The sequence below is a fragment of the Puniceibacterium sp. IMCC21224 genome (assembly GCF_001038505.1).
In the GTDB taxonomy this organism is placed as follows: Bacteria; Pseudomonadota; Alphaproteobacteria; order Rhodobacterales; family Rhodobacteraceae; genus Puniceibacterium.
Window position 1 is genome coordinate 2,299,803 of sequence record NZ_LDPY01000001.1, and the last position, 922,746, is coordinate 3,222,548.

Annotated in this window: 835 protein-coding genes, 11 tRNA genes, 1 other RNA gene, 25 pseudogenes and 1 riboswitch (2 of these 873 running past the window's edge); of the genes and pseudogenes, 343 read left to right on the plus strand and 529 right to left on the minus strand. The window is 60.2% G+C overall.

The features are described 5' to 3' along the window. From IMCC21224_RS10610 to IMCC21224_RS10620, 3 genes are all read left to right on the plus strand, one after another. Positions 1–541, plus strand: the 3' portion of a protein-coding gene (locus IMCC21224_RS10610; RefSeq protein ID WP_047995329.1) for a zinc transporter ZntB. The gene continues 407 nt to the left of window position 1, outside the view; 541 of the gene's 948 nt are visible here — the last part of the coding sequence; the start codon falls outside the window, past its left edge; it ends in the stop codon at positions 539–541. Between the two features lie 84 nt (positions 542–625). Next, positions 626–1,495 (plus strand): tellurite resistance TerB family protein, encoded by an 870-nt coding sequence (locus IMCC21224_RS10615; protein ID WP_047995330.1) that lies wholly within the window; start codon positions 626–628, stop codon positions 1,493–1,495. Positions 1,496–1,560: 65 nt separating this feature from the next. Beyond that, entirely contained in the window at positions 1,561–2,454 is an 894-nt protein-coding gene (locus tag IMCC21224_RS10620) for a DMT family transporter (protein ID WP_047995331.1), read from the plus strand. 8 nt (positions 2,455–2,462) lie between these two features. Here the strand turns inward: IMCC21224_RS10620 and IMCC21224_RS10625 are convergent, their stop codons facing one another. Next, complete coding sequence (locus IMCC21224_RS10625) at positions 2,463–3,737, minus strand: DEAD/DEAH box helicase (protein WP_047995332.1); 1,275 nt, start codon at positions 3,735–3,737, stop codon at positions 2,463–2,465. Between the two features lie 337 nt (positions 3,738–4,074). On the opposite strand from IMCC21224_RS10625, the gene IMCC21224_RS10630 reads away from it, so the two are divergent. The 3 genes from IMCC21224_RS10630 to IMCC21224_RS10640 all read left to right on the plus strand — a co-directional run bounded on the left by IMCC21224_RS10630 (position 4,075) and on the right by IMCC21224_RS10640 (position 6,445). After that, on the plus strand, positions 4,075–4,488 hold the full coding sequence (locus IMCC21224_RS10630; RefSeq protein ID WP_047995333.1) for a Fur family transcriptional regulator: 414 nt from the start codon (positions 4,075–4,077) through the stop codon (positions 4,486–4,488). 115 nt (positions 4,489–4,603) lie between these two features. Then, positions 4,604–5,878: a phosphopyruvate hydratase gene (eno, locus tag IMCC21224_RS10635; protein WP_047995334.1), complete on the plus strand. Its 1,275-nt coding sequence runs from the start codon at positions 4,604–4,606 to the stop codon at positions 5,876–5,878. Positions 5,879–5,923: 45 nt separating this feature from the next. Next, positions 5,924–6,445: a GNAT family N-acetyltransferase gene (locus IMCC21224_RS10640; protein ID WP_053078950.1), complete on the plus strand. Its 522-nt coding sequence runs from the start codon at positions 5,924–5,926 to the stop codon at positions 6,443–6,445. Positions 6,446–6,460: 15 nt separating this feature from the next. Here IMCC21224_RS10640 and ccmE read toward each other — a convergent pair whose 3' ends face one another. From ccmE to IMCC21224_RS10665, 5 genes are all read right to left on the minus strand, one after another. Next, complete coding sequence (gene ccmE, locus IMCC21224_RS10645) at positions 6,461–6,922, minus strand: cytochrome c maturation protein CcmE (protein WP_047995335.1); 462 nt, start codon at positions 6,920–6,922, stop codon at positions 6,461–6,463. 34 nt (positions 6,923–6,956) lie between these two features. Continuing rightward, the gene (argC, locus tag IMCC21224_RS10650) at positions 6,957–7,985 is read right to left on the minus strand and encodes an N-acetyl-gamma-glutamyl-phosphate reductase (protein ID WP_047995336.1); all 1,029 of its coding nucleotides are present in this window, start codon (positions 7,983–7,985) and stop codon (positions 6,957–6,959) included. 81 nt (positions 7,986–8,066) lie between these two features. Further along, positions 8,067–8,879, minus strand: coding sequence for a glutamate racemase (gene murI / locus IMCC21224_RS10655; RefSeq protein WP_047995337.1), 813 nt, complete (start codon positions 8,877–8,879; stop codon positions 8,067–8,069). Positions 8,880–8,907: 28 nt separating this feature from the next. Beyond that, a complete protein-coding gene (locus IMCC21224_RS10660; protein WP_047995338.1) occupies positions 8,908–9,792 on the minus strand; it encodes a lysophospholipid acyltransferase family protein in 885 nt (294 codons plus the stop codon). A 91-nt stretch (positions 9,793–9,883) separates the two neighbouring features. Continuing rightward, complete coding sequence (locus IMCC21224_RS10665; protein ID WP_047995339.1) at positions 9,884–13,306, minus strand: indolepyruvate ferredoxin oxidoreductase family protein; 3,423 nt, start codon at positions 13,304–13,306, stop codon at positions 9,884–9,886. 166 nt (positions 13,307–13,472) lie between these two features. Here IMCC21224_RS10665 and IMCC21224_RS10670 point away from each other — a divergent pair, with 166 nt between their 5' ends. Then, the gene (locus IMCC21224_RS10670; protein WP_047995340.1) at positions 13,473–14,378 is read left to right on the plus strand and encodes a LysR family transcriptional regulator; all 906 of its coding nucleotides are present in this window, start codon (positions 13,473–13,475) and stop codon (positions 14,376–14,378) included. Positions 14,379–14,636: 258 nt separating this feature from the next. On the opposite strand, the gene IMCC21224_RS10675 is transcribed toward IMCC21224_RS10670, so the two are convergent. Continuing rightward, positions 14,637–15,791 (minus strand): MFS transporter, encoded by a 1,155-nt coding sequence (locus IMCC21224_RS10675; protein WP_047997034.1) that lies wholly within the window; start codon positions 15,789–15,791, stop codon positions 14,637–14,639. Here IMCC21224_RS10675 and IMCC21224_RS27775 point away from each other — a divergent pair. Then, the gene (locus IMCC21224_RS27775) at positions 15,790–15,945 is read left to right on the plus strand and encodes a hypothetical protein (RefSeq protein ID WP_156178233.1); all 156 of its coding nucleotides are present in this window, start codon (positions 15,790–15,792) and stop codon (positions 15,943–15,945) included. The genes IMCC21224_RS10675 and IMCC21224_RS27775 overlap by 2 nt on opposite strands. Positions 15,946–16,205: 260 nt before the next feature. After that, entirely contained in the window at positions 16,206–18,365 is a 2,160-nt protein-coding gene (purL, locus tag IMCC21224_RS10680; RefSeq protein ID WP_047995341.1) for a phosphoribosylformylglycinamidine synthase subunit PurL, read from the plus strand. Between the two features lie 53 nt (positions 18,366–18,418). On the opposite strand, the gene IMCC21224_RS10685 is transcribed toward purL, so the two are convergent. Then, positions 18,419–19,678 carry a VWA domain-containing protein gene (locus tag IMCC21224_RS10685; protein WP_047995342.1) on the minus strand — a complete coding sequence of 420 codons (1,260 nt, stop codon included), beginning with the start codon at positions 19,676–19,678 and terminating at the stop codon, positions 18,419–18,421. Positions 19,679–19,803: 125 nt separating this feature from the next. Here IMCC21224_RS10685 and IMCC21224_RS10690 point away from each other — a divergent pair, with 125 nt between their 5' ends. Both IMCC21224_RS10690 and IMCC21224_RS10695 read left to right on the plus strand, forming a co-directional pair. Continuing rightward, positions 19,804–20,559, plus strand: coding sequence for a hypothetical protein (locus IMCC21224_RS10690; RefSeq protein ID WP_047995343.1), 756 nt, complete (start codon positions 19,804–19,806; stop codon positions 20,557–20,559). Further along, on the plus strand, positions 20,504–21,385 hold the full coding sequence (locus IMCC21224_RS10695; RefSeq protein ID WP_047995344.1) for a hypothetical protein: 882 nt from the start codon (positions 20,504–20,506) through the stop codon (positions 21,383–21,385). The genes IMCC21224_RS10690 and IMCC21224_RS10695 overlap by 56 nt, the downstream gene beginning before the upstream one ends. A gap of 10 nt (positions 21,386–21,395) precedes the next feature. Here the strand turns inward: IMCC21224_RS10695 and IMCC21224_RS10700 are convergent, their stop codons facing one another. Then, on the minus strand, positions 21,396–22,307 hold the full coding sequence (locus tag IMCC21224_RS10700; RefSeq protein WP_047995345.1) for a MoxR family ATPase: 912 nt from the start codon (positions 22,305–22,307) through the stop codon (positions 21,396–21,398). A gap of 227 nt (positions 22,308–22,534) precedes the next feature. Between IMCC21224_RS10700 and IMCC21224_RS10705 the strand changes: the two genes are divergently transcribed. From IMCC21224_RS10705 to IMCC21224_RS10730, 6 genes are all read left to right on the plus strand, one after another. Further along, positions 22,535–23,566, plus strand: coding sequence for a glycosyltransferase family 2 protein (locus tag IMCC21224_RS10705; protein WP_047995346.1), 1,032 nt, complete (start codon positions 22,535–22,537; stop codon positions 23,564–23,566). Beyond that, on the plus strand, positions 23,563–24,210 hold the full coding sequence (locus IMCC21224_RS10710; RefSeq protein WP_047995347.1) for a hypothetical protein: 648 nt from the start codon (positions 23,563–23,565) through the stop codon (positions 24,208–24,210). The genes IMCC21224_RS10705 and IMCC21224_RS10710 overlap by 4 nt, the downstream gene beginning before the upstream one ends. After that, entirely contained in the window at positions 24,210–26,546 is a 2,337-nt protein-coding gene (locus IMCC21224_RS10715; protein ID WP_047995348.1) for a glycosyltransferase family 2 protein, read from the plus strand. Before IMCC21224_RS10710 ends, IMCC21224_RS10715 begins: the two co-directional genes overlap by 1 nt. Before the next feature lie 2 nt (positions 26,547–26,548). Further along, positions 26,549–27,268: an FkbM family methyltransferase gene (locus tag IMCC21224_RS10720; RefSeq protein WP_047995349.1), complete on the plus strand. Its 720-nt coding sequence runs from the start codon at positions 26,549–26,551 to the stop codon at positions 27,266–27,268. Positions 27,269–27,272: 4 nt separating this feature from the next. Continuing rightward, complete coding sequence (locus IMCC21224_RS10725; RefSeq protein WP_053079070.1) at positions 27,273–28,322, plus strand: glycosyltransferase family 2 protein; 1,050 nt, start codon at positions 27,273–27,275, stop codon at positions 28,320–28,322. 149 nt (positions 28,323–28,471) lie between these two features. Beyond that, entirely contained in the window at positions 28,472–29,413 is a 942-nt protein-coding gene (locus IMCC21224_RS10730) for a hypothetical protein (RefSeq protein ID WP_047995351.1), read from the plus strand. Between the two features lie 13 nt (positions 29,414–29,426). Here IMCC21224_RS10730 and IMCC21224_RS10735 read toward each other — a convergent pair whose 3' ends face one another. Beyond that, entirely contained in the window at positions 29,427–29,705 is a 279-nt protein-coding gene (locus tag IMCC21224_RS10735; protein ID WP_197089197.1) for a hypothetical protein, read from the minus strand. A 263-nt stretch (positions 29,706–29,968) separates the two neighbouring features. Here IMCC21224_RS10735 and pyrC point away from each other — a divergent pair, with 263 nt between their 5' ends. The 3 genes from pyrC (at position 29,969) to IMCC21224_RS10750 (ending at position 33,485) form a co-directional block, all read left to right on the plus strand. Continuing rightward, on the plus strand, positions 29,969–31,006 hold the full coding sequence (pyrC, locus tag IMCC21224_RS10740; protein ID WP_047995353.1) for a dihydroorotase: 1,038 nt from the start codon (positions 29,969–29,971) through the stop codon (positions 31,004–31,006). Between the two features lie 43 nt (positions 31,007–31,049). Next, positions 31,050–31,727, plus strand: a complete 678-nt coding sequence (locus IMCC21224_RS10745) for an orotate phosphoribosyltransferase (protein WP_047995354.1) — start codon at positions 31,050–31,052, stop codon at positions 31,725–31,727. 249 nt (positions 31,728–31,976) lie between these two features. Then, positions 31,977–33,485, plus strand: a complete 1,509-nt coding sequence (locus tag IMCC21224_RS10750; RefSeq protein WP_047995355.1) for a replicative DNA helicase — start codon at positions 31,977–31,979, stop codon at positions 33,483–33,485. A gap of 38 nt (positions 33,486–33,523) precedes the next feature. Here the strand turns inward: IMCC21224_RS10750 and cobC are convergent, their stop codons facing one another. The 3 genes from cobC to cobT (IMCC21224_RS10765) are packed head-to-tail and all read right to left on the minus strand — an operon-like array spanning position 33,524 to position 35,816. Then, a complete protein-coding gene (cobC, locus tag IMCC21224_RS10755; RefSeq protein ID WP_053078951.1) occupies positions 33,524–34,030 on the minus strand; it encodes an alpha-ribazole phosphatase family protein in 507 nt (168 codons plus the stop codon). Further along, positions 34,021–34,803, minus strand: coding sequence for an adenosylcobinamide-GDP ribazoletransferase (cobS, locus tag IMCC21224_RS10760; RefSeq protein WP_047995356.1), 783 nt, complete (start codon positions 34,801–34,803; stop codon positions 34,021–34,023). Before cobS (IMCC21224_RS10760) ends, cobC begins: the two co-directional genes overlap by 10 nt. After that, positions 34,800–35,816, minus strand: coding sequence for a nicotinate-nucleotide--dimethylbenzimidazole phosphoribosyltransferase (cobT, locus tag IMCC21224_RS10765; protein ID WP_047995357.1), 1,017 nt, complete (start codon positions 35,814–35,816; stop codon positions 34,800–34,802). The genes cobS (IMCC21224_RS10760) and cobT (IMCC21224_RS10765) overlap by 4 nt, the downstream gene beginning before the upstream one ends. Positions 35,817–35,927: 111 nt before the next feature. Between cobT (IMCC21224_RS10765) and alr the strand changes: the two genes are divergently transcribed. The 12 genes from alr (at position 35,928) to IMCC21224_RS10825 (ending at position 45,974) form a co-directional block, all read left to right on the plus strand. Further along, positions 35,928–36,965, plus strand: a complete 1,038-nt coding sequence (gene alr / locus IMCC21224_RS10770) for an alanine racemase (RefSeq protein ID WP_047995358.1) — start codon at positions 35,928–35,930, stop codon at positions 36,963–36,965. Next, positions 36,962–37,744 (plus strand): ABC transporter permease, encoded by a 783-nt coding sequence (locus tag IMCC21224_RS10775; protein ID WP_047995359.1) that lies wholly within the window; start codon positions 36,962–36,964, stop codon positions 37,742–37,744. The genes alr and IMCC21224_RS10775 overlap by 4 nt, the downstream gene beginning before the upstream one ends. After that, on the plus strand, positions 37,741–38,487 hold the full coding sequence (locus tag IMCC21224_RS10780; RefSeq protein WP_047995360.1) for an ABC transporter ATP-binding protein: 747 nt from the start codon (positions 37,741–37,743) through the stop codon (positions 38,485–38,487). The genes IMCC21224_RS10775 and IMCC21224_RS10780 overlap by 4 nt, the downstream gene beginning before the upstream one ends. Continuing rightward, positions 38,484–38,873, plus strand: coding sequence for a hypothetical protein (locus tag IMCC21224_RS10785; protein WP_047995361.1), 390 nt, complete (start codon positions 38,484–38,486; stop codon positions 38,871–38,873). Before IMCC21224_RS10780 ends, IMCC21224_RS10785 begins: the two co-directional genes overlap by 4 nt. A gap of 94 nt (positions 38,874–38,967) precedes the next feature. After that, a complete protein-coding gene (locus tag IMCC21224_RS10790; protein WP_047995362.1) occupies positions 38,968–39,438 on the plus strand; it encodes a paraquat-inducible protein A in 471 nt (156 codons plus the stop codon). Positions 39,439–39,553: 115 nt separating this feature from the next. Continuing rightward, positions 39,554–40,396 carry a hypothetical protein gene (locus tag IMCC21224_RS10795; protein WP_047995363.1) on the plus strand — a complete coding sequence of 281 codons (843 nt, stop codon included), beginning with the start codon at positions 39,554–39,556 and terminating at the stop codon, positions 40,394–40,396. Between the two features lie 67 nt (positions 40,397–40,463). Then, a complete protein-coding gene (radA, locus tag IMCC21224_RS10800; RefSeq protein ID WP_047995364.1) occupies positions 40,464–41,831 on the plus strand; it encodes a DNA repair protein RadA in 1,368 nt (455 codons plus the stop codon). 32 nt (positions 41,832–41,863) lie between these two features. After that, positions 41,864–42,436: a CvpA family protein gene (locus tag IMCC21224_RS10805; RefSeq protein WP_047995365.1), complete on the plus strand. Its 573-nt coding sequence runs from the start codon at positions 41,864–41,866 to the stop codon at positions 42,434–42,436. A 270-nt stretch (positions 42,437–42,706) separates the two neighbouring features. Then, on the plus strand, positions 42,707–44,164 hold the full coding sequence (purF, locus tag IMCC21224_RS10810; RefSeq protein ID WP_047995366.1) for an amidophosphoribosyltransferase: 1,458 nt from the start codon (positions 42,707–42,709) through the stop codon (positions 44,162–44,164). Between the two features lie 147 nt (positions 44,165–44,311). Further along, on the plus strand, positions 44,312–44,863 hold the full coding sequence (locus tag IMCC21224_RS26505; RefSeq protein ID WP_053078952.1) for a DUF2199 domain-containing protein: 552 nt from the start codon (positions 44,312–44,314) through the stop codon (positions 44,861–44,863). Positions 44,864–44,915: 52 nt separating this feature from the next. Next, on the plus strand, positions 44,916–45,266 hold the full coding sequence (locus IMCC21224_RS10820) for a pilus assembly protein PilP (protein WP_082135315.1): 351 nt from the start codon (positions 44,916–44,918) through the stop codon (positions 45,264–45,266). Positions 45,267–45,326: 60 nt separating this feature from the next. Then, positions 45,327–45,974 (plus strand): SDR family oxidoreductase, encoded by a 648-nt coding sequence (locus IMCC21224_RS10825; RefSeq protein ID WP_047995368.1) that lies wholly within the window; start codon positions 45,327–45,329, stop codon positions 45,972–45,974. Positions 45,975–46,018: 44 nt separating this feature from the next. On the opposite strand, the gene IMCC21224_RS10830 is transcribed toward IMCC21224_RS10825, so the two are convergent. The 7 genes from IMCC21224_RS10830 to IMCC21224_RS10860 form a co-directional block, all read right to left on the minus strand. Then, complete coding sequence (locus IMCC21224_RS10830) at positions 46,019–46,330, minus strand: cupin domain-containing protein (RefSeq protein WP_047997037.1); 312 nt, start codon at positions 46,328–46,330, stop codon at positions 46,019–46,021. Positions 46,331–46,359: 29 nt separating this feature from the next. Continuing rightward, on the minus strand, positions 46,360–47,103 hold the full coding sequence (locus IMCC21224_RS10835) for an SDR family NAD(P)-dependent oxidoreductase (protein ID WP_047995369.1): 744 nt from the start codon (positions 47,101–47,103) through the stop codon (positions 46,360–46,362). Positions 47,104–47,157: 54 nt separating this feature from the next. Then, a complete protein-coding gene (locus IMCC21224_RS10840) occupies positions 47,158–49,476 on the minus strand; it encodes a DUF4962 domain-containing protein (protein ID WP_231582060.1) in 2,319 nt (772 codons plus the stop codon). Positions 49,477–49,568: 92 nt separating this feature from the next. After that, a complete protein-coding gene (locus IMCC21224_RS10845; protein ID WP_231582061.1) occupies positions 49,569–51,116 on the minus strand; it encodes an extracellular solute-binding protein in 1,548 nt (515 codons plus the stop codon). A gap of 26 nt (positions 51,117–51,142) precedes the next feature. Further along, a complete protein-coding gene (locus IMCC21224_RS10850; protein WP_047995371.1) occupies positions 51,143–52,024 on the minus strand; it encodes a carbohydrate ABC transporter permease in 882 nt (293 codons plus the stop codon). A gap of 14 nt (positions 52,025–52,038) precedes the next feature. Then, positions 52,039–53,034, minus strand: a complete 996-nt coding sequence (locus tag IMCC21224_RS10855; RefSeq protein WP_082135179.1) for a sugar ABC transporter permease — start codon at positions 53,032–53,034, stop codon at positions 52,039–52,041. After that, positions 53,031–54,134 carry an ABC transporter ATP-binding protein gene (locus IMCC21224_RS10860; protein ID WP_047995372.1) on the minus strand — a complete coding sequence of 368 codons (1,104 nt, stop codon included), beginning with the start codon at positions 54,132–54,134 and terminating at the stop codon, positions 53,031–53,033. The genes IMCC21224_RS10855 and IMCC21224_RS10860 overlap by 4 nt, the downstream gene beginning before the upstream one ends. 184 nt (positions 54,135–54,318) lie before the next feature. On the opposite strand from IMCC21224_RS10860, the gene IMCC21224_RS10865 reads away from it, so the two are divergent. From IMCC21224_RS10865 to IMCC21224_RS10875, 3 genes are all read left to right on the plus strand, one after another. Next, positions 54,319–55,569, plus strand: coding sequence for an enolase C-terminal domain-like protein (locus IMCC21224_RS10865; protein ID WP_047995373.1), 1,251 nt, complete (start codon positions 54,319–54,321; stop codon positions 55,567–55,569). Between the two features lie 124 nt (positions 55,570–55,693). Beyond that, positions 55,694–56,377 carry a GntR family transcriptional regulator gene (locus tag IMCC21224_RS10870; RefSeq protein WP_047995374.1) on the plus strand — a complete coding sequence of 228 codons (684 nt, stop codon included), beginning with the start codon at positions 55,694–55,696 and terminating at the stop codon, positions 56,375–56,377. A gap of 201 nt (positions 56,378–56,578) precedes the next feature. Beyond that, positions 56,579–57,940, plus strand: coding sequence for an MATE family efflux transporter (locus IMCC21224_RS10875; RefSeq protein ID WP_047995375.1), 1,362 nt, complete (start codon positions 56,579–56,581; stop codon positions 57,938–57,940). Between the two features lie 202 nt (positions 57,941–58,142). On the opposite strand, the gene rpsI is transcribed toward IMCC21224_RS10875, so the two are convergent. The 3 genes from rpsI to IMCC21224_RS10890 all read right to left on the minus strand — a co-directional run bounded on the left by rpsI (position 58,143) and on the right by IMCC21224_RS10890 (position 60,792). Beyond that, on the minus strand, positions 58,143–58,628 hold the full coding sequence (gene rpsI / locus IMCC21224_RS10880; protein ID WP_047995376.1) for a 30S ribosomal protein S9: 486 nt from the start codon (positions 58,626–58,628) through the stop codon (positions 58,143–58,145). Next, on the minus strand, positions 58,628–59,092 hold the full coding sequence (gene rplM, locus IMCC21224_RS10885) for a 50S ribosomal protein L13 (protein WP_047995377.1): 465 nt from the start codon (positions 59,090–59,092) through the stop codon (positions 58,628–58,630). The genes rpsI and rplM overlap by 1 nt, the downstream gene beginning before the upstream one ends. 287 nt (positions 59,093–59,379) lie before the next feature. Further along, on the minus strand, positions 59,380–60,792 hold the full coding sequence (locus IMCC21224_RS10890; protein ID WP_047995378.1) for a PLP-dependent aminotransferase family protein: 1,413 nt from the start codon (positions 60,790–60,792) through the stop codon (positions 59,380–59,382). A 96-nt stretch (positions 60,793–60,888) separates the two neighbouring features. Between IMCC21224_RS10890 and IMCC21224_RS10895 the strand changes: the two genes are divergently transcribed. Continuing rightward, entirely contained in the window at positions 60,889–61,116 is a 228-nt protein-coding gene (locus IMCC21224_RS10895) for a DUF1127 domain-containing protein (RefSeq protein ID WP_047995379.1), read from the plus strand. A 72-nt stretch (positions 61,117–61,188) separates the two neighbouring features. On the opposite strand, the gene IMCC21224_RS10900 is transcribed toward IMCC21224_RS10895, so the two are convergent. Then, entirely contained in the window at positions 61,189–61,614 is a 426-nt protein-coding gene (locus IMCC21224_RS10900; protein ID WP_047995380.1) for a PaaI family thioesterase, read from the minus strand. A 56-nt stretch (positions 61,615–61,670) separates the two neighbouring features. On the opposite strand from IMCC21224_RS10900, the gene IMCC21224_RS10905 reads away from it, so the two are divergent. The 3 genes from IMCC21224_RS10905 to gluQRS all read left to right on the plus strand — a co-directional run bounded on the left by IMCC21224_RS10905 (position 61,671) and on the right by gluQRS (position 64,794). Further along, positions 61,671–62,459: an enoyl-CoA hydratase gene (locus tag IMCC21224_RS10905; protein ID WP_047995381.1), complete on the plus strand. Its 789-nt coding sequence runs from the start codon at positions 61,671–61,673 to the stop codon at positions 62,457–62,459. Positions 62,460–62,522: 63 nt separating this feature from the next. Further along, a complete protein-coding gene (trmFO, locus tag IMCC21224_RS10910; protein WP_047997040.1) occupies positions 62,523–63,899 on the plus strand; it encodes a methylenetetrahydrofolate--tRNA-(uracil(54)-C(5))-methyltransferase (FADH(2)-oxidizing) TrmFO in 1,377 nt (458 codons plus the stop codon). A 25-nt stretch (positions 63,900–63,924) separates the two neighbouring features. Beyond that, on the plus strand, positions 63,925–64,794 hold the full coding sequence (gene gluQRS / locus IMCC21224_RS10915; RefSeq protein ID WP_047995382.1) for a tRNA glutamyl-Q(34) synthetase GluQRS: 870 nt from the start codon (positions 63,925–63,927) through the stop codon (positions 64,792–64,794). Here the strand turns inward: gluQRS and hisI are convergent. After that, positions 64,791–65,153: a phosphoribosyl-AMP cyclohydrolase gene (hisI, locus tag IMCC21224_RS10920; RefSeq protein ID WP_047995383.1), complete on the minus strand. Its 363-nt coding sequence runs from the start codon at positions 65,151–65,153 to the stop codon at positions 64,791–64,793. The two genes, gluQRS and hisI, sit on opposite strands and share 4 nt — an antisense overlap. 67 nt (positions 65,154–65,220) lie before the next feature. Here hisI and IMCC21224_RS10925 point away from each other — a divergent pair, with 67 nt between their 5' ends. Then, on the plus strand, positions 65,221–65,673 hold the full coding sequence (locus IMCC21224_RS10925) for an iron-sulfur cluster assembly scaffold protein (RefSeq protein ID WP_047995384.1): 453 nt from the start codon (positions 65,221–65,223) through the stop codon (positions 65,671–65,673). A 460-nt stretch (positions 65,674–66,133) separates the two neighbouring features. Here IMCC21224_RS10925 and IMCC21224_RS28840 read toward each other — a convergent pair whose 3' ends face one another. The 5 genes from IMCC21224_RS28840 to IMCC21224_RS10945 all read right to left on the minus strand — a co-directional run bounded on the left by IMCC21224_RS28840 (position 66,134) and on the right by IMCC21224_RS10945 (position 71,792). Further along, on the minus strand, positions 66,134–66,256 hold the full coding sequence (locus tag IMCC21224_RS28840; RefSeq protein WP_255347991.1) for a hypothetical protein: 123 nt from the start codon (positions 66,254–66,256) through the stop codon (positions 66,134–66,136). A gap of 120 nt (positions 66,257–66,376) precedes the next feature. Beyond that, entirely contained in the window at positions 66,377–68,467 is a 2,091-nt protein-coding gene (gene recG, locus IMCC21224_RS10930) for an ATP-dependent DNA helicase RecG (RefSeq protein WP_047995385.1), read from the minus strand. Continuing rightward, entirely contained in the window at positions 68,464–70,581 is a 2,118-nt protein-coding gene (gene ligA / locus IMCC21224_RS10935) for an NAD-dependent DNA ligase LigA (protein ID WP_047995386.1), read from the minus strand. The genes recG and ligA overlap by 4 nt, the downstream gene beginning before the upstream one ends. 120 nt (positions 70,582–70,701) lie before the next feature. Further along, positions 70,702–71,418, minus strand: a complete 717-nt coding sequence (gene ctrA / locus IMCC21224_RS10940) for a response regulator transcription factor CtrA (protein WP_047995387.1) — start codon at positions 71,416–71,418, stop codon at positions 70,702–70,704. 95 nt (positions 71,419–71,513) lie between these two features. Continuing rightward, a complete protein-coding gene (locus IMCC21224_RS10945) occupies positions 71,514–71,792 on the minus strand; it encodes a DUF1153 domain-containing protein (protein ID WP_047995388.1) in 279 nt (92 codons plus the stop codon). 119 nt (positions 71,793–71,911) lie between these two features. On the opposite strand from IMCC21224_RS10945, the gene mnmA reads away from it, so the two are divergent. Then, positions 71,912–73,054, plus strand: a complete 1,143-nt coding sequence (gene mnmA / locus IMCC21224_RS10950; RefSeq protein WP_047995389.1) for a tRNA 2-thiouridine(34) synthase MnmA — start codon at positions 71,912–71,914, stop codon at positions 73,052–73,054. A gap of 410 nt (positions 73,055–73,464) precedes the next feature. Here the strand turns inward: mnmA and IMCC21224_RS10955 are convergent, their stop codons facing one another. Then, the gene (locus IMCC21224_RS10955) at positions 73,465–74,223 is read right to left on the minus strand and encodes a GNAT family N-acetyltransferase (RefSeq protein ID WP_047995390.1); all 759 of its coding nucleotides are present in this window, start codon (positions 74,221–74,223) and stop codon (positions 73,465–73,467) included. A gap of 51 nt (positions 74,224–74,274) precedes the next feature. Then, entirely contained in the window at positions 74,275–74,730 is a 456-nt protein-coding gene (locus IMCC21224_RS10960) for an outer membrane protein assembly factor BamE (protein ID WP_047995391.1), read from the minus strand. An 86-nt stretch (positions 74,731–74,816) separates the two neighbouring features. Between IMCC21224_RS10960 and IMCC21224_RS10965 the strand changes: the two genes are divergently transcribed. The 8 genes from IMCC21224_RS10965 to IMCC21224_RS11000 all read left to right on the plus strand — a co-directional run bounded on the left by IMCC21224_RS10965 (position 74,817) and on the right by IMCC21224_RS11000 (position 80,807). Continuing rightward, the gene (locus tag IMCC21224_RS10965; protein ID WP_047995392.1) at positions 74,817–75,386 is read left to right on the plus strand and encodes a DUF177 domain-containing protein; all 570 of its coding nucleotides are present in this window, start codon (positions 74,817–74,819) and stop codon (positions 75,384–75,386) included. 176 nt (positions 75,387–75,562) lie between these two features. After that, entirely contained in the window at positions 75,563–75,769 is a 207-nt protein-coding gene (gene rpmF / locus IMCC21224_RS10970) for a 50S ribosomal protein L32 (protein WP_047995393.1), read from the plus strand. Positions 75,770–75,790: 21 nt separating this feature from the next. After that, the gene (plsX, locus tag IMCC21224_RS10975) at positions 75,791–76,897 is read left to right on the plus strand and encodes a phosphate acyltransferase PlsX (protein WP_047995394.1); all 1,107 of its coding nucleotides are present in this window, start codon (positions 75,791–75,793) and stop codon (positions 76,895–76,897) included. Further along, positions 76,894–77,865 (plus strand): beta-ketoacyl-ACP synthase III, encoded by a 972-nt coding sequence (locus IMCC21224_RS10980; RefSeq protein WP_047995395.1) that lies wholly within the window; start codon positions 76,894–76,896, stop codon positions 77,863–77,865. Before plsX ends, IMCC21224_RS10980 begins: the two co-directional genes overlap by 4 nt. A 96-nt stretch (positions 77,866–77,961) precedes the next feature. Next, a complete protein-coding gene (gene ihfA / locus IMCC21224_RS10985; RefSeq protein WP_047997041.1) occupies positions 77,962–78,264 on the plus strand; it encodes an integration host factor subunit alpha in 303 nt (100 codons plus the stop codon). Between the two features lie 10 nt (positions 78,265–78,274). Beyond that, positions 78,275–79,444, plus strand: a complete 1,170-nt coding sequence (locus tag IMCC21224_RS28500) for a MerR family transcriptional regulator (RefSeq protein ID WP_082135180.1) — start codon at positions 78,275–78,277, stop codon at positions 79,442–79,444. Positions 79,445–79,518: 74 nt separating this feature from the next. Then, positions 79,519–79,595, plus strand: a tRNA-Pro gene (locus IMCC21224_RS10995). 126 nt (positions 79,596–79,721) lie between these two features. Beyond that, positions 79,722–80,807, plus strand: coding sequence for a 2'-deoxycytidine 5'-triphosphate deaminase (locus IMCC21224_RS11000; RefSeq protein WP_047995396.1), 1,086 nt, complete (start codon positions 79,722–79,724; stop codon positions 80,805–80,807). 46 nt (positions 80,808–80,853) lie between these two features. Here IMCC21224_RS11000 and scpB read toward each other — a convergent pair whose 3' ends face one another. From scpB to IMCC21224_RS11035, 7 genes and pseudogenes are all read right to left on the minus strand, one after another. After that, complete coding sequence (scpB, locus tag IMCC21224_RS11005) at positions 80,854–81,519, minus strand: SMC-Scp complex subunit ScpB (RefSeq protein ID WP_047997043.1); 666 nt, start codon at positions 81,517–81,519, stop codon at positions 80,854–80,856. Positions 81,520–81,582: 63 nt separating this feature from the next. After that, positions 81,583–82,380 carry a ScpA family protein gene (locus IMCC21224_RS11010; protein WP_047995397.1) on the minus strand — a complete coding sequence of 266 codons (798 nt, stop codon included), beginning with the start codon at positions 82,378–82,380 and terminating at the stop codon, positions 81,583–81,585. Then, positions 82,373–83,380 carry a glycoside hydrolase family 3 N-terminal domain-containing protein gene (locus IMCC21224_RS11015; protein WP_047995398.1) on the minus strand — a complete coding sequence of 336 codons (1,008 nt, stop codon included), beginning with the start codon at positions 83,378–83,380 and terminating at the stop codon, positions 82,373–82,375. Before IMCC21224_RS11015 ends, IMCC21224_RS11010 begins: the two co-directional genes overlap by 8 nt. Beyond that, positions 83,377–84,432, minus strand: a complete 1,056-nt coding sequence (locus IMCC21224_RS11020; protein WP_047995399.1) for an SPOR domain-containing protein — start codon at positions 84,430–84,432, stop codon at positions 83,377–83,379. The genes IMCC21224_RS11015 and IMCC21224_RS11020 overlap by 4 nt, the downstream gene beginning before the upstream one ends. 77 nt (positions 84,433–84,509) lie before the next feature. Further along, on the minus strand, positions 84,510–86,255 hold the full coding sequence (gene argS / locus IMCC21224_RS11025) for an arginine--tRNA ligase (RefSeq protein ID WP_047995400.1): 1,746 nt from the start codon (positions 86,253–86,255) through the stop codon (positions 84,510–84,512). 123 nt (positions 86,256–86,378) lie between these two features. Next, a pseudogene (locus IMCC21224_RS11030) lies at positions 86,379–88,195 on the minus strand (cation:proton antiporter). A gap of 152 nt (positions 88,196–88,347) precedes the next feature. Continuing rightward, positions 88,348–89,532, minus strand: coding sequence for a deoxyguanosinetriphosphate triphosphohydrolase (locus IMCC21224_RS11035; protein ID WP_047995401.1), 1,185 nt, complete (start codon positions 89,530–89,532; stop codon positions 88,348–88,350). A gap of 76 nt (positions 89,533–89,608) precedes the next feature. On the opposite strand from IMCC21224_RS11035, the gene IMCC21224_RS11040 reads away from it, so the two are divergent. Continuing rightward, the gene (locus IMCC21224_RS11040; RefSeq protein ID WP_047995402.1) at positions 89,609–89,932 is read left to right on the plus strand and encodes an iron-sulfur cluster assembly accessory protein; all 324 of its coding nucleotides are present in this window, start codon (positions 89,609–89,611) and stop codon (positions 89,930–89,932) included. A 165-nt stretch (positions 89,933–90,097) separates the two neighbouring features. Here the strand turns inward: IMCC21224_RS11040 and IMCC21224_RS11045 are convergent, their stop codons facing one another. The 3 genes from IMCC21224_RS11045 to IMCC21224_RS11055 all read right to left on the minus strand — a co-directional run bounded on the left by IMCC21224_RS11045 (position 90,098) and on the right by IMCC21224_RS11055 (position 92,659). Then, positions 90,098–91,015, minus strand: a complete 918-nt coding sequence (locus IMCC21224_RS11045) for a DMT family transporter (protein ID WP_082135181.1) — start codon at positions 91,013–91,015, stop codon at positions 90,098–90,100. Next, complete coding sequence (locus IMCC21224_RS11050; protein WP_047995404.1) at positions 91,012–92,118, minus strand: hypothetical protein; 1,107 nt, start codon at positions 92,116–92,118, stop codon at positions 91,012–91,014. The genes IMCC21224_RS11045 and IMCC21224_RS11050 overlap by 4 nt, the downstream gene beginning before the upstream one ends. 61 nt (positions 92,119–92,179) lie before the next feature. Continuing rightward, on the minus strand, positions 92,180–92,659 hold the full coding sequence (locus IMCC21224_RS11055; RefSeq protein WP_053078953.1) for a DUF6749 family protein: 480 nt from the start codon (positions 92,657–92,659) through the stop codon (positions 92,180–92,182). A gap of 427 nt (positions 92,660–93,086) precedes the next feature. Between IMCC21224_RS11055 and xth the strand changes: the two genes are divergently transcribed. The 3 genes from xth (at position 93,087) to grxD (ending at position 94,751) form a co-directional block, all read left to right on the plus strand. After that, positions 93,087–93,869, plus strand: a complete 783-nt coding sequence (gene xth, locus IMCC21224_RS11060) for an exodeoxyribonuclease III (protein WP_047995406.1) — start codon at positions 93,087–93,089, stop codon at positions 93,867–93,869. Positions 93,870–94,045: 176 nt separating this feature from the next. Next, positions 94,046–94,288: a BolA/IbaG family iron-sulfur metabolism protein gene (locus IMCC21224_RS11065; protein WP_047995407.1), complete on the plus strand. Its 243-nt coding sequence runs from the start codon at positions 94,046–94,048 to the stop codon at positions 94,286–94,288. Between the two features lie 100 nt (positions 94,289–94,388). Further along, complete coding sequence (gene grxD, locus IMCC21224_RS11070) at positions 94,389–94,751, plus strand: Grx4 family monothiol glutaredoxin (RefSeq protein WP_047995408.1); 363 nt, start codon at positions 94,389–94,391, stop codon at positions 94,749–94,751. Positions 94,752–94,875: 124 nt separating this feature from the next. Here the strand turns inward: grxD and IMCC21224_RS11075 are convergent, their stop codons facing one another. Together IMCC21224_RS11075 and IMCC21224_RS11080 are read right to left on the minus strand one after the other, a co-directional pair. Continuing rightward, positions 94,876–95,271, minus strand: a complete 396-nt coding sequence (locus IMCC21224_RS11075; protein ID WP_047995409.1) for a cell division protein ZapA — start codon at positions 95,269–95,271, stop codon at positions 94,876–94,878. After that, positions 95,271–95,801, minus strand: coding sequence for a hypothetical protein (locus IMCC21224_RS11080; RefSeq protein WP_047995410.1), 531 nt, complete (start codon positions 95,799–95,801; stop codon positions 95,271–95,273). The genes IMCC21224_RS11075 and IMCC21224_RS11080 overlap by 1 nt, the downstream gene beginning before the upstream one ends. A gap of 204 nt (positions 95,802–96,005) precedes the next feature. Between IMCC21224_RS11080 and tkt the strand changes: the two genes are divergently transcribed. Further along, positions 96,006–98,051: a transketolase gene (gene tkt / locus IMCC21224_RS11085; protein WP_047995411.1), complete on the plus strand. Its 2,046-nt coding sequence runs from the start codon at positions 96,006–96,008 to the stop codon at positions 98,049–98,051. Positions 98,052–98,250: 199 nt separating this feature from the next. Next, on the plus strand, positions 98,251–99,366 hold the full coding sequence (locus tag IMCC21224_RS11090) for a serine hydrolase (protein WP_053078954.1): 1,116 nt from the start codon (positions 98,251–98,253) through the stop codon (positions 99,364–99,366). Here the strand turns inward: IMCC21224_RS11090 and IMCC21224_RS11095 are convergent. Continuing rightward, positions 99,360–100,343, minus strand: coding sequence for a DUF808 domain-containing protein (locus tag IMCC21224_RS11095; RefSeq protein WP_047995412.1), 984 nt, complete (start codon positions 100,341–100,343; stop codon positions 99,360–99,362). The genes IMCC21224_RS11090 and IMCC21224_RS11095 overlap by 7 nt on opposite strands. A gap of 47 nt (positions 100,344–100,390) precedes the next feature. Beyond that, complete coding sequence (locus tag IMCC21224_RS11100; RefSeq protein ID WP_047995413.1) at positions 100,391–100,789, minus strand: DoxX family protein; 399 nt, start codon at positions 100,787–100,789, stop codon at positions 100,391–100,393. A 131-nt stretch (positions 100,790–100,920) separates the two neighbouring features. Here IMCC21224_RS11100 and IMCC21224_RS11105 point away from each other — a divergent pair, with 131 nt between their 5' ends. Further along, positions 100,921–101,130: a hypothetical protein gene (locus tag IMCC21224_RS11105; protein WP_082135182.1), complete on the plus strand. Its 210-nt coding sequence runs from the start codon at positions 100,921–100,923 to the stop codon at positions 101,128–101,130. Between the two features lie 92 nt (positions 101,131–101,222). Beyond that, complete coding sequence (gene gap, locus IMCC21224_RS11110) at positions 101,223–102,224, plus strand: type I glyceraldehyde-3-phosphate dehydrogenase (RefSeq protein ID WP_047995414.1); 1,002 nt, start codon at positions 101,223–101,225, stop codon at positions 102,222–102,224. A gap of 79 nt (positions 102,225–102,303) precedes the next feature. On the opposite strand, the gene IMCC21224_RS11115 is transcribed toward gap, so the two are convergent. Continuing rightward, positions 102,304–102,576: a hypothetical protein gene (locus tag IMCC21224_RS11115; protein ID WP_047995415.1), complete on the minus strand. Its 273-nt coding sequence runs from the start codon at positions 102,574–102,576 to the stop codon at positions 102,304–102,306. 178 nt (positions 102,577–102,754) lie between these two features. On the opposite strand from IMCC21224_RS11115, the gene IMCC21224_RS27785 reads away from it, so the two are divergent. Both IMCC21224_RS27785 and IMCC21224_RS28200 read left to right on the plus strand, forming a co-directional pair. Continuing rightward, the gene (locus tag IMCC21224_RS27785) at positions 102,755–102,913 is read left to right on the plus strand and encodes a hypothetical protein (protein ID WP_156178239.1); all 159 of its coding nucleotides are present in this window, start codon (positions 102,755–102,757) and stop codon (positions 102,911–102,913) included. 45 nt (positions 102,914–102,958) lie between these two features. Continuing rightward, positions 102,959–103,117, plus strand: a complete 159-nt coding sequence (locus tag IMCC21224_RS28200; RefSeq protein WP_197089198.1) for a hypothetical protein — start codon at positions 102,959–102,961, stop codon at positions 103,115–103,117. 9 nt (positions 103,118–103,126) lie between these two features. On the opposite strand, the gene coaD is transcribed toward IMCC21224_RS28200, so the two are convergent. The 3 genes from coaD to IMCC21224_RS11130 form a co-directional block, all read right to left on the minus strand. Further along, positions 103,127–103,618 (minus strand): pantetheine-phosphate adenylyltransferase, encoded by a 492-nt coding sequence (gene coaD / locus IMCC21224_RS11120; protein ID WP_047995416.1) that lies wholly within the window; start codon positions 103,616–103,618, stop codon positions 103,127–103,129. An 82-nt stretch (positions 103,619–103,700) separates the two neighbouring features. Next, a complete protein-coding gene (locus tag IMCC21224_RS11125) occupies positions 103,701–104,135 on the minus strand; it encodes a CBS domain-containing protein (protein ID WP_047995417.1) in 435 nt (144 codons plus the stop codon). Positions 104,136–104,197: 62 nt separating this feature from the next. Then, positions 104,198–105,094, minus strand: a complete 897-nt coding sequence (locus tag IMCC21224_RS11130) for a LysR family transcriptional regulator (RefSeq protein WP_047995418.1) — start codon at positions 105,092–105,094, stop codon at positions 104,198–104,200. 100 nt (positions 105,095–105,194) lie between these two features. Here IMCC21224_RS11130 and IMCC21224_RS11135 point away from each other — a divergent pair, with 100 nt between their 5' ends. Further along, positions 105,195–106,694: a CoA-acylating methylmalonate-semialdehyde dehydrogenase gene (locus IMCC21224_RS11135; RefSeq protein ID WP_047995419.1), complete on the plus strand. Its 1,500-nt coding sequence runs from the start codon at positions 105,195–105,197 to the stop codon at positions 106,692–106,694. Between the two features lie 105 nt (positions 106,695–106,799). Next, entirely contained in the window at positions 106,800–107,927 is a 1,128-nt protein-coding gene (locus tag IMCC21224_RS11140) for a carboxylate-amine ligase (RefSeq protein WP_047995420.1), read from the plus strand. Positions 107,928–107,933: 6 nt separating this feature from the next. On the opposite strand, the gene IMCC21224_RS11145 is transcribed toward IMCC21224_RS11140, so the two are convergent. Beyond that, positions 107,934–108,209, minus strand: a complete 276-nt coding sequence (locus IMCC21224_RS11145; protein WP_047995421.1) for a hypothetical protein — start codon at positions 108,207–108,209, stop codon at positions 107,934–107,936. A 175-nt stretch (positions 108,210–108,384) separates the two neighbouring features. On the opposite strand from IMCC21224_RS11145, the gene IMCC21224_RS11150 reads away from it, so the two are divergent. Both IMCC21224_RS11150 and mmsB read left to right on the plus strand, forming a co-directional pair. Beyond that, positions 108,385–109,524: an acyl-CoA dehydrogenase family protein gene (locus tag IMCC21224_RS11150; RefSeq protein WP_047997046.1), complete on the plus strand. Its 1,140-nt coding sequence runs from the start codon at positions 108,385–108,387 to the stop codon at positions 109,522–109,524. Continuing rightward, the gene (gene mmsB, locus IMCC21224_RS27070) at positions 109,521–111,443 is read left to right on the plus strand and encodes a 3-hydroxyisobutyrate dehydrogenase (protein WP_231582062.1); all 1,923 of its coding nucleotides are present in this window, start codon (positions 109,521–109,523) and stop codon (positions 111,441–111,443) included. The genes IMCC21224_RS11150 and mmsB overlap by 4 nt, the downstream gene beginning before the upstream one ends. A gap of 123 nt (positions 111,444–111,566) precedes the next feature. Here mmsB and uvrA read toward each other — a convergent pair whose 3' ends face one another. From uvrA to IMCC21224_RS11190, 6 genes are all read right to left on the minus strand, one after another. Next, on the minus strand, positions 111,567–114,437 hold the full coding sequence (gene uvrA, locus IMCC21224_RS11165; RefSeq protein ID WP_047995422.1) for an excinuclease ABC subunit UvrA: 2,871 nt from the start codon (positions 114,435–114,437) through the stop codon (positions 111,567–111,569). A gap of 186 nt (positions 114,438–114,623) precedes the next feature. Next, entirely contained in the window at positions 114,624–115,718 is a 1,095-nt protein-coding gene (locus IMCC21224_RS11170) for an ABC transporter ATP-binding protein (protein ID WP_047995423.1), read from the minus strand. Positions 115,719–115,730: 12 nt separating this feature from the next. Then, positions 115,731–117,398 carry an alpha-amylase family glycosyl hydrolase gene (locus IMCC21224_RS11175; protein ID WP_047995424.1) on the minus strand — a complete coding sequence of 556 codons (1,668 nt, stop codon included), beginning with the start codon at positions 117,396–117,398 and terminating at the stop codon, positions 115,731–115,733. Positions 117,399–117,414: 16 nt separating this feature from the next. Next, positions 117,415–118,665 (minus strand): carbohydrate ABC transporter permease, encoded by a 1,251-nt coding sequence (locus tag IMCC21224_RS11180; RefSeq protein WP_047995425.1) that lies wholly within the window; start codon positions 118,663–118,665, stop codon positions 117,415–117,417. A 10-nt stretch (positions 118,666–118,675) separates the two neighbouring features. Next, on the minus strand, positions 118,676–119,653 hold the full coding sequence (locus tag IMCC21224_RS11185; protein ID WP_047995426.1) for a carbohydrate ABC transporter permease: 978 nt from the start codon (positions 119,651–119,653) through the stop codon (positions 118,676–118,678). 147 nt (positions 119,654–119,800) lie between these two features. Next, complete coding sequence (locus tag IMCC21224_RS11190) at positions 119,801–121,156, minus strand: ABC transporter substrate-binding protein (protein WP_047995427.1); 1,356 nt, start codon at positions 121,154–121,156, stop codon at positions 119,801–119,803. A 250-nt stretch (positions 121,157–121,406) separates the two neighbouring features. Here IMCC21224_RS11190 and IMCC21224_RS11195 point away from each other — a divergent pair, with 250 nt between their 5' ends. The 11 genes from IMCC21224_RS11195 (at position 121,407) to gghA (ending at position 140,326) form a co-directional block, all read left to right on the plus strand. Continuing rightward, positions 121,407–122,441: a LacI family DNA-binding transcriptional regulator gene (locus tag IMCC21224_RS11195; RefSeq protein ID WP_047995428.1), complete on the plus strand. Its 1,035-nt coding sequence runs from the start codon at positions 121,407–121,409 to the stop codon at positions 122,439–122,441. A 9-nt stretch (positions 122,442–122,450) separates the two neighbouring features. Then, positions 122,451–123,773 carry a GH1 family beta-glucosidase gene (locus IMCC21224_RS11200; RefSeq protein WP_047995429.1) on the plus strand — a complete coding sequence of 441 codons (1,323 nt, stop codon included), beginning with the start codon at positions 122,451–122,453 and terminating at the stop codon, positions 123,771–123,773. A 3-nt stretch (positions 123,774–123,776) separates the two neighbouring features. Continuing rightward, the gene (locus IMCC21224_RS11205; protein ID WP_047995430.1) at positions 123,777–124,754 is read left to right on the plus strand and encodes a glucokinase; all 978 of its coding nucleotides are present in this window, start codon (positions 123,777–123,779) and stop codon (positions 124,752–124,754) included. A gap of 155 nt (positions 124,755–124,909) precedes the next feature. Further along, positions 124,910–127,306, plus strand: coding sequence for a glycogen/starch/alpha-glucan phosphorylase (locus IMCC21224_RS11210; RefSeq protein WP_047997049.1), 2,397 nt, complete (start codon positions 124,910–124,912; stop codon positions 127,304–127,306). 50 nt (positions 127,307–127,356) lie between these two features. Then, entirely contained in the window at positions 127,357–129,543 is a 2,187-nt protein-coding gene (glgB, locus tag IMCC21224_RS11215) for a 1,4-alpha-glucan branching protein GlgB (RefSeq protein ID WP_047995431.1), read from the plus strand. Positions 129,544–129,632: 89 nt separating this feature from the next. Beyond that, positions 129,633–130,898 (plus strand): glucose-1-phosphate adenylyltransferase, encoded by a 1,266-nt coding sequence (gene glgC / locus IMCC21224_RS11220; RefSeq protein ID WP_082135183.1) that lies wholly within the window; start codon positions 129,633–129,635, stop codon positions 130,896–130,898. Then, the gene (glgA, locus tag IMCC21224_RS11225; RefSeq protein ID WP_047995433.1) at positions 130,895–132,310 is read left to right on the plus strand and encodes a glycogen synthase GlgA; all 1,416 of its coding nucleotides are present in this window, start codon (positions 130,895–130,897) and stop codon (positions 132,308–132,310) included. The genes glgC and glgA overlap by 4 nt, the downstream gene beginning before the upstream one ends. Next, entirely contained in the window at positions 132,307–134,403 is a 2,097-nt protein-coding gene (glgX, locus tag IMCC21224_RS11230; protein ID WP_047995434.1) for a glycogen debranching protein GlgX, read from the plus strand. The genes glgA and glgX overlap by 4 nt, the downstream gene beginning before the upstream one ends. Continuing rightward, the gene (malQ, locus tag IMCC21224_RS11235; RefSeq protein WP_047995435.1) at positions 134,396–136,294 is read left to right on the plus strand and encodes a 4-alpha-glucanotransferase; all 1,899 of its coding nucleotides are present in this window, start codon (positions 134,396–134,398) and stop codon (positions 136,292–136,294) included. Before glgX ends, malQ begins: the two co-directional genes overlap by 8 nt. Positions 136,295–136,306: 12 nt before the next feature. Next, positions 136,307–137,938: an alpha-D-glucose phosphate-specific phosphoglucomutase gene (locus tag IMCC21224_RS11240; protein WP_047995436.1), complete on the plus strand. Its 1,632-nt coding sequence runs from the start codon at positions 136,307–136,309 to the stop codon at positions 137,936–137,938. 21 nt (positions 137,939–137,959) lie between these two features. Next, on the plus strand, positions 137,960–140,326 hold the full coding sequence (gene gghA / locus IMCC21224_RS11245; RefSeq protein ID WP_047995437.1) for a glucosylglycerol hydrolase: 2,367 nt from the start codon (positions 137,960–137,962) through the stop codon (positions 140,324–140,326). A gap of 47 nt (positions 140,327–140,373) precedes the next feature. On the opposite strand, the gene IMCC21224_RS11250 is transcribed toward gghA, so the two are convergent. The 9 genes and pseudogenes from IMCC21224_RS11250 to IMCC21224_RS28935 all read right to left on the minus strand — a co-directional run. After that, complete coding sequence (locus IMCC21224_RS11250; RefSeq protein ID WP_047995438.1) at positions 140,374–141,222, minus strand: SMP-30/gluconolactonase/LRE family protein; 849 nt, start codon at positions 141,220–141,222, stop codon at positions 140,374–140,376. After that, on the minus strand, positions 141,223–141,843 hold the full coding sequence (locus IMCC21224_RS11255) for a 2-dehydro-3-deoxy-6-phosphogalactonate aldolase (protein WP_047995439.1): 621 nt from the start codon (positions 141,841–141,843) through the stop codon (positions 141,223–141,225). It lies immediately after the preceding gene. After that, positions 141,840–142,748: a 2-dehydro-3-deoxygalactonokinase gene (locus IMCC21224_RS11260; RefSeq protein ID WP_047995440.1), complete on the minus strand. Its 909-nt coding sequence runs from the start codon at positions 142,746–142,748 to the stop codon at positions 141,840–141,842. Before IMCC21224_RS11260 ends, IMCC21224_RS11255 begins: the two co-directional genes overlap by 4 nt. A gap of 18 nt (positions 142,749–142,766) precedes the next feature. Then, positions 142,767–143,534, minus strand: a complete 768-nt coding sequence (locus IMCC21224_RS11265; RefSeq protein ID WP_047995441.1) for an SDR family NAD(P)-dependent oxidoreductase — start codon at positions 143,532–143,534, stop codon at positions 142,767–142,769. Positions 143,535–143,691: 157 nt separating this feature from the next. Further along, positions 143,692–144,573: a transglutaminase family protein gene (locus IMCC21224_RS11270; RefSeq protein ID WP_047995442.1), complete on the minus strand. Its 882-nt coding sequence runs from the start codon at positions 144,571–144,573 to the stop codon at positions 143,692–143,694. Between the two features lie 6 nt (positions 144,574–144,579). Further along, positions 144,580–146,979, minus strand: a complete 2,400-nt coding sequence (locus IMCC21224_RS11275) for a circularly permuted type 2 ATP-grasp protein (RefSeq protein ID WP_047995443.1) — start codon at positions 146,977–146,979, stop codon at positions 144,580–144,582. 3 nt (positions 146,980–146,982) lie between these two features. Next, a complete protein-coding gene (locus IMCC21224_RS11280) occupies positions 146,983–149,898 on the minus strand; it encodes a DUF2126 domain-containing protein (protein ID WP_369796042.1) in 2,916 nt (971 codons plus the stop codon). Further along, positions 149,898–150,005: an EspF repeat-containing protein gene (locus IMCC21224_RS28930; RefSeq protein WP_369796043.1), complete on the minus strand. Its 108-nt coding sequence runs from the start codon at positions 150,003–150,005 to the stop codon at positions 149,898–149,900. Before IMCC21224_RS28930 ends, IMCC21224_RS11280 begins: the two co-directional genes overlap by 1 nt. A 142-nt stretch (positions 150,006–150,147) precedes the next feature. Continuing rightward, positions 150,148–150,336 (minus strand): annotated as a pseudogene (locus IMCC21224_RS28935) (transglutaminase N-terminal domain-containing protein); the annotation flags it as partial. A gap of 309 nt (positions 150,337–150,645) precedes the next feature. Between IMCC21224_RS28935 and IMCC21224_RS11285 the strand changes: the two are divergent. Together IMCC21224_RS11285 and dut are read left to right on the plus strand one after the other, a co-directional pair. Further along, complete coding sequence (locus tag IMCC21224_RS11285) at positions 150,646–151,779, plus strand: Do family serine endopeptidase (protein ID WP_047995445.1); 1,134 nt, start codon at positions 150,646–150,648, stop codon at positions 151,777–151,779. Between the two features lie 451 nt (positions 151,780–152,230). Then, on the plus strand, positions 152,231–152,686 hold the full coding sequence (gene dut / locus IMCC21224_RS11290; protein WP_047995446.1) for a dUTP diphosphatase: 456 nt from the start codon (positions 152,231–152,233) through the stop codon (positions 152,684–152,686). A gap of 298 nt (positions 152,687–152,984) precedes the next feature. Here dut and IMCC21224_RS11295 read toward each other — a convergent pair whose 3' ends face one another. From IMCC21224_RS11295 to purC, 5 genes are all read right to left on the minus strand, one after another. After that, the gene (locus tag IMCC21224_RS11295; protein ID WP_047995447.1) at positions 152,985–154,319 is read right to left on the minus strand and encodes a sigma-54 dependent transcriptional regulator; all 1,335 of its coding nucleotides are present in this window, start codon (positions 154,317–154,319) and stop codon (positions 152,985–152,987) included. Positions 154,320–154,322: 3 nt separating this feature from the next. Then, positions 154,323–156,089, minus strand: a complete 1,767-nt coding sequence (locus tag IMCC21224_RS11300; RefSeq protein ID WP_047995448.1) for an ATP-binding protein — start codon at positions 156,087–156,089, stop codon at positions 154,323–154,325. Positions 156,090–156,125: 36 nt separating this feature from the next. Continuing rightward, a complete protein-coding gene (gene purQ, locus IMCC21224_RS11305) occupies positions 156,126–156,794 on the minus strand; it encodes a phosphoribosylformylglycinamidine synthase subunit PurQ (protein ID WP_047995449.1) in 669 nt (222 codons plus the stop codon). A 40-nt stretch (positions 156,795–156,834) separates the two neighbouring features. Beyond that, positions 156,835–157,065 carry a phosphoribosylformylglycinamidine synthase subunit PurS gene (purS, locus tag IMCC21224_RS11310; RefSeq protein WP_047995450.1) on the minus strand — a complete coding sequence of 77 codons (231 nt, stop codon included), beginning with the start codon at positions 157,063–157,065 and terminating at the stop codon, positions 156,835–156,837. A 93-nt stretch (positions 157,066–157,158) separates the two neighbouring features. Then, positions 157,159–157,920: a phosphoribosylaminoimidazolesuccinocarboxamide synthase gene (gene purC / locus IMCC21224_RS11315; protein ID WP_047995451.1), complete on the minus strand. Its 762-nt coding sequence runs from the start codon at positions 157,918–157,920 to the stop codon at positions 157,159–157,161. Between the two features lie 270 nt (positions 157,921–158,190). Here purC and IMCC21224_RS11320 point away from each other — a divergent pair, with 270 nt between their 5' ends. Both IMCC21224_RS11320 and bmt read left to right on the plus strand, forming a co-directional pair. Next, complete coding sequence (locus tag IMCC21224_RS11320; RefSeq protein ID WP_047995452.1) at positions 158,191–158,505, plus strand: DUF1476 domain-containing protein; 315 nt, start codon at positions 158,191–158,193, stop codon at positions 158,503–158,505. A 185-nt stretch (positions 158,506–158,690) separates the two neighbouring features. After that, positions 158,691–159,704: a betaine--homocysteine S-methyltransferase gene (gene bmt, locus IMCC21224_RS11325; RefSeq protein WP_047995453.1), complete on the plus strand. Its 1,014-nt coding sequence runs from the start codon at positions 158,691–158,693 to the stop codon at positions 159,702–159,704. A gap of 85 nt (positions 159,705–159,789) precedes the next feature. On the opposite strand, the gene IMCC21224_RS11330 is transcribed toward bmt, so the two are convergent. Further along, entirely contained in the window at positions 159,790–162,336 is a 2,547-nt protein-coding gene (locus IMCC21224_RS11330; protein ID WP_047995454.1) for a calcium-binding protein, read from the minus strand. A gap of 552 nt (positions 162,337–162,888) precedes the next feature. On the opposite strand from IMCC21224_RS11330, the gene IMCC21224_RS11335 reads away from it, so the two are divergent. Beyond that, positions 162,889–163,656: a 3-hydroxyacyl-CoA dehydrogenase gene (locus IMCC21224_RS11335; RefSeq protein ID WP_047995455.1), complete on the plus strand. Its 768-nt coding sequence runs from the start codon at positions 162,889–162,891 to the stop codon at positions 163,654–163,656. A gap of 68 nt (positions 163,657–163,724) precedes the next feature. On the opposite strand, the gene IMCC21224_RS11340 is transcribed toward IMCC21224_RS11335, so the two are convergent. After that, positions 163,725–164,948 (minus strand): acyl-CoA dehydrogenase, encoded by a 1,224-nt coding sequence (locus IMCC21224_RS11340; protein ID WP_047995456.1) that lies wholly within the window; start codon positions 164,946–164,948, stop codon positions 163,725–163,727. 95 nt (positions 164,949–165,043) lie between these two features. On the opposite strand from IMCC21224_RS11340, the gene IMCC21224_RS11345 reads away from it, so the two are divergent. Beyond that, on the plus strand, positions 165,044–165,946 hold the full coding sequence (locus IMCC21224_RS11345) for a LysR family transcriptional regulator (RefSeq protein ID WP_047995457.1): 903 nt from the start codon (positions 165,044–165,046) through the stop codon (positions 165,944–165,946). A gap of 18 nt (positions 165,947–165,964) precedes the next feature. On the opposite strand, the gene phoB is transcribed toward IMCC21224_RS11345, so the two are convergent. The 9 genes from phoB to IMCC21224_RS11395 all read right to left on the minus strand — a co-directional run bounded on the left by phoB (position 165,965) and on the right by IMCC21224_RS11395 (position 173,384). Then, positions 165,965–166,654, minus strand: coding sequence for a phosphate regulon transcriptional regulator PhoB (phoB, locus tag IMCC21224_RS11350; RefSeq protein ID WP_047995458.1), 690 nt, complete (start codon positions 166,652–166,654; stop codon positions 165,965–165,967). Between the two features lie 4 nt (positions 166,655–166,658). Then, entirely contained in the window at positions 166,659–167,405 is a 747-nt protein-coding gene (gene phoU, locus IMCC21224_RS11355) for a phosphate signaling complex protein PhoU (RefSeq protein WP_197089199.1), read from the minus strand. A 4-nt stretch (positions 167,406–167,409) separates the two neighbouring features. Next, entirely contained in the window at positions 167,410–168,207 is a 798-nt protein-coding gene (pstB, locus tag IMCC21224_RS11360; protein WP_047995459.1) for a phosphate ABC transporter ATP-binding protein PstB, read from the minus strand. 364 nt (positions 168,208–168,571) lie between these two features. Continuing rightward, positions 168,572–168,826 (minus strand): helix-turn-helix domain-containing protein, encoded by a 255-nt coding sequence (locus tag IMCC21224_RS11370; protein WP_053078955.1) that lies wholly within the window; start codon positions 168,824–168,826, stop codon positions 168,572–168,574. Between the two features lie 133 nt (positions 168,827–168,959). Next, on the minus strand, positions 168,960–169,991 hold the full coding sequence (locus IMCC21224_RS11375) for an ATP-binding protein (RefSeq protein ID WP_047995461.1): 1,032 nt from the start codon (positions 169,989–169,991) through the stop codon (positions 168,960–168,962). Further along, a complete protein-coding gene (locus IMCC21224_RS11380) occupies positions 169,988–171,166 on the minus strand; it encodes a PLP-dependent aspartate aminotransferase family protein (protein WP_156178356.1) in 1,179 nt (392 codons plus the stop codon). The genes IMCC21224_RS11375 and IMCC21224_RS11380 overlap by 4 nt, the downstream gene beginning before the upstream one ends. Positions 171,167–171,328: 162 nt before the next feature. Continuing rightward, on the minus strand, positions 171,329–171,850 hold the full coding sequence (locus IMCC21224_RS11385; protein WP_047995462.1) for a gamma carbonic anhydrase family protein: 522 nt from the start codon (positions 171,848–171,850) through the stop codon (positions 171,329–171,331). After that, complete coding sequence (gene gmk, locus IMCC21224_RS11390) at positions 171,837–172,490, minus strand: guanylate kinase (RefSeq protein ID WP_047995463.1); 654 nt, start codon at positions 172,488–172,490, stop codon at positions 171,837–171,839. Before gmk ends, IMCC21224_RS11385 begins: the two co-directional genes overlap by 14 nt. 3 nt (positions 172,491–172,493) lie before the next feature. Beyond that, complete coding sequence (locus IMCC21224_RS11395) at positions 172,494–173,384, minus strand: YicC/YloC family endoribonuclease (protein ID WP_231582064.1); 891 nt, start codon at positions 173,382–173,384, stop codon at positions 172,494–172,496. Between the two features lie 202 nt (positions 173,385–173,586). On the opposite strand from IMCC21224_RS11395, the gene IMCC21224_RS11400 reads away from it, so the two are divergent. Beyond that, on the plus strand, positions 173,587–174,303 hold the full coding sequence (locus tag IMCC21224_RS11400) for a PAS domain-containing protein (RefSeq protein ID WP_231582065.1): 717 nt from the start codon (positions 173,587–173,589) through the stop codon (positions 174,301–174,303). Between the two features lie 65 nt (positions 174,304–174,368). Here IMCC21224_RS11400 and IMCC21224_RS11405 read toward each other — a convergent pair whose 3' ends face one another. Continuing rightward, positions 174,369–175,277, minus strand: coding sequence for a UTP--glucose-1-phosphate uridylyltransferase (locus tag IMCC21224_RS11405; RefSeq protein WP_047995464.1), 909 nt, complete (start codon positions 175,275–175,277; stop codon positions 174,369–174,371). 481 nt (positions 175,278–175,758) lie between these two features. On the opposite strand from IMCC21224_RS11405, the gene IMCC21224_RS11410 reads away from it, so the two are divergent. Genes IMCC21224_RS11410 through ggpS form a run of 3 tightly spaced genes read left to right on the plus strand, consistent with a single transcriptional unit; the run spans position 175,759 to position 179,188 of the window. After that, positions 175,759–176,904, plus strand: a complete 1,146-nt coding sequence (locus IMCC21224_RS11410) for an NAD(P)H-dependent glycerol-3-phosphate dehydrogenase (protein WP_082135184.1) — start codon at positions 175,759–175,761, stop codon at positions 176,902–176,904. Next, a complete protein-coding gene (locus IMCC21224_RS11415) occupies positions 176,905–177,684 on the plus strand; it encodes an HAD-IIB family hydrolase (RefSeq protein ID WP_047995465.1) in 780 nt (259 codons plus the stop codon). A gap of 1 nt (position 177,685) precedes the next feature. Beyond that, positions 177,686–179,188, plus strand: coding sequence for a glucosylglycerol-phosphate synthase (gene ggpS / locus IMCC21224_RS11420; protein ID WP_047995466.1), 1,503 nt, complete (start codon positions 177,686–177,688; stop codon positions 179,186–179,188). Between the two features lie 18 nt (positions 179,189–179,206). On the opposite strand, the gene IMCC21224_RS11425 is transcribed toward ggpS, so the two are convergent. Beyond that, a complete protein-coding gene (locus IMCC21224_RS11425) occupies positions 179,207–180,574 on the minus strand; it encodes a class II 3-deoxy-7-phosphoheptulonate synthase (protein WP_047995467.1) in 1,368 nt (455 codons plus the stop codon). Positions 180,575–180,747: 173 nt separating this feature from the next. Here IMCC21224_RS11425 and IMCC21224_RS11430 point away from each other — a divergent pair, with 173 nt between their 5' ends. From IMCC21224_RS11430 to IMCC21224_RS11455, 6 genes are all read left to right on the plus strand, one after another. Next, positions 180,748–181,749 carry a GlxA family transcriptional regulator gene (locus tag IMCC21224_RS11430; protein WP_047995468.1) on the plus strand — a complete coding sequence of 334 codons (1,002 nt, stop codon included), beginning with the start codon at positions 180,748–180,750 and terminating at the stop codon, positions 181,747–181,749. 114 nt (positions 181,750–181,863) lie between these two features. Further along, positions 181,864–183,060 carry an ABC transporter substrate-binding protein gene (locus IMCC21224_RS11435; protein ID WP_047995469.1) on the plus strand — a complete coding sequence of 399 codons (1,197 nt, stop codon included), beginning with the start codon at positions 181,864–181,866 and terminating at the stop codon, positions 183,058–183,060. 72 nt (positions 183,061–183,132) lie between these two features. Further along, the gene (locus IMCC21224_RS11440) at positions 183,133–183,912 is read left to right on the plus strand and encodes an ABC transporter ATP-binding protein (protein ID WP_047995470.1); all 780 of its coding nucleotides are present in this window, start codon (positions 183,133–183,135) and stop codon (positions 183,910–183,912) included. Between the two features lie 72 nt (positions 183,913–183,984). Continuing rightward, positions 183,985–184,698, plus strand: a complete 714-nt coding sequence (locus IMCC21224_RS11445) for an ABC transporter ATP-binding protein (RefSeq protein ID WP_047997056.1) — start codon at positions 183,985–183,987, stop codon at positions 184,696–184,698. Between the two features lie 151 nt (positions 184,699–184,849). Then, positions 184,850–185,860 carry a branched-chain amino acid ABC transporter permease gene (locus IMCC21224_RS11450; protein WP_047997057.1) on the plus strand — a complete coding sequence of 337 codons (1,011 nt, stop codon included), beginning with the start codon at positions 184,850–184,852 and terminating at the stop codon, positions 185,858–185,860. Beyond that, positions 185,857–187,158: a branched-chain amino acid ABC transporter permease gene (locus IMCC21224_RS11455; RefSeq protein WP_047995471.1), complete on the plus strand. Its 1,302-nt coding sequence runs from the start codon at positions 185,857–185,859 to the stop codon at positions 187,156–187,158. The genes IMCC21224_RS11450 and IMCC21224_RS11455 overlap by 4 nt, the downstream gene beginning before the upstream one ends. A 41-nt stretch (positions 187,159–187,199) precedes the next feature. On the opposite strand, the gene map is transcribed toward IMCC21224_RS11455, so the two are convergent. After that, a complete protein-coding gene (map, locus tag IMCC21224_RS11460; RefSeq protein WP_047995472.1) occupies positions 187,200–187,949 on the minus strand; it encodes a type I methionyl aminopeptidase in 750 nt (249 codons plus the stop codon). Between the two features lie 165 nt (positions 187,950–188,114). Here map and IMCC21224_RS11465 point away from each other — a divergent pair, with 165 nt between their 5' ends. From IMCC21224_RS11465 to IMCC21224_RS11475, 3 genes are all read left to right on the plus strand, one after another. Beyond that, entirely contained in the window at positions 188,115–188,819 is a 705-nt protein-coding gene (locus IMCC21224_RS11465) for a response regulator transcription factor (protein WP_047995473.1), read from the plus strand. 75 nt (positions 188,820–188,894) lie between these two features. After that, positions 188,895–190,040, plus strand: a complete 1,146-nt coding sequence (locus tag IMCC21224_RS11470) for an FIST N-terminal domain-containing protein (RefSeq protein ID WP_047995474.1) — start codon at positions 188,895–188,897, stop codon at positions 190,038–190,040. A gap of 9 nt (positions 190,041–190,049) precedes the next feature. Next, the gene (locus tag IMCC21224_RS11475; protein ID WP_047995475.1) at positions 190,050–192,254 is read left to right on the plus strand and encodes a PAS-domain containing protein; all 2,205 of its coding nucleotides are present in this window, start codon (positions 190,050–190,052) and stop codon (positions 192,252–192,254) included. Positions 192,255–192,337: 83 nt separating this feature from the next. Here the strand turns inward: IMCC21224_RS11475 and IMCC21224_RS26515 are convergent, their stop codons facing one another. The 5 genes from IMCC21224_RS26515 to IMCC21224_RS11500 all read right to left on the minus strand — a co-directional run bounded on the left by IMCC21224_RS26515 (position 192,338) and on the right by IMCC21224_RS11500 (position 197,201). After that, positions 192,338–192,622, minus strand: a complete 285-nt coding sequence (locus tag IMCC21224_RS26515; RefSeq protein WP_053078956.1) for a hypothetical protein — start codon at positions 192,620–192,622, stop codon at positions 192,338–192,340. A gap of 330 nt (positions 192,623–192,952) precedes the next feature. After that, entirely contained in the window at positions 192,953–194,161 is a 1,209-nt protein-coding gene (locus IMCC21224_RS11485; RefSeq protein WP_047995476.1) for a beta-ketoacyl synthase, read from the minus strand. Continuing rightward, positions 194,158–194,418 carry an acyl carrier protein gene (locus IMCC21224_RS11490; RefSeq protein ID WP_047995477.1) on the minus strand — a complete coding sequence of 87 codons (261 nt, stop codon included), beginning with the start codon at positions 194,416–194,418 and terminating at the stop codon, positions 194,158–194,160. The genes IMCC21224_RS11485 and IMCC21224_RS11490 overlap by 4 nt, the downstream gene beginning before the upstream one ends. A 41-nt stretch (positions 194,419–194,459) precedes the next feature. Then, positions 194,460–195,551 carry a UDP-3-O-(3-hydroxymyristoyl)glucosamine N-acyltransferase gene (lpxD, locus tag IMCC21224_RS11495; protein ID WP_047995478.1) on the minus strand — a complete coding sequence of 364 codons (1,092 nt, stop codon included), beginning with the start codon at positions 195,549–195,551 and terminating at the stop codon, positions 194,460–194,462. Positions 195,552–195,587: 36 nt separating this feature from the next. After that, positions 195,588–197,201 carry a murein L,D-transpeptidase gene (locus IMCC21224_RS11500; protein ID WP_082135320.1) on the minus strand — a complete coding sequence of 538 codons (1,614 nt, stop codon included), beginning with the start codon at positions 197,199–197,201 and terminating at the stop codon, positions 195,588–195,590. Positions 197,202–197,519: 318 nt separating this feature from the next. Between IMCC21224_RS11500 and IMCC21224_RS11505 the strand changes: the two genes are divergently transcribed. Continuing rightward, complete coding sequence (locus IMCC21224_RS11505) at positions 197,520–198,089, plus strand: DUF882 domain-containing protein (protein ID WP_047995479.1); 570 nt, start codon at positions 197,520–197,522, stop codon at positions 198,087–198,089. 156 nt (positions 198,090–198,245) lie between these two features. Here the strand turns inward: IMCC21224_RS11505 and IMCC21224_RS11510 are convergent. The 6 genes from IMCC21224_RS11510 to IMCC21224_RS11535 all read right to left on the minus strand — a co-directional run bounded on the left by IMCC21224_RS11510 (position 198,246) and on the right by IMCC21224_RS11535 (position 204,908). Beyond that, a tRNA-Asp gene (locus IMCC21224_RS11510) sits at positions 198,246–198,322 on the minus strand. Positions 198,323–198,353: 31 nt separating this feature from the next. Then, positions 198,354–198,430 (minus strand) — tRNA-Asp (locus IMCC21224_RS11515). Between the two features lie 110 nt (positions 198,431–198,540). Then, positions 198,541–199,479, minus strand: coding sequence for a pirin family protein (locus tag IMCC21224_RS11520; RefSeq protein ID WP_047995480.1), 939 nt, complete (start codon positions 199,477–199,479; stop codon positions 198,541–198,543). A 266-nt stretch (positions 199,480–199,745) separates the two neighbouring features. Beyond that, a complete protein-coding gene (locus IMCC21224_RS11525; protein WP_047995481.1) occupies positions 199,746–201,566 on the minus strand; it encodes an ABC-F family ATP-binding cassette domain-containing protein in 1,821 nt (606 codons plus the stop codon). 292 nt (positions 201,567–201,858) lie between these two features. Beyond that, positions 201,859–202,131: a hypothetical protein gene (locus tag IMCC21224_RS11530; protein ID WP_047995482.1), complete on the minus strand. Its 273-nt coding sequence runs from the start codon at positions 202,129–202,131 to the stop codon at positions 201,859–201,861. Then, the gene (locus IMCC21224_RS11535) at positions 202,128–204,908 is read right to left on the minus strand and encodes a [glutamate--ammonia-ligase] adenylyltransferase (RefSeq protein ID WP_047995483.1); all 2,781 of its coding nucleotides are present in this window, start codon (positions 204,906–204,908) and stop codon (positions 202,128–202,130) included. Before IMCC21224_RS11535 ends, IMCC21224_RS11530 begins: the two co-directional genes overlap by 4 nt. A 173-nt stretch (positions 204,909–205,081) precedes the next feature. Here IMCC21224_RS11535 and IMCC21224_RS11540 point away from each other — a divergent pair, with 173 nt between their 5' ends. From IMCC21224_RS11540 to IMCC21224_RS11565, 6 genes are all read left to right on the plus strand, one after another. Beyond that, positions 205,082–205,570 (plus strand): YbaK/EbsC family protein, encoded by a 489-nt coding sequence (locus tag IMCC21224_RS11540; protein WP_047995484.1) that lies wholly within the window; start codon positions 205,082–205,084, stop codon positions 205,568–205,570. A gap of 131 nt (positions 205,571–205,701) precedes the next feature. Beyond that, a complete protein-coding gene (locus IMCC21224_RS11545) occupies positions 205,702–206,145 on the plus strand; it encodes a DUF2852 domain-containing protein (RefSeq protein ID WP_047995485.1) in 444 nt (147 codons plus the stop codon). A 105-nt stretch (positions 206,146–206,250) separates the two neighbouring features. Further along, positions 206,251–206,694: an RDD family protein gene (locus IMCC21224_RS11550; RefSeq protein ID WP_231582066.1), complete on the plus strand. Its 444-nt coding sequence runs from the start codon at positions 206,251–206,253 to the stop codon at positions 206,692–206,694. A gap of 211 nt (positions 206,695–206,905) precedes the next feature. Further along, the gene (locus tag IMCC21224_RS11555; RefSeq protein ID WP_047995486.1) at positions 206,906–207,718 is read left to right on the plus strand and encodes an arginyltransferase; all 813 of its coding nucleotides are present in this window, start codon (positions 206,906–206,908) and stop codon (positions 207,716–207,718) included. After that, entirely contained in the window at positions 207,715–208,104 is a 390-nt protein-coding gene (locus IMCC21224_RS11560) for a VOC family protein (RefSeq protein WP_047995487.1), read from the plus strand. Before IMCC21224_RS11555 ends, IMCC21224_RS11560 begins: the two co-directional genes overlap by 4 nt. Before the next feature lie 108 nt (positions 208,105–208,212). After that, positions 208,213–208,593, plus strand: a complete 381-nt coding sequence (locus tag IMCC21224_RS11565) for a cupin domain-containing protein (RefSeq protein ID WP_053078957.1) — start codon at positions 208,213–208,215, stop codon at positions 208,591–208,593. Between the two features lie 344 nt (positions 208,594–208,937). Here IMCC21224_RS11565 and IMCC21224_RS11570 read toward each other — a convergent pair whose 3' ends face one another. The 3 genes from IMCC21224_RS11570 to IMCC21224_RS11580 form a co-directional block, all read right to left on the minus strand. Then, a complete protein-coding gene (locus IMCC21224_RS11570) occupies positions 208,938–211,295 on the minus strand; it encodes a TRAP transporter large permease subunit (RefSeq protein WP_047995488.1) in 2,358 nt (785 codons plus the stop codon). Positions 211,296–211,312: 17 nt separating this feature from the next. Beyond that, positions 211,313–212,167 (minus strand): TRAP transporter small permease subunit, encoded by an 855-nt coding sequence (locus tag IMCC21224_RS11575; protein ID WP_369796044.1) that lies wholly within the window; start codon positions 212,165–212,167, stop codon positions 211,313–211,315. Positions 212,168–212,351: 184 nt separating this feature from the next. Then, entirely contained in the window at positions 212,352–213,440 is a 1,089-nt protein-coding gene (locus tag IMCC21224_RS11580; protein WP_047995490.1) for a TRAP transporter substrate-binding protein, read from the minus strand. Between the two features lie 228 nt (positions 213,441–213,668). Between IMCC21224_RS11580 and IMCC21224_RS11585 the strand changes: the two genes are divergently transcribed. The 4 genes from IMCC21224_RS11585 (at position 213,669) to ilvN (ending at position 218,580) form a co-directional block, all read left to right on the plus strand. Further along, positions 213,669–215,153, plus strand: a complete 1,485-nt coding sequence (locus IMCC21224_RS11585) for a cache domain-containing protein (RefSeq protein WP_047997062.1) — start codon at positions 213,669–213,671, stop codon at positions 215,151–215,153. After that, positions 215,150–215,803: a response regulator transcription factor gene (locus IMCC21224_RS11590; RefSeq protein ID WP_047995491.1), complete on the plus strand. Its 654-nt coding sequence runs from the start codon at positions 215,150–215,152 to the stop codon at positions 215,801–215,803. Before IMCC21224_RS11585 ends, IMCC21224_RS11590 begins: the two co-directional genes overlap by 4 nt. Before the next feature lie 379 nt (positions 215,804–216,182). Continuing rightward, positions 216,183–217,937, plus strand: a complete 1,755-nt coding sequence (locus IMCC21224_RS11595) for an acetolactate synthase 3 large subunit (protein WP_047995492.1) — start codon at positions 216,183–216,185, stop codon at positions 217,935–217,937. 82 nt (positions 217,938–218,019) lie between these two features. Beyond that, on the plus strand, positions 218,020–218,580 hold the full coding sequence (gene ilvN, locus IMCC21224_RS11600; protein WP_047995493.1) for an acetolactate synthase small subunit: 561 nt from the start codon (positions 218,020–218,022) through the stop codon (positions 218,578–218,580). Positions 218,581–218,728: 148 nt separating this feature from the next. Here the strand turns inward: ilvN and IMCC21224_RS11605 are convergent, their stop codons facing one another. Further along, a complete protein-coding gene (locus IMCC21224_RS11605; protein WP_156178241.1) occupies positions 218,729–219,127 on the minus strand; it encodes a hypothetical protein in 399 nt (132 codons plus the stop codon). A gap of 287 nt (positions 219,128–219,414) precedes the next feature. Between IMCC21224_RS11605 and IMCC21224_RS28940 the strand changes: the two are divergent. Then, positions 219,415–219,522: pseudogene (locus IMCC21224_RS28940) on the plus strand (XRE family transcriptional regulator); the annotation flags it as partial. On the opposite strand, the gene IMCC21224_RS28945 reads toward IMCC21224_RS28940, so the two are convergent. Then, positions 219,517–219,759 carry a hypothetical protein gene (locus tag IMCC21224_RS28945; RefSeq protein WP_369796052.1) on the minus strand — a complete coding sequence of 81 codons (243 nt, stop codon included), beginning with the start codon at positions 219,757–219,759 and terminating at the stop codon, positions 219,517–219,519. The pseudogene IMCC21224_RS28940 and the gene IMCC21224_RS28945 overlap by 6 nt on opposite strands. 12 nt (positions 219,760–219,771) lie before the next feature. Between IMCC21224_RS28945 and IMCC21224_RS28950 the strand changes: the two genes are divergently transcribed. Further along, positions 219,772–220,176, plus strand: a complete 405-nt coding sequence (locus IMCC21224_RS28950; protein ID WP_369796053.1) for a hypothetical protein — start codon at positions 219,772–219,774, stop codon at positions 220,174–220,176. A gap of 76 nt (positions 220,177–220,252) precedes the next feature. Here IMCC21224_RS28950 and prfB read toward each other — a convergent pair whose 3' ends face one another. The 3 genes from prfB to IMCC21224_RS11625 all read right to left on the minus strand — a co-directional run bounded on the left by prfB (position 220,253) and on the right by IMCC21224_RS11625 (position 225,354). Further along, on the minus strand, positions 220,253–221,380 hold the full coding sequence (gene prfB, locus IMCC21224_RS11615) for a peptide chain release factor 2 (protein ID WP_047995495.1): 1,128 nt from the start codon (positions 221,378–221,380) through the stop codon (positions 220,253–220,255). Positions 221,381–221,466: 86 nt separating this feature from the next. Further along, positions 221,467–224,019, minus strand: a complete 2,553-nt coding sequence (locus IMCC21224_RS11620) for a penicillin-binding protein 1A (RefSeq protein WP_047995496.1) — start codon at positions 224,017–224,019, stop codon at positions 221,467–221,469. A 111-nt stretch (positions 224,020–224,130) separates the two neighbouring features. Then, positions 224,131–225,354: an N-acetylmuramoyl-L-alanine amidase gene (locus tag IMCC21224_RS11625; protein WP_053078959.1), complete on the minus strand. Its 1,224-nt coding sequence runs from the start codon at positions 225,352–225,354 to the stop codon at positions 224,131–224,133. Between the two features lie 238 nt (positions 225,355–225,592). On the opposite strand from IMCC21224_RS11625, the gene IMCC21224_RS26520 reads away from it, so the two are divergent. From IMCC21224_RS26520 to IMCC21224_RS11645, 4 genes are all read left to right on the plus strand, one after another. Further along, positions 225,593–226,849 carry a calcium-binding protein gene (locus IMCC21224_RS26520; RefSeq protein ID WP_053078960.1) on the plus strand — a complete coding sequence of 419 codons (1,257 nt, stop codon included), beginning with the start codon at positions 225,593–225,595 and terminating at the stop codon, positions 226,847–226,849. 51 nt (positions 226,850–226,900) lie between these two features. After that, complete coding sequence (locus tag IMCC21224_RS11635; RefSeq protein ID WP_047995497.1) at positions 226,901–227,110, plus strand: hypothetical protein; 210 nt, start codon at positions 226,901–226,903, stop codon at positions 227,108–227,110. Between the two features lie 64 nt (positions 227,111–227,174). Further along, positions 227,175–228,536: a calcium-binding protein gene (locus tag IMCC21224_RS28890; protein ID WP_082135186.1), complete on the plus strand. Its 1,362-nt coding sequence runs from the start codon at positions 227,175–227,177 to the stop codon at positions 228,534–228,536. A gap of 168 nt (positions 228,537–228,704) precedes the next feature. Continuing rightward, positions 228,705–229,940, plus strand: a complete 1,236-nt coding sequence (locus tag IMCC21224_RS11645) for a calcium-binding protein (RefSeq protein ID WP_053078961.1) — start codon at positions 228,705–228,707, stop codon at positions 229,938–229,940. A gap of 50 nt (positions 229,941–229,990) precedes the next feature. On the opposite strand, the gene IMCC21224_RS11650 is transcribed toward IMCC21224_RS11645, so the two are convergent. After that, a complete protein-coding gene (locus IMCC21224_RS11650; protein ID WP_047995498.1) occupies positions 229,991–231,136 on the minus strand; it encodes a pyridoxal phosphate-dependent aminotransferase in 1,146 nt (381 codons plus the stop codon). A 61-nt stretch (positions 231,137–231,197) separates the two neighbouring features. On the opposite strand from IMCC21224_RS11650, the gene IMCC21224_RS11655 reads away from it, so the two are divergent. Continuing rightward, positions 231,198–232,529: a M48 family metalloprotease gene (locus IMCC21224_RS11655; protein WP_053078962.1), complete on the plus strand. Its 1,332-nt coding sequence runs from the start codon at positions 231,198–231,200 to the stop codon at positions 232,527–232,529. Positions 232,530–232,559: 30 nt separating this feature from the next. After that, the gene (locus IMCC21224_RS11660) at positions 232,560–233,312 is read left to right on the plus strand and encodes a DsbA family protein (RefSeq protein ID WP_047995499.1); all 753 of its coding nucleotides are present in this window, start codon (positions 232,560–232,562) and stop codon (positions 233,310–233,312) included. Between the two features lie 42 nt (positions 233,313–233,354). Here the strand turns inward: IMCC21224_RS11660 and ispG are convergent, their stop codons facing one another. The 4 genes from ispG to IMCC21224_RS11680 form a co-directional block, all read right to left on the minus strand. Beyond that, positions 233,355–234,485 (minus strand): flavodoxin-dependent (E)-4-hydroxy-3-methylbut-2-enyl-diphosphate synthase, encoded by a 1,131-nt coding sequence (gene ispG, locus IMCC21224_RS11665; RefSeq protein WP_047995500.1) that lies wholly within the window; start codon positions 234,483–234,485, stop codon positions 233,355–233,357. A gap of 129 nt (positions 234,486–234,614) precedes the next feature. Then, complete coding sequence (locus IMCC21224_RS11670) at positions 234,615–235,871, minus strand: helix-turn-helix domain-containing protein (RefSeq protein ID WP_047995501.1); 1,257 nt, start codon at positions 235,869–235,871, stop codon at positions 234,615–234,617. A 126-nt stretch (positions 235,872–235,997) separates the two neighbouring features. After that, positions 235,998–237,221 (minus strand): 5-aminolevulinate synthase, encoded by a 1,224-nt coding sequence (hemA, locus tag IMCC21224_RS11675; RefSeq protein WP_047995502.1) that lies wholly within the window; start codon positions 237,219–237,221, stop codon positions 235,998–236,000. A 189-nt stretch (positions 237,222–237,410) separates the two neighbouring features. Beyond that, on the minus strand, positions 237,411–237,959 hold the full coding sequence (locus IMCC21224_RS11680) for a peroxiredoxin-like family protein (RefSeq protein WP_053078963.1): 549 nt from the start codon (positions 237,957–237,959) through the stop codon (positions 237,411–237,413). A gap of 144 nt (positions 237,960–238,103) precedes the next feature. Between IMCC21224_RS11680 and IMCC21224_RS11685 the strand changes: the two genes are divergently transcribed. Together IMCC21224_RS11685 and IMCC21224_RS11690 are read left to right on the plus strand one after the other, a co-directional pair. Then, complete coding sequence (locus tag IMCC21224_RS11685) at positions 238,104–239,486, plus strand: M20/M25/M40 family metallo-hydrolase (RefSeq protein ID WP_047995503.1); 1,383 nt, start codon at positions 238,104–238,106, stop codon at positions 239,484–239,486. Positions 239,487–239,791: 305 nt separating this feature from the next. Beyond that, positions 239,792–240,328, plus strand: a complete 537-nt coding sequence (locus IMCC21224_RS11690) for a hypothetical protein (protein WP_047995504.1) — start codon at positions 239,792–239,794, stop codon at positions 240,326–240,328. 26 nt (positions 240,329–240,354) lie between these two features. Here the strand turns inward: IMCC21224_RS11690 and IMCC21224_RS11695 are convergent, their stop codons facing one another. After that, positions 240,355–241,227: a glycosyltransferase family 2 protein gene (locus IMCC21224_RS11695; protein WP_047995505.1), complete on the minus strand. Its 873-nt coding sequence runs from the start codon at positions 241,225–241,227 to the stop codon at positions 240,355–240,357. A 119-nt stretch (positions 241,228–241,346) separates the two neighbouring features. Here IMCC21224_RS11695 and IMCC21224_RS11700 point away from each other — a divergent pair, with 119 nt between their 5' ends. After that, positions 241,347–242,093: a hypothetical protein gene (locus IMCC21224_RS11700; RefSeq protein ID WP_047995506.1), complete on the plus strand. Its 747-nt coding sequence runs from the start codon at positions 241,347–241,349 to the stop codon at positions 242,091–242,093. Here IMCC21224_RS11700 and ccoS read toward each other — a convergent pair. From ccoS to IMCC21224_RS11770, 15 genes are all read right to left on the minus strand, one after another. Beyond that, the gene (gene ccoS, locus IMCC21224_RS27080) at positions 242,087–242,254 is read right to left on the minus strand and encodes a cbb3-type cytochrome oxidase assembly protein CcoS (protein ID WP_082135187.1); all 168 of its coding nucleotides are present in this window, start codon (positions 242,252–242,254) and stop codon (positions 242,087–242,089) included. The two genes, IMCC21224_RS11700 and ccoS, sit on opposite strands and share 7 nt — an antisense overlap. Next, complete coding sequence (locus tag IMCC21224_RS11705; RefSeq protein ID WP_047995507.1) at positions 242,251–244,434, minus strand: heavy metal translocating P-type ATPase; 2,184 nt, start codon at positions 244,432–244,434, stop codon at positions 242,251–242,253. Before IMCC21224_RS11705 ends, ccoS begins: the two co-directional genes overlap by 4 nt. After that, a complete protein-coding gene (locus IMCC21224_RS11710) occupies positions 244,431–244,898 on the minus strand; it encodes a FixH family protein (protein WP_047995508.1) in 468 nt (155 codons plus the stop codon). Before IMCC21224_RS11710 ends, IMCC21224_RS11705 begins: the two co-directional genes overlap by 4 nt. Continuing rightward, entirely contained in the window at positions 244,895–246,337 is a 1,443-nt protein-coding gene (ccoG, locus tag IMCC21224_RS11715; protein ID WP_047995509.1) for a cytochrome c oxidase accessory protein CcoG, read from the minus strand. The genes IMCC21224_RS11710 and ccoG overlap by 4 nt, the downstream gene beginning before the upstream one ends. Before the next feature lie 167 nt (positions 246,338–246,504). After that, complete coding sequence (ccoP, locus tag IMCC21224_RS11720; protein ID WP_047995510.1) at positions 246,505–247,413, minus strand: cytochrome-c oxidase, cbb3-type subunit III; 909 nt, start codon at positions 247,411–247,413, stop codon at positions 246,505–246,507. Then, positions 247,410–247,652, minus strand: a complete 243-nt coding sequence (locus tag IMCC21224_RS11725) for a CcoQ/FixQ family Cbb3-type cytochrome c oxidase assembly chaperone (protein ID WP_047995511.1) — start codon at positions 247,650–247,652, stop codon at positions 247,410–247,412. The genes ccoP and IMCC21224_RS11725 overlap by 4 nt, the downstream gene beginning before the upstream one ends. A 13-nt stretch (positions 247,653–247,665) precedes the next feature. Beyond that, positions 247,666–248,493 carry a cytochrome-c oxidase, cbb3-type subunit II gene (ccoO, locus tag IMCC21224_RS11730; protein ID WP_082135189.1) on the minus strand — a complete coding sequence of 276 codons (828 nt, stop codon included), beginning with the start codon at positions 248,491–248,493 and terminating at the stop codon, positions 247,666–247,668. A 12-nt stretch (positions 248,494–248,505) separates the two neighbouring features. Next, entirely contained in the window at positions 248,506–250,107 is a 1,602-nt protein-coding gene (gene ccoN / locus IMCC21224_RS11735) for a cytochrome-c oxidase, cbb3-type subunit I (protein WP_047995512.1), read from the minus strand. 516 nt (positions 250,108–250,623) lie between these two features. After that, a complete protein-coding gene (locus tag IMCC21224_RS11740) occupies positions 250,624–251,343 on the minus strand; it encodes an alanyl-tRNA editing protein (RefSeq protein ID WP_047995513.1) in 720 nt (239 codons plus the stop codon). After that, positions 251,340–253,841 (minus strand): DUF3772 domain-containing protein, encoded by a 2,502-nt coding sequence (locus tag IMCC21224_RS11745; RefSeq protein WP_082135190.1) that lies wholly within the window; start codon positions 253,839–253,841, stop codon positions 251,340–251,342. Before IMCC21224_RS11745 ends, IMCC21224_RS11740 begins: the two co-directional genes overlap by 4 nt. Beyond that, positions 253,838–254,872 carry a cysteine synthase A gene (locus IMCC21224_RS11750; RefSeq protein ID WP_047995514.1) on the minus strand — a complete coding sequence of 345 codons (1,035 nt, stop codon included), beginning with the start codon at positions 254,870–254,872 and terminating at the stop codon, positions 253,838–253,840. The genes IMCC21224_RS11745 and IMCC21224_RS11750 overlap by 4 nt, the downstream gene beginning before the upstream one ends. A gap of 61 nt (positions 254,873–254,933) precedes the next feature. Next, on the minus strand, positions 254,934–256,061 hold the full coding sequence (locus tag IMCC21224_RS11755) for a gamma-glutamylcyclotransferase (protein ID WP_047995515.1): 1,128 nt from the start codon (positions 256,059–256,061) through the stop codon (positions 254,934–254,936). Between the two features lie 6 nt (positions 256,062–256,067). Then, positions 256,068–256,508 carry a TrgA family protein gene (locus tag IMCC21224_RS11760; RefSeq protein WP_047995516.1) on the minus strand — a complete coding sequence of 147 codons (441 nt, stop codon included), beginning with the start codon at positions 256,506–256,508 and terminating at the stop codon, positions 256,068–256,070. Between the two features lie 235 nt (positions 256,509–256,743). Then, complete coding sequence (locus tag IMCC21224_RS11765; protein ID WP_047995517.1) at positions 256,744–258,165, minus strand: deoxyribodipyrimidine photo-lyase; 1,422 nt, start codon at positions 258,163–258,165, stop codon at positions 256,744–256,746. Between the two features lie 123 nt (positions 258,166–258,288). Then, positions 258,289–259,488 carry an aminotransferase class V-fold PLP-dependent enzyme gene (locus IMCC21224_RS11770; protein WP_047995518.1) on the minus strand — a complete coding sequence of 400 codons (1,200 nt, stop codon included), beginning with the start codon at positions 259,486–259,488 and terminating at the stop codon, positions 258,289–258,291. 348 nt (positions 259,489–259,836) lie between these two features. Between IMCC21224_RS11770 and IMCC21224_RS11775 the strand changes: the two genes are divergently transcribed. Next, positions 259,837–261,477, plus strand: a complete 1,641-nt coding sequence (locus IMCC21224_RS11775) for a BCCT family transporter (RefSeq protein WP_047995519.1) — start codon at positions 259,837–259,839, stop codon at positions 261,475–261,477. Between the two features lie 157 nt (positions 261,478–261,634). On the opposite strand, the gene acuI is transcribed toward IMCC21224_RS11775, so the two are convergent. From acuI to IMCC21224_RS11795, 4 genes are all read right to left on the minus strand, one after another. Further along, positions 261,635–262,627, minus strand: coding sequence for an acryloyl-CoA reductase (gene acuI, locus IMCC21224_RS11780; RefSeq protein ID WP_047995520.1), 993 nt, complete (start codon positions 262,625–262,627; stop codon positions 261,635–261,637). Between the two features lie 163 nt (positions 262,628–262,790). Continuing rightward, positions 262,791–263,318, minus strand: a complete 528-nt coding sequence (locus IMCC21224_RS11785; RefSeq protein ID WP_369796022.1) for a DinB family protein — start codon at positions 263,316–263,318, stop codon at positions 262,791–262,793. After that, positions 263,315–264,019 carry a DUF1326 domain-containing protein gene (locus tag IMCC21224_RS11790; RefSeq protein WP_047995521.1) on the minus strand — a complete coding sequence of 235 codons (705 nt, stop codon included), beginning with the start codon at positions 264,017–264,019 and terminating at the stop codon, positions 263,315–263,317. The genes IMCC21224_RS11785 and IMCC21224_RS11790 overlap by 4 nt, the downstream gene beginning before the upstream one ends. 26 nt (positions 264,020–264,045) lie before the next feature. Beyond that, positions 264,046–264,822, minus strand: coding sequence for a DUF2182 domain-containing protein (locus tag IMCC21224_RS11795; RefSeq protein ID WP_047995522.1), 777 nt, complete (start codon positions 264,820–264,822; stop codon positions 264,046–264,048). A 113-nt stretch (positions 264,823–264,935) separates the two neighbouring features. On the opposite strand from IMCC21224_RS11795, the gene IMCC21224_RS11800 reads away from it, so the two are divergent. The 7 genes from IMCC21224_RS11800 (at position 264,936) to IMCC21224_RS11830 (ending at position 269,829) form a co-directional block, all read left to right on the plus strand. Next, the gene (locus tag IMCC21224_RS11800) at positions 264,936–265,703 is read left to right on the plus strand and encodes a FadR/GntR family transcriptional regulator (protein ID WP_047995523.1); all 768 of its coding nucleotides are present in this window, start codon (positions 264,936–264,938) and stop codon (positions 265,701–265,703) included. 350 nt (positions 265,704–266,053) lie between these two features. After that, positions 266,054–266,539, plus strand: a complete 486-nt coding sequence (locus tag IMCC21224_RS11805) for an SspB family protein (protein ID WP_047997073.1) — start codon at positions 266,054–266,056, stop codon at positions 266,537–266,539. 108 nt (positions 266,540–266,647) lie between these two features. Further along, positions 266,648–267,214: a class I SAM-dependent methyltransferase gene (locus IMCC21224_RS11810; protein ID WP_047995524.1), complete on the plus strand. Its 567-nt coding sequence runs from the start codon at positions 266,648–266,650 to the stop codon at positions 267,212–267,214. Between the two features lie 79 nt (positions 267,215–267,293). Continuing rightward, entirely contained in the window at positions 267,294–268,688 is a 1,395-nt protein-coding gene (gene fumC, locus IMCC21224_RS11815) for a class II fumarate hydratase (RefSeq protein WP_047995525.1), read from the plus strand. Continuing rightward, complete coding sequence (locus IMCC21224_RS11820; RefSeq protein ID WP_047995526.1) at positions 268,685–268,870, plus strand: DUF4169 family protein; 186 nt, start codon at positions 268,685–268,687, stop codon at positions 268,868–268,870. Before fumC ends, IMCC21224_RS11820 begins: the two co-directional genes overlap by 4 nt. After that, positions 268,867–269,085 (plus strand): ribbon-helix-helix domain-containing protein, encoded by a 219-nt coding sequence (locus IMCC21224_RS11825; protein ID WP_047995527.1) that lies wholly within the window; start codon positions 268,867–268,869, stop codon positions 269,083–269,085. Before IMCC21224_RS11820 ends, IMCC21224_RS11825 begins: the two co-directional genes overlap by 4 nt. 93 nt (positions 269,086–269,178) lie before the next feature. Beyond that, a complete protein-coding gene (locus IMCC21224_RS11830) occupies positions 269,179–269,829 on the plus strand; it encodes a DUF1194 domain-containing protein (RefSeq protein ID WP_047995528.1) in 651 nt (216 codons plus the stop codon). Positions 269,830–270,169: 340 nt separating this feature from the next. On the opposite strand, the gene IMCC21224_RS11835 is transcribed toward IMCC21224_RS11830, so the two are convergent. The 4 genes from IMCC21224_RS11835 to IMCC21224_RS11850 form a co-directional block, all read right to left on the minus strand. Next, entirely contained in the window at positions 270,170–270,673 is a 504-nt protein-coding gene (locus IMCC21224_RS11835) for a polymer-forming cytoskeletal protein (RefSeq protein WP_047995529.1), read from the minus strand. Then, on the minus strand, positions 270,663–271,982 hold the full coding sequence (locus tag IMCC21224_RS11840) for a M23 family metallopeptidase (RefSeq protein WP_047995530.1): 1,320 nt from the start codon (positions 271,980–271,982) through the stop codon (positions 270,663–270,665). Before IMCC21224_RS11840 ends, IMCC21224_RS11835 begins: the two co-directional genes overlap by 11 nt. A 488-nt stretch (positions 271,983–272,470) precedes the next feature. After that, positions 272,471–273,091, minus strand: coding sequence for a ferric reductase-like transmembrane domain-containing protein (locus tag IMCC21224_RS11845; protein WP_047995531.1), 621 nt, complete (start codon positions 273,089–273,091; stop codon positions 272,471–272,473). Positions 273,092–273,095: 4 nt separating this feature from the next. Beyond that, the gene (locus IMCC21224_RS11850) at positions 273,096–273,584 is read right to left on the minus strand and encodes a twin-arginine translocation pathway signal (RefSeq protein WP_047995532.1); all 489 of its coding nucleotides are present in this window, start codon (positions 273,582–273,584) and stop codon (positions 273,096–273,098) included. 408 nt (positions 273,585–273,992) lie between these two features. On the opposite strand from IMCC21224_RS11850, the gene IMCC21224_RS11855 reads away from it, so the two are divergent. After that, positions 273,993–275,144, plus strand: a complete 1,152-nt coding sequence (locus tag IMCC21224_RS11855; protein WP_047995533.1) for an amidohydrolase — start codon at positions 273,993–273,995, stop codon at positions 275,142–275,144. Positions 275,145–275,686: 542 nt separating this feature from the next. Here the strand turns inward: IMCC21224_RS11855 and IMCC21224_RS11860 are convergent. From IMCC21224_RS11860 to IMCC21224_RS11895, 8 genes are all read right to left on the minus strand, one after another. Next, positions 275,687–276,412 carry a copper-binding protein gene (locus IMCC21224_RS11860; protein ID WP_047995534.1) on the minus strand — a complete coding sequence of 242 codons (726 nt, stop codon included), beginning with the start codon at positions 276,410–276,412 and terminating at the stop codon, positions 275,687–275,689. A 45-nt stretch (positions 276,413–276,457) separates the two neighbouring features. Next, entirely contained in the window at positions 276,458–277,816 is a 1,359-nt protein-coding gene (locus tag IMCC21224_RS11865; protein ID WP_156178243.1) for a multicopper oxidase family protein, read from the minus strand. Between the two features lie 12 nt (positions 277,817–277,828). Continuing rightward, the gene (locus IMCC21224_RS11870; RefSeq protein WP_047995535.1) at positions 277,829–279,292 is read right to left on the minus strand and encodes a TolC family protein; all 1,464 of its coding nucleotides are present in this window, start codon (positions 279,290–279,292) and stop codon (positions 277,829–277,831) included. A 295-nt stretch (positions 279,293–279,587) separates the two neighbouring features. Then, complete coding sequence (locus IMCC21224_RS27790; protein ID WP_156178245.1) at positions 279,588–279,992, minus strand: hypothetical protein; 405 nt, start codon at positions 279,990–279,992, stop codon at positions 279,588–279,590. Between the two features lie 446 nt (positions 279,993–280,438). After that, positions 280,439–282,472 carry a TniQ family protein gene (locus IMCC21224_RS11880; protein WP_082135192.1) on the minus strand — a complete coding sequence of 678 codons (2,034 nt, stop codon included), beginning with the start codon at positions 282,470–282,472 and terminating at the stop codon, positions 280,439–280,441. Further along, on the minus strand, positions 282,469–283,584 hold the full coding sequence (locus IMCC21224_RS11885; protein WP_231582067.1) for an ATP-binding protein: 1,116 nt from the start codon (positions 283,582–283,584) through the stop codon (positions 282,469–282,471). Before IMCC21224_RS11885 ends, IMCC21224_RS11880 begins: the two co-directional genes overlap by 4 nt. A gap of 5 nt (positions 283,585–283,589) precedes the next feature. Beyond that, positions 283,590–285,932 carry a hypothetical protein gene (locus tag IMCC21224_RS11890; protein ID WP_047995539.1) on the minus strand — a complete coding sequence of 781 codons (2,343 nt, stop codon included), beginning with the start codon at positions 285,930–285,932 and terminating at the stop codon, positions 283,590–283,592. Then, positions 285,925–286,611, minus strand: coding sequence for a hypothetical protein (locus IMCC21224_RS11895; protein ID WP_047995540.1), 687 nt, complete (start codon positions 286,609–286,611; stop codon positions 285,925–285,927). Before IMCC21224_RS11895 ends, IMCC21224_RS11890 begins: the two co-directional genes overlap by 8 nt. Before the next feature lie 1,182 nt (positions 286,612–287,793). Between IMCC21224_RS11895 and IMCC21224_RS11900 the strand changes: the two genes are divergently transcribed. From IMCC21224_RS11900 to IMCC21224_RS11940, 9 genes are all read left to right on the plus strand, one after another. Further along, entirely contained in the window at positions 287,794–288,552 is a 759-nt protein-coding gene (locus IMCC21224_RS11900) for a hypothetical protein (protein WP_082135193.1), read from the plus strand. A 106-nt stretch (positions 288,553–288,658) separates the two neighbouring features. Next, entirely contained in the window at positions 288,659–288,937 is a 279-nt protein-coding gene (locus IMCC21224_RS11905; RefSeq protein WP_047995542.1) for a hypothetical protein, read from the plus strand. Between the two features lie 184 nt (positions 288,938–289,121). Continuing rightward, on the plus strand, positions 289,122–290,660 hold the full coding sequence (locus IMCC21224_RS11910; protein WP_047995543.1) for a class I SAM-dependent DNA methyltransferase: 1,539 nt from the start codon (positions 289,122–289,124) through the stop codon (positions 290,658–290,660). Then, positions 290,657–291,748: a restriction endonuclease subunit S gene (locus IMCC21224_RS11915; protein ID WP_053078964.1), complete on the plus strand. Its 1,092-nt coding sequence runs from the start codon at positions 290,657–290,659 to the stop codon at positions 291,746–291,748. The genes IMCC21224_RS11910 and IMCC21224_RS11915 overlap by 4 nt, the downstream gene beginning before the upstream one ends. A gap of 1 nt (position 291,749) precedes the next feature. Further along, positions 291,750–292,256, plus strand: coding sequence for a hypothetical protein (locus IMCC21224_RS11920; RefSeq protein WP_047995544.1), 507 nt, complete (start codon positions 291,750–291,752; stop codon positions 292,254–292,256). A 337-nt stretch (positions 292,257–292,593) separates the two neighbouring features. Next, positions 292,594–293,895, plus strand: a complete 1,302-nt coding sequence (locus IMCC21224_RS11925) for a hypothetical protein (protein ID WP_047995545.1) — start codon at positions 292,594–292,596, stop codon at positions 293,893–293,895. Then, a complete protein-coding gene (locus IMCC21224_RS11930; protein WP_047995546.1) occupies positions 293,892–297,287 on the plus strand; it encodes a DEAD/DEAH box helicase family protein in 3,396 nt (1,131 codons plus the stop codon). The genes IMCC21224_RS11925 and IMCC21224_RS11930 overlap by 4 nt, the downstream gene beginning before the upstream one ends. Before the next feature lie 234 nt (positions 297,288–297,521). Continuing rightward, the gene (locus IMCC21224_RS11935) at positions 297,522–298,394 is read left to right on the plus strand and encodes a hypothetical protein (RefSeq protein ID WP_047997076.1); all 873 of its coding nucleotides are present in this window, start codon (positions 297,522–297,524) and stop codon (positions 298,392–298,394) included. Position 298,395: 1 nt separating this feature from the next. Next, complete coding sequence (locus tag IMCC21224_RS11940; RefSeq protein ID WP_047997077.1) at positions 298,396–301,686, plus strand: DEAD/DEAH box helicase; 3,291 nt, start codon at positions 298,396–298,398, stop codon at positions 301,684–301,686. A 99-nt stretch (positions 301,687–301,785) separates the two neighbouring features. On the opposite strand, the gene IMCC21224_RS11945 is transcribed toward IMCC21224_RS11940, so the two are convergent. The 6 genes from IMCC21224_RS11945 to IMCC21224_RS11970 form a co-directional block, all read right to left on the minus strand. Further along, the gene (locus IMCC21224_RS11945; RefSeq protein ID WP_047995547.1) at positions 301,786–302,370 is read right to left on the minus strand and encodes an HNH endonuclease; all 585 of its coding nucleotides are present in this window, start codon (positions 302,368–302,370) and stop codon (positions 301,786–301,788) included. A 193-nt stretch (positions 302,371–302,563) separates the two neighbouring features. Continuing rightward, positions 302,564–303,685: a radical SAM protein gene (locus IMCC21224_RS11950; protein ID WP_047995548.1), complete on the minus strand. Its 1,122-nt coding sequence runs from the start codon at positions 303,683–303,685 to the stop codon at positions 302,564–302,566. 78 nt (positions 303,686–303,763) lie between these two features. Next, entirely contained in the window at positions 303,764–304,192 is a 429-nt protein-coding gene (locus IMCC21224_RS11955) for a hypothetical protein (RefSeq protein ID WP_047995549.1), read from the minus strand. A 312-nt stretch (positions 304,193–304,504) separates the two neighbouring features. Continuing rightward, the gene (locus tag IMCC21224_RS11960; RefSeq protein WP_047995550.1) at positions 304,505–305,170 is read right to left on the minus strand and encodes an alpha/beta hydrolase; all 666 of its coding nucleotides are present in this window, start codon (positions 305,168–305,170) and stop codon (positions 304,505–304,507) included. Further along, positions 305,167–305,832 carry a DNA-3-methyladenine glycosylase gene (locus tag IMCC21224_RS11965; RefSeq protein ID WP_231582068.1) on the minus strand — a complete coding sequence of 222 codons (666 nt, stop codon included), beginning with the start codon at positions 305,830–305,832 and terminating at the stop codon, positions 305,167–305,169. Before IMCC21224_RS11965 ends, IMCC21224_RS11960 begins: the two co-directional genes overlap by 4 nt. After that, positions 305,814–306,629, minus strand: a complete 816-nt coding sequence (locus IMCC21224_RS11970; RefSeq protein ID WP_082135194.1) for a precorrin-6A/cobalt-precorrin-6A reductase — start codon at positions 306,627–306,629, stop codon at positions 305,814–305,816. Before IMCC21224_RS11970 ends, IMCC21224_RS11965 begins: the two co-directional genes overlap by 19 nt. Before the next feature lie 112 nt (positions 306,630–306,741). Between IMCC21224_RS11970 and IMCC21224_RS11975 the strand changes: the two genes are divergently transcribed. After that, positions 306,742–307,953: an MFS transporter gene (locus IMCC21224_RS11975; protein WP_047995551.1), complete on the plus strand. Its 1,212-nt coding sequence runs from the start codon at positions 306,742–306,744 to the stop codon at positions 307,951–307,953. 61 nt (positions 307,954–308,014) lie between these two features. Here the strand turns inward: IMCC21224_RS11975 and IMCC21224_RS11980 are convergent, their stop codons facing one another. The 4 genes from IMCC21224_RS11980 to IMCC21224_RS11995 all read right to left on the minus strand — a co-directional run bounded on the left by IMCC21224_RS11980 (position 308,015) and on the right by IMCC21224_RS11995 (position 312,766). Then, entirely contained in the window at positions 308,015–308,782 is a 768-nt protein-coding gene (locus IMCC21224_RS11980; protein ID WP_047995552.1) for a squalene/phytoene synthase family protein, read from the minus strand. Between the two features lie 176 nt (positions 308,783–308,958). Further along, a complete protein-coding gene (gene cimA, locus IMCC21224_RS11985; RefSeq protein WP_047995553.1) occupies positions 308,959–310,575 on the minus strand; it encodes a citramalate synthase in 1,617 nt (538 codons plus the stop codon). 133 nt (positions 310,576–310,708) lie between these two features. Beyond that, positions 310,709–312,070 (minus strand): cysteine--tRNA ligase, encoded by a 1,362-nt coding sequence (gene cysS / locus IMCC21224_RS11990; protein WP_047995554.1) that lies wholly within the window; start codon positions 312,068–312,070, stop codon positions 310,709–310,711. 315 nt (positions 312,071–312,385) lie between these two features. Next, entirely contained in the window at positions 312,386–312,766 is a 381-nt protein-coding gene (locus tag IMCC21224_RS11995) for a VOC family protein (protein ID WP_047995555.1), read from the minus strand. A gap of 121 nt (positions 312,767–312,887) precedes the next feature. Here IMCC21224_RS11995 and IMCC21224_RS12000 point away from each other — a divergent pair, with 121 nt between their 5' ends. The 3 genes from IMCC21224_RS12000 to IMCC21224_RS12010 all read left to right on the plus strand — a co-directional run bounded on the left by IMCC21224_RS12000 (position 312,888) and on the right by IMCC21224_RS12010 (position 315,083). Beyond that, positions 312,888–313,229: an MmcQ/YjbR family DNA-binding protein gene (locus IMCC21224_RS12000; RefSeq protein ID WP_047997080.1), complete on the plus strand. Its 342-nt coding sequence runs from the start codon at positions 312,888–312,890 to the stop codon at positions 313,227–313,229. 156 nt (positions 313,230–313,385) lie between these two features. Next, a complete protein-coding gene (locus IMCC21224_RS12005) occupies positions 313,386–314,567 on the plus strand; it encodes a pyridoxal phosphate-dependent aminotransferase (protein WP_047995556.1) in 1,182 nt (393 codons plus the stop codon). A gap of 147 nt (positions 314,568–314,714) precedes the next feature. Continuing rightward, positions 314,715–315,083: a TfoX/Sxy family protein gene (locus IMCC21224_RS12010; protein WP_047995557.1), complete on the plus strand. Its 369-nt coding sequence runs from the start codon at positions 314,715–314,717 to the stop codon at positions 315,081–315,083. Positions 315,084–315,117: 34 nt separating this feature from the next. Here the strand turns inward: IMCC21224_RS12010 and ndk are convergent, their stop codons facing one another. Further along, positions 315,118–315,540: a nucleoside-diphosphate kinase gene (gene ndk, locus IMCC21224_RS12015; RefSeq protein WP_047995558.1), complete on the minus strand. Its 423-nt coding sequence runs from the start codon at positions 315,538–315,540 to the stop codon at positions 315,118–315,120. Between the two features lie 268 nt (positions 315,541–315,808). Here ndk and IMCC21224_RS12020 point away from each other — a divergent pair, with 268 nt between their 5' ends. From IMCC21224_RS12020 to IMCC21224_RS12030, 3 genes are all read left to right on the plus strand, one after another. Continuing rightward, positions 315,809–317,662, plus strand: coding sequence for an ABC-F family ATP-binding cassette domain-containing protein (locus tag IMCC21224_RS12020; RefSeq protein WP_047995559.1), 1,854 nt, complete (start codon positions 315,809–315,811; stop codon positions 317,660–317,662). A gap of 99 nt (positions 317,663–317,761) precedes the next feature. Beyond that, a complete protein-coding gene (locus tag IMCC21224_RS12025) occupies positions 317,762–318,382 on the plus strand; it encodes a MarC family protein (protein WP_047995560.1) in 621 nt (206 codons plus the stop codon). Positions 318,383–318,458: 76 nt separating this feature from the next. Then, on the plus strand, positions 318,459–319,040 hold the full coding sequence (locus tag IMCC21224_RS12030; RefSeq protein ID WP_047995561.1) for a TIGR02281 family clan AA aspartic protease: 582 nt from the start codon (positions 318,459–318,461) through the stop codon (positions 319,038–319,040). 101 nt (positions 319,041–319,141) lie between these two features. Here IMCC21224_RS12030 and IMCC21224_RS12035 read toward each other — a convergent pair whose 3' ends face one another. Beyond that, complete coding sequence (locus IMCC21224_RS12035; protein WP_047995562.1) at positions 319,142–319,597, minus strand: DNA polymerase III subunit chi; 456 nt, start codon at positions 319,595–319,597, stop codon at positions 319,142–319,144. Between the two features lie 5 nt (positions 319,598–319,602). Beyond that, a complete protein-coding gene (locus IMCC21224_RS12040; RefSeq protein ID WP_047995563.1) occupies positions 319,603–321,072 on the minus strand; it encodes a leucyl aminopeptidase in 1,470 nt (489 codons plus the stop codon). Positions 321,073–321,221: 149 nt separating this feature from the next. On the opposite strand from IMCC21224_RS12040, the gene lptF reads away from it, so the two are divergent. The 9 genes from lptF (at position 321,222) to IMCC21224_RS12085 (ending at position 332,069) form a co-directional block, all read left to right on the plus strand. Beyond that, positions 321,222–322,334 carry an LPS export ABC transporter permease LptF gene (lptF, locus tag IMCC21224_RS12045; RefSeq protein WP_047997081.1) on the plus strand — a complete coding sequence of 371 codons (1,113 nt, stop codon included), beginning with the start codon at positions 321,222–321,224 and terminating at the stop codon, positions 322,332–322,334. Then, complete coding sequence (lptG, locus tag IMCC21224_RS12050) at positions 322,331–323,425, plus strand: LPS export ABC transporter permease LptG (protein ID WP_047995564.1); 1,095 nt, start codon at positions 322,331–322,333, stop codon at positions 323,423–323,425. Before lptF ends, lptG begins: the two co-directional genes overlap by 4 nt. After that, on the plus strand, positions 323,425–325,578 hold the full coding sequence (locus IMCC21224_RS12055) for an LPS-assembly protein LptD (RefSeq protein ID WP_047995565.1): 2,154 nt from the start codon (positions 323,425–323,427) through the stop codon (positions 325,576–325,578). Before lptG ends, IMCC21224_RS12055 begins: the two co-directional genes overlap by 1 nt. Beyond that, positions 325,563–326,816 (plus strand): peptidylprolyl isomerase, encoded by a 1,254-nt coding sequence (locus IMCC21224_RS12060; RefSeq protein WP_231582070.1) that lies wholly within the window; start codon positions 325,563–325,565, stop codon positions 326,814–326,816. The genes IMCC21224_RS12055 and IMCC21224_RS12060 overlap by 16 nt, the downstream gene beginning before the upstream one ends. Then, a complete protein-coding gene (gene pdxA / locus IMCC21224_RS12065) occupies positions 326,813–327,799 on the plus strand; it encodes a 4-hydroxythreonine-4-phosphate dehydrogenase PdxA (protein WP_047995566.1) in 987 nt (328 codons plus the stop codon). The genes IMCC21224_RS12060 and pdxA overlap by 4 nt, the downstream gene beginning before the upstream one ends. Before the next feature lie 441 nt (positions 327,800–328,240). Beyond that, complete coding sequence (locus IMCC21224_RS12070) at positions 328,241–328,579, plus strand: P-II family nitrogen regulator (RefSeq protein WP_047995567.1); 339 nt, start codon at positions 328,241–328,243, stop codon at positions 328,577–328,579. Between the two features lie 50 nt (positions 328,580–328,629). Then, on the plus strand, positions 328,630–330,036 hold the full coding sequence (gene glnA, locus IMCC21224_RS12075; RefSeq protein WP_047995568.1) for a type I glutamate--ammonia ligase: 1,407 nt from the start codon (positions 328,630–328,632) through the stop codon (positions 330,034–330,036). Between the two features lie 185 nt (positions 330,037–330,221). After that, the gene (locus IMCC21224_RS12080; protein WP_047995569.1) at positions 330,222–331,016 is read left to right on the plus strand and encodes a lytic transglycosylase domain-containing protein; all 795 of its coding nucleotides are present in this window, start codon (positions 330,222–330,224) and stop codon (positions 331,014–331,016) included. Positions 331,017–331,115: 99 nt separating this feature from the next. After that, a complete protein-coding gene (locus IMCC21224_RS12085) occupies positions 331,116–332,069 on the plus strand; it encodes a hypothetical protein (protein ID WP_047995570.1) in 954 nt (317 codons plus the stop codon). Positions 332,070–332,174: 105 nt separating this feature from the next. Here the strand turns inward: IMCC21224_RS12085 and IMCC21224_RS12090 are convergent, their stop codons facing one another. Then, positions 332,175–333,401, minus strand: a complete 1,227-nt coding sequence (locus IMCC21224_RS12090) for a sigma-54 dependent transcriptional regulator (protein WP_047995571.1) — start codon at positions 333,399–333,401, stop codon at positions 332,175–332,177. Continuing rightward, entirely contained in the window at positions 333,398–335,161 is a 1,764-nt protein-coding gene (locus IMCC21224_RS12095) for an ATP-binding protein (protein WP_369796023.1), read from the minus strand. Before IMCC21224_RS12095 ends, IMCC21224_RS12090 begins: the two co-directional genes overlap by 4 nt. 93 nt (positions 335,162–335,254) lie before the next feature. Here IMCC21224_RS12095 and IMCC21224_RS12100 point away from each other — a divergent pair, with 93 nt between their 5' ends. After that, the gene (locus IMCC21224_RS12100) at positions 335,255–336,442 is read left to right on the plus strand and encodes a cytochrome P450 (protein ID WP_047995572.1); all 1,188 of its coding nucleotides are present in this window, start codon (positions 335,255–335,257) and stop codon (positions 336,440–336,442) included. An 84-nt stretch (positions 336,443–336,526) separates the two neighbouring features. Here the strand turns inward: IMCC21224_RS12100 and arsJ are convergent, their stop codons facing one another. From arsJ to IMCC21224_RS28210, 8 genes are all read right to left on the minus strand, one after another. Next, complete coding sequence (arsJ, locus tag IMCC21224_RS12105) at positions 336,527–337,807, minus strand: organoarsenical effux MFS transporter ArsJ (RefSeq protein WP_047995573.1); 1,281 nt, start codon at positions 337,805–337,807, stop codon at positions 336,527–336,529. Then, positions 337,804–338,802: an ArsJ-associated glyceraldehyde-3-phosphate dehydrogenase gene (locus IMCC21224_RS12110; RefSeq protein WP_047995574.1), complete on the minus strand. Its 999-nt coding sequence runs from the start codon at positions 338,800–338,802 to the stop codon at positions 337,804–337,806. The genes arsJ and IMCC21224_RS12110 overlap by 4 nt, the downstream gene beginning before the upstream one ends. Beyond that, on the minus strand, positions 338,799–339,629 hold the full coding sequence (locus tag IMCC21224_RS12115) for a helix-turn-helix domain-containing protein (RefSeq protein WP_047995575.1): 831 nt from the start codon (positions 339,627–339,629) through the stop codon (positions 338,799–338,801). Before IMCC21224_RS12115 ends, IMCC21224_RS12110 begins: the two co-directional genes overlap by 4 nt. 104 nt (positions 339,630–339,733) lie before the next feature. Beyond that, entirely contained in the window at positions 339,734–341,428 is a 1,695-nt protein-coding gene (gene ade, locus IMCC21224_RS12120; protein ID WP_047995576.1) for an adenine deaminase, read from the minus strand. 182 nt (positions 341,429–341,610) lie between these two features. Next, a complete protein-coding gene (locus tag IMCC21224_RS28205) occupies positions 341,611–341,766 on the minus strand; it encodes a hypothetical protein (RefSeq protein WP_197089201.1) in 156 nt (51 codons plus the stop codon). A gap of 119 nt (positions 341,767–341,885) precedes the next feature. Further along, positions 341,886–343,613, minus strand: a complete 1,728-nt coding sequence (locus IMCC21224_RS12125) for a sensor histidine kinase (protein WP_047995577.1) — start codon at positions 343,611–343,613, stop codon at positions 341,886–341,888. Positions 343,614–343,617: 4 nt separating this feature from the next. Continuing rightward, positions 343,618–344,175, minus strand: a complete 558-nt coding sequence (locus IMCC21224_RS12130; protein WP_047995578.1) for an RNA polymerase sigma factor — start codon at positions 344,173–344,175, stop codon at positions 343,618–343,620. After that, entirely contained in the window at positions 344,172–344,336 is a 165-nt protein-coding gene (locus IMCC21224_RS28210) for a NepR family anti-sigma factor (RefSeq protein WP_047995579.1), read from the minus strand. Before IMCC21224_RS28210 ends, IMCC21224_RS12130 begins: the two co-directional genes overlap by 4 nt. Before the next feature lie 111 nt (positions 344,337–344,447). Here IMCC21224_RS28210 and IMCC21224_RS12140 point away from each other — a divergent pair, with 111 nt between their 5' ends. Continuing rightward, positions 344,448–345,248 (plus strand): response regulator, encoded by an 801-nt coding sequence (locus IMCC21224_RS12140; RefSeq protein ID WP_047995580.1) that lies wholly within the window; start codon positions 344,448–344,450, stop codon positions 345,246–345,248. A gap of 168 nt (positions 345,249–345,416) precedes the next feature. On the opposite strand, the gene IMCC21224_RS27090 is transcribed toward IMCC21224_RS12140, so the two are convergent. The 15 genes from IMCC21224_RS27090 to IMCC21224_RS12210 form a co-directional block, all read right to left on the minus strand. Beyond that, positions 345,417–345,581 (minus strand): DUF1328 domain-containing protein, encoded by a 165-nt coding sequence (locus IMCC21224_RS27090; RefSeq protein ID WP_047995581.1) that lies wholly within the window; start codon positions 345,579–345,581, stop codon positions 345,417–345,419. 44 nt (positions 345,582–345,625) lie between these two features. Then, a complete protein-coding gene (locus tag IMCC21224_RS12150) occupies positions 345,626–345,817 on the minus strand; it encodes a PLD nuclease N-terminal domain-containing protein (RefSeq protein ID WP_047995582.1) in 192 nt (63 codons plus the stop codon). Positions 345,818–346,079: 262 nt separating this feature from the next. After that, a tRNA-Arg gene (locus IMCC21224_RS12155) sits at positions 346,080–346,156 on the minus strand. A 217-nt stretch (positions 346,157–346,373) separates the two neighbouring features. Then, positions 346,374–347,594, minus strand: a complete 1,221-nt coding sequence (locus IMCC21224_RS12160) for a cysteine desulfurase (RefSeq protein ID WP_047995583.1) — start codon at positions 347,592–347,594, stop codon at positions 346,374–346,376. Between the two features lies 1 nt (position 347,595). Next, the gene (locus IMCC21224_RS12165; RefSeq protein ID WP_047995584.1) at positions 347,596–348,177 is read right to left on the minus strand and encodes a YIP1 family protein; all 582 of its coding nucleotides are present in this window, start codon (positions 348,175–348,177) and stop codon (positions 347,596–347,598) included. Then, on the minus strand, positions 348,174–348,656 hold the full coding sequence (locus IMCC21224_RS12170; RefSeq protein WP_047995585.1) for a YIP1 family protein: 483 nt from the start codon (positions 348,654–348,656) through the stop codon (positions 348,174–348,176). The genes IMCC21224_RS12165 and IMCC21224_RS12170 overlap by 4 nt, the downstream gene beginning before the upstream one ends. Positions 348,657–348,661: 5 nt before the next feature. Next, complete coding sequence (locus IMCC21224_RS12175) at positions 348,662–349,942, minus strand: SufD family Fe-S cluster assembly protein (protein ID WP_047997084.1); 1,281 nt, start codon at positions 349,940–349,942, stop codon at positions 348,662–348,664. Then, positions 349,942–350,697, minus strand: coding sequence for a Fe-S cluster assembly ATPase SufC (gene sufC / locus IMCC21224_RS12180; RefSeq protein ID WP_047995586.1), 756 nt, complete (start codon positions 350,695–350,697; stop codon positions 349,942–349,944). The genes IMCC21224_RS12175 and sufC overlap by 1 nt, the downstream gene beginning before the upstream one ends. A gap of 36 nt (positions 350,698–350,733) precedes the next feature. After that, positions 350,734–351,336 carry a hypothetical protein gene (locus IMCC21224_RS12185; RefSeq protein WP_047995587.1) on the minus strand — a complete coding sequence of 201 codons (603 nt, stop codon included), beginning with the start codon at positions 351,334–351,336 and terminating at the stop codon, positions 350,734–350,736. Then, complete coding sequence (locus IMCC21224_RS12190; protein ID WP_047995588.1) at positions 351,333–351,650, minus strand: heavy metal-binding domain-containing protein; 318 nt, start codon at positions 351,648–351,650, stop codon at positions 351,333–351,335. Before IMCC21224_RS12190 ends, IMCC21224_RS12185 begins: the two co-directional genes overlap by 4 nt. Positions 351,651–351,701: 51 nt before the next feature. Next, positions 351,702–351,878 (minus strand): hypothetical protein, encoded by a 177-nt coding sequence (locus IMCC21224_RS27795; RefSeq protein ID WP_156178247.1) that lies wholly within the window; start codon positions 351,876–351,878, stop codon positions 351,702–351,704. Between the two features lie 3 nt (positions 351,879–351,881). Continuing rightward, entirely contained in the window at positions 351,882–352,079 is a 198-nt protein-coding gene (locus IMCC21224_RS12195; protein ID WP_047995589.1) for a hypothetical protein, read from the minus strand. Positions 352,080–352,107: 28 nt separating this feature from the next. Continuing rightward, positions 352,108–353,649 (minus strand): Fe-S cluster assembly protein SufB, encoded by a 1,542-nt coding sequence (gene sufB / locus IMCC21224_RS12200; protein WP_047995590.1) that lies wholly within the window; start codon positions 353,647–353,649, stop codon positions 352,108–352,110. 99 nt (positions 353,650–353,748) lie between these two features. Then, positions 353,749–354,792: a cysteine desulfurase family protein gene (locus IMCC21224_RS12205; RefSeq protein ID WP_047995591.1), complete on the minus strand. Its 1,044-nt coding sequence runs from the start codon at positions 354,790–354,792 to the stop codon at positions 353,749–353,751. A 57-nt stretch (positions 354,793–354,849) separates the two neighbouring features. Beyond that, positions 354,850–355,311, minus strand: a complete 462-nt coding sequence (locus IMCC21224_RS12210) for an Rrf2 family transcriptional regulator (protein ID WP_047995592.1) — start codon at positions 355,309–355,311, stop codon at positions 354,850–354,852. A 202-nt stretch (positions 355,312–355,513) separates the two neighbouring features. Between IMCC21224_RS12210 and IMCC21224_RS12215 the strand changes: the two genes are divergently transcribed. Genes IMCC21224_RS12215 through IMCC21224_RS12225 form a run of 3 tightly spaced genes read left to right on the plus strand, consistent with a single transcriptional unit; the run spans position 355,514 to position 357,042 of the window. Continuing rightward, on the plus strand, positions 355,514–356,167 hold the full coding sequence (locus IMCC21224_RS12215; RefSeq protein WP_047995593.1) for an alpha/beta hydrolase: 654 nt from the start codon (positions 355,514–355,516) through the stop codon (positions 356,165–356,167). Between the two features lie 51 nt (positions 356,168–356,218). Continuing rightward, positions 356,219–356,452 carry a hypothetical protein gene (locus IMCC21224_RS12220; RefSeq protein WP_047995594.1) on the plus strand — a complete coding sequence of 78 codons (234 nt, stop codon included), beginning with the start codon at positions 356,219–356,221 and terminating at the stop codon, positions 356,450–356,452. Then, a complete protein-coding gene (locus tag IMCC21224_RS12225) occupies positions 356,449–357,042 on the plus strand; it encodes an HD family hydrolase (RefSeq protein ID WP_047995595.1) in 594 nt (197 codons plus the stop codon). The genes IMCC21224_RS12220 and IMCC21224_RS12225 overlap by 4 nt, the downstream gene beginning before the upstream one ends. A 36-nt stretch (positions 357,043–357,078) precedes the next feature. On the opposite strand, the gene lpdA is transcribed toward IMCC21224_RS12225, so the two are convergent. The 3 genes from lpdA to IMCC21224_RS12240 all read right to left on the minus strand — a co-directional run bounded on the left by lpdA (position 357,079) and on the right by IMCC21224_RS12240 (position 360,564). Continuing rightward, positions 357,079–358,473 (minus strand): dihydrolipoyl dehydrogenase, encoded by a 1,395-nt coding sequence (gene lpdA, locus IMCC21224_RS12230; protein WP_047995596.1) that lies wholly within the window; start codon positions 358,471–358,473, stop codon positions 357,079–357,081. A 59-nt stretch (positions 358,474–358,532) separates the two neighbouring features. Continuing rightward, entirely contained in the window at positions 358,533–359,114 is a 582-nt protein-coding gene (locus IMCC21224_RS12235; protein ID WP_047995597.1) for a DUF924 family protein, read from the minus strand. 157 nt (positions 359,115–359,271) lie between these two features. Beyond that, complete coding sequence (locus tag IMCC21224_RS12240) at positions 359,272–360,564, minus strand: MFS transporter (protein ID WP_047995598.1); 1,293 nt, start codon at positions 360,562–360,564, stop codon at positions 359,272–359,274. Positions 360,565–361,215: 651 nt separating this feature from the next. Between IMCC21224_RS12240 and IMCC21224_RS12245 the strand changes: the two genes are divergently transcribed. Both IMCC21224_RS12245 and IMCC21224_RS12250 read left to right on the plus strand, forming a co-directional pair. Further along, positions 361,216–361,626: a TadE/TadG family type IV pilus assembly protein gene (locus IMCC21224_RS12245; RefSeq protein ID WP_082135197.1), complete on the plus strand. Its 411-nt coding sequence runs from the start codon at positions 361,216–361,218 to the stop codon at positions 361,624–361,626. Further along, positions 361,626–362,939: a hypothetical protein gene (locus tag IMCC21224_RS12250; protein ID WP_047995600.1), complete on the plus strand. Its 1,314-nt coding sequence runs from the start codon at positions 361,626–361,628 to the stop codon at positions 362,937–362,939. Before IMCC21224_RS12245 ends, IMCC21224_RS12250 begins: the two co-directional genes overlap by 1 nt. 36 nt (positions 362,940–362,975) lie before the next feature. On the opposite strand, the gene queA is transcribed toward IMCC21224_RS12250, so the two are convergent. Further along, positions 362,976–364,028 carry a tRNA preQ1(34) S-adenosylmethionine ribosyltransferase-isomerase QueA gene (queA, locus tag IMCC21224_RS12255; RefSeq protein ID WP_047995601.1) on the minus strand — a complete coding sequence of 351 codons (1,053 nt, stop codon included), beginning with the start codon at positions 364,026–364,028 and terminating at the stop codon, positions 362,976–362,978. An 18-nt stretch (positions 364,029–364,046) separates the two neighbouring features. Then, complete coding sequence (locus tag IMCC21224_RS12260; protein WP_053078965.1) at positions 364,047–367,358, minus strand: AsmA-like C-terminal region-containing protein; 3,312 nt, start codon at positions 367,356–367,358, stop codon at positions 364,047–364,049. A gap of 88 nt (positions 367,359–367,446) precedes the next feature. On the opposite strand from IMCC21224_RS12260, the gene IMCC21224_RS12265 reads away from it, so the two are divergent. Then, complete coding sequence (locus tag IMCC21224_RS12265) at positions 367,447–367,908, plus strand: peroxiredoxin (protein WP_047995602.1); 462 nt, start codon at positions 367,447–367,449, stop codon at positions 367,906–367,908. Between the two features lie 257 nt (positions 367,909–368,165). Here the strand turns inward: IMCC21224_RS12265 and IMCC21224_RS12270 are convergent, their stop codons facing one another. From IMCC21224_RS12270 to IMCC21224_RS12285, 4 genes are all read right to left on the minus strand, one after another. Continuing rightward, a complete protein-coding gene (locus IMCC21224_RS12270; protein WP_047997086.1) occupies positions 368,166–369,677 on the minus strand; it encodes a tripartite tricarboxylate transporter permease in 1,512 nt (503 codons plus the stop codon). Next, positions 369,677–370,126 (minus strand): tripartite tricarboxylate transporter TctB family protein, encoded by a 450-nt coding sequence (locus tag IMCC21224_RS12275; protein WP_047995603.1) that lies wholly within the window; start codon positions 370,124–370,126, stop codon positions 369,677–369,679. Before IMCC21224_RS12275 ends, IMCC21224_RS12270 begins: the two co-directional genes overlap by 1 nt. A 55-nt stretch (positions 370,127–370,181) precedes the next feature. Then, positions 370,182–370,502, minus strand: coding sequence for a hypothetical protein (locus IMCC21224_RS12280; RefSeq protein WP_053078966.1), 321 nt, complete (start codon positions 370,500–370,502; stop codon positions 370,182–370,184). Positions 370,503–370,597: 95 nt separating this feature from the next. Continuing rightward, positions 370,598–371,599, minus strand: a complete 1,002-nt coding sequence (locus tag IMCC21224_RS12285; protein WP_047995604.1) for a hydroxyacid dehydrogenase — start codon at positions 371,597–371,599, stop codon at positions 370,598–370,600. Between the two features lie 156 nt (positions 371,600–371,755). On the opposite strand from IMCC21224_RS12285, the gene IMCC21224_RS12290 reads away from it, so the two are divergent. Further along, positions 371,756–372,502 carry an IclR family transcriptional regulator gene (locus tag IMCC21224_RS12290; RefSeq protein ID WP_047995605.1) on the plus strand — a complete coding sequence of 249 codons (747 nt, stop codon included), beginning with the start codon at positions 371,756–371,758 and terminating at the stop codon, positions 372,500–372,502. A gap of 193 nt (positions 372,503–372,695) precedes the next feature. After that, positions 372,696–374,051 carry an MFS transporter gene (locus tag IMCC21224_RS12295; protein ID WP_047997088.1) on the plus strand — a complete coding sequence of 452 codons (1,356 nt, stop codon included), beginning with the start codon at positions 372,696–372,698 and terminating at the stop codon, positions 374,049–374,051. A 143-nt stretch (positions 374,052–374,194) separates the two neighbouring features. Here IMCC21224_RS12295 and IMCC21224_RS12300 read toward each other — a convergent pair whose 3' ends face one another. The 4 genes from IMCC21224_RS12300 to IMCC21224_RS12315 form a co-directional block, all read right to left on the minus strand. After that, positions 374,195–374,983, minus strand: coding sequence for a xanthine dehydrogenase family protein subunit M (locus tag IMCC21224_RS12300; RefSeq protein ID WP_047995606.1), 789 nt, complete (start codon positions 374,981–374,983; stop codon positions 374,195–374,197). 94 nt (positions 374,984–375,077) lie between these two features. After that, a complete protein-coding gene (locus IMCC21224_RS12305) occupies positions 375,078–377,441 on the minus strand; it encodes a xanthine dehydrogenase family protein molybdopterin-binding subunit (RefSeq protein ID WP_047995607.1) in 2,364 nt (787 codons plus the stop codon). An 88-nt stretch (positions 377,442–377,529) separates the two neighbouring features. Beyond that, on the minus strand, positions 377,530–378,015 hold the full coding sequence (locus tag IMCC21224_RS12310) for a (2Fe-2S)-binding protein (RefSeq protein WP_047995608.1): 486 nt from the start codon (positions 378,013–378,015) through the stop codon (positions 377,530–377,532). 65 nt (positions 378,016–378,080) lie between these two features. Continuing rightward, entirely contained in the window at positions 378,081–378,599 is a 519-nt protein-coding gene (locus IMCC21224_RS12315; RefSeq protein WP_047995609.1) for a CoxG family protein, read from the minus strand. Between the two features lie 297 nt (positions 378,600–378,896). Between IMCC21224_RS12315 and IMCC21224_RS12320 the strand changes: the two genes are divergently transcribed. Both IMCC21224_RS12320 and IMCC21224_RS12325 read left to right on the plus strand, forming a co-directional pair. Beyond that, positions 378,897–379,631 (plus strand): ABC transporter ATP-binding protein, encoded by a 735-nt coding sequence (locus IMCC21224_RS12320; protein WP_047995610.1) that lies wholly within the window; start codon positions 378,897–378,899, stop codon positions 379,629–379,631. After that, entirely contained in the window at positions 379,628–380,419 is a 792-nt protein-coding gene (locus IMCC21224_RS12325; RefSeq protein WP_047995611.1) for an ABC transporter permease, read from the plus strand. Before IMCC21224_RS12320 ends, IMCC21224_RS12325 begins: the two co-directional genes overlap by 4 nt. Before the next feature lie 11 nt (positions 380,420–380,430). Here IMCC21224_RS12325 and IMCC21224_RS12330 read toward each other — a convergent pair whose 3' ends face one another. Then, positions 380,431–381,996 carry a helicase HerA-like domain-containing protein gene (locus tag IMCC21224_RS12330; RefSeq protein ID WP_047995612.1) on the minus strand — a complete coding sequence of 522 codons (1,566 nt, stop codon included), beginning with the start codon at positions 381,994–381,996 and terminating at the stop codon, positions 380,431–380,433. A gap of 725 nt (positions 381,997–382,721) precedes the next feature. Here IMCC21224_RS12330 and IMCC21224_RS12335 point away from each other — a divergent pair. Continuing rightward, a complete protein-coding gene (locus tag IMCC21224_RS12335) occupies positions 382,722–383,375 on the plus strand; it encodes an invasion associated locus B family protein (RefSeq protein WP_047995613.1) in 654 nt (217 codons plus the stop codon). Between the two features lie 47 nt (positions 383,376–383,422). Here the strand turns inward: IMCC21224_RS12335 and IMCC21224_RS12340 are convergent, their stop codons facing one another. From IMCC21224_RS12340 to lipA, 13 genes are all read right to left on the minus strand, one after another. Further along, positions 383,423–384,619 (minus strand): lipid-A-disaccharide synthase, encoded by a 1,197-nt coding sequence (locus IMCC21224_RS12340; RefSeq protein ID WP_047997089.1) that lies wholly within the window; start codon positions 384,617–384,619, stop codon positions 383,423–383,425. After that, positions 384,619–385,413: an LpxI family protein gene (locus IMCC21224_RS12345; RefSeq protein ID WP_047997090.1), complete on the minus strand. Its 795-nt coding sequence runs from the start codon at positions 385,411–385,413 to the stop codon at positions 384,619–384,621. The genes IMCC21224_RS12340 and IMCC21224_RS12345 overlap by 1 nt, the downstream gene beginning before the upstream one ends. 4 nt (positions 385,414–385,417) lie before the next feature. Continuing rightward, entirely contained in the window at positions 385,418–386,203 is a 786-nt protein-coding gene (lpxA, locus tag IMCC21224_RS12350) for an acyl-ACP--UDP-N-acetylglucosamine O-acyltransferase (protein WP_047995614.1), read from the minus strand. Continuing rightward, positions 386,200–386,661 (minus strand): 3-hydroxyacyl-ACP dehydratase FabZ, encoded by a 462-nt coding sequence (gene fabZ, locus IMCC21224_RS12355; RefSeq protein ID WP_047995615.1) that lies wholly within the window; start codon positions 386,659–386,661, stop codon positions 386,200–386,202. The genes lpxA and fabZ overlap by 4 nt, the downstream gene beginning before the upstream one ends. A 61-nt stretch (positions 386,662–386,722) precedes the next feature. Then, positions 386,723–387,286 (minus strand): OmpH family outer membrane protein, encoded by a 564-nt coding sequence (locus IMCC21224_RS12360; RefSeq protein ID WP_231582072.1) that lies wholly within the window; start codon positions 387,284–387,286, stop codon positions 386,723–386,725. A gap of 56 nt (positions 387,287–387,342) precedes the next feature. Next, entirely contained in the window at positions 387,343–389,685 is a 2,343-nt protein-coding gene (bamA, locus tag IMCC21224_RS12365; protein ID WP_047997091.1) for an outer membrane protein assembly factor BamA, read from the minus strand. A 125-nt stretch (positions 389,686–389,810) separates the two neighbouring features. Further along, on the minus strand, positions 389,811–389,936 hold the full coding sequence (locus IMCC21224_RS28845; RefSeq protein ID WP_255347992.1) for a hypothetical protein: 126 nt from the start codon (positions 389,934–389,936) through the stop codon (positions 389,811–389,813). A gap of 156 nt (positions 389,937–390,092) precedes the next feature. Next, positions 390,093–391,436: an RIP metalloprotease RseP gene (gene rseP / locus IMCC21224_RS12370; RefSeq protein WP_047995617.1), complete on the minus strand. Its 1,344-nt coding sequence runs from the start codon at positions 391,434–391,436 to the stop codon at positions 390,093–390,095. Positions 391,437–391,447: 11 nt separating this feature from the next. Continuing rightward, complete coding sequence (gene dxr / locus IMCC21224_RS12375) at positions 391,448–392,614, minus strand: 1-deoxy-D-xylulose-5-phosphate reductoisomerase (RefSeq protein WP_047995618.1); 1,167 nt, start codon at positions 392,612–392,614, stop codon at positions 391,448–391,450. After that, complete coding sequence (locus IMCC21224_RS12380) at positions 392,611–393,402, minus strand: phosphatidate cytidylyltransferase (RefSeq protein ID WP_047995619.1); 792 nt, start codon at positions 393,400–393,402, stop codon at positions 392,611–392,613. The genes dxr and IMCC21224_RS12380 overlap by 4 nt, the downstream gene beginning before the upstream one ends. A 12-nt stretch (positions 393,403–393,414) precedes the next feature. Then, the gene (locus IMCC21224_RS12385; protein ID WP_047995620.1) at positions 393,415–394,140 is read right to left on the minus strand and encodes an isoprenyl transferase; all 726 of its coding nucleotides are present in this window, start codon (positions 394,138–394,140) and stop codon (positions 393,415–393,417) included. A gap of 31 nt (positions 394,141–394,171) precedes the next feature. Continuing rightward, positions 394,172–394,735: a ribosome recycling factor gene (gene frr / locus IMCC21224_RS12390; protein WP_047995621.1), complete on the minus strand. Its 564-nt coding sequence runs from the start codon at positions 394,733–394,735 to the stop codon at positions 394,172–394,174. Between the two features lie 297 nt (positions 394,736–395,032). After that, positions 395,033–395,986, minus strand: a complete 954-nt coding sequence (lipA, locus tag IMCC21224_RS12395) for a lipoyl synthase (protein ID WP_047997092.1) — start codon at positions 395,984–395,986, stop codon at positions 395,033–395,035. Positions 395,987–396,304: 318 nt separating this feature from the next. On the opposite strand from lipA, the gene IMCC21224_RS12400 reads away from it, so the two are divergent. The 4 genes from IMCC21224_RS12400 to IMCC21224_RS12415 all read left to right on the plus strand — a co-directional run bounded on the left by IMCC21224_RS12400 (position 396,305) and on the right by IMCC21224_RS12415 (position 401,964). Continuing rightward, on the plus strand, positions 396,305–397,399 hold the full coding sequence (locus IMCC21224_RS12400) for an AI-2E family transporter (RefSeq protein WP_047995622.1): 1,095 nt from the start codon (positions 396,305–396,307) through the stop codon (positions 397,397–397,399). Positions 397,400–397,402: 3 nt separating this feature from the next. Beyond that, a complete protein-coding gene (locus IMCC21224_RS12405; protein ID WP_047995623.1) occupies positions 397,403–398,098 on the plus strand; it encodes a DnaA ATPase domain-containing protein in 696 nt (231 codons plus the stop codon). Between the two features lie 39 nt (positions 398,099–398,137). Beyond that, positions 398,138–400,318, plus strand: coding sequence for an RNA degradosome polyphosphate kinase (locus tag IMCC21224_RS12410; protein ID WP_047995624.1), 2,181 nt, complete (start codon positions 398,138–398,140; stop codon positions 400,316–400,318). Between the two features lie 101 nt (positions 400,319–400,419). Then, entirely contained in the window at positions 400,420–401,964 is a 1,545-nt protein-coding gene (locus IMCC21224_RS12415; protein ID WP_047995625.1) for a Ppx/GppA family phosphatase, read from the plus strand. A gap of 15 nt (positions 401,965–401,979) precedes the next feature. Here IMCC21224_RS12415 and IMCC21224_RS12420 read toward each other — a convergent pair whose 3' ends face one another. Genes IMCC21224_RS12420 through IMCC21224_RS12440 form a run of 5 tightly spaced genes read right to left on the minus strand, consistent with a single transcriptional unit; the run spans position 401,980 to position 405,226 of the window. Then, a complete protein-coding gene (locus IMCC21224_RS12420) occupies positions 401,980–402,357 on the minus strand; it encodes a hypothetical protein (protein WP_047995626.1) in 378 nt (125 codons plus the stop codon). 38 nt (positions 402,358–402,395) lie between these two features. After that, entirely contained in the window at positions 402,396–403,409 is a 1,014-nt protein-coding gene (locus IMCC21224_RS12425; protein WP_047995627.1) for an endonuclease/exonuclease/phosphatase family protein, read from the minus strand. Then, positions 403,409–404,092, minus strand: a complete 684-nt coding sequence (locus IMCC21224_RS12430; protein WP_047995628.1) for a molecular chaperone DjiA — start codon at positions 404,090–404,092, stop codon at positions 403,409–403,411. The genes IMCC21224_RS12425 and IMCC21224_RS12430 overlap by 1 nt, the downstream gene beginning before the upstream one ends. A gap of 43 nt (positions 404,093–404,135) precedes the next feature. Then, positions 404,136–404,612 (minus strand): GNAT family N-acetyltransferase, encoded by a 477-nt coding sequence (locus tag IMCC21224_RS12435; protein ID WP_047997093.1) that lies wholly within the window; start codon positions 404,610–404,612, stop codon positions 404,136–404,138. Continuing rightward, positions 404,612–405,226 carry a VOC family protein gene (locus IMCC21224_RS12440; protein ID WP_047995629.1) on the minus strand — a complete coding sequence of 205 codons (615 nt, stop codon included), beginning with the start codon at positions 405,224–405,226 and terminating at the stop codon, positions 404,612–404,614. Before IMCC21224_RS12440 ends, IMCC21224_RS12435 begins: the two co-directional genes overlap by 1 nt. A gap of 795 nt (positions 405,227–406,021) precedes the next feature. Between IMCC21224_RS12440 and IMCC21224_RS12445 the strand changes: the two genes are divergently transcribed. From IMCC21224_RS12445 to IMCC21224_RS12455, 3 genes are all read left to right on the plus strand, one after another. Continuing rightward, positions 406,022–406,627, plus strand: coding sequence for a phage tail protein (locus IMCC21224_RS12445; protein WP_197089202.1), 606 nt, complete (start codon positions 406,022–406,024; stop codon positions 406,625–406,627). Between the two features lie 84 nt (positions 406,628–406,711). Beyond that, positions 406,712–407,338, plus strand: coding sequence for a phage tail protein (locus IMCC21224_RS12450; RefSeq protein WP_231582073.1), 627 nt, complete (start codon positions 406,712–406,714; stop codon positions 407,336–407,338). A gap of 90 nt (positions 407,339–407,428) precedes the next feature. Further along, positions 407,429–408,046, plus strand: coding sequence for a phage tail protein (locus tag IMCC21224_RS12455; RefSeq protein WP_082135200.1), 618 nt, complete (start codon positions 407,429–407,431; stop codon positions 408,044–408,046). Between the two features lie 65 nt (positions 408,047–408,111). Here the strand turns inward: IMCC21224_RS12455 and scpA are convergent, their stop codons facing one another. Further along, on the minus strand, positions 408,112–410,244 hold the full coding sequence (scpA, locus tag IMCC21224_RS12460) for a methylmalonyl-CoA mutase (RefSeq protein WP_047995632.1): 2,133 nt from the start codon (positions 410,242–410,244) through the stop codon (positions 408,112–408,114). Between the two features lie 210 nt (positions 410,245–410,454). Between scpA and IMCC21224_RS12465 the strand changes: the two genes are divergently transcribed. Beyond that, on the plus strand, positions 410,455–410,922 hold the full coding sequence (locus tag IMCC21224_RS12465; protein ID WP_047997095.1) for a DUF4174 domain-containing protein: 468 nt from the start codon (positions 410,455–410,457) through the stop codon (positions 410,920–410,922). Positions 410,923–411,028: 106 nt separating this feature from the next. On the opposite strand, the gene IMCC21224_RS12470 is transcribed toward IMCC21224_RS12465, so the two are convergent. From IMCC21224_RS12470 to IMCC21224_RS12500, 8 genes are all read right to left on the minus strand, one after another. After that, positions 411,029–411,808 (minus strand): hypothetical protein, encoded by a 780-nt coding sequence (locus IMCC21224_RS12470; RefSeq protein WP_047995633.1) that lies wholly within the window; start codon positions 411,806–411,808, stop codon positions 411,029–411,031. Positions 411,809–411,815: 7 nt separating this feature from the next. Next, positions 411,816–413,816, minus strand: a complete 2,001-nt coding sequence (locus tag IMCC21224_RS12475) for an acetyl/propionyl/methylcrotonyl-CoA carboxylase subunit alpha (protein ID WP_047995634.1) — start codon at positions 413,814–413,816, stop codon at positions 411,816–411,818. A gap of 145 nt (positions 413,817–413,961) precedes the next feature. After that, positions 413,962–414,168, minus strand: coding sequence for a hypothetical protein (locus IMCC21224_RS12480; RefSeq protein WP_047995635.1), 207 nt, complete (start codon positions 414,166–414,168; stop codon positions 413,962–413,964). A 382-nt stretch (positions 414,169–414,550) separates the two neighbouring features. Continuing rightward, the gene (locus tag IMCC21224_RS12485; RefSeq protein WP_047995636.1) at positions 414,551–414,910 is read right to left on the minus strand and encodes a hypothetical protein; all 360 of its coding nucleotides are present in this window, start codon (positions 414,908–414,910) and stop codon (positions 414,551–414,553) included. A gap of 78 nt (positions 414,911–414,988) precedes the next feature. Next, entirely contained in the window at positions 414,989–415,132 is a 144-nt protein-coding gene (locus IMCC21224_RS28215; protein WP_197089203.1) for a hypothetical protein, read from the minus strand. Between the two features lie 214 nt (positions 415,133–415,346). Then, positions 415,347–415,847, minus strand: coding sequence for a DUF6497 family protein (locus tag IMCC21224_RS12490; RefSeq protein ID WP_047997096.1), 501 nt, complete (start codon positions 415,845–415,847; stop codon positions 415,347–415,349). Further along, positions 415,847–416,266 (minus strand): hypothetical protein, encoded by a 420-nt coding sequence (locus IMCC21224_RS12495; RefSeq protein WP_369796024.1) that lies wholly within the window; start codon positions 416,264–416,266, stop codon positions 415,847–415,849. Before IMCC21224_RS12495 ends, IMCC21224_RS12490 begins: the two co-directional genes overlap by 1 nt. Before the next feature lie 71 nt (positions 416,267–416,337). After that, the gene (locus IMCC21224_RS12500; protein ID WP_047995637.1) at positions 416,338–417,870 is read right to left on the minus strand and encodes an acyl-CoA carboxylase subunit beta; all 1,533 of its coding nucleotides are present in this window, start codon (positions 417,868–417,870) and stop codon (positions 416,338–416,340) included. Positions 417,871–418,048: 178 nt separating this feature from the next. Between IMCC21224_RS12500 and IMCC21224_RS12505 the strand changes: the two genes are divergently transcribed. Both IMCC21224_RS12505 and IMCC21224_RS12510 read left to right on the plus strand, forming a co-directional pair. Continuing rightward, entirely contained in the window at positions 418,049–419,275 is a 1,227-nt protein-coding gene (locus tag IMCC21224_RS12505; RefSeq protein WP_047995638.1) for a multidrug effflux MFS transporter, read from the plus strand. A gap of 16 nt (positions 419,276–419,291) precedes the next feature. Further along, positions 419,292–420,686: a short-chain fatty acyl-CoA regulator family protein gene (locus tag IMCC21224_RS12510; RefSeq protein WP_047997098.1), complete on the plus strand. Its 1,395-nt coding sequence runs from the start codon at positions 419,292–419,294 to the stop codon at positions 420,684–420,686. Positions 420,687–420,772: 86 nt separating this feature from the next. Here the strand turns inward: IMCC21224_RS12510 and IMCC21224_RS12515 are convergent, their stop codons facing one another. The 26 genes from IMCC21224_RS12515 to IMCC21224_RS12640 form a co-directional block, all read right to left on the minus strand. Continuing rightward, on the minus strand, positions 420,773–421,480 hold the full coding sequence (locus IMCC21224_RS12515) for an N-acetylmuramoyl-L-alanine amidase (protein WP_082135201.1): 708 nt from the start codon (positions 421,478–421,480) through the stop codon (positions 420,773–420,775). Continuing rightward, the gene (locus IMCC21224_RS12520; protein ID WP_047995639.1) at positions 421,441–422,121 is read right to left on the minus strand and encodes a hypothetical protein; all 681 of its coding nucleotides are present in this window, start codon (positions 422,119–422,121) and stop codon (positions 421,441–421,443) included. Before IMCC21224_RS12520 ends, IMCC21224_RS12515 begins: the two co-directional genes overlap by 40 nt. A 32-nt stretch (positions 422,122–422,153) precedes the next feature. Further along, the gene (gene gatA, locus IMCC21224_RS12525; protein WP_047997100.1) at positions 422,154–423,641 is read right to left on the minus strand and encodes an Asp-tRNA(Asn)/Glu-tRNA(Gln) amidotransferase subunit GatA; all 1,488 of its coding nucleotides are present in this window, start codon (positions 423,639–423,641) and stop codon (positions 422,154–422,156) included. Continuing rightward, a complete protein-coding gene (gene gatC, locus IMCC21224_RS12530; RefSeq protein WP_047995640.1) occupies positions 423,641–423,928 on the minus strand; it encodes an Asp-tRNA(Asn)/Glu-tRNA(Gln) amidotransferase subunit GatC in 288 nt (95 codons plus the stop codon). The genes gatA and gatC overlap by 1 nt, the downstream gene beginning before the upstream one ends. 414 nt (positions 423,929–424,342) lie before the next feature. Next, the gene (gene cysE, locus IMCC21224_RS12535) at positions 424,343–425,149 is read right to left on the minus strand and encodes a serine O-acetyltransferase (RefSeq protein ID WP_047995641.1); all 807 of its coding nucleotides are present in this window, start codon (positions 425,147–425,149) and stop codon (positions 424,343–424,345) included. Positions 425,150–425,283: 134 nt separating this feature from the next. After that, complete coding sequence (locus IMCC21224_RS12540; RefSeq protein ID WP_047995642.1) at positions 425,284–425,592, minus strand: hypothetical protein; 309 nt, start codon at positions 425,590–425,592, stop codon at positions 425,284–425,286. Beyond that, positions 425,589–429,494 carry a glycoside hydrolase TIM-barrel-like domain-containing protein gene (locus IMCC21224_RS12545; RefSeq protein WP_047995643.1) on the minus strand — a complete coding sequence of 1,302 codons (3,906 nt, stop codon included), beginning with the start codon at positions 429,492–429,494 and terminating at the stop codon, positions 425,589–425,591. The genes IMCC21224_RS12540 and IMCC21224_RS12545 overlap by 4 nt, the downstream gene beginning before the upstream one ends. Before the next feature lie 11 nt (positions 429,495–429,505). Continuing rightward, on the minus strand, positions 429,506–429,937 hold the full coding sequence (locus IMCC21224_RS12550; RefSeq protein ID WP_047995644.1) for a peptidase: 432 nt from the start codon (positions 429,935–429,937) through the stop codon (positions 429,506–429,508). Next, positions 429,934–430,824, minus strand: coding sequence for a DUF2163 domain-containing protein (locus tag IMCC21224_RS12555; RefSeq protein WP_047995645.1), 891 nt, complete (start codon positions 430,822–430,824; stop codon positions 429,934–429,936). The genes IMCC21224_RS12550 and IMCC21224_RS12555 overlap by 4 nt, the downstream gene beginning before the upstream one ends. Next, positions 430,824–431,456: a DUF2460 domain-containing protein gene (locus IMCC21224_RS12560; protein WP_047995646.1), complete on the minus strand. Its 633-nt coding sequence runs from the start codon at positions 431,454–431,456 to the stop codon at positions 430,824–430,826. The genes IMCC21224_RS12555 and IMCC21224_RS12560 overlap by 1 nt, the downstream gene beginning before the upstream one ends. 12 nt (positions 431,457–431,468) lie before the next feature. Further along, complete coding sequence (locus tag IMCC21224_RS12565; protein WP_047995647.1) at positions 431,469–432,122, minus strand: phage tail tape measure protein; 654 nt, start codon at positions 432,120–432,122, stop codon at positions 431,469–431,471. Beyond that, on the minus strand, positions 432,109–432,315 hold the full coding sequence (locus IMCC21224_RS12570; protein WP_255347993.1) for a rcc01693 family protein: 207 nt from the start codon (positions 432,313–432,315) through the stop codon (positions 432,109–432,111). The genes IMCC21224_RS12565 and IMCC21224_RS12570 overlap by 14 nt, the downstream gene beginning before the upstream one ends. Continuing rightward, positions 432,312–432,635, minus strand: a complete 324-nt coding sequence (locus tag IMCC21224_RS12575; protein ID WP_047995648.1) for a gene transfer agent family protein — start codon at positions 432,633–432,635, stop codon at positions 432,312–432,314. The genes IMCC21224_RS12570 and IMCC21224_RS12575 overlap by 4 nt, the downstream gene beginning before the upstream one ends. A gap of 3 nt (positions 432,636–432,638) precedes the next feature. After that, positions 432,639–433,061 carry a phage major tail protein, TP901-1 family gene (locus tag IMCC21224_RS12580; RefSeq protein WP_047995649.1) on the minus strand — a complete coding sequence of 141 codons (423 nt, stop codon included), beginning with the start codon at positions 433,059–433,061 and terminating at the stop codon, positions 432,639–432,641. 23 nt (positions 433,062–433,084) lie between these two features. Beyond that, positions 433,085–433,492 (minus strand): DUF3168 domain-containing protein, encoded by a 408-nt coding sequence (locus tag IMCC21224_RS12585; RefSeq protein WP_047995650.1) that lies wholly within the window; start codon positions 433,490–433,492, stop codon positions 433,085–433,087. Continuing rightward, on the minus strand, positions 433,489–433,827 hold the full coding sequence (locus tag IMCC21224_RS12590; RefSeq protein ID WP_047995651.1) for a head-tail adaptor protein: 339 nt from the start codon (positions 433,825–433,827) through the stop codon (positions 433,489–433,491). The genes IMCC21224_RS12585 and IMCC21224_RS12590 overlap by 4 nt, the downstream gene beginning before the upstream one ends. Continuing rightward, positions 433,824–434,462 (minus strand): gene transfer agent protein, encoded by a 639-nt coding sequence (locus IMCC21224_RS12595; protein ID WP_047995652.1) that lies wholly within the window; start codon positions 434,460–434,462, stop codon positions 433,824–433,826. Before IMCC21224_RS12595 ends, IMCC21224_RS12590 begins: the two co-directional genes overlap by 4 nt. Before the next feature lie 165 nt (positions 434,463–434,627). Beyond that, the gene (locus IMCC21224_RS12600; protein WP_047995653.1) at positions 434,628–435,809 is read right to left on the minus strand and encodes a phage major capsid protein; all 1,182 of its coding nucleotides are present in this window, start codon (positions 435,807–435,809) and stop codon (positions 434,628–434,630) included. 34 nt (positions 435,810–435,843) lie between these two features. Continuing rightward, positions 435,844–436,386, minus strand: coding sequence for an HK97 family phage prohead protease (locus IMCC21224_RS12605; protein WP_047995654.1), 543 nt, complete (start codon positions 436,384–436,386; stop codon positions 435,844–435,846). 49 nt (positions 436,387–436,435) lie between these two features. Beyond that, the gene (locus IMCC21224_RS12610) at positions 436,436–436,663 is read right to left on the minus strand and encodes a hypothetical protein (protein WP_047995655.1); all 228 of its coding nucleotides are present in this window, start codon (positions 436,661–436,663) and stop codon (positions 436,436–436,438) included. Continuing rightward, a complete protein-coding gene (locus tag IMCC21224_RS12615; RefSeq protein ID WP_047995656.1) occupies positions 436,656–437,843 on the minus strand; it encodes a phage portal protein in 1,188 nt (395 codons plus the stop codon). The genes IMCC21224_RS12610 and IMCC21224_RS12615 overlap by 8 nt, the downstream gene beginning before the upstream one ends. 197 nt (positions 437,844–438,040) lie before the next feature. Further along, positions 438,041–439,411 carry a DNA-packaging protein gene (locus IMCC21224_RS12620; RefSeq protein WP_082135202.1) on the minus strand — a complete coding sequence of 457 codons (1,371 nt, stop codon included), beginning with the start codon at positions 439,409–439,411 and terminating at the stop codon, positions 438,041–438,043. Next, positions 439,305–439,661, minus strand: a complete 357-nt coding sequence (locus IMCC21224_RS28220) for a hypothetical protein (protein WP_047995658.1) — start codon at positions 439,659–439,661, stop codon at positions 439,305–439,307. Before IMCC21224_RS28220 ends, IMCC21224_RS12620 begins: the two co-directional genes overlap by 107 nt. A 310-nt stretch (positions 439,662–439,971) precedes the next feature. After that, positions 439,972–441,126, minus strand: a complete 1,155-nt coding sequence (gene mltG, locus IMCC21224_RS12630) for an endolytic transglycosylase MltG (protein ID WP_047995659.1) — start codon at positions 441,124–441,126, stop codon at positions 439,972–439,974. Beyond that, entirely contained in the window at positions 441,127–442,386 is a 1,260-nt protein-coding gene (gene fabF / locus IMCC21224_RS12635; protein ID WP_047995660.1) for a beta-ketoacyl-ACP synthase II, read from the minus strand. Between the two features lie 123 nt (positions 442,387–442,509). Continuing rightward, positions 442,510–443,310: a hypothetical protein gene (locus IMCC21224_RS12640; protein WP_047995661.1), complete on the minus strand. Its 801-nt coding sequence runs from the start codon at positions 443,308–443,310 to the stop codon at positions 442,510–442,512. 199 nt (positions 443,311–443,509) lie between these two features. On the opposite strand from IMCC21224_RS12640, the gene IMCC21224_RS12645 reads away from it, so the two are divergent. Further along, entirely contained in the window at positions 443,510–443,791 is a 282-nt protein-coding gene (locus IMCC21224_RS12645; RefSeq protein ID WP_047995662.1) for a DUF2934 domain-containing protein, read from the plus strand. 3 nt (positions 443,792–443,794) lie between these two features. Here IMCC21224_RS12645 and IMCC21224_RS12650 read toward each other — a convergent pair whose 3' ends face one another. From IMCC21224_RS12650 to IMCC21224_RS12675, 5 genes are all read right to left on the minus strand, one after another. After that, entirely contained in the window at positions 443,795–444,958 is a 1,164-nt protein-coding gene (locus IMCC21224_RS12650) for a M20 aminoacylase family protein (protein WP_047995663.1), read from the minus strand. A gap of 147 nt (positions 444,959–445,105) precedes the next feature. Further along, complete coding sequence (locus IMCC21224_RS12655) at positions 445,106–446,452, minus strand: FAD-binding oxidoreductase (RefSeq protein WP_047995664.1); 1,347 nt, start codon at positions 446,450–446,452, stop codon at positions 445,106–445,108. Continuing rightward, positions 446,449–447,612 carry an acetylornithine deacetylase gene (argE, locus tag IMCC21224_RS12660; RefSeq protein WP_047995665.1) on the minus strand — a complete coding sequence of 388 codons (1,164 nt, stop codon included), beginning with the start codon at positions 447,610–447,612 and terminating at the stop codon, positions 446,449–446,451. The genes IMCC21224_RS12655 and argE overlap by 4 nt, the downstream gene beginning before the upstream one ends. A gap of 255 nt (positions 447,613–447,867) precedes the next feature. After that, the gene (gene rpoH / locus IMCC21224_RS12670) at positions 447,868–448,764 is read right to left on the minus strand and encodes an RNA polymerase sigma factor RpoH (RefSeq protein ID WP_047995667.1); all 897 of its coding nucleotides are present in this window, start codon (positions 448,762–448,764) and stop codon (positions 447,868–447,870) included. Positions 448,765–448,949: 185 nt separating this feature from the next. After that, complete coding sequence (locus tag IMCC21224_RS12675) at positions 448,950–449,975, minus strand: RluA family pseudouridine synthase (RefSeq protein WP_047995668.1); 1,026 nt, start codon at positions 449,973–449,975, stop codon at positions 448,950–448,952. Here IMCC21224_RS12675 and IMCC21224_RS12680 point away from each other — a divergent pair. Beyond that, positions 449,974–450,273 (plus strand): DUF6476 family protein, encoded by a 300-nt coding sequence (locus tag IMCC21224_RS12680; protein WP_047995669.1) that lies wholly within the window; start codon positions 449,974–449,976, stop codon positions 450,271–450,273. The genes IMCC21224_RS12675 and IMCC21224_RS12680 overlap by 2 nt on opposite strands. Positions 450,274–450,352: 79 nt before the next feature. On the opposite strand, the gene IMCC21224_RS12685 is transcribed toward IMCC21224_RS12680, so the two are convergent. Together IMCC21224_RS12685 and IMCC21224_RS12690 are read right to left on the minus strand one after the other, a co-directional pair. Continuing rightward, a tRNA-His gene (locus tag IMCC21224_RS12685) sits at positions 450,353–450,429 on the minus strand. Positions 450,430–450,484: 55 nt separating this feature from the next. Next, positions 450,485–450,964: a GNAT family N-acetyltransferase gene (locus tag IMCC21224_RS12690; protein ID WP_047995670.1), complete on the minus strand. Its 480-nt coding sequence runs from the start codon at positions 450,962–450,964 to the stop codon at positions 450,485–450,487. 124 nt (positions 450,965–451,088) lie between these two features. On the opposite strand from IMCC21224_RS12690, the gene IMCC21224_RS12695 reads away from it, so the two are divergent. The 3 genes and pseudogenes from IMCC21224_RS12695 to IMCC21224_RS27800 all read left to right on the plus strand — a co-directional run. After that, the gene (locus IMCC21224_RS12695) at positions 451,089–451,283 is read left to right on the plus strand and encodes a DUF6324 family protein (protein WP_047995671.1); all 195 of its coding nucleotides are present in this window, start codon (positions 451,089–451,091) and stop codon (positions 451,281–451,283) included. 388 nt (positions 451,284–451,671) lie between these two features. After that, positions 451,672–452,069, plus strand: a pseudogene (locus tag IMCC21224_RS12700) (IS5 family transposase); the annotation flags it as partial. Further along, positions 452,070–452,210: pseudogene (locus IMCC21224_RS27800) on the plus strand (IS3 family transposase); the annotation flags it as partial. Positions 452,211–452,380: 170 nt separating this feature from the next. Here IMCC21224_RS27800 and IMCC21224_RS27805 read toward each other — a convergent pair. After that, positions 452,381–452,590: a hypothetical protein gene (locus IMCC21224_RS27805; protein WP_156178251.1), complete on the minus strand. Its 210-nt coding sequence runs from the start codon at positions 452,588–452,590 to the stop codon at positions 452,381–452,383. Positions 452,591–452,749: 159 nt separating this feature from the next. Here IMCC21224_RS27805 and IMCC21224_RS27810 point away from each other — a divergent pair. Next, a pseudogene (locus IMCC21224_RS27810) lies at positions 452,750–453,026 on the plus strand (transposase); the annotation flags it as partial. Positions 453,027–453,193: 167 nt separating this feature from the next. Here the strand turns inward: IMCC21224_RS27810 and IMCC21224_RS12705 are convergent. From IMCC21224_RS12705 to IMCC21224_RS12725, 6 genes and pseudogenes are all read right to left on the minus strand, one after another. Beyond that, positions 453,194–453,856 carry a VPLPA-CTERM sorting domain-containing protein gene (locus IMCC21224_RS12705; protein WP_047995673.1) on the minus strand — a complete coding sequence of 221 codons (663 nt, stop codon included), beginning with the start codon at positions 453,854–453,856 and terminating at the stop codon, positions 453,194–453,196. A gap of 100 nt (positions 453,857–453,956) precedes the next feature. Then, positions 453,957–454,793 (minus strand): annotated as a pseudogene (locus IMCC21224_RS27100) (IS5 family transposase). A gap of 70 nt (positions 454,794–454,863) precedes the next feature. Next, positions 454,864–455,205 (minus strand): hypothetical protein, encoded by a 342-nt coding sequence (locus IMCC21224_RS12715; RefSeq protein WP_156178253.1) that lies wholly within the window; start codon positions 455,203–455,205, stop codon positions 454,864–454,866. Between the two features lie 3 nt (positions 455,206–455,208). Further along, the gene (locus tag IMCC21224_RS12720; RefSeq protein WP_231582074.1) at positions 455,209–456,051 is read right to left on the minus strand and encodes a site-specific integrase; all 843 of its coding nucleotides are present in this window, start codon (positions 456,049–456,051) and stop codon (positions 455,209–455,211) included. Then, positions 456,009–456,395 carry an Arm DNA-binding domain-containing protein gene (locus IMCC21224_RS28515; protein WP_231582075.1) on the minus strand — a complete coding sequence of 129 codons (387 nt, stop codon included), beginning with the start codon at positions 456,393–456,395 and terminating at the stop codon, positions 456,009–456,011. Before IMCC21224_RS28515 ends, IMCC21224_RS12720 begins: the two co-directional genes overlap by 43 nt. A 150-nt stretch (positions 456,396–456,545) precedes the next feature. After that, a tRNA-Ser gene (locus tag IMCC21224_RS12725) sits at positions 456,546–456,635 on the minus strand. Positions 456,636–457,034: 399 nt separating this feature from the next. Here IMCC21224_RS12725 and IMCC21224_RS12730 point away from each other — a divergent pair. The 8 genes from IMCC21224_RS12730 (at position 457,035) to IMCC21224_RS12765 (ending at position 464,587) form a co-directional block, all read left to right on the plus strand. Continuing rightward, positions 457,035–457,991, plus strand: coding sequence for an SPOR domain-containing protein (locus tag IMCC21224_RS12730; RefSeq protein WP_047997102.1), 957 nt, complete (start codon positions 457,035–457,037; stop codon positions 457,989–457,991). 147 nt (positions 457,992–458,138) lie between these two features. Continuing rightward, complete coding sequence (locus IMCC21224_RS12735) at positions 458,139–459,308, plus strand: D-alanyl-D-alanine carboxypeptidase family protein (RefSeq protein ID WP_047995675.1); 1,170 nt, start codon at positions 458,139–458,141, stop codon at positions 459,306–459,308. Next, positions 459,305–459,958, plus strand: coding sequence for a dTMP kinase (gene tmk, locus IMCC21224_RS12740; protein ID WP_047995676.1), 654 nt, complete (start codon positions 459,305–459,307; stop codon positions 459,956–459,958). Before IMCC21224_RS12735 ends, tmk begins: the two co-directional genes overlap by 4 nt. Next, positions 459,955–461,091, plus strand: a complete 1,137-nt coding sequence (locus IMCC21224_RS12745) for a DNA polymerase III subunit delta' (protein WP_047995677.1) — start codon at positions 459,955–459,957, stop codon at positions 461,089–461,091. Before tmk ends, IMCC21224_RS12745 begins: the two co-directional genes overlap by 4 nt. A gap of 136 nt (positions 461,092–461,227) precedes the next feature. Continuing rightward, positions 461,228–462,031, plus strand: coding sequence for a TatD family hydrolase (locus IMCC21224_RS12750; protein WP_047995678.1), 804 nt, complete (start codon positions 461,228–461,230; stop codon positions 462,029–462,031). After that, positions 462,028–462,843, plus strand: a complete 816-nt coding sequence (locus tag IMCC21224_RS12755; RefSeq protein ID WP_047995679.1) for an MBL fold metallo-hydrolase — start codon at positions 462,028–462,030, stop codon at positions 462,841–462,843. The genes IMCC21224_RS12750 and IMCC21224_RS12755 overlap by 4 nt, the downstream gene beginning before the upstream one ends. 85 nt (positions 462,844–462,928) lie before the next feature. Further along, on the plus strand, positions 462,929–463,864 hold the full coding sequence (locus tag IMCC21224_RS12760) for an AEC family transporter (RefSeq protein ID WP_047995680.1): 936 nt from the start codon (positions 462,929–462,931) through the stop codon (positions 463,862–463,864). A gap of 99 nt (positions 463,865–463,963) precedes the next feature. Next, positions 463,964–464,587, plus strand: coding sequence for a TetR/AcrR family transcriptional regulator (locus tag IMCC21224_RS12765; protein ID WP_047995681.1), 624 nt, complete (start codon positions 463,964–463,966; stop codon positions 464,585–464,587). A 45-nt stretch (positions 464,588–464,632) separates the two neighbouring features. Here the strand turns inward: IMCC21224_RS12765 and IMCC21224_RS12770 are convergent, their stop codons facing one another. Then, positions 464,633–465,325, minus strand: coding sequence for a GntR family transcriptional regulator (locus IMCC21224_RS12770; RefSeq protein WP_047995682.1), 693 nt, complete (start codon positions 465,323–465,325; stop codon positions 464,633–464,635). A 434-nt stretch (positions 465,326–465,759) separates the two neighbouring features. Next, on the minus strand, positions 465,760–466,233 hold the full coding sequence (locus IMCC21224_RS12775) for a hypothetical protein (RefSeq protein ID WP_197089204.1): 474 nt from the start codon (positions 466,231–466,233) through the stop codon (positions 465,760–465,762). A 127-nt stretch (positions 466,234–466,360) separates the two neighbouring features. On the opposite strand from IMCC21224_RS12775, the gene IMCC21224_RS12780 reads away from it, so the two are divergent. Next, the gene (locus IMCC21224_RS12780) at positions 466,361–467,365 is read left to right on the plus strand and encodes a hypothetical protein (RefSeq protein WP_047995683.1); all 1,005 of its coding nucleotides are present in this window, start codon (positions 466,361–466,363) and stop codon (positions 467,363–467,365) included. A gap of 95 nt (positions 467,366–467,460) precedes the next feature. After that, positions 467,461–468,753, plus strand: a complete 1,293-nt coding sequence (locus IMCC21224_RS12785; RefSeq protein ID WP_047995684.1) for an O-acetylhomoserine aminocarboxypropyltransferase/cysteine synthase family protein — start codon at positions 467,461–467,463, stop codon at positions 468,751–468,753. Between the two features lie 144 nt (positions 468,754–468,897). On the opposite strand, the gene IMCC21224_RS12790 is transcribed toward IMCC21224_RS12785, so the two are convergent. Beyond that, positions 468,898–469,593: an SIMPL domain-containing protein gene (locus IMCC21224_RS12790; protein ID WP_047995685.1), complete on the minus strand. Its 696-nt coding sequence runs from the start codon at positions 469,591–469,593 to the stop codon at positions 468,898–468,900. A 144-nt stretch (positions 469,594–469,737) separates the two neighbouring features. Between IMCC21224_RS12790 and IMCC21224_RS26525 the strand changes: the two genes are divergently transcribed. Together IMCC21224_RS26525 and IMCC21224_RS12800 are read left to right on the plus strand one after the other, a co-directional pair. Beyond that, complete coding sequence (locus IMCC21224_RS26525; protein WP_156178255.1) at positions 469,738–472,623, plus strand: hypothetical protein; 2,886 nt, start codon at positions 469,738–469,740, stop codon at positions 472,621–472,623. 249 nt (positions 472,624–472,872) lie between these two features. Further along, positions 472,873–474,747: a monovalent cation:proton antiporter-2 (CPA2) family protein gene (locus IMCC21224_RS12800; RefSeq protein WP_047995686.1), complete on the plus strand. Its 1,875-nt coding sequence runs from the start codon at positions 472,873–472,875 to the stop codon at positions 474,745–474,747. Between the two features lie 95 nt (positions 474,748–474,842). Here the strand turns inward: IMCC21224_RS12800 and IMCC21224_RS12805 are convergent, their stop codons facing one another. After that, positions 474,843–475,352 carry a CarD family transcriptional regulator gene (locus IMCC21224_RS12805; RefSeq protein ID WP_047995687.1) on the minus strand — a complete coding sequence of 170 codons (510 nt, stop codon included), beginning with the start codon at positions 475,350–475,352 and terminating at the stop codon, positions 474,843–474,845. Positions 475,353–475,636: 284 nt separating this feature from the next. Then, the gene (gene fdxA / locus IMCC21224_RS12810) at positions 475,637–475,975 is read right to left on the minus strand and encodes a ferredoxin FdxA (protein ID WP_047995688.1); all 339 of its coding nucleotides are present in this window, start codon (positions 475,973–475,975) and stop codon (positions 475,637–475,639) included. Between the two features lie 835 nt (positions 475,976–476,810). On the opposite strand from fdxA, the gene IMCC21224_RS12820 reads away from it, so the two are divergent. Further along, a complete protein-coding gene (locus tag IMCC21224_RS12820; RefSeq protein ID WP_047995690.1) occupies positions 476,811–478,064 on the plus strand; it encodes a glycerate kinase in 1,254 nt (417 codons plus the stop codon). Here the strand turns inward: IMCC21224_RS12820 and IMCC21224_RS12825 are convergent. The 8 genes from IMCC21224_RS12825 to IMCC21224_RS12860 all read right to left on the minus strand — a co-directional run bounded on the left by IMCC21224_RS12825 (position 478,040) and on the right by IMCC21224_RS12860 (position 485,681). Next, complete coding sequence (locus IMCC21224_RS12825) at positions 478,040–478,828, minus strand: LamB/YcsF family protein (protein WP_047995691.1); 789 nt, start codon at positions 478,826–478,828, stop codon at positions 478,040–478,042. The genes IMCC21224_RS12820 and IMCC21224_RS12825 overlap by 25 nt on opposite strands. 16 nt (positions 478,829–478,844) lie before the next feature. Further along, a complete protein-coding gene (locus tag IMCC21224_RS12830) occupies positions 478,845–479,855 on the minus strand; it encodes a biotin-dependent carboxyltransferase family protein (protein WP_047995692.1) in 1,011 nt (336 codons plus the stop codon). Beyond that, positions 479,852–480,601, minus strand: coding sequence for an allophanate hydrolase subunit 1 (locus IMCC21224_RS12835; RefSeq protein ID WP_047995693.1), 750 nt, complete (start codon positions 480,599–480,601; stop codon positions 479,852–479,854). Before IMCC21224_RS12835 ends, IMCC21224_RS12830 begins: the two co-directional genes overlap by 4 nt. Next, on the minus strand, positions 480,582–481,511 hold the full coding sequence (locus IMCC21224_RS12840) for a hypothetical protein (RefSeq protein WP_047995694.1): 930 nt from the start codon (positions 481,509–481,511) through the stop codon (positions 480,582–480,584). Before IMCC21224_RS12840 ends, IMCC21224_RS12835 begins: the two co-directional genes overlap by 20 nt. 3 nt (positions 481,512–481,514) lie before the next feature. Next, positions 481,515–482,822, minus strand: coding sequence for a TRAP transporter large permease (locus IMCC21224_RS12845; protein ID WP_047995695.1), 1,308 nt, complete (start codon positions 482,820–482,822; stop codon positions 481,515–481,517). 1 nt (position 482,823) lies between these two features. After that, positions 482,824–483,357, minus strand: coding sequence for a TRAP transporter small permease (locus IMCC21224_RS12850; protein ID WP_047997105.1), 534 nt, complete (start codon positions 483,355–483,357; stop codon positions 482,824–482,826). A 62-nt stretch (positions 483,358–483,419) separates the two neighbouring features. After that, positions 483,420–484,394, minus strand: a complete 975-nt coding sequence (locus IMCC21224_RS12855) for a TRAP transporter substrate-binding protein (RefSeq protein WP_231582076.1) — start codon at positions 484,392–484,394, stop codon at positions 483,420–483,422. 30 nt (positions 484,395–484,424) lie between these two features. Next, the gene (locus tag IMCC21224_RS12860; protein WP_231582077.1) at positions 484,425–485,681 is read right to left on the minus strand and encodes an FAD-binding oxidoreductase; all 1,257 of its coding nucleotides are present in this window, start codon (positions 485,679–485,681) and stop codon (positions 484,425–484,427) included. A 108-nt stretch (positions 485,682–485,789) separates the two neighbouring features. Between IMCC21224_RS12860 and IMCC21224_RS12865 the strand changes: the two genes are divergently transcribed. Further along, the gene (locus tag IMCC21224_RS12865) at positions 485,790–486,305 is read left to right on the plus strand and encodes a winged helix DNA-binding protein (RefSeq protein ID WP_047997107.1); all 516 of its coding nucleotides are present in this window, start codon (positions 485,790–485,792) and stop codon (positions 486,303–486,305) included. 10 nt (positions 486,306–486,315) lie between these two features. Here the strand turns inward: IMCC21224_RS12865 and IMCC21224_RS12870 are convergent, their stop codons facing one another. The 15 genes from IMCC21224_RS12870 to IMCC21224_RS12940 form a co-directional block, all read right to left on the minus strand. Next, complete coding sequence (locus IMCC21224_RS12870; RefSeq protein WP_047995697.1) at positions 486,316–486,507, minus strand: DNA gyrase inhibitor YacG; 192 nt, start codon at positions 486,505–486,507, stop codon at positions 486,316–486,318. Next, positions 486,504–487,520, minus strand: a complete 1,017-nt coding sequence (locus IMCC21224_RS12875) for a ribonuclease E/G (RefSeq protein WP_047995698.1) — start codon at positions 487,518–487,520, stop codon at positions 486,504–486,506. The genes IMCC21224_RS12870 and IMCC21224_RS12875 overlap by 4 nt, the downstream gene beginning before the upstream one ends. Then, positions 487,517–488,095 carry a nucleoside triphosphate pyrophosphatase gene (locus IMCC21224_RS12880; protein ID WP_047995699.1) on the minus strand — a complete coding sequence of 193 codons (579 nt, stop codon included), beginning with the start codon at positions 488,093–488,095 and terminating at the stop codon, positions 487,517–487,519. The genes IMCC21224_RS12875 and IMCC21224_RS12880 overlap by 4 nt, the downstream gene beginning before the upstream one ends. A gap of 63 nt (positions 488,096–488,158) precedes the next feature. After that, positions 488,159–488,377 (minus strand): translation initiation factor IF-1, encoded by a 219-nt coding sequence (infA, locus tag IMCC21224_RS12885; RefSeq protein WP_005978431.1) that lies wholly within the window; start codon positions 488,375–488,377, stop codon positions 488,159–488,161. 84 nt (positions 488,378–488,461) lie between these two features. Further along, positions 488,462–489,346 carry a carbon-nitrogen hydrolase family protein gene (locus IMCC21224_RS12890; RefSeq protein ID WP_047995700.1) on the minus strand — a complete coding sequence of 295 codons (885 nt, stop codon included), beginning with the start codon at positions 489,344–489,346 and terminating at the stop codon, positions 488,462–488,464. A 35-nt stretch (positions 489,347–489,381) separates the two neighbouring features. Further along, complete coding sequence (locus IMCC21224_RS12895; protein WP_047995701.1) at positions 489,382–489,969, minus strand: GNAT family N-acetyltransferase; 588 nt, start codon at positions 489,967–489,969, stop codon at positions 489,382–489,384. Further along, a complete protein-coding gene (locus IMCC21224_RS12900) occupies positions 489,969–490,364 on the minus strand; it encodes a ketosteroid isomerase-related protein (protein ID WP_047995702.1) in 396 nt (131 codons plus the stop codon). Before IMCC21224_RS12900 ends, IMCC21224_RS12895 begins: the two co-directional genes overlap by 1 nt. A gap of 4 nt (positions 490,365–490,368) precedes the next feature. Beyond that, on the minus strand, positions 490,369–490,752 hold the full coding sequence (locus tag IMCC21224_RS12905) for a low molecular weight phosphatase family protein (protein ID WP_047997108.1): 384 nt from the start codon (positions 490,750–490,752) through the stop codon (positions 490,369–490,371). 66 nt (positions 490,753–490,818) lie between these two features. Then, a complete protein-coding gene (locus IMCC21224_RS12910) occupies positions 490,819–491,298 on the minus strand; it encodes a UPF0262 family protein (protein ID WP_047995703.1) in 480 nt (159 codons plus the stop codon). A gap of 130 nt (positions 491,299–491,428) precedes the next feature. Next, a complete protein-coding gene (gene hisD, locus IMCC21224_RS12915) occupies positions 491,429–492,730 on the minus strand; it encodes a histidinol dehydrogenase (RefSeq protein ID WP_047995704.1) in 1,302 nt (433 codons plus the stop codon). 77 nt (positions 492,731–492,807) lie between these two features. Then, entirely contained in the window at positions 492,808–496,020 is a 3,213-nt protein-coding gene (locus IMCC21224_RS12920) for a reductive dehalogenase domain-containing protein (protein ID WP_047995705.1), read from the minus strand. Between the two features lie 155 nt (positions 496,021–496,175). After that, complete coding sequence (locus IMCC21224_RS12925) at positions 496,176–499,313, minus strand: efflux RND transporter permease subunit (protein ID WP_047995706.1); 3,138 nt, start codon at positions 499,311–499,313, stop codon at positions 496,176–496,178. 21 nt (positions 499,314–499,334) lie between these two features. Beyond that, positions 499,335–500,510 carry an efflux RND transporter periplasmic adaptor subunit gene (locus IMCC21224_RS12930; protein ID WP_047995707.1) on the minus strand — a complete coding sequence of 392 codons (1,176 nt, stop codon included), beginning with the start codon at positions 500,508–500,510 and terminating at the stop codon, positions 499,335–499,337. An 85-nt stretch (positions 500,511–500,595) separates the two neighbouring features. Then, positions 500,596–501,849 carry a multidrug effflux MFS transporter gene (locus IMCC21224_RS12935; RefSeq protein ID WP_082135205.1) on the minus strand — a complete coding sequence of 418 codons (1,254 nt, stop codon included), beginning with the start codon at positions 501,847–501,849 and terminating at the stop codon, positions 500,596–500,598. Beyond that, complete coding sequence (locus tag IMCC21224_RS12940; protein WP_047995708.1) at positions 501,846–502,334, minus strand: MarR family winged helix-turn-helix transcriptional regulator; 489 nt, start codon at positions 502,332–502,334, stop codon at positions 501,846–501,848. The genes IMCC21224_RS12935 and IMCC21224_RS12940 overlap by 4 nt, the downstream gene beginning before the upstream one ends. A gap of 304 nt (positions 502,335–502,638) precedes the next feature. On the opposite strand from IMCC21224_RS12940, the gene IMCC21224_RS12945 reads away from it, so the two are divergent. The 5 genes and pseudogenes from IMCC21224_RS12945 (at position 502,639) to IMCC21224_RS12960 (ending at position 504,926) form a co-directional block, all read left to right on the plus strand. After that, positions 502,639–502,715, plus strand: a tRNA-Ile gene (locus tag IMCC21224_RS12945). Positions 502,716–503,253: 538 nt separating this feature from the next. After that, positions 503,254–503,433 (plus strand): annotated as a pseudogene (locus IMCC21224_RS27815) (IS481 family transposase); the annotation flags it as partial. Between the two features lie 207 nt (positions 503,434–503,640). Beyond that, positions 503,641–503,772 (plus strand): annotated as a pseudogene (gene glnQ / locus IMCC21224_RS28525) (glutamine ABC transporter ATP-binding protein GlnQ); the annotation flags it as partial. Between the two features lie 30 nt (positions 503,773–503,802). Then, a pseudogene (locus IMCC21224_RS28530) lies at positions 503,803–504,152 on the plus strand (ABC transporter permease subunit); the annotation flags it as partial. Between the two features lie 198 nt (positions 504,153–504,350). Further along, positions 504,351–504,926, plus strand: a complete 576-nt coding sequence (locus tag IMCC21224_RS12960; protein ID WP_047995709.1) for a carboxymuconolactone decarboxylase family protein — start codon at positions 504,351–504,353, stop codon at positions 504,924–504,926. Here the strand turns inward: IMCC21224_RS12960 and IMCC21224_RS12965 are convergent. Then, positions 504,914–505,930 carry a succinylglutamate desuccinylase/aspartoacylase family protein gene (locus tag IMCC21224_RS12965; protein WP_053078973.1) on the minus strand — a complete coding sequence of 339 codons (1,017 nt, stop codon included), beginning with the start codon at positions 505,928–505,930 and terminating at the stop codon, positions 504,914–504,916. The two genes, IMCC21224_RS12960 and IMCC21224_RS12965, sit on opposite strands and share 13 nt — an antisense overlap. A gap of 382 nt (positions 505,931–506,312) precedes the next feature. Here IMCC21224_RS12965 and IMCC21224_RS12970 point away from each other — a divergent pair, with 382 nt between their 5' ends. From IMCC21224_RS12970 to IMCC21224_RS12985, 4 genes are all read left to right on the plus strand, one after another. Then, positions 506,313–507,059 carry an amino acid ABC transporter ATP-binding protein gene (locus tag IMCC21224_RS12970; RefSeq protein WP_047995710.1) on the plus strand — a complete coding sequence of 249 codons (747 nt, stop codon included), beginning with the start codon at positions 506,313–506,315 and terminating at the stop codon, positions 507,057–507,059. Between the two features lie 81 nt (positions 507,060–507,140). Then, positions 507,141–507,905, plus strand: coding sequence for an amino acid ABC transporter permease (locus tag IMCC21224_RS12975; protein ID WP_231582078.1), 765 nt, complete (start codon positions 507,141–507,143; stop codon positions 507,903–507,905). Positions 507,906–507,979: 74 nt separating this feature from the next. After that, positions 507,980–508,795, plus strand: a complete 816-nt coding sequence (locus IMCC21224_RS12980) for a transporter substrate-binding domain-containing protein (RefSeq protein WP_047995711.1) — start codon at positions 507,980–507,982, stop codon at positions 508,793–508,795. A gap of 57 nt (positions 508,796–508,852) precedes the next feature. Beyond that, positions 508,853–509,722: an amino acid ABC transporter permease gene (locus IMCC21224_RS12985; RefSeq protein ID WP_047995712.1), complete on the plus strand. Its 870-nt coding sequence runs from the start codon at positions 508,853–508,855 to the stop codon at positions 509,720–509,722. Between the two features lie 433 nt (positions 509,723–510,155). Here IMCC21224_RS12985 and IMCC21224_RS12990 read toward each other — a convergent pair whose 3' ends face one another. Further along, positions 510,156–513,128, minus strand: a complete 2,973-nt coding sequence (locus IMCC21224_RS12990; protein ID WP_047995713.1) for a helicase-related protein — start codon at positions 513,126–513,128, stop codon at positions 510,156–510,158. A gap of 31 nt (positions 513,129–513,159) precedes the next feature. Then, a complete protein-coding gene (locus tag IMCC21224_RS12995; RefSeq protein ID WP_231582079.1) occupies positions 513,160–513,714 on the minus strand; it encodes a tetratricopeptide repeat protein in 555 nt (184 codons plus the stop codon). An 87-nt stretch (positions 513,715–513,801) separates the two neighbouring features. Between IMCC21224_RS12995 and IMCC21224_RS13000 the strand changes: the two genes are divergently transcribed. The 3 genes from IMCC21224_RS13000 (at position 513,802) to IMCC21224_RS13010 (ending at position 517,026) form a co-directional block, all read left to right on the plus strand. Then, complete coding sequence (locus tag IMCC21224_RS13000; protein WP_047995714.1) at positions 513,802–514,089, plus strand: SCP2 sterol-binding domain-containing protein; 288 nt, start codon at positions 513,802–513,804, stop codon at positions 514,087–514,089. Next, positions 514,089–515,066, plus strand: coding sequence for an alpha/beta fold hydrolase (locus tag IMCC21224_RS13005; protein WP_047995715.1), 978 nt, complete (start codon positions 514,089–514,091; stop codon positions 515,064–515,066). Before IMCC21224_RS13000 ends, IMCC21224_RS13005 begins: the two co-directional genes overlap by 1 nt. A gap of 136 nt (positions 515,067–515,202) precedes the next feature. Beyond that, entirely contained in the window at positions 515,203–517,026 is a 1,824-nt protein-coding gene (locus tag IMCC21224_RS13010; RefSeq protein WP_047995716.1) for a M3 family oligoendopeptidase, read from the plus strand. A 212-nt stretch (positions 517,027–517,238) separates the two neighbouring features. Here the strand turns inward: IMCC21224_RS13010 and IMCC21224_RS13015 are convergent, their stop codons facing one another. The 10 genes from IMCC21224_RS13015 to IMCC21224_RS13060 all read right to left on the minus strand — a co-directional run bounded on the left by IMCC21224_RS13015 (position 517,239) and on the right by IMCC21224_RS13060 (position 526,657). Further along, entirely contained in the window at positions 517,239–517,508 is a 270-nt protein-coding gene (locus tag IMCC21224_RS13015; protein ID WP_047995717.1) for a DksA/TraR family C4-type zinc finger protein, read from the minus strand. Positions 517,509–517,599: 91 nt separating this feature from the next. Further along, entirely contained in the window at positions 517,600–518,229 is a 630-nt protein-coding gene (locus IMCC21224_RS13020; protein ID WP_231582080.1) for a thermonuclease family protein, read from the minus strand. A gap of 96 nt (positions 518,230–518,325) precedes the next feature. Then, the gene (gene betA / locus IMCC21224_RS13025; protein WP_047995719.1) at positions 518,326–519,966 is read right to left on the minus strand and encodes a choline dehydrogenase; all 1,641 of its coding nucleotides are present in this window, start codon (positions 519,964–519,966) and stop codon (positions 518,326–518,328) included. 151 nt (positions 519,967–520,117) lie between these two features. Continuing rightward, positions 520,118–521,575, minus strand: coding sequence for a betaine-aldehyde dehydrogenase (gene betB, locus IMCC21224_RS13030; protein ID WP_047995720.1), 1,458 nt, complete (start codon positions 521,573–521,575; stop codon positions 520,118–520,120). Between the two features lie 76 nt (positions 521,576–521,651). Beyond that, positions 521,652–523,157 (minus strand): choline-sulfatase, encoded by a 1,506-nt coding sequence (betC, locus tag IMCC21224_RS13035; RefSeq protein WP_047995721.1) that lies wholly within the window; start codon positions 523,155–523,157, stop codon positions 521,652–521,654. Continuing rightward, positions 523,154–523,729, minus strand: a complete 576-nt coding sequence (gene betI, locus IMCC21224_RS13040) for a transcriptional regulator BetI (RefSeq protein WP_047995722.1) — start codon at positions 523,727–523,729, stop codon at positions 523,154–523,156. Before betI ends, betC begins: the two co-directional genes overlap by 4 nt. Positions 523,730–523,947: 218 nt before the next feature. Continuing rightward, the gene (locus IMCC21224_RS13045) at positions 523,948–524,145 is read right to left on the minus strand and encodes a hypothetical protein (RefSeq protein WP_047995723.1); all 198 of its coding nucleotides are present in this window, start codon (positions 524,143–524,145) and stop codon (positions 523,948–523,950) included. A gap of 128 nt (positions 524,146–524,273) precedes the next feature. Then, positions 524,274–525,176, minus strand: a complete 903-nt coding sequence (locus IMCC21224_RS13050; protein WP_047995724.1) for a DMT family transporter — start codon at positions 525,174–525,176, stop codon at positions 524,274–524,276. A gap of 39 nt (positions 525,177–525,215) precedes the next feature. Next, positions 525,216–525,809 carry a LysE/ArgO family amino acid transporter gene (locus IMCC21224_RS13055; protein WP_047995725.1) on the minus strand — a complete coding sequence of 198 codons (594 nt, stop codon included), beginning with the start codon at positions 525,807–525,809 and terminating at the stop codon, positions 525,216–525,218. Positions 525,810–525,916: 107 nt separating this feature from the next. Then, positions 525,917–526,657 (minus strand): YebC/PmpR family DNA-binding transcriptional regulator, encoded by a 741-nt coding sequence (locus IMCC21224_RS13060; RefSeq protein ID WP_047995726.1) that lies wholly within the window; start codon positions 526,655–526,657, stop codon positions 525,917–525,919. A 118-nt stretch (positions 526,658–526,775) separates the two neighbouring features. Here IMCC21224_RS13060 and IMCC21224_RS13065 point away from each other — a divergent pair, with 118 nt between their 5' ends. Further along, a complete protein-coding gene (locus IMCC21224_RS13065) occupies positions 526,776–527,510 on the plus strand; it encodes a glutamine amidotransferase (RefSeq protein WP_047995727.1) in 735 nt (244 codons plus the stop codon). On the opposite strand, the gene IMCC21224_RS13070 is transcribed toward IMCC21224_RS13065, so the two are convergent. Genes IMCC21224_RS13070 through mgtE form a run of 5 tightly spaced genes read right to left on the minus strand, consistent with a single transcriptional unit; the run spans position 527,501 to position 533,066 of the window. Further along, positions 527,501–529,285, minus strand: coding sequence for an SLC13 family permease (locus IMCC21224_RS13070; RefSeq protein ID WP_047995728.1), 1,785 nt, complete (start codon positions 529,283–529,285; stop codon positions 527,501–527,503). The two genes, IMCC21224_RS13065 and IMCC21224_RS13070, sit on opposite strands and share 10 nt — an antisense overlap. A gap of 20 nt (positions 529,286–529,305) precedes the next feature. Continuing rightward, on the minus strand, positions 529,306–530,247 hold the full coding sequence (locus tag IMCC21224_RS13075; RefSeq protein WP_047995729.1) for a DMT family transporter: 942 nt from the start codon (positions 530,245–530,247) through the stop codon (positions 529,306–529,308). Further along, entirely contained in the window at positions 530,244–531,056 is an 813-nt protein-coding gene (locus tag IMCC21224_RS13080; protein ID WP_047995730.1) for a TIGR00282 family metallophosphoesterase, read from the minus strand. The genes IMCC21224_RS13075 and IMCC21224_RS13080 overlap by 4 nt, the downstream gene beginning before the upstream one ends. Before the next feature lie 49 nt (positions 531,057–531,105). Then, on the minus strand, positions 531,106–531,669 hold the full coding sequence (locus tag IMCC21224_RS13085) for a 5-formyltetrahydrofolate cyclo-ligase (protein WP_082135326.1): 564 nt from the start codon (positions 531,667–531,669) through the stop codon (positions 531,106–531,108). 2 nt (positions 531,670–531,671) lie between these two features. Continuing rightward, positions 531,672–533,066 carry a magnesium transporter gene (gene mgtE, locus IMCC21224_RS13090; RefSeq protein ID WP_047995732.1) on the minus strand — a complete coding sequence of 465 codons (1,395 nt, stop codon included), beginning with the start codon at positions 533,064–533,066 and terminating at the stop codon, positions 531,672–531,674. Positions 533,067–533,202: 136 nt separating this feature from the next. Between mgtE and guaD the strand changes: the two genes are divergently transcribed. Next, on the plus strand, positions 533,203–534,489 hold the full coding sequence (guaD, locus tag IMCC21224_RS13095; RefSeq protein ID WP_047995733.1) for a guanine deaminase: 1,287 nt from the start codon (positions 533,203–533,205) through the stop codon (positions 534,487–534,489). 436 nt (positions 534,490–534,925) lie between these two features. Here guaD and IMCC21224_RS27820 read toward each other — a convergent pair whose 3' ends face one another. The 6 genes from IMCC21224_RS27820 to IMCC21224_RS13120 all read right to left on the minus strand — a co-directional run bounded on the left by IMCC21224_RS27820 (position 534,926) and on the right by IMCC21224_RS13120 (position 546,226). After that, positions 534,926–535,111 (minus strand): hypothetical protein, encoded by a 186-nt coding sequence (locus tag IMCC21224_RS27820; RefSeq protein WP_156178259.1) that lies wholly within the window; start codon positions 535,109–535,111, stop codon positions 534,926–534,928. Positions 535,112–535,260: 149 nt separating this feature from the next. After that, positions 535,261–535,974, minus strand: coding sequence for a hypothetical protein (locus IMCC21224_RS13100; RefSeq protein WP_047995734.1), 714 nt, complete (start codon positions 535,972–535,974; stop codon positions 535,261–535,263). A gap of 195 nt (positions 535,975–536,169) precedes the next feature. Beyond that, positions 536,170–541,905, minus strand: coding sequence for a DUF11 domain-containing protein (locus tag IMCC21224_RS13105; protein WP_156178261.1), 5,736 nt, complete (start codon positions 541,903–541,905; stop codon positions 536,170–536,172). Positions 541,906–541,995: 90 nt separating this feature from the next. Next, on the minus strand, positions 541,996–544,632 hold the full coding sequence (locus IMCC21224_RS13110) for an NEW3 domain-containing protein (protein WP_047995736.1): 2,637 nt from the start codon (positions 544,630–544,632) through the stop codon (positions 541,996–541,998). A 55-nt stretch (positions 544,633–544,687) separates the two neighbouring features. Continuing rightward, positions 544,688–545,164: a hypothetical protein gene (locus IMCC21224_RS13115; protein WP_231582081.1), complete on the minus strand. Its 477-nt coding sequence runs from the start codon at positions 545,162–545,164 to the stop codon at positions 544,688–544,690. A gap of 441 nt (positions 545,165–545,605) precedes the next feature. Continuing rightward, entirely contained in the window at positions 545,606–546,226 is a 621-nt protein-coding gene (locus tag IMCC21224_RS13120) for a response regulator transcription factor (RefSeq protein ID WP_047995738.1), read from the minus strand. A 190-nt stretch (positions 546,227–546,416) separates the two neighbouring features. Between IMCC21224_RS13120 and IMCC21224_RS13125 the strand changes: the two genes are divergently transcribed. Together IMCC21224_RS13125 and IMCC21224_RS13130 are read left to right on the plus strand one after the other, a co-directional pair. Beyond that, a complete protein-coding gene (locus tag IMCC21224_RS13125; RefSeq protein WP_047995739.1) occupies positions 546,417–546,890 on the plus strand; it encodes a molybdopterin-dependent oxidoreductase in 474 nt (157 codons plus the stop codon). A 21-nt stretch (positions 546,891–546,911) separates the two neighbouring features. Further along, positions 546,912–549,491 carry an ATP-binding protein gene (locus IMCC21224_RS13130; RefSeq protein ID WP_053078975.1) on the plus strand — a complete coding sequence of 860 codons (2,580 nt, stop codon included), beginning with the start codon at positions 546,912–546,914 and terminating at the stop codon, positions 549,489–549,491. A gap of 574 nt (positions 549,492–550,065) precedes the next feature. Here the strand turns inward: IMCC21224_RS13130 and IMCC21224_RS27115 are convergent. The 5 genes and pseudogenes from IMCC21224_RS27115 to IMCC21224_RS13160 form a co-directional block, all read right to left on the minus strand. Then, positions 550,066–550,287 (minus strand): annotated as a pseudogene (locus IMCC21224_RS27115) (transposase); the annotation flags it as partial. 78 nt (positions 550,288–550,365) lie between these two features. Further along, a pseudogene (locus IMCC21224_RS13140) lies at positions 550,366–550,872 on the minus strand (transposase); the annotation flags it as partial. 151 nt (positions 550,873–551,023) lie between these two features. Continuing rightward, a protein-coding gene (locus IMCC21224_RS13145) for an IS3 family transposase (RefSeq protein WP_156178119.1) occupies positions 551,024–552,162 on the minus strand; the annotation gives its coding sequence in 2 pieces (ribosomal slippage) (positions 551,024–551,922 and positions 551,922–552,162; 1,140 coding nt in all). Between the two features lie 139 nt (positions 552,163–552,301). Beyond that, a complete protein-coding gene (locus IMCC21224_RS13155; RefSeq protein WP_047995741.1) occupies positions 552,302–554,323 on the minus strand; it encodes a site-specific integrase in 2,022 nt (673 codons plus the stop codon). Between the two features lie 185 nt (positions 554,324–554,508). Then, positions 554,509–554,583, minus strand: a tRNA-Asn gene (locus tag IMCC21224_RS13160). Positions 554,584–554,798: 215 nt separating this feature from the next. Between IMCC21224_RS13160 and IMCC21224_RS27825 the strand changes: the two are divergent. Further along, a pseudogene (locus IMCC21224_RS27825) lies at positions 554,799–554,960 on the plus strand (IS256 family transposase); the annotation flags it as partial. Positions 554,961–555,087: 127 nt separating this feature from the next. On the opposite strand, the gene IMCC21224_RS13170 reads toward IMCC21224_RS27825, so the two are convergent. From IMCC21224_RS13170 to IMCC21224_RS13205, 6 genes and pseudogenes are all read right to left on the minus strand, one after another. Beyond that, positions 555,088–556,439, minus strand: a protein-coding gene (locus IMCC21224_RS13170; protein ID WP_156178093.1) for an IS3 family transposase whose coding sequence is annotated in 2 segments (ribosomal slippage) — positions 555,088–556,103 and positions 556,103–556,439 — 1,353 coding nt in all. Because the reading frame shifts where the segments join, the coding sequence is not laid out codon by codon here. 419 nt (positions 556,440–556,858) lie between these two features. Then, positions 556,859–557,802, minus strand: a pseudogene (locus IMCC21224_RS27120) (transposase). A gap of 253 nt (positions 557,803–558,055) precedes the next feature. Further along, the gene (locus IMCC21224_RS13190; RefSeq protein WP_231582082.1) at positions 558,056–563,959 is read right to left on the minus strand and encodes a GEVED domain-containing protein; all 5,904 of its coding nucleotides are present in this window, start codon (positions 563,957–563,959) and stop codon (positions 558,056–558,058) included. Positions 563,960–564,245: 286 nt separating this feature from the next. Then, positions 564,246–565,577, minus strand: coding sequence for an 8-oxoguanine deaminase (locus IMCC21224_RS13195; RefSeq protein WP_047995743.1), 1,332 nt, complete (start codon positions 565,575–565,577; stop codon positions 564,246–564,248). A 138-nt stretch (positions 565,578–565,715) separates the two neighbouring features. Beyond that, positions 565,716–566,516, minus strand: a complete 801-nt coding sequence (gene hisN / locus IMCC21224_RS13200; RefSeq protein WP_047995744.1) for a histidinol-phosphatase — start codon at positions 566,514–566,516, stop codon at positions 565,716–565,718. 110 nt (positions 566,517–566,626) lie between these two features. Next, positions 566,627–567,001, minus strand: coding sequence for a helix-turn-helix domain-containing protein (locus IMCC21224_RS13205; protein WP_047995745.1), 375 nt, complete (start codon positions 566,999–567,001; stop codon positions 566,627–566,629). Positions 567,002–567,309: 308 nt separating this feature from the next. Between IMCC21224_RS13205 and IMCC21224_RS13210 the strand changes: the two genes are divergently transcribed. Further along, positions 567,310–568,272 carry an NADPH:quinone oxidoreductase family protein gene (locus IMCC21224_RS13210; RefSeq protein WP_047995746.1) on the plus strand — a complete coding sequence of 321 codons (963 nt, stop codon included), beginning with the start codon at positions 567,310–567,312 and terminating at the stop codon, positions 568,270–568,272. Between the two features lie 59 nt (positions 568,273–568,331). On the opposite strand, the gene IMCC21224_RS13215 is transcribed toward IMCC21224_RS13210, so the two are convergent. After that, entirely contained in the window at positions 568,332–569,180 is an 849-nt protein-coding gene (locus tag IMCC21224_RS13215; protein ID WP_047995747.1) for a LysR family transcriptional regulator, read from the minus strand. 124 nt (positions 569,181–569,304) lie between these two features. Here IMCC21224_RS13215 and IMCC21224_RS13220 point away from each other — a divergent pair, with 124 nt between their 5' ends. After that, positions 569,305–569,517, plus strand: a complete 213-nt coding sequence (locus IMCC21224_RS13220) for a DUF1127 domain-containing protein (RefSeq protein ID WP_047995748.1) — start codon at positions 569,305–569,307, stop codon at positions 569,515–569,517. A 114-nt stretch (positions 569,518–569,631) separates the two neighbouring features. After that, positions 569,632–570,405: a Bax inhibitor-1/YccA family protein gene (locus IMCC21224_RS13225; protein ID WP_047997117.1), complete on the plus strand. Its 774-nt coding sequence runs from the start codon at positions 569,632–569,634 to the stop codon at positions 570,403–570,405. Positions 570,406–570,726: 321 nt separating this feature from the next. Here the strand turns inward: IMCC21224_RS13225 and rpmG are convergent, their stop codons facing one another. From rpmG to IMCC21224_RS13240, 3 genes are all read right to left on the minus strand, one after another. Further along, positions 570,727–570,894 carry a 50S ribosomal protein L33 gene (gene rpmG, locus IMCC21224_RS13230; RefSeq protein WP_047995749.1) on the minus strand — a complete coding sequence of 56 codons (168 nt, stop codon included), beginning with the start codon at positions 570,892–570,894 and terminating at the stop codon, positions 570,727–570,729. A 100-nt stretch (positions 570,895–570,994) separates the two neighbouring features. Continuing rightward, positions 570,995–571,443: RNase P RNA component class A (gene rnpB, locus IMCC21224_RS26680), an RNA gene on the minus strand. Positions 571,444–571,505: 62 nt separating this feature from the next. Next, the gene (locus tag IMCC21224_RS13240) at positions 571,506–573,326 is read right to left on the minus strand and encodes an ABC transporter ATP-binding protein (RefSeq protein WP_047995751.1); all 1,821 of its coding nucleotides are present in this window, start codon (positions 573,324–573,326) and stop codon (positions 571,506–571,508) included. A gap of 250 nt (positions 573,327–573,576) precedes the next feature. On the opposite strand from IMCC21224_RS13240, the gene IMCC21224_RS13245 reads away from it, so the two are divergent. From IMCC21224_RS13245 to IMCC21224_RS13260, 4 genes are all read left to right on the plus strand, one after another. Further along, a complete protein-coding gene (locus tag IMCC21224_RS13245; RefSeq protein ID WP_047997118.1) occupies positions 573,577–575,280 on the plus strand; it encodes a peptide ABC transporter substrate-binding protein in 1,704 nt (567 codons plus the stop codon). A gap of 198 nt (positions 575,281–575,478) precedes the next feature. Then, positions 575,479–576,486, plus strand: a complete 1,008-nt coding sequence (locus tag IMCC21224_RS13250) for an ABC transporter permease (RefSeq protein ID WP_047995752.1) — start codon at positions 575,479–575,481, stop codon at positions 576,484–576,486. Further along, positions 576,479–577,444 (plus strand): ABC transporter permease, encoded by a 966-nt coding sequence (locus tag IMCC21224_RS13255; RefSeq protein WP_047995753.1) that lies wholly within the window; start codon positions 576,479–576,481, stop codon positions 577,442–577,444. The genes IMCC21224_RS13250 and IMCC21224_RS13255 overlap by 8 nt, the downstream gene beginning before the upstream one ends. Positions 577,445–577,660: 216 nt before the next feature. Further along, positions 577,661–578,743, plus strand: coding sequence for a YeeE/YedE family protein (locus tag IMCC21224_RS13260; RefSeq protein ID WP_047995754.1), 1,083 nt, complete (start codon positions 577,661–577,663; stop codon positions 578,741–578,743). Here IMCC21224_RS13260 and IMCC21224_RS13265 read toward each other — a convergent pair. From IMCC21224_RS13265 to IMCC21224_RS13280, 4 genes are all read right to left on the minus strand, one after another. Next, complete coding sequence (locus IMCC21224_RS13265; protein ID WP_047995755.1) at positions 578,676–579,959, minus strand: DUF3422 family protein; 1,284 nt, start codon at positions 579,957–579,959, stop codon at positions 578,676–578,678. The two genes, IMCC21224_RS13260 and IMCC21224_RS13265, sit on opposite strands and share 68 nt — an antisense overlap. Before the next feature lie 116 nt (positions 579,960–580,075). Beyond that, entirely contained in the window at positions 580,076–580,447 is a 372-nt protein-coding gene (locus tag IMCC21224_RS13270) for a VOC family protein (RefSeq protein WP_047997119.1), read from the minus strand. Positions 580,448–580,589: 142 nt separating this feature from the next. Then, a complete protein-coding gene (locus IMCC21224_RS13275) occupies positions 580,590–582,023 on the minus strand; it encodes an NAD(P)(+) transhydrogenase (Re/Si-specific) subunit beta (RefSeq protein ID WP_047995756.1) in 1,434 nt (477 codons plus the stop codon). Positions 582,024–582,038: 15 nt separating this feature from the next. After that, positions 582,039–583,613: a Re/Si-specific NAD(P)(+) transhydrogenase subunit alpha gene (locus IMCC21224_RS13280; RefSeq protein WP_047995757.1), complete on the minus strand. Its 1,575-nt coding sequence runs from the start codon at positions 583,611–583,613 to the stop codon at positions 582,039–582,041. Positions 583,614–583,942: 329 nt separating this feature from the next. Here IMCC21224_RS13280 and IMCC21224_RS13285 point away from each other — a divergent pair, with 329 nt between their 5' ends. Both IMCC21224_RS13285 and kynU read left to right on the plus strand, forming a co-directional pair. After that, positions 583,943–584,701 (plus strand): SDR family NAD(P)-dependent oxidoreductase, encoded by a 759-nt coding sequence (locus tag IMCC21224_RS13285; protein WP_047995758.1) that lies wholly within the window; start codon positions 583,943–583,945, stop codon positions 584,699–584,701. Beyond that, positions 584,698–585,891: a kynureninase gene (gene kynU, locus IMCC21224_RS13290; protein WP_047995759.1), complete on the plus strand. Its 1,194-nt coding sequence runs from the start codon at positions 584,698–584,700 to the stop codon at positions 585,889–585,891. The genes IMCC21224_RS13285 and kynU overlap by 4 nt, the downstream gene beginning before the upstream one ends. 21 nt (positions 585,892–585,912) lie before the next feature. Here kynU and IMCC21224_RS13295 read toward each other — a convergent pair whose 3' ends face one another. The 3 genes from IMCC21224_RS13295 to IMCC21224_RS13305 form a co-directional block, all read right to left on the minus strand. Then, on the minus strand, positions 585,913–586,689 hold the full coding sequence (locus IMCC21224_RS13295) for a gamma-glutamyl-gamma-aminobutyrate hydrolase family protein (RefSeq protein WP_047995760.1): 777 nt from the start codon (positions 586,687–586,689) through the stop codon (positions 585,913–585,915). Between the two features lie 65 nt (positions 586,690–586,754). Then, entirely contained in the window at positions 586,755–587,183 is a 429-nt protein-coding gene (locus IMCC21224_RS13300; protein ID WP_047995761.1) for a heme-binding protein, read from the minus strand. A gap of 138 nt (positions 587,184–587,321) precedes the next feature. After that, entirely contained in the window at positions 587,322–589,463 is a 2,142-nt protein-coding gene (locus IMCC21224_RS13305) for a malate synthase G (RefSeq protein ID WP_047995762.1), read from the minus strand. Between the two features lie 442 nt (positions 589,464–589,905). On the opposite strand from IMCC21224_RS13305, the gene pepN reads away from it, so the two are divergent. The 4 genes from pepN to IMCC21224_RS13330 all read left to right on the plus strand — a co-directional run bounded on the left by pepN (position 589,906) and on the right by IMCC21224_RS13330 (position 594,757). Further along, a complete protein-coding gene (pepN, locus tag IMCC21224_RS13315; protein ID WP_047995764.1) occupies positions 589,906–592,467 on the plus strand; it encodes an aminopeptidase N in 2,562 nt (853 codons plus the stop codon). Next, entirely contained in the window at positions 592,464–593,204 is a 741-nt protein-coding gene (locus IMCC21224_RS13320; protein ID WP_047995765.1) for an SDR family oxidoreductase, read from the plus strand. The genes pepN and IMCC21224_RS13320 overlap by 4 nt, the downstream gene beginning before the upstream one ends. Then, positions 593,201–593,620, plus strand: a complete 420-nt coding sequence (locus tag IMCC21224_RS13325; protein ID WP_047995766.1) for a hypothetical protein — start codon at positions 593,201–593,203, stop codon at positions 593,618–593,620. Before IMCC21224_RS13320 ends, IMCC21224_RS13325 begins: the two co-directional genes overlap by 4 nt. A gap of 273 nt (positions 593,621–593,893) precedes the next feature. Beyond that, positions 593,894–594,757, plus strand: coding sequence for a lysophospholipid acyltransferase family protein (locus IMCC21224_RS13330; protein WP_082135209.1), 864 nt, complete (start codon positions 593,894–593,896; stop codon positions 594,755–594,757). Positions 594,758–594,790: 33 nt separating this feature from the next. Here the strand turns inward: IMCC21224_RS13330 and IMCC21224_RS13335 are convergent, their stop codons facing one another. Beyond that, the gene (locus tag IMCC21224_RS13335; RefSeq protein WP_231582083.1) at positions 594,791–595,477 is read right to left on the minus strand and encodes a transglycosylase SLT domain-containing protein; all 687 of its coding nucleotides are present in this window, start codon (positions 595,475–595,477) and stop codon (positions 594,791–594,793) included. 511 nt (positions 595,478–595,988) lie between these two features. Between IMCC21224_RS13335 and IMCC21224_RS13340 the strand changes: the two genes are divergently transcribed. The 3 genes from IMCC21224_RS13340 to IMCC21224_RS27830 all read left to right on the plus strand — a co-directional run bounded on the left by IMCC21224_RS13340 (position 595,989) and on the right by IMCC21224_RS27830 (position 599,520). Further along, positions 595,989–597,131, plus strand: coding sequence for a hypothetical protein (locus IMCC21224_RS13340; RefSeq protein ID WP_053078978.1), 1,143 nt, complete (start codon positions 595,989–595,991; stop codon positions 597,129–597,131). Between the two features lie 99 nt (positions 597,132–597,230). Then, positions 597,231–598,745 carry an Asp-tRNA(Asn)/Glu-tRNA(Gln) amidotransferase subunit GatB gene (gatB, locus tag IMCC21224_RS13345; protein ID WP_047995768.1) on the plus strand — a complete coding sequence of 505 codons (1,515 nt, stop codon included), beginning with the start codon at positions 597,231–597,233 and terminating at the stop codon, positions 598,743–598,745. 196 nt (positions 598,746–598,941) lie between these two features. After that, complete coding sequence (locus tag IMCC21224_RS27830) at positions 598,942–599,520, plus strand: DUF4177 domain-containing protein (RefSeq protein WP_047995769.1); 579 nt, start codon at positions 598,942–598,944, stop codon at positions 599,518–599,520. 36 nt (positions 599,521–599,556) lie between these two features. Here IMCC21224_RS27830 and IMCC21224_RS13355 read toward each other — a convergent pair whose 3' ends face one another. Continuing rightward, a complete protein-coding gene (locus tag IMCC21224_RS13355; RefSeq protein ID WP_047995770.1) occupies positions 599,557–599,814 on the minus strand; it encodes a BolA family transcriptional regulator in 258 nt (85 codons plus the stop codon). Positions 599,815–599,889: 75 nt separating this feature from the next. Here IMCC21224_RS13355 and IMCC21224_RS13360 point away from each other — a divergent pair, with 75 nt between their 5' ends. After that, complete coding sequence (locus tag IMCC21224_RS13360) at positions 599,890–600,513, plus strand: DnaJ domain-containing protein (protein ID WP_047995771.1); 624 nt, start codon at positions 599,890–599,892, stop codon at positions 600,511–600,513. Between the two features lie 362 nt (positions 600,514–600,875). Here IMCC21224_RS13360 and msrB read toward each other — a convergent pair whose 3' ends face one another. From msrB to IMCC21224_RS13380, 4 genes are all read right to left on the minus strand, one after another. After that, entirely contained in the window at positions 600,876–601,340 is a 465-nt protein-coding gene (gene msrB / locus IMCC21224_RS13365; protein WP_047995772.1) for a peptide-methionine (R)-S-oxide reductase MsrB, read from the minus strand. A 90-nt stretch (positions 601,341–601,430) separates the two neighbouring features. Next, the gene (locus tag IMCC21224_RS13370; RefSeq protein ID WP_082135210.1) at positions 601,431–601,997 is read right to left on the minus strand and encodes a fasciclin domain-containing protein; all 567 of its coding nucleotides are present in this window, start codon (positions 601,995–601,997) and stop codon (positions 601,431–601,433) included. A gap of 185 nt (positions 601,998–602,182) precedes the next feature. Then, positions 602,183–602,890 (minus strand): anti-sigma factor domain-containing protein, encoded by a 708-nt coding sequence (locus tag IMCC21224_RS13375; protein WP_047995773.1) that lies wholly within the window; start codon positions 602,888–602,890, stop codon positions 602,183–602,185. Further along, positions 602,887–603,441 (minus strand): sigma-70 family RNA polymerase sigma factor, encoded by a 555-nt coding sequence (locus IMCC21224_RS13380; RefSeq protein ID WP_047995774.1) that lies wholly within the window; start codon positions 603,439–603,441, stop codon positions 602,887–602,889. Before IMCC21224_RS13380 ends, IMCC21224_RS13375 begins: the two co-directional genes overlap by 4 nt. Positions 603,442–603,577: 136 nt before the next feature. On the opposite strand from IMCC21224_RS13380, the gene cobS (IMCC21224_RS13385) reads away from it, so the two are divergent. The 3 genes from cobS (IMCC21224_RS13385) (at position 603,578) to IMCC21224_RS27835 (ending at position 605,433) form a co-directional block, all read left to right on the plus strand. Continuing rightward, positions 603,578–604,564, plus strand: coding sequence for a cobaltochelatase subunit CobS (gene cobS, locus IMCC21224_RS13385; protein WP_047995775.1), 987 nt, complete (start codon positions 603,578–603,580; stop codon positions 604,562–604,564). Beyond that, positions 604,561–604,902 carry a hypothetical protein gene (locus tag IMCC21224_RS13390; protein WP_047995776.1) on the plus strand — a complete coding sequence of 114 codons (342 nt, stop codon included), beginning with the start codon at positions 604,561–604,563 and terminating at the stop codon, positions 604,900–604,902. Before cobS (IMCC21224_RS13385) ends, IMCC21224_RS13390 begins: the two co-directional genes overlap by 4 nt. Positions 604,903–605,088: 186 nt before the next feature. Further along, complete coding sequence (locus tag IMCC21224_RS27835; protein WP_047995777.1) at positions 605,089–605,433, plus strand: hypothetical protein; 345 nt, start codon at positions 605,089–605,091, stop codon at positions 605,431–605,433. Here IMCC21224_RS27835 and IMCC21224_RS13400 read toward each other — a convergent pair. After that, positions 605,425–606,246: an alpha/beta fold hydrolase gene (locus tag IMCC21224_RS13400; protein ID WP_047995778.1), complete on the minus strand. Its 822-nt coding sequence runs from the start codon at positions 606,244–606,246 to the stop codon at positions 605,425–605,427. The two genes, IMCC21224_RS27835 and IMCC21224_RS13400, sit on opposite strands and share 9 nt — an antisense overlap. A 159-nt stretch (positions 606,247–606,405) precedes the next feature. Between IMCC21224_RS13400 and cobT (IMCC21224_RS13405) the strand changes: the two are divergent. The 3 genes and pseudogenes from cobT (IMCC21224_RS13405) (at position 606,406) to IMCC21224_RS13415 (ending at position 610,641) form a co-directional block, all read left to right on the plus strand. Then, a pseudogene (gene cobT / locus IMCC21224_RS13405) lies at positions 606,406–608,282 on the plus strand (cobaltochelatase subunit CobT). Between the two features lie 118 nt (positions 608,283–608,400). After that, a complete protein-coding gene (locus IMCC21224_RS13410; RefSeq protein ID WP_231582084.1) occupies positions 608,401–610,212 on the plus strand; it encodes an aminopeptidase P family protein in 1,812 nt (603 codons plus the stop codon). A gap of 87 nt (positions 610,213–610,299) precedes the next feature. After that, positions 610,300–610,641: a DUF427 domain-containing protein gene (locus tag IMCC21224_RS13415; RefSeq protein WP_047995779.1), complete on the plus strand. Its 342-nt coding sequence runs from the start codon at positions 610,300–610,302 to the stop codon at positions 610,639–610,641. A 101-nt stretch (positions 610,642–610,742) separates the two neighbouring features. Here IMCC21224_RS13415 and IMCC21224_RS13420 read toward each other — a convergent pair whose 3' ends face one another. Next, positions 610,743–612,431: a chloride channel protein gene (locus tag IMCC21224_RS13420; protein WP_047995780.1), complete on the minus strand. Its 1,689-nt coding sequence runs from the start codon at positions 612,429–612,431 to the stop codon at positions 610,743–610,745. Positions 612,432–612,507: 76 nt separating this feature from the next. On the opposite strand from IMCC21224_RS13420, the gene IMCC21224_RS13425 reads away from it, so the two are divergent. Beyond that, a complete protein-coding gene (locus IMCC21224_RS13425; protein ID WP_047995781.1) occupies positions 612,508–613,881 on the plus strand; it encodes an FAD-binding oxidoreductase in 1,374 nt (457 codons plus the stop codon). Between the two features lie 50 nt (positions 613,882–613,931). Here the strand turns inward: IMCC21224_RS13425 and recN are convergent, their stop codons facing one another. The 13 genes from recN to ftsW all read right to left on the minus strand — a co-directional run bounded on the left by recN (position 613,932) and on the right by ftsW (position 628,457). Next, positions 613,932–615,596, minus strand: coding sequence for a DNA repair protein RecN (gene recN / locus IMCC21224_RS13430; protein ID WP_047995782.1), 1,665 nt, complete (start codon positions 615,594–615,596; stop codon positions 613,932–613,934). A 42-nt stretch (positions 615,597–615,638) separates the two neighbouring features. Continuing rightward, positions 615,639–616,493, minus strand: a complete 855-nt coding sequence (locus IMCC21224_RS13435) for an outer membrane protein assembly factor BamD (RefSeq protein ID WP_047995783.1) — start codon at positions 616,491–616,493, stop codon at positions 615,639–615,641. A gap of 155 nt (positions 616,494–616,648) precedes the next feature. Continuing rightward, on the minus strand, positions 616,649–617,587 hold the full coding sequence (gene lpxC, locus IMCC21224_RS13440; RefSeq protein ID WP_047995784.1) for a UDP-3-O-acyl-N-acetylglucosamine deacetylase: 939 nt from the start codon (positions 617,585–617,587) through the stop codon (positions 616,649–616,651). A 403-nt stretch (positions 617,588–617,990) separates the two neighbouring features. Then, positions 617,991–619,640, minus strand: coding sequence for a cell division protein FtsZ (gene ftsZ, locus IMCC21224_RS13445; protein ID WP_047995785.1), 1,650 nt, complete (start codon positions 619,638–619,640; stop codon positions 617,991–617,993). Positions 619,641–619,813: 173 nt separating this feature from the next. Beyond that, positions 619,814–621,148: a cell division protein FtsA gene (ftsA, locus tag IMCC21224_RS13450; protein ID WP_047995786.1), complete on the minus strand. Its 1,335-nt coding sequence runs from the start codon at positions 621,146–621,148 to the stop codon at positions 619,814–619,816. 3 nt (positions 621,149–621,151) lie between these two features. Further along, positions 621,152–622,009, minus strand: a complete 858-nt coding sequence (locus IMCC21224_RS13455) for a cell division protein FtsQ/DivIB (RefSeq protein WP_047995787.1) — start codon at positions 622,007–622,009, stop codon at positions 621,152–621,154. Beyond that, the gene (locus IMCC21224_RS13460; protein WP_047995788.1) at positions 622,006–622,920 is read right to left on the minus strand and encodes a D-alanine--D-alanine ligase; all 915 of its coding nucleotides are present in this window, start codon (positions 622,918–622,920) and stop codon (positions 622,006–622,008) included. Before IMCC21224_RS13460 ends, IMCC21224_RS13455 begins: the two co-directional genes overlap by 4 nt. A gap of 82 nt (positions 622,921–623,002) precedes the next feature. Next, entirely contained in the window at positions 623,003–623,962 is a 960-nt protein-coding gene (gene murB / locus IMCC21224_RS13465) for a UDP-N-acetylmuramate dehydrogenase (RefSeq protein ID WP_047997124.1), read from the minus strand. A gap of 119 nt (positions 623,963–624,081) precedes the next feature. Then, entirely contained in the window at positions 624,082–624,342 is a 261-nt protein-coding gene (locus IMCC21224_RS13470) for a DUF2484 family protein (RefSeq protein WP_047995789.1), read from the minus strand. Further along, positions 624,339–624,593: a DUF2484 family protein gene (locus IMCC21224_RS13475; RefSeq protein WP_047995790.1), complete on the minus strand. Its 255-nt coding sequence runs from the start codon at positions 624,591–624,593 to the stop codon at positions 624,339–624,341. The genes IMCC21224_RS13470 and IMCC21224_RS13475 overlap by 4 nt, the downstream gene beginning before the upstream one ends. 67 nt (positions 624,594–624,660) lie before the next feature. Beyond that, positions 624,661–626,058, minus strand: coding sequence for a UDP-N-acetylmuramate--L-alanine ligase (gene murC, locus IMCC21224_RS13480; protein WP_156178359.1), 1,398 nt, complete (start codon positions 626,056–626,058; stop codon positions 624,661–624,663). A 26-nt stretch (positions 626,059–626,084) separates the two neighbouring features. After that, complete coding sequence (locus IMCC21224_RS13485; RefSeq protein ID WP_047995791.1) at positions 626,085–627,200, minus strand: UDP-N-acetylglucosamine--N-acetylmuramyl-(pentapeptide) pyrophosphoryl-undecaprenol N-acetylglucosamine transferase; 1,116 nt, start codon at positions 627,198–627,200, stop codon at positions 626,085–626,087. A 90-nt stretch (positions 627,201–627,290) separates the two neighbouring features. After that, positions 627,291–628,457 (minus strand): putative lipid II flippase FtsW, encoded by a 1,167-nt coding sequence (gene ftsW / locus IMCC21224_RS13490; RefSeq protein WP_047995792.1) that lies wholly within the window; start codon positions 628,455–628,457, stop codon positions 627,291–627,293. A gap of 181 nt (positions 628,458–628,638) precedes the next feature. Between ftsW and IMCC21224_RS13495 the strand changes: the two genes are divergently transcribed. Beyond that, positions 628,639–629,823 carry an NAD(P)/FAD-dependent oxidoreductase gene (locus IMCC21224_RS13495; RefSeq protein WP_047995793.1) on the plus strand — a complete coding sequence of 395 codons (1,185 nt, stop codon included), beginning with the start codon at positions 628,639–628,641 and terminating at the stop codon, positions 629,821–629,823. 46 nt (positions 629,824–629,869) lie between these two features. Further along, a complete protein-coding gene (locus tag IMCC21224_RS13500) occupies positions 629,870–630,727 on the plus strand; it encodes a hypothetical protein (RefSeq protein ID WP_197089205.1) in 858 nt (285 codons plus the stop codon). Here IMCC21224_RS13500 and murD read toward each other — a convergent pair. The 7 genes from murD to IMCC21224_RS13535 form a co-directional block, all read right to left on the minus strand. Further along, a complete protein-coding gene (gene murD / locus IMCC21224_RS13505) occupies positions 630,713–632,122 on the minus strand; it encodes a UDP-N-acetylmuramoyl-L-alanine--D-glutamate ligase (protein ID WP_047995794.1) in 1,410 nt (469 codons plus the stop codon). The two genes, IMCC21224_RS13500 and murD, sit on opposite strands and share 15 nt — an antisense overlap. A gap of 110 nt (positions 632,123–632,232) precedes the next feature. Continuing rightward, complete coding sequence (locus IMCC21224_RS13510; RefSeq protein WP_047995795.1) at positions 632,233–632,943, minus strand: alpha/beta fold hydrolase; 711 nt, start codon at positions 632,941–632,943, stop codon at positions 632,233–632,235. Positions 632,944–633,334: 391 nt separating this feature from the next. After that, positions 633,335–634,300 carry an ester cyclase gene (locus IMCC21224_RS13515; RefSeq protein ID WP_047997127.1) on the minus strand — a complete coding sequence of 322 codons (966 nt, stop codon included), beginning with the start codon at positions 634,298–634,300 and terminating at the stop codon, positions 633,335–633,337. Positions 634,301–634,549: 249 nt separating this feature from the next. Then, entirely contained in the window at positions 634,550–635,158 is a 609-nt protein-coding gene (locus tag IMCC21224_RS13520) for a hypothetical protein (protein WP_047995796.1), read from the minus strand. Positions 635,159–635,201: 43 nt separating this feature from the next. Next, positions 635,202–635,636, minus strand: coding sequence for a VOC family protein (locus IMCC21224_RS13525; protein ID WP_047995797.1), 435 nt, complete (start codon positions 635,634–635,636; stop codon positions 635,202–635,204). A gap of 80 nt (positions 635,637–635,716) precedes the next feature. Then, positions 635,717–636,460: an alpha/beta fold hydrolase gene (locus IMCC21224_RS13530; protein ID WP_047995798.1), complete on the minus strand. Its 744-nt coding sequence runs from the start codon at positions 636,458–636,460 to the stop codon at positions 635,717–635,719. Positions 636,461–636,567: 107 nt separating this feature from the next. Next, the gene (locus IMCC21224_RS13535) at positions 636,568–637,815 is read right to left on the minus strand and encodes an MFS transporter (RefSeq protein ID WP_047995799.1); all 1,248 of its coding nucleotides are present in this window, start codon (positions 637,813–637,815) and stop codon (positions 636,568–636,570) included. Between the two features lie 145 nt (positions 637,816–637,960). Between IMCC21224_RS13535 and thrS the strand changes: the two genes are divergently transcribed. The 5 genes from thrS (at position 637,961) to IMCC21224_RS13560 (ending at position 642,972) form a co-directional block, all read left to right on the plus strand. Then, entirely contained in the window at positions 637,961–639,913 is a 1,953-nt protein-coding gene (gene thrS / locus IMCC21224_RS13540; RefSeq protein ID WP_047995800.1) for a threonine--tRNA ligase, read from the plus strand. A 456-nt stretch (positions 639,914–640,369) separates the two neighbouring features. Further along, positions 640,370–640,675 (plus strand): DUF2282 domain-containing protein, encoded by a 306-nt coding sequence (locus IMCC21224_RS13545; RefSeq protein ID WP_047995801.1) that lies wholly within the window; start codon positions 640,370–640,372, stop codon positions 640,673–640,675. Positions 640,676–640,779: 104 nt separating this feature from the next. Further along, positions 640,780–641,658, plus strand: coding sequence for a DUF692 family multinuclear iron-containing protein (locus IMCC21224_RS13550; RefSeq protein ID WP_047995802.1), 879 nt, complete (start codon positions 640,780–640,782; stop codon positions 641,656–641,658). After that, entirely contained in the window at positions 641,655–642,398 is a 744-nt protein-coding gene (locus IMCC21224_RS13555; RefSeq protein ID WP_047995803.1) for a DNA-binding domain-containing protein, read from the plus strand. The genes IMCC21224_RS13550 and IMCC21224_RS13555 overlap by 4 nt, the downstream gene beginning before the upstream one ends. Positions 642,399–642,402: 4 nt before the next feature. Beyond that, positions 642,403–642,972 (plus strand): DoxX family protein, encoded by a 570-nt coding sequence (locus IMCC21224_RS13560; protein ID WP_047995804.1) that lies wholly within the window; start codon positions 642,403–642,405, stop codon positions 642,970–642,972. Between the two features lie 15 nt (positions 642,973–642,987). Here IMCC21224_RS13560 and IMCC21224_RS13565 read toward each other — a convergent pair whose 3' ends face one another. Together IMCC21224_RS13565 and IMCC21224_RS13570 are read right to left on the minus strand one after the other, a co-directional pair. Beyond that, positions 642,988–643,356 (minus strand): hypothetical protein, encoded by a 369-nt coding sequence (locus IMCC21224_RS13565; RefSeq protein ID WP_047995805.1) that lies wholly within the window; start codon positions 643,354–643,356, stop codon positions 642,988–642,990. Position 643,357: 1 nt separating this feature from the next. After that, positions 643,358–643,678: an ArsC/Spx/MgsR family protein gene (locus IMCC21224_RS13570; protein ID WP_047995806.1), complete on the minus strand. Its 321-nt coding sequence runs from the start codon at positions 643,676–643,678 to the stop codon at positions 643,358–643,360. A gap of 221 nt (positions 643,679–643,899) precedes the next feature. On the opposite strand from IMCC21224_RS13570, the gene IMCC21224_RS13575 reads away from it, so the two are divergent. Beyond that, on the plus strand, positions 643,900–644,106 hold the full coding sequence (locus IMCC21224_RS13575; RefSeq protein ID WP_047995807.1) for a cold-shock protein: 207 nt from the start codon (positions 643,900–643,902) through the stop codon (positions 644,104–644,106). A 58-nt stretch (positions 644,107–644,164) separates the two neighbouring features. Here IMCC21224_RS13575 and IMCC21224_RS13580 read toward each other — a convergent pair whose 3' ends face one another. Then, positions 644,165–645,070, minus strand: a complete 906-nt coding sequence (locus tag IMCC21224_RS13580; RefSeq protein ID WP_047995808.1) for a LysR family transcriptional regulator — start codon at positions 645,068–645,070, stop codon at positions 644,165–644,167. A gap of 98 nt (positions 645,071–645,168) precedes the next feature. Between IMCC21224_RS13580 and metF the strand changes: the two genes are divergently transcribed. From metF to IMCC21224_RS13595, 3 genes are all read left to right on the plus strand, one after another. Then, a complete protein-coding gene (gene metF / locus IMCC21224_RS13585) occupies positions 645,169–646,035 on the plus strand; it encodes a methylenetetrahydrofolate reductase [NAD(P)H] (RefSeq protein ID WP_047995809.1) in 867 nt (288 codons plus the stop codon). Positions 646,036–646,195: 160 nt separating this feature from the next. Next, positions 646,196–647,176, plus strand: coding sequence for a type I glyceraldehyde-3-phosphate dehydrogenase (locus IMCC21224_RS13590; RefSeq protein ID WP_053079073.1), 981 nt, complete (start codon positions 646,196–646,198; stop codon positions 647,174–647,176). A 106-nt stretch (positions 647,177–647,282) separates the two neighbouring features. Next, positions 647,283–648,470 (plus strand): glycoside hydrolase, encoded by a 1,188-nt coding sequence (locus IMCC21224_RS13595; RefSeq protein ID WP_082135213.1) that lies wholly within the window; start codon positions 647,283–647,285, stop codon positions 648,468–648,470. Here IMCC21224_RS13595 and IMCC21224_RS13600 read toward each other — a convergent pair. The 11 genes from IMCC21224_RS13600 to IMCC21224_RS13650 form a co-directional block, all read right to left on the minus strand. After that, positions 648,467–648,874, minus strand: coding sequence for a RidA family protein (locus IMCC21224_RS13600; RefSeq protein WP_047995811.1), 408 nt, complete (start codon positions 648,872–648,874; stop codon positions 648,467–648,469). The genes IMCC21224_RS13595 and IMCC21224_RS13600 overlap by 4 nt on opposite strands. Next, positions 648,871–649,278: a thioesterase family protein gene (locus tag IMCC21224_RS13605; RefSeq protein ID WP_197089206.1), complete on the minus strand. Its 408-nt coding sequence runs from the start codon at positions 649,276–649,278 to the stop codon at positions 648,871–648,873. Before IMCC21224_RS13605 ends, IMCC21224_RS13600 begins: the two co-directional genes overlap by 4 nt. A gap of 6 nt (positions 649,279–649,284) precedes the next feature. Then, entirely contained in the window at positions 649,285–650,772 is a 1,488-nt protein-coding gene (locus IMCC21224_RS13610) for an NAD(P)/FAD-dependent oxidoreductase (RefSeq protein WP_047995812.1), read from the minus strand. An 11-nt stretch (positions 650,773–650,783) separates the two neighbouring features. Beyond that, positions 650,784–651,230: a cupin domain-containing protein gene (locus tag IMCC21224_RS13615; protein WP_047995813.1), complete on the minus strand. Its 447-nt coding sequence runs from the start codon at positions 651,228–651,230 to the stop codon at positions 650,784–650,786. 2 nt (positions 651,231–651,232) lie between these two features. Next, positions 651,233–652,891, minus strand: coding sequence for an AMP-binding protein (locus IMCC21224_RS13620; protein ID WP_047995814.1), 1,659 nt, complete (start codon positions 652,889–652,891; stop codon positions 651,233–651,235). A gap of 125 nt (positions 652,892–653,016) precedes the next feature. Further along, positions 653,017–653,844: a tryptophan 2,3-dioxygenase gene (locus tag IMCC21224_RS13625; RefSeq protein WP_047995815.1), complete on the minus strand. Its 828-nt coding sequence runs from the start codon at positions 653,842–653,844 to the stop codon at positions 653,017–653,019. Next, positions 653,841–655,001: an acyl-CoA dehydrogenase family protein gene (locus IMCC21224_RS13630; protein WP_047995816.1), complete on the minus strand. Its 1,161-nt coding sequence runs from the start codon at positions 654,999–655,001 to the stop codon at positions 653,841–653,843. The genes IMCC21224_RS13625 and IMCC21224_RS13630 overlap by 4 nt, the downstream gene beginning before the upstream one ends. A 55-nt stretch (positions 655,002–655,056) precedes the next feature. Continuing rightward, on the minus strand, positions 655,057–655,857 hold the full coding sequence (locus tag IMCC21224_RS13635; RefSeq protein WP_047995817.1) for an enoyl-CoA hydratase family protein: 801 nt from the start codon (positions 655,855–655,857) through the stop codon (positions 655,057–655,059). Then, on the minus strand, positions 655,854–656,324 hold the full coding sequence (locus tag IMCC21224_RS13640; RefSeq protein ID WP_047995818.1) for a MarR family winged helix-turn-helix transcriptional regulator: 471 nt from the start codon (positions 656,322–656,324) through the stop codon (positions 655,854–655,856). Before IMCC21224_RS13640 ends, IMCC21224_RS13635 begins: the two co-directional genes overlap by 4 nt. After that, positions 656,321–657,064, minus strand: coding sequence for an SDR family NAD(P)-dependent oxidoreductase (locus IMCC21224_RS13645; RefSeq protein ID WP_047995819.1), 744 nt, complete (start codon positions 657,062–657,064; stop codon positions 656,321–656,323). Before IMCC21224_RS13645 ends, IMCC21224_RS13640 begins: the two co-directional genes overlap by 4 nt. After that, entirely contained in the window at positions 657,061–659,349 is a 2,289-nt protein-coding gene (locus IMCC21224_RS13650; protein ID WP_047995820.1) for a bifunctional salicylyl-CoA 5-hydroxylase/oxidoreductase, read from the minus strand. The genes IMCC21224_RS13645 and IMCC21224_RS13650 overlap by 4 nt, the downstream gene beginning before the upstream one ends. 268 nt (positions 659,350–659,617) lie before the next feature. On the opposite strand from IMCC21224_RS13650, the gene IMCC21224_RS13655 reads away from it, so the two are divergent. The 8 genes from IMCC21224_RS13655 (at position 659,618) to IMCC21224_RS13690 (ending at position 666,931) form a co-directional block, all read left to right on the plus strand. Next, positions 659,618–660,448 carry an alpha/beta hydrolase gene (locus IMCC21224_RS13655; RefSeq protein WP_047995821.1) on the plus strand — a complete coding sequence of 277 codons (831 nt, stop codon included), beginning with the start codon at positions 659,618–659,620 and terminating at the stop codon, positions 660,446–660,448. Between the two features lie 195 nt (positions 660,449–660,643). Next, positions 660,644–661,828, plus strand: coding sequence for an ABC transporter substrate-binding protein (locus tag IMCC21224_RS13660; RefSeq protein WP_047995822.1), 1,185 nt, complete (start codon positions 660,644–660,646; stop codon positions 661,826–661,828). Positions 661,829–661,870: 42 nt separating this feature from the next. Further along, positions 661,871–662,791: a branched-chain amino acid ABC transporter permease gene (locus tag IMCC21224_RS13665; protein WP_047995823.1), complete on the plus strand. Its 921-nt coding sequence runs from the start codon at positions 661,871–661,873 to the stop codon at positions 662,789–662,791. Next, positions 662,788–663,759, plus strand: coding sequence for a branched-chain amino acid ABC transporter permease (locus IMCC21224_RS13670; protein ID WP_047995824.1), 972 nt, complete (start codon positions 662,788–662,790; stop codon positions 663,757–663,759). Before IMCC21224_RS13665 ends, IMCC21224_RS13670 begins: the two co-directional genes overlap by 4 nt. After that, complete coding sequence (locus IMCC21224_RS13675) at positions 663,756–664,505, plus strand: ABC transporter ATP-binding protein (protein ID WP_047995825.1); 750 nt, start codon at positions 663,756–663,758, stop codon at positions 664,503–664,505. The genes IMCC21224_RS13670 and IMCC21224_RS13675 overlap by 4 nt, the downstream gene beginning before the upstream one ends. Beyond that, on the plus strand, positions 664,505–665,191 hold the full coding sequence (locus tag IMCC21224_RS13680) for an ABC transporter ATP-binding protein (protein WP_047995826.1): 687 nt from the start codon (positions 664,505–664,507) through the stop codon (positions 665,189–665,191). Before IMCC21224_RS13675 ends, IMCC21224_RS13680 begins: the two co-directional genes overlap by 1 nt. Before the next feature lie 36 nt (positions 665,192–665,227). After that, a complete protein-coding gene (locus IMCC21224_RS13685) occupies positions 665,228–665,677 on the plus strand; it encodes a cupin domain-containing protein (RefSeq protein ID WP_197089249.1) in 450 nt (149 codons plus the stop codon). 3 nt (positions 665,678–665,680) lie between these two features. Next, positions 665,681–666,931, plus strand: a complete 1,251-nt coding sequence (locus IMCC21224_RS13690; protein ID WP_047995828.1) for a flavin-dependent oxidoreductase — start codon at positions 665,681–665,683, stop codon at positions 666,929–666,931. Positions 666,932–667,102: 171 nt separating this feature from the next. Here the strand turns inward: IMCC21224_RS13690 and rpmB are convergent, their stop codons facing one another. The 3 genes from rpmB to meaB form a co-directional block, all read right to left on the minus strand. Next, positions 667,103–667,393 (minus strand): 50S ribosomal protein L28, encoded by a 291-nt coding sequence (rpmB, locus tag IMCC21224_RS13695; protein ID WP_047995829.1) that lies wholly within the window; start codon positions 667,391–667,393, stop codon positions 667,103–667,105. A gap of 103 nt (positions 667,394–667,496) precedes the next feature. After that, positions 667,497–668,342 (minus strand): hypothetical protein, encoded by an 846-nt coding sequence (locus tag IMCC21224_RS13700; protein WP_047995830.1) that lies wholly within the window; start codon positions 668,340–668,342, stop codon positions 667,497–667,499. After that, a complete protein-coding gene (gene meaB / locus IMCC21224_RS13705) occupies positions 668,342–669,340 on the minus strand; it encodes a methylmalonyl Co-A mutase-associated GTPase MeaB (protein ID WP_047995831.1) in 999 nt (332 codons plus the stop codon). Before meaB ends, IMCC21224_RS13700 begins: the two co-directional genes overlap by 1 nt. 184 nt (positions 669,341–669,524) lie before the next feature. On the opposite strand from meaB, the gene hrpB reads away from it, so the two are divergent. Further along, positions 669,525–671,978, plus strand: a complete 2,454-nt coding sequence (hrpB, locus tag IMCC21224_RS13710) for an ATP-dependent helicase HrpB (protein ID WP_047995832.1) — start codon at positions 669,525–669,527, stop codon at positions 671,976–671,978. Between the two features lie 78 nt (positions 671,979–672,056). On the opposite strand, the gene argF is transcribed toward hrpB, so the two are convergent. Together argF and IMCC21224_RS13720 are read right to left on the minus strand one after the other, a co-directional pair. Then, complete coding sequence (argF, locus tag IMCC21224_RS13715; protein WP_047995833.1) at positions 672,057–672,983, minus strand: ornithine carbamoyltransferase; 927 nt, start codon at positions 672,981–672,983, stop codon at positions 672,057–672,059. A gap of 95 nt (positions 672,984–673,078) precedes the next feature. Next, complete coding sequence (locus IMCC21224_RS13720) at positions 673,079–674,254, minus strand: aspartate aminotransferase family protein (RefSeq protein WP_047995834.1); 1,176 nt, start codon at positions 674,252–674,254, stop codon at positions 673,079–673,081. 336 nt (positions 674,255–674,590) lie between these two features. Here IMCC21224_RS13720 and IMCC21224_RS13725 point away from each other — a divergent pair, with 336 nt between their 5' ends. Next, positions 674,591–675,571 (plus strand): membrane dipeptidase, encoded by a 981-nt coding sequence (locus tag IMCC21224_RS13725; protein WP_047995835.1) that lies wholly within the window; start codon positions 674,591–674,593, stop codon positions 675,569–675,571. A 149-nt stretch (positions 675,572–675,720) separates the two neighbouring features. Here the strand turns inward: IMCC21224_RS13725 and IMCC21224_RS26555 are convergent, their stop codons facing one another. Further along, positions 675,721–677,346: a LysM peptidoglycan-binding domain-containing protein gene (locus tag IMCC21224_RS26555; protein ID WP_053078979.1), complete on the minus strand. Its 1,626-nt coding sequence runs from the start codon at positions 677,344–677,346 to the stop codon at positions 675,721–675,723. Positions 677,347–677,466: 120 nt separating this feature from the next. Between IMCC21224_RS26555 and IMCC21224_RS13735 the strand changes: the two genes are divergently transcribed. Beyond that, positions 677,467–678,015 carry a TIGR00730 family Rossman fold protein gene (locus IMCC21224_RS13735; RefSeq protein ID WP_082135214.1) on the plus strand — a complete coding sequence of 183 codons (549 nt, stop codon included), beginning with the start codon at positions 677,467–677,469 and terminating at the stop codon, positions 678,013–678,015. Here IMCC21224_RS13735 and rarD read toward each other — a convergent pair. From rarD to IMCC21224_RS13760, 5 genes are all read right to left on the minus strand, one after another. After that, a complete protein-coding gene (gene rarD / locus IMCC21224_RS13740; RefSeq protein WP_047995837.1) occupies positions 677,925–678,878 on the minus strand; it encodes an EamA family transporter RarD in 954 nt (317 codons plus the stop codon). The two genes, IMCC21224_RS13735 and rarD, sit on opposite strands and share 91 nt — an antisense overlap. A 94-nt stretch (positions 678,879–678,972) precedes the next feature. Continuing rightward, positions 678,973–679,428 carry an ester cyclase gene (locus IMCC21224_RS13745; RefSeq protein WP_197089207.1) on the minus strand — a complete coding sequence of 152 codons (456 nt, stop codon included), beginning with the start codon at positions 679,426–679,428 and terminating at the stop codon, positions 678,973–678,975. A gap of 184 nt (positions 679,429–679,612) precedes the next feature. Further along, a complete protein-coding gene (locus IMCC21224_RS13750) occupies positions 679,613–680,221 on the minus strand; it encodes a superoxide dismutase (RefSeq protein ID WP_047995839.1) in 609 nt (202 codons plus the stop codon). A 104-nt stretch (positions 680,222–680,325) separates the two neighbouring features. Then, positions 680,326–680,736 (minus strand): hypothetical protein, encoded by a 411-nt coding sequence (locus tag IMCC21224_RS13755; RefSeq protein ID WP_047995840.1) that lies wholly within the window; start codon positions 680,734–680,736, stop codon positions 680,326–680,328. Between the two features lie 301 nt (positions 680,737–681,037). Further along, the gene (locus tag IMCC21224_RS13760) at positions 681,038–681,292 is read right to left on the minus strand and encodes a hypothetical protein (protein ID WP_047995841.1); all 255 of its coding nucleotides are present in this window, start codon (positions 681,290–681,292) and stop codon (positions 681,038–681,040) included. A 245-nt stretch (positions 681,293–681,537) separates the two neighbouring features. Here IMCC21224_RS13760 and ccmI point away from each other — a divergent pair, with 245 nt between their 5' ends. The 3 genes from ccmI to IMCC21224_RS13775 all read left to right on the plus strand — a co-directional run bounded on the left by ccmI (position 681,538) and on the right by IMCC21224_RS13775 (position 683,637). Continuing rightward, positions 681,538–682,773 (plus strand): c-type cytochrome biogenesis protein CcmI, encoded by a 1,236-nt coding sequence (ccmI, locus tag IMCC21224_RS13765; RefSeq protein WP_197089208.1) that lies wholly within the window; start codon positions 681,538–681,540, stop codon positions 682,771–682,773. Between the two features lie 111 nt (positions 682,774–682,884). Next, on the plus strand, positions 682,885–683,364 hold the full coding sequence (ruvX, locus tag IMCC21224_RS13770; RefSeq protein WP_047995842.1) for a Holliday junction resolvase RuvX: 480 nt from the start codon (positions 682,885–682,887) through the stop codon (positions 683,362–683,364). 36 nt (positions 683,365–683,400) lie between these two features. Then, positions 683,401–683,637: a DUF1289 domain-containing protein gene (locus IMCC21224_RS13775; protein ID WP_047995843.1), complete on the plus strand. Its 237-nt coding sequence runs from the start codon at positions 683,401–683,403 to the stop codon at positions 683,635–683,637. Positions 683,638–683,709: 72 nt separating this feature from the next. On the opposite strand, the gene IMCC21224_RS13780 is transcribed toward IMCC21224_RS13775, so the two are convergent. Then, positions 683,710–684,534 carry a sulfite exporter TauE/SafE family protein gene (locus IMCC21224_RS13780; RefSeq protein WP_047995844.1) on the minus strand — a complete coding sequence of 275 codons (825 nt, stop codon included), beginning with the start codon at positions 684,532–684,534 and terminating at the stop codon, positions 683,710–683,712. 162 nt (positions 684,535–684,696) lie between these two features. Then, a pseudogene (dusA, locus tag IMCC21224_RS13785) lies at positions 684,697–685,652 on the minus strand (tRNA dihydrouridine(20/20a) synthase DusA). A gap of 120 nt (positions 685,653–685,772) precedes the next feature. On the opposite strand from dusA, the gene IMCC21224_RS13790 reads away from it, so the two are divergent. Then, the gene (locus IMCC21224_RS13790; protein ID WP_197089209.1) at positions 685,773–686,381 is read left to right on the plus strand and encodes a hypothetical protein; all 609 of its coding nucleotides are present in this window, start codon (positions 685,773–685,775) and stop codon (positions 686,379–686,381) included. On the opposite strand, the gene IMCC21224_RS27130 is transcribed toward IMCC21224_RS13790, so the two are convergent. The 3 genes and pseudogenes from IMCC21224_RS27130 to IMCC21224_RS13815 all read right to left on the minus strand — a co-directional run bounded on the left by IMCC21224_RS27130 (position 686,331) and on the right by IMCC21224_RS13815 (position 688,784). Beyond that, positions 686,331–687,460 (minus strand): IS3 family transposase gene (locus IMCC21224_RS27130; RefSeq protein ID WP_156178107.1). Its coding sequence is split into 2 segments (ribosomal slippage): positions 686,331–687,220 and positions 687,220–687,460, totalling 1,131 coding nucleotides; the frame shifts between segments, so codons are not numbered across the junction. The genes IMCC21224_RS13790 and IMCC21224_RS27130 overlap by 51 nt on opposite strands. Positions 687,461–688,064: 604 nt before the next feature. Continuing rightward, positions 688,065–688,358, minus strand: a pseudogene (locus IMCC21224_RS13810) (transposase); the annotation flags it as partial. A gap of 186 nt (positions 688,359–688,544) precedes the next feature. Beyond that, entirely contained in the window at positions 688,545–688,784 is a 240-nt protein-coding gene (locus IMCC21224_RS13815) for an Lrp/AsnC family transcriptional regulator (RefSeq protein WP_047995846.1), read from the minus strand. A 148-nt stretch (positions 688,785–688,932) separates the two neighbouring features. On the opposite strand from IMCC21224_RS13815, the gene hisB reads away from it, so the two are divergent. After that, positions 688,933–689,520 carry an imidazoleglycerol-phosphate dehydratase HisB gene (gene hisB, locus IMCC21224_RS13820; RefSeq protein ID WP_047995847.1) on the plus strand — a complete coding sequence of 196 codons (588 nt, stop codon included), beginning with the start codon at positions 688,933–688,935 and terminating at the stop codon, positions 689,518–689,520. 34 nt (positions 689,521–689,554) lie between these two features. Next, positions 689,555–690,193, plus strand: a complete 639-nt coding sequence (hisH, locus tag IMCC21224_RS13825) for an imidazole glycerol phosphate synthase subunit HisH (RefSeq protein WP_047995848.1) — start codon at positions 689,555–689,557, stop codon at positions 690,191–690,193. 86 nt (positions 690,194–690,279) lie between these two features. On the opposite strand, the gene IMCC21224_RS13830 is transcribed toward hisH, so the two are convergent. Then, complete coding sequence (locus IMCC21224_RS13830) at positions 690,280–690,666, minus strand: DUF2147 domain-containing protein (RefSeq protein ID WP_047995849.1); 387 nt, start codon at positions 690,664–690,666, stop codon at positions 690,280–690,282. Between the two features lie 132 nt (positions 690,667–690,798). On the opposite strand from IMCC21224_RS13830, the gene hisA reads away from it, so the two are divergent. After that, on the plus strand, positions 690,799–691,518 hold the full coding sequence (hisA, locus tag IMCC21224_RS13835) for a 1-(5-phosphoribosyl)-5-[(5-phosphoribosylamino)methylideneamino]imidazole-4-carboxamide isomerase (protein WP_047995850.1): 720 nt from the start codon (positions 690,799–690,801) through the stop codon (positions 691,516–691,518). A gap of 4 nt (positions 691,519–691,522) precedes the next feature. On the opposite strand, the gene IMCC21224_RS27840 is transcribed toward hisA, so the two are convergent. Beyond that, the gene (locus IMCC21224_RS27840) at positions 691,523–691,681 is read right to left on the minus strand and encodes a hypothetical protein (RefSeq protein ID WP_156178267.1); all 159 of its coding nucleotides are present in this window, start codon (positions 691,679–691,681) and stop codon (positions 691,523–691,525) included. A 103-nt stretch (positions 691,682–691,784) separates the two neighbouring features. On the opposite strand from IMCC21224_RS27840, the gene hisF reads away from it, so the two are divergent. Then, a complete protein-coding gene (hisF, locus tag IMCC21224_RS13840) occupies positions 691,785–692,546 on the plus strand; it encodes an imidazole glycerol phosphate synthase subunit HisF (RefSeq protein ID WP_047995851.1) in 762 nt (253 codons plus the stop codon). Beyond that, the gene (locus IMCC21224_RS13845) at positions 692,543–692,857 is read left to right on the plus strand and encodes a phosphoribosyl-ATP diphosphatase (protein WP_047995852.1); all 315 of its coding nucleotides are present in this window, start codon (positions 692,543–692,545) and stop codon (positions 692,855–692,857) included. The genes hisF and IMCC21224_RS13845 overlap by 4 nt, the downstream gene beginning before the upstream one ends. Positions 692,858–692,908: 51 nt before the next feature. On the opposite strand, the gene IMCC21224_RS13850 is transcribed toward IMCC21224_RS13845, so the two are convergent. The 6 genes from IMCC21224_RS13850 to ftsY all read right to left on the minus strand — a co-directional run bounded on the left by IMCC21224_RS13850 (position 692,909) and on the right by ftsY (position 699,946). Further along, on the minus strand, positions 692,909–693,376 hold the full coding sequence (locus tag IMCC21224_RS13850) for a CoA-binding protein (protein ID WP_047995853.1): 468 nt from the start codon (positions 693,374–693,376) through the stop codon (positions 692,909–692,911). Positions 693,377–693,590: 214 nt separating this feature from the next. Then, complete coding sequence (locus tag IMCC21224_RS13855) at positions 693,591–694,643, minus strand: DUF2235 domain-containing protein (RefSeq protein ID WP_047995854.1); 1,053 nt, start codon at positions 694,641–694,643, stop codon at positions 693,591–693,593. Further along, a complete protein-coding gene (locus IMCC21224_RS13860) occupies positions 694,621–696,918 on the minus strand; it encodes a xanthine dehydrogenase family protein molybdopterin-binding subunit (protein WP_047995855.1) in 2,298 nt (765 codons plus the stop codon). The genes IMCC21224_RS13855 and IMCC21224_RS13860 overlap by 23 nt, the downstream gene beginning before the upstream one ends. Positions 696,919–697,105: 187 nt before the next feature. After that, positions 697,106–697,711 carry an inner membrane-spanning protein YciB gene (locus IMCC21224_RS13865; protein WP_047995856.1) on the minus strand — a complete coding sequence of 202 codons (606 nt, stop codon included), beginning with the start codon at positions 697,709–697,711 and terminating at the stop codon, positions 697,106–697,108. A 44-nt stretch (positions 697,712–697,755) separates the two neighbouring features. After that, positions 697,756–698,658 (minus strand): DMT family transporter, encoded by a 903-nt coding sequence (locus IMCC21224_RS13870; RefSeq protein WP_047995857.1) that lies wholly within the window; start codon positions 698,656–698,658, stop codon positions 697,756–697,758. Between the two features lie 52 nt (positions 698,659–698,710). Then, complete coding sequence (ftsY, locus tag IMCC21224_RS13875; protein WP_047995858.1) at positions 698,711–699,946, minus strand: signal recognition particle-docking protein FtsY; 1,236 nt, start codon at positions 699,944–699,946, stop codon at positions 698,711–698,713. Positions 699,947–700,056: 110 nt separating this feature from the next. On the opposite strand from ftsY, the gene IMCC21224_RS13880 reads away from it, so the two are divergent. Next, positions 700,057–700,929, plus strand: coding sequence for a lytic transglycosylase domain-containing protein (locus IMCC21224_RS13880; RefSeq protein WP_082135328.1), 873 nt, complete (start codon positions 700,057–700,059; stop codon positions 700,927–700,929). 21 nt (positions 700,930–700,950) lie between these two features. Here IMCC21224_RS13880 and IMCC21224_RS13885 read toward each other — a convergent pair whose 3' ends face one another. Continuing rightward, entirely contained in the window at positions 700,951–702,636 is a 1,686-nt protein-coding gene (locus tag IMCC21224_RS13885) for an NAD(P)H-dependent oxidoreductase subunit E (RefSeq protein WP_047995860.1), read from the minus strand. 187 nt (positions 702,637–702,823) lie between these two features. Between IMCC21224_RS13885 and IMCC21224_RS13890 the strand changes: the two genes are divergently transcribed. Beyond that, positions 702,824–703,879 (plus strand): alkane 1-monooxygenase, encoded by a 1,056-nt coding sequence (locus IMCC21224_RS13890; RefSeq protein WP_156178269.1) that lies wholly within the window; start codon positions 702,824–702,826, stop codon positions 703,877–703,879. A gap of 46 nt (positions 703,880–703,925) precedes the next feature. Next, complete coding sequence (locus IMCC21224_RS13895) at positions 703,926–704,324, plus strand: hypothetical protein (RefSeq protein WP_047995861.1); 399 nt, start codon at positions 703,926–703,928, stop codon at positions 704,322–704,324. 218 nt (positions 704,325–704,542) lie between these two features. Here IMCC21224_RS13895 and xseA read toward each other — a convergent pair whose 3' ends face one another. After that, positions 704,543–706,093, minus strand: coding sequence for an exodeoxyribonuclease VII large subunit (gene xseA, locus IMCC21224_RS13900; protein ID WP_047995862.1), 1,551 nt, complete (start codon positions 706,091–706,093; stop codon positions 704,543–704,545). Positions 706,094–706,206: 113 nt separating this feature from the next. Between xseA and purD the strand changes: the two genes are divergently transcribed. Beyond that, positions 706,207–707,469, plus strand: coding sequence for a phosphoribosylamine--glycine ligase (gene purD, locus IMCC21224_RS13905; protein ID WP_047995863.1), 1,263 nt, complete (start codon positions 706,207–706,209; stop codon positions 707,467–707,469). 52 nt (positions 707,470–707,521) lie between these two features. Here the strand turns inward: purD and IMCC21224_RS13910 are convergent, their stop codons facing one another. After that, positions 707,522–708,274 (minus strand): VCBS repeat-containing protein, encoded by a 753-nt coding sequence (locus tag IMCC21224_RS13910; RefSeq protein ID WP_231582085.1) that lies wholly within the window; start codon positions 708,272–708,274, stop codon positions 707,522–707,524. Next, positions 708,274–708,597: a 2Fe-2S iron-sulfur cluster-binding protein gene (locus tag IMCC21224_RS13915; RefSeq protein ID WP_047995864.1), complete on the minus strand. Its 324-nt coding sequence runs from the start codon at positions 708,595–708,597 to the stop codon at positions 708,274–708,276. The genes IMCC21224_RS13910 and IMCC21224_RS13915 overlap by 1 nt, the downstream gene beginning before the upstream one ends. A gap of 284 nt (positions 708,598–708,881) precedes the next feature. Between IMCC21224_RS13915 and IMCC21224_RS13920 the strand changes: the two genes are divergently transcribed. Continuing rightward, positions 708,882–709,460: a peptidoglycan-binding domain-containing protein gene (locus tag IMCC21224_RS13920; RefSeq protein WP_231582086.1), complete on the plus strand. Its 579-nt coding sequence runs from the start codon at positions 708,882–708,884 to the stop codon at positions 709,458–709,460. Positions 709,461–709,576: 116 nt separating this feature from the next. Here the strand turns inward: IMCC21224_RS13920 and IMCC21224_RS13925 are convergent, their stop codons facing one another. From IMCC21224_RS13925 to IMCC21224_RS13945, 5 genes are all read right to left on the minus strand, one after another. Beyond that, positions 709,577–711,046, minus strand: coding sequence for a DegQ family serine endoprotease (locus tag IMCC21224_RS13925; RefSeq protein WP_047995866.1), 1,470 nt, complete (start codon positions 711,044–711,046; stop codon positions 709,577–709,579). Between the two features lie 248 nt (positions 711,047–711,294). Further along, positions 711,295–711,489, minus strand: a complete 195-nt coding sequence (locus IMCC21224_RS13930; protein WP_047995867.1) for a DUF2065 domain-containing protein — start codon at positions 711,487–711,489, stop codon at positions 711,295–711,297. Further along, a complete protein-coding gene (gene hflC, locus IMCC21224_RS13935) occupies positions 711,486–712,385 on the minus strand; it encodes a protease modulator HflC (RefSeq protein WP_047995868.1) in 900 nt (299 codons plus the stop codon). The genes IMCC21224_RS13930 and hflC overlap by 4 nt, the downstream gene beginning before the upstream one ends. 3 nt (positions 712,386–712,388) lie before the next feature. Then, positions 712,389–713,552: an FtsH protease activity modulator HflK gene (gene hflK / locus IMCC21224_RS13940; RefSeq protein WP_047995869.1), complete on the minus strand. Its 1,164-nt coding sequence runs from the start codon at positions 713,550–713,552 to the stop codon at positions 712,389–712,391. A gap of 56 nt (positions 713,553–713,608) precedes the next feature. Next, complete coding sequence (locus tag IMCC21224_RS13945; protein WP_047997135.1) at positions 713,609–715,063, minus strand: FAD-dependent oxidoreductase; 1,455 nt, start codon at positions 715,061–715,063, stop codon at positions 713,609–713,611. Between the two features lie 539 nt (positions 715,064–715,602). Here IMCC21224_RS13945 and IMCC21224_RS13950 point away from each other — a divergent pair. Both IMCC21224_RS13950 and IMCC21224_RS13955 read left to right on the plus strand, forming a co-directional pair. Next, the gene (locus tag IMCC21224_RS13950) at positions 715,603–716,592 is read left to right on the plus strand and encodes a L,D-transpeptidase family protein (RefSeq protein WP_082135330.1); all 990 of its coding nucleotides are present in this window, start codon (positions 715,603–715,605) and stop codon (positions 716,590–716,592) included. A gap of 333 nt (positions 716,593–716,925) precedes the next feature. Continuing rightward, positions 716,926–723,408: an Ig-like domain-containing protein gene (locus IMCC21224_RS13955; RefSeq protein ID WP_047995870.1), complete on the plus strand. Its 6,483-nt coding sequence runs from the start codon at positions 716,926–716,928 to the stop codon at positions 723,406–723,408. A gap of 46 nt (positions 723,409–723,454) precedes the next feature. Here IMCC21224_RS13955 and ychF read toward each other — a convergent pair whose 3' ends face one another. From ychF to IMCC21224_RS13975, 4 genes are all read right to left on the minus strand, one after another. Further along, positions 723,455–724,552: a redox-regulated ATPase YchF gene (ychF, locus tag IMCC21224_RS13960; protein WP_047995871.1), complete on the minus strand. Its 1,098-nt coding sequence runs from the start codon at positions 724,550–724,552 to the stop codon at positions 723,455–723,457. A 255-nt stretch (positions 724,553–724,807) separates the two neighbouring features. Further along, positions 724,808–726,157 carry an MATE family efflux transporter gene (locus IMCC21224_RS13965; protein WP_082135217.1) on the minus strand — a complete coding sequence of 450 codons (1,350 nt, stop codon included), beginning with the start codon at positions 726,155–726,157 and terminating at the stop codon, positions 724,808–724,810. 155 nt (positions 726,158–726,312) lie between these two features. Further along, positions 726,313–727,233 carry a nickel/cobalt transporter gene (locus tag IMCC21224_RS13970; protein WP_047995873.1) on the minus strand — a complete coding sequence of 307 codons (921 nt, stop codon included), beginning with the start codon at positions 727,231–727,233 and terminating at the stop codon, positions 726,313–726,315. After that, positions 727,215–727,841, minus strand: a complete 627-nt coding sequence (locus tag IMCC21224_RS13975; protein ID WP_047997137.1) for a DUF1007 family protein — start codon at positions 727,839–727,841, stop codon at positions 727,215–727,217. The genes IMCC21224_RS13970 and IMCC21224_RS13975 overlap by 19 nt, the downstream gene beginning before the upstream one ends. A gap of 447 nt (positions 727,842–728,288) precedes the next feature. Here IMCC21224_RS13975 and trpA point away from each other — a divergent pair, with 447 nt between their 5' ends. Both trpA and IMCC21224_RS27845 read left to right on the plus strand, forming a co-directional pair. After that, on the plus strand, positions 728,289–729,080 hold the full coding sequence (trpA, locus tag IMCC21224_RS13980) for a tryptophan synthase subunit alpha (RefSeq protein ID WP_047995874.1): 792 nt from the start codon (positions 728,289–728,291) through the stop codon (positions 729,078–729,080). 702 nt (positions 729,081–729,782) lie between these two features. Further along, positions 729,783–729,911, plus strand: a pseudogene (locus IMCC21224_RS27845) (transposase); the annotation flags it as partial. Between the two features lie 25 nt (positions 729,912–729,936). On the opposite strand, the gene purU reads toward IMCC21224_RS27845, so the two are convergent. After that, entirely contained in the window at positions 729,937–730,821 is an 885-nt protein-coding gene (gene purU / locus IMCC21224_RS13985) for a formyltetrahydrofolate deformylase (RefSeq protein WP_047995875.1), read from the minus strand. 179 nt (positions 730,822–731,000) lie between these two features. Next, positions 731,001–733,451 carry an FAD-dependent oxidoreductase gene (locus IMCC21224_RS13990; RefSeq protein ID WP_047995876.1) on the minus strand — a complete coding sequence of 817 codons (2,451 nt, stop codon included), beginning with the start codon at positions 733,449–733,451 and terminating at the stop codon, positions 731,001–731,003. A gap of 285 nt (positions 733,452–733,736) precedes the next feature. On the opposite strand from IMCC21224_RS13990, the gene IMCC21224_RS13995 reads away from it, so the two are divergent. Together IMCC21224_RS13995 and IMCC21224_RS14000 are read left to right on the plus strand one after the other, a co-directional pair. Further along, the gene (locus tag IMCC21224_RS13995; protein WP_047995877.1) at positions 733,737–734,291 is read left to right on the plus strand and encodes a helix-turn-helix domain-containing protein; all 555 of its coding nucleotides are present in this window, start codon (positions 733,737–733,739) and stop codon (positions 734,289–734,291) included. A 131-nt stretch (positions 734,292–734,422) separates the two neighbouring features. Continuing rightward, positions 734,423–735,712, plus strand: coding sequence for a sorbosone dehydrogenase family protein (locus IMCC21224_RS14000; protein WP_047997138.1), 1,290 nt, complete (start codon positions 734,423–734,425; stop codon positions 735,710–735,712). Positions 735,713–735,718: 6 nt separating this feature from the next. Here IMCC21224_RS14000 and IMCC21224_RS14005 read toward each other — a convergent pair whose 3' ends face one another. The 6 genes from IMCC21224_RS14005 to IMCC21224_RS14030 form a co-directional block, all read right to left on the minus strand. Further along, positions 735,719–735,919: a DUF2783 domain-containing protein gene (locus tag IMCC21224_RS14005; RefSeq protein ID WP_047995878.1), complete on the minus strand. Its 201-nt coding sequence runs from the start codon at positions 735,917–735,919 to the stop codon at positions 735,719–735,721. Further along, on the minus strand, positions 735,919–737,529 hold the full coding sequence (locus IMCC21224_RS14010) for an FAD-dependent monooxygenase (protein ID WP_047995879.1): 1,611 nt from the start codon (positions 737,527–737,529) through the stop codon (positions 735,919–735,921). The genes IMCC21224_RS14005 and IMCC21224_RS14010 overlap by 1 nt, the downstream gene beginning before the upstream one ends. 29 nt (positions 737,530–737,558) lie before the next feature. Next, positions 737,559–738,506 carry an MBL fold metallo-hydrolase gene (locus tag IMCC21224_RS14015; protein ID WP_047995880.1) on the minus strand — a complete coding sequence of 316 codons (948 nt, stop codon included), beginning with the start codon at positions 738,504–738,506 and terminating at the stop codon, positions 737,559–737,561. Beyond that, positions 738,503–739,498, minus strand: a complete 996-nt coding sequence (locus tag IMCC21224_RS14020; RefSeq protein ID WP_047995881.1) for a fumarylacetoacetate hydrolase family protein — start codon at positions 739,496–739,498, stop codon at positions 738,503–738,505. The genes IMCC21224_RS14015 and IMCC21224_RS14020 overlap by 4 nt, the downstream gene beginning before the upstream one ends. After that, positions 739,495–740,856: a homogentisate 1,2-dioxygenase gene (hmgA, locus tag IMCC21224_RS14025; protein WP_082135218.1), complete on the minus strand. Its 1,362-nt coding sequence runs from the start codon at positions 740,854–740,856 to the stop codon at positions 739,495–739,497. The genes IMCC21224_RS14020 and hmgA overlap by 4 nt, the downstream gene beginning before the upstream one ends. Positions 740,857–740,969: 113 nt before the next feature. Beyond that, complete coding sequence (locus tag IMCC21224_RS14030; protein WP_047995882.1) at positions 740,970–741,779, minus strand: hydroxypyruvate isomerase family protein; 810 nt, start codon at positions 741,777–741,779, stop codon at positions 740,970–740,972. Positions 741,780–742,075: 296 nt separating this feature from the next. Between IMCC21224_RS14030 and IMCC21224_RS14035 the strand changes: the two genes are divergently transcribed. The 16 genes from IMCC21224_RS14035 (at position 742,076) to IMCC21224_RS14105 (ending at position 763,244) form a co-directional block, all read left to right on the plus strand. After that, positions 742,076–742,660: an ANTAR domain-containing response regulator gene (locus IMCC21224_RS14035; protein ID WP_047995883.1), complete on the plus strand. Its 585-nt coding sequence runs from the start codon at positions 742,076–742,078 to the stop codon at positions 742,658–742,660. Further along, the gene (locus IMCC21224_RS14040; protein WP_047995884.1) at positions 742,657–743,832 is read left to right on the plus strand and encodes a CmpA/NrtA family ABC transporter substrate-binding protein; all 1,176 of its coding nucleotides are present in this window, start codon (positions 742,657–742,659) and stop codon (positions 743,830–743,832) included. Before IMCC21224_RS14035 ends, IMCC21224_RS14040 begins: the two co-directional genes overlap by 4 nt. 252 nt (positions 743,833–744,084) lie before the next feature. Beyond that, on the plus strand, positions 744,085–745,452 hold the full coding sequence (locus IMCC21224_RS14045; RefSeq protein ID WP_047995885.1) for a CmpA/NrtA family ABC transporter substrate-binding protein: 1,368 nt from the start codon (positions 744,085–744,087) through the stop codon (positions 745,450–745,452). A gap of 112 nt (positions 745,453–745,564) precedes the next feature. Beyond that, a complete protein-coding gene (locus IMCC21224_RS14050) occupies positions 745,565–746,638 on the plus strand; it encodes an ABC transporter permease (protein ID WP_047995886.1) in 1,074 nt (357 codons plus the stop codon). 5 nt (positions 746,639–746,643) lie between these two features. Continuing rightward, a complete protein-coding gene (locus IMCC21224_RS14055) occupies positions 746,644–748,350 on the plus strand; it encodes an ABC transporter ATP-binding protein (protein WP_047995887.1) in 1,707 nt (568 codons plus the stop codon). Continuing rightward, positions 748,350–749,279, plus strand: coding sequence for a GAF domain-containing protein (locus IMCC21224_RS14060; protein WP_047995888.1), 930 nt, complete (start codon positions 748,350–748,352; stop codon positions 749,277–749,279). Before IMCC21224_RS14055 ends, IMCC21224_RS14060 begins: the two co-directional genes overlap by 1 nt. Before the next feature lie 13 nt (positions 749,280–749,292). Then, the gene (gene nirB, locus IMCC21224_RS14065) at positions 749,293–751,734 is read left to right on the plus strand and encodes a nitrite reductase large subunit NirB (protein ID WP_047995889.1); all 2,442 of its coding nucleotides are present in this window, start codon (positions 749,293–749,295) and stop codon (positions 751,732–751,734) included. Beyond that, positions 751,731–752,066 carry a nitrite reductase small subunit NirD gene (gene nirD, locus IMCC21224_RS14070; RefSeq protein WP_047995890.1) on the plus strand — a complete coding sequence of 112 codons (336 nt, stop codon included), beginning with the start codon at positions 751,731–751,733 and terminating at the stop codon, positions 752,064–752,066. Before nirB ends, nirD begins: the two co-directional genes overlap by 4 nt. Beyond that, positions 752,063–754,690: a nitrate reductase gene (locus IMCC21224_RS14075; RefSeq protein WP_047995891.1), complete on the plus strand. Its 2,628-nt coding sequence runs from the start codon at positions 752,063–752,065 to the stop codon at positions 754,688–754,690. Before nirD ends, IMCC21224_RS14075 begins: the two co-directional genes overlap by 4 nt. Beyond that, on the plus strand, positions 754,687–755,667 hold the full coding sequence (locus IMCC21224_RS14080; protein ID WP_047995892.1) for a glycosyl transferase family protein: 981 nt from the start codon (positions 754,687–754,689) through the stop codon (positions 755,665–755,667). The genes IMCC21224_RS14075 and IMCC21224_RS14080 overlap by 4 nt, the downstream gene beginning before the upstream one ends. 25 nt (positions 755,668–755,692) lie before the next feature. After that, a complete protein-coding gene (gene cysG / locus IMCC21224_RS14085) occupies positions 755,693–757,099 on the plus strand; it encodes a siroheme synthase CysG (RefSeq protein ID WP_047995893.1) in 1,407 nt (468 codons plus the stop codon). A gap of 210 nt (positions 757,100–757,309) precedes the next feature. Next, positions 757,310–757,418, plus strand: a riboswitch (guanidine-I (ykkC/yxkD leader). Between the two features lie 300 nt (positions 757,419–757,718). Next, positions 757,719–758,141, plus strand: a complete 423-nt coding sequence (locus IMCC21224_RS28540; RefSeq protein WP_053078981.1) for an arginase family protein — start codon at positions 757,719–757,721, stop codon at positions 758,139–758,141. After that, positions 758,141–758,305, plus strand: coding sequence for a hypothetical protein (locus IMCC21224_RS28545; RefSeq protein WP_231582087.1), 165 nt, complete (start codon positions 758,141–758,143; stop codon positions 758,303–758,305). The genes IMCC21224_RS28540 and IMCC21224_RS28545 overlap by 1 nt, the downstream gene beginning before the upstream one ends. An 83-nt stretch (positions 758,306–758,388) precedes the next feature. Next, on the plus strand, positions 758,389–758,736 hold the full coding sequence (locus IMCC21224_RS14095) for a hypothetical protein (protein ID WP_231582088.1): 348 nt from the start codon (positions 758,389–758,391) through the stop codon (positions 758,734–758,736). 235 nt (positions 758,737–758,971) lie between these two features. Continuing rightward, positions 758,972–760,135, plus strand: coding sequence for an efflux RND transporter periplasmic adaptor subunit (locus tag IMCC21224_RS14100; protein ID WP_231582089.1), 1,164 nt, complete (start codon positions 758,972–758,974; stop codon positions 760,133–760,135). Between the two features lie 10 nt (positions 760,136–760,145). Next, complete coding sequence (locus tag IMCC21224_RS14105; RefSeq protein WP_047995896.1) at positions 760,146–763,244, plus strand: efflux RND transporter permease subunit; 3,099 nt, start codon at positions 760,146–760,148, stop codon at positions 763,242–763,244. A 268-nt stretch (positions 763,245–763,512) separates the two neighbouring features. On the opposite strand, the gene IMCC21224_RS14110 is transcribed toward IMCC21224_RS14105, so the two are convergent. Beyond that, entirely contained in the window at positions 763,513–764,697 is a 1,185-nt protein-coding gene (locus IMCC21224_RS14110; RefSeq protein WP_156178271.1) for a cytochrome P450, read from the minus strand. 190 nt (positions 764,698–764,887) lie between these two features. Here IMCC21224_RS14110 and IMCC21224_RS14115 point away from each other — a divergent pair, with 190 nt between their 5' ends. Both IMCC21224_RS14115 and IMCC21224_RS14120 read left to right on the plus strand, forming a co-directional pair. Then, a complete protein-coding gene (locus IMCC21224_RS14115; protein ID WP_047995898.1) occupies positions 764,888–765,643 on the plus strand; it encodes a GntR family transcriptional regulator in 756 nt (251 codons plus the stop codon). Positions 765,644–766,107: 464 nt separating this feature from the next. Then, a complete protein-coding gene (locus IMCC21224_RS14120; protein WP_369796025.1) occupies positions 766,108–766,875 on the plus strand; it encodes a sugar transferase in 768 nt (255 codons plus the stop codon). Positions 766,876–767,062: 187 nt separating this feature from the next. Here IMCC21224_RS14120 and IMCC21224_RS14125 read toward each other — a convergent pair whose 3' ends face one another. After that, on the minus strand, positions 767,063–767,302 hold the full coding sequence (locus tag IMCC21224_RS14125) for a hypothetical protein (protein ID WP_047995899.1): 240 nt from the start codon (positions 767,300–767,302) through the stop codon (positions 767,063–767,065). A gap of 185 nt (positions 767,303–767,487) precedes the next feature. Beyond that, positions 767,488–768,249 carry a metallophosphoesterase gene (locus IMCC21224_RS14130; protein WP_047995900.1) on the minus strand — a complete coding sequence of 254 codons (762 nt, stop codon included), beginning with the start codon at positions 768,247–768,249 and terminating at the stop codon, positions 767,488–767,490. A 150-nt stretch (positions 768,250–768,399) separates the two neighbouring features. Here IMCC21224_RS14130 and IMCC21224_RS14135 point away from each other — a divergent pair, with 150 nt between their 5' ends. From IMCC21224_RS14135 to IMCC21224_RS14150, 4 genes are all read left to right on the plus strand, one after another. After that, positions 768,400–770,556, plus strand: a complete 2,157-nt coding sequence (locus IMCC21224_RS14135; protein WP_053078983.1) for a YjbH domain-containing protein — start codon at positions 768,400–768,402, stop codon at positions 770,554–770,556. Then, positions 770,553–771,209 (plus strand): YjbF family lipoprotein, encoded by a 657-nt coding sequence (locus IMCC21224_RS14140; RefSeq protein ID WP_047995901.1) that lies wholly within the window; start codon positions 770,553–770,555, stop codon positions 771,207–771,209. Before IMCC21224_RS14135 ends, IMCC21224_RS14140 begins: the two co-directional genes overlap by 4 nt. A 127-nt stretch (positions 771,210–771,336) precedes the next feature. Continuing rightward, on the plus strand, positions 771,337–771,594 hold the full coding sequence (locus tag IMCC21224_RS14145) for a hypothetical protein (protein WP_047995902.1): 258 nt from the start codon (positions 771,337–771,339) through the stop codon (positions 771,592–771,594). A gap of 335 nt (positions 771,595–771,929) precedes the next feature. Then, on the plus strand, positions 771,930–773,291 hold the full coding sequence (locus tag IMCC21224_RS14150; RefSeq protein WP_082135220.1) for a polysaccharide biosynthesis/export family protein: 1,362 nt from the start codon (positions 771,930–771,932) through the stop codon (positions 773,289–773,291). 53 nt (positions 773,292–773,344) lie between these two features. Here the strand turns inward: IMCC21224_RS14150 and IMCC21224_RS14155 are convergent, their stop codons facing one another. Next, positions 773,345–773,593 carry an accessory factor UbiK family protein gene (locus IMCC21224_RS14155; protein WP_047995903.1) on the minus strand — a complete coding sequence of 83 codons (249 nt, stop codon included), beginning with the start codon at positions 773,591–773,593 and terminating at the stop codon, positions 773,345–773,347. Between the two features lie 95 nt (positions 773,594–773,688). Here IMCC21224_RS14155 and lgt point away from each other — a divergent pair, with 95 nt between their 5' ends. The 5 genes and pseudogenes from lgt to IMCC21224_RS14175 all read left to right on the plus strand — a co-directional run bounded on the left by lgt (position 773,689) and on the right by IMCC21224_RS14175 (position 777,767). Continuing rightward, positions 773,689–774,582: a prolipoprotein diacylglyceryl transferase gene (gene lgt / locus IMCC21224_RS14160; protein ID WP_047995904.1), complete on the plus strand. Its 894-nt coding sequence runs from the start codon at positions 773,689–773,691 to the stop codon at positions 774,580–774,582. Between the two features lie 164 nt (positions 774,583–774,746). Beyond that, positions 774,747–775,355, plus strand: a pseudogene (locus IMCC21224_RS28955) (SAM-dependent methyltransferase); the annotation flags it as partial. Between the two features lie 283 nt (positions 775,356–775,638). Continuing rightward, positions 775,639–776,397, plus strand: coding sequence for a peptidoglycan editing factor PgeF (gene pgeF, locus IMCC21224_RS14170; RefSeq protein ID WP_047995905.1), 759 nt, complete (start codon positions 775,639–775,641; stop codon positions 776,395–776,397). A 170-nt stretch (positions 776,398–776,567) separates the two neighbouring features. Beyond that, positions 776,568–776,699 carry a hypothetical protein gene (locus IMCC21224_RS28850; RefSeq protein WP_255347994.1) on the plus strand — a complete coding sequence of 44 codons (132 nt, stop codon included), beginning with the start codon at positions 776,568–776,570 and terminating at the stop codon, positions 776,697–776,699. A gap of 276 nt (positions 776,700–776,975) precedes the next feature. Beyond that, the gene (locus tag IMCC21224_RS14175) at positions 776,976–777,767 is read left to right on the plus strand and encodes a Hint domain-containing protein (protein ID WP_231582090.1); all 792 of its coding nucleotides are present in this window, start codon (positions 776,976–776,978) and stop codon (positions 777,765–777,767) included. Between the two features lie 34 nt (positions 777,768–777,801). On the opposite strand, the gene IMCC21224_RS14180 is transcribed toward IMCC21224_RS14175, so the two are convergent. Beyond that, entirely contained in the window at positions 777,802–778,302 is a 501-nt protein-coding gene (locus IMCC21224_RS14180) for an Lrp/AsnC family transcriptional regulator (RefSeq protein WP_047995907.1), read from the minus strand. Positions 778,303–778,520: 218 nt separating this feature from the next. On the opposite strand from IMCC21224_RS14180, the gene trxB reads away from it, so the two are divergent. Then, entirely contained in the window at positions 778,521–779,525 is a 1,005-nt protein-coding gene (gene trxB, locus IMCC21224_RS14185; protein WP_047995908.1) for a thioredoxin-disulfide reductase, read from the plus strand. Positions 779,526–779,746: 221 nt separating this feature from the next. After that, positions 779,747–781,462, plus strand: coding sequence for a bifunctional sulfate adenylyltransferase/adenylylsulfate kinase (locus IMCC21224_RS14190; RefSeq protein ID WP_047995909.1), 1,716 nt, complete (start codon positions 779,747–779,749; stop codon positions 781,460–781,462). A 150-nt stretch (positions 781,463–781,612) separates the two neighbouring features. Here the strand turns inward: IMCC21224_RS14190 and IMCC21224_RS14195 are convergent, their stop codons facing one another. Then, complete coding sequence (locus IMCC21224_RS14195; protein ID WP_047995910.1) at positions 781,613–781,840, minus strand: DUF1150 family protein; 228 nt, start codon at positions 781,838–781,840, stop codon at positions 781,613–781,615. 4 nt (positions 781,841–781,844) lie between these two features. Further along, positions 781,845–782,258: an Hsp20 family protein gene (locus IMCC21224_RS14200; RefSeq protein ID WP_047995911.1), complete on the minus strand. Its 414-nt coding sequence runs from the start codon at positions 782,256–782,258 to the stop codon at positions 781,845–781,847. Between the two features lie 165 nt (positions 782,259–782,423). Between IMCC21224_RS14200 and IMCC21224_RS14205 the strand changes: the two genes are divergently transcribed. The 4 genes from IMCC21224_RS14205 to IMCC21224_RS28960 all read left to right on the plus strand — a co-directional run bounded on the left by IMCC21224_RS14205 (position 782,424) and on the right by IMCC21224_RS28960 (position 784,767). Further along, the gene (locus IMCC21224_RS14205; protein WP_047995912.1) at positions 782,424–782,648 is read left to right on the plus strand and encodes a YdcH family protein; all 225 of its coding nucleotides are present in this window, start codon (positions 782,424–782,426) and stop codon (positions 782,646–782,648) included. A 181-nt stretch (positions 782,649–782,829) separates the two neighbouring features. After that, positions 782,830–783,324 carry a 5-(carboxyamino)imidazole ribonucleotide mutase gene (gene purE, locus IMCC21224_RS14210; RefSeq protein WP_047995913.1) on the plus strand — a complete coding sequence of 165 codons (495 nt, stop codon included), beginning with the start codon at positions 782,830–782,832 and terminating at the stop codon, positions 783,322–783,324. Between the two features lie 74 nt (positions 783,325–783,398). After that, positions 783,399–784,469, plus strand: a complete 1,071-nt coding sequence (locus IMCC21224_RS14215) for a 5-(carboxyamino)imidazole ribonucleotide synthase (protein WP_047995914.1) — start codon at positions 783,399–783,401, stop codon at positions 784,467–784,469. A 178-nt stretch (positions 784,470–784,647) separates the two neighbouring features. Then, positions 784,648–784,767 carry a transposase gene (locus tag IMCC21224_RS28960; RefSeq protein ID WP_369796026.1) on the plus strand — a complete coding sequence of 40 codons (120 nt, stop codon included), beginning with the start codon at positions 784,648–784,650 and terminating at the stop codon, positions 784,765–784,767. 169 nt (positions 784,768–784,936) lie between these two features. Here IMCC21224_RS28960 and IMCC21224_RS28965 read toward each other — a convergent pair. After that, positions 784,937–785,044 (minus strand): annotated as a pseudogene (locus tag IMCC21224_RS28965) (DDE-type integrase/transposase/recombinase); the annotation flags it as partial. Between the two features lie 698 nt (positions 785,045–785,742). On the opposite strand from IMCC21224_RS28965, the gene IMCC21224_RS14220 reads away from it, so the two are divergent. Beyond that, positions 785,743–785,818, plus strand: a tRNA-Val gene (locus IMCC21224_RS14220). Between the two features lie 82 nt (positions 785,819–785,900). Here the strand turns inward: IMCC21224_RS14220 and IMCC21224_RS14225 are convergent. After that, positions 785,901–787,003 (minus strand): IS3 family transposase gene (locus IMCC21224_RS14225; protein WP_156178069.1). Its coding sequence is split into 2 segments (ribosomal slippage): positions 785,901–786,742 and positions 786,742–787,003, totalling 1,104 coding nucleotides; the frame shifts between segments, so codons are not numbered across the junction. Between the two features lie 367 nt (positions 787,004–787,370). Here IMCC21224_RS14225 and IMCC21224_RS14235 point away from each other — a divergent pair. Further along, positions 787,371–788,060 (plus strand): M48 family metallopeptidase, encoded by a 690-nt coding sequence (locus IMCC21224_RS14235; protein ID WP_047995915.1) that lies wholly within the window; start codon positions 787,371–787,373, stop codon positions 788,058–788,060. Between the two features lie 3 nt (positions 788,061–788,063). Here IMCC21224_RS14235 and IMCC21224_RS14240 read toward each other — a convergent pair whose 3' ends face one another. Beyond that, positions 788,064–789,212 (minus strand): hypothetical protein, encoded by a 1,149-nt coding sequence (locus tag IMCC21224_RS14240; protein WP_047995916.1) that lies wholly within the window; start codon positions 789,210–789,212, stop codon positions 788,064–788,066. A gap of 3 nt (positions 789,213–789,215) precedes the next feature. After that, positions 789,216–789,995, minus strand: a complete 780-nt coding sequence (locus IMCC21224_RS14245) for an SDR family oxidoreductase (RefSeq protein ID WP_047995917.1) — start codon at positions 789,993–789,995, stop codon at positions 789,216–789,218. Between the two features lie 178 nt (positions 789,996–790,173). Between IMCC21224_RS14245 and IMCC21224_RS14250 the strand changes: the two genes are divergently transcribed. The 4 genes from IMCC21224_RS14250 to IMCC21224_RS14270 all read left to right on the plus strand — a co-directional run bounded on the left by IMCC21224_RS14250 (position 790,174) and on the right by IMCC21224_RS14270 (position 795,483). Further along, a complete protein-coding gene (locus tag IMCC21224_RS14250; RefSeq protein ID WP_047997144.1) occupies positions 790,174–791,187 on the plus strand; it encodes a Hint domain-containing protein in 1,014 nt (337 codons plus the stop codon). Positions 791,188–791,296: 109 nt separating this feature from the next. Further along, complete coding sequence (locus IMCC21224_RS14255; protein ID WP_047995918.1) at positions 791,297–792,904, plus strand: peptide chain release factor 3; 1,608 nt, start codon at positions 791,297–791,299, stop codon at positions 792,902–792,904. Positions 792,905–793,651: 747 nt separating this feature from the next. Beyond that, positions 793,652–794,764 (plus strand): S-(hydroxymethyl)glutathione dehydrogenase/class III alcohol dehydrogenase, encoded by a 1,113-nt coding sequence (locus IMCC21224_RS14265; protein ID WP_047995920.1) that lies wholly within the window; start codon positions 793,652–793,654, stop codon positions 794,762–794,764. 644 nt (positions 794,765–795,408) lie between these two features. Beyond that, positions 795,409–795,483: transfer RNA gene (locus IMCC21224_RS14270), tRNA-Phe, on the plus strand. Positions 795,484–795,757: 274 nt separating this feature from the next. On the opposite strand, the gene IMCC21224_RS14275 is transcribed toward IMCC21224_RS14270, so the two are convergent. From IMCC21224_RS14275 to IMCC21224_RS27860, 4 genes are all read right to left on the minus strand, one after another. Further along, a protein-coding gene (locus IMCC21224_RS14275) for an IS3 family transposase (RefSeq protein ID WP_156178101.1) occupies positions 795,758–796,845 on the minus strand; the annotation gives its coding sequence in 2 pieces (ribosomal slippage) (positions 795,758–796,584 and positions 796,584–796,845; 1,089 coding nt in all). Positions 796,846–796,910: 65 nt separating this feature from the next. Then, entirely contained in the window at positions 796,911–797,828 is a 918-nt protein-coding gene (locus tag IMCC21224_RS14285; RefSeq protein ID WP_047997145.1) for a tyrosine-type recombinase/integrase, read from the minus strand. Then, positions 797,828–798,064, minus strand: a complete 237-nt coding sequence (locus IMCC21224_RS14290) for a hypothetical protein (RefSeq protein ID WP_081893890.1) — start codon at positions 798,062–798,064, stop codon at positions 797,828–797,830. Before IMCC21224_RS14290 ends, IMCC21224_RS14285 begins: the two co-directional genes overlap by 1 nt. A 15-nt stretch (positions 798,065–798,079) precedes the next feature. Continuing rightward, entirely contained in the window at positions 798,080–798,286 is a 207-nt protein-coding gene (locus IMCC21224_RS27860; protein ID WP_156178277.1) for a hypothetical protein, read from the minus strand. Between the two features lie 141 nt (positions 798,287–798,427). Between IMCC21224_RS27860 and IMCC21224_RS14295 the strand changes: the two genes are divergently transcribed. Genes IMCC21224_RS14295 through IMCC21224_RS27145 form a run of 3 tightly spaced genes read left to right on the plus strand, consistent with a single transcriptional unit; the run spans position 798,428 to position 800,554 of the window. Further along, entirely contained in the window at positions 798,428–798,850 is a 423-nt protein-coding gene (locus tag IMCC21224_RS14295) for a helix-turn-helix domain-containing protein (protein WP_047995921.1), read from the plus strand. Between the two features lie 5 nt (positions 798,851–798,855). Next, positions 798,856–799,227, plus strand: coding sequence for a hypothetical protein (locus tag IMCC21224_RS28550; RefSeq protein ID WP_156178279.1), 372 nt, complete (start codon positions 798,856–798,858; stop codon positions 799,225–799,227). Positions 799,228–799,234: 7 nt separating this feature from the next. Beyond that, complete coding sequence (locus tag IMCC21224_RS27145; RefSeq protein ID WP_082135221.1) at positions 799,235–800,554, plus strand: DNA cytosine methyltransferase; 1,320 nt, start codon at positions 799,235–799,237, stop codon at positions 800,552–800,554. An 800-nt stretch (positions 800,555–801,354) separates the two neighbouring features. On the opposite strand, the gene IMCC21224_RS14305 is transcribed toward IMCC21224_RS27145, so the two are convergent. The 5 genes from IMCC21224_RS14305 to IMCC21224_RS14325 all read right to left on the minus strand — a co-directional run bounded on the left by IMCC21224_RS14305 (position 801,355) and on the right by IMCC21224_RS14325 (position 808,260). Continuing rightward, positions 801,355–803,706: an ATP-binding protein gene (locus IMCC21224_RS14305; RefSeq protein WP_047997147.1), complete on the minus strand. Its 2,352-nt coding sequence runs from the start codon at positions 803,704–803,706 to the stop codon at positions 801,355–801,357. 93 nt (positions 803,707–803,799) lie between these two features. After that, positions 803,800–805,323, minus strand: coding sequence for a relaxase/mobilization nuclease domain-containing protein (locus IMCC21224_RS14310; protein WP_047995922.1), 1,524 nt, complete (start codon positions 805,321–805,323; stop codon positions 803,800–803,802). Beyond that, the gene (gene mobC, locus IMCC21224_RS14315) at positions 805,317–805,745 is read right to left on the minus strand and encodes a plasmid mobilization relaxosome protein MobC (RefSeq protein ID WP_231582091.1); all 429 of its coding nucleotides are present in this window, start codon (positions 805,743–805,745) and stop codon (positions 805,317–805,319) included. Before mobC ends, IMCC21224_RS14310 begins: the two co-directional genes overlap by 7 nt. 41 nt (positions 805,746–805,786) lie before the next feature. Beyond that, positions 805,787–806,572: a hypothetical protein gene (locus tag IMCC21224_RS14320; protein ID WP_231582092.1), complete on the minus strand. Its 786-nt coding sequence runs from the start codon at positions 806,570–806,572 to the stop codon at positions 805,787–805,789. Positions 806,573–806,908: 336 nt separating this feature from the next. Then, positions 806,909–808,260, minus strand: a protein-coding gene (locus tag IMCC21224_RS14325; protein ID WP_156178093.1) for an IS3 family transposase whose coding sequence is annotated in 2 segments (ribosomal slippage) — positions 806,909–807,924 and positions 807,924–808,260 — 1,353 coding nt in all. Because the reading frame shifts where the segments join, the coding sequence is not laid out codon by codon here. Between the two features lie 82 nt (positions 808,261–808,342). On the opposite strand from IMCC21224_RS14325, the pseudogene IMCC21224_RS14335 reads away from it, so the two are divergent. The 4 genes and pseudogenes from IMCC21224_RS14335 to IMCC21224_RS14355 all read left to right on the plus strand — a co-directional run. Further along, positions 808,343–808,645 (plus strand): annotated as a pseudogene (locus IMCC21224_RS14335) (DDE-type integrase/transposase/recombinase); the annotation flags it as partial. 64 nt (positions 808,646–808,709) lie between these two features. Continuing rightward, positions 808,710–809,784 (plus strand): annotated as a pseudogene (locus IMCC21224_RS14345) (IS3 family transposase). A 33-nt stretch (positions 809,785–809,817) separates the two neighbouring features. Next, positions 809,818–810,084, plus strand: a pseudogene (locus IMCC21224_RS27155) (hypothetical protein); the annotation flags it as partial. A gap of 13 nt (positions 810,085–810,097) precedes the next feature. Next, the gene (locus IMCC21224_RS14355) at positions 810,098–810,415 is read left to right on the plus strand and encodes a hypothetical protein (RefSeq protein ID WP_047995926.1); all 318 of its coding nucleotides are present in this window, start codon (positions 810,098–810,100) and stop codon (positions 810,413–810,415) included. Positions 810,416–810,539: 124 nt separating this feature from the next. Here IMCC21224_RS14355 and IMCC21224_RS28225 read toward each other — a convergent pair whose 3' ends face one another. The 13 genes and pseudogenes from IMCC21224_RS28225 to IMCC21224_RS14430 form a co-directional block, all read right to left on the minus strand. After that, on the minus strand, positions 810,540–810,692 hold the full coding sequence (locus IMCC21224_RS28225) for a hypothetical protein (protein ID WP_197089210.1): 153 nt from the start codon (positions 810,690–810,692) through the stop codon (positions 810,540–810,542). Continuing rightward, positions 810,655–811,434, minus strand: coding sequence for a DUF1828 domain-containing protein (locus IMCC21224_RS27160; protein WP_082135224.1), 780 nt, complete (start codon positions 811,432–811,434; stop codon positions 810,655–810,657). Before IMCC21224_RS27160 ends, IMCC21224_RS28225 begins: the two co-directional genes overlap by 38 nt. A gap of 478 nt (positions 811,435–811,912) precedes the next feature. Next, positions 811,913–812,872, minus strand: coding sequence for an IS1595 family transposase (locus tag IMCC21224_RS14370; RefSeq protein WP_047995929.1), 960 nt, complete (start codon positions 812,870–812,872; stop codon positions 811,913–811,915). 159 nt (positions 812,873–813,031) lie between these two features. Continuing rightward, positions 813,032–813,394 (minus strand): annotated as a pseudogene (locus IMCC21224_RS14375) (IS110 family transposase); the annotation flags it as partial. A 287-nt stretch (positions 813,395–813,681) separates the two neighbouring features. Next, complete coding sequence (locus IMCC21224_RS14380; protein ID WP_053078985.1) at positions 813,682–814,518, minus strand: calcium-binding protein; 837 nt, start codon at positions 814,516–814,518, stop codon at positions 813,682–813,684. Positions 814,519–814,543: 25 nt separating this feature from the next. Next, complete coding sequence (locus IMCC21224_RS27875) at positions 814,544–817,207, minus strand: calcium-binding protein (RefSeq protein WP_047995930.1); 2,664 nt, start codon at positions 817,205–817,207, stop codon at positions 814,544–814,546. A 131-nt stretch (positions 817,208–817,338) separates the two neighbouring features. Continuing rightward, positions 817,339–818,279: pseudogene (locus IMCC21224_RS27190) on the minus strand (IS481 family transposase). Positions 818,280–818,483: 204 nt separating this feature from the next. Beyond that, a protein-coding gene (locus IMCC21224_RS14400) for an IS3 family transposase (RefSeq protein ID WP_156178119.1) occupies positions 818,484–819,622 on the minus strand; the annotation gives its coding sequence in 2 pieces (ribosomal slippage) (positions 818,484–819,382 and positions 819,382–819,622; 1,140 coding nt in all). Positions 819,623–819,666: 44 nt separating this feature from the next. Next, entirely contained in the window at positions 819,667–819,960 is a 294-nt protein-coding gene (locus IMCC21224_RS14410) for a copper resistance protein CopC (RefSeq protein WP_047995931.1), read from the minus strand. Further along, the gene (locus IMCC21224_RS14415; protein WP_047995932.1) at positions 819,957–820,421 is read right to left on the minus strand and encodes a cytochrome c; all 465 of its coding nucleotides are present in this window, start codon (positions 820,419–820,421) and stop codon (positions 819,957–819,959) included. The genes IMCC21224_RS14410 and IMCC21224_RS14415 overlap by 4 nt, the downstream gene beginning before the upstream one ends. Continuing rightward, entirely contained in the window at positions 820,418–820,912 is a 495-nt protein-coding gene (locus IMCC21224_RS14420) for a DUF411 domain-containing protein (protein ID WP_047995933.1), read from the minus strand. Before IMCC21224_RS14420 ends, IMCC21224_RS14415 begins: the two co-directional genes overlap by 4 nt. A gap of 92 nt (positions 820,913–821,004) precedes the next feature. After that, entirely contained in the window at positions 821,005–821,286 is a 282-nt protein-coding gene (locus IMCC21224_RS14425) for a hypothetical protein (protein WP_047995934.1), read from the minus strand. Between the two features lie 99 nt (positions 821,287–821,385). Further along, entirely contained in the window at positions 821,386–821,973 is a 588-nt protein-coding gene (locus tag IMCC21224_RS14430) for a hypothetical protein (protein ID WP_053078986.1), read from the minus strand. Here IMCC21224_RS14430 and IMCC21224_RS14435 point away from each other — a divergent pair. After that, a complete protein-coding gene (locus IMCC21224_RS14435; protein WP_197089211.1) occupies positions 821,957–822,565 on the plus strand; it encodes a Crp/Fnr family transcriptional regulator in 609 nt (202 codons plus the stop codon). The two genes, IMCC21224_RS14430 and IMCC21224_RS14435, sit on opposite strands and share 17 nt — an antisense overlap. Before the next feature lie 44 nt (positions 822,566–822,609). Then, positions 822,610–823,712 (plus strand): IS3 family transposase gene (locus IMCC21224_RS14445; protein ID WP_156178069.1). Its coding sequence is split into 2 segments (ribosomal slippage): positions 822,610–822,871 and positions 822,871–823,712, totalling 1,104 coding nucleotides; the frame shifts between segments, so codons are not numbered across the junction. Here IMCC21224_RS14445 and IMCC21224_RS14450 read toward each other — a convergent pair. The 10 genes from IMCC21224_RS14450 to IMCC21224_RS14495 all read right to left on the minus strand — a co-directional run bounded on the left by IMCC21224_RS14450 (position 823,683) and on the right by IMCC21224_RS14495 (position 832,722). After that, positions 823,683–824,186, minus strand: a complete 504-nt coding sequence (locus IMCC21224_RS14450) for a hypothetical protein (RefSeq protein ID WP_047995936.1) — start codon at positions 824,184–824,186, stop codon at positions 823,683–823,685. The genes IMCC21224_RS14445 and IMCC21224_RS14450 overlap by 30 nt on opposite strands. 16 nt (positions 824,187–824,202) lie before the next feature. Then, a complete protein-coding gene (locus IMCC21224_RS14455; RefSeq protein ID WP_047995937.1) occupies positions 824,203–824,850 on the minus strand; it encodes a hypothetical protein in 648 nt (215 codons plus the stop codon). Positions 824,851–825,040: 190 nt separating this feature from the next. Then, a tRNA-Gln gene (locus tag IMCC21224_RS14460) sits at positions 825,041–825,115 on the minus strand. Positions 825,116–825,177: 62 nt separating this feature from the next. Further along, positions 825,178–826,431, minus strand: a complete 1,254-nt coding sequence (locus tag IMCC21224_RS14465) for a mechanosensitive ion channel family protein (protein WP_231582093.1) — start codon at positions 826,429–826,431, stop codon at positions 825,178–825,180. 146 nt (positions 826,432–826,577) lie between these two features. Then, entirely contained in the window at positions 826,578–827,582 is a 1,005-nt protein-coding gene (locus IMCC21224_RS14470; RefSeq protein WP_369796027.1) for a diguanylate cyclase domain-containing protein, read from the minus strand. Continuing rightward, positions 827,579–828,187, minus strand: coding sequence for a heme NO-binding domain-containing protein (locus IMCC21224_RS14475; RefSeq protein ID WP_047995940.1), 609 nt, complete (start codon positions 828,185–828,187; stop codon positions 827,579–827,581). Before IMCC21224_RS14475 ends, IMCC21224_RS14470 begins: the two co-directional genes overlap by 4 nt. Before the next feature lie 67 nt (positions 828,188–828,254). After that, positions 828,255–829,970 carry a DUF4153 domain-containing protein gene (locus IMCC21224_RS14480; protein ID WP_082135231.1) on the minus strand — a complete coding sequence of 572 codons (1,716 nt, stop codon included), beginning with the start codon at positions 829,968–829,970 and terminating at the stop codon, positions 828,255–828,257. Between the two features lie 86 nt (positions 829,971–830,056). After that, the gene (locus IMCC21224_RS14485) at positions 830,057–831,616 is read right to left on the minus strand and encodes a trimethylamine methyltransferase family protein (protein ID WP_047997153.1); all 1,560 of its coding nucleotides are present in this window, start codon (positions 831,614–831,616) and stop codon (positions 830,057–830,059) included. A gap of 108 nt (positions 831,617–831,724) precedes the next feature. Next, positions 831,725–832,441 (minus strand): HAD family hydrolase, encoded by a 717-nt coding sequence (locus IMCC21224_RS14490; RefSeq protein ID WP_047995941.1) that lies wholly within the window; start codon positions 832,439–832,441, stop codon positions 831,725–831,727. Beyond that, entirely contained in the window at positions 832,438–832,722 is a 285-nt protein-coding gene (locus IMCC21224_RS14495; protein WP_047995942.1) for a DUF3572 domain-containing protein, read from the minus strand. Before IMCC21224_RS14495 ends, IMCC21224_RS14490 begins: the two co-directional genes overlap by 4 nt. Before the next feature lie 113 nt (positions 832,723–832,835). On the opposite strand from IMCC21224_RS14495, the gene IMCC21224_RS14500 reads away from it, so the two are divergent. After that, positions 832,836–834,218: a diguanylate cyclase domain-containing protein gene (locus IMCC21224_RS14500; protein ID WP_047995943.1), complete on the plus strand. Its 1,383-nt coding sequence runs from the start codon at positions 832,836–832,838 to the stop codon at positions 834,216–834,218. Between the two features lie 245 nt (positions 834,219–834,463). On the opposite strand, the gene IMCC21224_RS14505 is transcribed toward IMCC21224_RS14500, so the two are convergent. The 4 genes from IMCC21224_RS14505 to IMCC21224_RS14520 all read right to left on the minus strand — a co-directional run bounded on the left by IMCC21224_RS14505 (position 834,464) and on the right by IMCC21224_RS14520 (position 836,479). Further along, positions 834,464–834,955, minus strand: coding sequence for a periplasmic heavy metal sensor (locus IMCC21224_RS14505; RefSeq protein WP_047995944.1), 492 nt, complete (start codon positions 834,953–834,955; stop codon positions 834,464–834,466). Between the two features lie 3 nt (positions 834,956–834,958). Beyond that, positions 834,959–835,300 carry a hypothetical protein gene (locus IMCC21224_RS14510; RefSeq protein ID WP_047995945.1) on the minus strand — a complete coding sequence of 114 codons (342 nt, stop codon included), beginning with the start codon at positions 835,298–835,300 and terminating at the stop codon, positions 834,959–834,961. After that, positions 835,290–835,871 (minus strand): RNA polymerase sigma factor, encoded by a 582-nt coding sequence (locus IMCC21224_RS14515; protein WP_047995946.1) that lies wholly within the window; start codon positions 835,869–835,871, stop codon positions 835,290–835,292. Before IMCC21224_RS14515 ends, IMCC21224_RS14510 begins: the two co-directional genes overlap by 11 nt. An 80-nt stretch (positions 835,872–835,951) precedes the next feature. Continuing rightward, entirely contained in the window at positions 835,952–836,479 is a 528-nt protein-coding gene (locus tag IMCC21224_RS14520; protein WP_047995947.1) for an EF-hand domain-containing protein, read from the minus strand. A gap of 225 nt (positions 836,480–836,704) precedes the next feature. Here IMCC21224_RS14520 and IMCC21224_RS14525 point away from each other — a divergent pair, with 225 nt between their 5' ends. Further along, on the plus strand, positions 836,705–837,094 hold the full coding sequence (locus IMCC21224_RS14525) for a DUF983 domain-containing protein (protein ID WP_047995948.1): 390 nt from the start codon (positions 836,705–836,707) through the stop codon (positions 837,092–837,094). Positions 837,095–837,121: 27 nt separating this feature from the next. Beyond that, positions 837,122–837,826, plus strand: a complete 705-nt coding sequence (locus IMCC21224_RS14530) for an NUDIX hydrolase (protein ID WP_047995949.1) — start codon at positions 837,122–837,124, stop codon at positions 837,824–837,826. Positions 837,827–837,846: 20 nt separating this feature from the next. Here IMCC21224_RS14530 and IMCC21224_RS14535 read toward each other — a convergent pair whose 3' ends face one another. Next, on the minus strand, positions 837,847–838,746 hold the full coding sequence (locus tag IMCC21224_RS14535; protein WP_047995950.1) for a DMT family transporter: 900 nt from the start codon (positions 838,744–838,746) through the stop codon (positions 837,847–837,849). Between the two features lie 21 nt (positions 838,747–838,767). Then, positions 838,768–839,691 carry a fatty acid desaturase gene (locus IMCC21224_RS14540; protein ID WP_047995951.1) on the minus strand — a complete coding sequence of 308 codons (924 nt, stop codon included), beginning with the start codon at positions 839,689–839,691 and terminating at the stop codon, positions 838,768–838,770. Positions 839,692–839,798: 107 nt separating this feature from the next. On the opposite strand from IMCC21224_RS14540, the gene IMCC21224_RS14545 reads away from it, so the two are divergent. After that, the gene (locus IMCC21224_RS14545) at positions 839,799–840,659 is read left to right on the plus strand and encodes a helix-turn-helix domain-containing protein (protein WP_047995952.1); all 861 of its coding nucleotides are present in this window, start codon (positions 839,799–839,801) and stop codon (positions 840,657–840,659) included. Between the two features lie 26 nt (positions 840,660–840,685). Here IMCC21224_RS14545 and IMCC21224_RS14550 read toward each other — a convergent pair whose 3' ends face one another. From IMCC21224_RS14550 to modA, 4 genes are read right to left on the minus strand one after another with little or no spacing between them, the layout of a single operon-like run. Further along, entirely contained in the window at positions 840,686–841,729 is a 1,044-nt protein-coding gene (locus tag IMCC21224_RS14550) for an aldo/keto reductase (protein WP_047995953.1), read from the minus strand. Positions 841,730–841,772: 43 nt separating this feature from the next. Beyond that, complete coding sequence (gene modC / locus IMCC21224_RS14555) at positions 841,773–842,867, minus strand: molybdenum ABC transporter ATP-binding protein (protein ID WP_047995954.1); 1,095 nt, start codon at positions 842,865–842,867, stop codon at positions 841,773–841,775. Next, positions 842,864–843,559 carry a molybdate ABC transporter permease subunit gene (modB, locus tag IMCC21224_RS14560; RefSeq protein WP_047995955.1) on the minus strand — a complete coding sequence of 232 codons (696 nt, stop codon included), beginning with the start codon at positions 843,557–843,559 and terminating at the stop codon, positions 842,864–842,866. Before modB ends, modC begins: the two co-directional genes overlap by 4 nt. 15 nt (positions 843,560–843,574) lie before the next feature. Next, positions 843,575–844,339, minus strand: coding sequence for a molybdate ABC transporter substrate-binding protein (gene modA, locus IMCC21224_RS14565; RefSeq protein ID WP_047995956.1), 765 nt, complete (start codon positions 844,337–844,339; stop codon positions 843,575–843,577). A gap of 257 nt (positions 844,340–844,596) precedes the next feature. On the opposite strand from modA, the gene IMCC21224_RS14570 reads away from it, so the two are divergent. The 3 genes from IMCC21224_RS14570 to IMCC21224_RS14580 all read left to right on the plus strand — a co-directional run bounded on the left by IMCC21224_RS14570 (position 844,597) and on the right by IMCC21224_RS14580 (position 849,042). Further along, entirely contained in the window at positions 844,597–846,396 is a 1,800-nt protein-coding gene (locus IMCC21224_RS14570) for an ABC transporter transmembrane domain-containing protein (protein ID WP_047995957.1), read from the plus strand. A gap of 70 nt (positions 846,397–846,466) precedes the next feature. Then, positions 846,467–846,895: a peptidoglycan-binding protein LysM gene (gene lysM / locus IMCC21224_RS14575; protein WP_047995958.1), complete on the plus strand. Its 429-nt coding sequence runs from the start codon at positions 846,467–846,469 to the stop codon at positions 846,893–846,895. A 266-nt stretch (positions 846,896–847,161) separates the two neighbouring features. Further along, positions 847,162–849,042, plus strand: coding sequence for an acyl-CoA synthetase (locus IMCC21224_RS14580; protein WP_047995959.1), 1,881 nt, complete (start codon positions 847,162–847,164; stop codon positions 849,040–849,042). Between the two features lie 49 nt (positions 849,043–849,091). Here IMCC21224_RS14580 and IMCC21224_RS14585 read toward each other — a convergent pair whose 3' ends face one another. The 8 genes from IMCC21224_RS14585 to IMCC21224_RS14620 form a co-directional block, all read right to left on the minus strand. Then, a complete protein-coding gene (locus tag IMCC21224_RS14585; protein ID WP_047995960.1) occupies positions 849,092–850,324 on the minus strand; it encodes a mandelate racemase/muconate lactonizing enzyme family protein in 1,233 nt (410 codons plus the stop codon). Between the two features lie 89 nt (positions 850,325–850,413). Continuing rightward, on the minus strand, positions 850,414–851,493 hold the full coding sequence (locus tag IMCC21224_RS14590) for a zinc-binding dehydrogenase (protein ID WP_047995961.1): 1,080 nt from the start codon (positions 851,491–851,493) through the stop codon (positions 850,414–850,416). A gap of 118 nt (positions 851,494–851,611) precedes the next feature. Continuing rightward, positions 851,612–852,937, minus strand: coding sequence for a lyase family protein (locus tag IMCC21224_RS14595; protein WP_047995962.1), 1,326 nt, complete (start codon positions 852,935–852,937; stop codon positions 851,612–851,614). A 91-nt stretch (positions 852,938–853,028) separates the two neighbouring features. Further along, a complete protein-coding gene (locus IMCC21224_RS14600; protein ID WP_369796028.1) occupies positions 853,029–853,772 on the minus strand; it encodes an alpha/beta fold hydrolase in 744 nt (247 codons plus the stop codon). A gap of 6 nt (positions 853,773–853,778) precedes the next feature. Then, positions 853,779–854,570, minus strand: coding sequence for a 3-oxoadipate enol-lactonase (pcaD, locus tag IMCC21224_RS14605; protein ID WP_047995963.1), 792 nt, complete (start codon positions 854,568–854,570; stop codon positions 853,779–853,781). A gap of 186 nt (positions 854,571–854,756) precedes the next feature. Beyond that, positions 854,757–855,731, minus strand: a complete 975-nt coding sequence (locus IMCC21224_RS14610; RefSeq protein ID WP_047995964.1) for a threonine/serine dehydratase — start codon at positions 855,729–855,731, stop codon at positions 854,757–854,759. A 48-nt stretch (positions 855,732–855,779) separates the two neighbouring features. Next, positions 855,780–856,601: an alpha/beta fold hydrolase gene (locus IMCC21224_RS14615; protein ID WP_047995965.1), complete on the minus strand. Its 822-nt coding sequence runs from the start codon at positions 856,599–856,601 to the stop codon at positions 855,780–855,782. Beyond that, positions 856,601–857,284 carry a haloacid dehalogenase type II gene (locus tag IMCC21224_RS14620; RefSeq protein ID WP_047995966.1) on the minus strand — a complete coding sequence of 228 codons (684 nt, stop codon included), beginning with the start codon at positions 857,282–857,284 and terminating at the stop codon, positions 856,601–856,603. Before IMCC21224_RS14620 ends, IMCC21224_RS14615 begins: the two co-directional genes overlap by 1 nt. Positions 857,285–857,503: 219 nt before the next feature. On the opposite strand from IMCC21224_RS14620, the gene IMCC21224_RS14630 reads away from it, so the two are divergent. Continuing rightward, a complete protein-coding gene (locus IMCC21224_RS14630) occupies positions 857,504–857,932 on the plus strand; it encodes a peptidylprolyl isomerase (RefSeq protein WP_047995968.1) in 429 nt (142 codons plus the stop codon). Positions 857,933–858,410: 478 nt separating this feature from the next. Here the strand turns inward: IMCC21224_RS14630 and IMCC21224_RS14635 are convergent, their stop codons facing one another. The 14 genes from IMCC21224_RS14635 to ruvC all read right to left on the minus strand — a co-directional run bounded on the left by IMCC21224_RS14635 (position 858,411) and on the right by ruvC (position 871,568). Then, positions 858,411–859,187 (minus strand): methyltransferase domain-containing protein, encoded by a 777-nt coding sequence (locus IMCC21224_RS14635; RefSeq protein ID WP_082135232.1) that lies wholly within the window; start codon positions 859,185–859,187, stop codon positions 858,411–858,413. Continuing rightward, positions 859,184–861,100, minus strand: a complete 1,917-nt coding sequence (gene ftsH / locus IMCC21224_RS14640) for an ATP-dependent zinc metalloprotease FtsH (RefSeq protein WP_047995969.1) — start codon at positions 861,098–861,100, stop codon at positions 859,184–859,186. Before ftsH ends, IMCC21224_RS14635 begins: the two co-directional genes overlap by 4 nt. Positions 861,101–861,178: 78 nt before the next feature. After that, the gene (gene tilS / locus IMCC21224_RS14645; protein ID WP_369796029.1) at positions 861,179–862,567 is read right to left on the minus strand and encodes a tRNA lysidine(34) synthetase TilS; all 1,389 of its coding nucleotides are present in this window, start codon (positions 862,565–862,567) and stop codon (positions 861,179–861,181) included. Then, positions 862,564–863,385, minus strand: coding sequence for a tetratricopeptide repeat protein (locus IMCC21224_RS14650; RefSeq protein ID WP_047995971.1), 822 nt, complete (start codon positions 863,383–863,385; stop codon positions 862,564–862,566). Before IMCC21224_RS14650 ends, tilS begins: the two co-directional genes overlap by 4 nt. A gap of 26 nt (positions 863,386–863,411) precedes the next feature. After that, positions 863,412–863,942, minus strand: a complete 531-nt coding sequence (gene pal / locus IMCC21224_RS14655) for a peptidoglycan-associated lipoprotein Pal (RefSeq protein WP_047995972.1) — start codon at positions 863,940–863,942, stop codon at positions 863,412–863,414. Positions 863,943–864,107: 165 nt separating this feature from the next. After that, positions 864,108–865,445, minus strand: coding sequence for a Tol-Pal system beta propeller repeat protein TolB (tolB, locus tag IMCC21224_RS14660; protein WP_047995973.1), 1,338 nt, complete (start codon positions 865,443–865,445; stop codon positions 864,108–864,110). A gap of 160 nt (positions 865,446–865,605) precedes the next feature. After that, complete coding sequence (locus IMCC21224_RS14665) at positions 865,606–866,802, minus strand: hypothetical protein (RefSeq protein WP_047995974.1); 1,197 nt, start codon at positions 866,800–866,802, stop codon at positions 865,606–865,608. A gap of 12 nt (positions 866,803–866,814) precedes the next feature. After that, positions 866,815–867,291 (minus strand): protein TolR, encoded by a 477-nt coding sequence (gene tolR, locus IMCC21224_RS14670; protein ID WP_047995975.1) that lies wholly within the window; start codon positions 867,289–867,291, stop codon positions 866,815–866,817. A 3-nt stretch (positions 867,292–867,294) separates the two neighbouring features. Beyond that, positions 867,295–867,990 carry a protein TolQ gene (tolQ, locus tag IMCC21224_RS14675; RefSeq protein WP_047995976.1) on the minus strand — a complete coding sequence of 232 codons (696 nt, stop codon included), beginning with the start codon at positions 867,988–867,990 and terminating at the stop codon, positions 867,295–867,297. Positions 867,991–868,139: 149 nt separating this feature from the next. After that, the gene (gene ybgC, locus IMCC21224_RS14680) at positions 868,140–868,526 is read right to left on the minus strand and encodes a tol-pal system-associated acyl-CoA thioesterase (RefSeq protein WP_047995977.1); all 387 of its coding nucleotides are present in this window, start codon (positions 868,524–868,526) and stop codon (positions 868,140–868,142) included. Positions 868,527–868,606: 80 nt separating this feature from the next. Then, positions 868,607–869,245, minus strand: coding sequence for a hypothetical protein (locus IMCC21224_RS14685; protein WP_231582094.1), 639 nt, complete (start codon positions 869,243–869,245; stop codon positions 868,607–868,609). An 86-nt stretch (positions 869,246–869,331) separates the two neighbouring features. Beyond that, entirely contained in the window at positions 869,332–870,357 is a 1,026-nt protein-coding gene (gene ruvB / locus IMCC21224_RS14690) for a Holliday junction branch migration DNA helicase RuvB (protein WP_047997157.1), read from the minus strand. A gap of 54 nt (positions 870,358–870,411) precedes the next feature. Then, positions 870,412–871,080: a Holliday junction branch migration protein RuvA gene (gene ruvA / locus IMCC21224_RS14695; RefSeq protein WP_047995978.1), complete on the minus strand. Its 669-nt coding sequence runs from the start codon at positions 871,078–871,080 to the stop codon at positions 870,412–870,414. Further along, on the minus strand, positions 871,077–871,568 hold the full coding sequence (gene ruvC / locus IMCC21224_RS14700) for a crossover junction endodeoxyribonuclease RuvC (RefSeq protein WP_047995979.1): 492 nt from the start codon (positions 871,566–871,568) through the stop codon (positions 871,077–871,079). Before ruvC ends, ruvA begins: the two co-directional genes overlap by 4 nt. Before the next feature lie 313 nt (positions 871,569–871,881). Between ruvC and IMCC21224_RS14705 the strand changes: the two genes are divergently transcribed. Further along, positions 871,882–872,088, plus strand: a complete 207-nt coding sequence (locus IMCC21224_RS14705) for a DUF1127 domain-containing protein (protein WP_047995980.1) — start codon at positions 871,882–871,884, stop codon at positions 872,086–872,088. Positions 872,089–872,260: 172 nt separating this feature from the next. On the opposite strand, the gene IMCC21224_RS14710 is transcribed toward IMCC21224_RS14705, so the two are convergent. The 5 genes from IMCC21224_RS14710 to IMCC21224_RS14730 form a co-directional block, all read right to left on the minus strand. Further along, positions 872,261–872,605, minus strand: a complete 345-nt coding sequence (locus IMCC21224_RS14710; RefSeq protein WP_047995981.1) for a hypothetical protein — start codon at positions 872,603–872,605, stop codon at positions 872,261–872,263. A gap of 112 nt (positions 872,606–872,717) precedes the next feature. Further along, a complete protein-coding gene (locus IMCC21224_RS14715) occupies positions 872,718–873,587 on the minus strand; it encodes a 50S ribosomal protein L11 methyltransferase (protein WP_047995982.1) in 870 nt (289 codons plus the stop codon). Positions 873,588–873,601: 14 nt separating this feature from the next. Next, entirely contained in the window at positions 873,602–874,834 is a 1,233-nt protein-coding gene (locus IMCC21224_RS14720) for an MFS transporter (RefSeq protein ID WP_047995983.1), read from the minus strand. 173 nt (positions 874,835–875,007) lie between these two features. Then, a complete protein-coding gene (locus IMCC21224_RS14725; RefSeq protein WP_047995984.1) occupies positions 875,008–875,769 on the minus strand; it encodes an ABC transporter permease in 762 nt (253 codons plus the stop codon). Further along, the gene (locus tag IMCC21224_RS14730; RefSeq protein ID WP_047995985.1) at positions 875,766–876,701 is read right to left on the minus strand and encodes an ABC transporter ATP-binding protein; all 936 of its coding nucleotides are present in this window, start codon (positions 876,699–876,701) and stop codon (positions 875,766–875,768) included. Before IMCC21224_RS14730 ends, IMCC21224_RS14725 begins: the two co-directional genes overlap by 4 nt. 210 nt (positions 876,702–876,911) lie before the next feature. Here IMCC21224_RS14730 and IMCC21224_RS14735 point away from each other — a divergent pair, with 210 nt between their 5' ends. Further along, positions 876,912–877,607 (plus strand): SDR family NAD(P)-dependent oxidoreductase, encoded by a 696-nt coding sequence (locus tag IMCC21224_RS14735; RefSeq protein WP_047995986.1) that lies wholly within the window; start codon positions 876,912–876,914, stop codon positions 877,605–877,607. A 33-nt stretch (positions 877,608–877,640) separates the two neighbouring features. Here the strand turns inward: IMCC21224_RS14735 and hemE are convergent, their stop codons facing one another. Then, positions 877,641–878,669, minus strand: coding sequence for a uroporphyrinogen decarboxylase (gene hemE, locus IMCC21224_RS14740; protein ID WP_047995987.1), 1,029 nt, complete (start codon positions 878,667–878,669; stop codon positions 877,641–877,643). A gap of 102 nt (positions 878,670–878,771) precedes the next feature. Here hemE and hemC point away from each other — a divergent pair, with 102 nt between their 5' ends. Then, positions 878,772–879,734 carry a hydroxymethylbilane synthase gene (hemC, locus tag IMCC21224_RS14745; RefSeq protein WP_047995988.1) on the plus strand — a complete coding sequence of 321 codons (963 nt, stop codon included), beginning with the start codon at positions 878,772–878,774 and terminating at the stop codon, positions 879,732–879,734. A gap of 197 nt (positions 879,735–879,931) precedes the next feature. On the opposite strand, the gene IMCC21224_RS14750 is transcribed toward hemC, so the two are convergent. The 5 genes from IMCC21224_RS14750 to nudC form a co-directional block, all read right to left on the minus strand. Continuing rightward, positions 879,932–881,341 carry an FAD-binding oxidoreductase gene (locus tag IMCC21224_RS14750; RefSeq protein WP_047995989.1) on the minus strand — a complete coding sequence of 470 codons (1,410 nt, stop codon included), beginning with the start codon at positions 881,339–881,341 and terminating at the stop codon, positions 879,932–879,934. Beyond that, positions 881,338–882,159, minus strand: a complete 822-nt coding sequence (locus IMCC21224_RS14755) for a DUF4198 domain-containing protein (protein ID WP_047997158.1) — start codon at positions 882,157–882,159, stop codon at positions 881,338–881,340. Before IMCC21224_RS14755 ends, IMCC21224_RS14750 begins: the two co-directional genes overlap by 4 nt. A gap of 5 nt (positions 882,160–882,164) precedes the next feature. Beyond that, positions 882,165–883,010: a fumarylacetoacetate hydrolase family protein gene (locus IMCC21224_RS14760; protein ID WP_047995990.1), complete on the minus strand. Its 846-nt coding sequence runs from the start codon at positions 883,008–883,010 to the stop codon at positions 882,165–882,167. Positions 883,011–883,090: 80 nt separating this feature from the next. Further along, a complete protein-coding gene (locus IMCC21224_RS14765; protein WP_047995991.1) occupies positions 883,091–883,564 on the minus strand; it encodes an SRPBCC family protein in 474 nt (157 codons plus the stop codon). A gap of 51 nt (positions 883,565–883,615) precedes the next feature. Beyond that, a complete protein-coding gene (gene nudC / locus IMCC21224_RS14770; protein WP_047995992.1) occupies positions 883,616–884,581 on the minus strand; it encodes an NAD(+) diphosphatase in 966 nt (321 codons plus the stop codon). Positions 884,582–884,813: 232 nt separating this feature from the next. On the opposite strand from nudC, the gene IMCC21224_RS14775 reads away from it, so the two are divergent. After that, positions 884,814–886,793 (plus strand): bifunctional 2',3'-cyclic-nucleotide 2'-phosphodiesterase/3'-nucleotidase, encoded by a 1,980-nt coding sequence (locus IMCC21224_RS14775; protein WP_047995993.1) that lies wholly within the window; start codon positions 884,814–884,816, stop codon positions 886,791–886,793. A gap of 698 nt (positions 886,794–887,491) precedes the next feature. Here the strand turns inward: IMCC21224_RS14775 and IMCC21224_RS14785 are convergent. The 8 genes from IMCC21224_RS14785 to rpsL all read right to left on the minus strand — a co-directional run bounded on the left by IMCC21224_RS14785 (position 887,492) and on the right by rpsL (position 893,934). Beyond that, positions 887,492–887,788, minus strand: a complete 297-nt coding sequence (locus tag IMCC21224_RS14785; protein WP_047995995.1) for a 50S ribosomal protein L23 — start codon at positions 887,786–887,788, stop codon at positions 887,492–887,494. Next, positions 887,785–888,402: a 50S ribosomal protein L4 gene (rplD, locus tag IMCC21224_RS14790; RefSeq protein WP_047995996.1), complete on the minus strand. Its 618-nt coding sequence runs from the start codon at positions 888,400–888,402 to the stop codon at positions 887,785–887,787. The genes IMCC21224_RS14785 and rplD overlap by 4 nt, the downstream gene beginning before the upstream one ends. After that, complete coding sequence (gene rplC, locus IMCC21224_RS14795) at positions 888,399–889,247, minus strand: 50S ribosomal protein L3 (RefSeq protein ID WP_047995997.1); 849 nt, start codon at positions 889,245–889,247, stop codon at positions 888,399–888,401. The genes rplD and rplC overlap by 4 nt, the downstream gene beginning before the upstream one ends. Before the next feature lie 15 nt (positions 889,248–889,262). Continuing rightward, the gene (gene rpsJ, locus IMCC21224_RS14800; protein ID WP_047995998.1) at positions 889,263–889,571 is read right to left on the minus strand and encodes a 30S ribosomal protein S10; all 309 of its coding nucleotides are present in this window, start codon (positions 889,569–889,571) and stop codon (positions 889,263–889,265) included. A 111-nt stretch (positions 889,572–889,682) separates the two neighbouring features. After that, positions 889,683–890,858 carry an elongation factor Tu gene (gene tuf, locus IMCC21224_RS14805; protein WP_047994337.1) on the minus strand — a complete coding sequence of 392 codons (1,176 nt, stop codon included), beginning with the start codon at positions 890,856–890,858 and terminating at the stop codon, positions 889,683–889,685. Between the two features lie 81 nt (positions 890,859–890,939). Further along, positions 890,940–893,063: an elongation factor G gene (fusA, locus tag IMCC21224_RS14810; protein WP_047995999.1), complete on the minus strand. Its 2,124-nt coding sequence runs from the start codon at positions 893,061–893,063 to the stop codon at positions 890,940–890,942. A gap of 16 nt (positions 893,064–893,079) precedes the next feature. Beyond that, the gene (gene rpsG, locus IMCC21224_RS14815) at positions 893,080–893,550 is read right to left on the minus strand and encodes a 30S ribosomal protein S7 (protein ID WP_047996000.1); all 471 of its coding nucleotides are present in this window, start codon (positions 893,548–893,550) and stop codon (positions 893,080–893,082) included. 12 nt (positions 893,551–893,562) lie between these two features. Further along, positions 893,563–893,934, minus strand: a complete 372-nt coding sequence (rpsL, locus tag IMCC21224_RS14820) for a 30S ribosomal protein S12 (RefSeq protein WP_008883423.1) — start codon at positions 893,932–893,934, stop codon at positions 893,563–893,565. Positions 893,935–894,350: 416 nt separating this feature from the next. On the opposite strand from rpsL, the gene IMCC21224_RS14825 reads away from it, so the two are divergent. Further along, positions 894,351–895,154: a putative rhamnosyl transferase gene (locus IMCC21224_RS14825; protein ID WP_047996001.1), complete on the plus strand. Its 804-nt coding sequence runs from the start codon at positions 894,351–894,353 to the stop codon at positions 895,152–895,154. Here IMCC21224_RS14825 and IMCC21224_RS14830 read toward each other — a convergent pair. From IMCC21224_RS14830 to secE, 9 genes are all read right to left on the minus strand, one after another. After that, entirely contained in the window at positions 895,130–896,038 is a 909-nt protein-coding gene (locus tag IMCC21224_RS14830; protein WP_047997159.1) for a DMT family transporter, read from the minus strand. The genes IMCC21224_RS14825 and IMCC21224_RS14830 overlap by 25 nt on opposite strands. Positions 896,039–896,219: 181 nt before the next feature. After that, positions 896,220–900,473 (minus strand): DNA-directed RNA polymerase subunit beta', encoded by a 4,254-nt coding sequence (rpoC, locus tag IMCC21224_RS14835; protein WP_047996002.1) that lies wholly within the window; start codon positions 900,471–900,473, stop codon positions 896,220–896,222. Between the two features lie 99 nt (positions 900,474–900,572). Continuing rightward, positions 900,573–904,712, minus strand: coding sequence for a DNA-directed RNA polymerase subunit beta (rpoB, locus tag IMCC21224_RS14840; RefSeq protein ID WP_047996003.1), 4,140 nt, complete (start codon positions 904,710–904,712; stop codon positions 900,573–900,575). Between the two features lie 259 nt (positions 904,713–904,971). Further along, complete coding sequence (gene rplL / locus IMCC21224_RS14845) at positions 904,972–905,349, minus strand: 50S ribosomal protein L7/L12 (RefSeq protein ID WP_047996004.1); 378 nt, start codon at positions 905,347–905,349, stop codon at positions 904,972–904,974. 71 nt (positions 905,350–905,420) lie between these two features. Then, positions 905,421–905,936 carry a 50S ribosomal protein L10 gene (gene rplJ, locus IMCC21224_RS14850; RefSeq protein WP_047996005.1) on the minus strand — a complete coding sequence of 172 codons (516 nt, stop codon included), beginning with the start codon at positions 905,934–905,936 and terminating at the stop codon, positions 905,421–905,423. A 257-nt stretch (positions 905,937–906,193) separates the two neighbouring features. Beyond that, positions 906,194–906,892 carry a 50S ribosomal protein L1 gene (gene rplA, locus IMCC21224_RS14855; protein WP_047996006.1) on the minus strand — a complete coding sequence of 233 codons (699 nt, stop codon included), beginning with the start codon at positions 906,890–906,892 and terminating at the stop codon, positions 906,194–906,196. A 1-nt stretch (position 906,893) separates the two neighbouring features. After that, positions 906,894–907,343 (minus strand): 50S ribosomal protein L11, encoded by a 450-nt coding sequence (gene rplK / locus IMCC21224_RS14860; RefSeq protein WP_047996007.1) that lies wholly within the window; start codon positions 907,341–907,343, stop codon positions 906,894–906,896. Between the two features lie 126 nt (positions 907,344–907,469). Further along, positions 907,470–908,006, minus strand: coding sequence for a transcription termination/antitermination protein NusG (nusG, locus tag IMCC21224_RS14865; protein WP_047996008.1), 537 nt, complete (start codon positions 908,004–908,006; stop codon positions 907,470–907,472). 201 nt (positions 908,007–908,207) lie between these two features. After that, entirely contained in the window at positions 908,208–908,405 is a 198-nt protein-coding gene (gene secE / locus IMCC21224_RS14870) for a preprotein translocase subunit SecE (protein ID WP_047996009.1), read from the minus strand. Between the two features lie 301 nt (positions 908,406–908,706). On the opposite strand from secE, the gene IMCC21224_RS26565 reads away from it, so the two are divergent. The 3 genes from IMCC21224_RS26565 to choV all read left to right on the plus strand — a co-directional run bounded on the left by IMCC21224_RS26565 (position 908,707) and on the right by choV (position 911,377). Further along, positions 908,707–909,303, plus strand: coding sequence for a hypothetical protein (locus IMCC21224_RS26565; protein WP_053078989.1), 597 nt, complete (start codon positions 908,707–908,709; stop codon positions 909,301–909,303). Between the two features lie 230 nt (positions 909,304–909,533). Continuing rightward, complete coding sequence (gene choW, locus IMCC21224_RS14880) at positions 909,534–910,367, plus strand: choline ABC transporter permease subunit (RefSeq protein ID WP_047996010.1); 834 nt, start codon at positions 909,534–909,536, stop codon at positions 910,365–910,367. Next, positions 910,364–911,377, plus strand: a complete 1,014-nt coding sequence (gene choV / locus IMCC21224_RS14885; protein WP_047996011.1) for a choline ABC transporter ATP-binding protein — start codon at positions 910,364–910,366, stop codon at positions 911,375–911,377. Before choW ends, choV begins: the two co-directional genes overlap by 4 nt. Before the next feature lie 64 nt (positions 911,378–911,441). Here choV and yghU read toward each other — a convergent pair whose 3' ends face one another. Further along, positions 911,442–912,305: a glutathione-dependent disulfide-bond oxidoreductase gene (yghU, locus tag IMCC21224_RS14890; protein ID WP_047996012.1), complete on the minus strand. Its 864-nt coding sequence runs from the start codon at positions 912,303–912,305 to the stop codon at positions 911,442–911,444. Positions 912,306–912,470: 165 nt separating this feature from the next. After that, positions 912,471–912,902: a DUF1489 family protein gene (locus tag IMCC21224_RS14895; protein ID WP_047997161.1), complete on the minus strand. Its 432-nt coding sequence runs from the start codon at positions 912,900–912,902 to the stop codon at positions 912,471–912,473. Positions 912,903–913,027: 125 nt separating this feature from the next. Here IMCC21224_RS14895 and IMCC21224_RS14900 point away from each other — a divergent pair, with 125 nt between their 5' ends. Beyond that, entirely contained in the window at positions 913,028–915,520 is a 2,493-nt protein-coding gene (locus tag IMCC21224_RS14900; RefSeq protein ID WP_047996013.1) for an adenosylcobalamin-dependent ribonucleoside-diphosphate reductase, read from the plus strand. Between the two features lie 551 nt (positions 915,521–916,071). Here IMCC21224_RS14900 and IMCC21224_RS14905 read toward each other — a convergent pair. Together IMCC21224_RS14905 and IMCC21224_RS14910 are read right to left on the minus strand one after the other, a co-directional pair. Beyond that, positions 916,072–917,901, minus strand: a complete 1,830-nt coding sequence (locus tag IMCC21224_RS14905; protein ID WP_047996014.1) for a TniQ family protein — start codon at positions 917,899–917,901, stop codon at positions 916,072–916,074. Between the two features lie 411 nt (positions 917,902–918,312). Beyond that, entirely contained in the window at positions 918,313–918,858 is a 546-nt protein-coding gene (locus IMCC21224_RS14910) for a YaeQ family protein (RefSeq protein WP_047997162.1), read from the minus strand. Between the two features lie 423 nt (positions 918,859–919,281). On the opposite strand from IMCC21224_RS14910, the gene IMCC21224_RS14915 reads away from it, so the two are divergent. The 3 genes from IMCC21224_RS14915 to IMCC21224_RS14930 all read left to right on the plus strand — a co-directional run bounded on the left by IMCC21224_RS14915 (position 919,282) and on the right by IMCC21224_RS14930 (position 922,495). Further along, entirely contained in the window at positions 919,282–919,863 is a 582-nt protein-coding gene (locus IMCC21224_RS14915; protein WP_047996015.1) for a rhomboid family intramembrane serine protease, read from the plus strand. 155 nt (positions 919,864–920,018) lie between these two features. Continuing rightward, positions 920,019–921,035: a hypothetical protein gene (locus IMCC21224_RS14920; protein WP_047996016.1), complete on the plus strand. Its 1,017-nt coding sequence runs from the start codon at positions 920,019–920,021 to the stop codon at positions 921,033–921,035. Positions 921,036–921,143: 108 nt separating this feature from the next. Then, positions 921,144–922,495, plus strand: a protein-coding gene (locus IMCC21224_RS14930; RefSeq protein WP_156178281.1) for an IS3 family transposase whose coding sequence is annotated in 2 segments (ribosomal slippage) — positions 921,144–921,480 and positions 921,480–922,495 — 1,353 coding nt in all. Because the reading frame shifts where the segments join, the coding sequence is not laid out codon by codon here. 4 nt (positions 922,496–922,499) lie between these two features. Here IMCC21224_RS14930 and IMCC21224_RS14935 read toward each other — a convergent pair. Then, positions 922,500–922,746 carry the 3' portion of a heme-binding protein gene (locus IMCC21224_RS14935; protein WP_156178283.1) on the minus strand. 149 nt of this gene lie beyond the right edge of the window, so 247 of the gene's 396 nt are visible here — the last part of the coding sequence; its start codon lies off the right edge, out of view — the gene reads right to left on this strand; it ends in the stop codon at positions 922,500–922,502.

Here is a 922,746-nt window from a genome sequence, read left to right on the forward strand (position 1 = left end):
ACTCTGCGAAGCCCTCACCGACCGGATCGAAGAGAATGGCGTCGCGCTCGAAGATCAGCTCGACCTGCTCGAAGATCAACTGTTTGTCGCATATGATCACGCCGGTGCGGCAGAGATGCCCGACCTTAGGCGAAGCACAATCCGGCTGGGCCGCTTTCTGGCGCCGCAGTCACAGGCGCTACATGCGCTCCTTGATCCGCGCCTGCCGGTGATCGACACCGAGACACGCGAAAGCCTGGGGGAAAGTGCCAACCGCGCGCAGCGGGCACTGGAGGAGCTGAACGCCGTGCGCGACCGACTCGAGGCGCTGTCAGATCACCTCGAGGCCAGGCAGAACGCCCGGCTGGCCCGCAATTCTTATGCCCTTTCGGTGGTGGCGGCGATCTTTTTGCCCATGGGATTTGTCACCGGCCTGTTCGGCGTGAACGTCGCGGGTATGCCGGGCACGTCAACGCCGGTGGCCTTTGGGATCCTGACGCTGGCCACGCTGGGCATGGGTGGGCTGGTCTGGCTGATCCTGCGCCTGCTAAAGATCTTTTGAACCGGCACAAATTTCCTGCCAATTGCCGCAAAATCGTGCAAGTCTGACACTGAACGGAATTCGGACGGATCAAGGAGCTGTCACATGGGTCTCATGGGAACACTGGCCAAAGTCGCCATCGGCTATGCTGCGGCGCGTGGTGTCGACAAACTTGCCGGGGGTCAGGGGCTGGGCGGGCTGCTGGGTGGCGGCGCGCAGATCAAGGGCAAAAACCCGCTGAGCAGCACGCAGGCGCAAATTGGCCAATCCATGTCTGGCCAGATGCCGACCGGCAGCAATCCAATGCAGGCGATGATGGACAAGATGAAGGAGAGCGGGCTTGATCTGTCCACACTGACCGGCGGTGCGGGTGGCGCTGCAGGCAACCCGATGGCCGCAATCATGGACAAGATGAAGGAAAGCGGCCTCGACCTGTCGGCCCTGATGGGCGGCGGCACACCAGCGCCGGGTGAAAAGGGTCCGCTGTTGTCGTCGGTGCCATCGGGCGGCTCTGGGTTGGCTGGAATGCTGGCCGCGGCGGGCGGCATGGCTGCGATGCAGGGCAAAGGGCTGGGTGGTCTGATGGATCAGTTCGGCACCGCGGACACCTCGCAAGAGGCCGACAAATCCGCCGCCCTGATGCTGCGGGCAATGATCCAGTCGGCCAAGGCCGACGGCGGCATCGACAAGGACGAAAAGGCCAAAATCCTTGAAACCGTCGGCGACGATGCCACACCCGACGATATCGCCTTTGTCAAAGCACAACTCGCCGCGCCGATCGACGTCAAAGGGTTGGCCAAGGACACCCCCGAGGCGCAAAAGGTGCAGGTTTATTCCGCCTCACTGATGACGATCCGCGTCGATACGCAGGCCGAAGCTGAATATCTTGACGCGCTGGCCACGGCGATGGGGCTGGACGAGACTGCGGTGAACATGTTGCATATGCAGATGGGTTTGCAGCCACTCTATAACTAGGCCCAGCCTATCTCTGACACTGCGGGTCCCGTCACTCCCGGGCCCTAAACTGGCGTTTCCGTTACATGACACGAAACTCAAATCTTGGCCTTGCTCTGGCCACGTTCGGCGCGCTTGTGCTGGGCCCCGATGCGTTGTTGCTGCGACTGTCCGACATGCAGGGCATGCAGATGCTGGGTTGGCGTGGGCTGTGCATGGGCGGCCTGTTTCTGATGATCTGGCTGGCGACGTCGCGCAATCATCGCGCGGATCTGGCGGTGTTGGGGTCTGGCGTCGGCATGATTGTTGTAATCAGCCAAAGTCTGAATGCCATGCTGTTTCCGAACGCGATCGCGCTGGCTCCGGTATCGGTCGTGCTGCTGGCCATCGCCACAGTGCCGGTCTGGTCGGCGCTATTGGCGCGTCTGATATATGGCGAATCGACATCCCGCGCCACCTGGATCACCATCCTGCTGGTTCTGAGCGGCATCGCCATCGCGGTCAGCGGTAAGGGGGATCTGGGTCTGAATCCGCATGCCGCGCTTGGGGCGCTGCTGGGGTTGGGGGTGGCGGCGGCGCTCGCAACCACCTTTGTGACCCTGCGCCACGCCGCCGACGTGCCGATTCTGCTGACCGTCGGGCTGGGTGCGCTGATCGCTGGCATCGTCGGGACAACCGTGACCGGGCCTGCGCAGATGACGACGGGAACGCTGTGGCCAATTTTGCTGGCCAGCATCGTCATCCTGCCGCTGTCATTCTTTGCCCTGTCGCTGGCTGCGCGCCATACGGCTGCGGCCAATGTCAGCCTGCTAATGCTGTTGGAAACCGTACTTGGCCCCGTCTGGGTCTGGTACGGCACATCCGAGGCCCCGACCCCGCGGATGCTATGGGGCGGACTGATCGTTCTGGTGAGCCTTGCGCTCTACCTGAATGGCCTCAGGCGCGCCGCTGTTCTGCGGCGCGCCCAAAGTATCGTATAACCTCAGGCTTAGGCAGCGCGCGCGCTGCTCGATCCACCGCGCGCGGGACGACGACGGCGGTTGCCGTTGCCGGGCTTGGCGCCACCGGGCTTGCCACCGTTGCCGCCACCGCGACGCTGGTTTCCGCCGCCACTGCGGTCTGGCGTGTCCAGACCGGCCCAGGCCGTGCCCGACGCTACGGGAATGCTCATCTTGAGCACCTTCTGAATCGCCTTCAGTTCGCCAATCTCGTCCGGGGCGCAGAATGCAATTGCAGCGCCCTCGCGGCCCGCGCGGGCGGTCCTGCCAATGCGATGCACATAATTTTCCGGCACGTTCGGCAGATCAAAGTTATAGACGTGACGCACCGCCGGAATATCCAGACCGCGCGCGGCCACATCGGTGGCCACCAGCACCCGCACTTGCCCCTCGCGGAATGCCTTGAGCGCACGGTCGCGCTGGCCCTGGCTCTTGTTGCCATGGATGGATGCCGCCGCGAAACCGGCCTTTTCAAGCGATTTCATCAGCTTCTCTGCGCCGTGTTTGGTGCGGCCAAAGACCAGCGCCAGCTCGTCGCGATGCGCGTCCAGCAATTCAATCAACAGTTTGGACTTTTCCGCCTTGGCGATAAAATGCACCGACTGCTCGATCTTGTCCGCGGCCTTGCCCGGAGGGCTGACTTGCACCTTTTCAGGGTCGTTCAGGTATTCGCGCGACAGCTCTTCCATCAGTTTGGGCATGGTGGCTGAGAACAGCATAGTCTGACGTTTGGCCGGCAAATGCCGCGAAATTTGGCGCAGCGCATGGATGAACCCCATGTCGAGCATCTGATCCGCCTCGTCCAGCACCAGAAAGCTGCATTCATCCAGTCGCACGGCGCGACGGTCGATCAGGTCAATCAGACGGCCGGGCGTGGCGACCAACAGGTCGATGCCCTTTTCCAAACGCTTGGACTGGGCGTTAATCGACTGGCCGCCGACGACAACGGTGGTCTTCAGCGGGCTGCCCAAGGTCAGCGCCTTCAGTGTCTCGGCGATCTGGGTGGCCAGTTCGCGGGTCGGTGCAAGTACCAGACCGCGCACCGATTTCGGCGCCGGACGGCCCAGCCCAGAGATCTGCGCCACCAGAGGCAGGCCAAAGGCCGCCGTCTTGCCGGTGCCGGTCTGTGCCAGGCCCATCACGTCACGACCTGCCAACGCGAACGGAATCGCGCCAACCTGAATCGGAGTCGGTTCGGTCAGGCCCATTTCGGTCAAACGCGTCACAAGCGACTTCGGCAGGCCCATGGTTGTAAAATTAGTCAAAAGAGTTCCTTTCGGGCTGCCGGATGACAGCCGCACGATGGACCGCCCTTGCGATCCGTCAGGTGGAGAGGCACAGAACCGGTATCGGGCCGATTGCCCATATACCGTTGCACCCCATGCCCCACGCGTGATTTTGGAAGCAAACGCGGTCTCCGTGACCCACGGTGCATGCTGCACCGGTCAATCTGCTCACGCGGCAGAAGAGATCCGTTGAAGGCCACATGACCCGTGCCCGACCATAAGTCAAGCCAAGAGACAGTGACTCTGACGCATTTGTGGTGTTGGCCTCACCCCTCAGGAGTCGCTAAACCAGTAAAACGACGCGCGCGAGGATTCCATGACCGACACCATCACCAGCCGTTGCGAAGCCAATGGCCTGCGCATGACCGAACAGCGCAGAACCATTGCGCAGGTTCTGGAAGAGGCAACCGATCATCCGGATGTCGAGGAACTTTATGCCCGCGCTTCGGCACGTGATGACCGGATCTCGATTGCCACGGTTTACCGCACGGTCAAGCTGTTTGAAGAGGCCGGGATCCTTGAACGGGTTGAATTCGGTGACGGGCGCGCGCGTTACGAGGATGCAGAACGCGAACACCATGACCACCTGATCGACATGCATTCGGGCAAGGTGATCGAATTCGTCGACCCCGAGATCGAGGCGCTTCAGGAACGGATAGCGCGCAAGCTCGGCTATACCCTCAAGGGGCACCGGATGGAACTGTATGGTGTTCCTCTCAAGAAACCCTGAATCGCCACGAAATGAAGGCGCGCACGCGCCCTGTTAGCGCTAACCGTCCAGTTTACTTTCCGTTGCGGCCTGCTATACGAAATCTAACGCTCAGACATCCAAAAGGGACGATCCCATGAGTACTATCATCGACATCCACGCCCGCGAAATCCTTGACAGCCGGGGCAACCCCACAGTCGAAGTTGACGTGACACTCGAAGACGGAACCATGGGCCGGGCGGCTGTGCCGTCGGGTGCGTCAACCGGCGCCTACGAGGCGAACGAACGCCGCGACGGCGACAAATCGCGCTATATGGGCAAAGGCGTGCTCGAGGCTGTCGCCGCCGTGAATGGCGAGATCGCCGAGGAACTTCTGGGCATGGATGCCACCGAACAGGTCGCCATTGACTTGTCGATGATCGAACTTGACGGCACCGACACCAAATCCCGCCTTGGTGCCAATGCTATCCTGGGCGTCTCGCTTGCTGCGGCAAAGGCCGCCGCCGAATTTAACGGGCTGCCGCTATTTCGCTATGTTGGCGGCACGTCGGCGCGCATGCTTCCGGTGCCGATGATGAACATCATCAACGGCGGCGAACATGCTGACAACCCGATCGATATTCAGGAATTCATGATCATGCCTGTGGCCGCCGCGAACATTCGCGAAGCGGTGCGCATGGGCTCTGAGGTGTTCCACACGCTGAAAAAGGAACTGTCCGCCGCTGGTCTGTCCACAGGTATCGGCGACGAAGGTGGCTTTGCCCCGAACCTTAGCTCTACCCGTGATGCGCTCGATTTCATTTTGAAATCCATCGAAAAGGCGGGCTACAAGCCGGGTGAGGAAATTTACCTCGCGCTGGATTGCGCCGCGACCGAATATTACAAGGGCGGCAAGTACGAGATGAAGGGCGAAGGCAAATCGCTGACGTCCGACGAAAACGTGGCATACCTCGCACAGCTCTGCGCCGACTACCCGATCATCTCGATCGAGGATGGCATGTCCGAGGATGACTGGGATGGCTGGAAGGCACTGACCGACGCACTGGGTGACAAGATCCAGCTGGTGGGTGACGATCTGTTCGTGACTAATCCGGCCCGTCTGGCGATGGGAATCGAGAAGGGCTGTGCCAACTCCATGCTGGTCAAGGTCAACCAGATTGGCACCCTGACCGAGACGCTAAAGGCGGTAGACATGGCCCATCGCGCCCGCATGACCAACGTGATGTCGCACCGTTCCGGTGAAACCGAAGATGCCACCATCGCCGACCTCGCCGTGGCCACCAACTGCGGCCAGATCAAAACCGGTTCTCTGGCCCGCTCTGACCGGCTGGCCAAATATAATCAGCTGATCCGAATCGAAGAGATGCTGGGAGAAACGGCTGAATTTGCTGGAAAATCCATTCTCAAGTAAAGTGAGTGCGCGCGGGCAGTCGTTCGCGCGCCTAACCTGCCCACGATGACAAATCCCTTAATCCACGCGGCGCAAAGCGACACCGAACTGGCCGCCGTACGTGAGCTGTGCTGGCGATACCGTGCGCATCTGCTTACCCATGACGGTGCGATGCGCGTGCTGACGGACACGTTTTATCCGGAACACGACTATGCGTCCCTGCTGACCCGGATCGACGAGGAACATGCGCCACCTGACGGGGCGCTATTGCTCGCCAGCTCTGGAACCCAATTTTTGGGCTGTGGGATGTACCGCCGGTTTGATGCCACGAGTTGCGAGATCAAGCGCGTCTATGTCGATGATGCGGCGCGGGGAATGGGGTTGGGACGTGCGCTGATGCAGGCACTTTTGGATCAGGCGCGGGTCGCGGGCTATACGACTGCGCGGCTCGATACGATGAAGTCACTTTTGGGGGCACGGGCGCTTTATAATACCCTCGGGTTTCGCGAAACCGGACCGTACTATGATGTCCCAGATGTCGCGCGCGGCCATCTCTGTTATTTTGAGTATGATCTGACCCTCGACTGAGCGGGTCAAAAGGGCTCAGCTGCCCGGCTTTGGCGCAGGTTCCTGATATATGCCCTGCTCTTTGAGGGCGTCTATCACCTCTTTCGGCATATATGTCTCATCGTGTTTGGCAAGGATTTCAGTGGCTTCAAAGGTTCCGTTCACGTATCGACCTGTGCCAACCATCCCCTGTTTCTCATCAAAAAGATCAGGCAGCACACCCGAATAGACCACAGGCACCGAAGCACCGCCGTCCGTCACAATGAACCGGATCTCGGCCCCCTGACCGCGCAGGAGCGACCCTTCTTCAACCAGCCCTCCAATGCGAAACACCTCGGATGGGCTCGGCGGCGTTTCCATCACCTGGCTGGGCGAGCGGAAAAAATTGATGCCGTCGCGCATTGCATAGCCGATCAGCCCGGTTGAGATCACCAAAGCAACCGCCGCCAGCGCAAAAACCTGAATGCGTCGCTGTTTTTTGAGTGATTTCAATGCCATACCCTGACCTCCTCAGCCTTTTTTGAACCGCACATCAGGGAAAACAAGGAACCAGCATCAAGCCCGCGGTCTCATCTTCACCCAGCATCAGATTGGCGTTTTGCAACGCCTGCCCCGAACTGCCTTTGGTCAAATTGTCCAGCGCGCCCACCACGATGGCACGGCCATTGATCCGGTCACCAGTCACACCGATGTGACAGAAGTTCGAGCCGCGCACGTGATGCGTAGACGGTGTTTCACCAAACGGCAGAACGAAAATGAACGGCTCTTCCTCATACGCATTTTGCAACGTTTTATAAACAGCTTGCGGGTCACCTTTGACGTATGTGGTGGCCAGAATACCGCGATTTGCAGGCATCAGATGCGGGGTAAACTGAACCTGAACCTCCTGCCCCGCAATGGCAGAAAATTCCTGATCAAATTCACCCTGATGCCGGTGGGTGCCGCCGACGGCATAGGCATTGTACCCCTCGGACAGTTCCGCATGCAGAAGATTTTCCTTAAGGCTCCGCCCAGCCCCCGAAACCGCACATTTCATGTCGAGGATAATATCCGTAAGGTCGATCACAGCCTCCGCGATCAGCGGCCGCAGGATGAATTGCCCGATTGCCGCGTTGCAGCCTGTCCCGGCAACCAGACGCGCGCTGGCGATCTCATTTCGGTAGAACTCGGTCAGCCCGTAAACCGCCTCTGATTGCATCTCGATCGCGGCATGATCGTTGCCATACCATTTCTTGTATTCTGCCGGATTGCGCAGCCGAAAATCCGCGGACAAATCAACGATTTTTAACGATTTTGGCAGTTTGCTGATCACCTCTTGGCTGGTCTTGTGCGGCAGCGCGCAGAAACACAGATCCACGGTATCAAAATCAATCTGTTCCCACGTTACCAGATCCGGCAGCGTCAGATGGCGCAGATGCGGAAACACCTGGGCCATGCTCTGGCCCGCCTTGGAATTCGCCGCCAGCGCCACAATCTCCATGCTGGGATGGGTGGCAATCAGGCGGATAAGTTCGGCGCCAGTATAGCCGCTCGCTCCGATGATGGCGATCTTGTGGGTCATGTCATGCTCCGAATGCGCGGGCCATGCCGCGCTGTCCTGTAGTTCTATCCGAGGGGGCCAACCGAGGCCAGCCCACGACGATCACGCTTTCTCAAACACAATCCGTCGTCGCAGGAACTGTGTGGCGCGATCTGAAACACGGCGCGGATCTCCCGTGGTCAGGAACTTTGACTCGTCCCCCCGACCCAGCATTCCGGGATGACGTATCAGATAGTCGGCCAGCGACTCGGCCACAAGATTGGCCTGAGAATAGACGCTGACATTTGCCCCCAACGCGTCCTGAAACGCCTCCTGCATCAGCGGATAGTGTGTGCAGCCCAGGATCGCGGCCTGCGGTTCCGGCATCTTGCGTTTCAACGCGTCCACGTGCGACCGTACCAGCGCTTCGGCAAGGATCAGGTCGCCATCCTCAATAGCATCGACAACACCACCGCAGGCCTGCGCCTCGACATCGACACCAATCGCGCGAAACGCCAGTTCACGCTGGAACGCGCGGCTGCGCACTGTAGCGGGTGTCGCAAACAGCGCCACATGTTTGACCGCCACTTCGCGCGGTGGGGAATTGTCGCCCCATTGCCGCTCTGTCATCGCTTCGATCAGAGGGACAAAGACGCCCAGAACACGTTTTTCCGGCGGCAGCCAGCTTTCTTGCATGCGCCGAAGCGCCGCAGCGGACGCCGTGTTGCAGGCCAATATGACCAGATCGCAGCCCGCCGCCCACAGGCGTTCAACGGCGGCGCAGGTCAGTTGATAGACGTCATCGGCATCACGTACGCCATAAGGCGCATTGGCGCTGTCGCCCAGGTAGACAAACGGCACCTCGGGCAATTTTTTCACCACGGCGTCCAGAACCGTCAGCCCACCCAGCCCAGAATCAAACACCCCAACCGCCATTGAAACACTATCCTTTATGCGCAGGCGCTTACGCCTTGACCTTGTGCTTTTCCTCGAACTCAAAGCCGTAGTCACACGACACGAGCGGGTTTGGAGACAGGTCATACGTCGCTTTGCGCAGGAAATCCATCATCGCGCGCGAGTCTTTGGTATGGGGTTGCAGCACCTCGGGGGGAATTGGCTGGCCGATGACGACCTGAACCGGCGTATCCACCCGTTTGTGGAATTCCTTGATCAGCAGCCCCATACGCAGCGTCGTGTGCAGATGGCTCGCTACTTGGAACAGGCGGCTTGTGTGACCATCAAAATAGATCGGCACTACGGTTGCACCGCTTTTGGCCACCATTCGGGCGGTAAAGCTGCGCCAGCCCGGATCCATCGGCCGGGAAAAGGGTTTCGCTGCGGTGGACACCGTGCCGCCTGGAAAGACACCGATCGCGCCACCATCCCCCAGATAACGCAGCGCCTCTTTGCGCGTCTCAACATTCAACGCGACCGCTTCTTTGGTTTCGTCGAACGAAATTGGCAGGATCACGCGTTCAAGATCCTGGGCCTTGCGAAACACCCGGTGGGCCAGAATGCGAAAATCTCCGCGCGCCACCGACAGAATGTGGCCCAGCATCAACCCATCCAGGATGCCATATGGATGGTTCGCAATGACAATTAGCGGCCCGGTCTTGGGGATGTTGTCGATCGCGCCACCAATCACATCGAGGCCCAGACCGTAGCGCTCGACGATGACCTGCCAGAAGTCCCGGCCTTTGGCGACTTCGGCCTCGTACCCTTTGGCGCGTTTGATCAGGCTGATCCGCCCAGTGGCGTTTTCCATCAGGCGGATCATCGCCCGTCCCGATCGGGTACTGGCAGAGTAGGAATACGAAATGTCGCGGGCGATGTGATGCGTTACGGGCATCTGGCAGATTCTCCGAAGGTGCGGCCCGTCAAATGGGTTTTTTCTGTTGTGACCAGTAAGTGTAACATCTGCGTAAATGTTGTATGACTGATCACTCCGCAGCGTGGCGCACCGGCGCGCCGCCCGCGCGAATGGTCGCCAGCAACTCTTCCCGGCGCTTTGCCGCCTTTATCTCTGCCGCCTCTTTTACCGGCCCAAAACCTTTGATCTGCATCGGTAATTCAGCCAGTGCGACGACAGCGTCCATCGTTTCGGGCCGGACATCCGCCAGAATTTTGGCCATATCCGCCTCGTATTGGCTGATCAGATCGCGTTCCATCCTGCGCTCTTTCGTGCGGCCAAAGGGATCGAATGGCGTGCCGCGCAGCTTGCGCAGTTTTGCCAGAACAGCGAACCCGCGCAGCATTCCCGGCCCGAACTGGCGTTTGATCGGTCGACCGTCGGCACCGGTCTTGCTCAGGATCGGCGGCGCGAGGTGGAAGGACAAGCGAAAATCGCCATCAAACTGTTCAGCGGCCTTGGCGCGGCTGTGCAACAGCAGCCGGGCCACCTCGTATTCATCCTTGTAACTCAGCAGCTTGTGATATCCCTTTGCGACCGCTTCCCGCAGCCTGGGGTTTTCGATACCGTCAACCAGCTTGCGATAGCGCCGCGCGAGCGCCTTGCCCTGATACGCGATCAGATGATCGGATCGAAAGGCGATACGTTCCTCTAGGGTTTGCGGCAAAATCAGTACTTTGGGGGGCAATATTGCATTTACATCATCCGTATGCGTCACCGCCCAGCGACCGATTTCGAACGCCCGCAGGTTCCGGTCAACGGCGGCACCATTCAGCCGAATTGCTGCCTCGATCGCGGATTTTCTCAGCGGCACAAGGCCCCGTTGCCAGGCGGCACCAAGGATCATCATGTTGGAGAATATCGAATCCCCCAGCGTGACGCGCGCCAGTTCAGAAGCATCAAACAGCACAATCCGATCTTGAAGCCGGGCCTCAAGAGCAAGCTGTAACCGGTCCGTTGGCAATGAGAATTCAGTATTTCTGGTAAAGTCACCTGTGATAATCTCGTGACTGTTCACCACTCCGCCAGTACGACCGCTGCGCATCAGGCCCAGTGTCTTGGCTCCGGCTGACACCACCAGATCGCCACCGATCAGTGCATCACATTCACCAGTTGCGACCCGTATCGCACTGATATCCTCGGGAGTTTCCGCAAGACGGCAATGGATATGCACCGCGCCTCCCTTTTGAGCGAGCCCCGCCATCTCCATCATCCCGGCGCCTTTGCCGTCGATCTGTGCGGCCTGAGCCAGCACCGCGCCAATGGTCACCACGCCTGTACCGCCAACGCCCGTCACAATCACGTTCCAGGTGCCATCGATCACCGGCAGAACCGGATCAGGCAAGTCAGGCAAGGTCAGGTCGGTGGTTTGATCCTTGCGGATCGTCGCCCCTTCCAAGGTGATAAACGACGGGCAAAACCCCTTGAGACAGGAAAAATCCTTGTTGCACGACGACTGGTCGATGGCGCGCTTGCGACCCAGTTCGGTCTCGACCGGGACAATGGACACGCAGTTGGACTGGACGCCGCAGTCGCCGCAGCCTTCACAGACATCTGTGTTGATAAACACGCGCTTGTCGATATCGGGAAAGCTGCCCCGCTTGCGACGGCGACGTTTTTCGGCGGCGCAGGTCTGGACATAGACGATGGCGGATACGCCGGGATGATTGGCGTAGGTTTTCTGGATTGTCTCCAGCTCGCCCCGCTCGGCCTTGTCTATGTCGGCGGGGTAAGCCGCCAGATCGACATCCTCTTTCTCGTCATAGACCAGCGCGACGTTTTCAACGCCCATCGCCTTGAGTTCACGCACGATGCGAGGCGCAGTCAGACCACCATCGTTCTTTTGCCCGCCGGTCATGGCGACGGCGTCATTGTACAGGATCTTGTAGGTGATGGTTGTCCCTGCCAGCAGCGCCGCGCGGATCGCCTGCACACCGGAATGGTTGTAGGTGCCGTCGCCCAAATTCTGGAACACATGACCAGTTTTTGAAAATGGTGCCTCACCGATCCAGTTCGCACCCTCGCCCCCCATATGGGTAAAGCCGGTGGTCGAGCGGTCCATCCACTGCACCATGTAATGACAGCCAATTCCGGCATAGGCGCGCGACCCTTCTGGCACCTTGGTCGAGGAATTGTGTGGGCAGCCCGAGCAGAAATACGGCAAGCGGGCGGCGATTTCTTCGGCATTGTCGGCGCGCCGCGCCTCGTCCAGTCGCAGCAGGCCTGCGCGGATGCCATCGGTGCCACGGCCCTCGTCCACCAGAATTCCGCCCAGCTTTTCGGCAATCAGAAAGGGATCGAGCGCGCCGCGTGTCGGGAACAGTTCCGGGCCGTGCATCGACCCTGCGCCACCACCCTTGTGCCAACCCCAGACGCGGCGACCCTGACGGTCGTTAAAAATCGCCTCTTTGATCTGGATTTCGATCAGCTTGCGCTTTTCTTCGACCACCACGATCAAATCCACCCCGTCAGCCCAATCATGAAACCCCTGCATATCCAGCGGAAAGGTCTGGCCGATCTTGTAGGTGGTCAGCCCCAGCCGCTCGGCCTCGTTCGCGTCGATGTTCAGCAGCGACAGCGCGTGCACCAGATCGAGCCAGTTCTTGCCCGCCGCGACAAAGCCAATCTTGGCGCCGGGTTTGCCCCAGATCCGCTTGTCCATACCATTGGCACGGGAAAACGCCTCGGCGGCGAAGCGTTTGTAGTCGATCATCCGCGCCTCTTGCGCGTGGGGCGTGTCGATCAGCCGGATGTTCAACCCGCCCTCGGGCATGTCAAACGGCGGTATGACCAGCGGCATCCGATCCGGACGGCCATCGACCACGGCTGTTGCCTCGACTGTGTCCTTCATCGTCTTGAGCCCGACCCAGAGGCCCGAAAACCGAGACAGGGCAAAGCCGTAGATGCCGTAGTCGAGGATTTCCTGCACACCTGCGGGGGATACAACCGGCATATAGGCATCGACCATCGCCCATTCTGACTGGTGCAGCACGGTTGACGATTCGCCGGTGTGGTCGTCACCCATGGCCATGATCACGCCGCCATTGGTCGAAGACCCTGCCATATTGGCATGCCGCATCACATCGCCGGACCGATCCACGCCCGGCCCCTTGCCATACCAAAGGCCAAAGACCCCGTCATACTTGCCCTCGCCGCGCAATTCGGCCTGTTGCGCGCCCCATAGCGCGGTCGCGGCCAGATCCTCGTTCAGGCCTTCCTTGAACAGGACATCCGACGCGATCAGTTCCTTGGCCGCGCGGTTCATCTGCATGTCGACCGCGCCCAGCGGCGAACCGCGATATCCGGTCACATATCCTGCGGTATTCAATCCTGCGTTGCGATCACGCGCCTTTTGCATCAGCATCAGGCGGACAAGCGCCTGTGTGCCGTTCAAAAGAACCTGTGGCTTGCTCAGGTCAAAGCGGTCATTCAAGGTGATCTGGTGAGTGCTCATCGTTCGCCTCCCGTCGCGCAATGATCGTCCAATCCAACTCTATAATAGGTCACAAACGCTGACCTGAGAAGAAAAAACGTATATTCACCGAACCTTTCGCATGGTTATGCCTAAAACAATTCATTGTTTCGTGTAGAGACGACGTAGCAGTCGGAAAGTTGAGATTATGGATTGGGATAAGCTTAGAATATTTCACGCGGTGGCGGACGCCGGTAGCCTGACTCATGCGGGTGATACCCTGCATCTGTCGCAGTCTGCGGTGTCGCGGCAGATACGCGCGCTCGAAGAATCGCTGAACACCACGCTGTTCCACCGCCACGCGCGGGGGTTGATTCTGACCGAACAGGGCGAGTTGCTGTTTGATGCCACAGTGTCGATGGTCAAACGCATCGACGCCGCCACCGCGCGCATCCGCGACAGCGAGGAAGAGGTGTTTGGTGAATTGCGGGTGACCACGACCACCGGCTTTGGCTCGCTCTGGCTGGCGCCGCGTCTGCCCAAGCTGTATGAAAAATATCCCGATCTCAAGATCGACCTGATGCTGGAAGAGCGCGTTCTTGACCTGCCGATGCGCGAAGCGGATGTCGCCATCCGAATGAAAGAACCCAGCCAGGCGGATCTGATCCGCAAGCGTCTGATGAACATCCGGATGAGGCTCTATGCGTCGCCGGATTATCTGGAGCAGCATGGCGTGCCCCAGTCGATCGAGGAAATGGCGAACTACCGTCTGATCTGCCAGAATACGCGGTCAGCCCAGGTTGGCGCCGGTCTGAACATGGTGCAGAATTTGCTGACCTATGACATCCAGTCAATGCTCACGGTTAACAATTACTTTGGCGTGTTGCAGGCGGTCCTGGCCGGGCTCGGTATTGGCGTGTTGCCCGATTACATCATCGAGGATTTTCCGTCCGTCGTACGTGTCCTGCCCGACTATGAATCCGGCGAAGTCCCAGTGTTTCTGGCCTACCCCGAAGAATTGCGCCAATCCAAGCGGATAGCGGCGTTTCGCGACTTTGTGCAGGAAGAAATCTTTGCCCACCGTCAACAGCGCAAGGCGATGGGAGATGCCTAAGACTGTGGTATGCACCACACGCATGGCGGAAATGCTGCACCTGCGGCGTAATAACCGTTGATCGTTTTCAGACTGGCTATTAAATGGGCTTATGAAGGTTGATGCGCTGAACGGTGCATCATCTTCATACCTCCCTGTTGGACTTCGGCCGAGCTTTATGCTCGGCCTTTTTTTCGCCTTTGCGGTTGGGAAAAACCATCTTATCCAGACGTGTTTGCCGAAATTTGGGCCGCATATCGCCAGACCCGTAATGCCGGATCAACCGCGCTTCATCGCGCCTGCGAACAAAATGATCAGCAGCGCCAACAGAGCCAGCAGCAGAAACGCCACCGGCAGTGATGTAAGTCCGGCCAGGAACCCGATGACCGGCGGCCCCAGCAACATGCCGCCATAGCCCAAGGTCGCGACGCTGGCGATGGCCTGACCTCCACCGATGCCCTTTTCTGCAGCAGCACGTGAAAAGGCCAGCGGCATGATCACCGCATATCCCACGCCCATCATGCCAAAGCCCAGTAGCACCAGCCACACACCGAACGCCTGGCCCGGTGCCAGTACCGGACCGGACACAGCGACCAAAACCCCAAGCAACGCCGCCACGCCGGACAGACGTGCCGCGCGGACCGGGCCAAAACGCTGCACGATCCAGCCGCCGGACAGTCGCGTCACGACCATCGCAATTGAAAACACCGCATATCCCAGCGCCGCCTGCGCCCGCACGGCACCGGCTGCAGTTTCCAGATAAACTGCGCTCCAATCCGCCATCGCGCCTTCGCCCAGCGATGCGGCAGCCGCCACCAATCCGACTGCGACCAGCGGGCCGGTCGGCAGGGCAAAGATGCGCGCTGATGGCTTTGATTTTTCCGACTCCCATTGCTTGGCGGTCATCCACAGCGCCACAAGCACCAAAACCACAGCCATACACGCAAAATGTGGCAAGACACCGATCCCCAACCGGATCGCGACATACCCCGACGCGGCGCCGATTCCGGCGCCCAGACTGAACATGGCGTGGAACCACGACATGACAGGACGTGCCAGGTGACGCTCGACCTCGGTAGCCCAGGCGTTCATCGACACATCCATTGACCCATGCGCCGCGCCGAACAGAAAAAGGCACAGCATCAAAACCGGCAACGTCGGCGCCAGCGCCACCTCGGCCAGCGACAGGCCATAAAGAATCGCAATGACCCGCGTCAGGTCCGCAGCGCCAACCCGGTCAGTCAGCCTGCCCGAAAGTGGAAATGACAGGATCGCCCCAGCCGCGAGACATAACAACAACACGCCAAGCAGGTCAGGCGACAGTTCGAACCGATCAACAAACGCCGGAATACGCGAGGCCCAGATTCCAAAAAGCGCGCCGTTCAACATGAACATCGCGGCGACAGCGCGGCGTGGAGTGCGTAATTCAAACATGAGCGACACCAAACCCGGCAGCAGCATAACGCGCGGCATCATCCATACCAGCGGTCAGAAAAAGGACGCTCAGTCTAACCCTCTTCAGCGCATGCGGCATCCGAAATCGGGCAAAAATGCTAATGAGAATAAGTTCCAACAGCCGTTTTCCTGACTTCTCTGCAAATTACTGCATAATCTTGCGTTACGTTACGTACAAGTGGGGAATCTATGCACTCATGTGACCTACTGCATCGCAGCCTCGCCATAATCGGTCGACATCAACAGCCGCCGTCGGCGGGAACTTTGTAGGCGTGTCCGTGGGAAACGGGGGTGTTTCGCCAACGCCTGCGGGCTTTGATCCGGCTGGCCCCTTTCCCCCGCGCGCCGCCTGGCTTATAGCGCGATCAACATGTGCAGGGGAGTATTCAGACTATGCAAGAACCGGCCATCACCACGGACCTGATCGCAGCCCACGGCATCAAGCCCGATGAATACGACCGCATCCTGCAAATCCTTGATCGCGAACCCAGCTATACCGAGCTTGGGATCTTTTCGGCCATGTGGAATGAACACTGCTCTTACAAGTCGTCCAAGAAGTGGTTGCGCACCCTGCCGACCACCGGCCCGCAGGTGATCTGCGGCCCCGGTGAAAATGCGGGCGTTGTCGATATCGGGGACGGTCAGGCCGTGGTCTTCAAGATGGAAAGCCACAACCACCCCTCATATATCGAACCGTATCAGGGCGCGGCGACCGGTGTTGGTGGCATCCTGCGTGATGTGTTCACCATGGGCGCGCGGCCCATCGCGGCGATGAACGCGCTCAGCTTTGGTGAGCCGACGCATCACAAAACCAAACGCCTTGTCCATGGCGTGGTCGAAGGTGTCGGCGGCTACGGCAACGCCTTTGGCGTCCCGACCGTTGGCGGCGAAGTCCGGTTTCACAGCGCCTATAACGGCAACTGCCTGGTCAACGCCTTTGCCGCCGGCCTCGCCGACGCGGACAAGATCTTTTATTCTGCGGCGTCTGGTGTGGGGCGTCCGGTTGTCTACCTTGGTGCCAAGACGGGGCGCGACGGGGTTGGCGGCGCGACCATGGCCAGTGCCGAGTTCGACGAAACCATCGAGGAAAAGCGCCCCACGGTTCAGGTTGGCGACCCTTTCACCGAAAAGCGTCTGATGGAGGCGTGTCTTGAGCTGATGCAGACCGGGGCCGTGATCTCGATTCAGGATATGGGTGCGGCCGGTCTGACCTGTTCGGCAGTCGAAATGGGTGACAAGGGCGAATTGGGCGTGCGGCTGGACCTGGAAAAGGTGCCGTGCCGCGAACCCGGCATGACTGCCTACGAAATGATGCTGTCAGAGTCGCAAGAACGGATGCTGATGGTGCTGGACCCCGCACGCGAGGATGTCGCCCGTGCAGTTTTCGAAAAATGGGACCTCGACTTTGCTATCGTTGGTGAGACAATCTCTGAGGATCGTTTCCTCATCGTTCACAATGGTGAGGTCAAGGCAGACATGCCGCTGCGCGCCTTGTCGGGCAATTCGCCGGAATACGACCGGCCATGGGAAGAAACGCCACAGGCCGAACCGCTGGCGGATGTCCCCGGTATCGACCCGATCGACGGGCTCAAGGCGCTGCTCACCAGCCCGAATTACTGCGCCCGCCAGTGGGTTTACGAACAATATGACAGTCAGGTCATGGCTGACACCATGCGCATCCCCGGCTTTGGCGCCGGTGTGATCCGCGTACATGGCACCGACAAAAAGCTGGCCTTTACTTCGGACGTGACACCGCGCTACGTGCGCGCCAATCCGGTTGAGGGCGGCAAACAGGCGGTGGCCGAGGCGTTCCGCAATCTGTGTGCCGTTGGCGCACGGCCGCTGGCAACGACCGACAACATGAACTTTGGCAACCCCGAAAAGCCGCGGATCATGGGGCAGTTCGTCGGCGCGATTCAGGGGATCGGCCAGGCCTGCATCGCACTGGATATGCCAATCGTCTCTGGCAACGTGTCGCTATACAATGAAACCGACGGTCAGGGCATCCTGCCGACCCCAACCATCGGCGCGGTGGGCCTTATTGGTGCGGGCGAAGAACCGATCCTGGGCTATGCCCGCGACGGCCATGTCGCCCTGTTGATCGGCCACACCGCCGGGCATCTGGGGCAGTCCGCCCTGCTGGCCGAGGTGTTCAACCGCGAAGATGGCGATGCCCCCGCCGTGGATCTGGCGGCTGAGCGGCGCAACGGTGATTTCATTCGGGCCGAGCGTGCGTTGATCGGCTGTTGCACCGACCTGTCGGACGGTGGTCTGGCGCTTGCCGCGTTCGAGATGGCCGAGGCGTCAGGCGTTGGCGTGCAAATCGACACAGACGACACTGCCGCGCTGTTTGGTGAGGATCAGGCCCGGTATCTGGTGGCCTGCGATTTCGACGCCGCAGAGGCGCTGATGGCGGCGGCGGGTCAGGCCGATGTGCCCGTGATCAGCGTCGGACGCTTTGGCGGCGACAGCGTACAGTTCGGCAAGACCTCGGCACCGCTCGCGGAACTGGCACAAATATACCGCGAGACATTTGGCGCGACCTTCGGCTGAACCTGAAATCTACGCCCTCTTTCAGTCATGGGAGAGGGTCACAGCCTGCCGTCTCAGTCGTCCAGCATCCGCATCAGCCGCATCTTTTCCCCCACATCGTCGGGCCGCGATATTGCGGTGGCCAGATCCTGTAGCGACTGGATCGAATGCCCGGCGCGGAAACTGTGAACATGCGGCAGCATCGCCCGGATCCCGGCAGCCTTGGGCGCAAACCCGTCCCAGCGCAGCAGCGGATTGAGCCAGATCAGCCGACGCGACGACAGATGCAGCCGCTCCATCTCACGCGCCAGCCCCCCGGCCGGATCGCGGTCCAGGCCGTCGGTGATCAACAATACCACCGCACCCTGCCCCATCACCCGCCGTGACCAGTCCCGGTTGAACGCATGCAGCGACGCACCAATCCGGGTTCCCCCCTCCCAATCCTGCGCTTCTGCCCCGGCGGCCTTGAGCGCGGTATCGACATCCCGCGTCGCCAGATGGCGGGTGATGTTGGTCAGCCGTGTGCCAAAGGTGAAGGCGTGGACTTTGGCCCAGCCCGCGCCCTTTTCATTCGCCACGGCATGCAGGAAATGCAGCACCATACGGCTGTATTGCGACATCGACCCCGAAATATCGCACAAAACCACAAGGTTGGGCCAACGCGGTCGCGGCGTGGTATGAGCAAAGCTGCGAAGCTCGCCTCCGTGCCGCATCGCTGCGCGGATCGTGCGCCGCCAGTCCGTGTGCCGTCCATTCACTGCGGCCATCCCCCGGCGCGACGGGATCGGTTTGACCGGCAGGCTGAGCCGCGCCAGCATGCGCTTGGCCTCGGCAACCTCGGCGGTCGACATCTGCTCGAAATCGAGGCTGCGCAGCTTTTCCTCGGCGGACATCGTCATCGAGGCATCGACCTCGATCTTTGTCTCATCCTTACCGCTTTCTGGCGGTTCGGGGATATCTGGCGCCTGCCCGTCCAGCAGCGCCTCGGCGGCACGCTTCTCGGCTGCCTGCGCCAGCTTTTCCTCTTGAACGCCCCGGATGGCGGGCAACATCATCGACATCATATGCTCAAGATAGCGTGGATCGCGCCAATAGAGCCGAAAGATCTGGTTATAGACCGTACGATGTTCTGGCCGGTTCACGAAACAGGCATGCAACGTCCAGTAAAAATCAACCTTGTCCGAAAAGCCCGCCGCCTCAACGGCGCGCACGGCGTCAATGACCCGACCGGGCCCCACCGGAAGACCGGCCCGACGCAAAGCGCGTGCAAAATGGGTGATATTGTCTGCCAGTCGCGGCGTTTCGGGGATGTCCAATGGCGCGTATTCGGGCAATTTATGCGGTCCTCCCGTCTCGCTAAGAGAGCGATGCTTATTTCAGCTCACCTTAAAAGGGAGCCTGTGTTACAGTATATGGACTATATTTTGATTCGAATTTCATTGCCATTGGACCCTTGGCCATGTTTCCAGTTCAATTTGCCTCTGCCATTATTGCGATATTTACTGCAATTGTCGGATATTACGTGACAACGGTGGTCGAAGAGATCCGCTCTGGCACTGCGATCATCTATGACGCGCGACGGGTGAACGACACAGTGAACGGGTCGACAGAAGTGGTCGCCGTTCTTGACGTCAAAAACGTCTCGCGCTCTGCAACGGTCAAAAACCTCTACATTGGCATCAAATGCCTTGAAAATAAGCCGGCCTGCTTTCAGGGCGCTGGACCAGCGGCGATTAAACAAGAGGTACTCTTTGCGCCCATTGCTGGCAAAGTGACCTACAAAATGGTCACGCCAGTTGTCGCCGAAATAAGGGTGTCGCTGGTTCCCGGAGCAAAGGTATCGATGCGATATTTTGCTAACCCGAACAATACATCGGACATGATATTTATATATTATCCTGATAGTGTCGCTGGCGATGTTTCGCAATCCGAGCCAACGCTCGTCCAGGCAATCAAGACTGCGCTGAATCCGCCCGCCAGTCCCTCCAGAACACCGGTTTTTCTTGAACAAGGCGGCATTACCGCCCTGCTGGTTGAATATTACTTTGTCGTCATGGCCTGGGCGATGTCCGCAGCAATACTGTTGTTGGGTGCAACCACTGTGTTCTGGGCGATCCATTCTCTTGGCGCTGGCCGAAAAAAACCAACGGAGACTGAAGATGTTCAAAAAATTTCTGTCGATCTTGTTCTTCGGACTTCCGATCCCAGCCTCTAGCGAGGTCGTGCAGGTTTGGGTCATGGTCGACTATCTGTCCGCCCCCTTCCCGATCGACAGCAGGATCGAGGTCTTCAAGAATGGGCAACTGATGGGAAACGTCAAAGGCCAGCAGACCGGCATGTTTAGGTACACCTTTGACCTCGACACCTGTGAAGGTGACATTCGGTTCCGCGTTATCTCGGACAGCCCTGCGTTCAAGATCGACCCGGAATATTATGACTGTAAGTCGCCGGATGTTATGGTCATGGCCGAGATAAGCACCATCTACGCGTCTGTTGAAGTCGACGCCCAACCCCAGACTTCGGGCATTTACACACAGTGGATAAATACAGCGCTGACAACAGACCAGGCGGTCCTTGCTGCCATGGGCGCCCAAGCGAACGGCAATCAGATCGCGATATTTCAGGCACTTTCAACCGGCGACATGGGTGAAGTCGCGTTTTATGCCAATGAAAACGCAGCCCTTGCACGAAAGGCCGCCCAGACATCGGCTGCGCTTGGATATGCCACACTCAGCTACGATTCGGGCTATCGCGCCATGGGACTCGATCCTGAATCGGCAGTGCCGCTGGTGATGCTGGATGCCTCGCAGAACAACATCCCGGTACTGACCGATGCGGGTGGCGCGATCCTGCAAAAATTCAACCAGACCGCGGTCACGACATCATCGGTGCAATGGACCGGCGCGACGACGCGGGCGCTGCGTTTCATCCCCGCCGATCCGCAACAGACCGGGCTGCTACAAATCGATTCCGCCGAACAAGCCGCCAGACTTGTTTTTGACCCCAGCGGTCGGGCCTTGCTGCCCGCACCGGACAGCTGACGCACTGGCGTTACCCCGACGTGACCAAATTTGTTTTGGCCTCGTCCAGCAGACGCTTAGCCTCTGAGCCTTGGATTTTCTGAATGTCGTCCTGATATTTCAGGATTGCGCCCAGGGTGTCGCTGATCACCTCGGGCGAGAGGTTGATCACATCCAGCGCAAGCAGGCATTTGGCCCAGTCAATCGTTTCCGCGACGCCGGGCTTCTTGAACAGATCCTCGGTGCGCAGGCGTTGGACAAAGGCTACGATCTCTCGGCTCAGATTTTCGGCGGCTTCAGGGGCGCGGCTGTGCAAAATCTCGATCTCGCGATCAAAGGTCGGATAGTCGACCCAGTGATACAGGCAGCGGCGTTTCAGCGCATCATGCACCTCGCGCGTGCGGTTCGAGGTCAGGATCACGATCGGCGGCTCTGGCGCTTTGATGGTGCCAAGTTCGGGGATCGTGACCTGGAAATCCGACAGCGCCTCCAGCAGGAACGCTTCGAATGGTTCATCGGTGCGGTCAAGTTCGTCAATCAACAGTACCGGCGCACCGCCGGGTTGCGGGCGCATCGCCTGAAGCAACGGACGCTCCACCAGAAACTCGTCCGAGAACAGTTCGGTCTTCAGGCTTTGACGATCCGCACCACCCGACGCCTCTGCCGTTCGGATGGCAATCATCTGGGCGGGAAAGTTCCACTCATACACAGCCGACGCCGCATCCAGTCCTTCGTAACATTGCAGCCGGATCAGACGTCGATCCAGCGTAGCCGCCAGCGCCTTGGCGATCTCGGTCTTGCCGACACCCGCCTCACCCTCAAGAAACAAGGGCCGACCCAGCTTGAGCGACAGAAACACCACGGTGGCCAGGGGCCGTGCGCAGATATAGCCGGACTGCGCCAGCAGGCTTTGAACCGCGTCGATGTCGGGGGGGATGGTCATGGTCTCTCCTTGCTGAGCCCTGTCTTGCTGCACTTCGCATGCGATAGGGTCAATAGGTCAAAAGTCGCATGGCCCCGGTGTAAAAGCCGCGAAAAAGCCCCGAAAGATTGACGCAACGGCGCCAAAATGCCATCATTTCATCTGGAAAATCATGCTACGCGGGACCAACCCCGAGCAAGAGGCAACACCGCAGTGAACACGACCCTGGATTCGGCGCGGACCTGATTATGCGCATTACCGCTGTCACCTGCGTCAAAAACGAAGGCCCGTTCCTGCTGGAATGGATCGCCTACAACCGGCTGATTGGGGTTAGTGATTTCCTGTTCTATTCCAACGATTGCACCGACGGCACCGACCGGCTGCTCGACCGGCTGGCGGCCTGTGGTCTGGTGCACCATTTGCCCAACCCCGCCAAGGGGCGCAACTACCAGATGGAGGCGCTGCAACACGCCGCCAGACAGAACATTGTGCGTGATGCTGATTGGGTCTGGGTCGCGGATGTCGATGAATTCCTGAATATCCACACGGGCAACAACAGCATTCCCGCACTGATCAACGCCTGTGGCGATCCGCAGGCGATCAGCGTCACGTTCCAGTTCTTTGCCAATGGCGGCGTCACCACGTTCAAAGACCGGCCAGTGATTTCCCAATTCACTCACAGCCACAACCCAGATTTGTGGTGCGCGGACTTCGCGATAGAGGTCAAGACACTGGTTCGCACAGATTTTCCGCTACAGTATTTTGGCGCGCATCGCCCGTTCTTTCGCAATGATCTGCCAGAGCAGCAGCAACCGGTCTGGACCGACGGGTCGGGACGTGCGGTGCCCGCAAAATTTCGCGTTGCCGCCAACCCGCGCAGGCTCCGCAAATTCCCGGCAGCCGGGGCGCGTGAACATGCGACGCTGAATCATTATGCGCTGCGTTCCCTCGACAGTTATCTGGTCAAGAATGACCGCGGGGATGTGAACCGCGCGGGCCGTGCCTTTGACGACACGTATTGGCGCGAACGCAATGATCCGGCGTGGAAAGATCTGTCAATCCGCCGCTACCTGCCATCGCTTGAGGCCGCGATAGCGGACCTGAAATCCGATCCAGAACTTGCAGCATTGCATCAGAATTGCGTGCAGTTGCATCGCAACAGGTGCAGCGAACTCAGGGCACTGCCCGCCTATGCGGCGATGTACGCGCAACTGCATGATGCCCCGGCCTCTCCTCCCGGCGAGGTCGATTTGATGCAGGATTTGGGGCTGATGCCATGACCTGCCGCGTCATCAACCTTGGCCTGCCGAAATCCGGCACCACGACGCTGGCACGTGCGTTGGAACAGGCCGGTCTGCGCGTGGCCGATCACAAGATCCGCCGGGGCCGCAATCCTGACCTTGCGATTGCCGGATCTTACGTCGCGCGGCAGCTTTATGACGGATATTTTCGCTCGGGCGATCCGCTCGAACGACTGGGCGGGTTTGATGCGCTGACCGAAGTGTCGGTACTGACGCGGGATCTGTGCCTGTGGCCGCAATGTGATTTCGGGCTGATCACGGCGCTACGTGAGCGCCACCCGGATCTGCGGTTTGTGGCATCGTGGCGCGCGCCACGGTCGCTGTCCGGCAGTATGTTGCGCTGGTCCAATCTGGGCACCGATCGTTTGCCCCAGGGTCAGGTGCCTGGCCTGCCGCGCGGCTTTGGCGAAACCACGCTAGAGCGGGTGCAGTGGATCGAAGCGCATTACGCCTTTTTACGAATGATGTTCAGGGATGACCCCCGGTTTCTGGAATATGATGTTGCAGATCCCGAGGCACCGGAAAAGATCGGTGCGCATCTGGGCCTGACGCTGCCGTGGTGGGGTAAGGCGAATGAAAACACCGGCATGCCAGCGACACTGATCAGGCGCGGTTTGGCCTGATGCGAATCTGCGTTCACATCGGTCCCGACGCGGCGACTACGGACCGGCTTCAGCGGGTGCTGGACGGCGCGCGGGCGCAAATGCTGGCGCAGGGGGTGCTTTATGCCCGCTCGCCCGGTGCGCGCAATCACACCCGGATCTTTATGGCGGTCAACATGCCAGCCGAGGTCGACAGCCTGCGACACATACGCGGGTTCGCGACACCTGAAAAACAACAACAGCTGCACGACGCCGTGGCGCGCGAACTGACGGCTGAAGTAAGGAAGACCCGGCCAAAGACCCTGATCCTGTCGGCGCATCAGTTCGGGACGTCACTGCCGTCGCGCCCTGCGATCAAACGTCTGCGCGATCTGCTGCGCCCTCTGTCGGATGATATCCGCATCGTGGCGCATATGGACGAACCGGCGCGGCTTGTGGTTCGGCGCTACGCCGCGCAAGTGTTTGAGGGGCGGAGTCGCGGGCTGGATCTTGAGCTGGGGATGACGAATGTTGGCAATTGGTGGGATGCGGCCTTGGCCACCTGTCCTGCACCCGATCCGCGCCGCGGACAATTTCCCGATGTGCAGGGCGCCAGTCACTGGCTCGACCTGCCGCGACTGGTGGCGGAATGGGATGCCGTTTTCGGCATAGGTGCAACGCATCTGCGCAGTCGCCCGTTCGGGCTGTACTCCGCCGACATCGGCTCTGAGGTTCGCGACGCTTTTGATCTGGGCTTCGCTCCCATCGCCGAACAGGTCCGCGCGCCGATCCGGCCATCAGCCGCGTGGCTCGCGCGCGCACGCCAGTTCAACGAAGCGGTACAACGGTTTTTGACCGCCCGGCCTGATTTCAATATCCCGCGCCCGCTCTGGCGCACGTTTCTGACTGACATGAAGGTAACGGGCACACCAATCGATCCCGGCCATCTTGCGCTGATATCACAGCGGTTTGCGCGTGATATCACGCAGCTTGCCACGCAGCATCCGGGGTTGGATGTTGGTCGGATGACCGCAAGACCTGGCCTGTGCGACTGGACCGAAGCTGACCCGAAGTTTGGCTTTCGCGCCACGCAATACCTGCTGGCCTTTCAACCGAGAATCCGCGCGGCGAAGCCCAAGAGACCAGATCAGGCAAAAACGCCGCAAATGCCATCAGCTCCAAAGGCCACCTGCCCGCCCCCCAACACACAAGATCGCCTGCCACCACTGGCCCGCCAGAATCTGCTAAAATTGCAGGGATCTACCCTCGCACCGCACAACCGGCTTGGTCAGGTCAATGAGGCGACGCTGGGTCAGCCCTATGTTATACGCGCGCGTCAAATCCCGCCCCCCGGCAGCACCGGCACCGTCATCGTCGCCTGCATGAAGAACGAAGCGCCCTATATCCTGGAATGGATCGCATACCACCGTGCCATCGGCGTCGACACCTTTCTGATCTACACCAACGATTGTGATGACGGCACCGCCGAAATCCTTGGGCGTCTGCAACAGCTTGGGCTGGTCGAGCATCGCAACAACGACACCTGGCGCGGCAAGTCGCCACAACAATACGCGCTGAACCACGCCCGCGACGAACCAGTGATCCGCAACGCGGATTGGATCATCCATATCGACGTGGACGAATTTATCAACGTGCGCTGCGGCAATGGAACGCTTGACGATTTTCGCGCGCGGGTGCCGGATGCCACCAACGTGGCCATGACCTGGCGGCTGTTTGGCCATAACGGCGTGCTGCGACTGGCGGACGATCTGGTGATCGACCAGTTCGATGGCTGCGCCCCGACATATTGCCCGAAGCCGCACACGGTCTGGGGATTCAAGACCATGTTCCGCAACATCGGTGCCTATACAAAAATGAGCTGCCACCGCCCCAACAAGCTGAACCCCGAGTTCACTGGCCAGGTGAAATGGGTCAACGGGTCGGGTACGGACATGACCTCAGAAGCGCAGAATCGGGGCTGGCGCAATTCGCGAAAAAGCATCGGCTATGATCTGCTGCAACTCAACCACTATGCTCTGCGCTCGGCCGAGGCCTATCTGATCAAACGCCAGCGCGGCCGCGCCCTGCATGTAGACCGCACCATCGGGCTAAACTACTGGATCCGCATGGACTGGTCGACCAACCACGATGTCACGATCAAACGCAATATTCCACGTCTGCGCACCGGCCTGAGCGACCTTTTGGCCGACGACACGCTGCACGGGTTGCATCGACGCGGGTGCGACTGGCACCATGCCAAAGCGCACGAGCTGCATGCCATGCCGGAATTTGAGGATCTGTACCAACAGGCCTTGGCCCTGCGTCTGAGCGAAACCGAGCGGGTCGCCTACGCCCTTGCCCTTGATACACAGAGTTGACGATGGACAAGCCAGCCTCTTCAGCCGCCGATCAGCCCCGTCAGCGCGATCCATATCTGCGATCGCGTGGCATGAAAATTCCCAAACACCCGCAAATCACCACAGGCCGCGTGCGCGGCGCACTCAAAGCTGACACATACGAGCGCAAGGAATGTGAGGCCGCGCTGCGTGTGGTGCGCGAGGGGGATGTTGTCCTCGAACTTGGGGGCGGCATCGGCTATATGTCCACCCTTATCGCCACGCATCGCAAAGTCCGCGCGATCCACAGTTACGAGGCCAATCCAGCGCTGATCCCCTATATCCATTCGGTTCATGCGGCGAACAACGTGACCAATGTGACGGTTCACAATGCTTTGTTGTCGGATGGCGCTGGCGATCCGGTGCCGTTTTATGTGCGCGCCAACTTCCTTGCCTCCTCGATCGACCGCGACGCTGACCCGGACAGCGTTGTGCGCACCGAGATGATCGAACGCCACGACATCAACGCGGTCCTGCAAGAGGTGAAGCCGACGATTCTGGTCTGCGATATCGAAGGTGCCGAAGCACATCTGCTGCCTGGCGCCGATTTCTCGGGTCTGCGCGCCGCGATCATCGAATTGCATCCGCAGTGGATCGGACAAAGTGGCGTGCAGGCGGTGTTCGACACCATGCACCGCGCCGGACTCAGCTACTTTCCCAAGGCGTCCCATGCCAAGGTCGTGACCTTTCGGAATGGCTGGTAATATATTGAATATCCTCGCTGTTCTCTGTGTGCGCAACGAAGGGGCCTTTATCCTGGACTGGTTGGCGCACCATCTGGCCGTCGGCGTCAGCCATGTGCTGGCCTTTTCCAATGATTGCGACGACGGTACGGATATGATGCTCGACAGGTTGGCGATGATGGGCCATGTAACCCACCTGCGCAACGATGGCCCGTATGATCGCGGCGGGATTCAGTTCACCGCGCTGAAACGTGCTGACCGTAGCGATCCGGTGGCCAAGGCCGACTGGCTGCTGCCAATGGATATCGACGAATTTGTGAATGTCCATGTGGGTGATCACACGATCCCGGCGCTACTGCGCGCCCTGCCCGACGCCACGGCAATCCCTCTTACCTGGCGTAATTTTGGCAATGCGGGCGTGGTGCGCTACACGGATGTCCCGGTACCGCAGCAGTTCACCCGCGCCGCGCCGGTGGTGATGCACTGGCCCTGGCGGTCGGCAATGTTCAAAACACTGTTTGCCAATGACGGCACCTATCGCAATCTGGGTGTTCACCGCCCGCGCAACCCGGTTGGCGGCCGGATTAAGCAGGCGCGCTGGTTCGACGGTGAGGGGCGTGAACTGCCGCCCGAATTTCACACATCACGGATCTTTTCGCCCTTTGGTCGTTCAAACTATGCGCTGGCGCAGATGAACCATTATCCGTTGAGCGCGATGGAGAGTTACCTGCTCAAGGCCGCGCGGGGCCGCGCGGTGCATTCGGGCCAGATGTTGGGGCTGGACTATTGGGTTGAGCGAAATTTCAACACCGACGAAGACCGCTCAATCCTGGCGCTTGGACCCGCAACCACAGCGATCCGCGCGCAGTTTGCTGCTGATCCCGTATTGGCAGGTCTGCATATCGACGCGGTCACCTGGCGCCACGCCCGTCTTGAGGCGCTGATGCAAGAAGAGCCGTACCGTGCCCTCATGGGGCGACTTCTGATGGCGCCGCCCTCGGTGCCGCTGACGCCGGACATGGCTGCAATTCTGATCCGCCATGGCCTGCGTGCGCAGGTCGGCAAACCGTGTTAATTTCATTCAATTGGCGCAATTCCGCCCCAAATAATTGTCACCTTCAATGCAACAATATCCCGGAAATCCGGGTATCATCTAAAACCCGGACGACGGACCATACCAGGAATGACCCGCCCCCCCGGTGTCAGAGTTGAGGACGCCCCAAGATGGACGACGACGAAACCGACCTTTCCTCGCTTGACCTGCGCGGGCTCTCTGGGGCTGAGTGGCTGGCCGCGCTGGCCAAACTGGGCGAACAACGCGGTTTTTTCGAACCACTCGGCAATGCTCACAGCGCATTGTTTGTCGAGGACGGTGACACGTTGCTTGTCAGCTTTGAGACATTGCCCGGCATTCGCGCATTGTCGGACGACGGCGCGCCGCTCGGGCTGGAATTTGTGCGCGAACTAGGCTGGTCACACCTTGCGCTGATCGCATCGGGGGACACCTGGTTTCGAAGCCGGCAGGTTTATGCCTTCTTTGACCAGATCAACGACGACGGTTTTTTCGACGAATTTTCAAAGGTGATATTTTACGGGGCAGGCCCCTGTGGCTATGCGGCTGTGGCTTACTCGGTGTCCGCACCTGGGGCGATCGTTTTGGCGCTGCAGCCGCAGGCGACACTGAACCCGCGCGTGGCAGACTGGGACCCGCGTTTTGCCGCGCAGCGGCGGATGAACTTTACCCATCGCTATGGCTATGCTCCGGAAATGATGGATGCCGCGCAGGCCGGCTATGTCCTGTTTGATCCGCGCGAACGGCTGGATGCGATGCATGCCGCGCTGTTTGCGGGTCGCAATGTGACGCATTTCCGCCTGCCCTTCATGGGCAGCGCGCTGCAAACTGACCTGATCGAACTGGATCTGTTGTTTCCTCTGATCCGCGCCGCGGCCGATGACACGCTGAACACGGCCAGCTTTGCCGAATTGCTGCGGGTTCGACGTGACCATGTCCCCTATCTGCGCAGACTGCTGGCCCAGTTGGAAACCAACGGGCGGACCCGTTTGGCCGAGATGCTGTGCACCAATGTGGTGTCGCGCCTGCCTGCCCCGCGCTTTCATCGCAAGCTTGAGGCGTTGCGCGCTGCACAGATCGCCAAAAGCGGCTGACACCCACGCGACCTTATCGCCTGCGCGCGGCGATCACATCGCGGATCTGCCGGTGAAAATACCCGACAAGCCCGGACACAAGCAGCAACACCGTTGAGCCGCGCGTGTCCAAAATCAAAAGAAGCGCTGATGCAGCGCACATCATCAGCGCAAAGCTGACCACTCTGAGTCCCGGAGCGTCCGGCAATTGCGACGCCTCCAGATGCCGCGCAAGGAATTCAGCCACTTTGGGATGCGCCGTTTGCACCGCAGCGCCACACAAAGCCCCGACAATCACCGTGATCAACATCATACGCCTCTTGTTCTGTTTCTGTCCGCCGACGACGCACCTGCTGCGGTCACAACTGTTCCTTTGATTCATACGGCGATTCAGCTCGTTCCCAAACCGTCTTTTGCCGTCTCAAGCAGGGTGCCATGGCGCATCTGTCCATGATGCCAATTCTTGCGGCAGTTCCTATGTGCCGGTGCCGAGAACGCCTGCGGCGTTGCATGAGTGGAAAATTGGCGCGCAAAGTCTCTGGCGCGGGCCGCTGCACCCGTGCTAACGCAGGCGCCATGACACACAGCCTTACCCTCCGCCGTCCCGACGACTGGCACCTGCATCTGCGCGATGGCGCCATGCTGCGCGCCATGCTGCCGGAAACCACGCGCCATTTTTCCCGTGCCATCATCATGCCGAATCTCGTGCCGCCAGTGGTCACCGCAGCGCAGGCCGTCGCCTATCGCGACCGCATCCTGACTGCCCTGCCAGAGGGGGCAACGTTCGAGCCGCTGATGACGCTGTACCTGACCGAAGAAACCGATGCCAACGACCTGGCCGCCGCCCATGCCAGCGGTCTGATAAAGGCTGTCAAGCTGTACCCGGCAGGGGCGACAACCAACTCGGCCTCGGGTGTCAAGGATTTCGACAAGGTCCGCCCGGTGTTCGAGCGCATGGCCGAGATCGGCTGCCCGCTGTGTGTACATGGCGAAGTGACCGATGCGAATGTGGACATCTTTGACCGCGAGGCCGTGTTTATCGACCGTGTTCTGGATCCGGTGCGCCGAGCGACACCGGGCCTGCGGGTGGTGATGGAGCATATCACAACAGCGCAGGGCGTCGACTATGCCCGCGCTGGCGGCCCCGATCTGGCGGCGACGATCACCACGCATCACCTTGTGATCAATCGAAATCATATCCTCGTTGGTGGCATCAAACCGCATTATTATTGCCTGCCCGTCGCCAAGCGCGAAGAGCATCGTCTTGCCCTGCGTGCCGCAGCCACATCCGGCCATCGCGCGTTCTTTCTGGGCACCGACTCGGCGCCGCATGTTGATGCAGCCAAGGAACAGGCCTGCGGCTGCGCCGGGTGTTTCACCGCCACCAACACGATGTCCGTTCTGGCCGAGGTGTTCGAACAAGACGGCGCGCTGGACCAGCTCGAGGCGTTTGCCTCGCTCAACGGTCCCGCCTTTTACCGGCTGCCCGCCAACGATGCGACGATGACCCTGACCAGGGGCGCGCCCGTGGACTATCCGGCGTATATCGCGACATCCGATGGCCCGGTGACAGTCTTTGACCCCGGGTATCCGCTGCACTGGCAGGTCGACTAGCCCGCCACACCCTGCTGCCACCAACCCTGCCCGGAGATTGCCAATGATCCCCTCGTCCTACCCACCCGCCGCCGAGATGGCACGCCTTACCGCCCGCATGTTGCTTGAGATTGAGGCCGTGCATTTCAACGCGACCGATCACTACATCTTTGCCAGCGGTCTGGCGTCGCCGGTCTATATCGACTGTCGCAAGCTGATATCGTTTCCGCGAATCCGCGCGACTCTGATGGATTTTCTGACCGTCACTGTAATGCGGGATGCGGGATTCGAAGCGTTTGACAACATTGCCGGCGGCGAAACAGCCGGCATCCCCTTTGCCGCACTGGTGGCCGAGCGCATGGCCCTGCCGATGACCTATGTGCGCAAGAAACCCAAGGGTTACGGCCGCAACGCCCGGATCGAGGGTGCCATGAGCGAAGGCGAACGTGTGCTGCTGGTCGAGGACCTGACCACCGACGGCGGATCCAAGCTGTCGTTTGTTGACGCCATTCGCGAAACCGGCGCGAGTTGCACGCACACTGCGGTGATTTTTTACTACGGTATCTTCCCCGAGACGATCCAGACGCTAGGCGATCACGGCATCCAGCTGCACCACCTCTGCACATGGTGGGATGTGTTGGCCGAAGCCAAGGCGCAGGGCACATTCGACGCCCACACCTTGCAAGAAGTTGAAGCATTTCTGACCGATCCGCATAAGTGGCGAGAAGTTAACAAGAAATAAATTTCCCGCCCAGGTTCTGGGGACAACTGCACTGCGAATCGCCGTATGTCGGCGCATTTAGTGGACAGAACGCCCCACCCTACCATATGATGATACCAAAATTCGACATCCTGCGATCCACACGGTTCTCCCTGCCTTTGTCCACAGACTTGTTGGACTAGGGTCGGCGCCGGGTTTTCGCTATGACGACCGGACCCGCAAGACCGGATCAACCGGCGGGCGGCAGCAGCAGCAGACGAGGGACAGGCCATGAACGAAATCACCACCTTCAACCCCACCGGTCACGCCGCCACGGCCGGGGTCGATGCCCCCGAAACAATGCCGCATTCGATCGAGGCCGAACAGCAGTTGCTGGGCGCGATCCTGACCAACAACGACATCTACGACCGCGTTGCCGCCATTATCGGGGCGCAGCATTTCTTTGATCCGGTCCATGCCCGCATCTACGATATCGCCGCCGCACGCATCGCCAAGAACAACCTTGCCTCGCCGGTAACGCTCAAGGCGTTCATGGCCGAGGATGAGGGACTGATCGAACTGGGCGGCGCGGCCTATCTGGCGCGACTGGCCGGGTCGGCGGTCAGCTCGTTTGCCGTGCGCGACTACGCTCAGATGATCTATGATCTGGCAATCCGCCGCGATCTGATCGGTCTGGGGCGGGACATCAGCGCCAAGGCGTCCAAGGTTGATGTCGCGTCCGAGCCGCGTGAACAGATCGTCGAGGCCGAGCAGGCGCTGTATAAGCTGGCCGAGCAGGGTCAGACCGATTCCGGGTTCCAGAGTTTTCTGCGCGCCGTCACCGATGCGGTGAACATGGCCAACGCCGCGTATCAGCGCGACGGCGGATTGGCCGGCATTTCGACCGGCCTGATCGATATGGACAAGAAACTGGGCGGACTGCACAAATCCGACCTTCTTATCCTGGCCGGACGTCCGTCGATGGGCAAAACCTCGCTTGCCACCAACATCGCGTTCAACATCGCCAAGGCCTATAAACGCGGTCAGCGCCACGATGGTACCGAAGGCGCGATTGAGGGCGGCGTCGTCGGTTTCTATTCGCTGGAAATGAGCGCGGAACAACTGGCCGCGCGAATCCTATCCGAGGCTGCCGAGGTCCCGTCTGAACAGATCCGCCGCGGTGACATGACCGAGGTCGAGTTCCGCCGCTTTGTCGATGCCGCCAAATCTCTGGAAGCCTGCCCGCTTTATATCGACGACACACCCGCCCTGCCAATCAGCCAGCTTGCGGCGCGGGCGCGGCGGTTGAAACGGACGCATGGGCTTGATGTGCTGATGGTCGACTACCTTCAACTGGTGCGCGGTACCGGACGGTCCGAAAACCGGGTGAACGAAATCTCCGAGATCACCATGGGCCTCAAGGCGATCGCCAAAGAACTGGATATTCCCGTGGTCGCCCTGTCGCAGCTATCGCGTCAGGTTGAGTCGCGTGAAGACAAGCGCCCGCAATTGTCGGATCTGCGTGAATCCGGTTCAATCGAACAGGACGCCGATGTGGTTATGTTCGTGTTCCGCGAGGAATATTACAAGGAACGCGAAAAGCCCGGCGATCATGATCTGGACAAGATGGCCGCCTGGCAGGAAGAGATGGAACGCCTGCATGGCCGTGCCGAAGTCGTCATCGGCAAGCAGCGTCACGGCCCCATCGGCACGGTCGAACTCAGCTTTGAGGGTCGCTTTACCCGCTTTGGTAACCTGGTAAAGCCCTGGCAGCAGGACAACGGCGACACGAGTTTTTAAGCGACCGCACACGCGCAATGTGTGGCCAGGAGCGTGCTTTAGTCCAGCCGCAGCGCAACGCCATAGCCGGTCCGGTGCTGCCACGCATCTGGTCGGCCGTGGTGGGCAAGTGCTGCCTTGATAACACCGGCATGTGTCACGATCAGTGCATCCTGTGGCACCTTGGACAGCGCTGACGTGACCCGACGTTCCAGATGCCGCACGGTTTCGCCGCCATGTCCGTCGTAGTCATAAAAATCTGCGGCCCAGGCATCCAGTTCAGTGCGTGGAATATGGTCCCAAGGCACGGTTTCCCAGCGGCCGAAATTCATCTCGATCCAGTCGTCGTCAACGATCAATGGCACCGACCAATGCGCGGCAATCAGTTCAGCCAACAATCGACAGCGTTGCAAAGGCGAGGTAATCACCACCTCTGACGGCGCAAGCCGATCAAGAATGGCAGCACATTCGCTTTCGAACGTATCCGTCAGCACCAGATCGCTGCGGCCATAGCACAGCCCCTCAGCCCCTGCTGGTCGAGTGTGCCGCAGCAAGGTCAGAGCCACAGCGCCGCCGCAAGGTAGATTCCCAGTTCGCCCAATTGCTGCGTTCCGCCGAGGCAATCGCCGGTATACCCGCCCAGCTTGCGCACAAATATCCAACGAAACGCCTGCGCCAACAGCACACAAAGCACCGCCGCCAACAGCGCCAGCCCCGGACCCGCCACCATAACAAGCCCCAACAACACCATCAAAGCCGTAGCCAGCGCCACCCGGTAGCCGTCCGGTGTCACCGTGGGCGCCACAAACTTGGCCCCCCGGTCGCGGGCATACGGCGTGGTCGCGATGACATGCACTGCCGCCATCCGCCCCAGGGCATGCCCCGCCACCAACACCCAACCCGCCGTTGCCCCCTCAAGAGAGGCCAGCAGCGCCACTTTGAGTGCCAGCGTCACCCCAAGCGTCACCGCGCCATAAGTCCCGATCCGGCTGTCACGCATGATTTCAAGCGACCGCTCGCGCGTCAGCCCGCCGCCCAGCCCGTCGGCGGCGTCTGCCAGGCCGTCCTCGTGAAAGGCGCCGGTCAGCAACAAAGTCGTCGCGACGGACAGCAGCACCGCCGCCGCAGGTGACAGCGCTAGTGACGCCCCCCACAGTACCAGCCCACCGATGCCGCCAACCAGCACCCCGACCAGCGGATAATACTTGGTCGCGCGGATCAGCAGATCGTCCGAGAACGGCACATCGCGCGGCACCGGAATCCGGGTCAGAAATTGTACCGCCAGCAGCCACAGCCCCCATTCAACGGCAAGCCGCGCCTGGAAATCGCTGCGGGTCATGCCGGCCCCGAAACACCAGCCTGCTCAAAGCTGGCCATATCATTCAACATCATCACCGCGGCGCGCAGCAATGGCCAGGCCAATGCCGCCCCGGTCCCCTCACCCAATCGCATATCGAGCGCCAAAAGCGGCTCTGCTTCAAGCGACCGCAACAAAAGCGCATGCCCCGGCTCGGCTGACCGATGGGCAAAGACCATAGCGGCCCGCGCCGACGGCTCCAACCGGGATGCGACCAAGGCAGCGGCGCTGGCAATATAGCCGTCGACCAGCACCATACGTCCCGCCGCCGCCGCCCCCAGCATTGCCCCTGCCATCATCGCGATCTCGAACCCGCCGTATTCCGCCAGCGCGGTATCCGCCTCTAGCCGCGCCGCCGTGCGTTGTGCGGCATGGCCCAGAACCGTGCGTTTTTGATCCAGCCCGGCATCGGCCAACCCGGTGCCGCGCCCGACCAATCGGTCCAGTGCAATCCCGGTCAGCTTGTGGACCAGCAGCGCCGCAGACGAGGTGTTGCCAATCCCCATCTCGCCAAAGGCCATCGCCTCGTACCGTCCGTCAGCCCCCAGCCCACGACCGATGGCCAGGGCCTGATCGCGCTGAGGCCGTGTCATCGCCGGACCCTCGGCAAAATTTGCGGTGCCCTCAGCCACCGCATGGTCCTGCACTTGGGGCATACCGAACGGCCCCCCCAGAACCCCGGCATTCACCACCCGCAGGTCGATGCCACCGGCGCGGGCAAAGACATTCGCCGCCGCACCGCCCCCGGCAAAGTTCAGCACCATTTGCCGCGTCACCTCGGGTGGATAGGCCGACACGCCCGCCGCCGCGATTCCGTGGTCGGCGGCAAAAAGCGTCAGCGCGCAGCGCTCCATCACCGGATCGAGCCGCCTCTGCAGTCGCGCCACTTGCGCCGCCAGCACCTCGATCCGGCCAAGTGCGCCCCGAGGTTTGGTTTTTGTGTCAATCTTATGCGCAAGCGCGGGCTCAAAGGCGGTCATGGTATCCTGTGTCATGCAGATGATCTAACGCCGCCCGCGGCGCCGCTCAAGCGCAATGCCCCGCCGGGGTACGCACTGCTCGCGTTTTTGTCTTGACCCTGCGCGCCGTCATGCCAAACAACCGCCATGGCACAATCTGTTCTGACTATCGACCTCGACGCGCTGCGCAGCAACTGGCGCAGTCTGGCCCAACGCTCCGGCGCTGAGACCGGCGCCGTGGTGAAATCCGATGCCTATGGGCTGGGGGCATCCCGCGTCGCCCACGCCCTGGCAGCAGAAGGTGTTCGCCGGTTTTTTGTCGCCCTCACCGAAGAGGGTGCCGCCCTGCGCAAGATCGTGGGACCGGGGCCGGAAATCTTTGTTCTGTCGGGGCATATGATCGGTGACACCGATTTGATCCGGGGGGCCGATCTGACCCCGACGATCAATTCGATCGACCAAATGCTGCGACATGTCGAGGGCTTGCCCGGCCATGCCTTTGGCCTGCAATTGGACACAGGGATGAATCGTCTGGGCATGGAACCCGCCGAATGGTCCGCCCTGCGCGACATCGCTGTGGCACAGCGCCCCACCCTGGTAATGAGCCATCTGGCCTGCGCCGACGAGCCGGGCCACGAGATGAATGCCTATCAGCTCGAAGTGTTCCGGGTGATGACCGAAGGCATTGACGCGCCGCTGTCGCTGGCGGCCACGGGGGGCATTCTGCTGGGGTCAGACTATCATTTCGACGTGACCCGGCCCGGCATCGGGCTGTATGGCGGGCTTCCATTTGTCGATGCCCTGCCGGTCGTCACGCTGGAGATCCCCGTAATTCAGACCCGTGACGTTGAACCCGGCGAATCTGTCGGCTACGGCAATACCTGGTTTGCCGAAATGCCTACCCGCGTCGCCACCATCGCAGCGGGCTATGCCGATGGCATTCTTCGCGCGATGGGTCCTGCTGCACATGTTTACGCCGATGGCAATCGGTGCAAGGTTCTGGGCCGGATCTCAATGGATCTGATCGCGGTTGATGTGACCGATCTGGACGCAGACCCCCAAAGCGTTGAACTGCTCGGTCGTCATCAGTTGGTGGACACCTTGGCCGATGCCGCAGGCACCATCGGCTATGAAATCCTGACATCGCTCGGCGCGCGGTACCAACGGCGCTATATCGGGTCATGATTCTAACCGCGCCCCTTGCGGCGCTGGGGCGTGGTGTTCTGGGTGCATTGGCCGCTTTGGGGCGGTTCACCCTGTTTCTGCTGGCCACGCTGCGCCACATCGTGACCCCGCCATTTTACGGGCGCGAATTTGCCCATGCATTGCTGCATGTCGGCTGGCTGTCGCTGCCGGTTGTCGGCTTGACCGCGCTGTTTACCGGCGGGGCGCTGGCGTTGCAGATCTACGCAGGCGGCGCGCGTTTCAACGCCGAGGCCGTGGTCCCACAGATCGTCGCCATCGGCATGGTCCGCGAATTGGGCCCCGTCCTTGTAGGGCTGATGATTGCGGCGCGCGTCACGTCATCCATCGCAGCTGAGATTGCCACCATGAAAGTAACCGAGCAGATCGACGCGCTGGTTACGCTGTCGACCAACCCGATGAAATATCTGACCGCGCCACGTGTGCTGGCTGGCGTGCTTGTGGTGCCGTTTTTGGTGGCTGTGGGCGACACAATCGGCATTTTCGGCGGCTACGTCGTTGCCACAGGAACCCTTGGGTTCAACGCTGCCGGCTATCTGAAGAACACTGCCAACTTTCTTGAAATGCTTGATATTATTTCCTCGCTGACCAAGGGCGCCGCGTTCGGTTTCATCGCCACGCTGATGGGCTGCTATTTCGGCATGGGATCGGGGCGCGGTGCGCAGGGCGTCGGCCGCGCCACCAAAGGGTCGGTCGAGGCGGCAGCGGTGCTGATCCTTGCGGCGAACTTTGTCCTGACGGGGGTATTCTTTTCGCTATGATTCTTCTGTCGGGCGTTCATAAATCTTTTGAAACCAACGCGGTATTGCGCGGAGTTGATCTTGATATCCCCAGCGGCACGTCAATGGTGGTGATTGGCGGATCAGGTACCGGCAAGTCCGTTCTGATCAAATGCATCCTCGGATTGGTTCGGCATGACGCCGGAATCATCGCGGTAGATGGTCAGGACGTTCGTCACGGAGCACGCGACGATTTTCTCGCGCGGTTTGGCATGCTGTTTCAGGGCGCTGCGCTGTTTGACTCGCTGCCGGTCTGGCAGAACGTCGCCTTTCGCCTGCTGCGCGGGCGTCTGAAACGCCCCGCGAATGAAGCGCGAGAAATTGCCATCGAAAAGCTGCGCCGCGTCGGGCTAAGCCCGGATGTTGCAGACCGCCTGCCTGCGGAACTGTCTGGCGGCATGCAAAAGCGCGTGGGGCTGGCCCGCGCCATTGCCGCAGAACCCGAGATCATCTTTTTCGACGAACCGACAACCGGGCTCGATCCGATTATGGCCGGGGTGATCAACGATCTCATCCGCGAGATCGTGGTCGAAATGGGTGTGACAGCGATGACCATCACCCACGATATGACCTCGGTCCGGGCGATCGCCGACACCGTGGCCATGCTGCACGACGGAATTATCCAGTGGACCGGCCCCGTGACGGCGATGGACACCTCGGATGATCCGCATCTGGATCAGTTCATCCACGGCCGCGCCACCGGCCCGATCAAGGCGCTGAGATGACCAATTTCTTTGAGCCGAACTATACTGTGCTCACGTTTCTTGTGGTAAAGAAATTTGTGTATCTTGAGTTGCTTGTGCTGATTTGCATGGTGCGTGGCTACGCCGCAACCGGCCTGTCGCGTGCGATCGCGCTGCTTGTCGGACTGGCCGCTGCGGGGTTTGTGCTGATCACCTTTGCCCCGGCGCTGACCCTGTCGGCTGAGGCTTGGTACCCGCCGCTGGCCCGTGTTCTGGCACATGGTCAGGGCATGACGGTTCTGCTCAGCCTGTCTGCCGCCTTTGGCCTGACCGGTTGGCTTGCGGGATGGCGGCTCTGGCTGCTGGATTGGATTCACGCGGCGATGCTGATAGGGTTGTTGGGCCTTTGGGCTGCCACGCTTTTCTAGGCGCTGCGGCTTGTGACAACCGCGAGAGCACCTATTTCCAGCCTCAGGGTCCAGAGTCACGCGCCGCCACGGATCAATCAGAAACGAGGATCCCATGCGCTGGCTGAACCTGTCCCTGCTGATCCTCTATCCAATTGCCTGGGGGGCGCCGCTGATGCGCGCGGGCCTGTTGCCGCTGTTTGGTCTGTCCGAGATTTCAGTATATTCCGGGCTTCAGGCGCTCTGGGCCAAAGACATCGCGCTGGCGCTGGTGGTCACGGTCTTTGCGCTGTTTGCGCCGTATCTCAAAACCATCGGCCTGGCGCTGGTGCAATTTGGCATGCTGGCGCCACGCGCCCTGCCCGCGCTGACGATTCTGGGCAAGCTGGCGATGGCGGATGTATTCATGATCGCCGTCTACATCACGCTGGCCAAGGGAATCGGCGTCGGCCGGATCGAGACCGCCTGGGGACTCTATCTTTTCACTGGTTGCATCGTCGCATCGTTGCTGATCAGCCTCGCCACGCGGGCAAAACCAAAAATTGTCGCGCCTGAGGAAACAAAGAGTAACGTAAGACAAAATTAGTCACACCTGCCGTCAGACAAGAAAAAACCGTGATTTTTCAGTAGGTGATTCGCCGAACATCGGCGTAAACTCGCTCAGTTAAGTTCGGTTAATTTGTGTACTGGGGGAGTGATAGATGTTTCAGACAGCGCGGTCTGCCTTTGTGGTGATCCAGTTTCTGATGCAGCGCCTCGCGGTGCTCACGCTGGTCGTCGCCGCACTCGGAATTCTGGGCTACAGCATCGCCTGTGCGCTGGGTTTTGCGCCGTGGCTCAGCATGTCGCTGCAATTTGAAAGTTACATTTTGCCAAATGCCGGTGTCGCTGTGCAGGTGGGATTATGTGCGCTGGCGCTGGGATTGTGCTTTTTCCTGCCCAGCAACGCGCGGATCATGGCATTGGAAAACTCGCATCGTCAGTTTCAAATCGGCATGAAGGATGTGGCGCGAGCCTACGCCGTGGCGCATCATGCCGACCGCGAAGGGATTTTTACCCTGTCGTCGGAATTCGATTCGATCCGCGAACGCATCGCTTTTCTGCGTGATCACCCCGATCTATCCGAGCTGGAGCCTTCGGTTCTGGAAGTTGCGTCACAGATGAGCCATCTGAGCCGCGAACTGGCGCAGGTCTATTCTGACCGCAACCTGGCTCGTGCGCGGGATTTCCTGATCCAGCGCCAACAGGAGATCGAGGATTTCAACAAGCGCCTGACCCATGCCAAGGCGGTCGCAACCGAAATGCGGCAATGGCTGACGCGGGTCGAAATGGACGAAGCCATCGCCGAAAGCCAGTTGGCGCGGTTGTGTGATGAATTGACCGATATCCTGCCGGAACTGGCCGACGTAGCTGACGTGGCCGAAGCCCCTGCATCGGTGACATTTTCGAGACCAGTCGTCGTGGAATCCTCTGAGGATGAAGATAACTTGAATCAGGATGACAGCCGTATCGTCGCCCTGCTGGCCCGGCGCGCCGCCGAATAGCCCTTCTGCCGACTTCGACCCCAGCGCGCCCCTTGCGGGACACGACGGGTTGCGCCACAAGCGGCCCATGGCCAAAGCTTCTGCCTCATTTGTCTGCGCCACCTGCGGCAACGCCACAACCAAATGGTCGGGGCGCTGTGAGGCCTGCGGCGCGTGGAACACTATCAGCGAAGAGGCGCCGCTATCAGTCGGCCCGGCGAAAAAGACCCTTGGCGGGATGCGCGGGCGCCCTGTGCCACTGACCGCCCTGTCGAGTACAGAGGCCGCGCCACCTCGCACCGCAAGCGGTCTGTCAGAACTCGACCGCGTGCTGGGTGGCGGGCTTGTGCCATCCTCGGCGATCCTGGTGGGCGGTGATCCGGGGATTGGCAAATCGACATTGCTGCTTCAGGCGGCGGCAAGTTTTGCCAATGCGGGCCTGGGCGTGATCTATGCCAGCGGCGAAGAGGCCAGCGCGCAGGTGCGGATGCGGGCGCAGCGCCTTGGGCTGGCGGATGCGCCGGTGCGGTTGGCTGCAGAAACCAACCTGCGCAATATTCTGACAACTCTTGAACAAGAACGCCCGCAACTGGCGATCATCGATTCGATCCAGACCATGTGGGCCGACAATGTCGACAGCGCACCCGGCTCAGTCTCTCAGGTCCGGGCGGCGGCACATGAGCTGACGACCTTTGCCAAGCGCAGCAACATGTCCGTGATCCTGGTTGGACACGTCACCAAGGACGGCCAGATCGCTGGCCCCCGCGTGATCGAACACATGGTCGACACCGTGCTGTATTTTGAGGGCGAGCGCGGCCACCAGTTCCGCATCCTGCGCGCGGTCAAAAACCGCTTTGGTCCGGCGGATGAGATCGGCGTGTTTGAGATGACCGGCACCGGCCTTGCCGAAGTCACCAACCCGTCGGCGTTGTTTCTGTCCGAGCGTGGCAAACCCAGCCCCGGATCGGTGGTCTTTGCCGGGATTGAGGGCACGCGCCCCGTGCTGTGCGAACTGCAGGCACTGGTCGCGCCGTCCCCTCATTCGCAGCCGCGCCGCGCGGTTGTGGGCTGGGATGGAAGCAGATTGGCCATGATTCTTGCCGTGCTTGAGGCCCGCTGCGGTATCCCGTTTGCCGGGCTTGATGTTTATCTAAACGTGGCCGGCGGTATGAAAATCTCGGAACCGGCGGCGGATCTGGCTGTGGCGGCGGCGCTACTTTCAGCGCGCGAAGATGTGTCACTCCCCCCCGAGACTGTGGTTTTTGGCGAAATAAGCCTATCAGGGGCGTTAAGACCGGTCAGTCAGACCGAAAACAGGTTGAAAGAAGCGCAGAAACTTGGTTTCACCAGCGCCATCGCCCCTGCGGGTGGCAAGGCCGGAAATGCGAGCGGACTGACCCTCACCCAAATGGGGGATCTGACCGCGTTTGTGGGTGATGTGTTTGGCGCTGGTTGAGCGCCCGGAACAAAGACAGAGGCAAGGACCGGATGGAAGGTTTTACCGTAGTGGATGGCGTGGTTGCCGTTGTGATCGTGCTTTCGGCGCTTCTGGCCTATTCTCGGGGTCTGGTGCGCGAGGCAATGGCGATTGCCGGTTGGATTGCCGCTGGTTTTCTGGCGTTCCTATTTGCGCCGCAAGTGCAGCCCCTGGTCAAGGAAATACCGGTGATCGGCAGCTTTCTGTCGGATTCCTGCGAACTTAGTATCATCGCTGCCTTTTCAGCCGTGTTTACCGTCGCATTGGTGGTGGCATCCCTGTTCACGCCGTTGTTTTCGTCGCTGGTCCAGCGCACGGCGCTCGGCGGGCTTGATCAGGCGTTGGGGTTTCTGTTCGGGGTCGCGCGCGGGGTGTTGTTGGTGGCCGTGGCGTTCTTTGTCTATGACACCGTGATCACGTCGCAAGACGTCGCGATGATCGACGACAGCCGCTCGGCTGCAGTGTTCAGCCGCTTTACCGGCAAAATCGAAGAACAGAACCCCGAACAGGCGTTGGGCTGGATCACCACGCAATACGAACAACTCGTCGGCGTTTGCGAGGCCCCCGGCCCCAGCGACGCCTGACCGGCGCACGGTTTGCTAAAAAACATCGCGGATCGGGCGAAATTGCACACGCCCCTCCGCCAAACCGGCTGTTCCGGCAAACCGCTTTGTATTCTTGAATAATCCGACAGCCTCCGAGGCGGCGAAGCGACCTCACCTTTGTCACACCTCAGGTAAATGTTGCGCTGCAGCACTTGTAGTGTGATCGTTCCGTGACACTTGTTGTCAGAGCCGTTAAGAGATGGCCAACCCCCAGAGCAACGGATTCGGAGTTACCCCTTGGATCTCGAGATGCCCCCGGCCCACCCCTTCGATGATGACAAACTTCATGAAGAATGTGGTATTTTCGGTGTTGTCGGCGTCACTGACGCGGCAAACTTTGTCGCCCTTGGCCTGCACGCCCTGCAACATCGCGGACAAGAGGCTGGCGGAATCGTCAGCCACGATAGCGAACATGGCTTCAATTCGGCGCGCCGCTTTGGCTATGTGCGGGACAACTTTACCTCACAATCGCTGATGCAGACCCTGCCGGGGCCAATTGCCATCGGCCATGTGCGCTATTCCACTGCCGGGTCCAAGGGTCCGACCCAGATCCGCGACGTTCAGCCGTTCTTTGGTGAATTTTCCATGGGTGGCGCTGCGATAGCTCACAACGGCAACATCACCAATGCCGATGCCCTGCGCCGCGAGTTGATTGATCGCGGATCAATCTTTCAGTCGTCATCTGACAGTGAATGTATCATTCACCTGATGGCCCGTTCACTACAACGCAACATCCCCGAACGGATGGAAGATGCGCTGCGCCGTGTCGAAGGAGCGTTTTCGGTTGTCGCCATGACCCGCTCCAAGCTGATCGGCGTGCGCGATCCGCTGGGCGTACGCCCGCTGGTGCTGGGCAAGGTTGCCGATGGCTGGGTACTAAGTTCCGAGACTTGCGCGCTCGACATCATCGGCGCGGAATATGTCCGCGAGATCGAGCCGGGCGAGATGGTGGTGATCACCGCCGAACATGGCGTTGAATCGCTGCGCCCATTCCGACCGCAAAAGTCGCGGTTCTGTATCTTTGAGCATGTCTATTTCTCGCGCCCCGATTCGATCATCGGCAACCGCTCGGTCTATGAGACCCGCCGTCAGATCGGCGTGGAACTGGCCCGCGAAGCGCCCGTGGATGCAGATATGGTCTGCCCGGTGCCCGACAGCGGCACTCCTGCGGCGATCGGTTTTGCCCATGAATCCGGCATTCCCTACGGAATGGGGATCGTGCGGAATCAGTACATGGGCCGCACGTTCATTGAGCCGACCGAACAGATCCGCAACATGGGTGTGCGACTGAAGCTCAACGTCAATCGCGCCCTGATCAAGGGCAAACGGGTGATCTTGGTCGACGATTCGGTCGTCCGTGGCACCACGTCGCGCAAGATCAAAGAGATGATCCTTGATGCCGGTGCCGCCGAGGTTCATTTTCGTATCGCCTCTCCGCCCACCGCATGGCCATGTTTCTACGGCGTCGATACGCCCCAGCGTGAAAAACTGCTGGCCGCGACCATGTCCGAGGACGAGATGCGAGATCACCTTAAGGTCGACAGCCTGCGGTTCATATCCCTTAACGGACTGTACCGTGCGGTCGGTGAGGCCGAGGGCCGCAACCCTAAGCAGCCGCAATATTGTGACGCTTGTTTCTCTGGCGAATACCCGGTCGAGCCAGCGGATATGATCCAAAAGGGTTTCAAGCTGAAAGCGGCCGAGTAAGCCGCGTTGATGATGAAAATCCGGGCAAATACCCGGGCAAGCTGGCGCGGGCGCAGGCTGATCCGGGGTTTCGGACATCGTGGGCATCGCGGCGCTTGCAACTGACCCGCAAAAACGGCTTCGCTTTTCCGAAGCACAGAGAGATCCATGACCCTGCTCGACCTTGATGCCCGCTGGCGCCGTTTCAACGATCCTGACTATGCCTGCCCCTGCTGCGGGCGCAGCTTTGGCGGTGTATTTGACATTGGCTTCGAAGAGCCGGATGTCTGGCCACACGGCCCGCGCGACGGCGACGTGCGACAGCAGGGGCAGGATAAACTTTCCTCTGAATTATGCCGGTTCGACGATCAGCGGTTTCTGCGCTGCGTTGTGGCCCTGCCGCTGCGGGGTACTGAAAACACGTTCTTTTTCGGCCCCTGGGCCGAGATCGCGCCGCATGATTTTTACGCCTATCTCGACGGTGTGACCGAGGATGGTGATGATATTACCAGCCTGCCTGCGACGTTGGGCAACCTGCTGCCTGGGTATGAACCCGCCCTTGCGGGTGCACTACTGCCAGGATCCGGCCTGGAGCGGCCGCGCTTTGTCGCCGCGTCCGGCCCACTGGCCGAGGCACAGCGCGACGGCATTTCGTTTGACGATCTGCTCGATATCTACGCCGCCTGCGGGCAGGACATTCGGCCGCACCTGAAGGGGTGATACCAGCCGTTCGGCCAACGCCCGCTGCACCGCAAGCAAGGTTTTGCTGTTGATGCCCCTTGCCGCCTTGGCCGTCTTTCGTTTTGCTGCGGCGCGGCATAGATGCGCAACTCCACGCACGAATCGAGAGGCATCTACCATGTCGCAGTCCGAAACCGCCGCCACGCCGACAAATGTCGCGCAATCCGCCACCACACATGCAGAGATCAATCTGCGCAAGATCACCCTGCTGGGAACATTTGGCAGCCAAACCGCGCCCGAAGCATTGCTGCGCCTACCGGACGGCGAAATCACAAAGGTTACGCCCGGGGACAGATTGGGCCGCAACACGGTGATAGCGATAGACAGTGACCGCGTGGCGCTTCAGCGCGGCAACACAGCACACTGGCTCACCATTCCCTGACGCTGCCTCGGTGGTCAACACGCGGTTGACATCGGCGCATGCAGCGGCCAATCAGCGCGTATGACAATGCCCATCGCCCTTATCACTGGTGCTTCGCGCGGACTTGGCTTTGCCTTGGCCGAGGCGCTGTCGGACAGCCATCATATCGTCGCCGTCGCCCGCACCGTTGGCGGGCTCGAGGATCTGGACGACCGGATACAGGTGCGCGGCGGTCAGGCCACTCTGGCCCCGATGGACATCACCAAAGCTGACGCGATGGCACAACTCTGCCGATCCATCTATGACCGTTGGGGAGGAATCGCGCTCTGGGTTCATACGGCAATACATGCGGCGCCTCTGACGCCGGCCAACCATCTGGACGCGCGCGACTGGGACAAGTCGGTGAATATCAACCTGACCGTGCTTAGCCACCTGATACCCTACATCGCGCCGCTGCTGGGCCAGGACGGTCAGGCGGTGTTCTTTGACGATCCGCATGGCGGTGAAAAGTTTTTTGGCCATTACGGTACCACCAAATCGGCGCAAATCACGCTCGTACGCAGTTGGCAGGCCGAGACGGTCAACATTGGTCCGCGTGTCCAAATTCTGTCGCCCAAACCGATGTCCACCGCCACCCGCGCCCGGTTTTATCCGGGCGAGGATCGCAGTGTTCTGGCCCATCCCCGCGACGAAGCCGCGCGGCTTCTGGCCGATGTGATCAGTGCCTGAAGCCAGCACACAGTGCTACGCGCGCAAACTGACAGGTTGAACTTTTACAGAAAATCATCGCGGCGGGGTGTGAAGCAATCCACCAGTTTACCCGGCTCGATGCAGACGCATCCATGGGTGACACCGGATGGCACGACAAAGCTGTCGCCCGGCCCGACCTCGAATGATGCGTCGCCAACGGAAAAGCGGTAGCGCCCGCTGGCGACATAGGTGGATTGTACATGCGGGTGATCATGCAGAGCCCCGACCGCCTTTGCCTTGTTGAAACAAAATACCACCATCATCAAGTCGGGATGATCGGCGATCACCTGCCGGGTCACGTGTTCCGCGGTGGCAACAACTGGAAAGTCGGTCATGGTTTCGGGCTCCTGCATGTGCTGTCCGTTTAACTGAACAACATTCCGCCGTTGATGTCGACGTTTGCACCGGTGACGAACGCGCTGTCGTCACAGGCCAGAAACAGCACCAGATTGGCAACGTCTACCGGCACACCCTGACGTTTCACCGGGGCAGCTGCTTCGACCGATTTACGTACCTCGGGCTTGGTGTGGATGTTGTGGAAATCGGTGTCGATCATGCCGGGGCACAGCGCGTTCACCCGCACGTTCGGGCCCAGTTCCTTGGCCAGCCCGCGTGTCATGGTCATAACTGCCCCTTTCGAGGTGGCGTAGGCGACCGATCCAGGTCCGCCACCGTCGCGACCAGCCTGGCTCGCCAGATTGATGATTGCGCCGGATTTCAGATATGGCAGGCAGCCTTTGACCATAAGAAAGGTACTGGTCAGGTTGAGGTCCATGACCGCGTTCCAATGATCGAGCGACATCTCGGCGATTGTCTTGCGCGCGATCAGACCACCGGCGTTGTTGACCAGAACGTCAATGCCACCGAATTCGCTGACCGTCTGGGCAATCAGATCTCCGACACCGGCCTGGGTGTTCAGATCGCCCTGAAGCGCAAAGGCATTGCCGCCAGCGGCCTTGATCTCAGCCACGGCGCTGTCTGCACCGGCACTGCTCGAAAAATAGTTGATGGCGACATTGGCCCCCTCCTCGGCGAGCCGAATGGCACATGCCCGTCCGATATCGCGCCCACCGCCGGTGATGATAGCTGTCTTGCCTGCGAGTTTCATATGTAGTCCTTCCTGTGATGTCATTGGCCGGTTGTATTTGTTTGGCCTGGAGTTTTACCGAGTCGGCGTGGTGCCGACATCGAATGTCTTGGGGACGACAACCTTGAATGTCCGATCCTCGGAATCGGTGCAGTAGAGGTCGCAGTCGTAGCCCTGATCGTCGAGAAAGCTGAAGATCCGGCGCGGTGCCGCCAGCGGATACGGCACAAACAGCGTGGCGATACGGTGGCGGGTTGCCTTGGGAAAGCGGGCTTGCAGGCAAGTGCTGACTGGCAGTCCTTCGATTTCGGATGGGTCGACATCCGCAAATCCGGTCTCTTGCGTTAGGTGCGGCACGCCCGCTTCGGACCAGAGGAACTGACCATAAAATCCGGCCCGTTCGCCAGTATAGCGAAAGGTGGTATCGCCCAGTGTCATGGGGGCATTTGCGTGCAGTCGCCAGTCAACCGACACTGCCTGATCTGCGTCGATGCTGTCCACAATCACGAAATAGGTGTTGTGAACAAAGTAGACGTCGCGCAGGACTGACGTCACTTCGGGTGACATCGTGCGATAGGCTGCGGTTGCATCGCCCTGCATATAGATGTGATCGCCACGATCTTCGGCTGTGGTGATCAGGCCGGTGGCTTGCATCGCCTGGGATTTATCCTTGCCTGCATACTGACCCTTGCCGTTGATCAGCACCGCATTCTTGGACACTGTCTGTCGGCGCCACTTCTGGTGCATGGTGCTGTTGAAGGCAACGTAATGGCCGGACTGAATCGCCAGATCTTCGCCAAAACCCGCGAGGCAAAAGGCGTTCTGATCGCCGTGGCTGTGGCTGATCGACCCGAAGGGCGACGATTTCATCACAAACTGGATATGGTTCTCGGGATCCTGCATCCGATGCTGAATCGCAACCCAGCCGATCCCCTTGAACCAACGGAACTGATCGTCATCGGCGGGCGGCACGGCCTCGATAATCGGGAAATCGGTGCGGTAGGCCAATTCGTCGAAATTAAAGTCCCACCAACCCCAGTTATAGAACATCTTCTCGGTGCCGGGATTGGTGCGCTTGATCTCGTCGTAATACCATTGATAGGCACCGTTGCCGGTGACCCCGGCGTATTGGCGCAAGTTGTAGCCGATCTTGACCGCAGGCAGGTCGCCCATGGTGCTGTCATCGCCAAAGGTGGCGCGCCGGGTGTCCGGTGCCTTGGTATAGAGCGGAAAGTCACCCGTCTTTTGAAAGAACGGACGCTGGTACAGGTCAATGCCAGTATAGCTTTTGAGCAGGTTCGCGGCGTCGATCAGATAGGCCATGCCGGTCATCCAGTAATGCGGCCCCTCGGCCCAGCCACCGTTTTTGTCGCCCCATGGCGAATAGACGGTGAACAGGAATTCGACCGAATAATTCAGCCAGCCCTCGGCCTCGGGGGTATCGTCCAGCAGGGCGATTGAGGCCGGGATCAGGACCGCCGACACCGCGCGGACGGCGTGACTGTCGAACGGGAACAGGTGGATGTTGGCGTGTTTGATGATGTGATCGGCGGTTTCCTTGGTGCGCGCCAACAATGAGGCGCGCACCAGATCACGTTCCTCGTCGCTTAGCTGATTGTGCAGCCAGTCATAGCCCCAGGCCAGCGCGACGTTGACGCGAAACCCCCATTCGTCGGTGTAGGCACGCGACGTGGTCCCGGACGGGTTCCAGGCGGCAGCGGCAAGCAACCAATCCTTGGCGCGGGCCAGCATTGCGGCGTCCTGTGTCACCTGTCCACCGATCGCCAGATGGCGGATTGCATAGATCAGCTCTTGGCAGTCGATATAGGTCTGGCGCCAGATCTTGGCGATGCGTTTGTGATCCGGATAGCCTACAGGTTCGGGCATGACATCGCGATCCATCCACGGCAGGACGGACTGTTCAAAGAACGTCGACCAGGTGCAGTGTTCGGCATCCTTGATGATGTCTTTGCGAAACTCATTCAGCCGCTCTGGGGTCAGCCAAAGGCGCGGATGGCTACGCGTTGCGTTGGAAAATCGGGTCTTGCGGTCCGCCAGCGGTGTTTCGGGCAATCCGCCGGCCAGGGTAAATGTGCGGTCGCTGCTCCACTGGGTGGTGGGCAACCCGGTTTTTGGATCACAGACAGCGTAGGACCAAGTGTAGCTACCTGCAGGCAGCACAACATTCGGCGTGAAAAAGTTCAACGCGATGTTGCTAAAGACATGGGTCGCCTTGGATGGATATCCCGGATCGGTCGACACCCGCAGCACATAGCGCGCTTCGTCCTCGATCACCGGTAGCCAGCTAAAACGGGGCGGGTTTTCGAACACGGCAGCACCTTGGGACGGACCATATTGGATCGTCAAACGACCGGTTTTGGGTTCATCAAGCATGAGAAGGGTCTGGCTGGGCATTTCAGCGCTTTCTGGTCGTACGGGAAAGGAAGGGTGCGGCCCGGACTGGCCACACCCGAAGAGTGCAAAGCTCAGCCGTACTGACGCTTGTAAGCCGAGTTCATGACCTCGATGACCTTGTCATAGCCCATCTTGTTGAGGGTCGCGGCGTAGGCCTGCCAGTCCGCCTCGATGTCACCGGATCCAAGAATCCAGGCCTGCTGACGTTCAAGCATATAGGTGCGCAACGACGGCCAGTATTTGTCAAAAACCGCCTGTTCGTCCTGATTGAGCGAGACCCCCAGGAACTGATCGATCAGCAGATCATTGGCGTCATACAGCTCGATGCCCTCACGCGCGGCGGGCGACGTCCACTGCCATTCATACCGGTAATCCTGGAAGAAACCGCGCTGGATCTGCGCGCCCACCAGATACATTTGGCTGTTCACCGGCGAGTCGCTGTTCAGCACTTCGGGTTTGTAGATCGGCTCACCGTCGACCATGTCCCAGGTTTCGCCTTCGACACCAAAGTTCGCCAGATTGCGGCCCTCTTCGGTGAACCAGAAATCAAAGTACTTAATGGTCTCAACCACGTGATCGTTGGCGTAGCTGATCGCCCAGCCATCAGGTTTGGTTGGGATGCGGCGATGCTCTTCCATCCGCACACCGGCCGCCGATGCAGGCGGCAGGAAGGGGATAAAGTTAAAGCCTTCGACCTTGTCCTTCAGTGCATCGTTGTAGCCCGATGTAGAGGCAAACCAGTCATGCGTCATACCGCCGAGGTTTTCCGACAAAAGGTAATCGCGCGACGATGACCCGCGGGTAAAGATTTCCGGGTCGATCAACCCCTCTTCGTACCACTGGGCGACGTTCGACAGTGCGGTGCGATAGGCGTCCTGAGCGTAGGGGTGCACCACCTCGCCGTCGTCATTCACATAGAAATCATGGTAGGTGTCAGACCCCGAAGACCGCGCATCCCACAGCGTCAACAGGCGGTTCACCTCTTCCCACTGTCGTGCGAAATAGGGGATTTCGTCCTTGCGACCGTTGCCGTTCGGGTCGTCGTTGCGAAATGCGGTCAGGACCGTGTGCAGCTCGTCTACGTTTTGCGGCTGCTCGAGTCCCAGCGCGTCAAGCCAGTCCTGCCGGATGTACCACGCCCGGCCGAATTTTCCGTCGGGCAGATAGGGGATGTAGTAATAATTGCCGTCATAAGAGGAAATCGCCTCTTTCAGACCGGGATGCGAGTCCCAGAAGGCCGTGATATTCGGCGCATGCTCTTCGATCAGATCGTTGAGCGGGATAAAGGCACCCTCGGGGCCATATTGATTGACCGGCTGCTGGATCAGGTGACCGCCAACGATGTCGGGCATGTTGCCCTGGGCGATCAGAAGGTTCATCGCCTCAATGCTGTCTGTCGAGTTGCGCCCCGCCGTCGCGTCCTTGAGACAGACGTTGGACAGCGCACACGCAGCCTTTTCGACGGCGTAATCTTCATCATACCCTTGGGCGCGCGGCCAGTGCATGTGGATGCTGAGTTCCAGCGGCTTGTCGACGACTTGCAGATGGCTGTCAGCGAACGCCGGAGTGGTCAGGGCCGTGCTGGCCAGGATGGCCGAAGCCAGAGACAGTTTACGCATGGTGTCCTCCCTTATGCGGTTGTTGGTCATTCTTTCACCCCTCCAAGCATGATGCCTTTGTTGAAGTACTTCTGAAGGAACGGGTAGATCAGCAGGATCGGGATGATCGAGCAGATGATAATCGCGGCGCTGACCGTCTCGAACGAATAGGCGGCGTTCAGCAGGGTCGCGGCGAATTCTTCGTCGTCCGAAAGTTCGACGATCACGTGACGCAGATAGACCTGAAGCGGGATCTTCTCTTCGTCCTGCAACAGAACCATCGCCCAGAAGAACCCGTTCCAGCGCGACACGATGCAGAACAGCGCGACCGTGGCGATGGCCGGTTTACTAAGCGGCATGAACACCTTCCAGAGCACCTGGAATTCGTTGGCACCGTCCATACGTGCCGCCTCTTCGAACGATTGCGGGATGGCTTCAAAGAAGTTGCGCAGCAGGATGATGTTAAAGCCGTTGACCGCAAACCCAATGATGATGCCAAAGTAACTGTCAAGCAGACCCAGATCCCGCATGTTCAGGAAGAATGGGATCAGGCCCGCGTTGAACCACATGGTAAACGCCACCATCAGGTTCCAGAACCGACGCCCATAAAGCTGCGTGCGCGACAGGGCGTAGGCACCGGGGATAATAAACAAAAGGCTCATCAGCGTGCCGCCGATGGTGTAGATGAAGGTGTTCTTGTACGAGGTCCAGAACATCGGCTCGGACAGAACCTGTTTGTAGGCTTCGAGGGTGAAACCCACCGGCGTCAGGATCACGTTTCCGGCCCGGGCCTCGAACCCCGTGCTCATTGACAGGGACGCGATGTAAATGAACGGATACAGCGCCGAGAGCGTGAAAATGGCGATCAGGACCATGTTGAGGATGACGAACGCTTTGTCACCGCGCGAATAGAGGTTCATGTTCAGCATGCGACGTCTCCCCCTTACCAGAGTGATGTGCGCGAATAGCGCTTGGAGATGGTGTTCGCGCTCATCACCAGAACAAAGGCAACGATAGCGTTGAACAGCCCGGCAGCGGCGGCGAGGTCGTATTGCCCACCCTGCAGGCCCTGACGGTAGATGAAGGTGTTCACCACATCCGCGGTTTCGTAAGTCGCGGGCTGGTAGAGCAGGATGATCATCTCGAACGACACTTCGAGCATGTTGCCGATACGGATGATCAGCATGATGATGATCGTCGGCATGATCGACGGCACGGTGATCTTCCACACCATCTGCCAGCGCGATGCCCCATCCACCACGGCGCTTTCATACAGCGTGGGCGAAATCCCGGCGATCGCAGCCAGATAGACGATGGATTGAAAACCAGCCTCTTGCCAGATCGTGGTGCCGACAAAGATCGGCCTGAACCATTCCGGTTTGGTGAGAAAGTAGACCGAGTCCATTCCGAACCAGCCCAGTATGGTATTGACGATGCCCGCCGAGGGCGAAAATGCCGTAATCACGATCCCGGCAATTATCACCGACGAAATAAAGTGCGGCAGATAAACGATTGTCTGCGCAGTCTTTTTGAACTTCTGGTTCAGGACTTCGTTGAACATCAGCGCCAGCAGGATCGGCATCGGAAAGCCAAAGATCAGACTCAGGCCGCTGATATAGACCGTGTTGCGCAGCGCCCGGATAAACTGGTCGTTGTTGAACAGGGTGTGAAAGTGTTCGAACCCGATCCATGGGCTGCCAGCGACGCCGCGAAAGATGCTGTAATCCTTAAAGGCGATTTGCAGGCCGTACATTGGCTTGTACAGAAACACGAGCAGCCAGATGATTGTCGGCAACAGCATCACATAAAGCTGCCATTCCTTGCGGAAATGCTCGCCTATCCGCTCGATATTGCTGGCTTTGCGGGTGCGCAATGCCTCTTTGGCCTCAATCACCAGCTCTTCGGTCGATCCGCCGACCTTGCTACCGGGGGCCTTCATGCGACACGCGTCTGGCCAGAAAGCGCCATACCTGTTTGTGCATCAAATACCTTGATCAGATCCTGCCGGACGGTAAATCCGTTGACGGCGTTCAGTTTGGCCATGTTTCCTAGGGTTTCGGTGCGGATCACAAACGGATCACCGCCAAGCGACATATGCAGCAACGCTTCGGAGCCAAGGGTTTCCACCAGTTCGAGTTCGCATGACACGCTGCCCGCCTCCGGTTCGGTCACCACATCCACGTATTCCGGGCGAATGCCGACGATCACTTCGCGGCCGACCGCATTCTGCAGCCCCGGCAAGGGGGGCAGTGCTATTTGTTGTCCGGCAAAGACCGCGACGGGCGACGTGTCTCCATCAGCAATCACAGCCTTGACCTGGTTCATCGGCGGGGCCCCAAGGAACCCCGCGACAAAGGCATTCGCCGGGTTCAGGAACAGCTCCATCGGAGAGCCGATCTGTTCGATCTGGCCGGCATTCATCACGACGATGCGGTCGGCCAGGGTCATCGCCTCGACCTGATCATGGGTGACGTAGATGCTGGTGACGCCAAGACGGTTGTGCAGACGTTTGATTTCGGCACGCATCTGCGTGCGCAGCTTGGCATCAAGGTTCGAGAGCGGTTCGTCGAACAGGAACACCTTGGGGCGGCGCACGATGGCGCGGCCCATGGCGACGCGCTGGCGCTGCCCGCCCGACAGATCAGCGGGGCGGCGCTCCAGATAGTCGTTGAGGCCAAGAATTCCGCTGACTTCCTTGACCGCCGCCGCGATCTCTTCCTTGCCCTCTTTGCGGATGCGCAGACCAAAGGCCATGTTTTCAGCGACGTTGAGATGCGGGTAAAGCGCGTAGTTCTGAAACACCATCGCCACGTCGCGGTCCTTGGGGGCAACGCGGTTCATCACCCGACCGTCGATGGTCAGTTCCCCGTCCGAGATTTCCTCAAGACCGGCGATCATGCGCAGTGTTGTGGACTTTCCGCAGCCGGATGGACCGACCAGAACCACAAATTCCTTTTCTTGCACCACCAGATCGACCCCGTGGACGACCTGTACCGCACCATATGCTTTCACGATGCTATCGAGTTGGACCCCAGACATGACCTCTCCTCCGCCATCCACAGAATTTTGCCGAAATGTGATTCGATTATTCCGGCTGGCCCTATCTACCATACTAGTACAATTATCACCATACTAGTATTTGATCCAGTATGGTGATACAAAAGTCAGGACGGTCGGAAAACCGAGTCGACCGCACCGAAAAACACAAGCAGGAATGTGTCCCATGCGAGTAAAAGAAGTGATTGTGACCCCAATCGCGATTCCGGATGTGCCGCTGGCCAATACCAAGGGCGTTCATCAGTCGGTCTTTCTGCGGGCCATCATCCAGGTAAAGACGGACACTGGCCTTGTTGGTCTGGGGGAAACCTATGGCGCCCGGCGCACTCTGGACGGATTGCAGGCGGTCGCCCCGATGCTTGAGGGACTCGACCCCTACAACCTGCACGATCTGCGCCGCCGCGCCGAAGCCGCCCTGCCCGACAGCGGCGGTGTCAACGCGCCAACAGCGTTGGCCGATCACAAGGTGATTGATGTCGTCTATAGCGCCTTTGAAATCGCCTGCCTTGATCTGCGTGGCAAAGACGTCGGTCGACCGCTGTTCGATCTGTTGGGCGGCGCTGTGCGCAAGACAATCCCGTTCGGCGGCTACCTGTTCTACAAATTCGCCAAGCAGGACCTGACATTCGGTCCTGACATCATGGGCGAAGTCATGACACCGGACACACTGGTGGCACAGGCCAAAGAGTTTTCGGACAAATACGGTTTCAAGTCGTGGAAGCTAAAGGGCGGCGTGCTGGAACCCGATCTCGAAATCGAGACGATGCTCAAGCTGCGCGAGACATTTCCACATCACCCGCTTCGGATCGACCCGATGGGGGCATGGACCGTGCCAACAGCGGTCGAGGTGGTGCGCAAACTGGATGGTGTGCTGGAATATCTCGAAGACCCCTGCCGCGGCATGGACGCGATGGCCGAACTTTCGGCGCTGATCGACATGCCGCTTGCCACTAACCTTGTCGTGGTTGAATTCGAGCAGATTTTCGAAGCTGTTCGGAAAGATGCCGTGCAGATTGTGCTGTCAGATCACCATTACTGGCGGGGGGCGACAGGGGCGGTTCATCTGGGCGAAATGTGCCGGGCGGCCAATCTGGGTGTATCGATGCATTCCAATTCACATCTCGGCATCTCGCTGGCGGCCATGTGCCATGTCGCGGCGGCCACCCCAAATCTGACCTATGATTGCGATACGCATTACCCCTGGTCGACAAAAGAGATTGTCAAAGGCGGTCGCCCGACGTTCAGGGACGGCACATTGCAGGTGCCCGATGGTCCCGGTCTGGGTGTGGAACTGGACCACGATACAGTCGCAGAGCTACACGATCTCTACAATCGGGCCATGGTACAGGATCGTGATGACACCAATGAAATGCGCAAATATGTTCCGGATTTTGTGCGAAAGGTGCCGCGATGGTAAGCTGTGTTCACTTGCATTCTGGTACCGTACACTCGATGGCAATGCCTGAGGGCAGAAAAACGGTTTGCTTGTCCAGAATAAAATGCAGGCTTGGCAAGCTGGCCGCAACTTGGGGAATGAACAGATGGCATTAGTGCGACAGGCCGGAGCGCGTGAGACAAGCGTCGATCTTGTCTTTAATCATCTTTCCGAACAAATCGCATCGTTGCGTCTGCTGCCCGGTGACAAGATTTCCGAGGCAGAGATCGCGGCAGAATTTGGCGTCTCTCGCCAACCCGTCCGGGATGCGTTCAATCGGCTGGTCAGCCTGGATTTGCTGGTGTCCCGACCGCAGCGCGCAACCGAAGTTAAGCGCATTTCGCTGCGAGAGATCGCCAAGTCACGGTTTGTTCGTGCCGCCGTCGAAGCCCGGGTTCTGGGTCAGGCAGCAATGGAATGCGATGCAAAGGACGTGGCTATCCTGAATGCCAGCCTCGAACGGCAGCGCAAAACCGTGCAGGACAATGACTTTGCCGCCTTCGGTGTGCTGGACTACCAGTTCCACGAGGCGCTGTGCGGTATTGCCAAAGCGGACTTTGCGTTTGAGATCATATCGGCCGAAAAAGCCAAGGTTGACCGTCTTTGTATGCTGGGGCTCGCCAAAGGGGATCGGATGCCGGTATTGCTGAGCGATCATGAAGCCATCGCAGCAGCGGTCGAAAGAGGTGATGCCGACGCAGCTGTCGAGGCCGGGATGCTGCATCTGTCGCGGCTGGATGGCACTATTGAAACCGTTTCCAAGATCAATGCCCGGTATTTCGATCCGTAAACCGTGCCGCTCCTGCCGTCATCGCCGCGGCCCTAAATCAGACATCTGACGCTTGTGACTTATGCCACAGGCGATGGCCGCGACCACCTTGGGATTCGCGCCCCTGTTGTCATGCAATCCTTGCCACTGCGATCACGCAGACCAGCGCCGGGCCTCTGACAGTCGAATATCCGTTTCAATCCTCAAACCAAGACAGATCCTATGCTTCAGAACACGGCTACACCTGTCGCCACCCCGTCGACCAATGCCATTTTTCAACTGGCGTGGCCCCTGACGCTCAAGACGATCATGCTGCATGGGATTATCGTCATTGATGCCTATCTCGTTGCCGGTCTTGGCGAAGAGGCGCTGGCCGCGATGGGTCTGGCCGGTTCGATCGGTGGCCTGTTACTGGGTATTCTGGTTGCCTTTTCGACGGCGACCCAGATCCGCGTCGCCCAGGCCTTTGGCTCGGGCCAGCCCGCCGCGTTAAAATCTGGTGCCTACTGTGGCTTGGTTATCAATCTTGGCGTCAGTTTGCTCGGGATGCTGGCGGTCGCACTGGCGGGGGGGACAATCATCGATCGATTTGCACATACACCCGAGATCGCGCACCAGGCCCAACTTTACCTAAATGTGTTCATGATTGTGATCCTAGGCGAAGCGGTCGGTCAGGCCCTGTCGAGCCACTTTAACGGTTGCGGTGAAACCAAAACCTCGTTTTACAGCTATGTCATCGCGTTACCGGTCAACGTCGGGCTCAGCATTGCTCTCATCCACGGCATGTTCGGGTTTCCAGAACTCGGTCTTGTGGGGGCCGCAGTCGGAAGCGCGGTGGCATCGCTGGTGAGGACCGTCTATCTGGCTGAGCGGTTTTTCCGGTCGACCCAGGGGTTCCCGGATGCACCTGGATGGCTGTACGCGACGTTTCGTCATACGCTGATCAGACACCTGATCTTTGCCCTGCCTATCGCCGCAACTTTTATCAGTGCAACTCTCGCCAATACCGTAGCCATGCTGATCTATGCCAAACTTAGCGTGAATCAGTTTGCCGCGCTGACGCTGATTATGCCTTGGGTCATGGTCGCGGGCACGCTGGGGATCACCTGGGCGCAGGCGACAGGAATCCTCGTTGCGCAATTGTTGGGCCGGAACCCGACCAGTGGCGCGCTCGATGAATTTCTGATGCGCGCTTGGCGGGGTGCGTTTGTCGCCGCCGCGCTGGTGTCGGCAACCTACCTGGTCGTCGGCCTGTCCTCGGGTCTGATCTACAGCGAACTGCAATCTGAAACCCGCGCCGCCCTGCTTAGCTTTGTGCCGATTCTGCTGGTGCTACCGTTTCCCAAAGGGTCCAACGCAATTTGCGGAAACACCCTGCGGGCGGGCGGAGAGACCGTTTATGTGATGAATATTTTTGTCGGCTCGCAATGGTTTGTCCGCATCCCACTGACCGCGATCATGGTGCTGTACCTTGATCTTTCAGTCGCATGGGTGTTTTCACTCTTGCTGGTTGAGGAGCTGGTCAAGTTTCCGCCGTTCCATTTGCGCCTGTTCAAAGGCGAGTGGAAACACGGACTGTCGTGACATCACTCAGGCCAGTACGGGGCCAGTACGGGCGTCACAAACCTGATCGCGCCGCAAAACACACCGCGATAGGCAAAAAATATGGCCGCGATGGTCCCACGCGGCCATATCATCATTTATTCTGCATGCAGAACCCTGTCCACGGGATTGATCCACCGACCAACACCAACGAACAGAGCAGTCCGCGCGACCAGAACTCCAATCAACGCTTGGAGAACTGGAAGCTCTTGCGGGCCTTTGCCCGGCCAAACTTTTTCCGTTCAACAACACGGCTGTCACGGGTCAGGAAGCCTGCCGCTTTCAGCGATGCGCGCAGGCTGGGATCGTACAGCTGCAGTGCCTTCGAGATACCGTGCTTGACCGCGCCGGCCTGACCCGACAGACCGCCGCCCTTGACGGTGGCCATCACGTCGAACTGATCTTCGGTGCCGGACACCGAAAATGCCTGACGCAGGATCATCTGCAACACGGGACGCGCGAAATAATCGTTCAGCGGCTTGCCGTTGACGATAACCTTGCCGGAACCCGGCTTGATCCAGACGCGGGCAACCGCATCCTTACGCTTGCCTGTCGCATAGGCACGGCCCAGAGCATCGCGAACCGGCTCACGCGGCGCTTCGATCTCGACAACAGTCTCGACAACGGCAGCGTTGCCCAGCTCTTCGAGGGAATTGATTTGCTCAGCCATTATAGTGCCACCCGCGTATTCTTGGGATTCATCGCTTTAACGTCCAGCACTTCGGGGCTCTGCGCCTCGTGCGGATGCTCACCGCCTGCATAGACGCGCAGGTTGGTCATCACGGAGCGGCTCAGACGGTTGCCCGGCAGCATACGCTTGATTGCCTGCACGACAACACGCTCAGGATGTGCGCCGTCAAGGATCTGCTGCTTTGTGCGGCTCTTGATCCCGCCGGGATGGCCGGTGTGCCAGTAGAAGTTTTCCTGACGCTTGTTGCCGGTCATCTGCACTTTTTCAGCATTGATGATGATAACATTGTCGCCCATGTCCATGTGCGGCGTAAAGGACGGCTTGTGCTTGCCACGCAGGCGCATCGCCACGATCGAGGCAAGACGGCCCAGAACAACGCCCTCAGCGTCGATCAGGATCCATTTCTTCTCGATATCTGCAGGTGTTGCAGAAAAGGTTTTCATATGAGGTTTCCTCAGGGTTGCTGTTCAGACGGGCTCGCGCCCTCCCGAAAATCCGATTGCCGGGTTATACGCGGCCAAAATCCTGCGTCAAGCGCCGGAAACTTAAATTAATCAAGCAAAATCAGATTGTTGCAAATACGGTATTAATATACCCCAAAATTTCCGGCTCTACGAACACCGATAGCACGCAAAACCACCACCCAAAGCCCTGGGGCTCGCCTCTCAACCCCGCACCAGAAACCTGTGCGTGCAGAATGCACGCGCCGCCGGATCAAAGTCGGTCAGCTTCATACGGAAATCCGTTCCGGCGGATTGTCCAGCAAACCACGCAACCGCTCCAGCGCCGCCAGGAAACTCTCCAGCGTCACCTGCGCGTTCACTGCGATCCGCACCGCATGGGGGGCAAATCCGTCGCGCAAAACAAACTCGTCAGATGAGCGAATCTGAACCCCCTGCGCCTCGGCCGCCTGGCAAAATGATCCCGCCCGCCACCCAGTCGGCAACCGCAGCCAGAGAAACGGCATGTCCGGCCGCCAGACAAGGTCATAGGCCCCAAGTACATTGACCGCCGTCTGAATGTACCGCTCCAGCTCATCACGCACCCGCGTCATCACCTCTTGTATACTCTCATGCCCCAACAGACCCTCGGTCAGATCCGCAAGCGGCTTGGCCAGACCAAAGAACCCATGCTCGGCAACACGTCGCAGATCAGCCCTGCGCCCTTGAGGCGCAACAGCAAACCCGATCCGCAGCGCCGGGGTGATGGTCTTGGAAATTGACGAAACGTACCAACTTTGCTCGGGCAGCAGCGCCCTGTAGCTCAGCTCGTGGGACCGTCCGACCCGATAACAATCATCCTCAAGGATCTGCAACCCAGTGCGCTGCGCCACCTCGGCAATCTCTTGTCGCCGGTGTAGCGGTGTAAACAGACCGGTCGGATTGTGCATCTCGGGTGAGGTGCAAAGGATCTGAGCGTCGTGCTGACGTACCAAAGATTCAAGCGCCTCAGGCACAATGCCAAACTCGTCCATCGGCACCGATACCACCTCGGCGCGCAGCAGTTCCGCCGCGCGGCGGAAACCGACATATGTCAGCTCTTCCAGCAACACCACCGGACGCGGACCGCGCAAAACCGCCTGCATCACCAGTGAAATGCCGTTCTGACCGCCATGACTCAGCACCATATCTTCGGGGTCGAGTGGCCCAAGCGGCGTACCCTCAAGCCATCGAACCACTGCCTGACGCGCAGGCAGGAACCCGGCGCGCGATGGATAGTTCAGCAGATCAGCGGCAGGCCGCTCGGACAGGCACGTCAACGCCTCTCGGATCATCTGCACCTGCCCCATATCGGGCAATTTCGGTGAAAACAGCGACACCTGGTCGGTCACTTCGGGAACAGAGCATTGCTGCCAGCGGATCTGGCGGGGCGGTTCTAGCGGTTCTATCCGCGCCGCAGGATCCGCCACAAAGGTGCCGCGCCCGACCTCGGCATTCAAAGCACCTTCTTCGGTCAGGATAGTGTAGGCCCGCGCCACGGTGCCCGGCGTGATACCCAGCGTCCACGCCAACTCCCGCACGGGCGGCACCTTGTCGCCCGGTGCCATCTCCTCCGCAGCGATCGCCCCCCGGATCGCCCCCGCCACGGCACGGTATTTAGGGCCCTCCCCTTCATCACCGAACCGCTGCAAAATTGTATCCATTACAATCTTTCCCTCGACGCGCCATATCTGACATTGTATCAATATATCGTAGCAATATCGCTACATTGTGTCAATACAATTTTCAGGAGATCCTCGATGACACAGACAGCCCACGCCGCGCATATCGACTTTCTTGGCAGCCAGACCCGTCTCGCTCCGGTGCCCGCCTTCGCGCTTTATCTGGCTGTCGTGGTCACGAAATGGTCAATGCTGCGCCGCAGTCGCCGCGCGCTGAGCCATCTTGAGCAGCACCTGCTGGATGACATCGGATTGAATCGGCAGGCCGCGCAAGACGAGGCCCGCCGTATGTTCTGGATCGGCTGATCCCTGGCCTTTCCAGACCTCTTCCCTGGGCGCAGGTCTACCTGCGCCCTTTTTTAAATCCTGGCCTTCAGGCTAAGGCCGCTGGGGCGGTAGCGAATACGTAAGCGACGCCCTTGCAACCGGGGCCTCGATTCCCTCGGAAAAGATCAGCACGTCACAAACCGACAACGCCCGACCCAGTTTGAGCACGCGTGTATGCGCCAAAAGATCGCGCCCTGACTCAGGCTTGCGCATGAAATCAATCGAACAATTGGTGGTCACGGCCAGCGCCTGTTTGCCGATACGGGCCATCGTGGCGACATAGGCCGACACATCCGCCAGGCCGAACATGGACGGCCCCGACACCGTTCCGCCCGGACGCAGGTGTTCGTCACGCACGAACATCCGCATCACCAGACGATCTTCGTCCAACACGTCAATCCCAAACATGCCCGTTACCTGTGGAAACACTTCATCCAGAAACGCCCCCATCTCTTCGGCATTCACTACCAAGCTCATACTTTCCTCCCCGCTCATCCACCGCTAAGCTGACGCCGCAGATCACGGAGGACAAGATGCCATATCTCGAACGCCATGACAGCGGGCCGATTGCACATCTGACCTTGTCGTCGCCAGAGCGCCTGAATGCGCTGTCAGAAGGGATGCTCAACGCGCTTCAGACCCAGATCGACGCGCTGCGGAATGACAAAAGCATACGCTCCGTAATTTTGTCCGGCGCGGGCAAGGCATTTTGCGCCGGCCATGATTTGCGAGAGATGTCCGACGGACGTCAGTCGCCAGACGGCGGCGCGGCGTATTTCAAGGATCTGTTCGCCCGTTGCACACGCGTCATGATGGGCCTGCAATCCCTGCCCCAGCCGGTCATCGCCCAGGTTCACGGCATCGCAACTGCAGCGGGCTGTCAGCTGGTTGCCACATGCGATTTGGCAGTCGCGGCTGAAGGCACCCGTTTTGGCGTCAACGGGGTAAACATCGGTTTGTTCTGCTCGACTCCGATGGTTGCGCTCAGCCGGAACATACCGCGCAAGCAGGTGTTCGAGATGCTGACCACAGGCAGTTTTATCGATGCTGAGCGCGCGCAATCCATTGGACTGGTGAACTGCGTCGTGCCCGAGGCTGACCTGCCCACCGCCACAATCGAACTGGCCACAACCATCGCATCCAAGCTGGGCTCAGCCGTGACAGTCGGCAAACGCGCGTTTTACGAACAGCTCCAGATGCCGCTGGGCCAAGCTTATGCCTTCACCGGCGACGTGATGGTGCAGAACATGCTAAACCGCGATACAGAGGAAGGGATCGCCGCCTTTCTTGAAAAACGCGATCCCGAATGGTCTCAGCCCTGATCGTCAGAATACCCACGCGTCAGACCCCGTGACAAGCGTGTGGAAAAGCCCTAAATGCTGCGCATGACACAGACACTTCACATCGTCGGCGGCGGCATGGCCGGTTCCGAGGCCGCTTGGCAGGCCGCAAATCTGGGTATTCCCGTGGTTATTCACGAGATGAGGCCAAAGGTGCAAACCTTTGCGCATAAAACGGAAAACCTAGGCGAGATGGTTTGTTCCAACTCATTCCGTTCAGATGATTCCGAACAGAACGCTGTGGGCCTGTTGCATTGGGAAATGCGCGAGGCCGACGGCCTGATCATCACCACAGCACACAAGCACCGCCTGCCCGCGGGCGGCGCATTGGCCGTCGACCGTGATCCATTCGCCCAAAGCGTCACTGATGCGCTAAAGTCGCACCCTAACATACAGATTTCATACGAAGAAATATCTTCTCTTCCCGAAGATGGCCAATGGATCATTGCCACCGGTCCACTGACCTCTTCTGCCTTGGGTGCGGCGCTACAAGCTGAAACCGGGGCCGAGGCGCTGGCGTTTTTTGATGCCATCGCCCCGATCCTGCATGCCGACAGCATCGACATGTCCAAGGCATGGATGCAGTCGCGCTATGACAAGGGCGAGACCGAGGCAGAGCAAAAAGCCTATCTGAATTGTCCAATGGACAAAGTCACTTACGAGGCGTTCATCGACGCCCTTCTGGCGGCAGAGAAGGCTGAATTTCATGAGGGTGAAACCGCAGGCTATTTCGATGGCTGCCTACCGATTGAGGTCATGGCCGAACGCGGCCGCGAAACCTTGCGGTTTGGTCCGATGAAGCCGGTTGGCCTGACCAATCCGCATCAGCCCGAGGTCAAGGCATATGCGGTGGTTCAGCTGCGCCGGGACAATGCGCTGGGGACGCTCTTTAATATCGTCGGATTCCAGACAAAAATGAAATACGGCGCGCAGACCGACGTACTGCGGATGATTCCAGGACTTGAGAATGCCCGCTTTGCCCGCCTTGGTGGAATTCATCGCAACACTTTCCTCAACTCACCGACCTTGCTTGATGCGCAGATGCGGCTGAAAACACGCCCGAATATACGTTTCGCCGGACAGATCACCGGCGTTGAAGGATACGTTGAATCCGCCGCGATGGGGCTTTTGGCCGGGCGGCTCGCCGCTGCTGAAATTCTGGGACGTACGATCCCGCAACTTCCGCAGGACAGCGCCCATGGTGCGCTGGTGCACCACATCACAGGCGGGGCCGAGGCCAAGACATTTCAACCGATGAACGTAAACTTTGGCCTGTTCCGCCCACTAGAGGGCGTCAAGGGAGGGCGCCGGGGTCGCAAGGATCGCTACAAGGGGTATACAGACCGGGCCAAGGCTGCATGGAGCGACTGGCTGGGCGCGCAGCGGCTGGACGTCGCGTCGACCGAGTGCGAGGATGACTGAAGGCCGACAGATACCGCATTGAAATATGGTGACATTTACCACTAGATTCGCACCGTCTCCAACCGGCCCGCTGCATCTGGGTCACGCGTATTCGGCGTTGCTGGCGCACGACATGTCTCGTGCTGCCGGGGGCCAGTTCCTATTGCGGATCGAGGATATTGATCAGACCCGCTGCAAGCCAGAATGGGAGCAGAAAATCATTGACGATCTGAGCTGGCTTGGCGTTCGGTGGGACGCGCCGCCTCTGCGGCAATTCGATAGACTGACAGCGTATCAGGCGGCTCTGGATCAACTCTGGTCGCGTGGCCTGCTCTATCCCTGCGCCTGCACTCGCCGCGACATCACTGCCGCAGCAAGCGCGCCGCAAGAGGGCGCAGAACCGCTGATCGGCCCAGACGGGCTGGTCTATCCCGGCACCTGCCGCCCCGAGAACGGGCCGATCCAAGGACCGCGCCCTGACAATATCGCGCTGCGCCTGAATATGGCGCGGGCTATGGAAGCAATACCAGAGATCACTTTCGTTGAAACCGGCCAATGCACCATGGGGCATTCCGACAAGATCACTGTCGCGGCGCAAGAGATGATCCAGACTGTCGGGGATGTCGTTTTGTCGCGGCGCGACTTTCCCGGGTCGTACCATCTTTCTGTGGTACTGGATGACGCCGCGCAAGGTGTCACCGAGGTGATCCGGGGCAAGGACCTATTTGAGGCGACGAAGATTCATATTTTATTGCAGATACTTATGCGAATTCCTTCACCTGTATACCATCACCACCGCCTAATCCGTGACAGCAATGGCAAAAGGCTGGCCAAACGCGATGATGCCCGTGCAATCGCCACCTTTCGTGCTGAGGGCAAGGGCCCCGACGACATTCGCGCTATGGTCGGTCTCTAACCGATCATAGGTGTCATCAGTTCAACTTCTTCACCGTCCCGCACGGACGTATAGAAACAACTGCGCCGGTTAGTGTGGCAGGCCGGGCCGGTCTGCTTGACTTGCACCAGTAGACAATCGCGATCACAGTCCAAGCGCAGGTCCAAAAGTGCCTGCACATGGCCCGAACTTTCACCCTTGACCCAAAACGCTTGCCGCGACCGCGACCAGTAGGTCACCCGCCCTGTGTCAAGCGTGCGTGCGACCGATTCAGCGTTCATCCAAGCCATCATCAGCACCTCGCCAGTCTGGGCATCTTGGGCGATTGCAGGGATCAGCCCGCGTTCATCATAGACCAAAGTCGCAACATCAAAGCCCATTGGCAAAAACCCTTTTGCAATCCGCAATTGATGCCTATTTAGGGAACACGTCGCTAAAGGAAAAGCCATGTCCGGCAACAATGACCTGATCAAGCTCTACTCGACCCGCATCCTCGCGCTTGCGGCGGATATCCCGAACACCACCCGGTTGGACGCACCGGATGCGAGTATCAAGAAACGCTCACCACTCTGCGGCTCGACCGTGACTGTGGATCTGGCTATGCAGGACGGTCGCGTTGCGGCGTTCGGACAAGAGGTCAAAGCCTGCGCGCTGGGTCAGGCGGCGGCATCGGTGGTTGGTTCGGTAATCGTAGGGTGTACGCCCGAGCAGATCACGCAAGCCCGCGACGCGCTACAGGCGATGCTGAAATCCGACGGCCCCACCCCGGTTGCACCCTTTGACGGACTTGAGGTGTTGCGCCCCGCAGCAGCCTACAAGAACCGCCATGCGTCGATCATGCTGGCATTGGACGCCGCAGCCGAAGCTGCGGAAAAGGCACAATCGGCTGATTGTGCATAGTTTTGGATAGGTTCTGATATTGCGGGCGGGCGCTGAATAGATACGGCGTGGCCCGAAGATTCGGGATACCTGACGTTAAAAAAACCTCGATTAGTGTGGAAATGATGCCTCGTCCGACCGGCTCTGCCGCGTCCTCGGTCAGCGGTCCTTTCAAATAGACTGCGTTAGACAGTGTCGGCTCCAGTTAATGGCGTCGAATGACTGTGCCATCCCAGCCAGAACTATGGCCACCCGACAGTGAGGATGCTGGTGTTTGATCTACCAGATCTTGCAAAAAACCGCCGCGCTTCCATCAGGAAGGCGGCGGCAAGTAGCGTTGCTTGTGGGGACTCCGGGTCACTCTGAATTCGGGGGAAGACACCCCGGAACGAGACGGAACAGGCAGTTTCAGTCGCAGCGCATCAAATTGGGACAGGATGCACGAGCTCCCGGCGCAAGCACGCAGGCAGAAAACAGAAAATTACGCAAAAGCAGGCAGATGCAGCGCAAATAAGAGCAGAGCAACTAGCGATACCGCCCCGATTGCGTCCGCAAACAACGTTTTTTCCGAGCGGTGAATGGCATTACGGATCTGGCTCAGCATGGCGGTCACTCCGGTTCTGGTTAAATGTGTTGCCACTTTGTTCCCATATTGCCAGCCACCTGTAAAGAACTTTTTAAGAACATTTGAGAACAAATCGGAACGAAACGGTATCAGAGATGGCTAACCCACTGAAATCAGGCGAATTGCCTCGTCCTGCCGCATCAACCAAAGAAGAACACGTGCCGCCTGCCCCCGCAGTCCGGTCAGATCAGGATCGTCCGCCAGCAACCGCCGTGCATCGCTCTGCGCGACAGCCATCAATCCGGCCTGATGTTCCATGTCCGCGATGCGAAACTGTGGTAGCCCCGATTGTGCCGTCCCAATTAAATCGCCAGCGCCCCGCATTTCAAGATCGACCTCGGAGATGCGAAAGCCATCTTCGGTTTCGCGCAGCGTTGTCAGGCGTTTAAGTCCGGCCTCTCCCAACGGTGGCTGATACAGCATCAGGCAAGTGGATGCCGCCTCGCCACGACCGACGCGCCCGCGCAGCTGATGCAACTGTGCTAAGCCAAAACTTTCGGCCTGTTCAATCACCATAATCGTCGCGTTCGGCACATTGACGCCCACCTCGATCACCGTTGTGGCGACCAGCACCGCCGTATCGCCAGACACAAACCGCGCCATGGCGGCATCCTTTTCAGCGGCGGGCAACTGGCCATGCACCAATCCAACCGCCCCGTCCCCGAGCAAGGCACGCAGATGTTTAAACCTCTGTTCTGCCGCGGTCAGCCCCGACACTTCGCTTTCCTCGACCAGCGGGCAGACCCAATACGCCTGTTGCCCGTTGCCGATGGCGCGGCGAAGATGGGCCACCACCTCCTCCATCCGTTCGACTGACACCAAGGCAGTCTGGATCGGTTTGCGACCGGGCGGCTTTTCGTCAAGGATCGAAACGTCCATATCGCCGTATTGCGTCAACGCCAGCGAACGTGGAATCGGCGTCGCTGTCATCACCAAAACATCCGCGCCCTCGCCCTTGCGGCCCAGTTCCAGCCGCTGGCGCACGCCGAACCGGTGTTGTTCGTCCACCACTGCCAGCCGTAGATTGCAAAACGCCACGTCTTTTTGGAACACAGCATGAGTGCCGACGAGGATATGAATATCGCCCCGCCCAAGCGCCGCGAGCTTTTCTTCGCGCTCGCGTCCCTTGTCACGGCCAGTCAATAGTTCCAGTATCACCCCGGCTGATTCTGCCAGGGGTTGCAGCCCTTCCAGATGCTGCCGCGCGAGGATTTCAGTCGGGGCCATCATCACGCCCTGCCCGCCTGCCTCGACTGCGACCAGAAGCGCTATAAAGGCGACAAGCGTCTTGCCCGATCCAACGTCACCTTGCAAAAGCCGGTTCATACGCTCTGGCGCGGCCATGTCTGCTGCGATCTCGTCGATTGCGCGCTTCTGCGCACCGGTGGGCCGGTAGGGCAAGGATTTCAGGACCTTAGATCGCTTCTGCCCATCGCCGACAGACGTCATTCCCCGGCCTTTGCGACGCCGCGCCCGCGCCAGTGCAAGCGTCAGCTGATGCGCCATGAATTCGTCATAGGCGAGCCTCATACGCGCAGGGGCCGTCGCGGACAAATCAGCCGCAGCACCGGGCGCATGAACCGTTTCCAGCGCCGCATGCCAGTCTGGCCAATCCTCACGCGCCTTTTGCGCCGGATCGATCCATTCAGCCAGAACCGGCACACGGGTCAGCGCATCCGCCACCATTCGCGCCATCGCCCGCTGCGACAAACCCGCCGTCAATGGATAGACCGGTTCGAACGCGGGCAAGGTCGCAGCCTCGTCCGGACGAACAACATGATCGGGGTGCACCATCTGCGCCATACCATCAAAGACCTCAACCCGGCCCGAAACGATGCGGCGCTGATCTGTCGGCAGAAGTTTGCTCAGAAAGTCGCCCCGCGCATGGAAATGGACAATCTGGAACGTGGTTTCAGAGTCGGTGACAGTGATTCGATAAGCGCCGCCCCGACTGCGTGGGGCATGATGCTCGCCAATCGTAACTTCGACCGTCAACACCCCCGGCAGGTCCGCGCCCCGGATCGTCTGGCGCAACGCCCGGTCAATGCCGGAATGGGGCAAAGTAAAGAGCAAGTCGCGCGGCGCCACAATGTTCAATTGCGCTAACAGCTGTGCCGTTTTCGGTCCCACGCCGTCCAGCGCCGTGATCGCACCAAACAGTGGAAACAGGATTTCCGGACGGCCGGTCATCCCTGCCCGATCAGCGTCAGCCAACTGTCTTCATCAAGGATCTCGATCCCCAGTTCACGAGCCTTTTTCTCTTTGGAGCCCGCGCCCGGCCCCGCCACCAGAATATCCGTCCGAGCCGAGACCGAGCCTGCGACTTTCGCCCCCAGGGTTTCGGCGCGCGCCTTGGCCTCGGCGCGTGTCATGCGTTCGAGTGTACCGGTGAACACCACCGTTTTACCCGCAACCGGGCTGCCGTCGGTGTTGCGTTGCTCAGCCGCCTGAATGTTCAAATGCGCAACCAGCCGCTCGATCGAGGCACGCTCAGCCTCTTGTCGAAAGCTCGCCACGAGTGATTGCGCCATGACGTTCCCCACGCCGTCGATCGCCAGCAGGTCGTCCCAAGCCGCCCCCTCCTGACTGGCGGCATCACGCATCGCAGCTTCGAAAGTGTCCCATGTACCGTAATGCCGGGCCAAAAGATTCGATCCCGCCTCGCCCACGTGGCGCAAACCGAGGGCGAAGATCACCCGACCCAGCGAGATTTTCCGCTTTTCGTCAATCGCGGCAAAAAGATTCGCGGCAGATTTGTCACCCCAACCCTCGCGGTTCTTCAACTGCTGCAGGCCCGAGCCATATTTCTTTTTAAGGTCAAAGATATCCGCGGGTTCTTTAATCCAACCGTCGCGATAGAATTGTTCGATCTGCTTGGCGCCCAGCCCTTCGATGTCAAAGGCATTGCGCGCGACAAAATGCTTTAACTTTTCGACCGCTTGCGCCGGGCAAATCAGCCCGCCGGAACAGCGCCGCACTGCGTCACCTTCCTCGCGCACCGCGTCGGATTGGCATTCCGGGCAGGTCGTCGGAAACTCAAAAGACTTGGCGCTATCGGGTCGCCGGGACAGGTCCAGATCAGCTATCTTGGGAATCACATCGCCGGCACGGTAAACCTGCACCCAGTCGCCGATGCGGATGTCCTTGCCATCGCGAATCTGCGCACCAAACGAATCCCGACCGGCGATATAGTCTTCGTTGTGCAGCGTCGCGTTGCTGACCACTACGCCGCCCACCGTCACAGGGCTCAGGCGCGCGACCGGGCTGAGCGCGCCAGTACGCCCCACCTTGATGTCGATCGCCTCGAGCCTTGTCCACGCCAGCTCGGCCGGAAACTTGTGCGCAATCGCCCAACGTGGGGTGGTTGAACGAAATCCAAGCCGCTCCTGCAACGCCAGATCGTTGACCTTGTAGACCACACCATCAATGTCATAGCCGAGCGTCGCGCGCTGACCTTCAATCGCGCTGTAGTGCGCCAGCATTTCGTCAGGTCCATCACACACGCGGGTGAGCGGATTGACACAGAATCCCAGCTCCGCCAACCGGGCAATCGCGCTCATCTGGGTATAGGCCAATGGTTCAGATAGCGTACCCCACGCATATGCAAAGAACCGCAACGGCCGATTCTGTGTGATCCGGGCATCCAGTTGTCTCAAGCTGCCCGCTGCCGCGTTGCGGGGGTTCGCAAAGGTCTTGCCGCCGCGTTCAGTTTGGCGGGCGTTGAGCGACGCAAAATCCGCATGGCTCATATAGACCTCACCCCGCACTTCCAGCACCTCGGGCGCATCTGTCAGATCCGCCGGAATATCGTCTATGGTCAACGCATTTGCGGTCACGTTCTCGCCCACGGTGCCATCGCCACGGGTCGCCGCCTGCACCAGCCGTCCTGATTCATACCGCAGACTCAGCGACAGTCCGTCAATCTTGGGTTCAGCCGTATAGTGTAATGCCCCCTCTTCCGAGAGCCCGAGGTATCGGCGAATCCTCGTATCGAACTCAATGACTTCGCCGCGGTCAAAGGCATTGCCCAGAGACATCATACGCGTGGTGTGCGTGACCTTTCCAAAGCCTTCGGACGGAGCTGCCCCAATCCGGTCCGAAGGGCTATCGCTACGCTTAAGTTCGGGGAACTGGGCTTCGATCTCGGCGTTGCGCCGCTTCAGCGCATCGTAGTCCGCATCCGACAGGACCGGTCTATCATCGGCGTGATAGTCGGAATTTGCCCGGTTCAGGCGAAAGGCCAGATCCGCGAGTTCTTCCCTCGCCTGCGTCTCGGTCAACGCCTCAACTGCCCTTTTCTCCACCGTGCTGACCCTTCGACAACAATATTCATGGGTCAACTGATATGCGCGGGAAGAAGGCGGGTCCAGCCTGCAACCTTAGCAACGCCAGAATTGATTGTCTCAGGCCTGTCAGGTCAATTATCAAGCACCAATGGCGAGTGGCGGAACCAGATCTTTGTTGGGTTCCGGATCCCGCAGGACATAGCCACGCCCCCAGACCGTCTCGATATAGCTGTCTTCGCAAGTGGCTTCGCTCAGCTTCTTGCGCAACTTGCAGATGAAAACGTCGATAATCTTAAGCTCTGGTTCATCCATACCGCCATACAGGTGATTCAGGAACATTTCCTTGGTCAGGGTGGTCCCCTTGCGTAGGCTCAGCAGCTCGAGCATCTGATATTCCTTGCCGGTCAGATGCACCGATTTGCCGCCAACATCCACAGTCTTTGCGTCCAAATTGACAGCGATCTTGCCAGTTTTGATAACCGACTGCGAATGGCCTTTTGACCGGCGGATGATTGCATGAATCCGCGCGATCAGTTCATCCCTGTGAAAGGGTTTGGTCAGATAGTCATCCGCACCGAATCCGAACCCTTTGATTTTGCTCTCGGTATCATCCGCCCCTGACAGAATCAGGATCGGCGTCTCGATTCGGGCAAGCCGCAACTGCCGCAATACTTCGTGCCCATTCATGTCCGGCAAATTGAGATCAAGAAGAATCAAATCGTAGTCATAAAGCTTGGCCAGATCGATCCCTTCTTCCCCAAGATCAGTCGCATACACGTTCAGGTTTGCATGGGTCAGCATCAACTCGATACTTTTCGACGTAGTCGGATCGTCTTCAACAAGTAAAACACGCATAGGCTGTCTCCATATCTCACCACGAGTACGATGAGGAAACTGAACAAAATAAGTTAACTACTCATTACCATACGCATGGAGAAATGAATTGCAACTTACGGTTGTCTATATTTCTGGATTGCTGTGGTTTTAAGTGCCTCTTCCCCATGCGACGCGACTGCGCGGATCCATTCATTTAATTCCTCCTCCGTCAGCCGATAGCGTTCTTCGGCTTGTTCACGGGTCAAAAGCCCGTAAAGAACCCCTTTGACGACCGATGCCTTGCGCGACGCAACCCAGCGTTTTGTGTCCTCGGAGGGTAGGTCCGCCCGCGTCATGATCCTCCCGTCCGGAAGCGTCACGGCGCGCGGTCCATCTATTTTCTTCAGATACATTTCGGTCCCTCGTTCGTCTGTGAACCCATTTGGCGGGAACGCACTTAACGACGTGTGAAACGGCCCCTTGAGAATACTTCGGATTTTCCTATATTCCCTTCGATTATCAGGAGAGACCGATGCCCCTAGACGCGCACAAGCTCAATTCGCTTGGCCTGCCCAAACCGCCGTCGCAGACCCGTGTGGTCGTCGCGATGTCCGGCGGCGTGGACAGTTCCGTTGTGGCGGCCATGCTGGCCGAAGAGGGATACGATGTCATCGGCGTGACGTTGCAGTTGTACGATCACGGCGCAGCGCTGGCCAAAAAAGGCGCCTGTTGCGCCGGGCTAGATATTCACGACGCGCGCCGCGTCGCCGAGACAATGGGATTTCCGCACTACGTGCTTGATTACGAAAACGTTTTTCGAGACGCGGTGATTGATGAATTCGCCGACAGCTACCTTGGGGGCGCCACGCCCGTGCCCTGCATCCGCTGCAATGAAAGGGTCAAGTTCAAGGACTTGCTGGAAACCGCACGCGATCTCGAGGCGGACTGTATGGCGACCGGCCACTACATCCAGCGCAAGATGGGCGCCCACGGGGCTGAGTTGCACAGCGCGGCTGATGCCGCCCGTGACCAAAGCTACTTCTTGTTCTCGACAACTGCCGAACAGCTTGACTACCTGCGATTTCCGTTGGGTCACCTGCCATCCAAAGCCGAAACTCGTGCGCTTGCGGCGAAATACGGTCTGAGCGTCGCCGACAAACCCGACAGTCAGGACATCTGCTTTGTCCCTGACGGCAACTACGCCGCTGTGATCGAAAAGCTGCGGCCAGGCTCTGCCGAGCCGGGCGAAATTGTCGATGTGGCGGGCAACGTGCTCGGTACTCACAACGGCGTGTTGCGCTATACAGTGGGCCAGCGCCGGGGGCTGGGCATCGGCGGGCTGGTGGATCCGCTTTATGTGGTGCGGCTTGATGTGGATAAAAAACAGGTCATCGTTGGACCAAAGGACATGCTGTCGACCAGAACGGTGCCGGTGCGCGAGATTAACTGGCTCGGAGACGAGCCACTGGACAGCCGGTCGGAATGGATGGTGTCGGTCAAGGTCCGCTCGACCCGGCCCCCGCGCGAAGCAATCCTGCGGCCCCTGTCGGCAACCACGGCCGAAGTCGAATTGCTGACGCCCGAAGACGGCGTGTCACCCGGTCAGGCCTGCGTGTTCTATCAGACCGAAGGCAGCCGGATTTTGGGCGGCGGCTGGATCTGGCGCGGAATCTGATTGGCGGACCGACGTAGTTCGGTCTGCACACACCTTCTCCGAAGAGGCTAGAAACCTGAGGGCTGGCTTTGCTGCCTAACGACGCCGCCGAATACAGTCACGAGCAGGCAGTGCAACGCCCTGAGAAGGACGAGGATTCTGCAGGTGTTATCGTCGCCACCGTCAGCCTGGCCAAGACGGCGTTAATAGCCGCTTCGGCGGGCAATGCTCCAGGTGTCTGTCGTTCCAGATCCGGGGCGCAATTTCCGCGTTGCAGGTGAGGATTAACCAGCACCAAGATCCGCGCTGCGTCGAGAAGGCTCGCGGAACTAGTGTTTGGCTCGGGTGTGTCAGAATGCTGATGTTATGTCTCTCGGCTCGACGAATGGCTGATATCCCGCCTGTCATGTGCGCCGTTACAACAACGACGGCTACCCGGCCACAGCGCGCAAAAGCCGCTTGCGGGCTGCGGGAATCGCTGCAATCTCGACCCCAGTAAAGACATGTAGCGTGTTCATCGACCGGTCTACCACGGCGTGATCGCTTACCCAGCCTCCCATCATCAGATAGGTCCGCAGCAGCGGTGGCATTCGCGACATCGCCTTGCGCACGTCGGGTTTGCGTCGCAACCGCGCAGCAAACCGGAACACATCCGGCGCCTTGACCCGGGGCAGCCAGCGTTTCGGCGCAAGATGCCGCGCCTTGAGCATGGCAAAGGCATCAAGATATTCTGCCGCCTCGGTCCCGGCAAAAGACGCGCAGCCAAACAGAAGCTCGACCCCGGTGGCATCGACATAGGCCGTCATCGCCCCCCACGCGACGCGCAGAACATCGGGATCCCGCACATCGGGATGGACGCAGAACCGCCCCAGCTCGACCATCGGGCCGACATAGATTTCGAGGGCAGACAGTTCGTAATATTGCGCCGCATAGCTGCGTCCGATCTCGGACCCGTCGGCCAGCGGCAAAAATCGAAAGCAGCAAACCAGTCGGCCACTGGTACGCTCTTCGATCAGAACATGCAGGCAGGCGTCGTCGAAGCTGTCGCAATCAAGCCCGGGCTGGCCATGAAACGCCAGATGGCGCAGCGCCTGCGCCGCCTCGACGTCGTTGGGCGTCGCAGCCAGTCGCGCCAAATAGCGCCCTCGTCTGAGATCAGTCAGTACCACGTCCGCCACCCTTGCCTGCATCCGCTGCTGTGCTGATGTCAGGCTAGCGCAACAGAGCTGTGACAGCCAAGATCAGTTCAGCAGATCCGCCGCGGAAATCCGACCGATGTTGCCAAAGAGCTTGCGGATAAAGCTGATGTCGCCAGTGTCGGTCCGCGTGATCCGCCGGGTCAGCGGTACGACAGCACCGTCCTGAAGCCCGTAACGTTCGATATTGGTTACCACACCCGCCGTATCGAACGAGATCGCCAACACTTCGCGGCTGATCACCTCTGGACGGCGATAGGCAAAATGGCGCACGTCGCTCTGGATGTAATAGAACCCGCTGTCATTGAGGACACCGGATGTGGTGGGCACGCCCACCAGATCCTCGACGGAGGCCCGGGTATCCACGCCCACGACAATCTGCTGCAGGTCTTCTTCGTTCGGCGTATAGCCATGACTGCGGATCTGTTCTGTACACGCCGCGAGCGTGCCAAGGACAACCGCGAAAACCGCGATCCTCAGCGTCTTTGCAATGCCGGTCATGCCGCCCCTCTTGCCATGGTCGTGTCTGCCTTCTATCCCGCTTACATAAGGAATGCCCAGCGTTCAAGTAAAGGAGATCGTGTTCCATGGCCAACACCGCCCCCAATAGCCCCAATGCCGCCGGGGTGTTCCGCGTGGCCGACCTGGCGACACGGCACCCAACCCGGTTTGATTTGCAACCCGACGCCGACACACGTGCGGCACTGGCCGGTCATCTGGATTTGCTCGGTCTGCGCAAACTGCGCTTTACCGGTGAGATCATACCGCTGGGCAAGCGCGGCTGGCGCCTGACGGCGATGCTGGGCGCGACGGTGGTACAGCCCTGTGTCGTTACGCTCAGACCTGTGACAACCCGAATCGACGATGCTGTTACCCGCCACTATGTCCCAGCAGCCGATCTGGAACCACAGGAACCGGGGACCGAGGTCGAGATGCCCGAAGACGACACCACTGAAGCCCTGGCCGAGACGATTTCGGCCCACGACGCGATGGCCGAGGCCCTGGCCCTGGCACTGCCGCTTTACCCGCGTGCAACAGATGCGGAACTGGGCGAAGCGGTCTATGCCGAGGATGGCACAGTGCCGCTACGCGACGGCGATCTCAAACCTTTTGCCGGGCTGGCAAGCCTGCGCGACAAGCTGGACGGGACAGAGTGAGCCAAGAACTCGGGTTTAGGGCAACTATTCGCTTGCGTCCTGAAATTTTCTCCCTATTTTCCGGCCTTCACAAGGATTCCGGGTTGTGTCTCAGACGGTCTTGCGACTATGAGGCCCAACACTCCCGACAACCGGGCATGCCTCATGCCCTCTCAATTATAGATCGAGGTTGAGACATGGCCGTCCAACAGAACAAAGTATCCAAATCGCGCCGCAACAATCGTCGCGCACATGACGCACTCGTTGCGGGCAACCCCAACGAATGCGACAACTGCGGCGAACTCAAGCGTCCGCATCACGTCTGCCCGTCCTGCGGTCACTACGCGACCCGCGAAGTCATCGCAGCGGTTGACGAGATCGACCTCGACGAAGACGCAGCATAAACGACAGGCTCTGGCCCCCGTATGACCTCTCTGCAGGATCAAACCAAGGTGGGCCAGCGGCCGGTGGTGCTGTCCATCGACGCGATGGGTGGAGATCGGGGTCCGGGGGCTGTTGTCGCCGGCATCGCCTTGTCCGCCAAGGTAAATCCTGACATCCGGTTTATCCTTCACGGTCCTGCCGAGGAATTGCGGCGGTTGGTGTCAAAGCAGCGCGCGCTTGAGGGATGTTGCGAGATTCGCGACGCCACTGGCGTTGTGAGTATGGATGACAAACCCAGCCACGTAATGCGCAACGGCAAGGACACCTCGATGTGGTCCACGCTTGAGGCGGTCCGCAATGGCGAAGCGACCGTGGCGGTCAGCTGCGGCAACACCGGCGCGCTAATGGCATTGTCGATGGTCCGTCTGCGCAAGCTGCCGGGTGTCAATCGTCCGGCCATTGCCGTGCTCTGGCCGTCGCGCACCCCGCAAGGGTTCAACGTGATGCTGGACGTGGGCGCCGACATTCGCGCCGATGCGCGTGATCTCATGCAATATGCGTTGATGGGCGCGTCTTATGCCCGCAACGGTCTGGATGTTGCTCGTCCGCGTGTTGGCTTACTCAACGTCGGCACCGAAGAACACAAGGGGCGCGCCGAACTCAAGGAAGCGCATGACCTGATCAGCGCCCAGGCGCAGGCGGCAAGCTATGATTTTGTCGGCTTTGTCGAAGGCGGCGATATCCCCGGAAAACGCGCTGATGTCATCGTCACCGATGGCTTTACCGGCAATGTCGCGCTCAAGACCGGCGAGGGCACGGCGAGCCTGATCGGCGACCTGCTGCGTCAGGCCTTTGCCTATTCGCCGCTGTCGCGCCTTGCCTCATTGCTGGCTCTGACGTCTCTGAAGCGACTGCAAAAACGGATTGACCCGCGTCGGGTCAATGGCGGCGTATTTCTGGGGCTGAACGGCACAGTTGTAAAATCGCACGGCTCGGCAGATTCGACCGGCGTATCGGCAGCTGTCAAACTGGCGTTTCAGTTGGCTCAGAGCGGCTTTGGCGACAAGATCGCCGCCCGTGTCGCATCTGCCGCGGCGCTTGAAAACGACGCAACCCTCTTAGGACCGAAGGACGGAACACATTCATGACGCGACGCGCCGTAGTAGCCGGGGTCGGTCATTACCTGCCCGAACGTATTGTACCGAATAGCGAATTCGAAGCGACGCTGGACACGTCCGATCAATGGATTCGCTCGCGTTCGGGGATCGAGCGACGCCATATTGCCGCTGAGGGGCAAACCACATCCGATATGGCCACCCGCGCTGCACGCAACGCGCTGGCCGATGCCGGGCTTGAGCCTGACGATCTGGATGCCATAATACTGGCCACCTCAACTGCCGATCTGACCTTTCCCTCGGCCGCAACCATGGTGCAGGCTGAACTGGGCATGACACGCGGCTTTGCCTTTGACGTTCAGGCCGTCTGCGCTGGGTTCATCTATGCCCTCTCGACCGCCAACGCGATGATTTTGGCCGGACAGGCCAATCGCGTCATGATCATCGGCGCCGAGACCTTTAGCCGGATCATGGACTGGACCGACCGCAGCACTTGCGTGTTGTTCGGCGACGGCGCCGGCGCGCTGATCCTTGAGGCGGCGAAAGGCAAAGGCACCAACACCGATCGCGGTGTTCTGTCAACCGACCTGCACTCTGACGGGCGTCACAAGGACATCCTGTATGTCGATGGCGGTGTCTCGACCCAAACAACCGGCCATCTGCGGATGGAAGGCAAAGAGGTCTTTCGCCACGCTGTGGAAAAGCTGGCCGAAACTGCAACCACCGCCCTCGAAAAGATCGGAATGACCGGCCAGGACGTCGACTGGGTTGTACCACATCAGGCCAACATCCGCATCATCACCGGCACCGCCAAAAAGCTCGGCCTGCCGATGGACAAGGTGGTGGTGACGGTGCAGGATCACGGCAACACCTCGGCCGCGTCGATTCCTCTGGCGCTGTCTGTCGGCAAGGAACGCGGCCAGATCAAACGCGGTGATCTGCTTGTGACCGAGGCGATTGGTGGCGGTCTGGCGTGGGGCGCGGTCGTTCTGCGCTGGTAATGGCCTCTTTTTGCGCGAAATTGCGCGTTGCAAGCCATTGATATTGACTCGGAAAATCGCCTGCGCCTATGCTGCCGAAAAGCAGGAGGGATGGCGATGGGTGAAAAGACCCTGACGCGAATGGATTTAAGCGAAGCGGTGTTCCGAGAGGTGGGCCTGTCGCGCAACGAAAGCGCAGAACTTGTCGAGACCGTGCTTAGCCACATGTCCGACGCCTTGGTCGAAGGTGAACAGGTCAAGATTTCGTCGTTTGGCACGTTCTCGGTGCGGGAAAAGGCGGCCCGCGTGGGGCGCAATCCCAAGACCGGAGAAGAGGTGCCGATCCAGCCGCGCCGCGTTCTGACCTTTCGACCGTCGCACCTGATGAAAGATCGTGTTGCCGTCGGTAACAAACGCTGAGGCCTGTCACATGAGCAAATCGCCGGATGCCTTCCGCACCATCAGTGAGGTGGCGGAGTGGCTGGATACGCCTGCTCATGTTCTGCGATTCTGGGAGAGTAAGTTCACCCAGGTCAAACCGGTGAAACGCGCAGGCGGCCGCCGTTACTACCGTCCCGCGGACATGGATTTACTTAGCGGTATCAAACGCTTGCTGCACGATGATGGGATGACTATCAAAGGCGTGCAAAAGATCTTGCGTGAACAGGGTGTGCGATACGTCGCAACCCTGGCCGAGTATCCCGACGGAGAAGACGCGCCGGATCATATCGAAGAGGCCCCGTTTGCCGAGATGGCGGAACCCGCCGATGTGGTCGTGCCGTTCAACATGCATCAGACCGAATCGGGTCCGATACCCGCCGCCCCGCCAGTGTCACAGCCCGAACTGCCCCCCCTGACATCGGACCCCATGGCCGACACCCCGGAGACTGAGCCCGAGCGTCTGCCTGCCGAACCGACATTGTGGGAAAATATGCCGCCACAAGACGCCCCCCCAGATGAAGAGACCGAAACCGCAGACCCACTGACACCGGATGAAATGGAAGAATCAGACGATATGTCCGAAATGGCGCCACCCTCGCCTTCGGGTCCGAATGTGGCGACTCCTGCAGCCGAGGAACTGACCGAACCAGAGCCGCCAGAAACTGAGTTGTCCCAGACTGAAACCTTGGAGAATGAAGCGGAAGATGCACCAATAGAAGCCGCCGAGCTGCCGCATTCGGCAGAGCCTGAGCGAGAGTCCGCAGTCGCGCCCGATGACGCACCAGACGCCCTCGAGCCAGAGGCGTCTGCGGACAGCGACACCATAGACGCCACCGCAGCGGACCTTCCCCTGCCCGCGTTCCTGCAAAATCCGCTTGGCTCTCCACCCAAAGAATCGATCACCGCGCCGTCAGAACCCGAACAAGTGCCCGAGGTGGCTGAGCATGTGCCCGAGGTGGTCGAACATGTGGACGAATCTGCTCTGCAAAAGCCGCTGCCCGATATGCCCGACCTGGACGCGATTGAGCCGACCGAAGGTGTACTGAGCCTTCTTGCACGGATCACAGCCCTCGATCCCGAACAGGCGCAAGCGCTAGAACCGCAATACGAACGGTTGCGCGCCTTGCAGACACGGCTTTGCGCACCGCGTGGCAACTGATCCTGCCGATATGCCCGACGGGGATGCATTTCGGGGTTGCTCACCGGCGTAAAACCATTATGACACGCATCAGTCGGGCTATAGCGCAGCCTGGTAGCGCGTCCGTCTGGGGGACGGAAGGTCGCAGGTTCGAGTCCTGCTAGCCCGACCAGCTACCGCCTCTTTTGCGCAGCTTTTCCGGGCTTTGCCCGCGAGAAACGCCGCTTTCCCCTTCCCCCTTGATGAGCTGAATTGTAAAGCAGGGACACTCTGGACCGGAGCCCCGAAGGAGAGGCAAATGACAGGCGTTCTGGCCAGCCAGCAGATTCGCGACATGATCACCAACGGTACGTTGCACGCGACCACGGCGATCGACGACGCACAGGTTCAACCCGCGAGCCTGGATTTGCGGCTGGGCACTGTGGCGTACCGTGTGCGGGCGTCGTTCCTTGCCGGTCAGAGCAATCGGGTTGCGGACCGCCTAAATGAATTCGAGATGCACCGCGTAGACCTGACTCAGGGCGCGGTCCTCGAAAAAGGCTGCGTCTATGTCGTGCCGCTGATGGAGCATCTGGCCCTGCCATATGATGTGCACGCCATTGCCAATGCCAAAAGCTCAACCGGGCGACTCGACCTTTTGACACGCACGATCACCGATGGTGGGGTCGAATTCGACAGGATTCCGGCAGGCTACACCGGCCCGCTCTATGCCGAGATTTGCCCCCGGTCGTTTTCGGTTCTGGTGCGTCCGGGCATGCGTCTAAACCAGATTCGGTTTCGTCAGGGGCGTTCGGTCCTCAGCGATGCCGAGCTTGAGGTGCTGCATGTCAGTGATACCCTGGTGACGGGTGGGCCCCCGGTCATCAGTGACGGTCTCGGCTTTTCGGTCGATCTGCGCCCGGCCAATGACAGATTGGTGGGCTATAGGGCCAAACCGCATACCGGGGTGATTGACTTGGACCTTATCGGGCATTACCCGCCCGACGCCTTCTGGGAACAGGTCCACAGCAGTGATGGCCGGATCATCCTTGATCCCGGCGCATTCTACATCCTTGTCAGTCGCGAGGCGGTGCATATTCCTCCGCAATATGCGGCTGAAATGGCGCCTTATCTGGCAATGGTTGGCGAATTCCGGGTGCATTACGCAGGTTTCTTTGACCCTGGATTCGGCCATTCCGGGGCGGGCGGCACCGGATCGCGCGGTGTGCTTGAGGTGCGCTGTCACGAAGCCCCCTTTGTCCTGGAGCACGGACAGATCGTTGGTCGGCTCGTATACGAGCGGATGGCCGCAGTGCCGGATCAGCTATACGGGGCTGGAATCGCGTCGAATTATCAGGGTCAGGGTCTGAAGCTGAGCAAGCATTTTCGCGGGCCGGAACTCTAGACCGGACAGGATTGTTCACCTGAATTGCCTTGTCGCCAGACGCCGCTCAATCTTCGAACAATTCGCTTTGGCCTTGGTTGGTGGCCTCTTCTGCGTCGATATCGCCCTCGCCCGGAATGGGTGTCGTACCCAGTGGCAGACGGTTTTCCAGCAGACCGGCAGCACGCAATTCCTTGAGCCCCGGCAGATCGCGCGCCGATTCCAGACCGAAATGGTTTAGGAATTCCTGGGTCACCACAAAGGTCACGGGGCGTCCGGGTGTCATCTTGCGACGCCCAAAGCGAATCCACTCCATTTCCAGCAATTGATCAACCGTACCGCGCGACACGGAAACGCCGCGAATCTCTTCGATCTCGGCGCGGGTAATGGGCTGATGGTAGGCGATAATTGCCAGAGTTTCGATTGCGGCACGGCTCAGCTTGCGGGTCTCGACCGTCTCTTTCTGCATGAGAAAGGCAAGGTCGGGCGCGGTACGCATGGCCCAGGCGTCGCCGACACGAACGACATGCACGCCGCGCCCCTCATAGCGTTTGCGCAGACGAACCAGCGCCTCGGCGGCATCGCAGCCATGGGGCATGCGGTCGTTCAACTCTTTGACGGTCACGGGATCGGCGGCGGCAAATAGCACCGCCTCGACCATGCGTTCCTGTTCGGCCATGACCGGTGCCTGAAACAGGCTCTCGGTGGTGATGGGGGCGGTATCGTCGGACATCAGCGGGCAGAATCCAGCGGTGGACAAGAATGTATGCGATTTGGGCACGATTGCGGTTGACGATCAGTCATCGCGACCCTCGCGGCGGCGCAACTGGATTGGGGCAAACAACTCGGACTGGCGCAATTCGGCTTTGCCCTCTTTGACCAGTTCCAGCGACGCCGCAAAGGTCGCCGCGGTGGCTGAACGCCATTTGACCGGATCAACGTGCCAACCATCGGGCAGATAGGCGGAAATGTCGGTCCAGGTGCCGGCAAAGCCAATCATGCCGCGCATCCGCTCCAGCGCCTGCTCCATGGTGAAAACCCGATCACGGTCCATCACAAACGGGCGAAATTCGTCGCGGGTGCGGATGCGGGCATAGCCCTGCATCAGGTCAAGCAGAGTCGCCGTATACCGCACGGCGCGCACCCGCTCGATCTGCTGGGTGTGTCCGCGGGCAAAAAAGTCACGCCCCAGCCGGTCGCGCGCCATCAGCCGTGCGGCGACGTCGCGCATCGCCTGCAACCGTTCGAGCTGAAACGCCAGATGCGCGGCCAGATCCTCGCCTGTGGGGCCGTCTTCGGTTGGATCGGGCGGCAACAGCAAGCGCGACTTTAGAAAGGCGAGCCAGGCGGCCATCACAAGATAGTCAGCCGCCAGTTCAAGCCGCAGCGCCGTAGCCTGTTCGACAAAAGCCAGATATTGCCGCGCAAGTTGCAGCACCGAAATCTTGCGCAGATCGACCTTTTGGGTCCGCGACAGCGACAACAGCAGATCGAGCGGCCCTTCATAACCGTCCACATCAACGATCAGCGCCTCGGCGGCCAGCCGGTCGGCGACGCTTTGCGGATCCTGAACAAAGGGCTCTTGCTCAGTCATTAGGGCGTTCGTGTGCAATCGTCTCAAGCTGGGCTGACAGGGCAGCGATATCAACCGCCGGGGCGGGTTGACGCGCGGCCAGTGCGGCGTCCACCCGGATTTCTCCGACGTCCGACAAGGTGCCAATCCGTCGCATCAGCGGAACCATCTCGTCCATATTGCCGTTGCAATGCAACACGACATCGCATCCCGCGGCGCGCGCCGCTGCGCCACGCTCCGGCACCGTTCCCGACAGCGCCTGCATCGAAATGTCGTCGGTCATAATCAGCCCGCCAAAGCCCAAATCCTCGCGGATCATTGTCATCATGCGGGCCGAGATGGTCGCGGGCAGGCCATCAAACACCTCGTAAACCAGATGCGCCGTCATCCCCATCGGCAGATCCGAGAACGCCCGGAATGCGGCAAAATCTGTGGCATTCAGCGTCGCGGCATCCGCGCTGATACGCGGCAGATCCAAATGGCTGTCCAACTGAGCAAGCCCATGACCGGGGATATGTTTGATCACCGGCAAAACACCGCCATCCAGATGCCCCTGTGCCACGGCCCGTCCCATTTCCACAACCTGCGCCAGCGTGGTGCCATAGCAACGGTTGCGTAAAAAGGCATGTGTTTCGGGGCGGGCAACGTCCAGCATAGGGGCGCAATTCGCGTCGATCCCCAGCGCCAAAAGCTCGGCTGCGATGATCCGATAGCGCAGGTACATTGCCCGTCCGGCATCGCCGCCGTACTGCGCTACATAGTCCAGTGGCGCCAACCAGTCGCGCGCCATCGGCGGGCGCAGGCGCTGGACGCGCCCCCCCTCTTGGTCGATAAAAATCGGCGCGTTCCAGCCAACCGTATCGCGCAGATCGGCCGTCAGCGCACGGATCTGATCCGCCGTCTCGATATTGCGGCCGAACAGGATAAAGCCAAAGGGATTGGATTCGGCAAAAAACCGACGCTCGTCACCGCTGAGTTTCAGCCCGGCGCACCCGAGAATCGCAGCGCCATACTGGGTCACCGGGTGACCACGGGAATGCAGTCGGCCTTTTCCGCAACAAAGGCGGCACAGAACCGGCGCGCGTCCGAGATGTCCTCGAATCCGTGGGCGCGCAGACGATAGAATGTGCGCCCACCCGAAGAGGCGCGTTCAATCACCCGCGATTTGCCGTCCATATAATCGCCGAACCGTTTGTCGAGGCGATCCCATTCAATTCGCGCGGTTTCGGGGCTGTCGTAAGCACCAAGCTGCACAACCCGTGTCCCTGCGGGCAGTGTGGCGGGGTCCAACTCGGGGGTGGTTGCAACTGCGCTGGGGGCAAGCGGCGCAAGCGTGGCGGTCTGGCGAAGCCCCGTTGGGCGCACCTGTGGCCGCAGCGATCGTGCAACGCCGGGCGTGTGCAGCCGCACAGCGAGTTCGCCTTCGTCCGCGTTTTCAGCAAATGAGGCGGGCTCGTCTTCGCCGAACGCCTCGTCCGCTACAGCGTTCAGCGCCGTGGTCACAGGCGGCGTGTCAGCCAATCCGGCATCCGACAGCGGGTCGATTCCGGCGGCGATCTGGTCAGCCAAAGCCTGAATCGACTCCTGTGTCAGCTCGGTCCTGGTTGTCACCCGCGGGATGGCATTGGTGTCCGGCTTGGGGGTCGTATCATCGGACGACACCGAAGCCAGCGACAATGTGTTGTCTGAGCCTGTGCGCGGACGCTGCGATTCCCCGGCGCGCACTGCATCAGACGCAATATCCTCGTCCGCGAGATCAAGTGCACGGGGCGCGAGGGTCACCCGGTCAGGCGGCGCAGCCGCAGTGCCGAAACCCGCAATAGCGTTTACCGCCAGTCCCTGATGGTCCGCTGAGGTGCCGCCGGGATCTTCGGGGGCAATCCGCATCGGTCCCTCGGCAGCCTGCACCACTGGAATACCGCTGACGTCACGGATCAAAAGCTTGTATCCCCAGATCCCAACCCCAGCGATCAGCGCCAGCGACACCGCGGCGCCCGCCCAATTGGTGACTGTTGCCATATTGCGGATGGGTTGGCCCCCGGAAACAGGAGCCTCGTAATGCGTTGCTGCCATGTCTGCCTCTCTGGCCCGTGCGGGACGCCTTCCCGCGCGGGTGTCTGAACTGCCTCGACCGGCCGCGACGCTGTTGGTCAGCGCATCTCTTGGGCCGGAGTCACACCAAGGATACCAAGACCGGCAGAAATAACAACCGAGACAGCCCGCGCAAGGGCGATTTTCGCCTGCGATGTCGCGGCATCGCCGTCTTGCAGGAACCGAAGGCCGGGGTCGTCATTGCCGCGGTTCCACAACCCGTGCAGATCGGACGCCAGTTCATAAAGATAAAAGGCCACCCGATGCGGTTCGTGGGTACGGGCGGCAATCTCGATCAGGCGCGGCCATTCGGCCAGTTTTTTCGCCACGGCGAGTTCGGACTCATGGGTCATGCCGGACAGATCCGCCTGTACCAGCGTAGCGTCAGACACGTCAATCCCGGCCTCAACCGCCTTGCGCATAACCGAATTCACCCGCGCATTGGCGTATTGCACATAGAACACCGGGTTTTCGCGGCTCTGTTCCAGCACCTTGGCAAAGTCAAAATCCAGGGTGGCGTCATTCTTGCGTGTCAGCATGACAAAGCGTGTCACATCCGGCCCCACCTGTTCGACCACATCGCGCAGCGTGACAAAGGTGCCCGCGCGTTTTGACATCTTGAACGGCTCACCGTTTTTGTACAGCTTGACCAGCTGCGTCAGCTTGATGTCCAGCGGGACAGCGCCGTCTGACAGCGCCGAAACGGCGGCTTTCATCCGTTTGACATAGCCACCGTGATCCGCTCCGAACACATCAATAAGCTGGTTGAACCCTCTGGAAACCTTGTCAAAATGATAGGCGATATCGGGTGCGAAATAAGTCCAGGAACCATCAGATTTCTTGATCGGGCGGTCGACGTCATCGCCATGCGCAGTCGAGCGGAAAAGGGTCTGCTCGCGCGGCTCCCAATCCTCGGGCGTCTTGCCCTTTGGCGGCTCAAGCACGCCACGATAGATCAGCCCCTTGGCATCCAGGTCAGCAATCGCCGCCTCGATCCGGCCCGTGCCATATAGTGACTTCTCGGAAAAGAAATGGTCCATCTCAACGCCGAGCATTTTCAGATCTGCCCGGATCAGGTCCATCATCGCATCGGTCGAATAGCTGCGTACGTCCTGTAACCAAACCTCTTCGGGCTGATCAACATAGGCATCGCCGACTTTGGATTTCAGCGCCTCGCCCACCTCGATCAGGTATTCGCCGGGATAGGTGCCATCAACAAAGGCAACGGTCTGGCCGTGCGCCTCAAGATAGCGCAGATAGACTGACCGGGCGAGGACATCAACCTGGCCGCCACCATCATTGATGTAATATTCGCGCGTCACGTCATAGCCGGAATAAGCCAGCAAACCGGCCAGCGCATCGCCAAACACAGCGCCACGCGTGTGGCCCACGTGCAACGGGCCGGTGGGGTTCGCACTGACATATTCAACATTGACCCGACTGCCCTGCCCCATGTCCGAGCGGCCGTAAGCTGTACCCTGCTCTAACACGGCTGTGGCAAGCGTCTGCCACACCACTGGCGCAAGGCGCAGATTGATGAATCCGGGGCCCGCCACCTCGGCGGCGGTCACGCGCGGATCGGCGGCCAGAATCGACACCAGCGCTTCGGCGATGTCACGCGGCTTCATCCGCGACGGTTTGGCCAGCACCATCGCGGCATTGGTGGCCATGTCGCCATGCAGCGGATCGCGCGGCGGTTCGACCGTGACCGGACCAAGGTCAAGATCCTGCGGCAGGATTCCGTCCGATTGCAGCCTGGCGATGGCCGAAACGACGAGGGTTCCAATGTCGGAAAAGAGGTTCATGGGGTGGCTCCTGATCTGGAGCGTCCTCTATCACGCTGGCAGGTGGCGTCAAATGGCAGGTTTATGCCCTGCGGGTCAGAATCGCATCGGCATGCGCTGCGGCTTTGCCCCACAATGCGGGGTTCAGGCGCCCGTCCGGTCGGCCCTGCCCGGAACCAGCGCCAGCAGGCGTATTCCATCCCCATCGCGCGGTTCATCCTGAGGCGAGAGAAACCGCAGCGCGCCATTGCCGTTCAGGTCAGCAAAAGCAATGCCTTTGGGATGGGTGTTGCGCCAGTCCTCAAGCGTGAATTCTTCGCTCAGACGGGTGACGCGGAACTCCCAACCTTCGGACAACCGCGCATTTGCTTCGTCCACCGTATCGCCCGGCCCGATGGCGCGGCCCCCAGGGTGGTCGGCAAGGCGTGGCGCGAATGATGCCCAGCCGCCCGGCGCAACTGGAACACGTTGGCACGCCCGAACTCAGGCGCTAGGTCGGTGGCCACCAGGGTGTTGTAGGCGTCGTTGTCGGTGGCTGCGATGATCGTCTCGTAACGCATGAGATCCAGCCGATCCTCGGCCGCTTCGGACAGGATATCGCCATAGAACGTGTCGATCCCGGTATCCCGCGCCGCCCGCAGATGACTGCGGTTCGGGTCCGAGATGATCACCGGCAGCTCCATCTTTTGCAATGCCTTGGCCAACGCCACGGTCCAGGGCGATCCGCCCACCAACAGTACGCCGGGTGTGGTCGCCGCCGTTAAACCCAGCATCCGTGCAAAAGGTGTCAGGGTGAACCCATGCAGCAAAACCGACGCCGCCACCAGCGCAAAGGCCAGCGACGGAATGCGCGCGCCATCCTCAACCCCAAGCGACGCAAGCCGTTCACCAAACAGCCCCGCCACCGCCACCAGAACAACCCCGCGCGGGCCGGTAAAGGCCACCAAGACTCGTTCACGCCAAGGCACGTCGCTGAACGCCAATGCGGTCAGGACGGACAGCGGCCGCGCGATCAGGATCACCACAACTACAAACGCCAATGTGCTAAAATCCAGAGAAAATAGCGTTTCTCGCGTCATGTCGGCGGCAAGCAGGATAAACACGCCCGACACCAGCAGCACCGTGGCCTGTTCTTTGAATCGGCGCAGACCCGCATAGCTGGGCAGGTCAGCATTGGCGATGAACAGGCCCATCAGAGTCACAGCCAGCAGGCCGCTCTCGTGCAAGGCGGTGTCAGATACTGCAAAAACCGCAAGCACGGCCACAAACAGCACCGGCACCTTCATGTATTCAGGCACATAGCCATGCGCAAAGGCCCGCGCGACGCCCCATCCGGCAGCCAGTCCAAGGAGCGAGGCGAACACAATGCCCAGAACCATATCTACCACAGCAGACCCTGCGCCGGTCGCGGTCTGCAACACGATCACCACCTCAAAGGCCAGCACAGCAGCCAGAGCGCCAATCGGGTCGTTCACGATCGCCTCCCATTGCAGCAAGGCAGCGGGACGGCGGCGCAAACGCGCCTGACGCAGCAGCGGCGCTATCACCGTGGGGCCGGTGACAATCATAATACCGCCAAAAACCGCAGAGCTTTGCCAACCCAGCCCCGCGACATAATGCAGGGCAAGTGCCGAGGTGATCCACCCCAGGGGCGCCCCGACCAACACCAGGCGGCGGACGCCAACTGTCGCATCGCGCAGCGACTTAAGGTTAAGCGTCAGACCGCCTTCGAACAGGATGATTGCCACGGCGATGGCGATGATCGGCGACATCAAAGTGCCAAAGTCACGTGACGGATTGAGCAATCCAAACACCGGCCCGGCCAGCAGGCCCGCAAGCAGCATCAACACGATGGCCGGCAGCCGCAGTCGCCATGCCAGCCATTGCGACCCAACACCGAGGCTGCCCACCAAGGCAAACCCCAGAACCGGGTCGATCCCCGCAAAATCCTGTGTCGTCATGCCGTCCCGATCCTGTCCTGACGCCACCCGGCGTATCGCGCGTTTGAATTATAGGCTGTTGCAGGCGATTTTCCCAAGTCTGTCCCGAACGCGTCGTGGCGTCACGATCCACTTTCGTCCCGGGCAACCCAGTTATGCGACTGTGACGACTATCAGGTCGCGTCGCGCAGGATATCAGCGCCCGTTAAACGAGCGTGTTCCTGGAAGGCAAATCGGTCGGTCATGCCTGCAATGTAATCCGCCACCAGCCGCACCAATTCGGTCTCGTCCTCCGCAGTATCGATTTCCCGGTGCCAACGCTGCGGCAGCAGGTCTCGACGCGACAGGTAGAGCGGAAAAAGCTCGTTAACCACAATTGTCACCCGTTCGCGCTGCACCATCACTGGTGGCGCGCGGTACATGTGCTCAAACAGAAAGTCGCGGATCTGTCGCAGCTTTGCCCAGAGTGACGTCGAAAAAGCAATCACCGGGCGCCCCAGGTTGCGCACTGCCTGGGCGTCACCGCAGTTGGCGGCCAAAAGGTTGGCGCGCGAGGTATCAATCACATCGCTGACCATTGCGCCAAACACCCGGCGTAGCGCCTCGTGCCGCCGCCGATAGGGATCAAGTCCTGGATAGAGCAAGTCCACCTCGGCGTAGGCCGGACCGATGATCGGTAGCTCGGCAATCCGGTCTTCGGTGAACAAACCAGCGCGCAGACCATCGTGCAAATCGTGATTGTTATAGGCAATGTCGTCAGACAACGCGGCAACCTGGGCCTCGGCGCTCGCGTGGGTCGACAGCTCCAGATCGTGGCGTGCGTTGTATTCGGCCAGCGCATACGGCAGAGCACCGGTGACCGGGCCGTTGTGTTTGGCCAATCCTTCGAGGGTTTCCCATGTCAGATTCAGCCCGTCGAATTCAGCATAGTGCCGCTCAAGAGACGTGACGATGCGCAGTGCCTGAGCGTTGTGATCAAACCCGCCATAAGGTTTCATCAGCGCGTCCAGCGCGTCCTCACCGGTATGACCAAATGGGGTGTGACCCAGGTCATGCGCTAGGGCCACCGCTTCGGTCAGGTCAGTGTTGAGGCCAAGTGCGCCAGCGATCGTGCGCGCCACCTGCGCGACTTCAATCGAATGAGTCAGTCTGGTGCGGTAAAAATCGCCCTCGTGTTCGACAAACACCTGGGTCTTGTGTTTCAGGCGCCGAAAGGCCGAGGAATGGATGATCCGGTCACGGTCGCGCTGAAAGGGCGAGCGAAAGGCGCTCTCGTCCTCTGAGACCAGCCGCCCCCGAAGGTCGGCGGCGTCGCAGGCCGCTGCGCTGCGTTGCGTCGGCTGAAAACTTGCGTGCATCTGGTCCCGTCCTTGTCGCCCGGCCCGTGCCTGCATATATTGCCCCTGTAGGAAAAGATAAACCCGTGAGGATGCCATGCAAATTCCGCCCCGAGTCACCCCCCGTGCCTTTACCCGGCTGGCCGAGATCGGCGCCGGTGATCAGGGCCAGGCGCTGCGCGTCGCAGTCGAAGGCGGCGGCTGTTCTGGTTTTCAATACGACATCACGCTCGGCGCACCGGAAGACGGCGATCTGGTGCTCGAAGGTCAGGGCCAGAAGGTTGTTGTCGATTCGGTATCGCTGCCGTTCCTGTCCGATGCCGTGATCGACTTTAGCGACGAGCTGATCGGCGCGCGGTTCGTGATCGAAAACCCGAATGCCACATCGTCCTGCGGCTGCGGTACATCGTTTTCGATGTAAGGGAATGTTCGGTGTGGCTTGCCGGGTATATCTAGCGATACCCGGCAAGCGGCTTGATCTGTGCGCAACCAGGATCTGCTAGCGCAGAGAAGTGCGTATTTAGAAAGAGAAGAAGTTCGGCAGGTCGGCCGACACTGATGTCCGGTCGCCCTGCTGTCGCGTCGGTCAGACCGCGAGAGACTCGCGACGGCGTGGGACAAGTTCGTCCGCGATCAGCCAGAGGCCAGAGGCAATCACCAGCGCGACACCTATCATCGTGCCCGATCCCGGCACCTCACCAAATGCCACGAACCCGATTGCCACCATCCAGACGAACTGAAGATTCATCAGTGGTGTTGCCACATAGGCCGGCAACAGGCGGAGGGCCACGACCACAACCCAACGGGCAAAGAACAGGAACGTCGCATAGGCTGCGATCCAGCCCAGATCGGCCAGCGCCATCGGCTGCCAGACAAACGGAAGCGCCACGCCCATCACCACGAGAATCGCCAGGTTGGGGTAAAAAACCTGCGCCAGCGCGTTGGTTTCGACCCGACCGATATAGCGCGACGCCACCATAGATCCGGTTCCGGTCAGAGCCGCCAGAAGCGCCCAGAAATGTCCGGGCTGCAAACCCGACAGGCCCCCCGGCATCAGACAAATCACCCCCAGAGTCCCAAGTCCAAGCGCGGCCCAGGCCTGCGGACGGATCGGTTCGTCCAGAACCGGACCGCTGAGAAGTGCAGCGATCACCGGCATCAAGCCAATAAACAGAAAGACATCCGCGAACGGCAGCAGCCGAAAGGCCTGAAAAAAGCCGACGCAGGCCAGCACTGTCAGCAGCGAGCGCACGGCCATCGCACGTGGGCACCGGGTGGTGAGCCGCCCCGCCCCGGTCACGCCGTCTGCCCCCCCCGGCAGTCCGAACGGCGTCCGGCTGACTCCATAGGCCAGCGCCAGCACGATCCCGGCCGAGAGACAGAAAAGCTGCGGTGCTGCAAAGCTGCCAGAGATATGTTTGGTGATCCCGTCAGCGGCGGAAATCATCAGCGTGTAGAGCGCCACCAGCACGGCGCCCATGACAGCGGGACGTAAGCCACTCACGCGCTTTGTTCCATCATGCTGCCGTGACGCAGCGAATCCAGACGCGGGGCGTCCGGGCGGGCGAAGCCGTGAAAGAACGCCTCAAAATGGTCCGACTTCTCGGCTGAGGCCAGAACATCTAACGCGCCAGGCGACAGGTTGTCCGCGATCCGGTCCCGCATGTGCAGCCAGTCACCAGAGCGCGCGCCATCCATACTGAACATGAATTCGGACATTTCGCGCAGTGGCGCACTGTCCTGTGTGGCGCGATCAAAGCGCATCCGTCCGGACAGGATTGTCCCTGAAAAGATCGGAGCACCAGTGGTGGCCTGATGCCAATTGCACACCAGATAATCGTGGTAGGCGTCGTGAATGTCGATATCGGGATCACCGGTCACGGTGAAACCATAGGTTTCGCGCGCCAGCCAATCCGACCAGAGCGGTGGTGGAACCTCTCCCGCGTAGATCAGTGCCACACAAATTTCGGCCAGCAGATCGGCATTCTGATCGAGATAGGCCAGCAGGCCGGAGAAATGCAGCGAAGTCACCGCCGATGCATCTAGCTGCGGATCGAACCGGCCATATTCGCTGAGATAGAATACCGCGTGCGTCAGTTCATATGCCGCCTTTTTGTTCGGCAATGCAAAGGTTTGCGAGCGGCTAATAAAGCTTCTCATCCGCCCCTCGAGCCCGGCATCAGTCGGCAGGGGGTCACGACCCCGACGGGTCATCAGGCGGCGGGCTTCCATCCGTTGCAGGTCGGACATTTCCGCATGAGCCAGATCCTGAGACACCGCCCAGTCGACCAGCTGCTCGGCTTTGTTGCCCTTCATCCCCAAGGCTTCGAGATCGAGCGTGATCGACAGCAAGAAGCGATAGTATTGCGGAAAGAAGCTCATTCGCTGTTCCACGGTGTCGTAGAAGGCCTGATGCGACGCCAGAGCGCCATCCGGCAATTCGGTGCCGGTGCTTTCAAGGACGTTCAGGATCTCGGCGTTTTCCTTGAGCCAGAATACATCGTCGCCGGTGCGGCGCTCGGCCGCAAAGCTGTGCAGAAGCGCGCCAAAGCGCGCCTCTTGCCGCTGGACCCGGGACGGAACACGCAGTTGGATGACATTACTCATGGTCATTCTCCCTTTGGGTTTCGTGGGAGGGGCTGTTGCCCCGTCCCGATCCGTTCAAAGCTCAGGAGCCCGAAGTGAAGAGCGCGCAGCCGTCGCCAGCAGCGGTCATTGTGGTCTTCGGTGCGGAGCCCGAGGTGAACATCTCAACCGCGTCGCCGGTGGTTGCCTTGGTGCCAGCCGGTGCGGAGCCCGAAGTGAACATCTCAACCGCGTCGCCGGTGGTTGCCTTGGTGCCAGCCGGTGCGGAGCCCGAGGTGAACATCTCAACCGCGTCGCCGGTGGTTGCCTTGGTTCCAGCCGGTGCGGAGCCCGAAGTGAACATCTCAACCGCGTCGCCGGTGGTTGCCTTGGTGCCAGCCGGTGCGGAGCCCGAGGTGAACATCTCAACCGCGTCGCCGGTGGTTGCCTTGGTGCCAGCCGGTGCGGAGCCCGAGGTGAACATTTCGACCGCGTCGCCCATCAGCGCATTGCCGAGGGTCTGGGGCGAAGAGCCGGAAGTGAAGAGCGAGCAGCCGTCACCACCGTGAAGATCGGTTGTCATGCGTCCTTTCGTCACATGAGAAGAAACGTTCGAAAAAACTGTTTTGCGTTGAGCGGTCATTGTCGTCTCCAGGGTTAAATTCCACTCCCTGACGCTTGCACGTGTTAATTGTTTCTCAAAATGTTTTTCTCTTAATGCGTGTTTATCCAAATACTTATCCACGTGAGTTCACGCGTACAGTTATATGGTGGAGGTTTGCTTCGTTAAGTTATCCACAGGCAAAAGAAAATTTATCCCAAGGCGGTAAACCGCTGGGTTCCTGACGAATCACTTACTCTTGCAGTCGACCCACGCGTCACGCAAAGGTGGAATCAGTTCGGTCTCTGACACAGAGTGTATCACACCTGACACAGATTTAGACAGTCTTGACGCTTGTTCGCGTCGGGCATTTGGGCAATAGATCAGCCACATCACGAGGGGAACGCACATGCGGATTGCCAGCTTCAACATCAACGGAATCAAGGCACGGGTCGGCGCACTGACCGACTGGCTCGATGAGTCACAGCCTGACGTCGTGCTGTTGCAGGAAATCAAGTCGGTCGACGACGGGTTTCCGTCCGAGTTGTTCGAAGATCGCGGCTACAACGTTGCCACTCATGGTCAAAAAGGTTTCAACGGCGTGGCGATCCTGTCCAAGCTGCCGCTCGAGGATGTGACCCGCGGCCTGCCCGGCGACGACAGCGACGAACAGGCCCGCTGGATCGAAGCGACTGTGGTCGGCGATCATTCGGCGGTTCGGCTCTGTGGGTTGTATTTGCCGAACGGCAATCCGGTGCCGGGGCCAAAATATGACTATAAACTGGCGTGGATGCAGCGGCTTGAAGCCCGCGCAAAGGCATTACTGGAGGCAGAGATGCCCGCGCTGATGGCTGGCGATTATAACGTCATCCCCCAGCCAGAGGACGCGGCCAAGCCCGAGTCCTGGACCGAGGACGCGCTATACCTGCCGCAGACGCGGGCGGCGTTCCGGCGGATCCTGAACCTTGGCTTTACCGAGGCATTTCGCGCGCGGACCAACGGTCCGGGGCATTATTCGTTTTGGGATTACCAGGCCGGAGCCTGGAACCGGAACAACGGAATCCGCATCGACCACTTCCTGCTCAGCCCCGCCTGCGCTGACATGATGACTGATTGTCAGATCGACCGCGACGTTCGGGGGCGCGAAAAACCGTCGGACCATGTGCCGGTCTGGGTCGAGCTGGTCGCCTAGCTGTATCGGGGCTGCGCACTGTGACTGTGTTACAGTCTGGCAGCGAACCGCAGGCGACGTCTCTGACGCCGGTTTTTTCCGCATCGGCATCGCAGCTGGGCGCACATATGTGCCCGGACTTGCGCCCGGAGGCGGGCCGTCCTACATCTGTGGAACACCAGTAAAGGGAGCCGACAATGGCGATGCAGGCCAACGAAATCGAGGATTTGATCCGGGCTGAATTTCCGCAGGCGCGGATTACGATCACCGACCTCGCCGGCGATGGCAACCATTACGCGGCCGAAGTGATCGACGATTCATTTCGCGGCAAAAACCGGGTACAGCAACAGCGCGCGGTCTATGCCGCACTCAAGGGCAAGATGGACGGAGCGGCAGGTGAATTGCATGCGCTGGCGCTGACCACCAAAGTGCCGGAATGATCGGAGACATCTGCGCCGAGGCGGTTCAGGGCGCAGGTGCATGGATAGAAGATTGGTGTCGGGCGTGTTGAGCGGCGGCACAACGGAAAAGGATAGACAGATGAGCGACGCAAAGACCCGGATTGGCGATACGGTCAAATCCAACGATGTGGTGCTGTTCATGAAAGGCACCAAAAGCATGCCGCAATGCGGTTTTTCCAGCCGCGTGGCCGGTGTTCTGAACTACATGGGCGTGGAATTTGCCGATGTGAACGTGCTTGAGGATGCAGACATCCGCCAAGGCATCAAGGATTACTCGGACTGGCCGACGATCCCGCAGCTTTATGTCAAAGGCGAATTCGTCGGTGGTTGTGACATCATCACCGAGATGACCCTGTCGGGGGAACTCGATCAGCTGTTCACCACCAATGGCGTAACCTTTGACAAGGACGCCGCTGACAAGATCCGCGAAGCCAACGGCTGAGGCAATGCCCTGACACCAGAAACCACGAACGCCGCCCGACCGGGGCGGCGTTTTGCGTTCCAGTGGCAGGCCCTTTTCTATTGGCCCTGCGTGGCGCGAGAGAACCTCCGGACCACCCCGAATGTCAGAGAGCGGACTTTTGTTCCATCTCGTCGGCCAGGGATTCCACACGCGCGGCAATCTCAGCCAGGGTATCAGTCACCTTCGCCGGGATCACCGGCACCTCGACCCGTTCGGGCGCAGGCGCAGGCGTGGCGCGCAGCGTCTGCAGTTCGCCAAGATATCCGGCGGCGCGATCTTCGCTTTCGCGCAACTTGTCCTCGAGTCCGGCAGTCTTGTCCGCCAGCATCAGCCCCGCCATCAACAGCATCCGCGTTTCGGGCACCCGCCCGATCTGATCAACCAGCACCGAGGCTTCGGCATCAAGCATCGCGGCAGCGGCAAGAAGGTACTGCTCTTCTCCGACCTGGCAGGCAACCTCGAAAGTGCGGGTGCCGATGGTGATCTGAACTTCGGGCATCAGATATCCTCCTCTGAGGGGGCATAGCCGGTGGCGGCGGTCAGCAGTGGCTCCATTGCCTGAAGCACCGCGCGGTTTTCCGCCACATCGGCCGCCTGAGCGGCGCGCAGCCCCTCTAACTCGGCCAGCATCGCCTTGTTGATCAGATGCGGTTCGCCCACGTTCTCTTCTAGAGCGGCGCGCATTTCCTGGTTGGTATCGCGCAGCATGTCATTGGCACGGCGCAACCGCTGAAGCTCAGTGTCGATCCGGTTCAGCGCCTCGCGCTGCGATCCGACCTGTTCGTGCAGCTCGGCGACAGTGTTTTCCTGCTTCTCGCGGATCGCCCGCACCCGCTCTTCGAGCTGGGCATTGGCCAGCCGCTCTTCTTGCAGCGCATCGCGCAGCGCGGCCATCTCCTCAGGATCTGCCTGTGGGGCGACCTCTGGCTCGGGTGTCGGGACCGGAGCGGGATCCAGCGTCTCCACACCATACGCGATGCGGTCAAGCGCTGCGGTGATGCGCCGTTCCAATTCGTCAATCTGGGTCATGTTTTGCCCTTTGCACTGCCTTCGGAGCCTATAGCGCGGCATTCCTTGCGAATCGCCGCCGCTCCGTTGCCATCAATTCTAGCAACGCTGAATGGAAAATGCGCCCCCCTTATGTGTCAAGACCTTATGGGCCGTGCTTGAACTTCGCCGCCACGCTGCTATTGGAGGGGCCGACATACCCCCTTTGCACAAGGATTGCCGCCCGTGGATATTGCAGCATTGCGCACCAAGAACCCCGATCACTGGATGAAGGCGACCGCAATCCGTGCGCTCGCTCTGGACGCGGTCGCCGCCGCCAAGTCGGGCCATTCCGGCATGCCCATCGGTATGGCTGATGTCGCGACCGTGCTGTTTGGCAAACATCTGAAATTCGACGCCGCCAACCCGACCTGGCCCGACCGCGACCGGTTTATCCTGTCGGCCGGCCACGGATCAATGTTGCTGTATGCGCTGCTGTATCTGACGGGGGATGCTGAATTCCCGCTCGAAGAGATCAAGAATTTCCGCCAGTGGGGCGCCAAAACGGCTGGCCACCCCGAGAATTTTCTGGCGCAGGCGATTGAGACCACAACCGGTCCGCTGGGTCAGGGCCTCGCCAATTCGGTCGGTTTCGCCATGGCAGAAGAGATCCTGCGCGCCCGCTTTGGCCAAAAGATGATGGATCACCACACCTATGTCATCGCCGGTGACGGTTGCCTGATGGAAGGTATCAGCCACGAGGCCATCGGCATCGCCGGCCGTCACAAGCTGTCAAAGCTGATCGTATTCTGGGACAACAACAACATCACCATCGACGGCACGGTTGAACTGTCGGACCGTACCGACCAGCCCGCCCGTTTCCGCGCCGCCGGTTGGGATGTGCAGGAAATCGACGGCCACGACCCCGAGGCGATTGACGCCGCCATCACCGCCGCGAAACAGACCGACACCCCGTCGATGATCGCCTGCAAGACGCATATCGCACTGGGCCACGCGGCGCAGGACACCTCAAAGGGTCACGGCGCACTGACGGATGCAGGTCAGATGGCGGATGCCAAGGCTGCCTGGGGCTGGACCACCGGCCCGTTCGAAGTGCCCGGCGATATCAAGTCGGCTTGGGAAACCATTGGCCAAAAGGGTTCGTCAGACCGCACCGCATGGGAGGCTCGGCTCGAGTCTCTGTCGGCCAACCGTCAGGCCGAATTTGCCCGCACCATGGCCGGCGAAGCCCCGAAAAAGCTGAGCGCCACCATCAAGGCACTAAAAAAGCAGATGAGCGAGAGCGCGCCGTCAGTCGCCACGCGAAAATCGTCGGAAATGGTGCTCGAGGTGATCAACCCGATCCTGCCCGAAACCGTCGGCGGTTCGGCTGACCTGACAGGTTCCAACAACACGCTGACCAAGGATCTGGGCGTCTTTGACGTGGATAATCGTGGCGGGCGCTATGTCTACTGGGGTATCCGCGAACACGGCATGGCCTCGGCGATGAACGGCATGGCACTACACGGCGGTCTGCGCCCCTATGGTGGCACGTTCATGTGTTTCACCGACTACGCACGCCCTGCGATGCGCCTTGCCGCCCTGATGAAGATGCCGACCGTCTTTGTCATGACACATGACAGCATCGGTCTGGGCGAAGATGGCCCGACTCACCAGCCGGTCGAACATCTGGCGATTTCCCGCGCCACGCCCAACACCTATGTCTTCCGCCCTGCCGACACGATCGAGACGGCCGAAGCGTGGGAAATCGCGCTGACCTCGACCACCACGCCATCGGTGCTGGCGCTAAGCCGTCAGAACCTGCCGACCGTGCGGACCGAGCACAAGGTCAAGAACATGACCGCGCAGGGCGCCTATGTGCTGGCCGACGCTGACGGAAAACGTCAGGCGATTCTGATGGCCACCGGATCAGAAATCCAGGTCGCCATGGAGGCCCGCGATCTGCTGCAAGCCGAAGGCATCGGCACACGGGTTGTGTCCATGCCCTGCTGGGAGCTGTTCGAGCAGCAGGACGAGGCCTATCGCCGTCGCATTCTGCCCGGCGGGCCGGTACGTGTCGCGATTGAGGCAGGCGTGCGCTTTGGCTGGGATCAGTGGCTGCTGGGCGAACGCGGCAAGCGCGAAAAAGCAGGTTTTATCGGGATGCACGGCTTTGGTGCGTCTGCCCCGGCGGACGAGCTGTATTCGCAGTTTGGCATCACTGCCGAAGCGACCGCACAAAAGGTCCGCGATCTGATAGACGGCAAGTGGCAGGACGCCGCCGCAGAATAAGACAACAGGCGGGGGCTTTGGTCCCCGTCCTCCCCCTTTTCGGCTGGGATCAGAGGCCGCTGTCCCGCCACGATTGCGAACTCTGTCAACGCACAGGACGACGAAACGCACCGGCAGGAAAATGTCGCCGCAGGCAGAAACTGGCCGCGCGCTGCGTTGGACGCTTTGCACCCTGATGACACCGGTTTAGACCCTCGTCATGCGCATGCCTCATCTCACGTCCTTTGTAACCGCGTCGACCCTGCTATTGGCTGTACCGGCCGAGGCGCAGGACAATCGCGGCGCGGAACTTGCACGCGTCCTGCTGCAACGCTCGGGTGCGCCCGGCGTAGCGGTGGCGTGGATCGACGAGGGTCGGCGCGGCATTGCCGTCGCCGGTGTTCGGGCGCGCGGCACTGATGTTGCGATCTCGCCGCAGGATCAGTGGCATATCGGATCAAACGCCAAGTCGATGACGGCAACGCTGGTCGCACGGCTGGTCGAGGCGGATGTGATCCATTGGGACGACACTATCGCACAGCATTTGCAGGGGTTTCCCATCGACCCCGGCTACCGTGATGTGACGCTGGCGCAATTGCTGGCCCATCGCGGCGGGCTGCCAACCAATCCGGGCCGCTGGTTTCTGCATCGGCTGACCGGGCATGATGTGATGGCGGACCGGCGCGCTTATGCTGCGCAAATTTTGGGGCACACACCGCAACCCCAACCGGGGCGCAGCTTTCATTACTCCAATGCCGGGTATGTCGTCGTCGGCGCCATGCTTGAGGCTGCCACTGGCCAAAGCTGGGAAGTGCTGATGCAGGACTGGCTGTTCGAGCCGCTGGATATGGAAAGCGCCGGTTTTGGCGCGCCGGGAACGGCGCAGACCCTTAGTCAGCCACGCGGCCATGGCGGACATTTCCCCTGGTCGCGGGCGGTGATCACACCGGGGCCAGAGGCCGACAACGTCGCCGCCATGGGCCCCGCCGGAACCGTGCATCTTAGCCTGAACGATCATCTGCGGTATCTGCGCGCCCACATGACCCGCCCCAAAAGCTTTCTTTCCGACGCGAATTGGAACAGGTTGCAGAGCGATGTGGCTGGTCAGGGCTATGCTATGGGTTGGGTCGTGCGGAGTGATAGGATACTGGCGCATACCGGCTCGAATACCTTTTGGTACAATATGGTGTTTGTCGACCGGGCGGGCCGTCGCGTGCTGACGCTGGCGATGAACGAGGCAGCACTTGCGCGCGTCGAACCAGCGGCAGCCGGAGTGGCGCAGCTGTTCTTTGCTCAGGACGGCGCAACCGCCACGGAAACACCCGACACTCAGTGAGCCGACGGTTTTTCCCCGCCAAAGACCGCGCCCCAGAGCGGTGCGATCATCCGCGTCCCGACGGGAATGAGGATCAGCCCCAATGCCACCCCCAACACACCATCCATCGCCGCCGTTGCAACCCATTCGGCAGCAGCATGAAACGTCTCTGGCACGACATCCGCCACGGCGACAGCGATGCGATGGATGAACTCCTCTGGCAGATGCCAGCCCAATTCACCCACCCCGTGCACCACAATCGACCCACCGACCCAAAGCATAGCCGCCGTGCCAACCGTGCTGAGGACACGCATCAGGACCGGCATCATCTTGACGATCCCACGTCCCAGCGAACGCGTCAGCCCCATCTGTCCTGTCTGCGCCAGCCAGAGGCCGATATCGTCCATTTTGACAATCAGCGCGACCGATCCATAGACCAGCAGCGTAATCATCACCGCAACAGTGGCCAGCGTCGCCGCCTCCATCCAGAACGTGCTGGGCGGGATCGCAGCCAGAGCGATGGTCATGATCTCGGCTGACAGGATAAAGTCGGTCTTGATCGCGCCCTGGACCTTTTCCTCTTCGAGATGTGTGGGATCACCGACGGCATGACTGCCATCCGGCCCGCCCGATTGATCGTCATGCGGCATGATCGCATGGGCGATCTTTTCCGCGCCTTCAAAGCACAGATATAGCCCGCCCACCATCAGCAGCGGCGCAATCAACCACGGCGCAAAACTGGTCAGCAACAGGCCCGCAGGCAACAGATAGACCAGCTTGTTTGTCAGCGACCCGCGTGCGATCCGCCAGATGATTGGCAATTCGCGCGCGGCCGCAAACCCGTGAACGTATTTCGGCGTCACGGCGGCATCGTCAATCAGCGCGCCTGCCGCCTTGGACCCCGCCTTGACCGCCTGCCCCATCACATCATCGACCGAAGCCGCAGCAATCTTGGCAATACCCGCCACATCGTCAAGAAGCGCCAGCAATCCGCTCATTTGTTATCCTCTATTCAGCCGTTCCGACAACCTAATGTAATGTGACCTCAGCGCAACCAGCGCCACACATATCGCCCCGGTCCATGCGCAGCCAAGACAAGACATCCACCGGCAATGGCCCAGTTCTTGACCAGTATGCTCATTTGCCAGGGATCCTCGGGTAAATAGTGAAACACCGACGTCGCCAGACAATACAGCGCAAGCGCAAGCGCGACACCCCGCACCCAGACACCGGCAATCAGGGCCATAGCGGCAGCCGCATTGAACACCAGTGCCGGCCAGACCAGAAGCCAGGGCAACCCGCGCCCGACCAGCAATTGTCCCGCGGCATCCGGGTCAATTGCCTTTTGCACCGCACCGGCAACAAAGAGCAGCGCGATCAGTATCCGACCCACACAAACGAGCAGATCAGCGTAGCGGTCGGGGGTGGGGGTGTAATCAGGCATAGGCTCCTCAGGTCCAGCACGGGCGACATGCCCGGATCGTCACATAGCGCGGCACCGACCCGCGCACAGATTGGGCCACCGGTGACCAAACGGCACAATGCCGCGCAGCCCGCCCCGGCATGATTTCAGGCGTGACAGCGCAGCGCCGCTCTGGCATCACCAACCGCGTGACGCAAGCAAACGGGACAGCCGCCACCATGACGAATTTCCTCGCCATTGCGCTCGGGCTTGTGATCATTGCGGGGATCGGGGCAGATTACATGCTCTATGGCACCGAGCATCTGTTGTTTCTTGGCAAGAAGTTCCTGACCTTGCTGGGCTGGGTTGCATTCTGGCGCTGATGCCACCGCAGCCGGGACCACACCTTGACTTACCCAGAGGCATTTGGTTCTTGGCAACAGAAATTGACAGGACCTAACGGGAAGGACGTCTTATGACCACCAAAGTTGCCATCAACGGGTTTGGCCGCATCGGCCGCAACGTGCTGCGCGCGATCATCGAATCCGGCCGCACGGATATCGAGGTTGTGGCCATCAACGATCTGGGTCCGGTCGAAACCAACGCACACCTGCTGCGCTACGATTCCGTGCATGGCCGGTTCCCGGTCGAAGTCACCACTACCGCCGACTCGATCGACGTGGGTCGCGGGCCGATCGCAGTGACTGCGCTGCGCAACCCCGCCGAATTGCCGTGGTCCGGCGTAGATATCGTGCTGGAATGCACCGGCATCTTTACCTCAAAAGAAAAATGCCAGGCGCATCTCGAGAATGGCTCAAAACGTGTTCTGATCTCGGCTCCCGGCGCCAATGCGGACAAGACCATCGTTTACGGCGTGAACGACAGCACGCTGACCGCTGATGACATCATCGTTTCGAACGCATCCTGCACAACCAACTGCCTGTCGCCGGTCGCCAAGGTGCTGAATGACACCATCGGCATCAAACGCGGCTTTATGACCACGATCCATTCCTATACCGGCGACCAGCCGACGCTGGACACCATGCATTCGGATCTCTACCGCGGCCGTGCTGCGGCGCTGAACATGATCCCGACCTCGACCGGCGCAGCCAAGGCCGTGGGCCTGGTTCTGCCGGAACTGGCGGGCAAGCTCGACGGCGTTGCGATCCGCGTGCCGACACCCAACGTGTCGGTTGTGGATCTGACCTTTGAAGCGGCGCGCGAAACCTCGGTGGACGAGATCAACGCGGCGATCCGCTCCGCTGCTGACGGCGCGCTCAAGGGGATCCTAGGCTACACGGATCGTCCGCTGGTGAGCATGGATTTCAATCATGACCCGCATTCGTCAATTTTTCACACCGATCAGACCAAGGTGATGGAGGGCACATTGTGCCGCATTCTAAGCTGGTACGACAACGAATGGGGTTTTTCAAACCGCATGGCAGATACCGCCGTGGCAATGGGCAAGCTGATCTGAGCCAGCGCCACTGACGTCAGGACGTTAAACCGGCAGGGCACGCTCCTGCCGGTTTTTTTGTTCCTGAAAGGTACCCTGACTAGGGCGTGGAACTGTCCATGGCAGCGCAGGCCGCGCGATACCCGGACACTGCCAGAGGAAGCGCGCTCTGCGATACAATCGGTGGAGCGGAAAATCGCTCCAACGGGATCAGTCCGGCATGGGCAGCTGCGTCGAACTTTGGGCTGGTTAAACCGGTCGCTGCACCGATTGGGTCGGCGGCCTTGAATGGTGTGGTCTGCCTGACCGGCCCTAACCTGGGACGCATCTGCCCCACCGTACCAGCCATCTGAACCTGTTTGATATCGTCCATCGGGACGCTCCTGCTGCTTGGTAAACGAATGGATAGCCGCATCCTGGTTACCAACCCGTAAATCCAAGCCCTGCGTTTTCTGCATGGCGGCAATAGAGCCGTGTCCGTTGTGCTGCAGCGCAGCAAGCCTATGTTAGCGGCAACAGAAACGCTGAAATGAAACAGAAGACACACACCGATGATATTCTCGACGCTGCGCGAAAACATGAAGAAACGCGCCGAATGTAACCGGATCGCCCGCGAAATCCGCGAAATGCCAGCCGATGTGGCGCGCGATCTGAACATCTATCCCGGCGACGCCGACCAGATCGCCTTTACCGCCGTATACGGCAAATAACATATCCGGTGGCCCGAGGGTCACATTCAGAACAGGACGATACCAATGACACACATGATCCAAACCCTGCGTGACCGCATGAACCGCCAGATCGCTTATCGCCGCACCGTCAACGAACTGCTAGCGCTGTCGCTGAACAGCCGACTTGACCTGGATATTGCCGGGATCGAGGACAAGGTGGCAGCGCGCGCGGTCTGGGGCTGAATTTTCGCCTTAGCTAAATTTGGCGCGCAGCGCGGCGTGAACGGGCGGTGTCACAAACTTGCTGACATCGCCGCCCAACCGGGCGATTTCTTTGACCAGCTTGGACGCGATAGCCTGATGCCGGGCTTCGGCCATCAGGAACACCGTCTCGATCTGATCATTCAGCGCCCGGTTCATACCAACCATCTGAAATTCATATTCGAAATCAGCGACGGCCCGCAGGCCGCGCACGATGATCTTGGCGCCGACATCCTGGGCGCAGTCGATCAACAGATTCTCGAACGGATGCACGACAATATCGACGCCTGTTTGCTCGGACAGGGTTCGACATTCGTCGGTCAGCATCGCCACCCGCTCATCCAGCGAAAACAATGGACCCTTGTCGCGATTGATCGCAACCCCGATCACCAGACGGTCGACCATCACACTGGCGCGCCGGATGATGTCGATATGTCCGTGTGTGATGGGATCAAAAGTTCCCGGATATAGGCCGATGCGCATGCGGTGCCCCCTGTCTTGAGCGTCGGCACACGCAACAATATTGCGCGACGGTTTGCAAGCCCCGAAACGGCTTGCCGCCGGATCAATGCCCCATGATCATACCTTCAAGCGCCATTTTTTCCATCGCAAGCTCGCTCAGCCGCGCCTTGACCACGTCACCGATGGTGATGAGGCCGATCAATTTACCGTCCTCGACCACAGGCATATGGCGGAACCGGCCTTCGGTCATCCGGCTCAGGATCCCGTCAGCCTCGTCCGCGCGGGTGCATGTTTGTAGCTTGGCCGTCATGTAATCCCTGACCGAGGCGGACAGGCAGCGTTCGCCATGGCGGGCCAGTTCACGAACAATGTCACGTTCTGACAGGATACCATCAGCCGTGGTGCCATCCGCCGAGATCACCACCGTGCCGATTCTCTTTTCGGCCAGGATCTTGGCGGCGTCCGACACGAGCGAATCCGGGGTGACGGTCACGACGCCGTCATCCGCCTTGCTTTTAAGGATGTGGTGGACCTGCATAATGTCGTCTCCCCGTCACATAAAGTTGCTGGATCAAGCGTCCACCCTATCGCCCCGGTCTGTCAAGTCAGACCTTCCAGTCGGGCCACTTCACGGCGCAACCCATCCACCAGCGCTGCGGCAAAGCGATTCATCCGGTCAAGTCGGCGATCATCCGCGTGCCGGACCAGGTAAAAACTGCGCCGCAGGGCAATCCGGTCGCGCAGCACCAGCGTCATGTCGGGGGCCGCAGGCAAGGCAAAGTCATGCACGATGCCGATCCCTGCCCCATCCCGTAACCAGTGAAACTGCACCGCGACTGAATTCGACGCCAGCCCGACACGCGACAGGCCAATATCCGCCAGATAGTCGAGTTCCTTGTCAAATATCATATCGGGGATATAGCCAACAATCCGGTGATCGCGCAGATCCTCAGGCGCGTGGATCGGGGCATGACGGGACAGATAGGCCCGGCTCGCAGCAAGGTGTAGCTGATAATCGGTGATTTTCTGCACCGTGAGCCGACCAGCGGTGGGGGCAGACACCGCGATGGCCATGTCCGCTTCGCGCTTGGACAAATTCACCACGCGCGGCAGCGCAACGATCTGAAGATCAAGGTCAGGATTGTCATCAGCAATGGCAGCGCAGACCTGCGGCAGCAGGAAATTGGCGCATCCATCCGGCGCGCCGATTCGGATTTGCCCCGATAGCCCGCCGGTGCCGCCGCCCACGGCCTGTGTTGCGGCCTGCATCGCCTGTTCGGCCTCTTCCGCGTGGGACATCAACCGCCCGCCCCCGTCCGTCAGGGCATACCCCTGCGGCGATTTTACAAATAGCGGCGCGCCAAGGCTTTGTTCCAGCCGCGCAATGCGGCGCCCGACAGTGGCCGGGTCCATGCGCAGCGTGCGACCCGCCGCCGACAGGCTCTCGCCCCGCGCTACGGCAAGGAAAATCCGCATGTCGTCCCAGCTGTCCCGCATTTCATACCCCTATTTCTGCAAAACCTCTTTGGCAGATTGCCCCTGTGCAGCGCGTTTTTGCAAGACTAAGGTTAGGCCAAATCTCAGGAGGACCGAAACGATGCAAGAACTCAGCCATTACATGAACGGCGCCCACGTCAAGGGCACGTCGGGCCGCTTTGCCGATGTCTACAACCCCGCGACCGGCGAAGTGCAGGCACAATGCCCGCTCGCCTCGGTCGAAGAGATGGCGCAGGCGGTGGAATATGCCGCAGCCGCACAGCCGAAATGGGCCTCGGTCAATCCGCAGCGCCGGGCGCGCGTGATGATGAAATTCGTCGATCTGCTGAACCGCGACATGGACAAGCTGGCCGAGGCGCTGAGCCGCGAACATGGAAAGACATTCCCGGATGCCAAGGGCGACGTGCAGCGCGGTCTGGAAGTTGTCGAATACTGCATCGGCGCGCCGGAACTGCTCAAGGGCGCGTATACAGACAGCGCTGGTCCGGGCATCGACATGTACTCCATGCGTCAGGCGCTGGGTGTGACGGCCGGCATCACGCCGTTCAACTTTCCCGCGATGATCCCGATGTGGATGTTTGCACCCGCCATCGTCTGCGGCAACGCCTTTATCCTCAAGCCGTCCGAACGCGATCCTTCAGTGCCGCTGATGCTGGCCGAACTGCTCGAAGAGGCCGGCCTGCCCAAGGGCATCATTCAGGTCGTCAACGGTGACAAAGTGGCAGTGGATGCGATCATCGACCATCCAGTGATCCAGTCGATCGGCTTTGTCGGATCGACCCCGATCGCGGAATACATCTATGGTCGCGGCTGTTCCAACGGCAAGCGGGTGCAGTGTTTTGGCGGTGCCAAGAACCACATGATCATCATGCCCGACGCCGATATGGATCAGGCGGCAGACGCGCTGATTGGCGCGGGCTATGGCGCTGCCGGCGAACGTTGCATGGCGATTTCGGTCGCGGTTCCCGTCGGCGATGAAACCGCCGACCGTCTGATCGCAAAGCTGGTCCCGCGGATCGAAAAGCTGAAGGTCGGGCCCTATACCTCTGGAAACGATGTCGATTATGGTCCGGTGGTCACGGCCGCCGCCAAGGAAAAGATCCTCGGGTTGGTGCAGTCCGGTGTCGATCAGGGTGCCGAGCTGGTGGTGGACGGACGTGGTTTCAACCTGCAAGGCTACGAGGACGGCTTTTTTGTCGGGCCGCATCTGTTTGACCGGGTGACCAAGGACATGGACATCTACAAGCAGGAAATCTTTGGCCCCGTGCTATCCTGCGTCCGCGCCCAGAACTACGAAGAGGCGCTGGGTCTGGCGATGGATCACGAGATGGGCAACGGCACCGCGATCTACACCCGTGACGGCGACGCTGCCCGCGATTTCGCCAACCGTGTGAACGTCGGCATGATCGGCATCAACGTTCCGATCCCGGTGCCGCTGGCCTATCACACCTTTGGCGGCTGGAAGAAGTCAGTCTTTGGCGACCTGAACCAGCACGGTCCGGACGCGTTCAAGTTCTACACCCGGACCAAGACCGTCACTTCGCGCTGGCCCTCGGGCATCAAAGACGGCGGGGAATTCAACTTCAAGCCGATGGAGTAAACGGTTTGCCCGGCTGGTGCTGCCAGCCGGGCAACGTCTCGCGCCTACTGACCCTTGTCAGCCGACGCGCGGTCTGGTGAGGTGGCATGAACCGGGGAGGGTTGCATGGCAGAACCTGCGTTCAGCATCGGCATCGAAGAGGAATATCTGCTGGTGCATCAGGACAGCCTGGCACTGGCAGAGGCGCCTGAGGGGCTGATTGATGCTTGTGCAGCTGCATTGGGCGATCAGGTTAGTCCGGAATTCCTGCAATGCCAGATCGAAGTCGGCACCAAGGTCTGCGCTGGGGTATCCGGGGCACGCGGCGACCTGAAACGTCTGCGCAGTACCGTCGCCCGCGAGGCTGCGCGCTATGGTCTTGCCCCGATTGCCGCCTCTTGCCACCCACTGGCCGACTGGAAAAACCAAAGCCACACCAACAAGGCGCGCTATAATTCGCTCAGCCGCGATCTGGGCGGTGTCGCGCGGCGTATGCTGATCTGCGGCATGCACGTTCATGTGGGGCTGGATGACGATGCCCTACGCGCCGACCTCATGCGGCAAATGCCCTATTTCCTGCCGCATCTGCTGGCACTTTCGACCTCTTCGCCATTCTGGCAGGGCGAAGATACCGGCATGGCATCCTACCGCATTTCGGTTTTTGACAATCTGCCCCGCACCGGATTGCCGCCACAGTTCGAGACGTGGCAGGAATTCACCCGGTCGGTGAATATTCTGGTGGATCTCGGCGTGATCGAAGATGCTTCCAAGATCTGGTGGGATCTGCGCCCGTCCGCCCAGTATCCAACGCTTGAGACCCGGATCATGGATGTGCAGCCCCGGATCGAAGACACGCTGATGCTGGCGGCGCTGAACCAGTGTATCCTGCGGATGCTGTGGCGGTTGCGGGTCCGCAATCAGCGCTGGCGGATCTACGATGCATTCCTGATCTCGGAAAACCGCTGGCGGGCGCAACGCTATGGCGTGACCGAGGGGCTGATCGACTTTGGCGCCGGGGCCATTGTGCCGTTCAGCGACCTGGCACACGAGTTGATCGCCTTGGTCGAGGAGGACGCGGGCATCCTGCGCTGCAACCGTGAATTGGAGCGGATGCAGGGGGTTGTGGCCCAAGGCACATCGTCCAGCCGTCAACGCGCGGTGCAAACCGTCGCGACCGAGGCTGGTCAGGACCGCGAAGGCCAGATGCGCGCCGTCGTGGCGCATCTGGTGGAGGAGTTTCATGCGGACCTGTAGATTAGGCTATTCGATGTCCGGGGTTGCGGTGTCTTCCGGAAGCGGAGCGGAGGCCGCGTCTTCGCGGTCGTCCTCTTTTTCCTTGTTCTTGTCCGGTGTGACCTCGCAGCCATTCAAGAAGTTAGCGCAGAAGGTTTCCGTGACATGATCTGTGTACAGCACGCCTTCGTTGCCAGCGCCCTTTGGCGCCCTGTCGAGAAAGGTACCGTCGTTCTGGGCTTTAGCGGGCAATGGGGCGCAGAACGCGACGATGAGCAAGGGTATGGAAATGTGTTTGGTCATGAATAAAATCCTTAAAGTACAGCTTAGAATGTAATGACTCTACCATAAAGTGAGCGACGCTTCAATCGCTCTCGCCAAGATTGCCCTGACGCGGCTTGGCCGGGGCGTTTGCAAAACTGCTGAAACACTCGCGATCCAAACGATCGTTCCGTTCGCACCAACCAACGAGGGCCACATGGATTTCGCATTATCCGAAGAACAGACCGCCATTTTCGACATGGCTCACGGCTTTGGCCAGGACCAGATCGCCCCCCATGCCCGCAAGTGGGAGGCCGAAGGCGAGATCCCGAAAACTCTCTGGCCCGAGGTCGCGGCTCTCGGCCTTGGCGGTATCTATGTCAGTGAGGACAGCGGCGGATCCGGCCTGACCCGGCTGGACGCGACGCTGGTGTTCGAGGCGCTGTCGATGGCCTGCCCGTCGGTCGCGGCCTTTCTGTCGATTCACAACATGTGCGCCAAGATGATCGACGAATTCGGATCTGAGGAACTCAAGGCACGGGTGCTGCCGGGCGTTCTGAACATGCAATATGTCCTCAGCTATTGCTTGACCGAACCCGGCTCAGGCTCGGACGCAGCAGCGCTTAAAACCCGCGCCACGCGCACCAACGAAGGCTACACACTGACCGGGACCAAGGCGTTCATCTCGGGCGGTGGCTATTCGGATGGCTATGTCACCATGGTGCGCACGGGCGAGGACGGCGCGCGCGGGATCTCTGCCATGCTGGTCGAGGATGGCGCACCCGGGCTTAGCTTTGGCGGTCTTGAGGACAAGATGGGCTGGCGTTCGCAGCCGACTCGTCAGGTGCAGTTTGACGACTGCCCGGTACCCGCCGACAACCTGATCGGCGATGAGGGACAGGGTTTCAAATACGCCATGAATGGGCTAGATGGCGGACGGCTGAACATCTCGGCCTGTTCACTGGGCGCGGCGCAATCCGGGCTGGACATGACGCTGGCCTACATGCGCGAGCGCAAGGCCTTTGGCCAGAGCATTGACCAGTTTCAGGCGCTGCAATTCCGGTTGGCGGATATGGAAATCGAGTTGCAGGCGGCGCGGGTCTTTCTGCGCCAAGCAGCATGGAAGCTGGACACCGGCGCGCCAGACGCGACCAAATACTGTGCCATGGCCAAAAAGTTTGTCACCGAGGCCGGATCGAGGATTGTTGATCAATGCCTGCAACTGCATGGCGGCTATGGTTATCTGGCAGACTACGGCATCGAAAAACTTGTGCGCGACTTGCGGGTGCATCAAATCCTTGAAGGGACCAATGAAATCATGCGCCTGATCGTCGCGCGGCAGATGCTGGCTGCATGATGTCTGAAATCTCAATCCGCACAATCGGTCGTGCCGGTCGCATTACCCTCACCCGCCCCAAGGTGATGAACGCACTGAGCTATGATATGTGCCTGCAAATTGATGCAGCGCTGCGATGCTGGCAGCACGACGACGCGGTTGCGCTGGTGGTGATCGACGCAATTGGCGACAAGGCGTTCTGCGCCGGTGGCGACATCGCCAAGATGTACGCCACCGGCAAGGCAGGCGATTTTGGCTTTGGCCGTACGTTCTGGCGCGACGAATACCGCATGAACGCATTGATCGCCGAATACCCAAAACCGGTAGTCAGCCTGATGCAGGGGTTTACCATGGGCGGCGGCGTCGGCATCGGTTGCCACGGGTCGCACCGCGTGGTCTGCGAAAGCAGCAGCATCGCCATGCCGGAATGCGGAATCGGTCTGATCCCTGATGTTGGCGGCACCTATCTGCTGGCCCGTGCGCCGGGGCGGCTGGGGGAATACCTCGGACTGACGGCGGCACGTATGGGGGCGGATGATGCGATTTTTGCCGGTTTTGCAGACTTTTATGTGCCGCAAGCCACCTGGCCCGCGCTGATCGATCACCTCGAAAAAAGCGGCGACATTCGCGGTCTGCCCGACAAATGCACGACGCCGCCACCGGGCAAATTGCACGACCTTGCGCAACAGATCGACGCAAATTTTGGCGGCGAACGCTTACGCGATGTGGTGAATCTGCTGCGCGCGTCCGACACAGAGTTTGCCGTCGGGGCGCTGAAAACACTCGGGCGAAATGCCCCCCTGTCGATGGCCTGCACGCTGGAAATGCTGCACCGGATGCGGGCCGGAACGCCGAATATCCGCAAGGCGCTGGAACTCGAATATCGCTATACCCACCGTGCCATGGAGCACAGCGATTTCCTCGAGGGCATCCGCGCTGCGATCATCGACAAGGATCGGACCCCAAAGTGGCGGCATTCCGTCGACACTGTCCCGCTGACCGATGTGTCGCGGATGCTGCGACCGCTGGGGGCAGACAAACTGAACTTTGAACAACAGGAGACAGGCATGATCATCGGTTTTATCGGTCTGGGGAACATGGGTGGTCCGATGGCCGCCAATCTCGCACGTGCAGGACACCGGGTGCAGGGGTACGACACCGCACCACAAGCCATCGACGGTGTTCAAAGCACAGCATCAGCCGGCCAGGCCGCTCAGGGCGCGGATGTGGTCATCACCATGCTGCCCAATGGTGCCATCCTGCGTGCGGTGGCAAGCGAGGTGATCCCCGCAATGTCGCCCGGCGCCGTGTTCCTCGACTGCTCGACCGTCGATGTGGAAAGCGCCCGTGCGGTGGCAGCAGACGCGGCAGAGGCTGGTCTGCTTGCCCTGGATGCGCCAGTGTCCGGTGGCATCGGCGGTGCCAGCGCAGGCACCCTTACCTTCATGATCGGCGGACCAGCCGATGGCGTAAAAAAGGCGCAGGATCTCTTTGATATCATGGGACAAAAGTCTGTTCACTGCGGCCCCTCGGGCAACGGTCAGGCTGCCAAGATCTGCAACAACATGATCCTTGGCGTTACCATGATCGCCACCTGCGAAGCCTTTGCTTTGGCGGACAAACTTGGCCTCGACAGGCAAGCGATGTTTGATGTGGTTTCGACCTCGTCGGGGTATTCATGGTCAATGAACGCCTACTGCCCTGCGCCTGGAATCGGGCCGATGTCACCTGCTGACAACGGATATGCCCCCGGATTTGCTGCCGAGCTGATGCTCAAGGATCTGCGACTGGCACAGCAGGCAGCAGAAACGGTTAACGCAGACACCCCGATGGGCACATCGGCGGCCCAGCTTTACGGTCAGTTTGTCGAGGATGAGAACGGCAAGGGTCTGGATTTCAGCGCAATGCTCCCGCGGTTCGAAACACGCAAACGAAGCTGACACAAATCACCAGCCGACCCACCATGCGCCAAAATCTTACTCAAGATTTTTTCAATTTTCTTTTCAATTTTCTTTTCAAGAAAATTTTCAACGGCGCATGGCGGCTCGGATAAACAGCGTTACCTATTCAGCGGCAACCTTGCGCCCTTCAAGCATCGGTTTGAGGTAGCGCCCGGTATGGCTGTCCTTCGCGGTGGCGACTTGTTCCGGTGTGCCCACCGCAACGATCCGCCCACCGCCGTCACCGCCCTCTGGCCCGATATCGATGATCCAGTCGGCGGTCTTAATCACATCCAGATTGTGTTCGATCACCACCACCGTATTGCCCTGTTCGACCAGTTCATGCAGCACTTCCAGCAGCTTGCGCACATCTTCGAAATGCAGGCCGGTCGTCGGTTCGTCCAGAATATAGAGCGTGCGACCAGTGGATCGGCGCGCCAGCTCCTTGGACAGCTTGACCCGCTGCGCCTCTCCGCCTGAAAGGGTTGTGGCCTGCTGACCGACCTTGATGTAGCCTAACCCGACCTGCACCAGCGCATCCATCTTTTCCCGGACCGACGGCACAGCCTGGAAAAAGCTTTGCGCATCCTCAACCGTCATATCGAGAACATCGGCTATACTCTTGCCTTTAAAGCGAACTTCCAATGTCTCTCGGTTGTAGCGCGCACCTTTGCAGGTTTCACAGGTGACGTAAACATCGGGCAGAAAATGCATCTCGATCTTGATCACGCCGTCGCCCTGGCATGCCTCACACCGCCCGCCTTTGACGTTGAAACTAAACCGGCCGGGTTTATAGCCCCGGGCCTTGGCCTCTGGCAGTCCTGCAAACCAGTCGCGTATCGGGGTGAACGCCCCGGTGTAGGTCGCCGGGTTCGACCGTGGCGTGCGTCCGATGGCGCGCTGGTCGATATCGATCACCTTGTCGAGATGTTCAAATCCCTTGATCGTCTCGCAGGGGGCTGGTGTCTCGCGCGCACCGTTCAGCTTCATCGCGGCATTCTTGTAGAGAGTCTCAATGGTCAAGGTGGATTTCCCGCCACCGGACACACCGGTCACACAGACAAATTTCCCCAATGGAAACTCTGCAGTTACAGAATGAAGGTTATTACCTGTCGCCTTGACAACTTTGAGTTTTTTTCCATTTCCCTTGCGCCGTATCGCTGGCACAGGAACCTCTCGCGTGCCTGACAAATACTGACCCGTCACGCTGTTCGGATCGGCTGCAATCTCTTGCGGCGTGCCATGGCTGACCACCTGTCCACCATGCACACCGGCCCCCGGACCGATGTCAAAGACGTAGTCCGCCGCGCGGATCGCCTCTTCGTCATGCTCGACAACCAGCACGGAATTGCCCTGATCGCGCAGATTTTTGAGCGTCAGCAACAGCCGATCGTTGTCGCGTTGATGCAACCCAATCGAGGGTTCGTCGAGCACGTAAAGCACCCCTGTCAGACCCGAGCCGATCTGCGATGCAAGCCGGATCCGCTGGGATTCCCCGCCCGACAATGTGCCCGCGCTGCGCGAAAGGGTCAGGTATTCCAAACCGACATTGTTCAGGAATCCAACGCGTTCGCGGATTTCCTTAAGAATGGCGCGGGCGATTTCGTTCTTCTGCTTGGTCAGGTCGCCGGGAACAGTTTCGCACCAGTCAAATGCCTCGCGGATGGATTTTTCCACCACTTGGCCGATGTGCAGCCCGCCGATCTTGATCGCCAGTGTTTCGGGCCGCAGGCGATAGCCCTCGCAGGTACCGCAGCGGCGGTTGTTCTGGTACCGCTCAAACTCTTCGCGTACCCAGGCGCTGTCGGTTTCGCGGTAGCGACGTTCCATGTTGGGAATGACGCCTTCGAACACCCGTTCAACCTGATAGACCCGGCCGCCTTCATCATAGCGGAACTTGATCTCTTCGTCGCCTGAACCGCGCAGAAACACCTCCTGTACTTTGTCGGGCAGATCTTTCCACTTGGTCTTCGGGTCGAACTGATAGTGTTTGGCGATGGCCTGAATCGTTTGGGTAAAATAGGGTGACTTGCCCTTGCGCCACGGCGCCAACGCGCCGTCACCGATGCGCAGATCCGCATCCGGCACCACCAGCCGTTCGTCAAAAAACAGCTCGACCCCCAGACCGTCACAGGACGGACAAGCCCCATGCGGCGCGTTGAACGAAAACATCCTCGGCTCGATCTCGGGGATGGTGAAACCACTGACCGGGCAGGCAAAATTCTCGGAAAAAGTGATACGCTCAGGCTCGGCATCCGCATCATCGGTGCTGGGCGCAGTTTCCAGAATGGCGATCCCTGATGTGAGATCGAGCGCGGTGCGGAACGAGTCAGCTAGCCGCGTCTCGAGCCCTTCGCGAACCACCAGACGGTCGACCACAACGTCGATATCATGGCGGAACTTCTTGTCCAACGTGGGCGGTTCATCCAGCTCGTAGAACTGCCCATCAACCTTGACCCGTTGGAACCCCTGCTTGCGCAACTCCAGGAATTCCTTGCGATATTCACCTTTGCGGTCACGCACGATGGGGGCCAGAAGATAGGCGCGGGTCCCCTCCTCCATTGCCATGACGCGGTCGACCATATCCTGCACCTGCTGCGCCTCAATCGGCAGACCAGTGGCAGGGCTGTAGGGCGTCCCGACGCGGGCAAAAAGCAGCCGCATATAGTCGTAGATTTCCGTAACGGTCCCGACGGTCGAGCGCGGGTTTTTCGACGTGGTCTTTTGTTCGATGGAAATGGCCGGGCTAAGCCCCGAGATGTGATCCACATCAGGTTTTTCCATCATGTCGAGGAACTGCCGCGCATAAGCCGACAGCGATTCGACATAGCGGCGCTGCCCCTCGGCATAGATCGTATCGAACGCCAGCGAGGATTTTCCCGAGCCGGAAAGTCCCGTAATCACAACCAGTTGGTCGCGCGGGATATCCACGTCGATGTTCTTGAGGTTGTGTTCGCGCGCGCCGCGCACCTCGATAAACTTCATCTCAGCCATGAGAGCTCCCGGAATTTTCGGTTAAGACATAGTTGACGACCCGGGTTTCGCCAACTCAAAAGAGCGAACAAATGTGGAACATTTTCGCGATTTGACCAGATCGTGTGCCGCGCGCACCCAATGCTTGGGTGATCCAGCCCTCAAGTACACTTGGGACACTGGCGACGATGCTTTGGCCTTGTCAATTCAGCGATACAGCAGCGAAATGCCCTTGTGGAACAGATGCACCTTTTCCGGCACCGCGCCCAGTTTCACGCTGGTCCCGCGTAACCCGGAGTGGATGCCCGGCAGCTTGCCGATGATCGCGTCACCGCCGTCCTGCTTTTCGAAATACAGCAGCGTGACTTCGCCCAGTGCCTCAGTGATGGCGACCTTGCCGTCAAAGATGTAGTCAGCGCCCGGCTGCACCTCTAGAAAATCCTCGGGCCGCACGCCGACGTTGACCTTGATCCCCATATCAACCGCATGGGAAGGATATAGCGATACCGCCGTGCCGCCACCGTTCATGCGAATTGTAGTTCGCTCGCCGGTGCCGACCACCTCACCCGGCATCAGATTCATCGCGGGTGAGCCAATGAACTGCGCCACAAATTCGCCGTTGGGCCGTTCGTACAATTCAAGCGGCGTTCCGACTTGCGCGATCCCCTTATTCGCCAGCACGACGATACGTGTGGCCAGCGTCATCGCCTCGACCTGATCATGGGTGACATAGATCATCGTCGAATTCGGCATCGATTCCTTGAGCTGCGCAATCTCGATCCGGGTGGCGACACGCAGGGCAGCGTCGAGGTTCGACAGAGGTTCGTCAAACAGATAGACCTTGGGATCGCGCACGATGGAGCGACCGATGGCAACCCGCTGGCGTTGCCCACCCGACAGCGCCTTGGGCAAACGGTCGAGATAGGGTTCAAGTTGCAGAATTTTCGCCGCCTTGTTCACGGCGGCATCAATTTCGGTCTTGGATTTTTTGGCAATTTTCAGCGCAAAGCTCATGTTGTCGCGCACCGTCATATGTGGATAAAGTGCGTAACTTTGGAACACCATGGCAATGCCGCGCTGCGCCGGGGGCACATCGTTGACCCGCTGACCGTCGATTTCCAGCGTCCCGTCGGTGATTTTTTCCAATCCGGCAATCATCCGCAGCAAGGTGGATTTACCGCAGCCCGACGGCCCGACAAAGACGATCAGTTCGCCCTGCTGGATGTCCAGGTTGATGTCCTTCAACACATTGACGGCACCCCCATAGGTTTTGGCGACGTCCGTCAGCTTGAGGTTGGCCATGCTGTTCCCTCCCTAAGAACGTGATGGTTGGGGCGCCAGCACAGCCAGAGAAGGCTGCCAGGGGCCAAGATGCAGTCGCCCGTCAGGCGCCGACGCGGCAGAGCCGAGTTCGGCGCCAACCTGATGCCAGGCACCTGCAGGCATGTCGATGCTGCTGGGATCGCCGCTCAGATTAAACGCGCAAAAGAGGGTTTGATTATCGTCCGTGCGGATAAAATGCAGCACATTTCCGGTGGCCTGCATGTCCGACATGCTGCCTTTGGCCAACGCCGGATGGTTGCGGCGGAACGCCAATGCACGACGATAATGGTGCAGCATCGCCGCCGGGTCCTGCTCTTGCGTGGTCACCGCATGGTTCAGGTGTTCATGACTGACCGGCAGCCAGGGATGACCCTGTGAAAAGCCGCCATTCTGGTTCGACGGTTCCCACACCATCGGCGTGCGGCACCCATCCCGCCCTTTGAACGCGGGCCAGAACCGTTTGCCATACGGGTCCTGAAGATCCTCGAATGCGACATCCGCCTCGGGCAGCGCCAGCTCTTCGCCCTGATACAGGCAAACCGACCCGCGCAGGCACATCATCAGCGTGGTAAAGGCGCGTGTGGCGGCGTCGGTCAATTTCCAGCGCGACACATGGCGCGGCACATCATGGTTGGAAAACGCCCAGCAGGCCCAGCCATCGGGGGCAGCCCGCGCGAGGTGCTCCATCACCTCGGCAACATATGGCGCGTCTGGGACGTGGTTCGACAGCAATTCGAACGCATAGCTCATGTGGATCAAATCATCACCAGCAGTATATTGCCCCAATATCTCGAGTCCGCGCTGGTCATCACCGACTTCTCCCACAGCGGTGGCGTTGTATTCATTTAGCAACGACCTGAATTTGCGCAGAAAATCTAGGTTTTCGGGCTGGGTCTTGTCATAGAGATGGTTTTGCCAAGTATAGGGATTCACCGCCGGCGCGGTGATCGGGTTACGCTCGGATTCGGGGAGTGGCGGGTTGTCGCGCAGCTGTGCGTCGTGAACGTAAAAGTTTATAGTGTCGAGCCGGAAGCCGTCGACACCCCGGTTAAGCCAGAACCGCGCGGCATCCAGCAATGCGCCCTGCACCGATGGTTCATGAAAGTTAAGGTCCGGCTGCTCGGCAAGAAAGTTGTGCAGGTAGTACTGGCAGCGCGTCGGCTCCCATTGCCAGGCCGATCCGCCAAAGATCGACAGCCAGTTATTGGGCGGCGTGCCGTCCGGCTTGGCCTCGGCCCAGACGTACCAGTTGGCGCGGGGATTGTCGCGGCTGGCGCGGGATTCGACAAACCACGGGTGATCCTGCGACGAATGCGACAGCACCAGGTCGATCAGGACCTTCAGCCCCAGCCGATGCGCCGTGGTGATCAGGATGTCGAAATCCGCGATGCTGCCGAACATCGGATCAACATCGCAATAATCCGACACGTCATAGCCGAAATCCTTCATCGGCGACTTGAAGAAGGGCGAGATCCAGATCGCATCGACACCCAGAGACGCCACGTGCGGCAACCGTTGCGCGATACCCAGCAAATCGCCAATACCGTCACCGTTGCTGTCCTGAAAGCTGCGGGGGTAGATCTGATAGATCACCGCGCCACGCCACCAATCCCGATCGGTGGCGTCAGCGGGCGCAGATTGGGTCGCCAATACGTTCATAAAGGGAAACTTTCGTTTATTTGACAGAGCCGGCCAGCAGGCCCCGGACGAGGTATTTCTGCATGGCAAAGAACACAAAGAGCGGCACCGCGATCGACACAAATGCCGCCGCAGCCAGGATCCCCCAGTCACCGCCGCGCGACCCCAGCAGGTCGTCGGCGATCTTGACCGTCATCACCCAGGATTCGCTGTTCGAGGGCAGGAACACCTTTGCCACCAGCAGGTCGTTCCAGGTCCACAGGAACTGAAAGATTGCGAACGACGCGAGCGCCGGAAACGACAGCGGCAGCACGATCTTGGTGAAGACCTGGAAATCGGTGGCACCGTCGACCTTGGCGCTTTCGATGATGTCGCGCGGCAGGCCGACCATGTAATTGCGCAAGAGGTAGATGGCCAGGGGCAGGCCGAACCCGGTATGCGCCAGCCAGATCCCCAGAAAGGATTGCCCGATGCCGATCTTGTTGTGCAGTTGCAGCAGCGGCACCAGTGCCAGTTGCAGCGGCACCACGAGCAGGCCGACCACCATGGCGATCAGGAATCCGCGCCCGGCAAAATCCATCCAGGCCAGCGCATAAGCGGCAAAAGCGGCGATCAGGATCGGGATGATCGTCGCCGGGATTGTCACCGTCAGCGTGTTGATGAACGCGCGGTCCATGTTGTCCGAGGTCAGGATCTGGCGGTAATTGTCCAGCCCGAACTCTGGCGGCTGTTCGGCGGTGATATATAGCGTCGGCGCGCGGCTGATCTCGCTGTCCTGCGCCCAGATGAAATCGCCATTGGCCTGCACCGTCAGCGCGCGGTCGATGTAGAAATCGGTGACCGGGCGGCCATCCTCATCGGTCTCGGGCACCTCGGGCTGGCCATCCGCGGGCCAGGCGGTTTCGTAATTCTCCTCATCGGTGGAGCCGTCAGTTTCCGTCACCACCAGCTTGAGCCGACCGTAGGTCATGCCCGGCTCTGCCGCCCCCGGATCGCGCCCGGTGATGCCAAAGCCCGAAACAGAACCTTTGCCATCAACAAAGAGGTTGCCCGAGAAGGTGTAGAGCGCGCCGTCGCGGCTGACGCCCTGTGGGTCCGGCGACAGCCGGAACGCCTGCTCCACCGGGAACATCGACGCCCACCACCCGGTTTCCGAGATCTGCTCGCGGTCCCGGAACGACGACACCAGCAGCCCCACGGTCGGAATCAGCCAGATCAGCACCAGCGCCACCACGCAAATGTTGGTCACGATGGAGAGCGAGGTCTTCTGTCCGGCGATATTGTCCATGATGCTCTCCTCAGCGCAGTTCTTTGCGGGCCTGGCGGATGTTCTGGATCATCACCGGCAGCACGATGATCATGATGACAAAGGCCACTGCGGTCGCCCGCCCGTCATCGCGGAACATGTAATCCATCATGTAGCTTGGCAGGATCTCGGTATCGAAATTACCGCCGGTCATGGCATAGACGATGTCGAACACCTTGAGCACAAGGATGGTGATCGTTGTCCAGACAACCACGATGGTGCCCATGATCTGCGGCACCTTGATCTTAAAGAAGATCTGGAACGGGTTGGCACCGTCGATGATCGCCGCCTCGATGGTTTCCTCGGGGATGCCACGCAGGGCGGCGGACAGGATCACCATGGCGAAACCGGTCTGTATCCAGATCAGGATCACCATCAGGAAGAAGTTGTTCCAGAACGGGATCTGCAGCACGTCGACCGGACCCAGACCGATGAAATCCCGCACCGCGTTGATGATGCCGATGTCAGCATCATTGGCATAGACGAATTTCCAGATCAGCGAGGCGCCGACAAAAGAAATCGCCATCGGCATGAAGATCAGCGATTTCGCGATGTTGCCCCAGCGCAGCCGGTCGGTCAGTTGTGCCACCAGCAGACCCAGGAATGTCGCCCCGGCAGGCACCACCAGCGCCCAGAGGATGTTGTTCAACAGCGCGGTACGAAACCCCTCTTCGGCGAACATCGACGCGTAGTTGCCAAAGCCAATGAACTCCTCGCCCGAACGATTGTAGAGCGACCGGACGAAGCTGCCGATGACCGGATAAACCAGATACAGCCCCAGCGCGAACATCGCCGGGAACAGAAACAACCATGGCCGCACCAGCGTGGCGCGGTTGATGTTGCGGCCCTGATCGTCATTGCGCTGCGGAAAGATAACTTTGTCGAGGATCAGGTTGGACAGGTAGAAATAGCCGACACATCCGCCAACGCCGACGATGATCGTGATGAAACCCTGAAGCATTGGCGACATGTGGATCTCCTGTCCTGATCGCGGCAGACCGATACGTGCTTGATCTGGTTGCAGACTGACCCGTCGCGCGGATCGCGCCAGTGCACAGTAGAAACCGCCCCCGGTCAAACGTATCGGCGGGGGCGGATCGTATCTGAAGGGTCCGCCTTAGCGGATCGCGTCCCAGCGGGACTGGATCTCGGTTGCGACATCTGCCGCGTCACTTCCCGTGGTGTAATCCACCATACCAGACCAGAACGCCCCGGCACCAATCTCGGACGGCATCAGGTCGGATGCGTCAAAGCGGAACGTGGTCGCATTGCCCAGAATCGCGCCCTGCGCGCGTTGGCTGTCATCGGCATAGGCATCCGGATTGACACCTGCATGAGCGGTCAGGAAACCGCCCTGCGCCATCCACAATTCATGTGCAATCGGGGTTTTGAGGAATTCGATCATCGCAGTCGTGGCCTCGGACGGCTTGGTAATGGCGAACAGCGTGCCAGCCCCCAGAACCGGCTTGCCCAGATCTTTTTCCGCGTAGGCCGGGAAGTAAAAGAAATCCACGTCCTCGCCCGCCTTGGTGCCTTCGGGAAAGAAGGCCGGGATAAACGATGCTTGCCGGTGCATGTAGCATTCCGCCGGGATGGTAAACAGGCCCGCCGGGCTGTCGCGGAAATCGGTCGTGGCCACAGCCGAGGCGCCGCCATTCACAAACTCATCGTTGCGCGCGAACCAGCCGAATTCCTCAACCGCCTCAATCACCTTGGGATCGTTGAACTTTAGATCATTCGTAACCCAAGCGTCATAATCCGCAGGCGTTTGCGTGCGCAGCATCAGATCCTCGACCCAGTCGGTCGCAGGCCAGCCGGTCGCGGCCCCAGACCCCAGCCCGATGCACCACGGCGTACCGCCGTCATCGACGATCTGCTGCGTCAACTCCTTGAGCTCTTCCATGGTTTCGGGGATATCATAGCCGCCCTCGTCAAAGGCGATGGGCGAATACCAGACCAGTGATTTCAGATCCACGCGGTAGAACAGACCATAGAGCGCGTCGGTCCCGTCCTTACCGGCATAAGTGCCCAGATCGACCCAGGACGGACCGGCAGCGAAATTTTCGGCCACCCATTCGGCAGTGCCATCCGCCAGCGGCGTCAACATGCCCTGCGACGCAAGATCAGCGGCCAGACCCGGCTGCGGAAACACTGCCAGATTGGGGGCCGATCCGGCGCGGGTCGAAATCACGATATCCTGCTCGAAACTGTCAGATCCGGAATAGTTGACCGTCGCCCCCGTGGCTTCTGTGAAGTAGTCGAACACTTTGTCGACCTTTTCCTTTTCATTGCCGGTCCAGGGGCCGGTAATCTCGACCGTCTGGCCGGACAGTTCATAGGCGTCGGCAAAGGTGTTGTAGCCATCCCAGTCGAATGCACCTTCGCCCGGCGTAAACGGCAGATGACTTTCGGCATGGGCTACACCGGCGGTCAGCGCCGCCAGCGCCACCCCCGTCATTAATGTCTGTTTCATCAAAAATCCTCCCAGATCTTGCGTCACCGCTTGGGCATTCGGGACTCATCTCAGCCGACAAACTCAAAGCGCTTTGGACGGGATCAGGCTTAAACAGTTCGTGCAACCTGTCAATGGGGTAGTGCGCCATTTCAAACCAATCCAATACTGATATACAGCTAAAGGTTGCGCGCCAGAAACCACTTTCCCACCCGCTGTTTTATCGGCTAACCTAGCTGAAATTTGAAAGCGCTTTGGAACCTGTCGCGCCATGAACCTCAAACAATTGGCTGAGCATCTCAACCTGTCCCAGACCACGGTCAGCCGGGCGCTGAACGGCTATCCCGAGGTGCGCGAGGCCACGCGCCTGCGGGTTCAAAAGGCCGCCGCCGAACATCACTATACCCCCAACGCCCGCGCCAAAGGGCTGGCCACCGGGCGCGCGATGTCGATTGGGCACATCATCTCAACCTCCAAGAAACACGAGATGGTCAACCCGGTCTTCGGCGACTTCATCACCGGCGCGTCCGAGGCCTATGTCGAGGCCGGATACGATATGGTGCTGACATTGGTCGAGGATGGCGACGAGGCGCGGCTCTATCGCAACATCCGCGACAAGGGCAATGTCGACGGCATTATCGTGCATGGTCCCCGGATGAACGACAGCCGGATCGGGTTGCTGACGTCGCTGGGGTTGCCGTTTGTGGTACATGGCCGCGCGTCGGATGTGACCAGGCCCTATTCCTGGATCGACATGAACAACCGCCGCGCCTTTGAACGGGCCGCAGGATTCCTGACCGATCTCGGGCACCGCCGGATCGCGTTGATCAACGGGCTGGAGTTCATGGATTTTGCCCACAGGCGGCGCGAAGGATATCTCGCCGCGTTGGCGACTGCCGAAACTGCCCCGGATACAGCCCTTATGCGACAGGGCGAAATGACCGAGGTGCTGGGCTTTCGCGCCGCCTCCGAGATGTTGGCGCTGGTCGATCCGCCGACCGCGTTTCTGACCTCCTCCATGGTGACGGCCATCGGCGTGCGGCGCGCATTGGCGGATCGTGGCCTGGAAATGGGGCGCGACGTGTCCGTCATCACGCATGACGATGATCTGAGCTATATGCCCAACGGCACGGATGAACCGATATTTACCGCAGTGCGGTCTTCGGTCCGCAACGCGGGCAACCGGGCGGCAAAAATGCTGTTGCGGATGATCGCAGAGCCGGATTGCGCGCCTTTGCAATTCATGCTCGAAGCGGAACTGATCCTCGGCCGGTCCACTGGCCCTGCCCGCCCGCGCCAGACCTAAGGAGCCCTCATGCGACACAAACGAAGCGATTTTCCGCAGGGGTTCCAGTTCGGCACCGCGACATCAAGTTACCAGATCGAGGGACACGGTTTTGGCGGTGCGGGGCCGACGCACTGGGACAGCTTTGCTGCCACGCCGGGCAATGTGGTGCGGGCCGAAAACGGCTTGCGCGCCTGCGATCACTATCACCGCTACGAAGCTGATCTGGATCTGGTCGCCACCGCCGGATTCGACAGCTATCGGTTTTCCACATCCTGGGCACGGGTTCTGCCCGAAGGGCGCGGCACCCCGAACCCCGAGGGTCTCGATTTCTACGACCGGCTGACGGATGCGATGCTGGAACGCGGGATCAAACCCTGCGCGACGCTGTATCATTGGGAGTTGCCGCAGCCGCTGTCGGATCTGGGCGGCTGGCGCAATCCCGATATCGGCAACTGGTTCGCGGATTTTACCCAAGTCATCATGGGCCGGATTGGCGACAGAATGCATTCGGTCGCCCCAATCAACGAACCCTGGTGCGTCGCATGGATCAGCCACTTTCTGGGCTTGCACGCGCCCGGCCTACGTGACATCCGCGCCACCGCCCGCGCCATGCACCATGTGCTGCTGGCCCATGGCCGCGCGACGCAGGTGATGCGGGGGCTTGGCATGGATAACCTTGGCGCCGTGTTCAATATGGAATGGCCGCAACCGGTGGACGACAGCGCAGGTGCCGCGCGCGCTGCCGACACCTATGACGGCTATTACAACCGCTTCTACCTCGATGGTGTGTTCAAAGGCCGCTACCCCGACAGCGTTCTTGCGGGAATGGAGCAGCACCTGCCCAAAGGCTGGCAGGACGACTTCCCTGTCATTCAGACCCCCGTGGACTGGTGCGGCATCAACTACTACACCCGCAAGGTGCTGGCCCCAAACGATGGCCCCTGGCCCCATCTGGACGAGGTCGAAGGCCCATTGCCCAAGACCTTTATGGATTGGGAGATTTATCCTGAAGGGTTGTATAAATTCCTCAAACGGACGGCGGCAGAATATACCGGTGATTTGCCGCTGTTCGTGACCGAGAACGGCATGGCCAGCCCTGATGTGATCGACGACGGTGTGATCCGCGACCCGGCCCGCATCGCATATATCAACGATCATCTGGACTCGGTGCGTCGGGCGATTGCAGAAGGAGTGCCGGTGCAGGGCTATTTCATCTGGTCGCTGATGGACAATTACGAATGGGCGCTGGGCTATGAAAAGCGGTTCGGCCTCGTGCATGTAGATTTCGACAGCCTTGAACGCACCCCCAAAGAATCTTACCACGCTGTGGCGCGGGCATTGAAAGAGTAGAGCATGGCCGAACAATCCGACCTCATCGCCGTTGTCGCAGATATCGGCGGCACCAATACGCGGGTGGCACTGACACGCGGAACGCAGGTGCTGCGGGACACGGCGCGACGCTATAGCAATGCGGACCATTCCGGGCTGCACGAGGTTTTGACCGACTACCTTGGCCAACAATCCGTTACCCCTGAGGCCGCCTGTGTCGCCATGGCGGGACCGGTGCGCGACGGGGTTGGGCGGCTAACCAATCTGGACTGGACCGTGGACCGCGACATGATCCGCGACGCGACCAGTGCCCGCACGGTTGCCGTTCTGAATGACCTTCAGGCACAAGGCCATGCGGTCGACCTTTTGGGCCATGACAGCCTGACCGAACTGCTACCCGGCACAACGCCCGGCCCACATGCGGCCAAACTGGTGATCGGCGTCGGAACCGGCATGAACGCGGCCCCCGTTTTCCGACTGGGCGGGCAGACTTTGGTACCGCCGTCGGAATCGGGCCACATCACCCTGCCCCTTCAGAATGACGAAGAGTTACGGCTGATGGATTTCATCGCCCGCAAACACGGCACTCCCGGGGTCGAGGATGTCCTGTCGGGCCGCGGCTTCGAACGGGTCTATGCCTGGCTTTGCGAAGAGGATGGCGGCGCAGAGCCGCTCGACGCTGCTGCGATCATGCAGGCGGTCGAGTCGGGGACAAATCCGCGGGCCGAACGGGCGGTGCAGGTCTTTACCCGCATCCTTGGCCGGGTCGCGGGCAATCTGGCGCTGGTCATGCTGCCCTTCGGCGGCATTTACCTGATCGGTGGCGTGGTCCGGCATTTTGGCCCGCACCTTTTGCGGATGGGATTTGCCGAAGCGTTCGCCGACAAGGGCCGGTTCGGCCCCTTTATGGCGCAGTTCCCTGTTCACTTAGTGACTGATGATTATGCAGCTCTCACCGGATCGGCGGGACATCTGGCAGAAATACTGGCGCAAGACGGCTAACCCCTCGCCAAGGCGGGTCATCGGCTCAATAATAAGTCAGATGCACAGGAGGCGGGCGGAGCGCCCGCGCTGAACAGTTGCCAAGCACGCAGAGCGCCTGTTAGCGATAACGAAACCCCAACGGAAACCACCACGGGACGGAATTTACGATGAATATGGTCAGCAGAAACACCCTTACCGCGGAACAGTTTCGCGATGCGATCTTGAAGCACCTGACCTATGCGCTGGGCAAGGATCCCGGCCATGCGCAGGTGCAGGATTGGCGCATGGCGCTGTCCCTGGCCGTGCGCGACCAGATCGTGGACAGCTGGTTTGCAGCCACGCGAAAGACCTACGCCGAGGGCGGCAAACGGGTTTATTACCTGTCGATGGAATTCCTGATCGGGCGTCTCCTTGAGGATGGGATTGTCAATCTGCGTCTGGTCGATCAGGCGCGCGACGCGCTGGCCGGATTGGGACAGGATTTTGACACCGTTTTGCTGGACGAACCAGATGCGGCGCTGGGCAATGGCGGCTTGGGCCGACTTGCTGCCTGTTTCCTCGAATCCCTGTCGACGCTGGGTTGCCCTGCGTATGGCTATGGCCTGCGCTACGAACACGGGTTGTTCCGCCAAAGCTTTGTCGACGGCAAACAGATGGAAGCGCCGGAAACCTGGCTGCTGCAACCCCACGCCTGGGAATTTGAGCGCCCCGAGGCGCGGTTCAGGCTGGGATTTGGCGGCAGCGTCACGACCAAGGGCAAAACCGCCGTATGGACGCCCGACAGCTTTGTCGATGCCGAAGCATATGACACCCCCGTCATTGGCTGGCAGGGCCGCTGGGCCAACACGCTGCGCCTGTGGTCCGCCAAGGCCGTGGACCCTTTCGACCTCGACAGTTTCAACACCGGCGATTTTGCCGCCGCTGCGCGGGACGAGGCAATGGCCCGCACCATCAGCCGCGTTCTCTATCCCGACGACACCACCGAACAGGGCAAGGAACTGCGGCTCAAGCAGGAATTCTTTCTGACCTCGTCGGCGCTGCGCGACATCATGCGCCGGTTCGACAGCGAATATGACGATATCACCAAGCTGCCCGCCAAGGTGGCGATCCAGCTGAACGACACCCACCCGGCCATCGCTGGACCCGAACTTGTTCGGCTGCTGCATGACGAACGTGGCCTGACCTTCAAGGCGGCGATGGATCTGGCGCAGGGCTGTCTGAGCTATACCAACCACACGCTGCTTCCCGAGGCGCTGGAGACCTGGCCCGAGGGGCTGTTTGGCAAGCTGCTGCCGCGCCATCTGCAAATCGTGGATCAGATTGACCACGCGCATGCCAAGGCCAATCCCAGTCGCAAGGTGTCGGCCCGTGCCGAGGGTCAGGTCAAGATGGGCGAGCTGTCGTTCATCATGGCGCACAAGGTCAACGGCGTCTCGGCACTTCACACCGAGTTGATGAAAACCACCGTGTTCAAGGAATTGCATCGGCTGCACCCGGACCGCATCCTGAACCAGACCAACGGCGTCACGCCGCGCCGCTGGCTGCTGTCGTGCAACCCGCGCCTGTCGTCGCTGATCACCGACACCATCGGCGAAGATTGGGCCGACGATCTGGATCAGCTCAAGGGGTTGGAGCCGCATGTGGCAGACGCCGCTTGGCTCGACCGCTATGCCAAGGCCAAGCTGGACAACAAGGCAGAACTGTCAAATTGGATGGGCGACGCGCACGGGATCAAAGTCGACCCGGCGATGATCATTGATGTGCAAATCAAACGTCTGCACGAATACAAGCGCCAACACCTGAACATCCTGGAAACCATCGCCCTGTGGCAAGAGGTCAAGGCCAATCCCGGTGCGAACTGGACTCCGCGTCTAAAACTGTTCGCCGGCAAAGCCGCGCCGGGATATTTCTTTGCCAAGGATATCATCCGCCTTATCAACGATGTGGCTGTCATTCTGAATGCAGACCCTGAAACACGGGATGTGTTGCAGGTCGCCTTTCTGCCCAACTACAACGTCACACTGGCCGAACGGCTGATCCCGGCGGCTGATCTGTCGGAACAAATCAGCACCGCAGGCAAAGAGGCGTCGGGCACCGGCAACATGAAGTTCGCCCTGAACGGCGCGCTGACTGTTGGCACGCTCGACGGAGCCAATGTCGAAATCCGCGAACATGTCGGGGCCGACAATTTCTTCCTCTTCGGCATGACTGCCGACGAGGTTGATGCGCGCCGCGCCATCGACGGTCACGCCGCACAGGCGGTCGCCGCCGATCCGCGACTGGCAGCGGCCCTCAAAGCGATCAGCGACGGCGTCTTTTCGCCCGGCGACAAAGACCGCTATGCCAATATCGTGGAAAACCTGACTGGGCCGGACTACTTTCTCGTCTCGTCGGATTTCACCGATTACTGGCGCGCGCAGCGCGAGGTCGACATTGCATTCGCCGACACGGCCAACTGGATGCGGATGGCCGCCCTGAACACCGCGCGGTCGGGCTGGTTTTCGTCGGATCGCACGATCCGGGGATACATGGCAGATATCTGGCACGCCAAGGCCCTGCGCGACGGGTGATCACACGCTAGGGGGTTGAACCAATTGACAGGAAGCATAGGCTCTTAATCATGTCACAGGAAATAGACCCCAAGACCCTCGATCTGTTGCAACGCGTGACTGACGCGCGTTGCGATGATCCCTTCGCCGTTCTGGGCCCGCACAAGGTGGGCCGGAACCGATTTGTCACCACATTCGATCCCGGCGCCGTCCGTATGGACGCGCTGATTGACGGCAAAGCGCACTCTCTTGAACCGCTCGAACCCTTGCCGGGCATCTTCCGGGGCAAGGTGCCGGGCGACAAACCCTATTCCCTGCGCGGCAGCAGTGCCGATGGCACCACCTGGCAGGTCGAGGATGCCTACCGTTTTGGCCCGGTTCTGGGCCAGATTGATGAATATTTGCTGGGTGAAGGCACGCATCGCAGCCTCTGGAAATGCCTTGGCGCGCATGTGCGGGAACACGAGGGCGTGCAGGGCACATCCTTTGCTGTTTGGGCACCGAACGCGCGGCGCGTATCTGTTGTGGGGGATTTCAACCTCTGGGACGGGCGACGGCATGTGATGCGGCGACGCGGATCGACCGGCGTTTGGGAGATCTTTATTCCCGCACTTGGCGAAGGCACGGTCTACAAATACGAGATTGTCGGCGCCCATGGGGTGATGATGCCGCTCAAGGCCGATCCGGTTGGCTTTGGCTCGCAGCACCCACCCGCAAATGCATCGGTCGTGCGCGACATTGGCGGCTATGGCTGGTCCGACACCGGCTGGATGGGCACGCGCGCACAGGCCAACAGCCGCGAGGCGCCGATTTCGGTCTACGAGGTGCATCTGGGATCGTGGCGTCGCAAAGAGGGCGGTCGCCCGATTTCCTATGTCGAGGCGGCTGACGAGCTGGTCGCCTATGTCAGCGATATGGGCTTTACCCATATCGAATTTATGCCGCTCAGCGAATACCCCTTTGACGGGTCGTGGGGTTATCAGCCGGTTGGTATGTTCGCGCCGACGGTGCGCCACGGACCGCCGCATGAATTCCGCGATCTGGTAAATGCCGCGCACAACGCCGGGCTGGGGGTGATCCTGGACTGGGTGCCGGGGCATTTCCCGTCTGACGAACACGGTCTCGGCCAGTTCGACGGCACCGCGCTGTATGAGCATGGCGACCCGCGCGAGGGATTCCATCAGGATTGGAACACGCTGATCTACAATTACGGCCGGCGCGAGGTGGCGAATTACCTGACCGCCAACGCCTTGTATTGGCTGGATGAATACCATGTGGATGGTCTGCGGGTTGATGCAGTCGCCTCAATGCTTTACCGCGACTATTCCCGCAAGGACGGCGAATGGGTCCCAAACAAGGATGGCGGGCGCGAAAACTACGAAGCCATCTCAATGCTGCAACAGATGAACACGATCACCTACGGCGAATGTCCGGGCATCATGACAATCGCCGAAGAAAGCACATCATTCCCCAAGGTATCGCGCCCGGTTTTCGATGGCGGACTTGGCTTTGGGTTCAAATGGAACATGGGGTGGATGAACGACACGCTGAATTACATCAGCAAAGATCCGATTTACCGCAAACATCACCACCATCAGATGACGTTCGGTCTGCACTACGCCTTTAGCGAAAACTTTGTCCTGCCGATCAGCCATGACGAAGTGGTGCATGGCAAAGGCAGTATGTTGCAGCGCATGCCCGGCAATGAGTGGGAGAAATTTGCCAACCTGCGGGCCTATTACGGTTTTATGTGGGGGCATCCGGGCAAGAAGCTGCTGTTCATGGGGCTGGAATTCGCCCAGCCAGAGGAATGGAACCACGATATCCAGATTGACTGGGATGCGGCGGCACGGCCCGCGCACAAGGGTATCCAAAATCTGGTGCGCGATCTCAACAGACTTTACGCGTCGGTTCCTGCCCTACATGTCAAGGATGTGGACCCGGAAGGATTTCAGTGGATCGAGGCGAACGATGCCGAAGCATCGGTCTATGCCTGGATCCGTCGTGGCCACCCCGGCGACCCCGAGGTGGCAGTGATCTGCAACCTTACCCCAGCAGAGCATCCGGCCTATCGCATCGGCCTGCCGTCCGAGGGCACGTGGCGCGAGGCGCTGAACACCGACGCCGGGCTGTATGGTGGTGGCGACCGGGGCAACATGGGCGCAGTGACTGCTGAGGCAGTGCCAAGCCATGGACAGGCTGCCAGCGCGACAGTGGTGCTGCCCCCCCTGTCCACCCTGTTCCTGATCCGGGACTAGACTGCGCGGCAGCGCCCCATTCGTGGCGCTGCCCTTTTCGACAAGATAAATAAAACGGCCAAAAGGCCGCATTTCAGGGAGGAAATCATATGTCACGGTCGACCCAGAGGCTCGCCAGCCGATCCATGGCCTTTGTCCTAGCCGGAGGGCGCGGATCGCGCCTGAAAGAGCTGACGGATCGCCGGGTGAAACCAGCCGTCTATTTTGGCGGCAAGACACGGATCATCGACTTTGCCCTGTCCAACGCCCTGAATTCAGGCATCCGCAAGATGGCGGTGGCAACCCAATACAAGGCGCACAGCCTGATCCGGCATTGCCAGCGCGGCTGGAACTTTTTTCGCGCCGAACGCAACGAATTCCTCGATATTCTGCCCGCTTCGCAGCGTGGCGGGGATGAGGCGTGGTATCGCGGTACGGCGGACGCGGTGACGCAGAACATCGACATCGTCGACAGCTATGACATTGATTACGCCCTGATCCTGGCCGGCGATCACATCTACAAGATGGATTACGAGGCGATGCTGCGCCAGCATGTCGAAAGCGGCGCGGATGTCACCATCGGCTGCCTCACCGTTCCACGATCCGAAGCGTCCGCCTTTGGCGTGATGGCGGTGGATGCCAGCGACCGCATCACCTCGTTCCTCGAAAAGCCTGCTGATCCGCCGGGCACGCCTGACGATCCCACGGTCGCGCTGGCCTCGATGGGGATCTATGTCTTTAAATGGAGTTTTCTGCGCGACCTGCTGATTGCTGATGCCGCCGATCCGAACTCGTCGCACGATTTCGGCAACGACCTGATCCCGGACATCGTTAAAAACGGCAAGGCGCAGGCGCATCGGTTTACCGACAGCTGCGTGCGCCATACGCCCGACGCCCCGGCCTACTGGCGCGACGTGGGAACGGTTGACGCCTTTTGGAAGGCGAATATCGACCTGACGGATTTCACCCCGGATCTGGATATGTGGGACAAATCCTGGCCGATCTGGACCCATGCCGAAAGCACGCCACCGGCCAAGTTTATCCATGACGAAGAAAACCGGCGCGGCGTGGCGATCTCTTCGCTGGTGTCGGGTGGCTGCATCATTTCCGGGACCGAGATCCGCCAGTCGCTGTTGTTCACGCAGGTACACACCAATTCGTTTGCGGCGCTCGATCAGGCTGTGGTGCTGCCATATGTGAATGTGGCACGTTCCGCGCGGCTGACCAAAGTGGTGATTGATCGCGGCGTACACATCCCCGAAGGGCTGGTGGTGGGCGAAGATCCGGATGAGGACGGCAAATGGTTCCGTGTTTCAGAAGGCGGCGTGACCCTGATCACTCAGGATATGCTGGATCGGAGAGACGCCGCATTATGACCAGGGTTTTGTCGGTCGCCTCGGAATGTGTGCCATTGGTGAAAACCGGCGGGTTGGCGGACGTGGCGGGCGCCCTGCCCGCTGCGCTCACCGGTGCGGGTGTCGAAATGCGCACGTTGATCCCCGGCTATCCGGCAGTGATGGCGGCGCTGGGGCCAGAGGCGCCGGTGGCGTTCGATCTGGGCGACATGTACGGCGCGCCGGTCCGGGTGCGGCGCGGTGCTCTGGGCGACACCGTGCTTTATGCGCTTGAGGCGCCGCATCTATATGACCGGCCGGGGTCGATCTACCTTGGCCCCGATGGCAAGGACTGGCCGGACAATCCCGAACGGTTCGCGGCCCTCAGCTTTGCCGCCGCCCGCATCGCCACCGATGGGATCGAAGGCTGGAATCCTGAGGTTCTGCATCTGCACGACTGGCAGGCCGGGCTGACGCCGGTCTATCTGCAACAGATGGGCGCGGCAGATCGGGTGGCAACGCTGCTGACAGTGCACAACATCGCCTTTCAGGGGCTGGCCCCTGCAATACGCGCGGTACCGCTGGGTCTGCCGCTGCACGGTTTCCATCCGCAGGGGTTTGAGTATTACAACAAGATTTCCGCGCTCAAGGCCGGACTGGTCTATTCGGACGCGATCAACACCGTCAGCCCGACCTATGCGGCCGAACTGATGACGCCGGAATTCGGCATGGGACTGGATGGGGTCATGCGTGACCGGCGTGCAGTGGTCAGCGGCATCCTGAACGGCATCGACCTTGATGCCTGGACGCCCCCTTACAAGACCCCCGCAGGCAAAGCCAAACAGACCGCCGCCCTGCGCAAGGTGATGCGGTTGCCGCCGTCGGATGGCCCGCTCTGCGTCGTGATTTCGCGCCTGACGGAACAAAAGGGGCTGGACCTGCTGCTGGAGGTACTGCCCGACCTGCTGGCCACTGGCGCGCAACTTGCGCTGCTGGGGTCCGGCAACGCCGATCTTGAGACGGCATTCCGCAACGCGGCTGAGCGGAACACCGGCGTGTCAGTCCGCATCGGCTATGACGAAGAACTGGCGCATCAGCTGATTGCCGGCGGCGATGTCATTTTGGTGCCGTCGCGGTTTGAACCCTGTGGTCTGACGCAGCTTTATGGTCTGCGCTACGGCACATTGCCGCTGGTGTCGCTGACCGGGGGGCTGGCCGACACCGTTATTCCGGCCAGCGCGGCTGGAATTGCTGCAAAAGTCGCCACCGGCCTGCAATTCTTTCCTGTAGACGCGCAGTCTTTGCGCGGAACTGTGGTGCGTATGGGTGCGCTCTGGCATAACCGCGAGGTCTGGCAAACCATGATGCGCAACGCGATGGCGCATCCGGTCGGCTGGGATCAGTCCGCGCGTGACTACGCCGCGCTATACGACTCGCTCAAGAAGGCTCCATGACCCAGATACCCGTATTGGCCGAAGGCCGTCCTGCCCCCCTCGGTGCAACATTCGATGGCGAGGGGGTGAACTTTGCCGTCTTTTCCGAACATGCAAAGCGCATGACCGTTTGCCTGTTCTCGCCCGACGGCAAGACCGAGCTGCACCGCCTTGATCTGCCCGAACGCGAAGGCGATGTCTGGCACGGTTATATTGCCGGACTGCGCCCCGGTCAGTTATATGCGCTGCGCGCTGACGGCCCCTATGCGCCAGAAGAAGGCCACCGTTTCAACTATAACAAGCTGTTGCTGGACCCCTATGCCAAGCGGTTGACCGGACACCCTGAATGGAACGATGCGCTGATGGGCTATACCGTCGGCGCCAAGACGGGCGACCTTAGCTTTGATACCCGTGACAGCGCGCCGTATATGCCGCGCTGTGTGGTCGAGGATCCCAGTTTCAACTGGGGACGGCGCCAGCGGCCGCGCACCACCCTCGCCCGCAGCGTGATCTACGAGGCCCATGTCAAAGGTCTGACCCAGTTACATCCCAATGTCGAAACCGAGGGTGGGTTTCTGGCACTGGCCTCAGACGCGATGCTGGACCATATGACCCGGCTGGGCATCACGGCGATCGAGCTGCTGCCGGTGCAGGCGTTTTTGAACGACCGGTTTCTGGTGGAAAAGGGGCTGACCAACTATTGGGGCTACCAGACGCTGGGCTTTTTCGCGCCAGATCCACGGTTCATGACTCAGGACGGCATTCACGAATTCCAACACATGGTGGCCCGCCTGCACGGAGCCGGGATCGAGGTCATTCTGGATGTGGTCTACAACCACACATGTGAGGGCAGCGAGTTGGGCCCAACGCTAAGTTTTCGCGGCCTCGACAACGCCAGCTACTACCGACTGGCCGAGGACAAGCGTCACTGCATCAACGACACCGGCACCGGCAACACGGTGAACATGGATCATCCCATGGTGATGCGGATGGTAATGGATTCGCTGCGCTACTGGGTTCAGGTGATGCATGTCGACGGGTTCCGCTTTGATCTGTGCGCTTCGCTGGGCCGGGTCGACAACAACGGCTTTGACCGCAATGCCGCGTTTTTTCAGGCGCTGCGACAGGATCCGGTCCTGACCGGCGTAAAACTGATCGCAGAGCCGTGGGACATCGGCCCCGGCGGCTACCAACTGGGCGGCTTTCCACCGCCCTTTGCCGAATGGAACGACAAATACCGCGACGATGTGCGCAAGTTCTGGCGCGGTGATGACGGCATGGTGCCCGATCTGGCCGAACGGCTGACCGGATCAGCGGTGCAATTCGACCATTCGGGGCGGTTCGCCACCTCTTCGGTCAACCTGATCACCGCCCATGACGGGTATACGCTGGCCGACACCACCGCCTATCTTGAACGCCACAACGAGGCCAACGGAGAAGACAACAACGACGGCCACGACAGCAATTATTCAGACAATTTCGGGGTTGAGGGGCCGACCGACGATCCTGACATCCTGTCCGCCCGCAGCAAACGTCGACGCAACATGCTGGCCACCCTGCTGCTGAGCCAGGGCACACCGATGATCCTCGCGGGGGATGAGCTGGGCAACAGTCAGGGCGGCAACAACAACGCCTATTGCCAGGACAACGAGGTCGGCTGGGTCGACTGGGCCAATGCCGACACCGACCTGATGATCTTTACGCAAAAGCTGATCGGCTTTCGCAAGGCGCATCCGATCATGCGGCAAAAGCGTTTTCTACATGCCCGCGAACGGCTGGTCGACGGGATCGAGGATCTGTTCTGGTGGCGCTCGGACGGCCAGGAAATGCAAGAGGCGGACTGGAATGATCCGGCGTTGCGGGTATTGTGTGCAGAGATGCGCACAGCTTCGGGAACGCCGCGGTATGCCGTGCGCGAAGAGGCAATCCTGCTGGCCTTTAATTCGGGGGATGCGTTGGACCTGATCCTGCCCGAACCGCCCCGGACCAAAGCCTGGGTGCTGTACATCGACACGGCGCAGCCGAAACGCGATGCGGAAGTGATCCGCGAGGGCAAACTGAAGATGGCGGCGGAATCGACGCTGGCGCTGGTATTGGAGCGGATGGATGGCTGATCCGATCGCGCAGCTTGCCGCGGCCAGGGGCATTGTGCCCGAGTTTCGCGATGTCACCGGGACGCTGCGGGTGACACGTACCGACACGCAGCTGGCGCTGCTGGCCGCGCTGGGTGAACCCGTCACCTCGGCGGCGGACGCGGCCGAACGTCTGGCGATGGACGTCGCGCAGGCTGGCGGTTTACCGCGATGGTGTGTGGTGCGATCCGGTGAACGGCCAGACCTTGGCCTCAGCCCCGTGACTGACTGGCAGATCCTGTGCAGTGGCGGTCTGTGGCATGAAGGGCGCGGACCACGATTGCCCCAGTTGCCCGTTGGCCGACATATTCTGCATGTCGCAGATGCGCGTTGCACGCTTTTGGTCGCCCCTGTGCGCCTGCCGTTGCCGCCCCGGCTCTGGGGGCTGATCGTGCCGCTGGCAGGGCTGCGCCCCCCGGCGCAGGGCGGTGTGGGCGACTATGGCGATCTGGCGCGGATGACAGCGGGCGCTGCGGCACACGGCGCGGATTTCCTTGGCCTCAACCCTGTGCATGCCGGCTTTGCCACCGATCCCGGCGGTTTTAGCCCCTACACCCCGTCACACCGCCGCCGCCTGTCGAGCTTGCATATCGCGGTCCCTGAAACCACACAGGGTGGCGGCCCACTGATCGACTACGCGACCGAGATCCCGGCACGGTTGGCCGCGCTCAAAGCGGCGTTCGCACAGTTCGCCGCCGGCGGAGACGATCCAGCCTTCGATGCATATATCGCGCAGGGCGGGACCAGCCTGCGCAGCTTTGCCGCGCATCAGGCGCTGTCGGAACGCCACGGCCCTTACTGGAATCACTGGCCGCTTCCCCTGCAGAATCCGCAATCCGCAGCGGTTGAGGCCGAGATGCAGGCGCTTGCCCCCCAACTTCGGTTTCATATGTGGCTGCAATGGCAGGCCGAGACTCAGCTTGGTGCGGCAGCGACCCGCGCCCGGAATGATGGAATGCGCCTGGGGCTGTATCTGGACCTTGCCGTGGGCACCCATCCGCATGGTGCTGAAACCTGGGAGGATCGCAAAAGCTTTGCCTTTGGTGCGTCGCTTGGTGCGCCGCCCGATGCCTTTGCCCGTGATGGTCAGAACTGGCAACTGGCGCCGTTCAACCCGAATGCACTGATTGACGATGGGTTTGGCGCATTGGCGCAGACGCTGCGACGACAGTTGCGCTTTGCCGGTGCGTTGCGCATCGACCACATCCTGGGGTTCGACCGGGCCTACTGGGTGCCCGACGGTGCGCCGGGTGCCTATGTGCAGATGCCGCTGGAGGCGATGCTGGCCGTGGTCCGGATCGAAGCCGCGTGCGCCAGCGCCGTCATTGTCGGCGAGGATCTGGGCAACATTCCCGCAGGGTTGCAAACCGCGCTGGCGGACTCAGGCATCCTTGGCTGCCGGTTGACGATGTTTGAACAGGACTGGGCAGATCCGCCGCGCTTTCACCGCCCTGACAGCTATCCACAGGCGTCCATCGCCAGCTTCAGCACCCATGATCTGCCCACATGGCGCGGCTGGCGTGCAGGTCACGAGATTGGCCTGCGTGAATCGCTTGGCTCGGTCACCGCAGATGTCGCGGCAGAGGCGCAGATTCAACGCAAAGCCGAGGTTGCCGCGCTGGATACGGCTCTTTCACCATCCGAAGATGCCGGGAGCGTCGACACAATGCACTATTTTCTGGGGGCGACCGCATCACGGCTGGTGGCGGTTCAGGTCGAGAATGTCCTTGATATCCTCGAACAGCCGAACCTTCCCGGCACGGTCAGCGAATACCCCAACTGGCGGCAGCGTCTGCCCATGGGGCCGCGCAAAATCGGCGCTGACCCACGGCTCGCGCGGGTTGCCGCCACGATGAAACGACATGGACGTTAGGAGAAAACCGACATGACCCTGCACAGCATCGCAACTCAGCCGATTGAGGGCCAGAAACCCGGAACATCCGGCTTGCGCAAGAAAACCCGCGTCTTCATGGGGCCGCATTATCTGGAAAACTACATTCAGGCGACGTGGAACGGCATCGGCGGCGTGCAGGGCAAAACGCTGGTTCTGGGCGGCGACGGGCGGCATTTCAATGACCGCGCAGCGCAGGTCGTGTTGCGCATGGCCGCGGCGAGTGGCGCAGCCAAAGTGATTGTCGGACAGAACGCCCTGTTGTCCACCCCCGCCGCGTCCAACCTGATCCGCCAGCGCAATGCCGATGGCGGCATCATCCTGTCCGCCAGCCACAACCCCGGTGGGCCGGATGGCGATTTTGGTGTGAAATACAACGTCTCAAACGGTGGTCCCGCACCCGAAGGCGTGACCGAGCGCATTTTTGGCGCGACCAAAACGCTGACCGAATACCACATCTTTGACGCGCAGGATGTCGATCTGGGCCGCATCGGCACCACCGCTCTGGATAAGATGCAGATCGAGGTCGTCAATCCTGTCACCGACTATCAGGCGCTGATGGAAACGCTGTTCGATTTCGACGCAATCCGGGCGCTGTTTGCCGGCGGCTTTCGCATCAGTTTCGACGCCATGCATGCCATCACCGGCCCCTATGCCACTGCTATTCTTGAGGATACGCTGGGCGCCGCGCCGGGATCGGTTGTCAACGGCATCCCCCTGCCCGACTTTGGTCAGGGCCACCCCGACCCCAACCCGATCTGGGCCAAGGATCTGATGGACACCATGTTTGGCCCGGACGCCCCGGATTTCGGTGCGGCATCAGATGGCGACGGCGACCGCAATATGATCGTCGGGCGCGGCATCTACGTTACCCCCTCGGATTCTCTGGCTGCGATGGCGGCCAATGCCACCCATGTCAAAGGTTACGCTGGGGGCTTGGCCGGTGTCGCGCGATCAATGCCAACCAGCCGCGCACTGGATCAGGTGGCCGAACGGTTGGGAATCGCCTGTTACGAGACGCCAACCGGCTGGAAATTCTTTGGCAATCTGCTGGATGCAGGTCTGGCCACACTCTGCGGCGAGGAATCTGCCGGCACCGGCAGCGACCACGTGCGGGAAAAGGACGGTCTCTGGGCGGTACTGTTCTGGCTCAACATTCTGGCGAAACGCCAGGTATCGGTGGCTGACCTGATGGCCGAACATTGGGCGACGTATGGCCGGAACTACTATTCCCGGCACGATTACGAGGCGGTCGATTCTGCCGCTGCCCAAAAACTGGTCGATGATCTGCGCCAGCAGCTGGCGACCTTGCCGGGGCGCGACTTTGCCGGGCTGACGGTGGAAACTGCCGATGAATTTGCCTATGACGACCCAGTGGATGGGTCACGCAGCGAAGGTCAGGGCCTGCGGATCACCCTGTCGGGCGGCGCACGGATCGTGCTGCGCCTGTCAGGTACCGGGACCGAAGGGGCCACCCTGCGCGTCTACCTTGAACGGGTCGAAACCGATCCGACGCGGATGCAGGACAATCCGCAACAAGCGCTGGCTGCGGTGATCGCCGCCGCCGACGCTATCGCCGGAATTGCCGAGCGCACCGGACGCACCGCGCCCGATGTGATCACCTGAACCAAAGCCAGTGGAGGCCGCATGGCCCTGTACGACCGCATCATCTTTGACGAAACCGCCGCCCGCGCACGGGCCTATCTGTGTCAGGAAATCCTGACCTCCTCTCCGACGATGTTCGAAGCTGAACAGAAAATCGCCCGCTATCTGGGCGGCCAGATCGAAGGCGATGTGGCGCTGTTCGGCTTCTGGATCCCCGAGTTGCAGGATCTGCGAGTGCCATCGGGCGACATCTTCCTAGAATTGCTGGATTCCGTTGACCCGATGGATCTGACGGTGGCGCATCAGGATGTAAAGTTTGAACGGGTGACAGTGCCGGTGATCCGGCTGGATGCGCATTGTTTTTCGGCTGTGCGCGGAATGCGGCCGGGCAATCGGACCCAAATTGGCGACTTCTACGCCATCACATGGCGTGACAGCGACGGCGGCTGGCACCGGATTCTTGATCCGCTGGCGATGTCGCTGCCCCTTGGTGCGATGGCGCCGGCCGAACTATATGACGTCGACGCCATGCAGGCCGCGCGCACCGATCAGGCGTATTGGCAGGACCGCGCGGGTGAGGCACCACACAAGTTCGGCCCGCCGTCGAATATCCTGCAAATCCATGTGCCCACAGCAACCGCCGGCGGCACGATCGCCGCCCTCACCCGGCAGTTCGAACGCCTCGCTGAACGGGTCTCACGCGATCTGCCGTTGGAACCGGCGGACGAGCTTTTCATGGGCTACGACTCCGTGCAGCTTTTGCCGGTCGAGCCGACCACGGTTTATGAGACCGGCCCCGATTTCTGGGAGGAATCGGAGGTCACGGAAAATTCGCTCACCGTTTCGCTGCTGCGGCCCAATACCACCAACTGGGGGTATGACATCGTGATTGCCGGCATGGCGACAGTGAACCCGGTGCTGCTGGAAACCGGCCGCCCGGACGAATTGGTCGATCTGGCTTGCGCGCTGCACAATTTCCCCGGGAAACCCAAGAAACTGGTTTTTGATGTGGTCTACGGCCATTCCGATAATCAGGGGCAGCGCGCGCTGAACCACCATTTCTTTGCCGGGCCAAATATGTATGGCCAGAACCTAGATTATCAAAACCCTGCTGTCCGCGCGATCCTGCTGGAAATGCAGCGGCGCAAAGTGAATTTTGGTGCGGACGGCGTGCGCGTCGACGGGGCGCAGGACTTCAAATTCTGGGATCCGACGACGCAAACGATGCAACACGACGACGACTACCTGCAAAGCATGGCGGATATCGTTCAGGAGGTGGCAGGTACCCGCTATCGTCCGTGGTTTGTCTTTGAGGATGGCCGCCCCTGGCCCGATGAGGATTGGGAGCTAAGCTCGACCTATCGCTCAGTGATTGAAAAGCAGCGCGACGATGATGTGTTCCAGTGGGGGCCGCTGACATTCGCACATAACACGCCGTTCCTGTATACATTCTGGCTGGGAAAATACTGGCGCATCCGCGAATGCCTGACGGTCGGAGCGAACTGGATCTCGGGCACGTCGAACCACGATACCCTGCGTCGTGGCACGCAGGTCAGTCAGGATATGAACATCAACACCCGCCTCGGCCAAAGCTGGATGGAGATCCTCGACAAGGCTTATGACAACCCCGCCGTTCACGCGCTGACCTATGTGGCCCTGCCTGGTGTGCCGATGGATTTCCTCAATGCGATGGCGCGGGCATCCTGGGGGTTCATCCGCAATCAGGACGACCGCTATGGCGTCAAAGTGGTGGCCGAAGAGGCGATCAGCCTTAAATGGCAGGTCGACGTCTACAGCTATTCGATTCCCTACAACTTTCGCCGCCTCAAGGAATTGGGGTTTGAGACGCGCGGTGATCTGGCCCGGTTCTGTCAGTTCCTGCCAGCGTTGGTTGCGGTCACTGAATACGATCTCGAAGATATTGCCCGGCTGCTGAACGCGACCGAACCGAAACTGGCCGGACCGATCTACACGGTGTCCAGTCTGAAACAGGTGGCGCGGGCGTGGATGGATGACATGCACGACTATTGCAACATCACCCATTCCCTGCCCGGCCTCGACCCGGCGCAGTCGAGCTACACCTTGGCGCTGCGTGAATTTCGCGCTCAGCGTCCATGGCTGCGCAACGCATATGGGCCACAGGATCACTTTGGTTACGTCGAACCGCTGGACGGGCGCACCGTATTTACGTCACTGCGCCACGGGCCGGACGGCGAACAGGTTTATGCGGTGATCCATATGGAGGGCAAGCCGACCACGGATATAGACCCGCTGCGCCTTGGCGTGCCGGGAACCGATGGATTTGGCTGGGAATGCGTTCTGCGCACGCCGGGTATCGGCAGCGACTATCTGAGCGGCCCGATCGTACTGCGCGATTCCATGGCATTGGTGTTTACGCGCAAAGCCTAAAGTACTGTGACACGCGGCGGGGTTCGGTCCCGCCCCGTGTCCGCAGTTCAGAGCACCACGCGATTGGCCCGCAACCCCTTGAACCCCGATGGCACAGAGAATGTCATACCGGCCATCCGGTCATCGTCGTCACAACCTTGTGCCGCCGAGGTGACAAACAGCGTTGTCAGATCAGGGCCACCAAAGGCCGGACAGGTGGTCTGCCCTGCCGCAAGTCCCAGCGCGGTCATAAAGCGCCCCTCGGGGCTGTAACACGCCACCCGTCCCGCACCATATTGCGCGTTCCAGACATTGCCCTGACTGTCGCAGACCGCGCCGTCCGGACGCAGACCTTCGGCCCGCAGATCCAGCCAATCCTCGACCTCTCCCGACGGCCAGCCATCAGTGTCCAGCGCCACGCGACGAATGATGCCCGTCGGCGTATCCGCGAAATAGGCATAGGCCCCGCCCGGTGCAAAACAGATCGCGTTCGAGATCGAGATGTCATCGTAGAGCAGACGCAATTCGCCGCGATAAAGCCGGTAGATCGCCCCGGCACCGGGTTCGGCCGCCTTGCCCATCGTGCCAATCCAGAAACCGCCCCACGGATCAGCGCGCCCGTCATTCGAGCGGGTCACCGGGTTATCTTCTTCCAGCACGACCACGCGGGTTTCAACGCCGGTTGCGGTGTCAAAGGTAAAGAGGTCGATCTCGCTCGCGATCAGCAGCGTGGTCGCGTCGACCCATCCTGCGGCTGAAACATGCCGATCAAACTGCCAATGCCGTTCGCCATGCGAGTCGCGGCCATAAAGCCGGTTGCCCAGAATATCGAACCAGTAGAGTACCTGAGTTTCGGGATGCCAGAGCACCCCTTCGCCAAGCTTGCAGATCGTATCGCTATAGATCAGATGGCTCACTCAGGCTCCTCCGGTCTGACCGCCGCCTGCGTCATAGGCGGCAACAATGTCGCGGGCGCGTGCCACGATATCCTGCACACTCGATCCCGGGGTGTAAAGCGCGGTGCCAAGCCCGAACCCGGTCACGCCAGCCTTGAACCACTCGGCCATATTCGCCGCCGACACACCGCCCACCGCATAGGTGCGCGTGCCCTCAGGCAGCACAGCACGGATCGCCGCCAGCCCCGCCGGACCAATCAGAGCGCCGGGAAACAGCTTGAGCCCATCAGCCCCGCTGCGCAGCGCGGTAAAGCATTCGGTCGGGGTCATCACACCGGGATAGGACAGCATTCCAGCGGCTTTGGCTGCGACGATCACCCGTTGATTGCAGTCAGGCGACACAACCATATGCGCGCCGATCTGTTTCAGGCGCAGCACCTCTTCGGGGGCAAGCACGGTGCCAGCCCCGATGGTGGAACGACTGCCGCAGGCCGCCAGCATCGCCGCAATACTGTCATAGGGACGCGGTGAATTCAGCGGCACCTCGATTTTTGTGATCCCGGCGGTGATCAGTGCCTCGGTCACCGGCACCGCCTCGTCCGAGGTGATACCGCGCAGAATTGCGATGAGTTCGCGGGTCATTGGGATGTCTCCTTGAGGTGTCTGTATGCGGCACGCAACCCTTCGAGTGTCATGCGTTCGGCATCGGTCAGTGTCACCGGCACAGCCTGCGCAACCAGCGCCTGCCGATAGGGTCCAGCCAGAGCGTCGTCGCCAATAATGGCCACTTCGCGGCCCAGCCAATAGGGTTTGGCTGCGCCGATCTCCATGCCAATCAGCAGTCCCGACAGGCGGGCGCGTGCCGTTTCAGGGGACAGATCGTCCAGCAGACTCTCGGCCCGCAGCGAGAAGAGGGTCGCGGCCACTGCGGCGGGTCGTGATATGCCCTCTTCTATCGCGCTGGCAAAGGCGTCGTCGTCCCAGCCGCAGATCGCCACGGAATGGCGCAAGACCGACTGGCCAGCGATCAGGGCAAACAACTCGCCGGTCATAAAGGTGCGAAAGCTCACAATTTCACGCGCACTCACATGCGCCCATTTGCAATGGGTGCCGGGCAGGCAAACCACTCCGTCAAAGCCGGGGTTGAGGGCGATGAAGCCGGCGATCTGCGTCTCTTCTCCGCGCATGACGTCAGCGGGGCGGGTCTGTTTCAGGCCCGGCAGGATATGCACGTCTAGACGGGGATCAGTTGTTGCCACCGCCAGCGCGTCACCGCCGTTTGGGGCCGCGCAGGGTACAGCCATATACGGCGCCTCTGACCAGCCCTGTTTGCTGCCCGCCATACCACAGATCAACACCGGAATGCGCCTGCCATCCGGCAGCGCATCCCCAACGAGTCGCAGCAGTGCGGGTTCAAACTCATCAGGTGCAAGCTTGCCCATGCCATCGGCACTGCTGCGCCGGTCTAGTACTGCGCCATCCGCCGCCATCAGCCAGACCCGCAAGTGCGATGTCCCCCAATCGGCGGCAATCCAGTCCGCTGTCATCCTGTCGTCTCCCTATTGTCAGCCCGACACCACAACGCCGCCATCCACCACCATCGTCTGACTAGTCATCATACGGCTGGCGTTCGACGCCAGAAACAGCGTCGCATCGACCACATCCTGCGGGTTCAAATGATCCTTGAGGCATTGTCGCTCAAGATGCGCGGCAAGGGCCTCGGGTGTCGCCCAAAGATCCATCTGCCGGTCAGTAAGCACCCACCCCGGTGCCAGCGCGTTGACGCGAATTCCGTCAGGACCAAATTCGCGCGCCAAGGTCCGGGTCAGCCCGGTGATGCCTGCATTGGCGGCGGTATAGGCTGGATACCCAGCCGCCCCCATCATATAGCTGATCGACGAGAAGTTGACGATCACTCCGCGCCCGGCCTGCTGCATTCCCGGCAGAACCGCCTGAGCGGCAAAGAAATACGCCTTGAGATTGATCGCCTGATTGCGGTCCCAGTACGCCTCGTCGATTTTCAGCGTCTCGTGGCGCTGGTCGTTGGCGGCATTGTTCACCAGGATCGAAATCGGCCCATGCGTCTCGGCCACTTGGGCGATGGCCTCTTTGAGGGCAGAAACATCGGTGATGTCGCACGGCAGGAACAGCGGCGCATGTTCGTATTTCAAAGCCATTGCAGCCACAAACTCTGACGCATCCGACCGCTGCACAAAACCAACGCGCGCGCCTTGGGCCAGAAACCCCTGGGTCAGCGCCGCACCGATGCCCGAGCCGCCGCCGGTGATGAACACCGATGCGCCCGTGAGATCGTGAAAGGTTGCAGTCTGCATCGGTCTCTCCCCCCTAGCAGCCATAGATGCGACAGGCGCGCGCCTCCTCGGATCGCGTGATGTCGTCGGCCCTCTGTGCCATGAACTGGTGCAGATCGCCAGATGACGCGCGCAAAATCGTGCCGCGCCTGAATGGCTCAAATACGCAGCCCCTGATTCAGCCCGGCAGCGGAATCATGTCGACGCTGTGGTCGCTGACCTGCGGCCCGGCAGAGCGCACCGCGCCCTTGACCGGGGCCACATCGGAATAGTCCCGCCCCACCGCGACCGAAACGTGATCAGCCCCCACCAGAATATCGTTGGTGGGATCGTATTCGATCCAGCCCATTTCCGACCCGCACCAAACCCGGATCCAGGCATGCATTGCATCCGCCCCCTCCAGCCGCGGCTGACCCGGCGGCGGTTCGGTGCGCAGAAACCCACTGACATAGCCCGCCGGAATCCCCACAGCGCGCAGGCCCGCGATCATGACATGGCTGAAATCCTGACACACGCCCTGACGTTTACGAAAGGCTTCGGCGGGGGAGGTGTCCACATCGGTCGCCTCCGGATCGAACCGCATTTCTGTGTGCAGGGCGCGGCCCACATCCTGCACGGCGGACAGGACCGTCCCGCCATCCAGTAGGATGTTGCGCACAAATGTGGTGATGTCGGACTCAAATCCCACACGCGGCGACGGCGACAGGAAATGGTGCGGGCTGTCGGGGCCCAGCAAACCGATGTCAGCCAATTCAGCCCTAAGTCGCGCCCGACGGGGCGAAAGGTCAAAACGCAACGGCCGCGCGATCCGCTCGACCCGCGACTGAAGCTGTAGCACCAGCCCCTCAATCGGGCGACGAAACGCCACCTCGGCCACAGCATTTCCAAAGAAATCGTTGCGGTCAACGCGCTCGGCCGGGGTGGGTTCGACGCTCAGTTCGCCGGTGATGCGGCGCTGTTCGTCCATCCGGTTCAGCGGCATCACCCGCAGTACATTGCGCGCCTGCGCCGAGGGAGCGCCGTAATCGTAGGTGATGGTCAGTCTGATATCATACAACATGGCGGATCACGTCAGATAAGATGAGGTGACAAGATCCGAGATCTTGTTGAGCGACTTGGACAGATCATTCAGACGTTCGGTGCCCAATTGTGCCGCGTCGGCCACCGCCAACTGCGTCTCAACCCGCAGGACGGCGCGGGCCAGATCCGACAATTCGCCATTGACCTCGGCGTTGGGCAATTCGGCCACCAGCCGCCGCACAAACGAAATCTGGAAACGCACCGACCGGGGGTTGCGGTGGTCCAGAGCCAACAGGTCGATGACAGTATTGCGGTTGGTTTCGATCAGATAACGGCGGCGATGGGTCATCACGGAATCGCCGACTTCAATCGCGACATCAAAACTACCCTCGGGCGCGTCGGGTGCGGCAAAGGCAGCCAGCAGTTGCGTCATGTGTTGCGCCCGCTCCAGCGCCCGCCCGATGCTCAGAAATCGCCAGCCGACAAAGCGGTACATGTTGTCATGCACCAGACCGCCAAACCCGGCAGTTCCGCGCAGCACCATCCCAAGTGCCCGCGCCGCCTCGTCCCCAGGAGCAAGGTTGCGGCGCTGATTGGTGATCTCTTCATCCAGCGATCTCAGCGCGGCCCAACCGTCGATCGAGAACCGGTCGCGCACCTTCGCTGCGCAGCGGATGGCGTTCGCCAACTGATCTGACACGGTTTGCGGCAATGCCTGCGTCAAGTCGGCACCGTTGAATTTCAGGTAGTCATGGATCATTTTGACCCGCGGATCGTCTGGCAGACCGGTTTCAGCCAGACGCATGTGATAGGCCCGCGCCAGACGGATCATGCCCTCGGCCCGCTCGGCATAGCGGCCCAGCCAATAGAGGTTGTCAGCCGCCCGTGCGGGCAGCAGGCTTGGGGTGGCGCGGTGGAAGGATTGTTCCGATCCGCCACCGGGTTCGGAGGTGGCGGGCGTGTCGCTGACGATCCAGACATCGGCCACCGATCCGCCCCACCGCAGCGCCAGCGCCGTGGCATCATCGCTGGGGCCAATCCGCGCATAGCCGCCCGGCATGATCGTCCAGCCCTGCGTCGTGCGCGCAGCAAACACCCGTAGCATCACCGGTCGCGCCACCAACGCGCCACGTTCAAATACCGGCGTCGTCGACAGACTGACGGCCTCTTGGCCGACCAGCTGACCAGCATTTGCGGCGATCCAACCGCCCAGATCATCGTTGCGACCGTCCAGAAACCGCCCGGCGATGGCCGTCGCGTTTTCGATCTCGAATGGCAGGTTTTGCGACAACGCCGGGCCAATCATCATCCGATGGGCATTCTCGGTGACAAAGGCACGTTCGCTGTCCTGCCCGCACCACCATGTGGCAATGTTGGACATCTTCAGCGGCGCGCCTAACATTTTTTCCGCGATCCGCGGCAGAAAGGCCAGAAAGGCGCGGGTCTGCAGCACCCCAGTCCCCAGCGCGTTGATCATCGACAATTGCCCCGTCCGCACCGACGACACCAACCCCGGTGTGCCGATCTGCGAATGATCGTCCAGTTCCAGCGGATCGGCAAAACCCGAGTCCATCCGCCGCCAGAGTACCGATATCGGCTTGAGCCCGGCAACTGTGCGCACCATGGTGCGGCCCTGCTCGACCACCAGATCCTCGCCTTCGAGCAGCATAAGCCCGAGATAGCGCGCGATATAGGCGTGTTCAAAATAGGTCTCAGTCCCCAGTCCCGGAGTCAGAATCCCAAGCCGCCCGTCGTCATAGCGTGCCGCCGCCTGCAGTCCGTCGCGAAATTCACGAAAAAAACCCGCCAAACCGAGGGTCGACCCCTGTGGGAACGGATCAGAAAACGCCCGCATCGTGGCGACACGGTTTTCCAGCGCAAAGCCCGCGCCCGACGGTGCCTCGGTGCGGTCGCCCAGCACGAACCACGACCCATCCGGGCTGCGCCCCATCTCAAATGCGATAAAGTTGAGGTAGTGCCCCGACGGCGGCGGCACGCCAACCATCGGGCGCAGCCATGCCGGATTGCCTGCCACCAGCTCGGGCGGCAGCATCCCATCCCGCACCAACGTCGCCGAGCCGTAAAGATCCACCGCCACCTGTTCCAGCAGCTCGGCCCGTTGGCGCAGCGCGGCAGTAATATGGGTCCATTCATCCTCGTGGAGCAGGACCGGCACATGGCTGAGCGGCCAGTCACGCTCGGTCGTGCCCTCTTCGCGGTATTGACGAAAGAACACGCCGGCGTCGCGCAGATACCGGTCGCCGCGGGCAAAGCGGCGGGCGATTTCCTCTTGGCTGAGGCGGGCGAACCGTTGCAGGAACGGCCGCCAGACCGGGCGGATCTGGCCGTCCGCGCCGATCATCTCGTCCGCCACACCGCGCGGCACCTGATATCCCGCGATCAGACCCGCAACCGGATCGTGCTCAGGCACAGGCGCGTGGTCCATGGCTCAGATCCCCGGGGCCCGGCGCAAGTCCAGCGTCATCGGGAATTCAGGATGCGTCTGATCAGCGGGCGGCCAATAGGCACCGGGATTGTGACCCAGCGGCTCGAACCTGGCAAGGCGGCGCGCCTCTGCCTCATTGCCATTGATCGGGAAGGTATCGTAGTTGCGCCCCCCCGGATGGGCCACATGATAGACACAGCCCCCCAGCGCCCTGCCCGACCATTTATCAAAGATATCAAAGGTCAGCGGCGCGTTGACCGGCAGAGTGGGATGCAGGGCCTCGGCGGGTTGCCATGCCTTGAACCGGACACCTGCGACCGCAACGCCACTGGTATCGGTCTTGCGCAGTGGCACCGTGCGTCCATTGCAGGTCACGCCGTAACGTTCGGGATTTGAGGTGGTCAGCTGGACCTGAAGTCTCTCGACCGAGCTGTCGGTATAGCGAACCGTTCCGCCAATCGCGCCTGTTTCGCCCAGCACATGCCATGGCTCAAGCGCCTGACGGATCTCAAGCTTGGTCCCCTCGTATTCAACCTGACCGCAGAACGGAAAGCGGAACTCTTCCTGTGCCTTGAACCATTCGGGATCAAGTTTGAAACCGTGTTCGTCCAAATCGCGCAGCAGATCCATAAAGTCCTGCCACAGATAATGCGGCAGCATGTAGCGGTCATGCAGTTCCGTCCCCCAGCGCACCGGTTTTCCGCTGATCGGAGCCTTCCAGCAGCGGGCAATGATCGCACGGATCAGCACCTGTTGGGCAAGGCTCATCTTTGGGTCCGGCGGCATCTCGAAGCCACGGAATTCGACCAGACCCAGACGTCCTGTCGGCCCATCAGGCGAATACAGCTTGTCGATACAGATCTCGGCGCGGTGAGTATTGCCTGTCACGTCCGTCATCATGTTGCGCAGCAGTCGGTCCACTAGCCAAGGCGGCGGCGGTGTGCCTGTCGACGGGTCTGGAATCTGGCTCAGCGCGATTTCCAGCTCATACAGCGTGTCATGCCGCGCCTCGTCGATCCGGGGGGCCTGCGATGTCGGCCCGATGAACAGCCCGGCAAAGAGATAGGACAGCGACGGATGCCGCTGCCAAGTCAGGATCAGTGATTTCAGCAGATCAGGGCGGCGCAGGAACGGGCTGTCGTTGGGGGTCGCCCCGCCGACAACAACATGGTTGCCGCCGCCGGTGCCGGTGTGACGTCCGTCGATCATGAACTTGTCAGCGCCCAGACGGCACTGGCGCGCCTCTTCATAGATCGCCTCGGTGGTTGCGACGCAATCGTCCCAGCTGTCAGCGGGGTGAATATTGACCTCGATCACGCCAGGGTCGGGGGCCACGCGGATCACATTGATGCGCGGATCATGCGGCGGCGCGTAGCCTTCGATATGCACCGGCAGGCCCAGCTTTTTCGCGGTCCGTTCGGCAGCCGCAATCAGATCGAGGTAATCCTCGACATCCTCGACCGGAGGCATGAATACGCACAGCTTGCCATCGCGCGGCTCGACCGTCATCGCGGTGCGCACCGCACCGCCAACAACGCCAAGCTCTTGTTCGATTACGTCCTGCACGGCCTTTTGCTCGGTTGGGGCGGACACGGGCTGCTTGTGATCGGTCGACACCTCCGGCGTTTCGACATCCGCGCCCTGATCGTAGTCAGGCAACCTGTCGCGCGGCACCGTCGGATCGGTGATGTAGGTGTAGGGATAGGACGACGGCGGCACATAGGGCAGCGCCCCCAGCGGGATACGGTATCCTACCGGAGAATCGCCCGGCACCAGATAGATATGCCCGCGCCGCAGGTTCCATTTCTCTGACCGCCACTTGCGTCCGGTCGCCTTGGACTGCCAGCGCTGAATCGGCAGGACAAAGCCCGACGGTTCGGTCAATCCGCGCTCGAACACCCGCGCCATGCGATAGCGTTCTTCGGGATCCTTGAGCTTGGAATTCTCGGGCGTGACGTTGTCAGGCAGGTTGCCTTCTTTGATGATCCACTCGGCGGGATCCTCAAAGGCGGGCACGGCCATGTCAGGTTCAATCCCCAGCTCTTGGGCAAATTGGGTGATAAACGCGCCGGCAGAGCCCGCGTCGGCACCCGTTTCGGCATTCTCAAGCGCGACCAGATCTGCGTCATTCCAGATCGGTTTATCGTCCTTGCGCCAGTAGAGCGAGAAGGTCCAGCGCGGCAGCGTCTCACCGGGGTACCACTTGCCCTGGCCGTAATGCAGGAATCCACCGGGCGCAAAACGGTCACGCAACCGCCGGATCAGCTCATCCGCCAAACCGCGCTTGGTCGGGCCGACGGCGGCGGTGTTCCACTCGGCGGCTTCGTAATCGTCGATCGACACGAATGTCGGCTCCCCCCCCATGGTCAGGCGCACATCGCCGGTTTCAAGTTCGGTATCGACCTGTTTCCCCAGCGCGTTCAGCCGGTCCCAAGCATCGTCCGAAAACGGTTTGGTGATGCGTGGGTGTTCAGCGACGCGGGTCACGCTCATGTCGAATTCAAACTCGACCTCGGGTGTACCCGCCGCAGCATAGCCGCCAGAGATCGGCGCGGCATTTTGGTAATGCGGCGTCGCGGCCAGCGGGATATGCGATTCACCGGCAAACAGGCCCGATGTCGGATCCAGCCCGATCCAGCCCGCGCCGGGCAGATACACCTCGACCCAGGCGTGCAGATCGGTAAAGTCGTGATCCGTCCCGGATGGCCCATCCAGCGCGTCCAGATCCGGTTTCAGCTGGATCAGATAGCCTGACACAAATCGCGCGGCCACACCCAGATGGCGCAGCACATTGACAAGCAACCAGCTGGAATCACGGCACGATCCCAGCGCCTTGGTCAGCGTTTCTTCGGGGGTTTGCACCCCTGCTTCCATGCGGATGGTGTATTCGATGTCCGACGCAATCTTGGCGTTCAGCATCACCAACCAGTCGACAATCCGGGTCTTGTCCCGCGGGATTGTGGCAACGTATTCGGCCAGTTGCGCGCTGGCGGGCGGTGTGTTGCGATAGATCGACAGATCCTCAATCAGCTCGGCGGGATAATCGAACGGAAAGAATTCTGCGCTGTCTTCGACAAAGAAATCGAACGGATTGTAGACGGACATGTCGGCGACAACATCCACCTCGATCTTGAACTCACGCACCGGCTCGGGAAACACGAACCGCGCCAGCCAGTTGCCGTAAGGATCCTGCTGATGATTCACAAAATGCGGCTGCGGCGACACCTTGAGGGAATGCGAAATCACCCGTGTCCGGCTATAAGGCGCCGGACGCAACCGGATGATCTGCGGCCCCATGGTCACGTTGCGGTCGTATTTATAATGGGTGAGGTGATGGATGCTTGCGTAGATGGCCATAAGTTCGGGCTGCTCCCTGATTTTGGTTGAGCATCACAGGTCTGCTGGCCAATTGCATCCCGGATTCGCGTCTGAGCCAGGGAATTTCACGCTTGAGGCGCTTAGGTTTTCAGCGTCCGGGCAAAAATTGGGCAATCCGCCTGAGCGGCCATGCAGATCATTGCCCACGCCCTGTGATTGCCGCTGAACCTGGCCGACGGTCACATCAGCGTGAGCTTACAAATCCGTATACCTGGCGCAAAGCCCCCGTCCAGAACGCCCCCCACATCTGATGCACAGACGCAGTCAACCAATCCAAGGTGAAGAAGAATGACGACCAAACGCAAAGCAAACCCTTTCGCCACAGCCATGCTGGCGACAACGCTCGCGGCCTCCGGGGCTTTGGCGCTGGCCCCGGCGGCGGCCTTTGCCGTACCCGCAGGCGGCTATGGTGATCTGGTTGAGGCGGTATCGCCCTCGGTGGTATTCATCGAAGTCACGGCAAAGCCGATGGCGGCCGCGGACCGCTCAGGCCAGCAGGCCCGTCCCGGTACGCCCTCGAATGACCCGTTCGAAGAATTCATGCGCCGCTTTGGCCAGCCGATGCCCGAAGGCCGCCAGATGCCACCGCAGCACGGTCTTGGGTCCGGGTTCATCGTCAGTACAGACGGGTTGATCGTGACCAACAACCACGTGGTGCAGGATGCCGCCGAAGTATCGGTCAAGCTGGCCGATGGCACGCGCTATGACGCCACAGTGATTGGCACCGACCCGATGACCGACCTGGCCCTGATCAAGATCAACGCCGACAAACCATTGCAGGCCCTGACCTGGGGCGCCTCAGCAACGATGCGCCCGGGCGATGAGGTCGTCGCCGTCGGCAACCCCTTTGGCCTCGGGGGTACCGTCACCAGCGGTATCGTGTCTGCCATGTCGCGCGACATTAATTCCGGTCCGTTCGACGACTTTATCCAGACTGACGCCGCGATCAACCGGGGCAATTCCGGCGGGCCGCTGTTCAACAACGCAGGTGAAGTGATCGGCGTGAACACCGCGATCTATTCGCCCGACGGCGGATCGGTTGGCATCGGCTTTGCCGTACCGTCCGACATGGTGCAAAAGGTCGTCGCCGATCTGGCCGATGACGGCACGATCCAACGCGGCTGGCTGGGCGTGCAGATCAAACCGATGAGCGATGAGATCGCCAATGTGCTGGGCTATGAAACCCCGCGCGGCGCGGTGATCGAAGCGGTGACCGATGGCAGCCCCGCCGACAAAGCCGGTCTGCAAAAGGACGATATCATCCTGACGTTCAACGGCACTGAAATCACCGAATTGCGCGACCTGCCGCGCGCGGTAGCAGACACCTCGCCCACCACGGAAACCTCGCTCACCGTATTGCGCAAAGGCAAGGAAGTGACGCTCGACCTGACTGTCGGCGATATGTCGGCGCAAGAGGCCTGACCCCACACCGTTCCGGGGGTAATGGCGCCCCCCGTCCCCGAACGGAACCCTGGCGTGCAGCGGCCCCTGCTGCGCGCCAGTTTTTTTGGGCAGGATATTTTGTACGCGGGCCGCTCTTGGGTGCAAATTTGTCCTTTAATGGCGGGGCGATGGGCATCGCGAAAATCTGGAACAGGTCACAGTGCAAATCCGACGGCGCGCAACGATCCTGCAGCTTCTGTGGTCAGGGTGTCCAACCCAGCGAGAATGCACAGACGACCGGCTTTGGCTGATGTGTCTGTGAGGACATTCCGGTCCATTGGGTTCAGATTACTGACATCGCTTCAGGCCTCGCACCGAGACCAGGATTACAAGCGATCCGTGCTGCGGTTTGGCGAAGTGTCGGTTGCGCCTTGGTTGAAAACTGGGGGCCAGGCCCTTAGGAACACATCGTAGCAGTTGGAGAGCGGATATGCAGGTCAAGGTGTTGGATGCCAGGTTGTATGACTGGGGACTACCTCGCTTTCAAACCGAGGGGGCTGCGGCGGTGGATCTCTTTGCGTGTGTCGACGGGGTGATATCCATCAACGCACAAGAGCCGGCCATACTTATAAAATCCGGGATCGCCATTTCATTCGATGACTTTTCTATCGCGGGCCTCGTGTTGCCAAGGTCAGGGTTGGGACACAAGAAAGGGCTGGTGCTCGGCAATACGGTTGGTTTGATTGATCCTGACTATGCGGGTGAGATATTGATCAGTGTCTGGAACCGCAATCAGGCGCGGTCGACGCCGATCGAAATTCGCCCCGGAGATCGGATCGGACAGTTGGTTTTCGTTCCAATTGTCCGACCGTCATTTGAAGTCGTCGATGAATTTACAATTGAAACCGCCCGTGGCGCTGGCGGGTTTGGCTCGACCGGGACCTAACGATACGCCGCAATCAGGAATCAAGGCCGATCAGTTTAGATCAGCCGCGTGTTTCACCGACGAAAGCCGCAAAGGCGGCGGGTCAGGCATTTTCCGAGTGATCGGTATCATCGCCATATATTCCAATGATTTACACCGACGCGAATCCCAAGAAGCGTAGGCCAACGAAGGATGGACAGCAGAGAGAACCAGCGATGCTTCCACGAACGGACGGCACGCGGAACATAGGCATTGTGCCAACGCCGACCCATCGTTGTCGAACTCGGCTAACACGCCAGATGAAACAGCCCGCAACGACCTACAGGTAATCGGATCGCTGCAAGCCATATTTGGCCATCTTTTCGTTCAAGGTCCGGCGCGGCAGGCACAATTCGTCCATCACCGCAGCAATAGACCCCTTGTGCCGCCGCATCGTGTTGTCGATCAGCATCCTCTCAAACGCTTCGACGTATTCCTTCAAAGGCTTGCCCTCGGTGGTCATCACCGGCTGCATCTCATCATGATCATTCATCAGCAGTGACGCAATCGTCCCCGAACCGCGCCGCGATTGCAGCACCGCACGTTCGGCCAGATTGATCAGCTGTCGCACATTGCCCGGCCAAGGCGCCTGCAACAATTGTGCTGCCTCCTGCGCCGAGACTTGTGGCGCCTCGCAACCGTATTCCTCGGAATACTGCTCGGACAGGCGGGTGAACAGCGTCAGGATATCCTCGCCGCGCTGGCGCAGCGGCGGCACGGTGATCTTGAGCGCGGCCAGCCGGTAATACAGATCCGAACGCAGTGCGTCTTCGCAGGTGCGCCCTTCGTCCTGCATGTTGCAAATGGCGACGATTCGGGTTTCGGGCGGGCTGCCCTGATCGTTGATCACCGAAAGCAGTCGCGCCTGCGCAGAATCGGTCAGCCCCTCAACATCCTCGAGCACAAGCGTGCCCCCGCGTGCCTCTTCAATCGCGGGAAGGCGCGTGTCCTCTGGCATCATTGGACCAAAGAGCCGCCGCATCAGCGTATCCTCGTCCATCGCCGCGCAGGATAGCAGCACGAATTTCTTGCCCGCGCGCGATCCGACAGAATGCAGCGCATGGGCGATCAGCGTCTTGCCGGTGCCGGTTTCGCCGTCGATCAGCACATGGCCATCTGCCTGTCCGAGATCCAGCACATCCTCGCGCAGACGCTCCATCGCCGGGGAGCTACCGATCAGCTTGCGCATGATCTGGCCTCCGTCCGACAGCTCGCGCCGCAGCGCGCGATTGTCCAGCGTCAGACGGCGGGCATGGGTCGCCTTCTTGGCCAGCTCGGACATGCGGTCCGGGTTGAATGGTTTTTCGAGGAAATCATAGGCCCCGATCCGCATCGCCTCGACCGCCATCGGCACGTCGCCGTGACCGGTGATCATGATGACCGGCAGGGCAGAATCATGCCCCATCAGCTTGCGCAGGAATTGGATCCCATCCATCCCCGGCATCCGGATATCGGAAATCACAATCCCCGGATAATCCGCCCCCAACATACCAAGCGCCTCTTCGGCACTGGCATAAATCTCGGTATCGTAGCCAGACAGCGCCAGCCACTGACTAATGGATTGCCGCATGTCCTTTTCGTCGTCGACAATCGCTATCTTCATCGCCTTGGCCATGGTCTACTCCGCCGCCCGTGTTTCTTCATTCAATATAGGCAGCTGCATTTCAAAAACAGCACCCCCCTGTTCGGCGTTGCGTGCAATCAGCCGCCCGTTGAGGTCGTTTACGATCCCCGAAGAAATGGCAAGCCCCAGACCGACCCCATCACCGGGCTGCTTGGTGGTGTAAAACGGCTCGAACAACGCCTCAAGATCCTCGATCCCGTGGCCGTTGTCGCGCACCGTCAGGGTCGCGGTTTCGCCATGCGCCAGGATGATATCGACCCGTGGGTCCGGCACCGTCTTGGTGGCGTCCAGCGCGTTGCGCAACAGGTTCACCATAACCTGTTCGATCCGCATCCGATCCCCCATCACCCGCACTGGCGTATCGGGCAAAATCCGTGTGATCCTAACCTTGCGGGATTTGAGCTGCGGCTCCATCATCGATAGGGCCGAGGCCAGCGCATCCCCCATATCCACAGGGGAAAATTCGGCCTGCCCCTTGCGGGCATAACTCTTGAGCTGGCGGGTGATCGCACCCATCCGTTCGATCAGATCGTCGATGCGATGAAAGGCGCTCAGCGCCTCGTCCGGGCGGTTGCGGCGCAGCAGCAGACGCGCGCCCGCCAGATAGGTTTTCATCGCTGCCAGCGGCTGGTTCAGCTCGTGACTGACCGCCGCCGACATCTCGCCCAACGCGGCCAGCTTTGAGCTTTGCGCCAGCGTCTGTTCCGCGACGGCCAGCGTCTCTTGCACCCTTTCCCGCTCGGCGATTTCCCGCTGTAGAGCCAGGTTCAATGCGCGCAACTCTGCCGACTCGCGCTGGAACAATGCCATCCGCAACGCCGTCTTTCGGCTGAGGGCATAAAACGCCAGCGCGGCAAGAATCGCAAAGCCCATGATTTCCAGCGCCAGAACGCCATTTACCTTTTCGCGCACCGACGAATAAGTAGTGAAACTGGTCATCGACCAGCCGCGGAACGGAATACGCCCGTCGATCCGCATCACCGCTTCGCCCTGCACATAGGCATCCGCGGGCAGCGCGGTCCAATCGGCGGTGGCCTGAATGGCACGTTCAATCGCTGAATCGGGCGGCGCGCGCTGCAACGCGGCTGTTGGCGTCAGCCCGCGCCAGCGCGGCTCGGTTGCCAGAATGATTGTGCCTTCGGAATTGGTGACCAGCACAGCGTCCGAAATCCCGGCCCAGGCGCGTTCGAACTTGCCCAGATCAACTTCGACCACAATCACCCCGATGGCACTGCCCTGACTGTCGAGCCTGCGCGAATAGGTAAAGCTGTAGCCACCTGCCTCGCGCTGAAGTGTGGTGAACACTGTCGCATTCGACCGTAGCGCGTCGATGAAATAGGGCGCATTGCGGTGCGATTCCCCCAACCGATTGCGGTCGGTGGCCGCCACGGTACGTGCATCGCGATCCAGCAGCATCAGAGAGGCGGCGCCAATCTCGTCTACATAGGAAATCAGCCGCTGCGAGCTCTGGCTGAAATCACTGGAATTGAGCGCACCGATCAACGCCGGGTCTCGCGCCAAAAGCTGCGGTACAATGGCGTTGCGGCGCAACTCTGACAGCAGATTGCCGCTATAGAGCGCCAGCCGCAGCTCGGCCCGGTTGCGCGTGGTTTCGGTAAAGCGGTCAGTGAGCAGCGCGTTCGTGACCCAGACCGTGGCCACAGCCAGCAGGAACAGCGCGGCCAAAGCAACGCGTACCCGCCAGCTAAGCGGTCCGCTCCGCTTGGGCGGCGGGTCAACATCTGTTCGTGTCAGGGCCATGAACCTATGCTAGGCGTTGACCGCGTCGCGCTCAAGTCACGCCTGTGCCAGCGCCTCGGTCAGATGGGCAAAAAGGCGCGCACCATCCGTGCCGCCCTGCGCCGGATCGGCAGCGCGCTCGGGATGTGGCATCATCCCCAGAACGCGGCGATTGGCGGACAGAATTCCGGCGATATCGGCGGTCGATCCGTTCGGATTGTCACCATAGGTAAACGCGATCCGATCCTGATCGCGCAATTGCGCAATGACGTCACCGTCCGCAGTGTAGTTGCCGTCGTGATGCGCAATCGGCACCTGGATCGTATCACCCGCGTTGTAACCCCGGGTATAAACGCTGTCCGACGTCGCCACGACCAGCGGCACCGACCGGCAGATGTATTTCAACCCAGCATTGCGCAACAATGCTCCCGGCAGCAATCCGGTTTCACTTAGAACCTGAAACCCATTGCAAATTCCCAGGGCATAGCCGCCCCGATCGGCGTGGGAACGCACCGAACGGCAGATCGGTGAATTCGCAGCAATAGCGCCGCAGCGCAGATAATCACCAAAGGAAAACCCGCCCGGAATGCCAACAATATCAGTGCCCGCAGGCAGATCCGTATCCTTGTGCCAAACCATCTGAACGTCGCATCCGGCCCGATCAAACGCGGTGGCCAGATCACGGTCGCAATTGGAGCCGGGAAAAACGATGACGGCGGCTTTCATGGATCTCATTCCTTGCATCAAAAATCAGAACAGCGGCATCCTAGCCCAGTTCGATCCTGTAGCTTTCGATCACCGTATTGGCGAGCAGCTTTTCACACATGTCTGTCACTGTCTCTTCGGTCGTACCGTCGGCCAGTTCCAGCTCGATCACCTTGCCTTGCCGCACTGTCTGAACACCTTCAAATCCCAGACCGCCCAGAGCATGGCGAACCGCCTCGCCCTGCGGGTCCAGCACCCCGTTCTTCAGCATCACATGGACCCGTGCTTTCATGACCGCTCTCCGCTCATCCAGGCAGGGGACTGACCCCCTGCTTCTTCTCTTTCCAAATACGCAAATTCCACCTGTGCCATAGGCGCAGACGGATCAGTTGATCAGCTTCGGCTTGGCCATCTGCGGCGACGTTTTGGGCATGACCCCCAAACGACGCGCCACTTCGGTATAGGCATCCGTCAGATTGCCCAGATCGCGGCGGAACACATCCTTGTCGAGCTTGCGACCGGTCTCGATATCCCACAACCGGCAAGAATCAGGGCTGATCTCGTCGGCCACGACCAGCCGCTGAAAATCGCCGTCATAGACGCGGCCAACCTCGATCTTGAAATCCACCAACCGGATGCCGACAGCCATCATCACGCCGGACAGGAAATCGTTGACCCGCAACGCGAGGCTGAGGATATCGTCCATGTCCTGCTGACCGGCCCAGCCAAAGGCGGCGATATGCTCTTCGGTGACCAGCGGATCGCCCAGTTTGTCATCCTTATAGCAATATTCCACGATCGGGCGCGGCAGCGCCGTGCCTTCTTCGATTCCCAGCCGTTTGGACAATGACCCGGCAGCGTAGTTGCGCACAATGATTTCCAGCGGAATGATCTCGCAGGACCGCACCAACTGTTCGCGCATGTTCAAACGTTTGATGAAATGCGTTGGCACGCCGATGGTGTTCAATCCGGTCATAAAGAATTCCGACAACCGATTGTTCAGCACACCCTTGCCGTCAATCACGTCCTTTTTCTGGGCGTTAAAGGCGGTGGCGTCATCCTTGAAATATTGCACGATTGTGCCTGGCTCGGGGCCTTCATACAGGATCTTCGCCTTGCCTTCGTAGATTTTCTTGCGGCGTGCCATTGGGTTTCTTTCCAATCGGGGTCGCGGTCTGAAGCGACCGGTTGCGCCCTCTTAGTCCATGGGCGACGCTGTCGCAAGCGCCGCCCCGATACTGACGCCCCCGCAATGGCGCGTTTCTCTGTCTCACCGGCGGAAATGGCACAATTGTCGGGCATCCCCGACCAACTGAGCGGTTCTGATACCTGCGGCATTTTCTGCACGTCCTCTTGCGCAATGTGCGTCGGGTCGGCATATCCATAGCAACAGTGTTGACCCCAAAGGAACCGTGCCATGACCAGCTTTAAAGATCGTGAAAACGCCTTCGAGAACAAGTTCGCCCATGACGCCGACATGCAATTCCGCGCCGAGGCGCGCCGCAACAAACTTCTGGGCCTCTGGGCGGCTGATCTTCTGGGCAAGACCGGCGAAGCCGCCGATACGTATGCCAAGGAAGTGGTCAAAGCCGATTTCGAAGAAGCCGGCCACGAAGATGTCGTGCGCAAGCTGACAGGTGATCTGGGTGACAAAGCCACCGATGCCGAGATCCGCGCCAAACTGGCCGAATTCGGCGCTGTCGCCAAGAGCCAGTTGCTCGACGAGGCCTGAGGCATAGCTAAAAATTGAGATTTCAACGCGCGCCCTACACAGGGTGCGCGTTTTGCATTTACGCCCCTGCCCCGCTGGCACCCTGCCCCGCTGCCACAGCGACTGTCACGCGTTATGGATTTGCGTCACCCCCCGAACTGTGGGAGACGGAGCCAATCCTAAAACCCACATGAGGGGCAGACCCGATGACCAACGCGCTGAGCAAACTTTTGGAGACCCGCGACTGGCTGATGGCCGATGGCGCAACCGGAACCAATCTGTTCAACATGGGGCTCAGTTCCGGCGAACCGCCCGAATTCTGGAACGTCGACGAGCCGGACAAGATTCGCACCCTTTACCGCGGTGCGGTTGATGCCGGCAGCGACATTATCCTGACCAACTCCTTTGGCGGCAATGCCTCGCGGCTGAAACTGCACAACGCGCAGGACCGCGCGCACGAATTGTCGCGCATCAGCGCCGAACTGGCGCGCGAAATCGCTGATAAGGCCGATCATCCTGTGGTGGTCGCGGGTTCGGTCGGTCCGACCGGCGACATCATGCTGCCCGTCGGCACGCTTAGCCACGCGGACGCCGTGGCGATGTTTCACGAAACCGCAGAGGGACTCAAACTCGGTGGTGCGGATGTTCTGTGGCTCGAAACCATCTCGGCCCCCGAGGAATATCGCGCCGCGGCCGAAGGCTTTGCCCTCGCCGGGATGCCCTGGTGCGGCACGATGAGTTTTGACACCGCGGGGCGCACGATGATGGGCGTCACGTCCAGCGATATGGTGCAACTGGCCGATAACCTGCCAAACAAACCGCTCGCTTTTGGCGCGAATTGCGGCACCGGGTCGTCAGATCTGTTGCGCACCGTGCTTGGCTTTGTGGCGCAGGGCACCGAGACGCCAATCATCGCCAAAGGCAACGCCGGAATCCCCAAGTTTCAGGACGGCCATATCCATTACGATGGCACACCTGAACTGATGGCGGATTACGCTGTTCTGGCGCGCGACTGCGGCGCGACAATCATCGGCGGCTGCTGCGGCACCATGCCCGAGCATCTGCGCGCCATGCGCGAGGCGCTGGAAACCCGTCCGCGCGGCGAACGTCCGACGCTGGACCGGATCACTGCGGCGCTTGGTGCTTTTTCATCCGAGGGCGACGGTACCGGCGATGACGACACCGCATCCCGCCGCCGCTCGACCCGCCGTCGCCGCTAAACAAAAGGCGCAGTTTTCGAACACAGAAAGGCCGGGCGTTTTACCGCCCGGCCTTTTGTTATCGTATCGCCAGATCGACCCTGGATCAACCGAACAGGAAGTCCGAGTCGCTGATCGTGCTGACATCAACATCCTGCAACACGATGGTATGGCCCTGATAGGACACTTCGGTCGCCATCATGTCACCCATGGAGGCATCGCTGATTGTCAGGGCGTCAAAACCACCCTCAACGCCGCGCAGCAACAATGTGTCCTCTGCGGTGTCAAAGTCGGTGATTGTGTCGGTCTGCCCGGACGCCAGGGTGTTGAATACAAAGGTATCCGCCCCGGTGCCGCCGGTCATGGTGTCGTCACCCGATCCGCCATTCAGCGTATCAGCCCCCAGACCGCCATCCAGCATGTCCTTCCCTGCGCCGCCGGCGATGAAGTCCGCGCCTGCACCGCCAAAGACCATGTCCATGCCCGTGCCGCCGCCGATCAGGTCGGCGCCAAGTCCGCCATAGATCACGTCTGCGCCAAAGCCACCGCCAAGATCATCCGCACCGGAGCCACCGCCAAGCGTATCATCACCCGAGGAACCGCCCATGGTGTCCGATCCGATTTCACCCGACAGCAGATCGTTGCCGTCACCGGCCGCGATATAGTCGTTACCGGTGCCGCCGGACACGATGTCATCGCCAAGGCCCGCACCGATCACGTCATCGCCGGCATCGCCGGACAGAACGTCATTGCCAGCGCCGCCGCCCATGGAATCGTCACCGTCTCCGCCAAAGGCCGTATCGTTGCCGTTCCCCGATGCTACGATGTCGTCACCTGCATCACCGGCTAGCAGATCGTCGCCGTCATTGCCAAGGATGCTATCGTTGCCAGCACCACCGCCAATGTTGTCATTGCCGGCATCGCCTGCAAGACGATCGTCGCCACCTGCACCGCGCAGAATGTCGTTGCCATCGCCACCGTAGGCCACATCACCAGCACTGCCAGTCTGGGCGTTGGGCAACCCGTCGTCACCGTCCGACCACGACCCAGTGTGGATCTCGTCATTGCCGGCACCGCCATAGATCGTGTCCGATCCGTCTGCCATGGCATCGAACGTGCCGCCTGTGGCAGTCGACACCCGGCTGTCGTCGTCACCGGTGATGATGTCATCCCCAGCACCGCCGTTGATCAGGTCGTCACCGGCACCGCCAGCATACCCGTTGTCGTATTCCGACAGCGGCAGAGCACCCGATGCACCAGCGTCGGCACCGTTCACCGCGTTGTCGTCCGCCGCGCCCGCATTGATCGTGTCATTGCCAGTACCGCCGTCAACCGCGTCGGACCCGGCATCACCCGCCAGCACATCGTCGCCCGATCCGCCGGTGATGGTATCGGCACCGCCGCCACCGCCAACATTGTCGTTGCCCGCATCACCGGTCAGCAGATCGTCACCGCCAGCACCGCGCAGAATGTCATCGCCGTCCTCGCCATGCGCTTCGTCCGACATCATGCCGGTCTGCGTATTGCCAAAACCGTCGTCGCCGTCGGCCCAGGACCCAGTGTGGATCTCGTCATTGCCAGCACCACCAAAGATCGTGTCCGACCCATCTGCCGTGGCATCGAACGTACCGCCTGTCGTAGTCGACACCCGGCTTTCGTCGTCACCGGTGATGATGTCATCCCCAGCACCGCCGTTGATCAGGTCGTCACCGGCACCGCCAGCATACCCGTTGTCGTATTCCGACAGCGGCAGAGCACCCGATGCACCAGCGTCGGCACCGTTCATCGCGTTGTCGTCGGTGCCGGCCTCAATCACATCGTCGCCAATGCCACCGTCAATCGCATCCGAGCCACCGTTGCCGGTCAGCATATCCTTGCCGCCAAGGCCGGAAATCGCATCATCGCCTGCGCCGCCGACGATGACATCATCACCCTCGGTGCCCATGGCCATCTCGCCGCCGTCACCGAGTGTGACCGAGGTGCCGCCAATGGCGCGCTGTGCGTCCAGCCGATCCAGCGCATCTTCTTGAGTGGTTTGGACGATCTCGCCCGCCGCGGCCGGCAGGATCGGCACAAAGCCGTTCTGCGTGCCATCAACTTCTCCGCCGGTGCCAGCGCCTTCACCTGCAGCGACGTTAACGCCGTGCAGCACAACTTCGCGCAGGTCGAGTGGCATCAGATCAGCGCTGTTATAGTCGGCACCAGACACCGGGCTAAAGAAGTTGGCATCGTCATTCAGGTCGAATGCCTGGACGTAAGTAAAGCTGCCGTCGGCATTCGTGGTCGGAACCTCGCCATCGTCGGTCAGCGTCAGAACGATGTCGCCATATTTTGGCAAACCTTCAAGAACTTCGACAAAGCCGTCGCCGTCCGCATCATCTGCAATGGTCGGGGTCTGCGAATTTGAAGGCGCGCCTGCCGCATCGAACAGGCCGTGAATGTGCTGCGGTACGGGTTGGTTCGGCTCCATCCCTTCGACGGTCACCGACACGTTGATATATTGCGCGCCGTCATCCTCGACGCCGCCGATTGCGATAATCGCGGTCCCGGACACGCCGGAATTGTTGAGTGCGCCAAAATCCACAGCGTAAAAGGATTCAGCGCTGTTCAGAAATGTCTCGAATGAGGTGTAATTGTCAGCCAGATGGGCCATGATCGCTCCCTGTCATTAAGTGTTGTACGAGGGAAGCCACGCGACTGACCTGCGAGTAGTTTCAGACATCTTTGGAAATAATGTCGAGAGAATGGCGGATTTAAATTAACTTATTGTTTTCGTTTGTTTAATTAAGTGAATCTTTTCAAGAATGCGGCAATCGAACAGCAAAAATCTGGCTGCGTGGCGGGTTCGGCAGATAAAAATTCGTCAGTTCTGGACCACTCCGTACCTTGCCTGTCGCCTGGCCGAGGACGCGCCACGTCATTACATTGCACAATATTCTCGACAAAAGTGCGGTGTCTGCCGCTGTACCCGACAAACCCTAGATGAATCGCGATGCTGCCTGCAGTGCAGTCACTGCAGCAACCAGATCCATGCGACGCGTCCTCTTTCATCGGCGGCCCCGTGCGGGCGAGAGTTTGGTCGCAATAGACCGACGACCGACCATGCACTATTGTCAAACAGAACCACGCCAGCATCAGCCATGTGCATTGAACGATCCGCCATCAACCCGCGACCCGGCGTGCCGGTGGCCCGAAAGGAAACACCATGAAAATCACGCCTCAAACCGTTGCCATTGTGACAGGTGGCGCATCTGGACTGGGGGCGGCTGTAGTCGAGGCGCTGTCGGACTGCGGCGCGCAAGTGGTGATCTTTGACTTGAATGCGGATGTCGGAACCGCTCTGGCGACGCGTGTCGGTGGCCACTTCCACAATGTCGATGTGTCGGACCCAAAGAGCGTCAGCACCGCCCTGACACAGGTTGAGGAAAACCTGGGTGCCTTACATGTGCTGGTCAATTGTGCCGGCATCGGTCCAGCAGCCAAGACGCTGTCGCGAGGTGCGGCACATGATCCTTCGATCTTTTCAAAGGTGGTACAGGTCAATCTGATGGGTAGCTTCAACTGCGCCTCTCAGGCAACTGTTTTAATGTCAAAAAATACAAGTTTAGATGCGGATGGTGCGCGCGGTGTGATTGTGAACACCGCCTCTGTTGCTGCCTATGACGGCCAGGTTGGTCAGGTGGCCTATGCGGCGTCCAAGGGCGGGATTGTGGCCATGACGCTACCAATGGCCCGTGATCTTGCCAGTCATGGCATTCGTGTCTGCACGATTGCTCCGGGGTTGTTCCACACGCCACTTCTCGACGGATTGCCGCAAGAGATGCAGGACAGCCTGGGCAAACAGGTACCGTTTCCGTCGCGGCTGGGACAGCCGTCGGAATATGCCGCCATGGTGCAACATATCATTGAAAACAGCATGTTGAATGGCGAAGTTATTCGCCTTGATGGTGCGATCAGAATGGCGCCTCGCTGAATATGACGGGCCGGAACGGCGGCCCGTCAAACGAGATGCTGAACCCGCAGCGCAGCGGCCTTTCAGGCTTAGAAAAACGCCTGTAATCCGGTCTGCGCACGCCCTAGGATCAGCGCGTGAACGTCATGAGTTCCCTCATATGTGTTCACGGTTTCAAGGTTAACCATATGACGGATCACCTGAAATTCCCCTGAAATGCCGTTGCCGCCGTGCATGTCCCGCGCCATCCGCGCGATATCGAGCGCCTTGCCGCAGTTGTTGCGCTTGATCAGGCTGATCATCTCGGGGGCGCCCTGCGCCTCGTCAAGAAGACGACCGACGCGCAGCGAAGCCTGCAATCCCAGTCCAATTTCCGTTTGCATGTCGGCAAGCTTCTTTTGGAACAATTGCGTTTGTGCAAGCGGCCGGCCGAACTGCTTGCGATCGAGTCCGTATCCACGCGCCGCGTGCCAGCAGAACTCTGCCGCGCCCATGACGCCCCAGGAAATGCCATAGCGGGCACGGTTCAGACATCCAAAAGGCCCTTTAAGCCCTTGAACATGCGGCAAAAGTGCATCTTCTCCGACCTCGACGCCGTCCATTACGATTTCACCGGTGACCGACGCGCGCAACGACAGTTTGTTGCCAATTTTCGGTGCGCTCAGACCTTTCATACCTTTTTCAAGGACAAAGCCACGGATCTTGCCGTCATGCGCTTCGGATTTTGCCCAGATAACAAAGACATCGGCGATGGGGCTGTTGGAAATCCACATCTTGGATCCCGTGATCCGATAGCCGCCCTCGATCTTTTCTACCCGCGTTTTCATCCCTGCGGGATCAGATCCTGCGTCCGGTTCGGTCAGGCCGAAACAGCCGATATACTCACCCGAGGCCAGCTTTGGCAGATATTTCATCCGCTGTTCTTCGGAACCGTAGGCGTAGATCGGATACATCACCAGACTCGACTGGACCGACATCATCGAGCGATAGCCGGAATCCACGCGCTCGATCTCGCGCGCAACCAGACCATAGGCAACGTAGGATGACCCAAGGCCACCGTATTGTTCCGGCACGGTTATGCCCAACAGGCCCATTTCGCCCATTTCGCGGAAAATCTCGGGCTCGACCCGCTCTTCGTTGTAAGCATCCAAGATGCGAGGGGCGAGTTTTTCCTGCGCATAGGACCGCGCGGACTCAGCGATCATGCGCTCATCCTCTTCCAGCTGATCGTTCAGCCGGAACGGATCCTGCCAGTCAAAGCTGCCCAGATCCGGGGCGTCCTTGGGTTTGAGGCTGGGTTTTGTATCGGTCATCGCACTCTCCTAGGCTGGATTTGCGCCCTTCTTAACTTGCGCTTGACGCAAGTAGAAACCACAATAGCGCAAGTGTTGATGAGAAAATCGCAAGTATGTCGCTCGCCCGCCGCCTTTTGCCACCGCTTTCATCTCTGCGCGCGCTTGAGGCGCTTGACCGGTTGGGCAGTGCCATCGCGGTCGCAGATGAATTGAACCTTAGCCAAAGCGCGGTCAGTCGGCAGTTGCAAACGCTCGAAGATCATCTGGGCACCGCGCTCTTGATCCGGGAAAAGCGCAAGCTGCGGCTGACCCCCGAGGCGCGCGACTATGCCGCGACACTGCGCGCGGCGCTAAGCAGCATTGCAAATGCGTCGCTGGCCCTGCGTCTGGCACCGCGTGGTGGCGATCTTAGCCTCGCCATTCTACCCAGTTTCGGAATGCGTTGGCTGGTGCCACGATTGCCGGATTTTGCCCGGCGCTTTCCCGAGGTAACTATCAACCTCACGACGCGGTTGCGCCCTTTCAACTTTGGCTCTGAACCGTTTGATGCTGCGATACATTTTGGTGAAAACTGGCCGGGAACCGACCGGCTTTTGCTGATGCGGGAAAAGGTGTTGCCAGTATGCGCGCCAGCTCTGTTGCCAAATGGCAGGGCCGAGGTTGCCGATCTGGCACGCCTGCCGCTGCTGCATATCCAGACCCGGCCCGTAGCCTGGCGCCAGTGGTTTGTGGCACAGGGTCACGACCCCGGTCACCTGCCCGGCACGACGTTCGACCAGTTCACAACCATTATCCAAGGGGCACTGCATGGGCTGGGCGTGGCGTTGATGCCTGACTATCTGGTAGCAAGCGAATGTGCATCGGGCGCGCTGGTGCCTGCGACAAACGCCCCGCTGCACAGTCTTGGCGCCTACCATCTGGTCTGGCCGACAGACTGCCCCGCCAATCCGGCACTGGATAAATTTCGCGACTGGCTCGCACTTCAGACCGAAGAAGAGGACGCCCTGCCGCGCTGACAGGGCCGACCGAAACACCTAGCCCAGTGCGTACCCGGCACCACGTACCGTGCGCAGTGGATCACCGCCGCCAAACTGGCACAATGCTTTGCGCAGTCGGCCGATATGGACGTCGACCGTGCGCGTATCGACGTAAATATCGCGCCCCCAAACCCGGTCCAGCAGCTGTTCGCGGCTCCAGACCCGGCCCGGTTTTTCCATGAACGTCGACAACAGCCGGAATTCAGTCGGCCCCAGCTTTAGCGCCTCGCCATTGCGGGTCACACGATGGGTTTCGGCGTCCAGCATGATATCGTCGAATTCCAGCCGCAGCCCCGCCGCCGCAGGCCGGATGCGGCGCAGCTGCGCGCGCACGCGGGCCATCAGTTCGACCACCGAATAAGGTTTGACGACATAGTCATCGGCCCCGGTTTCCAATCCGCGCACTCGGTCGACTTCTTCCGAACGCGCCGACAGCATGATGACCGGCACATTGCGGGTCTCGGACCGAGATTTGAGCTGGCGACAGACCTCGATCCCGGACACGTTCGGCAACATCCAGTCCAGAACGATGATATCCGGGTTCTCTTCATCGACCAGAATCAAGGCTTCTTCGCCATTCTCTGCGCTGGCCACGCGAAATCCTTCGGCCTCAAGGTTGTAGCTAAGGACGGCGCGCTGCGCTGCCTCATCCTCGACCACCAGCACGGTCGGTTGATCTGCCGCCATTTATCTAGTCCTCAACGCTGTCTGCACCGACACTGTAACGCGGGTCGGTCGATGTCATGTCGCCTTTCTGGCGCGGTTCTTCGGGTTTGGAGCCGGTAACCAGAAACACCACCTGTTCCGAGATCGACGTGACATGGTCGCCCATGCGTTCGATGTTCTTGGCGATGAAATGCAGATGCATACAGGCCGTGATGTTGCGCGGATCCTCAAGCATGAAGGTCAGGAATTCGCGAAACAGCGTATTGTACATCTGGTCAACGTCGCGATCCCGTTCGATCACATCACGCGCCAGATCGGCGTCACGCTGAATATAAGCGTCCAGCGCATCCTTGAGCATCAGCTCGACCTCGCGGGCCATGCGGCGCAGCGCGGCTGGCGATCCTGGAATTTGCTGGAGTTGCACCAATACCCCGGTCCTTTTGGCCATATTCTTGGACAGATCACCGATCCGCTCCAGATTGGCCGAGATCCGCAGAACCGAAAGAATGACCCGCAGGTCAAAGGCCGTAGGCGCGCGAATTGCGATCACACGCGCGGCCTCTTCGTTCAGCGTCTCTTCGAGGTCGTCTATTGCCTCATCACCCAGCCGGATCTTTTCGGCCAGTTCCTCGTCGCGGGTTTCCAGCGACTTTGCGGCGCCGTTGATGGCGGCTTCGACAAGGCCCCCCATCTTCATGATCCGGGCCTGGATCCCTTCAAGGTCCCGGTCAAACGCCGAGGCGATATGTTGCTCCATGTCCTGCTTGGCCATTGGTTTATCCGATCCGTCCGGTGATATAGCTTTCGGTGCGACTGTCTTGGGGGTTGGTGAAAATCTGCCCGGTCTCACCAAACTCAACTAGGTTCCCCAGGTGGAAAAACGCGGTTTTCTGGCTGACACGCGCAGCCTGCTGCATCGAGTGAGTCACGATGACCACCGAATACTGGCTGCGCAGATCGTCGATCAGCTCTTCGACCTGGGCCGTGGCGATGGGATCGAGAGCCGAACACGGTTCATCCATCAGCAGCACCTCGGGTTCTGTTGCGACGGCGCGGGCAATGCACAGACGCTGCTGCTGACCACCCGAAAGGCCGGTGCCGGGGGCATGCAGCCGATCCTTGACCTCGTTCCAGATCGCACCGCGTTTCAACGAACGCTCGACGATTTCATCCAGATCAGTTTTGTTGTTGGCAATGCCGTGAATACGCGGACCATACGCGACGTTGTCATAGATCGACTTGGGGAACGGATTCGGTTTCTGAAACACCATGCCAACCTTGGCGCGCAGCTGCACCGGATCGACCCGCTTGTCATAGATATCGTCACCGTCAATGCGGATATCCCCTTCGACACGGCAGATGTCGATGGTGTCATTCATCCGGTTAAGACAGCGCAGAAACGTCGATTTACCGCAGCCCGATGGGCCGATAAAGGCGGTCACGGTCTTATCTTCGATTTCAACGCTGACATCTTTGATGGCATGGGTGTCGCCGTAGTAAACTTGTACGCCCTGCGCGGCGATCTTGATTGTCTTCTGGTCCACGAATGTCTCCGAATTTGGGGCGTCATACATGAGTTTAGTCCTTACTTACCAGCGACGCGTCTGTCGGCGACGCAAAAAGGGGCGCGGTGATGAGCATTGTCAGAAGAAATATCAACAGAATGATGAAACCAGCCCGCGCACGATCACTTGGGCCGCGCCCAGGATCTGGCGGCCTGCACAGTGTCATCAGCGCCAGTTGCCGTTGCCGAAACGGCAACCGTTACTGGAACCGTGGCGGTCCGTGTTGCGGATGTCATATGAGGCGCCTTATTTTCGATATGTCACGACAATCATGTGCGTGACCTAAGCTCCTCGCGCTATAGTTTTGTGACGTTATTGTAACGGTTGCATGACATGGGTCTTTGCATAAAGATTACGGCGACTTGCGGCTTGGCTATACCTGCGAAAACGTCGGTGTGCTCGGCTCGATCCAGTCGCCCAGTGAGCGCACCCGTTCGGGTGCCTCGGCTCGCAGTGGGGTCAGGCTGCATTCCACATGCGGCGGCACGACCTCATAGGTGACGCACCGGACCAGTCCATCTTCTTCGAGCCATTGCAAGGATTGCGCCTGCATTCGTTGACTGACCCCGCCGAACTTGCGCCGCCACGCGCTAAACCGAAATGTGCCGCCCTGAAGCGAGATCAGCATCCGCACCGGCCGACACCGCTGTGCTCGTCCCGTGACCACGGCCAAGGCGCGCCAATGCCGGTGCGCCACTGATTGTCCCGCGCCACGCAATTGGTCACCAAGTCAGGGGTATGCCCCGTAAAGCCTGATCCCGTCAGACCGGCAGCACGATGTGGAATGTTGTGCCCTTGCCCAGTTCGCTTTCGATCCGCAACCGCCCCCGGTGGCGGTTGACGATATGTTTGACGATGGCCAGGCCCAGGCCGGTGCCACCCATCTCGCGACTGCGGTGGGAATCGACCCGGTAGAACCGTTCGGTCAGGCGCGGTAGATGAATCGGATCGATGCCCTGCCCGGTATCGCGCAGCTCGATCCGCACCCCTTGTCCGCGCAATCGCGGCTCGAACCCCGGCGCGCTGACGCGGACCATCACAGTTGAGCCAGAGCCAGAATATTTGATCGCATTCTCCAGCAGATTGGTCAGCACCTGACGCAACTGGTCAGGGTCCCCGGTCATCTCGAACGGCGGCGGCAGGTCAGTCTGGATCTCGACCCCTGCCTCGGTCGCCAGAAACGCCAATCCATTCGCAGCCGAGCGCACCAACCCGCCCAGATCCAGCTTTTCTGTTGGTCGCACCCGCTCTTCGGCCTCAACGCGGCTCAGCGACAGCAAATCGCCCACCAGACGGTTCATGCGGCCGGCTTCGCTGCCCATCGTGTCAAGGAACCTGTCGCGGGCGGCGGCGTCATTGCGCGCCGGGCCTTTCAGCGTCTCGATAAAGCCCATCAGCGCCGTCAGCGGCGTGCGCAGTTCGTGGCTGACATTGGCGACAAAATCGCGACGCATCTGGCCGGCCTGCTCGACATGGGTGACATCCTCGAACACCACCAGCGCGCCGGGTCCCTGATCCAGCTCCACGGTCCGCACAGACACCCGAAAGGTGGTGTCCTGCCGCCCGTCATTGGTCAGATACCGGGTCTGGCGCGGCTGGGCGTCGCGCAACGTCGCCTCGATCGCGTCCAGCAACGACGGCTGACGCAGCGCGGTGATAAAATGCCGCCCCACAATGGCGGCGCCCAGCAGGGACAGCGCATCCGGGTTGGCAGCCTCGATCCGTTCGTCGCGCCGGATCAGCAGCGCGGGCAGCGGCATCGCTGCCAGAAACCCCATGGCAAGCCCGGTCATTTCGCTGCTCGCGCCGCCCGCAATCCGTCCTTGATGGTCGCGATCAGCGCATCCGGCGCCTCGAGCCCGACCGAGACGCGAAAAAAGCCCTCGGAAATACCGATTGCGGCGCGGGCCTCAGGTGTCAGGGCGCGATGCGAACTGGACGCAGGATGCGACAGCGTGGTGCCCACATCCCCCAGTGTCGGGGCAAAGGCGACGCCGGACGCCGCAACGGTAAAGGCATTGGCTGCTGCCCGCCCGCCCTCAAGCTCAAAGCTCAGCATATTGCCCCCCATGCCGCGCAGCACCGATTGCGCCCGGGCGCGATCGGGGTGATCGTCGCGAGTTGGGTACAAGACACGCGTAACACCCGCCTGCCCGGCCAGAAAATCACCCAGCGTCCGCGCCGTCGCCTGCGCCCGTTCGAACCGCAGATCAAATGACATCAGGCCACGTTCTGCCAGCCAGCAATCAAAGGGGCTGGGCGTCATGCCGGTGGTCACGACGAAGTCATAAAGCTGCTTGCTCAGCCGCTCGTCCTGCGCGGCGATCCAGCCCAGCATCACATCGGAATGCCCCGACAACAATTTGGTCACCGAATGCAGCACCACATCGGCGCCGCGCTCAAAGGGACGGATCGCGGTCGGCGTGGTAAAGGTGTTGTCCACCACCAGCAGCACCCCACGTTCGCGACACAGCGCCGCGATGCCATCCAGATCAGCAATGCGCAGCGTCGGGTTCGACACGACCTCGATCAGCGCCAAACGGGTCTCGGGGCGGAATGCCGCCGCAAAGGCCGCAACATCGGTGGGGTCCGCCAGGCTGGTGGCGATGCCCAAACGCGGCAGATCGTCTTTCATCATTCGCAGCGAGCGACCATAAAGTTGATCGCCGCCAACCACATGATCGCCAGCCTTGCACAGACCCAGCAGCGCGGCAGAGACCGCCGCCATGCCCGACCCGGTGACAATGCCGCCCTCACATCCCTCAAGCGCGTCAATGCGCCGTGCCAGAACATCGGCATTGGGATGCCCTTCGCGCGCGTAGGTATAGCCGGCGACACGTCCCTCGTATTGCGCATCCAGCCCATCGGGCGTGTCGCTGGCATAGACCACAGACGGCATCAACGGGGTCACGACCGGGGTCGAGCTGCTGGCAGGCAATCCAACCGGCCGCATCAGGGTGGGTTTCATCATGTTATGACTCTCTCGTGATACGCTTTGGCGAAGACCTTGCACAAGTGCCCGCACCCGGCAAGAGGCACTGCCATGGGCGCCGCGATGAACCCGGATGGTTCCGCGAATGGTTGGTTGTCGCTTTGCCGTTTCAACGGCAGTCAGGTGGGCGGGCAGTCCTCACACCGCGGTCAGCCCCGCCCGAAAGCGCCGCATATTGGCCTGATACCCCAGCGCGCTGCGCCGCAGCCCCTCGATGGCCGCATCATCGAGCTGGCGCACCACCTTGCCGGGTGCCCCCATAACCAGCGATCCGTCAGGGATCTCTTTGCCTTCGGTGATCAGCGCACCGGCCCCAATCAGGCAATTGCGGCCGATACGGGCTCCGTTCAGCACCGTCGCGCCCATCCCGATCAGCGAATTGTCCCCGATTGTGCAGCCATGCAGCATCGCCTTGTGACCGATGGTACAGCCTGCACCGATTGTCAAAGGATGCCCCATGTCAGTGTGACAAACGACATTCTCTTGCACGTTGCTGCCGACACCCACATAGATCACCTCGTTGTCACCGCGAAGGGTGCAACCGAACCAGATCGACGCCCCCTCTTCGAGCACCACCTTACCGATCACATTGGCATCAGGGGCAATCCAGGTATCCGCATGGATCTGCGGTGCGTGTCCGTCGAGGTTATAGAGCGTCATGGTTTCCGTCCTCAAATTCGTCCTGTAACTTGCGCACATGCGCGGTAAGGCTGGGTTGCTGGCTGCGCCGCAACCGGGCGGCTTTGATAATGCTGATCAGCCGCGCTTCGGTGGCGTCAAGATCGTCGTTTACCAGCACAAAATCGTAACCACCCCAATGGCTGATCTCGTCCCAACTTTTCTGCATCCGTTTCGCGATGGTGTCCGGGGTGTCCTGACCGCGCGATTCCAGCCTGCTGCGCAGTGCTGCAATTGATGGCGGCAGCAGAAAGATCGACAGCGTGTGCAGGCCAAGATCAGAATTGGTGATCTGCTGCGCCCCCTGCCAGTCGATGTCAAAAAGCACATCCTTGCCTTCGGAAATTGCGTCCCACACCGGCCCTTTGGGAGAGCCATAGAAATTGCCAAAGACATGCGCGTGCTCCAGCATTCCGCCTTGTGACACCTGCTTTTTGAACGTTGAATCGCTAAGAAAATGGTAATCCTCGCCCTCCACCTCGCCATGGCGCGGCGCGCGGGTGGTCGCCGAGACGGAAAAGACGATGCTGTCATCCCAAGCGCGCATCCGCCGGGCAAGTGTCGATTTCCCCGCGCCCGAAGGCGACGACAGGATAATTAATAGGCCACGCCGGTCTGTCATGTTCTATTCCACATTCTGTACCTGTTCACGCATTTGGTCGATCACAGTCTTGAGCTGCAAACCCACCGCCGTCAGCGAAACCGATTGCGCCTTGGAACACAGCGTGTTGGCCTCACGGTTGAATTCTTGCGATAGAAAATCCAGTTTGCGCCCCATTGGGCCATCGGTGGCCAGCAGGTCGCGCCCTGCGGCCACATGGGCCCGCAGCCGGTCGATTTCCTCGGTCACGTCGGCCTTGACCGCGATCAACGCCAACTCCTGTGCGACCCGCTGCGGATCGGCACCGTCGCTATTGTCGAGGACCCGTGCCAGCGCCGCGCGCAGCTTGTCCGCCTGTTCGGCCTGGCGCCCGGGGATCAGGTTGACGGCTTGTTCGGTCAGTGCCGCAATCTCGTCAAGCTGCTGCATCAGCACCGCCTGCACGGCGGTCCCTTCGGCGGCGCGCATGGCAATAAATCCATCAAGGATGATCGGGAATTCAGCCAGCAACTGCGCCCTCAGCGCCGCCGTATCGGTCTCTGTGCGCGATTGTTCAAGGATGCCGCGCAAGCCGACAATCTGAGCGGCTGTCGAGGGGGCCAGCGACAGACCGGCAGCCATAGCGTCGGCTTCGATCCGGGTCATAGCGTCAAGCACATGTTCCAATTGCGGTTCGCACAGCCGCAACGCGCCCTCATCCTCGCTGCCCTGCAATCGCAGCGAAATCGTGACATTGCCCCGGCTGAGACGTGGTGTGATGGCGCTGCGCAGGCCTGCTTCAAGCCCGTCAATCCAGTCCGGCACGCGAATCCGCAGATCCAGCCCTTTCCCATTCACACTGCGCAGATCCCAGGTCCAGCGCAGGCCATCACGGGCCCCCTGACCTGCGGCAAATCCTGTCATCGACTGGCGCATCAGCACTTCCTTTTTTGCGATCCGGACTAAGCAAACCGCCTGCGCAACGCAAGGCAGATGGTTGCGAATGTGTTAACCACTGCGACCAATTTGGGGCGAAATTGGATCAATTCTGACATATTAAGATTTCAGAAACCTTTATGAAGGCACCGTAAAGTAACGTATCGTTACTGTGCCGGACACCTCGGGTCACGGAGCGACTATGATGTTTGGAACTGGAAGAAACGACCGAAATGTTGTGTCGATGATGAATCCTGCAAACGAACGGCGTCTGGCGCCCCTGCGTCAGGTCGAAAGCTATTGGCAGGCGTTATGTGGGCCCGACGCGGTGCCGCTGCGCAGTCAGATTGATCCGCGCGGCATCGAAGGTGCGCTGGAAAACGCCTTTCTTGCCGAACGGATCGCGCCGTCACTGGCGAAGATGCGGGTGGCCGGTTCGCATCTGAGCGACCTGATGGGGATGGAAGTGGCCGGCATGCCGCTAAGCGCGCTGTTCACGCATCCTGCCCGCGCCGAACTGGGTGACGCCGTGACGCAGCTTTTTGCCGATCCGGCGGTGGTCCGTATCAACCTGCGGGCAGAGCCCGGCTTTGGCAAACCCGATCTGGAGGGGGCGCTGATCCTGATGCCCTTGCGGTCGGATATGGGGGATGTCACCCGCGCGTTGGGATGTCTGGTCACTTCCGGGCGGATCGGCCGCGCACCCCGGCGGTTCGAGATCACCAGCCTGACTCTGAGACGCGCCTGCGACATTGTGGGGCGCCCAGACAAAACGCCCCCTTCGGTGCGTAGTCTTCCGCAGCGAAACACCGCACCTCGCACCCAATATCTGGCCGAGGACAGCCAGCCTTTCCGACCCGCCGCGACGGCACCCGGAAAGCATCCGTATCTCAGGATCGTAGCTTCTAACGATGACTGAAAAACTCTGCCTGACCATCGAGTCAGGCAGAGTTTTTTCGGACAAAAATCCCAACGGGCGGTGGGTTATTCTGCCGCCAGCAATCCGGTTTCGCGGCTGGCCAACACATCGTTGAACTCGGTGCGCTGACCAGCATAGGCCAGAATCGCGCGCAGCATCCCTTCTTTTGACCCGCAATCAAAGCGTGTGCCGCTAAAGCGGAAGCCGCTCAGCCCGACACGTGGCGTGCCCTTGGAGATCGCGTCGGTCAACTGAATTTCCCCGCCGGTCCCGGCTGGCAGCCCCCGCAAATCGTCAAAGATCGACCCGTCAAGCACATAGCGTCCAACAACGGCCTGCCGCGACGGTGCATCGGCGGGCTCGGGCTTTTCGACCATACCATCGGCCCAGAGCACATTGCCATCGCGACCAGTTACCGACAACACACCGTAATTTTTGACCGCTTCGGGTGCGACCTGCATCGTGGCGACCATATGGCCGGCGCCACCCTGCGTATAGGCCGCGATCATTTCTGACAGGCAGCCCGGCTCTCCCAGAATAAGGTCATCGGGCAAAATCACCGCAACCGGACCCGGCAATGCATGCTCGGCAGCACAAAGCACAGCATGCCCTAATCCAAGCGGTTGATGCTGCATGACAAACTGAACTTCGTGGCTATCCGGATTCAGCGCCGCGTCAGTCAGGCGCCGCGCCAGGCCATGCTTGCCCTTGGCGCACAGCGTTTCGGTCAGATCCTTGTCCTCAAGGACATAGCGTTCGATGGCGGATTTAGACGGGTGGCTGACAAAAATCATCCGTTCGATCCCGGCATCCCGCGCTTCGTCGATCGCGAACTGGATCAGCGGGCGGTCAAGCACCGGCAAAAGTTCTTTGGGTGTGGCTTTGGTGGCAGGCAGAAAACGCGTCCCCAGACCAGCGACCGGAAAAATCGCGGTACGCACGGGGGCTTTCGGTTTCGTGACTGTAAAATCCATCTTTTCAGCTCTCCTTAGGTCGGCTTAAATACTCTGCTGCAGCGCAGCGATGGTATAACCCTATGGCGCGTATGCGAAAAGTCAAAATCGGTGTTTGCCGAACAGATTTCCCTACGGGCACGATAAGGTGCGAAAAGCTGAGATAATCATTAATATTCATGTAATTAACCTTGTTCACACAAGATCAGCCGGTTTCCGCTCTTGCAGACGCAATGCACAGATTTGCAGCAAATAACGGCCGATTCATTCCGATTTGCAGGGTTAATTCGCCTAACGACCGCGAAAACCTGCCTAGTTTTATGCGAATCAAGTACAATTTAGCCTATATATTGTGCAAATAAGGTTTATGCTGCGCAGCGGCAGACAGAAAACCACGGCTAGGGTGGACAGATGACCGCGCAACCCTAGCCTTAAGACAACAACTGAAAATCAAAAGGAATTCGCGCCCCGATCCCCCGTGATCGCATGCGCATCAAACAGTATGGATGGACAGAACATAGACAGTCCCGATCCCGTCGCCGCATCGACTTTTGAAAAGCAACTGCATGCCGTGCCCTATGGTGTCATTACCGTTCTGGGTATGGGCAGTTGGGGAACCGCACTTGCGATGGTGGCGGCCCGCGCCGGTCGCGATGTGCGGCTTTGGGGTCGCCGCGCAGCCCTGTCCGAGGCGATCACCGGTACGAGGATAAACCCGGACTACCTTCCGCAAGTCGCGTTGGATGAGGCGATCCTGGCAACCAGCGATCTGACCGAGGCACTGAGCGGGACCGAGGCCGTGCTGATCGTGACGCCGTCACCGACCTTGCGTGATGTCTGCGCCGCAATCAGGCCGCATCTGCCCACCGGCATTCCCATCGCGTTGTGCTGCAAAGGGATTGAGCGCGGTACCGGCCTATTGCTGTCCGAGGTGGTCTCTGAAGAATTGCCGGGGCATCCCGTTGGCGCGCTCTCCGGGCCGACATTTGCGCTGGAAACCGCACTTGGCCATCCGACGGCAGCGACCATCGCCTTTCCCTTTACTTACAAGAATCGCCTCGATCCGGCACAAAGCCCGGCGGCGCGGCTGGCGGTTTCGATGTCGTCGGCTGCATTTCGTCCTTACATCTCGGACGATCCGGTAGGGGTCGAAATCGGCGGCGCGGTCAAGAACGTGATCGCCATCGCCTGCGGGATGATGACCGGCGCGGGATTTGCTGAAAACACCCGCGCCGCGCTGATCACACGCGGCACCGATGAAATGAAGTTCCTCGCCGAAGCCCTTGGCGGCAGACGGGAAACCGTCACCGGTCTGTCGGGCGCGGGCGACCTGACACTGACCTGTTCCAGTATGACCTCGCGCAATATGTCGCTCGGCGTGCAGCTTGGCAAAGGTGTGGCGCGCGAAGAATGCTTTGACGGTCGCCCCGTGGTGGTCGAGGGTGAGGTCAACGCCGTATCGGTCGTCGATCTGGCGCGGCGCATCGGCGTGCAAATGCCGATTTGTGAGGCGGTCCATACCGTGCTGCACGAAGGTGCCGACCTTGTCACCACCTTTTCGGACCTCTGGGCCCGGCCCATCGAATCCGAACCGAGGACGCTCACAATGGAGCTGTTCCACCCCACAACAACAACACAAGTGAGTTGAATGACCCTTCTGGACCAAGACCACACCACCCCGATCGACGCCCGAAAATTTGTCCTGGCGACCGATCTTGATGGCACCTTTCTGGGCGGCACCGATGCCGACCGCACCCGCCTCTATTCCTGGATCGAAGCCAATCGCGCGACCATCGGTCTGATCTTTGTGACCGGGCGCGATCCGGCATTTATCGGTGAGCTGTGCGACAGCGGCGTCCCATGGCCCGAGTTTGTCATCGGCGACGTCGGAACAACCATTGCACGAGTCCAAGACCGAAAGATTGTGCCAATCGAAACGCTTGAACGAGAAATCGCCATGACTTGGGGCAATTCCGGCAATCGCGTGCGCGAGGCGCTGGAAAACGTGCCGGGCCTGACGTTGCAACCGACCGAATTCCGCTACCGGGTAAGCTATGACCTTGATCCCGGGGCATTTCAGGACACCACCACCGCAATGATCCGTGACATGGGCTATGATCCGCTGATCTCGGACAACCGGTTTTTCGACGTGCTGCCGCGTGGTGTCAGTAAGGGACCATCGCTGCGTCGACTGGTTAGTCATCTGAAAATTGCACCGGATACGGTTCTGGCGGCGGGTGACACACTCAACGATTTGTCGATGCTGGAGTGCGGGCTAAAGGCTGTCGCCGTTGGCGGTTCGGAACCGGATCTGCTCTCGCGCGTTAACTCCTTGCCACAGGTCCACAAAGCCAAAGCTATCGGTGCCGCCGGCATTCTTGAGGCCGTGGCCGCCAACAAAATGCATACGACACCCGAAGGAGACTGATATGCCAAGCGATCTCGTGATCGTCTATCACCGCCAACCCTATGAAGAGGTTGTGGAAAACGGCAAGACAGTCTTTAAAGAAAACAAAAGCCCAAACGGCATCGTGCCAACGTTAAAGAGCTTTTTCGGCAAAGTGGATAACGCCGCATGGGTGGCGTGGAAGCTGGCCGAGGATGAAGCTAATCCCGGATTCGAAAAAGTTGTCCATATCGAGGACAGTTTTGGTAAATATACGGTGTCCCGCCTGCCCCTGACCGAAGCGCAGGTGACAAGTTTTTATCATGTCACGTCGAAAGAGGCATTCTGGCCGATCCTGCACGGGTTCAAGGAAAAGTATAACTACGATCCCGTGGACTGGCCGACCTTTCGCGAGGTGAACTGGGCCTTTGCGCAGGCTGCCGCCGCCGAGGCCGCAGAGGGTGCCGCCGTCTGGGTACATGACTACAATCTATGGCTTGTGCCCGGTTATCTGCGGCAGTTGCGTCCGGATGTGCGAATTTCGTTCTTTCACCACACGCCGTTTCCAGCGGCGGATATGTTCAATGTCCTGCCCTGGCGCGGAGAGATCATCGATTCGCTGCTGGCCTGCGATGTGGTCGGCTTCCACATCCCGCGTTATGCAGCAAACTTTGTGTCGGTTGTCCGGTCGCAATATGACGTCGGCGAAGTGCCCCGCGTCGCGGTTGACCCCGATTTCATCTCGGAAGGCTCCGCACTCAGCGATCGAACCGTGCCCAAGGAAATTCGCGTGGACGGACGCATTGTCCAGTTGGGCACAACGCCAGTCGGGGTGGATACAGATTACATCGATTCGGTTTCCGCACGCGAAGAAACCGCCACGAGTGCCAAGGAAATCAAACAGGAACTGGGTGACGCCAAGCTGATCCTGTCGGTCGGGCGCACCGATTACACCAAAGGCGGTGCAGCGCAGTTGCTGGCGTTCGAGCGCCTTCTGGAGCGACGCCCTGATATGATTGGTCAGGTGCGGTTGCTGCACGTGTCGGTCAGTGCGAACCGCAGCATGACGGTCTACGAATCAATCCAGTCTGAGATTGAGGAGATCGCCGGACGTATCAACGGCCGTTTCGGCACCTTCACCTCGCAACCTGTGGTACTGATTTCACGAGCCATCCCGTTCGAACGGTTGGTGGCCTATTATCGTGCCGCGGATGTGTGCTGGATTACGCCGCTGGCCGACGGCATGAACCTCGTGGCCAAAGAATTTGCTGCGTCTCGGACCGATGGCGACGGTGTTCTGATCCTGTCGGAATTCGCAGGTGCGGCAATGGAGTTGTCAGCGGCGATCCTGACCAACCCCTATTCCAATAAATCCATGGATCATGCCGTGGATCTGGCGCTGGACCTGCCCGAGGACGAGCGGCGTCAGCGGATGCAGGAACTGCGGCGGGTGGTCAAGAAATACAACACCCAAGCCTGGGCGCGCGATCAGCTTGCGCTGCTGTCACCCAAGGATTTCGGCAAGGATGACCCGCGCGCCGCATAGCGCGCGGGCCCTGCGGCTTTAACCGTTGGCCACTGCGGCCTGTTCTCGCCGCGCGGTCAGCTCTTCTGCCACAAGGAACGCCAGTTCCAGCGCTTGCGACGCGTTCAGGCGCGGGTCGCAGGCGGTGTGGTAGCGGTCACTCAGATCCTCGTCTGTGACAGCGCGGACACCGCCGGTGCATTCGGTCACGTCGTCGCCGGTCATCTCGAAATGCACACCGCCGGGGATCGTACCCTCGGCGTTGTGAACGGCGAAAAAGTCGCGCACTTCGCGCAGGACCAGATCAAACGGACGGGTCTTGTAGCCGGACGAGCTTTTGATCGTGTTGCCGTGCATCGGATCGCAGACCCAAGTCACGTTGGCACCCTCTTCGCGCACAGCTTTGACAAGACGCGGCAGGTTTTCACCCACTTTGCCCGCGCCAAACCGTGCGATCAGCGTCAGGCGACCGGCCTCATTCTCTGGGTTCAGCTTGCTCATCAGAACCTTGAGGTCGTCAGCCGTGGTGGTCGGGCCGCATTTCAGGCCGATCGGGTTCAACACACCGCGAGCGAATTCCACATGCGCGCCGTCGGGCTGCCGCGTGCGGTCACCGATCCAGATCATGTGACCCGAGCCGGCCAGCCATTTGCCAGATGTCGAATCCAGGCGGCATAGCGCTTCTTCGTATTCCAGCAACAGGGATTCATGGGAAGTATAGAAATCGACGGTCTGCAGCGCATGATTGCTGTCACTGTCGATGCCCGCCGCCTTCATGAAATCCAGCGTGTCCGAGATCCGGTTCGCCATATCGCGGTATTTCGCGGCTTTCTCACCCTCGGTAAAGCCAAGCGTCCAGGCGTGAACCTGATGAACGTCCGCATACCCCCCCGTTGAGAACGCGCGCAGCAGGTTCAGCGTCGCCGCCGCCTGGGTGTAGGCCTGCAACATTTTTTGCGGATTGGGAATCCGCGCATCCGCAGTGAACGGCAGATCGTTGATGATGTCACCACGGTAGCTGGGCAGTTCCACGCCATCGACGGTTTCGGTCGGCGCCGACCGTGGTTTGGCAAACTGACCCGCCATGCGACCCACCTTGACCACAGGTACCTTGGCACCAAAAGTCAGGACCATCGCCATCTGCAACATCACCTTGAATGTGTCGCGGATGCCATTGGCGCTGAATTGTTCAAAGCTCTCGGCGCAATCGCCGCCCTGCAACAGAAACGCCTCGCCGCGCGACGCAGCGCCCAGCGATTTTTTCAGCTTGCGTGCCTCGCCTGCGAACACCAGCGGCGGATATTTGGCCAACTGTGCCTCGACCGCGTTCAGGGCAGCCGTATCCGTATACTCAGGCATCTGCACCCGAGGCTTGTTGCGCCACGTCGTCTTTTGCCATTCGGTCATCTGGTGTCTCCGGTCAGAACATTCTTTTTATGGTCACAGACGGCTCTATACAAAACACCGCGCCCCCTGACCATATGCGAAATAAGCGACATCTCTTGACGCTTCCCGATGGTTCTGCCCATCTGGGGCAGGAACACTGCCGCAGGGGGAGCGTTCAGGAAAGGTTAGCGGGCATGAAGATCCAGCGCCAGTATATCGAGGTTGACGCCGAGGGCAAACCGCGGCGGTTTGTGTTTGTGCTGTTGCCGCGCTTTACCCTGTTGTGCTTTGCCGCTGCGGTGGACGCGCTTCGCATCGCAAACCGGATGGCGAACCAGACGCTATACACCTGGGTTGTCACTGGCGAAGGTGGCGACACAGTCAGTTGCTCTGCCGGGACGGAATTCAAACTTGACTGCGATCTGGGAGAACTGCTGCGCGACGACACCATCATGGTTTGCGGCGGCATCGACGTGCAAACCGCCACCACCAAGAAGATGCTCAACTGGCTGCGGCGCGAGGCGCGGCGCGGGCTTAAGGTCGCGGGGCTTTGCACGGCGAGCTATACTCTGGCGCGTGCCGGTTTGCTGGACGGCAAAAAGGCGACGATCCACTGGGAAAATCAGGATAGCTTTGCCGAAGAGTTCGAAGAGGTCCGGCTGACCAAATCGGTCTTTGTCGTTGACGGCAACCGGATGAGCACGGCTGGCGGAACGTCGTCTATCGACCTGATGCTCAAGGTCATTGCGGATGACCATGGCGAGGATCTGGCAAATGCCGTCGCGGATCAGCTGATCTATTCGTCGATCCGCACCGATCAGGACACGCAGCGACTGTCGGTGCCAACCCGCATCGGCGTGCGTCACCCCAAGCTGAGCCAGGTGATCCAGATGATGGAATCGCACATCGAAGAGCCGATAAGCCCCGCTATTCTGGCGACCGACGTGGGCATGTCCACGCGCCAGCTTGAACGGTTGTTCCGCCGCTATCTGAACCGTTCGCCCAAGCGGTACTATATGGAGCTGAGGTTGCAAAAGGCCCGTAACCTGTTGATGCAGACGGATATGAGCGTGATCAACGTCGCATTGGCCTGTGGCTTTGCCTCGCCGTCACATTTCTCGAAATGTTACCGTGCGCATTACGAGACGACGCCGTATCGCGAACGAGGATCCCACGCCACGCGGTTGTCTGTCTGACCTTGCGTCAGAGGTCGCAGGTTGGGGATGCGGTGCATTTCAAGGGACTTTTCTTTTGTCAAAGCCGCGCTTACGCTGCGCTCCGGACAGGATCGTCCAACAGGGAGATTTACCATGAAAAAGATGCTTATGGCCTCTGCGGCCAGCATAATGACCGCTGGCGCGGCCTTTGCCGCCGCCCATTCAACCGAAGTGAAGATCGGCGTGATTCTGGGCTTTACCGGCCCGATTGAATCGCTGACGCCGATGATGGCCGATAGCGCCGAACTGGCGATGTCCGAGATCAACGACAGCGGCAAATTCCTGGACGGCATGACACTGGTGCCGGTGCGCGCCGATTCCACCTGCGTCGATTCTGCCGCTGCAACGGCTGCCGCCGAACGTCTCGTCACCACTGACGGGGTCGTGGCGATCATGGGCGCGGATTGCTCGGGCGTGACAGGTGCGATCCTGTCGAACGTCGCGCTGGCCAACGGTATTCCGATGGTATCGCCGTCCGCCACCTCGCCCGGCCTGTCGACCGCCGAAGACAACGGCCTGTTTTTCCGCACCTCGCCCTCTGATGCACGTCAAGGTGTGGTTCTCGCCGACATCCTCAAGGACAAGGAGATCGACAGCGTCGCGGTGACTTACACCAACAACGACTACGGCAAAGGCCTGTCAGACAGCTTCATCTCGGCGTTCGAGGCAAATGGCGGCACCGTAACGCTGAATGCCCCGCACGAGGATAACAAGGCCGACTATTCGGCTGAGATCGGCGCGCTGGCCTCGGCCGGTGGCGATCTGTTGGTTGTGCTGGGCTATTCGGACTCCGGCGGCAAGGGCGTGATCCAGGCGGCGCTCGACACCGGCGCATTCGACACCTTCATGATGGGCGACGGCATGTATGGCGACGCACTTGTCGAGGCCCTGGGTGCTGACATGGAAGGGTCGTTCGGTGCCGTTCCGTGGAGCGAAGGTGCCGGCGCAGATGCGTTCAAGGCTATCACTGATGCCGCTGGAATCAATGGAGAATCTTCGTTCACGCGCGAAAGCTATGACGCTGCGGCGTTGATCGCGCTGGCGATGATGGCCGGAGGAGAGGCAACCTCTGAGGCGATTGCCACGAACCTGTTGGATGTTGCCAACGCTCCGGGTGAGCAGATCCTGCCCGGAGAGTTGGGTAAGGCGCTGGAAATCCTCGCAAATGGCGGTGACGTCGATTACGTCGGCGCCACCAACGTGGAACTGATCGGGCCCGGCGAAGCGGCAGGCAGCTATCGTCACTACACCATCACTGGTGGCACCTACGAGACGGTCGATTTCAAATAGTCACCGATTGAACGGGAACGCAGTCCGGACATACCGGGCTGCGTAGAAACATCAAATAACGGGGGCAAACCTTTGATCCGGGTTGAAAACCTGCACCGGCATTTCGGCGGATTTCGGGCTGTGGACGGCGCCAGTCTTGAGATTGCCAAAGGTTCGATCACTGGGCTTGTGGGGCCAAACGGCGCCGGCAAGACGACGTTGTTCAACGTGATTGCAGGTGTGCTGCCGCCAACCTCGGGCAAAGTCTGGATGGACGGTGAAGAGATCACCGGATTGCCGCCGCATGTGTTGTTTCACAAAGGGTTGCTGCGCACCTTTCAAATCGCCCACGAATTTTCGTCGATGTCCTGCCGCGAGAACCTGATGATGGTGCCCGGCGGACAATCGGGCGAGACATTGTGGAACGCCTGGTTGCATCGCAGCAGGATCGCAGAAGAAGAAGCTGTTCTGTTGAAGAAGGCGGATGAAGTCCTTGATTTCCTGACAATTTCCCACCTCAGGGATGAAAAGGCGGGGAACCTGTCCGGCGGACAGAAAAAGCTGCTCGAACTGGGGCGGACGATGATGGTGGATGCCAAGATCGTGTTTCTTGACGAGGTGGGTGCCGGAGTCAACCGAACCCTGCTGAACACGATAGGCGACGCGATTCAGCGGTTGAATGTGGAACGGGGATATACCTTTTGCATGATTGAACATGACATGGATTTTATCGGGCGGCTCTGCGATCCGGTCATCGTCATGGCCGAGGGCAAGGTTCTGGCTGAAGGGTCCATTTCTGAGATCAAAGCCAACGAGGCGGTGATCGAAGCCTATCTCGGCACAGGACTCAAGAACAAGGACGCTGTGCAATGATCTGTTTTGCATACCTATATTGTCGCCGCACCGCGGGAGGTTTCCGAGATCCAGCGACAGGGATCCCCCCCCGTGGGTGAACCGTATCTGATCGGAGAGGCCATGATCGGCGGCTATGGTCGGGGCGCGGACATCCTGCACGGCTGCACCATTGCTGTGGAACGCGGTGAAATTGCCGTAATCGTTGGGCCCAACGGCGCCGGCAAATCCACCGCGATGAAGGCGGTTTTTGGGATGCTGGACCTGCGGGCCGGGCATGTGCGGCTGGACGGTGACGATATCACAGCCCTCAGCCCACAGGACCGCGTGGCCAAGGGCATGGGGTTTGTACCGCAGACCCAGAACATCTTTACCTCGATGACGGTCGAAGAGAACCTTGAGATGGGTGCCTTTATCCGGCGCGACGATTTCCGCCAGACCATGGCGCAGGTCTACGACCTGTTCCCGATCCTGCGCGACAAGCGGCGGCAGGCTGCGGGCGAATTGTCCGGCGGCCAGCGCCAGCAGGTGGCGGTGGGTCGGGCATTGATGACGCAGCCACGGGTGCTGATGCTGGACGAGCCGACAGCCGGCGTGTCACCCATTGTGATGGATGAACTTTTCGACCGGATCATCGAGGTGGCGCGCACTGGAATCTCGATCCTGATGGTTGAACAGAACGCGCGCCAGGCGCTGGAAATCGCCGACAAGGGCTATGTTCTGGTGCAAGGTGCCAATGCCTTTACCGGGACGGGCAAGGATTTGCTGGCCAACCCGGATGTTCGGCGGAGTTTCCTTGGCGGATGAAAATTTCGTTCGCCTTATCGCCGCCCCTGCCGACAGAGTTGTGCGATCGGCGCATCCCGAAGCGTGCAGTGCCAGTGGCGCTGACAGGATTTGCGTATTTAGAAAGAGAAGAACCGGGGGTGGCTTTGGAAGTCTGTAAGGGATGCGCGCGATGGATCTGCTGAACGCTGTGGTGGCGCTGGCCAATTTTGTGCTGATCCCGGCAACGGCTTATGGCGCGCAGCTCGCGCTTGGGGCGCTGGGGGTAACGCTGATTTATGGCATTTTGCGATTTTCCAACTTTGCCCATGGCGACACCATGGCATTTGGAACCATGTGTACCATTCTGGTGACCTGGGGATTGCAGACGCTGGGGCTGAGCCTGGGGCCATTGCCCGTTGCCCTGTTGGCGATCCCGTTTGGCATAGTGGGTACCGCGGCGATGGTGCTGTTCACGGATCGGGTTGTCTATCGGTTTTACCGCGCGCAGAAGGTCAAGCCGGTGATTTTGGTGATCGTGTCGATTGGAGTGATGTTCATCACCAATGGCGTGACGCGGTTCATTATCGGCACAGAAGAGCAGAACTTTGCCGATGGGGCGCGGTTTCTGATCGGTGCGCGCGAATTCAAGGCGATGACAGGCCTGGATGAGGGACTCGCGATTCGCACGACGCAGGCAGTCACTGTGGTGACGGCCGTGATTGTAGTGGCGCTACTGTTCTGGTTTCTGAACCGTACGCGCACGGGTAAATCCATGCGAGCCTATTCCGACAACGAGGATCTGGCGCTGCTGTCGGGCATCAGTCCCGAGCGCGTTGTGCTGGTGACCTGGCTGATCGTGGCGGCGCTGGCAACGATCGCCGGGACGCTTTACGGGCTGGATAAGTCATTCAAACCCTTCACATATTTCCAACTGCTGTTGCCGATCTTTGCCGCGGCCATTGTTGGTGGGCTTGGGTCACCGCTGGGCGCGATTGCAGGCGGTTTTGTCATCGCATTCTCCGAGGTCGGCATCACTTACGCCTGGAAGAAGGTATTGGGGTATCTGCTGCCCGATACGCTGGCACCGGACGGGTTGGTGCAACTGATGTCAACGGATTACAAGTTCGCGGTCAGCTTTGTCATTCTGATCATCGTCTTGCTGTTTCGACCAACCGGTCTGTTTGCGGGGAAATCGGTATGAACGATCTGGGGCGCGGCGCGCTGCTGTTTGCCATTGTGGCCGGGCTGATCGTCGGCACAGGGTTCGTGCAAAGCTGGAATTCGGCGCTGCTGATCCTGAACATGGGGCTGGTGAGCGCCGTTATGGCGCTGGGGGTGAACCTTCAATGGGGGTTTGCCGGGCTGTTTAATGTCGGCGTGATGGGGTTCGTCGCCTTGGGCGGGCTGGCCACGGTGCTGGTGTCGATGCCGCCGGTCGGCGCGGCCTGGTCGGCCGGTGCTGGTCGGCTGTTTCTGGCGCTGGCGCTGGGGCTGGCGGTGATTGGCGGCGCCATCGTGATTTGGAGCCGGGTCCGGCGCGGGTTACGGGGATGGTTGGTGGCTGCGGTTTTGGTGGCTGGCTATTTCGCCTTTCGTGCGGTGTTCGATCCAGCCGTGAGCGCGATCGAGGCCGTGGATCCGGCAGCGACTGGATACCTTGGCGGGTTGGGCCTGCCGGTGGTGCTGGCCTGGCCGGTCGGTGGGCTACTGGCGGCCGCTGTGGCCTGGCTGATCGGCAAGACCGCATTGGGGTTGCGATCAGATTATCTGGCCATCGCGACGCTGGGCATTGCCGAGATCATCATTGCCGTTCTCAAGAACGAGGACTGGTTGGCGCGTGGGGTCAAGAACGTGATCGGCCTGCCCCGGCCTGTGCCCTATGAGATTGATTTGCAAAACGATCCCGGTTTTGTCGCCCGTGCGGCAGAACTGGGGGTTGATCCTACGACCGCTTCGACTCTGTATGTCAAGCTGGGCTACGGCCTGATGTTCGCTGTCGTGCTGGTGATCCTGCTGGTGCTGGCGCAGCTCGCGTTAAAGTCGCCCTGGGGACGGATGATGCGCGCGATCCGCGACAACGAAACCGCGGCGCGGGCCATGGGCAAAGATGTCACGCGACGGCATTTGCAGGTCTTTATTTTGGGGTCTGCCGTTTGCGGCATTGCTGGCGCGATGATGACCACGCTTGACGGGCAGTTGACGCCGGGCACTTATCAGCCGCTACGCTATACCTTTCTGATCTGGGTGATGGTGATCGTTGGCGGGTCGGGTAACAATTTTGGTGCCGTTCTGGGCGGGTTACTGATATGGTTCCTGTGGGTGCAGGTCGAACCGATCGGCCAGGCTGTGATGGTGCTGGTCACATCCGGCATGGCAGACGGGTCATGGCTCAAGGCGCATCTGCTGGATTCGGTGCAGCACATGCGGCTGTTGACGATGGGCGTGATCTTGTTGGTGGTGTTGCGGTTCAGCCCGAGGGGTCTATTGCCTGAGAAGTAAGACTGTTGGCAGGTTTCGGCGCCGGGAGGGCGCCAGCCAGGTTAACCCGGCAATGTCAAAATGATGGCCCTGCGATCCGTGGCGACAACCGTGTGTTCGTACTGCACAACCGGCGCGCTCGGCTGACTATAGAGCGTCCATCCATCATCCAGCTCTGCCGCCCACAGACCGCCTTTGGATAGGAACGGCTCAACCGTCAGCACAAGCCCCTTGTTGATACGCCGCTTGTCGTGCTGCGTCGGCCAGGTTGCGATTTCTTCTGGATATTCGTGCAGAGACCGACCGACGCCATGGCTGGCCAGATTGCGGATCAGCGTATAATCCCGCGCCTGAGCAAAGCGGCCAATTGCCGCTCCGATGCCTGCCAGTGATTTGTTGCTGCCAACCTGCGCGATACCGATCTGCATGGCACGGTGCCCGTCACGACAGAGCCGATCCAACGAGGCGCGCACTGGCGCGAGGCGAAATGTTGCCCCGGTATCGGCAAAGTAGCCGTCCTTTGAGGCTGATACGTCAATGTTGACCAGATCGCCGCGGGCGATCACCCTGTCACCGGGGATACCATGCGCGATTTCCTCATTCACACTGATGCAGGTTGTCCCCGGAAAATCATAGCACGATTGCGGCGCTGAGACTGCCCCCTCGCGCTCGAGAAACACGCGACCGATCTCATCCAGCTCGCGTGTCGTCATGCCCGGCGTCATAGCTTTTGCCATGGCTTGCATCGTGTTGGCGACGATTCGACCGATTTCCTCAAGTTTATCCAATTCGTCTTGCTTGGTAATCGTCATTGAAAGGCCCCTAAATCCGTTGGTATCTTAGCGTCTCTGGCCGAAAATGTCCCGCACTGCGCCCTGGTTCGGAAATCACAGAGACGCAAGCAATAGGACTATTGGGCAAGTGACCTGACCGGAGCAAACCGCTATCGTAAAGCAAATACCGGAGATGCCCTAGCCATGACCCAAGCGTTGCAACAGCCACAATCCGAGCCGCCGATGTCGGCGCTGGTGGTGGATGACCATCCTCTGTTTTGCGACGCGCTGACGATGACGCTCCAGTCCATCGCCGATTTCACCACGATCCGCAGCGCGGGCACACTCGAATCCGCCCTGGCCGTGTTGCATCAGGAACCGGGAATTTCGATGATCCTGCTGGATTTGAATCTGCCGGATGTGAACGGGCTGGACGGGCTGGTGCGCCTGCGAAACGCTGCGCCACGTGCCGCGATCATCATCGCATCGAGCATGGCGGACAACCGGATGATCAGCCATGCGCTCAAGGCCGGGGCCAACGGATTCGTGCCCAAACATTCCCAGCGCTCGGTCTTTCGCCGCGCATTCGAAGCGGTGGCGGCAGGCCAGCCCTTTGTGCCGGATGGATATATTGATCCCGACGGACGAGGTGGTGCGACCGCGCCCGAAACCGCGCTGATGCGGCTTGGGTCGCTGACCAACCAACAGGCGCGAATCCTCAATCTGATTTGCGAAGGTAAGCTGAACAAACAGATTGCCTTTGACCTCTCGATTGCCGAAACCACGGTCAAGGCACATGTCACTGCAATCATGCGCAAACTCGGGGTTCACAGTCGCACTCAGGCGGTGCTGATCGCTCAAGAGGCACGGTTTTCGAAGGTCTTGCCAAACGACGAGGAGAGAGCCTAGACTCGCAACCGCACTATTTCAGAAAGCAACGACACGGTGGACGGAGCACAAACCAGCTCTGCCCGGGGGGAGGCCATGTCGACCGGAGCACTTTGCGTGGCACAAGTCGCCTGTGACCACCCTGCCCCGGTTGAAGCGATCTGTGATCAGTTCGGACCGGAACGGTTTGATCTGGTACTGATCTTTGTCTCACCCGACGCAGATTTCACGACCCTGACCCAGAGCGCCATCGGGCGCTTTGGCGGTGCTGACGTTCTGGCCTGTTCCACCGCCGGAGAGCTGGGGCGCGAAGGCTATGAGGATGGCCAAATCATCGCGGTCGGGTTTCCCTCGGCGCTGTTTTCAGTGCAGACCTATGCGATCGACAATCTGGATCATATGGATCAGCAGGCCGTAACCGACGGGCTGATCGAACATCGCGTGGCGCTGGGACAGCGGGCGGGACATATGGCGCAGGAATTTGCCTTTCTCCTCGTCGACGGGCTCAGCCGACGCGAAGAGCATCTGACCACATTGCTGGCTGCCGGACTGGGGCCGATGCCGCTGTTCGGCGGATCAGCCGGGGATGGTACGAATTTCCACGGCACCTGGCTCGCCCGGAATGGGGTGGTGCGGCAGAATGCGGCGCTGGTGGCGCTGGTGCGCACTGTCTGCCCGATCAAGGTGTTCAGCCTGGACCATCTGGTGCCGACCGACACGCGGATGGTGGTGACACGGGCCGATCCCGACCGACGCATCGTGCAGATGATCAATGCAGAACCGGCGGCGCAGGAATACGCAAGGCTGTTGGGCAAAGATCCCAACCAACTTGGCACGTTTACCTTTGCCGCCCATCCCGTGGTCGTGCGGCTGGGAGACAGCCATCACGTGCGCGCCATTCAGCGGGTCAATGCCGACGGCGAGTTGGTGTTCTTTTCCGCCATCAACGAAGGCATGGTCCTGACGCTGGCCGAGCATCAGGACATCGTCCGCCATCTCGAAGACGGCCTGGCGCGGCTCGACCGGGTGGGTGCGCCACCGCCGCAGATCCTGGGGTGCGATTGCCTGCTGCGACGGATAGAAGCCGGGCAAAGCCAGCAAACCCGCGCCATCTCGGACATCCTCAAGCGACGCAACGTGGTGGGGTTTTCAACGTATGGCGAACAGATCGGCGCGCTGCATGTCAATCAGACGCTGACCGGGGTGGCGATCTATGCGCCGCCCGCCCCGAAACAGGTCTGAGCAGTGCCAATGTCAATCATCAATCCTGCCGACAGCGTCGAGCGGCAGAATGAAAAGCTGATTGAGATCACCGAAGCACTGATGCGTCGGGTGGAATACGGCACAACGCAATCCGGTGTGGCCTATGCGCAGTTCGAACGTGCTGCCCTGCTCGAAAAGCGGGTGCGCGAACGCACGCTTGAACTCGAACGCACCCTGGATCTGCTGCACGAATCCAACAGTCAGCTTGGCCGAGCCAACCAGGCAACCGAGGCCGCGCGCCGCAACCTTGCCGACGCCATCGAAACCGTCTCCGAAGGCTTTGCGCTGTTTGATCCCGCCGACACGCTGGTGATGTGCAATTCGCGGTTCTGCCGCGATTTTCGCGATACGGTGCAGGATCTTAGCCCCGGCCTGCCGTTTCCGGATTATGTCGAACGGATCAGCCAGAGCCGCTACCTCGCCCTGCCCGAGGGTGAGACACCCGACCTCTGGCTTGAGCGGCGCATCGACCGCCACAAAGATCGGCACGTGATGTTCAACGTGCAGCTGGCGCATGACCGCTGGTTGCAGGTCAGCGAACATCGCACCGCCAATGGCGGCACCGTGGTGTTGCAGACCGATGTGACCGACATCATCCGGCTGGAACGGCAGGAACATACCCGGCTCAAGGACAAACAGGCGCGGATGATCCGGGCGACGCTGGACCATTTGAATCAGGGCGTCTGCATCTTTGATGAACAGGGCCAGCTGGTTGGCTGGAATCAAAAGCTGGGGCTGCTGCTGTCGCTGCCCGCGCGGCGGCTAAAGCTTGGCGTGTCGTTTATCGGGCTTTTGGATGAACTTGACTCCGGCATCCAGTTTACCCGTGGGATCGACCGCGACACCTTTCGTCTATGGGCTAACGCAACCGGACCACGCCAGCCGGTATCGTTCGAGGTCCGGCGCGGCGAGCGGATGATCCTGCACATCTTTGGGCGCGGGATGCCGGACCGGGGCTTTGTAATTTCCTGCACCGATGTGACCGCCGAACGCGAAGCGGCGCAAAAGCTGCACGAAATGAACGAGATCCTTGAACAGCGGGTGATGGAGCGCACCCTCGAACTTGAGGATGCGCTCAGCGCGGCCGAGCGCGCCAATGCATCAAAATCGCGGTTCGTCGCCGCAGCCAGCCACGACCTGTTGCAGCCTCTGTCGGCGGCCAAGCTGTTTATCTCATCTCTGGCGGACCGCACCGACCGGCCCGATGATGCGGCGGTCCTGAGCAAGGCGGAAACCGCTCTTAGCAGCGCCGAACAAATCATTGACGCATTGCTCAATATCTCGAAACTCGATTCCGAGCGGATGAGCTTTGACATCCGCCCCGTCGCCCTGAGCGAAATCCTGCACCCCCTGCGTGACGAGATGGAGGTGCTGGCGGCAGCCAAAGGGCTGCGTCTGCGGATCGTCGATTGTGGACTTAGCGTCGACACCGATCCCGCCTATCTGCGCCGGGTGGTACAGAACCTGATGGCGAATGCAATCCGCTATACCGAACGCGGTCAGGTGCTGGTGGGTGTGCGCCGCCGGGGTGGATCAGCGCGGATCGAGGTCTGGGATACCGGGCCAGGCATCGCAGAAGAGGATCAGGGCACCATCTTTGAAGAGTTCAAGCGCCTCGACACCAAGGCCAGCCGCAATGACGGGCTGGGGCTGGGACTCGCGATTGTTGAACGGGCCTGTGCCCGGTTGGGTCATCCTCTGGGGCTTTGGTCCGAACCGGGACGCGGCAGCTGCTTTATGGTCAACGTCCCGGTGGCTGGACGTGTTGTCCCGGCACGCACGGCAGACGCGCGCCCGACGCGTCCCACCGGGTTGGCGCAATCGGGACTGATCGTGCTGCTGGTTGAAAACGATCCGCAATTGCGTCGCGCGATCACCATCCTGCTCGAAAGCTGGGGTTTGCATGTTATCGAGGCGTCCGATGCGAGCAGTGCGTTGCAATTGCTTGACGATCTTGAGATCAGCCCCGATGCGCTGGTTCTGGATGAACAGCTGGGCACCGGGCTGTCGGGAACGGCACTCTATGACCAGATCCATCGCTTGAACGGCCCCTTACCCTGCATCATCATATCGGCAAACCGGTCAGCCGAACTGCGGGACCGCTGTTCCGCCCTGGGGCTCGAGCTGATGCACAAGCCGCTGGACCGAAATCGGTTGGGACAATTCCTGAACGCAGCTGCCGCACAATGCTAAGCGGCATTCAGCAGCATCAGTTTCAGGCCAAACAGGTCAGCAGGAATACCGCTAGTCCGGCGCGACTGGCGGATTCAGCGATATCACAATGTGCCGCGACATCCGCGATGCGCATTGGGCAGGCCCAAGTGATGCGGGTTGACGATCAGGATCCACATCGGCGGATGGCCGGGTGCCTGTGTCTTGCGATAAGAGCAGTTGTCCGAAGTGACATAGATCGACTCAGAAACATTGCCGCCCGTCGGCGCCCGCGACGCGGCGTTCCAAACGGTCGCATCATTCGAAAGTCCGGTCGTAAAGCCCTGAATATCAGCAGCGACGGGCGCCGCCATTAAGGCAAGCGTGGCGGCAAGGATGGACGTTTTCATGAGTGTTCTCCAGCAAATGTGTCAGCAGCGCGACCCGTGGCGCCATAAGCCGTTATATGCGGTGGCTCGGGTCAAACCTGTGGAAACAATGTGGCCAGACTATGCGGAATGCGCTGCATTCTCGGCGTATTTTACAGAGTTTTCAACACGCGGCTCTGAGCGGCGGCGCGTGTTCAAAACCGCAATCTTTCCGCTGCAAGGGATCGGAAAATGTGCCGAATTAACATGGTAAGTTGCTTTGACTGAACATTTCGGTCCAAGTCCAGAAGGCAAAGACCAAAGTTTATTCGGCAAGAACCGGGCAGAAAATCAGCGCGGCTCAGACCCGGCTCAAACTCGGCGCAGCGCCAGAACAGCATTCAGACCGCCAAAGGCAAAGGCGTTGGTCAGCGCCACTTCGACCTTTGCCTCGCGTGCCTCGTTCGGAACAACGTCCAGCGCACATTCGGGGTCTGGCTCTTCATATCCGATCGTTGGCGCAATGATTCCGTCGCGCAACGCCATGATACAGGCCAGAAGCTCTACCGCGCCCGTGCCGCCGATGAGGTGACCATGCATCGACTTGGTTGACGAAATCATCAGCTTGTCCGCATGGGTTCCAAAGACATCCGCAACGGCAGCACATTCCGTCTTGTCATTGGCGGCGGTGCCAGTGCCGTGAGCGTTGATATAACCGACCTGTTCGCGCGCGATCCCGGCATCCTGCAACGCGCCCGCGATTGCCCGCGCCGCCCCCTGCTTCGACGGCATCACAATATCTGCGGCGTCCGAGGTCATGGCAAAGCCCACGACTTCGGCCAGCATCTCGGCACCGCGCGCACGGGCGTGCTCATAATCCTCAAAGACAAAAACCCCCGCCCCTTCGCCCTGCACCATGCCGTTGCGGTTGGCGGAAAACGGGCGGCAGGCGTCGCGGCTCATCACGCGCAAACCTTCCCATGCCTTGACCCCACCAAAGCACAGCATCGATTCCGATCCACCGGTGATCATCGCCTGGCTCATGCCGCTGCGCACCATCTGGAACGCCTGCGCCATGGCATGGTTGGAGGATGCGCAGGCCGTGGATACCGTATAGCTCGGTCCTTTGAGGTTGTACTGCATCGACACATGGCTGGCGGCGGCATTGTTCATCAGTTTGGGCACCACAAACGGATGCACCCGGTTTTTGCCATCCTCGTAGACCGAGCGGTAATTATCGTCCCACGTGCTGACACCGCCCCCGGCCGTGCCCAGAACAACACCGGCGCGGGCCGCCAGTTCGCCGCCAAACGTCAGACCGGACTGGTTAATCGCCTCGTGTGCTGCCATCAGGGTAAACTGTGTAAACCGATCATACAGCGTTAGCTGCTGACGGTTGAATATCCCCTCGGGAACGAACCCCTTGACCTGACCGCCGATCTTGATCGACAGCCGGTCAACATCGCGAAATTCGAGATCCGAAATACCGCAACGCCCCTCGCGCATCGCGTCGAGCGTTTCGGGAACATTATGTCCCAGCGCGTTGATGGTTCCGGCGCCGGTGATGACAACCCTCTTCACCCGGCCTGCTCGGCAACCAGTTTTTCGATACCAGAAACGATGCTGGCAACAGATGAGATGTCGAAATCGCTCTGGTTTGGTTCGTTGGCATTGAACGGGATCGAGATATCAAAGGCTTCTTCGATCGCAAAAATACTCTCGACCAGGCCCAGGGAATCGATCCCCAGATCGTCGAGTGTGCTCTCCATCGTCACGTCTGATACCTCAAGAACTGCCTGCTCTGCGATGATCTCTATCACTTTGTCTTTGACGTTCATGTGACACACCTCTTGTTGCGGCTGACGGGGCTGGCGCTGATCTAGTCATTCCCGAGCAGCTTGGAAACTGATTTCTGCATCGCCGCCACATCGCGGAAAAGCCGTGGCAGGCGACGCAGTGCCTTGTAACTCTCAACCTGGGTTTCCATCTTCATGGCCGGATAACCCAGCATCACGCGACCCGCAGGCACGTTTGCCAGCACCTTGGTCGCTCCGCCGGTGATGACGTTATCACCGATGCTCAGGTTGTCGCTGATCCCGGACTGGCCACCTAGAACCACGTTGTTGCCGATACGCGAAGATCCAGCGATGCCCACCTGCGCGCAGATCAGACAGTCGCGCCCGATCACCACGTTGTGGCCAACCTGAGCCAGGTTGTCGAATTTGCAGCCATCGCCCACAACCGTATCCCGCACGCTGCCCCGATCAATACAGGCGTTGGCCCCCAGTTCGACATCGTCACCGATGGTCACGCCGCCCAGCGAATGGATGCGGGCCCAGCTTTGGGCGGTGTCAGTGCCTTGCTCGCCCAGACTCTCGCGGGCGCGCTCGACCCCCGACACCTCGGGTGTGACAAAGGAAAATCCATCCGCGCCGACAATGGCGCCCGGCTGCGCGATGAACCGTGCTCCGATGCGGACACGCGCACCGATGCGCACACCGCTGTGCAACAGGGCCTTTTCCCCCAGATGCGCGTCGCAGCCGACATAACACTGCGGGCCAATGACAGAGCCCGCGCCGATCACGGCACCGGCTGCAATTACCGTAAAAGGGCCAACCGACACGCCGTCACCCAGTTGCGCAGTCGGATCAATGCAGGCCAGCGGATGAATCCCTGCCGCATAGCCCTGCCCCGGATCCATCATCGCTGACAGCCCCGCCATGGCAAAGCGCGGACGCGGTGCGACAATCGCTGCCTTCAGCCCATAGCCCTGCCAGTCCGCCCCTTGCCACAACATGGCTGCACGGGCCTGCCCTTGTGCGATTGTATCGGCATATTCGGGACGCATCGCCAGCGCGATCTGATCCGGGCCACAACGTGCGGGTTCCGCTACGCCAGTGACCATGATCGACGCATCACCAAGCGCCTCGACCCCCAGAGCCGCGGCAATCTGTCCGATGCTATGCGCCATTTGGCCTGTCCCCCGCGTCACGTTACGCGGGCAGGTTTAGCCGCGTTGCGCGGTCAGAGCCACCCCTGCATTGCTCAGCGCATCCCAGATCCGCCCATCGCGTCCATAGACATCCGCACGATAGTTGACCTTGCCTTTGGCGGTGGTAAAGGCCGTGCGATACATAATGTGAACCCTCACCGGTTCGTCCAGATTCACCCGGCTTTCCGCCTTGGAGCGCAGGCGCGATTGAAACAGCCCCTTAGGATCGTCCGTCTGTTTGGCCAGCAAAGCATAGGCAAAATCGAACGGATCGCCCAGCCGGACACAGCCATGGCTATAGGCCCGCACATCATGCGCAAACAGGCTTTTTGACGGCGTATCATGCAGATAGATGTTGTACTTGTTCGGGAACATGAACTTCACCTGACCCAGCGCGTTGCGGGGCCCCGGCGGCTGACGCATCGCAAACGGAAAGCTTGAGGCCGAATATTGCGAGAACCCGTTGCGGGCAACCCGACGACCTCGGCTGTCGGTGATCTCAAGATGGCTGACGGCGCCGGGATTGCGGCGCAGCAGCGGCAGATATTCTTTGACCACGATCGAACGCGGGACATACCAGCTTGGGTTGATGACCATGAATTCCATCACATCCGAAAACTCGGGGGTGCGGCGGTCTGAGCTGTCGGCGCCCACGACGGCGCGGGTTTCAAAGGTCACTTTGTTGTCGTCGATGATCCGGGCGGTAAAATCGGTGAGGTTGACGTTGATATGACGTTTGCCCAGCCCTTCGGGAAAGTTGATCCAACGCTCGCGCTCCATCGCCACGACGATGGATTGCAGCCGCTCTTCGACGCTGCGGTTGATCTCTTTCAATGTCGCACTGCCCGCCACACCGTCGGTTTCAAGACCGTGATCGGTCTGGAATTGCTGCACTGCCATCTGCATTGTCGAATCATAGCTCGCGGCGGCGCTGCGGGTCATATAACCCATGGCGATCATCCGGTTGCGCAACGCAACCACCGCCGTACCGCTCTGCCCCGGCTCAAGCTTGGCTGCATTGACGGCAGGGCCCCAGCCGCCCTGTGGCAACACCCGCTCCAGCAGCAGCTTTTCCTTCATCAGCCGGGCATATTCCTGCGTCCGAGGTGCCAGCGCGCGAAAAAAGACCCGCGGATCACCCTGCGTCAAGGCAACAAGATTGGCCTGGGTGTCGCGCAGCGGCACCTCACGCACCAGTCCGGCATCCACTTTGCGCGGCTCCAACACTCCGGTCTGAAGATCCCGCGCGAAACGGACAAAAACCTGACTCAGTTCAACTTCGATTGCGCCGCGTTCCCGAGCCGTGCGCGCATCACCCATCTTGCGCATCAGCCCCGCCGCATCATAGCGCGGCACCGGAAGACCATGCACCGCCGCAGTTCCAAGCGCCTCGATCAGCGCCATGCGGCGCGCGCGGTCTGCGTCGGTATCGCCGGTCCAGATTGGTGCAAAATCGCGGGCCCGGTAAAAGGCGGCGATTCCATCATCACGCGACGCTTGCTCGGCCACAGTCTGCCTGAAGGCCGTCACCTGCGCGGTTGCCGGGGCGGCAAAGCTGAGCGCAACCGTCCCTGCCAGCAGCAGCGCGCAGAGGCTTTGGCGGATTGCCGGGCGGTCTGTCATCTGCATCATGGAACCTCAAATATGTTATAATTACTTTATTTCGTTGTTTCAGAACAGCTTGCCAACTGTCTAATCACAATTGCTCCATGTCTCTACGAGGGGCGCAATTGATGCAAGGCGGTACCGCAGCGAAACCGAATCGCCACATTGATCAGGATTTAAGCAGATTCTTGCCGAAAGCCCTTGATTGCTAAAAAACCAACCAATTCGATCTTTCGACACGATTCGAGATGTGGCATAAGAATCGTGCATCTGGGGATGAGATGGCAGACCGCGCAACGTCGCGGGAAAACAGGTAAGAGACGACGGGACAGGCACTCTGACATGACTGACGTAAGCTCGGGAAATATCTCGCGGCGCAGCCTTCTTGGCGCGTTCGCAGCAACAGCAATCGCCGCAGCACCGACCTATGCCAACGCAGCAGGATTTCTGCGTGGCGGCGGTGACATCCGGCGGGTCAAGATGATCTCTGGACGGACAGGCGAACGCCTCAACATGATATATTGGGTCGAGGGCGACTATATCGCCGACGCAATCAAGGAAGTGCACTACTTTATGCGCGACTGGCGGACAGACGGCGTCAAAGCGATTGATCTACGCACAATCGACATCATGGCCGCCGCCCACAACATGATGGATGTGAGCGAGCCTTATCTGCTGGTCTCGGGCTACCGCAGCCCGGCCACAAACGCGATGCTACGGTCGCGATCCTCGGGTGTGGCGAAGAATTCGCTCCACCTCAAAGGTCAGGCGGCTGACCTGCGGCTCTCATCGCGGTCGGTCAACCAGATGGCCAAGGCAGCGTCGGCGTGCCGCGCGGGCGGTGTCGGGCGGTATTCCGGTTCGAACTTTGTGCATATGGATTGCGGGCCGGTTCGCAGCTGGGGCCGGTAGATACGCATATCTACCTCACTTAACGCTACCATCGAAAGCACCCCATGGGGTGCTTTTTCGTATCCAAGGTTAACAGTGGTACACCCGGCGAATATATCCCCGCAAACGCTGACATCCTGCAACTACACAGAAATCAAACGGCAATGCATAAGAAAGTGGCGCGGTTGACGGGGCTCGAACCCGCGACCCCCGGCGTGACAGGCCGGTACTCTAACCAGCTGAGCTACAACCGCGCAATGCGCTTACAGGATGGACGGGCAGTGATGGCGCGGTTGACGGGGCTCGAACCCGCGACCCCCGGCGTGACAGGCCGGTACTCTAACCAACTGAGCTACAACCGCTCACTGCCGCCAAGTCCCCTCAGCGTTCGCGGTGTTTATGACGCCTACCGAACATCGTCAAGCAAGGAATTCCCGTTTTTTGACCTTTCCTGCACCGCGGCGCAAAGACGTCAGCGTGCTGGCAGCGGAATGAACTCTGCGTCGTCGCCAGGTGGCAGTTGGAACCGGCCTTGCGCCCAGTCCTCGCGGCGCCATGCCTCTTTGGCCTCTTCGATTCGCTCTTGCGACGAGGCGACAAAGTTCCACCAGATAAAGCGCGGCCCCTCCAGCGTCTCGCCACCCAGCAACATGAGCCGCGCACCCTGCCAGTCTGCCGTCAGGCTGATCCGATCACCGGGCCGGAACACCAGCATTCTGCCGGCCTCATAGGTTTCGCCAGCGACCACAATCGCGCCCTCGACCACGTAGACGCCGCGATCTTCGTGATTGTCTGGCAGGGGCAGCGCGGCACCCGGCTGCAGTATCGCGTCAGCATAGAACATCTCGGATGCGGTCGCGACCGGCGCAGTTTCACCATAGGCATTGCCCAGAATCAGCCGGACCTGTTTGCCCTCTCCCTCGATCAGCGGCAGCGCATCACGGGCGGCGTGGACAAACTCTGCCGGACGATCTTCGTGATCTTTCGGCAGCGCGACCCAGGTCTGAACCCCAAAGAACGGCATCGCGGTGGTCTGGGTCGCGTCATCCGTACGCTCGGAATGCGTGATCCCCTGCCCCGCAACCATCCAGTTGACCGCACCGGGTTCGATCCAGGCGTCTGTACCCAGCGAATCCCGGTGGTGCATCCGCCCGCGATAGAGATAGCTGATCGTCGCCAGACCAATATGCGGATGAGGCCGCACATCCAGCCCGCGTGTGGGCAAAAACTCGGCCGGTCCCATTTGGTCAAAAAAGATAAAGGGCCCGACCATCTGCCGTTTTGGCGCAGGCAGGGCACGACGCACCTCGAAACCACCCAGGTCGCGGGCGCGCGGTATAATCAGGGTCTCAATCGTATCCACGTCGTCGCCGGTCGGGCAATGTGGATCAAGTGCAGGATTCCAGCTCATGGTGTATTCCCTTTTCGCTATCAGATGCGATCAAGGTACATGGCTTTGATGTCGCTGGTAATTCCACACGAGATGCAACACTACGTGCAAATTTGCACGGATCAGCCCAGCAGGCAGAAAACAGTGCATATCCGCAGTGGGTCGTTGGTCAATTTTCGTCAAACAGTTTATCGCGGCGAACCCAAGGCACCCGGCTGCCGCGATCCCCTTTCATCAAATGTGGCAGGAGCCTCGCCGCGCAGCAGATAGCCCACTTACAGCCCGGCTCAGCCTGCCGCTTCGGCCCGCTCAGCCAGGCTAAGCCAGTCTTCCTCGGCCTTGGCCAAGGCGCTCTGCCGCGTCACCAATGCCTCGGTCGCCTTGCGGAACTTCACCGGCTCGCGGGTAAACAGCTCGGGTGTGGCCAGCAACTCTTCCAGCTTGGCAATCTCCGCCTCCAGGCGGGCAATCTCGCCCGGCAGAGCGTCGAGCTTGTGCTGCTCGGTAAAACTCAGTCCTTTTACCGTGGGCGTTGCCGCCTTGGCTGCACCACCTTTGGCCCGCTTGGACCCTTTCTGTGCTTTGACGTCACTGAAATCACCGCCGCGTTGCGAGCGGTAGTCGCTCCAGCCGCCAGCATAGACCGTACCGCGCCCGTCGCCTTCCAGCGCAACAGTTGTACTCGCCACCCGATCCAAAAAGTCGCGGTCGTGGCTGATCAGCAGCACGGTGCCGTCATAATCACCCAGCAAGTCCTGCAACAAATCCAGCGTCTCGACGTCCAGATCGTTGGTCGGTTCGTCCAGCACCAAAAGGTTGCTTTCCCGCGCCATGATCCGGGCCAGCAGCAGCCGCGCCTTTTCACCGCCCGACAACGACCGCACGGGCGCACGTGCCTGCGCCTCATCAAACAGGAATTCCTTGAGATATCCGACCACATGCTTTGGCTGGCCACGCACCAAAATCTGATCCGCCTTGCCCGACACCCGCATCTCGGAATCGCCGGTCATGCTTTCCCACAGACTCATATCAGGATCGAGCCGCGCCCGGCCCTGATCGAACACAGCCACATCCAGATTGGTACCTAACTTGACCGTGCCACTATCGGGGGCAATCTCTCCTGTCAGCATACGGATCAGTGTGGTCTTGCCCACGCCGTTCGGGCCGACAAAGGCAACGCGGTCGCCGCGCTGCACCGTTAGCGAAAAATCCTCGAGCACAACGGCATCACCGAACCGTTTGGAAATCCCCTGCGCGTCGATCACCTTTTTGCCCGACGCCCCGCCGGAACTAAGTCCCATAGCCGCAGTGCCCTGCCGTCGGATCATCGAGCTGCGCTCGGCCCGCAAATCTTGCAACGCGCGCACGCGGCCCTGATTGCGGGTACGCCGGGCGCTGATACCCTCAACCGCCCACTTGGCCTCGGCCTTGATCTTGCGATCCAGCTTGTGACGGTTCTGATCTTCTTCTTCCCAGGTCTTGTCGCGCCAGGCCTCGAAATCGGCAAAGCCCTGCTCTTGCCGCCGCACCGCGCCGCGGTCGATCCACAGCGTCGCGCGCGTCAGCTCGGTCAGGAAACGGCGGTCGTGGCTGATCAGGACAAAGGCCTTGCGTGTGGTCTTTAGCTCGGATTCGAGCCAGCCAATCGCCTCGATATCCAGATGGTTCGTCGGCTCGTCCAGAAGCATCAGGTCCGGTTCCTGCGCCATCAGCCGCGCCAGAGCCGCGCGCCGACGCTCCCCCCCTGACGCTGTCGCCACCAACCGTTCGGGATCGAACTTCAGCCCCTCGCCAGCCCGCTCGACCAGGTACATCTCGCCCGGCTCAAGTCCTTGCGCGGCATAGTCGCCCAGGGTTTCAAATCCAGCTAGATCCGGTTCCTGCTCCATATACCCGACCGAAATTCCCGGCGACACGGTTCGCAAACCGCTATCTGCCTCGACCAGTCCCGCCATGACCTTTAGCAGCGTCGATTTGCCCGACCCGTTGCGCCCGACCAGCGCCACCCGGTCACCGGGCTGCACCACAAGCGACAGATCGGCAAATACCGGATCCCCCCCAAAGGTAAGAGCAATGTCGGAAAGCTGGAAAAGGGGTGTCTGTGCCATGCCGCACCCGCTAGGCCCGTCGCCGGACAAGGTCAAGCGCCCGCACCTTCTTCTCTTGAAAAATACACCGGTAATTGGCGCAAACGAACCCGGCGTTGCAAACAGCAGGCGAAACGCACGTGGGTTTCGAAGGTTGTGGCGCAATTCCGCGATTCAGACTGTCTTCTCTGTCCGATCATCATCCATCACGGTCGGGCGTACCCGCCATCGCCTGCCACCAGTGGGCAGTTCCCCAAATAGCATACCAGACGTCGCGCGGCCGGATCAGCCAGGTTTCACCCGGCGCAAAAGGTCATGCTTCGGGGCGCTTGCGACTACGCCATCCGCCGCGACGACGCGGGGCCTCGGTCGCGGTCAGTCCTTCGGTCAGGACAAGCGTCATCGGATGCCCGACCTCACCGTGGCGCTGCAGCAACTCAGCAATCAGCGCAGAGGTCTGCGCATCCACCGGCACGGCCAGCGCCCAGTCAAGAAAGATCGACCGACATTCGCCATAGCTGATTCCCTCGATCCGATAGGCTTCATAGATCAGCCCCTTGGGATCGACCGTATCACCCTTTCTCATGACGTCTCCTCTGCATCCGGCAGAACCGCGTCCAGTATCGCCGCAGCGGCGGCAGCGTCCTGTTCCAGCTGCGACAACAACGCATCGATTCCCGTAACCCCAGCCAGTTTTGTGAGGAAACGACACCCCCCCGCACCAAGCGCTTGAGGTTTCAGCACGCTGTCCGAAATCAGCCGCGCGCCGATCTGCACGGTCCAGCACAGGGTATGCGTGTGCACCAAATGCGCTGCCTGCGGCGCTGATATCCAACCAAGGTCGCGCGCCGCCTCTATCCCGGTTGCCACGCTGCGATCAGGCGTCGCACTTACCAATGCGCCGGCCTGGGCAAACAGTTCGATGTCCTGCATCCGCCCGCGCCCCAGCTTGGGGTCCCAGGGATCGCTAGCCCTCTTGGCCGCCGCAATTCTTGCGCGCATCTGTGCCACGTCGCGCAGCACCTCATGATCGTCGCGCGGCACGATCAACAAGGTGTTGCGAAATGCCTCGACATCCTGCGCCAACGCCACGGGACCGGCAACAACCCGCGCCCGCGTCAGCGCCAGATGCTCCCAAGTCCAGGCGTCATTCTTTTGATAAGTGCGAAAGGCATCCAGACTGGTTGCCACCGGACCTTGATTGCCTGACGGGCGCAGACGCATGTCCAGCTCATACAGCCGCCCCTCGGCCATCGGCGCGGTCAGACCAGTGATCAATGCCTGTGTCAGTCGCGCATAATAGGTTCGGGACGGCAGCGGGCGACGCCCATCAGACGTCTCGACCCCATCCGGATCATAGATCACGATCACATCAAGGTCCGAACGCGCATGTAACCGCCCGGCACCCAGCGACCCCATGCCCAGCACAACGGCACCCCGCCCCGGCGCCGGGCCGTGCTTTTTGGCAAACTCTGCCTGCACCACCGGCCATAGCCCCGCCAGCGAAGCCTGCGCCAGATCAGCATAGCGCATCCCCGTCTCGGCCGCGTCGGCCAGCCCGCGCAACAGATGCACCCCGATGCGAAAATGCCATTCCTTGCCCCAGCGCCGCGCCGCATCCAGCTTGCGTTCATAATCGGCCTCGCGTGCCAGTACGTCGCCCAGTTCAGCAGTCAGTGCCACACCGCCCGGCCAATCGGCAAAGAAATCGCCGCCGATCACCGCATCGAGTACACCCGCATTGCGCGACAGATGCCGCGCCAGATCGGCGGATATGCCCGTGATGTCCACCAGCAGGTCAATGAGCTGCGGATTGGCCTCGAACAGCGAAAACACCTGAACGCCGGCCGGCAACCCTTCGAGAAAGCCGTCGAACGCCAGCAGCGCTTCATCGGGTTTGGCGGCCTGTCCCAGCCGCGACAGGATCTCGGGGCGCAGCCGGTTGAAAATCTCAACCGCGCGCCCGGATCGCAGTGCCGGATAGTTTGGCCAGCGCGACGTGATCGCGTTTTCATTGTCACTTTCCGCCGCTGGTTCACAGGCGTCGGGGGCAAAGAACCCCTCAGTCAGCTGATGCACTTCGGTCAGCCGGTCGCGCAAATCGCGCGTCATCGTGGTCGTGTCCAGCCCCATCAGGCTGGCGAGCCTGTCCAGCCCGTCGTCCGATCCGGGCATGTCGTGGGTCTGCGCGTCGTTGATCATCTGGACCCGGTGTTCGACCTCGCGCAGGTGACGGTAATGCCGCGCCAGCGTCTCAGCCACCTCGGGCGGAAACCAGCCTTTGGACGCCAGCACACGCAACCCCGGCACGGTTCCGCGCACCCGCAGATCCGGATCGCGCCCGCCGGCGATCAACTGCCGTGTCTGGGTGAAAAACTCGATCTCGCGGATACCGCCGCGCCCGAGTTTGAGGTTGTGCCCCGGCACCGTGATCGGCCCGCCCAGCCCCTTGTGTTTGCGAATTCGCAAGCGGATATCGTGCGCATCCTGAATTGCCGCAAAATCCAGATGCCGCCGCCAGATAAACGGGCGCAGCGTCTCAAGAAACGTTTGCCCCGCTGCAATGTCCCCCGCCGCTGGCCGCGCTTTGATATAGGCGGCGCGTTCCCAGGTGCGGCCCAAACTTTCGTAATACCGCTCGGCCGCGTCCATCGCCATGCAGACCGGCGTGACCGATGGATCGGGCCGCAGCCGCAGGTCGGTGCGAAAGACATAGCCGTCGCCGGTCAGATCATTCAGCGTCCCGCTCATCTTGCGGGTGGCGCGGACAAAGCCCGATCGCGCTTCGTGATACTGCTCCGGGTCGAACCGCGTCTCATCAAACAGGCAGATCAAATCGATATCCGACGAATAATTCAGCTCTGCGCCGCCCATTTTGCCCATGGCCAGCACCACCATCCCACAAGCCGTTTCAAGATCCGCCTCGGTCATGCCGGGCAGCTTGCCGCGCTTAACCTCAAGCGCCAGCGCCGGACGCAACGCCGCCTCGCAGGCGAGGTCAGCGAAATCGCTGAGAGTGCCGGTGACCTTTTCCAGCGGCCAAACGCCTGCCAGATCTGCCAGCGCAGTCAACAGCGCCACGCGGCGCTTGGCCTGTCGTAACCCAGGTGCAACCGTGTCGGCCCTGAGCGCGCCGACTTTGGTCATCAGCACGCTTAGCGTGCCCTCGGGATCGTCCAGCGCTGACTGAAGCCATTCAGCCTCGCGCGCGATCAAACCCTTGAGATAGGGACTGCTGCCACCGGTTCCATTCAGCAATTCAGCCACCGCCCCACGGGCCCAGGGCACCGCTTCCAGGGCGTCACGCCCGGCATCGGGTAAATATGGTCGCGGGCAGCGCGTCATGCGAGAAACAAAATCCATACGCGTAAATGCCCATGCCTATGCGTCACATGCAATGGTCTGCGTGGTGCCGAACGGTCACAGTCGTTGCCGCGCAAACAATTTTTTCGGTTTTGGATCGCCCGCGTGTTTTACAAACCCGACATCGCGCCGCTAGGCTTAGCGAAATTCACGCGGAATTTACGGAGCGGTATGTGAGTAAGAGTCTGAAACGTGTCCGTGCAGCGCTTGCCGATGCCGGGATCGAACCCGAGGTTGTCGAGGCGGGACAGGCCAGGACCGCTGCCGAGGCAGCCGCGGCTGTGGGCTGCGCGCTCGACCAGATTGCCAAGTCGATCATCTTTCGTGGCGAGACGTCGCAGACCGCACTGCTATTCCTGACGGCTGGTGGAAATCAGGTAGACGCGGCGCGTGCCTCTGCTCTTGCGGGTGAACCGCTGGGCAAGGCGGATGCCGCGCTGATCCGGTGTCAGACCGGCTTTGCCATTGGCGGGGTCGCGCCCCTGGGGCATCTCAATCCGATCCGCGCCTGGCTTGACCCCCGCCTGCTGGAGTTCGAAACAGTCTGGGCGGCGGCAGGCACGCCCCGGCATGTGTTTGCACTGCGCTCGACGCTTTTACAGCCCCTAACCGGAGCCGAAATAGCGGATTTCACTAAAACCCCACCGCCCCAACACCAGTAACAATTTGAATTAAAAAGAAAGTTTCGTAAATGTAAAAAACATTCACATCAACCCTTGAAGGTTTTGGCCAGAACCCCGATCTATTCAATGTGAACGGCATTCACATTGCAACGCAAACATCGGAGACCACAATGACTTCAACCTATACGAACGCAACGCTTCCTGCCGATGCCGGTTGGTTTTCGCGATGCGAGAGCTGGCTGGACAGCAAGGGCAAAGGCGCATGGGCCGCCGCAATTATACTCGGCTTTATCTTTTTCTGGCCGGTCGGCCTCGCCCTTCTCTTTTACGTGATCTGGAGCAAACGCATGTTTTCAAAATCCTGCGGCAAAGGCCGCCACGCGCATCGCCGTCACCACGGCTTTCACGGTATGAAATCCTCGGGCAACAGCGCCTTTGACGCCTACAAGGAAGAAACGCTGCGCCGTTTGCAGGATGAACAGGAAAACTTTGAGGCATTCCTTGAACGGCTGCGCGCCGCCAAGGACAAGTCCGAGTTCGACCAGTTCATGGAAGACCGCGAAGCCCGAACACGCGGCAACGACGACGCGGAAGCGCCCAACTTGCCAGCATAAACAGGTTTTCGGCGCGGCCCCAGAACGGGGCCGCGCCGTTCTATTGACGTGTCATAATCGCTACCTATTATGCCGACAGCCATACCTACCCCAGACGGAGTGTCTATGGATCATACGATATCCCACTTACCCGACCCGCAGTATCAGCCGCAGTTCTACAACGATGTGCCGCTAAAACGGGCGTTGGCGTGGGTCGTGGACCTGATCGTGGTCCTGGCATTGTTGATCCCGGTTGTCCTGATGACAGCGTTTGTCGGACTTTTCTTCCTGCCAGTGCTGTTTCTCTGCATTAGCTTTGTTTACCGCGTGATAACTCTGGCATCCGGATCTGCGACTTGGGGTATGCGCCTTATGGCGATTGAATTGCGCGACGCCCGCGGGCGACGTTTGACCCCGGGCCTCGCCTTTGTGCATACTTTGGGCTACACGATCTCGCTTTCGCTACCACTGGTGCAACTGGTGTCGGTTATCTTCATGGCCACATCCGAGCACGGCCAGGGCCTGAGCGATATGTCGCTGGGTACCGTAATGATCAACCGTCGGGCATAAAGTCGGCTGATCTCTTGCCGGTCAGAACCCCCATCTTTGCTATCAGCCCAGGTCTCTTGTCACAATGTCTGTGCATGCGAGCTCCGCTAGCCCTCACGCGGTAGGAACCCCGGATTTAGGAACCGCCCTCGGTTGCCTTGCGCCGGGGGGCTTGGCGGCGACAGATTCTGTTGCTACGCTTCGGACTAACAGATCAAACACCGGGACAAACATGCGCCACACGCTGCCACTTGCGCCGCAATTTTATGTGACCGCCCCGCAGCCGTGCCCCTATTTGCCGGGACGGATGGAGCGAAAGCTTTTTACCGCATTGCAGGGTGATACGGCGGAAAAGCTGAATGATTCCCTGTCCAAGCAGGGCTTTCGCCGGTCACAGAACGTGCTGTACCGACCATCTTGTGCGGAATGCGCCGCTTGTCTGTCGGCGCGCATTGATGTGTCTGCGTTCAATCCCAGCCGCAGCCAGCGCCGCACCTTGAATCGCAACCGCCACCTTGTGCGCCGCGCCACCAGCCCATGGGCGACCGAGGATCAGTACAGCCTGTTCCGGCGCTACCTTGACCAGCGCCACGCCGATGGCGGCATGGCCGACATGGACGTGTTCGAATTCGCCGCGATGATCGAAGAGACGCCAATCCGCAGCCGCGTCGTGGAATATGTCAATCGCGACACCGATACACTGACGGCGGTGTGCCTGACAGATGTGCTCGATGATGGGCTGTCGATGGTCTATTCCTTTTACGAACCGACGCTGCCAAAGCAGAGCCTGGGATCCTACATCATATTTGATCATATCGAAATCGCGCGCGAAGCCGGGCTGCCCTATGTCTATCTCGGCTACTGGGTGCCCGGGTCTGACAAGATGGGATACAAGGCCGGGTATTCCGGGCTCGAGATTTATCGCAAGGGCAAGTGGCAAAAACTGCAGCCGTCCGACACTTTTGAGGCGGATATTCACCCGCTCTCGACCGATCCGATTGCGGAACAGGTTGCCAATATTTCGCTGCCCGACGTCCGCGGATGACGCAGCGCCTGCACGCCGTGACGTTGGTTGTACCCGACTATGACACGGCCATCGCGTTTTACGTCGATACCTTGGGATTCACGCTGCTTGACGATCTGAGGTTGTCGGCCAGCAAACGCTGGGTCCGCGTTGCCTTGCCCGGGGACGATGCGACCAGCCTGCTGCTGGCCCGCGCCGACACCCCGGAACAACAGACCAGCATCGGCAATCAGACCGGCGGTCGGGTTGGCTTTTTCCTGGCCACTGACGATTTCCATCGGGACCACTCGGCAATGACCGCCGCTGGCGTGACGTTTGAAGAAAGCCCGCGCAGCGAAGTCTATGGCATCGTTGCCGTCTTTCGCGACCCGTTTGGCAACCGCTGGGATCTGATCCAGTTTACCTGATCCTGCAACTGCCCTGCGCCGATTGAGTTTTTCGCAATCGGGCCTGTCCTTCGGGAACCGTCGCGCGCTTCGGGCGTTCTTATGGCAATGCAAATTCAGGAGGCACAAATGTCCGAGAACACAAAACTCACTCTGCCCGTCACCCGTCTTGCGCGCGAAAACGATAAATTCCGCGACGTGATCTGGACCGGCGATCAGGCGCAACTTGTCCTCATGGCAATTCCCCAGGGCGGCGAAATCGGCGGCGAAGTTCACAAAGGGCATGATCAACTTTTGTGGTTTGTCGAGGGAACAGGCCGGGCCAAAATCGGCGAGACCGAATACGATTTTGGTGAGGGCGATCTGAGCATTGTCCCCTCTGGCACATATCACAATTTCCGCAATACCGGGTCTGGGCCACTGAAACTCTATACAACTTACAGCCCGCCAGAGCATGAACCGGGCGAAAAATACGCCACCAAGAAAGAGGCCGATTCAGCAGAGGCCTGATCGCGCCACCTTGCCACGCAAAACGGCAGACAAAAAAGCGGGCCGCCCCCACCCAGCGCGGCCCGCTTTCTGTTGTCCGGCTCCGCCCACCAGCAGGCGGTAACGTCGACCGGGTCAGTGGTGTGACAAAACCGAACGCCCCAGCCCCCTGGGGTTGTCCGATGTCGCCAACGATCTTAAAGGTGATCTTTCAAAACTTAGTACAACCATAGGTATTTTTCCTTTACGGCAGGAATGAGGCAAATCCTAAATTTTTTGTGAATCTCTCTGCTTCAAACAAGGAACGTCCGCCCCGGCATGGCCGACCGCAGAACCGGGCAACACGGCAATTGGCCCGTTTGGGATCAGTTCGGGATCAGATCCGGCACAATCGTTACAATGCCGGGGAAGAACCACAGGATTGCGAGACCCAGCACCTGGATCAAAACGAACGGGATCACGCCGCGATAGATATGTCCGGTTGTCACCTCTTTTGGCGCGACTCCGCGTAGATAAAATAGCGCAAACCCAAATGGCGGCGTCAGGAACGACGTCTGCAGGTTCACCGCGATCATGATCGTCACCCATTTTGGATCAAACGACCCACCATAGATCACCGGACCCACAATGGGCACCACGATGTAGATGATCTCGAGAAAATCCAGAACAAAGCCCAGAAAGAACAGCACCAGCATCACGATCAGAAAGACTTTGACCTCGGAATCAAAGCTCTTGAGGAAATCCTGAATGTAATGTTCGCCGCCGAACGAAATCACCACCAGGTTCAGCAGCTGTGACGCGATCAGGATGGTGAACACCATGCTGGTAACTTTGGCCGTCTCGCGCACTGCCGGTGTCAGCACGCCGGACTTGAACAGCACCCAACAGGCAAAGAGCAGCCCGAACCCGGCATAGAGATACGCTGCATAAGCCACTGTGAACGCGATCCACGTCTCGACACTGGCACCTTCGGCAAGGTTGATGCGCATATCAAAATTCACGCCGACCAGGATCATCACCATCACCGCAAAGGTCGAATAAAGGATGATCTTGGGGGAACGATCCTGCTCTTTCAGCTTGCGGTACGCCGCCAGCATGATCGCGCCCGCCGCCCCGAGTGCCGCAGCAGGCGTCGGGTTGGTGATGCCGCCCAGGATCGACCCCAGCACCGCAACGATCAGCACCAGCGGCGGAAACACCACCCGGATTAGTTCGTTTTGTGACATGCGGATCGCCGCCTCGCGACAGCCCCAGAGCGCGATACCCGCCGGTATCGCCACCAGCAGCACCACAACCCCGGACGAGGTCAGCGGCCCTACAAACAGCACATCCACCAGCATCACACCCAGAATACCAATCGCGCCCACGATCAGCGGCATTGGCGCAGACGAAGGTGACACCCCACGGGCAAAGGCAAGCGGCACTGCCATCAGGATCAGCAGGATCGCCACGCCGGTGCCAATCGGGGCCGCATTCGCCACCTTTTCCGCCCGCGCCTGCGTAACCTCTTCTGCACTCAGTCGATGGCTTTCGACCGCGCCGCCCGACGCGTCAATCGCCGCCTGTTCCTCAAGTGCTGTATCCCATGCCGACTGCCCATGCAGTTCAATCATCGACGCCTGACAATCCGCGCCAACATTTGTGCGCAGACTTGCCGCCTCACCGATGTCGGAAAAGCTGTCGACCGTGGTGGATTGGCTGCCCACCAGACCAACCTCGGCCAGCAGCAGAGTCCCGGCGATGATCGCAATTGGCACACCAAGGAACCAGGTAAAGCCTTCGCCTTTGGTAATGATCTCACCATTGGCGGCGCCCATCGCGACCGCAGGTGCCTTGTGTGGGTTGAGCATGGCGTAGCCAAAGGCATAGAGCGCATAGAGCATCGCCAGCAGGATCCCCGGCAGCAGCGCCGCCTGAAACAGCGTACCGACCGACACGACCGCAGGCTCACCCAGATAGGTTAGCGCATCGGTGCACCCGGCAAGCTGTGCCCGCGCGTCCTGTGCGGCAGAATAAAGATCCCCCGCAAGCGTGCCCAAAAGGACGATCACGATCGACGGCGGGATAATCTGCCCCAACGTACCCGATGCCGCGATCACTCCGGTCGCCAGTTCCGGCGAGTAATTGTTGCGCAGCATGGTGGGCAGCGCTAGCAGGCCCATCGTCACCACAGTTGCGCCCACAATGCCGGTCGACGCGGCAAGGAACGCGCCCACAACCACAATCGATACCGCCAGACCACCGGGCAGCGGACCAAACACCCGCGCCATCGTGGTCAGCAGGTCGTTGGCGATCTTGGAGCGTTCCAGCACAATCCCCATCAACACGAACATCAGCACCGCCAGAAGCGTCTCGATGCTCTGCCCCGCCAGAACGCGTTCGTTAATGCGGTTGACGATAAAGGACACATTGCGATCCAGTGCAGTCTCCCACCCTTGGGGAAAGACCGAAATGCCGGCGCGCGGCAGGTCCGGGTTGCGAAAGATCGATATGGAATCCGCATTGACCCCGCTGGCCACCAACGCGTCATACGCGCCGGATCCGGTGTCAATGGCCTGGTGAATCAACAAACCGGCGCTGTCCAGCGCCGCGATGATCCCGAAGGAAATGACCCCGGCACCACCGATGGCAAAGGCCACCGGAAAGCCCGAGAGGATTGACGCAAAAAGCGTGGCGAATACGATGATCAGCCCGATCTCGACGCCATCAAGTCCGAATAGCATGTGGTATCCCCCGCCCCTCAGAATTCCGCGTGGTCGTAAGCTTCTTCACCAGCTTCGAGCACGTCTCTATCTAGATATTTGCCTTCTGAATCCTCGCCTTCTGTCCACTCCAGGAACGAGCGGTAAAAGAACGCTATGGCCTGTAGAAAGATCAACCCGCAAAAGGCAACGAGCAGGATCTTGAATAGGAAATAGGCGGTGAAGCCATTCGGGCTAAAGCCGATGGTTTCAACATTCCAGCGCAGGGCGCGGGATTTGTTCAGCAATCGATCCAGCGTGTCGGACGCTGACGGGTTTGGCACGATCAGATGCCGCCACATAAAGAACCATCCGTACAGCCAGATCAGCACCGCCATCGGCATCATAAAGAACAGACTGCCCAGCATGTCGATCACCCGTTTCGCGCGGTAGCTGACCGCCGAATACACCAGATCGACGCGCACATGACCGCCCTGAACGAACGTGTAAGTCAGGCACAGGGCCACGACCAACGCGTTGTAAAACTTGAGCTCTTCGGCCCACCAGCTGATATCGAACTGCAACGGAATACCGAACCCGATCGAGATGTCGGGCCGGGTAAAGATCCGCTGCATGAAGACGATGACCACCTGTTGCAGCACCATCAGCAGGCCCGCCCAGGCAAAGGTGCGGCCCAGCACGTTGGCCAACCCTTCGAGTGCGCGCACACAGCCCCACATGAACCGGTTGGACCACAGGCCCACCGCCGTCAGAACCAGAAACCCGGTAAAACAGACAAAGAAAAACTCGGTCGAGCCGCCGTAATAGACAAATCGCATCACCGCCTGCTTGTCCGACCAGTCCAGCCACAACGCGGGATGTGTCACCGCATAACCGAAATTGTAGAACGCCATCACGATGTTTTGCAGCACCCAGACGGCTCCAATGCCGATGGCGCTGATCGCTTGTCCCAGCCCGACCACCTCGTGTTCGTCCATCTCCCCCCCCGTGCCCCGGTTTGCCCGGACTTTTTCCTGCGAATGTCGCCACAACGGGGCCTCTGTCACCAGAAGCCCCGTTGGTGTTCGCCGTTAAAATTCAGGCTCCGCCCAGCACGCGCACCCGCTGCTCGACATAATAGCCGTCGGATTTGTTGATCCAGGCGGCTGAAGAAGCCATCGACTCGTCAAACGAATTGCGGATTCGCGCAAAAAGCTCGTCGTCCATATAAGCGTCGAGGACCTCTTTCGACGCGGCACCAAAGGCGTCCCAAACATCATCCGGGAACTGCAGCGTCTTGACGCCCTGCGCTTGCAAACGCGCCAGAGCGGCGCCGTTGCTCGCCAGTGTTTCGGACAGTTGGTAATGCGTCACCGCCTGGCAGGCGATGTTCATGATGTCCTTGTGATGCTGGCTCAGGTCATTCCACACGTCAAGGTTGATCGACGCCGCGAGTGCCGATCCCGGCTCGTGGAAACCGGCGGTATAATAGATTTTGGCCACTTCCTGGAAACCAGCGCGTTCGTCGGCCATCGGACCAACCCATTCAAGACCGTCCAGCGCGCCCGAGGACAACGCCTGATACAGCTCACCACCTGGGATGTTCTGGACCGATGCGCCCAGCTTGCCCAGCACTTCGCCACCCAGACCAGGCATACGGAACTTGAGACCGTTGAAATCCGAAGCCGAGTTGATTTCCTTGCGGAACCAGCCACCGGATTGCGATCCGGAATTACCGGCGATCATACCCTTGAGGTTAAAGATCTCGCCCAGCTCGTCATGCAGTTCCTGACCACCACCATGGTGATACCAGTTGGTGACTTCCTGTGCGGTGCCGCCGAATGGTACCGCGGTGAAATAGGCATAGGCCGGGTGCTGCCCGACGAAATAGTAATCCGCCGCGTGGTACATATCCGCCTGCCCCGACGACACAGCGTCGAACACTTCGAGCGCGCCAACCAGCTCACCCGGCGCTTTTTTGTCGATGGTCAGTTCGCCATCCGACAGCTTGCCAACATAGTCGACCAGATAGCTGGCCGCATCGTCCAGCACGGCAAAACCGCGTGGCCAGGACGTGACCATGGTAAGGGTCCGTTTGCCCTGTGCGTAAGCCGGTGCCGCCAGAGTCGAGGCCGCAGCCGCCGATCCACCCAGCGCGGACGTTTTCAGAAATGAACGACGATCCATAGAGTTCCTCCCGTTTGTGGCTGCGCCTGGGCATTTTTCCGCCTCGCGCAGATCGTTAAGTCTGCCGACGGTAGCCCCGCCAAAATGACAGCAAAATACCCAGAGATACGGAGAAGGGGCACATTTCGCGCTAACCCCCGGACAGTTCCCATGATTTTGTTCTGCTTCAGCGACCGATCCTTGCATTTTTGGCTATGCCTTGCCCCGCTGGGCACGCTAACACGGATCATGCGCGCCGGTTTCGCCCGTCTCGATTTCAACTATGGCCAGAAGATCTTTCTTCTGGCCTCGGTTCCGTTGATCATTGTGGCCGCTGTGATTGCGCTGCTTGTCGCGGGACAGTCTCGTGCGCTGGCCGACCGCGAAATCCGCAGTCTTGAAACCCAGTTGCTTGAGGCAAAGAAAGCCGAGCTGCGCAATTACGTCACCCAGGCGCGCAACGGGTTCTACTTTATTTACGGCTCGGCGCCCCCCGACGATCAGGCGGCCAAGGATCAGGTGATGCAGATCCTTGCGGCAATGATCTATGGCGAAGAGGGGTTCTTTTTTGTCTACGACTACGACGGCACCAACCTAGTGTCGCCACGCCAGACCGAGATGATCAACCAAAACTGGTCGGGCCTTAGCGACAGCGAAGGCACTCCCATTGTGGATGAGATGATCCGCATCGCCCGCTCTGGCGCCGGCTATCTGGAATATCTCTGGCCCAAGCCCTCGACCGGGGAAGAGGCGCGGATGATCACCTACGTAACCTCGTTTCCGTCATGGCGATGGGCAGTCGGCACCGGGGTCTACATCGACGATGTGGTTGCCTCGGTCGCGGCCACCCGCGCCGAAGTCGAAACCCGCGTTCGTCGCACCTTTGTCTATATCGGTGGGATCACTCTGGTGGCGTTAATGATCGTGTTCCTGACCGGGCTTGCCCTCAATATCCGCGAACGCAGACTGGCGGATGCCAAGCTTAAGGAACTGACGCAGCGGGTGTTTGACGCACAAGAAGAGGAACGCGGTCGCGTCGCCCGCGAGCTGCACGATGGCATCAGTCAGATCCTCGTCGGGGTGAAATATGCGCTGGATATCACCCGTCGACGTCTGGCCAACGGCGACGACCGCGTGGGTGAGACGCTGGAAAAGGGGATCATCCACCTTGCGGGGGCCATTCAGGAAGTGCGGCGCATTTCACGCGACCTGCGGCCCGGCGTTCTGGATGATCTGGGTCTTGGTCCCGCGATCAAGGCGCTGGCCGAAGATTTCTGCACCCGCACCGGCATCGAGACCGAGTTCGAGACCGTTGTCTTTCGCAACCGGCTAGATCAGGATGCCAAGATCGCGCTATATCGCGTCGCGCAGGAGGCGCTGACCAATGTGGAACGTCATGCTGCTGCCACTCAGGTGCAGATAGACCTGCGCGGCCACACACAGGGGGCCACATTGCGGGTTTCAGACAATGGCATCGGCCTTGAGCAGCCCCGCGACGACCGGGACCGCCCACCCCAGTCCCGCGATGGCATCGGGCTGCGCAATATGCAGGAACGCATGGATCAGCTGGGCGGCATCTTGCGGGTCTTGTCCAGTCGAACCGGCACGGTGATCGAGGCACAGGTGCCGCTGTCACATCTGCTGCCCCCAGGAGACGGCGCCGGGGCGGGAAATACCGGCGGTGACGGCGCAACGACCGACAGCCTGCCCCAAAACAGGAGAACCCGCGCATGACCGTCATCACCCCTGCCCCGATCCGCGTTGTCGTGGTCGATGACCACCCCATGGTCGCCGAAGGGATTGAGGCGATCCTCGACAGCTATGACGATATCGACGTGATCGCCACGCTGTCGGACGGCCAGCAGATCATCGATCAGTTGTTCGCCCTATCGCCGGACGTGATCCTAATGGATCTGAACATGCCCGGACTTGGCGGATTGTCGGCGACCGAAATCATCCTGGAACGCCGCCCGCAAACCCGCGTTCTGATCCTGTCGATGCATGACAGCCCCGAATATATCTCGACCGCGCTCAGCCACGGCGCGCGGGGCTATGTGCTCAAGGACGTGCCGACGGACGAAATCAGGCGCGCCATCGACGTTGTCATGTCCGGCGACCACTACCTGTGTACCGGCGCGACCGGCGCGCTGATGCCGCAGGATAACAGCCGCGAGGCGCTGACCAACCGCGAACAGACGATCCTGCTGCTGCTGGCACAGGGCAAGTCCAACAAAGAGGTGGCGCTGAAACTCGACATCTCGGTGCGCACGGTTGAGACGCATCGCAAGAACCTAAAACGCAAGCTGGGCATCAGCACCACCGCAGGCCTCACTCGGTACGCGCTGGAACATGGTGTGCTGCAGGGCACTGGCATGAACAGCTGAAATCGCACCCGCTGCGGCGTTGCAAACCAACGAATCCCTCAATCCGGGCGGGTTAACTTTACGGAAATGTCAGATAAACCCCATTCTCACGCAAGAAATGCAAAGAAAACAGCCGTCGTCGGCAATTTTTTTTGCCCTTGGGCGGTTGACGTCCCCCGCCACTCGCAATATTGTCGCCCTCGCAATCAATGGAGTGCCCGACAGTGACACCGCTAGTCGTAATTGTAGGAAAGATGCGCATGGGCCGGTAACGGACACCCACAAGGTACCCCATGCGCCCCCGAACCCCACGGGGGCTTTTTTGTGCGCAAAACATGCCGGACGGATCCACAGGGTCCCAAGGGACACAACCAATAGACGTCGTAAACGGAGACACGCGATGACACGTCAGATGACCGGAGCGCAAATAGTGATCCAAGCCCTGAAAGATCAGGGAGTGGACACAGTATTCGGATATCCCGGCGGCGCCGTGCTACCGATTTACGATGCGATCTTTCAGCAAAACGATATCCGCCACTTCCTGGTCCGTCACGAACAGGCTGCGGTGCATGCCGCCGAAGGGTACGCCCGTGCCACCGGCAAACCGGGTGTCGTCCTTGTGACCTCTGGCCCCGGCGCGACCAATGCCGTGACCGGGCTGACGGACGCGCTGATGGATTCGATCCCGATTGTTGTGCTGACCGGGCAGGTTCCGACCTTTATGATCGGCTCTGATGCCTTTCAGGAGGCCGATACCGTCGGCATCACCCGCCCCTGCACCAAACATAACTGGCTGGTCAAAGACACGGCCAAACTCGCCTCGACCATCCATCAGGCCTTTCATGTTGCCATGTCCGGTCGTCCAGGCCCGGTGCTGATCGACATCCCCAAGGATGTGCAGTTTGCCAGCGCCGACTATCAGCCCAAACAAAAGGCCCCCACCGGCCATTATCAGCCGCAGGTCAAGGGCGACATGGAAACGATCATCGAACTGGTCGAAGCGATCGAAAGCGCAGAACGTCCGGTGTTTTACACCGGCGGCGGCGTGATCAATTCTGGCCCTGGCGCCAGCCAGCTTCTGCGCGAGCTGGTCGAGGCGACGGGCATCCCGATCACTTCGACCCTGATGGGCCTCGGCGCCTATCCGGCGTCGGGTAAGAACTGGCTGGGAATGCTGGGGATGCACGGGCTCTACGAGGCCAATCTGGCGATGCATGGCTGTGATCTGATGATCAACATCGGCGCGCGGTTTGATGACCGGATCACCGGACGACTCGACGCGTTCTCGCCAAAGTCCCGCAAGGCACATGTCGACATTGATCCGTCGTCAATCAACAAGGTCATTCGCGTCGATATGCCAATCATCGGCGATGTCGGGCATGTGCTTGAGGATATCCTCAAGGTCTGGAAATCCCGTGGCCGCAAGGTCAACACCGAAGGCCTGCGCAAATGGTGGGCGCGGATCGATGACTGGCGCAAGGTTGATTGCCTGAAATACACGCCTGATCCCAAAACCATCAAACCGCAGCATGCCCTGTCGCGGCTTGAGGCGCTGACCAAGGGCCGGGATCGCTATATCACCACCGAAGTTGGACAGCATCAGATGTGGGCGGCCCAATACCTTGGGTTTGAGGATCCCAACCGCTGGATGACCTCTGGTGGACTGGGAACCATGGGCTACGGCTTTCCGGCGTCTATCGGCGTGCAGGTGGCGCATCCTGACGCGCTGGTGATCAACGTCGCTGGTGAGGCGTCATGGCTGATGAACATGCAGGAAATGGGCACGGCCATGCAGTTCCGCCTGCCGGTCAAGCAGCTTATCCTGAACAACGAACGGCTGGGCATGGTGCGTCAGTGGCAGGAACTGCTGCACGGCGAACGCTACTCGCATTCATGGTCCGAAAGCCTGCCGGATTTTGTAAAACTGGCTGAGGCATTTGGCGCCAAAGGTATCCGGTGTCAGGATCCGGCCGACCTGGATGATGCCATCATGGAAATGCTGAACCACGACGGCCCGGTGATCTTTGACTGCCTGGTGGAAAAACACGAAAATTGTTTTCCGATGATTCCGTCGGGCGAGCCCCATAACAAAATGCTGTTGGGTCAGGCCTCGACCAAGGATGCCATCGGCAGCAAAGGCGCGGTGATGGTCTGATCCACGCCCAAAAGTTTTGAGAAAACTTTTGCCAGGACTTTGGAAAAGTCCTGGCGTCGTACCCAGATTTAAGGAACCGCACATGTCCGCCCTACAAATCAAAAAAGGCTCGTCCAAACATTCGGCCTATAACCTGCGTCCCACATTTTCGGACGTTCAGGAAACCCACACACTCGCCGTTCTGGTCGAGAACGAGCCCGGCGTACTGGCGCGGGTTATCGGCCTCTTTGCCGGACGGGGTTACAACATCGACAGTCTGACCGTGGCCGAGGTCGATCATTTGGGTCATCTCAGCCGCATCACCATCGTCACCACAGGTACACCGCAAGTGATTGAGCAGATCAAGGCCCAGCTTGGCCGGATCGTGCCGGTACACGAAGTGCACGACCTCACCGTCGAAGGGGGATCGGTCGAACGGGAGCTGGCCCTGATCAAGGTCTCGGGCACAGGCGAAAAGCGGGTCGAGGCGCTGCGTCTTGCCGATATCTTTCGTGCTCAGGTGGTTGACAGCACTCTTGAGAGCTTTGTGTTTCAGATCACCGGCACACCGGAAAAAGTCGACGCTTTTGCCGATCTCATGCGTCCCTTGGGTCTGAACGAAGTCGCCCGCACCGGCGTTGCCGCCCTGTCGCGCGGCCATTGATAGGCGCGACAGCTCACTGATCAGTGCGGCTGCGTCGTCTGACGACCAGCCGCATCTCTTAATCCAGATATATCCACGTCATTTCCGGTGCATACTTCGTATCACCGTTTCAGGGACTCGCGCCCATGCGGTTTTTACTGCCCCGGTCTCAGACCAAAATGGCCTGCACCCGCGCCTTGCCGATATAATCCGCCAGCGACACAACGCTGGCCGATGCGACCTGACTTAGTGTGCGCTTGGGTGACTCTTCCCGGGGCGATATTGAGGCAGCCTGATTTATCAGCTTCCGGGCAATTCCCGGACAATGCGACGGCTCCACACGTTGCGGATTGCGCGCCAAACGCAGATCACGCTCTTCGCGCAGATCAAACTGTATCAAGTCACCAGCATCCAGCGGCAACCCGTCCAGCACGCTCTGATCGGTGTGTTCACCCAGATCGTTTTGCGAATAAAAGGCCAAGTTGCCATGATCTTCGCACCAGATGACCGCCTTGCGTTCATCGGTGTTCGTCCACAGTACGACCCCATACATGCTTGTATTGGACATCTCCGAAACCCTTTGCGTCTCTTTTGTCCAACCTTGGGCGAATTCTGCTCTTGCTTACATCGCTATTACCGCGACTCCTGCTTGCATTTTGTGTCACTTCGACTATGCCTCGTTGCGAAAGAGCATCAGCCATGACGCCAATTGGCGTCAAATCGCTGTGCATTCAGTAAAAACGCCCTTGAATGATGGCACTCTGCTCATAGACTACTAAGAAAAGATGAACTCTACCTATGGTTTTCAGCCCACAAAATAGCGGATCTGCCCACAGTCCAGCCGAACTGCGCAACATGCTTGGCGCTAATCTGCGTCGCCTCACACGCGATGCAACCTCAATCTCTGCCCTTTGTCGGAATCTCGGCATCAACCGGACCCAGTTTAACCGCTACTTGTCAGGCGAAAGTTTTCCACGCCCGGACGTTCTGCACCGCATCTGTCGCTTCTTTGACGTTGATGCCCGCATCCTTCTTGAACCGCTGGACGAAATTGACACCGTGCGCCGGGATCTCTTGCACCACCCTGCCGTTGGTGACTTTGTCGGGGCTGGCACGGTATCTTTGAGCGAGGATATCTTTCCTTCGGGATTCTACAGGTTCACCCGCCGCAGCTTTATGGACGACGATCGCTGTGTCCAAGGACTGGTCTATGTGTTTCGCAAGGATGTCTTTACCTTCATCCGTGGCTACGAGGCCAAGGAAGCAATGCGCCAGCAGGGCCTTGCGACCGATACCCGCAGCCGCGAGTTCCGGGGTTTCGTGATTCCACAAGAGGGCGGTGTTGCGGCTCTTGTCAGCCGCCGCAACTCGCTCACCACATCGTTCAACTATCTCGCGGGCGTGCCGTCCTTTCAGAACAATTACTGGGTCGGTTATGCCGCCCGTACAGTCCGTGAAAGCGTCACTGGCCGACGGATCGCTCGGCTGGTGTATGAATACCTCGGCAACGATTTAGCAAAGGTCATGCCAGCCGCCCGGCAAGCAGGATTCTGCAAAGTTGAAGACTTGATCCCGTTTCACCGCACCCAATTGCGGCTGGACGAACCTTTTGTCTAAATCAAAGCTGGGCCCGGTGCGCTGATCGTTCGACGAAAAGTCACCGGGCCTGCCTGACGCCAAAAGGCAGGCGCGCTCAGTCGCGTTGCTGGGCGTCGGCGCGGGATTTACCCGAAACGTTCAGCGCCAGAGTTGCGGCCATAAACGGGTCGAGATCGCCGTCAAGAACCCCCTTGGTGTCCGAAGTTTCATGCTGGGTGCGCAGGTCCTTGACCATTTGGTAGGGCTGCAACACGTAAGACCGGATCTGGTTCCCCCAGCCTGCATCGCCCTTGGCCTCATGCGCCGCGTTGATATCCGCGTGGCGACGGTCCAGTTCCAGCTGATAGAGCCGCGATTTCAACGCCTTCATCGCGATATCGCGGTTCTGGTGCTGGGACTTCTCAGAGCTGGTGACAACGATGCCGGTGGGATGGTGGGTGATCCGCACAGCCGAATCCGTGGTATTCACGTGCTGCCCGCCCGCACCCGAACTGCGGTAGGTATCAATGCGGATATCGTTGGGGTTCACCTCGATCTCGATATTGTCATCCACGACCGGATAGACCCAGATTGACGAAAATGAGGTATGGCGCTTGGCCGCTGAATCGTAAGGCGAGATCCGCACCAGCCGGTGGACACCGGATTCCGATTTCAGCCAGCCATAGGCGTTGGGGCCGCTGATCTTGTAGGCTGCGGATTTGATACCGGTCTCGTCGCCCGCGCTCTCTGATTGCAGTTCGACCTTGTAGCCCTTTTTCTCGGCCCAGCGGACATACATCCGTGCCAGCATCGACGCCCAGTCGCAACTCTCGGTGCCGCCGGCGCCTGCGTTGATTTCAAGAAAGGTGTCGTTGCCGTCGGCCTCACCATCCAGCAGGGCCTCAAGCTCTTTGACACCGGCCGTCGCTTCGAGTGCTTTCAGCGCCGCTTCGGCTTCGGCGACCACCTCGGCATCATCTTCCATCTCACCCATTTCGATAAGTTCGAGGTTGTCCGCCAGTTCCTGCTTGATCGAGGTATAGGTTTCCATCGCGTCGACCAGCATCTGCCGTTCACGCATCAGTTTCTGCGCCGCTTCGGGATCGTTCCACAGGTTAGGATCCTCAACCCGGGCGTTGAATTCCTCGAGCCGGTGCGGGGCGGTGTCCCAGTCCAGCCGCTGACGCAGCAGATCAAGCGATTTCTCGATCTTGTCGACATGGTTCTGAAGCTCTGCGCGCATGAGGGGGTCCTGTCAGTCCTGCTAAGGCCTGCCTGATACCAAGCCAGCGCGTCCGGGACAAGATCAGCCTTTTTGCAGACCTTTGCTCAGTACAGACCACCCGAACTGAGGGACCCAAAGCTGGCCTTGGGCCCGACCACAGCCTTTTTGCCTGAGGATGTGGTGACCTGCCGCGCGGTACCGCCATCTGGCTGGATGATGTCGAAATTACCACCCATGGCAAAGCCACCGTCGAACTGGATGCCAAAGATCGGCTCTTCGCCTTCGCGGAAACATTCGGACACCACATTGGCACCGCTGGCCCCATTGCCCAGACGGGCGCCGGTAAAGCGGTCGATATTGATGAACTGGCACGAGGTCGGGACCTTGAATTTGCCACCGCCGTATTTCTTGACCGCCTGCAGCATGAACTGCTGAAACACCGGGCCGCACATACCGCCACCTGATGCGCCGCGCCCCATGTTGCGTGGCTGATCGTAGCCGATATAGCAGCCCGCGACGATATTGCTGGTAAAGCCGACGAACCAGACATCCTTGGAATCGTTGGTGGTGCCGGTCTTACCTGCGGTTGGAACCGGCAGGTTGACAGTACGGCGGGCGGTCCCGCGTGAGACCACCCCTTCGAGCATGGAGGTCAGCTGATACGCGGTCACCGGGTCCATAACACGTTCGCGGTTGGACACGATGCGCGGACTGCGATCTGACGCGATGTTCAGATCGTCGCAATTCACGCAGTCGCGTTTGTCATGCCGGTAGACAGTGTTGCCGTAACGATCCTGCACCCGGTCAACCAGAGTGGGTTCCACCCGCTCACCGCCATTGGCGAACATCGCATAGGCCGCTACCATTTTGAAAATCGTCGTTTCCTCGGACCCCAGTGCATTGGCCAGCACCCGGCTCATGTGATCATACACGCCGAATTTCTCGGCATACCGCGCGACGGTGTCCATTCCGACCTCTTGGGCAAGGCGGATGGTCATCAGGTTGCGCGACTGTTCGATGCCGGTGCGCAACGGCGTTGGGCCGTAAAAGGTGTTCGACGCGTTCTTGGGACGCCACACACCCTGCGGCGTGTTGATCTCGATCGGGGCGTCCACCACGATGGTCGCCGGGCTATAGCCGCTGTCCAGTGCCGAAGCGTAAACAAAGGGTTTAAAGCTGGACCCCGGCTGACGTTTCGCCTGCGTTGCACGGTTGAACACCGAATGCTGATAGCTGAAACCGCCCTGCATCGCGATCACCCGGCCAGTGTTGACGTCCATCGCCATGAACCCGCCCTGCACCGCGGGCACCTGGCGCAACGTCCAGCGGATGAACGACCCGTCGCTGTCAGCGGTCATGCGGCGGACCAACACCACCTCGCCCACAGCCAGAAGGTCACCCGCGACCTGCGCTTTGCGCCCCAGCTTGCCAGTTGGCAAACGCTTGCGCGCCCATTGGACGTCCTTGGCGGGAATCCAGTGGCCATCCTGATCCTCGGCGACGTTTTCGATCCCGATACGGGCCTCGTTCGCACCAACTTCGAGGACAACTGCCGGATACCATTGGTTTTCGAGGTCGACATCGCGTGACACCGACACCGATCCCAACGCCTCGCGCCAGGCGGCTTCGGACCCCAGCTGGTCGACCGGGATCGTCTTGCCCGTGCCACGCCAGATGCCCAGACTGCGGTCATAGCTTTCAAGCGCGGTGCGCAGCGCCTTGGCCGCCTCGACCTGCATTTCGGGATCAATTGTGGCGCGGACCGAAAAACCGCCGGAAAAGAATTCGCCCTCACCGAAATCACGGCTCAACTGGCGGCGGATTTCGTCGGTGAAATAATCGCGCGGTGGCAGGCTGGCCTGGAACGGATCAAAGTCGCCGTTCTGAACCGATTCCAGTGGCGCTGCGACCTCCTGTTCGTAGACCGCTTGGGTGATATAACCATTCTCTTCCATCTCGCGCAGGACAAAGTCGCGGCGCTGGGTCACGCGTTCCTTGGCGCGAACCGGATGGAAATCGGACGGCGCCTTGGGCAGCGAGGCCAGAAACGCCGCCTCGTGCGGTGACAGGTCTGCCAGAGATTTATTGAAATAGGTCTGTGCGGCGGCCGTCACACCATACGAATTCTGGCCCAGAAAAATCTCGTTCAGGTACAGTTCAAGGATCTTGTCCTTGCTCAGCGTTTCCTCAAGCCGGGTGGCGAGGATGATTTCCTTGATCTTACGCTCGGCGCGCCGGTCGCCCGACAACAGAAAGTTCTTCATAACCTGCTGGGTGATGGTCGAGGCACCGCGCACATCGCGCCCGCGCGTGCGCACGGCGTCGATGGCCGCAGCCGCAATGCCGCGAAGGTCATAGCCCTGATGGGAATAGAAATTCTTGTCCTCGGCGCTGATGAACGCCTCTTTGACCAGATCCGGGATTTCGTTCGCCGGAGTGAACAGGCGGCGTTCCTGCGCGAATTCATCGATGATCCGGCCTTCGGTCGAATAGATCCGACTGATGGTCGGGGGCGTATATTGTGCCAGACTTTCGTGGCTGGGCAGATCGCGGCCATACATCCAGAAGACCGCCCCAATGGTCACAGCCACCATAAACAGGCCGAGCGTCAGCACACTGAAAATTGCTCCGAAAAAGGACAGGATAAATCTGGTCACGCGGCACGGCTCTCTGACTGGGTTGCACGGGGTGACTTATACCGCAGGCGCGCCCGCGTCAAAACACAACGTTGCGTGTGATGGCCGGTTCCTGCCACCGACCACTGCCCCCTATTGGCGCCGCAGTCGGGCCAGTGCCGCATCCTCGACCGCCCAGGCCTGAAGCCCGTCGCGAATACCCGCCGCCATGCCCGCCCGCCAGGCCGGATCACGCAAGTTTCTAAGATCCGCGCTCGTCGACAGAAACCCGAGTTCGATCAGGACCGACGGGATATCGGCCGCCTTGAGCACCGAAAACCCCGCCTGGCGCAGCGGATGTTTGTGCACCCGCCCCACCGCATTGCGGATACCGGCAAGCAGATGCCGCGCCATCGCATGCGACCGTGGGCTGTTGTCCAGCCGCGCCAGCGACATCAGCACATTGGCTACCCGGTCATCCGATCCGGACAGATCCAGCCCTGCGAGCAGATCGTCGCGGTCATGCCGTTCGGCCAGCGCCGCCGAGGCCGCGTCAGACGCCTCATCGGCCAGCGTGTAAATCGCCGCCCCACGCGCCGCGCCTTCCTCCAGCGCATCAGCGTGCAGCGACACAAAGATATCCGCGCCCAGCTCATGCGCGAGCTTCACCCGGCCTTCGAGCGAGACAAAAACATCCGCATCACGGGTCAGCGCCACCTCGAACCCACCCGAGCGTAACAACACTTCGCGTAATTCGCGCGCAAAGGTCAGCATCAGATCAGCCTCGGACAGGCTCTCGGTCTCGGCCCCCGGATCTATGCCACCGTGACCGGGGTCGATCACCACCAGCAGCGGTCCGTCCCCCTTTGGCATCGAGCGAACAGCGGCGGCAGGTGGCAAATCCCAACGTGGATCGCGCGGCGCGCCGGCGACCGCGTCGAATTCCACCTGGCTGGCCCGCGCCAGCTGCACCCTCAGTGCTGCGCGCGCCGTCTCGGGGTCAATCGTCAATCCCGCCTCGCGCAACGTCATCGGCGCGTTCAACAGCGCCACCAGCCGCGACCAGCCGGCACGAAAGCTGCCCATGCGAACACTGTCGATTCCATCAGCCTGGTCAAAGACCTCTGGGTCGGCGGCCTGCCAATCCACCTCGCGGAAATCAAGTACCAGCCGGTTTGGCGCGCTCAGCGTATAGACCCGCCACGGCACACCCTGACTGAGGTCCAGATCAAACGTCACGCCTGCTTTCGCGTCGCGCACCTGCCCACCCTCGAACCGTGCGAGGCCGCCCAGTTCCTGCGCCTGAACATCCTGCAATCCGTGGCCACCCGCCCAAAGCGCCACAGCTACGGCCAAACTCTTGAAAATCTTGCTCATTGCCCCTGCCCCGGCCGGTTTTGCCAAAGCCTACACCGACCGCGCGTCGCTGTGCACCCCCGGACGCAATACGGGCAATCACGCCAAGGTGATGAGGTTTCATTTCACGCGGATTTACGCCACGGAACAAACAAATTGACTCTGCGTCAAATTCCTTTCAATTTGAAAAAATCGTCCGCTGAGCGCCGCCAGACCACACAGTTTCCACAAACAATTTTTTAAATCCGGAGCCCGCCCCATGGCCAATGTCCAATTCTTCGCACCGATCAATTTCCTGACCCGCGAAATTTTCAGCGGCACGACGACCGAAGCCGGCCCCAGCCGCATCGTCGTCGAAACCAGCAATCTGAAGGCCGAATACGGTGGTGCATTCACCTTTAACAACAGTGGTGAAGTCTTTGGTACCTTGCAGACCTTTCGTCAGACCGATTTCGGCGTGTTGCAGTTTGATGCAACCGAGATCAACGCAGACGCTCATTCCATCTTTCATGCGATCAACGCGCGCGTTCTTGGCGACGTGCTCGAAATCGCGCTGGCAAATGACGATGTGCTGACCGCGTCAAGCGGCTCGGACTGGATCAGTGGTTACGCTGGCAATGACATGATCCGCGGCTTTGGCGGGTTTGATACGCTGTTGGGCGGCGACGGTGATGACACCATCATCGCGGGTGACGACAGCCAGCCCGACCCTTCGATCCTTGCTGGTGAAGCGGGCAACGATTCGCTCGTGGGCGGCGAGGGCAATGATCGTATGTCCGGGTCCGATGGCAATGACACCGTGTTCGGCAACGGCGGCAACGACAATATTGGCGGTGGCCTCGGCGATGACAGTTTAAGTGGCGGTAACGGCAACGACACCATCGGTGGCGGTATGGGCGACGATTACATCGACAGCGGTGCCGGACGGAATGTGCTTGCCGGTGGACCGGGCAACGACTTTTTCTTTTTGGGCAATGGCGGCAATACCGCCGGCGGGTCGTTTGGCAATGACACCATCGACTCGGGTGGTGGCGACGACAATCTGGGCGGCGGGACAGGTCAGGATCAGATTTATGGCGGATCGGGCAACGACACAATCGGCGGCGGCGAAGGGAACGACACAATCGTCGGCGGTCTTGGTGACAACTTCCTGGCTGGCGGCGGGCGCGACGACTATATTTATGGGCTGAATGGCAATGACACCATTAACGGTGGGCCGGGCGACGATTTCATGGTCGGAGAATACGGATCGGATCTGTTCGTCTTTAATATGTTTACCCCCGGCGAAGTCGACAGAATCACCGACTTCACCAACGGCGATGATAGATTCCGCTTTAGCGGCATCGAAGGCAGCAACAAACAGGAACGCTTTGATGCGCTTGAGATCGTTGACGTGAACGACACCTTTTTCGGAACGGTCGAGATCAGATATAATGGTCACGTGATTTCACTCGACACGCTTTTTGGTATCAGCGCAGCTGATCTTGGACCCGAGGATTTCATCTTTGTTGCCTGAGTTCTTAGGGCGGTCCCCACTGCCTGACACAGTGCTGTTGGTGCCAATGACATGGCCACCTTCAATTTCGCCCAGCCGATCAATTTTAACACACTTGAGATCTTAACCGACACCATCCTCAAAACGACGTCCACCCGTGTCCTGATTTCTGACGGCGTTTTGGTCGCGCGATACGACTGCGATTTCAGTGAGATAGGGGATCATCCGCGTCTGCCCGGCATCGGCGGCGGACGCCTCCTGATACAAGCTGGAATTCCATGAACTCCTGAGCTTGGCGTCCATCCGCCAGCCCGGCCTGACACACCCTCTGAAACGGATTGATACCATGGCAGATCTAAAAATCTATCAACCGCTGAACTTTCTGACCAGAACCGTGTACTTTGGTGAGTCTCTGGAAAGTACCGCGTCGCGCATCGTGTTCTTTTACACGGACCGGGGGCTTGGATTACTAGATCGCATTGCTGACGATGGCGAATGGAATCTGGCCGAGCAACTGACCGAATTCGGTGGATCGTTCACTTATCCTGAAGATGGCGGTATTTCCGGGCCCATCGAAACATTCGCCATGACGGCATTCGGCATACCACAATTCAACGCAACCGGCATAGATACCCCCGCGCTGACATTGTTTGAAGAAGTGGAATCCCGCGCCGAGGGTGGCGTCGAAGGGATTGATTTTTTCTCCTTCGAAGATGACGATGACATCGTTTTTCTGCTGGTGCCATTAGGCGATCTCATGCGCATAGTACTGGGTCAGAATGACAGCATCACCGGCTCTGTCGGCGCGGACTATATTCTGGGCTACGACGGCAACGATCTGATCGAGGGCAACGGCGGCCTCGACACACTGGTCGGCGGAGACGGTGACGACACCATCACAGCAGGCGACGGCGACGCCATCCTCGCGGGTGAAGGCGGGAACGATTCAATCGTCGGCGGCGGCGGCAACGACAGACTGTCCGGGTCGGATGGCAACGACACCGTCGAGGGGTTTGGCGGTAATGACAATATTGGCGGCGGCCCGGGCGACGATGTGCTGACCGGCAACTCTGGCAACGACACGCTTGGCGGTGGGCTGGGCGACGACTCGGTCCATGGCGGCTACGGCAACGATGTAATGGCCGGCGGGCCAGGCGACGACCTGATGAGCGGCGAAAAAGGCGACGATACCATGGGCGCTTCGTTTGGCGACGATACCGTCTACGGCAGCTGGGGGCGTGACAGCCTGGGTGGCGGCACCGGAAGCGACCTGCTGGATGGCGGGCGTCACGACGACGCCATCGGCGGCGGTGAGGGTAACGACACAGTGCTTGGCGGTGACGGCGACGATTTCCTCGCGGGGGGCGGACGCCATGACAGCGTGGATGGTGGCAACGGCCTCGACACGATCAATGGCGGCTCTGGCAACGACACACTGACCGGCGGCACCGGGGCGGATATGTTTGTTTTCAATAGCATGAACACTGGCGAAGCCGACCTTGTCACCGATTTTGAAGATGGGTTGGACCGCATCCGCCTTGGCGGTGTCGAAGGCATGGGTCGGCAGGGGCGCTTTGACGGGCTCGATATTGCCGACGCCATGATCGACGGTACGGCGGGTGCCACCGTGTCCTACCACGGTCACGTGATCAGCATGATTGGTGTCAGTGCAGCCGATCTGGGCGTCAGTGATTTTGTCTTTGTCTGATCAGCCAGAACCCGCGCCGACGCGCCACATGAAATCACAGGGATATCCTTTCGCCCCTGTGCGGGCTGAGCCACGAAAGGATTGACTCGTCAGCCTCGTGCTTTCAAATTGAAAACGCATTGAGTTCAGCACCAATTCTTCCACCCCACACCAGATGGATATTACACCATGGCAAACGTCGAAATTTACGTCCCGATCAACCTGCTCACCGAAGAAGTATTTTTTGGCAGTGAGCTGGAAAAATCAGCCACCCGGTACGCCATCTCGGATGGCGATAACACCGCCGAATACACCGGCAGTTTCACCTATCCCAGCTCTTTTGGCATCGAAGGTACGCTGCAAACCTTTCGGGTGAGCCGCATGGACGTGCTGCAATTCGATGTGACCGACATCAACGCCGACGCCGCTGCGGTCTTTGCGGGTTATTTCACCCCCGAGGGGCTTCAGGGCGCGCTGTCAGTGGCCTTTGCCCAAGCGGACATTTTCCTGGGTTCAACCGGCACCGACTATATCCTGGGTTACGGCGGCGATGACAGTATCGACAGCAACGGCGGCGCAGACACCATCGAAGGCGGGGATGGTAACGACACACTGATCGGCAGCGACGATGACAACACCCTCGCTGGTGGTGCGGGCAACGATTCCATCCTTGGGTATGACGGCGTTGACCGGATCTCGGGCTCGGACGGCGACGACACGCTGTCCGGCATGGGTGGTGATGATGAAATGGGCGGCGGTCCGGGCATCGACGTCATGATCGGTGGCGACGGCAACGACCGGATGGGCGGCGGCCTGGACACCGATTACATGACCGGCGGCAACGGCGATGACATTGTCAACGGCGGTCCTGGCGACGATTCCAACGATGGAGGCGAAGGCAGCGACACGATGGGCGGCTCGTTTGGCGATGACATCGTGACAGGCGGGCGGGGTGACGACAGCCTGGGTGGCGGCGCGGGCAGGGATTTTGTCGACGGAGAGGACGGCAACGACACCATCGGCGGCGGTGAGGGTAACGACACCATCATCGGCGGCGCGGGCTTTGATTTCCTGGCGGGCGGCGGGCGAAACGACATCATTGACGGCGGCGACGGGCGCGACACGATCAACGGCGGCACAGGTGATGACACGCTGACCGGCGGCACCGGAGTGGATCTGTTTGTCTTTAACATCCTGAACGATGGCGAAATGGACCTGATCACCGATTTTGAGGACGGGCTGGACCGCATCCGCCTGAGCGGTGTCGATGGCGACAACAAACAGGCCCGCGTCGACGCGTTGGACATCGCCGACGCGATGATTGATGGCGAGACGGGTGCCACCGTTACCTACAACGGCCATGTGATATCAGTGGTGGGCGTGGGCGCTGCGGATCTTGGCTTTGACGATTTTGTCTTTGTCTGATCCGCAATGTCCGGCAGGCGCGGGCGTTGCCCCTGCCCGCATACGCGGCCCTACGACCGTGCCGCCATGAACCGGGCCAGTCGCGCCAGACCGTCCTCGATATCCGCGGTCGCACGAGCATAAGAAAAGCGCAGAGTGCCGCCGCCGCGCACTGGATCGAAATCCAGCCCCGGCGTGACAGCTACCCCGGCCTGCTCCAAAATCTCGGCGGCAAAGGCGCGGCTGTCATCGGTCAAATGGCTGACGTCCGCGTAGACATAAAACGCCCCGTCCGGCGGCGCGATCCGATCAAATCCAGCACGCGGCAAACCCTCAAGCATTAGCTGTCGGTTCCGGCGGTAGACCGCCATATTGCCCTGCAATTCGTCGTCGGCATCCATCGCCGCCAACGCCGCGACCTGCGCTGCGTGGGGGGCGCAAATAAACATGTTTTGCGCCAGACGTTCGACCTGCCGCACCTGCGCCTCTGGCACCACCATCCAGCCGACGCGCCAGCCGGTCATGCTGAAGTATTTCGAGAACGAGTTGATCACGCAGACATCATCGCTGATCTCCAACGCGCTGACCGCGCGGCGCTCATATTCGATCCCATGATAAATCTCGTCCGACAGAAATGCAGCCCCCCGCGCCTGACAGTCGTCAATCAGCCCCGCCAGCGCATCGCGATCCAGCATCGTGCCAGTGGGATTGGCGGGTGAGGCGACCATCAGTCCCTCGTACTCCAATCCCGCCAGATCGGACGGCACCGGTTGCAGGCGGTTTTTGGTCGCTGTCTGCACCTCGACCGGCACCAGATCCAGCGCCTTGAGGATCTGCCGGTACGACGGATATCCCGGAGCGCCAAGCGCCACCCGATCCCCCTGGTCAAAAAGCGCCGTGAAGGCGAGGATGAATGCCCCGGAGGATCCCGGCGTCACCACCACACGCGCCGGGTCCAGATCGACATTATACCAATCATTATACAGCGTTGCGATCCGCGCCCGCAGCGTCGGAAGCCCCAGAGCCACGGTATATCCCAGCGCCTCGTCCTGCATCGCACGGGCCAGTGCGGCGCGCGCGGCCTCGGGCGCGGGGGTGCCGGGCTGCCCCACCTCCATGTGGATGATGTGGCGCCCGGCATCCTCGGCGGCGCGGGCGGCTTCCATCACATCCATCACAATGAAGGGATCAACCGCCCCACGGCTTGAGTTTCGCATGCTCTGTTCCCTACACTGCCCGTCACATGCAGGGTTAGAAAACGAATGGGGCGGCGCGTCAATGTTTCACCGGGTCCAAGCAGTCAACGCACTGGCGTGGGCTTTGACATTGCTGCTGATCGCCGCGACACCTGCCCGCGCGATCGGATTGCTGCGCGATGCCGATATCGAATACGGGTTGGCGCAGCTGGCGGCACCGATTCTGCGCGCCTCGGGACTCAGTCCCGAGCAGGTGCGCGTGCTGGTGGTCGACGACAACACCCTCAACGCCTTTGTCGCCGACACGCAGACGATTTTTATCAACGCGGGCCTGATCCTCAAGCTGAACAATGCGCGCTCGTTGCAGGCGGTTCTGGCGCATGAGGCGGCGCATATCGCCAATGGCCACATCACCCGCCGCGCCGGCAATGCCCGCACCGCGCGCACCGCAGCGGGCCTTGGGATGGTCCTTGCCGGGGCCGCAGCGGCAGCGGGTCAGGGACGGGCGGCGGCGGGACTGGCGGTTGGCACGGCATCCTCTGCGCGTGGCGTATTCCTTGGTCACACCCGCGCCGAAGAGGCATCGGCCGATCAAAGTTCCCTGCGCACCATGCTGCGCGCCGGGATCGACCCCCAGGGCGCTGTTGAGGTGATGGAGATTTTTCGCGGCCAAGAGGCGCTGTCGGTTGGTCGTCAGGACCCCTATATGCTGTCGCATCCGCTGTCGCGCGACCGGTTCCGCGCGATGCAGGCCTTTGTCGCTGGGGCCGGCGCCCCACCTGCCCCTGACGGCACCGCGAATTACTGGTTCGCCCGGATCAAAGGCAAGCTGTCGGCCTTTGCCCGCGCGCCCGCCTGGACCCTGCGCCGCGCCGACGAAGGTCCGACCAAGGACATCGAACTGATCCGCAAAGCCGCAGCCTATCATAAGCAGAGCGATGCGACCCGTGCCATTAAGGCCATTGACGGCGCTATCGCCCTGCGCCCGCGCGATCCATTCCTGCTCGACCTCAAGGGGCAGATCCTACTGGAATCGCGCCGCGCTGATGCAGCGGTGCAGACCCTGCAACAGGCTGCGGCCCTTGCGCCGCGCGATGCCCTGATCCTTGGCGGGCTGGGGCGCGCGCAACTGGCCGCAGGGAATCCGCGCGCCGCTCTGGCGACGCTGGAAAAGGCCCGTAGCCGCGATTTCCGCGATGCGCGAATTCTGCGCGACCTTGGCACGGCTTATGCGCAGGACGGACAGAACGGCATGGCTTCGCTTGTCACCGCTGAACGCTATGCCCTGCAGGGACGCCTGCCCGACGCCGAAATTCACGCCAAACGGGCCGAGGCGCTGCTGGCGCGCGGTTCCGGCGCATGGCAACGCGCGCAGGATGTGCTAAATGCTGCGAAACAGACGCAACGACGCTGACACCTTTAACCGCCCCCTCCGGAGATCAAGATGACCAGACAGTTCACCGCCGCCGCAGCCTTTGCGCTTTGCCTTGCCACACCGGCGCTGGCCTTTGACCCCGCCGCCATGTCGGACGCGGAAAAGGCGGCGTTCAACGACGCGGTCCGCGCCTATCTGATGGACAATCCGCAGGTGATCATGGATGCGGTTGACGGGCTAGAGGCACAGCGCGCAGAACAGCAGGCATCAGCCGATGGCACGCTGGTTGCCACCAACCTCGATGCCCTGCATGGCGACGGCTACTCTTGGGTTGGCGGAAACCCCGAGGGCGACGTGACCGTGGTCGAATTTATGGACTACCGCTGCGGCTATTGTCGCAAGGCGCATGACGAAGTGGCCGAACTGGTCGGCAGCGATGGCAACATCCGCTATATCGTCAAGGAATTCCCGATCCTCGGCGAAGCGTCGATGATCTCGTCCCGCTTTGCGATTGCGACGCGGATGATCGCAGGAAACGACGCCTACAAGGCCGCGCATGATGCGCTAATCACGCTGACGGCAGACATGTCGGAACCGGTGCTGCGCCGCCTGTCGGGCACGCTCGGTCTGGATGCGGATGCGGTTCTGGCCAAGATGGATGACCCCGAAGTCGCCCGCGAAATCAATGAGACCCGTGCCCTGGCACAGCGGCTTCAGATCAACGGCACGCCAACCTTTGTCATGGGGGACGAATTGGTGCGCGGCTATGTTCCATTCGCCACAATGCAGGCTATTGTGACCGATCAACGCGCGGACAGCTGACCGACGGGTCAAGGGGCGGGATGGCACCTGCCCCTTTGGCGTTTATTCGGCCGCCTGCGTCGCGGCCTCTGCGGCCTCAAGCTCGGCAGCCTTCTTTTCGACCTGCTCAACGATATGTTCGATCATCGCGTCATTGCCCAGTTTGTGGCTTTGCTTGCCCGCAAGATAGACCATGCCCGCGCCATTGCCGCCGCCGGTGAACCCGACATCGGTCATCAGCGCCTCACCGGGGCCGTTGACGACGCAGCCGATGATGCTCAGCGACATTGGCGTCTTGATATGCTCCAACCGCTGTTCCAGTGCTTCGACCGTCTTGATGACGTCGAACCCCTGACGCGCGCAGGACGGACACGAGATGATGTTGACGCCACGATGCCGCAGACCCAGCGATTTCAGGATTTCGTAGCCAACCTTGACCTCTTCGACCGGATCAGCCGACAGCGACACACGAACCGTGTCACCGATCCCCATCCACAAAAGATTGCCCAGTCCGATGGCCGATTTGATCGTACCGGATGTCAGTCCCCCCGCCTCGGTGATCCCGAGGTGGATCGGCGCATCCGTTGCCTCGGCCAGTTTCTGATAGGCGGCGGCGGCCATGAACACGTCTGACGCCTTGCACGAGATCTTGAACTCGTGAAAATCATTGTCCTGAAGAATGCGGATGTGTTCCAGACCGCTTTCGACCATGGCGTCGGGGCACGGCTCGCCGTACTTTTCCAACAAGTGCTTTTCCAACGATCCGGCGTTGACTCCGATCCGCATCGAACAGCCATAATCCCGCGCCGCCTGAATCACATCGCGTACCCGCTCGGGTGATCCGATGTTGCCCGGATTGATCCGCAGACATGCGGCACCCGCCTCAGCCGCCTCGATCCCGCGTTTGTAGTGGAAATGGATGTCGGCGACGATCGGAACCGGGCTTTCGCGCACGATCTCTTTCAACGCTCTGGACGACTCCTGGTCCGGCACCGACACCCGCACGATATCCGCGCCCGCATCCGCCGACCGCTGAATTTGGTCAATCGTGCCCTTAACGTCCGTGGTCAACGTGTTGGTCATCGTCTGCACGGTGATCGGCGCATCGCCCCCCACCGGCACGTTGCCCACCATGATCTGGCGCGATTTGCGGCGGTAGATGTTGCGCCACGGGCGAATGTGATTGAGGCTCATGCGGGGCTCCCTCGGCGGACAGAACTTTGGGCAGAGGTTGCTCTGCTCCTAGCTTTAGGTAGCGACGCAACACCAATACATCAACCGCGACCTGCCAAGACACGCATGGTGATGAACCTGAAACAGAGGTTATTCTGTCGAGAGGTCGGTGCTGTTCAATTCGGCTACGACGCGCGCCAGATCGGTGTCATCCTCGGCGACCGCAACCTTGTAGCTGGTGGTCAGGTTGGCGACCGAAAGCGGCAGCTTCGACGTGACCTGCCCGCGGCTACCCGCCGGACCATAAGTTTTGCCGTTCACTGCAAAATAGATCGCCCCGGATTCGCCGATGCGCACATTGGCCGGATTTTCCGTTTGCGGCACGGCATAGGTATCGCCAGCCTTCATCGTCGCCTCATGAATGGTGGTGCCATCGGCCGCCCGAACACGCACCCAAGCTTCGCGCACAGCGACCAGAGTCACACCCGGCGCCCTGAGTTCGAGTACACGCGGCGAGTCGGGCACCTGTCCCAGTGCTTCGGCCAGTGCCCGGTCGACGCCATCCTTGATCACGTCGCCCTGCACCTGTGGCAGGTCGGTCTGCGCGGCCTGTGCAAATGCGCCGACGCTGCGCGGATCGAGGGTCGAGATTGGCGCATCCCGCGCAATCAGCACCGGAACGTCCAGCGCCTGCGGTCGATAAAGCCGGTCCAGCGCTTCGTTGCTCGGGGGCGAGAACAGGCCGGCAGCGGCATTCGCTTGCGTGGTCTGGGCATCATCCGCGCCCTGCACCGGGCGTACCGCAGCGTCCAGAGGGTCAAGATCCGACAGGACCACCGGCGTCTGGTCAATCGGCGCCAGCTGCACGCGCTGCACCTCTTGCAATACGGTCCAGCCACCAAAACCGATGCCGCCAATCAGCGCCACCAGCACCAGCATCGACCCGATGGCACCGGGTTCGATCCGCGACAACAGCGAATCGCCGCCGGGTGCGAATGGCAGATTCGGCTGTGCAAAAGGATCGCGCGGCGCTTTGGTCGCGACCGGACGCTCGTCGCGTTTTTTGATGACGCTGGCCTTGTCCGACATGCCATGCGCGGTGACAAAGCCACTTTCGGCGCAAAAGGCGGCAAAGGTGGCGTCAGGGTCCATGTCGAGATATCGCGCATAGGACCGCACATATCCCGCGATAAAGCCAGGTGTGTCAAAAGACGACGGATCACAATTCTCGATCGCTGAGATGTAGCCAGCCTTGATGCGCAATTCGCGCTGAACATCGAGCAGCGATTTACCCATCGTCGCACGTTCGCCACGCATCACATCGCCAAGACGCAGTTCGAAATCATCGAAACCCAGCGGTTTCGCTACATCCACAACTGTCTCGCGCTTGAGTTTGCGCCCGATCATGCCGATTGCCCCGTATCTGCCATGAACCGTCCCGTGTCTGCCCTCTCGCGACACGTTAAGATTCGAGTCGCATTCTTATTCCCAGAACCCTAACACATCGCAAGGAGATATACAGGTTTTAGGCGATCAGGCGCTCAGTTCGGCACGATTCAGCGCGCAATGGGACCATAATTCATCCATCGCCTGCACCAAACGGTCCATCTCACGCGGGCCATGGACGGGCGACGGGGTAAAGCGCAGCCGCTCGGTCCCGCGTGGCACTGTCGGGAAATTGATCGGCTGTACATAGATACCATAGCGCGACAGCAGCATGTCCGACAGTTTCTGGGTGTGGACCGGATCGCCGACCATCACCGGAACGATATGACTGCCATGGTCGATCAGCGGCAGGCCCAGCCCTTTGAGCCGGGTTTTCAGGATTCTTGCCTGTGTCTGGTGCAGATCACGGCGCGCCTGATCGCGCTTGAGCAGCGCGACGGACGTGGCCGCTCCGGCGGCAACGGCAGGCGGCAGCGAAGTAGTAAAGATGAAGCCCGGCGCGTAAGAGCGAATCGCGTCGCACATCTTGTAAGTAGCCGCGATATAGCCACCCATGACGCCATACGCCTTGGCCAGGGTGCCGTTGATGATGTCGATGCGATGCATCAGCCGGTCGCGTTCTGCGACACCCGCCCCGCGCGGGCCATACATACCGACGGCGTGAACCTCATCACAATAGGTCAGCGCACCGAATTCGTCTGCCAGATCGCAGATCGCCGCGATCGGTGAAAAATCGCCGTCCATCGAATAGATTGATTCAAATGCGATCAGCTTGGGCGCAGCCGGATCGTCAGCGGCAAGAAGTTCGCGCAGATGCTCAAGATCATTATGTCGAAAGATCCGCTTGGCCCCGCCATTACGGCGCACACCTTCGATCATCGACGCGTGATTCAGCGAATCGGAATAGATGATCAGACCGGGAAACAGTTTCGGCAGCGTCGACAGGGTTGCGTCGTTGGCGATGTAGGCACTGGTGAACAGCAGTGCCGCCTCTTTGCCATGCAGATCGGCCAGTTCCGCCTCAAGCTGCTTGTGCCAGACCGTGGTCCCCGAAATATTGCGCGTACCGCCCGACCCGGCGCCGGTGGCATCCAGCGCCTCGTGCATGGCCGCCAGAACCTCGGGGTGCTGGCCCATGCCAAGATAATCGTTGCCACACCAGACAGTAATCGGCTCTTCGGAGCCGTCAGATTTGCGCCAGATGGCATGCGGAAACTGCCCGCGCGTGCGTTCGATGTCGATAAACGTCCGGTACCGGCCCTCTTCGTGAAGACGGCCCAGTGCTGTGTCAAGTTTCGCGGTGTAGTCCACCGGACGTCCTCCTGATCTTGATACCCCGCCCCGACGCCGGTTCCAGTCAGGGAACGTCGTACGGGAAAAGGTTTTCGATCTGCTTGAAATATAAGCCTTCGCCCGCGTTGACAACCAGTTTGGGCAGGACCACATGTCGCAGCCTAAGGTCGGGGTGGCGTGACGCTGCGTTCTTTGGCGCCTGATATGTCAGGCCATGCCGCGTGTTGGACGGTCTTTGCTGATGTTAAACTTCATCCCGTCCAGCAATTCAGCCAGATCCGGCCGCGCCGCCGGGCCGTTCGACAGCGCGACAATCTGCGCCGTACCGTCTGGTCGGATGCAATAAACCCCCGGCTCGGCAAAGCGGCGATCGGTCTCGGCCGTTGACAGCGGATCCGAGATATATAGCCCCAGCGCCCGCATCTGCGACTCACTCAGGTCTACAGCCACATCCATCGTCCAGCCAAATTCCGCGACATCGGCACGGGCCTTGTCGAGCGGGTCGGCAGAAACCGCGATAATATCCAGTCCCGCCTCGTTCCAGGCGTCTTTCATCTGCTCAAGCGTATTGAGATAGCGTTTGCAGCGCGGGCAATGTTTGCCACGATAGACCACCAACAGGGTCCATCGGTCCCGTGTGCCGCCAATCGACACAGCGCCGCCGCCGACCGTGTCCCAGCTGATTTGCGGCATTGCCCCGCCGGCAGGAAATCCCGCGCCGCTTGATTGCGTCGCGTTTGCTGTATCCGTCGCCATTGTGCTCTCCTGTTCAGCTGGTGCCATCGGCCCGTACCACAGGCCATGACCACCCTGCCACGTGCCACTTCCCCAGGGCAATATCCATTGACCTCGGACGCCATAACGACAAGTTTGGGGCAAATCAAAATCAAAGGTGGTCCCATGTCTCTTGACGCTGTTCTGTCCCGCATCGACGCCAATCTGCCGGACGCAACCGAACGCCTGTTCGAACTGTTGCGCATCCCCTCGATCTCGACCGACCCGGACTACAAGGACGCCTGCGACACCGCTGCTGACTGGCTGGTGGCCGATCTGCAATCGCTGGGCGTCACCGCGTCGAAACGCCAGACCCCCGGCCATCCGATGGTTGTCGGCCATTTCGACGGTCCCAAGGGGTCGGATGCGCCGCATCTGCTGTTCTATGGCCACTATGATGTGCAGCCGGTCGATCCGCTCGATCTGTGGGACCGTGATCCGTTTGATCCGCAGATCGAAGAGACCGCCAATGGTCCGGTGATCCGCGCCCGTGGGTCCAGCGACGACAAGGGCCAGTTGATGACCTTTATCGAGGCTTGCCGCGCCTGGATTGCGGTCAACGGCACCCTGCCCTGCGCGATCACATTCTTTTTCGAGGGCGAGGAAGAAAGCGGCTCGCCGTCGCTGGTGCCATTTCTCGAAGCCAGCCGCGACGAATTGCGCGCCGATGTCGCGTTGATCTGCGACACCGGGTTGTTCGATTCCCGCGCGCCTGCGATCGTCACCCGCCTGCGCGGCCTGCTGGGTGAAGAACTGACCATCACCGGTGCCTCAAAGGATCTGCACTCGGGTATGTTCGGCGGCCCGGCAATCAATCCGATCCGTGTGCTGTCGCGCATCATCGCCGGGCTACACGACGACACGGGCCGCGTAACAGTCCCACATTTTTATGATGGCGTACCCGAAGTCGCCGCCGATATCATGGCGCAATGGCAGGGGCTGGGATTCGACCATCAAAGTTTTCTCGGCGACGTGGGTCTGAGCACCCCGGCGGGCGAACAGGACCGCACCCCGTTGGAAATGATCTGGTCGCGCCCCACCTGCGAGGTCAATGGCATCTCTGGTGGCTATACCGGAAAGGGCTTCAAAACCGTGCTGCCGTCGCAGGCCTCGGCCAAGATCAGCTTTCGTCTGGTCGGTACACAGGATCCCTTGGCCATTCGGGAAAATTTTCGCGCTCTGGTGCGGTCGCAACTGCCGCCCGACTGTACTGTGACCTTCTCTGGTCACGGTGCGTCGGCCGCGTCGACCATGGCAACGGATCACCCGGCGTTCGAGGCCGCGCGCACCGCCCTGTCGGAAGAATGGCCCGATCCGGCGGCGTATGTGGGGGCCGGCGGCTCGATCCCGGTGGCCGGTCATTTCAAAGGGATCCTCGGAATGGACGCGATGCTGATCGGCTTTGGCCGGGATGACGATCAGATCCATTCGCCGAACGAAAAATACGACATGGAAAGTTTTCACAAAGGGATCCGTAGCTGGGCGCGCATTCTCGACGCATTGGCCTGATACTGGTCTGATATAGTGGGCCTCTCGGCGCGGCGCGGCTTTGGTACTGCGCCGCATACCTGCTAGCCACTGAGCAGTGCGCTACAATCTGGCCATGCGACACAATCAGGAGCGAATCAAACGATCACAATCTCTTCCAAAGGATTAACGTGGGCTTGGGCCGTTCCCCAAGCCGGGGAAACCGTGGCAAATAAGCACCGGACGTTGCGTCAACTCTTAGTATTTAGTAAATTTCTATGATTTAGCCAAGTTTGCGGCCCAAACCAACCACGAGTTCGCCACATTCCCGCACCAAAAATTAACGCATGAAATACGCATTCAGAAAACAGAGCAAAACGGATTTCAACGACCGGCTGCGTCGTCTCAATTCGTCACACGGGTCCGCCGGATCGTACCGTCAGGGCGCCGACACGAACTCGGCCCGCCCGATCCTGTTTACCCTGCTGGGGTTCGCATGGTTCTACACCGTGATCACCGTCGCCGAGCGGAAATCGCATCTCAAGCTCAGCCTGGTTCAGGGCAACCTACCGGCACAATACCATGACATGATCATGGCAGGCCTCGGGGCGCTGCTTGCTGTGTCTGGCGTCATGCTTGTGCTGCATCTGGTCCGCTATCTGATGAAACGCGGTGCCAAGCGCTCGAACAGCGGTGGTATCCTGGTCGGGGCTCTGGTCGCGGCAACCTTGGTTTATACACCGCCCAGCGTCTTTGAAGCAGGCTTTGGCATGTTGGACTCGAATTCGCGCAGCCTGATCATGGCCGCCAGTTCAACTGTGACCGGAAATGTATCCGGCCTGGACTGGAGTGCAATCCAGCTCGTATCCTCCTACAGCAAGTAATCCCGCGACACGGGCACCATGCGATCTTAAACCAGACCGATAAACCGCTCTGGCAGACAGTATTGGTGGTCAAACTCCGGTCGGCCGAATTGCCAGAAACCGGTGTCGCCGCGTGGTTTCCAGCTCTTGTGCATCCGTTTGCGCAGCCACTTCAGGTCAAACCCCTGCTGCATCTGCAACTGTTTAAAACCCTCGAACAGCGCGAGATCCTCGCCCCGCGCCTCGGCAAACCAGTGCCGCCCGATAGATGTATCTTCAACGGCGCCTGCTTCACGTGCCACCGCATTTCTCTGGTCCATTACTTTGATATAATTCTCAAAATCGCAAAACTTTAAGTGCAGCAGATAGAGCGCATCAGGTGTGTTCAGCTTGTCTGATTGTGTATAGTGACCGCCCCTTGCAATCTTGGTTCCCATACTCAGAATACAGGGTTTGGAGTAATGCGGCGCAAGGCGCACATACCTGCGTGGTCCAATGATTTGATCGCTGATCGGCTCAGGCTCAATATCCAGACGATGTATCACTTCGAGGCCCAGCGGCGTCAGCACCCGGCGCAGCGGCGACTTTTCCAGAAATTGTAGTAGGTTCATGCCGCTATCGGGGTCAACGATCACCAGCTCGTCGACATCACCAACAATCACATGGTCGTAATACCCGCGAAGCCCGGCCGCGACGCCGTTCAGCAGCCGCCAGCGCTTCATGTCGAAATTTTGATGCGTATCTCCGGGAATTCCAATGATATTAGCGCCTTGCGCCGTGCCTCTCACCTCATCTTCGCGCCCGTGACTAATGATATAACAATTCTCACGCCCCAGAGTGCCACCATAGTGGCGCAGCCAGGCGCGCAGAAAAAACGGATCGTTCCGCACCATGGTCACAGCGGCGGCTGTTGTCTGCATCTGTCCGGCCTCACGTCAGTTTTGGCGTATGTTACCGCAGGGCTCCTATCAAGAGAATCGCAATCTGCCTTGCGCAGGTTTAACGTGACGCCAACAGGCAAAGCACCATAGGCAACGCGATGATCGCACTGAATATCCCGGAACCGGGTTGGCAGATTTTTCCCTCGGGCACCCCCCCCCGCCGGGTCCAAGTTTTTGGCGAACGTTCGTCCGGCACCAATTTTGTCAAACGGCTGATCGGGCGGAACACCAGCGTGCAACCGATTGAGGATCTGGGCTGGAAACACGGCTTTGCGCAGATGGCAGCGATCCCCGAGGACGTGCTGATAGTCGCCGTGGTACGCGATGCCCGCGCCTGGGCGCTGTCGATGCATGCCAAACCCTGGCACACGCCCTCTGCGATGCAACGCCTTGAATTCACAGATTTCCTTCGGACCGAATGGGCGACCATTGCCGATCGCCCACGGTATTTCCCGCAGGTTGCAGCGTTGGGTGGTACTGGCAGGCCGTTGCAACAGGACCGCCACCCGATCACCGGGCGTGCGTTTGCCAACCTGTTTGCGCTGCGTCGCGCGAAACTTGCCGGGGTGCTGGGATTTTTCCAGCGCGACTGCGCCTTTGTGCTGGTCCGGCTAGAATCGCTGCAAGCCGCGCCAGAGGCGTTTATCGACGCCCTCACCGCGACCCTTGACCTGACCCGACCGCACCCTGATTTCCGTCCTGTTGTCCGACGTCTGGGAGCCAAGTTCAAACCATCGGTCCAAGAGCGTCCCGCAACGCCGGACAGCTTTCCCGCTGCCGCGCTGCCGTTGCTACATGCCACGCTGGATCTGGATGTCGAAGGCGCGCTTGGCTATCACTACTGATCGCGCGGCACCTCATCGGGGGGCGTTTCGTCGATCAGAATACGCCAGGCTGCGCCGTCCAGATCATCGTATTGCCGCACCTTCAGGCTCCAAAGGAAAGCCGCCAGCCCCAGCCCACCCAGGACCAGCGACACCGGGATCAGCACCACCAGCACGTTCACGGGCGCACCCGCAACGCGTTCAGCAGCACCGAAATCGAAGAGGCTGACATCGCGATTGCCGCCATCAGCGGCGTGGCGATCCCCGCCAGCGCCAGAGGCACCGCCACCATGTTATAGACTGCGGCGATACCGAAATTTTCGACCGAGCGCGCCCGCGCCTTGCGTGCGACCCGCAGCAGCACTGGCAATTCGGCCAGTCCATGACTCAGCAGCACGACATCTGACGCCACCCGCGCCAGATCGGTGGCAGACCCCGGCGACACCGAGGCCCAGGCCGATGCCAGCGCCGCCGCATCGTTCAACCCGTCGCCAACCATCAGCACCTTGCGCCCGTCCCGCGCCAGCGCCTCAAGGCCCGCGACCTTTTCAGCGGGCGACATGCCGGCGCGGACCGCTTGTATGCGCAGGGCGTCCGCCACCGGGGCAACCGCGTCGGGTGTGTCGCCCGAAAACAGATGCAGGTCGATCCCCGCCGCTTGCAAAGCAGCCACCGTGTCCGCAGCGCCTTCACGCAGGTTGCTGTCCAACGTTAGATACCAGGCGCCGCTGGGCGTGGTCAGCCAGACACCCGGCCCCGTGCCCGACGTCGTGCCCGACGCCTGCGCGGTCCAGACCGCTGATCCGAGCCGAACCTGGCCCGCATCTGTCTCTGCACCCAGACCGAGTCCCGGATATTCTGTCAGGTTCCGCAGGGCAGCAGGCGCAACATCCCGTGCCCGCAGACCCTGGGCCACCGCACGTGCCACCGGATGCGTTGACCCCTCAGCCAGCGCCAGCGCAATCTGCGCGGCAGACGCAGGCAGTTGCCCGACATCCAGTCGCAACACTCCGTCGGTCAAGGTGCCGGTCTTGTCGAACACCACCGTATCAATCCCGGCAAGCCGTTCCAGCGCGGTGCCATTCTTGACCAGCACCCCGCGCCGGAACAATACGCCTGCCGCCGCCGTAGATACCGCTGGCACAGCCAGACCCAGCGCACAGGGACAGGTGATGATCAACACCGCAACCGCAACCCCCAGCGCATGGCGCATGTCCCCGGTCAGCATCATCCAGCCGACAAAACCCGCCAGCGCCAGCAGATGCACCAGCGGCGCATAGATCTGCGCCGCCCGATCGGCCAATGCGGTGTAACGGTTGCGCGCGGATTCCGCAGCGTCAATCATCGAGGCCATGCGGCGCAGCGTGCTGTCTTCTCCGACAGCCGTGACACCCAGCGTCAGCGCGCCAGCGCCGTTCAGCGCCCCCGCAGGCAGGGAATCCCCCGGAACGCAGGGCATCGGCAGGCTTTCGCCCGTCAGCATCGAATGATCAACGTCGCTGCGCCCCTCTTGTACCAAACCATCTACCGGGACGCGCGCGCCGGGCAACACGGCGATCCTGTCACCGACCGCAATCTCGGCCAGCGCAACGGTTTCGCGTGCCGCGCCGATCAGACGGATCACCCGCGGCACCTCAAGCGCTGTCAGGCGCGCGGCCGCGGATTGCGCCGCACTTCGGCTGCGCTGATCAAGCCAGCGCCCCGCCAGTAGAAAAAAGGTCAGCGACAGCGCCGCATCGAACCAGGCATCTGCGCCACCCATCATCGTCTCATATAACGACATCGCCACAGCCAGCAGAATCGCCAGCGAAATCGGTACATCCATATTCAACCGCCGCGCCGACAGCGCCGCCCAGGCATTGGCAAAGAACGGCTGCGCGCAAAATGCCACCGCCGGCAACGCAATCGCCGCCGAAATCCAGTGGAACATTCCCCGCGTCGCATCGGTCGCTCCGGACCAGACCGCAACTGACAGCAGCATGACGTTCATCATGGCAAATCCTGCGACAGCCACCCGCATCAACAATGCCCGCGCCGCCCGGTCCTGGGGCCCGCCCAGTGTTGCCGTGTCCAGCGGCAGCGCCGCGATCCCCAGCCCGGCCAGATGATCGACCAACCCCTCAACCGAGGCCGCGCCCGTCGCGTGAATCCGCACCCTGCGCTGCGACAGATTGACCCGCGCATTCCCCACCTCGGGCCGTGCTTGCAATCCGTTTTCGACCGTGGCGATACAGGCGGCGCAATGAATGCCCGGCAGGGCAAGGTCGATCACCTGTGGCGCCGCCACATCGCGCACGCCCTCAGCAGGCAGCGCGGCACAGCCGGGACAGGACACCATGCCGGGCTGCTCGACCAGGCTCATCCCGCCTCTCCCTCGGGCTGAAACAGGGTGATGTTGCGTTTGAAACCTGTGCCGTCAGCGGCCAGAAGGTGCAGCCGCAGCACCCAATACCCGCGGTCCAGGTGCACCCGCGCGACAAAGCCAGTCCCGGTCCAGTTCAGCGCCAGTTCTCGGTCATCCGCCACATGGGTCGCCCGCCCCAGCACTGCAGAGGCAATCACCGGCTGCACCGGCGCACCATCGGGACCAGTCAGATCGAGCCGCAGATCGTGCCTATCCAGCCGCGCCTCGACCTCCCAGCCCAGAGCGTCCTGAGCGGTACGGTCGACATCGAACGTCTGGCTCGCCACATAGGAATTTGGCACCTCTAGCCCCGGAAAGGTCGACACGGCCTGATACGCCAGCGTCAGATTGACGCCGATGATCACCGAAAAGCAGCCGCAAAAGATTGCCAGCACATGCCGACCGGTCAGTGGTCCTGTCATTGTGACACCCTCCCGTTAAAGGTTGTGGCGACGCTGGCGCTGGTGCCTGCGGCGAAGTCCTCGACCATCAGGGTTAGGTCGGTGTGGTCGCCGGTTGCCGCAGATGATCCCGGCGCTGCGGTCACATAGACCCGTTGCAGCAGAATTTCGTTGGCGGGCACCGACACTGTCGACGCGTCTTCGCCTTGCAGCGACAGGTTCAGCGCAGCGTCCGAGGTGAGCGACAGACTGAAATCGCGAGGTACATTGCTCATGTTGCGCAGGCGCACGTCGTAGATGTTGCGCACAGATCCATCGGGTTCAAGAACATAGGTCGGGTTGCGTACCGGGGCGACGGTCATATCAATATCTGACCGCATCAGCAGCGCCACAACCAACCCGACCCCGATCAACGACCAGAGCACGGTATATACAATCGTGCGCGGACGCAGGACATGGCGCAGCATCGGCACGGGCGGTTCACCGGCACGTTCCTTTGTCTCGTCGGTCAGGGCAAGATAGCCGATCAGCCCGCGTGGCTGCCCCACACGATCCATCATGTCGTCGCAGGCGTCGATGCAAAGCGCACAGGTGATGCACTCCATCTGCTGGCCGTCGCGAATGTCGATACCCGCCGGACACACATTGACACAGGCCATGCAGTCGATGCAGTCGCCTTGCTGCACCACCGCATCAGCCGCCGACTCTGGCGCAGCATATGCAGTGGCGATACGCGATGCAGCGGCGGCCTTGGCGCCCTTGCGATGCTTGCCGCGTGGCTCTCCGCGCCAGTCGCGATACGCCACGGTAATTGTGCCATCATCCATCATTGCTGCCTGAATGCGTGGCCATGGGCACATATAATTGCAGACCTGTTCGCGCATAAAGCCGCCAAAGACAAAAGTGGTGGCGACCAGCACTCCGATCGACGTGTAAGCCACCGCAGGTGCCTGAAACGTTGCCAACTGCCCCGCCAGCGTCGGCGCGTCGGCAAAGTAAAACACCCACGCCCCGCCTGTCGCTGCCGCAATCAGAAGCCAGACCAGCCATTTGGTCAGCCGTAACCGCCATTTGTGGATGTCCCAAGACTGCCGCCACAGGCGGATTCGCGCATTGCGGTCCCCCTCGATCCAGCGTTCCACCAGGATGAACAGATCAACCCAGACCGTCTGCGGGCAGGTATAGCCGCACCAAACCCGGCCCAACGCCGAGGTGAACAGAAACAGCCCCAAGCCCGCCATGATCAGCAAGCCGGCGACAAAATAGAATTCATGCGGCCAGATTTCGATGAAAAAGAAATAGAACCGCCGCTGCGCAAGGTCGATCAGCACCGCCTGATCGGGCAGGTTTGGTCCCCTGTCCCACCGTATCCAAGGCGTGAGGTAATAGATCCCCAGCGTCACCGCCATGATCGCCCACTTCAACTGGCGAAAGCGGCCCGACACCCGGCGCGGAAAGATCGGCTCGCGGGCGGCAAAGAGCGGAAGGGGGCGTCAGACATGTGGTGGACTCGCTCGAATTATAACTTGCGCCTTTATGCTGCGGCGCAGCGCAACGCGTCTTGACAGAGATCAACCCGGGCCTTTGGAACCGCCCTCTGAGGGCGCATGCTTTACACGCGGCCCCGTCAGGGATGGACCTTTTCGATCTCGGCTTCGCCGCCGCCAAGTTGGTGAACATAGGTCGCCACGGCAGCGACCTCGGCGTCTGACAGGCGCGCGCCCCAGGCGGGCATCACCCCAAAACGGGCCTGATTGACCGTGGTGTGCAGCGCGTCGCGATCCCCACCATACAGCCAGATCGCATCCGACAGATCGGGCGCACCTTCGTCGCGCATCCCCTCACCTGCGTCGCCGTGGCACGACGCGCAGTTGGAGGCAAAAACCTCGGCCCCTGTCGCGGCCAGCGCGATATCATGCTCCTGATCCGAGATTTCGCGTACATGTTCGACAACGGCGTCGATTTCCGCGTTGCTCAGGATCTCGCCAAAGGCGGGCATCTGCGACCAGCGGGCATCGCCGTCGGTGTCGTTGCGAATGCCGTGCCGCACCGTCATGGCGATGTCAGAGACAGACCCACCCCACAGCCAGTCGCTGTCCAGCAGGTTCGGATAGCCAATAGCGCCGGCAGCACCGGACCCGTGGCATTGCGAACAATGGGTGCGAAACACCGCAGCCCCCGAGGACACCGCATATCGGTGCAACTCTCCGCTCGTGTCCGCAGCGACCTGCGGCAGGTCCGCCGCAGCCAGCGCGTTGGCCAGCGGGGTATTGCGTTGCGCAAACGCGGCCTGTTCTGCGGCGACTTCGCCCCGCGTCGACCAGCCGAAAACGCCAGCCGTCGCGCCATTGACCAGCGGCCATGCGGGATACAGCACGGTGTAGATCACGCCCCAGACAATGGTTGCGTAAAACGTCCAAAGCCACCAGCGCGGCAGGGGGTTGTTCAGCTCTTTGATGCCGTCCCAGTCATGCCCGGTGGTGCCAATCTTGGCATCAGACTCTTCGACCAAGGTCTGTGGCTTGCTGTCGCTCATTTGCGCTCTCCTGCGGTCGGTTCCGTCGGCTCCGCGTCGGCACCAACTGACTGACGGGTGCGGTTGACTGTCTCGCGGGCGGGCGCATCCTCGTTGCGAAACGGGATTGCGGCGGTATCAGCATGGGTGCTGCGTGATCCGGGCCGAAACGCCCAAAGCACAACCCCCAGAAAAAACAGCGTCATCGCCAGCAGCATCCAGCTGTCGGCAAATTGACGCATCAGCGAATAGGTATCCATTGTCAGGCCCCCTTCAACGGCTGGCGTCGGCGGTGAAGGTCGAGAAATCGACCAACGTGCCGAGCATCTGGAGATAGGCAATCATCGCGTCTGCTTCGGACACCCCCGGTTGCCCGTCGAAATTGCGCACCTGTGCACCGGGATAGCGTTCGACCAACGCATCATAGTCACTGTCGGGATTGGCCTGGTTCAGCAGATCCGCATGGGCGTTCCCGACCATCTCTTGGGTGTAGGGCACACCCACTGCGACCTGTGTTTCCAGCAGAGCGGTGACATAGCGATCCTCAAGCCGTGTCTCTTCGAGGAAGGCGTAGCCCGGCATGATCGATTCCGGCACCACCGATTGCGGATTGCGCAAATGATCCAGATGCCAGGCGTCGGAATAGCGCCCGCCGACCCGGGCCAGATCCGGCCCGGTGCGTTTTGACCCCCACTGGAATGGATGATCGTACATCGACTCCGCCGCCAGGCTGTAGTGGCCATAGCGTTCCACCTCGTCGCGCATCGGGCGGATCATCTGGCTGTGACAGGTATAACACGCCTCGCGGACATAGATTTCACGCCCCGCCAGTTCCAGCGGCGAATAGGGGCGCATGCCCTCAACCTCTTCGATGGTGTTTTCGAGGTAAAACAGCGGCGCGATTTCCACGATCCCGCCGACAGAGACCACCACCAGCGACAGTACCATCAACAGCGTGGCATTTCGTTCGATCTTGCCATGCCAGTCGATGGTCGCCGTCTCGATCGGTGTCTCATTTGGAATCTTGTCCGGCAGATCGGACAGGGTCGCGACCTTTGGATCGTCCTCGGGTGCGGGGATATTCTTGTTGTGATCGGTCATTTCAGGATCCCCTTATTCTGCCGGAGTGGCGACGATGACAGGTTCACGTGCCCCGCCCCGGATCGTCATTGTGATGTTCCAGGCCATGATCAGCGCACCCGACAGGTACAGAACCCCGCCCAGACCGCGCACCACATACATCGGGAACTTGGCAGACACCGTGTCGGCGAACGAATTCACCAAGAAGCCTTGCGCATCGACTTCGCGCCACATCAGGCCCTCCATGATGCCCGACACCCACATCGACGCGGCGTAAAGCACGATACCAATGGTGGCGAGCCAGAAGTGCCAATCGATAGCGGCCATCGAATGCATCTTCTCGCGCCCCCACAGGCGCGGTGTCAGATAGTAGAGCGCGCCAAAGGTGATCATGCCGTTCCAGCCCAACGCGCCGGAATGTACATGCCCGATGGTCCAATCAGTGTAATGCGACAGCGAGTTCACCGCGCGGATCGACATCATCGGCCCCTCAAAGGTGGACATGCCGTAGAAGGCCAGCGAAATCACCATCATCCGAATAATCGGGTCGGTGCGCAGCTTGTCCCAGGCGCCTTGCAGCGTCATCAGGCCGTTGATCATGCCGCCCCAGCTGGGCATCCACAGGATGATCGAAAACACCATGCCCAGCGTCGTCGCCCAATCCGGCAGTGCCGTGTAGTGCAGGTGGTGCGGGCCAGCCCAGATATAGAGAAAGATCAGCGCCCAGAAGTGTATGATCGACAGCTTGTAGCTATAGACCGGACGGCCTGCCTGCTTGGGCACAAAATAATACATCATGCCCAGAAAGCCCGCCGTCAGGAAAAAGCCGACCGCGTTGTGGCCATACCACCACTGGGTCATCGCATCCTGTACACCAGCAAACAGCTGGATCGAGCGCGAGCCAAAGATGCTGACCGGCAGCGAAAGATTGTTGACGATATGCAGCATCGCCACGGTGACGATAAAGCTAAGCAAGAACCAGTTGGCGACGTAGATGTGCCGCTCGCGCCGCTTGATCAGCGTGCCCATGAACACCGCCAAAAAGGCGACCCAGACCACAGTCAGCCACAGATCGACATACCATTCGGGTTCGGCGTATTCCTTGGATTGAGTCGCGCCCAGAAGGTAGCCGGTAGTAGCCAGCACGATGAACAGGTTGTAGCCCCAGAACACAAACCACCCCAGCTTGCCCCCCCAGAGACGGACACCGCAGGTGCGCTGCACAATGTAAAACGACGACATGATCAGCGCATTGCCACCAAACGCAAACACCACGCCGCTGGTGTGCAATGGCCGCAGGCGGCCAAAGTTGCCATAGGGTTGCGCCCAGTCGAAATTCAGCGCCGGAAAGGCCAGCTGAAAGGCGATAAACACGCCAACAAGCATCCCGACAACACCCCAAAAAGTCGTCGCAACAACCCCTGCCCGTACCACATCGTCCATGTAGCCGGTCGCAACCGCGATCTCGGGCTTTGGCTCGTCCATGCCGCGCACGGTCGACAGAAACATCACGCCCGCGATCAACATGACGATCAACGCATGGACCTGATACGCCAGATCGTGGGCCCAGTTGGCCGCCATGGCCGCAAAAAGGGTCACCAGACCCAAGGCTATCAGTTTGAGAATATCGCCCATCCAGGCTGCCCCTTATGCATGTTCTTTCCGCCACCGAAGTGACGGATCGCGTCATGCTGTGCTTAGGGGCCCGAAAGGAACTACACTTTGATCTGGATCAACATTGCATAAATTCATGCCACGTTGGGGGGGCGTGGGTCCAAACAATCAATCACCGGCGCGGCCGAAACGGTGGATCGCGCTACGCGTTTGGGGGACTGGCTTGCCGCGCTCAGCATCCGCTGGCGCGATTCTGCCCCCCGCATTGTCGTGGCCTTTGGCAGGCACCACAGCGAACAGCTGGACTGGTGCCGCCGCGATTGCCCCCCACAATACGCTCGAAGCCCCCTCCCTCGGGATGTGACCTGCACGCAGTTGGCGCCGGTTGGAATGACTGGCCTTGTGACTGTTCCCAGGGCAAGACCTTCAATTTTTCTTACCTGGTGGGTTCTGCCAAACCGCGTGGAACAGGGTGTGCGGATGCGCCGGGCGCAGCCATTCGTCGGGCAAATACCGTGTACACCCAAAATGCGGTTACTAGTCCAGAGCGATGTGAATGCGGCGGTTCTGCTGGCCCTTATTCTCAATCTTGGCCAGACGCACATGTCCAATCTCTGCGGTTCGGGCCACATGGGTGCCGCCGCATGGTTGCAGATCAACCTGACCCGCCCCGCGCCCAATCCGCACCAGCCGCACATGGCCAGAGCCACGCGGCGGCTGCACCGAACGCGTCTTGACCAGGCCCGGGTTGGCGTCAAGTTCCGCGTCCGTGATCCATTCGTCAGTCACCGACAAATCGCGATCCACCAACATATTCAGCGCCCTTTCCACGGCGTCGCGGTCTTTCGGCGGCTCGGTCATGGAAAAATCCAGACGTCCGGTGCCTGCCCCTACCGCGCCGCCGGTCACCGGCAGCGGGATCACTACCGAAAGCAGATGCAACGCCGTGTGAATTCGCATGTGCCGATATCGCCGATCCCAGTCCAGCGTCTGGTGGATCTGCGCCCCGACAGCGGGCATCCGCTGCGGTTCGGACGGGACCAGAATGCAGGTTCCGTCGTGCCCTAAAAATGCGGTCGCGATGCCCAGGCTGCGGCTATTCCAGCGGATCATGCCACTGTCGCCCGGCTGACCGCCGCCGGTGGTATAGAACACCGATCGGTCAACGACGATGCCCCCCTCGGGCGTTTGCGCCAGAACGATGCCGTCACACTCGCGTAGGTAAGGATCCGTGCGGAATAACAGTTCGGTACTCATCTCGATGCATCCCCCGCGTCGCTATCTTGCGCACCGTCCGCGTTGCTATCGGGGGCGGCATCGGCGCTCGCATCCGGGGCACCATCAGGCGCGAGATCCGGCCCCGTGCCGGAGTGGCTCTTGTGAAGAGTGGCCGCGTCGGATTCTGGCGCGGCGGATAGCTGCGCGGATCTGCGCACCGAATCCAGCACTTCGGGATTACGCAACCAGATATCGCGCTGCGGGAATGGAATATCTATGCCCTCAGCGGCAAAGCGTTCCGAGATTTGGTGATTCATCTCGGTCTGTACATCCAGGATATTGTTCACATTTATCAGGATGGCGCGGATCTCAAAATCCAGACCATTGCTGCCAAAACCCTTGAAATACACGTATGGTTCGGGGTTCATCAGCACTTCGGGATGCTCTCGCGCGATGCCCAGAAGCACATCTGAGACATGGCGCGTGTTGGACCCGTAGGCGGCAGACGCTTTGACAATCACCCGGCCCAGAGAATTGCCACGGGTGTAATTGGTGACCCGTCCGGTGATCAGATCGGCATTGGGCACAATCACATCGGTGCGATCAAACGTCTCGATCCGGGTGGCGCGGACCGAGATGCCGCGCACATAGCCCATTTCATCGCCCACCTCGATCCAGTCACCTTCGGTGATCGGCCGCTCGATCAGCAGGATGATGCCCGAGACAAAGTTTTCAACAATCGTGCGCAGACCGAAACCGATGCCCAATGACAGCGCCCCGGCGACCAGCGCCAGCGACGACAGATCCAGCCCGGCCGCCGACACCGCCGCAAGTCCCGCCAGCGTCAAGCCGACATAGCCAACCCCGGCCACCATCGCATTCTGCCCGCCAAGGTCGATGCGTGTCTTGGGCAAAATCGAACTGCGCAGCCCGCCCTGCAACAGTCGGGTAATCAGATACCCGAACAGAAAGACCAGAACGAAATTCAGGAAATCCGTGGGAGCGATACGGGTGTCACCAACCACGTATCCTTCGCGGAACATCGCCCAGAGTTCAGTCAGGTCCGCCACCCGTGCGCCCCAGATCAGCACCAAAAGCGGCAGACTGCCCAGGATCAGCGCAAACCCCGCCAGCGTTGGAATCAGGCTTTGGGCGTCGGACACGGCCACGCCTGAAACCAGCTCGTACAGATCCGACACCAGGCGTTGCAGCACCATCACCGTGCCAATCAACAGCAACGTCGTGATCGTGGGAAACAGCAGTGACACCGCCAATGTCTTGTATCCCAGAACCGCCGCTACCGGGCTGATCAGGGCGACCATGATCACTGCGCGCCCCACACCGCGGGCGATGCGAAGACGAAAATGCATGCCGTCCTGCTCATGGTCGGCAGGGCCTTCAGTCTCGTTCCCCAGCCGGGCCGCTTCGAGAACCTGACCCAACCGGAACAGCACCAGCGCGCAAACCGCGATGAACGGCAATTCAAGAACCGACAGCACCTCGACCGTGGGGTCGACATAGGCGATCAGGTTCAACATCAACAACCGTAACAGGACCAGCACGGCAAGAATGCTGAAATAATACCGCGCTTCGGTCCGCCGCTTACGCGAAATAGGCAAGGTCGCAACGTGGTCATCACGGGAAAAGGTCTGGCCCGCCAGCCACCGGATATAAACCAGAACGCAGATATACCCCGGTAGAGTTTCCAGAAGATCGTCGCCCCGCGTCCCCACCAGCCCGGTCTGACGTAACGCCGCAGCCAGCGCCACCACCCCGATCAGTGGCAGGATCATCTGCCCCAGCGACAACAGGAACTTCCAGACTCCGGTTCCCCTGCGGGTCATCCGCCGCAGCGCAATCACCCCGCGTTCCGCCCAGACCGGACCGCGATGCATCAACACCAGCGCGATCAGCACCAGCACCAGAACCGACGGCAAACTGTCCAACAGAAGCGTGCGACGCTGCTCTGAGTTCCACGCGGTAAAGGTTTCAGTCCAGACCAGCCGCAGCGTCGACCCCAGCGCCTCAACCGCGCCCGGCCAATAGGTCGGATCGACCGGCACCGGCCCTCTTGAGAAAATCTCGGCGGTCTGCCGGGTGCGGATCGTCTTGTCAATTTCCCGGATCAACCCGTCAGCGCGGGTATAAGCCTCTTCGGCAGCCAGAACCGGCGCGCGCTGCCGCGTCATTTGGTCGTTCAGTTCGGCCCGGCGCGCGGCGATATCCGGCGCCTCGACCGCATCTCCCTCTGGCACCGGCCCAAGCGTATCTATCTGCGCCTGCAAGGTCGCGATACGCTGGCTTTGTTCGCTCTGCGCCTTCTGAAAACTCTCGCGGTAGCGGGCAATCTCGGCGCGCAGCGACTCAAGAGCCATCTCGCTCGCCTGCCCGCTTTCCAGCGCGTTTTCGGCCCGCACGGCGGTGCTTTCCCAGCGCTCCAGTTCCAGCGTCCGGGCGCCGTCCTGCGCCGATACCGGCCCGGCGGCCAGCAGCAGAACCGCCAGCGCAACCCGAAGCCAAGCAAGCACAGGTATCATGCGTCCTCGAACACTCCGGGGATGCTATCTGGGCCACGCTCGAGCCAGACGGGTCGCGGCAATCCCTTTTGCGACAGAAAATCGGGGTTGAACAGCTTGGACTGATAGCGCGTGCCATAGTCACACAGCACCGTCACGATGGTGTGACCCGGCCCCATCTCTTTCGCCATGCGGATTGCGCCGGCAACGTTGATGCCAGTCGATCCACCCAGACACAGCCCCTCATCGCTGAGCAGGTCAAAGACGATCGGTAGCGCCTCTTCGTCCGGGACCTGGCAGACAAAATCCGGTGTGAACCCGTCCAGGTTGGCAGTGATCCGCCCCTGCCCGATGCCTTCGGTGATTGAATCGCCTTCGGATTTGAATTCGCCGGTGGTGTAATAGCTATAAAGCGCAGCCCCCATGGGATCGGCCAAACCAACCTTAACGCCCTTGGGTTGCAGCGCCATGCCGACGCCCGCAACCGTGCCACCCGACCCGGCGGCGCAGATAAAGCCGTCAACCTTGCCGTCGGTCTGCTCCCAGATCTCGGGGCCGGTGGTTTCGATATGGGCGCGGCGGTTGGCAATATTGTCGAATTGGTTCGCCCAGATCACCCCCTTGTCAGAGGTGCGTGCCATCTCTTCGGCCAAACGGCCGGAATAGCGCACATAGTTGTTGGGGTTCCTGTACGGCGCGGCCGGCACCTGCACCAGTTCGGCCCCCGCCAGGCGGATCATATCTTTTTTCTCTTGGCTCTGCGTCTCGGGGATGACGATGACAGTCCGGAATCCCATCGACGCCCCAACCAGCGCAAGCCCGATGCCGGTGTTGCCGGCCGTGCCCTCGACAATCGTGCCGCCGGGCTTCAGCAGGCCGCGTTCAACCGCATCCTTGATGATATACAGGGCGGCACGATCCTTGACCGACTGGCCCGGATTCATGAATTCGGCCTTGCCGAGGATCTCGCACCCCGTCAGTTCACTGGCCGCCCTGAGGCGGATCAGCGGTGTATTTCCAATGGCATTGGCCAGATCGCTTGCGATGCGCATCCTGCGCCCTCCCGTCCGTTCGGTGCTGTTGATTCAGGTGTAGGCGCGCGCCTTGCGGAACTCAACCCGCAGCGCGCAGCGACTCACGTTCCCGTGCCAGCCAGAGCAGCATCATCACCAGCGGCCCGACGTTGATTTCGCCGCTGTCCACCAGCGCCATCGCCTGCGCAAAGGGAATCACGTGGCTGCGGATATCCTCGTTCTCGTTCGCCAGCCCGCCCAGTTGCGTACCGCGGCCCGACAGATCACACAGGCCCATGAAACAATGGAAATATTCGGTGGTATAGCCGGGCGATGCATAGATCCGCACCATCGGACGCAAATCGCCCAACGCAATCCCCGCCTCTTCGACCGCCTCGCGGCGGGCGCAATCGGCAGGGTTTTCGCCGGCATCGACCAGACCTGCAATCGGTTCCAGGACCCAAGGGGCAGGATCACCGCGCATCAGCGGGCCATAGCGCATCTGCTCGATCAGTAGCACGCTGTCATTCACCGGGTCGTACGGCAGCACCAATGCCGCATCAAAGGCGACAAAGCTTTCGCGACCGACCGGTTCACCCATGTCGCCGTCAAAGCGGCGATGACGCAGATCAAATGCCCGCAAACGGAAAAAACCGTCGAAACCGGGCTTTTCCGCCAGAATTTCGACATCTGCGACGGTCATCTGACTGCGTACTGTCTGCGGAGCGGGGGTCGCCGCCAGTTGTTGCGCCCATGCGCGGGCGCAGAAAAACGGCCAGAGTGCGCGCATCTGCTCCGCCGGGCGGCGCCCGAACTGGACCACCATATCGCGCGCCGCAGTGACGGTAATCTGCCCCCAGCGCGATGCCCAATCTGCCAGATCCCAAGGCGCTGCCGGCTGCCACAGCCCGGGCGCCGGAAAATAGACTTGCGCTGTCGCCATAACATCTCCGACCTTCACTGCAACGTCGCGCAGCCGGTATTCAAACCCACCTTCGTAGAAATCGAGCCGGGCAATGTCCCGCTCGCTTAGGCCGCGGACCAAAAGGCCAGGCGTCACGGCGCCCGGTGTCGATACGATCATCGGAAAGCTGTGGCCCGCCACCCAGAATGCGGCGTGATCGGGCAGCACCGACGCCGCGATATCAATTTGCGCCGCAGGACGACCCAGCACAAGCTCAAGCAGCGGCACGTGGCAAAGCGTGCCATAAAAGAAAAGGTCTGTCATTTGAGTTTACCGATACCGGCTGGCCGCGAATTCACCGACGAGCCCCACAATCAGCGCCCCGACAACCAGCGTGCCGATAATCGGGCCCGTCAGGATGATCTGTCCGTATTTGATCCCAAGCTCGAACACCGCAGCAAATGCCTCCATCGGGCCGTCAAAGCGGTTGATCATCGCCAGGCGCACCATTTCATTGCAGGCCTGCACAAAAATCCCCCAGAACACCAGCGCGACAACCCCGGTAAGTCCATTTGAAATACCCGCCGACAGGCCGCGCCCTGCCCGGCTGCCAACGATCCGCCAGCCGCAGATCGCCCCCAGCGCCGCATTGACATAGGAAAACACGCCAAAGGCTGTGCTCTCGGGCATGACCTGTTTGATCATTTCCGAGACATAGTATCCCAGCGCCGCAAGGCACAGGGCAGAGAGCAGCTTGGCGGCAGTGGGCATATGGTCAACTCGGCCTTGTGGTTGTTCTTGTGGTTGTTATCGGGCTGGCGTCGCGATCACAGCAGCAATCCGCAGTGGCGCAAGATGTCTGCCAAAAGTTGCACATCCTGCGGAGGCATTCGTCAAACCCAACTTGGCTGATCTTGTTGCATTTTTCGCCGAATGTGTCGTGTCAGCGACGCAATGACCGGCCTGTACCCGCATCGACGCCCGAACGAACCGACCAGACCCGCCCTCAGAAACCACGATTTTGATACGCATCCAGCGCACGTTGACGCCCCTGGGCCGAATCCACCACCGGATCCGGGTATTGATCATCAGCTGTCAGCCCCCAGCTACGCGGAATCGCCTCAAAGTAACTTAGTGATTCAGGCGATTGAATTTTCTGACCTTCTGCAATCCAGCGTCCGACATAAGCGCCGTCTCGGTCGAACTTGTCGCGCTGGGTCACCGGGTTGAACACCCGGAAATAGGGCGTCGCATCCGGTCCCGACCCCGCCGACCATTGCCAGCCCATCGCATTGCTGGCCGGATCCCAGTCGATCAGTGTGGCCGCAAACCAGCTCTGGCCAATTTTCCAATGGGTTTGCAGATGTTTGGTCAGATAGCTCGCGACGATCATCCGCCCGCGATTGTGCATCCGCCCTGTGACGTAAAGTTCGCGCATGGCGGCGTCGACAAACGGTATGCCTGTGCGCCCTTGTTGCCAGGCAATCACCTCGGGATGGAGGTCATTGGTGTTCCAGGGAAAGGCATCCCAGTCCGGTTTCCAATTGTCGCTGAGAATCCGCGGTGTGTGCCACATCAGATGATAGGCAAACTCGCGCCACACCAGTTCCTTGAGAAAGGTGTCCGCCCCTGCCTTGCCCTCTGCGCGGGCGCGCAAACCTGCGTGCCAACAGTGACGCGGGCTGATCTCGCCCAGGCTCAGGTTTTCCGACAGACCCGAAGTGCCATCGACAGCGGGCAGATCACGGGTGCGATCGTAATCTGCAACCTTGTGCGCCATAAAGTCCTGCAAACGCGCGTGCGCCGCCTGTTCACCCAGCCGCACAAAGCGGCGCACCACCGCTGCGCCCCGATGCATCGCATCCCCAAGGCGCCAGTCAGACAGATTTGCGCCCTGCGGCCAGAGATCTGGCGGGCACAGTTGCTGCGGCGCAGGCAAGGGCGGCGCCACATCGCGATCGCGGACCATCTTCCACATCGGAGTAAAGACCTTGTAGAAGCCACCTGTCTTGGTCTCAACCGACCAAGGTTCGAACAGCAAATGCCCGGCAAAGCTCTGGGCGTCGATGCCCCGCGCCCTGAGCGCGGATTTCACATCCGTATCCCGGCTTATGCCATCGGGATCATAGGCGCGTTGCCACCAGACCGCGCCGGCGCCAGTCTCGTCGATCAGGGCCTCAAGCGCGTCGCGCGCATTTCCAGAACGCAGAACCAGCCGACTGCCGATCGCGGCCAGCGCCGCCGCGTGATGCTTTAGCCCCAGCCCAAGTCGCCATTTCGGCGCGGCCCCCACCGCATCAACAGACGCATCGCGCACAAAGACCGGGATCACCGGACGCCCGGTCTGGGCCGCCGCATGCAAAGCCGCATGATCGCCGAGCCGAAGATCACGCCGTATCCAAAGCAGAATCGCCGATCTATCCGTCACCTGTCACTCCCTCAACCCAACTTAGAGCACAGGTAGTGCCACCACAGGTGCGAGGTCAACGCACGCATTGCTTTGACGACACGCCTGCCCCATCGCCCCCCGATGCGTAGCTTGATCCTGCGGCTAAAGCACCTGGTCCAGTGCGGTGATCAGCTGCGCGACCTCAGCGTCGGTGGTGTAATGCACAAAGCTCATCCGCAAAACGCCGCGCTTTGGATCAATCCCCATCGTGGTGAGCGGACGCACCGCATAGAAATCACCGCCCCCGGCCATAATTCCATGGGGTGCCAACGCGGCGGCGACATCTTCGGCTGAGCGGTTCAGCGCCACCGCCACCGTCGGCGCCCGCGCCTCGGCGCAATCCGGGCCCAGCAACCGCACGCCATTGCGCCCCTTGAGGGCATCCAGCAGCGGTTGCAGCAACCTGACCTCGTGCGTGCGCATCAGGTCATGCACAGCAGCGGTCGCTATGCCATGATGCGCCGCCAATGCATCGATATAATCGACCATGCCGGCACAGGCAGCGATCTGCGCGTGATCCGGCCCGGCGGGCGTAAACCGTTTTTCCAGGTCCGCGCCGTTGAAATGGTGTCCCTGATTGGGCAGCGTCTCGCCCAGCTCGCGGCGGATCACCATGATCCCCTGATGCGGGCCATAGGTTTTATAGGCGGAGAACATGTATATATCCGCGCCCAGAGATCCGACATCCGGCAAACCATGCGGCGCATAGCTGACTCCGTCGACACAGACAAAGGCCCCCGCAGCATGGGCCAGTGCGGTGATCTCGACCACTGGATTGATCTCACCCACCACGTTCGAACAATGCGGAAAGCACACCAGCCGCACCTTTTCATCCAGCAACTCTTCGAGCCGCTCGGGGTCCAGATGGCCGGTTTCAGGGTCAATCTTCCATTCGCGGATTTCGATTCCATCCTCGGCCAGCCGTCGCCAGGCGCCTGAATTGGCCTCGTGATCCTGATCGGTGACAATGATTGCCTCACCCGGAGCCATGAATTTGCGAAACGCCTGCGCCAGAACATAAATGTTCTGCGTGGTTGATGGGCCAAAACTAACCTCGTCACCATCCACGCCCAGCAGCGCCGCAAGTCGCGAACGGGCCTCGTCCATTTCCCCCCCGGCAAGGCGCGATGCCTCATAGGGGGCATAGGGCTGCACCTTGCGCTCGCGGTAAAACCGCGTCAGCCGGTCAATCACCGGGGCGCAGGTGTACGATCCGCCCGCATTTTCGAAAAATGCCTGACCCCGCAATGCCTCGGATGAAAAGGCCGGAAACTGCGCCCTGACGAAATCACTGTCCAACATGCCCCTGCCCCTGATGGTTCCCGCCCGGACTGTGCCGGCGATTTTTCATTGGGTCAAGCCGTTCAAAACCGGCCTGAACCAATTGATTTGAAACGACCCCACCCCCGGCGGTGGTGATCTGGGCATAATTACGTTAGCGTGCGTCCCGTGACGCGGGCATCGCCCCAACCAACCCAACGGCAATGTCGACAAATGTGTCGGTGATCTTGGTCAGGCGTGACGGATTCGTCGGCTGACATGCCGGAATAGAGGCAAAGCCACACATACCGGCTGTTAGGCTGGCTTCACGCGGGTGAAGACCTGCAATTCCTGCAATGACAGGGCAAAAAAACACGAAGGGACTTTTATATGACAGACGAACCAAGCGGTCAGGGTATACCTGCACCGGAAGGCGCGTCGGAGGTCATCGATACAAGCTACGAGATCGGACAGGACAATCTCGAAAGCAGAATCGGGCCATTTGGCTTTGACATCCACAACCCAGTCTTCCTGATATCGGGTGCCAGTATCGTGGCATTCGTTTTTTACACACTCGCGCTACCGGTGCAGTCGGGTGAAGTGTTTTCATGGCTATTCAGCTCCGTGACCACGGGCTTTGACTGGTTCTTTATCGGATCGGCGAACATCTTTGTGCTATTCTGCCTGTTCCTGATCGTCAGCCCGTTGGGCAAGATACGGCTGGGCGGCAAGGATGCGACGGCGGATTACACCTATATCGGCTGGTTCGCGATGCTGTTCGCTGCGGGCATGGGCATCGGCCTGATGTTCTATGGCGTCAGTGAACCGATGAGCCACTTTTCGTCATCTCTGGCGGGCACGACGATCGAAAACGGTGTGCGTACCGACTGGGCACCGCTGGGGGCCGCTGCGGGCGACGAAGCCGAGGCCATCCGGCTGGGCATGGCCGCAACGATCTTTCACTGGGGTCTGCACCCTTGGGCGATCTATGCGGTGGTGGCGCTGGCGCTGGCGCTGTTCAGCTACAACAAGGGCCTGCCCCTGACCATCCGCAGCGCGTTTTACCCGATCCTCGGGGAACGGGTCTGGGGCTGGTGGGGCCATGCGATTGACACCCTGGCAGTGTTTGCCACGCTCTTTGGTCTGGCCACATCGCTGGGCTTTGGTGCGACGCAGGCGAATGCCGGTCTGAACCTTCTGTTCGGTGTGCCGATCGGAGCAACCACCGAAGTTCTGCTGATCTCCGGCATCACTGCAATTGCGACAATTTCGGTGCTGCGCGGGCTTGATGGCGGCGTCAAGATCCTGTCCGAGATCAACATGGGCCTCGCGGCGCTCCTGCTGGTCTTTGTGCTCATCGTCGGACCGACGATGCTGATCCTGACCGGGTTCGCTGATGCGCTGCTGGCCTATCTGCAATACCTGCCTGCTCTTTCGAATCCGCTGGGTCGTGAGGATGTCAACTTTTCCCAGGGCTGGACCTCGTTCTACTGGGCGTGGTGGATCAGCTGGTCACCGTTTGTGGGCATGTTCATCGCCCGCGTCAGCCGTGGCCGGACGGTGCGCGAATTCCTGATCTGTGTGCTGCTGATCCCAAGCATGGTCTGCGTGCTGTGGATGTCAGTCTTTGGCGGTGCGGCCATTCATCAGGTCGTCGCTGACGGCTTTACCGGGGCGCAGGATGCCGCGCTTGAGCTGAAGCTGTTTGCGATGCTGGGACAATTGCCTCTGGCTGGAATCACCAGCTTTATCGGCATCATCCTGGTGGTGGTGTTCTTTGTCACCTCGTCGGATTCCGGATCGCTGGTCATCGACACAATCACGGCCGGTGGCAAGGTCGACGCGCCGGTGCCGCAACGGGTGTTCTGGTGCGTGTTCGAAGGCGCCGTGGCAATTGTGCTGCTGCTGAGTGCGGGTGGATTGCAATCGCTGCAAAGCATGGTGATCTCAACCGGGCTGCCGTTCACGCTGGTCCTGCTGGTCATGTGCTGGGCGGTGTTTAAGGGGCTGATGGCGGAACGCCATCTCTGACCCGACCTATATCGTTTAAACTAGGCCCCATGGTTCTGCCACGGGGCCTTTTTCATGCAATTGTTCCAGCGGAGCACGCCTGCGGCGCGCACAGGTTTCCGGCACGGGCTGCACCCTGTTGGGATGCGGCTCGTGTCAGCACATGACATGAGCGTCGTCAGGCGGAAACATCCACCACGACCCGCCCCCGAACCTTGCCTTGCAGAATATCGGCACCAAGCTGGGGCAGATCCGAGAGCGTTGCCGGTTGCACCATGGCGTTCAGCTTGTCCATCGGCAGATCCGCCGCGATCCGTCCCCAGGCCCGCACCCGGTTGTCATAGGGCTGCATCACTGAATCGATCCCCAACAGATTGATCCCGCGCAGCAGGAACGGAATCACTGTCGCAGGCAGCCCGGCCCCCCCCGCCAGCCCCACAGCAGCAACACTGGCACCGTATTTCATCTGCCCCAAAGCGCGCGCCAGCATCGCACCACCGACAGCATCGATACAACCTGCCCAGGTCTCGCCCTCCAAGGGGCGCTTCACGGTTTCGTTAATCTCTTCACGTGGCACGATACGGCTGGCACCAAGGTGGCGCAGATAGTCCTGTGTCTCAGGTCGGCCTGTTACCCCAGCCACCTCATGCCCCAGAGCGGCAAGCAGCGCCACCGCAACCGACCCGACGCCCCCCGCAGCGCCAGTGACCAGAACCGGTCCGGCACCAGGCTCAAGCCCGTGATCCTCAAGTGCCATCACTGCCAGCATCGCGGTCAATCCCGCCGTGCCAACGGCCATCGCAGCGCGGGTGTCCAGCCCCGCAGGCAAAGGCACCAACCAATCGGCCCGGACCCGCGCCTTCTCGGCATAGCCCCCCCAATGCGCCTCCCCGACGCGCCAGCCGGTCAGCACAACCTTGTCGCCAGCCGTGTAGCGCGGATCGGACGACTGCTCGACCGTCCCGGCAAAGTCGATCCCCGGGACATGCGGATAGGTCCGCACCAAGCCACCGCCAGGACCGATGCACAGCCCATCCTTGTAATTCACGGTGGAATATTCCACGGCGACAACAACCTCTCCCTCCGGCAGGTCCTCCAATCCGATCTGCTTGACCGAGGCCGCAGTCTTGCCACTCTCTGCATCTTTCTCCACGACAAGAGCCTTGAACATCGCTTATCCTTTCACTGAACGACGCCGGGCCCGCCCCTGTGTCGTATGGTTGTCGCCGACCCTGCATCGCAAAACCCGCGTATCATTCCCTTAAAACCCGCAAACGCACCTCTGCCAACGGGATGGCGGGCGGGGCGTCGCCGAAGGCGCGCGGCGTTCGACATCACAGCCACGCCCCCGTGTCGGGCATGAAGGCAAAGTCCGTCACAGGGGCAACTGCACCCGCCTGCGTCAACATCGCATGGATCTGCCCGCGGTGATGAGTCTGGTGATTAAACATATGCACCACGCATGGCGCGAAATCCCGCGTGACCTCCCGGCCCACCAACCCCGACACCCAAGTCAGTGGTCCCGCCAATTCACCAGTACCAACCCGCCCAGACCAACCCAGAATCCGCGCATCCAGTCGCAGCCGTTCTGACCGCCATTCGGCCAGATTCTGCGTCATCCGCACGCTGCCGCCGATCCCGTCCGTCGGCGCATCACCGTCTTCAAACCGGCTCATCCACATCAGATCGGCCCAAAGAAGATGGTTCGCCGTCGCCTGTATCGACCCAAAGAACCCCTGCCGGTCCGCCTCAAACTCTGCCACGTCCAAACCGGCAAAGGCGTCTGCCATCTGCCAGTTCTGCCAGGCGTTGTAGCGCGCCATAGCGTCGCAATACTCTGGGCCGATCATCGCAGTCGTCACTTTGGACCTTTCCAGTTGATCGGGCAGATCTCGGCAGACTTGCCACCAAAATCCCAAACCCGCCCAAAATCGCGGACCTTGGATTTCAGCCCCTTTGCAGCAATGATATTCGGACCCATCCAGTATTTCGAATTGCTGATCATCACCGGCTGATCCGGGGTGGCCCCGTCGAGCATCTCGATCTCAGCCTGTATCTTGCGACCGATGAACAATCCGCGCTTGCGTCCGTCGCGCACGATCTCGACCTTCTCGCGCTCTGCCCCGACGATATCCGACACCAGCATCGTGAACAGCCCGGTCGTCCCCCCGGCAGCCCCGCTGAAAATCTGCAACAGCCCGTTATACGCCTTGCCCGAGGCCCGCTCGTCAACATAGGCGGCGACCTTCCAGCCGCCCTCGGCCATGCGGCCAGGGATCTCGACCATCAGGCCGACATTCAGCCCCGCCAGGCTTTCACCCTCAAAATGGCCTTCATCGATCGCGATTGCCATCCAGGCATAACAATGCCCCTCGGTCGGGGGATGCGCGCCCAGGCTGACGACACAGGGACAAAACAGCGTGCAGGAACAGTTCAGAAACAGCTCGCCTTTGATGGCCCATTCCGTTGGCACCATCTTGCGCCGTTTCGGGTTGGTCATGCGCTGATCTATGCGCTGCGACACAGGCAGCCTGTCAGCCCCCGGTACTCGTTCTACTGCCATGTTCGCCCCCTCGCGTTATCCATTTTTCAGATCGGCCCCATCGCCAACGCCACACCCGCCGCGATCAGAGCCCCTCCCAGTGGCTTCATCACAAGATGACCCAGCTGCGGCAGTTTTTCCAACACCATGAACAGCGTCGCCAACCCCATCCAGGCCAGATTCATGAACCCCCCGACGAACCCCAGCACCATAAAGCCCCAGCAACAGCCAACACAAAATGCCCCCAAACCCAGCCCCATGCGCAGCCCGCCAGCACAGCCCCGGCGCCAATGACCCAGAAAAAACAGTGTCGGCGCGTGGCAGACCCCGTGACACACGGCCTTGGCCCGACTGAATTGGAATGCTCCGACGGCGATCAGCAGCGCGGCGGACAGACCACGCGAAGTGGCAATCCCCAGCATGTCAATCCACCCGGCAAACAGCAAACCCAGCTGCAATGCGGCGATCGCTGCCGCGAAACTCACCCAAACTAGAAAATACCCCAGTGACACACCCAGCCACCCGCCCCGTGTGCCATCGGCACTAACCATCAGATCCTCATAGGACCGCAATGTCGGCACCAGAGTCGGCAGCATCATCGCCGCCATCATGATCGCCCACATGGCAAACAACGGGCCGAACCGCGCCATCGGCATCGCCATATCCATGCGCGGATCCATGCCCTGCATCGCCTGCGCCATCGCCCCTGGTCGCCCCAAAAGATCCAGCCCCATGCTGGTGCTCATGGCATACATTGTCCACCACGCGCCCAGAATGGTGGCAAAGAACCCCAGCCATAGGCCGCTGCGCACAATGCCTTGCATCCGGACCCTCCCAAGTCGGCCGCATCTAAACGTGGTTGCCCTTGACGCGACTCGCTGTCGCCTTAATAAATGTCAGACAATTGCAAATCGGGCAAATCCTAAATGTCAGACATATGAAGATCGACCCGAACAGCCGCGCCGACCTCTCGGCCCAAATCGCCAAGGCGATCCGCGATGCCATCGTTGCCGGAAAACTGATTGTCGGTGACCGCCTGCCATCCGAGGCCGAACTGGCCGAGCAATTTTCCGTGTCCCGCCCCACCGTCCGCGAAGCGCTGAAACGGCTCGCTGCCCAGAGCCTGATACGCACCCAGCGAGGCGCAACCGGCGGCGCATTCGTAAATCATCTGAGCTATGACGAAGCGCATAGCCAGCAGATCACCACATCCACCCTGCTGCTGTCGATGAACGCGATCAGCTTTGATGTTGCCTGTGAGGCGCGGTATGCGCTGGAACGTGCCTGTGCCCCGCTGGCCGCGCAACGCCGAACCCAGGCACATCTGCAGATTCTGCGCGACGAGATTGCGACCCAGAGCACAGCAAATCTGAGCGACGAGGCATTTTGTGCCTCTGACGTCACCTTTCACCGCGCGCTGGTCGACGCCGCCGTCAATCCGGTGCTGTCCTACCAACTGGCCGGTGCGGTCGAGGCGATGCAACCGTTGATGAACATGATCACCTTCAGCGCCCGTTCCCGTGTCACCATCATTGCCCTGCACCGCCGCATCGCCGATGCGCTCGAACAGCAGGACAGTGCCGGAACCGATGACGCGCTCGCCGCGCTTGAGATATATACAAAGACGCTGGCGCGTGATGTGATGTCTGTCCGCGCGCCGCACGCCAGCGAAAACCGCTCGAACGCTATCCTCAAAATGCGCTGAATTTTGTTCCTGATGCAGTCATCTGACAAAATTCCATAACGCTTTGAGAACGGGCGCTCAGTGCCCCCGAACTGGTCCCCGGATCATCCTCAATTGTGCGACGACACCAAGCCATGGTCACATCAATTTTCACTTGCCTTCTAGCCACGTCTGACCTTCGGACTGAAATGCCAGAAAACGGGCGGGGTGCGATCGCCCAGCGTGTTCGGGCGGGTTGCGGACGCATCAGAACGCCACTTCAACGCTCTTGTGGTGTGCCATGACCCCAAGTGGCGAAAAATGCGGCGCGACACTCTTTTGTTTCGCTGCAAATTGAATATGCTGAGTCCGCAACCAAAGGGGATGGCGGCATGCCAAGAGGCATCGACTACGGAAATCTAATGCATCGCGCGATGCGCGGACTGATTCAGGAGGTGCTGGAAGGTGTACAGGCCAACGGCCTGCCAAGTGATCATCATTTCTTTATCACCTTTGATACCGGCCACCCGGATGTCGAGATCGCGGACTGGCTGTCCGACCGCTACCCAGGTGAAATGACCGTCGTCATGCAGCACTGGTTCGACAAGCTGGAGGTCACCGACGAAGGCTTTTCCGTGACACTGAACTTTGGGTCAGAACCCGAGCGGCTCTATATTCCCTATGACGCCATCAAAACGTTTGTAGATCCATCGGTTGAATTCGGCCTACGATTCGAGACCCACGCAGAGGACGAGGACGACGATCCGATACCGGTGTCACCCGATCCGGTGAGTGCCGAACAGCCAAGCCCCGCGCCGATAAGCGACAGTGGCAAAAAGGACGCCGAAGTTGTCAGCCTGGATTCGTTTCGCAAATAAACCTCCGGCTGTCCGGCGGAAATTGACCTGAATGTGACCTTAGGTCTTTTTATCCGTCCCATGCGCCTATAAGTCTCGGATGTCAGTGGTTTGCGAGAAGGCGGCACGATGCGCGAAGACGGCCATTTCTACGTTTTTCTGAAACAGCTTTTGCGGCGTCCGCAGGAAATTTCCGCTCTCACCCCCTCGTCAGAAAAGCTTGCCCGCGCTATGGCGCACGAAGTTCCGCCCGGCAGCGGCCCCGTGGTCGAACTGGGCCCCGGCACCGGCAAGATCACCGAAGCATTGCTGAAACAGGACATCCCCGCCGGGGACCTGCACCTGATCGAGTTGAACACCGATTTTGTCGACCACCTGCGCAGCCGGTTTCCGCAAACGCATGTGCATGCCGCTGCGGCACAGTCGCTGGGCAATATGGGCCTGAACGATCTGCGCGCCGTTGTGTCCGGCCTGCCGCTGTTGTCGTTTTCCACGGCATTGCAACGCGAAATTCTGACCGCTGCGTTTGCCGCCCTGCGTCCCGGCGGCGTCTTTATACAATTCACCTACGGACCGCAGCATCCCTTGGCCGAAGAGGTGCTGCGCGAACTGGGCCTCAGCGTCACACGGACTGCGCGGATCTGGGGCAACCTGCCGCCCGCACGGGTCTATGTCTATCGCCGCCGTCCGGTGTGATAGCTGCGCGGGTTAAAGCATTGCCGCGCTGCGCTGCGCCCGCTAAACCGCTAGGAACGTCAGCCGACAGGAGCCTTCCATGACATCGACCCGCACCGAGACCGACAGCTTTGGCCCTCTTGAGGTGCCCGCCGACAAATACTGGGGCGCGCAGACGCAACGCTCGATCATCAACTTTCCCATCGGCTGGGAAAAGCAGCCGGTCGCGATCATTCGCGCGCTTGGCGTGATCAAACAGGCCTGCGCCGCTGTAAACATGGTTCAGGGTGATATGCCAACCGAGATTGGCAATGCCATCACCGCCGCCGCGCAAGAGGTGATTGACGGCAAATATGACGACAATTTTCCGTTGGTGGTCTGGCAGACCGGATCGGGCACCCAGTCCAACATGAACGCGAACGAGGTAATCTCGAACCGCGCGATCGAGATGCTGGGCGGCGAGATGGGTTCGAAAAAGCCGGTGCACCCCAACGATCATTGCAACATGGGCCAGTCGTCGAACGATACCTTCCCGACCGCGATGCATGTCGCCATCGGCATGATGGCGCGCGACATGCTGCTGCCCGGTTTGCACAAACTGCACACAGCCCTTGTCGCCAAATCTAAAGAATTCAAAGATATCATCAAGATCGGTCGCACCCACACCCAGGACGCGACGCCGCTGACGCTGGGCCAGGAATTCGGCGGTTATGCGCATCAGGTCGCCAAAGGCATCAAGCGGGTCGAAATGTGCCTGCCAGACATCTACGAACTGGCGCAGGGCGGTACCGCCGTTGGCACCGGCCTGAATACGAAACAGGGCTGGGACACCCGCGTCGCAGCCGAAATCGCATCGATCACCGATCTCCCCTTTGTCACCGCCGCCAACAAGTTCGAGGCGCTCGCCGCCCACGATGCGATGGTGATGTTCTCAGGCGCACTCAAAACCGTCGCGGCCTCACTGTTCAAGATCGCCAACGACATGCGGTTGCTCGGGTCCGGCCCCCGCTCGGGTCTGGGCGAATTGATCCTTCCCGAGAACGAGCCCGGGTCGTCGATCATGCCGGGCAAGGTCAACCCAACCCAAGCCGAGGCGCTGACCATGGTCTGCGCGCAGGTCATGGGCAATGACGCGGCTGTAGGTTTTGCAGGGTCACAGGGCCATTTCGAACTGAACGTCTATAACCCGATGATGTCGTACAACGTGCTTCAGAGCATGCAGTTGCTGGGTGACGCCGCAGGCAGCTTTACCGACAATATGGTTGTTGGCACGCAGGCCAATATCCCCCGGATCGACAAGCTGATGAAGGAATCGCTGATGTTGGTGACCGCGCTGGCGCCCACCATCGGGTATGACAACGCCACCAAGGTCGCCAAGACCGCACACAAGAACGGCACCACCCTGCGCGAAGAGGCGATCGCCCTTGGCTTTGTCGATGCGGAAACCTTTGACCGCGTGGTGCGCCCCGAAGATATGATTGGACCCAAGGGATGAGCAATCTCACCAACCTCAACAAGGCGCGTAAAGACCGGAAACGTGACGCCGAAAAGCGGGATGCGAACACGCATTCCGCTAAATTCGGACGCAGTAAGGCGGAAAAACAAGCCATGGCAGCCAAGCTGACCAAAGCCGCCAAGGCATTGGACGGTCACCAGCTCGATACCAAGGACGCATGAGCGGCCGCCCGGTCAAACGCTCTCTCACTCTGCGCGGCCACCGTACCTCTGTGTCTCTTGAAGACGCGTTTTGGCGCGCCTTCCGGGACATTGCCGCCGCAGAGAACAAACCGATCAACCAATTGGCAGCCGAAATCGACGCCGACCGAGACATGGATGTCGGCTTGGCCTCGGCCATCCGTGTCCACGTTCTGGACCACTTCAGAAAGAATTAGACCCTCGCGCGCCACGCTCGACCACGCGGTGCAACCGCCGACATTCCAAACTACCCCTTGACGCATCGTGTTCGGACTTGCCAACATATCTGTATGTTGCGACTAGTTGCTGCGGTTCATGCACTCCTTTTGGTATCCCCGGCCTTCGCGTGTGACATCGCGTTGTTATTGACCATGGACGTCTCGAATTCCGTCGATTCCGGCGAATACCGATTGCAAATTGACGGGCTGGCGGATGCCTTGCGCGACTCTGAAATTGCCGAAAAACTGGTGCGGGGTGAAGTGGCCCTTGCTGTTGTGCAATGGTCTGGCCCCGACCGGCAGGAGCTGTCTGTTCCCTGGACGCGGATGCGCACCTTGCTGGATGTGGCACGATTGTCCGACCGCACCCGCTTGCTGCCCCGCGCGTTTATCCTCTCTGATACTGCCCCGGCCGAGGCGCTGTCGTTCTCTCTCAGTCAGTTTCGCGCTGTGCCAGACTGTGAGCGCAAGGTCATCGACATCTCGGGCGACGGCACGCCCAATTCAGGCTCTGACGTCGGACCACAACGCCGTCAGGCCGAAAGAATGGGCGTTACCATAAACGGGCTGGCGATCGAATCCCTTGGCATCGCGATAACCAATTTCTATCGTCGCAATCTGATCACCCGTGATGGTTTTGTCATCACAGCCCGCGGCCATCGCGACTATCCACGCGCGATCCGCCTGAAGATCCTACGCGAAATCACCAAGATTATTGGCTAACCTTCTATCGGGTGCCCACCCTCTCCCGCTTGTTGCGGGATCAGAGTGTCGACGTTCCACCGCAATTTTTCATATTCGGGAGTGTGCCGCGCTACCGCTATTTGGCCGGTCATTGTCCAACAGCGCTAGCGACTGCTAGCTGCGCATTTAGAGAAAATTCAGGGCGCAGCGAAGACCAGAGCGTCAGTTGATTTTTGCAACGGGCCTGAGTGCCGAACCGCATAAGTTTGCATCTGATGAGATGCGACAATAGATGAGTCTGTTTTCTTGCTCACGACGCAAGATGGCAAAAAAAGACCGCCCTGAAAAGGCGGTCTTGGTCGTGCCGTATATGTCGGCTTCAGCCGTCCTGCGGTGTTTTGGCTGTGGGCTGACCGGTAGGCACGGGGCCACGGCCCTTGCTGGACAACGGATCGTCCTGACGCTGGACCGAGCCTTCGAAATGGGCGCCGGATTCGATCGCGATGGTCTTGTGGATGATGTCACCCTCGACCCGTGCAGTCGCGGTCAGGCGCACCTTGAGGCCACGGACACGGCCTACGATGCGGCCATTGACCACAACATCATCAGCAGTCACTTCACCCTTGATTGTGGCGGTTTCACCGACAGTCAGAAGATGGGCGCGAATGTCGCCTTCGACGGTGCCCTCGACCTGAATGTCGCCGGTGGTCTTGAGATTGCCAGTAATGTGCAGATCACTCGACAGGACAGATGCCGGCGGTTTTGCCTTGGGCGCCGAGGATTTAAAATCGCTGGGCCCTGGGCGCGGCATCTCAGGGGCGGCCGGTTTCATGGAATCATCTGCTTTTGGACCGGGCTCGTTGATTTTGCTCTTAGAAAACATCGTTTGCAGCCTTGATATAAATCATCGGATTGACAGCTTCACCGCCGACGCGCACCTCATAGTGCAAATGCGTGCCGGTGGACCGTCCTGTGTTGCCCATATCACCAATACGATCCCCGCGCGAGACCCTTTGGCCGACCTTCACGCGGATTTTCGACAGATGCGCATACCGCGTCTCGATGCCGAATTCGTGCTGGATCTTGATCAGGCGGCCATAGCCGGACTGCCAGTCGGCATGAACGACAACGCCATCGGCGGTCGAATAGATTGCGGTGCCCTGCGGCGCGGCAAAATCGGTGCCTGCATGCAAACGGCCCCAACGGTAGCCAAACCCCGATGTAAAGCGGAACGCGTCCTTGAGCGGTGAGGCGAACGGCGCCTTTTGCACCGCGATACGGTACAGATTCAGCCGGTCCATCTGACCCAGAATACCGTTTGCGCGGGCGGTATCCGCAGAGGGATCTGCGCCGCCGCGGGTCGAAAACGATAACGGTGTCAGCGGACCACCCTGGCCGGAATACCCACGTCGTACCTGGTCAAGAATACGGTCGGGGTTCATGCCCGCAGCCTGAAACATCTTGTCCAGTGGCTTGACCGAGACGGTCATTGCCTCTTCGAGCTGGCGGAAGATGGTGTCGTTCTTTTCTTCCATCGTCCGGATTTCGGTGGCCATTTCGTCGGCCCGTACCAGCGCATCCTGAGCGTCTGCAATCACCTGATCACGCTCGGCTGCGGTGCGCGACAGAGCGTCTGAGAGGAAATTCAGCGTGCTGTCGGACTGCGCCGCTCCGGCTGCGGCAAGGCCGACACCATCACCTTCGATTTGTGCGGTCAGGGCGGCGATCTGGGTGCCCAGCTCCTCGCGGCGCTTCATGGTGTCGCGCAGCGTGGTCTGGATCACGTCGATCCCGGTTTCCATCTCGCGGCGGCGGGTTTCGGAATCGAGCAGTTGTGACTGCATGATCGAAACCTGCTCCAGTGCGGTGTTGAACCGGTCCTGCGCCTTAAGCGCCTCGGCGGCGCGGGAATCGCGTTCCTGGCTAAGGTCGTTGAGGCGCTGTTGATAGGTTTGTTGGTCGCGTTTGGCCTGTTCGCGAAAATTGCCTGCCCCGATGCTGTCCATCAGCAGGATAGCGGTGGCGATGATCGTCCATGCCACCACAAGCGAACCACCGGCAAAGGCGATCGCCTGTGTTTCGGGGCGCAAGCGAATGAACCTGGTGTCTGAATCGGACCGCAAAAACAGTCGACGCTCTGGAAAGAGACGCTCCATGAGCGCATGTGTTTTGATCGCGAACCGCGTTCTCACCTGGTATGTCCCTTTTTCCGTCCCAACGTCAGCACTCGGGTCCCCGTCCCGGCACCTTGGCTAATGGCCTTACCCAGACATTCGATTTTTCGCAACATTTTTGGGCCGACGATTCGGCTGCTTTAACGGAATCGCGCCAAAGCGGCAGAAATCCGCCGATCCCAAAGACTTCGACAGTCCAATTGCCGCGTTGCAGGCAGGCAATAGGATACCTGGTCAGACAGGCTTTGGCGCATTTTTCAGCGCTAAATCACGATTTCAAGTGGCATCCAGACGAACTCAGACCAGCTTGTAGGGCATTGTCTTGGGATCAAGATTATCGCGGCGCACAGCGCTTTGATCGAGTTCGCGCAGATAGGTGGCGGCCCTGGTTGGCGTTGCATATCCCCAACTCGCCCGCGGCCCGTGAAACACATCAACGAGATATGCCGCCTAAATCGAGGACCAGAAAAAGACCGCAGCGCAGTTCTTTGGCGCTCTGACGGCTTTCAAGGTTTTTGGTTTGCGGTGCTCCGGCGCGAAAGGAGGCGCCATGGTTTTCGATTCGCCATCACCTTTGCCGTCGCCCCAACAGCCAGACCGCAGAGCACCGCCTTGGAGATCCCGCCCATCGTGCCCTCGATCAGCATGGCATGAACAGTGCTTGTCGTGACGCCCGCCGCCACGACAAGCATATGCCCGACCCGCCATGTGCGCGGTCGCAATCGCCGCCGAAACACAGCCAGAACGGCGGCTACAAAAATTGCCCACATGGCAATCACCCCCCAGGGCGTGAATGGCGTTGGCGACCGAAAGAGCAGCGCGTCGATCACGTCAGGCGGGCTTGTGATCCAGAGACCCGCGACGTGGACGATCACGGCCCCGACGAGCGCGCCCCCGACGACGCGGTGCACACGCGCACCGCGTCGGGCAGCCAAGCCAGGCAAGTCCCCCCCGATCAGAAGTGGCTGCGCGAGCAGCAGCACCATCGCGATCACACCTGCAAAACCGGCCACTATGTAAACCGGCTCTCGCCATGCGAGCAGCGGACTCATCAACGCGACGACAACAGGCACAAAAACCGCAGTTGCAAAGGCGAACCATCTCAGGATCGCTCGGTCGGTTCTCATGCTGTCAGACAGGTCGAAGAACGAAGTCGGCACTGAGGGTTTTATCGCGCGCGCTCGACATCACCGGGCGCAGAAAAACCGGCTCATACCCGGCGCTGTCAAAGGCAAGATGGCCATGCGGTTGGCCGAAAGCCGGCACAATCTGTGGCATCTCCAGCCGGAATGTTCCGTCAGACCCTGTCAGGGTCGCACCATGGCTATGTGGATCGCGCTCGTGTCCTTCGGTCGTGTGCGCCCATATTTGAATGCGCTGGCCTGCAAGCGGTGCACCGTCGCCTGCCCGACGCACAGTCCCGGTCATCCAGAACCCTCCACCACCGATGCGTTCAACGACGGGCACGCCCGGCAGGTAATTGTTGGCACCACCTCGCATTGATCGCGTCGCCGCAATACCCTGTGCCATCGCAGGGAAAACGAGGCCGGACAGTCCTGTCGCCACGATAGCCCCTGCAGTGGCAAGGATGGCCCGGCGGTTTGAAGAAGCAGAAGTCATGTCGGTTTCTCTTGTGTGTTTGACGTTCGTACGGGCAAATTTTCTGCGGTGCGTATCGCCGCGCTTCGGCGCATCTGACCGGATCTGTGTAAATTACTATACTCGTTTCGGGCTGAGTTTTGAACTAAGCCCACAGCATCGTGAAGCAGTGGCGCAATCCATCCAACATGAGCCGTACAAGATTGCGGCGGCAACGCTCGCTATTGGCGTGATACGTGACAGAACCAGTGCCCAGCCTGGCCGCCAGGTGATCAAACGTTCGCTTTCAGACATCATGTGCAGGCGCCCTGTCCGCCCCGGACCGCTATTCTGTCAGGGGCGCAGCATTGCTTTTAATAGACTTTGCGCCACAGCGTGATCTAAGGGACTGATAGATCAGCAGAGCCAACTTCGGAAACAGAGGGTGACATGCTTACCAATCTCGATCTCTTGGAACTCACCGCGTTTCGCCACGAACTCCATCGCCATCCCGAATTGTCCGGCGAAGAATTTGAAACGGCCCGCACAATAACCGCAGCTTTGAAACCGATGTCACCATCCCGTATCCTGACCGGTTTGGGCGGCCACGGAGTTGCGGCTGTGTTCGATAGCGGCACAGACGGCCCGACAGTCCTGTTTCGTGCCGAACTTGACGCCTTGCCGATTGAAGAACGCAATGACATTGCCTGGTCGTCCCAGATCCCCGGCAAGAGCCATGTCTGCGGACACGACGGGCACATGACAATGCTGCTTGCCTTGGGACGCATGGTTTCGCGCCAGCCGGTCGCAAAGGGCCGCGTCGTTCTGATGTTCCAGCCCGCAGAAGAAGATGGCAGCGGTGCGAAAGCTGTGGTCGCCGATCCGGCATATCGTGAAATACAAGCTGATTGGGCGTTTGCCATTCACATCGACCCCGGAAAACCATTCGGCTATGTCGCGACCTGCGCTGGCCTGATCAACTGCGCCTCTATGGGGCTAAAGATCACCCTGACCGGTAAGACTGCCCATGCTGCCGATCCGCAAGACGGAGTTTCCCCTGCGTTGGCGGTGGCGAATCTGATCCCGGCACTCGAAGCACTTGGGCGTGGCGGTCCGTTGAACGATGCCTTCAAACTGGTGACGATCACCCATGTTCGGATCGGCGAACCGTCGTTTGGCGTGGCCCCCGGTGAAGGCATGATTTTCGCCACGCTGCGGACTGCCAGAGACGAAGACATGAATCGCATCGAGACAGAGGCCCGCGACGTGGTCATATCAGTGGCACAAAAATTCGGCCTGGGTGTCGAATTCGAGGTGTCAGACAGCTTCGCGGCCTCCATCAACGACAAAGACGCGTACGGCATCGCAACGGCTGCCATGGATGCAATTGACGTACCCTATGGGGCTGCGGGTGTCCCTATGCGCGCGTCCGAGGATTTTGGCGTATTTGGATGGGGTGCAAAGGCTGCGATGATGTGCCTGGGACCGGGCGAGGGCTACGCCGCCCTGCACAATCCCGACTATGACTTTCTTGATGATCTTATCCCCATCGGCAGCGCCATCTTTGAACGCATCGCGCGGGATCTATTGGGAACGGCATGAGGTTGTTACAAAAAGCCGTTTCTGCTCGGGCTTGCCCTGCCGCCGGACACAGGTAATTCACGATTTTTGTGACCGCTCGTCGGGCGCACAGCCGCCGATCATGTAATGGCGGACCTCGATCTCAGCAACCTGACGGTGCCACGTCAAGCACTGCCAGCAATGATTTCCATAAATTGGGGCGCTGCCCTAAAGGTTTCAGGCAGAGCCTGCATTGCCCGGCACGCGACGCTGCAGACGCCATCGCAAATGTGATCGTCGGCGGCAGGTTGCACATCTGCGTTGAGCCGGAACGTTGCGCCGAGTGTACTTCCCAGATGTGCGCGCGCCCGGATTGTAGCGGCGTGTGGCCAGATCGGGCAGCTGGGCTACGCTTGCGGAACAACAACATTCCCGCCCTATCACTCAGTCTGAGCCGGGTCCGGTTTCCGGGCCCGACTCAGTATTTTGATAGCCAGCACTCTTCGGCAGCGACCACAAGTAAGTGCGCCTCCGATGCTGACCGCAGTGGGCCATCAACTCCGTATCGACAGCCCCCACCGGTTTCATTTCATCTGTGTGACAGTCAGCTTGCCTTTTACGCGTTCGGCAACAAACTCGATTTCCTGACCTTCCGACATATTGGCGATCGTGGCCTCGTCAGCGCGGAACACCATCGTCATCGCCGGCATATCCAGATTGACCAGCGGACCGTGAATGATGGTGACCTTACTCGCCTTGGCGTCGATCTTTTTGATCTTGCCGGTGGTGTATTCGACATCTGCCTGCGCCGTCTTTTCGCGCACGTTGATGGGGCCATGCATACCGGACTCGTAGTGGCCAGGGATCAGGCAGGCGAATTCAAATGTCCCTGCGTTCGAAAAGGTCCAGAGAACTTCGCCAGATGCCCCCGTATCCAGACGGATCGAGTTCGGATCATCATGTTCCATGTCCATCGCCGCCATCATCTCTTTGTGCTCGGCATTGCCTTCGACACTGTCGAGAACGAACTCGTGCTCAAGCTCACCCATATTCATGACGTTGAAACGGATGGTCTCGCCCTGCCCGATCTCGAAAGCGGCAGGGTCAAAGATCATGGCACCGTCGTCCGTTTCGCGCATAGAAACGTCGATGGTGCGATCCACGTTGGAGGGATCGCCCGGCATACCGATCATCATTTCGGCATGTTCGGCCGCGTGATCGTCATCGTGGCCTCCGTCATGCGTGCCGGCCGCAAAGGCCGGAGCAGCGAGGAAGACGGCGAGTGCGGAAGTCAAAAGTAGTTTATTCATTGGTTTGTCCTTTGGTTGGGTTGAGTTATTTCGCAGCAGGGCCAATCAACCCTTAGCTGTTGGTTTAGGTGTCAGGATGGTTTTGGGGCTGTCGTTCGAGGCGAACTCCGGTAGTTTGCCCGTCCACTCGTAGGCCTGTTCTCCCGGAGGGTTTTCATACCAGCCGGGGTCCTCGTAATCGTCCGCGTCAATGCCGTCCCGCACCTTCACGACCGAGAACATTCCGCCCATTTCGATGGGGCCGTGCGGCCCCCAACCGGTCATCATCGGGACGGTATTGTCAGGCAGCGGCATTTCCATCGTGCCCATGTCCGCCATGCCAGCGGTGCCCATGGGCATGTATTCCGGCTGGAATTGGCGAATTTTCTCGGCCAGCGGTTTCTTGTTGACGCCGATGAACGTGGGGACGTCGTGACCCATCGCATTCATCGTATGGTGAGACTTGTGGCAATGAATCGCCCAGTCGCCCAGATGGTCGGCCGTGAAATCGAAGGCTCGCATCGCGCCCACGGGAACGTCGATACTAACCTCTGGCCATTGCGCAACAGGGTCCACCCAGCCGCCGTCGGTGCAACTCACCTTGAAATCGTATCCGTGCATGTGGATCGGGTGGTTCGTCATCGTCAGATTGCCAACGCGGACGCGCACGCGGTCACCTTTGTTGACCACCAGCGGATCAATGTCGGGAAAGATCCGGCTGTTCCACGTCCACAGGTTGAAATCCGTCATCGTCATGATGCGCGGAACGTAGGTGCCAGGGTCAATGTCAAAAGCATTCAGCATGATCAGGAAATCACGGTCCACCCGCATGAATTCCGGGTCGCTGGGGTGGACGATAAACATGCCCATCATCCCCATTGCCATCTGCACCATCTCATCCGCGTGCGGGTGATACATGAAGGTCCCGGATTTTATCAGGTCGAACTCGTAAACATAGGTCTTTCCGGGCGGAATGCCTGGGTGGCTTAGCCCGCCGACACCGTCCATACCGGACGGCAGGATCATGCCGTGCCAATGAACGGTGGTATGTTCCGGCAGCTTATTGGTGACATAGATCCGCACCCGGTCGCCTTCGACCGCCTCGATCGTGGGGCCGGTCGACTGGCCGTTATAGCCCCACAGATGCGCGATCATGCCGTCGGCCAGTTCGCGCTCCACCGGCTCGGCAACGAGGTGAAATTCCTTGATGCCGTTGTTCATCCTATGCGGCAACGTCCAGCCATTCAGCGTGACGACAGGATTGTAGTCCGGTCCCGAACTGGGCCGCCGGGTTATCGCGGTGGCCGCAGAATCCATCTGGGCAGCTTCGGGCAGACCCATATTCAGAGTCTTCCCCCATGCCTGCGATGAAACCAGTGTTGCGCCTGCGGCACCGGCTCCGATCAATTGACGTCTATTCAACATATCGCTGTCCTTTCAGTGTCCTGCGCCGCTACCGGCGGCCAATGTCGCACCGTCTCCACCGCCGCCATCGCTGCCCGCTCCACCGCCGTAGATGGCAGCGGTCAGATCAGCCTGAGCCATGTAGAACTCGCGTTTCGCATTCGCGGCTTGCAGCGATGCGCTGAGTTTTTCGCGCACGTCTGTCAGCAGCTCAAAGGTGTTGGTAATCATGCCGTTGTAGGACAACAGTCCCTCGTCCTCGACGGTCTGGCGTAGCGGTACCAGCACGTCGCGATAGTGACGCGCAATCTTGTACGAGGCGTGATAGGTCGTTTCCGCACCGCGCGCCTCGGACCGCACGTTGACTGCCTTTTCAGCCAGCACATTCGCCGCTCGTAGATAGGCCAGTTCCGCCTTGCGCAAGCGGGCCTTGCCGGTGTCGTAGATCGGAATCGCGAATTCCAGTTCTACCTGCGGCGTGGTCTGGGTTTCCCTTTTACCGTCATCCACTTCTCGCTCGGCCTCGAACCCGGCGATGAATTCCAGATCGGTTACCAGACGGGTACTGTCGGTCAGACCAAAGGCCGCAGCCTGAGCCTCGAGTCCCAGCTTTGCTACACGAAGATCGACGCGATTGTTCAGGGCTCTCGCTTCGACATTGTCGATCCGTTCCACGGCCTTTGGCAAAGCGGGCAATGCATCGGGGACAAAGTACAAGACCTCGGAACCCCATAAACCCATGAGGCGGCTAAGGTTTTCCTTGGCGCGCTCGGCATTCAGCCGAGCCTGCGCCAACTGGCCTGCAAGTTCCGCGTTAAAGGCCTGCTCGCGCGCCTGTCCTGCCTTGTTCAGGGCACCGGTCTCGCCCAGCTTGCGCGCCAGTTCTGACCCTGCGTCAGAGGTGGCCTTGGCCCGTTTGAGGTAGCTCGCGACCTCAAACGCGGCGACTGCATCAATCCACGCCTGACGTGTCTGATTGGCCAGGGTGAGCGTGGCGTTCACCGCCTCTAGCTGCGCCGCGCGAAAGTTCACATCAGCGAGGGTCACGCGCTGCCTAAGGGTTTTTGCATCCAGAATGTTCGTCGCGATCATGCCTTCAATGGCTCGGTAGGCACCCAATTCAGCCGCACCGATGCCGAGTATGCCAATCGAAACGACAGGGTTCTCGGGTGTTGCCTCTTGCCAGGCCTCGGCAGCAGATAGACCCACGTTGGCGTAGGAGGCCTGCAAACCTTTATTGTTGAGCAAAGCGACCTGAACGGCAGTGTCCGCCGAGATGGTCTTGCGATGCACCAACGCGTGGACTTCTGTGTTCAACGCGGCATTTTCGTCCCTTGTCTGGGCAAAGACGGTGCGCTTGCCAATGGCTGCAGAAACCTGGTTGGAGACGTTGAAAAAGCCCGCCTTGGACTCAGTATAGGCCCCGGGAACCGCCGTCGCGCAGGCGCCAAGCACCAGCGGAAAGCCAAGCAACAGCGGGCGGCTTAGAATACGCATCAATTGCCCTCCGACTGTTCTTGATTGACTGTTCGCCAGTCGCGGGGGCCGATAGGGCCTCGATAAGTATATCCTGCCATCGGATCGCGGTATTTGACCCGCGCGGACACAGTTGGACTGGTGACCGCATCATGCATTGTCACGTCGGGGAGAGGCGCTGGCTCATATGCACAGGCGCTGGTCGCAAGGGCAAAAACCCCCACGAGTAGTTGAATTTTCATGGTTCTAACCTGATTGATCGACTTCGGGCTCACGCGCGGTCTGCGTGGATCGACGACCCATTAAGGGCCGGTGGTCAGATCAGGGGCTGAGGGGGCCGCAACAATCCAGATCCGCCAAGCGAGGCCGTCTGTTTATGCAGGATTAGATATTTGTTGACCGTAATATGATCGGCAAAAACAGTTCCGGAGTCGCTCAGAAAAACCGACATGCAGATGCCGCCGCAGCATTCATCGGAATCGTGCTCATCGAAAGTCGTATGTGAACCTGCCGCGACTTCACAATCCATACTATGTGATGAGGATGCAGTGTGGATATGGCCAGCATATCTTTCACCAGAGATGGTCGACAAAGCGGGCTTGGCCACATGCATTCCAGATGCAGCATGAGATGAAGATGGCGGCAAAATTATCACGGCAAATGCCAAAAACAGGCAGACGAGTGCCTTAGATACCGCAAACAATGACGTCGCATGCTTCATACACAACCCCTGCGCAATGGAGGGGCACCTGTCAATCCTTCCATAAGGGGGAAGGTTTCTAACTATTTTGTGAGGGCAGCACGGCGTCCGCGCCACGACACCCCGACCGACAAACAGCAAGGCGCCTTGCCGCACGCATGAACCGCTTCGCTTCACCCGGCACCGCCGAGATCATTCGCTAGGCAAAGGCACGTTATCCAATTCTGCCATCGAAGCATCCCGCAGCGATGGTCCCTGCCCGCCCTTCTTAAGCAAACGTTTCCCAAAAGTGGTTGGACTATTGCAGAATTTTCACCTGAAATATCTTTGGAGACAATGCTCGGCGAATCCGATGCTACCCAGTGGGTAGCAGAATTCATCATTTTGTGAATACTATGGCTCCATTTACACAGTCATGTAGATGATACGATAAAAAGCACAATTTTAAACGTAAGTAACTGATTCCATTAAGATGGAAATTTCCAATCTGTGCAATGCAATGCATCGGATTCACAAATGACATCATCGGATTCACCAGAATCACCAATATTCACGGACTCGCGTTTATCGGTCAACGGTGCCGCCCGACTATCAGCATATTGCTTTTGATCACTCCCGCACTTCTGCATCCTTTGGTTTTCAGTGATAAATTCAGATACATCTGTAGGTCGATAAATCCTGGCACCCAACCATGCCGGATCGAGAACCGGCTGTATTCCACGCTGTTCTAAGAGGCGCTGAACTGCACGGAAATGGATTCCAGTCTGCCGCGAGACAGAGGCAAGCGGGGTATAGCGAGCCTGAAATCTCGCGATTTCGGGTCTTGAAACGTAGGCACCTCCGGAGAGGAATACCGTTTCCTTCTTTGACGCCAGCTTAAGCCAAGGGCCATCATGCTTGGCAGTCACCAGCTTCTTCACCGCATCAAGACTGATCCCGAGCGTGAGCGCGACTGCCGTAAGACGCAAGGGCGCGGGTCCACGGCGCCTATCAACAAGGTCGCGGATCATCATCAGATCAAACCGCATGTGATCGATGCGCTGAACACCATTCAGGAGTCTGGTGCCGGTCAACTGACCATCGAGATGCCAGCGGAGTATCTCGACCGTAGATGAGCGCCCCTTCGCAGCCACTGTCAAATTCACGAAGCCTTCTACTTCCGCACTGCACGGCTCAGCGGCACGAAAAACCGAGGCTTTGAAATCTTCGAGATCATCGTGATTGAAGTAGCCTTGCGTCAACCCGACCTGCCCTTCGCTGATCGGCACAATCGATGTGATCACCCCATGAAGTGACATCTGCTCTGCGTGGGTTTTGCTGCAACCGAGCACGTGCTGGACCTTGTTAAGAGGTATTGAATTTTGGATCCGTGCAATCAGCTGCTCGCCCTTCTCCGCTGGGAATACCCATTGATTGAAAGCCGCATCATCCGTGGTTGCAGGGATCAAGCCAGTCTTGCGCATCAGGCGATAAAGGCGGAAGCGATTGATACCGGTTTCGTTTACAAGAGAATTCACAGAATGAACCCGACGATGCAAGACCTCTTGCCCGAGAATGACCTCGCCTGGACCAATCGCAAAGTTCTGAACGATTGCTTCGCGCAAGACATCCCGGAACTGGTCGAAACCCTTGGCGTTTTTGCTGTAATTCATCCAGATAAACAGAAAGCCGAATGCAGCCTGAGGACCCGCACGACCACTACTGCGCCCCGCAGATACACGCAACGTTCCGAAAGCATCAAGGATGGCACTGGGCCCCTTCGCGCAGACTTCGAAGCCGATGTCCCCTACCCGCGCCCAATCTTCCTCTGAATATTCGCTGATCTTCGCATCCGGGCCGTGTTCGATGAGCGCGCCCAACATCTCACAGGCCTTTACAGCTTGCCATACATCCTGCTCATCCAGCCAGGTCAGCCCAGCTGTGCCGATGGAGAGCCGACCAATGACGTAGTTCTGCAAAGCACCTGGTATCAGCTCTCTGGACGGGGATATTCGATTGAGAAGAATATCCTGCTGCGCAAACAGCCTGGGGAGATCAAACGCATTCACTGGGTCCGGTGCCGGAATTTCTTCCAAAGCGACACCATGAAACGGGCACGCCACCACCGGGCGCAACAACCATGACCACCTTAGGCGGGTTGCGCCATCGCCCATTCCAGGCTTGGATTCGGCATCAGCGTGAAGGCAAAGAGGACAATACCTGACGAAGGTTCGGCGGACGACATCCAATGCAAGTGTCTGGCCTCTGAAACTCAAAGAATCCGGGGCATCCTGTCTCAAGGTGTTCAAGTCGATGCATTTGATTGGGTTCGCAGTCAGTGCGGCCACGAAAGTGCTGAAGGTTGTGCTACCAGCGCGAAAATCGCGCCGGTCAATCCCAGTATACCGGCAAAATTTTCCGGCATTTACCCCAGCATGAAAGTAGCCAACACGAGCAAAATAGCCCTGAGCAACTTCATCATCATGAAACTCAAGACGAGGTGTGAGTGCCCTTGGCGTCATTGCGATTCACCTGCAGCTTTGCGAGGACGGCCACGCTTCCGCGCCGGCTTTTTTGCTGATTTAGGTGGTAGAAGAGTTTCATCACCGCTCCCCACATCCGTCACCGCAGCGCCCGCACGCGATGCCCAGTCGCTCAGGTTGAATGGGTTCTCAGGGTTGAAGTGTAGATATTTCAGCTCAAAAATCTTTCTAAAATCCTCAATATCGACCGTATCGCCCCCCTCCTCAAGCGCCCGAATAACGGCATTGGCAATCAGAAACATGCAACGGCCATAGCTACCACGGCAACCATCGTAGATACGATCTGCGAAATAAGGATCAAACTGTATGCTTGGCGCAAGATCGACTGCAGCATCCTGTGTCATGCTCTTGATAGCCCCCCGGATCAGCTCGATCGTTTCGGCCCGCTCAAACGGCAGCAAAGGCAAATCCAGATACCGTTCCGCCAGCTCGATGTTTTCGGACCTCTGATAAACGAATTCCTGCACCTTGGGTGTCCCAATCAGAATGACACAGAACCCACCTCCGTCTTGAGCAAGTGTCTTAAGGAAGAGGTTAACCGGTTCGTTTTTACCCAGTAGGTTGTGGACTTCGTCCATCACGATAATCTTGATGCCAGCCTGTCTCAGACGATGAGTGGCGAGCTCATTGGCCTCGGTCCGAGTGAATTTTGACGGGAAATTATGGTAGTCAGTGGTGCGACACAGGTCCATGCAGACACTCTTCACCGTGGCATCTCCCCGGAGGCGGCAATATGCGATCTGTTCCCCGCAATTTGTATCCGTGAAGCTATCGCCGAACAGCCTCTTCATCACTTGGATGACCATCGTCGTTTTGCCATCCTGCGACGCCGCGGTTACGGTGACGCCCTTGCGCTCATTGCGGAATACCTTGCCTTCGGGCAGCAAATTGCTAACCCTGTCGCGTTTCAAAATCATCTCAAGACGCTCAACAAGATCGTTGTCCCACCGACTTACAAAATACCTCCTCAGGAGCCAGTCAACCATAGCAGGAGTATCATCCAAAGGAGGACGGACGTCACTCTCAGGGGATGGGTTTTTTCCGAGTTCCGCATCCATTTCCGTTGCGGTAAGGGCTATCTCTTTAGTCATATCCATCACTCCATTGTTCCAGGTTTCCAGGTTTTGGTTTTACGGCGGCCAGTTGGTGTTTTCCCTTGCAGGCTGCCCCTTGAGTCTTTCATTTCATTTCGCGCCGGATCACCGTGTGCTCCAGAAAGTTCATCGGTGTCGTTGGCTTCGCCGGGGGAAGCGCTATCGACATTCGGTTGATTGAGAATAGGCACGCCGTAGAGACCGTGAGATTGCTCACCCGCGATGCGGCTGGTTGGTGTGGTAAAGTAGCGAAGGGATTGTTCTTCGAGCTTGATGATGTCCGCTTCGGTTGTAATCCTGCGGCGCGCCATTTTGCGGCGCAGGGCGATCCGACCCTCAATGAGGTCATCAATGTGCCCTTCGGCCCTCCTCCGTTTCTCGGCGGCGTCCGGGTCCCTGTCGATGTGCGCCCTCTTGAGGACAAGATCCCATTTGTCAGAACAGAGTCCCCGCGCCCTGACATCCATTACTTCCAAGGGGATCCAGATATTGGGGCGAATTTCGACTTGGGCTTCACTCATGTTCTCTTCCCACCACCTAATCCGGAACTGGCGGGTGGGATTGCGCAACAAGTGCAGGGCAAACTCCTTGGAAAAATAATTGGCATGAGCAATGCGGATTCCTGTCTGCTGTGCCTGACGGCTCAACGTGGTGCCAAAAACATGAGTCATAACCCTCACGCTTGGAACAGGACGGCACCCCATGCCAACGGTCATCTCATGGCGCCAAAGGTCCGCGGGTGTTTGACCATCCCGGCCGGAATTCGGACAGTTATGGTAGATATCAACAATCCATACGGTCAAAACCTGGATAAGATCATCAAGCGACAAAACCGCCTCTGCCTGAGAGTCGTATTCTCCACGTAACACCGTGTTCGAAAACGTTTTCCCCGGAATACTTGCAAGTAGGTTTTCGTGAACAGTCCGAAAGATCCGCTCTAAAAGGCCACGAATGTATGCCTTCGCTTTTGGAGCTGCGATCTTATCTATCTTGAGCGCAGAACACATCGCGTCAGTCACAAACGCCGTGTAAGCATTGCCGGAATCGTGCATAAGCTTTTCAGGACGAAGAAACTGATCCCATCGCCCCTCGGCTCCGCAGGCTTTACCGATTTCGGTCTTATCCATCATGGACATCATGACGGTCCGCTTGGCCAACTCCGGCGTAGCCGTCATTCCAATCTGCAAACCCAGGATACAGCCGGTAAAAGCGTCCAACGTCACCGAAAGCACAACACGGAGAGGTTTGTCACCCGTAATCTTCAGCTCGCTGAGCTTGGCAGCACCCAACCAGTGGATCAGAAATTCATAGGGAATGATCGTCATCAAATCGATGTCATATTCATCGATCATGACAATCTGCCCCGCTCGCTCTACGTGTAGTCCCTCCCCAGAAATCAACTGATTTCTCAGAAGCCAATCTGGTCCATTTATCTGAAAAATTTGTTCAAGCGGCGCGACCAGGTCTTTCCAATTCTTGACTGTTTGCCTGCAAGGAGGCACGATCTCTTCAAGGTAATCTTCGTCCTCTTTGCTGACGGTTTCACCATTCTGTCTGCGAAGCAAAATGGCATCTGCAAGCATCTTTCGCTCCGCCAAAACCCTCTTCTCAATCTCCTTGTGAAGAGCCGTAACTTTGGGTTTTTCTCGTGTTACACGTTCCTTCAACACCTCTGCTACGATCTTCCCAACAACTGGATGCAGCTTTGAGTTACGATTGCCGGAGAGGTAGCGCCGGTCGACGAGGCTGGCGAAACCCTTTGTGCGCAGCCGTTCATCCCACTGAAGAATCCGTTGAGCTGTGGCAACGTTCTCCGGAACTTTATGGCGACGCATGGGGTGCCGCCTCAATGTATCTGCCCTGAGGTTGAGTTCTCTGATCCGGGCAGGCAACCGAGCCAAAATCTTACCTTCAATCGATGTCACGACGGAGCGGGTAATCTTCTGAAAGCCCTGCTCTGAGCAGATCTCCCGCATCAACATGACCGTCGCATATCGGAGGATCAAATCTTGAGCTGGCCGTTCAGCAAGTGATGCAACGAACTCTGGCTTGAAGGTCTGGCTGTGGTCGATGAACACGAAATCGCTCTCGTCGATGTTCAATGTGCCGTCTATCAGGGCCGCAGTCAGATCAGCATGCGGAATTATACGACGGCCCTCGAACTCAACATCGGGCCGCGTTCCGCGCATAATTTCGGGAATTGCCGCCACATCGGCGCATGGCAAGAAATCAACAAGATAGCCGGCATTTGCACGTCGAACGAAGCAGATACGCCGGTTCTTCAATGTTCCGATAGTGCCGGCTTCAAAACGGAAAACCGGAAGATCTTTATCAGATTTACTCACTGCTGCACCCGACCCGCATTACAAGGCTTTCATGAGATATCTTTTCGTTGGACATCAGGACAAGATTACCCGACTGGATCAGACGGACCAAAGCGCGGAAACCCCGAGGACCCATGCCAATCATCTCAACGAGCAATCTGAGCGCCGTTACATCCGGAAATTCCTTTATGGCGATCAGGGCTTCGCTGTCCGCCATAGGATCAATATCCCGGCATCCACGCATCAAATCTGCGTTGAAAAGCGTCACCGGATCATGACCATATTCTGTAACGAGATACAGTTCATCGATGACACGCTTCGCACGACCATCCTGGCAAACCTGAGTAATTTCATCGCCGAATTCGTTGGAAACCCGACGATACGGTTTATCGGTAAGCCCCAGTTTCCGTTTGTCCGCCTTATGAACCACATGATCCAGATAGTGTTCATGCCGCGTGTTATTATCATCGAGCCAATACAGCGGCCCAACCTGCTCAACCACATCGACGGTATCCGGTTCTGCGAGCGCAATCATCCGAGTGCGATATTCTGCGATACTTCCGCACCGTGAAATCTGCCCACCGCTGCCATCGTTGTCGTTTATCACCATCTGGACAACAAAGTGCCCATGTGACGATTGCGGGATCGCCTTCTTTGCCCGTGAGGGCCGTGGTTCTTTCCATTCGTATTCAGAACTCATTTCATCAGCCCATACTTTTTGCTTCCGGGGCCAAAGCTCCGGGTGATTGGTGTTTGACGAAACTGATGACTTCGAGTATTTGGAACTCATGCAAAAAGTCGACCCAGCCGTCGATGAAGAACAACGCTCGGGCCCTGCAACGGTCTGAGCGTTTTGCTTTTGGAACTACGTCATCGGTCCTCCCTTCCTCGCCGCACGTTTTATAGGTTCCTGACACACGGACTTTGCTCCAGAACTTCCAGTTTCTGGCAACATCAGACCGAATGTGCAGACACAACGATTCGAGTCAACACTTTGATTTTCAATGTATTTATGGAATTTTTGTGTGCATTTCTTTTTTCCGAACCTCAGGCCAAGTCCAGGTGCAGGCAAATGCAAGAATGATGTAGCCAAGAATCTGGTCGCGCATGCCAAATGGACCGCATGCTCGAGAACACGCGGCAAAGCCCGAACAACGCCGAACACAGATTCAGATGCGGGAAAACTTTCCGCGCTAGAACAGAAATGTAAAAGCAATTTGAACACGTGCAAAAGCCCGACGATTGTAAGATTATCGATGGACCTTTTACCGTCTTGGCTGCACTCGCCTGGCTCAAGGGTTGGGAGCCCCTGCCGAAATGTATCGGCTCTCCCGTGTTTTGCACTATGATGATGTCCTACCCGCCGGGCTCATTTCGTCCCAGTTTCCTGAAGGTGTGCAACCTTCCCGACAATTTCTATCTTACAGCAATCGCCCCAATGAGTCGATTCCACGTCAAAAGAATCGAAATGGATAATCGATTCTGAATTTTTTGCCTTTTACAAAAAGAAATTCTTTCGTTTCATTCCCGAAAAATGACACCAATTCATTGAATGTTCGAAAAAAAATTCAAACTAGTCTGGCTTATTTTGGAAGAAGGCACCCTATTTTACGCCCAATGCAGAACATCGGCGAATCAACCGACCCATTGGAATAGCTGCCCATGGAGGCATGTAAAAACGGTTGGAAGATCCGGAAGTTGGCTCGGGCTGCGTCTTCGCCTGAGAAGCTCCATACGATGGAAAAACAGACTCCACCCGCTCAAAGCCCACAACCGCACTTCAGCGATATTACGGCACTGTGGCGCGGCCTGTTGAAACTGGGCCAACATTCGCTGGAGGCGCGTAATTTTATAAATAGCGCATTTAAACTATGCGAACAGCATGGAACCGCAACACAGTCTATGGCAGCGTCCTGAAATGTTCGAATTGCGCACCCTCACCGACGACCATCCCGGCCTGGCGCATTCTCCACTGCTGCGAGGGGCCCTGCTGATCCTGCAATACACGCAGAAGCACGGATCAATTGGCCTCACCAAAACCAAGGCCTTCAAACGCGCCTTCGTCCATTGGGCTGTGGAGCATTTCGACTGGCCTGGCAAAAGTGCAGAAGAAATGTTCCGCTACAACAAGGTGATCAATGAATACGAGTTTCCTCCGCTCGAGATTCTGCATTTCCTCCTGATTTCGCTACGATTGGGGCGTCACTTCAAAGGTGAGTTCCGGTTAACGAAACGTGGTGCCGAGCTGGCACAAGCCCCTGGCCGCCTCTTTGCAGAGTTGATCCCATACTTTGTGTTCCAGGTGGGTCACGCTTCCTATGCGCGCCTGGATGACCGTCCCTTCGGGAAATGGGACGTCTGGTTAAATGTGATTAACGTGGAAGCCGATCATGGCGCTACTGAGGCTGCCTTGTTCCAAACCTTCTATGATGACCCACATGATTGGCACACTGCAGGATGGCGAGAGATGGCCGCGTTTTCATCTTACGTGCTGCGACCGTTAGAATGGGCAGGGTTGCTGATCGAGATCCGCGAAAACGACTCTGACAAGCAGGTCTGCAATATCTTCAAAACCCCGCTCTGGCGTTGCGCACTCAAACTTGAGACCGATGTTATGCTGCGGCCCACGCCCGTTCAGTGAGATGAATCTATCTATTATCTAGGCCTGACGACAGCGCTGCTCCCATTGTTGGACGTTGGCACTGCACAACGTTTTTGAGTGCCCGCTCCATCGGTTGCCCTTCGATATGAATCGCGTCAACTGGATCATGACGGTCAATGATATTGATCTTGTCCCCGCGCCGCTGCGTGATCGGGCAAGAGTGTTTCATCTTGCAGGTTTACAGGCAGAGAATGCCATCGGACACTTTGACCGTTTGACCGCAAGTTGTGACACCACGGCTGAACGGGACCAATGCCGCGCCTTCATCTTGCGGATGGCCGATGGGCCTCGCGGCATCAGTCTACGACAGATCAAGCAACTGGCGGATGTGCTCATGGCGCCGATCGCGCTGCCCTCGAACTAATGCGATGCCGACCCCGCAACTGGGGTTGGCTACCATTAAAGTTAACGTGAAACCATTGATCGCGGCTGTTCCGTAACAACAACCCCATTCGAATTGTGGCTCAAATCTCCGGTCCATCTCACTACATTGATTGAAGACTTTCAGGCCCGAGCCTAAGGTAGCGAAAATAATTGAGGCACAGCACATGTTTACCGGCACCGTTCGCACGCAAATCGACCAAATCTGGAACGCGTTTTGGTCGGGTGGTGTCTCTAACCCTTTGTCCGTCATTGAACAGCTTACATTTCTGCTCTTCATCAAGCGGCTGGATGACCTCCATACCGTCGAAGAGCGCAAATCCGAAGACCTTGGCATCCCGATGCAACGCAACATCTTTCCCGAAGGCGCGGATGATAAGGGCGAGGCTTACGACAACCTCCGCTGGTCCCGTTTCAAGAATTTCGAAGCGCGCGAGATGATGCGGATCGTGGATGAACATGTTTTCCCGTTCCTGCGCCAGATGGGTGAAGAAGGCTCTTCCTACGGCACCCATATGAAGGACGCGCGGCTGGGGTTCTCTAACCCCAACCTGTTGGCCAAGGTCGTGCAGATGCTCGACGACATCCCGATGGAGGACCGCGACACCAAGGGCGACGTGTTCGAATACATGCTGGGCAAGATAGCCAGCGCGGGCCAGAATGGCCAGTTCCGCACACCGCGCCATATCATCAATCTGATGGTCAACCTTATGGCACCGACCCCGCAGGATACCATCTGCGACCCTGCGGTCGGCACCTGCGGCTTCCTTGTGGCTGCGGGCGAATATCTGCGTGACAATCATCCCAAGATGCTGCGCGACAAGGAACAGCGCAAACACTTCCACAACGACATGTTCCACGGCTTTGATTTTGACAGCACCATGCTGCGGATCGGCGCGATGAACATGACGCTGCACGGCGTGGACAACCCTGATGTCGCCTACCGCGATAGTCTGGCCGAGGAACACGGCGCGGATGAGGGTCGCTATTCCCTGATCCTTGCCAACCCGCCCTTTGCCGGATCGCTGGATTATGACACCACGTCCAAAGACCTGCTGAAGATCGTCAAAACCAAAAAGACCGAGCTGCTGTTTATGGCGCTGTTCCTGCGCCTGATGCGCACCGGCGGACGCGCGGCGGTGGTTGTGCCAGATGGGGTGCTGTTCGGCTCCTCTAAGGCGCACAAAGACATCCGCAAAATGCTGGTCGAGGATCACAAACTCGACGCGATCATCAAAATGCCCTCGGGCGTGTTCCGCCCCTATGCCGGTGTGTCCTGCGCCATCGTGGTGTTCACTAAAACCGGTGTCGGCGGCACCGAGGACGTGTGGTTCTATGATATGGAGGCTGACGGGCAAAGCCTTGATGACAAACGCACGCCGCTGCTGGATGCGGACAAACTGGGTCCGACGCCTGCGGTGGCCTTGTCTGAGGACGAACACGCCAAGAACAACCTGCCCGATATCCTGACCCGCTGGCAGGCGTTGGAGGCTGAGGCCGACCGCCCCCGCACCGCGCAAAGCTTTATGGTGCCCGCATCTGAAATCATCGCCACCGGATCATGGGACCTGTCGCTGAACCGTTACAAAGAGATCGAACACGAAGAGGTAGAGCATGCCACCCCGTCCGAGATCATCGCTGACTTGCGCGCGCTAGAGGCCGAGATCACCGAAGGGCTGGATCGGTTGGAGGGGATGCTGGAATGATGACCAATACCACCCCACTGGGTGAACTGGTCAACGTTCAAACCGGTAAGCTGGATGCAAATGCTTCAAGCGCAGATGGCGCTTATCCATTTTTTACCTGCGCACGTGAACCACTTCGAATTGCCGAATGGAAATACGACCTTGATGCAATTCTGATTGCCGGAAACGGTGACCTCAACGTCAAGCATCACGTCGGAAGATTTGACGCATATCAGCGAACCTACATTCTCGATGTTAAGAAAACCGATGTCTTGGATAGCCGGTTTCTTTTTCACTTTATGGACAAATATGTTGAACGGCTGCGCGAGCAGTCAATCGGCGGGATCATCAAATATATTAAACTTGGGATGCTTACGGAGGCGCAAATCCCCCTCCCGCCGCTGGAGGAGCAGAAGCGGATTGCGGGGATATTGGATCAGGCAGACGCGCTCCGCCGCCTCCGCACCCGCGCCCTCGACAAACTGGGCACCCTCGGACAGGCGATCTTTCATGAGATGTTTGGCGATGGGGTTCAGACTGCAAAGCTAACTGACCTCGTTCTTAAGATTACTGACGGCACCCACCAAGCGCCAGAGTGGGCCGACGAAGGAGTTCCCTTCATCTTTGTAAGCAATGTCAGAGGTCAAACAATTAGCCTTGAAACGAACAAGTATGTCACTGATAATGAGTATCATCGGCTAATTAAGCGGACGTCACTTGCGGCAGACGACGTTATTTACACCTGTGTAGGATCTTACGGAAATGCTGCAGTGGTTGGAAAGAAAAACCGCTTTGTTTTCCAGCGTCACATCGCTCACATTAAGCCAAATCCAGACAAACTGGATTCTGTTTATTTGTCCTATGGATTGGAAGCTCCAACCATGCGCGCCCAAGCAGATCGGACCGCTACCGGTATTGCGCAAAAGACGGTGACGTTGACAGCCTTAAAGAAATTCGACTTTCCGGCACCGCCTATGACAAGGCAAAGGGAATTTAGATCACGAGTGGATTCCATTGAACGAATGCGCGCATCGGCACAAACTGCTGTGGGGAGACAACAAGCCCTGTTTGCCTCCCTCCAACACCGCGCCTTTCTCGGGGAGCTCTGAGATGCCTGCCGCGCTCCACCGCCTCACCCTGCCGGGGGAGATGCTGCAACGGGGGTTTTGGCTTTACGTCTGGCGGATCGCGGCCCCAAACGGGCCGCTGCATTACGTTGGTAGAACGGGCGACAACTCCAGCCCCCACGCCGCAGCGCCCTTTACGCGGATGGGGCAGCACCTTGGCACATCGGCCAATTCAAACGCCCTGCGCCGCAACCTGATTGCCCATGGCGTCACCCCCGAAGATTGCACCAGTTACGACCTCATTGCTCACGGTCCGATCTACCCTCAAATAGATCACGACGGCAGCGACCGCGATACCTTGATGGAACGCCACAAACCGCTTCGTGATCAAGTGGGTGCAATGGAAAAGCTGCTGTGCGACGGATTGAAAGACGCAGGTTACGACGTGTTGAATACCGTCAATTGCAAATGGGTTCTGACACCCGAGGGTGAAGAAAAATGGGAAGAGGCAAAACAAGCCTTTCGCCAAGATTTTCCCGCATTAAGGTAGTGGTAATCTTATAGGTTGTTTTAATGTCCCAATTTTCCTTCCTCACCCCTGATTGCTCCGCTCTGAAACAACACGCCGAAAAGGCAGAAAAGCTGGACCTGCCTAAAACGTGCGGCGGGTTTTCGGGACGCGACTAAAATCGGAAACAGTAATTCAAGGGCTCAAAAGAGGTATGCGAGGTTCCGTCGGTCAAAGGTCTTTTGCCCTGGCAGCCAATTCCGCAACCTCCGCAGGGGCCAATGAACGGACCTCACTAAAAGGTTGAGAAAAACCCATACCCGATCTACCCTTACTGAAACCAATATTTCATCGGTTTTTCAAAACTATAAGGCATTTCATGACGCAGACTTTCACCGCCGCTTCGGATGAGGAAATCATCGACCTTATCCAGTTTGCAGAACAAAGGTTGGTCGTAGCAGCGCCCGCCTTTTCGCTGGCGGTGGCCGAAGCCTTGGCCGAAAGAATGTCTGACCTGCCCAAGCTCGCGATGACCATTATCCTCGACGCCGACCCCGAAGTTTACCGCATGGGATATGGCGAGGTTGCCGCGTTAGAAAGCATACGTGCAGCAGCAGCAAAAGAGAGCTTCCGTCTTCAGGAACAGGCAGGCATCAGGATCGGCCTTGTGATCTCAGACGATAGCACTTTGGTATACGCCCCCATTTCGTCAAACATCGAGGCCGGTTCTACCTCCAGCGACAAGCCAAACGGTATTTATTTGGATGGAGCGGTTACCGAGATGTTGGCCGAAAAATCAGCAGGAATCGATGTGCAGGGCCAACCGGTGAAAGCCGAAATAGGGAACGAAAGCCTGAGTGCCGCCCGCGTTGCAGCCACGCAGCAAGACCTAAAAGACACGCCGCCGCTTCCTGTCGACCTCACCCGCAAGCTGAATGTTTTTATAACGCGGGTCCAGTATGTTGAGCTGAAGGCGAAAGGCTATCAAATCAGCCGCAGGCGCGCCGAATTGCCGAAAGAGTTTTTCGGAATGGATAGTGATGATTTGAAGGAACGGATTACCGGAAGGATCGGCACGCCTCTTGATGGGATTGGCAAGCTGGACGTAGAAATCACAATCGGTGAAAAAACTGAAAAGTTGAGTGTGGACGAAAAGTTTCTTCAAAAAGAACGTGATGAGATTCAGAAAGCTCTCACACATGTAATGGCCAAACGCGGCCGCATCATTCTAAGGAAAGACCGCGCCTCTTTCGATCTCCAAATCGAGCGCTTCAAGGCGATCATAGCAGCTTATCAGGAAGCTCTCGGGTCACGCCTTGAGGAGGCACGCGAGCAGTTCAGAGAATCGTTTATCGCAGAATTTCTTGAACGTTGGAAAGCAAATCCACCTGCCAGATTTGGGAGACGTATAGGGGGGACGACAGAAGAAGAATTGCGCGCCGGCATTATAGTCGAGGCAGATATCCTTTTTAATCGTATTGTGAAGCTGGATGGTCCGGACGTTTCCGTGATCTATAAAGATATTGCCATCGAAGACTTAAAGGACGAGAGCTTTATGACTGCGCTGCGTGATGTCATGACAAAGGGCGGAATGAAAAAGGAAGATCTGATTAAGCTCTTTGAACAAGGTGAGGCTGCTGCATCTCAACATAGTTTCAACTTGGAGGGTGCTTCCACTTGACCCAATTCGCATTCCTCGAAGCCGATTTCCCCGAGTTGAAGCAGCACGCTGAAAAAGCGGAAAAGCTGGCCTTGTCCGATCCGCGCGGCGCGTGCTTCTGGTCGCGGCTGACATTGGAAACCGCGCTCAAATGGCTTTATCGTCGTGATCCGGTGTTGCGGAACCCTTACGATCAAACCTTGGCGGCCTTAATCGCCGAACCCAGCCTGACCGAACTCACGGGCCCCGCCATCACCACCAAAGCGAAATATATCAAGGATCAGGGCAACCGCGCCGCCCACGACAGCGGCAAGCCCCTGACCCCGCAAGACGCCGCCGCCACAGTGCGCGAACTATTCCATGTCTGCTACTGGATCGCCCGCACATATGCCACTGGTCCCAAGCCCGATCCCGCGTTATCTTTCGACATTGCCAAGCTGGAAAAGTCCCTCACCATCTCGGCCAGCACGGTTGCGCAAATCCAAAAGGTCGAGGGTGACGTCAAAGCCGCCAACAAACGCGCCGAAGAGGCCGAGGAGGCCCGCAAAGCCTCCGAGGACGGCCGCAAGGCGCTGGAAGAGGAACTGGCCCGTCTGCGCTCCGAGGTCGCCGAGGCCCGCCGCGCCAACCAAGCCGTTCCAGACGATCACGACTATGACGAAGCCACCACGCGCGACGCTTTTATCGACCTGTTGCTGAACGAAGCGGGCTGGCCCCTCGATCAACCCCGCGACCGCGAGTTCCTCGTCACCGGAATGCCCAACCAAAGCGGCGAGGGTATTGTTGATTATGTGCTCTGGGGCGAAGACGGCAAACCCCTGGCCGTTATCGAAGCCAAACGCACCAAAAAAGACAGCCGCACCGGCCAGCAACAGGCCAAGCTCTATGCTGACTGCCTTGAGGCCCAGTTTGGCCGCCGCCCTGTCATGTTTACCACTAACGGTTATGAGCATTGGCTGTGGGACGACGCGCAATACCCTCCGCGCCCTGTGTCGGGTTTCCTCAAGAAAGATGAGCTTGAACTACTGCATCAACGGCGCGGCAATGTGAAACGCCTTGGCGATGTCGAGATTGACGAAGATATTGCAGGCAGGTTCTACCAACAGCGCGCCATCCGCCGCGTGGGCGAAGCCTTCGAGAGACATGCGCAGCGCAAGGCGTTGTTGGTTATGGCCACAGGCAGCGGCAAAACCCGCACTGTGATCGCGTTGATCGATCAGTTGATGCGCGCCAACCGGGTCAAACGCGTGTTATTTCTCGCAGATCGGATCGCGCTGGTGAAACAGGCGCATGGGGCCTTCAAAACGCATTTGGGTGCAACCCCGAGTGCCAACCTGTTGGAGCGCCACGACCCAAAGAAAAACGACTATTCCGGCGCCCGTGTCTGCCTGTCGACTTACCCCACGATGATGGGGCTGATTGAGCAAGTGAAAGGCGGCGAAAAGCGTTTCGGCTCCGGGCACTTCGACATGATCGTCATAGACGAGGCGCACAGGTCGGTTTACCGTAAATACCGCGCCATTTTTGAGTATTTTGACAGCCTGTTGGTCGGGTTGACGGCCACACCACGCGACGAGATAGATAAAGATACCTATTCTCTCTTCGGCCTCGAAAAGGGCGTGCCGACGGATTCCTATGACCTTGATGATGCTGTCAGCGATGGCTTCCTCGTCCCGCCCAAGACGATTTCTGTGCCACTAAAGTTCCAGCGGGATGGCATTGATTATGACCACCTGTCGGATGACGAAAAAGAGGAATGGGACGCAATTGAGTGGGATGAAGATGGCACCGTTCCCGATCGGGTGGAGAGCGCGGAACTGAACAAGTGGTTGTTCAACATCAATACGGTCGACAAAGTTCTGGAGCACTTGATGCGCAACGGCGTCAAAGTTGCGGGTGGAGACCGCCTGGGCAAGACAATCATATTTGCGAAAGGCAGCAAACACGCCCAGTTTATCGTTGAGAGGTTCAATGCCAACTATCCGCACTACAAAGGCGAATTCGCAAAGTTGATCGACTACAGCGTCAGCTATGCGCAGTCTCTGATTGATGCCTTTTCCGAAAAGGAAAAGGCGCCTCATATCGCCGTTTCGGTCGACATGCTTGATACAGGCATCGACGTGCCCGAGGTGGTCAATCTTGTATTTTTTAAGATCGTCAGATCAAAAACGAAGTTCTGGCAAATGACTGGTCGAGGCACGCGACTTTGCCCAGATTTGTTCGGCCCAGGTGATGATAAAAGTGAGTTCGTCATCTTTGATTTCTGCCAGAACCTCGAGTTCTTTAATGAGAACCCCAACGTGACCGATGGCGCATCGGCAAAGCCGATCGGGGAAAGGCTGTTTGTCACCCGCGTTGAGCTTATAGAAGCTGCACAAGAGCACGAAGAACAACATGAAGAGTTCGTAGCCGCTATCAAACAGCGTCTACAGGACGAAGTCAGAGGCATGCCTATTGAGAACTTCATAGTGCGGGCTAAGCGCCGGAGCGTCGAAAGGTTCCAGAAACCCAACGGTTGGTCCGATCTCGATCTTGAAGCCCGACTGGCGCTTGTGGAAAATGTTGCGGGGCTCCCCTCGGCTTTTGACGATGGCACGTTGCCAGCCAAGCAATTTGATCTTCTCTGTTTAAACGCACAGCTCCAATTGCTGAGAAATGAAGGCGGGTTTGGTCGTCTTCAACAACGCATCATTCAATTTGCTTCTGCGCTGGAGGAATTGTCCAATGTGCCCCTAGTCGCCAAGGAATTGGAGTTGATCCTGGAAATCCAGACCGGCGCCTATTGGGACGATATCACCATCGAAATGTTGGAAACCATCAGGCGCCGGCTGCGAGATCTGGCGGAACTGATCCAACCAAAAAAACGGAAGATCGTGATCACCGATTTTGAGGATGAAATCGGAGCGGGAGAAGATGTCACGATGTCCGATATTGGGGACGGTGTGGATAAGGCGCGGTTCAAGATGAAAGTCCGCCGGTTTGTTGATGAGCACCGCAATCACATCACGCTAAACAAGGTCAGATTTGGTGAGCAGTTGACCAAACAGGATCTCGACGAATTGGGCCGTATCCTGATTGATGAGGGCATTGCTGACCAAGCGGCGTTAGAAGGCCTTGCGAACAATGGAGGCTTAGGACGTTTCTTGAGATCATTGACCGGCCTGGATCGCGCTGCGGCAAAGGGGGCGTTTGGCAACTTCACCACACAACACCAACTCAACGCGGATCAAACTGAGTTTCTTGACCTGATAATCAACAGTTTGACCGAAAGTGGTATCGTTGAACCTCAAACTTTTTACGAAAGCCCCTTCACCGATCTGGATGACATGGGCATCTCCGGAATTTTTGATAGAGATCAAGCAAAAGCGATTATTGGCATCGTTCGGACACTAAATGAAGCAACGGCAGCGTAAAGAAAGTTATTTTTCTGTGTCCCTGCAGCTCCGAAGGCACTTGGCCCAGCCCCTCGAAGTCGCAAACATCCTTCAAATAGCCCACTCGATAACATCAGTCACGTTCATCTACTTTTATCGGTCATAATTAAATTAGCCCAAGAGAATTACGCTCAAAATTAGATATCTAATTATTTCTTTTTTATTTTTTTAGTTTGGGTTCTTGAAAACAAATTTTCAATGGAGTTCTACGACATGCCAATCCAAATCGATCCAAGGCCGTCAGCTGACTGTAACTTGACAGAATGGTCAATTCCGGTGGAGCACAATGAACAACTAGTAGAGGCGCTCGCATACTTATATCTTTTTCAAGAGAAGAATGCCCTCAACGTAATTACGGCATTGGAACCCAGACGTAGGCCACCTCGTGGAAAGGTTGCTCAGAATGTAATTTTAAAACTTACTGCTCCAAAACCTGATCTACTTTTAATAATGACGGATGGAACTAAAGAAGAGCAGAGTGTCGCAACCAAACGAGCCGCCAAGCAAGTCGAACACCGTGACGGCCTTCTCTTTCAATACTTGTCATGGATTGCGGCACGTTTGTCGATGCCAAATGGCCACTTGACTGCCCCGCATGTCAGGAGCGCAGACAAAGGCTTCGACGGATTTATCATCGAGATGGATGATATTGGGGAGACACTGAAACGCATCATCCTGTGCGAGGACAAAGCTTCGATTGCACCCAGATCTTTGATAACAAGCAGCGTTTGGAAAGAAATTAAGTCAATTCGTCTCGGCGAACGAGATGACGAAATTCTTGCCGACCTAACTGCACTCGTAAGGCGTGTAGCTGGTCTTGACGATGACAAGGCAGAAGCCATTGTGGATGCGGCATTATGGGAAGAGACCAGACAATTCCGCGTATCGGTGGCCACCGGGGAGAACATTCGACGTGAGGCAGGTTTCGCACACTTGCTCGAAGGCTTCGGCGGTGTCGCACCGGGAAATATGGAAACTCGCATGGGCGGAATACTTGCTTTCCCGGATGTCCGACAAGGATTGAGTGTCTTAGCTGAAGCAATTGCTCGGCGAGTCCGAGCCATCACTGATGAGGCCGCTGAATAACATGTATGACGATAGCACCAGACGCCTCTTGCAGGCCGCACCAAATCTCGATGGACTCGACGCGGCCGTCATGGATGAGCTTTTAACACAGGCACATATTGCCCTGGCAACTGCGCGAGTGGAAGCACAGGACGATGGGGCGGCGATTCAGACACTTGATCGTGTCCGCAGACTTGCCGCGACCTTTGAGGCGTATGTTGTGCTGGGACTGAAACCAGATCAAACCCGTGCTGCAGCTTTCGTCGCAGCCAGCGCACATCAGATCATTGCCCAGACAGCTGACCGACGAGGACAAAACGCCACGCTTCTTTCGAGCGATGCGGTGGATGCGACCCTTTCAAGCACACTTCTTTTTTTGATTGCCGAACGCACTGCGGATGCTGCAGAGGCCGCAGTTCGGCTAAAGGCAAAGGGTGAAAAAAGTGCCGTAAGGCGATCTCTAATTTTAACTGTGCGAGAGTTTGCACGTAACGATTTGGAAAAAGTAACTGAACGTGATCTTGATTCAGACACCATTTCCGACGGCGAAAGTCGTGAGATCGCAACCGACCTTCTTTACCGAGAATGCACACATGCAATACGTTTGCTGGCATGTGAAGCTATAGGCAAGGGAGAGCCAGGCGTCGAGGAGGCAGACCCTGTGCTTCAACATCTCAACCGCGTTGTGGAATTGGCCTTGGCGACCGAGGATGCCGCAATCGGTGAAATCTCTGGACCCATCCACTTCAACTTTGCCGGCCCCTACCACTTGGCAAATCTGATTTACAGACTGGTAGGGGGAGTGCGAAGCGCGATGTTGATAACAACGCCTTCCCCTTCTGGCGCTAATCCTCAGGCATGGCAGAGTTGGCTGGAAACGCAGGCGAGGGCTCGCCCTTTTCTATGGACAAACCATCTAAAAGCTGTGGGGTCTGGTTATTTAGACCGAGGAAGGTCGATGGTGATGACCTCTCCAACCGGGTCCGGGAAAACAACCTTGTCGGTGCTAAAAATTGCAGCAACCAGATGTGCAAATGAGAGCGTCATTTATTTGGCTCCCACACACGCATTGGTTGACCAGGTGGAGACTGACCTCTCCGGTGAAGTTGGCAACTTGGAGACAACCAGCGTTGAAGAATTAGACTTGGACGATATCGGTGACAGGCTGCCAGCAGTATCAGTAATGACACCTGAGAGATGTCTTGCACTTTTAGGTGCGGCACCCGAATTGTTCGATCAGGTTGGCCTTCTTGTATTTGACGAGTTCCATTTAATCGGAGCGTCCGGTGTCGACGGCCTGGCTGCAGCTGATGGGCGCGCAGTCGATGCTATGCTGGCTCTAATGACATTCATCGCCCGCCGTCCCAACGCTGATCTGCTCCTGCTTTCAGCTATGGTTTCTAATGGTCGGGAGATTTCTGATTGGCTTGGACAAATCACCAACCGGAACGTTGACGTCTTCGACGACCCCTGGAAACCTACTCGGCAGCTTCGCTCCTGTGTTATATACGACCGTGGTGAAGTTTCCGCCGCCTCCTTAGAAGCCCTCGCCAAAGAGACCGCAACAGCCCGAGAAACTGTTCCAGCCCGTCCGTATGGACTCTTTTCCCTTGTTGCCGGATGGCATCCCACTCGGACAGAGAAACTCGTCGTCCGCCCTCTTACCGACCGGACGCCACCGCTTAAACAAACTCCTGCTGGCCGATTGAAATCAAACCGAAATGTTGTAGCTGCGGAAATTGCCTCAGACTTTGCGGCAGCGGGCAAGCGAGTGATTGTTTTCTGTGAAAATCCAGGGGCATGTTCCAGCGTGGCACGGACGGTAAATAGTCTTGTTGAAACCGCCAACATTCCATTGGATGAGACCCAAGCAGCTTTGCAAGAAGCAATCCTCATCGATATTGGGTCTCCCGATGCGGCTTTCAGTGCAGCCGACAAACGGGCGACTGTTCATCACGGCGATCTGCTTCCTATAGAGCGGCGCCTAACAGAAAGTGTGTTTCGAGCCCATGGACGAACAAGCGATCCCGATCTAGGCCTCAGTGTTATTGCTGCAACATCAACGATTGCGCAGGGGCTGAATCTACCGTGTGACGTCGTCATCTTGGCCGGGACGGATCGAAGCACCGCTGATGATCCGAGCGGCAACCCTCGATCTGACTTGCAGCCACACGAAATCCTCAACGCTCTCGGCCGCGCCGGACGAGCGGCCTATGCCGCCACGGGTGTTGCGATAGTGGTTCCAGCCTATGTGATACCTGTCGATACGACAAATGTTCGGCTTCACCCCCTGCAAGCACCACTTCCCATCGTTTTCTCTGGGCAAGATGCCTGCGACGCCATTCTTGACCCAATTGCGATGTTGCTCGACCAAATCGAAATCGATGGGGATACTGACCCTCGGACTCAAGCAATGATACGTAGACTTACTGCGGTCACCGAGGATGGCAACACGGGATTTGATCGAGTTGCCAAATCATCTCTTGGGTTTCACGTTCGGCGCGCCAGAAATGAAGATGAAGCCGATGAATGGCTGGAAGCACGCCGGGGAGCACTTGCTGCTGCGGCTGCCCGCCTCGTTGATCCACCAGTATTAGACTGGCAGCAGGATCTGGCCGTTCGAAACGGCGTCCCCCCAGAAATCATCGAACGTTTGAATGCGGCCTTATCAGTTGCTCCAATTGCTGCGACGACAACGACGGATTGGATATCTTGGCTCCTCGATAGTGCGGTGAAAAGCCCCAAAGATCTCACGCTGTTCATTCGAAAAGCATCACTTGATACGGTTTTCAACCGTTCTTGGAAGAACCATCCCGACCCTGCAGCGGCTACTGGTCCAGTAGTGGAAGCCATTAAAACCATGGCCTCAATGTGGTGTGCAGGTCGGTCTCTAATCGAGATCGAGGCCTTCGTTCTAGCTTTCGTTCAAGCGAATGAAGTTAACATCACACAACCGGCACGCAGGTCGAAAACTGCGCAACGTGCGAGAAGGTTTGCAATTCGCATCCTTCCGGACATCGGCTTTCTTTGTGGCCTTTTTGCTCAAATCGTAGCACATCGGGAACTTGAGGATAATTCAGCAACACAGCAGATAGTCCCGATGCTTCAACGTATGATCAAGGCAGGGGACCATGACCGTCATCAGGCGATACTACGCCTTGAGGCAAGGGACCCATCACGAGTGCGCTCATTTAAGTCCTGCGAGGATATGAGACCTCGGTTCACGGCAGGTCCGATGGATACAATTGAAGTCGTTCAAAATGACATTCGCACTGGGATCGCAATCCAAATGTTTAGTGCTCTGGACCCATGAAATACAACGCTCGGTGCATCTGATGCATTACATCTGCCATCAAGAACGCGCTTTTTGTGAATATTATCTTAGCATTTACAAGTCAGACTATTTTGCCGATCATGCTTCCAACTCGGCGTCCCAATAAAGGTAGTCCATCCAGCTGTCGTGCAAATGGTTAGGGGGAAACTTGCGACCCATGTTCAGCAGTTCCTGAGCCGCCGGCGGACGCGGTGGTTTGCATAAGGACATTCCTGATTGGCGCAGGCTCTTGGAGCCTTTGCGCAGATTGCAGGGTGAACACGCCGCAACCACGTTCTGCCAAGATGTGATCCCACCCGCCGCGCGCGGCACAACGTGATCAAAGGTCAGATCCCCCTTGCTGCCACAATACTGGCAGCGGAATTCGTCGCGCAGAAATAGATTAAAGCGCGTGAAGGCCACCCGCTTTTGGGGTTTTACGTAATCTTTAAGCACCACCACGCTGGGAATCCGCAGCGTCATCGAAGGGCTTCGCACCACCTCGTCATATTCCGACACGATATCCACCCTGTCGAGAAAGGCCGCCTTGACCGCCTCTTGCCAGGGCCAAAGGCTGAGCGGGTAATACGACAGCGGCCTGTAATCTGCATTCAGCACCAACGCCGGGTGCTGTTTGAGCGCCCCCGGTTCCCGCACAAATACCGTTCTGAAATCACCGTTCATGGAGGACGTATCTCCTGCCCTGACTGACCTTTGCAGTACCGCAGGGACAAGATATCCTGCCCTTGCGTAAGGACACTATATCTCGCGGAACAGGCCTGACAAGCCCCGCAACATGCTGTGTCGGGTGCACGATTACGAGACCGAGGTAACGCCCATATGACAGGCACGTGGCCCAAAGCGGCCGCCCGGATGTTCACGCACTTTCGAGCTCGGCGGGCAAATCTGCGGCCAGGGATGCGCGAATATGGTCGATCAGACTGCTTTGACCACAACACCTGCCATCGTGCCCCGTTTCATATTTTTGCGCGATGTAGCGGTCATGCGGACAACCACCGTTGCATGTGGTGTAATTCGGACAGGATTTCAGCCGCTCCAACCGCCGGGCCTCATCAGCGATCAGCGTGCGAAAGGCCGTGTCCTGCCGGATCGCGGTGAAATCAGTTTCCAGGATGTTGCCCAGCCGGTAGGCGGGGTCGCCAACGTATTTGTCACAATGATAAATGTCGCCCTCCGGCTCAATATGATAGTTTTCGCCGATACAGCCACCCGACAGGGTGCAAACCTGCGGGTTGCCCTTCATCAGCGACCGCAGCAGCCCGTCCAGTTCGCGCACTTTGATCGTCGGATCGTCCAGCGCGTACCAGTGATCAAAGATATCCTTCATAAACGACTCATACCGCGCCATGGGAAAGAAATCCGTGGTCGCCGCCTCGCCGCTGTAATGCCCCGGAATGTTGTCCGGCACAGCCGGCAGGAACGAGAAATTCCGCACCCCCAGCTCACCGACAATAAAGTCGAAAATCTGCTTTGGTGACAACTTTCCGGTGTGCCGGTTCAGCACCATCAGGATGCCAAAGTTCAGATCATGCTCCCGCGCCATCGCGATGTTCGCCTTGACCTGATCAAAACTGCTGCGCCCGTCGGCGTGGCTGCGGGTCATATCGTGGATCTCGCGCGGGCCGTCGATGCTGATGCCCAGGGTGAATTTGTGCTTGCGCAGAAACGCGCACCATTCCGGTGTCAGGATGGTACCGTTGGTCTGGATCGAGTTGATCACATATTGCCCCGGTTGCAGAAATTCCTTTTGCAGCGCCATGGTCTTGCGAAAAAAATCCATACCCAAAAGCAGCGGCTCACCACCGTGCCAGATGAAATTGACCAGCCGCTGGTCGGGCGTTTGCAGGGCGCGGGCGACCAGATGGGCCAGCACCTCAAAGCTGATGGGACGACCTCTGGACCGCCAGTCATGGCAATACGAACAGCGCAGGTTGCATTTGCGGGTGGTCTTGACGATCAGGTTCAGCGTCGCGGTCATAGCGCGCCTCCTTGAAAATGAATTGCGGGGAAATACGATGTCCCGCGCCAGAACCTGCCCGGCGCGGGACGGGATGGATCAGCGCGACAAACCGCGCAGACGCTTCATCAGATCGACCTCACCAGCCGAGAAATTCACCCGTTCAAAGATCTCTTCGAACCGGTTCAGCGGTGTTTGCGCGAATTCAAAACCCCAGACGATACGCGCCCAAAGCCGGAACCAGATCCGAAACCAGATCCGAAGATTGAGGTATTGCAGCGTGGCATCCTCAAGCGCCCTGCCCTCGCGGTCGACCTTGATCTGGCCGCGCAGTTGTGACGGCACTCGCTCGCCCTGCTGAAACGACATCTCAAAATCTGGCTTGTCGATCTCGGCACCCTTGCGTTCCAACATGATGGCATCTGCCACCTCTGCGACCAGACGCTTGCCTAAATCAAGCTGCGCGTCCTTGTCCTTGGCAAGTTTTTCAACGGCGTCGACCTGTTTGGAAAATTCTTCTTCGGTCATGATAAATCTCCTAAATGTTGATTAAAATTCGTCGCGGTTTGAAAAATGATTACGACACAAATAGGCTGAAATAAGCCGCGCCGTGTTGCGGACTGAAGCATAAAACGCTGAGTCGCACAACTTGGGGACGATACGAACGGCCAAAATTCGCCCATACCGACAGCCTTCACCACCCAGACAACGAAGATGTCAGGACGTTAAATCCGCACGCCAATAGCACACGCGTTCAATCTGGATGGGTGCAGAAACCGTTACTTTTGAAAAGATACGCGGCAGAGCCATTGCTAAACTGCCGCGCGTCTCAGTCCGGCGTTACAGACCGCATTTGTCGCGCATAAACGCCAGTGCCACCGACAAGCCGTCTGGCGCGATGCCATGGCCGGTGCCCTTCATCACGTGGGCAAAGACCTCTTTCCAGCCGGCCCCCTGCAACGTCTCGGCAGCCTGCGGCATGGATTGCACCGGCACAACTTCGTCCGCGTCGCCATGCACCAGCAGCACCGGCGGACGGCAAACCACCTCATCAACCAGCAACTCTGGCTGCAACAGACGTCCGGAAAAGGCAACGATGCCGGCCACCGGATCCTCGCGCCGCGGTGCGACATGCAGCGACATCATTGTGCCCTGCGAGAACCCAAACAGCACGACCTGCTCGGGTAGCAGATCCTCGTCCACCATCAGCGCATCCAGAAATGCATCCAGATCGGCAGCAGCGGTGCGCATACCTGCTTCGGCCTCTTCTTCGCTCGATCCGTCGATCCAGGGGATCGGGAACCACTGAAACCCCATCGGCGATCCGGCGCAATCCTCGGGCGCGTCGGGTGCCACAAACAGCGTGTCCGGCAGATGCTCGCCCAGCTGATCGGCCAGCCCCAGCAGATCGGCCCCATTGGCGCCATAGCCGTGAAGGAACACGACACAAGAGTGTATCTCGCCCGAGACCGGCTCTTTGCGTTCAGCCTGAAGAACCCGTGTCATGAAATGCCCTCTCGTTGTTTTTCCACATGGTAGTAGGCCCAGAGCGTACGCGCCGCAACCGATCTCCAAGGGCTCCAGGCCTCGGCCATCTGGCGCAGATCGCGGTCGCGGGGCCGCTCGGGCAGATCAAACAGCAGACGCGCGCCCTCCTGCAAGGCCAGATCGCCGGGGGCAAAGACATCCGCCCGCCCAAGGCTGAACATTGCATAAATTTCCGCCGTCCATATGCCGATGCCGGTGACGGCTGTCAGGCGTTTGATCACTTCGTCCGTCGGGCAGTCACGCAGCGCGACAAAATCAATCCGTGCCTCGGCCAGCGCACGGGCATAGCGGGCCTTTTGCCGGCTCAGCCCCAAACCGCGCAGGGTCTCATCGTCGGTGTCCAGGATCACGTCCGGGGTTGTACAATTCGCCGCCTCTAGCCGGGCCCAGATCGCGCGGGCGCTGGCGACGCTGACCTGTTGGCTGAGAATGGCGCTGAGCAACTGGTCAAAGCCGTCATCGCGCAGCCGCAATGGCAGCGGGCCCGTGACCTCAAGCGCGCGGGCAAAGCGGGGTTCCGATGCAGCCAGCCACGCCGCCCCTTCGGCGACGCAGGCATCCGAGACAATGACCCGTTCAATACCGCGTGTTTCTGTTCCGGTCATATTTTTGCCAGCCATGTCAGCACCTCCTCGATTGATGTCACCAGCCGCCCCGGTGGCGGAGCTGGCCGCCGGATCAGCGCGACGGGCAGGCCAAGCGCCCGCGCCGCCGCCAGTTTGGGCCAGCCGCCCGGCCCGCCCGCGTCACGCAGCAGCAGCCAGTCAATCCGCAGACGGCGCAACAGCCGCTGCTCTTGTATTTGTGTAAACGGCCCCGTGCCACTGACAAAGCGACCGCGCGGCAGTGGGAACGGCCCCGGATCGGCGTCCAGCACCCGCACCAGCAGTGTGGCGCGCAGGGTGCGCAAAGCCGGCAGATCCGCGCGCCCGGTAGTGACAAAGACCCGCGCTCCCGGTGGGATCACCCGCGCCGCCGCCGCAGAATCGTGCAGATACACCCAACTATCCTGCCGAGTAGGTTGCCATCCCGGCCGTCGCAACACGATGCGGGGCAGATCCAACGCCGCCGCAGCCCGAAAAAGCGCAGAACTGGCCCCCTGATCAAACGGATGCGCCGCATCAATCACCGCGCGCACGCGCCGCTGCGCAAGCCATTCAGGCGTAATCGGACCGACCGAAACAGGACAACGACACTCGTGCGTCAGGCGGTTGGCTCGCGACAATCGCACCGATGCACCGGGGATCAGCCCCGACAGTATCCGGGCCTCTGCCGATCCGCCCAGGATCAAAACCTTTGATGTCGCCCCAATTGCCATGGCCGGTTTGATACGCCGCGCGCGGCGCAAAGACCACGGTAAACCAGAGACATGCAACGCCACCCAATGTGGCGCACCAGAAGAGGAATGCCGCGCCATTTCCTTCCGAGCATTTGGGATAGGAGACACCGCTCACTCCGCCCGATTCACCCGTCAGAACGCAACCGACATCCCCCTTGCGACGCCCGCGCTTTGGCACTACCCAATCGCCATGGCAGATCAGAACCCCACAGCCCGGCGCAACGTGATCGTCCTTGTCATGGCGCAGGCCTTTCTGGGCGCGCAGATGCCGATGATCTTTACCATTGGCGGGCTTGCGGGTCAGTCGTTGGCCTCAAACATCTGCTTTGCCACTTTGCCGATCTCTTTGATCGTGCTGGGTTCGATGCTGACTGCGACGCCGATCTCGGCGTTCATGCAGCGGTTTGGCCGCCGCGCGGGCTTTGTCGTTGGTGCTTTGGGCGGTGCTCTGGGGGGCGCCGTCGGGGCCTACGGGCTGTGGATCGCATCCTTCCCAGTGTTTCTGCTCGGGAGCCTGCTCACCGGCGTCTATATGTCAGCGCAGGGGTTCTACCGCTTTGCCGCCGCCGACACCGCATCCGAAGAATTCCGGCCCAAGGCGATCTCTTATGTCATGGCGGGCGGGCTGGTTTCGGCAATCATCGGCCCGCAACTGGTCAAGCTGACTGCGGATGCCTATGTCGTCCCGTTCGTTGGAACCTATCTGGCGGTGATTTGCGTCAACCTTTTGGGATCGCTGCTGTTTCTGTTTCTCGACATCCCCCGGCCCGCCCCCCCGGCCAAGGATGCCCCCCGTGGCCGCACCCGGTGGGAACTGATCACAACCCCCCGCATCGCGGTCGCTGTGATCTGCGCCATGGTCACCTATATGCTGATGAATCTGGTCATGACCTCGACCCCGCTGGCCGTCGTTGGCTGTGGTTTTGACAAAAACATCGCAGCCGATGTGGTCAGCGCGCATGTACTGGCGATGTTCGTCCCGTCGTTCTTTACCGGACACCTGATCGTGCGTTTTGGGGTGGAGCGGATTCTCGCGACTGGCCTTGTCATCCTTGCCACCGCCGGAGTTGTCGCCCTGACTGGTGTCGAGCTGGCGAATTTCTATGTCGCGCTTGTCCTGCTGGGGCTGGGTTGGAATTTTGGCTTCATCGGGGCCACTACGATGCTGGCCGGGGCACATGCCCCGCACGAGCGTGGGCGGATGCAGGGCATGAACGACCTGATCGTGTTTGGCGGCGTCACTCTGGCGTCGTTGTCCAGCGGCGGGCTGATGAACTGCTCGGGCGGCTCACCGCAAGAGGGCTGGACCGCAGTCAACCTTGCCATGGCCCCGGCGCTTGCGCTGGCGGGCGGTGCGCTGATCTGGCTGGCCACACGGCCCGCACAGGCGTCGCCGCGGTAGCGGCCGGATCAGCCCGTCACCAGCCGCCCCGTCACCAGCCGCCCAGTCACCAGCCGCCCAGTCACCAGCGCCCTGTAGCCGCCTGCCACATCAGCCGCAGCCGCGATTGCACTGAACCAAGGTGCAAACGCCCCTGCGCCACACGCTGCGGTTCGTTCATCGCCAGACGCAACACCGGCTTTGCGAGCCACGCCGCCAACGCCGCCGCTGCGGGGATTGTGCTCCGCACCCGGTTCGCCTGCACAAGACGTTCCAATCCATCAATCGCAAGCGCCCGGACAGCAGGTTCGCGGCCATCGACAAGAGGCACCCGGCCTTTCGCCTCAAGCGCGGGCACGGCGCGCAGATAGCTGGCCATCCCGGTCGCGTATCCCAGATCGCGAGCCGCCGTCGCTGTCGTCGCCCCGAGGGACCGCGCCGCCACAGCCATCAAACTGCCGCCCGTTGCGTCGATGTAACGCTGGAAATGCCCTGCATCCTCAAAGGGATCGCGGTAGATGTCCCAGCGCCGCGCCTCGACCAGCGAAGCCAGCAGGCCAGCGCTTTCGGCATCAATCACCCGCGCCAGCAGAGTCACCACTTCGTGCCGCCGCACCGACCCACCTGCCCGAATCTCGTCCAGCGCATCGCGCCACCATTGCAGCCGCATCTCGGCGATCATGCTTTCCTGGGTCACCCATGGCGCGCGCGCCACCTCAACGTTAAAGGCGTAGATCGGGAAAAGCACCAGCCGCGCCGCCACCGGCGCGGCCATCACCGCCGCAAACCGGTCCGGATCGCCGCGCTGCACCAGCGCCGCACATGCCTTGAGATCGTCGTCAAATTCCATGCCGCGCAGCTAACGCGTTTGCATCGGATCAGCAACCACACCGGTGATCGACGTCATCCTGTTCGGAATTCACACAGGCTATGCAGGCCGAACCAACGCCCAGCGCACATCCGAAGCACATTTTTGCCCCTCACGCTCCAGGCCGGAAAACAGCCGCAGAACAGGGTCGTCCGGTGTCACGCCGCGCATTCCCGGATCAGTTTCCAGCGCACCGCGTCCAGCAGCGCCTCGAACGAGGCGTCAACGATGTTGGCTGACACGCCGACAGTCGACCAGCGCCGTCCCTGTGCATCCTCACTGTCGATGATGACCCGCGTGACCGCCTCGGTGCCGCCTTGCGTGATCCGCACCTTGAAATCGACCAGACGCATATCTTCGATCAGTGCCTGATAGCGCCCCAAATCCTTGGCCAGCGCGCGGGACAGCGCGTTGACCGGGCCGCGGTCGCAGCCGGTTTCGTCCATTGACTCGCTCACCGACAGGGTCTTGACCCCGTCCACCTTGACCACAACCACAGCTTCGGACAGCGACACCATCCGGTCCTGCTTGTTCTTGCGCCGCTCGACGGTGACGCGGTAGCGTTTGACCTCAAAGAACTCGGGCAGCACGCCCAACTCAGCCCGCGCCAGCAATTCAAACGACGCCTCGGCGGTGTCGTAGGAATAGCCCTCGGCCTCGCGCGCTTTGACCAGATCCAGTATGCGGCCCAGCGCCGGATCACCGTTTTCAACCTCAAGCCCCGCCTCGGCCAGCCGTCGGCGCAGATTGCTCTGACCCGCCTGGTTTGACATCGGCACCACCCGGCGGTTGCCGACAACGGCGGGCACCACATGCTCATAAGTCGTCGGATCCTTGAGGATCGCCGACGCATGCAGCCCGGCCTTATGGGCAAAGGCCGACGCACCGACATAGGCCGCCTGCTTCATCGGCACCCGGTTCAGCACCTCGTCCAGCATCCGGCTCACCTTGGTCAGCCCCTCCAGCGCCTCCAGCGTCACCCCGGTCTCGAATTGCTCGGAATATGGTGCTTTCAATAGCAACGTCGGGATCAGGGCCGTAAGGTTGGCATTGCCGCACCGCTCTCCCAGCCCATTCAGCGTACCCTGTACCTGCCGCACACCGGCATCGACAGCAGCCAGCGTGCAGGCAATCGCCATTTCGGTGTCGTTATGGGTATGAATACCCAGCCGGTCGCCCGGCACGCCCGCCAAGATAACCTCAGCCGTGATCCGCCCCACATCCGCAGGCAGCGTGCCGCCATTGGTGTCGCACAGCACGATCCAGCGCGCCCCGGCCTCCAGCGCCGCCCGCAGACAGTCCAGCGCATAGCCCGGATTGGAACGGTAACCGTCAAAGAAATGTTCGGCGTCGAACAAAGCCTCACGCCCGCCCGCCACCAGATGCGCCACCGACGCGCTGATATTCTCAAGGTTCTCATCCAGCGTGATGCCCAGCGCCGTGGTGACATGAAACTCATGCGTCTTGCCGACCAGACAGACCGCCCCGGTACCCGCATTCATCACCGCCGCCAGAACATCGTCATTCTCAGCCGACCGCCCCGCCCGCTTGGTCATGCCAAAGGCCGTCAACCGCGCCCGCGTCACCCCAACCTCATCAAAAAATGCCGAATCCGTCGGGTTGGCCCCCGGCCACCCACCCTCGATGTAGTCCACCCCCAAAGCATCCAGCGCCGCCGCAATCCGTAGCTTCTCGGCCGTTGAAAACTGCACCCCCTGCGTCTGCTGCCCGTCGCGCAAAGTGGTATCATACAGATAGAGCCGCTCTTTCCCCATCACACCACCCCCTGCTTCTTCTCTTCCCAAATACGCCGGGGAGTGTGAGGGGCTGGCCCCTCACTCCGGCATCGCCGTGCGCACCAGTATGCGGCACCAAAAACAACGGTCAAACCCGGATCCCTCTGCGCGCTCACGTAAGATCCTCCAGTCTGGCCGGGTCAAAGCCTGCGGCAGGCACCAGTTCCACCCCGGTCTTGGACATTCTCACTTCAATCCCAGCGCCAGTCAGCGCCGTCTTCAGCCGATCCAGTTCTGAAAAATCCTTGCTTTGCATGGCTGCAGCGCGAACTGTGATCAAACGTTCGGTCCATTTTGACAGATCCACCTGGGTATCGTCCCAGCCGCCCAGATCATCGTCCAGAAGACCCAACAGCTCCGCCCCGGCCTTTAGTGCCGCCGCCTCACCGTTCGCCGCGAGCCGGTGCAATTCCGCCAACGCGCCAGAGGTGTTCAGATCATCGACCAATGCGGACAGCACCGCCGTTGGAACAGGCCCCGCCTCGATACCCGCAACCAACCCACGCCACTTGCGCAGCGTCTTCTCTGCCTCTTCCCGCTTCTTCTCGGTCCAGTCCATCGGCTTGCGGTAGTGCGTCGACAGCATGACAAAGCGGATCACCTCGCCTGGCACACCCTGATCCAGCAGATCGCGCACGGTAAAGAAGTTGCCGAGGCTCTTGGACATCTTCTTGCCCTCGACCTGCAACATCTCGTTGTGCAGCCAGACTTTGGCAAAGGCACCGTCAGGATGCGCGCAGCACGATTGCGCGATCTCGTTCTCATGGTGCGGAAACATCAGGTCGTTGCCACCACCGTGGATATCAAAACTCTCGCCCAGCAATTCCAGCGCCATGGCCGAGCATTCGATATGCCACCCCGGTCGCCCGCGTCCCCACGGGCTGTCCCACCCCGGAATATCTGCGGATGATGGCTTCCACAGGACAAAATCCATCGGATTGCGTTTATAGGGCGCTACCTCAACCCGGGCCCCTGCGATCATGTCATCAACCGAACGCCCCGACAGCGCGCCATAGTTTTTGTAGCTGTCCACCGCGAACAGCACGTGCCCTTCGGCGGCATAGGCGTGGCCGCTGTCGATCAATCCTGCGATCATCGCCACCATCTGCGGGATATACTGCGTCGCACGGGGCATATGGTCCGGTTCCTGCACGCCGACCGCCGCCATATCGTCAAGATACCAGCCGATGGTCTCGTCGGTGATGTCACCGATCGAGCGCCCGGCCGCAGCCGCCCGCGCGTTGATCTTGTCATCCACATCGGTAAAGTTGCGCACGTAGGTCACATGATCCGTGCCATAGACATGCCGTAACAGCCGCGCCAGAACGTCAAACACAATGGCAGGGCGGGCATTGCCCAGATGGGCGCGATCATAGACCGTCGGTCCGCAAACATACATCCGCACGTTGTCGGCATCCAAAGGCGTAAAACGCTCTTTTTTCCGGGTGGCGGTGTTGGTCAGAAAGATGTCCATAGGTCCGTCCTCGCAGGGGGTCGCAGCGGGGCGGGCAACGTCATCTCGGTATGGAAATAGAGGACCGGCCCGCCTGAATTCAGCAGGGAATAATGCAGGGAATGATCGCCGATCCGTTCATGGCGCGGGCATAGCACAGCGGACACGCGTTGCGCAAGCAAGGAGCGTCGCCATAGCGTTTCGGGTTCACAGCGGACCCAAGGTAGATGGACGCACAGGGTTGGCTCAATTGTCCGGTCACTCGCAGAGCGCTGCCCGGAACGCGGTCGCCGGGCTCAGGATCAGAACCGGCCACCCATGTATCAATGGCGCGTTTCAACCATAGCTCACCACTTCGTATTCCACTCCGTCCGGGCCGTCGAAATAGAACCGCTTGCCGGGTTCATAGTCTGCGTGGCTGTGTGGGACATAACCCTCGGCCTGCACCCGCGCTTCGGCAGCCCCCAGATCGTCCACCGTGACGCCAATGTGGTTCAGAGAGCCAAAGCGGCGATAGCGCGGTTCGGCCTTTTGCATTTGTGTGCCGGGACGATAGAGCGCGACATACCCCTGCCCTGCCCCCACATGTACCGAATAGCCGTCGCCCATCGCGGCCCCTTCCCAGCGGACGGTCCAGTCAAAGAGCCGCGTCAAAATCTCTGCTGTGATCCTGGGGTCCGCGACCGCGATATTTACGTGTTCCAGTTGTGCCGACATGGCGATTTCCTTTCCTGAATCCTGCCCCGATATTGCGATGCGACTCAGCGTACATCCTCAAGTGCACTTGAGATCAAGAAGTGAGTAGATCGCGCCGGAAACTCAGGCGATGCTGCAGGCCATGACGTGCAAGCTTGCCAACGATCTCTGCCAAGGTTTTCCCGGTGCGCAATGGTCTGCCCCCTGGGGCGAAGGGCACGACGTGTGGAAGGTCGGCGGCAAGGTGTTCGCCTGTATCGGGACCGTTCAGAACGGCGTTTCGGTCAAGACGCAGTCAATCGAAGATGCCGCCCTGCTGATCGATATGGACCGTGCGACCCGTGCGCCATATTTCCACCGCTCCTGGGTGCTGGTGCCGTTCGATGCGCCGCCACAGGAATTGCAGGACCGTCTGACCACCTCGTACCGGCTGATCCGGGCAGGTCTGCCGAAAAAACTGCAGGCCGCGCTTGATCCGATCTGACCCACGCTTCGCCTGAGCGGCGCGGGGCGCGTCCCTTCCCTCTTTCCCTGCCGGGCCGGGTCTGGCACAGAGACGGCAACGGGCATCAACCGGGTCCGACCGCTCGCGCATCGTCGGAAAAATGCTGCTCCAACTCTCTATCTGAAAGGTTTCACCATGCCCGTATTGTCCACTCGCATCACATCAATCAACGGCGGTGGTTCTGACGGGTGGGACGTGTTCAACCGCGCGCGCGCGATGATCGCCGCGGGGATTGATGTGACCGAACTGACCATCGGCGAACATGATATCCGTACCGACCCCGCGATCCTGAACGCAATGCATGCATCGGCGTTGAACGGGCATACCGGCTATGCTGCGGTGCCGGGTACGAACGCCTTGCGCGACGCTGTCGCCACGCGCCTGACCCGGCAGACCGGAGTGGCCACCAACCGCGACAACGTGCTGATCACACCAGGCGGACAGGCGGCGCTGTTTGCGGCCCATGTCGCGGCCTGCTCTGCGGGCGATACGGCACTTTTTGTCGATCCGTTTTATGCCACCTATCCCGGCTCGATCCGCGCCGCCGGGGCGATACCGCAGGCGATCACCACACGGGCACGCGATCGTTTCCTGCCGCAGCGCGATGCCCTCGCGCTGGCCGCCATCGGGGCTGCGTCGCTGCTTATCAACACACCGAACAACCCGACCGGCACAGTTTATCCCCGTGAAACGCTGGACGACATTGCGACGGTTGTCCGCGATCACGATCTTTGGCTGATCTCGGACGAGGTGTATGACACCCAGGTCTGGGACGGCAGCCACATCTCGCCCCGCGCGCTACCGAGAATGGCCGAGCGCACGCTGGTCATCGGATCGATGTCCAAAAGCCACGCCATGACCGGCAGCCGTCTGGGATGGATCGTCGCACCCGAAGCAGTGATTACCCCGCTGATCGACCTTGCCACCAATACGACCTACGGCGTGCCGGGATATATTCAGGACGCCGCCCTGTTTGCGCTGGAACAAGGTTCGACGCTGGAAGAGGCTGTCGCCGCCCCGTTTCGCCGCCGCCGCATGCTGGCGCAACAGATCCTTGGCGCGCAGTCCGTTGTCGGCCAGATCCCGTCGCAAGGCGCGATGTATGTGATGCTGGACATCCGCGCCACCGCGCTAAGCGGCGAAAGCTTTGCCAATGCCCTGCTGGATACCCATCATATCGCGGTGATGCCGGGTGAAAGCTTTGGCGCGTCAGCGGCAGGTCATGTCCGAGTGGCACTGACCGTAGCTGATGACGCATTGGCACAGGCGCTGGGAACCTTGTGCGAATTTGCCGCCGAACGCGCCACAGCACGCTGACCCGGCGCAGATGCAGGGTTCACCCGCTCACCCGGGCGTCGCAGGCCGCCCGTAAAAATGTGGTCTGCGAAATGTTACGCGCCAGACGCCTTGATCACAAACACGCACTTTACCCAAGCGGGCAAGCTGCCCTAAAGTTGGTGGTGCATGCATTTTACGGGGTACGCCGTGGCAAAGACACCCACTTCAACGATCCGCAACATCGGCCCCGCGTTTGAGGCGTCATTGACGCGCGCCGGTGTCGACTGCGCCGAGATGTTGCGCGATATCGGCGCACACGAGGCCTATCGACGGCTGCTGCTGAATGGATCACAGCCGCATTTCATCCCCTACTACCTTCTGCATATGTCGCTTCAGGGGCGGCCCTGGAACGATTGCAAGGGCGACGAAAAGGCTGCGCTGCGGGTTCAGTTCGACGCGCTCAGGGTTGAGGTGGCGGGCACCGACGAAAAGGGCCGCTCCGATTTCGAAGCGGCCCTTGATGCCATTGGGGTGATCGACCGAAAACGTCGATAGACCCCGAATATATCGCTGAAATAGCGGGCCGGGTTTAGCCGACCAGTTCGAGACCCGAGAAGAAATACGCGATCTCTTCGGCGGCGGTTTCGGGGGCGTCCGAACCGTGGACCGAGTTTTCGCCAACCGATTCCGCAAATTCTGCGCGCACAGTACCAGCCGCCGCATCGGCGGGGTTGGTGGCGCCCATGACTTCACGGTTCTTGGTGATTGCGGATTCGCCTTCGAGAACCTGAACAACAACCGGCTCGGATGCCATGAATTCGCACAGCTCGTCGTAGAACGGACGCTCGGCGTGGACCTTGTAGAATTCGCCGGCCTGCGCTTTTGTCAGCTGGATGCGCTTTTGCGCCACGATCCGCAGACCCGCCTCTTCGAATTTGGCATTGATCTTGCCAGTCAGGTTCCGCTTGGTGGCGTCTGGCTTGATAATGCTCAGCGTGCGTTCGGTGACCATGTGTCGTGCTCCATATGTCGCGAACCGGGACATTTGGCCCGGCGTGTTTACAATTGGCGCTGCGATACCATGCGCCCCTGCGCTTGGAAAGGGTTGTGACGCGCGGTTCTAAACAGATGTTGCGCCCTGCATTAACCCCACGGCAATCGCAACCCGCACTCCGCCACTGTGGGCAGGTCGACGGCGCCGCAGCGATAATATCGTCCAGAACACATTCGACGCACGGTCTGTACTGGCCAGTGTCGCAACGCTCTGCTAAGGCGCGGCCATGTTGAAGATTCAAGAAATAAACTACTCCGTTGAAGGCCGTCCGTTGATGGTCGAAGCCTCTGCAACCATTCCCGAAGGTCACAAGGTTGGTCTGGTCGGTGCCAATGGTGCGGGCAAAACAACGCTGTTCAAACTGATCCGCGGCGAACTGACGCTTGACAGTGGTATCATTTCGCTGCCCAGCCGCGCCAAGATCGGCGGGGTAGCCCAAGAGGTGCCAGCGTCGGAAACCTCGCTGATCGACACGGTGCTGGCCGCAGACACCGAGCGCGCCAAACTCATGGCCGAATCCGAGACCGCGCAGGATGCGCATCGCATCGCGGAAATTCAGACTCGGCTGGCCGATATCGACGCCTGGTCCGCCGAAGCGCGCGCCGCGTCGATTCTCAAGGGTTTGGGTTTTGACGACGACGCGCAGAAAATGCCGTGCAGCGCCTTTTCCGGTGGCTGGCGGATGCGGGTGGCACTGGCGGGGGTACTCTTTGCGCAGCCCGACCTGCTGCTGCTGGACGAACCGACCAACTACCTCGACCTCGAAGGGGCGCTGTGGCTGGAATCCTATCTGGCCAAATATCCGCATACCGTCATCATCATTTCGCACGACCGCGGACTGCTGAACCGCGCCGTTGGCGGAATCCTGCACCTCGAAGAGAAAAAGCTGACCTTCTGGAACGGTCCCTACGACCAGTTCGCCCGCCAGCGCGCCGAACAGCGTGCCGTGCTGACGTCGATGGCCAAAAAACAGCAGGCCCGCAAAGATCACCTGCAAAAATTCGTTGACCGGTTCAAGGCCAAGGCGTCCAAAGCCAAGCAGGCCCAGGCCCGTGTCAAGATGATCGAAAAGATGGACACGATCACCCCGCCCGAAGAGATGGCCAAGCGCGTGTTCAGCTTTCCGCAGCCGGACGAGCTGTCGCCGCCGATCATTCATATCGAAGGCGGGTCGACCGGCTATGGCGACACCCTGGTTCTCAGCCGACTGAATCTGCGCATTGATCAGGACGACCGCATCGCGCTTTTGGGTCGCAACGGTCAGGGCAAATCTACGCTGTCCAAACTGCTGTCGGACCGTCTGCCGCTGATGGACGGCAAGATGACCCGCTCAAACAAGCTAAGGATTGGCTATTTCGCCCAGCATCAGGTCGATGAACTGCATATCGACGAATCTCCCCTCTCGCACCTGCAACGGCTGCGCCCCAATACGATGCAGTCGAAACTGCGGGCCCAATTGGCGGGCTTTGGTCTGGGCGCCGATCAGGCAGACACCGAGGTCGGACGCTTGTCGGGTGGTCAAAAGGCGCGCCTGTCGCTGCTGCTGGCCACCATCGACGCACCCCATCTGCTGATCCTCGATGAGCCGACCAACCACCTCGACATCGAATCGCGCGAGGCATTGGTCGAGGCGCTGACCGCCTATTCCGGTGCTGTCATTCTGGTCAGCCACGACATGCACCTGCTCAGCATGGTCGCGGACCGGCTCTGGCTGGTCAAGGATGGTTCGGTCGCCCCCTACGAGGACGACCTCGAGGCGTATCGCAAGCTGTTGCTGCAACCCGACAAGCCCATCAAACCAGCGAAACCTATCCAGGAAAAACCCAAGCGCCCGTCGCGTGACGCGATTCTGGCGCTGCGCTCGGACGCCCGCAAAGGCGAGGAACGTGTCGCCAAGCTGAATGATATGCGTGACAAGCTGGCAAAAAAACTCGCCAATCCGGAGCTTTACGACGATACCCGTGCGGGCGAACTGGCCACCTGGAACAAAAAATACGCCGAGGTGATGGAGGCATTGGGCCGGGCAGAGGCACTGTGGATGGCCGCGCTGGAAAAGCTGGACGAAGCTGAGACCGTCTGACGCCCGTTCGGACGATTGAGGTCTGCGTGCTTATTGAAACAGCGCCCGGCCATTACGCCCATTGCAAGATCGACCTGCAATGCCTAAGGCTGCGCCCCTATGGACGCAGCCCTTTTAATCCCCGCCTTTGTCACCCTGTTTGTGGTGATCGACCCGATCGGTTTGACGCCAATCTTTATTGCCTTGACCGCCGGGGCAGATGCACGCCACCGGCGCGCGGTCGCCTATCGCGCCTGTCTTGTCGGTGCCGGCGTGTTGTTCCTTTTCGCATTTCTCGGCGAATCCGTGCTGAACTTTATCGGCATTTCGATGCCCGCTTTTCGCATTTCGGGGGGAATCCTGCTGTTCCTGACCGCGCTGGATATGCTGTTTGAACGGCGCAACAAGCGGCGCGAGGACAAGACCTCCACGCCACAGGACATGCCCGATCCGTCAGTCTTTCCGATTGCGATCCCGCTTATTGCCGGTCCCGGCGCCATTGCCTCGATTATTTTGCTGACCGGACAGGCTCAGGGCGCGGTTGGCATGGCCTCGGTGCTGGGTGTGCTGATCGCCGTTCTGCTGATCGTGCTGCTGCTCTTTCTCTCAGCCGGGGTTATCGAACGGATGCTGGGAACAACTGGAATCACGGTTGTGACGCGGCTTTTGGGAATGTTGCTGGCGGCACTGTCGGTCCAGTTTGTGCTGGACGGGCTGCGTGCCTTTGGTCTGGCCAGCTAGACGTGGGATACTGCGCACCTTCAAAACCCGCGCGCTACCCCCTATCTGATCTGTGTAACTGACAGACAGGCGGCACATGTCTTCGAATGATTTTGGAAATCTGATCTACCTTGTCATTCTTGGCGCGGTGCTGGTGTTCTGGGTCCTGGTGCAGAATCGGGGCAACCTGTCGCGCACATTTCAGAATGCGGCGGTCTGGGGCCTGATCTTTGTCGGCACGATCGCGGCCATCGGTATGTGGGGGGACATCCGCCAGACCGTGCGCCCCAGTCAGGCGGTCTTTGCCGATTCCGGCCGGGTCGAGCTGCCACGCGCACCCGACGGACACTATTATGTGACCCTGACGATCAATGATACGCCGGTACGGTTTGTCGTCGACACCGGTGCCAGCGGCGTGGTTCTGACGGCTGACGATGCCGGGCGGATTGGACTGAATGCCGCCGGTCTGGCCTATTTTTCCGAAGCGATGACAGCCAATGGGCCGGTGCGCACTGCCCCTGTGACACTGGACAGCGTGCAGTTGGGGCCGTTCATCGACAAGCGCGTCGGCGCCTACGTCAACGAGGGCGAGATGGAGCAATCTCTGCTTGGCATGACCTATTTGCAACGCTTTGACCGGCTTGAAATTTCCGGCGGTAAAATGATCCTGGAACGCTAACCGCCCTAGCTGCCGCGATGAGTGAGCAGTCAACCACAACGTATTTATTCAGATTCACTTCTCGTGATATGGTGTGCGCCCGGTCCGGCGCCGACCCAAGATCAGGCCTCGGCCTTTTTCTTCCAGCGCCCGGTTTCTTCGGACCAGTATTGCGCCTTGCACCCGGCCCCGGTCAGCAACCGCCACTGGCCGCGCGCCTGATCCAGCGCCTGCGCATCGTGGCCGTCGAACAGCACACAAACCCGTTCCAGCGCCTGCACTTCGTCTGGCCCGACCTCGGCGCCATCGACGCTCATCAGACAGGCCGGATTGTTGGCGGCAGCCCCGGTTGTCAACAGGACGGGCTGCGCCGCATCATGCGGCCCGCCCGCCAGCCCGTGTGGCAGAAACCCCTCTTCGGGCCCCAGCCACAGCCGTTCGTCCAGCCAGCCCATCCGCGCCGCATCGCGCCCCCGCACGGCAACGCGCCAGTCATTCGCCAGCGCGCGCCCCAGCAGTTGCGGCAATACCACCTCAAGCGGGTTATGCGTCAGGTGATAGAAATAGGCCGCCCCCATTGCGCTCAGTCCCGTTCGAACCGTTCAGCCACCAGCCGGTTCAGCGTCATGACGCCCCAGCCGGTCGCGCCCTTGGTCGACAGCACCAGATCCCGCGGCACATGCGCCACCCCGGCGATATCGATGTGAATCCACGGCGTCTCGTCCTTGACGAACCGGCGCAGGAATTCGGTGGCGGTGATCGACCCGGCAGGCCGGCCACCCGAGTTTTTGACATCCGCCATCGGCGTTTTGATCAGGTCGGCATAGGCCCCGCCCATCGGCATCCGCCATGCGCCCTCTTGTTCGGCCTCGGCCGCCTTAAGCAGGCCGGCACACAGGGCGTCATCATTCGAATAGATTGCCGCGTTTTCGTGCCCCAGTGCGACGATGCAGGCACCGGTCAACGTGGCAAGGTCGATCATCGCAGAGGGCTTATAAGTTTCCTGTGCATACCACATGACGTCAGACAGGACGAGCCGCCCCTCGGCATCGGTGTTGATGATCTCGATCGTGTCGCCCTTCATCGAGGTGACAACATCGCCGGGCCGCATCGCAGCAGCATCCGGCATGTTTTCGACCAGCCCGACCAGACCGACCACATTCGCCTTGGCCCCGCGCAGCGCCAGCGCCCGCATCGTACCGGCGACAACACCCGCGCCGCCCATATCCATCGTCATGGATTCCATGCCAGCGGCGGCTTTCAGCGAAATGCCGCCAGTGTCGAACACCACCCCTTTGCCGACCAATGCCAACGGCGCCTCGTCCCCGCCGCCGTTCCAGCGCATGACAACCACCTTGGATGGCGTGACGGACCCCTGCCCGACCGCCAGCAGCGCGTTCATACCCAATTCGGCCAGCCGATCCTCTTCCAGCACCTCGACCTCGACCCCGAGATCGCGCAACCCTTCTAGACGGGCGGCAAATTCGACCGTGGTCAGCACATTGGCAGGTTCATTCACCAGATCGCGAGTAAACGCGACACCCTGGGCCACCGCCATCAGCGCAGCGGCCTCGGCTGCGACGCTGTCAGGATTCGAACAGGCCAACACTGCGGGTTCCGGCAGTTCGCCTTTGTCGGTGCGATGATCGGTAAAGGCGTAGCCGCGCAATGCCAGACCAAAACCAACCTCGGCCGCGCGCGACTGACTTTCGCACAGCACCAGAATGCCTGCACTGCCTGCCATACGCGCCAACGCCGCGCCAGCCTTGCGGGCTTCGGCCACCGAAGGGCGGCGATCAAGACGCACCAGATCCAGCGCCTCGGCGGCGAGTCCGACGGGGAAAGACAAGCTCAGCACGTCGCCGGTCTTGAGCTTTTCCCAGCGCTCAGATTCGACCGCCCGCGCCACCGCACCTTTGGTCAGCCGGTTCAGCCTCCGTGCGCCAATGCTCAGCTTGCCGTCCGGCGTCACAAACACTGCGATGTGGCCGGTTGCATCAGGCAGAGCCGGTAAATTCACCGCGTCGAACGTGATCTTGCGCAATTCTGTCATGTCATCATCCTCACATCTGTTTGTCCCAAGAGGTAATGCCCAAAGGAACCATTGACCAGAGCGACCTTTTCCCCGGCCTCAACACCCGATATGGTCACGCCAACGCTGCTGTGACCGGGGAGAGACGATTGGCCAGATTCGACAGATACGTGCTGTCGCAACTCATGGTGATGTTCGGATTCTTCGCACTCGTTCTGGTGTCGGTCTACTGGGTCAACCGCGCGGTGATCCTGTTCGACAGACTGATTGCGGACGGGCATACGGCGGGGGTGTTCCTTGAATTCACCGCGCTGAGTTTGCCCAACGTGATCCGCATGGTGCTGCCGATGGCGTCCTTTGCCGCGGCGGTCTATGTCACCAACCGGATGAGTGCAGAGTCCGAACTGACTGTGGTACAGGCCACAGGGTTTTCGCCCTGGCAGTTGGCCCGCCCGGTGCTGTGCTTTGGCCTGATCATCGCGGCGATGATGATGGTGCTGACGCATTTCCTCGTCCCCGCCAGCCTGGCCCAACTGCGCGAACGCGAGACCGAGATATCGGGATCTCTCAGCGCGCGGCTGCTGCGCGACGGCGTGTTCCTGCATCCGGCCAAGGGCGTGACGTTCTATATCCGCAACATCACGGATGAGGGCGAGCTGCGCGATGTGTTCCTGTCGGACCGCCGACAAGAGGATCGCGCAGTGATCTACACCGCCCAGAGCGCCTATGTCCTGCGCGATGCTGAGGGCCCCAAGCTGGTGATGCGGTCGGGTCTGGCGCAAACCCTGGTGCGCGACGGAGAGCGATTGTCGACCACCAATTTCGCCGATCTCACCTATGATATCAGCGCATTGATCACCGCCGATGGTCCGGGCCGACGCAAGCGCGAATTCATCCCCACATCCGAGCTGCTGCTCGACACCGACGCCGTCGCCGAAGAGGCGCGCGACACACGTGGAGAGATCCTCGAAGAGGCGCATATGCGGTTCCAGCAACCGATTCTGGCGGTGGTCGCGGCGCTGATCGGCTATTCGGCGCTGATGGTCGGCGGTTTCAGCCGATTTGGCGTCGGCAAGCAAATCGTCGGCGCGATCTTTCTGCTGGTGGTGATCAAGCTGGCGGAAAGTGCCGTCAGCGATCCGGTGCGGGCCAACGCCGCGCTCTGGCCGCTGATCTATCTGCCGTCGCTGATCGGGCTGGTGATCTCTGGCCTGCTGCTGCGTGCGGCCAGCCGCAGCCGGACCCCGCGCCGGTGGCGCGGCAAACGGGCTGTGACAGCATGATCCTGCATTACTACTTTGCGCGCCGGTTTTTGCGGATGTTCCTCAGCGTGCTGATGGTGTTCTTTCTGTTTGTCGGGCTGCTGGATCTGGTCGATCAGATTCGTCGGTTCGATGCCTCTGTGACCTTTTCCGATGTGGTGGTGCTGACGCTGCTCAACACGCCGCAATCACTGTATCAGATGTTGCCGCTGGTGATGATCCTTGCGACCATCGCGCTGTTTCTGGGTCTGGCACGGTCATCCGAGCTTGTGGTTACACGGGCCTCGGGCCGGTCGGGCATGGCGGCGATTGTCGCGCCGGCCATGGTTGCCGCAGTGATCGGTGCCCTCGCAGTCGGGATGGGGAACCCGATTGTGGCGGCAACCTCGAAACGCTATGTCCAGATGGCTGAAACCTTTGAGAATGGCGGAACGGATGTTCTGTCCATCGGGGCCGAGGGGCTGTGGCTGCGCCAGGGCGACGCCGAAGGCCAGACTGTAATCCGCGCCAGCCGCGCCAACCCCGAGGCCACGATCCTGTATGATGTCAGCTTTGTGCAATATGCCCCTCAGCGTGGTCCGGTCCGCAGGCTTCAGGCCGCATCGGCCGAATTGCAAACCGGGCGCTGGGTGCTGCGCGACGCCAAGTCCTGGCCGCTGGGCACCGGCGAGAACCCAGAAATCGCCGCGACGCGGGACGTGATGTTCACCCTGCCTTCAACCCTGACGCAGGACAGCATCCGTGACCGGTTCGGCGACCCGTCTGTGGTGTCAATCTGGGATCTGCCCGCCTATATTGCCGATCTGGAACAGGCCGGATTTTCTGCACGCCGCCATCAAGTCTGGTTGCAGATGGAGCTGGCACGGCCGCTGTTCCTTGTTGCGCTTGTCCTGCTGGGGGCCGGGTTCACTATGCGCCATAGCCGCTTGGGGCGGACCGGAATTGCGGTTCTGGCGGCGATCATGCTGGGCTTTGGGTTGTATTACATCCGCAATTTCGCGCAGATCCTCGGCGACAACGGCCAGATCTCACCAATTCTCGCGGCCTGGGCGCCGCCTCTGGCGTCGCTCTTGCTGGCGATCGGGATCATCTTGCATATGGAGGATGGCTGATGCGGCGTCTGATTGCCCTGTTCTGGCTGCTGGCCACACCTCTTGCGGCGCAGCAAAATGACGCGCAGCCAGACGCGGCGCTGCTGATCGCTGATCTGGTGCAGGTCGAGGGCGAGACACGGCTGATCGCGTCTGGCAACGTCGAGGCGCTGTATGATGGCACCCGACTGACCGCGACGCAAATCGTCTATGACAGCGAGACAGACCGCCTGACCCTGACCGGCCCGATCCGCATCACCGACCCGCAGGGCAACGTGCTGGTGGCGGATAGCGGCCAGATCGATTCCGGGATCGAAAACGGCCTGCTGAACGGTGCCCGCATGGTGCTGGACGAACAATTGCAGATCGCGTCAGTCGAGGCGCGCCGCGTTGGTGGCCGCTATACCCAGCTTAGCCGCGTGGCGGTGACCTCGTGCCAGGTGTGCGGCGACACCTCTGCGCCACTGTGGCAGATCCGCGCCACACGGGTCGTGCATGACCAGCTGGAACGCCAGCTATATTTCGAGAACGCGACACTGCGGGTGTTGGATGTGCCGGTGTTCTACATCCCCTACATGCGCCTGCCCGATCCCACATTGGACCGGGCACGGGGATTCCTGATCCCGTCGATCCGGTCGACCACATTGCTGGGGTTTGGCATCAAGACGCCGTATTTCATCCCGATTGGTGATCATCAGGACATCACACTGACACCCTATCTGTCGCAGGAAACCCGCACGCTTGAGGCGCGCTATCGCCGCGCGTTCCGCAATGGCGCGATTGAGCTGAACGGCGCGCTGACTCAGGACACGCTGATTCCGCAGGACACGCGCGGGTATTTCTTTGCCGAAGGTCTGTTTGACCTGCCCCGCGATTTCAAGCTGAGCTTTAGCATCGAAACCTCATCGGACGAGGCTTACCTGAACGATTACGACTATTCAGGTGCCGACCGCCTGGAGAGCGAGCTGGTCATCAGTCGCGTGCGCCGGGATGAGTACATTTCGGGTGGAATCATCCACTACAACAGCCTGCTCGATGGCGACAGCAACGCCACGCAACCGTCGATCATCACCGACCTGCAATACGAACGACGCCTGTTTCCGCGTCGGATTGGCGGCGAGCTGCGGTTTTCCGCCGTGGCGCACAACCATTATCGCTATTCCGACGATGATGTGGACGGCACCGACGACGACAGCATCGTTGACGGTCGCGACGTCACCCGCCTGACCACCGATATCAGCTGGCGCGACCGCTGGACCCTGCCCGGCGGCATCCGCGCCGGGGCGCTCGGGCAGCTGTGGGTCGATCGTTTCTGGATCAATCAGGACGCAACCAGTCCGAACGATGTCAGCCAGGTCACCCCCGCCGCCTCGGTCGAGTTGCGCTGGCCCTGGACCAAAAGTGGCACTGACGGCGCGCATTACCTGATCGAGCCGGTGGCACAACTGGGCTGGGTCGGTGGTGACAGGCTCAACGTGCCGAATGACGAAAGCACCCGCTCGGAGTTCAGCGAGGGGAATTTGTTGTCGCTGTCACGCTTTGCCGCGCCCGACCGGCGCGAACGTGGCCGCCTTTCGGCGCTTGGCGTGCGGTTCCTGCGCGACGACCCTGATGGCTGGGCCGCCGGGCTGACCCTGGGCCGGGTCTGGCACGAAGAATACGACAGCGCTTTTTCCCGCTCTTCCGGCCTGTCGAATACGACGTCAGATTTCCTTGTCGCCGGGCATCTGGCAACGCAGGACGGGCTGCGCTTTTCGGCGCGCGGGCTGTTTGACACCGACAATCTGCGCATCGACAAGGCCGAGGCCCGGGCCGGCTGGGCGAATGATCGCATGGATCTGACCGCTTCATATGTGTTGCTGGTCACCGACCCGGACGAAGACCGCGATCAGGCGGTGTCGGAATGGACCTTTGAGGGGCGCTATGAATTCACCCCGCGCTGGGCGGCGGAAACCGAAGTCCGCTATGATCTGGCCGACAAACGCTATGACAAGGCCGCCCTCGACATCGAATACCAGAACGAATGCGCGCAGGTGACCTTTTCGGTCTCGCGCAAGTTCGCATCCTCAACTAACCTTGAACCATCGACCGATTTCGGACTGACCGTCGCGCTGAAAGGCTTCAGCACCGGCGGCAGCGCCAAGGAGTACCGCCGCTCATGCAGCACCAGATGACCCGCCCCCCGTTTCGCAGCCTGCCCCGCCTTTGTGCCGTGGTTCTGGGCGCATTCTTTGTACTTGCTTTGCCCGTGGGCAGCCGGGCGCAGGGGCTGTTTGCCCCGGCGATCACAGTCAATGACGCGGTCATCACCGGCTTTGAGCTGGAACAGCGCGCCCTGATGCTGAAGTTGCTGAACGCGCCGGGTGACCCAAGCACGCTGGCGCGCGAACAGCTGATCGACGACAGGCTGCGGGTGCAGGCCGCCAAGGCAGCCGGACTGGTCCCCGCCGAAGAAGAAGTGCTGGACGGCATGACCGAGTTTGCCAGCCGGGCGCAACTCTCGCGCGAAGAGTTCGTCGAATCTCTTGGCGCGTCGGGCGTGGCCGAACAGACCTTCCGTGACTTCGTGATCGCGGGCGTGGCATGGCGACAGCTGGTGCAGGCGCGCTTTGGCCCCCGTGTGCGGATCAACGAGGCCGAGATCGACCGCGCCCTTTCCAGCGGTGGCAGCGGTGCCGGTTCCGTGCGGGTTCTGCTGTCCGAGATTATCATGCCGGCCCCCCCACCCGAGGCAGAAGCCGTCCGTGCCCGGGCGCAGCAGATCGCGCAATACACAACCGAGGCCGAATTTTCGGCTGCGGCACGCAAATATTCGGCCACCGCATCGCGCGGCGCTGGCGGGCGTCTGCCCTGGCAGAACCTGTCGGACCTGCCGCCGGTCCTGCAACCTTTGGTGCTGGGCCTGGCACCGGGCAAAGTGACAGCGCCGCTGCCTATTCCCGACGCCGTGGCACTGTTCCAGCTGCGTGGGATCGAAGAAACGGGCTATACCGCGCCCGAAATCACCGCCGTGGAATACGCAGCCTATTACATGCCCGGCGGTCGCAGTTCCGACACACTGGCCCGCGCCCGTGTGCTGGCAGGCAAAGTGGACCGGTGCGACGACTTGTATGGTGCCGCCAAAGGGCAGCCCGAGGAGGTGCTTGAGCGCGGCAGCAAGGCGCCCGCCGATATCCCCACCGACATCGCCATAGAACTAAGCAAGCTGGACCCCGGCGAAGTCTCGACAGCGCTGACCCGTGCCAACGGACAGACACTGGTGTTCCTGATGCTGTGCGGGCGCAGTACCGCGATCAGCGCAGATGCCTCGCGTGAGGATCTGGCCATCGGTCTGCGCAACCGCCAGCTTGGATCTCAGGCCGACAGCTATCTTGCCGCGTTGCGCGCCGACGCCCGCATCACCGAGCGATGACCAAAGGGGCGGGCGCACCGGCGCCCATCGCGCTAAGTTGCGGTGAACCCGCGGGCATTGGCCCGGAACTGGCGGTGGCAGCATGGTCGGCCCTGCGTGGCGAAGTTCCGTTCTTTTGGATTGGTGACGCCGCGCATCTGCCTGCCAATGCAACCTCGGTTCAGATCACGGCGCCAGAGCAGGCCATGAACGCCGCCAGCGCCGGACTTCCGGTGCTGCATATGCCGTTTGCCGGAGCGCGTACGCCTGGCCGTCCGCAACCTGCACAGGCTCAGGGCGTGATAGATGCGATCACGCGCGGGGTGGCACTGGTGCGCGCCGGGGCGGCGTCAGCCTTGTGTACGCTGCCGATTCACAAGCAGGCGTTGCAGGACGGTGCCGGCTTTGCCTTTCCCGGCCATACCGAGTTTCTTGCCCATCTCGCAAATGTCGGCGAAGTGGTGATGATGCTGGCGTCGGATCAGCTGCGTGTGGTACCGGCCACCATCCATATCCCGCTGTCCGAGGTGCCCGCAGCACTGACGACCGATCTTTTGACTGCGCGCCTGCGCATCACTCATGCGGCGCTGATCGCGCAGTTTGGAATTGCGGCGCCGCGCATCGCTGTTGCCGGCCTAAACCCCCATGCGGGCGAAGGCGGCAAGATGGGGCACGAAGAAATCACGCTGATCACCCCCGCGCTGGACGCACTGAGGGCCGAAGGTATGGACCTGCGCGGGCCGCTATCCGCCGACACGATGTTCCACGCCGCCGCCCGCGCCAGCTATGATGCAGCGGTTTGCATGTATCACGATCAGGCTTTGATCCCGATCAAGACGCTGGATTTTGACCGGGGCGTGAATGTCACCTTAGGTTTGCCGTTCATCCGCACCTCGCCCGACCACGGCACCGCCTTTGACATCGCAGGCACTGGACAGGCCAACGCCAGTTCAACCATCGAGGCGCTGCGTATGGCTTGGCGCCTTGCCCATGGGGCGCATTGACGGGTGTGATCCAAACGGTCATTTCGCGTTGCCGCACCTGCCTCAACCTCGGGCGGACGGATTTCGGTGTATGATGTCAATCCAGAGTCAGCCGTAAGGCCAGGCACTTGGTCGGCTGCCTGTCGACCAATCGCACCCCATCCCAATCTGGCCCCCCATGTGTGGCACTCTGAAATATGCTGCTGTCTGCCGGGCAGCGGTACGAACAAGTAAGTGCCCCCTCTCGACCCAAAACCGCGGCCCATCCCCACGCAGAACGGCGCGAAACAACGGTCTAAAGGCGTGAGTTTTAAAAGAGTCTAAATATCGCGCTTCATGCTTAATATTTAATCATAACGCTTATTTTGGTTTGTCCCGATCCCGCTTTCCTGAGCCTATACAATTGTGACATATCCGCAGAAGTGGTCTGAGCGGGATGCAATATTGACGAGGAGGCAAGGCGTGAAGAAGATCGAAGCGATCATCAAGCCGTTCAAACTCGACGAGGTCAAGGAAGCCCTGCAAGACGCGGGCATTCAGGGATTGTCGGTGATCGAGGTCAAAGGCTTTGGCCGTCAGAAGGGCCATACAGAACTGTATCGTGGCGCCGAATATGTCGTTGATTTTCTGCCCAAGGTGAAAATCGAAGTGGTACTGGACGACGATCAGGTCGACGGCGCCATCGAGGCGATCATTGCCGCGGCAAAAACCGACAAGATCGGCGACGGCAAAATTTTTGTGACCAACGTTGAGCAGGCTATCCGTATCCGGACAGGCGAATCCGGCTCCGACGCACTCTGACCATCACACACCAGACCACAGTTTCGAAAAGACAGAAAAGGACACAGGGAATGAGCAATGAAGCAGTTCTCAAACTGATTGCGGATGAAGGTATCGACTATGTCGATATCCGCTTTACCGATCCCCGCGGCAAACTCCAGCACGTGACCGTTGTCGCGGACCTCGTGGACGAGGATTTCCTTGATGACGGTTTCATGTTCGACGGCTCGTCGATCGCCGGCTGGAAGTCCATCGAAGCTTCGGACATGAAGCTGATGCCCGACACGGAAAGTGTTTACATCGACCCGTTCTACGCCGAAAAAACGCTGTGCATCCATTGCTCGGTTGTAGAACCCGACACCGGCGAAGCGTATGACCGTGATCCGCGCGGCACCGCGGAAAAGGCCGAGGCTTATCTCAAGTCTTCCGGCATTGGCGACGTGTCCTACTGGGGCCCCGAGGCCGAATTCTTCCTGTTCGACGACGTGCGTTATTGCAACAAGATGAACAAAGTGTCCTACGAAGTCGACGCGCTGGACGCGGCCTGGAATTCCGACACCGAATACGAGATGGGCAACACCGGCCACCGTCCCGGCATCAAGGGCGGCTATTTCCCGGTCAACCCGATCGACGACGGTCAGGACATCCGCGCCGAAATGCTCTCGACCATGAAACGTCTGGGCATGAAGGTCGACAAGCATCACCACGAGGTGGCGTCGTGCCAGCACGAGCTGGGTCTGATCTTTGGCACGCTGACCAAACAGGCGGATGAGCTTCAGAAGTACAAGTATGTCATCCACAACGTGGCGCAGGCCTACGGCAAATCGGCAACCTTTATGCCCAAGCCGATCTATGGCGACAACGGCACTGGCATGCACTGCAACATGTCGATCTGGAAAGACGGCAAGCCGCTGTTTGCCGGCGACAAGTACGCTGACCTCAGCTCTGAGGCGCTGTGGTTCATCGGCGGTATCCTGAGCCATGCCAAGTCGCTGAACGCGTTCACCAACCCGTCGACCAACAGCTACAAGCGTCTGATCCCCGGCTTTGAAGCACCCGTTCTGCGCGCCTATTCGGCCAGCAACCGGTCGGGCTGTGTACGAATCCCGTGGACAGATTCGCCGAAAGCCAAACGCGTCGAGGCACGATTCCCCGATCCCGCAGCAAACCCGTATCTGTGTTTCTCTGCCCTTCTGATGGCCGGCCTTGACGGCATCAAGAACAAGATCGACCCGGGCGAGGCGATGGACAAGAACCTCTATGATCTGCCCCCCGAAGAACTGGCCGGCATCCCGACGGTTTGCGGCAGCTTGCGCGAGGCGATGGAAGAGCTGACAAAAGACCACGAATACCTGCTTGCAGGTGACGTGTTCACCAAAAGCCAGATCGAGGGCTACATGGCGCTCAAGATGGAAGAAATCGAATTGTACGAGCACACGCCCCACCCGGTCGAGTTCGGCATGTACTATAGCTGCTGATCCCATTGGCAGTCTGAACAGTGAAAGGCGTCCCTGCTGGGGCGCCTTTTTTACGATTGTGCCGAACTGACGGGCGGGGTGGTGCGATGCGGATCGGCGGTTAAACAGCCAGTCGGAAATCCCGACTTTGCCATGCTGCGATTTAGGGCTATTCTTATTACAAAAGAAGTATCCCGGAGGGCCATATGCGCCGCGTTTTGATCATTTTTGGTTTCAGTCTGTTCATGTCCACCCCGACCCTGGCCGCGCAATGCGGCAATTCCGGTGCGGGTTTCGAAACATGGAAAACCGCCTTTGCCCGCGAGGCTCAGTCGGCCGGTGTAGGTCAGCGCGGCTTGCAGGCTCTGGCCAGCACCCGCTATTCCAACAGCACCATCAGCGCCGACCGCAACCAAAAGAGTTTTAAATACTCGCTCGACAAATTCCTCAAGATACGCGGCGCGGATACGATTGTGGCACAGGGCCGCAAACGCTTGGCCCGCAACCCCGACTTTTACGGCGCGCTGGAACAGCGGTATGGTGTACCTGCAGGCGTGCTGATTGCCATTCACGGCATGGAGACAGCCTTTGGCGGCTTCATGGGGGACAGCTCGGTTGTTTCGGCGATCACGACGCTGGCTTATGATTGCCGCCGCTCGGCGTTTTTTGTCCCGCATGCGATCGGAGCGCTTAAGCTGGTCGATCACGGTTCGATCACGACCGACACCCGTGGTGCAAAACATGGCGAACTGGGCCACACTCAGTTTCTGCCCGGCAACGCCCTGCAATATGGTGTGGACGGCAACGGTGACGGTCGCGTGGATTTCTACAATGAGACCGACGCCATGGCATCGACCGCCAATTTCCTGCGGCAAAAGGGCTGGCGCCCCGGCGTCGGCTATCAGGAAGGTCAGCCAAATTTCAACGTGATCAAGGACTGGAATGCGGCCACCGTCTATCAAAAAGCGATTGCGCTGATGGCGGCCCGCATTCAAGGATAGTCGCGCAATATCCGCAGCATTGTCGCGGGGAGGCCGTATTTTCACCCAGATTCGTCGCAATAGTTAACCTATGTATAACCGCAGACGGATAATTTTGTGATGACGCGTCCTGTGAATGCCTATGCCGCGCTGATCATGCCCGATTCCACAGATTTGGAGCCGGGCAAGTATCTTGAGATTGCACGCGACGTTCTGGCCACGTTGGATTGCCCGCGCGGCGACCCGCCTTTGGTGTCATCGCGGCGCTGTCATACGGCGGGTGAGACGCTTGACCTCGCGGTGCGGGTTGAACTGGATCAGCCCGACCGGCCCCCCCGGATCGTGATCGAGGCGCGGGCGTTTCGCGATGCAGCCTATAGTGACGAACATGGCGCGCAGGTGCTGTCGGATATTGTGCTCGCGGCCTTTGCCCTCTGCAATGCAGAGCTGGTGGAGTGGGACAATCGCGATGTCCGCCTCGACCGAGGCGAATTCATCGCGTTGCGACGGTATGTGTCGCCGCGTCGCACCCCGGTTGTTGCTCTGGTCACGCCCCCTGTGGTCCCCCAGACGGCTTCCAATATGCAACCCCTGCACCAAAAACCGTCCTGGGGCTACGCCAAAGACAAGATCCCGCAGATCGCAGAAGCGCCACGCCGCGCCACCATTTTGTCAGCCCCGCGAGATCAACAGATGGATGACGATCTAGAGCGGCGCCTGATCCGCCGGTTCTGCATCGAGCTGGCCGAAGAGCCGCCTGCCTCAGTGATCGAGCGGTCGCAACCAACCCCGTCCAAAGCCAGGGTCGCGCGGACTGCGGTTGCCGACTCTGCCGATCATTTCGTCGCGGATACGGACTCAACGATTCCCCGCGAAGCTCAGACGAACGACCGTGCCGCGAGACGCCCAATGCTGGCCTCCACGCTGACCGATGTCGCACGGAAGGTAATCGAAACTTATCTGCCGCACATCCGGCTGCGCTTTGCCGCGCAAGTCGCGTCGATCGCGATGCTGTTTGTGATGCTACAAACCACCAATTCCCTTGGATCGGTACTGGCGTTGGTTCTGCCCTAAGTCCACGCGCGACACGCATGGCCCGGGATCAATTTATACCGTCCATAGTGCTGATTATTAATGATAATATTCGCCTATCGGTCGCCGATAGGTGGCATTCATATATCAGCGATAGCGTTCAGGCTTCAGCCCATATTTCGCCAGCTTATCGTAAAAGGTCTTGCGCGGCAGTTTCAGCGCCTCAGCCGCAACGCTGGCCTGCCCCCCCGCGCGCCGCAACGCTTCGCCCAGCAGCGAGCGTTCCACCTGTGCCAATTGATCGGTCAAACCCATGCCTGCGTCCTTTGGCTCAGCTTCGCCCAGCCCGAGGGCAAAGCGCATCGCTGCCGACATGAGTGCCCGTGCATTCCCCGGCCAGTCCTGTGCCATCAGACCGGCGATCACCTCTGGCGTGATCTCGGGCGGGGCCAGCCCGGCCTGCTCGCTCGCCTGCGCCACGTAATGGCGAAACAACACCGGGATATCTTCGGGCCGCTCGGACATCGATGGGATTCGCACCGGCATCACTTCGAGCCGGTAAAACAACTCGGCGCTCAGCCCGCCATCGTCGACCAGCCGTCGCAGATCCTGTGTACTGCCGGCGATCAGTGCCACCCGCCGCGCCTCAAGCGCATCGACCAGCGCCATCTGCGCATCCGTCGGCAAAGCACCGATATCGTCCAAGAACAGCGTGCCCCCGGCGCAGGCGTCAATCAGCTGGTCGAGTGCGACGCGGCTCAGCCCACTTGAGGCGCGCTTTTCGAACGGACCCTTGGCGCGGTTCGAACACAGATGCACCACCTCGGCGATTTTTGAGATGCCGGTGCCCGGAGCGCCAGTGATCAGGACCTCGGTTCCGGCACGTGCGGCTGCGCGCACACGTGCCCGCAACCCCTCGGCCAGCGCAGATTCGCCAAACACCAGCCGCGCCGCCGCATCCCCCGTTTCGATCTGTGCCTTGAGCCGCCGGTTTTCCAACACCAGACCCCGCGTCCGCAGCGCGCGTTCGATCACCGAGGTCAGGTCCGCAGGCGCGCAGGGTTTCTCCAAAAAATCGAACGCCCCCGCCGCCATCGCCCGCACGGCCATGGGAATATCCCCCTCAGCCGTCAACAGAATCACTGGCAGGTCCGGATCCGTCTCGCGCGCGAAATCCAGCAGGTGGAAGCCGTCGCGCCCCGGCATCCGGATATCCGACACCACCACGCCCTCAAAACCCGGGCGAATGTGATCCTTGGCCTCGACAAAGGACCCCGCCATGATCGCCTCGAACGACGCGAGTTCGAGCGTCTGGCCCAGCGCCTCGCGCACAGCCGCGTCATCGTCCACCAAAAGTACGCGCACCGGGCTCATGCCGCCTGTTCCTCTTGCCAGCGTTCCAGCACCACCGAGAACACCGCCCCGCCGCCGGGCCGGTTCGCCCCACGGATGGAGCCGCCAAAACTTTGGACCAGCCCATAGCTGATCGACAGACCTAGTCCCATCCCCTCGGACGCGCCGATCGCCCGCGTTGTATAGAACGGTTCAAAGATCCGTTCCGGTTCCTCGATCCCGGGCCCAGTGTCAGAAAAGGTCACAGTCAGAGGGCCAATTTCGTCCAGACCGATGACCAATCGCCGCTGGTCACGACCGTCCATCACATCCGCTGCATTCGTTACCAGATTGACAAAGACCTGCGCCAGCCGCACCTCTCCACCCCGGACCCAGATCGGCTGATCCGGTTGCTGCCAGTCCAGCGTCACGCCCACCTCGCGCAGCCGTACCTCGGTCAGATCCACTGCCGATTGCAGCACGGCACCCAGATCGACGCGAGAGATCGGCGCGCTTTCCTGCCGCGCAAAGGCGCGCAGGTTCTTGATAATCCGCCCCATCCGCTGAGCCATGTCGGATATGCGCACCAGTGCTTCACCCGCGCGGTCCGGGCGCCCACGGTCCAGAAATGCGCTGCCGTTTTCGGCAAAGGACCGGATTGCCATCAGCGGTTGATTCAACTCGTGACTGATGCCTGCCGACATCTGCCCCAGCGCGCTCAGCTTGCCTGCCTGCACCAGATCCGCCTGCGCCCGTTTCAGCGCTGACTCGGCCTCTTGGCGCTCGGCCACCTCGCGGCGCAATGCGGTATTGCTGAGGCTCAGCGCGCGGGTCCGCGCGGCCACACGTTGTTCAAGCACGGCATTGGCCAGTGCCAGCGTGCGCCGCCGTTCAGTCGCAAGGAACAGCAGCGCGCCAAAGAACAGGCCCACCGCCGCCACTGCCGCAGCCTGCAACGCCGCCAGCCGCCGCGCGGGTGCCACATCGACCAGCGCCACCCCTTCGAGGTCAATCACTGGCAATGGCGTGCTCAGATACAGCGCCCTGCGCGGCACATAGGGGCTCCAGTCCTGGTGCCAAATCTTGTGGCCCGCGACATGCTGTATGCTGACCTCGAACCGGCGACCGTCGGGTGCAGCCATCGCCCCCTCACCCGCGCGACGCCAAAACAGCAGCTCGGACCGATTGGTTACAAAGACCTCGTCGCGCAGATCGGTGAAATAGACAGTCGGCAGATCGCCGCGCCAGTCCTGCTCAAGCGAACCGATGTCGACCACCGCCACCAGCACGCCACGCACCTGTCCGTCCGGCCCAAAGGACGGTGCGGCAAAGCTGTAGGTGCGGCGTCCGAACCCCGCCCGGCGGCCATGCGTCGCCCCCAGCGCGCCCTGCAACGCGCGACGAAACGCCGGTTCCTGTGCCAGCCCGGCAGATGACAGCGGCGTTGACGCCGCCAGCACCTGGCCCGATGCATCGGCATAGAATGCCGCCAGCGTCCCGGTTTTGTCCGCGGCCCCCAGCAACACATCCTGTGCCGCCGGCACCGATCCACCCGAATGCAGTGCCTCAAGCGCCGGATGCTCGGCCATCAACACGGCAAATTCGCGGTAGCGCTGCAACTGTGTCACCAGCCGATCCGCCGCCAGCGCCAGATCAGAGGCCCCGCGCGCCGCCACCTGATCCAGTGCCTGACGATAGCCATAGCTCCACACTCCGCCGCCCAGCGACGCAATGACGGCGAGCAGCAGCGCCATAAGCGCAAGTCGGGATCCAAACAGCCAACGCATTGCCTGTGGTAGCAAGAACCCGCCCCCGCTGACCAGCCCGTTCCACCTGGCCCCCCTGATCGCCACGATGCTCTTGCACCTGCCGCACGGCCACGGCAGGGTCGCGCGATGCAGCATTTCACCCAAGGCCCGGCTGATCCGGCGTTCAATCAGAACCCCTACCCGCTCTATGCCCGGATGCGAGCCGCCGGCGACCTCGTCTGGTGGCAGGATTACGCCATGCCATGTGCCACCAGCCAAAAGGCGGTGCAGGCGCTGCTGCGCGACCGTCGTTTTGGTCGAGAAGTGCCGCCAGAACTGGTCCAGCCGATTCCCACACATTTGGCGCCGTTCTACGCGGTTGAGGCGCATTCCATGCTGGAACTCGAACCGCCCCGCCACACCCGCCTGCGCAGCCTTGTTCTGCGTGCTTTTACCAGCCGCAGGATTGCCGGGCTCGAACCGGAAATCTCGACACTCTGTCATCAGTTGATTGACGCGCTGCCTGCGGGCGGGTGCGACCTGCTGCCAGCCTTTGCACAAAAGCTGCCGGTGATTGTTATCGCTCGCCTGCTGGGGGTGCCCGACGATATGGCGGGCCAATTGATGGCATGGTCTAATGCGATGGTGGCAATGTATCAGGCCCGCCGCAGCCACAGCGTCGAAATCGCCGCAGCGACCGCCGCCGCCGAGTTCGCCGATTTTCTGCGTGATTATGTCAACAAACGCCGCGCCACTCCGCGCGATGATCTGATCACACAGCTGATCACCGCCGAAGAGGTGGGCGACACACTCAGCACCGACGAGCTGATCACCACCTGCATTCTATTATTGAACGCCGGCCACGAGGCGACGGTCCACACCCTTGGGAACGGATTGCGGCATCTGCTGCTTGGCGGGCAGATTGCACGCCCAGAAACAGCCGCCGCAGTGGCCGAAGAGATCCTGCGATTCGATCCGCCGCTGCATATGTTCACGCGCTACGCCTACGAAGATGTAAACGCCTTTGGTCATGATTTTCGGCGCGGCGATCAGGTCGGCTTACTTTTGGCCTCAGCCAACCGGGACGACCGCGCATGGCCCTGCGCAGACCGTTTTGATCCCGCGCGCCATGCCAGCGACACCCGTACGCCTCAGTATGCCAGCTTTGGCGGTGGCCTGCATTTCTGCGTCGGCGCGCCGCTGGCAAGGCTGGAATTGCAGGTGGCGCTGCCAATCCTGTTCGCCCGCCTGCCCGCCCTGCGCCTTGCAGGCCCGCCCATCTATGCGACCAGTTATCACTTTCACGGGCTTGAAGCGCTGCGCGTCACATACTGAACCAAGGTACTGGCGCCCGGACCAGGCAATCACACGGCGCGCGGGGACGTTAGGCGACACCGTCCCAGACAGTGGTCGAGACGTTCATGGCGTGACGGGATGCGCCGCATCACCCCCGGCATCTGGCACCTGCAACCGTGCTGCGGCCAAAGCGCTGACCACGATCATGACCGCCGCCGTTGCAAGACAAAGCTGCACCCCACCCCATTGATAGGCCAGCCCGGACAGCAACGTACCGATTAGCCGTCCGGCCGCGTTCGCCATGTAGTAAAATCCCACATCCATGGTGACGCGCGCATCGGTGCTGAACGCAAGGATCAGATACGAATGCAATGACGAATTGACCGCAAACAACGCACCAAAGATCAGCAATCCGCAGACAACCACAACCGTCAGAGTCAGCGATTGGCCCGGCGCACTCCACAATATCGCGGCGAGGGTGGCGGGCACCAGCGCCAGAACCAGCGCCCAGTTGCGTGCCGCACGCACAAGATCAGGCCCGGACCGACTTGCTGCGTTCAGAATGCGCGGCGCACTGGCCTGAACGGCACCATACAAAATAGTCCAGACCGCCATGAAACTGCCGATCATGAAAAACGCGCTGCGGTTGCCCGCGGCCGTGCCGTCGGACAGGATTGCGTAGAAATAGATGGGAATGCCGACCACAAACCACACATCCCGTGCACCGAAGAGAAAGACACGGGCCAGACTTAGCCAGTTGATGTTGGCGTTCTTGGACAGCACTTCGCGGAATTTGGCGCTCTTGCGCCCACGCGGCAGACCCGCAGGCATCAGGCAAATCAGAGCCACAAGGACCACAGCCAGCGCCACGGCAAGGCCCAGAATTGCAGGTACAAATCCGGCCATCCCCAACAGCACCGCACCCAGAAGAAAACCCAGCCCCTTGACCGCATTTTTAGACCCGGTGAGTACTGCAACCCAGCGGAACAGCCCGCTCTGCCCGCCGGGCGCGAGCAGTTTCACGGCAGATTTTGAGCTCATCTTAGCCAGATCCTTGGCCACACCCGACGCGCCCTGCACCAACATGACATAGACAACCGAAAGGGTCAGCGGCCAGTCGGCATCCAGTTGCGCCAGTGCCATCAGCGCCGCAACCTGCAAGGTCAGGCCGCAATACAGCGTCGTGGCCAGCCCGAACCGCGCCGCAATCCAGCCCGCTGACAGGTTGGTCACAATACCGGCGACCTCATAGAACACGAATAGATAAGCCAGCTGGACCGGCGAAAACCCCAGTTCGTGAAAGTGCAACAACACCAGCATACGCAGCGCGCCGTCGGTCAGCATAAAGGCCCAATAGGCCGCGGTCACGGCAATGTAAGCCGACAGACCGGGGGGACGGCTCACAGGCTTTGCCCTACCATCAATGCGACGTCGACGAGGCGGTGCGCATAGCCCCACTCATTGTCGTACCAGGCATAGATTTTGACCTGTGTGCCGTTGGTCACCATGGTCGAGGGCCCGTCGATGATAGCGGACCGCGGATCGTTGGTGAAATCCGTCGATACCAGCGGCCGTGTCTCGTACCCCAGAATACCCCTGAGCGGGCCCTCTGCCGCCGTCTTGAACAGCGCGTTGACCTCATCGGCGCTGGTGGCCCTGTCCAGTTCGAAAACGCAATCGGTGAGTGAGCCGTTCAGCAACGGAACCCGCACCGCATGGCCATTCAGCCGCCCCTTGAGATCCGGATAGATCAGCGTGATCGCCGTGGCACTGCCGGTCGTCGTCGGGATCAGGGAATTGAGTGCAGAGCGCGCCCGGCGCAGATCCTTGGCAGGACGATCGACGATGGTCTGCGTGTTAGTCACATTATGAATCGTCGTTATCATTCCGTGCTTTATGCCAATTTCTTCGTGCAATACCTTGACCACTGGGGCCAGGCAGTTGGTGGTGCAACTTGCCGCGGTCACGATGTCATGATGCGCCGGGTCATAGGTGTCGTGGTTGACGCCAAAGACGATGTTCGCAACCTTGTCGTCCTTAACCGGAGCCGAGACGACAACCTTTTTCACACCGGCCGCAAGATAGGGCGCGATCCGCTCTGGGGTCTTGAAGTAGCCGGTGCAGTCGATCATCACATCGACCCCGGACAGCGGCAGATCTGCAAGAGATTTTGTCTGAAAAACCGGGATGTTGGTGCCGTTCACTGTGATGCTGTGCCCATCCGACGTTATGTCGGCATGCCAGCGGCCATGTACGCTGTCAAATGCCAACAGATGCGCGTGCATGGCTGGCTCGCCCACAGAGTCGTTGACAAAGACAATCTCGGCACCTTGTTCGAGCATCGGTCGCAACGCCAGCTTGCCCATCCGGCCCAGACCGTTGATTGCGTAGCGGGTCATGCACCGCTCCCATCCAATGAGCCGATCCGGTCCACGTGCGATTGCAAGGCAACCCGATCAAGGCTTTCGAGCGGCAACATCGAAAAGCTGTGAATTCGGTTGTGCAACGCGCCGTAAACCTGCTGAAACGCCAGCGTTTTTTCCGCATCAGTGCCCGTCGCTTTGACCGGATCTGGCTGACCCCAATGACCCGAAATTGGTTGACCACGCCAGGCGGGGCAGTTTTCGTTTGCGGCGCGGTCGCAGACGGTAAAGACAAAATCCATCACTGGCGCACCTTCACCTTGAAACTCGGATATATGTTTGGACCGCAGGTGACTGATATCATGCCCTTTTGCAGCCAGCATCCTGATGGCAAAGGGGTTGAGTTCGGTGTTTGGCCGGGTACCCGCAGAAAAGACCGTGAACCTATCCGGCGCGATTTCACGCAGAATGCATTCAGCAAAAATTGACCGTGCCGAATTCCCACTGCAAATGAAAAGAACATTGTAAGTCATCGTCTTGCCCTTGGTTTGTGAGATGTTTGGTAAGCATGTGATATCCGGTCGCGACCGGCAGCATTCCTCGAACAGAAAACCAACCAGACCACCTGCCGCAGCGGTGTCGGCGCGATAGCACAGCGATGTGCCATGGCGCTCTTGGGTGATCAGCCCGGCCGCGCGCAAAGCGCCAAGGTAAACCGACAGAGTTGATGCCTTGAGCCCGAGCGCCCGCGCAACTTCGCCCGCAGGCAAAGCATCGGGAAAGCGACGCATCAGCAGTCGAAACACCGCAAGTCGACGATCATGCGCCAGGGCTGTAAGTTGGCTGAGAACTCGTTTTTCCATATTTCATGAATACACGAAATATGTGACAGGAAAATTACACCGGGCAAACGCCCGCTTGGCGCTGTCATGCGCGAAGAACCTGTCCCGAAATGGCGATCAGGATATCAGGCGATAATCTCGAACTTTGTCACATCCACCATGCCACGATCGGTGATTTTAAGTGCGGGGATCACCGGAAGCGCCAGAAAGGCCAGTTGTAGAAACGGCTCTTCGAGTGTGACACCCAAAGACTGTGCCGCCGCACGCAAGATTACGAGCTGATCACGCACCTCTTCAAAAGACAGCAGGCTCATCAAGCCGGCCACGGGCAGCGCCAGTTCGGCCAACACCACCCCGCCAGCGGCGACGACAAACCCGCCCTCGATCTCAGACAGACGGTTCGCCGCCAGCGCCATGTCTGCGTAGTCGACACCCACGCAGGCAATGTTGTGATGATCGTGACAGACGGTTGACGCGATAGCCCCCGACTGCAACCCGAACCCACGCACGAACCCGGTGGCGATATTGCCATTCTTGCCATGTCGTTCGATCACGGCGATGCGCACCAGATCCCGGGCGGGGTCAGGACGCTTGTCCCCGTTTTCGATCACAATGCGTTCGTGCAAGTGATCCGTCAGGATCTGGCCCTCGCGGATGCCGATCACATCGGTCTCTTCGCGGTTGGCAGTGGTGCGAAAGTTTTCTGCCCTGACCTGCGGCGCCTTGACCGACGCCAGACCGACTGGCGGTACAATCTGGCGGCCCGCAAAACCGGCGTCATCCACCACACGCCCCGCACACAGCACCAGCTGCGCGTTGCACCCCTCAAGCGAGTCGATGGCGACAATATCAGCACGTTTTCCCGGCGCGATCATGCCACGATCCTTGAGGCCGAATGCCTCGGCCGCTGACAGGGACGCGGCGCGATATGCCGCCAATGGTGGCGTCCCCAGCGAAATCAGCGTGCGGATCATGTAATCCAGATGCCCGTGCTCTCCGATATCCAGTGGGTTGCGGTCATCGGTACACAGGCAAATGTAGGGCGACGTCCGTTCGGTCAAAAGCGGTTGCAGCGCATGCAGATCTTTGGACACCGACCCCTCGCGGATCAGCACCCGCATTCCCTTTTGCAATTTTTCGAGTGCTTCGGTCGCTGACGTCGCCTCGTGTTCGGTGCGGATACCTGCGGCGATATAGGCATTCAGATCGCGCCCCGATAACAACGGGCAATGCCCGTCGATGTGGCCGCCCTCGAACAATGCGAGCTTGTCCATCGCTGCCGGGTCACGGTGCACCACGCCGGGATAATTCATAAACTCAGCCAGTCCAATCCCCGAAGGATGTCCCATCAGCGCAGCCAGATCGACCGCCAACAACTCGGCACCTGCCGTTTCCATATGAGTTGAGGGCACGCAGGACGACAGTTGCACACGGATGTCCATCAGTGTGTGCTCGCTCGCCTGCTGAAAATAACGCACACCAGCCGCGCCGATGACATTGGCAATCTCATGCGGATCGCAGATCGCAGTTGTGACGCCGCGCGGTGCGACGCAGCGGTCAAATTCGAACGGCGTCACCAATGAGGATTCAATATGCAGATGGGTGTCGATGAACCCCGGCACCAGGATCAGTCCGCTGACGTCGATCACCTCTGCACCTTCATACCGTGCGCAGGTTCCGACAATCGTATCGCCGCAGATGGCAATATCGCCCTCTAAAAAATCACCGGTCATCAGATCGAACAACCGCCCGCCGCGCAACACCAGATCGGTAATAGCGTCACCGCGACCCTGGGCGATGCGGGAAATCAGATCGGCCATTGGATGCTCCGTCGGTTACTTTGACCACAAAAGACCGCAATCCGGCGGCCGCGTCCAGATGCAAGGTTGCAGAATTCAGCCACCACATCCCAGGGGCAAACCATAGAGCTGCAAAAGATCAGGGGGACCGCCTGTATGACCTGTCCCCCTTTTCGTTGTCAGTAGTGCCGTATTAGGTGTCACTATTGCCAAAAGCGTCCTTCATGCGCCATGGAAGACGTATCGCTGTCTTCTTTTGCCCGCATATCGTCCACACGCTTCTTACTCGTCAGGGCATAGAACAGGGCCGCAATCAGGGTGAGCGCGGCCAGTCCCGCGACAAAGATGTCTGTCGTCATGGCTCAGTCCTTTCTGCTGTTGCAAAGGGAACGCATGGGCACAACAGGAAGTTCCGCGTGGGTTTAGGTGAATCGTGCCAGCGACGCGACGGCACAAACCCCAATCTCGGGTTTGTGAGTCAGTAGTCGATTGCGTCGGGGATAAAATCGGTCAGGGTGAATTCGACGCGGATGGTGAAAACATCATTTTCGATCCCCTGCTCCAGTTCACCGCCCAACTGTGTCGCAAAAGCGCGGATCAGGCGATGTCCCAGGCCCGAAACCTCGTCTGACGGGGCGGCGTTTTCGCGACAGGAGTTGCTGATTTCGATCACCGCGCGGCGCTCATCTGTCCTGCGAAAGTTCACCCGCACATGCGCTGCACCATCCGGCCCGGTCACAAGGTATTTACCAACATTGGTCAGCGCCTCAGCGGTCAACAGCGACAACGGCACCGCCTGATCAGGATACAACTCGATATCGTCGAGGTTGGTCTCCAGCTTTACCCGCGACCGGGGATGCTCGGAAACAATGGCCATCTGACGGATCAATTCGCCCAACAGCTGGCCCGCGTTCACATGCCCCAGATCTTCAGTCTGGTAGAGATTGCGGTGAATGGTGGCAAGCGAACGGATCCGCTCTTGCAGCTTGAGCAACACCTCGCGGGTTTCGGGCATGTGGCTTTGGCGGATCTGCATATTCATGATCGAAGAAATGAGCTGCAGGTTGTTCTTGACCCGGTGATGCACTTCCTTGAGCAGAATGGTCTTTTCGCGCAACGCGTTTTCCAGCTGCGCCTCGTCTTGCAGGATCGCATTGGCCATGTTCAGGAAATCGCTCTCCATGTCGCGCAATTCCATTGCCATGGCATAATCAGTCGTCCGGTCAGGCAATCGCCGCGTACGCGCAAATGCGCGCATCTGCTGACCCAGAGTGCGGATATGGCGGATCACCAGCCGGTTGATGGCCAAAAAGGCAACGATGACGCTGGCCGCCCACATGGCAAAAGGCAATGTGCGGGCCAAACTATCGTTTTCAACTGAAATGGCGGCGCGGCTTTGCTTGGGCCAGATGCTAAGGGCATGCACCAGACCCGGCACAAGCGGCGCGGTGGCAAAAATACGCACCACTCCATCTGCGCTGCGCGCCTGAAAGCTGTGCGCCGGGGCATCAGCCAACTCTGCGAGATCCAATCGCGCCGGCAGCAATTTCAACGCCTCTTCACGATCCAAATGTGAGGACAGAACGTCGCCATCGGCGTTATAAGTCAGCAGCTCGGTCAAATCGGATGCCGGTTCTTCAAGTTCCTTTTGGCCCAGCCCGTAGGTCGGCACCGAGACCGACACAAAGCCCGCCACTTTATCATTCCGAAAAAACGGCTCTGACACGATCAGGACCGAACTATTGCTGGTCGAGGCGCTTTCATACAGGTTCACCGAAGATCGCTGATGGCGCATCATCGCGGCAAAACGCTGGGTTCCGGACACATCAAAACTACGCTCAGCAGAGGAACAGGTGATGCGCCCGTCCAGATCGACAATCCCTGCATATGTGAAATCGCGCGTGGCTCTCAGATATTCTCGGAAATACCGCTGGCAGGCTTCGGGCGTATTCTTGAACAGGGGAGCCGTGGCACCCAATGCCTGCGCCCCGCCCAACGCCCGCAGGATGGTTTCACGCTCACCCGCTGCGGCCGCTTCGGTCACAGCGATAATACTCAGTTGTGATCGCGCGCGGGTTTCTTCGCCCAGATCTCTGGTCTGGAGATAGGCCACGACGCCAAGTGGCACCAAAGCCACTGACAAAAATCCGATGATGCGCGCCGCGAGCCCGAAGGTCACGGGTCGCGGGCCAGCCGCTCCGATCATGTGGTCAGCCCACCGATGCCGGTCGACTGCCCGACACCACCGCCATCGTGGCGCCGTCCGTCATTTCCAGTGCTTCGTCGTCCGACAGATGCATCAACACCGCCAAACGCGCGCGAGCACGGTTGGTGCGGCTTTTGATTGTGCCAACAGCGACACCGCAGGTTTCGGCGGCCTCTTCATAGGAAAAGCCCGACGCTCCCACCAGAATCAGGGCCTCGCGCTGTTCGTCGTTCAGCTTGGCAAAGGCGGTTTGAAATTCCGCCATCTGCAATCGACCGTCATGGGCCGGCTTTTCCGACAGTTGATCAGTCAGCACATTGTCGACATCCGACACTTCGCGCCCGGCCTTGCGGCGGTTGGAATAATACGTGTTGCGCAGAATGGTGAACAGCCAGGCGCGCATGTTGGTGCCGGGCTGATAACTGTCGATCTTGGTCCAAGCCTTGACCAAGCTGTCCTGCACCATGTCATCCGCCAATGACCCATTCCGCGTCAGGCTAAGCGCAAACGCCCGCAACGCCGGAATATGCTCAACGATTTCGTCGCGGGGATCCGAACTCATTCTGACTCGCTCCGATCATTGTCGGGTTTCTGTTCCTTGAGCTGCGACAGCAGGTCGAGAAACCGGTCGGGCACCTTTTCATCCAGCATATCCTGGTAGACGCGTTTCAGATTCTCGTCGATCACCTGGGACTGTTTGGCTCTGCTGCGATCCTGTGCCATGGTCTTCCTTATGAAATGGATGCATCCAATGCACGAATGGTACGCTGGATTCGGGAACTAACCGGCTCATCGTGCGTTTGGTTCCAGAAAAAATGCAAGAAGGACGATAAAATGACTGAGGTGGACCTTAGCAGCCAGATTGGTGCAGCACTTCCTTATCTGCGAAGATATGCGCGTGCGCTGACCGGCAGCCAGACCAGCGGGGACAATTACGCCGCCGCAACGCTGGAGGCGGTGCTTGCCGACAGGTCGATGATCAACGAGGCATCCAGCGCAAAGCCGGGCCTTTTCAAGGTGTTTCACGGCATCTGGGTGACTACCGGCGCCCCCGTCGTAGACGAGGACAGCGGCCCGCGCGCCGCAGCCCAAAGCCACCTGCGCCGCCTGACCACCAATTCGCGCGAAGCGCTGCTGCTGCATTCGATCGAAGAGTTCACCCTGACGGAAGTGGCAGAAATAATGCAGATCGGCGGCGACGAAGCTGAACAGTTGGTCAATGTCGCACGCCAAGAGATGGCAGACGACATTTCCGGCAGCGTGTTGATCATCGAAGATGAAGCAATCATCGCGATGGATCTGGAAACCATCGTCGCCGACCTTGGCCACCGTGTGACCGGAGTCGCCCGCACCCGCGACGGCGCCGTCAAACTGGGCAAAGCCGACGTGCCGGACCTGATCCTGGCGGATATCCAGCTGGCCGATAACTCGTCCGGGGTCGATGCCGTCGCCGATCTGCTGCGTGACCTTGGGGACCGTCCGGTGATCTTTATCACCGCCTTCCCCGAGCGGCTTTTGACCGGTGAACGCCCAGAGCCTGCGTTCCTGATCTCCAAGCCTTATTCAGAAGAGCAGGTCCGCTCGGCCATCTCGCAGGCGATGTTCTTTTCGTCGACGGAAACGCTCAAGGCCTGACTGTCGTGCCGCATAGCCGGGCGTGATTCGAACGCCCGGTTATGCCGAACGATCAGCCTGACACAAAAAGCAAAAAACGCGCCGGGAAACGGGCGCGTTTTTCGTTCGTGTGCCTCACGAATAGCGCGAGCCAGCGCGGATTGCCACTGGCACGCGAATGGATGTGGTTCAGACTTTTCGCAGTACCCGGAACAACAGGGTCACAACGAAAAGGACCAGAAAGATCACGAACAGGATTTGTGCGATCCCCGCCGTTGCGCTGGCGATCCCGCCAAACCCAAGAACGCCGGCAACGATGGCCACGATGAAAAACAAAAGAGCCCAGTACAGCATTTTTGATCTCCTTTCAGAAAATCAGCGTGAGAAACAAGGTGATGTCAGATCCGGCGTGCACTTGCACGCGGCCCCATCACCAGCCAGATAATAAAGCCCAGAACCGGTAGGATCAGAACCAGGAGCGTCCACAGGACCTTGGCCCCCGTGTCGCGATTCGATCCGATGATCGAGACAATGGCCCATAGATCGAGAGCCAGAATGATCAGACCGCCTAAACCGGCAAATTCTACCATTTCGCATTCCTTTCTTCATTTCCCGGCGCGTCTGGCCGGGCGTCTGGAAAGAGAACTCACCAAACCGCGCTCTGGTTCCCAAATTCGCTCATACGCCTGTTTCATGCAGGACCGTGCGCTGGATATCACGATATGCTCAGCACGATTGATCGGGCCGACAATAGCCCTCACATCCGTACAACGGTGTCAGTTCCAACTGCGGGACTATCGCGGCGTCGGCCCCCTGATAGTCAGCTAATCATGTATTGAGAGAGGTAAAAGGTGGTGGTCCCGGCGCGATTCGAACGCGCGACCTTTCGCTTCGGAGGCGAACACTCTATCCAGCTGAGCTACGGGACCATCTATTCGGTGCGTTTCGGTTTCAGTAGAATCCCGACTTAAACGCTCCGATTTATATCTTACCTTTTCACACGTACTGCCATAGCCTTCCACCCGTGGGTGGCTGAGATCTAACTCAAAGAGCTACGGCGTCTGCGGGTCTATAGCGTCCGGGCCGCCATACGGCAATGCGAAAAACGCCGCATGGCTTGCTGGACTTCAGCACCCCGGCCGCGCATCAGCCAAAAAGCTCGTGCGCCAGCTCCAACGCCTCGATCAGAACGTCCACTTCGTCTTTGGTGTTGTAGAGCCCAAAGGACGCACGGCAGGTCGCGTTCAGCCCAAGGTGATCCATCAGTGGGCCTGTGCAATGCTGACCCGCACGCACCGCGACCCCTTTTTTATCAAGGATGGTCGAGATATCATGCGCATGCGCCGCACCGTCCAGGGTAAAGGAGAAAATCGCGGCCTTGTCGGGCGTCGTCCCCTGCACCTGAAGCCAGTTCAGCCCGTCCAGACGGCTGCGGGCATAGTCGCGCAAGGTGCGTTCATGGGCGGCGATGTTTTCCATCCCGAGGTGCATCATATAGTCCAGCGCCACGCCCAGACCGATGGTCTGCACGATGCCCGGCGTGCCGGCCTCGAACTTCATTGGCGGGTCGTTCCATGTGACCTCGTCTTTATGAACCTCACGGATCATGTCACCGCCGCCGATAAACGGAATCATCTCGGCCATACGGTCCTTGCGGATATAAATCGCGCCGGACCCCGAAGGACCATAAAGTTTGTGCCCGGTGATGGCATAGAAATCACAGCCAATCTGCTCGACATTAATCGGCATGTGAACCGCCGCCTGTGAGCCGTCGACCAGCACTGGCACGCCCTTGTCGCGGGCGCCGTCGCAGATGGCCTTGACGTCGACGACAGTGCCCAGAACGTTCGAAAGATGCGAGATGGCGACAAGTTTGGTCTTTGGTCCGATAGCGTCAATCACCATCTGCGGGTCGAGGTATCCGGTGCTGTCCACATCGACCCATTTCAACACGACACCCTGCCGTTCGCGCAGAAAATGCCAGGGCACGATATTGGCGTGGTGCTCCATCACCGACAGCACGATTTCGTCGCCCGGCTCCATGCGCGGCATCGCCCAGCCATAGGCCACCAGATTGATACCATGGGTGGTGCCGGTGTTGAACACGATCTCGTCAGGGTCCGGGGCCCCCATAAACCGCGCGATGGTGCCGCGCACGCCCTCGTACTTCTCGGTCGCGAGGTTCGACAGGTAGTGCAGGCCGCGGTGAACGTTGGAATATTCCTCGGCGTAGGCGCGGGTCACGGCGTCGATCACCACCTGAGGTTTCTGCGCCGACGCGCCATTGTCCAGATACACCAGTGGCTTGCCATTCACCTCGCGGCTCAGGATCGGAAAATCGCGGCGCACCGCCTCAACGTCATACATCTTAGTCCATTCCCACTGTCGTAGCCCCGATCAGGGCGAGAAAGATTGACAGTCCCAGCGCCATACCTATCGTGCCCAGCACCATCACAAACGCCGATTTAAAGCGGTTGTCAAAGCCATGGGCCACATCCAGAAAATTGATCATCATCCAACCCTGCACCAGATAGGCGCCCAAAAGGAACCCGCCACCCAGTCCCGCGCCCAGAGGCATCAGCAGTGCATCCACCGCCTGCACCCCGATCCAGAGCCCCTGAACCCAGATGATCAGCAGCCCGATATCCTCGATCCGCCCAGCCCCGCCCATGGCGCGCCCCATCCACGTCACTGCGATGGCCGAGATCGCCAGCAGCCCGCCAATCACCAGCATAAAGATCACCGGACTGGCCAGAAACGCCATCTGCGCCTCGTCCGGCGGCGCAATCATCACCACAGCCAAAGAGACGATGGCGTTCAACACCACCACTAGCGCAAAGGCCAGCAGTATCGCCTGATGGCTGAACCGTGTCGCAATGATTATTCGTGCCGCATCGCGTGGGGCAACAACGCTCTGCCACGCCAGCGCCAAGAGCTGCGAAACGGTCACGACCGGGCCTCTGCGATCCGCAGGCTGCTGAACCAGAACCAGCCGAATACACCGCACCAGACCGCACCGACCAGCGTCAGTGCAGGCCCTGCCCCGACGAAGCCAGCCACAAGCCCATTGAGCAGGATCAGCGGCGTTGACGCGAACAGGCTCCAGAACAGGGCCAGTCGGGCACCATACCAATCGCCCTGCCCGCCCAGCGGCTTCGCCAGCAGATGACTTAGCGCTGCGAGTGTGTACAGCCCCAGCGGCGCGATAAAGATCCAGCCGAATAATGCCCCGGCCAGCAGCGCGTTCAGCTCCAGCGTCTCAAGATGCGCACGGCGCGACAGGACCGGCCATTGCGCAACAAAGACCAGCGCGCAGGCAGCCATAAGGATCGCAAGCGCCCTGTCCTCGCGTTTGCCCGCGTCCAGAAGCCGCCGCATGACACGGCCCGGCCCCCGGTAGGTTGCCACGATATCGCGCGTCACCGGCATGACGCTCAGCCAAGCCGCCGAAGGAGCCAGCCCTCGATCCGGCGGACAATCTCGTCAGCCAGTGCCGAATCCTCGATTTCTTCGACCGCTTCAGCCAGAAACGCCAGTGTCAGCAGGTTGGTGGCCGCAGCGACTGGCACGCCGCGCGAGCGCAGATAGAACAGCGCCTCGTCATCAATCGCCCCCGAAGTGGAACCATGCGAACAGGCGACATCATCGGCATAGATCTCAAGCTCGGGTTTGGCCAGGAACTGGCTGTCCCCATCCAGCAGCAGGCTTTGGCTGATCTGGTAGCCGTCGGTTTTCTGCGCCCCGGCTTTGACCAGAATTTTGCCTTGAAAGACGCCGGTGGCACCGTTGCGCAGCACCTTTTTGAACACCTGACGGCTTTCGCAATTCACCGCGTCATGGGTGATGAACACGGTGTCATCGTGGTGGAAGTCACCGTCGCCGACACAGGCACCGGCCACATGCGCGGTGGCATTGTCGCCGGTCAGTTCAATCACACATTCATTGCGCGTCATCACCCCGTTGGCAGTCAGGGTGAACGATTTGAACACCGACTCTTCGCCCAGACGGGTGAAAAGATGCGTCGCCGCGCGGCGTTCGTGATCACGACCTTGCGCACAGACGTGGTGAAAGATGCCGGTATCGGCGATATCGACTTCGATCACCTTGTTGAACCGGGCAGCCGCCGGACCATTCTCCAACAATGTCAGCTCGGCGCCCGCGTCGATCTTGACTACGTGGTGCAGGATCGCATCAGAAGTCTCTGATTCGTGAAGATAAATCAGGTTGATCGGCTTTGTCACCTTGGCCGATACATGGATCAGCACGCCATCGGTCGCAAAGGCGGTGTTCAGTGCCGCCAAAGAGCGGACAACCGGTTCCTGCCCCTTGGACTCAAGCGTACCGTACAGATCACGAGCCCAGTGGATATCAGTACTACTGTCGGCCAGCCGGTCGATTTTCACCCCGTCAAGCGTCAGATCATCCGACGCATCAGCGTCGAACACCCCGTCCACAAAGACAATTTTCAGCCGGTCGATACCGTCGAACATCGGCGCTTCATCGTTCGCGTGGATCGCGGCGTGGGGTGCGTCGGCCTGAACCAACGTATCAGGGCGGGTATATTTCCAGTACTCATCCCGCCGCCCCGGCAGACCCGTGGCCCGCAAACGCGCCAGCGCGTCACGCCGCGCCACATCCGACCAGCCACCCGAGGGCAGGCTTAGCGATGCGATCCGCGCTTCGGTTTCGTCCAGTTTTGCCTGAGGCACAGCCATCATGCCACCTCCGTCAGAATATCCGCATAGCCATTGTGCTCGACTTCCAGCGCCAGTTCCGGTCCGCCGGTTTTGACGATACGGCCATCAGACATGATGTGTACGACGTCAGGTTTGATATGATCCAGAAGCCGCTGATAATGCGTGATAACCAGAAATCCGCGTCCTTCCGAGCGCAGCGCATTCACGCCATCCGCCACCAACTTCATCGCGTCCACATCGAGGCCGGAATCCGTCTCGTCCAGGATGCACATTTTGGGTTCCAGCATCGCCATTTGCAGGATCTCGTTGCGCTTTTTCTCACCGCCCGAAAAGCCAACGTTGACCGGCCGCTTGAGCATCTCGGCGTCGATCTTGAGATCTTTTGCCTTGGCGCGGATCACCTTGAGGAACTCGGTCGACGACATCTCTTCCTCGCCGCGCGCTTTGCGCTGTGCGTTCACAGCGGTGCGCAGAAACGTCATGTTGCCGACGCCGGGGATCTCGACCGGGTATTGAAACGCCAGAAACAGGCCCGCCGAGGCGCGCTCTTCGGGGTCCATCTCCAGGATATCTTCGCCCAGCAGCGTCGCGCTGCCGTCAGTCACCTCATAGCCGTCACGACCCGACAACACATAGGACAGTGTGGACTTGCCCGACCCGTTCGGCCCCATGATCGCATGCACCTTGCCCGCCTCGACGGTCAGGTTCACACCTTTGAGGATTTGCTTATCCTCTTCTTGAAGTTTCACGTGCAGGTTCTTGATTTCCAACATCTTTACATCCTCATACGTCTGTTTCGGGTGACACACTCAGGGGCGCGTCGTCAATTGCATGATCCGCAAGAGCCGCTGAGGCGGGATCATTTGCGGGGTGATTTCAAACCGCGCCATTCGGCCGGTCATTTCAGGTTGGCCGAGGAACTCTTCGACCTGATGATATTGCTGGCGGTCGGCATAGTCGTCGAACAGCAGCAGCAGCGGCCTTTCAGCCATAAACGCAGCCGCCAACGCACAGCCTTCGCGGAACCGCCCGTCCACCAGAACCACGTCGGGATGGCGGAAGGCAGGTTTTTGCCAGACCTCCAGCGGATAGCGCGGATAGCGTCGCCAGGCACTGTCATCGACCGGACGCCCCCATTCCCGCGTCTCGCCGACATCAGGCCAAAACACGGTCACATCGGTCCCGTCAGCCGGTGGGTTGGCTGCAAACCAACTACGCATCATGTCGGCCCAGTTGCGATCGCTTTCGACCGCAAACACCGTCTTGCCAGGCAATTCCGACGCCAGAACCGTCGACCCACCACTGCCGTATTCGAGGATGACCTCGGCCCGCGCGTAGGCATCGCGCAGCAGCGCGGCCTCGGCCTCGGGCATGGTCAACTCTGGCCGTTGGAGGGTCGGCGTATCAGTCATGCCGCGATGATCACCGCTGTGCCTGAGGCGCTGACCATCAGCATGGAATTTCCCACAACCTCGTAATCCAGATCGACGCCGACCACGGCATTCGCCCCCTTGACCCGCGCGTTCTCTTCCAGTTCTCGCAGGGCGGTTTCGCGGGCATCCTGAAGCTTACTCTCGTAAGCGCCGGACCGGCCCCCGACGATATCGGTGATGCTGGCAAAAAGATCGCGAACGACATTGGCGCCCATGATTGCCTCACCCACCACGATGCCGCGGTAATCGGTGATCTTATGGCCTTCGATCGTGTTGGTCGTTGTGATGATCATCCGTCCATTCCATGATTTTCCGCCCGTCCAGGGCCCTGATCCCGTTTTCATCTACCGTTCCCGCATCACAAACTGCGCAAAAAGACTGCCAGAAAACCCTGACGCAAATGACACCAGCATCACGGTGCCAAGCCCCAGCATCCCCGTAAACGTGCTGACCACGGCGGCAAAACCAGCGCAGAACACGCCCGTCAGCAACGCACTGATCAGGATCGGAGCGACGGACATCGCTTAGCCCCCACGCACATAGGTAAAGACCATCATAGCCAGCAGCGCCAAACCGCCCGCCGCCAGCGCCGTCAGAAAGACCGAGCCATTCAGCAGCCCTTCGGTCTTGCCCGACCTGCGGCGTATCGACATCCCGATCAGCGTCCCGACAAAGACGCCAACCCCGACACCCGCCGATTTGACCAAGAGATACATGAGCATAATCTGCCCCCTGTTCAGACGATGAACGTCAGCCGACCGACCCTTCGAGAGAGATCGCGACCAGCGCCTGCGCCTCCATTGCAAATTCCATCGGCAGCGCCTGCAACACTTCTTTGGCAAAGCCGTTAACGATCAGCGCGACCGCCTCTTCTTCGCCAATGCCACGCTGGCGGCAATAGAACATCTGGTCGTCGTCCACCTTGGAAGTAGTGGCCTCGTGCTCGACCCGCGAGGAATTGTTGCGCACCTCGATATAGGGCACCGTATGCGCACCGCATTTGTCCCCAATCAAGAGAGAGTCGCACTGAGTATAGTTGCGGCTGTCCTTGGCTTTGGGGTGCATCGACACAAGCCCGCGATAGGTGTTCTGGGCCTGGCCCGCGCTGATCCCCTTGGAGACGATCCGCGACTTGGTGCGTTTGCCCAGATGCACCATCTTGGTGCCGGTGTCCGCCTGCTGGTGGTGATTGGTGATGGCGATCGAGTAGAATTCACCTTGTGAATCGTCGCCACGCAGGATGCAGGACGGGTATTTCCACGTCACCGCAGACCCGGTCTCGACCTGGGTCCACATCACCTTGGCCCGGTCACCGCGGCAATCGGCGCGCTTGGTGACAAAGTTGTAGATCCCACCCTTGCCGTTCTCGTCGCCGGGATACCAGTTCTGCACCGTGGAATATTTCACCTCGGCATCTTCTTCGATGATGATTTCCACCACCGCCGCGTGCAGTTGGCTGATGTCGCGCATCGGCGCGGTGCAGCCTTCGAGGTAGCTGACATAGCTCCCCTTGTCGGCAATAATCAACGTCCGCTCGAACTGGCCGGTGTTTTCGGCGTTGATGCGGAAATAGGTCGACAGCTCCATCGGGCAGCGCACGCCGGGCGGGATGTAGACGAACGAGCCATCGGAAAACACGGCGCTGTTCAGCGTGGCGTAAAAGTTGTCCTGTACCGGAACCACCGACCCAAGGTACTTTTTCACCAGCTCAGGATGCTCCTTGATCGCCTCGGAGATCGAGCAGAATATCACGCCAGCGGCCTTCAGCTCTTTTTGAAACGTGGTGCCGACCGACACCGAATCAAACACCGCATCGACGGCGACCTTGCGGCCCTCTGCGGGCGCGTCCTCGGCGCCTTCGACCCCGGCCAGGATCATCTGCTCCTTGAGGGGGATGCCCAGTTTTTTGTAGGTGTCCAACAGTTTGGGGTCGACCTCATCCAGCGACTTTGGCTTTTCGGCCATGCTGGTGGGGCGGGCATAGTAATACTGATCCTGAAAGTCGATTTGGGGATAGTCGACCATCGCCCAGTCCGGTTCCTTCATCTTGAGCCAGCGGTTGTAAGCCCCCATGCGCCATTCGGTCATCCACTCAGGTTCGCCGTTCTTTTCCGAGATCAGCTTGACGATATCCGGCGTCAGCCCCTTGGGGGCATATTCCATCTCGATGTCAGTGTTCCAGCCGTATTTGTACTTGCCGCCGACCTGACGCACCGCATCAACTGTTTCCTGATCGACGCCATCCTTGACCACCACTGCGTCTTCCACTGTCGGATTGTCCAAAGCTGTCATGTCAGACCCTCTTTCTTCTGTGTGCATGCGACCTGCGCATGTCCTTTATTCCATTTTGCACATCCTGCGCCGCGCGCCAGATATGCCCTTGCGGCAGGCTCATGCGGCCCGTGCGCGAAACCTGTGATAGAGACGCAGCCAGGCCTGCGCGCAGGCCATCACGTCCGCCTCTGTCGTCTCGGGCCCCAGACTGATGCGAATTGCCCCGCTGGCTGTGGCCTCGTCGTATCCCATCGCCCGCAAGACCCGGCTGGCGCGAACCTTGCCGCTCGAACAGGCCGAACCGGCGCTAACGGCAAAGCCGGCAAGGTCCATCTGCATCACCTGCGTTTCGCCCTTCCAGCCGGGAATCGCCAGGCAGGAAGTGTTCGGCAGACGCCGCCCCGATTTCCCGACGAAAATAGTCTCTTTGGCGTCAGCCTCAAGGGACAATTCTAGAATGTTTCTAAGTTTTTCGACCCGATCCCAGACGCCAGCCTCAAGATCGCGCGCTGCGGCTTCTGCTGCGGCACCGAATCCAGCAATCCCAATCACATTCTCAGTTCCCGAACGACGGCCCATTTCCTGCCCGCCGCCCCTGATCTGCGCTGCCAAATCGGTGCCACGCCGCACAACCAATGCGCCGATCCCTTTGGGGCCACCCAATTTGTGCGCCGAGATCAGCGCCATCTGGCAGCCCATCCAGTTAAACGCCACCGGCAGCTTGCCAAAAACCTGCGTGGCATCCACCACGGCCAACCCATCCGGCAGATCCTGCACCACACCGGTTTCGGAATTGGCCGCCTGTAATACCGTCCGGTCCGGCGCGGATACCTCTACGCGCCCCACCGTATCCACCGGCAACACCGGATCAATCCAGGCCACCACCGCGTCATGTTCGATATCTGCCCCCAGCAGCCCACGCCCGGCACAGGCCAACGCCGCCGCCTCGGTCGCGCCGGAAACAAAGACCACATCGGCTCCCTCGGCCCCGAACGCCATCGCCACCTGAGCCCGCGCCCGCTCAACCACGGATTTGGCTGCCCGCCCCTCGGCATGTACAGACGACGGATTGCCGACCAGATCCATCGCCGCAATCATCGCCTCGCGCGCCTCTGGCCGTAACGGCGCCGTCGCATTCCAATCCAGATAGATCCGGTTCATGCCCAAAACCCCGCCCTCATGGCAAAGCCATGCCGGGGGTGTCAGGATCTGCCCCTCTCACGCCTCGTCCACCACAGCAAAGAGGTTCGGAACCGCCGGACATGGCACAAGATCATTGCTGACCACATCCGACAACCGCGTCTGGTGCAGGAACACATAGACATGCGCGCTTAGCCCCTGCCACAGACGGTTCGACAGCGATTGCGCCCGGCTGCCCGACAGCGCACCTGACACTCCGGCACCTTTGTGCATGGCATCCACGGTCTCATCGACTGCGGCCAAGATATCCAGAACCTTGATCTCGGTCGCTGGCCGCGCGAGCCGATAACCACCGCCCGGGCCGCGCACTGACGCCACCAGATCCGCACGGCGCAGTTTGACAAAAAGCTGCTCAAGATAGGGCAGCGACACGTCCTGACGCTTGGCGATATCGCTCAGCGTGACCAGCCCGCCCTTTGGTTGCAGCGCGATATCAACCAGCGCCACCATAGCATAACGCCCCTTGGTACTCAGCTTCATCGCGTCCCCTCTTCTGTGCGCGGCGGTCACCTTGACCCTGCGCAGGCCACGCATGATTCTCGCGACCGATTGACCTTATGCACAACTGGCCCTATTTGCCACGGATGCGCGTCCCGAAACCTTTCGGGATTTAGAACCGTTCTAAGGAGCTTGAGCGAATTCGTCAAGAATTCTCAGGCCCGTTAAGGAGCTTGCCCGCCCCATGCCCGAGGTCATCTTTCCCGGACCCGAAGGCCGCCTCGAAGGCCGCTATCACCCGCAAAAAGACCGTGACGCACCGATTGCCATCGTTCTCCATCCGCATCCGCAATTCGGCGGCACGATGAACAACAAGGTCGTCTACAACCTGCACTACGCCTTTTATAACATGGGTTTTACCGTTCTGCGGTTCAATTTCCGTGGCGTCGGGCGCAGCCAGGGCGAATATGATCAGGGCTTGGGTGAGCTGTCCGACGCTGCTTCGGCCCTCGACTACCTGCAGTCGATGAACAACAATTCCAAGCATTGCTGGGTCGCAGGCTTTTCCTTTGGGGCCTGGATCGGCATGCAACTGCTGATGCGACGGCCCGAGATCACCGGCTTTGTCTCGGTCTCGCCGCCGGCGAATATGTACGACTTTTCGTTCCTTGCGCCCTGCCCGGCATCGGGTCTGATCATCAATGGCACCAGTGATCGCGTGGCCCCGCCTGCGGATACCCGGTCTCTGGTCGGAAAACTCAAGGAACAGAAGGGCATCACCATCACCCACGAGCAGATCGAAGGATCGGGCCACTTCTTTGAAGAGCCGCACATGGGCACGATGATCGGCAATGTCACCGACTATGTGAAGCGCCGGTTGACTGAAACCTCGCGCTGACCAATTTCCTGATTCGACGGATCCAGACCCACTGAAAGGGGTAGACCCAAGATGTCCTTTGTGACCGAGCTTGCCGATGAACTGGCCAATGATACGCTCAAGGCGATGGACGACACGGGTGAGGACAGATTGTATGTCGAGGTGGCGAAAGTGCTCGCCGCCTCTTCGACCACGCTGGAAGAGGCGTTTGTGACCGCGATCCGCGTGCGGCTCGCTGAGAGGCGCGCGCGTGTGTACCTCAACGACTTCATCAAGACCGGCAAAGCAGGCGACCTGCCGGGATGAGCCAACGGGCTGATGCGCGTCTTGATTCGCAGATGGCCTTTCTGACCGAGGCGGACCGCCTGAAATCCGTCAACCGTGCGACCAGACTGGCGGACGGGTCGCGCTACGAAAATTCCGCCGAACACAGCTGGCACATCGCGCTATACGCGCTGGTGCTGGGTGAACACGCACCGGACGAGGTGAATATCAACCGCGTCATTCGCATGCTATTGCTGCATGATCTGGTTGAGATCGACGCAGGCGACGCCCCGGTCTTTGGCGATCACGACGCCGAAGCGATGGCAACTAAAGAAATCGCAGCCGCAACGCGATTATTCGGATTGTTGCCCGGTGGTCAGGGCGACAGACTGCGCGCGCTCTGGGACGAATTCGAGTCGAACCAAACCCCGGATGCGATGTTCGCCAAATCGCTCGACCGGTTTCAGCCGCCAAACCAGAACCTAGCCTCGGGGGGCGGATCCTGGATCGAATACAATGTGACGCAAGAGCAGTTCGAGGCCCGTGTCGGTGCCAAGATTGCCAGCGGCGCGCCGACGCTGTGGGACTGGATCAGACCCCGCGCCGCCGCGTTCTTTTCCAAACGCCGCTGACGGCAACGCCCACAGACACCTCACCCCTCAGACACATTAAAAGTGCAGAGCGCGATCCCAGGCGTCGAGCACAGATTCATGCATCATTTCTGACAATGTCGGATGTGGAAACACGGTCTGCATCAGATCCTGTTCTGTGGTCTCCAACTGGCGACCAATGACATAGCCCTGGATCAATTCTGTCACCTCGGCCCCAACCATATGTGCCCCCAACAATGCGCCGGTATTTGCATCAAAGACCGTCTTGATCAGCCCCTGGGGTTCGCCCAAGGCAATCGCCTTGCCATTGCCGGCAAAGGGGAACCGCCCCACCCGGATGGTATGTCCGGCTTGGCGGGCCTTGTCCTCGGTCAGACCAACACTGGCGATCTGTGGCTGGCAATAGGTGCAGCCGGCGATAGATTGCGGATCGACGGCATGCGGGTGACCGCCAGCGATATGCTCGGCCACCATCACCCCTTCGTGGCTGGCCTTGTGTGCCAGCCACGGCCCACCCGCAACATCGCCAATTGCATAGAGCCCTGGCACCCCGGTCAGGCCCATCGCGTCCGTCACCACATGGCCACGCTCGATCCGTACACCAAGCGCCTCAAGCCCCAACCCTTCGGTATTGGCGACGATACCGACGGCGGAAATCACCGTATCGAACGGCTCTTTCGTGGTCCTGCCGTCCTGTTCAATCTCGGCCACGACACCATCAGTGCCACGCTCCAGCGCCTTGACCTTGGTGTTGGTGCGGATCGTCATACCCTGATTTTCAAAGGACTTCTGGGCTAAACCGCTGATCTCGGCATCTTCGATCGGGAGGATGCGGTTCAGCACCTCGACCACATGCACCTCTGCCCCAAGCGCATTGTAAAAGCTGGCAAATTCGATCCCGATGGCACCCGATCCAATGACCAGCAGCCGTTTCGGCATATGTGGCGGCATGAGCGCGTGGCGGTAGGTCCAGACGTGTTTGCCGTCCGCCTCAAGCCCCGGCAATTCGCGTGCCCTTGCGCCGGTGGCCACCACAATCGCGGGCGCACGCAGTACCTGCGCACCCTTGTCAGTCGTCACCGACACCTCGCCCGGCGCGGACAACGTGGCGTTCCCCATAACCGCCGTCACCTTGTTCTTTTTCAGCAGATGCCTGACACCAGAGTTGAGCTGTTTGGCAATCCCGCGCGACCGCTTGACCACCGCATCCAGATCAAATCCCAACCCATCGGCCTGTAGCCCGAATTCCGTCGCGCGCTGCATCAGGTGATACACCTCGGCGGATCGCAACAACGCCTTGGTCGGGATGCAGCCCCAGTTCAGGCAGATGCCGCCCATATGCTCGCGTTCGACAATGGCGACGCGCAGACCCAACTGCGCGCCCCGGATCGCGGCGACATAGCCACCCGGCCCGGCACCGATTACAATCATGTCAAAGTCTTGCGCGGCCATGCCTGCCCCTTTGCCCCCAAGGATGCGCTCAGGCTAGCGCATCCCCAGGAGGGCGGCAATCACCCCTTGGCTGACACCAGTTCGCGGACTGTGCGGCCATAGCCACCGTCCGCGACATAGGCTTTTTCCGGTGCTGTAGGGCAGCGGTCAAGGGCGGCATTGCGCGTCGGAAAGCGGCCAAACTGTCGGATCACTTCGCGATGTGCGCGGGCGTGCAACAGGTTGTTGTCGCCGGTCTGGGTCATCCGTTCTTTCATCAAACGGATGCAACGGTCCTGGTCGGTCAGGTTTTCCGAATGCATCAACGGCATATAAAAGAACTGCCGCGCCGGTTCATCAATCTTGAGATCCCAACCCCGGCTGATCGCCTGCTTGGCCGCCGCCAGCGCATAGCGGTCCGACGCAAAGCTTTTTGGCGTGTCCCGGAACATGTTGCGCGGAAACTGGTCCAACAGGATAATATAGGCCAGCGAACCCGTCGGGTAGGTCAGCCACAGCGCGTGACGCCCTTCCATCGCGCCGGTCCATGCTGCCTCAAAGCGGTCGCGCACTTGCGCGTCCAACGCCTCGCCCCCCTTGTACCAACCATCTGGACCAATCTCGTCCAGCCAGAAACTCAATATATCTTCGGGCGCCACCATGGGGCTATCCTCCGTCCTTATTTTCACCGTTACAATTAGTTTACAAAGAGTAATTCCGGTTTGGACAATCACGTTTCATGTCATTCCGGGCGTAGTTTATGTCAATAGGGCGCGCACTACTGTCCCGTCCAATCGCTCGCCCAGACGAACGAATGGATCATTCCGTCCCGGCCGCCCTGTCGGCACCTGCATCGTCCGCGTCGTCCTCGCGGGCATCGGCGGCGTCGATGGCAAATTCCTGTGCCAGTTCCACCATGACCGGCGACGCCGCCGGGGTCAGCGTGGCATAGGCGCTTGTTTCTTGCGTCAGCGGCGCGGCGCGGCGAGTCATCCGCCAGAGCGCATAGCCCGTCAGCAGCAGCAAAAGCGCCGCAATCAGGATGAAATACCCGCCGGGGCCAACCTGCTGCATCACCCAACCGGTGATCAGTGGACCCGCAATCGCCCCCAAGCCGTTGATAAACAACAACCCAGCCGAAGCACTGGCCATATCCTCGGGTCCAAGAAAGTCGTTGGTATAGGCCATGAGCAGCGAATATAGCGGGTTTGAAGAGCCACCAATCACAAAGGCGGCACACAACAGAACGGTAAAATTCTCGTTCATTATCACAGCTACAACCGCCGCGACGCCACCCAACGCGGCCACCATTGTGATCAGACGGCGGCGGTCCATGCGGTCCGACAGCCAGCCCAGCGGATATTGGAGCACTGTAGCGCCAACATAGAACGAGGCGACAAAGATCGAAATCTGCTTCAGGGTCAGCCCAGCTTCGGTCCCATAGACCGCCGACATACCAAATTGCGCTGCGAACACGCCGCCCAGCAGAAACATGCCGACACAGCCCAAAGGTGAGGTACTGAACAGACTCGGCAGGCTCATCGGTTTGGTGGTTTCAAAGGTCGGTGTCGGGCTGATCGACAGCAGAATCGGCGCAAAGGCGATCGACACGAGGACCGATGGGATCACAAACAGCAGATATCCGCTTGGGTCCGGAATCAACAGCAGCGCCTGCGCCGCAATGATGCCCAGCGTCTGCACGATCATATAAAGCGACAGTGTCTGTCCGCGCGTTTCATTTGTGGCCGAGTTGTTCAGCCAGCTTTCCGCCGTGACATAGACGCCGCAAAAGCAAAATCCGATCACCACCCGCCCCAGCGCCCAGGCCACTGGATGCTGCACCGCAGGGTAAAGGATGATCACCGCCGAGATGAACGACCCAAGCGCCGCAAACACCCGCACATGTCCGACGCGCCGGATCATGCCAGGCGTCATACGCGACGCAAACAGGAAACCCGCGAAATACGCCGACATGACGATGGACATTTCAAACGCGGAAAAACCCGCCGCCCCGCCGCGCACGCCCAAAAGCGAGCCTTGCAGGCCATTGCCCAACATCAACAGCAACATGCCCAGCAGCAACGCCCAGGAACTCTTGAAGACTTCGAACATCATATCAACCTTTTGCCGACCTGGGGTCACAGTACAGATCTAGCGAACACCTGCCCGCGTATCGCAGCCGAACGCGACAAGAATCGCACCCATTCGACAGCCGAGTGTCACAGCGTTCCGGACGCCACAAGCCGGTTGCGACATTCTGGCTCATCTGCACAGAATATAGGCGAGGATCATGACGTGGCGTCATGTGCTGTCAAATAACACGCCATGAATGAACAGCCGTAAATGGCCTAAATTGGGCAATTGAGGCAGCGCAGTGACATTTGCCCGGAACGCCTCGGCCGGAACAGAGGGTGCACAGCGGCACTTATCGTCGAATCAATCTGAGGAAGAGCGCTTTAACCTCTAGATAATCATTTGCAGAAACCGACCTCGAAATTAATCAACCTCTCTGATTTTGCTCATTTTTTGCCGCCACACCCTGATCAGAATTTATCACTATTTCAGATTAAACCGATATCTGGAGTTATTCTCATTACAAATTATCATATTTCCCAATGAAACCATAATATTAGCAATAAGGCGCGCGATTGTGGCAAAAACCTGTCAACTTCGCCCGAATATGATCACAATCTACACGCAAAAATTGTGAACGCGCTGTTTGTCGCACCCCAAGATTTTAGCCCCCAACCTCAGAGGTTCCCCATGTTAAATGGTTTCTCAACACGTGGCTTCATAGCAAGGTTTCGCAAGGAGGAGACAGGTTCCCTATCCGTCGAGGTGGCAATCTGGACGCCGCTGATACTGGCCTCATTGTTGGCGGTCATCGATTTTTCCCACCTCATGGTCTCCAACGCCAGCATGTGGAATGCGGCGCGCAACACCGCCCGCGCAGTGTCGGTACATAGGGTCCGGCCTGACGACGCCGAGCGATATCTGCGCGACAATCTGTTCTTCAACGACACACCCTATATCGTATCGGTTCAATCCGGCACCGACGAAGTGGTGGCGACCGTATCACTGAACATGGCCGACGTTGCGCTGACTCCGATTGTGGGCAGGTACCTCGGTGGCACGATGATTGCCTCAATCTCAATGCTGAAAGAGCCAGAGTGATGCGCGCCTCTCAGATCCTCGGGCGGTTCTATCGAGATGACACCGGAACCGGTACACTGACCAGTCTTTTTCTGGCTGTCACATGCCTCTTATTGGGTGGCGGCGCGGTCGATATCAGCAACGCCTGGCGTGTATCGGAAATCCTGCAATCTTCGGCCGAAGCTTCGGCGATCAGCGCCGCGATCCGCGCATCAGAACCCCTGCCCGGTGATGAGACCCCGAAACAGGTGGCCAAACGCATCGCGCAGGATGGTCTGCGCTACGCGCAAATCGAAAATGCCTGGCATGACGAGAGCTTTGAGATGGGATTTATCGATCCCGTGACCGGCAGCTTTGTGCCGATGGTACTGACTGCGGGCAGATCGCTGGCCCCGGTGCCGACAGCGGTGCGCGTCACGCTGAACCGTGACACAAGGCACGGCACAGCCGAACCTTTGCTGTTTGTGAAACTGTTCGGGTACGATCCCTGGAACATCAAAGGCCGCGCTGTCGCCGAGATCCGTGCGCGCACAGAACTGGACTGCCCCGACCCATTATTGTCGCTACAGACACGGGTTGATGTGTCCGAGCTGGATGTTTTTCTTGGGATCTGTCTCTTGGCCGAAGCCAACATAGACTACGGCGCCAAACCGTTCTGGAAGAATGGCGCGACGGATCGGCTGGTGAACCAGCTTCTGACGCAGAGCCTTGGCTTGCAATCAGCCAACTTGTTCGGGCTGACCCCGCAACTGCAACCGCAGGACCTGCGCGATGCAATCGGAACCGCGACGCAGAACATCAAATTGAACGATCTCGACGATCTTCAGGTGCTGAGCAACGGCAGCTTTTATGTCAATTGCGAAGAGAACGAGGTGCTGCGCCTTGGCGAAGGATTCTTGGTACAGAATGCCGCGATTTTCTCGGAATGTCCGGTGCGGTTTGATGGCGAGGTGAAACTGGAGGCATCGCTGGTGATCTCGAACCTCACGTCGCTGCTGCGCGATCTTGATCAGGTGTCGCTGCGGCCTGACGCGATCCTGACCGGTTCGCCGCCCTGCGCCCCTGGCAACGGCGTGCGCATCCTGCTGTTCGTCGACCTTGCCGCGATGGCCAATATTCCGGCTGTGATCTCAACCGATACGCCGCTTGGTGCCTTTCTGGATGAAACCGTCGAAACCACCGGCACATTGGTAAGCGAAACTGTCGGCCTGCTCGGGGGTATCGTCAACCCGCTGGTGCGTGACATTTCGGAGATAACGACCAACCTGCAATTGCTGCCAATCTGCCTGAATGCACAAACCATGCTGCACTCCGACACGATTGTATTGCGCTGATCTCGCGGGGGGCGGCATCCGCCCTCCCCACCCGGCTCAGGGGATCAACAAAGAGGCATCCCCATAGGAAAAGAACCGGTAATCCTGCGCGACGGCATGCGCATAGATCTGGCGGACACGCGCCCGCCCCATCAATGCAGAAACCAGCATCATCAGCGTGGATTTCGGCAGATGGAAATTGGTCATCAACGCGTCCACCATGGTAAACCGAAAGCCGGGGTAGATAAAGATATCCGTTTCGCCACTCCACGCGCCGAAGCCGCCCGGCGTGCGCTGTGCTGCTGTTTCCAGCAATCGTAGTGCCGTGGTGCCGACGGGAATGATCCGCCCACCTGCTGCGCGGGTGGCTAGGATCTCGGCAGCGGCGGCTTCGGACACTTCGCCCCATTCGGCATGCATCTTGTGGGTGGTCACATCCTCGACCTTGACCGGCAGAAAGGTGCCTGCGCCCACGTGCAGAGTGACATGACTAAAGGTGACACCCCGCGCGGCCAGCGCGTCCAGCAGGGCCGCATCGAAATGCAGTGACGCGGTGGGGGCTGCGACAGCACCCGCATGGCGCGCCCAGACTGTCTGGTAATCATCCTTGTCCTGTTCGTCCGCTGGGCGCTTCGCGGCGATATAGGGCGGCAGCGGCATCGCACCGGCCTGCGCCAGTGCCGCGTCAAAATCATCGCCTGACAGGTTAAAGCGAAGCACGCCCTGACCGTCCTCGCGGCTTTCAAGCACCGCCGACAGATCGTCCGAGAATACGATTGTTTCGCCGTCGCGGACCCGCTTCAACGGTTTCAGCAGTGCGCCCCAACCGCCCGACGCCTTTGGTTCCAGCAGCGTCACTTCGATCCGCGCTTGGGTATCGCCAGCCGCCCCCGTGCGCCGCCGCACACCGTTCAGCCGTGCCGGGATCACACGAGTGTCGTTAAGCACCAGCCGGTCACCGGGTCGCAGCCAGTCGGGCAGATCCGTCACCACCGCATCGGTGATCGCATCCCCCTGCGCCACCAGCAGCCGTGCCGAAGAACGCGGCCGCGCGGGTCGCGTGGCGATCAGCCGCTCGGGCAGGTCAAAGTCAAAATCGTCAAGCTTCATCAGGTGGCCCGTTGCATTCTATTGTATCACACTCTCCGACGTCTGCGGTGGTGCGCGGCGAAAGATTTCGCGAAACATGCCGGGTGTGAACACCGAAAGCGGGTTGACCGCAACCCGTGGACTGCTGGCCGCTCCGGTCAGGTTAAAGTTGAAACCGATCAGCCCCTCGCCCTTGCGGGTGAACAGCGCGCCGATACCGTTGACCAGATAGATCGGTGACAGCACGCCCTGCATATCCAACGCCTTGGTGGCCAGCGTATAATACCCATCCATCGACAGCCCCATCGAGGGTCCGGTGGCGCTCGAACGTTTCAGAATGACCTGCTCTGGGGTCAGGCGAAAATCGGCATCCACCTCGGCGAAGTAGATACCCGAACCGCTAAGCTGGTCCAGCAAGCCGACGATGCTGATCGAATCCAACAGCGCGCCGATGGCCGGCGCGTCGCGCAGCCGCACGTCGCGAATATCCAGCGCGCCGTCATAATTGCCGGGAGCGCCGCGAACCGGGGTCATATTCAGCAGGAAACTGCCGCCCTGCACCGTTTTCAGCAACCCCGCCCCGCGCAGCACCTCGCCTGCGTCATCCGATGCAATGCGGAACGCACTGCGCCCGTTCTGGGGCAACACCTGCCCCCGGATCGGTGCCTGCCCAAGGGCCGCGGTAAAGTTGCCCTGAAAGCCGCCCCGCGTCGTGAAATCGCCGCGAAACCGGTCCAGTGTGATACCGCTCGACACCTGCAACTGCTCGAGCGCCAGCGTCACCGGCGCGCCAGCGCCCGCGGTGCCACCGCTGCCACGGCCCTGACCAAAGGGCGCACGGCGCAGATCCACGCGGCCACCCCGGATCGTCACACCGGGGGTTGCCCCAGCGCCCCGTCCAGTCAGCGTAACCGGTGCATCCAGCCAATCGCCGACGCGTACGCGCGAAAACTCGACCCGGTCGAGCGTTCTGTCGCTGCGCAGCATCACCCGCCCCTCGGCCCGTAGCCCTGGCGCCTCGAGCAGCAGCCGGTCCACATCGGGCACCACCCCCAGAGTGCCTGACACCTCAAGCCGAGCCTTGGTGTTGCGCCCCAGGCTCCAGCCAATCGGGGCAATGGTCATTGCCAGCCCTGCCAGATCCGAGGTCAGTCCAAAACGTGGCGGCGCCCCCTTGGACAGATCGATCCGCACCTGCGCCGGGCCCGAACCGGTGACCAACCCGTCCGGCAGGGCAATCCCCAATGCCTGTGCGCCGCTTTGAGACAGGGTTGCGACCCCATCAACCACGCTACCCGCCCCCGGTTGGCCCAGTGGCATCGACCAGCTGCCCTGCACCGGCACACCCTGCAACGTCGCTTTACCCTCGACGCGTACCAAACCGGGCTGCACCGAAACTGCGAGCGCCTGCGCCTCAAGTACCTTGCCCGGCACGATGATTTCGCTGCGCACGCCTGCCAGAGTGGCGGACAAGTCAAAATCCATATCGGGCAGACGCACGCCCTTTTTCAGCGGTAATTCCAGCCAGCCGCGTACCGCTGCATGACCATCAGCCAGTGCGACCGGTTTGGCAGCCTTTTGCATGATGTTTAGCGGTTCGGAATTCAGCAGCGACAACACGGCCTCGATTGTGCTTTGGGCCGCAACTTCGACCCGGCCCTGCGGCGGTTTGATCCGGGTGTCCGGAATTACAAAACTCGACCCGGCCGCTGCAATCTGCCCCCCCTGAATCGGCGTCAGATGACCGTGATCCAGTATCACCGACAGCCGATTGCCGATCAGCGTGAGCTGGCCCGAGCCATCCTCGACCACTGGCAGGGTTCGGGCGTAGCGTACCTGAGCACCGTCGAACGCAAAATCCAGATAGAGCTGCGGACGCACGCCCGGTTCCGCCCGCAATGCCACCTGCACATCCCGCGCCTGCCCTGCAAGAACGTTCTTGGTTACCCAGTCGCGGGTTTTTGGCGCAACACCCGGCGGCCAATAGCCGATCACTTCATCGGCGCTGGTCGTCGCCATATGCCCGTCCAGCGCCACGCGCCAGCCATCCTCGGCTGCCTCAGCCGTACCACTCAGGTACAGGGGTTCACTTGGTCCCTCGATCCGCAGCCGACCGACCGACAGATGGAATGGTGCCAGATCCAGCTTGAGGTCAACTTCGGCCTGCGCCACTTCGATCGGCGTCGAAAAGAGTTTTCCGGGATCAGCAGTCAAACGCGACACGCGAAATTGGCCCAGTAACGCATGTGGCCAGCCGGTTTCCAATCCCAGCAGCTGCGCCCGCCCTTCGGCCACCGCCGTCCCCAGCGCGCTGTCCACCGACAGCTCGTCAAAGGTCAGGGTGCCGGTGGCGGGCGCGTAGCGGAAATAGGTCCGCGCGCTGGTGAACGGCACCGGCCGGGTGCGCCTGTTGGGGCGCAGGACACCAGCGCTGATCTGCAACGTGGCGCTTAGTTCGCCGAGCTGACCCTGCGCGTCAATCCCCCCCCGCAAGGCGCCAGAAATCGGCGCCTCAAGCGCATCCAGAAACGCCAGAGCCGGGCTTTGCGAGGCGATGTCATGTGACCACAGATCGCGTAGCACAAGGCCAAAAACCACATCGCTGCGGCCAATCGGGCTCTCTGCGTTGACCTCAAGCGTGGCGGCGGTACCACCCCGCCCCAAGACCGCAAGATCCCCAGAAAGTCGCAGCGCGCCACCCTCGCGCGCCAACCGCAGCCGCCCGCCATCCGCGGTCCAGCCACGCCCCGCACGCGCATCGTCATAGCGTAGTGTCAAGGCCTCGACCTCAAGGCTCTCAAGACCGGCAAGCATCGGATCGGCGCTGAGCGTGTCGATGCGCGCGATCAGCGCGGGCAGGTCCGGCGCATTGCCCGCATTTCGGAACGCTGGCCCCAGATCCAGCAGCACCCGGCCATCGCGGTCCCGCTGCACCGACAGGAATGCACCGTTCAGCAGCACCCGCCGCAATGCCAGCTGACCGCGCGCCAGCGCGCGCAGCGACAGACCAGCCTCTAGATCGGTCAGCGCAACAACCGGTGCTCCGGTATCCGTCGCCACGTCCACATCGCGCAGCGACAGCGTTGCCAGCCCGCTGCGGTCCAACTCGACCCCCAGTGCTCCAAAGGTGATCCGCAGCCCTGGCACGGCGTCAGCAATCCGCGCCTCAATTCGGCTGTGCAGCCATTGCGGTGCCATGACCGCACGCCCCATTGCGGCCCAACCCAGAACGCCTGCGGCAATGACAAAGGCGGTGAAGGACAGCAGCACCCACACCCCTGCCCGGCGCCCACGGCGACGCGGACTCGTCCCCTTGGGGGCTGCTTTTTCGGGGATCTGAGCGTCGCTCACTGAAAATCGTACCTCTGCGCTTTAAAGTTGCTCACTTCCTTCTAGTATGAAACGCCGCCCATGAAAATTCCCATCCAAGGAGACACCCGTGCCCGAACCGATTGAAATAGCCCCCGATTTTACGTTGCCCGTGACCGGCGGTATCGAAGTGACGCTGTCAGCCCTGCGTCCGGCCCCGGTCGTGCTGTTCTTTTATCCCCGCGACGACACCTCTGGCTGCACCAAAGAGAACGAGGAATTCACCGCCCTTCTGCCCGAATTCGAGGCGCTGGGGGTCAAAGTCTTTGGTATTTCAAAGGACAGCATCGCCAGCCATGACAAGTTCATGACCAAAAAGGCGCTGCTGGTGCCGCTGCTGTCGGACGAACACGGCGATGTCTGCGAACGCTTTGGCGTCTGGAAGGAAAAGTCGATGTACGGCAAAACCTTTATGGGAATTGAACGCAGCACGTTCCTGATCGACGGCAGCGGTCGGATCGCGCAAAGCTGGCCCAAAGTCAAAGTGCCCGGCCATGCTCAGGCGGTTCTGGACGCCGCCCGCGCGCGATAGCCACGACACTGGCCGGGCGGTCGTTCCGGGGCTGCGGGCCACGCCCAGACGGGCGTTTTGCGCAGTCGTACCGCCGCCTGGCTGGCGCAAATAGGGTAAATCCCAGCGCGTGGTTCGGCCAATCGTACCAACAAGCCAGGTGTCAGTTGCCATCCATGGCAAGGACGGCGCGGCGGTGTGGATGTCCCTAGCACGTTTGTCCTAACAACGGGGCGCTCCCGACCACTGCATCCTGTACAGTGGCCAAAGGACAGGCCTTACTTGGCGGCGGCGGTTCGGTACCCCTTGCGCGCCTTGAACGTCGACCAGACAGTCCAGACCAACAGCATCCCGGTGATGATCATGACCACACAACTGATGGGCCGGTCAAAGAAGGTCATGAAATCCCCACGTGACAGCAGCATGGCGCGGCGGAAGTGCTCCTCCATCAACGGCCCCAAAACGAACCCGAGCAAGAGCGGTGCCGGCGGCAGCGACAAGAAGCGCATCAGATAGCCAAGCGCGCCGAAGAACGCGACCATCCAGATATCCGCCGCACTGTTGTGAACCGTGTAGGTACCGATGCAGATGAACATCAGGACAGCCGGAAACAGCAGATGGTACGGAACAAGCAGCAGCCGAACCCATAGGCCGATCATCGGAACGTTCAGAAGGATCAGCAACAGATTCCCGATCCAGAAACTCATCACCAGACCCCAGAACAGATCCGGATGGTCGGTCATCAGACCAGGCCCCGGATTGATGCCATGAATCATCAGCGCACCCAACATGATTGCCATGGATGCACTGCCCGGAATGCCCAGGGTGAGCGTCGGAATAAAGGCGGTCTGATCCGCCGCATTATTCGCAGCCTCGGGAGCGCAGATCCCCTCCATCGCCCCTTTGCCAAAGCGTGACGGGTCCTTGGCTACTTGCTTTTCGATGGCATAGGCCATGAAAGCCGCAATCGACGGCCCTGTCCCCGGCAAAGTCCCAAAGAACGAGCCAATGCCGGTCCCGCGTATAATCGGCATGACAGAGGTTTTCAAATCTTCCTTGGTCGGCGTCATTGCGCGCAGACTGACGCTTTTGCGGTCGATGCTGGTCATGTCGACCTTGCCGATGCTGTAGATGACTTCGGTCACGCCGAACAGGCCCATCGCCAGCGCAACCAGGCTAAGCCCATCCATCAACTCCATCGTGCCAAACGTAAATCGTGGCACGCCCGAATAGATGTCAGTGCCGACAATACCAAAGGCGACCCCCAGAACCACCATGGCAAGCCCTTTGGCCGGTGACCCCGCCGTGATGGTTGACGCCGCCACAAGGCCCATCAGCATCAGCGCAAAATATTCCGATGATCCGAACTGGAGCGCATAATGCGCGATTGTCGGGGAAAAGATCATCAGCAGGATGATCCCGATGGTTCCACCCACAAACGACGCCAGCGTGGTCATCAGCAGCGCCACTCCTCCGCGCCCCTGCCGGGTCATCGGATAGCCATCCAGACAGGTAACCGCACTCGACGTTGTGCCGGGAATGTTCAGCAGGATGGACGCGGTGTTGCCACCATAAGAGCTTCCGTACCAGATCCCGGCCAGCATGATCAGCGCGGTCGTCGGCTCAAGATGGAATGTCAGAGGAAACAACATCGAGATCGCGGCAAGCGATCCGATCCCCGGAATGACCCCGATCAGCGTCCCGAGAAACACACCAAGAAAGCAATAGCTCAGGTTCGTGACGGACATCGCCGTCTCAAGCCCGATTGAGATATTCGCCAAAAAATCCATCAGAACGGCCACTTGAACATCGACAAGGGCAGATCAAGGCCGATCCTGAACACCATATAGGCCAGCGTACTCAGAAAGAGGCACAAGCCTGCCAGGCTTTTCAGGCTGACCTTGCGTTCGGCAAACGACGACAGGATCGTCGTCGCGAAAATCGCCGGGACAAGCCCGGTCGGCACAACCAATAGCGCAAATGCGGCGATGCTCAGCAGAACCATGATCAGCGATCTGGCATCCACCTCGGGTAAGGTGCCGCGCCGGTAGAACGCTGGTGCCATGATCAACAAACCAAGCACCGCCAGAACAAGGCCGACGCCAAACGGAAACATCCCGGTTCCCATGCGTTTGATCGTGCCAAGATCATAGTTCATCACCGAATAGACGGTGAAGAACAGTCCGGTTGCGCAAATCAATATGCCGGCAATGATGTCACAAGTGTCGACCCGCCCCATCTTATCCTCCCTCAGTTGTCATTTTTCTCAGCCACCCCAATCGCGGGGAAATGCCTTATTCTTCGATGGCGCAGCCGCGCGCCTTTAGGACGGAATCGACCCAGGTCCTGTCATTGCTGCCATCTGCAATCCGGGCCATCTGTGCCGCCTCTGCATCACGTTTGACGATCAGCGCGTTGCTCAGTTCGCCTCCGCCGTCGACGACGATGACGTCGCCCGGCTCGGCCATATCCAGTGCCTTGTGCAGAAACAGGTTGTCACCGGGACGTGTACGCACGGTCAGCGCAGGGCCGCACATATAGCCTGACTGGTGCAACGGGCGCAGGCTGCTTCCCCCTGCGAACAACCGATGCATCGAGTCACTGATATTGGCCACCGGCAGACCATGAAACGCGTCTACCCATTCCTTAGCAACTTTTCGCTTTCGCTGCCGAACTCTTAATCCGATCACCGCACCATGCTCCATATCTCTTATTCGAATTTGATCGCCGGCGACACCAAAGGCCCCCCCACGACGGCTGGGTTGGCCAAAACCTCGCGCCGCAGCGGATGACCGGCAAAGGTGTCGAGCACGTTCTTTACACTGGTCATGGCCATGGCTTTCATGCCGCTGCGGCCTGCCCCTGCGATATGCGGCGTCAGGATGACGTTCGACATTTGCCACAGTGGGTGATGTTGGGGCGGGGGTTCCTGCGCATAACAATCCAGCGCCGCGCCGCCCAGATGCCCCGATTGCAACCCCGCGATCAGCGCGTCTTCTTCCACCAGCCCGCCACGGGCAGTGTTGATTAAAAACGCCCCGCGTGGCATCCGCCAAAGGGTATCGGCATTCATCATATGCATATTCTGCGCCGTGAGCGGACAGTGCAGACTGACCACCTCGCTGGTCGTCAGCAGCTCATCAAGGCTGCTGGTGCGGCCGATCCCATCTGGCACAGCGGTTGCCGGGTCAAAGACCTGTACCTGCATTCCCAATCTCGTGGCCGTGCGCGCGACGATGGAACCAATCGCGCCGCAACCGATCAATCCCAACCTCAAACCGGCGATTTCACGCCCTATATGGCCGTGTTTTCCCCAATGCCCCTGACGCACAGACCGGTCCAGCGCAAAGAAATCTTTGATCAACGCGTAGATCAACCCAATGGTGTGCTCTGCGGCGGAACTGGCATTGGCGCCAGTGGCCTTGAGCACAGGAAGCCCGCGACGCGTTGCTGCCTCCAGATCGATCAGATCGACCCCTACGCCGTGCCGGGACAAAACCACCAGACGATCGGACGCCGCCATGACCGTATCGTCGATCACGCCCTGTCGGACAATGATGCCATCCACACGATGCTGCGCAGCAATTGCAGCCAGTTCAGCGCTATCAATACGCTCTTCCGAATAAACGATGTCGATCCCGTTGGCGTCCAGCAAGGCCCTGGCCTCGTCGTACAACTGATGCCCCGTTACCAGGACGACCTTGCCTGACATACTTTGCTCTCCCCCTGCGCCGCATGACACGGGTCTGTTGTCAAACACCCTCGTTTACGGCCCAGCTCTCTGCGAATGTCGTATACCAAGGACTGTCACCGTTGCATAGATCGAAACAGCGTTTTATTATATTCGCAAAGTCAAAAGGAACATCCCATGGCAAAACGGCCAGAAAGTGTCTCAGCGGTCGAGCGGGCCCTGTCGATCATGCTATCGTTTGAAGAGCAAGACGGCGCTCTTAGTCTTGCCGAACTTGCACGTCGCACCGAACTCGACAAAGCCACCGCGCTCAGGATTGCCCGCACCCTGGCCAACCGGCATTTCCTTGTCCAGAACGTCGACAGTACCTGGCGGCTGGGGCCTGCGCTTATTCGGTTGGGGACGTTCTACCAGTCCAATTTCAACATCCGCGATGTCGCCATGCCGCAGCTGGCGTTGCTGGCCAGAACAACCGGAGAAAGTGCGGCGCTGTATGTGCGCGAAAACGATCACCGCGTCTGCCTGTTTCGCCACGATTCCGAACAATCCATCCGCCATCATGTCCGCGTCGGATCGTTGCTGCCACTGGATCAGGGCGGACCGGGCCGGATCATCCTGGCGTTCAGCGGCGAACCCGGCGAACCCTACGACGATATTCGCCGAAAGGGGTATTATAACACCTTTGGCGAACGCGACCCACAGGTCGCAAGTGTGGCGCTGCCGCTGTTCGAAAATGGTGGCGCCCTGTTCGGGGCACTCGCATTGACGGGCCCGCCCAACCGGTTCACGCTGGATGCGGTTGGTGCCCACCTCAAGGCATTGCGCGCAGCCGGTGCCCAACTGACGCTCGCGCTTGGCGGCAACCCCGAATTTTACGCAACCGACGCTGATATTAATCCTGCATCATCGCCTGACGCGTGTTGATACTTGGGTCGACAGGCGCACTATGTCCGGCCAGCGGTCCGACTGGCTCTGTCACGCACCATTCCATGCAGCCCGAGAGTTTCGGGCCATCAAACGTCAATAAACCCCTGAGGCAATTCGAAATTCTGAAACCTGCTTTGGGCGATATGCTCTGTCATCCGCGGAGCCACAAGTCCCTATGAAGCCGTCGCATATGAAGAGCGCGCCATCGCAGCAGCGCAGATTTTTCGCCTTTGCAACACTCCTGATTTCAGTCAGCACGACAGCTATAGATGGAGCTGCGATCAGCATCGCTCTGCCAACGCTAGCGGATCAGTTTGGCCTGCAATCGGCAACGGCGCTGTGGGTCGTCAACGTCTACCAACTGGTTGTCGTGGCCAGTATGCTGTCGATGGCTGCGTTGGGTGACATTCTGGGTCTGCGACGGGTCTATCTGTTCGGTCTGGCGACCTTTACTGTGATGGCCGGTCTGTCGGCGCTTGCGCCCAGTTTCGGCTGGCTGCTGTTTTTCCGCGCAATTCAAGGGCTTGCCGCAGCGTCAATCATGAGCCTCAACTTTTCGCTGCTACGGTCAACGGTCCCCGCCCAGTATTTGGGGCGCGCCATGGGATTGATGGCCATGTCCGTCGCGGTCGCTGCCAGTATCGGACCAACTCTGGCAGGGGCGCTGCTGACGCTTGGACCCTGGCACTGGATCTTTGCGCTGAGCTTTGGCCTTGGCGCGCTGGCGACCGTCATAGGTTTTTTCAGTCTTCCCGAAACCGACAATCCCAGACGCCCTTTCGATTTTCCAAGTGCGGGTTTAAGTGCGCTGACGTTTGGCTGTCTCTTGTTGGGTGTGAGCGCCATCGGACATCAAATGAGCCGTCCGTTGTTCGTGGGGCTATTCGTTCTGGGAATTGGCGCAGGGTTGGTGCTGTATTGGCGGCTTCGCGACAAGCAGAACCCGCTTCTGCCGCTCGACCTGTTGCGAATCCCCATATTTGCCTTGTCGGTTACGGCGTCGCTCTGTGCATTCTGCGCACAGATGATTGCCTATGTTTCGCTGCCGTTTCATCTGCAAGACACCCTTGGCTTCAGCGTTTTTCAAGCGGGAGCTGTCCTGGGAGCCTGGCCATTGGCCATCGTCTGCACCGCGCCAATCAGCGGAATGCTGTCCGACCGCTTGCCCCCCGGACTCATCGGGTGTTTCGGACTCGGCACTCTCGCGATTGGGCTGGGGATGCTTGCGGCTCAGTCCAGCGACGTTGGTGCGCTGGAAATCGCCTGGCGGCTTGGATTATGCGGAGTTGGCTTTGCTTTATTCCAGACGCCAAACAACCGCACCATACTTGGCTCTGCCCCTTCCGGGCGGTCAGGTGCCGCCGGTGGCGCGCAGGCACTGGCCCGGTTGATTGGGCAGGCGCTTGGTACGGCGCTGGCCACTTTGGCTCTGTCCCGTTTTGCCACCGACGCGACGATCATGGCTCTTGTGATTGCTTGCGGATTTTCGGCCGTCGGGGCGGTGGTCAGCGCTCTGAGGCGCGGGCCGATTTCGATGTCAGCCTGATAAGGCGCGGGCCACACCAGAACGGATCGACGGTGACATTTCGAAATGCGGTAATGTGATCTTTTGGCGACGAGACACACTCACAGGAAACACAAACGCCCCCAGCCATCTCTGGCCGGGGGCGTCAGGAACATTTGGTCAGATCAGACGGCTGCAATCACCGCACGTTTTGTCAGCACTGCCACCAGATGCGCCCGGTATGCTGCTGTGCCATGCAGATCCGCAATCATGTCGTCCGCAGATGCGCTCAGTCCTTCCAACGCAGAGGCTGCGAAATTGCCCGACAGCGCGGCCTCGGCCTCGGTCCAGCGGAATACGCCGTTGTTCGACGCACCGGTGATCGCCACCCGGACGCCATCAGCATATTTTGCAAGGAACACCCCAACGAGGGAAAAGCGCGACGCGGGCTGCTCGAACTTGATATAGGCGGCTTTTTCGGGGACAGGGAATTTCACCTGAGTGATGATCTCACCCTCGTCCAGCGCCGTCTCGAACATCCCGAGGAAATAGTCGTCCGCCGCGATTTCGCGCAGGTTGGTCACGATAATCGCATTCGAAGCGAGCGCCGCCGAAGGATAGCAGGCCGACGGATCGTTGTTGGCGATCGAGCCACCAATCGTGCCACGGTTGCGCACCGCCGGATCGCCGATTTTGCCCGCCAACCCGGCAAGCGCCGGATACGAGGGCACACCCGCCGCCACATCGGCGTGAACCGTGCCACCACCGATGCAGATCCGCCCGGCATCGTCGGTGCTGATTCCCTTCATCTCGGCGATGCCAGTCAGGCTGACCAGCTTGGACGGTGCCGCAAGCCGCTGTTTCAATGTCGGGATCAGCGTTTGCCCCCCCCCAAGCGCCTGCGCTTCGTCCTCGGCCAGTGCAGCCACCGCGTCGGCGACGCTTGCCGGGGTCACAACTTCAAAATTATACATCTCATCTCTCTCCTGTTGCCTTTTCCCTGGCCCAAACCGGAACCTGTCCCCTCTCCCCTAAAAAGGAAAGAGGGTAAGGGAAAGGGAAATACCCTCAGCCGTTCATCGCCGCCCAGACACGCGACGGTGACGCCGGCATATCCATATGATAGATATCATGCCCGCCAGATCGCATCGCGTCCACCACCGCATTGATCACCGCAGGTGGCGATCCGATGGCCCCGGCCTCACCACAGCCCTTTACGCCCAGTGGATTGTGCGTGCAGGGGGTGACGCAGGAATGATCCACCGAATAGAACGGCAGATCATCGGCGCGGGGCATCGCGTAATCCATGTAGGACGCGCTTAGCAACTGGCCGTTCTCGTCATAGGCGCAATTTTCAAGCAGCGCCTGACCGACACCTTGCGCGATCCCGCCATGTACCTGCCCGCTGACGATCATCGGGTTGATGACATTGCCGAAATCATCCGCAGCCGAGAACCGCTCGATCGTGACTTTGCCGGTTTCCGGGTCCAATTCAACCTCGCAGCAATAGGCGCCGCTGGGATAGGTAAAGTTTGACGGATCGTAGAATGCCGTCTCCTCAAGGCCCGGTTCGATATCTTCGAGCGGGTAGTTATGCGGCACATAGGCCGCCAGTGTCACGTCACCCCAAGCCACGGATTTGTCAGTACCCGCGACGCTGAACTTGCCGTCCTTCAGTTCGATATCCGAATCGGCCGCCTCCATCAGATGTGCCGCGATCTTCTTGGCCTTGTTGATGACCTTTTCCGCTGCGCGCACCATGGCTGAACCACCGACCGCGATAGAACGCGATCCATAGGTGCCCATGCCCATCGGCGTCTTGGAGGTGTCGCCATGCACGATTTCGATCATATCCTCGGGGATGCCGATCATCTCGGAAATCACCTGCGGAAACGACGTCTCGTGCCCCTGACCATGGCTGTGGCTGCCGGTCATAACAACGATACCGCCGGTCGCATTCACCCGCACAGTGGCGGATTCGTACAGGCCTGCACGTGCGCCAAGCTGCCCGACAAGGTTCGATGGCGCGATGCCGCAAGCCTCAATATAACAGTTCACGCCTAGGCCGCGCAGCATCCCTTTGGCCTTGGACGCTTCGCGACGCGCTGCAAATCCCGCCAGATCGGCAATCTCTTCGAGCTTGTCCATCGTCGCGGGATAATCACCGGTGTCGTATTCAACCGCAACCGGTGTGGCATAGGGAAATTCGGTGATAAAGTTCTGCCGCCGCAGCGCAATCGGATCGACGCCCAGTTCGCGCGCGGCCTTGTCGACGACGCGCTCAAGCTGGAATGTCGCCTCGGGCCGACCGGCACCGCGATAGGCGTCCACCGGCACGGTGTTGGTGAACACCGCCTTGACGTTCACATAGATCAGCGGCGTCTTGTAGTTGCCGGCCATCAGCGTGCCATGTAGCCATGTCGGCACCGACGGCGCAAACGTGCTGAGATAGGCCCCCATGTTGGCATAGGTGTCGGTGCGCAACGCGGTAAAGTTGTTGTCCGCATCCAGCGCCAGTTCGATCTTGGTCACATGGTCGCGTCCATGGCAGTCGGACATGAAGGCCTCGGACCGGCTCGACGTCCATTTGACGGCGCGGTTCAGTGCCTTGGCAGCAAATGTGCAGAATGCTTCTTCGGCATAATGGAAAATCTTGGTGCCGAAACCGCCGCCCACATCGGGGGCGACAACGCGCAACTTATGCTCTGGGATACCCAGAACAAATGCGCCCATCAGCAGCCGGATCACATGCGGGTTCTGGCTGGTCGTGTAGAGTGTGCTGTCACCGGTGCCACGACTAAAGTCGCCGACAGCCACGCGCGGCTCCATCGGATTGGCGACTAGCCGGTTGTTGACCAGTTCCAGAGTGGTCACATGGGCTGCCGTCTCAAACGCAGCATTCACGGCTGCCTTGTTCTCTTCGACGAAACCCCAATCATAGCACAGGTTATCGCTCAGATCGTCATGCACCAGAGTCGCGCCGGGTTTCAGCGCATCCTTCATGTTGACGACGGCGGGCAGTTCCTCGATGTCGAGCACAATTGCTTCGGCCGCGTCACGTGCTTCGGCCAAAGAATCCGCGACAATCGCAGCAATCGGGTCACCGACGTGACGCACTTTGCCTTGTGCCAGAACCGGGTGGGCCGGTTCCTTCATCACGACGCCGTGCCGGTCGGTGACCTGCCAGCCGCAGGGCAGACCGCCCACGCCCTCGAAATCCGCACCGGTAAAGATCCGCACAACCCCGGGCATTGCTGCCGCCGCTGCCGAGTCAATGCCGTTGATCCGACCATGCGCCACATCCGAGCGTAGGAAATAAACGTAGGCTTGGCCATTCACGTTGATATCGTCGGTATAATTGCCAGCGCCTGTCAAAAAGCGCACGTCCTCACGGCGCTTGCTGCTGGCACCGATGCCACTGTCCTTCGGCATGTCAGTCCTCCTCCCTGGGGAACGGTGGGGTTAAATCCCACCCTACATATCTGGGTAAGGCGGGGTTTCCCCCCACCCCGTGTTCAACTCATTCGGCGGCGATTGCGCCCACATCCTGACCGCTGGCAGCCATGATCGCCTTGACGATGTTGTGGTAGCCGGTGCAGCGGCAGATATTGCCCTCAAGATGATGACGCACCTCGGCCTCGGTCGGCTTGGGATTGTCTTTCAGCAGCGATGCCGCCGACATGATCATACCCGGTGTACAGAACCCGCACTGCAACCCGTGGTGATCCTGGAACGCCTGCTGCAACACGTTCAGCGTCCCGTCTGCATCAGCCTCACCTTCGATGGTGGCGACATTGGCGCCCTCGGCTTCGGATGCGAACATGGTGCAGGATTTGACCAGCTTGCCGTTCACATGCACCGAGCACGCGCCGCACTGGCTGGTGTCACAGCCGACGTGTGTGCCAGTCAGGCGCAGCCCTTCGCGCAGATATTCGACCAGCAATGTGCGCCCCTCAACCTCGCGGCTGACGGACTTGCCGTTCACTGTCATTGATACCTTGGCCATTGAATTCCTCCCGTTATCTTTCGTGTTCTCAATCTCGTGTCGGTCTGCGGTTCTGTCATGTGCCATCAGGACACCATGCGCTTGAACCAGCCTTTTTTCTTGCCGTCCGTGGCTTCGCCTTCGGTGGCAGCCTCGGGATCGGCGGGGCCTTCGACGGCCTCCTGAAAATTCTGAAAGAACTGGTCCGCCATCTTTTTGGCAAAGCCGTCGATGATCCGGCTGCCCAGTTGCGCCAGCTTGCCGCCGACGCTGGCGTCGACCTCGTAGGTCAGCGTGGTTCCCACTTCGGACGGGGCCATAGTCACCCGCGCGCCGCCTTTGGCAAAACCTGCGGCGCCGCCCTTGCCCTCACCGGTCAGGGTCAGCGACTGCGGCTCGATCATGTCCGACAGTGTCACCTGCCCCTTAAAGGTCGCCTTCACCGGGCCGACCTTTTGCGTCACAGATGCTTCGAAACCGTCGTTCGCATTGCCGTTCATGTCGGTGCAGCCCGGCACGCAGGCCTTCAACACTTCGGGGTCCAGAATCGCGGCCCAGACCACTTCGGGGGCCGCCTTGATCTCTCGGGAATCGCTCATCTTCATGGGGTTGGTCCTCTCTCTTGGCCATAACCTAGGCAGTCTGTCCGCAGGGTCATATTAGACCAATTGCCTAGGCTGTCGGTTTGTCTTTGACTCGGTCTCAACCGGGATCGCGCAGGGCGTCCCGCGGTTGCGCGCAAGCTAGGCCAGATTGCGCTGTGGAAACAAGGGGGAGTCGCATCGCGTTCTGCCGCCGGATTGCGACCAATATCCAGTTTGCCAGTCTCGCCAGGGTGGCTATGCTGCTGGAAACCCGACACGATCCAAAACCTGCCCCTGACCTGACACCGGACCCCAGATATGAGCAATGGCCTTTCCGTTCAGTCGGTCAGCTACAATTACGGCGCCAAACAGGCCCTGTCAAACGTCAGCTTTGACGTCCCGCCAGGCCAGTTTGCCGCTCTTCTGGGTCCGAATGGCGCAGGCAAATCGACGCTGTTTTCACTGCTCACCCGGCTGTTCACCACGCCACACGGCAACATTCGCCTGGCGGGGCTTGATATGGCGCGGACACCGCGGCAGGCACTGGGGAAACTGGGTGTGGTGTTTCAGTCGCCGACCCTCGACCTTGATCTGACCATTCGCCAGAACCTGATGTATTTTGCCGCCCTGCACGGGTTGGCGGGCAAACCTGCGCGCCTGCGTATCGACGCGGCGCTGGACCGATTGCAGATCCTTGACCGTGCGTCAGAAAAAGCGCGCAACCTCAATGGAGGCCATCGACGGCGCACCGAGATTGCCCGCGCTCTGATTCACGCCCCATCGGTTTTGCTGCTGGACGAAGCGACTGTGGGGCTGGACGCTGCCGCCCGGCAGTCAATCACCGATCACGTACATCGCCTGTGTGCGGACCAGGGTCTGACGGTGCTGTGGGCCACCCACCTGACCGATGAGGTCTACGACACCGACCAACTGGTGATCCTGCATCAGGGCCGGATTCTGGCCGATGGGGTCTGTACCCAGCTGCGAGGCGACCAGCCGCTCAAGGACTTTTTCCTCGCCAAGACAGCCAGCCAGATGGGGGAGACCGCATGACCCGCTATCTGACCGCTCTCACTGCCATCGTCCTACGCGAGGCGCTGCGCTTTGTGCATCAGCGCGAACGCTTTGTCGCCGCACTGGTCCGCCCGCTGGTCTGGCTGCTGGTGTTTGCCGCCGGGTTTCGCGCCGCACTGGGCCTGTCGATCATCCCGCCCTATCAAACCTATATCACCTACGAGACCTATATCATCCCCGGCCTCTGTGGCATGATCCTGTTGTTTAACGGCATGCAATCCTCGCTTAGCCTGGTTTATGACCGCGAGACCGGGTCGATGCGGCTGCTGCTGACCGCGCCGCTGCCGCGCTGGTGGCTGCTGCTGTGTCGGCTGATCGGCAGCACGATCATTTCAATCGTTCAGGTCTATACATTCCTTGCCATCGCCGCCGCGTTTGACATCACCATGCCGGGCTGGGGGTATGTCACCGCCCTGCCCGCGCTGATGGTGTCGGGCTTGATGCTTGGGGCGCTTGGCCTTGCGCTGTCGAGCTTTATCAAACAGTTGGAAAACTTTGCCGGCGTGATGAACTTTGTGATCTTCCCGATGTTCTTTTTGTCCTCGGCGCTGTACCCACTGTGGAAAATGGCCGAAAGCAGTAGCCTGCTGCGCGACATCTGCGCCGCCAACCCATTTACCCATGCGGTCGAACTGATCCGCTTTGCGCTCTATCAACAATTCAACGGCGTGGCCTTGCTGTGGACCTTGCTGGCCACATTCGCCTTTCTGGCGCTGGCGTTCTGGGGCTATGATCCCGCCCGCGGACTGGTGCGCCGCAAGGGCTGAGCCGCGCGCGCTTATCGCGCCTTGAACAGCCCGCCCAGAATGCCGCGCACGATCCGCCGCCCGGTGGTGCCGCCCAATTCCTTGATCACCGCGCGCCCGAACGCTTCGCCCAATGTATCAGGCTCTGACCGACTACTGCGGCGGGTCGAGATTTTGCGCGTCGACCGTGACGTCGGATCATAGCGCCGGGCACGGCGATATTCCTGTGCCGCCTCGCGCTCGGACATCTCTGCATCCGCCGCGCGTTGTTCGGCCACTTCAGCCTCGGCCGCCGCCTTGGCCGCCCGGTCGCGCAGCATCTCATAGGCCGAAGCGCGATCGACCGGCGCGTCGTATTTGGCACCCAGATCAGACCCGGCAATCACCGCCTTGCGATCAGCCACGCCCAACGGACCAAGCTGTGATGACGGTGGCCGGATCAGCGTCCTCTCAACCATCCCCGGCACCCCCTTCTTTTGTAGCATCGAGGTCACAGCCTCGCCCACGCCCACTTCGCGAATTGCCACTTCGGTATCGAAGGACGGATTGGGTCGGTAGGTTTCCGCCGCCATCCGCAGCGCCTTTTTGTCCCGCGCGGTAAAGGCCCGCAGCGCGTGCTGCACCCGGTTGCCAAGCTGGCCCAGAATATCCTCGGGAATGTCGTCAGGGTTCTGGGTGACAAAATAGACCCCAACCCCCTTGGAACGGATCAGCCGCGCCACCTGTTCAACCTTGTTCACCAGCGCCTTGGGTGCGCCGTCAAACAGCAGATGTGCCTCGTCGAAAAAGAACACCAGCTTGGGTTTGTCGGGATCGCCGACCTCGGGCAGTGTCTCGAACAGCTCGGACAGCAGCCACAGCAGGACGGTGGCGTATAGCCGGGGGGCGCCCATCAACGCGTCCGCCGCAAGAATGTTGACCTGCCCGCGCCCATCCGCGCCAACCCGCATCAGGTCCGCCAGATCCAGCGCCGGTTCACCAAAGAACGCCGTGCCGCCCTGCGTGTCCAGCACCAGCAACCGCCGCTGAATCGCGCCCACCGACTGCACCGAGATATTTCCGTAGCGCAGCGAAAGATCTTTGCGGTTCTCGCCGACCCAGACCAGCAACGCCTGCAGGTCCTTGAGATCAAGCAGCGGCAGCCCCTCTTCGTCCGCCATGCGGAACGCGATATTCAACACGCCTTCCTGCGCTTCGGTCAATTCCAGCAACCGCGCAATCAGCAGCGGCCCCATCTCGGCCACCGTGGTGCGCACCGGATGGCCCTGCTGTCCAAACAGATCCCAGAACGTCACCGGAAATCCGGCATAGGCGTAGCCGTCAAATCCGATGGTGTCTGCCCGCTCGCGAAACGCGCCGTGCAGTTTGAACGCCTCGGACCCGGCGACAGCCAGGCCAGAAAGATCGCCTTTGACATCCGACAGGAACACCGGAACCCCAGCGGCGGAAAACCCTTCGGCGAGGATTTGCAGCGTCACCGTCTTGCCGGTGCCCGTTGCCCCGGCCACCAGCCCGTGGCGGTTGGCATATTTCAGGGCAAGCCATTGTTGTTCGCCGTATTCCGGGCCACCACCACCCAAAAAAATCCCGTCATCCATCATTCTGCCCTTCACACGTTCGGCGCGCCCACACTTTTGGGGTCGTGGGCAAGGCACACGGTCATCGCGCGCATTGCCTGGCCACTCCATCGTCCACCCCCGAACATACTACCTTAACCATTTGCCGCCAGAGTGAAATCTGTTCCGGGCCTCATGTCCAATCTGGCCCTGGACAACTTCCTCCCTGTCAGACTGGCCGCACCTCCGGGTGCGGCGTTTTTTGTGTTCATGCAGGCCGATCGACCGAAATGCGGCGAATTTTGACGCCAACAAACGCATGTCGTGAAACCAAGAACCCCCATTCAATCTTAGGGTGAATAACCTCCGGAACCTGAAGTAAAATTCCCACGAAATCACGCAAAATTCACTGTTGACCGATGTGGGTAACTCTCGTAGCGTCTCGGCATAATAGTCGGCCGGTCCGACAGGGAGAGATAAGGGAAAAGGGGTCGAAAGGCCCCTTTTTCAACGTTTACGGGTCGAAAAATCCGGGTTTCCGGCGATTTGCCGTGATCCTGATCAGCAACGTCCCGCAGCATGTCGGATCGCAGTCCTAGACGCCGGTCCGCGTATCCAAACTGACCCCGACGCGCAGCTTGGATGCAGTCCCGTTCAGCAGGTTTTGTCGGCATGTCCCAGCCGTCGCGATATTTTACCCCTGACACTACGCAACGCCCGTGTTAATCGGCAGACAGACAAAAACTGACGGCTCAAGGAGCTTATTGATGATCAGACCTTTCCTTGTCTCCACGTTGCTTGCCACCACGTTTTCAGTGGCCAGCGCCCAGGCTCAAGACGCAACTCCGACCCCCGAAGCACAAACATCCGAGGCACCCGCCGAGACCACGCAAGGCGATGCCGCCCAAGTGCTTGACACAGGCGAAGCAGTTGCCGATGGTACCGCCGCTTCGGGCGCCCCTGCGCGTGAGGACAACACCTATGTCAGAGAAACCTCTGGCGACTGGGATCTGCAATGCCTGCGCGTCGAAGAAGGCCCCGAGCCCTGCCAGATGTACCAGCTGCTTAAGGATTCCAATGGCGCGAATGTGGCCGAAGTCAGCCTGTTCAAGGTCGAGGGCGGTGGCCAGGTCGCCGCAGGTGGCACCTTTGTCGCGCCGCTTGAAACCCTGCTGACTCAGAAGCTGAGCATCGGCGTCGACAGCGGCCCGGTCAAGCGCTACGACTTCTCGTTCTGCACACAGGTCGGTTGTTTTGCCCGTGTTGGGTTTACCGCCGAAGAGGTCGCGGCATTCAAGGCCGGCAATGAAGCAAAGATCGCAATTGTGCCGGCTCTTGCCCCCGATCAGCGGGTGCTGGTGACCATGTCACTCAAGGGCTTTACCGCCGCCTACGACCAGATCACCTCGCTCAAGCAGTGAGACGGTATTCGGTCAGAACCTGAACCGCAGGCTCTGACCGCAATCGCCTATTGCATCAGGTCGGCCCGCGCCTCAGCCAGTCCGGCCAGAACCGCTCGTGCTGCGCGTTCGCCCGGTGGCGGTCCACCAAGCCCCAGTCGATCCATTGTCAGCGCCATCGCCTGTGTCTGCGCATCAGGTGCCCTCAGCAGATCCAGCAATGCGTATGAGATCGGCTCAGGCCGACATTTTTCGCCGATGAATTCCGGCACCGCTTGCGTCCCGCTCACCAAATTGACCAGCGTCACCGATGATACCTTCAGCAGCCGCCCGATAATCTGACGGCTCAGCCAGTTCATGTCATAGGCGACAACCATTGGCGTTGCCGCCGCGGCCAGTTCCAGCGACACGGTGCCCGACGCCGCCAATGCCAAATCAGCAGCGGCAAAGGCTGCGCGTTTTTCCTGAAGGCCAGCCGCCTTGGCCCCTGCTCCGCCGCCCCCCTCACGCGGATCGAGTACAAGCGGCTGAACCGGCCAATCCGCCACCAGCGTCTGCACCAATCCGGCCACCGGCGCCGCCGCAGGCAGAACGAAACGCAGATCGGGCCGCTGCTGCGCCACCCGCCCCAACGCCGCGCCAAAGACTGGCGCCAGCCGCGTCACCTCGGATCTGCGCGACCCGGGCAACACCAACACCATCGGCGCCTCACCCAGCCCATGCATCCGCCGGAACTGCGCCACATCCACTGCGCTCGCTTGCGGATCAGTCACCACAGGATGACCGACAAAGTCGCAGCGCATCCCCGCGGCCTCCATATACGGCGGCTCGAACGGGAAAAGCGCCAGCACCTGATCCACATGCGCTGCCATCTTTTTCGCCCGCCCTGGACGCCAGGCCCACACCGTGGGTGCCACGTAATGGACAACCCTGATATCGCTGGCGGCTTTGACCAGCCGGGCGACACGCAGGCAAAATTCCGGCAGGTCGATGGTGATCAGCACGTCCGGCTGTGCGGCAATCACCGCATCGGCAGTCTGCCGAATTCGACGTTTGAGCGCGCGATATTGCGACAGGATCTCTGAAATTCCCATGACCGAGATTTCGTCAATCGGAAAAAGGCTATCAAGCCCCTCGTCGATCATCCGTGGCCCGCCGATGCCACTGAAATCGACGTTGCCCGGCGCACACTTCCGCAAGCCCTGCATCAGCGCCGCACCCAGCTTGTCGCCCGACGGCTCACCCGCGAGAACAAAGACCCGCATCAGCCTGCCACCCCGCGTGACCATAGGAACAGCCCGGCGGCATCTACATCCTGCAGCACCCGTGCGCGATCCAGCACGATCACGCCGCCCGCTTCGATCACGATGCCCGCCAGCCCAGCCCGCGCAACCGCAGCGACCGTAGCCGGGCCGATGGTCGGTAGATCGGCGCGGCGATCCTGACCGGGCTTTGGCGCCTTGAACAGAATCCCGCGCGGTGCGCCATCTGCGTCCGGCAGATCCCCCAGCATCGCATCAGTGCCGCGATCATCCTCTGATTTCACAACCTGCCCTGCGACAATCACGCTGGCCTGCCCCAGATCGGCGCGCCCCATCTGCTTCAGCGCGGCGACACCAACCAGCGCATCCATCTCTGACTCGATCGAGAGAGAGGTTAACGACGGCACACCCGCCGCCATCAGCAGATCCGGCGCAGCCTGATGCGCGGCCAGAACCCCCAGCCCCGCATGTTCAAACAGCGTAATGACCGCGCGCAGCGCTCCGTCGTCGCCCGCCTGCAACGCCGTGTATAGGACCGGCAGCAATGGCTTGGTCAGATTGTCAACCCGCGCCAGATCAATCTCGGGCCTGCGAATAGATCCGCAGAGGCACACTTGGGTCACCGCGCGTGCGCGCAATTCGGCGAACAGACTGCCCAATGTCTCGATCCGAAAGGTGATATCCGCGACCAGTCGATCAGGAGCAAATCCCTCGAACCCGCAGATCAGCGGCGGCACGTCCTGCGCCCCGGCCACGGCGGCCGGCAAGGCGCCGCGCCCTGCGATCAGCGCCAGCACCACCTCAGCCCGGCGTCAGGAAATGCCGGTCGGTGTCGGCCATGATAAAGGCTACGATTTCACGCACATAATCGCTCTGGGTTTCGTCGCCCAACCGTCGGGCACGTTCCTGAAACGACCCGTCGCCCTGTGCCAGCATCTGGAACGCAGCGCGCAGGGCGGTGATGTCGGCACGGCTGACGCCCTTGCGCTTGAGCCCGACAAGGTTCAGCCCGTCCAGCACACCGCGCGGCGCCTGCACGAGGCCGTAGGGGATCACATCATTGGTCACCATTGTGACAGCGCCGATGATTGCACCGCGTCCAATCCGCACCCATTGATGGACCCCTGAAAGGCCGCCGACGATCACGTCATCTTCGATGATGCAGTGCCCGGCCAGCGCGACGGAATTCACCAGAATGACGCGGTTGCCGATCTGTACGTCGTGCGCCACATGACACCCGGCCATGAACAGCCCGTCGTCGCCCACCTTGGTCAGTCCACCACCAGCGCCGGTACCCGCATGCATAGTCACATGCTCGCGGATGCGGTTGCGCGCGCCAATCTCAAGCCGGGTCTTTTCGCCCTGAAATTTAAGATCCTGTGGCACCTCACCGATCACGGCAAAGGAATAAATCGTGCAGCCGTCACCAATTGATGTTTCACCCGTCACCACCACATGACTTTTGAGTGTCACATTCGCACCCAGACGGACCTCGGGGCCGATGTGGCAGAACGGACCAACCTCGCACCCCTCACCGATCACCGCTCCGGGTTCGATCACCGCGCTAGGATGGATGCCCATACTCATTTCGGCAGGTCCATCATGGCGGTGAACTCGGCCTCGGCGGCCATCTCACCCTCAACCGTGGCGACGCCTTTAAAGCGCCAGACCTTGCCGCCCGCCTTGCCGCGCAGCGTTGTCAGCTGCATCCGCAGCTGGTCGCCGGGCACCACTTTGCGGCGGAATTTGCAATTGTCGATCGCCATGAAATATATCAGCATTTCCTTGTCAGCCAGATCCAGCGCGACCCCCACCATCACAGCCGAAGTCTGAGCCATCGCCTCGACAATGGTGACTCCGGGCATGATCGGAGTCCCGGGGAAGTGGCCCTGAAAGTGCGGCTCGTTCATCGATACGTTCTTGATCCCGGTGGCCGAGGCCGTACCGTCGATGTCGATCACGCGGTCCACCAGAAGGAACGGATAGCGATGCGGCAGGATTCGCTGGATCAGCTGAATGTCGGCGCTTTGAAGTGTCTCAGTCATGCGAGTTCCTTTGCAAGTCTTGCGCTCTGCGTAACAATCCCGGCCCGCAGGGGCAAGCGCGTCAGGGCTGAGCCGGCTGTACGGGTGATGTGCCCGGCTGCTGGCTGTCGGGTGTCTGGTCACTTCCGTCCCCGATGGCAGAGTCGATCCGGGCAATGGCGTCATCGGTCACGTCAATCACATCTGCGCTGATAAACACCAGCCGCCGTTCGACAATCAGAGCAGCGCCGGTTTCACGCATAATCGCCTCGATCACCGGCTGCGCGGTGGATAGGAATTCGCGCCGCGCCTCTTCCAGTTTTGTGCCAAGGCTGCGCGCCCGCTCGTCCTGTTCGCCGCGCAGCCGCTGCACTTTTTCGTCAAACGCATCCGCCAGTTCGCGAAACCGCGTGGGTTCCAGACGGTCGCGACGGTCAGTCAGCGATTGCTCCTCGGCCACCAGCGCTGCGGCGATCCGGTCATTTTCGGCGGTGATCACGGCACGTTCCGCCGCCAGTTCACGGTCGATCCGTTTGCCAAACGCACTTTCGGCGAATAGGCGATCCGGCTCAATGGTCAGGATCGGACTTTGCACGCGCCCCTCGACCACCCCTCGCGACAGCGCCTCCTGGGCGACGGCGGGCATCCCACCTGTCAATCCCAGCAGCAGCAAACACAAGGCTGCGCACCGCGCCAGCATCGTCAGAACTGGGTCGAAACGGTCAATTCAAAGCTCTGCGGCTTGTCGTGCTTTTCCTTGACCAACGCCTCGGAAAAGTTGAACCGCAGTGGTCCGATTGCCGTGTCCCAAAACAGCGAGAAACCGATGACGTGCCGCGCCGAGAAATCTTCGTAAAGGACATTGGAGTTGGTATTATCCAGCCCCCAGAGCGACCCGACGTCATAGAACACGCCTCCTGAGATGCCGTATTCCTCTGGCAGACCCAGCGGGAATTCCGCCTCGAACCGTGCGACGGCAAACAGGTTGCCCCCAAGCGCGTCATCAATATCGCCCGGACCGTATTCGCGCGGGCCGATGCCACCATATTCAAACCCGCGCATCACCGACGTCCCCATAAAGAAACGGTCGGTCACGCGGCTTTTGCCCTGGCTGTAGTTCAGCGCGCCAGCCTCAAGCGTGGCGCGGATCGTCACTTCTTCGTTCCAGATCAGCTTTTGCGCCACGGCACGCACGTTTGTCTTGATAAAGGTCGTGTCACCACCCAGGCCGCCGAAATCCTGACCGAATTCCAACAGCACCCCAGCATTGGGATCAAGCCCGGTCCGCCGCGTGTCATAGCTGTAGGTATATCCGACCGAACTGTCCCAGACCTGCCCCAGCGCGGCCTCTGCTGTCACCAGCGCGCCAATATCGCTGCTGGGATTGCTGATTTCCGAAAATTTGGCGCTGTAGCGCACGGACAATTCGGAATTTTCGGCCAGCGGAAAGGTCAGAGACGGGCTGAAACGACCGATCGCAGTGTCATATTCGGCGTTATCCTGATCAGTCTCTTCGTAGCTGAGACCGATACCCAGTTTCAGATCACGCCCCAGAACCGCTGGCTCGGAGAATGTGAACGTATAGCTGCGGTTGTCGGTGCCGGTGTTGAACCCCAGGCTGAGCCCCTGCCCCCGACCAAGGAAATTGCGTTCGCGAAATTCGATTGCCAGGCCAAAGCCGCTGGAACTGGAGTAAGACCCGCCAAAGCTGAGCGAGCCGGTCGACTGCTCTTCGACATTCACGTCAACAATGACCTGTTGCGGGCTGGATCCTTCGCGGGCCTCGACCTCGGCATTGGAAAAGAACCCAAGCGCGCGGATGCGTTCTGCGCTTTCACGAATCTCGCGTGGGTTAAACGGGTCGCCCTCAACCACCTTGAACTGTCGCCGGATGACCCGGTCCAGTGTCGTGGTGTTGCCCTCAATATCAATACGCTCGACAAAGATGCGCGGGCCGCGGGTCAGCAGGAATTCGACATCCAGCGTCAGATCACGGTCATTGCGGGTCACACGCGGTTCAACCCGCACAAAGCTTAGCCCCTTGCGGATTGCCAGCCGCTCCAGGCGCGCAATCTCATTGTCGACCTGATTGGGGGAATAAACCACACCCGAGCGCAGTTTCAGCGCGTCCTGAAACGCGTCAACATCCACCTCTGACAGGTCAGACGAAACTGTCACCTCGCCAAAGTCGAACTGCTGCCCCTCTTCGACGCTGAAACTGACAAAATATCCGTTCCGCTCTTGCGCCAGTTCGGCATTCACACCAGTGATGCGGAAATCGACATAGCCGCGCGACGAATAGAAATCCTGCAACACCTGCTGGTCGAACTGCAGCCGATCCTCGATAAAGGTGTCGCTGCCGATCACTGCGCGAAAAATGCCGGCCTGTTTGGTTTCCAACACGCGGCGCAGACGCCGGTCGGAATAGGCCTGATTGCCGACAAAGGCGATACGCTCAACCTCGGTCACGCCACCTTCAAACACCTCGAACACCAGGTCGACGCGGTTGTCGGACCGCCGGATCACCTTGGGCTGGACCCGCGCTGCGATCCGTCCGGCCTGAACATAGGCCTGCGTAATCATTGCGGCATCGGCTTCTGCCTGGCTGGGGTTGAATACCTTGCGCGACTGGCTCTGAACAACCTGAGTCAGATCCTCGTCTTTGATCCGGTTGTTGCCTTCAAAGCTGATTGTGTTGATCGTCGGGAACTCAACCACCTTGATCACAAGGCGGCTGCCCTCTGGCACGATGTCGACCGTCTCAAACAGACCCGAGGCAAAGATTCGCTGATAGGCGTCATTCAATTGTGCCGCAGACACCGTTTGGCCCCGACCGATTCCGGCATAGCTCAGGATGGTTCCCGGCTCGATGCGCTGATTGCCTTCGATCGTGACGTCGGTGAAATTATAATCCTGCGCCCCGGCGATATGCGGCAGCGCGGTCAAACCCATTGAAATGGAAAGAACAAACACCGAAGCGCCGTGGCGCAACCTGCGCCCTGTGCCTGTGCGGCGCGCTGCGCCTGCAAAAGTCGTGTCGGTCATGCCGCCCATTCCAATCTTTCAGCTCTCGTAAGTTGTGAGTACCGAGATTGGAGGGTCTTGTCAAAAGCCTATAGCGTGTCTTTTTGATTGCCGAACCCTATATCTGGTGCGAATCCGCCACAACCTTACAAGGTGCCGATAAAGGCCCCAAAGAACAGCGCGAAGATGATGGTACAGACATATAGCAGGCGGTCCCAGTTCAGGTTCACCAAAAGGCTAAGGCTGCGGTATCCGGTCTGAATCGTTTGCATGGCGTCACTCTGGTCCTATTTTGACGCCTGAATGTTTACGGGCCAATTGTGGCCGGATTTGGGCGCTATTGCGGTAAACCCCGCCCTGAACAGCGACCATCACAGTTGATTCTAAAGCCTGCAGGCGCTGAACAGTCAGCGCCTGCCCCACCCCGATTACGGGCAGAAGATATCATTCGACAGCGCAAACACCATCAGGCTCAGAACCAGGGTCAGGCCGATTGACATCAGAACCTTGAGTGCGCGGTCACTAGGCGGCCGACCGCGCACGGCCTCGTAGGCGAAAAAACACAAATGCCCACCGTCCAGAACAGGCACAGGAAACAAGTTCAGCATACCCACCGCCGTGCTAAGCACCGCAATGAAAGTGATAAAGCTGGTGGTCCCCGCACTGGCCATCGCACCCGACGTTTCGGCGATACCCAGCGGCCCAGACAGGTTGCACGTGCTGATCGCCCCCGTCACCATATGCCACAGGCCCGACAGCGATCCCTGAACGATCTGCCAGGTACGGGCGACACCTGCGGTGACCGCTTCCCAGACCCCGGGCGTTGTGGTTGCCGGTTCAAAGAACATGCCGCCCGCCACGCCGATCCGGTAGACGGTCTGGAACGAATTGTCTGGCTGCGGCTCGTCCGTGCGGCGCGGCGCCAATGTCATGTCCAGCACATCACCATCACGCCACACCTCAAGCGCGAGCGGCACCCCTTCCGAGGCTTCGACCGCCTCTTTCAGTTGGTCAAAGGCATAAACCTCGGCGCCATTGATGCGCAGAATCACGTCATCTGCCTGCATCCCGCTATCGCTGGCGGCCGAACGTGGCACCACCTGGCTGACCAGCGGCGGAAAGACATATGGACCGGTCACGTCGCGACGCGCATCACCGCGCTGGACGGTATAGGTCAGTTCGGGCTGGCGCGGCAGATTGCGCAAGAAGCTGTCAAAGGCGACCGCATCGTCAAACGCCGGTGGCGACACGCCCTCGATCGCGACCAGCGTATCGCCAGGTTGCAATTCCTGCACCACCGGAAGCGGGCGCAACTCGCCCACTGTCAGCGGCTCGGAGACGACCCCACGCGCAAGGAAAATACCGGAAAACAGCACAATCGACATGGCAAAGTTAAAGGCGGGGCCTGCCGCAACTGTCGCCGCCCGCGCCCAGAGCGGAGCGCCGTTCATTGTGCTCCGCCTCTCGGTTTCGGTCAGGCGCGACATGGCCGCCGCGTCCTTACCACCCGAGGCGTTGTCGTCACCCTTGAATTTCACGTATCCGCCAAAGGGCAGCAGCGCGAACTGCCAGCGCGTGCCGCGCTTGTCCACCCGCGAAAACAGCACCGGCCCAAAGCCTAGCGAAAACACATCCGCGTCAATGCCCGACCAGCGCCCAACAATGTAGTGACCATATTCATGGATCGCCACGATCACCGAAAGCGCCACCACAAAGGCAAGCAAGGTCCAGATGAATCCGCCGAACTGCGGGATCAGGGTGGTCATATCCAAGTGTTCTGCCCTTATGTCTGTCGTATTATTTCGTCAGCGGTCATCCGTCCCAGATGGTCCGCATGGCGCACGTTATCAAGGGAAATCTCGGCATCAATGTGTCCCTGACTGGCCGAAACCCTGTTCAGGGTCGCCTCGACCACCTCGGCCATCTGCATAAAGCCGATGCGCCCGTCGATAAAGTGATCCAGCGCCCGTTCCTTGGCGGCGTTGAAGACAGCACCGGCAAGGCCCCCCGCCTGCATCACGTCGCGCGCCAACCGTAACGCCGGCCAGCGTTCCTCGTCCGGGGCGCGAAACGTCAGCGCGCCGATGCGCACCAGATCCAGCCGCTCTACCGGAAGGTTGCGCCGATCCGGATAATGCAATGCATAGCCGATGGCATGGCGCATGTCGCTGGGGCCGATATGGGCCATCATGCCGCCGTCGCAGAAACCAACCAGCGCATGGACTAACGATTCGGGATGCACCACTGCTTCGATCCGGAACGGGTCTATCTGAAAGAACTCTTTTGTTTCAATAAGTTCCAGTGCCTTGTTGAACATAGAGGCGGAATCTATGGTGATCCGTTGCCCCATATCCCAATTCGGATGTGTCGCGGCCTGCGCCGGGGTGGCGCCGCGCAGCCGCTCAAGTGGCCAATCCCGAAACGCACCACCGCTGGCCGTTAGAATGACGCGCTCTACCGTCTCGATCCGTTCGCCCACAAGTGCCTGAAACACTGCGGAATGTTCGCTGTCGACCGGCAGCACGGCGGCGCCATGTGCCCGCGCCGTTGCCATCACCAGCGGCCCCGCACAAACAAGGCTTTCCTTGTTCGCAAGCGCCAGATCCGCGCCCTGCTGCAAAGCCCGCAAACCGGGTTCCAGCCCAGCCGCGCCAACAATGGCGGACATCACCCAGTCCGTCGGTAGACTGGCCGCCTCATTCAGCGCCGTTTCACCCGCAGCCGCCGCGACCCCGCTGCTTGCAAGCGCATCACGCAAATCTTTCAGCAAACTGTCCTGAGCCGTAACTGCGACCTGCGCCCGCAGGCGGATCGCATCAGCCGCAAGCTGTGCAATATTGCCCGAGCCAGTCAACGCTACCACATCATACGCGCCAGGGTCGCGGGCAATCAGATCAATCGTGTTCTGGCCAATAGATCCTGTCGCGCCAAAGATGGACACACGTTTCATGGTGCGGCCGTGGGCAATCCGGCCAACTGCCCGACGATAACGATGAACAGCGCTGCCCCCAACATCCCGTCAAAACGATCCAGCAGACCGCCATGACCCGGTATCAAATGCGAGCTGTCCTTGGCTCCGCTGCGCCGCTTGATCGCGCTTTCAGAAATATCGCCAATCTGACTCGCCATCGCGACGGCAATGCTGATGCCCATCAACCCGCTACCCGCACTGGTCGCAGCCGCAAATGCCAGACCGACGCCCGCCGCCCCAATCCAGCCAGCCACAGTACCGGACCAGGTCTTTTTCGGGCTGACGCGCGGCCAGAACTTGGGCCCTCCTAGAATGCGACCGGCGAAATAGCCTGCGATATCAGTAACAACAACGACCATAACCAACCAAAACATCCAGATCAGTCCGAAATCGTCGCGCAGTGCCATCATGCCGTATCCGGCCAACAGGATCACAGCGGTGTAGACCGCATAGGTCACACCGCCTTGCTCCATCCGGCCCAGCCCCGCCATCGACGGCACCAGCAGCAGCGGCAGCGCAAAGGAAATCGGCATCTCGATCGCCAGCATCAGCGCCGAACCCGCAATCACGGCCAATACCAGCGCGCTACGATTGCGCCGGTCATCAAGCATGCTGACCAGTTCCCACACCATCACGCCCGAGCAGGCCGCAATCAGCAGATGAAACCACAGCCCCCCCAGCCAGACACCAAGCATCCCCACGGCAACCATGACAACACCAGAAATAACTCTGGGCAGCAGATCGTTGAATTTTCCAGACAGGATCATTGCCTCCCCCGATCAGGCGCGGATCGCGCCATAGCGGCGATCACGTGCGCCATAAGCGCTGGTCAGGCGACCAAATTCTTCTGCCGAGAAATCCGGCCAGAGCGTGTCGATAAATTCGTATTCGGCATAGGCCGACTGCCACAGCAGAAAGTTCGAAATCCGCGCCTCACCGCTGGTGCGGATCACCAGATCAGGATCCGGCAAAACGTAAGTATCCAGATACTTTGGCAAAGTTTCTTCGTTTACGCTGTCAGGGTTTAGTTTGCCCGCGGCCACATCCTGTGCCAGCCGCCGTGTGGCGCGCGCCACCTCGTCCCGACCACCATAGTTCAGCGCAATCGTCAGGTTCACCCCATCGCAAGTTGCTGTCATCTCTTCCATGTCGTCCATCAGCTTGATCAGCTTGGCATCCAGCCGCACACGGTCCCCGATAAAGCGAACGCGCACGTTCTCCTCGCGCAGAGCGCGGGTTTCTTTGGCGATGTAGCGGCGAAACAGGCTCATCAGGCCCGCCACCTCGACCTGAGTGCGCTTCCAGTTCTCGGTCGAAAAGGCAAAGATCGTCAGATAGCGCACACCCAGATCCGGGCAGGCCTCGACCAGTTCGCGAATCCGCCGGGCACCTGCATGGTGCCCGAACAGGCGCGGACGTCCCCGCATCTTGGCCCATCGACCGTTGCCATCCATAATGACAGCAACGTGGTTCGGGCCGGGAACGTCGCGGATCGGTTTGACCATTCCGGTCTCCTTGTCGGGATCAGAGCGGCGATCAGACCTGCATGATCTCTTCTTGTTTGGTTTCCAATGCCTTATCGACCTTGACGATGTATGTATCAGTCAGGTCCTGCACCTCGGATTCCCAGAATTTCTGATCATCCTCGGACAAGCCATCTGCCTTGGCCTTCTTGATCTGGTCCATGCCGTCGCGCCGCAGGTTGCGCACCGAAACACGTGCGTTTTCAGCGTAATGCGCGGCAACCTTGGTCAGCTCGCGGCGGCGTTCTTCGTTCAGCTCGGGGATCGGCAGCATAATGATGGTGCCATTCAGTTGCGGGTTGATTCCAAGCCCACTGTTGCGGATCGCCTTTTCGACCTTGCCCACCAACCCTTTGTCCCAGACGTTAATCGTGACCATCCGGCTTTCCGGTACGTTCACCGTCCCGACCTGATTGATCGGAGTCATGGACCCATAGGCGTCCACCATCACTGGTTCCAGCATCGAGGCCGAAGCCCGCCCGGTGCGCAAGCTCGCAAATTCTGTCCGTAGATTGGTCAGAGCGCCATCCATTCGGCGGGTCAGGTCATCGGTATCAAGTTCAAAATCGTCGGCCATCTGCTCATTCACTCCGGCATTTCGGTTTTGCTTGGGTTTAGTGCACCACAAGGGACATGTATAGACCGTGGGTTCATTTCGCGCCCGGAGAGGCGTCGCAAAACCGCCCGACTCTTCTTTGAGAAAAGTCGGCCTGAAGGTGAGGTGGTCGAGACAGGATCTCAGAATGATCTGATGAAAAATACCATCCCGGACATGAGAATGATATATTTACTGTGACAGTTCTATCTGCGCGCCGTCAGAGCGACGCGCAATGGTACACATTTGCGCCAGGTGGCTTGGTCAAGCCCCCCCCCCTTAAGCGGTAGCCAGCTTTGCCTCGCGCGCGGCCCGCAGTCGCGCGAAATCGTCGCCTGCGTGATAAGATGATCGCGTGAGCGGCGTCGCCGAGACCATCAGGAACCCCTTGCCCAGAGCCGATTTTTCGTACCCTGAAAATTCGTCCGGATGCACGAAACGGTCGACTGCGTGATGTTTGGGCGTTGGTTGCAGATATTGCCCGATGGTCAGGAAATCCACATCCGCCGCGCGCATGTCTTCCATCACCTGCAACACAGCCTGACGCTCTTCGCCCAATCCGACCATGATACCGGATTTGGTGAACATGCTCGGGTCCAGCTCTTTGACGCGCTGCAACAGGCGCAGAGAATGGAAATAACGCGCGCCGGGGCGCACTTCGGGGTATAGCCCCGGCACGGTTTCAAGGTTGTGGTTGAACACATCAGGGCGCGCCTCGACCACCAGTTCGAGGACCTTTGGATCGCAACGGATGAAGTCCGGCGTCAGAATTTCGATCGTGGTGCCAGGGGATTTTTTGCGGATAGCGCGAATGGTCATGGCAAAATGCTCGGCCCCGCCATCCTCGATATCGTCGCGGTCTACCGAAGTGATCACCACATGATTGAGACCCAGCTTTGACACGGCATCGGCAACGCGACCGGGTTCGAACACGTCCAGCGCCTCGGGCGGTTTGCCGGTGGCGATGTTGCAAAAGGTGCAGGCTCGGGTACAGACTTCGCCCATAATCATCATCGTGGCATGGCCTTGCGACCAGCATTCACCGACGTTGGGGCATCCAGCCTCTTCGCAAACTGTCACAAGATTGTTGTCGCGCATGATCTTGCGTGTGTCCACATAGCCCTGCCCGCCCGGTGCCCTGACACGAATCCAGTCCGGTTTCTTGGGTTGGACATTGTCCGGTCGCCGCGCCTTTTCGGGGTGGCGTTGCTGCGGTATCTTGAGGTCACGCATATCTGTCTCCCCCTCAACGGAAAATTCCCTGCTGCTTCTTAGCATATGTCGGAACCAGTACGAGCGCCAGAGACGCATATCCGCCATGCGTCGCCCGCCCACTGGGCGTCGTTCTGAAAAGATCGTTGTGCAAGAGAAATCAACCGCGACCTGCAATCCAAGCGAGATCATGATGCGGTCAACGTCCTATCTCCTGCTGTGTGCGTCGCTATTTTCAGCCCTGAACATTGCCGCCCCTTCCGGCGTCCTGCCGCGACCGCAACCTTGCAAGCCAAAGCGGAACAGGCCATGTAAAGCAGGTAGATTCAGGGAGCGAAAATGGGACTGCCGGTACGGGAACAGGCAAAATACTGGGGCATCGCGCTGACGGTGCTGGTTGTCACGCTCTGGCTTCTGGGCAACGTGCTGTTGCCTTTTGTGCTGGGCGGCGCCATCGCATATTTCCTTGATCCGGTGGCGGACCGGCTGGAGCGGCTGGGATGTTCTCGCGCCATCGCGACGGCAATCATCACAATGGGGGCATTGCTGATCTTTGTCATCATGGCGCTGCTGGTGGTGCCGACGCTGATCCAGCAGGCCGGGCAATTGGTGAATACGGCCCCCAGTCTGGCGCGCGAATTGCTGTCGTTTCTGAGTGACAGGTTCCCGTCGGTCATGGTCGAGGATTCGGTGCTGCGCCAATCGCTGGCCGGCGTCGGAGAGACGATCCGCAGCCGCGGCGGTCAACTGCTTGAGACCGCGCTTAGTTCGGCGGCGTCGATCCTTAATATTATCCTGCTTTTTGTCATCGTGCCGGTAGTAGCAGTCTATCTGCTGCTGGACTGGGACAATATGGTATCGCGGATCGACGAATTGCTGCCGCGTGACCATGCACCGGTGATCCGCCATCTGGCGCGCGAGATTGACAATACTCTGGCATCGTTCCTGCGCGGCATGGGGACGGTCTGCCTGATCCTTGGCACCTATTATGCCGTGGCGCTGATGCTGGTGGGGCTGCAATTCGGACTGGTAGTGGGTTTCATCGCCGGATTGATCACCTTTATTCCCTATATCGGCGCGCTGGTCGGCGGCGTGCTGGCAATCGGGTTGGGCGTGTTCCAGTTCTGGGGCGACTGGGTGTCGCTGGGACTGGTGGCGGCGGTGTTTGTGATCGGTCAGGTGCTTGAGGGCAACGTACTGACACCCAAGCTGGTCGGCGGATCAATCGGGCTGCATCCGGTCTGGCTGTTGCTGGCGTTGTCGGTCTTTGGTGCGCTATTTGGCTTTGTCGGGATGCTGGTGGCGGTGCCGGTGGCGGCATCTCTTGGGGTGATCGCACGCTTTGCGGTCAGCCAATACAAGCACAGCCTGCTTTATCGCGGGGTCGAGGATGACGATCGGCCGACCAGCGACCCGGCTGGCGGCAGAGCCTGAGCCATGGCCGAGCAATTGCGATTTGACCTGCCCTTTCGTCCAGCGCTGGGGCGCGGCGATTTTTATATCTCAGTCGCCAATGCGCTGGCCAGCCGCATGGTGGATAGCGCGCAGCTGTGGCCCGGCGGCAAGCTGGTGCTGGTCGGTCCCGCTGGATCGGGGAAAACCCATCTGGCGCATGTCTGGAGCACCGAGAGCGGCGCCCGCATTCTGGCAGCGACCGATCTGCCCGACGCGGACATACCGGCATTGGCCGAAGGCCCTGTCTGTGTCGAGGATGTGTCCGCTATTGCCGGTGACGCCGCCGCCGAAGAGGCGCTGTTCCATTTGCACAATCTCGTGCTGGCCCAGGGGCACCGCCTGCTGGTGACCGCACGCACCCCACCCGCGCAGTGGGCGTTGCACCTGCCGGATCTGGCCAGCCGCATGACCGGCACCCAGACCGCACGGCTGGAACATCCCGATGACGATCTGCTGGCCGCTGTGATGGCCAAACTCTTTGCTGACCGCCAGATCGTGCCTGCGCCGGATGTGCTGCCCTATCTTGTGCGACACATGTCGCGATCCTTTGATATGGCCCGGCAACTGGTCACAGAGCTGGACAAAGAGGCATTGGGACGTCCGCGCGGCGTCAGCCGCAACCTGGCCCGAACGGTTCTTATTGGGATTGAAGAAAAAATCGCCGATAGTGGAAAATAACGTCACACAGTTTTTACACTACAGCCCAATAAGGCCCTCATGACAAAAGCTGATTTTCTCACCGCCCCCCTGCCAGCGCCAATCGCGCCCGAAGGAATCGACATCACCGGCCCCGGCCGGTTCTATAACCGCGAGATGAGCTGGCTTGGCTTCAACTGGCGTGTGCTGGAAGAGGCTGAAAATCCCCGCGTTCCCCTGCTGGAACGGCTGCGGTTCCTGTCTATTTCGGCCAACAACCTAGACGAATTCTATACCGTGCGGGTCGCTGGTCTGCGTGAGTTGTCATTGTCGGGCAATACCACCCCTGCCGACGACGGACTGACCCCGGCCGAGCAATTGGTGCTGATCAACGAAGATGCCCGCAATCTGATGTTCTCGCAACAGCGTGTCCTGACGTCCCTACGCAAGGAAATGGAGGGTGAGGGCATCGTGATCGCCACCCGCGACACGCTGACCAAGGCCGACGCTACCTTTCTGGCCGAAGCGTTTTTGGAGCAGGTCTTTCCGGTACTGTCGCCCCTGGCGATTGATCCGGCGCATCCCTTTCCGTTCATTGCCAACACCGGCTACTGCCTTGCGCTGCAACTGGAACGCCGCCGCGACAAGCGCGGCCTACAGGCGCTGCTGCCGATCCCGGCGCAGATCGACCGGTTTATCGCCCTACCCGCCGACGAGACCAGCAAACACCGGTTTGTCTTTCTCGAAGATGTGTTGCTGATGCATATCGACAGCCTGTTTCCCGGCTACAACGTCAAAGATTACTTCAACTTCCGTGTGCTGCGCGACAGCGACCTCGAAGTCGAGGACGAGGCCGAAGATCTGGTGCGCGAATTCGAAGTGGCCCTCAAGCGCCGCCGCCGCGGGGAAGTTGTCCGCCTGACCATTTCAGCGGGCGCGCCCAAGGCGTTGAAATCCGTGGTAATGCGCGAATTGCACGTCAAGGATAACGAGGTCATCGAACTGGGCGGCATGATCGGCGTCGCCGACCTCAAGGAACTGGTTTTGGACAGCCGCCCGGACCTGCTGTGGCCGAACTTTACCCCGCGCGTGCCTGAACGAGTTCAGGATCACGACGGCGACATGTTCGCGGCGATACGGCAAAAAGACATGCTGCTGCACCATCCCTACGAGACGTTCGATATGGTGGTGCGGTTCCTGGCGCAGGCTGCGCGCGACCCCGATGTCGTGGCGATCAAGCAGACGCTCTATCGTACCTCGCGCAATTCACCCATCGTCGATGCACTGTGCGAGGCGGCCGAGGATGGCAAGTCGGTCACCGCATTGGTCGAACTCAAGGCCCGGTTTGACGAAGCTGCGAACATTCGTCAGTCACGGCGGCTGGAACGGTCGGGCGCGCATGTGGTTTACGGCTTTCTGGACTGGAAAACCCACGCCAAGATCAGCACAGTGGTGCGCCGTGAGGGCGATAAGCTGGTGACCTATACGCACTACGGCACCGGCAACTACCACCCGATCACGGCCAAGATTTATACCGATCTGTCGTTCTTTACCTGCAACCCGGCGCTGGGACGCGACGCAACCAAGGTGTTCAACTATCTCTCGGGCTATGCCTTGCCCGAAAAGCTGGAAAACCTGTCAATCTCGCCACATTCGCTGAAGCCCACGATGATCGAGATGATCAATGCCGAGGCGGGACATGCCCGCGCAGGCAAGCCGGCACAGATCTGGGTCAAGATGAATTCGCTGATCGAACCGGACATGATCGACGCGCTTTATGCGGCGTCCCAGGCCGGGGTTAAGATTGATCTTGTGATCCGCGGGATCTGCGGCATTCGTCCCGGCATCACCGGCCTGTCCGAGAATATCCGCGTCAAATCCATCGTCGGGCGGTTTTTGGAACATTCCCGCATCGCCTGTTTTGGCAACGGATACGGCCTGCCACATCGCAAATCGCGGGTCTATATCTCGTCCGCGGACTGGATGGGTCGCAATTTGTCACGACGTGTCGAAACCCTCGTTGAGATTGAAAACCCCACCGTCAAAGCACAGATCGTCAGCCAGATTATGGCTGCAAATCTGGCTGACACCGCACAAAGCTGGGTGATGGAGCCGGACGGATCCTTTGCCCGCCATCCAGTTCCCGAGGGGGAGTTCTCGTTTAACTGCCATAAATTCTTTATGGAAAACCCGTCGCTGTCCGGGCGCGGATCGGCTGGGGCGGCGGATGTGCCACAACTGACACACACCGAGGATGGCTAAGACCCGCGTGGTGGCCGTAACGGAAACCGGGCGACGTGCCCGGATTTCTTGACCTGTGAGGCAGGCTGCGCCATGGTGCGGCCAAGTTGCCGGGGATGAAAATGGACGGAACCTCTGAAACGACCCAATCCGAGTGGGGACCGTTTGGACGCCCGCTATTTGACGATCCACAGGCGCGGGCGCTGTCCCGCATTGGTGTGATCGACATTGGTTCGAACTCTGTCCGGTTGGTGGTGTTCGACGGGGCGGCCCGATCGCCAGCCTATTTCTACAACGAAAAGGTGATGTGTGGCCTCGGGGCCGGCATGGCCGAATCCGGGCGGCTGAACCCGCAGGGCCGCGCGCGCGCGTTGTCTGCCATTGCCCGGTTCAAGATGCTGGCCGATGGTATGGGTCTGCCCACCCTGACCGCCGTTGCCACCGCCGCCGTGCGCGAAGCCGAGGACGGCCCTGAATTCCGCCGTGAGGTTGAACAGACCACTGGCCTGCGAATCTGGGTCATCGACGGCGAGGAAGAGGCCCGTCTGTCAGCGCAGGGCGTATTGCTGGGTTGGCCGGGCAGCTATGGCCTTGTCTGCGATATTGGTGGCTCGTCGATGGAACTGGCCGAAATGGCCGGTGGCCGCGTTGGCCGCCGTGTCAGTTCGGGGCTCGGTCCGCTCAAGCTGCGCGACCTGCCCGGCGGGAAAAAGGGCCGTGATCAGGTTATCCGCGACACCGTGGCCCAATTGGCCGACCATATGGGTACGCAGCGCGACCGGCTGTTTCTGGTCGGCGGGTCGTGGCGTGCGATTGCTCGGATCGACATGCACCGCAGGAATTACCCGCTGCACGTTTTGCACGAATACCGCATGACCACAAAGTCAGCGCAGGCGACCGCCAAATTCATCGAAAAGGCTGATCTTGAGGCCCTGCGCAGCGACTGCAACCTGTCATCTGCGCGTATGGCGCTGGTCCCTCTCGCCTCCGAAGTGTTGCACCGCGTGGTTCAGCAATTCCAGCCCAAGGATATCGCGATTTCCAGCTATGGGATTCGCGAGGGGCTGCTGTACGAACAGATGCCACAGGCCCTGCGCGATCGCGATCCGCTGATCGAGGCCTGCCGCTTTGCCGAAGCCAAGGATTCCCGCCTGCCCGGCTTTGGCAAGATGCTGTACCGCTTTGTCATGCCGATCTTTCGCAACGCGTCACCCGCGCGGATACGCATCATCAAGGCCGCCTGCCTGCTGCATGACGTGTCATGGCGCGCGCACCCCGATTACCGGGCTGAAACCTGTTTCGACAATGCCACCCGCGCCAATCTGGGCGGTCTTAAGCATTCCGAGCGGGTGTTTCTCGGCCTTGCCTTGCTGCACCGCTATCGCAACAAACGCGAAGGCACTCGTTTCGAGGATCTTTACGAGATTCTGGACGAGCGTGAAAAACAAGAGGCCGAAGTGCTGGGCAAAGCGATGCGCTTTGGTGCCATGCTGTGGATGTCCGAGGAATCGCAGGCCGGGGCAGAGTTGGAATGGCAACCCAAGAAAAAGATCCTGCGCCTGATACTGACAAAATCCGCCAGACCGTTGTTTGGCGAAGTGGCAGAATCGCGGTTTGGGTCGCTGGCTTCGGCGCTTGGCGCAACCACCGAGGTCAAATCGGTCTGAACCGACAACCAGCGATCAAAGCTCGATTTCGCCGCCTGGCATCAAGGGTTCATCTGGCGTAAACGGATCCAGCGGCACCTTGCGGCGCAGAATGATATCGCCGTTGGGCAGTTTAACTGGCGGATCATAGGCCGACCAATCCTCGACCTCATTCAACAGATCGCGAAGCGCCGGTCCCATTTCGGTGACAAAATCGTTCAGTGCCGGGCGCATATCCTCGGCCAGGGATTGCAGTCCGTCCAGCGCCGGTTCCATTTCCTCAAGAATGCCACGCAAGAACATCCGCGCGCCGTCCTGTATCAAACTGCTATCACCATCCGCGTCGTCGTCCTGCGCGGCGCTAGCGCCCACAAACAAGGTAACGATCAGATAGGCGGCCGCAATATGTCTCATCCATCTAATATAGGATGCCAACGTCGCCCTGCATAGGGTCACAGCGCAATGTCGAGTGTGAGCGGAAAATGATCCGAGGCGCAGAGCAGCGCATCGCGCAGCTCAGGCGTTTCCCAGCATTCCGCATCCTCGAACGGATGCCAGATCCGCCAGCGTTGCGCCTTTGGCCGCAGATCGGGCGATACCATCGCATAGTCCAGTAGCGCCTGCAGATAGCGATGCTCGGGCCGGATGTAGAACCGCGCCGAAGTCGGCTGATCCCCGATGCGCCGGGTCAATGCCTGTGCAGCATGTGGATCATACAGGCGGGGCGGCTCGGCACCCAGGATAATCTCGACCGAGGAGCGGCCAAAAAGGTGTTCGTATTCGTCCAGCCCCGGACCATCGTTCAGATCCCCCAACAAGATCAGGCTGTCGCCGCGATTCAAATGTTCCGCCACGCGGGCGCGCAGCCAAACCGCCTGCGCCAGTTGTTTTCGGCGGTTGGCGATGGAAAAGCGCATCACCTCGTCATGTCCATGCGCGCCATGTGGCGCCTTGGATTTCAGATGCGCGCCGATCAGTCGGAATTCGGCCCCCGTCGCCAGACTGATCACGGCCACTTCGAGCGGTGGCTTGGAAAAGTTCACCTTGTCCTCGGTCGCATCGATATCGAGGTCGATGTGAAAGGTGCCGTCAAAGCGCGGCGCGGGCATGACACCCAGCGCGCCCTGCGGATCATGTCGCGCCGCGATCACATCCGGGTCATAGAGCAGTGCAATTTCCTGCTGCGTCGTATTCACGAACCCCATCAATGCCCGCCACGCCCGCAAATCAAAGGTTTTGGCAAAGGATTCGAGCGCCACAACCGTATTGCGCTTGCGATTGCTGTCCGGTGCCTCGATCACCATGATCGCATCGGCGTCCAGCGCCTGAAACACCCGCCCGAGTGCGGCGATCTGGTCCGCGCGCGTGACCTTGTGGCGGGCGGACCATTCAGCATCGCGGCGCAGCTGCCCCGAATCGTCAAACAGCGCGTCGAACCATTCCACATTGTAGGTGGCGATCCGCATCAGGCGCTTTCGCGGGCCGAGATTTCCCCCCACGCGCGGTTGATATCGACCAGACGCCGTTCCGACATCCGGATCGCTTCGGGGGGAACCCCCCGTGCCATCATTCTGTCCGGATGCGTCTCGCGCACCAATGAGCGCCAGGCGGATCGAATCTGTATCATTGGCGTGTCTGGTGTGACCCCCAGAACCGAATAGGGATCAGGCAGCGCATCGGGCACAAACCGACTGCGCAGGGCGCGAAACTGATGGTCTTGCAGGCCAAATATCTCGGCCACGCGCGCCAGAAACGCGTCCTCGGCCGGATGATACCTGCCGTTGGCAATGGCGATCTGAAACAGCCCCTCCATCAGGTCACAGAGCGTTCTGTTCTGCTTGCGGAACATCCCCTTGATCCGGGCGGCATATTCCTCGAATCCGGCGACATCCTGCCGGGCGAGGTTAAAAACACGTGCCGCGTCCGCTTCGTCCTCGGGACGGATCAGAAACACCTGGCGAAACGCCCTCACCTGTGACCGGGTGACACGTCCATCAGCTTTGGCCATCTTGGCAGACAAGGCGATCACCGCAATTGTGAAAGCGACGGACTGTTCTGGCGGCGTGCGCAGTTTCTCAAAAACAGCCGACAGCCCCTCGCCCTTGGCAAGGGCGGCAACGGCTTCGGTGATGCGGGTCCAGATCGACATTAGTGCAGGATATGAGAAAGCCGCAGGGATGTCAGTGCGACAATCAAAGCATTTTCTGCATCAGCACAAGATCCATCCAACGGCCGAATTTATAGCCAACTTCGGGCAATACGGCGATTTCTCTAAACCCGATCGCAGCGTGAAACGCGACCGCAGCCAGGTTCTCGGCGCTGATCCCGGCCCAGAGCGAATGCACCCCCTGCGCCTGTGCGTGACCTTCGATCACCTGCATTAGTGCCCGTCCGACCCCATGCCCCCGCGCCGCAGGAGCAAGCATGACAGAATGCTCCATCGTGCGGGCATATCCTGGCCCGCCGCGAAACTGCGAATAGGTGGCAAAACCCAACATCGTATCGCCGTCCAACGCGACATGAAACGCGCCACCACGCGAGGTTATATCGGCGATCAGCCCCGCCTCGGTCTTGTGCAGGGTGGTAAAGGTGAAAGCGGTGCGCGCGATGATGTCATTCCATAGCGTGGCGATGGCGGGTGCGTCGGCACTGATAGCGGGTCGCAGGATCACAGCACCACCGCTGCGCCATTTGCGCCCCGAAGATGTGCAGCCAATCCGGGCGTCGTGGTGGTCCGGAATTGTACCCGGGGCTCATCGAGATGGGGAGTCAGCAGGGCGCGCAGTGCCTCAGCCTCGGGGTGGCAGATCTCAAGCTCCCCCAGCCGCCAGCCGGCTTCGGGCAAAGCGTAGCCAGGCGGCACCGGGCTTTGCCATTCAATCAGCGCCGGAAACAGGCCATCGAACGGCAGCAATCCATCGTCGGGCACCGACATCACCCAGTTCAGCGTACCGCGCGACAGCGCGACAGGACGGCCCGCCATCGGCAGCGCCGCCAACGCCGCTGCCATGTCCGGCACCCGGCAGATCCATTTATCAAGCCGCGCAACGCCCTTGAATGTATCCAGCCCAAACCAGCGCGCATAGGGTGGCGGCGGTGCGGCGGGGTCGTTGGCGATCACCTCAATATATTGGCCATCGCCCACCCCAATCAGCGCGTTGTGGGTGGCAAAATGTGGATGCTTGCCGCCCGGATGCAACGGCGCCCCCAATTTTCCCTCGACAAGAGCAGTCCCCTCTTCGAGGGTTTCCCCCAGCACCGCGATGTGATCCAGTTTTAGCACGTGCCTGCCCTTTCCCTGCCGTGGAATCCCCGCGCAGTCCTGCACAGACGAAATACATTAGGTGCCCAAATTTTTTCTGCAAAGGGCAGAAATGCACCGACAACTGCCGAACAGCCCACGCGCTTTGCCGCGCCATCTAGAATTCGTATATTTTCAAGCATTCCCTGCAGCCATACGCCCAGAATTGCGGCGTCAGCTGCGGCCAAAGCTGACATGACTGTTGATCGCGTAAGCATCGGCAAAGGTTGTCGCACTGATGTGTCGCCGGCTAAGTCGTCGGCCATCTGAAAAGATATGCGACCAGAACGGCAAACCGGATGAGCGGTATAAAATAACCGCTCAGACCGCGAGCTGGCATCGCGGGCTGCACAACTATTGGGCATTACTCATTGACTTTTCGGTAACATTTCGGCCTGATAGGCGCAGAAAATCTGTCAGGTCGTCGGCTTGGGTCAGTCGGTGCGCGTCTATCGTCCGCAACACCACAGAGATCGCGCTGTGGATGGCAACCAGCCCCAGATATCGACAAACTGCGCCCTCACGAATACGATGTCCGGCAGATTTCGTTCTTGTAGTTGTCTGATGTGGTTTAAATTGGATGTGATTATCATGAGATTTTGCGATAGGGCTGGCGGCCCGAAACAAGCACCTTTGCCCGCATCGCGACATCGGCGAAAACAATCATCCAGCATCAACTTTTCTGATCGACGCCGCGCTCAGACAGGCAATCCCCCCGAATTTCCACCGCGTGTCACGCACAATCACAAAGCAGGATTTAAAATGGTTTGCAGGATATTGAAACAGACCGCAACAACGCTGGGCCTCTGCGTCACGATAGGTCTGGGGTTGGCCTCGGCAGCGACCGCCCAAGACGAGTTCATTGGTGAGGTCAAGCTGTTCGGCATGAACTTCTGTCCCAGAGGTTGGGCCGCAGCCGAAGGCCAGATCCTTCCTATATCGCAGAACACCGCGTTGTTTTCATTGATCGGGACGATCTACGGCGGTGACGGCACATCCACCATGGCACTGCCCGACCTGCGCGGCCGCGCTGTGGTCAACAACGGCGCAGGTCCTGGACTGTTCCCGATGCAGATCGGACAGCGCGCTGGGATAGAGTTCAAGACGCTCAACACCAGCGAGATGCCCAGACACAACCACATGGTCAACGCCACCAATGCCGATGGCACCAAAGGCGGGCCGGGGACTGACTATCTCGCCGTTGGGCGGGATGATGACACCGGTGAGGCAATTACCTTTTATTCCGAGGGACCATTCAACCGCCAGATGGATAGCGGAATGATTGGAATGAGCGGGGGCGGCATGCCGGTTGATATGCGGCCACCCTATCTGGCAGCGAAATGGTGCATCGCATTGCAGGGCGCCTATCCCCCGCGCAGCTAATCGCCGGCGTGCTGGCCTGAATCGGGGACATTTTGCAGACAGGCCCCGACACCCAACCAATCGTTTACATCAAGGATGCCTCTGATGACATTGTATTCGACGATCCACAAATCCGTGACCGCAGCCGTAGCAGCAACCACCATGCTGACCGCAGGACCCGGACCCGCCCTGGCTGGTAGCTACCCCTTTTTGGGAGAGATCGCGGTCTACGCGTTCAATTACTGCCCTCAAGGTTGGGCCAAGGCCGATGGACAGCTGCTGGCTGTTAGCAGCTATGACGCGCTTTTCAGCCTGTACGGCACGATCTATGGCGGTGACGGGCGCACCACATTCGGGTTGCCGGACCTGCGCGGACGTACGCCACTCAACAGAGGCCAGGGCCCAGGTTTGTCGGACTACCGTCAAGGTACAAGAGGCGGTACGGAAACAACAACGCTGACCATTCAAACGATGCCCGCACACAATCACATGGTCAACGCCACCAACGCCGATGGAACCAAGGGCGGGCCGGGCACTGATTATCTGGCCGTGGCACGCAAACCGGGGTCAAACGACCACATCAGCGTCTACAGCGAAGGCCCCCCCAACAAGCAGATGGACCCGGCAATGATCGAGTTCAGCGGCAGCGGATATTCGTTCGAATCGCGTGCGCCCTATCTGGCGATGACGACCTGCATTTCGCTTTTCGGGATTTACCCCTCACGCAGTTGACGCATGTGCCCGGCAGGCGCGCCTGCTTTACTCATTCTTCCGACAACACGTCGCCTATTCCACAACACTTGGATGACAGGACACGACACCATGACATTCCTTACCAAAATTTTCCGATCCCCTTTGGCGGTCGCCACATTTACAGTGCTTGCCCTGGGCGGGACAGCGCAAGCCCAATCAAATCCCTACCTGGGCACAATCAGCACATTCGGACTCAATTTCTGCCCGCGAGGCTGGGCTGCTGCTGACGGTCAGTTGTTGCCGATCAATCAAAACCAGTCGCTGTATTCGCTGTTCGGCACGTATTATGGTGGCGACGGTCGCACCACATTTGGCCTGCCGGACCTGCGTGGCCGCAGAGCGATCAGCGTAGGACAGGGGCCGGGACTGAGTGCCTATGCCCAGGGGCAACGCGGCGGGATCGAAAATCTGACGCTGAACGACACCGAATTGCCGACCCACAACCACATTGTCAACGCGACCAACGCCGATGGGACCAAGGGCGGGCCGGGAACGGATTTTCTGGCGGTCGCACGGTTTCCCAACGGCGATCCCATCAACCTCTACAGCGAAGGTCCACCCAACCGGCAGATGGATCCGGGCATGATCAGCAGCACCGGCGGCGGCCGCAGCTTTAACATTGTCGATCCATATCAGGTTGTCGAATGGTGTGTGGCGACCGTCGGTATCTTTCCGCCGCGCAACTAAGAAGAGGCCTCCCGGCGCGCGTCGATCACCGCGGGGGGAGGCCACAACCGTCAGAGTCCCAGTTGTCAGGCGGCGTGCGACGCGCGGATCAGTTTCAGGATGTCCTGCGCCGCATCGGGAATGTTGGTCCCCGGGCCAAAGATCGCCTTGACGCCTGCGTCATAGAGAAACTGATAATCCTGCTGCGGGATCACGCCGCCGCAGATCACCAGAATATCCCCTGCCCCAGCGGCCTCCAACGCCTTGACCAGTTGCGGGGCCAGCGTCTTGTGACCTGCTGCCTGAGAGCTGATGCCGATCACATGCACATCGTTGTCGATGGCATCCTGCGCCGCCTCGGCCGGGGTTTGGAACAGCGGGCCGACATCGACGTCAAAGCCGATATCAGCAAAGGCGGTGGCGATGACCTTGGCGCCCCGGTCGTGGCCGTCCTGCCCCATCTTGACCACCAGCATCCGCGGGCGACGGCCCTCATCCTCGGCGAACTGTTCAACCGATGCCTGGATCGCGGCAAATCCGGCATCACCTTCGTAGGCTGCGCCGTACACGCCCGCGAGCGTCTTGACTTCGGCGCGGTGACGTCCGAATTCCTTTTCCATAGCCATGCTGATCTCTCCGACTGTGGCGCGGGCGCGGGCGGCCTCAACAGCTGCCTCAAGCAGATTGCCGCCATCACGCGCGCGGCGGTTCAGTTCATCCAGTGCGGCCGAGCATGCGACTTCGTCGCGGCTGTTGCGAATTGTCGTCAGACGGGCAATCTGGCTTTCGCGCACCCGCACGTTGTCGATATCCAAAATGTCGATCGGATCTTCTTTGTCCTTGCGGTATTTGTTGACGCCAACGATAACCTCGATCCCACGGTCGATATCAGCCTGACGCCTGGCTGCGGTCTCTTCGATCCGCAGCTTGGGCATACCAGTGGCGACGGCTTTGGTCATGCCGCCCATCTCGTCCACTTCTTCGATAATCTTCCACGCGGCCTCGGCCAGATCGGCGGTCAGCTTTTCCACATAGTAGGACCCGGCCAGCGGATCGACCACATTGGTCACCCCCGTCTCTTCCTGCAGGATCAACTGAGTGTTGCGGGCAATGCGGGCGCTGAATTCGGTGGGCAGGGCAATCGCCTCGTCCAGGGCGTTGGTGTGCAGCGACTGGGTGCCGCCCAGAACCGCCGACATCGCCTCGTATGCGGTGCGGATGACGTTGTTGTAGGGATCCTGTTCGGCCAGCGTCACGCCGGATGTCTGGCAGTGGGTACGCAACATCTTGGAACGCGGATCCTGCGCGCCGATCTCGGTCATGATGCGGTGCCAGAGCATACGCGCCGCGCGCAGCTTGGCCGCCTCCATAAAGAAATTCTTGCCGATGGCGAAAAAGAACGACAGCCGTCCAGCGAATTTGTCCACGTCCATGCCGCGCGCCATGGCGGTTTTCACGTATTCCTTGCCGTCCGCCAATGTGAATGCCAACTCTTGCACCAGGTTCGCGCCGGCCTCTTGCATGTGATAGCCAGAGATCGAGATTGAGTTGAATTTCGGCATCTCGGCGCTGGTGTATTCGATGATGTCCGCAATGATCCGCATCGACGGTTCCGGCGGGTAGACATAGGTGTTGCGGACCATGAATTCCTTGAGGATGTCGTTCTGGATCGTGCCCGACAGCACCGCGCGCGCGTGCCCCTGCTCTTCTCCGGCGACGATAAAACTGGCCAGCACCGGGATCACCGCGCCGTTCATGGTCATTGACACGCTGACCGTGTCCAACGGGATGCCGTCGAACAGGATCTTCATGTCTTCGACGGAATCGATGGCCACACCGGCCTTGCCTACGTCGCCTTCGACCCGTTCATGATCGCTGTCATAGCCGCGATGCGTCGCCAGATCGAATGCAACCGAAACACCCTGCTGCCCCGCCGCCAGCGCCTTGCGATAAAAGTTGTTGGAGTCCTCGGCGGTGGAAAAGCCCGCATATTGGCGGATCGTCCACGGGCGGCCCGCATACATCGTCGCCTTGACGCCCCGCGTGAACGGTTCCTGCCCCGGCAAGGTGCCCAAATGCTTCAGCCCGGCGATATCCTCGGCGGTATAGACCGGCTGCACCGGAATCCCTTCGAGCGTGTTCCACGTCAGATCGTCGGGGCTGCGACCGCGCAATTCCTTTTCGGCCAGAACGCGCCACGCTGTCTGTTTGTCGGTCATGGTCGGTATATCCTCTTGTCAGCGAACCCGGCGGCCAGTTTGGCCTGCGCCTGTCCGGTTCTTTGGTATGGCAGTGTCCCCGTCTGATGCGGGGACGATGTGGGCGGCTCTGAGACCTGTGCCTCAGGGCGCGCCGTAAAATAATCCGCGCCGGACAGGCTGCGGAACTTCGCAAATTCGTCAGCAGCAACTATATAGACAGGTATGAAAATGCGTTTTATCTCAGCGCTGTTTGCCGTTTGCGCCACGGCCACACCGGGTTTCACTGCGGGGGCGGAATCCGACGACCCCACCAAAGCCCTGTCCGAAGAAATGATTCTAGACGCCGCCGAACTGGAGCTGGCGCAGTTTTCCTGGATCAAACGGCCAATTCTGGTGTTTGCCGACAACGCCGCCGACCCGCGATATGTGCAGCAGATGCAGTTCATCACCGCGCGGCTGAACGCCCTGCGCGACCGCGATGTGGTGGTGATCACTGACACCAATCCAAGCGCCGGTTCACCAATCCGACAGGCGATGCACGCGCGGGGGTTCATGCTGGTGCTGATCGGCAAGGACGGTACCATCATCGCCCGCAAACCTGCGCCCTGGGACGTGCGCGAAATCTCACGTTCGATCGACAAGATGCCGATGCGTTTGCAAGAGATCCGCGACAGCCACGATGCTGGCCGCCCCTGACTGGCGCAATTGCGCGACGCAGCGCGATACACTATATTGACACTAGGCCACGACACTGGCCGCAACCGAAGGGAACGAGATATGGAACGCGATCCTAACATTCCGCTTACTCCGATCCCGGCGACGGGTCGCTCGGGGCCCCGCCCGGGCTATTGAACGCTTGGGTCAGCGCCTCGGCGGCGATGGCCCCACCGGTGCTGTAGGCGTTGATCAGCCGCAGCGTATATTCACCGAACTGGTAGGCGCGCTGGCGCATCCCGACATAGTCCAAATACATCTGAATTCGGCGATCCTGCGTAATCGTGCGAAAGGTGTCGCCGCGCATATCCTCGGCCAAGGCCATGATCGACGTGATCAAACTGTAGTAGCTGACAACTGCGTCGATGGTTTGGCGCGGCAGCACCTCGATCTCTTCCAGCAGTGCGGAAAACACCCGGTCATGCGATTCCCGCGGAATCAGCGGCACAAATTCGGCATCCGCCTGCATCCGCGCCAAAAGTGCATCGGAATCGCCTTGCGCCTGTCCTTCGCCATAGAATGCCGACAACGTGTCCTGAATTTCAGCAAACAGCGCCTTGTGGTAGTCGCGCAACCGTTCGGCCCGCGTGCGGCGTTTGCCGAGTTCGGCAAAAATCGCCGTGGTCAGCCAGCCAGTTGCGATCACCAGCCCCGCAATCAGCGCTTGCCACAACCGCGGATCGGCCCCCATCACGGCAAACAGCGATACCGTGGGCACCCCCAGTAGCAGCAGAACCGGTAGTGCGATCGTGACAAAAAACTGCAGGATTATGCCCTGCGCGACCCGCGCCTCTTCGCCCAGAAACAACGCACGGGCGCCGCGAAATACGCGGGCCAACAAGGTGTCGCGGGGATCGGTACGGGTCATGGCAGACCTATTCGAATTCCATGATCACATCGTCAACAGCCAGAGAATCGCCAGCCGCCGCGTTGATCTTGGACACCACACCCTTGCGTTCGGCGCGCAGGATGTTCTCCATCTTCATCGCCTCGACAGTACACAGCGCCTGGCCGTCCTGCACTTCATCCCCAACCTCGACATTGACCTTAACAATCAGCCCCGGCATCGGGCACAGCAGCAGCTTTGACGTATCCGGCGGCAGTTTTTCCGGCATCAGCCGTGCCAGTTCCGCCTGACGCGGGCTGCGCACATGCACCTTGAGATCCGCGCCTCGGCTGCGGATGCGGAAACCGCCCGAAATCTTGCCAACCTTGAGCACAAGCGGTGTACCATCCACCGTCATCGTGGCCAGCTGATCACCCGGTGTCCAGTCGCCCGCCACACGCAGCACCGCGCCATCAGCAAAAGTGACTGACGCACCTGTCGGGTCTGCGGCGATCTGGACATCATAATCCATGCCCTGAAGCGCAACATTCCAATCCTCGCCGACCCGGCGTTCGTGGTTGTCCAGCGTGCCCGACACCCGCGCCCGCCGGATTTCAGCCACCCGGTTCATCGCAGCACAAGCGGCGGCGATCCGGCGCAAGGAACCTTCGGGCAGCGCGACGCCTTCGAAACCTTCGGGGTATTCCTCGGCAATAAATGCGGTTGTGATATCACCCGAGGTGAACTTTGGGTGATCCATCACGGCTGACAGGAACGGCAGATTGTGGCCAATCCCCTCGACCTCGAATGAATCGAGCGCATTGCGCATCCCCTCAATCGCGGCTGCACGGGTCGGTCCCCATGTGCAAAGCTTGGCGATCATCGGGTCGTAATACATGCTGATCTCACCGCCCTCATAGACGCCGGTATCGTTGCGTACAACGGCGCCCTCAACGGCGACTTCCGCTGGCGGGCGATACCGTGTCAGCCGACCAATTGAGGGCAGAAAACCGCGATATGGGTCTTCGGCATAGAGGCGGCTTTCCATCGCCCAGCCGTTCAGTTTGACATCGTCCTGGGTGATGCTCAGCGGCTCTCCATTCGCCACACGGATCATCTGTTCGACCAGATCGACCCCGGTGATCAGCTCGGTCACCGGATGTTCAACCTGAAGACGGGTGTTCATTTCGAGGAAATAGAAATTCCGGTCGCCATCGACGATGAATTCGACCGTCCCGGCACTGGTATAGCCCACCGCCTGCGCCAGAGCGCAGGCCTGTTCGCCCATTGCCTTGCGTGTCTCGGGATCAAGGAACGGCGACGGTGCCTCTTCGATGACCTTTTGATTGCGGCGCTGGATCGAACATTCGCGTTCGCCCAGATAGATGCAGTTGCCATGGGCATCCGCCAATACCTGAATTTCGATATGCCGGGGCTGGGTCACAAACTTTTCGATAAAGATCCGGTCGTCGCCAAAGCTGTTCGCCGCCTCGTTCTTGGACGATTGAAAGCCTTCGCGGACCTCGTCTTCTTTCCAGGCGATGCGCATGCCCTTGCCACCACCACCGGCACTGGCCTTGATCATCACCGGATACCCAATCTCACCCGAGATCTTCACCGCTTCGTCGCCATCGGCGATCTCGCCCATGTAGCCGGGAACTGTGCTCACCCCCGCCTCGGCCGCGATCTTTTTCGAGGTGATCTTGTCCCCCATCTTTTCGATGGCGCCGACCGGCGGCCCGACAAAGGCGACACCTTCGGCCGACAGTGCCTCTGCGAATTTGGAGTTTTCGGACAGGAAGCCATAACCGGGATGCACCGCCTGCGCGCCGCTGGCGCGGATTGCCTCCATCACCTTGTCGATGACGATATAGGACTGGTTGGCAGGCGGCGGCCCGATGTGGATCGCCTCGTCCGCCATGGACACATGCAGCGCCTTGCGGTCAGCGTCGGAATAGATCGCCACCGTCTTGATGCCCATCCGGCGCGCCGTCTTGATGACCCGGCAGGCGATTTCGCCCCGGTTGGCTATCAGGATCTTGTCAAACATAGCGGTCCCTTTTCATACATCTTGAGACCTGCGATCCTGTACGATCGCGGGTCCGGTATCTGTTTTGGCAACAAAAAAGCCACCCGTGCGCGCAGCACAGGTGGCCTGAATTTTTGTCGTGGGGCGGTTGCCCCGAACTGCGGTCCTAGTTGCACACACCCGGTGTGAGATCATCGCAGGTGACACCCGCCGCAACGCCGACCGCCGCGCCGACAGTGCCGTCTCCACCGGTTGCGCGATCGATGGCATAGCCGCCGACACCGCCCAACGCGCCGCGTTCGAGGTCAGAGCCTTCGCAGGCTGCAAGGCCGGTAAGGGCGAGGATCGCTGTGAGTTTCGCAAAAGTCTGCATCGGTTATTCTCCGGTTTTTCTGATGTCACTGAAGGGTTAACAGACGCCGGGACTAGTTCGTTCCCAATTATTTTTGCTTCGCGTTTTCGGTCGGCGAGTGTTCGCCCAATCAGCGTATCCCTGCCGGTGCCACAGATTATTTTCGCCGGAACCACCGCGCGTACCGGCGTGCAGACAGAAAAAACGACGGGCACATGACAAGGGGATGCGTCATGCTGCCCGTCAAGGGAAGGGTAACGGTCCATGGAAGAGATCAGACAAGCTGACCCATCCACACAACGCCCGTCCACGTTTGCAAAGCGATCGTACGCTGCCAAGTCCCGGATTTCGTGGCCCGCACCTTCGGCCAGTTCTTGCCCAGATTCCCGCATAGGTGGCAAAGTCACGCCCATTCCCCATTGTCAAAGGCATCGGGAAACGATGCGCGCGCGGCAGCCTCGTTGATGATGAGACGCGACTCATAGCTGACCGGATCAAATGGGTCGTCATAGGTCAGAACTTCGCGCCCCAGCAGCCAGCTCAGGCGGCCCGCATCCAGATTGCCGCGCTCAAAAGGTTCATCCCCGAACTGCCGCCAGAGCGCGCCCATAAAGGCCACATCGGCGCGTTTGTCCGGGGCCCGGCGATCAGCATAGCGTTCGCGCCTGACCAGTGGCGTTGCGCCCTTGGGGTTGGCGCGGCGGATGATAAATTGAAAATCGGTGCCGGGCAGACGCCCGGTAAAGCCGCGATGCTTTAGCATACTGGCCCCTTTTCCTGGTTGGGGCGCAGTGCGCGGCGGAAAATCGGGACGGACCGAACAGCCCGTCCCGAAGTCGTCTTACTTGTACTTACCAGTGTAAACCGGCTCTTGGCTGATGGGCTCGGGGTTAACAACCACGAATTCTTCTTCTTGCTGGCCGCCGCAGGCCGAAAGCGTTGCGACAAAGCCAAACAGTGCCAGCATCTTGATGCTCTTGGACATCTCTTACTCCTGTCAAAGTCAACGGAACCTGCAACACCAACCGGCGCGGCCTGCCCACGTCTTGAGGTAACGGTCACTTGGGTGCAACCACGAACGAAATTACCGCACTTGTAGGGTAAAAGATATGCGTCTGCCTCAGGAGACATGGTTTGTGATACGAAAGCCTCAGTCTGCCCAAAGGATGAGCTTTGCTCACCAAGATATTGTGGGATCATCAAAAAGCCTCCCAAATGCAGCGGTTTCCGTCGACGCTGTAAGCCTCGAAAAACTGCCGGATATCAGGGTTTGCGACGCCAAATTCGGTGGCCGCCTGCGCCAGACTGACAACGATGCGACCGGTTGCGGCGCCCTCTTGAATCAGATGCGGCAGGGCGACGTTCTGACAAAGATAATCCATATCAGCGGAGAGTTGCTCAAGCCCGTGATCTTCTGCACGGATACCCGGCGCAACAAAGCGGAACCGGTGGATCGGACCCGTCGCAGCGCCCTCATCGACCCGTCCGATCAGGCTGACATCCAACCCTGAGGGCAACGTCAGACCATCGTCCGCAGCCCGCACCGGCAGGGCAAACAGCAGCAAGGCAAAAACACGTGACACCCGCGCAATCGCAGGCGATCTAGTGCAGCCCCGACACCAAACGGCTCCTCCCGCCGGGGCTGCGCGGTCTTGGGTCAGACCCGCGACCGTACACTGGATCGGTGGGGCCAGATGCATCAGCCCTGCCCCCCGATCCGCGCCCATCGCATCCAGCGTGCGCGCAGCACCGGATCATTGAGAAGCGCGTCAATCTTTTCGACTGTGCCAGCAGGAGTTGATCCCACCATCAGGCGCCCGCCCGCGCGGACATGCACCCCTTCACATTCTGCACAAATTTGTATCACAGGAGAAAAACCGCGCAAGCCCCTTAGTTTACGCCAAAGATCCTGGCGAATTTGCATCGCAAGGCGGCCACGCCGCGCGGGGGGCAGACGGGTTTCGGCGCTGATGTCGAACCGCGCAGGCAGATGCCGCGCAAGCGTCAGCGTGTCACCGTCGCGCACCACGTTCCACGCATCACGCACAGGTGTACCGCCCTGCCCGCCGACAGCTGCGAATATCTCAGGCTTGGGGGTATTACGGTCAAGGATGATCAACACTCCTGATCGGGGATCATATCAGCGGCACATTGACCGCTGATAGCGAAACGTCTTGGTCACTGACGTGGTTAAAGCGGAATATTATCGTGCTTTTTCCACGGGTTCTGCAATTTTTTACCGCGCAAAGAGGCAAAAGCGCGGCTGACTCGGCGGCGAGTCGAGCGCGGCTGAATCACCTCGTCGATGAACCCACGTTCGGCCGCAACAAACGGGTTGGCAAATCGGTCTTCATAGCTTTTGGCATGGGCGGCGATCTTATCTGAATCGCCCAGATCGGCGCGGTGAATGATTTCAGTCGCGCCTTTTGCCCCCATCACCGCAATCTCTGCGGTTGGCCAGGCATAGTTAAAATCGCCGCGCAAATGTTTCGACGCCATCACGTCATAGGCGCCGCCATACGCCTTGCGGGTGATCACCGTGACTTTTGGCACCGTGGCTTCGCCGTAGGCGAACAGCAGCTTGGCACCGTGTTTGATCACGCCGCCGTATTCCTGGCTGGTGCCGGGCAGAAAGCCGGGCACATCCACCAGCGTCAGGATCGGGATTTCGAAACAGTCGCAGAACCGGACGAACCGCGCGGCCTTGCGTGAGCTGTCGATGTCGAGACACCCGGCCAGCACCATCGGCTGGTTGGCAACCACGCCGACTGTCTGCCCTTCAAGGCGCATGAAACCTGTGATGATGTTCTTGGCGTAATCTTCCTGAATTTCGTAAAAATCTGCCTCATCCGCGATCTTGAGGATCAGTTCCTTCATATCGTAGGGCGTATTGGCATTCTCGGGGATCAAAGTATCGAGCGAAGCTTCGACCCGACCCGGTTCGTCAAAGAACGGCCGCACAGGCGGCTTTTCGCGGTTGTTGAGCGGCAGGAAATCGAAAAGGCGGCGCGCTTCGGCAAGCGCTTCGACATCATTTTCGAACGCGCCGTCGGCCACCGACGATTTACGCGTGTGGGTCGAGGCACCGCCCAACTCTTCGGCGGTGACCTGTTCGTTTGTTACGGTCTTAACCACGTCGGGCCCGGTCACGAACATGTACGAGCTGTCTTTGACCATGAAAATAAAGTCGGTCATCGCCGGGGAATAGACCGCACCACCGGCGCAAGGGCCCATGATCAGGCTGATCTGCGGTACGACACCGGACGCCATGACATTGCGTTGGAACACCTCGGCATAGCCCGCGAGGCTGGCAACGCCCTCTTGAATGCGCGCGCCGCCGGAATCGTTGATGCCGATGACCGGCGCGCCGTTCTGCATCGCCATATCCATGATCTTGCAGATCTTTTGCGCGTGGGTTTCCGACAGCGACCCGCCAAAGACAGTGAAATCCTGCGAAAAGACATAGACCATGCGACCGTTGATCGTGCCCCAGCCGGTCACAACCCCGTCACCATAGGGCTTTTGCTGCTCCATCCCGAAATCGGTGCAACGATGGGTGACGAACATATCGAATTCTTCGAAACTGCCATCATCGAGCAGCAACTCGATCCGTTCGCGTGCGGTCAGCTTGCCCTTGGCGTGCTGTGCGGCGATCCGCTTTTCGCCCCCGCCCAGACGGGCATCAGCGCGGCGGGTTTCAAGCTCCTGGAGAATGTCGGTCATGGCGATCCCTTGTTCTTTGAGGCGTTCCTACAACGGGCGCGGCTCTTGCCTCAAGCGAATTTGCGCAAATTTGCAAACTTAGCTTTAATCACAGTCTGAATAATGCAAATCTGCATATCTACGGCACGGGTCCATGTAGAAATGGACAACGCCGCATTGTCGTCCTACCAACCGAGTTATGCAAGATGCCCCCATTGTCCGATTTTTGGACCGCTCCACTCCGCCACATATTATCACGCTCATCCTGCTGGCAGGGTTGTCGGCGCTGGCGATGAATATCTTTCTGCCGAGCCTGCCCAACATGACGGCATATTTTCAGACCGAATACCGGCTTATGCAACTTTCGGTGGCGATCTATCTGGCCGTGAATGCGCTGCTTCAGGTAGTGATTGGACCGTTATCGGACAAATTAGGGCGGCGGCCGGTGATTCTGGCTGGCCTTTTGGGCTTTATGCTGGCGACCATGGGCTGCATCCTCTCACGCGATCCGTATGTTTTTCTGGCGTTTCGAATGTTGCAGTCAGTGATCGTGACGTCGATGGTTCTTAGCCGTGCGGTGGTGCGAGATATGGTGCCACAGGATCAGGCAGCGTCGATGATCGGCTATGTCACCATGGGTATGGCGGTGGTGCCAATGATTGGCCCGGCAGTCGGTGGCATGCTCGACGAGGCGTTTGGCTGGCAGGCGAATTTCTGGCTGTTGCTGCTGCTTGGCGGGCTATTGTTCTGGCTCGCCTGGGCCGATCTGGGCGAGACGGCGTACAGAAGCAGCTTGACCCTACGCCAGCAATTCGGCGAATATCCCGAGCTACTGACCGCGCCACGGTTTTGGGGATTTGCCCTCGCGGCGGCGTTCTGTTCCGGCTCGTTCTTTGCTTACCTGGGCGGAGCCCCTTTTGTCGGAACCGTCGTCTATGGCCTGTCGCCGTCTGAACTGGGGTTTTATTTCGGTGCTCCGGCCATCGGCTACTTCTTGGGGAACTTTGCCTCGGGACGATATTCGACTTTGGTTGGCGTCAATCGGATGGTCCTTTGGGGATCGGTTATCAACACGCTCGGGATCGGTCTGTCGCTGCTGGTGATGGCGTCGGGCTATGGTTCAGTGCTGAGCTTTTTCGGCTTTATGGTTCTGGTCGGTCTGGGCAACGGGTTGGCGATGCCGAACGCCACTGCTGGGATGCTCTCGGTGCGTCCGCATCTGGCCGGCACGGCGAGCGGTTTGGGCGGCGCAATCATGATTGGTGGCGGAGCTGCCCTGTCAGCGCTGGCCGGCGCCTTGCTGCAACCGGGCACTGGTGCCTGGCCACTGCTGTGGATCATGTTCGTGACCAGCCTTTTGGCGGTTGCCAGCATCGTCTTTGTCATCTGGCGCGAACGCCAGCTTGCCGGGCTGGATCCCGCATGACCCGGAGCTGAGCGCAGTGGCGACGCAGAAACTATATGTCGGGGCCAAGCTGCGCGAAATCCGTGTGCGCTTTGGTCTGACGCAAAAGGATTTTGCCGCTAAACTCGGTATCTCCCTGCCCTATCTGAACCAGATGGAGAACAACAACCGCCCGGTCAGCAGCTCAGTCGTGCTGGCACTGGCCCAAGAGTTCGGGCTGGATGTGACCGAATTGGGTCAGGGCGACGCCGAACGGCTGGTGTCCGACATGCGCGAGGCGCTGGCCGATCCGCTTTTTGCCGAAACCGGTCCGCAGCTGGCGGATTTGCGACTGGCAGCGTCGAACGCGCCGGTGTTTGCCCGCGCGTTTCTGGCCTTGCACAAAGCCTATCGGCAGACGCATGAACGGCTTGCCAGTCTGGACGAGGCGCTGGGGCGCGACGGATCACAGATGCAACCCGGCGCATGGGAAGAGGTGCGCGATTTTTTCCATTATTGCGACAATTACATCGACGCCGTCGATCGAGCCGCTGAACGCTTTGCCGCCGGGTTGGGTGAAGATATCCGCGCAGGTGCGATCCATGCGTTAGCCGGTCAGGGGATCAAGACCCGGTTCATCCAGGACGCAATTCTGCGCCAGTTCGATGCCACGACCCGCGAGCTGGATCTATCGTCGCTTGCCCCTGCCGAGACGCAGACATTCCAACTGCTGCTACAGGTGGCACTGCTGCGCCAGGACGCGCTGTTGGAGGCGACTCTGGATCTGGCACGGTTCCGCACTGACGCCGCCCGCGAGATCGCCAAGATCGGGCTGGCCAACTACTTTGCCGGGGCGACGATGATGCCCTACGGCGCGTTTCTGGCAGCGGCACAAGAGACCCGGCACGATCTCGAACGGTTGGCGGCCCGCTTTGGCGCATCCATCGAACAGGTGGCCCACAGGCTGAGCACGATGCAACGTCCCGGCGCCAAGGGAATCCCATTCTTCTTTGTTCGCGTCGATCAGGCGGGCACGATTACCAAACGGCATTCAGCAACCCGATTGCAATTTGCCCGCTATGGCGGCGCCTGCCCACTATGGAACGTGCACCGGGCGTTCGAAACGCCGGGCCAGTTTCTGCGACAACTGGCGGAAACGCCGGATGGTGTGCGCTACCTCAGCGTTGCGCGGGATGTGTCCAAAACCGGTGGGCATTTTGGCGCGCCGGTGCGGCGCTATGCGATCGCACTTGGCTGTGAGGTCCACCATGCCGGGGCACTGGTCTATGCCGACGGGCTGGATCTGGATCGTGACAGTGCGTTTGAGCCGATCGGCATTTCCTGCCGGATCTGCGAGCGGGTGATGTGCCACCAGCGCTCGGTGCCGCCAATGGAACGCACCCTGAAGGTGACGCCAGACCGCCGTGGTGTCCTGCCTTACGATCTGGAGTGAGGGTGGCAAAGGCGCGATGAGGGGCGCTGCCCCTCTTGGCCTGCGGCCAATTCACCCCGGCGTATTTAGAAAGAGAAGAAGCCCAGTCATATGGCAGGCCTATCCGGGTTCGGATAGCGGTTTGCGAGGTCTGCCATCAGGGCACGATCGGTGTCATCCAATGGCCCGGTGGCCCAGGGGCGAAATCGGGATCGGAACGCCGCGAGCAGAATGTCGCCATCGGATTGCGGGCCGTACCCAAAGATCTGCGCATCACGGGCGAAGTCGCCTGATGTTGAAAGTTGAGGCCAGACCGACAGGTCGCGCAGCGCCAGTCGCCGCCAGTCAAAGCGTGGGCCGGGATCGAATTTGCGCGTTGGGGCCAGATCGGAATGGGCGATCACCCGTTCGGGCGGGATCTGCCAGCGTTGCAGGATATTGCTCAGCAGCGTCTCGAGGCGCGCCATCTGTGGCTCGGAAAATGGCTGCGTGCCGGTGTTGGCCAGTTCGATCCCGATCGACCGCGAGTTGACGTCGGTGACTGCACCCCACCGCCCCGCGCCAGCGTGCCAGGCCCGGTCAGCTTCATCGACCAACTGCCACACTATGCCGGCTTCAGAGATAACATAGTGAGCGGAAACTTGGGATTCTGTGTTGCAAAGCCAGTCGCAGGCGGCCTCGGCGCTGGTCATTGCCGTGTAGTGCAGCACAACGATATCAGGCCGCGCAGCATCCCGGCGCGGCCCAGCGTTGAGTGAGGGATACCAGAGCGTGGTCAGAAGCCGCGCACGGCCCGGAACGGTGCCGGATCCCACCCACAAGCATATCCGTCGCCATCAGGGTCAAGTGCCTTTCGGTCCTTGCTCGGACCGCCATTTTCAAGAAATGCCTCTTGCGCCAGATCGGCCGATGCATAGACGGCGCAATTGCGCTGAGTCTTGGCTTCGGATCCAAAGGACGAACGGCTGTAGACCGAGGTGCCGCGAGGATTCGACGTCTTCAACGCGTATTCCACGATATTCGGCCCGCTGTTGCCGGAGCGGCTGGGCAATGCCGTGGGCTGAATCACCTGATACTGAGCACTGTTCCGAGCGATCAGCGCTGCATCGTCACCAATGCTGCGCTCGTTCGACACTGCATCGAAATTGTTCTCTTCCGACATCCCGGCGGCATTTGTGACCACTTCGGGGGCCGGATTCAACGGCGAGGCATTGATGGGGGCGTTGCCGGAGTTTTCGATGGCCGCGTTTGCCGCTGCGATGGCGTCAGCATTGACACCCACGCCGGACGATTCCGTCGACACGCGCGACGGTGCCTGCCCCAACAATTCCGCCTCGCGCCGCGCCTGATAGTCACCATAGTCGCCAAAACCAACGCCCGCGCCACTGTCCGGTACGGTCGGTGCACATCCGGCCAGCATCAGCCCCGCTACACCACAAAGTAGAAGTGTCTTCATCTGTCCCGCCACCTTTAGCCCTGACCGGGCAATTACCACCATTTGGCCGGTTTGGCCACAAAGCCCGCTGCCTGCTCAAGCGCGTAGGCGGTGTTGAGCAGATCGCCCTCTTCCCACGGACGCCCGATCAGTTGCAGGCCCAGCGGCATCCCCTGATGATCCTGCCCGACAGGTACCGAAATACCCGGTAGTCCGGCCAAGTTCACCGTAACCGTGAAGACGTCGTTGAGGTACATTTGCACCGGATCGTCAGACTTCATCCCCAGCGGAAAGGCCGCCGAGGGCGTCGCCGGGGTCAGGATCGCGTCAACACCTTGCTCGAACACCGTCTCAAAGTCACGCTTGATCAGCGTCCGCACCTTGCGGGCGCGGTTATAATAGGCGTCGTAAAAACCGGCCGACAACACGTAGGTGCCGATCATCACGCGGCGCTGTACCTCGGCTCCGAACCCTTCGGCACGGGTCTTTTCGTACATCTCGGTGATGCCGTCACCATGGGACAGCGTGGCACGATGACCGTAGCGGACGCCATCATACCGAGCGAGATTCGACGATGCCTCGGCCGGGGCGATGACATAGTAGGCAGGCAGCGCGTATTTGGTGTGCGGCAGGCTGATGTCGACGATTTTGGCACCGGCATCGCGCAGCATGTCGCGCCCCTGTGACCAAAGCGCCTCGATCTCGTCAGGCATACCATCCATGCGGTATTCGCGCGGGATACCGATGGTCTTACCGCGGATGTCGCCAGTCAGCATCGCCTCAAAGTCCGGCACCGGCAGATCGGCGCTTGTGCTGTCTTTGGGATCGTGGCCGCACATCGCACTCAGCATGATCGCCGCATCGCGCACGTCCTTGGTCATGGGGCCCGCCTGATCCAGCGACGAGGCGAACGCCACGATGCCCCAGCGCGAACAACGGCCATAGGTCGGTTTGATCCCGGTGATGCCGGTAAAGGCCGCAGGCTGGCGTATCGACCCGCCCGTGTCAGTGCCGGTCGCAGCAAGGCAGAGATCCGCTGCCACAGCCGCCGCAGAGCCACCCGACGAACCGCCCGGCGTCAGCGCGGCGTCATCGTTGCCACGCCGCCAGGGATTCACCGCATTGCCATATGTCGACGTCTCGTTGGACGACCCCATGGCAAATTCGTCCATGTTAAGCTTGCCCAGCATGACCGCACCGGCGTTAAAGAGCTGGTTGGTGACTGTACTCTCATATTCGGGTTTGAAACCCTCAAGGATGCGACTGGCGGCCTGACTTGGTACACCTTTGGTGCAGAACAAATCCTTGATCCCCAACGGAATGCCGCAGAGGTCGGGGGCCTCTTCGGGTCCTTTGAGACGCGCATCAGCAGCTTTGGCGGCTGTCATTGCCAGTTCGGGCGTCTTGTGAACAAACGCGCCCAGCGCGTCGGCGGCATCAATGGCTGTCAGGTAGGCGCTGGTCAGCTCTACGCTGGTCACATCGCCTTTACGCAGAGAATCCCGCGCAGCGGCTACGGTCAGTTTCGAAAGATCAGCCATCATTCAACCACCTTGGGTACAGCAAAGAACCCTTCGCGCGTGTCCGGCGCGTTGGCAAGAATCCGGGCCTGCATATTGCCGTCTGTCACCACGTCGTCGCGGCGTTTGAGCCGCATGGGCGTGACCGACACCATCGGCTCAATCCCGTCCACGTCCACTTCTGACAATTGCTCGATAAAGCCGAGGATCGTGTTGAATTCCTGCGCCAGCGCGGGCAGCGCGTCGTCGTCGACCTTGATGCGGGCCAACTTGGCCACGCGGGCGGCGGTCTCGATGTCGATAGACATGGGGGCCTCATTTATCTTGCGTCCTGGCTTTCGCGTTTACCCCCGCCAGAGCCGACCCGCAAGCATGTGACACCCGGAAAGCGCAATGTAACAGTAGGCTGGCCCCGGGGACCAGGTGAAAGAACCGTGCAGTCGGCGGCAGCCTGCTGTGCCGGCACAAAGATCAGGGGAGCAGTTCTAGAGGTGGAGGTCGCCAATCAGCCTGATTTTGGCGTCACCCGTTATCTGACATTTGTTCTGGCGGAAGTGACACTCAGCAATAGCTGTACTGCCCATCCGCTCTCTGCCGCCCAAGCACATTTCAGATCCATGAGCTTAAGCTAACGACAGGCCGAATCCGTCACCAAACGGAAAACTGATTCGGCCGTGCAACGAGATGACTTGGCTTTACAGCAGGGGCCCGAGCAGCCCCTGTCACGCCCCGCGCAAAATCTGGTCCATGCTCACCGAAGGCTGAGCACACCCCGCCTCCCCAACAATTCGCGCGGGCACACCAGCGACTGTCTTGCACGGAGGGACTTCGTCTAGCACAACGGATCCTGCAGCCACTCGACTGCAATTGCCGACGCGGATGTTTCCCAACACCTTGGCTCCGGCACCGATCAGCACGCCATCGCCGATCTTGGGGTGACGATCCTCTTCTTCCTTGCCGGTCCCGCCCAACGTGACCGAGTGAAGCATCGAGACATTGTCTCCGACCACCGCCGTCTCACCGATCACAATTGAATGGGCATGGTCAATCATAATGCCGCGCCCGATCCGCGCTGCGGGATGGATATCAACGCCAAACACCTCAGAGCAGCGCATCTGGAAAAGATAAGCGAGATCGGTTCGCCCCTCGCGCCATAGCCAATTCGCCACACGGTAGGACTGAATAGCCTGAAACCCTTTGAAGAAGAGCAGCGGCTGCAAGAAACGATGGCACGCCGGGTCGCGTTCGAAAACCGCGACAATATCAGCCCGCGCTGCCAACGCCAGCTGTGGGTCCGAAACATACGCCTCGTCACAGATTTCGCGCAGAATCTGTTCGGACATCTCGCCCGACGCTAGCTTGAGTGAGGTCCGATAGGCCAGCGCGCGTTCAATCGTCGGGTGATGCAATACGGAATAATGCACCAGACCACCCAGCAGGGGTTCCGTCGCCACGGCATCTTCTGCTTCGCGCACGATGCGGGCCCAGACCGGATCCAGTTCGGCTATTCTTACACGGGTTTCGGCCATCAGTGCTCTCCTTTGACCACAGTCCTATAACAGATAGGAACCTGAGACAAAAACGCAAACCTGTGATGGCCTGTATTCCCGGTCTAGATGCTATGGGACTCGCACTCCGGGGAGCTTTCTTTGAGCCAGCGGTCTCAGCGCGGCACTCTTTGCGTCCGCAGACCTGTTCGTCGCCTCCGCAACGCCTCTAGCATCAGGATCAGACATTCCACGTAATCAGCATTCTGAAAGCCCGGTTCGGGCGCCAGTGGCAGACGGCTCGCCCGGGCCATCAGCGTACCATTACCCCAGCGCGGGTGTGCCCGCCCGAGACGGCGCAGATAGCGGTCCGCCGCATCCGCCTCGTCCAACATACTTCGGGCGAGCAGCCAGCGCCGTCCCACAGGCGCGCACAGCAATGCCCGAGTCGCAGAAACCATATCGCCAAAGAGCACCGGCCTCATTGGACCACCCTATGGCTGGCAAACGGACCGGGGCCATAGCGGGCCGACACTTGCGCCACAGCGATATCATACTCGCCACTGATCGCATCCTCCCCCTGCATTGCGACCGTATAACTCCAGCCCGGCGTTCCGACCTGCACCTCACGGACCAGCGTTTCCCCCTTGAGGACACGTAGCAGATAGCTCTCGCTTTCCTCGCCCAGCGGCACCTCTGCCAATTCCCAATCGTCACCGTCAATCCTCGTGCGGCGCACCCAGGACACGCCTAGCGCCCCGCCCCGAGGCGTAACCGTAAGATGCGCGGGGCTATATGGACGCAAACCATTGCCATCAAAGGCATGGACTTCCTGCACATAAGAAGGATCGTCATAGCCACGCCGTGCCGGGCCAATCCGGTAATGCCGCGCTTGACGCCGCGAGGCAGAGGCAAGAGAGATTTGTGACGGCGTCCCATCCAGCAGCACGATGATCGACCCAGCGGGCCAAACCTCCGGAATGACGCCATCTGTCCCAAACTGACCACGTAAACGATAACTGAGGAGCCAGGTCCGGTCACCTGCCATCTCAGCATCGCGAAACTGGAAGATTTCCCAGTTGCCCGATGTTCCGTCGCCAATAGCCACCACGTTTCCGCCAGCGATCAATGCCTCATCGGTGACCGATTGCAAGGCACCATAACTCATCTTGACCTGCAAGGCTTCGCCCCGGTCGTAGCGTCCCGACGACGCACCAAAGAGAGCAGTTTCAGTCACGCCAAGCGTCGCACGTGCCGCTATGATCTCGTTCAGGACATAGTCGCTGTCTGTCGCGCTGTCATATACCGCTACGCTGCCCGGCCAAGGGTTCGCAGATAGAGCCAAGTGTGGCGCATGCTCAATCTCCTCGCCGGACATCAATGGCAAATCCATAAAATACGGCTGTACTGGCACCACAGGCTCAAACGGTCGCAAAGTCACCGCATCGTCAGGGAAATCGGAAGGGAGGTACACATCAGGTTCAATGCGTACAGCTTCAATTAGCTGCTGCGACGTCAGTTCAACTCGGTCGATGCGCGCCAGCGTCCGTCCTGACGGCGCCGAAAGCGAGACGATATCACCTGCGCCCAGTGACATTTTTGATGGCGGCAAGGCAAACCGCAAGGTGTCGCGCGACAAACGTGCTTCACTAAGCCAGCGCTCAACGATCTGTCTGCCCTCGGCGCGTGTCAAAGACAGGGCCAGGTCACTTTCGGCCACAGCATGTGTTGCCTCGTCAGGTAAAACGGTTTCCTCGGACACAACCGGATGATCCCCATCGGACTGGACAAAGCGCAGGCGGATGCGGCCTGCCATCTCAACCTCGGCGCTGCGTGTCTCGGATAGATCACCCTCGATCTCATCGCTGACGGCGAGCATCGTGGGATCGAGAGTGACCGGGCGGTGTCCGTCACGCATCCGGAATATCAACGCTCCGCCGCGTTCGATCGCATCAAAACCATAGGCGAGCATCAAAGGCTGCAATGCGCGCCGGGCGTCCGTGACATCCGGTACCGTGTAGCCGCGCACAAATCCATACAGCCCGCGAACATCGTAGTCGCTCAGCCCGACACGTTCACATATCGCGGCCACCACGGATGCCAGTGTGCGTGCCGAAACACGCCCGTTAATCCAGTGACCCCGGCGGTAATTTGGACCATCAGACCAAAGCGCCTCATTATTTGGGAACCATGGATAGGGTCGTGCATCCCACGCCCAGACAAAGGCGCGCGACATGTCGATCATTGAACCGGAATACAACTCGGAGGTCGGATTATTGGCCGGATCATTCCAGAAATGATGCATCGCATGCAAATACTGATGTTGAATCAGCTCATCCCGCAAACCGTTGGAGTATTTCGGTAAAGTGGATTCGGACGATTTGGGATCGATGAACTTGTTTGGCTCGTTGGTTCCCTTGTCCACCGCAGCACAGCCCAGTTCCGTGAACCAGATCGGTTTGGATCCAGGTAGCCAGTCAGTCGTTTGTTCCTGACGAACCCCGGCTATTCGATTGTAGTGCGGTTGCGACCACCACTGGCGAATGTCCTTGTAGCGAAAAACCCACGGCTCGCCATAAGACCCATCAGTGATTGGAACGCGGCGCTGCGCAAATTCGGCTTCACGGGTGGGGTAATACCAGTCGAACCCCTCACCGCCCGCCACATTGGCGGACAGGTAATCCAGATTGTAAATCGACTCATAACTGATATCGGCGTGGTCTTCGCCGTCACGCCAGTCCGAAAGAGGCATGTAGTTGTCAATCCCGACAAAATCGATTTCAGGATCGGACCAAAGCGGATCCAGGTGAAAGAATACGTCACCACTTCCATCCTGGGGGTGATACCCGAAATATTCAGTCCAGTCAGCAGCATAGCCGATCTTGACTCCAACGCCCAGAAGCTGCCGCACATCCGCAGCCAATGTGCGAAGCGCCTCAACTGCCGGAAATCCCTGATCGTCGCGGATCTGGGTAAGACCACGCATTTCCGATCCGATGCAGAATGCGGCAACCCCACCGGCCGCCCCACAAAGTGCCGCCTGATGCAGGATATAACGTCGGTAGCTCCATTCATCCGGTCCAGAATAGCTTACCTTGCCATCACCAATGGTGAAATCACCCGGCTGGACCGTCCCAAAAAATGCGGCAACCTCACCCGTCGCCGCCACCGTGCCGTCAGGAGAGCCATTGCGCCCTGGTGCGACGCTTGTAGTAATCCGCCCTCGCCAGGGCAAAGGCGGCTGATTGTCCAACCCGGTGTAGGGATCTGCCAGACCATTGTCCGCCAGTTGCTCCATCAGCACAAAGGGATAGACCATAACATCCTTCCCATGCTCTTTCATCCGCACGATCGCCTGAATCACCGAGGCATCAGCAGGTGTACCACCATAAACTGGACGGTCATTTTCCTGCGCCACGACTTCTGCCTGATCGCGACGCACACCCGAAACAGCCCAAGGCATTTTTTTGCTGTCAAATTCGGCTTGCTCCACCTTTGGCCGTATCCGGCATTCGCCGCAGCGCAAGTCGTCACCGAACCAGCTAACAACCAGCGATACCGCACCGCAATTTGGCAGCTCGTCTTGCAACATAGTGAGTGAAGTATTGAAATCGGGTTCTTCCGAGGGCGTGCTGACGTTGCTCACGCCGAAAGAGTCGGTGCCATACTTCAGATAGATTGGCTTTGTCGCCAGCGCATATTCGCCCGTCCCGGGGATCATCGCCACCCCGCGAATGGCCAACGGCACATCATCGGCACTTGTCAGGTCCGGGCGCGTCACCTCAAAATTGAACGACGGAACACGATTGCCGAATTTCTGCAGCTGCAGATCCTCGATTACCACATATGCCGTGCCACGATAGGCAGGGACTAGACCAGCCCCCTCCACCGCCGCAATCTTGGGATCGGGCAACTGGTCAGTAGTGCCCTTATAAACCCGCATGTTCAACTCACTGACCGGGATTTCGGCCCCGTCCGCCCAAACCCGGTTGACCCCGCTGATCTCCCCTTCGCACAGCGCAAGCGCCAGATTGACCGAATAGCTATAGCTCTTGACCTGCGGCTGCTGCGGAAAGCCTTTGCCGCCACCGCCACTTTTCTTAACGTGCTCGGTGAATTCTGACGCCCAAATGACATGGGCGCCGACCCGCATCCGCCCATAAACCTGGGCGATGGGTGCACCCTCACCAGCGCCAGTCAACCGAAATCGGTCCACCCTGCCAGTCTCAACTGTTTCGGCTCCCTGCCCCATCAGGCGCTGGTCTATGGCTCGGCCCAGCGTGGCGCCGGCAAAGCGACCAATGGCAGCTGCTGACAACCCAAGAACAGAACCGCCAACAGATCCACCGATCGCTGCACCCGCCGCCGAAAGAAGTAAAGTCGCCATCAGATCGTCTCCTAAGGAAAAGCAAAACGGGCCGCGATGCGCCGTCGCCAGGGTGCCGTCAGGCCACTTTCGATTACGCCATGCCCGGAATAGGCATGCACAAAGGCTGCCAATTCACCGACCACAGATTGCAGTCCCAGATGCTTGGCCACCGCCCCGTTGCGCATTCTAAAGAGCAGAACATCGCCGTGGGATTCCTCTAATAGCGACTTGGGCTCAAGATGTCGCAGGGCAGCTTGCCACAGACGCTCCTCGCCCTGCGGTTCGGACCAATCCATTGTGTAGGCCGGAATTGCCTCGGGCTCGGCGCCCAGAACTTCGCGCCAAACCCCGCGCAACAGACCTAGACAGTCACTGCCCGCCCCCCGAACTGACGCCTGATGCACATATGGCGTGCCGATCCAGCCGCGCGCGGCATCAACGATATGATGTGGCGCGCTCACCGGCGGCTCCCCCCGCCCTGCGCCTTGGCTTGGGTTGGATGGACCATCAACCAGTCATCCTCAGGAATGTCTGGAAATCCTTGGAAGTTCATCAGATTGTTAAATTTCAACCGACAGGTTTCAAACCGCTTATCACAGCCCGATTCTATGCGAACCAGATCGCCCATTGCCAAATATTCGCGTATGGGTTCCCACAGGTCGATGCGTCGGGTCCCAGCCTCGAAGGTATCGCGCTTGATCGTCGCGCTCAGTCCTGCGGCCGCCCCCGAGAGCATTCGCACCCGACCTCGCTGGAACCAACCCGCCTCGAACCCGCTGAGTGGCTGCAAAGAAAAACGCAGAACCCTATTCTCAAACGCCGCGACCAAAGCTCCTTCAAACGCATATCCCGGTGTTTCGACGTCGAACCGGCATATTGCGTCTCCCAACACAGCGGTACATGGCTTCTGGTAAATACGTCCGACAGGTCGGTTCAATGCCTCGCTAAGGCCGCGCAACTCTGCCTGGAACGCGCCGCCTGCCCGACGGATTTCTCCGATTGTGCCACGAAACAGCACTTGTCGTTGCGACACATCCACCCAGTTCACCAACCAGGCCAGGACTTCTGCCCCGTCGAAACGGCCCGCGGCGATGTCCGCCTCCGATATCGCGGTATCGCTGAGCGCGCCCATCGCCTCGGTGTTGTCCACCGACAGTCCGGTACTTTGCTGCAAAGCCAAGGCCGTCAACCCAGTATCAGCCCGAAAACTGAGCCCTGCGAAAGACAGATCACGATCATGGTCAGTGAAGCCCATGCGCAACCCGTCGCTGCGTGTTATCGCCCATGCGCGCGCAACGGTGGTAAGACCCGTAGCCAGATGCGCCTCTAGTTCTGCTTGCAATGCCATCAGACCCGCACCTCGACCACAGGCACATTTGGCACTTCACCTGCTTGGAAACTGGCAACGCTGGTCTGAATTCGGTCGGTATCAAAGCGGACAGGAACATCATATTCATACCCGGCTGAGATTTCTGCATTCAACAACGGAGGCCGAACAAAAGTTACGATTCCAGTCGCCGGATCAACAGTGTAATCTATTCCGTCCCGCTGCTCATCGTCCTGAATTCCGACGCGCACAGCCCCTTGCACCGGTTTGGTGATTGGCCGCGCGTAAGACGACGGACCTGAACGGTAGGTCTTGATCAACTGAAATTCCGTAGCTTTGCCATCACCCTGAGCGATGACCTGATCGTCATACCGAAGGGTTCCCGAGGGCAGACAGGACTTGTAGTCCGACCAGTCCTTCCAGCGAAAGCCATAGAGCTGACCGCGTCGCGCCTCGAAAAACGCCACCAGGCGCTCGATGTCGTCAAGCGATCGCAAGCCGATGCCCGCATCATAGCGTCTGCGCGATTCCGCCCAGGGCGTGTTACGTTCTTCAAAGCCGTTGGTCAGCGTCACGATCTCTGTGCGCCGCTCGGGCCCGCCGACCGAGCCAAAGCTCAGCCGCGATGGAAACTGTATGTCGTGAAAATTCATCCGTCCCACTCCTTACCGGTTGCGCTGGCCGCGTCCCAGCGCGCGCGCCATCTGGGCGGCGATCTGGCTCTGGCTTCGCTGGAACCCCTGTACGTCCGGGGTCGTTATGTTCATCACCACGTTGACAGGCTGTGCGCCGCCACCGGCCCGGACCCCCAGCTTGCCATCGGCGCCGCGCGCCAACGGCATGATCGCCTCGGGCCCGGCCTCTCCCATCAAGCCCGTGCCGCCGCGCATTGGAAACGCCGTGGCCGAGGATACGATACCGCCGTTTGCAAATGGCATCACCCGCCCCTGAGAAAAGCCCGCGCCGTTTGCAAAGGGCGAAAACCCGCCCAAAAGCTGCCCGATCCCCGATGTGATCAGACTGCCTAGATGGTTGGTCACCGGCTGGACTGCAGCACGGTACGCAACCGTGATCATCAAATTGGCCACGGTCCGCAGCGCATCCGACAGCTTGGCCCCGTCCAGGACCACACCGTCGATGGCCTGCGCGAGACCGCGGCTCAGCGAGGCCTCGAATTTTGCCACCCCGCGCCCGGTGTCGGAAAAGGTCTGGTGGATGCGCATCATCTCGATGTTAAAGCCTGCAGCCATCCCCGCAGCCCCGGCAAGCGATGTTTCCAGCGCATCGACCTGCTCTTCCAGCGTCTCAAAGTCGGTCATTCTCAGATTCCTTCCTCTTGTCCGGAAACGCCGCAATCAGCGCGTCCAGCCGCGATCGGTCCATCGGCGGGACCCTCGCCGCATCACCCAGCATCAGCCGCAGTTCCGCAGGCGTCAGCGTCCAAAACTGGTCTGGCCGCAGAGCCAGCCCACTCAGGCCCGCGCGCATCAGGGCCGGCCAGTCGAACCTCACGCTTCCTCACCCGGAAGCATGAAGGCACGCGCCAGCAACTCGGCTGCGGCCTTTGCCGCCGCCATCGGACCCCCGGCAATCTCGGCCACCAGCAGGTCCGCGCTACGTCCCTGCCAGCCGCCGCCACGCAGGCCGGCCACAATCAGCGCCAGAACGTCACGCGTCGTGAAAGCGCCGCCTTCGAACCGTTCGACCAGCGCCATCAGCGATCCGCTGTCCAGCCCAGCTTCAAGTTCTGCCAGCGCCCCGAGAGTGAGGCGCATCACATGGCTTTGCCCGTCGATGACCAGCGCCACCTCTCCGCGCCACGGATTGGCCATGGATCAAACCTCAGGTACGGCGACAAAGGTCAGTTGCCCAGCCGAGGCCAGCGCCATTTCGTAGGTTGCCTCGCCATTGTGTGACCCGGCATATTCGATGCTGGTCAGTTGGAAAGCGCCCTCGACCGTGCCGAAATTCGGGATGATCACCTGGAAATCGGGCATCTCTCCGTCGAAGAAAATCTGGCGAGCGCGTTCATCAGTGTCATCATCTTTGAACACCCCCGACCCCGAGATGGACGCAGACCTGACACCGGCACCCGCCAGCAATTCGCGCCAGCCGCCCTGGCTTTCCAGCGTGGTGACATCCACGGTTTCTGCGTTAAAGCTGACGCGCGTCGCGCGCAGGCCCGCAAACGTCTGGAACTGACCGTCACCGGTCAGATCAACCTTGATCAATAGATCCTTGCCATTCTGTGCACCCATATTCGTCACTCCGTTTTGATTGTTCAGTTGTCTTCGACGCGGGCGCGAAACGTCATCTCGATCCGCCGCAATCCGCCACTTTCGCGCCGCGCCTGTGCGCGCAAAAACCGCAACCCGACCAGTCGGCCCCGCGCCAACTCCAGCTCCGCTTCATTCAGCGCATCGCTGATCGCAACTGCGGTTTCTTTGGCCACCTGAAATCCGGATTGGCTGGTCACCACTGCGACCGTCAGATCGTGCCATGCGCCATTGCCTGTCGTGTCCGACGCATCACGTACCTTTTCCGCACCCAACGTCACATATAACGCCGGAAGCTGTCCCGATGGCAGCGCATCATACACGCGTCCTCCGACCAGGGCAGAAACACCGGGATCATCAACCAACGCCTGGTAGACAGCTGATTGCAACGCGGCGGCATTTGCATAACTCATTGTACGACCTCCTCTTCTGACAGACAGGTCAGGTAGCGGCCCGCGACATCGGTTTCAGTGACCGCCTGGATTTTGAAAACACGCGGTCCCAGCAACAGCCGTTGCCCCGGAACCGGGCGCCTGGATTGTCCGACCGGTGCGGCACGAATGGTGATGCGGTAGCTGGCCGTCGATAACGACCCCGCCTCACCATTGGTTTCCCGACCCGAGCGCGACCGAAGCTCACCCCAAATCGTGCCCAGCGCCGTCCAGACCGAAGTCTGCCCACCTGCTCCGTCCGAAGATGACATCGGCGCCTCAAGCACAAAGCTGCGGTTTAACCGGGGCGGCGTCATAGCGAAAACCCAATGCGCAGCGGGCGATACCGCGCAATCAGACTGGTTACGCCGAACGGCATGCAACCCTGCCCCAAAGCCACATCATTGCGGTATTCGTCATAATGCGCCGCCAACATCAACACTGCTTGGGTCAGATCTCCCGGCAATTCATCAAACGTGTCGGCGACGCCAGAAGTGAACCGGATCGCCGCCAGCCCATCCGTGGGGATAGCCGGAAACGCGGCCGTCCGCGGCCGTAGCCGGGGCACATGCGTATCGACCTCAAGCCGATAGCGCATCGGATCCAGTACGTCAGCCAACCCGTATTCATTGACGACCGTCGCCTCTGACAGATCCACGTCAGGCAACAACGGCCGACACAGGCTCACTTCTGTAACGGACATAACAGGCGCCACAGGCAAGGTCTGGCAGTCAGGCTTTTCCCAGGCATTCACCGTCAGAACAAAGGATCGTCTCAGCAACGCTTTGCCGGTCCGCGACTCAATCGCCGCCAGCGCCGCGCGCAGAAACGAAGTCAGCAAAAGATCCTGCTCGGTGTCCTCAGCAAAACCGCTGCCCAGCCGCAAATGCCGTTTCAGCGCCTCAACAGGCAATGCCGCATCTGGCACAAATGTCTCTTCGACTAGCATCATGTATCTTCTCCGCAAATCGTTCCCGATCCTCTCGGGGACAAAGATGGGCGCGCACCACTCACGTTGCTCGGACGGAGGGGAGCAGCTGGACAACGCGAGCACTCGCAATGTGCGCGCCCCATGACGACCAACCAGATGGCCCGCCGCCATGTCTCAGGCGCTGATTCAGGCGGCTGCGAAACGCAACAGCTTGATCGCGGCGAAATCGCTCACATCGCCGCCAACCCGCTTAGTCGCATAGAACAGCACATGCGGCTTGGCGCTAAAGGGATCACGCAGCACACGCAGATCCGGGCGCTCCGCGATGGTGTACCCCGCGCCAAAGTCCCCAAATGCGATAGAGTCCGATCCCGGAGCGATGTCTGGCATATCCTCGGCGATCAGCACCGGATAACCCAGCAGACGCGCAGGCTCGCCGCTGGCGAAACCGTCCGACCACAGGTGGCGACCATCTCCGTCCTTGAGCTTGCGAAGAACACCGGCAGTCTTGGAGTTCATCACAAAGCTGGCTCCGGCGCGGTACTGCGCACCCAGCGCATAGACCAGATCAATCACCGCATCGCCGTCGCCGATACCGCCATCCGTGCCAGTAGGCACATACCCAATGTTGCCCCAGGTCCAGACGTCATTGTCGACAGAGGCATGGTTCAGAAAGCCGCGCGGCTTATCCACTCCGTCACCGCTGACAAACGCTGCAGCCTCGGCGCGGGCGAATTTGTCCGCGATGCGCCCGGCCAGCCAGCCCTCGATGTCAAAGGCGCTATCATCCAACAGACGCTGGCTCGCTTTTGGCAATGCGTTCAATTCGAACAGCGGGATCGAGATGCGTTCAATCTGCGGCGTCGCAGTCTCAGCCGTCGAAGATGCCTCGTCCGCCCAGCCCGCACCGGCATCGTTGCGGTCGATCAGCACGTCATAGGATGAGGCCTCTACATTGACGATGTTGGCGATCGCCCGGATCGAAGCAGTGGCGGCCAAAACCGATTTCACCGTCTCAGACGTCACCGGATCGACCAGGAAACCGCCGTCGCTGTTCACTGCGGTCGACATCGCCTTGCCTTCGAATTCAACGCCACGCAGCCCATCGTCATCGCCGTTGCGCAAATAGGCGTTGAACGCTTTCTGATAAGGTGCCTCAATGTCGGCGGCGGTGGCCAGCGCGTGGCGCGCGGGCAGAACAGTCTTTCGATCCAGCATGGTCAGTCGCTCTTCCTGTTTGTGAAGCTTTTCGTAAAGATCGGCCCGCAGGCCCTTGATATCCCCGACAAGTCCCGCAATCGCGGTCCCCACGCGGACGGCCGGAGACAGATCTTCTCCGGCCCGAGAATGGCTCTCGGCTGTATTCATCCTAATTTTCCTTGTGTTGAGCGGCAGAGGCTCTTTAGACGCTGCTCATCTCGCGACGCGCACGCTCCAGCGTCTGCGCCAGTTCGCACAGGGCGTTGGCATTCAGGCTATCCCCCTTAGCCGTCACCCGCGCACTGGGCAGCATCGGGAAAGTCACCAGTGACACCTCCCAAAGCTCCAGTTCCGTCAAGAGCCGCTGGCCCTTGTCATTCTTTGTCGCCTTCAGCGTACGATAACCGATCGACAGACCGTCAATCGCCCCCGCAGCGATCAGCGCCGCCGCTTCGCGGCCTTTGGCGACGCTGTCCAGAAGACGTCCCTTGACGTACAGCCCCCGGGCGTCCTCGCGCACCTCTTCCCAGATACCAATCGGTTGCGCCGGATCGTGCTGCCACAGCATCTTCACGCCGCGACGCTCTGTACCCAACCGTTTTAGCGATGCGGCGTAGGCCCCGGCAGCCACCACATCATTGCCTTGGTCGCAGGCACCAAATAGCGAGGCATAGCCCTCAATTCCGGTGCCATCGACAACGGTCAGCTCCGCGTCAAAGCGACAGAACTTATGTTCCAGTTCCATTGGCAGTCCTTTCCCGTTTCCTAGTACCACCCCGAACCCGTTCCTGACCTCAGGGGGCCGCATTCAGCAACCCATTCAGCGCCTGCGCCAAGATTACTGCGACAACGCCATAAACGGTCAGCCACAACCGCCGCTCCAGCCGTTCGATCAGCAACTCGATCCGATCAAGCCGCGCCGCCAGATTGGCAAATTGCAACGACGACACACGCTCATGTGCCTCCAGCCGTAGCCCCGGTGCGCAGTCAAAAGCTTCGAATCCCAGACGCGATTCAGCCATTGACCACATCCTCAGCCAAAGGCGGCAAACCCAGCAACACTCGCTTTTCCGCCGCAGTCAGGAAATCGGCATTCGACACCCTGCTCCACTGTGCATCGCGTTCCGTCGCCAACGCCGGCACCTGATCCAGATCGGGCCGCAGTTCCAGCGTCTCACCCGTAAAACCAGACAGCCACACGCTCACGGCCGCTGACACCCGCGTTGCCAGCGGTAAAACCGTCAAACGGTAGAACGCCCGGTGCGCCTCCTGGTAATTGGCAAAGGTTGCCTCACCCGGGATGCCCAAAAGCATCGGCGGCACACCAAAGGCCACGGCGATCTCGCGCGCCGCCGCTTCCTTGGTTTTCTGAAACTCCATGTCGGCAGGTGAAAACCCCATAGGCTTCCAGTCCAGCCCACCCTCCAGCAACATCGGGCGACCCGCGTTGCGCGCGCCCTGATGATGCGCCTCCATTTCCGACACCAGCCGCTCGTACTGATCCCGGCTCATACCACCGTGACCGTCAGGGTTCTGGTACACAATCGCGCCCGATGGCCGCGCCGCATTGTCCAACAACCCCTTGGACCAGCGACTTGCCGCGTTGTGAACATCCAGCGCCGCCGCCGCAGCCTGCATCGGGCTGAGGCCATAGTGATCGTCCAGCGGATGAAAGCTCTTGATGTGGCAGACCGCTGGATGCTCTCCGCGCACGTCAAACCGATGCTTGCGGGCTCCAACGCTGTACTCATACGCCACCGGCCAACCATCATGTCCCGGCACCAGCCGCATCCGGTCACTACGCAACACATGCAGTTCCAGCGGCAGCCCCGTCTCACCAGTCACCGCTTCGACATAACCATCACCCGACAGCAGCATCTGACCATAGAGCGCCTCAAACAGCTCGGCCCGGCCCTGACCAGGATTGGGCCTGCGCACCAGGCTCATCAACGGATGGCTCTCATAGCGCACAGCATGATCCTGCAACACCAACGGAAGCGCTGCCGCCGCCTCCGCAATCAGCTTAACCGCACGAAATCCCACCGGATTGCCCGCAAAGCCGCTACGGGTCAGCGATACCGTATCGCGCGGGCTCCAGGCGACGCGCCCTGCGGACTGATAGGCCACCACTGGTCCGGTCGCGCTGGCCTTGACTTCGGGCACCGGCTGCGCCGGGCTCTGCCGCAAGAATTGAAACACCATCGACTGTCGCTCCTCGTTCTTCGGGTACAGGATGCCGTGCGCACCCCGGCAGGGCCCGTCACAGACCCCATCAGATCCCCTTGTCTCTCATTCCGAAACGGCCCCGGATCTGGCTGATCCTCTCGCTTGGCCGAAGTGACCAGAGCGTGTCCGGCCTTCGAAAACCAACCTACAGTCGGTTGATTAACAACGCTTAACTATAGCGTACGCAGGCTCGGGCGACGCCACTTTGCCGCCGGGGTGATCATCAAATCTGTCAACGCCCAGACCAAGGCGTCCACCCGGTCAGGACTGCCCTTTCCATCGTAGCCCATCTGAGTCATCCGGCTCATTTGATCTTCCAGATCGGCCAGCCCGCCGACATGGCGCACACGGCCCTGCTCATAAAGTGCAGCAACCGGCTCGGCCCTTGAAACCTTCCCACGCGAGGCGTGTACCTTGGTCACGGGCACCAGCGCGTCCACCGAGCGCAGGACGGTCTCAACCATGTCGCCACCCTGGTTCACTTCCGCCACCAGCCGGTCGGCCCCCCAATGCTCCATCGCGCGCAGGGCAGCATTAGCCCAGCCCGTCGGGCTGCGACCCTGAACCGTCGCGTCATCCAGCACCACCGCATGCCACTCCTGCGGTGGCCCCTTGAGCACAGCACCAACAACCACGATCCCGCAGGCATCTGACCCGACCTTGCCCGTTACAGGCGGATCCACAGCCACAATGATCCGGTCAAACTCTGGCAGATCCTGCACCCGCAACGCATCCAGCATCTCACGGGTCCACAATGCGCCCTCTGTATCCTCAAGCAGCACACCGTCGAGTTCCTGTCGCCCCAACCGCGTGTCTTGATAGCGCGCCCGCACCTCCTCCAGAAACGACTCTGCCAGATTCGCGCGGTTGGCTTCGGTTAGGGCATGCGTCACCCGCGTTGTCGGAACCTTCAGCAATGCCTTCAGCACCCCCACATTGCGCGGCGTGGTCGTCACACAAACCTGCGGACGCTCACCCAAACGCAAGCCGAATTGCAGCATATCCCATGTGTCCTGCCCCTTTTTCCACTTGGCCAGTTCATCGACCCAAGCCGCATCGAATTGCGGCCCGCGCAAGCTCTCGGGGTCATGCGCAGAAAACGCCATCGCCTCAGCCCCATTCGGCCAGACCAACGCCTTGCGAGTGGCATTCCAATTGGGGCGGCGGTCCGGGGGCGAACAGGCCAGAATGCCGCTCTCGCCGAACACCATGACCTCTCGCACCTGATCCAGTGTCTCCCCCACCAACGCCACGCGCTTGCACCGACCCTGGTCGAGAGGGCGTGCCCCCTCGACCATTGCGCGGACCCATTCCGACCCCGCGCGCGTTTTTCCGGCTCCACGGCCGCCCAGAATGGCCCAGGCGCGCCAGTCCCCTTCCGGAGGCAACTGATGTGGCATTGCCCAGAATTCAAAAAGATACGGCAGTGCCAGTATTTCACCCTGACTCAGATCCCTCAGGAATCCCTCCCTCACGGCAGCATCTGCGGAGGCGAGCCAGACGGCACCCGACCTCAGATCTTGCTCGTTCAAGGTCGAGCCCATAGGAGTGGGCGACGCCGACCCGCGCGCGTTTGACGTTTTCAAGTTCAGCCTCCGTTTCGCGTGCTGCTTTCAACCAATATCGAATATCTGCCAGCGTCTTGCCGGCCTCCCTTGCCTGTCCCACGTCACCGGCCTGCACCTCTTTTTCCAGGGCGCTCAGCTCTCTGCGGATATTGCGCAGCGTGGCAGCAATCGACTTGCGATCCTTTTCCAGCTTCGACATCCGCGTCTCAGGGTTGATCAAGGTCATGTCTGCTCAATGCCTTTTTTCGTGGATCCCCGCCCCGATAAGAGAGAACGAAAAACGGCCTCGGGAATGAACCCGAGGCCGTTTGCCGAACTCCTCCAGCATGTCACAATCTATACGTGCATCCGCTCGCTCTGTCAAGGCAACGCAGCCCAGGAACCGCGCGCAAGGCTTTGAAAAATCTAATAGTTATGAACAAATCTATAATAATTGCGCACCGCGCCACCCGGTTAAAATCCCCCTGAGCCGTGCACCGCACAAGAAAAATGGCGCATCAAGCGCCATTTCCTGTTTTGTAAACTTTCCCTTAGATCTATTGGCTGGCGCGTTCCGCCTCAATCTGACGCCAGCGCGCAACATTGTCATTGTGCTCAGCCAAAGTTGCGGCAAATGCATGCCCGCCCGATCCATCCGCAACAAAAAAGACAAAGTTCGTCTCCAACGGATTAAGCGCCGCCTCGATGCTGGCACGGCCGGGGTTGGCGATAGGCGTCGGCGGCAGCCCTGCAATCACATAGGTGTTGTAAGGTGTCGCTCCACGCAGCTCGCTCTGACGCAGACCGCGGCCCAATACACCCTCTCCCTTGGTGATGCCGTAGATCACCGTTGGATCGGTCTGCAACCGCATCCCTTGGTTCAGCCGGTTGACAAACACGCTGGCCACCTGGCCGCGCTCTTCTGGGACACCGGTTTCCTTTTCGATGATCGACGCAAGAACCAAGGCCTCTTCTTTGCTGTCCAGCGGCAGACCAGGCGCACGGTTGACCCACGCCCGTTCCAGAATCACCTCTTGCGCCCGCGACATCCGGTCCAAAACCGACGCACGCGTGTCACCGGGGGTGATTTCGTAACTGTCTGGCGCCAAACTACCTTCGGGCGGCAGGTCCGCCACCTCCCCGTCGAGCACATCAATCTGGGCCAGTTCGGTGACCACCTGCCAACTTGTCACCCCCTCGGCCAGCGCGACGCGATACCGCGTATCGGCCTTGGCTTTGACTGATGTGTATTCCACCGGGGCATCGTCTGCACCCGGATCGAACTCGGCCACTTCGGAAAACCGTCCAGTCGACGGGTCCAGTTCCCGGACCTGCACGGTCGCCTGATTGATCCCCACGCGATAAACCACTTCGGTACCGCAAGTGCTGGCACCGCCACGCGTGACGATATCGACGATCTCGCCCATCGACGCGTTTTCGGGGACAAGATAACTGCCCGCTTTCAGTTCATCCGTCTTGTCAGTGTAATCCGCCCCCAGCCGGAACAGCACGCCACTGGTGACCGCGCCCTGAGTTACCAGATCGTCCGACACGCGCCGCATGTTTGACCCACGCGGAACCTGCACGCAAATCGGCTGTGCCAGTGGCCCGTCGTCAGAATATTGCGACTGTCCCCACAGCAGCACACCGCCAAAGAGGAACACCGCCACAACAAGAAAGGTCAACGCGTTAGACGCGACGCTGCGCCACATTCAGTCAACCTTTCCGAACAGAACGCTGGCATTGGTGCCGCCAAACCCAAATGAATTCGACAGCGCGTACCGCACATTGCGCTCACGCTTGGCATTGGGCGCCAGATCGACCGCGCTTTCCACCTCAGGATTGTCGAGGTTGATTGTCGGCGGCGCCACCTGATCCCGTATCGCAAGGATCGAAAAGATCGCCTCAATCGCGCCCGCAGCCCCCAGCAGATGCCCGGTCGCGGATTTGGTCGACGACATTGTCACTTTGGACGCCGCATCCCCCAACAGCCGTTCTACCGCCGCCAGTTCGATGGTGTCCGCCATGGTCGAAGTGCCATGCGCGTTGATGTAATCCAGATCGCCCGGCTCAAGCCCAGCTTTCTTGATCGCCGCACGCATCGACCGTTCAGCACCGTCACCATCTGCAGCCGGCGCCGTGATATGATAGGCATCCCCTGACAGGCCGTAACCCAACACTTCGGCATAAATCCGCGCGCCGCGCGCTACAGCGTGCTCGTATTCCTCAAGCACGACGATACCCGCACCTTCGCCCATGACAAACCCGTCGCGGTCGCGATCATAGGGGCGGCTCGCCTTCTTGGGATCGTCAGCGCATTTTGTACTTAGTGCCTTGCAAGCATTAAACCCGGCAATCCCGATTTCCGAGATCGACGCCTCGGCTCCGCCGGCAATCATGACGTCCGCGTCACCATCCTTGATCAGCCGGGCCGCATCGCCAATCGCATGCGCGCCAGTGGAACAGGCCGTCACAACCGAATGGTTCGGCCCCCTAAAGCCGTGGCGGATGCTCACCTGACCGGATATCAGGTTGATCAGCGCACCAGGGATAAAGAACGGGCTGACACGACGCGGTCCCTTTTCCTTGATCAGCACGGCAGTCTCGGCGATCGAGTTCAGTCCGCCAATACCCGATCCGATCATTACGCCGGTACGCAACTGTCCTTCGCGATCCTGAGGCTGCCAGCCAGCGTCACGCACGGCCTGCTCTGCCGCGGCGATGCCAAAGAGAATGAAATCGTCAACCTTGCGCCGGTCTTTCGGCGTCATCCAGTCATCGGGATTAAAGCTGCCGTCCGTCCCGTCACCAAACGGCACTTCACAGGCATAGGTCGTGGCCAGACGACTGGCATCAAACCGTGTGATCGGTCCCGCCCCTGACTCTCCGGCCAGCAAACGGCTCCAGCTTTCTTCGACACCACAAGCCAGCGGTGTCACCAGCCCCAGCCCAGTCACTACTACGCGACGCATGGCACTGCCCTTCCCTCAATTTCTCTGCTTGCCGCTCTTACCCCGCCAGACCCATGAGGGGCAAGACCATGCGGCATCCCCTGCGCAAGCTTCCGCCCCACGCCGCCCGCTTTGGTAATCCGCTCAGCCGTATTCTGGCCCCAGATCGGCGCAGCTGCGCTCAACCCAATGCTCCTGCAGCCAGGCGCAGGGCTTGGATCGGCGGATCAAGCTGCCAGTATACCCTTCAATGGCCTCAGGCATCTTGGGATGGCCGTGAAAACACACCACCCGCGCGTCATCCGGCAGTTCGGGCGCGCGAAGATAATTTCGCGGGAACGGGTTGCAATCGTATTTAAAGCTCACGACCCAAGGTTCGGGGATGTAGACAAAGGCCTCACGATCCATCGCCTTGTGGCTGGTATAGCGCTGCTCGGACCCGCGTGCGGCCTCAACCTCTTCATAAGGATTGGCGGCAAGATCTTCATAGAGAAAACCGTGTTCAGCTGGATCAAAGCGAAACACCGATCCGTGACCAGTCGGGCGTCCCTTGCGTTTTTCGGTCCAATCGTGGCGCATCGCGACTTTCCCGGGCTCAAGCTCAAGCAACGGATCCAGAGATCCCGTGATCACCACGTCCAGATCGAACCCCAGAAACGGTCCCTGCAAATCGGGCACCAGCCCTTTGCGGAACAATGAGACTTTGCGCATCGCCCCCTGCCGGTTGGCCACGGCAAGCGCGGCATTCATCGGCTCCTGGAATGGTTCGACCGGCAAAGGCAAAATGATCACATCGGGATGGATGCCCGCCGAATGCTCAGTCATGCAAAAGAACCGTACCGGCATATTCAGATTGCGCCGCACCCCGGAATACAGCCGGTTGACGTATTCAGGGCCAAAGAGAGTACCCCATTTGATGCAGATGATATTTGCCACCACGTCAATCTCTCCCTCGCGCTGCTGCTGCGTTTAGCTTGGAACGCGTCCTGTGGCCACCCCTGTGCCCGGTCGCGTTCTCCTAGATGACACCACCGCAAGACGTTTGTGCGACTGCAGCAAATCTGATAAGATGTTAGCGCTAACTAATTTTACTGAATGTTATTATTAGCAGAAGCTAACACCAAACCCGCCCAAGGAGGATCCCATGGCGACACCAGACATCGACGACGCAAAAATTGCCGAGGCCGCATTTTACATCTGGCAGGATGAGGGACAACCCTCGGGCCGCGCCCAAGAGCATTGGGCCCAAGCCCAAGCAGCCTTGGTGAGTGCGAAAAAGCGGGCCAAGACCACAAAACCCCGCGCCAAATCCGCGACTCCTAAAAAACCACGTGCCGCCGCCAAGACGGACACCCCCGCCAAAGCGGCGACCAAGCCCGCTGCAAAATCCAAACCGACGCTGCGCGCCCGCAAAACCACCGAATAGTGCTCAGGCGGCGGGCATCCGCCGCTCGACAATTTCCGCCCACCAGCTGCATCCGGCCGGGATGGCCTCGTCGTTGAAATTATACTCTGGGTGATGCACCGCCGCCGTGTCGCCATTGCCGACAAGGATATATGCCCCCGGCCGCTCTTCGAGCATAAAGGCGAAATCCTCGCCTCCCATGACAAGCGGCGCATCATCACATTTTCCCGACACGGCTGTGGCCACATCAGCGGCAAATTGTGTCTGCTCTTCGTGATTGACCATAACGGGGTAATTGCGAACATAGTTAATATCTGCGCGCGCACCAAATGCTTCGGCCACAGAGGTGCAGATCGCTTTGATCCGCGTCTCGGCCAGATCGCGCATTTCGTTGCTCAGGGTACGTACCGTGCCCTTCAGATGGACCCGCTGAGGAATCACGTTGAACGCCTTTGACGAGGTTTCGAACGACGTGACCGACACCACAAGCTGGCTGATGGGATCAGCATTGCGGCTGGCAATCGACTGCATCGCGGTGACGACATGCGCGGCGGCAACGGTGCTGTCGACCGTCTCGTGCGGTTTGGCCGCATGACCACCCTTACCTTCAATCGTGATCTCAAACAGATCCGTCGCAGCAAAGAACGCGCCCGGACGGATGGCAAACTGGCCCACGGGGACACCCGGCCAGTTGTGCATACCGTAGATTTCCTGGATGCCAAAGCGCTCCATCATGCCGTCGTTGCACATCTCGCGCCCGCCACCGCCACCCTCTTCGGCCGGCTGAAAGATCACCGCGACGGTGCCGTCGAAATTGCGCGTCTCAGCCAGATATTGCGCCGCACCCAGCAACATCGCTGTGTGACCGTCATGGCCACAGGCATGCATCGCACCTTCGTTCTGCGATGCATACGGCAATCCGGTCTGTTCGGTGATCGGCAGGGCGTCCATATCGGCGCGCAGCCCGACAACCTTGCCAGATGTCTGGCTTTTCCCTCGGATCACCCCCACCACACCGGTGCGCCCAATGCCTTCGACCACTTCATCGCACCCAAAAGCCCGCAGCTTTTCTGCGACCAGAGCCGAGGTCCGATGCGTCTCAAACAACACCTCGGGATAGGTGTGAATATCGCGGCGCCACTCGGTGATTTGCGGGTGCAGTTCGGCAAGGCGGTTCTTGACCGGCATAAGGACATCTCCTGATCCTGTGATTGGGGCAATCTGCCCGAGAGGTCAGAAAGCTGCAAGCCGTCCCGACTTCAGATCCCGCCCCGTTCACACTGTTGGGATCTGACGACGCGAGCGCACGACACCCGCCGCACCGCGTTCCCGACCCTAAATGTTCGGCCCCGGAACCATCCGGCTACCATCACTGAACCGCGCCATCCGAAACCGCGTCAGATCGACGCCGGGGTCATTGCCACGAATAAGGTCCGAAGCAATCCGACCAAAGGCGGGACCAATCCCGAACCCATGACCGCACATGCCGGTCACCACCGTCAGCCCCGGCAGGGCTGCCACACGATCCACGACCGGCACTACATCGGGCATCACATCAATCATACCAGCCCAGAGCGTTCTTGGCCGAACCTCACCCGCATCGGGAAACGCCTTGGCAAAAGCCGCGCAGGCCGCCCGCGCCTTTTTGACATTGGGTGCCGGGTTCAGGACGCGCAGCCGCTCGAACGGTGTTTCAGAGTCGTCTGACCAACGGCGCGGAGTCCCCCATGCGTCAGGGTATCCCCGCGGAGCGGCGACATGCAGGCGAACGTCAAAGCCACCTTGGCGCAACAGCGGCGCGTATTTCCCTAGCGCGCGAATCGAATCCGGCCCGACATAAAGTTCAGACAGCGTCGAAGGGGCCAGCGTGTACCCGCCATCAGCGCGCGGCCGGAACGCCATCCGATGATCGACCGCAGCCGTTCCCCCCACCTGCGGTAACGGACCGGTTTCCAGTGCCGTGGATCGAACAGAAAGCTGCGGAATATCCACCCCGTGTCGCCGCAGAAAAAGCGATGACCACGCCCCGCCTGCCAACAGGACCTCAGCAGTCCGTATCCGCCCCTTTTCGGTCAGGACACCGGTGACGCGCCCGGCATCAAGGTCAAGCCCGCGCACGGCGCAATGTTCGATCAGCGTCGCCCCTTTGGAACAGGCAAGCCGCGCCAGTTCCGGCACCGCGACCCAGGGTTCCGCCTTGAGATCCGTGGGCGTGTGCAACGCACCCGGCCAGTCGCCCTGCGCTCCCGACAGCACGTCACGCAAAGCATCGCGGCTCACCATACGACTGCTGACACCCAGCGGCGCCGCTTCGCGCAGCCAGTCTTCAAACCCCGCTAAATCGCGGGGCTTGCGCGCCAGATACGTGACCCCGATTTGACGTACGCCCAATCGGCCGTGACATTCGCCGTCCAGCGCCAGCCAAAGCCTCTGCGCCTCATGTGCGATCGGGATCTCTGCCAGATCACGCCCCTGCACTCGTATCCAGCCCCAGTTGCGCGAACTTTGCTCGGCCGCAACCCGACCCTTTTCCAGCACGACCACCGACACACCTGAACGCGCAAGGCAGAGCGCTGTCGAGATGCCAATAATTCCGCCGCCGATGATCACCACATCGACAGATGCAGGCAGCGCCGCATCATGTTCCGGCGGCGTCTGGATCGAAAACGGAAACCCGGTCATTTCGACAGCAGCACCAACAGATCGCGCATAAAGGCATGGCCCGCCTCGAACTGCGCCACGGTGATGTATTCGTCAGGCTGATGCGCCTGCGCGATGTCGCCCGGGCCGCAGACAACAGCGGAATATCCCGCGCGCTGGAACTGCCCGGCCTCGGTGCCATAGGACACCACATTCTGCGAATTATCGCCGGTCAGCCTGCGTACAATCGCCTCGGCCTCACCGTCGGTTTCTGGTACAAGTGCGGGAACATCAAAGCGTTGTTCAACATCAATCCGTGCGTCGGGATGCACGGCCTGCATATCCGCCTCGACGGCGCGCAGCACCTCAAAATAGGCGTCGCGCCAATCATCGAGCTTTTCACCTGGCACAGCACGGAAATCCATGCTGAACCGGCAATCTTTAGCAGTGATATTATGAGCCGTGCCGCCCTGAATCGTTCCCACATGGGCCGTGGTCCACGGCGGAACAAAGACTGCGGCCAGCGCGCTGGGGGTACGGGTCATGCTTTCGGCGTTGCGATCATTCGCCCAGTCGATCAGCTTGGCCGACCACATGATCGCGTTGACGCCGGTGTGCATGATCGAACTGTGAACCTCGAATCCCTGCACATGGGTCCAAAAACCCGCGCCGCCCTTATGGCCAGTGACTGCCTTCATCATCGACGGCTCACCGACGATTACCGCGCTCGCCTTTGGCATCGGCTCCTGCATCGCCTCGATCATCGGCGGCGCACCGATGCAGCCCACCTCTTCGTCATAGCTCAGCGCAAGCTGCAGCGGGCGGCGGATGTTGCCATAGCGCGCCTCGACGAGCGCCCAGATGGCAAGCGCATCAAACCCCTTCATGTCCGTCGTGCCGCGCCCATAGAGCCTGCCATCGCGTTCGGCGACGACAAAGGGGTCCGACGCCCAGGGCTGCCCATCGACCGGCACCACATCAGTGTGACCCGACAGAACCACGCCACCAGCCTCATCCGGCCCGACATGCGCAAAAAGAGCCGCCTTTTCGCCCGTCTCGTCATAGTGCCGATGCGCGGTGATCCTGTGACTGCCCAGATAATCCTCGACCCAGTCAATGAGCGGCAGGTTGCTGTCCCTGCTGACAGTCGGAAAGGCAACGAGACGGTCAAGCAGGTCGCGGGGGCTTAGGCGATGGGGCATCGGGTGTGGTCCTTTTCGGTCTTGGTCCTCGACCCGAGGTAGGGCGTCAGAGACAGCGCAGCAAGGTCAATCCCGCTGATCTGGCCAGAGGCGCCCGACATGCGCACGATTTTATATCGATGGGTGGGTAATACCCGTGCAATGAGTTTATCGGGCGCAACCAGATACAGCCGCCAATAAATATGTTCCGGACAAAGAAAACGACGACCGAACATGCCGACCGCCGTTACAATTCGTTTCAGAAAGCCGAATAGCTCAAGCCGTGGCCAGCATGCCCTGCTCCTGCGCCAGATCGCGCATCCGCTTTTGCAGCTTCTCGAACGCCCGGACCTCGATCTGGCGGATCCGTTCACGGCTGACATCGTACTGGCCGCTCAGATCCTCAAGCGTCACCGTCTTGTCCGACAGACGCCGCTGGGTCAGGATATCTTTTTCGCGATCATTCAGCACGTCCATCGCCTCGGCCAGCAGGGCGCGGCGCGCCTCCAACTCATCGCGTTCGGCATAGTCTCCGGCCTGATCGGCATCCTCGTCCTCAAGCCAGTCCTGCCATTGCATCGTTCCCTCGCCCTCGGACCCGACGGTGGCGTTCAGCGACGCATCCCCGCCCGACAACCGCCGGTTCATCGAGATCACTTCGTCTTCGGTCACTCCCAGATCAGTGGCGATTTTATGCACATGCTCAGGCCGCAGATCACCGTCTTCCAGCGCGCCGATCTTGTTCTTTGCCTTGCGCAGGTTGAAAAACAGCTTTTTCTGCGCCGAAGTGGTGCCCATTTTAACAAGGCTCCATGACCGCAGGACATACTCCTGGATCGACGCGCGGATCCACCACATCGCATAGGTTGCCAGACGAAAGCCCCGCTCGGGATCAAAGCGTTTTACCGCCTGCATCAGGCCCACATTTGCCTCAGAGATGACTTCAGCCTGAGGCAAACCGTAGCCACGATAGCCCATCGCGATTTTAGCAGCCAGCCGCAGATGCGACGTCACCATCTGGTGGGCGGCTTCGGTGTCCTGTTCTTCGACCCATCGTTTGGCCAGCATGTATTCCTGCTCCGGCTCCAACAGCGGGAACTTGCGAATTTCCTGAAGATAACGGCTCAGACCGCCTTCTGGCGTCGGGGCCGGAAGATTACCATAATTGCTCATATCCCTCTTCCCTTCATATTGTCGGGGTCACCCATGTTTAGGTGCTTAACATCTATCTGGTGGCTCACCCGAGGGGATTCAAGCGCGGTAGCGCGCCTTTTGTTGATACGAAGTTAACGCAAACATCCGTCGAAGGTATCGTTATGTCAGTGCTTTCACGCGCATGTGCAGTGCGCGAGAGCGGATCAGCCCCGAATTTGTGCAATCAACCCGGCCATATCCGTCGGCAAATCCGCCTGGAACGCCATCGTCTGGCCGCTCACCGGATGCACGAACCCCAATTCGGTTGCGTGCAGGGCCTGACGGTCAAACCCTGTCACCGCCTGCGCGGCCTCAGCCGATACCGCGCTCGCCGCAAGCTTGCGCCGTCCGCCATAGGTCGGATCCCCGACCAGCCCGTGCCCGATATGCGCCATATGCACTCGGATCTGATGCGTACGCCCGGTCTCAAGACGGCACTCCAGCAGCGCCAGCGTCGGTGGCGTCCCGAATGTCTCCAACAACCGCGCCCGCGTCACCGCATGCCGTCCGGTGCCAAAGAACACGGCCTGTTTCTGCCGGTCAGTCCGGTGACGCGCCAACTGAGTCGTGACACAGATCACATTGCCCGCCTCAGCCGACACACCGCGCAACCCGCGCAATCGTGGGTCGCCAGTGTTCGGCGCGCCGTAACAGATCGCCCGGTAGGACCGCACCGCAGTATGTTTTTCAAACTGGGTTGCAAGACCGTGATGCGCCCGATCCGATTTCGCCACCACCAGCAGGCCACTGGTGTCCTTGTCGATCCGGTGAACAATCCCGGGGCGTTTTTCGCCACCGACACCCGACAGAGCACCGCCGAAATGATGCAGCAGCGCGTTGACCAGCGTGCCGCTGGGTGAACCGGGCGCCGGGTGCACCACCATGCCTGCCGGTTTGTTGATCACGATCAGATCTTCATCTTCGTAGACAACCTCAAGCGGGATCGCTTCGGGGCCGATGTGGCTTTCTTCGGCTTCGGGCAGAGTGATTGCGATCACCTCGCCCTCGGCCACTTTGATCTTGGGGTCGTCCAGCACCACGCCGTCGCGCGTCACGCAGCCCTCACCGATCAGCCGGGTCAGCCGCGTGCGCGACAGTGCCGCTGCCTCTGGCACATCGCGGGCCAGGGCCTTATCAAGGCGCGGCGGCGGTGCCGCTCCGATTGTCACATGCAACAGGCTGGAGGCCATGTCCGATACTCCTGAACCGCCCCTGCCCGAGCCGGCAAATCTGAAATTTCTGCGGCGGCTGGTCACTGTACTGACTGTCACCATGATCGCAGGGCTCATAATCGTGCTGGGCCTGCTTGTCACGCGACTTGGTGCCCGTGGGCCAGCCCTGCCTGACACCATCACCCTGCCCGATGGGACCAGCGCAACCGCCTTTACTCAGGGCGACAACTGGTATGCGGTCGTGACCAAAGACAACCGCATCCTGATCTTCGATCGCCTCACCGGCGCGTTGCGCCAGACCGTCACTCTGGACTGACCTGCATACGCGCATAATCGGCCTTATCAACGCAAAACGCCGCGCTTTGGCGCGGCGGTTTATCCCGAACTAGGGAAAATGGTACCAGCTCCTGGTCTCGAACCAGGGACCTCTTGATCCACAATCAAGCGCTCTAACCAACTGAGCTAAGCCGGCACGTTTGGGCGAAATAACGCCCCTTCCCAAGCATTGCAAGCCCGAATTCCCCGGTTTAAAGGTCAATTTCCCAGGCCTGTTCGACCAGATCGACGCCAAAGCTGTGAACCGGTCCCGAAGAGATCAGCCGCCACCCTGTCGCCGCATACAATGCGCAGGCCGCTCGGTGGCTCTCATGCGTCCAAAGTGCCATGCGCAAATAGCCCCGTGCGCGGGCATAGCCCATGCATTCCGCCAGAAGCCGCTTGCCCAACCCTTTGCCGCGCGCCTCGGGAACCAGCAGGAACAACCGCAGCTTGGCCGTCTGTTCGTCCTGACGTACGCAAAAGATGCTGCCCAGACGCTGACCATCGCACACTGCAATCCAGGCCCGCTCACAGGATGGATCCCGCTCGCGCCCATAGACCGCAAGGATCTCGGCCACCAATAGACCAAAGCTATCGTCGAATCCTTCGGCCTGCGCGTATTGCACGCCGTGCTGCTGCACCAGCCAATCGACGTCGCCCGTTTCCAGATCTCGCAAAACAATGTCCATCCGCGTATCAGATCAGAGCCGCGCTTGCATTTCAACGGCCCCGGTCGTACATCCTTGCCTCGCCATAAACTTTGTCAGGTCTCAGCCCACGTTGGCCGACCACGCATCACCCGGAGACGCCACCATGGGCATCAACACCGAACGTGACATCGAAGCAAATCTCCAGATTGGCCCGACCGACGCGGGCATGGTCCGTCTTTTTGTGATAGCGGGCTCGATCGAGATCCCGATGGATTTCCTGCCCGAAGAGGCCGACGATATCGCAGAAGAAATCCGCGCCGCCGCCGCCGCCGCGCGCAAGGTTAAGCCGCGCCGCTGATCACATCTTGGCGGGGGCCTCCTGCGTGTTGGCTTTGGCTCAATTTCCTGCGGCACCTGTTCAATCCGACCCCACGTAAACTCTCCAAGATCCCTCCCGCACCGCAGCAAGCGCGCAAAGCCTGATCAGAAAGGCGCTCGCGCCCTTCTCAAGTGCTGGATTTCTGCGCTCGCGAACGGATATCTTTCAACGGAGGCGGAGGGAAGGTGACATTCGCTACGGTCTGAATCAAGGCCTGCTGTGCCGAACTACACAGAGCCGCAAACCTGTCCTCAACAGCAGGACCACTCCACAATATGTTAAGCCGCCACAATATATGGCTTAGGCTCAGGACCCATTGATATTCGCTTCGCTGCGTGATTCACGGCTCAAAAAGTGAGCGGTGAACATGTCTGATCTAATCTGGTTATCCGACGCGCAGATGGCGCGTCTTGGCCCCTACTTTCCCAAATCCCACGGCAAGCCACGTGTCGATGACAAGCGCGTTCTTAGCGGGATTATCTTCATCAATCGCAACGGCTTACGGTGGCGTGACGCGCCGAAGGAATACGGCCCACACAAAACGCTCTACAATCGGTGGAAACGCTGGAGTGACAAGGGTATCTTTGCCCAGATGATGGCCGGTCTGGCTGCTGATCACGGCGAACAGACGACGGTCATGATCGACGCCACTTACCTCAAAGCTCATCGAACGGCGTCCAGCCTGGGCGTCAAAAAGGGGGGCGTGGTCGCCTGATTGGTCGAACCAAGGGTGGCATGAACACGAAACTGCACGCCATCTGCGACAGGGGCCGAAAGCGTTGGTCGCTCGACTTCGTGTCTGACAGCCTGTCGTGCGGTCGACGTTTCCGCATATTGAACGTCATCGATGACTTCAGTCGGGAATGTCTGGCTGCTGTTGGCGACACCTCATTCTTGGGCGAACGTGCCGTCGCGAACCCGGTCAACGATGGGGGACACGTCCTGCGCGGTCGAAAAGGTCAGGTCCGCAACAATTGCCCCGTCTTCCAGGCGGAAGGTCCGGGCACGGCCAATGGTGGCGGTTGCGCGGTGCCGGTCGTGACTGTCCAGAAGCGGCACGTCCAGCCCGTCGAGGTTTAGCGACGCCGGGTCCAGAATTTCGAGATATGCGCCGCGCGTATCGCGCCGCTGGATGGGTGTTCCCGCGCCGCCGATGTCTCAGACGCCCAGTGACCAAAGGACTGAGAACCGCCACCAAACCGGCGCTGCGAGGGCGTTGCCGCTTCGTAACTGCTTACGACTTTTGGTTCGGCGGAATGCCGTTTGAAGTGATCGAGGAATCTCATTTGAGTGACCTTGTACCTATGGCCATCATCCGTAATGAATGGAAAAATTAATTCAAACAACTACTTAGCCACATTAAGTGTGAAACCCTCAACGCTCACGCCTTTCGGTGCTGAACTTTGAGTTGGGCGGCATCGATCCAGAGGAACCATCCGGGCAGATTCAAGCTGCCGTCGCGACACACGACTGGGGTGGTGGCCAGCTTGCTGCGGATCGCCGGTCTGGACTGGGCCGCACCGGATTACACGAACCTGTGCCGACCACTGTCCGGTAGTGCATGTTTGCATGCATGAGAGGAGACCGAAGACACTCGCCGTCCAGATCCCGAAGCGGCGCGCCGCTGGTCCGTTGAGCCTGCTGATCCCCTCTCGGGCATTGCCGCGCAACACCCTGCCGGGCAGCGGACAACACCGGTATCAAGTCTCTGGGCGATGGCGCCTTCTCAAAGTTCGCAAGCCAAATGAGTCCTGCGTCCTTGCCGGGCGATGGATACGCTGCCTCACGGCCTTGGGGGGAACGCATCGCCGCGACAGACCCCGACCGTCAGGCTGGCGAAATCCATATTCGCATCGCCTGAGACCAACCGGGAAAGCGGACGCCATACCTCACGCTTGCGATGCGCAACAACGCTCCGCAGTTGATTTGCGGCGCGCCAGACCAAAACCGCCAAGCGCAAAGATCAACATCAGCCCGGTTGCAGGCAGCGGAACCGGGGCAAGAAATGAAGCTTTGACGTTATCGAACGCTGCATAGTTTCCGACGCGGCCAAAGACCACCCGATCAAAGCCTTCGATGTCAGACCAGCCATAGATCGACGGCGCGTTAATGGCGCCTGTGTTCCCGGCTGTCACGAGGTTTCCGCCAAGATAGGTCGACCAAGTGTATGTGTGGTTGCCGGCAGCGTAACCTGACCCAAGGGTCAATTCCAAGCCGTTGAATACGTTCCCGTCCGTTGCGGAAATCGTGTAATCGCCGGTTGAGTAAATATAGTTGCCAGTAAAGGGCGTTGCGCCACTATAAAAACCGGAGTGGCTGTGGCAACCGGCATAGCCGCAATAGTTGCCGGTATTCAGAAACTCCATTCCACCTTCGGTGTATGACGAGTTTGACACCGCAAGCGCGCTTTCAAAGCCCGCAAACGCATCTACTGTTGTGACGGCAGAGCCATCTCCGATTGTGAAAACCGTTGCAGCGCTCGCTGAGCTGGCCAAAAAGACCGCTGCGATTGCTGTGAAGATCCTTTTGTGGACTGTGGTCATCGCTACCATTTTGGTATCCTTCCTCTTTAGTGTGGGACACACCAACTTAATATCGGTCGATAAAGGCGCGTAAATTGTGACAGCTTTAAGGCTTCTCTAGGGTCAGGACTCATAGCCAGTAGATGACGAGTGCAGCGAGGGCGATTGCGGAGAGGAAGACTTTGGGGCAGCGGTCATAGCGGGTTGTGACACGCCGCCAGTCCTTGAGCCTGCCGAACATGATCTCGATCACTGCCCGGCAGTGCATTGCGCAGCAATGTCACGAGAGGGGCGGTTGCGGCGTTTGTAGCGCCGCTTGTCGTATCGGATTGCAGTCTTGCGTTGCTTACGACCCGGGATGCAGGCGCGTATCCCTTTGTCTTTCAACGCTTCTCTGAACCAATCAGCGTCATAGCCGCGATCCCCAAGAAGCCAGTCGACATCTGGCAGGCTGCTCAGCAGTGCTCGGGCACCGATGTAGTCGCTGTACCACTGCCCGGCAGGTGATGCTTGCATCGCCGAGAGGGGTGACCGGCGGTCACGAACAGATTGAGCGGACGTCCATAGCTGTCGCAGATGGCGTGCAGTTTCGTGTTCATGCCACCCTTGGTTCGACCAATCAGGCGACCACGCCCCCCTTTTTGACGCCCAGGCTGGACGCCGTTCGATGAGCTTTGAGGTAAGTGGCGTCGATCATGACCGTCGTCTGTTCGCCGTGATCAGCAGCCAGACCGGCCATCATCTGGGCAAAAATACCCTTGTCACTCCAGCGTTTCCACCGATTGTAGAGCGTTTTGTGTGGGCCGTATTCCTTCGGCGCGTCACGCCACCGTAAGCCGTTGCGATTGATGAAGATAATCCCGCTAAGAACGCGCTTGTCATCGACACGTGGCTTGCCGTGGGATTTGGGAAAGTAGGGGCCAAGACGCGCCATCTGCGCGTCGGATAACCAGATTAGATCAGACATGTTCACCGCTCACTTTTTGAGCCGTGAATCACGCAGCGAAGCGAATATCAATGGGTCCTGAGCCTAAGTTTTAGATGTCACGCTGTCTCTCGTCATACCTGTCGAACTTGTCTGTCCGGATTTCCAATTTTGTCTTAAGTCCGTAATCTTCTCGCCAAAGTTCGGCGATGTATTTTCTAATGGTCCCCTTGGAAAGCCCTACAAGTGGCCGAATCTTAAACATTGCTTCCTGTGCACTGGCGAGCTGCATCATCGGTGTGTCTTTCTCCAATTCGACTTGCGAAGCTATTTGCCCCCCGTATGCATGAACGAGCTTGGCCGCCTCAGAATCATTCCGAACCAAACCAATGTCGGCAGGATAAATCCGGTGCAAAAGAAGCGAACGCAAAGATAAATAAACTGATGCGTGCAAGATTTATCTCTTTTTTCCGGCTGCATAAAAACTCCAATGCGACATCAATTCCCGCCGCCGCTCCAACAAATCCGACCGCGCGTAAGCCCGCTCCACATCAGAACCGACTTGATGCGCCAGCGTCGCCTCTGCCACCTCGCGCGGTGCGCCCGCTTCTTCCCCGGCCCAATCACGGAAGGTGCTGCGGAAGCCATGCACGGTGTATTGCCCGCGCTCCATCCGCCGCATGAGCATCAGAATCGACATATTGGATAGAGGCCGGTGCCGCTTTTGCCCCTCAAACACAAATTCCGACGCCATCGCCTTCATCGGCTCCAGCACCCGCAATAATTCATCCGTAAGAGGAACCCGATGCTGGACCCCGCCCTTCATCCGCGCCGCCGGTATCGTCCAGAGCCGCGCGTCCAGATCCACCTCATTCCATGTCATGCCCAGCACCTCGGACGTGCGACAGGCGGACAAAACCGTGAATTGCAGCGCCTTTGCCGCCGTGGCGCTGCGTCCCTCCAGTTCGGCATAGAAGGCCGGAATATCGCGCCAAGGCATCGCGTCGTGATGCGTCACCTTGACCTTCACCTTGGGCAGAACCCCGGCCTCTTTGACCGCCGTTACCGGGTTTTCGCCATCCCGAAACCCGCGCGACCGACCCACGTCCAGCACCGTCTTGATACGCTGCGCCAGCCGCCGCGCGGTTTCATGCTTGTCTGCCCAGATGGGTGACAGGCACATCAGCACCTCAGGTTGCCCGATGCTATCAACCGGCATCCGGCCAATCTTGGGAAAGGCATAGTCGCGCAACGTGTTCAGCCATTGCGCGCCATGCTTGGCGTTTTTCCAAGTGGGCATCCGGTCAATGTGAACCTGCTGTGCCAGTTCCGAGAATGTGGGGATCTGGCGCTCTGCATTGAAACGCGGGTCAGGCCGGTCAGGCCGGTCTTTGCCATGCGCCGATATTCCAGCGCCCGCTCGCGCGCCGCGTTGAGTGTAACCACATCGGCACCGCCCAAACCAAAGTCGGTGCGTAGCGGCGCGCCCTTGGCGTTTTTCTGGCCCTTGACCGTGACACGGACAATCCAGCGCCGCGCGCCGGACGGGTCCACCACCAAATACAGACCGGCCCCGTCGCCGTGACGGCCCGCGCCCAGGTTCTCCACCAATTTCTTGGTCAGCTTGCCGCCAAGTGCCGCCATCCCGCATACCACCTTCCGTACCACGCAAGGAAAGCATACTGGCAAAATTCAAACAAAGCCAACAAAACCGAACAACCAACAATTCTTGAAGGGATTCAAGGCATTTAGGTAGGTCTAAGCTGGAATGTTAAATTGGGTAAAAACCACCATTGGCGGAAGCGGTGGGATTCGAACCCACGGACGAGTCTCCCCGTCGCTGGTTTTCAAGACCAGTTCCTTAAACCACTCGGACACGCTTCCACTACGCTCGGGGGACATTGCAGGCCATCCTGACTTATGACAACGGATGTCTCCGGCGCCTCAAGTCATGGACATATCGCCACCCCGAAACAACACTCTCTCAATCGACCCTGGCGCTGCAATATGCAGAGCCGCTGCAATAGCCACCAGATTTCCGGTGCCACCGGTGACGCCCAACCGCAAAGTCCAGACGGCATATCCCCCCACGAGCGATTCTGAAAGCACCCAGCGCGGAAATTTTTCCCAGCCCGCGCTGCGGGCTTTTCATGGGCGCGTCAAGCAGCTAAGCTCTGCGCAAATTCGATGGTGCGCAGCACCGCAGGCAAGAGCATTATAGGCTGGACCAACCGGCAAAAGACACGCATCGCAATTGCGCAAGGCAGGCTGAGGGGCATTGGCATGGAAAAAGAGATCTGGGCACGACGCAGAACTGCGGCGGGACGCAGCGCTGTCCTTTTGGCGATGGCTCTCGGCCTTGCCGCGTGCGAAGACGGGCAGATGCCGGGGTTCCTGAAGGCGCAGGACGGCGGTACGGCAGGATCAACGGCATCGGGTAAATCCAGCAAGCAAATGGTCGAACGTGACATTGAGGCCCCCGATGTGTTTCAGGCCACCGAGGCCGGGCTCTGGGATGGTCGCCCATCGCTTGGCGGGGTCTGGGTGGCGCATCCGGATGTGACGGAACCCGAGCGGGTGATCGTGCGCAACGAGCAGAATGGCAAGTTTGTGATTGGTGCGCTGTTCCGTCGTGAACGCGAAACACCGGGACCAAGGTTGCAGGTGTCCTCGGACGCGGCTGCGGCGCTAGGGATGCTGGCCGGTGCGCCCACCAATATCAATGTCGTCGCCCTGCGCCGCGAGGAAGTGGCCGAAGAGGCCCCGCCGCAAACCGACATACCGCCAGTGTCTGACGGGACGGCTTCGGCTGTGGGTGGCCTCGACGCGCCTTCCGCCATCTCTGAGGGAACACTCGAACCGGTAACAGCCGCTGCGGCGGCTGCCATTGACAGGGCACCTGCAACCCCTCCTCTTGCCCCATCGGCCGCAGCAGCAGCGCCGAAACCAGCCGCCCCCGTTGCTGCCAAGCCAGTTCCAGCGCAATCAGCGACAACCAAGTCAAACCTCTCCAAACCTTTTATCCAGATCGGGATTTTCAGCGTCGAAGGAAATGCCAACAACACGGCCACCGCGATGCGTCAGGCCGGAATGGTGCCCACGGTGAAGAAGCAAAGCTCAAGCGGCACGGCGTTCTGGCGTGTGCTTGTCGGTCCGGCGCAAAACAGCGGCGAGTTGGACACGCTGCTGAAAAAGATCAAGGCGAGCGGCTTTACCGACGCGTATGCAGTCAGCAACTGACGGCAGACCCCCGCCGGTGCACCACCGCTTCACTTGCAAATCCCGCGCGCATAGGGCGAAATAACGTCCAAAGCCGCAGGGCAGAACCAACGCAGCGCCGGGCGCCCGCATTGCGACACGTCTGATCGCCACCCAAGGAGCCAGAGCATGAATGTGACTTTCCGCAGAACCACCGCCCTGCTGACAGCCCTGGTGCTGCTGGCCGGTTCTGCACAGGCATTTGACACCCGCGCCAAGGCGGCATTTGTGCTGGACCAGTCCACCGGCACGGTGCTTTTGGCCAAGAACGCCGATGAGGCGCTGCCGCCTGCGTCAATGTCCAAGCTGATGACGCTGTATATGGCGTTTGAGGCTGTGCGCGACGGGCGTCTCAAGCTGGATGAGAAACTGCCAGTGTCGAGCCATGCAATGTCTTATGGCGGCTCGACCATGTTCCTCGACACCACCGACCGGGTTGCCGTCAATGACCTGTTGCAGGGGATTGTCGTGCTGTCGGGCAACGACGCCTGCGCTGTGATCGCCGAGGCCCTCAGCCCCGATGGCACCGAAGCTGGCTTTGCCAAACTGATGACGCGCCGCGCGCAGCAACTTGGCATGACCAATTCGGTGTTTCATAATTCCAACGGCTGGCCGGCCGATGGGCATGTGATGTCGATGCGCGACCTCACGCTGCTTGCCAGTCTGCTCATCAAAGATTTTCCCGACTTCTATCCGATGTTTGCCGAACAGAAATTCGCCTTTGACGGACGGGCGCCGCAGAACGTCAACAACCGCAACCCGCTGCTGGGTCTGGGCATCGGTGCGGATGGGCTCAAGACCGGGCACACGTCTGAGGCGGGCTATGGCCTTGTTGGATCTGCCAAACAGGGTGACCGGCGGGTGATCTTTTCGCTGACCGGGTTGGACAGCACCCGCGCCCGTGCCGAGGAATCCGAGGCAATCGTCAATTGGGCCTTCCGTCAGTTTGCCGAAACCAAGATGACCGCTGCAGGGCAGGCGATCGCCGAGGCTGATGTCTGGATGGGTGCCAGCCCCACTGTGCCGCTGGTGACCCAAGAGGATGTGACCCTGCTTATGCCCGTTCTGCCCGGATCGCAGGTGGAGGCCGAAGTGGTCTATACAGGCCCTCTCAAGGCCCCCATCACAAAGGGACAAAAACTGGCCGAACTGATCATCCGCCCAGAGGGTTTGCCGGAACATAGGGTGCCGCTGGTGGCACAAAGCGCAGTCGCGCGCGGTGGCTTTCTCAACCGGATGATGACGGTGAGCAACGTATTGATTGGCCGGCTGAGCGAAAGCCCCGAGGGGACGATGTGACCACAAACGGCGCAGCGCCGCACGGGCTTTTCATCAGTTTCGAAGGCATCGACGGCTCCGGTAAATCGACACAGGCGCGGCGACTGGCCCGGACCTTGCGCGCGCAGGGCCGCGATGTGGTTCTGACCCGCGAACCCGGCGGCAGCACCGGCGCCGAAGAGATCCGCGCGCTTGTGTTACAGGGTGATCCCGATCGCTGGTCGGCGGAAACCGAACTTTTGCTGTTTACCGCCGCGCGCCGCGATCATCTTGAACGCACGATCCGCCCCGCCCTCGCGGCAGGTCAGATCGTACTGTGCGACCGCTTTGCCGACAGCACCCGGATGTATCAGGGCCTGTCGCGTGGGAACCTGCGCACTGCCGTCGATGTGCTGCACGATCTGATGATCGGGCAAGAGCCCGAGCTGACCTTGCTGATCGACATGGACCCCGGCGCAGCACTGGCCCGCGCCAAGGCCCGCGCAACAATTGAGGAACGGTTCGAAGATTTCGGCCAACCGCTGCAAGACGCGATGCGCGCAGGATTTCTGGCGCTGGCTAAGGAGTTTCCCAACCGTATCCGCGTGATTGACGGCACCCGGGGCGAAGATGACGTTGCCGCAGATATCCTTGCCGCTGTCGTACCGCGTCTGACGAACCTGCAGCCATGAAGGACGATCCCACCCTGCCCGAAGCCGACCGCGTCGAAGGTGCGCCGCACCCGCGCGAGACGCCGCATATGATCGGGCAGCAGGCGGCTGAGCGCGCCTTTCTGGAGGCCTACGGCGCGGAGCGACTGCATCACGGCTGGCTATTGACTGGCCCACAGGGGTTGGGCAAGGCAACGCTGGCCTGGCGCATCGCGCGGTTCCTGCTGGCGACGCCGCCCGCCGGGGATGACGGAATGTTTGGCGCCCCCCCCCCGCCCGCCACGCTCGACATTGCGGCAGATCATCCGGTGATGCGGCGCACGCAGGCGCTGTCCGAACCCGGTCTCTTTCTGCTGCGCCGGGTTTGGGATGCTGACAAAAAGCGGCTCAAGACCCAGCTTACCGTCGAAGAGGTGCGCAAGCTGCGTAATTTCTTTTCCCTCTCCGCAACCGATGGCGGACGCCGTGTGGTGATCGTGGATTCGGCGGACGAGATGAATCCATCCGCCGCCAACGCCATCCTCAAACTACTCGAAGAGCCGCCCGCCCGCACCACGCTGCTGCTGATCAGCCATCAGCCCTCGCGGCTATTGCCGACGATACGGTCACGCTGCCGCGAGCTGCGGCTGGCTCCGCTGATGCCAGCCGACATGGCAGCCGCACTTGCCGCCACCGGGGCCGAAGTCGCCCCGCATCAAACCGAGGCGCTGGCCGCCTTGTCGGCGGGGTCGGTCGGCGCGGCGATCCGGTTGCTCAACCTCGACGGGCTCAAACTATACGCAGAGCTTGTGGCGCTGCTGGGCACTCTGCCCGACCTCGACCGCCCGCGCGCGATTGCGCTGGCCGAAACCGCCGCCGCCCGCGGTCGCGAGGACCGGCTCGACTTGCTGTTCGTCTTGCTGGACCTCGCGCTGGCACGTCTGGCCCGCACCGGCGTCACCGGCGCAGCCCCGCTCCCCGAGGCCGCACAGGGCGAAGCCGCCATCCTGACCCGGCTGTCACGCTCTCTCGATGCCGGACGCGCCTGGGCGACTCTGGCACAGACGGCAGGCGACCGCGCCCGCCATGGCCGCGCAGTGAACATTGATCCTGCTGCCCTCGTTCTCGACTCACTTCTGCATCTGCGCGACACTGCAGCCACATTCGCGCGGTGACCGCTGGCCAGCGCCCACGCGCCACGCAAGATCGGACTGATTGCCCCACAACCCGGTCCTGCCGGGCCTCACCGCCTTGACCCTCTGGCCCACATCCTAGATACCGACGCCATCAGGCCCGGGAAAGACATACGGCATGACCGAACCACATATCACAGACAGCCACTGCCACCTCGACTTTCCGGATTTCGACGGCGAACTTGCCGCCGTTCTGGAGCGCGCCAGCGCCGCAGGGGTGCACCGAATGGTCACGATCTGCACGCGGATGCGCAGCGAACCAAAGGTGCGCGCACTGGCCGAGGCGCATGAACAGGTGTTCTACGCCGCAGGCATCCACCCGATGAGCGCCGCCGAAGAGCCGCTGGTCAGCGTCGATCAGCTCGTGGCGCTGTCGCAACACCCCAAATTTGTCGGATTGGGTGAGACCGGACTCGATTATCACTACACCGCCGACAGCGCCGAGGTGCAGAAACAAAGTCTGCGCATTCACATCGCGGCGGCGCAGGAAACCGGCCTGCCGCTGATTATCCACGCGCGCGCCGCCGATGACGACATGGCCCGCATCCTGACTGAAACCTACCGTGCGCGCCCCTACTCTTGTGTGATGCACTGCTTCTCGTCCAGCCCAGAGCTCGCCCGTGTCGCGCTCGACCTTGGCTTTTACCTGTCGATGTCCGGCATCGCCGCGTTTCCCAAAAGTCAGGCGCTGCGCGACATCTTTGCGGCCGCTCCGCTTGACCGTATCCTTGTGGAAACCGATAGCCCCTACCTCGCTCCGCCACCGCATCGCGGCAAGCGGAACGAACCGGCCTATACCGCACACACCGCCCGCGTCGCGGCCACGGTATTTGACCTCGACTACGCCGATTTCGCCGCGCAGGCCGAACAGAATTTCGAACGCCTGTTTGCCAAGGTCACCGCTTATCAGGCCGCCGCATGACGTCTGAACTGCGTTTCACCATCCTTGGGTGCGGCTCGTCCGGCGGCGTGCCGCGGCTGGGCGGACACTGGGGCGACTGCGACCCCGCAAACCCGCGCAACATCCGCCGACGTTGCTCGCTATTGGTTGAGCGTGAAACACCCGATGGCGTCACCCGCGTGCTAATCGACACCTCGCCGGACCTGCGCTCTCAGCTGCTGGATGCGGGAATCGGATTGTTGGACGGCGTCGCCTATACCCATGCCCATGCTGACCACGTCCACGGCATCGACGATTTGCGGATGATCGTGTTCAATAAACGCCAGCGTCTGGCGGTCTGGGCCGACACAGTAACACAACAAAGCCTGTATGACCGCTTTGCCTATGCCTTTATCCAACCCCAAGGCAGCCAATATCCCGCGATCCTCGATATGCATACCATCAACGGGAACTTCACCATCTCCGGTGCTGGCGGCGATATCACGCTTACCCCGTTCGAGGTCAATCACGGCGGCATCGACGCGCTGGGGTTCCGCATTGGCGGGCTGGCCTACCTGCCCGACGTCCTGCAGATCCCTGACGCAGTCTGGCCGGTGCTGGACGACCTCGATTGCTGGATCGTCGACTCGCTGCGCCGCACCCCACATCCGAGCCACTCCCATCTGGCACAAACGCTGGGCTGGATCGATCGTATGGCGCCCAAACGCGCAGTGCTGACCAACATGCATATCGACCTCGACTACGCGACGGTCGAGTCCGAGACCCCCGCCCACATCACCCCTGCATACGACGGCATGGTGATCCGTTACCCGCTGGACGACGCGCACGCCTGACTGCCAGACGCCGTTTCTTCTCTTTTTAAATACGCAAATCCTGCCGTGCCAAAAGCGCCGCGCCGCCATTCCAGAAACCGATCGCATGCAAGCCCTTCTTGACGTCATCCTCCCCGTCTTTTTAGTCATCGGCTTTGGCTATGTCGCCGCATGGCGTGCCCTCTTTTCCGAAAGCGGCGTCGACGGGCTGATGCAATTCACCCAGAATTTTGCCATCCCCTGCCTGCTGTTTCGCGCGATCTGGACCCTGGATCTTGGGCAGCATTTCAACCCGCTGCTTCTGGTCAGCTTTTATGCCGGTTCAATCACCGGCTTTACACTGGGGTTGCTGGGTGCGCGCTATCTGTTTCACCGCGACTGGGAGGATTCTGTCGCCGTCGGGTTCTGCTGCCTGTTTGCCAATTCGCTGATGCTGGGCCTTGCCATTACCGAACGCGCCTTTGGCAGTGACGCGCTGACCGCCAATTACGCCATCATCGCCCTGCATTCGCCGATCTGCTATGGCATCGGTATCACGGCGATGGAAATCGCACGCGCCCATGCCCGCAACACCAGCGCGGGCAGTCTGCCGCTCACCGTGCTCAAGGCGATGTTCCGCAACGCGCTGGTGATCGGGATTTCCATCGGCGCCGCGTTCAATATTTTGAATTTGGGTTTGCCGGCCCCCGTCACCGAAGCGATTGATATGATCGTGCGCACAGCCCTTCCGGTGGCGCTGTTCGGCATGGGCGGCGTGCTCTATCGATATCGCCCAGAGGGGGATTTCCGCGTCATCGCCTTTGTCTGCGCCATCTCACTGATGCTGCATCCCGCAATCACCTGGACGCTGGGAAGCGCGTTCAACCTGCCGACGGATGCCTTCCGCTCGGCGGTGTTGACGGCTGCAATGGCGCCGGGAATCAATGCCTATGTCTTTGCCAACATGTACGGACGGGCGCGCCGCGTTGCAGCCTCGTCGGTGCTGTTCGCCACGGGGCTTTCGCTGGGCACCGTCTGGGTCTGGCTGGCGCTGCTACCCTGACGCTGCGGAAAGATACAATGCCGCAGCGTCAGGGTAGCAGCGCCCCGCTGACCAGCGCAGTCTATGCCCTTATTATCACACGAGAGAGACGGAATACTGATGGTCAAGCCGATTTCGGATATCCGCCGCCCGGCCATTGTTCAGGCCGCGATCAAGACCATCGGCAAACACGGACTGCCCCTGCCCTCTTACGACCTGATCGCCGAAGAGGCCGACATGTCACGCCAGTTGATCCGGCACTATTTCCCCGATCCCGAAACATTGATGGTCTCGGTCTGTGACGGGTTGGCTGCCGCCTATAAAGAGGCACTGATGAAAGGAATTCTGGCTGCCGACAAAACCGAGCGGCTGCCGATGTTCCTGGATTTCTACTTTGACTTCCTCGCCGGCAAAGATCTGGCCAAACCTGCCGACGACGCAACCTATGATGCCATGATGTCTCTTGCTGCCGGATCGGCCAAAATCCGCAAGAACCTGCATGATCAATATGCTCTGCTGCAATTCACCATCGCGCACGAGGTGCAGATCAGCAACCCGACGCTCAGCCAGTCAGCCTGCCGCGAAATCGGTTATTTGTTTGTGGCGATCATGTATGGCCACTGGAAAATGGTAGCGAGCCTTGGGTTCTCAGCTGAACACAACCGCGTGTCGCGTGCGGCCATCGACCGGCTGATCGCCTCGTATGTCGCCCATTACGACGACCCGGACGATCAGGATCCCTGAGGCACCACAGATGGCGGCAGCCGCATTGTCGCGCTATCGTCGGGATCACTCCGGATCGGGCTCAAAATACGTGGCGCTGTTGATCCGGATCGTTTTGATTGTATCGTCGAGCCGCCTAAGATGCCGCATCCCTGCATCGACCGCCGCCTGCTGATCACCAAGCTTCACCGCGTTTGCGATGCTCTCGTGATCCTCGATCAACAGCTGCATCCAATCACCCTTTGACAACTCCAGTGTGCAAAGTCGATCCACCTTTTCCTTCTCGGTCTTGATAACGTCATAGGCAAAGCTGACCTTACCTACGTCACACAGGGTACGGTGAAAATCATAGTCCAGTCGCGCAAAGGCCGGACGATTTCCGCGCGCAATCGCCGCTTTTTGCAGGGCAAGGCAGGCGTCCAGCGCAGCCCTGCCCGCGTCGTCACATTCCACCGCAGCCCGGCGCAGCGCGGCCGTTTCGACGGCAGCACGGACAAAGCGCGATTTTTCGATCGCGGCTGCCGAGAACTTTCTGACCTCTGTCGCCCTTTTGGGGCGAATCGTGATCAGGTCCATATGTTCCAGTTGATTAAAGGCATCCCGCGCCGGTTGGCGCGACACTCCGAATCGGCTGGCAATTTCGGTTTCCGAAATGCGTGTGCCCGGTAGCAGCCGCATCGACGTAATCTCATCATAGAGATATTCCACAATCCGCTCGACGCTGCTGCGTCGGTCCTTGCCTCGGGTCGCCTGTGGCATCGGATTCCCCTTTCAGGTGCTTCTGCATACAAACATATACCGAAAAAACCAGCGCCGCCATGCAGCCCACGAAAACCGCACCCTGCCGGAAAACATCGCCTGTTTGCCATCGCCTGCAACACCGTGCAGCCACCTGTATCAGGTGCCTTCCCAGCCCTGTCGGCGCAGAAACCTGCGACCAAGTTTAGCGATTTCCTGACCTCGTGGCACCCGGTTTACAACGTATCAACTGATATGCTAGTATGGTTGTTATGCGTGCGTGACAGTGGCTGAGAACGGCAAATCAGTCCTGCCGGGGCCAGTCCTTGTCCACACGGCCTCAGACACCACCAGATGTAAGAGGCTCGCCAGCACGCGCGACCCACATCCGGTGCCATCGAAACTCCGGCGACGTGTCGGCGATCACATTCTGACCTGCCCGGATCAACGCCGGGTCAGGGTATCAGGATGGCATCGCGCACGTAACTCTGGCTCTGTGTTTCAAGATCGTCATAGACAATTTCGACCCGCACCCGCGCGACCGAGCCAAGGTCAAAGCCGAGGTACGTCACACCATCCTCAGGCAACAGGGCATTGGGCGCGGCGCTATCCTCGTGACAGGGTGGCAGCGGCCAGTCCGTCATCGGACCATCGTTGACGCCGTAACGCAGCCCGACAAGCCCGCAGCGCCAGGCAAACAGATGTGTGACATATAGCAAATCCTGCCCGTCATATTCCCGCACCACCACCCAGCTTCCGCTGGTCGCCATCAGGATCGGACGGACCTCGGTCGCGGTGGTGAAACGCCCGGTCGGCGTTTGCGGTTCAGCCACCGGCATGGGGTCAACAACTGCGGTCCGCGCCCCCTCGCCCGGTGCAGCACCTCCACCCAACACACCCGCTATAACAATCAAAATAAACGTCAGCATCTCAATACCTTTCCAATACCACGCCTCTCCCCTGACGCCTCGCGAAATAGCGAAGCCGACTGTTGGCAGGATACCCACGCGCCTGTACTGCTGACACAGCCAGACGAGAAGACAGGCCCCCACAGCCATGCCACAAGACCCGGTCCCGCAGCAAACTGTCAATATCCTGATTGTCGGTCAGGCCGGACGGCTGCAATACGAGGCGCTGCTGTTTGCCGCCTCGCTGCGGCACAGCACCACCGGCACCCGGTTTCGCCTGTTTCTGGCCGAACCGCAGCCCGGTCCGCTCTGGCCCGATGATCCGCGCATCACGGACAGCGTTGTCCGGGATCTGCTGTGCGACCTTGGCGCCACCTTTCTGCCCTTCACATCCCATCACTTCGGCCAGAGTTATCCTTATGGCAACAAAATCGAGGCGCTGTTTGCCCTGCCCGCCGGCGAACCGTTTGTGTTTTTTGACACTGACACGCTGATCACCGGTGATCTGGACACCGTACCGTTTGATTTCGACCGCCCCGCCGCGTCGCTGCGCCGCGAGGGCACCTGGCCGCAGATCGAACTCTATGGCCCCGGCTATGGCGCAATCTGGAAATCGCTCTACGACCGCTTTGGGCTTGATTTTGCCAGCTCGCTGGATCTGAGCCAGCCCGATGAATACTGGCAGCGTTATCTCTATTTCAACGCCGGGTTTTTCTACTACCGCTGCCCGCATGCGTTTGGCCGCCTGTTTCGTGACTACGCGCTGTCGATCCGCGACGATCCCCCGCCCGAGTTGCTGTGTCAGAGCCTTGATCCATGGCTCGATCAGATCGTCCTGCCGCTGGTGATCCACGCCTTGGGTGGTGGGCGGGAGGCGTTGACATCGGGATGGCTCGACGGTTCGGTATCCTGCCATTACCGGCTGCTGCCGTTGCTGTATGCGCGCGAGGATGATCAGGTGGTCGACGTGCTGGAATCCGTGACGGCGCCGCACCGGATCAAGACGGTCCTGGAACGCTATGAGCCATTCAATCGGATGATTTATCAGGGCCGCGGCGCACAGGTGCGCGCGCTGTTTGACCGCACGAATCTGCCCCGTCGCGAACAGGCGATCCGCAACCAGATCAAACGCGAAGGCTACTGGTTGCGCTGACTCACAGCCCCGGCATTCCGTCGCGGCACAGCCACATTGCCCCGTCGCAGCCGATGTCCTAGACCTAGGCAAACATATCGAGGGAGGAACTCCAGATGACTGATGGCCCCAACTACGGCTTTGACACTTTGCAGGTTCACGCAGGCGCGCGACCCGACCCGGCCACCGGCGCGCGGCAAACACCGATCTACCAGACCACCGCCTATGTGTTCCGCGATGCCGAACACGCTGCCGCACTCTTTAACCTCCAAGAGGTGGGCTATATTTACTCCCGCCTGACCAACCCCACCGTGGCTGTTCTGCAGGAACGAGTTGCAACGCTTGAGGGCGGTGTGGGTGCGATCTGCTGCTCTTCGGGGCATGCGGCGCAGATCATGGCGCTGTTCCCGCTGATGAGCCCGGGTAAAAACGTCGTGGTCTCGACCCGCCTTTATGGTGGGTCAATCACCCAGTTCAGTCAGACCATCAAGCGCTTTGGCTGGTCCGCCACCTTCGTCGATTTCGACGACACGGCAGCGGTCGAGGCGGCGATTGACGACGACACCCGCGCGGTGTTCTGCGAATCCATTGCCAATCCGGGCGGCTATATCACCGACCTCGATGCCATTTCGGCGATTTCCGACCGGGCGGGTATCCCGCTGATCGTCGACAACACCTCGGCCACGCCCTATCTGTGCCGCCCGTTCGAACATGGGGCCACGCTGGTCGTCCATTCGCTGACCAAGTACCTCACCGGCAATGGCACCGTGACCGGCGGCTGCGTCGTTGATTCGGGCAAATTCGACTGGACCGCCAGTGACAAGTTTCCATCGCTCTCCGCCCCCGAACCCGCGTATCACGGCCTCAAGTTTGCTGAGACGTTCGGCCCACTCGCCTTTACCTTTCACGGCATTGCCATTGGTCTGCGCGACCTTGGCATGACCCTGAATCCGCAGGCGGCGCATTACACATTGATGGGGATCGAAACCCTGTCCCTGCGCATGCAGCGCCATGTCGAGAATGCGACCCGGATTGCCACCTGGCTCGAGACTCATCCGGCTGTTGACGCGGTGACCTATGCCGGCCTGCCGTCTTCGCCTTACAACGACCGGGTTGCGCGGATCTGCCCCAAAGGCGCTGGCGGGTTGTTCACCATTGCTCTCAAAGGTGGATACGAATCCTGCATCAAGCTGGTCGATTCGCTCGAAATCTTTAGCCACGTGGCCAACCTTGGCGACACCCGGTCGCTGGTGATCCACTCAGCATCGACCACCCACCGGCAGTTGTCACCCGAACAACAGGTCGCGGCGGGTGCGGCACCCAATGTGGTGCGAATCTCGATCGGGATCGAGGACGCCGACGATCTGATCGCCGATCTGGATCAGGCCCTGACCAAGGCGAACAGCTGATAAAACCAAACCGACGCGTCGCATGCGGCGCGTCGGTCAGGCCGTCTGTGTGGTCTGTTTGAGCGTCGCTTGAGCCCGCTCGCACAGAACACCGGCGGGCCTACACGCGTCAGGCCGGACAGGTGGCAGAACCCGTTTTCTGGGCTATTCCCCGATCGAAAACACCATACTCACCGAAGCAGATATCCCGGTCTCACCCTGCGCCACAGGGACATCGGCGGCACGCATCGACATCATCATTTCCGGGCGCGGCACTGCGGTGCCGCCTTCGCTGATTGACAGCACCGGACCCAACGTCAGACCCGCCGCATCAGCATAGATCCCGGCGCGGGCCATCGCATCTTTGACCGCTTTGGCCCGTGCCTGTGCCAGCAGCGGGCCCGGATCCTGCAAGCCAAAATTCAGCCCGTTCAGCGTGTTGGCGCCATCGCTTAGCACCGCGCCTAGTATTTCCCCCAGTTTCGGCAGGTCGCGCACCCGTACCATCACCTGATTGGACGCAGAAAACCCAGTGATCTCGGGGGCGTCCTGCGACGTGGCACGGTTATTCCAAACCGGGTTCAGGGACAGATCCATCGTCTGCACGTCGCCGCCAGTGATCTCGAATCCCTCAAGCCGCCCGAGGATTTTCTGCGTCGCCCCCGAGGTCATGTCCATCGCCGCCGCTGCCGTGTCGGCCTGCGCACTCACCCCTAGGGTGATCGTCGCCATATCGGGTGCGGCGGAAACCTGTCCTTCGCCGCTCACCTGGATCCGGGGGGTGGCAGCGTCCTGCGCGGCCAGCGGCGCAGCGAACAACAGAAAAAGCGGTAAAACCGGGGCAATTGACAGACGGCGCATGACGGATCCCTTTTATGTATCCAACCTAGCCCCAGTTTTGCGCCGCTTCCAACGCCCCTGCAACCGGTCTTTGCTTCCCCTCGGCAAACTCCTGCTGTACATTCTTTTGAGAAGCAGCAGGAGACTCCCATCCAGCCCGGATGAATGCTAAACCCCTTGCCCATGAACCCGAATTTTGCCCTCTCCCTTTCCTTTGACGGCATCACGCTGCTACAGCGGCATGGTGGTGGCTGGGCCGTGGTGGACGAGGTTGCGCTTGACACGCAGGATCTCTCGGTGGCGCTGGCTGATCTGCGCGCTCAGGCCGACGATCGCGACCCGAATGCCCGCGGTGCTGTCAGGCTGGTGATCCCCAACGAACAGATCCGATATCTTGAACTGCCGCATGCCGGACCTGCGGGCCCCGCACGGACCGCCGCGATTGAGGCCGCTCTCGATGGCGCGACGCCCTATCCGGTGTCCGATCTGGTCTATGACTGGACCGACCATGGCGGGCGTCTGAGGGTCGCGGCAGTTGCGCGCGAGACGCTGGAAGAAGCCGAAAGCTTTGCCCGCGGGCATTCCTTTGTCCCCGCCAGCTTTGTCGCCATTGCCCAAAACGGTGCCTTTCAGGGCGAGGTGTTTTTTGGTGCAGCGCAAAGTTGGACAGGCGCGCCGCCGACGCGCGATGCCCGCGCCATCCGCATCGCTGCCTTGCCAGCGGTGTCAAAGCCCGACGTGCCGGTCGCCCCACCTTCGCCCGCATCGCAGCCCGCCAAAGCGACATCTGAGCAACCAGCCCCTCGGCCAGAGCCGGATGTGATTCCCACGCCTGCCCCAGTCCCCAAGACCGAACCAGAGGCTCCACAAGCCCTGCCTGAATCGCACGCAGAACCGGCGGCGGACACCCCACATCCAGACCAGTCTGAGCCTGAGCCTGAGCAAGTATCAAAAGACGTCGCACAGGTGCCAGACGACAGCCCATCGACGGACCCAGAACCGCGTTCTGCCACCCAGACGCCGCGTGAACCGTCCGCCCGCCCACGCAGCAATTTTGCTTTGGAACTGGCGGTCAAACGGGCCAATCGCGACGCTCGTGTGGCGCTTGGCCCCGGCGCTGCCGATCCAGATACGCCGCCGCCCCCAGCCGCAATGCCAATTCCCGCTGCACAGCCACCACTTCAAGTGCCACAACCCGATGCGGCCCCCGAATCGCCCGAGCCCAGCCTGATGGCGCAGCGGGACAGGGTCGCGCGGTCGCCGGCATTTGCCAGCATTCGCGCCACGCGCGACGCACCTGCCCCCCCCGCTATCAAAACCCCAAAGATTGATTCCGGCGCGGAGACCGCTGTGGCGACTCCGGCCTTGCGATTCACGCCGCGCCCCGAAGGACACGAGGTTTCGGACGAAGCCACCCGCGCGCCAATTGCCAGCTTTGACCGTCCCTCGGTCGAGGCTACCGACATGGCCGACGATCCGCCGCCCCCCGCTAAAGCACCACAGGCGCGCGGTTTCGGTTTCTTCAGCCGCCGAACTGCGCCGGTCGTCGCGCCAGAGGCAAACCAAGCCGATGACGATTCGACCTCTGACGCCGCAATGGCTCTTGCGCGATTGGCCAAACTGCGCAGCGGCCCGGCCCCGAAACCCCTGCCAACGTCAAAACCTGGCAAGGGACTGAAACAGGCTGAAAAGGCCGCCGCCGCTGCGACAACCGTCGATGATGCCGAACGCGAGCGTATGACGATCTTTGGCGCGCGCCAGTCGCAGGCCCGCGTCGGCGGCAAGCCGCGCTTCCTTGGCCTGCTGCTGACCGCTGTGCTGCTGCTGTTTCTGGCCGGCGTCGCCGCTTGGGCTTCGGTCTTTCTGGACGATGGGCTTGCCCGGTTCTTTCGCCCGAACGAAGTCCCCACCATTGATGTGGCCAACTTGCCGCTTGGCACCACCGACAGCGATCCCGAGCTTGCCCCCGAACCCGACCTTATGCCTGAGGACCTCGCGACCCTCACCCCCGATACTGCGTCAATAGCGGCGTCACCAATTGAGGAACCGCTGGTCGCACTGCCTGAGGCGCCAGAGCGCGCGCGCGTCATGAGTCCAGAAGAGGCCGCCGCCACCTATGCCGCAACCGGCATCTGGCAACGCGCCCCGCTACCACCCCAAGAGCCGCTGCAAACCGGCCTCGACAACCTGTATGTCGCGTCGATTGACACTGCCGTGCAGCAATTCGACGCCGTGGCTCTGCCCGGTGCGCCGTCGCTGGGGACCGATCCAGGGTTTGTCTCGCTCGCCCCCCCCGCGCCTGCTGGCGTGACCTTTGACCTTGATCCGCGCGGTCTGGTGCGTGCCACAACCGAAGGGGCCATGAACCCCGACGGCATCCTGATCTTTGCCGGGTTGCCGCCTGTGACGCCACCACTGCGTTCGGGTCAGGCGAACATCGCACAACCCGAGACGCCCGCGGCCTCGGCCGAACGCGGCCGCATCCAGGCCCTGCGACCAAAGACGCGCCCCGGTAATCTGATCGAACTGAACGAACGTGCAACGTTGGGGGGGCGCTCTCTGGCCGAACTTGCGGCCTTGCGGCCCAAACTCCGGCCTGAAGTGACCAAGCAAGAGGAAGAGGCCGACATCGGCGCAACCAACCTTGCTATCGCGGCCTCGGTCAAACCGATCCCGCGCCCGCGCGATATCGAACGCATCGTTGAGGAGGCACGGCGCGCCCCAACTCCGACTGTCCAAAGCCCGGATCCGCAATCCGTGCAAGTGGCCGCTATCGCACCGCGGACCGTTGCACCGTCAATCCCCTCAACCGCATCGGTCGCAAAACAAGCGACGGTGCGCAACGCGATCAGCCTGCGCAAGCTGAACCTGATTGGCGTCTATGGCAAACCGTCCAGTCGCCGCGCCCTTGTCCGGCTGTCAAACGGGCGCTACCAAAAGGTAAAGGTCGGTGACCGCATCGACGGTGGCCGTGTCGCCGCGATCGGTGACGACGACCTGCGCTATACCAAAAGCGGTCGCAACGTGATCCTGACAATGCCGCAAGGGTAAACTTGCCCGCTGTTCATTCTTGACCACCTGAGCGGCAAACACCGCCATTTCGTAAGCAGCGTCAAGGGTACCGGTCGGCCGCGACGACGCATCCCGCGCCGGTGCCGCAGGCTGTTCCAGATCAACGGCCCCGCGATTTGCCTTTCGCAGCCAGGTGCCGGGAAATTCAACAAAAACGAGCCTAATCCGGTTGTATTGACCCTGCGCAACCCCGCATCATACCGACAACTAAGCCGAGGGTAATACATCATGGAATCGTTTCTGTATCAGGCAGCGATCTATCTGGCTGCAGCGGTCATCGCTGTGCCTTTGTCGGTCCGGCTCGGGCTGGGGTCAGTGCTGGGATATCTGTTGGCCGGCATTGCCATCGGACCGGCCCTGGGCCTAGTTGCGGCCAGCAACGATCTGCAACACTTCGCCGAATTCGGCGTCGTCATGATGCTGTTCATCATCGGGCTTGAGCTTGAACCCCGCGCGCTGTGGGGCATGCGACACCGCCTGATCGGGATGGGCGGATTGCAGATTGTTCTGACAACGGCGGCCGTGAGCGGGTCTGCCATGGTCCTCGGACTTGATCTGAGCACTTCATTGGCGGTGGGTTTGATTTTTGCGCTCTCTTCGACCGCCATTGTGCTGCAAACGCTGAACGAAAAGGGACTGATGCAAACCAGTGGTGGTCGGTCGGCATTTTCGGTGCTGCTGACGCAAGATATCGCAGTGATCCCAATGTTGATCCTGCTGCCACTTCTGGCCGGAGTGGCCGAGCCATTGCTAAATCCCGATGGATCGATTCAGCGCGCCCCCGTAGCCGCCGATGCCCATCACGGCGCCATGTCGCTGGTCGAAGGGTTGCCAGGGTGGGGCGTCACGCTTGTCACGCTCGGCGCGGTGGCGCTGATCATTTTGGGCGGATCTTATGGCGCGCGTCCGTTGTTCCGCTTTATCCACGCCGCGCGCCTGCCCGAGATGTTCACCGCCGTCGCCCTGCTGATCGTCGTCGGCATCGCCTTTCTGATGCTGATGGTGGGTCTGTCGCCCGCGCTTGGCACGTTCCTTGCCGGTGTGGTTCTGGCCAACAGCGAATTCCGCCATCAGCTTGAATCCGATATCGAACCCTTCAAAGGCCTGCTGTTGGGGTTGTTTTTCATCACCGTCGGCGCCGGCATCAACTTTGGCACATTCCTGGCCGCGCCCTTTACCCTGCTGGGTCTCGCGCTTGGGGTCATGCTGATCAAGGGACTAGTGCTCTTTGGCCTTGCCTGGCTATTCAAACTGCGCGGACGCAACAAATGGCTGTTTACCCTTAGTCTGGCTCAGGCGGGCGAATTCGGCTTTGTCCTCATTGCGTTTTCGATCCAGCAGAATGTTGTGGCCTCTGTTTTGGGCGAACGGCTGCTGCTGGTGGTGGCCCTGTCAATGATGATCACACCGCTGTTGTTCATCGCCTATGACTGGCTGTCGCGTCGCCTGGAGGATGTGACCGAATTGCAGCCCGATGACGAAATTGACGACGAAGGGCCAGTGATCATCGCCGGTGTCGGGCGCTTTGGTCAGGTCGTCAATAGGTTGGTGCAAAGTTCGGGCTTTAAGACGGTGGTGATCGACCACGATCTAAAAACAATCCAGTTGATGCGCCGCTTTGGATTCAAGGGCTTTTTTGGCGACCCGACACGGCCAGAATTGCTGCAGGCGGCGGGTATTGAACACGCAAAGGTGCTGGTGGTCGCGCTGGACAACCCGGCCTCGACCACCAAACTGGTCGCCTTTGCCCGCCAGATGCGCGAGGATCTGCATATTGTGGCGCGGGCCCGCGACCGCACCCATGTCTATGCGCTGTATCAGGCCGGCGCCAACGACATCGTACGCGAGATGTTCGACAGTTCCCTGCGGGCCGGGCGCTATGTGCTCGAAAACGTCGGACTATCCGAATACGAGGCCGCCACCGCCGAAGAAACGTTCTTTCACCACGACCGCAAAACGCTGCGCGATCTAGCCGGGCTATGGGATCCCAACATTCCGCCGGCAGAAAACACCGCCTATATCGAACGCGCCAAAGAGTTGGAGAAAGAGCTGGAAACCGCCCTCCTGTCGACGCTGGAGGCGAAACCGACAAAGGCCGCCTGAACACATAGCCTGTCTTCCGCCCAAGACATAGAAAAACCGCGCCCGGGTTATGGGGGCGCGGTTACTGAGGTCACCGGAAAGGTGCGCATTTTAGATCAGGCAGCGCGACCGACCAGAACCTCGTCTACTTGCTTGGCCGCAGCCAATTCGTCGCCACCAGAGACGGCAGCCACTTCGCGGGTCAGACGTTCCAAGGCGGCTTCGTACAGCTGACGCTCGGAATAGCTCTGCTCGCGCTGATCGTCCGCGCGGTGCAGGTCGCGCACCACTTCGGCAATTGCGATCAAATCGCCCGAGTTGATCTTTTGCTCATATTCCTGCGCCCGGCGCGACCACATGGCCCGCTTGACCTTGGCCTTACCCCTGAGGGTCTTCATTGCCTGGCTGACCACATCCGGTGAGCTAAGCGACCGCATACCGATTTCCGTTGCCTTGTGCGTCGGAACCCGCAGCGTCATCTTGTCTTTCTCAAAGGAAATCACGAACAGCTCCATCGAGATGCCAGCGATCTCTTGCTCCTCGATCGACACGATCTGACCCACGCCATGAGCGGGGTAGACGACGAATTCGTTGGGGCGGAAGTCGGATTTTTTGGTCTTTGTCATTCGTGTATCCTTGCTGCGAAACACACAGCACACGCAGAAATTCAGCCGACACGAAAAAAGCCCGGAAACTGACTGTCTCCGTTCATCTCAGTGTGACGTTCTGGTTTATGCCCCCGGCGGCGACGCAACCGGCAATATGCGCGTGCATGTCATCATTTGTAACACCATCATAACATAAAAACGGGCCCCTTCCTAGGGGTCCGCCAAAACACCGGAATATTGCCGCAAATCAAATGGTTGATGCAGCTTTTCGAACGACCACGTTTGATCGGCGCGAATCGCGTTCAGCCGCCCTCACCCGGTGTTTCCGAAAAATACTTCTCGAGTTTGCCGACCTCGCCATCGCGTTCATCGGCCTCGGGCAACGGATCTTTCTTGGTGATGATGACCGGCCACAATTCAGAGTACTTGCGGTTGAATTCCACCCACTTTTCGGCTTCCGGCTCGGTGTCGGGCCGGATCGCATCTGCGGGGCATTCCGGCTCGCAGACACCACAGTCGATGCATTCATCCGGGTGAATCACCAGCATGTTCTCGCCTTCGTAAAAGCAGTCCACCGGGCACACTTCGACGCAATCGGTGAATTTGCAGGCAATGCAGGCATCGTTGACGATATAGGTCATGGGCGTTTGTTCCGTCGATCGTTTGCAAGCTTAGCTAAAACACAGCGCCGGATCATTCAAGCGCCTCCCCCATGCTTTGACCCATCTTGCGACGATGACGTGTCAGCTGGTCCCGCCTGTCAGCGCGTAAACAATCTGCCGCTAAAATCATCCCCATCGATGCGAATTGCCAAAATATGGCTCGAAACCGGGCTTTGGCCGTCAGGCAGTGGCACCGCAGGACCGCATCCGCCCGCTCATCCAGGCTCTGCACGCTTCAAATATTTGCCGGGGATTCCATCGTCCGCGCTGACACCGCGCAATGTCGATCAACGCGTTGGCAGCGAGTCGCCTTTGGTGGCTGAAGGCGTCGACACCGACTGGCGCTTCGGCTGCACATGCTGGTATCGCCGCCCTCGCCCGATTCCTTAGTGGCGGGGCCGTCACCCCGACCCGTATAAATCGCGGAATCTTGGTATCCGGTCCAACCGAATCGAAGGAACACGGCCAGCGCAGTCATGACGATCATGACGAAAAAGAGCACGGCCATCACCGACCTTTCGAACCGCATCTCGGGCCTGCCCGTTTCAATGTCGCGGTCTGGCTGAGCGATATTGTCATGCCCTGCAGGATCAGCTCGATCTGAATGTGGCCGTGATCGCTCCGCCTGGCGCGGACCTGCCCGTCGGTCCCGTGCATTGTGCCGCCGAGATCACCAACATCGCGGCGCGGAAATGGCTTGACGGCCCTTTGTAAGGGCTACGCGTAGGCTGCGAAAACCGGATTGCGCCCACTGGCTTGGTTGACACCGCCACTTGTGTCGGCCTTTGTGTCGACGATCACAAAGGGCCGTAGCATGACCACATCAGACACCTCCCGCACGCTCGCTCGTACGCTGTTCGACGCCGCTGTCGGTGCGGCAAACCCAGAGCTGGCCTTGCGGCGACAGATCGCGCAGGCCGCGATGCCCCATGGTACCGGACGCACAGTCCTGATCGCCGTAGGCAAAGCGGCACCAGCCATGCTGGCCGAAGCAATGACCCATGTGCGTGGCCCACTTGAGGCGCTGGCTGTCACGCATCACGAAAATACCCGCGACGTGCCCGACGCCCGCGTGATGCGCGCGGGACACCCGGTGCCTGATCAGGCAGGATTTGCGGCGGGCCGTGCAGTCATCGACCTGCTCGACAGTTGCACTGCCGACGATCAGGTGATCGCGCTGATCTCGGGCGGTGGATCGGCGCTGTTGCCCGCCCCGGTCGCCGGGCTCACGCTGCAGGACAAGGCGGCGGTCAATCAGGTGCTGCTGTCTGGCGGGCTTGATATCGTCAAGATGAACATGGTGCGGCAGCAATTGTCCGAACTCAAAGGCGGCGGTTTCTTGCGCCATGCCGAACCTGCGCCGGTGACCGCTTATATCCTGTCAGACGTGATCGGCGACGACCTGCGCGCCATCGCCTCTGGCCCCACGGTCAGCCCGATTGGCACCGCTTCTGACGCCGTGGCCCTGCTCAAGGAGCATGGTTTGTGGGATGCTTTGCCCGTCGCCGCCCGCGCCCATCTCGACAGGAATGTGACGCCGCCTGCGACGCCACAGGCGGACAATGTCCTGATCGGATCGAACCGGCAATCGCTGGCCGCCATGCAAGCAGCAGCTGACTCCGCAGGCTGGCAGGCCCGGATTGTCAGCGATGCCCTTGTCGGTGACGTCGGAGACGCCGCGCGCGAGGTGCTGGCCGCGCTGAAACCCGTCGACACCCCGACAGTTCTGCTCTTCGGCGGAGAGACCACCGTGCGGATCACCGGCACCGGGCGCGGCGGGCGCAATCAGGAGATGGCGTTGCGTGTGGCCATGGAAGCACCTGCCGCGCCCAGCAACTGGACCTTTCTTTCCGGTGGCACCGACGGGCGCGACGGGCCGACCGATGCGGCGGGCGGGATCGTCGATGCGGGTACCAAGGTGCGAATGGCAGCAGCAGGCGCTGATGCTGACGCCCTGCTGGCGAACAATGACAGCTTTGCCGCGCTTGAGGCGGCGGGCGATCTGCTGCTGACCGAAGCGACCGGCACCAATGTGGCCGATGTTCAGGCCTTGCTGATCTGGCCCTGACGCCCCTCAAAGGTTTTCAGCTTGACGCCTGCCGTCTCCAGCGCCGCGCGCACCGACCGCGCAATCTCCAGCGCCGTTTTACCATCGCCATGCAGGCAGATCGTGTCCACCGCTGCTTCGATCCGCTTGCCGCTTTCGGTCAGGATCGCGCCAGCCTGAACCATCGACACCATGCGTTGACCTGCCAGTTCGGGGTCGTGGATCACGGCACCCGGCAGCGACCGATCCACCAGTGTCGCATCGTCGTTATAGGCCCGGTCGGCAAAGATCTCTCCGGCCCAGCGGCACCCCAGATCCTCAACCGCCTCTTGCTGTGCGGTGGCCGACAGCACCATAACGATGATGTCGGGATCAACGTCCAGCGCGCCCTGATAACACGCCCGCGCCATCGCCATATCCGCCGAGGCCATGTTGGCCATCATGCCATGCAGCTTCAGATGCCGCACCTTTCCGCCCGACGCCCGCGCCATCGCCTGCGCCGCACCCAGTTGGTAGCGCACGAGGTTGCGCAGGCTGTCATGGCTTAGCGTCATCGCCCGACGACCAAAGCCCTGGAGATCGGGAAAGCCGGGATGCGCGCCGATGCCGGTGCCATTGGCCACCGCGTCGCGCATCGTTTGCGCCATCACATCCCAGTCACCGGCGTGCAACCCGCAAGCGATGTTGGCCGAGGTGATGACCCGCAGCAGTTCAGCATCCTGTCCCATGACCCAGGGGCCAAAGCTCTCTCCCATATCGGCGTTCAGATCAACGGCTCTGGTCATGTGCTTGGCCTTTCTTTCAAAGATCATCACCAGCGGTCACACCGCTGATCAATTGGTAGGACAACAGGTCGGAAATGTCGTGCGGATCCCGCACCAGCGGCTGCAGGCTGCGCGGCAGGTCTTTGCAATGCTTGCGGAATTTTGCCTCGGCCTCGACCGCTTCGGCCAGTGGGACAAACCGAAACCCCAGCTTTGCCCCCGGCGGAGCCTGCGCCACACGCGGCAGGTCAGCGGGCAAAACGGTGGCGATGCGGGGGTAGCCGCCAGTTGTCTGGCATTCCGACAGCAGCACAAAGGGCGTGCCGTCGCCGGTCACCTGAATATCACCCGGCACGATGATTTCTGACACGACGTTCAAACCACCCTCGACATGAAAACCCGGCCCGTCGCTGGGCATCCGCACACCCATCCGATTGGCACGGGTGTCGCGGGTGAAGGTGGTCGTGGTGAATCGCTTCAGATCATCTGCGGGAAAGAACCCTGTTTGCAGGCTCTCGACCACGCGCAGGGTGCCACCGCGAAACCGGTCATCGCGCGGCAGCAGCATCCCGGCCCGTGACCCCTTGTCCACGCCCAGCGGCAGACGCTGGCCCGCCTCGATCACGCGGCCCAATCCGGCGGTCAGATGGGTAGCGCGCGCGCCCATCGCAGGTTCGGTCCCTATGCCGCCGCCAAGATGCAGATAACCATAAGCGCCCGAAGTCACCGGCCCGATGTCCAGAACAGCCCCCGCAGGCAGCAGATGACTGGCGTTCCACACCAGCGGCGCACCGTCCAGCGTGGCACGCATTTCGCCCCCGGTCAGGGCAAAGCGGGTGTCCTGCGTGACCTCGAACCGGCCGCCCATGCCGGGCATTTCCAGCACGGCAAGGTCATCCGATTGCCCCAAAAGGGCCGCCCCTTCGGCCAGCGCCAGACGGTCGGTGGCACCGCCGCGTGACAAACCAAAGGCAAGGAAGCCGGGCCGACCGCCATCCTGAATGGTAACGCCGGGACCTGCGCGATGAACGATCAGAACGCGCCTCATGGGATCGCCTCCCATTCTGCGCCACCGTTCGGGTCCTGCTCCATATTCGCCAGCTGATCGCCAGCAGTAGGAACAAATTGCACCTCATCGCCGGGGCGCAGGACAAAGGGCGTGTCGCTGTCGGGGCGAAACAGCCGAAACGCGGTCTGCCCGATATGGCGCCATCCGGTCGGTGTCGTCACCGAGAACAGCACCAGTTGACGGATCGCCACGACCAGTGCTGCCATCGGCACGGTCGGTGTCAGCGCATTCTGGCGTGGGATGTTCCACGCCTCGGGCAATTCGCCCAGATAGGGCTGACCGGGGGCGAATCCGATGGTTGTGACCCGCACCCGTGTGCCCGAGATAGAGGCAACCGCCTCGTCCCGCGTCATCCCGGCGAGGGCTGCCGCCTCGTCCAGTTGCGGAGCGAGGTCGGTGCCATAGACTGTGGGAATGCGGAAATACCGCCGACCTTCGGGCAGAGCAGCCTCGGTCCAGTTGGTGCCTTGAAGGAAACCAGTCAGGCGTTGTGTCAGCGTGGCGTGGCTCAGATGCAGCGGATCGAACCGCAGAAAGGTCGAGACCAGCGACGTCGAGGTTTCCTCGACTCCGTCCCAGCCCTCGCCCTCAATCGCGGCGCGCAAGGCAAGGGCTGCACGGTTGGCAGGCTCGCTCAGCCGGTCGCCAAAGCTGACCAGCATACCGTCGATGCCAACGGTTCGGATGCAGGGGAATTGCGTGGGTTCAGACTCTGGCAGTGTCATGGAGCTTCTTTAGCAAAATAGGGGTCAGATACATCGGCACTTGGTAGCATCCGATAAAGATCAGCAGCGGGGCGGTCACGTCGGGCGGCAATGCAATTAGAAACAGCGCTATGTTGCGGTTGCCCGCGATGATCGACACGGGCACGGTCCAGCTGCGCAGGCCCGGCAGGCGGCGCAGCACAACAAAACCCGCGATCTGAAGGCCAAAGTTCACCGCCACAACCGCCGCCATCCACCATGCCAGCCGCTGTGGGTCGCTGCGCGCGAGTGGTCCAATGGCTGACATCAACCCCACAACGATCACGGCCAATGCAAGGGCGTTTGCGCCGTCCAGCGCCCGGCTTTGCGCATCGCTCGGATGGGGCAGCAGCCAGCGCCGCGCGGCAAAGCCCAGCGCGACTGCGGCTAGTGTGACGACGATCAGCCGCAGCGCTGCCTGCACCGCCGCCTCGATCCCGCCAAGCTGCGGCAGCAACCACAGCACCGGAAGCGCGGTCAACGGAAACAACGCTGTTCCCAGTACCAGCAGCCGCATTGCGGGTGCCGGATCGTGCCCCGTCATGATGGCAAAATTCGGCGATCCCGTCACCGACGGCGCCGCCAGCATCAGCACCACCGCCGTCGCCAGCGGCCACGCCAGCAGGTCCAGAGCAGCCAAAATCCCCAGCGCCAACAGCGGCAGCGCGACCTGCAACACAAGGACAAAGCCCAGACTGACCCGCGCCTGCCCCAGCCCGCCCAAAGCCGCGCGCGCGCCGACCCGCAACGCGGTCATGAACAACAGTAACGCTACCAGATGCGGCAGCCACGGCCGCATCGCCGCTGCCAGCTCCGGCAACGCCAGCCCGGCCAGCAACCCAAGCACCAGACAGGCTCGGGCGTGACGCGCAAGGAAATGCAGGAATGACACAGGTCATCGCGCCTCGCGGATGGTATCAGGCAGCCAGAGTGCCAGATCCGGCAGCCAGATCAGCACAAAGACCATCACCACCATGATCAGAAACATCGGCAATGCCGCGCGGGTGATATAGCCCATCTCGTGATCTGTCATGCCCTGCAACACAAACAGGTTGAACCCGATGGGTGGCGTGATCTGCGCCATCTCGACTACCACGACGACAAAAATCCCGAACCAGATCAGGTCAATCCCCGCGCCGCGCACCATCGGTTCGACGACTGCCATGGTCAGTACCACGGACGAAATCCCATCAAGGAACATGCCCAGCACGATGTAAAAAACCAGCAGCGCCATCAACAGCTGGAACCGCGACAGCTCCGTCGCCGAGATCATGTCGGCCAGCGCACGCGGCAGCCCGGTAAAACCCATCGACAATTTCAGGAACGCCGCGCCCGCGAGGATCAGCGCGATCATCGCGCTGGTGCGCATGGCGCCCATGAGGCTGGCGTTGAACGTCTCCCACGTCAGCGATCCCTGCCCTGCGGCGAGCACCAGCCCGCCCAGCACGCCGAACGCTGCCGCCTCGGTCGCGGTGGCATAGCCCAGATACATCGACCCGATCACCACAGTGATCAGGCAGATCACCGGCAGCAGGAATCGCGAATTGCGCAGCTTTTCGGCAAAACTCATGCCGGTTTCCTGCACCGGTGCCCAATCCTTGGCGACATAAGAATAGATCGCAACATAGCCCATGAACATCACCGCCAGCACCAGCCCCGGCACAACACCGGCAAAGAACAGCTGCGTGATCGATTCATTGACCGTAACGCCATAGACAATCAGCGCGAGGCTGGGTGGGATCATCAAACCCAAGGTCGCCGCCCCGGCCAGTGTGCCGATGATCAGTTGTTCGGGGTACTTGCGCGCCCGCAATTCCGGGATCGACATCTTGCCCACGGTGGACAAAGTCGCAGCCGACGACCCCGATACAGCCGCAAAGACTGTGCAGCCAACGATATTGGTATGGACCAGCCCCCCCGGCAGACGGGCGAGCCAAGGCGAAAGACCCTTGAACATATCCTCGGAAAGCCTTGTTCGAAAAAGGATTTCCCCCATCCAGATGAACAGCGGAAGTGCCGTCAGCGTCCAACTTGAGGACGTCGCCCAGATCGTCGTGACCATAACGTCGCCGACCGGGCGCGAGGTAAACAGCTCCATCCCGACCCAGGCAACTCCCATCAGGGCGAGCCCGACCCAGACTCCGGTGCCCAGCAACAGGAACAAAACAAACAGGAACAGCGCGATGGCATATAGTTCGGTCATGTCACTCTCCCATGCTCTGATCGACCAGATCGCGGGTAATACGGTGATCGCCGGTGAACACCACCTGTATCAAATGATCGGTCAGGGCGATGGCCAGAACCCCGCCCCCCAGCACCATCACCGACTGCGGCATCCACAACGGCGTGGCGTCCTGCGACTGCGACACCTCGTGGAATTTCCACGACCAATAGGCGAACCAATAGGCGTAATAGGTGAAATACCACGCGATGGCCGCGCCAAGCGCAAAGCACCAGATTTCAAGGAACCAGCGAATACGCGGGGTCACGGCACCCAGCAGGATCGACACGCGAATATGTGCGCCCCGGTTCAGAGCGTTGGCAAAGGCCAGAAACGACGCTGCGGCCATGGCATACCCCGCATAAGCCGCGCCCCCCGGAAACACCAATCCCGTCCAGCGCGCCAGCATCTGCGCAACGATCAGCACAAGGATCGCGACAAGGCAGACTGCGGCCAGCACACCGGACGCAAGATAAAGCGCATCAAGCCCGCGCCGCAGGGTTCGCAAGAAATTCATGTCAGCATCCCCATAGGGCGGCCCCCAATCGGGGGCCACCTGTTCAGTCACTTATGTGGTGCTTATTCGGCCTTGTAGGCGTCGATGATCGCCTTGCCCGCATCGCCGGCCTGCTCCAGCCATTCGGCCGTCATCGTGTCACCCACGGCGCGTAGACCCGACATCAGCTCTTCGCTGGCCGGTTGCACGGTCATGCCACCTGCGCGCAGCCCGTCATAGGTGAAGTTGGTGTATTCCTTGGCACGGTAGAGGCCCGCATACTCGGCCAGTTCGGCGCAGCCGGTGATCACTGCCTTGGACGCGTCCGACGTGCCGTTCCATGTGTCCGAGTTGACCATGATATAGTTGCGCGGCAGCCATGCATCGACCTGATAGAAATGCGTCAGGCTTTCCCAGACCTTCTGGTCATAGCCCGTCGCCCCCGATGAAATCATCGACTCTGCAACACCGGTGGCAAACGCCTGGCTTAGCTCTGCCGCTTCTATGGTGACAGGTGCCATGCCGGTCAGTTCGGCCAGACGCGCGGTGGCGTTGTTGTAGGACCGGAATTTGACGCCTTTCATATCCTCGACCGAGTTTACTTCTTTCTTGAAGTACAGACCCTGCGGTGGCCACGGCACAGAATAAAGCAGGGTCAGGTTTTGCTCGGACAGGACTTTTTCGATCTCGGGCTTGGCAGCGTCCCAAAGCTTGGCGTGATCGTCAAAGCTGGGCGACAGGAAGGGGATGGAGTCGAACCCAAAGACTGCATTCTCATTGGCATGGCCAGACAGCAGACGTTCACCGATCGGCACCTGGCCGGTCTGGATCGCACGCTTGATGTCGGCACCAGCGAATAGAGATCCGCCGGGATGGGTCACGATCTCGACCTCGCCCATGGTGCCGGTGGTCACGCATTTTGCGAACTCAGCGCCCGTGGCAGAGTGAAAGTTGCTGGCGGAATAAGCCATCGGCATATCCCAGGTCTCGGCCATTGCAGGTGCGGTCAGGGCGGTGGCGCAGGCCAGACCCGTCAGCGTGTTCATAAGTAGTTTCATATTGTTATCTCCCGTGTTGAAAGTCGTACATTAAGAAAACCGCCCCGGTTGATACGGGGTCAGATCGGTGTTGGACGGTTCACCCGTCATCAGACCAGCCAACAGCCGCCCTGTCTTTGGCCCCGCAGTCAGGCCAATGTGGTGATGCCCGAAGGCGGTGTAGATGCCGGTGCTGCGCACCTCTCCGATGCAGGGCAGACTGTCAGCAGTGGCGGGGCGGTGACCCATCCATTCAACTTCGCGACCGTGGGTCAAGCCCGGAAAGGTTTGCCGCATCTTTCGCCGCAACAGCGCAAAGGGGGTCCGCGACGGCGGCACATCCAATCCGCCGAACTCAATAATCCCGGCGCAGCGCAGGCCCGCATCCATTGGCGTGGCGACAAATTTTCCGGCGTTGACCATCACCGACACGCTGGGTCCGTGATCTGCACCCTCAAAGACGATGTGATAGCCCCGCTCGGTCTCAAGCGGAACATTGATCCCCAGTTTCTGCATGAGCGGGCCGGACCAGATCCCGCCGGCGATGACCGCACGGTCGCAGGCAATCGGCCCGTCAGCCGTCAGAACCGCTGAGATGCGATCGCCGTCCAACTGCACATCGTGCACATCTGTCGTTCGGATGCGCCCCCCCATGGCGACAAAATCCGCCGCAAGCGCTGCGACATACCCCCCCGGATCGCGCACATGCCCATGGTCCGACAGCACCGCAAGGCAGCCCACATCAGGCCCGAAATTCGGCTCATACTCCCGCACTGCACCGCCTTCGATGAGTTGCGGTTCAAACCCTGCCTCGGCGCGCAAGCCCCAGGAATACGCCTCGGCATCAAAATCCGCACGATCCCCATAGGCATATACGTACTCACCCGGCACGACATAGCGGCGCGCGGCCAGCCCATCCGTCAGAGACATATGTTGCGCCGCACTGTCGCCAACAATGGGGGTCAGACCCAGCGCAATGCGCCGTGTATCAGCATCATTCGCATGGCTGAGGTATTTCAACAGCCATGGCATCAGGCGCGGCAGATAGCCCCATTTCAGGAACAGAGGCTGGTCGCGGTCGAGCAGCATTCCCGGTGCCTTGCGCAACAGCCCCGGCCCGGTCACTGGCACCATGGCGCAGGCTGCCAGCACGCCGCCGTTGCCATAGGATGTGCCCTGCCCCGGCGCTGTTCGGTCAATCAAGGTCACAAAGGCACCAAACCGGCGCAGCCAGATCGCCGTTGAGACGCCGACAATGCCGGCGCCGATCACGACCACATGTTCTGCGTCCCTTGGCAGAGTGCTCACCTTACCCGGCCTCCTATGGCGGCTGATTCCTTTGGCTCATTCTGGCCCATCGCCGCAACACGTCAACAATTTGTTGACAAATTGTCAGCGTCCTTCAATCTGGCGCCTATGAAACAGCATGATCTTGGGCCCGTGGTCTCGTCTGCGCATCTGGCGAATGGTGCCTTTCCCGAAATCTCGGAATTCGAATTCGGGCTGACGCTGGCGCATAACGCGTTTCAGCGCTGGGTGGTGCGGGCGATGGCGACCGCAGGCCACCCCGGTCTGACCGCGACCGAGGTGCTGGTGCTGCATTCGGTCTATCATCGCGGTCGGCCGAAACGTCTGGCCGATCTGTGTCTGGTACTGAATATCGAAGACACCCATGTGGTGAACTACGCGATCAAAAAGCTCGCCCGGGCGGGATTGGTGCAAGAAGGGCGCAACGGCAAGGAAAAGACCGTGGCCGTGACCGACGAAGGCGCCGCGGCCTGCGACCGCTACCGCGAAATTCGCGAGGCGCTGTTGCTACGTGCCATGGGTGAGCTGGGATTTGAGCCGGAACAGATCAGCCGGTTGTCAACGTTGCTGCGGCTGATGTCCGGGCAATACGATCAGGCTGCGCGGGCCGCGACGACCTATTAGACAACGCAGCCTAGTGCGGCTTGTCGCGTCCCTCATCAAGGTTCAGAACAGCATCCAGCGCCTCTTCGATATCGTCCGGGTCCTGCGAGGGGAGCGCATAACTGCCGCTTAGCCATTTCGACAGATCCACATCGGCACAGCGTTTTGAACAGAAGGGGCGATACGCCGTTACGGTCGGCTTGTCGCAGATTGGGCAGCTCACTTCAGAACCTCGGACAGCGGGATACGGTCACGCTTGCGTTGCAGCTCAAGATTGCCCATCGGCGTCCATCCGACAAGGGTTGTCTCAACCTGATCCGCCTTGATCGCGGCGCGCAATGCGGTCTCGATCTGACGGCGGTCCTTTTTCGGGGTCGGAGCGAGGTCGATGGTGATCTGCCCCCCCAGCCCGCGCAGACGCAGCTGGCGCGGCAGTTCGCGCACCGCCCCCATGTTCGCCTTGAGCCCGGCAGCAGGCGACGTGTCGCCACCGGTATTCACATCCACCGCGATCAATGCGCGGGTTGGCTCGATATACATCGACCCTTCGCCCAGCGGCACATGCGCCCCGCGCAGCGCCTCGATCGCGTCCAGGACACCGCCATGTTCAAAACAACCGGACTCGGTGATGACTTCGGCCGGATCAGTCCAGTCACGCCATGCCAGTGCATGCGGGCCGTCGCCTTCGACCAGGGTTTCGGCCTCACCCGACGCATCCGCCATCACCTGCGCGGCCAGGGTCGCCATGGCACCGATGTCTTCAGCTATCTCATCCGGGTCGGCCCCGGCACAGGATGACCGCAGGATCAGACCGGCCTCACCAGTCATCACCTCATGCGCGATCTCCAGCAACGACACGCGCACCTCTTCATCACGGATGCTGCGCGAAATGTTGATGCCAGGCGCTTCGGGGGTAACGATGGCGTAGCGGCTTTTGAACAACACGCGGTTGGTCACGGGGATTGCCTTGCCCGATTCGGCATAGCCGGTGACCTGCACCAGCAGCGGCTGACCGGGTGACAACCCCTTGATCTGGCGCAGATAGCAGGGACCATCGGGGCTGTTGAGGAACATGCCCCCCTGCCCTTTCATCGGGCGCATCGCTATCGCGCGATACAGCGTACCGGGACGCGGCAGATCGGTGTCGACCAGCAGATCCTGAAGCCGACCGTCCACCATCAGCGCGGCAGCCTCGACCCCGTTCAAATGATCAAGAGCAATGGTGCGACCCTTCATGGTCTTTCCTTCCAGAGCGGATAGCCCGCCGCCCGCAGCAGATGCGCAGTTTCAGCCAGCGGCAGACCGACAACAGCAGTAAAGCTGCCCGAGATCCACGGAATCAGGGCGCCCGCAGGCCCCTGAATACCATATCCGCCGGCCTTGCCCTGCCAATCATTGGTGGCAAGATAGGCGTTCAATTCTTCGTCCGACAGCGGCTTCATCTTGACAGCCGTCACTACATCGCGCTGCCAGAGCCGTTCACCGCACCGCACCGCCACCGCCGTTATCACCCGGTGACGGCGCCCCGAGAGCGCCAAAAGAAACTGTGATGCCTCGCCCGCGTCGCGCGGTTTGCCCAGAATGCGGCGACCCAGCGCCACCGTGGTATCAGCTGACAGGACGATATCATCCTTGTCCGCCACCACGGCGCGGGTTTTTTCAGCCGCTATGCGGATGCAATAGGGGCGCGGCAGTTCGCCCTTGTGCGGATCTTCGTCGATGTCGGGCGGGCGAATATCATCCGCCACCACACCAAGCTGCGCAAGCAGCTCCCGCCTGCGCGGGCTGCCGGATCCAAGGATCAGTTTCATGCCATAGTCCCGCGCACCAGGCGGGCCAGACGACCCGATGAGGCGCGCAACAGCATGAAACGCTTACTTAAAGCGGTAATTGATCCGACCCTTGGTCAGATCGTAGGGGGTCATTTCGACCTGTACTTTGTCGCCTGCGAGGACACGGATGCGGTTCTTGCGCATCTTTCCTGCCGTATGTGCGATGATCTCATGGCCGTTTTCAAGCTCGACCCGGAACGTCGCATTCGGCAGGAGTTCCTTGACGACACCGGGAAATTCGAGCGTATCTTCCTTGGCCATGGTCTCTCCTGAGTTGCCGACTCTGCTTAAGATGCAGAATGCAGCCCTAGATGGGCGCAATGTCAGCAATTTTCAAGGGCAAAATCAGCGTATATCCACAACAGGCGCAGCGGCATCACGCCCGGACTGATCATCCCAGTGCAGCCGGTTCAACACAACGCCATCGGCGCGCACCTGCGCGATGTGGGCCGGGTCGACATTGGCATAGGTCCATCCAGATTGATTCAGCACCCCCTCGGCCAGCACACCTGTCGCCGGGAAGCCCACATCGGGCGGGCCAAAGATGCCGCCCATGCCGGTGTTGGTGTCCACCGCTTCGGACCACGCCGCAGGGCCAACGGTCGACGACATGACCGTCACACATTGCTGTTCCAGCGCCCGCGCCATCGACCCGATGCGCACCCGCCAGTAGCCGGTCAGCGCCTCGGTGCAGGACGGTACGAGGATCAGGTCAGCCTGCATAAGCGCCCGTGCCAAAAGGGGATATTCGCTGTCATAACAGATCAGAATACCGATCCGGCCCAACGTCGTGTCGAACAGAGATAGCGGCCCACCGGCCACGACGCCCCAGACCTCGCGTTCAAACCGTGTCATGATCTGCTTGTCCTGCTGCGCCCTTTGGCCCGTTGGCGTAAAGAACCGGGCGCGGTTAACCGGGCGCGGACCAATGGCCGGGTCAAACACCGGAGCCGACGCCGCCAGGATATGCACGCCGTAGGTCTGTGCCAGCGCAGCATGGAGCGCATCGGCATCAACCACGCGATCAGACACCGCATGCAGCGATGCTTCGAGGTTCGCGGCCACGTCCAAACCGGCGAGTGTTGCCAGCTCCATCGCGCCATATTCAGGAAACACCAGCAGGTCCGCGCCCTGCCCCGCGGCTTTGGCGACCCAGGATTCGATCTTTTGCGCGTAAGCGGCCCAATCGGGCAGGATATCCATCGGGTATGCAGCAGTGGCGATTTTCATTGTGTTTTCCGTAAGGTTTGATGCGCACCATGACGTTAATCGCCGAGAGAACGAATCCAGAACTGCAAGGGTTTGGCGGTTTCTTCCGCCTCGCCGAGATCTTTCCAGTGGAACTGTGCGACCGCACCGGACAGCGGCGCATAGCCACGTTTACGCCAGAATGCATCCAGCGGCTGATACCCCTTGGGCTGCATTGGATGGTCCGCCGGGCGCATCACACTACAAAACGCCACCTGTTCGCGGCCCAATGCCTTGGCATGCGCCTCACGCAGATCAAAGAACCGGTGGCCAATGCCCCGTCCGCGGTAGTCGGGGAGCAGCACCGATTCGGCACAATAGAACACATCCCCCAGCGCAAGGCCGCTGCCATCAAAAGCCGCGCCAAAATCACTGGCGTGATCCTCTAATGGCGCGCCGGTCGAGGCGCCGACCAGACGCTCGCCATCAAAGGCCCCCACAACAACCGACCGAACCGCGTCGCGGTAGGTCTGCAAATAGCCACGTTCATAGTCCAGATCACCATCGTATAGGTATGGCCACACCCGGAACACCGCGATACGCAGCCGCGCCACATCGTCCAGCGCCGCGACCAGTGCCGCACCGGTCAGCACCTCGACCCGCATCACGAGACCTGCCTGATCCAATCAGCGAGGTTGTAATACGTCACCACGCGGATGATCTTGCCGCCGTCGAGCGAAAAGAACGACCCAGCCGGCAGCCGATAGGTTTGGCCCCGCGCCTCTGGCAGCCCGGAATCGGTCTCAAGATAGGTGCCGTTGACCATGAATTCTGCCGCGCCGCGCGCGCCATCCTCGGCCTCGAACAACACCATTTCGGTCAGTTTCTCGTCATAGCAGCGATCCATGTGGTCGCAGAATTCGCTGAATGCGGCGCGGCCCATGCGCACCTGCCCTTCGTTAACGTAATGCGCCACATCATCTGCCAGACAATCCAGCATACCTGCGCGATCCTTGCGGTTGAAGGCGTCGAAATAGCGTTCCAATACGGCCTTGGACATCGGTTCAGGTCCCCCACTTTCCCTTGAGTTGTTCGTAAAGTTGATCGCGCGTCTGGCGATAAGCGTTCAGCTTGGATTCGCGGGTCTCGCCCAGCCCGGTGGGGTCCATGATCGGCCAATATTCCACGCTGAGATGGAAAAACCGCGTGAGCTCCAACGCCTGACGTTGCGATGCCGGGGACAGCGCCACCACAAGGTCAAAGCCCGACAGCGCCTCACCGTATTGTTCAAGATCCTCGAAACTGCGGGCGCGATGACGCGACAACTCAACACCGATTTCATTGCAGACGGAAATGGCGAACCCGTCGATATCCAGATCGTTGAGCACCCCAACCGATTGCACGTAAGCGTCCTGACCATAGAGCTGTTTCATGATCCCCTCGGCCATCGGCGAGCGGACCGCGTTGTGATCGCAGCAAAACAGCACCGATTGCGGCAGAGGATGCGGCACCCGTCAGCCCCCGAAATGCAGAACGCATACCAGGGTGAACAGCCGCCGCGCCGTGTCAGCGTCAATCTCGGCCTTGCCCTCAAGACGTTCTTCCAAGATGCGAGCGCCCTCATTGTGGATGCCGCGCCGCGCCATATCGATGGTTTCAATCTGACTGGGCGGCAGCGTTTTGACCGCGTCAAAATAGCTTTTGCAGATCTGAAAGTAATCCTTGACCACTTGTCGGAACGGCGACAAAGATAGGTGAAATTCTGCCGCCTTTTCATGCGCTTCGGTGCTAACGTCGAACACCAGACGTTTCTCGCGGATCGACAGGCCGACACGGTAGGGACCGTCAGGCACCACGCGATCATCGCGCGCCGGCAGGGTGAACGAATTCTCTTCCATCAGGTCGAACATCGCCACGCGGCGTTCCTGTTCGATCTCGGGTGTGGGCGGCGGCAGGTTGGCGTCGTCCAGTTCGATATGCGCTATGCGGCTCATGGCTGAATCCTTGGGGTCTGTCCCTGCGTAGCGCGGAACCGGGCCTGCCGCAATTGCGCCAATGGGCCGGATCACGCAGAAAACCACTGATGCGTGACAAACGGGCCAAGTCGCGGCCCGCAGCATCGCATCAGTCGTTCAGCCGGTTCAACCGTGCGGTCACGCTTAGCCCGTGCGCCTCAAGACTTTCCGAGGTGGCCAGACGTTCGGCTGCGGGGCCAATCTCCCGCAGGGCCCGAGGCGTCATGCGGGCCAAAGTCGTGCGTTTGACAAAATCCAACACTGACAGTCCGCTAGAAAACCGTGCCGAGCGGGCGGTGGGCAGCACGTGGTTCGGGCCACCGACGTAATCGCCAATCGCCTCGGGGGTCCATTGGCCCAGAAAGATTGCGCCGGCGTGGGTGATTTGTGCACTCAGGGCATCGGGGTCCGCGACACACAATTCCAGATGCTCGGGCGCAATTCTATCCGACAGTGCCGCGGCCTGCACCAGATCACGCACCACGATCACAGCGCCGAAATCGCGCCAGCTGGCCCCGGCGATGGCGCGGCGCTCCAGCGTTTGCAGACGCTGTTCCACCGCCTGCGTCACATCCCGGCCAAATTGTGCATCGGTGGTGATCAGGATCGACTGCGCGCTTTCGTCATGTTCGGCCTGGCTCAGCAGATCGAGTGCGATCCAATCGGGATCGTTGTCCGCATCGGCGATCACCAGAATTTCGGATGGACCCGCAATCATGTCGATCCCGACCTTGCCGAACACCCGCCGTTTCGCGGCAGCCACAAAGGCGTTGCCGGGTCCGGTGATCTTGTCCACCGACGCAATGGTCTCGGTGCCATAGGCCAACGCGGCAATCGCCTGCGCCCCGCCGATGCGATAGATTTCATCCACCCCGGCAATCCGCGCCGCCAGCAACACCAGCGGATTCACCACCCCGTCGGGGGTCGGCACGGTGATACACAAACGCGGCACACCGGCCACCTTGGCCGGGATTGCGTTCATCAGGACTGAGGACGGATAGCTTGCCAATCCGCCAGGCACATAGAGCCCCGCCGCCGCCACAGGCGTCCAGCGCCAGCCCAGCGTCGCGCCCGCCGCATCAGTCCATTCATCATCCTGCGGTATCTGACGGGCATGATAGGCGCGGATACGCCCGGCAGCCAGTTCAAGGGCGGCCCGATCCTCGGGGCCAACCCTGGCGCATTCGTCGTCGATCTCTTGCTGAGAAAACGCCAGCTTGCCCGGCTCCAGCGCGAGTCGGTCGAATTTCGCCGTCAGCTCAATCACCGCCTGATCGCCGCGCGCCCGGACATCCGCGATGATCCCGGCGACAATATCATCGACGTCGGGACTGTCTTCGCGTTTGGCCCCCAGCAGATGACCAAAGGCCTGCTCGAAATTGGGTTGATCGTGGTCTAGGAACACAGGCATGGCGGACCCTTTCGCTTTGTCGCGTTCCTAGCGCGGCTGCGTCCGGGCCTCAAGGCGCTGCGCACCAGGGACGGGTGTCAAAGGTCGATCTCGATCACTCCGTCCTTCTGCGCTGCGCGGCTCTGGCACAGGATCAGCGCCCCGGCGCGCTGCGCCGCCGACAGAACAAAGTCGCGGTGTTCGACATCTCCCGACACCAATCCACATTTGCACACGCCGCACAGCCCGTCAGAGCATTTCAGATCGACGCGATAGCCGTGTTCGACCAGCACCTCGGCCGCTGACCGGTCAGCGGCGACGGCCAGATCCCGCCCCGCACGTTTGAGCCGCAGCGTGAACGGATAGTTCACCTGATCCGGCAAGTCGGGAACCGAGAAATATTCCAGATGCCGCGCCTCTTCGGGATAGCCAGCGCCGGTTGCGGCCTCAAGAACGGCGGACATGTAGCGCGCAGCACCACAGGTATAAAGGTGCCAGCCGGGATGATATTCGCCAAGCAACCGGTACATATCGGCGCGCCCGCCTTCGTCCGTGATGTGCAGCGTCACTTTGTCGGCCCAATCCATCCCAGCCAGATCGTCGAGATACCCCATCTTCGTACGGCTGCGCCCGGAATAATGCAGGGCGAAATCGCGCCCCTGCGCGTGCAATTCATGCGCCATTGCGATCATTGGCGTGATACCGATGCCCCCGCCCATCAGCAGGCTGAACGTCGCATCGGGGACCAGCGGAAAATGGTTGATCGGATGTGAGATAAAGACCCGCCGCCCGACATCAAAGATTCGGTGCAGCAGGGCTGATCCGCCCTTGCCATGTTGTTCGTTCAGAACGCCAATCTGATAGCTGCTGCGGTCTGCCGGATCGCCGGACATGGAATATTGACGCAGAAATTCCGGGGCGACCACGATATCCAGATGCGCGCCGGCCTGCCATTCCGGCAGATCGCCGCCATCAACCGGTCGGAATTCGTATTTGGTGATACCTTCGGCCATGACCTCGGCCTTAGTGATCTCGACCTGAATGACAGGGCTTTCGCCTGCGGCGGAATAGACATGCGCCAGGTTCCGGGTGTCGCCCTGTGCCAGTCGCGCCTTGTAGCGGACAGCAGGAATCATCGCGCGGTAGGCGGCGATCCCGGCCTCGCGGTCCATCGGAAACGGGTACGGATAGGGGTGCGGTGCCAGCGGTGCGGGATAGACCGCCAACGTCTGGTTCTCGTATTTCAGCGTCAGCCCGGTCTGAAGCGTGCGCGCGTTGACCGGCTGCGTTGTGGGGCGGTAGCCACCATCCTGCGCCACCTCAAGATCCCACCACCATTTCTTGGCCGGGTTCAGCCCGCCATGCCCGACCGCATCGTCCAGCCGCGCCAGCACCGGGGCCGCGGCCGGCAGGTTCATCGCCGCCCAGCGGAATGGTTTTTCAGCGAACAGCCCATTCAGGTTCCAGGGGCAGGTCTTCATGCAGCGGCCACACATCGCGCCGCCGGGGGTGGTGATCCGATAAGTGGCGCATTTCTGGCTGTCGGATTTCCAGATCTCATAGCCATTGAACATCAGCTTGGGCCCGGCGGTGATTGCGCCAGACGGGCATTCGCGGGCGCATTTATTGCAGCTCTCGCAGAACTTTTGCAGGCCAAAGTCGATGGGCCTGTCATGCGCCATCGGCAGGTCCGTCGTGATCGCCCCGGATTTCAGACGCGGCCCCAGGAACGGGTTCAGGATCACCTCGCCAATGCGGCTGACCTCGCCCAGACCCGCCAGCAGCAGCAGCGGCGGTTGCAGCACTTCGCCGTCCATCACTGAATGCGCCTTGGCACTGTAGCCCAGATTGCGGATTTGCCGCGCAATGACGCCGCCCAACAGCGAAAACCGCAGATAGGCCCGCATGGATTGCGCCACCGCGATCCAATCATCGCCCGAGGATCCCTCCATTGTCTCGAACCCCTGATCAATGATCAGCGAAATCGCCTGATCGTGGGGCGGATTGATCACCACACCGCGCGCATCATGGGAATACCATGCCCAGTCAGGGCAGCGTGAAATGCCCACGGCATCCGCGCCGAGATAATAGCAGGTCGCCTTGACCAGTTCCGCCGCCTCCTGTGGGTCGATCTGAATCCTGTCCGGTGCCGGGTCGCCATCCTGCAGCAGAACAAATGCCCCAAGCGCGCGCCGCTGCGCCGCCGAAGGCGCGGCCTTGCGTACGTAATGCCCGCCTTTGGCACCATCCTGAAGCGTCTTGCCCATGTCACCGAACTGCGCGCGGGCGAACATGTCGGCGCGTTTGGGCACACGGGCAACGCGTGGCTCATCAATATAGGTGGTGGGTGTGTCAACGCGTTTGAGCGTCTCGAACGGATGCGCCCCGTCGACAAAGCGGCGCTTGGCATAGGGTATGGCATTCAGCGCGCTACGGGGTGCGTCGCGCCCCAACCGCCACCGCAGGCCAAAGGCCGATCCCGGCTGTGCATCGCGCGACTTCAGTGGCAGATCAGTGGCGATTTCAAACGTCGTGGTCACCGCCGCCAGGCCAAAGCGGCTGCCGATATAGGGATGGGTCAGCACGCCGCCCTCAAGTGTGGCCAGCCCCGCCGCGACCGCCAACCGACCCAGATCAACATCAGACGTGGACACGGTATGCCCGCGCGCATCATATCCCAGAACCCGCAGGTAATTCGCAATGACAATCGCCGTCTCAGCGGCCAGCAGCCCGGCGCGATGCGCCTGCGCATCGGTGATCCAGCCAGTGCCCGGTTCTGCGGACGTTGGATCGCGCGGGTTTTCATACAGGAACACCAGCGCATGGGTGTGACCGTCGATGGTGGTGGGCGGTGCCTCCATGCTTTCCTTGAGATCGGCCATAATCATGTCGATCCCCGAGGCCAAAGTCTTGGTCTGGCGGGTACGCAGATCCCGCGCGAGCCGCGCAACATCCGGGTTCACAAAAGGTTTCAACAGTCTGGCAGCATTGGGCAGAGCACAGGCGCCGACCACAGCAGCATCAGCGAAATACCCAAACGCCTTGAGGTGATTGGCACGCTCGACCGGGTCGCCGGGTGCATCGGCCTGAACCCGATTTACCAACCCATCGCGGATCGCGTCCAGCATCGCCTGATGTTCGCGCATTGCGTTGATGATGGAGCGCGGATCGGCGGGACGGTCGAACAACAGCGGCACCATCGGCGGAACAGTCGTCAGGTCGGGCAGATTGTTACGCCGCGCCAGACGTTCCACCGGATATGGCCCCATGTGAACCGGACGGGATTTATGCGAGAAGAACCGCAGGGTCATGCGGGGGCGCTCCGTTGTTCGCGGCCTGTGGCATGATCCCACCGCCCCTGAACGGGTCCAGGGCGTCAGATGACAGCCATCCTATTGCTCGGACGAAAAGCTATCAGCGGGGGCGGCAAAGTCAATCGCCGCCCCCCGATGTCACGACCCGCAGGTCATTCGGCCGGGGTCACAACCCCGGTCGGCGCTTTTTCTTTGGCTGGTTTACCGCCGAAACGTGCCACCATGGCAAAGAAGTAGGGCACAAACAGCACACCAAAGATCGTTGCAGCAATGGTTCCGGCCAACACACCGGCACCAATCGCCGTGCGCCCGCCGGACCCTGCGCCCGAGCTGAGCAGCAGCGGCAACACGCCCAGCGAAAACGCCATAGACGTCATGATGATCGGGCGGAACCGTTGGCGCGCGGCATCAACGGCGGCGTCGACAACCGACAGCCCGTCCTCTCGCCGGTCACGGGCGAATTCGACGATCAGGATCGCGTTCTTGCCCGTCAGACCGATCACCGTCAGCAGACCAACCTGAAAGAACACGCCATTTTCGAACCCGCCCAGCCAGGCACCGCACAGCGCCCCCAACACACCGATCGGCATCGCAAGCATCACCGCGAACGGGATCGACCAGCTTTCGTATAGCGCCGCCAGCGACAGAAAGACCGCCGCCAGGGACAACGCATACAGCAGCGGTGCCTGATTGCCCGATTGCTGCTCTTCGAGCGACAGACCGGTCCAGGCGACCTGATATCCGGGGGGGAGTTGCTGAACCAGCCGCTCGATCTCGGCAATCGCCTCGCCGGTACTGACGCCGGGCGCGGGAGACCCCTGGATCTGCATCGACGGCACACCATTGTAGCGGTTCACGCCCTGTGGTCCGAACTGCCAGCTTCCGTCGGCAAAGTTCGAGAAAGGCACCAGACCGCCGCTCGCGTTGCGCACGCGCCACTTCTCAAGATCCGATGGGCCAGAGCGCGACGCAGGTTCCCCCTGCACATAGACCCGTTTGATCCGTCCCTCATCGACAAAGTCGTTGACGTAGCGACCTGCCCAGGCAGTGGTCAGCAGATTGCCCACATCGGTGGCGCTGACCCCCATCGCCCCGGCGCGACGCCAGTCGATATCAAGGTTGAACTGCGACGCATCTTCGAGCCCGCTGGGCCGTGCCGACCCGATCAGTGGGCTTTGCGCCGCCATCCCCAGCATCTGGTTGCGTGCATCCAGCAACTGTTCGTGGGTCTGTCCGGCCCGCGCCTGCAGGAAAAAGTCAAAGCCCGAGACGTTGCCAAGCTCGATCACCGACGGCGGCACGATGGGGAACACCATCGCATCCTGAATCTGACTGAATGCGCCAAAGGCCCGCCCCGCGAGCGCCTGCGCACTTAGGTTCGGCGTCTCGCGCTCCGACCAGTCCTTGAGCCTGACAAAGACCAGACCCATGTTCTGCCCCTGCCCGGCAAAGCTAAACCCAGCAACACCAAAAACCGATTCCACCATGTCGGATTCGTTGTTGAGGTAATAATCCTCAACTTTGGCAACCACATCCAGCGTCCGCTCTGCCGTTGCACCGGTCGGCCCCTGAATCAGGGTAAAGAGGATCCCCTGATCTTCGTCCGGCAAGAACCCCTGCGGCGTGCGCATGAACAGGGTTACCATTGACGCGATGATCATCAGATAGACGATGCCAACGCGCACAGGGCGCCGCACGATCCAGCCGACGCTGCGCCCGTAACCAGCCAACACACCGTCAAAGCCACGATTGAACAGACCAAAAGGTCCGCGCCGGGGCGCATCATGATCACCAGCCCTGAGCATGCTGGCACACAGCGCCGGTGTCAGGGTCAACGCCACCACCACCGACAGCGACATCGCCGAAATGATGGTGATCGCGAATTGTTTGTAGATCACCCCGGTCGAGCCGGGAAAGAACGCCATCGGCACGAACACTGCCGACAGCACCACCGCAATGCCGATCAAGGCACCGGTGATCTGGTCCATCGACTTGCGCGTCGCCTCGAGCGGGCCGATCTTGTCCTGCTGCATGATCCGTTCGACGTTTTCGACCACAACAATCGCGTCGTCGACCAACAGACCGATGGCCAGGACCATCGCCAGCATGGTCAGCGTATTGATCGAAAATCCAAACGCCGCCATCACGCCAAAGGTACCCAGCAACACGACCGGCACGGCAAGCGTCGGGATCAGCGTGGCGCGGAAATTCTGGAGAAAGAGGTACATCACCAGGAACACCAGCACGATCGCCTCGATCAGCGTCTTGATGACCTCTTCGATCGAAATCGTCACAAAGGGCGTGGTGTCATAAGGGATGACGTATTCGACGCCATCGGGGAAATAGGCCGCGAGTTCTTCGATCCGCGCAGATACGTCAGCAGCAGTATCGAGCGCGTTGGCCCCAGGCGCGAGGCTGATCGCCATACCCGCCGATGGCTTGCGGTTGAATCGCGAGATGGTGGCATAGCTCTCGGCACCGATTTCGACCCGCGCGACATCGTTCAACAGCACCAGTCCACCATCGGTTTCGGCGCGCAGTACAATCTGGCGGAAATCCTCGGGTGAGGTCAGCAGCGATTGCGCCGTGATCGTGGCGTTCAGCATCTGGCCTTCGACCGCCGGGCGCGACCCGAACGATCCGGCCGATATCTGCGCATTCTCTGCCGAAACCGCGGCCACCACATCACTCGGGGTCAGTTCAAATGCAGCCAGTTTGACCGGGTCGAGCCAGATCCGCATGGCGTATTGCGCCCCGAACACCTGCACGCTGCCCACACCCTCAACTCGGCTGATTTCATTCACCATCCGCGAGTTGAGGTAATCCCCCAGGTCAGTTTCGTCATAATCGCCTTTTTGTGCGATCAGCGCGACCACCATCAGGAACCCGGCCGAGGATTTGCGCACGGAAACACCCTGCCGCTGCACCGGTTCGGGCAACAGCGCACTGGCCTGCGCCAGTTTGTTCTGCACCTGAACCTGCGCGATATCGGGATCGGTTCCCGTCTCGAATGTGAGGGTCACACTGGCCGAACCGGATGAGGTCGAGCTGGACGAGATATAGCGCAGCCCGTCCAGACCGGTCATCTGCTGTTCGATCACCTGGGTGACGGTATTCGCCACGGTTTCTGCCGAGGCCCCCGGATAGCTCGCGTTGACCGATACGGTCGGCGGCGCGATCTGGGGGTATTGTGCCACTGGAAGGGTAAGAACCGACAAAATGCCGATCCCCATGATGAAGATTGCGATGACCCATGCAAAGATTGGTCGATCGATAAAGAAACGGGCCATGCGCGTTGCTCCGGTCTGAAATTATTCGGTTTTTTCGGCGCTTGCACTGGCATCGGCAGGGGTATCCGCCTGCGCCAGAACACGCTCTTCGGGGGCGACGGTGGCACCTGGGGCCGCCTTTTGCAGACCTGCGACGATCACACGATCCCCGGCAGACAGCCCGCCATTGACCACCCAATCGGCCCCCAGATCCTGAAGCACCTCCAGGGGACGCACCTCGACCACATTGTCGGCATTAACCAGCATTGCCGTCGGCTGACCACGACGGTCACGGCTTACCGCCTCTTGTGGGATCAGAAAAGCGCCCTCGAGTGTGCTGGTCGGCATCTCGACCTGCACATACATCCCCGGCAGCAGCAGTTTGTCCGGATTTGCGAATTCCATCCGCAGGACCACCACGCCGGTCTGTTCGTCCACATCGGGTTCCGCCGCCCGCAACGTGCCCGTCTGGTCATAGCCGCCGCCATCGGCCAGCGTCAGCGTCACCTCGCGCGGGGTATCCCCCAGACGCACATCGGTGTTGCCGCGCTTCCACTCCAGCAGCTCTGCCGCGGACTGGGTGACGTCGACATAGACCGGATCAATGTTGCGGATCACGGCCATCGGCTCGGACTGGCTGGCGGTCACCAGCGAACCGGTGCTGGTAAGAGAGCGGCCGATTTCCCCCGACAGACGGGCACGGATTTCGGTCCGGTCCAGCTCGATCCTGGCCAGTTGCAACTGCGCCTCGGCAGATTGCAGCCCAGCCGCTGCACTGTCGCGGGTGGCAATGGCCGCGTCCAGGGCCTGCGCACTGGCAACATTGCGCTGCGACAATTCCTCAAAGCGCTGAAGGTCCTTTTGCGCGGCAGCGTTCTGTGCGCGGGCCTGGGCCACAGCGGCCTCGGCCTGGGCGACGGCGGCGCGGTGGGTCGCGGGGTCGATGGTATAAAGAACATCACCCGCCTTGACCGGCCCCCCCTCCTGAAACCGCTGTTCAAGGACAATCCCGGCAACCTGCGGCCGTACCTCGGCCTGGGCCGATGCGACTATGCGCCCCGGCAGGGTTGTGGTCAGCGCCACGGACTGGGGCTGCATAGTGATCACCGTCACAGCAGCAGGCGGGCGATCCTGTGCCTGCACGCCCATCGGAACGGCGACAAAGGCAAGAGTTACGCAAAACGCCGCACGGCGCGACAATGACAAACGAAAAGACATCAGCTCGGAATCCTGTGATTTACGAGGGGAGGAGGAGGATTTTGGAATCATTCTAAAGATTTGCTGCGTTGCAGCAAGATCAATTTTACCGATCAGGCGAGGTCACCGGACTGGTGCGTGCCAGCGGCGGCACACCACCGCCTGCGGCTGGGGCAACCGGCTCGATCCGCTGGTAAATCGCAAACGCGATACAGGCGGTCGCGCCCATCACCGGAATAAGCAACCCCATTGCGATCACGGCATTGCCCATCAGCGCACCCAGCGACCCGACCAACAGCCCCGACCCCATCTGGATAAAGCCCAGCATAGATGCCGCCGCCCCTGCTTCGCGGCCAAACGGTGCCAGTGCAACTGTGGACATAGCCGGCATGACAAAGGCGATGCCGAAGGCATAGATCGATACCGGGATCATGACGTGCAGAAAGCTCGGTGGCCAGAGCAGCAACGTCATCGTCCCGACGCTGCCGAGTGCGATGAACATCAATCCCGGACCAACGAGGCGGGTCGCCCCGACGCGCGCCATCAGCCGCCGCACCACCAAAGATCCGGCGAAAAAGCTGCCCGATTGGGCAAGCATCGACAGACCGAACTGCGATGGGCTAAGCCCGACCTTGCCCATCAGTACGAACGGTAAAAACGTGGCCTGCGCATAGAGCGCCCCAAGCGCGCCACCCATGACCGCGGCCGCGCACAGAAACTGCCGGTTTGTCAGCACCAGACGATAGGTCCGGCCCAGGTCCGGCAGATTCAGCCGGCTGCGGTCCGGTACAACTGTTTCCTTGAGCGCGACCATCACAACAAGTATCACAACGATGCCAAGCACAGCCATCAGCAGAAAGATCGACCGCCAGCCAAAGACCGCCAGCAACAGCCCACCCAGCGATGGCGCCAGTGCCGGGCCAACCGCCAGAATGATCCCGATCAGATTCATGATCCGCGACGATTGTTCGTTCGTGAACAAATCGCGCACCAACGCCCGCGATATCGCCACCCCGACCGACGCGCCAACCCCCTGAAGGAAGCGTGCAACGATCAGGGTTTCGACGCTCGGAGCCACCAGCGCCAAAAGGCTCGCCACGCAATACAACGCCATGAACGCGATGGTGATCGGTCGCCGTCCCAGCGCATCCGACAGCGGCCCAGCGATCAACTGGGCGCAGGCGAATCCGCCGAAATACAGCGTCAGCGTCATCTTGATCACGGCTTCGGTCGACCCGAACGCATGCACTAATTCGGTCATCGCCGGTGTATATAACGCCATCGACACCGGGCCGACCGCGACCAGCATCGCGCCAATCAGGCTAACGCGGCGTTCGCTCATCACCGGGGAGGTGGTCATCGTTTCAATTCCTTTTGGGCAACGCACTGGCAGGCGGCGTCCTGGCGCGCAGCATCCAGATTGCTGCGCAGCTTCATGGCGAGATGGCGGAACATCGCCTGTTCCTCGTCCGAAAAACCCTGCATCGCGACTGCATGTGCCTTTTGGCCCACCGCAGCGATCTGAACCAGCGTATCCTGAGCCGCGTCGGTCAGCGATACAATCTTGGCGCGCCGGTCGTCTGGATCGACATTGCGCACCACCAGACCTGCCACTTCGAGCCGGTCGAGAAAGCAGGTCATACTCATCGGCGCCAGACCCAGCTGTTCGGCCAGGACATGCTGACGCACGGCGCCACACCGCGCCATATAGACCAGCACCTTGGCTTCGGCTGATGTGACCGTCAGCGCGGCCAGATCGATCTCACGCTCGAACGCCGCGCGCATCAGGCGCGCGATATCCTTGATGAGAAACCCGAGGGCATCTGGGTCAACAGCTTTGTGCATTGAGCGTCCGATTTATAGTATGGCTAACTTATTATATCGACCTCATACAATTTTAGCCTGAAAGGTCAAGCGCTAGCCGCGCGCCGCCCAACTCACGATTTCGCGACCGCCAGATCAATAGGCATTCATCTGGAGTCCTGCCCGGCAGATCGTCCAAATCTCCTGGCTCTCGCTCTGTTGCTCAGGACACGATCCAAGGTCCGGCACCAAACTGCGATCACCCGGTTCGCTATGCGGGGGTCGCAGGCGCCACCTGCCCATTCCGCTTGACGCGTTCGTCACGGATGATATCCAGCGACATGGCGGGCCTGTAGCTCAACTGGTTAGAGCAGAGCGCTCATAACGCTTTGGTTGCGGGTTCAAGTCCTGCCGGGCCTACCAAACGTCATAATTTATCCTTTTATTTTATGGCGTTACCGCCAGACTTGACGAACCTTACCGGGAAGTTTGTCAAGTTCTATTCGGGTTTTACCCCGACCATTTTATTGAACGCCGAGTCGGACAGACCCTTGCGCCCGAAGGTTCCGCAATACCTTTTGCGCCTCGGACAAAGTGACGTGGCCGCTCACGATCTCGAAAGGTGTCCCCCGCCTCAGCAATCCGGCGCCCTGTTTTGAGCATCCGCGCTTCCATCAGCCGCCGCAGGATCTGGAACTCAGACGGCAGGTCCCATTCCGCCAATGGGGCTGCCTGGTCCAAGGCGTTGTGTCTGAGGCCAGCGCCAGTGGGACGGATTTGAGGATTTGAACACCTGAGGATTTCTGGTTCATCATAGCTTTCAAGGAGCGAAGTTGAACAAGACATCCGGAACATCGAAAGACGCCGCTGACAAGCTGGTTAAGACCATCCGTCGCAAGACGCGTCAGTCCTATTCGGCGGAAGAGAAGATCCGCATCGTTCTGGCAGGTCTGCGTAGAGACGACACCATCTCGCCGACTTCCTGGCGGCTTACAACTTTGCACGAAGGCTCAGGACACTCAGCGGCCTCACGCCCTACGAATACATCTGAGCAATCAGGACTTCACAGCCAGATCGCTTCATGTTCGATCCGATCCAACAAATGTCGGGATTGAACACCTGGTCAATAGTTACCCGATAACTTCGAGGCCTAAAGGCCCTTGCACCGAAACGGACAGAACCATATGGCCAAATCTGCGATCGAAATGATCGGTGTGAACAAGTGGTTCGGCGATTTTCACGTTCACAAGGATATCAATCTGACCGTGGCTTCTGGCCAGCATGTGGTGATCTGCGGCCCTCTGGATCGGGTAAACCCACCGTCGTGCGCTGTATCAACCGGTTTGAGGTGCATCAACAGGGCACGATCCGCGTCGACGGAATGGACCTGACCGTCAACGTGCGCTCTGTCGCGGCGATCACGTCCGAGGTTGGCGTGGTTTTTCAGCAGTTCAACCTGTTTCCGCATCTGAGCGTGCTTGAGAATCGGATGCCCGGCCCGATCTATATCGAATTTGTCCGCGCCGGCGTTCAGTCCATTGTCAGGGGCCAGGTCGAAGCGGCGCACTCCATCCGACTGAACTGCATGCAGACCATGCACTATGCGATCCTGCCGCAGGCGGTCCGGCACATTTTTCCGCCACTGACCAACCAATTTATCTATATCGTCAAGATGTCGTCCTTTGCCTCGGCCATCGGGATGCAGGAATAGACACGACGTGCGAACGAGTTGGTGGTGACGGAATATCGCCCGCTGCAAATCTACACGCTGCGGACCCTGGAAATCTGGTACTGGCTCTGATCATCTGCGCCGGGGTGCGCTGGCAGAAACGGAAAATGGGCTCGGACAAGAGGGGATGAGCATGGATTGGAACGCTTTCATGGATCGCTCCGTGGACGAGGTGAATGCCCTGTCGCGCCAGATCCCCGATTCCGCCAAGGCGTTTAAGGCGTTTGATACGTCTGGTCGCGAATGACACGACGCTTGCAAGGATCCGCCGGGCGGTTTCCCGGACCTGACGCTACAACAATCCACTCAACCACAAAAGGACCCCATCGATGAGCGCCTGGATCAGAATGATTTCCGAAGACGAGGCCGGCCCCCGCCTGCTCGAACTGCTGGACAAGGCGCGCACGCCGCATGGCACGGTGGATACCGTGATGCGGGTACATTCGCTGCGCCCCGAAACGATGCACGGGCATGTCACTCTTTATCGGTCGGTGCTGCATTCAGACGACAACACCCTGCCGTTTTGGTTCCTTGAGGTGGTCGCCAGCTACACCTCGATCCTGAATGACTGCACCTATTCGCTGACGCATCACTTCATGAATGTGCGTAATCTGCTCAAGGATCAGCCGCGCTCGGACCGGATATTTACCGCGCTCAAGGCCGCGCGGCCCGAGGATGAGTTTGCAGGCAAGGAATTGGCGCTGCTGCGGTACACAGCCAAGCTGACCGAGAATGTGGGCAGGATGGTGAAATCGGATTTTGAGGCGCTCAAGATCGCGGGATGCGAAGATGCCGAAATCCTTGAGGTCAATCAGGTCTGCGCCTATTTCAACTATTCCAACCGCCTGCTGAATGGTCTGGGTGCGACGACCGAAAACGACGTGGTGGGGTATTACAAGTCCTGATCCACATCCCGGACCACCAGCGCCAGCAGATCGCCGCGCCGCACCATCCCGCGATTGGTATGGGCCAGGATCACCCCATCCTGCGGCATGTGCAACGCAACTGATGCACGTTCAGGTTCACCCACATAGTGGAACCAACCCGCCGGATCGCCCTGTGTGACGTCCTGACCGGCGCAGATCTGGCGATCAAATATCCCGTCGCCGCGGGCATACAGGCTGTCATGCGGGCTGGCCACCTCGACCACGCGTTGTTGAGGTGGCAGCAAAATTTCGCCGGATAACATATTGAGATACCTCAGGATATTGTACAATCCCGCCTCGGTCGCGTCGGTGATTCCGGGATCGACCCCGCCCCCGCCGCCAAGTTCAGCCGCAATCATCGGCACGCCGACACGTTGCGCCGCCGCATTGATCGAGCGCGCATCGTTATGCGCCCCCAGCCGCCAGATCAGCGGCAGACCAAAGACGCGGGCCAGCGCCATGTTCTGTGCCGACAGATCCGCGTCGGCGCAATGAGTCGGCAGAGAGCAAGGCTGAAAGAATGACGCCTTGCCGCCCGAGTGCAGATCCACCGCAGCATCGCACAACGGCAGGATCGCAGTCTCAAGAAAATGCGCTAACATGGCCGTGGGGCCGCCCCCGGCATCCCCGGGAAACGCTCGGTTCAGGTTCTGCCCATCCAGCGGTGTCACCCGTGACGACACCGCCAAAGCTGGCGCGTTCAGGGCCGGTATCGCGATGATCTGGCCCGAAAGCTGCGCCGGATCCAGCTGATGCACCAGCCGCAGTATGGCTGAAGGCCCCTCGAACTCGTCACCATGCGTGCCCCCTGTCAGCAGCAACACTGGCCCGGCCCCGCCGCGAATCGATATCACCGGCACCGGATGATACCCCAGCGGCACGCTATTATCCGACCAGCGCAGCATGGCGTCACCAAAATGACGACCCTGCGCGCCAAGATCGGTGGTCAGCGCCACGCGACTGGGGGTCTGAGGGATGGACATATGTACGCTCCGCGACTGAATGTCCGGTAGGGTAGCAGCCTTGATCAAAAAGGGAATTCCCTTGATCGCGATGTCGGCGCGCTGGCCTTGCCATGTTGCCTCACAGGGTTTCGCTTAGCGGCGCATGACAGCCTGGCCTGGCGCTGCGACGCTTGCATCCCTTATGGTCGGCAGGATGACGTGAGGCATGGCTTGGCAGAATTTGCGCGCTTTCTTTTTGTGCATACATTAGCATCGTAACCGCGTCTTCGCGGATCGCACCAACGCGCGGGTTGCGCCGCCGCGTCGCGCCGCTAGGATCATCGCAACGGGACAGCCGCGCAGAGGGGACAGCAGACTTGCCTGACACAGACACACGCGCGGCCCGCCCCCGGCACGCCGCATGAGCACGGACGTTCCGATCATCTCGTTTGACCATGTCGACAAATTTTATGACGACTTTCATGCACTCAAGGACGTGTCGATCTCGGTGCGCGAGGGCGAGCGGATGGTCATCTGCGGCCCTTCTGGGTCGGGAAAATCAACGTTGATCCGCTGCATCAATGGGCTGGAGTTCCACAATTCCGGCACGCTGACGGTCGACGGAATCGAAGTACATGACGGCGCGAAGCAGATCCTTGCCCTGCGACAAGAGGTCGGCATGGTGTTCCAGCAGTTCAACTTGTTTCCGCATCTCACGGTACTGGAAAATCTGATGATTGGCCCGATGAAGGTCCGCAAAATCGCGCGCGCGCAGGCCGAAACAACCGCGCGCAAGTATCTGGATCGCGTCCATATTCCTGAACAGGCCGACAAATATCCCGCAGCTTTGTCGGGGGGCCAGCAGCAGCGCGTCGCCATCGCCCGGTCGCTGTGCATGGAAAGTCGGATCATGCTGTTTGACGAACCGACCTCGGCGCTCGACCCGGAAATGATCAACGAGGTGCTGGATGTGATGGTGGAACTCGCCGACACTGGCATGACCATGGTGGTTGTCACCCACGAAATGGGATTTGCCCGCAAAGTCGCCGACACCATGGTGTTCATGGAGGCCGGTCGCATCGTCGAAGTGGCCCCCCCCGAAGTGTTTTTCACTGCGCCAAAAAGCGCACGATGCCGCGCCTTCCTTGATCAGATCCTCGAACACTAGATGTCAGCGAAACCTGATATATTCCAGCCGAAAGGCAAGCCACTACCGGCGCCGCCTCGAGCCAGACAGGTTATTGATTCGGTGACATTTTCAGTGGCCTTATATGGATTGATCGTCGGCGGGATCATTTACCTCGCCTACGTCGGTGCCCAGAGCATGGGCTACAATTGGCAATGGTATCGGATGCCGCAGTATTTCTACACCCGCGACGCCGAAGGGTTTCACCTGGGCCAGTTCATGATCGGGCTAGGCACAACCATCACGTTGTCAGTGACCGCGTTCGCGGTGGCCGTGTTTCTGGGGCTGATCGTGGCGTTGCTGCGGCTGTCGGATCTGGTGATTGGCAGCCGGGTCGCCGTCGGATATCTGGAGTTTGTCCGCAACATCCCGCTTCTGGTGCTTTTGTATCTGTTTTACTATGTGCTTGGGCCGATCTTTAAATACGACCGTTATACCGCCAGTGTACTGTGTCTCGCGGTGTTCCATTCGGCCCTGATATCCGAAATTTTCCGCGCCGGCATAAACGCTGTGGCGCGCGGTCAGTGGGAGGCCGCGACGTCGATCGGGATGTCGCGCGCACAAGCCTATCGCTATATCATCCTGCCACAATCGGTCCGTTTCATGCTACCGCCCATGACTGGCGAAGTGGTCCATATGATCAAATCCTCGGCCATCGTCAGCGTGATCGCGGTAGCGGAACTGACGACAATGGGCCGTAACATCATTTCCGACACCTACATGAGCTTTGAGATCTGGTTTACCGTGGCGGCCATCTACATGGTGGTGACGCTGGTGCTGTCGATCGGCGTCTCGCGGATCGAAAAACGATACGAGGTCAAAACCTGACTTCATCAAGAGACCGGCCCGCGCAGAAGGCCGCATTTGACATACCTGCAACCCGTTCGACAAGGAGAGACAATATGACACTGACAAGACGAACTCTGACGCTGGTTCTGGCCGGAGCCGTGGCGCTGGGTGGTGCCCTGCCCGCCATGGCACAACAGGCAGAAAGCGTGATCGAAACAATCCAGAAACGCGGCGTGATCAAAATTGGCCTGTCGCTGTTTGTGCCGTGGTCGATGCGTGATCTGAACGGCGACCTCGTCGGATTCGAGCTGGATGTCGGCCGCCAACTGGCCGAAGATATGGGCGTTGAGGCCGAATTTATCCCGACGTCGTGGGACGGCATCATTCCGGCGCTCGTTGCGGGCAATTTCGATGTCATCATCAGTGGCATGACAGTGACACCGCAGCGCAATCTGACGGTCAACTTTTCCCAACCCTACGCCTATTCTGGCATGACGATCCTCGCCAATACCGCAATGACCGAGGGTTTCACGCTCGAGGATTACAACAGCGCAGACGTGACGTTTTCCGCCCGGCGCGGCGCAACACCAGCCACTGTGATCGCTGACATGTTCCCCAAGGCGACGCTGAACCTGTTTGACGAAGACGGCGCAGCAACCCAAGAAGTGTTAAACGGCAATGCCCATGCCACCATGTCCTCTGAACCCGGGCCGTCGGATGACGCGCGCCGCAATCCCGAAACCCTGAGCGTCCCGTTTGATCAGGCGTTTCAGGCCGGCGGCGAAGGCATCGCCATGCGCAAAGGCGATTCCGATGCGCTGGCGTACTTTAACAGCTGGATCACCTGGCGCACCAATACCGGCTGGCTCAAGGAACGTCACACTTACTGGTTCCGCGGCGACGAATGGAAAGCATTGGTCGAGCAGTAAACTCTTTGTCGCGGGGCACTCACCTGCCCCGCGACACATGTGTCAAAGGAGTGCCCGATGCGCCGGTTTCTGAAACGTCTGCATTGGATGGACTATGTCGTTGTGGTGGTTCTGGCCGCATTCTTTGGCTATGTTTGGATACAGATCGAGGGGTCGCTGAACTATAGCTGGCGATGGGAACAGATCCCGAATTACATCGTGCGCTATCACACAACGCGCGAAGAATGGTTTGCCAACCTGCTCCTGCAGGGGTTGATTACGACGATCCGTGTCTCAATCTATGCGAGTGTACTGGCGCTGTTTCTGGGGACTGTTCTGGGGATTGCCCGCTGTTCAGACAACCTGACCGTACGAATGCTGGCCCGCACCTATCTTGAGGTACTGCGCAATATCCCTCCCGTGGTGGTGGTGTTTGTTTTCTTCTTTTTCCTGTCAGAACAACTGATCCAGGCCCTCAATATCGAAAGTTGGGCGCGGGCGATCGCGCGACAGGACAACAAAGGTATTTGGGAATTCTTCTTTGGCGACATGCGGCGGTTTCCGTCGCTCGTGTCGGGCGTCATCGTCCTAGCTCTGTTCGAAAGTGCCTTTGTCGGAGAGATCGTGCGCGCAGGCATTCAGTCGGTTGACCGCGGCCAGCGCGAGGCCGCGCGTTCCATCGGGATGAGCCGCTGGCAAGAGATGCGATATGTCGTGTTGCCTCAGGCAATTTCCAGAGTGCTGCCGCCGATGGCCAATCAGTTCATCACTCTAATCAAGGACAGTTCGATTATCTCGCTGATCTCGGTTCAGGAACTGACCTTCAAGACAGTCGAACTAGTGTCTTCAACCCACATGATATTCGAGGCGTGGCTTACAACTGCCGCCTTTTATTTCGTGTTGTGTTTTGGTCTGTCGATGCTGTTTCGGCGGTTGGAACGACGCTAAAATTTTTCTAAAAATTTTAATCCGCAAGACATCTGTTTCACGGGGTTCGCCGATGACATCCTAGTTTTCCCACGACGGATCAAAGTGTCCGATGTGACTTGAGAAACCTGTACCGCGTCCCTCAAACGCAGGGCGTTTGTCTGCTCGCTGCGATCGTCATCGTCTTGGGCCACGTAATCTCAGAAGCATGCTGCCCATCGCTTTTGTCGAAAACGGTAAGCCCAGCCCCCCGATTCAGTCCATGCAAAAAATCCATTGCGGATTTTTTGCATCACCACCTAGGCAGAACACATTACGGACAACAAGGGGTCGCCAGATACTCTGTTGGCTTGGACCGTCTTAGGCGACAAAAGCCCTGTTGCCAGACACTACAGCCCCTATCGGACCGGACAGGGGCTGTAGTGCACCAACGATTTGTTCATTCAGGTACGCCTCAGGTCTTGTCCTTGAACCCCATGAGCGCTGCGGCAAAGGGATTGTCAGGGTCGATCGGCTTTTCACGGCGCGGAGGACGTGCCTCAAACTTCTTGGGCTTGTTCTCTTGCTCGGGACGATTGCCCCCTTTGCCGCCGGGTTTACCGCCCTTGCCGCGCGGACCATCGTTGCGGCGACCCTTGCCACCTTCACGTGCCTCTCGCGGGGCGGAATCGCGGCCACTCTTTGCGCCATCCCGCTGGTTACGAGCACCTTCTCGCCTCGGGCCACGTTCGCGGGCCCCACGATTTCCGCCCCAAGTGAAGGTAAAGAAAGCTTCCTTCTCGACCTCGGGCACTGTTGCATCTGCAGACTGCCCCAGCGGCACATCTTCGGCAGGGGTCTCAGCGACGGCGGCCTCTTGTGTCGGGTCAGCAGGTTCCTCGGCAATCGGTGCGATCCCGGTATCCTCAATCGCGGCCACAGTCCCAGACACATCGGCAGGCGCAGGCGACTCGGCCTCGCCCGTCACGAGCCCGGGAGCGGTGGAGTCAGCATCCATCACCGGTGTGTCTGCTTCAGGCGCAGCACCTTGGATGACAGTATCGACCGATTTGACCTTGGCCCGCTCGCCCTTTTCGGCGCGGTAGCCCATGCCCCCCATCAAATCGGCGAACTGCTCAAGCGTCATGCCTGTGATCGACAGCATGTCGGCCTTGGCCTCGAATCCGTTACGACTGTCTTCAGCCCGCAGCAGATCGGCCAGACGTTCCAGCATATCGATGCGAATCGCCCGGGCACCAGATTTTCGGTACCCTGCGATCATGTAGTGATCGGAGGGGATGTCTTCGATATTCGGTACCGTGACCAGACCGGGCGGCGGTGCTTCGGGGAATTCGTCCAGCCCCTGACGCAAGCTCCACAGCACCAGACGCAGACGGGTCGGCGCGGGTTTCAGCAGCAACGGCATAAAGATCGTGTACTGGCCAAACCGGATGCCATGCTTGCGCAGCGCGCTTCGGGCCTCCTGGTCCAAAGCCTTGACGTCCTCCGCAATGTCAGCGCGGGGCAGAATGCCCATCGCTTCGACAATGCGAAAACCAAAACCGCGCGCCAATCCGGTCAGCGTCTCGTCATGCTGGATGTTCAGCAGCGGTTCGAACAGCGCAGCAATTTTGCGGTCGATGAAATGTTGCAACCGGCGCTGCACCTTTTGCAGTACATCCGGTCCCGCCTCATCATCGACAAAGGCCACGACGCGCGGTTTCAGCGCATCGTCCCCCGCTGCCAGTTTTCCCACCGCCTGAGAGCCCCACATCAGGCCCCCCTGTTCGGTAAAATCAATCTCGGTATCGGGTGCGTTGTAGAAACGGTCCGCCCGCAAATGGAAATGCGGTGCCATCGCCTGAAGCGACGCTGTCTTCAGCGTCTTTGCCTCCTGCCCGGTTGCATCCTTGTCCTGGCGGAACCGGAAGCCTTCGAGTTTCCCGACGAATTCACCTTCGACGGTCACCTCACCCTTGTCATTCACTTCGGCCAAGAGGGCCTCCTTCTGCTTCAACCGCCGCAACAATACGGATGTCCGCCGGTCAACAAATCTCTGCGTCAAACGGTCATGCAACGCGTCGGACACTCTATCTTCTACAGCGCGAGTCGCGTCGCGCCAATGCATTTCGTCTGCAACCCAACCCTTGCGTTGTGCCACGTACGTCCAAGTACGGATAAACGCCAGACGTTTCGACAATGTGTCAATATCGCCATCTGTCCGGTCAATCCGTTTCACCTGCCCCGCCATGAAGTCATTCGGGATGCCGCCACGCTGATGAAGATACGAATAGATAACGTCCAGAAGGCTCGCGTGTTCCGCGTGGCTGATTCCGCGAAAATCCGGGATGCGGCAAACATCCCACAACAATCGAACCGACGCCGGGTCGGTCGCCCGCGCTGCCACCTCGGCTTGTTGCGACAGGGTTTTCAGCGCTTGCAGATCATCGGCCTCGCGCGCCTTGAGCAGGCGTTGGTCGTTAGGCCCAACCTCGAGACTGTGTACCAGTGCGTCGATGCTGCCAAAGCTCAGATCAGCGTTGCGCCAATTCAGTTTTTGCAGCGGCGTGAACTGATGGTTGCAGATTGCCTCGGCCACCTCTTCGATTAACGGAGACGCCTCGCCAGTCACACCAAAGGTGCCGTTGCTCATGCCGCGCCCGGCCCGACCGGCGATTTGCGCCAACTCATTCGGCGCAAGGGGACGCATTCGGCGTCCGTCGAATTTAGTCAGCGACGAAAAGGCGACATGGTTGATATCGAGGTTGAGGCCCATACCGATGGCATCAGTGGCCACCAGAAATTCGACATCGCCGTTCTGATACAGATCAACCTGCGCATTGCGGGTTCGTGGGCTAAGCGCCCCCATCACGACCGCTGCGCCACCCTTTTGACGCCGCAACAATTCGGCAATAGCATACACATTTTCAACCGAAAATCCGACTATTGCGGTTCGTGGCGCCAATCTACTTATCTTTTTCGAACCAGTATAGGTCAGCTGGCTTAACCGATCTCGGCGCACGAATTCGACATCCGGCACCAGGCCCGCGATAGGTCCGCGCATGGTATCAGAGCCCAGAAACAGCGTTTCATGCTGACCACGCATCCGCAACAACCGGTCGGTAAAAACATGCCCCCGCTCGGGATCGGCGCAGAGCTGGATCTCGTCAATAGCGACAAAATCGGTGCCCATGCCTTCGGGCATCGCTTCGACGGTACAAACCCAATAGGCGGCGCGGGGCGGCACGATCCGTTCCTCCCCGGTGACCAGCGCCACCACGCCAGGACCGCGAATCCCCACAATACGGTCATAGACTTCGCGTGCGAGCAGCCGCAGCGGCAGACCGATCATGCCGGTGCGATACCCCAGCATCCGTTCGATGGCATAGTGGGTTTTGCCGGTGTTGGTCGGGCCTAGAATGGCCGCGATCCGTGCGCGTTCGGCCATGGACAGCCCCTATCGTCCTGCTGCCCGCTCGTTACAGCGCGGTACCGTTGACCTGAAGATCGAGCCGTTCCAGCGCCTCGATCACATCCGCATCATGCGGTCGAATATCGAGTACACGGGAATAGGCATCATGGGCAAGCGCAGGCTTTTCCAGTGATTCGAACACCGCACCCAAGCCGCGCAAGGCGCCGAAATGTTGCGGGTTCAGCGCCAGCACATGCTCCAGCGCATCCACCGTCAGGCCCAACCGTTCCTCTTGGAAATACGCCATGGCAAGCCCGTGCCAGCCTTCGGCGAAATCCGGCGCATGATCCGTCAGAGCCGTAAAATGTTCGATCGCCACGTCGACTTGCTGGATTTCCAGTGCGTCGCGACCACGCTTTAGCAGCAGATCCATCGCCGCTGACCCGCTTTTTGACCACTCAAGCCGAATCTCTTTTTCCAGTCGCCGTGCGCCAGCTTCGTCCGCGTCGCGCAGTTCCTGCAGCAGCGTCAGCGACTTGTCGGTAGTCTGTGCAAAACCTGCCGCAGGTATGGAAAACATGACCAGCGCAACAAATGCCGTCACGGTAGATTTGATATTCATGTGTGCCATGCTCATAACGTTTACGAGTCTAGCCTATGCGTCGGGAAAAGCCACCCGTCAGCACACACAAATCGGGAGAGAGCACAGATGAGTGATTACATAAACGAGGCGGTCGCAGCAATGAACGCCAAGATGCCTTCGGGCTTTGACGGCAGCGCCAAGTTCGACGTGACCGGAGAGGGCAGTTTTGTTCTGGATCAGGATGGTGCCAGGGTTGACGATTCCGGCGCCGACGTCACGCTGAGCGCGGATGTGGATACTTTCCGCGGCATCATCGACGGTGATATTGACCCGACTTCGGCGTTTATGTCTGGCAAGCTGGCAATTGACGGCGATATGGGGGTCGCGATGCGACTGGCGCAGGCGCTGGCCTGATGGACCTGACGCCCGCCCCGTTTCTGGCCGAACTGGCCCAGGGACCCGAAGGCGGGCGCGCCGTCTGGATCCATGCCGACGACGGCGTTCGCCTGCGGTTGGGGCATTTTCCAGCCCCGCCGCAGGCAGCGGGTGCGGAGGGCAGCGTCCTGCTGTTCCCGGGACGCACGGAATATATTGAAAAATACGGCCGCACCGCCACTGATCTGGCAAAGCGCGGCTACCACACGCTGACCGTCGACTGGCGTGGGCAGGGTCTGGCGGATCGCCTGCTTGACGACCCGCTTACCGGGCATGTGCAGCTGTTCGATGACTACCAGCGCGATGTCGCCGTCATGGTCGCGGCGGCACAAGCGCTGGATCTGCCCCGCCCCTGGCACCTGATCGCCCACAGCATGGGCGGCTGTATCGGTCTGCGGGCGCTGATGCGCGGACTACCGGTCGAGGCAGCGGTGTTTACCGGCCCGATGTGGGGCATCCGCATCGCAGCTATCGTACGCCCCGCCGCCTGGGCACTGGGGTGGTCCAGCGCGCGGCTTGGGCTTGGCCATCGCTATACCCCGGGAACAAAAGGACTGAGCTATGTCGTTGCGGAACCGTTTGAAAGCAACCTGCTGACCACCGACCCTGAGAGTTACGCCCATATGCGCCATCAGGTTAACGCCGAGCCGGGGCTGCGACTGGGCGGCCCGTCACTGCAATGGCTGCATCAGGCACTGGCAGAATGTCGTGCCTTGGCGCGCCTGCCCTCGCCTGCTTTGCCTTGCCTGACTTATGTCGGCACGCAAGAGCGCATCGTCGACATCCCCCGGATCCGCGCCCGCATGGCCAACTGGCCCGGCGGGCGTCTGATTGAAGTGGAAAGTGCCGAACACGAGGTCCTGATGGAGGGCCCCGCCCTGCGCGCCCGCGTCACCGATGAGATCGTCGCGCATTTTGTCCGCTCAGGACATGCCAGAACCGCGGTTTCGGCCTGACTCTGGCACGGTAAATGGGGTGAGAGTTCGAGCACCGGCAAACGCGCAGCCTTTGCCCCGGGGTGATAAACCGGCAATACCCCTTGAACCCCGGCCCATGGGGCGCATAGCTATAGCCCAAATCAAGGAGAGCCCGATGAACATGCCCCGACCCACATTCGACGCCAATGCCAGTGCCAGCGCCGGTGGCAAGGACCTCGGCGCATTGCCGGAATGGGATCTCAGCGATCTCTACACCTCGCCCGACGCGCCCGAGCTGAAACGCGATCTCGACTGGCTGGAACAGGCCTGCGCCAGCTTTGCCACAGATTATGAGGGCAAGCTGGCAACGCTCAGCGCGGCTGGTTTCCTTGAGGCCGTGCAGCGGCAGGAAAAGATCAGCAGCGTCGCGGGTCGCATCATGTCGTTTGCGGGGCTGCGATATTACCAGCTGACCACGGACAGCGCCCGGACCAAATTCCTGTCGGACACACAGGAAAAGATCACCACCTACACCACGCCGCTGGTGTTTTTCACATTGGAACTGAACCGGCTTGAGGATGGTGTACTGGACGCGCTTTTTGCCGCCAACACCGATCTGGCGCGCTACCAGCCCGCGTTTGACCGCATCCGTGCGATGAAGCCCTACCAACTCTCGGACGAGATCGAGAAATTCCTTCACGACATGGGCGTTGTTGGCGACGCCTGGGAACGACTGTTCGATGAGACGATCGCCGGGCTGGAATTCGAAATCGACGGTGACGCGCTGAACATCGAGGCAACGCTGAACTATCTCACCGACACCGACCGCAGCAAACGTCAGGCCGCCGCCGAGGAGTTGGCCCGCGTATTTGGCAACAATATCCGGACATTCGCTCGCGTTCACAACACGCAGGCCAAAGAAAAAGAGATCATGGACCGCTGGCGCGGCATGCCCTCGGCGCAGGCCGGTCGGCACCTGTCCAACGATGTCGAACCCGAGGTGGTCGAGGCGCTGCGCAACGCCGTAGTCGCGGCCTACCCCAAGTTGTCGCACCGGTACTACAACCTGAAACGCAAATGGCTGGGGCTAGATGTGATGCAGGTCTGGGACCGCAACGCGCCCCTGCCGATGGAAGATCCCAAAACCGTGACATGGAACGATGCCCGCGCCACGGTGATGAATGCCTACGGAGAATTCGATCCCCGCATGGCCGAGATTGCCGAACCGTTCTTTGAGCGCGGCTGGATCGACGCCGCCGTGAAACCCGGCAAGGCGCCGGGGGCCTTTGCACATCCCACGGTCACGGATGTGCATCCTTACGTGATGCTGAACTACCTTGGCAAACCGCGCGACGTGATGACGCTGGCGCACGAGCTGGGTCACGGTGTGCATCAGGTTCTGGCCGCCGATCAGGGCGAGATGCTGTCCTCCACCCCGCTCACGCTGGCGGAAACCGCGTCGGTGTTTGGCGAAATGCTGACCTTCCGCCGGATGCTCGACAACGCCAAGACCGATGCCGAACGCAAGGTGCTGCTGGCTGGCAAGGTTGAGGACATGATCAACACCGTCGTGCGCCAGATCGCGTTCTACGATTTTGAATGCAAACTCCACGCGGCCCGCCGTAGCGGGGAACTGACACCCGAGGATATCAACGCGCTCTGGATGTCAGTACAGGCCGAATCGCTGGGCGATGCATTTGAATACATGCCGGGGTACGAGACCTTCTGGGCTTACATCCCTCACTTTGTGCATTCGCCGTTCTACGTCTATGCCTATGCCTTTGGCGACGGTTTGGTGAACGCGCTTTATGCCGTCTACCAGGAACAGCCCGACGGCTTTCAGGAGAAATACTTTGACATGCTCAAGGCGGGTGGGTCCAAACATCACAAGGCGCTGCTCGCGCCCTTTGGCCTCGATGCATCCGATCCCAAGTTCTGGGACAAAGGCCTGTCGATGATCTCGGGCTTCATTGACGAGCTGGAGGCGATGGAGGGGTAATTAGACCTTCATGGGTTCTTTTGCGCGGATAGGAGAAGGCAAAGTCCGCGCGCAAGGGCCCGGACCGGTTCTGCCTTTTCCTATTCCACACGTTCAATTGAGTACGAGAAGCGAGGCCCAAATGCTTTGGCCATCCGACCGGTCTAAGGGTAGGACGGGTTTCTATCGTCCCTCAAGAAATCCAACTCTTAAGGGTTATGGTCGTCCAAGGCTCACTTCAACTGTGAATCTTTTGAACCCCGCCGGTTGATTCCACCGCGCGCCTTGAAGGACACGTCCCTCTCTTGTTGACACTCGATGCACAGTTTGACCCCGGGAATCGCCAGACGCCGTTTCTCGGGGATCACCTCTTCGCATTCCACACAGACCAGGGCACTTTCGCCCATCGGTCCCCGCCGGGCCTTGAGCCGCGCCAGTTCGTCCGCAATGGACGCTTCGATCTGTTCACTGACCGCGCCGTCGCGGGTCCATCCTCCGGCCATATTCTTTCACTCCTGTGCAGGTGTGTCGTTAACTGTGTTGGCAGAATGTTAGCAATTTCGCAGGCGTCGCGCAAAGCCCCGCGCGAGCTGGTCACTGTTTGGCGCGACGCCAGCCTGCCTGCTGGGCCTCCGCCTCAGAGCAGAACCATCGCTCTCCCTTGGTCACCGATATCCTTGTTTCCGCGTACCAGCGCTGGCCCGGAACGTGATAGATCCGCACGTCTTTGGCCGAAATGTTGCCCTTGATTGCACAACCTTCTGGGGCCGACGACTGTGCTGCGCCGCTGGACTGCGCCTTGCGCCCAGCCAGACGAAACGCTGCGGGCGCCTGTACCGACCCGGCATGCAGACCGCGCCCAGCGATCACAGCCGCCTTTTCCTCAAGATCATAATCCCAGCCGTATTTGCGATAGGCAAACACCAGCCCATCTTGGACCAGCGTTGCCCCCAGATCAGCCCCGGCGACGCGGCAGGTCGCCACAAGCCGCCCGTAGCGATCAAGCTCGCGGCCTTTGCAGACAGCCTGCTGGCCATCAAACCGTTCGCGCACCTGCTGCGTAACCCATGCACCGCATTCCCAAACCGGGATCTGATCACCACCGCACAACTGGTCGGCTTCGGGCGCATCGACGGCGAAAAGCCGTATCCGCATCCCGTCAACCACAAATGTGTCGCCATCAATCACGCCTAATGCACCCTGCGGATCCGCCGCAGCAGACATTCCGATCAGACATAGGACAATTAGTGAACAAACTCTTAACATGCGGTTAATATCGGATCATCACACCCCGATATCAACTCTTACCAGTCGAGAAAGTTAACGCTGCGCGGTCTCCCAGCGCGGGCTGATCCACGGCTGATCGTTTGACGGCGGCAAAGACCGACCAAGCACATGATCGGCGATCTTCTCCCCGACCATAATCGACGGCGCGTTGAGGTTTCCGTTGGTGATGCGTGGGAAAATCGAAGAATCCGACACCCTCAAACCGTCGACTCCGATCACCCGGCCTTGCGGGTCCACAACCGCATTCGCATCGTCCGCCCGTCCCATCCGGCAGGTGCCGCAGGGATGATAGGCGCTCTCGGCGTGTTCGGTAATGAAGGCGTCCAGATCGGCATCCGACAGCACGGCTGCACCGGGCTGGATTTCCGCCCCCGCGTAGGGCGCGAACGCCGCCTGACCAAAAATCTCGCGCGTGAGGCGGATGCAGGTGCGAAAATCGCGCCAGTCGTCCGGATCACTCATGTAGTTGAACCGGATCACTGGCGCGTCCCCCGGATCGGCAGATCGCAATGTGACCGCGCCGCGCGACTTGGACCGCATCGGCCCGACATGCGCCTGAAACCCGTGCCCGCCGGCCGCCACTTTGCCGTCGTAGCGCACCGCCAGCGGCAGAAAGTGATACTGGATGTCCGGATAGGGCACCCCGGCGGCAGAGCGGACAAAGGCCGCCGATTCAAACTGGTTCGACGCCCCCGGCCCGTCGCGGCGCAGCAGCCAGCGGGCCCCGACATATGCTTTTCCCAGCAGGTTCCAGTATTTGAACAGAGACACCGGCTGGGTCGCCTGCATCTGGATATACAGCTCAAGATGGTCCTGCAAATTCTGCCCGACACCGGGCCTGTCCGCGACAACCGGGATACCATGTTCGGCCAGATGTGCCGCAGGCCCCACGCCCGACAGCATCAACAACTTGGGGGAGTTCAGCGAAGATGCCGCCAACACAACCTCACGGCGCGCCGTGATCACCTCAATCCGACCGCCGCGCAGCACTTCGACTCCGACCGCGCGCCCGTCCCGCATCACGACGCGCTGCGCCAGCGCCCGCACCACACGCGCCCCCCGCTTCTGCGCCGGACGCAGATAGGCCTTGGCGGCTGACCAGCGTTCGCCGTTGTGGATCGTGGCCTCCATCGGGCCAAACCCCTCTTGTTGTGCGCCGTTGTAATCCTCGGTCGCCTCATAGCCCGCCTGCACACCTGCCTCGACAAAGGCCTGCACCAGCGGGTTGTCGCGTTTGCCCCGGCTCACATGCAACGGGCCATCAGTTCCGCGCCAGGGCGATTGGCCGCCGTGCCAATGCTCCATCCGGCGGAAATAGGGCAGCACATCGGCATAGCCCCAGCCGTCGGCGCCGGTTTCGCGCCAGTGATCATAATCCATCGCGTGACCGCGCACATACACCATACCGTTGATGCTGGAGGATCCGCCGATCACCTTGCCACGCGGACAGGCCAGTCGGCGGCCGCCCAGATGCGGCTCGGGTTCGCTCTGATAGCCCCAGTCGTACATCTTCATGTTCATCGGACAGCTGAGCGCGCCGGGCATGTTGATGAACGGCCCGGCGTCCGATCCGCCATGCTCGATCACCAACACGTCCCTGCCTACCTCGGCCAACCGGTACGCCATGGCACACCCCGCCGACCCGGCCCCCACGATTACAAAATCCGCGTCCATCGCTCTCACCCATTCTACTTGAATTCGCGCGGTGAGGGGCAGATCTGCCTATCACCGGCGTCCTAACGAATATCCGTCTCTTCCGGCCACCCCGGATGCGCGTTTTCCGACGCGGGGGTGGGTGGGCGGGAGCCTCGGAAAACGCGCGTCCTCAGAACGGCGCCTCTACCTTTCCCATGCGCACAAACACAGTCTTGAGCTGCGAATAATGCTCAATCGCCGCCTTTGAATTCTCGCGGCCCACACCCGAGGCCTTCATGCCCCCGAACGGTGCCTCGACCGGCGCGTCGTTGTAGGAATTGATGAAACAGGTCCCCGCCTCGAACTGCGCGACCACGCGGTGCGCGCGTTTCAGATCCTGGGTAAACACCCCCGCTGCCAGACCAAATTCAGTGTCATTGGCGCGGGCGATCACCTCGTCTTCATCCGAGAATTCGAGCACCGAGAGCACTGGGCCAAAGATCTCTTCCCGCGCGATGGCCATGTCGTCGGTCACCCCGTCAAAGATCGCAGGTGTGATCCAGAACCCTTTTTTATCAATGCGTTCTCCGCCACAGACCAGTCGCGCACCCTCGGCGACGCCCTTGTCGATATAGCCCAGTACAATCTGCAACTGCCGCTCGGACACCATGGGGCCAAAGCTGGTGTTTGGGTCCATCGGATCGCCGATCACAGCGTCACCCAAACGTTCAGCCAGTCGGGCCACAAACCGTGCGCGGATGCCCTTTTGAACAAAGACCCGCGTGCCGTTGGAGCAGACCTGCCCCGAGGAATAGAAATTGGCCAGAATGGCCCCGCCCACGGCATCCTCAAGGTCTGCATCGTCAAAGACCACCAGCGGTGACTTGCCACCCAATTCCATCGTCACATGCTTGATGCCTGCAGCGGCAGCAGCATAGACCTTGCGGCCCGTCGGCACAGATCCGGTCAACGACACCTTGTCGACGCGGGGGTCGGTGACCAATGACGCGCCAACCGCGCCCATGCCCTGCACCACGTTATAGACGCCATTGGGCAGGCCCGCTTCGGTCAGGATCTCGGCCACCTTGAGCGCGCAGAGCGGCGTTGTCTCGGACGGCTTGAAAATCATCGCATTGCCGCAGGCCAGCGCCGGGGCGCCCTTCCAGCAGGCGATCTGCGTCGGATAATTCCATGCCCCGATCCCCACACACAGGCCCAAAGGCTCGCGCCGCGTATAGACCCAGTTTTCGCCAAGCTGGATATGTTCGCCAGTCAGCGATCCTGCCAGACCGCCGAAATACTCCAGCGCGTCGGCGCCGCTTGTGGCATCCGCGACCGAGGTTTCCTGATAAGGTTTGCCAGTGTCCCAGGTCTCCAGCACCGACAGATCATGGTTTCGTTCGCGCATGATGTCGGCAGCGCGGCGCAGAACGCGGCCACGCTCGGTCCCGGTCATCGCCGCCCAGATCTTTTGCCCCTTTTGCGCAGCAACCATCGCCTGCTCGACAATCGCGGGAGTGGCCGCATGGACTTTGGCAATAACCTCACCGGTGGCTGGATAGATTACGTCGATCACGTCGCCACTGGTATCGTCGACATAGGCGCCGTCGATGTAGTGGCTGGCTTTGGGTTGGGTGGGATAAGTCATGATGCCTCCGACGGCAGTTTATTCAGCAGAGTAAGCCAGTTACGTCCGGGTCTTCGCGTCACCCTACGCCGGTGCTTTATTCATCCCGAGGAAAGCGTTTGCTCTCTTCCAGAACGTTCAGATCCATGTGATTGCGCATGTAGCGTTCCGACGCCTTTTGCAGCGGCTGATAATCCCAAGGATAGTATCCACCCTGACGCAGCGCCTCGTAGACCACCCAGCGGCGGGCCTGACTTTCGCGCACATCGGCATCAAATGCCTCAAGGTCCCAGCGTTCAGCAGCTAGGATGCGGAACCGTTCCAGCACCTCGGCATGATCAACAACCTCAGCAAGATCGGTCAACTCGTGCGGATCAGCGTCAAGGTTGAACAACTGTTCGGGGTCCAACGCGCAATTGGTGTATTTCCACTGCCCTTGCCGCAGGCAAACCAGCGGCGAATAAGATGCCTCGGCGGCGTACTCCATCGCGACAGGGCTTTTGCGTGTGCCGCCCTGCCCAAGTGGCACCAGACTTTCGCCTGTGGTCCAGGGACTAACCTCGGCCATGCTGACGCCTGCCAGATCACATAGGGTCGGGCAGACGTCGATATTGCTCACCGGGTCAGTCACCAGCCCCGGTTGCATCTGCGGTGCGCAGACCATCAGCGGCACGCGGGCAGAGCCCTCAAAAAACGACATCTTGAACCACAACCCACGTTCGCCCAGCATATCGCCGTGATCGCTGACAAAAAGGATCACCGCCTCTTGCCGGGTCCGGTCCAGCACATCCATAATCTCGCCCACCTTGTCATCAAGGTACGAGATATTTGCGAAATACGCTTGCCGCGCCCGGCGGATATGATCGGATGTGATGTCAAAGGACCGCCAGTCATTGGCGTCAAAAATGCGCTTTGAATGAGCGTCGTGGTCGTCATAGGCCATCGCCGGAACTTCGGGTTCCAGATGCGCGCAATCCTCATAGAGGTCCCAGTATTTGCGCCGCGCCACATAAGGGTCATGCGGGTGGGTAAAGCTGACGGTCAGGCACCATGGCCGGTCGTCGCCGCCCCGCGCAAGATCATAAAGTTTGGCACAGGCGTTGAACGCCACCTCGTCGTCATATTCCATCTGGTTGCTGGTTTCGGCCACACCAGCCCCCGTGACCGAGCCCATGTTGTGATACCACCAGTCGATGCGTTCACCGGGTTTGCGGTAATCCGGGGTCCAGCCAAAATCGGCGGGATAGATGTCGGTGGTCAGGCGTTCCTCAAACCCATGCATCTGGTCGGGACCGACAAAATGCATCTTGCCCGACAGGCAGGTCTGATAGCCCGCACGCCGCAGGTGATGCGCATAGGTCGGAATGCTGGATACAAATTCAGCCGCGTTATCGTAGACCCCAGTGCCGCTGGGCAATTGCCCCGACATGAACGCCGCCCGCCCCGGCGCACAAAGCGGGCTGGCGGTATAGGCGTTGCGAAACCGGGTGGAACGCGCGGCAAGCGCCTTGAGATTGGGGGCGTGCAACCAGTCTGCCGGACCATCGGGGAACAGTGTGCCGTTCAACTGATCCACCATTATGATCAAAATGTTCTGTGTCATATCTGCCCCTTTGTGATCATCGCACGCGCGGCGTCCCACACCCGCGACCCGGCGTCCCGGCTTAACCCGTTGCCATCCAGTGCTGCGCGCAGATACATGCCGTCAATCAGCGCGCCAAGCACTTCGGCCACGGGTGCCGGGTCAGACACATGATTCCGCAAGGCATGCAGCAAATTTGAACGCAACCGACGCTGGTAGATCCGCAGCAGCCGCGCCGCTTCGTCATCACGCTGCGCCAGCACATAAAAATTCAGCCATGCGCTTATGGTATCCGGCTCAAAACAACTCTGGGCAAAATTCGCGTCGATGATCGCCCGCAACCGCTGTTCGGGTGCGGCGTCGCGCAAAGAGCTGCGCACCTCTGCGGAATATTGGCTTAGGATATGGCGCATCGCGGCCAGAAATATCTGCGCTTTGCCCCCAAAATAGTGGTGCGCCAACGCCGGCGACATCCCGGCCCGCCGTGCAATCTGACCAACCGTCACGTCCAGCGAACCGACACTCCCGATCTCACCGATCGTGGCTTCGACCAACGCTGCGCGGCGCTTTGGCTCCATTCCGATCTTTGGCATTGTGCCCCCTTAATTCGGGACACAGGATGCCGGATATTGACTGACCAGTCAATCAATGATTTGCCGGCAGAAATTCGGCTGATCTGAACGTTTTAAATCCCCAAGACCCATAAACTGCGGGTCAAAGGCAGCCATGGATTAAGACGTTTCAACGTGGTGCAGGCGGCATCCGCATGACACCGCAAGCCAATCCCCACGAAGGGAAACGACCGATCAGATCAGGCGTCGAGCATTCCGACAATGCTGTTTTGCGGCAGGCGCGCGATCTCGACACCAGCGTCGGTCCGACGCAGGCTGTAGCCATAACCACGCATGCGGAACCGCCATTCCGCATCGGACAATACTTTTGCGCGCTCGGTCAGCAGAAAATCGCGGACCTCTTCGAAATTCTCGGTCAGGGCATTATTGGTAAACATCACAATCTCCGGTAAAAAACTCTACAGTTCTGAACCTGCACGGCGATTGCGGCACAATTTTGCGCGGAAATGGGTATGTTTTCGAAAGGCGAAACAATGTGCGCCCGCCTCCACATTGATGGGTTGGCCTAAACCTTGGTCGCGGGGCTGGGTGGCGTGATCATCCGCCGCTTCAGCTGCGCTTCGCGCCACGAAATAAAGCTGATCGACGCGAGAATCACACTGCCCCCCGCGATCACCCACATGTCTGCCGGTTCAGCAAAGAACACCCACCCCAGCAGCACGGACCACACAAGCTGCAGGAACGTCACCGGCTGCGTCACCGACACCGGCGCAGCGGCAAAGGCCAGGGTCATCGTATAGTGCCCCGCCGTAGCAAAGCAGGCTACGCCAAACAGCACCGCCAGATTCCCCGGCCCCGGCGTCACCCAATGGAGCAGCGCAAAAGGAGCAAGGCCGATCGTCACCGTCACCGACAGCAGTGCGACCACAATCACTGCCGACACCTCATCCGACGTGATCTTGGCGATCAGGTATGAGCCCGAGAACAACAACGCGGTGCCCAGCATCGCAAAATGCCCGGAATCAAGTTCGCGAAAGCCGGGCCGCAGAATCATGAATGCCCCAACCAGCGCCGCGCATATCGCCAGTATCCGGCGAAACGCCAGCCGTTCGCCAAGAACGACAACCGCCAGCAGTGTGACATAGACCGGAGTGAGATAATTCATCGCCGTGACCTCGGCCAATGGTAGCCGGGTCATGGCGAAAAACCATAAGACCACCCCCAGCGTATGCAGTACCCCACGCAGGCCAAACAGCGCCCATTGCCACCGGGTCAGACGCAGTGCCGTTAGTTGACGCCAGACCGGCAGCAGGAACACCAGCCCCAAAAAGTAGCGCAAAAAGGCACTTTCGGCCGCGGGCATGTCCGAGCCCAGTGATTTGACCAGCGCCGTGACCATGACAAAACATAGTCCCGTCACCACCATCCACATGATGCCCGCGACCGGACGTTGCACAGTTTCTGCCATGGGCCTTATGAACACCTCTGGAAGAACGGACGCAAGCGGTTATCCCTCGAACAGCAGCACAAGGGCGATGGTCCACATCGTCATGCCGATGATGACCTCTAGGCCGCGCCACGCACCCGGCCTTGCAAACAGCGGCGCCAAAAGCCGAGCGCCGTAACCTAATGAAAAGAAAAACACAAACGATGCCATCATCGCGCCTAGCGCAAATTGCAAGCCGTCATACTGCGCTGACACAGCCCCCAGCAGCACCAGAGTATCCAGGTACACATGCGGGTTGAGCCAGGTCAGCGCGAGACAGGTCACCATGGCGCGCCGAAGTCCCCCGGCCGCGTCCCCCGCGACCAGAGTGCCCCCACCGCGCCATGCCGCCAGAAAGCTGCGCGCGCCATACCACAACAAAAATGCCGCACCGCCATAGCGCATCGCAGGTTCGAACCAGGGCCAGGCCGCGCTGATCGCGCCAAAGCCCGCAACCCCGGCGGCAATCAACAGCGCATCCGACAGCGCACAGGTCACACAGACCGCCAAGACGTGCCGTTGCAACAAACCTTGCCGCAGGACAAAGGCGTTCTGCGCCCCGATCGCAAGGATCAGTGAAAGCCCCAGTCCAAATCCCGCGACAACCGATTTCATCTATGTCTCCGATGCTGCGGCCTGATTTGGTGCACAAACCCGATTTGGACAAATGGCCGACGTGGATGGCCGGTTCGACACCCGACCACGCCGCCCGGTCAAAGGACTCAGAGTTGCGCCATAACCTCGTCGCTGGCCTCGAAGTTGGTGGTGACCCGCTGTACGTCGTCGTCATCCTCCAGCGCTTCGACCAGCTTCATCAGGGTCTGCATTCCGTCAAGATCCAGCTCGGTTGTGGTCCCCGGTCTCCAAACCAGCTTGGTTGAATCCGACTCGCCCAATGGAGCTTCGAGCGCGGTTGCCACCTCGTTCAGGTCGGTGTCGGCGCACCAGATGATATGGCCTTCGTCCGACGATTCAACGTCTTCGGCACCCGCCTCGATGGCGGCCATCATCACGGTGTCTGCATCGCCAACGCTGGTGGAATAGGTGATCTCGCCCTTGCGCTCGAACATAAAGGCGACCGATCCCGTCTCGCCCAGATTGCCGCCGTTCTTGGAAAAGGTCGACCGGACATTGGACGCGGTGCGGTTGCGATTGTCGGTCATCGCCTCAACGATGACGGCGACACCGTTGGGGCCGTAGCCTTCATAGCGGATCTCGTCATAGTTCTCGGCATCGCCACCGATGGACTTTTTAATAGCGCGGTCAATGACATCCTTGGGGACCGACACCGATTTGGCCTCTTTGACGGCCAGACGCAAACGCGGGTTCTTTTCCGGGTCGGGATCGCCCATCTTGGCCGCGACGGTGATCTCTTTCGACAATTTCGAGAACAGCTTTGCTCGCACCGCGTCCTGGCGCCCCTTGCGGTGCTGGATGTTTGCCCATTTGGAATGGCCGGCCATGGCGATGCCTCCTGCTTGCGTTGATGGCTGAATTTCGAACGTCTATATGGCAGGACAGGGTCTGCTCGCAAGCCCGCGCAGGCTGGCCCCGCACAGGGATTTGGGCTAAGTCGCAGTCATGAGCCGCATTCTGATCCTTCAGCTGCGCCCGGAAACCGAGGCCAGCGATGACGAATACACCGCCTTTCTGGCCAAGGGCGGTTTGCGGGCCGACCAAACCCACCGGCTGCGGCTCGAGTCCGAGACCCTGCCCAAGGGGTTGGACCCGCGCGATTATGCTGGCGTGATCGTTGGCGGCGGCCCCGGATGCGTCAGCGATGCCCCCGCCGACAAACGCCCAGAAGAGGCGCGCGCCGAGGCGCAAATTCTGTCGCTGATGCCCGCAATCACCGCCCACGACCTGCCGTTTCTGGGCTGCTGTTATGGCATCGGTATTCTGGCGCATCATCTGGGTGGCACGGTCAACAAGTCGCAACATGGTGAACCGGTCAGCGCTGTCACCTGCATTACCACACCCGATGGTGTCGGCGATCCGCTCCTGGCGGACCTGCCACCGCAGTTCAGTGCCTTTGTTGGGCACAAAGAAGCGGTGCAATCGCTACCCCCCGGCTGCACACATCTGCTGACCTCGGGCCCCTGCCCGTTCCAGATGATCCGCCACGGTGCAAATGTGTATGCGACCCAGTTCCACCCCGAAGCCGACGCAGATGGCTTTGCCACCCGCATCCGTGCCTACAAGGATCGTGGCTATTTCCCGCCCGATCAGGCCGACGCGCTGATCGCCATGTGCCACGACAGCAATGTGACCTGGCCCGAACGGATTATCGCAAATTTCATCCGCCGTTACGGCTGAAGCGGCCAGAGCATCGGGATCGCGATCGACGCCAGAACGCCGATCACAATGTTCATCGGAATGCCCACCCGCAGGAAATCGCTGAATCGATAGCCGCCGGGACCGTACACCAATGTGTTGGTCTGGTAACCGATCGGCGTGGCAAAGCTGCACGAGGCGGCGACCATCACCGCAACCACCAGAGGCCGGGCATCGACCCCCAGCGCACTGGCCAGACCAATGGCAATTGGCGTCATCACCACGGCCACGGCGTTGTTGCTGACCATTTCGGTCAGGGTCGAGGTCAGCAGGAACACCGCCCCCACGATCAGCACCGGCGGCAGCGATGTCATCGCCGGAGCCACCCAACTGACGATCAACGACACCGCACCCGAGGCATCCAGCGCCGCGCCAATGGCGAGCATGGCAAAGATCAGCGCCAGCAACTGACCCTCGATATAGGAAAACGCCTCGTCCGCGTCGATGCACCGGGTCAGCAGCACCACCGCCACAGCGATCACCGCCAGCGCCAGGATCGGCGCGATGTTCAGCGCCGACAGCACCACAATGCCCGCCAGTGACGCCAGTGCAATCGGGGCATGGCTGCGCCGGTACGCCCGTGCCGAGGGTTGCGAGACATCGACCAGCGCCATTTCCTCGGCCAGACGCTGAATGTCGCCCGGCGCCCCTTCGAGCAGGAGGGTATCACCCACCCGCACCACAAGTTCGTCCAGCTGGCGGCCGATGTTCTGATTGCGACGATGCACCGCCAGCGGATAGACCCCGAACCGCCGCCGCAGCCGAAGCGCACCCAGCGACCGGCCCACCATCTTGCACCCCGGGGTGATCAGCACCTCGACGGTCGAGGTCTCCACCGCCGAAACCTGATCGACGCGCTTTAGCTCTTTGGTGGCCTGAAGGCTGAGCAATTCGGTCATCTGCGTGCGCAGAACCACCCGGTCCCCGACCTGAAGCGTCACCTCGGCCAAATTGCGCCGCAACGAATCGTCGCCGCGGACCACATCGACCAGCCGCACACCTTCGCGCTTGAACAACTGAACGCCCAGTACCTCGCGACCAATCAGGTTACTGTCGGGCGGAATCACCGCCTCGGTAAAGAACTTCATCCGGCTGCGATCGGTCAGCATCCCGGCCATGCTGCTTCTCTCGGGCAACAGAAAGCGTCCCGCCAGCCCCAGATACGCCATGCCGCCCGCCACCAGGATCAGCGCCAGCGGCGTGACCTCAAATATGGTAAACGGCTCTAGCCCCTGCGTGCGTGCAACCCCATCCACCAACAGGTTGGTCGAGGTGCCAATCAGCGTTGTGGTCCCCCCTAGAATGGCCGCGTAAGACAACGGAATCAGCAGCTTGGACGGCGCAACGCCCATCACCTTGGACAATTGTACAAAGATCGGCAGCATCACCACAACGACAGGCGTATTGTTCATAAACGCCGAGGCCAGCACTACAACGGCAATGATGCCAGCCATCGCCACCTTTGGCCGTTTCTTGACCTGCGCCTGCGCCAGTGTCGTAAAGGCATCCAGCGCCCCGGTGCGCACCAGCGCCCCCATCACAATGAACATCGCCGCAATGGTCCACGGCGCGGGATTGGACAGCACCAAAAGCGCATCGTCGTATGGCAGAACCCCCAACACCAGCAGCATGGCCGAACCAGAGATCGCCACCACTTCGGTCGGATAGGTTTCACGGACGAACAGCGCAAACATGCCCAGCACCACCGCTATGGTGATGTAAGCTTGGGTCGTCTGGCCAAAGTCAAACAAGTCCATGTCGCGTGCGTCCCCCGCAGTCAAACGTCTGCATTGTTACCAGTCGGCATGATCGGCGCAAGCTGTGCGCGTGGGCGTGGCTGCACCAGCGCCAAGCCCCCGAACATAAGGCCCAGCGCTGCCCAGATATAGGGCGAATAAACCTCGTGCAGGAACAGCATTGCCCAGGTCACGCCAAACAACGTGACCAGATAGCTTACCTGCACCGCAAAGACCGCCCCCGTTGCCCCCACCAGCCAGACATAGCCGGTATAGGCGATCACATGCAGCAGCGACGACGCGATCAACGCCAGATCCGGCACACCCCACGGGCCGCGCGGGTCGATGAACTGACCGCTGATCAGTGCCAGCGGCAGCGTGATTACCGCTCCGGCCATCGACGCACCGCACAGCGCCTGCACCGGGTCGAGCCCAGCGGTGCCCCAGCGCGCCACCACATTGCCTTCCAGCGCATAAAACGCCGACGCGATCAGCGCCACCGGCACCCAAAGCACCTGCGCCGCCTCTGGCAGGCTGGCGTCCGGCAGCACCAGTAGCAAAACGCCAGCCATGCCCAGACTGAGGCCGAAAAGCCGCTTCCAGTGGAAATGGTCGTTGCCCAGCGCCAGCGCCACCGGAAACGCCAGCATCGGAACCGAACTCAGCAGGATTGACAGCACGCCAGACGGCAGATGCCGCGCTGCCGAATACGACGCGATGCCGGGCAGGACCGATCCGATCAGCGCCAGCACCAGGTAGACCCGCAAATGCGGCACCTGATACGGTAACCCGCGCCTGCGCAGAACAGTGACCACCCCCAACAGTGTAGCACCAATCGCCATCTGCCAGAAAATCAGACCGAAATGGCGATACCCCTCGCTCACCGCGAGTTTGGACAGCGGTTGCGTCCCGCCCCAGGCTGCACCACACAGGATCAGCGCCGCCAAAGGCAGCGCCAGTGCCCGAAGCGTCGGCGTTGTCATGGCCCGGATTGCTCCAGCCGACCGCCCTGACGGATCATGTGCAGCGCCGTGGCCTTGCCGGTTCGATCATCGGTTTCGACCAGAACGCCGGACAGCGTCGCCTCGCCCAATGCGGGCTGAAACCGTGTCTTGCCCATGCCGGTGACAAAGCGGCGCATCGGTTCGGCCTTGTCCATGCCAATCACCGAATTGTAGTCGCCGCACATGCCTGCATCAGACAGATAGCCGGTGCCACCCGGCAGGATTTGCGCGTCACCGGTCGGCACATGAGTATGGGTGCCCACCACAAGGCTGGCGCGTCCATCGCAGAAATGGCCCATTCCCATCTTTTCGCTGGTCGCCTCACAATGCATGTCCACCAGGATCATCTGCGCCTGCCCGCCCAGCGGATGCGCCCGCAGCACCGCGTCGATGGCCGAAAACGGATCGTCATAGGCCCGTTTCATGAACACCTGACCCAGCACCTGCGCCACCAGAACCTTGCGCCCGCGTGCGTCGGTGAACAGGCGATGCCCGCGACCCGGCGCATTCTTGGCAAAGTTGATCGGGCGCACAATACGGGGCTCATTCTCGATGAAACTCAGCATGTCCTTTTGATCAAAGGCATGATCGCCCAGCGTCACGCAATCCGCCCCGGCATCCAGCAGCCCCTTGGCGTGTTCACCGGTCAGGCCCATGCCGCTTGACGCATTCTCGCCATTGACGACAACAAAATCGAGTTTCCACTGGCTGCGCAGCCGTGGAAGATGTTCGGTGATGGCCGCACGCCCGGCGCGGCCCATCACATCACCCAGAAATAGCGTTCTCATGCTGCGAGGGGTAATCTGCAGCGCAGGGAAAGCAAAGCCTTAATCGAACTCATGCGCCTGAACGATCCGGGGAAATGATCCCGTATTCGGTGACAATCAGATCCAGCGGCTGGTCTGTGGCTTCCAACGGCAACGCTTTGGCCTCTTGCGCCGCATAGGCAAAACCGATGGCAAGCGTCGCCCGTCTGCCGCGCAATTGTTCTAGCGTGCGGTCATAGAAACCGCCGCCGTAGCCGAGACGCCCGCCGCTGCGGGTAAAGGCAACAAGCGGGACAATCACAATCTCTGGGACAAGGAAATCGTCCGTCGCAGGCACCTGCGCACCAAACGGTCCATCGCGCAACAGCGCGTCCGGCTCCCACCGCGAGAACCTGAGCGGCCGGTCCGGGCCAAGGATCACCGGCACCGCCACCGGGCCATGCGCCGCCGCTTCGGCCATTGCTGGCCGGGGGTCAATCTCGGTTCGGATTGGCAGGAACCCTGAAACTGGGACACCGCGATATCCGGCCAGTACTTCGGACAGATACGCCGAACTGTTACCCCGATCCACGTTATGCGCCAGCTTGCGACGGTCAAAGGCAGCTTTGCGCGCTGCGGCCTTTTGGTCGGCCAAGCTCACAACAGCACCAAGACTGCCAACCCAAGGAATGCAAAGAATCCAACCACATCCGTCACCGTGGTCACAAACGCGCCGGAGGCCAGCGCCGGATCGACGCCTGCCTTTTCCAGCACCACCGGAATCACCGTACCCGCCAACCCCGCGACCACCATGTTGATCACCATCGCCGTGGCAATCACATAGCCCAGCGCAGGAGATCCAAACCAGACCACGCCCACAATTCCCATGACGACAGCAAAAGCGACGCCGTTGATCAGACCGACCATAATTTCACGCCGGATCACCCGCCAAACGTTTGAGCCGGTCAAATCCTTGGTCGCCAACGCCCGCACCGCGACAGTCAGTGACTGCGTGCCCGCGTTGCCGCCCATCGACGCCACGATCGGCATCAGCACCGCCAGCGCGACCACCTGTGCAATCGCTGCCTCGAATTGCGAGATTACCATGCTGGCCATAACCGCCGTTACCAGATTCACCGCCAGCCAGGGAAACCGCTGCCGTGTGGTTTCCAGCACCGTATCCGACAGCGAGCTTTCTTCGCCAACACCGGCGAGACGCAGGATGTCCTCTTCGTGTTCCTCGTCCAGCACGGCCATCGCGTCGTCGATGGTGATCACCCCCACCAGACGTTCGTTTTCGTCCACCACCGGGGCCGAAATCAGATGATACTGGTTGAAGGCATAGGCCACGTCGCCCTCGTACCGCGTCACCGGGATCACGTGAAAGGTGTCGGACACGATGGATTGCAGCATCACCTCGCGGCGCGACGACATCAACGTGCCCAGGCCAACATTCCCCACCGGTCGCAACCGAGGGTCAACCAGAACGATGTGATAAAACTGCTCTGGCAGATCTTCGGAATTCCTCAAAAAATCAATGGCTTCCCCGACGTTCCAATGCTCGGGCGCCATCACCACCTCGCGCTGCATCAGACGACCGGCCGAGTATTCCGGATAGGTCAGCGATTGCTGCACCGCCACCCGGTCACTGTCCTCGAGCACATCCAGAATCGCGTCCTGCTGGTTCTGTTCAAGGTCTTCCAGCAGGTCGACCACATCGTCGCTGTCGAGTTCACGCACCGCGTCGGCCAGCACTTCGGGATGCAGCAGGCCGATGACTTCTTCGCGGATCGACTCGTCCAGTTCGGTCAGGATCTCGCCGTCGAATTCCTGTCCGTACAGCTTGATCAGCCGCATCCGGTCAAAAGCGTTGATCTGTTCCAAAAGGTCGGCGATGTCAGCCGCGTGCAGCGGCTCCATCAGTTCGATCAGCTTTTCGCGGTCGTTGATATCGACCGCATACAGGATCGCTGCAACGGCCTTGCGGTCCAGCGTATACGCCGCTTCGTCAGAATCAGACTCGGGGTTTTGTGTTTCGGTGTTGTCAGCCATGCCTGCCCCGTCGTTCGCGTTTCTCTGGTGACATTAGGGTATCCCCCCGCCAAGCAACAGAGCCGAGAAAGATTTACCTTTCCGCAGGCCGCGCCTAATCTGCTGCGGTGGAAAATGCGGCAACGAGGCGGTGAGAATGGGCAGGCAGACGCTACTTCTGGGGCAAACCCTAAGCTTTGAGGGATCGCCGTTTGAACGCGGGCCGGACGCGGCGCGTCACAGCGCCAGCGGCGGCGTTCTGATCGACCGCGGGCTGATTGTAGCCGTCGGCGACGGTGCGGCGCTGATCGCCGCCCATCCCCAGGCGGAACAGGTACGCTACGGCAATGCGCTGATCTGCGCCGGTTTTGTCGATGCCCACGCGCATTACCCCCAAACCGCAATTGTCGCCAGTTGGGGGAAGCGGCTGATTGACTGGCTCAACAGCTATACCTTCCCCGAAGAGATGCGCTTTGACGATCCGGACTATGCCGCAGACGCCGCGCAACTGTATCTGGACCTGACGGCGTCGCACGGCACCACCACGGTATGTAGCTACTGCACGATCCATCCGCACAGCGTCAACGCCCTGATGCAAGAGGCGCAGTCGCGGGGTCAGCGGCTGTTCGCAGGCAAGACCTGCATGGACCGCAACGCCCCCGAGGGCCTGCGCGACACAGCGCAATCGGGGTATGACGACAGCAAAGCGCTGCTGGAGCGCTGGCATGGCGTGGACCGGCTGTCTTATGTCATCACCCCACGATTTTCGCCAACATCGACGCCGGAACAACTGTCCGCGATGGGCGCGCTTTGGGCTGAACATCCCGATTGCCTGATGCAGACCCATCTGAGCGAACAACTGGACGAGATCGCCTGGGTCAAATCCCTCTTTCCGCAGGCCCGCGACTACCTTGACACCTACGAGTCGCATGGATTGCTGGGGGCACGCGGACTGTACGGCCACGCGATCCATCTGGAGCCGCGCGAGCGCACCCGCCTGCGCGAAGTCGGCGCCGCAATGGTGCATTGCCCGACATCCAACACCTTTATTGGCTCGGGTCTGTTTGACATGGATGGCCTCATGCGCGAGGGGCAGCGGATCGGGCTGGCCACAGACACCGGGGGCGGATCGTCGTTTTCGATGCTGCGCACTATGGCCTCGGCCTACGAGATCGGCCAATTGCGCGGGCGCGCCCTGCATCCGGCAGAGCTGATGTGGCTCGCCACCGTCGGATCTGCGGACACTCTGCATATGGGCGACCGGATCGGCAACCTGGCACCGGGGATGGACGCGGATCTGATGGTCCTCAACCTTACCTCGACCCCAGCCATTGCCCAGCGCGCGGACCGAGCGAACGATATCTGGGAGGCGCTGTTCCCGACAATCATGATGGGCGATGACCGGGCAATACACGATGTCTGGATCAATGGGTGCCGCCGGTAGTCCGCTATCGGAGCTGGGCAGACGCCTGATTTGCATGGTAAAATCAGGCTGACCGCGTCGAGCGCATCACGTTCAAATTATCGGGCGGCATGGCACAAACCGAAAACTTTGTGCAGATGGCCGAGGTTTCCACTCAGCACGATATCCGTGCTTTATGCCGGGCAACGTTTTTTAAACTTGGGCATGAAGAAAACGACCGTTGGAACGAACAACCCTATCACTCCACCAATACAATATAAAAAATACACTGAAATAAACCCTGAGCCGTTAAATACCCCGATTGAGGCGAAAATCGCCCCGGTGATCAGACTCGCACATAGAAGAGCGGCGAGGTTTGGACCGTCCGGGTACTCTGCAACTTGATCCATAGCGGCGCCTCTATTCTGTATTATATTTTTCTATTTTCAATTTTGTCATCACGGATTCAAATCCGCGTTCAGCTAGATTTGCATACCATGCGTCCGACATAGGATTTCGAAAAAACCTTTAAGCTGGCTACATCGCCGCGCTGCCACTCGATCTCGCCCTGTATTTGGATATGGGCGGATATATCTACACAAGCAATTACACTTTGCATGCGGTGATCCTGTTGCGACGGCGTGTTTGAAGCTTGAATTTCCATTTCTTACGTCCTCCTATTCTTTGATATTAACACTTTGGCCTGATCAATCATCACTTCCGAACGTTCATTTTGCTCTATAAAGAGCCAGTTCTTATACTTTTGCGTATCTCACCCTATACTTTCGCATAGGGCGGATGCAGCCGGATGCGTCATCTTCCGAAAATATTGGCGACTTCGGTTTCAAAGAACGGCCAGCTGATTGTCGCCCGATTTCCCGCATAGCCGTGATACCGGGACCGGCCAGTCGAAGTTGGCAACCCTGCCCAGATCCCCGCAAGATTGTGCATGAATTTACGGCGGCTCATTTGCCCAGCCATGAACGTGCTGTATCCCGCATCCTCAAGCAGAAGATCGGCCAGGACATCCTGAAGCCGAGGAGAGAACACGGTTCCCGTGCCTATCCCTGCGCGGCGCACCAGGTGGCGCAGTGTCGACGGAATAAATTGATAGCGGCCAATGGCATGGGGTTGTCCAGGCGTGGCTTTGATCCAGATGAATATCTCGGCCAGGGTCATCTGGGTCGGCCGCTTAACTGGCCGCGTCCTTGCGCCGTGCTGAACTGAATCATAATCATCCCGGCTGGCTTCGGCGAAACCGATCAGATGCCGCAGGCGAACGGCGTGACTGCCGGTCTTGGGTCGAAAATAAGATTTCTTGCCACCGCCGCTTCGCGAACTGATGGTGGGAGTCCGCAGCGTAATTGAACCCTTCCCGGCAGTCGGAAGCGCGCCGAAATCGACAGAATAAGCGGTCCCGGCTTTTTTCATCTGGTCTAGCCCAAACGACTGCGCAGCCGAATATTCTGGAAACACTGCAATAGCCGCAGCAAGTGCCAAAGAGAGTGAAATGGTTTGGATCTTCATTATAGCCTCCTTTAGAAACAATTATGGAAGATTTCTACAGGCAGGGGCCGTGCCCGTGGGAAGTGCGAAGAGGCAATTAAAAGTGCATAGGTATAGGCGTTTATGCGCCGGCATTATTGGTTCTTAGAACGTAAGTCGGCCACACCGCAGATGCGCTTGCGGTGTGGCCCCCTTTTCTCGGCAATAGAAGGGAAACTATTCACCGAGAAAACTGTCGAGCCGATCCCACAGGCTATTGTCCAGGAGCAGGTTGAAGCGGAAGTAGAACCCCTCCTGATAGAGATCGGACTGTCCTGTCACACGTCCATTGACGGCGTTGTACCCAATGGCGAGCATCGCGCCCTTTGCCACGGCAAAGCCGAACTCGGCGCCCAACCCGCTGGTCGCGTTGCCGGCATCGTCCCACAGATGCGCAGCGTTCAGGCCAATCTGGAACCGTTCGTTGCCAAACTCGTAGTTCACACCGGCCTGGAGCAACTGGGTCGTGGCAGAGGTATTGGCCCGGCCTGCAGTGATAGTTTGATGCTGGCCAGCGTATTTCCCGTTGAGGCGCAGATCTTCGTTTGCCTCATAGCTGGCATCAACCGACCACATGTGGGTTTCCGTGCGGCCATGTTTCTGTTCCAGCCGGTGCTCGTACCAGGCCAGCACGTCCAGACGCGGATTCTTGAGCGGGCGATAGGCTGCACCGATCCGGGTACGGGCGCGGCGGAAATCCTCACCGTTGCGCTGATCCAGCGCGACACGGGTGCGGGCCAGAACCGCCAGGTCGGGATTGACCTGCGCCGCGATGCCAAGGCTGCCATAGTAGGTGTTGCCGTCCTCTTCGATCGTGGTGTCGAAATCAGCGTCGCCAACCAAGGTGCCATCGTTGTCTTCCCATTTGGCACCGATTGCGATGCTGGTCAGACGATCGCGACCGCTTTTGGCCTTGCGCGAATGTTCGATATCCAGCCGAAGTGTGGTCAGGCCGTTCACTTCCCAGACAGCCTCAAAGCCCTTGTGCAACGTCTCTTCCTGATCGCCGGGGGCTTCGCTGATTTCAAGTGTGCCGCTCAGCCAGTCGGTCATCCGGTATTCCATGCCCAGCCGGGCGCGGCTGATCACCATGTTGTCACCAAAGGTCAGCTCGACCTCGTTGTAAGACCGCCAGCCGGGTTTGGCCTCACGATACATGCCAAGGATCAGCTCGGCAGGATCATCGCCTTCGCCTGCAATCGGCAGACGCAGGCGCGCCTTTACCGATGTGCCGGCGCGGTCGGTCGGGGTCCAATGGCCACCCAGGATCAGAGACGCCTGATCCGAGGTGTCACCGCCGCTGCGCTTGCGCTGAAGTTCAACGCCAATCTCGCCACGGAACTGGTCGGTGAAGCGTCGCGAATAGAGCGCGTCGACAGTCAGCCGCTCGGTATCGTTGATGCGGTCCTTTACATATTCGGCGGCCACTTCGAGATCGCTCTTGGCGCTAAGCTCAAGCCCATAGGACAGACGTATCTGGGTGGTGCCAGCGCGTGCCAGCCCGCCACCGGCGCGAAAATGGCGCCCGGTGTGAATGGCCTCAAAGCTCAGGCGCTCGCGATCGGTGCGGATATCGTAGGACAGACGCACAGCCGAGTCAGACCGGCCATTGGCATCTTCGGAACGGGCCACCTCGGCCTCCCAGATGCCGCCAGCCATGGTCTCGTGGCGCAGATAGGCCGACTGAATCCGCTCGCGGGCGGGATTACCCTTTTCGGCATCGGCGTGCACGACGCGGGCGCCGATTGTGGTGCGATCGTTCACCGAATAATTCACCTCGCCGCCGTACAACCAGTACCGGTCAGCGTCGTCCTCTTCGATCTCATAAGTCACACGGATCGACACGGGGTTGCCGTCGATATCGAACTGACGCACCGGATCATCAAAGGTGATGGTGTTGCGGAAATAGTCCAACAGGTAATCGGTGCCACGGCGCATCGGTGTCTCGGACAGGATGTCGCCACCCTCTTCGTCACGCACCAGGATTTCCACCCGCTCAGAGCCATCGACATAGCCGTCGAGGGTCAGGTCATACGGACCTGAAACACCGCGACCGGCAAATTCCACCACCTTCTGTTCTTGCGAAGTATAGGCGCCAAAGACGGTGACCGAGACGCGGTCGTTTTCCCAGTGCGCCTGGGCACCGGTGGCCACGCGGCGCTGGCCGCCCAGCTTGAAGGCTGTCGATTCCGGCTCGATCGCGATATCGCCATAGAGAACGTAAGACCGGCCCTTTTCCACCTTTACATACAGGTTGGTCGAAGATTGGGCGTCATAACCGCGCTCGGAATTGTCGCCATAGACGGGATAGTATTCGTCACCCTGAATATCGCGGAACAGACGATCCTCGGTATCACGATCCGAGCTGTAGCGCAGCGTCAGAAGTGCATCGCCCCGGATCGCCCCCTTGAGGTAGATCTCGCCGCGGAGTCCGGTTGTGGTATCCTCAAAATGGCTGAACTGATCGGCCGGCAACAGCGGACCACCGGTCCCGCCGCTCAATGACACCGCGCCTTCGATCACACCGATCATGATCCGTTCGTTCAGATCCGGCGTAAATGTGACGCGGGTTTCAGCGCTGTCAAAGCTACCGGAAACGGTGATTGTGTCCGGACCCGAAACTTGCGGCGGGATCAGACCAAAGGTGGCCTCACCATTGTCAATATAGACCTGAACACCGGGAGTGCCGGGGCGGATATCGGTCACATCCCACAGCGCCTTGTCCGCACGCAGGGTCACAGTGGCCGAAGCCGGAACCGGCAGACCGCGTGAATCCAGGATACGCACAACAACAGGCACCACAGAGACCGGATTCGCACTGGCAGTATCAGGTGCAATTATCTCCAGCCGGGCGGGGTCGCCGGGGGCGATCAGACGGATCTGGTGGCTCATACGTTCGATACCAAAGCCATCTTTGCCCACAAGCGTCAGGGTATTTTCACCCGGGCGCAGCTTGACCGCGACGAATTCTGCCGCCTGCACGTTCTCGGCAGCCCAGCTGGTCTGCTCTCCGATCCGGTCGCCACCAATGGCGCGGCCGTTGACCTTGAGCCCGAGCGTGAGGTCGCCTTTGCCCTTGACCCGAACATTCTGCGTGCGACGGCCGACGGTCTCGCCATCTTCGAAGTCGAGGAAACCCGGCTCTGAGTTCAGGCTGCGGACGATGCTTTCCAGCGGACGGCGGGCTGCCGCAGTGGCGGTTTTGCCAGCCAGTGGCGCGCGCCCGGCCTCATCTACCTCGTCAGCCAGCATTTTACCGGTCAGCTGGGTGGTGGTGGGGATACCGGCATCAGAGCGTACCGAACGTGTGGGATTGCGCTGCCCTTCGATGGGCAGATCGGCCGCAGTCAGGGTGTTCGGGCCCTCATTTTCGGCAAAGCGGTCGCGACGTACGTTGATCTCGGCCAGCGCCTCGGGGGTACAGGCCTCGACTGCAAAATTTTCGGTACGCAACTCGCCGCGGCGCAGTGGCACGATACGCGATCCACCACGACGCAGGTCGTTGGTGCGTGTCACGCTCACTTCGGTGCCGACAGGCAGGGTTTCACCCTGAACCTGAAAGGCGTGGGTGACCGGACGCAGAGCGGGCAGCGAATATTTACCGTTGATGTCGGTGACAACAAACAAACCTTCCTGGGTCACGATACGCACCCCCGGGATACCCGGCTCGCGTTCATCGCCCTGGATGTCGTCCTGCACACCATTGCCGTCGCAATCCATGAAAACGGTACCGACAACAGTGCCCTGGCGGGAAAACACGCCGCCAGAATTGTCCAGCCGCACCATGGCACGGGCCAGCGGCGACTGCCGCGCGGTTCCAGTGCCAGCCTGACGGCCTGACAGCAGCGCAGAGTTTTCGTTGCGGCCTTCACGGGCAGCGGCGGTGAAATGCATCACATAGCTCAGCTCATAGCTGGTCAGCGGTGCCAGAATACCGAGGTTGAAGATCAGGTCGTTGTCGCCGTCGCGGACAGGATCGGCCAGCGCCTCACCTTCGAGGGAAACCGAGCCTTCGACCAGCGCCACGCCAAACGGCGGACGGTCAAGAATCTGCGCATCCACCAGCGCCTGATGCATGTTGTTGGTAACATCCATCGTGTAGGTCACAAATTCCCCCTGCGACACACGGGTGCGGTCCGCATGTTTGCTCAGGGCAATCGGCGCGCCGTAAAACGGGTCAACGGGAATGTCCGACACAGCCAGCATGCCACCGATGTGAGTGAACTCTGCACCAAAGGCGGCATCGGTCACCGCACGGCCAAAGCCGGGGAAATCCAGCCGAACCGAGGGAAAGCTCCACTCGGGGGCATCGACGGTCACATAACGATAGTTGCCCGCATCGACATCGCCAAAGGCGAAAAAGCCGCGTGCATCAGTCTCGACCCGCGCAACTTCGCGACCAGTTGAAACATCAAGCAGCGCAATTGTAACCGCATCGACAGGCAAGTTGGTGATCGCGTTGAACAGAAAGTTGCCGGGATCGATCATCAGATCGTCTTCGAGGATGGTGTCGCCGCAGCGCGCCTGAGCGTACAGCATATCCCCCTGTGCCGAAGCCATCACACCATCGCCCGTGCGGGATTGCGCCATAACAGCCACCGGCAGCGGCGCGATCAGGAACACGCCGGTATTTACGCCGGTCTCGCGGGCCAGAACGGTTTCAACATCGCCGGTGATCGTGCTGCGCACCGAAACCGAAACCGTGTCGATGTTTTGGCTCAGGTTACAGGCGCCCGCAACGATACGCAGGTTCAAGTCGCTTTCGAGCTGCCCGGAATCGGTCGTCTCTCCGGTCTCGGGGTTGATGAAATTAAGTGTCGCGTCCTGCCCCGAGATAAGATCGTGGGTGACGGGGTTCGAATTCAACGCAAAGGCGTCATCGCCGCCACCAACATAGGTTTGGGCCATGTTGTCAACGACAACCGCGCCAAGCGCATGGTCAACACGCACCGAAAACGCCGGATCGCTAGAGCGGCCCACCGGGTAGTTTCCCTGGTGGAAAAAGGCGATCGCGTCGACATCAGCCGACTCGGACGGAGCCCGGGTCGTGTAGGTCTGCGCGGCGTCGCCACGCTTGTGAAACAGCGCCTCCATGCCGCCTGTCTGCTCGATTCGCTCAAACACGGTGTTGAGCGGGATCTCGTCTCGCAGCAGAACGCCGGTGACGGTGCTGCCATCAATGCGCAGAGTCGCGCCATCAATCGCATTGTATCCTTCGACCGGCGCTTCTGAGTTGTTGCGCAGACGCAGGCCATAGCGCAGCACAGTGCTGTCGTCGCCAGGCTGAATGGTCTGCTCTTTTTCAAGCTCGAGTGCTGCCGATACGATGGTGGTGCGCCCGTCAGCGGCCCCGATCAGCGGCGCGGCTTCGTCTTCGTTCCCTGCCGTGGCGGTCAGGGTTGCGGAGAACCGGTCACCGGTTTGCGCAGTCGCCGAGACCCGGAAGCTGTAGATGAAGCTAAGATACTCACCCGCTGCCAAAGAGGCGGAATAGGTTTCATCGATAACAGGTTCGCCCGGATCGACCATCCCATTGCCATTCAGGTCAAGCACCAGGCTAGCCTCAGCAATGAGTTCGTCGTTGCCCTGTGTCGTGATCCGCGGGTTGATCTGCAGCGGCATGTTGCCGACATTGCTAACCTGGAAATAATATTGCGCGAAGGTACCGCGAGACAGGATCAGGTCGGTGTACCCTTCGACTTCAAGAGCGGGAACTTCGGTGACGCGTGCCTCGACCGGGTTCGAACTTACGGTCTCCATCAGGCCAAGCGCGGTATTGAAATAGGTGGTCTGGGCGATGTTGCGGATAATCGTTCCAGCGGGTGTCGGAGCGGCCAGAGCCATATCGGGGATCGTAGAGAGGGGTACAGCGGTTACCGCGCAAAAACCCATCATACGAAGAAAACTGCGCATCAGTTCGCTCCTTTGAGAAGGTGTGGTTACAAAAAAATCGAGGGAAAAAGCCCCCGCCGAGAAACATGGCGGGGGCTGAGTTGGGTGGACTTAGTTATCCACCTGCACGGTGAACTCCAGTCTCGCGAACCCACCAGGCAGGACCGAACCGTGGTCGCTTGAGACGCTGCTGGCTGTAATCGTCGCCGTGCTGGTTCCAGGGAACAGGGCTTCGTCGCACAGACCGCCGCAGTTCGTCACGGTGGTGTAGCCAGGTGCCGCATCCGAGATAACCACGTCGGTAGCTTCGAATGCGCCGGTGTTTTCCGCTTCGATCATGTAGCGGATGCACTGGCCCGGCTCGACGTCCTGACGGAACTTAGTGAAGGTACCGACTGTTCCGTCACAGGCTGCGTCGATGTACTGATACTTGTTCAGCGTTACATCACCCGAAACAATGACAATCCGGTCTTCGGCTGCGTTGTCCGCGGCGTTCGCATCAGTTCCGGCACCCAAGTTCAGGGCTGTGCCCAGCGTCAGCGTACCGATTTCCGAAACACCAGCCGTCGCAGTCGAAGGCGTCTGCACACGGTAGATCACCGAGATGGTCTCGCCCGGCAGCAGGCCGTTCACGCCAGCCGACACACCGTCGGTCAGGTCGTTGAAGTTGTCGATCACCGGATCGGTCGGATCAAGTACGCCGTCACCGTTCTGGTCCCAGAAGATGGCGCCAGAGAAGTTGGACAGACCGCTTTCGAGGATCGAACCTTCGGTCACTGCGACGTTACCTTCGTTGGTGATCGTGTGCAGCATGTCGACAACACCACCCGGCGAGGCCTGAACGCTTTGATCTTCGATGATCTGCACGTCGTAGACTTCGCTGACGGTCACAGCGTTGACGATACGGTCAGACTGGCCAGAGACCGAGCTTTCTACCTTGATGTCAACCAATGTGTCACCCGGTGCCGCGTCATCTGCGGGAACCACAGTCACGGTCAGGGTTGTCGACGCACCGGATGAGATTGTGCCGGTGTTTGTGACCAGCGAACCATTGGCATCGCGGAATTCAACCGTCCAGCCCGGCGGCAGTGCCTGATCAAGCGACAGATTGTAGCTGTCGGACACGGGGCCGTTGTTTTCCACAACCATCGGGAACGATACCGGGGTGCCGGGATCGGTGGCATTGGTCACCCAGGGGTCACCGCCGTTTGTGGGGAATGCGCCGTCGCCTTCGAAACCGAGCACTGCGTTTTCAAGGTCTACGCTTGCGGCCAGAACGGCACCGGTGAATTCGGCTGTCGAGGTGTCAGAGACGCCCGAACCTTCCGAAGTCGTGGTGATGATCGCAGTATAGTCAGCAGCTGCAGTCGGGGTCACATCGGTAGGCAGAGTGGCGATCAGCGTCACAAGGGCGCTCTCACCGATGCCCAGCGGTCCGACCGAGCCGATGATCGGTGTCACACCGTCGGCACCAACGATGCGGAAGGTCGTGCCAACCGGGAAGTCGTCGTTCGCTACGTCCAGCGTCAGGCTGTCAGCTTCGTTCGAATTGTTGGTCAGAACAAACTCATGACGGATGGTGCTGCCCTGAAAGACATCGCCGGTTTCGGTGACAATATCGTTCTGCGCTGCGTCGTCATCAGTTGCCGAAGTCACTGCGCCGTTGGGCGAACCGTCAGCATTGATCGCGGTATCAGCGATCGAAACCGAGTACTGGTTGTCAACAACGATCGAGGCGGTGTTCGACGGCGGGAAGTCAACGCCATCAACAGTCTGGGACGCCACGTTGGTGATGACACCTGCGTTGGCTGTGGTTGCGACTGTCGCCTGGAACGTTACACTGCCGGACCGGCCCGAACCGATCGATGACAGGCTGAAGTTCACAGTCTGGCTGCTGTCGTGGTCAAAGGCCATCGTCTCGCCGCCGCCGTTGGTCGCATCGACAACTGTGGAACCGTTGGCGTCGTCCAAAATGCCCGCCGCATCCGACCATCTGGCCGACCCCGGCACATAGACCAGGCCTGCGTTCAGAACGTCCTGTGCAGTGTAGTTGTTGGCTGCTGCCAGACCTGTGCTCGAATAGGTCAGGGTGATGGTGACCGTATCACCTGCGTCGATGATGTTGGGATTGCCGCTGGATGCTGCGTCTGCGACCATCGACTTGACCAACTCGACAATGGCGCCGTTCGAGATCGTCAGTGTATCGGTGTTCGACGCCTGAATGGTGCCGTCAAGCTGCGATACAGACAGAACGGTGATTGTGTCGGAACCAGTGCCTGTCGACGGTACTGTTGCTTCGATCACGACACCAAACTGCTCACCAGGTGCGAGGACCGGGGTTTCGGTCAGCGGGGTGGCGCTGTCTGCAACACCATCCATGTTCGCATCCGGGTAGAATACCAGCTGCGACGTGTCGAGCGTGCCGCTGTTGTCTTCGGTGGCGGTCAGGTCGTATGCATCCGGGCCGTTACCTTCGTTGGTGATGATGTGCGGCAGGAATGCCTTACCACCGGGGGCGATGGTTTCGGTGTTGTCCGAGGTCAGCGTAACACCGGCAACCTGCTGAACCACGGTTTCAACCGTGTTCGAGGTCACTGTGATCGTGTCGCCTGCCGAGTTGGTGTAGGTGGCGACTGCCTGGTTACCAATGACCGACCCGGCTTCGGGGGCGGCATAGACTGCTGTGCCGATTACGGCAGAGACAGCCACTACGCTCGCGGAGCGCAGGAAAAAAGGTTGATGATACACGATGTTTTACCTTGTAATTAGACATGGTTAGAGGGGCTATGGAAGGGATTGGGGATCAGTTGACCCGCACCCGGTACACATTGAGAGCGGCTTTACCGGCCTCGAGGGGTTCGGAAAGATTCCAGCGAACGGCAACGATATCGCCCTCGGGAAGCGGTTCCTGACGCAGTGTGCCGGACTCATCGGCAACAAGGCGCATGGCAGGGAGGGACGACCATTCGAGCCCCTCATTTTCCGGGTCGAGTTCAGCCTGAACTTCGAACACGGCCGGAACAGAGCTGCTCTGCGCGCCCAGCGTGATGGTCACGCCTTCGGGCACCGGTGCAGCGATAACGAGACCGGACATATTGTCCTCTGTCTTGTTTACATGGCTCAGCTGGTAATGGATGACTTCGCCCGGTTTGACGGATTCGCGTGCAACGAGTTGTTCGTTGCCGGCGGCGTCTGCCTCGACGATCATGTAAGAAAAATTGCTTTCGAGTGCTTCTGCCGAAACGGAGGCGCCGGCGATGCAAAGGGTCAGACCGGCCAAGACCGAGCGACTGACGCTGTTTGTTATAATAGACATTTTTGTTTCCCTTAATAAGCCGGGCTGGACCGGCGGTTTTCGCTCTGGCCACAAATCTGTGTCCGTTGCCTGGACAACATGACCCGGCGAAGCTGGCAAAGCTGGTGAGCGAAAGGTTAACGAGGTAGCCTTGAAGGCAGTGCGGTAACCTTTCGGATAGTCGGGCTATTGAAATAGATCACCGTCAACTATTCCCGTGGGCAACGAATACGGCCCGTCGGCGTCTGCCCATCAGGGGAAAAGGCGAATCAGAGCCTTTGCGCAATAACAACCGAATCGAAAAAGCCGCCCGTTTTAAGGGGCGGCTTTATATCTGTGAATTAAAGCTATGCGGAGGTTCGGTTCAAAAGACCAGATCCGAACGAAAGTCTCCTGGCCGGAACTCAGGACACGACGCGCCCCGGTTCAGACAAAACCGGCGTCGCGGGCCATGATCGCCGCATCGGTACGGTTCTTGGCCGATAGCTTGCGACATAGCGTCTTTACATGCAGTTTGATGGTCACTTCCTGCAATTCGAGATCGCGCGCGATCTCTTTGTTGGACTTCGCCCCCATCAACCCGCGCAGGACTTGCTTTTCACGCTCTGACAGGGTCTTTTCGAAATCCGTCTCGGGGGGATCTTCCTTGCCGGACATGAAACCGACTGGCGCATATACCTCACCGGCGGCCATGAACTTGATGGCGTTGACCAACGATTTTGCTGGCATCGTCTTGGGCAAAAATCCCATCGCCCCCATTTCAAGCGCCTGCTCGGCAATCAAACGTGTACCCGTACCCGAAATGATGCCCACAGGATGACCGCCACTGATCAGCAGAGCCTCTTTCAGCCCTTCCAACCCTTTCATCCCCGGCATGGTGTAATCCAGCAGAACCAAATCAAATGGCCCATTCGTGCGCATGGATTTAAGTGCTTCGTCCAGATTCTTGGCCATCAGAGTCTGTGCCGTGCCGTCGGTTTCCAAAAACATGGCCAAGGTATCCCGGACCATGTCGTGGTCGTCTGCAATCAAAATTCTTAAAGCCATGATCGCTCCACAAATTCAAAATGTTATTGCTGGACCCGAACCGTACAACTTCTACAAAATCTTTGATACCTTTGTCCAAAGGAACCAAACGTCACCTATCCTTTCGTATATATAGCTACGCCAAATCGTTCTGACCAGAGCATTCCGGGAATGGTATGGTTCTGAGTGAGAAAAAGTGAGAGGTAGCACCATGCTGAAGAACGCAATTCATACGGTAATGATCAGTGGCTTTCTTGCGGCGGCAACCGGTGCTGCGGCCAATGACAACGTGATACTATCGGTGCAACTTGGCACAGAGCAGCGCAGTTTTACGTTGGAGGAACTCCAAACCATGCCGGTTACCAGCGTCGAAACGACGACGATTTGGACCGAAGGTCTGCAAAACTTTGAGGGTGTGCAGCTCAAGGATCTGCTGGAGAATCTGGGTGTGCAGCCCGAACAGATCGAGGCCATCGCTGTAAACGACTATGCCGTCGAAATCCCGGCCAGCGATGCCATAGATGGCGGCCCGATTGTTGCCTATTTCCAGAACGGCAATACTATGCCACTACGGACCAAGGGGCCATTGTGGATCGTTTATCCCTATGACGCACATAAAAAATATCGGACCGAAAGCATCTATAGCCGGTCAATCTGGCAGCTTGACCGGCTGATCATCCAGTAACAGCCCTCAAAGAGAAATACTGTGCCCCATACCAAACCAAAACCGTCATTCCCATGGGGCCGGTGCTGGCTTGTTGCCCTCTTGTTTCTGGGTTTGGCGGGCACTGGTTACCTGTCCTACACGGTCTGGGACTATGTTCGAAATCTGGGGACCGCCAAACATGATCAACAGGAATGGGTCGCGTTCCAGCTAGAGGCTGAGTACCTCAAACTGGAACGTGCCATTTCCAAGGCCGAGTCCGGCGAGACCGCCGATCTGCAAGAGCTGCGCAAACGCTTTGACATCTTCTACAGCCGTGCCTTTTTGCTAAAACAGGACAGCGTAGAGGGACAGGCGGTCCGTGATCTGGCCGACTTGCAGAGCACTCTGAATGCCCAGATCCCGCTCATCGATGGCTCTGATTTACAACTGAGCACAAACCTGAGCACGCTTGAACGCGAAATTACACAGCTTTCGTCAGTGCCCCGCGATATCGCCCTGAGCTACATTGGCCGTTCTGCCGAAAAAGAAGAAGACGACCGGAGCGAGATCGTCCGCCTTATCGAAATCATGATCGCATTAATGGTCCAGATGACTGCGGCGCTTGTCATCGTGATCCTCCTTTTGCTGCGGCGGACTGCGTCTCTGAACACCGCATCGAAAGCTGCCGAAGAAACCGGGCAACGCCTGTCCGCGGCCCTGCGTGGGGGGCTGGATGGAATCGTCGTGTCCGACGCTAATGGACGCATCCTGGATTTCAACGGCTCGGCCGAAAGGGTTTTTGGCTACTCCAGGGATCAGGCGATCGGCAGCCAGATGATCGACCTGCTGTTTCCCGCCAATGCGCGCGAACGGCTGAGAGCAGTGCTCGCCAGCTTTAACAGGACTGGCAAAACCATGATCGCAGAGCACGGCACCCAAGAGATGAATATGCTGCACCAGGACGGGCACGTCTTTCCGGTGGAGTTTTCAGCGTCTCTCGCGAATACGCACGCCGGGACAATTTTTGTGACCTATATCCGCGACGTCACGGAAAAGAAGGAAAAGGAAGCCGAGCAGATCAGAATTCGTGACGAAGCCCTAACAGCCTACAAAGAGCGGTCACGGTTCTTTGCCATGATGAGCCACGAGATGCGCACGCCATTGAACGGTGTGTTGTCTGCCCTGCAACTTCTGGATGGCAGCACGCTGGACTCGGAACAGAGATCTTTTCTGAAAGCCGCGCTGACGTCAGGCGACATTCTGCTTGGCCACATCAATGACGTGCTGGCGATCGAACGCAGTGAAAACCATGTCGCGCTACCCAAGGTTCCTTGTGACATCGCATCACTGATCGCAGCCCTGATCGGAACGATGGCACCTCTGGCCCGAGATACGAAAACCCGGTTGCGGTTTGATCAAAGAGGGCTGGATGACCGGATTCTGAGAACCGAACCAAAGGCAATCCAGCAGATCCTGGTCAATTTGCTCAGCAACGCGATCAAGTTCTCTCCCGAAGGGGACGTCACCCTGTCGGCGCGCTATGCGCCTTCGGCGACAGTCGAGTCCCCCGGCGTGCTGCATCTTGAGGTCTGCGATACCGGCATCGGCATTCCGGCCGCGGATCTGGACCACATTTTCGACGATTTTGTGTCCCTGGACAGCCGTTATGAGCGACGCACAGGCGGCACCGGACTGGGCCTTGGCATCGTGCGCCGCTTTGTCCTGCGTCTAGGCGGGGAAATCAACTGTGTCTCGGAAGAAGGCGAAGGAACCAGCTTTACCGTTACTCTTCCCATGTTCGAAGTTCGCGAGGCACTGTCTGACGCCAACAAGATAACCGGAGTCGCGCCAAAATCAGCGGCCGCGCAAACCCTGCTGGTGGTGGATGACAACGAAATCAACCGCAATCTTCTGGCCGCCATGCTGCGCCGGAACGGCCACGATGTGACGCTCGCGACCGGCGGACAAGAAGCCATAGACCTTGCGAACCAGACACCTTTTGATGCCATTCTCATGGACATCTCGATGCCCGAGATCAGCGGCACTCAGGCCACGCAGAAGATTCAGTCAGCACCCGGGCCCAACCGCGATACCCGGATCATTGCCGTGACAGCCCATGCATTGCCGCACGAACGTGACTCATTTCGTGCGGCGGGCATGACCGGTTTTCTGCTAAAGCCGATCGACATGGTCGCGCTGGAAGAGTGTTTGGCAGATGACGACACCGCTTCGCCAAACAGCGATGACATTTTGGCACGCCCTGGCTCATCAAAACCGGGCAGCCCTGTGATCCTGAACAGCACGCAGGTTGCTGACCTGTTGCAGATTCTGGGTCACGACCGGCTGGCGGACCAGTTCACCACGTTCCGACACAAAACGAAAACTGGGATCACGGGTCTTCAGAACGCGACCGACATCACTGTGCTGCAGGAACGCGCGCATGCGCTGGCCGGGATGTGTGGCATGATGGGCGCGGCACAATTGCATGAGCTGCTCAAAAACATTGAATTGGCCTGCAAGTTTGAAGACCAAGAGGCCGCCGCCGAGCGTGTTGCGCACGTTCCCGAAATTGCCGACGCTGCGTTCCAGGCGTGGGAGGAAACCCTTGAGCTTCACGGCAGGAACCATACCAAAGGATAGGCGCTCTATCCTGAGTTGCAGTCGATTTAGGCGGCAATCATATGTAATCTACCTATACGCCGCACGCTCCTCCCATAGCGGTGACAGAGAGAACGCAGCCAAAGGACCAAAAGAAAGCTAACGCCACCGCAGTGAAGCGGAATTATCCGCCTCACTCTCGGAACTGGTCCCTCCCCCCTCCCCGGTAGCTGCGTTCAGCCAGCCGCCCTTCCGCACGGAAGGGCGGCAACCTCCCCCCTTCCGATCCCGCAGTCAGAACGAGAGCCCGCGCCGTTGTGGTCCTGTCCACCTGCAACAGCCGCCCGACCGCGTACCGGCTGACGCTTCCCGAGGCGGGCGGCGGGCGAACGCAAACCGCGCTGGCGGCTGAGGTACTGCACTTCCGCACCGGCTGCGATCTGGCGGTGCTCTATATCGGCACGGCTCCCCTGCGGCGGTCCAGTCTCACGGCGGGCCTGCTACACGCAATCGAGACGGCGCTGTCCGAAGTCTATGACAACGCGCCGATGGGGTCGCAGATCGTGCCCTATCCAGAGGTAATCCCCCCATTTTTAACGTGGTGCATTCGTAGAACTTACGCGGCCATTTTCAGTTTCTGGGCGGGTGTGATGCCGCCGATGGCCATGTTCGGGCGGTCGTTGTTGTAAGTCCAGAGCCATTGTGTGGCGTGATCTTGGGCCTCCTCGATAGTTTCGATGATGTATTGGTCCAGCCATTCATGTCGGACGGTGCGGTTGTAACGCTCGATGTAGGCGTTCTGCTGCGGCTGACCGGGTTGGATGTGCTGGAGCGTGATGCCCGTGTCCGTCGTCATATAAAATGGGACATCAGAGCGGCTTGAGCATTGGAGGCTCTGGCTCGTTTGTGTGATTGATTATGCGGCTTGTTTTTGGTGTTGCAAGCGGCGTTCGCGGATTGTCAGTATCTTGATCTTCTTCCTTTCTCTGAGGATGGCTTTGTCGCGCCCAAAGTAGACGTCGGCGGGCGTGACGTTGTTGAGACTCTCGTGGTATCGCGCGTTGTTGTAATACTCTACGAAGGCCCCGATCTGGCGTTCGAGATCGCCGGGCAGGTAGTAGTTTTCCAGCAGAACCCGGTTCTTCATAGTTTGGTGCCAGCGCTCAATCTTGCCCTGGGTTTGCGGATGGAATGGTGCCCCGCGAACGTGGCCCATTTTTTGATTTCCCAACCACTTGGCGAGGTCGCCAGAGATGTAGCAGGCCCCGTTGTCACTCAGCAGGCGCGGCTTGTGCCGGACGACGGCTTGGTCACAGCCCGATGCGCTCAGAGCCAGTTCAATCGTGTCCGTCACGTCCTCGGCCCGCATGTTTGTGCAAAGCTTCCAGGCGATGATGTAGCGGCTGTAGTCGTCGAGGATTGTCTGACGTCAGCGCTTTTGGGACAGATTTGAGGATTTGAACAACGGAGGATTTCTGGTTCATCGTAGCTTTCAAGGAGCGAAGATGAACAAGACATCCGGAACGTCGAAGGACGCAGCTGACATGGACTTGCCACGCAAAAGTTCCGGTCTCTCAGCTCATGTTAGGAGGCCGTCTCTCGAAAGCCAAGGGACTTTTCCCGCCAAGGGATGAATGCCGTCTTCGCGGGTTGTAGAACCCATTGATGTATTGGAATATTGCTCCTTCTGCTTGTCTGCGGGTCGCCCATTTCTGACGCCAGATCAGTTCGGCTTTCAGAGATTTGAAGAAGGTCTCGACCATGGAATTGTCATAACAATTTCCCTTGCCGCTCATTGAGACCAGAAATCCATGCTGCTTCAGACTTTTCTGATAGTCACCTGAACAGTATTGAGAGCCACGATCCGTATGATGGATACAGCCTTTGGGTGGCTTTCGCAGCCCTACTGCCATGTCTAATGCCTTGATGGCCAGGTCCCGCTTCATCCGGTTACTGACCGCCCAGCCAATGACCCGGCGGGAGTAAAGATCGATGATCACTGCCAAATACAGCCATCCCTCGCTCGTCCAGATGTAGGAAATGTCCCCTGCCCATTTTTGGTTTGGGCCATCAGCAGAGAAGTCCTGATCAAGAAAGTTGGGGGCGACATTGAAGGCGTGATTGCTGTTAGTCGTGACTTTATGTTTACGGGTTCGAATAACCTTGATCGCGTTCTCACGCATCAACCGGCCTACCCGGCGGTGCCCGACAACAAGACCGAGATCGCGCAGTTCCTCCGTCATGCGAGGTCGGCCGTAGCTTTGCAGGCTAAGGCGGTGTTGTTCTCTGATATGGGCCAACAGCACCATGTCATCTCGCTGGCTTCGGCTGATAGGGCGGATCTTCCAGGCGCGAAACCCACGGGAAGTTACCCGCAAAACGCGGCATAGAAACTCAATGGGCCAGATCTTCTTCCAGGTGTCGATAAAGGCAAACCTCACGCCTTTTGGCCTGCGAAGAAGATCGTCGCCTTCTTTAACACTTCCCTCTCCTCGCGGAGTAGCCGGTTCTCTTTGCGAAGGCGGGCGTTCTCCTTCTCCACATCCTCATGCGGGCCGGACATCAGGTCATCATTCTGATGGTGTTGAACCCACTTGTTCAGTGTCGAAACACCAACCCCTAAATCAGACGCAATCTGAGGTCGCGTCAGTCCACTGCTTGTTGCAATGCGAACCGCATCACGTCTGAACTCGTCGCTGTATCTTGGTGCCAATTTGTGTCTCCTTCATTGCGAATATCGCTCGAAAGAGACCGGAACTAAATCGCGACAAGTCCAGGTCTGAATACTTGTCGGCGCCCCGGTCCCGGGGTGCCGATGTCTGTGGCGCAGGCCGACTGCAGGCCTGCTCTTCCTACCCCTGAGCCAGCGTAAGATGCGCCGAAAGGTCGGTTACACTTCCGGACCCGACGTTTTGGAACGGGGGGCGAATCATTGAGATGTCGATCTCGACCGAGTTCACGCGCTTGCGCAGGAGACTTTTAGAAAAACCGCCGGGATTGTAGTTCGTGATACCCACATCACGCTCCACATGACCCATCAGGTTGCGCCGCTGCGTATCGATGCATTCAGCCTCGATCAACAGATGGTTGAATGTCGTCCTAAAGCTGTGAAAATCGCGTTGCGCATCGAAAATTTTGTGGTCTTGGCGATACCGTGTGAAACGCTTGGAAAAGGTCTCCGTGTAGGTCTTCTTGGACGCGCTCCGCTCGATCCATGGGAACAAACGCGGTTCATCCTCCCGCTTAAGCTTCGCGACCAGCTTCATGAACCCCAGTTCCAGCAGGTTGTCGTGGATTGGAACGGTCCGGCGGGAGGCTTTACTCTTAAGGCTTTGTCCTGGCCCCTGACTTAGAACGATGCAGGGCACGTCATCAATGATCTGGATGTCGGAGACAAAAAGCTGAAGAATCTCCTCGCTCCGAAGCCCCATGTGGACCGCGATAAGCGGTGCCCAGAACATCGGATCGCCCGCGTCTTCGAGCTTGTCCTGATAGATCTGCGACCGAAAAAGACCGCCGAGTTTTCCGTTCCATGTCTGACGCTCATTGTCCTCCTCGAGGATATCGCGGCGGTCATATTCGGCAGAGTCCCAAATATGGTCTTCCATGATGTTCGAGTTCAGGAAGCCCTTCTTCCTGAGGAATACGCAAATTCGCTGAAAGTCCTGCATGTGGCGGTAGATCGTAGCGGTTCGCAGGCGAGGAGTGCGCAATTTCAACAGCTCGGATTCAATCTTCCCGGGGCTTGCGCCATTCTTTTTCAACTTTGCTCGGGTGATATCCGCCTCTTGCAGCTCGGTTGCGTCTGCATCGTTGGCGGCTTCCCGGGGCGACAACTTGCTGGTCTTGGCCTGGTAGGACCGGGGCAGACGTGCCACAAGCTCCCAGGCCGCGGTCAACTCTGGATCGGTAAGCTGCTCAAACGGCTTGTCGCCGAGAATTCTGGTTAAAAGACGCCCGGTTGCGCTGACGTTCGGAGCCGAATTGCGCTTCCAGCTATCACCTGCATTTATGTTTGCCTGCTCGGTCGACTTGAAACTCCTATAGCCCTTGCTGCGCATATCAATATAGGTTTGCGTTCCTTCGACAATTGATGGGCATGCAGTGGTCAGATTTGGTTTCTGTGCAGTCGGCTGAGGTTCCTTATCGGCAAATTTTTCGGTGGCCGCAGCTGGAGTGGCAATTGGATGCTGGATCATCTCGGAAGGATTGGCTTCCGGCTGTGCACTTTCCAGAACTGCCTGTGAGCCAGGCATTTTGCTCGTGAAATGGCTTGGGGTCGGCCCAGCCGTTCCCCAGTCTGATCGCGACATGATATTGAGATTTGATGCGCCGTCGACAAGCCGCGAGGCTGCCCGAAACACCGGCGAAGGTCCATTGAATGTGCCTTGCTCGCGTTGGAGATTCTCTTGGTGCGCGTCGAGCATGACGCGGAGCGCCCGGAAAGCCAATTTCTGCCAGTCCGGGTCGGTCTCGTCGAGGGGGATGCCAAGCCGCATAGCAGCAACGCGTAAGGGCTCACGAGCAGCTTCGCGGTCACGCAAATGAATTGCCTGACGGAGCACGTCCAATATGGCCATGGCGCAGGTCTGCTCATAGGCTGCTGCCTCCGGGGTGCGCAACGGCGCGACTTCACGCGCAAGATCAGCCGCTTCGATAGTGAAGCGGCAGAGCTCCACCAGAAGCCGTTCGATCATGTCGGGCGCAAATGCCATCGTTCTCTCCGTCAGTCCGGCGAAGGCGATGTCACTGAGACAAGTCAGTTTCAGAGCCAGCATCTTCGCATCGGGGAGAACGTGGGTATGAAGGGGAAAAAGCAGTGAAGTTTTTTCAATGGGGTTCTGAACCCCATCTGAAAGACGAATTGCGGCCATCGTCTGCGCCAATGAAAGCCGGCGGACCTATATTCCAGATGGGGTTGCGCGGTCGTCTTCGGTCGCATGACTCCGACTCCTGTGCCAGCGTGTGTGCCAGACGGAGTGCCAGGAGTCGTGCCAGAACGGCGTTTCTCTGACTCTACGTCAGGAAACCCGTTCAGGAACAGTAGCTTAGGAAGATTTGGCTCCGGCGGTAGGGATCGAACCTACGACCAATTGATTAACAGTCAACTGCTCTACCGCTGAGCTACGCCGGAACACTGGGGCGCTATAACAACATCGTCAGGAGGCGTCCAGAGGATTTTTTTGTGCAACACAGCTTTCTAGAAATCACCCGTCGACTCTTTTCAGGTAGTGTCGACCTAGGTGGTATAATTTCATCGGCGCTGCCGGTGTAATCCTGGATGGCCATCGAGATGTTTGGTCGAGGTAGAGTTTTGACGCTTCAACCACGAACCACACGGAATCCCCGATGACCAAAACCACCATGGACCTTTCCGAACTTCTCGCAAAGCAGGACGGAGGCGGTTTTCTGCGCTTCGTCGCCGAAGTCGTTTTTCAGCTGATCATGGAGGCCGATGTCGAGGGTCTGATCGGAGCTGGCAAGCACGAACGGGCTGATCAGCGCACGACCTGACGGAACGGGTATCGAGAGCACTCTCTGGATACCCGTTTGGGTACGCTGAACTGTCCGTCGTCATATAAAATGGGACATCAGAGCGGCTTGAGCATTGGAGGCTCTGGCTCGTTTGTGTGATTGATTATGCGGCTTGTTTTTGGTGTTGCAAGCGGCGTTCGCGGATTGTCAGTATCTTGATCTTCTTCCTTTCTCTGAGGATGGCTTTGTCGCGCCCAAAGTAGACGTCGGCGGGCGTGACGTTGTTGAGACTCTCGTGGTATCGCGCGTTGTTGTAATACTCTACGAAGGCCCCGATCTGGCGTTCGAGATCGCCGGGCAGGTAGTAGTTTTCCAGCAGAACCCGGTTCTTCATAGTTTGGTGCCAGCGCTCAATCTTGCCCTGGGTTTGCGGATGGAATGGTGCCCCGCGAACGTGGCCCATTTTTTGATTTCCCAACCACTTGGCGAGGTCGCCAGAGATGTAGCAGGCCCCGTTGTCACTCAGCAGGCGCGGCTTGTGCCGGACGACGGCTTGGTCACAGCCCGATGCGCTCAGAGCCAGTTCAATCGTGTCCGTCACGTCCTCGGCCCGCATGTTTGTGCAAAGCTTCCAGGCGATGATGTAGCGGCTGTAGTCGTCGAGGATGGTGGACAGGTAATACCAGCCCCAGCCGATGATCTTGAAGTAGGTGAAGTCGGTCTGCCAGAGCTGATGGATGGCCGTGGTCTTGTCCGTGAACTCGTCCGCGGCCTTGATCACCACATAGTCCGGCGCCGTGATCAGATCAGCTGCTTTAAGAATGCGGTAAGCCGATGATTCCGAGATAAAATACCGGTTCTCATCGGTGTATTTGACCGCCAGTTCACGTGTCGTCAGCGCCTCATGTTCTAACGCAAACTCGATCAGGTCATCGCGCCGGTCTTGGGGTATTCGATTCCAGACCGACCCTGGTCGAGGAGACCGATCGGCCAGCGCATCGAACCCGCCCTCGACGTAGCGATCATACCAGCGGTAGAAAGCCGTGCGCGGAATGCCCAGCATATCCAGCGTCATTTTGGTGGGCAGATGCGAACCTTCAACGGTGCGGATGATCTCAAGCTTCTCGGTTGCAGGGTATCTCATTCCTCCACCTCCCCAGCCCCTGTCATACTTTTTTTGAGCAGACGGTTTTCCAGGGTGAGATCGGCCACGCATTCCTTCAGGGCCAAAGACTCAGAGCGAAGCTCCTTCACCTCCGGCGACGTGGCTTGGCGCGCCGTATCGCCAGACAAGCGACGCTTGCCAGCCTCCAGGAACTCCTTCGACCAGCTGTAATACAGGCTCTCGGCGATACCCTCCCGCCGACATAGCACCGAAATGCTTTCCTCACCGCGCAGGCCAGCTAAGACGATGCGGATCTTCTCCTCTGCAGAATAGGTCTGCCGCGTCTTGCGGCGGATGTTCTTGACCAGCTTGTCAGCTGCGTCCTTCGACGTTCCGGATGTCTTGTTCATCTTCGCTCCTTGAAAGCTACGATGAACCAGAAATCCTCCGTTGTTCAAATCCTCAAATCTGTCCCAAAAGCGCTGACGTCAGACACGCTGAACCTCAGGGAGCCGACGCTTCGGAAGGGCCGCTATTTCCCCGGTTTCCTGGGCCCCCGGAACACCTAGGAGAAGGCCCTGGTGGCCGTGATCCAAGAAGCCCACCGCGCCGTGTCGCCGCCTCTCCGACATTGCCAAGAGCACCGTATCGAAGCTGTGCACGGATGTCGGTGAACGCGTGTCCATGCCCACGGCCACTTTGGACACCCGCACCGTGGGGCTCATCCGTAGCGATGACGTCCCTCTCTTGATTTTCAGGCGAACCTCCTTGGGCCAGTGGGCGGCGCCTATGATCAGGGGGCCTTTATTTAGTCGACGTTGAACAACACCTACGCGGCGATTTGCAGTGCTATTGATCGGACGGTGAAGGCGTTGATCGCGCGCGGCGCCCGTGACAGGCCCTCGAACAACAGGACCAAAAGGGCCCTCAGGCGGGCCAGGATCTTGCGGATGTTGTGCCCGCAGCCGCACAGGACAGCGAAGAGCGCATCGCCCTTGGTCCCTTTGAGAGGGCAGCGCGCGAGGCGGCCATCGGTCTTCATGTGGCCGATCTCCGGCTCGATCGCACTGCGCCTTCGGAGCTGCGCTTTCAGCCCATCCGTCAGCCCGCGACGCATTCCGGAGATCAACACATGGGTTGTTCCGACACCGTGTCCACGGTAGCCGCGGTCCACGACGGCGAGGTCCGGGCGGCGAGGTCCTTTGCCAGCGCGACCAACTTCACCCGCGCCTTCTCGTAGAGCCTGGCGTTCATTGCCCGGCAGGCGCATCCGCAGGATGCTGCCGGGAGGTGGTTGGATACGCGATATTCTTTTCCATCACGGTGGTGTCGACGGAGACGCGCGCCAGGCTGTCGTCGTCGATGATACCGACAGACCGGCCCGCTTGAATCGTTTTGGTCAGCAGCCACTCCGCGCCCTCTTCGCCGATGCGATCACGCCAGCGGCTGAGCGAGGACGGATGAATCGGCGGCTGATGCTGGAAGAACGTCTCGCCTGTGAAATGCTGGACATACGGGGAGTCCACCCAGCGGGCGATCACGGCCTCGTCCGAGAGCCGATAGGCATGCTGCAGATACATGAGGCGCCACCAACCGTGGCGGCGTCGCAGGCCGCCCTGTCGCCGACGGGAAGAAACCAGCCCACTCCCGTTCGAAGACCTCCCAGTCGATCAAGTCTGCCAGCTTTACAAGCTCGTGGCGCATGTCGATCATGTCGACCAATCGGGGGCGGAGGAGATCATCCTGTTCCTCAGGACGCGAGCGGTGCTTCATGGCAGGATCCAAACTGCAGCCTTTTCAATTGGATTCTACGAATCCCTGCAGTTTGAAGCCAGAAAAATATCCGATTTATCTCGGTGTTTCAGCTACATGGCAGTCGTTCAAGCCGAACTATCTACGGGCGGAAGTGCAGGGATATCGTCGAACCGGGTGCAAGGCGGAAACACAGGCGGGGCAATCGCCAGCCCGCTCAGATTCCCCGCCCGCCCTCTTGCGGACGCGGATGATGCCGCGTCCGCAAGAGATCTCAGGGCGCGATCTGCACCTGGAACGAAACCGCCCCAATTGCCCCCGGTCGATGGGTACCCGTGCATTCCCAGCGCAGGGCGCCAGAGTAGCCCCCGGCATTCACACCCGGCGCCGCGACCGAGCAAACCACATCCCCCCCCACGTTTACCGGGCTGGGGATGGCGGTGGCCAGCACAGTATAAGGCGGCGTACGATCGTGAATGACGATATCGGTCGCCGGCAGCACGCCGGGATTCTCAAGGTAGACGCGGTATTCCAGCACATCCCCCGCAGCGGCACCGTTGCTGACGCCTTCGGGTGTCCCCTGTGTCACGTTGCGCACAGTTTTGCTGAGCTTCAGCGCGCCATTGGGCGATTCCACCCGCACGAGGTCGGTGTTGCGATCCTGCTCTGTCAGACCGCTGGCGCCATAGGTCGTATCCGCCACCAAATCAAAGCCGATTGTTGATCCGGCGCTTGCCGCGCTCGATACACTGACACGGGCCACCAGGCAGATGCGGGTATTCGCGCTGATTGGCAAGGCACCGTCCACAGCCGCCCCCACGCTGCCGTCGCAAGCGGCATCCAGAAACAGGCCGACCGAGAACAGCCCGGGCGCACTGGCTTGCTGAATATCGACATCAAAGATCACGGTCCCGTCGGAATCTGCCAGATATTCGTGACGCAGCGTGACCACCTGCCCGGCACGAATTGCGCTTTGCTGGCTTTGACTAAGGCGGGCCACTTCGATCAGGCCAAAGTTCAGGTCACTATAGGCAACGCCCGGAACCGGGGTAAAGGTAAAGCTACCGTCGCGTGGTGCCGCGTTGACCAATCCCGGCAGAGCCCCTGGCGCCTCGGACACAGTCCGAAGCCCCACTGCGGGCGCGATACTGACAGTGACCGCATCGCTGTAGCCTTCGGGCAGGGTCAGGCTCCAACTGCCGTCGGCAGCCACATCGGGTGTCCCGATCAGGACCGAAGACGCATTCAACACGCTCACAACCGCCTTGTTGGTCGCCGGCTCGGTGCCGCCTTTCAGCCCGTCATATGCCGTCGCGCCCCCTGCCCCGTTGTCCTCAAAGACGTTGCCGGACAGGATCGCGCCGGTGCCGACAAAGCTGATCGCGGCAGATGCCTCATCGTCGTCGGCAACACCGTCGCTCAGATCGTCGGTCAGTGCACCGACTGCGGGATCGCTATCGGGATCGGGCAGTGACGAGGCCACGATTTCGGCCCGGTTGGTGTGTTCTCCGGTCGGGTTCATGGTGACGCGAATGGTCAGCACCTCGGTCGCGCCATTGGCAACGTCCCCAACCGTCCAGACGCCGGTCGATGACGCATAGGTGTCGCCCGCGGCTGCCGCATCGTCCGAGACATAGGTATAGCCATTCGGGATTTGATCGCGCACCCGGACGCCGGTCACAGAACCGGGGCCGTCATTGGTCACGCTCAGCACGAAATCTATCTCGGTGCCTGCGGTGGCCTCGGTCGTGGGTTGACCACTGGCGACGTCAATCGCCACCTTGGTCAGCGACAGATCCGCCGATGCCGCAGCCGTGACAAAGCCGAAATTCTGATCCGGGGTTTCGGTTCCGGTCGCCACTGTGACCCCAGTGATCGGGTTGGCGGTCGACATAACCAGCGAAGCCGGGATCTCGGGATCGGCCTCGTCCACTTGGATCCGGTAAGTGAGCGACGAATCGACGGAAATAAAGCTGTAGGTGCCGTCAGCGGCGGTTTCGGTGCTGGTCACCAGCGTGTCATCCGCAAAGTTGGCAGGCGTCCCGTTTTCGTCGTACAGTTCTACGGTGATGCCGACCGGCAGCCCCGTCTCACCGGCATCAAAGACCCCGGAATTATTCGCATCCTCGTAAAGTGTGCCAGAGATTGTGCCGTCTAGGAACACCGTCGACACGAAGGGCCCCGGAAAGGCACGGCAAGACGCACCGTCATTGCCCTGATAGGTCAGATCTTGGACGGTTCCCAGGACTTCGATGAACTGGAAACTGCCGGGACGGTCACCATCCCCGCCCAGTTCGACCACGAACACCTGGCGGGACTGATTGTCGAACCCATAGAAAAAGCCCGATCCGTCAAACCATACGGAATCGATGTCAATCGCACCATACCCCGCTGGCAAAGGCACGTTGCCCACCAGCGTCACTGTTGTCGCACCTGGGACCCCGTCGCGCGGATCCAGAATATAGACGTCGCGATTAGGGTCGATGAAATACATCATTCCGTCCCGCGGATTGTAGGCAATGTCCCGGCCATAGGGCGAGCCTGCGCCAGCAGTCAGCACACCCAGGTTCACCGGGTTCGCCGGGTCAGATATGTCAAGCAGCTGATAGATGTTGTTACTTGTGCCGGACATGTAAACCATGATCCCGTTGGGCAGGATGTCTGCTGTGGAATCTGGCGATTCAATGCCCAGACCGGATAGGTCTGCCACTTCCTGCACTGCACCAGCTGCGTTGATCCGCATCAGTGTGCGCGGGCTTTGACGCACACCGTAGATGTAGTCGTCCAGCTCGTTGTAGCCCCAGCCCGTCACCAGGTAATTGCCGGTATAATCTGGCGGAAACAACGTTTGGTTGAGCGTGTAATTCCCGCCGCTTTCCGTGAACGCTAGTTCGCTGAGCGCGGGCAGGTTCTGCGCCGTTTCGGTTGCAACCATGTAGATGTTGGCAGTGCAGCTCAGCGGCCCGTTGGGATTGGACAGAGTGACAAGGTAGTCCTCGACCTCGCCGTCGAAATTCAGCCCGTCAAACGGATCGGCAGCCACCGCGCTGGTCGTGGACCAACGCAACCGCGCATAGGATTGACCGTTGCCGATATCCGCAGGCACCGAAATGTCAAAGCTGATCTGGTTGTTGAAGACACCGTCGGTGTCACCTGTGTCGCCGTCGCGGTAATCTACAGCGATATGTTCAGAGGTATCGAAAACGCCGTTCTGGTTATAGTCGATCCAGAGTTGCAGGTTGGTGATACCCGGAAGCAGCGTCGGAATGGGCAGGTCCAGTTGAGCGCTCAGCGTCTCGTGGGTTTGTACGGTCAGCGACACGGTTGTGCCTGCTTCGAGCACCGGGAAGGTGGCGACGGAATCTTCGTCGTCCAGATCGGCCAAATCGTCGCCATCGGCATTCACGCTGTTTTGCGGGCTGGTTTCCGTATCGGGTTCTGCTGCGCCCAGATAGATGTCTGGCACGACCACATGGCGCGGATCGCCATAGCTGGCAGGTGCGTCGCCGCGATCCACCAGATCGGCGGCGGCAATAATCAGCGAATGATCCTCGACCTCACCATCGAGCGCCAGCCCTGCGACAACCACACCCGTGTCGGTGGCATAACGAAAGCGCGAAAAGGTGAGCGACGTGGTCGCGTTCGCGGGAACTGTCACGTCGATCTGGATCACTCCGTCGCCCGCGATATTGTCGAACTGCGTGCCGTCGTCGCGCAGATCTGTGCCGATACGCTCGCCCAGGGCATCTTCGAACAGTCCGTCACCGTTGAAATCAAGCCAGGCCTGAAGATACCCCGCGCCATTCACAGTCACTTCCAGCGTGCTGACCGCGCCCTGGGTCAGCACTGGAAAGATCAATCCGTCCTCGTCGTCAGTACCCAGCAAATCGTCCGCCGTGGCGGTGGCATCGGTTTGCGCAACCAGTTCGATGTCCGGCGGTGTTGCGCCAAGATAGACAGATGCCACGACTCCCACCGTATGCGAAGCCGTCAGATAACTAAGCGGCGCATCGCCGAAATCCAGTCCAAGCCCCTCGAACACCGCAATCGTCACGCGGGCACGGTCACAATCGGTGGGATCGACCGCAGAACAGAGGCGGTATTCGATAGTATAGACGCCCGCGGGAACACCCGCCGGAACCGTCACGCGCCCCGCATCCAGTCCGGCGGTTTCCAGCAGGGGAACCGGGTCACCCAGGTTCTGCGGCACAGCTTCGGTCAGCACTTCGAGCGTGGCGTTGAGCGGGGTCGCAGGCAGGCCAAGGATGGTGTCGTTGGCCATGACCTCACCCGCCGTTCCGCCCAGCAGGGTGTTGACCGGCGACGCGGTGTAATCGTCGTCTTCGGCGATGACATCCGCCGACGTATTGGCAATGGCGCAGAGCAGAATGCCCGACCCACGGGTGGCGGGCACGGTCGATGTCCCGGTGTAGCCATGGATGAACCGGGCCTCGACAAAGGTGTCGTATTCGTAGGTTGCGTAGTTGTCAAAATCGGTTTCGTTCGGCTCGTCGAACCAGTCGAGCGGATTACCTGCCTTGGCCGGATCTTGACCGATGGCGTTGCCTCCGGCAGGAAAAGATGCGATCGGCGCTGTATTGAAATGTGAGATGGTTGTTGGTGTTTCGATCGGCCCGCCAACATCTGTCGAATCGTCCCCGGGGCCGCGGCTGTCGATATCCGTCTGCTGCACGATGATGCCGTTGAACCGGCTTTGTTCGATCGCGGTGCCCAGCGGATTTGCAGCGGTGGCAGTGCCATCCTGGACAAGCCGCAGGCGGTAAACCACATATCCGTTGTCGACCGGAGTCATCCGCGCCTGTAACCCGCTGGTCAGTTCGAGGTTGATCGCGTTGCTGATCTGGTCGAGTTGAAAGACCACATCGATCGGATTGCCATTGTTGTCCACGGTCACGTCGTCGAACAGGAAGATATCCGAAGTGGTCATGTTGGTGTTGGTGCCCGGGCCGGCCAGCTGGGTGCGGGGCTGCGCAAACACCGACTGGGGTGTGCAATTCTGTGCGCCACCGCCACCACCGAGGATGACACTGCTGACAACCGAAAGCGGCTGCGTGTCCGATTGCAGGCGCGCAACAAACGGCTGTCCGATGGCCCCGATTCCGGCCACGGCATTGCTATCAACAGACCCCGTCAGAACGTCCGCCGCAGTGATTGTGTAAGGTGCCTCGCAGGTCACTGTGCCGCCGGGGGCGATAAGCGTGCTGATCGTGTTGCAGGTCACTGTGCCCAACAGATCATCTTCGATCAGCACGTCCTGCCCAGGGTTGAACGGCAAGGAACCAGTGTTGGTGACAGTATAGGTATAGGTGACAGTTTCGCCCTGGGTCCCTGTGCTGGGCGTGGCGCTGCGCGACAGGCTTATGCTTTGGTCAACCGAAAAGTTTGCATTGCCGAACATGCCAATACCCCGCGCACCGGGGTCGTAGTTGATAAAGCTGGCGTAATTGCGGACGTTCTGGATACTTTCATCATACCAGAACGTGACCGAGGATGTCGCATCGGGAAAGGTTGCCCGGATCGTCCCGCTGTCGTCGTTGGGTGACGTCGGTGATCCGGCAAAGCCTTCGACGTAAATACATTGGGCCTGGTTGGCCCCCAGTGCGCCGGTCAGCCCGCTCCCCGGTCCCGGTCCCGCGATGACCGAGGGCGTGGCGCTCAGAGCGGCCATTGTCGGATTGCCATTATTGCCAAACGCCGTGATGAAATCGCATCGGTCAGTCGTGCTGTTGTTGTCATTGGCATCGATATCAAGCACGTCGATCGTCAGACTATCCACCGGAAAGGCGATACCACCCGAGCTGGCCGATACCGTCGAAATGGTGCGCGAATCACCAATTGCACCCAAATTCTGCGGCGCGTCCGACACAATGATCAGCGATTCGACGTTACCGCCGAAGATCGCAACATCATCAGGCGACGGCGTGCTGCCGGAATAGTTGGAAAAGATGCCGGTATGCTCGACCGTCGCATCGACCTCAAAGCCGTACTGATCCCTCAGAGTCCGCACCAGCGGGCCGGTTACACCGGCGGGCCAGTCAAAAGTGCTCCAGTCGATCTGGAAATCCCCGGCTTGCGCCTGCGTCGCCCCAAAGGTTGTGCAAGCCATCAAACCATAAACAAAACGACGAAATCCGCCGACAACAACTGATTGGGACAATGAACTAACCTCTTTTTATGGTGCACAGACATAACAGTCATGTCCGCCCCGCTAACGCACGGGTACCGTATCGACATCTCGTGGGCAGGTTTTACTATCTCAAAATCCGCTGCTCGCGTCAGAGAATATCTAGGGCATCGGCACTGCCTGTAGGGGTATCGCGCTACCCTTTCGAATAGCGGGGACGCCCACACCTTGCGCCACTCATAGCACATGGCGTTGATCGGATCAGGGATAAACCAGTTGCATCCGTACGTCGGAGGCGAGACCTGTCAGGCCAGACCTGTCAGGCAAGCGCGCGGGCCAGACGATTTTGGGTTTCGCTCAGTTCGCGCAAATTCAGCGTGGTCAGCCGCCAATCGCGCACGATCTGGCGCCCCTCGACCAGCAAGTGACGCACCTTTGACGGACCTGCCAACAACAGCGCCGCCGGATCCCAACTGCCGGCGCTTTCGATCCCGGTAATGTCCCACAACGCCAAATCCGCCCGCATGCCGACCGCGATCTGTCCACAATCGTCGCGGCCCAGAACCTCGGCCCCACCACGGGTGGCGATGCGCAGCATTTCGCGCGCACTCATTGCGTCGGCACCGCGACTGACCCGTTGCAACAGCAGGGCCTGCCGCGCCTCTTGCGCCAGATTTCCCATGTCATTGCTGGCCGATCCATCGACCCCCAGCCCGACGCGCACGCCCGCGTCACGCATCGCTCGCACCGGCGCGATCCCGGAACCGAGGCGGCAATTCGAACATGGGCAATGCGCCACACCGGTCAGGCTGCGGGCAAAGAGTGCGATATCGGAGGCGTCCAGTTTGACGCAATGGGCATGCCAGACATCCGAACCCGTCCAGCCCAGATCTTCGGCATATTGTCCCGGACGACAGCCGAACCGATCCAAAGAATAGGCGACATCCTCGTCATTTTCGGCAAGGTGGGTGTGCAGGCGTACACCCTTGTCCCGTGCTAGCAGGGCCGCGTCGCGCATGAGTTCGCGGCTGACCGAGAAAGGCGAACAGGGGGCGACGCCTACCCGGCACATCGACCCCGGCGCGGGATCGTGAAAGGCGTCGATCACCCGAATGCAATCATCGAGAATCACTTTTTCGGATTCAACCAGAGAGTCTGGCGGCAGCCCGCCTGCGGATTCACCAATGCTCATCGCGCCGCGCGTCGGGTGAAACCGCATCCCGATCTCGGACGCCGCCGCAATGGTATCTTCGAGTCGCGCGCCGTTGGGAAAAAGATAAAGGTGATCCGACGACAATGAACATCCCGACAGCGCGAGTTCGGCCAATCCGGTCAAGGCCGAAACCCGCATCTCTTCGGGGCCAAAGCGCGCCCAGATCGGATAGAGGCTGCGCAGCCAGCCAAACAGCAACGCGTCCTGTCCCCCCGGCACTGCACGGGTCAGCGACTGAAACAGGTGGTGATGGGTATTGACCAATCCCGGCGTCACGACGCAGCCCGAGGCTTCGATGATCTCACCCTGATTGGGCAGATTCGGGCCAATTGCGGTGATCACTCCACCGCTGATCGCAACATCCACGGCCTGAAATTCGCGGCTCTCGTCGTCCATGGTCAGCACATGGGCGGCGTTGCGGATCAGAAAGTCTGTCATGGGACACTCCACACGTCTGGTTCGTGCCCTTTTCGGTGTGAAGTCCAGCGCATGACGACGGAAAAAGGGCCCAAGTGCTCGGCAGCGCCCCCTACCCTAAACCGGTCCCACGCCTGTGGTAAAGCCTGACAAATGTCGTTAGCCGCGGAGCGCCTCCAGCGCTTTTGCGTGGATCGTTGCGTTGGCCGCCGCCAGCACCTGACCGCCGTCATGCGCCGGGCCGCCCTGCCAGTTGGTGACGAGTCCGCCCGCAGCCTTGATTACAGCAATCGGCGCATGGATATCATAGGGGTTGAGGCCGGATTCAATCACAAGATCCACCTGACCGGCGGCCAACAGCGCGTAAGCGTAACAATCCATGCCATAGCGTGTCAGCCGAACTTGCCGCGACACCCGCTCAAACGCCGCGCGTTCGTCCAAGGTCCCAATTTCCGGGAAGGTGGTGAAGAGCACCGCCTCACCCAGATCCCGCGTATCACGTGATCGCAGCGCGCCACCACCATGCGGCCCCTGCCATTGCGCGACGCCAAGACCCCCGGTAAACCGCTCACCAATGTAGGGTTGGTCAATCACGCCCAGCTTTGGGCCGGTCTCATCCGAGAGGGCGATCAACACGCCCCAGGTGGGCGTCCCACTCATAAAGCCACGGGTGCCGTCGATCGGATCAAGCACCCAGGTGAGGCCGCTTTGCCCCGACTTTGGGCCGAATTCCTCGCCCAGGATGCCATCCTGCGGCCGCAGCCGCTCAAGACAGTCACGCATCGCCTGTTCGGCCGCGCGATCCGCCACGGTGACGGGGTCGAACCCGGTGGTCAGCTTGTTTTCCGCCATGAGCGTCGCGCTGCGAAAATGCGGCAGAATCACCGCGCGCGCAGCATCGGCAAGTTCGCGGGCACAGGCCAGCACAGTCGGGTGGTCGCTGATGGGTAGGACAGTCATGGCAACTCCTGCGGCAAGATCACAGATCCGCTACCGCAGGGCGTAGGTCATGTCCAAGACAATCCGCAATGCCGTCAGACATTGCACGATTTCCGGGAGAACGCGCCTTGTCAGGCGACGTCCGACAGAACCCTTGCGAGTTCGAACAGGCGGCGGCGCTGATTTTCCGGGATGGCGTAGTAAGAGCGCACAAGATCAAGCGCCTCTTTGTCCCCCAAAAGATCGGCCGGGACGGCATCATGCAATGGCGAGACGTTTGACCCTTCGACTTCAAGCCCCTCGAAGAAAAAGCTTACGGGCACTTCAAGTGAATCGGCGATGTCCCACAGGCGGGATGCACTGACACGATTCGCGCCAGTCTCGTATTTCTGGATCTGCTGAAATTTAATTCCAACCCGTTCGGCAAGCTGTTGCTGGGTCATGCCCACCAGCCAGCGACGGTGGCGTATACGTTTTCCGACATGCATATCTACGGGGTGCGTCATATGGGTAAACTTCCTTCAACTAAGGTCAACATTGATCATCATTAAGCGGCCAACCAGCATGGTTCGTTCGAACAAAACCGTCAGCCATGTCGCTGTGCACCCCCACAGCCTGCATGAAATTACATCTAAAAACTTTGTCGAAGCAAGAAAATACAGGTCCCCTTGGTTTATTTGGTTAATTGAATGCACTTCCTGCGCGAGAAATACACACACCTCGCCGCGCTGAAATTGCGCAACCACCCTGACCTAAGTATTTGACCTTTTGGTGCAAAAACGCCTAGCTAGATAGAAATGGACAGGAGATTTCGATGCGCGCCTTCCAGGTACAGTCTCATGACGAACCTCCCCGCTTTTGCGGCATTTTGCGGCCCGAAGCGGGTGAAAAACAGATTCGCGTGAAGGTTGAGGCCTGCGGATTGAACTTTGCCGACCTGCTGATGATGACCGGCACATATCAGGATACGCCCCCCCTGCCCTTCACATTGGGCATGGAAGTCGCGGGTCGCATTGATGCCATCGGTCCGGGCGTTGATGGCTTCGCACCCGGTGATCGCGTCGCAGTCTTCGGCGGGCATGGCGGTCTGGCAGAGTACGGCGTCTTTGATGTTGGGCGCGCGGTTAAGCTGCCAGCGGGAATGGGCGCGGTATCCGCCGCCGCGTTCCAGATCGCCTATGGCACCAGTCACCTGGCACTGGCGCACCGCGCACGACTGCAACCGGGCGAGACGCTGCTGGTGCTGGGTGCGGCGGGCGGCGTCGGCCTGACCGCGGTTGAGATCGGCAAACGTCTGGGCGCCCGTGTCGTGGCCTGCGCCCGTGGCACCGACAAGCTGGACGTCGCTCGCGCGGCAGGAGCTGATCACCTGATTGACGCCGACTCAGGTGACCTGCGCGCGATCATGAAATCGCTGGGCGGCGCGGACGTGGTCTATGACCCGGTGGGTGGCACCCAATTTGCCGATGCGTTTCGCGCCTGCCGACCTGAGGCAAGAATTCTCACAATCGGCTTTGCCAGCGGTGAGGTGCCTCAGATCAAGGCGAACCACCTTCTGGTCAAGAATATCACGGTGCATGGTGTCTACTGGGGCGGATATCTTACCTTCCAGCCCGAGGTGGTCACCGACAGCCTCGCCACTTTGCTGGGCTGGTTTGCCGCCGGTAAAATCGCCCCGCATGTGAGTCACGTTTTACCGTTGGATCGCGCTGCCGAGGGGCTGGAGTTGCTGCGCACCCGCAAATCGACAGGTAAGGTCGTGATACAGATTGCCTGATGTTTCTGCTGTATAATACTGATATTGCATCGAAACCTACCGAAACTGCGCGCTGGTCCCTATAGAACAGAAAAGCCCTGTCGGATCATCGTTTTGAGTTCTTCCACAACTTCGCGCCGCGCGGTTGACCCGTAAAGGTTGATGTTGATAATTCCCAAATCCGGCAGCGACCCAACCGGATCGATGTGAACCAGATGCGGTGGCGCGTGACCTTCGAGCATCGAGGTAATCGCCAGATCAGCACTGACTGTCGCCTCGATTGTGCGATCCGATTCACTGTCCACCGCCATTTCCCACGCGATGCTCAGCTCGTCCAGGCGACGCAACGCGCCATTGCGAAAGGTGCAATACCGGCAATAGGCCAACCGCAGTGGGCGCTGTTTCCATGCTATTCCGCCGGGCGCGCCGATCCAACGCAGCGGCACTTCGGCCAACGTTTCGCCGCCGGTGCGCAGCCCGCCTTCGGTGGTCAGGATCACGTCAATCTCGCCGCGCCGGTACTGCTCGAGCAGCGAGCTGGTGTAAGACGACACTAACTGCACCCGCACCCGCGGATAGGCGGCGCCCATGCGTTGCAGCACCTGCGGGATCACAGGGTAAACAATGTCATGTGGCACCCCAAGCAGGACTTCGCCCTCGAACGCCTGATCCGTCAACCTGGCATATATTTCGTCATTCAGGTCGACCATCCGGCGGGCATATCCCAGCAACTGTTCACCCGAGGCCGTCAGACTCACCCCCCGGCCCGACCGATCCAGCAATTGCAGGTCCAACATCTCCTCTAGCCGCTTGAGCTGCATCGACACGGCCGATTGCGTCAGGTTTAGAAACCCCGAGGCGCGAGTCACCCCACCGGATTGTGCCACCGCAAGAAACGACCGCAGCGTTGTGATGTCGAGATTACGCATTCATCACGATCCTTGATGTTATCATTCAGAAACATTCGTTTCACAGATGTGTAGCGCAAAGCATATACATCAGACAACAAGATTCATTCCCGTCAACTCATCACAACTCATGAAGGATACTGCTATGTCCCTGACAACCGCATTCTCCCGCGCCGTACCCCACACGCGGACCAGCTTGTTCGACATCCTGCTTTCGCTGGACGCGCTGCGCCGTCAGCGCCGCCAATTGGCAGCACTTGACAATCATGCGCTGGCCGATCTGGGCCTCACCCGCAGCCAGGCCCAGACCGAGGCCGCACGCCCGGTGTGGGACGCTCCGGCAATTTGGAAACAATAGTCATCGGTTTTCCATCGAAATACCGGTCATACAGCTTGAAAACACAGACACTATCGCCAATATCGTAGATAGATGTCGGAGCGTTCCGACTGCTGGTTCATTTCGGAGGATTCAATGGCTGAATACAATACGATCCGGACGGCGGCTACGGGGACCCGCGCCGCTCAGATTGATGAGGGCCTGCGCGCCCACATGAACAAAGTCTATGGCACGATGTCGGTGGGCATGCTGCTCACAGCTCTGGCCGCGTGGGCTTTGTCGGGCTTGGCAGTGTCGGATGTTCCGACCCCCTACCAGATCGGCGCTGAAAAATGGCTGACCTCGCTTGGTCAGACCCTGTATCTGTCGCCGCTGAAATGGGTGGTCATGTTCGCGCCGCTGGCATTTGTCTTTGGCTTCTCTGCCATGGTCAACAAAATGTCTGCCGCCACAGCGCAACTGGTGTTCTACGCCTTTGCCACGGTGATGGGTATTTCGCTGTCGTCGATCTTTCTGATCTATACGTCGACTTCGATCGGGCAAGTCTTCCTGATCACGTCCATCGCCTTTGCCGGCCTGTCGCTTTACGGCTACACGACTAAAAAGGACCTGTCCGCAATGGGCACATTCCTGATCATGGGCGTGATTGGTCTGTTGGTGGCGATGGTCGTCAACATCTTCCTTCAGTCGGCCGCCATCACCTTTGCCGTGTCGATCCTTGGGGTGCTGATCTTTGCCGGCCTCACAGCCTATGACACCCAGAAGATCAAGACGACTTACGTGCAATACGCACAGTCGGGTGACAGCGAATGGCTGGGTAAGGCCGCGATTATGGGCGCGCTGAACCTCTATCTCGACTTCATCAACATGTTCATGTTCCTGCTGCAGCTGTTTGGCAATCGCCAGTAAATCGCAGCATCCGCGAACAAGACAAGGGGCCGGTCGATTGACCGGCCCTTTTGCGTTCGTAAGCTATCGCAATGTCAGGTCCACAAAATGACGGCACGCCACGACTCAAACAGTCGCCCGGTGCATCGCCAGCATCACACGCCCCAGTGCCCTGGCAGAGCATCTGAGCCGATTGCACCGCCCTGTCACCTCTTGGGCTGGCAGGCGCAGGCGCCCCCGCCCAGACGACCGCATCCCGATCACCGTCGGCAAACGCAAAAACGCCGCGCTGACCTGTTGGCCGACGCGGCGAAACTGTCCCTCGAAGACAGCGAGGCGATCTTACTTGATCTTGCCTTCTTTGTACTCAACATGCTTGCGCACGACGGGGTCGTATTTCTTGACCGCCATCTTTTCGGTCATGGTGCGTGCGTTTTTCTTGGTCACATAAAAGTGGCCGGTGCCTGCGGTCGAATTCAGGCGGATTTTGATTGTGGTAGGCTTCGCCATGGTCTGTCTCCTGCAACAGGCCACTCCGGCCCGTGAAATCTCTGAACCCCGGCTTTTACGCAGACAGACGCCGGTGTCAACCGGACTCTGCAGGGAATCTGTGCGCGGAGGGCCTGTAAGCCGGATTCTGTCTGCGACAGGTTGCCCTGCCGGAGATGACCATTCCTCTGGGCCACGCATTGCTACGTGGCTCAAGCTGCCAACCCGGACCCCTGGGCAGAAGCGGCCCTGCGATGATATCCGGTTTCCCGGATCAATCCCGCGCGGGGTCCCTATTCGGCGTTGCTCCCGGTGGGGCTTGCCATGCGAGCGCTGTTGCCAGCCCCCCGGTGGGCTCTTACCCCACCGTTTCACCCTCACCCGTCCACAATCCCCCTCGATTCGTCCCCGGCTTGCGCCTGAAATCCACCTTGGGTGCGACGGGCAGTCTGTTCTCTGTGGCGCTATCCGTCAGGTTGCCCTGCCCGAGCGTTACCCGGCACCGTTTCTTCTTGGAGTCCGGACTTTCCTCGACAGGGTTGCCCCTGCCGCGGCCATCCAGCCCTCCGCGCAGGTTGCCCATAGGCCCTGCCCCCGGCGCGGTCAATGGTCAACGCAGATGAGGATCGGCCCTAGTAGCCGCTGTCCGAAGTCAGCACAAAATGCCCTGGATCGACCTCGGCATATTCGGATTTTGTCGGCTGGTAAGTCACCGGGTGGATCGGCGACGGGATCGGCTTGAAATTCAGATCCTTTTCTGACTTGCGCCGACGCGGGTCAGCGATGGGAACCGCCTTCATCAGCGCCTGAGTGTAGGGATGCTGCGGGTTCTCGAACACCGCCGCACGTGGGCCAAGCTCGACAATCCGGCCCAGATACATCACGCCGACCTTGTGGCTGACCCGTTCGACCACAGCCATGTCGTGGCTGATGAACAGAAATGACAGCCCCAGATCGGCCTGCAACTCCAGCATCAGGTTCAGCACCTGCGCCTGCACCGACACATCCAGCGCCGACACGGCCTCGTCCGCGACGATCAGTTTCGGGTTTAACGCCAGCGCGCGGGCAATGGCGATCCGCTGGCGCTGACCACCCGACAACTCGTGCGGAAACCGGCGCATAAAGCTGCGCGGCAATTCGACCCGGTCAAACAGCATTGCCACCCGATCCTGCAGTGCGGATCCCGAATGGGTGCCGTAATTGCGCATCGGCTCGGCCACCTGGTCCGACAAATGCATTTGCGGGTTCAGCGACGCAAACGGGTCCTGAAACACCATCTGCATGTCCAGCCGCGCCTGACGCAGACCCTTTTGGTCGAGCGCCATAATGTCGGTGCCGTCCAGATCAATTGTACCCGCCTGAGGTTCGACCAGCCGCAGGATCGACCGGCCCGCGCTGGATTTGCCACATCCGGATTCGCCCACCAGCGACAGCGTCTGCCCGCGTTGGATATCGAATGACAGATCCTCGACCGCATGGACATTGGCCACCACCTGACGAAAGAACCCGCCGCGCACCGGGAACCGGGTGGTGAGTCCGCGCACGCGCAGCAGCACCTCGTCACTGCCACGGATCGGCACCGGTTCGTGCGCGTCCGACCCCAGCAGCTTCATCGGCTCCGGCAGTGCCTTGCCTTTCATCTCACCCAGCTTGGGAACAGCGGCCAGCAAGGCCCGCGTGTAAGGATGCTGCGGGTTCTCAAAGATTTCTTCGACGGTGCCCTCTTCGACCTTGTTTCCACGGAACATCACCACCACGCGGTCAGCCATCTGCGCCACAACCGCCATGTCATGGGTGATAAACATCACCGCCGTGCCGGTTTCGCGTTTCAGCCGGTCGATCAGTGCCAGAATTTCGGCCTGAATCGTCACGTCCAGCGCGGTCGTCGGCTCATCCGCGATCAGCAGGCGCGGTTTGCAGGCCAGCGCCATGGCGATCACCACACGCTGACGCATGCCACCTGACAATTCGTGCGGATATTGCTTTAGCCGACGCTCGGGCTCGGGGATACGCACCTCGCGCAGCAACTCAAGCGCCCGCGCCACCGCCTGCGCCTTGTCCATGCCGCGATGCACACGCAACCCTTCTGTCAACTGTCGCCCCACGGTAAACACCGGATTGAGCGCCGTCATCGGTTCCTGAAAGATCATCCCGATCTCGTTGCCACGAATTGTGCGCATCAGATCCTGATCGGTTTGGGCCAGATCAATCTCGCCCCCGTCCTTGCGATCGAATAGCAGGCGCCCGCCCGCGATTTCCCCGCCGCCGTATTCGATCAACCGCATCAGAGACAGGCTCGACACCGATTTCCCGGATCCCGATTCACCCACGACACAGACGGTTTCGCCCGGCCCAATCTCGAACGAGACGTCTTCGACCCCGACAACGGGTCCGTCCTTGGTTTCGAACACTACCCGAAGGTTTTCGATTCGCGTGATCGCCTGGTCGAGCATTCCGGCCTCCTGCCATGCTGCGGTTGGCAAGGCTAAGGCCAGCCTTTGCAGACTGTCAAACCCCGAGGACCGGTTTCCGTCAGGCAAACGCTTGCAATTTCCCAAAAGTCTGCTTCGATAAGCGCACCGTGGGGAAGAATTCACCGTTGCATGACCAGACAGGCAAACGTTGCCACCCTCAGTCATGTGCGGCCAGCATCTGCCCCACCCGATAAGCGAGAGATACATCGCGACCAACATGGAGACAGATATGAAACTCAGAACCCTAATGCTCGGGGCCGCTGCGTCCTTTGCGCTGGCGCCCGCCGCCATGGCCGAGCGCGGATCGGACGGCGAAGTCAAGATTATCTACTGGCAGGCCGCGTCGATCCTGAATCCGTATCTGTCGGGCGGCACCAAGGATATCGAAGCTGCCTCGCTCGTGATTGAACCGCTGGGCCGCTATGATCCCACCGGCGTGCTTGTCCCCTTTTTGGCCGAAGAAATCCCGACGGTCGAAAATGGCGGCGTAAGCGAGGATCTGACCTCGATCACCTGGAAGATCAAAGAGGGCCTGCTGTGGTCGGATGGCACACCTTTCACCGCTGAGGATGTCAAATTCACCGGCGAATATTGCATGGACCCCGAAGGCGGCTGTGCACAGCTGGCAAAATATACCGGCGTTACTGCGATCGATGTGATTGACCCGCTGACGGTCAAGGTGACGTTTGGCGCGCCGACCCCGAACCCCTACGGTCCGTTCATGGGCGGCCAGTCCCCGATCCTGCAAAAGGCGCAATTCGAGAACTGCAAAGGCGCGAATGCCTCGTCCTGCACCGAAGAGAATTTTAACCCCATCGGCACCGGCCCATTCTCCGTCGTGGAATTCCGTCCAAACGACGTGATCACGATGGAAGCCAACCCGAACTACCGTGACCCGGCCAAGCCCGCCTTTGCCACGCTGACCTTCAAGGGCGGCGGCGATGCCAACGCGGCAGGCCGTTCGGTCATGGAGACCGGCGAATACGACTACGCCTGGAACCTGCAACTGGCGCCCGATGTTCTGGCCGCGATGGCCGAAGGCGGCAAGGGCACCCCGGTCGCAGCCTTTGGCACTCTGGTCGAGCGGATCGAGATGAACATGACCGATCCGTCCCCCGATCTGCCCGAGGGCGAGCGGTCGACCGTCGCGCATCCCCACCCGATCCTGTCGGACTTCAAGGTGCGCAAAGCGCTGTCGATGGCCATTGACCGCCCGCTTTTGGTCGAAGTCGGCTATGGTCAGGCCGGTCGCCCGACCTGTAACCTCGTCCCCGCCCCGGCGATGTATGCTTCGGACAACGAGGAATGCTTTGTTCAGGATCTCGACGGTGCCAAGGCCCTACTCGAAGAAGCCGGCTGGACCGATACCGATGGCGACGGCATCCGCGACAAGGACGGCATGAAGCTGTCGATCCTGTACCAATCGTCGACCAATGCCGTGCGTCAGGATTTCCAGGCGCTGATCAAGGATTGGTGGAACCAGATCGGTGTTGAGACCGAACTGCGCAACGTCGATTCCTCGGTGTTTTTTGGTGGTGACGCTGGTTCGCCCGACACCTTCCAAAAGTTCTATGCCGACGTCGAAATGTACGCCAACAACTTTGACGGCACCGACCCGCAATCCTATCTTTCGATGTATCGCTGCGGCAATGAGCCCAAGCCGTCATCGCAGTGGCAGGGCGAAAACATCAACCGGTTCTGCAACGAAGAGTATGACGCCCTGCTCGACGAACTGGCCATGACCGGTGAGTTGGGCAAGCGCGGCGACATCGCCAAGAAGCTGAACGAGATCATCACCAAAGAAACGATGACCATCGTACCGCTGGTGGATCGTGGTCGTGTATCGGCACATTCCAACACTCTGGGTGGCGTTGCGCTGAACACCTGGGACAGCGAACTGTGGAACGTCGCGGACTGGCACCGCATCAAGTAACGCTCAAAAATGCAGCGCGGCGGGCTTTGTGCCCGCCGCGTGAGCTTTTTGATAGGGGAATCCCACAATTTCCGCGATACTGGCAAGACTTCGGGATGGGAAACCAATTCTGTCCAGTTCACTTGCCCATCTTGTGTCCGGAGGTTCCTTGCCCCTAATTCGCACCCATTCCATCAGACTTATGACCCGAGGCGCCGAATGCTGACTTTCGCCATCCGACGAATTGTGCTGTCGATCCCGACGCTTCTGTTCATCAGTTTTGCCATTTTCATGCTGCTGCAACTCGCCCCCGGCGATCCGATGGCACAGGTTCCGCTGACCGTGCCGCCCGAGGTCAAACAAAAGATGCGCGAAGCGCTGGGTTTGGGCGAACCGCCACTGGTGCAATATTGGAAATGGATCGTCCAGATGTTCTGGGTCGAACCGCAGGTACTGTGGGACCACATGTTTGGCACCACATTCTCCGAGGGCAAACTGCGCGTCATCAGCTGGCAGACCCGCAGCCCGGTGATGGATATCGTGCTCCAGCGGATTCCGCAGACACTTTGGGTGGTCGGCTTGTCTTATGTCGTTGGGGTGTTGATCGCTATTCCGATTGGGATCTATTCCGCCTACCGACAATATTCACTGTTCGATCAGGCCGGCACCTTTGTCACCATGGTTGGGTTCTCGATCCCGCCCTTCTTTACCGGGCCGCTGCTGATCGTCATCTTCTCGGTGCACCTTGGCTGGTTCCCGTCGATCTATGACACCACACATGTGGTTCGCGACTGGGGCAGCTTTAAGATCCAGTTTCAGCAGATGATCATGCCGGTGATGGTTCTGGCGTTGCAGACCACGGCGCAACTGTCACGCTATATGCGGGCCTCGATGCTGGACAATCTCAATCAGGATTACGTCCGCACCGCCCGCGCCAAGGGTCTGTCCGAGGCGGTTGTCGTCATGGTTCACGTGCTGCGAAATTCGATGATCCCGGTGATCACAGTCATTGCGCTGGGAATTCCGGCGATCTTTGGCGGCGCGATCATCACCGAGAATGTGTTCAAGGTGAACGGCATCGGCCAGTTGCTGATCACCGCGCTGTTTGCCAATGACCTGCCAATGGTGATGACGCTCACCTTTATCTTTGCCATCCTCATCGTGGTGTTCAACCTGATTGCTGACATCCTCTACGGTGTGTTCGACCCAAGGATTCGCTATGACTGAGGCCTCTCCCATCGCCGCACTTCAGGACAAGGAACCGTCCACGCCGCCGCGCTCGCAATGGGCCGATGTCTGGTCGCAGTTTTCCAAACACAAAGGTGCCATGATGGGCGCCAGCTTTGTGTTGCTGATCACGCTGGCCGTGTTGCTGGGCCCGTGGATCTGGACTGTAGATCCGCAAAAGCTCGACATTCGGGGCAAGGACATGCGCCCGCTCTATACCGCGATTTGGGATGGGTCGGCCAAGATACGCTGGAGCAATCCACTCGGAACCGACAATCTAGGCCGCGACGCATTGGCCAATCTGATCGCCGGCGGGCGTGCGTCAATGGCGGTGGGCTGGGCCGCGATGGTGCTATCACTCTTGATCGGGGCGGCAATTGGCGTGATTTCGGGCTATTTCAAACGACTTGATGGCCCGTTGATGCGGCTCACCGACCTGTTTCTGTCGCTGCCGATCCTGCCACTGCTGCTGGTGGCAGTGACCCTGTTCCGCCAACCGCTGCGGGCGAATTTCGGGCCCGAGGGCGGCATGTTCATCCTGATCGTCACAATCATCGGCATCACCTCGTGGATGCCCACCGCCCGCATTGTACGCGGCGATATTCTGGCGCTGAAAGAACGTGAATTCATTCTTGCCGCGCGCTCTATCGGCACCACCCCGTTCAAGATCATCTTGCGCCACCTGCTGCCCAACGTGCTGTCGCCAATCATGGTTTCGGCCACGCTGGGCCTTGCCACTGCGATCATCACCGAATCGGCGCTGTCATTTCTGGGTGTCGGCTTTCCGTCCGATTTCCCGACATGGGGCAAGATGCTGGCCGATGCTGTACCCCGCATGGCCGAATTCCCCGAGCGGGTGATGCTGCCGGGAATCATGATATCGCTGACCGTGTTGGGGGTGAACTACCTTGGCGATGGATTGCGCGACGCGCTCGATCCCCGGAGTCGCGGGCGCTAGTCCACCAGCATAGCAAAAAGTCTGAACGCCTGTCTTGCTCGGGTCTGCAATGACACCATTGCCTGTAAATTGGGCATTCAGGGTCGATTTACTGCGTCTGGTGTCCAGGCGGGAACTTTGTCCTGTTGCCTTGCGTGGGTACCGCCGGAACAAAAACTTGCCATCGCGGCGGATCGCCTACATCAGGGACAAAATTCCTGAACTAGGGGACACGAGATGTTCGAGTCGTTTGGCTTTGAAACCCTGACCGCGCCGCAGGCGGCGGTTATTTTGGCGCTGATACTGGGCGCGGCCTTTGGCGTTCTGGCCGAACGGACCAAGTTCTGCTTTCGCCGCGGACTGGTCGGGGATGACAATCGGCAGGCGATGGGCGTCTGGATGACTGCGCTGGCGGTTGCGATTCTGGGCACTCAGCTGGCCGTGGCCCAAGGGCTGATCAGCTTTGACGATCACCGCTTTATGGCAGCCGACCTGCCGGTGCTGGCAATCGTGGTGGGTGGCCTGCTGTTTGGCGCAGGCATGGTGCTGACGCGCGGCTGCGTATCGCGCCTGACGGTACTGACAGCGGGCGGAAATCTGCGGGGTCTGTTTGTCCTGCTGATATTCGCAATCACCGCCCATGCCACGCTCAAAGGTATCCTCGCGCCGCTGCGCACCACGCTTGGCGCCGTCACTCTGCAACTCGGCGAACAGGTGAGCCTGGCCGCCCTGCCCGGCGGCGCGCTAACCTGGGCGTTGCTTCTGGCCGCCCTTGCTTTGATGATTGCACTGCGCTCGGGCAACCGGCCGGGGCAGCTTTTGCTGGCTGCACTGCTGGGTACGCTGGTGCCGCTGGCCTGGGTCGGCACGGGCTTTGTGCTGTTCGACGATTTTGACCCGGTCGCGATTGAAAGCCTGTCTTTCACCTCGCCCTATGCCGACACGCTGTTCTGGACCATCGCCTCGACCTCGATCCCCGCGGGATTTGGCGTTGGGCTGATCGGTGGCACGCTGATCGGGGCGCTGGTGGCATCGCTGCTGTTCGGCACTTTTCGCTGGCAAAGCTTTTCGTCGCCGCGCGAAACCGGGCGCTATGCCACCGGCGCGGTGATGATGGGGATGGGCGGTGTACTGGCCGGGGGTTGCACCGTCGGCGCGGGCTTGTCCGGCATCCCCACGCTGTCGGTCGCGGCGCTGCTGGCACTGGCTGCCATCGCCGCCGGGGCGCTAAGCGCGAACTGGGGGCTGGGCCTTACTTCTCGATCTCGTGGCGAATCCGGTGCAGCAGGTAAAAGACAATCCCAACAACCGGCAGCGTGACCAGCGCGGTAAGCAGCCCCTTGGACATCCCCATCAGCGCCGCCACCGGATACAGCAGATACCCCACCAGTGAGACCGCGTAATAGCTGATCGCGACCACTGACAGCCCTTCGACCGTCTTTTGCAAACGCAATTGCATGTCGGCGCGCTGATCCATGCTGACCAGCAATTGCTGGTTCTGCGCCGAGCGTTCAACCTCGACCCGTGTGCGCAGTAGATCGCCTGCGCGCATCGCCCGGTTGGCCATGCTCTCAAGTCGGCGCTCGGACGATTTTACCGTGCGCATCGCCGGATCATAGCGGCGCATCATGAATTCGGCAAAGGTCTGCCGCCCGTGCCAGCGCGTCTCGCGCAGGACGGAAATACGCTGCCCGACGATAGCCTCGTAGGCACCGGTCGCCCCCAAACGGAACGCGGATTGCGCCGACAGCGCCTCAAGCTCGGCCGAGACCGACAACAGCGCCTTGAGCGTATCTTCGGCCGGGTCAGTGCCTTTGGTCATGGCCTCCATCAACCGGGACAGCTCGGTGTCGATCTCGCTCATCACCGGTGAGATATCGCGCACCCGTGAAAAGCCAAGCATCGACATCGCTTTGTACGTCTCGATCTCGGTCAGGCGCTGGACGATGCGACCGACCCTTCGTTCGCCCACATGCGGACGGGCAAAGACCGCAAACCGCTGATGCCCCGCCGGATCAATGCGGAAATCGCCGGCTATCACGGCCTCGTCGTCAATGACCGCACTGGCCGCCAGGCTTTCAGGCACAAACCAATCCTCAAGGCTTGTGTCGATGGCATCACCCTCGGGGCGGACATCAACGCGGATCAGGGCAGACGTGATCCGTAGCCCCGGTGCGGACTCCAGCCATTCGGGCGGAAATACTTCAAAATCGGTGGGATCGAACACCCGCTCACCCAGCCCGTTCATGAACACGGTATAGGTCACAAATTCGGTGTGCTGTTCCCACTTCAGGGTATGCTGCCCGATTGGTCCCGAATAATGTGTGGCACCGGGTTGTGGATGCGCCCCACCATAGCGATCAAGCAGCGCCTTCAGATGCTCCAGATCCAGCGCCTTGTCGCGCGATGCCGCATCCTGCGCCTGTTTGACGGCCAGATAAACCGCCCTGCACGGCACCCTGAGCGACGGAAACGGTCGCGCGTGCAGCTCGTTCGCCAGCCGGTAGCGCAATGGGTGATCTTGGATAGGCGGCATGGTAAAAAAATCCGGAGTTTCTATGTCCCTACTTAGATAACGGTCACAAGTAAATATAAATCCCTTTTAGATTTCAAAAGCTTAAATGTACACAACCGCATACCAAGCGCAAAAAATCATCCCCCAGGCGGCGCGGGTTGCCACAACTCGACCGGGTTGCCTTCGGGGTCGTGAATACGTGCAAACTGTCCAACCTGCGGGTTATTCCACTCGGCCCGCGTCTCAACTGCGATGCCTGCGGCCTGCAACTGCGCGATCATACCCGGCAAATCATCCACCCGAAAATTCAGCATCCACTGCTGCTCTGGACGGTCAAAATAGTCGGTATCCATCGGAAACGGGGCAAACACCGTCATGCCGCCATCCTGGCACCATGGCCCGGCCTGCGTCACCGGATCCACCCCCAGATGCTGCGCATACCATTGCGTCAGCGCCGCCGGATCCCGCGCCCGAAAGAACACGCCGCCAATTCCATTCACCTTGTGCATGATTGCCCCCCATCGCAATGGCCCGCTGTACCCAGCGTACACGCGGTTCGCACAATCGCCAAATTGCCCGGGAACCAGCTTCACATAAAAAATGCCCCACCGGCCAGGATGGGGCATTCAATCACTGCATTGAATGCAGTGGTCAGCTGATCTTGGTCAGCAATTCGTCCAGCGACTTTTTGGCATCGCCATAGAACATCCGCGTGTTTTCTTTGAAGAACAGCGGATTTTCGATCCCGGAATAGCCGGTGCCCTGCCCGCGTTTGGATACAAACACCTGCTTGGCCTTCCAGCATTCAAGCACCGGCATACCGGCGATGGGGCTGTTGGGATCGTCCTGCGCCGCAGGGTTCACGATGTCGTTCGAGCCAATGACAATCGCCACATCGGTGTCGGGGAAATCGTCGTTGATCTCGTCCATTTCCATAACAATGTCATAAGGCACACGGGCTTCGGCCAGCAGCACGTTCATATGCCCCGGCAGACGCCCGGCAACCGGGTGGATCGCAAAGCGCACTGTCTTGCCCTGCGCCCGCAGACGTTTTGTCAGCTCGGAAACCGATTGCTGCGCCTGCGCCACGGCCATACCATAACCCGGAATGATGATGATGCTGTCGGCCTCGTCCAACGCGGTGGCGACACCGTCGGCATCAATGGCGATCTGCTCGCCCTCAACCGCCATCTGTTCGCCCGCCGGGCCACCAAAGCCGCCCAGAATGACCGACACAAACGACCGGTTCATCGCCTTGCACATGATGTAGGACAGGATCGCACCGGAGGATCCGACCAGCGCGCCCACAACGATCAACAGATCGTTGCCGAGGCTGAAACCAATCGCCGCCGCCGCCCAACCGGAATAGCTGTTCAGCATCGACACAACCACCGGCATGTCGGCACCGCCGATGCCCATGATCAGATGGTAGCCAATGAACAGCGCCGCCAGCGTCATCAGGACCAGCGGCAACATTCCACCCATCGAGCAGTACCAGATCAGGCAGATCACCGAGAGCGCCGCCGCCGCCATGTTGAGCATATGCCCGCCCGGCAATTTGGTCGCGACAGACGATACCTTGCCTGCCAGTTTGCCATAGGCAATGACCGACCCGGTAAAGGTCACGGCACCAATAAAGACGCCAAGGAACAGTTCGACCCGCAGGATATTGACCTCGACCGGCTGCTTGTGTGCCAGAAGGGCGGCAAACCCTTCGAGCGCCTCACGCTCTTCTGGTGTCATCGCCAGCACACGGCCCATTTCGATATGCGCGACATAGCCGACAAAGACCGCCGCCAGACCAACAAGGCTGTGCATCGCCGCGACCAGTTCGGGCATCTGCGTCATCTGCACCTTGGTGGCCAGCTGATACCCGATGGCCCCGCCCAGAGCGACCAGGACAATCGACGCCAGCCACAGGCCCGAACCGGGCCCGATCAGTGTCGCCACAACCGCCAATGCCATGCCGCTGATACCGTACCACACGGCCCGCTTGGCGCTTTCCTGTCCCGACAATCCACCCAGGCTAAGGATGAAGAGCACGGCTGCGACCACATAGGCCGCCGTTGTAAATCCGAATTCCATTGCTCTGTCCCCGCTTTACGATTTCTGGAACATGGCGAGCATGCGCCGTGTCACAAGGAAACCGCCGAAAATGTTGATCCCGGCCATAAAGACCGACAGGCCCGCCAGGACGATCACCAGGAATGATCCTGATCCAATCTGCATAAGCGCACCGAGAATGATGATCGACGAAATGGCATTGGTCACAGCCATCAGCGGTGTGTGCAGGCTGTGCGCCACCCCCCAGATGACCTGAAACCCGACAAAGACCGACAACACAAAAACGATAAAGTGCTGCATAAAGCTGGCAGGCGCAAACAGACCGACGAACAGCACCAATGCGCCGCCAACGGCCAGCAGCGTGACCTGATTTTTGGTCTGCTGTTTGAACGTCGCCACCTCTTGCGCGCGCTTTTCTTCGGGGGTCAGCTCCTTGGTTTTTTCCTTGGGCTTTTGCGCCGCGATCGCCTTGACCTTGGGCGGGGGTGGCGGGAACGTCACTTCCTTGGCGTGGGCGACGGTCGCGCCACGGATCACATCGTCTTCCATATTGTGATTGACCACACCGTCCTTGCCCGGCGTGAGGTCGGTCATCATGTGGCGGATGTTGGTGGCATACAACGTCGAGGATTGCGTCGCCATCCGGCTGGGGAAGTCGGTGTAGCCGATGATGGTGACGCCATTGTCGGTCACGATCTTTTCGTCCGGCACAGTCAGTTTGCAGTTGCCACCGCGTTCGGCGGCAAGGTCGATGATCACCGAACCCGGCTTCATCGCGGCAACCATATCGGGGGTCCACAGCTCGGGCGCTTCGCGGTTGGGAATCAGCGCCGTGGTGATGACGATGTCGATGTCGGGCGCCAGTTCGCGGAACTTCTTGAGCTGGGCTGCTGTAAACTCGGGGCTTGAGACCGAAGCATACCCACCCGACGACGCGCCGTCCGCCTGCTCTTCTTCGAAATCGAGGAAAACAAATTCGGCACCCATCGATTCGACCTGCTCGGCCACTTCGGGTCGCACATCAAAGGCATAGGTGACAGCCCCCAGCGACGTGGCTGTCCCAATCGCCGCCAGACCCGCAACCCCGGCGCCAACAACCAGCACCTTGGCTGGCGGCACCTTGCCCGCAGCAGTGATCTGCCCGGTAAAGAACCGGCCAAAGTTGTTCCCGGCCTCGATCACCGCGCGATAGCCCGCGATATTGGCCATCGACGACAGCGCATCCATCTTTTGCGCCCGACTGATGCGCGGCACCATGTCCATGGCGATAACCGACGCGCCCTTTTTGGCCGCAGCCTCCATCAGCTCGCCGTTCTGGGCTGGCCAAAAGAAAGAAATCAGCAGCTTGTCCGCGGTCAGCCGGCTGACTTCGGTTTTTGACGGCGGGCGGACCTTGGCAACGATGTCGACGGCCTTCCACAACGCGGCGGCCGTCTTGATCACTTCGACATTGGCCTGTTCATAGGCTTCGTCGGTGAACCCGGCAGCCAGTCCTGCCCCGGTTTCGATGCAGCATTCATAGCCCAGTTTTTGCAGCTGAAGCGCAGAATCCGGCGTCATGGCAACGCGCGCCTCGCCTTCAAACACTTCCTTTGGCGTTCCAATCTTCACGTATCTTGTCCCCTCTTGCGTCGGAACCCGTCTTTTATACTGCGGCTCCCTTTGTTTAAGGGTCTACACCGCTGACCTGGTTCCAACAACCATCGTTCCGGCCACCGACCATAGTGTATCGCGCGGTTTAATCTACACATACATATGTTGCGCGACCTTAGGATCAATCGCAACATCATTGCGACATGTGAGCGGACGGGTCTGCCTGAAATTTTCCCTACTTGCAGTCCTGTCACCAGTTGAACGGCCACCCCCGCCAGAGCAGTGCAAGACGCCTTGCCACTCCTGCGAACTTGATTAGGCTGGTCCCAAGGTCAGGAAGGAACGCGATGAATCTGTCAGGAAAACATGCCCTTGTCACCGGTGGCGGCACCGGAATCGGGGTGGCTATCGCGCGGGCATTGGCGGAACACGGGGCTGTGGTCACAATCACTGGACGCCGTGCGGACGTTCTTGGAGACGCGGCACAGACGCATCCCGGCCTGTTCGCGCAAACCGTTGACGTCATGGATGAAACCTCGGTCTGCATGGGTGTTGCGGCGGCGGTTGCCGCCCGTGGTCCGGTGCAGATTTGCGTACCCAACGCCGGAATCGCCGAAGGCCGCGCCGCGCATAAGACCGATATGGCGTTCTGGCGTACGATGATGGCCACCAACCTTGACGGCGCGTTCCTGACAATCCGCGAATGCCTGACCTCGATGCACACGACAGACTGGGGGCGGGTTATTGCCATTTCGTCAATTGCCGGGGTCAAAGGGCTAAAGGGGGCGCCCTGCTATTCCGCGTCGAAACACGGGCTGGTCGGCCTGATCCGGGGGCTGGCGGCGGATTATCTGGGCAAGCCCTATACCTTCAACGCACTCTGCCCGGCCTATGTTGACACCGCCATCGTGCCACAAAATATCGAACGGATCATGGCCCGCACCGGCATGTCCGAGGCCGAGGCGCACAAGGTCATGGACGGCGCAAATCCACATGGTCGGCTGATCGCCCCCAAAGAGGTGGCCGAAGCGGCGCTGTGGCTCTGCGACGATCATTCAGGCAGTGTCAACGGACAGGCGATCCAGATCGCCGGAGGAGAAATGTGACTGATTTCAACTGGACCCGCGAACAGTTTCACATCCCGCTGGGGATGATCTATCTCGACGGGAATTCCCTGGGTGCGTTGCCAAAGATGGCCCCGGATCGGGTTCTGCGCATGATGGAACAGGAATGGGGCCAGCAATTGATCACTGGCTGGAACGCCAGTGGCTGGATGGAGCAACCGACCCGGATCGGCAACCGGATCGCCCGGCTTATTGGCGCGCAACAGGATCACGTCGTGCTGGGTGACACGCTGTCGATCAAGGTGTTTCAGGCGCTTGCCTCGGCGTTGACACTGCGGCCCGACCGGCGTGTGATTCTGTCTGACACAGGAAATTTCCCGTCCGACCTGTATATGGCGCAGGGGCTAACACGCCTTCTGGATCGCGGGCACGAACTGCGCCTCGTCGCCCCGGAAGAGGTCGAAGGCGCGATCACCGAAGACGTTGCCGTTACCCTGATCACCGAAGTCGATTACCGCACGGGCCGACGCCACGACATGCCCGCGCTGACGGCAAAGGCGCATGAAAAAGGCGCGCTAAGCATCTGGGATCTGGCCCACTCTGCCGGGGCGTTTGGCGTCGATGTCGCAGGCGGTGGGGCGGATTTTGCCGTCGGCTGCACGTATAAATATCTCAATGGCGGCCCCGGATCGCCCGCCTTTATCTACGTGGCACCAGAACACGCCGAGCATGCGCAACCCGCGCTGGCTGGTTGGTTGGGCCATGCACAACCCTTTGATTTTGATCAAACTTACAGCCCCGGCGCGGGCATCCAGCGAATGCGCGTGGGCACTCCGCCGGTGTTGCAGATGACCGCTCTCGAATCGGCGTTGGAGGTCTGGGATCAGGTCGACATGGACGATCTGCGCGCCCGCTCGATCGAGCTGAGCGAACGCTTCCTAGCAGGGGTCGAACAAAACTGCCCGCAACTACAGCTTTTCAGCCCGCGCGCCCCTGAACAGCGCGGCTCACAAGTCTCGTTCCAGTTCGAGAATGGCTATGCGGTGATTCAGGCGCTGATCTCGGAAGGTGTCATCGGAGATTTCCGCGCCCCGGACGTGATGCGTTTCGGCTTTACCCCGCTCTATCTCAACGAACGCGATGTCGATGAGGCGGTGGCCATTCTGACCCGCGTGATGCGTGGCGCATTGTGGGACACACCCAAATTTATGACCCGCAAGACTGTGACCTGACGGCCAAATCAGCCAATCACCTCAGGCTGACCGTCGCCCCGGCATGTGTCGCGCCGCCGCCCAGCGCCGCACGGCATCGCCAAAGGCGGTGAACAGCGGGCGCGATACCGGATCATTGGCCGCATCCCATTCCGGGTGCCACTGAACCGACATGGTGAACCCCGGCGCGCCCTCAACATAGGTCGCTTCGGGGGTACCGTCGGGCGCAAAGCCATCAATGATAATCCGCGCGCCCGCGCGCTTGATCCCCTGCCCGTGCAGCGTGTTCGTCATCACTTCACGCGCGCCCAAAAGCCGGTGAAACGGACCGTTGTCCGAGAATTCAACCATATGACGCAGGGCAAATTTCTCTTCCTGCGTGCCGTCGGGTGGCATCCGGTGGTTCATCCGTCCCGGCAGATCGCGAATCTCGGGATAGAGTGAACCGCCCATCGCCACGTTCACCTCTTGAAAGCCGCGGCAGACGCCAAAGAACGGCTGCCCGCGTTCGACACAGGCGCGCACCAGTGGCAGTGCAATGGCATCGCGCGCCCGATCAAAGGCACCATGCGCCGCCGTCTCGACCTCACCGTATTCTTCCGGGTGGACGTTGGGTCGCCCGCCGGTCAGCAGAAAACCGTCGCAGGCGTCCAGCAATTCCTCGACCGCCATATAGCGCGGATCGGCAGGGATCAGCAGCGGCACGCAATCCGCGACCTGCGCCACCGCTTCGGAGTTCATCGACCCGCCTGCATGCGCGAGGTACTGGTCGTTCAAAAGATGCTGGTTGCCGATAATACCGACGATCGGGCGGGTCATGTCACACTCACTAGGGGAACCGATGCCCTATGCATAGAGCATCGGTCGTGGCGCGAAAAGGCCGCTCATATATCTGCAATCAATCCAGCGGATTCGATGCCTGATTTTGCCGCAGCTGCGTCATTATCAGACGTATCGCCGGTGACGCCCAGCGCACCCAGAACCGTTCCCTTGGTATCGCGCACCAGCACGCCGCCCGGAACCGGGATCATCTGCCCCCCCAGCGCAGCGCCGGCGGCCGCGATGAAATAGGCCTGCGCCTCGGCGCGTTGCATCTGCGCCGTGCCGGGCATGCCCAGCATGACCGCGCCATAGGCCTTACCATGGGCAATGGCAAAACGGCCCGGGCTTGCGCCATCTTCACGCTCGAACGCCTGCACATGGCCGCCCGCATCCAGCACCACAACCGAAAGCGGTTTGAGCCCCATTTCGCGCCCGGTCTCAAGCGTCTTGCGGATCATTGTCCGCGCCCGTCTCAGGGAAATCCCTGCCATCGTCTGTCCTCTCGTATGTTGAAGCCGCAGCCCTGCCGGGTTCAGCGGTCCATGTGTTGTTGTGATGCCCGGCCTGCCACCCGACCTATCGGCAAAGGTCACGCCCAAACGGCGGGCGGCACCCCGCCCGCCATGCGTTCAGGCGGATTTCAGTTCCAGACGACGCGCATGTAAAACCGGCTCGGTATAGCCCGACGGCTGCACCCGACCTTTGAACACCAGATCGCAGGCAGCCTGAAAGGCGATGCCGTCGAACCCGGGTGCCATAGGGCGATAGAGCGGATCGCCAGCATTCTGCTGATCCACCACATCCGCCATTTTGCGCATGATCTCCATGACGTCATCCTGACTCACCACATCGTGGTGCAACCAGTTGGCAATGTGTTGCGCACTGATCCGGCAGGTGGCACGGTCCTCCATCAAGCCGACATTGTTCATGTCAGGCACCTTGGAACACCCGACGCCCTGATCAATCCAGCGCACAACATAGCCCAGGATACCTTGGGCATTGTTTTCGACCTCACGGCTGATCTGGGCGTCGCTCCATTTCTGGTAGGCGGCCATCGGGATTTCGAGGATGGTGTCCACATGCGCCCGGCGCCCACCAGCGCGCAACCGCGCCTGTACCCCAAACACATCGACCTTGTGATAATGCAACGCATGCAGCGTGGCGGCCGTTGGTGACGGCACCCAGGCGCAGTTCGCCCCAGCCTTGGGGTGTTCGATCTTGGTTTCGATCATTGCCGCCATCAGATCCGGCATAGCCCACATGCCCTTGCCAATCTGTGCCTTGCCGGACAGGCCGCATTCCAGACCGATATCAACATTGAGGTTCTCATAGCCGCCGATCCAGGCCTTGCGCTTGATGAAATCCTTGCGGCTGAACGGACCGGCCTCCATCGAGGTGTGGATTTCATCCCCGGTGCGGTCCAAAAACCCGGTGTTGATAAAGGCAACGCGGCTTTTTGCAGCGCGGATGCATTGTTTCAGGTTGACCGAGGTGCGCCGCTCTTCGTCCATGATGCCCAGTTTGACGGTGTTCTGCGGCAGGCCCAGCGCCTTTTCGACAAACGTGAATGTCTCATCGGCAAAGGCCACTTCTTCGGGGCCGTGCATCTTGGGCTTGACGACATAGACCGATCCCTTGACCGAATTGCCGCCTTCGCGTTGCAGGTCGTGCATCGCGATGAGCGTGGTGATCATCCCATCCATCAGCCCCTCGAACGCCTCGTTGCCGTTACGGTCTAGGATCGCGGGATTGGTCATCAGATGGCCGACATTGCGCACCAGCATCAAGGCGCGGCCCTTGATCGTGACCTCACCCGCACCATCCGGCGCAGTGTAAACCAGATCCGGGTTCAGTGCGCGTGTCAGCGACTCGCCGCCCTTCTCGAATGTCTCAGACAGGTCGCCCTTCATCAGGCCCAGCCAGTTGCCATAAGCTTGGGCCTTGTCCTCGGCATCGACGCAAGCGACCGAATCTTCGCAATCCATGATGGCCGAGATCGCGCTTTCCAGCCGTACATCGGCCAGCCCGGCCTGATCGCGCGCGCCAATCCGGTGGGTGCGGTCAAAGATCAGCTCAACATGCAGCGCGTTGTTGCGCAACAGCAGCGCTTCGGGCGCGCGGGGATGGCCCCGATAGCCGATGAATTTCGACGGATCGGTCAACGGCATATCATCCACCAGAAGCGCGCCGTTGTGGATGTGGTAGCGGCGCGCATCCGCATGAGATCCGCCCTCGATCGGGAACGCTTCGTCCAGAAAGACGCGGGCGCGGGCGACAACACGGGCACCACGCCCCTTGTCATAGCCGCCTTTTGGCGCTGCGGAGCCCATGGCATCGGTGCCATAGAACCCGTCATACAGCGATCCCCAGCGGGCATTTGCCGCATTCAGCGCGTAGCGCGCATTGGTGATCGGCACGACAAGCTGCGGACCGGGAACCGTGGCAATCTCGGGGTCTACATTGGCTGTGTCGATTTCGAACGCATCCCCTTCGGGCAGAAGATAACCGATCTCGGACAGAAACGTCTTGTACGCCTCGTGATCATGCGGCTGGTTGCGGTGCTGCACGTGCCAGGCATCAATCTGACCCTGGATCGTCTCACGCGTGTCCAGAAGGGCGCGGTTGCGCGGGCCAAAGTCGTGGATCAGCGTGGAAAAGGCGGCCCAGAACGTATCGGCAGCAATCCCGGTGCCGGGCAACGCCGAATCCTCGATGAAACGGCACAGGATGTCATCAACCTGCAATTCGGCGCGAGTGGTACGGGGTGACATGGCGGGCTCCCTTAGGTCAAAAGTATGCGATTGTGTGCATCATTAGAAAATGAGTTTCCGATAGGCAACAGGCGTGAGCGATAAACTCCGGGCAAATGTCGGATCATTTGCGGTCGCATGGCCGTGATCAGGGCGACTCGATCAGCGATGACCGGGATGATGACATGCCGACGACAATAGACCGCCCCGTTTGCAACAGGTTTCAGTTCGCACGCGACAGCTACGCAATTTCTGCCTGCATTTTCGACGATTCGCCCGAGTCGAGGTACCGTATGGCCGCGCCACCAGGCGCGCTGTGCCCGTCGCCTGCCTGATCTATGTGGCGACGAGGTTGCAGGCTCTGCCGCTCTGACCTAACACTTTGGCGATGGGGCGGGTTCTGCAATCGAACCGAACCCCGGCCAGACACACGGCCCCTAGCCCGCTTACCGGAGTTTCCGAGATGAAAGATGCCGCCGCCGAGATGACGCAAGAAACGATCTATCTCGAGGATTACACGCCTTTCGGCTTTGTCGTCGAAGAGGTCCACCTGACCTTTCTGCTCGATCCCGGCGCGACGCGGGTCAAAAGCAAAATCAGCTTTGCCCCGAATCCCGATGCCACCGACAAGACGTTTTTTCTGCATGGCGAAGATCTGAAACTGATCAGCGCCAAGATCAACGGCAAGCCGGTGACCGCTGACGTCACCGCGCAGGGTCTGACCTGCAGCGTGCCGACCAAACCCTTTGTCTGGGAATCCGAAGTCGAGATCGCGCCGGACAAGAACACCGCACTTGAGGGGCTTTATATGTCGAACGGCATGTATTGCACCCAATGCGAGGCCGAGGGGTTTCGCAAAATCACCTATTATCCCGACCGGCCCGACGTTATGTCGACCTTTACCGTCCGCATTGAGGGGCCGCACAATGTGCTGTTGTCCAACGGCAACCCCGAAAAATCCGGCAAGAATTGGGCCGAATGGCATGACCCCTGGCCCAAGCCGTCCTACCTTTTCGCGCTGGTCGCCGGCGAGTTGGTCAATTTCCCCGGCAGTTTCCGCACCTGTAGCGGCAACAAGGTCGAACTGAATATCTGGGTTCGTCCGGGGGATGAGAACAAATGCGCCTTTGGCATGGAGGCGCTGAAAAAGTCGATGCGCTGGGATGAAGAGGTATATGGTCGTGAATACGATCTGGACGTGTTCAACATCGTTGCGGTCGACGATTTCAACATGGGCGCGATGGAGAACAAGGGGCTGAACGTCTTCAACTCGTCTTGTGTTCTGGCCTCGCCCGAAACCTCGACAGATGCCAATTTCGAACGGATCGAGGCGATCATCGCACACGAATATTTCCACAACTGGACCGGCAACCGGATCACCTGCCGGGACTGGTTCCAGCTGTGCCTCAAGGAAGGGCTGACGGTATTTCGCGATTCGCAGTTCACCTCTGACATGCGCTCGGCCCCGGTCAAGCGTATCGGCGACGTGATGGACCTGCGCGGTCGCCAGTTCCCCGAGGATCAGGGGCCGTTGTCGCACCCTGTCCGCCCGGAATCGTTTCAAGAGATCAACAACTTCTACACCGCCACGGTGTACGAGAAAGGCGCCGAAGTGATCGGCATGCTCAAACGGCTGGTCGGCGATGAGGGTTATGCCGAGGCGCTGGAACTCTACTTTGCCCGCCACGACGGACAGGCCTGCACGATCGAGAACTGGCTCAAGGTGTTCGAAGATGTCACCGGCCGCGACCTGAGCCAATTCAAACGCTGGTACAGCCAGTCCGGCACGCCACGTCTGGCGGTGGACGAGGCATATGCCGACGGCACCTATACCTTGACGTTCCGCCAGAAAACGCCGCCCACGCCCGGCCAGGACGAAAAGCTGCCGCAGGTGCTGCCGATCGCCGTGGGCCTGCTGAACGACAACGGTGACGAGGTGGTCGAGACCACGTTGCTTGAGATGACCGAGGCCGAGCAAAGCTTTGAATTCAAGGGGCTGTCGGGCAAACCGGTGCCGTCAATCTTGCGCGGTTTTTCGGCACCTGTTGTGCTGGAACGCGCCTCTACTCATGCAGAACGTGCCTTTTTGCTGGCGCATGACACTGACCCGTTCAACCGTTGGGAGGTGTCGTACAATTTGGCCCGCGACGGTCTGGTGGCGATGGTCCGCGACGGCGCCGGCCCCGATCTGGCATGGATTGATGCACTGGCGCAGGTGATCCGCGACGACACGCTGGACCCCGCCTTTCGCGAACTGATGCTGAATGGGCCAAGCCAGTCAGAACTGGCGCAGGTATTGTTCGAGGCAGGAACCACGCCCGATCCCGACGCGATCTGGCAGGCCAGCGAGACGCTGAAGCAGGCGATGGCCGAGCGCTGGAGCGCGTTTCTGCCCTCGCTCGCCGAGGCGGCAAAGGTGACCGACGACTACACCCCCGATGCCGAACAAGTCGGCAAGCGGGCCCTGGGCGCGGCGGTTCTGTCGCTGCAGACCCGGCTGGACGGTGGCGCAGCGGCGCAGGCACAGTTTTCCGGTGCCGACAACATGACACTGCAATTGTCGGCGCTGTCCTGTCTGATCCGCGCCGGACAAGAGACCGACGCGCTGGCCGCGTTCGAAGAGCAATGGCAAGGCGACCGGCTGGTGATGGACAAATGGTTCGGTCTGCAGATTGGCGCGACCGCCCCCGTCAATGCGGCGGCACGCGCCGAGGCGTTGACCGGCCACGCCGCGTTTGACTGGAAGAACCCGAACCGGTTCCGTGCTGTCTTTGGCGCATTGGCGATGAATCACGCCGGTTTTCACCGCAAGGACGGCAAGGGCTATGCCCTGCTGGCCGATGCGCTGATCCGGCTGGACGCGATGAACCCGCAAACCACTGCCCGGATGTGTTCGGCGTTTCAGACCTGGCGGCGGTACGATGCTGATCGGCAGGCGCTGATGCAAGCGGCGCTCGAACGGATCGCGGGCCAGCCGAACCTGAGCCGCGATACAACAGAAATGGTGTCGAGGATTCTGGGATGAGCCGCATCCTGCTGATCACCGGCGGCAGCGCCGGGATCGGCGCAGCTGTGGCGCGTATGGCGGCACGGCGGGGATACTCCCGGATCGTCATTACCTGTTCGCAGGATGTCACCGGGGCCGAATCGGTTGCCGCAGACCTGCGCAGCACCGGCGCCGAGGCGCATGTGATTCAGGCCGATGTGTCCGACCCGGCTGCGGTCAAGAGGATGTTCGCCATCATAGACTCCCTGCCGCCCGGCCCGCTGGATCTGGTCAACAACGCCGGCATCGTGTCGCCGCAAGGCGGGATCGCCGATCTCACGCCGGACCGGGTGGCCCGCGTCATGGCGGTCAACGTGTTGGGGGCCATCGACGTGGCGCGCCATGCGGTGGCCTATATGCGCAAACATCAGGGCGGAGGCATCGTCAACATCTCATCCGCCGCAGCGCGTCTGGGCAGCCCCGGCCAGTATATCGACTATGCCGCGTCCAAAGGTGCCATCGAGAGCTTTACCCTGGGGCTGGCCAGCGAACTGGCGGACGAAGGCATCCGGGTCAACGCAGTGCGCCCCGGTCTGATCGCCACGGATATCCACGCCAAAGGGGGTGTGCCTGACCGGCTTGCGCAGATTGGGCACACGCCGCCGCTGGGTCGCCCGGGCACCGCGGACGAGGTGGCCGAGGGCGTATTGTGGTTGCTGTCAGACGCTGCGTCCTATGTCACGCGCACGATTCTGGACGTGACGGGCGGACGGTGACCTACACCGCCCCGACGCGCAGCTGGCGCGGATGCGTCGCGCTGATCACGCTGTGGACGGTGCTTGTGTACGGCTACCTGCAGTTCGGGGCTGAGGGCTGGATCGTCGGCACGCTCGCACTCTTTACCCTGCCTGCGGCGTGGGATCTGTGCGTCGGGCGCGCCGCTGGGCTGACCCTGACACCTGAAACCATGGAATGGCATAGCGGCCGGGTGCGGGACCGGGTGGCGCTAAACGACATTGAGCGGGTGCGGCTGGACCGGCGGTTCGACCTTTCAATGCGGGTGACCTTGGTACTGCACGACGGGCGCAAACAGCGATTGCCGCAGGACGTTCTGCCCCCGTCGGACCAGTTGCAGCCGGCGCTGGCGGCCCAAGGGGTCCAAACCGAACGACATCCCTTTTCGCTGTTTTAACCAGCGCGCGTGCCTTGGACCAGGCAGGGTCCGAATAGCAATTGCGACACGCACACCGCGCAACCCGACGGGCAAGGCCATTTTGGCCGCTGTGTCCTGAGACAGAAAAACTGAAATAGATCGGGAACCGGCAGACACTTGCCTGCGTTTCGCAGTCGATGGGCCGGAATTCGCGCGAATATCGCGCCAAAAGACAAGGAGGATTGCTTCCTTCGCCCGACTCAACGTCGAATTGTCACCTGCCTGTTGCACAGGCCTGCTTTGAGTACCGAAATGCAAGAACGTCTCGACCCTTTGATTCAGGAACGCGCGCCGTGGCTGTTTTCGGCTCGGCCCGGTGTGGCGCAGGCGCGCCGGATGCTGAATGCTGTTCTGGGGTACGAGAAGACTGTTACGCTGGCCACTGCATTTCGGGATTTACCCCCCGATGCGATCATGGCGGCGTTGGGTCAGCTGTTGGCGCGCGACGTTGAGGTCGCGGGGCTGTCCCACATTCCAAGGCACGGTGCGGCGCTGGTGGTGGCAAACCACCCCACCGGCATCGCTGATGGCATCATCCTGCACCACCTGCTGGCGCCTCTGCGGCCCGATGCCTATTACTTTGCCAACCACGACATCTTGCGGGTCTTGCCTCAGATGGCGGATATGATTGCGCCGGTCGAATGGCGGCAGGACAAACGCAGCCACGGCAAAACCCGCGAAACGATGGCCTATACCCGACAGGCGACACAGGATGGTCGGATCGGGGTGATCTTTCCGTCGGGTCGTTTGGCAAAACGCCGCGGACTCAGCCTGCATGAACGGCCCTGGATGCCCTCAGCGGCGATGCTGGCACGCAAGTTCGATCTGCCAGTGATTCCGGTGAACATCCGGGCGCGCAATTCGGTGCTGTTCTATCTCTTTGACCTGATCCACCCGACACTGCGCGACATCACCCTGTTTCACGAGACACTGAACAAACACCGTCAGCCGTTTCGCCTCACGGTTGGCGAACCGATATCGGCAAGCGCGCTTCCCGCCCGCTCAGAAGACGGTATCGACCTGCTGCGCCGCGCCACTCTGGCGCTGGGAGGGCACCGCGCTCCGGCTGTGTCTCTGGTGGACAGCACCCGGCGGCCGACCTGGCTGCGAACCTGACACGCGGTCAGGCGAAGTTGCATAACAGTGGGATTACAGCGCTGTGCCCGGACGGGCCAGAGGCCGCATTCGAACCAGCGTGACAGGGCGCATCTTTGGCCGCACCGAAGACAGTGGTTTGCAATAAGATTGCGACCGGGTCCAGGCCATCATGTCGTTGCGCTTGGACGCGCTATGGAACGGCCCCCAGTCGGCCGCCACCCCCCGCATATTTTTTGAAACCACCTTGTCGCGGGCCACCGTCTTGGCCATGATCCGCAGGGCGCAGGACAGGTTGGCCGGGCCACTTTTCAGCGCTTCGCCCGACCGCGCCCGGCACCCATAGCCCCGCGCGGTCGAGGGTAGAATTTGCAACAACCCATACCATTTGCCGCCACCGCCGACGGCCTGCGGCCTGTAGGTGCTTTCGTGTTTGGCCAGTGACGACACCAATCCGACCCAGAACGCTTCGCGCTGGGGTCGACTGGCATGGCGGTACGCCGGGCACCAGGTGTCGATGTCGCGTGGCACCATACGGGGCAGCGCATTGGCATGGCCTCGCAGCGCCGACACCGCCGCACGGGTCCAGAGCAGACCGCGCCCGCGGTCCGACCAGCGCGCAAGCGGCAGCGTCATCGATCGCGCCACCGGGCGCGGCGACCTCTCGATCGCCAGCGGCGACGCAATCGGTTCGGCACCCGCGATGTCGAGCACCAGTGGGACCGGTATTGGCTGGCTCATGATTTCACTGGGTAGCGACATGTCGGGCAAATGCAGCGGTACTTCCGTTGCCCCTGCTCCGGGAAAGGCGCCTTCAGTGTTCGCAAAAATGGTTCCAGGAACCACAAACAAGGCAAAAGTGATCGCAATCCGCAGCATGACGCGCAGACTGCCCGAAGAATGGGCACCCTTGCAAGAGCAGACGCTATGCCGCCCGCCAACGACCTGTTTCCATCGTGTCAACACTCTGGTTCGCGCATCGCCGCAATCGCAGGAATAACCGTAGAAAGGCGTGCCATTTCCGCCAAAACGCCTTTTTTGGGCCAAATTGAGCGAGCAGATTTGGCGCATGAAAATGATACGCCCTCAGATTTCTCATCCCCGCTGGACTGGCCGGATCTCGCCGATGCTTCGGATGCTGCACCGCCCACAGTGTTCTGCCGTAGAATCGGGCCCGATGCCCGCCAATCTGCCAGTTGACCCGCCCGCGTCCCATCCACCAAAGCCCAGCACAGTGCAGGAGATCGCACCCATGTCCCCCGACGTTGTGATCGAGATCCGTGATCAGACCACCGAAGAAATAGAGCGTCGACGCTATCTGGCCCAAGGCCAGTTTCTGGCGCGACAGGAAAACTGGGCCGAACTCGGACGTCTGATCCGTACTTTCGACACCCGTCGGCTGACCACCCCCGGCGGTACACCGATGGCCGAGCTGCTGGCCGAGGGCGCGCGCGCCGATGCGGTTGGCGCCGCCTGCGACGCGATCATCCTTGGCGATGCCAAGGCAGCCGAGGCGCCGTTGCGCCAGCTGGATGACATGCTGAGCGAGCTGTGCGAGGATCATGGAGTCGCCCTGGTGGTGGCCCGCGCCTATATGGAAGTCGGCCTGTTCTGGCGCGGCGAAGAGCCTGGCGACACGATGCCCGTTGCCCAGCAGGCTGCCTTTCAGATCCATTTCCGCACCGCATACAACATCCTCGAACGCTTTGATCCGTTCGAACTGGATGCGCCGTCGCTGGCTGCGGCCCGCTGCGCGCTTTTGGTCGCTGAGACACAGCCCGCGCTGCGCGTGGCGGATGACTACGAGGATCTGATTGACCTCGACCCCCAAAGCCCGCGCCACATGCGCGCCATGGGGCTGCATCTGCTGCCGCTGCTCTATGGCAATCACGAGGCGCTCGAACTTGAGGCGCGCCGCACGGTCGCCCGCACGCTCGATATCTGGGGGGCCGGGGCCTATGTCTGGGTCCATCTCGACGCGCTCAGCCGCGATCCCGACGCATTCCGGCGATTGGATGCCGAATTCTTTGCCGAGGGGCTGCACGACATTGTCGAACGTCGCCCCGACCAGCACACTGTCAACGTGCTGGCGGCCTTCACCGGCTACACCCTGGCCGGAACGCCTGCCCCGAACCCCGACGCGGCCCGCCCGCAAGATCAGGCCCGCGCCCGCGTCGCCCGCTGCTTTGACTGGATCGCCCGCGATCACCTGACAGAAGTACACCCGCTGGTCTGGGCACAAGCCGCCGATCCCGACGGGGTGCACCGGCCCTGCGATGGCCCGCTGTGCGGTCGCGACCGTGCCCTGACCGCTTTGGCGCGGGTACCGGATCAGTCGAACGACGCTCTCCATGTTCTTGACTACCAGCCTGCACGCATCACTCTTTCGAGTTGAGGCCTTCCGCATTGGTCGCTGGAACCCGCGCGCCGGGACTTGCCCCCGCGCAGGGGGTGGCCTAAACCGGGCCTCAAAGTGCCGATGAGGACGTGAACCATGCTGGATCTGAGCTTTGAGACCCCGAAACCCAAGGTGATTTCCGGGGCAAAACACGATTGGGAACTGGTGATCGGGCTAGAAGTCCATGCCCAGATCGCCACCAAGGCCAAGCTGTTTTCCGGGGCCTCGACCGGCTTTGGCGCCGAACCGAATTCGCACGTCGCGTTTGTTGACGCAGCGATGCCGGGGATGTTGCCAGTCATCAACGAATTCTGTGTCGAACAGGCGGTGCGCACCGGGCTTGGCCTCAAGGCGCAGATCAATCTGAAGTCGGCTTTTGATCGCAAGAATTACTTTTACCCGGATCTGCCCCAAGGCTACCAGATTTCGCAGCTTTACCACCCTATCGTGGGCGAAGGCGAAGTGATCGTTGACATGGAGCCGGGTGTGGCACGGCTGGTGCGGATCGAACGCATTCACATCGAACAGGATGCGGGCAAGTCGATCCACGACATGGATCCCAACATGTCTTTTGTCGACCTTAACCGCACCGGCGTCGCGCTGATGGAGATTGTCAGCCGCCCCGACATCCGTGGACCCGAAGAGGCAGCCGCCTATGTGGTCAAGCTGCGCCAGATCCTGCGCTATCTTGGCACCTGCGATGGCAACATGCAGAACGGCAACCTGCGCGCCGACGTCAACGTGTCGGTCTGCCGTCCGGGCCAGTACGAAAAGTATCAGGAAACGCAGGATTTTTCCCATCTTGGCACGCGCTGCGAGATCAAGAACATGAACTCCATGCGGTTCATTCAGCAGGCCGTCGACTACGAGGCCAAGCGCCAGATTGCGATCCTTGAGTCCGGCGGCAAGATTGATCAGGAAACCCGTCTGTACGATCCCGACAAAGGCGAGACGCGGTCGATGCGGTCCAAGGAAGAAGCGCATGATTACCGCTACTTCCCCGACCCTGACCTGCTGCCGCTGGAAATCGAACAGGCCTGGGTCGATGAAATCGCGGCCTCACTGCCCGAACTGCCGGACGCCAAGAAGGCGCGATTCGTCGCGGACTTTGGCCTGTCGGAATACGACGCCTCGGTCCTGACCGCCGATACAGCAAATGCCGTTTACTTCGAAGAGGTTGCGGGTAAAGGCGGCGACGGAAAGCTGGCCGCGAACTGGGTCATAAACGAACTTTTCGGGCGGCTGAAAAAGGACGATTGCGATATTTCCGACAGCCCCGTTACACCGGCACAACTGGCGGGTCTGATTGCCCTGATCAAGGCGGGCGACATCAGCGGCAAGATCGCCAAGGACGTGTTCGAGATCGTCTACACCGAAGGTGGTGATCCCGCCCAGATCGTCGAGGCCAAAGGATTGCGTCAGGTCACCGACACCGGTGCGATTGAGGCTGCCGTGGACGAGGTGATCGCAGGCAACCCGGCGCAGGTCGAAAAAGCCAAGCAGAACCCGAAACTCGCCGGCTGGTTTGTCGGTCAGGTGATGAAGGCCACGGGCGGCAAGGCCAATCCAGCCGCCGTCAACCAGATCGTTGCAGCCAAGCTGGGTCTGTAACCCGGCACTGCCATACTCGATACCTGAACAGATCTGAAACGAGGCGCCCCTATCAAGCGGCGCCTCGTTTTGCTTGGGTCCATCGGCTCAGGCGCCAAGCACCCCAGAAACGTTTACGCTGGCGCGTAGGACGTGACGCAGCGGGAATGCGGCGCTATGATACCAAAACGTCCAAGGCAAAAAGGGTCGAGCGGCCATGACAGCGTATGAATACAAGGTCGTTCCGGCCCCCGCAAAGGGTGAGCGCGCGCGCGGAATCAAAGGCACAGAGGCGCGGTTTTCCCATTCTCTGGAACGGGTTATGAACGATATGGCGGCCGATGGCTGGGAATATCAGCGCGCCGAGACCCTGCCCTCGGATGAGCGGTCGGGTTTGGCCAGTACAGTCACGGTCTGGCGAAACGTGCTGGTGTTCCGGCGGGGAAAGGCGGGCGATGTGGCAGCCTATCAGCCACGAAAGCTAGACGCGCCCAAACCCTATGTCCTGACGACGCCATTGGCAGAGGCAGTACACGATCAGCAGACAGCCACTGGCACCTCAGATCCAGATCAACCCCTAGCGCATCCAATGAATACGCTGGTCGCGCTGCCCGTCGCCAGCACGGCACCGCCTGAAACGCCGCGCCTAGGTGAGACGCCAGAAGTAGCACGAACAGCGCGCGTCGCCGCGACCGACAATGGCGTCGAGGAAACGCAGGATCTGCATCAGATGAGTTCGATCCTGCGCGACAGAGCGGCGCGACTGATTGCTGCCGAACAGCCCGGCAGAAGTTGACGCGGGCATCCTGCGGTGCGCCGCGCCGACATCTGTTCAGGTGTCAATATCCAGCGACAACGCGTGGATTCGGCCCATCAGATCGGTCCCGAGGGCGCCATGCACGGCGCGGTGGCGGGCAATGCGGCTTTGGCCCTGAAACCCAGGCGCGCGGATGACCACATGGAAATGGCTTTCTCCGCCCTCTTGAAACCCGGCATGACCGCGATGTTGTTCGCTGTCGTCACGCACTGTCAACGCGGTCGGCGCAAAGGCATCGCGCAGGCGTGTTTCGATTTCCTCGGTTTTGGTCATTTATTTCGCATCCCGCCCCTACACTCTGTCAGCAGATAGTCTAGACTGTGGCGTCCGAGTCGGAAAGGTATCCCAATGAGCAAATCAGATCCCTTCGGTTTCGATATGTCGGTATCGTCGTCGAAAAAGAAAAACCCCCGCGGGCGACGCAGCATGTCGGGCGAAAGCGAAACCTCCGTACGCCTGTGCGAACACGAGGGCTGCGAACAGCCCGGCAAATTCCGCGCTCCCAAAGCGCCGGATGTGCTCGACGATTATTTCTGGTTCTGTAAAGACCATGTGCGCGAATACAACCTCAAGTGGAACTTTTTCCACGGCAAGACCGAGGCCGAGATGAATGCACAGGAAACGTCTGACAAAGTTTGGGAACGAAAGACCAAGGATTTCCGCGACACCGAAGCGCGGGCCTGGGCGCGGCTGGGGATCGAGGATCCGCATCAGGTTCTGGGCGACAACGCCACGCGCAATCCGGGCAAGTCAATCACCGGCACCCGCCGCCTGCCCCCGACCGAACGTCGCGCGATCGACATCCTCGAAGCCAAGGACCACTGGACCAAGGCCGAGGTGCGCAAATCCTACAAAGCACTGATCAAAGTGCTGCACCCTGACATCAACGGTGGCGATCGGAGCCAGGAAGAGCAGTTGCAAGAAGTCGTCTGGGCCTGGGACCAGATCAAGGACAGCCGCAACTTCAAATAGGGCATCATCCTGGGGCGGCGGCTTTGCGCCCGCGCCTCAGCGGACGACCGCTTACCGATACCCACAACTATAGACAATCTCCCTTAGGTTGTTTAGCCTAACCTTAGGCACCTATTTTGGCGTCTGGCGCAGATATAAATATCGGCCACTCACACGAACCAGAAGGCCTGCGTGCGACCTGTAAAAAGGGCGCGCGCAGGTCCCCCTGCGGCACGCCCGGTTACTGGCTACCAAACAATTTGCGTGACTGCGTCAAGAACCAATCTTTTTATCCGACACGCGTCACAATACCGCCCAGACCGGGCCTATGTATGACCAATCTGTGACCTACGATGGGAAAAATCACGGGAACCTAGGTAGGGTCAGACCGCCTGAAACTTTAGGCTGACGCCGTTGATGCAATGCCGCTTGCCGGTAGGCTTGGGACCGTCGTCAAAGATATGCCCCATATGTGAACCGCAGCGGCGGCAATGCGCCTCGGTGCGGACACCAAACAGCGACCGATCGGCCTTGGTTTCAATGGCATTCGGGACGGCCTGCCAGAACGACGGCCAGCCGGTGCCGCTATCGAACTTGTGCGCGCCGTCATAGACTGGCAGATCACAACCGCGACACAGAAACCGCCCCGCCCGCTTTTCATCATTCAAAGGTGAGGTAAAGGCACGCTCGGTGCCCTCGTCGCGCATGACCTTGTATTCCAGATCACTCAACAGCGCCTTCCACTCGGCCTCGGTGCGCATGATCTCGAAACGCTCGGCGGCGTGGCCGGTGGTCGCACCAAAGCCAAGAGCAGCGGCGGTAAAATTCAGGAAATCGCGTCGTATCATGAGGATCCTCCGGATAATCTGTTTAGAATTAGGCGTCCCACCCCTGCCGAAGCAAGGGTGGGACCTGCACTTTTGCGTGACCGGGAGGGATCACATAGTCGGCAAAAGTACCGTGTCGATAACGTGGATCACGCCATTCGATTGTTTGACATCCGCGATGGTCACAGTCGCCGTGCGGCCGCGTTCGTCGGTCAGAGTGATCATCTCGCCGCTCATCTTGGCCTTGAGCACACAGCCGCCCACTGTCGGAACATCGTGTTCGCCACCATCGTCAGCGATCATTCCGGCAATAGCGCCGGACATCGCATCAGCAGCGACCACATGGCAGGTCAGGATCTTGGTCAGCTGGTCCTTGTTCTCGGGCAGGAGCAGCGTATCTACCGTGCCGGCGGCGAGCTTGCCAAAGGCCGCGTTGGTCGGGGCAAAAACCGTGAAGGGGCCGGGGCCGGACAGCGTTTCAACCAGACCGGCGGCCTGAACTGCGGCAACAAGCGTGGTGTGATCGGCAGAATTCACCGCATTCTCGACAATGTTCTTGTCAGCGAACATGGCAGCGCCACCGACCATGGGGTTACCGGATTCGGAATGGCTCGCGGCAAAGGCACCAGTGGCGATAGCGGCAACGGCGGCGGATGCGAAAATTGTTTTGAAGGTCATTGTTTCTCTCTCCTTGTCCCGGCCTTTTTGGCGGGATCGAGAGTAGGAACGGGGCGTTTCGAAAAGAAGTTTCAGGATCGGCACAGAAAAGCGCCATTTGTTTCGGGCCAAAATTTTTCGCCGAAAAATTTTGGCCCTACGTCGACGCGCAAGACGCGACAGTTCCCTCTCGCTTTATAAAACGATCAGCCTGCGATGGGATCCAACGGGAATTGACCAACGGCCACCACCGGCCCTGTCGGCGCACCGGTCGGCGATCCGCCAGGTGGTTCCTGTGACACCGCGATTGTGGCTCCGGGGAACAGGGTTGCCATGTCACGCGACACCGGGATCTGAGTCAGCCCGTCTGTCACCATCAGACCAAGCGACACCGGTGCACTGTCAGCATCTGCGATGAGCCAGATCTCGAGTGCGGCGTCGGACGGATAGACCCCCTCGTCCCGGCGGACCATAAAGGTGCCACTGTCGGGCGCATAATGTGCCAACAGAACAAAGTCGCTGCCCACCGGCTCGAGGCTTGCATAGAGATGCGGTTCTTCGGCGCCAAAGTTCAGCACCCCTGAAACCATCGCGACCCAGGCCACAGACGCCGCGACAAGCGCCCCCGCGATATACGGCATCAATTGTCGCCAAAGTGATGGACGGGCACCAAAGGCCGCATTTTCGATTCGGCCTAGAATGGCCGCCGGTGGCGCCTCGGCCGGTATCGCGTCCGTCAGAGCAGCAAAGTGATCCGCCCAATAGGCCAATTCGTCACGCAGATCAGGATCACCCTGAAACCGCGTCTCAAAGGCCCGCGCTTCGGCATCCGTCAGCAAGCCCAGCACATATTCCGCGCAGAGCGAAACGTCACCGCCGGGCAGATCGCCATTTATGTCATCACGTTCGCTCATCGGCTCAGGCATTCGCGCAGTTGTAACAGACTGCGACGCAGCCAGGTTCGGACGGTGTTCAGCTTGACCCCGGTCAGGTCTGCCAGATCGGCATAGGTGTCACCGTCCAGATAGGCACGCTGCACCATCATTGCGCGATCGGGCGGCAATTCGCTCAGACACATCTGCAACCGGTCGCCATCGTCGCGGGCAATGGTTTGCGCTTCGGGCCCCGGTCCCGGATCCGCAAGGATTTCGGCCACATCGAGCCCGTCAGACGCCGCAGCAGGCCGACGGCGGCGTCGATCCACCGAGATGTTGCGCGCAATGGTGATCAGCCAGGTCATCGGCGAATAGCCATTGGCGCGGTACATTCCGGCCTTGTTCCAGATCCGCAGAAAAACCTCTTGCAGGGCCTCTTCGGCCTCGGCCCGGTCGGCCAGCACACGCAGGCAGATGCCAAACAGCTTGGCCGACGTCCGCTGGTACAGCGCTGAAAACGCCTTGCGATCCCCCATGGCAATACGGGCGAGCATATCCTCGATCTCTTCCTGCGGGGTCGTCGTTGTCATTCTGCCCTGTATTTCCCAGTGCCACCTGTCGTCTGGTGGCCCGAACGCTCTGAACTGTGCGCTTCCTCTTGCCCCTGTGTGCAATATGTTGCACCACGGGCGCAAGTTCAAAGGTATGAGACAAAGGGCGCGACACATGGCGGACAGCACGATCGACATCAATGCAAAACCCACCGAAGAAATTGCGGTCCGCGAAGTCTTTGGTATTGATTCAGATATGATCGTGCACGGGTTTCCCGACCGGACCGAACGCGTGCCAGACATCGACAGCACCTATAAATTTGACCCGGACACCACGCTCGCCATTCTGGCCGGGTTTCGCAACAACCGCCGGGTGATGATCCAGGGCTATCACGGCACGGGCAAATCAACGCATATCGAACAGGTCGCGGCGCGGCTGAACTGGCCTGCGGTGCGCGTGAACCTCGACAGCCATATCAGCCGGATCGACCTGATCGGCAAAGATGCGATCAAGCTGGTGGACGGCAAGCAGACCACTCAGTTTCAGGAAGGCATCCTGCCCTGGGCCCTGCGCAATCCCTGTGCCATCGTCTTTGATGAATACGACGCCGGTCGCGCAGATGTGATGTTCGTGATCCAGCGCGTGTTGGAAACCGATGGCAAATTGACGCTGCTCGACCAGAATCAGGTGCTGACGCCGCATAAATATTTCCGCATTTTTGCCACCGCAAACACCGTTGGACTGGGCGACACCACAGGTTTGTATCACGGCACGCAGCAGATCAATCAGGGCCAGATGGACCGTTGGAGCCTTGTTGCGACGCTGAACTATCTTTCGATTGACGCCGAGACCGCGATCGTCCTGTCCAAGAACTCGCATTACAACACCGAAAAGGGCCGCAAAACCGTGCGTCAGATGGTGACGGTTGCCGATCTGACGCGTACCGCGTTCATGAACGGCGATCTTTCGACTGTCATGTCGCCCCGGACGGTGATTGCTTGGGCGCAGAACGCCGAGATTTTCCGCAATCTGGGCTACGCCTTCCGGGTCTCGTTCCTCAATAAATGTGACGAGCTTGAGCGCCAGACCGTGGCCGAGTTCTACCAGCGTTGCTTTGACGAGGAACTGCCCGAAAGCGCGGCTTCGCTCAGCCTGGGATGATTCGGGCAGCGCTGGCCTGTTTCGGACTGGCGCTCGCGACTCCTGCCAACGCACAAGACTCGCTGCGGTGCGCCGCGCTTTGGGCAGGCTACGGCGATGTGGCGCGGACGTCGCCCTATCTGGACGGCGCAGATCAGGCCCGCGCCGAGGCCGCGCGATTTCGCGCACTGGCCTTGCGCAACGGAGCCTCAAAAACCGAGACGGATGCCGCCATAGCCGCCGAGAGACCGGGAATGGCGCTCTTGATCGAGGCACTGCTGCGCGGAGACGCGCAAAGCCGTGCGTTGTTTGATCGGCAAATGACGCTCTGCGCCGGTCTGAATATCGACAAAGACTAAACCCTATCCCCAGTGCCTTAACCCCGCAACAGACCCATCTGCGCGGGCAAGTCTGGCGCAACTATGGCAAAAGTTTTTATTTTGCCTTACTTTTGTAGATATTTATGCGCTATTGTTTAATTTATGAGCAGTTTAAAAACTCTTGTATTGGGTTTGTGGTGCGCTCTGGCGTGCGCGGGCGGAGCTTTGGCCCTGCCCCGCACGGCCACGGAACGGGTGCAGGTCTTTGCCACCTGCGTCGGGCGATTGTCTGCCGTGATGGAATTTCAGTGGATGTTTGATGGCCCGGCGTCGGAACGCACCCAAAAGGTGCGCCGCGGGGTCGAGGCGCTGCTGGACGCCGTGCTGCCGCAGGCGCTGGCCGGCGGATTGTCCGGGGTTCAGGCGCTTGACTGGCGAATTCGCGCCAAAGTGGCGCAGGCGGCGCTGCTGCAACAAGCCACCTTTGGCACCGATCCGCGCCGGATGCGCATGGCACAGCGCGCCGCTGAAATGTATCAGGGCGAATGCGAAAGCATGTTGTTAGGCTGAAGCCCCCTCGGTCGCGGCCAGCACCCCTGCCAACATCTGGGCCACCGCACCCGGATTGTCGCGGGTCATGAAATGCCCGGCTTGCGGGATCACCGAAATCGCCACGCCGCCTTCGGCCAGATGATCCGGTTCGGGTACATCCGCAGCACCGGGATTATGCGCCAGACTCTTGTCGCCGTAAACAAAGGTACGTGGCAGATCGAGGCCAAGAAACGCAGCCTCGAGTCCGGGATCAAGGTCGATCAACCCGCAGGCGTTGCCATGCAGCGCTGCAGGATCGGCCAGCGTCCAGTTGGCGTGCAGAAAGGACAAAAATTCGTCGCCTGCGACTGCCTCGGCCCGGATTCCGGCAAGCGCCTCGTCGTAGCCGGATTTAAGAAATTCCGCCCGGTCGTATCCTCCGATGCGGCGCGACCCGGCGCCGCCACCGGGCACCAGGTTGCCTTCGGCCACCACGAGATGACGCACCAGATCGGGGCGCGCATCGGCCAGAGCCACTGCAACGGAACCGCCCATGGAATGGCCGAAAACAACCGAAGGGCCAAGGTTGATGTGGTCAAGGATGCGGGCGACAACCTCGGCATGGGCGCGAGGCGTATAGTCAAAATTATGCGCCGGTTCACTAAACCCCGAACCGGGCAAGTCGATCAGCAACCGCCGGTGGCGTTGCAACACCGGATCGCTGATCACATCCAGGAAATTCGCCGCCGCCGCAAAACTGAGCGCCGGCAGACAGACCAATGGCGCACCCGCACCCGGCAGGTCGTGCCAGCACAGCGTGGCGTCAATAGTATCAAGGTAGAGCGATTGCATGGGCCAAGCCTTTGAAAACAGATCAGCCGCAGGCTAGGCCGGCACTATGCCACGCGCAAGCGGCGTATGATGCGGTCGGATCGCCCCGGACCCCATTCTGACCGAACAATGCCAGATCAGCCCTTGTCAAAACCGCCCGAATGTCCAATTAGTCAGAGCATGGTGCAGCGTTCAGACAACCCCGCAGATCCCTTCAAAAAGGCCCTTGCCGAGGCCACCAAGGTCATGGCCAACGACCCCGAACTGACGGTGAGCTATACCGTCGATCCGTCGGGTGTGTCGGGCGATGCAATGCGATTGCCGCAGGTCAGCCGCCGGATGACCCGCGATGAGGTGCTGCTTGCGCGCGGCACGGCGGATGCGCTGGCGCTCTACCGCAAATATCACGACATGGGCACCCATGCCCGGTATGCCCCCCCGGCGACATGGCCCGCGAATTGTACGAGGCAATGGAGACCGCGCGTTGCGAGGCGATGGGCGCACGCGACATGCCCGGCACGGCTGGCAATATCGACGCCAAGATCGGCCACGAGGCCGCGCGCAAGGGATATGAGCAGGTCAAACAAGCATCCGATGTGCCGCTGGCCACGGCGGCCGGCTATCTGATCCGGCATCTTGCCACCGGGCGCGATCTGCCCAAAGGCGCGCAGAACGTCATGGATCTATGGCGCGGCTTTATCGAAGATCAGGCCGGGGACACACTGGACGATTTTCAGGACAAGCTGGCTGATCAGGCGGATTTCGCCCGGTTCTCGCGCAAGATCATCAGCGATCTGGGCTACGGCGACCAGTTGGGCGACGACCCTGATGAAGTCGATGATCAGGCCGACGACCAATCCGACGACGGCGCCGAACAAGAAGACGATCCCGACAGCACCGGCCAAGACGAGGATAACGAGGACGAGAGCGACGCAAGCGCCGAGCAGTCGCAGGACGAAACTCAGGACAGTTCTCAGGCGCAGGTCAGCATGGACGAGCTGGCCGATCAGGAGATGGGCGAAGAAGCCGAGATGCCCGAGGGCGAGGCCCCGCTCGAACCCCCTGCCCCGCAGCCATTTTCCGACGCCGATCCGAATTATACCGTGTTCGACGCTACCCATGACGAAGAAATCCGCGCCGAAGATCTGGCCGAGCCTGCCGAACTCGAACGCCTGCGCGCCTATCTCGACCAGCAGCTTGAGCCGCTCAAGGGCGCGGTGAGCCGCCTTGCCAACAAACTGCAACGCCGGTTGCAGGCGCAGCAAAACCGGTCGTGGGAATTTGACCTCGAAGAGGGCATGCTGGATGCTGGTCGTCTGGCGCGGGTCGTTGTCAGTCCGACCACGCCGCTGTCGTTCAAGATGGAAAAAGACACCGAGTTCCGCGACACAGTTGTGACGCTGCTGCTGGACAATTCCGGGTCGATGCGCGGGCGGCCAATTTCCATCGCCGCGATCTGCGCCGACGTTCTGGCCCGCACACTGGAACGCTGCAACGTCAAGGTCGAGATCCTCGGCTTTACCACCAAGGCGTGGAAAGGCGGCATGGCGCGCGAGAAGTGGCTGAATGAGGGCCGCGAACAACAGCCTGGCCGTCTGAATGATCTGCGCCACATCATCTACAAATCGGCGGACGCACCTTGGCGGCGGACCCGTTCAAATCTGGGCCTGATGATGAAAGAGGGCCTGCTCAAGGAAAATATTGACGGCGAGGCGCTGGAATGGGCGCACCGGCGCATGGCCGGGCGGCACGAAGCGCGCAAGATCCTGATGGTGATCTCGGATGGTGCGCCGGTGGATGATTCCACCCTGAGCGTGAACCCGGCGAATTTCCTCGAAAAGCATCTGCGCGATGTGATCGCCATGGTCGAACGGCGTCGTCAGGTCGAATTGCTGGCCATCGGCATCGGCCACGACGTGACCCGCTATTACCAGCGTGCCGTCACGATCACCGATGTGGAACAGCTGGCCGGCGCGATGACCGAACAGCTCGCGTCACTGTTTGACAGTGATCCCCGTGCAAGGGCGCGGGTGATGGGGCTGAAACGCGCCTCCTGAGCCAGCGCAGTCGAATCGGCGACGCCGATTGGCACTGGTGCCCCTCTGGGACATTCAGGACCAGACCTGACACAACATGAGCGTCAGAACGTCACTGGCGGAGTGATCGGATTTTGGTATGCTGCGCTGCAAAATGGAGGTCCGCGTGTTTCAAAGCTTTGACGAGACGGCATCACCCAGCCAGGGACCGGGCCGGTTGCAGGCCCTGCGCGATGTATTGCAGTCCGAGGCGCTGGACGGGTTTATCGTGCCGCGCGCGGATGCCTATCAGGGCGAATATGTCGCGCCGTGCGACGACCGGCTGGCATGGCTGACCGGGTTTACCGGGTCGGCGGGGTTCTGTGTGGCGTTGGCCGAACGCGCCGGAGTGTTTGTTGACAGCCGCTATCGGGTGCAGGTCAAGGCCCAGGTGGCTGCGGATTTCACCCCGCTGGACTGGCCCGAAATCGGTCTGGCCGAATGGATCACCGAATCCCTGCCCAACGGCGGGCGCGTTGGTTTCGATCCCTGGCTGCACACGCTGGACGGTTGGCGTACCCTGCGCAACAAATTGAACGCGGTCGAACTGATCCGGTGTTCAAATCTGATCGACCAGATCTGGACCGACCAGCCCGAACCGCCGGTCGGGCCAGTCTTTGCCCAACCGCTGGAACTCGCCGGGGAACCGCATGGTGCCAAGATCACGCGGCTGGCGGCCACCCTGGGTCGGGCGCAGACGGCGGTGATCACCCAGCCCGACGCAATTGCCTGGCTGCTGAACATCCGCGGCTCGGATATTCCGCGCAATCCGGTGCCGCATGGCTTTGCCCTCTTGCACAGCGACGCAACGGTGACGTTATTCATCGCACCGGCCAAGCTGACCGGACTGGGCGACCATCTGGGATCGCAGGTTACAGTCGCCGCGATTGATGCATTTCCAGCCGCGATTGCCGCGCTTCAAGGGCCGGTCGCAGTCGATCCCGCCTCTGTTCCCGTGGCGATTGTCGATATGCTTGAAACCGCGCGTGTCGCAATAATCGAGGCGCAGGATCCCTGTCAGCTGCCCAAGGCACGCAAGAACGAGGCCGAGATCGCAGGCACACGCACCGCCCATCTGCGCGACGGGGCGGCGATGGTGCGCTTTCTCGCCTGGCTCGACCGGCAGCCCCCCGGCAGCCTGACCGAAATCGACGTGGTTTGCGCGCTCGAAGGCGAGCGGCGCGCCACCAATGCGCTGCGTGACATCTCGTTTGAAACGATCAGCGGCACCGGCCCACATGGCGCCATCGTGCATTACCGCGTCACCAAGCGCAGCAATGCACGGATCGAAGACGGGCATTTGCTGCTGGTGGACAGCGGCGGGCAATATGTCGACGGCACCACCGACATCACCCGCACCGTGGCCATCGGCACCGTCGGCGACGAAGAACGCACCAATTTCACCCGCGTGCTGCGCGGCATGATCGCCGTCAGCCGGGCGCGCTGGCCGCGTGGCCTTGCCGGGCGGGACCTGGATGCCCTGGCGCGTGTCCCCCTCTGGGAGGCAGGTCTGGATTATGGTCACGGCACCGGGCATGGCGTCGGCTCTTATCTTTGTGTTCACGAAGGGCCGCAGCGGCTGGCGCGCACCGGAGTGGTGCCGTTTGAGCCAGGAATGATCCTGTCGAACGAGCCGGGCTTTTACCGCGAGGGGGCCTATGGTATCCGGATCGAGAACCTGATCGCGGTCCGCGAAGCCGCCGCGATTGAGGGCGGCACCGTGCCGGGGATGCTGTCGTTTGAGACACTGACCTATGTGCCAATCGACCGGCGGCTGATCGTGGCTGACATGCTGACTGGTCCCGAGACGGATTGGCTGAACGCCTATCATATGACCTGCCGGGACATGTTGACCCCACTGGTCGATGGCGCGGCGCGCAACTGGCTCATGGCAGCCACAGAGCCGCTGTGACCCAAGACAACGCGCAATAGATACGCGGCTGTTACACGCGGCGTGAATTAATTTTAGACACACAAAAACAATGGGGAGAGGACAATAATGAAACACGTCACTATCCGGCCGGCTGACGGCACATGGACGGTACGCGCAGGCGGCGCGGTTTTAGGGGAATCAAGCCGCGCATTGGAACTGACCGAAGGGGAACATCCCTATGTCATCTATTTCCCGCGCGACGACATCGCCATGGCACTGCTGGACCGCACCGAACAGACGACGACAAGCCCGCACCTGGGCGACGCCTCGTATTTCTCGATAGTGTCGCGCAGCCACACCTATGTAAACGCGGTCTGGTCTTACGAGAACCCGACCGAGGATGTCGCACAGATCAAGGACCATCTGGCCTTCTACGTCCAAAACGGTGTCGCGGTCGAGCAGGTATAGACCCCGCCACGTCATACCAGGTGGGTCGAGGGCGCATAGACTAACGCAAAGTCGTGTAAAGAACCGCGTCCAAAAGGCGCACAGACCCCTGGGTAACTGGCTCAGCCGTGCTCTTCGGCCGCTGTGGCCGCCAGCGCACGGTTGTACGCCTTAAGCGCGTCGACATGAAACACGGCGCCGCACAGTTCTGGCGGCTTTTCGGCGCCGACCTGCGCCACAACCGGGAAAAACGCCACGCCGGATGTGTCAAACAACGGCAGCACCGCGTCCAGAGTTGATGAGGCGTTCACAAACAACCCCTGCTCGATCATCTGGCGGCAGGTTGCCTCATCCGCCGCGCCGGGGTCGTCAGGTTTGCGCATCACGCCCGAAACCCGGAACATCGCCAACAGATAAGCCTGCGGCCCGGCGGCCAGATGCACCCGACGACGCTTGAGCTGAGTGAGGAAGAACGACCGGTCCACCAGCCGCGATGCAACTGCCGTCGACAGCGACACCGACACCATCACCGCCAGCCCGGTCTGCCAGTCACCGGTCAGCTCGAACACAATCAGCGTGGTCGATATCGGGGCGCCCAGCACGGCCGCCGCCACCGCCCCCATCCCCGCCAACGCATAGAGGGTCGAGGCGCTGGATTGCTCCGGGAACAACCCGGTGGCGATCAGGCCAAAGGCCATGCCAGTCAGCGCACCGATCATCAGCGAGGGCGAAAACATGCCGCCGCCCATCCGGCCGGAAAAGGTGATCGCCACAGCAACCACCTTGAGCACGGCAAAGACAATCGCCTCATGCAGGATCAGTGTGCCGGTCAAGGCGCGGCTGGTGGTCTCGTACCCCACACCAATGATATGTGGATAGAAAATCGCCAGCCCCCCCAGCAGCCCGCCCGCCAGCGCCGGACGCAATACCAGCGGCAGGCGCAGGCGGTTCTGTACCAGATTGCCCAAATCATCGGCCCAAAAGATCGCCCGCATCGTCAGCACGGCCACAACGCCGCAAACCAGCCCCAGCAGCAAAAACGCCGGAAGTTCTAGATAGAATTCAACCGTCGTGGTGCCCGGCAGGCGGAATTCAGTCACATCGCCAAACGCCAGCCGGTTGATCACCGTCCCCGCAGCCGATGCCACCACGATCGGCGCAAAGGCATGCAGGGCAAAATGGCGCAGGACCACTTCGAGTGCAAAGAGCGCGCCCGCAATCGGCGCGTTGAACGACGCCGACACCGCCGCCGCCACGGCGCAGCCCAGCAGGTCGCGCCCAGTGATTCCATCGGCGCGGATCAGAGTGCTGACCCAGCTCGACAGCATCGCTGCAATATGCACCACCGGCCCTTCGCGGCCCGAAGATCCCCCCGTCGACAGTGTGATCAGAGATGCCAGCGCCGAGGCGATACCCACCTTTTTCTCGACCCGGCCATCGTTTAGCGCCGCGCCTTCGATCACGTCTGCCACCGCCCGAACCCGTCCGTCCGGTGTGAAATACCGGATCAGCACCCCGACACACAGACCGCCCCCAACCGGGATCAGCAAAATCAGATACCATGGCAAAGTGCCCGCAAAGCTCGCCAGCAGGTTCACATCTTCGGTGCCGTAAAACGCCGTTTGCAGCGTATCAATCGCCTTGCGAAACAGCAGCGCCGCCGACCCGGCCGCAATCCCGATAAACAACGCGATGAACCAGAACAGGATCTGGCCAGGGGCGCGACTCCTTAAAAGGCCCCATAATCTCCCTGAAGTTGCCTTGATATCACCAAGGCGCCGCTGGAGTTGAAGAAGTGGCAAAGCGGCCATACCGCCTCCGTCATCAGGGTTTGCCCGAGCCCCCTGACGGCAGCTAGGATTGATCGGGCAGCGACAGGAGAGACCGATGCCCCTACCACAGGCCCTGACCGCCTTGGCTCCTTTCCTAGGACAACGGCTGAGCACGTCCAAGTCCGATCTGGACCTGCATGGCCGTTCCGAGTCGTATTTTCCGCCGATGCCGCCCGACGCCGTCGCGTACCCCCAATCAACCGAAGAGGTGCGGCGCATCGTCGAGGTCTGCGCCCAAGAAGCCGTGCCGGTGATCGCCTGGGGTACGGGCACCGCACTTGAAGGACATGCCAGCGCCGTGCAGGGCGGGATCTGCGTCGACTTCAGCCGGATGAACCGGGTGCTGGAAATCCGCGCGGCAGATATGGATGTGACCGTGCAGCCGGGGGTGACCCGCGAGGCGCTGAATACCGAATTGCGTGCCACCGGGTTGATGTTCCCGGTGGATCCCGGTGCCAATGCTTCGATTGGTGGGATGGCGGCGACGCGGGCCTCGGGCACCACGACACTGCGCTATGGCACGATGCGCGACAATGTGATGGCGTTGCAGGTGGTGCTGGGGGACGGGCGGGTGGTGCGCACCGGCACGCGGGCCCGAAAATCGGCGGCGGGCTATGATCTGACTGGACTGATGGTCGGATCCGAGGGGACGCTGGGCCTGATCACCGAACTGACCCTGCGTCTGAGCGGCATTCCCGAAACCGTCGCAGCAGGCGTCTGCGCCTTTGACCATATCGACGATGCGGTCAATGCGGTGATCGACACAGTGCAAATGGGCCTGCCACTGGCGCGGATGGAACTGGTCGATCACGCGACGGCGGCAGCGTTCAACGCTTATGCCGGTACATCTTTTCCCGAGTGCCCGCATCTCATGGTCGAATTTCACGGCCGCCCCGACGCGGTGGCCGAGCAATGCGCCCGGTTCGCTGAAATTGTGGACGATCACGACGCACGCGGCTTTGAATGGTCCACAAAGGAAGAGGACCGCCGCGCGCTCTGGGCGATGCGCCACAACGCCTATTACGCCATCTTGGCATCGCGACCGGGCGCGCGGGCGCTGGTCACGGATATCTGTGTGCCTGTGTCCCGCCTAGCCCGCGCGATCGAGGAAACCCGCGCTGATCTGGCCTGCTCGCCGATTGCGGGGCCGATCCTGGGCCATGTCGGGGATGGCAATTTTCATGCCATCCTTCTGGTCGATCCCGCAGAGCCAAAGGAACTCGCCGAAGCGCAACGGCTGTCGCACCGGATGGTGGGGCGTGCGCTGGATCTGGGCGGCACCGCCACGGGCGAGCATGGCGTCGGGCTGGGCAAACGTGACTACATGGCGCGCGAACATGGCGAAGGCTGGCAGATGATGGGCGCGATCAAGACCGCGCTTGACCCGCACGGCATCCTGAACCCCGGAAAACTGGTGCCACCACTCTGAACCCGCTGCTGCCCTTGCCTCGGGCAGCACGTCTGAAGAACCGGGGCGCGCTATCCGGCCAGCAGCGACCGTGCTGCGGCCCGTGCTTCGGCGGTGACGGTATCCCCCGCCAGCATCCGCGCAATCTCGCTCTCACGCTCGGTGGCGTCCAGCGGCAGCACAACCGAGGTGGTCATGCCGTCCGCGACCCGCTTTTCCACCCGCCAGTGATGCGCGCCAAGTGCGGCCACCTGCGGCGAATGCGTCACAACCAACACCTGCCCGCCAGCGGCCAGAGCCGCCAGCCGACGTCCGACGGCATCCGCGGTTGCGCCCCCAACGCCGCGGTCGATCTCGTCAAAGATCATCGTCAGCCCATCGGTGCGCTGACCAGAAAGACAGACCTTGAGCGCCAGCAAAAAACGGCTCAACTCACCACCCGAGGCGATCTTGGCCAGCGGCCCCGAAGGCGCGCCAGGGTTGGTGGCCACCTGAAACGCCACGGCGTCCACCCCCTCGGGACCCGCAGGGCCCGGTGTCAATTCGGTCCGAAACACCGCCCGCTCCATCTTGAGCGGCGCAAGTTCGGCTGAAACCGCCGCGTCCAAGCGCCCTGCGGCGTCGCTTCGGGCACGGGTCAGTGCTGCCGCCGCGCTATCGTATCGCTGTTGTGCCCCGAGCAATGCAGCCCGCAGCCCGGCGAGATCCTCGGCACCGCGATCCAGCGCGGCCAGCTTGTCCCGCAATCCGATGGCGAACGTCCCCAGCTCGTCCGCTGTCACCCCGTGCTTTCGCGCCATCGCACGTATTGCAAACAGCCGCTCTTCGGTATCTTCCAGCGCGCGGGCGTCAAAGCTAAGGTGATCGAGGCTGCGCTCGACCCCCGAAACCGCATCGCTCAGCTCTGCCATGGCGCGTTCAAGCGCGCTCAGCGCCCCGTCCAGCGCCCCTTCGGCACGGTCTGCGACACCTTCGAGCCAGCGCAGCGCGTCGCCCATCGACATCTCGGCCCCATCCGACAGCGCGGAATAGGCACGGGTGATATCCTCGCGGATCTTCTCGGCGCCCTGCATCCGGCGGCGTGCGACATCCAGAACCGCCTCTTCACCCGGCTGTGGGTCAAGCTTGTCCAACTCGGCCACCGCATGGCGCAGAAACTCTTCTTCGGCCTGCACGGCGGCCAGCGCCGCCTCACCCGCTGTCAGGGCCTTGTTGGCGCGGGCCAGATCGGTCCAGGCGCTGCGCACTTCGGTCAGTTCCGCGCCCACCCCCGCGTAGGTGTCCAGCAACAGCCGGTGGCCGCGCGGGTTCAGCAGGCCGCGATCATCGTGCTGGCCATGTAACTCGACCAGCGTTTCGGACAGGGTACGCAGCACATCACCCGAACAGCGCCGGTCGTTGACCCAAGCGGTCTTGCGACCCTCGGCGGTGTTGACGCGGCGCAGGATCAGCTCTTCGCCATCGCCCTCCCCCCCTCCGGGCAGACCCGCCTCGGACAGGACCGCGCGGGCCGGATGGTTTGGCCCAAGATCGAACACCGCAGTGACCTCGCCTTGGGCGGCACCGCTGCGCACCAGTTCAGCACGCCCGCGCCAGCCCAGCACAAACCCAAGCGAATCCAATAGGATGGATTTGCCCGCGCCGGTTTCACCAGTGAGAACATTTAGGCCCGGCTGAAAGGCAAGGTCCAGCCGGTCGATAATCAGCATGTCGCGAATCTCAAGCGCGCGCAGCATCTGACGACTCCCTGGGGTGGTGGGGTGCCCCCCTACCGATGCCTACAACCATTCGCCTTTAACCATCTGGCGGTAGATCTGGCTAAGCCAGTTGTCGCCTCTCGCCTCAAGCTTGAGTCCGGCGCTGGTCAGCAATTTATAGCTGTCCTGATACCATTCGGTACCCTGAAAATTATAGCCCAGGATGGCACCAGCGGTCTGCGCCTCGTCCGTCAGGCCCAGCGACAGATACGCCTCAACCAGACGATGCAGCGCTTCGGCGGTGTGGGTTGTGGTCTGGAAATCCTCAACCACAACGCGGAACCGGTTGATCGCGGCGCCAAAGTGGTCACGACGCAGGTAATAGCGGCCGATTTCCATTTCCTTGCCCGCAAGGTGATCAAAGGCGAGGTCGAATTTCAGAATCGACGAGCGCGCATATTCGCTGTCGGGATAGCGTTCGATCACCGTGCGCAGGGATTGCAGCGCCTGGAATGTCAGGCCCTGATCACGACCAACCTCCTCGATTTGGTCATAGTACGACAGCGCCAGCAGATACTGCGCATAGGCGGCATCGTCATCCAGCGGGTAGAAGTCGATGTAGCGCTGCGCCGCAGAACGGCTGTTCTCGTAATCTTTGTCGCGGTGATAGGAAAACGCCTGCATGATCAGCGCACGTTTGGCCCAGTCGGAATAGGGATACAACCGCTCGATCTCTGAGAAGTAGAACGCGGCATCTTCGGCTTTGTTGCGCTCAAGCTCAAATTCGCCTCGGCCAAATATCTGTTCTGCGGTGAAATTTTCCAATTGCTGCGAATTACTGCTGAGCGAGACCGTTTGCCCACCGCCGCAGCCCGACACCATCAGGGCCAGTACAACTGCTCCGATCAAACCGCGTCGCGACCTGTCGCCTGCCATGCCTGCTCACCTCAATTGCGCTTTCACGGGGCGTTTACCCCATTCTTTGCCCCGGTCCTAGCACAGAAATTTCCGGTGCAAAACGCCTTTGCGCCATTTCGCGCGCCGGGCTTGCAAGTCGGCCTCAGCCAGAGAAGGAGAGCACCATTTTGTGATCAGGCGACGGCCGGGATCTCGTGCTGATCCACACCCGCTCCGGGCAGGCGCGCCGCCGTGTTTGCAGTGCTTTCAATCATGCGGAATGCACCGGGGGTCGCAAATACCGCACGCAGCAGGTTGTTGGTCATCGCGTGTCCGGCCTTGTGGCCAGTATAATGACCGATGATCGGCGCACCAGCCAATGCCAGATCGCCAAGTGCATCAAGCATCTTGTGACGCACGGCTTCGTCAGTGTGACGCAGGCCACCCGGGCTAAGCACCTTGTCGCCATCCACCACAACCGCATTTTCCAGCGTCCCGCCAAGGGCAAGGCCCTGCGAACGCATCATGTCCACATCCGCCTGGCGGCAGAAGGTGCGGCTGTCGCAGAGTTCACGCACAAAAGTCCCGTTGGCAAGGTTCAGAACCTTACGTTGCGATCCGATTGCAGCGTCGGCAAAGTCGATGTGGAAATCCATGGTCAGACCACCCAGCCCCAACCCTTCGGGTGCCGGGCTCAGCCGCGCCCAGCCCGATGCGGTACGCACTTCGACCGTGGTCAGCATTTCGATCACACGCACCGGAGCACCCAGTACCCGAACACCACGCGCGAGGATTCCCCGCACAAATGGCGCGGATGACCCGTCAAGGATCGGCACTTCGGGACCGTCAATTTCGATCAGGGCGTTGTGAATGCCACAGCCCACCAGCGCGGCCATGACATGTTCAATGGTCGAGACCGAAACTCCGGCCCGGTTCACGATCCGGGTACAGAGCGGCGACTGCTCAACAACGTCCCAGCGGGCCGGGACCAGAGTGTCACCAAAGATGATGTCTGTACGTTTGAACCAGACACCATGCTCTGCCGAGGCAGGACGGATCGTCAAACGCGCAGGGCGGCCCGAGTGGAGGCCGGTGCCCTGAAATGTGATCGCGGATCTGATTGTGGTCTGCACGGTCTTACCTCACTCATTGCGAAAAGGTTAACGCCCTTTCGCTTGCCAATGAGATACGAGCTTGGCGCAGCGGTCTCAAATCAAAGATTGTAACGGACTGAAACATCGTGATGAGCAGGTCGGCGGAGCCGCGCCGAGTTTGATTTTTATTGTTTAATGCCAATTAGATATCCCGATGAAAGACGCTGCGTCAAATGCCGTGACATTCCTGTTTTGATCACCCTGAAAGGCGAGCTTGCCGTCAACATTTCACGCCGCAATGGCCGGAAACGTGTGGTCTGTCGCTGCGATGCAGCGTCACAAATTCCTGAATCAGACAAAAAAACGCCCCCTCCGGATGGAGAGGGCGTTCTGCCTTGGGTCCCTGGAGGGGATCAGTTCTTATGCGTCCCGTGCGACGTGATCAGTTGGCCTGGCGACGCAGAAAGGCTGGAATCTCGATCCGTTCCTGTTCGGGATCGGGCTCTGCGTCGATCATCGGATCGGGCTTGCGGGCCTGTACCGGCGGTTGCTGGCGACGCGGCGCAGGCGCCTCGGTCCCGTGGCCAGTCATGCGATTGATCAGCGAGTTGATGCCAAAGCGCGGCTTGTCGCCATCCATTGCTTCTTGCTCGGCCGTCGGAGCTGCACTGCGCGCTGCGGCAACGCCGGGTTGACGTTGCTGCGCCCGGGCCGCCAGTGCGGCTTGATGCAGGCGCGCCATAGCTTCGGGCGACGGGGTGCCTGGGGCAGGTGCGCGTGGCGCGACAAAAGTTTCAGGCTCGGCCTCGATTTCCGCGCGTGGCTGAAACTGCGCGATCTGCGGCTTGTAGACCGGGGGCGGCAGGCCATCGTCGCCCTGCGCGGCATCATAGCGGTCGTCATCGTCGAACAGGGTTTCCGAAACTTCTTCGCTCCGCTGGACTTCTGCCTCTTGGAACAGCGACGGTTCCTCGTCCTCATAGGTCACTTCGGGTGCACGGGCCGCAACTGCGGGCTGCGGTGCTGGTTTGGCGACGGGCTTTGGCGCTGGGGCAGCTTCGCCTGCGTTCTGGCTCAGCGGCTGGGCCAGACTGCGGCGCGGCACCGGCATCTCGGTGTTTACATCGACGGCGTCGATCCCAGTGGCCACAACGCTGACGCGCATCCGGCCTTCCATCGAATTGTCGAGCGTCGAACCCACGATGATATTGGCATCCGGGTCCACTTCTTCGCGGATCCGGTTGGCCGCTTCGTCGATTTCGAACAGCGTGACGTCGAGCGATCCGGTGATGTTGATCAGAACACCCTTGGCCCCACGCAGGCTGATTTCGTCCAGCAGCGGGTTGGCGATGGCCTTTTCAGCGGCCTGGATCGCGCGATCTTCGCCCTCGGCCTCGCCCGTGCCCATCATGGCTTTGCCCATCTCGTCCATCACTGCGCGCACGTCAGCAAAGTCGAGGTTGATCATGCCCGGACGCACCATCAGGTCGGTCACACCTTTGACGCCCTGATACAGCACGTCATCCGCTAGGCTGAATGCCTCGGTAAAGGTGGTTTTTTCGTTGGCCAGCCGGAACAGGTTCTGGTTCGGAATGATAATCAGCGTATCGACGACCTTTTGCAGCGCCTCGACGCCGTCCTCGGCCTGCTTCATCCGCTTATTGCCCTCAAACTGAAAGGGCTTGGTCACGACACCAACGGTCAGCACACCCAGTTCACGCGCAGCCTGTGCAATGATCGGTGCGGCACCTGTCCCGGTGCCCCCGCCCATGCCAGCCGTGATGAAACACATATGCGCGCCGGCCAGATGGTCGACGATCTGTTCGATGCTCTCTTCGGCGGCGGCGGCCCCAACGCTTGCGCGGGCCCCTGCACCCAGACCTTCGGTGACTTTAACACCTAGCTGGACTTTACTGGTCGACCGGGACTGCTGAAGTGCCTGAGCGTCCGTATTGGCGACGACAAAATCGACCCCGTCGAGCTCTTTCTCGATCATGTTGTTGACCGCGTTACCGCCAGCGCCACCTACGCCAAACACCGTGATACGGGGTCTCAGATCGTCATGTCCGGGCACCGAAAGGTTCAATGTCATTGCTCTGTCCGCCTGCTGTTATGGCCTGTTTCAGGCCCTTTTTGCGCCTATTCCCGCCAAGTATTACCGTTTCGTTAGCAACACGTCACCCAAAAAACGTGCTATTTCCACCAAATATGGCAATTAATTGGCCTTTGTACGCGGGATTTCGCCAACAAGCCAATATATTGCGTTTACCAGTTGTCCCGGAACCATTTCACCGCCCGCTTGAGAGACCGGGCCGGGTACCTCTCAACCGGTATTTCAAAATCCCACCATTCGTCCTGTGGATGCGCCGCAAAGAGGCAAAGCCCCACGGCGCTGGCAAATCCCGGCCCCGTCGCAGCCTGCGGCAGCCCGTGCACGCGCAGCGGACGGCCCAGCCGGACCTGATGGCCGAGGATCTTGGATGCAAGGCCATCAAGGCCGGGGATCTGACTGCCCCCGCCGGTCAGAACGATCTGCTGACTGGGAAGATGTTCAAACCCGGCAGCGTCCAGACGGGCGCGGACATCCTCAAGGATCTCTTCGACGCGGGGGCGCATGATCCCGATCAGCTCGGCACGGCTGACGGTGCGGCGGTCGTGGTGCCAGTCGCCAGTGTCGCCGCCGATCTCGATCATCTCGCGGTCATCCATCCCGGTAGCGACAACGCCGCCGTAGAATGTCTTGATCCGTTCGGCCACGGCCATGGGCACCTGAAGCCCCATTGAGATGTCGCCGGTGACGTGATCCCCGCCCATGCGCACAGCATCGGCATAGATCATGTGTTTTTTCATAAAGATCGACACGCCGGTCGCGCCGCCGCCCAGATCAATGCAGGCCGCGCCCAGCTCTTGTTCGTCCTCGACCAGCGCCGAGACGCCGCTGACATAGGCCGAAGAGGCGATGCCGGCCAGCTCCAGATCGCAGCGTTTGACACAATAGGCGAGGTTCTGAACCGCCAGCCCATCCACCGTCAGCATATGCATGTCGGTCGACAGGTTCTGGCCGATCTGGCCGCGCGGATCCGCCAACCCGGAGCGATGGTCCAGCGCAAAGTTCACCGGCTGCGCGTGCAGCACCTCGCGACCGTGGCCAAAGTCGGGCACGTCGCAGGCTGACAACACGCGGGCGATATCCTGTTCGGATACGGTGGTCTCTTCGATTTCGACCTTACCCTCAAGGCCGTAAGACCGCGGATCAGCCCCCGAAAAACAGGCGATAACATGATCGACCCGGATCTGTGCCATCTTCTGCGCTGCCTGCACGGCGGTGCGGATAGCACGCTCGGTTTCGCCCATAGCGTCGATTTCGCCAAACCGCACACCACGCGACCGGGTGGTGGCCGCGCCGATGACGCGAAACCCGGACTGCCCGGCGAGACTGCCGATGCCGTCGTTTTCCCCGGCGCGTTCGTTGCCGTCAAAGCGCAGTACCAGACAGGCGATCTTGGACGATCCGACATCCAGAATCGCGATGACGCCCCGCTGCATCGCTGCACGGCGCATGTTGCGCATCGCGCGCTGGCTTTCATAGAGCTCGATCATATTCTACGGTTCTCCAACCTCTATCGCCTTGATACGCCACAATTCCTGCTGTGCATTATTGGTCAACCGCAGGGTCGGCCGCTGCGGCAGCCGCAGATCAACGCTCAGCAAATCGCGGTCCAGCATGTCCACCGCGTGATCCAGAGCCATGGCGCGTTCCAGCGCCCGCACCGGGTCTTCCTCGGGCAGCAGGATGCGCTGATCGCGGTCCAGCACCAGATCCCAGCGGCGGCCACCGACCCGCACCAGACCACGCATGCGCGACCACAGCGGCTCAGCGGCCGCCAGAAGTTCGAGCGCCTCTGGCACATTCTTGCTGGCACCGCGTCCAACAATCAGCGGCAGGGCCGGAAAATCGGTACGCGCCTGCACCGGCCCGACCTTGACTCCACTCGAATCCAGCAGCTGCAGTCCCTCGGGACCGCGCCACAGCACCACCGGCAGGCGTTCGTCCACATCGACCTGAAGCACCCCGCCCTGACGGATCCGCAGACGTGCAGATTCCACCGCGTCCAACGCAACCACCTGATCACGCATCACATCCAAGTCGAGGCCAAATGAGCTGACCGGAAACCCCACCGGCAGGATGGTCCGAATATCCGCCGCCACCCCGTCGCTTGCGCCGTCGATCGCCATCAGTTTGACCATGAATTCCGGGCGCTGTTCGACGGCGCTGCGTGCCTCGATGATCAGATCAAGAAAGGCGTCGCGATTGTCCGGCATCGAGAACCACAGCGACGCGCCGCCAAAGGTGACAGCGAACGGCAGGCCCACGCGCAAAAATACCCGAAACAGCGGCGTCAGCATCAGCCGCTGAATGCGATACCGCAGGCGCGACGGCGCCGGGTCGCTACGGGTCATCTGTTGCAAGAGGCATCCTCCACCATCCAGGAGCACAGCGCGCCAAAGGGAATACCCGCCTCGGCACCCTGTTCAGGAGCAAGCGAGGTCGGCGTCATACCGGGTTGCGTGTTGGTCTCAAGCAGGATCAGCCCGTCCAGACCGCGACTTTCATCCCAGCGGAAATCCGTTCGGCTCAGACCACGGCACCCGAGCGCCCGGTGCGCCCGCACCGCATAGTCGAGGCAGGCGTCAAAGATATCCTGCGGGATCTGCGCCGGGATCACGTGGCGCGATCCACCGGGCTTGTACTTCGCATCGTAGTCGTACCAGCCGTCAGTCAGGATATCCGTCACCGTCAGCGCACGGTCGCCCATAACCGTCGTCGTCAGTTCGCGGCCCGGTGCAAACGCCTCGACCATAACGGTTTCAGGCATGTCATCGGACAGTTGAGGCGGGCCGTTGGCCGCCTCCTGAACCAGGTAGACACCAACCGAAGACCCTTCGTTGTTGGGCTTGACCACATAGGGCGGCGGCATGACGTGACGGCTGCGCACGTCTTCGCGGCGGGCCAGCAGGCTTTCGACCACAGGAAGTCCATGGGCGCGGTAGACATCTTTCGTCCGCTCTTTGTCCATTGCCAGTGCAGACGACAGTACACCGGAATGCGTATAAGGGATGCGCAGCCATTCCAGCAGGCCCTGCACACAGCCATCTTCGCCCCAGCGCCCATGCAAAGCGTTGAACACGACGTCGGGGGCAGCGTCGGCCAGACGCTGCGCCAGATCAGGGCCGGCATCGACCTCTGTCACGTGATAACCTTGTTCCCGCAAAGCAGCGGCGCATTCACGCCCTGAGCTTAACGACACCTCGCGCTCAGCCGAGGGTCCGCCCAACAATACCACTACTTTCGGGTGTGCCCTGCTCGACATCCCCAAACCGCCTCAATGTCCCGGGTCTTTGACCCTTGTTCTTATCTGCGACCTGCCTGTGGCCGCCCTTGAGTCCGACAACTTACGCTTTTTGCTGCGCTTTTCCGGACTCTAAATCGCGCGCCGGTTCTCCGACGCGCATAATTTCCCAGTGTAACGTTATTCCACTGTGTTGGAAAACCCTTTTTATCACTTCCTCGCCCAAACCTTCGAGATCGGTCGCCGTTGCCTGTCCGGTGTTCACCAGAAAGTTGCTGTGCATCGTGCTCATCTGCGCCCCACCGCGCCGCGCGCCGCGCATCCCGGCGTCGTCGATCACCTTCCACGCCTTTAACTCATGCGTGTCATCCGCCCTGCCGGTACTGGAAAATCCGGCGGGATTGCGAAAGGTGCTGCCGGCGGTGCGCTCCTTGGTGGGTTGGCTGGCGTCGCGCCGTGCAATCTGCTGTGCCATGCGTTCGGCCAGCGCTTCGGGCTCGCCCTGCGGCGCCATGAAAGTGGCGTCAACCAGCACCCAGCCGTCGGGCAGCGTACTTTGACGATAGGCAAAGTTCAGCTCAGCGGCAGAAAGGGTAACCAATTCTCCCGCCCGGGTGACTGCTCGCGCGCTCACCAGGACATCCGCGACGTAAGAACCATAGCACCCGGCGTTCATCCGTACCGCGCCGCCGATCGCGCCGGGTATGGTACGCAAAAAGGTCAGGTCCAGCCCTGCCACCGCAGCCTGTTTCGCCACATGCGCATCCAGCGCGGCAACACCCGCCGTGACGCAACTGCCGTCGATGCTGATATCGTTAAAGCCGCGCCCCATACGGATCACCACAGCCCGGATTCCGCCATCCCGCACGATGAGGTTACTTCCGACACCCATCGGAAAAATCTGCGTCGCAGGGTCAAGCTGACGCAGAAAGCCCCGCAAATCATCGACATCCGCAGGCTGAAACAGCCAGTCCGCAGGCCCCCCGACCCGCAGCCAGGTCAGATCAGAAAGGGGCCGGTCACGGGTCAAACGCCCGCGCACTTTGGGAAGCTGTGTGGTCATACCGACTGTGCTAATCTGGGCACAGTCCAGAGGCAAGAGCGCTTTGTCGCGCATCCGTTGCGACATGTGGCCCGGCCAGTTTCAAAATCCGCGACCCAAACCGTGCGACGCACAGGTGCTCAGGCCGCCTTATCCCGTCCCAGTCGCGCCTTGATCCACCGCGCCAGATAGCGCAGCGGCCAGCGCAGCACCGACATGCCAGCAACCAGCACGATCATTCCGATCCACGGGCCGTTCTGCCAGGTGACAAAACCCAGCAGCGGAATTCCCACCGCGATCAGGAAATAGGCGCGGGTCCAGTGGCTGTCCTTGGACGGCACCATGGCCAGTACATTCGCCGCAAGTGCCCAGACAAACGCCAGGATCAGTGACAAGGTCATTTCGGCACCTCCGGGGTCTGGCCGCGCGCCCGGGCCCACAGATGCAGCAACGGTCTGCGAAACATCGACAGAAATCCCGCAAGGCCAAGCAAGGCAACCCACACACCGACCGATTTGGCGATCCAGATCAACAGAAGCGGCGCGGTCACGAGCAAGATGACACCGGGAATGAATTGGCCGCGCATCGGCAGCATGGCCGTCACAGAAGCAATCAGAACCCAGAGACAGGCGGCGATCAGGGCCGCGCTCATGCGTGCACCCCTGCTTGCGGTTCGCAGTTCGCCCGCCCCATACCTTGGGTCACAGTGTCTGTCACACTCATTGCTCCAGCCTTGTCGGCAGGCCGTTGGCCCATGTACTGATCGTACCGGCGCCAAGGCAGACAACCATATCACCGTCCTTGGCCTGTTCACGGACCAGCCGCTCAAGATCATCCTCGTCGACGATGGCGCGGGCGTGACGGTGACCGTGGCGGATCAGACCGGCCACCAGATCGTCGCGCGACGCGCCGGGAATGGGATCCTCTCCGGCTGCGTAAACTTCGGCGATGGCGACGACATCCGCCTCGTTGAAGCAGGCGCAGAAGTCATCGAACAGCGACGACAGGCGCGAATACCGGTGCGGCTGGTGCACAGCGATCACCCGCCCGTCGGTGGCCTGACGCGCGGCGCGCAGCACGGCGGCAATTTCGACCGGGTGGTGGCCGTAGTCGTCGATGATAGTGACGCCGTTTACTTCGCCCACGCGGGTAAACCGCCGGTTCACACCGCCAAACGCCGCAAGTGCCGCGCGGATCGCGTCCAGCTCCATCCCCAGATGCCGGGCCACTGCCACAGCGGACAACGCGTTTGATACGTTGTGATCGCCCGGCATTGGCAAAGTGCAGCCTTGGATCATCAGATCTTCGCTCTGAAGTGCGACGTCGAAATGCGCCACGCCCTTTTCGTACCGGAGATTCACCGCCCGCACATCGGCCTGGGCATTGAAACCATAGGTCGTCACGCGGCGGTCAGTGATGCGCCCGACCAGCGCCTGTACCTCGGGATGATCGGTGCAGCACACCGCAAGGCCGTAGAACGGAATGTTTGAGACAAAATCGTAAAAGCCATCGCGCAGGGTGTCGAAATTGCCCCAGTGCTCCATATGCTCGGGGTCGATGTTGGTGACGATGGCGATGGTGGCCGGCAGGCGGTTGAAGGTGCCGTCACTCTCGTCCGCTTCGACGACCATCCATTCGCCGTCTCCCATCCGGGCGTTCGATCCATAGGCGTGGATTATGCCGCCATTTACAACCGTGGGGTCGATGCCGCCCGCCACCAACAGCTCGGCGACCAGCGTGGTTGTCGTGGTCTTGCCATGGGTGCCAGCCACCGCGATGTTGGATTTCAGCCGCATCAGTTCGGCCAGCATCTCGGCCCGGCGCACCACTGGCAGGCCACGCTGGCGCGCCTCGTCCAGTTCGGGGTTGCCGGTTTTGATCGCGGACGAAATCACGATGACTTCGGCACCTTCCAGGTTCTCGGCCCGCTGCCCTTCGAAAACCAAGGCACCCAGACTTTCCAGCCGCTCGGTGATCTTGGAGCGTTTCAGATCGGACCCCTGCACCGTATACCCAAGGTTCAACAGCACCTCGGCAATGCCCGACATGCCTATTCCGCCGATGCCGACAAAGTGGATCGGCCCGATATCACCGGGAAGCTTGGTTGCGGCGCGGATCATTTCGGCCCCTCTCACTGTCTTGTTCATTCTGCCTGTTCTTTCTGCTCTACCAACGCCTCGACCAATGCGCCCAATGCTTCTGCGGCTTCGGGGTGCGCCACGCTCATCGCGGCCTGCGACATCTGAAGCGCCCCGCGCGGGTTACCCAGCACGGCCAGGATCGCATCTGTCAGCGCCTCGACCGTCAGTTTGCTTTCAGGGATGCGGATGGCCGCCCCGGCCTCGACCAAAGCACGGGCATTCGCGGTCTGATGATCCCCGGTCGCGGCGGCAAAAGGGATCAGGATCGACGGGCGGCCAATCACGCTGATATCCGCCACCGAAGACGCGCCCGAGCGCGAGATCACCAGCTGCGCCTCGCTCATCCGCGACGGTATATCGTGAAAAAATGGCTGAACATCGGCATCTACACCCTGCTCGGCGTAATAGTCGGCGACGCGCTGCCCATCCTCGTCACGGGCCTGATGGCTGACACGCAGATGTTGCAACACCTCCATCGGCAGGGACGCGATGGCGGGCGGGACCACATCCGACAGGATGCGGGCACCCTGCGATCCGCCAATTACCAGAATCGACATCGGATATTCGCCTGGCACGATATAGGACGCACCGGCCCGTTCCTGCACAGCGCGGCGGACCGGGTTGCCGACTGGCACCCCTTCGACCCCGTCGGGCAAAGTCGTCGGCCAGGTGCCGCAGGCAACGGTGTTCACACGGGTGGCAAAAATCTGGTTGACGCGCCCCAGAACACCGTTCTGTTCGTGGATCATCCGCGGCAGCCGCAGCAACCAGGCCGCCCCCAGCGCCGGAATGCTGGGATAGCCTCCAAAGCCCACCACCACGTCGGGCGGATCGCGCCGCATCCGCAGTGCCATGCCCAACACACCGCCAAGCACACGAAACGGTACGGCAATTTTCGCCATCAGACTGCCACGGGCAAAGGTGGCGCTGCTGACCTGTTCAATCTTGGTCGTATGGGGAAAGCCGCCAGTGTAGCGCGCGCCGCGGGCATCGGTCGACAGCGTCACCCGCCAGCCCCGGCGCAGCATCAGTTCAGCCAGCGCCTGTGCCGGAAACATGTGCCCGCCGGTGCCGCCTGCCGCGATCACCAGATAGGGCGGTTTGTACCGCTCGGCCATCGTCTTACTCCCCCGGGGCCGGGACTGCGCCCCTGCCCGTTTGCGCCCATGTACAATCCGCGATCACCGCGCCGGTCCCGACCGCGCGCCTCAGCGCAGCCGCCCGCGCAGAATGTCGCCAATTTCACCCTGCGGACGGGCGCGTGTAAAGGCCAGCAACATTCCGACCGCGATCCCTCCGGCAATGAGCGAAGATCCGCCGTAGCTGACAAACGGCAGGGTCATGCCTTTGGCGGGCAGCAGCCGCACCGCGACACCCATGTTGATCATCGCCTGAACCCCGAACATGCAGGCCAGACCGGTGCCCGCCAGTCGGATGAACGGATCGCGTTCGCGCATCAGCCGCACCAGGCTGCGCACCACCACAACCGCATACAGCGCGATGATACACAACACGAGGACAAGGCCGTATTCCTCGGCCGCGACAGCGATGATGAAATCGGTATGGGCATCGGGCAACGACCATTTCACCTGCCCCTCACCCACACCGACACCAAAAAAACCGCCCTCTTGAATAGCGTTGGTCGCATAGCCCAATTGGGTTGTCGGATCGACATCCGGGCTAAGAAAGCCGTCGATGCGGCGGGCAAAATGTTCGGAATGTTCATAAGCGACGGTGCCGGCTAGCACCACCAGCCCTGCCATGCCCACCAGCAGCAGCATCGGCGCACCAGCCACAAAATACATCACGCCCCAGCCGAACAGCACCAGACAGGCCTGGCCGAAATCAGGCTGAAACGCCAGCATCAGCACAATCGCCACCGCCAGCAGGAACGACCACAGCCGCCCCGGCGGGCCGTTGATCTCTTGTGCGGCGGCCATCATCCAGGCGGCAACGACGACAAAGCCAGGTTTCAGGAATTCCGATGGCTGCAGGCTGGCAAAGCCCAGGCTGTACCAGCGCACAGCCCCCTTGCCGAAATCAGTGCCAAAGGCCGGCAGCAGCGCCAGCGCCACAAAGCCGACCGCAAAACCCACCACCGCCAGCCGACGCACCAGCAGCGGCGACATCAGTGAGGTCAGGAACATCGCGGCCAGCGCCAGCCCGCCAAAGAATGCCTGCCGCTGAACATAGTAAAACGGCTGAAACCCGTTCCGTTCGGCCAGCGGCGGCGACGCAGCGAGCCCTAGCAAGATTCCGATGCCGAACAGGATCAGCACGCAGGACAGCGACCATTTGTCGACCGTGCGCCACCATTTGGGCAACACAGGTTCGACATCACGCACGGGAACCGTGCCGTAAACCATTTCCGTCATGGGAACACCGCCATCACTGCCTCGAACCGCCCGGTTTTCCGGGTCTGCCGCCAAGTGTAGCGAATTTGGTGCTCTGGTGCCACAGAAAAGACGTCGCGCGCACAGCAGGTATCACGACGGGTCATCGGCGCAACGCGGCGCCAGCCCTTGCACCGACCGTAAAACCGTGTTCCTTCGCGCCATGCATGTCCCCACCCTTATCCTTGGCGCCGGTGCCGCGGGCCTCATGTGCGCCGCCCACGCGGGGCCTGGCACGCTGATCGTCGATCATGCACGCGCACCGGGGGAAAAGATCCGCATCTCTGGCGGCGGACGCTGCAACTTCACCAATATGCACTGCGATCCGGGCAGCTTCCTCAGCCATAACCCGCATTTCGCCAAATCGGCCCTCAGTCGCTACACCCAATGGGATTTCCTGGATCTGGTGCAGCGCCATGACATCCCCTGGCATGAAAAGACGCTGGGACAGCTGTTTTGCGACCGCTCTGCACGCGACATCGTGGCAATGCTGCTGACGGAACTGGACGCCGCTGGCGCAACGCTGTGGCTGCAAACTCATCTGCGTGAGTTGCACCGTGATGGCAGCCGCTACGCAGCAACTCTGGAACGCGACGGTCGCCAGACCCAAGTGAGCTGCGACGCGCTGGTGGTGGCGACAGGGGGCAAGTCGATCCCAAAGATGGGCGCCACGGGCCTGGCCTATGATATCGCGCGGCAATTCGGCATCCCCGTCACCGACACACGTCCCGGCCTTGTACCGCTGACATTCCCGGAGGGTCGGTTTTCGACGCTGGCCGGGGTCGCGACGCCCTGCCGCGCCAGCGTCGAGGCTGACAGTTTTGACGAGGCGATGCTGTTTACCCATCGTGGTCTGTCCGGTCCGGCCATCCTGCAAATCTCAAGCTACTGGCGCGAAGGCGACCCCATCGCAATCAACCTGTTGCCAGATCACCCCCTGCCCGACCACCTGCGCCCGCTGCGCCGGACCGAGGGGCGGCGCGCACTGACCACCGAACTCGCCCGGCTTTTGCCTGCGCGGCTGGTCGATCATCTGGGTCAGAGTCTGGACCTGAAAGGCAACATTGCCGACCTTTCGGACACACGGATCGACGCGCTGGCGGACGCCCTGCATCACTGGCAGCTAACGCCCTCGGGGTCCGAGGGGTACCGCACCGCCGAGGTCACGCTGGGCGGCATCGACACCGACGCGCTGTCGTCGCGCACCATGATGACGCGCGCAATCCCCGGACTTTATTTCATCGGCGAGGCCGTGGATGTGACCGGCTGGCTGGGGGGATACAATTTTCAATGGGCTTGGTCGTCAGGCTTTGCGGCGGGCACCGCGATCACACTCGCGAAATCTTAGCAAGAGTCACTTGAAAACGTCATGAAAGATTCACAAAATCTTCATCATGGCGATACCCGAGTCTCCCTCCAAGCGGCGATATTATGTTTCTCGCGCTCTCGAAGCTCAGATTCCGCAGAAATTCCTGCGGGATGTGATTAATCGTCTGCGCTTTGGTGCCGATGCCCCACTAAGTGACGAATGCCTCTGGGTCGACAGCGCCGCAATCTCTGAGGTCTATGACCATGACGGCAGCGATGCCGCGCCCCGGTTTCGCCGCAACATGTCTGGCCGCGTGCTGGGTGGCGACTGGGATCTGCGCCGCAAACCATTGGGCCATGAACCAAAGTTCGAGGCCTGCCGCGCGCATTTTCTGGACGGTACACCATGGGAGCGGACGCCGCTGTTCCGTCGCCTGACGGACGAGATTGCGCAGGGCAAACGACCCGACGATTGCGCCACGGTGGACGATCTGCACGCCCGCTACGCGCGCCTTGATGCGCTGTATGATGAGGCGTGGCACACCCGTCGGCTGCGCCCCCAAAAGGACCTGCCCGAGTATTTTCGGCGCGAACATGGCGGCATTCTGGTCCATATTGCCCGTGACGGCACGCTGCTGCGGTCGAGCGGCGGTATGCACCGCATGGCGATTGCCAAGTTGCTGAACCTGAATCCGATTCCAGTGCAGTTGGGTGTGGTCCACCCGCTGGCCGTGCGTGACCATTTGCTGACCCGGCTGCGCGCGCCTGCCGATACCCGCCGCCCGCGTGCCGTGCCAGAGATCGCCTTTGGGTTGGCGCTGATCGCGACTGCGCTCCCGCGTCAGGACTTGTGGGCGCACAGCGGCACCGGCCTCAAACGTAGCGTGATCAGCGCGCTGTCCGATGGCCGGATCTTGTCGCTGTTCAACTCACTTCCCGTCTGACAACGCCGCGCGCACCCGGTCGGTAAAGTCCGTGCCACGCTGTTCGAAATTGTCATATTGATCAAAGCTGGCGGCGGCGGGGGCCAGCAGCACGACCTCTCCGGGCTGGGCATCCTCGATCGCGCGGGCAACCGCGACCTCCATCGTGGTGCAGACCTCGGCCTCGGTCCCGGTGAGCCCAAGCGCAAAGCCCGCCGCCTCGCGACCGATGACATAAGCCCGCTGGACATGGGGCAGACCTGGTGCGAGCGCGCCCAAACCGCCATCCTTTTGCAGCCCGCCGCAGATCCAGCGGATTCGTTCAAAGGCAAGCAGCGCCTTGGCGGCGGAATCGACGTTTGTCGCCTTGGAATCGTTCACAAAGGTGACGCCATTCGCCTCGGCGACAATCTGACTGCGGTGCGGCAGCCCCTCAAAGCTCTGAAATGCGGCGTCGATCTGCTTGGGGGCCAGCCCAAGCGTGCGACAGGCGGCATAGGCGGCACATGCGTTCTGGTGGTTGTGCGCCCCGGGCAGACCCCGGATACCGCGCAGGTCGATTGCCGCGACCTGCCGCCCCTTGCGCCACTCAGTCAGAAAACCCTTGCGGGCAAAAACGTTCCAGCCTGGCCCGCTCAGCTTTTGTCCCGACGAGATACGGATCACCCGATCATCCACCGCCGCCTCGGCCATCTGGTTGGCAAGGTACTGGCCCTCGGCTTCATCGACGCCGATAACCGCACGTTCGGGGCCACCTTCGGCAAAGAGCCGTCGCTTGGCCGCGAAATACCCGCCAAGGCCAGCATGCCGATCCAGATGGTCAGGCGACAGATTGGTGAAAACTGCCACATCCGGCGTCAGCGATCGCGCCAGATCCGTCTGATACGAGCTGAGTTCCAGCACCACCACGCCGCCCTCGCCCGGCGGGTCAATGTCAAGCACACCGCGCCCGATGTTCCCGGCCAACTGGCTGGATCGTCCGGCCTGGGTCAGGATGTGGTGGATCAGCGCCGACGTGGTGGATTTGCCGTTCGATCCGGTCACTGCGACGACACGCGGCACTGTTTCGTATTGGTCCCAGTCGCCCAACCCGAAAGAGCGGAAAAACAACCCGATGTCATTGTCTACCGGCACACCCGCCCCCCAGGCGGCGGCGACAACGGGGTTCGGCACGGGATACAGATGCGGTATGCCGGGGCTGACCAACAAGGTGGCGATATCTTCGAACGCGCCGGGTTTGGCCAGATCGCGGATCGCGAGGTCTTCGGCGTCGGCCGCAGCGCGCGCCACCGGACTGTCATCCCAACATACCGGAATGGCTCCGCCTGCTTGCAAGGCCCTTGCAGCCGAAAGGCCGGATCGTCCCAGCCCCAGAACTGCCACGTATTTTCCTTCGAACCCCTGGACCGGAATCATGCCGTACCTCCGCTTGCGCCGCCTGGCAGTAGCGCTAGCGGATCATTGGCCAATTAGCCAGATGGCGACGCGGTGTTGTCATGTTTGACGGAACGGTATCGGCCTGCGTTTCAGCGCAGCACATACGGCTGCTTCATCCAGGCAAACAGTGCCTCGGTGGTTGCCTGCGGCGCTTCGAGGGTCGGCAGATGCCCGGCGCCGTCGATGACCGCCAGATCCGCATGTGGGATCATCTCGGCCATAAAGCTATGCCGTTTAACCGGGTTCAGCGCGTCATACTGCCCGCACAGCACCAGCGCCGGCACCTTGATCCGACGCAGGGTTGGCTGCTGATCGCGGCGGCGCTGCATCGCGCGCGACTGCCGGACATAGATGTCTGGCCCCAGATCCAGCGCCATCTGCGCCACCGTATTCAGCACCTCAACCCGTTGCGGACCCGGAGCAAGACAACTTGGCGGCACGTCTTCGCGCATGACCTCGCCCAGCCGCCCCGCCTTGGCACCGATAATCAGCGGCTCGCGCGCGGCTGCGACCTGCGGCACCTCGGCCAGTGGGTTGGTGTCCATCAGGGCAATCCGCGTCACCCGGTCTGGGGCACGCCGCACCAGTTCCATGGCGACGATCCCACCCATGCCATGTCCCGCCAAGGCAAATTTCGCGGGCAGCAGGGACAGCAGGGCCGAGCCGATCTCCTCAATCCGTTCACCAAGGGTGATTGGCGCCACCATCACGGCGGTGCTGCCGGAAAAGGCGGTCATTTGCGGCGCAAAAAGCCGCGCGTCGCACATCATCCCCGGCAAGAAGACCAACGGTTCCGTCATCCTGCGCTCCGCAGGGCGGTAAAGGAACATGGCACGGGGCCCGTCATATGACGACTCTGCCTGGCAGCCCACAGGGGTAGCCTGCCAATCGGGCAGCCACTGGAAATGGATCGGAAAACGCGCATCGGCGGAAAAGTCCCTTGGATTTCGCGGAACCTACCAGCTTGGGCTGCGAGCGAAAGTGCCGAACCATCATGGAATTGTAAAATCGGCGCGACCTTGCCAAAGCGCGCCCATTCCCGCGCCATCACTCACGTTGAAAGGGCGCGAAATTTAGCGGCAAACGCCGCGATCACCATGTCAACAGACTATCACGGTCCCGGCGGGTCATCCGAGCAGGACGACACGCGAGCCAAATCGCACGCCCTGCCCATGCGCCAAAACATCCGGGCTATCCGCCCAAATGCGCCAATATTTGCATCCAGATTGCTGTCTCGTCGATCAGCGTCCATTCCCGGCGCAGACCCGAAGGGCCGAATTCGGCGTGGCTGATACCCATTACATGCACCTCGGCCCCACTCGGACGTCCGAAACTGCCCCAGCCGTCATGCCGCCCGTCCAGTGACCAGCGCAGCGCAGCGCGGGGTGGCATCAGCGGATCCTCCTGGCCGATCCTGTGCTGCACCTCGAATCGGGCCGAGGGGAACGATGCGCGCAACCCCATCCAGAACCGTTCCGCCGCCGCCCAGCCGTGCGTGGTCTCGCCACCGGGGTATTCCAGATGACAGGCGCGGTCATACTGATCCGCGATCACAGACAGATCCGCCGTCATGACCCGCACCAAAAGATCGCTGAACGCCGCGCCCCACTGGTTGTCATTGCCTTGCCCGGTATAGGGACCAAGCACGTTGATCGCGGGGCGAAAGGGCTGTGTTGCGGGATCCAGTTCGGCCAGAATTCTGCGCGACCAATCGACCACATCACAGCCCAACTGCCGCACAACGGCCGCGTTGTCGCAGATCAGCCATTCGTCGCTGATCTTGTTGTCCTTGGCAAAGCAATCAGCCATGGCGCGAAACCGCACCCGCTGACCGGTTGCCGCACCAAAGATGCCGGTGCCCTTATGCGTCGCCGTCGACATGATCCGGTGCGAACCAAGCATTCCGACCTGTGGCGTACCGGACCAGATCACGTCTTCGCCCAACAGCACGCGATCCGGAAACTCGACCAGGGTCGACATCGCTGCTGCGGCCGAGGCATCAATACCAAAGGAAATACCGCTGGGCATGCGCGTAATGATCTGCGGATGATAGTAGTCGCGCATGCGTGCGCCCAGGCCGCGCCCCTCCCAGATGTCTTCGGTCACTTGCAGCAGATAATCGGGGAAATTCTGAAACTTGGGATCAAATCCCTTCATCGGACCGCCACCCACAGCCACCTGCCGCACAGGAGACCCGGTGCGGGTCACATCTGATGTGCCATGCGGCAGGGATATCCCCATAAACAATGCTCCTTGCCCAAACCAAAGTACCGGACTGAAGGGTGTCACGCCCCGGTGTCCTGTGAGGTTATTCACACACAAGGTTAACAAATTGAGTCAATTCATCGCCAATCTTTGCCTGATCCGCTGCCATCGCCCGAAAAATCACCCCAAGCGCCGTTCGATTCAGGGTGACGCAATGCCCCGGAACTTTGGAAAATCAGCGTAGCGGGCCGCGCGATCCGCACGCGGTTCATCGGGGTCGCCGCCTGCGCGCAACAGGGTACCGCGCGGCGCAACATACGAGTCAATCCTGCGGGTCGGCTTGGGTCGCCAACTCAGGTTAAAGGCGCAAAGTTTGGGAAATACCCAGATCTCAGAATACTCCAGATGGTCATGCAGCCACCAAGCCAGATCGCGCCAGTCGCGCCCCTGCGCATAGCGATCCGCAAACCACGGAATGACCAATGATGCGCCAGCGACGTCGACATCCGGCAGATCCCATATATGACATTCCAACGGGTAATCGTTGCGCGCGCAATTGAGCCTGCGTTCGTTGCCAAACCGGTTCAGTGCCGCCGAACGATAGCCCGAGCGTACAAAGATCCGCCCAAACGTCTCTTGAAGCGGATCAAGCAGCGTCTCGCACAATGCCCTGCCCCGCGCGATCGCCAGATCCGGGTCGTCGGGAATGTTTGGCACAGCATGGATGTTGCCGATCTCGGAATAGAGGAACTCGCGCATCCAGAAATGGCGCGACAGGCGCACGCGGCCCAGAGTTTCCAGGCTCCACATGCTCTGCGGGCGTCTCATGTCACGGAAAGACGCTGGGCCAGCGTCATGCTGTCCCGTACCCCGCCCAGCGGAACGCGCCGTCGGAGGCCAGCGGCGCCTCGGGGTTCCACGCCACTTCCCAGATATGCCCTTCGGGATCGGCGAAATAACCGATGTGGCCGCCCCAGAACACGTCATGCGCAGGTTTCAGCACCTTGGCCCCCGCCGCCTCGGCATGTTCGAGCACAGACGCCACATCCGCCCGGTCGCGAACATTGCACGCCAGCGTCGCCGCCCCTGTGCCCAGCGTCGCCATATCCACGCCCATGTCCCGCGCCAGATCCGCGAGCGGATACAGCCCCAGCGACTGGCCGATCAGATCATAGACAACAATGCCGGGCGGTCCGTCTACGCGCTGCCAGCCCAGCGCATCGTAAAACGCCGATGCCTGCGCGATGTCGCGCACCCCCAATGTGATCAAGCTTACTCTTTGGTCCATCCCGGCCTCCTTCTCTGTATCCTTGGTTACTTTTTCCTGCACCCTAGGAATCTTGGCCGCCTACGGCCAACCAAGTCCACTCATCCGCCAACCTCGGTCACTGCGGCCTCGATCATCGCCAGACAAGCGGGGTCCGAGAAACGGTGATCCGCGCCTTTCACAAAGCTCAGCCGCACGTCCGTCCCCGCAATATGATCCAGCAGGCGCAGGGCCGTATTGCGCGTCACCGCCGTGTCTTCAGTGCCTTGCAGCAATCGTACCGGCCAGGGCATCCGTAGCGGAGTCCGCAGCACCAGATGCTGACGCCCGTCCTCGATCAGCTTTGGCGTGATCATGTAAGGGTCGCCGTAGTCTGACGGCAGGCTCACAGTGCGTCCGGCCGCAATCTCAGCTTTCTGATCGGCGTCGAATCCGGCCCAGAACCCGTCTTCGGTGAAATCCGGCGCAGCCGCGATCCCGACAAAGCCAACAATCCGGGCGTGCAGATGCTGCGACACCAGACAGCCGATCCAGCCGCCCATGGACGACCCGACCAGCACCAGCGGTCCCTCGCTCAGCTGCGAAATCACCGCCTCGGCATCTGCGGCCCAATCCCCGATACAGCCATCCTCGAATCGGCCACCCGACGCGCCGTGTCCAGAATAGTCGAACCGCAGAAACGCCCGCCCACGCGCCTGCGCCCACGCTTCGAGATGCACCGCCTTGGTGCCCTCCATGTCGGATTTGTACCCCGACAGGAACACAACAACCGGCCCCTCGCCGGGGGTATAGGCAAAGGCCAACCGTCGCCCCGCCGCAGTCACCAGCTCATTGATCTTCGCCATGGCTCACCTCCCCGCGCGTTACCTTGCACGTCACAGCAGGCTGTTTCCAGCCCCGAAGCGCAGAGCGCCGGGTGCCCGCCGCAAATCATGTCCGGCGGGCGTGGATGTCAGGCATCCTCAACCTCGTTCAGTCGCAACGCCAGAAGGCCGCCTAAGATACTGAGCATAGCAAAGCCACACAGTGCTGCAACCGGACCGATGACGCTGAGCGCACCGCCAATCGCACCGGTGATCAACAACAATCCCCCGATCAGGGTGTTGGCCAGCGCAGCGTAAGAGGCGCGCCCATCCTTGGGTGCCATATCCACCAGATAGATGCCTCGCCCGCTGCGCACGCCCTGATAGGCGATCATCAGGACAAACAGGATTGCAGGCAGAACCCAGACCGGCCCTGCCAGCCCCAGTACGGTGGCGGCCACGGCGGCAGCCATCGCCGCACCGCCGATCACGCCCGACAGCGCCAGCACCCGGCGCGAGGACCAGTCCGACAGCCGCCCCCAGACATAAGAGCTGAGGAAAGACGCCAGCGCCGAGGCAAGCACCATTGCCCCCAATCCCTGCAACGCGCCCTCAGACGTGTCGAGCAGCACCATATAGGGGGGTGCCAGTGCCGTGACAGTCAGCAAACCACGCACCGCAGTAAACAGGCGGAACTGGCGATCCTCCCTGATGGGCGTGAAATCGAGCGTGTCTCGCTGCCCCGGTTCCGATGCCTGTTCTTCGAGGCGTGAAAACACTAGCGCCGCGCAGATCCACAGAACCGCCGCCAAACCAACGGCAATGGCGAGCGGTGTCACATCCTGCAACAGTCCCGACATCAGCAGCAACGCAAAGACGATCACCGCCGCTGAAGACAGCGATCCCGCGACGCCCTTGACCGACCCGCGCCGGGTCTTGGGGATGGTCTTGCCGAGAATATCCTTGTAGCTGACCGACGCCGCGGCCCGCGACACCGCCAGAACGGCCAGCGCGCCGCAGATCACCATCCCGGCAGCCCATCCCGTCAGTAGCAGAGCGGCCAGAGCGATCACCGCCGCCGCAGCCCCCTGCCCCAAACAACCGCAAATCCACGCCCATTTGCGATACCTAAGCGACTGCACCCAGCCCGCCAGCAGCATCTGCGGCAGCAACGCACCGGCCTCTCTGATCGGAACCAGAAGGCCAACCAGCACCGTTGGCGCGCCCAGCGCATTCATCAGCCAGCTCAGCACCAGTTTCGGATCAATCAGCCCGTCGGCCACCTTGGTCAGGCTAAGTGACACCATGTGCCGCACGCCATTGCGCGCCTCACCCTTGGTCGCGTTGCCATCATCATCTGTCACGGTGCCGTACAGGTCTGTATCAATCGTAGCCATCCGGGCCCTTTCCAATCGCGGTTTTGCAAAAGCATCCCTGATCAACGCGCTTGCTTGACAGCGGGTTCCCGCTTTGTCACTTAGATCAGACATCATAACCCGCAACCGGGCGTCCCGTAGGCGCCAAACCGACGAGGAGCCTCAGATGGCCCAAATCTCCCTGACCTTTCCTGACGGCAATGCACGCGACTTCGACGCAGGAGTGACTCCGGCACAGGTTGCTGCCTCGATCTCAAAATCGCTTGAGAAAAAGGCGATCTCGGCCACCGTCAACGGTGCCCATTGGGATCTGCAATGGCCGATCCCGGCGAACAGCAGCATCGCCATCAACACCATGGCCGATCCCGTTCCGGCGCTGGAACTGGTGCGCCACGATCTGGCGCATATCATGGCCCGCGCGGTGCAAGAGCTGTGGCCGGCTGTCAAAGTCACCATCGGTCCGGTCATCGACACCGGCTGGTATTACGATTTTGACCGGGCCGAGCCGTTCACCCCCGAAGACCTTGGCGCGATCGAAAAGAAGATGCGCCAGATCATCGCGCTGCGTGACCCGGTCCGCACCGAAGTCTGGGACCGCGATGTCGCGATCAAGTATTACGAGGATCGGGGCGAGCCCTATAAGGTCGAACTGATCGACGGCATCCCCGGCAACGAACCGCTGCGCATGTACTGGCACGGCGACTGGCAGGATCTGTGCCGTGGCCCGCATTTACAAAACACCGGCCAGGTGCCCGGTGACGCGTTCAAACTGATGTCCGTGGCCGGTGCCTACTGGCGCGGCGACAGCAAGCGGGCGATGCTGCAACGGATCTACGGCACTGCGTTCCTGAACAAGGACGATCTGAAAAAGCACCTCCATATGCTGGAAGAAGCCGCCAAGCGCGACCACCGCAAGCTGGGTCGCGAGATGGACCTGTTCCATATGCAAGAAGAGGCGCCCGGCCAGATCTTTTGGCATCCGAACGGCTGGACCATCTACACCATGCTTCAGGACTACATGCGCCGCCAGCAAACCCGCGACGGCTATGTCGAAGTAAACACGCCGCAGGTGGTGAATCGCAAGCTGTGGGAACAATCCGGCCACTGGGGCAGCTATCAGGAACATATGTTCATCGTCGAGGTTGACGAGGAACACGCGCGCGAAAAGACCATCAACGCGCTCAAGCCGATGAACTGCCCGTGTCACGTACAGGTCTACAACCACGGCCTGAAATCCTATCGTGACCTGCCGCTGCGCATGGCCGAATTCGGATCCTGCAATCGCTATGAACCTTCGGGCGCGCTGCATGGCATCATGCGGGTGCGTGGCTTTACGCAGGACGACGCGCACATCTTCTGCACCGAGGATCAGATCGAGGCGGAAACCAAAAAGTTCATCGAATTCCTGTCGGGCATCTATGCTGAACTCGGCTTTACCGATTGGCGGATCAAACTGTCCGACCGGCCGGAAAAGCGGATCGGCACCGAGGAAAGCTGGGACCAGGCCGAAAAGGCGCTGGGCAATGCTTGCAAGGCAGCGGGCTATGATTTTGAACTGAACCCCGGCGAAGGGGCGTTCTATGGACCCAAGCTGGAATTTGTGCTGACCGACGCCATCGGGCGCGACTGGCAATGTGGCACGCTACAGGTCGATCCCAACCTGCCAGAGCGGCTGGACGCCTCGTATATCGGTGCGGATGGGGCCAAGCATCGCCCGATCATGCTGCACCGCGCTGTATTGGGGTCGTTCGAGCGGTTCATCGGCATCCTGATCGAGGAACATGCCGGCAAGCTGCCATTCTGGCTCGCTCCGCGTCAGGTTGTGGTGGCAGCCATCGTCACCGACGCCAACGATTATGTCCACGAGGTGGTCACCGCCCTTCGCGCTGCGGGAATCCGGGCAGAAGCCGACATTCGCAATGAAAAGATCAACTACAAAGTCCGCGAGCATTCCGTCGGCAAGGTGCCGGTGATCCTTGCCGTTGGTGCGCGCGAAGTCGAGGACCGGACGGTCACTCTGCGTCGGCTGGGGGAAAAGCAAACCTCGGTTGTGGCGCTGGACGACACGGTTGCCGCACTCGCACTCGAAGCGACACCGCCGGATCTTGCGGCACGTTGAACCAATCGGGGGCGCGGCAAACGCCCGCCCCCACTGATCGGCACGGCCGTTCTACAGCCCCAGACACACGCCCGCATTGCCCGTTCCTCGGACGAATGTCCGCCGTGCGCGGTTGGCTGCGTCGCGGCGTCGCATCTTTCGTCCCAATCAAATGTTACAATCCTCACGCGGCGCCCTGCGCATATCCGCCATGCATCCTGATCAAGGCCCAGTCCTGTAACAATTGCGCACCCCACTATGTTACACTGGCTATGAGAAACTCTGACTTTCAGAATATTCTGACTTTTCTTCAGCATGATACGTTCCGCACCTCACTCACATGCGCCTGACGCACCCTGACGCCGCTGTGATGCACGGGCCTGTGAGTGGCGCGATTCCTCTACAACCGGCAGACTTACCTCATCGCCGGGACGAACCCGCAGCGAGACGCGACAAACACCTGAGAGGGAACCAGATATGTCCAAGACCATGAAATCCGCCGCCATCCTCGGCGCTGTTGCCGCCACATTTGCAGCCTATTCGACCACCGCATCGGCACAGGCCCAAGAGAAATGCTTTGGTGTCTCTCTTGCCGGTGAAAACGGCTGTGCGGCCGGCCCCGGCACCACCTGCGCGGGCACTTCGGCTGTTGATTACCAGGGCAATGCCTGGACGCTGGTCGAGTCCGGCACCTGCACCGAAGTTGAACTGCCTGCGATGGCGGACGGTTCGGCCCGCATGGGATCACTCGAAGCGCTCGACCGTGATCTGCCGATGGGCTGAGCCTGCCCGGGGGTGCGCAGTGTCTGCCCGCCCGGCCAGTTGACAACAAGGTGCGCGGTCGGCCCGCGCACCTTTGACGATCCCCCGAAAACAACCGGTACACCATGTTCGATGACCTCCAAACCCTCCCCTCCGCTCCCGGTGTTGGCTATAAGCCACAGCATTTCAGCGCTATTATGGCGAATGCAGCGCCGGTCGAGTGGCTGGAGATTCATGCCGAGAATTACATGGGCGACGGTGGCCGACCGCTGGCGCAATTGCGCCATCTGGCTGAACGCTTTCCGATTTCGGTGCATGGCGTCGGCCTGTCGATCGGTGGTGAGGGGCGGCTTGACCCCGATCACCTTGGACGGTTGAAACGTCTGTGCGGATGGCTCAATCCGGCCAGCTTTTCCGAACATCTGGCCTGGTCGACCCATGACAGCCATTTTCTGAACGACCTGCTGCCCTTACCCTATACCGACGCGACGCTGACCCGCGTCTGCGACCATATCGACCAGGTACAAGAGGCACTAGGCCGACCAATGTTGCTGGAAAACCCGTCAAGCTATCTTGCCTTTCAGGCATCGACCCTGACCGAAACCGATTTCTTGCGTGCCGTGGCACATCGCACCGGCTGCGGGTTGCTACTGGACGTAAACAACGTCTTTGTCTCAGCCACCAACCTTGGCTATTCTCCGCAAGGTTATATCGACGCCTACCCGTTGGGACATGTGGGTGAAATTCACCTTGGTGGCCATGACACCGACACCGACGACTTTGGCGCGCCGCTGCTGATCGACAGCCACGGCGCCGCAATTGTCGATCCGGTCTGGGGCCTGCTGGATTATACCCTGACCCGTTCGGGGCCACGCCCTTTGCTGGTGGAATGGGACACCGACGTGCCCGATTGGCCGGTTCTGGCATCCGAGGCACGCCGGGCCGCAGTCGCGCTGGCACGCCTGCCCGCCCAAGGCGTCATTCGCCGACAGGTGTCTGCGTGACGGATCAGAGCAGCTTTCACGCCGCGTTGCTGGACGCCACGCAACCAGTGCCCAAGGGGCTGACCGATGGCGCGGGCCGTCCCGCCGGGCGTCGCTATGCCGTCTACCGCAACAATGTCGTGGTCAGCCTGCGCGATGCGCTAGAAACCGGATTTCCAGTCATTTCCAGATTGCTGGGGGCCGAGAATTTCCACCATATCGCCGGTGTCTATCTACGAAGCGCGCTGCCAGCCGACCCGAGGTTGATGACCTACGGCGCAGGCTTTCCCGTCTTTCTGGCCGGATTTCCGGCGCTGGCGCACCTGCCCTATCTGGCAGATGTTGCGCGTTTGGAACTGGCGTTGCGGCATTCTTATCACGCCGCAGACCACGCCCCAGCCGACGCCGCTGTTCTTCAAAAGTTGACGCCAGACACGCTGCTGTTCTGCCGCCTGACATTGGCGCCATCTGTCTATGCACTGCAATCACCCTATCCCGTCTGGTCGATCTGGTGCCGCAACAGCCGCAAGACCGCGCCGAAACCGCCTGCTCGCGCCGAAGACTATGTGATCCTGCGCCCCGAGTTCGACCCAGAGCCACATCTGCTCCCCCCCGGCGGTGCTGCTTTGGTTGCAGCGCTCGGGCAAGGTGCACCGCTCGGGGGTGCGCTGGACGCGGCGGGCGACGATTTTGACCCCGGTGCGACGCTTGGTTTGCTGCTCGCCAACGGTGCAATCACCCATATTGAAACGGAAAGGTAGCGCCATGGACCGGCTCATCTCATTGCACAACTCAATCTTTGACGAGGTTGAAAAGGCGGACGGCCTGCTGCCCCTGCTGTCGCGGCTGGTCTTTGCCGCAACATTGCTGGGCTATTTCTGGGCTTCTGGCCTGACCAAACTGGGCGCCGGGCCAGTGGGATTCCTCAAACCTTCGCTGAACGCCTATGCACAGATATTTCCGCGTCAGATGGAGGCTGTGGGCTATGATGCCTCGCAACTGGGCGTGTTTCACTGGGCGGTGGTGGTCGCGGGCACCTGGGCGGAATTTCTGCTGCCGCTGCTCATCTTAGTGGGGCTGTTCACCCGGCTCGCGTCGCTGGGCATGATCGGGTTCATTCTGGTTCAAAGCCTGACCGATCTATATGGACATGGCGCAATCAATCAGCCCGAAACACTGGGCGCGTGGTTCGACCGCATCGCCGACAGCCCGATCATGGACCTGCGGGCGTTCTGGATTTTCCTGCTGCTGGTTCTGGTGATCAAGGGCGCGGGTGCGTTGTCGCTGGACCGGATTCTGAGGCGTCAGATCCTTGGCCGTCCCGCCCCGGCCTGACAACGCGTTGATAGCCTAGAAATGCGCGGTCGGTTCGTCCGGTTTGCCCGCAGCAAGCGCCAGAACCCCGCCCAGCCCGGCAAATGCAATCGGGAACATCGTAAAGACGTTAAAGCCAAACGCGACATACATCCCCGCCGCAGACAACAGCAGCAGTATCCCGCCCCAAAGCGCCCGCGCCTTGGCCATCGCCCCCCCGGCAATTGCCAGCAGCGGCGACAGGATCGACGCCGCGCGCACCAGATCGGGGTTGTCGAACATCCCGAACATATCCTCGACCTCGCCAAAGTTGCGTGCAAGTTCTGTGTAACCAAAGCCGAAAAAGCCGACAAACATGCCGAAAACCCCGGCGATGATCCCCAATGTCAGTGCAGCATTGCGCATATCAGGTCCGCCCTTCCAGATCGGTGGCGATGTCTTTGGACCAACCCAGCCACATCGCCTCGCCTGCGACAATCAGGGGGCGCTTCATCACCGTGGGATGCTCAGCAATCAATGTCTCGGCGGGCAGTGACCGCGCCGAATCGTCCAGCCCGCGCCATGTGGTCGACCGCGTATTGACCAACGCCGCACCAAACCGCCCTACCGCTGCGGCCCGAATCTCAGGCGGCACGCCCTCGGCCCGGACATCGACAAACACCGCCTCTGGCAGTGCCTTCAATGCCTTGCGGCAGGTGTCACACGTTTTCAAACCGTAGAGGATCATGCCCGCTCCTGTATCATCAGGGATCAAATAATCGCCAATTGCACATATTGCGACCCCGTTTCGCTTGCTTTTTGCGACAGGTACGCAATCTTTTGTGTCGTGACCTTCGCGGATTCCCTCCGGCCCAGGCGCGTCCCGACCGCCTGCCCCATGGATTCCGTAGGGTTGCACAAACTTCTGCCACCGGCAGGGACATGCAAGACGGAAAGGAGACACGGGACATGCCGACGGGCACCGTGAAATGGTTCAACACCACCAAAGGGTACGGATTTATCGCACCCGAAAGCGGCGGAAAAGATGTGTTTGTACACATTTCCGCCGTCGAACGCTCGGGCCTGACTGGCCTCGCGGACAATCAAAAGGTCAGCTATGAATTACAAGAGGGCCGTGATGGTCGCGAAATGGCGTCGGACCTGAAACCGCTCTGATAGAAACAGCAGCGAAGAACACCCACTCCGGCGGGCCTGTAGCGCGCCGGACACAGGGCTATGCTGACTGCAATTTTATCGCCTCTTCACGGGCAAAGCGGATCAGATCGCGGACATAGCCCTTTTCCACATCGGCCGTGCGCGTCGCGGCATAGAGTCTGCGTGTCACCCCATTGGCGGTCAGCGGTCGGGTTACATAGTCCGAACTGTATTTGACCTCGCGCACCACCCAGTCCGGCAGCACCGCGACACCGCGATTGCTGGCCACCAACAGCAGGATCACAGCCGTCAGTTCGACCTGCCGAATGCTGGCCGGTTCGACCTTGGCAGGGGTCAGCACCTGACTGAACACATCCAGGCGCGACCGGTCCACCGGATAGGTGATCAGCGTCTGACCGCGAAAATCCTCGGCCTCGATATAGGGTTTGACAGCGAGCGGATGCGTCCCCGCAGCAACAAACACGGCATTGTAGTCAAACAGTTCGGTAAACGTGACACCCGGCAAGGTTTCCGGATCGGACGAGACAACCAGATCCACCTCTTCCTTCAGCAGTGCGGGCAGCGCGTCAAAGGCAAGTCCGGGCCGGATGTCCACATCGACATCGCCCCAGCTTTTGCGAAACATTTCCAGCACCGGAAACAACCACTCAAAACAGGCGTGGCATTCGATCGCGATATGCATCCGCCCGGTTGACCCCGCGCGCAGCCCGCTGAATTCGTCCTGCAACGCCTCGACCTGCGGCAGCACCTGCTCGGCCAGCCGCAACAGGCGCATCCCCGCTGCCGACAGGGTCATCGGCTTGGATCTGCGCACGAACAACTCGACCCCGGCCTGATCCTCAAGCCCCTTGATCTGATGACTCAGCGCGCTCTGCGTGATGTTGAGCTGCTCAGCGGCCCGCGCCACGCCACCCGCCTGGTAGATCGCCTTGATGGTGCGCAGATGGCGGAATTCGATATGCATTCCTGGCGCTCGCCTCATGTTAGTGATGAAAATTATGAGTTTGTCTCACAAAGCCAGACATGCGACAAGGCCCCAACACCGCATTGAGGATAGCCGCCATGACCCGCCCAGAAGTCTCGTTCGAATTCTTTCCGCCCAAGAATATCGAAGCCACGTTCCGCCTCTGGGATACTGTCAATGTGCTGGCCCCTCTGGCGCCGCGCTTTGTTTCGGTCACATACGGCGCTGGCGGCACAACCCGCGACCTGACCCGCGACGTGGTCGCCACCCTGCACAAACATTCCGGCCTGCGCACGGCGGCGCATCTGACCTGTGTGGACGCCACGCGTGAGGAAACGCTGCAAATCGCGCGCGACTTTGCCGCAGCCGGCGTCACGGACATCGTTGCGCTGCGCGGCGACCCGCCCAAAGGCGCGAACGGATTTGCGCCGCATCCTGACGGGTTCAACAGCTCGGTTGAGCTGATCGAGGCGCTCAACGACGCTGGTGATTTCACCATCCGCGTTGGTGCCTACCCTGACAAGCACCCCGAAGCGCCCAACGCCACGGCGGATGTCGACTATCTCAAACGCAAGCTCGACGCTGGTGCGGACGAGGCGTTGACCCAGTTCTTTTTCGAGGCAGACACCTTCTTTCGCTTCCGCGATGCCTGCGCCAAGGCCGGGATCGACAAACCCATCGTGCCGGGCATCTTCCCGATCGAGAACTGGAAAGGCGCACGCCGCTTTGCCGAGTCCTGCGGCACCCATATCCCCGCCTGGGTCATCGACGCCTTTGAAACCGCCACCCGCGATGGACGTGAAGATCTGCTGGCCACGGCCATCTGCACCGAGCTCTGCTCAGATCTGCTCGACGGCGGCGTGGAGAACCTGCATTTCTACACGCTGAACCGCCCGGAACTGACTCGCGACGTGTGTTTTGCCCTTGGCATCACACCAGCGGTCAAACTCGAAAATGTAGCCTGAACCCTATCGTTGCGCGCCTAGCAGTTGCGCCTGCGGCACCACTGCCAATAACAGTGTCAAAGTCGGTTTTCGACACCTTGCAACAGCGGCCAAAGTGTTGGAACTTGCACAGAAAAAGGGCGTTGTGATCAACGTCGATTTCTGGCGCAAGGACACTGGTATGCGGGTCGCTCTCAATGGATTTGGACGGATCGGGCGCACCGTGTTGCGCCAGTTGTTGTGCGCCCCCGGGCACGCCGATATCACCGTTGCGCTGATCAACGACATCGCGCCGCTCGACAGTTGTGCCTATCTGTTTCGTTATGATTCGGTGTTTGGCCCCTATCCCGGCACGGTCACGATGCGGGACGCCGCACTTGAGATCGACGGCCAGACCATTCCCGTCAGTCATTCCCGCGATCTGAGCACGCTTGATCTGACGGACATCGACGTCCTGATGGATTGCACCGGCACGATCAGCACGTTGACCCACGCTCGCCTCGGGCTGGATGCGGGCGCGCGCAACGTGCTGATCTCGGGCCCCTGTGATGAGGCCGAGCGCACAATTGTGCTGGGCGCGAATGACGAGACATTGGGCGACGCAAGGATCGTCTCGAATGCGTCCTGCACCACCAACGCGCTGGCGCCGTTGCTGCGGGCGATACATGACAGCTGTGGGATCACACAGGGCCACATGACGACAATCCACTGCTACACCGGCAGTCAGCCGATGGTCGACGCGCCGCGCGGCGATTTTGCCCGCAGCCGGGCAGGCGCTGTGTCGATGGTCCCGACCACAACCAGCGCCACACGCCTGATCGACACCGTGGTGCCTGCACTGGCGGGACGCATCACCGGGGCGGCGGTTCGGGTGCCCGTCATCAGCGTGTCGGCCGTGGACGCCGTCCTGACGCTGAAAACCCTGCCGGATATCCCCTTTGCCGACCACCTGCGAAATTTGGCCAACGCATCGCCGGTTCTGGGCATCACCGAAGATCCGACCGTTTCAACCGACCTGCGGGCGCGCCCGGAATCGCTGGTCATCGCACTTCCCGAAACCATCGTTCAGGGGCATCAGGTGCGGGTCTTTGGCTGGTATGATAATGAATGGGGCTTTTCCGCGCGGATGATCGACATGGCACGGCGCATGGCAGCGCGTTGAGCGCAGTTGTCCCGACACGGAAACATACCAGTGCATCAAAGGCATTTGGCAAAAATCAAAGTCGTGGTATTCTGCAGCTCTGTCATTGCCAGCCGGGAATGCCGCGATGTCCCAGAACACCCTGCCCCAGAAGACAACAACACTCATGGTCGGCACGACCAAAGGCGCTTTCTTGCTCACCTCTGACAGTGACCGCATCAAATGGTCCGTGGCCGGGCCCTTTTGTGACGGTTGGCCGATCAACCACATGGCCGCTGATACGACTGTCGGCACATACTGGGCCGCAGGCGGCGGCGAATGGCCGGGGGCTGGCGTGTGGCGGTCGGACAATGGCACCGACTGGACACTAAGCAAGCTGGCCAACGGTAAATTCGATGCACTCTTGCGAGACGATCCCGCCTTGGCTGCCGAATTCGGGATGGAGCCCGCCCCGCCCGCGCCCTTTACCGGAGAGATCGACGCCCTGTGGTCGCTCGCCCATGTCGGCGACACGCTCTTTGCCGGGGCCAAGCCTGCCGCGCTCTATGCCAGCCACGATGGCGGCGACACATGGGACAAGGTCCCATCACTCAGCGATCACCCCTCGGCGGACAGTTGGGAGCCGGGAGGTGCGGGGCTGACGCTGCATACAATCGTCACAGCAGCGGATACGCCCGAAAAGATGTGGGTTGGTATTTCCGCCGCCGGTGTCTTTGCCACCGAGGATGGCGGCAAGACCTGGGAGCGGCGCAACCGACGTGACAATCAGGGCAATGCGCCAGAACATGACCACGGTGGCACGCCCGGTGCCTGCGGCCACGAGGTTGGCCATTGCGTCCACAACATGGTTCGCGCAGCCCCCGGAACCGGTGCGGCGGGCGATCTGTTGTACCAACAAAATCACCACGGTGTATTTCGCAGCCCCGATGGCGGGCGCAGTTGGAGCGAGATCAGTGCTGGCCTGCCCTCGACCTTTGGGTTTCCCATCGCTGTACATCCGCGCGATCCGGCGACGCTGTGGGTGCTGCCGCTGAATGGCGACATGGCGGGGCGCTATCCGCCCGACGCCTCGGCGGCAGTGTGGATGTCACGCGACGGCGGCGACACATGGAGCGCGCGGCGCGACGGATTGCCCGCCCGGAACTGTTTTTTCACTGTGCTGCGACAAGCCATGACAACCGACCGTGCGGAGTCGGTCGGGGTCTATTTTGGCACCAACAGCGGATCAGTCTTTGCCAGCACAGACTCGGGTGAAACCTGGCGCGAAGTCGCCCGCCACCTGCCCACCGTCCTGTGTGTCGAAGCGCTGACCTAGCGCGTCGGCACTGGCAGTTTGGCGGTGGCCTCGATCTCGACCAGCGCCAGATCTTCGATCAATGCGGCCACAACCACCATGGTCATCGCGGGAAAGTGCCGCCCCAGCACGCGCTGATAGGCTTTGCCCACTTGAGCCTGTTGGGCCAGATACTCTTTTTTGTCAGTCACATACCAGGTCAGTCGCAGGATGTCCGACGCCTGACCGCCCGCTGCCTCAACCACACTCAGGATGTTGCGCAGCGCCTGTTCCATCTGGCCGATGAAATCCGTCGCTTCGAACACCTGATCTGCGGTCCAGCCGATCTGTCCCCCGACAAAAAGCGTACCGTCCGCAGCCAACATGCCGTTGGCATAGCCCCTGGCCGGGGCCCAGCCCTCGGGGTGAATGATCTGGTGGGTCATGGGGTTCCTCCGGTCGTTTGGGTCAGTCTTGTGCGCAGCGTATCCGGCCAGGGCATGGGCCGCCCCTGCGCATCCACATTTACAAGGGTTGATTGTGCGGTCAGGCGCGGCGCGCCCTCACATGTCACGACAAAATCGAGCGCCAGAGACGTCCGCCCCGGCGCCGCCGCTTTCAGCGTGAAATCCAGCATGTCGCCATGGCGTGACGGACGTTGGAAACTGGCTGAGATTTGCGCCGTCGGCACAGCGCCTTGCTTGTGCAGCACCTCGAACGGCCATCCGAGCGCCACGTCAAAGAACGCCTCGATACAGTCATTGATCATCTCGAAATAGCGCGGATAAAAGACGATCCCCGCCGGGTCACAATGCTTGAACAGCACCTTTTGCCGATGTCGAAATATCATACCACCCTACCCCGCATGATATTGCGGCGCAGACCCAAGGAACGTCCCGTACGAGGCCGCATCTGGATAGCTGAACTGTTCAGCCAGCGGGTTGTCCCGCTTTCGTTTCGTTGCGCCTATATCGGCCAGCACCTCGTCGAAATGCTTGAAATGAAACGGGGCGGAACACAGCCCGCCATACACCTGCGCCGCGGGGCGTTCGTTGCGCCGCCAGTTCAGCATCATCTCGATATTGCTACGCATGTCCGCATCCGAGGGCTGATTTGCAAGCTGACCATCGGCATAGCGCACCAGCCAGTTGGCGATCATCTCGGCCGACAGCACGGTACAGAAGCTGGAGTTGAAACCAACAAAGCCCATGTCCGGCAGATCCGGGTTCACCGACAGGCGATAGACGCGGTACTGTCCGTCCGGGGCGATCAGCTTGGCGCGGTATGCCTCGGGGATCATCGGCACACCCAGCTTCCAGCCCACGGCCAGTGCCGCCACGTCGCAGGGGACTGTGTCGCCCGTACTCAGGACCACCTGGCCGGGCTCGTAGTGATCAAAGGTGCCACGCACCGGCCGGATCGTACCAGCCTTGAACGCCTCGAACAGCCCGGGTGTGACGATGGGGACGGAACACGAGACGGTCTTTTCGATCGGCTCATCCGGCACCATGTCCCATTTCTTCAGGCCCAGTTGTGTCTTGAGCAATGCTTCAAGACCACGGAAATTGGCCCAGACCAGCGGCTTGAGGATCGCGGCCACCACACGCTGTACCGGCCCCTTGCCCCACTGGTTGAACTGCTGTTCCTGCGCACGCATGTAGAGCAGCCGTTTAAAGTTGATACCGCCGACGAAATAGGGGATCCGCCAGACGTTTTCGCGATAGACCATGGTGACGGATTTGGCACCGTTCTTTGACGCATTCACTGCCAGATCGGTGGCGGATTTTGACCCACCCAAAACGACGACATCCTTGCCCTGCGCAAGATCAGGATCAGTATAATCCGACGAATGCACAATGCGCCCGCCATGGGCGACAAAATTGTCCTGACCAGGGAATTCCAGAATGTTCTTGTCGGAAAACTGTCCGGTGCAGACGGCAACAAAGTCGAAACCCTCGTGCCGCTGGTGCCCAGCCTCGTCAATCGTCAGGGTCCAGCCTGATTTGCCATCGGCGCGCCGGTCCATCGTCACCACATTGGTGTTCAGGCGAAACAGTCGCGCCAGATCATGCCTGTCCGCGTAGCTGTGCAGATAGGCATGAACCTGCGGCCCCTTGGGCCATTCCGGGTAGTCCTCCGGCATCGCCAGATCGGTAAAGCGGTACAGCTCTTTGGGCGATTGCGTCTGCACATCGGGATAGGACCGGGACAATTCCCAGACGCCGCCGAAATCATGGCTGCGCTCGAATCCGACAACGCGGTGGCCGCGTTCATCAAAGGCCTTGGCGGCGGCCAGTCCACTGACCCCGCCACCGACCACTGCAACCTTCTTGCGTTCAACCATGATTTTGCTCCTTAGGCCGCGTCGGGGGGCGGCAGGAAATCGACCTCGTGTTCGGCCGAGATGCGCACCAGTTCGGCAGGATCAGTCACGCCGTCCAGCGCACCAAACAAGTCAAAAATCTTGCGCGAAGGGGCGACGCCGAAAACGCAGGTCGCCTCGGCCCCTGACCGGTTAAAGATGCCATGCGCAATGCCCATCGGCATGCGAACCGTATCACCGGGACCGGCCTTGTGAAGGTCACCGCCAAATTCGATCTCAAGGTTGCCGGTCAACATGACGATCCATTCGTCCTGTGTCGGGTGGATATGCGGCGGCACAAAGGTCCCGTCGGGCACCACTGCGTGCCAGATCATCACATTGGGTGTGTGCAGTTTGGGCGTATAGGTATGGCCCACCACGTTCCAGGCCTTGCCGCCCAGCGCATCAGCGGCGGGGGTCACTCCGGGGTTTTGTGTCATGGTCATTCTCCTTGTTGAGTTGCGGATGATCGGGCATCCGTCTGGTTTTTCAGTAAAAATCTTTGAATCTTGCCGGTCTGTGTCTTGGGCAGAGCCGGTGTGAATTTGACCGAGCGTGGATATTTGAACGGCGCGATCACCGCCTTGACGTGATCCTGCAACAGTTTCGCGGTGGCGTCATCCGCGACAATACCGTCGATCAGCACCACATGCGCCTCGACGATCATGCCGCGCGCCTCGTCCGGGACACCGATGACAGCGCATTCCGACACCACCTCATGCGCCAGCAGCGCGGCCTCGACCTCGGGTCCGGCGATATTGTAGCCCGAAGACACGATCATATCGTCGTTGCGGGCGGCAAAATGCAGATAGCCATCGTCGTCCATCACGAAGGCGTCGCCGGTGATGTTCCAGCCGTCCAGCACATAGCCCTGTTGCCGATCATCGGCGAGGTAACGACACCCCGTCGGGCCCCGCACCGCCAGTCGGCCTACAGTGCCGCGCGCCACCTCTGCGCCTGCGTCGTCGATCACCTTGGCCTCGTAGCCGCGCACAGGCTTTCCGGTACAGGCCGGGCGGTGATCGTCGAACCGGTTCGAGACAAAGATATGCAGCATTTCGGTCGCGCCGATCCCGTCAAGCATCGGCTTGCCGGTCTTTGCCTTCCATGCATCGTAGACCGGCGCGGGCAGAGTTTCGCCCGCCGAAACGGCCGCGCGGAGCGACGACAGATCCGCCCCCTCCTCCATCGCCTGCAACATCACCCGGTAGGCAGTCGGCGCGGTAAAGCAGATTGTGGCGCGATATTTCTGGATGATCTCGATCATGTTCGGCGGAGAGGCATTTTCCAGCAACGTCGCCGCCGCCCCGAACCGCAGCGGAAACACCGCCAGCCCACCAAGGCCAAAGGTAAACGCCAACGGCGGCGATCCGACAAAGATGTCGTCCGGCGTCACCCCCAGCACATCGGCGGCATAGCCGTCAGCAATGATCATCAGATCACGGTGGAAATGCATCGTCGCCTTGGGTGACCCCGTGGTGCCCGAGGTAAAGCCCAACAGCGCCACATCGTCCCGTCCGGTCTGCACCGCGTCAAACAGAACTGATTTCTCCAGCGCCAGCCGATCCAGTTCGGCGTCATGGTTCGACGACCCGTCAAAGCCGACCACCGTTTTCAGGAATCCGCTGGTCTTGGCACACAGCGCCAGTTCGTCCATCAACCGCGTGTCACACAAAGCATGGGATATCTGCGCCTTGTCCACAATCGCTGCCAATTCGCCCGCGCGCAGCATCGGCATGGTGTTGACCACCACCGCGCCCACCTTGGTCGCGGCCAGCCAGCAGGCCACCATTGCAGGATTGTTGGCCGACCGGATCAGCACCCGGTTGCCCGGCTTCACGCCAAAATCCTCGACCAGAACATGCGCCAGGCGGTTGGTCCAGTCGGCCAACTCCTTGTAGGTGCGCCGACGCCCGTTGCCGATCAACGCCGTGCGATCACCAAATCCACGCGCGACCATGGCATCGGTCAGCTCGACCCCGGCGTTCAGATGCTCGGGGTAGTCAAAGCCATCCAGCCGGAAATCGGGCCATTGATCCACGGGTGGCAGGTTGTCCCGCGTATAGCTGTCCACATGTGCCGACGGTCCAAGACTGGTCATGCCTCGCCCCCCTCAGCGCCATCAAGACAGGGCACACCAGCCAATCCTAAACCGATAGGCGGAATGTCAGTTGCGCGTACAGTCATGGTTGTGGCTCCTTTTTGGGTGCAGGTCGGAATGCAATGTCAGAGATCGGTGCGCATGTGCCAAAGCTCGGGAAACAGCTCAACTTCGAGCATCTTTTTCAGGTAGTCGACGCCGCCAGTACCGCCGGTGCCACGCTTGAATCCAATCACACGTTCAACTGTGGTGACGTGATTGAACCGCCAGCGGCGAAAATAATCCTCAAGATCGACCAGCTTTTCGGCCAGCTCGTACAGCGTCCAGTATCGGGTGGTGTCGCGATAGACCTGCAACCACATCCCCTGCACCTGCGGGTCCGCGTGATGCGCTGCGGTGGCAGGCTGTAGAATCAACCCGTCGGGCACGGTCATCCCCTGCCGCGCGGCATAGGCCAGCACTTCTTGATACAGGCTCAGCCGGGCACATTCGTCGGTCAGCACCGCGGTGGCTGCGTTGTCATGCGCATGCGGGCGCATCATCGCCAGGTTGCGGTTGCCCAGCGCAAATTCGATCAGCCGGTATTGCAGCGACTGGAATCCGGATGACCGCCCCAGCCGATCCCGAAACGTGGTGTAATCGCTTGGCGTCATGGTGCGCAGCACATCCCAGGCACTATTGAGCTGCTCCATGATCCGGCTGACCCGGGCCAGCGTTTTGAAGACCTCGGCCATGCGATCATTGGCCATGGCGCGGCGCGCGGCGTTCAACTCGCTCAGCATCAGCTTCATCCACAACTCAGAGGTCTGGTGCTGGATGATGAACAACAGCTCGTCCGGCGCGTCCGAAATCGGGTGCTGCGCGGTCAAAAGCGTGTCGAGGGACAGATAGTCACCATAGGACATCTGAGCCGAAAAATCGGTCTCGGCCCCCATGTCGCGCGGATCGCTCATAGCTGCGCCCCTGCCAGAACCGACCGCGCGATGATCACTTTCTGTACATCCGACGCCCCCTCATAAATCCGCAAGGCCCTGATCTCGCGGTAGAGCCGCTCCACGACGGCTCCCGCCCGCACCCCGTCACCACCATGAAGCTGCACGGCCGCGTCAATGACCTTCTGCGCCTCGTCAGTCGCATATAACTTGGCCATCGCCGCCTCGCGGGTCACACGCGGCGCGCCCATGTCCTTGGCCCAGGCGGCGCGATACACCAACAGCGCCGACGCATCGACGCGCAACGCCATTTCGGCCAGATGCGCCTGCACCATCTGCAGATCAGCCAGCGGTGCACCTTGCACCTGCCGCGCCTGCACCCGAACCAGCGTTTCAGCCAAAGCCCGCCGGGCAAACCCCAGCGCCGCCGCCGCCACTGTGGTGCGAAACACATCCAGCACCGACATGGCGATGCGGAACCCCTGCCCCGGCTGCCCGATCATCGCATCCGCAGGCACCCGGCAACCATCGAACCGCAACCGCGCCAAGGGATGCGGCGCAATGGTCTCCAACCGCTCGACAATTTCCAGACCCGGCGTATTCGCAGGTACAACAAAGGCCGACAGCCCCTTTGCCCCCGGCGCTTCTCCCGTGCGGGCAAAGACAGAATAAACATCCGCGATCCCCCCGTTTGAGATCCAGGTTTTTTCCCCGTCCAGCACATAGGCATCACCATCGCACCGCGCCGTCATCGTGCTGTTGGCCACATCAGACCCCGACTGTGGCTCGGTCAGGGCAAATCCCGCAATCGCCCGCCCCGTCCGGGTCAGCGGCAACCACGCAGCTTGCTGCGCAGATGTCCCGAACAGCGACAGCGCCCCGGTTCCCAACCCCTGCATGGCAAAGACAAAATCCGCCAACCCGTCATGTCGCGCCAGCGTCTCGCGTGTCAGACACAGGGTCCGCACATCCAGCGCCGCCGGATCATCAGGATCCACCGCCGTCGGCAATAACCAGCCGTCGTCGCCCAGCGCGCGCACCAGCGTCCGGCAGGCGATATCGATGTCACCATGATCCACGGCCCCCAGCGCCCCGGCAGCCCAATCATCCAAAGCCAGCGCCCAATCCTTGTGACCCCGCTCAAGAAACGGCCAGTCAAGGAAACTCCGATCCGTCACTCCAACGCCCTCACCTTCTTCTCTTTTAAAATACGCCCTTGCGACAAAGACATCTCTAGTCCCCTTCGAAAACCGGGCGCTCTTTGGCAACAAACGCCTCATACGCCCGCGTGAAATCGCCGGTCTGCATACAGATCGCCTGCGCCTGCGCCTCGGCCTCGATCGCCTGCTCCAGTCCCATGGACCATTCCTGCATCAGCATCGTTTTTGTCATCATATGTGCAAAATTCGGCCCCGCAGCGATCTGCTGCGCCAGCTTCAGCGTTTCGGCCTCCAGCGCATCAGCCGCCACAAGGCGGTTCCAGAATCCCCAGCGTTCACCCTCATCCGACGACATCGACCGACCGGAATACAGCAGCTCAGCTGCGCGGCCCTGCCCGATGATCCGCGGTAGAATCGCGCAAGCGCCCATGTCGCAGCCCGCCAGACCAACGCGGGTGAAAAGAAATGCCGCCTTGGCCTCGGGCGTGGCCAGCCGCATATCTGACGCCATGGCGATGATCGCCCCCGCGCCGACGCAGATCCCATCGACAGCCGCAATCACCGGTTTGCCGCAGTTCAGGATCGCCTTGACCAGATCACCGGTCATCCGAGTAAAGGCCAGAAGCTCTTTCATATTCATCCGGGTCAGCGGCCCGATGATGTCGTGCACATCGCCGCCAGAGCTGAAGTTGCCGCCGTTGGAGCCAAAGATCACCACCTTGACCTCATCGTCATAGCTCAGATCGCGGAACCAGTCGCGCAGCTCGGCATAGCTCTGGAATGTCAGCGGGTTCTTGCGTTCAGGTCGATCGAGCGTGACATGCGCGATGCCATCGGCGATCCAGCAGCGGAAATGTTCTGTGTTCTGTCTCATGCATTGTCCTCGCGATGGGCCAGCGCATCGAACCGCGCGGCCAGTGTTTCGGCTTCGTCCGCGCTGAAATCATGCAGCAATTCGTCGATCCAGGTTTCATGCGCCGCTGCCTGCCGCGCAAATTCTTCGCGGCCCTTGCGGGTCAAGCGAACGGTTGTGGCGCGGCGGTCCCCCGGCACCGGGACCCGCACCACCAACCCATCCTCGGCCAGCCGGTCGACGATGCCCGTGACATTCCCGTTGGACACCCGCAGCACTCCCGACAGCGCCGACATCTTTAGCCCGGCCTCAAACCGGTCCAGTGCCGCCATCACGTCAAACCGCGGCAGGGTCGCACCAAAGTCGCGACGCAGGCGGTCGCGCAATTCGGCCTCAACCCCGCGACTGCTCTTGAGCAGGCGCAACCACAGACGCAGCCGCGCCTTGGATGTCTCTGATCCGGTCTCGGTCTGAGGGTGGGTATTCATATCTCTCCCCCCGAGAGGCTGAGCGCATGGCCATTCACCGCGCCTGCATCGTCCGAACACAGCCACAGCGCAGTGCCCGCGACTTCGTGGGTTTGGACAAACCGGCCTTGTGGGTTGCCCTTGTTCAGCGCCCGCGCGGCCTGTTCCGGCGTCTTGCCGGTCTTGGCGACGATGTTGGCGATGGACCGGTCCAGCATCGAGGTCTCAATAAATCCGGGGCACAGTGCGTTGACGGTGATCCCGGTCTGCGCAAGTTCCAACGCTAGCGCACGTGTCAATCCAACAACTCCGTGTTTCGCTGCGACATAGCCCGCCACATAGGGATACCCCTTGAGCCCGGCGGTTGAAGCAACGGCAATCATCCGCCCCCAACCTGCGGATTTCATATCCTCCAACGCAGCCTGCCACAGGGTAAAGACCCCGGTAACGTTCACGGCCAACATCTTTTCCAACCCCGCTGCAGTCATCTTTGCAAACGGTGTGCTGTCGGCCGCCCCTGCATTCGCAATCGCCACGGCCACCGGCCCCCGCGCTGCGCGTGCTTGCGCGAATGCAGCGTCTACCTGTTCCGGATCAGTCACGTCGCACAGCACATAGGGCAGACCCTGCGCTGCCAAAGTCTCCTCGGTCCGGCCCAAAATTGTCACCCGAGCGCCTGCAGCGGCAAAGCGATGCGCCATGTCCGCGCCAACTCCTGTGCCGCCGCCACTGATCACCACGTGTTTGCCGGTGATATTCATACCCGCGCGACCTCGGCGTCGCGGTCGGCCAGCCGCCATGCCTGATCCCGGCCCGCCAGATAGGGCAGCGGCCAATCCTCGGCCCGATCGCCCAACGCGGTCGCCGCATGCAGCAGCCAATAGGGGTCGGAAAGGTGCGGGCGGGCGAGGCAGACCAGATCGGCCCGCCCGGCCATCAGGATGGAATTAACGTGATCCGCCTCGAATATATTACCAACGGCCATGGTCGCCACGCCAGCCTCGTTGCGGATGCGATCCGAAAACGGGGTCTGGAACATACGACCGTAAACCGGCTGCGCCTCGGTCGATGTTTGACCAGCTGAGACGTCGATGATGTCGGCCCCCGCCGCGCTGAACATCTGCGCTATCGCGACCGCCTCTTCTGCGGTCACACCCCGATCCGTCCAATCGGTGGCCGAAATCCGCACCGACATCGGCTTTGCTTCGGGCCAGACGGCGCGCATCGCGACAAACACCTCTAACGGATAGCGCATCCGGTTTTCCAGACTGCCGCCATAAGCATCGTCGCGGATGTTCGACAGCGGCGAGATAAAGGACGAGATCAGATAGCCATGCGCCGCATGCAGTTCGATCATGTCAAAGCCCGCGCGGTCAGCCATCTGCGCCGCCGCGACAAATTCCGCCGTCACTTGGTCCATATCATCACGGGTCATCGCGCGGGGTGTGGCATTGGCGTCAGACCACGGCAGGGCTGAGGCCGAGAGCAGATCCCAATTGCCCAAGGGCAAGGGCTGATCCATCCCCTCCCATCCGATGCGGGTCGATCCCTTGCGCCCTGAATGGCCGATCTGGCAGCAAATCTTGGCCGGCGTCTCGGTATGCACAAAATCTGTCAGCCTGCGCCAGGCCGCCTCGTGTTCCGGTGCGTAGAGGCCGGGACAACCGGGGGTGATCCGCCCCTCGGGGGAAACACAGGTCATTTCGGTATAAATCAGCCCGGCGCCGCCTTTGGCGCGTTCACCGTAATGGATCAGATGCCAGTCAGTCGGACAGCCGTTCACCGCCTTGTATTGCGCCATGGGCGAGACGACGACGCGGTTCTTCAAATCCATGTCACGCAGGCGAAACGGCGCAAACATCGGCGCGCGGGCCGGCCCCTCAACCGTTGCGCTTGCCTGCTCCTGAAACCAGCGTTCAGCCGATTCCAGCCAAACCGGATCACGTTCGCGCAGGTTTTCATGGCTAATCCGCTGCGACCGGGTCAGCAGAGAATAGTTCAGCTGAACCGGATCAAGGTCCAGATAACGCTCAACATCCTCGAACCATTCGACCGAATTGCGCGCGGCGGATTGCAGACGCAACACCTGCAATTGCCGCTCCGATTCGTAACTTTCAAAGGCAGTGGCCACATCCGGCTCCGACGACAGCGCCTCGGCCAGGGCAATCGCCGACTCCAATGCCAGTTTTGTGCCCGAACCGATGGAAAAATGGGCAGTCGCGGCCGCGTCCCCCAACAGCACGACGTTCTTGTGGCTCCAGCGGCGGCAGAGCACGCGCGGAAACCGAATCCAAGCTGAACCGCGAATGTGGTTGGCATTGGTCATCAGCGCGTGGTCACCCAGATGATCGGCAAAAATTTCCTGACAGGTGGCGATGCTGTCCTGTTGCGACATCTCACCAAAGCCGTAGGCATCAAACGTCTTTTGCGAACACTCGACGATGAACGTCGCTGTGTCAGGGTCGAACTGATAGGCATGCGCCCAGACCCAACCTTTGGGCGTTTTCTCGAATATAAAGGTAAAGGCATCGTCGAACTTCTGGTGCGTGCCCAGCCAGACAAACTGGCAGGCACGCATGTCGATATCGGGTTCAAATGCACCCTCGAATGCGGTGCGGGTGCGCGAATTCAGCCCGTCGCAGGCAACAACCACATCGTAGTCATCCATATAATCAGCCGCGGTGCCCACTTCGGTTTCGAACCGCAGATCAACGCCCAGCGCGACGGCACGCGCCTGCAGGATCAGCAGCAGCCGCTTGCGTCCAATGCCGCAGAACCCGTGCCCGGTGGACAGCATCTTTTGCCCGCGATGATGCACGGCAATATCGTCCCAGTAGGCAAAGTGTTCGCGGATCTGGGTGGCACTGACGGGATCGTTTGCGGCAAGGTTATCCAGCGTCTCATCCGACAGCACGACGCCCCAGCCAAAGGTGTCGTCGGCGCGGTTGCGCTCGAACACAACCACCTCGGCGTCCGGTTGGCGCAGCTTGGTTGAGATCGCGAAATAGAGCCCCGCGGGACCACCCCCCAGACATGCAATACGCATTCGTCGCCCCCTGTTTTCGGGGCGATCTGACGCCCCTGAAACTCAACGCTAGGCGGGGTCGGAATTTATTTCAAGCAAAAATGTTTTGTACTTGAAATAGTTTTTTCGCCGGCCTAGCGTTGAGTCGACTGGCCACGATCGGAGCCTTGCGAATGCCCGCACAGATGCCTGCACCATACATTTTCCACCCGCAACTGCGTGACACTTGCGCGGGTGCTGTCTACGGTGCCGCGACCGGCGGCGGGGCTGCGCAAACAGGGGAATTGCAATGACGGGCTGGGTGATACGCGACTGGGATGATGCCTATGAAAACGGGCGCAACATCCCGGATGGGGCGTCCTGGCCCGCCCGCTGGGTTGCCCCTGCGCAGGCATTTCGCGACCGTGGCAACAATCGTCTGGACATGGCGTACGGCAAAACGAAGCGGTCCCGCTATGACCTGTTTCTACCCCAGGGCACAGCCAAAGGATTGTTTATCTTTGTGCACGGCGGTTACTGGGTGGCACTGGACAAATCCTACTGGTCGCATCTGGCGGCGGGCGCAGTGGCTGCGGGCTGGGCGGTGGCGATCCCGTCCTATGACCTCTGTCCTCAGGTCAGCATTGCTGACATCACTGCGCAGATCGGTGCCGCGATAGATCATGCAGCGACGCAGGTGTCGGGCCCGATCGTGCTGTCAGGTCATTCGGCTGGTGGCCATCTGGTGAGCGCGATGATGTGCACGGACAGCCCACTGGCACCGGATACACAGGCACGGTTGCGCCATGTCGTGTCGATCTCGGGCCTGCACGACCTGCGCCCCCTGCTGCTCACCAACCGCAACGCAACCTTGCGCATGGATGCCGCCAGTGCTGCAGCGGGGAGTCCTGCCCTGAAAGAACCCCTGCCCCACGTCCGCCTGACAACCTGGGTTGGCGGCGGCGAACGGCAGGAATTCCTGCGCCAGACCCGCCTGCTCGCCAATATCTGGCACGGGTTGGGCTGCGATACTCGCGCCGTGATTGAACCGGACCGGCACCATTTCAATGTGATTGACGGGCTGGCGGACATGGCTTCGCCCTTGACGCGCGCCGCCGTGCACGATCCTGTAAGCGGCTGAGGCGCCACGCGGAAACCGACATACGACATACACCGGCCGCAACCACAACGCCGCCAACAAGAGGACTGAGCGAGACAAGACCCGGTACAAAGGCCCGCCAAGTGGCCCGCCGACACGAATATCAGATCAGTCGCACCCATTCAGACCGATCCGGGAAAATCCGGGCGGCGGGGCGATCCAACAAAGGAGCATCTCATGAAGATCAAGACCAAACTGCTGGCAACCACCTTTGCCGCGCTTGCCCTAAGCACGCCCGCGATGGCGCAGGACCTGCCCTCGGCCGCTGATGGCAAACTGAAGATCGGGTTGATCTACACCCTGTCCGGCCCGGCCGCCGCCCTTGGTTCGCAGGCGCGCGACGGATTCCTCCTCGCTGCTGAGGCGATGGGTGAGATGGGTGGCCTGCCAACCGAAATCATCATCATCGACGACGAACAGCGCCCCGATCTGGCCGCTGACAAGGCGCGCGAGCTGGTGGCGCGGGACGAAGTTGATTTTGTGGTCGGCCCGATCTTTTCCAACATCCTTGGTGCGATCCACAAGCCGGTGACAGAAACCGGCACCATCCTGATCTCGACCAACGCCGGTACGTCCAGCTATGCCGGCGCCGAGTGCAACGAGAATTTCTATACCACCTCGTATCAGAACGACCAGAACCACGAAGTCATGGGCGCTTATGCAGAAAAGCAGGGCTACCAGAACGTGTTCCTGATGGCGCCGAACTATCAGGCCGGCAAGGACAGCCTGAACGGGTTCAAGCATTCTTACACCGGCGGCGTTGCAGGCGAGGTGTTCACCGAACTCGGGCAACTGGATTTCTCGTCCGAGCTGGCGCAGATCGCGGCGTTCCAGCCCGATGCGCTGTTCACCTTTATGCCCGGCGGCATGGGTGTGAATCTTGTGAAACAGTACAGCCAGGCCGGTCTGACGACGATCCCGTTCCTGTCAGCCTTTACCGTCGATGAAACCACCCTGCCCGCGACGCAGGATGCGGCCGTCGGTCTGATGGGGGGGGCGAACTGGGCGCCGGATATGGACAACGCCGCCAACAAGACCTTTGTCGACGCCTATCTTGCCAAATACGGCGCGATGCCCGGCACCTATGCAATGCAGGCCTATGATGCGGCGCAGCTGATCAATGCCGCAGTCAGTTCTGTCGGCGGCGATCTGACCGACCGCGCGGCGCTGAAATCTGCCCTGCATGCCGCCGATTTCGACAGCCCGCGCGGCGATTTCAGCTTTGGTAAGAACAACTTTCCGATCCAGGACTTCTATCTGGTCAAGGCGGAAAAACGCGAAGATGGCCTGTATCAGACCGCCATCGTCGAAAAGATCTTTGACGATTACGTCGACAATTACGCCGCTCAGTGCCCGATGTGATCTGACCTGATCGAAACCTAGATCCGTGGGCCGGAGACTGACATGACCAACCTGTTTATCCTGCAACTGCTCAATGGCGTTCAGCTGGGCATTCTGCTCTTTCTGATCGCCGCCGGGCTGACGCTGGTGTTCGGGATCATGGACGTGATCAATCTGGCCCACGGCGTGCTTTATATGATCGGGGCCTATCTGATCGCCACCTTTGCCGCCCTCACGGGCAGCTTCTGGCTTGGCCTGCTGCTAATGCTGCCTGCGGCAGTGGCGGTGGGCTATGTGGTTGAGAGGGTGGTGATACGACCACTTTATTCAAGATCACATCTGGATCAGGTGCTGGCCACCTTTGGTCTGGTGATGATCGTCAACGAGGGGGTCAAGATCCTCTGGGGCACTTCACCCCTATCCGTCCCGATGCCGGATATCCTTTCCGGGTCAATCCCGCTGATCGGGCCACTGCAATACCCGGTGTATCGTTTGGCAATCATTGCCTCCGGGCTGGCGGTGGCGGCAGGACTGTATGTCGTTGTGAACCACACCCGCGTCGGCATGTTGCTGCGCGCAGGTGCAACAAATCGCGAAATGGTGTCGGCGCTGGGGGTGGATATAGGCAAGCTCTTCTCCACCGTGTTTGCCCTTGGCGCGGTGCTGGCGTGCTTTGCCGGCGCGATCGTCGCGCCAATCCTGTCGGTGGACACCGGCATGGGGGAAAGCGTGCTGATCCTGACCTTTGTGGTTGTCGTCATTGGTGGCATCGGGTCAATCCGGGGTGCGTTTCTGGGCGCCATTCTGGTGGCACTGGTGGACACGCTGGGCCGCACCTTTGGCCCGATCCTGCTGCGTGCGGTGATGGACCCTGCGGCGGCGGGTCAGACCGGGCGCACTTTGGCACCAATGCTGGTCTATATTCTGATGGCGGCGATCCTCTTTGCCCGGCCCGCAGGCCTGTTCGGCAGGCGCACCACATGAGCATCACCGCCGCCGTCCGTCCCCGCGTGTCGATGCGGATCTGGTTCGCCATCCTGATCTTTGCCGCCTTTGCACTTCTGCCAGTGGTTTCGGCGCTGACCGACGATCCATTCCTGCTGCTGATCGGCACACGTATCGTCGCCTATGCGATTGCCGCGATGGCGCTGGACCTGATCCTGGGCTACGGCGCGATGGTATCGTTTGGCCACGCCGCCTATCTGGGGTTCGGGGCCTATGCAGTGGCGATCCTCAGCCGGTTCGGCGTCACGGATCTAAGCCTGCACATCCTTGGCGCGGTAACCCTGTCAGCCATCTTTGCCGCTATCACCGGGGCGATCTCACTGCGCACGCGCGGTGTCTATTTCATAATGATCACTCTGGCGTTCGGGCAGATGGCCTATTTCTTCTTTATCTCGCTGTCCTCTTTTGGCGGCGACGACGGTACGCCACTCCAAGCCCGCTCAACCCTGTTCGGTTCGCAGGCGTTAGAGAGTGACCTCACCCTGTTCTACACTGCCCTAGCGCTGCTGATCGTGCTGTTTGCGCTGGCGACACGCATCGTCGGATCACGCTTTGGTCGCGTTCTGATCGGCACGCGCGAAAACTCGGTGCGGATGGAGGCAATCGGCCTCGCCCCCTTTCGTTATCAACTGACCGCCTTTGTGATCTCGGGCTGCATGACGTCCGTCGCCGGAGTACTGCTGGCCAATCAGGCCGAATTCGTCTCACCCGCGTTCATGTCCTGGCACCGCTCGGGCGAGTTGATCGTGATGGTGGTGCTGGGTGGCATCGGCAATCTGACCGGGGCCATTGGCGGCGCGGTCGTCGCACTGCTGCTAGAGGATTGGCTGGCCATGCTGACCGAACACTGGCGGCTGGTCTTTGGCGTGTTCCTGATTCTGATGGTGCTATATTCGCCGCATGGCATCACCGGCGCGCTGGAACGGCTGCGGGGGGTGCGGAAATGAGCCTGCTCACTGTCTCGAACCTGTGCAAGAATTACGGCGCGCTTGAGGTCACCCGCAATGTGTCTCTGGACGTCAAACCCGGCGAATTGCACGCCATCATTGGCCCGAATGGTGCGGGCAAGACCACGCTGATCGGTCAACTCTCGGGTCAGATCCGGCCAGATAGCGGGACTGTCACGCTCGAAGGACGCAACATCACCAGCGCGTCGATGGCGGATCGGGTGCATCTGGGCCTTGCGCGGTCGTTCCAGATCACCTGCATTCTGCCGCGGTTCACAGTGCTAGAAAATGTGGCGCTGGCGGTGCAGGCGCGGTCTGGCTCATCCTTTCGCTTTTTTGGCCCTGTAGCAGGCGACGCGGCGCTGAACGACGCTGCGATGCGGACACTGGCCGAGGCCGGGCTGGAGGATCGCGCAGGTATCCGCGCCTCGGCCTTGTCGCATGGCGAACACCGGCGGCTGGAACTGGCCATCGCGCTGGCGACGCAGCCAAAGGTGCTGCTGTTGGACGAGCCACTGGCGGGCACCGGCGGAGAAGAGGCTGACGCCTTTGTTACCCGGCTCGCCGCCCTCAAGGGCCGCTATGCAACAGTGTTGATAGAACATGATATGGAGGCGGTCTTTGCCCTCGCTGACCGCATATCTGTGCTGGTTTACGGTGAAATCATCGCCTCGGGCACGCCCGACGCCATCCGCACCGACCCCAAGGTGCGGGCCGCCTATCTGGGCGACGAGGAGACTGTCTGATGCTGGAAGTCAGCGGATTGCAGGCGAGCTATGGTGAAAGCCGCATCCTGTTTGGCATCGACTTCTCGGTCGCCAAGGGTGAGGTGGTGACGCTTCTGGGCCGCAACGGCATGGGCAAAACCACAACGATCCGCACCATCTTTGGTCTGGTCGCGCCCACAGGTGGCACGGTCCGCATTGACGGGCAGGACCTGACCGGCGCTGCACCGCATCGCATTGCCGGTGCCGGTCTGGGGCTGGTGCCCGAGGGGCGGCAGATCTTTCCGACGCTCAGCGTGCAAGAAAACCTGCAAGCCACAGCGACCAAGGGCAAATGGACGCTGTCGCGGATCTATGACCTGTTTCCCCGGCTACAGGAACGTCGTCGCAACATGGGCAATCAGCTGTCGGGGGGCGAACAGCAGATGCTGGCGATCGGGCGCGCCTTGATGACCAACCCCCGCCTTGTTGTGCTGGATGAGGCGACCGAGGGGCTGGCCCCCCTGATCCGCGCCGATATCTGGGCCTGCCTTGCCCGACTGAAATCCGAAGGCGAGGCGATCCTGGTGATCGACAAGAATGTCGATGCGCTGACCAAATTTGCCGACCGCCATGTGGTGATCGAAAAGGGCCGCGTGGTCTGGACCGGATCGACCGCTGACATTCTGAACACCCCCGAGGTCAAGGACCGCTTTTTGCACGTCTGACCCCGCCCTCCCGCCCCGAAAGGACAAGCCATGACCATGATTCCCGGCGTCACCCGATCGACCACCGGCCTCAACGACATAAGCTGGAACATCCTTGGTCAGACCTATGTGCCCAAGCAGCATTCGGAATCGTCGATGTCCTGGCACGCGACCCTGCCCAAGGGCACGTTTGTACCGCCGCATATCCATCCGCATCAGGATGAATTCATCTATGTGCTCGAAGGCCGGTTCGATCTGCTGCTGAACGGAGTCGAGGCCTATGCCGAACCGGGTGACGTGATCCGCCTGCCGATGGGCATCCCGCATGGTATCTTCAACAAGACTGAAACCACGATCAAATGCCTGTTCTGGGTCGCGCCTTCACGCAGGCTCTATGATCTGTTCTGGGCGCTGCACAATCTGGGGCCGGGCGCCAATCCGGCGGATGTGGTTGCCGTCTCGGCGCAGCACGAGGTCGATTTCCTGCCCCCGCCCGAGGAGGCGTAAGCCATGAAAGTCCTGATCGCAGGCGCAGGCATCGGCGGGTTGACAACAGCCCTGATGCTGCACCAGCGCGGCATCCCCGTGCAGCTGTTCGAAGTGGCCCGTGAGGTGCGCGAAGTCGGCGTCGGCATCAACGTCCTGCCCCACGCCATCCGAGAGCTTGAGGCGCTTGGCCTGTTGCCCGCGCTGGACGCGGTCGGAGTGCGCACCCGCAAGCTGAGCTATCTGACCAAACAGGGTCAGGAGGTCTGGTCCGAACTGCGTGGCATGCATGCCGGCCACGAGGTGCCGCAATTCTCGATCCACCGGGGGCGGCTGCAAAAGACGATCTTTGACGCGGTGATTGACCGGCTGGGGCCCGACGCTGTGGTGACCGGTCGCAAGCTGGCCGGGTTTGTTCAGGACGAACGCTGCGTCACGGCACATTTCACCAATTCGGTCGACGGCGGCACAGGCACCACAGCACAGGGTGACGTGCTGATCTGTGCCGATGGCATCCATTCTGTCGGGCGTCGCAGCTTTTACCCCAGCGAGGGTCCGCCCAGCTGGCAGGGTGTCGCCATGTGGCGCGGCGCGGTGGACTGGCCAGTCTGGCAGGACGGTGAAAGCATGGCGATTGGCGGCGGGCTCGGGGGCAAATTTGTGCTTTACCCCATCGCGCCGGCCAGGGACGGGACGCAGCTGACCAATTGGGTGGTCAATGTGCGCATCAAGGATCCCGCGCTTTCGCCCCCCCCGCCCGACAACTGGTCACGTCAGGTGCCACTGGCCACTGTGCTGCCCCACGCGCTGCGCTTTGGCGTGCCGGGCATGGACATTGGCGGGCTGGTCCGCGCCACACCCGCTATCTTTGAATACCCGATGGCCGACCGCGATCCGCTGCCACGCTGGACTTTTGGCCGGATCACCCTGCTGGGAGATGCGGCGCATCCGATGTATCCAGTGGGATCGAACGGCGCATCACAGGCGATCCTCGACGCGCGCTGTCTCGCTGACGCACTGGCTCGCAGCGAACATCCCCGCGCGGCGCTCTGGACGTATGAAAAGGACCGTCTGCCCAAAACCGCCGAAGTGGTGCGCACCAACCGCGTCGGCGGCCCCGAACGGGTGATCGACGAGGTCGAGAAACGCGCACCAGCTGGGTTCAGCGACATCAACACGGTTCTGGATCTTGAGGCGCGCCGCGCCATCGTTGGCGGCTACGCCAATACGGCCGGCTTTTCCAGGGTCAAATCTGACGGGAAACGCGCGGTCTAAAGCGGCTGCGCGCACCCAATAGACTGACGGTCACGTGCTGGATCTGAGAATTAGGGTGCCCAGAGCTTGCGACGCACCGCAAGCCGGGCACAAATCGCCACTTCAACGCAAACGGAAACAGCCCCGGGCGTGATCCGCTCGGGGCTGTTTCAATCTCATGTACGACAGGGTTCAGGCCTGAACGGCCTGCGCCTTGGCAATCTCTTTCTTGACCTTCAGCGCGTTGTCGGACAGTTCGGTGTCCTTGGCTTTCGCTAGGAACATGTCCAGACCACCACGGTGATCGACACTGCGCAGGGCAGCCGCCGAAATCCGCAGTTTCACGCCGCGCTTGAGCGCTTCGGACTGCAAAGTCACGTCATTCAGGTTCGGCAGAAACCGCCGACGGGTCTTGTTGTTTGCATGGCTGACATTGTTGCCAGTCATTGGGCCTTTTCCGGTCAGTTCGCATACTCGCGACATGGTCCATCCTCGTCTTGTTTCGGCCAAGGATCAGACCTTGGGCAACAGGGCAACGGGCGCAATCTGTCAGCGCCCAGAATCTCGTCCGGTGTCGTTAGGCGTTTCACCACTTGGCGTCAAGGGGGGCACGCCCGGAATAAGGCGTCTGACCGGTTTGTGACGCCTCACCCAGCGCCTTTGATCGCGCCGCGGCGGTGGCGGCCAGCGCGGGCCGACCCCGCCGCCGCGCGATCCCGGCCATCTGGTCCCAATACAGCGGGCTGTCCCGGCGGCTTTGACGATGCAATGCCGTGACATCTGCAGGGATCACCTGCCCGCGCAACAACAACGCCTGCAATGCGCCAAAGCGCCCGCCCTCGCGCAGGATCCGGCTGGCAGGGTGGCCAGACCCGGCCAGCCGGCACAGCTGTACGCGCGGGAACGTCGCCGCAATCAGATTGGCATTCAGTCGGTCCAACGGTTTGAACGGATCAAACAGGACAACGCCCGCCAGCGCGGCGCGACCATGCACCGCCAGATCGCCCAGAGCATCATCAAACCCGCCAGCACAGTCACGATAGCGCCGATCCTGCGGCACCACCTTTGGTGACAGGCTGAATTGTGGCGACACGGCGATCAGATGTCGCAGTCCCAGCGCGCTGGAAAATCGCAAAGCCGCATAGCCGCCCATCGAGAACCCCATGCCAACCACCCGTGCATAGGACTGGCAAACCGTGCGCAAGGTATCCGCCAGCGCCACTGTTTCGTCATTGATGTACCAGTCGTTGTGCCGCGCCTGCAGATGCAGATGCGCATAGCCCCGGTCGACAAAGCTGCGCACCGGGCGCGGCGTATCAAACGCCCCCGGTGTGGCCAATCGCTGGCGGAAGGTCACAAACAGTGACGTGGCGCGCGCATTAAACAGATCTGCCCGCAACTGCGTGCCGTCAAAGACGACGTCCGCGCGCATCAGTTTGCGGACCCGCCCATTGATCCGGCCAAAGTACCGTCCAGAAGTTCACCGGCAGCAGCGGCCGCCGTTATTTCGCCCGCCTCAACCCGGTCCGCCAGCGCCAGCATCGCGCCGCGCACCGGTTCGCGCCGCAATCGGGCGAGCAACCCCTCACGCACTTCGGCCTCGAACCAATAGCGCGCCTGCTCGGCCCGAATGCGGTCCCAATGTCCCGTCTCGCGGCGCCAGTGCGCCAGTTTCTCCATCTCTTCCCAGGCAAGTTGCAGCCCGGTGTCTTCCAGCGCCGACACCATCTGCGCCTTGGGAAAGCCCTCGGGATCTTGCGCCCTTTTGCGCAGCAGCCGCAGCGCGCCAGTATAGTCGGCGCAGGTCCGCGTCGCAGCGGCCCGCAGATCGCCATCGGCCTTGTTGACCAGGATCAGGTCGGCCATCTCCATGATGCCACGCTTGACCCCCTGCAATTCGTCGCCCCCTGCCGGGGCCAGCAGCAGCAGGAAAATGTCAGACATCTCGGCCACGACCGTCTCGGATTGTCCGACCCCGACCGTCTCGATCAAAATAACGTCGAACCCGGCGGCCTCGGACAGGTCAATCGCCTCGCGGGTGCGTCGGGCCACGCCGCCAAGATGGGTCTGGCTGGGCGATGGGCGGATAAAGGCGTTGGCGTCGCGGCTCAGCCGTTCCATCCGGGTCTTGTCGCCCAGAATCGATCCGCCCGAGCGCGCCGAACTGGGATCAACCGCCAGTACCGCCACACGTTTTCCCATGCCGGTCAGCATCAGGCCAAAGGTTTCGATAAAGGTTGATTTACCGACCCCCGGCGTACCCGAAAGCCCGATGCGCAAGGCAGTCCGGCCATGACCGCGCAGCGTCTCAAGCAAGTTGGTCGCCTGTGCGCGGTGATCACTCCGCCCGCTTTCGACCAAGGTGATCGCCCGCGCCAGCGCCCGCCGCTCGCCTGCCAGGATCTGTGTTGCCGTCGCCGCGATATCCATGCTCTGCCTCCATCTCTCACCCTCCAGATGCCCTGCCACAACACCGCTTGTCCAGCCCCGAGCCCCTAGCGGTTTTTCGCCCTGCCCCTCTGTCGCGCCTGCCGACCGCGGTTCCGCCGCTATGGCTCCGGCGTCACGCCGCGACGCCTTGCCGCCAGTCCGTTCCTTGGCCATAACCCGGCGAATGACACGCCTGCCAATAGACGACGCCCTGCCGGACCTGATCGCGGCGCTCCGTACGCGGGGGCGCGCCGTGTTGCAGGCCCCACCGGGCGCGGGCAAGACGACGCGCGTGCCGCTTGCCATGCTTGACAGCGCACTGACACAGGGCACCATTTTGATGCTTGAGCCGCGCCGCTTGGCTGCCCGGGCGGCCGCGCAGCGCATGGCCGATACGCTGAACGAACCATTGGGCCAGACCATCGGCTACCGCATCCGAGGCGAGGCGCAGGTGTCCGCCAAAACCCGGATCGAGGTCGTCACCGAAGGCATCCTGACCCGCCGCATCCAGTCCGACCCGGAACTGCGCGGCATTGGTGCGGTCATCTTTGACGAATTCCATGAACGTTCACTGAACGCCGATTTTGGCCTCGCGCTTTGCCTTGAAATCGCGGGGGCATTGCGCGACGATCTGATCCTGATCGCGATGTCTGCCACACTCGACGCGGACCCTGTGGCCGCGCTGATGGATGCGCCGATCGTCACCTCGGCCGGGCGCAGCTTTCCGGTTCAGACGCGCTGGCTCGACCGCCCTCTGCCTGGTACGGCGCGGCTGGAACAGGCCACCGCCGATCTGGTGGTTCAGGCCGCATCCGAGACGACCGGCGGTGTTCTGGTCTTTCTGCCTGGTGAGGGCGAGATCCGCCGCGTGCAATCCCTGCTGCAAAGCCGTCTGCCGGACGACCACCTGATCCGCCCGCTGTTTGGTGCCATGGACTTTGCCGCCCAACGCGCCGCAATCCAACCTGCGGCGACGGGACGCAAGATCGTGCTGGCCACGTCGATCGCCGAGACCTCGCTCACCATCGAAGATATCCGCGTGGTGGTTGACGCCGGGCGCGCCCGCCGGGCGCGGTTTGATCCCGGTTCGGGCATGGCGCGGCTGGTCACCGAACGGGTGACGCGGGCCGAGGCGACCCAGCGCGCAGGTCGCGCCGGTCGTGTCGCCCCCGGCACCGCCTACCGGCTGTGGACCAAAGGCGAAGAGGGCGCGCTGCTGGCCTTTGCCCCGGCCGAGATCGAGGCGGCGGACCTGACTGGCCTTGCGCTGGAATGTGCGCTCTGGGGGGCGGCCCCCGAAAATCTGCCGTTGTTGACGCCGCCGCATCCCGGCGCACTGGCAGAAGCGCAGGCATTGCTGCGGATGCTGGGTGCGCTGGACGGCGCGGGCCACATCACCGCACATGGTCGCGCCCTGGCCGCGCTGCCGCTGCACCCGCGGCTGGCGCATATGCTCAGCCTTGCCGGACCCGAGGCTGCACCATTGGCCGCCCTGCTCAGCGATCGCGACCCGGTGATCGGCGCGCCGGCGGACCTGCTGCTGCGGCTTGAGGCGCTGCGCGACCCCAAGGGGTTTGCGCAAAGCCGCCCCTACGGTTTGAACCGTCCGGCACTTGAGCGCATCCGGCAAGAAATCCGCCGTCTGCGTGCCGCCGTCAAACGCCCTCGGACCGGACCGGCGACACCGGCGACCGGACCGGCCGACTGGGCCGCGCTTGCCTATCCCGACCGCATCGGTCTGCGCCGCAAAGGGGACGAGCCGCGCTATCAGCTGACCGGAGGCAAAGGCGCAATGCTGGCGTCCGACGACACCCTCGCCGCCGCCCGTCTGATCGTTGTCACCGACACCGACGGCAACCCGCGCGAGGCGCGTATTCGCCAGGCGATCCAGACCTCAGAGGCGGCGCTGCGCGCACTGTTCGCCGACCGTATCCATTGGGAAGATGTCTGCGCCTGGTCCAAACGCGAACGCCGCGTACTGGCGCGCCAGCAGGAACGTCTGGGGGCGATTGCGCTGGATGACCGGATCTGGAAGGACGCCCCGCCGGATGCGATTGCACGCGCGATGCTGGACGGTGTGCGCCAACTGGGGCTAGTGTTTTCCGACGCGGTGCGGCGCTTTGCCGCCCGCGTCGCACTGGCGCGGGCCGCCGGGCACGACCTGCCCGACATGGCCGAGACCGCGCTGATGCAAACCCTGGAGGACTGGCTGCTGCCGCATCTGTCAGGCGTCAAAAGCGCCGCCGACTGGAAACGGTTCGACCTGCTTCCGGCGCTGCGCGGCGGTCTGGGCTGGGGACAGATGCAAGCGCTCGACCGGGCTGTGCCTGCGCAATTCACCACCCCCTTGGGACGACACATTCCAATCGACTATAGCGGTGATTTCCCCGAAATCAGCCTGCGCCTGCAAGAGATGTTCGGCCAAAGCGACCACCCCTGCGTCGGCAATGCACCGCTACGGGTCACTCTACTGTCGCCCGCAGGCAAGCCGGTGCAGACCACGATGGACCTGCCGGGTTTTTGGGACAGTTCCTACGCTGACGTGCGCAAAGACATGCGCGGGCAATATCCCCGTCACCCCTGGCCCGATGACCCCCGAGCCGCCGACCCCACGCTGCGGGCCAAACCGCGCAAGTGACGCTGAACCGCGTCTTCACACCTCAGTGCTGCACCGACCGGGCCACCAACCGGGCCAAGGACAGGCAAATGCGTGGTATCAGACGCCAAGACACCAGCGCATGACGGCCTTTTGAGCATGCAGACGGTTCTCGGCTTCGTCAAACACCACCGAATGCGGGCCGTCCATGACGGCGCTGGTCACTTCCTCTTCGCGGTGCGCGGGCAGGCAGTGCATGAAAAGCGCGTCGGGTTTGGCGTGGGCCATCAGCGCCTCGTTCACCTGATAAGGGCGCAGCATGTTGTGACGACGTTCGCGCGCCGATTGGGCGTCGTGCATGCTGACCCATGTGTCTGCAACGATCAGGTCAGCGCCGGTCACCGCCTTGACGGCATCGCGTTCGATGGCGACCGTGACACCAGCGTTGCGTGCAAGACCGATGAACTCCATTTCCGGATCAAGTTGCACCGGGCCGGTAAAGGTAAAGTCGAAACCGAATTGCGTCGCGGCATGCAACCACGAGCTGCAGACATTGTTGCCATCCCCGGACCAGACCACCTTTTTCCCGGCAATTGGGCCGCGGTGTTCCTCATAGGTGAGGATATCTGCCATGATCTGGCAGGGATGTGTGCGGTCGGTCAGGCCGTTGATCACCGGAACGGTCGCGAATTCCGCCATCTCGGTCAGCACCGCCTCGTCAAAGGTGCGGATCATGATCAGGTCGACATAACGCGACAGCACGCGGGCGGTGTCGGCAATGGTTTCGCCGTGGCCAAGTTGCATATCGTTGCCCGACAGCACCATGGTCTGCCCGCCCATCTGGCGCACGCCAACGTCAAACGACACCCGCGTCCGGGTCGAGGGTTTCTCAAAAATCAGCGCCACCATGCGGCCCGCAAGGGGTTGTTCGGCGTCGGGTGTGCCCTTTGGCGCTGCGCCACGGGCGACCTTCATCGCGCGGGCCTGGTCGATCATGGCCCGCAGCGCGTCCGGATCAGTTTTGTGGATATCGAGGAAATGGTTCATACGGTCGGGTCTTTTTGCTAAGGCCGGGACTGCGGGGGCACTGCCCCCGGTCCCGGGATATCTGTGGCCGGAAAAGCGGAATCCGGCGCGAAGGATCAGGGATTGATGAGCGAAGCCGCCGCGCGATCGAGACGGGCGACACCTTCGGCAATCTCGTCGGGTGTGATGGTTAGCGGGGGGAGCAGGCGGATGACGTTGTCCGCCGCGGGTACGGTGATCAGCTCCTGACCATAGCAGGCCTGCAACACGTCACCGTTCGGCACGCGGCATTTCAGGCCGATCATCAGACCTGCGCCGCGCACCTCTTCGAACACATCGGGATGAGCTGCGACGAGCCCTTCGAGCTTTTGCCGCAGGGTGCCGGCGCGCGCGTTCACATCGGCCAGAAAGTCGGGATCAGCTACATATTCCATCACTGCGCAACCCACAGCGCAGGCCAGCGGGTTGCCGCCGTAAGTTGACCCGTGGGTGCCTGCGGTCATTCCCGAGGCCGCCTCTTCGGTCGCCAGTACCGCGCCCAGCGGGAAGCCGCCGCCGATGCCCTTGGCCACCATCATGATGTCTGGGGTGATGCCCGCCCATTCATGGGCAAAGAGCCGCCCGGTCCGCCCCATGCCGCATTGCACCTCGTCGAGGATCAGTAATGTGCCGGTTTCGTCGCAGAGCGCGCGCAGGTTTTGCAGGTCGGCGTCGGACAGCGGGCGGATGCCGCCTTCGCCTTGTACCGGTTCAATCAGGATGGCGGCGGTGGTGTCGCTCACGGCTGCCTTGAGCGCATCCAGATCGCCCCAAGGTAAATGCACAAAACCGGGCAAAATCGGGCCAAAGCCCTTGATCATTTTCTCGGACCCCGCGGCAGCAATGCCAGCCGAAGAGCGACCGTGGAACGAACCTGCGAAGGTGATGATATCCGTCCGCTCAGTCTGGCCCTTGTCGTACCAGTATTTGCGCGCCATCTTGACCGCCAGTTCGCAGCTCTCGGTACCGGAATTGGTGAAGAACACGGTGTCCGCAAAGGTATGTTCGACAAGCAGATCCGCCAGCTTCTGCTGCTGCGGGATCTGGTAAAGGTTGGACACATGCCACAGACTGCCCGCCTGTTCGGTCAATGCCGCGACCAGCACCGGATGGGCGTGACCCATGACGTTGACGGCAATGCCGGCCCCAAGGTCGAGAAATCGGCGCCCGTCCGCCTCGATCAGCCAGCTGCCTTCGCCTTTGACAAAGCTGAGCGGCGCACGGTTGTAGGTCGGCAGGACGGAAGGGATCATGGTCAGGTCCTCATGGGAAAGCCCGATTGGTGCCAAGGGCATGCGGGCAAGTCAAGGTATTTGGGAATAGAACCGGCAGAACCGACAGACCAGTGGCCTGCCGCATAAAAGAGATCAGATGTCTCGTCGGATGATCTGCATGGCGTTCATACCCATTGGCATACCAATCCTGCGCCCGAAAGCAAGCGTTATTGCGCTGGTAGCAGCAGAACCGGAACGGATGCTGGCGCGGCCCTCTGATCTCGGGATGTGCACCCCAATGGCACATCGCAGGCGATCCGCGCCACGACCGCGATTAAATTTGCACCCCGCCAGTCGATTGGCTAGCGTCGCCTCATGCGCGCCCCGGTGATCGACAATCTGCAATATGCCAACTGGTCTGAGAAAATCTTTCGCCAGATGCGCAGCGGTGGCGTCGACGCCGTGCATGTCACCATCGCCTACCATGAATCCTTTCGCGAGATGGTGTCGAATCTCGAAGTCTGGAACCGCCGATTCGAAGCGCTGCCGCATCTGATTTTCAGGGGCAGCACAGCCGATGACGTGGAGTTGGCGCGCGACACCAACCGCACCGCGATTTTCTTTGGATTTCAGAACCCCTCGCCGATTGGCGATGACATCGGCCTGGTCGAGATCGTGTACCAACTGGGGGTGCGTTTTATGCAACTGACCTATAACAACCAGTCGTTGCTGGCGACTGGTTGTTATGAGGAGGACGACACCGGTCTTACCCGCATGGGTCGCGCCGTTGTAACCGAAATGAACCGCGTCGGGCTGGTGATCGACATGAGCCATTCGGCCGAGCGTTCGACCCTCGAAGCCATAGAACATTCGACCCGGCCCGTCGCAATCACCCACGCCAATCCCGACTGGTGGCATCCTGCGTTGCGCAACAAATCCGACACAGTATTACGGGCGCTGACAAATGCGGGTGGGATGCTGGGATTTTCGCTTTATCCGCATCATCTGGCCGGCGGGACCAACTGCACACTCTCGCAGTTCTGCGAGATGATCGCCGAAGCGGCGTCGCGCTACGGTGCCGAAAATCTCGGCCTTGGCTCGGATCTATGCCAGGATCAGCCCGACAGCGTGGTCGAGTGGATGCGCGCGGGTCGCTGGACCAAGAATGTCGAGTATGGCGAAGGCTCGGCCACCGCGCCCGGATTTCCGCCAATGCCAGATTGGTTTAAGGACAATCGCGACTGGGACAACATCCGTGACGGCCTGCGCGATACCGGATTTTCCCGCGACGAAACGGACGGAATCATGGGCGGCAACTGGCTGCGGTTCTATCGCCACAGCTTTGGACCAAAGTGACCTGTACGTCCCCTGTTTCAAAGACGGCACACCGAATTCGGAACACCTGAACCCTACGCATTTTAGCCCAGCTTCAAAATGACAATACACACTCCCAGCTTCTTCTCTTTTTAAATACGCAAATCCACGACGTCGCCAAGTGAGCGGCGTCAAGGCTCTGGCAGGGCAAAGACCTGCCCCGGGTAGATCAGGTCCGGATTGCGAATGCTGCCGCGATTGGCGTCAAAGACCCGGACATAGGCGATACCTTCGCCATAACGGTCGCGGGCAATCGCCCAGAGCGTATGCCCTGGCTGCACCGTCACCGCTTGCGCAGCCACGCCATCGCTCAACGCTGCCACGGCGGCCAGAACCGCGACCTCTTCGCGCTTAAACGGGCTTTCAACCCGCGCACCGACCGATCCATCGTCGCGCAATTGATCGACCCGCAAGGTATAGATGCCGGTGGCAACATCTGGCAGCGCCACGCGCCAGCGCCCGTCAGCGCGAATCCGGGATGTCGTCACGGGGGCATTATCAAGATAGATCCGCACCTGCGCGGCGCCGCGCCCGCGCCCGGTGAGGATCACGTTGCCGTCATCCTCATAGGTGATGGCATCGAGCGCCACATCCGTCAGCGCCTCTGGTACATCCGCAGTCGGTGCAGGGGCCTGGAGCACCTCGATCCCGGCACGGCTGGACAGGATCACCGTCGGCGCCGCGGCGGGCTGCGGAGCCGGGGCGATTGGCGCGGGTCTCGTGATCTCTGCGATTTCAGCAGTCGCGGCAGCACTTCCCCCCGACTGAGCGGCGGAGGTGGCGGCCGTCACAGCCGCCAATGCGGTGGGTATTTTACCGTCTGGTGCTGCGGCATCTGGCTGGGCAGATGCCAGCCCCGATGCTTCCTCACCCGCCTCTTCGGGCGGCGGCGTGCTGGCTGTGTCCACCTGGTCGGCAATCATGGCAATCCCGTCTGCCCCGGCGTTCGGTTCGAATCTGTCTTGTGCTGTCTCTATCTCAGCCGCGCCCTGATCGACCACGTAACTCGTCTCGACCCCTACCGGGTCTGACGCCCCTCGAACGACCGAAGGTGCGGCGACAGCGTCGTCTGTGACAACTACGACTTGTGCCACATCGGCTGCGACCATGGGGAATGTCACCGAGACCTCGGATGGGGACTGCGCCACAGTGGCGGGTGCAACTTCCGGGTTGGACGGATCACTGCCGTTCTGCAAAGCCGAGGCGATCTGTGTCCCCAGCGTTGGCGCAATAAGGACCGTATCCTCGGACTGGGTTCTGACGCCGCCGATCCGCATAACAAGGCTCAGCTTCCGTGCGGCAGCACTGGGGGCAAGGGTCAGAAATCCGACAAACTTTCCGGTTCCGTCCGACACTGCCGCGGCTGCAATCTGATCATCGACCAGGATTTCCACATCGCTTTGCGCCTCGGCGATTCCGGCGACAAGCGTGGTGCCGTCCGCTTCGACCCGCACCAGGTCGAAGGTCGGCGGCGCCGGAGCTGCAGCCATCGGCACATTTGTTGATGTCGCTGCGTCGACATTCAGTTCTGGCGGGGTCGTTGCAGTTGACTGCAGCGACGCCTCACCTGCGGGCGGGTCATCGGCAGGCACAGCGGCGTCGTTGCTGCCCTGTGTAACCGACGCCACGCCAGAATTCGCGCCGGGTGCGGTCGACATCCGTCCGCTGACCAGCAGCGCGACCGCCACCAATCCCACCGCAGCGAGCCCGCCAAGGGCCAGTCCTGTGGTGCCGCTCGCCAAGCCGCCCTTGCTCATATTTAATCCAGTCCCGTGCATTGCGCGCCAACATCCCCGGATGCCCGCCTGCGTGGTTGAGCGAATATAGCAAGCGCGCTATCACGGGTCAAAACCACATCGCCGGATCGGACCCCAAAAATGACAATGAAATCAATTTGTGTCTATTGCGGCGCACGATCAGGCAGTGACCCGACCTTTGCCACCGAAGCCGAGGCATTGGGGCGCGCCATTGCCGCTGAGGGTTGGCGGCTGGTGTATGGTGCCGGGGATGTTGGCCTTATGGGGATCGTCGCGCGGGCGACTCAGGCGGCTGGGGGTGACACCTTTGGCGTGATCCCGCAGCATCTGTTGGCCTGGGAAGTGGGCAAAACCGACCTTACCCGCTTTGTCGTGACCGAAACCATGCACGAGCGTAAAAAGGTCATGGTGATGAACGCCGACGCCATCGTTGTGATGCCGGGCGGCGCCGGATCACTGGACGAATTCTTTGAGGTACTGACCTGGCGACAGCTGGGCTTGCATGGAAAACCGATCTTTCTGATGAACGTCAACGGCTATTGGGATCCACTGAACGCGCTGCTGCAACATGTGGTCGATCATGGCTTTGCTGATGCTTCGATCGCCGGGTTCGTCGGCAGCGAACCAACGGCAGACGCGATAATAGACGCTCTGCGCCGCACGCTCTGATGCCGCCAGGCAGCCCCTGAATAGAGCGCCAGCGCGGTCCAGATCAGGCCAAATGCGATAGCGTGGACAAGGCCGAAAGGTTCGCCAAATATCATCACAGCGCAGACGAACTGCAATGTCGGGTTTATATATTGCAGCAGGCCAATGCTGGCCATCGTCACCCGTTGCGAAGCATACGCGAACAGGATCAGTGGCACAGCCGTCAACGGGCCTGACAGCGCCAGCAGCAGGCTGATCACCGCATCCTCACCAAAAGCCCCGCCGCCGGGGGTAAAATGCAGCCAGACCAGCCAGCCTGCTGCCAGCGGACTGAGCAGCATCACCTCGGCAGTGACTGATACCACCGGACCCACCGTGAGGCGCTTTTTGATCAGACCATAAAGGCCGAATGTTGCGGCGAGCACCAGCGAGATCCAGGGTGCTGCCCCCAACCCCACTGACAGCACCAGCACAGCGATCACGGCCAGCGCGACTGCGACCGCCTGCCCTCGGCCCAACCGTTCGCCAAACGCCACCACGCCAAGCAGAACCGCGACCAGCGGAAATATGTAATATCCTAGCGATGCTTCGGTGGTGCGGCCAATCTGGACCGACATAATGAACAGGAACCAGTTGGTCGAAATCATCAGCGCCGCAAAACCAAGCACCGCCGCCGCACGCAGTCCTGACAACGCAGCCACCAGCCGACCAAAACGCCCCTGCACCAACAACACGATCATGAAAAAGCCCGCCGACCATAGCGTCCGGTGCGACAGCACTTCGAGAGGTGGCACCGTCGCAAGCAATTTGTAGTAAAGTGGCGACAGGCCCCAGATCGTACAGGCCAGAATCATCGCCAGAACCCCGGCGCGTGCGTCCTGCATTGTCGTTCCCCTTGCCCTGCGTTCTGAGGGTCTTAGCTGCGGCGATGAACCATCGCAACATGATCCGGGGGCCTGGTCCGCGCACCTGCCATCGCTACGAGGCCCGTTCCGTTCGGGGCTGCACTTCCAGCCGTTGTTCCATCAAGCACAGGTCAAGCGTGCGCGGCGGCAGACGCCCGACTTGCTCAAAAAGGCTCAGAAAATCGACGAGGCTGCTTATTTCGGTGATCAGATCATCTTCGAACCGCATCATGTAATGCAGCCTGACGCAGACGCGCCTGCCTGAACGGATCTCGACACCGGACATCTCACCCATGATGGCCACCCAGTTGTCGTTTTCGACTGCTTGCAGTGTACGATAGGCGATATTGTCGAATTGCCGCGCAATCATCCTGTGATAGCGCAGGTAATCCGACGGCCCCTCAAGGGTTTCAGCCTCGAGTCCCGACGTTACAGCATCGGCGGCCATCATCTCATGCGCTGCATCTATATCACCAAGGACCCAGACGCGTTTCATAAATGCCGTGACTCGTGCCTCAAGCCTGTTCATGCCCGCACCTCCAGATTGTATCATTCCATTTCTGACTCACAACGGTTGAGGATAGCGCGCCGCCGAGAGGTTTCCAGAACTGCAGGCCTTCTGCCAATTATCATGGTAAATATTACCATCCCGACGCATAAAAAACGCCCCGCGATTTCGCGCGGGGCATCAATGTCGGACGTGATGGATTGAGTCAGGCTGCCGACAGGCGGGCCGCCACGTTTTCCCAGTTCACCAGATTGTCAAGGAAGTTGGTCAGGTAAGCGGGACGCTTGTTGCGGAAATCGATGTAATAGCTGTGCTCCCAGACATCGCAGCCCAAAAGCGCAGTTTGGCCAAAGCACAGCGGGTTCACGCCGTTCTCTGTCTTGGTGATTTTGAGCGAACCGTCGCCATCAACCACCAGCCAGGCCCATCCGGATCCGAACTGACCCGCGCCCGCAGCCGAGAAATCCTCCTTGAACTTGTCGATCGAACCGAAAGCTTCGGTGAGGCGGCTCTCAAGTGCGCCAGGCATGGCGTTGTTGCCCGGTCCCATCATCTCCCAGAACTGTGTGTGGTTCCAGTGCTGCGAGGCATTGTTGAAGATGCCCGACTGCGCCACAGCGGACTTGTCATAGGTACCTTTGACGATCTCTTCGACCGACTTGCCCTCCCACTCAGTGCCGGCAATCAGCTTGGATCCGTTGTCAACATACGCCTTGTGGTGGATATCGTGGTGATATTCCAGCGTCTCCTTGGACATGCCCTTGCTGGCAAGCGCGTCGTGGGCATAGGGAAGATCGGGAAGTTCAAAAGCCATGATGTGACCCCTCTTGAATATGTCAGGTTATACCGTCCTTTACCTGATCCCAGAACCGTCCGGCGTCAAGGCTCGGATTGTGTGGACACAGGCATTGTAATGGATCAACGCGGCGCGGTCTTGCAAGTTCCCGAGCCGGTGAAAACAGCGTCGTCACCCACCGCCGTAGCCGACATGTGAAGCGCCTGCGTAGCCTTGAGATAGGTCGCCCGATAGCGCAATCGCGTCATTCCAAGATTGGGCACTGCGCGCAAATCCAGCGTCCAGACAAAGGTGATGCGGTGGACGTTTTCGATCGCGATCCGCGCGGTCAGCGGCTGACTGTCGTTAAAGTAAAGGATCAGCGGATCCGAGACAATAACGCGACCAACCTCGCGGTCGTCACCCAGAAACAGCACCTCGGGAATCCAGCCACGCGCATCATATCCAGCGATCTGGCATACATACGTGTCCGCAGCCTGCGCACGCGCCGCCGTCAGCAGCAGCACCGCTGCCGCCAAAATCCATCGCCCCATGCCCGAACCCCTGTGGTCTTGTCGTGTCCAACCTTGAGGAGAATGACCGACAAGGCAACCAAGCACCTGCAGCTTTCTCTCTCGGGGGCGGGCAGACAGCACCGCACACAGGAAATCTGCGGTTCTCAGGACCGGCGCAACGCTGCGTCAGGCTATCAACGAAGAAAGCTCTGACCGGTTGTTCAGCCGCGACATCACACGAAACAAGGAATGAGAAGCTGCACCATTATTCTTTGACGAATTATCGCACACTTGTCCCAACGACAGAATGGATCACATCGCTGTGCGTTTCGGCTGGATTTCAGTTGCCGTCGACAGCCCCATCAACCGTGTTGTCAATCGCCTCTGCTGCGTTGTTCACCGCGTCACTCGCGCCGTCCAAGGGGATATTGGCCTCACCATTGTCGTTCGAAACATCGCTGGTGCCATCGCTGAAAACAACAAAGACAAGAAGAGCCACGACAGCCAGAATACCGACAACATAGGCAATTCCGGTATGGCGGCCCAAGCGCGCCGCGCCGCGATGCCTTTCGGGGGGCAGGTTCGTATCGTGCATTTTACCACTCCTGTGCAAAATCTCAGTGTTGAGGAAACCCACCCAGACACTGCCCGGTTCCAATCCGGCGTCAGTCCCGACGATCGAGAACGATTTTTCGCCGACATCGACCCTATGCCCGGCGATGTTCTGCCGACATCGCAGCCCCCTGCAGTTGCGACATGGCGAGGCACCCGCCGCATTTGCCCTTTTGTGCCGATGGTGCGGGCGTTACATGATCAGCAGGATATATCTGAGGAGACGGCATGATACCTTTCTGGATCATCAGCGGCGCGCTTGGCCTTGTTGTCGTGGCCTTGCTGGTGCTTGCCTTGTTGCGGAACCGCCCTGACGGCGGTGTGGCTGACAGTTCGGATCTGCAGGTTTACCGCGATCAGCTGCGCGAGGTCGAACGCGATGTCGCGCGCGGTGTGCTGGCCGAGGCGGATGCCGAACGGCTGCGCGCCGAAATATCGCGGCGCATCCTGGCCGCCGACGCCGAACTGCGCGCGACCGTCACCGCAACGCAGGCTCCGCGCGGTGTGGCGCTCGCCACTGCCGGTCTGATCCTGATCATCGTTCTGGTTGGCGGGTATGGGCTGTACAGCACGCTTGGCGTGCCGGGATATGGTGATCTCGCGCTCCGGGACCGGATCGCCGCCGCTGATGAGCGCCGCAAAAACCGCCCCTCGCAGATCGAGGCAGAGGGGCAGCTCCCCCCTCTGCCCGCCACCGATGCGCCCAAAGAATATCTGGCGCTGGTGGATCGTCTGCGTCAGGCGGTCGAGGACCGCCCCGACGATCTGCAAGGGCACGTGCTGCTGGCCCGCAGTGAGGCCACACTGGGAAATTTCATCCGCGCCTATATGGCGCAGGAACGTATCGTCGCGATCCGGGGCGACGACGCCACCGCGCGTGATTATGCCGATCTGGCCGATATGATGGTGCTCGCCGCCGGCGGCTATGTTTCCCCCGAGGCCGAGCGGGTTCTGGATGGCGCACTGTCCCGTGACCCCAACAACGGTGTGGCGCGGTATTATGGTGGTCTGATGCTGCAACAGAACGACCGGCCCGACGTAGCATTTCGGCTGTGGGACACCTTGCTGCGCGCAAGCAACCCTGACGACGCCTGGGTGCCGCCAATCACGGCCCAGATCGGGGAGCTTGCCCTGCGCGCCGGAGTGACGGGCTACCAGATCCCCGATCTTGGCGGCACAACGCTCGCAGGCCCCGGTCAGGATGACATTGCAGCGGCAGAAAACCTGAGCCCGGAAGAACGCCAGGAGATGATCCGCGGCATGGTCAGTCAGTTGTCGGACCGGCTCGCCAGCCAGGGCGGAACACCCGAGGAATGGGCCCGCCTGATCGGCGCCTATGGGGTCCTCGGCAATGCTGAACAGGCCATCGCCATCTGGGAAAACGCGCAAGAGGTCTTTGCCGGGAACGACGCCGCGCTTGAGATTGTCCGCGACGGGGCGCGCAATGCGAATATCGCTCCGTGACCCGCGCGGGCGGCACACTGCGTCGGCTTGGGGCCGCCGACCTGCCAACACGACGGCAGCAGAACAGAGTAACGGGACGATTTACCCGGTCCACAACACGCAAGGTACAAGATGATCTTTGAGGATATCGCGACCTTCCACGCCGCCCTGCCGCGCGAAAGCGCGTTGATGGGCCTCGACCTTGGGGAAAAGACCATCGGCGTTGCCGTGTCGGATCGGCTGCGCTCGGTCGCGACGCCGCTTGAAACCGTACGGCGGCGCAAGTTCACTCTGGATGCCGCGCGCCTGCAAGAGATCGTCGCGGACCGCGAGATTGGCGGCGTGATCCTTGGGTTGCCGCGCAATATGGACGGCTCCGAGGGGCCGCGCTGTCAGTCCACCCGCGCCTTTGCGCGTAATTTCGAACGGCTCTGGTCCGGTCCAATCGGGTTTTGGGACGAACGCCTGTCGACCGTCGCCGCAACCCGCGCCCTGCTTGAGGCGGACACATCCCGCAAACGCCGCGCCGAGGTGATCGACCATGTTGCCGCCTCGTATATTCTGCAGGGTGTGCTGGACAGGCTGCGCCACATCCGCCAGACAGAGGTCTGAACCCGTGATACCACCAGCGCCCAAGGCAGGCCCGACATGAGCGACGACATCTGGACCCGCGATGAGGTGGAAAGCCCCTGCATCAAGATCTGCGTCATTCACTCTGAATCGAGGCTTTGCACTGGCTGTCTGCGCAGCATCGACGAAATCACCCGCTGGTCGACAATGTCCGGTGATGAGCGACGCACCGTCATGGCAACCCTGCCCGACCGCGCCGGAACGCTGAGCACACGACGCGGCGGCCGTGCAGCACGTCTGGCGCGTGGGACCTGACTGAACGGGCGCACTTTGGCGAATGTCGCGCAACGCCCAATCTGCTATGTCAACCGTGGCGGCAGTGGGCCATCAGCCCCACAGCGCCTTGCGCAGCATGTTCAGTGCGACAATCAGGATAAACACCGCAAACACCCGCCGCAGCACCAGCGCATCAAGGCGGTGCGCAATCTGCGCGCCGATGGGGGCCGTGACCAATGTCGTCGACACCGCCACCGCAAAGGCCGCAAAGTTGACTGCTCCGATGGTCATGGGGGGACGGGCGCCGGGGTCAATCTGCACGGTCAGGAACGCCGCCACCGATGGCACCGCGATAACAACACCAAAGCCGGCCGCCGTTGCCACCGCCCGATGCATCGGCACCCCGAACAGCGTCATGATCGGCACCCCTAGGCTGCCACCGCCAATACCCATTAGTACCGACAGGAACCCCACAGCGGGTGACATCGCCGCCCGCACCATTCCGGTCGGCATCGCGCCCCCCAACCGCCACGATGGTCGCCCAAACGCCAGATAAAGCCCGATAACAATCGCCACGCCGCCGAAAATCATCTGAAGGGTCGTAGACCGCAGCGCCGCTGCAACCCCCACCCCCACCAGGGCGCCGATCACAATCCCCGGCGCCCAGCCACGCAAGACCGACCAGTCCACCGCACCGCGCCGATGATGCGCCATTGCGGACCGGATCGAAGTGACAATAATCGCCGCCAGGGATGTCGCCAGACAAATCTGCATCAGTTGCGGGCTGTCATATCCAAGCGTCTGAAAAACATAAAAGAACACCGGCACATGTATGATGCCGCCGCCCACACCCAGCATTCCGGCCAGCAGGCCGGCAAAAGCGCCGCCCACCAGCAGCAGACCGACCAGCGGCACCAAGGTTGAAATGTCTGGCATGGATCTTGCACCTCTGCTGTCGCCTCGTTGCCATCGGTAAACCCGCTGACGCGCCGCTTGGCAATGCCACCGCCGCAAATAGCCGCCGCCTCGGTGTTTTGTCGTGCTGCACGAGTGCCATTCAGGCGATCACCGGATTGGCATTTAAGCCGACCTCGTGCCCTAGGTCACCACAGGCGCCGCCGCATCCATCCGATCAAGCGCCGCCAGAATCAATTCGGGCCCGGCCCCGCGCTGCGCGCCCCCTACGGACAGGGCGCGCCGCCAGTGCCGCCCCCCGGTTGACCGGCAAAAAGACCCAGCATGTGGCGCGTGATCTGGTGCAGCCGCCCCCCCGCGATCAGATGCGCCTCGATATAGGGCAGCATGGCGTGTGCCGCATCCCGGGCGCTCTCGAACGGAGCGGGCGTACCAAATATCTCGGGATCCGCCCGACCCAGCGCATCCCAGGGCTGATGATACGCTGCCCGTCCCAGCATCACCCCATCCAGCCCCGCGTCCAGCAGACGCCGCGCCTGATCCAGATCGGTGATACCACCATTGATGACAATGGTAAGCGCCGGAAACAACCCCTTCATCGCCTTCACCAGCGCATAATCCAACGGCGGAATATCGCGGTTCTCCTTTGGACTAAGCCCGTCCAACCAAGCCTTGCGCGCGTGAATGATAAAGGTCTGGCATCCGGTGGCAGCAACACGGGCAATAAATTCGGGCAGGATTTCCTCGGGCTGCTGATCATCCACACCGATGCGGCATTTCACGGTTACGGGCATGTCCACAGCGTCCTGCATTGCAACAATACAGCGTGCGACCAGATCCGGCTGCTTCATCAGCACTGCACCGAACATCCCAGACTGCACCCGGTCCGAGGGGCAACCGACATTCAGGTTGATCTCGTCATATCCCGCCGCCTGCCCCAGCCGCGCCGCCTGCGCCAATTCCCTCGGGTCCGACCCGCCCAGCTGCAACGCCACCGGATGCTCGCCCGTATGATTCAACAAATGCAGCGCGCCGCCACGCACCAGCGCGGGGGAGGTCACCATCTCGGTATAAAGCAGCGCGTTCCGCGACAAGAGCCGGTGCAGGTATCGGCAATGCTGGTCCGTCCAATCCATCATGGGCGCAACGGACAGGCGGGAGGCCGTCGATATGTCTTGTTTATTATATTTTTCAGCCACTTAAAAGCACCTATAGTTCGTCTCGTTTCCGCTCATTTTGGACCAAATGGGGAGACCATCATGGGCTCGATCACCACACGCAAGCGCAAGGATGGAAGTCACAGCTACGGGGCACGTGTACGAGTGATGCGCGAGGGCACCGTCTATCACGAGACGAAGACTTTTGACAGACGTCCAGCTGCGACCGCCTGGATAAATAAACGCGAGAAAGAGCTAGCAAAAGCTGGTGCGCTGGAAGAGTTGAACGCATCCGACCCTCCGCTGTCCAAAGCGATCGAGCGCTACACCGAAGAAACGGTGAAGGACATCGGTCGCACAAAGGCGCAGGTCCTCAGGACCATCGCCACCTACCCGATCGCCGATCTGCCCTGTTCCACCACCAAGTCGAAGGATATCATAGAGTTCCTTCAGTCTCTGCCCGGACAACCGCAAACCGTCGGGAACTACGCGAGCCATCTCGCCTCCATATTCGCCATAGCACGACCGATGTGGGACTTCCGCCTAGATGACCGGGAGATGAGAGACGCGATCACCGTCGCGCGCCGTTTGGGATCATCTCCCGTTCCGCGCAGCGGAACCTGGACTTGCCACGCAAAAGTTCCGGTCTCTCAGCTCATGTTAGGCAGCCCGTCTCTCGAAAGCCAAGGGACTTTTCCCGCCAAGGGATGAATGCCGTCTTCGCGGGTTGTAGAACCCATTGATGTATTGGAATATTGCTCCTTCTGCTTGTCTGCGGGTCGCCCATTTCTGACGCCAGATCAGTTCGGCTTTCAGAGATTTGAAGAAGGTCTCGACCATGGAATTGTCATAACAATTTCCCTTGCCGCTCATTGAGACCAGAAATCCATGCTGCTTCAGACTTTTCTGATAGTCACCTGAACAGTATTGAGAGCCACGATCCGTATGATGGATACAGCCTTTGGGTGGCTTTCGCAGCCCTACTGCCATGTCTAATGCCTTGATGGCCAGGTCCCGCTTCATCCGGTTACTGACCGCCCAGCCAATGACCCGGCGGGAGTAAAGATCGATGATCACTGCCAAATACAGCCATCCCTCGCTCGTCCAGATGTAGGAAATGTCCCCTGCCCATTTTTGGTTTGGGCCATCAGCAGAGAAGTCCTGATCAAGAAAGTTGGGGGCGACATTGAAGGCGTGATTGCTGTTAGTCGTGACTTTATGTTTACGGGTTCGAATAACCTTGATCGCGTTCTCACGCATCAACCGGCCTACCCGGCGGTGCCCGACAACAAGACCGAGATCGCGCAGTTCCTCCGTCATGCGAGGTCGGCCGTAGCTTTGCAGGCTAAGGCGGTGTTGTTCTCTGATATGGGCCAACAGCACCATGTCATCTCGCTGGCTTCGGCTGATAGGGCGGATCTTCCAGGCGCGAAACCCACGGGAAGTTACCCGCAAAACGCGGCATAGAAACTCAATGGGCCAGATCTTCTTCCAGGTGTCGATAAAGGCAAACCTCACGCCTTTTGGCCTGCGAAGAAGATCGTCGCCTTCTTTAACACTTCCCTCTCCTCGCGGAGTAGCCGGTTCTCTTTGCGAAGGCGGGCGTTCTCCTTCTCCACATCCTCATGCGGGCCGGACATCAGGTCATCATTCTGATGGTGTTGAACCCACTTGTTCAGTGTCGAAACACCAACCCCTAAATCAGACGCAATCTGAGGTCGCGTCAGTCCACTGCTTGTTGCAATGCGAACCGCATCACGTCTGAACTCGTCGCTGTATCTTGGTGCCAATTTGTGTCTCCTTCATTGCGAATATCGCTCGAAAGAGACCGGAACTAAATCGCGACAAGTCCAGACCATGCTATCTCTGAGATCGCTGATACAACAGTTGGGGGCCGCATTGGGTCTGGTTTTGGCCGGAACTGTCGCTGAAATTTACTCTACACCTATCGCGTGGATTGTCGGTGCGGTGTTTCTGTTCATTGCAGTGATACTGATCTTGGTTTTGGTCAGACGGCTGGCCGTAGAATCCGAATAGCTGACGTTCGTGCGTAAAGCTACCCGGAGGGGACTTGCTCCGAGCATAGCGAGTACCCCTTTATGCGGGTTTTGGTCTGGCTCAGGCTGCACTCAGCGAAGGATGGCGCGATCGGCCTAACGTCCGATCCGGGCTCTTGTGAACCGAGCCCCGTGCCGGGCCTCGGCCCTGCGGCTTCGATCCCTCGCCCAAGAGCAGAGACTGCCTATCAGGCAGACGTTATCTTTTCTTTTAAGCGGGGCCTGCAGCCCCCAGGCCGTCAAGACTGAACCCTAGGCTTACGCTTCGGGCGCAACCGGCGGTTTGCCCGGCAGTTGATTGCGCTGCAATCAATGAGAGGGGATCATAATAGTTGTGTTCGGCGCCTTCGGCGACCAGGCCCGCCATGATCCGGGCGAAGACGCCCTTTTCACTCCAACGTTTCCAGCGGTTGTAGAGTGTTTTGGCCGGGCCATACTCGCCGTTCGGACATTCTCTCTGACCAATGGCGTTCATGCCCTCACCATCGCACCACCGCAAGCCATTGCGATTGATGAAGATTATGCCACTTAAAACCCTTCTGTCATCAACCCGGGGCTTGCCATGGCTCTTGGGAAAAAACGGTCTCAGGCGCTCAATTTGCGCCTCGGTCAGCCAGTAAAGATTGCTCATAGATCAGGTCTCCTTGCGGAGCCTGAATCACGACAACGGACTGAAATCAATGGGTCTGGAGCCTAAGACAGCGACCCGTTGGTTTCAGTCGTCCCATGCATTCTGATCGCTATCGATCTCTTGCAGAGGACGAATCATGCCCTCAAATCGATGCCCAGATCGGACTATTCAGCACTCGACTAAAGCTCAGAACACCTTGAAAGTTAGCGTCGTCAGCGTCCGCTCCAGCCCTTTGATCCCTTTCATGTTCTCGTTGATGAACTTGCCGACATCCTGGCCTTCGGGGATATAAAGCTTCATCAACAGATCATAGTCGCCGCTGGTCGAATACAATTCGGAATGGATCTCGCGCAGGGCGATCTCTTCGGCCACCTCATAGGTCGTGCCGGGCTGACAGCGGATCTGGACAAAGACGCAGGTGGTCATGGTATCGCTCCTTTTGGGCGCAGGCTGGCACAACCGCCGCAGCCGCACAACGGGATATCGCCCGGTTCCGGCATGGTGCTATGGCATTCCCCCTTGGCGGCGCCGCACCCTGCCCCTATAACGCCCGCGACCCGCAAGGAGACAGCCGATGCGCAGCGCCACCCTCACCCGCGCCACATCCGAGACCGATATCACTGTCGAAATCGACCTCGACGGCACCGGCAGCTATGACAATCAAACCGGCATCGGGTTCTTTGACCACATGCTCGATCAGCTAGCGCGCCATGCCCTGATCGACATGAAAATCCGCGCCAAGGGTGATCTGCACATCGACGATCATCACACGGTCGAAGATACCGGTATTGCTATCGGTCAGGCGCTGGCACAGGCGCTTGGTGACAAAAAGGGCATTCGACGTTACGGTGCCTGTCTGCTGCCGATGGATGATGCCCTGATACGCTGTGCGCTGGATCTGTCGGGACGGCCGTTTCTGATCTGGAATGTGTCCATGCCGACCGCCAAGATCGGCACCTTTGACACCGAACTGGTGCGCGAATTCTTTCAGGCGCTCAGCACGCACGGCGGCATCACGCTGCACATTGACATGCTGCACGGGTTCAACAGCCACCACATCGCAGAGGCCGCGTTCAAATCCGTCGCCCGCGCTCTGCGCGAGGCGGTTGAGACTGATGCGCGCAAATCTGATGCCATCCCTTCCACCAAGGGCACGTTGTGACCGCGACGCCCTGCCCTACCTGCCCGGATACACCATGCTGACGGCCATCATCGACTACGAAAGCGGCAATCTGCATTCTGCGCAGAAAGCATTTCAGCGAATGGCGGCAGAGGTGAATGGCGGCGACGTCGTCGTAACCTCGGACGCGGATGTCGTGGCCCGCGCCGACCGCATCGTGCTGCCCGGCGATGGTGCCTTTCCCGCCTGTCAGGCGGCGCTGACCGGCACCGGCGGGCTGTATCAAGCGATGATCGAGGCCGTGGACCAGCGGGCACGCCCATTTATGGGTATATGCGTCGGGATGCAGTTGATGGCCCGCACCGGGCACGAATACCGTGAGACGCAGGGCCTGGGCTGGATCGATGCAGAGGTTGCGCGGATCACCCCGACTGACGCCAGCCTCAAGGTGCCACATATGGGCTGGAACGATCTGGTGATCGACACCGCCCACCCGGTACTGGACGGAATAGGCACCGGCGATCACGCCTATTTCGTGCATTCCTACCAGATGCAGATGAGCGATCCGGACCAGCGCATCGCACATGTCGAGTATGGCGGTACAGTGACCGCCATCGTCGGACGGGACACCCGGATCGGGCTGCAATTCCACCCCGAAAAGAGCGCAGAAACCGGCCTGCGCATGATCGCAAATTTTCTGAAATGGGCACCTTAGGGTCAGGCCATCCTCAGCGACTGCATACATAAAAAAAACGGGCCGCAGAGCGACCCGTACTTGTGACACAAACTCGTTAACTTGCGTTATTTCACACGCGACCAGGTCTGTTTCGAACACAACAGCCCGCCCGCAACGCAACCCGACAATTGCAGCGTGTTCCCGTCCAGCTGCATTTTGCCTTGATAAATCTTGTTGTTTGACGGTCGCCAAACCTTGCCCTTGTAGTTGCCGTTGCCCGACGGGGCCATGTCGATAACCAACGTCTTTCCGATATTCTCGGATCGGTATTCACCCGACGCGTTGAAGGTCCGATCGATGGTGCCACAGATGTTCGCCCCGCAGGGCTTTAGCCCGACATAGGCATAGGATCCGTCGTCAGGCTGGGTTTTCCAGACACCTTCAGCCGGGTCTGCCGCAGCCGTCCCCGCCGCCAGCACCAGACCTGCAATCAGAATGCGTATTGTTTTCATGCCGGGCTCCTCCCCATCGTGTGTACGCCAGCGTTGCCCCCTGCGCCTGCCCCGATCAAGTCTGACGTCAGGTCGCGTTGCATCCGACGCTCCGTCATGTCACACCGCGCCAAACGATCCCGGAGCCGAGCAATGATCCTGTACCCCGCAATCGACCTAAAAGATGGCCAGGCAGTTCGTCTGCTGCGCGGCGACATGGAGAAATCCACCGTGTTCAATGACGACCCGGCGGCGCAGGCCATGGCCTTTGTCGAGGCGGGCTGCGAATGGCTGCATTTGGTGGACCTGAACGGCGCCTTTGCCGGCACGCCAGTGAACGGCGCGGCAGTCGAGTCGATCCTCGCCCAAACCAAGGTTCCCGCCCAGCTCGGTGGCGGCATCCGCGACATGGCCACAATCGAGGCATGGTTGTCACGCGGCCTCGCCCGCGTCATCCTTGGCACTGTTGCGGTAGAAAATCCCGCGCTGGTGCGCGAAGCCGCGCGCGCCTTTCCGGGACAGGTGGCGGTCGGAATCGACGCCCGCGATGGTCGCGTCGCAACCAAGGGCTGGGCCGAGGAAACCGATGTCATGGTCACCGACCTCGCCCGCTCGTTCGAGGATGTCGGAGTCGCTGCGATCATCTACACCGACATCAACCGCGATGGCGCAATGCAAGGCCCCAACATCGCCGCAACCCAGGCGCTGGCACGGGCCGTCACCATCCCGGTGATCGCATCGGGTGGAGTTAGTTCTTTGAGCGACCTGATCGCACTGCGCGACACCGGCGTGATTGCTGGCGCGATCTCGGGCCGCGCCCTCTATGACGGTGCCATCGACCTCAGCGCAGCGCTCGCGGCGCTTGGCACCTAAGCCGTCATTCGACCGCCGCGGTCAGCCCCGCCACCACGTCAGCCACCGACAGTGCCGATGCTTTGGTCACGAACTCCTGCGCCGAACCTGCGACTGGTGCCAGTGCGGCCATGCCCACAAACGCCGTTGTGTACACAAAACACCGTGCCTCCGATTGTGTCATCTCATGCGCCCACTCTTGTTTTCGCCATTCTGGGCCGTAGCCACTGGAACACAACCGGCTTCGCGCCTAAAACAGCGGCCAAAGCGGTAACAAGGTTGGCACCATGCTCAAGACCCGGATCATTCCCTGCCTCGACGTGGCCGACGGTCGCGTGGTCAAAGGCGTGAATTTTGTTGATCTGCGCGATGCCGGTGATCCGGTCGACGCCGCGCGTGCCTATGATGCCGCCGGCGCGGACGAGATTTGCTTTCTCGACATTCACGCCACACATGAAAATCGCGGCACCATGTTCGATGTTGTCACCCGCACGGCTGAACAATGCTTTATCCCGCTCACGGTCGGCGGCGGCGTCCGCAGCAGCGCCGATGTCCGCGCGCTGCTGCTGGCCGGGGCGGACAAGGTCAGTTTTAATTCCGCCGCTGTCGCCGACCCCGATGTGGTCGCCACCGCTGCAAATCAGTTCGGCAGCCAGTGCATCGTCGTCGCCATCGATGCCAAAACCGTCGCCCCCGGAAAATGGGAAATCTTTACCCACGGTGGCCGCCGCGCGACAGGCATCGACGCCGTGGAATTCGCAAAAACTGTCGCGGCCAAGGGGGCAGGCGAAATTCTGCTAACGTCAATGGACCGCGACGGCACCCGTTCTGGCTTCAACCTGCCGCTCACCCGCGCCATCAGCGATGCAGTTTCTGTCCCCGTCATTGCCTCGGGCGGCGTTGGTACGCTGGATCATCTGGTCGAAGGTGTGACCAAAGGCGGCGCCTCTGCCGTGCTCGCCGCGTCGATCTTTCACTTTGGCGACTTCACCATTCACCAGGCCAAGGCGCATATGGCCGCCGCAGGCATCCCGATGAGGCTGACATGACACTCGACGACCTCGCCGCTACGATCAAAGCTCGCGCTCAAGCCGACACAGACAGCAGCTGGACCGCCAAGCTGCTGGCCAAGGGCCCTGAGAAATGCGCCGAGAAATTCGGTGAAGAAGCGATCGAGGCGATCATCGAAGCCGTCAAGGGTGACAAAACCCGCCTCACCTCCGAGGCCGCGGATGTCTTGTTTCACCTGCTGGTCATGCTGCAATCGCGCGACGTTGCTCTGGCGGATGTGATGGCCGAACTGGCGCGCCGCCAGGGCACATCGGGTCTTACCGAAAAGGCCGCGCGGCCCGCACCCTGACGGGACGGCGGGTGGGGCGCCTTTCGGTTCACCGAAACAGCGCCAACCCCGTCACAACTTGGACGATATGACCCCGGTGGCAAAGCCGCCCATCCGCAACTCACCAAACAGCCGCTGATATTCGATCTTGGGACAGCGATTCATCACCACATCCACGCCGCGCGCCTCTGCCCTCTCTGCGGCAGCCTGGTTCACGACCCCGATCTGCATCCAGATCGTCCCGAGTGCCGGAAACGCCTCTAACGCCTCATCGACAATCGGCGGCACCGCGTCAGAGCGGCGAAAGATATCCACCATATCCACCGACTCGGACACATCCCGCAGCGACGCCCTGACAATCTGACCAAACAGCCGCTCGCCTGCATGGACGGGATTTACCGGGATCACGGTATACCCCTTGAGCCCCAGATACCGCGCCACGTAATATGACGGGCGCGCAGGATTCATCGAAACTCCAACCACGGCGATCACCCGCGTGCGAGTCACTATATTCTTCAAAAATCTGTCGGTATACATCATGGTCTGACGCTACTGCGGACCGCGTCCATACAAAAGCAGCCAGAGCGAAAAAAGCGCCCAGACCATCGGGCCTGGGCGCAGTCGCGGAACGAGGGACAGTAGAGGTGTCGCAGGGGTTCCGGTCCTGCGATCCTGACAAAAACATAGGCACAAAAACCACAGTTAAAAGCCCATTCAAGCATATGTGATAATTTCACTTGCTTCGCCATGATCTCTATGTCGCCGCAGCTGCAGCAAAGGGCGGCACATCACTCACACTCTCGTGAATCCGCTCGGACGGGTCCAGCCCGACAACCCGTGTGCGACGCGTCAGGAACAGTTTACCAACACCGCGCCACGTACCGACCGATGGAGCATTCACATCGCAGGAGAATCGTGTGCGCCACCCATCAGGGAGCGGCACATCGCACCCCCCGAGCCGTTCCAACATCCAAACCAATGGAATATTCGAGAGCGCCCGCGCCGCGTCAAAGCCCCCCAACTGACCGCCGATGTCACCATGGGTGCCACGAAACCAGACCTGCTCCATCTGCCCCGGCCAGTCAGGCGGAGAGGTCCAAAGCACCGGCGCATAGGCCGTTCGTGTCTCGTTCAGCGCGAGCGCGTGGAAACCATGCCGCACCGAACGACCCAGCATGTGGTTGTGAAACGCGTGACGCCCCGCGCTGTAGCGACGCAACAGAGACAGCCTCAGGCCCAACGCCTTGACCGTGTCCCAGACGCCGATCATCTCGATCGGCGCTTCGGGATGGCAGTGCGCGGCTGAAAAAGCCTCGGCAGACGGCCCATGCGGATCCATTTGATACAGACGATAGATCTGCCGGATGTTGCTTTCGGTTGCCGCCTGCGGACGCAGCAGGCCGACCTGGTCAATCAGCCCCGCCAGCGACCGCACGGCATAGGCGCCACGCGAATACCCCATCAACACGATGCGGTCGCCCACCCGATACCGCGACGCAAGATACCCATATGCCCGGCGAATCTGCCGGTTTATGCCGCGCCCCACCATGACATCCGGGGTCGTACTCCACGCATCCCACTGTACACCGGCCTCGTAATAAACCGACACCGCACCGCCAACCTCGTGCAGCAGCCGGTAGGTCAGCCCGGCATTGGTTTCAAACCCCGGTGCCAGCGACGACATCGTGCCGTCCAGGATGATCACATGGATGCGCGGACCGCGCACCAGAACCGGAGCGGACTGCCCAGTGGCGAACCGCTGACGCATCCACCCCAGTATCGTGTCACTCAGCCGCGATACGTCCATTCTGCAACATGTCCCATACCCGCTGCGGTGTGAACGGCATATCCACCTGACGAATATCCCGGTCCCACAGCGCGTCCTGCATGGCATTCGCCATCGCGGCCATTGACCCCACGGTCCCGGCCTCGCCGCAGCCCTTCATACCCAAGGCATTGGCGGTCGAGGGTACAACCTCGGTGGCGAATCCGATCATGGGAACATCTTTGGCGCGTGGCATCGCGTAGTCCATAAAACTTGCCGAAAGAAGCTGCCCGGCCTCGTCATAGACCACCTGTTCGGACAGCGCCTGACCGATGCCCTGCACAACGCCACCGTGCACTTGACCTTCGGCCAGCATCGGATTGATAAGGTTACCAAAATCGTCCACCACCGTATAGCGGTCCACCACCACCTGGCCGGTCTCTGGATCGACCTCTACCTCGGCGATATGGGCCCCGTTGGGAAACGAGCGCGCGGGCAGTTGCGCCGTCGCCTTGTGGCTGAGCAGATCGTCGCGCCCCGCCTCGCGGGCCATTGCCGCCACATCCAGTATGGTCGGCGTCAGGTTCGATCCCTCAGCCCGGAACCGGTCGTCGTCAAACCCGATCTCGGATGCGGGGACGCCCATTTCATCCGCCAGAAACGCCGTCATCTTGGTGATGATATCGGCCACCACGACCAACGTCGCATTGGTCTGCACCGTCACAGACCGCGACCCGCCAGTGCCACCGCCGTTGGGAATGAGATCACTGTCGCCCTGCACCACACGAATGCTGTCCGCCGGAATACCGGTCTGATCCGACAGGAACTGCGCAAAGACCGTCTCGTGACCCTGCCCGTTGCTTTGGGTTCCGACATAGATCACGGCGCTGCCGTCCTCTTCAAATGTGACATGCACATCTTCGGAAGGAGACCCCAGAATGCTTTCGATATAGTAACACAGGCCCTGTCCGCGCAGCTTTCCAGCCTTTTCCGATGCGGCCCTGCGCGCTGCGAATCCCGCACGATCCGCGTTCTGGGCTGCACGATCCAGCACACGCTGGAATTCGCCAACATCATAGGTCTCACCCACCTTGGTGTCATAGGGGAACTGATCGGGGCGAATGAAGTTGATGCGCCGCAGCTCCCACGGATCAACGCCCAGATCACGCGCGGCCCGGTCCATCATGCGTTCCAAAAGGTAGATCGCCTCGGGTCGGCCTGCACCACGGTATGCGTCAACCTGGGTGGTATTGGTATAAACTCCCTCAACATGCAGCCAGATCGACTGAATGTCGTACACCCCTGTCAAAACACGGGAAAACAGTTGTGACTGGATCAGTTGCGCAAAGTTAGAGTTATAGGCGCCCAGATTCGACACCGTGTTGACCCGGTATCCGGTGATGCGATGGTTTTCGTCGAACGCCAGTTCACCCAGAGACACCAGGTCCCGCCCGGCATTGTCGCTCAGCATTGCCTCGCTGCGATCCGACATCCAGCCGACTGTGCGCCCCAACACGCGCGCCGCGTGGGCAACGACAAAATACTCGGGATAGGGCATCCCTTTCATGCCGAAACCGCCGCCCACATCCGGGTTGGTCACGCGCACATTTTCGGCCTCAAGCCCCAGCAGGTCGATCAGGTTCTGTTTCAGGCCCCAGACGCCCTGCCCGCCAAAGGCCAAATGCAGACGGGTGCCATCCCATTCGGCGTAGCAGCCGCGCGGCTCCATCGAGTTGACTATGATACGGTTATCACTGACCGTCAGGGCCACGGTGTGCGCCGCCGCATCAAAGGCCGCGGCTGTCGCGGTCTCATCGCCCATGCCCCAATCATAGGCCAGATTGTCCGGCGCTTCGGCATGGATCGCGGTGCCGCCCACCGCCAGATCCACATGCACCGGCAGATCTGAGTAGTCAAAACCGATCAGTTCGGCCGCATCGCGCGCCTGTTGCAGCGTCTCGGCCACGACCACCGCGATTGCTTCACCTACGAATCGGACGCGACCATTGGCCAGCAGGGGCCGTTCGGGGGCAGCCCCCATGGTGCCATCGCGGTTCTTGACCAACGTCGCCTTCATGCCCAGCGTGACGCCACCTGCAACCAGATCCTCAGCCGTCAGGACCACATGCACACCGGGGGCGGTACGGGCCGCGCTGACATCCAGTTCGGTGATTTCGGCATGGGCAACGGGCGAGCGAAACACATAAGACCGCAGCGCACCTTTGGGTGTGATATCTTCGACATAGCGCCCAGCGCCGGTCAGAAACCGCATATCCTCGACCCGTTTTACGGGCTGACTTTTGCCAAACTTGTCCATTGCTTGTCTCCTGACTCTGACGTTCCGTGTTTAGCGCGACATTAGACCGACACGCCCCGGTGTCCAGAGCCAGCGGCGGTCGAGTTTGTCACTGTTCAGATATATCCCGACGCGCCCTGTAGGTGTCGCACCCTCCGCACGCGTTTGGGGCAGACACAAAGGCGGCGTTCAGTGCATTATGCTGGTCTCAGCCCTTGTCGACATCCTCGACCGCGTATTTCTTGAACAATCCGTTCTGGGTAATGAAGAACAAAAAGATCGCCGCTGTCAGGCCGAAGGTCTTGAAATAAACCCACGTTTCGGTGCTCATGCTGCGCCAGATCACTTCGTTCGCCACCGCCAAACCAAAGAACAGCGCCGTGACACGCCGGGTCAGGATCATCCAGCCCTCATCCTCAAGCGGCATCAACCCGGACATGACGTGGCGCAGATAGCTTTGCCCGCGCAGCAGACCAAAGCCCAGCGCGCCGCCGAACAGCACATAGATCAGCGTCGGCTTCATCTTAAAGAACCGTTCATCGTTCAGCCAGACGGACAAACCGCCGAATACCACGATCAGCACCACCGTAACGATCTGCATAATCGCCAGCTTACCAGTCAACCACCACAGGATGCCGGTACAGGCCACAATCACCGGGATGAACCCGGCCGTAACCAGAATAAAGCCTTTGTATTCAGTCCCCGCGATGGTGAACACATCGTCCTTGAGCCAAAGATACGCGGCAAAGAATGCCAGCACCGGCCCCAGTTCGAGGGCGGTCTTGAGCATCGGGTTGATGGGGTCGTTCGACATATGGGTCTCCGATGTCTGAGGCTTGCGTGCCTCTATATGGGGATTCAGCCGCCCAACTCAACAATCACTGCGCCAGCCGCAATCAGCGCCATCAGGGCGATGCGCCTCGGGCCGACCGTCTCGCGCAAAAAGATCCAGCCAATCACCGCCGCAAACACGGTCGAGGTTTCGCGCAGCACCGCCGCCTCGCCGACCTTGTCGAGTCGCGTGGCCAGCATGATCGAGCCAAAGCTGCCAAAGGCGATCACCCCGCCAATCACCCCGCGCAGCAGCAGCGGGCCCGGGGCGGGCCGGTCCGCCATCGCCCGCCAGCGCAGATAGGCGTAGGGCGGCAATGCCACGCCATCAATGACGAAATACCAGGCAAGAAAGGTAAAGGGATCGGCAGAGGCGCGGATGCCATAAGCGTCATAGGTGGTATAAAGCGCGACAAACATCCCGGTCAGCACGGCAAAACCCAGCGCCGCAGGCAGCGTGTCGCGCGCCACTTCCAGATGGCGCAGGTTATAGAGCGCCAGACCAAAGATCCCCGACATCAGCACCGCGACGCCCAACCATTGCACCGCGCCAAATACCTCTCCGAAAATCAGGTAGGCGCCAAACACGGTAAACAGCGGCCCGGTGCCGCGCACCACCGGGTAGACCACCGTATAGGCACCGCGTGTATAGGCCTTGGCCTGGAGGATTTTGTAGATCAGATGGATCACAAACATCCCGACGAATATCGGCCAGAGCTCCGGTTCCGGAAATGGTACAACGAAAAACACCACCGGCAGCGCCATCACGAAATAGCTGGCGTCGATGGCACCGCGCGACAGCCAGGGATCATGACGGCCCTTTTGCAAAGCGCCAAAGATTGCATGCAAAAACGCCGCCAGAAGCGCCAGAACCAAAGCCAGTTGATGTCCGGCCTCTGTACCGTCAAGCGAGATGATCCAGGCGCTCACCTCTGGGGGGCCGCAATTTGGCTGATGATCGGGTCACTTCGTGAAAGAAATTTCATTCTGTTTCAAGACCGGTCAGAGCGGCGGCAAATTCTTCGGGGTCAAACGGCGCCAGATCATCAATCTGTTCGCCCACACCGATTGCATGTATCGGCAGGCCGAATTTGTCGGCCAGCGCCACCAGCACCCCGCCCTTGGCTGTGCCGTCCAGCTTGGTCATCACCAGACCGGTCACATTGGCCAGCTTTTGAAAGGTTTCGACCTGGTTCAGCGCGTTCTGGCCCGTGGTCGCATCCAGCACCAACAACGTATTGTGGGGCGCGTCGGGGTCCTTTTTGCGGATGACGCGGACGATTTTCGACAGCTCTTCCATCAGATCGGCGCGATTCTGCAACCGGCCGGCCGTGTCGATCATCAGCAAGTCAGCGCCATCGGCTTGCGCCTTGGTCATCGCGTCAAAGGCAAGGCTGGCGGGGTCGGACCCTTCGGGCGCTGTCAGCACTGGCACACCGGCGCGGTCGCCCCAGACTTGCAACTGTTCGACCGCAGCGGCGCGAAAGGTGTCCCCCGCGGCGATCACCACCTGTTTCCCGGCGCCGCGAAATTGCGACGCCAGCTTGCCAATGGTCGTGGTCTTGCCCGATCCGTTCACCCCGACAACCAGCACCACCTGCGGCTTGGTCGGATAAAGCGGCAGCGGACGCGCCACCGGCTCCATGATCCGGGCAATTTCAGCCGCGAGCAGCTGCTTGATTTCCTGGACTGACAGTTTGCGCCCATAACGCCCCTCGGCCATGTTGGCAGTCACCCGCAGAGCGGTATCGACCCCCATGTCGGCGGCGATCAGCAGCTCTTCGAGCTGTTCGAGCATATCGTCGTCCAGCGTACGACGCAGCACCGGGCCACTGTCAGTGCGGCCAAAGAGCCGCCCCAGAACACCGGCGGGGCGCCCTTGGGGTTGCGGTGCCGGGTTTTCTTTCGGTGGCGTTTGCGGCGCGGGTGCCGGCGGTGCGACCAACGGAATTTCAACTGGCGGCGCGGGAGGCGTTTCGCTGACCGGCGCGGGAGCCGGATCTTTTGGCACGTCGACCTGTGCCGGTTCGGGCACCGGGAACGGTTCGGGCTGACGCGGCTCGGGCTGACGCGGCTCGGGCTGCCGGGGTTCTGGCACGGCCTCGGGCACCACATCGGGTTCGGCGCTGCCGCCATCCTCGACAATGGCATCCAGCCCCTCTTCGAGCTTTGATGATGATTTGAAAAGCTTGCTCTTGAGCTTGCCGAAAAACGACATGTGGTCTGTCTCCGCCTGATCCCCTCTCACCTACTGCCTGCGGGCCGCAGATGAAAGTGTGAGTTGACGCGGGCACTTCGTTCGGCCCTGATGCGGGTATGTGGCGTGTGATGGTTCTGATTTTGACGATGTGCGCACCGGGGATCGGCAGCGCCGAACCAGGAACGCTATGCAGCTCCGGCAGCTATGGCCCGGTAGAGTGCATCCGACCGTCGCAATTTGTCCATGACACCTGCCAGGCCATCGACCATTTCGCAACCCGACACGGCATAGATCCCGGTTTCTTTGCCCGGCTGATCTGGCAGGAAAGCCGGTTTGACCCTAACGCCCTTAGCCCTGCCCGCGCGATGGGAATCGCGCAGTTCATCGCTTCGACCGCCGTCTTGCGTGGGCTGCGCGACACCTACAACCCAGCCGAGGCGCTAGAACATTCCGCCGAATATCTGGGCGAGATGACGCGCCACTACGGCAATCCCGGACTGGCGGCGATCGGATATAACGGCGGCGAACGGCGCGCCGAGGGGCTGATCGCAGGCACCGGCGCGCTGGCACGTGAGACGGTGAACTACGTGCAAATCATCACCGGCCTGACCGCCGAGACGTGGCGCGATTCGCCCCCCAAATCGCATGATTTCCGCCTGTCCAAGTCCCTGCCGTTTCGCGCCGCCTGTCATGATCTGGCACGCAACCGTCGGCTGACACCCTACCCGCGCCCGGAACCCACGCTCAAACCCTGGGGGGTGCAAGTGGCCTTTGGCACCTCAACCGCTGCGGCGCGGGCCAAGGTGCAGGCGCTGCGCCCCGCCTGCCGCAGCACGCTAAAGGACGAAACCGTTGACTATGTCTATGAGAAAAGCCGCGCCAGCCCGCGCGGCGGCTACTACATGGCCCGCGTCAGTCGCAACAGCCGCGACGACGCCTGGCGCCTGTGCAGCAGGATCAAGGCGCAGGGGTGCATCTGCGCGGTGTATCCGAATGGGTGATGCCGTGGGAACAAAGTACACTCATATCTCATCGCCAAAATGTTTGATCGTCATGCGGATCGGATTTGGCGCGGCCTGACCCAGACCGCAGATCGACGCGTCCCCCATCGCCTGGCACAGCTCTTCCAGCAGCGGTTGGTCCCAGTGTTCGGCCTGCATCAGTTTGACCGCTTTTTCGCAACCCACACGACAGGGCGTACACTGGCCACAGCTTTCATCTTCAAAAAACCGCAGCATGTTGAGCGCCGCATCGCGGGCGGAATCCTGATCCGACAGAACAACAACCGCCGCAGAGCCAATGAACGAGCCGTGCGGTTGCAACGTGTCAAAATCCAGCGGGATGTCATCCATCGACGCAGGCAACAGACCCGACGACGGTCCGCCAGGCTGGTAAGCCTTGAACACGTGGCCGTCGGCCATGCCGCCCGCCGCCTCGATCACGTCAAGGATGTGTGACCCTGCAGGCAGCAGGTAAACACCCGGTGTCGTCACGCGACCCGACACGGAATAGGATCGCAACCCCTTGCGGCCATTGCGTTCGACGCCTGACAGGATTTCCGGCCCCTCGCGGCAGACGGCAGCAATCCAATGGAGCGTCTCAATGTTGTGGACCAGGGTAGGCCGACCAAACACCCCCACCTGCGCCACATAGGGCGGGCGGTGGCGCGGGATGCCGCGCTTGCCCTCGATCGATTCGATCATGGCGCTTTCCTCGCCGCAGATATACGCCCCCGCCCCGCGCCGCAGGTCGATATAGCCCGGTGCCACAACGCCCGCCTCTTCCAGTGCACGAATCTCACGACGCAGGATGTCCAGCACGGCGGGATATTCATCGCGCATGTAGATAAAGGCGGTCTCGGCCTCGACCGCCCAGGCGGCAATCAGCATCCCCTCAAGGAACAGATGCGGCGTGCGTTCCAGGTAATACCGGTCCTTGAACGTGCCCGGCTCGCCCTCGTCCCCGTTCACGGCCAGATAGCGCGGGCCGGCGTTGCCCCGGACAAAACCCCATTTCTTGCCCGACGGAAAACCCGCGCCGCCCAGCCCGCGCAGGCCCGAGGCCAGAATGGTTTCCTGCACCGCCTCCCAATCGCCGTGGTCGCGCAGCTCTGCCAGTTTGGCATAGCCGCCTTCGGCCACATAAGCGGCGTAATCCTCGTAATCGGGGATACGCACGTGGGTGTGATCCGCAGCGATCGCAGCATGGACCTTTTCCGGTGTGGCGTGGTCGATGTGGTTGTGGCCCAGTTCCAACACCGGGGCGGTGTCGCAGCGGCCCATGCAGGGCGCACGCAGGACGCGCACCTCCTCGGCATCCAGTCCTGATGCCAGCGCAGCTTGCAGCGCCTCGGATCCCGCCAACTCGCAAGACAGTGAATCGCAGACCCGGATGGTCAGCTTGGGCGGTGGCGCCTCGCCTTCCTTGATCACGTCGAAATGAGCATAGAAACTGGCGACCTCGTAAACCTCGGCCATGCTCATCCGCATCTCTTCGGCCAGAGCGCGCAGATGCGCCGCACGCAGGCAGCCATGCCCATCCTGGATCAGATGCAGATACTCGATCAGCAGATCGCGACGGCGCGGGGCATCCCCCAGCAAGGTCCGGACCTCAGCCCAGGCCTGATCGTCCAGCTGGCGCCCTTTGGTTGTGTGCCGTCCCTTGCCCTTGCCCGACTTCCACACGCCCTTGCGCTGATCCACTACCATCTCCGGTCCCTTTTTCCCGTGTTTCCGCCACCCTATCCCACCGTGCCGCCGGAGCGACGTCAAAAGCGACGTGAAATCAGAGCGAAACGGCCCTAAATCGTCGCGGTTCCGCCTGATGGGTGTCGGAATTTTCCGAAAGAAGTATCATGTTGAGGTAAGAGCCTTAAGGCAGCCAAAAGGATCGGGCGTGACACGGTTTGTACTCATAACGCTGGGCATGGCTCTGGTGCTCGCGCTGGCCCTGTGTCTGGGCGGGATCTGGCCGCCGCTGGCACTGGGGTATATCACCGTGTTTACATTCCTGATGGACAAAGTGACCGCGCTGGCCGCCGCCGATGCGCCGCAGGGGGCCGAATTCCCGGCGGGTCATGGCCTGTCGACCCTGTTGGGCCTGCTGCATTTCCTATTGCTCTATGGCGGCGTTGCAGTCCTAAGCGACCCGGCGTCCCGCGGTGCGGTGCTGGACCTTGCCGACAAAGTGCTATGCTTTCTCGCGCTAGCGCTGTTTCTGGGCCAGGTCAGCAACTCCAATGCCCATGAACTGATCCACCGCAGCGCGCGTTGGCCGCGCAGGCTGGGGGTGGCGATCTACTGCTCGCTGCTTTTTGGTCACCATGCCTCGGCCCATCCGCGTGTCCACCACGTTCACGCCGCGACCGATGCCGACCCCAACTCGGCGCGTCTGGGCGAAGGGTTCTATGCCTTCGCCCTGCGCGCCTGGACCGGATCGTTTCGCGCCGGGCTGCGGGCCGAACGCGCGCTGCGGGCGCAGCGGCCCGCCGCTACACTGCATCCTTATGCCGCCTACGGTATCGGGGCCGCTGCTTCTGTGACCTTGGCTGCCTTGCTGGGGGGCACCGTCGGCGTGGCCGTGCTGCTCGGACTTGCGGTCTATGCACAGATTCAACTGCTGCTGTCGGATTACGTTCAACACTACGGGTTGCGCCGGTCTTTGCGGGCAGATGGCCGACCCGAACCCGTGGGTCCCGCCCACAGCTGGAATGCCCCGCATGGTTTTTCGTCAGCGCTGATGCTGAACGCGCCGCGCCATTCTGACCATCACGCCCACCCGTCCCGCCCCTATCCAGGGCTCAGCATAAACCGCGACGTCATGCCGATCCTGCCACACTCATTACCTGTCATGGCGGTGATCGCGCTGGCCCCGGCTCTGTGGCGGCGAATGATGGATAACCGGGCACACCACTGGTCTGCGGATGACGCGACACAGAACGCAAAACCGTGAAGCGAGAGCGGTTCCAAGCCCGCGCCGAACATGTCAGGGTAGCGTCATGAGATTTGCCCTTACCGTCCTCGCCACCCTGGCTCTGACCTCCCCTGCAACTGCGCAATCTGTGATGAGCGGATCGCAATTCGAAGCGTACGTGACCGGAAAGACGCTCTACTTCGGCCAAAACGGTGCCTCCTACGGGGTCGAGGAATATTTGCCGGATCGCCGCGTCCGCTGGTCGTTTCTCGATGGGCAATGCAAGGATGGGATATGGTACGAAGAGGCCGACCAGATCTGTTTTGTCTATGACGACAACCCAGCTCCCCAATGCTGGAGCTTTTACCGCGAAGGCACCGGACTGCGCGCAGTGTTCAGAAACGATCAGACGGCAACCACTCTTTACGAGGCCCGCCAGGACGACGATCCGATGCTGTGCTACGGACCCGAGGTCGGGGTCTGACCCGAGGTACCTCCAGCCACCCCGTTGCTCGAACCGACCTCGCTCGCCCCCCAAATAACAGAAAATATGTCCGGTCGCGGCCAAGACAGCAACAGAGCAGCCAATCCTACCGCCCGACAACGCATGTCAGATCGCCACACGCGCCGAGGTGGTGACTCTTTCACCGCCGAGATGACATGCGTGCGCCGCCGGGCGCACTCCGCCGGGTCAGCCTGCGCTTACTCGCCGAACAGGGACCCCTGTTCCGGCGGTTTGGGGGCGGATTTGCGCGGAGCGGTGCCGCCAATCCGAAACCGGCCATCAGCAAACTGGATCTCCAGCCCCGAGGCCGCCGCCGCCGCTGCGCGCGTTGTGACCACCTGACCGTCGCCGCGCACCACGGCAAAGCCCCGCTCAAGCGTCGCCTCGTATCCCAATGTCAGACGCAACCGCTCAACCGCGTCCAACCGCCCCCGCAAGGTTCGAAGCTGCCCGCGTCCGGTCTCCGACAACCGCCGTTCCAGCCCGACCAAACGCTCACGCCCCGCTGCCAGATCGCGCTGAACCCCGCGCAGGCTCAGCCGATCCGACCGCAGTTTCAGCGATTCGCGACGTGCCGCCATCAGACGCACCAACGCCGGATCAATCCGGCCCGACCGCTCGCCCAGCCTGCGCCGCTCTGAATCCAGCCCGCGCGTTAACAGCGCGGGACGCAGACTGCCGGTGCGCTCTGACAATTGCACCCGACGCAGCTGTACAGACCGGATCAGCGCCTGCGGCAACCGGTCGGACAGCGTGTCCAGCCTCTGGCGCGGCCCATCCAGCAACGTCTCAGCCCGAGGCATCGCCCGCGCCAGATCCCGCAACCGCTGCCCCCTGACATCAAGCCGCTGCCCAACCGACCGTCCCAGCCGCGCCTGCATATCCCCGAGCCAGCCCAACAGATCCAACCGCACCGGCACCGCCAGTTCCGCCGCAGCGGTCGGCGTCGGCGCGCGCTTGTCCGACACAAAATCAATCAGCGTGGTGTCGGTCTCATGACCCACGGCTGAAATCAGCGGAATGTCACTTGCCGCTGCGGCCCGCGCCACGATTTCTTCGTTAAAGCCCCACAGATCCTCGATCGACCCGCCGCCGCGCGCAACGATCAGCAGATCCGGACGCGGCACCATCCCCCCGGGGGTCAGAGCATTGAACCCCGCAATCGCCCGCGCCACCTCGGGCGCGCATTTCGCCCCCTGCACTGCAACCGGCCAGATCAGCACCTTGCGCGGGAACCTTTCGCGCAACCGATGCAGAATATCGCGAATCACCGCGCCCGACGGCGAAGTCACGACGCCGATCACCTCGGGCAGATACGGCAGCGCTTGCTTGCGTTCCGGTGCAAACAGACCCTCGGCCGCCAGCATCGCCTTGCGCTTTTCCAGCATTGCCATCAGCGCGCCCATGCCGGCAGGGCGGATATCCTCAATCACAATCTGGTATTTCGACTGGCCCGGGAACGTGGTCAGCCGCCCGGTGGCGATCACTTCCATCCCCTCTTCGGGCTGGGTCTGCAATTTTGACGCCGTGCCCTTCCACATCACGCCCGAGATGACAGCCCGGTCATCCTTGAGATCCAGATAGACATGTCCCGAACGTGGTCGCGACACCCGCCCGACCTCACCCCGCACCCGGACAAAGGCGAATTCGCCCTCGATCGTCCGTTTGACCGCGCCAGACAGTTCGGAAACAGTGAATTCCGGCGCATTGCCGCCATCAGACGGCGCATCGTCGATCAGATCGGACATTCCTTACCCCACTTGTTCGGTCACGCACACCGGGGGGTGGGCGGACCTAGCTTGCTCTTGTCGTCCTCCAACCTTAGAACGCCCGGCAGGCAAGGCCAAGCAGGAGAGCGCCCATGAACATCCTCATTCTCGGCAGTGGCGGGCGCGAACACGCCTTGGCCTGGGCGGTGATGCAGAACCCAAAATGCGACAAGCTGATCGTCGCACCAGGCAATGCCGGGATCGCACGGATCGCGGAATGTGCGGCGCTCGACATCAACGACGGCGGTGCAGTGGTCCAGTTCGCCGACGAAAACCTCATCGAATTTGTCATTATCGGCCCCGAAGCGCCGCTGGCCGCCGGCGTCGGTGATCGTCTGCGCGAAGCCGGCCTGCTGGTCTTTGGCCCCTCAGCAGCCGCAGCACAACTCGAAGCCTCAAAGAATTTCACCAAGGAAATCTGCGCCGCCGCAGGTGCTCCGACCGCCGCCTATGGTCATTTCACCAACGCGGCGTCGGCCCATGCCTATGCCCGCCAACAGGGCGCCCCGCTGGTGATCAAGGCCGACGGACTGGCCGCCGGCAAAGGCGTCATCATCGCCGAAACCGATGAACAAGCCACAGCCGCCATCGACCACATGTTTGACGGCGCTTTTGGCGCGGCCGGCGCTGAAGTCGTAATCGAGGAATTCATGGCCGGCGAAGAGGCGTCGTTCTTTGTTCTCTGCGACGGTACAGACGTGCTGCCCATCGGCACGGCGCAGGACCACAAGCGCGTGGGCGAGGGCGACACCGGCCCCAATACCGGCGGCATGGGCGCCTATTCCCCCGCTCCCGTGCTAAGCCAGGCCATCGCCGACCGTGCGATGGACGAAATCATCCGACCGACTATGGCCGAAATGGCCCGACGCGGCACACCGTATCAGGGGGTGCTTTATGCTGGTCTGATGATCGAGGATGGCGCACCACGTCTGGTGGAATACAACGCCCGTTTCGGCGATCCTGAATGTCAGGTGCTCATGATGCGGCTGGGCGCGCAGGTGCTCGACCTGCTGCACGCCTGCGCCGAAGGCCGCCTTGCATCAGCGCAGGTCAACTGGGCCGACGACCACGCCCTGACAGTGGTTATGGCGACGCAGGGCTACCCCGAGGACTATGTCAAAGGCAGCGTCATCGCGGGCCTCGACTCATTGCCCGAGGGCAGCTGGTCGATGATGTTTCATGCAGGCACAACAGACGCGCCGGGCGGGATGATCGCCACCGGCGGCCGCGTGCTGAACGCCACAGCCCGTGGCACAACCCTGCAAGAGGCTCGCGATCGTGCCTATGCCCTCATTGATCAGGTCAACTGGCCCGAAGGGTTCTGCCGTCGCGACATTGGCTGGCGCGCGCTCTAGGGTCAGTGGATCCAGCCGCGTTGCCCACCGCAGGGCGGGGACAACGGCCAAATCAGTCGCAGCTCAGCGCCTTTTCAATGCTTTGAAGACCCGAATAGGGTCCAACGACCCTTGCCGTCAGCCGGTCGTTGTCCAGACGTGCCACCATCACCCGCTGCCAACCACCATCGGCCATGATCATTTCAAGGCCTGCACCACAGTCGCGAATTCCGCTCTCGATATGGTCCCAGCCGATACGATGGTTGGTCAGCCCGTCCAGATCGGCAACCGGGTGCAGCGCCCCGGTTTCGAACCGCCAGATCCTAAGCCGTTTCGCCAGATGCGGACGATCAACATAGGCAACCTCGATCCGCCCGTCACCGTCGAGATCCGCCGCCCCGACCGGAGCGAGCCAGCGATTGCGCTGACCGATATGCGGCGTTGCAGCGATTCGACCGGCTTCGCCCCAAATCGCAAGGCGGGCACCGCGCGTCAGGCTCGACTCGACCACGATCACCTCAGGCGCACCATCGCCATCCACATCAGCAAGCCGGGGTGCTGTATCCTCGAACACCAGCGCATCAGGAAGGACCGCCCGCAGCAGCCGACCATCGGTCAGGGTCAGCTCCAGTGCGCCCCATTCCACGGCATCCCCCAGCACACCATGATCATAGCGCGTCGTGGGATCAACATAGCGCGCCGCCCGGATCTCAGCCGCTACGATGCCGCCAGCGCCCTGCAGCACCAGCCACACAAACAGCATCAGCCACGCGCGGCGCCCGGAACTGCGCATCAGGCGCGACACAAGACGCCGCGCCCCCGTCATCAGATCTGTTTTTCCGGCATCTGAACCACCAGCCCGTCCAACGCATCCGTCACCTTGATCTGGCAGGTCAGGCGAGACCGCTCTGGATTGGGCTCAAACGCAAAGTCCAGCATGTCCTCTTCCATGTCGTCCTTGGCCGGCAGCTTTTCGACCCAGGCCGGGTCGACATAAACATGGCAGGTCGAGCAGGCGCAGGCACCGCCGCAATCGGCCTCAATTCCCGGAATGTTGTTGTCGCGAGCCCCCTCCATCACGGTCAGACCGTTGGCCACCTCGACCTCATGCGGGGTGCCGTTGTGCTCGATATAGGTGATCTTGGCCATGCGGAATCCGCTCCTTTAGCTGTTCTCGACTGTACCTAGTCAACCCTGATGCCGCGTTCCAGCCCCTTTTGCGCCACCACAGACCAGAAGCGTGCGCGCGTTCACAAATATTCCGTATATGTCTAAATTCAGAACGCATACCCTGCGCATGTCCAAACTGGTTCTGTTCCCAGGTCATTGGACCACGATCTCAGGTCGCCGACGCCTTCGGGCAGCTGCCCCGTAGCACCCTCAAATCTCGTCCTCGCGATATATGTCCGCGAACGGCCAGACGGTGTGCCGTCATGCTTTCCTCTGCCCGGAAAACCGGATATCGTTCCTTGCGACGCAGCCTGCAACACGAGGCCCGAGCAGCCATGATCCGCCCCTGCACCGCCCTGGCGGCGCTGACCTTTGTTGGGGCCTGCGCCCCTGCCGATATGGCAACCCGGGCAGAGATGCAGGCGGTCGCCGTCGAACACGCGCCAGATGGCAGCTGCTTTGCGCGCGAAGTGACTCCCGCAGTCTATGAACAAGTGCCGGGACAAGTGCAGGTTGTGCAGGCGGAATATACGTCTGACGGCACGATGACCCGCCCGCCGATCTACCGCAACGCCTCGGTGCCGCGCATCGTGCGCCCGCGTGGGGAAATTCGCTTTGCCGCCCCATGCCCGGCCCAGATGACCCCCGAGGTGATCTCCTCGCTCCAGCGTGCGCTCGCTGCCCGAGGGTATTTCAACGGTACCGCCACCGGTCGCATGGACGCCACCACCGTCGACGCCGTGCGGCGGTTCCAGACTGACCGCGGCCTCAAGAGCGCGCATCTCTCGCTCGAGACCACGCGCACTCTTGGCCTGATCGCAGTTGAAACCAACGTTCCCTGATCCAGGCATCCCCGCTGGTCGACGTCATTTGCGCAACGACAGAAAATCATCAACACCAACGAAAAAAGGGCGCCTAAACGGCGCCCTCATCTCGAATCGTTACCTTGATCCCGAAATTATTCGGCGTCGAGGTTCAATGCCACAAAGCGTGGATCCCCGCCGCGCCGTACCAGCAACAGCAGCGATTTACGCCCAGCGTCCTCGGCGGCGTCGATACGATCCTGTAGATCGCTAAGGCTGAGTACCGCGCTCTGGCCTGCCTCGGTGATGACGTCCCCCGCACGCAGGCCCTTGCCAAACGCTTCTGAGGTTTCAACAACATCCATCACGGCAAGACCCTTGATATCGTCCGAAAGCTGTAGCTGCTCACGGATTTCGGCCGTCAGCGGGCTCAGCGTCAGACCCAAAAGCTCGCTTTGCTCCGGCTCTTCGGGCTCCATCGATTCGACATTCGGCGTGGCGCCTTCAGCCTCTTCACGGCGTCCCAGCGTAACCTTGAGCGTCTCAGTCTTGCCCTCGCGGTTGACCTGCACCCGCACGGTTTTACCGACCTCGGTATTGCCGACCTGCCGCACAAGACCGCGCGTGTCCGCCACTTCGTGGCCGTCAAAGCTCAGGATCACATCGCCAGACAGCATCCCGGACTCCATCGCCGGACCTTCGGGCACATCCGTCACCAGCGCGCCCGCAGTGCTGTCGAGTCCCATCGCCTCGGCCACATCGTCGGTCACGTCCTGGATTCGGACACCCAGCCAGCCGCGCCGCGTCTCGCCAAAGTCCTTGAGCTGTGTCACCACCCGCGTCACCACATTCGACGCCATCGAAAAGCCAATCCCGATCGAGCCACCATTCGGCGACAGGATCGCGGTATTCACCCCGATCACATCGCCATCCATATTGAACAGCGGACCACCGGAATTGCCCCGATTGATCGCCGCATCGGTCTGGATATAGTCGTCATAGGTGCCGCTGAGTGCGCGGTTGCGCGCCGATACGATACCCGCACTGACCGAAAACCCCTGCCCCAGCGGGTTGCCCATCGCCATCACCCAATCGCCGACCCGTGCCACATCGCTGTCACCGAAGTTGACGAATTTCAGCGGCACCTCGGCCTCGACCTTGAGCAGGGCGATATCGGTGTTTGGATCTGTACCAACCAGCGTCGCGGGCAGTTCGAACCCCTCAAAGAATTCGATCTGGATCTCATCCGCGCCCTCGATCACATGATTGTTTGTCACCACATAGCCATCTTCGGAAATCACAAAGCCAGAGCCCAGCGCCGAGGACCGACGCGGCCGGTCGCCTTCGCCATTGCGGTCACGAAATTCGCGAAAGAAATCCTCGAACGGAGACCCCTCGGGAACGATGCCTTGCGGGCCTGTCCGCCCTTCGACCGTGGTCGAGGTGGTGATGTTCACCACCGATGGACTGATGCGGTCCGCCAGTTCGGCAAAGCTCTTGGGAGCGCCCTGCGCTGCGACCATCAGCACCTGCGATAGAATCAGCAACATCGACAACGTTGCCATCCAGAACAGCCGCAGCGGTCTGGCGGTGTCGCGTGTCAGGGCGATAACTTGTGGTTTCACGTTGGACTCCTTGTTTCCGGCACTTTCCGCGTCTGGCGCGTCGTGCCCGTCTCCTCACTGTAGGAAACATAGCCCTAGCAGAGCAACACGCAAAGATAGCCTTACGTCATCAAGCGTATGTGACCCGATCGTGACAGTGTCGTCAGGATGCGCCGGGGCACGGCGCACCCCGGCTATTCCTGGCCTGCTAGCGTTAACATTTCGCGAAGAGGGCCCAGCCGGACGGCGGCCCCCAAAGGTCCATCCAATCAGCCCAGCACCTTAGCAACCCAGACAAATACCAGCCCAAAGGCCAGCGCGCCAAGACCGATCACGCGGCGCATATCATGCGGCATCATCCGCAGCGCTTCGAGCAGTTGCTCGACAAGCGAAGGGGCCAGTGCGTACACCAGCCCCTCGATCACCAGGACCAATCCGATCCCGTATAGTAAATCCGCGCTCATTCCGCGACGGATACGCTGCCGGACGGTCCCTGCTCAGACTTGAAGTAGTCAAAGAACTCGGAATCCGGTGTCATCACCATTGTCGAATTGTCTCCCGACAACGCGTTCTCATAGGCCTGAAGCGAGCGGTAGAAGGCAAAGAATTCCTCATCCGCGCCAAAGGCTTCGGCAAAGACCGCATTGCGGCGGGCATCGGCCTCACCACGGATGACCTGCGCTTCACGCTCGGCCTCAGACAGGGTCTCGGTCACGGTACGGTCGGCCAACGCGCGCACACGCTGCGCCGCCTCGTTACCGCGTGCGATCTCGTCCGCAGCTTCGCGTTCACGTTCGGCACGCATCCGGGCAAAAGTCGCCTCGAGGTTCTGCGCAGGCAGGTTGGTTTGCTTGAGCCGCACATCGACCACATCCAGCCCCAGACCGCGCGCAGACACCCGTGCCTGATCGCGAATGCGCGTCATCAGACCGCGACGATCCTCAGACAGGATGGTGTCGGATGTAACCTGATCAGCCCCCAGAACTTCGCGGATCTGCGCATTCAGAACCGAGGACAGACGATCCTCGGCGGCGCGGATGCCACCGACACCCACCGCCTGCCGGAACTGCACCACATCCGAAATGCGGTAGCGCGCAAAGGCATCCACCACCAGACGCCGGTCATCCGACGGCGTCACTTCGATGGTTTCAGTATCCAGCGACAGAATACGGTCGTCGTATTTCACCACGTCCTGAATGAACGGCACCTTAAACGCGAGGCCCGGATCTTCCTTTACCGCTTTGATCTGACCAAATTGCAGCACCAGCGCCTTTTCGCGCTCGTCCACCACAAAGACCGACGACCAGACAGCGATCACCACAAGCACGAGCACCGGCAGAATGAAATTGATTTTTTTCATGGCTCAGTTCCCCGCCTGCGACGTTTGCGACCGGTTCAACTCGTTCAGCGGCAGATACGGCACAACGCCGCCCCCCTGCCCGTCGGCACCTGTCACCGATTTGTCGAGGATCATCTTGTTGACGCTGCCCAGCACCTTTTCCATCGTCTCGATATAGAGACGCTTGCGGGTCACACCCTCGGCTTTGCTGTATTCTTCGAGCACCGAGGTAAAGCGGCTCGCTTCACCCAATGCTTCGTTGACGACCCGGGCGCGATAACCTTCGGCCTGCTCGCGAGTCTGTGCTGCGGCACCACGAGCCTCGGCCAGAACGCGGTTGGCATAGGCATCCGCCTGGCGTTGCAAGCGGTCGCGTTCCTGTTCAGCGGCCTGCACTTCGCGGAACGAATCGATGACTTCGCGGGGCGGATCGGCGGTTTCAAGGTTCACACGAACGATGCTGATGCCGCTTTCGTATTCATCAAGCGTGGTCTGCACGTCCTGCATCGCGGTATCGGCGATCAGACCCCGGTCCCGGTTGAGAATCGGCGCCAGATTGCTGGCGGCAATGATCTCGCGCATGACAGATTCCGATACGGCACCCACGGTCAGTTGCGGGTCACGGATGTTGAACAACAGCTTGGCCGGATCGTTGATGTTCCAAACCACCTGAAACTCGATATCGACAATGTTGGCATCGGTGGTCAGCATCAGACCGTCGCCGTTGTTGCCGCGCCGCGCGCCGATATTCTCGGTCCGCTCGGAGGTAACATTGACCACGTCGTAGGTGACAAAGGGCCATGGTGCAAAGTTCAGCCCCGGATTGCCCGTCGAGGAATACTTGCCCAGGAACAGTTCAACCGACTGCTCTTCGGGTTTGACTGTGTAAAAGCTGGAAAACGCCCAGACCGCAAACGCGCCCAGAACCGCCAGACCAATGGTGCCACGCGTCAGGCGCGGGCCATTGTCACCACCACCGCCGGATGAGCCGCCATTCAGGCCGCCACCATTACCGCGTCCCCCCATGAGCACGCGCAGGCGTTCCTGGCCTTTTTTGACCAGTTCGTCGATCTCGGGGATCTGCGGTTGGTTGTTGTCGGGTCTGCGACCACCACCGCCTCCACGGTTGCCATCCCCCCCTTGTCCGCCGCCGCCGCTGCCCCAGGGGCCGCCGTTGTTGCCTGCCATGTAGTCATTTCCCTCTTGGTCGATCTTTTATATAAATGTGCGCTCTGGCGCGAATTTCAAGCGGTTCTGACGGGTTTGCGCATCGTCACCAGCTCTTCTGACATGGTTGGATGTACCGCTACGGTGCGGTCGAAATCTTCCTTGGTGGCGCCCATCTTGATCGCGATACCGGCCATCTGGATCATCTCGCCGGCGCCGGGGGCCACGATATGACAGCCCAATACCTTGCGCGTCGCCTTGGACACGATCAGTTTCATCAGCACCCGGTCGGGTTTGTCGATAAAGGCGCTCTGCATCGGACGAAAGGAGGTCGAATACACCTCGATTTCTTCGCGCTCGCGCGCGGCCTCTTCGCTCAGCCCCACTGTTCCCATCTCGGGTTGGGTGAACACCGCGCTGGGGATCAGATCATGGTCAACCGGCGTCGGGTTGCCCTTGAACACCGTTTCGACAAAGGCCATGCCCTCGCGGATCGCCACCGGTGTCAGATTGACCCGGTCGGTCACATCGCCGATGGCATAGATCGACGGCACTGCGGTCTGGCTGTAGCTGTCCACTTCGATCTGCCCGCCGCGTCCCAGTTTGACGCCCAGATCTTCAAGTCCTAGACCTGCGGTGTTGGCCTTGCGTCCCGTGGCAAACAGCACCTGATCAAAGACTGTCTCGTGTCCGGTGGTGGATTTGACCCAGACTGGCCCCTGATTGCTCCCGGTTGAGGCTTTGGTTTGGTGCGTCGACTGTCCTGCGGCCCGCAACACATCTGGCCCGGCGCCTTGCCCGGCTTCAGCCGCCTGATCAGCAGGGCACATATCCAGAATATTGGTGCCTGTATGCAATTTGATGCCACGTTCGCACATCGCGTCGGCAATCAGGCCGCGTGCTTCGTCGTCAAAGCCGCGCAGAATCTGCGCACCGCGATAATAGACCGTCACATCCACGCCCAATCCCTGAAGGATGCAGGCAAATTCGCAGGCAATATAGCCGCCACCGATGATCAGGATACTTTTGGGCAAGGCCGCCAGATGAAAGATGTCGTCCGAGACAATACCAAGATTAGCGTTCGGCAAATCCGGGCGCACCGGATGCCCGCCGGTTGCGACGAGGATATGCTTGGCAGTCACAACGTCACCATTGTCGAGCGCCACGGTATGCGCGTCACGCAGCGTCGCGCGACTGTCGAACATCTTGACGCCCGAACCATCCAGCAGCCGCCGATAGACCCCTTCGAGCCGGTCCAATTCACCATTCAATCGCTTTGAGAACGCGGCCCAGTCGAATACCCCGCGCGTCACGTCCCAGCCATATCGTCCGGCCTCATCGGCCACTCCGGCATATTCACTGGCAAAGACCATGAGCTTTTTCGGCACGCAGCCACGGATCACACAGGTACCGCCATAGCGGCTCTCTTCGGCCAGCGCGACCTTGGCTCCCGCCTCACCTGCCGCCACACGTGCGGCACGGACCCCGCCCGAGCCACCGCCAATCACAAACAGATCATAGTCAAAATTCATGCGGGCCTCCCGGAACGATATATCCACACTGGTATCCCACATGGCCCGCGCCTTGGCCAGAGCTTCGGCCTTACAAATGGACGCCCCCCTCAGAACACCGCACGAGACGTAACAACGCGGAAATCGACGTCTTTAGGCTGCACTATCATGGCGCGAAAAGATCGCGCAAAAGATGACGTTGCGGCAGGTGGGTGGTTTTATTTTCGCCTAAAAAAATTAACCTCATCCACCATTTCAGCCCTAAATGCGGGCATTCATGTGCAGGAAAATAGATTTCATACGACCAAAGTGCCATACGGTAATTTAAAATTAATAAATTGGTCGATGTCGACCCAGGCCGCTGGCGCAGCTTATAGTTGTAGCATAGCAGAGCCACGTGATATCCACATACCATCGACAGTGTTCGGCACAGGTCTTCGCGTACTGCTTTAATGCATCCGCCGGTTTTCGATGGGTCGAAGGTGAAACCATCGACATATGCAGGCCGAATGCTGCCAAAGGTATCGAATACCTGCAATCTGATTGGGGGTCGGCAGGACATGAACAATAGCAAGCAAGTGTTACGACGCGATATTCTGCGCGTCGCCGGTGCGGCGACACTTATGTTCGCCGCTGGACCGGTACACGGCCAGCAAGTCTACAAAGCGCATAACGCCCTGCGTCCTGGGGAATACATCTGGCATCCTGAGCGGCGGCCCAATGGGCCCATTTCGATCATCATTTCGAACGATGAACAACATGTGCATGTCTACCGCAACGGATTTGAAATTGCGGTTTCTACCTGCTCGACCGGCATGTCGGCCAAAGCGATCCCAACCGGCGTCTTTGTTGTGCAGCAAAAGAACAGAACCCATCGGTCATCGACCTATGAAAGCGTGCCAGTGCAGAATGCCGACCTGCTGCATTGGAGCGGTATCGCATTACACGCGGACAATGTTGCCGACAATCACTCCGCCGATGGCTGTGTGAGCTTGCCGCTGGAATTCTCGGTCCGCCTGTTTGACGAGATTCATTTAGGCTCGCCGATCATCATCGCTCCCACCCACATACACCCGTTGGAGATTGAGCACCCGGGTATGATCCTCGCGGACTATACCGAGCAGCAATTCGCAGGCGTTGTTGAAACGCTTGGCGCACGAAAACCGCCGTCTGAATGGACTCTTAGCGAGAGCTATCCGATCATATCGCTGATTGTATCGTCGTATGACCGCAAAATCATGGTCATAGAAAACGATATCCCGGTCGCCGAAGGTCCGCTGCACTGGGACGGCGCACCGCTGGGTCAACATGTGTATGTGCTCAGGGGGGCAAACAAAGAGGCGAAAAGCATGCAATGGCAGGCGCTGAGCTATGGCGTCGACGGTCAGGACAGCGTGCACGATCTGCGCCGCGTGAAGGCCGAAGCCTCCATGTCTGACACCATCCTACGCTATGCCCATCCGGGGATGGTCCTAGTCTTTACCGACAAGCCATTGCGGCCAGAAAGCCGATCGAGCCGTGATTTTGTCATTATGTCGTCGGTAAGCTAACCCCGAGCAACCAAACACCTGCGTTTGACCGCGGCGGGGAACCATCGGCACACCGCCGCAAGAGTGCCCGCAATCAATTCCCTGGGACGCGCCACACCAGCGCCGCAGATCTTAGGCCGCTGCCCTGTCTGCATCGAATCAGTGATATACGTACGCTTCAGCGCCTTGGCGGGTAGCGTCAGTGCGCCGCCTGGCGTGGGGTTTTCTGCCGAAACGGCAGAAAACTTCCACAATGCAAGTGACGTAACGGAAATCCCTTGACTCACCGAACTCATGGTCGCTCCATATCCCCACAATTTATAGCAAATCCACTTTTATCCAGGACACAGAGCTATGCAGATTATTGTCAATACGAGTGCTGACGTAATCAGCAGCACCGATGGAGTCACAAGCCTTCGCGAGGCGGTGAATGCCGCAGCCTCAGTACAGCGTGCGGTTCTCATCACCTTTGACCCCACGGTTTTCGGCACTTTTTCAACGCCCGGCGGCGGCGTGACGTATTTCAACCTGGTAACCTTGCAGGAGCGTCTGAGCATTCCCGAAGGCGCCGAGATCGTGATTGACGGCAGCCTTGCCAATGGTGTCGATGTCCGCATCGGGGTTGGTGGCGACCGGTTCTTTGATGTCGACGCAGGCGCACGCCTGACCCTGCGCGATCTGCGATTGGAAAACGGTAGCGATATTGGCGCGAACGGCGCCTTTGGACATTACGAAATCCCGGCCCTCAGCGGCGGAACCGAAAACGGGACAAATGACGGTGAGGCTGGCAACGACGGCAACTCGTCCGAGATCGGCGGTGCCGTAGGTGATACCGCCGTGGGCGGAATTCAGAACAACGGCCACCTGACGCTGGAACGGGTGATGTTCAACGGCCTGACCGCCGTTGGCGGCAATGGCGGGCCGGGTGGCGCCGGCGGTGATGGTGGCGACGGTGGCAATGGCGCGCTGGTGCAGACTGTGCCGACCGGGGAAATCGTTTCGGTCACCGGGCCAGACGGCTGGCTGCACAACAACTACAACCCGGTGGTCGTCGCCTCGGGCCCGATTGGCGATGGCGGTGACGGCGGCGATGGCGGTGATGGCAGCGACGGCGGCGGCGGTGGGCGTGCCGTTGGCGGCGTGCTCAATGCGGGCACCCTGGTCCTGCGCGATGTCGGCTTCAGCAATGTCACCGCCGAGGGTGGGCGCGGCGGGCTGGGCGGCACCGCAGGCGCAGGTGGTGACGGCGGTGAGGAAACCGCAGTCGTCGACCCCGGCTGGGTTCTGGACATACTGCCCGCGCGCGCGGGCGCCATCCTGCTGCCGATCGAGCCAACACTCGAGAATTACGAGGGTATCCGCTTCAGTCCGCATATCTTCGAGCCGCAGGATTTTGGCCTGTTCATCCGCACAGGCGTTGTGTTCGTGAACCCTGGAGCTGAAGAGCCCTGGCAGGAACACGGACTTGGCAATATCGGCGTCGGCAAACACGGTGATGGCGGCGATGGTGGCGATGGCGGCGATGGCGGCAACGGCGGCAACGCGGTGGCTGCCGTTTACAATCTGGGTGCCGTGACCGTCGAAGGCGCGCTGGCGTCGCCGCATGTCAGCACGCTGGTGGCCGGCTCGGGTGGATTTGAAGGCGCATACGGCAGCAATGGCCTCGAAGGGTACTGGCTCAGACCTAGGGTCGGCGCAGGAGGAGAGCGCGATATCGCCTTTGAATGGGGCGACCGGCCGTTCATCTGGAACGATTCCGCCTTTGCGAACAGCGCCATCCCCGGCGTCGTCGGTCAGTTGGGCGCACTTGGCGTGGCGGGCGTTGCAGGTACGGCACTGGATTTCGACGGTGTACCGGTGTCTGTCGCCGACAGCGCAGTCTTTGTTGAGGCGACCTCTGCCGTGGTCGAAGAAGGCGGCTATGTCGGGCTAAGCTTTACCCGTCTCGGCAACAATGATGCGGCGCTTGAGGTGGAATACAGTCTCTCGTTTGGCGGCGGGCTGGACCAAGCGGACTTTGAGGGCGGTCTGAACGCCACCGGCACCGTGAATTTTCGCGCAGGGCAGAGCGGCACCACCTTCTATCTGCCACAAGTTGTGGCTGACATGCTGGCCGAAGGCGCCGAGACCCTGACCATCACGCTAAGCGACATGACGGCGGCGGGTGTCGGTTTCAGCAGCAGTGCAACGGTGCGTATCGTCGATCCCGGCGGCTCCGCGAATTTCGAATCCGGCAGCGCCTTTGACGACACGCTGTTTGTCAACGATGGCACCGCGACCGGCGGCGACGGCAATGACCGGCTGTTCGGTGGCGACGGCAACGAGACGCTGGACGGCGGTGCGGGAAATGACCTGTTGCAGGGCGGCGGCGGATCGGACCAACTGACCGGCGGCGCCGGGGCGGACATATTCTCGTTCATTGACGCCTTTGGCAGCGATATCGTCACCGATTTCAACGCCGCCGAAGATATGATCGAGACGAACCTAGCGTTTTCCCAACTCAACATCGTGCAGGAAGGCGCGAATGTGCGCATCATCGCAACGCCTGCCCCCGCCCCTGCGGCACCCGGACCCGGCGAGCCGCTGGTGGCTTCGGCCGAGAGGCCCAGCGGGTCGATCCTGTTGCAGAACGCAAACGCGGCCGACATCACCCAGGCCGTGATCCAGACCATCGACCTGCCCGCCCTACCCGTTGACGACGTGGTGACGCAGCCGGGGATGTTGACTGCGCTCGACGACAGCTTTGCTGCATCTGGCGCAGCGGTGACCGGCAATCTCTTTGACGACAATGGCAGCGGCGCGGATCAGGTCGGCAGCGGCACGGCATTACGTCTGGTATCGGCATCGGTTGCCGGTACGCCACTGGTGCTGGGCAGCGCCACGACGCTTGCCTCGGGCGGCGTATTGACGGTGAACGCCGACGGCAGCTTTGCCTACGATCCGACCGCGGCCTTTGGCGGCGCCACCGGAACCGAGTCGCTGAGTTATGTGGTTACCGACGCGGTTGCCGGTGGTGGTGGTCTACCGCTGACGTTCCCGGCTTCGGTGGAACTGACCGACATCATCGGGGGGGACGGTGCCATCGGTTTTGTCGTTGATGGCGCCAGCGCGGGGGATCGGACCGGTGCCAATGTCAGCGCTGCAGGTGACGTGAACGGCGACGGCATCGACGATCTGCTGGTCACCGCCTTTGGCACTGGCTCGGGATCCGCGGCCGACGAAGGCAAGGCCTATGTGATTTATGGCAGCGCCAGCGGTTTTGACCTGACCGGCAGCACCTACGATCTGGGTACGCTGGATTTCGGCGATGGGTCGCAGGGCTTCCGGCTGGGCGGGATCGCCACCGGCGACCGCAACGTACTGGCAGTAGGATCGGGCGGCGACATCAACAACGACGGCATCGACGATCTGGTGATCTCGACCGAGCGGGGGAGCGCCAGCCCAGAATTCCGGGTGTACGTGGTCTATGGTTCGGACAGTTTTGCGGCTCAGATCGACCTTGAGGCGATCGCAAATGGCGACGGTAGCGCAGGATTCTCCTTTGATCCCGGAGCGGCAGCACTGGCGATCTCGCTCGACGGTGATATCAACGGCGATGGCGCCGACGATCTGGTCATCGGTATCGAAGGCTTCCTCGGGTTTGGCGCGGCGGCGGTGATCTTTGGCCAGGACGGTCCGGTAAGCGCCGACACTTTGACCACAAATGACATCCGCAACGGCGACGGCACCCAAGGCTACATCCTGCGCGGGCGCCAGGATCGGGATTTTGTCGGATCGTCGGTCGATATCGTTGATGACCTGAACGGCGACGGCATCGACGATCTGCTGGTCGGCGCGCCGGGCGCCAACATCGCGTCGACCAACGAAGGGCGCGGGTTTGTCCTGTTTGGCAACAGCACCAATTTCGACGATGCGGACGGAACCATCATCCTTCAGGAACTGGTCGAAGGAGAAACGACCTACGGCTTTTCCATCGACACCAGTGCAACCGACTTTTCCGGCGGCAATCTGGCGGGGGTCGGTGATATCAACGGCGACGGGCTGAGCGATCTGCATTTTTCGGCCACCCAGTCTGGCATCGAAGACCTGACCTTTGTGGTACTGGGCAGCGCCAGCGGGTTCGACGTGACCGATGGCCGGATGACCACCGAGTCAATTACGGCGGGTGACGTAACCGGGGCCTTCGCCCTGCGCTACAATTCCGGCGGCCTGAACCTTGCCACGGGTGGCGATATCAACGGCGACGGGCTAGGCGATCTGATATTGCAGAGCAGCAGCGGCGATCCCGACTATTATGACTCGATCACCGTGCTGTTCGGCGCTGCAAACGGCTACACAACCCAATCTGCAACCATCGACGTCGCGGCCGTTCTGGCAGCCAATCCGGCAACCGGATTCGTGCTGAACAGCACGCCGGGATCGGATGGGGAACGGCTGACTGCGCTCTTCGGGTTATCCCCCCTGCTGGACATGTCATTGGATGCATCAGGGGATATGAACGGTGATGGCGTGGTCGACATCATCGTCGGCGACCCCTATATCGCCTCGTCGGTCCCCAGCGGCGGGCGCAGCTATGTGCTGTTCGGGCGCGGCGCGGGCAGCGACACGCCGATCGATACGGCAACCGCCACGGCCACAATCAACGTATCATTGCCCCCTGTGACGCAAACCACCCTCGTGTCGAGCCTAAGCCTGAACGAGGACAGCGTTCTGTCCGGTATCCTCGACGGCTCTGGCAGTTTTTCGCTGCAAACGCAGGCCGGTAACGGCACTGCGACAGTCGCAGCTGACGGCAGTTTCAGTTACACGCCCGGCGCCAATTACTTTGGTCCGGACGCTTTCGCCTACACCTCGGACATGGGGATCGGACTGGTCGATCTGTCGGTGCTGTCAGTCAATGACGCCCCCAATGCGGTCGCTGACATCGCCACCACCAATGAGACAACGCCGATCAGCATCGACGTGCTGGCAAATGACGCAGACATTGATGGGAATCCGCTGGCGGTGCTGTCCGCCACCGACCCGGGGCGCGGCGCAGTCATCATTGTCGACGGTGAGGTGCTGTTTTCGCCCGATGGCGATTTCGACTTTCTGCAGGCGGGCCAGAGCACCACGGAAAGCTTTGAAGTGACCGTAAGCGACGGCGACCAGAGCGCCACATCCATCGTCACCGTCACTGTCACCGGCCAGAGCACCCCGGCGATGACCTTTGCCGACACCGCCAGTACGACCGAGGGCGTTGCCGTCACGGTTGATGTGCTTGCCAATGACACAGCAGGGGATAGCGGAACGCTGACGCTGATCTCGGCCTATTCGGTCAACGACGCAGCCCTTCCTCCGGACGATGCCAGCATCAGTCCGGTCGCCATCGTGAACAGTCAGCTGGTCTATACGCCGCAGCCCGGCGCGACCGGACTTGACCAGGTGGTTTATCTGGCCAGCGATGGCACAACCGAAGTGACCGGCGGGCTAACCGTGACAGTAAATCCAAGCCCGAGCCGCCCTGTGGCGGTGGATGACAGCGCCACAACCGATCAGAACAACGTGATCACCGTGGATGTCCTGGCCAATGACACAGATCCAGACGACGACCCGCTAACCCTGACCGGGGCAGAGCAGATCCTGCCCGCAACGGCAAATGTCGGTCTGGTCGGCATTGCCGCCGGTGGCGTAACCTATGACCCCAACGGCACCCTGAATGCGCTGGGTGCCGGACAAAGCCAGCAGGTTTCGGTGATCTATGGCGTTTCCGACGGCACCGGGCTGGGCGCTGGGACGCTGGTTCTGACGGTGAACGGTGTGAACGATGCGCCAACAGCCATCGCCCTGACCGCCGATGTGCTGCCCGAGGATTCAGCCCCCGGTACGGATGTCGGAACGCTCAGCGTTACCGATATCGACACCGGCGACAGCCACAGCTTGACGCTGATCGAGGATTCCGGCGGGCGCTTTGTTATTGAAGGGAATGTGCTGCGGCTTGCCCCCGATGCCGCCCTGGATTTTGAGACCGCAGAAAGCCACCAGATTGTGGTGCAGGCGACAGACAGCGGCGGGCTGAGCGTGCAACAGACCTTTGACGTCAATGTGGGCGACGTGCTCGACACATTTGACGGCGACGGCGGGCCCAACCTGCTTACTGGCAATAACGATGCCAACCGGATCATGGGCCGCGGCGGCAATGACACGCTGTTCGGTTCTGGCGGCGACGACACGATCCGTGGCGGGTTGGACGATGACGAGATTGCAGGCGGCAAGGGCGCGGATCTGATTGACGCGGGGGCCGGCAATGACACCGCTTATGGCGGCGAAGGCGACGACACCATCGGCGGCAACTTTGGCCATGATCTGATCGAAGGTCGTGCAGGCAATGACAGTCTGGGCGGCGGCACCGGAATGGACACGCTGGAAGGCGGCACCGGAAATGACCGGCTGGGCGGCGGCGAAGGGCTCGATATGGTTGACGGTGGCGCTGGCGACGACTTTGTCGCCGGTGGCGGGCGCGACGATGTGGTCTCGGGGGGGGCTGGCGATGACACCGTGAACGGAGGCACTGGCAACGATACGCTAAGCGGCGGTAGCGGCGTGGACCTGTTTGTTTTCAATGCCCTGATCGCCAACGAAACCGACCTGATCGTTGATTTTGAAACCGGCATGGACCACTTGCGTCTGACCGGTATTGCCGGAATGGGGGCGGCGGGAAAATTCGCCGCCCTCGATCTGAGCGATGTTCTGATCAACGGCGAGACTGGCGTTGCGCTCGGCTATAACGGCCATGTGATTAATATGATCGGCGTAACGGCGGCAGAGTTGGATGTAGACGATTTTATCTTTGTTTAGGCATAGCGCGTGGTGTCAGCCCGGCACCCGACCCGCAGGCGCGGTGTCAGGTGTTGAACAGAAAATGCAGCACGTCGCCATCCTTGACGATATAGGCCTTGCCCTCGGCGCGCATCTTGCCCGCGTCTTTGGCCGGTTGCTCACCGCCCAGGGTGACGAAATCGTTATAGGCAATGGTTTCGGCACGGATAAAACCACGTTCGAAATCGCCGTGGATCACGCCGGCGGCCTGCGGGGCTGACGTCCCCTGACGAATGGTCCAGGCGCGGGCCTCTTTCGGGCCAACGGTAAAATATGTCTCAAGGTGCAGCAATTCGTACCCGGCGCGGATCAACCGATCCAGCCCCGCTTCCTCAAGACCCATTTCCGACAGGAACATCTCGGCCTCTTCGGCGTCGAGTTGCGAAATCTCCTCCTCGATGCGGGCGGAAATGATAACGTGCGAATTGCCCTGTGCGGCGGCCATCGCGGCCACAGCCTGTGAATGGGCGTTGCCGTTTGCGGCCTCTTCCTCGGACACATTGCAGACATAGAGCACCGGCTTGGTGGTCAAAAGTTGCAGCATTTTCCATGCTTTGAGGTCGTCGGCGTCCACTGCCACGGTGCGGGCTGGCTGGCCCTGCTCCAGCGCGGCCAGTGCGGCCTTCATCAGCCGTTCCTGCTGAACCGCCTCTTTGTCGCCGCCACGGACCTTGCGGGTGATATTCACCAGCCGCTTTTCAATCGACTCGATGTCGGAAATCATCAGCTCGGTTTCGATGGTTTCGGCGTCGGCCACCGGATCGACGCGGCCATCCACATGCACCACATCGCCATCCTCAAAGCAGCGCAATACATGGGCGATGGCGTCAACTTCGCGGATGTTGGCCAGAAACTGGTTGCCCAGCCCCTCGCCTTTGGATGCGCCTTTGACCAGACCGGCAATGTCGACAAAGGTCATTCGGGTCGGAATGATCTGCTTGGACTTAGCAATTTCCGCCAATTTATCAAGGCGTTGATCAGGAACGGCCACATCGCCAACATTCGGTTCTATCGTACAGAACGGAAAGTTCGCCGCCTGTGCTGCGGCAGTTTTTGTCAGCGCGTTAAAGAGCGTCGATTTGCCGACATTGGGCAGACCCACAATTCCCATCTTAAAACCCATGATGCGTTCCTTTGCCGGTCCGGTGCCTGTGTAACGGGCCGCTTCTAGTGGCTGAAGGTACGGGGCGCAAGCCTGTGCTAAACTGGTCACACGACAGCAAAGCTGCGCAGAGAAATCCGCCCCCTGCCTGAGCGTCGACAGCAATGACGCAGAAGCACTGACATTTTATGCCGGAATGCTTGGCCGCACGGTAAAGCTGCCGGTTGGGCCAAAGGGGTTCGGCGTGACCTGAATCGTAAACGTCGAAAGTTGTCCCTAATGCGCGGGCGCCATGTCCAGCATAATGCGTCGCCGGAACCGCAAGATCATCAGAAGTGCCGCAACGCCGAGTCCGGCGACCAGCCCGCTCCAGACACCGACCGCACCAAACCCCGCGACAAAACCAAAGACGTAAGAAGCCGGAATTCCGACGCACCAATAGGCGAATAGTGCCATCCACATCGGGACGCGGGTGTCCTGTACGCCACGCAACAGGCCCAGAGTCACGACCTGCGATCCGTCTACCAACTGGAACACCGCAGCGACGGCAAGCAGCTGAACGCCCAGCGCAAGAATGGCATCGCGCGCCGGATCGGCCGGATCGATATACAACGATACGATATGCCCCGGCAGCGTCAGGAACAGCGTGATGGTGACGCTGGCCACCGCCAGAGAAAGGGCAAAAACCGTGTATGCACCACGGATCAGATGCGCCACATCTTTTCGGCCAAAGGCATTGCCCGCCCGGATCGTCGCCACATTGGCAAACCCGACATGGATCATGAAAGTTGCCGCAGCCGTCTGCAAGGCAATGCCATGCGCGGCCAAAGGCACTGTACCAAGCCAGCCCATCATGATCGCTGTCGCCTCGAACAGACCGACTTCGGCCAAGGTTGTCAGCCCAATCGGCAACCCAAGGCGAAAGACCTGCGCGAACATCTCCCAATCCGGGTTCCACAGACGCCGGAACAGCGCATGCTCTGGCAATGCACGATGAACATAAAATGCAATGCCGATCAGGCCGACAAGCTGCGATACGATCGACGACATTGCGGCCCCGGTAATGCCGAGTTCAGGTGCGCCCCAGTTGCCAAAGATCAGCGCGTAATTGCCCAGCCCGTTGGCCAGTGCAGCCGCCAGAGTGACCAGCAGAACAACCCGAGTATGTTCAAGCGCGGCAAGATAGCTCTTGAATACCATGACCAGCAATGCGGGCAACATACCCAGCCCGGCGATCCGCAAATATCGCGCCGCGCCGTCTGCAATGTCGGGGGACTGACCCAACGCCAAAAGGATATCGCCCGAGAACCAAAGCAACGGCAGAACGCATAGAAAGAACAGCGTCGACAGCCACAGCCCCATGCGCGTCGCGCGGCGAATGCTGACGGCATCACCTGCGGCATGGTATTGCGCCACCATCGGCATCACGGCCCAGGCAAAGCCGGACCCCATCAGGAACAGCAGGAAAAACAACGCGGATGCCAGCGTCAGCGCCGCCAGTGCCTCGGCCCCATACCAGCCCAGCATAATGGTGTCCGTCAGACCGATGGCCAGCTGCGCCAGATGCCCGCCGATCAGCGGCAGGCCCAGCGACAGCACGGCGCGAATATGCTGAGGATATGTCATGGTCGTTGATTGCATCAGGCTGGCTTTAGGCTGATGCCGCAACGGCGGCAATAGGTGCCGGTACCGGGCCGGGATGTGGTTGCCAAAGGGACACCCTGCACTGCGGCAACACCCTTGCGCGGCCCGTCCCAGTCAATGTGATCGAAAGGTCCGCATCACAGCGCGCGCAGCAGCAGTTGAAGCGCCAGAACTGCAATCAAAGCCCCGGCCAGCGCTTCGATCAGTCCCATCGCGCGCGTTGTGGTTGCACCGGACATCTGCGCCAAAGTGCCGTCACGCAGCACCACCGAGGCGACAGCCACCAACAGCGTCACCGACGCCGTCCCCAACCCGATGGCAAAGGCCCCAAGAACACCTTGCCAGACCAGTCCCATGCGCCAGGTGATAATCAGCAAAAACAACGCCCCGGTACAGGGACGTAGTGCGATGGCACCGATCAGCAGCACCGCATCGCGCAGCGAATGCACCGCCGCCGCCTGTTCAGGCGTCGGCCCGTGACTATGACCGCAGCAGGCATCATCATCATCATGCGAATGGGCGCCATCGCCGTCCCGCCGGGCTAATATCTTAACTCCGGCCAGACTGCGCCACAGCCGCCGCGCACCGCGCACGCAGATCCACAGGCCGATCAGGCCAATAGCGGCGTAGCTGGCCGGTGCCAGCCAGACCTCGGCCGCGCCCTGCATCTGCTGTCGGGTCCACCCCAGAACCAGCGCGCCCACCCCCACCAGCATCACAGCCGAAGCGGCCTGCGCCAGACTCGAGGCCAGCGCCAACAGCGCCAGACGGGTCATCGGCACCGACGTGCCCATTCCGTAGCCGCCGATCAGGATCTTGCCATGGCCGGGCCCAGCTGCATGGAACAACCCATAGGCAAAGCACAGCCCCAAAAGCCCAGCAAGCGCCCCCGGCGTACCGCTGCGCAGGGCGCGCAACGCGCTGGCCATCGACTCTTGTGCAGCGCGCTGTCCCTCGGCGGCCCAGACCGCCACCTCATCAGCGCCACCCAGGGCCCAAAGCCACAGGGCCAGCCCCAGAACCGCGCACAGCGCCGCTATCAGGATGCGGGATCGCATGTAAATTGTACGATGTCAGCGGTATAGATCCCAAGTTCGAGCATATCGAACTCGTTCTCTGGCGGCAGTTCCAGCGCCTTGGCGATGGCTTCGTCCGCCGCCTCGGGGTCAGGCGGCGTGACCAGCGCACGACAGGGGGCAGCCAGGTCCACCCCGACCAGCGTGTAGTCGACATAGTAGGTCGGATCATATTGCCTGAGGACCACCTGCCCCACCGGGGTCGGCGGCAGGGTGCGGCGATGACTCGCCACGATCCGCCCCTCTGTCACGGCAATTTCGGTCGGTTGCGGGTGACCCAGCAGGATCGGCGTCTCACTGACGCTCATATACAAATCGCCCTCGAACCCCGGCGGCCATTCCACAAGGTCAAAACCGCGTAGCTGTTCCAGCTCGGCCGCGCTCAGAACCGCGTCCCCATCCGGGTCCAGCCCCATGTCCTCGAGGATCAGCAGGGTAAAGAAATCATCGTAGCTCCATGTGACATCGACACCGGTGATCATGCCATCCGTCACTTCGACGCGCAGCTGGGTCTCAACAAATACATGCGGATGCGCCGCCGCCTGAGTGGCAGTGAAAAGGCACAGAAAAATTGCAGTTTTGCGTGTCATGTGTGCAGAGCTATGCCGAAGCGCCGCCGCTGGCAAGAGAGCCGCAAACAGGCGCGCGGGAAGACGCTGGAACGAGATCACTCCGTCCGCTCTTCGGACTTGAGCGCTGCGATGATTGTGCCCGATGACCTTGGGCCGTTTTCCAAGGAACATCCCCCACAATATCCACCCCACCGGGGCGACGCCAACACTGCGTGACCGCAGACGCGGACCGCTGGGGCTGAGACTTGTGCTTGCGGGGTGGTCCGCCGTCCTGAAACAGATGTCGCCCCGCCATCACATCCGCCGAACCGCCCACACAGGCCACTGGTCCGACACGCGACAAAATATGTACCTCAGTGGCAAATCGCGCTGTTCCCCCAGAGAATCCCATCCGCATCTCGAGTGGTCATTGATTTTCCCCGCCACTTCCGGCAGATCACCCAGAACCAGCCGGAAGGGACAAAAATGACTCGCATCGACGCTAAATTCGCCGATCTGCGCGCAGAGGGCAAAAAAGCCTTTGTCGCATACATGATGGCGGGTGACCCGGATCAGGCCAGCGCCCAGACCCTGATGAACGGCCTCCCCGCCGCTGGCGTCGACATTATTGAACTGGGCCTGCCGTTTACCGACCCGATGGCGGACGGTGCCACGATCCAGCTCGCTGGGCAGCGGGCGCTGGCTGCGGGGATGACGCTGGATCGCACATTGGCAATGGTGCGCGACTTTCGTGCCACCGACGATACCACGCCTATCGTGTTGATGGGCTACTACAACCCAATCTATTCGCGCGGCGTCGACCGTTTTCTGGAACAGGCAAACGCGGCCGGAATCGACGGGCTGATCATTGTCGACCTGCCCCCGGAAGAAGATGACGAGCTCTGCATTCCATCGCAAAAGGCGGGCCTCAACTTCATCCGCCTCGCCACGCCGACCACAGACGACAAGCGTCTGCCCAAGGTGCTGACCAACACGTCAGGCTTTGTCTACTACGTTTCGATCACCGGCATCACCGGCGCCGCCGAAGCGCAGGCGGCGGATGTCGGCCCCGAAGTGGCCCGGATCAAAGCCCAGACCGACCTGCCCGTCATCGTGGGCTTTGGCATCAAGACGCCAGAAACGGCGCAATCCATCTCGTCGGTTGCCGATGGCTGCGTCGTGGGTTCGGCCATTGTCGCGGAAATGGCCAGCGGCAAACCGGTGACGCAGGTGTTGGCGTTTGTTAAATCCCTGGCAGACGGTGCCCATCGCGCCTGATTCTGGCCCATCTTGACCCGAAAAGCCCGGACATCGGTCTCAAGCCAGAGCGGATTCAGTCTATTTGAACCGGATCCGCGTATTCCTCTGCCCGCAGGGCAAAGACACTTACATCGAAGTATGATTCTCTAGTATATTGCTCTCTGTCTTTTCTTCTGACCAAACGGCCTCCCATTCGCGCTCTCTCAATTCAACAACTTCGCGCTTTCTCCTGGTTATCCGCGGGCTCGCCATTACAGCAATCGATATCAAAACAAATGCTGCTTGCCCGACGATCATATATGCAACAAATGATTGCACTACGCTATGGCCAGTAAAGTACGCTGAGACCCCGCAGATACTTCCACAAGTTGCTGAAACCAACAATGTACCAATCATCTTTTCGCGACCCGAAGAAAAAAATTTTCTGCGACCGATCGACGCGAAAAGCATTGATGTGAAATACCATTCTCTTGCTTTAACCGCAAAAATTTTAGCGCTCGCAGACGCCCCGCCCGAGCCACCTGAGTATACTGTGATTCATTCATTCTAATGCCCTCATATTTCCAGTGTTCGCCTGGATTTAAATTAGGCAACTCCGACGCGTCACTCTACTCAGAAATCGAATAGGCCGTCAGCCGGACAGGTACTCGGCTACCCGGATGGGTAGAACTCCCTCTCATTCGGTCAACTTTATGCCGTTCAACACAAATATCGATTCGAGGTTCACGAATTGACCTGCTGCGGATGGCGGGCCTCGACTGGCCGATGGCCGATTTCTGCACCCTGTGCCACAGACAGAAAATTCTGGCCGTCCCGTTTCCATATCGTCAAGCTGATGGGCCGCTCAACCGCTCTGAATGAACAGGCTTGTGCTTTAGCCCATCCGTTCCGAGGCGTATGAACCGGGGCTGGCCGGGAATACGACGGTCTTGTCACCATTCAGGAACACGCGGTGGTGGATATGGGCGTGGATGGCGCGCGCCAGGACCTGCGCCTCGACGTCGCGCCCCAACGAAACATAGTCTTCAGTACTCTGGGCATGGGTGACGCGCACGGTGTCCTGTTCGATGATCGGACCTTCGTCCAGATCCGCCGTGACATAGTGCGAGGTCGCGCCAATCAGTTTCACCCCGCGCTGGAACGCCTGTTTGTAGGGGTTCGCCCCCTTGAACGATGGCAAAAACGAGTGGTGAATGTTGATGATCCGGCCGGACATCTTGCGGCACATCTCGTCCGACAGAATCTGCATGTAGCGCGCCAGAACGATCAGTTCCGCGCCGGTTTGCTCAACCACTTCCATGATCTGCGCTTCGGCCTGCGGCTTGTTCTCTTTGGTGACGCGGATGCAGTGGAACGGAATGTCCTGGTTCACCACAACCTTTTGATAATCCATGTGGTTTGAGATTACCGCCACGATTTCGATCGGCAGCGCCCCGATCCGGCTGCGGTAGAGCAGATCGTTCAGGCAGTGACCAAACCGCGACACCATGATCACCACCTTCAGCTTCTCGGCTTCGTCGTGAAACGCCGCCGTCATGTCAAAGGGTTTGCCAACCTCGGCAAAGCCCGCCTCAAGCGTGGCCAGATCAATGCCCCCTTCGGGGTTAAAGCTCATCCGCATGAAAAACCGCCCGGAAACCTGGTCATCAAACTGGTAAGAATCGGTGATGTTGCAGCCATGTTTGGCCAGATAGCCGGAAATTGCAGCAACAATGCCGCGGGTTGAGGGGCAGGTGACGGTCAGGCAGTATTGAGTCATGGTTCATTCCTGTGCGTGGACGGTGTCGCGCCCGGGACGATCACGTCGCCTGTGATCCGGGCATGTGTTCCTGAGCGGGCGGCCCGGCAGGCTGTGGCAGAATTTTCGAGCGGGCAAAAGTGCTCCGCGAACTTTAGGATTGTGTATCTTGTCATGTTCCATGGCCTGCCTGAACGGCCTCAAACCCGGACACGGGCGGATTTCGGGTCATACATCGGGGCGATGCTGGCCTCAGCTGTGAACAGCTGTCCCGCGATCTCGATCTCGTAGCGCGACGCGAGCATATCGGCAGGGCTTTCCCCCGGCGTGCGGCAGGGCACGTATCCCAGTCCGATCGCGCCACCCAGCGCGTGTCCGTAATTGCCCGATGTCAGAATCCCGACGATGGAGCCATCCCGACGGATTGGTTCATTGTGATATACCAATGGCTCGGGATCGGTCAGGCGGAACTGAAGCATCCGACGGCTCAGCCCCGCGTCGCGCTTGCGCAATACGGCGTCACGACCGATAAAATCGCCCTTGCCGGTCTTGACCGCGAACCCCAGCCCGGCCTCAAGCACGTGATCCTCGTCCGTGATGTCGTGGCCGTAGTGGCGGAATCCTTTTTCGATTCGGCAACTGTCCATCGCATGTAACCCGCACAGCTTTAGCCCCACGTCTTCGCCTGCCTCGACGATGGTTTCGAACACATGCGCGGCCTGGTCGGAGGAAACATACAGCTCCCACCCCAGTTCCCCCACATAGGTCACCCGGTGCGCGCGGGCGAGGCCCATGCCGATCTCGATCTCACGCGCCATGCCAAAGGGATGCGCCTCGTTCGACAAATCGGCAGGGGACACAAGCGCCAGCAGGTCGCGCGCCTTTGGTCCCATGATCGGCAAAACCGCCTCGGATGCAGTCACGTCAGTGATGACGACAAATTCATCGCCCAGATTGCGCCGCAGCCAGGCCAGATCGCGTTGCAACGTCGCCGCAGGAACGACAAGAAAGAACACAGTCTCGCTCAGCCGGGTAACGGTCAGATCACATTCGATGCCGCCGCGCGCATTCAGCATCTGGGTGTAGACAATCCGCCCCGCCGCTACATCCATGTCGTTGCCACAGACCCGCTGCACAAAGCCCAGCGCATCCCGCCCCTCAATCCGGATCTTGCCGAACGAGGTCATGTCGAGCAGGCCAACCCCTGTTCGCATCGCCATATGTTCGGCGCGCTGGTTGTCGAACCAGTTCTGGCGTTTCCAGCTATAGTGGTATTCCGGTTCCTGCCCCACATCGGCGAACCAGTTGGCCCGCTCCCACCCTGCAGTTTCGCCAAAGACCGCGCCGCGCGACTTTAGATGTTCGTGTAGCGGCGACCGCCGGATGCCTCGCGATGTCGCCATCTGGCGATATGGGAAATGGTCGGCATATAGCAGGCCCAAGGTTTCGCTGACACGTTCCTTGAGATATTGCCGGTTCTTCTGGAACGGTTGGGCGCGGCGAATATCCACTTCCCACAGATCAAAGGGTGGTTCGCCGTCGTGCATCCATTGCGCCAGCGCCATGCCGGCCCCCCCCGAGGACACGATCCCGATAGAGTTGTACCCGGCAGCGACCCAGTATCCCTTTAACTCGGGCGCTTCGCCCAGGTAATAACGGTCATCGGGCGTAAAGCTTTCTGGTCCGTTAAAGAACGTATGAATTCCCGCCTCGGCCAAAAGCGGCATCCGATTAATCGCCTTTTCGAGGATCGGCTCAAAGTGGTCGAAATCCTCGGGCAGTTGATCGAAACAGAAATCCTCCTTGATGCCGTTCATGCCCCAGGGCTTGGCCTTGGGCTCAAACGCTCCGAGCAGGATCTTGCCCGCGTCTTCTTTGTAATAGGCGCATTCGTCGGGCACCCTCAGCACCGGAAGCTGCTGTAGTTCGGGGATATTCTCGGTCACGATGTAGAAATGTTCGCAGGCGTGCAGCGGCAGGGTGACGCCGTTCTGTCCGGCCAGATCGCGGCCCCACATGCCGCCGCAGTTCACCACCATGTCGGCGTCAATATGGCCCTGATCGCCCGCCATCTCCCAATCGACGCCGGTGACGCGGCCCTTGTCCTCGGTGACGCGGGTGACTTTGACCTGCTCGACAATCTGCGCGCCGTTCATCCGCGCGCCTTTGGCCAGCGCCAGCGCGATGTTACCTGGGTCTGCCTGCCCGTCGCGCGGCAGATGCACGCCCGCAACCACACCATCGATATTGAGATGCGGATAGGCGGCGGCAACCTCGGCCGGGGACAACTCGTTCACATCAACGCCAAAGGCCCGCGCCATCGACGCCACGCGGAAAATCTCTTCGCGCCGTTCTTCGGTCAGGGCAACGGTCATCGATCCGCACTGGCGGAACCCGGTGGCAAGGCCGGTCTCTTGCTCAAGATTTGTATACAGATCGGCGGAATATTTCGCCAAACGGGTCCGGTTCTGACTGACCTGCAACTGCCCAATCAACCCCGCCGCGTGCCATGTGGTGCCACAGGTCAGTTGTTTGCGTTCCAGCAGAACGATATCTTTCCAGCCCAACTTGGCCAGATGATAGGCAACGGAACACCCGGACACGCCACCACCGATGATGACAACGCGGGCTTTGGATGGAAGGGTGGGCATCAATTTCGGTTCCTCTGAATTTGTCCCCGATGTGATCGGATCACGGACATGCCCCATTTCGGGGCAAGCACGCAGGTAGATGTCTCAGGCAGGCATGAGGCACGGTCCTTGGCTTGGGGACGGTTAGGACTGGTTTCAGAGTTCTACGTCTTTTCGTAAAATTTCAACACAAAATTTTACGTTCGTAAATTTTTTATGCCTATCTTAGTATGATTGCACATACTCACCTCGAATTCTAAGCTATGGCGACCTCCTTCACGACATTCACGACAAAAGGCGATCTGCATGAGCAAACAAGTCGGCGCGGACATCCGTGCATTGCGCAAATCGCGCAAGCTGACATTGCAGGATGTGGCGCAGCCCATCGGACGATCTCCGGCCTGGCTCAGCCTGATTGAGCGCGGCAACACAACCGCATCGGTGGGCGACCTTGAGCAGATCGCCGCCTTGTTCGAAGTCAACCTGTCGTTCTTTTTCCGATCCTCTTCGCGCCACCCCGAAGAGCAGGGCGTCGTGTTGCGCACCGCCGACCGGATGCCCATCGGATCGAGTGAAAGCGGACTGGTCGAGGAATTGTTGTCCCCCACCCTCAGCGGCGCGTTCGAGATGATCAAATCGACCTTCGCCCCACAGTCCAGCCGCGAGGCAATTCGCAAACCGCAACAGCGCGAAAATGCCGGAGTGCTGATTTCGGGTCAGCTGCGACTGACGATCAACGACCGGGCCTTTGATCTGCACCCGGGCGACAGCTTTCATTTCGAGGATCCGCAATATTCCTGGGAAAACCTTTCGGACGCGCCGGCGGTGGTGATCTGGGTGATCTCTCCGCCTGTCTACTGAGCAGAAACTGCACCGTATTGCGGCAGCATTTCGGTGCGACACACGAATTTGCACTGGAAACAGGCATTTCACCCTTTGCCCGGATGGCAGTCTGCGTTACCTCTGAACGCGAAAAATCAGCAGGACAGATCATGGACTTTATCGCACGGGCAACCGCAATCGTGGGCGGCGCAATGGTGTTGCTAAGACGGATGAGCGCACCAGCACCACAGGCCGTCGGCCTGACCCCGGACATTCCTGAGGCGCGCAAGCAGGGGATTATGACGCTCAAGATGCCGACGGCCAAGGGATGGGAGCCGGGCCATACCCCCACCGCCGCACCGGGATTAAAGGTCAACGCCTTTGCATCAAATCTGGCACATCCGCGCTGGATCGAGGTGCTGCCAAACGGCGATGTCCTGGTGGCCGAGGCGCTGCAACAGGAAAGCAAGCCCAAGACCCTGATGGGCCACGCCATGCAGGCCACGATGAAACGCGCCAAGGCCGTCGGTCAAAGCGCCAACCGCATTTCGCTGTGGCGTGACAGTGACGGCGATGGTGTGGCCGAAACCCGCGAAGTGTTCCTTGAAGGGCAGAACCAGCCCTTTGGCATGGCGCTGGTGGATGGAACGTTCTACGTCGGCAACACTGACGGTATCGTCGCATTCGACTACGAAGATGGCGCCACCCATGTGACCGGCCCCGGCAAACGGCTTGTCGAGTTCAAGCCGGGCGGCCACTGGACCCGCAGCCTGATCGTCTCGCCCGACCGAACCAAGATCTATGCCGGCGTCGGGTCGCTGAGTAATATCGCGGACGAGGGCATGGAGGCCGAAGAGGGACGCGCCGCAATCTGGGAACTGGATCTGGCAACCGGAAACGCCCGCATCTTTGCGTCAGGACTGCGCAATGCGGTCGGCACAGCGTGGGAGCCGGTGACAGGCAAGCTGTGGACCGCAGTGAACGAACGTGACGGGCTGGGTGACGAAACACCGCCGGATTATCTGACCTCGGTGCAGGACGGCGGGTTTTATGGCTGGCCCTATTGCTATTGGGGCAAAACCGTCGATGACCGCGTGCCGCAGGATGCCGCGATGGTCGCGCGCGCGATCACGCCGGATTATGCATTGGGCGGGCACACCGCATCGCTGGGCCTGTGCTGGATGCCTGCGGGCACCCTGCCCGGCTTTGGCGACGGTATGGTGATCGGCCAGCATGGATCGTGGAACCGCTCGATCCTCAGCGGATATCGAATGATCTTTGTCCCGTTTGAAAATGGCCGCCCGGCGGGTCCACCCCGCGACATCCTGTGGGGATTCCTGTCCGAGGATGAAAAAACCTCTTACGGCCGCCCCGTTGGTGTCGCGATCGGCCCGGATGGCACATCACTGCTGATGGCGGATGATGTGGGCGACGTGATCTGGCGCGTCACTGGCGCGTAAGCGCGGTCAGTCGACATAGGCGCGCGCGGTCTGGCACAGATCCTCGACCGCGCGAGCCGACCCGATGGCATTGGCCATCAGCAACACAAGCCGGACATTCAAGGCATGGCTTTGCGCCTCGCTCAGGCCGTCATGTGCGGCCATGATCACCGCATAGGCATCATCCGTGGCATCACCCAGTTGGCTGTCGTAGATTTGTTTCGCCATCACGTAACCTCGGTTGTTGTTGGGTGGCCAAGCGCCCGTAACATGGCCTTATGGACTGATTCAGCGTCCGGACGCGCGAAACAGGCTGCCACATAGCCGTCAGGGCGTATCAGATAGGCGATATCGCGACCGTAGCGTTCCATCGCAAAGCCATCGCGATCCGGGTAACAGGGATAATCGGCGGCTCGCTGCCCGACACCGATCCGTGCAAGTCCCGCCACATCCGGCAGCACCACATCCCCGAACCCGACCAGACAAAGCCCCAGCGGCAATACCGACACCAACCAGTCCATCCCCACCGGCGCGTCGATCAGCGTGGTTCCGGGCGCCACGGTCCCGCCGCCGAGCGTCTGCGGGCCGAACCCACTCAGATGGCAAGGCTGCGACAGGCGGCCCGAATTGATCATCCGTCGCGCGAACGGTTGATCCTGCGCCAAACGCAGGGTCTCGGCGCGAAACAGCGCCTCTATCGGAGATTTCGGCGTCATGAAATTGGTGGCACGGGTGGAATAGCGTATGTTTTCGTCTGCGGCGTGGCCACGTTCCACATCATAGCTGTCGATCAAACCATGCGGAGCAGCGCCGGACACAACAGCCGCCAATTTCCACCCCAGATTATCGATATCCTGAATACCGCCATTGCCGCCACGCGCCCCGAACGGCGACACCACATGCGCGGAATCACCAGCAAAGATCACCCGACCATGGACAAACCGATCCAGCCGCATGCAGCGGAACCGATAGAGGCTGATCCAGTCTAGACGAAGGGGTTTGCCGCCAGTGATGGCTCTGATCCGCGACATCACTCTGTCTTCATTCATATCCGAGGCCGGATCGCTACCAGGGTCGAGTTGCAGATCGATACGGTAAATATTGTCGGGCTGTTGATGCAGCAGGGCGGATTTTCCGGGGTGAAACACCGGATCGAACCAGAACCAGCGTTCGGGTGGTCCGTCGCCAAAGGGGTTTCCCGCCATCTCGATGTCCGCGATGAGGAACTGTTCTTCGAAAGTCTGCCCCTCGAACGGCAGGCCCATGCGTTTGCGGGTGGGAGACCCCGCGCCATCGCAGGCCACAAGCCATGTGGCGATCAGGTCATAGCGCCCCTCTGGCGTGTCTACCGTTATGCGCACACCATCACCCTCAGCCGCGTGGTCCACCACCTCAGACAAAAACCGCAGGTCGATCAGGTCGGGAAAGTCGCGGGCGCGGTCGATCAGGAACTCTTCGACGTAGTATTGCTGGAGGTTGATGAATGCAGGGTATTTGTGCCCGGCCTCGGGCAGCAGATCAAAGGCATAGACCTCCCTATCCCCATGAAAGAGCCGACCCGTCTGCCACGTGACCCCCTTGGCCAGCATCCGTTCGCCAATCCCCAGACGGTCAAAGATTTCGAGCGTCCGTTTGGCCCAGCAGATCGCCCGACTCCCGATCGAAACGACATCGTTATCGTCCAGCACAACCGAGGCCACACCGCGCTGCGCAAGATCAATCGCCAGCGCCAGCCCAACCGGCCCCGCCCCGACAATGGCAACAGGCGTATGACCTGTGCCACCGTTCAGGTCCGGCGGGCGGACAAACGGCTGTCGCAGGGGGGCATAGGCGGGCATGTTGGCGTCCTCCTTTGTCGCAGGTGGCGTCAGCCCTGCAAGTCGGCCCACATTTCCTTGTCCCGTTCAGCCGTCCAGACGCGGGGGGTGTCGATGCCGCGCGCTTCGTCATAGGCACGGGCGACGTTGAACGGCAGACAATGTTCATAGATCGCGTAATCAGCGAATTTGGGGTCGCATTCGGCGCGGCAAGCATCCCACGCCTCTTTCAGGCTACCGCCCCGTGCGACCACGCGGGCGACAGGTTTGTAGGTCGACAGAACAAAATCCCGCGTCGCACTGATTGCTTTGGTCACCATCTCGGGGCCGACCAGCGCATCGCCGCGGCCCGGTGCGATGCTATGGGGTTCGAACGCGGCGATGTTGTCCAGCGTGTCGGACCAATCCGAAAAATGCCCGTCGCCGCAGTAGCAAGCCGAGTGGTATTCAACGATATCACCGCTGAACATCACGTCCTGATCCGGCACCCAGACCACGGCATCCCCTGCCGTATGTGCCCGACCAAGGTGCATGATATCGACACGGCGCTTGCCCAGATAGACTGTCATTGAATCGGAAAACGTCGTGGTGGGCCAGGTCAGGCCGGGGATTTCTTCGTGGCCCTGAAAAAGCCGGGGAAAGCGGCCGAATTCGCTGTCCCAATCCTCTTGGCCGCGTTCAGCGACCATGGCACGGGCGGTGTCGGACATGATGATTTCGGGCGTACCATAGGCGCTCGCCCCCAGTACCCGGACGGCATGGTAATGAGTCAGGACAAGATGACTGATGGGTTTGTCCGTGACCTCGCGCACCTTTTCAATGACCATACGGGCCAGGCGCGGGGTGGCTTGCGCCTCGACGATCATCACAGATTCATCCCCGATGATCACCCCGGTGTTGGGATCACCTTCGGCGGTAAAGGCATAGAGGCCATCGCCAATTTCGGTAAAGGATATGGTCTTTTCGTCTAGGTCGTTCTGGCTCGCAAATCCGCTCATGTCTTGTCCTTGATATGTCTGACTGTCTGGCTGATAGCTCCAAAGATCGAGGCGCCGTTGTCATCCTCCATCCAGATTTTAACGTGGTCTCCGGGGCGCAGAAATGGTGTTGTTGGCGCCCCCGTCAGGATCGTCTCGATCATGCGCTGTTCGGCAATGCAGGCGTAGCCCGCGCCGCCCTGTGCGACGGGTTTTCCCGGACCACCGTCCAGTTTGTTCGACACGGTGCCGGACCCGACGATGGTGCCGGGGGCAAGGTTCCGGGTTCGGGCGGCATGGGCAATGAGTGTCGGGAAATCAAAGGTCATGTCGGTGCCCGCATCGACCCGGCCAAAGGGTTCGCCGTTCAGGTCTATACGCAGAACGCCGTGCAACTTGGCCCCATCCCATCCCGGCAGCGCGTCGGGCGTCACCGCGACAGGCGAAAAGCTGCACGCCGGTTTCGACTGCACGAATCCGAACCCCTTGGCCAATTCGCCGGGGATCAGGTTGCGCAGTGACACATCGTTGCACAGCATAACAAAGCGGATCGCCTCGGCGGCCTGTTCGCGGCTTGCGCCCATGGGAACAAAGCCGGTGATCACCGCAATCTCGCCCTCAAAATCGATGCCCCAGTCGGGATCGCCGACAATGTCGTCGGTCGGGGCCAGAAAACTGTCCGACCCACCCTGATACATCAGCGGGTCGTGCCAAAAGCTGTCGGGCATCTGCGCGCCACGTGCCTGGCGGACCAGTTCGACATGGTTCACATAGGCCGACCCATCGAGGAACTGGTACGCGCGTGGTAGGGGGCTGTGAACTCCGGAATCGGGGAATGACAGGGAATGATTGCGCGTCACATTGCCGAACCCCTTGTCCAGCCACTCTTGCAAACTCTGCGCGGCCATCCCTTCTATCCCGGTCAGATCGTCAGAAACAACGACAAGCTGACCATCGGGGGTGCCGGTATTGGACACCCGATCCACTGGTATTCTAAGCGTCGCAATCTTCATTTTCCCTCCGGCGTGCCGTCAAACTTTTTTTCCAGCGAGGTCCAGCAATCAATGTAATCGTCCTGCAACGGTGCCTCTTTAGCAGCGAATCTGGTCAGGTGCTGGGGAAACCGTGTCTCGAACATAAAGGACATGGTATTGTCCAGCTTGTGCGGCTTCAGATCGGCGGCACTGGCAGCTTCAAACGCTTCTCGGTCAGGGCCATGCGGTAGCATCATATTGTGCAGTGACATCCCACCGGGGGCAAAGCCGTTGGGTTTGGCATCATACTGGCCGTAGATGTTGCCCATCAGTTCGGACATGACGTTCTTGTGGTACCACGGCGGGCGAAAGGTATCCTCGGCGACGCCCCAGCGTTCGCGAAACAGCACAAAGTCGATGTTGGCGGTGCCTTCGACGCCAGAGGGCGCGGTCAGCACGGTAAAGATCGACGGATCGGGATGATCAAACAGCACCGCGCCGACCGGGCAATAGGTGCTCAGGTCGTATTTGACCGGCGCGTAATTGCCATGCCAGGCCACCACATCCAGGGGGCTTTGGCCGATCCGCGTCTCGTGAAATTGGCCCTGCCATTTGATGGTGACGGTTGAGGGTGTCTCGCGATCCTCGAACGCTGCCACGGGCGTCTTGAAGTCCCGGCGATTGGCCATGCAGTTTGCGCCGATCGGGCCACGCCCCGGCAGGTCGAACTTTTGCCCGTAATTTTCGCAGACAAAACCGCGCGCAGGCCCATCCAGCAGTTCAACCCGGTAGACAAGCCCGCGCGGCAGGATCGCGATCTCTTGCGGGGCAAGGTCGATAACCCCCAGTTCGGTGCAGAACCGTAACCTGCCCTCTTGCGGCACCACCAGCATTTCGCTGTCGGCCGAATAGAAATAGGCATCCTCCATTGACCGGGTGACAAGATAGATGTGACTGGCCATGCCGGTCTGCGTGTAGACATCCCCCGCCGTTGTCATCGTCCGCATCCCGGTGATCCAGGTCAAAGCAGCATCGGAATGCGGCACCGGATCCCAGCGATATTGCCCGAGCGAGGTCACGTCAGGATCGACATGTGGCGCGGATTTCCAATACGGCATGTCAATCCTGGCAAAGCGCCCAGTGTGTTTGACCGAGGGACGGATGCGGTAACACCACGTGCGTTCGTTCTGATGGCTGGGCGCGGTAAAGGCAGTACCGCTAAGCTGTTCACCATATAGGCCGTAGGCACAGCGTTGCGGGCTGTTTCGTCCCTGCGGCAGCGCGCCCGGCAGCGCCTCGGTTTCGAAATCATTGCCAAAACCGGGCATGTAGCCCGACTGCAACAGGGGCCCGTCGGCAGACTGGTTCAGGCCGGAAATCTTGGTCGGATCGGTCATGGCGGCTCCCCCTCTGGATCGTCTACCTGCGTGCTATTGGTTGATTTTGTAACTAACAACATCAAAAATGCAGTGCCGGGGGGCGTCTGCGCCGGCATCGCCGACAGGTCGGATCAGGCCTTGCGCGCCCGACCCGCGCTGCGCCGCTTATCCGCGCTCTGCGCCTTTCCCGGCATCCAGCCCAACGTCGCATCGGTCGGGCCACCGGGTTTATATTCCGCGCCCAGAGGGCGGTCATAGCCAAGCTCGTCCAGCAGCGCAAAAATATGAGGGTAATGCACCTCACCATGATCCGGCGCGGCCCGGTCGGGAACCGACGCAAACTGGACATGGCCGATGACGCGCATAAGATCCCGCAGGCGATGGCTCAGATCCCCTTCCATCAACTGCACATGATAGCAGTCGAACATCAGCGCCAGATTGGTAGCCCCAACTTCAACAATCAGGTCCAGCGCCTGATCGGTTGTGCGCAGGAAATATCCCGGTGCGTCATAACGGTTCAGCGGTTCTATCAGGATAGTGATGCCATGCGGCGCGGCGGCGTCGCAGGCATAGCGCAGGTTGGTGACAAAGGTGTTGTGGGCGTCCGCCCCCTCGGCAAAACCGGCCATGACGTGAACGCTGGCAGTGTCAGTCGCGACAGCATACGCGATGGCTTCGTCGATGGCGGCACGGGCTTCGTCGACGCGGTCCGGCAGTGCCGACAGGCCATTGTCACCTGCCCCGGTATCGCCGCGCCGTGTGTTCAGCCCCAGCATCGGCAGACCGGTTTCATGCAGCACGGCGGCAAGCGTCAGGGCCGACACGTCATAAGGCCAGTGGCATTCGACAGCGTCAAAACCAGCAGCCTTGGCCGCGCGGATGGCGGCGGGCAGAGACAATTCAGTCCACAGAAAGCCAAGATTGGCGGAAAATGTCGCCATGGTGGCGTCCCCTCCTCAGGATGTCGCGTTGGCGGTATGGCGGCACACTGCGCAGGCCAGTGCGCCGGGTCAAGCAGTCTGTCCCAGGTTCTGCAACGACAACGAAATTCGGCACACCGGAGGCAAAGCCCCGCCTCCATCAGAGGACCGCCCCGCCGCCCAAAGCTTTGCCAATCGCCCTAAAAGCAGGCAATCATCCCAGTCCGACGCCCACCCCGCAGGCGCATTCTGTAACCACGCCACCACCTGGCGCAGGGTCACTTTACATTCTCCCGAAATGCATCGCGGGTAGCGGCATGACCGCACCACTCTCCATCGTCATCATCGAACAAGAGCCCGAACGGGCCCAGATGATCATCGACACCATGCGTCAGGTTGATGACTACACGCTTCACGTCATTTCGGACTTTCGTGCCCTGCGGCAAAAGATTGCCGCGTTTAATCCCGACGTGGTGCTGGTCGACATTTCCAGCCCAAGCCGCGATATCCTTGAAGAACTGACCCTGGCATCAAGCCCGCTGGAACGTCCTGTGGCCATGTTCGTCGACCAGTCCGATAGTTCATTGACGCGGCAGGCGGTCGAGGCGGGCGTATCGGCCTATGTGGTGGACGGGCTGCGGTCCGGCCGGATCCGCCCGGTGCTGGATGCGGCGATTGCGCGGTTCCATATGTTCCAGCGGATGCGCACCGAATTGGAAGCCACCAAACAGGCGCTGGAAGAGCGCAAGATCATCGACCGTGCCAAGGGCATTCTGATGCGCAGCCGCAATATCGGCGAGGACGATGCCTATGCCCTGCTGCGCAAGACCGCCATGGACAAGGGGCGGCGGTTGTCCGAAGTGGCGGAATCTCTGGTGACGGCGGCAGAGCTGCTGTCATGAGCACAATCGAGATCAACGCAGGCTTCATTCCCCTTGTGGACGCCGCACCTCTGATTATCGCGCGCGAGATGGGATTTGCCGAGGAAGAGGGCCTGTCGCTGATCCTGCACTCAGCTCCAAGCTGGTCGACCCTGCGCGACCGGCTGGTGGTGGGACAAATCCAAGCTGCACATATGCTGGCGCCAGTGCCCGTGGCCATGGCGTTGGGGCTGGGCGGCATCGCTGACCGGATCGACGTGCTTCAGGTAACATCGGTCAACGGCTCGGTGGTGGGGGTATCGACCGCGGTCGCCCAAGAGCTGCGCGCCAAAGCCAATATGCCGGGATTCTTGGATGCCCGCGCGGCGGGTCAGGCGCTGATCTCGCTTGGTCGGCCATTGCGCATCGGCGTGCCATTTCCGTTCTCGATGCACGCGGAGCTGCTCTATTACTGGCTGGGCGCTTTGGGGCTATCAGTCCCACAATCGCTGGACGTGCGCACGGTTCCGCCCCAGTTGATGGCCGACGCCATATCCGCGGATGAGATTGACGCCTTTTGCGTCGGTGAGCCGTGGGGCTCGATCGCGGTTGAGAACGGCGTGGGCGAACTGCTGCTGCCAACCTGCACTATCCGGTCATCCGCACCCGAAAAGGTGCTGGCCATGCGCCACGACTACGCACAGACACAACCGGACGAGACCGGACGCCTGATGCGTGCAGTCTGGCGCGCCTGCCGCTGGCTGGCCCAACCCGCGAACCGCATCACCACCGCCGAAATCCTGCAACGCCCCGCCTATCTGGGTGTGCCGAGCGAAATCATCGACCGCGCGCTGAGCGGTCAACTGGTCACCACCAGCAATGGCCATGAACAACGCGTCGACGGGTTTCTGGAATTCTTTGCCGGTGCCGCCACATTTCCGTGGAAGTCGCAGGGCGCGTGGATTGCCGCGCAACTGGCTGCCCGTGTCGGGCTGGACCGTGATACCGCAATGACTGCGGCCAAGGCGATTTTCCGAACCGACCTTTACCGCGATCACCTTGCCTCGACCACGGCCGAAATGCCGGGTGCAAGCGAGAAACTCGAAGGCGCGCTGAGCGTGCCAACCGCCGTTGCCTCAGAATCAGGTCAGCTGACGCTGGCCCCGGATCGGTTCTTTGACGGGCGCATTTTTGACCCTTCCGCAAAAAACTGACTGCAAAACAGGCATCGCCTGACAAACAATGCTGCAGAGCAGCATGAATTTTTAGCAGAAACGTCTTTTCCTTTGATTGAATGAATGTGTCGAGCGATGAAGGTTGCAGGGAACGCAATGGCGCGTCTCCTACCGAATTTCCCCAGATGGGTCTCTGAGCAACGCCGCTCGACTTCCGCGATGATACGCGGACAGTCAGCGGCGTTTTTTTGTGTTTTTTGCCCAGTTTCGGGCGCCAAAAAGGACGGACGAATGAAGAACCTCTATGCTGCCATCGCCTCGACCACAATGCTGGTAAGCCCGGCCATGGCCCAGATGCTGGACTTGGAAAAAGACGAGCTGACGTTCGGCTTTATCAAGCTGACGGACATGGCGCCGCTCGCCGTGGCGTACGAACAGGGCTTTTTCCTCGATGAGGGGCTATTTGTGACGCTTGAGGCACAGGCCAACTGGAAGGTGCTGCTGGATGGCGTGATCGACGGCACATTGGACGGCGCGCACATGCTGGCGGGTCAGCCGCTGGCCGCCACCATCGGGTACGGGACCGAGGCGCATATCATCACCCCCTTTTCGATGGACCTGAACGGCAACGGCATCACTGTGTCGAACGAGGTCTGGGAGATGATGAAACCCAACATCCCGACAATGGACGATGGTCGCCCGCAGCACCCGATTTCCGCCGCGGCCCTGGTGCCGGTGATTGACCAGTTCCGGTCCGAGGGCAAGCCGTTCAACATGGGCATGGTGTTCCCGGTATCGACCCACAATTACGAATTGCGCTACTGGCTGGCCGCGGGCGGGATCAATCCCGGCCTCTATTCCCCCGAAAACGTCACCGGCCAGATCGGTGGCGATGTTTACCTGTCCGTCACACCACCGCCGCAGATGCCATCGACGATGGAAGCGGGCACAATCAACGGCTATTGCGTTGGTGAGCCGTGGAACCAGCAGGCGGTGTTCAAGGGCATCGGCGTGCCGGTGATCACCGACTATGAGTTGTGGAAGAACAACCCTGAAAAGGTGTTCGGCATCAACGCGAGTTTTGCGCAGGATTATCCCAATACCACACTGGCCGTGACCAAGGCGCTGATCCGCGCCGCGATGTGGCTGGACGAAAACGACAACGCCAACCGCGAAGAGGCGGTCGAGATCCTGTCGCGCTCAGAATATGTCGGTGCGGATGCCGAGGTGATCGCCAATTCGATGACCGGAACGTTTGAATATGAAAAGGGCGATGTGCGCGACGTCCCGGATTTCAACGTGTTCTTCCGCTACAACGCGACCTACCCGTTCTATTCTGACGCGGTCTGGTATCTGACGCAGATGCGCCGCTGGGGCCAGATCGCCGAGGCGCAGACCGACGCCTGGTACGATGAGACCGCGCGCAGCGTCTATCGCCCCGACATCTACCTTGAGGCCGCGCGCCTGCTGGTGGACGAAGATCTGGCCGCCGAGGCGGATTTCCCTTGGGACAGCGATGGCTACAAGGCACCGACCCCTGCGTCCGATATCATCGACGGTATCGCCTATGACGGCAAAACCCCCAACGCCTATCTGGAGAGCCTGCCGATCGGCCTGAAGGGTGCCCAGATCGTCGTCGGTGACGAGGTCCAGGGCTGATGCGCAACGCCCCGGCACCTTCGTTTGAATGGTGCCGGGGCAGTGTCTGTCCCGATCCAGCTAATTTCCATTCGCAAGACCGAACCGCATCACTCTCCGAGGACACCCTGTCATGACAACCATCGACCCTGACTTCGCAGACCGGGAAGCCCGCCGCGCCCGGCTATTCACCCGCATCAACAAGGCAGATCCTTGGTTTCAGGTGCTGGGACTGAGCTGGATGACTCCGGTTCTAAAGGCCGCCGCCGGTGACAATCCCCGCGCACAGGCCAAGGATATCTGGCGTCTGCTGGGTGTGCCGATGTTGGCCATCGCAATATTCCTGGTCGCCTGGGCCACGCTCGCACCGACCGTGCAGACATCGCTGGGCGCGATTCCCGGCCCCGGTGCGGTCTGGACCGAAGCGGTAAAGCTGCACGAGGACGCACAGGCCAAGGGGGTCCGGGAGGCAAAGTTCTATGCGCAGATCGACAAGCGCAACGAAAAGATGATCGCCGCCGGTCGGCCCGAGGATGTAAAGGATATCGCCTATACCGGCGCGCCCAGCTACTACGACCAGATCTGGACTTCGATCAAGACCGTGTTCTTTGGCTTTCTGATCGCCAGCGCCATTGCCATTCCGCTAGGCATCATGGCTGGCCTGTCGGCCACTGCGAACGCCGCGCTGAACCCGCTGATCCAGATCTTCAAGCCCGTCAGTCCGCTGGCCTGGCTACCGATTGTGACAATGATCGTCTCGGCGGCTTATGCCACCAATGACGGCATGTTCTCGAAATCCTTCCTCGTGTCCGCCATCACCGTCACGCTCTGCTCGCTCTGGCCGACGCTGATCAACACGTCACTTGGCGTGGCAAGCATCGACAAGGATCTGGTGAACGTCTCCAAGGTGCTGAAAATGAACACCTGGACCAAGATCACCAAGCTGGTGCTGCCCTCGGCGCTGCCACTGATCTTTACCGGGCTGCGCCTGTCCCTTGGTGTGGGCTGGATGGTGCTGATTGCCGCCGAAATGCTGGCGCAGAACCCCGGCCTTGGCAAATTTGTCTGGGATGAATTCCAGAACGGATCGTCGCAATCACTGGCCAAGATCATGGTCGCCGTCTTCACCATCGGGATCATCGGCTTTGCGCTGGACCGGGTGATGTTCGCGCTGCAATCCGCCTTTACCTTTTCGGCAAACAGGTGAGCGACATGGATATTCTCAGCTTTCAGAACGTCTCCAAGGGCTATGGCGAAGGGTTGAACCGCGCCGAAGTGCTTCGCAACATCAACCTCAACGTCCGCGACGGCGAATTCCTTGCCATCCTTGGCTTCTCGGGGTCAGGCAAATCCACCATCATGAACCTGATGGCGGGTCTCGACACCCCGGACAAGGGGTCTGTCATGTTCAAGGGTGCGCCGGTGACCGAACCGGGGCCGGAACGCGGCCTGGTGTTTCAGAACTACAGTCTGATGCCATGGCTCACCGTGCGCGGCAACGTGATGCTGGCGGTGGATTCGGTGTTCCCGCAGATGCCCAAGGCCGAAAAGCTGGCCAAGGCAGATCACTACATCGCCATGGTTGGCCTCAGCCATGCGGCACTGCGTCGCCCGTCCGAACTCTCTGGCGGCATGCGGCAGCGGGTGTCGGTGGCGCGTGCGCTGGCAATGTCGCCTGAAATGCTGCTGCTGGACGAGCCGCTGTCGGCGCTGGACGCCCTGTCCCGGGCCAATCTGGCGGACGAGATTCTGGACATCTGGGAAACCGACAAAAAGACTGTTGTGCTGATCACCAACGACGTAGACGAGGCCATCATCATGGCCGACCGGATCATCCCGCTGAACCCCGACGGAACGCTGGGCGACGCGTTTGAGGTCAGCATTCCCCGCCCACGCGACCGGATGGAGATGAACCACGACGACACCTTCAAGGCGCTGCGGGCGCAGGTGACCAAATACCTGATGGACGTGGGCATCGAGGCCAAGATCGAGGAAACCCGCACCCTGCCCAACGTCACTCCGATCCATGGCGTACCCGCAGCGGTGGCTGCGGCACAGGAAGGCATGATCGAAGAGCGGTTCCTGGACTTCAGCCAGTTGCACAAGATCTACCCGACGCCCAAAGGGCCGCTCACCGTGGTTGAAGACTTTGATCTCAAGGTCAACCGCGGCGAATTCATCTCTTTGATCGGCCATTCCGGCTGCGGGAAATCCACAGTTCTGACTATGGCGGCAGGACTCAATTCTATCTCCAAGGGTGGTATTCGTCTGGACGGACGGCATGTCGAAGGCGCTGACCCCGAACGCGCCGTGGTGTTCCAGTCACCCAACCTGTTCCCTTGGCTGACCGCGCGCGAAAACGTCGCGATTGGCGTCGACAAGGTGTATCCGCGCGCCTCACAGGGCGAACGGCAGGACGTCGTCGAATATTACCTCGAACGCGTCGGTCTGGGCGACAGCATGAACAAGATGGCGTCGTCGATGTCGAACGGCATGCGCCAGCGCGTCGGCATCGCCCGCGCTTTTGCCCTGTCACCGAAACTGCTGCTGCTGGATGAACCGTTTGGCATGCTCGACAGCCTGACCCGGTGGGAGTTGCAAGAGGTGCTGATGGAGGTGTGGTCACGCACCAAGGTCACCGCGATCTGCGTCACCCATGACGTCGACGAAGCGATCCTGCTGGCCGACCGCGTGGTGATGATGACCAACGGCCCGCAGGCCACCATCGGCAAGATCGTCAATGTCGATCTGCCCCGCCCCCGCACCCGCAAGGCGCTGCTGGAGCATCCCGACTACTACCTCTACCGCGAGCAGGTTCTGAGCTTTCTCGAAGAATATGAACATGGCGCCAAAGGCAAATCCGCCCCCGCGCCCGCCGATGAGGACAAAAAATCCACCGATCAGCAGGAGGCTGCATAATGGATACGGTCATGGACGCGCCGACGCGCACCTTTATCGAAGTCGCCGAAATCTGGGTGCCCGAAGGCGATCGTCTGGTTCTGGGCAGCGGCAGTTACGGCGGGTTAACAGACTTCGCCGCCGTTTCGGGTAACGAAAGCTTTGCCAAAGGCGAGGGCCTTCCCGGCAAGGCCTGGGACGAGGCGCGCCCCGTCGTGCTCAAGGGTTTCGCGGGGTCGTATTTCAAACGCACAGACGCCGCCAAGGCTGCGGGATTGACCACCGCCGTTGCGGTGCCGGTGTTTGCCGGTGACACGCTAAAGGCGGTTCTGGTGGTGCTCTGTGCCGACGATTCATACCGTACCGGCGCGATCGAGGTCTGGGCCGAAAAGGATGGGCTGCTGCTGCTGGATGACGGCTATTACGGTGCGGCCAAGCATTTCGAATGGGTATCGCAGCACACGCAATTCCCGCGCGGTCAGGGTCTGCCCGGCGGTGTCTGGTCGGCCAACACACCGATGCTGATGCGTGATCTGGGCTCTGGTTACCGCTTTGTCCGGGCAGAAAGCGCCGGCAAGGCAGGTCTGACGACCGGTCTGGGTCTGCCGGTGCCGGTGCCGGGCGGCAAGACCTATGTCCTGACGCTGTTGTCGGCACTTGGCACCCCTATCGCCCGCCGGTTCGAAATCTGGGATGCGCGCGACGCCAAGGTCGGAAAAGCCAACGAGGCCGTGCTGATTGATGGCCTTTGTGCCCGCGAGGGTCCGCTGTGGAGCGACGAAAAGGAACGCCGCATCGGCGCGTGGCAGGGACTGATCGGCAAAGTACTGGGCACCGGTCTGCCGATTTTGGAAAGCGGCGCAGGCGTGCCGGCTGGCTACCAGTCCATGGTCGCCTTCCCGGTCTATCGCGGGACCGAACTGGCCCACATCGTCGCCTGGTATTGCTGAGAGGATACAGGACATGAAGAAACTCATCGTCATTGGCGCAGGCATGGCCACGGGGCGCGCACTCGAGCACCTCTTTGAGGCTGATCCAGACGCCTACGAGGTCACGCTGTTCAACGCCGAACCGCGCGGCAACTACAATCGCATCATGTTGACCCCGGTGCTGTCGGGAGAAAAGACCTACGAGGAAATCGTCACCCACGACGCCGCCTGGTACGAAAGCCACGGCGTCACCTGCCGCTTTGGCGAAAAGATTGCCGCCGTGGACCGTGACCGCAAAGTTGTCGTGACCGAGGGCGGCGAAGAGCTGGCGTATGACAAGCTGCTGTTCGGCACCGGATCCAATCCCTTTATCATTCCGATGCCGGGGCATGATCTGGACGGCGTGATTGCCTACCGTGATCTGGACGACACCAACCGGATGATCGACGCCGGTGGCGCCCCCGGTTCCAAGGCGGTGGTGATCGGCGGCGGTCTGCTGGGGCTTGAGGCGGCTGCCGGCCTGCGGATGCGCGGCATGGATGTCACCGTGGTGCATATCATGGGCCACCTGATGGATCGCCAACTGGACGAAGCGGCTGGGTATCTGCTGCGCAAAGCACTGGTGGACCGGGGTATCAATATTTGCTGCTCGGCCAATTCAAAACAGATATTGGGCGAAGACGGCCATGTCCGCGCCCTGGAATTGGCGGATGGTACCGAACTTCCCTGTAGCCTGCTGGTGATGGCGGTGGGCATCCGCCCGTCGGTCGCGCTGGGCCAGGCATCCGGGCTTGCTGTCGGCAAGGGCATCCATGTCGACGACCAGATGGTCACCTCGGACCCGGACGTTCTGGCGGTGGGCGAATGCGTCGAACACAACGGCGCGATCTTTGGCCTTGTTGCCCCGCTCTATGATCAGGCCAAGGTCGTCGCGGCGACGTTGTTGGACCAAGAGGCGGTGTTCACCCCCAAGGAGGTATCGACCAAGCTCAAGGTCACGGGCTGCGATCTGTTCAGCGCCGGTGACTTTGCCGAGGGCGAGGGCCGCGAGGATATTGTTTTCCGCGACCCGGCGCGTGGTGTCTACAAACGGCTGGTGCTGGAAAATGACCGCGTGATTGGCGCGGTGATGTATGGCGACACTGCCGATGGTGGCTGGTTCCACGGGCTGATCAAGGACGGATCGGATGTGTCCGACATGCGCGACACGCTGATCTTTGGCCCCTCGTTTCAAGGGGGTGCCCAAATGGACCCTTTGCAGGCCGTTGCAGCCTTACCGCCTGAGGCGGAAATCTGTGGCTGCAACGGCGTATGCAAAGGTCAGATCGTAACCGCCATCGCGGGCGGCGCCCAAGATCTAGGGGCGGTCCGCGCCCAGACCAAGGCGTCCGGCTCTTGCGGCACCTGCACTGGATTGGTGGAACAGGTTCTTGCCGTGACTTTGGGCGACGATTTTGTCATCCCCGCAGCGCAACCGATCTGTGGCTGCACCGATTTCACGCACGAGGATGTGCGCCTGCTGATCAAGACCAAGGAACTGAAATCCCAGCCCGCCGTCTGGCAAGAACTGGGCTGGAAGTCGCCCGACGGCTGCCATGTCTGCCGCCCGGCGCTGAACTTTTACCTGCTGGCGGACTGGCCGCTTGAGTACAAGGACGATCTGCAAAGCCGGTTCATCAACGAACGCAAGCACGCCAACATCCAAAAAGACGGCACGTTCAGCGTCATGCCACGCATGTGGGGCGGCATCACCAACCCGCAAGAGTTGCGCGCCATCGCAGACGCAGCGGACAAATACAACGTCCCGACCGTCAAAGTCACCGGCGGTCAGCGCATCGACCTGCTGGGCGTGAAGTCCGAGGACCTTCCTGCCATCTGGGCCGATCTGAACAAGGCCGGGATGGTGTCCGGCCACGCCTATTCCAAAGGGCTGCGCACGGTCAAAACCTGCGTCGGCACCGATCACTGCCGGTTCGGGACGCAGGACAGCACCGGTCTGGGGATCAAGCTGGAAAAGGCGCTCTGGGGGTCGTGGACCCCGCACAAGGTCAAACTGGGTGTATCCGGCTGCCCACGCAACTGCGCCGAGGCAACCTGCAAGGACGTCGGCGTGATCTGTGTCGATAGCGGCTACGAGGTCAGCGTCGGCGGCGCGGCGGGCATGGACCTCAAGGAAACTCAGCCGCTGGCCAAGGCTGTCACCGAACAAGAGGCGATCGACATGACCATCGCCTTTGTCCAGCTCTACCGCGAGAACGCCAAATACCTTGACCGGCCCTACAAATGGATCGCCAAGGTCGGTCTGGACTGGGTGCGCGACCGGGTGGTTGCGGATCTTGAGGGGCGGCAAGGCCTGATCGACCGCTTTGCCATCAGCCAGAGCGTCTACCAGAAAGACCCGTGGGCCGAACACATCGCTGAACGCGCCGAAGTTTATCACCCCCTCGCAAATCTAACACTGGAGGCTGCAGAATGACTCAATGGATTGATATCGGCCCGATCACGGCCATCCCGGTACGCGGTGCCCGCGTGATCAAAACCGCGCAGGGCTGCGTTGCGGTGTTCCGCACAACCAAGGACGAAATCTTTGCCGTCGACGACCGCTGCCCGCACAAGGGCGGCCCGCTGTCCGAGGGCATCGTGCACGGCGCATCCGTCACCTGCCCGCTGCACAACTGGGTTTTTGACCTCGCCACCGGCATGGCCAAAGGCGCGGATCAGGGGCAGATCGGCACCTATCCGCTGCGGGTTGAAGGTGGGCGCATGCTGCTCGATGTCACCTATCTGGCGAAAAAGGACGCGGCATGATCCGCACAACCTGCCCCTATTGCGGCGTCGGCTGCGGCGTTCTGGCGACGCCGGACGGCAAGGGCGGGTTAAACATTAAGGGCGACCCCGAGCATCCCGCCAACAAGGGCAGGCTATGTTCCAAGGGCGCCGCCCTGGGCGAAACGCTGGGTTTGGGTGACCGACTTTTGGCACCGCAGGTGAACGGGCAGGACAGCGACTGGGACTCAGCACTGGATCTGGTGGCAGGGCGGTTTCGCGACACCATCCGCGATCATGGTCCGGATTCGGTGGCCTTTTACGTTTCGGGGCAATTGCTGACCGAAGACTACTATGTCGCCAACAAGCTGATGAAAGGGTTCATCGGTTCGGCCAATATCGACACGAATTCGCGGCTTTGTATGGCCTCGTCCGTAGCGGGGCACCGGCGCGCCTTTGGCACCGACACAGTGCCCGGAGTCTATGAGGATCTCGAAGAGGCGGATCTGATCGTTCTGGTGGGGTCCAACCTCGCCTGGTGCCATCCGGTGCTGTATCAGCGGATCGTGGCGGCCCGTGCCGCGCGCCCCGAGATGAAGATCATCAACATCGACCCGCGCCGCACCGCCAGCTCCGATCTGGCCGAACTGCATCTGGCGCTGAAGCCGGGTAGCGACGTCGCCCTGTTCAACCATCTTCTGGCGCAGATCGAGGCGCGCGGCGCGCTGGATTCCGGCTATGTCGCGCAACACGTCAACGGCTTTCCCGAGGCGGTTCGCGCGGCCCGAATGACGAATGTCGCCGAAACTGGCCTGAACGCCGAAGAGATCGAGGCGTTTGTCCGCCTTTGGATTCGCACCGACAAGGTGGTGACGATCTTCAGCCAGGGGGTGAACCAATCCTCCAGCGGCACCGACAAGGTCAACGCCATCGTCAACTGCCATCTGGCAACCGGTCGCATCGGCCATGCCGGCATGGGCCCGTTCAGCGTCACCGGACAACCAAATGCCATGGGTGGGCGCGAGGTTGGCGGGTTGGCCAATATGCTGGCCTGTCATCTGGATCTTGAGGATGCAACACACCGGCAGGCGGTCAAGACATTCTGGAACGCACCGACCATGGCCGATGCTCAGGGGTTCAAGGCTGTCGATATGTTCGAGGCCGTCGCCGATGGCCGGATCAAGGCGATTTGGATCATCTGCACCAACCCCGCCGTATCAATGCCCGACGCAGATGCCGTGCGCGACGCGATCCGGGGCTGCGATTTTGTCGTGGTCTCTGATGTAACGGCGCAAACCGACACCGCGCGGCTGGCGCATGTACTGCTGCCCGCAACCGGCTGGGGCGAAAAGGACGGCACCGTCACCAATTCCGAGCGCGTCATCAGCCGCCAGCGCCTCGCCCTTCCCGCCCCCGGACAGGCCCGCGCCGACTGGGACATTCTGGCCGATGTGGGTCGGCGGATGGGCTGGCGCGCGGCGTTCGATTATGAAAGCCCAGCCGAGATATTTACCGAATATGCGGCGCTTTCAGGCGTTGCCGCCCGCTTTGGCAAAGATTTCGACATCTCGGGGCTAAGCGATATCAGCCCGGCGGGGTATGAGGCCATGACCCCGGTGCGCTGGCCCGTCACGGCACAGAACGGCACCCTGCACAGCGGCGGGCGGTTCTTTGGAGCAGGTGGCTTTTTTACCGCCGATGGCCGCGCGCGGATGCTGGCGCTGACACCACGCGCGCCCGCATCTGTGACCACATCCGAATATCCCTTTGTGCTGAACACCGGACGCATACGCGACCAGTGGCACACCATGACCCGCACCGGAAAATCACCGCGTCTGGGTCGTCATCTGGCCGAACCCTTTGCCGAAATTCATCCCGACGATGCCACTGCTCTGGACCTGAAGCCTGCTGATCTGGTGGTACTGAAGAACGCCCACGGTCGCGCGCTGGTGCGCGCACTTGTGACCGACCGGGTGCAGCGCGGGCAAATTTTTGTGCCGATGCACTGGACCGGGATTAATGCAGCAGCGGCGCGGGTTGATACGCTTGTGCCGAATGCTGTCGATCCCGTGTCGGGCCAGCCCGAGAGCAAGGCCGCCGTCACCAGTGTGACCCGGTTCCCCGCGCGCTGGTTCGGCTTTGCCGTCAGCGTCGACCGCCCACAGCCCGACGCGGCCTATTGGGCCATCACCCCGGCCGAAGCAGGCTGGCGCATTGATCTGGCCGGCGACACCGACGTCGCCGATTGGGAGGAGTACGCCCGCCGCCTGCTGGGCTGTAACGAGGCCGAGGCAGTGACGCTGAATGATCCGGCACGCGGCACGGCGCGGGTTGCCTTTCTGTCCGGGGGCCGTCTGCGCGGGGCGCTGTTTGTCGCACCGGGACCAGTCGCCGTCGCGCGCCAACATCTGGCCGAGCTCTTGGGGAGCGAAGCGAAATCGGTGCTGTCCGGGCGTCCCGGTGCGGACCTCCCGGATCCGGGGCCAACACTGTGCGCCTGCCTGAATGTCGGGATCAACACCATCGTCACCGGGATCGAAACCCAAGGCCTGATGACGGTCGAGGCGATTGGTGCGGCACTGGGTGCAGGCACCAGCTGCGGCTCTTGCCGCCCCGAGATTGCGGCGCTGCTGGCGCGGGTCCAGATGCGCGAGGCGGCAGAATGAGTCTGGCCCCCTACGTCAGAAACGTGGCGCGCGGACCTGGCCGTGGCCGCACGCTGAGCCTTGATGAGGCGCAGGCTGCGATGACCCTAATCCTGAGCGGCAAGGCTGAACCCGAGGCCGTTGGCGCCCTGTTGATGGTACTGCGCTATCGCGGTGAAACCGCCGAGGAACTGGCGGGCTTTGCACAGGCCGTGCGCCCGTCACTGCCCCATTGGACCGGACTGCGGCCTGCACTGGACTGGCCCGCCTATGCGGCGGGGCGGACGCGCGGCCTGCCGTGGTTTGTGCTGTCGGCGCTACTGGTGGCGCAGGCCGGCGTGCCGGTACTGATGCATGGCTGGAATGCCTTTCAGTCGCCGGTGGCGGATGTGCGCGCCGCGCTCGACCTTCTGGGCCTACCGCAGGCGCAATCGGTGGCCGAGGCGGGGGATCATCTGGCCAAGAGTAATTTTGCGTATGCGCCGCTGGAAATCCTGTCTCCTGAGGCGCACCGCGTTCTGCGTCTGCGTGAAATTCTGGGCCTGAGGTCCATCATGAACACGGTCGTACGGATGATGAACCCGGGCGGTGCCGGCGCCGTCGTTCAGGGTGTGTTTCACCCCGGCTACCGCCCCTTGCAACAGGATGCTGCGGCGCTGATGGGCCTGCGCGATCTGTCGGTGATCAAGGGCGGTGGCGGCGAATTCGAACGCCATCCCGGCAAGGATATCACGATCTTTGGCCTGCGCGACGGTGTGGCCTTTACCCGCCACACGCCCGCCCTGACACCCGAGCACCGCCGGCTGGCCGAAACCCAGAACGCCCCTGCCGACCTGCGCGCGCTGTGGCGCGGCGATCTGGAAGATGCCTTTGCGCACGAAATCGTTCTGGGGACGGCTGCGATCGCCCTCGAAACCTGTGGGCGCGCGGCCGAGGGGGCCGGGCTGGCGCTGGCACAGGACCTGTGGTCAGCGCGGCGCATCGCGCTGGCGGCGTAGATTTACGGCATAAGGAGCACGACAGATGAAAAGTTTTCCGATGTTCATCCGCTGCGAAGGTCGGCGGATCGTCATTGCCGGTGGTGGCGAACAGGCGGCGCAAAAGGCGCGACTGATGCTCAAGACCGAAGGGCGGATCGTCCTGCTCGCGCCCTCGCTTGACCCCGAGTTGGCCGCGCTTGTTGCTGCCGACAAGGCCGATCACGACAGTGGCCCGGTGACGGCCGCAAGTTTCGCGGATGCCGCGATGTGTTTCATCGGCACCGGCTGCCCCGGGCTCGACGCGGCGCTGCATGCACTGGCCAAGTCGGCGGGCGCGTTGGTCAATGTCGTCGACCAGCCGGACCTGTGTGACATCACCACGCCATCGCTGGTGGACCGCGATCCCGTGGTCGTCGCCATCGGCACCGAAGGCACCGCCCCGGTTCTGGCGCGCCAGATCAAGACCGATATCGAGGCGATGCTGCCGCCGACGCTAGGCGGGTTTGCAGCACTCGCCGGTCGGCTGCGCAGTGCTGTTGCGGCCAAGGTGCCAAAGGCCGATCGTCGCGCCTTTTGGCGCTGGGTCTTTGCCGAAACGCCTCGCGCCACCTGGGTCCGCGGGGCCGAGCGTGAGGCGGCGAGCCTGCTCAAACATGCCATCGCAGCAGGTGGTGCGCCACGTGACACCGCCACAGTCGGTAGCATTGCACTGGTTGGCGCAGGCCCCGGCGCGCGCGATCTTCTGACCCTGCGCGCGGTGCAGCGCCTGCAAGAGGCGGATGTGATCTTTTACGACCGGCTGGTCGATCCCGACGTGCTGGAACTGGCGCGACGCGATGCGGAACGGGTGTTCGTGGGCAAGGTCGTGGGTGCTTCGGCCTGGCCGCAGGAACGAATCGACGCGGTGATCGTGGCGGCTGCCAAGGCTGGCAAACGGGTCGTGCGGTTGAAATCCGGCGATCCGATGATCTATGGCCGTGCCACAGAAGAGATGGCCGCGGCCGACGCCAACGGCATTGAGATCGAAGTTGTACCGGGGATCACCGCCGCATCCGCCGCCGCAGCCGCGCTGCACCGATCCCTGACCGAACGCGGGCAGACCGACACCCTGGTCTTTGCCACCGGCGCCTGCCGCGCGGGTGATCCGCAGCCCGACTGGGGCCGTCACGCCCGCGAGGGCACGACGCTGGCCTATTATATGGCCGTTGGTGCCGCGTCCGAGGTGCAGGCCAGTATCCTTGCCTCTGGGGTCGGTCCGCAGGCCGAGGTTCACATCGCCGCCAGCGTCAGCACCCCGCGTCAGCAACTGGTCAGTTGCACGCTTGGGACGTTGCCCGCCACATTGACAGCCCACGCGATCCGCGGACAGGCGGTGTTGCTGGTACGTGTGCCCAAAGCCCTGGCTGCGCCGGTCCATGTGATGCCCCGCGCGCTGCGCGTCGCGGTCTGATACCCGCGACAATTGCGAGGTCCGCCAGCAGCACCCCCTGCCAGAAGCCGAGGATCACACCTCGGGGCATAAGAGCGACAATCACGATTCACATCTGTCCGCATACTGGGCGATCTGGGCTGTGGTACCCGCTGTTCTGGCGAAGCTGGGAACGGCTATAAGGAAAACCGGATATGTCTTGGTCCAGCGGCATCCCCGTGCTGCGTTGACTGTGCAGGTGTCTAGGGTTCCGCCGTCGAAACGATGGGTCAGGTTCAAGAGATACCGCCGATGGGGCTAATTCCCCATTGGTACACGGCCGGACAAAATCTCAGGAGAGTACTGCACCGGTCTGGCCTGCTCTCTTACGTTCCGCACGGCGCCCGGCTTACAGGATCATAGCGGGACTAGTCTGAGGGGAAGACCATGTTCCAAACCGAAACTCATCTCAACTCTGGCACTGGGGGCGGCGCTGTTGTCCGCACCGGCCGCGATGGCGCAAGGAAAGACCGACTTCACGTGGCGTGGTCGATTTATGTCGGCTGGATGCCGTGGGCCTGTCCGAAGGCGACCTTGACGCGGTGATCAACACCTCGGACGCCGATATGATCGCGCCCTTGCCACCGATGACGTGCAGGCGATGGTGACGTGGAACCCGCTCGTTTCAACCATGATGGAGGATCCGGCCGCCAATCTGCTGTTCGACAGCGCCGACATCCCCGGCGAGATCATCGACCTGATGGTGGTGAACACCAATACGCTGGCGGCCAAGGTCGCGCGCGAACGCAACACCAACATCATCACCATGTCCGATATGGAAAAGATGGGCGTCGACAAGACCGCCGAAATGGCGCTGGAAATAGCCTGGGACGGGGGCGATATGGTGTATTTGTCCTTTGACATCGACAGCATCGACTGCGGCTTTGTTCCCGGCACCGGCTGGCCCGAACCCGGCGGCGTCCTCCCGCGCGAATCCTTGGCCCAGGCGTCCGAAGTCGCGGCCGAGGGTATATGCGGGTCGAGGTGTCGCCGCCCTATGACCAGTCCGAGGTCACGGCCCTGATGGGGACCCGCGTCATCGTCGATGTGCTGGGCGCGATGGTATCGAACGGCACGCTGGGCAAACATCGAAAACACATCGACAAACCGGTCAGCATCCCGATGGGCGACGATGACGAGGCGCGCGATGGCAAGCGCTGGACCACCCGACCAAAGGTGCGCGACTGATGCCGCATGATCATCATCACCATGACCACCCCCATCCCCACGATCATAACCATCCGCAGGACTCGGACCATTTACACAGTCACATGCATCGACACGACCACGCGGCGGAATTGCAGATCCTTTCGGCGCAGTTCATCGACGGCTTCACGCAGGCGCGGGACAAGATGTCTTACCTGCGTCTGGCCGGTGTCCCGCTCGAAAAGCCGGGGCGCGCCGGGGGGCTGTCTCTCAAACTGGTGGATGTAAAGCTGACCACCGAATGGCAGGTCGGCACCGCATCGCCATCCTTTGGGTCGCGGGAATTGTCCTATCTGCCCTATCCCGGCGGAATGGTGACGGAGCGTACCAACATGGATCTGGTCTATGTTTCGCTCGACGAAAAGCAGATGATCGATATCCGCCAGTTTCTTTCGGGCCGCGACGTTCCCTGACAGCCGCGCGTCTCTTTGCGCTGCAACGGTCGATTGCAAGTCCAGCGTCCTGCGAAGCGCCTTCTGCCGCCCGCCTGCCCGACATGACGCAAGTTTGAGCGACGGGTCGCGGGTTTTTTGTCGGTCGCGGTCACTTTTCAGCTAGCTTGCGCAGAATTTACACCGTCCGCCGCTGCTGTTCAGATAAAGCGGGTACCATAGCGGCTAAATTGCGGAAACCTAAGCGGGTATGGGAATGCTGAAACAGATCATTCTGGGTCTCATCGTTATTGCAGGAACGATTGCTGTCTGGGTCACTTATGTGCCCTCGGCCGCGGGTTGGCTTGATCGTGTCGGCCTGCTCGACGCGCTTGGCATCGATATGGCCGAAGCCGCGCAAAGCGACGGCGCGACCCAGCAACGCGGTGGTGGCGGGGCGACGCAAGTGATTGCCGTCGCCGTGACGCAGGGCGTGCTGAACGACCGTATCACCGCCGTGGGCGACGGGCGCGCCCTGCGGTCTGTCACCGTGCGCCCCAAAGTGACAGGCACCATCACCCGGATTGGTTTCGACGCCGGTGCCCATGTCACCGAGGGCGCGGTCATGATGGCGCTGGATGACGAGGCCGAGCAAATCGCGCTGGAACGCGCGCGGCTGATGCAGGTTGATGCCCAAGAGGATGTCGACCGCCTGTCGGCCCTGGGTAATTCCGGTGCCGTCACAGCGGTGCGCATCCGCGAGGCGCAACTGGCCCTGCGCACCGCCGAGCTTGAGCTGCGCCAGGCCGAATTTGACCTCGACCGGCGCGAGATCCGCGCCCCGATCAGTGGCTGGATCGGTATTCTTGAGGTTGATGAGGGCGATCGCGTCAGCGCGCAGGATGCGCTGGCCGTGATTACCGACCGGTCGCAGATCCTGATTGATTTTCACGTGCCGGAACGGGTTATCGGCCAGATCACCCCCGGCATGACGGTGACACTGGCACCTCTGGCCAACCGATCGCAAACCATGGAGGGAGAGATCAGCGCGCTTGACAACATCGTCGACCGGGCCAGTCGCACCCTGCGGATTCAGGCGCGGATCGCCAATGCCAACGACCGGCTGCGGGCGGGAATGGCCTTTTCCGTGCTGCTGCGGTTCGCGGGCGAAAGCTATCCGTCGATCAACCCGTTATCGGTACAATGGTCGTCGGACGGGTCATATGTCTGGGCGGTGCGCGACGGCAAGGCGGTGCGCGTGCCCATCGTGATCCGCCAGCGCAACAGCGATTCCGTACTGGTCGAGGGTGCGCTTGCCCTCGGCGATCTGGTGGTGACCGAAGGCGTGCAATCGCTGCGCCCCGGCACTGAGGTCAGCGTTGCAGGTCAGGACGCGCCAGAAGGCGCAAGCGCCGCGGTGACCGACCGCCGAAACGGCTAAGGATCGCAACATGTCTGAGACGCCAACCGCCCCCAAAACCACTGGAACCGCGCTATTTGTGCAGCGTCCGATTCTGGCCTTTGTCCTCAACGCGCTGATTGTGATTGCCGGGTTAGCTGCTCTGTTCGGGGTCGAGATCCGCGAACTCCCGGATGTGGACCGGCCAGTGATCACCGTCACGACGCGGTTCGACGGTGCCTCGGCGGAAACAGTGGATCAGGAAATCACTTCGCGGGTCGAAGGTGCCGTGGGCCGGGTCGCCGGGGTGCGCAGTCTGTCATCGAATTCACGCTTTGGCCGCAGCCGGGTGACACTGGAATTTGACGACAACGTCGATCTGGACGTGGCCGCGACCGACACCCGCGACGCTGTCGCGCGCATTGCCAACAATCTGCCGGACGATTCCGATCAACCCGAGATCGTCAAGGCCGACGCCAACGCCCAGCCCGTGGTGCGGGTGGCCGTAACCTCGGCCCGGCGTTCACCACAAGAGCTGACGCAGATCGTGCGCGAGCGGGTCGAGGATCGGATGATTTCGATCAACGGCGTAGCCGATCTGCAAATCTACGGCGATCGCGAACCGATCTTTCGCGTCGATATCAACCAGATGGAGCTGGCCAGCCGGGGCCTGACCCTTGCTGATCTGCGCAGCGCACTGGGCACCATCGCCTATGACGCCCCGGCCGGCGATCTAACCGGGGACCGCCAGACACTGAACGTGCGCACCACGGCGACGATCACCACACCCGCCGCGTTCGAGGCGCTGAGGATCGCCGACAACGTAATCCTGGGCGATATCGCCTCGGTGACGCTTGGCCCTGCCCCGAACGAGACGCTGTTGCGCGCCAATGGCGAAACCGGTCTGGGGCTTGGCGTGATCCGACAGGCGACGTCGAACACCCTCGAAATCTCGGCCGCCGTTCACGAGGTGGTCAAAGAGCTGGACCAGAGCCTGCCCGATGACGTGAACATCTTTGTCACATCGGATGATGCCGTGTTTATCAACGGCTCGATCGAAGAAGTGCTCAAGACACTGGGGCTGGCCATCGCCATCGTTGTAGTGGTGATCTTTGTGTTTCTGCGCGACGTGAATGCGACACTGATCCCGACGCTGACCCTGCCGGTGGCGTTGATCGGCACGCTGGCGGCAATCTATTTGGCTGGGTTTTCGGTCAACATTCTGACGCTGCTGGCGCTGGTGCTGGCCACCGGCATGGTGGTTGATGACGCCATCGTTGTGCTGGAAAACATCGTCCGCCGCCGATCCGAGGGGATGGGACCACGCGCCGCCGCCGTGCTGGGGACGCAGCAGGTGTTCTTTGCTGTTGTGACCACGACTGCGACGCTGGCAGCAGTGTTCATCCCACTGTCGTTTCTGCCGGGACAGGCGGGTGGTTTGTTCCGTGAGTTCGGCTTTACCCTCGCAATTGCGGTGATGATTTCGTCCGTGGTGGCGCTGACTCTCTGCCCGGTTCTGGCCAGCAAACTGTTGAAAGAACAGAAAAAGGACCCGCGCGGGCCGATGGTTTGGCTCGGCAATCGGCTGGGCGATCTTTATGCCACGACGTTGCGGTGGGCGCTGTCGGTGCCACTGGTGATCGTGCTGGCTGCCGGGCTGTTTGCCGTGACGGCTGTGTTCGTCGCGGGCGGCATCCGGCAGGAGCTGACCCCGCCCGAGGATCGCGCCGTGGCGCTGCTGCGGGTGTCAGCACCGCAGGGCGTATCGCTGAACTACACCACCTCTAAAATGGCCGAAATCGAAGCCACGCTGCAACCATTGGTCGAAAGTGGCGAGATCACCAACGTCTTTTCGATCACCGGCTTTGGCTCTGGCAACTCGGGCTTTATGGTCATGTCGCTGGCCCGCTGGGATCAGCGCGACCGCGCACAGTCCGAGATTGTGGCCGAGATCAACGGCAAGCTGCGCAACATCATCGGCGTGCGCGCCTTTGCCATCCAGCCCAATTCACTGGGCATTCGCGGCGCCGGACGTGGCCTGACCTTTGCCATCACCGGCGACAGCTATGACCAGCTGGCCGAGGTTTCCGAGCGGCTGGTGGCAAAGATGCAGGAAAACCCCGCGATGGGTCAGGTCCGGCTGGAATACGAGACCACGCAGCCGCAATTGTTTATCGAGATTGACCGCACCCGCGCATCCGATCTGGGCATCGACATCAGCGGCCTGGGCGACGCGTTGCGCGCGGTTCTGGACGGGCGCAGCGTCGGCACGGTGTTTGTCGCGGATCAGAGTTATGATGTGCAAATGCTGTCGACCACGGACCCGGTGAACGACCCCGGCGATCTGGAGAATATATTTGTCCGCGCACAAGGCGGGCAGATGGTGCCGATGTCGACCTTTGTGTCGCTCGAAGAGCGCGCCATCGCCCCCGAACTGAACCGCGAAGGACAAGGGCGCGCGGTCGAAATTTCCGCTGGACTGACACCGCAGCTGGCGCTGGGGGACGCGCTGTCGCAGGTCGAGGCACTGGCCAGCGACATTCTGGCCGAAGAGAACCGCATCGTCCCCCTAGCCGAAGCTGCAACGCTAGACGAGACCGCCAACGGCCTGTTGCTGACCTTTGGTTTTGCAATCCTCGTGGTGTTTCTGGTTCTGTCGGCACAATTCGAGAGCTTTATTTCCGCGATCGTGGTCATGGCGACCGTGCCGCTGGGGCTGGCCTGCGCGGCTTTTGCGCTGGTGTTTTCGGGGCTAAGCCTGAACGTATACAGCCAGATCGGGCTGGTCATGCTGATCGGAATCATGGCCAAGAATGGCATTCTGATCGTCGAATTTGCCAACCAGCTGCGGGACAATGGGGCATCGGTCGCTGACGCGATATTTGACGCCTCTACCGTGCGGCTGCGACCAGTGATGATGACAATGATTTCAACCGTGTTGGGGGGCGTGCCGCTGATCCTGTCGTCGGGCGCCGGGGCCGAAGCGCGCGAGGCGCTGGGATGGGTCATCGTGGGTGGGCTGGGGCTCGCGACGCTCTCGACACTGTATCTGACGCCGGTGGCCTATCTGCTGCTGGCCGGCCTCTCGGCGCCCAAGGCCGAAGAACAGGCGCGTCTGGTGCGAGAGCTGCAAGAGGCCGAAACCATCTGAAACCGGTGATCCGCACCATCAGAACATCAACGCACCGGAATTGATCACCCATCTCGGGTCGATACTGCACCGCGTGGGGTCACGGGCCATCAACACTTCAGGTCAGTCGCCAGATTGCCAACAACACCGCTGTTCGTCCCTCGCCCAGCCCGTTCGCGAAATCAGCAGAATCAACTATTGCGGCACCATCGACGCCGGCGGACAGGGGGATCGTCCACCTTCGGCTTGGAATGAAACTGTCGCTATTCACGTGTGACAACGACGGTGCCTAGTTCAGAACCACTGGCAAGTTGATCGGTCCGCGAAAGCCAAAGCCGCGCCAGACCACATCCCCGGCCTCCGCCAACCGCATGTTGGGAAAGCGATCAAAAATCATTGGCAACATCACCTCGCCGACGGCGCGGCGGGCGACATGGGTGCCCTGACAGAAATGCGGGCCGTTGCCAAAGGCCTGATGCGGCGCCTTGGCGCGGTAGACGTTGAACGTCTCACCATCCTCATAGATATCTTCATCGCGGTTCGATGAGGCCTGTATCGTCATCACCGTGTCCCCTTTGGGGATCAGGCAGCCGCGGATTTCGGTATCTTCGGTCACTAGCCGCGATGACGCCTGAATCGGCGCAACCCAGCGCACCCCCTCTTCAAAGGCGCGGGTCCAGTCTGCGTTGGCTTTGACCTCTTCCAGCTGGTCCGGGTTGGTCAGCAGCCCGTACAGGATCGTACACAGCGCATCACGCGGTTCGTTGATCCCGCCGCCAATCGCAATCTTGAGGTTGGCATGCATCTGCGACACCGGAATCGGATCCTCGGCGTTTAGCATCACCGAAAAGGCGCTGCTGTTGGGTTCGGCGCGATGGCGGTCATGCAGGCTGTCAAACAGCGCATTCATCACGCCGTTGGCCTGATCCGAGCGCACGAACGGTTCTGGATCCCAGCCAAAATTGCCGGCCGCATCAATCAGGATCTGCGACCAATCCTCCATCTGCCGATCTGTCGCTTCTTCAATCCCCAGCAGAACCGCCAGACCGCGGGCCGCATAGGGCGCGGCAAGCGCACCAAACAGGTCCACCACCTCACCGCGCGGCAGACGGTCGAGATAGGCCGAGGCCACCTCGTGATAGCGCGGGATCCATTCGTTTTTGATCGTCCTGGCACTAAAGGCCGGTGCCATGGCATTGCGTTCGCGCAGATGTTCCGCCCCGTCCTTGCGCATCAGCGTGTGAGCATTAAAGGCGCGTTTCATCGGCGTGTTAGGATCATCCGAACTGAAAAGCACGGGATTGTCTTTGACCATCTTGGTATCTTCGGCCTTGGTCAGCAGGGTGCGGCCAACCGACTGCACTCGCAACACCGGGCTTTGCGCCCGCAGACGGCGGTAGATCGTATACGGATCCGTTACCAGCTGGTCGATGGTGATCGCGGTATCAAGAGGGGCAAGAAGGCTGACTGACATAGCGCGTATCCCGGGTTTGATCATGATAACACTCTAGGTCATTCCAGAAATCCGGTATTTTGTCGACATGAATTTGTCGATCTGCGCGAAATCAGGGGACAATCAGCGTTAAACTGACTAATATCAACCTAAAAGAGGTGATCGTTCCTCCCATTGTATACAAATTTTGCCCTTAACCGCGAGAGGTCCCTTGGCTGATATTGAAAAAAACTCCCGGTATCAGCGTGCCATAAGCGGCTTGCGCGATCGGATTCTGATCGGCGATCTGGCTAAAGGCACGCGACTGTCCGAGGTCGCCCTTGCCGAAGAACTGGGGATTTCCCGCACTCCCCTGCGCGAGGCAATGCGTGAACTGGTCGAGCAGGGGCTGCTGGAACGGCTTCCTGCCGGCGGTTGTCGGGTCGTCAGCTTTTCCCGCCGTGACGTGATGGACACGATAGAACTGCGCGGGGTGCTTGAGGGCGCCGCCTTTCGGATGGCCGCGGAACAGGGCGCAACACGGGCTGGGGTGCAAAGCTGCACGGCGCTTATCAAACAGATTGACGATGCTTTGGGCCCCTCGGAGGCCGAGATCAACTTTGCCCGCTACGTCACACTGAACGAGGAATTGCATCTGAGTCTGGCCGGGCTGTGCCACAGTACGGTACTTCGAACCGAACTTGCCAAGATCTGCCAGCGGCCGCTGGCGGGGCCCAGCGCGTTCCTTGGCGCGCAGGCAACATCGCCGCCGACACGCCGGTCGTTCTTTGTGGCGCAGGAGCAGCACCGGGCGATTCTTGATGCCATCGTCAACCGCGAGGGCGCGAGGGCCGAGGCATTGGCGCGCGAACATGCCCGGCTTGCGCTGCGCAATCTCGACATCGTGCTAAGCGCCGGCCCGAACACGCGCGATCAGGTGCCGGGCATCACTTTGGTCGAAATTACGCCTGAAAGGAAAGTATCCTGACCTGGGATCGCGCCCAAATGGTGTCAACGCACATCTCTACCGTGCAAAATACCAATCTATAGCCCGGCATAGTAATCTGCGGGGCACTGGTTCGGAAAAGGCGGTGTTTTCGTTTGGCATTGAACATAAGCCTACGCGCATTGCACGTCGCTCAGGAATTAAACAAACGAGTCCCGTCGGGCAAAATAATGACGCGTGAACTCAGGCTCGTGTTCATGAAAGTCGCCAGATTCAAATGGTGTCTCGTCCCCTTTCAACATCTCCGACATCCACGGCACGCCTTAAATAACTATTTTAAAACAGAACATTAAAAAATTCCCCACTCGGTACTCATGCGCACCGAACCAAAAAAATCCCGATCAAAGGAAAATCCCACGTCGAATCTGCAGGCCCACCCGTCACGTTTTCGCGGTTGCATCACAATCTGCTCCTACTATGAACGTGTTAATAAAAGTTAACGAACAGTGAAATGGTTTTTGAGTACCGTGGCCAGGTCAAATCGACACCTGGCGTTCGGCCGGAAGGGAATAGTTTTGAGCATTCTAGAACTTGTAGCCACTAACGGCGCCTCATCGCAAACGTATCAGGCCAGAAAATCCGAACTGCGCAGGGACAGTCGCACGCTCTATACGATGGTGGTAAAGCGTGCCTTTGATCTTATTCTTGCTATGGTTTTACTGCCCATCATTCTACCGATAATCGCGGTTCTTTGGGCATTCACCGTACGGGACGGCGGGTCTGGCTTTTATGGCCATCGCAGAATCGGTCGTCACGGCCAGAGCTTTCGATGCTGGAAGATCCGGACGATGCAAATTAATGCCGAGCAGCGCCTCAAGACATATCTCGTCGAAAATCCCGAAGCTGCCGCCGAATGGGCCTGCGGCTTTAAATTGACCAATGATCCGCGCATCACACGGTTGGGGGCATTCCTGCGTGCAAGCAGCCTGGATGAGTTGCCGCAAATCTGGAACGTGCTTGCTGGCGAAATGAGCTTTGTCGGGCCTCGCCCCGTCGTGCGCGCCGAACTGCGCCGCTACGGCGCCATGCGCACCGCCTATCTGTCTATGCGCCCTGGTATCACCGGTTTGTGGCAAGTCTCAGGACGCAACAACGTAAGCTATGAAGAACGTGTGATGTTAGACGTAACCTATGTCTCAACAGTCTCATTTTTGACGGATATCAAGCTGCTTGTGAAAACCGCGCGTGCCGTGACTGATCGCACTGGCTGCTAGAACCGGGCCTCCGGTGAACAACGGCGACCGTCCGGATACCGACTGTCAGCTAATTTTGGTTAATGTTCGATTTTGGGTCGCCGTAAGACTCGCATCTGTCAAGGTGATCAGATCGATAGATCTGGATTTGGCGCATCGCTGTCAGGTTAAACACGGCTGTTCGTGTTTGTCCGACGCGCCGCGACACCTAACTGCGCGATGGCCCCTGACGACCGATCAATACAAACACAAGTGTCAGAACCGATCCCAACAACGAGTACAGCGGCAAGCTCCACAAGATATGCAGATCGAACCGCACCAGAATGACCGCAGTAAGCACCAAGGATAGCGGCAGCGACAACAGCACCGCGCCCAAGGCCGAGAAATAGGGACGAATCTTTGTGCTTTCGTCCCTCGTATCAGCAAGGTCGATCAACGCATCCAGCACTCGGATTCTATTATAAAGGGCGTATTGAATTTTCGTATCCTCCGTTCTGACCTTAAGGATAGCGCTCGAAATTCCGAAAAACAGAGTAAACTTGAAAGTTGACGTGGCGTCTCCCGCTAAAGTTGAGTTAGTGTCGCCAAAATTGATAATATCTTAGGCAAATATCCGAAAGCCCCGCCTCACGGTCAGAATCCTTCTCCGAACTTAAACGCGACATCTCCGCATCCAATTGCTGCCGCTGTCAGACGTCCCGTGGCATAGGCTCCGGTGTCGATAGCGATTCGCCCATCTTTGGTCGTCGGACTGGCAACAATTGTATGGCCATGTACGACCCAGATCCCGTCAGCGCGCGCAATGCGATCAAACTGCGGATGCCCCCAGAGCAGGGTCCGTTCGCCCTGCCCCTCAACCGGCAGCGCGGGATCCGCCGCCGCATGGGTGACAAAGACGTTCCCGTTTCGCCAATGCAGCGGCAGGTTGCGCAGCCAATCTTCGAGGTGCGGGCCCATCGCGCCACGCAATGCATCGCGCGCGGCGACCCATCTGGCGTCGGGCGCGGTTTCGGGCACGCCTGAGACGCGAAAGCTGGCCAATGTTTGCAAACCGCCGTGTCGCTGCCAACGCGGCCCTGATTCTGCAGGCGCGTCGAGAAAATCGATCATCATCCGTTCGTGATTGCCCATCAGACAGCGCAGCGCGTCGGGATCGGTTGTTTGCAGATGATGCAGGCGGCGCAACACCTGCGCGCTCTGATCGCCGCGATCAATATAGTCGCCCACACAGATCACCGGCCAGCCCGACTGTTCCCCGGACCCAAGTCGGTCCAGCAGCCCTGCCAGGATATCATCGCAGCCGTGGATGTCGCCAATGGCGCAGAATGCCTGTTCCGGCGCCAGCGTGGCGGTAAAAGTGGGCGTGGGGACACGTTTACGGAAAAAATTGCGCATGACTATTGATAGAAAGTTTATCGCTTGTATCCAACCGTACAATTTCGCATCCGAGAACAAACGAGGGGCAATTGCCTGTTGCGCAATTCGGCCTCGGCGCCGACTGCCGTATGAGAGGCAATGTGACGCCCGGCGCTACGAGGGGAAACGATGAAGATCTGTGACCGCCACATGTATCACCAGCGCAGTCGTCGCGCCGTCGTCACCGCCTTTTGCGCCATAGCCGCATGCTCCTCCGCCGCGATCGCGCAGGACCGGATCTGGTCGCAGCCAACCCTAAACTTTCTTGGTGTGCCCGGCATGATAGATATGCCCACCGGTCATGCCATGCCTGACGCGTTTCTGTCATTGTCCTCGGGGGGATTTGACGCCACCCTGCGCAGCACGGCGCATTTTCAGATCACCCCGCGGCTGTCGGGGGTATTCCGCTATGCCTACCTGGACAAATACACAGGCAGAGGCGCCTATTACGACCGTAGTTTCGACCTGCGCTATCAGTTGATCAATGAAACCATGACACTGCCCGCCGTTTCGATTGGCCTGCAGGATTTTGGTGGTACCGGCATTTACGCCGGCGAATATATCGCCGCGACCAAGACCTTTGGCCGGTTGCGCGCGACCGGCGGGATCGGCTGGGGGCGCTTTGGCAGCCATAACGGGTTCGACAACCCCTTGGGCGTGCTGGCAAATGGGTTCAAGACGCGCCCGGATCAGACTGGCGGCATCTCGCAAACCGGGCGGCTGGACGTCGGTCAATGGTTTCGCGGCGACGCAGCCCTGTTCGGTGGTGTGCAATATCAACTGGGCGAACGAACCGTCCTGACGGCCGAATATTCCTCGGATGCCTATGTCGGGGAACGTCAGCGAATGGAATTCGACCGCAGGTCATCGCTGAACTTCGGTATCAGCCACAGATTTCGCAGCGGCCTTAACCTTAGCGGGGCATATTTGTACGGCAGCACGCTGGGACTGCAACTAAGTTACAATTTCAATCCAAAGCAACCAACCCGCATTTCCGGCGGCAAAGAGTCGACCCCGCCCCTGATGACAACGCGCCTGCCCGGGTCTGCCGCCGATCTGGGCTGGACCCGCCAGACTGATGCCCGCGCCATCCTGCGCAGCAACGTTGCACAGATCTTTTCCGAGAGCGGCCTGACCCTCGAATCGATCCGCATTGACAGCCAAAGCGTCAGCCTGCGGATGCGCAACGCGACATACTCCAACGCGGCGCAAGCGGTGGGCCGCGCCGCGCGCATTCTGACCACGCAGATGCCCGCATCGGTCGAACGGTTTGTGATCACGCCGGTCACCGAGAACGGCGTCGCCTCGTCCCGCATCATTCTGAACCGCAGTGATTTTGAGGAACTGGTGCATGCCCCCGATGGCGCCTGGCAAAGCTTTGCCCGCGCCCATATCGAGGATGCCGCTGACCCGGAACCCGGCCTCGTTCCACGCGACAACGCCTTTCCCTATTTCGGCTGGAGCTTTGGCCCCTATCTTTCGGCCTCTTATTTCGATCCGACAGCCCCGATCCGGATCGACCTCGGCTTGCAGGTTCAGGCACGCTATGAAATTCAACCCGGTACCGTGCTGTCGGGTCAGGTCCGGCACCGGTTGACCGGCAACCGTGGCGACGTGGTGCTGTCGGATTCGACCCTTCAAAAGGTGCGCTCCGATGGCGGGCTCTATGCAAAAGAGGGCCAGACTGCCCTAACCAGCCTAACCGCAGCGCAGTATTTTCGACCGGCCAATGATCTTTATGGGCGGGTCACGCTCGGATACCTAGAAAGCATGTATGGCGGCCTGTCTGGCGAAATTCTCTGGAAGCCGGTCAACAGCCGACTCGCGTTTGGGCTGGAGGCGAATTACGTCAAGCAACGCAGTTTCGACCAGGGTTTTGGCTTTCAGGACTATGAGGTTCTGACCGGGCACCTTTCGACCTACTGGGCGGCCGCAAACGGGTTCGAATACCAGATCGACGCCGGACGCTATCTAGCCGGCGACTGGGGTGCGACGCTGTCTGTCGACCGCACCTTTGGCAATGGCATCAGGATTGGCGCGTTTGCGACGCTCACCACCATCTCGTTCGATGACTTTGGCGAGGGATCGTTTGACAAAGGGATCAAGTTCCAGATTCCGGTGTCGGTGCTGACCGGAAAGCCAACAAAATCGACCCTCGCACGGACCATTCGCCCGGTTCAACGCGACGGCGGCGCACGGCTGAATGTGAACGGTCGACTGTACGACAGCGTGCGGGATTATCACCAGCCAGAACTACAATCAGATTGGGGACGGGTGTGGCGATGAAACCCTTTTTCTGCCTGCTTGCCGCCGCTATCGTTCTGTCGGCCTGTAGCTCATCCGAGGGGCCGGGTGCTGCGCAAACCAGCCTGGCCGCCGTAAAAGCACTGCTGACTAAATCAGAGCCACGGCCCAACCTGCGCACCACCCTCACACCCGACGTGCTGGACGCCATAGGTGAGCCGGTACTGCTGGTCGAACTGACCGATCTGGGCGTGCAAGCCGGCGTTTTGCTGGCGCAGGAAACCGGCTCTCGTCAGATTTGGGCCTCACAGAACAATATCACACTCACGCTGCTCGACGGCATTTTGGCTGAGACCCGCGGTCTGGGCAACGATCTGATGAGTGCGGATTTGTCAGACGTCCGCGCGGCGCTGCGTGGCAGAACCAAACGTGCGGTTCGCGTACACTATTACCTGAACGGCGAGGACGTTCTTGAACCGCGCGCCTTTGTTTGTGACTATCGCCAAACTGGTGTTGAAACAATTCAGATTTTGGCCGGAACCTATCAAACCACACAGGTTTCGGAAACCTGCACTGGGCCGGATCAAACCTTGCAGAACACCTATTGGATCGACAGCCGTGGAATCATTCAAAAGTCGCGCCAATGGGTCGCCCCGATCACCGGATATATGGAAATTGAACGTGCAAGCGACTAGTCTTGCAGCATTCGTTAACTTTTTGCCGTATCTCGACTTGCAGGGACAGTTAAGAATTGTGCGGGCCCCCGGATCCGCGCTAGGAACACGTCTAAAGTTGTTTAAATTTATTCAGGAGACCAGAGACATGAAAAAGACGTCTATCCTTGCTCTTGCGGCATCGCTGACGGTTGCCGCGACATCCATCGCTCAGGCGGAACAGATCAAACCAGTACAGGCCAACGCAGGGTTGGTCTCGACACAAAGCGAACTCGCCGCGTTGACACCTGCGCAGATCGCTTTGGCTGCGGCGGCAGCATTGGCGGCGGCTGCGGCGGCTGCGGGCGGTGGTGGTGGTGGTGGAAGCAGCGACACGCCGTGCACAACCTGCGCGCCCGGAACCTGATATCAAGACTTATTTTCCCCGGTTTTTGGGGGCGGCCAAATACCATGGCAGCCCCCGTTTTCTTGCGCCGTTGTTGCGTGTCGCCTTTGAACGCAACGAAATCCGGCGAAAGTATCAATTCGTAGAAAACACGTCCGCAGATTCAACTACAGGTAGATGATTTTATAGTTGAGTTTGACCATGCGCGCCGAAATAGAAAATGGCGCAAGATATGGCGGCCAATGTGCATCATTTCCATTTTTTTACCACAAGTTGGTGGTTAACCCGTCCTGTTGTTGGCTAACCTTCGAGAGAACCGGATCGGTGGGCGATCTTTCATAGGGACACTTTACCAAATGCTCAGGACCGCTTGGATTGCTGCAATTGTCGTAGGGCTGTCTGGTTGCGGCGTTGCATATAACTCGCCCGGCGTGAACAGTTTCGCGGCCAGTGACACAAAGGTGCGGGTCGTTGCGCTCACTCCGGAATCCGTTCTTGTCGCCAACCGATCGACCTACCGGCCCAAGGATTTACCGGCGGTCTTTTTCCAGACTGCGGGAACCGGCGGTGGGCTGCGTGGTGCTGGTGTGGCGCCAACGCCGGTCATCGACCCGACCCAGAAACCGCTGTCGATGGAAACCCGCCTGCCGCCGCGCGTCGTACCCGGCCCCTATCGCATGGGTGTCGGCGATGTGGTGCTACTGGCCACACCACAGGTGGGATCGACCGTCGAGCAGTTGACCGGGCTGCTGGCGGCGTCAAATTCGCGTCAGGGCTATACCGTGCAGGATGACGGCACGATTGCCATTCCCAATGTCGGCCGCGTGCAGGTCGCAGGCATGACCCTCGAAGAGGCTGAGGCCACCTTATTCCAACGGCTGGTGGAAAGCCAGATTGACCCGACCTTCAGCCTTGAGATTGCCGAATTCAATTCCAAGAAAGTGTCGATTGGCGGCGCCGTCGCCAACCCCACAGTGGCTCCGATCAGCCTGACACCGCTCTTTCTGGACGAGGCGCTTGCCGCTGCGGGTGGCATCACGGTGGAAGATCAGGATTATGCTTCGGTGCGGATTTACCGCGACGAGACGCTGTACCAGATTCCCCTGAACGAGCTGTATTCCAACCGGGGCCTGCAACGTATCGCGCTGGTCGACGGCGACAGTGTCTTTGTGGATACGGCTTACGAACTGGATTTGGCCCAGGCCTATTTCGCCGAACAGATCCAACTGTCGCAGTTCAGGCAGACCGCGCGGATCGCCGCCCTGAACGAGCTGAATGCCGAGGTAAACATTCGTCGCAGCGCCCTGCAGGAATCGCGGCAGAATTACATGACTCGGCTGGACCTCGATTCGGTCGAGCGAGATTATGTTTACCTGACTGGCGAAGTCTCAAAACAGACGCGCTATCCCCTGCCCTTTGGCAAGACATCCAACCTGGCGGATGCGCTCTATGGCTCTGGCGGGGTGCCAACAGCGACCGGCAATGTGAAAGAGATCTACGTCTTGCGCGGCTCGCCCGATCCGCGCGAATTTTCGGCGGTCACTGCGTGGCGGCTGGACGGACGCGATGCGACGAACTTCATCCTCGCCACCCGGTTCGAACTGCGGCCAAACGATGTGATCTTTGTCGCCGAACAGCCAGTCACGAAATGGAGCCGGGTTGTCCAGCAGATCACCCCAACCCTGATCAACACCGGCGTCGCAGCCGCCAGCAACTGATCTGGTCAGCCCCAGCCGCAGCCGGGGGGGGGGGGCCGCCCCCCGGCGCGAAATCAGCCCTTTGTAGCGGCCTCAAGCGCATCTAGCCGCGCTTTCAGGCTTGCATTCTCTTCGCGGGCCTTTTGCGCCATGGCGCGCACCGCGTCGAATTCCTCGCGGGTGACAAAATCACGGTCGGCCAGCCAGCGGTCGATCATCGATTTCATCGCGGTCTCTGCCTCGTCTCTGGCACCCTGAGCCACGCCCATAGCGTTGGTCATCAGCTGCGAAATATCATCGAAAACTTTGTTGCGCGTTTGCATGGGTCTCTCCGCTGTTGCGTTGGATTCCTATATGGGGTCTGCGCGGCGCACACTCAAGGTTGACTTCGACCGCGCACCACAGGCAAGGAACGCACATGCAGCACGGTATCCCCTTTCCCCCGTTGTCCCCCGAGCTTTTCTCGATCGAGTTGTTCGGGATGACCTTTGCCCTGCGCTGGTATGCGCTGGCCTATATCGCGGGCCTCCTGATCGCCTGGCGTCTTGCGGTTGCTGCCGTGCGTCGGCCAAAGGTGTGGCATCGCGACACCCCACCAATGACCACAGCGCAGGTCGAAGATCTGCTGACCTGGGTCATTCTGGGCGTAATTTTGGGCGGGAGGCTGGGATTTGTCCTGTTCTACCAGCCTGGGTACTATTTCGCGAACCCGGCCCAGATCCTGATGGTCTGGCAAGGCGGCATGTCGTTTCACGGCGGATTGATCGGCGTGGTTCTGGCGGCGCTGATCTATGGTCTGCGCAACAATCTGCCGCTGCTGTCCACCGCCGACATGATGGCGTTGGCGACACCGCCCGGCCTGCTGCTGGGACGCCTGTCGAATTTTGTGAATGCCGAGCTGTGGGGCCGACCGACCGACCTGCCATGGGGCGTGATTTTCCCCGGAGAGATGGCGCAGGACTGCGGACAGGTTTTGGGCGCGGCCTGCGCCCGGCATCCGTCACAACTCTACGAGGCGTTGCTTGAGGGGCTGATACTTGGTGTGCTGCTGCTGTGGCTGGCGTTCCGGCGCGGCGCATTGCGGCGGCCGGGGCTGGTGGCCGGGCTGTTTTTTGCGGGCTACGGGCTGGGTCGGTTTCTGGTGGAATTCGTGCGCCAGCCGGATGCGCAGTTTGTCACCCCCGGCAACCCGCTGGGGCTGGCGTGGCATATCGGTGGGTATGGTCTGACGATGGGGCAAATCCTGTCGCTGCCAATGCTGCTGGGTGGCGTGGTGCTGGTATTCTGGGTCTTGCGCCGCCAACCGATATGACCCCGCTTGCAGACATCCTTGGGGCCCAAATCGCTGCACATGGGCCGATGACGCTGGCCGAATACATGCTGGTTTGCCTGCTGCACCCGCGCCATGGCTACTACACCAACCGCGATCCGCTGGGACGGGACGGCGATTTCACCACCGCGCCCGAGATCAGCCAGATGTTCGGCGAACTTATCGGGCTGAGCCTGGCGCAAACCTGGCTGGATCAAGGTGCGCCCGACCGCTTTACCCTAGCCGAACTCGGCCCCGGCCGCGGCACGTTGATGGCCGACATCCTGCGCGCGACACGTGCGGTGCCCGGATTCCATCAGGCGCTTCAGCTGCATCTCGTCGAAGTATCTGTCCCGCTGCGTATCCGTCAAACCGACGCGCTGACTGGCTATGCCCCCATCTGGCACGATACAGTGGGCACCCTTCCCGAGGACCCTCCGCTCTTTCTTGTGGCGAACGAGTTTTTCGATGCGTTGCCGATCCGGCAGTTCCGGCGCGATGCGGCTGGCTGGCGCGAATGTGTCGTCGGACTGAACAACGGCGCGCTGTCCCTTGGCCTGACCGCGCCCGCCCCCCTCGCCGCCCTTGAACATCGACTTGAGGATACGACCCCCGGTGACGTGGTCGAGCTGTGCGAGGCCGCCCGCCCCATCACGCAACTGATCGGCCAGCGGATCGCGGATCATGGCGGCGCCGCGCTGATTGTCGACTACGGCGCCTGGCGCAGCACTGGCGACACCTTTCAGGCAGTGCGCGATCATTCGCCCACCGATCCATTGGCCGCGCCCGGCACAGCAGACCTGACCGCGCATGTGGACTTTGAGGCCCTGGCCCGTGATCTGCCCTGTGCACACAGTCAACTCACCGCGCAAGGCGTCTTTCTCGAACGGCTTGGCATTACGGCGCGGGCGCAGGCACTGGCGACCAAGCTGGAGGGAGAATCGCTCGACACTCACATTGCCGCACATCGCCGGTTGACCCACCCCGCGGAAATGGGGACGTTGTTTCAGGCGCTCGGATTCTTTCCCCATGGGGCCGCCCCCCGCCCGGACTGGACACATGACTCTGGACATTATCACTGCCGACAGTCTTACCCCGCTTGCCCATGGTTTCTTTACCCGGCATGGCGGCGCATCGTCGGGGGTGTTCGCAGGGCTGAATTGCGGCATGGGGTCGAGCGACCAGACCGAAATCGTGGCAATCAATCGCGCCCGAGTCGCGGCGGCGATGGATTTGCCCGCCGAATCGTTGGTCGGTGTGCATCAGGTCCATTCCGCGCAGGTGGTAACACTCACCGGTCCATTGACTGACGACCCGCGCCCGCAAGCCGACGCGCTCGTCACTGCGACGCCCGGTGTCGCACTGTCGGTGTTGACAGCGGATTGCCAGCCGGTGCTGTTCGCAGATGTTCAGAACCGTGTGATCGGTGCGGCCCATGCGGGCTGGCGCGGTGCACTTGACGGGGTCCTCGAAGCGACGGTCGACTCGATGATCGCCCTAGGTGCAAGACGCGACGCCATCCGCGCAGTAATTGGCCCGTCGATCAGCCAGCGCGCCTACGAGGTCGGGCCGGAATTCTTTGACACCTTTCTGGCCGAAGATAACGAATACGCGCGCTTCTTTGCAGGTGGTCCCGGAGACCGGCTGCATTTTGACTTGCCCGCCTTTGGCCTTTACCGGCTGCGGCAGGCAGGTGTTTCGGCAGAATGGACCCACCACTGCACCTACTCAGATGCTCACCGGTTCTATTCCTATCGGCGCAGTACGCATGAACGCGAAGCCGACTATGGCAGGCTGATTTCGGTCATCCGGCTCTGACAGCCCGACGGGGATTGTTGCCAGGACACGCAAAATCCCGAAAAAATCACCGAACTGTCAAACATTCGCCCCATTGTCGCGCGATCCTGACTGCCCAAAGGGTTCGTCGCCCACAAGACAACGCCAGGTCGGAAACAGGCTGACCGGCACCTTGCTGGAAGGATTTCGAGATGAGGAAACAACGCCGCTTTATCACCTCGGTCATCGAAACCGCAGGTCACTCACAGATTGTCATGCCATGGGCGCGGCGCACGCGCGGCACTGCCAGTACACCCATGCCGGTGACGCGTAAAATCGCCTGATATCGGAATAGGCGCGGGCCCATGGCGGGGCCCGTGACCGGGTCGCAAACCTGACCCGACCCCGCCACGATTCGGCCAATTGTGGCAGGGCAGCCAACGAACCGCGAACAATGTTGCGGAACGAACTGGATTAACGGCAACTGGCGCTCAATCCTGGCATTCTTTTGACAACGACGCCTGTATCGCGCCATTCATGCTTTATCGAAATCGCAACAGTCCTTCTGTCGTTGTTGGTGGGGGCCAGCACGGATGTGACCAACCCGAAGGGTTATTCACATGTCGAGTCTCCAGCACCGCGCACAAAGTGTACGCGATACCGTTTCTCTGCAGGTCTCTCGGGACCAGTTTGCTCAGACTGACGGGCGGCCTCGGCGCAACATCTCTCTCATGCGCAAATACGAGGCCGCCGCGCTGCTTCCCGACCTCACTATTTCGTTACGCCAGCACATCGCCCCGGCGATCCCTCTGTTCGAAGATGCCTGCTGCGCGTTTGCCCGTGGCACCCTGATTCAGACTGTCCGCGGCCCCATCGCGATTGAAGATTTGCTGCCTGGTGATTACCTTAAAACTGCTAAGGGGTCTGAGCCGGTGATGTGGATCGGATCGACCACTTATGTGCCAGACACCGGTGACGACGGCTCAAGCCTGTCGGGCCTGACCCGCATCACCTCGGACGGTTTTGGCATCGGCCGCCCTCAGAGCGATCTGCTGATCGGCCCCGCCGCGCGCATGGTTGTGCGGCGCGAAAAGCTGCGAACCCTGATCGGCCGCGACTCAGTCCTGGTGCCGGTATCGGACTACGCTGATGGCGACCGGATTTTCAACGTCTCTCCCGGCGGTGCGGTGCAGCTCTATCATCTGATGCTGGCACGTCACGGAGTGATCGAAGTCGGTGGCATGGAGATGGAGACCTATCATCCCGGCCAGGGCTTTGATGCGACGCAGGGCGCGAATATGCGCGCCCTTTATCTGTCGATGTTCCCGAACCTCAACCAAATCTCGGATTTTGGCGAACTGAACCTGTCGCGCACCACCCGAGAAGTTGTCGACAGCCTGACCCTGAACTGAAACCCGGCCGGGCGACTAAGATAGATTGATCGCCTCAGGCTGAACGGGACAGACGTTCCTCAAGAACGTCGAACGGTACGCCCGGTTCGTCTTTGGCGCCGCGGATCACCAGAGACGTCTTGACGCTGCCCACATTCGGCGCAGTCAAGAGCTGGCCGGTCAGAAAGCTCTGAAAGGTGCTCAGATCCGGGGCCACGCATTTCAGGATGAAATCGACCTCGCCGTTCAACATGTGACATTCGCGAACCAGCGGCCAGTCCCGGCAGCGCTGTTCGAACGCGCTGAGATCGGCTTCTGCCTGGCTCTGCAATCCCACCATCGCAAAGACCTGCACCTCGAACCCCAATTCGCGCGGGTCCACCTCGGCGTGATAGCCGCGAATGAACCCCTGCTCCTCCAATGTACGCACACGGCGCAGGCAGGGCGGCGCGGAAATACCCACGCGCCTGGCAAGCTCGACATTGGTCATGCGTCCGTCGGCCTGAAGTTCGGACAGAATCTTGCGGTCGATCGGATCAAGCCTGTGTCCCGGCATGCCCACTACCCCTTTGTTTCACGATTGTTATAGCATGCGCACCAAAGCGCGCAACATTAGTTCGTCCGGGCGCAACATTGTTATTGAAACAACCCGCCAAAGGTTGCACTTCACAGCCTTGTGCGATGGATTTGCGCGATCCGGTTCGGTTGCGTATATGCAAGAGCCAGACCACCAAGGTCAATCAACTCAGTCTACAAAACCGAAAGAGGCCACCGATGTCCGACACCCGCCATTCCAAGGTCCTGATCATCGGATCAGGCCCGGCAGGCTATACTGCCGGCGTCTATGCCGCCCGCGCCATGCTGGAACCTGTGCTGGTGCAGGGGCTTGAACCCGGCGGCCAGTTGACCACCACAACCGAGGTCGAAAACTGGCCCGGTGATACCGAGGTGCAGGGCCCGGATCTGATGGTCCGGATGGAGGGGCACGCCCGCGCCATGGGCTGTGACATTGTCGGCGACATCATCACGTCGCTTGATCTGGCCACCCGCCCGTTTGTCGCGCAATCCGACAGCGGCACGGTTTACACGGCTGATGCGGTGATTCTGGCGACCGGCGCGCGGGCCAAATGGTTGGGCCTGCCATCCGAGGAAAAATTCAAGGGGTTCGGCGTCTCGGCCTGCGCCACTTGCGACGGGTTTTTCTATCGCGGGCAAGAGATCGTCGTGATCGGCGGAGGCAACACTGCGGTCGAAGAAGCGCTGTTCTTGACCAACTTCGCCTCCAAAGTGACGTTGATCCACCGCCGCGATGAATTGCGCGCCGAAAAAATCCTGATTGATCGCTTGATGAAAAATCCCAAGATTGAACCGCTCTGGTTCCACCAGCTTGAAGAAGTGGTTGGCGAAGACACCCCGATGGGCGTCACCGGCATCCGGGTCAAGCATGTGACAACCGGCGAGATCACCGAAATCCCGGCCAAAGGTGTCTTTGTCGCCATCGGCCACGCACCCGCCAACGAATTGGTCAAGGACACGCTGGAAACCCATCACGGCGGCTATGTCGTGACCAAACCGGGGACAACGGAAACCTCGATTCCGGGTGTCTTTGCGGCCGGCGATCTGACCGATCACAAATACCGTCAGGCCGTGACCTCGGCTGGAATGGGCTGCATGGCGGCCCTCGAAGCCGAACGCTGGTTGTCGGAACAGGATCTGGACTCGGGCAAGGATACAACCGAACCCTTGGGCTACGGCGCCCCGGCCAGCGCCGCCGAATAATCCGATCAACAGGGGCTACGGCAGGCAGCAATAGCTCCGCATGCCGTGGTCCCTGCTGCGCCCTGCCCCCTGTCATGCTATGACTGCAACGCGGCTTTTCGGCACCAAATCGCCAAAACCCGGTCAAACTGCTTGAAACACAGGCATCCCCGGGTCTAAACGCGCGCCAGACACAGGTTCTGCCCTGCGCGAACCCCTTTTCAAGAGCGAGATCCTTTCTAATGACAATGTCGACCAACCTTGCGCCCATCCCCGAGCTCTACGTTTCTTACGAAAGCGCTCAGAAACTCAAGGTCGAGGCGGGCAATCTGACCTCGCATGACTTGACCCCGCGCCAGGTTTGCGACCTTGAACTGCTGATGAACGGTGGGTTCAACCCACTCAAAGGGTTCCTTTCGGAAGAGGATTACAACGGCGTTGTCGAAAACATGCGCCTTGCCGACGGGTCGCTCTGGCCGATGCCGATCAACCTGGATGTCAGCGAGAAATTCGCCGAAACCATCGAAGTTGGTCAGGACATCGCCCTTCGTGACCAAGAGGGCGTGATCCTCGCAACCATGACCGTCACCGACAAATGGGTCCCGAACAAAGCTGTTGAGGCCGAAAAAGTGTTTGGCGCCGACGATTCCGCGCACCCGGCCGTCAACTACCTGCACAACACCGCAGGCAAGGTCTATCTGGGCGGCCCGGTCACCGGCATCCAGCAGCCCGTGCACTATGATTTCCGCGCCCGCCGCGACACACCCAACGAACTGCGCGCCTATTTCCGCAAACTGGGCTGGCGCAAGGTCGTTGCGTTCCAGACACGCAACCCGCTGCACCGCGCGCACCAGGAACTGACCTTCCGCGCCGCGAAAGAGGCACAAGCCAACCTGCTGATCCATCCCGTTGTCGGCCTGACCAAACCCGGCGATGTCGATCACTTCACCCGCGTGCGCTGCTACGAGGCGGTGCTGGACAAATATCCGGCGGCGACCACCACAATGTCGCTGCTGAATCTGGCGATGCGTATGGCCGGCCCGCGTGAGGCCGTATGGCACGGCCTGATCCGCGCCAACCACGGTTGCACCCATTTCATCGTCGGTCGCGATCACGCCGGCCCGGGCAAAAACTCGGCAGGTGACGATTTCTACGGTCCCTATGACGCGCAGGACCTCTACCGCGCCAATCAAGCCGACATCGGCTGCGAAATGGTCGATTTCAAACACATGGTCTATGTGCAAGAACGCGCTCAGTACGAACCCAATGACGAGATTGAAGATCGGGACAATGTCACGATCCTCAACATCTCGGGCACCGAACTGCGCCGCCGCCTGTCCGAGGGCCTTGAGATCCCCGAGTGGTTCTCGTTCCCCGAGGTGGTCAAGGAACTGCGCCGCACCAAGCCGCCGCGTTCGAACCAGGGCTTTACCGTATTCTTCACCGGCTTCTCGGGATCGGGAAAATCCACCATCGCAAACGCGCTGATGGTCAAGCTGATGGAAATGGGTGGCCGCCCCGTGACGCTGCTGGATGGCGATATCGTGCGCAAGAACCTCAGCTCTGAACTGGGTTTCTCGAAAGAGCACCGCGATCTCAACATCCGCCGCATCGGCTATGTCGCGTCCGAGATCACCAAGAATGGCGGTATCGCGATCTGTGCACCGATTGCACCCTACGCGACGACCCGCCGCGCCGTACGCGAGGATATCGAAGAGTTCGGCGCGTTCATCGAAGTCCATGTCGCCACCTCGATCGAGGAATGCGAACGCCGCGACCGCAAAGGCCTCTACAAGCTGGCGCGTGAAGGCAAGATCAAGGAATTCACCGGCATTTCCGACCCGTATGACGTACCGACGAGCCCTGAACTCAGCCTGGAAACCGAAAGCGTCGATGTCGACAATTGCGCCCATCAGGTGATTCTCAAGCTGGAATCCATGGGCCTGATTACCGGCTGATCCACGCGCCTGTGGGATGGTGGGCGGGGCGATGGCGCAGCCAAGCGCCCGACCATCACCCCGCACCGAGCATGACAAAAAACCAAGGCTGCCCAAACAGGCGGCCTTATGCTTTTTCCAGCGCTCGAATCTGGCCCGGTTAGGCCAATTTCAATGCACGGTCACAGGTGCCAGATCATTGTGACGTGCCAGAGAAAACGCCAACGCCCGCTCCTTGACCAGTGCCAGCCGCTCACCATCGGCACGGTGTACGGCGTATAGAACATCCTGATCTTCGACCTGATCGCGCACGCCCTGCGGCAGTTCCGCAACCGATACGGGCCGTACATAGACCAGACGCTCCTCATCCAGTCCGGCGAAATCATACTTGGTATTCATAGGCTTATCCCCTCTTGATCTGGATGGTCTGCACGACGGCCTGTGGCCGTGACAGCGTAAGATCGACATGCAACAATCCGTTTTCCATTGTTGCATCGCCCACCTCGACCCCGTCAGCCAGCACAAAGCTGCGCTGGAATTGCCGGGCAGCAATGCCTCTATGCAGAAACACGCGCTCTGCGCCGTCATCCTGACTGCGGCCACGGATCACCAGCTGACGATCCTCGACCGTAATGGACAGATCCCCTTCCGAGAACCCCGCCACAGCCAGTGTAATACGGTAAGAATGATCCGACGTTTGCTCGATATTAAAAGGCGGATAACCTTCGTTGCCAGTTTTCGCCGTGCGCTCCAGCAAACGCTCCAGCTGCTCGAACCCGAGCATATGGGGATAGGACCCCAAGGTCAGTTTTGTCATCGACACGTCCTTTGCACAAAGCGACAGTCACCATCAGGGCCCCGTTGTGGCGACCCAGTAACGTCAAATATGGGAATCGTTTCGCCGCGACGCAAGGGCTTTGCTCACAGCATCCGACAGGCTATCCTCACCGGGTTGCATATCAGACAAGGACACCTCAGCCCTATGAACGCACCCGGCGAAATCTCGATGAAGACCGACGACGTGCTGCGGGTCGAGCTTGAAGTTTTCCGCCGCGAACACCGTGACCTCGATGACGCAATCCGCGCACTCCAGGATCGGGGCACCGCCGACCAGCTCACCCTGCAACGCCTCAAAAAGAAAAAACTCTACCTCAAGGACCGCATCGCCCTGATCGAGGACCGCCTGCTACCCGATATCATCGCCTGATCCATCGTCCGCAGCGTGATCGCAACCGCCAACGGCGTCGACCCGCGGAATTGTCCCGCCCCACGCCAAAAGCTTGTCCGGCACTCCCCAACGCAACCTCGCTCCCATCCAGATTCTCAGTCGGCATTGCCGCCACATCCATAGCGGCTATAGTGCGCTTTCAGAATTCCGGAGGGACGCGATGACGCAATCAGAGGTCAAAGTCGGCATCATCATGGGCAGCCAGTCCGACTGGCCAACGATGAAAGAGGCCGCGAATATTCTCGATACACTCGGCATCGCGCATGAGGTCCGCATCGTTTCGGCCCATCGCACCCCGGATCGCCTGTGGGAATATGGTAAGACTGCCGTTTCGCGCGACCTTCAGGTCATCATCGCCGGGGCTGGCGGCGCCGCGCACCTGCCAGGTATGATGGCATCCAAGACTCGGGTACCGGTGATCGGCGTGCCGGTGCAGACACGGGCCCTATCGGGGGTCGACAGCCTCTATTCGATTCTACAGATGCCACGCGGCTTTCCCGTCGCCACCATGGCCATCGGCGCCGCCGGGGCCGCCAATGCAGGCCTCATGGCCGCCGCTATTCTGGCTCTTCAGGATCCGGCGCTGGCCTCCCGGCTCGACCAATGGCGTGCCGACCTCTCCGCCTCGATCCCGCTCGAACCCTCGCGCGACTGATCGCATCTTCTCTTTCCAAATACGCACCGCGACACCTGCCACAGGCGGCTGCGCCCGGCACAAAGGCCCGACAGATGACCACTCCCCTCCCTTCCGGCTCCACCATCGGCATCATCGGCGGCGGCCAGCTTGGCCGTATGCTCTCGGTTGCCGCCGCGCGCCTCGGTTACCGCAGTCATATCTTCGAACCCGGTGCCCAGCCGCCCGCCGGTGACGTCGCCCATGCCGTCACCACCGCAGCCTATGACGACACCACGGCACTGACCGCCTTTGCGACCTCAGTCGATGTCATTACCTACGAATTCGAAAATATCCCGACCCAAGCGCTCGACCTGCTGCAAACCCTGCGCCCAATCCATCCGGGCCGCGAAGCACTGCGCGTCTCTCAGGACCGCCTAACCGAAAAGACCTTCCTGACCGATCTGGGCCTCACAACCGCACCCTTTGCCGATATCCCCGATGCCGCAGCACTGACCGCTGCGCTCGACACCATCGGTACGCCCTCGATCCTCAAGACCCGTCGCTTCGGCTACGATGGCAAAGGCCAGTCACGCCTCACCACGGCCATTGACGCGAAAACCGCCCTGGCCGACATGGCCGGTGCTCCGGCGATCCTCGAAGGTTTTGTCGATTTTAGCTTTGAAATCTCAGTCATCGCGGCCCGTAGCATCGACGGCGCGGTCGCATGTTTCGATCCGGGCGAAAACGTCCACAGCGACGGTATTCTGCGCACAACCACCGTGCCCGCGCGCCTTTCTCCGTCACAACGCTCTGACGCAATTTTGATCGCTGCGCGCATCCTCAACGCGCTAAACTATGTCGGCGTGCTAGGGGTCGAACTCTTCGTCACACCCAAAGGCTTCATCGTCAACGAAATCGCCCCACGGGTGCATAATTCCGGCCATTGGACCCAGAGTGGTTGCGCTGTAGACCAGTTTGAACAGCACATTCGCGCTATCACCGGTTGGCCGCTCGGTGACGGCAGCCGCCATTCTGATGTGCGGATGGAGAACCTGATAGGCGACGACCTCATGCGTCTGCCTGCCCTCGCAACTGCGCCGCACACGTCCCTTCATCTCTATGGCAAACCCGAGGCCCGACCTAACCGCAAGATGGGCCACGTCAATCATATCACACCACGCTGACCGTTTGTCCCATCAGGATCGACCGGAACCGGAGGGCAGTCCACCGCAAATCCAAAGGTATGTGGACGTAGAATTTTCTCAGCACGTTACCTGATGAAGATGACGAGACTTAACGGCCCCCAAATCTTAGCGATTCGGCGGACAACGAAAGGAAGCGTGCCAGTGGCTGAGCTGTGCTGTGGGCACGACATCTGTCTATAATTGGCGCGCGAAGTTTGGCGGTATGGGCGCGTCAATAATCAACCGGATGAAGAGCCAGGAGGACGAGAACTGTTGGCTGAGGCGCATGTTTGCATGATCGAAAACCACGTCCTCCGCAATCGATTTCGCGGTAATATTCGCCTCAGGCTCAGGATTCATAGCCAGGAATAACGAGCGTGGCGATGGCGGAGAACAAGCCCTTGGGACATGCGATTGCTGCACCACTGCCCGGCAGTGCATTGCACAGCAATGTTAAGAGAGGGGACCCAGCCGATGACGCGCCGGGAGTATAGATCAAGAATGACCGCAAGATACAACCAGCCCTCACTGGTCCAGTTATATGAAATATCGCCTGCCCATTTCTGGTTCGGAGCATCCATTGCCCGGCAGGCGGTTTGCAAAGTAAATCTGCCGAGAGGGGCGCTGTCGCTGAGACAGTGAGCGGACGCGCCACGCGCGATACCCGCGTGATGTGACCTGCATAGCACGGCAAAGAAACTCAACCGGCCATTCTTCTCTCCAGGCGTCAATGAAGGCGACCCTCATCCGCTGCCCGGCAGCGCATGTTTGCATGCGCGAGAGGGGACTTTGGCCTGCAAAGAAGCCTAACGGTGAATGTTCCATTCACCGGTCGGCCAGTGGATTGCCGCTTTTCAACACTTCCCTCCCCTCTCGTAGCAGGCGGACTTCCCTGCGAAGGCGTTCGTTCTCCCGTTCCACATCTTCATGAGGGCCCTACATCAAATCATCATGCTCCCTCTCGGGACATTGCTTTGCAATGCTCTGCCGGGCTAGTGATCAGATGAAACCTGAGGGCGTGTTAAGCCGCTGGTCGTGGCGATGCGCACAGCATCACGGCGAAATTCGTCTGTGTATCTCGTTGCCATCCCTTGTCTCCTCCATAGCAAACATTGCTCGAAAGGGACCGGAACTACCGTGGCAAGACTAGGTTGGCATGACCGAGTGGGCTAAGGGGAACTCAAGCCGCAGGCGGGAGTTCTGCAATAATGTCCAGATTACCCACCAAGATCACTTGATCTCTTCTGCAAGCGGTTCTAGAAGAGCCCTCGTCGGGTGATTAGCTCAGTTGGTAGAGCGCTTCGTTTACACCGAAGATGTCGGGGGTTCGAGTCCCTCATCACCCACCATTCCTAGGTTATTGTCATTGATCGTCAAAGTGCACTTGCCCCCAACCTTGGACCACCTGGGTCTAGAGATTTCCGGCTTTCGTCAGATCGGTGGGCTGGTTTCACCTTCTGATTTTACGAGCATGATCGGTGACTTGTTTCCGATCGCGCTGTGGGGCCGTTCTTCGTTGTAGTATCTACGCCAAGTCTCCACCTTTTCTGCCGCATCCGCAAGGCTCAAGAACCAATGCGCGTTCAAACATTCCTGGCGAAACTTACCGTTGAAGGCCTCGATGAAGGCGTTGTCTGTCGGTTTTCCTGGCCTGCTAAAATCCAAAACTACGCCCCGATGATAAGCCCACAGATCCAGATCCCGAGAGATAAATTCCGGCCCATTATCGACTCGAATGGTCTTAGGATACCCAATCTTGGCACAAGCCAGATCAAGAGATTTAACCACATCCTCACCGCGATAATTGAACCTTACGTCTAGAATTGGCACATAGCGCGAGAACGTATCGACGACGGTCAAAACGCGCAATTTGCGGCCTGTGGCGAGTTGATCATGCACAAAATCCATTGCCCAGACGTCGTTATTCTTCACAGCTTCTGTGCGAGCATCCCGCAGCTTCGCTTTCACGCGACGTTTCGGTGTCTTGTTGCGCAGTTGAAGACCCATCTCCTTGTAAATACGATATGTTTTTTTAGCGTTCACTGGCCAACCCTCACGCTGCAACACAAAATGGACGCGCCGATATCCATATCGAACGCGTGTCTCACAAATCTCCTTAATGCGCTTTTTCAACGCGGCCGGATCGGTGCGGCGGGATTTGTAATGATAGGTCGAGCAATCAAACCGCAAAGCACCACATGCCTTTCGGATCGACACACGCCAATCAGACCGCATCCCATCGACAAGCTCACGCTTTCGATCCGGCCTTAGAGCTTTCGCTTGATAACGTCCTGCAACATCTCACGATCCAACGTCAGATCAGCGACAATCCGTTTCAAACGGTTGTTCTCGTCTTCCAGATCACGCAACCGGCGCATCTCTGACGGCATCAGCCCCTCATACTTTTTCTTCCAGTTGAAATACGTCGCCGGACTTATCCCGGACTTGCGGCAAATCTCCGCAACCGTCGTGCCCTCATTACCTTGCTTAACAATAAACGCCTTTTGGGCGTCCGTGAATTTGGATGCTTTCATCGCGTCCACTCCTTTTCCAGCCAGGAAAGTAGCAGTCGGAAACTCTAATTCAAAATGGTCCAGTTTTTAGGGGGCAGAGCAAACGAATTCGTATTTCACAAAGGCGCGATATGCGACTCCTCCCTGAAGAGTGACAGCAAGCCAATCGGTGTCGCTGTCCATTTCAGTGGCGCCCATAACAGAGTTCCGATGGACAAATTTCAGGTGGTGGTGCTGTCGGCGGTAAAATCATCCATGAAACCGATCCTCCAAAATTTTAAATTTAACTTTGGCTGTACGCCCCGTCCTCTGAATGCAACCGTTTCAATATTGATTCCGGATCGGAATTGCCCTTGGTCTAACGGCGCGGCGGCCCCATATTCGGGGCATGATAAAATTCACGCCCATCCTGCTTGCCATTCTCTATGCGCTGGTGATGTACCGATTTTCAACCTGGCGCACCGCCAAAGAACTGGACTCGCGCTCGACCGCGTTGGCCGATCCGCGCTTGCGCAAGTTGACCGACCGCATGGCGCAGGCTCTCGATCTGCCACGGATCAAGGTGCATATCTACGAGATTGACCCGGTGAATGGGTTGGCCGCGCCGGATGGGCGGATCTTTATCACTCGCGGATTCTACCGCAAATATCAGAGCGGAGAGGTCTCGGGTGAAGAGTTGGCCTCGGTCATTGCGCATGAAATGGGGCATGTGGCGCTGGGGCATTCGCGGCGGCGGATGATCGACTTTTCCGGCCAGAATGCCCTGCGCACGGCGCTGGCAATGCTGCTGAGCCGGTTTCTGCCGGGGATCGGTGTGATGATCGCCAATGCACTGACATCCCTGCTGGCGGCGCGTCTGTCGCGCGGTGACGAATACGAGGCCGACGCCTATGCCGCCGCATTGCTGAGCAAGGCAGGGATCGGCGTCGCACCGCAGAAATCGCTGTTTCGCAAACTCGAGGCGCTGACGCAGGCGCGATCCGGCGCGGTGCCCGCCTGGCTGATGAGCCATCCTGCCACCGATGATCGGATCAAGGCATTGGAAGTCCTTGAGGCGCGCTGGACGTCAAAGGTCTGACGCTTAGCCCGGCACCACCTCGAACATGGTACGGGCGCGGTCCACCCCGTTGACCTGAACCACCAGCGCGTGGGTTCCAGGGTGCCAGCGAAACGTCGTGGCATCACCCTTGAGGCGGTGCGCCTTTTCCAGCATCAACGGGATGCCGGGTTTCACCTTGCCTGTCTTGAGTTTGAACACCTTTTCACCTGACCTGCCATCGGGCCGGGCGAAAACGATGCGGTAGTCGACGATTACCGCGCAATCAGCGTCACCGGTGACCGCGACCGCGAAGCGCAGCAGCTCACCTACGGCCACCCGCTCGGTGCCGAGCTTGAGCGCAACCTCAACCGGCGCGTCAGCGGCGTAACCCAGCAGCGCCAGCGCCGGTGCCTCGCCACGTTTTACGGCGGTGCGCAATGCATGACGCGTCATCCAGTCCAGTTCACGCGCCTGTTGTCGCCCGCCAGATCGCCACGCATGCAAACGGCCTACGACCGAATCCGGCGCGATTTTGCTGATATCATTCATATGGTTGGCCACAGACCGCGTGACATAGCGCGTTGGATCGCCGTGCAGCGCATCAAGATAGCGCAGCGGCACCAACGGATCCAGGGTGATATTGCGCGCCCAGGGCAGCCGGGGGCGCGTGCCTTCGCTCACCAGCCGACGCACATGATAATTGTCGTCGCTGACCCAGCGGTCCAACCGCGCCAGCGTTTCGTCGGGCCAGCGGTTCAGGAACGGACGAATGTAGAACTCCATCGAGAATCGCTGCGTCGCGGAGTAGATCAGATCCAGCGCCCGATCCCGGTGATCCTCGAGCCCGTGGCGCACCGCAAGGATACCCGGCACCGCGTGGATAAACTTGCCAAAATCATCATCCGTCCGCGTCGGATCCAACGGAGGCAGCATTGCGGCCTCCAGCGCCCCGGCCATGGCCGGAAAATCCTGCGGCAGCTGATTGGCGACGCAATCGGCCAGAAAATCGAGCCGTTCGAGCAACCCGCGCGACGCCATTCCCGCCAGCGCTGTGGATCGGAACAGCTCTGGGTCGAACCCCGGCAGAACGGCATATTCCGCCGCCATCTGCCCGATGCTGTCAGCATTAAACAACTGATCGGCGAGCGAGAACCCCGCACCGCCGCCCTTGCCATCCGGTCCGCGCGCCATCGCCTAGATCGTCGCGTTGGTGGCACCACCGTCCAGCAGCAGGTTCTGCCCGACGATAAAACCCGCGTATTGCGAACACAGGAACGCACAGGCCTGCCCAAATTCCTCGGGCGTGCCATAGCGCCCGGCCGGGATCGTGGCGGCGCGACGCGCACGAGCTTCGTCCAGAGTGATGCCGTCGCGCGCCGCCACCGGCCCGTCGAGCCCTGCTGCGCGGTCGGTGTCGTGGATGCCGGGCAGCAAATTGTTGACGATGACGCCCTGCCCCGCGACCTGCCGCGCCGTACCTGCCACATAGCCGGTCAATCCGGTGCGGGCGGCGTTCGACAAACCCAACTGCGGAATCGGTGCCTTGACTGATTGCGAAGTGATATTGACCACCCGGCCCCAACCGCGCGTGGTCATACCCGGCATAAGCGCCGTCATCAGTGCGATCGGGGTCAGCATGTTGCCATCCAGCGCCTTGATGAAATCGGCGCGATCCCAGTCGTGCCACATGCCCGGAGGCGGCCCACCTGCATTGGTCACAAGGATATCGACCGCGCCCGCAGCGTTTAGAACCCGCGCGCGCCCGGCCTCGTCGACGATATCCGCCGCCACGGTGGTCACTGACACGCCGAACCGGTCGCGCAGATCCTGCGCCGTCGCCTCAAGCGCGTCAGACCCGCGTGCATTCAGCACCAGATCGACACCCGCTTCGGCCAGCGCGGCGGCACAGCCCCGGCCCAGCCCCTTGCTCGATGCACAGACGAGTGCGCGTTTGCCCCGAATTCCCAGATCCATATCGCCAATTCCCTGTTCTGTCCTGCGTGTATCGAACCCACGCCACCCAATATCGCGGTCGCCAGCCCGGCACTATCGCCAATGCTGCGACCTCTTGATGCCACATTTCTTTTCCATAGATTGAACCTATAGTGAAGCCCGCGCCGGTCCCAAACGGCGCACCATGTTAATCGGTGTCATGACAAACCTACAGACAAGATTCCCGCAGACCATCGGCGTCTACCGCGCCGACCATCTGCGCGTCGCAAACGGTGCGAATCTGGGGGACGCGATCGGATGCGCCGACGATCTGATGCTGGATGATATCTATCACCTTTCACCTTTGGCCACGCAAAAACGGCTAAGCCTGCTGACCACAGCCGAACCACCGTTTCGGATCGCAGATGCTTCGGACACCGGGACGCCGGGTGCCGCCCTGCATCTGGATTGCTGTATCACGTTGATGTCAGGACATGGCCAAACCACCGAGGTGCTGGTCCTGGTGGAAACTGATCGTCCCGGTGACATTGCCGCAGTCTATGTGCTGCCACTGGCGTCGATAGACACGCGCACCGACTATGCGCTGGTAGGCATAAACCGCGACAACGCGCTCGAGAAATTCGCACAGGTGGCCTGTGTGTCGTTCACGCGCGGGACGATGATCACGCTGGCCTCTGGCGCACAGCGCCCTGTCGAGGATCTGACCATTGGCGACCGCGTGCTGACCCGCGACGATGGCCCTCAGGCGATTCGCTGGATTGGCCACACCACGAGCCGCGCCGTCGGTGCCTTTGCGCCGATCCGCATTCGCGCCGGGACGCTGAACAACCTCAACGATTTGCTGGTCAGTCCCGATCACCGGCTGTTCATCTATCAGCGCAGGGACCGACTTGGTGCCGGGCGATCAGAGCTGCTGGTCAAGGCGCGTCACCTGATCAACGGCGACAGTGTCACCCGTGTTTCCGGCGGCTTTGTCGATTATTTCCAGATGCTGTTTGATCACCATCAGATCATCTATGCCGAAGGGATTGCCGCCGAATCCATGTTGGTTGACACCCGGACCCGCGCAGCCCTACCGCAAGAGCTGAAGGAAAGCCTGTCCGACCTATTGCCGAAACACCAAGACAGAATGCATCGCGACATTGAGGTGCAGGAATCGCTGCTGCAACGGCCCGATGCCGCCGATCTATTGCGCAAATCCTCGGGCGGCTAGGCAACCATCCCTACGAGCACCCAAGACAATTCCAGTAGCCCTCAATCGCGGTGACCCACACATTCTGGCGATCTTGCAAAGGTCCGCGCGCGCGCCTATAGCCCAGCCCATGCTGGACACGCCCTCAAACCGCCCGAAACTGCCCGCCGAGATTGCACGGAGGCGCACGTTTGCGATCATCTCGCACCCTGACGCGGGCAAAACCACGCTGACAGAGAAATTCCTGCTGTATGGTGGCGCGATCCAGATGGCTGGACAGGTCCGCGCCAAGGGCGAGGCACGGCGCACCCGGTCAGACTTCATGCAGATGGAAAAGGATCGCGGCATCTCGGTCTCAGCATCTGCAATGTCTTTTGATTTCAAAGGGCTGCGGTTCAACCTCGTCGACACGCCCGGCCACTCGGATTTTTCCGAAGATACGTACCGCACGCTGACGGCTGTGGATGCCGCCGTGATGGTCATCGACGGTGCCAAGGGCGTCGAGAGTCAGACGCAAAAACTGTTCGAAGTTTGCCGTCTGCGCGACCTGCCAATCCTGACTTTCTGCAACAAGATGGACCGCGAATCCCGCGACACGTTTGACATCATTGATGAAATTCAGGAAAATCTGGCGATCGACGTGACGCCCGCGTCCTGGCCCATCGGTGTGGGTCGCGATTTTCTGGGCTGCTATGATCTGTTGCGCGACCGGCTAGAGCTGATGGATCGCGCCGACCGCAACAAGGTCGCGGAAACCGTTGAAATCAACGGCCTTGACGATCCCCTGCTGGAAAAGCACGTACCGGCGGCCGAGCTGGCAAAGCTGCGCGAAGAGATCGAGATGGCCCGCGCATTGCTGCCCGCAATGGACCCGCAATCGGTGCTCGAGGGGCATATGACGCCGATTTGGTTTGGGTCTGCGATCAATTCCTTTGGTGTCAGGGATTTGATGGACGGAATTGGCACTTATGGCCCCGAACCGCAGATCCAGAACGCTACCCCGCGCAAGATTTCCCCCGAAGAACCCAAGGTGTCGGGCTTTGTTTTCAAAGTTCAGGCGAATATGGACCCAAAGCATCGCGACCGCGTCGCCTTTGTCCGCCTCGCCTCGGGGCATTTTGTGCGCGGCATGAAACTGACCCACGTCCGGTCGAAAAAGCCGATGGCAATCACCAACCCGGTACTTTTCTTGGCCGCAGACCGCGAACTGGCCGAAGAGGCCTGGGCCGGCGACATCATCGGCATTCCCAACCACGGCCAGTTGCGCATTGGCGACACCCTGACCGAGGGTGAAATGCTGCGCGTGTCTGGCATCCCGTCGTTCGCGCCGGAACTGCTGCAATCGGTCCGCGCGGGTGACCCAATGAAGGCCAAGCATCTGGAAAAAGCCCTGATGCAATTTGCCGAAGAGGGGGCCGCCAAGGTCTTTAAACCCGCCTTTGGTTCTGGCTTTATCGTCGGCGTCGTCGGTGCACTGCAATTCGAGGTTCTGGGATCGCGGATCGAACAGGAATATGGCCTGCCGGTGCGTTTTGAGGCGTCACAATTCACCTCTGCCCGCTGGGTGCATGGTCCGCGCGACAAGGTCGATGACTTTATTGCCGCCAACAAACAACACATCGGACACGACAATGACGGCGACGTTGTCTATCTCACGCGGTTGCAATGGGACATCGACCGCGTGGCGCGCGATTATCCGGATGTCGAACTCACTTCGACCAAAGAGATGATGGTCTGAGCCCGGCCTGCCACCCGCTTTAGCAGGCCGCTGGAATAGTCGACACGCGGGGATGGTATTCGCCCGCTGATGGCATGCGCCCTTCGCTTGTCAACAGCGGGCCGGGATTCTCGGCCTCCATGCTGTCGACGTCTCTCTCAAGCTCCTGGAGATCCGGGCAGTCGGGCCAGGCGTTGGCAGCCATCGTCAGCAAGCAGCAGGATCGGCCCCCTTCGACGTCGCGATAGACGGTTTGGGCCCCCCTGAAGCCGACCCTGGAATTGCAGTTGTGGTGATTTGCGCGGGGCATCGGTTCGGTTTCAGGTTCCGGTTGGCTTATCTTCAGGCCGACTGGCATGCGCATCATTGACCACCAGCCGGATCTCGCGCAACGGCGGACTGGTGGGAATGCGATCCTCAAAACCGAGCGCGCGGAACAACGCCGACTGGTTTCATTCATTCCACGCATCCTGATCCGCACCGATCTCCTGCCAAGGCGGAATCATGTTCTCAAATCATTGCCCAGGTCGGACTATTTCAGCACAGTGTTATAGCTGAACTACGATGGCGTCTTTTAGCAGCCCCTCGGGCGAACAGGGCACAGGTGACAGTGCAGACCCATTTGGCCGCTTCGATGTCGTCAGCGTGTGACCACATCATCAAGGTCTTAGTGTACAGACATTGGTCTGTTTGGGTCATTCACGTGTTGCTCAGCCCCGTGGTTTGACGCAGATTGCGCCAAAACTCGTGAAATGAAGGAAAAAAATGATGAGAACCCGAGCCGCCGTAGCATTGGCAGCAGGCCAGCCGCTTGAAGTTATGGAAGTGAACCTTGAGGGTCCGAAGGCGGGCGAGGTTCTGGTTGAGATCAAGGCGACCGGCCTGTGCCATACCGACGAATTCACCCGCTCGGGTGATGACCCCGAGGGGATCTTTCCCGCCATTCTGGGCCACGAGGGCGCGGGTGTCGTGCTAGAAGTCGGCGAGGGCGTCACCAGTCTGCAACCGGGCGACCACGTCATCCCGCTGTACACCCCCGAATGCCGCGAATGCGAATATTGCCTGTCGGGCAAGACCAACCTGTGCCAAAAGATCCGCGTGACCCAGGGCCAGGGCCTGATGCCCGACGGCACCAGCCGGTTCAGCATGCTCGATGGCACGCCGATTTTCCACTACATGGGCTGCTCGACCTTTGCCAACCACACGGTGCTGCCCGAAATCGCGCTGGCCAAGGTCCGCAAGGACGCACCATTCGACAAGATCTGCTACATCGGCTGCGGTGTGACCACTGGCGTCGGTGCGGTGATCAACACCGCTAAGGTCGAGATTGGCAGCCGCGCCGTGGTCTTTGGCCTCGGCGGGATCGGGCTGAACGTGATTCAGGGCCTGCGGCTGGCGGGTGCGGATCAGATCGTCGGCGTCGACCTGAACGACGACAAGGAAACCATGGGCCGCCACTTCGGCATGACCGATTTTGTGAACCCGAAGAAGGTCGAGGGCGACATCGTGGCCCACCTGGTCGAACTGACCAAGGGCGGCGCGGACTACACCTTTGACGCGACGGGCAACACGACCGTCATGCGCCAGGCGCTGGAATGCGCGCACAAGGGCTGGGGCACGTCGATCATCATCGGCGTGGCCAAGGCGGGGGCCGAGATTTCCACGCGGCCATTCCAGCTGGTGACAGGGCGCAACTGGCGCGGCACCGCATTCGGCGGCGCCAAGGGCCGGACCGATGTGCCGAAAATCGTCGACTGGTACATGGACGGCAAGATCGAAATCGACCCGATGATCACCCACACCCTGACCCTGGACGAGATCAACCACGGCTTTGACCTCATGCACGAAGGCAAATCCATCCGCGCCGTCGTTGTGTTCTGAGGGCGAATTGGTCGGCTGAGCCGGGAATTCTAGAGACCGACCGCCGCACGGGATGCGGCGGCCGGTCTCTTTACTGCGAGCTGGTTATCGTTCCCCTGGGATCTGTCCCACCATAGCTCCCGGGGTTCGCTGCATGAATCTAGTATGGCTGGGGGTGGGATTGGCCTAACGGCGACGATAACTCTGAACGTCAACGCGTTCCATCGCGCGGAACAATGGAGCGAACAGGACGGTGGCAACGGCCTCGGTTGAGCACGCGATTGCGCTATTTCTCTGACAGACAAGGCGGCGCTAAGATACAGCCTTTAGCCTCTTCGCCAACTCGGACCAATGCGTCCCCCCGCGCGAAACGACGCGTTCCTCAATGGCGGCACGGGCCGCGTTCCGAGCATCGCCGCCCCTGCCTTCGCGTTCCTTTACCTCGGCCTCGATCGCGTGGCCGCCCTTGATCACCCCGCTCCTCAGGTATCTTACTGAGAAAATTTCAACTCCGCATTTCCTTAGTTCTGGGGAGGATTACCCTGTGCTCCTGATCAGTGTTAGATTGATGCATAGAAATCCTTTGAGATTAGTAATTTCTCCTCTGGACACCGGTACGCCACTCGCCTAGAACGCCCGCACCTGAACGGTACACCGTTCCCAATGCCCGGGTAGCTCAGGGGTAGAGCAGTGGATTGAAAATCCTCGTGTCGGTGGTTCGATTCCGCCCCCGGGCACCATTTAAATCTCTGATATAATTGAGTTTACCGCTCATCTTTCATCCTCGCTTTGGTCAGGTTTGACGCTTTTCGACGAAGGTTTGACACTTTCGGCCCGCCTTCGGTTCTCTTCTTCCAGTGTGGCCATGGTCTCGCGGTTCTTGTCGGCAAGGTTCGCTGATCGCGAGTAGTGCCGTGCCATGGACGGTGTTTTCTGCCCCAGAAGGTCCGCGATGCGGCGTTCATCCAGCCCCGCGGTAATCCCCCCATTTTTAATGGGGTGCAGCCGTAGAACTTACGCGGCCATTTTCAGTTTCTGTGCGGGTGTGATGCCGCCGATGCCCATGTTCGGGCGGTCGTTGTTGTAAGTCCAGAGCCATTGCGTGGCGAAGTCTTGGGCCTCCTCGATGTTTTCGATGATGTGTTGGTCCAGCCATTCATTCCTGACGGTGCGGTTGTAACGTTCGATGTAGGCGTTCTGCTGGGGCTGTCCTGGTTGGATGTGCTGGAGGGTAACACCTTGTTTCTCAGCCCATTCCAGCAGCTTGATGCTGATGTATTCAGGGCCATTATCGACCCGGATCGTGCCGGGCTTGCCACGCCATTCGATGATGCGATCGAGGCTCCGGATCACGCGTTCAGCAGGCAATGAAAAGTCGACCTCAATGCCAAGCCCTTCGCGGTTGAAGTCGTCCAGCACGTTCAGCAGTCGAAACTGACGACCGTCGCTCAGCCTGTCGGCCATAAAGTCCATCGACCAGGTCATGTTGGGGGCCTCGGGTACCGCCAGCGCGTCGGGTTTATCCCGCTTTAGCCGTTTGCGGGGCTTAATCCGCAGGTTCAGTTCCAGCGCGCAATAGATGCGATAGACCCGCTTATGGTTCCACGGATGACCTTTGACGTTGCGCAGGTGCAGATAGCAAAGTCCGAAGCCCCAAGTCTTCCTCGTATCCGTCAGCCCGACAAGCAAATCGGCAATCTGTTCGTTCTCATCGCTCAGAAGCGGGCTGTAGCGATAGCAGGTCTCGCTAACCCCAAAGGTGCGGCACGCCACGGCGACACTGACCCCGCGTCGCTCTACCGCCGTTGCGGCCATCTCTCGTCGCTGAGATGGCCCAGTCACTTTTTTCCAAGGGCTTCCTTCAGCAACTCGTTCTGCATGCTCAACTCTGCGAACATCTTCTTCAGGCGTCGGTTCTCGTCTTCAAGCGCCTTGGTCTGCGCGATCATTGAAGCATCCATCCCGCCATACTTCGCCCGCCATTTGTAAAAGGACGCTGTGCTCATACCATGTTCGCGGCAAAGCTCGGCCACCGGAACACCGCCTTCGGCCTGGCGCAGGATCGCAAGGATCTGCGGCTCACTGTATCTCGTCATCTTCATCTGAATCTCCTCATGCATCTTGCCGAGAAAATTCTACTTCCGCAGCCCCTTACTTTCGGGGGGGATTACCCCGCCTCGCGCAAAGTCGTGGCGACCGTGTGCCGCAAGCCCTTGAGGGTCAGGCCTTTTTCGATAAGGCCTTCACTCTCAAGGGCGGATTTGAAGCGGTGCCAAACAGTCGAAAAGCCGTTGTATGTCCATGCTTCCCCGCGCGAGTTCGAAAGCACGGTCTCGGCCTCGTGGACTGGCATACGGTCAAGCGCAGCCTGCAACGTCGGACTAACCGGAATCGCGACTTCTTCTCCTGTCTTGCCGCGCACGCCCCAGATCATGCCGCCGTCGACTTGATCATTCCGCAATCTTAGGGCGTCGGACGGGTCGAGGCCGGTGTTCATCATCAGTGCAAGTGCCACGCGCACATGAGGCTTGGCCCTGCCCAAGACGGTGTCTCGCTCCTCGATGGTCCAAGGGCGGTTGGCATAGGCGCGGTCGCGCGGGCGGCGCTTGGGAATGACATCCTTTGCGAAATTGGCGGAGATAAGCCCCTTTGGGATGTTGTAGCGAAACACCTCGCTCAAAAGCGTGCGGACCATGTTCGCCCGCCGCCAACCAATCTTCTTCGCCGCCTTGTCGTGGATGCCTGCGATCAGCGGCGTATCGATTACGTGGATCGGCGTGTCGCGGATCGGCTCAAGGAAATCGGCACATTTTCGGTAATCGCGCCGGGTGGCCTCGGCCAGATTCTGGTAATGCTCAGTCTCAAAGTAAGACCGGATTAGCCCACCAAGTGTTCCGGCCTTTGGAGCCTTGGCACTCTGCGCCTCGGCGATGGCGCGTATCGTTTCACACTCAGCGAAGAACTCGGCTGAACCGATAGGCGCATGGGTCAGGTCTACCTTGTGGCCGGTCTCGCGGTGATAGCATCGCTGCTTCCCGTGCCTGTCTTTGAAAATCTTGAACCCCTTGACCCGCACCTGTGTCATCAGAGTCGGTCCAGAATGGTGTCGCGTGTATCGGTTACGGCCCCAGACTTCACATCATCGATCCAGAGATCCAGGTCGCGGCGATCCCAAAGCAGCGTGCCTTGCTTCAACTCAACGGGGCGCACCGGGCACGCCGCCTTGAAATGCTTCACCGGCAACCCGGCATAACTCGCGGCCTCGGACTGCTTCAGCATGCGCTTGTCGATCACGCTGATATTGAGATTGGTCGTCGCCATAACCGGACACCCCCGTCAACTCGCCACCGAATTCTCGGCCCTTTTGACCTTGGTCGCGTTCTTCTGAAACCGCTCCCAACCGCTCATGGTCAAGAGCTTGATCTTCGGGGATATTTCTACAAATTCGAGTTTGCCGCTGTTCATTAACGTTCGAACTTGCGCAACGCTTAGGCCAACCATTGAACCAAGTTCTTTCGGTGATAGTAGCTTTTCATGAGCCAAAACCCTCTCCTTTTCAAAAGCTAGCGTGAATCAGGTTGATTGCTTGGTCGAGCCGTGCTCCGATAGCGAAACATAACCAATAACGTTCATTTGTGCGTATAGCATTCAATTGAACGCAAACACAAGTGGATTGCTTCGGCAATGGCAGAACGTGCGGAAAATTACCTAGCTGCGCTTGGAGCGCGCCTCGCCATCACTAGAAATGAGAAGGCGTTGTCCCAGGCAAAGATGGCGGAAGCTCTCGGCATGTCTTTGCGTGCTTATCAGAGCTACGAGCTGGGCAAGCGGTCGATCCCGATTGAAGCGCTGATCAAACTTCATCGCCAGTTTGACGTCGATTTGAGCTGGATACTGCTTGGCGTAGAGGCCGTGCGGCTCAAGCACGACTTGGACAAGCTAGAAGAATTTGAGGTCGTGCTGGACCGATACCTGTCAGAGAACGGGATCAAACTGAAAAGTGAAAAGCGCGGCGCAATCTCGGCGCGCTGGTACCGCTCTTTCCTGGAAGGGAAAGAGATCGCCATGGACGACGTTCATACTTGGATAGAACTGCTTAGGGAGTGACTGCTATGAGAGACGCATCTGTCAACTGGAGCCGACAACGGATGGCCGTCCTTGAGGCTACAGAAAGGCAGCTTGAAAAAGCCCTCCACCCATTCTTCGTTACATTTTCTTGGTTGTCTGCGGTCTATTTCACTGGCTTCCTGTGGATGAACTTCGGTAGTCAGTTTGCTGAGGACATTGCGCTTCTGCAGGCATTATGCGTTTTTGCGACTGGTTTGGCTGGTCTAGCCTTGTTTGGATTGTTTTTTGCTGTTGTGGCTGGTTGTATTTCTTTGAGCGCTATGAGGCGGTTAACTGACCAATCGTCAGCCTGTATCTCAAAAAACGGCGCGCTTTGTCGGAGGCGAACGCGCCTGGACAACGGTTGTTCAATATAGATAAAAAATGAAGATGAACTATACTTGTATTGATCTTTTTGCAGGATGCGGCGGGCTGTCGTTGGGGCTAGAGCAAGCAGGCTTTAAGCACTTGTTTGCAATCGAGGCTCACAACCACGCGTATGCTACCTATCATCGCAACCTAGTCGTCGGGAAAGACTACCAGCAGAGATGGCCAAAGTGGCTTGATCAGAGCGCTCATGATATTCTCGAGGTGGTGGATAGTAAGAACGCTGAATTGAAGCAGCTTCGTGGGGAAGTTGACCTTGTAGCAGGCGGCCCGCCTTGCCAAGGCTTCAGCATGAATGGACGGCGAGACCCTTCAGATCCTCGAAGTCAGATGATCAACGCCTATTTTGAATTCGTCGATTTGGTGCGACCACGAGCTGTTTTACTAGAGAACGTCCAAGGCTTTGCTTCAATGCCTCACGAAGCGCACGGTAACTATCCAAGCTTTGCCAAGGCAAAGTTGAATGAGCTTGGCTACGATGCTTTTGAAACAATCGTTCCGGCCTCAGACTTTGGGGTGCCACAGCGAAGGCCAAGGTACCTGCTTATAGGTATCGAAAAAGGGTCCTTGCCGGGGGTAAACCCTGTGGAGCGGCTTAAAGTAGGCAGAAAACACTTCTTACAGAAGCTCGGCCTTAGTCTGAAGCCGACATCTACTCTCGAAGCGTTGTCTGATTTGGAGACACGAACTGGTGCTCTAATCAATGATCCAGACTTTGGATCGCGCGGGTTTAAGGCTTTGGACTACAAAGCCCCAAAAACAAAGTCCGCGTATCTGCGCTTGATGAGAGATGGTTGGCCTGGCAAGCCGTCGGATATGAGGCTGGCAAGGCACTCTGATCGCCTAGTGGAACGGTTTAAAGACATTCTAGAAAACTGCCCCCTTGGACAATGTATTTCCTCAGAAGATCGGGAACGTTTTGGGATCAAAAAACGCTCGATTACCCCACTAGACCCTGCTCAGCCCGCTCCGACCATCACGACGCTACCAGATGATCTTGTCCACTACAGTGAGCCTAGAACAATGACTGTTCGTGAGCACGCCCGGATACAGTCGTTTCCGGATTGGTTTAAGTTCTGTGGTCCCTATACTACTGGGGGGAAGAGAAGGAAGCACGATTGCCCGCGGTACACGCAGGTCGGGAACGCGGTCCCGCCCCTTCTTGCGCGCGCTGTTGGCGAAACCATCGCATCAGTCCTTCGTGATCAAGATATCAGAAATCTGCCGGACTGCTCTCAATTGGCTAAGGAAAGTGCTCCGATGGCTTGGGAAATCGTCGATGGTCATGAAAGGTTCACCGTTTCGATCCAAAATTAGCCAGCCTTTTTCATTTCTTGTTTCGAGGGCATGGCCCAAAACGTTGCGGACCTCCAGGACGCTATCGCGGTAGTCCTTTGTTGCCGCCCTAAGAGCTCTGAGGTCGTCTTTTGCCTCTCCATCGGGCAAGCTCGCTATATGTTTCCGGAGCAACTCCCTAAATAGGTTGAAGGATTTCATACTGTCGGTAGCAGGATGATCAATTCGTTCGGCTAGGTTGGCTTGCGCCGGAAACTTCTCTAGGTTTGCCGAAGATTGGTCGCAAACCGCTTTATCAAGGAATTTAGTTGCAACTTCCTCAGCCTCTCCGACAGCCAGCTCCAAGATAACCTTTCTACAAATCACATCGACTTCGGCAACAACCTCCATCGCCAATCCACGCATTCCCGACAATCGGTTGAGCGTATGAGCGTAGTCCTGAATCAACTCACTTGCGCGGGCGGTGAAGTTATCGCGGTTAGCGCAAAAGACACCTTCGATGCGGTCTTTCGCCATCCGATCCCGCAGGCCCGCCTCAGTATCGCCGCTGCTGTAGAATAGAATTGGTGTCGAGCGAAACAATCGGCGAATCTCTGGAGCCAGTTTATCGCCTCGGACACCTCCGGCAAGCCCAAGGTCGAGAAGTACTAAGTCAAACGCGTGATAGCTCTGCTGGCGCTCGGCCAACTCACCTATGTCAGCGCCATCCACGGACACTGTAATTTCAAGCTCGAAACCGGCATCCGCCGCACCTCGGCGTATCTCTTCTTCTTCTTGTGGCGAAAAGTTATCCTCGATCCACAACAACCCAAACTGGAGCTTCAATTGGCTTTCTCCGGAATTGTAATAATGAAATCGGCTCGAACGTCGTCAGATTTCGGGTCGAACCGAATACCCCCACCCATCTCTTCAAGAACTTGCGCTACATGAAATAGACCAAGGCCAGTCCCGTTATGTGTACCAGTATAGTGTTTCTCAAAAACCCGATCTCGATCAATCCTATCAAGATCGAACCCCTGGCCATCATCGTTAACCCGAAGCTCGAGCTTGCCTTTGCTTTGCGACGGCTGAGCTACAAACCAAATCTCTTGGGCCTTCGCTTTTCTGGCATTGTCGACCAAATTGTCGACAACGACTGCAAGGTCAAACGGTGAAAACTCGCATTCCAGCGCATCAACTTTGGACTCAAAATGAACTCTGGGTGCTCTGCCGGTGTCTGCTAGCATCACCGAAAAATACTCGTTGAGATACTCAATAATGTCGCCTTGAATATGGCTAGTTTCAAGATCAACTTTGATATTTGGGGCAAAGCGAGAAATTGTTTGAAGCCGATTATTTTCCAGACGGATATAGGAAAAATCATCCATCAAAGTGCGCAGAATTTTTCTTAAGGCACCAGCCAAGTCCTCAAAATCATCCGGGTCCATTTCATCTGCGCCAGCCAGCATCTTCATCGCTTCTTGAGCACCGCTTAGTCCTCGCGTGGTGCTTGACGCAACGTGGCCAGAATAAATGTTTACCTGGTGCAGAAGTAACTGAATACGTTCGGCGTCCAAGTTTTGGCTGGCCGCGAGATAACGGGATTGCTTTTCAAGTTGGACAATCCGCGCGTCTGACTGTGCTCGTTCTTCGGCAACCCGGTTCGCCTCTTTTCGAGCTTCTGCTTCGGCCTTCTCGAGTTCAGCAATTCTTGCGCGCGTCTGTTCAATACGCTTCAAAAGTTCAGTGTCGCCGTCTCTTTCCGCGATGGAAATGAGGTCAGACAGTGCTTTCTCTGTGGCGGCTTCCTTCGCATCCGCTAGATCGAGAATATCTTGATCGAAATCAAGTATCTCCAACTCTTTGGTGCGGGCAAGACCTCCAACGATCTGCAGGATTCTGGCTTTAGCTGGATCGCCCTCGAGTCCTTCAGCGGTATCTCGCCCCTGATCAGCTTTGTCTTTCCAGTTCACCCCAACAACATAGCGCTCAAGGCGCTTAACCATCTTTTCAAGAATGGCTTCGAAAAGGGCCCTGCTATTTGCATCTTCGATTAGACCGGCATCGCGGCTCGACGCTTCTCGAAACATCTTGGGTGGGGCTGTTACGTCCACACGACCAAGAACATCCCTAGTACCCAGATACCTAGATGTGCCCTGCTGTTTCCTTCGGTTCAGACCGAAGCTATCATCCATCTCCTCACCAATTGGAAAAATCCTGAAACCGTTCAAGAAGAGGAAGATGCTGCCGAACTGAACTGATTTAACTTTCATTCTATGGCCAAAAGTGGCCTTTGCACTCCGATTAAGGTAATATATCTCACCAGTAACGCTGCATCTTTCAAGCTCAGGGTAAGGATTAGGTTCTGCAACTTTGTATATCCGTCGGCCACGGTCTACGAGTTCTGAGACAACCTTGTCGGCGTCGATGGAAACCTTAATTCGAGAAGTCTTTTCGCGAATAACATCAGCGATATCGTTTCCGATTGGACCGTTTAGTTCGTCGTCATCCTCGTCTGAGCCAACTAGGTAAGTTTCGACGTTTACTGAATCAGTCGTCCCGAAGGGGTCGATGAGCTTAGCCAGATAGGCCCTTAGCTTCCAAAGGTTCGCCTCGTCCCAGTGGTGTCGAAGGCCAGTGATCTGAAGGACGGTACCCGACTTTTTAGGACTTTCTGCAACTTCCAAGTCTGGGAAGTCATCGTCCTCGTCGATATCTACCAAGATGCTTTTGAACTCATCCTTGCTATCAAGTTCGAACTTTTCCCAATCAATGTAGAGGCCGACTATTGGTGCGGAAACTTTCTTCGTCTTTTTTTTCGAAAAAAGCTCAAGCGAGGAGCCAAGTGTATCACATGAAAACCGGCCAATCCCCTTACTGCCGGCATATCCACCTACCGACCTTATTTTATCTCGGTAGTCCGTATCGGTTCCATCTTCAGTACCATCAGCTTTCGCAGAATAAGCCACGAACAACCACTTGTCGGTGATATCGCCAGCACTCATTCCCTTTCCGTCATCGACAATCCGAATTGCATCGGCATCGGGGTCGATCTCAATCTGAATTAGGGTTGCCCCTGCATCAACAGAGTTCTTAACAAGTTCGAATATTGCGACGAATTCATTCGTAACCAGGTCGCGCCCGATTACGTCCTTAAGGTGTGTGCTTACTTTGAATGGCTTTTGAACGGTCATGATGCAAACCTCACGTATCCATCCTGCTATGTCCATCGGTTTCTATCGCTTTGTGTCGTATGAGAATTCAAGGCTCTTGAGCCAACTTCTACGTCAATGCGTCATCCCCCGGTCCATCTCGACCTCCCGCTCTTCTAGTTCTGCTTCAACTGCCTCTCTGCGGCTTTCACTAATTTCAAGCTGGTCTCGAGTTGCGTGCGCAGCCTCCCGTAGTTCGAGCCCTCGCTCAACAAGCCGTGCAACGCAGCCACGGACGCCGTTTGCGATTGAATGAGCACCGACACGCAGGCGGCCAATCCATCCATCTGGCTCTGCATCTTGGTCGTCGAGCGTGCTTCCAAGCCGCTCAATTCCTTTGCTGAGACCTCGCAGGCCGTCACCAACCGCTCGACGCAGGCGAGCAAGTCGCGTTCCAAGGCTGTCAGGGGTGTCGTCATCTACTGCTCCTCGATCTTGATGCAGGTCACTGATTTGCCGCCCAGTGTGCAGGTCCTCAGGCGTGCCTTGGTCGGGTCCAGCATCAGCCAAGTCCCGTCCTCCCGGTCGATCCGCGTCAGGCCCAAGTCCGTCATTTCCGAGCTGGCCAGCATCAATGTCCAAAGCAAGCTCGCGGCCATCATCGAGACGATCCCCACCAAGAACGTTCCCGTGATCAGCCAAGGTGAGATCGTCAGCCAGCTCTTGTTCTGTTGCAGAAAGGTGCGGGTATCGATCTCGATTGTACGCTGCGCGTTGGTCGCAATGCTGCTCAAATCGGCCCTGAAGCTGTCGAGCTGGGATGCCATCGAGGCGGCGTAGTCCTGCCGGATCGTGTCCAGTTCCGCGTTCAGCTTCTCGCTCAGCCGGGTCGGCTTGCCAGTTTTCATGGAAAATCTCTCCTTTCAAACGCCAGCGCTCGCCGGTGTCGGGGTCTTGGGCGGTCAGGTGGGCTTTGCCGACGCGGGGCAGGTCGAAGCCTGCGTCTGCGAGCGCGTCGACCATGCTGGCGCGGTCGGTGATCAGGCCGACGCTGATCTGGTCTTGCAGCCACGCGTGCAGCTCTTCGCGGCCTTGGGCGCGGGTTGGGGTCTCGATGGTGTCGCGGACCTCTTGGGTGCGCTCCAGCTCCATCGGATCGGCCCAGCCGTGGCGCTGGTTCATCACGTCGCGCAGGCTGTCGAAGGCCTTCTCATATCCAGGCGGCGCGATGTTCAGGCTTTTGCCCGAGGTCAGCTCCAAGCGCGGTGTGCAGAAGTGAAGCTCAACACGGTCTTCGTGGGTATGTCGGACCCAGAGCACGTCATATTGCGTCGGGTCCAGCCCCGCGAAGGCCAGACGCTCGAAGTGGTCCATAACCTCGGCCTGCTGTTCCTCGGTCGGGGCATCGGCTGCGGCAAAGCTGATCACCCCTGCGCGGTAGGTCCACTGGTGGCGGCTGGCATCGATCAAGGCTTCTGTGCGGTCGGGATTGCCGCGCAGAACCTCCGGCAAAGGCTCCCGCGTGACGGTCATCGGCTGCCCGTCTGCATCGCGGATCAGGTCGCGGTTGTCGTCATAGGCCAGCACCCTGTCCGCCACGAGGTAGCCGACCGGACCAGCGCCCGCGCCTTTGCCGTTGCGGAAGAACTTGATCAGCATCGGCGTGCGGCCTCGACGATCTGGGCAAGCTGGCGTTCGATGGTCAGCAGGCGTCGAGCGACGGTCAGTGCGTGGAGGTCAACACGGCCCGCCAACATCGCGCGATTTAGCCAACGGGCGATCTGGTTGAGGTTGCCGCCGATGCGCCCCACGGCCAGCACCAGCGCGGGGTCGACGCGGGGGATAGGCTTGCGACGTCGGGCCTCAGTCAGGCCAAGCGCCTCGCGCAGCAAGGTCGCAGCGGGCAAGCCAGCCGCCTCGGCCTTGGCGCGCAACTGGGCCTTCTCTGCGGCGCTACACCGAAAGACGAATGTCTCGGTCAGCGGCTCTTTGGTGCGGGCTTTTCCCGCGCCGGTGGGGTTCGAAGGGGAGGCGTGCCGCCCCTCGCAAGGTCCCGTGTCAGCAGCGCCAGCGTATGACATGGGTCGCCTTGCTGTTTGCTCTTCTGTCGGATCGGTTGCGGTCATGATCCGAGGCCTGCGGCTTGGATTTGGGCCTCGGAAACCAACTTCGACGCAAGCAACGCCGTGACTTGGGTGCCCGTGATGTGTTTGCACATCGGGCTGCGATCACTGATCCAGCAGGCCAGCCGCGCATGGTGATCCGCCTGCAATGCTGCCGTCTTCTCTCGGTCTTCTGCCTGCTTCTCGACATAGGCAAGCCAGCGCCGGGTAAGAAACCAGTTGTCGGAGAAGCAGACTTTCGAGCGGGTGAAACCTGCGCTGTCGGTGGCGTAGGCTTGGACGGCCTGCAACAGGTCCTCCGGTGCAATCCCTTCCTTCATGGCCTCTTCGATCTGGGCAAGGCAGGCCGCCTTGTTCCGCAATCGGTCTGGTGGATACGCGGCCAAGATCCTCTCAGCTTCTTCATTCGCCGCCGCCTCGCGCTTGCGCGTAGGTGGTTTATGGATGGTTTTAGGATGGTTTGGGGGCCGTGGTGGCCCCGGTACCCCGGCCACAGTGGCCCCCTTACCGGGGCCAGACTGGACGGGGGCCACTGTGGACCCCGTCTCAATCTCGGGCTCTGCGGTAGGTTCCAGCGCCTCGACCTTGGCCAGATCAATCCGGTAAACGACGGTGAAGCCATTCTTGCAAGTCCGTGCGCCAGTCTCCACAAGGATGCCTTCCTTCAAGAACGCGCGCATGGCTCGCTTGACTGTGGTCTCCCCCAGCTCGGTGTGCCGCTGAATCGTTCCCTTGGAACACCAGATGCCTGAGCCATCGTCGCTCGCCTTATCAGCGAGAAACATGATGATCTGCTTGCGCGTTGCGCTGCCGAACTTCCGTTCCGCGCATGTGTTTGCGACCCGCCAGCTCATTGGAAGGCCTCGTGGCCAAGGTTTGACAATTCGCCGCTAAGTGCTTGATGCGCCGTGGTGGGTTTGACAGATTTTTCGTGACTAACCTGTTGAGCCTTATCAACAAGCTTAGGCTTGAAAATCCTCGTGTCGGTGGTTCGATTCCGCCCCCGGGCACCACCCTTCTTTTTTGTCGTTACTTGTCAGCTACTTAGTGTCCGTCGTCATATAAAATGGGACATCAGAGCGGCTTGAGCATTGGAGGCTCTGGCTCGTTTGTGTGATTGATTATGCGGCTTGTTTTTGGTGTTGCAAGCGGCGTTCGCGGATTGTCAGTATCTTGATCTTCTTCCTTTCTCTGAGGATGGCTTTGTCGCGCCCAAAGTAGACGTCGGCGGGCGTGACGTTGTTGAGACTCTCGTGGTATCGCGCGTTGTTGTAATACTCTACGAAGGCCCCGATCTGGCGTTCGAGATCGCCGGGCAGGTAGTAGTTTTCCAGCAGAACCCGGTTCTTCATAGTTTGGTGCCAGCGCTCAATCTTGCCCTGGGTTTGCGGATGGAATGGTGCCCCGCGAACGTGGCCCATTTTTTGATTTCCCAACCACTTGGCGAGGTCGCCAGAGATGTAGCAGGCCCCGTTGTCACTCAGCAGGCGCGGCTTGTGCCGGACGACGGCTTGGTCACAGCCCGATGCGCTCAGAGCCAGTTCAATCGTGTCCGTCACGTCCTCGGCCCGCATGTTTGTGCAAAGCTTCCAGGCGATGATGTAGCGGCTGTAGTCGTCGAGGATGGTGGACAGGTAATACCAGCCCCAGCCGATGATCTTGAAGTAGGTGAAGTCGGTCTGCCAGAGCTGATGGATGGCCGTGGTCTTGTCCGTGAACTCGTCCGCGGCCTTGATCACCACATAGTCCGGCGCCGTGATCAGATCAGCTGCTTTAAGAATGCGGTAAGCCGATGATTCCGAGATAAAATACCGGTTCTCATCGGTGTATTTGACCGCCAGTTCACGTGTCGTCAGCGCCTCATGTTCTAACGCAAACTCGATCAGGTCATCGCGCCGGTCTTGGGGTATTCGATTCCAGACCGACCCTGGTCGAGGAGACCGATCGGCCAGCGCATCGAACCCGCCCTCGACGTAGCGATCATACCAGCGGTAGAAAGCCGTGCGCGGAATGCCCAGCATATCCAGCGTCATTTTGGTGGGCAGATGCGAACCTTCAACGGTGCGGATGATCTCAAGCTTCTCGGTTGCAGGGTATCTCATTCCTCCACCTCCCCAGCCCCTGTCATACTTTTTTTGAGCAGACGGTTTTCCAGGGTGAGATCGGCCACGCATTCCTTCAGGGCCAAAGACTCAGAGCGAAGCTCCTTCACCTCCGGCGACGTGGCTTGGCGCGCCGTATCGCCAGACAAGCGACGCTTGCCAGCCTCCAGGAACTCCTTCGACCAGCTGTAATACAGGCTCTCGGCGATACCCTCCCGCCGACATAGCACCGAAATGCTTTCCTCACCGCGCAGGCCAGCTAAGACGATGCGGATCTTCTCCTCTGCAGAATAGGTCTGCCGCGTCTTGCGGCGGATGTTCTTGACCAGCTTGTCAGCTGCGTCCTTCGACGTTCCGGATGTCTTGTTCATCTTCGCTCCTTGAAAGCTACGATGAACCAGAAATCCTCCGTTGTTCAAATCCTCAAATCTGTCCCAAAAGCGCTGACGTCAGACAATCCTCGACGACTACAGCCGCTACATCATCGCCTGGAAGCTTTGCACAAACATGCGGGCCGAGGACGTGACGGACACGGTTGAACTGGCTCTGAGCGCATCGGGCTGTGACCAAGCCGTCGTCCGGCACAAGCCGCGCCTGCTGAGTGACAACGGGGCCTGCTACATCTCTGGCGACCTCGCCAAGTGGTTGGGAAATCAAAAAATGGACCACGTTCGCGGGGCACCATTCCATCCGCAAACCCAGGGCAAGATTGAGCGCTGGCACCAAACTATGAAGAACCGGGTTCTGCTGGGTAATCCCCCCCGAAAGTAAGGGGCTGCGGAAGTAGAATTTTCTCGGCAAGATGCATGAGGAGATTCAGATGAAGATGACGAGATACAGTGAGCCGCAGATCCTTGCGATCCTGCGCCAGGCCGAAGGCGGTGTTCCTGTGGCCGAGCTTTGCCGCGAACATGGTATGAGCACAGCGTCCTTTTACAAATGGCGGGCGAAGTATGGCGGGATGGATGCTTCAATGATCGCGCAGACCAAGGCGCTTGAAGACGAGAACCGACGCCTGAAGAAGATGTTCGCAGAGTTGAGCATGCAGAACGAGTTGCTGAAGGAAGCCCTTGGAAAAAAGTGACTGGGCCATCTCAGCGACGAGAGATGGCCGCAACGGCGGTAGAGCGACGCGGGGTCAGTGTCGCCGTGGCGTGCCGCACCTTTGGGGTTAGCGAGACCTGCTATCGCTACAGCCCGCTTCTGAGCGATGAGAACGAACAGATTGCCGATTTGCTTGTCGGGCTGACGGATACGAGGAAGACTTGGGGCTTCGGACTTTGCTATCTGCACCTGCGCAACGTCAAAGGTCATCCGTGGAACCATAAGCGGGTCTATCGCATCTATTGCGCGCTGGAACTGAACCTGCGGATTAAGCCCCGCAAACGGCTAAAGCGGGATAAACCCGACGCGCTGGCGGTACCCGAGGCCCCCAACATGACCTGGTCGATGGACTTTATGGCCGACAGGCTGAGCGACGGTCGTCAGTTTCGACTGCTGAACGTGCTGGACGACTTCAACCGCGAAGGGCTTGGCATTGAGGTCGACTTTTCATTGCCTGCTGAACGCGTGATCCGGAGCCTCGATCGCATCATCGAATGGCGTGGCAAGCCCGGCACGATCCGGGTCGATAATGGCCCTGAATACATCAGCATCAAGCTGCTGGAATGGGCTGAGAAACAAGGTGTTACCCTCCAGCACAGCCCCAGCAGAACGCCTACATCGAACGTTACAACCGCACCGTCAGGAATGAATGGCTGGACCAACACATCATCGAAAACATCGAGGAGGCCCAAGACTTCGCCACGCAATGGCTCTGGACTTACAACAACGACCGCCCGAACATGGGCATCGGCGGCATCACACCCGCACAGAAACTGAAAATGGCCGCGTAAGTTCTACGGCTGCACCCCATTAAAAATGGGGGGATTACCCTGGAAAACTACTACCTGCCCGGCGATCTCGAACGCCAGATCGGGGCCTTCGTAGAGTATTACAACAACGCGCGATACCACGAGAGTCTCAACAACGTCACGCCCGCCGACGTCTACTTTGGGCGCGACAAAGCCATCCTCAGAGAAAGGAAGAAGATCAAGATACTGACAATCCGCGAACGCCGCTTGCAACACCAAAAACAAGGCGATTGTATATTTGACAAACCCAAGACCCGGCGGTTAGTCTACGCCCATCGATGATGGGGAATCTGCCATGCGTTATTGCGTCGTGATCCAACTTGAAAACTCTTCTGACCTAGCGCGAGTGAGAAATGACGTCCCGGCGATTGTCACGCTAATCAAGGGGCACTCTCAAAGCGACGAGATGGCCTTCCGTTCAAACGATGGCGTTCTCTTTGGTTGGTTCATCCAGACCGATAAATCCATAGACATGATACGCAAAGCCATTGAGGGCAGCACGTCATGGCGTAATGCAGATTCAATAGTCATTTTTGAAATTGGTGACGGCCTGTCCGGCAAAGGCTTCACTCGTCAATGGACTTGGCTTCAACATTCCGCCAAACGAGATTGACCTGTTCTGTGCGAAGGGCAGCGCCAATCCATCCAAGCCAGAGCATCGGGCGAGACAATATCAGAATCCGGGCCAGTCGCTTCATGGTATTAATATACTCCGCAATATGGGGTAATTCAATACCTCATTCGTCAGGCTTCTTGTTGTCAGGCTTCTGCTTCGCCAGCTTCTTGAGCCGCTCGTTAAAGCGTTCCTCGTCGTCGTCCGTTTCTAACTCACGGGCGGCTTCTTTGAAGCGTTCAAGCTGCGATTTGTCTTTCGATTTTGTCGATGACATTTTCCGCACCTCCCGCCCAATCTGCTGTTTGAAGTCGCGCACTATTCATAGCCCTGCGTCTTGTTTTCGTAGTTACCTTAGATTGGATATAATCTTCAAACACCAAAAACGGAATCGTTTTTGTGGAGTGGCCACTTAAGCCTGAGAAAACTTGCTCCGCTAAAAGGGCTTCAAGAACGTTTACTTCCGTAGTGGCCGCATAGATCGCGGCCTGCATATTTGATGATCGTATGATAACATCCGCTGTGTATTCGGGGTGATCCGATGATATCGCACCCCTTACATCAATTTGAAAACGGCTTTCAAACCTATCTGTGATTGCGTCAATAAGGTCTTCACGAAATGTATTTGCCACCCTGTCTCGGTCCAAAAGCGCCACGTCCTGAAGTCTGTTTAGAAACGACATGAAGCGAATTGCGGAATCTCCAAACTGTGATCTGTCCACCCAGGTGCTGGTAAAAAGAGAATTGTCTTCATCAAACGTTACACCGTGAGCAAGAGCGACGTCTCTCATAGCCTTTACCCTGCTTTCAGACGATAGATCGCCAGCATCGTCCTCAAGAGATATGAGTGTATCTCCACCATCGCGCATTCGAACCAAATTCCCATCAACTTCGCCAAAGACAACTAAAGGGTCTCCCTGTAGCCATGAAAACGGTGTCTTTATTGCGTAACCTATCGGGACTTTTCGAATAGAAAGTTGGTCGCAGAAAGCGTTGCATATATCGCTGTGGGCATTCATGCGAAAAACTCCCTTTGGAGCGGTAGATCGAACCTGTACAAAGCTGCTGCTCGCTCTAAGGCTTTCATCTTGTCGACGTCGAAGACGACCCGCGAATCTCCACTATACTCTGGCCAACGCCGAAGGGAATCCCTGTCACGCCACGCTCCGACAAAAACGTCATCAATGCCCTTCACTGTAAGGTGACAGTGCCAGTCTCCATGCGATGTGTGTAGATCGTGGCTGCACAGAACTGAAACCCCATCTCTATGAACCTCTCCCAAAACCGCGTAAAATTGCTCAATTCCAGCGTTTAGCTTGAGTAGAACTCGTAGTTGTCGGTTCGCTGCTGTATGCATACGTATTACGCGCCACTGCCAGTCTCTTGACTGTCTTAACTTCTTTTTTCGCATTGGCCATGCCGCCCTATCGATATCGCCTGACGACCAGTGCCCGAAGTCATCAACGTGTTTCTTCTCCCTAATCAGATCCGCCAGCTTCATCGGTTAAGTTCCGCGTCAGGCCGTCGGTAGGTAAGACGCTTCCCTGTAACTGAGCGCAATGCGATTTCGCCACGCTCAATGTCATCCACTCCGTTCGCAACACGGTTGTTGTAGCGGAACTCAAACTCAGCCGCGTAGCGATGCAGGTGTTGCTTGCCGCAGTGCTGATAGATACCCTTCATGCCGCGCTTGAAGATGCTGAAATAGCCCTCAACGGTGTTGGTGTGAACTTCGCCGCGACCGTAGACGCCCTTGCTGTGGGTCACGAAGTCATGCGCCGCGAACTCGTCGCCGAGCAGCGTGTACTGCTTCGCTTCGTCGGTGTAGATAGTCGCCTCTTTGGCGATGTTGGCGCGTAGGATCGGCAGGAGCGTTGCCTTGGTCACATCATCGACCACGACAAACTTGGACTGACCCGTGGTGCGGTCCACCAGAGACAGCATGGCGTTCTTGTGAGCGTAGCCGCGCGCGCCTTCTTTCTTCTTGTGCTTTTGACCGATGAAAGTTTCGTCCACTTCCACAACGCCACCGCCGGAACCGAAATTGACTGTACCGTCATTGCGCATGGCTTCGCGGATGCGGTGAGACATAAACCAAGCGGACTTGTGAGTGATTTCCAGAACGCGGTGAAGCTGGTGGCTGCTGATGCCCTTCTTGCTGGACACCATCAGGTGAATGGCTTGGAGCCACTTGAACATGGGGATGTGGCTTTCTTCGAAGATCGTGCCGATACGCACTGTGAACTGCTTGCGACACTCTGCGCACTTCTTGAGGCCATGACGCTCAACGCCTTCCGGGTTTTTCTTGGACGGCTTGGAGCGAACGCCTGCCAGCACATATATCTTGCCGCAGTTGCCGCAGTGCGGGCAGACCGGACCTTCCGGCCAAAGCATCGCCTCAACGTGCGCAAAGGCTGCGGCTTCGTCGTGCATGTATGGTTTGGACAGGATGGACATTTCAAAAACCTCTAACTTGTTGACTCCAATATAGGAGTCTCAGTTGGGTTTGTCAAATATACAATCGCCAAAAACAAGCCGCATAATCAATCACACAAACGAGCCAGAGCCTCCAATGCTCAAGCCGCTCTGATGTCCCATTTTATATGACGACGGACACATCGCCGCTCCCTGTGTTTCTTCGCTCTTCACCGGAACAAAGCGCATCGTCGGGCGATCCGCAGCTTCGCAAATCGCTTCTGCATCGGCCATGTCGTTCTTCTGACGCTTCACGAAGGGTTTGACATAAGCGGGCGGGATCAGCCGAATGTCATGCCCCGGCTTGCCGATCTCGCGTCCCCAGAAATGAGCACCGCCACAGGCTTCCATCGCGACGACGCAAGAGGGCAGCTTGCTGAAAAACTCCAGCACTTGCGCCCGCCGAAGCTTCTTGCGCAGAATTGCTTGACCAGCGCCATCGGCTCCATGAACCTGAAACACATTCTTTGCCAGATCGAGCCCGACCGTGATAATCTCCGACATGACCGCTCCCCTTTGTGGATACTAAGAGACCCACCTTGGCACACAGATGCCGTCGGGGGCGGTTACATCATCAATGCCCTTCGAATACATCAACGGCTTCTACAATCCGCGCCGGCGCCACTCAGCACTGGGCTGGAAAAGCCCTGTCGCCTTCGAACGAAAAGTGGCCTAAACGAGAACCTGGCGCCGCACCAAAGCGTGACAAGTCCAGTGCCGACCCGCTTCCATTGAGGCAATTATGACGGTGATCCATCAGTTTGAATGTCCGCTGGATGGGGCGCATTCGACTACAGCGTAGCGGAAAAAAGCCTGCGATTCAAAAGTTCAACATCCATGGAGGTTGGGGCCGCGTCGGTAGATACGACAGCGACCACCTGACCGTTCAAGAAGATTTCGCTATAGGATCTGTCTTCCAAGTTTGGACCAACGCTGATTTGGGCGCAGCCTGAGTCATCGACGAGCAAAACTAAACGGTCTTCAATCGGATCGAAATCAAGCAGTTCAGCGGGTTCATCGCCTTCCAGGGCATCGACGACAAAGAAATCCTCTCCGTTACCGCCATGTAGGCTGTCGCCGCGCTCGCCGACCAGTACGTCTTCACCGTCACCGCCACTCAGGAAATCCTGACCGGTTCCTCCGACCAAAATGTCGTTTCCAGAGCTACCGAAGAGACTGTCACTTCCGCTGCCACCGATCATGGTGTCCTGTCCACCGCGCCCGTGCAGAGCGTCATTTCCGTCCTCGCCGTAGACCAGGTCATCACCCGTATGGGAAACGACCAGGTCCGATCCTGTGCCGCCCAGGATGGTGTCGGACCCCTCCAGTCCGTAAAGGTCGTCGTCCTCGCCACGGCCCCACAGGATGTCGTCACTCTCTGTGCCTTCCAGCGTGTCGGGGGAGGCCCTGCCATATATACTCGATTGCTGCTCATAATCGCTGAGGTCGGAGGACATCGAGGCAGCGACCATCTGAAGAAATGCTTCGGAACTGGGGCCGATTCCGGTATCTGCGGTTTTATCATTCGCACCGCCGATTCCGTCGCTTGTTTCATCTTCATCCGAGGAGTCTGAAACCGCGAGAACTGACATCGCCGTCATCATGAGAAGACCAAAAACATAGATCATTTTGAGTTCCTATCGTGGATATTGACTACACAAATGTGAGCCATTCGGCGTAGACCGAAGAAGAAATATCGAGGTTCTGCGCGGCGTCGCCCAGATCAACGGACAAGGATCTATCCGCGCTCTGAATGATCAGCATCGAGTCTTCAAACCTCAGCGAGAAATCTTCTGCGACCGAGCCGACGGTGGCGTGTATGACAATCCGGTCGCCCTCCCCAGGGTCGAAATCGCTGATGGTTTCTGCATCGTTACTTTCGAAAAAGTGGAATTCGTCGGCGCCTCGGCCTCCGGTCAGAATGTCGTCGCCAGCCCCACCTTCAAGCACATCGTTGCCAAGCCCCCCGCGCAGCCAGTCCGCACCTTCGCCGCCCCAGATCGTGTCGTCTCCATCTTGCCCGTGCAGTTCCATGCCTAGTCCGCCGGTTTCAAATCGACTGGATGTAAGATCGATGATGTCATCGCCGTGCCCGGCATAAATCTTCTCGACGCCGCTCAGGCGGGCCAGAGAAGACGTCCCCACGGAGACGGGTGCGTCGCTGAAAATGTCGTCAAGAAAGAACGCATCATTTCCGTCTCCGAGAACGACCTCGTCTGTGCCTTCTCCTCCACGCGTAACTGCAGTGAAGCCGTTCATGCCTGCGATCGGCACGTCCCAGGCGACGAAACTGCCAACTTCATGGGTGAAATGAATGGCGCGAAAGCCACTGGAGAAGACATAGTCGGCCTCAAGAAACACCGTATCGTCGCCGTGTCCGCTGTATACGAGATCGCCTCCGGTGGACACGATCGTATCATTTCCTTCTTTTCCGTTGACCAAGTCGCTGCCAGGGCCACCATTGATGCTATCGTCGCCGCTACCGCCGTCCAGGACGTCGTTGCCGAAACCGCCCTTGAGCGTGTCGTTAGCTTCTCCTCCTCTTAGTGTGTCATCGCCGAAGCGTCCTAGGATAATGTCACGCCCGATGCCTCCGATGAGCGCATCGTCAAGAGTGCTGCCCTCGATCCGCAACGGAGTGCCGATGATAACGCGCACGACATCAAAGGGCATCAAATCCAATGACAGCACGCCGTCTTCAGCGTCGGAGGGGTCCATGCTTTGTATGAGGGGATCAACGTCAGCCTCGGCCGCGAAGTAATAGTCCGTGATGTCTTGCGGATTCTCCACAAGCGGGATGATCGTCTCAAAGGGCGGTAAATAGGTGGTAGTCTGGTTACCGGAAATCCGCAGATGATTGGGGTCATCCGGGTCAAAGAACGGCAAAGTTTCGAGCTGTGCTACCTCCTGCGCGTCAATGACTCTTCGACCAATACGGTTCTGGCCGTTTTCATCAGCGTAATCGCTCAATCCATCCGAACTTTCTGGATCGATGGTCAGATGATCAATCGCCACGGTCGATCCCGTGCTCATGAGACCGAACAGATTCAGGATTACATTTGATTCCTCAAGGGAACGCAATGACACGAACAGGACGTCCTCGTAATCGCTCGCGAAATGATTGATCTCCACATCGCCCAACGCCCCATCCCATGAGGTGACCATGCTCTCGAAGTTTGCCAAGCTGCCTGTAGAGCTGTTCTCGGGGGAGAGGCTGTCAGACATCAGAGCGAAAGCTGCGCCGCTCATTGAGGACGTGGCGTGGGAGCTATTCCTGTCGCCAAAGATGGCATTGGGTGCGCGGTGCTGAAGCGGCCAGATATGGGCCTCGTCGGTGCCCATGCGCACCATGAATTCGAACATCTCCAGCAATACTGAGGCACTGGCTGCACCGTGTTGGGCGGTGTTGCTCGCCACGACGTTCCACTCCGTGATGTAGAGGTCTACCTCACGTCCCACGTGGAATCGGAAGCTTTCAAGCCGACTGTCGATCCGGCGGATTTCGCGCCAGTCCTCAACGTCGGAAAAGCGCAGACCTTCTTCCATCGATACGTTATAATAGTAGTGCACCACGGCACCGTCGACGGCTTCTTTGGCGCGGTTGTCCAGAAGCGAAATAATCGCTTCGTTGGCGGCGTCATAATTGCCAGCGTCGTCGCCACCTTTGTAGTCGCTTGCGGCCCCGCTGGTTTCTGCCATCTGGAGCAAGATCTTGGGATCGGGGGCCTCATCCGGATCTTCGTGATGGAGCCGATCTATAGCGTCTTGGACAGCATTGATCACTGTATTCGCCGACATGCCGTATTCGACTTCGTTCATCGCGGGAACAAAATCGCTTCCGTTTATCTGCTCGGGATGAATCGACCGGTCGGCGTTATCGACATGCTCGCCAATAGAGTATTCATTCCCGATTTCGAAAGCGACGACCAGATCACCGTATTCCGAAAGTAAGGCGTATACGAATGCCTCCATGCGCTCGGGTGGAATCGCGGTCTTGGTCGGCAAAACGAATGTGATTTGGTATTGCGTCTCGTTCACGCTGTTTTCGCGGCACCAGTCCATAAAGCCGCGCACCTCTTCTCGGATCTGCCCATTGGGCATAACGGTCACGTCAATCGTGTTTTCGACGTGTCCGCCGGGATAACGGAGATGCTCGATCTTATTGGTGCCGAGTGCCTCAGAAAAACCTTCCGATGGCCCATAGTCGATTTCTCCGTCGAGGTTTACGCGATGCAGCGCGTTAGCCCCAAAATGATCAGAAAGGACGCGCTGTCCCGTTCCGTCCGAGTCCAGATATGTTAGTGTGTATTCCGGCACTGCCTGATCCTCAAGGTTTCCGAGGATTGGCTACCGATGCATTCGACCAGACCTATGCCGCAATTGCGGCAATACCTTGAGCTTTCCATCCAATTTAAGGGAATAGAAATAGTGATTTTTATGGAATCAATTTAGGTGTTCAGTTCCGGCATTTGGTGGATCGGATTTAGGATGAAACGATCTGGTCTGAAGTCCAGATCTTGCAGATGTATTCGTAGGGCGTGAGACCGTTGAGGGTCTTTAGCCTGCGTGCGAAATTGTATGTGTCAATGAAGTCGGCGAGGTGCGTGCGCAGCTGATCATGGTTGTCGTAGTGGTATCGTTTCACCGTCGCCTCCTTGATCGTCCGGTTCATCCGCTCGACCTGACCATTCGTCCAGGGGTGGTTCGGCTTGGTCAGTCGGTGCTCGATCCCATTTGCCTCGCAGATCATGTCGAAGCGCATCTGCCGCGCATATGCTGTGTTTCTGTTCCGGGCTGCTCGGCGAACTGGATGCCGTTGTCGGTCAGAATCGTGTGGATGCGATAGGGGACGGCCTTGAGCAGATGCTCGAGGAATTCCCACGCGGTCTTGCGATCTGCTTTATCCACGAGTTGCGTGACTGCAAATTTGCTGGTTCGGTCAATGCCTACAAAGAGATAGAGCTTGCCTTCTACCGTCTGAACCTCGGCGATATCGATAAGAAAGAAGCCCCCTCTTGTGCATGTAAACATGCACTGCCGGGCAGTGGATGGGGTAACGCTTGAACTTCTGGCGCTTTGGCTTGTCACCCTCGACATCCGGCAAGCGCGAGATGCCATGCCGCTGAAGACACCGATGCAGTGCCGACCGCGTCAGGCGCGGGACAGACGGCTGAAGAGCATAGAGGCAATCATCCAACGGCAGTAGCGTGTGCCGCCGGAATGCGACGATCATTGCCTCCTCCGCTTCGGTGAGAACGGTCAACGCGGGCTCCTTAGGCCCGGTCTTCAAGTCCTCGACCGTCGCACGCTTACGCCACTTCGCGACGGTTTTGGGATTGATGCCCAATTCCTTACTCAACTGCGCGAGCGAAGCTTGCGATCGCTGTATTGCAGCTCTCGATTTTTGAGGCGCCTAATAATTAACCAAAAATTCACGGAAGACTTGCACGTTACATTCAATGTTAATCAAGGAACGAACACCATGAAGAGCCATGTATGGGTAATCGAAGTCCTTCAGGATCTGACCCTCTTCGCTGCAATGAACGGGTTGGATGAAACACAAATGGACTTGCCACGCAAAAGTTCCGGTCTCTCAGCTCATGTTAGGAGGCCGTCTCTCGAAAGCCAAGGGACTTTTCCCGCCAAGGGATGAATGCCGTCTTCGCGGGTTGTAGAACCCATTGATGTATTGGAATATTGCTCCTTCTGCTTGTCTGCGGGTCGCCCATTTCTGACGCCAGATCAGTTCGGCTTTCAGAGATTTGAAGAAGGTCTCGACCATGGAATTGTCATAACAATTTCCCTTGCCGCTCATTGAGACCAGAAATCCATGCTGCTTCAGACTTTTCTGATAGTCACCTGAACAGTATTGAGAGCCACGATCCGTATGATGGATACAGCCTTTGGGTGGCTTTCGCAGCCCTACTGCCATGTCTAATGCCTTGATGGCCAGGTCCCGCTTCATCCGGTTACTGACCGCCCAGCCAATGACCCGGCGGGAGTAAAGATCGATGATCACTGCCAAATACAGCCATCCCTCGCTCGTCCAGATGTAGGAAATGTCCCCTGCCCATTTTTGGTTTGGGCCATCAGCAGAGAAGTCCTGATCAAGAAAGTTGGGGGCGACATTGAAGGCGTGATTGCTGTTAGTCGTGACTTTATGTTTACGGGTTCGAATAACCTTGATCGCGTTCTCACGCATCAACCGGCCTACCCGGCGGTGCCCGACAACAAGACCGAGATCGCGCAGTTCCTCCGTCATGCGAGGTCGGCCGTAGCTTTGCAGGCTAAGGCGGTGTTGTTCTCTGATATGGGCCAACAGCACCATGTCATCTCGCTGGCTTCGGCTGATAGGGCGGATCTTCCAGGCGCGAAACCCACGGGAAGTTACCCGCAAAACGCGGCATAGAAACTCAATGGGCCAGATCTTCTTCCAGGTGTCGATAAAGGCAAACCTCACGCCTTTTGGCCTGCGAAGAAGATCGTCGCCTTCTTTAACACTTCCCTCTCCTCGCGGAGTAGCCGGTTCTCTTTGCGAAGGCGGGCGTTCTCCTTCTCCACATCCTCATGCGGGCCGGACATCAGGTCATCATTCTGATGGTGTTGAACCCACTTGTTCAGTGTCGAAACACCAACCCCTAAATCAGACGCAATCTGAGGTCGCGTCAGTCCACTGCTTGTTGCAATGCGAACCGCATCACGTCTGAACTCGTCGCTGTATCTTGGTGCCAATTTGTGTCTCCTTCATTGCGAATATCGCTCGAAAGAGACCGGAACTAAATCGCGACAAGTCCAACCGTGTAGGCCCCGGCGGGGATAACATCGGGAGGCAATGCGCGAAACGCCGTCACGGGATCAAGGCCGGTCTCGCGGGTGATGTCCAGGTCCCCGTCCGGCCCGGTGACTTTAATCGCGGTGACACGCATCGGGTCATCAAATCGCAATTCGATGACCGCAACGGTTTCCACGGTCGTCCCATCTGCCGGAGTCGTGTCTTCGGCCTTCGAGTGCGCCAGTGCGGTCGTCGCAGTTACCAGCGTGACCGCGAGTGCCAGGGTGATACGCTTCATTGCCTGTTCTCCATTTCGTCATGCCTCTCGCGGATGTCCCGCGGCCAGGTCGATTTGATGTAGCTGAGAACGGCGATGATCTCGTGGTCCGCAAGCACACCCTCATAGATCGGCATGTTGGATTCGTAGTCAGGATCGCCGATCAGAGCGCCGGTCCCGTGTTTGGTCAGACGGAATAGCGTGTCGCCGTCGTGATGCCACGTGTGTCCGGTTTTATCGTGGGGCGGTGCCGGGAGCCGCCCGTCAACACCGGGTGACCGCCATTTGGGCTGACCTTCAAGCTCCGCGCCGTGGCAGGAGGCGCAGTTGTCGGCATAAACCGCCTGCCCAATGGCCACCACCTTTGGGTCCGAAGGTTTGATGAAGGCTCCTTCCGGGGCAGACGTTCCCCACCCGAAGGCGAGGACCGCTGCTCCAACCAGAACCGCTGCCCCAAGGCCGAGTGCCAAGACCCGTTTCACTGCCCGGCCTTATGGAAGACCTCACCTTCACCAGCATCGCCGCCGAAAGCCATGACGTTGTATCGCGCGGTCGGGTCGTTCCCCATGCCAGGCGAGCCGTCAGGCATCCCGGGCACCGAGATGCCGGAAATCTTCGAGCGTTCTTCGAGCAGCTTGGCCAGCGCTGCGAACGGCACATGGCCTTCGACCACATAGCCGTCGATCATCGCGGTATGGCAGGCCCACATCGTGCCGGGGATGTTGTTCTTCAGCTTCACGCTGGTGATATCACGGGTATCCGTGACTACGATGTCGTAGCCCTCTTCGCGGGCCAGGGCGACCCAGGCGCCGCAGCAGCCGCAGGTCGGGCTCTTGGTGACATGCATGGTGCCGTGATCTGCCGCGGTGCCATTGCTGTCCGCCTGGGCCATACCGGCAGCACCAAGCGTGGCGATACCAAGCGCGAGGGCAGCGACAGGAACGAGGGTGAAAAGTGTCTTGAACGGTTTCATGAGGATATCTTTCGACGGGTGGGCGCACGGGCAAGGCCCGTTCAGGTGTGATTGCAAATTCCAAGGCCGCGCCCCGAAGGACACGGGAAGCATCACACCGCGCGCGGCGGGTCGAGAGGCCCGGAAAGCTCAATACCGGTCAGCAGCAGGCTTTGGCCAAACAAGACTTCCTCGCAGGCAGCAGGGGTCGGCCATTGAAGGTCAGTCACTGGAATCAGGACAGGAATGAGATGACAGGTCAGGCTGCTCTCGGCGCTTTCTGAACAGCAAACGGGATGATCCTCTGCCGCCTCAATCACCGCGGCGTGGCTATGCTCCATGATGGCCGCATGGCCCGCGTCCATCGCCACAGAAGCGCAGGCGGTCAGCGTCATCAAGACGACAAGAAGGAGCTGGAACAACCTCATGCTCAAAACCTATGCGGGGTATATGGATTCTGCAAGTTGCCGCAGCGTCACAGCCCATCGCGGGCCTCAATGCACGTTCGCATCTTCCCCGCGCGCCATCATCAGGTGATGTTCGCGATGATGCTCCTGGCTCGCCATCAATCCAAAGAACCCAAGGCCCTTAATCCGGGCAATTGCTGCGGGATCTTCACTTGTGACGCGCAATTCCATCCCGTCGTCAATCTCCAGGGATTCTACTCTCCAGCGATCGTCCTTCGCCAGTTGCGCGGCGTGAGCCGGCACCATTCGGCGCAGTGTGGTAGTCGTTTCAACATCACCCGTGGCTGACGCAGAAAGACCATTCGGCAATTCCGTCTCCGTCACGACCGTATCCGAGATCAACCGGTCCATGTCGACAAGATGCGCTCGCAGGCCCGCCAGATCGACCCTTGACCAGTTGGTGTTTGGATCAGCTTCCAGCACCCGGACGACCTCGGAGAGAGCCGCGAAGGCCCCTTGCCCCGGCTCCGTCAGCAGCGCGCTCCCAGCAGGGCGATCCTTATCGGGGACTGCGTGATCCATTCCATCGGCATGATCGGCATGCATCGTTTGAGCCAGTGCTATGGCCGAACCGGCGACGACAGCCGTACCGGCAAGGATGATCTTCAGTCGCATTTTGAAACCCCACTCAAATTTGGCTGCACTCTACCTGATCCTGCAAAAAGGTAGTATGATATCTATCATGTATGATTGGCAGCACATATTCGATGACGCGCCGCTCCGCGCCGTTGAACAAGGGATGGTTCTGTTTCGGCGGGGAGATAGCATCACGTCCATGTACCTTGTCCAATCGGGCGCTGTAGCGCTGGAACGGCCACTGGAAGATGGAACTGTGTTGACTCTACATGTCGCGATGGCAGGCAATGCACTGGCAGAGGCATCTCTGTTCGCCGAAGCATATCATTGTGATGCGGTTGTCCGCGCGCCTGCACAGGTCGCGATCATGCCCCGTGCGAATTTCTTGTCAGCGTTGCACAATCAACCTGGCGCGGCTCTAAGCCTCATCGAAACCCATGCCCGCGAGGTTCAAGCGCAGCGCGCGCGCATCGAGATACTGCGCCTGCGTCGCGTCTCTGACCGGCTGGACGCCTGGCTAGACGTTCATGGAGAGCCTGAGAAAGGTGCATGGATCAGGGTTGCCGACCAGATTGGTGTATCGCCACCAGCGCTTGCTCTGCCCCCTAAAAACTGGACCATTTTGAATTAGAGTTTCCGACTGCTACTTTCCTGGCTGGAAAAGGAGTGGACGCGATGAAAGCATCCAAATTCACGGACGCCCAAAAGGCGTTTATTGTTAAGCAAGGTAATGAGGGCACGACGGTTGCGGAGATTTGCCGCAAGTCCGGGATAAGTCCGGCGACGTATTTCAACTGGAAGAAAAAGTATGAGGGGCTGATGCCGTCAGAGATGCGCCGGTTGCGTGATCTGGAAGACGAGAACAACCGTTTGAAACGGATTGTCGCTGATCTGACGTTGGATCGTGAGATGTTGCAGGACGTTATCAAGCGAAAGCTCTAAGGCCGGATCGAAAGCGTGAGCTTGTCGATGGGATGCGGTCTGATTGGCGTGTGTCGATCCGAAAGGCATGTGGTGCTTTGCGGTTTGATTGCTCGACCTATCATTACAAATCCCGCCGCACCGATCCGGCCGCGTTGAAAAAGCGCATTAAGGAGATTTGTGAGACACGCGTTCGATATGGATATCGGCGCGTCCATTTTGTGTTGCAGCGTGAGGGTTGGCCAGTGAACGCTAAAAAAACATATCGTATTTACAAGGAGATGGGTCTTCAACTGCGCAACAAGACACCGAAACGTCGCGTGAAAGCGAAGCTGCGGGATGCTCGCACAGAAGCTGTGAAGAATAACGACGTCTGGGCAATGGATTTTGTGCATGATCAACTCGCCACAGGCCGCAAATTGCGCGTTTTGACCGTCGTCGATACGTTCTCGCGCTATGTGCCAATTCTAGACGTAAGGTTCAATTATCGCGGTGAGGATGTGGTTAAATCTCTTGATCTGGCTTGTGCCAAGATTGGGTATCCTAAGACCATTCGAGTCGATAATGGGCCGGAATTTATCTCTCGGGATCTGGATCTGTGGGCTTATCATCGGGGCGTAGTTTTGGATTTTAGCAGGCCAGGAAAACCGACAGACAACGCCTTCATCGAGGCCTTCAACGGTAAGTTTCGCCAGGAATGTTTGAACGCGCATTGGTTCTTGAGCCTTGCGGATGCGGCAGAAAAGGTGGAGACTTGGCGTAGATACTACAACGAAGAACGGCCCCACAGCGCGATCGGAAACAAGTCACCGATCATGCTCGTAAAATCAGAAGGTGAAACCAGCCCACCGATCTGACGAAAGCCGGAAATCTCTAGACCCAGGTGGTCCAAGGTTGGGGGCAAGTGCACGGCCTCCGGCCCAACGCAAGCGCAGTTTCGGTTGCGTGACACGCAGAAACAACGCGTTCTCCAGCCTCCGGCGCTCGCAATCCGCCTTGATCGCCTTGGACAGTGCGGAATAGGTCATCAACTTGGTCTTGCCGTTGAACCCGGCATTTTCGGCAGCGACCCGCAGGATCTGGTGCAGCCTGTCGAGGTGACGCTCGAGATTGGTGTGCGTTACGCGGATCGTCAGCAGTTCGGCAAGTTCCGCCCGCTTCTGCGCATCGGAGATGTCGGACCGCGAAGCATAGAGGGCGTAGAGCGAGGCGTCCTCCTGGTCTGCTTCATCGATTTCCTCCTGCTTTTTCGGCATCTCGCGCTCCTTGAGGAAGCGGTTGTTGCCATGGCATTTGCCGTGCAGCTTCGGAAGCCTGCTCATCCAGACCATGAGTTGCTTCGTCACGTCACCCAGGCGGTCGATCGGAATGTCGCCGGCGTATGCGATGACGAGTTCCGCTGTTGTGCGAAGCTTTTTTTTTCATCTCCTCGGTTTGACCCTCTATGGCAATCTCGAGCGCCTCGGAGACGGTGAAGAACCTGGGCAACTGCCCGTCCACGACACGAATGTCATGCCGCTGGAGCAGGTCCCACCCTTTCACCAGCGGGTCTTCACTCTCTTCGAGGGCATCAATCTCGAGCTTCAGGAGCTGACGGAGCGTTGTGCAGACAAGACGTGCGAACTCGGCATGGAAATCCGGGTTGAAGGGAAGCTGGAGGCGCTCGCAGCACTGACGCACCTCTTCATTGGCCGCGCTGAAATCCCTGGAGCGGATCTGTTGCTTGATCTGCAACAGGTCATCTTCCAGGACGCCGATGCGCGTCTCCACGTCGATCTCGACGGAAACCGCGTCGGCCGCCATCCGGGTCATGCGGTCGAGCACGAGGTCCCGGCAGATCAGCGCCTGCTCGCTGCTGGTGTAGTCTTTGAATTGTGCCTCAAGCATCTCGCCCGACCCCGTTTCCTGGGCGATCGAAAGCGAGCCGATCACCGAACCGGGCAGGAAATGAGTTCGTTTGCCTGAGTTCAGAAAAGGAAAGAGCCGGATGACCACGCGTCATCCGGCTCTTTTCCATTCCAAGCACAAATTGCTGTCGGGCTTGCGCGCCCAGCGCCGCGCCGCGAGTCACCCGAAGGCGCAGGCCGCCCTGGCTGGCGCTATCCGCCCCCCGGCGAAACGCCGAGTCGCGGACTAAAACTGCCAAATGGCAAGCTATTGTTATTGCTGTGATTTTTGGCATTTTTGGCTGGGGTGGTAGGATTCGAACCTACGATACACGGTACCAAAAACCGATGCCTTACCGCTTGGCTACACCCCAACTGTCGGGCTACTTACTCGGACCTTTGCGGGTGATCAAGCCCGCAATGGCAAAAAATCTCGCTATTCTGTCGGCGCTTGCCGGGTCAGCAGATCCTTGTCCTTCGAAAGCTCTCGTTCGTCGTCAACAATGTCTTCCAGCTCCTGCTCCATTACTGCGTCAACATCTTGTGCTGGCGACAGGTCCGGCGCGCGGGCTCGGGTTTCGGTCGTCGGTATGTCGGCGGCCCCGCCGAGGATTCGGAAGGTCGGTTCCGGCATCACGACGCCTTCAGCGCTAAGTGCGGCCATCACAAGGCGCATCGCCTCACCCCGGGCTGCGACGATGCTGGTGTCGTGCTGGCGAATCCAGGCGGTGCAGCGCAGTACGATCCAGCTGTCGGCCATATCCTCGATCCAGACATTGGCCTTGGGCTTGGACAATACAAACGGCAAACCTTCGAGGGTGGTCTGCGCAACGGTCTGTGCCAGGACCAAGTCGGTCGCATAATCCAGACCAAAATCAAAGACAAAGCGGCGTTCATCATTATAGCTGTAGTTTACGATTCGGCTTTTAAACACTGTGGCATTGGGGATCCGAATGTGGTTGCCGTCAAAGCTCAGCAGGATCGTGGCGCGGCTGGTCAGGCGGATCACCTTGCCGGTGTCGCCTTCGATCTCGACCGTGTCATTTGGGCGAAATGGCTGGCGGATCGAAAGCATGATCGAGGCGATGAAGTTCTCGACTGTGTCGCGGACGGCAAAGCCAATGGCCAGACCAATAATGCCCGCCGCACCAAGGATGGTCGACAGCAGCGCAGTAGCCCCCAGGATGTCGAGCGCGATCACCACCCCTGCCACAAAAAACGCCAGCCGGATCAACTGCCGGTAAATATCCGAGATAAAGGCATTTGGCGCCAGCCGGTCCCACGGATTTCGCAATCGCGCGATCAGCAGGCCAAACAACAATACCAGCGAAAAGACCGTGAGCGCCACCCCTGCCAGCGGCACGAAAGCCACCGCCTGCCGCATCCGCGTCATGAAGCGCTGCATCGCAGGGTTCAGCCTACGCACCACATCTGTGGTTTCGCTAACCTCATTTTCGATCGCCACCACGCCTTCGACCCGCCCCGCAAGCGCATTCAGGCGGGCCGAGGTGGTGCTGTCCAAGGTGGTCCCGCGCAGCGTGACGATGCCTGAATTGACAGTCACGGTCACATCTTCGAACCCGTCGAGTTGTGCCAGAATTTCACGAATTCGCACCGCGATAGCCCCGTCACGATTCGCGTTATCCTCGATCGTGATGGGGCCGGACGGCTGGTCCTCGGTCTGAGACATAGCGCTGACGGGCACGAGACACATGAGTAAAACTAAAAGAAAATTACGCATAAAAAGCTGTCCAAAAAACGAAAATTTCGATGCAAGATGGCGCGTGATGCGTGTCGCAACAAGCCTTTTCTGCAGGTTTCAACGGGCGCGGCTGTCTACTCGGCCACGGGGATACTAACCTCGCGCATGGGGGTGATGCCGCCGTTGAAGAAGGTGTGGCAGGCCCGGCCTGCACGTTTGGAGGCGTAAAGGGCCATATCAGCCTCTTGCATTAGTTGCATTGCGTCACGCCGGTCGCCATTCGCGCGAATTGTGATGCCGACACTTCCTGAGATCCGGCAACTTTGCCCGCCAAAATACATCGGTTTGTCCAATTCGGTGATGATACGACGAGCGACCTCGGTCAGCCGCTCCTGATCCGCTAGTCCTGCGAACAGTACGACAAACTCGTCACCGCCAACCCGCGCAACCGTGTCGTTTTTGCGGGTCTCGTTCACGAGGATGCCCGCCACCTGTTGCAGCACATAATCCCCGGCCGCATGGCCCAGTGAATCGTTCACGGTCTTGAAAAAATCCAGATCCAGATGCAGCAGGGCAAAATCCGTAACCCCGGAAACAAGCCGGTCGAGCACGTAGTCCATCGCGCGTCGATTCTTCAGCCCGGTGAGCGTGTCGGTAAAGGCTCTCTCCTCGGCCGCAACCATCGCGCCCTGCAGACGTTTGTTCAGCGTGCGCGATGCCTCCATTGCTGCCGACTTTGCTTCGACCAGATACAGCATCTCGATGGTCAGATCGGTGGCGGCAAAATCCGTGCTGGTCAGAGAATACTCATGCACGGCATCGACGACCCCGATTCCGAATGACAGATTGATGACGGCCCCTCCGACCGGCCCCGGTACCAACAACCCCTTGAGCGCGGTGCGCGGCGCGGCGCGAAACCGCAGATGCAGCTTGGTGTGCGAACAGGCCAGCATGCCAGCCATGTCATTCACCCGACGCGGGCGGTAAATCTCGAACACGTCAAGGAACTGCGCCCCTGTCAGAGGCTGGTCGGGACGCAGCTTTTGCAAGGTGCCGCCCACATGCTGTATCGCCCCTGCCCCGGTCACGACAACATGCATCGGGCAGAGTGAGTCCAGCATGTCCGTCGTGAGGGTCAAGATGCCACCTGACGCCGATCCACCGGAGCCGCGCCAAGATCAAATTCGCGCCCTTCCGAATAATCTGTCTCGATCAGGGTGATCGAGATACTTTCCTGCATTTCAGTGCGACCCTCATGTTCCAGCAGGACAAGCGCACCATAATCATCCGCCATCGCACGCAGAACGCCGACCAGCACATGCCCGAAACCGTCGATCGGGCCGATACACCGCAGGGCAAAGCAGTTCTGTTCAAATTCATCAAGTTCAAGGGTCGGAAGATCGAGGTCCGGCACTGCCAGCCGTGTACGGTCGGGCAAATCTTCGAGGGAGTGCAGAAAATCGCAGAAATTCACACCACCGAACCGCATAAGCCGCCGAAGAGATTCCGTGTGGGGGTGCGAGACAAGGTACGTGCCCACATCCTCAAGCAAATCATCGCGCGGTTTTCCCAACCGACGCGTCGCAGCGTCCAAGACCGCATCGGTCACTGACGCATCGTATTGCAGCATCGCTTCGAACTCGGGTACACTGAGATCGGCGGCGGCGGCAATATCGTGCCAGCACTCCAGACCGTATGTATCCTGCAAAAAGAACTGCAATGTCCTGTTGATCAATCCGTGCATGCCGGAAATCATCCTTTCGATTGTCCGAAAAGATGCACGACCCTCGCTTAACAAAGGGGTAACAGTTCTAATTGTGCGGGAATATTTCGACTGAACCCAGCTTCAGCACCGGGGTCATCGAGGGGCCAATCGTCACCTCGCCTGCATGGAACGCCTCAAGAGCCGAAGGAGGCAGGCCAGCGCCGATTTCCCCCGTCAGCGTCACGACGTAGCCCACCAATTTAATCCGGCTATCCATCAGCATCACCGACAGCGCCCGCAATGTGCCGTCGTCTTGCAACAGTAAGACAACGCCCTTTACCGCGGCGTCCGAGAACTGCCCCATAACCATGCCACACCCCGGCCCGCCCCGCACCGTGCGGGCACACGCGGCACGCCAGTCCGCCACCTCCGTATCATTCAGATCCGACAACATCGCAGCAGTCAGCGGATCGGCCCCGCGAACCGGCATGTCACGGGCCAAAGTTGCGCGCGCCTTTACCGAATCGCGAGGAATGACACCCCCGTCCTGAAGCTGTTTGCTAAATTCGGTGCCCAACGTCGGATCGCGTTTCAGAACGGCCAGAACCTCGCGCCCTGGCCGCCCCCAATCGTTGGCGAGTTCATGCAGCGGCAGTGCGTCGGCAGGCAGCCGTCCCGCGTTGTACCTCGCGAGCTGATCCTGCGCCGCAATCCGTTCAGGTACCATTAACGGCGTCAGCCAAAGCGCAGAAATGGCAACGATCAAAAGCGCCACACCGACGTTGGCCTTGCGGATGCGGGCCGCCCAATTGTGGCGCAGCAGCACCGCACCGCCAAAGCTGACTCCATAGATCGCGACAACAGCCCCAACTGTGACGGCCGTCAGACGCGCGGGCGTCCAGCCATATTGCCCGACCCGCAACCACAGCGCATAAAGCGCCAGCGCCGCCAGCGCCGGGATCAGCAGCGCCAACGTCTGCGTCGCAATACGCATCCACGGCAGCGCGATTTCTGCATCGGTGTCGCGATCCACCGCAACAGTAACCAGCACAATCGCGGCCAAAGCCGCAGACATCAGCGTCCCGCCGGCCGACAGGCTTCCTACCAGATCGGACAACCCGCGCATCGGCAGCGCCAGCAGAAACACGGCGATCACCACCAGCGCCACCGGCACCAGCAGCCGCAGCAGCGCCAGCAGCAGATCGGGCGACAGCATGCGGCGCATCTCGTGAACCACGGCCAGCGCCAGACCGAACACCGCCCCGGTCAGCACCCAAGGCAGCGGATCCACCGACCGTATCAGCGACAACAGTCGAAGCCCGACAAGCTGCAACAGCGCATCCGACAGAGTCAGCAACCCCCAGAACAACCCGGTAAACAACATCGCCGCCAGATAGCGAATGAACACGCGCCAGCTGATATCAAACAGCACGTCATAGGCATGCCAGCGGGTGTCGTTGCGCAGTCCGGCGGCGGCGAATGATGTTGCAATCATCCACAACAGAAAACACGCGAGCCCCGGATACCCCATTTCAAGAAAGTCCCGTGGCGCATCATGGCGAAAGGACGCCCAATACATCAGCCCCGCCATCACCAGCGCGATGCCCAGCGCCGCTGGCAACGACCGGCCCAGCCGCGCAGGCCCAACCAACGCCAGCAACACACCGAAAAAACCCGAGGCGAATACGACAAGCGTCATATACGCACGCGGATCTGCAAAGCTGTCGTCGAAATGGTCGGCAAAAAGCCACGCGGCAACGCCCGCAAAGCCACCCAAAAGCATCAATAACGGTCTGAGCCGCGCATCAGTTTCAGGATCCATGGCAGCTCGTCTCCCCGCGTTTCGGGACCAAGGATGACCGCTGCCGCACGGGGATGCAAGGCAGGCCCCCGCATCAGTTGCCCCGATTAGAAATCGGTCGGCGCACCGCCTTCGGCTTTGCGGCGTGCGACAAATTCGGCCAACTCTTCGCGAATGCCCGCGTCCATCGCAGGCGGTTCAAATTCGTTCACGATCAATTTGAACAAATGGTGCGCCCGCTCGGGTGTCCACACCGCGCCCCCGGCCTCCCATGCCTCAAAATTCTTCCAATCCGACAGGAACGGTTGATAAAACGCCGAGGTATAGCGATCTTGCGTGTGCTGAATGCCAAAGAAATGCCCCGAGGGGCCGACTTCGCGGATCGCATCAAAGGCCAGCGTGTCGTCATTCACGTCGCTGATCTCGGGCTCCATATAACGTTGGATCTGCTGCAGCACCTCGCAATCCATGATGAATTTTTCCGGGCTGGCGATCAATCCACCCTCAAGCCAACCGGCCGCGTGATAGACCATGTTGGTGCCCGACTGCACCGCGGCCCAGAGGCTGTGCTCGGTCTCCCACATCGCCTGCCCGTCGGGCACATTGGCGGCGCAAACGCCCGAAGACCGCAGCGGCAAGCCATAGAAGCGCGCCATCTGGCCGGTCATCTGCGTCGCCCGCATGTATTCCGGCGTACCAAAGGCCGGTGCGCCGCTTTTCATGTCGACATTCGAGGTAAAGGTGCCAATCGCGCAGGCCACGCCGGGGTTGATCCATTGCGCCAGCGCCACAGCGCACAGCGCCTCGGCCAGTGATTGTGCCACGGCACCCGCCATGGTGACAGGTGCCATCGCCCCCGCCAGCGTAAAGGGCGTCACCACCAGCCCCTGCCCGCGCCGCGCCAGCCGCATCCATCCGTCCATCATCGGAAAATCGTGCTTCAGTGGCGAGGTAGAGTTGATGTTGGTATACATCCGGGGTGTGGCATCGAATTCCTCGTGCGTCAGCCCCCCAGCGATGCGCACCATTTCCATCACGTCCTCGACACGCTCCTTACCCAGCGAATAGGCGTGCATTGCCTTGTCGGTCAGCGTCAGCTTGTCGAACAACACATCAAGGTGCCGGACGCTGGCATGCACATCTACAGGTTCAACAGGATATCCGCCGGCAAAGTGGATGCAGTTGAAATACTGGGTGAGCTTGAGCAGGTTCTGGCACATTTCGCGTGTGCCGGACATCTTGCGGCCCAACTCCATGTCCCAATAGTTCGGCGGAGACGAGACGTTGCCAAACAGGATGTGTTTGCCGCCGATGATGATCTGGCGATCCGGGTTGCGCGGGGTGATGGTGAACTGGCGCGGTGCCTTACCCACCATCTCCATCACGAAATCGCGGCCCATCCGGACGTTGTCGCCCTGAATGGTACAGCCCGCCTGACGCAGCAGCTCCAACGCCTCGGGGTTCAGGAATTCAATCCCGATCTCTTCGAGAATGCGCATCGCCGTGTCATGGATCCGCACGACGCCCTCTTCGGTCAGCGGCTCGGTTGGGCGGTCAATGTTGATCGGCAAACGCCAAGGCATCTGGTCAATGATCGCGGTGCCGCGCCGGGTCGCGTTGCCCGCCCGTCCGCCGCTGCGCCGACGTTTGGCTGCTGCATCTGCCATGGGGTTCTCCGATCTCTGATGCCACAGCAGGCCATGCAGGTCGGCGTTCGTCCTGTCGATTAGCGACGAGTCGCGTCGTTTTTGCGCGAACGGCTGCACCGCGTGCTGTCAGCCGACCTGATCCCGCCCCCGAATCCAGTCCGGGAGATGTCCGATATCGGGCAGCACCACATCTGCCAGTGGCGCAAGCGCGGCGCGCGGCGCAGGCCCGGTCAGCACGCCGACGCACAGCATTCCTGCCTCTCGTCCGGCGATCAGATCATGCGCAGAATCGCCCACCATGATGACGTTGCCCGGCTCCAGCCCCCGTGCAATGGCAAAGGCCAGCAGTGGCTGGGGTGATGGTTTCGCCCCGTGCCCGGAATCGAACCCGGCGATAAAGTGGAATCGGTCCGCAACCCCCGCAGTGGCCAGATGCGTCCGCGCACCGAATTCGGTATCGTTGGTCATCACCCCCAGCGATAGACCCCGCGCAAGAAACCCATCCAGCAACGGAGCCAACGGCACAGCAGGCACCAGCGGCGCCTGCGATGAGGTCAGCATCAGGTGTTGCTCAAGCGCGTCAATATCAACGCCCGGCAGCGCCTGCGCCAGGCATTCCGCCGCCTCACGGTTGGTCCCCGCGATGATCGGGCTGTGCGGCAGAAACCGCCGCGCCCCAAGATCATAGCAAGCGACCTCGGCCAACGCCGCAAGACGTCGCGCATCCCCTTGGGCCAGTTCATCCAGAACGTCACCCGCCCAGACATCCCAGGTCGCGCCAAAATCGAACAGGGTGCCGTCCTTGTCAAACAGGATGCCGACGATGCGTTGAGGAGAGGTCATGTCCAATGCACCTGCCCCCCACCCGGCAGCATCGCCCGCGCCTGCATCGGCACATCATACGCCAGCCCCTGCGCATCGCAGAATGCCATGATCCAGGCATCATCCATCAGCAGAAAATCCAGCACGGCGCCCTGAAATTCGGGATCTGACAGGCCGGTGCGAAAATCATCCTCGCCTGCGCCGGTAGCGCCCTGGAATACGGGCAGAATTTCATCATTTCCCGCCAGCCAGGCCACCGCCTGCAACCCGACCATGTCGGCCCGTTCAGATGAAAACGTCATTTTGAACCAATTCTGAAACTGTTTGTTAACCAACCCTAGAAATACTGCTCACAATGTGGGGTGCAAGGGCGCAATTTATTGTCAAACCGTAGAAACGGGAAAAGGCGGTACGGATGACGGGACGTATCCTCATAGTCGACAGCTTGCCGACCAATCGCATCATACTGCGCGTCAAACTTTCGACCGCCTTCTATGATGTTTTCCAGGCGCATAGCGGTGCCGATGCCCTGGCGATCCTGAATGGGAACCGCCCAGACCTGATCCTCGCCGCCGAGACGCTGTGCGATACCGACGGCTACAGCCTTTGCCGGAAAATCCGCGCCAATCCGCTCTGGGCCGATATCCCGATGATTCTGGTACAGGGAGAGGGCAAGCCGTTGCAGCGGATCGAGGCGCTGCAGGCCGGTGCCGACGATGTCCTGACCCGCCCGATCGACGATGTGGTCCTGCTCGCCCGGATCCGCAGTCTGCTGCGCGCACGCAATGCCGAATCCGAGCTGCGCCTGCGCGACGATACCGATCGTACCCTTGGCCTGGCCGAAGAGGCCGCACCGTTCGCCCGCCCCGTCCGAGTGGCATTGATCCCGACCGCGTTGCAGCACGACGGGTCACTGGACGCCGTGGCCATGGCATTGCGCGGCATCCTGAGCGAACGAATCGACGTGGTGCAGCCCGATGCGGCCTTGCGTAACCTGCAACACGCACCCGAAGTTTTTGTGATCATCGAAAGTGCGTTGGGCCAGAGTCAGGCGCTCAACCTGTTGTCCGACCTGCGCTCGCGCACCGAAACGCGGCATGCGGCAATCCTCTATGTCGCTTCGTCCACGCGGCGACAGCTGGCGGCGGCGGCGCTGGATCTTGGCGCCGACGATCTGATGGTCGGAGACCTTGATATCCCCGAACTGGCGCTTCGGCTGCAAAAGCAGATCGCGCGCAAACGGACCAACGACCACTTGCGCGCCAATATGCGCGACGGTCTTCGCGCCGCCGTAACCGACCCACTGACCGGACTGTTCAACCGCCGCTACGCGTTGCCACATCTGGCGCGCCTGTCAGATCGTGCCGAACAGAACGGGCGTCCGTTCGCCGTGATGATCGCGGATCTGGACCATTTCAAGCGGGTCAATGACATTCACGGGCATCTTGCTGGCGACACAGTGCTTGCGACCGTGGCGCAGCGCCTGGCCGACAATTTGCGGGCGGCGGATCTGATCGCTCGGATCGGTGGTGAGGAATTTCTGATCGTCATGCCCGACACATCGCATGATCATGCGCTGGACACGGCATCGCGACTCTGTCGGCTGATCGCCGAACACCCTTTCGCGCTCGCCAACGACACGCCCGAAATATCGGTCACGATGAGCATCGGAATTGCAATCGGTCCTGCCCCAGAAGGGTCGAAAACTCTGTCGCTGATCGACCGCGCTGACCGGGCGCTCTACGCCGCTAAGGCGGACGGGCGCAACCAGGCATTGGTCGGCACTGCCGCCGCCTGATCTGCTCTGGCCCGCGAGCGGATCAACAGGGCGAATTGACAGGGCGCACTCGCGGGGCATTGTCGCCGGGGACAGCCACGCGGCACACCAAACCTTGCCATCAGCATTGGAACGGTATCGCCCAACCTGATAGTTTGTGGCATTTTCAAGTACCCCGGATTTTCCCAGCTACGGGACGCATACCGCAGCATGCCACCAAATCAGTCCGCCACGGGCATCTGCGTCGCACCTGGCCCCCAACGCCGTCAGTCGCGCTTGGCATGGCCCCAACGATCTTCGACGCGATCAATGCCGACGTCCAGCCGGTCGGCATAGGCGGCGCGCTGTTCGGGCGTCAAAGCTGTGATATAGGCCAGCAGTACCCCCTGCCCAAGCTGCTGACGTTCGACAGCGCGGGTGTTTTGTCGGATCAGCACCACCTCAAGCGCCACGGGGTCAAACGGTTCTGCGCGCAAGGCCGCGACGGCCGAGCGGTAGTCAGCCGCGATCGCGCCCCGCTCTGGCCCAGACTTGCGAAATGCGTCGCGCATCATCCGCCCAAAGACACGACGGTCCTCGGGTTCGAGTGCGCGGGCATAGGGCGCTCCGCCTTCGCGCTCTGATGCTGCGTTGCCCATTTTCGGGCCACCGCGCAAGGCAAGTCCTGCCAGCGCCGCGACAACAGCCAGGTTCAGCGCCAGTGACACCACCAGGGCGATCCGCACCCAGCGCCGCCTGCCATCAGTTCGTTCAGTCATGGCTCAACCCTCCACCATAGCAAAATCGAACGACCCCGCCGGGTCGACATACTCCAGCGACACCGACGCGGTCCACAAATCGCTCACCACCTCAGGCGGACTCATTCCGACCCAGAGGCCAGTGACCGCCGCCGCCGTCAGCCCCGCCACCGCAGGCCAGCCCCCAATCGCGCGCCAGATCTCGGACAAAAGGCCCGGACGGGTCCGTGGCTGCGCCACAGGCATTTCGCGCAGTGCATCGGCCTGAAGCCGTGCCAGAAAATCGGGATCTGCCCCTGAATCCTGCGCTCGCGCCGCCTCGAAAAAAGCATCGAGTCCGATCGTGCGATCCCTGTCATGTGTCATCGTTCAACCCCAATGCGTCGCGCTGGCCCAGCAGCAGGGCCTCAAGCGCCTTCTTGCCGCGCGCGGTCAGACTTTCCACCGCCCGCGTGCTCATGTCCATGATGGTGGCAATCTCAGGATTGCCCAACCCTTCGAGATGACGCAGCACCACCGCCTGCCGCTGTCGTTCCGGCAATTGTAGCAGCGACGCCTGCAAAGCATCTGCACGCGACTTGCGCTGCATTGCCACCTCGACTGGCAGCGCTTCGTCCACAATCTCGGGCACCTCGTCGAGGGGGGTGCTCCGCCTGCGGCGCAAACGGTCGGTGCACAGATTCGCCGTGACCCGGTAAAGCCATGTCGTCACCTTAGCCTCGCCCGGACGCCAGTCAGGCGCGATCCGCCACAGACGCAACAAAGCCTCTTGCGTGACGTCCTCGGCCTCGGCCCGGTCGCCCAGCACCCGGCTGGCGTGACCAAAGACACGAGGGCCAAGCCGCACCGATAGGGCGCGCGCGGCAGCGGCGTCGCCCTGCGCATAGCGCTCAAGCAGCGCGTCGTCGTCTAGATCACTCATCACGTCCAATGGCATGGTTTATCCATTTCAGCGCTACCTTGTGTGGTCCGCGCATGCAACGCCGGGCGGATCAGACCCGCCCGGCGTTCTGGCGTTTAGTGGTCGTTATGGTGGCGCTGGCCTTTGTCGTGATCGCGACGTTCCATCTTGTGATGCATGCGCTTGGTCGCATCCGCAAATTCCACGGCAGTGACCACTCCGTCGCCATTCGCGTCGACCCGCTTGAACATGTCGGCTGGATCGCGACGGCCCTGCATCTCTTCGGGTGACAGCATGCCATCGTCATTGGCATCCCGGCGCTCGATCATCCGCTCGGTCATCTCGGCCTCGCGGGCGGCCATGCGTTCGGCCTTGCGCGCCTGGGCCTGTGCCGCCAGTTCATCCGCGCTGAGCAGGCCGTCACCATCGGTGTCGGCAGTGGCAAAGCGCGCGGCACCCTGAGCCTCGATCTCATCCAGTGTGATCTCACCATCGCCATTTGTGTCCATCTCGTCGAACATCAGGATCTGGCGCGGTGCCTCGCGATCCTTGCGGTCGCCGCCACGGTCATGTGCCTGTGCCGCGACGCCACCCAGTGACAATGCCACGGCCAGAACGCCGGTGATGATGTTGCTCGTTTTCATTGCAGGTTTCCTTCTGCGTTTCTTTTCGCGACCAGGGCCCTCCCGGCCTTGGTTCTGACAATCCAAACGGGGCAGCACGCAACTTCCGTCGCAGAAATTCAAACGCACCTGTTCACGACACCGTTATTTGCGACATCCGGACGCAAGGACACCATGCCCCCTTTCCCTTTCTTAGAGGATCGCTCAGGTATAGGATCGAAAGCCAAGGCAGAAACGGGCAACACGATGACAGAGTATCAGCACATGATGGACGAACGTCCGGCCTGGCCTGCGATCCGCAACGGTTGGTGCGGGAAATGCCCCAATTGTGGCTCGGGACCACTGCTGCGCGGGTATCTCAAATTGCGCGACACCTGCCCGGTCTGCCGCGAGGAACTGCATCACGCCCGCGCCGATGACGGGCCGGCCTATCTGACCATCCTGATCGTCGGGCACCTGATGGCACCAATGTTGCTGTTCGTGTTCACCACCTTCCGACCCGAGCCGCTGATCCTGTTCACGATCTTTGCCGTTGGATGCGTGTCGCTTTCGCTTTATCTGTTGCCCAGATTGAAGGGTGTGATTGTTGCGATCCAGTGGTCGCGCCATATGCACGGCTTTTCCGGGGCAGCGTGACGACGTCCCCATCGCAAGGGGACAAAGATGACAGCGCCAATCGACAAGAGTGCGATCCGCAACGCGGCAACCGTGATCGTGCTGCGCGACCGTGACACCACGCCACGCATCCTGATGGGGCAACGCGGCGCGACGGCGGCGTTCATGCCCAACAAATTTGTGTTTCCCGGCGGGGCGGTTGACGCTGCGGATGCCGACATACCGCTCGCGACTGCGTTGCTGCCCCTGTGCGCCGCCCGACTGAACGAAGACGCGGCGCCCGGTCTGGCACACGCCCTGGCCACCGCAGCCATCCGCGAATTATGGGAGGAAACAGGCCTTGTGCTGGGACAGCCCGGTGTTTGGCCCGGAACCACACCGCCGCCCGACTGGGCCGGTTTTGCCGCAACCGGCCACGTGCCGACCGCTGACGCCCTGCAATTTGTGTTCCGCGCCATCACACCGCCGGGTCGCCCGCGCCGGTTTGACGCCCGGTTCTTTTTGCTGGACGCCGGGGCGCTGGCCACGGATCCCGATGATTTCTCTGCCGCGTCGGATGAGCTGAGTCTGTTGCAATGGATCCCGCTGGATGCGGTACGCAGCTTTGATCTGCCGTTCATCACCGAAGTGGTGCTGGCAGAAGTCAGCGCCCGCACCCGTGACGCAAATCCGCCCGCTTCGGTGCCGTTCTTTCGCAATAACGATGAAGAGAGCCTGTTTCTGCGCCTTCGCGGTATGCCTCTGCCTGATTGAGGTGATCTGAAGCGAGCGGATCAGATCGCCAGAACCAGCGCCAAGATCGACAGGGTCAGAAACCCGATCCCCGCCAATTCCCTGCGGCTGACCCGTTCCCGAAAAAACAGGACCGAGGCCATCAGAGAAAAGATCAGCTCCACCTGCCCCAGCGCCTGCACATAGGCGGCCTGTTGCAGCGTATACGCGGTGAACCATCCCAGACTGCCCGCCATCGAACTTAGCCCCAGCCAGATCGCCCGCCCGCGCGCGCGCCAGACCGCGCCAAGTTGCCCGGGTTCGCGCCAGCGCAGCCACAACGCCATCGCCGCGCTCTGAACCAGTGTCACGCAAACCAGCGTCACACCTGCGCGCAACAGGGGATCGTCGCTCGGGATCTGCAGCGTTGCACCGCGATATCCCACTGCGGAGAACGCGAACAACAGGCCCGACCCCAGCCCCAGCGCCACCGCGCGACTGGCGATCCGCCGCAGCAACCCACCCGGCCCCGGGGCGTCCGACAACAACAAAACGCCAATCAACCCGATACCAATCGCACCCCAGCCAGCCAGACTGACCCGTTCGCCCAGCACCACGACAGCCAGCAACGCAGTCTGGATCACTTCGGTCTTCTTAAAGGTAATACCGACCGCAAAGTTGCGTTGCCGGAACAGCGCCACGACACACATCGTCGCCAGGATCTGACCCAGCGCGCCCCACAGGGCAAACCCCCAGAATCGCAACGACAATTCAGGAGGTGCCATCCCTTGCGCCCACAAGTACAGCGACACAACCAAAAGCGCGGCCGGCGCAGCATAAGCAAAGCGCGCAAAGGTGGATCCGGCGGTGCTCAGCCCCGTCGTGCTCAGCACTTTGTGCAGCATGAATCGCAACGTCTGAAAGAAGGCGGCAGCGAGCGTGGCAATGACCCAGAGTTCCATACCCGCTCTATGCAACCAACCTCAGGGCTTTGACCAGAGGGGATGCGGCACCGGATCTTTGGCCCGCCAGAAATATCGGGCAAATATTTGCCCGTAGGAGTGATAGACATAGCCGTCATTGCGGCTCAGATAGCGGATGCGGTTGTTGAAATAGAGTGCGGGCAGCCGATACCACGCCACGCGCGGGTGCATATGGTGCACCACATGCAGGTTGTTGTTGAGAAAGAGCAGCGCAAGCGGCCCGCGATCTTCTATCACCACCGTACGGCCACGCGCCCGCACATGCGCCTGATGTTCCAGAAACGTGCGGATCTTGAGGATCGACAACGCCAGATAGACCGACAGCCCCCAGGCCCAAAGCGGCATCTGCGCCACAGCCAGCATCCACCACAGCACCAACCCCAGCGCCGGGATGTGCCACAGCCAGCCCCGGATCACCGCGCGGTCGCCACGCATCGCCAGCATCAGGTCGCTGCGGACAAAGGCAATCGTGCCCAGCAATGGCCCCAGCACCAGCCGCCCGGCCAAACGATTGTTCACACTCAGCAAAAACCGGAACCAGTGCGGCTGTCGTACCCAGACTGCTGGATCCAGATAGTTACTCTCTGGATCATCGTAGGGATCAGTCAGGATCGCGTCCCGGTGATGCGCCAAATGGGTATCGCGGAATCGCAGATAGGGAACGACCACGCTGAGCGCCGGGAACACCAGCGCGGTATCGAGCCATGGCACATGCGTCGGATGCCCATGCAGTGCCTCGTGACTTAGCGAAGAATGCAATGCGGTACTAAGCACAACCAGCACCATGCCAAGCGGCAACCAAAGCTGCGCCACCCAGATCGTGCCCAAACCCCAGGCAGCATAACACAATATCAAAAGAGCAAGTGTCGGGGCTTCGATCGCACAAAACCGCACCCAGACCCGCAGCAGTGCCGCACGCGTCATCCCATATCCCTCTGTCAGAAACTGTCAGCAGGGTAACGCTCTGGTGACATGCTGCGCCAGCCGAGGTACAGTGAACAAAACCCACAATTGGTGAGGAAAATCACCAGATGCTGTATACAATCGACAAACGCGCCCGATCAGACCTGTTTCGCATCAGGCTCGGACAGGCGATGCAGCGCGCAGGCATGTCTCAAAGCGCTTTGGCCCGGCAGATCGGCGTCGATCGCTCGACGGTGTCGCAATTGCTATCCGGTGCGGACGCGCGATTGCCCAATGCACATGTGGCCGGAAATTGCGCATCGGCGCTTGGCGTTTCGGCCGACTGGCTGTTGGGTTTGTCAGACCGGCCGGAAAACGCTGCCGACCTGCTGGCCAGCGCGATGTCGGTGACCGAAGCGCCGCGCGCGCTGGTCGATGAACAGATCTTTGCCTGGCACCAAGAAGCGGCAGGCTACAAAATCCGCCATGTGCCCGCGTCGCTGCCCGATATGCTCAAAACGCGGGCGACGCTGGAATGGGAATATGCGCCCCACCTTGGCCGCACGACCGAGCAGGCCATCAACGCGTCAGCCGACAGGCTAGGCTGGATGCGCAACGCGCGGTCTGATTACGAAATCGCGCTGCCGCGTCACGAATTGCACAGCTTTGCCACTGGCACAGGCTATTACGACGGATTGCCCGCCGACACACGGCGCGATCAGATCGACCACCTGATCGAGCTTTGCGAAACGCTCTATCCCCGCCTGCGCGTCTATCTGTTTGACGCGCGGCGGGTCTATTCCGCGCCGATCACCCTGTTTGGGCCGCTGCTGGCCGTGCTTTATGTCGGGCGCAGCTATCTGGCGTTTCGCGACACCGAACGCATCATCGCTTTTACCAGCCATTTCGACCATCTGGTGCGCGAGGCCGACGTGACCAGCCGCGCCCTGCCCGACCATCTGCGCGTCCTGCGCGACCAGATTGCCTGAAAGCGCAGGCCCGGCGCCCAGCGCCTTTAGTATGGCATCGGATGCGCCTTGTGCGCCGTATCGAGCGCAGTCAGTAATTCCGGTGTCAGGTCGACATCAACAGCCCCCAGCGCATGTTCCAGATGCGCCAACCGCGTTGCGCCAAAGATCGACGATGCCACAAACGGCCGCCGCGCCGACCAGGCAACTGCCATATGCACCGGATCGACCTCAAAATCGCGTGCAACCCGAAGATAGGCGTCCACAGCATCAAAGCAGCGGTCAGATTTTCGCCCGCCAAGATTGCCATTCAACGACATCCGCGATCCGTCGGGCACCGCGCCAGCCTGATATTTTCCGGTCAGTAAGCCCGCAGCCAGCGGCGAATACGGCAACAGACCGACCTCTTCGTTGATCAACGTCTCGGCCAGATCTGTGTCGGCCAGACGGCACATCAGCGAATATTCGTTCTGCACCGAAACCACCCGTGGGCCGCCGGTCTCTTCGGCCAAACGCAGCCACATCGCGGTACCCCACGCGCTTTCGTTCGACAGACCAAAATGGCGGATCGTGCCGCGCTCGACCTCGCACTGCAATGCGCCCAGCGCGTCGTGCATATGCTGGACAGTGTCCGTACGGTTCTGGCCGCTGGGGTCAAAATCCCAGTTCTGCCGAAACATATACGAGCCCCGATTGGGCCAATGGAACTGGTAAAGGTCAATAACGTCCGTCTGCAACCGCTTCAGCGACCCTTCGAGCGTGGGGCGGATCGTTTCTGACGAAATTGGCGCACCGTCGCGAACAAATTTTTGTCCGGCGCCAGAGTGTTTGGTTGCCAGAATGTAGTCGTTACGGCGTCCGGTGCGGGCGAACCAGCGACCCAGAATCGCTTCGGTCAGGCCCACTGTCTCTTTGGCAATCGGGTTGACGGGATACATCTCGGCTGCGTCGACAAAGTTGATGCCTGCATCCAGCGCCAGGTCCAATTGGGCATGAGCCTCGTCCTCGGGTGTCTGATTGCCAAAGGTCATCGTGCCAAGGCACAGTTCCGACACCATCAGGCCGCTGCGGCCAAGCGGGTTCATCTTCATTACATAGCTCCCTGGATTTCCGCCGGGACCTTAGCCTGCAAACTCAGCTCTGCAAGCCCAGACCGATGTCAGTCTGCGCAACTGCCACAGATTTGAGCACGGCAAAACAGGGTCGGCCCGGATTCAACTCCAGTGCATCCGCACTGCGCCGGGTCACACGCGCCAGCAGGCGATCATCTCCGGCCTGAAGCTGCACGATGACCCCTGGCCCATCGCCGCGCCGCAGGGCCACGACCTGCACCGGCAGGATATTGAGCGCTGAGATCCCGCGCGGACGCTCCACAGCCAACATCACATCCTGCGCCAGAATGCGCACACGCAGTTCGGTGCCAACCGCGGTGTCGATTTCGGGCAGGCAAAGCACCCCGCCCGAGACCTGCAATTCCGTCACGCCGTCGTCGGCATGGCGCAGCACCCGCGCCTGTAACACGGCACCGGCATCGCGCACCCCCATGATGCGCACCATCGCCGGGTCCGACAACAGCGCCTCGGCCGGGCCGGTCTGCGCCACCTGTCCATCGTCCAGAACGACAACATGGGTGGCCAGTCGCGCCACCTCGGCCATATTGTGGCTGACATAGAGGATCGGCACTCCGGCCCCGCGTCGCAACCGTTCCAGAAATGGCAGAATCTCGGCCTTGCGGGCACCGTCCAGGGCCGCCAGCGGTTCGTCCATCAACAGCATCGCCGGGTCCGACAACAGCGCCCGCCCGATGGCAACCCGCTGCCCCTCGCCGCCCGACAGCGCGCCGGGGCTGCGATCCAGCAACGCACCCAACCCAAGAAGGTCGACCACCCGGTCCAGCCCCGTGTCGCTGTGCCGCCCGGTAACACGTCGGGCATAGAGCAGGTTCTGCCGCACGGTCAGATGCGGGAACAGCCGTCCCTCTTGAAATACATAGCCCAGACTGCGGCGGTGGACCGGCACGTTAATTCGGGCCTTGGAGTCAAACAGCACACGCCCCGCCACCTCGATCCGCCCCCCGTCAGGCCGCAAAAGCCCTGCAACCGCGTTAACAACCGAGGTTTTGCCCGATCCTGAGCGACCAAACAGTACCGTGACGCCCTCGGGTGCCTCAAACGCGACGTTCAGGGCAAAGGCCCCCTGCTGGTGCGCGATATCCACTTTCAGGCTCATCGTCCTGCGATCCTCTGCGCGACCCGCCGCGCCAGCCATTCCGACAGCAGCAGCGCCGCCATGGCAAGAGCGACAGACACCATCACCAAACGTAGCGCCGCATCTTCGCCACCCGGCACCTGCAGAAAGGCGTAGATCGCCGATGGCACCGTCTGCGTTTGACCGGGAATGTTGGACACAAAGGTGATCGTCGCGCCAAATTCGCCCAGCGCCTTGGCAAAGGCCAGCACCGCCCCCGCGATCACGCCGGGCAGAATCAGTGGCAGCGTGACGGTCGCAAAGACCCGCAGACGCGACGCACCCAAAGTCGCCGCCGCCTGTTCAAGCTTGGGATCGACCGCCTCGATCGCCAGCCGCATGGCGCGCACCATTAACGGAAACGCCATGATCGCCGCCGCCAGCGCAGCGCCCGTCCAGCGAAAGGCCAGCACGATGCCAAACACATGTTCCAGCACACCACCCACCGGGCCGCGTCGTCCGAATGTCAGCAACAGCAAATAGCCGGTGACCACCGGCGGCAGGATCAGCGGCAAATGCACCAACCCGTTCAGGATCTGGCGCCCCGGAAACCGCCCCCGCGCCAGCGCCAGCGCCACCCCAAGGCCAAACGGCAGTGACACAAGCGTCGCCCAGAACGCCACCTTCAGCGACAGTGCCACCGCCTGCCATTCCTGTGGACCCAGAAATTCCATGCCGCCCGCTCTATCCTACTCGGGCGGCAGGACAAAGCCATGATCGCGCAAGATCGCCCGCGCTCCGGTCCCCGCAAGCCAGTCGAGGAATTCTGCGGCAACATCGCCCTCTGACGCTTCGGCAGTGACCGCAGCAGAATAAAGGATCGGCGCATGGCTCTCGGCTGGAAAAGTGCCCACCACATGCACGCGGGTCTCGGCGACCGCATCGGTGGCATAGACGATACCCAGCGGCGTCTCGCCCAGTGCCACCAGCGCCAGCGCGGCGCGCACGTTGTCGGCCTGCGCGACGCGGGGTTCCAGCGCCTCCCATTGACCCAGCCATTGCAACGCGGCCTTGCCATAGATGCCCGCAGGCACCGCATTGACCAGCGCCATAGCCAGACGGTCGCTGGTCGCCAACTCTGCCGTGATATCATAGTCCGGTGCGATCTCCACCGGGGGTATTTCGCCTTCGCCCGCCCCAATCAGCACCAGCGCGTTGCCCATCAGCACCCGCCGCGTCGCCGCGTCGATTCCCCCCTGAGCATCCAGCCAGTCCATCCAGTCCGTGTTGGCCGAAACAAAGACATCTGCCGGCGCCCCAGCTGCGATCTGCCGCGCCAGCGCGGAACTGCCCGCAGGGGTCAGGATCACCTGATGCCCGGTCTCTTGCTGCCAGAGCGCAGTGGCCTCACTCAGAGCATCCCCCAAGGACGCAGCGGCAAATACAGTGATCTCGGCTGCCTGCACGGGTTCGACCATCAACACCATGACCGCGATAGCCCCGGATATTCGCATCGTAGTATTCCTTTCATCCACCTGATCATGGTCAGGCCAGCATCACCGCCAACGATGTCCGGCTTTGACGCCCGCGACAAGGGGCGCAGAGTCGCATCACTGCGTCCTGCGCAGAGTCCGCTCCGCCCCCCACAAAGCTATGGATTTACCATTGCCGGATTGAACGCGATGCGACTTGATCCGGTGCGCGGCAATGCGACGCTTGACCCCGACGGCTTGGGTGGCCAAAACACCCCGACACGTGAACAGGAGGCATCATGGCCCGAGAGACCGCACCGGCCACGAGCCAGGAAGAGCGCGCCAAGTCGAAACGGCTGGGAACTCTGGCACAGCTCTGGCCCTTTCTTGCACCCTATCGCAGCATGTTGGTGGCGGCACTGGTGGCACTGTCCCTGACGGCCTGTGTGTCGCTCATCCTGCCACTGGCCGTGCGCCGCGTGGTCGACAATTTCGAAATCGGCAGCGGCGCGTTGCTGAACCAGTACTTCGGCGCGGCGCTGGGGATTGCCGCATTGCTGGCGGTGGGTACGGCGCTGCGCTACGCGCTGGTGACACGGCTGGGCGAACGAGTTGTGGCGGATATTCGCAAGGCAGTGTTTGACCGGGTGATCGGCTTGTCTCCGGTGTTCTACGAAAAACTGATGACCGGCGAGGTGCTAAGCCGGATCACCACTGACACCACCCTGATCCTCAGCGTAATTGGCTCGTCGATCTCGATCGCGCTGCGCAATGTGCTGATCTTTGCCGGCGGGCTTGTGCTGATGCTGTTCACATCGTGGAAGCTGACGCTGATGGTTCTGCTGATCGTGCCGGCCGTGGTCGTGCCGATCCTGACGTTGGGACGCAAACTGCGGGTGCTGAGCCGGGAAAATCAGGACTGGATCGCGGCCTCGTCCGGCAATGCGTCCGAGGCGCTGAGTTCGGTGCAGACCGTGCAGGCATTTACCCACGAGGCACTGAACCGGGCGGCTTTTGCCGAGGTGACCGAAAAGAGCTATGACGCGGCGCGGCGGCGTATCTGGACCCGGGCGCTGATGACGGCCATCGTGATCTTCCTGGTGTTCACCGGGGTTGTCGGGGTGCTTTGGATCGGGGCGTGGGACGTGCGCGCGGGTGACATGACACCCGGTGCGCTGGTGCAGTTCGTGATCTATGCGGTGATGGTTGCGGGATCGGTTGCGGCGCTGTCCGAGGTATTCGGCGAATTGCAGCGCGCGGCAGGGGCCACCGAACGGCTGGTCGAACTGTTGCAAACCGAAGATGCGGTGCAGGACCCGGAGATACCTGAGGTGCTGAGCGCCCCGGTACAAGGCGAGATCGTGTTCGACCACGTGCGGTTCTCTTATCCGTCGCGGCCCGGTGTGTCGGCGCTGGATGATGTGTGCCTGACGGTGAAACCTGGTGAGACGGTGGCGCTGGTCGGCCCCTCGGGCGCGGGCAAAACCACCATCATCCAACTGGTACAGCGGTTCTATGATCCCGACAGCGGGGCGGTGCGCATGGATGGCGTGGCGCTGCGCGATATGGAGCGGTCAGAGTTCCGGCGCCACATCGCGCTGGTGCCACAGGATCCGGTGATCTTTGCCGCCTCGGCGCGCGAGAACATCCGCTTTGGCCGCCCAGAGGCGAGCGATGCCGAGATCGAGGCCGCCGCAAAAGCCGCTGCCGCACATGATTTCATTGCCGCACTGCCCGAAGGCTATGACAGCTATCTGGGCGAGCGTGGCGTGATGCTGTCGGGTGGCCAGAAACAGCGTATCGCCATCGCCCGTGCAATCCTGCGCGACGCGCCGGTGCTGCTGCTGGACGAGGCGACCAGCGCACTTGATGCCGAGAGCGAGCGCGCGGTGCAACAAGCGGTGGATCGTCTGGCCGAGACCCGCACAACAATCATCGTGGCGCACCGTCTGGCCACGGTGAAAAAGGCCGACCGGATTATTGTCATGGATCAGGGGCGCATCGTTGCGCAGGGCGCGCATGATGCGCTGGTGGCCGAAGACGGGCTATATGCCCGGCTGGCGCGATTGCAGTTTACCGATGGAATGGCGGCAGAGTAGGGTTTTTCCCCTTGCCAGTGACTTCGGTAAAGCCGACCTTGAAGCCAATGCAATCAAGAGGGAGGCCGCAATGGGTCTGTTCAATTTCTGGAAGAAATCCGGCAAATCACTGGTCGGTGGTGGCGATGCAGCCCCCAGCGCGGATGCGCTGAAAAAAGAAGTCGCTGATCTGGGGCTCGATACCAAAGGCGCCGAGATCACGGTTGAAGGCGACAAGGTCAAGGTTTCGGGCGGCACCCTGTCGGCAGAAGAGCGCGAAAAGGTGATCCTGGCGGTCGGCAACGTCGAAGGCGTGGCCGAAGTTGAAGATGACGCAGCCGACACAGCCGTGTTCCACACCGTGGAAAAGGGCGACACGTTGTCGGCCGTTGCCAAGAAAACGCTAGGCAATGCCAACCGGTATCACGAGATTTTTGAGGCCAACCGGCCGATGCTGACCAGCCCGGACAAGATCTATCCCGGTCAGGTCTTGCGGATCCCACAGGACGCCAGCGCCTGAAGTTACGGCGAACGGGCGGGTTCACCCAGCCCCATCCATTACCCGCCGGAGCGCGCCTGCCGCAGCTTCGGCGACATAATCACCCATGACCACAGCCGATCATGAACGGAACGCCGATCGTCTTTTGCGACTATTCGCGCGGACGTGGCGTCAGATCGTAGGTGCCGCAACGTCCCTTAGCCTTGCGCGATGCAAAAAACCTTTCCACACTGACGCCGGGAGGCACGCCCCGGTTACAGGGGCGACCATAAGGGAGGAGACGGAACATGCGCTTTGCGTCCATGGCCGACAGGAATGCCATCGAAGATGAAATGCCCTGGGCCGAGCGGGATCTGCCGCCAACGCTCTATGGTCTGCTGAGCCGCACCGCAGCTGCGTATCCGCAGCGGCCCGCAGTCAGTTATCAGATCTTTTCCGGCCCCAAGGACAAGGCCGAGACGCTTACATGGGAAACCTTGCGCGGCAAGGTCGCGCAGGCGGCGAACCTGTTCCGGTCGCTGGACGTGCAGGAAGATGACGTGGTTGCCTATGTGCTGCCCAATTGCAACGAGACGGTTCTGGCGCTGCTGGGCGGGGCCGTGGCCGGAATCGCCAACCCGATCAATCCGCTGCTGGAACCCGAACAGATCGCATCGATCCTGCGCGAAACCGGGGCCAAGGTCGTCGTCACCCTCAAGGCGTTCCCCAAGACCGATGTCGCGCAAAAGGTGGCCGAAGCCTGCCGTCATGCGCCCGACGTACAAACGGTGCTTGAGGTTGACCTATGTCGTTACCTCACACCGCCGAAATCATGGATCGTGCCGTTCATCCGCCCCAAGAATCCCGGCAGTGGCCATGCGGTGGTCAAGGATTTTGTCCGCGAATGCGCGCGTCAGCCCAAGGAATTGGCGTTTGAGGATGGCAAGAGTGACCGCGTCGCGGCCTATTTCCACACCGGCGGAACCACGGGCATGCCCAAGGTGGCGCAGCACACCTATCAGGGCATGATCTACAACGGCTGGCTGGGGCATAAGTTGCTGTTCGATGAAACCTCGAACATCCTGTGCCCGCTGCCGCTGTTCCATGTTTTTGCCTGTCACGTCATCCTGATGGCGGCGCTGGCGTCCGGGGCGCATGTGGTTTTTCCGACGCCGCAAGGCTATCGCGGCGAAGGTGTGTTCGACAATTTCTGGAAACTGATCGAACGCTGGGACATCACCTTTCTCATCACCGTGCCGACCGCGCTGTCGGCGCTGATGCAGCGGCCGGTAGATGCCGACATCTCATCGGTCAAAACAGCGTTCTCCGGCTCTGCGCCCCTGCCGCTGGAGTTGTTCAAGAGGTTCGAGGCCGCCAGCGGTGTCACCGTGGTCGAAGGCTATGGCCTGACCGAGGCGACTTGTCTGGTTTCGTGCAATCCCGTAGCGGGGGAAAAGAAGGTCGGATCGATCGGGATCGCGCTACCGTATACCGATGTGCGGATCCTGCGGATGGTGGACGGTACGCCGCGTGATTGCGGCGTGGACGAGATCGGGGAAATCTGCATCTCGAATCCCGGTGTCTACGCCGGCCACACCTATACCGAGGCGACCAAGAACGCCGATCTCTATTATTTTGGCACCTACCTGCGCACGGGGGATCTGGGGCGCAAGGACTCTGAAAACTATTTGTGGATTACCGGACGGGCCAAGGATCTGATCATTCGTGGTGGTCACAACATCGACCCCGCCGAGATCGAAGAGGCGCTGTTGGCGCATCCCGCCGTGGCTTTTGCCGGTGCGATTGGCCAGCCGGATGCTCATTCGGGCGAAGTACCTTGTGGTTTTGTTGAACTGGTGGCCGGCGAAACCGTCACCGAAGAGGCGCTGCTGGAACATTGCCGCCTGCATGTACACGAACGCGCAGCGCAACCCAAACATATGACCATTCTGGATGAATTGCCTAAAACCGCCGTGGGTAAGGTGTTCAAACCCGATCTGCGCAAGAACGCGATCACCCGGGTCTACAACGGCGCGCTGGAAAAGGGCGGGCTGGACGCGCGGGTGACAGGCGTGGTCGACGACAAAAAGCGCGGTCTGGTGGCGCAGGTCACGCTGAGCTTTGCCACCGAGGAGCAGGTCGGCACCGTGCTTGGCGCGTTCACGCGGCCCTGGGACGTCGCGGAATAATCCTGATCCTTGGCGACTGAGGTTCTGACAGGTGCGTCCTGTCAGAACCTCAGTCCGACACAGGTGGGGCACCGCCCATGAAAATATTGGCGTTTTGATAGTCGCAGGGCGCCTCTTGCATTTGCAGGTGCAGGCCGCTGCCGGTGTAGGGATGTGCGCGGGCCAGATCCTCGTCCACCTCAATACCAAGGCCGGGGGCGTCCGAAGGCAGGATATAGCCATTCTCGATCCGGATGCTGTCGCGGATCAACGCCTTGTGGAACGGCGTCTCGATGGTTTCGGCGATCAGCAGGTTGGGGATCGACGCGGCCAGAGCAACGTTCGCCGCCCACTCGACCGGACCGGCATAGAGGTGTGGTGCCATTTCCGCGTTAAAGGCTTCGGCCATGGCGGCGACCTTCTTCATCTCCCAGATACCTCCGGCGCGACCAAGCGCGGGTTGCAGGATCTTTGCCCCGCCAGTGCGTAGCAGCGCGGCGAATTCGGCCTTGGTGGTCAGTCGTTCGCCAGTGGCGATAGGGATGCGCACGGCGCGGGCGACTTCTGCGAATTCGAGCAGATTGTCCGGCGGAATAGGTTCCTCGAACCAGAGGGGGCTAAAGGGTTCCAGCGCCTGACCCAGCCGGATGGCGCCCGATGTGGTGAACTGCCCATGGGTGCCAAAGAGCAGATCTGCGCGGTCGCCCACCGCGGCACGGATTGTGCGGCAGAACTCGACGGAACGCGAGATGTCGGACATCGACGGCTGATGCCCGCCATGGATCGTGTAGGGGCCCGCCGGATCGAACTTGACCCCGGTATAGCCGCGCGCCACCAGATCAAGCGCCGAGGCGGCAGCCTGATCGGGATCGTTCCAGAACGTGGTGAGGTCGTGCTCTGGCAGGGGGTAGATGTAGGTGTAGGCGCGTATCTTTGTATGCATCCGCCCGCCGAGCAGCGCCCAGACAGGCCGGTCCAGAGACTTTCCAAGGATGTCCCAGCAGGCAATCTCCAACCCCGAAAACGCGCCCATGACAGTCAGGTCAGGACGCTGGGTAAAGCCTGCGCTAAAGGCGCGGCGAAACATCAGTTCGATATTCTGTGGATGAGTTCCGGCCATATGCCGCTCAAAGACGTCGCGGATCACGTGGGTCATCGCGTCGGGGCCAACAGAGCTGGCGTAACATTCGCCCCAGCCGGTGATGCCGGTGTCGGTGGTCAGCTTGACGAGGATCCAGTAACGCCCGCCCCATCCGGGGGCCGGCGGCGCGGTGACGATGATGTCGAGGTCCTTGAGCTTCATTGCATTCGCTCCGTCCAAAGGTGTGCCGGATCGCAGCGCAATCCGATTGCCGTGCGACCCCGCTTGGGATTTCGCCCGGCAGGGGCAGGCTAAAAGAGGATGACGTTGCGCTTGGCGCCGCCGCTTCTGGTGTCGGCAATCGCCTCATTGATCTGGTCGAGCCGCCAGCGCCCGGAAACCAACTCGTCGAGTTTGAGGCGTCCCTGCCGGTACAGGTCGGCCATCCACGGGATGTCGCGGCGGATCACCACATCCCCCATCTTGGAGCCAACCATGCCTTGCGACATATAGGCCAGCACCACCGGTTCATAAGATGACATGGCGCCGGAATGCGGCATGCCGACCATCACCACCTTGCCACCCCAGCCAAGATAGCGCGGCGCGCTGTCATAGGCGGGGATCGCGCCAACGGTGACAATGACGGCATCGGCACCGCGACCCAGCAACTGGGTGGCAATTTGCCAGGGCTTGGGGGCGGTGGCCAGTACACCGTCGGTGGCGCCGAATTCACGTGCGATGGCCAGCTTTTCCTCGGACATATCGACGGCGACGATGCGGCGGGCGCCGGCAATTCGCGCCCCCTGAATTGCGTTGAGGCCGACACCGCCTGCGCCAATCACCACAACATCCTGACCGGCGCGCAGGCCTGCAGCATTTACCACGGCGCCAACGCCGGTGATCACACCGCAGGCCAGCAGTGCCACGGCTTCGGCGGGCATGTCCTCGGGCAGGGTGACGATCTGGCTTTGGTCGACGACGACGCGTTCGGCAAAGGCGCCGCAGTTCATCGCGGCAATGACCGGGGTGCCATCCGGGCGGGTCAGCACCGGCGGGGCCGCATTGGGGGTATCGCAGATCGTCGGTTTGCCGCTGGCACAGTTTACACAGGACCCGCAGGCGCGGATCAGGGTCACGACAACCCGTGCTCCGATTTCAACGCTTTGGACGCCGTCGCCCAGCGCCGTCACCCGGCCCGCTGCCTCGTGGCCATAGACGGCGGGCAGATCGCCGCCCCAGCCGCCATCAGCAAAGGTGACGTCGGAATGGCAGATCGCGACGGCTTCCAGAGTGACCTCGACCTCGCCCGCGAGGGGGGCGCGCAGGTCAAGCTCTTCGATGGTCAGCCGGGATCTATGTTCGGTGCAGACGGCTGCCTTGATCCGCGTCATGAAACGCTCCTTGTTATTTGGTTCACCCTGCGGTGACGCCTGCGGTAGCTCAAGCGCAAAAGCGACAGGGCGCGTCGCTGTTGGGCAAGGTCCGCGCGCGTGACAACCAAGGTGCGCCTCAGCGATCGAGCACAGCCGTGGCAAAGGTTCGGGCCTCGGCAGGGGCCTGCCCCATCTGCTGTGCAGCATCGAACAATGTCGGCGGTAAATCGGGCCAGCGCGCAAGCGCCGCATCGCGCAGATGTGTACCGTTGGCGATCACCCCTTTGCAGAGCGCCTTGACCGCCGCCTGCGCCTCGGGCCGGGGCATCGAGCGGGTCAACGCAAACGACAGCGCCTCAGCGGCCAGCAACCCTTGTGACGACTCAAGTGTCGCGGTCATGGCATTGGGGTTCGGGGTCAGGTCACGCAGCATGGTGGCGCCTTGCGTCAACGCCGCTGCCAGACCAAGGCAGAGCGGCGGCAGTGTCAGCCATTCGGTGAACCACGCGGCCCCGTCACGCTGCTGCCGGTGCAGACCGCATGCCTGCAACGTGCTGTTGGCTCCCTGCGCCTGATGCGCCAGCGCCACCAGCACCGACGGGGCCACAGGGTTCTGTTTTTGCGGCATCGTCGATGAGGCCCCTGCCCCCCCCAGACGCACCTCACCGATGCCGGATTGGGTCATCAGCAACAAATCCTCACCGATCTTGCCCAGTGCCATGGCGGTGCGGCTGATCCACGCCGCGATCCGCAAAAGAGGTGTGCGGTCATTGTGCCAACTGCGTCCTGGATCCCTAAGGTCCAGCGCCTGCGCCAACGCCGCACGCAGCGCCGGAGCGTCTGTCCCCAGCTCGGTCGCTGTGCCGGCCGCGCCCGACAGCGACACCCACAGGCTGTCGCCACGCAGAGTCGTCAGCTCTGATTGCAAGGTCAGCAGCGGCCAGCCCCAGCTGGCCAGAACCGCGCCATAGCTGGTCGGTGTCGCGTGCTGGCCATAGGTGCGCGCAGCCATCGGCGTGACAGCCTGCGCCCGCGCCTGGGTAGCGAGCGTGCTCAGGATGGTGTCCAGCGCAGCATCGTAGTGACCCAATACTTGACGCAACCGCAGCATCAGCCCGGTGTCGATGATATCCTGCGACGTCGCGCCCCAGTGCAAATATTGCGCATGTTCGGGCGCCTGCATCAGCTGCCGGAAGGCCGCGACAAGGGCCGGAACGCTGACACCGTTCTGACCCGTCGCCTCGGCCAGCCCGGCCGGGTCAACCTGAAGTTCAAGCGACGCGCGGTGGATTGCGGCGGCGCTGAGCTCAGGGATGACGCCCGCAGCGCCCTGCACCCGTGCCAGCGTGCCTTCGACCAGCATCATCGCGCGCACTTCGGCGCTGTCCGTGAACAGACGCCCGACCTCTCCTGTCGGAAAAAGCTTTGCCAAGAGCGCGCTGTCAAAGGGAGTACCGGCCATAATCTCGTCCTCTGGATGGGGTCCACCCTCTATAGGTCGGGGGCCGGTTGAGGGCCAGAGCGCGCCACAGGAACCTTGATGCGCGGCGGGTTCAGGTCTGCTTGGTGATCTGATCCAGAAGCCCAGCCAGCTTTGTCGGGTCCGAGAAAAATGGCGAATGTGAGGTCGGCAGGTGATACACGTCCTGCGATGCAAAATCCGCTGCCATCACCTCTTGAAACTCTGGCGGAATGGCGCGGTCGTCTTCGCAAAGGATGTAACTGCGTGGGATAGTGGCAAATCCGGGGCCGAGCGTGATGGCGGTGGCCTGTGGCAAAATCGGCTGTGGCCGCAGATTGCGCTGCGCGAACTGGACCACCTCCTCTGGGCAATCGTGATAGAATGCGGCGCGCGCATGGGTCGGATCAACAGAGTAGCTCAGACCGTCACCGGATTTGACCAGCGCCCCGTGCAGGGGCTGGCGCGGCGCACTGCGCCGCATGCCGATCAGCGACGCGCCCGCGCGCGGGACATAGGCGCATAGATAGACCAGTCGGGTGATTCCGTCAGACCTCAGATCAGCTGCCCGACTGATCGGAAAGCCACCCGCAGAATGACCAACCACAATCACCGGCCCGTCGATTGCATCCAAAACAGACCCCGCGCACAGGTCGAGTGTCACCTCCTCCAGCGGCGTCGTGTCAGCACCACCGGACGGCAGATCAATCGCACGACTGGAATGCCCCAGCGCCGTCAGCGCCGGGTGGACGTCGCGCCAGCACCAGGCTCCGTGGCACGACCCGTGGACAAGAAGAAAATGTGCGATTTCAATCCTTATCTGGGTGCGCGCGCCCACCCCAGTTCATGCTGAGTGCCCGACACGGGAAAAGAAATCGCTGAGGATCCGGGCATATTCCACTGGTTTTTCAACGCAAGGCAAATGGCCAGCACCACGGATCAGGGCAAAATCCGACCCCGGCACCAACCCTACGGTTTCGCGGACCAGATCCGGGGGGGTCGATCCATCTTCGGACCCGGCGATGCCAAGGGTCGGCAGGCGCAATCCCGAAGTCGGCGTGATCAAATCCGTGCCCGAGATCGCAGCAGAGCAACCGACATAGCCTTCGACCGGCTGGCGGATCAGCATGTTGCGCCAGCCCGCGAATTCGTCGGTGGCGCGGAAATCTGCGGAAAACCAACGCGTCATGGTGGCATCAGCCAGCGATTCGATCCCGCCAGCGCGCACGCCCGCGATACGTTCATCCCACATCTCGCGCGTGGCGATCTTGGCACCCGTGTTCGACAGTACCATCGCGCGCACCAGATCGAGCCGTTTGGCCGCCAGCCCCTGCGCAATCATGCCGCCAATCGACAACCCGACAAAAAGCGCGTCGCGGACGTTCAGATGATCCATCAGCTTTTCGGTATCGCTGACGAGCGTACCCATCGAATAGGGCGCGGGGGTGCATTCCGACAGACCGTGACCGCGCTTGTCATATCGGATGAATTTCAATCCGGCTGGCAGCAGCGGGATCACCTTGTCCCAAAGCCGCAGATCGGTGCCAAGCGAGTTGGAAAAGACCACCGGCGCACCGTCTGGATCTCCATCGAGGCGGTAGTGAATCTGGATGCCGTCGAGGCGGGCGATATGCATATTTTGTCCTATAAGTTGGGATCGGCAAACCCGATCCTAGGCGCGCGTCTGGGGATCATCATGTTAGATCTAACCCAGTCTGCCAAAGTTGGAAACGATTGTAACTGTCTGATCTGGCGCCGCGAAGTGAAAACTCTTGCCACAAGTTTTGCCCGGAGTTTGCAACACATGCACGGCATCACCCTGTCACACCGGAAAGCGCGCAAGCGCCTGTGCAAACACGCCTGCATCGACATTCCCACCCGAAATGGTGACGATCACGGTCTCGCCGGAAATCTCGGCGCTATGGAACAGGGCGGCGGCCAGGGCGACAGCGCCACCCGGTTCTGCCACGACCTTGAGGCGGGCAAAGGCCAGCGCCATGGCGTGTTGTACTTCGTCCTCGGTCACGACCAGACCGGGGCCGCAGAGGCGCGACAGGATCGGAAACGTCAGATCCCCCGGTTGCGGCGTCAGGATGGCATCACACAAACCTTCGGGCGCGCCGCTGTTGCGTTCGATCCTTCCAGAGGCGAGTGATCGCGCGACATCGTCAAACCCCTCGGGTTCTGCAGGCCGCACCCGCAGGCCCGGCGCCCGCGCCTCAAGAGCAAGGGCAATGCCCGAGGTCAGCCCACCACCACCGCAACAGACGATCACATCTGCCTCTGTTACCCCCAGGGCCGCTGCATCCCGCGCGATTTCCAGCCCGGTTGTGCCCTGACCGGCAATCACCAGCGGTTCGTCAAAGGGTTTGATCAGGGTCATGCCGCGCTCGGTGGAGAGGCGCGCACCGATTTCGTCGCGATCCTCGGTTGCGCGGTCATAGAGCACCACATCGGCACCGAGAGCGCGCGTATTGTCAATCTTCAGCTTTGGTGCATCGCTGGGCATGATGATCACCGCCGGGGCATCGTGGGCCCGCGCGGCATAGGCCACGCCCTGAGCATGGTTGCCGCTGGAAAAGGCGATGACACCGCGGGCACGCGCCTCGGGTGACATTGCCGAAACGGCAGACCACCCGCCGCGAAATTTGAAGCTGCCGGTATGTTGCAGGCATTCCGGTTTGACCAGCACCCGGCGGCCCGCAATCTCGTCCAAAAAAGGCGACCAGAGCAATGGCGTCTGGCGGACATGCCCGGCAAGCCGGTCTGCTGCGGCCTCGATCATCGTGATATTCATCAACTGCCTCTCTTGGTATCTATGTGGCTGCGGGTCGAAGCGCTGCACTCATCGCATCACGCCCAGCCAGCGGGTCAGCGCGTCACGCGATTCCGGTTCATCAAGGAACGGGATATGCCCACGGTCCGCAACAATGCTGGCAATCATGTCGGGGCGGCGGCGACGCATCTCGGCAAAGGTCGCGGGTGACAGCAGGTCCGAATTGGCTCCGCGCAGGGTGCAGAGCGGCAGACCCGCCAGCGCGTCAAACAGAGGCCAGAGATCGGGCACCGGCTGAGCACCGGCATCGAGTACTGCGTCACGCAAACGCGGGTCGTACCGGATTTTTAACCCCTCAGGTGTTTCACGATAGAGGTGCGCCACCTCGGTCAGCCACCGGTCCGGCGGCACGTTGGCAAAGCCTGTGAGACCATTGGCCATGGCGGTGGCCGCTTCGGCATGGGTCGCCCAGACCGGATTACGACCGATGTAATTCCTGATGACGTCAAGCCCGGTCTCGGCGATCTCGGGCCCGATATCGTTCAGCGCGACACCCAGCAGGCGGTCGCGGGCTGTGGCCGCCAGCAGCATGGCGATCAAACCGCCGCGAGAGGTGCCCAGAACCGCAGCCTGCTCAAGCCCCAGATGATCAAGCAGTTCCAGCGCATCGCGGGCTTCGACCGGGATTGTGTAGGTTGCCGGGTCGGCCCAGGCCGACTGGCCACGCCCCCGGTAGTCGAGGCGGATCAGACGCAGGTCGCGCAGATGCGGCGCAACATAGTCGAAATCATGCGCGTCGCGCGTCAACCCGGCGAGACAGAGCAGCGGCAGGCCCGCACCTGTGTCGGTGAAATGCAGCGAGACGCCGTCCGAAGTGGTAAATCGGGGCATCAGGCGGCAAGCTCGGGTATGGCCGAAAGATCGGTCAGGACGTGCTGCGGCCTGTGTGCCAGCCGGTCCACCGGATCGCCTGCACGATTGACCCAGGCGGTGGTGAATCCATAACCGGCGGCCCCCGCCGCGTCCCAACCGTTCGACGACACAAAAAGCACCTCGGACGGCGCGCAGCCGAACCGCGCACCGATCATGTCGTAGACCTGCGGCGCGGGTTTGAAGATGCCCACATCCTCGACCGACAACACCGCGTCGAGATAAGTGCCAATCCCCGCACTGTCGACCGCGCCATCCAGCATATCGGGGCTGCCGTTGGACAGAATCGCACAGGTCTTGCCCGCAGCCTTGAGTCGGGTCAACATGGCGGGCACCTCGCGATATGCTGCCAACTCCCAATAAAGCGCCAGCAGGCGTTCGCGCAGTTCTGGGTCATCCGACAGACCGTGACGCTCCATCGCCCAGTCAAGGCCACTCTGGGTCACCGCCCAGAAATCCGTATGCTCGCCTGTGATGGCGCGCAGCCAGCTGTATTGCAATTGTTTAAGGCGCCAATCCTCGGCCAGCTTTGGCCAAATCGCGGCCAACCCGTCGCGCCCCGGCTCACCGGCCGCGACCCGGGCCGCCGACGCGACGTCGAACAAAGTACCATAAGCGTCAAAGACGCAGGTGGTGATCGGCATGGGACCCTCCCTGAACTGGGCTGAGACTGGCATGCTCAGAGCGCAGGGAAAAGAGGCGAAACCCGAGATTGTCGTCATCACGGCGAACTTGTTGCAGCCAATGTGGACCGCTGTTTGCATTTCCGGGCCGGGTTGCCTAAGTTTGGATCTGAGCAAGAGCACCCGCACCGGACGCGGCCTCTGAAAGCAACCCCCCTTCAGACAAGACAGGATTTTCACATGACCGAGGTCAAGACGGGTGACACCGTACGTATTCACTACACTGGCACGCTCAACGATGGCAGCACGTTCGACAGCAGCGCCGGACGCGATCCGCTGGAATTCACCGTGGGGTCGGGCCAGATCATTCCCGGTCTCGACAAAGCCATGCCCGGCATGACCGTCGGTGACAAGAAAACCGTGGCCGTGCCCGCAGATGAGGCCTATGGCCAACCCAACCCCGAGGCGCGCCAGTCCGTTCCCCGCACAGAAATCCCGGCAGACATTCCGCTCGATCCGGGGACGCAACTGCAGGTGCAGACGCCGACAGGTCAGGTGATGCCGGTGACTGTGGTCGAAGTCACGGAGGCCGAGGTCACACTGGATGCCAATCATCCGCTCGCGGGCAAGGATCTGACCTTTGCGATCGAACTGGTCGACATTACGTGAACAGGCCGGAAGGTCAGTGGCCGCGTGTATTTGAATGAAAACCGTCGAATCCTACGGGATTCGGCGGTTTTTGTGCCTGTGCCACCGTGAAAGCCGAGGCGCGGGTTTTGTTGGGCAGCGTCGTAATGCGTATTTGGAAAGAGAAGAAGCGGAAAAGTAAGTGTCTGAATTTTATAGGAAATGACGCGCATGGGTCTTTGGTCCAAGCTGCTATCGGCGCATTTCATTTGATTGGTCCGTTCGATGGTATATCCGACGGCGGAGAAACGGACCACGCCTCAGTACGGACAGATCGTCTCGGGCGCTGCGATAGTCGCGAGTACCGCCACTAAAAATGCCCGCTAGTAACGTTACGGTTCAGGCATTGGCTCGTTGGGGCAACGGGACTGTGACGCCACGTTCTGAAATCGTTGAACCGCAGCGGCGCGACGCCGGTGATCAGCGACGCGGATCCACAGCATCTGATCGCCGCGCCGGATCAGACCGACAGCGTGAAGAACATCCGCCGGAACGGGAATAAAACCGTGCCTCTGGGGCCCTTGGGGTAGGCCTTGCCTATCACCGCCTCGTAGGCCGCGATAAGGCGCAGTCGTTCATCCGGTTCCAGTGCATTCAGGATCGGGCGGGCAAACGTGGCCTCAACAAACCGGCGCACGGGGTGCCCTTCACCGTCAGGGGCAAGCTCTTGATAATATTCGGTATCCCACAGCGTCACTTGCCCCATCGCCGACAACATCCGGTGATACTCTGCCGCCAGCAACACATTGGGTCCGTGCGAATGATCAACCCGACCGGGGAAAAGCTCGTCCACAAGCTTGACCCACAGACGGTGCGACGGCGCGTTGTTCTGGTGCGGCAGTTGGATTGCAAGGACGCCCCCAGGCGCCAGCATCTGCACAAGTCGCGGAAACAGCGTCTGGTGATCAGGTACCCAATGCAGCGACGCGTTGGAAAAAATCAGCGCTGCGGGGCGCGTCGCCTGCCAGACCGTCAGATCCTCTTGGAGAAGTTCGTCGTAGACCCCTGTGCGCGCCGCGTGTTCCATCATCGCGGGGCTGGCATCAACGCCGATCAGTCGACGCCGCAGCTGTCCAAGTGCCGGGCCCACGCTGCCGGTACCACAGCCGAGGTCGATAATATCGCCCTCGGGCAAGGGCCCCACGGCCCTCAGCAGGTCCAGCGCGGGGCGCAAACGCAAACCCCGGAACCTGTCGTAGGTCCCGGGGTTCCAATCCTGGTCCGAGGCCTGGCTCATACTGATGGTTCAGGCTCCAGTCCGCCATCGCCAGCGGGTTTGGCTTTGGGTTTGGTTTTCGGGATCGCCGTCACGCTTGGCGTTTCCTCTTCGGCGCTGCCGCTGTCATCCGGTCCCGCCTGAGGCGGCTCGCCGCGCATCACGCGTTTGATCTCTTCGCCGGTCAGCGTTTCGTATTCCAGCAAACCTTGCGCAAGACGATCCCATTCATCCCGTTTGTCGGTCAGGATCTGGAACGCGCGGGTATACGCATCCGAGATAAAGCGCTTTACCTCGCTCTCGATCAGCTCTTTGGTGTTGGCCGAAACCGAGAGGCCAGCGGTATTGCCGCTATACCCTTCGTGCGCTTCGGAATAGTCGATATTGCCGATCTTGTCGGACATGCCCCAACGCAGCACCATGGCACGCGCCAGCGCGCTGGCCTGCTGGATGTCACCAGCCGGGCCGTTTGACACGTTGTCCTCGCCATATTTGATAATCTCGGCCGCCTTGCCCGCCATGGTCATGGCCAGCTTTTCCTCACATTCGGACCGGTGCCAGTTCAGGCGGTCGATCTCGGGCAGGGACACAACCATGCCCAGCGCACCACCGCGCGGAATGATCGTCGCCTTGTAGACCGGATCACACTGCGGCAGCGACAGACCCACGACGGCGTGACCTGCCTCGTGATAGGCGGTCTTTTCCTTTTGCTCGGCGGTCAGAACCATGCTGCGACGCTCGGCGCCCATCATGACCTTGTCCTTGGCGTGTTCGAAATCCTCCATGGTGACGAACCGGCGGCCGAGACGCGCGGCCGTAAGCGCCGCCTCGTTCACGAGGTTCGCCAGATCCGCGCCCGAGAAACCCGGCGTGCCACGCGCGATGATCCGCATATCGGCATCGGGGCCCAGCGGCGTCTTGCGCGCATGCACGTTGAGGATCTTTTCGCGGCCCTTGATGTCGGGATTCGGTACTGTAACCTGACGGTCGAACCGGCCCGGACGCAGCAGCGCCGGGTCCAGCACGTCACGGCGGTTGGTCGCGGCAAGGATGATCACACCCTCGTTTGCCTCAAAACCGTCCATCTCGACCAGCAACTGGTTCAGCGTCTGTTCGCGTTCATCATTGCCACCGCCATAGCCAGCGCCACGGTTGCGACCTACGGCGTCGATTTCGTCGATGAACACGATGCAGGGCGCGTTTTTCTTGGCCTGCTCGAACATGTCGCGCACACGGCTGGCGCCAACGCCAACAAACATCTCGACAAAGTCGGACCCGGAAATGGTGAAGAACGGCACACCCGCCTCACCCGCAATCGCGCGCGCCAACAGCGTCTTACCTGTGCCCGGAGGGCCCACAAGCAGCGCACCCTTGGGGATTTTGCCGCCCAAGCGGCTGAATTTCTGCGGGTTCCGCAGAAATTCAACGATCTCTTCCAGTTCTTCCTTGGCCTCGTCGATGCCCGCCACGTCATCAAACGTCACGCGGCCATGCTTTTCCGTCAGCATCTTGGCCTTGGATTTGCCGAATCCCATCGCACCCCCTTTGCCGCCACCCTGCATCCGGTTCATGAAGTAGATCCAGACACCTATCAACAGCAGGAATGGCAGCAGGCTCAGCAGGAAGGACTGAAAGCCCGATTGCTGCTGTGCCTCGGCCCGAACCGGCACATCATTTTCGATCAGCATGGTTGTGACCGACGCATCCTCGGGCTTGATCGTGACATAATCGGTGCCGTCGCTGCTGCGGAACCGCACCTGCTCACCATCCAGCGTGACCGAGCTTACAGTCTTGTTCTCAACCGCATGGACAAAGTCCGTATAGCTGATCTCGCGACTTTGCATGGTGGTGCTGCCGCCGCTGAACAGATTGAACAGCACCAGAACCAGCACAAACAGTACGACCCAGAACGCGATATTGCGTACATTGCCCAAGGAAAATCTCCTAAAAATCCAGTGCGCGTCTCATAGCACACATCGTGTCGGTGTAACATAGACATCACGGCGTCCGGTTCAATGCGAAAGAAGGAAAGCGTGAAACCCTTCATTCTGTCGCCCCATCGGCCAGAGCGTTGTGGTCTGACCCGGCCCGACCGCCATCGCGTCGCAGGCGACCAGTCGATCACCATCCCACACCGAGGGCAACGCACGCGCATAGCGGAACGCGGGGGTATTGCTGTTGTGCTCTTGGCATTGGCCCCAGCCGTCTTCGCCGAGGGACCGGATAGTCAATCCTATAAAATCATTGTGAAAAAACTTCCAGCGCCTGTCCCAGAGCGTGCCATCCCCCACTACAGCGCGCTGCGCGGCCACGGCGCGAGGCTCGCGCGTCACCCGGATTGCCGCGCCGTTCGCGCGGATTTCGCAGCCATGCAGGGTTCCGGCACCACCCGACTGAACCTTGTCCAACAGAGCCTCAAGCGCCTCTACTCTGGGACGATAAGAGTTGGTCGAGATATACTGAAGCGCCGCAGCCAACAGGCGCAGGCGAGTATCCGCCTCGACCTTGGCCAAGCCATCGCGATCCAGCTGCAAATCCCCCAGCGGCGTATTCCCAGCACAGACCGATGTGCCAATCTCGGTCCAAACCTGTGCGGCGCGGGCCCGCAACGCCGGGCGCGCACGTGCCAGCCGTGTCGCGGTGGCCGATAAAACCTCGGCACCCAGACCTTCGGCGTCGAGATTCTGCAACAACTGTCGCATTCGCACACGGTCATAACCCCGGTCGTCGTTCGACGGATCCTCGACCCAGCGCCCTTTGAGCGTTGTGAGATAGTGTCGCAATTCAGCGCGACGCATGTCCAGACAGGGGCGGATCACCTGGAACCCGTTACGATTTTCGGCTCGCTCGGCTGGATATGCCCCGTCGGGTGGCATGTGCGTCTGGGTGACATCCTCAGGCAAAAGTTCCACACCCGATCCGGGTTCCGAACCCACAAATCGCCGCGCCTGCATCGCCGACAACCCATCCACACCTGACCCGCGGCCAAGCCGCATCAAGAAGGTTTCGGCCAGGTCGTCCCGTGTGTGGGCCATCAGCACATGTGCGATCCCGTTCCGCCAGCGATCAATCAGATTCAGCCGCGCGCGGCGGGCAGCGTCCTGCACGTTCCCCTGCCCATCCCAGTGCCAGCGCAGCGTGGCGTGCGGCCAACCCAGTTCACCGCATTCAGCCGCGACCATCGCCGCCTCGGACGCGGCTTCGGGGCGCAAGCCGTGGTCCACCGTAACCACCCACAGCCGGACTCCCCAGACGCGACTCCAATTATGCGCCAATGTCAGCATCGCCATGCTGTCGCCGCCTCCGGAAACCGCCAGTCCAATATCTGTGGGAAAGTCGGGGCCTAACAGGGATCCCATCGCCTCGGAAAATCGGTGATCGAGCGACGTTGCCCCCGTCACTGACAGCCCAGAGAGGTGCGCGCCTCGATAGCCTGGCCCGCAAATTCCGAGCCGGAGTAACGGTTGCCAACTTCGGACAGCATCACGCAGCCTTCGCTGACACTGCCCAGCGCGTTCAGCGCAAGGCCCAAGCGGAACAACGCCTCTGGCGCGACCGCTGCGTCGGGATAGTTGGAGTAGGTGTCAAGATAAGAGCGCGCCGCGCTGCGCGTGTCACCCAACCCTTCCTGGGCCTTGCCCTGCCCGATCAGCGCGCGAACCTCTAACGGTCCACCCGGATAGGTCTCGCGAAAGGTCGCAAAGAGCTCCGCGGCGGTGCGAAAGTCACTGTTGGCGAGCGCCTCCTGCGCCCGCCGAAAGTCGTCCTGCTCGCTCACGGCGAGCTGCGTTTGCGATTGCTCTGATCCCTGCGGAGCGGCAGGTGGTGGAGTCGCGGCGACCGGAGCCGATCCGCCGCCAATCCGCAGCGTGGTGCCAAGCGTACCAATGTCGCAGGTCGCCTCAAGCTCGCATAGCCGAAACTCAAGATCGCCGATGCGATTGGTGCCATCTTCGACCACCTGACCGATGCGGAATTCTATCTGCTCGGTATTGGACGTCAAACGTTGCAATTCCGCCTCGATTGCATTGACCCGGTCTATGGTTCCGCCGCCAATGGTCATGCCGCTGGTGCCGGTTGTGCTTAGCTCAGTCCTGAGGCGCTGCAACTCAACCGTCAGAACCTGAAGATCCTGACGGATGTCCGCCAACGACTGGTCCTGAGCAGCAACCGGTGTCGCGACGAGCGCAAAGACAACAAGACCGATTTTGATCCGCATTGCGTATCCCCTATCTGCGCGCCCGATCAGCCGACCAACCCGCCGGCAGAAATGATGGTCACGGCACGGCGATTCTTGGCATAACAGGCTTCTTCTGAGCAGATCTCGATCGGGCGCTCTTTGCCATAGCTCACAAATTTGAGTCGCGTCGAAGGAATGCCACGGGCGATAAGGTATTCCATCACCGCATTAGCCCGCCGGGCGCCCAGAGCGAGGTTGTATTCGCGCGTGCCCTGCTCATCAGCATGCCCTTCGATCACGGCAAGGTAGTCACTGTTGGTCATCAGCCACTGTGCCTGACCATCAAGCACACGCTGCCCCTCAGAGCTGAGCGAGGATTGATCCACCGCGAAAAGCACCCGGTCACCGACCGTCTGCTGGAAATAGGCCGAAGAGGTCGGATCATTGGCACTGCCGGGAACAATCCCCCCATCTGCACCCAGTCCGGCGCCACCAGTGTCAGAGAAACTACCCTGATCGGCAAATCGGTCAGGATTGGTACAGGCCGATACGGCAAGGGCCGCGATCAGCATCATAGCCTTGGTTATATATGTCATGGATCGCTTTCCGCTCGCTATTTTTTGGTCAGGTTAACACAGGCGCCGCGCCTTGCAAACGCAACGCGGCGGTGCTGCAGGCGCGGTGCAAGAATTTTGATAAAATTCTTAGCATATTGCCTGGTAACATTCTTAAGAAGAATTTTAGGTCCTTTCTAACGGGTGTCACTGCAAAGGCCCCCAGCTTGGATCAGAGGCCCCATCGGGGGTGCGCACCCGTTTGAGGTTGCGACCAGATATATCTACCGAATAAAGCGCCGAGGCGCCCTGCGCACCCTGCGTCTCGCGCGCGAACATCAGCACACGCCCGTTAGGTGCCCAGGTCGGCCCCTCATCGAGGAACGAAGCCGTAAGCAGTCGCTCCTCCGAACCGTCGGTGCGCATTACACCGATGTGGAACCGACCGGCGTTCTGCTTGGTAAAGGCGATCAAGTCGCCGCGCGGGGACCAGACGGGCGTACCATAGCGTCCGGCACCAAAACTGATACGCTGCGCCTCACCTCCGCTAGCGGACATAACATAAAGTTGCTGGGTGCCGCTACGGTCGCTCTCAAACACGATACGTCCACCGTCAGGCGAGTAGCTCGGCGCCGTCTCGATGGAAGGTCCACTGGTCAGTTGCCGCGCGGCACCACCGCTTATGTCCTTTGCAAAAATGTCGGTATTCGATCCTTGGGCCAGCGAATAAACCACTGTCGCGCCGTTGGGCGCAAAGCGCGGAGCAAAGCTCATTACTCCATCCGATCCCGGCAGAATGCTGCTTTGAACCGCGCCGACGTTGAGAATATGTACCCTCGGGAAACCAGTTTCGTAACTGGTGTAAAGCACCCTGTCGCCAGTCGGCGAGAATCGAGGTGCGAGAACAATTGAGCGACTGTCAGTCAGGAACTGCACATTTGCGCCGTCATAATCCATAATCCCCAGCCGCTTGGCGCGCTTGTCTTTGGGACCGGTCTCCGAAACGAAGACGACGCGGCTGTCAAAATATCCGCTTTCGCCTGTAATGCGACTGTACACTTGGTCGGCCACCTTGTGCGCCATGCGTCGAAAGCCGTCCGCCGTGCCAACAAACTGCATGCCCTGACCCAACTCTGCGCCGGCAAACACGTCGTATACCCGGAACTTGACCGTCAATCGTCCGCTGCCGTCGACGTCTACGGCCCCGGAAATAAGTGCCTGCGCGTTGATTGCTTTCCAGTCCGCGAATTGCACCGGGCTCTGGAACGAGGTGATGCCGCTGATATGGGCCTCTCTCGGGATTTCTCGAAACAACCCACTCCCGCTCAGGTCATCCGCGACAACCCGGCTCAGCTGGTCGGCAATACTCTGCGCCGCCGCGCTTTCGGCCACAAAGGCCGGCACGGCATAGGGCAACGGCTCGACCACCCCTTCGGTGATCTCGAGCCTGAGCGGCCCGCCCTGTGCCTGCGCCGCTCCGGGCAGCGTCAAACTCGAGAGCGCAAGCGCACCCGCCGCAAGTACCGAGGCCAAAGTCTGTCTCATACCACATCCATCCTTCCGGAATATCCGTATCGAACCCGCGCCAAACGATGCGCTGCGGACCGCAGTCCACCCGCCACGCAGTTTGCCCCTGCAGAACGCCGGAGCCATGGGAAAATCAAGCCCCTTTTCCAAACGCTCGCGAATACGGCATAGTTCCACGTCATCGCACCCGCATTCCTTCAGGATTGAAGGTCATTTCGATCTCGCGCCATTGGGCGTATTTTTCGGCGGGCAGCTGATAGCCGTCCTTCTGGCAGCGCAGAATCGCCCGGCGCGCCGTCTGAAACGCAGTCTCGGCTGAGGCTGCAGATCCGCCGTCAGCGTTCAGCATCCGCAGAGATCCGTTCACCACGCGCCCGTCGCGGTCCATTTCCATCGACACTGTTACCGTTACATTTGCCGCCTGACTGCCGACGTCGACCACCCAACATGCCTGCACCGCGACACGCAACGCATCCTTTTCGCCACTGGTCATCGGCGGACCGACCGGCAAATCCGGCGCGGGTGCCGTGCTGCCACCTGCCAAAGCCTGCGCCACCGCATCCGCCACAGCTTGCGCCGTGCTGTCAGACTGGGTCGGCCTCGACGTGAACTCTGCCGCGGGCGCCGGAGTCTCAGCCGCAGCCGACGATGCGACGCTCTCGGTTGCCGGAACCTGTGGCGCGACGGGTCGTTCGGGTCGGGTCCGCGGCCGCATCGACGCGCTGGGGGCGGAACTGGCCGGTTCTTCGGCCTCGGTCACAATCTCTGTTGCCGCGGCGTCGGGGGCGGACGCCTGCTGCTCTGGCTCGGGCGCCACTTCTGTCGGCGCTTCATCCGGCACCACAGCCTCGCGCACGACTTGGTCAATCCGGGTCTCGGGTTCGGGCTGCGCCACTGGCTCGGGCGCCACACGCGGCGCGGGGCGCGGTTGCGGACGTGGCGAGGTAACAGGCAACTGCACTGTTTCCTGTTGCGGCGTCGCCAGCTGCGGGGGCGCGTCCGCAACCTCGGTCTGCGGCGGCGGCGGGGGGGCCTGCGGCACAGATTCAGCCGGTGCGGGCTCGGGTACGGCCTGCGGTTCAGCGACCGGCTCGGGTGCGGCCTCGGGTGCCGGGGCCTCCGGGGCCGGTTCGGGGGCGGGGGCTTCGGGTTGCGCCTCGGTTGCGTCTGTTTCAGGGGTCGGTGGGGCAGCAACATCTGCCGTGCTCTGAGGTGGCTGCAACGGCGCGGTTAGCGCGGCAAACTCGGCCTCGGACAAGATCGACACCTGCGCCACCTCAATCGGGTCGGACCGCGTGCTGAACAATCCGCCCAACAGCACCCACAAGATCAGCGCCGCGTGACCTCCGCCCGAGATATAATGGCCAATATGCACGCCGAACCTGCCTCAGCGATCCGACCCGTCAAGGGCCGGCCCTCCGATATCCGTCACCAGACCGATCGAGGAAAAGCCCCCCGCGTTGAGCGCGCCCATCACTTGCGCCACCTGCTCATAGGGCACAGCCCCGTCAGCACGCAGGAACACCCGGTCATCCGCACGCTCGGTCGCGATTGCCCGCAAACGATTCACCAGATCGGCGCGCGCCACCTCAGTTGTCTGGATCATCACGACACCATCGGCCTGCAATGTGACGGTCAGCGGCTCTTCGTTCTCGGACGGAAGGGCGCTGGCGGCGGTTTTGGGCAGCTCAACAGGCACGCCCACCGTCAACAGCGGCGCGGCCACCATGAAAATGATCAGCAACACCAGCATCACATCCACAAACGGCGTAATGTTGATCTCGGCCATAGGCTGCGCGCGGCTGCCACGACGGCCCCGTCGGCGTCCACCGCCCCCCGCAGATTTGACGACACCGCCCCCCATCGCTCAGCTGTCCAGCTGGCGGCTGAGGATGGTCGAAAACTCGTCGGCAAAGGCCTCGTAGCCGCCGATGATACGGTCGCTGTCCGCGCTTAACTTGTTGTAAAAAACCACTGCGGGGATCGCCGCGAGCAGACCCAGACCAGTGGCCAAAAGCGCCTCGGCAATGCCCGGTGCTACAACGGCCAGGTTGGTGTTCTGCTGCTGCGCAATTTCGATAAAGGCGTGCATGATGCCCCAGACCGTCCCGAACAGACCGACAAATGGTGCAGTCGATCCGACGGTGGCCAAAACCGGCAAACCCTTTTGCAGCGCCTCGGTTTCTTTTTGAATCGCCACATCCATGCTGCGGTCGATTCGTGCCTGCGCACCTGCGATCAGCCCACCATCGGCACGATGACTACGCCGCCATTCGATCATACCGCTGGCAAAGATTTTCTGCGCCCGGCCCGAAGGTTCTGCGCCGATCTGATCGAAAAGATCGTCCAGCGGCTCACCCGACCAGAACGCCTTGTCAAAGACATGCGCCTCGCGCCGCGCGCTGCGATACGCGATCAGTTTCTGCACAATGATCGACCAGGACCAGAAGGATGCCACCATCAACAGCAGCATCACCAGTTTCACTGTCAGCGTTGCGCGCGCAAAAAGGGCCAACAAAGAGAAATCAATCTCCTGCGCCATGGCAAGGGCTTGCGGTTCCATAAGACTGCTCTTTCCGGTTCGGCCTCTATCTTCGAGGCTCTGATTACCGGCCTGTGTAGCTGATTTGCGGGGCAAACGCCAACACAATGCTGTCATACACGGGCGGGTGCCCGCCGATTTCCCCCGCGTCACGCCAGATCCGGGTCAGTTTAGTGCACCAACCCGCGGATCGCTTGCGGAAGCCGCGCAGGATGGCCCGTGGCAGTCGCGCAGGCGACCGTCACCTCGGCCTGAAAAAGCAGCGTTTCATCGCGCATGACCCGCTGCCCCATGATCAGCCGAGCCCCGGTCACACCGCGCATCTCTGTGCTCACAATTAACGCGTCGTCAAATCTGGCGGGTTGCAGGTAATCCGCCTCGACCCGCCGCACGACAAAGACCACACCATCTTCCTCACGCATGCGATTCTGGTCGATACCCAGACTGCGGACCCAGTCACTGCGGGCACGTTCAATATATCTGAGGTAATTGGCGTAATAGACGATACCCGCCATATCGGTGTCCTCATAATAGACCCGGACCGGAAATTCGTGCATCTTATCATGCCCTCTGCCTGCGCGCCGGAACCCTAGCCCCCTCCAATCTGGATGAAAAGGCCGACCGCCGCAAAGGGGTGTCAGCCCGCCAGCCCAATCCGCGCTGCCAGGCGCAGCGCATGTGAGGGATCCCGCGCCGCAACCGGCATCACCGGTTCATACGCCGCCCGCAACACTGCCCCGACTTCGGGGCGCACAACTACGCGTCCATCTGCCAATTGCCCCAGCGGTGAACGGGTGCCAAAGGCCTGATCCGACCACAGCAACAGTGCCTGCACCGCCTGACCAAGCGCCAGCGTGTCAGCAGGAACCGCCACCATCTCGGCATCCATCCGCAGAAAAATGAAACAGGCGCGGATCGCCCCGGCGTCATCAAACCGGAAAATGCGGTATTGGTTGGCACTTGCGGCCTGCAACCGCGTCACCAGTGGACCCATATCCGGCACCAGCCGGTCGAGATTGGGCACCTCTGCCAATTCGTCCCAGTCGCGACAGAAAAACACCATGACGTTGGCGCCCAACTCGGGATCGGTTTCGGCCATCTGGTGCCCGGCCAAATGGCAAACTGCCTCGAACGCGGCCCTGATCACCGACAGGGTGGCATCCTCGACACCAAAAACCACAGGTGCCAGCGGTCGCCCCCAACGCGCGAACAGATATCCACCATCCGAGCGGGTGAACATTGTTTCCACATCCGCTGGCGTCAAAACATCGCTCATCGCGCTGCCCCCTGCTTCTTCTCTTTCTAAATACGTACTTGCATGCCTCGCAGACACACGCAGCGCCTTTGCCCGAAACGGCCCGCTCAGTCAAACAGCGTACTTTGCCCCGGAGGTTTGGGTGTCGACAACCCGAGATGATCCCACGCCTTTTGCGCCAACATCCGCCCGCGCGGTGTGCGCTGAATCAGCCCCTGTTGCAGTAAGAATGGCTCGATCACCTCTTCCAGCGCATCGCGACTCTCGCTCAGGGCGGCAGACAGGGTTTCGATTCCGACCGGGCCACCGTTATAATTCTCGGCGATCAGATTCAGATACCGACGGTCGGCACCATCCAGTCCCAGATGATCGACGCCAAGGCGGGTCAGCGCCCGGTCTGCCAGCGCATGTGTGACCACTCCGTCCCCTTCGACCACGGCAAAATCCACCACCCGACGCAACAGCCGTCCGGCAATGCGCGGCGTGCCACGCGACCGGCGGGCGATCTCGCGGGCGCCGTCACCTTCGGCAGGCACACCCAGTTTGATCGCATTTCGGGTCACGATCAGGTTCAGCTCGTCCACCGTGTAAAACTCCAACCGCGTCGGAATGCCAAAACGGTCACGCAGAGGCGTGGTCAACAAACCCAGCCGTGTCGTCGCCCCGACCAGGGTGAAGGGCTGCAACTCAATCCGCACCGTGCGCGCCGCTGGCCCTTCGCCGATCACCAGATCCAGCTCATAATCCTCAAGCGCTGGATACAGCACCTCTTCGACTGCGGGATTCAAGCGATGGATCTCGTCAATGAACAGCACGTCCCGCGCTTCGAGATTGGTCAGGATCGCCGCCAGATCGCCTGCCTTGGCCAGAACCGGGCCAGAGGTCATACGGAACCCCACCCCCAGCTCGCGCGCCATGATCTGCGCCAGCGTCGTCTTGCCCAGACCGGGTGGGCCGTGGAACAGCGTGTGGTCCATCGCTTCACCGCGCTGCCGTGCCGATTGAATAAACACCTTGAGATTTGCCCGCGCCTCGGCTTGACCGACAAATTCGTCAAGCATCTGAGGCCGCAGCGCCCTGTCATGATCACCGGGCTGCAATTCCGGGCGCAGATCGGGATCAGACTCTTGCATCTTCGCCCCCCAAAGCATGGCACACACCCGCATGGGGCAGTTGAACGGCCCGCATCATGCCTTTGGAGCCAGCAATTTCAGCGCGGCGCGGATCAGCACCGGCGTATCCGCCTCGGGTAACTCGCCTGCGGCCTGCGCAACGGCGCCCGCCGCCTCACCCGCAGCATACCCCAGATTGCCCAGTGCCGACAATGCCTCGGCCTGCGCCGATCGGCCTGCCGATTGCACAACAGGAGATGCCGTAGCGGCGGCAACCGTCGTTGAACCGGCGTCCAAGGCCGCCCCCGGTGGCGCGGCAACAGACGCCCCCATCGCCATCACTATCGGCGCCTTGTCCTTGAGCTCAAGCACAACCCGTTGCGCTGTCTTGGGGCCGATACCCCTGGCCGCCTTGACCGCGTTGATGTCACCCAGCGCGATGGCGCGGCTGACCCCGTCCGCGCCCAACGTACCAAGGATCGCCAGCGACGCCTTGGCGCCGACCCCTTGCACCGACATCAGCAACCGGTGCCATTCCTTTTCGACCAGCGACAAGAACCCGAACAATTGCAACAGATCCTCGCGCACCAGCAGATCGGTATAAAGGGCCACCGCCTCCCCAACGCCCGGCAGCGCCGCCAGCGTCCGGTCCGAGCAATGCACCATATAGCCCACGCCGCGCACGTCGATCAGCACGTGATCATCTGCCTTATAGGCCACCCGGCCCGCCAGATAGCCGATCATACCCTGATCTCCCTGACGCCCGGCGCGCGGGCATGATGGGCGTGACAGATTGCAATCGCCAGCGCATCCGCCGCATCGGGGCCGTTAATCTCGGCCCCCGGCAGTTGCATCTGCACCATATGCAGCACCTGTCCCTTGTCAGCGTGGCCGACACCGACAACGGTCTTTTTGACCTTGTTGGGGGCATATTCTCCGACCAGCAGGCCAAACTGTGCCGGCACCAGCAGTGCTATCGCCCGCGCCTGCCCCAACTTCAGCGTCGCCACGCCATCCTTATTCACAAACGTCAACTCAACCGCCGCCTCTTGCGGTGCATAGCGGTGCAGCACCTCGGTCAGTTGCCGATGCAACATCAGCAATCGCGGAGCAAGCTCGGGCCCGGCACTGGTACAAACACCGTTTGCCACATGCCTGAGTCGGCTACCATCGGCGTCAATCACGCCCCACCCGAGGTTCCGCAACCCCGGATCAATCCCAACCACCCGCATCTGCCCAGCCTTTTGTTGCTTTTCGGACACGCTAGCACGAAACGCGAACACCCGCCAAGCCCCTTGCGTATTAGGTCAAAGACGACACCAATTGTCCAACCGCGACACCGACAATCCAAATGCGTCGCCCCCACACCCAAAAACGACGTTGCTCGTCCTTGATTTATGTCTATTTTTCGGTATGTTGCTACATATCTTGGCTATGCAGCCGGTGCATAAGACCCATGCATAAACGCGCGTTGCGCGTTTATATTCCGCCTCCTATCTATGCGGCAGACATTAGAAATGCCCACCAGATAAAAGGATCAAGGAAATGGCTGTCTATTACACGTCCCGTACCAACCATGAAATCGCAGCCGTCGCCGGCCGTATCGGCGCAATGATCATTTCTGCGTTTGGCTCAGTTTCTGACTGGAACGATGCACGCATCACCCGCAAATCGCTGTCAAAGCTCAGCGATCGTGAACTCGACGATATCGGCCTGACACGCAGCGATATCGACGTCGTCGCCACCCGCTAAGACTCACACACTCTCTCTGGTGGCAAACCCCGAGACCGCGCAGCCGCGAGGCGCGCGGTCTTTTGCACGCCGACGATCAGTCGCGCCAAAACGTAAGAAACGATATTCTGACCCCGTCCAATGGCCCGATCCACGTGGGTGCCGAACGGGCCACTGCCAGCGCGAAGCGGAGTCAGCTCAGGAACGGAGTCAGTTGTTCAAGACCCCAGCGGGTCACCGGATCAATCTGCATCATAAACGCGCCGGCCTTTTCAACCAACGACCCTTGGGTCAGTGTCGCGATCCGGGCAAGGTATTCCACCTCGCCCATAGAATGCAGCAGCAGCCCCTTAAAGGCAAAAAAGCCCAATGCGATCATGACGATCGACCGTGGTGACGCGCCCGGCAGATTGCGGCGGGGATGATGTTGAATCAGACCATTGCGGCCCAGCTTGGTGACATAACCCTGCGCAAGTTGGCGATGCTTCTTGGTCACAGCCCTGTGGCGCTTTTCGAATTTACGGAGTGCGTCGTCCATAGCGACCTCAAATACAATATCTCGGCCCCCACCGGATATACAAAAGTTAGCGCTGAAATGTGGCATAATTTGGGCAATTCGCGCCAGTTTTAGGCAATTGCCGCGAAACCCGTCAGGACCGGCGCAGCGTCAGCGTGGTCCATTCGCCGATTTGCTGACGTAACGTTAAATTAACCCCGTTCTGTTCATATGCAGCGATCACATCGTCGGCTTGTTCGTTCAACAGGCCCGACAGAATCGCATATCCCTTGGGTTGTAGGTGCTTTGCCATGTCGGGGGCCAGCGCAATCAGCGGTGCTTTCAGAATGTTGGCGAACACCAGATCAAAGGGTGCCGCAGCTGTCAGATCAGCATGATCAAAGCCCGTCGCCTCTAGGCATGTGACACGACCCAATAGCCCATTTGCTGCCACATTTGCCTCGGCCACCGCCACGGCAACCTCGTCGATATCGCTCGCCCACACCGGATCAGGCCAGATCCGCGCCGCCGCCATCGCCAGAACGGCGGTGCCACACCCCACATCCACGACCCGTTTGCCGACAAACCCGTCAGAGGCCAGCGCATCCAGCGCCTTAAGGCAACCCAGAGTCGTACCGTGATGCCCGGTGCCAAATGCCATCGCCGCCTCGATCAGAAGCGGTACAGCGGCCTCGGGCACCTTGTCGGCATCATGACTGCCATAGACAAAGAAGCGCCCGGCCTCGACCGGCGTCAGCTCGCGGCGGACTTTGGCAACCCAATCCGTCTCGGGCAACTCAGAGATGACAAAGGGCTTCGCCCCGTAGATCGTGGCCAGAAGTTCCAGACCGGCGACGTCCGGGGTCTCGGTGAAATAGCCACCAACCTCCCAGGTACCGCTGCCATCCTCGATCTCGAAGACGCCAACACCAGTCGGTTCCGGCCACAGACCCTCCAATGCCTCGCCAAGCTCTTCGGCGGATTGCGGACCCCCAAGGGTGGTAAAGGCAGTAAAGGTCGGCATAGTTCGAAGTTCCTTCATTCAGCAGGCGCGGGCAGGATGCCCGAAAAAATCGTCTCGTTTCCCTGCGCAGGATGGCGTGGAATCAATAGCGCCAGCAGCAGCGACACGGATGCCATCGCAGCGGCAAGGATGAACACCGCAGACGGCGATGTCAGCCACAGATAGCCCAACAGCACAGGCAGGAACACCGCAGCTATGTGATTGATGGTAAACGCCACCGCCGCCGTCGGTGCAATATCCCCCGGATCGGCAATCTTTTGAAAATAGGTCTTGAGTGCCAGAGCCAGGGCAAAAAAGATGTGATCGATCACATACAGCGCCGCCGCCAGCACAACACCCCAGCCAAACCAGTATATTCCACCATACGCCAGGAACACCATCACCAGTCCGGTGTACTCAAAAATCAGTGTGTTGCGCTCGCCATATCGGAACACTGCCCGGCCCATCAACGGTGCAACAATGATGTTGACCACAAGGTTGATCAAAAACAGCCCCGTAACTTCGTGGACCTCGAACCCAAAGCGCTCGACCATCATGAATCCGGCGAAAACCATAAAGATCTGCCGCCGCGCGCCCGCCATGAACTGCAACAGGTAGTACAGCCAATACCGCCGCCGCAGGATCATCTTCTTGATCTGCGGGTTTGGCGCCTCGAACTGCGGAAAGGCAAAGACGCACCAGCCCACAATCAACAGCGTCAGCCCGCCCGACGCCAGGTAGACAAAGTTATAGCTCAGATCGAACGCCTGCCAGGCCATCACGATGGCCACATAGGCCACCAACGTGGCCCCCGACGCCGCTGCCACCAACAGACCCAGAACCTTTGGCGCGCGATCCTTGGACAACCATTGCAATTGCAGTGATTGGTTCACTGTTTCATAATAATGAAACCCAATCGACGACAGCATGGTGATGGTCAGAATGCCCGCCATATGCGGAAACCATGCCGTCACCGCCGTAGCCACCCCCAACAACGCCAGCGACACCAGCGCCAGCGTCTGTTCGTGCACAAAGATGATGATAGCGATCACGCCAACCGCCAGAAAACCGGGGATCTCGCGCACCGTATGCAGCAGGCCGATATCACTACCGTCAAAGCCCGCCGCCGAAACGACAAAATTGTTGAGCAGCGCCGACCACGTCGCAAACGACAGCGGCATCGCAATCGCCATCAAAAACAACAACGTCACCGGCCGCCGCCAGACCGGCAATTCGCTGGCATTCGCCAACCGCACAACTTGCCGCATCGCCCACCCCCCGAATGTCGCGCGGGGCCAAATCCACCCGGGCTTCTTCTCTTCTTAAATACGCATCCTTGCGACGGTTCAAACTGGGGCCGGGCTTAGGGCAATACGCCCCCGCCCGGCACCTGCCGTTTCCGCACGCAGGTTGAACAAAACCGTCGGCAGGCCATACCGCTTCAGCTGCGGATGCGCCAGCCCGTCCGAAAGATCCACCAGATCGCCCCAAGGCACAGCCCGGTGAACACCAGAATCGCCAGCAGGCTCAGCCCGATCGGGACATCCGCCATACCAAAAAACGCCCAGCGAAATCCCGAGATCAGATAGACCACCGGATTAAACAGCGTGATGGTCTGCCACGCAGCAGGAAGCATCGAAATCGAATAGAACGACCCGCCCAGAAACACCAGCGGCGTCACAATCAGCAGCGGGACCAATTGCAACTGTTCGAAATTCCCTGCCCAGATACCGATGATGAACCCCAGCAGCGCAAAACTGGTACAGGTCAGCACCAGAAACAGCAACATGGCGACGGGATGCTGGATGCTCAGATCTACAAACAGCGCCGCGGTACCCAAAATGACCAGCCCGATGAACAGCGCCTTGGTTGCCGCCGCCCCCACATAGCCCATGACAATTTCCAGAAAATTGACCGGAGCCGAGAGCAATTCGTAGATCGTGCCGATGAACTTTGGGAAATAGATCCCGAATGACGCGTTTGAAATCGCCTGCGTGATCACCGACAGCATGATCAGCCCCGGCACGATAAAGGCGCCATAGCTCACGCCCTCGACCTCTTGGATCCGGCTGCCGATGGCGGCGCCGAACACCACGAAATACAGCGACGTTGATATCACCGGTGATATAAAACTCTGCATCAGAGTACGAAAGAACCGTGCCATTTCATATAGGTAGATAGATTGTACTGCGCGCCAGTTCATGCCGCGTCCTCCCCTTCGTGCACCATCGTGACAAAGATGTCCTCAAGCGACGATTGATGTGTTTGGATGTCGCGCAGCACCAGCCCGGCGTCGCTCATCCCTGCCATCAGCGTTGCGATCCCGGTGCGTTCTGCCATGGTGTCATAGGCGTAGATCAACGATTGCCCGTCCTCTGCAAGCTCAAGGTCGAACTGGACGAGCGATGGCGGGATAGCTGAAACCTTCTCCTGCAGATCAATGCGCAGCTGCTTTTTGCCCATGCGTGCCATCAGCGCGGCCTTGTCCTCGACCAGCAGCAACTGGCCCTTGTTGATCACACCAACGCGGTCAGCGATCGCCTCGGCCTCTTCGATGTAATGCGTGGTCAGGATGATCGTCACGCCATCAGCCTTGAGCCCGGCGACAATTTCCCACATGTCGCGACGCAGTTCGACGTCGACGCCTGCGGTCGGCTCGTCCAGAAACAGCACCCGTGGTTCGTGGCTCAGTGCCTTGGCGATCATCACCCGTCGTTTCATGCCGCCCGACAGCGCCCGAATCGGCGTGTCCTTTTTGTCCCACAGGGACAATTGCCGCAGAATCCGTTCGATCAGGGCATCATCCCGCTTTTTGCCGAACAACCCGCGCGAGAATCGTACAGTGTTCAACACCGCCTCAAACGGCTCAAGATTGATCTCTTGCGGCACCAGGCCGACAAGGGTGCGGGCATCTCTGTAGGCCTCAACCGTGTCGTGTCCGCCTACATGAATTTTGCCAGAACTTGCCGTGGTGATTCCGCAGATCGTTGAAATCAGAGTGGTCTTTCCGGCCCCGTTCGGCCCCAGCAGGGCCAGAATTTCGCCTTCCTCAATATCCAGCGTGATACCTTTGAGCGCTTCGAACCCTCCGGCGTAAACTTTTTTGACGTTTTCGATCCCGACCATTGTTGCCATCAGGGGTCTCCTTATTTCCTGGCGCAATCTAGACTGTTCAGTTCAGAACGCAATGTGCGCCAAACCGCCCTATCCTGTGCGCCCGTTCCATATAGGGTCGCCCCCTCGCCCTTGCATCGGCACAGAGGAGATTGTGACGCCATCCTGAAAATGATTTGCTCCGCATCACGCGACCAGCCGCCAACCTATCCAACAAAAAGGTTCATTTTCATGACAAAAACAGCTTTGGTGACGGGGGGAACACGCGGTATCGGTCTGGCGATTGCCCGCGATCTGTCGCGCGACCACAATGTGGGCGTCGTCTGGAACACGACACCACCCAATGACCTGCCCCCAGCTGTACTTGCGATGCAAAGCGACCTGACCCAAGCCGGAAACTGCGCCGCTGTCGTCACCGCAACGATTGAGCGCTTTGGCCAGTTGGATGTCATCTTGAACAATGCCGGCGTTGCACAAACCACCCCTCTGGACAGCTTTGACGCGCCGACCCAAAGGGCGATCCTCGACGTCAACCTGCTGGTTCCGGGTGATCTTCTGGCAGCTTCGCTACCTCATCTGAAATCTGGTGCGGCCGTCGTCAACATTTCATCGGTGAACGCCGTGTTGCCGCCCCGCGCAGCCGCACTCTTTGGCGCAAGCAAAGCCGCGCTGAACCTATGGACACGCGCAATGGCCAAGGAACTGGGCCCGCGCGGTATCCGCGTCAACGCGGTATCACCCGGCGCCATCGACATCCCAGACAAACCCCGCCCCCCGGATCTGACCGCGCTGTTTGTCCAAGACACGGCACTGGGGCGGATCGGAGTGCCCGAAGATGTAGCGCGGGTCGTCCGGTTTCTGACCAGCGACGATGCAGGGTTTGTAACTGGCGAAATTCTGACGGTCTCGGGTGGCTACAGGCTTTGACCCCGCAGCCTTCTTAGCGGTGTCAGGATGCCGTCAGACGCCGCGCACGGTGTCGATCATCAGTTGCACATTCGCCGGATCCGCATCCGGCGTGATCCCGTGCCCGAGATTAAAGATATGCGGCCCGTTCGAAAAGGCCCGCACAATACGCCGCGTCTCGGACACCAGAGCGTCCCCACCGGTGACCATATGCCGGGACGCCAGATTACCCTGCACACAGCCGCCCACCTGCACATGCTCAACGGCCCATTCGGCAGTCACGCTGTCATCCACGGCGACGCAATCTGCGCCGGTGGCTGCATGAAACCCGACATAACCCTTCGCCGCCTGACGCGGAAAGGCGATGACCGGAATCCCCGGATGCCGACGCTTGATCTCTTGCGTGATCAGCCGCGCGGGTTCCAAAGCATAGCGCTGGAAATCCTCATCTTTCAGCGATCCGGCCCAGCTGTCGAATAGCTTCACCACCTCGGCTCCTGCGTCGATCTGAGCGCTCAGATAATCCACTGTGGCTTCGGTCAACCGGTCCAAGATCGCCTCGAACAGCGCCCGGTTTTCCGCCTTCAGCGCATGGGCCGGCCCCTGATCCGGCGTGCCCTGTCCGGCGATCATATAGGTCGCCACCGTCCAGGGCGCCCCGGCAAAGCCGATCAACGTGATCTCAGGCGGCAGTTCGCGACGCAGGATTTTGACCGTTTCGTAGATTGGGTTCAGCGTGTCATGGATCATCGCGCCCCGGCCCAACTTGTCGAAATCGGCCTGCGTGGTGATGGTCGACAGACGCGGCCCCTCTCCCGTCACGAACCACAGATCCGCGCCCAATGCCTGCGGCAGCAACAGAATGTCAGCAAACAGGATCGCCGCGTCAAAGCCATAGCGCCGGATCGGCTGTAACGTGACCTCGGCGGCCAGCTCTGGATTGTAGCACAGCGACAGAAAATCGCCGGCCTGCGCCCGCGTCGCTTTGTACTCGGGCAGATATCGGCCCGCCTGACGCATCATCCAGATCGGAGGGGTCGGCAAAGTTTCGCCCGCCAGCGCGCGCAGGATGGTCTTGGTCATGTTCGGTCCTCTCAGAGTTGCGTATGGGTCCAACGCCAGCGCCGATAAGTCAAGCCGCGACCAAGGTTGTCAGCCGACAACCCCGCGTCTAAGGATAGCGGCATGACACCTGACCTGCCCTCCCCCGCTGCCCCCCTGCGTATCGGCACCCGTGGCTCGCCGCTGGCGCTGGCCCAGGCCCACGAGACGCGCGACCGCCTCGCCGCCGCGTTTGATCTGCCGCGCGATGCGTTTGAGATCGTGGTGATCAAGACCACAGGCGACCGGATTCAGGACCGCCCCCTCAAAGAGATCGGTGGCAAGGGCCTCTTTACCCGCGAGATCGAGGATGATCTGCTGTCAGGCGCCATCGACATCGCCGTGCATTCAATGAAGGACATGCCGGTGCTGCAACCAGGCGGCCTGCTGCTCGACACCTACCTCCCGCGCGAGGATGTGCGCGACGCGTTTATCTCGGCCACCCATACAGGCATTTGCAACCTCGAGCAGGGCGCCACAGTCGGCACCTCGTCGCTGCGCCGCCGTGCGCAACTGCTGAACCGCCGACCGGACCTGAGCGTGGTCGAATTTCGCGGCAACATGCAGACCCGCCTGAAAAAGCTGGCCGACGGGGTGGCGACGGCCACGTTCCTCGCCATGGCCGGCCTCAACCGGATGGCAATGGACCACGTGCCCAAAACCGCCATCGCGATAACCGATATGCTGCCCGCCGTGGCACAAGGAGCCATAGGGATCGAACGCCGCGCCGACGACAGCCGCGTGGCGGATATGCTGGCGGCGATCCACGACAGACCGACCGGTGAACGCCTCGCCGCCGAGCGCGCCTTTCTCGCAGCGCTGGATGGTTCGTGCGAAACCCCGATTGCCGGTCTGGCAGATCTGGAGGGCGGCACGCTCATCCTGCGCGGTGAAGTGCTGCGCCCTGATGGCGCACAATCCCACTCCGGATCACGCAGCGGCGCCATCGCAGATGGCCCCGCGATGGGCCTGGATCTGGCGCGCGAACTGCTCGCTGCGGCCGGTCCCGGCTTTTTCGACTGGCACAGTGGCACGCCAAAAGTTTGAACCGACACGACCCCAGCCCCAAAAACCGCCCCCAGCTTCTTCTCTTTTAAAATACGCTCTTTCGAAAACCTAAGTCACAGAACATCCGTCCCGGCCTTTGGACTACACTGGCAGCGCTCACATTTTTACTTGGCGATCACTCGCCAGCGGCAACGTGACTTGGGCATCAACCCCAGCGCGGCAACACTCCAACAGGGTCACTCGGGATACACTTTGCCCGGATTGAGGATGCCTTTCGGGTCCAGCGCCGTTTTGATCGCCTGCATCGCCGCAAGCGCAACTTTATCCTTGCGCCGCGCCATCGACGGCAGCTTGGTCAGGCCAATCCCGTGCTCGGCCGAGAAAGATCCGCCCAGCGCAAGGACCTCATCCTCAACCGCCTCCATCACCGGTGCCATCATATCGCGGCCAGAGGCCCAGACCGCGTAATGCACGTTGCCATCCCCCAGATGCGACACCACCACCGGGCGCGCAGCGGGGTCGAGCTGCGACAGCCGCGCGTCCATCCGCTCGAGAAACACTGCCACCTTGTCCAGCGGCACCGCGATATCATTGTTGACCGCAAAGGGGCTGCTCAGCGACACCTCGCCCGCGGCTTCGCGTCGCGTCCACATCTCGGCGCGTTGCGATTCGGTCTGGGCGACAATCGCGTCCAGCACCTCGCCACGTGCGGCAAAGGCATTCAGAACATCTTCGAGGTGGTCCATCACCGGCGCGGTTCCATCCGGTCCCGGCTCGGCGTCGCGGGCGGCGATGGCGCCGACCTCAACCAGAACACTCACTTCGTAGGCCGTATCAAATGGTGGCCGACGGTCGGGGAAATGCGCGCCCCAAGCCTCAAGATAACCGCGCGGCATATATTCGAATGCCTCGACCGCGCCGCCAGTCGCCGCCTGAAGCGCATTGAGCAACGACAAAGCCGCATCCAATCCCCCCACAGCCACCATCGCCGTGGCATAGGCACGGGGGCGCGGCACCAGTTTCAGGACGGCGCCGGTGATCACCGCCAGTGTGCCCTCGGCCCCGATCAGCAAATGTTTGAGATTGAGGCCCGAGTTATCCTTGTGCAGCGCGCCCATCAGATCCATCACCCGGCCGTCGGCCAGCACGGCCTCGATCCCCAGCACCAGATCGCGTGTATTGCCGTACCGCAATACGTTGGACCCGCCGGCATTGGTGCTCAGAAAGCCGCCGACCATGGTCGAGCCACGCGCGCCAAAGGTCAGCGGAAACAACAGATCCTGCGCTGCGGCGGCATCGTGCAACGTCGACAGCACCACGCCAGCCTCAACCACGGCGATACGTGCCTGGGGCCGGATCTCGCGGATGCGATTCATCCGTGCCAGCGACAGCATGATCGCGCCTTCGCCGCTGGTTCCCCCGGCCAGGCCGGTGTTCCCGCCAACCGGCACCACGGGTGTGGCCGTCTCATGCGCGATGCGCATCACCGCTGACACCTCTTGGGTCGATACGGGGCGCGCCACACAGAGCGGCGTCCAGCGATATTGCCCCGACCAGTCCCGTGACCACGGTTCGGCGTCCGCACCGGTCAACACCTGTGCATCGCCCAGCGCCGCGCGCAGTGCCGTCAGTATCGTGTCGCTCATTCGTCGGGCACCCGGAACGTCAGCGACGCCCAGAGCGATTCCCAAACCGCGTCATATTGGGTCGCCGGTTCGATTTCCCGCATCACCACTGAATCAACCAGATATTCGTATCCAGGCAGGACAGTCAGCACTGCGCGACCCTGCGCATCGGTTCGATACATCGCCGTCTCAACCGTCCCGTCCGGCGCCTTGGCAAACAGCTCGATCTGGGTGTCGGCGCGCGGCTTTCCCTCGTACAGCACTTGTACTGGAAACCCATCCGACAGATCGTCGGTATAGGGGTTCGCGTTCGCGACGATTTCAGTCAGCAGTCCCATCTCGCGGTCAGCGCCCGCGCCATCCCCTACGGCAATCAAGCTTTTGGCGTGGCGGCTATACGTCTCACCAATGTTGTTTTCCGACAAGCCGCGTTCCTTGTGACGTGCCAACGCCCAGGCAATGTCCTTGTGCTCGCAAAAGCTCTGGAATTTTTCCCATTCGGTCCAGGTCAGACTGTAGTCACGCGTAACATGCACCACCACTGCCAGCCCGTCGCCCGGGACGGTCATGTTCAACGCCGGTTTGTCGCCGGCCCGTCCCTCGACCGGCAGGACCGTATCGCCGAATGCCACCTCAAAACGGCGAAAATTCGGCGGCACATAGGCATAGGTCGAACCCTGCATCGACTGGCCGACCCGCAGATCGGCCATCAGGGGCGCGGCTTCGGCCACCTGATAGTTCTGCGGCGAAATCCAGAATTCATGCGCAGCGGCTGGCAAGGCCTGCGCCAGCAGGATCCCCGCCGCAACCACCCTGCGAACCGTTGCGCAAAAATTCATGTCGATCACTCCGATGCTTTGACGGTCTGGCGCTGGACGCCCAGACCGGCGATCCCCAATTCCATGACATCACCGGGTTTCAGATAAACCGGCGGTTTCTGCCCCATGCCAACACCCGGCGGTGTACCGGTGCAAATCACGTCTCCGGGATGCAGAGTCATAAACTGCGACAGATGCGCGATGATCGTCGCCACGCCAAAATGCATCGTCCGGGTCGACCCGTTCTGGTAGCGATGGCCGTTGACCTCAAGGTACATATCCAGATCCTGCGGATCGGTCACGGCGTCGGGTGTGACCAGCCAGGGGCCAATCGGGCCGAAGGTGTCATGCGATTTGCCCTTGGTCCATTGGCCGGACCGGTGCAGCTGAAAGTCGCGTTCGCTGACGTCATTGACGACGCAATAGCCGGCCACATGAGTCAACGCCTCGGCCTCGGTGACGTATTTCGCGCGAGTGCCGATGACAAAGCCCAGCTCGACCTCCCAATCTGTCGCGACCGAGGTGCGCGGGATCTCGACATCGTCGTACGGGCCGACGATGCACGATGTCGCCTTGGTGAACAGCACCGGTTCGGCGGGCAGATCCATTCCCGATTCCGCCGCGTGGTCGGCATAGTTCAGCCCGATGGCCAGAAATTTTCCAACACTGCCGACGCAAGGACCAAGCCGCGGCGAACCTTCAACCACCGGCAGATCGCGCGGATCAAGCGCGCGCAGCACCTCCTGCCCCTGAGGGGTGAGCACAACACCGGCAATATCCGGCACCACGTCCGACAGGTCGCGGATCACACCATCCGCATCCAGCATTCCCGGTTTTTCCGACCCCGCAGGCCCGTGTCTAAGCAATTTCATAATTGTTCCTCCCTCGGTATTTTCTATGTCCCTGACTGGCGCTCACCAGCCGGATCAGCTCCGGTGTCGTCGCCAGTCGTCTAACCTTTGCCGTCTGATTTTAGGCGCAGTTCAAGATCGCGGGCGTAATCGGCGGCCCGGACACGGAACCGCTTGGTGATATTCGATTTGGCCAGCCGCATCGACTGAACCAACAGCCGGGCCGATAGGGTTTTTGGCTGCATCTCAACCGCCACGCTGATGCGCGTGCGGGTTCGCGACAGAGACACCAGCTCGAGTCGCGTTTCGGTTTCCAGCCCGCCAGACACGGTACGGAACTGCATCATCTGCGGCGGGTCCAGTTGCGCCAGCGTCACTGTCGCATCGCGCATCTTGCCGCGAAAGCGAAAGCCCGCGACCCATTTTGTGCCGACACACACCGGATCCGCATCACTGGCACGCCGCACGTCGATCCCGCGATTGCGCACCGACCGTTCAACGCTGTCAAAGTCACTGACAGCAGCATAGACCTGATCCAGCGGCGCCTCGATATCCTCTTTGGTGGTGAATTCCATCGCCCGTGTGCCCCCTGTGCCGCCCGTCTTTTGATTGCGGGCACTGTTGCCTCAATCCAGCCGGTCCGCAAGCCAGTTGCTAAGCAGAAAATGGGCGATGGCGCCGTTGCGCGCCGGCAGGATTTCCGGGTGCCGACCGGCGAACGCCTCGGCCAGATCTTCGCGGCTGACCCAGCGGGCATCCTCGATCTCGACCGGATCAATGGTGATCGTCTCGTCCAGCGCGTCGCCCCGGCAACCGATCATCAGCGACGACGGAAAGGCCCAGGGCTGGCTGGCCAGATAATCCACCGCCCCGATACGAATACCCGATTCCTCATAAACCTCGCGGCGTACCGCCGCCTCGATCGTCTCGCCGGGTTCGATAAATCCGGCGAGGCAGGAAAACATGCCCTGTGGCCAACCGGGCGAACGCCCCAGCAACACCCGGTTGCCATGGGTGATCAGCATGATCACAACCGGATCAGTGCGCGGGAAATGATGCGCGCCGCACGCGGGGCACGTGCGCTGCCAGCCACCGTGGGACACTTTGGTCGGTTGGCCGCAGCGCGCGCAAAACTGGTGCGTCGCGTGCCAGCCCAGCACCGCCTTGCCGCTCGCTGCCAGTTCAGCGTCACGCGGGCTGAGCCCGGTCATCACCCGCCGTAATTCGACAAACCGCAGATCGCCATCAAACCCCGGATGCTGCTGTTCGCTGGTGTCAGCAAACGCATTCAGTGTGGCAGGATCGCCCCCCTCGGGCAGCCAATTGTCCAGCGACATCGCGACCCGCGCCGCCCCGTCTTCGCGACCCAGCAGGATCGGCGCGCCCGCCGCAGCCAGCACCGGATGATCCATCGGCACAAGAGCTAGCGCGATAGCCTCGTCGCCAGTGATCAGAGGTTTGCCGCGCCAGAACACCACCGCCCGCGTGTCCTTGTGCGTCATCAGGGCTGTCAGCGCCTGCGAATCGCCGCGCACTTCGCCAGCGCGATCGAGCCCGGAGCCACCGAATGTCACCTCTTCTGCATGCCGCATGATCTGCCTCTCGTTACCCACCAAATGTGACCACTCCTTGCCACGGATGCAGCACCCGTGGCAAACGGGATCCACTCCACTCAAATCTTCAACGTAAACGTGTATTTTTTCGCACAGCCCATCCAATAGGCGATATTCAGCTCATAGCAACTTTTCACCAGACCGCCATCAGGGCGGTACGCGGGCGTCACAAATACTGTTATCCTTTTGTCAGCCGCCAGAGGAGACCAGCATGGCCGATTCCCCATCCGTTCACCTTTCCCGCCGGGCATTTCTGTCGGGGACAGCCGCAGGCAGCGCCTTGATTGCACTCCATCCTTATTCCGCGTTCGCGGCGACTGGCCAGGCCCATTTACGGATTCTTGAGACGACGGATCTGCATGTGCACGTCTATCCCTATGATTATTATGCTGACCGCGCGGTTGATACCGTTGGCCTTGCCCGAACCGCATCAATCATCGACGCGATCCGGGCCGAGGCCACCAACACGCTGCTGGTCGACAATGGCGATTTTCTTCAGGGCAACCCGATGGGCGACTACATCGCCTATGAGCGGGGCATGAAGGACGGCGACATGCATCCGGTGATTCAGGCAATGAACACCGTGGGCTATGATGCCGCCACCATCGGTAATCACGAATTCAACTACGGGCTGGATTTCCTGCTGAAATCCGCCGCCGGGGCAAAGTTCCCGATCGTTCTGGCCAATATCGCGACCAGGGCGGGCGGCAATCCACGCAAGGACACCACCCTGTTCAAACCCTATGCCATCCTTGACCGGATGATGACCGACGGCGCAGGCAACATGTTCCCGATCAAGGTCGGCATCATCGGCTTTACCCCGCCGCAAGTGTTGAACTGGGACCGCAAGAACCTTGAGGGCAATGTAACCGCACGCGACATTGTCGCCACTGCCCGCGCCTATGTCCCCGAGATGAAAGAGGCCGGGGCCGACATCATCATTGCGCTGTCGCATTCCGGCGTCGGATCGGCGGATGAGAGCGAAGGGATGGAAAATGCATCTGTCCCGGTCGCAGGTATCGACGGAATTGATGCAGTTGTCACCGGCCATTCGCATCTGGTGTTCCCATCCGAAACGTTTGCAGATCACGCCGCAGTCGATTCCGCGGCAGGCACGATCCACGGCAAGCCCGCCACCATGGGCGGTTTCTGGGGCAGTCATCTTGGCCTGATCGACCTGATGCTGGAACGCGACGGTGCGGGCTGGCGAGTTGTGACCTCCAGTTCCGAAGCGCGTCCGATCAGCCAGCGCGGCGAAGATCGCAGTGTCACGCCGCTGGTCGAAGACAACGCCGCCGTCATCGCTTCGATTGCGAAGGAACATGCTGATACGCTGGCCTATGTGCGCCGCGCGGTGGGCAAAACCTCGGCACCGCTGCACAGCTATTTTGCGCTGGTGGCCGACGATCCGTCGGTGCAGATCGTGTCGATCGCGCAGAAATGGTACATCGGCCAGATGATGCAGGGCTCTGCATACGAGGGGTTGCCGATCCTGTCGGCGGCGGCACCGTTCAAGGCCGGTGGTCGCGGCGGCCCCGAATACTATACCGACGTACCTGCCGGTGCAGTCGCGATCAAGAATGTCGCCGACCTTTACCTCTATCCCAACACCGTTCGCGCGGTCAAAGTGACCGGCGCGCAGGTCAAGGACTGGCTCGAACGATCGGCTGGTATGTTCAATCAGGTAACACCTGGTGACAGCGATCAACCGCTGCTGAACCCAGAATTCCCGAGCTACAATTTTGACGTCATCGACGGGGTGCAATACCGGATCGACCTGTCGCAGCCATCAAAGTTCGCCCCCGGTGGCGAGATGCAGAATCCCGATGCCAACCGTATCACCGATCTGAGCTTTGATGGCACGCCAGTCGCGCCGGATCAGGAATTCATCATCGCCACAAACAATTACCGTGCCAGCGGCGGCGGCGCGTTTCCCGGCGCCATGGGCGACACCACCGTGTTCGAGGCCCCCGACACCAACCGCGACGTGATCGTGCGATATATTGTCGAACAGGGTACGATCAACCCGTCGGCCGATGGCAATTGGTCCTTTGCGCCACTGCCCGGCACCTCGGTTTTGTTTCAAACCGGCCCACAGGCGCGCAGCTACATGGCGGACCTCCGGGGCATAACGATTCAGGACGCAGGTGACGCAGCGGACGGTTTCGCACAATTTCGCATTCTGCTCTGACCCGGAACAGGGCAATATTCCGTTTAAGTAAAGTCGAGGAACCATGCGGAAATGCTCTTGAACCACATTATGCGTATTCCCTGTAGTGTCTCAGTTTGAATTCTCACGATCTTAACAGGGTGTCGAATCCCACCCCGAGTCCGAACCGATGCCCCGCGCCAATTGCCGCAAGCGGAGCGCAAGGGTCGACTTAAAGGGCACGAATGCTACGAACGCGCCCACGTCTTGCCCACCGATCTGAAAGCTGGTCTTTGTAAGACATCTCCCGGCACCGACACGGGTTGAGAGCACGCACTTTGTCGACAGCGCCTCGATGTCAGTCCCCTCTCGCCAGATTTCTCCGCAATCGCCAGTCCCGTTGACCGCTTGCGCGTCGAAAGCACCCGAAAGGCGGCAATGCGCGGGCCCGTCACCCGGCACCAAGGCAACCTCTTGTCCATAATGTACCGAAAACAGATTGAAGAAGCCTTCGGTTCTGCAAAAACCGTCGGAGGCAGGGCGCAATCCGTCTATCACGGGGTCGAACGGGGCCAACCCGGCGTCATTCCGACAATGGCCGCCAACCCCTTTGCGCGACAGCCTGAATTGCTGCGAGCGTGCGGCGGGCGACGCCTGCATGGAGGCCGAAACAAAAAAAGGCCCCCACCATCCGGCGGGGGCCTTTTAGATTGCGTCGGGTGGGCCTCGACCCACCGCGATCAGAGACCAGTCGTCACGTCGATCGTGTTGCCTTCAACAAGCGTCACATAGGCCTTCTTGACGTTCTTGCGACGGCCAAGCATGCCCTTGAACCGTTTGACCTTACCTTTGGTGATCGTCGTGTTCACGGCTTTGACCTTGACACCAAAGAGGGACTCAACGGCCTCTTTGATCTGCGGCTTGTTCGCTGCGATATCCACTTCGAACACGACCGCACCGTTTTCCGACGCCATGGTCGACTTTTCGGTGATGATCGGCTTGCGGATCACGTCGTAATGTTCTGCCTTCGTGCTCATTTCAGTCGAGCCTCCAGTGCTTCGACACCGGCACGTGTGAGCACAAGAGTGTCACGGCGCAGGATGTCATAGACGTTTGCCCCCATCGACGGCAGGATATCCAGACCTTCGATGTTTGCGGCGGCCTTGGCAAAGCCCTCATTCACGGCGGCACCGTCGATGATCAACGCACGCTTCCAACCCAGCAGTTTGATCTGCTTGGCCAGGGCGTTTGTCTTGCCATCGGCTTCGGCGCTCTCGATGATGACGAGCGAACCTTCCTTCAGCTTCGCCGACAAGGCGTGCTTGAGACCCAGCGCGCGCACCTTCTTGGGCAGGTCATGCGCGTGGCTGCGCGGGACCGGACCCTTGTAGATGCCGCCCGACCGGAAGATCGGCGCCTTGCGGGAACCGTGGCGTGCGCCGCCGGTGCCCTTCTGGCGATAGATCTTCTTGGTGGAATAGCTGACCTCGGAACGACCAAGGGTCGAATGTGTACCGGCCTGCGCCTTGTTGCGCTGCCAGCGAACCACACGATGCAGGATGTCGGCGCGGGGTTCGAGACCAAAGATCTCATCGCCCAGCTCGACCGACCCGGCGGTCGCGCCGTCCAGTTTGATCACGTCGAGTTTCATTCGTCGCCTTCCTTCTTCTCAGCATCCGCATCAACCGATGCTTCTGCGTCCTTCAGTGCGGCCTCTTCAGCGGCAGCAGCTTCTGCGGCTGCGGCTGCTGCGGCTGCTTCGGCTTCCGCAGCGGCGACAGCGGCGGCTTCGTCCGCCAGACGCTTGGCTTCAGCTGCGGCAGAGCGCAGAGCTGCGGGCATGATCACGCTCTCGGAGAGCGGCTTTTTGACCGCATCCTTGACTGTGACCCAACCACCCTTAGAGCCCGGAACCGCGCCCTTGATCATAATGATGCCACGCTCGGCATCGGTCTTGACCACTTGCAGGTTCTGGGTTGTCACCTTTGCCGCACCCATGTGTCCGGCCATCTTCTTACCTTTGAAGACCTTGCCCGGATCCTGACACTGACCGGTCGAACCATGCGAACGGTGCGAAACCGACACACCGTGCGACGCACGCAGACCGCCAAAGTTGTGCCGCTTCATGGCACCTTGGAAGCCCTTACCAATCGACGTGCCCGAAACGTCCACGAACTGACCTTCAAAGTAATGGTCCGCCGTGATCTCTTCGCCAACAGCGATGAGGTTCTCGGGGGCGACGCGGAACTCTGCGACCTTGCGCTTGGGTTCCACGGACGCAACGGCAAAGTGACCGCGCATCGCCTTTGAGACGTTTTTCGCCTTGATCGCGCCGGTGCCCAACTGAACCGCGGAATATCCGTGGCTGTCAGCGGTGCGAGTGGCAACGACCTGAAGGTTGTCAACGTGAAGAACGGTCACAGGGATCTGTTTGCCGTCTTCCATGAAAAGCCGGGTCATGCCGACTTTCTTTGCGATAATTCCAGAGCGCAACATGTCTGTATGCCCTCCTTAAACCTTGATCTCGACATCCACGCCAGCGGCGAGGTCGAGCTTCATCAGCGCGTCCACGGTCTGGGGGGTCGGATCAACGATGTCCAGCAGACGCTTGTGCGTCCGGATCTCGAACTGGTCACGGGATTTCTTGTTCACGTGCGGTCCACGCAGAACGGTGAATTTCTCGATCTTGTTCGGCAGCGGGATCGGCCCGCGCACAGCGGCTCCGGTCCGCTTGGCGGTGTTAACGATTTCCTGCGTGCTGGCGTCCAGTACACGGTAATCGAAAGCCTTGAGCCGAATGCGGATGTTCTGGCTTTGCATAATCTTGGCCTTTTGTGGCGTTAGAGTTGAGAGGAGGAGGCAGGATCACCCTGCCCCCTCTTCGAACCCGAATAACGTAGGCGTGCGTCGCGACGCACGCTTTTGCGTAGCTTACTCGATGATTTTGGCGACGACGCCTGAACCGACGGTACGGCCACCTTCGCGGATCGCGAAGCGCAGCTTTTCTTCCATCGCGATCGGCGCGATCAGTTCGACGTTGAACTTCAGGTTGTCACCCGGCATCACCATTTCGGTGCCTTCGGGCAGTACAACCGTACCGGTCACGTCCGTCGTACGGAAGTAGAACTGCGGGCGGTAGTTCGCAAAGAACGGCGTGTGACGGCCACCCTCTTCCTTGGTCAGGATATACGCCTCGGCTTCGAACTTGGTGTGCGGGTTCACCGACTTGGGCTTGCACAGCACCTGGCCGCGCTCAACGCCTTCACGGTCGATACCACGCAGCAGAACGCCAACGTTGTCGCCTGCCTCACCGCGATCCAGCAGCTTGCGGAACATTTCCACACCGGTGCAGGTCGTGGTCTTGGTGTCACGAATACCAACGATTTCAATGCTGTCGCCAACGTTGATCACGCCACGCTCAACACGACCGGTCACAACCGTACCACGACCCGAGATCGAGAATACATCCTCGATCGGCATCAGGAACGGCTGGTCGACGGCGCGTGCGGGCTGGGGAATATACTCGTCCACAGCGGCCATCAGTTCGCGGATCTTGTTCTCGCCGATTTCGGGATCACGGCCTTCCATCGCGGCCAGAGCCGAGCCTGCGATGATCGGAATATCGTCGCCCGGGTAGTCGTACATCGACAGCAGTTCGCGGATTTCCATCTCGACCAGCTCAAGCAGCTCTTCGTCGTCGACCTGATCGACCTTGTTCATGAACACAACCATCGACGGGATACCGACCTGACGACCAAGCAGGATATGCTCGCGCGTTTGGGGCATCGGGCCGTCGGCAGCGTTCACAACCAGGATCGCACCGTCCATCTGCGCCGCACCGGTGATCATGTTCTTGACGTAGTCGGCGTGGCCGGGGCAGTCGACGTGGGCGTAGTGGCGGTTCTCGGTCTCGTACTCCACATGCGCGGTCGAGATCGTGATGCCGCGGGCCTTTTCTTCGGGCGCCCCGTCAATCTGGTCATAGGCGCGGAATTCGCCGAAATACTTGGTGATCGCCGCCGTCAGCGTCGTCTTGCCGTGGTCAACGTGACCAATCGTGCCGATGTTGCAGTGCGGCTTGTTACGTTCAAACTTTGCCTTTGCCATGATGGCCTCCTGTCTAGTCTGGGTGGCGGGGTAACCCCGCCCTACGGGTGGTCGGTAGGGCGGGGTTACCCCGCCATCCCGTTATGCGTATTTCTTTTGGATCTCGTCCGAGATGTTCTGCGGCACCGGATCGTAATGGTCGAACTGCATCGTAAACTGCGCGCGGCCCGAAGACATCGAACGCAGGTTATTGATATAGCCGAACATGTTGGCCAGAGGCACCATCGAGGCGATTGCCACGGCATTGCCGCGGTTTTCCTGGCCCGTCACCTGACCACGACGCGAGGTGAGATCCCCGATCACGTTGCCGGTATATTCCTCGGGTGTCACCACTTCGACTTTCATGATCGGTTCCAGCAGCTTGGCACCGGCCTTGCGCATACCTTCGCGCATGCCCATCCGACCCGCGATTTCAAACGCCAGAACCGAAGAGTCCACGTCGTGGAACTTGCCGTCGATCAACTGGACCTTGAAGTCGATAACCGGGAAGCCCGCCAGCGGACCGGAGTCCATGACCGACTTGATACCTTTTTCGACACCTGGGATGTATTCCTTGGGAACAGCACCACCGACAATCTTGGACTCGAACGAATAGCCTTCGCCCGGCTCTGTTGGCGAGATGATCAGCTTGACCTCGGCGAACTGACCCGAACCACCCGATTGTTTCTTGTGAGTGTAGGTATGCTCGACTTCACGGTCGATCGTCTCACGATAAGCAACCTGCGGCGCACCGATGTTGGCTTCGACCTTGAATTCACGCTTGAGACGATCCACCAGAATATCGAGGTGAAGTTCGCCCATGCCCTTCATGATGATCTGACCGGATTCGAGATCAGTTTCGACACGGAACGAGGGATCCTCGGCGGCCAGGCGGGCCAGACCTGCGGACATTTTTTCTTGGTCAGCCTTGGTCTTGGGCTCGACAGCGATTTCGATGACCGGATCGGGGAAGGTCATCGTTTCCAAAACCACACGGTGCTGCGCATCCGACAGGGTATCACCTGTTGTGGTGTCTTTCAGACCTGCCAGCGCTATGATGTCGCCCGCGAACGCCTCTTCGATCTCTTCGCGATCAATGGCGTGCATCATCATCATACGACCAATGCGCTCTTTCTTGCCTTTGGTCGTGTTCAGGATCGAATCGCCCTTTTTCATCGTACCCGAGTAGATACGTGTGAAGGTCAGCGAACCGACGAAGGGGTCGTTCATGATCTTGAACGCGAGGCCCGAGAACGGCTCGTTGTCATCGGCGTGACGCGCAATGTTACGGGTCTCGGTCTCGTCATCCGGCGAGAAGCCCATGTATGCAGGTACGTCCAGCGGCGACGGCAGAAAGTCGATCACAGCGTTCAGCAGGGGCTGTACGCCCTTGTTCTTGAACGCGGAACCAGCAGCAACCGGCACAAAAGCCAGCTCCAGCGTGCCCTTGCGGATCAGCTTGCGTAGGGTATCTTCGTCCGGCATGATGCCGTCGAGATACTTTTCCATCGCGTCGTCGTCGACTTCGACGGCAACTTCGATCAGGTTTGCACGCCATTCATCGGCCAGATCCTGAAGATCATCGCGGATCGGCTTGCGGACCCAGGACGCGCCCAGATCTTCACCTTCCCAAACCCACTCTTCCATCTTCAGCAGGTCGATGATGCCTTCCAGCTTGTCCTCGGCACCAATCGGCAGAGCGATAGGCGCAGGAATCGCACCGGTGCGGTCCTTGATCATCTTGACGCAGTTGTAGAAATCCGCGCCGATCTTGTCCATCTTGTTGACAAAGACGATCCGCGGAACCTTGTACCGGTCGGCCTGACGCCAAACGGTTTCGGTCTGCGGCTCGACACCAGCGTTACCGTCCAGCAGACAGATTGCACCGTCAAGCACAGCCAGCGAACGCTCGACTTCGATCGTGAAGTCAACGTGGCCGGGGGTGTCGATGATGTTGAAGCGGTACTTGGTATCCGAAGTTCCCTCGGCAGTGGGATCTTCCTGGCGCTGCCAGAACGTGGTGGTCGCAGCGGACGTGATCGTGATGCCACGCTCCTGCTCCTGCTCCATCCAGTCCATGGTAGCGGCGCCATCATGCACTTCGCCGATCTTGTGCGACTTGCCGGTGTAGAACAGAATACGCTCGGTCGTCGTGGTCTTGCCCGCATCGATATGGGCCATGATCCCGAAGTTCCGGTAGCGCTGAAGGGGATAATCGCGTGCCATAGTGGTCGCTCCTACTTTACCAGCGGTAATGGCTGAACGCTTTGTTCGCGTCGGCCATCTTGTGGGTGTCTTCACGCTTTTTCACAGCCGAACCGCGGGTGTTGACCGCGTCCAGAAGTTCGCCTGCAAGACGCTCTTCCATGGTGTGCTCGTTGCGCTTGCGCGACGCGTCGATCAGCCAGCGGATCGCCAGGGCTTCGCGACGCTCGGGACGCACTTCGACGGGCACCTGGTAGGTGGCACCACCAACCCGGCGCGAGCGAACCTCGACCGACGGCTTGATGTTGTCGAGCGCTTCGTGGAACACCTCGATCGGTGCGCGCTTGATCTTGTCCTCGACGCGGATCATCGCGTTGTAGACAATGCTTTCTGCGACCGACTTTTTACCGTCGATCATCAGGTTGTTCATGAATTTGGTCAGAACCCGGTCACCATACTTGGCATCGGGCAGGACTTCGCGTTTTTCGGCAGCGTGACGACGAGACATCTGTAATTCCTCTTACTTCGGACGCTTCGCGCCATACTTGGAGCGACGCTGTTTCCGGTCCTTGACGCCCTGGGTATCCAGAACACCGCGCAGAATGTGGTAACGCACACCGGGAAGGTCTTTTACACGACCGCCGCGGATCAGAACCACAGAGTGCTCCTGAAGGTTGTGGCTCTCACCGGGAATGTAGCTGATGACCTCGAAACCGTTGGTCAGGCGCACCTTGGCCACTTTCCGCATCGCCGAGTTCGGCTTTTTCGGTGTGGTGGTGTAGACGCGTGTGCAGACGCCGCGTTTTTGCGGACATTGCTCAAGGTGCTGCGACTTTGAGCGCTTGACTTTCGGCTGCCGCGGCTTGCGGATCAGCTGTTGGATCGTTGGCATTCCGGTTCTTTCCCCGTGTAGCTCACATATGTGGTGCACGGAGGTTGCCCCCGTGCGGTTTCAGTTACAGCGCCTTACGCGTCCGTAAGTCACCAACGTGCACATCAGGTGCACCTCAATCATTGTGCACATCACATGCACGTCTAGCGGTGCGCCATCAAAATGATGGAGACGCAAAAAACCGCATGCGCTCCCTATATTCGGGAACGACGCGGGGGGTTCCAGAGGATCGGGGTCACAGGACCCGGATCTTGACCGCTTTAGTTCTGTAGATCGGACGTCGGATGCAATGCATCCCGTCTCCGAGATAGCGGGCGTATAGGGGGAGTCGGGGGGCTTGTCAACAGCACCACCCTGCTTGCTTTGCGACAGGCGGGATGCGATGCACACGCTGTCGTCGCCCGAGAGAGACCGAAATGCAAGTGATCGGATTTTGCCGCTTTTCCTACCCCGCCGAGGGGGGATTTCAGGTCGAACATGCCTCCCTGGAGGAGCGGATTGCCTATCTTTACGCCCCTGCCCGCATGCAAGAGCGTCTGCGTCATTTCGAGGCGATCTGCCTGCCCGGACTGCGCGCGCAGACCGACCCGGATTTCTCCTTTGTCATCCTTGTCGGGGACTCGCTGCCCACCGTTTACTTGGACGCGCTTACGGCGCTTGTCGCGGATGTCCCGCAGGCGCGTATCGTCGCCCGCCCCCCCGGCCCCCACCGGCAGGTCTGTGCCGAAGTGATCAATGCGCAGCGGTATGATCTGTCAGCCCCCTGCCTGCAGTTTCGCCATGATGACGACGACGCGGTGGCTGTCACCTTTGTCGCGCGGCTGCGCGAGGCCGCTCAGGATTGCGCCGCCCTGCTGGCGCAACACAGGCTGGTCGGGTTTGACTGGAACCGCGGCTGGGTCGCGCGACCCGATCCTCAGGGACTACGGGCCGAACGCAACGTGACCCCCTATTGGGGTGTCGCGCAAGCCATGGCTGTGCGCGGCGGTACCCGCCAGACCATCATGAATTTTGGCCACCAAAAGATCAATTTGTTTATGCCGACTGTGACGTTCACCCACGAGGACATGTTTGTGCGCGGTCACAACGATCACAACGATTCACGACAAAAGAAGCACGTAACGCCGATCGACCTGCCACGACTGGACGCGGCAGGTGAGACGCTGATGCGCGACACCTTTGCCATCGATGCGGATCAGGTACGTCGAATATTCGGCTGAACACCTTTTTGCCGTCGCGCCAGCGTCGCCTCACGCCACAGCGTGAACACGCCCGTCGCGACAATGATTACCGCACCGATCAGGGTCAGCGTGCGCGGCCACTCTCCAAAAACCAGCCAGCCCAGCAGCAGCGCCCAGAGCAGGCCGGTATAGCGGAATGGCGCCACAAAGCTGACCTGCCCCACCCGCATCACCATGACGCTGCAGACATAACCGCCAACCACCAGAACCGCCGCCGCCAGCACGAACCACGCAAGCGGTGGCGTCAGCGGCATCCAAGGTTCTGACAGCGCCAGCAGACCAGCAAATCCAGTCACCGTTACCGCTCCAAACAGCGTCACCATCAGACTGGGCACGGCCCCTGACAGCCGCCGTGTCGCCAAATCGCGCACCGTGACGCAGAAGACCGAGATCAGTGCATAAACCGTATAAAGGTTAAAGCCTTCGGTCCCGGGGCGCACAACGAGCAACATACCGACAAAGCCGACGCCGATGGCGATCCAGCGCCGCCAGCCGACTGCCTCGCGGAACACCAACGCTGAGCCCAGCGTCACCGTCAACGGCATCATCTGCAACAGCGCCGTGACATTCGCCAAAGGCATGTGAAACAGCGCCGTGAGAAAGAACCAGGCTGCAGCGACCTCGGCCAGACTGCGCAACGCCACCAGCGCCCAGTCGCGCCGCGAAAAGGATATGCGCAACGCGCCCAGCCACCAAGTCAGCGCCAGGATAGCCGTGCTGGCAATCACGCCGCGCAACAGCAACAGTTCCCCCAATGGCAAGGCGCCGCCCGTCGCCTTGAGAAAGGTGTCCCCAAAGGTAAAAGCCGCCATCGAGCACATCATAAAAAGCGCGCCACGGGTGTTGTCAGATAATGTGATCATGCTGCCGCGTAGCACCGCTCCAGTGCCCGCGCCATGCCAAAAGCGCGGTGGGTAGCGCCGCACGCAGGCCCATCGGCATCCTCCCCCTGTGAACGTGCCTGCCCTGCCGATGCAGACAAAAGAAAGCCCCCCGCACCGTCAGGCGCGGGGGGCTGTATCGTAAAGCGAAAGGCCGGTGGATTTATTCGCGGCTCTCGGGTGTATCCACCACGAGATTGTCGAACTCACCACCGCCGACGATATCGTCGCTCGGCTCTGCGACCGGAGCGGCAAGCGCCGCTGCGGCTTCGGCTTCGTTCCGACGCGCGTCGATCACCAACCCGTCACGTTCGGTAGCTATGCGACGCATCTGCTGCGTTGCACCACCGGTGCCCGCCGGAATGAGGCGACCAACGATGACGTTCTCCTTGAGGCCGACCAGCTTGTCACGTTTGCCCTGAACAGAAGCTTCGGTGAGTACGCGGGTCGTCTCCTGGAAAGACGCTGCCGAGATGAAGCTGCGAGTCTGCAGCGACGCCTTGGTGATGCCCAGAAGGATCGGTTCCCCCGTGGCGGGACGGCCGTTCTTTTTGATCGCCTTTTCATTGGCAAGGTCAAACTCGGCCTTGTCGACATGTTCGCCCTTGAGCAGCGTGGTGTCGCCAGAGTCCTGGATTTCCCACTTTTGCAGCATCTGACGGACGATCACCTCAACGTGCTTGTCGTTGATTTTAACGCCCTGCAGCCGATACACGTCCTGCACTTCGTCGATCATGTAGTTCGCCAGCGCTTCGACACCCATAATGGCCAGGATGTCATGCGGCGCCGGGTTGCCGTCCATGATGTAGTCGCCCTTGGTCACATAATCGCCTTCTGCGACGGGAATGTGCTTGCCCTTGGGTACCATGTATTCGACGGGTGACAGCGTGTCGTCCACCGGTTCGATGCTGATCCGGCGCTTGTTCTTGTAGTCCTTGCCGAACCGGACATAGCCGTCGATTTCCGCGATGATGGCGTGATCCTTGGGGCGACGTGCCTCAAAGAGTTCGGCCACACGTGGCAGACCACCGGTGATGTCCTTGGTCTTGGCACCTTCACGCGGGATCCGCGCCACAACGTCGCCGGCCTTGATGTCATCGCCGTCTTCGACCGACAAGATCGCATCCACCGACATGGCATAGGTCACCGGATTACCCGCATCGTTGCGGACCGGTTCACCATCGGCGTCGACCAGAATGATCTCGGGCTTGAGCTCGTTGCCCTTGGGGGCCGCGCGCCAGTCAGAAACAATCTTCTGGGTCATGCCGGTCGCATCGTCCGTCTCCTCGCGCACGGCAATACCGTTCACCAGGTCGACGTGGCGCACACGTCCGTCTTTCTCAGCGATGATCGGCAGCGTGTACGGATCCCATTCAAACAGCTTGTCACCGCGTTTGACGGTTGCACCCTCTTTGACGAACAGCTTGGTGCCGTAGCCCACTTTGTGGCTGGCCCGTTCGGCGCCGTGCTCATCCATGATCCGCAGCTTCATACCACGGCCCATGACCAGCGTCTCATCGCTGGAATTCTGCAGCGTCAGCGCCGCCTCAAATTCGATGATGCCTTCTTGGCTGGCTTCAAGGAACGACTGCTGACCACCCTGGGCGACGCCGCCGATGTGGAACGTCCGCATCGTCAGCTGTGTGCCCGGCTCACCGATCGACTGCGCGGCGATGATGCCGACAGCCTCGCCCTGGTTGACCAGGGTACCGCGGGCAAGGTCACGACCGTAGCACATGGCGCAAACGCCCTCTTCGGCCTCGCAGGTCAGGGGCGAACGGATGCGCGCGGTTTGCACCGCGGCCTCATCCACCAGATCGGCAAGACGCTCGTCGATCAGCTGTCCGTGACGTACAATCACCTCGTCCGTGCCCGGACGCAGGATATCCTCGGCAGTGACACGACCCAGCAGACGCTCAGCCAGTGACGACACAACCTCACCGTCGTTGACCGCTGCTTCTGCGGTGATCGCGTTTTCGGTACCACAATCGTGCTGCCGCACGATGCAATCTTGTGCCACGTCCACCAGACGACGGGTCAGGTAACCCGAGTTCGCCGTCTTCAGAGCGGTATCCGACAGACCCTTACGGGCACCGTGGGTCGAGTTGAAGTATTCAAGAACGGTCAGACCTTCCTTGAAGTTCGAGATGATCGGCGTCTCGATGATGTCGCCGTTCGGCTTGGCCATCAGGCCGCGCATGCCGCCCAGCTGCTTCATCTGAGTAACCGAGCCACGCGCACCGGAGTGCGCCATCATGTAGACCGAATTCGGTTCCATTTCCGAGCCATCGGCATCGGTTTTGGCAGCCGAGATGGTCGACATCATCGCCTCGGTGACCTTGTCGTTACACTTGGACCAGGCATCGACAACCTTGTTGTACTTTTCGCCCTGAGTGATCAGGCCGTCCATGTACTGCTGTTCGAAATCCTTGACCTGAGTGCGGGTCTCTTCAACGATCGGCCACTTGGATTCGGGCACAACCATGTCGTCCTTGCCGAACGAAATGCCAGCCTTGAACGCCTCGCGGAAGCCCAGCGTCATAATCTGGTCGCAGAAGATAACCGACTCTTTCTGACCACAATAGCGGTAGACGGTGTCGATGACCTTCTGCACGTCTTTCTTACGCAGCAGGTTGTTGACCAGATCGAACGGAGCCTTGGCGTTCATCGGCAGCAACGCCCCCAGACGTACGCGACCAGGCGTGGTCTCGTAACGTTTGATGATCTCGTTGCCCTCTTCGTCGATCTGCGCAACGCGGCACTCGATCTTGGCGTGCAGATGCAGCTCGCCAGCGTTCAGAGCATGATCCACCTCCTCGATGGACGAGAACTTCATGCCCTCACCCTTCATGCCATCACGCGCGATGGTCACGTAGTAGAGGCCAAGGATCATATCCTGCGACGGAACGATGATCGGTGCGCCGTTGGCGGGCGACAGAACGTTGTTCGTCGACATCATCAGAACGCGCGCTTCCAACTGGGCCTCAAGGCTCAGCGGAACGTGCACGGCCATCTGGTCACCGTCAAAGTCGGCGTTGAAGGCCGAGCAGACCAGCGGATGTAGCTGGATGGCTTTCCCTTCGATCAGCATCGGCTCAAATGCCTGGATTCCCAGACGGTGCAGCGTCGGTGCACGGTTCAGCATGACCGGGTGTTCACGGATCACCTCGTCAAGAATGTCCCAAACCTCAGGACGTTCCTTTTCAACCAGTTTCTTGGCCTGCTTTACGGTGCTGCTGAGGCCCTTGGCCTCGAGCCGCGAGTAGATGAATGGCTTGAACAGCTCCAAAGCCATCTTCTTGGGCAACCCACACTGGTGCAGTTTCAGTTCCGGTCCGGTCACGATGACCGAACGACCCGAGAAATCGACGCGCTTACCCAAAAGGTTCTGCCGGAAACGGCCCTGCTTGCCCTTGAGCATATCGCTCAGAGATTTCAGCGGACGCTTGTTCGCGCCGGTGATGACGCGGCCGCGACGGCCGTTGTCAAACAGGGCGTCAACAGATTCCTGCAACATCCGCTTTTCGTTCCGCACAATGATGTCCGGCGCGCGCAATTCAATCAGCCGCTTGAGGCGGTTGTTCCGGTTGATCACACGACGATAAAGGTCGTTAAGGTCGGAGGTCGCAAAACGGCCACCGTCCAGCGGCACTAGCGGGCGCAGTTCGGGCGGGATGACCGGAATGACCGTCAGAACCATCCACTCGGGGCGGTTGCCGGATTCCAGGAAGCTCTCAACCACTTTCAGGCGCTTGATGATCTTCTTGGGCTTCAACTCGCCGGTCGCTTCCTTGAGGTCGGCGCGCAGGGTCTCGGCTTCCTGCTCAAGGTCGATGGCAGCCAGCATTTCACGGATCGCCTCGGCGCCGATGTTGGCGGTAAAGGCGTCCATGCCATACACGTCCTGCGCGTCCATGAACTCTTCTTCGGTCAGCATCTGACCGTAGGTGAGGTCCGTCAGGCCCGGTTCAATCACCACGTAGTTCTCGAAATAGAGCACCCGCTCGAGGTCACGAAGCGTCATGTCCAGCATGAGGCCAATGCGCGACGGCAGCGATTTCAGGAACCAGATGTGGGCACAGGGGGCGGCCAGTTCGATGTGGCCCATCCGCTCGCGACGGACCTTCTGCAATGTGACTTCGACACCGCATTTTTCGCAGACGACGCCGCGATATTTCATGCGCTTGTACTTGCCGCACAGACATTCGTAGTCTTTGATCGGGCCAAAGATCCGCGCGCAGAACAGACCGTCGCGCTCGGGCTTGAACGTCCGGTAGTTGATGGTTTCGGGCTTTTTGATTTCGCCAAAGGACCACGACAGGATCCGTTCCGGCGAGGCGAGTGAAACCTTGATCTCGTCAAAGGTCTTGACCGGAGCGACCGGATTGAACGGGTTGTTTGTCAGTTCCTGGTTCATTTTGATACCTCGAATATCGGGTGGAAAGATGGAGGGAGCCGCCAAGATTTTTCATCCGAAAAATCTTGGCGCAAAAATCTTCGAAGAAGATTTTTATTCTTACTCGTCCTCTTCCGCATCCAGGAGTTCCATGTTGAGGCCCAGACCCCGGACCTCCTTCACAAGCACGTTAAACGATTCCGGGATCCCGGCCTCGAAGTTGTCTTCGCCTTTGACGATCGACTCGTAGACCTTGGTCCGGCCCGCGACATCATCGGATTTAACTGTCAGCATTTCCTGCAAGGTGTAAGCCGCGCCGTACGCCTCGAGCGCCCAGACCTCCATCTCCCCAAAGCGCTGACCACCGAACTGAGCCTTACCACCCAGCGGTTGCTGCGTGACGAGGGAGTACGGCCCGGTTGAGCGCGCGTGGATTTTGTCGTCCACAAGGTGATGCAGTTTCAGCAGGTATTTAACACCCACCGTCACCTGACGGCTGAACTTTTCGCCGGTACGGCCATCGAACAGATCGGATTGGCCCGACGTATCGAAACCGGCCCGGATCAAAGCATCATTTACGTCATTCTCTTTCGCGCCATCAAAGACCGGCGTGGCGATCGGAACCCCGCGGGTGACATTACCTGCCGCTTCGACAAGATGCTCCTCGTCCATGCCGACAATGCCTTCTTCATAGACATCGTCACCATAGGCGATCTTCATCGCCTCGCGTACAGGGGTCAGATCTCCGGAGCGTCTATAATCCTGCAGCGCCTCGTCAATCTTGATGCCCAGACCACGTGCGGCCCAACCCATATGGGTCTCCAGGATCTGACCGACGTTCATGCGCGACGGAACACCCAGCGGGTTCAGACAGAAATCGACCGGCGTACCATCTGCAAGGAACGGCATATCCTCCATCGGCACCACTTTCGAGATCACGCCCTTGTTGCCGTGACGGCCAGCCATCTTGTCGCCCGGCTGCAGCTTGCGCTTGACCGCGACGAACACCTTAACCATTTTCATCACGCCCGGGGGCAGATCGTCGCCACGACGGACTTTCTCGACCTTGTCCTCGAACCGCGCATCCAGAGTCCGCTTTTGCGCCTCGTACTGCTCGTTCAGGGCTTCAACGATCTTGGCATCATCCTCGTCCGTCAGCGCCAGCTGCCACCACTGACCACGGGTCAGCGAAGACAACAATTCATCGGTGATCTCGGAATTCGGACGCACGCCTTTGGGGCCTTTGACCGCAATCTTGCCTTCGATCATCGAGCGCAGACGCGCGTAGATGTTACGGTCCAAGATCGCCAGTTCGTCGTCGCGGTCACGCGCCAGACGCTCGACTTCTTCGCGTTCGATCTGCAACGCGCGTTCGTCCTTTTCCACACCGTGGCGGTTAAACACGCGCACCTCGACAACCGTACCGTAGTCGCCCGGTTTCACCCGCAGCGAAGTATCGCGCACGTCCGACGCCTTTTCACCAAAGATGGCGCGGAGGAGCTTTTCTTCCGGCGTCATCGGCGATTCACCCTTGGGGGTGATCTTGCCCACAAGGATATCGCCCGGCTCAACGTCCGCACCGATATAGACAATGCCAGCCTCGTCGAGGTTGCGCAGCGCCTCTTCACCGACGTTGGGGATGTCGCGTGTGATCTCTTCCGGCCCGAGCTTGGTGTCGCGCGCGGCCACTTCGAATTCCTCGATGTGCACGCTCGTGAACACGTCATCCCGCGAAATCCGTTCCGAGATCAGGATCGAATCTTCGTAGTTGTAACCGTTCCACGGCATGAAGGCGACGATGACGTTCTTGCCAAGCGCCAGTTCCCCCATATCCGTCGACGGACCGTCGGCGATCACCTCGCCCTTGGTCACGGTGTCACCGACCTTTACCAGCGGACGCTGGTTGATGCAGGTGTTCTGGTTCGACCGCTGGAACTTGCGCATGCGGTAGATATCGACCCCGGCATCGCCCAGTTCCAGATCGTCGGTGGCGCGCACCACGATCCGCATCGCATCGACCTGGTCGATGATGCCAGAACGCTTGGCCATGATCGCCGCGCCGGAATCCCGCGCCACGATCTCTTCGATGCCGGTGCCAACCAGCGGCGCCTCGGATCGCAGAGTCGGAACCGCCTGACGTTGCATGTTCGACCCCATCAGGGCGCGGTTGGCGTCGTCGTTTTCCAGGAACGGGATCAGCGACGCCGCAACCGAAACCAGCTGTTTCGGGCTGACGTCAATTAGATCTACATTTTCGTTCGGCGACAAGGTGTAGTCGCCGGATTTCCGGGTCGACACCAAGTCGTTCACAAAGCGCATGTTCTCGTCGAGATTGGCGTTGGCCTGCGCCACGGTGTGGCGCATTTCTTCGGTCGCGGACATGTAGTGCACTTCGTCGGTGACGACGGAGTCTTTGACCACCCGGTAAGGTGTTTCAATGAAGCCGTATTTGTTCACGCGGGCAAAAGTGGCCAGCGAGTTGATCAGGCCGATGTTCGGGCCTTCGGGCGTTTCAATCGGGCACATCCGGCCATAGTGGGTCGGATGCACGTCGCGTACTTCGAAACCGGCACGTTCACGGGTCAGACCGCCCGGCCCAAGGGCCGACAGGCGACGCTTGTGCGTGACTTCCGACAATGGGTTGGTTTGGTCCATAAACTGCGACAGCTGCGAGGAGCCGAAGAATTCGCGCACAGCAGCGGCGGCCGGCTTGGCGTTGATCAGATCCTGCGGCATCACCGTGTCGATCTCGACCGAAGACATGCGTTCCTTGATCGCGCGCTCCATGCGCAGCAGGCCAACGCGGTACTGGTTCTCCATCAATTCTCCGACCGAACGCACACGACGGTTGCCGAGGTGGTCAATGTCATCGATGTCACCACGTCCGTCACGCAGATCCACCAGCGCTTTGATGCAGGCGACAATATCGTCACGGTCCAGCGTGCGCTGGGTGTCCGGTTTGTCCAATGCAAGACGCATGTTCATCTTCACGCGACCAACAGCAGAGAGGTCATAACGCTCAGAATCAAAGAACAGCGTGTCGAACAGGTTCGACGCCGCCTCAACGGTGGGCGGCTCGCCCGGGCGCATCACACGATAGATGTCCATTAGCGCGGTATCGCGACCGGCATTCTTGTCCATCGCCATGGTGTTGCGCATGTAGGCGCCAACCGTCACGTTGTCGATGTCCAGAACCGGGATTTCGGTCACACCGGCATCCACAAGATCCTTGAGTGTCCCGCCAGTGACCGCACCATCCTTGTCGACGGTCCAAGTCAGCTCGTCCCCGGCTTCGACATAAATCGCGCCGGTATCTTCGTTGATGATGTCCTTGGACACAAAGCGGCCCACGACATTTTCGAACGGTACGAGCAAATCCTTGACCTTGTCGTCGTCAATCATCTGCTTGACGGCACGCGGCGTGATCTTCTTGCCAGCTTCGGCCAGAATCTCACCGGACTCGGCATCAACCAGATCAAAGGTGGGCCGGGTTCCGCGCACACGCTCGGGGAAGAATTTGGTGATCCAGCCGCGCTGGCCCTGCGCCGCTGTGAAGGTGACTGTGTTGAAATAGGCGTCCATGATCGCCTCCTGATCCATACCAAGGGCATAGAGCAGAGTGGTCACCGGCAGTTTGCGGCGGCGGTCGATCCGGGCATAAACATTATCCTTGGCATCGAATTCAAAGTCGAGCCAGGAGCCGCGATAGGGAATGATGCGGCAGGCGAACAGCAGCTTGCCCGAGGAATGCGTCTTGCCCTTGTCATGGTCAAAGAACACACCGGGGGAACGGTGCATCTGGCTGACGATAACCCGCTCGGTGCCGTTGACAACAAAGGTGCCGTTGGGTGTCATCAGGGGCATATCGCCCATGTAGACGTCCTGTTCTTTGATGTCCTTGACCGATTTCGCGCCGGTATCTTCGTCGATATCAAACACGATAAGACGCAGCGTCACTTTCAGCGGTGCAGCATAGGTCATGTCGCGCTGCTGACATTCCTCAACATCATATTTCGGCTTTTCCAGCTCGTAGCTGACAAATTCCAGGATCGATGTTTCGTTGAAATCTTTGATCGGAAAGACCGACTGGAACACGCCTTTGATGCCTTCGCCGTCAAGCGGCTGCGGCTGGTCGCCGGATTTCAGGAAAAGATCATAGGACGATTTCTGAACTTCGATCAGATTCGGCATTTCCAGAACTTCGCGGATTTTGCCGAAATACTTGCGAAGACGTTTCTGGCCAAGAAAGCTTTGCGCCATGTCAGGTGTCACCTTTTCAGTTTCTCAACGGACGCGCGGCGCTGTCGGGCCACAGCGGCACACCCATCAGAGACGGCAGAGTTTCGATCCATTCATGGCGCCCGTCCCACCGGACGCCTCCCGATCCTTGAACCTCGCCTTAGAAAAGCCCTTTGCGCCGATATGGCTGATAAGGGCCTCTCTGAGACAGGCTCGGCTGGACCCGGCAATCTCCGGATCCAGCCTGTTTTTTCAGTATTCCGGGCGCACCCGGAACCGATTACTTGAGCTCGACTTCGGCGCCAGCTGCTTCCAGCTTGCCCTTGATCTCGTCGGCTTCGGCTTTCGAAACCTGCTCTTTGACGGCTTTGCCGCCCGCTTCAACCAGGTCTTTGGCTTCTTTGAGGCCCAGACCGGTGATTGCGCGGACTTCCTTGATCACGTTGATCTTGGAGGCGCCGGCCGATTTCAGGATGACGTCGAATTCGGTCTGCTCTTCAGCAGCGGCACCGCCGGCATCTGCCGGGCCTGCCATCATCACTGCGCCGCCAGCGGCGGGCTCGATGCCGTACTCGTCTTTCAGGATAGTTTTCAGTTCTTGTGCTTCCAGCAGCGTGAGGTTCACGATTTGCTCAGCAAGTGCTTTCAGATCAGCCATTGTGACTTCTTTCCGTATCTAAATGTGTTCCAACGTCGGGATTACAACCCCACGATGATCCCATAGGTTGCTTACGCAGCCGCCTTGTCCTCGATTGTGGACAAGATGGATGCGATATTCGAAGCAGGTGCGCCAATGGCCCCGGCAATGTTCGATGCGGGTGCGCCGATGCAGCCAACGATCGAAGCAATAAGCTCCTCGCGCGACGGCATCTTCGACACGGATTCCACACCGGCCCGGTCCAGAGCATTCTCACCCATTGCGCCGCCAAGAATTTCAAACTTCTTGTTATCTTTGGCGAAGTCCTCGGCCACCTTGGCTGCTGCCACGGGGTCCTCGGAATAGGTCAGAACGGTCATGCCCGTCAGGAAGTCAGCAATGCTTGCGCAGGGCTTTCCCTCAAGGGCGATCTTGGCGAGCCTGTTCTTGGCGACGCGTACGGATGCTTCGGCAGCGCGTGCGCGCCCCCGGAGATCCTGCATCTCTGCAACCGTGAGACCTTCGTAATGTGCTACCACCACGACGCCAGAGCTTTCGAAGATCTGGCCGAGTTCCTCGACCAATTTCTCTTTCTGGGCTCTATCCACAGTTTTACTCCAAATTTGGGGGTCTCCCCCCGGCTCATGTCAGGGTGCGGTCAGACCGCACCCGTTACGGGTCCGTAGTCAGGGTCCCGAGGCCGTGATCGCCCGAAGGTCAAAGACCTGTCGGAAATCTTGTCTCGTTTCCCATCTCAGGAAGGAATTATTCCGGATATATCCCCGGAACCCTCCGTCTCGGACAGAACGAGGCCGATATTCTGGCCCCGCATTCGCCCCGAGGCTCGCGCCCCGGAGCCAATCTGTTATTCGACGTTTGCTTCGGCCACGTCTACAGTGATACCCGGGCCCATGGTCGAGCTCAGCGCGATGCGCTTGAGGTACGTCCCCTTGGCACCGGCCGGCTTTGCCTTGGTCACGGCCGAAACGAAGGCGCGGATGTTTTCCACCAGCTTGGCCTCGTCGAACGAAACCTTGCCAACGCCTGCATGCACAACACCGGCCTTTTCAGCCTTGAACTGAACCTGACCGCCCTTGGCTGCCGTGATGGCCTCCTTGACGTCCATGGTCACAGTACCGACTTTGGGGTTCGGCATCAGGTTACGCGGGCCCAGAACTTTGCCCAGACGACCGACGATCGGCATCATGTCAGGCGTCGCGATGCAACGATCAAAGTCGATCTTGCCGCCCTGAATGGCTTCCATCAGGTCTTCGGCACCAACGATATCAGCACCAGCCGCCGTGGCTTCCTCGGCCTTGGCGCCACGTGCAAAGACAGCGACGCGAACCGTCTTGCCCGTGCCATTTGGCAGACCAACGACACCGCGAACCATCTGGTCAGCGTGACGCGGGTCAACACCAAGGTTCATGGCGATCTCGACGGTTTCATCGAACTTTGCATTGGCATTGCCCTTGATCAGGGCGACGGCCTCGGCAATCGTGATATCCTCTTTGCCGGCAAAGGCCTCACGGGCCGCGCGGGTGCGTTTTCCAAGTTTAGCCATCTTACTTAACCTCGATGCCCATGGACTTTGCGGAGCCCAGAATGATCTGCATGGCGGCCTCAACGTCGTTCGCGCTCAGGTCCTTCATCTTTGCTTCGGCAATTTCACGTACCTGCGAGACAGTCACCGATGCGACAGTCTCACGGCCCGGAAGAGGCGAACCCTTAGGACGATTGCGTTTGCCCACTGGTTTCATGCCGGCTGCCTTCTTGAGGTAATAAGACGCGGGCGGCGTCTTGATTTCCATCGTAAAGGACTTGTCCTGATAATACGTGATCACAGTCGGGCACGGCGCGCCAGGCTCCATTTCCTGCGTCTTGGCGTTGAACGCCTTGCAGAACTCCATGATATTGATGCCGCGCTGACCCAGCGCCGGACCCACGGGCGGGCTCGGGTTGGCCTGCCCGGCCTTGATCTGCAGTTTCATCTTGCCAGCAAGCTTCTTTGCCATCTGGCTACTCCTTTATGTCCAACGGCCCCCTGACGCGTCAATCGGGCCTTGTCGTTGCCGTGGTGCGGTTCGGACATCGCGATGCCAACACCTCCCACGCTTGCGGCGCCCAAAGGCGCCCTACCCTCAGGCCCCCTGCTTGGTGACCTGAGTGAATTCCAGCTCGACCGGAGTTTCCCGACCAAAGATCGACACCGCGACCCGCAGGCGCTGGGTGTCTTCGTCCACACCCTCAACCATGCCGTCGAAATCTTCGAACGGACCATCGTTGACCTTGACCCGCTCACCGATCTCAAAATGTATTAGCGTACGCGGGCTATCCTCGCCTTCCTGCACATTGTGCAGGATCGCGCTGACCTCGGCGTCGCGCATCGGCATCGGACGCCCCTGCGGACCCAAAAACCCGGTTACGCGGTTGATCGAGTTGATCAGGTGGTAGCCCCGGTCGGACATTTCCATCTTGACCAATACATAGCCCGGCATGAACCGGCGCTCGGTCGTGACCTTCTTGCCGCGGCGGATCTCGATCACCTCTTCGGTCGGCACCAGAACCTCTTCGATCTGATCCTCAAGCTCCTGTTCGGCAACCGCCGTCCGGATCTGTTCGGCGATCTTCTTCTCGAAATTCGAGAGCACGCTCACCGAATACCACCGCTTCGCCATCTGGCCTCAACCCTTATTCCTGCGCCGGGCCATACCCCGCGTCTTTTTAGACTTCCGACCTGTGGGGTCGTTCTCCGAAACGAAAATCGGCGTGCAAAACGAATCATTGCACGCCCGTATGCGGAAAGTTGCCGTTGACTACCCGTCGCGCCGCCCGAGTTCAAGTGTGCCGGGCAGCTTTTCCCAACGTTTGGGCACGTCTCAGCCGAAAAACGTCAGCATCTCCTGCACGCCACTGCGGATCACGATGTCAACCAGCGCAAAAAATACCGCCGTAAGCGACGCCATGACAAATACCATGACAGTGGTCAGCAACACCTCGCGACGCGACGGCCAGACGACCTTGGCCACTTCCGACCGGACTTGCTGAACGAACTGGAGCGGGTTTGTGCGGGCCATGGATATCTTCTCTGTTAGGTTGGCCGCTGACATACGGGGTTGCGGTTCCGGTTTCAAGTGCGCACACACCCGCCCGCCTGTAGCGGGATCGTGATAGCAACACTGCGTCGCGACATGGAACCGGACGCCAACTAAATGCGTTCATGCGATTCCTTTTGTTTGATTTGTCTTTCCCTAATATTATCAACCGTTTGTGAACTCGGAATTCGACGGGAACGAAATTCGTATTTGCTGGTTGTCCTTTCATACCACGGCGCATGACGATGAGAGCGCCGGGCGAAAACGATAAAGGAGTACCATTATGAAACGCTTTATGATTGCAACCGCCCTTACCCTCAGCATGGCCGGTGGCGCTATGGCCGCGACCGAAGGCGAGATCGTCCAGATCGAAAGATACCTGCCCGATGTTGACGCGTCGACGCTCACCGATACTCAGGTTGCGAGCGCCATGAACATCATCAACAGCAGCGACATGACCAGCGAAGACATCGCCACACTGCGCAGCGTTGTAGAGGGAGCTGAATTCAAGGCTTCGCACTCATCTTCCTCGATGCTAAGTGCCGAAGAAATCGCGATACTTCAGCCGTATACCCCCGGCGTTGATCTGACCATGGTGTCGCGCGCTCAGGCACAGCCCGCTCTGGCAGTGATCAACAGCGGTGAGGCAAATGCCGATATGGGCGGCACTGTCTCTGCGATTATCATCGGCACGGACGAGGCCATCGGCGAAGGCAATTCAGCCACCGCCGGTCAGGTTGCTGCCCTCAAGCACTTCATGCCCGATCTGGATGTGAGCGCGCTGTCCGAAGCCCAGTTGAAATCGGCCCTGGCGGCGGTGAACAGCGGTACGGGTACCAACGAAGTCCGCTCCCAGCTGGAGACGATTGCGAAAAGCTGATTCAATTATCGGCCTAAGTGAATGCCTAAACAACAAAGGGGGACCATCTTTGGATGGTCCCCCTTTCTCTGTGCCGCAAGGACTTTTACCGTCTTTCCCCGCCCCCAGCGCACGAATGGGAAAATTCCGTTGCGGAACGCTTCCTATCACCGTCGATGAAGCGCCCAGACCTCTTGCATCCCGCGCGCGACACGCCATGCTGCGCGAAAACCCAAGGGGGCATTGCTGAAATGAACTGGCTGACCGACTACAAAATCCCGGTGGGGGATGTGGCCGAGGCCGTCTTTGGCTGGCTACAACAGAATGGTGGCTGGTTTTTTGATGGTTTGGCACTGGGCCTTGAGGCGATGATCGACGCAGTGCTCTGGGTGCTGCAGACGCCGCCGACGCTGTTGGTGATCGCCGCCTTTGTGGCTGGAACATGGGCCTTGCAGCGAGGCTGGAAAATTCCGCTTTTCGTGGGCCTCGGGTTCCTCTTCATCGTCAATCAGGGCTATTGGGAAGAAACAACCGAAAGCCTGACCCTCGTCTTGTCAGCCTGTGTTGTCTGCATGGGCGTGGGTGTTCCCATTGGTATCGCTGTGGCGCATCGGCCCAGATTATATGCCGCGATGCGTCCAGTGCTGGACCTGATGCAGACGCTGCCAACCTTTGTATACCTCATCCCGGCGATCGTGTTCTTTGGCATCGGTATGGTGCCAGGGCTGATCGCCACGGTGATCTTTGTGGTGCCTGCGCCGATCCGGCTGACCCATCTCGGGATTTCCAGCACCCCTACAGAGCTGCTGGAAGCAGCCGAGTCCTTTGGCGCGAAACCCAGCCAAACCCTTTGGAAAATCGAATTGCCTTATGCCCTGCCGCAAATCATGGCGGGGTTGAACCAAACAATCATGCTGTCGCTGTCGATGGTGGTGATCGCAGCACTTGTAGGTGCCGACGGGCTGGGCGTCCCGGTGGTGCGGGCGCTGAACCGCGTCGACACTGGCCTCGGATTCGAAAGCGGTTTTGTCATTGTGGTGGTTGCCATCATGCTGGATCGGATGCTGCGGGTGGGTGACAAATGAACAAGGCAGTTTCATTCGACAAAGTCTCGATCGTCTTTGGCCCGAAACCCGAGGCGGCGCTGCCACTGATGGACCGAGGACAAAGCCGGTCCGAAGTGCAGCAGGCGACCGACCAGATCCTGGGCGTGCACAATTGTTCGCTTGATGTGGAGGAAGGTGAGATCCTGGTTCTAATGGGGCTCTCAGGATCGGGTAAATCGACGCTGCTGCGGGCCGTCAACGGGCTGAACCCGGTGGCACGCGGTGCGGTGAGGGTGAATGACGGCGGCATGATGGTCGACGTTACCAAATGCAACGCCAACGCCCTGCGCCGCATCCGCCAGAGCCGTGTGGCCATGGTGTTCCAGCAGTTTGGTCTGCTGCCCTGGCGCACGGTTGCCGAAAATGTCGGGTTTGGCCTTGAGCTGGCCGGCGTCCCCACAGCGGAACGGGCGCAGAAGGTTTCAGAACAACTTAGCCTCGTGGGACTATCCGAACGGGCGAACGCCAAAGTGGCGGAACTGTCCGGCGGCATGCAACAGCGCGTGGGCCTGGCGCGGGCCTTTGCCACTCAGGCGCCGATCCTACTGATGGACGAACCATTCTCAGCGCTCGACCCGCTGATCCGATCGCGCCTTCAGGATGAATTGCTAGACCTGCAACGCGATTTGAAACGCACGATCATCTTCGTCAGCCACGATCTCGACGAAGCCTTTAAACTGGGTGGCCGGATCGCAATCATGCAGGGTGGACGCATCGTGCAATGCGGCACCCCACGCGAGATTTTTTCAGCTCCAGCCTCAGACTACGTTGCCGATTTTGTCGCAAACATGAATCCGCTCGGAGTACTGACCGCACGCGACGTGATGCTGCCTGCAAAACCTGCGGGTCTACCTACGGTGAATGCCGAGATGCCGGTGCGGGATGTCATGGCCCAGCTTGCGGGGCGACCTTGGCTGGCTGTTGAACAACTAGGCACGGTGATTGGCAGTGTCAGTGCCGACTCTATCGTTGCCCGGTTGAGCGCATAGGCTAGCGGCTGACCCCAAGAATTTTCGTACGAAAATTCTTGGGGTATACTTCGAGTGTTGCGGACTATTCAGCCGCGATCTTGTCCTGCGTTTTGGTGTCAAAATCCGAAGCGTCATGGCGCTCGCGCAGCTGGGTTTCCGGCTCACCAAAAGCGCGATTCACCATACGCCCACGCTGTACGGCGGGACGGGCGTCGATCTCGGTCGCCCACCGCAACACATTCGCATAGCTTTCCACGTCAAGGAATTCGGCCGCAGAGTAAAGCCGCCCCAGAACAAGCTGCCCATACCACGACCAGATTGCCATATCGGCGATGGTATAGTCGGGGCCCGCAAGATAGGGCGTTTCGGCCAGCCGCTTATCCAGAACATCTAGCTGACGCTTGGTCTCCATCGCGAAGCGGTTGATCGGATATTCCCACTTTTCCGGGGCGTAGGCGTAGAAATGGCCGAAACCGCCCCCCAGATAGGGCGCGGACCCCATCTGCCAGAACAGCCAGCTTAGCATTTCGGGCCGCGCCGAAGGGGCCCCCAGAAAGGCGCCGAACTTTTCCGCAAGATGCAGCAGAATAGCACCGGATTCAAAAATCCGCACCGGGGTATCGCCACTGTGATCCATCAACGCTGGAATCTTGGAATTCGGATTCACGCTGACAAAGCCGCTGCCGAACTGATCCCCATCGCCGATCTTGATCAACCATGCATCGTATTCGGCATCTCTGTGTCCTGCGGCCAGAAGCTCTTCGAACATCACGGTGACCTTGACCCCATTGGGCGTCGCCAGTGAGTAGAGCTGGAACGGGTGTTCGCCCACTGGCAGTTCCCGATCCTGGGTCGGACCGGAAATAGGACGATTGATGCTGGCAAACTGGCCACCGCTCGCGGCGTCCCAAGTCCAGACTTTGGGCGGGGTATAGGTATCGGTCATGGCAGAGGCGTCCTTTGATTTCTGCATCGAAAGAGAGATGTCCCGACACAAGATATGCAGGCGAGCAGAAAATGCCAGACGCGACCTCGGATTCGATACCTGTATCACGGCACAAGCTCTGTCCGGTGGGCAAGAACTTCGCCCCATTCGCTGTTGCTGCGGCGTTCAGAGCACGCCAATCTCGGCCAGCGCCCCAGCAAGTTCAGGCGGCAGCGCGTCCTCATGCGCCCGGGCGCCGGACAGGTCCACAGGCGCGTCGCCAGGGGCGAGATAGCGCCAGCCCTGAAACGGGCGCCGCGTGGCGGGGGTGGTGCGGATCAATTCCGGGTCCAGGACGATGGCACAGCGCCGTATGCCGTCGGCGCTGTCATGCTCATCCAGCCGCAGGATACGCTGGCGACATTGCACCAGCCCCTTGATCACCCAGTAGATCGAACCGCCGTTCAGCACGTCGGCCTCGCGGCGCGGCCTCATTCGGGTGACATGGCGCGGCAAACCGTCCGCTGTCTGCGCTCGGCCCGATGCCTGCCAAGCGGCGAGATCCTCAACCGACTCGGTGCCGACGCTGAGCTTCAGGATGTGCGTGATTTTATCCACAGTGATATCCCCCAAACCTTCCCCAGCGGCAGAACATATGGTATGTAGTTCACCCTGTTCTCCAAGCGCTGGTATGCTATCTCGCAGATAATCCTATTGCACGCCGAATCCAAGGGAATCGCCACATGACCCGCTTTGCAGCCCCCATCGCCGAACAGATCTGGGACATGAAGTACCGTCTGAAAGAAACCAACGGTACACCGATAGACGCCACAATCGAAGGCACCTGGCGGCGTATTGCTCGGTCTCTGGCCGAGGTCGAGGACGCGCCCGCGGTCTGGGAAGAGAAATTTTACGCCGCGCTGGAGGATTTCAAATACCTCCCCGCCGGGCGAATCATCGCCGGTGCCGGCACCGGGCGGGCCGTGACGCTGTTCAACTGCTTTGTCATGGGCACGGTCCCCGACAGTATGGGGGGCATTTTCGAAATGCTGCGCGAGGCGGCGCTGACCATGCAGCAGGGCGGCGGCATTGGCTATGATTTCAGCACGATCCGACCCAAGGGTGCAGGGGTCAAGGGCGTGGCGGCGGATGCCTCGGGCCCGCTCAGCTTTATGGATGTGTGGGACGCGATGTGCCGCACCATCATGTCCGCCGGCAGCCGCCGCGGCGCGATGATGGCGACCATGCGTTGCGATCACCCCGATATCGAAGGCTTTATCGCTGCCAAGGCGGACTCGGCCCGCTTGCGCATGTTTAACCTGTCGGTGCTGATCACCGATCCCTTCATGGATGCGGTTAAGGCGAACGGCCCCTGGGATCTTGTGTTCGGCGGCACCGTCTACCAAACCGTTCAGGCCCGCGACCTATGGAACCGGATTATGAAGGCAACCTATGACTACGCCGAACCCGGCGTAATCTTTATCGACCGGATCAATCAGGCCAACAATCTGAGCTATGTCGAAACCATCGCCGCCACCAACCCCTGCGGCGAACAGCCCCTGCCCCCCTACGGCGCCTGTCTTTTGGGGTCGATCAACATGGCCCGTCTGGTTACGGACCCGTTTGGCGATGCCGCCGGACTGGACGAGGCCGCGCTAAGCGAGCTGGTCGCCACCGCCGTGCGGATGATGGACAATGTCGTCGATGCGTCGAAGTTTCCGCTGCCGCAGCAGGCCGAAGAGGCCCGCAACAAACGTCGAATCGGTTTAGGGGTCACTGGGCTGGCCGACGCCCTGCTCATGGTCGGTCTGCGCTATGGCTCTGAAGAGGCGGCGCGTCAAACCGAGCAATGGCTGCATGCGATCGCCCGCGCCGCATATCTGGCGTCGGTGGATTTGGCAAAGGAGAAAGGCGCGTTTCCACTGTTTGACGCCGACGCCTATCTCTCAAGCGGAACCATGCGCGGCATGGATGACGGAGTGCGCGCGGCCATCCGCGAACATGGTATTCGCAACGCCCTGCTCACGTCGATTGCGCCCACCGGGACGATCTCACTGTTTGCCGGCAACGTGTCTTCGGGGATCGAGCCGGTGTTTGCCTATGCCTACACCCGCAAGGTACTGCAAAAGGATGGCACAAGAACCGAAGAAGAGGTCGTCGACTACGCAGTGCAGATGTGGCGCGACCGGTTCGGCGACGCGCCCTTGCCCGACTATTTCGTGAACGCCCAGACGCTTGCGCCCCTGGACCACGTGCGGATGCAGGCGGCGGCGCAGAAATGGGTGGATTCGTCAATTTCCAAAACGATCAACTGCCCCGAGGATATTTCCTTTGAAGATTTCAAAGAGGTTTATCTAGAGGCTTGGGATTCGGGATGTAAGGGCTGCACGACTTACCGGCCGAATGATGTGACCGGGTCAGTTCTGTCGGTGTCGGAGGAGAAGGTTCAAGGACGCGGAGACTTTGCTTCTCACATAAAAGCACTTTCCAGAACAAAGAACATGAGCTTGAGAACAATTTCCACTGAGGCGGGGCTTGGCCAGAATTTTCTACAGCAAATGCTGAGGGATGGGAAATCCCCGTCGTTAGAAAACGCTGATAAAATCGCAAAGGTTCTGGGCATACCAGTGACTGAACTGATGCCTCAAACGAATGCACCCGAAGTCGTCACCACCTCCGATTCCGAACCACAGCAGCCTCATGGTGATGTGGTCTACATGACAGAACCGCTAGACCGCCCCCAGCAGCTTGAGGGCAACACCTACAAGCTCAAATGGCCCGACAGCGAACACGCGATCTATCTGACCATCAACGACATCATTGTCGGCGGCCGCCGTCGCCCGTTCGAGGTGTTCATCAACTCCAAGAACATGGAGCATTTCGCCTGGACCGTGGCCCTGACCCGCATGATCTCGGCGGTGTTCCGACGCGGCGGCGACGTGACCTTTGTGGTCGAGGAACTGAAGGCCGTGTTTGACCCACGCGGCGGCGCCTGGGTCAAAGGTAAATACATCCCCTCTATCCTCGCCGCCATCGGCGGCGTGATCGAAGAACACCTGATTTTCACCGGTTTCCTCGAAGGCGAAGGCATGGGCCTGAAATCCGACCCCCAAGCCCAAGCCATCGGTCGCGACCAACCCCGAGGCAAAGCCTGCCCCTCCTGCGGCCAATTTGATCTACGCATGCTCGAGGGCTGCATGACCTGCGGGAGCTGCGGTCACTCAAAGTGTTCTTAGCGAATTACTAAGTTCAGTTGTAGGCAGTCCAAGGAGAAGCGTGCGCAGAGAAAACTTAAAAGCGTGCGCAAAACCTTGGAGGTGCTTGGATTTCTACGCTGCCTCAGTCACAAGTCGCTGAAATAAAAGGGAAAAGAATCGCCACCTTCGTTCCTTTCCCTTTTTCAGATGCAGCAAAGAGCGCTTAAAGGTCCGTCGGTATGTCTGAGCGCAGTTAGACACTCCCACACTCTTCCCCATCGGGAGAGAGGGCGTTGACCGATCGGGCCCTCGATTTGGCGGACAGCTTTTTTCAGCTTATGACACAGTGAAGGGACATCGTGCGCGGCGTGAAATACCGTTCGTGGAAATACGCGGCATCCTCATCGGTGATGTAGTACTGCAGGCAGTGAAACCAGAAGCGAGCGCATGATCCTCGAATAACGGTCCTGCTCGGCATCACACTTCGCAATTCAGCTGTACTGCCGAACCGGGAATGGTTCGCTACGAAACTGAAAACAAATAGGGCGGAGCATTCGGCCCCGTTCACCTGTTGGAGTTCACCCGCGGTATTAACCTACTGCTGAGTCCACTTCTGCCCGGAGAAACACTTTTCCATAGTCAATCTCGTCAGGGCTGAACGGCTCAATGCCAGCGGCCGCGAGAGCGCCTGACATGTTTTGCCAAGATCTACGATGCGCTTTCGCCATTGTCCGGAATGTGTAGAATTTCTCGTGGAACTGAACTGAGTCCGCCTCGGTGAAATACCGTTGCATGGCGCGGGTGCGAGGGTTTTGAATTGTGGTCGCCGTCGTGTGACCATTTGATACTAGTCTGTTCAGGAACGCGGGCTGCCCGATGCCCACGGTCTTGGCAAACAGTTCCAAAGACATGGCGGGCGGCCCATCGTCCGAGAAAGTCGCTGATACTTCGTCGTGATATACGTAGACAGCCTTGTACCCATCGAAGTCGGAGTGATTGCCGACCCGTCGGATCCGGCCTGCCTGGATTGCCCTGACGATATCGCCGGGTCGGATCTTCAATCGCGCCGCAGATTTCGAGATGTGTGCCCATCTGTGCTGGGCCTGCCGGAGAGGCTCGGCTCCGGCAAGCAGGCTGTCGATGAAGGCCTGCCCTTCCCGAGGATCCCAGATGTTCTTTGTAGTGGCGTCCGTCAACTTCGGAGCGAGGACACCATCCTCCGCCAGCCGGTCGAACTGGGATCGTGACATGCCGAGACCTTCGGCAAAGGATTTTGCCGGCAGCAGGGTCGTCAGTGAATCGAGCAGGGGCGCGGCCGCGGCCGCGTCGAACACGGCCCATGCGTCGGGACGGTCGTCGTTCAGGATACCAGCGCTCTCGAGCATCTTCCGCATACGGCGTGGATCGATCCCGGTCTCCCGGGCGGCGGAGCGCACCGAATGCAACCGTCGCCGCTCCACCGGTTCCCCGAGCAGATCATCTCCGGCATTAAGGGGCCAGGTTTCAAGCAGGTGATCCCGCAGGATGGCCCGGAAGGGAGCATATGCAGGAACATCGGCGTAATCACGGGACAACCGATCGTACAGAACCGGATAGATTGCCTTGGGTCCCTGATGGGGATCTCCGGGCAGGTCCTGTAGGCGCTGCAGGGCGGTCGTGATGGACTTTGGACCATGCCGGGCGACTTCATAGCCCATTTGCAGAAGCGCCCAGCGATCCTCTGGATCGACGTCGGATGGTGCTGTGGTCTCGTGGCGCATGCGGGCGCTGCCCAACAGAAAACAGAATGTGGAAGCTGCGTGCAGAGGATGCATATCCAGCCAGCCGTTTCCTGGCCCATCAACAAGCCTTGCTTCCAGCCATTCGTCGAAGTCCGTCAGTTCACGGATCTCACGGTCAAAGTCACCGGCAACGATGGCAGGCGCGATAGACCGGAATTGCGCCACGGTGTCATATCGCGCGAAGGGCTGGGTCTCTCGCCACAGCGGGACCAGCGGGTGCTCATGGGACAGGCAGATGGTCACGTCCGGGACGAGACAGTGTCCGCGAATTGCCATAGAATGCTCCGGTGGACGTTTCGACCCAAATGCATCCTGTCTCAGGCAGATGGGACATCCCCGGATTTCGGGTTTGCGGATGGTTTTTGCCGGAAAGATTTCGCCGCAAAGCTCGTGGCGACGACCTTCAAGTTTCGTTCCAGACCAGCGTTCCAGGCACTCGTGATCAGCCCCGCCCAACAAGGCCAGTATCTTGATCGTATCCTGTTCACCGTCCATAACGCGCTGGAAAGAGACCCCCAGTTCAATGCCAAAGTCCCGTGCGTTGACCCCGTTTGCGGCCGCCAGCCGTGACATGTAGGAGAGCGCGGTTTCCCGCGGGACGGGCTCCGTCTTGAGAGGGAGGGGCGCGATATCGGTCATGAACTGCTCTTGTTGCTCGCTTCATGACCCAGCTATGCCACGTTTCGGCAAGCGCAAGCCAACACCGTGTTTTTCTGGCAGCCTTTCAGACCAAGCCGGATACACAGCGACAATTCTCAATCAAAATTCGAATACGCAGTCAGGCATAGCCCACCTAGACCATACAGCAGGATCTGAGCGTTCCATTTACGCAATGGCGGGAAAGGGCGCGCATCGAAAGAAGGGCAGGATAGCCGACCTTGCATAGCTGCTAAGCGCGATCGCCCGTCGGGACGCAACCGGCCTGGATCCGCTCTCGGTCATGGTCGTCATCGCTGCCATGCAGCCAGCGCGTTACTTAAACCGCACGCCGAAATTGACTGACTTTGCCTTGGGCACCGCTGGTCCGGCTTTGCGCCTGGCAACGGTAAACTATGCTGCGCCCTTCCATATGTCGGGCGTGACATAGACGAAACTCTCATCGACGCCGACCATGACATCCCCGTCCTGAATATTGATTTGGAGCTTCATCGAGCGGCTGGCCAGTTCTGCCAGTGCGGACGTCTCCGTTTCAGGGAAATTGATCACCTCGAGGTTGTCGAAACGGGTCGTGCCGTTCCTGACCTTGTCCCACCACATTTCGGCATTCCTGCCGCCATAAGGATAGACAATGACCTTCCCGGCTTTGTTGCAGGACTGATGTAAGACCTTCTCGCTCGGAAGCCTCAGCGCCACCCACAGATCGATCTCCCCGCTCAGGCTCTTTTGCCAGATGTCCGGCTCGTCGTCCGTCGACAATCCCTTGGTCATTTCCAGATGGTCGCGGGCATTCAGGGCAAAAGCGAGGATGCGCACCATCAGTCGCTCATCTGTTTCCGAGGGGTGTTTTGCAACGGTCAGTTTATGGGTCTCGTAGTAGTGGCGATCCATGTCGGAGACCGACAGCTCAACCTTATAGATGGTGGCATTCTGCGCCATGATCTTTCCCGAATCTTTGAGGATCGGGATGCCTACCTTGTCCGGCAGTCCTTGGAAAGCAGACAATGCTTCCCCCGAAAGACCGGCCAAGACGCTTGACGTCCGGGTGGAGGGCATCACGGCTGGCAAGGCCGCTCTGCGTTCTGCAACACGCCGTCGTGACCGCCTTGGCAGGGGGCGAATCGAGCCTGACAAGATGCGTCCCATTTCGAACAGTACGTCATGACTACTCTACCCAACAACTTCGACGTACCCGGCCCAGCCGCCATGGAGAACAGGCGCAGACGCCACCTTGCCGCTATCCGGAAGTAGCCGTTTGTTTTAATCGAGCTGTGAAGAGATTGGCCGCCTGTGCAGCGCGCAAAAGCCTTTGAAGGCATTGTTGAGACGTCTACTGTCGCCGACATGAGGAAACGGGATCACATGCGCGCATTCTTTCGGCGCGCCACGGCGCTTGCAGCCTTTGTTGCACTGCTCTGGGCGGTCCAGGTCGTAAACTGGATCATCGGCTACGGCTTCAACCCGGCCTTCGGCCTGATCCCCCGGCACGTCAGCGGATTGGATGGCGTCATCGCAATGCCCCTTCTGCACGGAAGCTTCACGCACCTGATGGCCAATACGCCGCCGCTATTGGTGATGGGTGGGCTGCTGGTGGCCACTGCCACGCGGGCCTTGCTGGCCGTGAACGCCGTGGTGATCGGCCTCGGCGGCGGTCTCGTCTGGCTGTTCGGAAGCTCCGCCATCCATATCGGCGCGTCAGGTCTGGTCTTCGGCTGGTTCGGCTTCCTCGTGGCGCGCGGCCTGGTGGATCGCTCGCCGGTCACGCTGGCCGCGGCGCTACTGGTTGGTGCCCTGTACGGCTCCATTCTCTGGGGCGCTCTGCCGGGCCAACCTGGCGTCTCATGGGAGGCCCACCTGTTCGGTGCCATCGCGGGCGCTGCGGCTGCATTCCTTTTACGAACACACGTCCATGCTCCGCGCCTCGGCGCCGTCAATCAGGAATGAAGCAGCACACTTTCGGCCCAGAGCCGACCTTTAGCATTGCATCGCGATGCTGCGTTGCGGCACGCCGAAGCGGATGTTTACACGGTTGCCAACACCAACTGCACGAACCAAGATATCGTCGATAGAAAACTAATGATTGAGACTGGTGAATCATAGTGACCGAATTCCTGACAGAGCAAGATCTCCGCGATCGCATCCGCAAGGTGATGGCTGGAAGCCGCCCCAGAATGTGCGTTGCCTTCCTCGGCCCAGATTGGGTCGAGGAAGTTTTTGAAGGGAAGTTGCCGAAAGATGCCCAAGTGATCTGCGATCTGCGGATGGGTTTCACCGTCCGCGCAGCGCTACAGGCAGGGGGTGCGCCGAATAATGAACGCCTTCGCTACCTCCCAGATACTGAGATGCATGCAAAGGTCTACCTATCAGATGACGGTGCCGTAGTCTGCTCGGCGAACGCGACGAACGCGGCGCTTTCGGGCAGGTGCAGGATCGAGGACGGCATCTGGGTGAAGGCTGGCGGCGCAACGCATAAGAAAATCTGTAAACAATTCGAGGAGCGCTATGAAGCAGCCGAGCAAGTCAACAATTCGGCCCTTGATCGAGCCCCGGTATGTTTTGGCCGACCAAACTTGGCTGAGGGCCTTACACTCGTAGAAGCCCTTCGGAGTGACCCGATTGCGTTTCAGAGCGTTTACTTTGTTTGCTCCACCGATGTCGTGGTCCCGGAAATCCGCACCGCGGCAAACAGACGTCTTGATGAGGAGGACGGCCAGTCGGATCCGCAATGGGAAGTCGGTCGTCCCGGTTCACGTGATTACTTTTCGAACTGGAATATCGCACCAACCGACTGGCCTGCGCTGTTCTTCTCCGTCCATCGTGGTCCGCAAGGCGGTTTTTACTTGAGCAAGCATGACAGTCCCAGATTCTTCAAGGACGTCCAAGCAATAGGCAGGAGCGATCGGGAGGACGTCTTCGTTTCGCGCAAGCTCGATTGGCGCGCCGCCGGCCCCGCGTTCGGCGGCCTACCACAGCTCGCAGGCCACGGAAAATGTCGAGACGAATTGCGGGCGATGTTCCTGACGGAGGATTCGTTCGAGCCCTTTGAAGGTGAAATTCTGACGGGCCCTGAATTTGCGGATCGTCTGTTCCAAACCCGGATAAGAACGTCCGGTTAACCTCATCGGCTCAGCCGCTTCTGTGTCTGACGTCAGCGCTTTTGGGACAGATTTGAGGATTTGAACAACGGAGGATTTCTGGTTCATCGTAGCTTTCAAGGAGCGAAGATGAACAAGACATCCGGAACGTCGAAGGACGCAGCTGACAAGCTGGTCAAGAACATCCGCCGCAAGACGCGGCAGACCTATTCTGCAGAGGAGAAGATCCGCATCGTCTTAGCTGGCCTGCGCGGTGAGGAAAGCATTTCGGTGCTATGTCGGCGGGAGGGTATCGCCGAGAGCCTGTATTACAGCTGGTCGAAGGAGTTCCTGGAGGCTGGCAAGCGTCGCTTGTCTGGCGATACGGCGCGCCAAGCCACGTCGCCGGAGGTGAAGGAGCTTCGCTCTGAGTCTTTGGCCCTGAAGGAATGCGTGGCCGATCTCACCCTGGAAAACCGTCTGCTCAAAAAAAGTATGACAGGGGCTGGGGAGGTGGAGGAATGAGATACCCTGCAACCGAGAAGCTTGAGATCATCCGCACCGTTGAAGGTTCGCATCTGCCCACCAAAATGACGCTGGATATGCTGGGCATTCCGCGCACGGCTTTCTACCGCTGGTATGATCGCTACGTCGAGGGCGGGTTCGATGCGCTGGCCGATCGGTCTCCTCGACCAGGGTCGGTCTGGAATCGAATACCCCAAGACCGGCGCGATGACCTGATCGAGTTTGCGTTAGAACATGAGGCGCTGACGACACGTGAACTGGCGGTCAAATACACCGATGAGAACCGGTATTTTATCTCGGAATCATCGGCTTACCGCATTCTTAAAGCAGCTGATCTGATCACGGCGCCGGACTATGTGGTGATCAAGGCCGCGGACGAGTTCACGGACAAGACCACGGCCATCCATCAGCTCTGGCAGACCGACTTCACCTACTTCAAGATCATCGGCTGGGGCTGGTATTACCTGTCCACCATCCTCGACGACTACAGCCGCTACATCATCGCCTGGAAGCTTTGCACAAACATGCGGGCCGAGGACGTGACGGACACGATTGAACTGGCTCTGAGCGCATCGGGCTGTGACCAAGCCGTCGTCCGGCACAAGCCGCGCCTGCTGAGTGACAACGGGGCCTGCTACATCTCTGGCGACCTCGCCAAGTGGTTGGGAAATCAAAAAATGGACCACGTTCGCGGGGCACCATTCCATCCGCAAACCCAGGGCAAGATTGAGCGCTGGCACCAAACTATGAAGAACCGGGTTCTGCTGGAAAACTACTACCTGCCCGGCGATCTCGAACGCCAGATCGGGGCCTTCGTAGAGTATTACAACAACGCGCGATACCACGAGAGTCTCAACAACGTCACGCCCGCCGACGTCTACTTTGGGCGCGACAAAGCCATCCTCAGAGAAAGGAAGAAGATCAAGATACTGACAATCCGCGAACGCCGCTTGCAACACCAAAAACAAGCCGCATAATCAATCACACAAACGAGCCAGAGCCTCCAATGCTCAAGCCGCTCTGATGTCCCATTTTATATGACGACGGACACATGGCGATCTTCGATCCGTTCGAGTTGTCGGTGTTCAGGACGGGCGCGGTCATAGCAATGTCGCGCCCTCCGGTGTTCGTGCCCGAAATATAATCGAAAAGACGGCCAAACGCCGCGCGTGATCCTTCGCCCATGGGGGTTTTCGCAACGACCAGTTCGCCGTAGCCGCGGACCTCG

Bases quoted from the DNA above. Each gene is read 5' to 3' on its own strand.
- IMCC21224_RS13975 (WP_047997137.1), bottom strand. From the start codon at position 727,841: ATGACACGCAAAACTGCAATTTTTCTGTGCCTTTTCACTGCCACTCAG.
- IMCC21224_RS11915 (WP_053078964.1), top strand. From the start codon at position 290,657: ATGATGACCAATACCACCCCACTGGGTGAACTGGTCAACGTTCAAACC.
- IMCC21224_RS11055 (WP_053078953.1), bottom strand. From the start codon at position 92,659: ATGACAACCGATCTTCACGGTGGTGACGGCTGCTCGCTCTTCACTTCC.
- IMCC21224_RS11595 (WP_047995492.1), top strand. From the start codon at position 216,183: ATGACACGTCAGATGACCGGAGCGCAAATAGTGATCCAAGCCCTGAAA.
- pal (WP_047995972.1), bottom strand. From the start codon at position 863,942: ATGACATATATAACCAAGGCTATGATGCTGATCGCGGCCCTTGCCGTA.
- IMCC21224_RS12995 (WP_231582079.1), bottom strand. From the start codon at position 513,714: ATGAATATCAAATCTACCGTGACGGCATTTGTTGCGCTGGTCATGTTT.
- IMCC21224_RS11925 (WP_047995545.1), top strand. From the start codon at position 292,594: ATGACGCAGACTTTCACCGCCGCTTCGGATGAGGAAATCATCGACCTT.
- IMCC21224_RS14550 (WP_047995953.1), bottom strand. From the start codon at position 841,729: ATGAAGATGAACCCGCTTGGCCGCAGCGGCCTGATGGTGTCGGAACTG.
- IMCC21224_RS11625 (WP_053078959.1), bottom strand. From the start codon at position 225,354: ATGAGCAAGATTTTCAAGAGTTTGGCCGTAGCTGTGGCGCTTTGGGCG.
- glgA (WP_047995433.1), top strand. From the start codon at position 130,895: ATGACCAGGGTTTTGTCGGTCGCCTCGGAATGTGTGCCATTGGTGAAA.
- cobS (WP_047995775.1), top strand. From the start codon at position 603,578: ATGGCGGACAGCACGATCGACATCAATGCAAAACCCACCGAAGAAATT.
- IMCC21224_RS13375 (WP_047995773.1), bottom strand. From the start codon at position 602,890: ATGAGCGAACGTGATGACATAAATGGCGATCTGCCCGGCGGTGACGTT.
- gmk (WP_047995463.1), bottom strand. From the start codon at position 172,490: ATGACAGACCGGCGTGGCCTATTAATTATCCTGTCGTCGCCTTCGGGC.
- IMCC21224_RS11020 (WP_047995399.1), bottom strand. From the start codon at position 84,432: ATGGCAGCAACGCATTACGAGGCTCCTGTTTCCGGGGGCCAACCCATC.
- hisF (WP_047995851.1), top strand. From the start codon at position 691,785: ATGCTCAAGACCCGGATCATTCCCTGCCTCGACGTGGCCGACGGTCGC.
- IMCC21224_RS10965 (WP_047995392.1), top strand. From the start codon at position 74,817: ATGGCCAACACCGCCCCCAATAGCCCCAATGCCGCCGGGGTGTTCCGC.
- IMCC21224_RS12330 (WP_047995612.1), bottom strand. From the start codon at position 381,996: ATGGATGACGGGATTTTTTTGGGTGGTGGTGGCCCGGAATACGGCGAA.
- IMCC21224_RS12575 (WP_047995648.1), bottom strand. From the start codon at position 432,635: ATGGCCAATCCGTGGCGCGGAGAGGTGGCGCTGGTCATCGACGGGCAA.
- IMCC21224_RS11040 (WP_047995402.1), top strand. From the start codon at position 89,609: ATGCAAATTCCGCCCCGAGTCACCCCCCGTGCCTTTACCCGGCTGGCC.
- IMCC21224_RS13045 (WP_047995723.1), bottom strand. From the start codon at position 524,145: ATGTTTACCAATAATGCCCTGACCGAGAATTTCGAAGAGGTCCGCGAT.
- hisN (WP_047995744.1), bottom strand. From the start codon at position 566,516: ATGACTGTCCTACCCATCAGCGACCACCCGACTGTGCTGGCCTGTGCC.
- IMCC21224_RS13910 (WP_231582085.1), bottom strand. From the start codon at position 708,274: ATGACGGGGGCGCGGCGTCTTGTGTCGCGCCTGATGCGCAGTTCCGGG.
- lpxD (WP_047995478.1), bottom strand. From the start codon at position 195,551: ATGGCGCATAGCATCGGACAGATTGCCGCGGCTCTGGGGGTCGAGGCG.
- ftsA (WP_047995786.1), bottom strand. From the start codon at position 621,148: ATGATCGAGCTCTATGAAAGCCAGCGCGCGATGCGCAACATGCGCCGT.
- IMCC21224_RS13520 (WP_047995796.1), bottom strand. From the start codon at position 635,158: ATGTGGAGCCTGGAAACTCTGGGCCGCGTGCGCCTGTCGCGCCATTTC.
- IMCC21224_RS13670 (WP_047995824.1), top strand. From the start codon at position 662,788: ATGAGCATCACCGCCGCCGTCCGTCCCCGCGTGTCGATGCGGATCTGG.
- IMCC21224_RS11320 (WP_047995452.1), top strand. From the start codon at position 158,191: ATGACCAGCTTTAAAGATCGTGAAAACGCCTTCGAGAACAAGTTCGCC.
- IMCC21224_RS11835 (WP_047995529.1), bottom strand. From the start codon at position 270,673: ATGTTTTCTAAGAGCAAAATCAACGAGCCCGGTCCAAAAGCAGATGAT.
- IMCC21224_RS12645 (WP_047995662.1), top strand. From the start codon at position 443,510: ATGGCGACACCAGACATCGACGACGCAAAAATTGCCGAGGCCGCATTT.
- tolR (WP_047995975.1), bottom strand. From the start codon at position 867,291: ATGGGGGGCGGTGTCGTCAAATCTGCGGGGGGCGGTGGACGCCGACGG.
- IMCC21224_RS11185 (WP_047995426.1), bottom strand. From the start codon at position 119,653: ATGTCGCCAATGCTTCAGGGTTTCATCACGATCATCGTCGGCGTTGGC.
- IMCC21224_RS13625 (WP_047995815.1), bottom strand. From the start codon at position 653,844: ATGAGCGATCCGCGCGACATGGGGGCCGAGACCGATTTTTCGGCTCAG.
- ftsW (WP_047995792.1), bottom strand. From the start codon at position 628,457: ATGACGGAAATGGTTTACGGCACGGTTCCCGTGCGTGATGTCGAACCT.
- IMCC21224_RS14245 (WP_047995917.1), bottom strand. From the start codon at position 789,995: ATGGATCTGGGAATTCGGGGCAAACGCGCACTCGTCTGTGCATCGAGC.
- cimA (WP_047995553.1), bottom strand. From the start codon at position 310,575: ATGGGGAAAGAGCGGCTCTATCTGTATGATACCACTTTGCGCGACGGG.
- IMCC21224_RS13010 (WP_047995716.1), top strand. From the start codon at position 515,203: ATGAACATGCCCCGACCCACATTCGACGCCAATGCCAGTGCCAGCGCC.
- eno (WP_047995334.1), top strand. From the start codon at position 4,604: ATGAGTACTATCATCGACATCCACGCCCGCGAAATCCTTGACAGCCGG.
- IMCC21224_RS12080 (WP_047995569.1), top strand. From the start codon at position 330,222: ATGCGCCGCGTTTTGATCATTTTTGGTTTCAGTCTGTTCATGTCCACC.
- IMCC21224_RS13070 (WP_047995728.1), bottom strand. From the start codon at position 529,285: ATGGACTTGTTTGACTTTGGCCAGACGACCCAAGCTTACATCACCATA.
- IMCC21224_RS11180 (WP_047995425.1), bottom strand. From the start codon at position 118,665: ATGGACAATATCGCCGGACAGAAGACCTCGCTCTCCATCGTGACCAAC.
- IMCC21224_RS10890 (WP_047995378.1), bottom strand. From the start codon at position 60,792: ATGGATACAATTTTGCAGCGGTTCGGTGATGAAGGGGAGGGCCCTAAA.
- IMCC21224_RS11535 (WP_047995483.1), bottom strand. From the start codon at position 204,908: ATGGATTTTGTTTCTCGCATGACGCGCTGCCCGCGACCATATTTACCC.
- gatA (WP_047997100.1), bottom strand. From the start codon at position 423,641: ATGGCTGATCTTTCGAAACTGACCGTAGCCGCTGCGCGGGATTCTCTG.
- gatB (WP_047995768.1), top strand. From the start codon at position 597,231: ATGCTGGATCTGAGCTTTGAGACCCCGAAACCCAAGGTGATTTCCGGG.
- IMCC21224_RS27785 (WP_156178239.1), top strand. From the start codon at position 102,755: ATGATATTCTCGACGCTGCGCGAAAACATGAAGAAACGCGCCGAATGT.
- IMCC21224_RS11590 (WP_047995491.1), top strand. From the start codon at position 215,150: ATGACCGTCATCACCCCTGCCCCGATCCGCGTTGTCGTGGTCGATGAC.
- IMCC21224_RS12100 (WP_047995572.1), top strand. From the start codon at position 335,255: ATGCAGCATTTCACCCAAGGCCCGGCTGATCCGGCGTTCAATCAGAAC.
- ccmI (WP_197089208.1), top strand. From the start codon at position 681,538: ATGATACCTTTCTGGATCATCAGCGGCGCGCTTGGCCTTGTTGTCGTG.
- plsX (WP_047995394.1), top strand. From the start codon at position 75,791: ATGACCTCTCTGCAGGATCAAACCAAGGTGGGCCAGCGGCCGGTGGTG.
- cysS (WP_047995554.1), bottom strand. From the start codon at position 312,070: ATGGACATCTTTCTGACCAACACCGCCACCCGGAAAAAAGAGCGTTTT.
- IMCC21224_RS13750 (WP_047995839.1), bottom strand. From the start codon at position 680,221: ATGGCTTTTGAACTTCCCGATCTTCCCTATGCCCACGACGCGCTTGCC.
- IMCC21224_RS11210 (WP_047997049.1), top strand. From the start codon at position 124,910: ATGGTCAGCAGAAACACCCTTACCGCGGAACAGTTTCGCGATGCGATC.
- IMCC21224_RS12655 (WP_047995664.1), bottom strand. From the start codon at position 446,452: ATGACCGGGTTTCCGTTTTCGATCCAGACGCCGCCGGAACATGATGCG.
- IMCC21224_RS11855 (WP_047995533.1), top strand. From the start codon at position 273,993: ATGCTTACCAATCTCGATCTCTTGGAACTCACCGCGTTTCGCCACGAA.
- dxr (WP_047995618.1), bottom strand. From the start codon at position 392,614: ATGAAACGTGTGTCCATCTTTGGCGCGACAGGATCTATTGGCCAGAAC.
- IMCC21224_RS13550 (WP_047995802.1), top strand. From the start codon at position 640,780: ATGTTCGATGACCTCCAAACCCTCCCCTCCGCTCCCGGTGTTGGCTAT.
- IMCC21224_RS14155 (WP_047995903.1), bottom strand. From the start codon at position 773,593: ATGCAAACGCGCAACAAAGTTTTCGATGATATTTCGCAGCTGATGACC.
- IMCC21224_RS14060 (WP_047995888.1), top strand. From the start codon at position 748,350: ATGGATACGGTCATGGACGCGCCGACGCGCACCTTTATCGAAGTCGCC.
- IMCC21224_RS14175 (WP_231582090.1), top strand. From the start codon at position 776,976: ATGTCGAGTCTCCAGCACCGCGCACAAAGTGTACGCGATACCGTTTCT.
- IMCC21224_RS26515 (WP_053078956.1), bottom strand. From the start codon at position 192,622: ATGAAAACGTCCATCCTTGCCGCCACGCTTGCCTTAATGGCGGCGCCC.
- hisB (WP_047995847.1), top strand. From the start codon at position 688,933: ATGCGCAGCGCCACCCTCACCCGCGCCACATCCGAGACCGATATCACT.
- IMCC21224_RS11975 (WP_047995551.1), top strand. From the start codon at position 306,742: ATGGCAGATCAGAACCCCACAGCCCGGCGCAACGTGATCGTCCTTGTC.
- IMCC21224_RS13645 (WP_047995819.1), bottom strand. From the start codon at position 657,064: ATGAATATCACCGGCAAACACGTGGTGATCAGTGGCGGCGGCACAGGA.
- IMCC21224_RS14050 (WP_047995886.1), top strand. From the start codon at position 745,565: ATGACAACCATCGACCCTGACTTCGCAGACCGGGAAGCCCGCCGCGCC.
- IMCC21224_RS10945 (WP_047995388.1), bottom strand. From the start codon at position 71,792: ATGTATCTGAAGAAAATAGATGGACCGCGCGCCGTGACGCTTCCGGAC.
- IMCC21224_RS14785 (WP_047995995.1), bottom strand. From the start codon at position 887,788: ATGAGCACGAAGGCAGAACATTACGACGTGATCCGCAAGCCGATCATC.
- IMCC21224_RS11470 (WP_047995474.1), top strand. From the start codon at position 188,895: ATGTCGACCGGAGCACTTTGCGTGGCACAAGTCGCCTGTGACCACCCT.
- hflC (WP_047995868.1), bottom strand. From the start codon at position 712,385: ATGAAAAAAATCAATTTCATTCTGCCGGTGCTCGTGCTTGTGGTGATC.
- IMCC21224_RS14105 (WP_047995896.1), top strand. From the start codon at position 760,146: ATGTCTGAGACGCCAACCGCCCCCAAAACCACTGGAACCGCGCTATTT.
- IMCC21224_RS14310 (WP_047995922.1), bottom strand. From the start codon at position 805,323: ATGCTGATCAAGTTCTTCCGCAACGGCAAAGGCGCGGGCGCTGGTCCG.
- IMCC21224_RS12590 (WP_047995651.1), bottom strand. From the start codon at position 433,827: ATGACGCCGCCCCGGTTAAACCGCAGCTTTGTGCTTGAGGCGCCGATG.
- IMCC21224_RS10825 (WP_047995368.1), top strand. From the start codon at position 45,327: ATGACAATGCCCATCGCCCTTATCACTGGTGCTTCGCGCGGACTTGGC.
- ccoO (WP_082135189.1), bottom strand. From the start codon at position 248,493: ATGACCGATCACAACAAGAATATCCCCGCACCCGAGGACGATCCAAAG.
- IMCC21224_RS12465 (WP_047997095.1), top strand. From the start codon at position 410,455: ATGCGTTTTATCTCAGCGCTGTTTGCCGTTTGCGCCACGGCCACACCG.
- IMCC21224_RS13155 (WP_047995741.1), bottom strand. From the start codon at position 554,323: ATGGCCGCAATTCGTCTTTCAGATGGGGTTCAGAACCCCATTGAAAAA.
- IMCC21224_RS12430 (WP_047995628.1), bottom strand. From the start codon at position 404,092: ATGTCGATCTGGACCCGCATCACCGAAGCCGTTGCCGCCCTTGCCAAG.
- IMCC21224_RS13295 (WP_047995760.1), bottom strand. From the start codon at position 586,689: ATGACCCGCCCGATCGTCGGTATTATCGGCAACCAGCATCTTTTGAAC.
- IMCC21224_RS13685 (WP_197089249.1), top strand. From the start codon at position 665,228: ATGATTCCCGGCGTCACCCGATCGACCACCGGCCTCAACGACATAAGC.
- IMCC21224_RS10860 (WP_047995372.1), bottom strand. From the start codon at position 54,134: ATGTCTGGGGTCCAACTCGATAGCATCGTGAAAGCATATGGTGCGGTA.
- IMCC21224_RS27840 (WP_156178267.1), bottom strand. From the start codon at position 691,681: ATGACACAATCGGAGGCACGGTGTTTTGTGTACACAACGGCGTTTGTG.
- IMCC21224_RS13320 (WP_047995765.1), top strand. From the start codon at position 592,464: ATGAGCCGCATCCTGCTGATCACCGGCGGCAGCGCCGGGATCGGCGCA.
- IMCC21224_RS14305 (WP_047997147.1), bottom strand. From the start codon at position 803,706: ATGACCGTTCAAAAGCCATTCAAAGTAAGCACACACCTTAAGGACGTA.
- IMCC21224_RS12855 (WP_231582076.1), bottom strand. From the start codon at position 484,394: ATGAAACTACTTATGAACACGCTGACGGGTCTGGCCTGCGCCACCGCC.
- IMCC21224_RS11635 (WP_047995497.1), top strand. From the start codon at position 226,901: ATGGCCACCTTCAATTTCGCCCAGCCGATCAATTTTAACACACTTGAG.
- IMCC21224_RS11375 (WP_047995461.1), bottom strand. From the start codon at position 169,991: ATGACCGGGCTTGCCATGGGGTTTCTGGCAGCGATGCCGCTGCCCGCG.
- IMCC21224_RS10980 (WP_047995395.1), top strand. From the start codon at position 76,894: ATGACGCGACGCGCCGTAGTAGCCGGGGTCGGTCATTACCTGCCCGAA.
- IMCC21224_RS13885 (WP_047995860.1), bottom strand. From the start codon at position 702,636: ATGGTAGTGGATCAGCGCAAGGGCGTGTGGAAGTCGGGCAAGGGCAAG.
- IMCC21224_RS13500 (WP_197089205.1), top strand. From the start codon at position 629,870: ATGGCGATACCCGAGTCTCCCTCCAAGCGGCGATATTATGTTTCTCGC.
- IMCC21224_RS13775 (WP_047995843.1), top strand. From the start codon at position 683,401: ATGAGCGACGACATCTGGACCCGCGATGAGGTGGAAAGCCCCTGCATC.
- IMCC21224_RS13420 (WP_047995780.1), bottom strand. From the start codon at position 612,431: ATGGCCGCTTTGCCACTTCTTCAACTCCAGCGGCGCCTTGGTGATATC.
- ihfA (WP_047997041.1), top strand. From the start codon at position 77,962: ATGGGTGAAAAGACCCTGACGCGAATGGATTTAAGCGAAGCGGTGTTC.
- alr (WP_047995358.1), top strand. From the start codon at position 35,928: ATGGCACAATCTGTTCTGACTATCGACCTCGACGCGCTGCGCAGCAAC.
- IMCC21224_RS13435 (WP_047995783.1), bottom strand. From the start codon at position 616,493: ATGGCAGGCGACAGGTCGCGACGCGGTTTGATCGGAGCAGTTGTACTG.
- IMCC21224_RS27805 (WP_156178251.1), bottom strand. From the start codon at position 452,590: ATGAGATTCCTCGATCACTTCAAACGGCATTCCGCCGAACCAAAAGTC.
- IMCC21224_RS11885 (WP_231582067.1), bottom strand. From the start codon at position 283,584: ATGACTAAAGAGATAGCCCTTACCGCAACGGAAATGGATGCGGAACTC.
- fusA (WP_047995999.1), bottom strand. From the start codon at position 893,063: ATGGCACGCGATTATCCCCTTCAGCGCTACCGGAACTTCGGGATCATG.
- IMCC21224_RS12960 (WP_047995709.1), top strand. From the start codon at position 504,351: ATGAGCGCCTGGATCAGAATGATTTCCGAAGACGAGGCCGGCCCCCGC.
- IMCC21224_RS11760 (WP_047995516.1), bottom strand. From the start codon at position 256,508: ATGCCCACTGCCGCCAAGCTGCTCTCTGCCCTGTGCCTTGCGGCGCTG.
- prfB (WP_047995495.1), bottom strand. From the start codon at position 221,380: ATGCGCGCAGAGCTTCAGAACCATGTCGACAAGATCGAGAAATCGCTT.
- IMCC21224_RS12675 (WP_047995668.1), bottom strand. From the start codon at position 449,975: ATGGCCTCCAGCCTGTTGCATGTGACAATCGGAGCGGCACCGCCGCCG.
- IMCC21224_RS12615 (WP_047995656.1), bottom strand. From the start codon at position 437,843: ATGGTGTTTCAATTCTTGCGGCAGAGCCCGGCGCAGCCGGTGCCCGAA.
- IMCC21224_RS12235 (WP_047995597.1), bottom strand. From the start codon at position 359,114: ATGGTGGCGCCCGAAGATATATTGAGTTTCTGGCTGGACGAGATTGGT.
- IMCC21224_RS13575 (WP_047995807.1), top strand. From the start codon at position 643,900: ATGCCGACGGGCACCGTGAAATGGTTCAACACCACCAAAGGGTACGGA.
- IMCC21224_RS13100 (WP_047995734.1), bottom strand. From the start codon at position 535,974: ATGAAGATCCAAACCATTTCACTCTCTTTGGCACTTGCTGCGGCTATT.
- purU (WP_047995875.1), bottom strand. From the start codon at position 730,821: ATGACTCAATACTGCCTGACCGTCACCTGCCCCTCAACCCGCGGCATT.
- IMCC21224_RS12485 (WP_047995636.1), bottom strand. From the start codon at position 414,910: ATGCTAAAGCATCGCGGCTTTACCGGGCGTCTGCCCGGCACCGATTTT.
- IMCC21224_RS12805 (WP_047995687.1), bottom strand. From the start codon at position 475,352: ATGACAAAGACCAAAAAATCCGACTTCCGCCCCAACGAATTCGTCGTC.
- IMCC21224_RS11565 (WP_053078957.1), top strand. From the start codon at position 208,213: ATGTCCGAGAACACAAAACTCACTCTGCCCGTCACCCGTCTTGCGCGC.
- IMCC21224_RS13495 (WP_047995793.1), top strand. From the start codon at position 628,639: ATGCATGTCCCCACCCTTATCCTTGGCGCCGGTGCCGCGGGCCTCATG.
- murB (WP_047997124.1), bottom strand. From the start codon at position 623,962: ATGACCACACAGCTTCCCAAAGTGCGCGGGCGTTTGACCCGTGACCGG.
- ilvN (WP_047995493.1), top strand. From the start codon at position 218,020: ATGTCCGCCCTACAAATCAAAAAAGGCTCGTCCAAACATTCGGCCTAT.
- IMCC21224_RS14615 (WP_047995965.1), bottom strand. From the start codon at position 856,601: ATGCCCCGATTTACCACTTCGGACGGCGTCTCGCTGCATTTCACCGAC.
- IMCC21224_RS11545 (WP_047995485.1), top strand. From the start codon at position 205,702: ATGACTTCAACCTATACGAACGCAACGCTTCCTGCCGATGCCGGTTGG.
- radA (WP_047995364.1), top strand. From the start codon at position 40,464: ATGGCCAAAGCTTCTGCCTCATTTGTCTGCGCCACCTGCGGCAACGCC.
- IMCC21224_RS12930 (WP_047995707.1), bottom strand. From the start codon at position 500,510: ATGTCTTTTCGTTTGTCATTGTCGCGCCGTGCGGCGTTTTGCGTAACT.
- IMCC21224_RS13535 (WP_047995799.1), bottom strand. From the start codon at position 637,815: ATGGCTACGATTGATACAGACCTGTACGGCACCGTGACAGATGATGAT.
- lpxA (WP_047995614.1), bottom strand. From the start codon at position 386,203: ATGAGTATGGGCATCCATCCTAGCGCGGTGATCGAACCCGGAGCGGTG.
- IMCC21224_RS11895 (WP_047995540.1), bottom strand. From the start codon at position 286,611: ATGAGTTCTGAATACGAATGGAAAGAACCACGGCCCTCACGGGCAAAG.
- IMCC21224_RS11995 (WP_047995555.1), bottom strand. From the start codon at position 312,766: ATGTCGGCACAACTGGAACACGTAAATATCGCGGTCGCGGACCCCAGG.
- IMCC21224_RS14760 (WP_047995990.1), bottom strand. From the start codon at position 883,010: ATGAAATTGCTTAGACACGGGCCTGCGGGGTCGGAAAAACCGGGAATG.
- IMCC21224_RS14825 (WP_047996001.1), top strand. From the start codon at position 894,351: ATGCAAGTGATCGGATTTTGCCGCTTTTCCTACCCCGCCGAGGGGGGA.
- IMCC21224_RS12900 (WP_047995702.1), bottom strand. From the start codon at position 490,364: ATGTCCAAGGCCGTATTGGAACGCTATTTCGACGCCTTCAACCGCAAG.
- pcaD (WP_047995963.1), bottom strand. From the start codon at position 854,570: ATGCATATCGCCCGCCTCGACGGCATCCAGATTCACTACCGCCTCGAT.
- IMCC21224_RS14180 (WP_047995907.1), bottom strand. From the start codon at position 778,302: ATGCCGGGACACAGGCTTGATCCGATCGACCGCAAGATTCTGTCCGAA.
- IMCC21224_RS12780 (WP_047995683.1), top strand. From the start codon at position 466,361: ATGCCACAAGACCCGGTCCCGCAGCAAACTGTCAATATCCTGATTGTC.
- IMCC21224_RS10805 (WP_047995365.1), top strand. From the start codon at position 41,864: ATGGAAGGTTTTACCGTAGTGGATGGCGTGGTTGCCGTTGTGATCGTG.
- IMCC21224_RS11605 (WP_156178241.1), bottom strand. From the start codon at position 219,127: ATGTCCAATACAAGCATGTATGGGGTCGTACTGTGGACGAACACCGAT.
- IMCC21224_RS13015 (WP_047995717.1), bottom strand. From the start codon at position 517,508: ATGGCCGGAGGATGGACCCGCGACGGCGCGGTCAGTGAACAGATCGAA.
- IMCC21224_RS11405 (WP_047995464.1), bottom strand. From the start codon at position 175,277: ATGGATTTTACAGTCACGAAACCGAAAGCCCCCGTGCGTACCGCGATT.
- rplA (WP_047996006.1), bottom strand. From the start codon at position 906,892: ATGGCTAAACTTGGAAAACGCACCCGCGCGGCCCGTGAGGCCTTTGCC.
- IMCC21224_RS10695 (WP_047995344.1), top strand. From the start codon at position 20,504: ATGTTCAAAAAATTTCTGTCGATCTTGTTCTTCGGACTTCCGATCCCA.
- meaB (WP_047995831.1), bottom strand. From the start codon at position 669,340: ATGGATATCGCGGCGACGGCAACACAGATCCTGGCAGGCGAGCGGCGG.
- IMCC21224_RS12245 (WP_082135197.1), top strand. From the start codon at position 361,216: ATGTTAAATGGTTTCTCAACACGTGGCTTCATAGCAAGGTTTCGCAAG.
- trxB (WP_047995908.1), top strand. From the start codon at position 778,521: ATGTCCGACACCCGCCATTCCAAGGTCCTGATCATCGGATCAGGCCCG.
- IMCC21224_RS14510 (WP_047995945.1), bottom strand. From the start codon at position 835,300: ATGACACATGACAGGGATCGCACGATCGGACTCGATGCTTTTTTCGAG.
- IMCC21224_RS10795 (WP_047995363.1), top strand. From the start codon at position 39,554: ATGTTTCAGACAGCGCGGTCTGCCTTTGTGGTGATCCAGTTTCTGATG.
- IMCC21224_RS13355 (WP_047995770.1), bottom strand. From the start codon at position 599,814: ATGACCAAAACCGAGGAAATCGAAACACGCCTGCGCGATGCCTTTGCG.
- IMCC21224_RS14540 (WP_047995951.1), bottom strand. From the start codon at position 839,691: ATGACGCGTGCGGCACTGCTGCGGGTCTGGGTGCGGTTTTGTGCGATC.
- IMCC21224_RS11385 (WP_047995462.1), bottom strand. From the start codon at position 171,850: ATGACGCTCTATAACCTCGACGGACACGCACCGCAGATCCATGCGGAT.
- IMCC21224_RS13830 (WP_047995849.1), bottom strand. From the start codon at position 690,666: ATGAAAACAATACGCATTCTGATTGCAGGTCTGGTGCTGGCGGCGGGG.
- fumC (WP_047995525.1), top strand. From the start codon at position 267,294: ATGACATCGACCCGCACCGAGACCGACAGCTTTGGCCCTCTTGAGGTG.
- IMCC21224_RS14200 (WP_047995911.1), bottom strand. From the start codon at position 782,258: ATGACAAAACTGACCTTGGGGTCCTATCCCCATATGCTCGGGTTCGAG.
- IMCC21224_RS11280 (WP_369796042.1), bottom strand. From the start codon at position 149,898: ATGCTGAACGCCAAGATTGCGTCGGACATCGAATACACCATCCGCATG.
- IMCC21224_RS12415 (WP_047995625.1), top strand. From the start codon at position 400,420: ATGGACGGAACCTCTGAAACGACCCAATCCGAGTGGGGACCGTTTGGA.
- purL (WP_047995341.1), top strand. From the start codon at position 16,206: ATGCAAGAACCGGCCATCACCACGGACCTGATCGCAGCCCACGGCATC.
- IMCC21224_RS28540 (WP_053078981.1), top strand. From the start codon at position 757,719: ATGGTGACGTGGAACCCGCTCGTTTCAACCATGATGGAGGATCCGGCC.
- IMCC21224_RS14480 (WP_082135231.1), bottom strand. From the start codon at position 829,970: ATGGATCCTGAAACTGATGCGCGGCTCAGACCGTTATTGATGCTTTTG.
- IMCC21224_RS10675 (WP_047997034.1), bottom strand. From the start codon at position 15,791: ATGTTTGAATTACGCACTCCACGCCGCGCTGTCGCCGCGATGTTCATG.
- IMCC21224_RS13210 (WP_047995746.1), top strand. From the start codon at position 567,310: ATGCGCGCCTTCCAGGTACAGTCTCATGACGAACCTCCCCGCTTTTGC.
- betI (WP_047995722.1), bottom strand. From the start codon at position 523,729: ATGCCAAAGATCGGAATGGAGCCAAAGCGCCGCGCAGCGTTGGTCGAA.
- argS (WP_047995400.1), bottom strand. From the start codon at position 86,255: ATGAACCTCTTTTCCGACATTGGAACCCTCGTCGTTTCGGCCATCGCC.
- IMCC21224_RS13330 (WP_082135209.1), top strand. From the start codon at position 593,894: ATGCAAGAACGTCTCGACCCTTTGATTCAGGAACGCGCGCCGTGGCTG.
- IMCC21224_RS12730 (WP_047997102.1), top strand. From the start codon at position 457,035: ATGGAAAAAGAGATCTGGGCACGACGCAGAACTGCGGCGGGACGCAGC.
- IMCC21224_RS13005 (WP_047995715.1), top strand. From the start codon at position 514,089: ATGGACCTGACGCCCGCCCCGTTTCTGGCCGAACTGGCCCAGGGACCC.
- ruvC (WP_047995979.1), bottom strand. From the start codon at position 871,568: ATGCGGGTGGTTGGGATTGATCCGGGGTTGCGGAACCTCGGGTGGGGC.
- IMCC21224_RS13655 (WP_047995821.1), top strand. From the start codon at position 659,618: ATGACGGGCTGGGTGATACGCGACTGGGATGATGCCTATGAAAACGGG.
- IMCC21224_RS14505 (WP_047995944.1), bottom strand. From the start codon at position 834,955: ATGACTGAACGAACTGATGGCAGGCGGCGCTGGGTGCGGATCGCCCTG.
- IMCC21224_RS10820 (WP_082135315.1), top strand. From the start codon at position 44,916: ATGCCCCTTGCCGCCTTGGCCGTCTTTCGTTTTGCTGCGGCGCGGCAT.
- ccoN (WP_047995512.1), bottom strand. From the start codon at position 250,107: ATGGGCGATATTCTCAAACTGATAGCCTTGGGTCTGGTGACCCTTTTT.
- IMCC21224_RS11700 (WP_047995506.1), top strand. From the start codon at position 241,347: ATGATCGCACTGAATATCCCGGAACCGGGTTGGCAGATTTTTCCCTCG.
- cysE (WP_047995641.1), bottom strand. From the start codon at position 425,149: ATGGCCGAAACCCGTGTAAGAATAGCCGAACTGGATCCGGTCTGGGCC.
- IMCC21224_RS13855 (WP_047995854.1), bottom strand. From the start codon at position 694,643: ATGGACGTATCGCGGCTGAGTGACACGATACTGGGGTGGATGCGTCAG.
- IMCC21224_RS11095 (WP_047995412.1), bottom strand. From the start codon at position 100,343: ATGAGCGGATTGCTGGCGCTTCTTGACGATGTGGCGGGTATTGCCAAG.
- malQ (WP_047995435.1), top strand. From the start codon at position 134,396: ATGGCTGATCCGATCGCGCAGCTTGCCGCGGCCAGGGGCATTGTGCCC.
- IMCC21224_RS13525 (WP_047995797.1), bottom strand. From the start codon at position 635,636: ATGGACCAAAGAGTAAGCTTGATCACATTGGGGGTGCGCGACATCGCG.
- IMCC21224_RS11870 (WP_047995535.1), bottom strand. From the start codon at position 279,292: ATGCGTATTCTAAGCCGCCCGCTGTTGCTTGGCTTTCCGCTGGTGCTT.
- IMCC21224_RS10780 (WP_047995360.1), top strand. From the start codon at position 37,741: ATGATTCTTCTGTCGGGCGTTCATAAATCTTTTGAAACCAACGCGGTA.
- fdxA (WP_047995688.1), bottom strand. From the start codon at position 475,975: ATGACCTATATCGTCAACGATGCCTGCATTGCCTGCAAATTCACCGAT.
- IMCC21224_RS12250 (WP_047995600.1), top strand. From the start codon at position 361,626: ATGCGCGCCTCTCAGATCCTCGGGCGGTTCTATCGAGATGACACCGGA.
- IMCC21224_RS14715 (WP_047995982.1), bottom strand. From the start codon at position 873,587: ATGCCGACCTTTACTGCCTTTACCACCCTTGGGGGTCCGCAATCCGCC.
- IMCC21224_RS11570 (WP_047995488.1), bottom strand. From the start codon at position 211,295: ATGCTATTCGGACTTGATGGCGTCGAGATCGGGCTGATCATCGTATTC.
- IMCC21224_RS14710 (WP_047995981.1), bottom strand. From the start codon at position 872,605: ATGGACGACGCACTCCGTAAATTCGAAAAGCGCCACAGGGCTGTGACC.
- purF (WP_047995366.1), top strand. From the start codon at position 42,707: ATGCCCCCGGCCCACCCCTTCGATGATGACAAACTTCATGAAGAATGT.
- nirD (WP_047995890.1), top strand. From the start codon at position 751,731: ATGACTCAATGGATTGATATCGGCCCGATCACGGCCATCCCGGTACGC.
- IMCC21224_RS13285 (WP_047995758.1), top strand. From the start codon at position 583,943: ATGAATCTGTCAGGAAAACATGCCCTTGTCACCGGTGGCGGCACCGGA.
- IMCC21224_RS11580 (WP_047995490.1), bottom strand. From the start codon at position 213,440: ATGGATCGTCGTTCATTTCTGAAAACGTCCGCGCTGGGTGGATCGGCG.
- IMCC21224_RS11455 (WP_047995471.1), top strand. From the start codon at position 185,857: ATGAACGATCTGGGGCGCGGCGCGCTGCTGTTTGCCATTGTGGCCGGG.
- IMCC21224_RS26525 (WP_156178255.1), top strand. From the start codon at position 469,738: ATGCTAAACCCCTTGCCCATGAACCCGAATTTTGCCCTCTCCCTTTCC.
- IMCC21224_RS10835 (WP_047995369.1), bottom strand. From the start codon at position 47,103: ATGAAACTCGCAGGCAAGACAGCTATCATCACCGGCGGTGGGCGCGAT.
- IMCC21224_RS28210 (WP_047995579.1), bottom strand. From the start codon at position 344,336: ATGGCACAGGATCGCAGCAGAGCCAAACAGTCCCAGGTGATCGACGAG.
- IMCC21224_RS11790 (WP_047995521.1), bottom strand. From the start codon at position 264,019: ATGGCAGTAGAACGAGTACCGGGGGCTGACAGGCTGCCTGTGTCGCAG.
- IMCC21224_RS12160 (WP_047995583.1), bottom strand. From the start codon at position 347,594: ATGTATGACGTTGAGGCGGTGCGCCGCGATTTTCCGATCCTGAGCCGC.
- IMCC21224_RS12040 (WP_047995563.1), bottom strand. From the start codon at position 321,072: ATGACAGAATTGCGCAAGATCACGTTCGACGCGGTGAATTTACCGGCT.
- rpoB (WP_047996003.1), bottom strand. From the start codon at position 904,712: ATGGCGCAAAGCTTTCTTGGCCAGAAACGTCTTCGCAAGTATTTCGGC.
- IMCC21224_RS13790 (WP_197089209.1), top strand. From the start codon at position 685,773: ATGGGCTCGATCACCACACGCAAGCGCAAGGATGGAAGTCACAGCTAC.
- IMCC21224_RS12790 (WP_047995685.1), bottom strand. From the start codon at position 469,593: ATGCGCCGTCTGTCAATTGCCCCGGTTTTACCGCTTTTTCTGTTGTTC.
- msrB (WP_047995772.1), bottom strand. From the start codon at position 601,340: ATGATACGACGCGATTTCCTGAATTTTACCGCCGCTGCTCTTGGCTTT.
- IMCC21224_RS11395 (WP_231582064.1), bottom strand. From the start codon at position 173,384: ATGCGCCAGTCGATGACAGGATTTGCCGCAGGTCAGGGGGCCCGTGAT.
- IMCC21224_RS14075 (WP_047995891.1), top strand. From the start codon at position 752,063: ATGATCCGCACAACCTGCCCCTATTGCGGCGTCGGCTGCGGCGTTCTG.
- IMCC21224_RS12695 (WP_047995671.1), top strand. From the start codon at position 451,089: ATGGGCATCAACACCGAACGTGACATCGAAGCAAATCTCCAGATTGGC.
- IMCC21224_RS12450 (WP_231582073.1), top strand. From the start codon at position 406,712: ATGACATTGTATTCGACGATCCACAAATCCGTGACCGCAGCCGTAGCA.
- IMCC21224_RS13050 (WP_047995724.1), bottom strand. From the start codon at position 525,176: ATGGCAGAAACTGTGCAACGTCCGGTCGCGGGCATCATGTGGATGGTG.
- IMCC21224_RS14410 (WP_047995931.1), bottom strand. From the start codon at position 819,960: ATGAAGCGTATCACCCTGGCACTCGCGGTCACGCTGGTAACTGCGACG.
- IMCC21224_RS12305 (WP_047995607.1), bottom strand. From the start codon at position 377,441: ATGCCGAAGGACAGTGGCATCGGTGCCAGCAGCAAGCGCCGTGAGGAC.
- IMCC21224_RS28850 (WP_255347994.1), top strand. From the start codon at position 776,568: ATGAGGAAACAACGCCGCTTTATCACCTCGGTCATCGAAACCGCAGGT.
- glgB (WP_047995431.1), top strand. From the start codon at position 127,357: ATGTCACAGGAAATAGACCCCAAGACCCTCGATCTGTTGCAACGCGTG.
- IMCC21224_RS14450 (WP_047995936.1), bottom strand. From the start codon at position 824,186: ATGGTCTGGATGAGCAGGCTTCCGAAGCTGCACGGCAAATGCCATGGC.
- queA (WP_047995601.1), bottom strand. From the start codon at position 364,028: ATGAAGCTTGACGATTTTGACTTTGACCTGCCCGAGCGGCTGATCGCC.
- IMCC21224_RS11805 (WP_047997073.1), top strand. From the start codon at position 266,054: ATGCCAAGAGGCATCGACTACGGAAATCTAATGCATCGCGCGATGCGC.
- IMCC21224_RS13335 (WP_231582083.1), bottom strand. From the start codon at position 595,477: ATGAGCCAGCCAATACCGGTCCCACTGGTGCTCGACATCGCGGGTGCC.
- IMCC21224_RS12425 (WP_047995627.1), bottom strand. From the start codon at position 403,409: ATGCGGATCGCCACCTACAATGTGGAATGGTTCGACGCGCTGTTTGAC.
- IMCC21224_RS13595 (WP_082135213.1), top strand. From the start codon at position 647,283: ATGTCCCAGAACACCCTGCCCCAGAAGACAACAACACTCATGGTCGGC.
- IMCC21224_RS12705 (WP_047995673.1), bottom strand. From the start codon at position 453,856: ATGGTAGCGATGACCACAGTCCACAAAAGGATCTTCACAGCAATCGCA.
- IMCC21224_RS12480 (WP_047995635.1), bottom strand. From the start codon at position 414,168: ATGCAGACTTTTGCGAAACTCACAGCGATCCTCGCCCTTACCGGCCTT.
- infA (WP_005978431.1), bottom strand. From the start codon at position 488,377: ATGGCCAAGGAAGATACGCTCGAATTTCCCGGTGTCGTCAAGGAACTC.
- IMCC21224_RS13680 (WP_047995826.1), top strand. From the start codon at position 664,505: ATGCTGGAAGTCAGCGGATTGCAGGCGAGCTATGGTGAAAGCCGCATC.
- IMCC21224_RS12520 (WP_047995639.1), bottom strand. From the start codon at position 422,121: ATGAAGACACTTCTACTTTGTGGTGTAGCGGGGCTGATGCTGGCCGGA.
- IMCC21224_RS11945 (WP_047995547.1), bottom strand. From the start codon at position 302,370: ATGAACGGTGATTTCAGAACGGTATTTGTGCGGGAACCGGGGGCGCTC.
- IMCC21224_RS11690 (WP_047995504.1), top strand. From the start codon at position 239,792: ATGAAATACGCATTCAGAAAACAGAGCAAAACGGATTTCAACGACCGG.
- IMCC21224_RS11655 (WP_053078962.1), top strand. From the start codon at position 231,198: ATGTTTCACCGGGTCCAAGCAGTCAACGCACTGGCGTGGGCTTTGACA.
- IMCC21224_RS27775 (WP_156178233.1), top strand. From the start codon at position 15,790: ATGAGCGACACCAAACCCGGCAGCAGCATAACGCGCGGCATCATCCAT.
- IMCC21224_RS11430 (WP_047995468.1), top strand. From the start codon at position 180,748: ATGAAGATCCAGCGCCAGTATATCGAGGTTGACGCCGAGGGCAAACCG.
- IMCC21224_RS14235 (WP_047995915.1), top strand. From the start codon at position 787,371: ATGATAAAATTCACGCCCATCCTGCTTGCCATTCTCTATGCGCTGGTG.
- IMCC21224_RS11010 (WP_047995397.1), bottom strand. From the start codon at position 82,380: ATGACTGAGCAAGAGCCCTTTGTTCAGGATCCGCAAAGCGTCGCCGAC.
- grxD (WP_047995408.1), top strand. From the start codon at position 94,389: ATGAGCGACGCAAAGACCCGGATTGGCGATACGGTCAAATCCAACGAT.
- IMCC21224_RS11980 (WP_047995552.1), bottom strand. From the start codon at position 308,782: ATGGAATTTGACGACGATCTCAAGGCATGTGCGGCGCTGGTGCAGCGC.
- IMCC21224_RS13060 (WP_047995726.1), bottom strand. From the start codon at position 526,657: ATGGCCGGCCATTCCAAATGGGCAAACATCCAGCACCGCAAGGGGCGC.
- IMCC21224_RS14530 (WP_047995949.1), top strand. From the start codon at position 837,122: ATGACAGCGCCAATCGACAAGAGTGCGATCCGCAACGCGGCAACCGTG.
- IMCC21224_RS14830 (WP_047997159.1), bottom strand. From the start codon at position 896,038: ATGATCACATTATCTGACAACACCCGTGGCGCGCTTTTTATGATGTGC.
- IMCC21224_RS11380 (WP_156178356.1), bottom strand. From the start codon at position 171,166: ATGAAACCCACCCTGATGCGGCCGGTTGGATTGCCTGCCAGCAGCTCG.
- IMCC21224_RS11850 (WP_047995532.1), bottom strand. From the start codon at position 273,584: ATGACTTCTGCTTCTTCAAACCGCCGGGCCATCCTTGCCACTGCAGGG.
- rpsG (WP_047996000.1), bottom strand. From the start codon at position 893,550: ATGTCTCGTCGTCACGCTGCCGAAAAACGCGAAGTCCTGCCCGATGCC.
- IMCC21224_RS12845 (WP_047995695.1), bottom strand. From the start codon at position 482,822: ATGACCGAACTATATGCCATCGCGCTGTTCCTGTTTGTTTTGTTCCTG.
- IMCC21224_RS12380 (WP_047995619.1), bottom strand. From the start codon at position 393,402: ATGATCCTGTCTGGAAAATTCAACGATCTGCTGCCCAGAGTTATTTCT.
- IMCC21224_RS13065 (WP_047995727.1), top strand. From the start codon at position 526,776: ATGAGCCGCATTCTGATCCTTCAGCTGCGCCCGGAAACCGAGGCCAGC.
- rarD (WP_047995837.1), bottom strand. From the start codon at position 678,878: ATGCAGGACGCACGCGCCGGGGTTCTGGCGATGATTCTGGCCTGTACG.
- IMCC21224_RS14095 (WP_231582088.1), top strand. From the start codon at position 758,389: ATGCATCGACACGACCACGCGGCGGAATTGCAGATCCTTTCGGCGCAG.
- IMCC21224_RS11865 (WP_156178243.1), bottom strand. From the start codon at position 277,816: ATGTTGAATAGACGTCAATTGATCGGAGCCGGTGCCGCAGGCGCAACA.
- IMCC21224_RS14320 (WP_231582092.1), bottom strand. From the start codon at position 806,572: ATGTTTCTCGCTGATAAGGCGAGCGACGATGGCTCAGGCATCTGGTGT.
- IMCC21224_RS12410 (WP_047995624.1), top strand. From the start codon at position 398,138: ATGACAAAAGCTGATTTTCTCACCGCCCCCCTGCCAGCGCCAATCGCG.
- IMCC21224_RS28515 (WP_231582075.1), bottom strand. From the start codon at position 456,395: ATGGCGGCACTTGGCGGCAAGCTGACCAAGAAATTGGTGGAGAACCTG.
- metF (WP_047995809.1), top strand. From the start codon at position 645,169: ATGACCCGCCCAGAAGTCTCGTTCGAATTCTTTCCGCCCAAGAATATC.
- IMCC21224_RS12935 (WP_082135205.1), bottom strand. From the start codon at position 501,849: ATGACCACCTCCCCGGTGATGAGCGAACGCCGCGTTAGCCTGATTGGC.
- IMCC21224_RS11400 (WP_231582065.1), top strand. From the start codon at position 173,587: ATGATGTTTGGAACTGGAAGAAACGACCGAAATGTTGTGTCGATGATG.
- IMCC21224_RS12910 (WP_047995703.1), bottom strand. From the start codon at position 491,298: ATGAGCCGCATAGCGCATATCGAACTGGACGACGCCAACCTGCCGCCG.
- IMCC21224_RS14190 (WP_047995909.1), top strand. From the start codon at position 779,747: ATGACAATGTCGACCAACCTTGCGCCCATCCCCGAGCTCTACGTTTCT.
- IMCC21224_RS13970 (WP_047995873.1), bottom strand. From the start codon at position 727,233: ATGCGATCCCGCATCCTGATAGCGGCGCTGTGCGCGGTTCTGGGGCTG.
- IMCC21224_RS12335 (WP_047995613.1), top strand. From the start codon at position 382,722: ATGATCAGACCTTTCCTTGTCTCCACGTTGCTTGCCACCACGTTTTCA.
- IMCC21224_RS11745 (WP_082135190.1), bottom strand. From the start codon at position 253,841: ATGATACCTGTGCTTGCTTGGCTTCGGGTTGCGCTGGCGGTTCTGCTG.
- IMCC21224_RS13990 (WP_047995876.1), bottom strand. From the start codon at position 733,451: ATGCCCACCCTTCCATCCAAAGCCCGCGTTGTCATCATCGGTGGTGGC.
- IMCC21224_RS12610 (WP_047995655.1), bottom strand. From the start codon at position 436,663: ATGGCTGAATCGCGTCTGGGATTCGAAGCTTTTGACTGCGCACCGGGG.
- IMCC21224_RS12150 (WP_047995582.1), bottom strand. From the start codon at position 345,817: ATGGTAGAATTTGCCGGTTTAGGCGGTCTGATCATTCTGGCTCTCGAT.
- IMCC21224_RS11050 (WP_047995404.1), bottom strand. From the start codon at position 92,118: ATGAGTAATGTCATCCAACTGCGTGTTCCGTCCCGGGTCCAGCGGCAA.
- IMCC21224_RS11175 (WP_047995424.1), bottom strand. From the start codon at position 117,398: ATGAACGTATTGGCGACCCAATCTGCGCCCGCTGACGCCACCGATCGG.
- IMCC21224_RS11770 (WP_047995518.1), bottom strand. From the start codon at position 259,488: ATGTTGGACAGTGATTTCGTCAGGGCGCAGTTTCCGGCCTTTTCATCC.
- IMCC21224_RS13400 (WP_047995778.1), bottom strand. From the start codon at position 606,246: ATGCAATCGCTCTACCTTGATACTATTGACGCCACGCTGTGCTGGCAC.
- IMCC21224_RS13220 (WP_047995748.1), top strand. From the start codon at position 569,305: ATGTCCCTGACAACCGCATTCTCCCGCGCCGTACCCCACACGCGGACC.
- IMCC21224_RS13845 (WP_047995852.1), top strand. From the start codon at position 692,543: ATGACACTCGACGACCTCGCCGCTACGATCAAAGCTCGCGCTCAAGCC.
- IMCC21224_RS13580 (WP_047995808.1), bottom strand. From the start codon at position 645,070: ATGCATATCGAATTCCGCCATCTGCGCACCATCAAGGCGATCTACCAG.
- IMCC21224_RS13635 (WP_047995817.1), bottom strand. From the start codon at position 655,857: ATGAGACAGAACACAGAACATTTCCGCTGCTGGATCGCCGATGGCATC.
- IMCC21224_RS11035 (WP_047995401.1), bottom strand. From the start codon at position 89,532: ATGCACGCAAGTTTTCAGCCGACGCAACGCAGCGCAGCGGCCTGCGAC.
- IMCC21224_RS13955 (WP_047995870.1), top strand. From the start codon at position 716,926: ATGCAGATTATTGTCAATACGAGTGCTGACGTAATCAGCAGCACCGAT.
- IMCC21224_RS13815 (WP_047995846.1), bottom strand. From the start codon at position 688,784: ATGACCACCTGCGTCTTTGTCCAGATCCGCTGTCAGCCCGGCACGACC.
- IMCC21224_RS11345 (WP_047995457.1), top strand. From the start codon at position 165,044: ATGTCGCTCGCCCGCCGCCTTTTGCCACCGCTTTCATCTCTGCGCGCG.
- IMCC21224_RS10665 (WP_047995339.1), bottom strand. From the start codon at position 13,306: ATGAGCACTCACCAGATCACCTTGAATGACCGCTTTGACCTGAGCAAG.
- IMCC21224_RS13215 (WP_047995747.1), bottom strand. From the start codon at position 569,180: ATGCGTAATCTCGACATCACAACGCTGCGGTCGTTTCTTGCGGTGGCA.
- IMCC21224_RS12310 (WP_047995608.1), bottom strand. From the start codon at position 378,015: ATGGCCAAGGTATCAATGACAGTGAACGGCAAGTCCGTCAGCCGCGAG.
- IMCC21224_RS11845 (WP_047995531.1), bottom strand. From the start codon at position 273,091: ATGAGAACCGACCGAGCGATCCTGAGATGGTTCGCCTTTGCAACTGCG.
- IMCC21224_RS10870 (WP_047995374.1), top strand. From the start codon at position 55,694: ATGGCATTAGTGCGACAGGCCGGAGCGCGTGAGACAAGCGTCGATCTT.
- IMCC21224_RS13460 (WP_047995788.1), bottom strand. From the start codon at position 622,920: ATGTCGAGCAGGGCACACCCGAAAGTAGTGGTATTGTTGGGCGGACCC.
- IMCC21224_RS12035 (WP_047995562.1), bottom strand. From the start codon at position 319,597: ATGGGGGCGGCCTATTTCTATCACCTGACGCATAACCCGCTTGAGGTG.
- IMCC21224_RS12000 (WP_047997080.1), top strand. From the start codon at position 312,888: ATGACGTGCAAGCTTGCCAACGATCTCTGCCAAGGTTTTCCCGGTGCG.
- IMCC21224_RS12500 (WP_047995637.1), bottom strand. From the start codon at position 417,870: ATGACCGACATTCTCCAGGAGCTTGAAACCCGCCGCGCTGATGCCCGT.
- gatC (WP_047995640.1), bottom strand. From the start codon at position 423,928: ATGTCTATCGACATCGAGACCGCCGCCCGCGTGGCCAAGTTGGCCCGC.
- purE (WP_047995913.1), top strand. From the start codon at position 782,830: ATGACGCAATCAGAGGTCAAAGTCGGCATCATCATGGGCAGCCAGTCC.
- IMCC21224_RS13615 (WP_047995813.1), bottom strand. From the start codon at position 651,230: ATGACACAAAACCCCGGAGTGACCCCCGCCGCTGATGCGCTGGGCGGC.
- IMCC21224_RS12560 (WP_047995646.1), bottom strand. From the start codon at position 431,456: ATGAATTTTCACGACATACAGTTTCCATCGCGGCTGAGCTTTGGCTCG.
- IMCC21224_RS12925 (WP_047995706.1), bottom strand. From the start codon at position 499,313: ATGGCCCGTTTCTTTATCGATCGACCAATCTTTGCATGGGTCATCGCA.
- gluQRS (WP_047995382.1), top strand. From the start codon at position 63,925: ATGGTGACATTTACCACTAGATTCGCACCGTCTCCAACCGGCCCGCTG.
- hisD (WP_047995704.1), bottom strand. From the start codon at position 492,730: ATGCCTGTGTTCCTAGACCACGATCAACCCAATTTCGAGCAGGCCTTT.
- IMCC21224_RS14240 (WP_047995916.1), bottom strand. From the start codon at position 789,212: ATGGCGCGCGGACCGGATGGCAAGGGCGGCGGTGCGGGGTTCTCGCTC.
- IMCC21224_RS13640 (WP_047995818.1), bottom strand. From the start codon at position 656,324: ATGAATACCCACCCTCAGACCGAGACCGGATCAGAGACATCCAAGGCG.
- ftsZ (WP_047995785.1), bottom strand. From the start codon at position 619,640: ATGACATTGAACCTTTCGGTGCCCGGACATGACGATCTGAGACCCCGT.
- IMCC21224_RS12990 (WP_047995713.1), bottom strand. From the start codon at position 513,128: ATGGCCGAACGCGCACGGATCGCGGCCATTCTAGGCCCGACCAACACC.
- IMCC21224_RS11680 (WP_053078963.1), bottom strand. From the start codon at position 237,959: ATGGCGACGGATACAGCAAACGCGACGCAATCAAGCGGCGCGGGATTT.
- IMCC21224_RS13725 (WP_047995835.1), top strand. From the start codon at position 674,591: ATGCGCGCCCCGGTGATCGACAATCTGCAATATGCCAACTGGTCTGAG.
- IMCC21224_RS14030 (WP_047995882.1), bottom strand. From the start codon at position 741,779: ATGGCGACATTTTCCGCCAATCTTGGCTTTCTGTGGACTGAATTGTCT.
- IMCC21224_RS11830 (WP_047995528.1), top strand. From the start codon at position 269,179: ATGTTGCGACTAGTTGCTGCGGTTCATGCACTCCTTTTGGTATCCCCG.
- IMCC21224_RS13530 (WP_047995798.1), bottom strand. From the start codon at position 636,460: ATGGCGAAGATCAATGAGCTGGTGACTGCGGCGGGGCGACGGTTGGCC.
- lipA (WP_047997092.1), bottom strand. From the start codon at position 395,986: ATGCGTGACCTCAAGATACCGCAGCAACGCCACCCCGAAAAGGCGCGG.
- IMCC21224_RS28545 (WP_231582087.1), top strand. From the start codon at position 758,141: ATGGGGACCCGCGTCATCGTCGATGTGCTGGGCGCGATGGTATCGAAC.
- IMCC21224_RS13610 (WP_047995812.1), bottom strand. From the start codon at position 650,772: ATGGTTGAACGCAAGAAGGTTGCAGTGGTCGGTGGCGGGGTCAGTGGA.
- IMCC21224_RS10730 (WP_047995351.1), top strand. From the start codon at position 28,472: ATGGACGACGACGAAACCGACCTTTCCTCGCTTGACCTGCGCGGGCTC.
- IMCC21224_RS10640 (WP_053078950.1), top strand. From the start codon at position 5,924: ATGACAAATCCCTTAATCCACGCGGCGCAAAGCGACACCGAACTGGCC.
- rplC (WP_047995997.1), bottom strand. From the start codon at position 889,247: ATGTTGCGCTCTGGAATTATCGCAAAGAAAGTCGGCATGACCCGGCTT.
- trmFO (WP_047997040.1), top strand. From the start codon at position 62,523: ATGACACAGACACTTCACATCGTCGGCGGCGGCATGGCCGGTTCCGAG.
- IMCC21224_RS13415 (WP_047995779.1), top strand. From the start codon at position 610,300: ATGAAACACGTCACTATCCGGCCGGCTGACGGCACATGGACGGTACGC.
- IMCC21224_RS12125 (WP_047995577.1), bottom strand. From the start codon at position 343,613: ATGATCGGAGCGGCTGGCCCGCGACCCGTGACCTTCGGGCTCGCGGCG.
- IMCC21224_RS11860 (WP_047995534.1), bottom strand. From the start codon at position 276,412: ATGAATAAACTACTTTTGACTTCCGCACTCGCCGTCTTCCTCGCTGCT.
- IMCC21224_RS14435 (WP_197089211.1), top strand. From the start codon at position 821,957: ATGATCTTCAGTCGCATTTTGAAACCCCACTCAAATTTGGCTGCACTC.
- IMCC21224_RS12205 (WP_047995591.1), bottom strand. From the start codon at position 354,792: ATGAACCGGATCTATCTGGATTGGAATGCGACGGCGCCGTTACGGCCA.
- IMCC21224_RS12385 (WP_047995620.1), bottom strand. From the start codon at position 394,140: ATGGTCAAACCGATCCGCGACGTTCCCGGCCCGAACCACGTTGCTGTC.
- IMCC21224_RS11100 (WP_047995413.1), bottom strand. From the start codon at position 100,789: ATGCCTGATTACACCCCCACCCCCGACCGCTACGCTGATCTGCTCGTT.
- IMCC21224_RS26565 (WP_053078989.1), top strand. From the start codon at position 908,707: ATGAAACGCTTTATGATTGCAACCGCCCTTACCCTCAGCATGGCCGGT.
- IMCC21224_RS11425 (WP_047995467.1), bottom strand. From the start codon at position 180,574: ATGACCGAATGGCAAAAGACGACGTGGCGCAACAAGCCTCGGGTGCAG.
- IMCC21224_RS14630 (WP_047995968.1), top strand. From the start codon at position 857,504: ATGACCGAGGTCAAGACGGGTGACACCGTACGTATTCACTACACTGGC.
- IMCC21224_RS12005 (WP_047995556.1), top strand. From the start codon at position 313,386: ATGCCCGTATTGTCCACTCGCATCACATCAATCAACGGCGGTGGTTCT.
- IMCC21224_RS11670 (WP_047995501.1), bottom strand. From the start codon at position 235,871: ATGATCGGGCGCAAACTCAAGCGCGAGACAGTTGTGGATGTAGCGAAA.
- ndk (WP_047995558.1), bottom strand. From the start codon at position 315,540: ATGGTCACCGAACGCACGCTGAGCATTATCAAGCCAGACGCCACCAAG.
- IMCC21224_RS12090 (WP_047995571.1), bottom strand. From the start codon at position 333,401: ATGAGCCCGGTGCGCGTACTTTTGGTGGACGATGACGCGGCTGTGCGC.
- mmsB (WP_231582062.1), top strand. From the start codon at position 109,521: ATGATGTCTGAAATCTCAATCCGCACAATCGGTCGTGCCGGTCGCATT.
- IMCC21224_RS14465 (WP_231582093.1), bottom strand. From the start codon at position 826,431: ATGTCTCAGACCGAGGACCAGCCGTCCGGCCCCATCACGATCGAGGAT.
- sufB (WP_047995590.1), bottom strand. From the start codon at position 353,649: ATGACAGCTTTGGACAATCCGACAGTGGAAGACGCAGTGGTGGTCAAG.
- IMCC21224_RS11965 (WP_231582068.1), bottom strand. From the start codon at position 305,832: ATGGCTGGCAAAAATATGACCGGAACAGAAACACGCGGTATTGAACGG.
- IMCC21224_RS12890 (WP_047995700.1), bottom strand. From the start codon at position 489,346: ATGAAAATCGCCACTGCTGCATACCCGATGGATATCCTGCCCGATTGG.
- IMCC21224_RS13260 (WP_047995754.1), top strand. From the start codon at position 577,661: ATGTTCGAGTCGTTTGGCTTTGAAACCCTGACCGCGCCGCAGGCGGCG.
- IMCC21224_RS11920 (WP_047995544.1), top strand. From the start codon at position 291,750: ATGCCTGCCGCGCTCCACCGCCTCACCCTGCCGGGGGAGATGCTGCAA.
- IMCC21224_RS12285 (WP_047995604.1), bottom strand. From the start codon at position 371,599: ATGTCAGGCAAGGTCGTCCTGGTAACGGGGCATCAGTTGTACGACGAG.
- IMCC21224_RS12905 (WP_047997108.1), bottom strand. From the start codon at position 490,752: ATGGCCGAGGGGATCATGAAACAGCTCTATGGTCAGGACGCTTACGTG.
- map (WP_047995472.1), bottom strand. From the start codon at position 187,949: ATGACGATTACCAAGCAAGACGAATTGGATAAACTTGAGGAAATCGGT.
- IMCC21224_RS11940 (WP_047997077.1), top strand. From the start codon at position 298,396: ATGTATGACGATAGCACCAGACGCCTCTTGCAGGCCGCACCAAATCTC.
- IMCC21224_RS14730 (WP_047995985.1), bottom strand. From the start codon at position 876,701: ATGGCAACAATGGTCGGGATCGAAAACGTCAAAAAAGTTTACGCCGGA.
- IMCC21224_RS12130 (WP_047995578.1), bottom strand. From the start codon at position 344,175: ATGAGTTCGGATCCCCGCGACGAAATCGTTGAGCATATTCCGGCGTTG.
- IMCC21224_RS14495 (WP_047995942.1), bottom strand. From the start codon at position 832,722: ATGACGTTTTCATCTGAACGGGCCGACATGGTCGGGTTGCAGGCGGTG.
- IMCC21224_RS13020 (WP_231582080.1), bottom strand. From the start codon at position 518,229: ATGTCTGCTGCGGCGGATCCGCAGGGTGCATTAGGCGTGATTGATGGC.
- cobS (WP_047995356.1), bottom strand. From the start codon at position 34,803: ATGACCCGCAGCGATTTCCAGGCGCGGCTTGCCGTTGAATGGGGGCTG.
- IMCC21224_RS10620 (WP_047995331.1), top strand. From the start codon at position 1,561: ATGACACGAAACTCAAATCTTGGCCTTGCTCTGGCCACGTTCGGCGCG.
- modA (WP_047995956.1), bottom strand. From the start codon at position 844,339: ATGCGAATATCCGGGGCTATCGCGGTCATGGTGTTGATGGTCGAACCC.
- IMCC21224_RS12825 (WP_047995691.1), bottom strand. From the start codon at position 478,828: ATGACCAGAGCCGTTGATCTGAACGCCGATATGGGAGAGAGCTTTGGC.
- sufC (WP_047995586.1), bottom strand. From the start codon at position 350,697: ATGTTGGAAATCAAGAACCTGCACGTGAAACTTCAAGAAGAGGATAAG.
- phoU (WP_197089199.1), bottom strand. From the start codon at position 167,405: ATGGCCAAGCAGGACATGGAGCAACATATCGCCTCGGCGTTTGACCGG.
- IMCC21224_RS13380 (WP_047995774.1), bottom strand. From the start codon at position 603,441: ATGACAACGACGACCCCGCAGGAAGAGATCGAGGATATGCTCGCCCGT.
- IMCC21224_RS14055 (WP_047995887.1), top strand. From the start codon at position 746,644: ATGGATATTCTCAGCTTTCAGAACGTCTCCAAGGGCTATGGCGAAGGG.
- IMCC21224_RS12055 (WP_047995565.1), top strand. From the start codon at position 323,425: ATGCGGCGTCTGATTGCCCTGTTCTGGCTGCTGGCCACACCTCTTGCG.
- IMCC21224_RS12940 (WP_047995708.1), bottom strand. From the start codon at position 502,334: ATGCACAAAGCTGTTGACCCAGATGCCCTCGGGTTTCTCATCAAGGAT.
- IMCC21224_RS13105 (WP_156178261.1), bottom strand. From the start codon at position 541,905: ATGCGCAGTTTTCTTCGTATGATGGGTTTTTGCGCGGTAACCGCTGTA.
- IMCC21224_RS13650 (WP_047995820.1), bottom strand. From the start codon at position 659,349: ATGCGTATTGCATGTCTGGGGGGTGGTCCCGCGGGGCTCTATTTCGCG.
- cysG (WP_047995893.1), top strand. From the start codon at position 755,693: ATGAAAAGTTTTCCGATGTTCATCCGCTGCGAAGGTCGGCGGATCGTC.
- IMCC21224_RS10855 (WP_082135179.1), bottom strand. From the start codon at position 53,034: ATGAAGGCCCCCGGTAGCAAGGTCGGCGGATCGACCGAAGAGCTGGTG.
- IMCC21224_RS12475 (WP_047995634.1), bottom strand. From the start codon at position 413,816: ATGTTTGACAAGATCCTGATAGCCAACCGGGGCGAAATCGCCTGCCGG.
- IMCC21224_RS10615 (WP_047995330.1), top strand. From the start codon at position 626: ATGGGTCTCATGGGAACACTGGCCAAAGTCGCCATCGGCTATGCTGCG.
- IMCC21224_RS28200 (WP_197089198.1), top strand. From the start codon at position 102,959: ATGACACACATGATCCAAACCCTGCGTGACCGCATGAACCGCCAGATC.
- dut (WP_047995446.1), top strand. From the start codon at position 152,231: ATGCAGGTCAAGGTGTTGGATGCCAGGTTGTATGACTGGGGACTACCT.
- IMCC21224_RS13455 (WP_047995787.1), bottom strand. From the start codon at position 622,009: ATGACCCGTAGCGACCCGGCGCCGTCGCGCCTGCGGTATCGCATTCAG.
- pdxA (WP_047995566.1), top strand. From the start codon at position 326,813: ATGACCAAAGGGGCGGGCGCACCGGCGCCCATCGCGCTAAGTTGCGGT.
- IMCC21224_RS13075 (WP_047995729.1), bottom strand. From the start codon at position 530,247: ATGACAACGCCGACGCTTCGGGCACTGGCGCTGCCTTTGGCGGCGCTG.
- IMCC21224_RS13700 (WP_047995830.1), bottom strand. From the start codon at position 668,342: ATGCGCGCGGACGTCGTCTTTGACGGCACGCAGTTGCGGGCAGATCTG.
- IMCC21224_RS11575 (WP_369796044.1), bottom strand. From the start codon at position 212,167: ATGGCGTTCTACAATTTCGGTTATGCGGTGACACATCCCGCGTTGTGG.
- IMCC21224_RS12030 (WP_047995561.1), top strand. From the start codon at position 318,459: ATGTCTTCGAATGATTTTGGAAATCTGATCTACCTTGTCATTCTTGGC.
- IMCC21224_RS11500 (WP_082135320.1), bottom strand. From the start codon at position 197,201: ATGCAGATGACAGACCGCCCGGCAATCCGCCAAAGCCTCTGCGCGCTG.
- IMCC21224_RS12830 (WP_047995692.1), bottom strand. From the start codon at position 479,855: ATGAGGCGCGTTCTGATCGTTCATCGCGCAGGTCCCGGCGTTACCATT.
- IMCC21224_RS14285 (WP_047997145.1), bottom strand. From the start codon at position 797,828: ATGACACAGGTGCGGGTCAAGGGGTTCAAGATTTTCAAAGACAGGCAC.
- bmt (WP_047995453.1), top strand. From the start codon at position 158,691: ATGACCAACGCGCTGAGCAAACTTTTGGAGACCCGCGACTGGCTGATG.
- mgtE (WP_047995732.1), bottom strand. From the start codon at position 533,066: ATGGCTGACAACACCGAAACACAAAACCCCGAGTCTGATTCTGACGAA.
- hflK (WP_047995869.1), bottom strand. From the start codon at position 713,552: ATGGCAGGCAACAACGGCGGCCCCTGGGGCAGCGGCGGCGGCGGACAA.
- IMCC21224_RS11905 (WP_047995542.1), top strand. From the start codon at position 288,659: ATGAATCGCGTCAACTGGATCATGACGGTCAATGATATTGATCTTGTC.
- gap (WP_047995414.1), top strand. From the start codon at position 101,223: ATGACCACCAAAGTTGCCATCAACGGGTTTGGCCGCATCGGCCGCAAC.
- IMCC21224_RS13195 (WP_047995743.1), bottom strand. From the start codon at position 565,577: ATGACAGACTTTCTGATCCGCAACGCCGCCCATGTGCTGACCATGGAC.
- IMCC21224_RS11740 (WP_047995513.1), bottom strand. From the start codon at position 251,343: ATGAGTACCGAACTGTTATTCCGCACGGATCCTTACCTACGCGAGTGT.
- IMCC21224_RS11660 (WP_047995499.1), top strand. From the start codon at position 232,560: ATGACCAGACAGTTCACCGCCGCCGCAGCCTTTGCGCTTTGCCTTGCC.
- IMCC21224_RS10745 (WP_047995354.1), top strand. From the start codon at position 31,050: ATGATCCCCTCGTCCTACCCACCCGCCGCCGAGATGGCACGCCTTACC.
- IMCC21224_RS14020 (WP_047995881.1), bottom strand. From the start codon at position 739,498: ATGAAGATTGCGACGCTTAGAATACCAGTGGATCGGGTGTCCAATACC.
- IMCC21224_RS14215 (WP_047995914.1), top strand. From the start codon at position 783,399: ATGACCACTCCCCTCCCTTCCGGCTCCACCATCGGCATCATCGGCGGC.
- IMCC21224_RS14685 (WP_231582094.1), bottom strand. From the start codon at position 869,245: ATGAGCGATGTTTTGACGCCAGCGGATGTGGAAACAATGTTCACCCGC.
- IMCC21224_RS28890 (WP_082135186.1), top strand. From the start codon at position 227,175: ATGGCAGATCTAAAAATCTATCAACCGCTGAACTTTCTGACCAGAACC.
- hisH (WP_047995848.1), top strand. From the start codon at position 689,555: ATGCTGACGGCCATCATCGACTACGAAAGCGGCAATCTGCATTCTGCG.
- IMCC21224_RS11525 (WP_047995481.1), bottom strand. From the start codon at position 201,566: ATGGCACAGACACCCCTTTTCCAGCTTTCCGACATTGCTCTTACCTTT.
- IMCC21224_RS13995 (WP_047995877.1), top strand. From the start codon at position 733,737: ATGAGCAAACAAGTCGGCGCGGACATCCGTGCATTGCGCAAATCGCGC.
- IMCC21224_RS10955 (WP_047995390.1), bottom strand. From the start codon at position 74,223: ATGCAGGCAAGGGTGGCGGACGTGGTACTGACTGATCTCAGACGAGGG.
- mltG (WP_047995659.1), bottom strand. From the start codon at position 441,126: ATGTGGCGCAGCGTCGCGTCTAACGCGTTGACCTTTCTTGTTGTGGCG.
- IMCC21224_RS13660 (WP_047995822.1), top strand. From the start codon at position 660,644: ATGAAGATCAAGACCAAACTGCTGGCAACCACCTTTGCCGCGCTTGCC.
- IMCC21224_RS11130 (WP_047995418.1), bottom strand. From the start codon at position 105,094: ATGCGGGACAGCTGGGACGACATGCGGATTTTCCTTGCCGTAGCGCGG.
- ruvX (WP_047995842.1), top strand. From the start codon at position 682,885: ATGATCTTTGAGGATATCGCGACCTTCCACGCCGCCCTGCCGCGCGAA.
- IMCC21224_RS13205 (WP_047995745.1), bottom strand. From the start codon at position 567,001: ATGACGCACCCCGTAGATATGCATGTCGGAAAACGTATACGCCACCGT.
- IMCC21224_RS28840 (WP_255347991.1), bottom strand. From the start codon at position 66,256: ATGCTGAGCCAGATCCGTAATGCCATTCACCGCTCGGAAAAAACGTTG.
- gghA (WP_047995437.1), top strand. From the start codon at position 137,960: ATGGCCCTGTACGACCGCATCATCTTTGACGAAACCGCCGCCCGCGCA.
- hemE (WP_047995987.1), bottom strand. From the start codon at position 878,669: ATGACCAAGACCATCCTGCGCGCGCTGGCGGGCGAAACTTTGCCGACC.
- IMCC21224_RS14005 (WP_047995878.1), bottom strand. From the start codon at position 735,919: ATGGCGAAACAAATCTACGACAGCCAACTGGGTGATGCCACGGATGAT.
- rplL (WP_047996004.1), bottom strand. From the start codon at position 905,349: ATGGCTGATCTGAAAGCACTTGCTGAGCAAATCGTGAACCTCACGCTG.
- IMCC21224_RS14545 (WP_047995952.1), top strand. From the start codon at position 839,799: ATGCTGTATACAATCGACAAACGCGCCCGATCAGACCTGTTTCGCATC.
- nudC (WP_047995992.1), bottom strand. From the start codon at position 884,581: ATGCGGCATGCAGAAGAGGTGACATTCGGTGGCTCCGGGCTCGATCGC.
- recG (WP_047995385.1), bottom strand. From the start codon at position 68,467: ATGACCGGCCGTCCGGAAATCCTGTTTCCACTGTTTGGTGCGATCACG.
- IMCC21224_RS12775 (WP_197089204.1), bottom strand. From the start codon at position 466,233: ATGCTGACGTTTATTTTGATTGTTATAGCGGGTGTGTTGGGTGGAGGT.
- IMCC21224_RS13665 (WP_047995823.1), top strand. From the start codon at position 661,871: ATGACCAACCTGTTTATCCTGCAACTGCTCAATGGCGTTCAGCTGGGC.
- rpsJ (WP_047995998.1), bottom strand. From the start codon at position 889,571: ATGCAAAGCCAGAACATCCGCATTCGGCTCAAGGCTTTCGATTACCGT.
- IMCC21224_RS14610 (WP_047995964.1), bottom strand. From the start codon at position 855,731: ATGAATATCACGATGATCGAGGCCGCAGCAGACCGGCTTGCCGGGCAT.
- ybgC (WP_047995977.1), bottom strand. From the start codon at position 868,526: ATGCACGAATTTCCGGTCCGGGTCTATTATGAGGACACCGATATGGCG.
- hemC (WP_047995988.1), top strand. From the start codon at position 878,772: ATGACACCTGACCTGCCCTCCCCCGCTGCCCCCCTGCGTATCGGCACC.
- betB (WP_047995720.1), bottom strand. From the start codon at position 521,575: ATGACTTATCCCACCCAACCCAAAGCCAGCCACTACATCGACGGCGCC.
- phoB (WP_047995458.1), bottom strand. From the start codon at position 166,654: ATGGCGGCAGATCAACCGACCGTGCTGGTGGTCGAGGATGAGGCAGCG.
- IMCC21224_RS14295 (WP_047995921.1), top strand. From the start codon at position 798,428: ATGGCAGAACGTGCGGAAAATTACCTAGCTGCGCTTGGAGCGCGCCTC.
- IMCC21224_RS12770 (WP_047995682.1), bottom strand. From the start codon at position 465,325: ATGCCACAGGCGACCCGAGGCAAGGACCGACGCAGCAGCGTCGAGCGG.
- IMCC21224_RS11410 (WP_082135184.1), top strand. From the start codon at position 175,759: ATGGATGGACAGAACATAGACAGTCCCGATCCCGTCGCCGCATCGACT.
- ade (WP_047995576.1), bottom strand. From the start codon at position 341,428: ATGGCCGATCTGATTTCCCGCATCGCCCAGGGTCGCGGTGACGCTATT.
- IMCC21224_RS11810 (WP_047995524.1), top strand. From the start codon at position 266,648: ATGCGCGAAGACGGCCATTTCTACGTTTTTCTGAAACAGCTTTTGCGG.
- IMCC21224_RS10715 (WP_047995348.1), top strand. From the start codon at position 24,210: ATGCGAATCTGCGTTCACATCGGTCCCGACGCGGCGACTACGGACCGG.
- IMCC21224_RS12605 (WP_047995654.1), bottom strand. From the start codon at position 436,386: ATGGAACTGGAACATAAGTTCTGTCGCTTTGACGCGGAGCTGACCGTT.
- IMCC21224_RS12270 (WP_047997086.1), bottom strand. From the start codon at position 369,677: ATGGATTTTTTGGCGAATATCTCAATCGGGCTTGAGACGGCGATGTCC.
- IMCC21224_RS28215 (WP_197089203.1), bottom strand. From the start codon at position 415,132: ATGTCCAAGAGCATCAAGATGCTGGCACTGTTTGGCTTTGTCGCAACG.
- IMCC21224_RS13930 (WP_047995867.1), bottom strand. From the start codon at position 711,489: ATGAGCGCGGATTTACTATACGGGATCGGATTGGTCCTGGTGATCGAG.
- choW (WP_047996010.1), top strand. From the start codon at position 909,534: ATGAACTGGCTGACCGACTACAAAATCCCGGTGGGGGATGTGGCCGAG.
- IMCC21224_RS13675 (WP_047995825.1), top strand. From the start codon at position 663,756: ATGAGCCTGCTCACTGTCTCGAACCTGTGCAAGAATTACGGCGCGCTT.
- IMCC21224_RS26520 (WP_053078960.1), top strand. From the start codon at position 225,593: ATGGCCAATGTCCAATTCTTCGCACCGATCAATTTCCTGACCCGCGAA.
- IMCC21224_RS12820 (WP_047995690.1), top strand. From the start codon at position 476,811: ATGACCACATCAGACACCTCCCGCACGCTCGCTCGTACGCTGTTCGAC.
- coaD (WP_047995416.1), bottom strand. From the start codon at position 103,618: ATGCGCATCGGCCTATATCCGGGAACTTTTGATCCCATCACACACGGA.
- IMCC21224_RS13605 (WP_197089206.1), bottom strand. From the start codon at position 649,278: ATGATATTTCGACATCGGCAAAAGGTGCTGTTCAAGCATTGTGACCCG.
- IMCC21224_RS12290 (WP_047995605.1), top strand. From the start codon at position 371,756: ATGGCAAAACGGCCAGAAAGTGTCTCAGCGGTCGAGCGGGCCCTGTCG.
- IMCC21224_RS14140 (WP_047995901.1), top strand. From the start codon at position 770,553: ATGAAACCCTTTTTCTGCCTGCTTGCCGCCGCTATCGTTCTGTCGGCC.
- IMCC21224_RS11755 (WP_047995515.1), bottom strand. From the start codon at position 256,061: ATGACAGACCTTTTCTTTTATGGCACGCTTTGCCACGTGCCGCTGCTT.
- IMCC21224_RS14355 (WP_047995926.1), top strand. From the start codon at position 810,098: ATGCGTTATTGCGTCGTGATCCAACTTGAAAACTCTTCTGACCTAGCG.
- IMCC21224_RS11710 (WP_047995508.1), bottom strand. From the start codon at position 244,898: ATGACAGGACCACTGACCGGTCGGCATGTGCTGGCAATCTTTTGCGGC.
- ctrA (WP_047995387.1), bottom strand. From the start codon at position 71,418: ATGCGTGTTTTACTTGTTGAAGACGATCCGACTACGTCGAAAAGTATC.
- IMCC21224_RS13600 (WP_047995811.1), bottom strand. From the start codon at position 648,874: ATGACCCACCAGATCATTCACCCCGAGGGCTGGGCCCCGGCCAGGGGC.
- IMCC21224_RS14590 (WP_047995961.1), bottom strand. From the start codon at position 851,493: ATGACGCGGATCAAGGCAGCCGTCTGCACCGAACATAGATCCCGGCTG.
- IMCC21224_RS12865 (WP_047997107.1), top strand. From the start codon at position 485,790: ATGAAACAGCATGATCTTGGGCCCGTGGTCTCGTCTGCGCATCTGGCG.
- IMCC21224_RS12455 (WP_082135200.1), top strand. From the start codon at position 407,429: ATGACATTCCTTACCAAAATTTTCCGATCCCCTTTGGCGGTCGCCACA.
- IMCC21224_RS12175 (WP_047997084.1), bottom strand. From the start codon at position 349,942: ATGGCTGTGCCTCAGGCAAAACTGGACGAAACCGAAGCGCGGATCGCA.
- IMCC21224_RS11090 (WP_053078954.1), top strand. From the start codon at position 98,251: ATGCGCATGCCTCATCTCACGTCCTTTGTAACCGCGTCGACCCTGCTA.
- IMCC21224_RS13510 (WP_047995795.1), bottom strand. From the start codon at position 632,943: ATGACGGAACCGTTGGTCTTCTTGCCGGGGATGATGTGCGACGCGCGG.
- IMCC21224_RS14000 (WP_047997138.1), top strand. From the start codon at position 734,423: ATGGACTTTATCGCACGGGCAACCGCAATCGTGGGCGGCGCAATGGTG.
- IMCC21224_RS13000 (WP_047995714.1), top strand. From the start codon at position 513,802: ATGAGTGATTACATAAACGAGGCGGTCGCAGCAATGAACGCCAAGATG.
- IMCC21224_RS12315 (WP_047995609.1), bottom strand. From the start codon at position 378,599: ATGAAGATGAGCGATTCCCGAGAGATCAAGGCGGCCCCCGAAGTGGTC.
- IMCC21224_RS13475 (WP_047995790.1), bottom strand. From the start codon at position 624,593: ATGAGCGCGGCCCTGATCGCCGCCTGTCTCTGGGTTCTGATTGCTTCT.
- purQ (WP_047995449.1), bottom strand. From the start codon at position 156,794: ATGAAAGCCGCCGTCATCGTTTTTCCCGGCTCCAATTGCGACCGTGAT.
- frr (WP_047995621.1), bottom strand. From the start codon at position 394,735: ATGGCCGACGATTTTGAACTTGATACCGATGACCTGACCCGCCGAATG.
- rplM (WP_047995377.1), bottom strand. From the start codon at position 59,092: ATGAAAACCTTTTCTGCAACACCTGCAGATATCGAGAAGAAATGGATC.
- IMCC21224_RS11255 (WP_047995439.1), bottom strand. From the start codon at position 141,843: ATGACCCGCGAACTCATCGCAATTCTGCGCGGTATCACCTCGGACGAG.
- hrpB (WP_047995832.1), top strand. From the start codon at position 669,525: ATGACACGCCTGCCAATAGACGACGCCCTGCCGGACCTGATCGCGGCG.
- bamA (WP_047997091.1), bottom strand. From the start codon at position 389,685: ATGACCGACACGACTTTTGCAGGCGCAGCGCGCCGCACAGGCACAGGG.
- IMCC21224_RS12970 (WP_047995710.1), top strand. From the start codon at position 506,313: ATGAGCACGGACGTTCCGATCATCTCGTTTGACCATGTCGACAAATTT.
- IMCC21224_RS14420 (WP_047995933.1), bottom strand. From the start codon at position 820,912: ATGAAACCGTTCAAGACACTTTTCACCCTCGTTCCTGTCGCTGCCCTC.
- IMCC21224_RS11265 (WP_047995441.1), bottom strand. From the start codon at position 143,534: ATGCAGACTGCAACCTTTCACGATCTCACGGGCGCATCGGTGTTCATC.
- IMCC21224_RS11435 (WP_047995469.1), top strand. From the start codon at position 181,864: ATGAAAAAGATGCTTATGGCCTCTGCGGCCAGCATAATGACCGCTGGC.
- ccmE (WP_047995335.1), bottom strand. From the start codon at position 6,922: ATGGCATTGAAATCACTCAAAAAACAGCGACGCATTCAGGTTTTTGCG.
- IMCC21224_RS13780 (WP_047995844.1), bottom strand. From the start codon at position 684,534: ATGCCAGACATTTCAACCTTGGTGCCGCTGGTCGGTCTGCTGCTGGTG.
- IMCC21224_RS14150 (WP_082135220.1), top strand. From the start codon at position 771,930: ATGCTCAGGACCGCTTGGATTGCTGCAATTGTCGTAGGGCTGTCTGGT.
- IMCC21224_RS13270 (WP_047997119.1), bottom strand. From the start codon at position 580,447: ATGCACAAGGTGAATGGAATTGGCGGCGTGTTCTTTCGGGCGCGGGAT.
- IMCC21224_RS13760 (WP_047995841.1), bottom strand. From the start codon at position 681,292: ATGCACGATACGAACCTGCCCCCCGAAAGGCATCGCGGCGCGGCGCGC.
- hisA (WP_047995850.1), top strand. From the start codon at position 690,799: ATGATCCTGTACCCCGCAATCGACCTAAAAGATGGCCAGGCAGTTCGT.
- IMCC21224_RS11475 (WP_047995475.1), top strand. From the start codon at position 190,050: ATGTCAATCATCAATCCTGCCGACAGCGTCGAGCGGCAGAATGAAAAG.
- IMCC21224_RS11955 (WP_047995549.1), bottom strand. From the start codon at position 304,192: ATGACCGAAGAAGAATTTTCCAAACAGGTCGACGCCGTTGAAAAACTT.
- IMCC21224_RS12895 (WP_047995701.1), bottom strand. From the start codon at position 489,969: ATGCGGGTCGAGGTGCTGACCGGTGCGGCACTGGTCGCGGCGCTGGAC.
- IMCC21224_RS14620 (WP_047995966.1), bottom strand. From the start codon at position 857,284: ATGCCGATCACCACCTGCGTCTTTGACGCTTATGGTACTTTGTTCGAC.
- IMCC21224_RS11270 (WP_047995442.1), bottom strand. From the start codon at position 144,573: ATGTTGTATGATATCAGACTGACCATCACCTACGATTACGGCGCTCCC.
- murD (WP_047995794.1), bottom strand. From the start codon at position 632,122: ATGATTCCGGTCCAGGGGTTCGAAGGAAAATACGTGGCAGTTCTGGGG.
- IMCC21224_RS11550 (WP_231582066.1), top strand. From the start codon at position 206,251: ATGGATCATACGATATCCCACTTACCCGACCCGCAGTATCAGCCGCAG.
- IMCC21224_RS12400 (WP_047995622.1), top strand. From the start codon at position 396,305: ATGGGACTGCCGGTACGGGAACAGGCAAAATACTGGGGCATCGCGCTG.
- IMCC21224_RS12215 (WP_047995593.1), top strand. From the start codon at position 355,514: ATGCCCGAGGTCATCTTTCCCGGACCCGAAGGCCGCCTCGAAGGCCGC.
- IMCC21224_RS12800 (WP_047995686.1), top strand. From the start codon at position 472,873: ATGGAATCGTTTCTGTATCAGGCAGCGATCTATCTGGCTGCAGCGGTC.
- IMCC21224_RS14290 (WP_081893890.1), bottom strand. From the start codon at position 798,064: ATGGCGACGACCAATCTCAATATCAGCGTGATCGACAAGCGCATGCTG.
- IMCC21224_RS14015 (WP_047995880.1), bottom strand. From the start codon at position 738,506: ATGAGCGGATTTGCGAGCCAGAACGACCTAGACGAAAAGACCATATCC.
- IMCC21224_RS12980 (WP_047995711.1), top strand. From the start codon at position 507,980: ATGACACTGACAAGACGAACTCTGACGCTGGTTCTGGCCGGAGCCGTG.
- IMCC21224_RS11335 (WP_047995455.1), top strand. From the start codon at position 162,889: ATGAAAATCACGCCTCAAACCGTTGCCATTGTGACAGGTGGCGCATCT.
- tolQ (WP_047995976.1), bottom strand. From the start codon at position 867,990: ATGGAACCGCAAGCCCTTGCCATGGCGCAGGAGATTGATTTCTCTTTG.
- IMCC21224_RS12490 (WP_047997096.1), bottom strand. From the start codon at position 415,847: ATGCATCTGGCCCCACCGATCCAGTGTACGGTCGCGGGTCTGACCCAA.
- IMCC21224_RS10895 (WP_047995379.1), top strand. From the start codon at position 60,889: ATGACACAGACAGCCCACGCCGCGCATATCGACTTTCTTGGCAGCCAG.
- rpmB (WP_047995829.1), bottom strand. From the start codon at position 667,393: ATGTCGCGAGTATGCGAACTGACCGGAAAAGGCCCAATGACTGGCAAC.
- IMCC21224_RS28205 (WP_197089201.1), bottom strand. From the start codon at position 341,766: ATGACGACAGACATCTTTGTCGCGGGACTGGCCGCGCTCACCCTGATT.
- IMCC21224_RS11170 (WP_047995423.1), bottom strand. From the start codon at position 115,718: ATGGCCAACCTCAAGCTGACGGACGTCGCCAAAACCTATGGGGGTGCC.
- IMCC21224_RS13300 (WP_047995761.1), bottom strand. From the start codon at position 587,183: ATGGCAGGGATTTCCCTGAGACGGGCGCGGACAATGATCCGCAAGACG.
- IMCC21224_RS12880 (WP_047995699.1), bottom strand. From the start codon at position 488,095: ATGAAACTGATCCTTGGATCCGGCAGCCCGCGCAGGCGGGAGCTGCTT.
- IMCC21224_RS12835 (WP_047995693.1), bottom strand. From the start codon at position 480,601: ATGACACTGCCAGAGTCTGAACCCACGCAATTCCCCTGCATCCGAACC.
- IMCC21224_RS14585 (WP_047995960.1), bottom strand. From the start codon at position 850,324: ATGAAGCTCAAGGACCTCGACATCATCGTCACCGCGCCGCCGGCCCCC.
- argC (WP_047995336.1), bottom strand. From the start codon at position 7,985: ATGACCCACAAGATCGCCATCATCGGAGCGAGCGGCTATACTGGCGCC.
- lgt (WP_047995904.1), top strand. From the start codon at position 773,689: ATGCAGCACGGTATCCCCTTTCCCCCGTTGTCCCCCGAGCTTTTCTCG.
- IMCC21224_RS14380 (WP_053078985.1), bottom strand. From the start codon at position 814,518: ATGATCTATGTTTTTGGTCTTCTCATGATGACGGCGATGTCAGTTCTC.
- IMCC21224_RS13515 (WP_047997127.1), bottom strand. From the start codon at position 634,300: ATGAAGGGATTTGATCCCAAGTTTCAGAATTTCCCCGATTATCTGCTG.
- ftsY (WP_047995858.1), bottom strand. From the start codon at position 699,946: ATGTCGTTTTTCGGCAAGCTCAAGAGCAAGCTTTTCAAATCATCATCA.
- IMCC21224_RS11000 (WP_047995396.1), top strand. From the start codon at position 79,722: ATGACAGGCGTTCTGGCCAGCCAGCAGATTCGCGACATGATCACCAAC.
- glgX (WP_047995434.1), top strand. From the start codon at position 132,307: ATGACCCAGATACCCGTATTGGCCGAAGGCCGTCCTGCCCCCCTCGGT.
- IMCC21224_RS13250 (WP_047995752.1), top strand. From the start codon at position 575,479: ATGCTGACTTTCGCCATCCGACGAATTGTGCTGTCGATCCCGACGCTT.
- purC (WP_047995451.1), bottom strand. From the start codon at position 157,920: ATGGCACGCCGCAAGAAAATCTACGAAGGCAAGGCGAAGATCCTGTAT.
- IMCC21224_RS13340 (WP_053078978.1), top strand. From the start codon at position 595,989: ATGTCCCCCGACGTTGTGATCGAGATCCGTGATCAGACCACCGAAGAA.
- IMCC21224_RS13560 (WP_047995804.1), top strand. From the start codon at position 642,403: ATGGACCGGCTCATCTCATTGCACAACTCAATCTTTGACGAGGTTGAA.
- IMCC21224_RS13360 (WP_047995771.1), top strand. From the start codon at position 599,890: ATGAGCAAATCAGATCCCTTCGGTTTCGATATGTCGGTATCGTCGTCG.
- IMCC21224_RS14595 (WP_047995962.1), bottom strand. From the start codon at position 852,937: ATGGCCGGTACTCCCTTTGACAGCGCGCTCTTGGCAAAGCTTTTTCCG.
- IMCC21224_RS14905 (WP_047996014.1), bottom strand. From the start codon at position 917,901: ATGACCGATATCGCGCCCCTCCCTCTCAAGACGGAGCCCGTCCCGCGG.
- IMCC21224_RS13860 (WP_047995855.1), bottom strand. From the start codon at position 696,918: ATGGACAAGTTTGGCAAAAGTCAGCCCGTAAAACGGGTCGAGGATATG.
- IMCC21224_RS12020 (WP_047995559.1), top strand. From the start codon at position 315,809: ATGTTGAAGATTCAAGAAATAAACTACTCCGTTGAAGGCCGTCCGTTG.
- IMCC21224_RS13570 (WP_047995806.1), bottom strand. From the start codon at position 643,678: ATGATCCTCTACGGTTTGAAAACGTGTGACACCTGCCGCAAGGCATTG.
- IMCC21224_RS12545 (WP_047995643.1), bottom strand. From the start codon at position 429,494: ATGGCGACTTTACTTCTTTCGGCGGCGGGTGCAGCGATCGGTGGATCT.
- IMCC21224_RS14110 (WP_156178271.1), bottom strand. From the start codon at position 764,697: ATGTCAGTCAGCCTTCTTGCCCCTCTTGATACCGCGATCACCATCGAC.
- IMCC21224_RS13895 (WP_047995861.1), top strand. From the start codon at position 703,926: ATGAGATTTGCCCTTACCGTCCTCGCCACCCTGGCTCTGACCTCCCCT.
- IMCC21224_RS27790 (WP_156178245.1), bottom strand. From the start codon at position 279,992: ATGAAGCATGCGACGTCATTGTTTGCGGTATCTAAGGCACTCGTCTGC.
- ccoP (WP_047995510.1), bottom strand. From the start codon at position 247,413: ATGAGCGACAGCAAGCCACAGACCTTGGTCGAAGAGTCTGATGCCAAG.
- ruvB (WP_047997157.1), bottom strand. From the start codon at position 870,357: ATGCAAGAGTCTGATCCCGATCTGCGCCCGGAATTGCAGCCCGGTGAT.
- rpmF (WP_047995393.1), top strand. From the start codon at position 75,563: ATGGCCGTCCAACAGAACAAAGTATCCAAATCGCGCCGCAACAATCGT.
- IMCC21224_RS27795 (WP_156178247.1), bottom strand. From the start codon at position 351,878: ATGTCCGTCGCTCCGATCCTGATCAGTGCGTTGCTGACGGGCGTGTTC.
- IMCC21224_RS12170 (WP_047995585.1), bottom strand. From the start codon at position 348,656: ATGCCGGTGACGCGCGATATCGTGGCAACCTACCGGGGGCCGGGCCGT.
- IMCC21224_RS13055 (WP_047995725.1), bottom strand. From the start codon at position 525,809: ATGAAATCGGTTGTCGCGGGATTTGGACTGGGGCTTTCACTGATCCTT.
- IMCC21224_RS26505 (WP_053078952.1), top strand. From the start codon at position 44,312: ATGACCCTGCTCGACCTTGATGCCCGCTGGCGCCGTTTCAACGATCCT.
- IMCC21224_RS11935 (WP_047997076.1), top strand. From the start codon at position 297,522: ATGCCAATCCAAATCGATCCAAGGCCGTCAGCTGACTGTAACTTGACA.
- IMCC21224_RS13945 (WP_047997135.1), bottom strand. From the start codon at position 715,063: ATGAATTTTGACTATGATCTGTTTGTGATTGGCGGTGGCTCGGGCGGG.
- IMCC21224_RS11115 (WP_047995415.1), bottom strand. From the start codon at position 102,576: ATGGACGATATCAAACAGGTTCAGATGGCTGGTACGGTGGGGCAGATG.
- IMCC21224_RS12325 (WP_047995611.1), top strand. From the start codon at position 379,628: ATGACCCGCTATCTGACCGCTCTCACTGCCATCGTCCTACGCGAGGCG.
- IMCC21224_RS13080 (WP_047995730.1), bottom strand. From the start codon at position 531,056: ATGAGAACGCTATTTCTGGGTGATGTGATGGGCCGCGCCGGGCGTGCG.
- IMCC21224_RS14750 (WP_047995989.1), bottom strand. From the start codon at position 881,341: ATGAGCGACACGATACTGACGGCACTGCGCGCGGCGCTGGGCGATGCA.
- IMCC21224_RS14580 (WP_047995959.1), top strand. From the start codon at position 847,162: ATGCGCTTTGCGTCCATGGCCGACAGGAATGCCATCGAAGATGAAATG.
- IMCC21224_RS13745 (WP_197089207.1), bottom strand. From the start codon at position 679,428: ATGAACAGGCTTGAGGCACGAGTCACGGCATTTATGAAACGCGTCTGG.
- IMCC21224_RS12085 (WP_047995570.1), top strand. From the start codon at position 331,116: ATGACGCGTCCTGTGAATGCCTATGCCGCGCTGATCATGCCCGATTCC.
- IMCC21224_RS11145 (WP_047995421.1), bottom strand. From the start codon at position 108,209: ATGACCAAACACATTTCCATACCCTTGCTCATCGTCGCGTTCTGCGCC.
- IMCC21224_RS12210 (WP_047995592.1), bottom strand. From the start codon at position 355,311: ATGAAGCTGAGTACCAAGGGGCGTTATGCTATGGTGGCGCTGGTTGAT.
- secE (WP_047996009.1), bottom strand. From the start codon at position 908,405: ATGGCCCGCACAAACCCGCTCCAGTTCGTTCAGCAAGTCCGGTCGGAA.
- IMCC21224_RS13590 (WP_053079073.1), top strand. From the start codon at position 646,196: ATGCGGGTCGCTCTCAATGGATTTGGACGGATCGGGCGCACCGTGTTG.
- IMCC21224_RS14765 (WP_047995991.1), bottom strand. From the start codon at position 883,564: ATGGAATTCACCACCAAAGAGGATATCGAGGCGCCGCTGGATCAGGTC.
- IMCC21224_RS14145 (WP_047995902.1), top strand. From the start codon at position 771,337: ATGAAAAAGACGTCTATCCTTGCTCTTGCGGCATCGCTGACGGTTGCC.
- fabZ (WP_047995615.1), bottom strand. From the start codon at position 386,661: ATGACTGAGACACTTCAAAGCGCCGACATTCAGCTGATCCAGCGAATC.
- IMCC21224_RS14635 (WP_082135232.1), bottom strand. From the start codon at position 859,187: ATGAGCCAGGCCTCGGACCAGGATTGGAACCCCGGGACCTACGACAGG.
- IMCC21224_RS12785 (WP_047995684.1), top strand. From the start codon at position 467,461: ATGACTGATGGCCCCAACTACGGCTTTGACACTTTGCAGGTTCACGCA.
- betA (WP_047995719.1), bottom strand. From the start codon at position 519,966: ATGGACGCGGATTTTGTAATCGTGGGGGCCGGGTCGGCGGGGTGTGCC.
- IMCC21224_RS28220 (WP_047995658.1), bottom strand. From the start codon at position 439,661: ATGACCTTGATCAACCCTGAGACGCGGATGTCGAAGCTGGAAAAGGAT.
- glgC (WP_082135183.1), top strand. From the start codon at position 129,633: ATGTCACGGTCGACCCAGAGGCTCGCCAGCCGATCCATGGCCTTTGTC.
- IMCC21224_RS11775 (WP_047995519.1), top strand. From the start codon at position 259,837: ATGACAGACGAACCAAGCGGTCAGGGTATACCTGCACCGGAAGGCGCG.
- IMCC21224_RS13255 (WP_047995753.1), top strand. From the start codon at position 576,479: ATGACTGAGGCCTCTCCCATCGCCGCACTTCAGGACAAGGAACCGTCC.
- IMCC21224_RS12680 (WP_047995669.1), top strand. From the start codon at position 449,974: ATGTCCGATACTCCTGAACCGCCCCTGCCCGAGCCGGCAAATCTGAAA.
- IMCC21224_RS11695 (WP_047995505.1), bottom strand. From the start codon at position 241,227: ATGCAGACAACAGCCGCCGCTGTGACCATGGTGCGGAACGATCCGTTT.
- IMCC21224_RS11415 (WP_047995465.1), top strand. From the start codon at position 176,905: ATGACCCTTCTGGACCAAGACCACACCACCCCGATCGACGCCCGAAAA.
- IMCC21224_RS14080 (WP_047995892.1), top strand. From the start codon at position 754,687: ATGAGTCTGGCCCCCTACGTCAGAAACGTGGCGCGCGGACCTGGCCGT.
- IMCC21224_RS10690 (WP_047995343.1), top strand. From the start codon at position 19,804: ATGTTTCCAGTTCAATTTGCCTCTGCCATTATTGCGATATTTACTGCA.
- IMCC21224_RS14525 (WP_047995948.1), top strand. From the start codon at position 836,705: ATGACAGAGTATCAGCACATGATGGACGAACGTCCGGCCTGGCCTGCG.
- recN (WP_047995782.1), bottom strand. From the start codon at position 615,596: ATGCTGCGCGCGCTTGAGATTCGCGACATGCTGATTATCGACCGGCTG.
- rpmG (WP_047995749.1), bottom strand. From the start codon at position 570,894: ATGGCGAAGCCTACCACAATCAAAATCCGCCTGAATTCGACCGCAGGC.
- fabF (WP_047995660.1), bottom strand. From the start codon at position 442,386: ATGCGTCGCGTAGTAGTGACTGGGCTGGGGCTGGTGACACCGCTGGCT.
- ruvA (WP_047995978.1), bottom strand. From the start codon at position 871,080: ATGATCGGCTATCTGGCGGGCCGGGTGGCCTATAAGGCAGATGATCAC.
- IMCC21224_RS13720 (WP_047995834.1), bottom strand. From the start codon at position 674,254: ATGATCCCTTCCGTCCTGCCGACCTACAACCGTGCGCCGCTCAGCTTT.
- IMCC21224_RS10875 (WP_047995375.1), top strand. From the start codon at position 56,579: ATGCTTCAGAACACGGCTACACCTGTCGCCACCCCGTCGACCAATGCC.
- IMCC21224_RS13865 (WP_047995856.1), bottom strand. From the start codon at position 697,711: ATGTCGAACGACCCCATCAACCCGATGCTCAAGACCGCCCTCGAACTG.
- IMCC21224_RS14265 (WP_047995920.1), top strand. From the start codon at position 793,652: ATGAGAACCCGAGCCGCCGTAGCATTGGCAGCAGGCCAGCCGCTTGAA.
- IMCC21224_RS10925 (WP_047995384.1), top strand. From the start codon at position 65,221: ATGTCCGGCAACAATGACCTGATCAAGCTCTACTCGACCCGCATCCTC.
- IMCC21224_RS14010 (WP_047995879.1), bottom strand. From the start codon at position 737,529: ATGCCCGCCTATGCCCCCCTGCGACAGCCGTTTGTCCGCCCGCCGGAC.
- IMCC21224_RS14195 (WP_047995910.1), bottom strand. From the start codon at position 781,840: ATGAATACCAAGTATGATTTCGCCGGACTGGATGAGGAGCGTCTGGTC.
- IMCC21224_RS11960 (WP_047995550.1), bottom strand. From the start codon at position 305,170: ATGACACGGGTTCTTCAGGCTGAACGCAAAGAGCCGGTCTCGGGCGAG.
- tolB (WP_047995973.1), bottom strand. From the start codon at position 865,445: ATGAGACAGACTTTGGCCTCGGTACTTGCGGCGGGTGCGCTTGCGCTC.
- IMCC21224_RS12965 (WP_053078973.1), bottom strand. From the start codon at position 505,930: ATGTCCATCCCTCAGACCCCCAGTCGCGTGGCGCTGACCACCGATCTT.
- IMCC21224_RS12650 (WP_047995663.1), bottom strand. From the start codon at position 444,958: ATGCCGGTCAAGAACCGCCTTGCCGAACTGCACCCGCAAATCACCGAG.
- IMCC21224_RS27145 (WP_082135221.1), top strand. From the start codon at position 799,235: ATGAAGATGAACTATACTTGTATTGATCTTTTTGCAGGATGCGGCGGG.
- IMCC21224_RS13125 (WP_047995739.1), top strand. From the start codon at position 546,417: ATGCTGAAGAACGCAATTCATACGGTAATGATCAGTGGCTTTCTTGCG.
- rpsL (WP_008883423.1), bottom strand. From the start codon at position 893,934: ATGCCAACGATCCAACAGCTGATCCGCAAGCCGCGGCAGCCGAAAGTC.
- IMCC21224_RS13850 (WP_047995853.1), bottom strand. From the start codon at position 693,376: ATGATGTATACCGACAGATTTTTGAAGAATATAGTGACTCGCACGCGG.
- IMCC21224_RS12760 (WP_047995680.1), top strand. From the start codon at position 462,929: ATGCAAGCCCTTCTTGACGTCATCCTCCCCGTCTTTTTAGTCATCGGC.
- IMCC21224_RS10790 (WP_047995362.1), top strand. From the start codon at position 38,968: ATGCGCTGGCTGAACCTGTCCCTGCTGATCCTCTATCCAATTGCCTGG.
- IMCC21224_RS11950 (WP_047995548.1), bottom strand. From the start codon at position 303,685: ATGACCGCGACGCTGAACCTGATCGTCAAGACCACCCGCAAATGCAAC.
- IMCC21224_RS14430 (WP_053078986.1), bottom strand. From the start codon at position 821,973: ATGCGACTGAAGATCATCCTTGCCGGTACGGCTGTCGTCGCCGGTTCG.
- IMCC21224_RS12595 (WP_047995652.1), bottom strand. From the start codon at position 434,462: ATGATGCTAGTCGAAGAGACATTTGTGCCAGATGCGGCATTGCCTGTT.
- IMCC21224_RS12225 (WP_047995595.1), top strand. From the start codon at position 356,449: ATGAGCCAACGGGCTGATGCGCGTCTTGATTCGCAGATGGCCTTTCTG.
- IMCC21224_RS10850 (WP_047995371.1), bottom strand. From the start codon at position 52,024: ATGCTGAACATGAACCTCTATTCGCGCGGTGACAAAGCGTTCGTCATC.
- IMCC21224_RS13690 (WP_047995828.1), top strand. From the start codon at position 665,681: ATGAAAGTCCTGATCGCAGGCGCAGGCATCGGCGGGTTGACAACAGCC.
- IMCC21224_RS12190 (WP_047995588.1), bottom strand. From the start codon at position 351,650: ATGATCATCACAACGACCAACACGATCGAAGGCCATAAGATCACCGAT.
- IMCC21224_RS12025 (WP_047995560.1), top strand. From the start codon at position 317,762: ATGGACGCAGCCCTTTTAATCCCCGCCTTTGTCACCCTGTTTGTGGTG.
- pgeF (WP_047995905.1), top strand. From the start codon at position 775,639: ATGACTCTGGACATTATCACTGCCGACAGTCTTACCCCGCTTGCCCAT.
- IMCC21224_RS11195 (WP_047995428.1), top strand. From the start codon at position 121,407: ATGAACCTCAAACAATTGGCTGAGCATCTCAACCTGTCCCAGACCACG.
- IMCC21224_RS11650 (WP_047995498.1), bottom strand. From the start codon at position 231,136: ATGCGAAACTCAAGCCGTGGGGCGGTTGATCCCTTCATTGTGATGGAT.
- IMCC21224_RS10865 (WP_047995373.1), top strand. From the start codon at position 54,319: ATGCGAGTAAAAGAAGTGATTGTGACCCCAATCGCGATTCCGGATGTG.
- IMCC21224_RS11075 (WP_047995409.1), bottom strand. From the start codon at position 95,271: ATGCCCGAAGTTCAGATCACCATCGGCACCCGCACTTTCGAGGTTGCC.
- purD (WP_047995863.1), top strand. From the start codon at position 706,207: ATGAACATCCTCATTCTCGGCAGTGGCGGGCGCGAACACGCCTTGGCC.
- IMCC21224_RS13245 (WP_047997118.1), top strand. From the start codon at position 573,577: ATGAAACTCAGAACCCTAATGCTCGGGGCCGCTGCGTCCTTTGCGCTG.
- IMCC21224_RS12320 (WP_047995610.1), top strand. From the start codon at position 378,897: ATGAGCAATGGCCTTTCCGTTCAGTCGGTCAGCTACAATTACGGCGCC.
- IMCC21224_RS12985 (WP_047995712.1), top strand. From the start codon at position 508,853: ATGCGCCGGTTTCTGAAACGTCTGCATTGGATGGACTATGTCGTTGTG.
- IMCC21224_RS11190 (WP_047995427.1), bottom strand. From the start codon at position 121,156: ATGAAACAGACATTAATGACGGGGGTGGCGCTGGCGGCGCTGACCGCC.
- IMCC21224_RS11125 (WP_047995417.1), bottom strand. From the start codon at position 104,135: ATGCAGGTCCACCACATCCTTAAAAGCAAGGCGGATGACGGCGTCGTG.
- IMCC21224_RS12420 (WP_047995626.1), bottom strand. From the start codon at position 402,357: ATGAGACATATTGCGGCCGCCTATCTGATCGTTACCTTGTTTGTGGGC.
- IMCC21224_RS11140 (WP_047995420.1), top strand. From the start codon at position 106,800: ATGGCAGAACCTGCGTTCAGCATCGGCATCGAAGAGGAATATCTGCTG.
- IMCC21224_RS11065 (WP_047995407.1), top strand. From the start codon at position 94,046: ATGGCGATGCAGGCCAACGAAATCGAGGATTTGATCCGGGCTGAATTT.
- IMCC21224_RS13240 (WP_047995751.1), bottom strand. From the start codon at position 573,326: ATGCTCGACCAGGCGATCACGCGAATCGAAAACCTTCGGGTAGTGTTC.
- IMCC21224_RS11970 (WP_082135194.1), bottom strand. From the start codon at position 306,629: ATGGCGCGGCATTCCTCTTCTGGTGCGCCACATTGGGTGGCGTTGCAT.
- nusG (WP_047996008.1), bottom strand. From the start codon at position 908,006: ATGGCGAAGCGGTGGTATTCGGTGAGCGTGCTCTCGAATTTCGAGAAG.
- IMCC21224_RS10700 (WP_047995345.1), bottom strand. From the start codon at position 22,307: ATGACCATCCCCCCCGACATCGACGCGGTTCAAAGCCTGCTGGCGCAG.
- IMCC21224_RS10720 (WP_047995349.1), top strand. From the start codon at position 26,549: ATGGACAAGCCAGCCTCTTCAGCCGCCGATCAGCCCCGTCAGCGCGAT.
- IMCC21224_RS11450 (WP_047997057.1), top strand. From the start codon at position 184,850: ATGGATCTGCTGAACGCTGTGGTGGCGCTGGCCAATTTTGTGCTGATC.
- IMCC21224_RS11800 (WP_047995523.1), top strand. From the start codon at position 264,936: ATGAAGATCGACCCGAACAGCCGCGCCGACCTCTCGGCCCAAATCGCC.
- IMCC21224_RS10905 (WP_047995381.1), top strand. From the start codon at position 61,671: ATGCCATATCTCGAACGCCATGACAGCGGGCCGATTGCACATCTGACC.
- IMCC21224_RS12745 (WP_047995677.1), top strand. From the start codon at position 459,955: ATGAAGGACGATCCCACCCTGCCCGAAGCCGACCGCGTCGAAGGTGCG.
- lysM (WP_047995958.1), top strand. From the start codon at position 846,467: ATGGGTCTGTTCAATTTCTGGAAGAAATCCGGCAAATCACTGGTCGGT.
- IMCC21224_RS12755 (WP_047995679.1), top strand. From the start codon at position 462,028: ATGACGTCTGAACTGCGTTTCACCATCCTTGGGTGCGGCTCGTCCGGC.
- IMCC21224_RS11880 (WP_082135192.1), bottom strand. From the start codon at position 282,472: ATGACGCCAAGGGCACTCACACCTCGTCTTGAGTTTCATGATGATGAA.
- glnA (WP_047995568.1), top strand. From the start codon at position 328,630: ATGAGCAATGAAGCAGTTCTCAAACTGATTGCGGATGAAGGTATCGAC.
- IMCC21224_RS11465 (WP_047995473.1), top strand. From the start codon at position 188,115: ATGACCCAAGCGTTGCAACAGCCACAATCCGAGCCGCCGATGTCGGCG.
- IMCC21224_RS12060 (WP_231582070.1), top strand. From the start codon at position 325,563: ATGCAGCACCAGATGACCCGCCCCCCGTTTCGCAGCCTGCCCCGCCTT.
- scpB (WP_047997043.1), bottom strand. From the start codon at position 81,519: ATGTCCGACGATACCGCCCCCATCACCACCGAGAGCCTGTTTCAGGCA.
- uvrA (WP_047995422.1), bottom strand. From the start codon at position 114,437: ATGGCTGAGATGAAGTTTATCGAGGTGCGCGGCGCGCGCGAACACAAC.
- IMCC21224_RS12565 (WP_047995647.1), bottom strand. From the start codon at position 432,122: ATGACCGACTTTGAGACGCTGGAAGAGCAGGTCGATGCGCTGGAAACA.
- IMCC21224_RS10750 (WP_047995355.1), top strand. From the start codon at position 31,977: ATGAACGAAATCACCACCTTCAACCCCACCGGTCACGCCGCCACGGCC.
- IMCC21224_RS28225 (WP_197089210.1), bottom strand. From the start codon at position 810,692: ATGTCATCGACAAAATCGAAAGACAAATCGCAGCTTGAACGCTTCAAA.
- IMCC21224_RS14915 (WP_047996015.1), top strand. From the start codon at position 919,282: ATGCGCGCATTCTTTCGGCGCGCCACGGCGCTTGCAGCCTTTGTTGCA.
- IMCC21224_RS14135 (WP_053078983.1), top strand. From the start codon at position 768,400: ATGAAGATCTGTGACCGCCACATGTATCACCAGCGCAGTCGTCGCGCC.
- IMCC21224_RS27160 (WP_082135224.1), bottom strand. From the start codon at position 811,434: ATGAATGCCCACAGCGATATATGCAACGCTTTCTGCGACCAACTTTCT.
- IMCC21224_RS12010 (WP_047995557.1), top strand. From the start codon at position 314,715: ATGCATTTTACGGGGTACGCCGTGGCAAAGACACCCACTTCAACGATC.
- IMCC21224_RS10775 (WP_047995359.1), top strand. From the start codon at position 36,962: ATGATTCTAACCGCGCCCCTTGCGGCGCTGGGGCGTGGTGTTCTGGGT.
- IMCC21224_RS13370 (WP_082135210.1), bottom strand. From the start codon at position 601,997: ATGACCTTCAAAACAATTTTCGCATCCGCCGCCGTTGCCGCTATCGCC.
- IMCC21224_RS10660 (WP_047995338.1), bottom strand. From the start codon at position 9,792: ATGCCCGTAACGCATCACATCGCCCGCGACATTTCGTATTCCTACTCT.
- modB (WP_047995955.1), bottom strand. From the start codon at position 843,559: ATGGAATTTCTGGGTCCACAGGAATGGCAGGCGGTGGCACTGTCGCTG.
- IMCC21224_RS14040 (WP_047995884.1), top strand. From the start codon at position 742,657: ATGAGCACAATCGAGATCAACGCAGGCTTCATTCCCCTTGTGGACGCC.
- rplD (WP_047995996.1), bottom strand. From the start codon at position 888,402: ATGAAACTCGACGTGATCAAACTGGACGGCGCGACCGCCGGGTCGGTC.
- IMCC21224_RS14725 (WP_047995984.1), bottom strand. From the start codon at position 875,769: ATGAACTGGCGCGCAGTACAATCTATCTACCTATATGAAATGGCACGG.
- mnmA (WP_047995389.1), top strand. From the start codon at position 71,912: ATGCCCCTAGACGCGCACAAGCTCAATTCGCTTGGCCTGCCCAAACCG.
- modC (WP_047995954.1), bottom strand. From the start codon at position 842,867: ATGAGCCTGAAAGTGGATATCGCGCACCAGCAGGGGGCCTTTGCCCTG.
- guaD (WP_047995733.1), top strand. From the start codon at position 533,203: ATGGGCAGGCAGACGCTACTTCTGGGGCAAACCCTAAGCTTTGAGGGA.
- IMCC21224_RS10845 (WP_231582061.1), bottom strand. From the start codon at position 51,116: ATGCGTAAACTGTCTCTGGCTTCGGCCATCCTGGCCAGCACGGCCCTG.
- IMCC21224_RS14720 (WP_047995983.1), bottom strand. From the start codon at position 874,834: ATGCGGCAAGTTGTGCGGTTGGCGAATGCCAGCGAATTGCCGGTCTGG.
- IMCC21224_RS12140 (WP_047995580.1), top strand. From the start codon at position 344,448: ATGACTGAGGTGGACCTTAGCAGCCAGATTGGTGCAGCACTTCCTTAT.
- argF (WP_047995833.1), bottom strand. From the start codon at position 672,983: ATGAACCATTTCCTCGATATCCACAAAACTGATCCGGACGCGCTGCGG.
- IMCC21224_RS14370 (WP_047995929.1), bottom strand. From the start codon at position 812,872: ATGTCCATCCTGTCCAAACCATACATGCACGACGAAGCCGCAGCCTTT.
- IMCC21224_RS13965 (WP_082135217.1), bottom strand. From the start codon at position 726,157: ATGACATATCCTCAGCATATTCGCGCCGTGCTGTCGCTGGGCCTGCCG.
- IMCC21224_RS11725 (WP_047995511.1), bottom strand. From the start codon at position 247,652: ATGGATACCTATTCGCTGATGCGTCAATTTGCCGACAGCTGGATGCTG.
- IMCC21224_RS11505 (WP_047995479.1), top strand. From the start codon at position 197,520: ATGACTGACGTAAGCTCGGGAAATATCTCGCGGCGCAGCCTTCTTGGC.
- IMCC21224_RS27090 (WP_047995581.1), bottom strand. From the start codon at position 345,581: ATGCTGTACTGGGCTCTTTTGTTTTTCATCGTGGCCATCGTTGCCGGC.
- IMCC21224_RS13410 (WP_231582084.1), top strand. From the start codon at position 608,401: ATGCTGCGCTGCAAAATGGAGGTCCGCGTGTTTCAAAGCTTTGACGAG.
- IMCC21224_RS12185 (WP_047995587.1), bottom strand. From the start codon at position 351,336: ATGACTGATACGCCGACCCTCCAACGGCCAGAGTTGACCATGCCCGAG.
- IMCC21224_RS12275 (WP_047995603.1), bottom strand. From the start codon at position 370,126: ATGGGGCGGGTCGACACTTGTGACATCATTGCCGGCATATTGATTTGC.
- IMCC21224_RS11685 (WP_047995503.1), top strand. From the start codon at position 238,104: ATGTCTCTTGACGCTGTTCTGTCCCGCATCGACGCCAATCTGCCGGAC.
- rpoC (WP_047996002.1), bottom strand. From the start codon at position 900,473: ATGAACCAGGAACTGACAAACAACCCGTTCAATCCGGTCGCTCCGGTC.
- IMCC21224_RS27830 (WP_047995769.1), top strand. From the start codon at position 598,942: ATGACAGCGTATGAATACAAGGTCGTTCCGGCCCCCGCAAAGGGTGAG.
- argE (WP_047995665.1), bottom strand. From the start codon at position 447,612: ATGCCCCATCGCCTAAGCCCCCGCGACCTGCTTGACCGTCTCGTTGCC.
- IMCC21224_RS12920 (WP_047995705.1), bottom strand. From the start codon at position 496,020: ATGACCCTGCGGTTCTTCTCGCATAAATCCCGTCCGGTTCACATGGGG.
- IMCC21224_RS12505 (WP_047995638.1), top strand. From the start codon at position 418,049: ATGCAAGATGCCCCCATTGTCCGATTTTTGGACCGCTCCACTCCGCCA.
- hmgA (WP_082135218.1), bottom strand. From the start codon at position 740,856: ATGACCGATCCGACCAAGATTTCCGGCCTGAACCAGTCTGCCGACGGG.
- IMCC21224_RS11200 (WP_047995429.1), top strand. From the start codon at position 122,451: ATGCGACACAAACGAAGCGATTTTCCGCAGGGGTTCCAGTTCGGCACC.
- IMCC21224_RS11150 (WP_047997046.1), top strand. From the start codon at position 108,385: ATGGATTTCGCATTATCCGAAGAACAGACCGCCATTTTCGACATGGCT.
- pepN (WP_047995764.1), top strand. From the start codon at position 589,906: ATGAAAGATGCCGCCGCCGAGATGACGCAAGAAACGATCTATCTCGAG.
- IMCC21224_RS11490 (WP_047995477.1), bottom strand. From the start codon at position 194,418: ATGAACGTCAAAGACAAAGTGATAGAGATCATCGCAGAGCAGGCAGTT.
- IMCC21224_RS26555 (WP_053078979.1), bottom strand. From the start codon at position 677,346: ATGAGCAAGGGCGGCTTGGCGAGCGGCACCACAGGACTGGCCCTTGGC.
- IMCC21224_RS10670 (WP_047995340.1), top strand. From the start codon at position 13,473: ATGGATTGGGATAAGCTTAGAATATTTCACGCGGTGGCGGACGCCGGT.
- IMCC21224_RS14910 (WP_047997162.1), bottom strand. From the start codon at position 918,858: ATGGCGCAGAATGCCACCATCTATAAGGTTGAGCTGTCGGTCTCCGAC.
- IMCC21224_RS13915 (WP_047995864.1), bottom strand. From the start codon at position 708,597: ATGGCCAAGATCACCTATATCGAGCACAACGGCACCCCGCATGAGGTC.
- IMCC21224_RS12765 (WP_047995681.1), top strand. From the start codon at position 463,964: ATGGTCAAGCCGATTTCGGATATCCGCCGCCCGGCCATTGTTCAGGCC.
- IMCC21224_RS11295 (WP_047995447.1), bottom strand. From the start codon at position 154,319: ATGGCCAAGGCGATGAAGATAGCGATTGTCGACGACGAAAAGGACATG.
- IMCC21224_RS28550 (WP_156178279.1), top strand. From the start codon at position 798,856: ATGAGAGACGCATCTGTCAACTGGAGCCGACAACGGATGGCCGTCCTT.
- IMCC21224_RS12735 (WP_047995675.1), top strand. From the start codon at position 458,139: ATGAATGTGACTTTCCGCAGAACCACCGCCCTGCTGACAGCCCTGGTG.
- IMCC21224_RS14205 (WP_047995912.1), top strand. From the start codon at position 782,424: ATGAACGCACCCGGCGAAATCTCGATGAAGACCGACGACGTGCTGCGG.
- rplK (WP_047996007.1), bottom strand. From the start codon at position 907,343: ATGGCAAAGAAGCTTGCTGGCAAGATGAAACTGCAGATCAAGGCCGGG.
- IMCC21224_RS12750 (WP_047995678.1), top strand. From the start codon at position 461,228: ATGACCGAACCACATATCACAGACAGCCACTGCCACCTCGACTTTCCG.
- acuI (WP_047995520.1), bottom strand. From the start codon at position 262,627: ATGTTCAAGGCTCTTGTCGTGGAGAAAGATGCAGAGAGTGGCAAGACT.
- IMCC21224_RS13275 (WP_047995756.1), bottom strand. From the start codon at position 582,023: ATGGAATTCGGATTTACAACGGCGGCCTATGTGGTCGCAGCCGTGCTC.
- IMCC21224_RS11900 (WP_082135193.1), top strand. From the start codon at position 287,794: ATGGAACCGCAACACAGTCTATGGCAGCGTCCTGAAATGTTCGAATTG.
- nirB (WP_047995889.1), top strand. From the start codon at position 749,293: ATGAAGAAACTCATCGTCATTGGCGCAGGCATGGCCACGGGGCGCGCA.
- IMCC21224_RS12340 (WP_047997089.1), bottom strand. From the start codon at position 384,619: ATGCGGGTCTTTGTTCTCGCGGGTGAGCCGTCGGGCGACAAGCTGGGT.
- ychF (WP_047995871.1), bottom strand. From the start codon at position 724,552: ATGGGTTTTAAGATGGGAATTGTGGGTCTGCCCAATGTCGGCAAATCG.
- IMCC21224_RS11645 (WP_053078961.1), top strand. From the start codon at position 228,705: ATGGCAAACGTCGAAATTTACGTCCCGATCAACCTGCTCACCGAAGAA.
- lptG (WP_047995564.1), top strand. From the start codon at position 322,331: ATGATCCTGCATTACTACTTTGCGCGCCGGTTTTTGCGGATGTTCCTC.
- thrS (WP_047995800.1), top strand. From the start codon at position 637,961: ATGGCCCAAATCTCCCTGACCTTTCCTGACGGCAATGCACGCGACTTC.
- IMCC21224_RS11520 (WP_047995480.1), bottom strand. From the start codon at position 199,479: ATGAGCTGGAATCCTGCACTTGATCCACATTGCCCGACCGGCGACGAC.
- IMCC21224_RS10705 (WP_047995346.1), top strand. From the start codon at position 22,535: ATGCGCATTACCGCTGTCACCTGCGTCAAAAACGAAGGCCCGTTCCTG.
- IMCC21224_RS10735 (WP_197089197.1), bottom strand. From the start codon at position 29,705: ATGATGTTGATCACGGTGATTGTCGGGGCTTTGTGTGGCGCTGCGGTG.
- yghU (WP_047996012.1), bottom strand. From the start codon at position 912,305: ATGACCGATACCTATACCCCGCCCAAAGTCTGGACTTGGGACGCCGCG.
- IMCC21224_RS14520 (WP_047995947.1), bottom strand. From the start codon at position 836,479: ATGAAAACGAGCAACATCATCACCGGCGTTCTGGCCGTGGCATTGTCA.
- IMCC21224_RS11240 (WP_047995436.1), top strand. From the start codon at position 136,307: ATGACCCTGCACAGCATCGCAACTCAGCCGATTGAGGGCCAGAAACCC.
- IMCC21224_RS12850 (WP_047997105.1), bottom strand. From the start codon at position 483,357: ATGAATTTCTTGCGAACCCTGCGGCGCGGGCTTGATGCGCTTTATCTT.
- purS (WP_047995450.1), bottom strand. From the start codon at position 157,065: ATGAAAGCACGGGTCCATGTGATGCTGAAGAACGGGGTGCTGGACCCG.
- IMCC21224_RS14425 (WP_047995934.1), bottom strand. From the start codon at position 821,286: ATGACGCTGACCGCCTGCGCTTCTGTGGCGATGGACGCGGGCCATGCG.
- IMCC21224_RS28845 (WP_255347992.1), bottom strand. From the start codon at position 389,936: ATGCAAACGATTCAGACCGGATACCGCAGCCTTAGCCTTTTGGTGAAC.
- betC (WP_047995721.1), bottom strand. From the start codon at position 523,157: ATGACACAGAACATTTTGATCATAATGGTGGATCAGTTGAACGGCACA.
- IMCC21224_RS13950 (WP_082135330.1), top strand. From the start codon at position 715,603: ATGAACAATAGCAAGCAAGTGTTACGACGCGATATTCTGCGCGTCGCC.
- IMCC21224_RS11300 (WP_047995448.1), bottom strand. From the start codon at position 156,089: ATGGCCCTGACACGAACAGATGTTGACCCGCCGCCCAAGCGGAGCGGA.
- IMCC21224_RS11530 (WP_047995482.1), bottom strand. From the start codon at position 202,131: ATGAGAAAGGGTGATACGGTCGATCCCAAGGGGCTGATCTATGAAGCC.
- IMCC21224_RS14900 (WP_047996013.1), top strand. From the start codon at position 913,028: ATGACCCGCTTTGCAGCCCCCATCGCCGAACAGATCTGGGACATGAAG.
- lpdA (WP_047995596.1), bottom strand. From the start codon at position 358,473: ATGGCCGCGCAAGACTTTGACATGATTGTAATCGGTGCCGGGCCGGGT.
- IMCC21224_RS10710 (WP_047995347.1), top strand. From the start codon at position 23,563: ATGACCTGCCGCGTCATCAACCTTGGCCTGCCGAAATCCGGCACCACG.
- IMCC21224_RS12875 (WP_047995698.1), bottom strand. From the start codon at position 487,520: ATGAAGGGTCGCACCATTGCTCTTGATCATTTGAACGGGGTCGAGGCT.
- IMCC21224_RS12295 (WP_047997088.1), top strand. From the start codon at position 372,696: ATGAAGAGCGCGCCATCGCAGCAGCGCAGATTTTTCGCCTTTGCAACA.
- IMCC21224_RS28500 (WP_082135180.1), top strand. From the start codon at position 78,275: ATGAGCAAATCGCCGGATGCCTTCCGCACCATCAGTGAGGTGGCGGAG.
- IMCC21224_RS11555 (WP_047995486.1), top strand. From the start codon at position 206,906: ATGCGCCACACGCTGCCACTTGCGCCGCAATTTTATGTGACCGCCCCG.
- IMCC21224_RS14570 (WP_047995957.1), top strand. From the start codon at position 844,597: ATGGCCCGAGAGACCGCACCGGCCACGAGCCAGGAAGAGCGCGCCAAG.
- IMCC21224_RS10900 (WP_047995380.1), bottom strand. From the start codon at position 61,614: ATGAGCTTGGTAGTGAATGCCGAAGAGATGGGGGCGTTTCTGGATGAA.
- IMCC21224_RS11340 (WP_047995456.1), bottom strand. From the start codon at position 164,948: ATGACCGATACAAAACCCAGCCTCAAACCCAAGGACGCCCCGGATCTG.
- IMCC21224_RS12110 (WP_047995574.1), bottom strand. From the start codon at position 338,802: ATGACCCGCTACGCAATCAACGGTCTGGGCCGGATGGGCAAGCTGGCG.
- IMCC21224_RS11080 (WP_047995410.1), bottom strand. From the start codon at position 95,801: ATGACCCAGATTGACGAATTGGAACGGCGCATCACCGCAGCGCTTGAC.
- IMCC21224_RS13265 (WP_047995755.1), bottom strand. From the start codon at position 579,959: ATGCCGCCTATCCAAGATCACCCATTGCGCTACCGGCTGGCGAACGAG.
- IMCC21224_RS12585 (WP_047995650.1), bottom strand. From the start codon at position 433,492: ATGAGTTATGCAAATGCCGCCGCGTTGCAATCAGCTGTCTACCAGGCG.
- IMCC21224_RS12540 (WP_047995642.1), bottom strand. From the start codon at position 425,592: ATGAGGCCGGTGCTCTTTGGCGATATGGTTTCTGCGACTCGGGCATTG.
- xth (WP_047995406.1), top strand. From the start codon at position 93,087: ATGCGGATTGCCAGCTTCAACATCAACGGAATCAAGGCACGGGTCGGC.
- IMCC21224_RS14490 (WP_047995941.1), bottom strand. From the start codon at position 832,441: ATGACCTCTCCTCAACGCATCGTCGGCATCCTGTTTGACAAGGACGGC.
- IMCC21224_RS13225 (WP_047997117.1), top strand. From the start codon at position 569,632: ATGGCTGAATACAATACGATCCGGACGGCGGCTACGGGGACCCGCGCC.
- IMCC21224_RS12195 (WP_047995589.1), bottom strand. From the start codon at position 352,079: ATGCTCATGTATCTCTTGGTCAAATCGGCGGGTGTCGGGGTTGGCGTC.
- IMCC21224_RS13920 (WP_231582086.1), top strand. From the start codon at position 708,882: ATGCTTTCCTCTGCCCGGAAAACCGGATATCGTTCCTTGCGACGCAGC.
- IMCC21224_RS14255 (WP_047995918.1), top strand. From the start codon at position 791,297: ATGCTGGACACGCCCTCAAACCGCCCGAAACTGCCCGCCGAGATTGCA.
- IMCC21224_RS10830 (WP_047997037.1), bottom strand. From the start codon at position 46,330: ATGACCGACTTTCCAGTTGTTGCCACCGCGGAACACGTGACCCGGCAG.
- IMCC21224_RS14475 (WP_047995940.1), bottom strand. From the start codon at position 828,187: ATGCACGGATTGATCAACAGGACATTGCAGTTCTTTTTGCAGGATACA.
- IMCC21224_RS14650 (WP_047995971.1), bottom strand. From the start codon at position 863,385: ATGCGGATCAAAATCGGTCTTGTTGTCTTTGCGCTCGTCGCGACACCG.
- IMCC21224_RS11370 (WP_053078955.1), bottom strand. From the start codon at position 168,826: ATGCTGATCTCGCTTCAGGGCGGCACATTTCGGTTTAGCGCGTGGCGG.
- IMCC21224_RS13755 (WP_047995840.1), bottom strand. From the start codon at position 680,736: ATGGGGCGATGGATTTTGGCGGCAGCGGTGCTGCTGCTGACGGCGGCG.
- IMCC21224_RS11825 (WP_047995527.1), top strand. From the start codon at position 268,867: ATGAGCGGCCGCCCGGTCAAACGCTCTCTCACTCTGCGCGGCCACCGT.
- choV (WP_047996011.1), top strand. From the start codon at position 910,364: ATGAACAAGGCAGTTTCATTCGACAAAGTCTCGATCGTCTTTGGCCCG.
- IMCC21224_RS12115 (WP_047995575.1), bottom strand. From the start codon at position 339,629: ATGGAAAAACGAGTTCTCAGCCAACTTACAGCCCTGGCGCATGATCGT.
- IMCC21224_RS11795 (WP_047995522.1), bottom strand. From the start codon at position 264,822: ATGCAAGGCATTGTGCGCAGCGGCCTATGGCTGGGGTTCTTTGCCACC.
- mobC (WP_231582091.1), bottom strand. From the start codon at position 805,745: ATGTCATACGCTGGCGCTGCTGACACGGGACCTTGCGAGGGGCGGCAC.
- IMCC21224_RS13735 (WP_082135214.1), top strand. From the start codon at position 677,467: ATGACAATGAAATCAATTTGTGTCTATTGCGGCGCACGATCAGGCAGT.
- pyrC (WP_047995353.1), top strand. From the start codon at position 29,969: ATGACACACAGCCTTACCCTCCGCCGTCCCGACGACTGGCACCTGCAT.
- trpA (WP_047995874.1), top strand. From the start codon at position 728,289: ATGACTCGCATCGACGCTAAATTCGCCGATCTGCGCGCAGAGGGCAAA.
- IMCC21224_RS14035 (WP_047995883.1), top strand. From the start codon at position 742,076: ATGACCGCACCACTCTCCATCGTCATCATCGAACAAGAGCCCGAACGG.
- IMCC21224_RS13470 (WP_047995789.1), bottom strand. From the start codon at position 624,342: ATGACCTTGTCACTGATCCTGGCGTTTGTCTGGGCACTTGCGGCGAAT.
- IMCC21224_RS12405 (WP_047995623.1), top strand. From the start codon at position 397,403: ATGGCCGAGCAATTGCGATTTGACCTGCCCTTTCGTCCAGCGCTGGGG.
- IMCC21224_RS14535 (WP_047995950.1), bottom strand. From the start codon at position 838,746: ATGGAACTCTGGGTCATTGCCACGCTCGCTGCCGCCTTCTTTCAGACG.
- IMCC21224_RS12720 (WP_231582074.1), bottom strand. From the start codon at position 456,051: ATGCCCACTTGGAAAAACGCCAAGCATGGCGCGCAATGGCTGAACACG.
- ggpS (WP_047995466.1), top strand. From the start codon at position 177,686: ATGCCAAGCGATCTCGTGATCGTCTATCACCGCCAACCCTATGAAGAG.
- IMCC21224_RS14775 (WP_047995993.1), top strand. From the start codon at position 884,814: ATGGCCGATTCCCCATCCGTTCACCTTTCCCGCCGGGCATTTCTGTCG.
- IMCC21224_RS11560 (WP_047995487.1), top strand. From the start codon at position 207,715: ATGACGCAGCGCCTGCACGCCGTGACGTTGGTTGTACCCGACTATGAC.
- IMCC21224_RS11205 (WP_047995430.1), top strand. From the start codon at position 123,777: ATGGCCGAACAATCCGACCTCATCGCCGTTGTCGCAGATATCGGCGGC.
- IMCC21224_RS12470 (WP_047995633.1), bottom strand. From the start codon at position 411,808: ATGACCCGTACCGATCCCCGCGACACCTTGTTGGCCCGCGTATTTCGC.
- IMCC21224_RS12600 (WP_047995653.1), bottom strand. From the start codon at position 435,809: ATGAATACAGCCGAGAGCCATTCTCGGGCCGGAGAAGATCTGTCTCCG.
- IMCC21224_RS14130 (WP_047995900.1), bottom strand. From the start codon at position 768,249: ATGCGCAATTTTTTCCGTAAACGTGTCCCCACGCCCACTTTTACCGCC.
- IMCC21224_RS14045 (WP_047995885.1), top strand. From the start codon at position 744,085: ATGAAGAACCTCTATGCTGCCATCGCCTCGACCACAATGCTGGTAAGC.
- IMCC21224_RS14735 (WP_047995986.1), top strand. From the start codon at position 876,912: ATGACAAAAACAGCTTTGGTGACGGGGGGAACACGCGGTATCGGTCTG.
- IMCC21224_RS13305 (WP_047995762.1), bottom strand. From the start codon at position 589,463: ATGTCACCCCGTACCACTCGCGCCGAATTGCAGGTTGATGACATCCTG.
- IMCC21224_RS12690 (WP_047995670.1), bottom strand. From the start codon at position 450,964: ATGGACATTGTTTTGCGAGATCTGGAAACGGGCGACGTCGATTGGCTG.
- IMCC21224_RS13485 (WP_047995791.1), bottom strand. From the start codon at position 627,200: ATGGCCGAGCGGTACAAACCGCCCTATCTGGTGATCGCGGCAGGCGGC.
- cobT (WP_047995357.1), bottom strand. From the start codon at position 35,816: ATGACACAGGATACCATGACCGCCTTTGAGCCCGCGCTTGCGCATAAG.
- IMCC21224_RS11260 (WP_047995440.1), bottom strand. From the start codon at position 142,748: ATGACAGCGGACTGGATTGCCGCCGATTGGGGGACATCGCACTTGCGG.
- IMCC21224_RS14500 (WP_047995943.1), top strand. From the start codon at position 832,836: ATGACGGGACGTATCCTCATAGTCGACAGCTTGCCGACCAATCGCATC.
- IMCC21224_RS10630 (WP_047995333.1), top strand. From the start codon at position 4,075: ATGACCGACACCATCACCAGCCGTTGCGAAGCCAATGGCCTGCGCATG.
- IMCC21224_RS11285 (WP_047995445.1), top strand. From the start codon at position 150,646: ATGACGACCAAACGCAAAGCAAACCCTTTCGCCACAGCCATGCTGGCG.
- IMCC21224_RS11275 (WP_047995443.1), bottom strand. From the start codon at position 146,979: ATGGACCACGCGCCTGTGCCTGAGCACGATCCGGTTGCGGGTCTGATC.
- IMCC21224_RS13620 (WP_047995814.1), bottom strand. From the start codon at position 652,891: ATGACCAGTCTTGGACCGTCGGCACATGTGGACAGCTATACGCGGGAC.
- IMCC21224_RS11750 (WP_047995514.1), bottom strand. From the start codon at position 254,872: ATGCGCATCGCAAGCGATCTGGCCAATGCCATTGGAAATACACCGCTG.
- xseA (WP_047995862.1), bottom strand. From the start codon at position 706,093: ATGTCCGATCTGATCGACGATGCGCCGTCTGATGGCGGCAATGCGCCG.
- IMCC21224_RS10785 (WP_047995361.1), top strand. From the start codon at position 38,484: ATGACCAATTTCTTTGAGCCGAACTATACTGTGCTCACGTTTCTTGTG.
- IMCC21224_RS13880 (WP_082135328.1), top strand. From the start codon at position 700,057: ATGGTTCTGATTTTGACGATGTGCGCACCGGGGATCGGCAGCGCCGAA.
- IMCC21224_RS14705 (WP_047995980.1), top strand. From the start codon at position 871,882: ATGGCTGTCTATTACACGTCCCGTACCAACCATGAAATCGCAGCCGTC.
- scpA (WP_047995632.1), bottom strand. From the start codon at position 410,244: ATGACCGACAAACAGACAGCGTGGCGCGTTCTGGCCGAAAAGGAATTG.
- IMCC21224_RS12360 (WP_231582072.1), bottom strand. From the start codon at position 387,286: ATGCCCGCCGTCGCCCAGGAGGCGCTGTCGCGAGGGGTGGTCGAGGGG.
- IMCC21224_RS10960 (WP_047995391.1), bottom strand. From the start codon at position 74,730: ATGACCGGCATTGCAAAGACGCTGAGGATCGCGGTTTTCGCGGTTGTC.
- IMCC21224_RS13565 (WP_047995805.1), bottom strand. From the start codon at position 643,356: ATGCGCAATGCTGCACTGACATTGGGGATCATCGCCGGGGTTTTCGGC.
- ispG (WP_047995500.1), bottom strand. From the start codon at position 234,485: ATGAGCCTCAATCACATTCGCCCGTGGCGCAACATCTACCGCCGCAAA.
- IMCC21224_RS12240 (WP_047995598.1), bottom strand. From the start codon at position 360,564: ATGTTCGAAGTCTTCAAGAGTTCCTGGGCGTTGCTGCTGGGCATGTTG.
- IMCC21224_RS11910 (WP_047995543.1), top strand. From the start codon at position 289,122: ATGTTTACCGGCACCGTTCGCACGCAAATCGACCAAATCTGGAACGCG.
- IMCC21224_RS14755 (WP_047997158.1), bottom strand. From the start codon at position 882,159: ATGAATTTTTGCGCAACGGTTCGCAGGGTGGTTGCGGCGGGGATCCTG.
- IMCC21224_RS10840 (WP_231582060.1), bottom strand. From the start codon at position 49,476: ATGCTTGATGAACCCAAAACCGGTCGTTTGACGATCCAATATGGTCCG.
- IMCC21224_RS12620 (WP_082135202.1), bottom strand. From the start codon at position 439,411: ATGGGCTCGACCTTGAACGAGCAAGATCTGAGGTCGGGTGCCGTCTGG.
- tuf (WP_047994337.1), bottom strand. From the start codon at position 890,858: ATGGCAAAGGCAAAGTTTGAACGTAACAAGCCGCACTGCAACATCGGC.
- IMCC21224_RS12220 (WP_047995594.1), top strand. From the start codon at position 356,219: ATGTCCTTTGTGACCGAGCTTGCCGATGAACTGGCCAATGATACGCTC.
- IMCC21224_RS13545 (WP_047995801.1), top strand. From the start codon at position 640,370: ATGTCCAAGACCATGAAATCCGCCGCCATCCTCGGCGCTGTTGCCGCC.
- IMCC21224_RS14250 (WP_047997144.1), top strand. From the start codon at position 790,174: ATGACAAACCTACAGACAAGATTCCCGCAGACCATCGGCGTCTACCGC.
- rpoH (WP_047995667.1), bottom strand. From the start codon at position 448,764: ATGAGCAATTATGGTAATCTTCCGGCCCCGACGCCAGAAGGCGGTCTG.
- IMCC21224_RS12300 (WP_047995606.1), bottom strand. From the start codon at position 374,983: ATGTATAATTTTGAAGTTGTGACCCCGGCAAGCGTCGCCGACGCGGTG.
- IMCC21224_RS14515 (WP_047995946.1), bottom strand. From the start codon at position 835,871: ATGCCATTGGACGTGATGAGTGATCTAGACGACGACGCGCTGCTTGAG.
- IMCC21224_RS12555 (WP_047995645.1), bottom strand. From the start codon at position 430,824: ATGGCATTGCAAGCAGAACTAGAGGCGCATCTGGCTACGGGTCTTACC.
- IMCC21224_RS13425 (WP_047995781.1), top strand. From the start codon at position 612,508: ATGCCCCTACCACAGGCCCTGACCGCCTTGGCTCCTTTCCTAGGACAA.
- IMCC21224_RS13390 (WP_047995776.1), top strand. From the start codon at position 604,561: ATGATTCGGGCAGCGCTGGCCTGTTTCGGACTGGCGCTCGCGACTCCT.
- murI (WP_047995337.1), bottom strand. From the start codon at position 8,879: ATGGCGGTTGGGGTGTTTGATTCTGGGCTGGGTGGGCTGACGGTTCTG.
- rpsI (WP_047995376.1), bottom strand. From the start codon at position 58,628: ATGGCTGAGCAAATCAATTCCCTCGAAGAGCTGGGCAACGCTGCCGTT.
- IMCC21224_RS11705 (WP_047995507.1), bottom strand. From the start codon at position 244,434: ATGAGCCTGGTCGAGCAGCCCGGCATGGTGTCCTGTCCCGGCTGTGCC.
- IMCC21224_RS27820 (WP_156178259.1), bottom strand. From the start codon at position 535,111: ATGGAAATTCAAGCTTCAAACACGCCGTCGCAACAGGATCACCGCATG.
- IMCC21224_RS11820 (WP_047995526.1), top strand. From the start codon at position 268,685: ATGAGCAATCTCACCAACCTCAACAAGGCGCGTAAAGACCGGAAACGT.
- IMCC21224_RS11135 (WP_047995419.1), top strand. From the start codon at position 105,195: ATGCAAGAACTCAGCCATTACATGAACGGCGCCCACGTCAAGGGCACG.
- IMCC21224_RS14100 (WP_231582089.1), top strand. From the start codon at position 758,972: ATGCTGAAACAGATCATTCTGGGTCTCATCGTTATTGCAGGAACGATT.
- IMCC21224_RS14485 (WP_047997153.1), bottom strand. From the start codon at position 831,616: ATGGCAGATGCAGCAGCCAAACGTCGGCGCAGCGGCGGACGGGCGGGC.
- IMCC21224_RS12580 (WP_047995649.1), bottom strand. From the start codon at position 433,061: ATGGGTGCACAGAATGGCAAGGATCTATTGATCAAGGTTGATCTGACC.
- IMCC21224_RS13120 (WP_047995738.1), bottom strand. From the start codon at position 546,226: ATGGCTTTAAGAATTTTGATTGCAGACGACCACGACATGGTCCGGGAT.
- hisI (WP_047995383.1), bottom strand. From the start codon at position 65,153: ATGGGCTTTGATGTTGCGACTTTGGTCTATGATGAACGCGGGCTGATC.
- IMCC21224_RS11585 (WP_047997062.1), top strand. From the start codon at position 213,669: ATGCGCGCCGGTTTCGCCCGTCTCGATTTCAACTATGGCCAGAAGATC.
- IMCC21224_RS11330 (WP_047995454.1), bottom strand. From the start codon at position 162,336: ATGGCCCATCTGGCTGACAATTACACCTCATTCGAGACATTTCTGAAC.
- pstB (WP_047995459.1), bottom strand. From the start codon at position 168,207: ATGTATGACGCCCCAAATTCGGAGACATTCGTGGACCAGAAGACAATC.